This window comes from Sphingobacterium corticibacterium (assembly GCF_004208525.1).
Taxonomy (GTDB): domain Bacteria; phylum Bacteroidota; class Bacteroidia; order Sphingobacteriales; family Sphingobacteriaceae; genus Sphingobacterium; species Sphingobacterium corticibacterium.
Genome location: NZ_SGIT01000001.1, coordinates 1,211,098 through 2,002,851 on the forward strand (window position 1 = coordinate 1,211,098; position 791,754 = coordinate 2,002,851).

Here is a 791,754-nt window from a genome sequence, read left to right on the forward strand (position 1 = left end):
AAATATCCGGATATGTTCGTCGTTGTTGACCACCTGAACATACGATCCAACGGAGTCTGAATAAAATCGCCAGACCTCATGCCGCTGATCACCAACAACATAGTTTGCACAACGTGAAGCACGGCAAACCATCCGACTGTTCCATTCTCCTAATACGCTATCTGGCCATGGTTCATGGATTGAAGTGGTATCTCCCTCCGATGCTGTGGATTCGGTGGCTCGAAGACTATCTCTCATCTTTAACAACGTCTGATAATCCTGCTCTATTGATGCTATATCTTGTTCTCGCTTTTCAAGCGCCTTTTCGCGATCAGCAAGCGCCTGTTTTCTGCCATCTTGTCCGCAGCTTACCAGCAATATTATCGCCAGATATATGAGATAAAAACGTGCAATCATGTCTATTCTTTTATTAATAAACATCATACGCTGCATACTGTTTTAATAAATTACGGGAGAAACATGATTGTTTCGGATATAACCCAGTCTCCAATTTTCAAGATCGGGGTCACCATTTCTTAGCAGAACTTCATTATCAAAAAATAAACTTATGATATAATTTTCCCGCGAGCGAGGCCGAAGGTCGGCTAAGATGCCTAGTTTTAGTTTATATTCGTTTTGCAGCTTGAGCACTACCGCCCGAGCCATTCCTGGAAGAGAAGGGAACGTTCCTGACTAACGATCACATCCTCATTTTGTTCGGGAACAAGTTTTACTTTTACACGACCACGGCTTATTTTCAGCATTGATACGATGGCATCGATATGCACCATAAATTTTCGGTTTATCTGGAAAAAAGATGCCGGATCCAGTTTTGTGGCTATCCCCATCAAGGTATCCTCTATAATATAGCGTCCCCCAGCTTTCTCGACCGCAAATAACGTTTTATCTTCCGCCATAAAGTAGGCGATATCATCTACGGGGAGCGATTTGAGATGGATACCATATTTCACCAGAAATCGACTTTTATAATGTGGTTCATCCGAAGGCAGCAATTTTCTTACCTTTGCGATAGCCTGTTCCATATCTTCTTGATCAAAAGGTTTCAACAAGTAAGCATAACCTTGGTTCTGAAAGGCATCGAGCGCATATTCGTCGTAGGCTGTGGTAAAAATAACAGGCGCCGATACCGGTACTTGTTTAAACACATCTAGGCTGATACCGTCTGCCAGATGTATATCCATAAAGATCAGATCCGGATTGTTATTACGCAACCAGTTCACAGCATCACGGACAGTATCCAACCGAATCAACTTGGGATTTTCGGCTAGTAACAACAGCGCCAACATATCGCGCAGACTGTCCCACGCCCATTCTTCATCCTCTACAACAAGTATTTGCCAAGCCATACAGTAAAAATAGAAAAAATCCCTTATCCTACGATGTACGCATAAGGGATTTTTCATATAGTTACCACTACGCGTATGCTAGAGTAGCTCTGGGTTATTTTCGACCGCTTCCCGCGGATAGCGGATGGTATATCGCGGATCGTCCTCGTTTAACGTATAAGTTTCACCGAGAAACACATGTTGAATTTCAGGACGGTCCCAACGCTTCAGATCATACCAACGCAAACCCTCTAATGCTAATTCACGTGTCCTTTCTAGCTGTACGAAGCTCAATAATTCCGGGACGGAAAGCATTTTTAGATTAGCCGCCTGTTCGGTGACCGCCGTTTCCGTTAGTCTATGTTTTGCCAAGGTCTGTAAAGCTTCCAAAGCCACCTCTTTACGATCGATATGGAGGGCAGCTTCCGCCAGGATCAAATAAAGCTCTCCATTTCTAAAACTGACCTTCAATCTGCTATTCCCTCCCTTACGCGATTTATAATCGCCACCGGATTTCTCAAAATAACGGGCAAAACGCTTATCGTTGACCTGATCGTACAACGCTATGACGTTGTTCGCAACATAGGTACTCGAATGGACTTGCGCTGTCGCTGGATTATCCAATGCTTGGATAGATTCAACCGATTCAAAATCATTGGGAAGCAAAACTTCGTCGCCATTCAGGTTAACCAGACCATTTTCGATCGCCAACGCCTTCTCTGCTTCCGACAATGCTTCAGCCCATTCAGACCGATATAGATGTAGTCTAGCTCGGAAGGCATGTAATGCTCTTTTGCTAAAACGATACCGATGCTCGGATGGCTGGTCAACGACCTGCATCAGATCTTCCGCATGTTGTATATCATTCATGATAAAAGCATATACATCCTCCATCGTCCGGACCGGAAATTTCTGTTCCAAATCGATCGTCTGCGCAATAGGAATCCCCTTGTGCTGTCTGTTCGTTTCGCTATACACCGGCGCATAGCAGTTGAGCAATTCAAAATGGCTATACGCCCGCAATAGGTAGGCTTCCGCTTTTAGCTGCTTCGTTACCTCATTATCACCCAATTTATCATCGATTTCTGTCAACAGCAAATTCGCATAAAATATACTCTTGTAGAAAGTTCCCCAAGGGTAAGACAACGTTGTAGGATCCGGTGATTGGTCATTCCATATATAAATATCTTTCAGATACGCCATATCCGTCGAATACTCATCCAATAGCAATTCGTCAGTCCGCAATGACAGCAGGGATTTGTGTGTCGGGAAAACCGAATACCCACTGGTCAGCATGGCACGAAAGTCAGATTCGGTCGACGGTACAACCGTTCCCACAGGTTGTATATCCAAGTATTTATCGCAGGAATGTAAAAACATCCCCGCCATGGCTATGTATAAGTATATTAATTTTCGTTTCATAACTATCATCATTAAAAAGCGTTAAAACTGAGCAGATAAACCAAACGTAAACGATTTGGTTATCGGCTGCGCATAGAAGTTCCCGTATGTTTCGGGATCAAAATAACCGTCATACGAATCGCCGAATACGAAGAGGTTACGTCCTTCCACATTGAACCGGATATTACCGGCACCTATACGTTTAGCGATCTTGCTCGGCATGGTATAACCTAAGCGAATGCTATTAATGCGGACGTAACTCATGTTTTTTGCCCATATGTCGTAATATCCGAAAGATTTAACCGGATCATTGTCCATCATCCAACTGTACGCAATCCAGCGCGCATTGTCTTCTATATTCGTACTGCCCAAAGCTGGCAAACCACCTCCGTTAAGCGCATCCATCACCAAGTTGGATTGGTTCATACCCCGATCCACACTTGCCGGGTTGTACGGTGGTGTCGCACGCATCCATCTGTCCAAGTTGAATGCCGCCGATACCGCTAAATCAAAATGATCAAAGCGGAATCTATTGGTCATACCACCCACAAACTTCGGGTCGGCATTCCCTAAATAACGGAATTTACTCCGATAGGTATCTGGCGTAAGTTCTGTAGCAACCATATATCCCGGTAGGAAATCAGCCCAAGGATCGTAAAGACCATAAAATTCTTCGAAAGCTACCGTTTCTCCGTCCGCTCCCTGGAACTGCATCAAGCCATCGGCGTCCAGTCCTGCTGTCGGTAGCACGAATATAGAGTTGATTGGATACCCTTCCTGATTATCCAGTATGTACGATTTTGGATCCGCCAGTACTTTCGTAAGCTTATTGTTATTGTGTGCAATATTAAAATCCGTTCCCCATTCAAACCGGTCACGCACGATGTTCCTACTGGAAATCATGAGTTCGATCCCTTCATTTTTCACCGCTGCCCAATTCCGGTGGATATTTTCAAAACCGTTCTCCAACGCAAGTTGGCTCACACCGATAACGTCCGTACTATTGCGGTTGTAATAGTCCACCGTAACGTTTAACCTATCTGACCAAAGACCAATATCAAGTCCTGCGTTCCAAGTCTGCGTACGTTCCCAGCGCAATTTATCATTTGCGGGCATATCCACCACGATAGTTTCTTCATTAGATCCGGGTAATAACATTCCAGTACTATACTGACCAATGAAAAAAGGATATGTATTGCGGTCGACGTTCCCCTGTATCCCATAAGATGCGCGTAAACGCAAGTTCGAAATAGCAGGCACTGCCTCCATAAACGATTCTTCGGTTACAATCCAAGATCCCGCAAGCGACCAAATCGGTAGAAACCGATATTTTGGATCTACGCCAAACATATTCGATCCGTCGTAGCGAATACTACCGAATAGGTTATATTTACGATCCAATGTATAGGTCGCATTCGCAAAGAACGACGCATATGACGTTTCGTTGATCCCTTTCGCGTACTGACGATATATTGCTTGATTTGCAAAGTCCGAAGTCGGAAAAATTAGAGGTTTGGTGGTCAAGGTGACCGGATTAAACCCAAACCCCTTTGTAGAGATCAATGTATTTTTACTTCGTCGAAGTTCTGTTCCGCCCATTACATCCAATTCATGGCGCTCTCCAAACATCGTATTATAGCTTAAGAACGACTTCCAATTGTATTGAAAACTACTGTTTGCCGTATTTTCGATAATTCCACCTTCCGGCAAAAAGTATTTCTCGCCCCCGCTATAATATCGGGTTCTTTGATACATCTTACGTCTGTAATAGCTATCCTGATCCATAAATTTCTCCGAACCGACTTCATCAAACTGCAAACCAAGTTCCGTACGGATATTCAGGTTATGCAAGATATCGTACTGTAAGTAGGAGATCGCCTTAAGCGCTTTATTGGATAAACTATATTTCGTGTTCTCCCGTTCTTCCATCGCATTGAAGGGTATATACGTATCACCCTCGTAACCTTCAATATCCGGATCGTACACATATGAGCCATCCTCATTTCGAATCGCCAGATATGGATTGACCGTATGGGCGTAGTAACTTGGATTAGTGAACGCATCCTGATCCTGAATAGGATTATGCCGATTGGTGATCGATCCCAAGAGATTTACCCCTGCTGTTAATCGGCTGTTAATACGGAAATCATTATTCAAGGTGATGTTACAACGATTCATATCGACATTATACGTGCTTCCCTTCTCGTCGAAGTAGCCCGCCGAAAGATAGTAGCGATGGCTTTCCGTTCCGCCCGAAACCGACGCATTATATTGCTGATTGATCGCATTTCTAAATAAATTATCCGCCCAATTATATTCTTGTCCCCGCAACGCATCAATTGCATTTCTGGTTTCAGCAGACAAAGCCGTTAATCCGCCCGCACGAAAAGTATCCCATTCGTCTGCGGATGTCAACAAGCGCGCAATGGCACCTTTACCCGACCGGTAAGTCAGATCAGCGCGCTTCGCCATTTCCAGTTCAAAATCTACTTTTTGTGAGGCATTCATCAAATTTAACCGGTCGAAGTCGGGACGCTGCGTCACAAACGTATTCGCAGAAACGCTGACCTTTGCCGGCCCCGCTTGTCCACGTTTGGTGGTGATCACGATTACGCCATTCGCGGCACGTGCACCATAGATTGCTGTAGCCGCAGCATCTTTTAATACCGTGATATCCTTGATATCCTCCGGATTTAACCCCGCGATGGGCAGATTTCTTAGCGTGTTTATATCGTCCTTATCCAGGCGATTCGGTAGCTCAGTGCCTTCTACAGGTAGGCCGTCAACCACCCACAAGGGATCCTGCGTACCATTCATCGAAACCGTACCCCGGATACGGATCTGCGATACGCCATTTGGTCCACCGCTTAAATTGGAAAACTGCATACCCGGTATCTGTCCTTCCAGCATCTGTTCGATACTCGCCACGCCCGACTGCTTGATTTTTTCAGCATCGATTTTTGTGTAAGCTGTGGTATTCTTCCGCTTCTTGATATCACTGTAACCCGTCACGATCACCTCTTCCAAGGCTTCATCGGCTGGTTGGAGCAGAAACGTTTTCCGTCCCTGATAAGTTCCCACACGCAAACTTTCATACCCCATAAAAGAAATGGTTACGGCTTTTACATCATTTGGTATCTCCAGCACAAATTCGCCCTTGCTGTCGGTTATGGCCCCCAATACCGACTGTTGGAGCTGTCCTGCGACTCCTGTCTGCTCTGATACCGTCGAGCGGTCCACCGTAACGGCGGCACCCGCAATTGCCTGGTTGGTTACCGCATCCAGCACGCGCCCTTCCAACCTTGTTATATCCTGTGCCCGGCTTATATGCACACAGCATATCATCAAAATAATTACTATTCTATACATTAGAAATATTTGTTAGTTATTCATATTTAAAGTGACACCAATACGTAGCAGAAGGTCTTCATAGTGTGCCTTCGTCGCTGCATTGCCTGTGTTGCTAGCCTTCTTCAGCAACTCGTAAATCCGAAGTAGTTCCCCTCTTTTCAACGTCAGCATATCCGATGTTCTGGCCATACCTGTTACATGTACATTCCGCAGCCTCGTCTCGGTCTGGCCGTGCTCATGCCACGGGCAGAGCGATGGATTTACGGCTGTTAACAAGGCATTCACCTCTTGTATTTTCTTCTCGTTGATTTTTTCCATGGTTTTATTACTCGATACCATCAGCACATCGATATAATTCTGCTGCAACATACGCGTATCCAAATCCAGATTTTTTTTCTGTATGGTGCCCTCAAAAATCACTTTGCGTAACGCATCGAAGAGCTCCATCGCTGTCCATGTCATTTCCGAACCGAAGAGTTTTTCCATTTCGATCATACGTAACAACCGTTCATCCCTTACCAGGCTGTATAGCAAGCTATACTGAAACTCGCGCTGGAGATTATAAGGTGCATATTCAAATACACCTGCCGGACTATCGCGCAGCGGGAACGTCTTGGTCATCAGTTCGGGTACGAACAACCAAGAAGGTATCCGAAGAACCTGCTCTTCCAAGTATGCAAAAGCTTCTTCCTGTGTCGCGCGAGATACCGGGCTATAGGCGCTTTTTCCATCACCCAATACCGGGTTTTCCAGATAAATACCACCTATATTATTGACCACATGATCCGCATAGGTATACCACTGCCCTATTCCACCCATATACAATTTACCCGCTTTATAGTAGTTCTCTCCCTTTACCGTCGTCCATTCGATAATCTGCGGCATCATACGTTTCAGGTTTCGCAGACCATATCGACCTGCCAGCATCGCATTGTCGCCCAGATCTTCAGATTGCGCCCTTGGATCTACCACATTTTTGCTATCCTGCTGCTCACCGTACCAATAGTTCGGATCATGCTGATGCTTCTCTATCGCCTGTCGCAGTGTAGGTAGTTCTTCCCACGGTGTATCCACATCGTACCAGCGATAGGCCCACTCGATAGCATACTTATCATATAGCCCGATCACCGGCGTAATTACCTGTACCCCATCCTCCGGTTGTGCCACATAATTAAAGCGGGCGTAGTCCATAATCGATGTCGCTGTTCCCCCCATCTTTTCGGTAAACGATGGCGAGCGCAAAGAATCGACGGGAAAAGCATGGGAAGATCCCATATTATGCATCAATCCAAGCGTATGCCCTATTTCATGCGAAGAAACAAAACGGATAGCGTGTGCCATTTTTTCGTCCGAGAATGTATTTCCGCGGGCTGCCGTATCGATTATACCCGTCTGTATACGCATCCAGCTATTGAGCACCGTCATCACGTTGTGCCACCAGATGACATCCGCTTCTAAAATCTCGCCCGATCGGGGATCCACGACAGACGGTCCCATCGCATTCGCTTGCGAAGACGCAGCATACACGATCGAAGATACATTGGCGTCATCGGGATCAAAGGATACCGTATCCGGCAGTTGCTTCGCTACGATCGCATTTTTAAACCCAGCAGCCTCAAAAGCTACCTGCCAATCGTACACGCCAGCAATTATCTGTGTACGCCACTGTTTTGGCGTAGCGGGATCAATATAGAAAACGATAGGTTTTTGTGGTTCGACTAGCTCCCCGCGAAGATACCGATCGCGATCCTCCTCTTTAGGTTCCAAACGCCACCGCGTCACCAATTCACGTTTTTCCAATTCCTGCTGTTTATCCGAGAAGTACCAGCGTGGAGTCGTAAAGAAGCCCACTCTGGGATCGGAAAACCGTGGACGCATCGGCTGCTCCGGCAATCCATAGATATTGCTTGTGACCGAAATCGAAATCGGAATCGATGCGTTTCCTTCCGTCACCTTAGTCGAATAGATGGATTTGATGACGATATTATTATCGAACGATTTCATCTGTTCTATCGACGAGATGGCTTTATTCGGCGAAGTACCGAGTCCCAAATTAGCAAATACATCCAGAAAGCTCTTTTCAGAACCATCAAATACCTTATTGACCTTGATAAAAGCCGTTGTGGAGTCCGCGTCGTAGCATACTACCTTAAATGATTCGATAAACGAAGCCCTATAATTGTCTGCTACAGAATAGGCTATGGCATCCTGATGCTTCACATCGACTTTTGGATCGTATTCCCCTACCCAAATTTCTTTTCCATTTTTCCTGGGCATCAACCGGATCACTTTATTCTCGAAATTCATCCCCTTATTCACCCCAGCCTCGTTGATAGCCAATGGTACAGACGACACTTTATGAATCAATAGAAAGTCTTTGTCGAATGCCGTTTTGGGAATCCCAAAATAATAGTCTTCATCCTTTATCAGTACCGTAAACATACCGCTATCGATACGTGCCCCATCCTTAAGCTTTTGGTAAGAAGTGGTAGATACCGCCGTATCTATCCTACTCGCCTTATCGTCCTGCTTTTTATACCCGCTAAAATTTGGCAAAATGGCGCAAGACTGTACAAGCGCCATCAAACACAACGCCAGTCCCACGCCGTTGTAAATCTTCTTTTTGTATCTCATGTGCATTGTATACTGATACGGTTAATAGATAATCAGGGCCTAAAAGTGCTGACAAATAATCACAAACGCAATCTTTAAGCCGTGAACACGCGAAGTAAGGGCGTGAACACGCATATTTAACCGACGAGCATGTTCTTCATTCTTATAAAAAAGGGAGGTAAACCGTAAAATACCCCGCATCTACCCGATAACTAAATCCCTTCCGACCTTCTGCTTGATATACCGAATGGATATAACGCAATCCATATCCTCCACTTTCCGTATCCATATTGCTTTTTGGACTATAGTTGTTGCGGACTACCAGCTGTTCTCCGTCTACGACGATTTGGATGGATAGCGGCGTTAACGGAGTGAACTCATTATGCTTGATAGCATTTTCCACGACGATCTGTAAGCTCCAACGCGGAAGCAAACGCTTAAGATACGTATGATCAACCTGCATATCGGTAGGCGCAAATGCATTCTTGAAACGGATTTCCTGAAGAAAAAGATAAGCGGTAGCCAGCGATAGCTCTTCTTCCAATGATGCATATACATCCGGATCTTGCCGAAGCATTGTTCGGTACATCTTTGCCATTTTGCCAACAAACAATTGGGCGCGATCTTGATCTTGCTTGACCAATTGCTGCAGTGAACCGAGTGCGTTAAACAGAAAGTGGGGATTCATTTGCTCCCTGAGCCGTTCAAAGCGCGCCAGCGCTTGTTCCTTTTGCATATTGGCGTGCTCTAAGGCCAAACGGTGTTCTTTTTTACGCTGAAAATACAAGCTTATTGAAAACGCCCCTACGGTGAATATTAATGTTGTTCCTAGCAGCAGACTGATAAAGAGCACATCCCGGATGGCGCGATCCTGTTCAAATATAGGCACCGAAACGACCATATAGTCTTCCGGTCCAAAGTAATTTAGCGGATAAACAAATTCCCGAACAGGCAAATCCAGGTATGCAGAATGTCGAACTGTACCATTCAACTTTTCATACCAGCTACCTCCATCGGGATGCATAGTTCCCAGTTGAGCTGAATCCGGGCTCATCAGACAAAAACCTTCGGCCGTATAAACGGTTATATATCCCCGTGCATACCGATAGGTATCTCCCAAGTATAGATGAAGTTGATCGAGATCCAGATAAACAGGTAATGTTTCACCTCGCCACTTCACGTTTCTGAAAGGAATCACACCCTGTTCTTGCTCAGCGGCTGTAAAATGAAATAGCCCATGAAACAACGTATCATTAGCGCTACGTGTTTCTGTCGGAAGACCGTCTAGCCCTGCCTGTGCATGCAAAAGTATATCCAAACGCTGCTCCAGCAGGTTCAGTTCCTTTTTTAGCAGAATAGATTGATCCAACGCTTTTATCTCTTCATTTTGACGATTTACCTGATCCATCCGGTCAAATATGATCCGAACCGCCACAACAGCCAAAATCAGCAAAAATATAAAGATAAAACCAAAGACATATATAGACTTGACCTTCCACGAAGACAAGCCACCTACGCTAGACAACACAGCACAAAAATAAAGGAAATTAGATAAATATTATCATTTCTTGGTTAGTTATTATGAGGTTATATCATAACGCTCAACCAACGAGACAAGTTCGAAACTGAGAATCGGACCATACATATGTTGCCCGCGCACGAATATCTTATGCGGTAGATTGGTCGAAACCCCTATTTTAGATGCTGGGCGCATAGCGTTGTTCTTCCAGTACCACAGAGAAGCAATGATTCAAAAGTACCATCAGCATATTACAATTCGGAAGGTAGTGCATGATTCGACACCCCATACACACTTGGCGATATGCCAAAATGCTTCTTAAACAATGTACTAAAATAGCTATGATTTGAATATCCAATCTTATCTGCAATACAATACAGCGTGAGTCCGTTTCCACTTCCCGAAGCCAGCAGTTCCAAGGCTTTTGACATACGAACCTCCGTAACAAAGCCGTGTATCGTTCTACCGAACAACACTGCTGGTCAGCATCAAACATGATCTTTCAACATAAAAACAAGATATCTTCCATTACAAACGGAAGATATCTTCCGTTTAATCTAAAAGATGTATATTTGGTCTGAAAAGTTAGTTATTATGATACGGCAAGAAGAAATTTCGATAGTGATTGATGCGCAACAGGAGACCTTTCTGAAACAAGAACCCGGATTTTTGCGGGATGCACTGCCTCATATTCCTATTGCAGATTCATTTGCATCCATTATCACCGGCATACGCAGGTGCGGCAAAAGCACCTTGTTGTTGCAGTTACTTCGAAGAGATTATCAAGAGGCCATTTATCTCAATTTTGATGACATACGTCTCTCTGGATTCGAAGATACAGATTTACCCCGATTACATCGGGAAATCGAACGACGTGGGATAAACATTCTATTCTTTGACGAAATACAAATCGTAACTGGGTGGGAAAAGTACATAAACCAGCTGTTACGCGAGGGCTATAAAATATTTATAACAGGTTCCAATGCATCGATGCTCAGTACCGAATTGGGCACTCATTTAACAGGCAGGCACCTTTCCATGGAGCTATTCCCTTTCTCCTATTCGGAATTTATACGCTTTAAATCTCTAGACAACGGAGAAGAAGCTGTAATGACCTACCTCAAAAATGGCGGAATTCCCGAATATGTGAAGACAGGTATTCCGCTTATCTTGAACACACTGGTCGATGATATATTAATGAAAGATATTGCAGTTCGACACGCTGTTCGCGATATCAATTCACTGCGACAACTGGCAGCTTTCTTGATTACGAATATAGGCAACTTAGTTTCTGCCAGCAAATTAGTAGGTATGTTCGATATTAAGTCCCCAAACACCTTCTTGGAGTATTTCTCGTTTCTTAAAGATGCTTATTTGATCGATTTTGTTCCTATATTCAATCATTCGCTAAAAGTTCAAGTGCGTAATCCAAAAAAAATTTATGTAATGGATATGGGACTCTACACGGAAAACGCGATATCGCTAAGTGATAACACCGGAAGACGATTGGAGAACTTGGTTTTTCTGCACCTTCGACAAAGGTATCAACATATATTCTATTATAAAGATCGCGGAGAATGTGATTTTATTGCTATGGAAAGAAACAGTGTAAAAGAAGCTATTCAAGTATGTCTTTCCATAAACGACGAAAATTTTAATCGGGAATATAATGGATTGTTAGAAGCTATGCAACATCTCGGCCTCAAAGAAGGTTATATCATAACGCTCAACCAACGAGACAAGTTCGAAACTGAGGATCGGACCATACATATGTTGCCCGCGCACGAATATCTTATGCGGTAGATTGGTTGAAAATCGTATCATCTTGACTAAATATATTAGACTTCAGCCCCACCATAGATATGATCCAACATGCGGTATAACTTTGGATGATCCTCTTTCAGCAAGCTGGGCTTCTTGAAGAAATACTCGGATACAACCGCAAAAAATTCTGCCTCATTGGTACCCGCATACTCCCGGATATCTGATTCGCCCGTTCGGATCTCGCGAATGGTTTTATGCATCTCTTTGATCCAAGGCTCAATCAATGACTTCGGGATAAGATACTCTGGAATGCCATCCACTTCGCCATCGGCCTTATCGATGAGGTGTACAAACTCGTGAATGGCCGTATTGCCTGCGGAAAAGTTCAAAAAACCATTTCGCAAAGCCTGCTGTGATAGGATCATCTTACTGCTGAGGGCCCCCGAACCGACCATCCCGGCGACGTTCCTTTCTTCGCTCGCTGTACTGAAGCGCTCATCAAAATAATCAGGATACACCAGTACTTCGGTGAGATTGCGATAGACCCATAGTTTGAAATGAAAAAGTGGAATGGTAGCACTCGCCGCAATAAGTACTTTGTCCTCATCGGTAACCACTGCACCTTTTTCTGCCGATATCTTGGTATGTTCTAAAAAGTAGCGTACCCTTGTCAAGAACGTTTGCTGTTCCTCGGTAGGCAGATGACGATAAAACCGAACTTGCTTCTCGAGGATCTCTCCCATCACCTCGTCCGTGAAGGCAGCTGGTACTGGAATTTTCTTCGGACCGCCATACCTAAAAATGTACACAATAAGCACAATGGCAAAAAGCACGAGGCCAGTGATAATGAAATAATCCAGCCGAGGTGTGTATGCTTGAAATCATCAAGGTACTTTAGTCCATAGCCGAAAATCCGGTCCATATCCATTTGCTTGGTCGTATCTTCGGGCGGCCATCAGCTTGCTAATATAAAAACCCGAATAGCCATAGTGGTGCTTTGAAAGATATAGGCGAGAAGGTAATAGGCGAACACGTACATGATATGACAGGTCGTTTTGAGCGTATAAATCAAAACAACGAATATTTCGGACTGGAGGGAATCAACCGAGGGCGCAATCCGCTTTCAATATAGCCAATATTTCAAGATAGAAATTGATACGATTAAGTATCCATTTGTAATGGAAACTTTTATCCATTTGTAATGAAAACTTTTGTACATTTGTAATGGATACCAAAATGCAGACAATATGGTTACAGAAGAAACAATAGAACAAGTCATCACGGCTCAACGAGCAAACATGGCACATCGCGGTACAGGGCAACGCAGAGAGGCTCTTTCTTCGTTACCAGATTTAGCCAACTTTGCACTAATCGTATCCGGCATAAGACGTTGTGGGAAAAGCACCCTGCTTTATCAGCTTTTGGATGAGCGATATCAAGATGCGTTATATCTAAACTTTGAGGACCCTAGGTTATATGGGTTTGATCTGAAAGATTTTGTACGTCTGGATAAGATCATTGCACGTCTTGGAACCCGGGTTTTACTATTTGATGAAATACAAATTATAACCGACTGGGAACGATATGTACGGCAAAAACTCGATGAATCTTTCCAGATCGTTATTACTGGATCAAATGCCAGTTTGCTGAGTAAAGAACTTGGCACGAAACTCACCGGACGGCATATTACAAAAGAGCTCTTTCCGTTTTCTTTCGAAGAGTTTGCTGAATTTACTACTAAAAATCATTCACCAGAGTCTTTGGCAGATTATCTAGAAATAGGCGGTTTCCCCGAATACGTCAAACAGGGTATTGAGGATATTCTGCATTATGTTCTGGAAGATATTCTATTACGTGACATCGCCATACGCCATAATATACGTGACGTAGACAAACTTCAAAAACTGGCCCTATACCTTATTTCCAATGTGGGAAAACCAGTTAGTGCCAATAGACTTAAAAGTATAGTTGATATCGGGTCCACCAGCACCGTCACAGAGTACTTATCTTATCTTGAGGATAGCTATTTGATACAATTGATTCCCAAGTTTGATTATTCTCTCCGAAAACAGGCTATCAATCCGCGGAAGGTATATGCTATTGATACCGGGCTCATCAAAGTAAATTCCTCATCTTTTACAAGAGATGATGGAAGGCTTCTAGAAAATCTTGTCTATACACACCTTCGACGGTCATATCAGCAGATCTATTATTTCTCAGAACAACGAGAGTGCGATTTCGTTGTCTTTGACAAAACCGACATCCAAGCAGCTATACAAGTTTGTTACACGCTAAATCAGGACAATCTTGAAAGAGAAATGAACGGGTTGTTGGAGGCCATGGATTTTTTCGGTCTCCAGGAAGGTACCATCGTGACATTTTCCCAGACAGACCGATTTATCGAAGACGGTAAGATCATCCATGTTATACCCGCACATGCTTATTTAGCAACGGATTAATTGCACGTTCCAAAATTCTCATTTTACAAAAGACCTCGGAAATCATACAGTAAACTGTTATTATAAAACCACGTATGATCTGCCGTGATGCACAGCGCTTTATGACGACTATCCATGAAGATATCTACAGAAAGCTTCATACACCTTATATTCTGATAGATGACCACAGCATGCCTGGCAGCGCAGAAGGGGATTTTGTGCATATGCAAGTAAGCGATCATGCTTCCCGTTATGATTTAGCAGTGGGCGCGCATCCAAATAAAGATTGGCAATGGATATGGGACTATTTTGAAGATTCGCAAAAGCTGTTCGCGCCCGAGTTCTGGACGGAACAGGATACTTTTTCTGTTGATCGATTTCTGACGTATATCAAGGAAGGAAAAAACCCCTTTGTTAGCCCTATGTATAACTTCGGATGATCCTCTTGTAGCAATACAGTAGTCGTAAAATCCTTGTTTTCGTGGATTGCTCACGTCATGATTTTTACGGAACTTTAAATTTGTTGATATAGGGGGTTAACATGATAAAGAAAAATTGGACAAAACTAATAGCTTGCGCAATGCTAGGATGTTATGGATTCATGGTTATTGCCGCCTGCTCGAAAGGCACTTCGGATGATCTCTCCTCAAAAAATGAGTTCAACAGCAAAATGAATGGCAAAGCTTACGTAGGTAAGACAAAGTCGACTTTATACCTCGGAGGCTACGAATCGCTTCCTGCAGTAGAAGGCTCAGGTTCGTTTAACATCGACAAGATTAGTGGTGACAGCTCTACACTTGCGCTGGTTGTTGAACTTAATTCCGATGATGGCTTCACCTTTGGCATTCCAGGCAAACAGGATGGTATGTCCTGGCAAACGAATTTTCCGAATGGTTCATGTGTGATTAAGGCGAACGGTGAAATTGATGCAAAGATGATAACAGCTGGCAAAGAAATTACCTGGGACGGACATCTGTTTGACGACAAACTTATGTTAGACATACGGATTAAGTACCTTGAAAATGAGAACGAAATAACAGCCGGGTCAATTTTGGCTACACGTTTGGAATTAGCCAGTGAAGGCAGTGGTGAATCCACTGGAAATGGGAATGGTTGCAAAAATATCGTTTGGGAATCTCGTGCGATTTTCAATATTTACTCTGGAGGTGTTGATCTTATTAATGTACCAGTATGTCATCCATAATGTTATGCGGAAAGATTTCTTACCCTACTTTTTTCTTCCGATCCAGCCGAGGTGCGTATGCTTGAAATCATCACGGTACTTTAGTCCATAGCCGAAAATCCGGTCCATGGCTGCATGGCCAAAAAGGATGATGCCCACCAAGGAAAATACCGGGATCTGGAAGATGAATCCCGCAGCTACAACCAACAATGCCGTGAGTTTATGGTGAAAAATATTGTACGTAACGGCGCCTACACTGGTATTTATCGCGTAGGCCAACATGGAAATATCGGGCAATAAAAGGCAAGCTGGGAAAACCCACCAGGCGTAATCCAGTTGCGTAAACAATAAGATAGCGAGTAAAAACTGTCCTATTTCTTCGAGTTTCAATAGTGTATCCATTTGTTTTGTCATGTTTTCTGAATTTGTTAAAGCAAAGGTCGCCAATAGTTACTCCATTCATCTTGACAAAAGTCAAGGTTTTTCTATCTGACGCTTTCTGATTCTGCTAAAGGTTTCGGCAGACATTCCGAGTACGGAAGCAATATAGTGTAACGGGATTTTGTTGAACAACTCTTTATTCTGTTCAAAGTATGCATTGTACCGTTCTTCTGCGCTCATTGATAAATGCGAAAACACCCTGTCTTCGATCATCGCAAAGCATTTCACGATAAAGTGTCTTTCGATCTCATTCCATTTTGGGAATACTTTAGCAAGCTTTTGGTAATCGGTTTTGGTAATGCTCCATAATGTGGTATCCGTAAAAGCCTGGATAGTCCAACGATTCGGCTGATCGAAGAAGAACCCCGACACTTCGGTCATAAACGCATTGTCTGTGGCAATCCACTGGGTAACATCCTTACCATCCGCATACGCGTACACCCTGAGAATTCCAGATCGGATGACACTCAATTTGTCACAAACTTTTCCGGTCTTGGTAAAGAAGTCATTTTTTTGAAGGTTCTCTTCTTTAAAGTACGAGACTATCCGTTCGCATTCGTGGTCTGTAAGCTCTCCAAAATGTTGTTTTATAATTTTTCTAAAGTCTTCCATTATTCAAAATTTAACCTAAAAAAGCCCGGTTACGTAAATTGAAATTAACAAAAATCGATTTATATCAAAATTCCTCGGTAGAAACCATCTGAAAGATAATTTCTACCGAGGAATTTTTGTTTTAATAAATACATAAAAAATGAAAGTACAAATTGTACTACGGGCGTACTACATTTCAGGATTCTTCAGCCCCACCATAGATATGATCCAACATACGGTATAACTTTGGATGATCCTCTTTCAGCAAGCTGGGCTTCTTGAAGAAATACTCGGATACAACCGCAAAAAATTCTGCCTCATTGGTACCCGCATACTCCCGGATATCTGATTCGCCCGTTCGGATCTCGCGAATGGTTTTATGCATCTCTTTGATCCAAGGCTCAATCAATGACTTCGGGATAAGATACTCTGGAATGCCATCCACTTCGCCATCGGCCTTATCGATGAGGTGTACAAACTCGTGAATGGCCGTATTGCCTGCGGAAAAGTTCAAAAAACCATTTCGCAAAGCCTGCTGTGATAGGATCATCTTACTGCTGAGGGCCCCCGAACCGACCATCCCGGCGACGTTCCTTTCTTCGCTCGCTGTACTGAAGCGCTCATCAAAATAATCAGGATACACCAGTACTTCGGTGAGATTGCGATAGACCCATAGTTTGAAATGAAAAAGTGGAATGGTAGCACTCGCCGCAATAAGTACTTTGTCCTCATCGGTAACCACTGCACCTTTTTCTGCCGATATCTTGGTATGTTCTAAAAAGTAGCGTACCCTTGTCAAGAACGTCTGCTGTTCCTCGGTAGGCAGATGACGATAAAACCGAACTTGCTTCTCGAGAATCTCTCCCATCACCTCGTCCGTGAAGGCCGCTGGTACTGGAATTTTCTTCGGACCGCCATACCTAAAAATGTACACAATAAGCACAATGGCAAAAAGCACGAGGCCAGTGACAATGAAATAGGATGAATCATTCATGGAGTTTGTTCATTTTTTTTACAAAGTACGAAATATGAACAAAAATAACTTACATGATCCCCCCGGTCTTGTGTTTTTTGGATATATACTAATAAACGGACAGTCAAAATACGATGACGATGGCGAAACACCAAGATCGGATACAGTATCTCCTAGCGAAATATAAATCCGGCCTGTTAAATAAAAGCGAGCATATGGAACTCGCTGCATATCTCAAGAGCGAAGAAGGCAAAGAGATCTTGTTTGAAGACATGAAGCAGTCGTTCAGCGACAGCTTAAGCACCATGTCGAGTATGCCAGAAAGTACTTCAGCGCGTATGCGAGATCGTCTCATAAAGGAGACATCACCTATGGTAACCGTTAAGCCGATCATCCAGCGTGTATGGCTCAGCGGCTTGGTCGCCACTATCCTTTTACTTATTGTGGGCTGGTGGTCTATTCATATGCTTACACAGGATCCTGACTTAGAATGGCAAACAATGCGGACGACATTAGGGGAACAGAAGAAAATAGAACTGTCTGACGGCTCTGTGATTTTCATCAACGGCGGAGCAACTGTACAGATTCCGAAAAACATGACGTCATTGGACTACCGCATTATCAAACTGAGTGGAGAGGCTTTCTTCGACGTAGCACCGGATTCAAGCAGACCCTTCTTTGTGGTAACCCGAGATTTCAGTATTCGAGTTTTAGGTACTTCGTTCAATGTGGATACCGAATTAGAGCAGTCGGTTACCGTACGTGAAGGTAAAGTACAAGTGATGCAGATTGACGAAAATAGTGTATCGAAAAGCTTGCATAATCTGCCTGAGGTATGGCGCCATTTCGCGCAATCCAATACCGAACAACAGGTACATTCTCCCAAGCGTCCCGAAATGGAAATAGAACAACTCACTCCCCCTACAGTTGCACTCGGACCATTTGAAAAAGCTGGTATCGGAGAGCATACGGGACTAAGTAAAACGAACGTCTCCAACATCAATAACTGGATGCACAAAGACCTCGCATTCTACGACCAGCCTTTGGAGCTTGTCGTACAGCAATTAGAACGGTTTTATGGCAAAGAGATAACAATTGATCCAGCGCTATCAGGATGCAAAATTACGCTAGCGGCAAATAAGAAAACCTTAGATGAAGCACTGAATGGTCTAGTACGACTAATCCGCGATGGACAGATTAAGACGATCGAGAACGGACTGCTCATATCCGGATCAAAATGCCAATAGGCAAAAAAACGTAGTAACTCAATAATACCTATATGAGAAAAGAAATCATTCCTCCTTAATCCCAAGCCTAAAACGGGAGAATATTCATCGAATACTCCCCCGCATTGTACTGGATCCAACAAGACAACCAAAGCCTGAGAAACTTACTGTCTTGCTGTGAAACGAATCAAACATTGTTTAACCCATTTTTCAGTTTAACAAAAATGCAAAAAAAATTACGAATTAGAAGCAGATTTAAATTCGGGAAAATTATGCGTATTACGAGCTTAGTAGCTGCCCTTACATTCACCATCACGCTGGTATCCGCTTCTCATCCCAGTTTCGGTCAGGCCGAATTAGAGAACAAGACAAAAGTTTCTTTCCCCGGCATACCTTTGAGCAAAGCATTGGAAGAACTCCAGACTAAAACAGGACTTCCACTCGCCTACCGTTCTTCGCAGTTACCTAATGACGCACACGTTACGTACAATGGCAATAAAAAAGTACGGGACATATTGAAAGAAATCCTTACGCCGCACGCTTTGTATTATGAAGTAAAAGACGGTTTTGTAGTCCTGAAGGAAATACCACGAAATGCAGATATAAAAACCCTCTACGCTCAAAGCGACGTCGAAGTACGCGGGACAGTCCGGGACAGTACCGGAAATGTCATGGCCGGGGTTTCGGTATCCGTAAAAGATAGACCGCACATCGGAACAACGACAGATCTTAATGGGCGGTATATTTTATCCGTTCCTCCACATGCTGTATTGGTATTTGCTTCCGTAGGATATAAATCACACGAGCAGTCCATTGGAAAGCAGCAAGTCATCGACGTGGTACTTACCCCTACTGAATCCGGTATTGATGAAGTTGTGGTAGTCGGCTTCGGCACACAAAAGAAAATCAGTCTCGTAGGCGCCCAATCCAGCGTGAATCCCAGTGAATTACAAGTCCCCGCCGCGAACCTAACAAACGTACTAGCCGGACGATTGGCGGGTGTAGTTGCTGTACAACGCAGTGGCGAACCCGGATTTGACAACTCAGACGTATTTATTCGCGGCATATCGACCTTCAGTCAGGGGCTGAGTCGCCCACTTGTACTGGTCGATGGTGTCCCACGAGACATGGCCAATATCGACCCGGAAGACATAGAAAATTTTACCATACTAAAAGACGCGGCTGCCACAGCTGTCTACGGCGTGCGAGGTGCGAATGGCGTAGTGCTTATAACCACCAAAAAAGGTACTCCGGGGAAGCCAAAGTTCGGATTCCGATATTACGACGGACTTACAACCTTTACCCAGATGCCTGAGTTCGCGGACGGTGCGACCTTTATGCGCATGTCGAACGAAGCCCTTACAAACCGTGGTGCTGCACCGATTTACAGCGATGACGTCATCCGTATGACCGCTGAAGGTACCGATCCCTATCTTTATCCCAACGTGGATTGGGCCGCTGCGACATTTAACAAATGGGGCTACCAGCGCAGAGGCAACATGAACATCAACGGCGGGTCGGACCGAACCAACTATTACGTTGGCGTGAGTTACTTAGACGAACTGGGTTTATATAAGCAAGGTGATGCCGATTATGACAACAGATCGCGCCGATCGCGTTACAACCTAAGCAGTAACCTCACCGTGCAAGCCAGCAACACAACGAAGGTGGAATTAGGTATTAACGGTCATTTGCTCAACATCAATATACCAGGGACGACTCAAGACAATATAGTGGAGGGCCTATGGTACATGACTCCCGTGGTACATCCGGTGATGTACGAAGACGGAAAAATTGCTGATCAGCGTTCTGGATCATTGCAAAATCCATATGCATTGATTACCCAGACCGGATACGCGAATCAGTGGCGCAACCAACTCTTCTCCAATTTACGCGCTACGCAAGATCTTCCCTTTATTACCGATGGTCTTTCCGCAACCGCCATGTTCTCCTTTGATGTCTATAACTATACATCCATGAGGCGTACACGCCGACCCGATACTTTTATTGCAACGGGACGCGACACGGATGGCAGCATGCTCTACGAAGAAACCTATCGTGGCGATCGTTTTCTATCCTTTAACAGGTCTAGTCAAGGTACACGCACAATTTATTGGGAAGGTGCCTTGAACTACAATAAGTCTTTTGGCAAACATGATGTAACCGGCATGTTGTTATACAACCAAAGCGACGAACTCAACTCCCAAGCAGGAGATCTGACCGCTTCTCTTCCCTATCGGTTTCTCGGTCTGGCGGGGCGCGCTACTTATGGCTATGACAACCGCTATTTTATTGATGCCAATTTTGGTTACAACGGTTCCGAAAACTTTGCACCCGATCATCGTTTCGGCTTCTTTCCTTCCGGCGGTATCGCCTGGGTGGTGAGCGAAGAACCCTTCTTCGAGCCTCTAAAAGACGCTGTAAATCTATTTAAGCTGCGTTTTTCACACGGTAAAGTAGGAAACAGTCAAATTACAGGCAGACGTTTTGCCTACCTTTCAACTATATCAACCTCCAGCAACGGCGGTTATCTATTTGGCCGAGATCGAGGGAACGATGCCTTTTTACGCTCACACAACATAGGCGACTATGGCGTGAACGTTACCTGGGAAACAGCTACCAAATCCAATCTCGGTCTAGATTTACAAATCTTAAACAATGCGCTAAACGTTCAACTTGATTTCTTCAAAGAAAGACGCGAAGGCATCTTTTTGCAGCGCGGAGCAGTACCCGCCTACTTAGGTCTCCAAACGCTACCCCTAGGTAATCTGGGTGTTATCGATAACAAAGGCTTTGATGCCAACGTAACGTTCAATAAACAATTCAATGAACTGCGGGTACAACTTCTGGGAAACCTCACGTATACCCGTAACCTCATCGTCGAAAACGACCAACCAACACCGATGTATCCCTGGTTAGATCAACGAGGTCGCAAGGTAGGACAGCGCTTTGGTTTCGTAGCAACAGGGTTATTTGAAAATCAAGAAGAGATTGATAACGGTCCGCTGCATCCCGGCACAGTACGTCCGGGCGATATCCGCTTCCAGGATGTCAACGGTGATGGCATCATCGACGACTTCGATAAAATACCTTATGGTTATGGCACAATTCCCGAGTGGGTTTATGGTGCTGGATTTACCATCGGTTACAAAGCACTAACCTTATCGACACTTTTCCAAGGTGTGGGCAATGTGGATATCCGCATGAACGGAGAAGGGCTGATGCCTTTCCAGCAAGGCTTGAACCGAGGTAACCTGCTGAGCAATATCGAAGATCGCTGGACGATAGAAAACCCCCGACAAGATGCATTCTATCCTCGCTTGAGCGATGGTAACCCTAACAATAATTTTGTCGAGAGCAATTGGTGGGTCAAAAACGGTCGATATGTTAGACTAAAAACGTTACAACTTACCTATACATTGCCGAGAACCTGGGTAAAACGTGCTAAAATTGACAATGCCAATATCTTTTTCGCCGGCTACAATCTAGTCACCTGGAGTCCGTTCAAATTTTGGGATGTCGAGCTGCCAGAAGGACGCGGTACTAACTATCCATTGACAGCCTCCTATACGCTCGGTTTTACACTAGACTTTTAATTTCTTTAGCTTAAAGAGAATGAAAAAAATATTAAATACCTTCACAAAGTTACTCTTGGTCGTTACGGCCTTAGCTACCAGCGCCTGTAATAAGGATTTTTTTGACCAAGTTCCAGACGATATCCTCACGATCGAGGAGATTTTTAACAGACGAGACCTCTCCGAGGAGTGGCTGGCGGGAGTCTACAACCAAATCCGGGACGAAGCACACCGCACCAATAGCACGCCGTGGGACGTTATCTCCGATGATGCCGATGTGTCACAACGCAACACGCCATTCCGCGTCAATCTCGGAAATTGGAATGCCGCTTCAAATTACTGGAATTTTTGGGAACATTACTATAAAGGTATTCGATCGGCGACCACCTTTATCAATAATATTGACGGCAACGAACAAATACTGTTAGAAAGAGAAGGAGAAGCACTCATCCGTCAGCGTAAAGCCGAAGCCCGATTTCTACGCGCATTTTTCTATGCTGAATTATTAAAACAGTACGGACCTGTGATTCTACTGGGCGATGAAGAAATTGCGCCTGATCTACCGACGGACGATCCAGCCATGCAAATACCGCGGTCCCCCTTTGACGTTTGCGTAGATTACGTAGCCAGCGAACTGGATCTTGCCGCACAAGACCTTCCCGTTCATTATATCAACCAGCAGGATATGGTGGCTGATTTTGGCCGGGCCAGTCAGATTTTGTGCAAAGCCGTCAAAAGCCGGCTCTTGCTTTATGCCGCGAGCCCGCTATTCAATGGTAACAGCGACTATGCCGGATTTGCGAATCCGGATGGCACCCCGCTCATGAACACGACAAACGATATATCCAAATGGCAAAGAGCCGCTGCAGCAGCCAAAGAAGTGATCGATTATGCAGAATCATCTGGCCAATTAGGGCTATACAAAGTAATCCAAAATGGAGAGATCAATGCCTTTCAGTCTTACCGTGATGTATTTCTGGATTCCTGGAATATCGAATGGATCATGGCTCGAAATTCCAACGGTTTGTGCAGCTATCAACGATCATGTACCCCTCGGTTAGCAAGTGGGTACGCCAGTATGGGGCCAACCCAACAATTGGTAGACACCTACCGCATGGCTAATGGTGCTATTCCGATTACGGGGTACAACAGTAATGGCGAGCCGATCATCAATACCGCATCTGGCTACAGCGAAACCGGATTTAGCGCATTCCGCGCACCCGGAGCCACGCGCAGTGTGAACACACACCATATGTATATCAATCGCGAACCACGCTTTTACGCCACCGTTACGTACAGTGGTAGTGACTGGATCAATACGACATCTGGCCTTGGTGCACGGGAAATACAATTGTATTTGACCGGTGAATCGGGAAAGGGAGGGTCGCATGATTACTCGGAGACCGGATATCTTTTCCGCAAAAATGTGTCCCCGACCTACGATCCACGTCAAACTTGTGCACAACGGTCCTATGTCATGATGCGTTACGCCGAAATTCTCCTCAATTATGTAGAAGCATTGAATGAATATGATGCCGGCAATCCCGACATATTGAAATACCTCAACCAGATTAGAGAAAGAGGTGGTATTCCAGCATTGGCGAGTGATCCCGGACAGACTGAAATGCGTCAGGAAATCCGCAGAGAACGAAGGATCGAACTCACCATGGAGCACCTACGTTATTTTGATACCCGAAGATGGAAAATTGCAGAACAGACCGATGCAGGACCTTTTTACGGCATGAACGTAGATGGTGGAACCTCGAATAGCGATCCGAATTTTTTCCAACGGACAGCCTTTGAAAACAGGGTTTTCAGAAGAGCATTCTACTTGTTTCCGATACCACAACGCGAGGTAGAGCGTAATCCCAATTGTGTACAAAATCCCGGTTGGTAATCAACAAATAATTATGTTATGACAAAAACAATAAGAAATATAGTTATCATTGGAATGGGTTCACTTTTATTCTCTTGTGAACCCCAATCGCTCAACATAGAAGACAGCGCGCAGTATTCCCGTGTTTTCATGTCATCTGCAAGCGAAACGTCAATTGAAAAAACCTACGATATTACCGACGAATGGCACCAGATTCCTTTCGGTGCCGGCTACGGTGGTTTTAATCAACTTACGCAAGATCTGGAAATCACCTTCGAGGTGGCGCCAGACTTAGTAGAGACATTCAATGCCCAAAACGGCACCAACTATCAAACAGCCCCTGAAGACAGCTATCGGATATCTCAAAACACCGTCACGATCCCCGTCGGGAAAACAGGGAGTAATTCCATATACTTGGAGGTAAATCCCTTGTATTTCGGTGGTACTCGCCCTGTCCTCGTTCCGATTTCAATCAAATCAGCTACCGGAAACGTACCTATCGAAGAGTCTAGGCGGACGACCTATTACGTTATAAGCGGAGGCTATGTTACAAACCCTTATATACCATATGCCAAAAACGATTGGCAAATACACAGCTTCTCTTCGGAAGAAGACGTCAATGATGAAGGACCGGCCTGGAAGGCAATCGATGGCGATAACAGCACACACTGGCTAACGAAATGGCGGCGGGATGCAAACAATCAACGTCCGGTCCACCCGCATCATATCAGCATAGATATGGGCGTTAGCCAAACGCTGCACGGCGTACAATTATTTGGCCGATTGGGAACTAATCCAGATAATATGAACCACAACTTCTATCTTTTTCCACGATTGGTGAACGTCGAAGTCAGCGAGGGTGGTTCTGTTTGGGAATCGGCAGGTATCTATTCAACTGCACTGGAGCCGACACCAACACCCGAGTTCACGATATACTTTGAGCAAGCCACCAAAGGCAGGTATTTCAGAATTACAGTGATCAACAGCCACAGTAATAATGGGGATACCAGTGCGATCGCGGAGATTGAAGCTTTTTAGAACCGATTGATATTGACTGTCGTTCGGATTTTGCCTAACGGCAGTCAATAATAACAAACAAAACCCTATAAAACATAACCCGATAATGAAATTAATCCGTTTCCTTACTTGCATCCTCTTCTTGACCTCCTGCGGTAAAAGTGCAGACGCGCCCGATGATACCACGCCTGCTGACGATGCTGTTGTGGTAAAAACCATGACGTATAATATCTGGGGTGCCAGACAAGGTGGTTTACACACCCCTCAACTCCAAGAAATAGCGGAGGTGATCAAGAGGCACAACCCTGACTTAGTTGCTTTACAAGAAGTGGATCGATTCACGACCCGCAACGGACAGCCAGTCGGTGACGTAGCCAAAGAACTGGCTGACCTCACAGGCATGTCGCATTTCTTTGCGCTCGCAGAACCCCGTCACGGTGGTGAATATGGTGACGCCGTATTGTCCAAACTCCCCATTAAAGAGACCAAAGCCTATAACCTCGGTGTAACAGCCGAGCTCCCCGGAGAAATCCGTTCGGTAGCACGGGTAACCGTAGAAAAAGAGGGAAAGGAATTTTATTTCATCAGTACCCATTTTGACCACCTCAGCAACGAGGCGAACCGCTTAAAGCAGGCCAAGGATTTTGTTGCTATCCTTAAGGAATATCAGAAACCCGTCATTGTAGGCGCCGATTTCAATGCTTTGCCCAATTCGGAAACTATAGGTATCTTACGACAGCATCTTACTTTGGGATGTTTTAATAATAACTGCTCACAGTTTACATTTTCAACAGATAACCCCCGCAGTGTGATCGATTATATCATGTACGCGCCCATTACGGGACTTTCCGTACAATCTTATACCGTTGACACACGCGCATACAGTGAATCGGATCACTTTCCCGTTATTTCTACTTTTAAATTGCATTAAAAATTCATTTCTTCCTTCATCCATAAAAAACATTACCATGTCAAAGATTTCCAATAGGCGCCAATTTCTAGCCATACTTGCCACCGGCACAACTAGCTTAGCAACAGCACACGCTTTTGGGGGCATCCCCGCTAACACCAGACGCAGTGTCGCCACACCCACACCCCATCAATTTATCATCCCTCCTTACCTGCAGGCACTTACACCAACCGGCGTATCACTGTTGAGTATTACATCACGGCCAGCCTATACGTGGATAATGTACGGTGAAGAACAATTGTCCGATAAAGCACATGCTGTGGAAGACGGCATGGTCCAAGCCAACAATACCCTTTCCTGCATACGTATAGCTAATCTCCAGCCCGATACCGTATACAACTACCAGGTTATTTCGAAGGAAATCATCTCTTTTGCGCCTTACAAACTCGAATACGGTGAAGAAATCAAAAGCGAAATATACACCTTTAGGACACCAAAAACTGATGCAGATACCGTGAACGCTCTTGTCCTTAATGACATTCATGATCGACCAGAATCCTACGCTACTATGTTTCGGCTTGCGCATCAACTGCCCTATGAATTCGTCGTTTTAAATGGTGACTTATTCAACTATCAAACCGACGAAAAACAGGTTATTGAGCATCTACTCTACCCCTGTACCGAATTATTTGCGAGTGAAAAACCATTTGTTTTAAACCGTGGAAATCATGAAACCAGAGGACGGTTTGCACGTAATTTAAAACAATATTTTGACTATCTCGAGGGGAAGTACTACCAGGCTTTTCGACAAGGTCCTATCTTTTGGATTATGCTAGATACCGGAGAAGACAAACCCGATGACGAACCCGTTTACGCTGGAATTGTAGACTACGATAACTACCGTAAGGAACAAGCGACGTGGTTGGAACAGGTTATGCAAACGAAAGACTATCAGCAAGCACCATTCAAAGTCGTGGTGATGCATATCCCTCCTTTCCATTCCGGAGACTGGCATGGTACCCTACATTGTCGGAAGCTTTTTTCTCCCTTATTTGACAAATATCAAGTAGACGTCGTGCTTTCAGGCCATACGCATCGCTATGGCGTATACAAGCCTCAGCCGGATCATACGTACCATATCGTAATTGGAGGGAGTCCAAAAGAAGGAAACCGCACGATGACGCATGTCGCTGCCGACCGAAAGAGCTTAACGATCAATATGATTAAAGATGACGGCAGCAATGTTGGAACAGTTGCGCTGTCGAAATAGAAACGTTGATATATCGGCGCTATAACATCCCAATTGCTAAAGCGCAAATAAAGGCTGTACGGGAAATAGATAGCCCAGCTTTCTTTCCCATATAATCTTGAATAGATTTCATGGCTAATGACATGTGCTCTTTCACCGTGTACGGCGAAATACACAACTGATTCGCCACTTCCTCGTAAGTCTTTCCTTCCTGTCGGCATAATACAAACACCTTCTGTCGTTGAGGAGGTAAAGATTTTACCGCATGATAAAGGAGCAGGTCATACTCTTTTGCTTGGTACGTCTCTTCCAACGATTCCGTCGCTAAGGGTTCGATCCTTTCATTTTCGAATATATCCAACGAAGCATGTTCCAAACGCTTCTTCAATTCCTTATAGGTAGCGTTTCTAGCGATACGGTACATATAGGCGATAAACGATTTTTCAGGATCTATCCGATCCTTTATTTCCCATATTTTCATGAAAACTTCGTGCACGATATCTTCTGTCGCCATATCGTCTCGCAAATATTTGTGGATGAAAAGGAAAATACCCTTATGATAGGCGTCATATATCTCAACAAAAGCTTTGGTATCCCCACTTTTAAGCTTTATCAATGTCTCTCTCGATATGTTTTTCCTACTAATCATCTTCTTTGAACCGGTTACGTCGACAAATGTAACGGTTAGCTTGTTAATTTATCATTAAATATTGAAGCAGTTTATAAGTTACTTTCGAAGGTACAAAAAAACAACGATAATTGATGCATATCCATTTTGCAGTTTTGAAACCACAAAAAAACCTAAGCAATTGAAATAGAAACATTAGTGGATTTAGACCAAACCGTTCATTTTTTATATTTTTGACAGTAAAGACGGGAAATAGCATTAGATTATTATGTCATATCATGCGATAGAAAATTTAGTGGAAGATGCTGTTCATTTAATTGAACAGTCAAATCTTCCTGTAAAAGAGCAGCGTAACATTGTTTATAACCTCTATCAATTTCAAAACAGATTCGATACCAACTACACTGTATTACGTTGTTCTCCTTTTTTGGAGCGTATCAGCTTCCTTCAGAAACTTCCACTCGATCAACATCCCGATTTTAAGAAAGACCCCAACTATTTCCATAATTTAGACGCATCCGGCTGGATCTACGCGGAGGTCGGTTTAGCTGATGACCATGCTGTGGTTTACCATGAAGATGGATTTATCTTTCCTGAATACGGTTCTCGAACCTGGAAGCGGTTGGTAGAGGATGGTCAATGGAAAGAAGCCACGGAAGAACCACAGCCCCTCCCTATCTTCATTCTCATTGCGAACATGATAGCACTTGCCGAGAAGCATGGCCATACGCTCTTGATGCATAATTTTTATCTCGCGTTTTTAAATGCATACTTAGAATTCGATATTGGTACCGCAGATGGCATGCCCGAAAGATTTGAGGATTGGGTCTATAACACCGAGCTCTTAAAGCTTCGGGAACTTTTCGTTCAACATTCCTTACTTAAAATCAAGAAAAAAGAAACGGAATTTGAAATTCCAACATTATCATCCGAATTAAGTTACGATATTGAACCGGATAAACAAGCGAAAATTGAATTCCTCATGGATTCCAAAAAGACCGTGGAGAAAATCCATAGTGTTTACCTGAAAGCGGAAAAAGCATTGAAGGAATTGCCGCAAAAGATCAAAGCCATCGAGGATTCAGCGCGACAGGAGATGGAAAATAAAGGATGGATATTTGTATCAGCATACGAGGAGAAAAGACTAGAAACATACAAATTATTATGGTATCGAGATATCCCGTCGGGATCTACTACCCATAGAATATTTACCGAAATCATCTTAGAAATCAAATTAAGCTCGGTTGTAGCCAAACAATACGTTCAACACGGTTTATTGTTGAAATGGCAAGAAAAACCGATAAGCGAAGATGTCTCCGATGCTCATTTTGAAGTTAATCCATTTGAATTTATTGACGATAAAAATCTAGAAAAGAAACTTAATTTTTTAGGCCTTTGGGTACTTCCATTCAAATCGAAACAGGATATCTTATTGAAATCCTTTGCTTTATTTCTCCATTATTTAGTTCCCCTGGATACCATCTATTTACATAAAATAGACGCCGCATTTCCCGAACCGTTCTTTTCCAAGCCTTATCTATCTTACATTAGCATCTTTGAATCAGACAAACCTATATCCGAATTTCTCTTAATTGCCAATCTTTATTCCATATCCTTATTATTTATTTACAAGCTTGTACAAGAGGGTAAGATAAGGGAAGCTCTTGAAATAAATGATATCCAAGAAGCAAGATTAACGGATCGCTTCCGGGAAGGTATTGTATGGTATAAAGAAAGCTATGCTCCTTATATCAGAGCGGTTAAAGCCGGACAAATGCCAGCTTTGCCGAAGCTCTTTAAAAGAAAATAATAGTACGAAGATAATTACAGAAAGAAAAAGGAATACACGATTCTGTATGGTGATTTTGAGATTTACAAACAAAACCCAGCGCGAAATGTCGGCATGATGAGTGACATCTTGTATGATAAATACTGATAAAAATTATAGGCTTACGTACGCGTATTTGCACCCACAACAAAACCACACCGACCTAGGCAGAAATTAAACATTTGACCATAAATAGACAATATCGGACATCCAAATAAGTAAATTTGGGAATAAGTCCAGCAATACAATATTGTCGTCTGGTTTTAAATATTAAGGTATGAATAATAAAGTGATAATTGTTACTGGAGCAGCTATGGGTCTTGGTCTTGCAGCTGCCCAAGAGTTTGCCGCTCGAGGTGCTAAACTGGTGTTAGTTGATTACAACAAAGAAGCCCTTGAAAAAGCTACCGATGAAATTCGTAAAGATTTTCCTGCTGTAGAAATTGCTACTTACGTTGCCGATGTTTCTAACGAGGAGGATGTAAAAGGTTACGTTGCACTTACCGAATCTAAATTTGGCAGGATTGACGGACTTTACAATAATGCCGGCATCGAAGGCCGCCAAGCTCCCCTCGCCGAATATGATCTCGATGTATTTAAGAAAGTGGTGGATATTAATTTAATGGGAGTTTATTACGGTATGCGCTATGTTATCCCCGTCATGCAAAAACAAAAATACGGTCGAATTGTAAATGTAGCGTCTGTAGGCGGTATCCGCGGTGTCGTCAACCAGACACCATACGTAGCGACTAAGCACGCTGTATCCGGTATGACTAAAAATGCCGCCATCGAGTACGGTAAAGATGGTATACTGACCAATGCCATCGCACCAGGAGCGATATTAACACCTATGGTAGCTGAAGCTTTCAAGCAGGTAAATCCCGCTAACCCTGCTGATGCAGAGCGCGAATATGCGCAACGAAATCCTACGCGTGCATTAGGACAACCGGAGCATGTAGCGAAGCTTGTCGCCTTCCTTATCGGGGAAGAAAATGGTTACGTGAATGGACAGACCATCGCTATAGATGGTGGAGAATCTAATTTATATGGCAATTCTTAATAGAAAGACAACCTTCTGATATTACTATAAAAAACTCCCGCGGCGCAAGCCTCGGGAGTTCACATCAACATTAAACCAACAAATTACCAATCGCGTCTACGCCTTCGCCGTCGACCTTCTAACAAGCGGCTAGTTAAGTAGCTCACCGCAGCGCCCACCACGGCTATCAAAACCGTATGCAAGAGATTACTCCAGTCGAAGCTGTTCCAGACCGAGCAGAGCGTGCCACCGAGCGTACCAAACTGCACATTACTCATGAGCCTCATCGCTGCCCTCCTTTCTTTCTGGTTCAGAATCATCTTTCCCGTCATCCATTACCTGCTCGATAATGCCTAAGCCTACCGCGATGTACTTCAACACACTCATGGCCTTCGCCGGAAGCTTGATCGGTGCCAGCAGTACCACCTGTACTGCCTGGCTGATTTTTCGGATGATCTTTTTCATCGCCCCTCCCGAATTAAAAGAAACACTTCATATTGCATATCCCACAAACTGTAAACCAATGCCTTAAGTTTTCTCAACGCTTTAGCGCCTTCGTCACCTGTGCCTTCGCCCGTGAGCGTCGTGACAGGTGCAATACAGCCCCGCAATTGCTTCATGGCGTTGTTGGCCGCATGGATCAAGATCGCTTCGCGTCCGAGGACAGCCGGAATACCGATCTGCTCGCCGTGCTTGGTATACGTCCGTTTTTCTAGCTTATAGCGTCCTTCCGGTATACAGCTGAAACGCGGCGTATTATTCCGATCTGGCAGCTCAATCGTATGGCAGATCTTCTCACCTTGAAAATAGATTGTCCCATTGGTCCCCTGCTCTCCGTAAATCCGTCGGAGAACCAAAGTGTGTTTTGTTTTCATTATGGAATATCTACATCGACGATGGTCATGGCGTTATACGGATTATTCTTCAACGGATAATGCACACCGTTACTTTCGAGAAAGGTCTCTATTCCCACGATAATATAGACCACTTTGTCGGAACTCGCAGGCAAACTCACCTGTATCGTTTCTTCCACATGTGCATCGATCAACTGGATATAATCCGATTGCTGCACCAACGGTCTCGGAACAACCTCTGTATCCAGCGTCTGCTCTACCGCGGCCAGCGTAAAGCGGATATGCGTCGCTTCCGGCAGCAATGTCACCTCCCTTCGTGGGTCAAAATCAGGAATAACCAAGGAGACTTCACCCGTTTCTCGGTCAAAAGCCGTAATCAGGCTGCCGCTGAACATAAATTCCAGACTGCTGCTCCCATTAAATTCGAAGCCTTTCAGACGGACCGAATTTTCCGGCAGGAAAATCCGCTGGCCACGTACATTCTCCGAATCCAATTTGATAATACGGTGCACCGTCGACGTCAGCCTGTTGCGGAATGTCTTATCCGCCGTACCACGCATTAAGTTGTTCAGCTGGATGCGGATCAACTTGGCCGTTTTCGCCGCCGTCCCAAATTCCGACATGTTTTCACGTGTCCGCTCAAAATTCGGATCGCTCATGATGCGCGCCTTGTCTACACCTCCCCGCATACGGACTTCATAGCCTCTGCTGCGGTGTTTCGTAAAGGAAAGATCCCCGACCTTTCCTCTAAACTTTACTAAACTTTCTTGTTTTGCCATAATATTTATTTTTTGATAACAACACAAAGATGTAGCGCGGAAAATAAAGGTCTGATCAGTATGGTCGTATCGGATCAATTTGGTATCAAAAAGTAGTTTTTGAGCGGGGTAAAATGTACCGCGAATGTACTGTTAGTGTACCGAAAAGGTACTAAGGGTGTACTGGAAAGGTACTGGAGATCCACTAAGAGGCTACTGGGAAGCTACTAAACGCTATGTATATCTGCCGTAATTTCATGGGCAACCAACCATAGGTACACAACCTATTCTTCGTGAACCGATCTACACTTTTTGGGCAATTTTGATCAGTTTTGATCACATCTGAGCGTAATGGTCACATTTAATCCTTGCATGCTTACTTTTTTACTTCTATTTTAGCTTTTGTAAAACCAAGCAATCAAGAGAGGGCATGCAAGGCGAGGAATTACCTACCCTTGTTGGATCGTTTGGCGGAAAGAATTATGGTTTAACCAATTAATAGAACTTGCTCATGAAAAATCAGCGCATGTGTATCTATGCCAAGGAAGTTAGCAACCTTTTAGGAAAAAGCCCCCAGCAGGCACGCCGTATCCTGTCCCAGATCAAGGACAGTCACGGCAAGGAACAACATCAGTATGTTAGCATTAAGGAATTTGCGGCCTACACCGGACTAGATGAAGAAGAAGTCCGGAAAGTCTGTCAGGGGTAATCAAAGGCATCCAGAGAGGGTTTAGGATGCTTTTTCATTATCCACAATTTCTTTAATCCAGTCCTTGTGGCTTCGCCATGAGTATCCTGGTAAGATGTAAGGTTCTTCCAAAAACTTTAGATGCAGTGCCACTACACCTCCATCTTCTGAATACCCCGTAATGCTGTCTGGGGATACCAGCAATTGACGCGTAACCGACTTAAATTCCGGAAATATATGTTGAAGGCTTATGAGGCTGTCGCTATTATCGATATAAGACTCACCGGAAAGCATATACATATTGATAATAGGTTTCCCTCCGGTACCACGAAGTTCCTTGTCGATCAAGAAGCCGCCTATATCGCTCTTATGAAATACTTTAAAAAAGCTCGTCGTTTTTATAGTATATAATTTTTGCCACTCCGTTGCTTGCTGGCTTAGCACCATATTCTCTTTATACAATGTCGCCAGTTCACTTTCTTTTTGCAAAAGAGAAGTCTTTAATTTAGAAAGATCTACGTCCTTTAACTGAAGTAATGATTTATCCTTTTCACGGTCGCTTAACAACTTCTGCAAATCTGATATGCGGTCTTTTAACTGCTCTTTTAAACCCACTGACCGGTAATACATATTTAGCAGAAATATCAAAGCTGCATAAAACCAAATATGGTACTGCATGTCATGGTGCAGCAGCAGATCAGCACCATACAGCACAACAATTTCCGCGATAATCAAAACTAGCGGCAGAATCCCACCGAATACGATATATCCTAACGAAGACCACAGTCGATTCGCCAAATCACCATCAGGCTCATCAAGGAAATACCAAGTGAAGGATACAATAGCAATAAATAGCGTGGACATTAGACAGTTCTGTAACCAAAGAAAAAATACTTTCCATCTGATAATATATGATACCGAAAAATCATTAAAAGGAAAAAAAGTAGCCAATGTCCCCCCTAAAACACACAATAAGAGCAACATCTTGGCATCAAAATAAGGTGATCGAAAATAGTTAAAGATTTTCTTCCGTTTCATAGTATATACTTCGTCAGTTATAAAGGAGCTTCTAATATACTGGTTTTTTCACCGAAAATCAATCGATTGCGTAATAAAACGAGCGTGTAGAACGTAAAAGTTCGTTCCCCCATGAACTTAGTTCATTCCATTTCTACCCAAAAACGCCCTATTTTACATATTGCTTTACATAATTTTACCACTACAATCAACGGCCTTTTTTAGGTCATTTTATAACCTTTAACATCAATACCATGAACAAACAATTTCCCTTCACCTCAACTGGTGTACAGGAATGGCAAACAGACCTTTATCAACAAGGGGCAACCGCAATACAAAATGAGCGCACGCTAATTGAAGCGGACTTGGTAGCCTGGCTTTCGGTCCGTTTTATACTCCATGCCGATCAACAATCTTTTGCCCAAAACCTTGGTGCACCCACACATCAAATCTATGCTATCGCTATCAGCAACGCACTCGACGAACAGACACCTATTGTATTGGAAAAAGAAGAAAGCTCTGCCAAGAAAGGCAATCCTTACGAACACCCGAAGCTTTCACAGATGCGTTATCAAATCAAAACCAGTGCAGAGGTCGGTACAGTTAAAAGTATATCGGACCCTGTGCAACAACGGGAACTTATCTTCTCGCTACATTATTTAGATAATAAGTTATAGATCAATGTAGTTACGTAACGCGCACCCTCTCTCGCGCCAAAGTGACAACAGCGATCAAGATTAATAAAGTTAAACATGAAGAACACGGACAGACATACGACTGAAAAGACTTCTTTCTCCACAAAAGCTACGAAAGTGGGAAGACTATTTACAATGTCCCCACTCCTGATCGCTGGGCGATCCACGCGGAAGAAAAAGTATGGGACAGCGTATGTAAGTTTTTTGTTCGCCGGCCCCGTCATGTGGCGGTGGCGTAAACACGCCTTGTTTCCGTGAGGCGGTATGGGGAAGATAGTAGAGACCTGCTGTAAAACACAAAGCCTCCGGCAGTCCGGAGGCACAGTGGGCCAACATGCTGTTAACATGTTGTAACCGTTAATAAATCTAAGTAGTAAATATAGTAAAACTGGAGGTCAAAATGGCTTGGTTTGAATTAAAAGCGGGGCAAGATCCGACTCTTCCGCAATCATACGAACCCCAAGATAACCCTTCGTGCTTTGGTTCAGGCAAAATCTGTGCGGTCAACGCAGATGACAACGGCAGTGAACAACCTGATCTAACCGAGGAGCTGAAAAATGAAATGATACAAGCTCTTCATACAGGTATACCACAGCCGAACGTGCAATTGCGCAGTATGGCATAAAAGGGCGCTTTCTCTTATGTTTCAAGGGGAGATTAACCATCTCCCCTTTTTGTTCTTGCCCTTTCTTCAACATGAAGTACCCTGATCGTTCTCCTTGCGGGGACCACTTCGATTCCATATGCCCGGATAGCACTATTCAGTTCTTCCAAATCGTTGTAACTCCCGATAACCATCTTGACTTTATTTTTGACCTCATCCACCACAGGCGGGTAACGCCCACTATAGTCCAATAGGAATGCCAATACACCTGTCCCTTCTACCGTTTGTCCTGTTGTAGAATCTCTCGATTCCTGCGGCGTAACTTCCCGGATCACGAGGCAATCCATTTCGCGTGTCCCCCAGTATACATCTATACCCAGAAAGTTTTCTATATCCTGCCATATGACCTTTACTCTCTCCGCTTCTGGAATATCATTCCCATCCATGCGGTGGTATGAAATAGCGTTTTCATATAACCACCGATTTTGCCCATTCCCACCTTCCTCATACCTATACCGACCTATGGAATCCACATTCCAGACAATACGCTCCGGCGTTAATAAAAACGTTGGCGTTTCTATCTTGGCCGATAACGCCTTAAAAATACCTAACGTCTCTACATTATAAAAATAGCTCTGAAAGATCCCGTTTGCATCATGTTCGGTGTGAATACCGTCGAACATCGGTTTATCATGTCGAAAGCCCGAAAGCTTGACACTACCTAATGATAGCGCATCCACTTCCGGCACAGCGGTCGATATCCCCGTAAGAAAATCGTTTTTCACCGGGACATCAATTTTCTCTCCATCCAAAACACGTTGGATCGTTGGTCCATCGATAAAATCGGCATACGTCACTGCCTTTACTTCTCCCCCGTATATCCATGCGCTGTGCGGAACCGCTTGGTGTGGAAAGTACTTCGACAATATCGTATCGGCATAAATTGTCGGCATTTTTAACTGTTTGTTCTTTAAAAAGGCGTTGTTTTGATAAAACCGCTCCATCTTATCTTTACTTTCCGATGTCACTATTATGATATCCAATTTATTGCCAAAATGCCTTTTTAAGCTATCCAATTTAGGAAAGGACAAGATACAATTCACACAAGACGTATGAAAGAAATCAAAGATGACTAACCTTTCCTGTAATGTCAACATGTCAAAGTTTTCAGCATCATAATGCATAAGCTCCATTATCGGCAACGGGGGTAAAACATCCCCTACCGTTAACGGTTCCATGTTTTCTGTGTTTTTGTCCTGACCAAATGTTACATTGGCCGTCCCACACAGTGTTAAGGTTATGTAAACCCAAAAAATTATTCTTTTCATCTTACTTAGCGTTTGTTTTGTTTAATACCACTCTCACTGATCACTACCTCTGGAATCAGCACCGCATACTTGGGGCTGTTTGGCGGCAAGGTATATTCCTGTCCATTAACCCGACGGATCAAGGTCTTGGCAAATCTGCTATCCAAATTCAACCGTTTCAAATCTGCCCATCGCCGCCCCCGAAACACCAACTCTTTTCGGCGCTCGAGCAATATCTTCTCCAGCAACCTGTCCGCATCCGTTTCGGTCTCTTCGACATATTCCCCACTTTCCCAACGGTTATGCAATAACGTATTCAGATCGTCCAGCGCCTCGTTTACATGCCCCAATCTACAGGCAGCCTCTGCCCTAACAAGAAACATTTCGCTCGTGGTCAGTCCAAGAAAAATACCCGTTGTCGCATTGTTGTAGCTTCCCTTAAAGGCATATGTACCTAAGTTCGCGCCCGTATTCGACCGAAAGAACGCCTGTTTTCGGAGATCGAGGTCGTCATAGCTTCTATACAATGTACTATCGATTTTTGCAAAGGATTGCCCCATTGCACCAATAGTCGGTGTCATAGCGGCGAAGAGTACCTCTTCGTTGAAACGCGCTATAGGAAGCGAAGCCGAAAGCGTCAATTCGTTAAAATCCATTAACCCATCATGGATCGTCAGACAAGAATCTGCGTATTTATAGGCCTCTTCAAACCGCCCCATATCCAAATAGACACGGGCCAGTGCAGCATGGGCAGATGCTTTCCAAGGCAAACCGTCCTGCATCTTGGCCATGGGCAATAAATGTACTGCTTCCCGAAAATCAGCAATTACCTGCACATAGGAATCCTCCAGACTTGCCCTCCCGGATGACGGCCCGATATCGGTATCCAGTCGCAGCGGTATCCCCTCCAGTTCCGTGGCCGTCGCCGGATCATAAGCCAACGCAAAAACGTTCAGCAGTTGATGAAAAGCAAATCCCCGAAAGAAAAGTGCTGCTCCCTTACTTTGTTTGAAACGGGATTGCGGCTGTTCATTTTCGTCCAAAGCCGCCAATACCTCCAGTATCTGGTTGGCCTGATAGACCACTTTATACGGGTTCATCCACTGCGTTGTCAGCACAATAGGCTCATCCGACCATACATGGGTGTTGCGTTCGTCGATAACCGAAATTGATTTCCAATTGGCATCTGTCAAGTAATAATCATCCGTGCCGATCTCGCCCAGCGTAGAGAACGCCAAATTCATCGTATTATAATCGTTGAGCAATAGTTCGGCATGCGCCAACGAATTGGGTACCATCATTTGCCTGTCGGGTTTAACATCCAGGTATGCTGTACAGCCCAACGTGGATAGACCGATCCCTATCGCTAAAAAAATATTTGTTTTCATCATACAGATCTTAAAGTGAAACATTTAAGCCAACCGATACCGACAACGGATCGGGGCTACTGGAACCATACTCTGGGTCGAGTCCTATTTTATTTGCTCGCCATAATGTCGCGACGTTGTACATATATACATACAAGCCCGCATTTTTGAACATTTTGGTACTGGGCAATCTATAATCCAGACGCACATCGCGGAGCTTCACCTGATCAGCCCGTTCGACAAGCGCAGAAGAAAAATTATAGAACGCATCCCCATAATAATTGGGTGGATAACCAAATACAGGCACGTCGGTGAATTGTTCATCCCCAGGTTGTTGCCACCGATCGGCGAAATCGCTATGTCCAATCCCATCACTGACCAGACGCGTATAATTGACCGAACTGCGCATAAATTTATGCCCCAATTGGTAAGCAATATTGAACGACAGCTCCCATGATTTGTAGCGGAACGCATTTCGCAGCGAACCGAAGTAACGTGGCAAGGCAGAACCATGGTTGTCCATATCGGTTACATCCGTGCGGTTATATATGGCGGCATAATCGTCAGAAATCTCACCATCCACATATCCCCGCGGCATACCTGTTTCGGGATCAAGCCCCGCCCATTTGAAAGCATAGATACTATGCAGATCCATCCCTTCAATGGGCGTCATCAGCATACCATGCGCCCCTCCGACGAAGTTGAGCCCCAATGTATTGCTTACGAAAGATTTCGCCACCTTCGTACGGTTATAGGCAAAAACAAGGTCACTCGTCCATTGGAACGAAGGTTTACTGATGTTGACCGAATGAAGTGACAAATCCACGCCCTTGCCTTCCAGATTGGCACTGTTGATATTCAACGTGGCGAATCCCGTGGATGGATCGATCCGCGTAGCAGCTATGAGATCTTTAGGCATCTTATGATAGTATTCCACCGATCCACTGAGTCGATTTCCCTTTAAACTAAAATCAAGCCCCAGATTCCACATACCCACGTTTTCCCATCTTAAATTGGGATTTGGCGGAGACTGTATACGCGCATAGCGCTCGCCGGTGATCGAATTTACCTGTGACTGTATCGCAATAATTGGGTAAGCTGCCACAGAATTATTGACATTCCCGTTATAACCATACGTGGTGCGGAGCTTTAGTTGATCCAGCCAATCAGGTGCAAACGTTTCCTTCGAAACTATCCAAGCACCACCCACCGACCAGAAAGGTTGTCCTTTGTCGTTGGTTCGGACACCAAAAAGATTGGAAGCATCCTTCCGCAAGCTACCGCTCAGGATATACCTATCCAAAAACGTGTAGGACGCATTGGCAAAATGCGAGACATATCTATCCAGTGTCGCAGTATACTGGCGGTAGTCAGGTAACCGCCTTCTGCCCAACATGCCATTCAGATAGGGAAATTCCCGATCCATATCAACCGGTGTATACGCCAGTGTTTCCCTATCCACACCCATGAAAACCGTGGAGTGCACATCATACGCCACATTCCTTATTTCCGATCCCGCCAATGCACTAATCCTGTGCTTGTCTGCAAAATGACCATCATAGGTAAGCTGCCACCGCCCTTGGTGCGAAGTACCCTGCTGATTAAATAAATGCTGAAAATCACCAAGCGGCATTCCCCAATTTACCTGTTGATTGTTCCAATTGGCATAATAGTTTATTTCTGCCCGCAGGTGCGCACTTTCCATCCCGCGCCAAACATCGTTGACACCATTGGTGGATCGGTAGTTGTATAATACGGAAGCTTTTAACCCCGGCAACAGCATATATCCGGCACCGACCGAAACGACCGTTTCCCGACGTGTCAGCTGTTGCGATGTCGCATCCAGTTCTGCCAAGGGCCTGTATTGCCAATCCAACAAACGACCTCCGGCGACTGTATCCCTAAACTCCGGGTGCATCCCTATCAAACCCGCTACTAAGGGGTTCCCGTCTGCATCGGCAAGCTGCATATAAGGATAACCGGCGGTTACACTGTAGCCCACCGCATGATGAGGTTCTTTTTTCCGGGTTTCCGTGTACTGCACACTCAAGTCTATTTCCAGATCTTTTATCGGTCTAAATGTCGTTGCATTGCGCAGGGAAATCCTGTCGTTGCTGTTCGTAACCAAGTGGTCTTTATTATGGTCATAGCCTACGGAAAAAACCGTAGAAAGCTTTTCGCTGCCACCGGAAAGCTGCATGTTGTATTGCTGAAGCAAGGACGGACGATATATATACTTCAAGTAATCCCGTCTCACGTCGTTATCCCTCAGTTCATCTATCTGGCGACGCATTTCTTCCTGACTCAGTAGACCGTCTTTTTCTTTCTTTAAGAGCTGCACCACCGGCGAAATTTCCGTCCAGATGTCGTACATTCTCGAATCATAGTACCCCTGATCTGCCAACAGAAGTTCAACATCAATATAATCGGAAGCACTCATTTGCCGTTGATAAAAGAGATCCGGTTTGTTGGCTACCGTTCCGGCTACATTGACCGACAAACGAAACGGCTCACCGTATTTCCCCCTTTTGGTGGTGATCACCAATACACCATTACCCGATTGCGCACCCCATATGGATGATGAAGCTGCATCTTTCAGTATGGTAATATTCTCGATGTCGTTTGGATTGATGTTATTAAAATGACCTTCGTACGGCATTCCATCTAATACGATCAGCGGCCAACGCTGTGACCGCATGGTACTCATGCCCCGGATATTGATATTGGGTATTTCGCCCCGATTGCTTTCAAAGAACTTTATACTGGATAGGCTTGGCACGACATCTTCCAACCTGCTGATAAGGTCTGATGATACCTTTCGGTTGAAAAGTGCCGAATCCACAAATTCAAAACTCCCTGTTGCCCTTTCCTTCGGAATCTGCTGATATCCGGTGCTTACCACCTCGACTCCCTCTATCTGGTTTTCGAGTGGCTCTAATACAATGGTTAGGTAAGCAGTTTGCGTATTATATTTAATGGTTTGCTTCCTAAAACCGATATGCGTGAATTCCAGTGTGCCGCGTTGTTGCGTCGGCGCTATCCAAAACTTCCCGTTTTTATTCGTGTTCGATCGTATTTCGCCGACACGAAGTGAAACGCCTTCTATGGGTTTATTGTCTACATTGGATCGCACCTCTCCTATCAAAATCCGATGTTGCCCTTCGGCAGCCTCCCGGTTGGAGGGAGACTGCGCCTGAGCGTTGGGTAACACAAACAACATGAAACAAATCAATGACAGTATGTAAAGCATTGATTTGTTCTCTAGTGTTTGGGATATACATAATACTATGCGGGAAGTAGGCAGTAGGTCTCTTCCTTTTTCTTGTTGTGTATCGCCATTGCCGATGGGAATGAGATCTTCCTTTGGTGTGGATGATATACAGGGTATAAAAGTGGTATAATACTCTGATGGCATAAATTCTTGATTTGTTAGTCGTTTTCTAGTTTTACACGCTGATTTGGCATGTATTTTCGAGCGACAGCGACGTATAAACCTCTCTGAGAAAAGAGCATAGCTTCCCCTATCGTGTAATTCTTTCATTTTTTCATGAGTTTTAAAGTGACGCTTGCGTGCAGGAAAAACCTACACTCCAAGCAACACAAGATTTACAACTAAATCGAAAAAATGCGAACGATACGGTCTTCTACGTTGGTTCTATAACACGCTTTGCGCTGTCGCATTTTAGAGAAAAACCGACCCCAAGAATTTTATCTTAAAACAATAATCCTATTTTACGGGATTTTTATTTGCAAGGAAATAGAAAAGTTGATAACTTTAGGTGCGACGCTGAATTTAACAACCGATCAATTGACCTGTGCGAACATTTTGTTTTGATAAACAGAGGTCGGTAGCAGACGCGAAGTCTGAGATGGCATTTTGCTTTTGTTGAGACTTATTAGGTCTCACCCCAAACCGGGCTTTAGGGGTTTTAACAAAAAGCTTACGCCTTCTCTCCTCGCGATCTGTTTGTCGGTGGTGTTATTCGGGCGAACGCTTAACGTTCTGGTAAAGTTGTTTACGGGAAAACCGATGATGCTGATCCTGGATCGGGTTTGGGCGGTTTTGTTTGATGGTGTCATTTCTCGTTTTCATAATCTCTTTTGTTTATAAAAACGATGATGCTCTAAAAGCTAATGTATAGGGAAACTATCGGCTAATAAAAAATGCCAGTAGACGAACCTCTTTTAGCTTGGCCACTTTTCGGCCGCCAGACCGCCCATATCCAAAGGATATGAGACTCCCAAGTTTATCAAGAGGACGCCATACTGGACTTACATATAGTAAAGATATGACAAATCCAGTTAATAGGCGAACTCAAGGTTTAACTCGCGAGTTTATTCTGGCGGAACGTGGGCGAGCAAACATCGTAATAAGTAGAGAAATATCTCTACCTAACTTATTCGCTTTTAATACAAAACAAATATAAAAATAATTTACGTTTTATCAAAAATAAAAATATAGAAATTTAAAAATTTGATGAGTTGGAAGGAAAATCTAGCGAAAGCTATCGCTGAATCAGGATATTCTAATAGACAAATTCATGCATGGACTGGTATATCAACACCTGTACTTAGTAATATGAGTAATCAGAAGCATGACAGTCTAAAAGTTGAACAGTTTGTCAAACTTAAGTTACTGTTCAAGAAAGACCATGGAAAGTTTGTTTATGAAATTTTTGGCGAAGAATACTTTTCCGGGGTCACGCCAATTGAGAAGTCCGTAGAGTTAACCACGCTTGGTGAAATTTTAACGAATCAGTATTACTATGAACGGCTTCCTAAAAAGGAGATAAGTAAATCGACAGGACTTACTTCCCAAAGACTCAACTATATTATAGAAGAAGAAGATGAAACAATAAAGATTGACGAGTTAACAAAAATTGAATTAGCATTAGATGTGCCCATCGGGACATTAGTGAAGAAGAGGTTTCCAAAAATCAAATTGAATACACCGAGACAATATGAGGCGGCCTTGAAGAAATTAAAGGAGTGATTGACGAACAGAAAGTACGATGATGTTTCGGAGACTTCGCCAATTAAATATATAACCAATTGATAAAAAATTATGTTTAAAAACCTAGTGAAATACAAACAGGGCAAGATTCGAAATTCGATTAGTAAATGATGTTTTTCGACCGACAATAAGAGATACTTAATTAAAAAAGTAAACAGATGGAAATATATAGTGAATACGAAGATAAAGTTATCCGAAGTAAAGTCTTCCTTGCGGATATAGACTATAAAGAAGCCCTGGAAAAACTTTATCCTCTAATAAATCGTTTTGATGCGCAAAGAAAACTTCAAGACACAAAGTTTTATAGTCGACTAGAGCGCGATATTATTGCTGGATGCATGATGCCACCAATAACTATCGCTTTTGTTTCAGAAAATATAGAAGGCATTGGGAATTGGCAAAAATATATTAATGAGAACATTAATAGCGCCTATATATTAGATGGTATACAAAGAATGAATACTCTACAAAGGGCTTCATCTCAAAATGGATTCGAAGAAACTAGAAAGCTCTTGTTGAACATCATTATATCGCCAACAAAAGATATGCTCTTGTACCGTATGATAACCCTAAACAACGGACAAAAACCGATGACTCCACGTCATCAAATTGAAATTCTAACTCAGGAAATTTTTGATTTCTCACATCTGAAAATTGACATTCAAAGTGAAAAAGATAGAAGTGAACAAACAATTAGAGGAGCTTTTAATTTAGGAGATATCTCTAAAGGATACTTAGCATATTTAACAAATAACGTCCACAATGAAAACACGAAGATAATCGGTGAGAAAATGGATCAAATTCTCATTGGGAGAATTTTAGACTCACAAATAACCGATTTAAAAATTGAATTTAAGGACATTATAGAATTAATCGACAAGATAGCCTCTGTAAATGAGGAAATTAAAACTTGGCTCAAAGTCTCCAATAATCTTATTGGCTTCTGTGTAGGTATAAAAGTTAGCTATGAAACGATAAAATTAGAATCTCCTGAATCAATAGTCGAAGAAATTAGAAAATTTGAAGAGGCTTTTAAAGCAATTAACCCCTCTAAGGTTAACTTAGGAAAATACAGAAGAGAGCTATCAAAATACTTCATTGAGGAATATAATATTATCAAAAATAAAAGTGCTGACGAACTTGTGGAAACATTTGCCGAATTAACACTTTAATAAATGAACAAATTGTTTGAACTAACGGAGCAAGGTGATTCCGAGACATTTTTGATTGGAGAAGAATTTAAACTTACAGAATCTACACCTTCTAGTTACAATATACTGAGAGTTATAATTGGTAATGTCATTATAACAAACATCGGCACGGAAAGCTCAACATCAATTTTCGAAAATTTTCTCGCGAAATGGTATGAATTTTCAGAGGAAAAATCGTTTGAAGAAAATGTAGCGAAAATTTTAAATGAATCTCTGGAAACCTCAGATTTAAAATTATTTTTTTTTGACAGAAGATATAACTTAAAAAACAAAGATTTTTTCAACCGACTAGAAAACGAGTTTTGTAATTTTTTGACATATGAAACAAAAGGTAGCCACACAACTTCCTTCGTGTTTCTTTATAGAATATTAGAAGTAGTTTCATTTTCATTTCCATTGATTTACGCTTCTAAAACATATGACTTCAAGCATACATACGGAATATTAAAAGAAATGTTTGATTCGAATAATGGTAACTCTAAAGGGGAGTTAGGGTTCCTAAAAAGCGCTATCCAAGTAATTTTTAAAGAAAGTGAACTAATGAATACGTCAGTTGATATTGAATTTGATGAAACTTTAGAAAAAAGCGAGAAAATATACACAGCCATTAGGAATGTAATAAAAGATCAAAATATTTTTCACGGAGATACTATTGAAAACTCTAAGATAAGCATTTGTTTTGGCCAAGTTAGTTCTTTCATAATATCATTAAGAAATAGATTTTTCCATTTATTTAATCGGGGAGATAAAAACCTGGAATCACATGAGATAGTTGATCCGGATTATTTTTTTTCGAAAATAAACAAACAGCTATTCAGTTGGATTTGCGTTGTTTATATTGAGATTTTAAAGTTTCTTATAGGTGAACATGAAAGGAATATACATTAAATTTTCTTATTTTAATGCCAGTATAAAATTTAAAAAAAACTTATATTCCCAACGGATTATTATAAAAATATAGACTGAAGCAAATGAGCACTCAAACTTCCACTCACAACATAAAAGCTAAGAGTCACATTTTAAGCCTCTTAGGAGACGAATTAATTGGAAGTGATAGTCTAGCCATTTTTGAACTAGTTAAAAATGCATATGACGCAGATGCAGAAGAAGTTATTGTAGAATTTATAAATCTTAACCAGTCAAATCAACAAATAATTATTGAGGATGACGGGCATGGAATGACTAATAAGATTATACAGGATGTTTGGCTAACCATCGGCACTGATTTTAAAAGAGGAAAAAACAGGAAAGAAAGTAAAAAATTTAATAGGGTTTCCTTCGGAAATAAGGGCGTAGGAAGATTAGCCGTACATAAACTAGCTAAGAAAATTACTTTGGAAACACAGGCTGAGGGAGAAATGTTTTCAAGTCGACTAACCATTGATTGGGCTGAACTAATTGCTTCCAAAGAATATATTCAGGATTTGGAAGTAGCTTTAGAAACTATAGCTGATCAATTGTTTAAAAAAGGAAAGGGGACCCGCATTATTTTAGACAAACTAACTACTAAAAAATGGACTAAAAAAGCGTTAAAAGATTTAGTGCGGAAAATTGATAATATAAAAAACCCGTTTTCCCCCAATCCAAATTTTAACATTAAAATCAAAGCAAACGATTTTCATCAGGAGTGGATAAGTGAAGTTACTAAAAGTAATGACATACTTAAAGATAGTTTGTATCAATTTGGATTTAAAATTAAAGTCAGTGATAACGCTAAGGAAACTTTTGCAAAGTTTCTGTGGAGATATTCATTTAACCCTCCATCTCAGACGGGGATTTCGAAGAGAACGGCTCGAAATACCGATAGCGTAAATCTCCACATCGGCGAATTATACAAAGATCTTGATGGTGAAGAAGAATATAATAGATACTTAAGAAATAAAGATTTGATTGACATCGGCATTATTAAGGGGAAGTTCTATGTATTCAACCAAAATTCTATTCTTTTAAAAATGGATTTTGGAGGACAGATCAATGCTGTCAAACAATTTATTAAGGACAATTCAGGCGTTAAAATCTTCCGAGATAACATAAGAGTTTACAACTATGGCGAACCATACGATGATTGGTTAGGTCTTGACCTGGACAAAATCCAAAGAGCAGGGGACCATTTTGGAAAAAAGGTCACTATCGGAGCAATAGAACTTAATTTAAAATTGAGTAATGATGGTTTGATTGAAAAAACAAACCGCGAAGGTTTTATTGATAATATTCCATTTAACAGATTTCAGTTATTAGTAAAGGAAGTTTTTAATTTCTTTGAAAGAGAAGCTGGAAATGACAAAGACTCAGTTGAAGCATTTTTAGAACAAACACGACCTGTTAAAAAAATTGGTTTCGGAGAAACTATAAAGGAACTGGAAAGCAAGATTAAAGATAAAAACCTTGAAAAAGAATTAGCTCCACTACTTATCCGTGTGGACAAAGATTATACTGAAATGCGTGATATTATGGTCAATTCGGGTATGACGGGTTTAAATTTAGGAGTAGCTTTTCACGAAGTAGATAGAGAAATTAGATTTATTAATGCGGATCTAAATTCCAATAATGTTGATATTGAAGAAGTCAAAGATAAAGTCAGAAATCTGATTCAAATACTTGAAAGCCTATCTCCTATATTAAGGCAAAATAAAAGTTCACTGTCGTCTGCTAAAAAAGTCGTAGAAATAGCTAAAAAAAGAAATAGTAATCGATTTAATTTTCACAAGATAGTTTTTTCATCCCCAGTTTTAACGGAGGAAAACGAAGATTTTAGCTTTAAGGTTCCTACAAATCTCCTGATTTCTGCAATTTCAAATATAATAGACAATGCAATATACTGGACAAGAACACAATCTGACTTCGTTAAAAATGTAGGAGAGCAATACAAACCCGCAATTTATATAGGAACAGATTTATTCACGTTCGAAGGTCCCTCAATAATTATTGCAGATAATGGTCCAGGATTTTCATCTGAGCCAGAGTATCTCACTCAACCGTTTAAAACGAAAAAAGAAGGAGGAATGGGGCTTGGATTATATTTTGCTGACCTAGTTATGAATATGATTGGGGGGAAACTACTTTTTCCAGATAATTCAGATTTAGAAATTCCTAAGGTATATAACGGAGCCTGCATCGCATTAGTATTCCCTAAATAATTTAAAGTATGTTGGAAAAACAAAACAAAATTATAATAGTTGACAATGTTTCTGAGCAATTGGAAATATTGGGAAAATCATTCTTTGAAAACGGTTTGGGGTGTAGGACTTTTAAATACGACATAAGTTATGATGAGCCATTAGAGAAAGTTAGAATAGCTTTTTTTGACATTAACCTCACAGAAAAAACAGTAGATGCAAATTACGAAAGTGACGCCCAGATTCTTGCAAATAATACGCCTGTTTTTAATGATTTGGCTAATGCTATCAACCAATATATATCTAAAAATAACGGCCCGTATGTGTTGATTTTTTGGACAGCAAACAGCCGGATTGTAGAAGCGTTTAAATTATACATGAGAGATCCCGCAAGAGGATTTGGAGAAACAGCATCCCCTATACTTATAGATTGTATAGATAAAACAGCATTTGTTGATGGGAATGACGAACAGGAGAATTTGTCAGACAGAGTATTAGCATTACTGAATAGTAATGAAAAAATCAAATTTTTATTCGATTTGGAAGAAAATGCCAAAAATGCAGGGGAAAGTACGTTAGACAGAATTTATGATATTCTCCCAAAAAATGATGAATGGGGAAAAAGTGAACAGTTGTTTGAAGACTTAGATAAAGTTTTATCCAAAATTGCGGCTTCAACACTTGGTTTCCAACACGCAAAGGAAAATTCTAAAAAAGCTCTTTACGAAGGTTTACTTCCTATAGTAAATTATGAATTTCTTAATAGCGAAAGTAATGTAAACTGGACAGAAATAGTAAGTCAATTAAACCAAGCTAATCGGTACAACGATATAGCTAGTCCTGACATTAATATTCAGCATAAGGTTAACACTCTTTATCATATAGAAGATTTTGAGAATCACTCAAAAGATACTAGAGGTTGTGTAATAGAAATAGATAAAAGCAACAAAGAATTAATAACTTCTTTTGGCATTAGTAATTATGATGTCTGGTTTAATGATTTAGTCCCAATAGATGACAAGGCCACTAGAAAGACTATAAGAAGTAATTCAAAAATGATCGCATTAGAGTTTAGTGCAGCTTGTGATTATTCAAATAAAAAAAATAGAATTAACAAGTACATTTTAGGTGTTACAACAGATTATTTTGACTTAGATACATTTCTTAATAAAACCCGTAAAAGCGAAAGCAGTTATCACCTGGGTATGTGCTGCTTTCGTCATCATGAGACAAATCATAATATATGGCTAAATCTCAATTATGTATTTGGAACTTTTGAAACCGATAAGAGATTTGGGAATCCACTATTTATCTTCAAAAAGGAAATAATGGATATGTTAGGTAACAAATATGCTAGTCACATATCAAGAATCGGGATAACTAACCTCTAGGTTAGGGTTAATTAATTACCAATTATCGTAAATATCCTTTGAGCAATTGACTGCGCCATCAGTGGCGGAACCGCATTACCGATTTGTTTGAACGCCGCGGTCCGATTCTGATTTTCTTTAACCCCTTCGAAATAGAAATCGTCTGGGAAAGACTGTATCCTTGCCGCTTCTCTAACTGAGATTGATCTTAGCTGATCTGGCGAAGGGTGGATAAAATGATGACCGTCCTTTGCTATATGCGCAATCATGGTATGAGGTAATCTATCAACCACTTTGAATCTGTCCAAAAAGTCTTCGACATTTTTTTGCGTACGCATTGACTCAGGAATATCGCAGTTTTTTATTCTAGATCCATTTTCTAGGCGCTGAATAGCCAATTTATAAATCTCCAGATCTTTCTCGTTATGCGGACGTGCAACATGCAGTGTGGTAAAATCGATTCCATTCCGAATAGAACTTTGATGCAAAAAATCGGTCGATTCGCCGGAATATTTTGTCCATCGATGCCCCTCGCCTGGTTTTAACGGAGGAAGATCACTAAAAATATCGTCTCTAAAGTGCTGCTTATTCACCGGATCAAACTCGGGATAAGCAAATGTAACGTCTTTTCGCCATCCAATTATAATTAGTCTTCTACGTTGTTGAACCACCCCAAAGTCCCGAGCATCCAAAAGACGTTCATCAATAAAGTATCCTAATTTCTTAAAATACTTTTTTATCGCAGCGTAATATATTCCTCCGTCAGAAGATTTTAATCCCGGTACATTTTCAAAAACAAAAAGCTTGGGCTTATAATAATTCAAGAATTTACCATATTCAATAAACAGGTTCTTTCTTTCATCCTTTTTTTTATGTTTAAGTGCTCCGCGGCCTGTGGTGGAATAAGCTTGACATGGAGGTCCACCTACAATCATATCGACCTCGCGATCTTCTTTTAGATAATCAATAGAATCAAATATTTCTTTATTATTTTCACTGGAGATAGTCTTATTGATAACAGAAGACATCAAGTGATCTGGAATATAAGCATATAGGGTTTCTCTATCGATTTCTCCTTTCAAATATTCATGATATTTTTCTAGATCATTTGTTTCTCGCAGATAATGATACGCTACCCGAGTCTTTAAAGTGAGACAAGCGGCTTTATCGGCTTCGACATGCGCAATAGGTTCATACCCCGCACGGATAAATCCTTCGGATAATCCCCCTGCTCCTGCAAATAGATCGATGAAATTCACTTTTCTCCCTATAAAATAGTTATACTTTTTTTGATGCTAAAATATAACATATTATTTGGTATAGCAAAATTAATTGGTTATGGTTGATAATGAATAGTTAGCAACCCTATGAGTCCATCCTTTTTTCTAGTCGAGTTGTGATATTTTCCAAACTGGCAAAGACATTTTTTACTTCACCACCGATTTTCATCGCCTCTTCTTCCGCATAGTTAATATTGTTAACCTTAAGATGCTCAATTCTCGATGTACAATTTCTGATAAGTATGATTAGCTGCCCCTGCATGGCTATCCTATTTTGATCGGACTCTTGCATCTGCTGTACTTCTTTAAATAACGGAATCAGAAATTCGTTGTGTAAAGACCGTATATCAACTTCACCAGTGCCGATATACTTGTTAAAGCTCTCCATCATCTGGTAATACTTTTCCTTTCCTAAAAAGTCATAAAATTCGGGAAACCTAGAGTATAGATCATCAACTGAAAGCCTCATCTGTTCTTGATCTTGTGCGATAGACATTATATTCTTTTCATTCGATTGCATTAACTGATGCATTCGCTTATCTAGAAAATCAATTTGATAAAACATCTTGTTATAACTTTTAACCGTTTCTTCAGAATCTCCAAACAATAAAACGTAGCCTTCGAATACACTTTGGCTATCAATACCATTCAATCTATCCATTTGGTTGCTTGCGAGTAACTGAGGATAGTGGATTTTGAAAGGGTTATCTTTAATACTGTTGCCTTGTGTTTCAAAGTGGGATATCTGTTCTTTTGACTTTTCCAAAACCTCGCGCAAAAGATTGACAATAAAACGCATGCGGTTTCGCTGGTACTCCTCTTGCTTTTCTCGATCTATTTTTCGGTTAGTTTGAATAGTCTCTTGAAATATATAAAACGCCCCGCCTATTCCTACTATTGCGCCTATGATAGCAATAGATAGATCTGATAAATATTGACACATGATAACTACAGTAGTTTATTTATTATTTTACAATATGGGTAGCCTCACGCCTATCTTATACACTTTGTGATAAACCGGCACCTGATTCTTTGTTGCGCTAAAAGCTCGCTTGATAGCATCGAGCGAAAATTTTTTCTTTAGCTCGTTCAAATCCTCCAAATCAATACCACTCTCCAAATCGGGATATACGATCAGACAATCAATATGCCGGTCATCTTTAATTTCAAGCTCTTCGCGCACTCTATTTAAACGCGCATAACCAGCTACCTGTCGGATGTCTTGATGTATATGGCTGTGTTTATAATGCAATTTATATTTGGCATCAATGATCATCGAATAATTTCCGTTTTTAACTAAGATATCCAAAGCGTTGCCATAAGTGGAAAATTGATACCGGATCTTTCCGGTGTCATTCCCATTTGCTTGCAGTAGTTTCTGATAAACGTACAGCTCGAAGAGCAGTGGCATATCGATCCAAAAAGGAGGCGTTTTTACCTTTTTCTCCGTCGTTTGGGTAATATTGAAGGCAAACCGCTTTAGGATATACTGACCGATCTGGATCGCCTCCTTATATTCCTTGAAGAACGGATTATGCTTTAAATGGCGGAGCTGTTCTTCGGCAATTTGATTACCGACATGCTCAAAAGACGGACGAGCATAGTTTACAAGGTGTAAGATTGCACCTTCGTTGCTCCTGAAGATGTCCTTATTATTCTCCACGTAGCTAGCGACAAAGCTCAACACTTTTTTGAGAAATCGATTTTCGATACTGTCTTCTCCAAACTGTTGATACGAACAATGGGTTTGTGTAAGTCGGTTACGCAGGATATTATTTTTTATCTGCTCAGAGACCAAGATTTTGCCTTTGACACGATTGCTAAGATTTTCCTGCACATTGTAATAGGACTTTTTAAGTCCCTTTCGTACGATGCGCTGTAGAAGTTGTAAGTACTGCACCACCAGAAAAGGTGTAAGTTGGTCCTGCTCTTGGGAAATGGGAACACATATCTCGTCCCACTCTATCTTGACGAGGTCGCCGCATTCTTTTGAAACAGTGGCGTCGGCCATCACCTCGAGAATCATCTTGAGAAAGTTTATTTCTTTGAACTCGCCTTTGATGTCGGTCAACTCCTGCTCCGCTTGCTCCTCATTACGCTCAGCAGACTCAACATCTTCTTCGGCCACATTAGTTTGGTCGTTAAAGAATTTCGTTGTTTTCGAATTGACCTTCGGTTCTACCTGTATATACCGTTCGCCTCTGAGCAACCAATCCACGCCGATAAAATAACCGGGCTGTATGACGATTCTGTTTTCTTCCTTAAAGTGCGAAACTTCATAACAATTTTGTCTTGGTCGAAAGAGTTTGCTCCTTAGATTACGGTATTGCAAAAAAACGTCAGCGGCCAACGAAAGCTTCCCCGAATTGGTATCGAAATGGCTTTCGGTTATCTCATCATTCCGGAGGATCTCGCCTCTGATATGCTCACGCAATACAAACCCCATGGCTACAAGTTGTCTATATAGGCTGAAACCTCTACCTCATCGATCTTGCCAATGAGAACGCCATCCTTAACATATTCGTGAAGTATGGGTTTAATCTCATAGTTCATTTTTAATTTGAACAATTCATCACGCGTGTGTGCATCGAGGGTATCTTTTTTCTTAACGATAAAATAACTATGCCCCAATTGCACGTCATTGACATCAAATTCGTTGCTGACATTGTTCCGGTTAAATAGTCTCTCCACTTTTTCATATCCGTTTGTATTGAACCAGATCTCATCGTTATCGATCAATTTTTCGGGCAACAGGTCGACGAACGCAAAGCGTCTCCTGATTGCATAGTCTATATGGCCGACGCTGCGATCTGCGGTGTTCATAGTACCAATGATGTAAAGGTTTTCCGGCAAGGATATCTTATTGGAGTTGTTGACAGCATACATGGATTCCACTTCGCGCCCCCGGTATTCAAGGGCATAGATGAGTTCACCTAATACCGAAGACAGATTGGCCCGATTGATCTCGTCTAGAATAAGGATATAATTACGCGTGGGATCTAAGGTCGCTTTGTCTGCCATATCGACCAAGATTCTGTTCGTGGCTTTGTAGATAATACTAGCTCCATTAGTGTCCGTGGAAATACCGCGAACAAAGTCTTCATAGGTATAACTGGGGTGGAATTGTAAAATGCGTAATCTCTCGGTGTTTTTAAGAGTTTCGACCTGTTCTTCCAGTTCGAGTTGTTCCTGTACATATTTGGCAAGGGCAGCTTCATAGGAGTCATTGCCCCACTTGATTGTACCTACCTTAGACCATTTTTCATCTTCGTAATATGATATTATCCTCGCGAAAGATGCGGGATAGACTTTCTCTGTTTTCAGCGTTTTGACTTTAAAGCTGCTATCGGTGATCTCCATAACCTCGTAGTCGGAGTAATCGGAAACACTTCGTAATTTCAAACCAACAGTTATAAATCGCTTTAAATCTGCTTCATCAATTTTTTTCGGCTTTTGATAAACTTTATCACCATCGATCTTTAAAAGGGTCTTTGCTATGCGCTCGGCAGCACGGGTTTTGCCTGTACCTGGAGGGCCTTGAAGGATGATCTGACGCTTGTAGGCAAGCAATGTTGACGCTTTTTGTTCCGTAGGTGTCAAGTACATAGTTAATACTTTATGAGGAAACCGTTCTTTTAATTTTTTCAGTAATGTATCGGTAGTGCTATCGTAGAGTTCATTGTAGCATTCCAACAATCCTTCAATAAGATCAGGGGTATTCAGATCAAATTTCCGAGTATGGCTGATGGCTTGTACTCCCTGCCAAGGTTTACGTTCTAAGTAATCTGGAAGTTCACCAAAAAGGCTCGATAACTCCTTATTGCCTTTTGACGCGCCTTCGAAATGAAGATCTACCGATATTTTGCCATCTTTATCTTTGTGAATCTCGTAGTGAGCGTCCAAGGAATCGAACAAGCCTGTACTATCTACCAACCAATAAAATTCTTTCGGATTGTTGTGACCTATAGCTATCTCCAATTGATTGTCGAAAATATGCTTCTCCAAGATCGGTTTGAGCGCTGCGAAATTATTGATTTTTGGAAACCAGTTTTCCTTCTCCTTATATATCTGTTTAGCAATTGACACTGTGAGATTATCCTCATTGGGTATTTGACGCCTCGTTTCGCTGTCAACCAGTGATATCAATCCGGAGATAAATGTGGATTCATTGTATTGCTCTCCTAGATAGTAATCTGCTATAAATTTTCGATGGTCAACGCTCAGTATATTGATGTTTTCCAGCGGTTTCGATAGCATTTGTAAGGCATACCTCACGCCTATATTTGTATTAGGTATATGATACTTGTAGTTGAAAACATGTTTAACCCAAGGTCCCATCATGATAGCCGCCTTTGCCAACACGCGATTATCGTTATATTTATTGTATTTGTTTTTATCCCGGGCATGTGTATCACAGTAAGAAATCACCTCAAAGATTGCCTCTCTCGCCTCTTCAAGCGCGCCGTTGAGGGTAGCTCTAACAAACGCTTGATAATCTTTAACCAGCTCACCCAAAGATGTAATATCTTCAGTTGAGAGGACAAGTTCCATCCATCTTTTTAAGGCCTCACGGCCTTTTTCAAAATAGTATTCTTGGCCTGCGATCAGACTATCGGGTTGTAGCGTCAACTTATTCAATAATGTGTATTTTTAAATTATTAATGGGTTGTTGTGTAACGGTAAATATAGGATTTTAATTCTAATTTTGAAGCGGAATATAAAAGACTGCCTTAACAAATTTCCACCTTTAATATTTGGGAAATAGATTTGGAAAAACTAAAATAATTAGCTTAATTTGTCAATTATTGACAAGTTAAAATTTGCAAGCATATGAAAGCAACATTTGGCGAATATATTAAACAGTTAAGAGTATGTAAGGGATTTACCTTAACTCAACTTGCATTCCAGCTTGGTCTTGACTCTGCAAACCTCAGTAAAATTGAAAACGGGAAGAGGGAGTTTGACGAAAAACGCTTAGAAAAATTGGCAAGCACTTTTAATCTCGATATAGAAAAATTAAAAACCGAATATTTTGCGGACCAATTTGCAAAGAAAATGTATCAGTATAATTGCTCTCCCGAAACGCTGGTAGTAGCAGAAGAAAAGGTTAATTATTTAAAGAAAGTAAACGTAAAACAAGGAAAAATAAAATTTGAAGATGAAAAATAAACCAACAGTAATAGACTTGTTTTGCGGTTGTGGTGGACTTTCCTATGGATTCATCGAGGCAGGATATGATGTACTTTTGGGAATTGATCACTGGAAAGATGCGATAGTTACTTTTAAAAATACCCATAGAAACGCAAAAGGAATTGTAGCCGATTTGTTTAAGGAATCCCCGGAAGAAATTTCAAAACAGACAGGAATTAAAAACGTAGACGTAATCATTGGTGGCCCTCCGTGTCAAGGATTCTCCATTGCAGGAAAGAGGATAATTGATGATGAACGCAATCAGCTTTACAAATCGTTTGTAAATTTTGTAGATTACTATCAGCCTAAGGTTTTCTTGATGGAAAATGTGCCAAACATTGTTTCGATGGGCAAAGGTGTTGTAAGAGACAACATCATTGAAGACTTTGAACAACTTGGTTATACTGTGGTCTATAAAGTTTTATTGGCTTCAGAATACGGAGTTCCACAAAACAGAAGGCGAGCATTTTTTGTTGGTACAAAAAAAAATAAAGAGTTTATTTTTCCTAAGCCAACGAATGAAAATCAAGTGAATACGAAAGATGCAATTTCAGATTTACCTGAAAAATCTTTGGTTGATGGAATAAACTACAAAACTGGACCAAAATCTGAATATCAAAAACTAATCAGGGGAAATTCGAATGGTATATATAACCACGAAATCACTAACCATAGCGAACAAACGACAAGCATCATTTCATTGGTTCCAGATGGTGGTAATTATAAAGATTTACCCGATGAATTACGAAAAACAAGAAATGTAAATATTGCTTGGACAAGATTGAACAGTAAAAAACCAAGCTTTACAATCGACACGGGGCATAGACATCATTTTCATTACAAATACAATCGCGTACCAACTGTTAGGGAAAGTGCGAGAATACAGTCATTCCCTGATACATTTATCTTTTTAGGAAGTAAAACAAGCCAGTATAAACAAGTTGGTAACGCCGTTCCGCCTATCTTAGCAAATGTTTTAGCAAAAGAAATTAAGAAATATTTATGAGCGAAGTAAAAGCATACAGAATACCCGACGAATACTTTTTTCGGTTGCACCACGTAAGACCTCGTTTCAAAAACGATGTAGAGGAAGTTTTACTGTATGTGGCGACTTCTATTTCTGAAATGGCCGTTTTACCTGAAAAAGATTTTAATAGTGAACTAAATAAAGTGTTATTTGGCTTCAAGAAAAATGCCACGTCCACTCAAAAAACGATCGATAATTGGCGAACTGAAATTTCTGCGTTGTTTGGTTTCATACAAGAAACGGAAAAACATCTCTATCCGAGTGTTACAGCAAAACGATTGGCTAATAATCAGTATTTAGACGAATTTTTCAATTACTTTTTATTCTCATTTCAATATCCAGGTGGTCATATCAAACCTAAAAATGTAATCAAACAAATTGAATCAGGTATAAGATTTAAGCCTTGTAAATTCATTTTGCAGTTACTTGCTGAAGGAGAAAAAATTACAGGTAAACCTTTTAGCGTAACAGCAGAAGAACTGACACAATGTGCTTACTTCGATCTTAGAGTTACTAGAGATGGTAGACATCCAAAAGAAGTTGCCGAATTGATTTTACATAACAGAGCCAACAGTGTATGTTACGAACATAAATATCAACAGCTTTGGAATGAGAACAAACAATCTTTCCCTTCAAAAGGTGATGTGTACAGATACGCAGGCGATATTCTGGATTATATGGTTTTAGCTAATCTCTTACAACATAAGGGAACAGGCTACTACTATTACCTAAATGTCGAAAATAGAGAAGCCATCAGTTATCACCTGCGACACAATGTATGGTTTCCTAGATATGAACAGTTTTATGATACTGAAGTAGTTTCAATTTCTGAAATCGCTCAATTAGAAGAAATTTGGTTTGATTATATAAATAATTTTGACAATATTGAAGCATTTGCTCCGCATTTAGAAGAAGAAGTAGCCGTAAATATATCTGCACTTATTCAAGAGTATTACTCAAGAATGAAAGATGATAGAAAAGTACCTACTAAAATATTTGGTGATTATGGAGAAACTTTAGTCTTAGCACACGAATATCTGAGAACAAAAGACGGATCAAACAGGCAGCATTTAATAAATAAAATCCCAACTCCGCTTGGTGTTGGTTACGACTTACAAAGCATCGAAATCGAGAAAAAGAAAAGATACATAGAAGTGAAAACGACCAAATCAAGAAAAGCTATTAACAACAACCGTTTCAAAATTACACCAAACGAATGGGACACAGCCGAAACATTAGGTGATAGATATTTCGTATATTATTTAGTGATAAATGATAAAAGCAAAAACATCTTCGTTATCCAAAATCCAATCAAACAATTTGAATTGGGTAATTTAAAAATTGATAAAAATTTAGTTGTTGAATTTTCTAACACATCAGGACAATGGCACAGACTTTTGGAGACAACAAATTAAGGGTCGCATCGCTTTTCTGCGGTTGCGGAGGAATGGATTTAGGTATTCAAGGAGGGTTCAACTTTCTAAACAAGCATTACGCAGAATTACCTTTTGAAGTTGTATATGCAGTTGATAATGACGTCTACGCAACAAAAATTTACAACGATAACTTCGCTCACAAATGCGAATCGAAAGATGTTCGGGATATTGTCCCAAGTGAAGTGCCCGACCACGATATTTTATTGGGAGGTTTTCCTTGTCAATCATTTTCAATCAGTGCTCAAAATCCGCCTCGACTAGGCTATAAGGATGACAGAGGAAAGCTATTTTTTGAAATGGTAAAAGTTTTGAAAGAGAAACAACCTCGCTTCTTTATTGGGGAAAATGTCAAAGGACTGCTATCAGCAAATAAAGGGCAGGCTTTTCCTATGATTGTAAAAGAATTTGAAAAAGTGGGTTATCACATTCATTTCAAGCTTTTGAACGCAGCTCAATTTGGTGTACCACAAAAACGGGAACGTGTATTCATTGTCGGGTTTAGGGATTTTGACGATTATTTTAACTTCAGATTTCCGCAACCCAAGACACTAAATGGCTCTATGATTGCCCTAAAGCAGGTTATAGACAAAAATGCAGATAAAGATGAAAAATGGTTCTTTAGTCAAAGAGCCGTTGAAGGGATGTTACGCGTTCGAGAAAAAATGAACAAAGGTAGAGTTCAAGATCTAAATCAACCCTGTAATACCATTAGTTCCCATTTGGCAAAAGTAAGTCTAAACGGAACTGATCCCGTTTTAATGGTAAATGGCAGGTATAGACGATTTACACCAAGGGAAGCTGCCTGTATTCAGTCCTTTCCAATAACATTTAAATTAGACAGTGTTTCCGATAACAGACAATACCGAGCAATCGGCAATGCTGTTCCACCGGTTTTAATGTGGAATGTGGTTAACGCTTTGGTAAATAGTTGTGTCAAAGAAGAAAATGCTCTCTTCAAAATAGAAACATTAACCGAAATTAAGTAAACTCAAAAAGCAATTATATCTAATAATAGCGCTAAAATCTACACAATACACATTCTCGAGCAAAAATTGCTCGAGAATGTCGTTACTACGATACGATTTATTCTTGTTACCCTTTAAACACTTCCCTCCTATGCCATTCCAGATTCTCCTGCGAAGGCTGATATCGAATTTGTTCTGGTAATACAATCGGTTTTCCTTCAAGCTTCCGCAAGCTATAAGGATGCGCAGTATCTTCCTCAACATGCGAAGAAACCAAAATCCGATATTCGCTATCCACACTCACCAATCCCCTATCGAACGCACGGTGCAGATTTGGACACAAAGCAATACCGTTCGTACCTTATCATCATGTGTCACAGCAAAAGGAACGATATATGACAAGCATCGATAAAATTGTATTTAAAAGTTGACTGCATGCGCATCCCGGTCATGGCGCAGGTATCTTGATACAACTGCGGAATATATCGTTTGAACAAACCAGAACGAATAAAAATATCTTCCTCCGTTTGTATGGAAACATGTTTATAGCGAACTTCTGGATCATTTAGCACAAGCGCCTGCAAATCATGATAAAAACCGTCCGCTAGCTGTTTATGCTGATAATAGGCGGCACGTTGTTCTGGAAAATACATAAACAGGATAGCATCTTTGGTCAGAATCCTATTGTTTTCAATCATCAACAATTGATACAATTCCGGAGCAAAAGCAGCATACGCTACAGTACCGGAAAGTGTTTGTACACTTTTAATGTGCGCATTGATCTGAAAACCGGAATAGGGATGTAATTTCCAGAACGGTTGCCCCTTTGCTTTATCCGATTGCAGGTAATAAAACGGTTGGGTGAAATCGGGCTGGTGTGCTGTATTTACCAACCACCTCCAGTTCTCCTGAAACAACCCTACCAAATCCACATTGACTTCAAAACGATTATCTGGCGCAAGTTCCTTGTCAATCAGCTCTATCAATGTGAGCAACAATATCGGCTTGTGCGGTGCCAGACCATATTTGGTTACCCCACGTTTCAAATGAGTGAAGGCGCTGATATACGGTTCAAGTTCGTTCATCGCTGTTTAAAGATAATAAAGATTTAGAATTTTTCTTTAAAAGCGAACCTTGCTTTTAACTAATATTTTTAGTATATTTAAATTCTAAACGCATCTTTTAACTTAAAACATCGTTCATGAAAAGACACCTCTACGCCCATAGCCCCTATCCTATCGTTCCTGAGGAACAGCGAACCAATGATTGGCGGTACCAATTGATGGAACTATCGGAAGATGCCCTTCTGAAAAAGGTAAACGCTATGCCTCGGGAGAAACTCATCGAATGGCTCGCATGGAATGACGTGTATGGAATCTTCCGTGATGAAGACAGCATCGCAGAAGGTTACGAGCCGCTCTCAAAAGAACATGCCGCCATCTGCGTTTTTGTCGTGGTGATGCGGAGTCGTGAGGGTTGGGATGGCAATATGGGCGGAATCTACGTAAAAGACATATCGTTAGCGGTGAGTACGGAGGTTTAACGGCAACAGATTTTAGCGAAAAACAAAACCAGCGTTGGAGTCGTTCTTCCATTACATGCTAGTTTTTACGTAAATTTACGTCATGCAAAGCTACGATGAGGAGGAACATAGAATAGAGGTTCCGCGTTTTGAGGAATCAGCCGGCTTCTATACCACTAAGCAGCGTAGCTTCAACATGTCCCGCATAAAGGGTAAAAATTCGAAGCCCGAAATGATCCTGCGGCGTGCTCTATGGGCAAAGAATTTCCGTTTTCGTTTGCATGATAAGACACTTCCTGGTTCTCCCGACATCGTTATCAAAAAATATAAACTGGCTATCTTCGTGGACGGTGAATTCTGGCATGGTTTCGAGTGGAAGAAAAGACAGGCGCAGATTAAATCCAACCGTCTGTTCTGGATACCAAAGATCGAACGCAACATGCAGAAGGACGAACTGGCCAACCGCGCACTGCGGAATATGGGTTACACGGTGTTTAGGTTCTGGTCGCAGGATATTCTAAAAGATCTTCCCAAGGTAATGAACCAGATCGAGCTGTTCTTGGAGACAAGGAAGATGTATAGGTAGGTTTTAAGGGGGGGAGTTCTAAAAATTCATTAATCTGTTCTTTATACAAATACAGAATATTGGTTTAGATAAAAGGGGGTGCTTGGACGAAAAAAAGGGGGAGTTCATGAAATTAAAAAGTTCTATCTTTACCCTATGCTTCACGTAACCTGTGCCATCATAGAACACAACAACAAATTCTTGATCTGCCAACGATCCGAGCGAATGAAACTTCCGCTGAAATGGGAATTTCCGGGCGGCAAAATTGAAAACGGCGAAAGCAAAGAAAATTGCTTGAAAAGAGAAATCCGGGAAGAACTAGGATTGGAGATTGAACTTGGATCGGCGCTTACTGTGGTAGAACACCAATATCCTGAATTTTCGCTCCGCCTCTACCCTTTTCTTTGTGATTGGACAGGCGGTTCGCTGGTTATTGCCGAGCATGCACAGGCCATCTGGGTTTCTCACGATGAATTAAAAAACTATGATTGGGCAGAGGCGGATGTGCCGATTGTGAATGAAATCATGCAATTATCGGGTTAGTAATATACAAATTGGAGGAGAAAGTGTCTTTGAAATAATAATTTTCACTTTAGAATTTGGAACAAGACATCTCGGATAATGTCGATTACAGTAGTGTTGCCTGGAAAAATGGTCGGTATGATACAGAACAGTTGAGTAATATCTATACGTCGAACGATACACGTGTGGCTAATATTATCGAAAACCTCGTGACATACTCGAAAGATTACCGCGACGTTTGTGCTGTTGGATTTTGCGTAAGCCAGGATCATGCAAAATATATGGCGAGTAAGTTCAACGACGCCGGGTTGCAACCAGACTATCTGATTGCTGAGAATGCAAATAGACGAGCGGATGTATTAAATGCACTCAGACGAAAAGATATCCACTATTTGTTCGTAGTGGATATTGTGAACGAGGGTGTAGATATTCCAGAAATTGATACCGTATTATTTCTAAGGCCAACCGAGAGTTTGACGATATTTCTGCAACAGCTGGGTCGCGGTCTTCGTTTCCATGATAACAAAGATATATTGACCGTATTGGATTTCGTAGGGAATGCGCGTGATGAGTATGATTTCGAAAATAAGTTTAGAGCGCTAATAGGAAAAACAAACACAACAGTATTATCGGAAATTGAGCGGGATTTCCCGCACCTTCCGCTGGGCTGTTCGATCGTGTTGGAGAAAAAGGCGAAAGAATATATCCTCGATAATATCAGGAAAGCTACACAGCTAGGTAAGCGCCAATTGATAGCTCGAATCCAAGGATTTCGCAACCATACTGACAAACCGCTCACCTTGGCAAACTTCTTAAAGTTTTATAATCTGGAGCTCAAGCATATTTATAAGCACTACGTATTCTCTACACTTTGTGCGGAGGCTTTTGGTATGGGTTTGGATAATGCAAATCTGGATCGTTATAAAGCGATGTTAACGAAAAAATGGATTGTGACGGAATCGCTTAGTTACTTCCGATTTCTTCTCGCTTTGATCGATGTTGATTTTGATTTAACCCAGCTTGCACCCACAGAGGAAAATCGCTTGATGGCGCTTATGCTACACTATGATTTTTATCAGACGGCTACTCATGAAATGACTTTGGAAGAGTCGATAAAAATCATCGGCTTGAATAAGGATTTGGTGGCGGAGATGAAAGAGTTTCTAGAAGTGAAAATCGATAAGATTGGATTTGAAGAGATTCCTTGTGTGGATTTGGGCTATGCTTTTCCTTTACAGATCCACGCATGTTATACAAGGGAACAGATATTAGTTGCCATGCGCTTAAGTACACTAGGCAAGAAAAGTTCGAATCGAGAAGGCGTAGCGTTGGATAAAGCGCTAAACACAGAAGCGTTATTTATCAATCTGAAGAAAAGTGAGGAGGACTTCTCTCCTACCACGTTATATGATGACTACGCCATCAACGAGCTGTTGTTCCACTGGCAGTCGCAAAATCAAACGGCTGATTATTCGGAAAAAGGTTTGTCCTACATCACGCAAAATGAAACCGGGAAAAAAATTCTTCTTTTTGTAAGGGAAGCTATCCACGATGCAGATGGTTTTACGCAAGGTTATGTGTTTATAGGCCCTGCCCACTACGTAAGCCATACAGGATCGAAACCGATGTCCATCCAATGGAAGCTAGAGGAACCTATTCCGGAGTACCTTTGGACGGCTTCGGCGAAGATGGTGGTGGGGTAGTCTGGCTCTTCCGTTACGCTTTAACTTATGATTTTAAGTACCGATAAATATCTATGACCAGGCTAATCAGCCCACCTATAAAAATATAACTCCACTACTTACGTAAAGGTAACCAACCGTCTTGACTGGCATATTTTGCCATCAATCCAAGTGCGATAATTGCTATAGAAGTGATTATGGATAAGCGGAGATATTTATTCGTAATGAAATATTGCATTATACGGTTAGGATTGTACTTCGTTAAAATTTGTTAAAATGGTTTTAGGCACAGGAATTTATAGTATTTCAGTAATTCATAATTTAGGTTAATAATTGGTTAGTTAGTAAAAATCCTGAAGCTCCCCGCTTCAGGATTTTTTGTTACTATTTCAGCTCTTCTATTTCTTCAGCAGATAAACCGGTAGCTTGGACGATATCCTCCACAGCCATATCCATCTTCTTCAGTTTTAAAGCGATAGCAAGGGCTTTCTGGTGCTCGCCTTCTTTCCGACCTTCTTGCAGTCCCTTCTCTCTCGCTTTTTCCTGTTCCAAAATGGCCGTCTGGCGGATCGACTCCGCATCCCACTTATTCTTTAAACTTGCATTGTACATATCGCGTTCCTCCTTATTTAACTTAGTATATGCCGCAATGGCAAAAAGTTTCTCAAAAACCGGCTTTCGGAGATAGGTAGGCAGCTTGTCCATTTTGGACGTGTTCTTCAGAACATGCAGCCACCTGTCCAGATCAACGGCCAGTTCCTGTTCGCCTTTGGTAAAATTAATCAATTCAACATAAATAAACCCAAGATGTTCATAAAAAACTTCGCCTGAATCTCTGTTACATAGACAGATGTCATGGAGATAGTCCGTGCTACTGGTGCCGTCAGGCATGGGAAAACCGTCCAACAGCACGATCACATAGACCTCGCTGATCGTATAGCCCCATCCACGTCGGTTACCTTTGGGTGCCTGGTCTGCAATCAGTTTGCTGCCGTAGTACAGCATCCGCTTTTTTAGATTCGTCTGCGGGGCCCGTTGGACTTCGATAATGAACTGTTCGCCGTCGCTGGCCGTGCACGTCAGGTCAAAAATTACCGTGCCGAATTCCTCGGTATCGCCTACGTGTTCGTTCTTGTTGTAATACAGGTCCTCGATGACCTTCCGTCCCCTGAACAGCTCGTTGAGAAAGGAAATCAATAGATCCTTGTTCGCCTCGGTTCCGAATATACGCTTAAAACCGAAGTCGGTCGTCGGGTCGATAAATACAGGTGTTGCCTGTTGCTTCATAATAAGTAAATTTTGATGTACATAATTCTGATAATTGCGAAGCAAACTTAGGTAGTAGCACCCCTGAAATCCGGTAAACAAACGCTTATAGTCGTTTATAAACGTTTAAAAACGGCTACTGACTATTTAAAAAAAAACGTTCACCGATTTTTTTACCGCAGTTACCGAGAAATGCCGGAGCTTGGTCTAATCGTTATTCGGTAAATCTTCATCTCGCAATACCTTTGAGATATCAAATAAGAAATAGAAAAAATATTATACATAACACATTAAAAACTACAGATATGAGAACGACATTGAAAACTACATGGAGAACTATCGCAGCAGCATTGATCATGGTAACATCCCTAAGCTCCTTTGCTTCGGAAAAAGCCAATCCTCTGAAAAATGTAGAATCGGACATCGTAATTGGTTCCTATATGGATGCTGTTACCGTGGGTAGCATCGACCTGAACAAGTTTCTTTTCGCAGATGATTTCCAGTACAGCAACGTGAACAATAATGACAGCGCAGGCAAAAAGGAATACATCAAGTTCCTGAAGGCCAACAAGGGCAACAAATATGACTGCAAGAGCAGCTACGAGATCCTATCGCAGGACGGAAAGGTATGCGTAGCCAAAGCAACAATGGCATTTGATAACTTCACCCGCGTAGACTACATTACCCTGAACCAGGGAAAGGACGGATGGAAAGTAAGCAAAGTGGAAACGACTTATCCATAGAAGATTTTAAATTTTTGTTTCAATAGTGGGACACGTCGTGAGATATCTCCCAATGTTTAGTTTAGTTAGCAAAGCCTGCATGTGCAGGCTTTGGTTTTTTGTGTCCGCTAGTATTACAGTTTATCTATATATTGACCAATTCGTTTTATTAACACATCGAAATCTGGCTGTTCATTATAGTAAAGGGCTTTAGTCGCTAAGTAACGTTCTTTGAATCTTTGTCGCTGTTCGACAGAAGGTAATACAAAGGCGTCATTCTGTGAAATGGGAATTTCGTAATCTTTGATCGGAAATCTATTCTCCTTATGTACTCGATAGGCATCTGTATTAAGAAATTCTTGAACCGCCGCCAACTCTAACAGGCAATATACATCGTAATATTGACGCATTAGATTCGGTTTTTCTTCCCCCATCTCTTGTTCTTGTCGATATTTAGTGGCTATGGTTTGAAGCTTTTCTACAAAAGTATACCCCGGATGGTAGCAAGCAATATCATAAGCACGATTGTCGATCAACTGATTTCCTAAAGTAGAAAAAGCCCTATCAAACGCCCAGGAGGTAACAGTATGCTTACTATTCGGTGTGACCGTATCAAAACCTACTTCCAGTGATATTCCTTCGATTTCATTTGTTCCAAAATCGGCTCAAATAATTTCTTCGTCTTCGTATGTCCGTAACGACCTACTGCAAGCCTCAATTTATGAAGGTCCATAGCCTTCGCCTTAGTGATAGCGTTTTTTAAAACCATTTCCCGATCTTCTGCCAATGTATCAAGGTGATTAACCAAATCAACCAAAAGAAATTCCGGAGTAACCTTTTTAGGGAAATAGGGTGTTTTGTGAAAGAAAAATTTCTTCCCGTTTAAATCGACTTCACCATGACGTTTGTGATTATATACGACCCGTTTGTTATATAGTTGAGTAGTACCCAAATGCAATGCGTTATAACTATTAGGTGACGTTAATAAAAAACGATCATCTTTAAGAAAGCTTCGTACCAACACTTCATCCTCAGGAGGTACCGGTCCAAATACTGTTTGCTTGGGGTAATAATACATCCCTTGCGCTATCTTATCAAGCACTCCTTCTGTAACCAATTGCGCCAGATGCCTATCCACCGCATTGGAATATTTAGACAAATCTTCTCTACGATATACTTTACCTGGCTTTAATTGTTGCTTCAATTCAACTACTCTATTCATAGCAAGACCTCCTTTATCAGTTATCTTTATACAAAGATACGAGATAAGAAGATCAATTGCAAGAATTTCAATTTAAATTTCATGCACTTTATAAGAACAACTATCTATAAAGCAACATCTTGCAATGCATTAAATCTACCAGGCAACAAATATGACTGCAAGAGCAGCTATGAGATCCTATCGCAGGACGGAAAAGTATGCGTAGCGAAAGCAACAATGGCATTCGACAACTTCAGCCGCGTAGACTATATTACCTTGAACCAGGGCAAAGATGGCTGGAAGGTAAGCAAAGTAGAAACGACTTATTCATAAGACTTTAAATTTTTGTTTCAATAATGGGACACGTCATGAGATATCTCCCGATGTTTAGCTTAGTTAGCAAAGCTTGCAGACGCGGGCTTTGATTTTTTGTTGCCGTTAAAATCTTCCTTAATTTAATGTATAATGATTCTTTTGTATCGGGTTATTGGAAAAAACCAATTGCTGGGGAAATACTATAGATTAGATACTTATCGAAAAAAACACGATATTAGGATACTTTTTAACTAATAACCTTGTCGTTATGAAACGATTGTTTTTATTATTCGCGAGCCTCTTTGCACTATGCAACGCTAGGTCCCAGGAACTCAAACTTAAAGAGTCTCTCTCTCAAAACGAAACTAGTATTGTTGAACGCAGGATAAGCAATAAAGCTTTACTTCAACATACTTTAAACTATGCGCCACTCAGTTACGTTTCTCCGCCTTACTTAGATGTTGGCAATCCTAAAACAGCTTATATCCTTTCCGCTGACATTATGCCTCAATTTGTTATTGGTGGAGAATGGATGCCGATACCAATACATCTAACTCCAAGGTTTAAAGCAAGGATATTTCGAAATAATTTAGAAACCAATGATACTTCACTCCCCGTTAGAACACCGAGTTTTATGCCTGGTATGACAGCACATATACCACTGCAAGACTATAGTAAAGACACGGGTAAAATTAAGTATGCTAGTATTGCCATATTTCATCACTCCAATGGTCAGGATGGCGATGAATTCAATTCCGATGAGCGTATAAACTTATACAATGGAAATTTTTCCACAAACTACGTTGAACCAGCATTTCATTATAGAATACGGAGATTCCAAAGTATTGGCTCGACTGATTGCAGCGACCCAGAACCTAACTATTCAGAGTACTATTTCAAACTTGGTATGGAAAAACATTTCGTTACTGCGGAAAAGCTAAAATCTACTTACGGAGATTACCGTTTTAATTTCACGGTGAATTGGATTGGTGTGCGGAATTATTGCGATATGATAAATAAAAAACAAATTTCTAGTTCCTATTACAGGGAAAAACATCGTATTGTGTTCAGCAGTACATTTATAGCTGGAAATCGAGAGGGCGGGCTCAATGACTTTAACAAGCGGATTAATGTTAATATCAACTATAACTGGAGAATACCATCCTCGCCGAATACAGCATTATTTTTAGGAACGGGATACTATGGCAGTGATCCTTATAATATTTACTATCAGCAGAGTTATTTTTTCGTTCATGCAGGCCTTTCTCTAGGATTTTTCGTGACGCCTAATATGATTGGATTAAAATAAAAAGCAAGAGAAATGAAAAACATGGCAGTTATTATCGTATTATTCCTATTGTCGAAACCATTGTTTGCACAACAGCATAGTAATGTATTGTACGGAGAGCGAGACATCCATACAGATACAGGAAGTATATATCTTGACAAGGCCGGAATGATCTATCCGAAAGTGGGAATCCCCAACGATGAACTTAGGGAAGCAAACAGCAGTTTACAGGAGTGGTACAAAAAAAACGATAAAAAATTTGTAGAAATAGCTAGACTTTACAATTGCAACTTCGAGAGTTACAATGATATTAACGCAGCGATCTTGAACGACTCGATTATCGAAACGGTGACCAGGAATCTAAATAAGACATCGACCAATACGGCGACGTTTCTCATCCACGGGTTCAGAAAGCCTTTTGACCCACAAAATGGTGATTCCAGTTCGCCTGAAGATTTCGAAACGTTAGCCGCTACTTTCAAGAAGTTCAATTCCGCAAAGACGAAGATAGTGTCTGTATATTGGGATGCCCTATACGGATGCTGTTTTTCAGCGAGTGGCAAAAAGAACAAGCCATTATTTGAACTTTTCGAGCTGGCGCAGACACATGCGGAGAAAACGGGGAATACACTGCGAAAAATAGTCAGCAAGATTTCGAAAGACACATTAAACTTAATTTCACATAGTTTGGGTGCTAAAGTCGCATTGTACGCCCTTTTGGATATATCAAAAATTCCGATCAATACACCAAAAAACAGCCGAGTAAACATCTGCCTTGTCGCTCCTGCGATTTCTGGGGATCTGATCATAGAAAATTATATGAAAAGGCGACCAGGAAATGACATTTCTTCCGCAGACAATTACAATTTATACATCGCGTATAATGAGCATGATTTTGTATTGAGAAAGAAAGACAACAGAATCGGAATATTTGGTCCTGGCCCATATAGATATGGCAACACAACTTTAGGATGTAATTATAGAAGCGCTGCGCTAAAATTGCAATCGCAGTTTAACGCTCTATTTAAGTTTTCTGGTATAAAACTTTATGATTTATCTAACGTAGGAAAATGTCATTTAGTCAGCTGTTATTGCTTTGGAAATAACCTTGAAAAGGTTCTCGCCGATATGAAATATCGATAAGATTGGTTTTGAAGAGATTCCTTGTGTGGACTTGGACTATGCTTTCCCGTTGCAGATCCACGCATGTTATAACAAGGGAACAGATATTGGTCGCCATGCGCTTAAGTACACTGGGCAAGAAAAGTTCGAATCGAGAAGGGTTAGCGTTGAACAAAGAGCTAAACACAGAAGCGTTATTTATCAATCTGAAGAAAAGTGAGGAGGACTTCTCTCCTACCACATTATATGATGACTATGCTATCAACGAGTTGCTTTCCACTGGCAGTCACAAAATCAAACGGCTGATTATTCGGAAAAAGGTTTGTCCTACATCACGCAAATGAAACTGGAAAAAAAATTCTTCTTTTTGTAAGGGAAGCTATCCACGATGCAGACGGTTTTACGCAAGGTTATGTGTTTATAGGCCCTGCTCACTACGTAAGCCATACGGGATCGAAACCAATGTCTATTCAGTGGAAGCTGGAGGAACCTATTCCGGAATACCTTTGGACGGCTTCGGCGAAGATGGTGGTTGGGTAGTCAGGCTCTCCCGTTATGCTTTAACTTATGATTTTAAGTACCGATAAATATCTATGACCAGGCTAATCAGCCCACCTATAAAAATATAACTCCAGTACTTACGTAAAGGTAACCAACCGTCTTGACTGGCATATTTTGCCATCAATCCAAGTGCGATAACTGCTATAGAAGTGATTATGGATACCATACAAAAAAATAAAGATAACGGATTAATATAAATATACGGCATACATGCAACAGCGGAGATATTTATTCGTAATGAAATATTGCATTATACTGTTAGGATTATATTTCGTTAAAATTTGTTAAAAGGGCTTTACAAAAATAAGAAGGCACAGGAATTGATAGTATTTCAGTAATTCATAATTTAGGTTAATAATTGGTTAGTTAGTAAAAATCCTGAAGCTCCCCGCTTCAGGATTTTTTTGTTGATTACCGAACGCAAGCTGCCCGACGGTAAACAGCGCTTTGAACACTTTTGCATCTACCTATTAATGCTTCAATACATAAATAGAACTATCCTTTATTCTAAACCCAAGATTTTCGTAAAGCTTACGTGCTGCAATACGGTGGCTTTCCGTAAATAAAAGCACTTCCGTCAAATTCATTTCTCTAGAATACTTGAGCAGATGTTCTATCAATTTCCTGCCGATACCTTGTCCTCGGTATGCATTATCGACAACGACATCTTCGATCCAACCTTTGTTTCCAGATATAACACAATAGACAGCCATTGACGCAATACCAACTAGATTCCCGTCTTGAAAACCTCCTATGAGATAAACGCCATTGTCCGCCCGCAAGACTTGGGAAAGATCCTGATACTTTTTTCCGGGACTTAACTGTCTATATAAGGCTATAATTTCTTCGCGAATAGTATGATCAATATTAGAAAGATCGAGTTCTTTAATTTCCATAGTTCAACGTTTGTTAATAAATACACAAACATAAACATAAAATTCACTACATTGTGATTCATCGTTTAAAACATGAGTAGAAAATGCAATCAAACACGACAGCTATAAAAAGAAAAAATATTATAACTATTCAACATCCCGAATCTGTGCATCATACCAATGGAATGGTTGGTTCATGGACAGATTGGGAACTTTCTGAAAAAGGGAAGCGCTTAGCGGAAAATATTTCTAGTCATTTGAAGCAAACGATTCACCATGAAAACTTCGTTATCTATTCTTCTACTCTGAAGAGAGGGGTACAAACAGCTGAAATTGTAGGAAAAAAATTAGGGCTGTTTCCTAAATTAACAGCATCGCTAAAAGAACGAGGGCTTGGAGCAGCTATCGGCAAATCTGTACAATGGCTCAAGGACAATATAGAACAAGAAGAATTGACGGTTTATGATAAGTGCTTCGCTGATGCGGAATCGAGATATGATGTTTGGAAAAGATTACTACCGTTCTATGAAGAGATCATCACTAATGAGGAAGAAAATATAATCATCGTATCTCATGGCGATACACTAAGTATATTTAATGCGATGTGGCTTGGATTGGATATAGAATTGCTCAACAAAATTGACCTCTATGGAACAAGCGGGGGTGTTTCTTTTTTGTATCAAGATAATAGGGGTAAAAGAATAATCAAAAGATTAAGTGATACATCATTTATGTATCCTATTGCAAATCCTTAAATAAAAAATCCTGAGGCTTCCCGCTTCAGGATTTTTTGCTCATTACCGAACGCCTACTGTCCATCGGCGAACATCCGGAAATCCCCCTAAAAAACACAAATATCTTTAAAACAATATATTGCGCACTTTAGCAACTGGCTTGCAATCCTTTTGGCATGAACAGACAAGTAGATATCTGCATAATGCATTCACCGATTTTTTCACCGCAGTTACCGAGAAATGCCGGAGCTTGGTCTAATCGTTATTCGGTAAATATGCCCACTACCCTACCTTTGAAGTATCAAATAAGAAATAGAAAAAATAATATATACATCACATTAAAAACGACAGACATGAAAACGACATTGAAAACTATCGCAACAGCATTGATCATGGTAACATCCCTAAGCTCCTTTGCTGCCGAAAAAGCCAATCCTTTGAAAAACGTGGAATCGGGTATGGTAATCGGCTCCTATATGGAAGCTGTTACCGTGGGTACCATCGAGCTGAACAAGTTCCTTTTTGCAGATGATTTCCAATACAGCAACGTGAACAACAACGACCGTGCCGGCAAAAAGGAATACATTAAGTTCCTAAAGGCCAACAAGGGCAACAAATATGACTGCAAGAGCAGCTACGAGACCCTGTCGCAGGACGGAAAGGTATGCGTAGCCAAAGCAACAATGGCATTTGATAACTTCACCCGCGTAGACTACATTACCTTGAACCAGGGAAAGGACGGATGGAAAGTAAGCAAAGTGGAAACGACTTATCCATAGAAGATTTTAAATTTTTGTTTAGTTTAGTTAGCAAAGGCTGCAAATGCAGGTTTTGATTTTTTTGTTGTCGCTCAAATCTTCCTTAATAATTTTTATATTCGTATCCAATTACGAATATATTTCCAGGACAAAACTAATCATGACCAATACATTAATCGAACCAACGGAAACGCAAGGTATGCTTCGCCCGAATACAAAGCAAGCTGAAAATGCCATTATAGGGTTGAAATGCGTACTCATAATGGAGTTTGTATCGATTTTTTTCCTTTATCTCGAATACAGTCTTTTATCTTCCGTATCTTCCAAGCCAACATCGGAAGAAGCTATTAATGCTAATTATGACCAACAACAGTTCTTCTCGATAATAAGTCTATTTGTTTATTTTATATCGATAGTTACATTTCTGAAGTGGTTCAGGCGAGCCTATTACAATTTGGGTATAAGGGTTAGCTCCCTATCATGCTCGAATATAAGAGCTGCTATCAGTTGGTTCATCCCGATTGTGAGCATATATAAGCCATACCAGATTTTGAAGGAAATGTATCGAAAGACAAATTACTTGTTGGTTCAGAGGTATCCCGAAACCGAAGGAATATTGCCCATGAAGTTACTTCATGTTTGGTGGTTCTTTTATATAGTTCTGAATATCATCGCTTTCATTTTGACATATTTGTACCTTAATATCGATTCAGTAAAAGATATACTGACTATAAACGGGATAAATACGGCATTTTCTTTAGTTAATATATCGCTGTCGATCTTAACAATAAAAGTGGTGCGCCGATATGCAGAAGCAGAAAGACTAATGGCCAGAATCCGGGATGAGAATAATGAGATCTAAAATGAGATTTATGGTTTGTTCTTATCAAGAATATGTTTAAGCGTGAACAATGTGGCCATGTGGCTGTCAAAAGAGCATACAGCCATCTGCGTTTTTGTCGTATTGGTTGGCAATCGTCACGGTGAGGCCGGCAATATAGGCGAGATTTACGTAAAAGATTTGTCGTTAGCGGTTAGTACGGAGGCATAAAAGTCATCCATTTGTTAACATGTGTTAAACCTACACTAAGTAATGCAAATGGTACGCTTACACGCAATTTTGCAGAAGAGAATAAAATAGTTATTTTAGGAGAGGTTATTAATCTTTGAGAGTTTATGAAATCGTGGAGTTCAAAGTCTCATCAATCAAATTGATTGCCTCCAAAAAAATGTTATGAAATTCGACAAACTAGTTATTAGCATACAAGATACCCACGAGGAGTTACAACGTTCTGCCGTGAAAGCGGTGAACCAAGCGCTCACCGTGCACAACTGGTTGATCGGCTTATACATCGTCGAATTTGAACAAAAAGGTAAAGACCGTGCGAAATATGGTGAACGGTTGTTGCCGGAGCTCTCTGAATCTGTTAAGATAAGGAACTTGTCGGTTACGAATTTAAGGCTTTGTAGACAGTTTTACACGACATATCCACATCTTCTGCCAGCTGTTAAAGAAGTATTAAATAACCACGTGATGCAAGTCAATCGAATTGGTCAGACGATGACTGACCAATTACAAGAAACTGACTTACAAATAATTGAAATTCATCAGTCGATAACTGATGAATTGAATCGCCAGAAAAGAAACCCTAACGGAGAAAATGGTCATCTTGTAGATCCTTTAGAAATTCTGTCCAAGATATCGTTTACTCACCTCGTGCAGCTACTTACACTTCATGACATGAATAAGCGTACATTCTACGAATTAGAATGTATTGAGCGATCTTGGAGTGTTGACGAGCTGAAAAGACAGATCAATACACTATACTACGAACGAAGCGGAATAAGTAAAAACCGGATCAACTGTCCAAAGTTGTCAACCAGAAAGCATAATATGTATACCAAACTCAAATACTTAACCTATTTTTCTTTAATCGCATTACTATTCAATGGATGCAGTAAGGACGATAATGATACAGACGCTGTCGTCAAGTTAGAAAATACGACTTGGGTGGCGACAATGACAGATGATAATCCGAGCACGAATCCTTTTGGCGAATTTGGCATGAATGGCCTTAATCAGTATTACCCCTGGTCGGAATGCCATATGGATGATTCGTTCATCTTTTTAAAAGACCGATTATCTATAAACGATAACGGAACTGTATGCGATGATGGATTGGATCTTATTTTCGAAACAAAGAACCAACCCTACTCCTACAATCCGGAAACAAAAAAATTGACCGTAGGCAGCGGAGATGATGTAGCTGTTCTTGACGTTTACGAATTGAATCAGGATAGATTGAAATTGGGGCTTACCATTCCGACAGGGACTGGTTTTGGTAATATTGTATTCTTGTTTAAGCGGAAATAGGTTGGAGAAGCAATTATGAACAAGAGTATTGGGTAGAGCGTTTATCCCAAAGATATTAGCGCACTCATAATGTAAACAATTGTTAAACATGAGTCATGGATATCAAAACGAAATTTCGACATGGGATCGGGAAGATGCTGATATTGCATTTACTTATCAATATGTACTTAAGAGACATTGAGCGTTGTTGGATTGAGCGTGAAAATTGCCCTAAAATGAAGATAAAACCATATATATTTAACGGCTTCCTGCTGGTAACCCCTGTACTGGTATGGAATGTTTTTCTAACGCGGTTTCTTCCATGGCCATTTAACTCGAAAGAGTTTAGCGCAGATATTCCCAATTTATTTCTGTATGCTGAGCTGCTTTTCAGGGCTCTGCTCTTTCTTACTATTTTTCTGATGCCATTGAAAACAGGTTTTAAAAAACAGGTAGCGGGATGGTGTATTTACGCTACCGGCTTACTTCTTTATGGGTTGAGTTGGATTTTTCTGATAAACTGCACACTGTATTTTCCTGATAATACAACCTTTTCATTTTTGCTTCCTTCCCTGACACCCGTTGTATGGATTGCCGGCATTATTATGGTTACGGATAATTTTAGCTTCGGATTACCCTACAACAGGATTGTACCGATATTAGTATCACTCTGCTTTCTTTTTTTTCACAATTTAAATATCATACTTGCACTAGGGAACTTATATTAACTTATTTTTACCTTCAATTTTTCTGAAAAAGATACATCAATAAAAAATAGAAAAAATGGCAGTACCCATCAATAAAGAGGAGTTACAATCTGCAATACAAATCAATTACGGTAAACTTCGCAAAGAACTCCTTTCGATTGCACCTGAACTGACAGATGCCAAAGAACTCGAAGGACATGCCAAGGACAGCTCGATGAATGTCAAGAACCTCGTGTCGTACCTCATCGGCTGGGGCGAACTCGTATTGAAGTGGATCGCTGGCAAAGATGCCAACGAATCGGTTGACTTCCCAGAAACCGGCTACAAATGGAATCAACTGGGGCAACTGGCAAAAAAATTGTATACAGATTACAACCATTTGAACTATAGCCAACTTTGCGAAAAACTGGATCATGTGGTCGACCAAATCCAACAGATCATCGAACAAAAATCCAATACCGAACTTTATGAAGTGAGCTGGTACGAAAAGTGGACATTGGGCAGAATGATACAGTTTAACACCGCATCGCCCTATACCAATGCCAAAGGACGCATACGGAAATGGAAAAAAGAAAAAGGCTACAATAAATGAATTAAAATATGACAGCTCAAAAAACAAATCCGGTCGTTTATTTTGAAATACCGGTCAACGATATGCAACGAGCTATCACCTTTTACCGAGCGGTATTTGGTTTCACCTTCGAGCAAGAAGAATTGGATGGCTATGATATGGCTTTCTTTCCGCTCAACGAGGATCAGCCCGGCATCACGGGAGCACTCGCCAAAGGTGATGTGTACCAACCCTCCCACCAAGGAGCGATACTGTATTTTTATACAGAAGACATCGACAAAGCACTTGTAAATGCCTCTCTTTTAGGAGCACAGATGTTGTACCCCAAAATGATCAATACTGATCACGGTTTTATTGTGGCCGAGATCGAAGACAGCGAAGGAAACAGAATTGCACTCCGACAACCCTACCTATAGTTGTAGGGTGCTTCAAACCTACCGTTTGTAATAGTTATCGAAGTGAAAGGAGGTGCGTATGATCCGGTAGTCAATGTCCCGGAGAATGTGCCTTTAACACCGTAGTGGCCTAGCTCGGTAACCGTTAGCTTAAGTGAACCGCCTTTATTAGTGGCACTAAACTCACGCAAACCACCACTCGTAGGTATAGTAAGTTCGGAATAGAGCATTTCGGTATCCGCGGAAGTGTAGGTTACACCTTCTTGAATATGTTCGTGGATCAATTGAAAACTTATGTTCGGACGTACCCCATTATGTCCTGGTTCGCCTTCACCCCACACGGTGACAAAATGAACAATATCCTCTGAGGGTGGATCATTGCCGTTGACTCCGAAATCATATTTGACATCTTCGCCATTCAGCTGGAAGTGAATCAGTCCTTCGATCCGATCACCTGAATCCTCATCTTTCGAGCATCCAAAAAACAATAGAGAAATAATCAGTGTAAAAAAAACGTACCGTTTCATTATTTAGAAATTTTAGTGTAACAAAAAACTAAACGCAGTAATAATCATAAGTTTACGATATCTGCCTGCACCGTCGAAGATCAACATAAAATGGTTAAAAACACAAAAAAACATCCATTTTACCGGTTTTCAGGGATACAGGTGCACTGTCGACACGGTACGCTTAATACGCAGCATTCCAGCTGTTCTTTGTATTCGATGTAAGTTTCTTTGTATTACACGAGGGAGGTATCTCCCATCATTCGTATAGCAAAATATAGGAATCGCAAATAAGTTGTTTGGTTTCCATTTATGTAGTAGAGGTAGGAAGGGCTTTCTGGTAGATGAGATTACACCATACTAAGCCATACGGGATCGAAACCGATGTCCATACAATGGAAGCTGGAAGACCCTATTCCGGAGTACCTTTGGACGGCTTCGGCGAAGATGGTGGTTGGGTAACCTTAAGTACATTGACCATTTGTTTATAGATCGGCCATTTCCCGTACTCTTGATTCCGAAATAGTAATAATAATTTGTAGAGTGGTATTATCAAAGCTGATACGAATAAAATAAACATACATGATCGCATAAACTCATCTTCAATATTTCCAACCAAAACGATTCTAATATCGTCATTAAAGAGCCCCACTGCTCCACCGATTAAAACCATTAAAAATAGTATTTCTTCTAAGGATTTCTTGCGGTGTTTTTCCAACTCATCAATCAGGTGTTGCCATTGTTCGGGTGTACTTACGCCATGTTTCATGAGAAATTCTTTAAGACCCAGATATCGAAGATTATAGACAAACACTGAAAAGGAAAGCTGTTCCGGATTATGTTGCGCACGAAGCCATTTTTCCTGCTTTTTGTCCATAAATTTAAAATAATATTGTATTCCGAAAAGGTAGATAATATACAATCCAATAAAAATAATCACATTAATCATTCTTTCACTACCTAGTATCGGATAGTTATATATTCCCAGTCCAAAAGCAAAAATAATTAGTAGCGGTATAAGCACAACACACAATATCTGGTTTCTGTGTTTCTTATATCCACCACCATTTATCAATGCTTGGTAAGACAAATTATCACGATAAAACTTGTAAAGATCGAGTATGGAGAGATTAGTCATGGTACAAACATAAAAAATTGTCCGTAAATCAACAGAGGTAATGTGACGATAGATACCACTTGCAGTAACAGTCTTTCAGGAATTTAGGGTAGTTACTTTTCGTCATTTGTATTTTTAGAATTGTAGCCTACGTATACTTCTCCAAACACCGGAATGGTTATAATTCTTATTAAATATGTCTAGAAAAAGTCCATCCGCGTTTGTTCCAAAATAGATATAACAATAACCAGCAAAAACACATAGCGCCTATGGGAATATAGGAGTTGGCTGGTAACGGAATGTTAGTCAATACACTGAAACTGAAGTGCAGAGCGATGGCACTAACTAAGCTTTTCGTTCTTTTTGTTACCTTCAACGCCAAAAAACTGCCGACAAGCAGAACCAAAATAAAAACAAATTCTTTCTGAAGGGAATACGGACCATACATGAAGGATAAGTGCCATAGATACCATATAATACCAATTACGACAGATTTTTGTCCGTATTGGTTGGCGATCGTCACCGGGAGGCCGGCAATATAGGCGAGATTTACGTAAAAGATTTGTCGTTAACGGGTAGTACGGAGGTATAAAAGTCATCCATTTGTTAATATGTGTTAAACATACACTAAGTAATGCAAATGGTACGCTAATTGTGTTTATATTTGTACTTCATAATTTAGGTTTATAATTGGTTAGTTAGTTAAAAATCCTGAAGCTCCCCGCTTCAGGATTTTTTGTTATTATTTCAGTTCTTCTATTTCTTTAACGGTAAGTTTTGTAAATTTTGCTATCTGTTCTACAGCAATGCCCTCTTTTTTCATGTCACAGGCAATGGCAATCGCTTTCTGGTGCTCACCTTCCTTTAGACCTTCTTTCAGACCTTCTTCACGACCTTCTTCACGACCTTCTTGCCGTCCTTCTTCAAGCCCCCTCGCTCTAGCCTTTTCCTGTTCCAAAACCGCCGTCTGACGGATCGACTCCGCATCCCACTTGTTCTTTAAACTTGCATTGTACATATCGCGTTCCTCCTTGTTTAACTTACTATATGCCGCAATGGCAAATAACTTCTCAAAAACTGGCTTACGAAGATAGGTCGGAAGCTTATCCATCTTGGACATGTTCTTCAGAACATGCAGCCACCTGTCCAGATCAACCGTCAGTTCCTGTTCGCCTTTGGTAAAATTAATCAATTCGATATAAATAAACCCAAGATGTTCGTAAAAAACTTCGCCCGAACCCCTGTTGCAGAGACAGATGTCATGGAGGTAGTCCGTGCTACTGCTGCTGTCGGGCATAGGAAAGTCGTCCAACAGCACGATCACATATACCTCGCTGATCGTATAGCCCCATCCACGCCGGTTACCTTTGGGCGCCTGGTCTGCAATCAGTTTACTGCCATAGTATAGCATACGTTTTTTTAGATTCGTCTGCGGGGTTCGCTGTACCTCGATAATAAACTGTTCGCCGTTGCTTGCCGTACACGTTAGGTCAAAAATGACCGTACCGACCTCCTCGGTATCACCTACGTGTTCGTTCTTGTTGTAAAAAAGGTCCTCGATGACCTTCCGTCCCTGGAATAGCTCGTTGAGAAAGGAGATCAACAGATCCTTGTTCGTCTCGGTACCGAATATACGCTTAAAACCGAAGTCGGTCGTCGGATCGATAAATACAGGTGCTGCCTGTTGCTTCATAATAAGTAAATTTTGATGTACATAATTCTGATAATTGCGAAGCAAACTTAGGTAGTAGCACCCCTGAAAGCCGGTAAACAAACGCTTATAGTCGTTTAAAAACGGCTAATGACTATGTTAAAAAAACGTTCACCGATTTTTTCACCGCAGTTACCGAGAAATGACGGAGCTTGGTCTAATCGTTATTCGGTAAATCTGCCCACCGCCCTACCTTTGAGATATCAAATAAGAAATAAAAAAAATAATATACATAGCACATTAAAAACTACAGATATGAGAACGACATTGAAAACTATCGCAGCAGCATTGATCATGGTTACATCCCTAAGCTCCTTTGCTTCGGAAAAAGCCAATCCTTTGAAGGACGTGAAATCGGACATGGTAATTGGCTCCTATGTGGATGCTGTTACCGTGGGTAGCATCGACCTGAACAAGTTCCTTTTTGCCGATGATTTCCAGTACAGCAACGTGAACAACAACGACCGTGTGGGCAAAAAGGAATACATTAAGTTCCTAAAGGCCAACAAGGGTAACAAATATGACTGCAAGAGCAGCTATGAGGTCCTATCGCAGGACGGAAAGGTATGCGTCGCCAAAGCAACAATGGCATTCGACAACTTCACCCGCGTAGACTACATTACCTTGAACCAGGGAAAGGACGGCTGGAAGGTGAGCAAGGTGGAAACGACTTATCCGTAAGACTTAAATTTTTGTTTCAATAGGGACATGTCGTGAGATATTCCCCAGTGTTTAGTTTAGTTAGCAAAGCCTGCAAGTGCAGGCTTTGGTTTTTTGTTGTCGCTCAAATCTTCCTGAGAGGTATATTAAATAAACCGTCTGATAAAACTTTAATACCTGCATAACTTTTGTGTTTTTGTTCTTACCAAGAATACGTTTAAGCGTGAACAATGTGGCCATGTGGCTGTCAAAAGAGCATACAGCCATCTGCGTTTTTGTCGTATTGGTTGGCAATCGTCCCGGTGAGGCCGGCAATATAGGCGAGATTTACGTAAAAGATTTTTCGTTACCGGGTAGTACGGAGGTATAAAAGTCATCCATTTGTTAACATGTGTTAAACCTACACTAAGTAATGCAAATGGTACGCTAATTGTGTTTATATTTGTACTTCATAATTTAGGTTTATAATTGGTTAGTTAGTTAAAAATCCTGGGGCTCCCCGCTTCAGGATTTTTTATGCAGCTCCGCTCCGCGCCTCTTGGACGTGTGCTGAAAGGATATAAAACTAAAAATATTTCGATACCGACTATGTAAAGCTATCGCAAGCAGGAGCAGTTTGTTTTTCAAAGTTGTTTTCGTATTTTTGGGATATAACCAACTATAATATGCCATGGCTAAGAATAAAACAATAAACGTCAAAGGAATTGATATACTATTGTATCAAAATAATGATGAAGATTTCATTTCTCTTACTGATATCGCAAGACATAAAGACGCTTTACATACGGACTCTATCATTCAAAATTGGATGAGAAATCGTAATACCATTGAGTTGTTGGGTTTTTGGGAAACGATTTACAATACAGATTTTAAACCCCTCGAATTCGAGGGGTTTAGAAAACAAGCCGGATTGAATAGCTTTGTGATGACACCTAAACGAATAGTATCACGAAATCTGTCCAATGGAGAGAAGTATGCAAGAGACTTTGGTAATTTGCAAATTGTCTTTACGCATGTGAAGACCATATTTAGGACAATCGTACAGTCTTTGGGCGTAATTGGTTAGTTAGTTAAAAATCCTGAGGCGGGGAGCTTCAGGATTTTTTTTGTTCGTTACCGAACACCTGCTGTCCGCCGGTGAACAACTTGAAATTCCCCTAAAAAAATACAAACACCTTTAAAACAACATATTAAATACTTTGGCAACCGGCTTGCAATGCTTTTGGCATGAACAAACAAGTAGATATCTGCATAGCGCATTCACCGATTTTTTTACCGCAGTTACCGAGAAATGCGGGAGCTTGGTCTAATCGTTATTCGGTAAATCTGCCCACCGCCCTACCTTTGAAGTATCAAATAACAAATAGAAAAAACAATATACATAGCACATTAAAAACTACAGACATGAGAACGACATTGAAAACTATCGCAGCAGCATTGATCATGGTTACATCCCTAAGCTCCTTTGCTTCGGAAAAAGCCAATCCTTTGAAGGACGTGAAATCGGACATGGTAATTGGCTCCTATGTGGATGCTGTTACCGTGGGTAGCATCGACCTGAACAAGTTCCTTTTTGCCGATGATTTCCAGTACAGCAACGTGAACAACAACGACCGTGTGGGCAAAAAGGAATACATTAAGTTCCTAAAGGCCAACAAGGGTAACAAATATGACTGCAAGAGCAGCTATGAGGTCCTATCGCAGGACGGAAAGGTATGCGTCGCCAAAGCAACAATGGCATTCGACAACTTCACCCGCGTAGACTACATTACCTTGAACCAGGGAAAGGACGGCTGGAAGGTGAGCAAGGTGGAAACGACTTATCCGTAAGACTTAATTTTTTTGTTTCAATAGGGACATGTCGTGAGATATTTCCAAGTGTTTAGTTTAGTTAGCAAAGCCTGCAAGTGCAGGCTTTGGTTTTTTTTGAGGTGTTAACAAATGTTGGTTTAAAAGCTTTAATTTCGCACGAACTAAATTAACTGTTATATGAATATTGAAAGGCTTTTGACAATATCCGATGTATGCTTAGGAGCAATATGGTAATAGGACATGCCTACGGTACGATCACTTCCTTAAACGCGATACTGGATGACTCGGCTCCACAAGTTTACTATTCGACGATCCTAGAAAAGCATTCGGAAGGGAGACGCACTCCAGCAAGTTTTCTGCTCGGACCGTGGGGGCAAAAAAAGACCAAAATAAGATAGATGTGTCTAACAAATTTCTTCCGAGATCATCAGGTTAAAGACAAAATAACAATCTTCATGTTCGACGGAAAATTTGGAATTCCGTGGTATACAATAAACGAATTATAAGCTACGACTAGGGAGAAGCTGATGTGCCTATTGTTAGGGAAATATCGCACATAGGGTCGCACTTGTTAAGATATGTTAAAAGACTGTTATAAAATAAGAAAGGCACGCGAATTGATAGTATTTTAGTAATTCATAATTTAGGTTAATAATTGGTTAGTTAGTTAGTTAAAAATCCTGAAGCTCCCCGCTTCAGGATTTTTTTTATGGCAGCTCCGCTCCTCGCCTCTTAGACGTGTCCCAGAAGGATATAAAACTAAAAAGATTTCGATGCCGCTGCATAATTGGGCAGAAGTCTTTCTTCCTGAGTTTGGTTGGCTTATACATTGATCTACGTAGGTGTTTTTTCTTCTGGAGCGGAGCGATACAATGAGGTCATGAAGGATTATCTAAAACGGAAGAATGGTCCGGGATGGGAGGAATGAATATCATAAAAAAGGCGGTTTAATCCGTAACACTGTAAAACACTAAGCCGGCTCATCAGCTACTGGCGATTCTAGTGCAATGCTTCTCGCTTTATTAAGCAATAATGCACAATCACGACGACTCGAAAAATTTTGAAAAATGATATTTTAAGATTAATATTGATATCACTGTTGCTAAAACATGAAAATAATGACTTCAAATATTTATGCTACACAAGGATATGTTATCTTCAAAAACTTCTTTAAAGAAAATGAATTGCTCAAATTAGAATATATATTAGAAAAATTTCACAACGTATGGTTAAGTAATAATCAAAAGGATTACAAAAATGGGCTCATAAATAGTCACAGCATTACCTCGAGCAGCTATATAAATGAGGAAGAAAGACTTTTCATTTTTAAATTTATCTCAAAAAGAAATATTGAAAAAATTGTCGGTGAAATTTTTCCGGATGAAGCATTATTTTTAAACACGCAATTATTTTTTGAACCTTTTAATCGAAATCAGCATAATTATTGGCATCGGGATATCCAATATACGGGAAGGTCTATCAACGAGCAGAAGCAAAAAATCAAAACAGAAAATATTGTTCATTTTAGAATTCCATTAAGACGGGAATTAGGGATAGAATTAATTCCTTCTACTCATAAGGAATGGGATACAGATGAAGAATTCGAAACGAGGCTTTCTTTGAACGGAAGAAAACCGAGTGATAATTTACAACGCGGTAAAATTATACAAATGGACAGAGGCGATTTACTCGTTTTTTCGGCTAATATGATTCATAGGGGATTGTACGGAAATAATCGCCTAACTTTTGACATCATCTTTTGCGATAACACGCAAGACTTTAAATCATTCCTAAACATAAATGATTGTCCAAATACCGAAGAGATGGAGTCATTAAAAGAATCAAAAATATTTAAGAAATATATTATATAAAAAAGCCAATACCGAACTTTATGAAGTGAGCTGGTACGACAACATTCAAGACCGGATTTCTCGATTATGAGTCGCTTGCTCGCATCTACCTTAAAAGGCAATTCATAGTGCAACGATCCGATGGACTGGCGGTTCGCTAGCTATTGCCGAACACGCACAAGCGATTTGGGTTGATAGAAGCGAATTACAAAATTACGACTAGGCAGAAGCGGATGTGCCGATAGTAAAGGAAATACTGCATAAATGACGAGACTTTTGTTAATATGTGTTAAATATACACTTACAGGAAACGAAATGCATGCTTTAGTCGTTATATTTGTACTTCATAATTTAGGTTTATAATTGGTTAGTTAGTTAAAAATCCTGAGGCTCCCCGCTTCAGGATTTTTTTGTTCATTACCGGACACCTGCTGTCCGACCGTGAACAACCGGAAATCGCTCCAAAAAACACAAACACCTTTAAAACAATACATTGAGCACTTTGGCAACCGGCTTGCAATGCTTTTGGCATGAACAAACACGTAGATATCTGCATCGCGCATTCACCGATTTTTTTACCGCAGTTACCGAGAAATGCGGGAGCTTGGTCTAATCGTTATTCGGTAAATCTGCTTCTCGCTATACCTTTGAAGTATCAAATAAGAAATAGAAAAAACAATATACACATTACATTAAAAACTACAGACATGAGAACGACATTGAAAACTATCGCAGCAGCATTGATCATGGTTACATCCCTAAGCTCTTTTGCTTCGGAAAAAGCCAATCCTTTGAAAGACGTGGAGTCGGACATGGTAATTGGCTCCTATATGGAAGCTGTTACCGTGGGTAGCATCGACCTGAACAAGTTCCTTTTTGCCGATGATTTCCAGTACAGCAACGTGAACAACAACGACCGCGCAGGCAAAAAGGAATACATCAAATACCTGAAAACCAACAAAGGTAACAAATATGACTGCAAGAGCAGCTACGAGATCCTATCGCAGGACGGAAAGGTATGCGTCGCCAAAGCAACAATGGCATTTGATAACTTCACCCGCGTAGACTACATTACCTTGAACCAAGGAAAGGACGGCTGGAAGGTGAGCAAGGTGGAAACGATTTATCCGTAAGACTTAAATTTTTTGTTTCAATAGGGACATGTCGTGAGATATTTCCAAGTGTTTAGTTTAGTTAGCAAAGCCTGCAGATGCAGGCTTTGATTTTTTGTCACCTGTCATTACTCTATTATCCGAGCAAAGGAAGAGGTGATATACGGGTTCAGTCAAAACATTCCGAGATCCGATGTGTTTACATGATAGTAAATTATCAATTAATATGATATTAAAATATTGGCTTCAAGAGTTTGAGCAAGAATCAGAAAATACGCGTAAACTACTTCAGTCTGTGCCACAGAAGGATCTTGATTACCGGCCATCCGATATTTCGTGGACAATGGGCGAACTTGCACAACATATCGCTACCATATACTATTGGTACGTAGGAACACTCACACAGGACGTCTATGATATTACAAGCGATCATCTAGAACGAGGCAGTCCGAACGACATAAAAGCAACATTGACACTCTTTGAAGATAATGTGCAAAAAGCAAGACAGGCGCTAACATCAATCACGGAAGAGCAGGTTTCAGACGAATGGACGATGAAAGCAGGAGGCAAAGTTGTTCTTGGGCCCATGCCGCGTGGAATAGTCGCTAGGAGTTTTCTTTTTAACCACCTCTATCATCATCGAGGAGAAATGATCGTATATCTGCGCGCCACAGGCAATAAGGTTCCGGGGCTATACGGGCCGACTTATGAAGACAGTATAACTTAGCTATCGATTAAGCCTACCATAGGCTGGAAATTATTATTCATTGGAAAGGACACTTGTTAAGATATGTTAAAATGCTGCTATAAAACAAAAAAGGCACACGAATTGATACTACTTTAGCAATTCATAATTTAGGTTAATAATTGGTTAGTTAGTAAAAATCCTGAAGCTCCCCGCTTCAGGATTTTTTGTTCAATACCATGCGTAACCAAAGCAACAATGGCCTTCGATAACTTCGTCCACGTATCTTGAATGCCAGGATTTTTATAATTTCAATCACTATGACTTATGTACTTAATTGCAGATAAAGCCAGAATTTTAAATTACAGGGTTAAGGCAAACTATCCATTTTATTTGGTGAGGTGTAAAAAATAAAATACTCTTTCAAAAGGAATCTATAAGGTTCTATACCGTGATGAAAATATTTTGGCCCGTCTTTATAATAGTTCCAATATTTTTCATTGACGGCCAATATTATGGGCACTCCTGGACGCACAAAGTACGTGCTACCAACAGCCTCTGGTAATTGCAATTCAGGAAGAATATTATGAATAAATTTCCCCAAATAGTTGCCAAGATATTTTTGATAAGCGTCTGACGATTTTTTAGCACGCTTCTTCATCCTATTGAAAGCGCTCTTGAGCATTATTCTTTTAAGAAAAGGCAACTCATCAAACCGCTTCATCAAGTTAAGAATAGGATTGGGCTCATTCATGTCAATATCGACCTGCTGCGTGGTAAAGGGCATTTCGGGAACAGGGTCTGCCGTATTTACGATACTAAAGCTCCACTGGGATAAATTGGCATTATCATAATCGTAAGCAAAATACATATTGCCCATCTTAGGGGCAGCACTTGCGTATGTTTTTACAAAAATGTCTGGATAAACTGACTGTTTCTTCATTTGCATAAGCCAGGCACTGAAATAGTAACACAATGCCCCTCCTTGCGAATGCCCTCCTATGATAAACTTTCGATATCCACTATTATATAGCTGTCTGATCTTTGGGGTAAGGTACTCACCCAGATAAGCAAATCCAATCAAGAACCCAGCATGGACAGTTGAACGATCATCAGATGCCAAAACATATTCAAAGGAACGATCCTTAGCTGTCTTAACAACGCCTTTAGCTGGAACCATCGCGCAATAAAAGTCTTGCAAGATAGACCCTCTATCGGACGTCGTGCCCCGAAGTGTAATTACAACAGTAGAATCCTTCCTAATCCAAATATCGGCACGGTTGTCTAAACCAAGACTGGGTGTGCGATGATATATAGCATATCCTTCAACCATGTCCTCAAATTTGCTATCCAACGCGGTATCGAGAAAAGCAAGATTAAGTTGCAAGACTGCATCGCATTCCTGTGCATTGAAACCCGGTCCATACTCGAAAGATCCGGCATAGGAAACGCCAGCAAAGTGGAAAGACAGTAAAAATAAAAAGCCAAACAACGCATTGCGGATATAACATTTACAGCTCGCAACAAGTATTAATATCCTAAAAATCATGGGCTATCGTGCTTATGTCATAAATTTATTAACACGAATATCATAACACCAAATTTCGATCCATTTTTTCCTTGTCTGCTATCTAAAGTCAAAAATGAACTTGGTAGATTATATAAACCCAAATTGATTATAGAATAATATACATATGGTTTAGGTAGATATTATCTTGCTCCGTAAACAACGTTTTTGGGACACCGTCTATCCATAAGGTGGGAACCGACTTCCCGGCATTTAAGAGATTTCCTAAAACGTATACTTTATCGTTAAATATATATATAGCCATAGCTTTAACACTATGCGCGCCCGTATTCAACTCGTATAATAACTGTGTATTTTTATACGCCCGCGCTACGTTTATACCGTCTTCGGACATACTGTTGGTTACAAAGTAATAATCATTTCCGTTCATGGTCGCTAATATATTACTAACTCGTGCCCCTACAGGGTAAGAAAATATTTCGTCAGAACCTTTCCAAACCTTCGCTGCATCTGTATTACGGTCCACATTGCCATATCCCATAGTCAGTACTTCCCCATTTTCAACATGTATATAAGTAGCTTCAGAAGGTGCGTTATTAATGGTGTACATGGTTTTTCCATGCCATATGCTCGCAGCTTGCGCAAATTGTCCCGCTAAATAATACGCACCTTCATAGACAGTAATGGCACGGATACCTGAATATGCCAGTGCTCCGGAATTCACTTTCCGTCCACCATTTATCCATAGTCGCTGATAGGGCAACTTATTTTGATAAATTGTACCCGCCACATAGATGTTTTCGTTATCTGCATATATGGCTGTCGCGGAATTATCTTTGACGGCAGATGATAAGTATTCTTTCACACCATTTTTCCAATACACTACACGATTTTTTTCTTCTTCATAATGTTCATTACCTGCAACAAATACGTCTTTCCCTTGGGCATAGACGACTTTGGCATCGGCCGATCGGTTTGGAGATAAGTTAACTATGGAGTCTTGAACAACAAGAATTGCTTTCCGGTCGCGTTCGTTATAATGACCGCTGAAAGAATACCCTACGTAATAGAATATAGGCTCTTTTATATCATCATTTATATGATTAGAATCTTTCTTACAAGACACAAAAATTGCCAATAAAATAGTGATCCCTATAATTTTATTCAATCTCATACCGAACGTGTTTTAATGCATATGTTGCGCTCAACAAAATTCCGGACAATAAGCGAAGAATGCTGCAATAAAACCTTAACAACCTATATACTTCATTATATATTTCATATACAAAGTATTTACAATTTCCGGTTAAACGAAGCTAAGTTGCATTTTTTCTTAATCCGCTTATCTTAAGTTTATTTATCCGAATCGATTACCTAATTCCTCTAATTGAATAGTATATTAGCAAACAGAATACTTACTTTGTATGAACTTGACAGCGCTTTACAATAACCTCTATACAAGATCGATTGACGACATTCGAAATGGGAACAATAAAATCGATCGGTTAATAGACGACAAAAATGATAAAAGACGAGGTTTAACAGTCTTGATCAGACCCAACGATAATATTCAGGGAGCGATTGCTCGCTTTCAACAGGAGTTGATGGTTATCGACAAAGATCAGTATTATCAACCACTCCCAGATATGCACGTAACGGTATTATCCATTATTTCGTGTTATGACGGTTTTAATCTCGAGCAGATAGAGACTTCAAAATATATTCGCCTTTTTAAGCAAAGTGCCAGAAATATAATGGATATTGGTCTCCACTTTCAGGGGATATCCGCCTCTCCTGAAGCAGTGATAATCCAAGGATTTCCTCTGAGCGAAGGCCTTGAGAGATTCAGGGATCAATTGAGGGAAAACTTTAAAGCTTCTGCGTTACAGCAGACAATCGACGCAAGATACAGGTTAACGACCGCGCATATTACCGCCGTTCGGTTCCGGGAGTACATAAGGACTCCTCAGAAGTTTGCAGAACGGTTAGAAAACTACAGAGATGTTGATTTTGGCTCTTTTAAACCGAAAGAGGTCGAACTCGTGTACAACGACTGGTATCAAAAACGTCATATCGTAAAAACACTTCATAAAATCTCTATAAAATAAGGTATAGATTACGTTGTAAATGGAAAGGCGGTTCGTTAACTATTGCCGAACGCGCGCAGGATATTTGGGTTGCTTACAATGACTTAAAAACTACGACTGGGCAGAGGCAGTTAAAAATCCTGAGGCTCCCCACTTCAGGATTTTTTTGTTCATTACCGGACACCTGCTGTCCTGCGATGAACAACCAGAAATCTCCCTAAAAAACTCAAATACCTTTAAAGCAATACATTGAACACTTTGGCAACTGGCTTGCAATCCTTTTGGCATGGACAAACAAATAGAGATACGCATTCACCGATTTTTTTTACCGCAGTTAGCAAAGCCTGCATCTGCAGGCTTTGATTTTTTGTTATCTTCGTATCCAAGTTGGGAGAAGCATTTAAGTTTGTTCATCAAATAGTGTATCGTGATAAACCATAAATGAACTTAATTGATAAATCCGTATCTTGTAGAAACTATTGCGTAGATAACAATGATAGCGATAGTCCATTAAAATGAGGTATCATGGAAAACCCTTTTAAGAACCAAGTACTAAAGCTTAGAAGAACTGGCAAACTGACCCAGATATTGGTAAAGTATGGGTTTCAGGATCTGTTGGGATCACAGTCCAAACGTCCTCCAATGGGAGAGGAATCTCTCTCCCCCAATGATCCTACAGTATATGAACGTATCCGTTTGGCTATCGAGGAGCTGGGACCTACTTTTGTAAAGTTTGGACAGACGCTTTCGTCCCGTGAGGATCTGTTGCCTGCTTTGCTGATCGTCGAACTCAAAAAACTGCAGGACCGCGTGCCGCCTCAGGAAATCGATATTGTACCCTATATCGAAGAACAGTTGGGCATAAACGCGTCAGAATCTTTCCGGGAAATCGAGACTGAACCAATCGCCTCGGCTTCTATTGCACAGGTGTACAAAGCCGTACTGGCAGACGGAACGCCCGTTATCCTAAAGATAAAGCGACCAAACATTCGTACAACCATCAACTCCGACCTGCTGATCCTGCGGGATATCGTCCAATTTCTATCGGACTATTCCCTCACCATCCGGCAGATCAACCTGAAGTATATCCTAGCAACCTTTCAAAAAACCTTGGTAGAAGAGCTTTCCTTCGTCCATGAAGCGCAGAACATCGTCCAGTTTGAACAGAATTTTCGGGGAGTGGATAAGATCCACTGCATACATACTTACGAGGAGCTATGCAACGACGACGTGCTTTGCGTGTCGTGGATAGACGGCGTGAAGATTACCGATAAGGATGGGCTAATGACCTACGATGTAAACTTCGAGCACATTGTAGACAGCGGACTGGAACTGTTCCTCACACAAGTATTGGAACATGGTTTTTTCCATGCCGATCCTCATCCTGGCAATATCTTGGTCACACCGGATGGCAAACTCAGTTTTCTGGACTTTGGTGCTATGGGACGTATGCTGCTGTCCGATCAGGTAGTTCTCGAGGATTTTATCATTGCTTTTATCAACAAAGATGCGGATAGCCTTCTGTACATCATCAAGAAAATGGCTATCTATATACAGATAGAAAACGAGAAGAATATCAAACGGGAAATCCTCGAACTGTTTGAAATGGCCAGCACTAACACATTGGAAAACATAGACATCAAGGCTTTTTTCTCCAAGTTTTCGAATATCCTCTACCAGAACAACATCATCATGCCCGAACATATTTACCTACTGGTGCGGGGGGTCGTCCTGATGGAGGGCATAGGGCGTGAACTGATGCCCGGACTGAATATTATCGAGAAGATTAAGCCTTACATTGAACAGGTCATCCGTAAACGGCTCTCTTTTGAAAACCTCAAAAAAGAGAGTCAACGAAAACTGATGGATAGTTTCGAATTGCTGAGCCACGCGCCCTACACCCTCAAAAACATTGCCCAACGGCTCGAACAGGGTGATCTGACCGTCAAGGTAGACAATAGCGATCTGCAGCACCTGCAACGGCAATACCGAAAAAACCAATCTACCAACCGGTCTCTTGCATTGGGCTGCCTATTCTTCGTCAGTGGCTGTCTGGTGATATCCGTCGAGCAATACCGCATCTTAGGGATTCCTATCCTCTCGTGGATCTTCTTCGTAATCGGCATCAGCTTCTTGATCCTTGCCAAACTACGTAGTCTGCGTATCGATTAGGCTGTACTCGTATTGATTACATGATGCCATTTTTGGCTTCTTTTAATATTCGCTCAGCTCTCAATCCTATGTGCTGAGGCAATAGCCTGAAATTTGCGTCTTTCTCTTCCCGGTATTCATCTTCTGGCTGAAACGGAATCCAAGCGGTTATTTTTGATTTTGAAAACTTATCCCCTCCCAAACTTGTGTATACAATCACTTTCAAAGGCTTGGCGTCTAATCCATCTGATTCTTCAAAATAAGTCAGGTAAAACTCTGGAAAGCCATCTTTATTAGCATCTCCGATTTCACACGAATTAATAAGATACTTGGGCTGAGCCAAACCTACTGAAAAATCCTTAAAGGCTATTTGCGGAAGAAGCCCGCCATGATCTTCCAAAAAGATACCGGCATGTAAATCTTTAGGGTTGTTATCAAAATAAGCGGAGTTACTGGCTTTACTTTCATTGAGAAACCACACATAACTCCCGTGCTTGGGCACAAAAGTTCTGACAATCATCACTGGATTTCCCGGTAGCGGATTGCCAAGATCTTCTATGATCTCGGTGTATTTTTTGTCCGAAGAAAAATAAACTCCCGTCTGTATCTGCGCAAAAGATGGCACACCTATTATACAGGCAACAATGAGTATTAACATTCTAAAAATCACGGCTATCATGCTTGTGTAGTTGAAGTCAATACGATCTAGCGAACACGGTTGATAGAGGGATCTATTCCTGTTTCCATGCTTGCCACCCATTTTTGATACTTGATTACTTCGGACTTCAACTTGCTGAGCGCGTAGCTAATAATGGCAACATCGTCCACCCATCCTACAACCGGTATGACATCAGGAATGGCATCAAGCGGAGAAATTACATACACAACAGTGGCTACGATAATCCCTAGATTTAGCTTACCTATTTTGTAACGCCCTTTGATCGAATCGCCAGCCATCGCTAAAATAAGTTTAAATTCCGCTTTTCTATCGGAAAGATGTTCTGCTAAATTATCGGCATCGGCTATATCTTTATTAGTAAGACTATATGTTTTGAAAACCTTGAAAAGTGCAAACGCTTTTCCCAGATATTTCAGTTTTTTCAGTACCATTGATCAAATAAATTTATTAATACGAATTCCATAAGACCAAATTTCGATCCATTTTTTTATCCCTGTCATATTTACATGCCGATAAGCCATCTAAGCGCTTCATATCAATAACATTCAGGAAAAGCGATTTAACAATCGCTTTAGAGAGGCAGCGCTCGGGCATAGCACTTGTTAATATGTGTTAAATACACACTAAGGTGACACTAAATTCCCGCACTTATCGTTATATTTGTACTTCATAATTTAGGTTTATAATTGGTTAGTTAGTTAAAAATCCTGAGGCTCCCCGCTTCAGGATTTTTTTGTTTTATGTGTTCATACTTGCGATCCATTTTTAGTACCTGATCACTTCGGACGTCAACCTGGTGAGGGCGTAGCCAACAAAAAGCGTGTTGATTTTTTCTACCAATTGTCGTGTATTTTCCATAATTGATAAACAGTATATGGAGATAATTGTTCTGACGAACTGATCTTTCTTATAATCCCCATGCCGTAATGACCAAACGTCTACTCCCGCCATGATCGCGGTGTTCACAGAGATAAATACCCTGCCAAGTTCCTAAGTTGAGTCGGCCATTGGTGACGGGTATAATTACCGAACTGCCCAATAACGAGCTCTTCAAATGGGCTGGCATGTCATCAGATCCTTCGTAATCATGGAGGTAGTCGGGGTCATTTTCCGGTACTGATTTATTAAAAAAGGTTTCAAAATCAGCCCGCACAGTATTATCGGCATTTTCGTTAATTGTTAACGATGCCGATGTATGTTGAATAAAAACCTGACAGATTCCCGTTTTAATGCTGCTTATTTCCGGCAAAGACCGGATGATATCTGACGTGATCAGATGAAAACCTCTTTTTTTTGGTGCGATGTTCAACAAAACTTGAAAAATTTGCATATGGATTTATTTGGAATGCCAATATAGTATTTGAGATTTATATGTAGAAATCTGATCTGATTCAAAAATCGGCTTTTATGTAAAAAAGTGGATTTACAACAATAGAATTCCATTCTCTATGCCTAAATGAGAAACGACATGTGAATAAAAAAATTCAAGTGTATTTACGTATCTTTCCAAGAATTGATATATTAGGAATATATCTGTTTTCAGGAAGTATTTAAACACGATGAGCGAAACCTTTAAAGCATTAAGACGGACGAACGGCTATCTATATATATTCTTTGTATTATATATGTCTGCCTGTTCAACAGCTAAGCAATCAACATATGCAGAGTTAACAAATACGAGAGCTTCAGCGGTCAAAACGTTAAACAAGCAGGTCGATGAATTTAATCATTACGATGACCGACCTGCTTCTGATGGACATCTCGACAAACAGAATAACAAAGCGTTTCTCCAGGAAAATATCCCCTTGTTTTTGTGTTCGGACAGTAGCATAACAAAAGTATACAATTACCGTTGGTGGATGATTTCCAAACATCTAAAAGCATACGCTGATCCATATGACAAACAGACATACTGGGTATTTACAGAGTTCTTCGGCGATAAACCTTGGGCTACGCTCAGTGGAGCTATCCCCTGCCCGGCTGGACATCAGTTTTATGACGTACGCTGGCTTCGGAATCCGGAATTTCTAAAATCTTATACAGATTACTACATGCGCGGATCAGCCTCCCGTTTAAATCAGCGGGAAAATGCGAACTTCCTGACCTATACGTCGCGCCCGGAAAGTCACCATTTCTCTAGTTGGATGATTGATGGTATAGAGGCTTTTCTCAAAGTGCATCCCGACAACGACTGGCTACATGACATCCTGCCTCACTTGAGTGCTCACCAACAGGTCTGGGATAGCCTATTTACAGTAAACGAACCAGCGGCAAAAACTGCAGGTATGTATAAATTTCTCGACCTCTATGATGGTATGGAATTCAGTCTATCCACCGTACTCGGACTTATAGCCAGTGATGGTGCTTATAGTCTCTATACAGATGACAATTGGCGTAACTACTATTTAGGGTGGGAAACGACTGGCAATGCAGCTCAATCTCAACAAGCCAAACAGTATCCTAAAGCTTATCGGAGTGGGTATCCCGACTTCTACATGGTAAGACCTACCTTAAACGCTTACGCCTATGCCAACCTACTTGCGCTATCTAATCTAAACACCTTAACATATCGTAATTTTGCTGATTTAAAAGCTAAAAATCAGGCAACGAAATACAAAACAAGAGCGGAAGAGCTTCAAACAACAGTCCTCAATCTGCTTTGGAATGAAGAAGATCAATTTTTTTATAGTTATACCGCTGGGGACAATAAATTTGGCATACGCGACTTTGAATCGCGTGTTCGCGAATCAGTGGGTTACACTCCTTGGTATTTCAACATGATCCCGTTTTCGGATAACAAAAAATATGAGGGTGCTTGGCAGATATTCGCCTCGGAAAAAGGATTTTACAATACTGGGGGCATGACAACTGCCGAACAGCAACACCCCTATTATAACGAACAAGCTTACGCCTGGAACGGGCGTGGATGGCCGTTTCAAAATTCAGTTGTGTATAAGGCCTATGCCAACTATCTGCGAAATTATAAATCGCAGGTTGCAGAGAAAGACAGGCAATTGCTCTACGACTATGTGCAGAAATTAGTCGCTACGCATGGTGAAAAACCGAATATAGGGGAATGGTACATTCCGAGTGAAAAGGGCACATTCGGTGGCGAGAAAGATTATTTCCACTCGACGTTTCCGGATATCATCATAGCGGATCTGTTAGGGTTTGAGGCTTTACACGAAAACCAGTTTATGGTACAACCATTACTGCCTGAAAACGCTTGGTCTTATTTCTACTTAGGCAATATCATGTACCACGGCAGAACAATCGACATCATCTGGAAAAAAGATTGGGACGCGCAAAAACAGGGAAATCAAAGTGCATTGCGTATCTGGGTAGATGGTCGTTTAACGAAAACCAGCGACCGCCTAAACGATAAAGTTGTGGTAGAGATCCCTCCGACCAATAGTCTAGCTATCGATAACCCGTAATATAACTTTTAAGCACATGTTTTGTAAGTTTTCGTCACTAGCGGAAGATCATGTCATGCAGGTTTTCGTCTCCTTCCATGACCTTTTTTGCATAGGGACATAGTGGCAAAATTTTTACCCCTTTTTCTCGAGCATAGTCAATCCCTTTCATAACTAACTGTTTTGCATAGCCTTTACCACCAAATGCCTCGTATGCTTCGGTATGGTCTATAATAAATTTATTTGTCCCAGCCCATACATAGGTCATCTCGCCTGCGGGAACATCGTCCTCTAAAATGACAAACTTTCCTCTACGTTGATCTTCTTCTTGTGTAAATGTTATCACGTTTTTTTTCTGTTTGGTTCCTGGAAGTAAAACGTATTCTTTATCGTCACCCGGTACTTTAGGAAAGGCTTCGATATTTTGATTTTTCCAATCTTCTTTTGCTTTTTCAATGACGGTTTTGTCGGAATTGACAAAGTTCCAAAACATAAATCGTTCCTCTTCAAAGGGCTCCCCTCCAAATAGGTAAAGCGTGGTCTCGCCATTTGTTTCGAATGCACATAAGGATGCGTTCTTGGCTATCAACAGTTGTTTGGATCCATAATCGTTGCCCTCAATCTTCACGGTACCGTCTAGGACGTACATACCCACTTCCCCAAAGAGCTGTGGTCCGATATTGATTTTTTGGGCCGCCTTGGTTTTTATCTCTATAAAATACAATGGACTATGCACGGGCACGGGAGATTTACGATCTCCTAACTTACCTGCAATGAGTTTATAGTAAATACCATTGTCTTCCCAACTGGGGATATCTGCTTTGCCAATATGCACAAAGGAGGGCTCTGCTTGTTCTACATGTTTGGGCAATCCGATCCAGATCTGAAAGCCGTGCAAGTACTTGTCGTCCTTCCTCAAATATTCGGGCGTCCGCTCGGAGTGTACCACACCTTTGCCTGCGGTCATCCAGTTGACTTCCCCTGGCTTGATCTCGATGGCGTAACCAAGACTGTCCCGATGGAATATCGATCCATCGAACAGATAGGTAAGCGTCGAAAGCCCGATGTGCGGATGAGGCGGAACATCGATGTTTTGATGTTCTTTAAGACAAGCGGGGCCCATGTGATCGATAAATACAAAAGGTCCTACTGCTCTCTTTTGCCGAAATGGCAGGAGTCTACCTACCATAAAGTTGCCGATATCGGCTGCTTTTTCCTCTAATATGAGTCCTACGTTTGATTGCATATTATGCGAAGTTTAATTTGCATTTTTAGTTTATAAAACAAATATAACGCAATCTATTCGACTGTGCATTGATGTAGGTTAAGATTTATAAGGATTACCCAAATTACGGTTTAGGATTACTTTTTAAATAATATAATAATATGTCGTACCTTTGCGTACGCTTTAGGGGTATTCTGAAAAGAGTTGAGAGAGTCCCTTTGAACCTGATACGGATCACACCGACGTAGGGAAAAGCAAATAGAAGACTTCTTGTATAAGTCGCCTCTTGTTTGTTTTCGGTTTTCCTAAAGCTGTTTTTATCTAAAAATAAAGTCTAATGGAAAAAACACTCTGGAAACACATCCAAACAGTAAGAAAACAGTCACCTCTGGTACATAACATTACCAATTATGTTGTAATGAACAGTACAGCCAACGCTTTGTTGGCGATAGGTGCATCCCCTGTAATGGCTCATGCCAAAGCCGAGATTAAAGACATGGCTACTATCGCAGGTGCGCTACTGGTCAATATTGGTACTTTAGACGAATATTGGTCAGAAGCTATGCTGATAGCTGTTGAAACAGCACATGCATTGAATAAACCTTGGGTGCTTGACCCTGTTGGTGCAGGAGCAACTCCTTATAGAAATCAAATCATCCAAAAATTATTGCAGTACCGCCCGACGGTAATAAGGGGAAACGCTTCCGAAATTTTGGCTATTGTGAAATCCAACGCTCCTGCTACCAAAGGAGTGGACAGTACTGCTTCGAGCATGGATGCAGTTCAGGCTGCCCGTAATCTCGTGAGTCAATATGGCTCGGTCGTCTGTATTTCGGGAGAAACCGATATTATTGTAGATCAGAAAAACCAAACCCTACTCCTAAAAAATGGCCATCCTATGATGACTAGGGTTACCGGTCTCGGATGCACGGCATCAGCATTGACGGCTGCTTTTGTTGCCGTAACGGAAGATAAAACAGAAGCTACCGTTGCTGCAATGGCTTTACTTGGAATAGCGGGAGAACTTTCTGAAAAGCAATCTCATGGCCCAGGAAGTTTACAAATGAATATAATAGACAAATTATATGCTATGACAGAAGTGGAGTTTGTCGAACAGCTTAATGTTTCAAGAGAATGAAAAGACAATGCTCATTCCCTTACAAACTTTATCTGGTAATCTCGGAGTCGGATTGTAAGGGCCGAAATTTCCTTGAAGTAGCAGAACAGGCTATTTTGGGCGGGGTAGATATCATCCAGGTGAGAGAAAAAAAGGATGACATAGATACATTTATCCGCAAGGCTCGCCAACTAAAAGAAATGACCGATAAATACCGGATTCCGCTCATCATTAATGACAATCTTGAGGTTGCAAAAAAGGTTGACTCAGTGGGGATACATGTAGGAAACAATGATGTACCCCCTGTTGAAATCAGAAAACAATGGGATGACACCAAATATGTGGGGTACTCCATCGAGTTTCTGGAACAATTGGAAAATGAACAAGCAGCTGTTTCTGATTATCTGGGCATCAGTCCCGTTTTTAGCACACCTACCAAAACAGATACCGTTACTGAATGGGGGCTTGAAGGCGTTGCGGAGATAAGGCGACTAACCGATAAACCGTTGGTAGCAATAGGCAATATTCATCTGTACAATGTAAAGTCGGTAGTGCATGCCGGCGCGGATTGTATTGCCGTGGTTTCCGAAATATGCGGTGCGACGAATCCACAAAAAGCGGCTTATGAATTAAAAAATGAAATCTTAAGATGAAAAAATACAAATATCCAAGTGTATTAACGATTGCCGGATTTGACGGCAGCGGCGGCGCGGGAATTCAGGCAGATATTAAGACTATTTCTGCCTTGGGCTGTTATGCTACATCTGTGTTAACTGCCCTGCCCGTACAGAACACGCAGGGCGTTAAAAGTATATTTCCGATTCCTATCGAAGCAGTAGCAGAACAATTAGACACTATCATGGAAGACATCGTGCCTGATGCCATAAAGATAGGAATGGTACATACTCCTCACCTTGTTGATACCATCGTCGCTGTATTGGAGAAATATCCAGACATCCCGGTGGTTTTTGATCCTGTCATGGTCGCTACCAGCGGACACCGTCTTATCGAAGAGCAAACCATTGACGCAATCATTAAAAAACTTCTTCCACTTTCAGCGCTTATTACCCCTAATATGGACGAAGCAGCCATTATTGCTAAAATGAAAGTCGAAACCTTAAAAGATATGGAACTCGCCGGCAAGAGCATAAAGCAATTGGGCGGTAAAAATATGCTGCTAAAAGGAGGTCATCAAAAAACGGAGACGATTACTTCTCTCTTATTGGATGAAGAAAACAACTGTCATTCTTTTGAATTTAACAAGATTGAAACCAATAATACACACGGTTCTGGATGCACCTTATCCTCCGCCATTGCGTCGTATATGGCTCAAGGCAAAGAATTATTTGAAGCTGTAAAGCTCGGACAACAGTATGTTTTTAATGCTATTCAATCCGGTGCCGATACGCAAACCGGAAAGGGAAACGGTCCGTTGAATCACTTTTTTAATCCTCAAAAACTCCTTAAAAATGAAATGGTCTGAACAGGCATGGAAATCGATAGAAGCAATTTATTTGTCTATCCTCAAAATGCCTTTTATCAAAGAACTATCCAATGGTACACTCCCCCAAAACAAGTTTCAGTTTTATATGATGCAAGACTCCTTATATCTGGAACATTTTGGACGAGCACTTGCTTTAATCGGAGCCAAAGCCGACGACATTATTGATGCTCTAACTTATATGCGTTTTGCAGAAAATGCTATTGTAGTCGAGAATGCATTACATGAATTTTATTTTATGGATTTTGGAATATCTGACAAAGGAAGTATTCAACCTGTCTGTCATCATTATATTCATTTCTTAAAGAGTACGGCTGCATTTGAAGTCGCTGAAATTGCCATGGCGGCAACTCTTCCTTGTTTTTGGATTTATAAAAATGTCGGAGATCATATCATAGCGAATCACCGCTCTTCCGATAATCCTTACCAGAAATGGATTCAAACCTATGGCGGGGAAGATTTTGCCTTGGCCGTAAAAAATGCCGTTGCTATTTGTGATCGAGTAGCCGAAAGTGCAACAGCATCCACGAGAACGCGAATGACAGAAGCATTTATTACGGCTTCTCGTATGGAATATAAATTTTGGGACGCTGCGTATAAATTGAAAACATGGGAATCGGAATCGGAATTGTAATTGATTTAATTTACTGAAACATTTTCTCCTTTCCAATTGTTAGCTTAAAAACAAAAGGATCAATATGTTAGAAAAAATAAACGATCTGCCCGAACATGTTTTCGGAGTGAGAGCTAAGGGCGAAGTGACAGGCGAAGACCTCAAAACGGTACTGCTACCTGGTCTGGAAGAGCTGTCTCATAAGTTTAATAAAATCCATTACCTGCTGGTGTTGGATACCGATGTAAAAAACTTTACCACATCAGCATGGATACAGGATATGCTGGCCGGTATAAAACATCTTTCGGAGTGGAAAAAAATAGGTATTGTGACCGACCAAAAAGGTGTTCGAAAATTCACCGATATGTTCAGTGTAGTAGCTCCTGGGGAAGCCCGGGGATTCCGGCACCATCAATTGAAACAAGCAATCGCATGGGTATCGGCCGAAGATGGTCAAACTAAGGCTAAAGTACAACTATCATTTAAAAAAATTGCCATGATCACTTTGGGGGCGGTATTGATAGCTCGACTTTTCAGGAAACGGTAATCAACAACAAAAGTTAGGGTCATTTTGTTAAGAGATGTTAAATACACATCGCGATGATACGAAAGGCATGCAAAATGCTGTTATAATAGTACTTCATAATTTAGGTTAATAATTGGTTAGTTAGTAGAAATCCTGAAGCTCCCCGCTTCAGGATTTTTTTAATATGGCTTAGTCGGCATAGACTCCAACTAGGACTAAATCAGAACTCATTAAATATTTTGGCAACGTAAAAAGGATGGAAGAATAGAAAAAAAACTATAAATTAGAGGTATTAATTCTTTGAAAATATGTTACATATAATTGCTATAATTTTGACCATACTTGTCACTATAGAACATGTATATATTCTCTGGATGGAGATGTTTGCATGGGAAACCGCGGGTAAGAAAGCTTTCGGAAAGTCACTACCTCCTGAATTATTCAAACCAACAAAAGGATTGGCGGCAAACCAGGGACTATACAATGGTTTTCTGGTTGCAGGATTGGTATGGTCATTTTTAATCAATGATCCGGTATGGTCATTTAATGTACGGGTATTTTTCCTAGGGTGTATTATAGTTGCTGCTATTTACGGAGGAGCTACTTCTTCCAGAAGTATCATCGTTAAACAAGGGTTGCCTGCCATCTTTGCAATGATTTTTGTATTACTGGCATATTATTTATAAAAACTCCAATTATTTTATTGGCAGACCAAACAGCAGAAAAACACATAAACAAGAACGTTCTTACTTTTAAAAATTTGCTTTAGGGTAGATATCGCTTTTGACCGTGCAAAATATACGTTGCTCTGTGTCGTATGGAGTTGGGCACAGATTTCATCCACATTAAGACCTTCTAAGTACGTCATTTTGAATATGGCAGCCTGTTGCTCGGGTAGTTTTTCTAATTCTGCAATCACCAACTGGATTAACTCGACGCGGATTATCCTGGTCATGACATCATCGTCTGCCATTGCCATTTCTTCTTCTATCTCTACGTCTGAATATCTTCTATATTGTGGGGAATCAAGGTAGTCGTAACAGGCATTACGCGTTGTAATAAATAAAAAGGCTTTTATATTAGATTCCTTTACCACCTTATCCCTTCGCTGCCAAAGTTTAAAAAATGCATCGGATACAATTTCTTCAGCTATCTCTTTATTCCGGATGATGGAATGGGCAAAGAAACGTAATTCCTTACCATATCTAGTCATCAGATATTTTAGAGCAGATTCCCTGCCATTTTTAAAATCTTGAAAATATCCAATGTCGTTTTTCATGGAAAGCTTAATCTAGGTTCACAACGAGCTAACTGCTAAATATAGCAAAAATTTGATTGGAAGCATTGGACTCCAATCAAATTTTTTCTTTGTTGTTTTTTGCGTCTATCTCTCTTCCTCCGGGTCTGCCCAAGCATACGTTTTGAAAACACTAACGGGTAATCCGCTGTTGCTTACCAGATTGCTGATCTTGGTATAGCTCCACCCCAGTCTCGCCGCTAGAGGATTGGGCACATGAGATGATGTCAACATGATCTTGTTGCCGACAATCACTGCATCAGCAGGATAAAACACTTTATCCACACCCGCTATCTCAAACTGTGAAGGGTTCAAACCATCTTTGGTTTTCAATCCTGTGGAAGCAAATTGAAAATCAATGACCAACTTGTTGCCATCAACAGTAAATCCATCAAAAATAGGTGAACGGTCGCCGTCTGCTTTTTTATAATGCGCTGCTAATGCTAGATATGCAAATCTCAGTCCCACATCTTTTTTATTCTTAGGATGAACATCATCTAAATCTGCAATATCATCATTACAGATAATACCACTATTTGCTATACGTTTGCTAGCTTGAAGCTGTGCAAAGCGCATATTTGGGTTAGCATAATTCGTCTGGAAATTATACATACGCTTGTATGGACAAATTTGTGCAATGTAAAAAGGGAAGTCGTTGGCTTCTTTGTTCCATAGGGCTCTCCAGCTCTCGGCTAATGTTTCCAGCAAGTCGGGATAATAAGAAGGATTGTCCATGTTGGCCTCTCCTTGGTACCAAATAGCCCCTGCGATGGGGATTTCGCGTATGGGATAAATCATCGCGTTGTACGCAGCGCCAATTTTGTAAGGTGAGAATGGATCTGCCCGCGGTTGTTTGTCTTGCAGCAATGCAAATTCCCTTACAGATGGGGTGGCGAGTACAGCACTACGTTCGGCCCATACCTCTCCGGTAGTATCACCCCAACTTGCGTTGATAATACCTATCGGCACCTGAAGAGACTGACGCAACTGCTTAGCAAAATAGTATCCAACTGCGCTAAACCACTCCAAAGAGCTGGGGGAACATTTCTGCCAGGTGGCATTCCATTTATCGGTAGGGACATCGGCCTGCACCTGTGGTAGATTCAATAAACGAACCCCATTGGAAGCATCTGCTTTGACTATCTCATCCAACCCGCCTAGTACCTCTTTCATCGGGTACCACATATTGGACTGCCCGGAACATAACCACACTTCTCCAATCAAAATGTCATTAAATTCCAAACTATTTTTTCCGGAGATCTTGATCGTCTGTGCTTCAAAACTCCCGGCGGGTGTCCGAATGGATTTGGACCATCTCCCGTCCTGATCGACCTCAACCTCGTGTATGTCCGCCTTATTCCAGCTTGTGGTAATCGTAACATACTGTCCTGGAGTACCCCGCCCAGCTACAATAAAGGGACTATTTTGCTGTAATACCATATTCTTTTGAAGATTGCTATTAACTTCCAATATAGCAGACGCAGCTTTGTCAGATGGTGTAGGGATATCCTGTCCGCCTGAATCAGAACACCCGAAAACAAACATCCAACAGCATAACCCAAAGAAAATCTTTCTATTTATCATATTTTGTTTGTTATTGCATCGTGGTAATCAATATAACGGAACGACCTGGTAACTGAACCGTGAAAGCATCATCTTGATGCAGATCGATATCCTCAACGCTGTTAGGGATAGCAAATCCTTTGCTATCTTTCGCGCCTTCGAAACTGGCCCCATCTCCCGCTATATACTGATATACTTTTGCGCCTTGGAGATGTAAACGTTCTTCGGCTTTCAGATGAAGGGTATAACTTGAAGCATGGGAATTTACCAAAGCGATAGTAGTGCGTCCGTCTTTCTTGGCACTGACAGCTTGTAAACCTTTTTTTTCAGGAACATCAACCGGATAAATCGTGCTTCCATTTGGAAAATACCGACATAATAAAGACATGGGATAAAACCATGGACGAATAGCCTCGTCTGCCGAGCTACCAAATTTTTCTTCGCCGAATATATTCCAAAAGCCCCAGCGCTTTAATTTATCACCATTATCACTATACATGGCATCATCCATATTCCATAGGATCACGCCATCGTATCCGGCGAGCATATTCTGTACCACGGCATCAGCTACATCCACGCCATAAAAAGCATCATAGATCATCATGTTGGAGTCATCTCCCGCGAAAGGGTCGTCTGCAATCCGGGCTACATTGGTTATCCCATGCGCGGAATTTGGATTGTACTTGAACCCGAGTTCGCCCATGATCATCGCCTTGCCGTCAGGAACAATACTGCGATAATGTGCAATCACTTTACGATAGGAACCGCCTTTGACCTGATCGTCGGTAGGATACGAATGGATATCATAGGCCTGTATCTTATCTCCGAAATAAGCAGCCGGACGTGTAATCCAATCGCTTAAGCTCGTATCATTCCAGATAGCGACGTCTGGCGCAATGACTTCTATACGATTGTTCAGCCCCTTGGCCTCCATCAAGGATAATAGCTGTTCATAGGTGCGTTGCCAGAGGCTATAATCTCCTCCAATAGAAGACCAATCTCCTGCGGGCTCATTACACATATTGTAATACTTAAGGCAAGTATAGCCTCGTGTATCTAGTAAATATTTTAAAAAATCGGTAGAGCGTTCCAACCAAGCTGCGTCGACTTCACCATTTGGTAAGGCTTCTTCTCCCCATTCGCCATACATGACCTGTATACCATTCTCCTGGCAAAAATCCAGAATCCTAAATAATACGCCCTCGCTTATCGCTGGGGAATAAACCCCATTTTGATAATAATTCCATCCTTGGGAAGCCATGATCCGCACTAAACCAGGCCGTAGAAATTGTACCCGTTCTTCCAGTACTTCCCAATCTTTTGCATTGAAAGTGGAGGATCCTGTCCAACGTAAGATATTATCATATCCGCCCCACTGTGGGCCGATACCAACAAAAGGAATAGCACTTACCGGTGTGGACCGGATGATGAGATCATTGTTTATATTCTTTGGATTCATCGACGTATCTTGACAACCAAATGTTGCACTGATAAACATGACTAAACAGATAACGATATGTATTTTCATTTTATTTTCGTTTTTGAGATTTGTGGTCTATTCTGAAATTTTCTTAATCTGTACCCAGTACTTTTTTGCATTCTCGACAAATCTTTCTCTGTCTTTATAGATATCGATCCATATGAACGTCTGTTCGAGTTCGAATTCGAAAGCTTTGTCTTGTATGGTTATGGAATTGTTATAATCGTCAAGTGTGATAGTCCCGCTGCCTATTAACTTCGCTGTTGATACTAAGGATGCGGAGGAGAAACTAATCGTTCCTTGTTTGGAATTTCGTTTCCAGTTACCTTCACCAATCGGGATTTTCCGGTACTTGCTATTGACATTGATGGGAATCTTAGCCCCATCAGGATCATCTATAAAAGTAAAATCAGCATACCCTTGATCCGGGCCGGCGTGATTGATGACCTTACCGTAAGCATCTCCATCTTCGGTAATGCCCTCTAACGTAAAAGTCAATGTATTATCATACTCTGCAATAGGTCCTGTCCCATCCGTGTTCCAATTCCAGCTGCGCTCGGCCATACTGACATGGGCTGCGGCACCACCATACTCCGGCCAGGCACCACCATACACGGATAATGTCGATATCTGCCAGGTACCGACCAACTCATCAGAGAATGGAATATAAGATATCTTCCAAACCCTATCCTGCCCAGATTTTGAAGTCACTTTGATCTGGGCGGTCTGCTGATCGTCAAAAGTCAACACTTGGTCCTTGATTACATCTGAAGATGCGCCGTAGGACAATTCGAGCTCTTTGATCTTTATGCTTTTGGAATCGCCAGCAGTTTGGTTATACATGAAAGTGATCAAACCATTCTGGTTCTCATCTCTTCTGATTGTTGCGTTTCCAACTTGATTCTCAAAGGTAATAAGAAGAATAGCCCGCTCATTGTTCCATTCCTCGTTACGTATCTCTTTCATCAAATCTTTTTGACAAGAAACGAGCGTAAACATCATCAAAACTATTATCAATTGTGTTTTCATAATTTAAATTCTTGGTATATTGGGATTGAGATCTAGTTCTTTTTGCGGAATAGGATAATAAGCCGCTTGCTCTTCGGAAATCCCTGAAGCGGCAGCGCGCGGATCTGTATTAACAACCACTGCCTTTCGTCTTAAATCGTGCAACCTCTTGCCTTCAAATGCAAGCTCAAAGCTCCGCTCGTTGAACACCGCATTACGAAAATCGGCGAGATTTAAACTTGATGGCAGATCGTCCAATCCTGCGCGATGACGTATCGCGTTGACCCAATGATATCCCTCCTGTGTAGGACCAACTGCTTCGGCATATATAAGTGCAACTTCTGAAAATCGAATTAAAAATGGCCGTGTACTGGATTTGACGCCTACAAAGTCTGGGTCTATATATTTTCGTGTCAAAAAATAATCATTTAGTTCTGAAGCACTTCCGTCTTCCTTCGTATAGAAACGCTTCGCCATTAACTCGGTCTTACGTTTATCGGAAGCATCGAAACTATTTGCAAACAATTCGGTGGTCATAAATACACCCCATCCCATATTAGTCGATTTGGTATAGGTTCCATCTGGATTGGCAAACCACAAACTTGTACCATTCTTGTAGGGAATGAACATCTTGTCTATGGAAGAGAAATTACCCTCGTCTACGCCGCTTTTGTCCATAGACATGATAAAAATATGTTCAGGGCCATCCGGTTTACGGGTATCATAGATACTAATCAGATCTGGCGACAAGCCATATGTAGATTGATCATAGAGCACCTTTCGAGACCATTCTGCAGCGTACTGATACATCTGTGCAATATCCTTGTTCATTTCCTTATAACCGTTAACCTGATTTTCCTTGGAAGAAGCAATGCTGAGGTATACTTTAGCTAACAGAGCCTGTGCCGCTACTTTGTCTACTCGCCCTACGACCCGTCTGACAGACATTCTTTTTTCGGCTTCCAAACAGTCATTTATAATAAAATCGTATAATTCATCAAAATCTTTAGGCATAGGTGCTATCGTCTGTAAAGCAGATGTAATAGATCCTTTATGAAGGGGCACTAATCCATAGATTTGTATAAGATGATAATAATTCCAGGCCCGTAGAAAGTAGGCTTCGCCTAATATACTGGATTTAAAGTCTTCGCTAAGATTACTATTTATAACATTGTCGATGACTGCATTGGCTCTATTTATAGCAATATAGCAGTATTTGTAATAGAGTTCCAATTGCTCATTCTCACGAAATAAAGCATAGTCCCAACGATTGATCTCCTGCGAACCAAAACCCTCCTCGCCTTTTACATCACAGCTTTCCGTAGCTAACTCATTAATATAGAATATAGCCCGTACGTACTCATTGTAGGAAAAGGTATTGTAAGCATAAAAAAGAGCTGATTCGGCATCTTCATTTGTTTTGTAAAAATTTTCTTCTGAATAGAAACCATAGGGTTCTTCTTCAAGATCGCATCCCATAAACATGGAGCATATGATCAATAATATTAAATATCTGTACATATCAAAAATTTTAAAATGTAAAATCAACACCAAACGAGAACATTCTCAACTTCGGATACCCTCCACCATAGCGCCCATTGAGGCCTACCTCTGGATCGTATCCCTCGAATTTTGTGAATGTATAAGGGTTTTCTGCATTAATGGAAATCCGCGCCTGCTTTACCCATTTTTGATTTTCTAATGGAATACGGTAGCCAACGTTAACATTTTGAATACGCAGAAAACTGCCATCTTTTATAAACCAATCGGACGTATAATGTAATCTCCCCTGTCTCACGCTTGGATATTCATTACTCGGATTATCGGGGGTCCACCTCAAGGGAACGTACAATGCGGAATTGTACATACCACTCCATAAAACGTCATTACCAAATACGCCGTTAAGAAATATATTCATATCCAAGTTTTTATACCGGAGATTGAGGTTTAAACTTGCCATAAAATCGGGATTAGGGTCGCCTATCACCGTTCGATCTTTGGTATCGAATACGCCATCCTGACTAAGGTCTGTGTAAAGAAACTCGCCTGCTCGTGCTTCCGCACCGACTAATCCTGCAGCTTCCCCCTCCCTGTCCGATTGAACAATACCATCCACACGATAGCCGTAAAATACATTTACAGGTAAGCCTACCGCCAAAATATTTGGTGAAGGTTCTCTAAAGGGGTCCATACCGCCACCGTAATATTCATAATAAGTGTCTGATAAAAAGTCTCGATTAAGCCCGGAACTGATAGCATTTCCCAGGCTGACTACTTTGTTGACGTTTCTGGAGAATATAAATGTACCTGACAGTTCCCAATCTCGCTTGCGGATGATATCTCCATGAAGTGTAAGTTCTATACCTTTGTTATTAATTTCTCCATCATTGACCCACATACGATCATAACCTGAACTCAGTGTTAAGTAGCGTTCCCGCAACAGATCAAAGGTATTTTTACTGTAATAATCTACCGTCACCCCTAGCCTATTGTTGAAAAATGAAAAGTCTGCACCGAAATTGTATTGTGCCGTCGTCTCCCAACGCAAATCTTTATTGGGTATACCTCCCCATTCCTTATACCGCCCACCTACGCCTGTATAACCGATGACATATCCGGGCCCTATCGCAGTGCTCCATCCCCCATCGGTATAAAATGTTTCAATACCATAACGGCTCAATGTCTGATAGGGAGAGATACCTTGGTTACCGGATATGCCATAACTCGCTCGCAGTTTAAATTCATCAAATAGATTTAAATCTTTTATAAACTGTTCTTGATGCAGCTTCCAGCTAACTGCTCCAGATGGGAAATAGGCCCATTTATGGTTTGTACTGAATTTGGAAGAACCGTCCGAACGCATCGTTAACGTAAGAAGATACTTGTCTTTGAATGCATAGTTTAAGCGTCCAAAATACGAGAGTAGTTTCGTCTCGGTCTGCCCATTACGATGTCGATTGAGCTCCGGTGAGCCCGATGCCATATTTTCGTTATTCAAGGCACCATTCTTAAAATTATACGACTCCATTGCCGAGCTACGAGCAAGGGAATATTCATAGGAATGCCCAAGCATGGCGGTGAGATCGTGGTTTTGCTTGAATAATTTTTGATAAGTCAAATAGGTATCTGCCGTATACACCTGCCCCATCCAATTATCTAAATATGCTGCACCTTTATTATTTGTGCCCGTTTCGGTATATCTATCCGGCTCGAAACGATCCTGTATAGAAGCACCGTATTTATAATTAAGCTGCGATTTGAGGCTCAGCCCGGAGATCAGCTGCAGATCCAATAGCCAGGAGGAAATGATGTCAGTTCCTTTAGCGGTATTTTTACGATTGTCTGTCCAAGCCATAGGATGACTGTAATCCGCATTTCCTTCCAAAAAATAACTTCCATCTTCGTTGTATACTGGCCATAAAGGGTTCCGCCAATAAGCTAATCCGGTATTGGTACGACGATTGTCTTTAGAAAGATTGTTAAACGCACTGATATTTAAATATTTATTAAATTGATGTCTAATATTCGAACTCACAATCTGTTTACCGTAGTTATCTCTGATGTAGGACCCTTGTTGTAAAAGGTTGTTTGCACTCAGGTTAAATGAAGTTTTGTCATTTGCGGTTGCCAGCGATATCGTCGATGTGTTGTTGACTGGATTATCCCTGAATACAACTTTAGACCAATCTGTAAAATGTGGCCATGCACCGCTCTGAATTTCATCAACAGCGGGAAAGTATATACCTGTTGAGTTCACTGCTCCAACGTAAAGCGGTGGCATATTGCCGTTAATCTTGGCCTCGTTGTCCAGTTGGGCCATTAACGCGGGATCCGTCCATTGGATAAACTCGGATGTGAATTGGGATAAAGTCGTCTGATGCTTAATACTAATATCGGTCTGCCCGTTTTTAGCTTTCTTCGTTGTGACCATAATGACACCATTCGCTCCCCGAGATCCGTATATGGATGATGCGGAAGCATCTTTTAGCACCTCGATCGATACAATATCGGCTGGGTTAATCTGTTTGAGGTTACCTGCATCGCCAATAGGAAATCCATCTACCACAATCAATGGTGAATTAGAGCCCCGCAAAGAACTTCCTCCGCGTATGCGGACAGTAGTGCCTGCGCCAGGATCTTGCGAAGTCTTGACTATTTGAAGGCCGGCAGCTCGTCCTTGCAATAAACTTTCGATGGAGTTTGCGGGAATATCTTGGATATCCTCGGTTTTTACATTGGTCATCGAGCCCGTTAGATCTTTCTTTTTTATGGTGCCATATCCAACAACAAGCACCTCATCGAGGTTATCCATAGACTCTTTCAACACCACATCAATTATATTACTGTCCTCGACAGGTACTTCTTGTTTGTCATATCCAACCATGCTGAAGAGTAGCATCTCGCTCTCAAATGATACCGGAATACTATAATTCCCTCCTTCATCCGTGGAAGTTACTTTGGAGACTTGTACCGTACTAACCGTTACACCTCGAATGGGCTGTCCGTACGCATCAGTAACTTTGCCGTTAATAATGCGTTCTTGCTTTTGCATCGTTGTCGTTAGAGATGGTGTTGTGGAAGCTACCTTTTTTTCGATAGGAAGAGGCTTTAGGATGATCGTTCCAGCGCTAAGCACCCAGCCTACAGGTTGATCTCGCAAAATTTCTTCCATAGCGCGTTGCAATTCCATGTTTTGCACATTGGCATTTACGGACAATTTTGCAAGCTCCTTTCCATACAGGAAAAAGGGATATCCCGATTGATCTTGCACACTCTTCATAACCTTTGCTAAAGGCTGATTATGTGCGCTAATATTAATTTTCTGGGCTGAGCTGTGATGAGCCAAAACCTGGAAAACAGTTAAAAACGTAATACATACTGCTAGTTTCATAACCAGAATACATCGGAATGCTAAAGGCCAAACTCGGTCTTTAACATATTCATAAAAAATCATAAGTTTGTATCGTTTGATATTGTTAAAAAATAAGGTGACTAAACTGATTGATTAGCTTATCAAACTTTCCGGATAGAGTGGCCGCTCTATCCGTTTTTTTTAAGCTATCAAAAAGGATGTGATCCAGGATCAAAAATGTGTGTATAGCATCATAATTATATTATATAGGTGAATAAATTGCGTAATTCGGTTGTGAGTTAGTAGAATTAAAGCGAAACAATTAGCCTTTTTTGATCTCCATTTTTTTCTATGTTGAATGTTACGCCCCCTTCTTTAAGTATGGCGAGCACTTCGGATATTTTTTTTGTTCTACTAATTTCCCCGTAAAAATAGGTTAGCTTATTGCTCCCCTTGTAAATAACCTCGATGTCGTACCATCTACTAATTTGTGCCATAGCGTCCGATAGAGGCGTCTCATTAAATACAAATTTATTGTCTTTCCAAGCGGCAAACTCTTCTACATTAACATTTGTCTTTTTCAATTCATTGGCTTCGTAAATACCTTGCTCTCCTGGTTTTAATTTCATATTTCCTTGGGATGTTTTTAACAAAACCGATCCTTCCACTAAAGTCGTCGTACAGCTGATTTCATCGCCGTAAGCTTTTAAATTAAACTGGGTTCCCAGCACCTCTATCGTCTGCGTTGCAGACTTTACCAAAAATGGGACATGCCCGGATTTGTCTTCTATTTTTGCAACATCAAAATAGGCTTCACCTTCCAATTCAACAACGCGTGACTTTGGCGTAAATCTAATTGGATATTTAAGCTTTGAATCAGCATTAAGCCATACAACCGTACCGTCTGATAACGTGACTTGGTATTTTCCTCCGCGAGGAACTGATATGGTTACCACATCGGTATTTTGTAGGCGCCCCGCTGTAACTGCTGCACCATCGGCATAAGTAAGCTGACTTCCCATAACGATTCCTTCTTTCTCGCCACTCAATTCAACAATGCGTCCATCTGCCAGTGTCAGGGAGGCTCTATCTTTACCAGGTTCAATATCTATCATTGCTTCTATGTTTTCTCCGTTTGCCGGAGAAGTCACGCTTTCTCTATAGTGATACACCCCTATACTAAATAGTGTAATAATTAATATAGCCGCAGCATATGGAACAAGATGTCTGTATAACCTTAAATTGATCTGGCGCCGGGATTTTTTAGATTGAGATATCTTTTGTAATACACTATCTTCTAGACGGCTATTCCATACTTCCTGATCTAAAAATTCTAATTCAAACCAAATGCAAATATCTTCCCACAAGAGGTCTTCGTGAAGAACACGGTGCAGAAACTTACTACGCTGTTCTGATTTTTCTGCCCAAGAATGCAGATCGTCGCGCTCTTGCGGCGTAATATCACCATCTAACATTTTTTTGATAAGATCTGTTATTTCCTCTCTATTGGTCATTATATAATATTCTATAGGTTACAGGATAGAAACGGTAGAAAATGAAGTACCTTAGTAAAAAAAGAAAATAAATTGCAAACATGTATTTAAAACTGCCAAATCCTGATGATGAGTCGGATTGAAACCGTTTATTTTTCTTATTTTAGTACGTCATCAATTCGTTATAGCGTCATGAAAAAAATAGGCTTTTTATCTTTTGGTCATTGGGCAGACCTCCAGGGATATGGTACTCGTACCGCAGGCGACACTTTGCTTCAGTCCATTGATCTTGCCATAGCAGCGGAAGAAATTGGTCTAGACGGAGCTTATTTTCGTGTACACCATTTTGCCCAACAGTTGGCTTCGCCTTTTCCCCTATTGGCCGCAATAGGCACCAAAACCCATAAAATTGAAATTGGCACTGGGGTGATTGACATGCGCTACGAAAATCCGTTATACATGATCGAAGACGCCGGAGCGGCCGATCTAATTTCAGGTGGTCGTTTACAATTGGGTATTAGCAGAGGATCGCCCGAACAGGTAATCGACGGATGGCGCTATTTCGGATATGAGCCGGCTGAAGGTGAAACGGATGCCGACATGGGCCGTCAAAAAGGATTAGAATTTCTTGAAAAGCTAAAGGGAATTGGGTTTGCCCAGCCTAATCCGAACCCCATGTTCCCAAATCCGCCGGGTCTATTACGGCTAGAACCCCATTCGGAAGGTCTGCGCGACCGTATCTGGTGGGGAGCAGGGTCGAACGCAACTGCCATCTGGGCTGCTCAAGAAGGCATGAACCTCCAAAGCTCTACGCTGAAAGATGACGAAAGTGGAAAACCGTTTCATATACAACAAGCAGAACAGATCAGGCTATTCAAAGAAACGTGGAGAGAAGCTGGACATACGCGGGAACCCAGAGTATCCGTAAGTCGTTCGATTTTTGCGTTGGTGAACGATCAAGATAGATATTATTTTGGGCATGAAGCTAGTAGAGAAGACAAAGTCGGTATGATTGAACCCAACAAACGGGCTATTTTTGGACGAAGTTATGCCGCGGAACCGGATCAACTGATTAAAGAACTGGCTATGGATGAAGCTATTCAGGAAGCGGACACGTTGCTCTTGACCATACCCAATACCTTGGGAGTTGATTACAACGTGCATGTGCTTTCTTCCATCCTAGAACATGTGGCCCCTGGACTGGGATGGCGATAACGTTAAAAACACGGTAATGCTTGCCACCATGACAACAGCTTTTCGCTAAACTTTACAACCAAATCAGGGTGTTGTTCGGCAATATTGTTAGATTCACTTCGATCTTGCGCTAGATCGTAGAGTTCTATACCGGACTTATCCTGATTCATCAGAAATTTCCATGACCCTTCCCGGTAGGCTAAGGCAGGGCTACGGTTTGGCGCTTGTGGAAAGTTAAAAAATGTATTATTACGACCATACTCCCATATGAGTGGATTTTTCCGCGGGGATGCCTCGCCGTGCAAAACCATCGCTCTATTTTCACCGTCAAACAGCTCATCAACCTCTAGGTTGCCTCCTGCAATATCTACCAATGAAGGCAGGAGATCTAGGGCTGAAACAATGGACGAGCTATCGACCCAGTTTTGCGCTATTTTCGCTGGCCAACGGACAATAAAAGGCATATTGATCCCACCTTCATATAATGATAACTTGGTTCCTCGCAAACCTGCTGATCGATCTTGTCTAAAATTAGGAAGCGGCCCGTTATCACTCGTAAAAATTACCAAGGTATTTTCGTCAACGCCCAATTCTTTTAAACCATCCATTAACCTTCCCAGTTGTTTGTCAAATTCTTTTAGAACCGCTTCAAAACTCCGCTCCTCTCCCGGCTTACCAGGATAGCGTCCGGTTTCATCATCTCCAGCTACCCAAGGCGTGTGCACATCATCCGTCCAAAGGTTGACATAACAAGGCTTGTCTTTATTTTCTTTCAGAAAAGACAATGTCTTATCGACAAAATATGCTGTACGATTCCAGCGTTTTATACTATCTTGATCACTCCAAATCCAGTCTGTCGCTGTTATAGCCGGATCTGGATCCGGACTTTCATAGGTACCTGCCCAAGCATCAAATCCATATTGATCAAAATTTGGTGCATTGGTAACATCACGTCCACCACCCAAATGCCATTTACCAAAGTGCCCGGTAGTATATCCTTTCGCTTTTAATAATTTAGCGAGCGTCGTGATATTAGGATCCAAGAAATCCACTTGTTCCTTTCGCTTATTATCTTCGCGTGTATTCAAAAAAGTCGTGAAATGCAGCTTTGCAGGTGATTTTCCGGTAAGAATGCCGGCTCGCGATGGTGAACAAACCGGAGATGCGCTATAATAATTTGTCAATCGCCCCCCTTCAGCAGCAATCTTATCAATGTTAGGCGTATTGTATTTCCCAAAATAACAACTGATATCCCCTATTCCCAGATCATCAGACAAAATCAAAATAATATGGGGACTCCGGTTTTCTTGCGCGATTCCGTCAGAAGCAGATAATAGAAGTAATCCGCATAATAACAATTTGGAACGTAAATACATGTACATCCTGCTAGGGTTTAAAATTGTTCTGTGACAAAGTAAAAAATTGTTTTTGATAAAAAAACACCAATGCTATTCAAAAAAAAGCATTTTTGTGTCAAAATATTGATACGACATATCTACGTGCGTTATTTTATTTAAATTCGAACTAAATAATTTAGCAAAATGAAGCGATCTGGAACAGCAGACTTACCGTTGCATTATGGTAAAGTTCCTCCCTGGTTATATGAACGCATGTCCTCTTTGGGGTTGTCAATAATCGAAGCAATCTTGATCGATTATGGTAAGGAGGAAGTTTTACGGAAATTAGCTGACCCATTTTGGTTCCAGAGTTTTGGTGCAGTAATGGGAATGGATTGGCATTCTTCTGGCATCACTACTTCGGTTATGGGAGCACTAAAACGATCAATAAATCCCGTCGCTTCATCGCTTGGAATATATATCTGCGGCGGAAAAGGTAAACACTCACGGGAGACCCCGAAAGAGCTATTACAATTAGCTGACCGAACCGGACTGCCGGGAAATCAGCTGGTGTATGCCAGTAAGTTATCTGCTAAAGTGGATAATACAGCTGTTCAAGATGGTTATCAACTATACCTACACAATTTTATCGTAACCAACACCGGCAGCTGGGCGGTAATCCAACAGGGTATGCATAACCATGACGGAACTGCCAGAAGATATCATTGGCATTCAGACAATTTAAGGTCGTTCGTGGAAGAACCACATACTGGAATCAATGGTGTCTCGCAAGGATATATCTTGAATCTAACTGCAACGGAAGCTGCTTCCAACCGCCAAGGTATCCTCCATATTTCGCGTGAAAACTCGACAAAAACCATACAGGATTTTACACGTTTAATTTTGCCAGCGCATCACGATATACGCTCCGCTGATGTCGACCTTAAAAAATTAGGCGCATTGTTGTATGTGACACGGGAATTGCAACCTGACAGCTTTGAAGATCTTTTGATGCTACAAGGGGTTGGACCCCGAACGCTACAGTCTTTGGCATTAGTGAGTGAGGTAATTCATGGTGCCCCCTCAAGGTTTAAGGATCCTGCTCGTTTCTCATTCGCACATGGGGGCAAAGACGGACATCCTTTCCCCGTACCAATCGATATCTATGACGATAGCATACAGGTATTGCGGAAAGGCATTGAAAAATCTAAACTTGGGAATGCGGACAAATTAAAGACAATCAACAAACTGCACGAAATCGTGCTGCAAGCGGAAGCTAATTTCGCACCGAAATTTGATGTACAGCAAGTTATCGAGCAAGAGCGTAGAGATTCATGGAAATATGGTGGAAGGACGGTATTTGGGAAGGCAAAAAAGTCTTCTTCACATATGTCGGGTGGTCAACTTTCGCTATTTTAGCGACGAATCTGCTCTTTAGAGACCTAGCTATAAAAACAAAATCATCTAAAAAAACATATAATTGAAGGTATATCATGGAATTTATCAAAAAAAACGTAATACTGCTTCTCATAGTAGGTTTGTTATTCTCCAGTGCAGGCATCTATTACGACGACTGTTCATATAACAAAAGCAATCGAATGTCTGGGCATGCAAAAAAAAGCAGCATGCACACACAAGAGCAATCGCTGCAACCAGGGGATCTGATATTCCAAACCTCATTATCAGATCAAAGCCGGGCGATACAGTTGGCTACAGGATCTCGATATTCTCATTGTGGTATCATTTTCAAAGAAAAAGACCAGCTGTATGTTTTAGAAGCCGTTCGGCCAGTTAAACGGACACCATTGCACAAATGGATAAAACGTGGAAAAGATGAACACTATGTGATAAAACGTTTAAAAGAGGCTGAAAAAACACTAACAAATTCGGTAATCCAAGAGATGCAAAAGATGGGGCAAGCTTGGGAAGGAAAAGATTATGATACAGCATTCGGATGGACGGACGACAAGATGTATTGTTCTGAATTAATATGGAAACTTTATAACCGAACAACAGGACTTCAAATTGGCCAATTGGAACAATTGAAAGACTTTGATTTGAGCAGTGAAATAGTGAGGAACAAACTCACAGAACGATACAGAAATCATACCCCATTAAACGATACCGTTATTTCACCAGCAGCAATTTTTAACAGCAAACTATTAGAAACAGTTCAAATGTAATTTTTGTTTGCATAAGTATGCGAATTTGTTTTCTTTCTACAAAATTTTTATACCTTTGCGAATCTTGGTTAAGTATTATTAAGCTAAATCGCAAGTAAGATTATATAAACTATAAACAAATACACGAAGACAGACAATGCAGAGTAAAGGGCTGATTAAATTTTTGGTAGTAGTGGTGTCAATAGCATGCCTCTATTCCCTATCATTCACATTTGTTACAAGAAAAGTAGAACGAGACGCTGCGGAATATGCAAAAGGCGATATGGCCAAAGAAAAGGCATATCTGGATTCCATAGCTGGTGAGGAAGTTTACAATTTGGGGCTGGCTAAATTCACCTACCGGGAGGCGAAGGCACATGAATTAGCATTAGGCTTAGACCTTAAAGGTGGGATGAACGTCACGATGGAGATATCCTTGGATGAACTCATCAGAAATTTGGCAAATAACCCGAAAGATGAAAACTTCAATAAGGCACTTGAATCCGCTCTTCAAAAGAGTAAATCCGTAAACAGGAGCGTCGTAGAGCTCTTCATCGAAGAATATAAAGCTTCTGGGGCGGGTACACCATTGGCCACTTTCTTCGCAACAACAGATAATGCTTCCCTTATTAAAGGAACCAGCTCAGATAACGAGGTACGTAGCTTCTTAAATAAAGAAGCGGATAATGCTATCGAAAACTCTTTCAAAGTATTACGTACGCGTATTGATAAATTTGGTGTGGCTTCGCCAAATATCCAGATTCAACAAGGAACAAACCGTATTCTAATAGAGCTTCCTGGTGTTAATGACGAAGAGCGTGTACGTAATCTCCTACAAGGTTCGGCTAAGCTGGAGTTCTACGAAACACATGATAACTATCAGGTATATCCATTATTGGAAAACCTCAACAATATTTTAGCTAGCTCATTGAAATCCGCATCCCCTTCGACTTCGACTCCGGTTGTAACGACTACAAATGATTCGACGGCGAGTGACAGCGTTACCAATGACGACAATTTGTTAGCTAATTTAGGGGCTGCTCCTAAGGATAGTACAGACACTGCCGGAATCTCTGCAGAACTTGCGGCAAGTAATCCTTTGTTTGCGGTTTTGAACCCAGCTACTTATATGGAGCAAAATGGTCAGCCAAACCTAACTCCAGGTGCTATGGTTGGTATCGCCAATCTAAAAGATACCGCTCGTGTTAACGCGTATTTAAATCGTCCGGAAGTAAAAGCTAACATTCCAGGGAATTTGAAATTCTTATGGTCCGTGAAGCCGGAACAAAGAACACCTAACTTCCTTTCTTTATATGCTATCAAAACATCTGGTCCGGAAAATGGCGCTGTGTTAACCGGTGATGTTATTACCGATGCACGGGATGATTTTGACCAAAACAACCGTCCTGTTGTATCGATGAGCATGAATACGGAGGGTGCTCGCCAGTGGCGTAAGATTACAGCGCAAGCAGCACAGAATAATAGAGCCGCTGTTGCTATCGTATTGGATGGTGTCGTGTATTCGGCACCAAGTGTAAACGAAGAAATTCCGAACGGAAGCTCTTCTATATCCGGTAACTTCACCATTGAAGATACCAAAGACTTAGCGAATGTACTAAAAGCAGGTCGTCTTCCAACTACGGCAAAAATTGTAGAGGAAGCGATCGTAGGCCCATCATTAGGACAGGCTGCTATTGATGCGGGTGTCAACTCTTCGGTTATCGCTCTTATCGTGGTGATGATATTTATGGTTGCTTATTACAATCGTGCTGGTATCGCGGCTAACATCGCGGTATTATTTAACGTGTTCTTCCTAATGGGTATCTTGGCATCCTTAAACGCCGTTCTCACCTTGCCAGGTATCGCAGGTATCGTATTGACGATGGGAACCGCAGTAGATGCTAACGTTCTGATATACGAACGTATACGGGAAGAGTTAGGATTGGGTAAATCTATCCGGCAAGCCATTGCCGATGGTTATAAAAATGCGATGCCTTCTATCTTAGACTCACAAATAACAACCTTCTTAGTAGGGCTTGTGTTGTTCTTCTTTGGTAGTGGTCCGATCTTAGGTTTTGCTACGACGTTGATGATTGGTATTATTACTTCATTGTTTACGTCTATCTTTATCTCGCGTTTGATTTTCGAGTATATGCTATCAAAAGACTGGAAAATTTCCGTATCGTTTCCTTGGTCTGCAAATACATTGAAAAATGCAAATTTCCAATTCATCAAAAAGCGGAAAGTATTTTATGGTATTTCCATCATTGCTTCGATTATTGCTTTGGTGGCTATATTCACGAAAGGTTTCACCTTGGGTGTGGATTTCAGTGGAGGACGTACCTACACCGTAGCTTATGAACAAGCTGTCAATTTAGAAGATGTACGTCAAAACCTCGACGAAGTATTTGGTTTGACAACGGAGGTAAAGACCTTTGGTAGTGAAAACCAAGTACGTGTTACGACAACGTATCATGTAGAAGAAACGAGTGACGAGGCAGATGCGGAAGTATTGGCTAAATTGAACGAAGGTCTTTCGAAGATTGAAGGTAATGGTTACGAGATTCTCTCTTCTCAAAAAGTTGGTCCGAGTATCGCGACCGATATAAAAGATAGAGCGATATGGTCAGGGATATTCTCCGTATTGATTATCGCCGGTTATATTTTAGTACGTTTCCAAAAATGGCAATATTCTATCGGGGCAGCTATATCAACTATTCACGATGCGATTATCCTATTGGGTCTATTCTCAATTCTAGATGGCATTGTTCCATTCTCGTTAGACATTGATCAGCATTTTGTCGCTGCGATTTTGACAGTTATCGCCTATTCCGTAAATGATACGGTAGTTGTATTTGACCGCTTAAGAGAATATTTAAACAAACCCAATGCGCACAAAGAATACTTTGGTGATACGGTTAACAGCGCGATAAACTCTACGTTGAGCCGTACAATCATTACCTCATTAACGATTATCTTCGTGTTGGCTGTATTGTTTGTGTTCGGCGGCGAGGTTATCAGAGGATTTTCTTTCGCGATATTAATTGGTATCGTTGTAGGTACTTATTCCTCCGTATTCCTTGCGGCACCGACGGTCTACGATCTTCGGAAAAATACAAGTGCCGTCGAAGAAAAACCAGAAAAAGTAAAAGTTGTTACCCCATAACAGGACACAACAATTTAACAAATAACCTAAAGGTCTCTGCGAAATCAGAGACCTTTTCTTTTGCATCATCATTTTTTCATCATTTAATCGTTTGGGTTAGTTGGTTGCTATAATTTTTCCTAGTTTTGGACTTCAAAAAAGTTCATCTGATGAAACATATATTCACTAGTCTTACTATCGGCGCGCTCACAATCTTTAGTGCTTGTCAATCAAATAACAATAATGCAGAAAATGCGCAGCACCCGGCTGAACACCATATGGATCAACAACAAGATCCTACAACCTCACAACCAACAGCACCGATGGCTAAAGAAGCTGCCAAGCAATTACCAGACTTTAAATTTTATAAAGTCAAATCTGGTATAGGATTTACCAATGCGGATATACCTGCCAACCGAAACACTGTATTTATCCTTTTTGATCCAAGCTGTGGTCATTGTCAAACAGAAACGGGGCTTTTGGCTAAAAATTATGAAAAGCTAAAAGATGTCAACCTGTATTTTGTCTCCATGAATGACCCATCACTTATGGCTTCTTTTTTGGAAACTTTCGGTAAAGAACTTGTCGACAAGCCGAACGTAGAAGTGCTTTACGATAGAAACCAAGAATTTATTCAAAAATTTCATGTACCGGCGCAATTTCCAGCGAACTACATTTACGGTGTGGATGGTACTTTAAAAAACAGTTGGGACGGCGAGAAAAGTATTGATTTTGTTATAGCTGAGTTTATAAAATAATGAACGTTGCCATCAATGGGTTTGGAAGGATTGGACGCAATACCTTGCGTAGTATATATCGGCGAGGCCTTCAACAGGAAATCCAGATTATTGCTATCAACGATTTAACGGATACGGCGACTTTAGCACATTTACTGAAATATGATTCGGTTCACGGACCATTTCCCCTTACGGTACATTATGATAAAGAGCATCTTTATATCGAAGGGCAATCTATTAAGGTATTAGCAGAAAAAGACCCCTTAAAACTTGCTTGGGGTGTACTGGACGTAGATGTCGTTATCGAATCAACGGGAGTTTTCACGACGAAAAAAAAGGCCGCCCTGCATCTGAAAGCAGGTGCAAAACAAACTATTATATCGGCGCCTTCACCAGACAAAGAGGTGCCCACAGTTGTTTTAGGTATAAACGATACGACATTTGATTGGTATACTCCCCTATTTTCAAATGCCTCGTGTACAACCAACAATGTTGCTCCGTTAGTCAAGATCTTAGATGAAAACTGGGGTATTAATGATGGTTATATTACAACTGTACATTCGATGACTGGTGATCAAAATTTACATGATGCACCCCACCGAGATTTGCGCAGAGCTCGTGCGGCGTCCTCGTCCATTATACCAACGACAACAGGTGCTGCAAAAGCAATTACGAATGTATTTCCACACCTCGAAGGAAAACTTGGCGGCGCGGGTATACGCGTTCCCGTCCTGAACGGTTCTCTAACTGACTTCACCTGTACATTAAAAAATCAGACAACAGTAGAAGAAATTAATGCCAAATTTAGAGAAGCTGCGGATGGCTCCCTAAAAGAAATTCTTTATTATACGGAGGATCCTATTGTCTCCGTGGACATTATCAACAATCCGTACTCCTGTATTTTTGATGCACAGCTAACCTCCATTGTCGGTGGGCTAGTAAAAGTGGTCGGATGGTACGATAACGAATTTGGCTATTCCAATAGATTAGTGGATTTATTGGTTAAAGTTCACCTATTACACCGATACCAAACAGTGCAAAATCGTACTTAACGGGATCATCTGGATCAAAGCGTTTTAAATTTTCTGTCAGTTCGACGGCTGTTTTCCAATTAACTTTATCCGAGGTAATCAGCCCAAACTTACGGGCGACACGTTCTACATGCACATCACATGGACAGATAAGATCACGGGGGTTTATTCGATCCCATATACCAAAATCTACGCCCTTGTTGTCTTTGCGAACCATCCAACGCATAAACATATTTAATCGTTTGCAACTGGATTTTTGTAATGGAGAGCTGATATGTTTTCTCGTACGGATCGGATAATCGGGCAAAGAAAAAAAATATGCTTTAAATTCATTCAAGCTTCGTTCCATAGAAAAAGATATATGCTGCTGATTACCAATCAAAAATGCATCTTCTAATGACGTGAAACGACGATAATGGAAACGCAAAAAAGAAACAAAATATAGCAAGTCCGTATCGTTAAAAGTGCGGTGTTTAAACCCTAAAAGATTCTTCAAATCCACTTCATTATGCTTTATAATAAAATTTGCGGGCTCGCCATCAAAGCGCTCAATCAATTCTTTACATTTGTTAATAATGGTCTTCCGTTGACCCCAAGCCAAAATAGCAGCGAAGAAACCCATAATCTCTATATCTTGTTTCTTGCTAAATAAATGGGGAATGCATATCGGATCATGCTCAATAAATGTGGATTGGTTAAACGACGATACTTTGTCGTCTAAAAATTGCTTCATGTCGAAGTCTGCCATACACTTGAATATCTATACTTTAATTTGTGCATAAAGATACTTTTTTCGCGTTTATTATCTGAACAATGACAGGATAAATAACGAACAGATTCTTTTTTAAAAGAAAACCACAACGAGCTCATCCATACAAATTAAAAACAAAATACGCATGGATATATAAAAGCATTACCTTTGCATTAAATTACACATATATGGATTCTAAAAATAAGAAGAAGAACGTATTGCATCCCAGAAACATACATCAATCTGGTTATGATTTCCCTAAGCTAGCGGAAGCAAACCCAGCATTGAAAGATTATATCATCGAAACAGCGTTCGGCACGATATCCATAGATTTTGCGAATCCTAAAGCTGTCATCGAACTCAATAAAGCACTCCTGATGGCTTACTATAACGTGCAAAACTGGTCTATTTTAAAAAACAGCCTCTGCCCTCCTGTTCCCGGAAGGGCAGACTATATACATTATGCTGCCGATCTCCTAGCGGCGGAGAACAACGGGATTATTCCAACCGGTCCTCAAATTCATGTTTTAGATATCGGCACAGGTTCTTCTATGATATACCCTATTTTAGGAGAACGGATATATGGTTGGCGTTTTCTCGGTACCGATATCGACATTACGGCATTAAATCACGCCAGATCGCTCGTTAAAAAAAATAGTGGTCTCGCAAAGAAGATCGTGTTCCAGCAACAAGAAGACAAAAGACATATTTTCGAGGGCATTCTGCATAAAGATGATTACTTTGACCTCGTTGTCTGTAACCCGCCTTTCTATAAATCAAGGGAAGAAAACTGGCAAAAGACCAGTAAAAAATTTCATGCCCTTCATAAAAACAAAGAAGCACTTCCGGTACAAAACTTCGGCGGGCATCCCAACGAACTCTGGTGCGAGGGAGGGGAACGAAAATTCGTTCGCGATATGATCAACGAGAGTATGCGTTTCAAAGCACAATTAGGTTGGGTTACAAGCTTGGTTTCCAATAAAGAAAATCTAGAACCCCTTATTGCTGTATTAGAATATAACAAAGCAGCTAAAGTTGAAATCATCAATATAGCACAAGGTCAAAAAGCAATCCGTATTTTAGCTTGGAAATGGTAGTGTAAGAGCGTTACGCCTTACACATCACCTTTTTCGGGCTTATCCTTGAGCTTCCGGACAAAAAGATTGTAGTTTTCATGCTTTTCTACATATACTTCTTCTCCGGCCTCGATAAAACCGTCTAAAGCAACCGCATCGTACCATACGCCATCAATCTCAATCTTGCCTGCCGGTCTTAGAACCGTTCGGGCAACACCATTTTGATAAAGCAGATTTGTTTTCTGTGGCGACGAGGTATACCCTACGTCCGCTTTCTGCTCATCATGAAGCACTAATCGTCTAAAGGCAGACGACTTCAGGATATTTTTTCCGAAAATAACCATTAAGATAATAGAGAGCACCATCGCTCCCGTTACAATTAAAAATGACTCCATCAATAATCCTGGTTGGGCTAATTTAAAATCAAAAAAGTTGTTGTCTACCATGGAGAAAGCAAGGCCACAAAGCACACAGATAATCCCCAATATACCGGCTATACCAAATCCCGGTATAACAAATACCTCCAACAACAACAGGGCGACCCCTACGATAAATAGGACAATTTCCCAATGGTCTGCCAACCCTTGCAAATACAACGGTGCGAAAAACAGTACACCGCATATTGCGGCAACGACGAGTGCAAATCCAATTCCGGGTGTTTGTAGTTCAAAATAAATACCACCTATAAGCCCTAATATCAAAAAACCACTGACCATCGGATTAATCAAAAATGCAATGATACGATCCACCACGCTAATGTGATGTTGCACCACTTCCAAATCACCTTTTTCAAGCTGCTTATAGACTTCTCCCACATCGGTCACGACCGCTTGAACAAGACCCGCTTTTACACCTTCTGTTGCTGTTAACGTCAACAGTTTACCATCAGGCTTCAATTGTGGCACGGAAACTTCAGGATCTACAAAGGCTTCTGCTATTTTGGGATCCCGCCCTTTAGCCTCGGCTGTCGCGCGCATCAGCCCCCGCATATACGATTGATATTTTTCCGGCATAATCTCCCCACTTTGGTTAACAACACTCGCCGCCCCCATACTTCCACCTTTTTGCATAAAAATTTCGTCCGAAGCCAATGAAATCAATGTGCCTGCAGAAGCAGCATTATTGTTAATATAGATTACTGTATGCATAGTGGACCCCAAGAGCTTGGAACGTATAGAATCTGCAAAATTTACGGCCCCACCAAAGGTATTCAATTCTATCAAAAACATTTCAGCCTGTAGTTCTGCTGCTTTTTGATGTGCCAAATTCACAGTTCGCCATGCGTTTGGGCCAATATCTTCTTTGATATCCACTTTATATATTTTTTGTGCCGATGCAGTGAAAAGCATAACACAAAAAGTAAAAAGAAAAGCAAAAAAGGATTTCGTAAATTTGTTCTCCATGGATTAATGTTTTTTGCTATAGTAATGACTAAATATACAACATTTAAAACATTTGAAAAAAACTTTCCGTATCAAATATGGAAAATTGTAGCAGATGCAGCTTTAAGACAAATTGCTGTGGAACTCCGAGACACGGAGTCTACCTGCGCTATACTTTATATCTTTGACTTTGATGGCAACGAGCTGCTAAAACATAAAGAAATAGATGAAAAAGAGTGGACACTGGAATCCATCCAGCATCATACGCTTATTTTGAAACGTGTGGGCGACACACAGCCGGTGAAAGAAGGTATTTTATTCTTAGATATGCAAGGTACCCCCCGTCATTTATGGCAAGAATATACCTGGATAGATACCTATCGTGATGTGGTAAAGGTGCGGCACCGTAATTTCCAAAGTGGTTTTGAAGAATATATTGATATAAAAACACTCGAAAAGAAATCTAACACGGGGCAAGAACAAGAATATTGCAGTGCTATCAAAATGCCTGTTCCCTATAGCGGTAACTTACCCCTCTATCTACAACATGTAGGTATACAAGATCTACCTTGGATTAGCCGTGCAGCAGACCGCATACTTTGGTCATACCATACAAAAGAGCATGGGCATTATCATTTAAACCTTTCGGTCGCCGATACATCCAAATTACTAGTAACACAATGTTTATTATCCGATATGCCGAAAATGATTCCACAACCGTATTTTCAAATAGAAAATCAAATATTTTTAATGTCATATAATAAACGGAAAATTGTTTCGTATTTAGTATAATTGCAAACATATGGGAAAAACAAAAGCTTTTTCGACCACGATAAAATTAGGCGCTCTGGGGGTATTATGCTACCCTCTTTTTCTGACTGCTAAATCCGCTGAATATAACGTTAATGAACCCTTTTCTGTTTCGATTGCTCCCGATTCGATCGGTGTGGAAGTCGTAAACGGCGAAATAAATATTATCCACCGTATCGAGCGAAAAGAAACGTATTATGCATTGAGCCGGCGATATAATATCCCTGTAAACCGTATCATGGAGGTGAACAATAAAAAAACCCTTAAACCTGGTGATACCGTAAAGGTTCCTACCGGCAGACAAGGGTCTTCGATGACAACTGTTTCATCGGCTCCGCAAACCCAGCAACAGGAACAACCCATGGTGTTAACCGAATATAAAGTTGGTAAAAGCGAAACCCTATATGCTATTTCTAGACGGTTTGGCACAACGGTAGAGGCGATTAAAAAAATGAACGATCTCCAATCAGATTCTCTCCGGGAGGGCATCACGCTGAAAATCCCAAATGCGGATTATCGAGAGCCTATTCCAGAAATCCCTCAACAGCCCATTCTTATCGATACGTCTTCCACTTTGGAGTTAACCCCGGAACAAATCATTGCATCAAATCGCTATGGTATTCGCGAAAAACAAGAAAAGGGCATTGGCGTATGGATTAATGATCTGGAGACGGATGGTAAAAGTAATCTCGCCCTTCACAAAACTGCCCCCATAGGCACCATTTTAAAAATCACGAATCCAATGACGCGGAATGTTACCTACGCCAAGGTAGTCGGAAAATTCACGGATACGGCCGAGACAAAAGACGCTATTGTCGTCTTATCAAAATCTGCTGCGGCTTACATCGGTGCCCTTGACAGAAGGTTTTTGATAGAAATAGCATATGGTGTACCTTTGCAATAAATAAACTTAGGAAGGTATAAATGGATAAACCATACGTTATCGGTATTGCGGGCAGTAGTGGATCAGGCAAAACGTTCTTTCTAAGACGTTTTCTCGATCATTTTCATCCTGATCAAATTACACTCATTTCGCAAGACGATTATTATATCCCCGCAAATACCAAAACAAAAGAAGAAAATCGGTTATATAACTTTGATTTGCCCACGGCTATTAATCGAGAATCTTTCTTCCACGATATAAAACAACTTTTCGACGGACATACCGTTTACCGACAGGAATATACTTTTAATAATCCTAATATTACCCCTAAAATACTCGAAATTAAGCCTGCCCCCATCCTCATTGTAGAAGGTTTATTTATTTTCCATTACCAGGAGGTTAACGAACTACTAGATTATCGGATTTTCCTAGATGCTTCGGAATCAGTTGCGCTAGAAAGGAGACTGCAACGAGACCTAATGGAAAGAGGATATGATCATGACGATGTGATGTACAAATGGATAAACCATGTTGTTCCGGCTTATGAACAATATTTGGTTCCATTTAAATCGGCATGTGATTTAGTGATCATCAATAACACGAATGATCCTAAGATCATTGATAATGCCGCTCGTGAAATTTCAGTTGGACTTAAACCTATGCGAATTACCACAAATAAAAAGTGAATAACTATTTAAATTCAATCTAAACAATTATCTTTGTAGTTGAGATGGAAAAGATAATAACCCCATTAATCTATATAGAAGATGGGAACCCCTTTCTTGACGAAATCAAAAAAGGGATAAACTGCAACCCAGATTTGGGATGTTGTGTTTTTAAAAAATGTTGTAAAAAATATAAGCGGGGCAAACGCTGTAAAAAGTGTCCCAAAAGATAGTCTTATATACTATTCTTCCATATAGTTTAAATCTTTATCGAAGCTCTCCTCTAGTCTCGTCAAGGCGAAAATAGCAATAATAGATAATAGTATAGTGACTGCCATTGCTGCGTGGAGTATCCCCATATTTGGCACCAACCAACCATATAAAAGTGTGGACGGGATCAATGCCCCCCGCACAAAATTTGGAGCCGTCGTAGCCACTGTCGCACGGAGATTTGTACCAAACTGCTCGGCAGAAATAGTGACAAACGTGGCCCAGTAACCCACACCAAGTCCTAATAGAAATGCCAACACCAAGAACTTATTTTCGGAAATACCGGTACTGGATAAATACCACACGGAGAATAAGATAATGAGCACCTGGCAGATAAAGACCACCTTTTTTCTGGATCTGAACCATTGCGCCAACAATCCCGCAAAAACATCGCCCAACGAAATACCTAAATAGGTGAACATTACGCCCTTTCCTGCACTCAACGGCGTTTCACTTTGCAAAGCTCGCCCGATCTCTGGTGCTTGCGTGACCAAAACGCCCACCACAAACCAAATAGGCAACCCAATACAAAGGCAATATACATATCGAAGAAAACGTTCTTTCTTGTTGAATAGCATCCATAAACTTCCCTTAACGGCTTGCTGGTTATCTTTCTTCTTAAATAACCCTGATTCAAATGTTCCGACACGCAGTAACAACAAACAAAGCCCCATTCCACCACCAACAAAATAAGCTGTCCGCCAGTCAAACCATTCGGAAACATAGTACGCCAAAATCGCCCCCAATACACCTAACCCGGCTACGATCATGGTACCATATCCACGTTTTCCCTTATCCATACTCTCGCTAACCAATGTAATGCCTGCTCCTAGCTCGCCGGCAAGGCCTATACCTGCCACGAAACGAATCCAGGCATAGGTGTTTACATCTTGAACAAAGCCATTGTATAGGTTTGCCAGTGAATACAGAACAATAGATCCAAAAAGCACTTTTAACCGTCCGAATTTATCGGCAATAACACCCCAAATAATCCCACCAAGCAGTAATCCTGCCATTTGCATATTCAACACAAACTCCCCCTCAGACCGCATCTGCCCTTCTGGAATCCCGATATCTTTAAACGATTGTACCCGTACGATGGAGAAAATAATTAAATCATAGATATCCACAAAATAGCCAAGCGATGCGACCAAGACCAGCAGCCATACTTTACCGGGTTTAGGATTACTTTCCATAATAGTTTAGCGTTGAGGCGCGCAATTTACAATCTTTTCTATTTATTACAAGAAATAAACAATCATAATCTGCTTTAAATATGGGGGGAGTCCTATATTTGTAATATTGAACATCACTAAATAAAAAACGAACATGATGAAAAAGCTCACTTTGGGCACTTTAGCATTCGGTTTATTCCTTGCAGGTGCTTGCCAAAACACAAACGGAAAAAACGAAGAAGCCGAAAAGCTAGCAAAGGAGGCTATTGAAATACATGATGAAATCATGCCTCAAATTTCTACTTTCAACAAACACGACATTTTGATAGATTCTTTGTTAGAAAATCTTTCTATATTAAAAACTGCGGATGTCGATCTCGACACGACAGAAACACGTGAAAAGTTCCACGCTTTGAAAGCAAATCTAGAATCAGCTACGGATAAAATGATGGTTTGGATGAAAGAATATGCAATGGATAGCACAGATGTGAACTATCAAAAAGCGGAAGTAGAACGTATTTCTGAACTGAAAACAGAATTTGAACAAGTAAAATACGAAGCGGAGAGCCTATTGGCTCCTTTTAAAAAGTAAGCATGAAACGTAATCTAACAACATACCTAAGCGTAGTTGCACTTTCGTCTGCTTTATTTGCCTGCTCGGGAACAAGCGAAAAGAAACTACCCATCATCGGAGAGCGGGAGACGGAAGAGCGAGTAGTAGATGGTAAAACAGTCGTAGACACGATTTATCACCAGATTCCAAGCTTTTCTTTTATTAATCAAGACAGCGTAGAAATCACCGATAAAGATTTCGACAACAAGGTATATGTTGCTAATTTCTTCTTTACACATTGCCCAAGTATCTGCCCTACCATGCAACGAAACCTGTTAAAAGTATATGAAAAATACAAAGACGACGAACAGGTCGCTTTTTTATCACACAGTATAGACTTTAAATACGATACGCCAAGCGTACTTAAATCGTATGCGGAAAAATTAGGTGTTACCAATAAACAATGGCAATTTGTAACGGGTGATAAAAAGGCTATTTATGGCATTGCAGATAAATATCTGGTTTATACAAAAGAAGATGAAAATGCACCAGGTGGTTATGATCACCAAAGTTACCTCGTGTTAATTGATCCGCAAAAACGTATCCGAGGCGCCTATGACGGAACCAATGATGAGCAGGTTGCACAGCTATTTGTCGACTTGGAGATCCTTTTAAAAGAACAATAGACCTGCCATGCGAAATACGATATTTTCGTTGATAGCAATAAGCATGCTTATCGGCATGCTTATTTTCTCTTGTCAGCCCCATGTAAGTATCGAAACCGCACAATATGCCATAAATGGGCAAAAACTTTATGTTACCCACTGCCAGAGTTGCCACGGTGCAAAAGGCGAGGGATTGGGCATGCTCTATCCCCCATTGACCGATACCGCCTATTTACAGAAAAACAGATCTAAACTCGCGTGTATTGTTAAGAACGGCATGACAGGTCCTATCGAGGTTAATGGAAAAATATTTGAGGGCGATATGCCCGCAAATGCCGAATTGACGAACGTAGATATCGCCTATATATTGACGTATATTACCACTACATTTGGTAATAACACCGAAACATATACACAAGAAGAAGTTAAAAAAAGTCTAGCGGATTGTCGGATGTAATTGTTGTTTATAGCGGCGTATAAAAAAGAAGGTTTCCAAACGGGGAGAATGGAAACCTTTCTAAACTAACCAATTATAAACCTAAATTATGATACTACAAAGATAAGCCAGATTAGTTGATTATGCAAATAATCCCCTCCTAAAAAAGCATATTTAACAAAACATTAACATTAGTGTTCTAAATACACTATCTAGCACTCGATTTATAACAAATATTTGACATTTAAGGCTTCATTTTTTTGCTACATTTGCACCCGAATGAACGTTCAATTGCTAAATAAAAAAGAGGCGATTTTCGAAAGCACGCTCAAACTTGTTAATGAGTATGGCTTTCACGGTACGCCAATGAGTCAGATTGCTGCGCATGCTAATGTCGCTACCGGTACAATCTACCATTATTTCAGTTCCAAGGATGAATTGATTTTAGAACTTTTTAAATATTGCCGGGAAAAAACAAACGAGCATATTTTCAGCTTTGAGGAAGATCTGCCCTATAAGGAGAAGTTCTTTTACATTTGGAATCGTTTGGTGGAATACTATGTGGCACATAGAGAAACGTTTTGGTTTATAGAACAATTCTACTCGTCACCCTATTATGAACTGATAAAACAAAAAAAGACAACCTATTATGGTGTTGACAAAATGCATCTGTTTTTTGAAGAAGGCATAAAATCCGGTATTCTCCGAAACGTCAGTTTCTACACGTTAATATCGGTATACATAGGAGCAGCGACATCCCATGTGAAAATGGTTACCTATGGCTTTTGTAAAATGCAGGCAAAAGGCCGTGAGGAGTTAATTGAAATAATTTGGAATGGTGTTAAAAATCAATAATATGAAGTTAAAAAAAGTTGCTTTATCGTTGCTTCTTGCGTGCTGTGTCGCGGGATACGCACAAGCACAATCTGTTAATACTAAGGAGAAATCTGAAAAACTCAACAGTGACGCTACACTGGACGAGCTAATTGACTATGCGCTACGTAATAAGATAGATTTAAAACAGGCTCAAATTGACCAGGAGATTGGAGAGCGGGAAATCGCATCAGCATTGTCAGGATGGCTTCCACAAATTAATGCGTCGGCTTCCCTGATCCACAATATCAAACTACAAACGATGGTCTTCGAAGGCCAAGCCAGACAGTTAGGGGTAAAAAATAATAGTACCGTTGGCTTTCAGGCTGATCAGGCAATTCTTAGCCCAGAATTATTTCAAGCATCCCGTGCGGCGAAATACATACGTCAGCAGAACAACCTGAATTTGGAGAACACAAAAGTAAATACGGTGGTGGACGTAAGTAAAGCGTATTACGACATCCTTACTTCAGAAGAAACGATTAAGATTATTAATGAGAATATCACCCGTCTAAAACGGCAGTATACAGAAGCTAATGCACGTTACGAAACCGGATTAGTCGACAAGATAGACTATAAACGGGCACAGATATCGTTGAATAATGCCAATGCACAATTAAAATCAGCCAACGAGGCTCGGAAATATAAGTACGATTATCTAAAATCTCTTATAAATATTCCAACAGCGGAAGAAATTTCATTATCCTTCGTCAATCAGTCGTTAGAATCTAATATCTTATTGGATACTACTGAATTGCTTCATATTGCCGACCGTGTGGAATTCCGCCAGCTGGAAACGTTGCGGGAAATCCAGAAATTGAATACACAATACCAAAAGTGGAGCTTTATGCCGCGATTGGGTGCTTACGCAAATTACAATTTCAATTACCTAAACAACGAATTTAGCCAGTTGTATGCGCATAACTATCCCAGTTCGGCGGTCGGTTTGTCGTTAACCTTTCCGATTTTCACGGGTACAAAACGTATACAGGAAATCCGTAGATCGGAATTGGAAGAAGAGCGAATCGAGTGGGATCTACAGAATTTAGAGAATATGATTAGTACGGAGTATTCTGCAGCCATGGCCAGCTATCGTTCTAATATGAATGAGTGGAGGAATGCAAAAGAAAATATGAATTTATCTGAAGAAGTATATAACACGATAAAGTTACAATACGATGCGGGTGTGAAAACCTATTTAGAGTTGATGACGGCGGAAACCGATCTTAAAACCACGCAGTTAAATTATCTCAATGCATTATATGCTGTTCTTTCTAGCAAGTTAGACATTCAGAAAGCATTAGGAACAGTAGAAACAACACGATAAAACAACCCTTAACAATCAACCACGAAATACACGAAAACATGAATACGAATTATTTATTTTCTGCACTAATTATAGGTTCTGCTTTGTTCTGGCAATCTTGCGGCTCTAAGGACGGCGCACAGCAACAGCAAGGAGCTGCCCAGGGGCAAATGGCCACCCCTGTGACGACAACGATGGTAGAGAAACAGATAGTTTCTGGCATCAAAAGCTATCCGGCCAGTGTTGTTCCGCTCCAGGAAGCCGATCTAATGGCGGAAGTATCAGGGTATGTGACTAAAATATATGTCGCGGACGGTGCTACCGTAAAACAAGGACAACCTTTGTATGAAATCGATCGCATTCGCTATCAAGCGGCTGTTGATCAGGCAAAAGCAAATTTGGAGATCGCTAAAGCGAATCTACAACGTGTAGAAAAAGATTTAACACGTTATCAGACGCTTGCGGAACAAGATGCGATTGCAAAGCAGACGTTAGATTACGCGCTAACAGATGTCAATAATCAAAAAGCACAGATCCAAGCAGCACAAGCCGCATTGACCACGGCACAAACCAACCTGGAACGTTCTATTATACGCGCTCCTTTCAGTGGTGCCCTAGGGATTTCACAAGTTCGTACAGGCGCATTGGTTTCCCCTGGTACAACACGTTTAAACACCATCAGTGCAATCGATCCGATTGCTGTTGAGTTTCAAATTAGCGAGAGAGAAATTTCTGAATTTGCAGCTTATCAGTCCGGTAAATCGTCGACCGAAATTAGTGTTTCCTTACCTGATAGAACCACCTACACGCATACCGGAAAAATCGCAACCATGGATAGAGCTGTTGACCCTACTACAGGAAGATTAAAAGTACGTGCGTCGTTCAGTAATTCGCAAAACGATCTACGTGCAGGGATGAACCTGACCATGAATGTGAAAAGCACTTCGGCTTCAGAACAATTGGTTATCCCGTTTAAAGCTGTACAAGATCAACTGGGTGTTTATAATGTATACGTCGTAAACGACAGCAGCCAAGCAGAGATACGTCCTGTAGAACTCGGTTTAAAGCTCGAAGATAAAGTCGTTGTAAATTCAGGTTTAGAAGCGGGAAACAAAATTGTTGTAGATGGTATCCTGAATGTACGTAGTGGAGCAAAAGTTGTTGAACAACCAGCAGCACAAGACACGCCACAGAAATAGTTGTTGAAAACTTAAACAAGTAGAAAAAATAGTATGATATCAGAAGTTTTTATAAGAAGGCCTGTCACGGCGATCGTTATATCTATCTTGATCATGATTATAGGTACGATTTCCATTATGACGTTGCCTATCAGTCAATATCCATCGATCGCCCCTCCTACAGTTACGGTAACGGCAAACTATACGGGTGCTGATGCGCAAACCGTTGAACAGACGGTCACAACACCGATAGAAAGTCAGATTAACGGTACGCCCGGCATGATTTACATGTCTTCTAACAGTACGTCCAACGGTCAATCCGCTATAACGGTTACCTTCGAAGTAGGTACTGATATTGATGTCGCTACACTTGACGTTCAGAATAGGGTCGGTATCGCTGAACCAGCTTTACCAGAGGCTGTACGCCGTTTAGGTGTGACCACACGTAAAGCGAATACAGACATCTTGATGCTTGTATCGTTAGTATCACCTAATGGAACACGCGATGATAAATTTTTAGCTAATTATGCTAACTTATATATTAGGGACGCTATTATGCGGGTAAAAGGTGTGGGTGACGTGACTGCCTTTGGGCAACCCTTCTCTATGCGTGTATGGCTAGATGCTAACAAATTAGCGGCGTTAAATTTAACACCGGCAGAGGTTTCCAGTGCTATTGCAGAACAGAACTTACGTATGCCGGGTGGTTCGGTAGGCGCTCCTCCACAACAAAATTCGCAAGTGTTTGAATATCCCGTCATCACGGATTCGGATTTATCGTCGGAAGAAGATTTTGAAGAGATCATTGTCAAAACAAATCCTGTCGATGGTTCTATTGTGCAGTTAAAGGATGTTGCACGCGTGGAACTTGGTCAATTTAACTATGCGACTACGACTCGTGTCAATGGCATGCGTTCTACCGGTATGATGGTAGCCCAAACACCGGGTGGTAATGCTGTAGAGACTGCAGAAGGTATTTATGCCGCATTGGACAATCTAAAAAAATCATTCCCGGAAGATGTCGATTACGTTGTGGGATATGAAACCGTTTCGGTCGTGAAAGCGTCTATCGAATCGGTTATCCATACCCTAGTGGAAGCATTGATCTTGGTAACGGTTGTGGTATTCTTTTTCTTACAATCATGGAGGGCGACCTTAATTCCTGTACTGGCTATTCCAGTTTCTATTGTAGGAACATTTATCTTCTTTACGTTATTTGGATTTTCCATCAACAACCTGACCTTATTAGCATTTGTATTGGCTATCGGTATTGTGGTCGATGATGCGATTGTCGTGGTAGAAGCTGTGCAACATTATATTGATCATTACAAGATGGATGCGAAAGAAGCTACTCGTCATGCGATGAAAGATATTACAGCTCCGGTTATCGCCATTGGTTTTATCTTGGCTGCCGTATTTGTACCCGTCGGTTTCATTCCAGGAATGGTTGGACAGCTCTATCAACAGTTCTCCATTACCATTGCTGTTTCGGTATTGTTATCCGCTTTTATAGCCCTCTCCCTGACACCGGCATTGTGTTCCATCATGTTGAGACCTACGTCAGTGAATAAAGATGCTAAAGGCCTAAACAAGTTTTTCTATAAATACAATCTTTGGTTCGATCGCGTAACGCATAAATACTCCCGAGGAGTCAAAACCATGATAAGGAAAGCGCCATTGGCTTTAATTATTTTGCTGTGTCTTTTCGTTGGTACGGGCTATATGTTCACCGTAAAGCCGAGCGGGTTTATTCCTACCGAAGATAATGGTATGTTTTTCGCTGGAGTTACATTACCTGAAGGCGCTTCTGCGAGTCGTACCGCATCTGTATTAGATGAAATTGAAGCCGATTTACGCAAAGATTTCCCCGAAATCCAACATATCACCCTTATTTCCGGTATCAATATACTGAATAGGTCGTTTAAATCTAACGGCGCCACACTGTTCGTATCTTTAAAACCATGGGCAGAACGTAAACGTACGGCTGCCGAGGTTACTGGTGCAATTATGGGTAAATATCGGGGGTATGCTAAAGCTAGTATATTAGCCGTAACCCCTCCTGCCATACCAGGTTTAGGTGCATCTGGTGGTTTCTCCATGATGATACAAGATCACCAAACGGTCGATATCAAACAGTTTGAAGCGGTTGTAGGAAAGTTTCTAGGTGCCGTTAACCAACGTCCGGAAATTGGTATGGCTTATACTTTATTTAACTCGAATTCGCCTAACTTTAAAATTTCGGTAGATAGAGAACAAGCCAAAAGGATGTCGGTTCCCGTATCTTCCGTCTACAGTACCATATCGGCTTATTTAGGTTCTGCTTATGTCAATGATTTCACGCGCTATGGGCGTAATTTCCGTGTCGTGACACAAGCTGATCAAAATTTCCGGATGAATATTGAGGATATCAATAAGTTGTTTGTTAACAACGCCCGGGGAGAATCCGTACCTTTAGGTTCCTTAATTAGTTGGGAGCTTGTACAAAACCCGTCCATCATCAACCACTATAATATCTTTCGAAGTATTGAAGTGAGTGGTAGTGCCGCTCCAGGATATAGTTCGGGGGATGCGTTAAGAGCCTTGGAAGAGGTTGCAGCAGAAACACTACCTGATGGATATGGATATGACTTTTCGGGAATATCTCTACAGGAAAAACAATCCGGCAACATGACGGTCATGATTTTTGCGTTATGTGTGGTGTTTGTATTTTTGTTACTGGCAGCCCTTTACGAAAGTTGGTCGGTTCCATTTTCGATCTTACTGTCCGTACCAATTGGTGTATTCGGAGCCATCTTGACGCTATTGTTCATTCCTGCATTGGATAATAATATTTATGCTCAGATCGGTTTGGTAACCATTATTGGTCTTGCATCCAAGAATGCGATCCTTATTGTAGAGTTTGCAAAAGAACGGGTCGATATCGGAATGCCTTTATTGGAGGCAACTTTGGATGCTGTGAAATTAAGATTACGACCGATCATTATGACGTCCTTTGCATTTATATTGGGGATCATTCCATTGATGCTGTCCACCGGTGCAGGAGCTTTCTCACGTCAAACAATTGGTTGGACCGTATTCGGCGGTATGACTGCAGCTACTTTACTCGGTATATTTGTCATCCCCGTGCTGTTTTACGTGATTACCAAAATGGCTTATGGGAAGAAAAAGCTTGCGGAACTGGAAGCTAATTTTGATGCCGAAAAAGCAAAAAATCTAAGTTCTCACTAATAAGCGAAACAAATTACCATAAAAAAGAAAGGACGTCCATGGTGACGTCCTTTCTTTTTTATGAACCTATTTTACCACACCTATTTAAACCCTACAAAAGATGCAAAGCATAAGTTCTTATGTAGTATATCAACTTTTTTAAACCCAACTTTTTCCAATAGTTGTAGTTGATACATTAAACTGCGGGGTGAGTCTTCTTTCTCGATGTAAGCAAATACATGGTCTCTATATTCCCGATCTTTTAATCCCACTAAATATTTGCCATACAAATCATGGTAAATATACTGTTGTAAATCAGAGTCCGTCTGATGCACTAAATCAAATATCCAGATACTACCGCCATCGTTCAATAGGCTAAATAGCTTTTTAAATGCCGTTTCCCAATCATGATCGTCTCGAAGATGGTGCAATACTGCCGTTGCAATGATCACGTCATACTTCTCCGTACCAAAATCCGCTGTCCTGAAATCACCTTTGAGCATATTCACTTTTCCCGTTGTTACGTCACCTACCCTTTCCAATGCCTTATCTAACATCGGCTGACTTAAATCCAGCAACGTAATATCAATATTGCTCATCTTCTGTGATAATTTTACGGTATAATTTCCCGCGCCACAGCCGATGTCTAAGACCGAACGAAGTTGAGGATAGCAACGTGTAATACCCTCTGTGATGAGCTCCATATTAAAGGTTGCATCGAGTGTTGTCTGTTGGCCTGTTTCCAATTGTGAGAATCGCTCTACATCTTTATCAAAGCGTTCTTCGATTTCCTGAATGGTTGATTTCATCTTGCTGATTTTTTTGACAAAGTTTTCTAATTTTTCAATAATACTAATATTATATAAAGCTGCCAAGAAGTCCATTTTTTTTTCATGAGTAACGAGCATTGTTATAGATAAAATGCCAACACGTTTAAATTTGCTATCTTTACGATAAAGGCAAACTTTAAACACTGTATGAAACTATATACTATTGACACCGGATTCTTTAAGTTAGACGGCGGCGCCATGTTTGGTGTGGTACCAAAATCATTATGGCAACGCACCAATCCTGCTGACGAACGTAATCTATGTACTTGGACGAATAGATTGCTGCTTATTGAGGACGGTAAACAATTGATTTTAGTGGATACCGCCATAGGCGATAAACAAGACGAAAAGTTTTTCGGCCACTATTTTTTACATGGAGACGCCACCTTGGATAGCTCACTCGCGAAATATGGTTTTCACCGCGATGACATTACCGATATTATCCTTACACACCTTCATTTCGACCATTGTGGCGGTGCCATAAAACGGGAAGGCGATCAGCTCGTGCCCGCCTTTAAAAATGCACGTTTCTGGAGCAATGAAAAACATTGGGAGTGGGCAATACACCCAAATCCGAGAGAAAAAGCCTCTTTTCTCCGGGAGAATATTCTCCCCATACAGGAAAGCGGACAATTGCATTTTATACAACAAGGCACACCCTTTTCCCCTAACATTGACATCCGCTATGCACACGGGCATACCGAAGCCATGATGTTACCCCAAATTCGTTACCAAGGAAAAACTATCCTGTATATGGCAGACTTACTACCCTCCGTAGGGCATATTCCCCTTCCCTATGTCATGGGGTACGACGTACGTCCGCTCATCACCATGGAAGAACGACAGGATTATTGGCACGAAATCGTCGATAACGAATATATCTTATTTCTAGAACATGATCCCGTTAACGCCTGCTGTACATTGCAGCACACGGAGAAAGGTGTTCGATTGAAAGATACGTTCCGATTAGAAGAAATGTTTGGCTAAGTTTGCTGCACGTTAAGATATAGCTATCTACACAAGTTCGATATTTTCCGCATAGCAATATCCTTCGATATTGTCTGTGCGAATAAGCCACCAATAAACGTTGGCGCGACTAACCACGGTAACTATTTCGTCTTTTTGTACATTGCCTATAGTAGGTAGCTCTACGCCAGGACCTTTATGAATGTTTAACATAGGCTCGTTCACGACCAACCGAGCCCTACATCCTTTTACGGTGGCTAATACATCGATGTCTAATAAAACTTCTCCTGAAATAAAATTAGGATCGATTTGGCTATACATGTCCCACAGTTTATTTTTTGCTTCTGCATTGGGTGCTATGCCTCGAATAATTAAAACACCATTTTGCTCCATAAACTGGAAACCGTCGGTGATTAAATTCTCGGCTGTAGCTAAAAGCGTTTTATATTTATCAAGTAGTGCCATGGTCTGGAAAGAGTTACTTATTAATGAAACAATAAATCAGGTAGGATTGTTTGAAATTACTGCCGATACTATCTTTAGCAAATTGCTGTTATCGATTGTTTCGTTCCGTTAAAGACAATCTGGTCTCCCACTTCGCGGCCCAACAACAATTTCCCGATCGGTGAAGAAGGCGAAATCACCATAAAGTTCATCCCTTCAACTCGTTGTTGACCCAAACTGACAGCCATAAAATAAGTTACTTTGTCCGTCACAACGATAGCTCCTATTTCGACTTTTTCTTTAATTTCTGTTTCCATTTTTTGCAGTACAACCCAATCTTTTTTTGATTGTAATAGTTGTGTGTGATAGCGGTTCAAATCTTGTTGTATCATCTCACGCGATGTTTCATATTTATCGCCGGCACTACTTTTAGTCTCACTTTCTATTGCCTCTTGTGCCTGTTGGATAGCAAACGCCGTTTCTTCCAATCGCCCTTCAATCTGCCTAAGACAATAGCTTAACAATTCCTTTTTTATACCAATATCCATCTTGTGTAGAAAGCTTATAAAAAAACCTCCCGATTATTCGGGAGGTTCAAAGATATATTTTAATCGTTAGATCTACTCATAAATTAATGATCAGATCAAATTACTAGCGATTTTTCAAATCCTTCACTTTCTTTTCTGCATCGTCGGCGACCTTGTTTGCCTTCTCTCCGGTCTTTTCTACGGCATTATCAATCGCCTTTCCAGTAGCATCTGCAGCATTTTTTGTCGCATCAACCGTTTTATCGTATGCTCTATCTAGTGCATTTCCTGTAGCCTTAGCTGCATCTTTAGTCGCATCCACAGCTTTGTTTGTACCTTCTTCTACCTTCACACCAGCTTCTCGCGCAGTAGCTTTGGTTTTTTCCCACAGGGTATTCGCTTCATCATATGTTTTACGGGCGCTCTCTTCTGCTTTTTTATCTCCCTTTTCTATGGCGTCGTCCAAATCGGCTTTTGCTTTATTTACCTTTTCCTCAGCTTTCGCCAGTTCTTCCTGCAAGGTAGCATGTGCATGGTCTTTATGTTCCTCTAACGTCTCCAGTGTTTGATCCAGCTTTTCGCCGGCCGTCATTTCACTCTCTGTATCGTTGTTTTTAGGGTTATTACATGATGCAGCAACGATCATACCTGCAACTGCTACCATTAACATTACTTTTTTCATATCAATAATTTTTATTTAAGTATAATAGCGTCAATACAGTATGCATACAATTACTATACCAAAAGCGTCATACGCACCTATTTCGGATAGACGGTACCCTTTGCAGCCTCCAGCGTATTCTTTAACAAACCTACGATGGTCATCAATCCTACGCCACCCGGAACAGGCGTAATCCAAGATGATTTCTTAGATACCTCCTCAAAATCTACATCTCCATACAGCTTAAAACCAGATTTCGTTTCTGTAGACTCTTCTCGGTTGATACCAACATCAATGACAATAGCATCTTCTTTCACCATATCTGCTGTTACAAAATGCTTACGGCCAATGGCCGCCACTATAATATCTGCCGCCAATACCTCTTCTTTTAGATTTGCGGTACGGCTGTGGGTTAATGTCACGGTACAGTTTCCCGGATTACTGTTACGGGCCAATAATATACTCATTGGCGATCCAACAATATTACTACGACCGACAACTACCGCTTTCTTACCTGCCGTATCAATGCCATAATGTTCCAGCATGAGCATAATACCATAAGGTGTAGCCGGAATAAAACAAGGTAAATTACGCTGCATCCTTCCTAAATTGATCGGATGGAAACCGTCTACATCTTTACGATGATCGATCGTTTCGGTGATCTTTTCTGGATCGATATGCTTTGGTAAAGGCAATTGGACAATCAGTCCGTCAATATTCGGATCTTGGTTAATCTCTTTTATTTTCGCAATCAGCTCATCCTCTGTAACATCTACATGGTATCGAATATTCGTCGACTCAAAGCCTACCAGTTCACAATTGCGCATCTTACTGGCCACATACGTTTCACTTCCGCCGTCATTTCCCACCAAAATCGCTACCAAATGCGGTTTGCGTCCAGATTTTGCTGTAAATGCTGACGCTTCATTTTTAATATCTTCCTTTATTTTTGCCGATACCAGCTTTCCGTCTAATAAATTCATTTATATACGTATTATCTGCTTCTTAATCCAATTTCAAAACGGCCATGAATGCGGATTGTGGAATTTCCACGTTCCCTACCTGACGCATTCTCTTTTTACCTTTCTTTTGTTTTTCCAACAATTTACGTTTTCGGGAGATATCGCCTCCGTAACATTTTGCGGTTACGTCTTTACGTAAAGCTGAAATCGTTTCGCGCGCTATGATTTTTGCGCCGATGGAGGCTTGTATACGGATTTCAAATTGCTGACGTGGCAGAAGTTCTTTCAATTTCTCGCAAATTTTCTTCCCAAAATCATAGGCATTGCTCCGGTGAATAAGGGAAGACAAGGCGTCTACCGGCTCATCATTTAACCGAATATCCAGTTTTACCAAATCCGACTGTCGATAGCCAATTTGGTGATAATCAAATGACGCATACCCCTTAGAGATTGTCTTCAATTTATCATAGAAATCAAAAACAATTTCGCCCATAGGCATTTCAAAAGTCAGCTCGACCCGATCAGAAGTTAGGTAAGATTGGTTAATAATCGTTCCGCGCTTCTGGATACATAACGACATCACCGGCCCTACAAAATCCGCCTTGGTAATAACGTTCGCCTTAATATAAGGTTCTTCTATGAAATCTAACTTGCTGGGATCCGGGAGATCAGAGGGGTTATGGACAACGATTTCCTTTTTATCTTTGGTAAGAAAAGCGCGATAGGATACGTTTGGCACGGTGGTAATCACGGTCATGTTGAACTCCCGCTCGAGACGCTCCTGAATAATCTCCATGTGGAGCATGCCTAAAAAACCACATCGGAAACCGAATCCCAATGCCGCCGAAGATTCCGGCTCAAAAACCAGCGAGGCATCATTCAACTGCAAACGGTGCATAGATTCCCGAAGTTCTTCATAGTCTTCCGTATCAACCGGATAAATACCGGCAAAAACCATCGGTTTCACCTCTTCAAAACCTCTGATTGCTTCCGTACAAGGCCTATCGCGATGTGTAATGGTATCGCCCACTTTCACTTCGCGTGCTTCCTTGATACCGGAAATAATATAGCCTACATCACCTGTTTTTATCACATTTTTAGCGACTTGATTAAGCTTAAGTGTACCAATTTCATCCGCAAAATACTCTTTTCCCGTAGCGACAAATTTCACCCGGTCGCCTTTTCGAATTTCGCCGTTTTCCACCTTAAAGTAGGCCATAATTCCCCTAAAAGAGTTAAAGACAGAGTCAAAAATTAGCGCTTGCAAAGGTCCGTCCGGATCACCAACCGGCGGGGGGATACGCTCCACAATGGCGGTTAAAATATCCGGTACACCCATTCCGGTTTTACCCGAAGCGGGTATAATTTCTTCGCGCTTACCGCCGATCAAATCGATAATCTGATCTTTCACCTCCTCTGGCATAGCACCTGGCAAGTCCATTTTATTCAATATCGGAATGATTTCCAAATCATGCTCCAAAGCGAGATAGAGATTGGATATGGTTTGTGCTTGAATACCCTGCGAAGCATCCACAATTAACAATGCCCCCTCACATGCCGCGATAGAACGCGAGACCTCATAGGAGAAATCGACGTGCCCGGGAGTATCAATCAGGTTCAAAATATATTGCTGGCCATCTTGCGTGTATTCCATTTGAATAGCGTGCGATTTTATCGTTATCCCACGTTCACGCTCTAAATCCATATTGTCCAACAGTTGCGCTTGAGCCTCCCGTTGCGTAATGGTGTTCGTAAACTCCAACAGGCGATCGGCCAATGTGCTCTTCCCGTGGTCGATATGGGCGATAATACAAAAATTACGTATATGCTTCATACAGGTCCTTATCCAATATTCTAATTGGCAAAGATAATTTTTTTAAAGCAGATATTGCTATAAAAATGTGCAGCTCATCACCTGATTGGTGCAGATTTTCAGACCCATTTTTTTTGGCGAAAATATACCCCATACAAAAAGATGATTTTAACCGAAAAAACAGCACTAAAAGCTATTTAAACACCTTCTTACACCTCATTTTTTCGAAATAAGAAAAGTCTTTTTCATCAACAAAAGATCCTAATTCACCAACAAATAGTTCTTAATCTGGAAATAAAGTTCAAAAGCACTAACAAATGACCCTTATTCACCAACAAATAGTTCTTATTCCGGAAATAGAGTTTAAAAGCACTAACAAAAGATCCTAATTCACCAACAAATAGTTCTTAATCCAGAAATAAAGTCCAAAAGCACTAACAAATGATCTTTATTCACCAACCAATGGTCCTTATTCCGCAAATAGAATTTAAAAGCACTAACCGATCATCTTTATTCACCAACCAATCGTTCTTTTTTGACACGAAAACTTCATATTAAAACAACAATTTTTTCTGTCTGATCCCCATAATTTACGATTGCCGCGGCAGGCGACCAAAGTGCTTTTTATAGGCACGCCTAAAATGCTTGTCGTCATAAAAATGCAACCGACGTGCTACCTCCCGTATGGATAATGCAGGTTCGTTCGCCAACAGATTGTGACCTACAAGCAATCGGATTTTTATAACCCAAGCGTGCAGCGTTTCCGGTTTACCTTCAAAAGCCCGGCTAAGCTGTCTGGAAGAACATCCCAGTGCCTTAGCGATGCCCAAATGATTCAGATCTTTTTCGTCGTAGTGGGCTCTGACGTACACCTTCGCTTCTTCATAAAGCAAATTTAATTTTTCGGCCATTTATCTCCTCATGCTAACAAACAATTATCGTATAGTCTATTTTTTAATTTTATATAGACGCTAAAATAAGAATTTACATCTTTTTTCCTGTCTAGTGCTGATCATTAGTGTATCTATACCAAAAACACAGGTTACGATACAAAAAAAGACCGATTTGCATCGGTCTTTTCCATTATTTATTTAGTAATCGAGGGAATTTAATGTCTGTTAATTATTGCCTTCATAAGAGAGTCTTTCACCATGTTGCGATAAATCCAGCCCTTCTTCCTCCTCTTGTTCGCTAACGCGTAAAGGGGTGATCGTGTCTGTTACTTTTAAAAGAATGAACGCGACCACGAGAATAAATACAGAGGCGCCGACAAGGCCGATAAGGTGTGCGGTAAACAATCCTGTTTCGCCGTAATACAGACCATTCACTTCCACGGCTCCGTTGATAGCCGAATGCGCAAATACGCCTGTTAATATCATACCGACCATACCGCCTACACCGTGGCTAGGAAACACATCTAATGTGTCGTCAATATTCGATTTCGTACGCCAATCGATCAGTAATCGGCTTATGATAGCTGCGATAGCACCTATAACGATAGAATGTGGAATACTGACAAATCCCGCAGCGGGCGTAATAGCTACTAAACCAACAACAACGCCAATACATGTACCCATAGCAGAGGGTTTAATGCCTCTAGCAGCATCAAACAAGATATACATAATCGCTGCCGCAGCAGATGCTGCTGTAGTAGTAGCCATAGCCGTTGCCGCCAAGGCGTCCGCCGCAAAAGCTGATCCTGCATTAAAACCAAACCAACCGAACCATAACAACCCAGTACCTAAAAGTACATACGTTATTCTTGCTGGTGTATGTTCTTTAGCTGTTTTACCTTGTTTCAAGTAGATGGCGGAAGCTAATGCTGTTAATCCGGCAGACATATGTACTACTGTTCCACCAGCAAAATCTAAAACGCCCATTTGGAGCAATACTCCATCTGGATGCCATGTTGCGTGTGCCAGCGGTGCGTAAATAAAAATAAAGAATAAGCAAATGAAAAGAATATAGGACGTAAAACGAATACGTTCCGCAAAAGCCCCCGTTATAAGCGCCGGTGTTATAATAGCAAATTTGAGCTGAAACATAGCAAACAATACGAATGGTATAGTAGGAGCCCCATCCCAAGGTTCGCGATCCAATACGCCGTTAAACATAAAGAATGTCGTTGGGTTTCCAATAACTCCACCAATAGAGTCACCAAATACTAAACTGAACCCAAACGCAAACCACATAACAGCTACGACCGCCATACATATAAAGCTTTGGAGCATGGTAGAAATAACATTTCTTTTTTTGACCATTCCACCGTAAAAGTAGGCTAATCCGGGAGTCATGATTAAAACCAATGCTGTTGAAGTTAACATCCAGGCAACATCTGCAGAACTGTACTCATGTTCAGCCGATCCTGTCGGCAAAGCGGGGTTAAAAAACGCAACAACCACTAAAGCAACCATCAATAAGAATGGTAAAAATGATTTTTTCTGATATATAGACATATTTCACAATTTTTATGATGCAATAATATGAAAAATTTACAAAAAAAAAGCTTTTTATTTAAAAAATTAAAATTAAAACAGACAAATACATGAAATCAATGCAATAAAAAGCACAAAAACCAAATAAAACACTAATACATATACAACAAATATATTTTTCACAAAAAAAATCACAAAAAAAGCATTTACACAAACAAAAAAAGGGCAAACCTCATGTTTACCCTTTCCATATTATCCGACATTCAACTTATACTTGCGGCACCTCTATTCTTCGAATATCAGCCCCTAAGGCCCGCAATCTTTCTTCAATATCTTGGTACCCACGTTCGATCTGATCTATATTATATATAATAGACCTTCCCTGAGCCGAGAGCGCAGCAATTAAAAGAGAAACCCCCGCTCGAATGTCCGGAGAAGTCATTTCAATACCTCTTAATTTCACCTGCTTATTAAGACCGATGACCGTTGCGCGGTGTGGATCACAAAGAATAATTTGTGCCCCCATATCAATCAGTTTATCCACAAAGAACAATCGGCTTTCGAACATCTTTTGGTGAATCAATACATTTCCCTTTGCTTGAATAGCCGTCACCAAAACAATGCTCAATAGATCGGGCGTGAAGCCTGGCCATGGTGCGTCTGCAACCGTCAATATAGAGCCATCGATAAAGGTTTCAATTTCGTAGGAGTCTTGTGCCGGAATAAAAATATCATCTCCGCGCAACTCAAATTGTATTCCCAACTTCGCAAATACCGTGGGGATAATTCCCAATTCTGAAAAACAGACATCTTTAATCGTAATTTCCGATCCCGTCATCGCTGCCATACCGATAAAAGATCCGATTTCAATCATATCTGGCAACATACGGTGGCTCGTCCCTCGTAATCGATCGACACCTTCTATAGTCAGCAAGTTTGATCCAATACCTGAGATTTTAGCGCCCATACGATTCAACATCTTACACAACTGCTGCAAATAAGGTTCACAAGCCGCATTATAAATGGTGGTGACTCCGTTGGCCAATACAGCCGCCATCACAATATTTGCGGTACCCGTTACCGAAGCCTCATCCATCAAGATATACGCACCTTTCAATTCCGATGCATCTACATGAAAGAAATTCTTTTCGGCATCATAAACAAATTTTGCACCCAATTTCTCAAATCCCAGAAAATGCGTATCCAACCGGCGTCGACCTATCTTATCTCCTCCCGGTTTGGGAATCGCCGCCTTTCCAAAACGAGCTAACAGCGGCCCGACAATCATAATAGAACCGCGCAATCCCCCTCCCTTATACTTAAACTCTTCTGACTGAAAATAATCGATATTGATATTTTTTGCTTCAAATGAATAGGTATCCTTATTGATCCGATCGACCGAAACACCCAGTGCTACTAAAAGGTCTATTAATTTATTTACGTCCTTAATATCAGGAACATTACTCACCGTCACTTTCTCCTCCGTAAGCAACACAGCGGACAGAATCTGTAATGCTTCATTCTTTGCTCCCTGAGGAATAATCTCCCCCTTTAATTTCTTTCCACCAACTATTTCAAATGCGCTCATACCTTATTATATAGTATATGTAAACTTTCTAACCCTATAACTTCCTAACTTTAAAATAAAACAGAGAGCAACTGAATAACGATTCTCGCCACACAATTGCCCTCCTATTTAAACCGTCAAATAAGTTTACCTTCTGTACGAAACTTTTTTAGGTCCGTTTTTCTTCTTCACCATATTCTTTTTACCGTTACTTTTCTGGTTATTTTTTTGGTTATTGTTATTAGTAGGAGTAGTTCCACTTTTTGTCCGACTGCCCGGAGGAGGTGTTTTAAAATCCAGTTTAGTCAGCACCGTATCCGCAGGTAATGTCAATAGTCCATTAGAAAGTTCCGCTAAATTCTGGATAATATGGTCATCTTGCACCGTATCCTTATTCCAGGTCATATAAGCCATCTTCATGAAATTGGCAATGGACAACGCCATGCGCTCTCTATTTTCCGGAGCAGGCATAGCGAGCGCTTTTTCAATCATACGCTCGATGGTGTGGCCATAATGTTTATAACGAATGGAATGTTGCGGATAATCCAATAGATCCGGCTTCTTGTGAATAGCATCACGCGCCGGAATAGGATATGGGGAATCCACATCAATCTTAAAATCAGAAATGATATGCAAATGATCCCATAGTTTATGCTTAAAATCCGAAACATCCCGCAAATGCGGATTCAATACGCCCATCATGTCGATCACGACCTGTGCATATCGGTTTCTCTCCTCTTTTGTAGGAAGCGTGCAGATATAGTCTACCATATTTTGCACATTTCTTCCATATTCTGCCAAAATTAATTTTGACCGGGTACTGTTGTAGTCGAAATCCATAAAGTGTAGTTTTACGCTTAGAAAACGCTCTGTAAGCGTAGTTTATTATCTTATCTTATTATTGTACTATTCTAAGTTTTGCAAATTTAAGCAACAATTGTTTCTGTCCCAACTCTTTAAAGAAAATAGTTGCTTTTATATCTGGTCGGTTACCTTCTAAGTTCACTACCTTTCCAAACCCGAACCGTTCATGTTCTACTTCCATACCGACCTGCAGCACGGATGTATCCGACGGTGCAAAACCGGGTGTAGGAACGTGTGCCTTCGGCAATATCGAGGTGGTTTTTACTATTTTTGGCTTTGGTTTCGAATAGGACTCCGTGTCTTTCTGTTTCCAGGCCATACGTTCCGACTGAAAACTCCCGCCTGTTTCCATGGCCGTGCTCCGTGGTTTAAAATCAAGCTCCAGACAAGCTGGATTGAGCTCATCCAAGAAACGACTAGGTTCACAGTTGTTAAGCGTTCCCCAACGATAACGGGACGTAGCATAAGACAAATGTAACTTTTTCTCCGCCCGCGTCACCGCAACATAGAAAAGCCGTCTTTCTTCCTCCAACTCGGAACGGGAATTTAGAGAGAGTTGCGAAGGGAACAAATTTTCCTCCAGACCTACAATGAATACCACCGGAAATTCCAACCCCTTTGAGGCATGTATCGTCATCATGGACACCGTATCTGCATTAGGATCTTTGTCGTTATCATCATTGGTCAACAACGCGATATCTTGCATAAAAACATCCAAACCTCTTTCTTCAATGTCTTCACGTTCGGAGAACTCCTTGATACCGTTCAACAATTCCTGGATATTTTCATAACGACTAAGCCCTTCTACTGATTTATCTTCATAGAGATCTTTCAATATACCCGAATGTTGTGCGATATGCATCGCTGTATCAAACGCCGAGTTGGTTTTTGCCACCGCTTGAAAACTTTGAATCATCAGCCCAAAATTACCTACCGCATTGGCACTTCGTCCATCGAGAAACGTGTGGGCATTAACAACCACATCCCATAATCGATATTGCTGTTGGTCTGCTGCCACCAAAATTTTCTCTACTGTCGTATCCCCTATCCCTCTACGTGGATAGTTGATGACCCGCTTTAATGCCTCTTCGTCGTTAGGATTGAACGTCAAACGGAAATACGCAATCAAATCTTTGATTTCCTTACGTTGATAGAAAGATGTGCCGCCATACAGTTTATAAGGAACATTGATTTTTCGCAGTGCCTCTTCCATCGCACGAGATTGTGCGTTTGTTCGGTATAAAATAGCGAAATCTTTATAACGCAGATTTTTTAATGCGCGCTCCTGCGTAATAGCCTCTGCTACAATTTTCCCTTCTTCATTATCAGAAAACGCACGGGCAACCTTTATTTTCTCTCCATCCTCATTTTCCGAAAAAACATTCTTCTCCAACTGATTCTGATTCTTTTCGATCACACTGTTTGCCGCATTGACAATCATCTTCGTAGAGCGGTAGTTCTGTTCCAGTTTAAAAATTTGAACGTCGGGATAATCCTTTTGAAAATTTAGAATGTTTTGAATATTCGCACCGCGGAACGCATAAATACTTTGCGCATCATCCCCCACCACACAGATATTTTCATTGACCGCCGCCAATCTTTTTACAATAAGATACTGCGAAAAATTCGTATCTTGATACTCATCCACCATCAGGTATTTAAATTGATGCTGGTATTTGTGCAACACTTCTGGATACTTATTCAACAATACATTTGTCTTAAACAAAAGATCATCGAAATCCATTGCCCCTGCACGATAACAACGTTGCGCATAGGTCATGTAAATTTGTCCCATCTGCGGACGTCCATTTGCAATATCTTCAGCCATAATGGCCTCATTTTTATTATATTCCTGTGGAGAGATCAGGTTATTTTTAGCGGAAGATATGCGCCCATACACATGATTAGCATTATACAACTTATCATCGAGGTTCATTTCTTTTAAGATGGCACGAATCAAACTTTTGGTATCATCGGTATCGTATATTGTAAAATTCCGGGGATACCCGATAAGCTCTGCTTCTACGCGAAGAATACGCGCAAATACGGAGTGGAAGGTCCCCATCCATATATTTTTTGCTTCTTGGCCCACAACGCTCATAATACGTTCCCGCATTTCCTTTGCAGCTTTGTTGGTAAAGGTAAGCACCAAAATATGAAAGGGATCCACGCCCTTGCGAATCAAATGTGCCACACGGAAGGTAATAACGCGCGTCTTTCCCGAACCCGCACCTGCAACGATCATTACTGGCCCTTCTGTCTGCTCCACCGCCGCCCGTTGCGAAGGGTTTAATCCTGCTAAATAATCCAAATTTTCTCCTAATTTTTTTGACAAGCACTAACAAAAAGTAGCGGTAAAATTAAGAAAAATAATCGACTAAAAATAAAGGTTTCTACCCGGGCGAGTAGAAACCTTTGTAAAACCAATTATAACTTACCGCCATGCTCTAGCGGCCTGAATTATGAATTACTAATTTATAAACAACTTTGTATATATACAAGAAAAAAATATATTTTTATTTTTGAACAAAATAATCTGCACAAGTATGAAACCCACTATTACCATTTTATATTGCCCCAAATGCGGATGGATGCTGCGCTCTGCTTATATAGCACAAGAACTATTAACAACATTTGTGGACGATCTATATGGCGTCACATTAGTGCCAAGTGAAATCAGCGGCCGGTTCTCTGTCGCAATTGACGGAGAAGTTCTTTTTGATAGGAAAATAGAAGGCCGATTTCCGGAAATTAAAGAACTAAAACAATTGGTTCGTGATGTGGTCAATCCAGCTAAAGATTTAGGGCATTCAGATAAGAAATAAAAGTAAATTCACACTTCTTAACGTATTTCTGGCATTAATTTCATTAATTTTAATCCCCAAAACACAAGACAGAATAAAAAATACGTGGATGAAGATATTACATACGAGCGACTGGCATTTAGGTAAACGATTGGATTATTTCTCGAGATTGGAAGAACAGCGCGCCGTATTAACGGAGATATGTGAAATAGCAGATGCAGAAAGTGTAGACGCCGTTATTGTGGCCGGAGATCTTTTCGACACCTTCAATCCACCCGTTGAAGCCGTGGAACTATTATACAAAACGTTGCGGCGGCTTAGTCGTGAAGGACGACGTCCTGTCATCGCCATTGCGGGCAATCATGATAGTGCAGATCGAATCGATGCACCTGATATACTTGCCCGTGAGTGTGGAATTATCTTTATCGGTTATCCCCAAGCAACTATCCGACCCTTTCAAATCAAAGACGGATTCGCTATCCGTGTGTCCACTGCGGGATTTCTGGAAATATCCCTACCGCAATACAACTACCCATTGCGTATCATGCATACGCCATTTGCCAACGAGCTTCGGTTAAAACAATTCTTGGGCATGGACGATAAAGCGCAACAACTCAACGAGCTTTTAAGAAAACACTGGCTCGCCATCGGAAATATACATTGTGACAATCAAGGCGTAAACCTGCTGACAACTCACCTCTATATGTTACAACGTGGCGGAGAAATATTGGAAGAACCGGAAGGCGAAAAGCCACTCAAAGTGGGACATGCAGACCTCGTGTATTCCGATGCTATCCCGCCACAAATTCAATACACCGCATTGGGACATCTCCACCGGTTTCAGAATATTGGAGACCAGCAAAGTCCAGTTGTTTATCCCAGTAGCCCACTCGCTTACTCTTTTTCGGAGGCAGGGCAGAAAAAAGGCGTCGTGATCGTTGAGGCAGTTCCCGAACATCCTGCACAATACCGGTTTGTCCCAGTTATCGCCGGGAGAAAACTATATCGCAAGCGTTTTGATGATGTTGACGACGCCGTGATATGGTTAAATGAAAATCCAGGCACATTGGTCGAGCTAACATTGGTGAGTAATACTTTCCTTAACTCCGCCGACATGAAGCGCATTCATGAAGCACACGATGGTATCATTCATATCATCCCTATTGTACGACAAACAGCATTGAATCCTGCGCAAACGCCGACCATCAATCTCGACCAGGATATTGATGTACTTTTTAAGGATTACTTTCAACATCGGCTTGGACAGGAACCTAATCCAGAACTAATGGATTTATTAAATGAAGTTATTAATTGTGAAACGGAAACAGAGGATTAAACATGCTACCACTTTATTTAAGTATCGAAGGATTATATTCTTATCAAGATAAACAAGAAATTGACTTTACCCAATTGACAGAAGCCGGACTATTTGGCATTTTTGGCAAAGTAGGTTCTGGTAAATCAACGATACTTGAGGCTATTAGTTTTGCGCTATATGGTGAAACGGAGAGACTCAACAAACAAGAGAAAAGAGCCTATAATATGCTCAATCTTCGCTCGGATATAGCTAATATCGTGTTTGAGTTCTTAAATTACGAAGGACGAAGATTTCGATTCACGGCACAATGGAAACGACGAAAGAAATTTGAGGACACGACCTCATTAGAACGTTATGCTTACGAGTGGAAAAATGGTTCATGGATACCATTAGATTCCAACGATGGAGCAAGCGTAACCCAACTTACCTATCCCAATTTCCGACGGACTATCATTATTCCACAAGGACAATTTAAAGAATTTTTAGAATTGCGAGGTAAAGACCGATCGGAGATGATGAAAGATATCTTTAACCTCGATCGTTTTGACTTGGGTTCTAAAGTTGGGATATTGCAAAAACAAAACAACAGCAAACTCGAACAATTAAACGGCGCACTCTCGGGGTTCGATGCCGTCAGTACGGAAATACTACATAGCAAACAACAGGAGCTTGACACGGCACAACAACAATTGACCCTGGTGAAACAGGAAACTACATCACTGGAAAAAGAGGTCATCCGACTTACAGAGAGCAAAAAAATACGGGAGGAATTAGCGCATAAAAAAGAAGAAGTGCAAGAATACTTGCTAGAACAGCCACGAATTTCCCAGTTGGAAAAAGAACTACAAACATACGAAACTACCCAGCTGGCATTTCGGGAAATCTTAAATACTACACATAGCTTAAACAAAGAAAAAGAACAACTGACGCATAAAATTGAACAACTGACTACACGCAAGCTTGAAGTTTTAAGTCGTTTGGAAAAAGAAGAGACGGAATGGAAAAAAATAGCACCTGATTTTCAACGGTTGGATTTATTTAAAGCGGAAAGCGAAGATTTAAAATTGCTCATTAGCATCGCCCAAAATAAAAAACAGCAAGAGGCACTCCACAAACGCCTGCAAGACGGAAAGCCATATCTCCTACAAGCACAAGAAGAAGAAAAAAAGCTTTTGTCGTCAATAGAAAGCGAGGAAAAACGATTGGATGAGCTCAAAAATACGCGGGTAGACACTTCGGTATTATTAGCATTAGAGGCTTGGTATCAAACAAACGACAATACCCATAGTAGTATCAACGAGCTAAAGACACAAATACAACGACTCCAGAATGAGATAGTGCAAACAACGAAAGCTTTTGAAGAACAGTCGATACCCATGGACAATTGGGAATCTGCCTTATTTCAGCAGGAAACGGATCTAAACACGGAGTTTACTTCCCTCCAACAGGAAGAAACCCATTTGAAAGTGCAAGCAAAGTTATCGGAGTTTGCCGATAACCTTGCCGATGGACAACCTTGCCCGCTATGCGGTGCATTAGACCACCCCTATCCGATGATAAACCATGATGTGGCGGTCAACATACAAGAGGTTCTCGGCAAACAAACAGAAATAAAACAGCGTTTACAACAACTCAAAGTAAATCATCAAGTACTAACAGCAGCATCCATACGGCAACGGGAGAAGAATACACAACTTGCTCAACAGGAATCTAATCTCCAAAAAATGGAGGAAAAGCTTAACATCCATCGCGAGCAATTCCGCTGGGAAGAATTTTCCCCTACCGACAAAACGACCTATCTTTCGTATAAAGATAAAAACCATCTTGCGGAAACCCATATCAAATTGGCAGAAACATCCTTAAAGGAGTTCCGCGTGCAGTGGCAAACGGCTCAATCGAAAATAGAAAAATACAAAAACTCCCTTGCAGAATTTGAACAAAGTGTTGTTGTACTCGATCAGCTTAATCAACAAAATAAACTACAGATTAGACAATTAAATATAGACGATTTTGAGCAATATGACGAAACAGCACTTATAAATAAAAAACAGGAAACCGAAAATAAGGTTAAGTTACTGGAGGAAGGTCACAAACGTCTTTCTGAATCTATTCAGTCCTTAAGAACCGAGTTTGCCCATATTAATGGTGAGCGGACAGCTTCAAAAGAACAGTTCCAACAGCTCTACCAACAACTCAACAATAAACAAGCGGAAATCTCTTCTTTGCTCAAAGAACATGGCTACAGTGATATTGTTCAAGTACAGCATATCCTGCAAAAGAATCTGAATGTGGAACATAACCGCAAAACTATACAGGAGTTCAACCTAAACTTACAAATCCTTTTGCGGCATATCGCTGATCTGGAAAAACGTATAATCCATGATGCGTATGAGGAATCGATCTATCAGGAAAAGACGACACTCTACACATTAAAACGCGAGGAAATGGAATTGCAGATTCGTGTCACGGGAGCATTGGAAAAAGAATATGCGCGCTTACGCGTTGAGTTTGATAAAAAAGAAAAATTATTGGAAGAATACGAGAAGCTAACATTTCGTAAAAGTAATTTGACCACTTTGGAAAATCTTTTCCGCGGATCTGGCTTTGTCAACTATGTATCCAGTATACATTTACAACGCTTGTGCGAAATTGCCAATCAACGTTTTCACCGCCTCACAAAAAATAATCTCAGCCTTACCATCAATGAAAATAATGAATTTGAGGTGATAGACTTCTTAAACAATGGCTTTAAACGTTCGGTAAAAACACTTTCGGGAGGGCAAGCATTTCAGGCATCACTTTGTCTTGCCCTCGCATTGGCCGAAAACATCCAATCCATGAACAAAGCAGACAAGAACTTTTTCTTCATTGATGAGGGATTTGGCACCCAAGACCCAGAAAGTATGAATACGGTATTTGAAACATTGCAATATTTAAATAAAGATAATCGCATCGTCGGTATTATTTCTCATGTGGAGGAACTGAAAGAACGTATTCCCCGCGCTATCACCGTCGTGAATGACACAGAAAAAGGAAGCCAATTACGGTATAATTGATTTTTATTTTTTTTTCGCAATTGCAGAATCCCTTCTTAACTTTAACAGTCGCATCCGAATGTTTTACAGCTGTACAAATTCATCATTAGTACTATCCCAAATGTAAAACATTCGAAGCGACGACTTTTTTGGTTCTTTTTTGAGAGAAAAAAGAACATAAAATTTTTAATTTTAACCAATATGCAAAACAGATACGCCATTATTGTTGCAGGGGGCTCGGGAAGCCGGATGAAAAGTAATTTGCCGAAGCAGTTTCTATTGCTTGATGGAAAACCTGTGGCCATGCATACACTGGAAAGGTTCGCCAATGCCGAGCATAAACTTCAATTAATATTGGTATTACACCCCGATATGTTCGCTTTTTGGGAAGAGTTGTGCGAAAAACATGATTTTCAGACACCTCATATCGTCATTAGCGGTGGAGAAACGCGCTTCCAAAGTGTCCGAAATGGTGTACGATATATTGCCGAACAACAACATCAGTTTCTGGACAATACGCTCATCGCCATTCATGACGCTGCCCGTCCTATCATTACATCAGAAACGATAGACGCGTGCTTTGAACAAACCGTCCTCTATGCTGCCACCGTATTGGCGGTACCGAGTACAAATTCTATTCGACTAGGAAATGAAGTAGAAAATAAAGCTGTGGAGAGAGAGAAGGTATGGATTATACAGACCCCCCAGACGTTTCAAGGGCATATATTGTATCAGGCATTCCAACAGGAGGAAATACCATCGTTTACAGATGATGCCTCCGTGGTAGAAAAATTGGGCTATAGCATACATCTTATTCCAGGTGATCATCGAAATATAAAAATCACCTTTCCGGAAGATATTTCCATAGCCCAATTCTATTTAAAAACATTGACCAATTAGGCCGCCCCTCGTATAACACGTAGTAGAATAGCAATAATGGCAATCACTAACAGGATATGAATAATACCTCCTGAAGCATATCCGCCAAAAAAGCTAACAGCCCAAATAATAACCAGAATAACCGCGATTAAATAAAGAATATTTCCCATGACTTATTGAAATTAAAAATGAATACCATGTTTCAATAATAGAACAGGGAATAATCAGAAAAGTTTTAACAAGAATAACGTTTTGCTTTATTGAACATCAATAACAAGCCGATCATATGCCACTCGAATACCTTCGGGAAGTTTCGTTTCTATATCTTCATGCTTTCCAAATCGGTGGCTGATGTGCGTAAAATACGTCGTTTTAGCTTGTATTTCCTCGGCAAAGGTAATTGCTTCTTCTTTGGTAAAATGTGAAATGTGTGGTTCTTCTTGCAAAGCATTTATAACTAATGTGTCAACACCCTTTAATAACGCCTTTGATTCGTCGGAAACAGTTTTTGCATCTGTAATATACGCGAAATTTCCGAGACGAAACCCCATTACAGGCATCTTATAATGCATCACTTCAATGGGTATAATAGGCTGTGACCCTACACGGAAGGTCTCTCCTGCCAAAATCGGCCGAAGTTCCAACCGAGGCACGCCTGGATACTTCTGTTCGCCAAAAGCATAATAAAACTCACGCTTTAACGACTCATGTGTGATAACAGTTCCATATACAGGGATGGATTCTTGTTGTTGATAATTAAAAGCACGAACATCATCCATGCCAGCTATATGATCTTTGTGTGCGTGTGTGACCAATACCGCATCCAAACGACGTACATCCTCCCGTAACATCTGGTAACGAAAATCAGGACCGGTATCGACGACAATATTCGTATCATCGTCCAATTGGATCATAATGGACGTACGAAGGCGTTTATCATGTGCATCGGTAGACTGGCATACCGCACATTGGCAGGCGATGACGGGTACACCCTGTGAAGTTCCTGTACCTAAAAAAGTTACCTTCACCCTGCTACCTCTTCTTTCTTGATCATTTTGTATAATGCTACCTTCTTCTCGTCTAATAGTGTTATGTCTACTTCCATATCACGTAATAATTGTATTAAAGACTGAATTCGAACTTCGAGGTTTGAAAATCTGTTCACAACGATAACCCGTGTATTCTGAAGTACACATGCACCTGTCCGAAAAGAGCCCTTTTCATACCGAACCCGATAACCCAATGTAGCAAAAAGGTCTTCTAGTTTTCCTAAATTATGTTGAGTGAATGCTAGCACGATTCTAAATTATAAAACTTTATCCTATTATTAGGCGGTAATACACCCTATTTTTTCCACATCACCTGTTTCACATAGTTATTTATAAAACCTAATCCATAGGCTATCAGTTGTATATACGCAGCCACGATTCCCAATCCAGCAACACGAATATTCTTTGTGCTAAACCAAGCGTGTAAAAACAACAAGAATGTATAAATCAGCAGCACTATATTGCCGATACCGCAAAGTAGCGGTAATATTCGGATCAGATTTAATACTATCAATCCGGATAAACCCAGCACAAAAACGGCGGGCAGGGCATGTACCAGCTTCAACTCTTGCGGAAAAAGTTTATAAATATCTATACGTCCCTTGCCAAAACCATAAGTCTGCTTAAAAAACTGTTTAAAAGTAGCTCTACGCTTATGATATACAAATGCTTCGGGAATTAATCCTACGCGAAAGCCTTGTTGCATCATACGGATGCTAAATTCAATATCTTCTGAACGACGAGCTAATTTGAATCCCCGTGTTTGTTCATAAACTTTTTTAGATATCCCCATGTTAAAACTCCGTGGATGAAACTTTCCTACGTGTTGTTTATTTCCCCGGATCCCTCCTGTAGTAAACGGGCTAGTCATCGAATAGGATATAGCTTTTTGAATATCGGTAAAGGATGGATGCGCGGCATCTGGCCCGCCAAAAGCATCCCAACCATCCCGTTGTATGCCGGCAGCTACTTGCTGTAAATAATCCTCCGGCAAGATAATGTCTGAATCAAAAACAATAAAATAATCGCCCTTTGCATGGGTGAAGCCGAAATTACGTGCAAACCCCTGCCCTTCGTTTTTTTTCTCATAATAACGAATATCCAACCTCTCGCGGTAGCTTTCCACAACGTGTTTAGCCGGTTTAGACGAGCCATCCTCCACCACAATCACCTCAAAAGGTGAATATTCTTGTTGAGTCAATGATTCCAAAAGCTCGTCAATTTCCTGTGGTCGGTTATACACAGGAATCACAATCGAGAAAAACATATGCTAAATTTCTTTTTCGATATGATATTGGTTTCGTTCAGAAGAATTACGGGAAACAAGTTCGGCTATAAAACCAGTCAGAAATAATTGCGTTCCAATTAGAATAGCAACCAAAGAAAGATAAAACAGGGGTTGGTCTGTTATATTTCGGTATACGGTCCCTTCCGCAATGCTTCTCAATTTTTCGAATATCAAATAACAGGTAATAAAAAAACCGATCATGAAACTTAAGACACCGATAGTTCCGAAAAAATGCATCGGACGTTTACCAAACTTTCCAACAAAAAAGATGGAAAGTAAATCCAAGAAGCCTTTAACAAATCGACCTGGGCCAAACTTTGTCGTTCCGTATTTACGCGGATAATGTTTAACTATCTGTTCCTGTATATTCCTAAATCCTGCCCATTTTGCCAAGACCGGTATGTAACGATGCATTTCCCCATACACCTCAACACTTTTCACGACATCTTTGCGATATGCCTTTAACCCACAATTGAAATCATGTAGATTATGTATCCCCGACATGCTACGCGTTACAGAATTAAACAGCTTTGTAGGAATCGTTTTGGTCAATGGGTCGTAACGCTTTTGCTTCCAACCCGACACCAAATCGGCACCACGGTTCTTTATCCGGTCGTACAACTCGGGGATTTCATCAGGGCTATCCTGCAAATCAGCATCCATGGTGATCACCACATCTCCTTGGGCAGCACTGAATCCCACATTTAAGGCTGCTGATTTACCATAATTCCGACGAAACTTGATGCCTATAATCTGTTCATGCTGTAGTTTCAGCTCCTCAATTACTTTCCACGACGCATCATTGCTCCCATCATCCACCAAAATAATTTCATAGGAAAAGCCGCGTTCGTTCATCACCCGGCGAATCCACTCCGTTAATTCAGGTAAAGATTCTTCCTCATTATATAAAGGGACAACAACCGATATATCCATATTATTCTTCCTCGGGCTTATCTTGCCTTTCGTTGTCTTCTTGGTTTAAATTATTCTGTACAGGCAAAAAGACAGGTCGCTCACGTTTTAAGATCGCCGCAAGAATCAACGCAAAAATGAAATACATAATCAATGCCACACCCAATCCTTTAAGATTTTGCCCAATGGAAAACTCCCGTAACTCATCTCTTTGCTTTTCTAAATCGGCCACCTGCTTATCAATAAGGTCATCATCTGCTCCAATACTTTCCATGGTTTCGATGGTTAAATTGATTGTTTTATCAAAAACGATTTGCTGTGGTTCGGGATTCGCTAAATTGAACAAAGCACCTCCTACCGTGGAGATAATAACCGTAATGGCCAACATCACAAAAATTCCTTTCAACGCTTGGCTAAAATTCCAAAACCCTCCTGCCACTCGTCTCAGTAGCACCGCAAAATAAGCAGACAATGCAATGATAAGCACAAAAGAAACGCCTCCTGTCACCATCGAGCTTATCTTAAAGTCTGCGCTGTTTACCAGCACATACATGGACACAATGCTTATAACCAAAGAGATAACGCCTAAATAAATCCCATATTTAATACCTTCTTTTTTTACTTCTTCCGTAGGAAAAGTTGAATTAAAATCGTGATTCATAATCTATTTATTAAAGTTGACAATAATCTGGTAAATAGCGCCATCCAACGGTTTATTATCGGAAGCATCGAGATATTCCGTTATTTGTTCCTTTTCGGGATACGGCTCATTAAAGAAAGACATTACGGGATAGAACAGCTCCTTCAATTCATCTTGCGGAGATAATGACGAAGCTACCTTATGTATTTCAGCAAAGGTACTCTCCACCAAAATCTGATTAGCGATTACCTTTTCATAAATAGCATATTCATCCTGAAACTCATCTTCTTCGACCAAAAGAAATTCTTTTAAATAGTCATCCAGCGAGGGATCTATATCGTCATCCTCACACTCCTGCAAATAGAGAAACATGTTTAATAACTCAGTGCCTCTATCAATGGTTTCTTCTTCAATAGCTTCCCATTCTGGGGAGTCCAAATAATCTTCTTCCAATTTCTGCACATCTTCTGCAAAGAAGTTGACCATCAATAAATCGAAGTAAATCTCTCGAAGTTCTTCGAAACGTTGGTGTTCATTGAAAGCTTCGTCCAATGCCTCCACTTTATCGATAAAAGGCGCCTCTTTATCAAAAGCCTGTTGCAAGGCTATCTCAAACGCTCCTACATCAATTCCTTCGATCTGTGCATACGTGTACATACCGGCGTCAAACGCCTTTTTTACTTTTGCATCCATATCTTATTTATTTTCAACCAATTGACTATGGTTAATTACCAACTTTACTTTACCTATTAATTCTTGTCCAAAAACAGGACTATTTTCCGATTTCGATTTGTTCGTAGCCGCCGTCAATCGCCATTTTGCATGCATATCAAACAGCACCAGATTAGCTTCGCTTCCCTCTTCAAGTGTTGGAATATCCTTACCGACGACTTGTCTGGGTTGTACAACCAAATACCGAATAATATCTTCGGGAGTGAGACCAGCCCTTATTAAAAACGGTAATGTTGTTTGCAAACCTACTATACCTTCTTGTGCGATATGAAACTCCACATTCTTATATTCCACTTCGTGTGGTGTATGCTGTGAAACAACAGCATCTATCGTCCCCTCTTTCAACCCTTTCAAAAGTACTTTTATATCTTTCTTAGTCCGCAGAGGTGGATTGACCTTAAAATTACTGTCAAACCCCACCACTTCCTCGTCCGTATACACGAGATTATGCGCCGCAACGTCGCAGGTCACCTTTAGTCCTTTTGCTTTAGCTTTTTTTATCAAATCTACTGATTCTGCGGTAGAAATACATGTAAAATGAACACGAGCGTCGTTATATTCAGCCAAAAACAAGTCTCGAGAGACCATGAGCGATTCAGCTAAATTTGGTTTCCCTTTCATACCTAAATAAGTGCTCATCTGTCCCTCGTTCATTTGATGCCCACCAGCTACAGTTTCGTCTTCTGCGAAAGAGATAACCAATCCTTCAAATCCTTTCGCATACAACAATGCTCTCCCCATTAGACCTGCTTGCTGAACGGCTTGATTTCCGTCACTGAAAGCTATTGCTCCCGCCTTTTGCATGTCATATAACTCTGCAAGTTCCTTTCCTTCGCGCTTTTTGCTTATCGTACCCACCGGATATACATCTACTATATTCCCTTTAGCAGTATTGACGACCAATGCAACTTCCGAGCGACTGTGAATAGGTGGGTTTGTATTCGGATAAACAGCTACTCCCGTGTATCCACCCGCCGCCGCCGCTGCAATACCTGTCGTGATGTCTTCTTTGGTTTCTAAGCCTGGTTCACCAAAATTAGCATGCAAATCGAAAAAACCGGCTGAAACCACCGCTCCTTTTCCATCTACAATATGTAATTTTTTAGTTGTCGGCTTGATGTTCGGCGCGATACGGCTAATACATCCTTTTTCAATAAGTATGTCAACTATCTTTCCGTTCTGCGGATGACCGGGCAATATAAGCTGCGCAGAAGAAATCAATATATTATCCATGAATAGTATTTAAACAAAAAGGTAATAAGAAAAAGTGTGTTTTTAATCGGAAGGTAAACGAAACATATACAGGAACAAACCAATGCTGCTTTGCTGGAGATAAACCAATGAAATATGGAATGTAATTATCCAAATTTATACGTTGTTTCATTGAAAAACAAATGTACAAAATATATCGAAACCCCGATATTGAAAATGTGGTTTTTATTACTGATCGCCCCAAGCGTAACTATCCACGTGAAGATCACAGAGCGAAAGAACCCTATCTACTACTGTAGCAGCTAGTTCTTCGAACGTTTTGGGAAGACTGTAAAACGACGGGCTTGCCGGACATATAATCCCTCCAGTTTGTGTTATTAAATGCATATTTTGTATATGGATAGCGCTTAATGGGGTTTCACGCGTAACCAACACCAGTTTTCTACGTTCTTTCAAAACAACGTCTGCTGCCCGGGTAGTCAAATCAGAGGATATCCCGTGTGCAATGCGTCCTAATGTACCCATAGAGCAGGGACATACGATCATCGTTTCAAAGCGAGCGGAACCAGAAGCAAACGGCGCCATAAAATCGTTTTTATTGTAAAATGTAAAAGGATACTGTTGGTAATCCTCCGTTCCCAACTCAAATTTCCACACATCCTTAGCGTTGTCAGACATCACGACACCCACCTCTGCCACTTGATCATTCAGCTTGCTTAATTTATCCAATAATACTTTGGCGTATATCGATCCGCTAGCGCCTGTAATAGCAACGATTATTTTCTTTTTTTGTTTCATAACGTTCTAGACAAAGCTACTAAAAATCGAAGAATTTCTCTAAATTCGAACCATGTTCAAGAAATCATTCGCTCCTATTATTCCCGAAAAGAGCAAACTTCTGATTTTAGGCTCCTTACCGGGCGATAAATCGCTGCAGGAAAGCCAATATTATGCGCATCCCCAAAATCGCTTTTGGAAGATATTAGCCATACTCCTATCCGTACCGATTCCGATGGACTACACTAGTCGAGTCAACTTATTACATGAACATCATATTGCATTGTGGGATGTTTGCGAGGTGGCCATTCGAAAAGGCAGCATGGACACAGACATCTTAGCGGAAAGTCCTAACAAAATAGACCGACTGCTTCAAGATAACCCCGATATCAAGAGCGTTTGCTTTAACGGGCAAAAAGCACAAAAACTATTTGACAAATATTTTAAACGGACTGCTGGCATTCAATATATCACGCTTCCGAGCACGAGCCCCGCAAACGCCAGTTTTAATCAAGAACGGTTGTTAGGTGCTTGGGAAGTCGTTCGTAAAATGGCAAGCACAGCTTAATAATTTATCTTTCCGTTATAGGAATATCATTGGGTTTATTATTTTTGCACATACGATGTCAGACTTAAAATACAACCAAAGGGGTGTGTCCGCAGGCAAAGAGGATGTACACAACGCAATCAAGAACATAGACAAAGGTCTATTTCCGAAAGCTTTCTGTAAAATCATACCCGATATACTGGGAGGTGATGAAGCTTGGTGCAACATCATGCACGCCGACGGTGCGGGCACCAAATCCTCATTGGCGTATGTTTATTGGAAAGAGACTGGTGATAGCTCTGTTTGGCGAGGTATTGCCCAAGATGCCATTATCATGAATGTAGATGATCTTCTTTGTGTGGGTGCAATTGACAATATCTTGCTTTCCTCTACTATTGGACGTAATAAAAATGTCATCCCCGGTGAAGTGATTGCTGAGATCATCAACGGCACAGAAGATATTCTTGCAGAATTGCGACAATTAGGTATTGGTATCTACTCAACCGGAGGAGAAACTGCTGACGTAGGGGATTTGGTTCGCACCATTATTGTGGATAGCACCGTAACCTGCCGAATGAAACGGGAAGATATTATTTCTAATCACCGTATCAAAGCTGGGAATGTTATTGTCGGGTTAGCATCATACGGACAAGCAAGCTATGAAAGAGAATATAATGGCGGCATGGGTTCCAATGGTTTAACGTCAGCCCGCCATGATGTTTTTCATAAATATGTAGCTGAAAAGTATCCAGAAAGCTATGACCCTGCTGTCCCTTATGAATTGGTATTTTCAGGCAGCTGCAATTTAACAGATCCGATAAAAGTAAATGAGAATGAAAAAGTGACGGCCGGAAAGCTTGTCCTCTCTCCTACACGTACATATGCTCCCGTCATCAAAACTATTCTCGACAAGTATCGTCCACAAATTGATGGCATGGTTCACTGTTCCGGAGGGGCACAAACCAAAGTATTACATTTTGTTGAAAACGTGCATGTTATCAAGGATAATTTATTCCCTATTCCTCCTCTGTTTGATCTGATTCAAAAGCAATCAAACACAAATTGGGAAGAAATGTATAAAGTTTTTAATATGGGACATCGTATGGAACTGTATGTTCCACAGGAGATTGCTGAAGATATCATCCAGATATCGGAATCGTTTGGTATTCCGGCACAAATCATCGGCCGTGTTGAAAAGGCTACCTCCAAGAAAGTAACCATTCGCTCGCCACACGGTACGTTTATATATGAGTAGGAAACAATGGCAAAAGTCTTTGCGCTATAATTAGAGATAAATGCAAGAGAAACGTATCATTGGCCGCATAGAAATAGTAGATCTACCCGAGTTGGGACTCTATAATATTTGTGCAAAAGTGGATACGGGTGCGGAAACCTCTGTATTACATTGCAATCAATTTGAAATTTTTGAAAAGGATGGACATCGCTATATCCGGTGTACAATTCAAGGGCATCCTGACTTTACTTTTCTTATTCATCGGGAACGTGTAGTGAAAAGCTCTTTCGGACAATCCGAAACACGATATATTTTTATAACGAAGATCAAATTATTCAACAAACTACTCGACATCAAACTATCGGTAAGAGATCGTTCTACCATGTCTTATCCCATGCTGTTGGGTAGAAATTTCATTAGCGGCAAGTTCTTAGTCGATGTATCACAAGACCATCTGGCAAAGAATATATAAATGATACGCCAAACTTATCCTAGACTCATCTGTTTTACCTATAAAAAATACGCTCCGTGAATATTGCTGTATTATCTACAAATAAAAACCTTTATTCGACCAAACGTTTAGTCGAAGCCGTTCAATCCCGCGGACATCATTGCGTCGTCATCGACCATAGCAAATGCTACGTGGGTATTCAGCAGGGAAAACCTACTATTCATTATAAAGGGCAAGATTTATCCCATATCGACGCCATTATTCCACGGATCGGTTCGTCACTGACGTTCTACGGTTCGGCTATCGTTCGTCAGTTTGAAGTGATGGGTGTCGTATCTGCCAACCCAAGCCAGGCTATTACACGTTCTCGGGATAAACTACGTTGTATGCAAATTTTGTCGGGTGCTGGTCTTGGTCTCCCAATTACCGGTTTTGCCCGTTCTGTTTCCGATGTAGATGATTTAATCAATATGGTCGGTGGTGCGCCGCTGGTGATTAAGCTATTAGAGGGAACACAGGGCATCGGTGTCGTCTTGGCCGAGACGAAGAAAGCTGCCTCTTCGGTTATTGAAGCCTTTTATGGTCTAGGCAATAACATTCTGATACAGGAATACATAAAGGAAGCGAAAGGAACGGATATCCGGGCATTTGTTGTAGATGGAAAGGTAGTAGGCGCTATGAAACGTACAGCTAAAGAGGGAGAATTTCGTTCTAATCTCCACCGCGGTGGAAGTGCCGAAATTGTCAAGCTGACACGCGCAGAAAAGCAGACGGCTGTGTCCGCAGCCAAAGCTATGGGACTTACCGTAGCGGGTGTCGATATGCTCCCGTCTGTACGCGGACCACTCATCTTGGAAGTTAATTCATCACCGGGATTGGAAGGAATTGAAACGGCCACAGGAAAAGACATCGCCAGCGAGATTGTGAAATATCTAGAAGGGCAATATGCTATCAAACAGGCTGCAAGAGCCGTAAACACAAAACGTAAGGTAAAAAAAGAGAGTAAACTATAAATCCACTATTTTTAATCTTTCCAAATATGTATTATGCTAGCATAGTATTAAACCGTATCGCTATATTTGTGTAGAAACCAACTAAAATAGTTATGATGGGGCAAATCATCTTCTTTTGTTTGTTTGTGCTCGCCGTAGCGATTTTCGCTAGAAACGCCAGTCGTATCTACAAAAATATAAAGCTTGGAAAAGCAATAAATCGAAACGACAGACCGGTTGAACGTTTGAAACTAATGTTTCTGATTGCTTTCGGACAAAAAAAGATGTTTAAGAAGCCCCTTCCTGCCCTATTACATTTAGGCGTATATGTAGGGTTCTGCATTATCAACATTGAGATGCTGGAGATCGTTATCGATGGATTATTCGGCACACATCGTGTTTTTTCTTCGTTAGGATCTGTGTATAATGGTCTTATATACGCTTTTGAATGGTTGGCTTTCGCCGTACTATTCAGTTGTATTATTTTTCTTATTCGACGAAATGCGCTACATATTTATCGTTTTAGCGGTCGAGAACTCAAAAACTGGCCAAAGACAGATGCCAATCTTATTTTAATTGCGGAGATATTGCTTATGACGGCGTTTCTTTTCATGAATGCCGCGGACTTTAAGCTACAACAGCTTGGCCATCCCACCTATCACACTGCGGGTGCATTCCCAGTCAGTCAATTCCTAGTACCTTTATTACCGGAATCTGCTTCTGCATTGATGATTACAGAACGGTTCTGCTGGTGGTTTCATATTATTGGGGTATTAGCTTTCTTAAATTATCTCCCTATATCTAAACATTTACATATTATCTTAGCTTTTCCCAACACCTACTTTTCGAAATTGGAACCTAAAGGTAAATTCAACAATATGCCTGCTGTAACCGAAGAAGTGAAGGCGATGCTAGATCCATCGCTCCCCCCTCCTACAGGAGAAGTTAGTCGGTTTGGTGTGAAGGACGTACAAGATCTCACTTGGAAAAACCTATTAGACGCATATACGTGTACCGAATGCGGCCGTTGTACGGCTGCCTGTCCTGCTAACATTACCGGTAAGCTGTTGTCACCTCGTAAAATTATGATGGATACGCGAGATCGACTAGCAGAAGTAGGACAAAATATGGCAAAAAACGGAGATTTTAAAGATGACAGCAAATCATTAATAGATACCTATATCACGAGAGAAGAAATATGGGCGTGCACAACATGTAACGCCTGTGTAGAAGCATGCCCGGTGAATATTGACCCCTTAGAGATTATTATTGGATTACGCCAATACGCCGTAATGGAAGAATCACAGGCGCCTGCGAGCATTAACGCGATGTTCGGTAATCTGGAAAATAACGGTGCTCCCTGGAAATACGCACAAGCGGATCGTGCTAATTGGCGTAATGAGTAACGCGTGAAGCGTAAAAGTAAAAACAAATCACGAGTCACGAAAAACGAATAACGATTTATGGAAAATCAACTTCATATCCCTACGGTAGCAGAAATGATAGCAAAAGGCGAACGTCCTGATCTTTTATTTTGGGTTGGATGTGCAGGCAGTTTTGACGAGCGTGCCCAACGTATCACCAAATCTATTTGTAAAATTCTACACCATGTAGGCATCAAATACGCCATTTTAGGTACAGAAGAAAATTGCACCGGTGATCCAGCAAAAAGAGCGGGAAACGAGTTTCTCTTTCAAATGCAAGCGATGATGAATATAGAGGTCCTAAATGGATACGAAATAACGAAAATCGTCACAGCCTGTCCCCATTGTTTCAATACGCTAAAAAATGAATATCCGAATTTAGGTGGGAATTTCGAAGTTGTCCACCACACTCAACTCATCCAATCGTTGATAGCCGAAGGAAAGCTCAAACCTGCTGATGGAAATGAATTCAAAGGAAAAGGCATCACCTACCACGATCCCTGTTATTTAGGTCGCGCCAATGAAGTATATGAAGCCCCCCGGCAAGTATTAGAGGTACTTGATGCAGATCTGGTTGAATTAAAACGTTGTAGGAGCAACGGCCTATGTTGTGGCGCAGGTGGCGCACAAATGTTCAAGGAACCTGAGCCGGGAAAAAAAGACGTCAATGTCGAACGTGTGGAAGATGTGATCGAATCGAAGGCAACTATAGTGGCAGCCGCTTGCCCATTCTGTATGACCATGCTACGGGACGGTGTCAAGGCGAAAGAAAAGGAACACGAGATACAGGTGTTGGATATTGCCGAGATTACCGCTAAGGCTAATAAACTATAACCGACATACCCCAAACACGCTGCTATGATGCCGCCGAATAATAAAAAATTTACCTTGGGCAGGATCCAGAGTTTCAAATATGCTTTTAAAGGATTACTTCATCTTATCCGTGAAGAACCTAATGCTAGGATACATTTCGTTGCCGGTATTATCGCAATAACCTGCGGATGGTATTTTGACATTGATAAAAGTGAATGGTTAGCGGTAATCTTGTGTATCGGAATCGTCTTCACAACAGAAATAGTCAATACAGCGGTAGAGAATATCTGTGATTATATATCACCGACGTACCATCACAAAATCAAAATAATCAAAGATCTAGCCGCAGCCGCCGTATTGATAAGCGCTATCATGTCGGTCGTTGTTGCGAGCTGCATTTTTCTACCCAGACTGTTGACCATATTATAAAAACAATTTTCGGCATTTTATCTCATTAAGCTTTTGCTATTCTGTAGCTTTTTTCAGCGTTTCTATATCGATTTTCTGCATTTTGTAAAAAGCAGCACTCACTTGGGGTGCGAGCTCGGGATCGGTCATCCAGCCGACTAATTGTTTCGGAATCACTTGCCACCAAGCCCCGAACTTATCCCGGACCCATCCACACTGGCTTTCTTCTCCACTCGTTGCAAAAGCATTCCAGAAGTGGTCAATTTCTTCTTGTGTTTCACATTCAATGAACATCGAATTTCCCCACGAAAACTGAAAATTGTGCCCGTTTCCTCCGTCCATCACCGCCATAACATAATCGTCCAGTACAAACTGCGCATGCATCACCAAATCTTTCATCTCCCCTTCTTCGTGTTTCATCACCCCATCCACCTTCCCATTTTTAAATAATTTCACATAGAAATTCAACGCTTCTTCCGCCTTACCATTGTATTCTTGCGTAAACATATAAGTCGGAATGAATTTTTGTCCATGAACATCTTCATTTACTTTCCCAAAATAAAGTTGCCATGAAACACCAAATTTGTCCTGAACCCAACCATATTTATCGCTCCATTCGTATTTATCTAACGGCATCAATACTGTTCCGCCATCAGATAGTTTATTCCAGATACTTTCCAGTTCGTCTTTATCTTCCAAAACAGCCATAAACGAAACAGCCGGATTGGGCTTGATTTCCGGTCCGCCATTAAGCGCCAGAAATTTTTGCCCACTCAGTTCAAACGTCACAACCATTTGTGCGTCTGTCGTGATTTTTCCGTCACCGAATGTGTCCATGTAAAATTGCGCGGCATCTTTTCCTTCCTTGTCGAACCAGATACAGGGGTAAATGTTATTTTTCATGATGAAATAAGTCTTTAATTTTCATATAAAGTATACTTTCAACCATACTAAAAGTTTAGCTGTTATGACAACAACAAGTTATAGAAATATTTTGCGATATAACTTTTCGTAAGACAAGAAATTCTAACAATATATATTCCGCCAACGCTGTTGAATAATATGTACCACTTAGTTCATCGGAATACATCTGAAGACATAGGAAAATGGCAATGACGGTCAATAATTCTGTTAGATGGCGAAAATATTTTATTTTAGAAGGATTAAAATTGAAATAAATTATAAAAGAAAAACGGATGAAAGCAATCGTCATTGGCGGTACCGGAGCTACGGGAAAGGAACTGGTCGCGCAACTTTTGGAAGACAATCGATTTGATGCAGTGACCGTATTGGTTCGCAGGAATTTTTTTAGTCAGCAAGCTAAATTGACCGAGATTGTTGTTGATTTTGAAAAACTCAGCGATTATAAAGCGTATATTCAAGGCGATGTCGCTTTCTCCTGTCTCGGCACGACCTTGAAAGATGCAGGTAGTAAAGATGCACAATGGCGGGTAGATCACGATTACCAACTGGAATTTGCATCGATAGCCAAAGCGAGTGGAGTGGAGAGTTTTCTGCTGCTTTCGGCTTTCGGGGCTAACGCGAAGTCTTCTTTATTTTATAATAAAATGAAAGGCTCCTTAGAGGAAAATATTAAAAAGTTAAATTTCACCCAGTTGGTTATCCTTCATCCCGGCGGTATCGAAAGACCTGACTCCGATCGAAAAGGAGAAAAAGCTATGATAAAATTACTAAAAGCATTCAATGCTATCGGTCTTTTTAAAAGGTATGAACCCCTATCAACAAAGCGATTGGCAAAAGCCATGATAGCTTCCTATTTTAAATTTAAGGAAAAACAAAAGACCGTGATATTGAAAGAAATTAAGGAAGTTTCAGTGTAAAGCCAGCTTGATGCCACTTCTAAATAAAAAAACCTTGCTTTCGCAAGGTTTTTTCCGTTGTGCCCAGGAGCAGATTCGAACTGCCACGCCCTTGCGAGCGCCACCCCCTCAAGATGGTGCGTCTACCAATTTCGCCACCTGGGCATTGCGTTAGCAAAAGTAATGCTTTTTAGGACATTTGAAAAAGATTTCAAGCAATTTTAAGATTATTTCTGTAAGTTATTGTCTATCAAAGTCTGAATAATTCCATCTACTAACCCCACCCTAGGAGCAACAATATTTTTTAACCGTCCTACTTTCATAATGGTTAGGAAAATCTCAGCAGCCGGGATAATAACATCAGCCCTATCCTGCTTTAACCCCAACACATGAATACGATCCTTCAGCGAATAAGCATTTAAATGCTGATAAATAGCTCGAAGCTTAGCATAAGACATCGGTTTGTCGGCTTTATCATTAGCGATCCGTGAAAGCTTATTGATATTCCCACCTGTTCCGATCCCGTATATGTGTTTGTATTTTTTGGTATGCTCCTTTATCCATTGTTTCATATCATCCCAGGTTTCGGGTTTATCCTGGTTATCCAATATTCGGATAGTTCCTAAATTGAAAGATTTGGAAGCCACCAACGTTCCATCTGCAAAAAGCGAGATCTCTGTACTTCCACCTCCCACATCGATATAAAGATAAACTTTATCTGCATTCATCTTGTCTTGAAGATGACTGCTATAAATAATTTTCGCTTCCTTACTCCCATCTATGATTTGAATATCGATACCTACTTTTTGACAAGCCTTCACAATATCTCCGCCATTGTCTGCCTCTCGCATGGCGGAGGTAGCACAAGCCATATAATCAGAAACACGATAAACATCCATTAGATTCCGAAAAGCTTGCATCGTTTTCACCATATTATCAAATTTAGATTTTGAAATATGATGATCTATAAACGCATCATCACCTAAGCGTAAAGGTACGCGAATAAGTGCTTCTTTTTTAAACTGGACAGGTTTAGTTTCAGGATTAACTTCCGCAATTAATAATCTAACCGCGTTAGATCCGATGTCTATAGCTCCGTATCTCACAAATAATATTTTTGATGGTGTTGATTATACCTTTTAATAAGGTACAATATTAACAAATCCAATATTAATATTGTATTAAGTTAATGTATCTATTTTATTTTTATCTTTCTATTATCTTTACAACCAAAATTAAATCATTACACCATGTCTACAAAAGAACAAAAAATAGCAAATTTTGATCCATCGCAGCCAGGCTTGGCTGATGCTAGCATCTATGGCCTACCGTTTACTGCCGACGAAAGTGAAATTATCGTCGTACCTGTACCATGGGAAGTAACCGTGAGCTATGGTGAAGGAGCATCACTAGGTCCAGAAACCATTATGGAAGCATCTTTTCAAGTAGACTTACTTCATCAGGAGTTTCCCGATTTATGGAAACTTGGTATATACATGGACGAAGCTCCGGCGCATTGGGTATCCAATAGTGAACGATACAAAGAGTTGGCCCAACCTATTATAGAAGCCTTAGAAGCGGGAAAGGACATTCAACAGAGCCCCGAACTCCAAGCAGATTTAGCGATCATCAACGAAGCTTGTGAGTCTTTGAATAATGCTTTACATCAACACGTATCAAATTGGTTTGCCAAAGGCAAAAAGGTCATCCTACTCGGTGGAGATCATTCTACTCCGTTAGGATACTACCGTGCTTTGGCTGATAAATATGATAATTTTGGTATTCTTCATTTTGATGCACACATGGATCTTCGCATCGCATATGAAGGTTTTACCTATTCACACGCTTCTATTATGTACAATGCTATTCAATTACCTCAAGTTAGCAAATTGATTCAAGTAGGAATACGTGATTTTTGTGAACAAGAGGTTTCTGTTGTAAAATCTTCTGATAAAATACACGTTTTTACCGATGCCGATCTCAAAGCAAAACAATTTGAAGGTAAAACATGGCGGCAACAAGTCGATGAAATGATCGGTTTACTTCCTTACAACGTTGCGGTGAGTTTCGACATTGACGCCTTATATAGATGGTATTGCCCAAATACTGGAACACCGGTACCGGGTGGACTATCCTATGAACAAGCGACCTATATGCTGAATACTTTAGCGAATTCCGACAAGAATATCATTGGTATTGACTTAGTCGAGGTAGCACCGGGGGAAACGGATGAATGGGACGGGAATGTCGGCGCGCGCCTACTATTCCACCTATGTGGTGTGTTAGCAAAAAACAATGGATTAGATACCGGTACACCCATTATGTTTTAAATTCGTTTCTTGTCTTATGGCAAGATATCACTTTTTCCAAGCGCTTATCTTTGGTTAAAGATAATATGGCAAACAAGCTGTTTATCGAAAAAATTTAAAATCATGACAAGACTACACGCCTACCTCAATTTTAATGGAAACTGTGAAGAAGCTTTTCAGTTTTACCAAACTGTTTTCGGCGGCCCGCTACAAGGGGTTCATCGATTTGGAGATATGCCCGCAGATCCAAATTTTAGCATCTCCGAAACAGACAAAAGCAAAATCATGCACACAGCTTTGCGAATTAACGAGCATGCGATGATCATGGGTTCGGACTGCGTCGAGAGTTTTGGTCAAAAAGCTGTATTTGGTACAGCTAACTATATTATGCTGGACACCGACTCGGCAGAACAGGCACGGGAACTGCATAATAAACTCAGCGTAAATGCACAAACCATGGAAATGGATCTGGGTGAAACATTCTTTGCTGAATTGTTCTCTTCCTTCATAGATCAGTTTGGCATCACTTGGATGATTCACTACGAAGGCAATAAAACAATGTAGTAATCGATAAACTTGAGTCTTTAAAGATTTCTTTTTAAGAAGAAAGAAAAAAATTATTATTCTTTAGGATTAATTTTGGTTTAAACGATATTATATTTATATTCGAACCGGAAGCATCTAAGCCTAATAAGATAAGCTGCTAGGGAGGGTCGGATAAAAAATTAGATTATTATCTAAAATTTGTATTTGTGGCATAGAATTAGTGTATTAAACTATAAATCTTAAACTTGAATAATAATGAACAAAACAGACTTGATTAAGCATATTGCCAGCGAGGCTGGAATTACGCAGTCACAAGCAGAGAAAGCCGTTAACAGTTTTACAGGAGCCGTATCCTCATCTTTAGCAAAGGGCGAAAACGTGACCTTAATTGGTTTCGGAACTTTTGGTATATCTGATCGTGCTGCTCGCAACGGTAGAAACCCGCAAACGGGTGCTACTATCAAAATAGCTGCGAAAAAACTCCCTAAATTTACGGCAGGTAAGGCTCTTAAAGAGGCCGTAGATGCACCTAAAAAGGGAAAGAAAAAATAGGTTAAAAATAATTACAAAAAAAATAGGGAGCTTGGCTCCCTATTTTTTTTGTAAAAACAACTTACGACAGCCCCGTATGACGTGTATACTTAGCGGATTTTTTACGAGGCTGCGTAAGTTGGGGATCTTATTGGTTTCGGCGGTGGTAAAGAAGTCCATGTGCTTCCCGTTCATACCGGGCTGTGTGTCCTAAAATTTGTATTATAAACACACTATAAACGGACACATAGACCACCACCACCTATTGCCAAATATTTTTTTTAGGCTTTCAATCCCAATACATTAAAGAACAATCAAAATCTCTTATAAATTATGTCAAGATTAATTCTTAGCCCCTTATTTCGCTTATAAAAATAAAAATTCGGTTTGCATAAGCTAAGATATTATGGTTTCCACTTCAAATATACAACATCTTTTACTAAAAGCAAATATTTATTAAACTTTATTTATATAAAATTTGCGCAAACAATGATTCTATTTGCGATGTGCGACATATCAACCGGGATATACTTATTGGCATCGGCGCTAAACTTCGCGCACGACGCGAAGCATTGTCTTTCTCACAGAATGACATCGCAAATATGACAGGACTTACCGTCAATACGGTCTCAGCCTTAGAAAAGGGCAAAGGCTCTACATTGAATAACTTCCTACTTATTTGTCGTGCTCTAAAAATACAACCCAAGGAGGTTTTTGCAAATGATATAGACCTCACACCGCTCTACACACTTCCTCCATCAACAAAACATAGAATAGATATCACCAAAAAACTAGACGAATTAGTCAATAACAGTGACTTCTTCCAAACCCCTAAACGGGTTGCGCAAGTTATTGAAAAGCTGGAATCTGATAAAAGTGAGAGCAATAAATTCTCCGTTTATCTCACGGCTTACTGCAAAGAAGGAGAATTAGAATATATTAAAGAAGGTAACATCAAACGCTACGTAAAAAAGAAATAAGTCTCTTTACGTTGAAGTAAAGAGACTTATTATTTCTAGCGCTCTAGTGTTTTTTAATTATAGCCTGGGTTTTGCAAAACTTCAGCTTCGTTGATATCGAGTGCTGCTTGCGGAATAGGACGATAGATCTTATCCTGTCCGTCCTGACCACGAAATGCTGCGTCCACACCAACCCGCCGTATATCAAAGTTATAACGTCCGCACAACTCTTTTAATTTTCCCGTACGACGTAGTTCCGCCCAACGCAAATACTCGCCAGCAAACTCTTTAGCACTTTCGATCAGCAAACCATCCAACGCTTCACTTTGACTGGATGCATTTGCAATACTTTGTGAAGGCTTAAGTGTACTACCGTCTTTGGCATTTTCAGGGCGGTCCAAAACCCGCTGTACGTATTGTTCCGCCGTCGGAAAATCATTTAAGCCGATACTAGCTTCTGCATATAGAAAATAAGTTTCTGCTTTACGAGCCAATACAATATCCCGTACACTAGCGTGTGTACTGAAGACTTGTCTCGTACTTGGGCTGTCAAACTTTTTGATAACCGGCGTACTCATATCTATCTGATAGGCCGCACGATATGCTTGCTCATCATATTTGAACGGATAGTAGCGAAAATTTGGAGCGATCTGGTGTTCTTTTCCGGCAACCCAGGCTAAGGAATCCGCACGCGTGTATTCCCGATCCCATACCCGTGGATAATAAGCCCGAATTAATATTTCATTTTTGTCCTTATTACCATCATAGTAATCAAAATACTGATCGTAGATCGTCAACATAAACGTCGCATCATACCGGGCATCGTTCTCTTCATAAAACTTATGTAAATTCCAAGCAGGAATCAACGGCGAAGACATATACTTATGATTTAACTCTGCTCCTCCCAAGTAGGGGCCAAATAAAGACTGCTGGTTGTTTCCTTCGCTAACATCGCCGATCGATTTTCCATCGTATTGTACAGCAAACAATACCTCGTCATTCATTTCATTCGATGGAGACCATAACGCCTCATACGGAATACTGATACTATAGCCGCCGATTGCTGTTTCTGCATACTCTTGTGCCTTTGTAAAATCAGCACTTTCTCCCAAATCCCAAGCTCTTGTTAAATAAGCTTTGGCAAGATAATGATTTGCCGCAGCCTTACTCACCCGAGCGCGATCATCTTTCAAATCGGGCAATGCTGCTTCCATTTCACGGATAACAAAATCAAAAGACGCTTCTAACGATTGCCGAGGCAAATTTAAACGCGGCCCTTCCAAGGTGGGTTCGTCATTGATAACGATGCCTCCAAACTGCTCAATCAGGGTAAAATGATAGAAAGCGCGTAAAAATCTCAACTCGGCTAACCAGGTTTTTCGCTGTTCTTCATCCACCTCGGTGATATCGTTATAAAAAATCGCCACGTTGATGTTTTGTATAGCTTCATAACAATTTCGATAAAATGTTAGCACATCGCCATTATCAGCGAAAAGCTGCGTATACTCCATCAAGGCACGGTTGGCCTGCTCTCTATTCATTTGATAGATATCCGTACCACCCAATAAAAGCCAAGGTGCTTCCGTACCGAAGGTAGTCCGCAATGTAGCATACGAAGAATTTACGATAGACCGATATCCCGCCTCTGTTCGATAAAACTCGTCATTGGTAATACCTCCCCGGTTATCCTCTTCGAGAAATTTAGCACATCCCGATAGCATCAGTACCCCAACAAATAATGTATATATTATTTTTTTCATCTCTTTCTCCTTTAATTAAAATCTAACATTCACCCCCAGTTGATACGTCACGTTACTCGGCCCGTTTCCGTTACTCAACGCTGTCGTAGCATATTCCGGATCCCAACCTTCATATTTGGTAAAGACAAAAGGATTCAAAATATTAGCATATATACGCATGGATGACATCTTCCATTTCGAAACTATTTCACTTGGCAATGAATATCCCATCACAATATTCCGAATCTTAACAAAAGAGGCGTCCGTATAACGTCCGTTATTACCGTAATAAGGCCCTACATTCTGCGGATGTGGATATTTTGCATCCTCATTACCGATGCCGCTATCCCCCCATACAGCTTGTGGGCTTCCATCGGCATGCGTTCCCCAATTATTCCAATCATAACGTGGCACGCCTGGCGGAATATAATAATCATAATTAATTTTTGGACGACCGCGTTGTGTATTTTGTGGGCCAAATTCTTCTAGGAAGCTATCCGCAACAAAAACGCCTTGACGGGTATATAAGTTGACAGAAAGATCCCAGTTTTTATAACGAAGGTTGGAGGTCACGCTACCAATCCAATCTGGATAAGGCGAGCCTAGGATCACCCGATCAGCTGGTGTTATCTCCCCGTTACCGTCTGTATCAGCAGCAATAGCCTGACCGGGTTGTTGACCATACTGTGCAGCTTCAGCTAACTGATCCATACGCCATAAACCCGTAATCCGATAATCGTATATAACTTCTATAGGCTGCCCGATAAAGCGTGCTTCTCCTACGACATCCTCTTCCTTTCCATATAAACTACGGATTTGGTTTTTATTATGGGAAAACATGAAAGAGGTTGTCCATTCCCAGTCGCTGCGACTGATATTTGTTGTATGCAACCCTACTTCCACCCCTCGATTATTGACGGAACCGATATTATCCATCATGTATGGCACACCTGATTCAACCGTGAGGGTACGCTGCATCAACAAACCATCAGAAAGCTTGTCATACAACTCGACGTTACCGCGTACGCGATAATTAAATAGACTAAAATCTACCCCTACATTTAACTCCCTGGTTTTTTCCCACGTGATGACCGGATTAATTGGAGGGCCCGAAAGGAAGCCTCTCACGGCATCGCCATTGAAATCGTACCAGATGATCGAACCCGTTTGCGGCGTCAACTGAGACCCAAATGCCTCAATACCATTATTATTACCCGAGTATCCAAGGCTCGCCCGTAGTTTCAGGTCATTGACAACGGAGGCATCCTGCATAAAATTTTCTTCAGAGATACGCCATGCTGCTGCCATGGATGGAAACGCAGCCCATTTATTACGTAATCTGGAACTGCCATCGTAACGAACGGTACCCGTTAATAGATAGCGTCCTTTGAAATCATAGTTTGCCCGAGCGGCAAAAGAAAGCAAACTTGTTTCCGCATAGGATGTTCCGGATTGATTTGGTGCAAATGAACCACTAAATAGATTATACCACTGCGATGGGTAAGGCAAATCGTTTGCACCGGCCTGAATCCCCTCTATCCGGGTCTTATAAGCACTTTGGATCAACGAGACGTCTATCTTATGATCATCGCCAAAAAGCGTGTTATAATTAATGACATTATCCCAAGTCCATTCTAAACTTTCGATATTATTCTGATAAGAAACATCCTGATTTCGCGTTCCGGGCACGATACCATAGTACCGGCCTGTCCGCGTGCGGTTAAGTCTAGGCATGAAGGTACTACGGATCGATAGATTTTCCATCGGACGCAATTCTGCAAAAATATTAGACAATATATCGTATTGACGAATTTCCTCCGTACCGCTGTTGATTTCGTTCAACGGATTCGGCGAGCTGGTAAAATTCCCATCACCTTGAATCGACGTAGCAATACCCGGCTGCGCAATTAGACTACCGTTATCGTCGTAGGCATACAATATTGATGGCATACGCAGGATGTCACGGTAGCCGTGCTCACTTCCGGCGTTGTTCACACCGTGCACAAAATTGATACTTGCTCCGGTACTAAAATAATCAGATGTTTTATGCTCTACCGAAAGTTTCAACGTATATCGATTCAAATCTTCCTTCAGAAAATTACCGACTTCCTGTTGATATCCCACGCCTAAATTATAGGTTAACTTCTCGGAAGCACCAGCGATGCCTAGGTAATGGTTTTGTTGTTGCCCTGTCTTCGTCCCCAAGCCCAACCAGTCCTCGTACTCTTCATTGTATAAGCGCGATTCCAACAGCGGACTGTTCTGTAAAATAGTATTTGGAGTTCCTAAAGAATACTGATCGTTAGCATAGGTATAAAATGCGGATGTACGAAAATCAACCCATTCCCGACCATCCATAAAATTCGGAATCCTGGCCAATTGCCGCACACCGTAATAGCCGTCATACGTCACCGTTGTTCGCGTATCTCCCGGTCTGCCGGCATTCTTGGTGGTCACGATAACAACACCGTTTGATCCCCTTGATCCATAGATAGCTGTCGAAGAGGCATCTTTTAAAACATCAATATTTTCAATATCGGCCGGGTTCAAAAAATCTATATTTCCAGTGGCAATACCGTCTACGATATACAAGGGATTACCGCCAGCGATAGAATTTTGCCCTCTAATCTGGATATTGAATGATCTTCCAGGACGTGTAGATGTACTATTGATATCAACTCCCGGCACTGTACCTTGTAAAGCCTCCATAGCAGAAGTCGTCCCGCGCTCCTGTAGTTCTTTACCGCCAACCGAGCCTACTGCCCCCGTGAGATCTCTTTTTCGAACACTACCATATCCTACTGCTACCACTTCATCCAAGATCTGGGCTTCGTCCACGACTAGAACGATATCCAATGTTGTCTCCCTTCCTAAAGATAAAACTTTGGACTTGTACCCCATCAGATCGACAGCAAGAGTATGCGTTCCTTCTTGCGGAATAGTTAGTCTAAAAGCACCATCGGCATCGGTGCTGACACCTATCGTAGATTCTGCGAGCCGAACGCTTACACCGGCCAATGGAATCCCGTCTTCATCCTTCACAATCCCAGTAACCTCTCGATTTTGTCCAAAGACGTACACACTGGATAGAAAGGCAAAAAATAAAAATATGAATTTCCTCATAAATGATTTGTTTAAGTAAGATGATGTAATTGTGATTGTGTTGCAATGGTGATTAAGCTAGTCGTAAAAGAAATGACCTGAAGATAAATACCAAATAGATACCATAACGTTTTATTATATGTTTATTTAACTTGGCCAGCCATTTATCCTTCTCTGAAAGAAGAAAGATAAACAACTAGATTTATAGTATTAGCTTGTTGAAGATAGTTAACTCATCAATAATTCTCGAATTAATCTCCTATTAAAAAAGCGCAATCGTTACCGGCAACGTTTCCGAAAGTCTGGCAAACGAAGATATGGTTACAATAGAATATTGTCCATTAGCAGGATAATGAACACAGATAACACTTGCATAGCAAACTTTATATGCACAAAGGTTCAATTTAAAACACATGATTAGCTTACGAAAAAGGGCAGTCCAATATGGACTGCCCTTTAGCTTTAGAAAATTTTATGGATAGCTATCGCTATTTTAAATTATCTCGATAAACCTTTGCTTTTTTCACTTCCGTTTGGATATCCTTACGAGAAGCATCATAACTAAGTACTTTTTCATAATCAGCTACCGCCTTGTTATAGGCATCTGTCGCTTTTGCTTTATTGTAATTAGCTACACCTGCTGTACCCGTCAAAATACCGAGATCACGATATGCTATCGCCCTATTTTGGTAGAGTTTTGCATCGTTTGGCGTGATCGATACCGCTTTACTGTAATCTTCGATCGCCGTTTTTAATAATTGCTCTTTTGCAGCATTATCTAATTTACTCTCACCCGCAACTGCTAAATTACTGCTAGCTTTAGCTTTATAATAATACGCAGACGTATGTTTTGGGTCTAAAGAAATAACTTTCTTAAACGTTTCGATGGCTTTATTATATTCGCCATTATGGAATTGCGAATATCCCAATAAATACTGTACATCCGGATCGTTTGCTTCCGCAGGAAGTGCTTTTTGCAAATGGGAGGATGCTGATTTAAAATCACCTTCCAACAACGCTTTCTGACCTAAACGAACATTTGGATTGCTATGCTGAGCCTGTTCTTGCGCCTGAACTGTTAATGTAAACAAAGCAAGTGTAGCTGAAGCTAAGCCTAATTTCACTGCTCTCCATGGGTTACTCAAAAATCTCCGTTTCATATAATTTGTTTTATTCTATGCTAATTTTTATCAAACACTATTTTCGTTTGGAATAAATCTCCATTAAATAGTTTAACAACACAACGCGAAGTTATAAACATTTCCACATTTATGCCTAAACAAAATGTCTTTATTACCTGTCTAGTGCTGCCGATTTAACAGGTTTTATTGTTTATTAACATAAATGATACCAAATTTTAAAGTTGGCATTTCTCTTGCACATATTGATTCCATTATTACTATCTCAGAAATTAGCAAAAATTCTGACATATTGTCGGAAGAACAAACGTATATATGAATAAAAACGACACATTTGATATCAAACACGTATTTTCTGTCATAAATGAGGACACGGAGTTTTTTCCGTTGTTAAGCTCTCAGGATGAAGAAGAGATGACCAAAGCAGATATACCCGAAATATTACCTATACTCCCCTTACGCAACACGGTACTTTTTCCCGGTGTTGTCATCCCTATTACCGTGGGGCGCGACAAATCTATTAAACTAGTAAAGGAAGCGTACAAAGGTGACCGGACTATCGGCGTCGTGTCTCAAAAAGACATGAATATTGAAGAGCCTACGTTAGACCAACTCTATAAAATCGGTACGGCTGCCAATATCATCAAAATATTGCAAATGCCCGATGGCAACACAACGGTCATTATCCAAGGCAAACAGCGATTTAAAATAACCGAAATGGTTGCTGAAGATCCTTATCTAAAAGCTAAGGTAGAACGGGTTGCGGAGGACAAACCAAAAGTATCTAGCAGGGAGTTTAAAGCACTAATCTCTTCCATTAAGGAGATGGCACTTCAAATTATTCAGCTCTCCCCACACCTTCCTAGTGAGGCGGGTATGGCGATCAAAAATATTGAAAGTCCAACATTCCTTGTGAATTTTATTTCGTCTAATATGTCTCTGGAAATAAATCAAAAACAAGAACTTCTAGAGACAAAAGACTTTGTGAAGCGTGCCAAAATCCTATTGGAACACCTCACTACCGAAATCCAAATGCTGGAGCTAAAAAATCAAATCCAAAACAAAGTTCGGGTAGATTTAGATAAGCAGCAACGAGATTATTTCTTGAACCAGCAACTAAAAACTATCCAGGAAGAGCTTGGAGGCAATACACCAGACTTGGAAATGCAGGAGTTGGAAGGTCGAGCTAAATTGAAGAAATGGTCGGCAGAAGTACAAAAGCATTTCTATAAAGAACTCGAAAAGCTCGGGCGCATCAATCCGGCTGCTGCCGATTATTCTGTCCAGATTAATTATTTAGAATTATTGCTTGATTTACCGTGGGGAGAATATACGAAAGACAACTTTGATTTAAACAGAGCGATAAAAATCCTGGATAAGGATCACTATGGATTGGAGAAAGTTAAGCAACGTATTATCGAATACCTAGCCGTATTAAAATTAAAAAATGACATGAAGGCACCTATTCTTTGCTTAGTAGGGCCTCCAGGCGTTGGAAAAACATCTCTTGGAAAATCCATTGCAAAGGCATTAGGACGTAAATATACGCGCATGGCGTTAGGTGGAATCCGCGACGAAGCAGAAATCCGTGGGCACCGAAAAACCTATATTGGTGCTATGCCCGGACGTATTATTCAATCACTCAATAAAGCAGGAACATCCAACCCTGTATTTGTTTTGGACGAGATAGACAAATTAGGTGCAGATTTTAAAGGAGATCCGTCATCGGCCTTGTTGGAAGTATTGGATCCAGAGCAAAACACGAATTTTTACGACCACTATGTAGAGATGGAATATGATCTTTCTAAAGTCATGTTTATTGCTACGGCAAATTCATTAAACGGTATCCAACCAGCTTTATTGGATCGTATGGAGATTATTGAAGTAAATGGCTATACGATCGAAGAAAAAATAGAAATCGCGAAAAAACACCTTCTTCCTAAACAACTTCAACAACATGGATTGACAAAAAAGGATATTTCGCTCACAAGCAAAGTGATTGAGAAAATCATTGAGGAATACACCCGAGAATCTGGCGTGCGCGGTTTAGAAAAGAAAATCGGTTCTATCGTACGGGGGATAGCAACTCGTATCGTTATGGAAAAGGAATACAACCCGAAAATAAACCCACACATGACAGAGGAAATCCTTGGTGCTCCTCTATTTGATAAAGATCTGTATGAGGACAACGAGATTGCAGGTGTTGTTACAGGGCTTGCTTGGACGGCAGTAGGTGGTGATATTCTATTTATAGAATCGAGTTTAAGTCCGGGAAAAGGAAAGCTAAACCTAACAGGTAATCTCGGCGACGTGATGAAAGAATCGGCTACTATTGCAATGGCATATCTAAGATCCCATGCGGAAGAATTCGGGATAGACTATCGTGTATTTGACAACTGGGATGTCAATATCCACGTCCCAGCTGGTGCCACGCCAAAAGATGGTCCTTCGGCGGGTGTAACAATGTTAACCGCACTAACCTCTCTTTTCACACAACGAAAGGTGAAAGAAAAACTGGCCATGACTGGAGAAATTACCTTACGCGGCCGCGTCCTTCCTGTTGGTGGTATACAGGAAAAAATTCTAGCTGCCAAGCGTGCAAACATTAAGGAGATCATATTGTGTAAAACGAACGAGAAAGATGTTTTGGAAATTAAGGAAGACTATGTTAAAGATTTACAATTCCATTATGTAACCAAAATGTCTGAAGTCATCGATATTGCGCTTTTAAAGCAGCACGTTAAGCATCCGAAGGATTTGAATCATACAAATACAAATTAATCCCATAAGCCCGCACATCGCAAAGCGGGCTTTTTTAGAAAGTCGTGAATGCAAAGCATTTTATTTACGTTTGGAATCAATGATTGAACTTTATACAGATGGCGCATCAAGCGGCAATCCAGGCCCAGGAGGGTACGGTACGATATTAAGAACGGTTTATCAAGGCAATAATCCCGTATTTCAAGGCAAACTTATTGAAAAGGAATTTTTCGGCGGTTTTAGAAAAACCACGAACAATCGTATGGAGCTCTTGGCTGTAATAGTAGGTCTGGAAGCCCTAAAAAATACAAATCAAAAAGTCACTATATATTCGGACTCCAAATATGTTATTGACGCCATCGATAAAAAGTGGGTATACGGCTGGATGCAAAAGGGATTTCAGGGCAAAAAAAATAAAGATCTTTGGCTGAAATTGATGAATTTGTACAAACAACATCAAATTAAGTTAGTATGGGTAAAAGGGCATGCCGGACATCCGTTGAATGAACGTTGTGATCAACTAGCCGTAAAAGCTTCAAAAGATAAAGCTAATTGGAAGATTGATACGGTGTTTGAAGAGACAATATAGAGATATTATTTCGCTGTATAACTTGTTTTTACCGTAATATTCGCCGTTTTATTTCGAGCAGTAGTATTAAATGCGCCCCCATACGAATATTCCTCATTGTCATTCTGCCCCGTTATTTGGAAGATTCCTAAATCGGCTTTAATCAAATCCCCTAAAGAGGAACCCGCCTCGGTCGCAATGTTTGAAGCACGTTGTTTTGCATTTTCGGAAGCTTGGGAAATCAATTCTAATTTTAGGTCTTCCAATTTCGAATAGTAATAGTTAGGAGAGTTTGAACTCAACTCGATACCTTGCGAAATCAACGTCGATATTTCCCGCGATGCATTATCGACTTTATCCAGATCTTTCGATTCCACACTCACATTTTGCAGCAAATTATACCCCGTAAATATATTAGATCGATTTCCCTGTCCGTCGGTTTGATAGGAAAACTCCCTGTTGATATTTACTGCGTTGAATAATATTTCCTTTGCATCAATACCTTGCCGCTCTAGAAATTGCCGTACTAAATCCCGGTCTCTTTTTAATTGTTCTGAAGCAGCACTTAAATCCATGGATTTCCGGCTAAATGAAGCAGACCATTTTACAATGTCCGATTCAAAATCCTTTTTCGCATTTCCCGTAACGTTTATTGTATTACTAATTTTGTATTTATATTTATAGGCATTCGCCAATACCGCGGCGAAAATCACGATCGCCAGCGCTCCGATTACAGCTGCAATTATACTATTTGATTTCATCTGTTTATTTTTTGTTTTTTAGATGTCAGATGGAATTGTACACCAATTTCCATGCCTAAAATAAGTTGACTTTTTACATTTTAATTATTACTTTCAACGCAAATTAGTTCGTTCATCCCCGATGACACCTGCTGGACTATTACCTCAAGAAGGATATCAATAAGTATCCAGTCTATGCAAGCTTCGTCACTATCAAAAATAATTTAATTAGATGAAAATTAGTATAGCGTCTACTTTAAGTATCTTATTACTCCTATCCACCGGTTTATTTGCACAAAAACAACCATTAGATCACCGCGTTTATGATAGTTGGAAGAGCATTGTCAATGCAGACGTTAGCAAGACAGGAAAATTTATCCAATATCAGATTACGCCACAAGAAGGTGATGCAATTTTTGAACTCAAAAATAAGGACAATGAGCTCCTTTTTTCTTTACCCCGTGTTACCGACGCAAAACTCACACAGGAGGAGTCTTTCCTCATTGGTAAGATAAAACCTCTTTTCGAAGAAACAAGACAGGCAAAAATCAAAAAGAAAAAAAATGCGGATATGCCGAAGGATTCTTTAATTATCGTCGACATTCAACATAGAGATCAATGGAAAATCCCAGCTGTGAAGGCCTACAAACTCGCCCAGAATAAAAATGAGTATGTCGCGTTTTTGAGTTCGACTTCTGATTCCATTTCTATCCTGCACGTGCGCAACCTTCTCACCGGCGATACACTAAATTTTTGTAAAGTCGATCAATTTGTATGGAGTCCGAACGAGGATTTCCTTTTATTTTCGAAGAAAAATGAACCAAAGGATTCTCTTTCGACGGATGCGGGACTCTATCTCTTTGATATAACGGACAAAAAATTGAAGAAAATCAGTAACGGTCAAGGCAACTATAAAGAACTGCTTTTTGATGATAACGGTAGACAACTTGCCTTTCTCGCAGACAAAACGCCGGAAAAATCACTTCTCAAAAATTTCAAGCTTTACTATTATACTCCTCAATTAGACACGGCTCGCATCATCGCTAGTCAACAAAGTATCGGCATGCCCTCCCAATGGTATGTGAGTGGTGACGGGGAACTTAAATTCAGTGCGAATGGCAAAAAGCTATTTTTTGGGCTAGCACCGATTCCAAAAATAAAAGATACCACCTTAGTCGATTTCGAACACGCACAGATAGACATCTGGCATTGGAAAGATGATTATATTCAGCCGCAGCAACTCGCCAACCTAAAACGGGATAAAAGGAAAAATTTCCTGTCCGTAATTTATCCCAATAATGGTAACCGTATCGTACCACTTGTTGACGAGACAGTCAATCGCACCCATATTACAGACAAAGATGATAACGAATGGGTATTGGCAGCATCTGATTTTGGCAAACGCATAGCCACACAATGGGAAGGTTTTGCGCCAACCGATATATATGTCGTATCCACGCTATCCGGCCAAAAGCGAACTGTAAAGGAGAATCTAAATGGTTATGCCTATTTATCACCAAAAGGAGATTTTGTACTCTATTTTAATCGTGAAACCGGTAATTGGCATAGCTATCACATTTCCTCTGGAAAAATGGTTCTGTTAAATGATGGTTTGCCGGTGAATTTCGTTGACGAAGAAAATGATTCACCTACCTTACCCGGCGCTTATGGTATAGCCGGCTGGTCTAACAATGGCGAAGATGTATACATTTATGATCGATATGATATATGGAAATTTGATTTAGCAGGAAAACAAAAAGAACTCCTCACCAACGGTGAAGGTCGTGCAACCCAAACCATTTTCCGCTATATCGATTTAAACCGAAACGATAATCCTCGATACAAGACAACACTTATTCCTGATAAACAAGATATTTTTATCACAGGATTTAACGAAAGCACCAAATATAACGGGGTGTATACGATAAATACTGCCAAAAGTAGAAAGCCAAATGAAATCTTTTCTACTGAATATACATTTCGAAACTTCAAGAGTACATCAGATGGAGAAACCATTATATATACGAAAGAAAATTATAATTATTCGCCCGATTTATATGTAAGCAAACGATTCAAAAACGAATCGCGTCTTACCGATATAAATCCACAACAAGCAACGTACAACTGGGGAACAGCAGAATTGGTTCGATGGACGACACCCTCTGGCTTTGAGGCTGAGGGTATTTTATATAAACCCGAGAACTTTGATCCGAACAAGAAATATCCCATTATAGCTTATTTCTATGAAAAGTTAAGCAACGGATTATATACGTATCATGCTCCCGCTCCCACGCCTTCCCGATTGAATATTCCTTATTATGTAAGTAACGAATATTTGGTATTTGCACCCGATATTCATTATGAAATCGGATATCCAGGAAAATCCGCGGAGGAATATGTAAATTCTGGCATGCGTTATTTGGCACAGAATTCTTGGGTGGATTCTACCAAAATGGCCATTCAGGGACAAAGTTGGGGTGGTTACCAGGTAGCGCATCTGATCACACGGACGAGTATGTATGCTGCAGCATGGAGTGGCGCACCTGTCGTCAATATGACATCAGCTTATGGTGGTATCCGTTGGCAGAGTGGCATGTCCAGACAGTTCCAGTACGAACGGACACAATCGCGTATCGGAAAAACGCTATGGGAGGACCGTGACCTTTATATAGAAAATTCTCCGCTATTCTTTTTGGATCGTGTAACTACACCTGTTGCAATTATGCACAATGACAGTGATGGTGCGGTACCTTGGTATCAAGGTATCGAGATGTTCACCGCCTTACGACGTTTACAGAAGCCCGTTTGGCTACTAAATTATAATGGTGACGAGCACAACCTTATGAAAAGACAAAACCGAAAAGATATCCAAATTCGGCAAGCGCAGTTCTTTGACCACTTCCTAAAAGACAAACCTGCTGCCAAATGGATAGAATATGGTGTTCCGGCCACAGAAAAAGGAATAGACTGGGGATTTGATTAAAAAAAATATACATTTTCAAAAATAAAACACCCAAAAAACAAAAATCATCTATTTTTTTTCATTTTTTTACGGTATTTCCAAAAAATGGTGTACTTTTACACCGAAAAAACAACCGAAACTATAAAAATAACATAAAAAAAATGTCAAGCCCAAGATTTAAAGCAGCAGAGTTAGCCATATCTCGTCCGATGGAAGATATGGAAAAAGTAGAATCATTAAAGGCAACTAGTATTTACGGAAAGAATGTATTTACTAATGCGAAGATGAAAGATTACCTCTCGAAAAGTACACACAAAGAACTTGTTCAGATTATCGACGAGGGTACAAAGATTTCAAGAGAACTCGCCGATCAGATTGCACAAGCAATGAAAACATGGGCTATTAGTAATGGAGCAACGCATTACACCCACTGGTTTCAACCGTTGACAGGAACTACAGCAGAAAAGCACGACGCTTTCTTTGAACCTGACGAGAATGGTGAAGCAATTGAAAAATTCACAGGCGATGCCCTTGCACAGCAAGAACCAGATGCGTCCTCATTTCCAAGTGGCGGTATCCGGAACACCTTTGAAGCACGTGGTTATACGGCTTGGGATCCTTCCTCTCCTGCTTTTATCTTTGAGACCGCAGCAGGCAAAACATTATGTATTCCAACCGTATTTGTATCTTATACAGGTGAGTCTTTAGATTATAAGGCACCACTATTAAAAGCAATAGAAGCAATTGATAAAGCTGCTACTGATGTGGTACAATATTTTGACAAGTCTGTAACGAAAGTAAACGCTTCGCTTGGTATCGAACAAGAATATTTTCTAGTAGACCTTTCTTTATTTCATGCACGTCCGGATCTTCAAATTGCCGGCCGTACCCTTTTCGGGCACATGTCTGCAAAAGGACAACAATTGGAAGACCATTATTTTGGCGCTATTCCAGAGCGCGTATTGGCGTATATGGTCGATTTGGAAAATGAAGCATTGAAACTTGGTATTCCATTGAAAACCCGCCATAATGAGGTTGCACCTTCACAATTCGAATGTGCTCCGATGTACGAGGAAATCAACTTAGCTATCGATCACAATCAATTGCTAATGAATTTGATGGAACAAGTAGCAGTACGTCATCACTTTAAAGTATTATTGCACGAAAAGCCATATAGCGGAATTAACGGATCAGGTAAACACAACAACTGGTCATTAATTACCAATACAGGTGTAAACCTACTTTCACCAGGCAAGACACCGAAAAACAATTTGATGTTCTTAACGTTTTTCGTGAATACGATTAAAGCCGTATATGAACACGCTGATTTGCTTCGCGCATCCATTGCCAGTCATAGTAATGATCATCGTTTAGGTGCAAACGAGGCTCCTCCGGCAATCATTTCTATTTTCCTAGGGTCTCAATTAGATGAAATCTTGGAAGAAGTAGAATCTGCTCGTGTCGCGAAAAAAGTGAAAAACGATGCGAACTTATGGCATGGTATTCCAAAAATTCCAGATTTGAAGCTGGACAATACAGACCGTAACCGTACGTCGCCTTTCGCCTTCACGGGTAATAAATTCGAATTCCGTGCGGTAGGGTCGTCTGCAAACTCTGCGTTGCCGATGATTGTACTCAATGCTATCGTTGCCAACCAACTTATCGAATTTAAAACAGAGGTAGACAAACAAATCAAAAAAGGCACGAAAAAAGACCTCGCATTGCTTAATGTTATCCGGAGATACATCAAAGAATCAAAAGCGATTCGTTTTGAAGGAAATGGATATAGCGAAGAATGGGCTATCGAAGCCGAGACACGTGGACTTTCAAACATCAAATCAACACCTAAGGCGTTAGATGTATATGTTAAAGAAGAAAATCTCGCTTTATTTGAAAAGTTAGGCATATATTCAAAACGGGAGTCAGAAGCACGACACGAGATTTTATTGGAAAATTTCTTTAAGAAACTTCAGATCGAAGCGCGTGTAATTGGCGAAGTGGTAACGAGCCAGATTGCTCCAGTATGCTTCATTTACCAAAATGAACTTATTGAGAATGTGAGAGGATTGAAAGATTTAGGTTTACCAAAAGAATCCTACAGCTCTCAAATTAATTTGGTAGAACGTATTTCTAAACACACCAACTTGATTTTAGAAAAAGCCGAGGAAATGCGCCAAGCAAGGAAACGCGCTAATACGATCGAAGATACACGTGAACTTGCTATTGCTTATGATGAAATTGTCAAGCCTTATTTTGACGAGATTCGTTATCATGTGAACAAATTGGAAAAAATCATTGATGACAATAAATGGCCTCTTCCAAAATTAAGAGAGCTTTTATTCTTAAGATAATACGACTAACTAACCTTCCAATAATAAAGGCGGCACTCAGCGAAAAACTGAGTGCCTTTTTTATTTTTTTTCTTCCGAAAAATCTTGCCAACTGTTTTCAATAAGTGCTGCATTTTGTTTACCATCAAACACGACCAATCTATAGTTAAGTGTATAGGTCTGACCTGGTTCCAAAAGCCAATCCCGGTCTTTTGTTGGCGAAAAATTGATGAATACATTACCTTTTCCGCCGTTGGCATTAGCATCCCAGATACGTAAGGGTTCGGGGTGATTAAAATTAGTAGGATGAGATAAAATAGCCATACCACCATATTGATTTTGTGACAGCTCTCCTTGTACCATACACCAGCGTGCTCGAGTACCATCAGTTTCCTCCCGCGTCTTACCTTCGGAAGTCAACACGCTACTATTGCTAGCATCCCAAGACGCTACTGCCCGCCATCCCAAGCCACCATATCGGTAGGTAAGCAACCGTAACGGACTGGAAGTAGCACAACGCATCTTAATGGTTATATCAATCCAATAATAGTCAGACTGCCCCTTCGGTAAGTGTACCTTAACCGTTTGCCATTCATGAAGTGCAACCTCTTCGCTTCCATTTTCTTTAAAGACCACATGGTCATGAAGTGCAGTATATTCCGCATCGTGTGCACTGACTTTGTTGTCCAGTAACCGCACGAAACGGACCGTTCCTTCCTTCTTATATAAATTCCAAAAATCAACCGTATCCCCTTCGAATATTGTTTGGGTCCAAGGATTCCAAATACCGTAGTGATGATAATGATCTTTCGGTTGTATCCGTGTGAGCTGCTGTCCTTTTAAAGTATAGACCGGATGGATAAAACCGCTGCGTTGATAGCTACTATCTTGTCCTCGCGGCGGGTATACCGTATTAAAATGGTAAGTAAGCAAAGGTTGGTCGTTCTTAAAGATGGTCAGCACACTGTCGATAACCAGTTGAAGGCTATCTGTTCGTTTATCATCTTTAGCATAACTAATATGCACAGGCCGCCCACATACGAGCATCATCAGCATACTAGCTGTATATATCCATAAACTTTTTCTATTTATCATTAGTTTTTGTCTCATAATCGAAATTTAAAAACAGTTTTTACAAACATACCTTTTTATGTAAACAATCTACATTCTTCTTACAAAGGGTTCTAAAAAATAATCGTTAAATTTATACCACAAAACAACTCAATTCTATGAACATTTTAGCATTCGCTGCAAGCAATAGCGCCCAGTCCATTAACAAGAAATTGGTAACGAGCGTTAGCAAATACTACAAAGAGTCTGATGACGTTATAGAGATATTGGATTTGAACGATTTTGATATGATACTTTTCTCGAAAGAACGAGAAAAAGAATTGGGTATTCCATCGTTGGCTTATACGTTCGCGGAGAAGATTGATCAGGCAGATTTTATTCTGATTTCTTTTGCCGAAAACAACGGCAACTATAATGTAGCATATAAAAATTTAATAGATTGGGTCTCTAGGATACCAAACCGAAAAATTTTCAAGAACAAACCAGTTTTTGTAATGGCTACGTCAAACGGAAAAAGAGGAGGGCAATCGGTATTAGAAATTGCTATCAACAGATTACCTTTTGATGGAGCAGAGGTATTGGAAAGCTATAGTCTCCCGGAGTTTTCGCAAAACTTCGAAGAAGGCAAAGGCGTTACGAACGTAATATTAAGAAGTCAACTAGAAGCTAAAGTCCGAAAAACGAAAAGGATATTAAAGCAAAAACTTGAACAAAATAATTAGATAACAAAAACACAATATTATGGCAAAGAAAGTATTATTATTAGTGGGCGACTATGTCGAAGATTACGAGGCTATGGTTCCTTTTCAGGCTATGGAATCGGTAGGAATAAAAGTCGATGCTATCGCACCCGACCGTAAAAGCGGTGATACCGTTCCAACCGCCATCCATGATTTTACCGGCGACCAAACCTATAAGGAATTGCGTGGACACAATTTTGCTATTAACAAAGATTTTGACAGTGTAAACGTGGAAGATTATGATGGTTTATATATTGCCGGTGGACGTTCGGCGGAATATATTCGGTTAAATGACCGCGTAATCGAAATCACGAAGCATTTCTTCGAACAAAATAAACCAGTAGCGGCAATTTGTCATGGTATTCAAGTATTGACGACTGCCCGCGTATTGGAAGGTAGAACTTTAACGGCGTATGTCGCCGTGGGGCCCGATATTGAATTGGCAGGCGGAACGTGGAAAAATATTCCGGCAGATCAAGCTGTTGTAGACGGAAACCTAGTTACTTCCCCAGCATGGCCCGGACATCAGGCTATTTTGAAAGAGTTCTATACATTACTGGGTGTTACGATAAATAGATAACGAGCCCGACAATACAGATGAAAGGAAAGAAAAAATTTTGGATAATTGCCGTCGGTTTAATTGTCCTATTGGGATACGGAATTTGGGAAGCTTATAACCAACCGTCCATTAAAGATTTACCAGGCGATTTTGAAGAAGTAGCATTCGTTCGAAACGAACAGAATAAAGGTGGCATTATGCGCGTTTATGCGGTGGCAGTGGGCGATATGGTAAATGCAAAATATGACGCCTGCGCTGATATGTTTCCCACAAATGATTACGGCAGTATAACGAAAATTTATTTTTTCGATAAATCAAAGCCGTTTCCCACCAATTTGACAATCGAACCACCCCATTATGATACAAATCAATATGAGGCGGTGATGATTCTTAAACGAACAGGATCTGAGAAAGAATAAGCTCCGATAAACCTTTTCTTTCAACTTTTGGGAAAGATTGAAAGAAAAGATTATTATTGCTTTGCTCCCTCGAATGTATAATGAATATCTACTTAACGTTGCTTATCGGTGATGACGTCAGTTGGTGAGTTATCTTTTTCGAGTGTGCGTCGCAATAAACTCTTTAGGAGAGACTTTCATGACATGCAGAAACACCCTGTTGAAATGAACCACCGTATTAAATCCACATTGATATGCCGTTTCCGCAATACTCTCCACTTTGTTATTGACAAGCAGCTGACAAGCACTTTCAATCCGTATCTCGTTTAGGAAAGAAACAAATGTTTTTTGGGTATGCTTTTTAAAAAACTTACAAAAAGCCGTTGGTGTTAAGTGGATGAGTGCCGAAATTTCTTCGATAGAGATATTTCTCTTATAATTTTCCAAGGCGTATTTAATTACCGTGTTAATACGGAGACCATCTGCATCTTGAAAATTCACTTTGCTCACACCCGAATACATCGATATAAAATGATCTTGATGGACCACTAAAGCTTTAAATATCTGGATAACCTTAATCAGTTTCGATGGACCACCATCCGTACCCAGCGGTAAAAACAATTCTTTCAACGGTTTAGCAAATTGCTCTGGCAAGAGTTTACTAGCATCTAGGTTATAAAAAAGTGATTTGATTGCCTGCATTTCCGTCATATCAAAAAACGGATCTAGTTTTTCCAACGAGAAAAAAAGATGAATAACATGTATTTGGGAAGGCGCGGTAATACGTTCATCTTTAAAAAACATATGCGGGTCATTCGGTTTCACCAGAAATATCTGGTTTTCCAAACAAGGACGTATCAAGTTCCCCAACATAAAAGCACCTCCACCCGCTGCTATATAGGTAATCTGAAATTCCCGATGGCGGTGGTAATATTCATAAAAATTGGTATCGGTGTTGTCCATGACGTAAAAAGCTTCGTCACCCCGTACAGGCACCGTGAATTCAATTGGTTTTCTATGATCGGGAGTCTTCATAATGAAACAGCCCGCGATTTAAATCGCGGGCTATAGTAATAATTAACCTAAGAACGGATAACGGTAATCCGTTTCCGGATGGAATGTTTCCTTGATAGTACGTGGAGAAACCCAACGCAATAAATTAATCATCGAACCCGCTTTGTCGTTTGTGCCCGAACCTCTTGCACCACCAAACGGTTGTTGGCCAACTACTGCTCCTGTACATTTATCATTGATATAAAAATTACCCGCCGCATTCCGCAACGCATAAGTAGCTTCATCAATTGCATAACGGCACTGGGAGATAATAGAGCCTGTCAACGCATAAATAGATGTTTTATCGACCAATTCCAATGTTTCTTCCCATTTATCATCTTCATAAACGTAAATTGTTAATACCGGACCGAATAACTCCTCACTCATCGTCTCGTAATCTGTCTTCTTAGCCAAGATAACGGTAGGATGGATAAAATAACCTTTTGATTTATCGTATTCGCCACCGATGACAACTTCCGCATCAGCGGAGTTTTTTGCACGATCTATATAAGACGTAATCTTATCAAATGCCTTTTCGTCAATAACAGCATTAATAAAATTACTGAAATCTTCGGTTCCTCCGATTTTAAATGATTGTATATCGTTCTCCATACGTGCACGAAGATCATTCCACAACGATTGGGGAATATAAGCACGCGAAGCCGCAGAACATTTTTGCCCTTGAAATTCAAACGCACCGCGAACCAATGCCGTATTTAATACTTCGACATCAGCCGATGGATGTGCTAAGATAAAATCTTTACCACCTGTTTCCCCAACGATACGCGGATAGGTTTTATAACGGTCGATATTCTCCCCTATCGTTTTCCAGATATTCTGGAAAACCCCTGTAGAACCAGTAAAGTGGATACCCGCAAAATCGGGATGTTTAAAGATAACATCACCCGCGTCCGGACCAGACACATATACTAAATTAATTACACCCGGAGGAAGCCCCGCTTCGATGAAGACCTCCATGATAACATTTGCAGAGTAGATCTGTGTATTTGACGGTTTCCATACCACAACATTTCCCATCATAGCCACACAAGAAGGCAGGTTACCGGCAATTGCCGTGAAGTTGAACGGTGTCAGCGCAAAAACAAATCCTTCCAACGGACGTTGTTCGACCCTATTCCAAACACCTTTTGCGTTCGCAGGAGGTTGTTGGCTATAGATTTCGGTCATATAGGCCACATTGAAACGCAAGAAATCTGCCAATTCGCAGGCAGAATCAATTTCAGCTTGATAAGCATTTTTAGACTGCCCCAACATCGTTGCTGCATTAATTTTATAGCGATATTTAGTAGATATCAATTCTGCAGCTTTTAAAAAAACAGCGGCACGTTGCTCCCAAGGCAGGTTTTCCCATTTCTCTTTTGCAGTCAGCGCAGCATGAATAGCATCTTCTACATGGCTTTTTGTACCCTCATGGTAGTATCCCAAAACATGTTGATGGTCGTGTGGAGGTGTTAACTTCGCCTTATTCCCAGTGCGCACTTCCTTTTCGCCGATATACATCGGAACATCTACCTCCTGTGCTCTCGCTTCCTTTATCGCTGTTTCTAACAAGGCTCTTTCCTTTGTACCAGGAGCATACGAATTAACGGGCTCATTAACTGGTGTAGGAACATTAAAAAATCCTTTTAACATAACTGTGCTCTTTTAAATTTGAGATAAAGTTACCTATTGTACAGTACCCCAAATTTACGGATTATGTTTTTATATAAACATATATTGACTTACAAATGATAAAATGAAAAAAATATTGGAAAAATACGTTGTTAATATTTTATTTTGAGTACAGTGAAGATTTTAGACCATAACCAAATCGGACCTACCGTCAGCAAGCGCCAAATCGCCGCAGGAGGAATTTCCGTAGGTTCTTTTTTCGCTTGAAAGGTAGCCCCCACGATGCCGATAACCGTAAGCACGGTGCATACCAGCCATACCGCAGGCCCACCATCACGTTCCACATATTCCAACTGAACAATACAGAAGCTCATCACCCCAATCGTGAAAAGCATAGCGTATGATAGTGTGGGCGCCAGCCGCAAATATAAATAGATAATAATGGCGATATAAAAAGAACCCCAGTTCAAGAAGGTATCCATATTCGTCCGCACCAAGAAGCCAAGTTTAGGAAACGGAATCATCCAGATCAACCCCATCACGCCAAAAAATGCCAACGCAATAAATACCGCATATACAATTTTATTGCGCGTTGCAAATTTTTGGTCCATTTCGTAGAAAATACGGTCTACCGATCTCTCAAATGTTGGTATTCCGGGCGTCTTTTTCTGTTTCTTATTCATGACCTCAAAGGTACTTCTTTTACTACTTTTTTCTTGATAAAAAAGTAGACAAAAAATCAAGACTTGTCTGTTTTTGCTATTTTTCTTTGTCTATTCCTAAACAAAATAAACTCACTTCGCTCAAACAGTATTTATTCATTAGCGTCTGCTTTTAATGGCATTCATGATTACTCTGTAATTTTTTTTTACGGAATAGCCTTTAGAAAAATGGTCGCAAAAAAAGACGATGTCATCTTATTTCGCATTACCGGAATCAACCAATGATCGCGATCATTTACGCATATGCACAGCCCCTCCTTAATCTTTAAGGTCGCATCCAAATGTTTTACAACTGCACCAATTCATCCTTAGTACTATCCCTAATGTAAAACATTTGAAGCGACGAGGTTTATGAACGTGTGTTTATTTTGGTGTTCATGAGCTCCCGTTGGTCGGTTTGGTTCTTTTTACGGGAAAAAGAACATATGAAGCTAAGGTCACTTCCTATTCATCCAATAAAAAACCACTGGCAGCACCGTAAAGCTCAAGAGCAGACAGATCAGCAAACCTCCTACAATCATAATAGCGAGTGGTTTTTGGATTTCTGATCCCATACCCGTCGACATGGCAGCCGGTAACAATCCCATCGAACCCATTAATGCAATCATAACCACCGGGCGTATCCGACTTTTGACGCCGGCATAAATAGCTGGTAAAAGCTCCATCCGCTGACGGAGGTTATCCCGTATGACGCCCAATAACACAATACCATCAATCGTAGCCACACCAAATAAAATAATAAAACCAATACCTGCTGAAATACCAAAGATAGTACCTGTGACCCATAACGAAACAAATCCACCAATAAATGCAAACGCCAACGTTAACGAAGACACCAAGGTGTCTTTGAGATTCCCAAAATTGAAATAGAGCAACAATAATATTAACGCGAGGCTCACCGGAACAACCAGCGATAGCTGCTTAGCTGCCCGCTCTTTACTTTCAAACTCACCTGCCCATTCCATATAATTTTCTTTAGGTAAAGATACTTCCTGTTCCACCACTTCTTTTGCTTCTGCAATCGTACTGCCCAAATCACGTCCGTCGATACTAAACCCAATACCGATATAACGGCTATTCCCTTCTCGGTAGATAAAAGCAGCTCCCGTCTCATAGCTAATCGTAGCGATCTCTTGCAGTGGGATGCCGCGACCACTACTGCTCGGAATTAAAATATTGCTGATCTTTTCGGGGGTATCGCGATAGTGCTCATCGAAACGTAGCACAATATCAAACTGCCTATCTCCTTCATAAAATTTCGTGGCAGCCTGTCCACCAATTGTCATGGCGACGACCGCTTGTACATCTGCCGTAAACAATCCATATTTTGCCATTTCTGAATCATGGAGCTGAATACGTAATTCCGGTAACCCGATATTTTTATAGACATTAATATCCGTAATACCTCGTACCTTTCCAATAGCAGACGCAACTTGGTCAGCATAATTTTCCAGATCGTACAAATCATCACCAAATATTTTGATAACCAACGAACTTTTCACGCCCGCTACAAATTCTTCCACATTGTCTTGTATCGGTTGACTAAAACCGAAGTTAATGCCGGGATAATGTGCAAGCTTTTCCCGCAATTCTCGTATGATATCATCCTTCTTCACATTCCTTTCCCATTGCTTCTCGTCTTTCAATTGCACATTAAACTCAATATTAAAGAAACCCGTTGGATCCGTTCCATCGTTTGGCCGTCCGGTTTGGGTCAATATAAAATCAATCTCCTCACACTCCTTTTCCATAATTTCTTTCATTTCTTTCGTTAGTCGAGTAGATTCACGAAGGTTAACGCTATTTGGTAACGTCGCACGTATATAGATCGCACCTTCATTTAGCTTCGGTAAAAATTCCGATCCGTAATGCAAAAATTTGAATAAACAAAGGATCAGAATCCCCAGAAAAACAGCAATAGTGGTCTTTTTATATCGAAAACTCATTTTAAACAATCCGAAAATGGTTCGCTGAAAAAATCGGGTCACTACATTTTCACGCTCTTCTATATGTTTCGTGAACAACAGTTTACACATCGCAGGGACATAGGTCAAACTCAAAATCAACGATCCTAATAAAGCATATGCCAACGTAAACGCTAGCGGTGTAAACATTTTCCCCTCTACTTTTTGAAAAGAAAAAATCGGAAGTAATGCAACAATCAGAATAACGAGAGCAAAAAAGATATAGGATGCGACACTTCCAGCACTTTTCTTAATCACGCCCAGTTTACTCATTTTAGCAAAACGCTCCGGCCCCACGCGATGCGATAAACCCGCCAAGGCGACGAATACGGTTTCTACAATCACTAATGTCCCCTCTAACAGCAAACCAAAATCCAAAGACCCCATCGAAATCAAGTTTGCTGGTAAACCTTGAATTTTCAACATAATGATTGCAAAAAGGAAAGACAAAGGGATAACGGAAGCTACAATAAAGGTTGATTTCCAGTTGTACAGAAAAATAAAAACAATTAAAGAAACCAGTAAAATACCTTCTATCAGATTGTGGGAGACTGTACGGACGGTGTTGTCGACCAAAAGCGTACGATCGATTACCGGTTCAATACGCACACCTTCCGGTAAGGTACGCTGATTCAGTTCTTCGATTTTGGTTTTCAGATGGGTAATAACCTCCGAAGGATTCTCGCCACGCAACATCACGACAATGCCCTGTACCAGATCATCCTCGTCTCCAAGCCCTACCTGTCCTAAACGTGGCTTGTGAGAAATAGCCACATCGGCTACATGTTTTATCAAAATCGGTGTCGCGCCGTTCAGCTTAATGGTGATATTACCAATATCTTCCAGCTTATCCAGTAACCCCACGCCACGCACTACATAAGCCTGATCGCCTTGTTCAATAACATCCCCTCCTACGTTGATATTCGATTTTGATACCGCTTCATACACATCTAAAGGCGATAAATCATAATTTTTCAGTTCCGCAGGATGAATCTTGATCTCATAAATTTTCTCTTCCCCTCCGAAACTGACAATATCCGCAACCCCGGGGACACTGAGCAATTCCCGTTCGATGACCCAGTCCTGTAAAGCGGTGATTTCTTTAATAGGCAAATCTCCTTTTATCACATAGCGAAAGATTTCACCTGTTGCCCCAGAGGGTGGCTCTATTTCCGCGTTTGCTCCGTCCGGTAAATCCACACCCGACAATTTACTGGACACATATTGCTGCGCATAGAAATCCTCTACCCCATCTTCAAATTGCACGGTGACAACGGATAACCCAAAAAGTGAAATAGATCGGATATTGGACTTATGCGGAATACTATTCAATTCCTTGGTAATGGGCAGTGTGATTAACTTTTCCATTTCCTCCGCACTACGTCCAGCCCATTGTGTGATGACACGCGCCCGCGTATTTGTTACATCGGGAAATGCCTCCACCGCTGTGTGACGCAGGGCATAAATACCCCCAAATAGCAAGATCATTACAGCAAATAGGACCAATGTTGTATGCTGCAACGAGAACGTAACGATGCTTTGTACTAACTTCTTCATGCTTTATTTATTCAACTGCTCAAAAATCAATAAGGCATTTGAGGCAATGACCTGCTCGTTTGGCTTTAGCTTTTCCTTTATAAATGTATATTCTTCGTTACGTCCAACGGTCGATATGGGTCTAATTTCCATGTCACAGCTATCCCGATATATCACAACATACTCTTTGTTATTGCTGAACACTTTCGCTGTGTTTGGAATCGCAAATGCTTTTCCTGCCTTATTTTGTAAATCAATGATAATATCTGCACTCAATCCCGGCATCAAATCCAAATGGGGATTGGCCAACACCACCCGAGCTTTGAGCACATGTTCGTTATCATCAAAGGCATTGTATATTTTATCTATTTTTCCAGCATAAAACTTATCCGGATAGGCTATCGTTCGGACTCTCACAGGATTACCCAATGCAACATGACGTAAATTACTGGCGTAGATATTCACCATCACCCATACCTCTTTCAAATTGGAAATCGAAAACAGTGGTGCACTGTCCTCGGTCACATTTTGACCTGGACTGATCGACTTTTGGATGATGTAACCATCTTTTGGGGCAAGAATATGAAAAGCATCTTTTCCGGCCGCTCTATATAGTGACAGACTTTCCGTTACCCGGTCGAATTCTATCCGAGCACTCTCCAATTCGTGTTCAGCGGCAAGGACATCAGGCGCCGCCAACAGTCCGTCCGCAGCAAGTTCCTTTTTACTTTTAACTTGCTTTTCCAACAGACTAATTTGATTTTGTTGGTAGCGCTGTTGCTGATAAAGTTCCTGAATCTGTGTGGATTTTATCGTTGCTAATATTTGTCCCTTATGCACTTGGTCACCCAACTCAAAGTCTACCTGTTCTACCACACCGGACAGCAGGCTACGAAACGCCACCAGATCATTTTCATTGTATTCTATCTTTCCCGACAAAGTCAACTGTTCTGTAACCGCACGTTCTTTTACAGCAATAATCTCCGTCGATTCGCGTAATCCTTCATGCAGACAAAACGCTGCTGGTTTTGTCGTTTCTGATTGTTTTTCTTCTGCTTTCGGGGAGCAGGAGACAAATGCACAACATATCCCAATGATATGTCCGTAAATTATTTTCCGCATAACTTCTTAAAAATCTTTACCGATTAGATATTGGAGCTCCTCAAACGTGTTATTGTAATTTTGCCACAACTCCAAAAATGACTGTCTTGCCTCTCGATGAGACTGTACATAGTCTATAAATTCCAGCAACGTGACCCGACGATTTTCGAGGTGTTGCCGATAGCTTTCTACCATGGTATCTTGTTCGCCTTCCATTTCACTTGACCATTGATTTAACACGTTCTCGTATTTTAAAAGTTGGTTTTTATAGCGCAGTACGGTTTGTTCCAACTCCCATTGCAGCGCCGTATACGTAAGCTGCTCTTGGTCTATCTGCTGTTTGGCTTTCTGTATATTTCCTTTGTTCCTATTAAAAACGGGCAAATCCATCTGTATCCCCAAACCAATGAAATCCTGCATAATATTTCCACCACGATCATATCCCAATTGCAGTGTTACATCCGGTGTTGTTTGGGCCTTCTCCAGTTCCAATTGCTGTTTCGCCATTTCGATTGCCGTCGACTGTTTCTTCATCCCAATATTTTGATTGACTATCAAACTGGTCATATCTTTGGGCACCAGCAACGTGCGGCTTACAAATGATTCCTCTACCAATAGCTTCTCTATTTCCAAGTCATTTATTCCCGTAATGACCCGCAAAGTGGATAGACTTGATTCGACATCTGCCGCTAGCTCCGCCAAATCTTTTTGTATGCGCAACAATTCATTATGTATCCGATTATAGTCTGCTTTGGACACATTTTCCTGCTGGGTCTGTCGTTGGTATTGTTTTTCCAGTTGCGCAAACAGCTTCACTATTCCGATGAGTTGGGTTTGGCTATATTTTAGGGATGCCAAATGATGGAAATGCTGGCGAAGCTCCTTTTTTAGTTCACGGACGAGTTCTTCAAAATCATAGACCGCTAAACGATGTTCCAACCGTTTGATTGCGACCCGTTTCTTTCGTTTTCCCGCCGTTTCAATCAACTGCTCCAACTCTACGGAAACCTGCTGGGTTTTGCCGTACCGTCCAAAAAGAGGCGATAACGTTTCGCTACCCGCATTTGCCCAAAGATTTACTTCGCTGACTGCTAAACTCGGGTTTTCCCATACTTTTTCCTGTACAACCTCCGCTTCTGCTTTGCTGACTTCAAACTTGGCTGCCAATAACAGGTAATTTTCCTTCAGAAAACTCGCTTCCAGCTGTGAAAGACTATAAAATTGTGCGTGGCTAAACGATACCACGAAAAAGAATAGAATAACTGTATAAAATTTCACCTCAAATCTATTTCCGACAAAGTTATGCGGGCAGTATTAAGGTAAACTTTAAGATAGATTAGAGTTTGATTAGAAATACAATTGGACGGTTGTACCTTTCTCTTTTGATATAATATGCATTTCTATGTGATGCAACGAAAAAATAATATTCGCCATCGACAAGCCTATGCCTTTTCCTTGATATTTTCGTGCATTGTTAGCACGATAAAAATTCTGTCGGATATACTGCATATCATTTTCAGGTATACCGATTCCCTGATCGATAATCGCTATCACCAGTTTCCCCGCTTGGTCTTGAAAAAGAACGCGGACCATTTGGTTATCCGAATATTTAATAGCATTCTCCAATATATTTCCAAAAGCAAGTTCCAACAATTTATCGTTTGCTTCCACGGTTAGCAAGCTACTATTTTTCACTTGGATATCCACGTCGATACGCGCGTCATGATAAAGTACCATATTCTCAATCACCTGCCACATCACCTCGTCCACACGGATGGGTTTTAATTCAAAGTTCGTCTTTGCTCCAGAAAGTAACATCATTTGCTCAAGCGTGTCCTGTAAATCTAACGTATACTGTTCAAGCTGTGCGATAGCGCTCTTATATTCTTCGGCAGAACGCGGCTTGCTCTCAGTTACTTCCAGTGTACCCAATAATGCTGTTATGGGTGTGCGTAATTCGTGTGATACATAATCAATAAAGTTCTTCTGTACATGGAATGTCTCCGCAATACGTTTTACGAAATGATTATACGTATTCACTAGATCTTCAATTTCGGCATAGGTCTTCGTTAGCGACAATGGTTTATTAAAATTTTTACTATCCCGTTCCCGAATTTGATCTATAATTTTCATAATGGGCTGATAAGCAATATGACTTAAATACCTGGAAAATAGAAAAATAAATGCTATACCAGATAAGAAAACGGCGATAAGGATATGAAAGAGGGAGAGCATCTGCGCGTTGAATGCGTCTTTCGGTTCGCGGGTGACGACAACAAAGTCACCTTGGTTATCCCGGTAAAAGATTCCGTTGTAAAAAAAAGATTCGCTTTTAAAAAAACCATTTTCAGCACGGCGTACCTCCGCTAAAAAATCGGGAGAAATCTGTTCAGTCGTAGACATATCCCCGTTAAATACACGACCCGTACTATCAAATATCGCGATATTCCGTCTGGAGATCGTTCGGTGCAATTGGCTTTTTACGTTAGCATGTTCCAGAAACGAGAGCTCATCTTGTTCCAAATAATAAATTGCTGCCAATAGCGATTTGCTTTCCAGTGATTGACGTTCTTTCCGTTCCATCTGTGCATAGTAGGAAAAGTAGATCACGACCGAAAAAAACAGCATGATAACACCAAATATTACAACAGCATATAGGGATAACCTGTGTCTTAGCTTCATACCGCTACCCTTTAAACATATAACCTACACCTTTCACCGTGAAGATGTATTTCTCATCCTGTTTTTCGATTTTGCTTCGTAGATAGGAAATATACACATCGACTACATTTGTATGGTTATCAAACGTAATTCCCCACACCGCATTTAATATCTGTACCCTGGTGACGGTTTTGCCTATATTCTCCACCAGATAGATCAGCAATTTATATTCTCGAGGAGACAGCTCTATAGGCTCCCCTGCCCATGTCACTTTATATTGCTCCCGATTGATGTGTAATTGACCAAATTGTAGCTCGGATTTGGGTGTCTCCAATTGCTCATATTGCCGTCTACGTGTAAGCGCCCGGATACGGGAGATCAGTTCATCAAAATGAAAAGGTTTCGTTAGATAATCATCAGCACCATAATCCAATGCCGATATTTTGTCCTGCACGCTGTTCAATGCACTTAACATCAAGATAGGCGTATAAACTTTTTTGTAACGCAAGGCCTGCAAAAGCTGTACGCCATCCATATCCGCCAACATAATATCCAAAATGATCAGATCCCACTCGATATTGATGTATTGCTTCAGTACATCTTCTGCATTTTTACATAACGTAACCAGATAACCACATTCCTCCAATCCCTTTACCAAAAAATTACTGATTCGATTATCGTCTTCTACTACAAGAATTTGCATAAACTGATATTTACCCAAAAATAAGGAATTTGCATAAAGAAGTCTTAAAAGGATGTCTTTTCTAATCTATCTTTAATATAAATTAGGGGACGCACCCGCAGATACGTCCCCTAAAAAATTTATTTCCGGCTTAAAAATTATTTGTTCTTTAGGACAAGATAGGAATAAGGTGCTAAATCAACCGTACTATTCATCACATAATCCCTTTGATCAAAAGCATCTCGCCACGACTGCTGTAATAACGATTGATCGACTTCATAACTGACCGATTGGTTTCTGACATTCACGAGCACCACAACCTCTTCTGTTCCGGACGTTTTCTTAAATGCCACAATATCCTGATGATTGTTATAATGTTGTATGTCTCCGTTTTTAATGGCCTCATTATCTTTTCTCACCCTTATTACCTTCTTGTATTCTGCGGCTATTTCAGGGTTTATCGACCAGTCTATCGGGGTTTTGTCGAAAAAAGAAAGCATTATCGGACAACCTACTTCTTGTCCGTTATAGATCATCGGCACACCACCCATGTAACTGGTCAATAAAAATGCCGCCATGGAACCTTGCTTTCCGTTAAAAATATGGATAGGCGTATTATCCCAGGCGTTGTCATCGTGGTTTGAGGTAAAGCGCAATACATGATTACCCGGTGACATGCCATTGTAATCCTTTGTATGTGCTTCAGCCAATTTAGACGCTGGTTGGTTATCGTTATAGATGTCTTTTAAGGTATGGTAAAAGTTCCATCCGAAGTTCAACTGGAAACCAGAATCGAACAGATCATTTCTTACCCCTTCGGCAAACATAATGATTTTTCGGTTCGGGATATTGTTTAAAGAATCAATAGCCTCCGTCCAGAAATCAGCAGGTACACCATCGGTATGATCACAGCGGTAGCCATCTACATTTGCCGCCAAAATCCAGTATTTCATCGCCGCAATCATTTCTTTTCGCATGTTCTGGTTGTCATAATTGAGTTTGGCAACATCGTCCCAACCATCCGGACTCACAATCTCTCCGTTAGCATTTTGCTGATACCAAGATTTTGTCTGTATCCAGGGATGATCCCAGGCGGTATGGTTCGCCACCCAATCCAGCATCACGCTCATCTCCCGTTTATGTGCCTCTTTCACCAAGATCCTTAAATCCTCCAGATTGCCAAATTCGGTATTTACAGCTTTATAGTCTTTGATACAATAAGGAGATCCTACGCTATTTAAGCTTCCGATGGGGTAGATTGGCATGAGCCAAATAACATTTACCCCCAGATCCTTAATCTCATCCAACCTATTCTGCACACCTTTTAAATTTCCTTCTTGGCTAAAGGCCCGCAGGTTTACCTCATACATAATGATATCCGACGTATTGGGTACTTTATCAAACGGGACATCGTATTGATCTGGGTCGGTGCTGACTTCCGGCTGAATAACCTGTTTTAATTTCGGGTTGTACTTTTTGCAACCGTATATCGGCAACGCTACAATGAGTAGAAATAATAAAGCTGGTATTTTCATAAAAAATGATCTCGTATTTAACATTTGTAATCGGGATAATCTATATAAACGTAACATGGTTTAAAATTTTATGTTCTATGTATTAATTCGTTCTCAATCGGTAATTAAAATTACCCGGCTCGCTCAAATCCAAGGTGATAGTATAATTTCCAGTACTTGGAACGGTGATATTCTGAACCGCTTCGTCATACGGAAATGCCGGATGGTTTGCATTCGCCAGTTTTCCGTCTTTTATTCCGAAATCCAGACTCCAGGCATTGTTCGCTCTGAATTTAAACGAACCTTCCGCTTTCATATCCGCGGTCACGGTCCATAGGTTCGTTATCGGATCGTACACTAAAGGCGTATCGCTGTCCCAACCTCCCGGAGTGGCATCGCCTAGTATTCCCCACTCCACTTTAGTAAATACGTAGGTCATCGTATTCAGATTCACGGTAATGTTGTATACACCATTCTCCTGAACTTTAAAGTTGGAACAGGCGCAATTGGCGACAATAACCGTATTGTTTCCACCATCTCCATACGACTGCGAATCCCATTCTTTTTCCGTATACAATTTGAATTCGTTGGTTGTCCCGGTGATGTGGATATAGCCTTCGTATATACCATCCGTTCTAAACGACGATATTTTCACTGCATTGCCGATATCCCATCCTTGAAAGTCGCCGGCAATCCAAAGAGAAGGAAAATCGGCAATCACCTTATAAGGCACAAGAGACCAGGTAATGGCACTGGAATATACTTCCCGGTCCATGTAGGCTTTGACCCGAACGACAACAGTGTTTTGCGCATTGGGTGTCAGCTCTAACCCCGTTGCAATCTCATTTAGCTCTTTTCCGGTAAAAGTTCTGGTCAAAACATCGTCTCCAACCTGCACATTATATACGTTTTCCCAGAGCAGGCCACTTAATGTGTCGGCAGGTGTGGCAAACTGTAGGGTATAGGTCACGGGGGCAGATATTGGATATTTTACCTCACCCCAGTCAAAAGTGACCAGCTGGCTCTCCTCGTTGTCTTCGTTCAGAACAATATCCGTCGCTGAGGCAGTAAAGGAAGCTTTCGGAAAAATCACTTCTTCCATAACCGTTAAAACAGGTTCTTTTTTACAGGCAGACAGGAGGACGATCCATGCCACAAAACCTATAATTCTATTGATATGCTTGTTCATCTGTATACTATTTTAATTGTATTCTGGATTTTGTGTCAGTAAAGGATTGGCATTTAATGCGGCGGTCGGAATCGGAAACAGCAAACGATAAGATTGTGCTGCCTTTACAAGACCACGGGGCAATAAAAAGGTTCCGAAGCGAATCATATCTTGCCTTCTATGTCCTTCCCATGCCAGTTCAAACCCTCGTTCGTTGTAAATATCTTCCAACGTGGGAGCAGCCGACAAAGCCTGTAATCCGGCTCTTTGCCGAACCTCATCGACAAATGGCTTTCCGGCTCCGGCATTATTCATCCGGACATGGCATTCTGCTTTCATCAATAAAATATCGGCATAACGATAGATCGGAAAATCATTGGATGCACCTCCGCTGTTGGCGGGTGCTGCCGGAAAAAACTTTTGGCTTCTGGCACCATCGTTTGGATTTGCGCCTGGATTATCGATATTGTTTAATTCGACAGAATAGATGGTAAAACCGGCCGGCCTCGGACCGAAAGGACTTGCGCCATATCGGAATTGTCTTTTACGGATGTCGTTATCATTAAATTTATCCAAAAAGTCTTTTGGAACGACGCTGCCGTTCCAACCGCTGTAACCAAATAATGCAGAAGCATCTGAACCACCTAAACTTCTGACCGTGAAAATATTCCTTCCCACAACATCCACCCGGGTATAGATTGCCAATATCGTTTCGTCATCCGGTAAAACATCACCGAACAGCTCAAAATATTTGTAGCCGAGGGGGTGCGAATTGTCTGCCGCACCCGAGTGCAAGCTGAAACCACCCTCGCTCACCTTATTACAGGCGTCCAGACACTCTTGCCATCGGGGCGTGCCGGTGTATACTTCCGCGTTTAAGTAGAGTTTAGCCAATAACGCATACCCTGCCCACTTATTAAACCGTCCGTAGTACACTCCACCTTTTGCTGAAGATAGCAGTTCTACGTTTTCGTTGATTTCTTTGACGATGAAGTCGAATATAACGGCCCTTTTCTCCTGTGGTATTTTATCCACTGTTACATTGTTATCCGTGAAGAAAGGAACATCGCCAAAATCATCAATCAACAGGTAATAGAAAAATGCCCGGAGGACTTTCGCCTCGGCGATTTTAGATGGATCTGCATTAGCCGTTTCCAACTGCGCGACAGCCAAATTTGCATTGAATACGGATTTGTACAGCCAGTTCCACGTGTTGTTGATAAAACCATCCGTTGGTAACCATTGCCGAAGATAGAGACGGGCAAAATCCAGCTCCCAGTCGCCCGTATTCCGATGCGGAATCACCTGCTCGTCCGTAGACATGCTGTTCAGATCATACCAGCCCCGATCTGCTCCGGCGTAGCCCACACCATCCCAGTTGCCCGGAATCTGTGCATAAACAGCCGCTAGAGCCACATCGGATCCTTCTTTAGAATTATAAAAATCTTCAGACGTGTACTTATCGTAAATATTTTCATCAAGTTTTGTACAGCCTTGTAATAAAACGACCGCAAAACATAGGGATATCAATTTATTTATCATGATTATCATTATTTAAGGTTAATATGAAGACCAACAGCGATGCTTCTTAAACGAGGGTACATACCGCCGTCCGATCCGAAGCCATTTCCACCGCCAACGTTCAATTCCGGATCGATTCCCGAGTAGCTGGTCAATACAGCCAGATTATTGCCCGTTAAAGAGACACGTAGCGAACTGATGCACCTAATACGCTCTACATCAAAACGATAGCCCAGTGTCAAATTTTCAAAACGAAGGAAGTCACCCGGCTCTAACCAGAGATCAGAGCCATATTCGGTTGTATATAAACCCAACGGAACGGCATTCTCCAATAAATTAGATTTACCGATATTCTCAAAAAAACTGAGGTTCTGACGCAGTGTATTGTAAATTTTATTACCTCCAGATCCTCTCCAAACCATTGCCGCATCGAAGTTTTTATAGCGAAAAGACGGTGTAAATCCATAGGTGTAGGTCGGCAAAGCACCACCGGCATAATATCTGTCCGGGCTTCTGGCACCTTGGTCGATGATGCCGTTTCCATCCCTGTCTATTACTGTTTCTTTATTATTTTCATCTTTCCCTAAGTTCTCCAGCATATAAAAAGACCCTATCGGTTTGCCTTCCACCAGATAAGAGTTGGTTCCCCAGCCTACAAAATCGGTATTCAACGGCACACCGTCTATCTGGCCACTCAGCTTTAACACCCGATTACGCAATGACGCTCCATTTGCAGCCAAGGTTAAGGTAGTATTGCTGTTATCGATTAATTTATAGCTTAGGGAAGCTTCCAGACCTTTATTCAACATCGAACCTACATTCGCTACAATATTTCCAAAAGGATAAGGTGGCTGCGGAACGGTATAGTTGAATAGTAAGTTCTTCGTAGTAGCCGTATAGGCATCTATTGTTCCACGCAGTCTGCTGTCCAACACGGCGAAATCCAATCCGATATTGAGCTGGTATTTCGTTTCCCACCGCAAGTCCTTATTTCCATTTTGGGATATGGCATAATTGGTAATCTGCTCGCCGCCAAAATACGTCTGCCCGGCGTACCCCACTAATTGAAGTGCGTTCTGCGGGTATAAACCCTGTTGATTCCCGGTCACACCATAGCCCGCACGCAGTTTCAAATCATTAAATATATTTTGTCCTTGCATAAACGGTTCTTGATCTATTCTCCAAGCTAAAGATACCGAAGGAAAATTCCCCCATTTATGGTTATCGCCGAAGACGGTTGAACCATCTCTTCGGAAGCTCGCCGTCAAGAGATACCTGTCCATATAGCCATAATTAACCCGAGCCAAAAAGGAAACCAGTGCGCGGTCATTTTTATAAGACGAAAAATCACCGGGCTGCACTCGCGTTAAATCACCGAGCTGTAAGGCATGATAACGTGTGATGTCGTTGATAAAGCCTTTTGCCTGCGCAAAGTTTCCATAATACAGCTGGCTCTGCCATTCATAAAGGCCCAGAACATCTAAGCTGTGATTATCAAATACGCTTTTATAATTTAAACTCAAATTCAGCAACTTCTCATCCTGCCTGTTGTTGTTGATATTCGCAATTCCCTGGTTATCTATTGCGGACGGCATTGTCGATGCAGCCGGCAAGTAATACCCCCAGTTATTGTCTACCCGTCTCCAGCTCCCGAAAATACCGGCGATTAAACCTTTGGTCAGCTCTAAGTCGGCCTTCACCGTTCCGAATAAGTTGTTATTGCTTCCCTCGTTGACGACTGTTTGCGAAAGTGCATAAGGGTTGATATACTGAAAGACATTTCCATCTGTGTAATAAGAGCCATCCGTATTAAGTACTGGATCGGTTGGTCGCATCAGATAGGCATTCGTAATCAGGTTGGCGGTGAATGCCGGACGGTAGACCCCATTCGGACTCCCCTCTGTATTTCGGACGCTACCGTTGAGGTTAAATGCAATCGACAATTTATCGTCAAAAGCCTTTTGCGTTGCTTGGATTCTTCCGATATAATTCTGGAAATTCGATCGTAGCACGACGCCATCTTGCGAAATAAAATTTAGCGATGCCCGGTAATTAAAATTCCTCTCATTGCCACCCAACGACAAGGTATGATTTTGTATGGTTCCATTTTTTGTTAAAATATCATACCAGTCTGTGCGGGATCCGTGGTTTGCCGATGCCGGTACGCCGTAAATCTGTGCCTGCTCCCACCATTGGTCTGCGTCCAGCATGTCCAGTTTTCGGGAAATCGCGTCAACAGAAGACACCGCATTGTATTCTAGCGTTGTTGTTCCGGCACGATTTGTTTTCGTCGTGACAATGATAACGCCGGGTGCACCTCTTGAACCGTAAATTGCGGTAGCCGACGCATCTTTCAATATATCAACAGATTCTATTTCTGACGGAGGCAACTGGTTCAATAAATCCATATTTCCTTGAACACCATCGATTACGACCAGCGGATCGTTTCCACCGATCAACGAACTAATTCCTCTAATCCGGACATTGGGTGCTGATCCTGGCTCGCCACCTACTTGGTTCACATGAACACCTGCTGCTTTACCCGAAATTTGTTGCAACGGATTGGTGATAGGTCCCTGGTTTAGATCCTCACTGGAGATAGTCGCTACTGCGCCAGTTACATCCCTCCGTTTCTGCGTCCCATACCCCACGACAACGACCTGTTCCAACCCTGTAGCAATGGGTTCCATTTTAAAGTCTACTATTAACTGCCCTCCGTCTTGCACTAAAATATCTCTCGTTATTTCCTGATAGCCTATAGACGAGATACGGACGATATAAGTCCCATAAGGAACGCTATTAAAACGGTAACGCCCATCAGAACCGGTAGCAGTTTTCTGTGATGTATTACCCTGTAAACTTACTACTGTACCAGCTAACGGTTGATTGGTTTCATCGGTTATTTTGCCACCCATGCTGGAAGTCTGTGCAAAAGACAACACGTACGACAAAATGAAGCAAGCCGAAATCATGTACTTTAGAAAATGTAACTTTCTCATTTTTTTAATTAATTGATTAAAGTGGTTTATAGTAGCGATAGCCAAATTTGAAATAAGGGGCTATTACATTTTCAAAGAAACGCTCAGATAATTTGAAAAACAAGTGGATATAGCCTCAATATAGATTTTGAAAAGGATACAAAACAAAAAACACACTGATTATCAATCAAATAACCAATATATCTACTGGATCGAATATCGAAATTTAGATCGTCATATCATCGTATATCGAAGCCTTAATAGGGCTATTTTTTAGGCTTCTCCTTCGATCTCCATTATTTTACGTTCAAATTCTTCTTTTGGAACAATGGATTTATTTTTAATTCTTGTCTTGTACGCGTAAATAGTATTGACAGAAAAATTCAAGATTTTGGCAATCTTGTCGTTATCCTGGATGCCTAGCCGAATGAGCGCAAAAATACGTAATTCGGGGTTTAGAATCTGCCCTTCGATTAACACAATTTTGTCTTTATCAGCAAAGAGCTCGTTGAATTTTGTGACGAAATTTGGAAACAATTTGATGAACACCCTATCAAAACCGACCGCCAGATCTTCCCGCTCTTTCTTTAAATCAATACGATCCACCATTTGTTCGATACTATCATACATCTTGGCAGTAAGCCGTTGGGATAAGGATTTTTTGAAGTGTTCGATTTTACCGATGTACTCGGAGTTGACATTAAAATAATAACCAATATATTCATCTTTGATTTTATTGGCTTCTCGGATAGCTTTATTGACATCTGTGAGTTCCCCATTGATTTCTTTCAACGTTTTATTCATCGATGTTAAAGATGTTTGAGCCACTTTCAACTTTCTATTCTGCCGGATAACGACCACGATGAATAAGATAATGATCAGCACGAGTAGTGTAACCGCCGTAGCGTACTTAAAAATCACGCTTCTTTGCTGTTCGACCAATGCCAGTTGTTTGCTACCGATCACAGGTAACAGATTTCCAACGGCAAACTGCCTTTGCCGGGCATTGTAAAACTCCGCATCTGCCATAGCTTCCCGGATATATTGGTAAGCTCTCTTGTTATCGCCTACTTTGAACAATATATCTGCCAGTCTAAACATCGCGGTATTTTCTTTCATAGCCGATTTGATGTCCGCAATAGCAGCTTTTATCAGTAGTTCCAAAGATTTGTCCTGTTCATTTTTCCAGTCGTAGAGGTAGCTAAGCGAACTAGCGACAACGGCATATTGGTTATCCGTAAGTTGGTGATCGTTGATCAATACCGAATAATCCGCAATGGCTTCATCCGCTTTGCCCATTCTTAAATTTTTAAGTCCGGAGATAAAATAATAGGCATATGATTTTTCCGGTGCAAAATGGATAGCAGAATCGGCAAACTGATGTCCTAGCGTCACGTATTTACTGCAGTACATATCGTTTCCGATAAAATCACACAGATCGTAGTAATATCTTGATTTTAACGTATAATAACGCACTACATCACCTTCGGTTAATCGGGAAACATCGATATCATCGATAATTTCCTGTGTTTCCTTAAACATTCCTGCCGATAGGAGGATGAAAGCTTGATTGAGCTTTGCACCTTCTATTTTAACGGGTTCTTTACTCCATAGCGCGTGTTCCTGAATGATACTAGCGTAGGTAAAAGCCGAATCGAAATTGATTCCTTTATATTCTTCAAAGATCTGACTGTAAAGATGATAACGATCTAATTCGGATGGTGGATTTCTCAGCTTCCGCGTTAAACCTTCAATGGCTTTTAACCGTTGTTCCGTATAATACGATTTCTTGGTTAACTCCTGATCCAGTACCGAAAACAAACTATCGATATTTGCATACAGCGAAGAGCAAAGTATGACTAACGATATAGCAGCAATAAAAGATTTTAACATGGAATATATATCAGGTTTTAAACAAAAATACGATCTAAATTTAAAACAATCATATTAAAATATATTTAACAAGAAACGACTGTCCATTCACAAAAAAAGCTGCCTTTTCCAAAGCAGCTCTCCCGTTAATATAAAATTATCTTCTATTTCGCATAGGCAACCGACCTGGTTTCGCGAATAACTGTTACTTTGACTTGGCCTGGATACGTCATTTCCGTTTGGATACGGTTGGATATATCCGCTGCCAGAATCTCTGCCTGCGCATCCGAAACTTTCTCTGATTCGACCACCACGCGCAATTCACGGCCTGCTTGAATAGCGAATGTTTTTTCCACTCCAGGATAAGATAGAGCAAGCTCTTCTAGTTCTTTCAAACGCTTAATATAGCTTTCTACCACTTCGCGACGTGCACCAGGACGCGCACCCGAAATCGCATCACATGCCTGAACAACAGGCGAAATCAACGAAGTCATCTCTATTTCATCGTGGTGTGCACCAATAGCATTGCAAACTTCGGGATGTTCTTTATACTTTTCGGCCAATTGCATACCCAAAATAGCGTGTGGCAATTCCGGATTGTCGTCAGGCACTTTTCCGATATCGTGGAGAAGACCTGCCCGTTTCGCGTGTTTTACGTTTAAGCCAAGTTCTGCCGCCATCGTCGCCGCAAAATTGGCAACTTCGCGGGAGTGCTGTAATAAATTTTGTCCATAAGAAGAACGATAGCGCATACGACCGACCATACGCACCAACTCGGGGTGCAAACCGTGAATTCCTAAATCAATTACCGTACGCTCCCCTATTTCAACGATCTCATCCTCAATCTGCGTACGTGTCTTCGCCACCACCTCTTCAATACGTGCCGGGTGTATACGACCATCCGTTACCAGTCTATGTAAAGACAAACGGGCAATCTCCCGGCGTACCGGATCGAATCCGGATAATATAATCGCTTCCGGAGTATCGTCTACGATAATCTCTACGCCTGTTGCCGCTTCCAAAGCACGGATATTCCGTCCTTCACGACCAATGATACGCCCTTTTATTTCATCATTTTCAATATTGAAAATAGATACCGTATTTTCGATAGCCGATTCTGTTGCTGTACGTTGAATGGTCTGGATAACGACTTTCTTTGCTTCTTTAGAAGCGGTTAACTTCGCTTCATCCACAACATCTTTGATTTGCATGATAGCTTGCGACCGTGCTTCCTCGCGTAGCGAGTTGACCAATTGCTCTCTAGCTTCTTGAGCAGACAGACCGGCAATTGTTTCCAATTGTTTGATGTGCTGGTTCTTCAGTTGATCTACTTCTTCTGATTTTCGCTCGTTGAGTTCAATCAAATGATCCAGCTTTTTATTTCTATTGTCCAACTCTTGCTTTTCACGATTGATGCTTTCCAGCTTTTGATTCAGCGATTGCTCTTTTTGTCGAATCGTATTCTCTTTTTGCGCCACCGTACTGTTGCGTTGGCTAACTTCTTTCTCATGTTCCGCTTTCAGCTGCAAGAACTTCTCTTTTGCTTCTAGATTACGCTGTTTTTTGTGATGTTCAGCCTGTTTTTCAGCCTCTTTAATAATACTTTCCGCCTTTTCCCGAGCCGCTTGTTCTTGTTTTTTGAAGACCCCTTGCAACAAAAAACGACCAATAACGACACCTATGATAAGCGAAATTATAATCGAAATAATAGTAATTAAATCCATTGTTTATTTATGATATATTTATTTATTATGTGTGATTAACTTCGTTAAATTCGCAAGCCCGGTTAACTTCGTCAAGCTCGTCTAGGTTCGCGATTTGTTACTCGTGACTAGGAACTAACCACTGGTTACTGATCACTATTTTTTAAAAAAAAACCGCAATTAAATGTAACAGGTCCCATGTATTATTAAACTTCGATTACACATGATTTGAGCAATTGATCATGACCTAGATGGCTTTCGCAAAATGGCCTACATCTTGTTTTCGCTCGTGATATTGAAGCGTTAAGTTTAAAATAGTGACAACCCGAATTTAATTGCGGCAAATTCGTCGTTATAAAGCTCTGAAATAAAGAACGATATATTTATTTTCTAAAGAAATCCGTTAACATAGCATCCAATTCGTGAACCTTCTCTTCCAATCCATCCTCCTGTTGTTGTGCGTTACGCTCTGCTTTTATCATTCCGGTAGCATATTGCAATACACACATCGACAATAAGTCTTGTTTATCACGAACTGCATAATTTTCCTGCAATTCCTTTATTTTTTCATTAATTAATTTCGCAGCGTATCTAATTACCTCTTCCTCTTCCGTAGCCACCCTCAGTGGATAAACACGGTCTGCGATATTTATTTTTATGGAAATTTCTCCCATGTTTTTTGAGCTTAAATAACGTAACAGGCTTCTGTTTCTTCTCTTCCCTTTACTTCAACAAGCCTATACATCTGTCTATTTCTCGCACAAAATCGTTAATTTTTTGCTTTGTGTCAAGTATTTTTTCATTTATAGCTTCTTTATCTACCTCGGATTCATCCAATGTTTTCGCAACTGCCAAAGCCTTAACCTTTTCCTCCAGTTGTTGTACTTTATCTGTACTCGTCTGGAATGCTACCTGTAAAGATTGTACTTCTAGTTTTAACAAATCATTTTCTTCCTGTAAGGCATCGCACAACTGAATAAGATTCCTCGTCTTCTCGACGATAACATTCATTTGTGTAGATAGTCCAGCCATATAATCTTTTCTCGCAATTAATCGTTAAACGTATCCATTAGCGCACTATTGCACCAATCTGTTGTTCAAAGTTAAGCATTAATTTTTTAATTATTGCCTCAATTTGTTTGTCATTTAACGTTTTTTCTTCGTCCTGTAGCGTAAAACTTAATGCGTAGGATTTTTTTCCTTCCGGAAGGCCAGAGCCTTTATAAACGTCAAAGATGTTGATCTCTTTTAGTAATTTTCGTTCGGTTTTCGTTGCTATCCGCGTAAGTTCTTCAAATGTCACGGCATCACCTACTAACAACGATAAATCGCGTCGTACAGCAGGGAACTTGGAGACCTCTTTATATTTGATTGTATTCTTACGTATTACCTTTATAACAAGATCCCAATCAAATTGAGCGAAATAAACTTTCCCATCCACATCGGCTTTTTTTAGGTTATCCGTCGAAACGCTACCCAGTGTCACCAATGTCTTCTGTCCTTTCAGGTAGTTCAAGCCATAATCAAAATAGAGCCCATCAGCTTCTTGTACTTGCAAACCCGGAATATTTAACCGCTTGATAAGCGTATCAACAGCCGCTTTCAAATGATAAAAATTCGTCTTTTTGCTCTTTGAACTCCAATGCTCTTCTATTTGATCGCCGGCTATACACAACGATAGGTTCTGCCGCTCTTGATACCCCTCCTCGGTTTTGAAATACGTTTTACCATACTCAAAATACTTAGCGTTCGGGTTTTTACGCTTTTGATTGTAGGCTACGGTCGTCAATGCCGAAAACAACAGGTTTTGACGCATGGCATCTAAATCCGAACTCAACGGGTTAACCAAACGAACAGCCGTTTGTTCGTCTTCGATAAACGATAATTTCGTTAGGGAATTGTTCAATATCTCGCGATAGCCATTTCCTATCAATAAATCTGCAACTTGGTTTAACACCACTTCTTTATCCGGCTTTTCCGTTGTATTTAGAGAAGATTTAATCTGCGGCTTTAGTTCGATATTGTTATAACCGTAGATACGTAATACCTCTTCGATAACATCGACTTCGCGTGTAACATCCACTTTATATGCAGGTACACTTACCATAATTTCTTCACCATTTTCTTCCGAAACTCCAATTCCCAAGGCTTCAATAATTGCTTTAATTTCCGCATCGGGTATTTCCTTGCCAATCAATTGCCGTACGCGACCATAATGGACGGGGAATATAAATGGTGAAACAGGAGCCGGATAACTGTCCGTTATAGAAGAAACTACCTTACCCCCAGCAATTTCCTGAATCATCAAGGCTGCTTTTTGCAATGCATACACGGGCATATTGGGATCTGTACCACGCTCAAAACGGAAAGAAGAATCTGTTTTTAACCCATGACGTTTCGACGTTTTACGCACCGATACAGCATCAAAGTAAGCCGATTCCAAGAAAATGCTTGTCGTTGTCTCGTTCACACCGGAATACTCCCCTCCAAAAACACCGGCGATACACATCGGTTTTTCGGCATCTGCGATAACCAGATCTTCTGACGAAAGCTTTCTTTCGACACCATCCAATGTCACAAAAGGTTCATTTTCATCAGCATAACGTACAATTATTTTATTATCTGCAATCTTTGCCGCGTCAAACGCATGCAGAGGTTGCCCTAAGTCATGCAATATATAATTCGTAATGTCCACGATATTATTGATAGGGCGCACACCGATTACATTCAATTTTTCCTTCAGCCAATCAGGCGACTCTCCTACGGTGATACCGGAAATAGTCACGCCAGCATAGCGAGGGGCTGCTGTCGATGCTTTTACTTCTACCTGTACACCTGCGTCTTTCCCTTCTTGAAAAGTAGAAACATCATTTAACGTATAAGGTTTACGGAAATACGCGGCTAAATCACGTGCTACGCCTAAATGAGACGCAGCGTCTGCTCGGTTCGGCGTTAACCCGATTTCATATCGGAAATCGTCTTGTATGTTATAATAATCTTTTACCCGAGAGCCTACGACCGCATCAGGGTTCAGCTCTACAATGCCGTCATGTGAAGTTCCTAAACCTATCTCATCCTCACCGCATAACATTCCTTCAGAAACTTCTCCCCTGATCTTCGATTTTGTAATTTTAAAAGGTTCACCATTGGTGGGATGGCAATACGTTCCCACCGTCGCTACAATCACTTTTAGTCCTTCCCGCACATTTGGTGCACCACACACAACATGCAATAGCTCCGGTCCACCGACATCTACTGTTGTGATTCTCAATTTATCCGCATTGGGATGCTGTCCGCATGTTTTCACCTCTCCTACAACCAGACCTTCTAAACCACCCGGAATACGCTGCACCGTTTCTAATAACTCCACTTCCAGTCCGATATCCGTCAAAATCAAGGATAGCTCTTCCGGTGTCTTTTCTATGTTTATATAGTTCTTCAGCCAATTATAGGAAATATTCATCTCTTGGAATCTTAATTTTAGGCACAAAGATAGCTTTTTTGGCGTGTTCGGTAAAGCGTTTTGTGTTGATGATGCTGAAAACAGTCTTTTTTTTGGCGAAAATATGGACGTATATAACGTGAATTTCATCTCATTTTTAATTTAAAATCGGCATCTACAGTTCATAAACCGTATTTTTACACTAAAAAAACAGGAAACAGTAAGAGCTAGAATGCATGCATGATTAGCCAAAACACATGCATGATGAACTGAAATGCATACATGATGAACTAGAACACATGCATGATAAGCTGGAATACATACGTGATGAATCAAAATACATGCATGGTATGCTGGAATACATACGTGATGAATCAAAACACATGCATGGTAAGCTGGAATACATACGTGATGAACCAAAATACATGCATGGTATGCTGGAATACATACGTGATGAATCAAAACACATGCATGGTATGCTGGAATACATACGTGATGAACCAAAATACATGCATGGTATGCTGGAATACATACGTGATGAACCAAAATACATGCATGGTATGCTGGAATACATACGTGATGAACCAAAATACATGCATGGTATGCTGGAATACATGCGTGATGCGTCGAAAAACCATCATGTATTATACAAAAGAGAGTACTCGTTATTTTCGTCTACGGATCATTTTCCGTTCATCGCTTGGAGAAAGTCCGAATGCTTTTTTGTACCGGGTTGCAAAGTGCCTAGCACTGGAAAAATGTAATCTATCGGCAATCTGTTCAATGGAGAGATGCGGTCTTTTATGCAACAATTCCCGGCCCTTATGCAGACGAAGTAAACGGATATACGCATGAAGTTTAACACCACTTCCTTCAAATGCACGGCTCAGATTTCTGGTTGAACAGCCAAGAGCAGCAGCAATACGGTGCCGATCCAGATCGGGCTCCATATAGTGTTCTAATATATACGCACACGCCCGACGATCAAGAGTATCCAGTTTTTTTTCTGACATGTTAACCTCTCCATACTTTAAACTCAATTACTTTTTCGGTTTCGTCAAATTTTATTGTTAATGTTCCTATATCAATACCTCGTCTTGCTGCTCCTAAGTGATAATAAAAATTGTTATTTATTTTACTCTCCGGCTCTCCGAGCAATTCGATAATTTCCATTTTAGTTTTTCCTTTAAGATTATGACTGTGACGTAAGCTATTCATCATATCCCAACGCAAAAACCAAGTTTCTTCTGTCTCTATCCAATTTTTCCACTTCTCAGAATCGAATGGTTCGTAGGTGATATGCCCCTTAACCAAAAATCCGATAAGAATAATCGATCCAAAACTCAAAATTCCATATTTGAATATTTTTTTCATTTTATCGTCCTATTGTTTCGTGTCGCCAAACTGCAATAACATTTGTATCCGCATGATATTCATTAGGGTTATTTTCTAAAAGTCGCTTTTTTATATCATATGTTTTCGCGAAGTCGTCAACCAATCCTTTTTCGTTTAAATCTGTTGGCAAAAATGTCTCGTCAAAACCACCACAATTTGTTAACGCACTAGTACTGAAATCTTGATCTAATAGGTCATAACCAACAAATTCATATCCATCGACATTTATGTCCTTACAATCTTCATCCGGCTCTATCAAAACTGTCAAAAGATTGAACCTGCCCTTTGTTTTCAGACGTTTAATTACAAAGTCAAACGTCGTGAAAAAGCCTGTTTGATATTGTGCCACGATGTGAATAAAATTCCAATCGTCCGCATTGTCATAATCAGGTTCAACTAGGGTTTCATTTAGCATTCCGTCAAGAGATACAAGCTCCGTCAAATGGTTTAATTTAGACCATGCAATATATTTATCCCAAGACATTCCATCTTCGTCATAAGTTCTGTCGTATGTTGCTCTTGCGGTATATAAAAATGTCATTGTTCTCCGTTTATCTCCATGTTATAACTTAGTCATTTATTAATGAAAAGACGAACACCATTCCGAAACCCCAATTTTACCAATACGTTCCGGATAAAAACGTTAGTCGTATAAACGATATTACACTTTTATCGTTGAGATGAAGCAGATCATCTAGTTGCTTAACTTCCGTATCATTGACCAAGACCACAAACAGCCCGTCCTGGAAAGCCAAAAAAGCATTTTCAAGCGCTTCATTCACATAAGCCGGTGTTTTGTTTTCGATATCACCAAACCCGATCTTTCCACTTTCAGACTGTTCCTGTATTTCGCTGGGCGTGAGAAAGTAAATCAACTGAATTTCCACACGCTCTTTGTTATAACGCTGAACCTCCTGCGTTACACACTCCTCTATTAATGCACGCAAGGTATCCGGTTTTTTAGAGACATGAAAGGGGACGGTTAGGATTTTCTTTTTTCCCAAACGTTTTAATTGCAAAACAACTTGTTCCATGTGCTGCTATTTGTTGATTTGTGCCAAAATGGTCGGATCCTTGATTTTATCGTCCTGTGCTAACAACCGCATTTTCGAAATGATTTCGGCTGATTTAGGATCATCATCCACAAACGGAAGAAACATGCGCCCGCGATGTTGGCTATGAACCGGAATTATCGATAGCTGCAATCCATTTTTACTGACCATACCGCTTCCCAGATGTATACTATAACTACCCAACTTGCCTTTCACCAGTATATGTCTTTCTTTGATCTCCACATTATCCAGCTTGAACAGACGGGCGCTCTCTTTGGCCAATGCAGCACGCATCTGCATCGAACTGTGGCTGGCTTCGGGATCTACTTCACCCACATGGGCTACACTAACAACCAGGTCGACATCCCGCATCGTTTCGCTAAAAATAACAGGATCGATATCCGTCAGTGGAACCACCTTGCCGTCCTTTAACGAATAAAAACAAACATATTCCAATGAGGGAGCCTCTACCTCTGATGGAGAGAACCAATCTGCCATGGCAAATAACGTCGCCAGGTAACCTTCCTTGTGATACACTTTTTGCAAGCCCTCATCGTAGTTCACTGTCCAACCTCTCCCTCTCAGCATGGCAACTGTTTTATTGGGTTGAATTTGATGGCCTTGATAGCGTTCCGAACGGTTGCTATGTTCCCGTTCATCCGCTGTTAAAGCGTATAACTCCCTAAATACCTGCTTAAATGGTTGTTGTATTTGTTCATCAAAGATATAACGTTGATACAGGTCCCACTGAACTGCTTCGTATAAATGCGCAGGATGAGCAACCACAAAACGTTGTTCGGAATGGAGAGATTGCAAATTACCGTCTACTCCTAATAACTGGCCATCTTTCCAAAATCCCGAAATTCCAGCATGCCTATCTATCAGTACCAGTTTGCCTAACATGGCATGCACAACCGGATGCGCCATGATTTTACCCAACTCTTCTACACTAAACTCATCTCGGCGCAACATCGCATTTTCCAACGATTGGCGTGTACGTGCATATTGTTTGCGCAGGTAGTTCTTACCTTCTTTAAGTTGCTCTACGCGCTTATCTTTTTTGATCTTATCCGGAATAGTCTTTAGAACCTTGCCGTTCTTGTTGACCACGATATCAGCTTTACCCATCTCATCCATAACCAGCTCCAATATCGTGTCTCCTATCTCTACGCTTGCATTATCCATAATCTGCTGCGTTGCTTTTCCTTCCATTGCCCACGAAAAGCGTACACTATCGTCAAATCCGGCATTCCGGGCAAGATTATCCAACCCGATCTCGACTGCACGTTTCTCACTTTCCTGACGCTGCGCACCAAATTGTTTGCTTTCCTGTAAAAAGGTTTGCAGGAGATTATACCGCTTTAGCAAGTCGGCTTCGGGGTTAGCCTTGCTAATCGGAATCAGCCCAAGCGCCATCACATAGTCCTTATCTCTTTTTTCTATGATTTTCTTTAATGTTTCCGTAATCTTGGTTTCTCCCAATAACACCGATGAATAGAGCTTCACCCGACGATAGCCCATACCATCCGAAAGATATTTCGCCGCCTCGTGCACCAGCTTCCAGTTCGCTTTACCCAAATTACCATATACCCTTTGAAACCATTCTATATCGATAGCACCCTTTTGAAAATCGTCTTTGGGTACATTAGAATACCTCGAAATAATGGTTTCCTTTTCGGCATTCATATAATCCGTCGTATGGGCTAAAAACCACCAAACAGCCTCTTGGAGTTTGTTTATTTTCAGGTAGTCGCCTAACCATTCCGCCCATTGTGTGGCGTAACAGGATACTTCTACCAAACGCTTTTTGTCAAACTTATTCTCCCGGAGCGTTTCAGTAAAAGTATCGTAAGTATCCTCTTCAGAAAGTGTGCTGAGTTTCAGTATCTGACTGAACGTATATTTCTTGCTAACGTTTGTACCATACGAATATCCTCGATCAAACTTATCCTTTCCCATACGTTGCAACACCTCAAAAAAGAATCGTACACCTTCTACTGTAGCAAAATTCGATATATAACGGGAAGCCTCCGTAGGTAGGTCTCCCCTTTCCAATTCGATCTGTAGCAGGTTGTTTTTCAACTTTTCAGTGATCCGCGGAATGCTGATATGCTCAAATCGCTTGGTATGGTAATTCTGTCCACCATCCAGGAAGTAGAACAAATCGCTATTTAGCAGACCGAGAAACAACAGATCATCCTTATTGAGCTTATGTTGATTAAATAGAGAAAGCGTAAGCTCCGTATAGGGCGTCATGAATTTGGTCGAAGTTTCCGGTGCCATTACTTTTGGTAGATGTGGGACACATTCTTTGATATCTTGAATCTCCGCATTTTTTGATAGCTCATTTGCCAATATATAATATTGCAATTGCCAAAGACGGAATTGCTGTTCCTCATCTAAAAATTCCAAATCCGGCTCATAGATGCTATACGCCAGATTTAATACAAAGCTATACCAATATACTTCATTCGAATAATAATAGCTCGATTGCTTAAAAGGTTTATTTTTTAACCCCTTCGGGAAATGGAAAATCAAATCTTCCAAAACATCCAGTTTATAGCTTGTCCACATTTTCTTATCGGCGTAAACATCCGAAAGACAGGTCAATATGCGCGAGATCTTTTCTGTACGGCTCTGGTAATAATAGGGTTCTTCTCCAAAGTTTATCCCTTTAAAGTTCGGTAGATATTGTGCTTTGAAACCTCGCAAGAGCTCGTAGTCCAGGTTGGAATAATAGTGATCATAGCAGTATTGGATAACTGAATAGATTTCAAATTCATTCAACCGGGTGTCGTGATACCACTGTTTCCAAACTTCTGCCAAGGGCAAATTATCTAAATGCGCTTCCGCTGTGGCATCCCGTTCAAGCAAACGTAGTGGACGTAAATTATTAACCAATATGGAAGTTTCTGTTTCGCCCCTATATCCCTCATGCTGATATTCATAGTTCTTATGTTTATCGAACAGGTCAAATAATTTATTCACTGCTTCGACGGTCTTTTTGGTATCGATGAGCTCTTCAAATAGAAACTCCGATTTATTTCCCGTCAAGCGTTTGAGTATATTTTTCTTTTTCCTTTTAAACTTTTCCTCGGGCAATTTGAAGTTCGTTAACTGATCGTAGTCTATTGCTCCGAATCCGTTCTCGAAACCATATGCAGTGGTCTTATCAGAAAATTTATCCACAAATATCCGCTCGTTCTTCGTCAGCTGACGGGTTTTGTACGTTTCGATTTGCGTATGTACAAAATCAGATACACGTTCCGACTCGTGCAATAGCACTAATATCTCCAATGCTGCCAATCGCTGGTCGATATTTCCTACGTGGATTAGCCTTTCGACAGTTTCCTTTACCCTTTCATCTGTCTGGCCAGCCAAAAGCCCGATAGCCGTACTCCGCAGGTCCTTGCCTTTCCGGCTAAGCACATTTTCCAACACGTTGATATCTTCCGGGTATAGGGTGACGGATCTCAGTACCGTCATCCCCGTCGCGGCAACGCTTGCGTTCCGATCTGTAAAAGCTTGCCGTGCTACTTGTCTTTGCCAAGCATCCTGTTTCAGATCGAACGTCTTTGCGACCTTGTTATCACCAGATCGGCTGGACCAACTGTAAGTATAATGATCCGGAAACACCTTCCGCATCAACTGCTCCCTGGAATTAGAAGGGATAATATGCAGTTCTTTAGACAATTCTATTATTTGGGCTGGGGTCGCATTTTTTATCAATATATCGAAGAAATATTCCGGTTTGATGACATAACTCTTCCATGAAAAACCACGTCCTTCAAATGTTTTGCCCGCTGATGGCAACTGTTGTGCTATTGCGAATATCTTTTGGAACAGGTCTTCGCTCAGATCAAATGCAGGGAAATTCACGGTCATCCAGTAATCCAGTTCAATATCTTTACCCAAGTTTTTCTCCGCATAGGGAACAAGATCATGACGTGTTCTTTGGGTCTCGTAAACAAAGAATAGCGCAATAAGTTTCTTTATATGTTCTGTATTTTCATCAAAAACAAGCTGGAAAGCCAATAAATTTGCTGCATCTACTTCCTCAATCCCTTTTGCCCATAATGCGATATACACCTCCATATTGTCCTGGCTTTTGAGGCCTTGTTCTATTTCACCAGGATTATTCAGATACTTGTCGGCCAATTCCAAAACCCGTCGAATGGTGCTAGCTTTGGGGGCATCCCAAGAAAACCCAAACCAGGTATCTACTGCTCTAACGACACTGCTGAACCGCACCAAGTTATGTTCCAATATAACGTTGATAAATCGCTTTAACGCTTTCACCGAAGTGAAATCCAATGTTTCCAAAATGGTTTGTCTTAACCCCTCCTGCTGTTGGGCTGCCAACAGCAGCTTTTCGACCAACTCGTGGTTGACACTATCTTCCGAGATAAGCAGCGCTTTAATCAACTCGCCCGAAACTCCTCCAATCTGATGTTCGCCTAAAAAGATTTCCTCCAACAACGGATAATATGTGTTTTGATCTTTTATCAAAACCGTAGCTAAAAACAGCGACAATCCACCATGGTTGGCATAAACGGCATATTGCATTTGATCAGTAATCGACATGGAGTTGAACCCATTTCCACCACCGTAATATAGGTTGACCAGCTGTTGGATTTTAGTCGTGATATAGCCATTTTTAGGATCTATCCGGAACGGACGGCGGTAATAACCGTTTTGATAAGGCAACTGATCCATCAGTGTCCAAATGTCAGCAACAAAAGGGGCGATAACCGACCCGAAAAGTATCTCAGCAAGCTTCTTCCCCTCATCACTTGTCCATGGATTGCCTGCAGTCTGCTCCTGCAGTTGCCTATAATAATCTTCCCAGGCGACCTCTCCGTGTGAATGATTTTGGTACTGGTTGCTGAGGAGTAAACCCAATGTCTGATACACGCGGCTGAAGTCTTTGAAACTCTCCTCAGTGCATTCAATCCTTTGATGCTTTTGGATATAAGATATCGCTTTTTCTTTAGTAATCATACGGTATTATCTAATGCTTACATTTTAATCTTTGGGTGAAGAATTACGTAGCAATATAGTAAAATCAAATTTAATCCTTACTTTTAGGCTCTTTTTTAGAGGTAGAGAAATAATGAGTATAAGCAACAACAATCAGCAGGAGAGTTTATTGGGGGACCTCGAAAAAACCATCACCATCAACCAATTGATGCGTACTCCTTTTTCGGCGCGCGATGCGCAGTGGCGCGATCAATTTTTGAATCATATCGATGGTGCAAATCTTGAGCTTGGTGAGCCAGAAGTGGCTATTAATAAAGATGGCTTCCCCTATATTCAACTTCAAACGGTAACCACCGGTAAGAGTTTTCAGGCTTTTGTTATTAAAAACCAACTAGACATCATATTAGAACAAGGCTTTGGCATTGCTATCAATGCGCATTTGGAGCGACCGGATTGGATTTTTTCATACGGCGATTTAGTAAACCTTAAATTAAATGGCTCTTTTTACACCGACAACAGCGTTTTTTCCAATCCGAAAGACTACATGGGTATCGATAAAGACGAGGAAATTTTAGTGGGGCAACCTTCTGAAGAGATTTTCCCCAATTTTCTCCGAAGACAGATTCGCGAGTTTTTACATTATTCCGGGGTCAAAAACCCGAAAATCATGTTAATTGCCCGCAATTATACAGACGAAGAGCGTACGTCACAGGATTTAGTGTTCAACATTATGCCGGTACAATTTCCGTCGGAAAAAGATTTCACAACGATCATGAATACCATACGATGGTTTTTACCCAAGCATTACTCCTTTTTTGGCGTAGATGAGCTTGCTATCGAAAATGGATTTCAACCCCTTTAACAAAAAACGCAGATGTATTTTAACGTACGTGTTTACGGCTTATTGACGACAGATACCAAGGAAATTTTAATTAGTGACGAAAAAGTGCTTAATGTTTCCTTCACCAAATTTCCCGGGGGCGGACTTGAATATGGCGAGGGATTAATCGATGCGCTAAAACGGGAGTTCATGGAAGAATGCCAATTAGAAATAGATATCGTTCGCCATATATACACAACGGATTTCTACGAAAAGTCCAGCTTTAATGACAGCCAGATTATTTCTATCTATTATCAAGTACAAGCAAAAAGTCCCATTTTATTCGATATCAAAACAAGTCCTTTTGATTTCTCCAAAGAAAAACAACAGGAAAAAATGGAAGTATTTCGGTTTATGCCAATTGATAGTCTGCAGGAGGCAGATCTCACCTTCAAAACAGACAAGATGGCATGGCATCAATTCAGAGAATTGATTTTGTAGAGACGCAATTATCCGCCCCCCCTGGCGGGTTCATAAAAGATAATCGCGTCTCTCTACTTTATCTCAAAAAATACGCCAGTGCGATAACGACGACAATACCGACAATAATAATAATCAGATTTCGCTTACTATCCGTCTCCGATTCCGCACTTTTAAATTTATAGTCTCTTTTGAATTTATCCATATCCATAACCGTCTCCTTTTTTCTATAGTGATGATCTCAACTGTAAATTTACATAAAAAAAATATTTATTCGTGGTGATAGGGTTCTCCCCGCAAGATGGTAAATGCCCGATAAAGCTGTTCCACAAAAAATAAACGGACCATCTGATGAGAAAATGTCATTTTGGACAAAGATAACTGTTGGTTGGCTCGCTTATAAACTTCATCCGAGAAACCATATGGACCGCCAATGATAAACACCATATGTTGAACAGAGCCAATCATTTTCTGCTCCAGAAACTTCGCAAACTCTACAGAACGAAATGCTTTTCCGTGTTCATCTAACAGTACCACAAAATCCCCGTTGTTCAAGTTTTTTAAGATAAGCTCACCTTCTTTAGTTTTCTGTTGTTCCTGCGTTAGGTGTTTGGCATTTTTAATATCGGGGATAACGGAAATATCAAAATGAACGTAATGCTTTAACCGTTTCACATAGTTTCCTATACCCGTTTTAACAAAACTCTCATCCGTCTTTCCGATACACAATAACGTTGTTTTCATCTCTTTATTTTCAACAAATACTCCTCATTTTATTCGAAAATGCAGCACATTTTTTTTTAACAACTGTAATTAACAAACTACAATTAAAAATTAATATGATGAAGTATAAACAATTTACTATTTTCAACTCCTAATTTCACATCAAAATTACATTTATTAATAAAATCAAGACAAATGAAGTTATTAAAAACCATTTCTTTTGCCTGTACGCTGCTATTGGGAATCAGCGTAAATGCGCAGGAAGAAACCTCTGTACAAGACACAACTAAAACCTGGACGATCAAGGGTGAAAACACTTTTCTGATTAATCAAAGTTCGTTCTCTAACTGGGCCGCAGGTGGTGTTAATTCCTTTGCCGGAAATTTGATCTTCAATTATGACTTTAATTATAAAAAAGATAAATGGAGTTGGGATAATAAAGTATTAGCCGCTTACGGACAGACTTTCCAAAAGGAAACGGATTGGCGTAAAAACGACGACCGTTTTGCATTAAACAGTTTACTTGGTTACGAAGCGTCACAATACTGGTTGTATACGTTCTTTATGAACTTTAACACACAATTCGCAAATGGATATAATTACACCGACACCGGAAGAGATAAGATTTCGGCAGGTTTTGCTCCGGCATACCTAAGTTTCGGTCCGGGTATGGCATATAAAAGATCAGATAACTTTAAAGTCAATATATCTCCCGCTGCCGCCCGTTTTATCTTTGTTACTGACGAGGAATTATCAAATGCCGGTGCATTTGGCGTAGATCCTGGTAAGAAATCAAGATTTGAACTAGGTGCATCTTTAGATGCTTACTACAAAGTCAACCTCATGGAAAATATATCGTTGGAAAATATCTTAAAGCTGTATTCCAATTACCTTGAAGATCCACAAAACGTAGACGTTGATTACACCGCTAATCTTTTTATGGAAGTGAATCGGTTTATCACGGTCAATGCAGGTGTACAATTGATCTATGACGATAATACTGATGTACCCAAAGTAAGAAATGGCGTAGAAACAAAAGGTCCCGGCCTTCAAGTAAGACAAATACTTGGTGCGGGAATCACCTATAAATTCTGATACTAAAAAAGCCTGGGAGTAATCTGGCGATTTCCCAGGCTTTAAAAATATGATCCCGCAAACGGGATAATCAACCTAAACCTGCTACAAAGGTATAATATAATTAGTATACCTTCCAAATTTTCTGCTTCTTTTTTCCGAGAAAGAAGAATCTTGTCGTTGAGGGGACCAAGTCTCTAAAACATCCAATATAAAAAAGTTACCTTTGCAAAAAGACGAAGATTATGTTTACAGGCATTATAGAAACTGTAGGAACAGTTACCAAGATCGAAAAAGAATTAGGGAATCTGCACTTTTTTGTGCAATCCCATATTTCTAATGAACTGAAGATTGACCAAAGCGTGTCTCATAATGGTGTATGCTTAACGATTGTAGGAATCGAAGAGGACGTTCACAAAGTAACAGCGATACAGGAAACATTGCTGAAATCAAATTTAAGTGCGTTAAAAATTGGTGATTTGGTTAATCTAGAGCGTTGTACGCCCGCTAATGGTCGATTTGACGGTCACATTGTGCAGGGACATGTAGATCAAACAGCGCGATGTATTGCAAAGGAAGAACAAAACGGTAGCTGGCTTTTCACCTTTACCTATGAACCTCAAGAACAAAACATCACCGTGGAAAAAGGCTCCATTACGGTAAACGGAATCAGTCTGACTGTGGTCAACTCATTAATCAATCAATTTTCTGTAGCTATTATCCCATACACGATTGAACATACCAACCTGCAACAGGTTAATGTGGGTGACACCGTTAATCTGGAATTTGATATTATAGGGAAGTACGTATCCAAGATGATGGCTATGCGTCGTTCGTAGTTAGTTACGAATTATAGTTTCACTCCAAATAATGCCCTTGCCGAACTAATAAGGCTCTATATTTGTTGAATACGCTGGATTTTGAAATAAATCCCATATAACGATCATTTTCGTCCACAACGGGCAATATCCATACATCGTCTTTATTCATCTTCGTCATCACGATTTCCATATTCTCCTTGTCGCGTACCACGTCGTTTGGCTTTTGGGCCAATTGATCAAAAGTTTTATCAACTCCTTCTTCTTCTCCCAATAGAATAGAAAAAAGCCGTTCGCTGTAAATGGTTCCGACCAGCTTGCCTTCATCGTCTACGATAGGAAATATATTCCGTTTTGAATGAATGATATCCGATTTCCTATCTAATGGTGTTTCCGTCGGGCGCAATATGATAAAATTTGTCTCCAATACGTACCGAAGTTTCATCATACTCAATACCGTTCGATCCTTATCTTCATAAGAAAGCAAATCACCCGAGTCAGCCAGTACTTTCGTATAAACAGAATGTTTAAGTATCGAACGGTTGATAAGGTAGGATATCGACACCACCAACATCAACGGCACCATGAGTGTGTATCCTCCGGTAATTTCTGCTATCAGAAACAAACCTGTCAACGGTGCATGCATAATGCCTGCCAATGCCCCCGCCATACCTGCCACGACAAAATTAGGTACATTGAGCATCACCACGCCAGTCTGATTAATACCATAGGCAAAAGCGAACCCTAAAAGCCCTCCCATCACCAAACTCGGACCGAATATCCCACCGTTTCCACCGCCATTCAGGGTAAAAAGGGAGGCAAAAGATTTCGCAAATAGCGTCAACACCGTATAACATACGACTACACCGGCCATGTGCCTATAATCCGCAAAAAGGCTGTTCTTTACAATCGCATCAAATTGCCCATCCAACATCTGTTGAATCGTGAGATACCCCTCGCCATATAACGCCGGAAAAATAAAAATCATTAATCCAAGTGATATGCCACTAAACCACACTTTGTTATAAGGATTACGGATTTTCGAAAACCAGGACTTTACCGCGGTGCTTACTTTCGCAAAATAAACGGTATACAACCCCACAATTACCGCCAATAATATATAGAAAATAAGTGCTCCCACTTCCCACTCCGTACTCGCCGTATGAAAAAGAGGCTCGCTATACAGCAATCGGGAAACCACGGAGGCCAACGCTGCGGAAATCAACAACGGAATAAACGCAGGTATAGAAAACTCGGGCAATAAAATCTCAATAGCAAAAATCATCCCGGCAATAGGGCTATTAAATGCGCCTGCTATTCCTGCCGCGGCACCACAGGCTAACAACATCGTAACTTCCTTATACTGCAACCCGAAGAAACGACCGGTATTGGAACCAATAGCAGAACCGCTGTATGCAATCGGTGCTTCCAAACCACACGATCCGCCGAAGCCGACGGTGATAGCACTTGTCACGATCTGCGAATAAACATTATGAGGTTCTATACGGCTGGATTTTCTGGATATCGCATAAATAATCGGTGTGATGCCGTGCTCCATTTTTTTATTTTTGAGAAACTTGCGAACATACAGTACACTCAACAAGATACCCAGAAGTGGGAGGATCAGATAAAAAGAATATTTATATTGCCACTCGATATCGTTTTGCAAAGTAGCCGCAATAAAATGTGTCAAACCTTTTAATAACGCAGCCGCCAGCCCCCCAATAATCCCGACGAGAAAAGCTAGTATAATCAGAAAATTCCGGTTGGAAATTTTCTGCATCCGCCAACGATTCAGCTCGTTTAATTTTTTTTGAATAGTTATCCTCATATTTATATGATGATCGCTAAAGATCAAACCCCATTACTTCTCTTTTCCTTTTTGTTTTAAAACGCTCAGGTATAACATCTAAAATTTCATTTTTCAAGGCGTTCACCGCCTGCTTTCGCACAAAGTTGGATGTCGTCACCAAACTGATCTCCCGAACAGGCTCCGGTGCCTTAAAATACCTAACGTGATGAAGCTGATCCTCATCATAGCCCAACACACTCATTTCGGGTAGGATAGTAACTCCTCCATTGATATCCACCATCCGCTTCAGTGTTTCCACACTACCGGTATTATATTCAAATGTCCCATTCGCAGCTTGATTATGTTTATAATGACAGATATTAAGCACTTGTCCTCGCATACAATGCCCTTCATTAAGAAGCCATAACTTTTCATGAGCGATTTCATCGGCCGTAGCAACTTTCTTTTCAAACAAAGGACTCTTTTCGGAAACATAGGCTACAAAAGTCTCGTAATATAAAGGTGTTTCTTCAATACCTGTCTCTTGCAAAGGAGTAGAAACAATCCCACAATCCAAACGTCCCGTTTTAAGATCCTGAATGATTCTTTCAGTCGTATGTTCCCAAATTTGTAATTGCAATTGAGGATATCGTTGTAATATACTGGTTAGCACGTCAGGAAGCAGATAAGGCGCCACCGTTGGAATAACCCCTAGCTTCAATTCACCAGAAATCACCCCTCTTTCCGTTTGCAATAGCTCTTCTATTTTTTTGCTCTCATTTAGCACCAAACGCGCCTGTCGGATGATCTTCTCTCCTATTTCAGTAGGTATAACAGGCTGCCGACTCCGATCAAATATTTTCGCTCCCAACGATTCTTCCAATTTCTGAATCTGCATACTTAATGTAGGCTGTGTTACAAAGCAGTGCTCCGCTGCGGAAACAAAACTACGATAAGTATCTACAGCGATAACATATTCCAATTGCACAAGTGTCATCCCATCAATTTTAATTATGCAAATGTAGTCATTTCGAGATCGAAATCCGACAATGAACGGCCTTTTTCCAAAAATGTTAATGGGGTCTAGTTCTGGAATCTGCTATGCTGTAGAACCCTAATCGGAAATGTTTGTTAACTTTGCAGAGAACGCTAAAATTTAGAAGTTTATGATCAGACTAAAAGCAAAAGGCAGCCTATTATGTGCACTTTTATGGAGTGTCAGCCTATTTAACTTTTCGGCATCTATTCCTGATGAGGGCATGTTTCCGCTTAGCGAACTTAGCCGTGCGGGGTTAAAGAAAGCAGGCTTAAAAATAGCGGAGAAAGATATTTATAACCCCGGACAAATTGGACTGGTAGACGCATTGGTGCAGGTAAGCGGTTGTTCAGGCTCCTTTGTATCCCCTAACGGCCTCATCATAACCAACCACCATTGTGCTTTTAGTGCTGTACAGCTTGCAAGCTCCCCCGAATTTAACTATTTAAAAAATGGTTTTGTTGCGCATACATATGAACAAGAAATTGAAGCACAAGGCTTAACTATCCGAATTACAAAATCTTATGAAGATGTATCTGAAGAAATTCTAAATGCAGTAGCTTCCATTGACGATCCGGCAGAGCGTATCAATGTCATCCATAAAATGCGATCTGAAATTGCAAAGCGGGCGGAAGCGGAAGATCCGACCATTAAGGCAGAAGTATCCGAAATGTTTATTGGCAAAAGCTATGTGCTTTTCCGATATCAAACTATTGAAGATGTACGTTTAGTTTACGTTCCCCGGCAAGATATTGGAGAGTTTGGAGGGGAAACAGATAATTGGGTATGGCCTCGACATACTGGAGACTTTTCTTTTCTCCGAGCTTACGTAGCCCCAGATGGCTCATCGGCGAAATATGCAAAAGAGAATGTGCCATACCAACCTAAAAAACACCTTAAGGTGAATCCCAAAGGCGTCAATGAAAATGATTTTGTTTTCATATTGGGATATCCCGGCAGAACGTTTAGACACCGCCCTGCCCAGTATGTGGAATATCAGCAAAAATATTTATTACCCTATACCTCAGAACTCTATGATTTTCAAAATCAACAAATGCTTGCGGTAGGAAAAGAGGATCCAAAAACAGAACTAGCACTGGCAACGCGCATCAAACGAAATGCGAACGTCATGAAAAACTATCGCGGGAAACTAAAAGGTCTGCAGAATCTCGATTTGGTGGGTAGTAAAAGAAAAGAAGATGAAGCATTGACGAAATTCATTGCGAGCAAACCTGACCTCAAAGCCCAATATGGTACGTTGATGGCTGATATTGACAAGCATTATCAGGTTGTTTTTGAAATGGCACCCAAAGAACTTTGGTTTAATAATATCTATAGCAGTATGTCCCTACTCCGCATAGCCTATACGATACAAGATTTTAAAGAAGCCATTCTTAAACAAAATGGACTTCAAGCACAGGAAGAGGTATTCGCATTAAACATCAATCAGGTAAAGGAATATCTGGATAACATCTACGGAAGTTATGATCTTACGGTCGACAAAAATATAGCTCGCCGGATGTTTGAAGATGCCTATCAATTGGATGGATCGAACCAACTTAACTATTTTGCCAAGAAAAACTTCACCCGTAAAGAGGAAGCAGGAGATTATATTGTAGCGGCGTTAGACAAATCCAAACTTAACCGTAAAGAGACACTCTACGATATGATCTTAAAAGATATACAATCGCTAAAGCATTATAACGATGAGCTGTTGACGACGCAAAAAGGGTTGGCAGCTGAGCGGGAGACATTCGATGCGGAGCAGAAACGACGTGAGGGCATGCTGAACAGACTTATGGGGGATTATGTGGCGGTCAAAGAACAATATCAAGCAAAAAACTTTATTCCAGATGCCAACTCCACGCTACGCCTTACGTTCGGAAACATTAAAGGGTATAGTCCAAATGATGCCACCTATATGCGTCCTTTTACAACAATAAAAGGACTGATAGAAAAGGGAAATTCGGGGTTAGCCGAGTATGAATATCCTGAAAGTATAAAAACGGCATGGCTGGCAAAAAACTTTGGTGCATACCTAAAAAAAGACCTGAATGATGTTCCGGTAAATATTCTCTATAACATGGATACCACCGGTGGAAATTCAGGTTCACCAATTATGAACGCCCATGGCGAATTAATCGGGGTTAACTTTGACCGTGCTTATGACGCAACCATCAACGATTTTGCCTGGAGTGAAGATTACAGTCGTTCTATTGGCGTGGATATCCGTTACGTATTGTGGATAGCCGACAAAATCGATAATGCACAATTTATTTTGAAGGAAATGGGGATTTGACAGCTGTTACTTTCCGTATCTTCATGGCCAATACTATGGTGGCAACAATAAAGCATATTACAGCTATAATGGCCATCGCTATCAAACCGTTATAGGTATGGTAATTTTCACCATGCTGGATAAACATGACCCTAAAAATACGCAAATAATGCGTAGAGGGAATGACATCCGCAATAAACTGTACCCATGTCGGCATCAAACTAGACGGCCAGGTAAAACCGCTGAGTATAAAGGCCGGTGTTGCAATCACCATCAATATTTCCGTGGCTTTCAATTGGGATGGCAAAACAATGCTCACCAGAATCCCGATAAAACATACGGCCAAGATAAACACGAACGTACATAAGGCAAACCACCAAAAATCTGTATCTAGCGGCATATTATACCATTTTCCAAAACCCCAATACAGGACAAGGATACCAATAGACATGAGCGCATAGGGAATAATCTTTACAAGAATAAGCCCGACAGGATTTCGCATTTTCTGTGCTAATTCTACGAAGGTTCCATTTTCAAACTCGGAAGAAAAAGACAACGCCAGCCCTAATAACAGCACCTGCTGTAACACTATAATTAGCACGCCTGGCAGCATGAAATACAGATAGTTTCCACTTCGTATATTCTGTCTGACCATAGTTGTTTTAAAAGGCTCGTATTGTTCGGACGCAATCTTAGCAGGAACACCTTGTTTCATCTGCGTTTCGATTTGCACTCCGGCTTTCAGCGTCATCGCACAGACATTCACTGCCATCGCGGCTGTATTAGACGTCAGTGTATTCGATCCATCCACAAAAATTGTCACTTCCGGAACCCGTTTTTGCTGGACGCCGGCCGCAAAACCTTTGGGAATATGCACGATAACCGTGGCATCGTGTTCGATGGCAGTCTCTTTTGAATCAAACAGCGACGGCAACATACGTATAACCTTAATATTTTCGTTATCGTTCATCATGTCAACAAAGGTGGCACTTAGTGGGCTATTGTCCTCATCTACAACTAAGATGGGCATTTCGGTTACTTTCCCTTGTTGATATACATGCCCTATCAATACGCCGTATAGAATCGGCGCTCCGATAAAAAGCATCATCAGCACGCTATTGTTGAAAAACAGCTTAAACTCGCGCTGAATGAGTTTTATAAATTTTTTCACGTTCTATTCCTTTCTATTGTATTTGAAGAACAACCAACGTTTTCGTTAACAGATCGCGTACGGATGTATGATCTGACGGCACCACTTTAACCTCAAATACAGTCAGTTGGTTATCATAGTCCGGATAAGCAGTAGAAATATTGGCATAAGAGCTCAGTGCTTTCATAGCTATTATCCTGCCTTTAATCTCCTTATTATCTAGATAAGGAACATATAGGGTAACTTCACTACCTCTACTTAATTTACCCACTCTATTTTCCGGCACCGTAAAACGGAAATAAGTGCTATTATGAATGTAACCATTGATAATAGCATATCCTGCGGTAGCCAGCTCGCCGACATGTAAATTGATGGTTTCCACGCTCATATCCTGTGGAGCAATAAGATATTTTTCCCTCGCGGCTACCTTAACCTCCGCGACGGCACCTAAAGCCCGCTCCTTTTGCCCCAATGCCATTATCTGTTGCTCGTAACGAGCACCATTTCGCGCTTCTTCCATTTCCGCTTGCGCCGCAAGATATTGGTTCTTTGCGCCCTGGTATTTGGCATACGTTTCATCATATTGTTGTTGCGATACTAAACTGTCCCTTAATAGATTTTTCAACCGATTAATGGATTTTTCGGCGAAATCATATTGCTCTTTTAAGCCATCTACTTTAGCCTGTAATTGCACTAATTGGCCGCGTGTAGCACCTTTTGTTGCCATATGATATTGTGCTTCCGCAGATTGGAGTGCCCCTTGCGCCTGTTCTGCTTTTGCATCCACTTCGGGTATATCCAATATTGCCAATGTATCGCCGGTCTGTACGAAATCCCCTTCTTGAACACGGATTTCCGCCACTTTTCCGGGAACTTTGGTCACGATCGTTATCTGCTCGCGTTCTACTTTTCCCTCCAAGGGCTTTTCCCGAACTTCATTTTTGCAAGCAAAAAATAAAAACATCAGCGAAAAAAAATATAACTTTTTCATTTCAAGTATTTATAAAAATCGATAATCTGTCTTAAACTGCCCTATAAGCCCCAATTTTCTATGTCTAACACCTCACTACCCATCACTCATTCGTATAAGGTATGTAATAGTTTTCCGGATGTGTGTAATAGTTCTAATGCTACAGCACGTTGCTGCAAAACATGGCTATAAAAATTGAGATTGACTTTATACCATTCATTTTCGGTAGCCAATAGTTCTGTTACGTCAATCAATCCGGCCTCGTACTGTTTTGAAGCTATCTGTAAATTATTTTCGGCAACCTTTATCTGCTGGCTTCCTACTTTTAATTTCTGATTTGCAGTGGTATAGCTAACGTTGTTTTTATCCAATAATAAATTCAGTTTTTCCGTTGCATCAAGGAGCTTCATTTCGTTAATAGTTTGGTCTAATTGCACTTGCTTAACTTTATTTCGGTGTTCCCCACCATTAAAGATATCCCATCTTACACCTACACCAACCATAAAGTTAGGTCTACCTTTTAAATAGTTGGTAGAAAGGTCTATATCACCCACTACGGGTCTGTCTTTAATCGTTAAACTTGTATTGTGGAGATTTAAATAGCTGGCTGAACCAAAAGCAAAAACGGTAGGTAGCGAAGCTCCTTTTTCTTTTTTATATAAATATTCGTAGGCTTTAGATGACGCACCCAATGCTTTCAACTCGGACCGTTCTTCTACGCCTGCTGGCACATCCGATAAGTAGATGGGCGAAAGGTCGTACCCGACTTCTTCCACCGCTGATGTGCGTAATCCTGTTTCCTGTTGTATTTTTTTAACCAGTAATGCACGATTACCAGTAAGCTCAACTTTCTTTTCTTCCAACTCTAACAGGGCAAGTTTTAGCTTATCGCGATCATAAGGAATAGCCAAACCATTTTCGATAGCGCTATTCACTTTCGCCTGCTCTTTTTTCAACCTCCGCTCGGAATCTTCAATTAGCTTATCCACTTCGTTCAACAACATCAATTGATCGAACGTAGTCGCAATTTCCTTCGCCATTCCCTCTTTTCCCGCCTCCGCTAGATAACTTTGTGCGCGGGCCTTTTCTTTCAAGGCTCGTTCGCCGTTAGGAATCTGCAATCCCGAGAAAATAACCTGTTTTACAGACACACCTGCATACGCTGCCTGCGACCGGAGATTGAAATCTGTTGCCCCTTCAAACAGTCCTAGATTTAATACCGGTAGATTTAATGTAGGAATGTCGAGACTTCCATTATTGTACATGAAGCCATACAAGCCTGTAGCCGAAACATGCGGCAGTTTATTGGCCTTTACTCCCTCCGCCTCCAGATTGGCTTTGTCAACTTCGTAATTTTTGAGCTGCAAATCCTTATTTGTCTGGAACGACTGCTGAATAATTTCTTTAACTTTTGGATCTATATTGGATTGTGTTCGTCCTGTTTGCTGAAAAATCATACTAAACAGGATAAAGATCCATACCCATTTTTTGCGCATAACCTTTATGTATTTATTGCGAAACAAATATCCGGCTAATACGGTTTGCTTTTTTTAAGATATCTTAAAAAAAAGATCTGCACGCGGTATCAAACTAACGCTGTGCTCTAATGACGCTGAGTGTCGGTTGGGAAATCCCTAGATAAGAAGCGATATCTCCCAATGGAGCTCTTAAGAGTATATCGGGATGCTGCTCCATCAATTTTTGATAACGTTCCTGTGCTGTTTCAAATTGCAGACTCTGTAAGCGGGTAGAGAATCCAATCAATGCCTGTAACAGTATAGTTTGTATCAATCTATTCATGGGTATGGAATGGGATGCGAGCTTCTCGATGGCGTCAAAGGGGATCAGGGTAATAGTTGAGGGTTCGAGCGTTTCAATACCATACATTGATTTTTTGTGATAGAATACACTTTCGGTACCTGCGGCAAAAGTATGTTCTGAAAAAAAATAATGGGTAATACCCTTACCTGATTTATAATAAAACATCCGGACAAGGCCCTGCTCAATGAAAAAGATATTCCGCGAATAGTGCCCCGCATCTAAAATAATATCTTTTTTAACATATGTTTTCGTGATTGACACCTGTTCAAGATGTTCCAGCAAATCATCTGTCAGCCCGAACGTAGTCTTTAAATAGGGAATTAACTGCATTCCCTAAAATAAGGTTTTTTGTATAAAAAAACCTATACTTGCTGCCCGGCTTTATATTTAATTTCCAAGGCTAATATAATATCTCTTTTTTTACCCTCTATCAAGGAAAGATTTCCGGCAACAAACACCCCTTTTTTGCCATTGTTACTATTTGAAATACCATATACGGTTGACTCATCATCGGGATTGGATTCCCCTTCATAACGATAAAGATGATCAATTTGGTAATTTTCGGCGTCCGCTAATATTTCGTCAAACTCCACATTAAAATCTACACTATACCCCATTTCTCTTAATCTGGCCAAAGCAACATCTGTTGTTTCATAATTGTGTTTTGTTTCCATAATATCTATTTTTAACTGCTTCGCTGTTTACGAATTTTATTTTATAACATCTATTAAGATAACACGCTAAAGGGCTGTTCTGTTTTCGTATTTTTTGGCTAGCTTTGAGCAGCATTGTTAATTAGGTCTTAAAAAACAATTATGGCATACCCTGTACCCGAACCGCAATACACTTCCGGAAAAGCCTTCGAAAGGTTAATCACTATCTTAGATACCCTCCGTATAGCCTGCCCTTGGGATCGCAAGCAAACTATGGAATCCCTACGACATCTCACTATGGAAGAGCTTTATGAGCTTACGGATGCGATTCTGGAAAAAGATTATAACGAGATAAAAAAAGAGCTTGGCGATGTGATGCTACATCTTATTTTCTACGCGAAGATTGCCGATGAGCAACAGCAGTTTAATATAGTAGACGTATTGAACGCAATCTGTGACAAGCTGGTGATACGGCACCCGCACATCTATGCAGATACACAGGTAGAAAATGAGGAAGATGTTAAAAACAACTGGGAGGCCATCAAATTAAAAGAAGGTAGTAAATCGGTACTGTCCGGTGTACCAAAGGGATTACCTGCACTTGTTAAAGCGTATCGTATACAGGATAAAGTTCGTGGTGTCGGCTTTGATTGGGATGATAAAACAGAAGTTTGGAAAAAAGTAGAAGAAGAACTGGCAGAATTTAAAAACGAATTCAACCTCACAGAAGACGTGAACGTTGATCAGGAGAAAGCTGAAGCGGAGTTTGGTGATCTGCTATTTTCCTTAATTAATTACGCGCGGCACCTCGGCATTAATCCTGAAAATGCACTAGAACGTACAAATAAAAAATTTATACAGCGATTCAGTCATTTGGAAAAACGGGCCACCGAAAATGGAAAGCATCTCAAAGAAATGACTTTGGATGAAATGGACGTGTATTGGAACGAAGCGAAAAAATTATAAATTGGAGATATCAAGGCTCGTCACAGTCTAACGTCTCTGTTTTAATAAACAGTCTTTGAAACTGTTTCATTTGTGTACCATCATAATTGATATGATGCACTAAGTTGTTCGCACTATTCCACCAACCGTACACCAATACATAATCAAACGCACGATCTAGTCTATCTGCATGTTTCATGGTCGTTTCATAGTTATGCCATAAATATTCCGGTGTACTATTATTTTCCATCTGCATTTTTATCACTTGTTCGTAGGCTTCCAGTAAATCATCTCCTCCCTTGTGCAAGGCTTCCGCATATTGCCGGGCTTTCGTATCTTCCTTCACGGCCATTATTAAAGATTTAGTATCTTGTTTCGCGTTCTTTTGTACCTTCTTTAACGCGTACGTCTCTTGCAGATACTGCAATACGTCTTTCTTTAAACTTTGGAAATAATGTGTTTGGACAATCTGCAAATTTTTGACATGATGTATCACACTATCATATCTGGAAGTTAACTCTTCAAATGTCCCTCCATCATGAACGTAATGACTGGTACGAAGAAGGTAGTACGTATCGGCGAGCTGTTTCTCTGTATATTTTTTACTATCGTAAAAACCTGTATATGTACACAACTCGTCGTCGAATGTCCACGTTTTGTTTTGTGCTAATGCGACGTTTATCGCAGATACTAACATGAACATTCCTATTGAAATCCGTTTAATCCGCATAATCTCCATTTAAAAAACTAATATACTGACCTTGCCTTTAATTACCAATTAATCCGTAAATTCGCGACATGAAAGAAACTGTTGTTAGCGGTATCAGAAGTACCGGTAAGTTACATTTGGGCAACTACTATGGAGCATTGCGTAATTTCGTCAAAATGCAGCACGAATATAACTGCTTCTTTTTTATAGCTGATTTACACTCTTTAACGACACATCCCACTCCCGAACACCTCAACCGTACCGTAAGAGAAGTTGCGGTAGAATATTTAGCAGCGGGTATCGATCCCGAACAATCTACCATATATGTACAATCGGATGTTCCGGAAGTAGCGGAGCTCTACCTATACATGAACATGAATGCTTATTTGGGGGAATTGGAGAGAGCTACTGCATTCAAAGATAAAGTTCGTGCTAATCCGGACAATGTTAATGCTGGACTTTTAACGTACCCGGTGCTTATGGCATGTGATATCTTAATTCATCATGGCACCAAGGTTCCCGTTGGAAAAGATCAGGAACAGCATTTAGAAATGACACGTACGTTTGGTAACCGTTTTAACAGATTATATAACGTGGAATATTTTAAGGAGGCTTTTGCTTTTTCCTACAGTGATAAATTGGTTAAAATTCCGGGGCTGGATGGTAACGGAAAAATGGGAAAATCAAATGGTGAAGCTAGCTGCGTCTATCTAAGTGATTCTCCTGAGGTTATCCGTAAAAAAGTGATGCGTGCCGTCTCCGATGCTGGCCCTACAGAAATGCATCAAGCAAAGCCGGAACCCATACAGAATTTATTTGATTTGATGAAAGTGGTCTCGACACCGGACACTTTACAACATTTCGAAGATCTGTACAACAAGTGTGAAATTCGTTATGGAGATTTCAAAAAACAGCTTGCCGAAGATATGGTGCTGGCAACCGAACCCGTTCGTTCGCGCATCCATGAAATTTCAAACGACGACGAATACGTCAAAAAAGTCATCCGGATGGGTGCGGAGAAGGCAAGTGAAAGCGCACGTAAAACAATTAGGGAAGTGCGCGAAATCATTGGGATCAAGAAGTTGTATTAAAAATTGACTTCGGCGATTCTTGGTTCATTTTTTGTAACGAGGGACTTGATGATTCATCATGCAAAACTCATAATTTATAATTCGTCATTCATTCAACATGCACATAGCAATTGTAGGAAATATCGGAGCAGGAAAAACCACTTTAACAGAATTGATTGCACGTCATCTTAATTTTGAAGCACAATTTGAAGCTGTGGAAGACAATCCTTATCTAGAGGACTTCTATGCGGATATGAAACGGTGGGCATTTAATCTGCAGATATTCTTTCTAAACAGCCGTTTTAGGCATATTGTGGATTTACAGAACCGGGGCATCCATATGGTTCAAGATCGGACAATTTATGAGGATGCCTATATTTTCGCAGAGAACCTCTATGATATGGGGCTGATGAGTGCGCGTGATTTTGAGAACTATAGCAATATTTTCCAAAGTATCGTTCATTACATCAAACCTCCTGATTTATTGATTTACCTACGGGCTTCTGTGCCAACGCTGGTCAGCAATATCCAAAAAAGGGGACGCGATTATGAATCAGCTATCCGTTTAGATTATCTATCCAAACTCAATGAAAAATATGAAAAGTGGATAGGCAATTATAACGATGGAAAGCTCTTAGTTTTAGACAAGGACAACCTCGACTTCGCGAACAAGCCTGAAGACCTAGGGCATATTATTCAAAAAATAGAAGCTGAAATGTTTGGGCTATTTTAGCCCAACATCTTTACAACAAATCTTCATCGCGAAAACTGAGATAAGCGGTGTCCGTGAAGATGATATGATCGTTCACCCGAATGTCTATCAGCTCTGCAGCCGCAACAATTCTTTTTGTAATTATTTTATCCGCATTGCTTGCCCGCAGCGTACCCGATGGATGATTGTGAATCAGAATAAGGGAGTTAGCCTGTACTTGCAAAGCAAATCGTAGAATAACCCGTACATCCACTGGTGTCGCATCATTGCCTCCGCGCCCTATTATTTTCTTATCTAACAATTTGCAGCCCGTGTTTAAATAAAGTACCCAAAACTCTTCATGGGGCAAATCTTGGATATAGGCTCCGAAATAATCGTACACCTTCCGGCTACTATTCAAGACGGGAATCGCTTCGGGTTCCATCTCTTTTCGGCGACGGCCCAATTCCAAAGCGGCAATGATACTAATGGCTTTTGCCTCTCCTATGCCACGGTAGCGGCATAAATCTGGCACCTCCAATCTGGAGATATTATTTAAATTATTTTGGGCGTCGGATAATATCCGACGACAGAGTTCGACGGCAGTTTCTTTTCTAGAGCCAGAACCGATCAGTATCGCCATCAGTTCCGCATCTGACAAGGCTCTTCGACCTTGTTCCAATAATTTTTCACGTGGGCGGTCGGCTTCTGACCATTCCCGGATAATTAGTTTTTCCATGTCAACAAGTATATAACGGCATGTTAAAATTACTACTTTTTTTAGTAAAAACAAATCCATTCATACAAAACGCATTAACAATTCTTAACCGATTCGAGCCCTGCATTTCGTAGAGAAATTCTATCTTTGCAATTCCATATAAATATCAAAACAATGAGTAAAGCGATTATCAAGACAGAAAAAGGCGATATGACCGTGCAATTTTACACGGAAGACGCTCCTAATACGGTAGCCAACTTTATTAAATTGGCAAAATCAGGTTATTACGACGGTTTAGCGTTCCATCGCGTCATTCCTGATTTCGTGATTCAGGGTGGCTGTCCCAACACACGTGAGGGAGCAACGGGCGTACCCGGCACGGGAGGTCCTGGTTACAAAATCGACTGTGAGTTAACTGGTGAGAATCAATATCATGATAGAGGTGTATTATCGATGGCACACGCTGGTAGAAATACAGGTGGTTCACAATTTTTTATATGCCACAGCCGCAACAACACAGCACATTTAGATCGAAACCATACCTGTTTCGGCAAAGTTATTGAAAATGTCGATGTTGTGGACGACATCCGTCAGGGAGATCGCATTTTAGGAGTGGAAGTTATTGAAGAATAATAACCTAAATAGACATGAACTTAAGAGCTTTAGTATCAGTTACGGGAAAACCAGGTCTTTTTAAATTGATCGGACAGAGTAAAAGTGGATTTATCTTAGAAACATTAGACGATAAGAAAATCAAATCCACTGTCAACCTATCCACAACCAAGATGGCCACTTTGGAAGATATTACCATCTATGGTGAGGAGGAGGAAATACGGCTATTGGATGTATTCGAAACCATCAAAGAAAAAGGTGGAGATATGCCCGATATTAAAGATGGGAAAGCTTTACGCGCATTCTTTCGTGAAATAGCACCTGGACATGACGAGTCTAGGGTATACGCCTCTGATATGAAGAAAATTATATCTTGGTACAATATCATCAAAGAGCTTCCTTTATTTAATGAGGAGGCCCCAGAACCGATTCAGCAATAAAAAATAAGTTGGAGGCGCAACCACGCGTCTCCACTACTATCAAAATAACCGCATTTGTGCATCGCGATTGGGCCTTTCAAATAAATCCGTACGTAAAACTGGATAAGCCTGTAGTCCCATATACTTTTTAACCGCTACTTTGAATAATTGCCGTATTCCTTCTGCGGTTTCACCATCCCCCCTAATCCTCCTGCCCCACTGACTATCGTTGAGTTTACCACCGTGGCAAGCTTCTATACCGTGTATGATCTTTTCTGCACCATCAGGATAATTTTTGTAAACCCAGTCTGTAAAGATATCTGCTATCGCCCCATTTAGTCGTACAATAGTATAGCTAGCCCATTTGGCGCCTACATCTGCGGCGCGTTTTATCAATGCTGGCATCTCATCGCTATTTATTCCCGGCACAATGGGGGCAATCATCAAGGAGACGGGTATATTTTTCTCTGCCAATTTTTCCATCAACTTTAATCTTGCTGCCGCCGTCGCAGTTCGTGGTTCCATCTTCCTTCTCACCTCTTCGCGCAGGCTATTGATCGTGACCGATACACTTACTAACTCCGCCTCAGCAAGTGCTGCCAAGATATCCAAATCACGCAGCATCAATACGTTCTTGCTTATGATAGAAACGGGATGCTTATAGGTTAGAAAAGTAGTTAGCAGCTGGCGGGTGATCTTCAATTTTCTTTCGACAGGTTGATAACAATCGGTATTTCCCGACATGAAGATGGGTTCTGGAACATAGCTCTTTCGATCAAATTCTTTTTCCAACAACTCCACCGCATTATACTTCACCAAAATCTTTCGTTCGAAATCCAACCCTGCACTATATCCCCAATACTCATGTGAATTCCGCGCATAGCAATAAATACAGCCATGTTCACAACCCTGATATGGATTTAAAGATCGGTAAAACCCTAGATCCGGACTGTTTACCTTAGACAAAATTGCTTTCGGATAGGTTGCTATAATTTTTGTGGACGCCGACGATAGAAAGGCCTCATCCAAACCCTCTATATATTCTTGCACATAGCGTTGTTCAAAAAATTTGTTATTGGGATTTACTTGGGCGCCCCTCCCTTTAAAATATGCTTCTTCATTTGAATCCATGCACAAAAATACTAAAAATATTAGCTTTTCGTGTTATTCTTCTTTACTATAGCTAAACATCCACTCGTATATATCGTCTTTATGAAAAAGTCTTTCTACGCTGCCATGGGTACCTCCAGGAATAATAGTTAAGGTGACATCAGCTTGCGGATTGGCTTGCTTGATTGCCTTGTATATTTTTTTAGACTCCGACGCAGGAACCGCACGATCTACGCTTCCGTGCTGTATCCACAACGGTACAGTCGACAGATTTTGTGCATATTTCAACGTGCCGCCTCCACAAATAGCCACTGCCGCCGCAACGGATTGGGGATATTTTCCTACGAAATCCATCGTTCCGTACGCTCCCATACTCATACCGCATACGTAAATACGTTTTTCATCTACATTGTAATGTCGAACCACGTAGTTTAACACATCTTTTACTTTATCGGGATCCCAGCCGTTGGTCGTTTGAGGAGCTACAATGAGCGAAGAGGGTATCTCTACGCCTCTATTTTTAGCATACAATACGCCATATCGTTTCACCCTGTTCAAATCTCGTCCTGAAAGACTTCTACCATGCAAAAAAATCAAAACAGGACTGGTATATTTCTCGTCATAATTTTCTATGTCAATAAGAAAATCATAAGCCGCTCTTCCTTCAATTGCTTGTTGTTGTACATAGACTTTGTTTATCAACATGAATATAAAAGCGATACTATATTTAAGCATATCTCGTACAATTTACCTTTCCACTAATTCTTTAACGGTATCACCATAACTATCTACCTTATCAGCTTCCATTTTAGTGAGACGGTGCCATCTTTTAAAGGTGTTCACAAAAACAATGAGCATTAAAACCATCGCCAACAATGCTAGCGATGCCAATAAATATTGACCTTCTGGCAGGTAGATATATCGGATTTGTTCATAACCCGCCCAAAAGGTAATGATCGCCATAAATACGCCAGGAATAGCTGCACAAAGTGCATATTTTCCACGATTAATACGGATCAACATCGTTGTACAGACGATAAGTCCGCAAGCTGCCAGTAACTGATTACTGATACCAAATAACGGCCATATGCTACTTACATTTCCCGTATACACCAAATATCCCCATGCAAATGTAAAAATTAAGCTGCTGATAATAATGCCCGGTGTCCAGTTTTTGTCACCAAACTTCGGCATGACCGTACCTAACATTTCCTGCAAGAAGAATCGGCCTACACGGGTACCTGCATCTATTGCCGTTAATATAAAAACCGCTTCGAACATGATGGCGAAGTTATACCAATACGCCATCACGTCATCCATAAACGGTATTTTATTGAATATATGGGCCATACCTACAGCCAGTGAAACCGCTCCTCCCGTTCTCCCCTGTAGATCCACCCCGATCTTCTCACTAAAATGCGCCAAATCTACAGGATGCAAATGGGGATTGGCCGCCATAAATGATTCATACATTTCTTTGGGGGTATTGATGGCAAAATAATCACCAGGAACCAGTGTACAAGCAGCTATTAAGGCCATTAATGCGACAAATCCTTCTACAAGCATTGCTCCGTATCCCACGAAAAGAATTTCCTTCTCGTTGGTCAACATTTTTGGTGTCGTACCCGTCGCGATTACCGCATGAAAGCCCGAAATCGCTCCACAGGCTATAACGATAAAAATAAACGGCAAAACAGGTCCTCCGATGACTGGACCTCCCCCATGAATAAACGCCGTAACGGCGGGCATTTCAATCGTTGGCTGCACAAAGATGATCCCGATGGCCAACATCAGAATCGTACCGATCTTTAAATAGGTGGACAAATAATCCCGTGGAACCAAGAGCAACCATACAGGAAGAACCGACGCCAAAAAACCATATACGGTGATGGCAATCGATATGGTCTCCACCCGCCAATGAAACAAGTTGCTGATGGAAGCAATCTGCATGAGCTCATGCCCGCCCACGATACCGGCAATCAATAATACCCCACCGATAATACTGGCAAACGTGACGCTATTTTTGCGATAACGCATGATTAATCCCATGAGAATCGCTATCGGCATCGTAGCAATAACGGTGAATAAAGACCAAGAAGCTTCATGCATCGCGCTGATACAAGCCAGCGACAGTCCGGCCAAGGTCAAAATCAAAATAAACAGTACGGCAAAACCTGTTATCAAGCCGGTAGCTTTCCCAATCTCCTTACCCGCTATCGTAGCCAAGCTTTCCCCTTTATGCCTCACGGATGCGAAAAGCACCACCATATCGTGTACTCCACCCGCTAATACACAACCTATCAAGATCCACAATGTTCCGGGAAGATAGCCAAACTGTGCAGCAAGCACCGGACCCACAAGTGGTCCAGCCGCGGCAATGGCGGCAAAATGGTGTCCGAAAAGGACATTCTTGTTGGTTGCTACATAATCTTTACCATCGGCAAATTCTATTGCGGGGGTTACATTCTTTGCATTGAGGCGTAACACTTTATTCGCCATAAAAATGCCATAAAAGCGGTAAGCGATCGCAAATAGTAATAGTGCTACAAACACCAGGGTAAGGGCATTAATGCCGTTTAGATATTCCATTAAGAACAGGATTATAACTGTGAAGGCAATATTAAATATTTTTATTTACAAATCAAATTCTTCATTTATCGGAAAAAGCAATATTTATGTTTTTTTAGAGAATACCATCCCAAATAACGCTGTTGTAATAAAAATGGAATACCGACATTTTTATTATTCAATATTTTCGCTAATTTTACATATATTTTTCTCTGTGTAAAAAGACAAAAAAATGGAAGACAAAGGCGGTAAAATATCTGTACTATACGTTGATGATGAGGAAAATAACTTAATTTCTTTTAAGGCTACTTTTCGGATAAAATACAAAGTTTATACGGCTATTAGTGGAGCAAAAGCCATAGACATTGTAAAAACAAAACCTATTGATATTATCATTACTGATCAACGCATGCCTGGAATGACGGGGGTAGAATTTCTGGAAGAGATTATCAAGATTAATCCCGATTCGATGCGTATCCTGTTGACGGGTTATACAGATATGAGTGCTGTCATTGATGCTGTCAACAAGGGAAAGATTTTCCATTACCTCAACAAACCTTGGAGCGAAGAAGAGCTCGACGAAACCATACAACGAGCTTACGATATTTATGCGGAAAAGAAAAAGATACTGGAAACGTATTCTAAACTCGAAGTTTCTAACGAACAATTAGAATTTTTACTTCGCCAAAAGTTGCTTTCCTAACGCAGATATCTGTTTTTAGATCCTTTAATTATTTACTGGGGATTTTCACTTTGAAGCAAGTGCCTGCACCGAGCTGCGATTCCACCTCAATAGAACCTTGTATTTTTGAAACAGCCCCCTGTACATTATAAAGACCGAAACCCATGCCCTCTGCCTGATCACTATCTCTAAAGAAGAGTTTAAAAATATTATCTATATTTTGAGGAGAAATACCAATGCCTTTATCACTTACTTCTATAAATGCATAACCATCCGTAACTTCCACAGAAAGATTGACTTGTTTTACTTTAGCATCCTTTTTTTGATATTTAAAGGCATTGGAGAGCAGGTTATGGAAAATTAATTCAAACACCGCTTTATCCCCTCGAAAAGTCTCCTGTTGATTAACAGTAATATTAAATATCGTCTCATCATTCTGCGTATATATCTTATAGAATTGTCGGATATTTTCAGAAAGCTCATTAAAATTAATCGGAGAAATAGTAAGCTCTCCTCTTCGTAGCAGATAATAGTCGCGTAAACTATTGATATAATCATCAAGCATCGACACAGAACTTTCCATCAAGCCTAACAACTCGCGTATTTCCTCTATGTTATCTAAAGTCGATGCCAACTGGGTAGCAGATAAAATGCCTGTAAGCGGATCCCGAAGATCATGACTTACACTGTATGCAAACTTATCCAACTCGTCATAGGCCTTTTCCAGTTCCTCATTTCGGATATCCAGCAAGGAGGTGGTAATATAAAATTTATTAGCTTCTTCAATAGCAGAAATAATCTCTTCTTCCATCCAAGGTTTGCGAACAAATCGGAAGATATGCCCCTTATTTATCGCCTCTATCACCGTTTCCATGTCAGCATGAGCTGTCAACAAAATGCGAATTGGTCGGTTAAAATCGCTTTTTATACGATTGAAAAAGTCGGTTCCCAATTCACCCGGCATTCGTTGATCACAAAAGATAACACGTATATCAGGATGCTGACGCAGAATCTGTAAGCCTTCTGTCGTATCCAAGGCTGTAAAAATCTCATAACGATACCGAAAATTAGCTTTAAAGCTAATCAAATTATTTGCTTCGTCATCGATATATAATATTTTTGCTTCTTCTAGCATGATCTGGTAGCGTAAAAGTAATAACCCTAACAACGAAATTAGCGATATTCTCCCAATTAATGGCTATCTTCACTAAAGTTTTGGTGAATGGGAATAATGATCGTAAATACAGTTCCTTTGCCTTCTTCAGATTCGACTTCAATTTTTCCGTGATGCTTTGCAATCGTATTGTACGTAATGGACATGCCCAAACCGGTACCTTCGCCCACGTCTTTAGTCGTAAAAAACGGTTCAAAAATCTTTTCCCGAATATCTTCAGGTATACCAACACCGTTATCGGTTATTCGAATATAAATATTTGTGGGTTCCTGATGAATACCCGTCTCGATTTTTAGTTGCCCACCCGGTGTGTTTTTAAATTTCTGATTGATAGCGAAAATAGCATTATTTAAGATATTCAAGAATACCTGATTCATCTTCCCTGCATCGCATTCTATTTTTGGTAGATCTCCATATCTTTTCTCTACGGCTATTCCTTCTTTGATTAGCGTATTCAAAATAACCATAGTCGACTCTACGCCTTCATTTATATCGACAAATTTGAAGCTGTCTTCATCCACTCGGGAGAAAATACGCAAGCTCTTGACGATTTCGGCTGTTCGGTGAGCACCATCATGCATTCCTTTAAGTAAAAAGTCGACTTCAGTCTTCAAATATGCAATATCGATATCTTCTTTGTATGCCTGAATACATTCTTGCTTATCTTCGGCGGACAGGTCCGGAGAAAAAGCTATCCGCTCCACCTCATCCAATGTGTCCCAGATCATTTTTATGTCGCGTTTAAGTGGAGCAACGTTGGACGTCACAAAGTTGATCGGGTTATTAATTTCGTGAGCGACTCCAGCTGTAAGTTGACCTAACGAAGCCATCTTCTCTGCCTCTACAAGTTGCGATTGCGTTTCTTTTAAATGGAGTAATGTTTCTTGAAGGGACACATTGGAAGCTGTAAGTTCTTGCGTCCGCTCGTCTACTTTCTGCTCCAGAAGTATATTTTGCTCACGGACTAGCCGCTCATTTTCAAGCAAAATTGCCAATTCCCGTGCTTGAGAGGCGTCCTTTTCCTTCTTCAAGATATTGATACGCGCTGCTAGGGCAAAAGAAAGTAAAGCCATTTCTATGATAGATGCCAGTCTAAAGGAATTGCTCGTAAACGTTGTGTAAGGTAGAACACCATAGTCTTTCAACAGGAAAATTAATGCACCTATCAACAAGATCGCCCAGGCCATAAAAAAGTATACGGCTGGTCGGTACCTTTTCAGGAGAAGATACATGGAAACCGCGAATAGCGTCACGGCTTCTAACGTTGTTGCGATTTGCATGATTTGGAACCCCAATCGTTCAAACCCTGCTATTGTAGCGATAAAACCTGTAGCGAACAACAAAAAGAGACCAAATAGTGCTAACCTCGAGAGTCGTGAATTTTTCTTGAGATTTAAGAAATGATCGGCAAAAAAGAGTACCGCGATCCCACTGATACATGCGAAAAGAATTACACTTATTTCTTCCCACATGGGGTTATTGGGCCAAAGGAATTGAAAGTTAAATCCCGCAATACCGCATTGTGTCAAGCCTAAAAAGACGACATAAATTACATAATGTAGATACGAATAGTCACGGACAGAAAGAAACAAGAAAAAGTTGTAAAGTGCCATGATGAGCACAACACCTAAATAAAGTCCCAATAAAATATCTGTCACACGTATTTCTTGCCAAACATGCTCTTGTACACCTAACGAAAGTGGTAGGATAATTTGTTCTGCACTTCTAACACGCAGATAATATTCCTTCGATTCAAATGGACGAACATACACATCGAAGACATAATTAGGATGTTTATAAAGTCGATCAGCAAATTTTTTAAAGCTTCCTAAATGGGCGATAGAATTTAAACGCCCCATTGCGTCCACTTGATAAAGTTCCACATCATCTAACAACGGATACGCAACGTTTAATAAAAAACGTGACCGTCGGCTCTCGTTTTTTACCTCAAACCGCACCCAAGTGTTGTGACGACTCAAGCCAAGATTCGGATTTACGACTTGGCTGTGTATAAATTCGTCACGCAGCGAACTGATCTCTTCCGCACCTATCTGTCGATCTGGCTTCAAGATATAAAGACCGGAATCCAGTCCAACTAATGTAACATCATCTGTTAATTTTATTTGACCAAATATCCCTAACGGAAATAGTATAAAAAGAATAAAGAGCCGAACATTCATATCATTTTACACCCGATACCACCACTATATTCATACTACAAGAAAAAAAGCCTTGTTCATCCGCATATTTCTGTGCAGCCACGAAATCGTCATGTTCGGCTTGCGTAATCAAATCAAGCGTCAACATTTCCGCGATCATCTTATCGATCCACAAATACGTACATGCATCGTTGTAGCTGCTTAGGACAAACGGCGTAACTTCCAGCGTAATTTCCCGAAAACCTATGTTTCTCAAATAGGTTGTTAAAGATTGTGCTGCTTTTCCATTATTTACTTTTTTTGTTGATAGATAATTATTAAGCTTATCTGACACGGATAGATTTCCATTATAAAACGAAATACTTTTCCAGTCAGATTCTACGATCACCGCCCTACCGCCAATCTTCACTACACGATATACTTCCTTAAAAAGTGCGGCGGGTTTGGCAATATGCTGAACTAATCGCTCCATACGTATCCCACCAACGGCCTCGTCATCCAATGGAAGATGAAGAGCATCTCCCACAAAGAACTCTACATTATTATCTGTTTCAATCAGCTCCTTCGCTTTACTTATCATCTTTGGATCATGGTCTATACCGATAAAATGGAGATTGTTCCCCTGGAAAGCACGAGCCATATGGCATAAATCTTGTCCCGTTCCACACCCTAAGTCAACAATCGTTCCCCCATCAGGTGTGGATTCCAAATAGGTATACGATTTATGTTTGACCCCCTGAAGTAGCTTCATCGTTTCCGATAAATAATCTATGTTATAGTGTTTTTCAGCCATTGTTTTATTTTCAGAATATACTTGGTTCCGTGTCGTTAAACGATTGATCATTGATATTGTAGCGGGACATGCCTTGTATCAGTTTTTTAATGTCCCAATTTTTCAAACTATCTAACTGCAGACTGTAGTGAATCTCAATTTCTTTAGAACGTAGTTCTTCTATACGTATAACCTCACCTTGTGCCCTTAAGTCCATAATAGCATTTTTATCCATCTCCGATGCCAACGGTAGATGCTGTACATCGTCCAAGATCATAGTTGTTGCCACCAAATCGAGCTTCGGATAATAAAAAGTACCATTATTTCCCACGCTGGTTTCTTGACGATACCCCACACTTTTCGTTAAATTTATAGTATAGGGTGCGCAAAGTGCAAATAGTGATTTTATGCCTATCCGAGGCGCAATAGCAATCGCTGCTCGTGTAAGAAAGATACTTCCGATGCCATATCCGGCTATCTCCCGGGAATTCCACAAGCCACAACCCTCACCCGTTCCTTCCTGTGCATATTCCCACACCAGGTCGAAAATTTTGGGATCCATTTTTCCCGTTGCTTCCTCAATAGGTAAGGGTTGCGTACCTCCAGACACATGTATCCGCGCACCACCATACACACGCTCTCCGTCCAAAGATTCTACAATCAACACGAAAGCAGCCGGATTATACATCCAGTCATTTTTTGAAGAGGTTACTTTCTTTACGCCTATTGCCGTCAATACGTGCTCATGTCCTTCAATAAAACGTTCACACGTTTTAGGATCATCAATAGCTCGGAATGCTCTGAGTCGGACTACCGGGCGTCCATCTTTAAATATTAATGCCACGTTAAAGGTTAAAATTTTATCTACACTAACAAAACTACTCAAAAGTCTTGTATATGACATGTATTCCGCGACATTTTTCCATAAGAAATAGGGAACAAAAAATTACAACGACACTTTTTAGAAAAAAACCATTTGCTGCAAATCGTGTTTTATAGTCAACCCTTTTACAGAAATACTATGGCAAAACTTATAGCAGACCAACTCGTAGAAACAATCGCGCAGGCGGGCATTAAACGTATTTATGCCGTTGCCGGCGATAGCCTAAATGAAGTAAATGACGCCGTCCGCCGATCTAGTGATATCGAATGGATACACGTAAGGCATGAAGAGACCGGTGCATTTGCCGCTGCTGCAGAAGCGGAGCTCAATGGAATTGCCTGTTGTGCAGGAAGCAGCGGTCCCGGACATGTACATCTTATTAACGGGCTGTATGAGGCACAACGAAACAATGTGCCTGTATTAGCGATCGCTTCAACCTGTGCAACGGAAGAATTTGGCACAGGCTATTTTCAAGAAACCAACACGATAAAGCTTTTTGCCGATTGCAGTGGCTATAACGAGATCGCCACCACGCCGAAACAACTTCCCCGTATGTTGCAGGCGGCCTTACAATATGCCCATACCAATGGAGAAGTAGCCGTTTTGGGACTTCCAGGGGATCTCACGAAGGAAAAAGCCGAAGAAAGTAGCACCTCTCCCTATTTACTTAAACAACAGCCTATTTTCCGACCTTCGGACAGTGAGCTTCGCGAACTTGCCGAACGCTTAAATAAAGCGTCTAAAATCACTATTTTTTGTGGATTTGGTGCAACAGAAGCACATCAAGAAATCATCACCTTGGCAGGCCTACTAAAATCACCGGTGGCATATTCCTTTCGAGGCAAGATGGGCATACAGTATGACAATCCGTTTGAGGTAGGCATGACCGGCTTACTTGGGTTACCTTCCGCTTTTTATGCCATGCATCATTCCGAGCTGTTGTTGCTATTGGGAACAGATTTTCCTTATAAGGAATTTATGCCAGATGATCTCGAAATTATACAAGTGGACAAACGCGCAGAGCGTCTCGGACGGAAGGCTAAGGTATCATTAGGTTTAGCCGGAAACATAAAAGACACGTTGGAAGCACTACTCCCTTTAGTTAAAGAAAAAAAGGATGATGCATTCCTACAAAAACAATTGGAGAAATATAAAGATGTTAAAAAATCGCTTCGAACCTACGTAGAAGATACAGGAAAGCACCATGCCATATCGCCTGAGTTTTTGACGGACACCATTAATCGGTTAGCAGATGACGACGCTATTTTCACCGTAGATACCGGAATGTGTTGTGTGTGGGGAGCGCGATACTTACACGCAACCGGGAAACGGGTATTATTAGGGTCGTTTACACACGGATCGATGGCTAATGCCTTGCCACATGCGATAGGAGCTGCTTTAGCCAGACCCGCTCAACAGGTTATTGCACTTTGTGGTGACGGTGGGCTATCCATGATGATGGGCGATCTGGCTACCGTCGTGCAATATAAACTGCCAATAAAAATTATCGTATTCGATAACCGATCATTAGGCATGGTAAGATTGGAAATGCAAGTAGAGGGATTGCCCGATGGCGAAACCAATATGTACAACCCTGATTTCGCTAAAATAGGTGATGCCATGGGGATGCATAGCTTTACTATAGATTCACCCGATGACGTGGAAAGAACACTACAGCATGCATTCACTATTAACGGGCCTGCTTTGATTCATGTATACACTAACCCCGATTCACTCGCTATGCCTCCAAAAATAGAATTTGAACAGTTGAAAGGAATGGCTTCTTCCATGGGTAAAATGATGCTCCATGGTGATTTTAAAGATGTTGCCAATATCATTAAAAGTAACTATAAACACCTTAAAGATGTCTTTTAGATAGTGCGCCTATTACCTATTTCGGTACAGGCGCATTTTCTTCGATCAATCTTTCCTGTTTCAACTCCTCCCAAAAAGCGGCCGGTATCTTTTCTTCAAAAGATGCCGCATTTTCTTGGGCTTGCTGAACGGTATGTGCGCCTGGAATAACAGCGGAGACAACCTCTGGAGCAGCGGCAAACTGTAATGCTGCTGTACGTAAATCTACCCGATGATTATCTGCTACGCGTTGCAAAGCAGCAAGCTTTTCTTTTACCCCAGCCGGAAAATCACCGCTATATAGGTAACGATCTTTACCGGCCAGAAATCCCGCACAAAGCGGAGCGCCTACTACAATTGAAATATCGCGCTCTGCGGCTTTCGGAAATACTTGGTTTAAATCATCCCGATGATGAATAAGGGAATATTGGCAAGCTGAAAGAAAGATATCGGGATCGGCAACTTCGATTGTTTTCAAAATAGGCTCAATCGTATTGACCCCCAATCCCCATCCTTTAATTAGTCCTTCTTCCCGCATCTTTGTCAATTCCGGCATGGCACCTCGGGCGGCTATTTCGAAATATGTTAACCAATCATCTTTCATATCGCCATTGTCGGGAGACAGATCATGGATAAAGACAATATCCAAAGAGCCGATACCTAAGCGTTGCAAACTAGCTTCCACACTTCTGCGGACACCCGCAGCCGTATAGTCGTATTCATAGGAAAAATTCAATTGCCCTTTCCAGTTCTCTTCCAATTTAAAGTCATCATGCGGATGCAGGATTCGTCCGATTTTGGTAGAAATTACATAGTCTTCTCTTTGTTTGTCCTTCAAGAACAAACCCATTCTGCGTTCGCTTATACCTAATCCATACCACGGCGAGGTGTCGAAATAACGAACGCCAGCATCCCACGCCGCTTCCATGGATTGCAAACACTCCACATCGGGATTGAAATTAAAGCCATTTCCCAATGCTACTCCACCAAATCCTACTTTACTGTTCGGTCTAAATCGTTTATGATATCCTGAATTTTGAACTTGTTCCATTGTCTTATTCTTACTATTAATAACTAAATCTGTCGCAAATACAGGGAGCAGTGCAGAAGCTGCCATTCCGGCTGTTGCCAAACCTGTATGCTTTAAAAATGTCCGTCTTTGCATCATATAGCTATTTCGTCACTATTTATCTTTACCCCACCTATCAATTAAAGAACAAACACGGGAAAAGGTTGTTTTGATAATTTCTATATGCGAAATGTAGAAGACTAAATATTTAATAAAGCGTGTTGCGAAGCCGTGAAAATATGACGAAAAACAATATTCAACTCGTTATCACGCTGTGCGCCGGCAATGCCCGCATAAGGAAACAAATCCACTGTTCCTATTCGAATATCGCGCACAAGCTCCCTACTTAAATTAGCTATTTCAGACAATAGTATTGCATTGGGCTCTATCTTATCCCATGTTTCGTCTATGAGTTCATAAAAACGATCACGTTTCTTTTCAAAGGCACTTCTTACAACATCGATTTTTTTAAATAATGTTTTTCCTTTCTCCGTCGCCCATTCCGGATCGGAAGACTTCACAAGAAGTTGTTTTTCGAACAGGTCAAGAAAGCGTCGAAACATGCCGACATAATTCACGGCTAATGTGCATTCTGCGAAGGTCATAAACGGGTAATAAAAGACAGGTTCATGACTTGTACGGCTATCGGGTCGTAGGTCAAACGCATGTGCTTTTGGAACTGTCAATTCGTTAATAGAGAAACTATGGCTTGCTGTACATTCCAATCCAAATGTATTCCAATCGTAATGTATAAGTACATTGTTCCGATCTACAAAAAAAGAATGATAGATCGGATTTCCGTTTGCATCGAAGACCGGTTCTCCGTTTTCGTATACCCAAGCATTCAAGGTAAAATGCGTTAAATGAGGGGCGCCCGTAGCATATTTCCATGTTCCACTGATCATAAAGCTGTCGCCGACTTTATCGGCTCTTCCGGAAGGCTGACCACTTCCGCCCCAGCAAACTTTAGCTTGCTTAAAAACTATTTCTGCTAATGTAGGGTTAATAAATCCCGCGAACATATTAGCACCGGCACAGAGGGTTACCGTCCATCCGAATCCACCATCAACGTATGCCAACTCCTCCAATAATTGGCAGCCTTCTTTCAATGCAGCATTTAATCCTCCATAAACATGAGGGACCCATAAGTTAAACCAATTTTGCTGATATATCAATTCCAGCAATTCAGTCGTCAACGCCTTTCTTTCGATGCTGGCGAGCACGTTATCTCTAATAATGTATCGGATATCGGTTTGAAGCATCATGCTATTAAAATTGAGTAGACATTATTTTCTTCCATTTGATATAGCCGGATATAGCGACGATAAACAGGAATATGGTTAAACAGGCAAAAAGATATAATTCCTTGTGGAACAACAACGGGATGGCTACAAAGTTACTTATGTTCAATAGTATCCAGTTTTCGATTTTACGTTTAGCGAGCAGCCACATTCCTGCCCACGCGGTACTGGAAACAAACGCATCCATTATGGGCACATCAGAATCGGTAAAGTATGTCAAAAATGCAAACAATAGAAAATAGCCCCCGACAACAATACCAACGACGATCGACCAATCTTGCTTACTACACCGAGTAATATAGATCTGCTGTTGACTTTGGTTTCGAAATTTCCAATACCATAAACCATAGATACTCATGACCAGATAATATGCGTGCAGTAAGATCTCTGCGTAGAGCTTCGCATTATATAACACGGAAATGGTCAAGCAAATGCCGATGATACCAAAGAAATAATTGGATATTTTGTTTTTACGGGATAGCAACACCTGCACAATGCCAAAAAGCACCGCAAGCCGCTCTAACCAAGAAGTTTGAAGAAACCCGTTTTGTATTTGTTCAATAAATTCAGATATATGCATATTCTATCCTTCCTACGCCAGCATTACCTGGATCAGGTTCCTCCCGATAAATAACGGGATCGGGTATATTCTCAGCCTTGTAAGTCAAGTGATTCATGAATCACTTGAAAGCACCCCATAAATTATGTTTTCAGCTTACGCTAATTGCAAAGCTTCTTTTGAACGACGTCTAACCTCTTCGCACAAAGCCATGTCATTGTTCAAACTTTTACCCCATGACGGTATAAGTTCACGAAGCTTTTTGCGATATTCGTCCGATTTAGCTCTTTCCGGGAAACAACGTTTCAACAGATTGATCATAATAGGCACAGATGTGGAAGCTCCCGGGGATGCCCCCAGTAAAGCGGCTATAGAACCATCAGCACTGGATACGACCTCTGTGCCAAATTCTAAGATACCTCCGTGTTTCGGGTCTTTTTTGATGACCTGTACGCGTTGTCCGGCAACTTCTACTTTCCAATCATCCAATTTTGCCGTTGGCATAAATTGCTTTAAGGAATCCAACTTATCTGACGGGCTTTTCATGACCTCGGTGATCAGATATTTTGTCAAATCCAGATTATGTAGACCCGCAGAAATCATCGGTTTAATATTCGATAATTTAATAGAAGCCGGCAGATCAAAATACGAACCTTTCTTTAAAAACTTCGTAGAAAAACCTGCATATGGTCCAAATAACAAAGCCTGTTCACCATCAATATACCGTGTATCTAAGTGCGGAACAGACATTGGAGGCGCGCCTACCGAAGCCTTCCCGTATACTTTAGCATGATGTTTTTCAATAATTTCCTTGTTGGTACAACGCAACCATTGTCCGCCAACTGGGAATCCACCATATCCTTTTGCTTCCGGAATACCAGATTTCTCCAGCAGAAGCAGTGAACGACCTCCAGCACCAATAAACACAAATCTTGCTTTTATTTTACGCTTCTCGCCCGTATTCAAGTCCTTGGTTTCCACTTCCCAACGTCCATCGTCTTCACGTTCGATATCACGTACTTCCTGATTGAGGGAAAGGTTAATATTATCTTTTGTTTGCAGATGGCGAACCAAATCACGCGTCAACGCACCGAAGTTCACGTCCGTCCCTATCTCCATACGTGTAGCAGCCATCACCTCATCATCGGCGCGATTTTCCATCATCAAGGGAATCCAATCTCGCAATATAGCTTTATCTTCGGTATACACCATTCCCTTGAATAAGCTCTCTTTTTCCATCGCCTGATAACGCGTGTTCAGAAACTGGACATCCTTTTCGCCGAACACGGCACTCATGTGGGGTACTTGGCGGATGAATTCAGTAGGATTTTTTAAGATACCCTTTTCGACTAAATAGGCCCAAAATTGTTTAGAGATCTCAAATTGCTCCGCGATATTAATCGCCTTATCTATTTTAACACTGCCATCGGGTTGTTCTGGCGTATAATTTAACTCACATAAAGCGGAATGTCCTGTACCGGCGTTATTCCAGGCATCTGAACTTTCGGCCGCAACAACGTCTAACCGCTCGATGATTTCGATATTGATATCAGGACTTAACTCATTGATTAAGGTTCCCAATGTAGCGCTCATAATACCTGCACCGATCAATACGACATCGACTTCAGATTTTTTAGCTTTTTTACCCATAGTTTCAAAATTGCGTACAAAATTAACATTCAAATTGGTTATAATCGAATGAAAATGTCAAAATTCTTTCATTATTGTTATTATTTTGTTAAGAAGGTTATCGACGATATGTAGACAGATTATATTGCATATAAAAATGAAATTATTTAGGTTTGTTCGATATTGAACAGAAAGAGTTCACGGATACACTTACATCGAGCACTCATCAGTCATTAAAAAGAAAATAAACAAATGAAATTATTAGAAGGCAAAACAGCTCTAGTTACGGGAGCATCAAAAGGCATCGGCAGAAAAATCGCTGAAGTTTTTGCGCAACAGGGAGCAAACGTTGCGTTTACTTATTTATCTTCTGTAGAAAAGGGAGAAGCGCTAGAAAAAGAATTACAGGCTTTTGGTGCACGGGTAAAGGGTTTCCGCTCCGACGCTTCAAAATTTGACCAAGCAGAAAAATTAATCGAAGATATTGTCGCTGAATTTGGAACAATCGACGTCGTTGTCAACAACGCAGGTATTACAAAAGACGGCCTGTTAATGCGTATGACGGAAGAAAACTGGGATGATGTCATCAACATCAATTTAAAATCCATTTTCAATGTGACCAAAGCCGCTTCGAAAATTATGATGAAAAACCGTAAAGGTTCGTTTATCAACATGAGTTCGGTGGTCGGTGTGCAGGGAAATGCCGGACAAGCAAACTATGCAGCCTCTAAGGCGGGCATTATCGGTTTCTCGAAATCTGTCGCAAAAGAACTGGGATCCCGGAATATTCGTACCAATGTAATTGCGCCCGGATTTATCCGTACGGAGATGACAGATGTACTTGATCCAAAAGTCGTTGCAGGCTGGGAGGCAAATATTCCGTTAAAACGTGCCGGAGAGGCAGAAGATGTGGCGAATGCTTGCTTATTTTTAGCGTCTGATTTATCGACTTACATCAATGGGCAGGTTCTACCTGTTGATGGCGGAATGCTTTAATAAGTGCTCACCGGAGACAATCTATTCCGGATTACGCGTTATAAGAATTGTAAAAAAATGTTAAAGCCCTTGACAATAATGTCGAGGGCTTTTTATTTTAGTACCATAATTATCAAAACCAACTCTTTTTAAAATTTTTATTTTATGCTAAAAAGTCGAATAATCTATTTATTGGGCATGATTTTGGCATCGAACATTGCCTTAGCCCAAAACTTGCAACTGTACACGACCTATCCGAAGATTTCGGTATCTCCTGGAGAAGTCGTCGATTACCATGTAGAACTGATCAACAACAGTTCCACTACCCGAAATGGAAGAATCAGTCTACAACACCTCCCTAAAGGTTGGGATTATGAAATGAAGTCGGGGAACTATAATGCCGCGGAAATATCCGTATTACCCAAAGAGCGAAAATCACTTAACCTCAAGATCATCGTGCCTTCTAAAATAGAGAAAGGGCAGTACCGATTTCAGCTAGTTGCGCAAGGTGAATCATCCTTACCGCTGACCGTCGACGTTACTACAGATGGAAAATCATCATCCGAATTCAACAGTCCACAGACCAATATGGAAGGTTCCGCAAAATCAACTTTTACCTTCAATGCATCCCTCTTAAATCGTTCTTCAGATGCCCAGGTATATAGCTTGGGAGCGAATCTACAACCGGGATGGGGCGCAACTTTTAAAGTGGACGGAAAACAAGTATCATCTGTTAATATAGACGGAAATCAACGAAAAGATATCTTAATCGAAATCCTTCCGCCCGAAAGTGTGAAAAAGGGGAAATACACGATACCACTATTTGCCCAAAGTCCGCTCAATCAATCCGATTTGTCGCTAGAAGTCGTTATCACGGGATCCTATGGGATACAGCTCACAACGCCGGAGGGATTATTAAGTACAACAGCCACGGCCAATCGCGACAAATCGATTCAGTTTCTCGTTAAAAATACCGGCAGTTCTGATTTGAGTCAAATCAATCTCAATGCCTCTTCTCCTTCGCAATGGGAAGCACATTTTGAACCCAGCCGGATCACCAGCCTCAAAGCCGGTGAGAGCCAAACCGTTACCGCCATTATTAAGCCTGCTAAAAGGGCGATTGCAGGCGACTACCAACTTACATTAGATGCAAAAAACAACGAAACGAGCGATAGTATTAAATTTCGTGTGACCGTAGAAACCTCTTTGTTATGGGGATGGGTAGGAATTTTAATCATCGCCATCGCCATTGCGCTCGTTTATTTTTTGATCCGCAAATATGGAAGGAGATAAAATGGATAACCCTATTATTTGTGTACGGCAATTGACGAAAAAGTATGGGGACTTCACGGCAGTAGATCATCTGGATCTCGAAATAGCCACCGGTGAGATTTTTGGTTTACTGGGACCAAACGGCGCCGGAAAATCGACAACGATCCTGATGCTACTCGGTTTAAGTGAACCGACCTCAGGCGAAATTGAGGTTTGTGGCACCGACCCTGTCCGGTCGCCCCTCGCTGTCAAGCGCTTAGTGGGGTACCTGCCCGACAACATTGGTTTTTATGAAGGCTGGACTGCACTTGAAAATTTAATATTGACAGCACAATTGAATGGAATCTCTTACACGGACGCTAAACAACGTGCCCTTTCTTTATTAGAAAAAGTAGGTCTGCAAGATGTCGTCGAGAAAAAAGTAGGTAAATTTTCCAGAGGGATGCGGCAACGGCTCGGCTTAGCAGATAGTTTGATCAAAGAGCCCAAAGTGTTGATTTTGGATGAACCGACATTAGGATTGGATCCGATGGGCGTCAAAGATTTCACATCGTTGATCGTACGTCTGAGCCGGGAGGAGAAACTGACCGTCTTATTATCCAGCCATCAGCTCTATCAAGTGCAACAAATCTGTGATCGAGTTGGCTTGTTTATAAAAGGCAAGTTAGTTGCCGACGGCCCCATTCAAGATTTAGCATTACGCTTATTTCAAGACAAAACCCGTCATATCCAACTTAAAGTACATCAAACAGACATACAGCGAACCCGTGATATTTTAGAAAATATGCAGGCTGTTAAAGCGATCAAACAAAAAGACGATATGTTCCAGATCAATGCCGACGACATGATTGTCCACCAACTAGCCAAGATGTTAGTTGAACAGGACATTACCATTGCGCAGCTGCAACAACGCACCTACGGTATAGAGGATATTTACGCACATTATTTCGAAGGAGGGTCTACATATGAGGATAAGTAACAATAACAAGCTGTATGCTTTGTCAATTTTAGTGAGAAAAGAAATTGCCGATCATATTCGAAGCTGGAAATTTATCGTTCTTTTGGCGATTATTCTTTTGACCTGTGTCGCCTCTTTATACACCTCTTTGCAGGCCTTGAAAAACACCGCGCCAACGCCGAACGATTCCGATGCAGCATTTTTCTTCCTCAAGATTTTTACCACCTCCGATGGCACCATGCCTTCATTTCATCTGTTTGTGGGGTTCTTAGGACCGTTACTCGGTATCTGTTTGGGGTTTGACGCCGTTAATTCCGAATTTAACGGACGCACACTAGGCCGTATCCTGTCGCAACCTATCCATCGGGATTACTTTCTCAACGCCAAGTTTATAGGTGCCTTAACGGTGATAGGTAGCTTATTTGCGTCTCTGATTCTCCTGACGATCGGTACGGCAACATTATTGGTAGGTTTCCCTCCAAGCCTCATCGAGTGCAACAGGCTCTTCTTATTCACCTTATTAACGGTCGTGTATATTGCTTTTTGGCTGAATTTATCTATGCTGTTTTCGGTTCGTTTCAGGCACACCGCTACATCTGCATTAGTCGCCATAGCGATCTGGATGTTCTTCACGGTATTCTATCCGATTATTATCAATATCGTAGCAAAAGCTGTACAACCGAACCCATATGCTTCGGAAGCAGAGATTATGCAATATCAACATTTTATGTTGACACTCATGCGCTTTGCGCCGAGCCAGCTCTATAGCGATGGCACCAATATGTTGCTCATGCCATCCATCAGAAGTCTTGGTCCTTTGCATATGGAGCAATTGCAGGGAGCCATTCCATCGCCTTTGCCTGTCTGGGAAAGTATCAAAGTGGCCTGGTCGCAGATGGTAGCATTAATTGCCTGTACGATTGTTTGCTTCGCTGCTTCTTATTATTTTTTCATGCGTAAGGAAATACGTTGTTAAGGGGGGGAATGGATTCCCCCCTTTGCTATAAAAAGTTTACAATTTCATTTAACTATTCTAAAAATAAAATATATTCTCTATATTAGGAAATAATAGACTTACTTAACAACTATAAGCAACAAACACAAAACTAACAATTGAAAAACGTCTACGTGGATGATCGATTCTTCAGCAAGAAAAAACGTCGAAACTAAAAAATACAATGGTTACCTCACTTTCTTACCTTCTCCGGATACGATATCGCAAGAAGAATCATCTCTTACCGTACACATAGATCAAGCTTCGCAAAACGATTACCGAAAATACCACAATCGGGACTTTTGCTGGTTCGAATTTAAACATGCCCCGACCGAACGACCCTATCAATTTAAAATCGAAACAAAAGACAACTATCTGTGGATACTCATTCAGCTTTTAGGTGGCGGAAAAGTGGAGATAACACCTGCCCTTTATGTAAAAGACGGCATGGTTTATTGCTACCATTTATATGATAAAGAGAAAAATTTTTCGTTAGATTCCGGCAAGAGTTGGCTTTTCATGCTTGGCATTGCTGAAAGCCATTGGCCCAATCTAGCTGCCGAGTATCCATTACTGCAAGATATAGGCAAGCTCGGAACGGATGGAATGGGACATAAACAATTAGTCGGTCAGACCGCTATTCAAGCAAAGTTAATGGCCGCCTTGGATTCGTTAAGCCGCTTTGAATTCCGTCCGTTCAGTCTTTCTTTTCGCTTGGCCGCTTGGAACCTCCGATTATTCAACCTCGTTTTTCAGGAGCTCAAGTCGCCCGCTACGGAAAAAGAAGATCATAATATTACCTTGTACCATAAAGCGACTCGGTATATACAAGAAAATTTTCGGGAAGAAAGCCTCAACACCGCGGTGGTAGCAGATGCCATGCATGTCAGCGTGCGGAAACTAACCCGTAGTTTTGAAAAAAGACCGTTTACCGTTACGGGCTATATACAAGAATTGCGGCTTATGCTCGCGCGCGACATCTTGAGAGACTCGCAGGATACCATCGCGAGCATCGCATTCGGCTGTCACTTTTCTTCCGACAAGCATTTTAGTCGCCTATTCAAAAAGCGATTTGGCCAAGGACCAAATGAATACCGTCTCGCGATGCAGGGAAACGTATCCTTTAAATATAAGCGGTAATCTATCGTTATGCGTCGTTGCGCAATCAACATGCGTTATGCCTTAAACAGCATGCTCTAATTTTAAAACAGCATGCTTTATACCTTAAATAGTATGCTTCAATTTTAAAACAGTATGCTTTATACCTTAAATAGCATGCTCTAATTTCAAAACAGTATGCGTTATGCCTTAAATAGCATGCTCTAATTTTAAAACAGTATGCTTTATACCTTAAATAGCATGCACTAATTTTAAAACAGTATTTGTTATGCCTTAAACAGCATGCTCTAATTTCAAAACAGTATGCTTTATCTCTTAAAAAACATGCTTTATAGTCGTAAATACTCGCCCCAAAAAAAACAGCTTTCAAACGGTTCAAACTGATATTCTTAGGTTTTTTTACTCAGGTGACTAAAACGGCAAAAGATAATGCCCTTGTGCGCAAAAGTTGGCCGTCACAGACCCCAAGTTTGCTGAGCACCTGTTCTATATTTGACGCTGTAAACAATAATTTTTTAACCCTTTAATTTTTATCATTATGGCAAAGCCTACTTTATCTTCAAAAATTGGAACAGCGACAAAGCTGTTGACGTACGCAGAAAACGTACTGCAGAAATCCAAAGACAATGCGGATCTTTTCACAGATGCTGCAGAAACTATCCTCGAACTGGAAGCCGCGATCGAGATCTACAGAAATGGTCTAACCGAGTCTACTTACCGCGATATGCGACAAGTCGTCCTCAAAAACCAACAGGCAGAGGTGCTGAAACAGATCCTGTACCGCTATTCGCTCTACGTGGAAACAGTCGCCAACGGTGATCCGAACCTTATTTTGGCTTCGGGATTTATGCCAAGCAAAAGCACAACTCAGCCAATTGGTATGTCACCAAAAGCAAACGACTTGAGGGCAGAAGTCAAGCATCCAGGAACCCATTCCGTGAATGTTCGAGTCAATGCTTGGAAACCGGCAAAGCTTTATCAGTTTGAGTTCCGTCAAGCCGGCAGCATGGATGGATGGACACCGATTTTGAGCACCAAATCCAGAACTGTGATCCGGGGCTTGGAACACGGTCAGGAGTACGAGTTTCGTGTGACCTATGTCAGTACGGACCCGACACCAAACTACAGCGAGATCGTGCGCTGTTATGCTAGTTAATCTAGCCTACTTCAGGTATTCCGGTTCACGCCGGAATACCTTATTTAAAGGTTAGCATATTCCTATTTCGATTTTATTTACGTATTTTTAAAACTCAAACAACCGACATGAAGACCATCTATATACATCATCCTCTACGTGACATCACCTACAAATCCAAGAACGAACGTTATTTCATGGATTCGGAGCGGCAGGCACTACTGGATTACCGCACGGCACACGACGACACCTGGCGGATGAAACTACGCTTCGAAAAGGCAAAAGGAGATGTACTTCTGACACAAAACCTACTGCATGATATCGATTATGAACGGGAGGAGCTGCAAGAGATGTTGGCATATTACACTACACAGATTGATCTCACGGATGTCGACATCGCCCATACCATAGAAATCCGGTTTCAAGTAGAACTGCGAGACTTTTATCTCCAGGTACGTAAACTGCACCAGCGCATCATCAAATTCTACGATCATGTAGCTGCACTGGAATCCGAATACAACGAACTGATTGACACTTACTTTAGATCGAGTAAACCTATCGACCCTCTCAATTTTAGCATATTAGACGATATTTTTAAATTCCATGAAGACCGGGAAACGAATATAAAATCCTTAGATAAAGATTTACAGGAATTTCTCCAAACGCTTAACGCGGTATATGCTATCTTGGACGAATACATACAACTATACAATGAATTTTCCCAGCATTATAGCGCAAGCCTGCAAAAAATAGAACACTTGATGAAAGCTATGCAAAAGCTGAATAGTATTTGGGGTGATGAGGGATAAGTTATAAGTGATACGTATATTTGCGTAACGATATAGGCATGCAAGAACGTATTTTTTCGATTGATAACGAGGCGACATTTAACGAGGTTTGTTTAGCGGTATACCATTATCAAAAGGTTAATTGTCCCGTTTACGGCAAATACATTGATTTATTAGGCAAAACGGAAACAGCTATTGACCATTACACACAAATTCCTTTTTTACCGATAGATTTTTTTAAAACGCAACAGGTACTTGCTGAAAGACATCAAGCTGAGATTACGTTTACCAGTTCGGGTACGACCGGTATGGTTACAAGTCAGCACCATGTAGCAGAGATCTCTTGGTATGAAAAGAGCTTTCGTACGTGTTTCCAACAGTTTTACGGCAATATAGAAGATATGGCAGTACTAGCGCTTCTTCCCTCCTATTTGGAACGCTCCGGATCTTCACTCATCTATATGGTTGACGATCTCATCGCCCGAAGCCAACAGCCATCGTCGGGTTATTTTTTATACAACCACGAAGACCTATTTAACGCGCTTCATGAACTGCAACGGAAAGGTATAAAAACACTTTTAATCGGCGTAACCTATGCACTTCTGGATTTCTGCGAACAATATCAAATTGATTTTCCAGATCTTATGGTGATGGAAACGGGCGGCATGAAAGGGAAGCGAAAAGAGATGATTCGGGAAGAGTTGCACCAAATCCTTGCAACGGGCTTCGGGGTAGAAAAGATACATTCGGAATACGGCATGACCGAGCTACTTTCTCAAGGCTATTCCTTTGGAAACGGGATTTTCCAAACACCATCCTGGATGAAAGTTTTGATGCGCGATACCAATGACCCGCTAAGCCTTGTTGAAAACGGTAAAACAGGTGCTATCAATGTGATTGACCTCGCCAATTATTATTCTTGTGCGTTCATTGCTACCCAAGACCTCGGGAAATTACATACCGACGGTTCCTTTGAAATCCTGGGCCGTTTTGACAATAGCGATATCCGAGGGTGTAATTTGTTGGTACAGTAACTAAAATCACTGCAAATTCGGATCATTAAACGTATTCCCTGCTTTCATATCTCCGGTGTCGTAACCTTTTTTAAACCATTGCACACGCTGTTCAGAGGAGCCATGGGTAAACGATTCGGGATTAACATGACCATGTGCTTGCTCCTGCAAGTGGTCGTCTCCTACTGCCGCCGCCGCACGCATACCATCTACAATATCGTCATACGTCAGTTCGATATTCGAATGGTTTTTGACGTGATGCGCCCAAACACCAGCATAAAAATCGGCTTGCAATTCTGTCATGACCGACACCTTATTGTATTCGCGCTCACTCATTTTTGCACGCATAGCGTTGGTCTGTTCTAATACCCCCAGTATATTTTGTATATGATGTCCTACTTCATGTGCTATAACGTAGGCTAACGCAAATTCTCCCTTTGCACCATATTTTTTTGACAGCTCTTCATTAAAGCTTAAATCGAGATAAATCTTTTGGTCTCCCGGACAGTAAAATGGTCCAAAGGCCGATTGTCCAACACCACATCCTGCGGTCTCGACGGCACCATTATATACCGTTAGTTTGGTGACGGGGTAATCCAATCCATTGGCTATAAAAATACTTTTCCAAACATCTTCCGTACTGCCTAAAACGACATCCGCAAAATCCAGTAGCCTATCTTCTTCGGGCGTAGACTGGTATTCTCCCTGCTCAGTGGGGGCAGTTTGCTGCATCTGATTCAACAACTGCTCTGGGTCACCCCCTAATAAAAAACCAATAATCAGTACGATGACGCCACCAATTCCGCCGAGTGTCAGCTTCTGCCCACCACTCATGCCTCTTTTATCTTCGATATTACCGCTTCTACGGCCGCCTTGCCATTTCATAATTTTTTATCTTCTTTTTTCGAGAACAGAAGCAAAAACCTCGCCGCTTCGGATGTCTTTTTAAAATATTTATTTTACCCGCTTCCCGGCTTTATTGAGAAACCAAGTCCTGGTATCTGATCCGTATACATTTACTATTCCCTCGTTAAATACAGGAAGCCCTGAACTTGTAAAGCTAGAACCGGGATCATATTGATATGGGATAACGGTCTTTCCAGATTTATCAATAAATCCCAATTTTTGATCAGGATATCGCTCGCCGTATTCCTCCTCATACCCTACTGTCATTACGGTAGCGGCCAAACCTTCGGAAAAATAACCAGCAGCATCGAATTTATAAGGAATAACAAGGTTACCAGCTCGATCGAGATATCCCCATTTGCCATTATGTTCTACCGAGGCTAAGTCCTCAGAGAAATGGGTAGTATATTTGTATTTGCAGGGTATAACAAGCTTCCCCTGTTCATCAATAAAACCATATAAATCCATACCGTCACCTCCAGTTCCCAATCCTACTCTCCGCCTGCCATCTCGGAATTTATCATCGGTATATGAATAAGTCGGTGATACGATAATCTTCCCCTGCTGGTTAATAAAACCATATTTATCGTTTACTTTTACATACAGTAATAAGTTTCCGACGTATGGATTATATGCTTCAATCATATCATAAATAACGGGTAATATCACCTGTCCCATACTATTGACGATTCCGTATTTGTCGTTTATCATGACTTCATGTAGCCCAGATCCCTCTATAAAATCTGACACTTGATTAAATTTCGGTTTAACAACCACGTTGCCCGATTTGTCTTTTACGCCATATTTTTCAGTATGGTCATCATAGAAAAACTCTTGGGCTGTTCCCTCAAATAATCCTAGTAGGGCTATTGCGCTTAAAATAATCTTAATTTTCATAATAATTGTGTTTTATTAAACAAATTCGTTGTCTGGTATTTGATCTTGATAAAACTACCAAAAAAAAAATTCATAAAAATACCCTATAGTGGGTATTTCTGTCCGCTGAATCTTATCTACTAAACAAAAGCTTCCTTATTTTTTCGTATTTTTGCAGCTCAACCCGATTATCATGTCTTTAGAACAACAGCTAATAGCGAGAAGTAACAATACGTGCGAATTATGTAATAGCACAGCAACATTAACGATATATAGCGTACCGCCAACCGAACAGCAAACAGCAGATAACGTTATCTATATTTGTAATACTTGTTTAGATCAAATTGAGAAGAGAGAGCAATTGGACGCAGAACATTGGAAAGTACTTTCTGAAACGATGTGGTCCGAATACCCAGCTGTACAAGTAGTAGCGTGGCGCATGCTGAGTAGGTTACGACATGAAGGTTGGGCGTCCGATAATCTGGACATTTTGTACCTCGATGATGAAAATCTGGAATGGGCAAAAAAAACGGGCGACCACGAACAAGAAGGAACCGTACAGTTTCATGTAGATAGTAACGGTACCCGCCTCTACGAGGGAGATACCGTTGTACTTGTTAAAACACTGGACGTGAAAGGATCTTCTCTTTCGGCGAAGTTGGGAACTGTCGTTAAAAACATTCGTTTAGTACCTGACAACCCCGAGCAAATCGAAGGTAAAATAGAAGGGCAAACGATTGTTATCTTAACCAAATACCTCCGTAAAGGATAACAATCTTCTTACGCCAGCATATCAATCGATCAGCGTATCGATTTCTGTAGCTACCGAATCCTGCATTTCATGAACCATTTCATCCGGTTCGTTAAGATTATAGCGGGATCTATCCATCTCGCTCACCGGCCCGGGAGAAACGGTATCTGTATCCACATCAGCAGAGCTGCCATTCCCGCCTGAACAGGAGGAAAACATGGCCAGTGCCAGGAATATAATGCTGTATTTTATAGTCTTGATCATAGTCATTCTTTTTATTTTCAAATTAAAACGTTATTGATGAAGTTAGAAATTTAAATCGTTGCTCTTCCCCCAGTTGCGGGGATAGTCGCTCCCGAAACATAAGACGCCGCATCGGATGCCAAGAATATGTATACCGGTGCTATTTCCGCTGGTTGTCCTGGCCGCCCCATAGGGGTATCCTGTCCAAAATTCTCATGATCGGGAATCGTGCTGGGAATTAAGGGGGTCCACACCGGTCCGGGAGCCACAGCATTCACCCGTATCCCAGACCCATCCTGTAAAAACATTTGGGCCAAGCTCGACGTAAAATTTTGAATAGCCCCTTTCGTCGCGGCGTAAGGCAGCAAACTAGGATTGGGATTATACGCATTCACCGATGTTGTATTAATAATCGACGAGCCGGGAGGCATATGTTTTTTTGCATATTTCACAAAATAGAACATGGCACTCATATTGACCTGAAAGGTTTTATTCCATTCTTCTTCAGAAATATCCTCCACACCATTATAACTCATTTGATAAGCTGCATTATTAACCAATATGTCGATTTTACCGAATTTCGCGACTGTCTCGTCAACGATTCGTTTACACAACAATTCATTCCTTATATTTCCTTTAAATAGCAATGCGGTACGTCCCGATCGTCTTACCCAATCACGCGTATCAAATGCGTCTTCATCCTCGATATCATCTTTATAAGAAATAACGACATCTGCTCCCTCACGCGCCATTGCTATAGCAACCGCTTTACCAATTCCAGAATCCCCACCGGTTATTATCGCTACTTTTCCTATTAATGTATCACATCCTATATAACTCTCTTCCCCGTGATCAGGCCGCGGCTGCATAGCCGAAGTTACGCCCGGCGGATGTTGGTCTTGTTTGGGAAAAGGTGGTTTAGGATATAAATCCTTTGGATTACCTTTTTTATATGTGTTCATATGCTATTCGTTTAAACATTCCTAATCTAGTGGAGGTGTGGGCATCATCTGTTGAACGGTATCCAAACTATCTCGTTCCAGCGAATCAATAGGCACAATACCTTCGTTTAATGGCATATCTTGCTCTATTGGTGTATCCTGGATATTTTCCCGCTGGTTGCCACTGCAAGCATATAATAAGCCGGCCGCTACAAATAACTGTGTATAAAAAATAAGCTGTTTCATGAGAATTTGTTTAATTTTTAGTTCTACATTGTATCTCTGTGTGGTGTTTTCTACAAAGAAATTAGTAGAAAAACACAAAATAAACGATGGCGAGGATGATGACGGCAATAACGATTGTCCATTGAATGGTTCGAGCCGCGGGCTTATCATCAGGTTCCTCTTTTGCAACTTCTGGCACCTCTTTCCGTGGCACGCCGTGCATGGATTCATCCATTTCCATTTCATTTTGATCTCTGTTGTCTTCCATAAGATTGTTTTTGTTCGTTGATATAAAAACAAACAGTTCGACATTTAGGTTTGAAAACCACAGGATAACAAGTATTTATACGCTTTATAAATACATTTAGATGTCCATAACACGTATTTTTATCTAGCCAAACCGTATAAAAGCCCAAAACATATTCAGATTTACAGCGGTTCACTCTAAAAGATCTCAACGACAAGTATAAAATAAAATTGTTATGACAAAAAATCACGGAAAGTCTATTAAAGACGATAAGAAGTATGAGGCATTACGGGATGAAGGAATGAGTAAAGAAAAAGCGGCACGTATTGCCAATACACCAAACGCGAGTAAAAAAGGTGGCAAAGCAAATCCTCTGGATGACCGTACAAAAGAAGAATTACTGCAAGAAGCAAAAAAAATTGGTATTTCAGGTCGTCATAAGATGAACAAGTCTGCACTCGTTGATGCCATTCGAAACCATTGACAGATTACAATGGATACAAAACAGGAGACGTTATTGGAGGAATTAGCAGAATCGGGTCTTCGCTATTCTTCCTCTCAAGAAAAAGGATATAGTCGAAAGGCTAAAGGAGACTCTTTTATATATTTAGACAAACAAGGTCGTCCGATTAAAAATAAGCAGATATTATCCCGTATCCGTTCCTTGGTATTGCCTCCTGCTTGGCGGGAGGTTTGGATTTGTGCATCTCCAAATGGGCATTTACAAGCAACCGGACTCGACCTTAACAACCGCAAGCAATACAAATACCACCCCAAGTGGATGGCTTTACGCAGTGAAAAAAAATTTTCGGACCTATTTATATTCGGCAATAAACTTCCCCTTTTGAAAAAACGGGTATCAAAAGATTTACGAAAAAAGAAATTATCGTGTGATAAGGTGTGTGCGCTGGCTATAGCCATTATGGATAAAACATCTTTCCGCACCGGAAATAAATATTATGAAAAAAACTATGGTTCTTATGGATTGACAACTTTACGTAACAAGCATATTCAACAAATCTCTGCGAACAAAATATTCTTTAAATTTGTCGGCAAAAAAGGTGTTGCACAACAATGCTATTTACGGGAAAAAGGGTTAGTTAAGGCTTTGGCGAAAGTCAAAGATATCCCCGGACAAGTACTTTTTCAATATTATGACGAGGAAGGTAATATAAGGCCTCTCGACTCCGGCACAATCAACGAATACCTTAAGGAGGCTATGTTAGCAGAAGTTAGTTGTAAAACGTTTCGGACTTGGAATGGCTGCCTGTTAGCATTGTCTTATATGGTTACATTGCCTCTCCCTCTCCATGCTACCGAACGGAAAAAGAACACTATTCATATCATTGATCATGTTGCGCAGGAATTGGGCAATACGAGAACGGTCACCCGTAATTATTATATCCATCCAAAAATACTTGCTGCTTACGAAGATTCATCCTTAGATAAGTGGATAACTACGCTTCAGCGGAAACCCCAGGTCGATGAAAAAACGGTACTAAACCGATTAATGAAATTGCTAAGGGAATAAAAAAGCCAGTAGAAACTGGCTTTTTTATAAAAATTTTAAGCGGTTTCACCGACATTCGCCTCGGACATTGCTATTTCCGTCAACAATTCATCGGTCTCTTTTTCTTCCGCTAACGTTTGTCCCAGCAACTCTTTTACTTCATCGTGTCCCATCAATTTTGCGTAGGTAACAATACAGCCGTAGCTAGCGATTTCATAATGTTCTACTTTTTGTGCAGCGGCGATCAATGCGGCGTCTACCACTTCGGGACTATCTTCAAACTCTTCGATAATCTCCTCCGCTTCTTTTAAAAGACCCTCCATGGCTTTGCATTTTTTTCCTCGACCGCTGAGTCCCAGATTTGAAAAAGCAGACTTTAGACGTTCAATATGGCTTTCCGTCTGTCCGTAATGTTCTTCAAAGGCTTTCTTAAGTGTAGGGCTTTCAGCAGCATTTGCTAATTTCTTCAATCCTTTTAATAATTGACGTTCTGCACCCAGAATGTCCCGCATTTCATCAACTAAAAGTTCGTGTAGGTGTGCATTTGGCATGTTGCCGTTTTCTTTTGTCTGTGCCATAACGTTTATCGTTTATTTGTCAATATAACAGCTCATAAACGCGATAGTTCCGTGTTTTTTTATTTCCCGTAGAATTCCCGGCTAAAACCGTAAAAAGGTTAGAACCAACCGTATAAACGCTTAATTCCATTATTTTTTGATAATGTAGCTATACAAAAAGAGGCTGTCCCTTTTGAGAGACAGCCTCTTTTTCATCCAACGTACTGTTAGTTTTGCAATTAAAAACAGGATGGTATATTAATCCAAATTATTTAACCAATCCTCTACTTCCTCTTTTGTCTTGCCTGTTTTTTTCTGCAATTTTCCTAACAATTCGTCTTCTTTACCTTCTGCATATAACAAATCGTCGTCTGTTAAATCGGCATATTGCTGTTTAACTTTTCCTTTTACTTCGTTCCAACGACCTTTCCATGTTAATTTATTCATTGTTTCCTCCTTTTAAATTTATTGTCTATTTATAGAACCAACATATCTTGTTTTTGTTCTGGAATTTTAAAAAAATGACCTTTTTAATTTTACCCCTTTACCAATTTTCGTTATACGTTATCTATCTAACTTTTAGATGTTACACGAGGAAGCCAAGTAATCAAATCCCGAAACAGGCTGTTACAGGTTTGGATGAGTATAGCGCTCGGATCTCCCGAAAACTTCTTTTTATAGATTCTTTTTTCCCGCTGATAGCGAAATGCATAATAAACAGTTCCTATTTCTCTTTTTTGTTTTGGATTGTTTGTTTTAAAAGCCAAGCCTGTTATACTAATAAACACATCGGCATTAGTGATGGAAGTTCTTGTTAATCCATCTAACATGCGCAAGGTTATCACGGCCGATTCGGCACAATATTTTTCGATTTTATTTTTTGGAACAGCAAGTAATTGTGTTTTGCATTGATCATCATAACAGACCAGCGAACCCAAAAAATAATCGCCGCTGTGAAACTCCAATGACCATAGTGAACTTAAATATCCTGCAGTCATACTTTCCGCACACAAGAGTTTAAGACCATGGGCTTGCAGAAATTCTCCGCACGCCGCCAGCGCTTCGTCGTCTATTTGCATAACCGGCTTTGCTATTATATCCACCATAAACTATTTCAGTAATCCATTTTGAATAGCAAATTTGATTAAGGCGGGTGTATTCTTCGATTTTGTTTTATCGATTAAACTTTGGCGATGCCCTTCCACCGTTCGTTTACTCAAAAACAATTTCTTTGATATCTCCAGGTTAGTTAATCCTTCACCCAGCAATTCCAACACTTCCATCTCGCGTGAGGAGAGTGACAACTCTGCTGGATCCATTTTATATGATTGGGCTTCTTCCTTATTAATAAGTTTATCCACCAGTTTCATCGTAAGCTCCTCACACAAGTAACGTCCACCTTTAGCCACATGATTTATACAAAAAAGCATTTCGTCTGCTGTGACATTTTTCACCAAATAGGCTCTCGCTCCATATTGGAAACTTTGTGCGACATAGTGTTCCTCATCCAACATAGACAATACAATCACATACATCTTTATACCTCGCTGATTCAATTCTTTAATCAACTGCAATCCATCCACATTATCCATGGTCAAATCCGTAATTAAAATATCCGCTTCTACACCAGCTGTTATCAAATCCAATATTTCCCTACCACTGCCTACATCTGCTACGACTTCAAAATTAGCTTGCGCGTCCAAAAGAAGCTTAATCCCGTTTCGAACCACCAAATGATCTTCGGCCAATAAAATTTTCGTCTTTTCCATTTTTAATTTAAACCTTTACTTCTCTTCGCTTTTTTATGGATACTGCTTCTTCAACAACTAAACGCCCTTAATAGTTTACGTATTTACCTAAAAAAAGCTATAGGAGACTGACCAGCGTTATGCTATCCGTTTTGTATTCAATGCAATAGCCCATTTATCGTACTTACATCGTGGGCATACCGGATCTTCCAGAACAGTACCATGCTGCTGTATACACCCACAGTGCATGCAAGCCAATACACCGCCGCCAAAGGTCGCTATATCGACTTCCTGATAAGCATCTGGAAATAATGGCAAACCAAACCTCATTTCCGCATCGGTATAAAACAACACACTCATCGTACCATCTATTTCCAATACCGCCGTTCTGACCTGTCCTAAATGTTCAATAGATTGATTACGTAATTCCGCAAAAAATTCCATGGTAGAAAAATCCTCGTCTTTTTCACTTTTTACATTAAACATGCCGTTTTTAACCACCGTCATCTCTTTACCCTCCAGTATTCGATGCACGGAAATTGATCTTGCTGCCAGCCACGTCAATATCTTATAGATCGCGATGACGACCGCAAAAACAACTAAAGCGTAAAAAACAGGGATATCTTCTTGAAACATCGGGTCACCCGCAGCCGATCCTAACCCTAATATAATGGCCACCTCAAATAAGGTAAGTTGGCGTACACCTCTTTTTCCCGAGATACGGAGCACTAATAAAATCATCAAAAACATAATGGCAGTACGGACGATGATTTCCGCAAGAAAGAGCCATTCACTACTTCCTATAAGCATGTTTTTGATGTCAATACCAAACATATATTATTTACTATTATCAATAAGACAACATAGATACAAAATAGTTTGCACAAAAAAGGAGCTGCAATAGAACAGCTCCTTCTCTTGGGTTAACAAATATGCTCTTTTAAAGTCTTTTTACCCGTATATTTCTAAAAAAAACTTCCGAACCATGACCGAGGAAACCGATATGACCAGATTTTCTCCTTAATCCGGGATGATCTTTACCATCCAACGTTCCATTTTTTGAAGCTTCCGCAAGGTCGCCATCGAGGATAACGACACCGTTAAGTGTTACTTTAATTTTATCCCCTTGGACACGGATTTCTTGTGTATTCCATTCCCCCAACGGCTTCATACCTTCGCGTTTCGCCGGGATGATGCCATAAGCAGATCCATGATACTGGTGTTCTTTTAGATTTTTATAAACTGCTGCATCGTTATCTAAAATCTGGATCTCGGTACCGACATATGCCGCATCTCCCTCTAGTGGAGTACGGATACCGACACCATTATTGGCACCAGGAGTCAGTTTAAATTCAAAACGATAGACAAAATCAGCATATTCTTCCTTCGTATATAGATTTTTGCCAAACTTCGCATCGGGGTTCGCCCTGACATAGCCTTCCGGGGTTATTTCGTAAGCTGATGTTTCTGTCCACTGATCAAGATCACGCCCATCGAATAGCATCACAAAGCCTTCTTCTTTTTCTTCATTGCTTAACGTATACGTTTCTTTACGGGCTAATTCTTTTACATATATATCCCGATACCATACCCGGGAACCGTGTGCCTGAAGCTCGATCTGTTCAACTGGGAAAATCGATTGATGGCGATCCCAATAGTTTTCAAGTATGACATTGTCCACCACTAATTCACCATTTAACCATACGCTCACGTTCTCACCTACCATACGGATTTTAAAGGTATTCCATTCACCCAATGCGTTGTCGGCCACTTTCAGCGGTTTAGATGGATGCCTCTGGTTATTGTATAGACCGCCAGACCCAACTTCTGCACCTACGTTTGTGCGCGAAATGTCCCATATCTGAACCTGCGGTGTACCGCGAAGGTAAACGCCGGCATCAGGTTCTTTCCCATTCGGATCCAGCTTCCAGTCCACCAACATTTCAAAATCCCCATACGGCTTCACGGTAGCGATGTTATCACCCTCTCCCGAAAAAACGAGTTCACCATTGGTAGCCCTCCAGCTATCGCGCATCTTTTTATCCGCAGCAGCTTGCTTTTGCTCCAGCTCCTGTGGAGCCATCGTCGCACGCTTAATCGGATTCTCAACCAATCCTTTCCATCCGGTAAGATCCTTGCCATTAAAGATAGATGAATAGCCTTCTCCTGCCGGCATTTCGGTGAGATGGCGGATAATAGCTTCCCGTAAATATGAGCTTTCGTTCCCTGTCAAATTCTCCATCGCTTTGTTCAGGATATTACGAACATCTGTTCCGATAAACGCATAACTATCCGTAGCGATGTTCAATGCGGTATTGGTGGCGGCACCTTTCAAGTCTTTGTCGTCCATGTATTGGGCTGCAAACATCATCGCCTGATAAGTACCAGTTGCTTGGAGGTTGCTCAATACGGTACGCTTTTGTGCCGTATTCTCTGCCAGCTCAAAAGCATCTTTTAACAGCAACGTTTTCTGTTCATTGGTATGGTCGCTCGCATTGATCTGCTTGACTAGACCGTTAAAAATTGCACCAAAATGTTCACTAACACGTTCCGATCGGGATAACTTGATCAATGTCGGCAATACTTCCGGATCAGACCAATTCGCCAATGCGAGCAAGGCCGAATTTTTGAGTTCTTTGTTTTTCAAAAAGCTTTCGACAGTTTGCAATGATTCCGCTCCACCTAAACCTGCAAATACCGGGAAAATTTTAGCAGAAGTTGGCAAAGGATTTCGCGAGGTCTCTACCGCCAACTGACTTATTTTCGCGTCCTTGTCACTGCGTGCGTTCAAGGCAATGACCAAGGCCTCCTGCACATAACGCGCATCACTTTCTGGTGTATTTGCCAATATGCCAATCAACACGTCTACGTCTTCGGGATTCACCACATTGGGTAATGCTTTCAATGCAGCGGCTTTCACGTTGTTATCGCTGGCCGTCAACAGCGGTAAAACCACTTTAGATGAATTTGCATTGGTGCGGGTCGCCAATACATTAAGCAGCGCTACCTGTGTTTTGGTATCCGCTCCGGTAATCGCCGCGTTTATTTTGTCAACAACCGCTGAATCTTTCGACGACAAGAGTAATGCTTCGATAGCTTGCGTTGTTGCTTCATCGGCTTCCGGTAGCTCCGAAATTAGATAATCTGTACTACCATCACTAGATAGTTTAGAGAGTGTATTTAAACCTGCAATTTTTGCTCTCGTATATTTTAGACTGCCCAATGATTTTTGGATATCCGGAACGAGTGCTTCCGTACCCTCAGCCGCTAGGTAATTAAGAATACTCTCTTGTACCTCTGGTGATGATTTGCGCAACGTACCGATGAGTTTTTTAGTATCCGCGTCTGTTCCATTTTCTGCCAGCAGGTCCAATGCAGCTGCACGGTATAATGGTTCACTGCTTGTCGTTGCCTTCATAAGCTGTTTACGTGCCTTTGCAGGGTTCGCTCTTGTTAAGAGTGTTAATGCGCCGACTTGTAACGTTGGGGCTTCTGCTTTTGCGGCTTCTTTAGCGACGGTGTTCGCTATCGAAATTGCCTGTTTTTGCTGCCCTTCGTCCAACAGGTTATTGGCATAGTCCAATGTCAGCCCGCCGATATTGGTTTTATCAAATTGATAATTGACTTCCTTCAGCTTTGCCAGAAACACCGGAGCCGATTTCGTTCCCGCAATTTTACCCAATGCCGTGTAAGCGTTGCGTTGGTAATTCTCCGAAGTATATTGTGCTAACGTAGCAATAATAGCTTCTTCGTCGTTTTTCGAACGCAGATCGCCTAAAGCACCCACGATAGCTATAGCTGTTTTTTCAGATGCCGAAGACGTCAAGGCATTGGACAACGCCTGCGCCGCTTCCGGCGTACGGATACCGTTTAACGCCATCGCCGCTTTATCAACCAAATATTCGTCTTTTAAGTACGGAACAAGCGCATCGATCGCCTCATTTTTTGACGCCTGCTTCATCAATTGCAATACAAAACCTTTGTTGTCTTTATCTTGCAATCTATCCAACGCTAATATCAATCCCTGGGAAAAGACTTCGCGTTGCACTTCCATACCCGGTTGCATCACATAAAAGGAATAAGAATTGGCCGCATATTCCGTTGCCGCATTACTTGCCCCCTGCGGTTTCAAGCCGGTAAGTAGATTTGCTATATCCTCGGCCGTGAAGTTTTGGAGTTCCTTCATGGCAGCGGTAAATTTGTTTATTTCGTCAGCAGGTTGTTGCGCCAACACATCCACAATTTTTGTTGCGGAAGTTCTGTTTGCCGGTTGTTGGGCGTATGCCGCGACCTGTATAAGCAACAGTGCTGATAAGGTATTAAATACTTTTTTCATTTGTTTTCCGATTGGTTCATCTAAATAATCCAAGGACCACGCATAGGTTGGTCAATTAATCTGTTAGCCGCTTCATCATCCACAAAGGTTTGTTTGTCGGAGTCAAATTTCAACGTACGGTTTAGGCGTAATGCCGCCAACCCTAAATTAACCAGCGTAGCCGAATAATAACCATTCTGTTCATTTAACGCAAATTTCTGTCTTGTCCGACAGGCCTCGACGAAATCGGTCATCTGCGGAGCAGGGTCTGGATATTGTGCGAGTTTCCGCTCCATATCTGGGATGTCCGAAACGAAACCTTTATACAATTTCCCTTTCGGTCCTTCGATATACGCCAATCCTTCTTCCGTGCCCGCTCCATCCAATACGATCTGACATCCATCCGCGTAGGTGTAGGTAATTTTTCGCCAGGTTCCCACAGCGTCCGAATGCTGCTGAGGAGCATCCACTTCGATCGTTACCGGACTTTCGTCATCTTTGCCTAAAAAATATTGCACAGGATCCAGATAATGCTGCCCCATATCACCTAACCCGCCTCCGTCATAATCCCAATATCCACGGAACGTAGTATGCACGCGGTGCTTACTATAGGGTTTATATGGAGCCGGCCCCAGCCACATCTCGTAATCCAATTCCTTCGGTGCCTGCTCTACAGGCAGATCTTCCCGCCCCACCCAATAGAACTTCCAGTCAAATCCGGTATGTTTGCTGATCGTTACTTTTAATGGCCATCCCAACATACCCGTGTCCACTAGTTTCTTGATCTTTTTAACAGGCACGTTCATGCCATAAAAGTTGGCATCAAAGCGAAACCAAGTGTTTAACCTAAAAATGTTTCCGTGTTGCGCTATAGCTTCTTTCACTTTTTTGCCTTCCCCAATGGTACGCGTCATCGGCTTTTCACACCAGATATCTTTACCCGAACGAGCTGCTTCCACAGCCATGATACCATGCCAGTGCGGAGGTGTCGCAATATGTACAATGTCCACTTCGGGGTTCTGAATTAATTCCCGGAAGTCGTGATGTTCTGTCACGCCTCCACCGAGAGCCTTCTGCGCCAATGACAAGTGCCTGGTGTCCACATCACAAATGGCTACGGTTTTTGTACCGGCATATTTAAAATGCCCTCTTCCCATAGCTCCTACACCGATTATTCCTTTTGTTAAATGGTCACTGGGTGCCAAAAAACCATTACCGCCGAGTACATGTCGCGGAACTATGGTAAAAGCTGCCGCACCAATCAACGTCGTCTTCAGAAAATTACGTCTTGATGTTTTGTTTTCACTCATGCTTGATTATTGATTAAATTAGGTCTTAAATATTCTTTATGCTTTGATATTCCACGGCTATATGCTGAGTTCTTAACAGCCAAATTATGCTATTTTTTTCAGTAAAACAAAAAGATAAATTATTTTTTCTATAAAATTTGTTAAGTTAACATAAAATTTAAAAATAAGATCTATCTTTATTAAAAATTTTAAAGAACAATAACTTCTAATTACATCAGATGTCACTAGCCGACCCTATACTTGGTACTATTCATCAAGACATTGTTGACATGGGGAATGTCGACCGGAAAAAATATGTTCAAAAAATTAATTTAATAAAACAGTTATACGAAAATGGCGCATCCTCTATACTAGAACTTTTCACAAAACTTGGTATAAGCCATCCCACGTGCCAAAATCTAGTGACAGAACTTATCGATCTTGGCCTGATAGAAAAAAAAGGGAAGGGTACATCTGTAGGCGGAAGAAAACCAGATCTCTATGGATTGAAGGATGACTCTTACTATGTCGTTAGCATAGACATGGAGCGGTTCCACGTACGGGCGGCCATTTTTGATAACAACAACAATAATGTTAGCGGCATTAGACAATTGTCGCTTTCCATTTCCAAGGATATATCCGTTCTAAATACGATTCGAGATTTTATTGATGCGCTGATCCGGGATTCAGACATTGATACAAGCAAAATACTTGGAATCGGAATGAGTATGCCCGGCTTGATCAATAGTAAGGAATACATCAATTACACCTATCTTTCCGAAGGGGATTTTAACTTGAAAGAGAATCTCGAACAAATGTTTCCCTATCCGGTATTTATTGAAAACGACGTCAAATCGGCTACCATTGCTGAATCTCGTCACGGATTGGCCAAAGACCGACAAGACGCACTGGTCCTCTTATTGGATTGGGGAATTGGTTTAGGCATTATCATGGATGGAAAAATCAGAAAGGGAGCTAAAGGATTTTCCGGTGAGATCGGCCACATGCCTTTTGTAGATGACGGCGCCTTATGCTACTGCGGGAAGCGAGGCTGTCTGGAAACCGTAGCCTCTGGAATCGCCCTTGCCAGAATGGTAAAAGAAGGCATCAAGTCGGGACAGCACTCCCTGCTAAACCGCTTATCCGGGCAGGAAATCAATGAAATAGAGCCACATATCGTTATCGAAGCCGCCAATCAGGGCGACCAATTTGCGATAAGCATGTTGTCCAAGCTCGGAAACAGCTTGGGCAAAGGTATTGCTACCCTTATACAGCTGTTCAATCCAGAAGTAATCATACTCGGCGGGAAAATTGCAGAAGCCAAACAGTACATTACCATTCCCATTATCCAGTCGATCAACACATATAGCATGGCAAAGATTCGAGAAGACACGAAAGTCACGCTCTCGGAACTACGGCGTGATGCAAGTTTAACAGGAAACATCCACATTGTGATCGACGGCATACTAGAAGCACAGATGAAGAAAGCAGGTAGCTAAGCTTATACGCCACATATTTTATACTCAATCCCTAGATTCTCACACAATTGTTGATATTTAGCAGGTATGCTATCGCTGATAATCATGTCTACTTTGGATAAGGCGGAAATCTTACCCAAGCTTTTTCGGTCGAATTTCGAAGAGTCGGCCAAAACGATGACCTTGTGTGCTGATTCCATCATCCTACGATTCAACAACGCTTCTTGTGCGTTTGTTGTCGTAATTCCAAATTCCGAATCGATACCATCAACGCCAATAAATAACTTAGAACAAAAGAAATCTCCCAATAAGTCCTCTGCATAACGTCCATTAATAGAAGAAGATGTCTTTCTCACCGGGCCTCCCAACTGAATAATATCTACGCTTTCGTGTTTGATCAACTCCATCGTTACATTGATAGCAGATGTGATCACCGTTAACCGTTCCTGGGGTACAATCTCCCGTGCAAAATACTGCATCGTTGTACCCGAAGCGATAATAATGGAATCGTTTGGTTCCACTAATTTGGCAGCGGCCACCCCTATACACTTCTTTGCTTCCGAATACAAAAGTGCTTTTTCATTTATGGTACGGTCTTTTTGATAGGGATTCACATTGGTGGCTCCGCCATGGGTACGAAATACCATACCTTCATCCTCTAAAAATTGCAGGTCCTTGCGGATAGTAACAGAAGAAACTTTCAGTTCTTCACATAAATCAACTACAGAAACATGACCATTTTTTTCAATTTGCTTGATTATAAACTGGTGGCGTTCTACATTATTCATAGTCCCAAGATACGCATTCCATCCGAATAGTAAATCAAAATAGCACAAAAACTTCAAAAAGTTTCGTTTGTTTACGTTTTTTGTTATTTTTACCGTTAAATAAAAATAACAACGAAACAAATCAAAATGATATTCACACGAACCGAAGCGATAGATGCTATAGAAAACAACAGCACATGGGATATCGCCATCATCGGTGGCGGGGCAACTGGACTCGGCATTGCAGTCGATGCCGCCACTCGAGGTTATAAAACACTTTTGATAGAAAAGTACGATTTTGCCAAAGGCACGTCAAGTAAAAGCACAAAATTAGTACATGGAGGCGTACGGTATTTAGCGAATGGCGACATCAAACTCGTATATTCGGCATTGAAAGAACGTGGTTTAATTTTCCAAAACGCACCTCATGTTTCTTTTGTACAGAGCTTCGTTATCCCATCGTATAGTTTGTTCAACAAACTTAAGTTTCTTATCGGCCTTAAACTATATGATTGGATGGCAGGTCGTCTACGCATCGGCAAATCCGCGTTGTTAAGTAAAAAGGAAGTAGTTGAGAAACTCCCCAAAGTAAAAACGAAAGGGTTACGCGGGGGCATACAGTATTTCGACGGACAATTTGATGATGCTCGTCTAGCGATAAACCTCGCCCAAACAGCTACCGAATACGATGCGGTTACACTTAACTACGCAGAGGCAACTGCCATACGGAAAGATGCTAACGGAAAGGTAAACGGGCTTTCTTTTATAGATCGCGTAAACGGGACAACATATGACGTACAAGCAAAGGTCGTTATTAATGCTACTGGAATTTTTGTAGACGATATTCTTAAACTAGATACGCCCACCCACAAAAATCTGGTACGCCCGAGCCAAGGCGCCCATATTGTCATTGATCAGAAGTTTCTGGGAAATGAAGATGCGCTTATGATACCGGAAACAAGTGACGGGCGTGTTCTTTTTGGCGTTCCTTGGCATGGAAAAGTTTTATTAGGCACGACAGATACACCACTAAATGAGCATCAAATTGAACCCCGGCCTTTAGCGGAAGAAATCGAATTTATCCTTTCTACCGCTAACGAATATCTGGAAAATGCGCCTACTCGCGCAGACATACGTAGTGTATTTGCTGGCTTAAGACCTCTTGCCGCGCCTACCAACGGCGACGGGAACAGTACAAAAGAAATTTCGAGAGATCACAAACTCATCAAAAGTGATTCGGGACTTATTACCATCACCGGAGGCAAATGGACAACTTATCGAAAAATGGGGGAAGAAACGGTGAATTTGGCTATTAAAATAGGGAAACTACCCCAAAGTACTTGCAAGACTAATCACCTACCGCTGCATGGATACACAGAAGATAAACATGCAGGACATTGGCAAGTGTATGGTTCCGACATGGTGGCTATTCAAAAATTAATGGACAACAACCCTGCCTTTGCCGAAAAGCTCCATAAGGACTACGATTTCACCGTTGCCGAAGTAATCTGGGCTTGCAAGAATGAGATGATTGTAAAAGTAGAGGATTTTCTTGCCCGACGGATCAGATTATTACTATTGGACGCACAAGCTTCCTTAGAAGCTGCTCCACTGGTCGCTAAAATCATGGCAGAACAATTAGATAAAGACAATGAATGGTTACATAGTGAGTTGGTAGATTATGAACTCTTAGTAAAAAATTATACATTGTCTTCCGAAATAAGCAACCATAGTAACCCCACATGGGGATAAAGCCTTAAACATGTTATTCGAATGAAGAAAGAATTTATTTTAGCGCTAGATCAAGGTACGACAAGTTCCAGAGCTATCCTTTTCAATAAGAAGGGGGAAATTGAAAACATCGCCCAAAAGGAATTCACACAGCTATTTCCCCAGTCGGGCTGGGTCGAACATGATGCGCAGGAAATATGGTCCTCACAACTTAGTGTATTAACGGAGGTTATTGCAAAAGCCAACATAAAACTAGACGCCATCAAAGCCATCGGTATTACAAATCAGCGCGAGACAACGGTTATTTGGAATCGAAAAACCGGCGAACCTATTCATAATGCTATTGTTTGGCAAGACAGACGTACCGCAGCCTATTGCCAGTCGATCGTGGAAAAAGGTTTGGCAAAAACAATACAAGAGAAGACCGGTCTTTTAATCGATGCTTATTTTTCTGCGTCCAAAATCAATTGGATCCTTAAACACGTCAAAGGTGCTCGCAAATTGGCCGAAAAGGGGGAATTGGCGTTCGGAACAATAGATTCCTGGCTCGTCTACAATCTGACCGACGGCAACAAACATATCACAGACGTCACCAATGCATCGCGTACACTGCTCTTCAACATACATACATTAGCTTGGGACGAAGAGCTCCTAGATATCTTTGATATTCCTGCATCCATGTTGCCTACCGTATGCGATAGTTCGGAAGTCTATGGAGAAACCAGCACGACATTAGGGGCTCGACCAATCCCTATTGCGGGGATTGCAGGCGATCAACAGGCTGCCTTGTTTGGTCAACTATGCACCCAAAAAGGTATGGTAAAAAACACGTATGGAACAGGCTGTTTTTTACTGATGAATATTGGCAAAAAGCCTGTAATCTCCACGCACAAATTGGTAACGACCATCGCCTGGAAAATTGGCAAAGAAGTTAATTATGCGTTAGAGGGAAGTATCTTCATCGGCGGAGCAGTTGTCCAATGGCTACGCGATGAATTGGGCATTATCAAAAAAGCAAGTGATATTGAGCAATTGGCCATGAGTGTAGAGAGTACAGACGGCGTATACCTGGTTCCTGCTTTTTCGGGTTTAGGTGCACCACATTGGAATCCGGACGCGAGAGGAACACTTCTCGGGCTATCCCGTGGCTCAAATGACGCCCATATTGCACGAGCGGCATTGGAAAGCATTGCTTATCAAACCTACGATATACTCAAAGCGATGGAATTAGATTCTCAATCTAAAATCCGGGAACTACGGGTGGATGGAGGTGCCACACAGAATAGTTTCCTTATGCAATTCCAAGCTGATATTTTAAAAACCAATGTCATTCGCCCAGCCATCACCGAAACAACAGCTATGGGAGCCGCATTTTTAGCGGGCTTGGCGGTCGGCTTTTGGGAAGACATTGACCAATTGCAGTCTTTGTGGCAAGAGGAAAGAACCTTTGTTGCTGACAAGAAAAAGAAATATCAACCACAGCTTAAAGCGTGGAAAAGAGCGACAGACACTGTAAAATTCTGGGCAGACTATAAATAAGATATTGATTTTAATCGCATTATTATGACACCTTTTTTAGCAGAGTTGATCGGTACAGCGTCCATGATATTATTAGGCGGAGGCGTTGTGGCAAATGTCGTATTGAAAGGCACCAAAGGCAACAACAGTGGATGGATAGTCATTACGACCGCCTGGGCCATGGCGGTATTTGTCGGCGTGACTATTGCTGGGCCGTATAGCGGCGCACATTTGAACTGGGCAGTTACCATCGCCAACCTCGCCTTAGGAAAGCTGGATCTGGCGACTTCTTTATCGTATATGGCCGCACAGATAATCGGTGCCATGGTCGGTGCTTTTACGGTATGGGTCGTATATAAAGATCATTTCGCTCAAACACAAGATGCCGGAGCAAAACAGGCGGTGTTCTGTACAGCACCGGCTATCCGAAACCTCCCCATTAATCTAATCAGTGAAATAGTGGGCACATTTGTTCTTATATTCACCATTTTGCATTTCACCGATGCCTCCTTGGGTGGAGCCGACGACAGTACGCCTATCGGTTTGGGTTCAATAGGCGCTATACCGGTCGCTTTTCTGGTGTGGGTAATTGGTCTTTCATTAGGCGGTACAACAGGCTACGCTATAAATCCGGCGCGCGATTTGGGACCGCGTATTATGCACGCCATGCTACCCATCCGAAATAAAGCACCTTTTGATGCTGCTTACGCCTGGGTGCCGGTCGTCGGACCTATCATCGGTGCGCTTATAGCCGCTACACTGTATATTACTATTTATTAGGGCAACATACCCCTATCAATCTAGATATTCTTCAGCATGACTATAAAAAAACCGTATTTCAAGACAACTCTTGCTATGGGCACGCTAATATTATCCAGCGCTTGTGGTTCTTTATCCTCCTGGAATAAACCAGTGCAGTATAACGATACGTTCCCCACATTCTCTTATGAAGGGCACCGTGGGGCACGTGGACTTTATCCGGAAAATTCCATTGGCGCTATGAAAACGGCAATTGACCTGCCAAAAGTTACGACGTTGGAAATGGATTGTCACATCACGAAAGATAATCGCGTTGTGGTCTATCATGACCATTATTTGAATCCAAAGTTTGTCCAATATACCAACGGGAAACCACTTGCTGGAAAAGACTATAAGGGAATAATTTATCACTACAACTATGCTGAATTGGCACAATTTGATATTGGAAGTAAATTCTATGAGGACTTTCCACAGCAAAAGAAAGTGCCTACGACCATAGCCTTATTGTCTGATCTTATCGACGAATCGGAAAACTACGCACAGGGAAAAAGAAATACTCCCATGTTCTATAACATAGAGACGAAGAGCAAAGCAGGAAAAGACGGCGATTACCACCCAGATCCACGGCAATTTTCGGATCTCTTATTGCAGGTTATCATCGATAAAGGAATCGCATCCAGAACTGTTATACAATCCTTTGATAAACGCACCATCCAATATATTAATCGGGTCTATCCTCAGATAAAAACGTCGTTTCTGATTGGAGGAGAAAACAAGAAGTCGATCTCGGAACTTGTAGCCGAGCTAGGCTACCGTCCTTTCATTATTAGCCCGCATTATTCGTTAGTTACACCTAAATTTGTCAAAGAGGCTCATAAAGCCGGCATCAAGATCGTCCCCTGGACGGTGAATGATCAAAAAGAAATAGAAAAATTGGAAGCTATCCAAGTGGATGGCATCATCAGTGATTACCCTAATTTATTTTAACAAGCACCGAAAAATCTATGTTTAATATTTTCAAGCCAGCGGCACACAAACCTCAGCTACCGGCTGATAAAATAGACCCAGAATATAAAAAATTACGTCTACAGGTATTCATAGGTATATTTATAGGATATGCTGCTTATTATTTTGTTCGCAAGAATTTTTCCTTTGCCGTTAAAGATTTACAGGATTCGCTGGGCTATACTAAGGCGGAATTGGGTTTTGCCATGTCTGCCATATCAATCGCTTATGGCTTGAGCAAATTTCTGATGGGCAATGTTTCGGATCGAAGTAATGCCCGGTATTTTCTGGCCACGGGTCTGACACTCTCTGCATTAACCATGATATTCATGGGTTTCTCCCCTTTTGCCACATCATCTATAGGCATTATATTCGCACTTCTATTTATAAACGGCTGGGTACAAGGTATGGGTTGGCCGGCCTGTGGCCGCGTGGTGGTACACTGGTATTCTATCAAGGAAAGGGCCACAACGATGTCTATCTGGAATCTTGCGCATAACGTTGGCGGTTTTTTAGTTGGTCCGTTAGCTATATTGGGGGTTGAATTATTTGTAGATTGGCAGGCCCGCTTATATTTCCCAGGCTTAGCGGCTATATTGGTCGCTTTTATATCGATTTTACTGGTACGCGACACACCGCAATCTTGTGGCCTTCCTCCTATTGAGGAATACAACAACGATTACCCTAAAACGTATGACAAATCGCAGGAAAAAGAATTTCGCGCGAAAGATATCTTTTTCAAGTATATCTTTAACAATAAAATGCTGTGGTTTATTGCTGTTGCCAATGCCTTTGTCTATCTGGTCCGCAACGGCATTATCAACTGGGCACCTACTTATCTGCAGGAAGCCAAGCACTTTACTGCATCCGAAGCAACTTGGTCGGCTTCTATCTATGAGCTTGCAGCTATACCGGGTACCATCCTATGCGGATTAATGAGCGACAAGCTCTTTAAGGGACGTCGCGCGCCTGTCACGATCATCTATATGGCCGCGACATTGCTGGCCGTATTTCTTTATTGGATTACACCGGGAGAAACAGCGTGGCTGGTAAACGGTTCTTTATGGGCTATTGGCTTTTTAATCTACGGGCCGGTTATGCTTATCGGTGTTCAGGCATTGGATCTGGTTCCTAAAAAAGCAGCAGGTACCGCAGCAGGGTTAACCGGATTGTTTGGTTATTTTATCGGCGACCTGTTGGCGAATGCCGCCCTTGGTGCCATCGTGGATCACAGCGGATGGAATGCAAGCTTTGAAATTGTATTATTATCCTGTGGATTGGCTATTTTGTTCACGGCCTTTACCTGGAACAGGGAGAAAGTTCTTTTACAACGATAAGACGTTTAAAAACCGTCCGATAAAACGTTTTGTCGGGCGGTGTGTTTATACTATATATACGCCATAAAGAAAACGTCATGACAAAAAGCATATTCCGTCTTTTGAACAAACTAAATAGAAGCATATTGCCGAAATTGTCGGGCAAGGATCCCAGTAAATTGACTAAATGGGAACAAGCTATACTTGCTTACCGCTATTATGTCCTTACGCGCTCACTCGATTAATTGTCTGCTCGGAATTCCGGTACCCTAAACAAAAATAGCTTCTACAACACCTCGTTTTTATCTTTTTTACGCTATCTTTAGACTATGTCATGGATATACTTGGACAATAATGCCACTACAAAGATAGCCCCCGAGGTTTTGGACGTTATGCTTCCTTTTCTACAGGAGTCATACGGAAATGCGTCCAGTGTACAGCACCGGATTGGGCGTGATGCGAATCAAGCCGTCGTGTGGGCAAGACAACAGGTCGCACAGAGGTTTCAGGTGAAGGAAAGCGAAATTTTCTTTAACTCCGGTGCAACGGAAGGTATTAACATGGTACTTCGAGGAATTGCCTATGCGTATGCCCGAAAGGGAAAACATATAATTACTTGCCAAACGGAACACAAAGCAGTTTTGGCAACTTGTGCTCAATTGGAACGAGCTGGTATAGAAATAACGTACTTGCCTGTTGATCATAACGGTGCAATAGATTTACAGCTTCTCCAAGACAGTATTCGGCCTGACACCATCTTGGTATGTATCATGGCAGCTAACAATGAAACAGGCGTGGTTCACCCCATCTCAGCGATAGCGCAAATCTGTCAAGAAGAAGACGTGTTGTTTTTCTGCGATGCGACACAACTGGTTGGTAAACAAGACATCAATTTACAGCAGATCCCTATTGACATTTTAACCTTTAGCGCACATAAATTCCACGGTCCCAAAGGTGTAGGTGCACTATATGTGCGTCGCAAACGTAAACCCATACAGATACCTCCGTTAATATCCGGCGGGCAACAGGAAAACGGTTTTCGCGGTGGAACCTTAAATGTACCAAGTATTGTAGGCTGTGGAAAAGCATTGGAAATTGCCGGCGCGCATCCAGAAACCCGGCATTACCGTGACGACCTAGAAAAGCAAATCAAGCAGCTAATACCCGAAGTCATCATCCATGGTGAGCAGGCTCTACGATTAGATAACACTAGTTTCATTGCTTTCCGGCACATCAAAGCTGCGGAAATCATGACCAGCCTTCCCAACATTGCACTCTCCTCTGGTTCTGCCTGTACTTCGGGCCTTCTAGACCCATCACATGTATTAAAAGCGATGGCTGTTAGCGACGAAGATGCATTCAGCAGCATCCGTATCAGCTTAAGTAAATATACTACGGCAGCAGATATCCAACAAACCATGGACAGCCTGGTCGATGTCGTCCAAAAGTTACGCTCATCCTCACCCATCTGGCAGCTTTTTAACAAAGGAGTGCTCTAAGAAAATATTTTTTGACATTCAGCAAACCGCGAAAAATTGGAAGTATACAAAAGAATAACGATTTTTGTAAAGGCAAGAAAGAAAAAACGATGAACGAATTGGTAACGATCACAGATAAAGCAAAGCAACGCATCGAACAGATCATGCAAAAAGAAAATTATGACGACAATTACTTTGTGCGGGTTGCCGTGGAAAGTGGTGGATGTTCCGGTCTTTCTTACAAGTTATCGTTCGACAACGAAGAAAAAAAAGGAGACCAGTTTTGTGAAGATAAAGGCGTAAGAATTTGTCTCGATATCAAATCGTATCTTTATCTAGCAGGAACAGAGTTAGATTACTCCGATGGACTTAACGGAAAAGGTTTTGAATTTCATAACCCGAATGCTTCACGTACCTGCGCCTGTGGCGAAAGCTTCTCTGTATAAAAGAATAATAAACGCCTCTGTATAAACGAGTGACAAAATCCTAAGCTATTTTTTAGTAAAATTTTCAAAACATCCTTTGTTTTGTTATTAAAACCTTTATTTTTGCTGATAAAATTTAAAAAAATATCAATCTTCAAAATCTGGATTATGGTATTTTGAGGGCTAGCATTTTTATGGGACGTAACTTACTAAAGACAGAACAAGCGATTACGTTTGTTAAGCATACTTTTTCACAGAAATTAATTCAGGCATTGAACCTTATTCCGGTTTCTTCACCGCTTGTTGTACTGGATGGAACAGGCATTAATGATGACCTAAATGGCATCGAACGTCCTGTTGGATTTCCGATCAAATCATTAAATGAGCAACGTGCTGTAGTCGTCCATTCTCTTGCAAAATGGAAAAGATTACGTTTAAAAGAACTGGAAATTGAATCGGGCGAGGGTATCTTAACCGATATGCGTGCTTTACGTCCTGATGAAGACTACAGTCCTATTCATTCGATCTATGTTGATCAATGGGACTGGGAGAAACATATAAATCGTGAAAACCGTACTTTCACCTATCTAAAAGACTCCGTATTAAAGATTTATCGGGCGCTCTACGAGACCGAACACGAGGTAGAACAACGATATCCTGCCAAACAGGCCGTTTTACCAAAAGATATACACTTCATCGCTTCAGAAGAGCTACTGGCAAAATACCCCGATCTTACCCCAAAGGAACGCGAAAACGCTATAGCTAAAGAATATGGTGCTGTTTTTATTTATGGCATCGGCGGAGAACTAAGTAACGGCTTTGCACATGATGGTCGTGCTGCTGATTATGATGACTGGAGTACCGATAACGAAAATGGATACAAAGGGTTGAATGGAGATATTCTCGTGTGGAATCCTATCCTACATACTGCTTTTGAACTTTCTTCTATGGGTATCCGCGTCGATAAAAAGGCACTGCTACATCAGTTGGAGCTAAGACAAAGCATGGAAAGAACACAGCTTTCCTTTCATAACATGTTACTCAACGATCAGTTGCCGCCATCTATCGGCGGTGGTATCGGCCAGTCGCGTGTTTGTATGTTTATGCTCAAAAAAGCCCACATCGGAGAAGTACAAGTAAGTATATGGGATAATGAGCAACGAGATATATTGGCATCGCAAAATATTAATTTGTTATAACTTTCTTCGATAGTCCTTTTTTGATCCGTTATTCCTGCATCGGCGTTGGTAGGAAGCAATAGCTAATTATTGTTATATTTGCATCATTATTTGGAAAGATAAAAAAACGATATGATTATACAACCACGTGTAAGAGGTTTTATTTGCTTGACTTCCCACCCGGAAGGAACAGCTCAACATGTTAAACAGCAAATAGATTATGTAAAATCTAAAGGTAAAATCGAGAATGGCCCTAAAAAAGTCCTGGTAATTGGTGCTTCCACAGGTTTTGGTTTGGCTTCACGGATTACCGCGGCCTTTGGTTCAGATGCCGCTACCATTGGCGTGTTTTTTGAAAAGCCCGCTGCTCCCGGGAAACCAGGTACGGCCGGTTGGTATAATACTGCCGCCTTTGAAAAGGAAGCTTCTGACGCTGGACTTTATGCAAAAAGTATCAATGGGGATGCTTTTTCGGACGAAATCAAAAAACAAACCATTGATCTTATAAAGGAAGACCTTGGACAGGTGGATTTGGTCGTGTATTCATTAGCTTCCCCACGTCGTACTCATCCAAATACCGGAGTAGCCCACGCATCCGTTTTGAAACCTATCGGACAAACTTTTACGGATAAAACGGTAGATTTTCACTCCGGTGTGGTTTCAGATATTTCCATCCAACCTGTAGAAAGTGAAGAAGATATCCATAACACTGTCGCTGTAATGGGCGGTGAAGACTGGAAGTTTTGGATAGCGCAGCTGAAAGAAGCAGGTGTATTGGCAAATGGCGTGAAAACAGTAGCCTATTCTTATATCGGCCCAGAACTTACCTATCCGATCTATAGAAATGGTACAATCGGTAGAGCAAAGGATGATTTGGAAGGTACTGTACCGGTTCTCAACGATCTATTACAGGATATAGGTGGTATTAGTTATGTTTCGGTAAATAAAGCTTTAGTAACGCAGTCAAGTTCGGCTATTCCCGTTGTTCCACTATACATCTCCTTGCTCTATAAAGTAATGAAAGAAAAAGGCATACATGAGGGCACCATCGAACAAATGCAACGGCTATTTGCTGACCGTCTCTATGCGAACCGCGAAATTCCGTTAGATGAAAAAGGACGTATTCGGGTAGATGATTTGGAAATGCGGGAAGACGTGCAAGCAGAAGTGGCTAAACTGTGGGAACAGATTACGACCGAAAATTTAGAGCAGATATCTGACATCTCCGGTTACCGTAATGATTTCTTTAACTTGTTTGGTTTTAATTTCGACGCGGTAGATTACGACATGGATACCGACGAAGTCGTCAACATACCCAGCATCAAAGACTAGCTAAAAATTTATTAAATAAATAGATAAGGGCAGTAAGATCATTATTCTTACTGCCTTTATTATTTTTTATGCCTACCTGTTGCCAATAGAAGAAATAAATTGAGAATTAATACATCAAATTTCATCTAAATAATTGCAATAACACCTTAATATACAATTAAAAAAATACGTAAAAAAGAATTTTATCTATTTGATATTTCCAATATAAATAGCCAACTTTACAAAAATAGAGTATAACAATCGATTAAAAAAAACCTACCAACCCATGGCGAAAAAGAAAAATAAAGTGATTGAAGAATCAGAAATTATTCCGGCAAAAAAAACACGTAAAATTGTAGCTGGACCCATACGCGATAAAGAACGAACCAAGCGTAGATTAATAGCGACCGTAGGCAAGGTATTGCAAAAGTATACGTATGCAGGGCTTACCATTACGAATATAGCGAAAGAGTCTGGTCTAAACCCTAAGCTTATCTATCTCTATTTTGGAAATTTAGATGGGCTGATAGAGGAATATATCCTAGAAAAGGATTTTTGGGCAGGAAAGCTTAAAACACAGATTACCGAGCTTGCCGAAAGTTCAAAATCTCTTCGTGCAAAAGACGCTAATGATTTATTCCAGTTACAGTTTGATTCGTTCCTGAAAGACAAATCCATGCAGCGTATTATCCACTGGGAAATGGGTGTAAAAAATAAGTTATTGCGAAAAATTGCAGACGAACGCGAAGAAGTTGGTAAGAATGCCCTTGACCTTATTTCCACCCAGTTTAAAAATACCGACGTAGATATTCAAGCTACACTGGCTATTATTCTTGGTGGAATTTACTATTTGACATTACATGCCAAAAATAATGGCAGTACAGTGGGTGGCATTGATATTAACGAAGACGAAGGCCGGGAACGCATCGAAAAGACGATGGAAAGATTGATTTTTCGGGATTTTGAAGATGCCGAAAAGAAAAAAACATCCAAAGGAAAAAAATAACGCGTATTTTTGCGTATGTCTATATTAAATCAAAAATTCAATACGGCGCATGATACTGCGCCATTTTCACAAATAAAAAACGAAGATTATATTCCGGCATTTGACATCGCCATCGAAAAGACAAAGGCCGAAATCTATGCTATTATCAACAATTCCGATAAGCCGACTTTCGAAAACACCATCGCGGCAATGGCCTATTCCGGTATGGAACTGGATCGCATATCCAACATATTTTTCAACTTGCACTCCGCAGAAACCAACGATGAACTTGACAAGATAGCCCAGGAAGTCGCTCCAAAGTTATCCAAGCTCGCTAACGACATCACATTGAATCCGCAACTATTCGAGCGAGTAAAAGCAGTGTATGACCAAAAAGATCAGCTTTCGTTAAACGGCGAGCAACATACTTTGTTACAAAAATCTTATCGTGATTTCGTTAGAAACGGCGCTTTGTTAGCGGAGGAGAAAAAGGAAATATTACGTCAGATCGATGCAGAACTCTCTGTATTAAAGCTAAAATTTGGAGAGAATGTATTGGCGGAAACTAACGCGTATCAATTACACATAACCGATGACCAGGATTTGGTAGGTTTACCGGAAGGTGCAATAGAAGCTGCACGAGGATTAGCTGAAATACAAGATAAAACAGGCTGGATATTTACACTAGATTATCCAAGTTACATCCCCTTTATAACCTACGCAGACAACCGGACGCTTCGACGTGAAATTGCTATTGCTGCCGGACGTAAAGCGTTTCAAGATAATGAATACAACAACACGGAGAATATCCTTAAAATAGTACGCTTACGTTTCCAACGTGCCCAATTGCTAGGGTATGATACACACGCCCATTTTGTATTGGAAGAGCGCATGGCAAAGCAACCCGCAAATGTAGAAGCTTTCTTAAATGATTTGCTACATAAAGCGAAACCAGCTGCCGAACAAGAACTGCAGGAACTCCGTACTTTTGCAAACAATATGCATGGCATAGCACAACTTGAGAAATGGGATACAGCCTATTATAGTGAGAAGTTGAAACAGGAAAAATTCAATTTAGATGATGAGTTACTAAAACCCTATTTCCAGCTTGAAAAAGTAATGGATGGTGTCTTTACCATCGCCCATAAACTTTATAACCTGCACTTTCATGAAATACAGCATATCGATAAATACCATGAAGAGGTTCGCACATTTGAAGTCACCGATCATAACCAACATCTAGTGGCTATATTTTATGCAGATTTCTTTCCGAGAAAAGGTAAACGTAACGGTGCTTGGATGACATCTTTTAAACCACAATATTTTAAGGATGGTCAGCATGAGCGACCGCATATATCTATTGTATGCAACTTTACACGTCCCACGGCTACGAAACCTTCTTTACTTACGTTCAACGAGGTTACGACGCTCTTCCACGAATTTGGCCACGCCCTACATGGGATGTTAGCCGATACCACCTACCCTACTTTATCCGGAACATCGGTGTTTTGGGATTTTGTGGAGCTACCGAGCCAAATCATGGAGAACTGGTGTTACGAAAAAGAGGCGCTCGAACTATTTGCTAAACATTATCAAACAGGTGAAACGATCCCCATGGAGCTCATTGATAAGATTAAGGCTTCGGCCTCGTTTATGGAAGGCATGGCCACTTTACGTCAACTTGGATTCGGATTATTAGATATGGGCTGGCATGCGCAAGACCCGACACCTGTCGACAATCTCAAGGCTTTTGAAAGTAGCTGTTTTGCTTCTACGCAACTGCTTCCCGATGTTACAGAAAACGCCATGAGTCCTTCGTTTTCACATATTTTTAATGGAGGATACTCTTCAGGCTATTACAGCTATAAATGGGCAGAAGTATTAGATGCGGATGCGTTTGCCTATTTTCAGGAAAAAGGGGTTTTTAACGAGACCGTAGCCGACAAATTCAAAGAGAACATCCTTTCTAAAGGAGGGACAGAACATCCCATGACGCTTTACAAGCGGTTTCGTGGAAAAGAACCTAGCGTAGATGCATTATTGAAGCGGGCAGGGTTAATTAAATAATCGGCATAAATCTGACCTAAAATTTTATACAAAAATAAAAAGCTCGATTCCCATAAAAATAGAATCGAGCTTTTTTCTATTTCCAATATCACCCCTTACTTAGCAACATTGTTTTCGACAGTCATCCCTCCATTCCGCTTCGGATACCATAATGATACCAAATATACAGTCAGTACTGCCAGCGGAAAAGAAATCAACGCCGGATTTTCCAATTGATGCCATGCGCCCGCAGCATCCAACCCATATTTATCCCACATGGTGGGCGAAGTAAGAATGATCAATAAAGAGGAAACAATACCGACAATAATAGATGCAGCAATTCCTGTTTCGGAGGTTTTCTTCCAAAAAAGTAAAAACAAAATCGCCGGTAAATTGGCCGATGCTGCGATGGCAAATGCCCATCCCACCAAAAAAGAAACGTTTATTCCTTTGAATGCCATGCCCAACAGAATAGCAAAAATCCCAACCGCAAATGCGGCAATTTTTCCTACTTGAACTTTCCGGTGGTCGCTTAGGTTTTTCTTTAGATAGACATCAATAAAATCGTGTGCAATCGCGCCAGAGGAGGCTACGATCAATCCGGCTACAGTACCTAATACGGTAGCAAAGGCCACCGCCGAAATAATGGAAAAAAGCACGGCACCAAATGCACGTGCCAATAGCGGTGCCGCCATATTACTGGATTCTACATCCAAAACGCCATTCACCGCCGAACCAAGTCCCATAAACAATGTCAAGATATAAAAACCTCCGATAGCAGCTATCGCCAAGATAGTCGACTTCCGGGCATCACGAGGTGTTTTAACGGTATAATAACGTATCAGAATATGTGGTAAAGCCGCTGTGCCCAAAAATAACGCTAACATCAACGATATGAAATCCAATTTACTCCAGAGATTCGCATCACGACCAATTTTATATTTAAGTCCTGGAAGCATAAAGGTTGCACCAGCTGTAGGTTCCTGATAATAAACGGATACTTGATCCTCTCCATCCGAAAATTTGACTTTTAGAAACCGGACAATCTCACTGCCTTGCAAGGCTGATAAGAACTCAAATGGACTGACTGATCCCGTTTTTTGCACTTCCTGCCCGTTGACCACAATTTTGCTCATGTGCCCCACTTGATAAAAACGACGGTTTTCTTTTGGTTCTCCGTTGTATAATATTTGTCCATTCCCCTTCTGTATAACCGTCAGAGCCTCTTTCAACCGATGCCCGTTCTGATCTTGGGTCCAATCAAACCATCGTTCAACTCCATCTTGCGAAAGCTTGACAAATGTTTTATCACCTACGGCCTGCTGGGTAACGACGTCCCAACCGGATACAGTCGTCACTTTTTCATTTTCCACTTGCGGGGTAAGTTCCATGAAGGTATAATGGCTACTACTACCTTTGAAATCCGGTGTTAAGGTCAATCCGTTTTTGAGGATAAAGAATGTCAGGACCAATGATAGCACAATTAACAACCCTCCTTTTAAAAACTGCACATAGGTCGTGGAAGCCATCCCGGCACTAGCTACGATAACAATCACAATAGCACCGACCAACAGCACACCTGCCCAATGTGGCATACCAAGAAGAGGCATCACCAAATCGCCCGCTCCTACCATTTGAGGTATAAGATAAAAGATAGATACAATCAAGGTTCCGATGGATGCGGACAACGTTATTGCCCGCGAATTGAACTTGGCATTCAGCGCATCGGTAAAGGTGTATTTCCCCAAGCGTTTGAATGGTTCGGCAATAAGAAATAAAGCGACAACCCAGCCACCCAGAAAACCGATAGCATACAAAAAGCCATCAAAACCCGATATGGCAATCATCCCACATATCCCTAGAAAAGAGGCCGCCGATAAATAATCTCCAGCAAAAGCAATTCCGTTGACTCCCCAATGGATCTGCCCGCCAGCTGCATAATAAGAAGAAGACGAACGGGTCTTCCTTCCAAAATAAAAAGAAAGTCCTACAACCAACCCAACAAAAATAAAAAAGAACAACAGTGCTATATACGAAATTTCATAAATCATATAGCCCCTCCCTCTTCGACCTCATCGGACTGTTCGGTTTCTGCCTCATCTTCGTATTTGGTACAATAATAATTGTATACGACACCCAGAATAACGGCAAAAATAATAAGCCCAATCCCATATGCCAAAGCCAGATTAAGCCCTCCGAGCACTTGGAAGGCCAACAATTCGTACTGGAAAACACCAATCAATACAAAACCTGCATAGCAAATCAGATAAATAAAAAATAAGCGTATACCCAAAATGGATTTTCGCTTGGTCAGACTTTCTTTTTCTGTAGACGTGTTGTTAACGTGCATAATAATATTTGGAACGGTTTATAAATTGAAGTATAAACAAATGTAACCAAAAACAGGAAAAGTTTATATATTTTTTAAAATTAAAATCCGAGTCAGTACAGACATTAAATGATAGATTTTTCCGAAGGATAGTATGCGTTGACAAAATCGTCTAGATATTCGGCACCAATAGGAAGAGGTGTATCATCATCCAACAGATAAAACTGTTTCATCGCACGGGAAAATTTCATGACTTTGTGGATATTAACAACATAACTACGGTGCGCTTGGATAAATATATTGCATGGCAATATCGACAGTAATTCTCTGAGTGTGGTACGAGCTCTTATCTTACGCTTATCGGATAAGTGAAAACAGACATAATTTTTGTCACTTTTCACCAAACCTACCTCAGAAAAGATAATCTTCGCATCAAAACCTTCCTTAACGTCTTTCACAAAGATAAAATCACTTCCAGACACTCCGTATTGATTCACTTTTTTTATCACCCGGTTTATAGCTTCTGCTAAGCGGACATAGTCAACCGGTTTGGGAATACAATCATCTGCCTCTGCACTAAACGCATCCATAGCGCGTTCGCCATATGCAGTTACCAAAATGACTGCCGGACGAGGATCAATCGTCCGAATCAAAGAAATACCATCAAACCCTTCCATAACGATATCTGAAATCAATAGGTCTACGGGATTATTTCGCATATAATGAAGAGCGCGAATACTATCCGTTTCTGTACCTACCACGATCAAACGGCTATCCGTCTGTAAATAAGTATATAATACGCGTAACATGACGGGATCGTCATCCAAAAGAAATACACGTAATCTAGCGCTAGGCTGATCCATGTTCACTTTTTTTAATCGTTAATTCTACAAAGAAATACCCGAAGCGCGCGCCGTAACGCAAGCTATAACGTTGCTGCGCTAAAAGATCTAAACGTTCCTGAATACTAGATAATCCAATACCGCTACTACGTCTAAATCCGCGCTTATTTTCGAATTTGTTGATAGCAACAAAGGTGAACATATCGTCTTGACAATCTATTTTTATTTTAATGGAGCGCCCAGTATCGTTCACGGATGCATATTTTAAGACATTATCCATGAAACTCAAGAGTAAAACAGGAGGCACCTTATGTCCATCCACTGTTCCCTTTTTCACATATTCTACCACATCATTATTTCCATATTGGAGACGTAAGACATCGATTAAGCTTTCCACTTGATTAACTTCCTCCCGCAAGTTGATCATTGTCAGCCGAGCGTGCGTTTTCTCGTAACTATAACGCTGAACACTTCCCAATCTACCCAATGATCTTGCGAATTCCCAATTCCCTTTCAACGCCAGTTGATTCGCAACCGAAGAAAGGACATTGTATTGAAAGTGTCCATCCAAAACAAAGCGTAATTGTTGCTCTTTGAGTTCACTATTCTCATTTTTTTGCTTTTTGAGGACCGCAATGGACCGAATCCCCCACAGGATTAACCTAAACAGAAAAACATGTACCAATAATTTACAATATTCTACAATTAAGGTAGAAAAGAGATCGATCCATGTAAGTCTATACTCACTGTTGTAAAACACAATATCGTACAATGGGAACACCTTATAAATCATAAGGTACGTGATGCTCACCAATGTGGGATAGAATAAAAGCAATAGCAAAAAACAGAATTTCCATGCGCGTCGGACAGCACAGTAGCCTACTATAAACCACACGGTATAAAAAAGTGGAATGTAAAGCAAAAAGAAACTCGCAGCTGCCACGTATATATTGCCTTCGAATTCGCTCGTTTGATTACGTGAAGCGGTTAGCCAATAATGGGCAACCCACCCTAAAAGATGGATAAGGACGTTGGTAGGAACTCTAAGTTCAGCAATTTTCTTCATCGCGGTTGAATAAGGTAGTGCTTCTCCCGCTAAAATTACAAAAAAAAATTTAACTCTTCATCTGTCTTGTTAAGCGTTTCCACTTACGCATACACAAAAAAGACAATTTACCAATCTCCTGACAGGTGTACCGCGGACTGATCATCATATAATATCGAGTCCCGACACGGCAAGGCCAATATGACTGATTTCGTCTTCTTTTGTTGTTCCGTTCTCTCTTTCCCGGCATCGTATGGACATATAGCCATCCCTCCCACATCTCCGGCTTTACAGAAATAACTTCTTGTAAATGATCATATAATCTTCGAAATACACGCGTTGTATAATCTTCCAATGGCTCCTCCTTACGGGGAAAGATAGTGGGATAGCTTTTATAAAACGTATCATCTGCCTCATCCAAGGAAGAAAGGATAGGATAAATGGGAATATCCCGCTTATGGGATAATACCGCTAAACCTTTACGCACGACAAGATTACAATGGAAAAAGGAAACTTCTTCGTTATCCGACTCATCCTTGGTAGGTGCTGCTCCATGATTACCATCCATATAAACGACAATATGATAGCCATCGCGCAACGCAACTAACATTTTAAGAAGACAGTTACCTGCATCAGCATCAATCAACTGTAATCCCCCTACGTCTTCCATTTTCGCATGTTGTGCAAACAGATACTCACCCTGCTCCGCTAAGATCTCCCGAGACATGACCACCGCCACGTTTAATCCTTGCATATACATTACTCTGCTAAGCAAACGATAAGAACCGGTGTGAAAAGTAGCCACGATACCCGGTCGATCTTTTATCTGTTGAATATATGATGTCAGACTGGTCAGAACTTCTTGTTTGACTGGCAACACGTCCGCTAATTGATCGTCCGAAGCACGGTATCTAGAAGTAATTAGACGACGATAGATATCAGGATAACTGACCGTATCTATCTGTGGACAGAATCTATACAGATTCGCGGCGAATAAAGCGTAAAGCCAAGATGTGGCGACATCGCTGTCGTTTGTAGCACTTCTTTCCAAAAAATCCATGATCATAGAGGTTCTTTAATACCCAAAATTTAATCATTAAAAGAAAGTCTGCCCTGAACTGTCCGAGGGCAGGCTTTCCATATCAAGTCTAGAACGTTCTAAAAAAACATTTCGGTTCTTTCCTGCCTGCAGCTTCCAAATCCCAAAATGCAACTATCGTAGGTAATGCCACTTGTGTACGACGTCCTGTAAGTACTCTACGTAACCATACTTTTAAAATCTTCATGTTTTTCAAATTAAGTGTTAATTATTAAGCGTTCATGCTAGGGTCAGTTCCTATGCCCATATCCCCGTCCGGATCGGAGTTGCATGAAATATGGCAAAAAATTAAATAAATATTTTGAAGATAAAGATATCTAGGGATAATGAACATGACATTCGTGATGAAAGTATAAAAGAACGCGACAAAATAATATGTACCTTAAAAAAGGCTTTTAGTCACTAATTCTATACTACTTGTCCTAACCGTAAGTGTAGCAAATCTGCACATCACGACATTTTTCACCCCCAAAAATTAACCTTTTACCCTGAAAAACCTACTTTCTACAGTTTTTTTTGGTGACAAAAATATAATTATCCAATTTGCCGACATCGCGGAACAAAGTTATTCAGTAGTTTCTGATGCCAAAACAAGCGGAGACCGGATTATGAATCTGAAGATTAGGCATCCTTATAGAAACATCTCATGTGGAAGTAAAAAAAAGTCAGGTATTGCTTACCGGGCGATGCAAGCCTGACTTTACTTCCTTTTTCGTTTCGTTCGCGACTGTTCTTTGAAGTATATATTAAACCGTTAACTTTATTTCGCCCAGATTCGGAACATCTTTCAAGTCAAACGGTGTTTCTTGGTATACAAAATAATTCAACCAGTTATTAAACAACAAGTTTGCATGGCTTGTCCAACGCACCAACGGGGGGTTATCAGGATTATTATCGACATAATAGTCTAGAGGCATATCAATATTTAGGCCCTTCTCTAAATCCCTTTTATATTCATCATCCAATGTGAGCGGTGCATATTCAGAATGTCCGGTAAAATAGAACTCGCGTCCTCCTCGGGAAGAAAGAATGGCAAGACCTGCATCTCTTGACTCCGACAAAACAGAAATCTCTTGTTTATCTGTTATCGATGTTTTTAAAATAGTGGTGTGGCGACTATGTGGAATAAAAAACTCGTCATCAAAGCCCCGAAACAAAGGATGTCGTTTTTCTATAGCGGTATGTTTGAATACACCGAATAACTTTTCTGCTAAAGGTGATTTCTCTACACCATAGAAATGATAAAGTGCAGCTTGCGAAGCCCAGCAGATATATAAGGTGGAGGTAACATGCGTTCTTGCCCAATCAAATATGCTCTGGATCTCTTCCCAATAAGATACAGCCTCAAAATCCATCATCTCCACCGGTGCTCCAGTAATAATCATACCATCGTAGAAATCGTCACGCACTTCACTGAATCCCTTGTAAAACATCTCCAAATGCTCCTCAGGTGTATTTTTAGAAATATGGGTGTCTAGCCGAACAAATTCTATTTCGACCTGTAGCGGATTGTTAGATAACAGTCTTATGAAATCAGTTTCCGTCGTTATTTTAAGGGGCATCAGATTAAGAATAAGAACACGTAAAGGGCGAATGTCCTGCGCGTTCGCTCTTAAATCGCTCATCACAAATATATTCTCTTTCTCCAAAAGTTGAATAGCTGGAAGACTATCTGGTATCTTGACTGGCATACTATTTCCCTCGCTTAAGTTAATCTAAAACTGAGTGCAAAAATATAAAGAATTAATTGGAAGAAAAAACATCCGACGGTAAACGCTATCCAACGCATATTAAATGTCAACAATACTTACCAAAAAAATTCACCGAATATTATACCGGATTTACCGAGAAATATCAAATGCTAGTCTAATTGACGTTTTCTCCTCCACAGCAGCAACCTACTTTTGAGTCATCAAAACAACTATAAAACATAAAGAATTAAAAAATAAATATTAACAACATCAAAAACCTTACGACAATGAAAACGACAATTACAACCATCGCAACAGCATTTATCATGATGACGTCATTCTGTTCTTATGCAGCGGAAAAAGTTAACCCGTTGAAAGATCTTAATTCGGTAAATATCATCAGAACATACCTGGAGGCCGCTACCGCAGGTAGCATAACATTCAACAAATTTCTGTTTTCGGAAGACTTTGAGTACCAAAACACGGCAAATAATCTACGCTACAACAAAAAAACCTATACGAATTTTTTAAAGACAAATAAAGGCCTGAAATTCAACTGTGAAACAACCTACGAGATGCTTGATGAGTGTGGCAAAGCCTGTGTCGCGAAAGCCATCATGAAATTTGACAACTTTACACGTGTAGATTATATTACGCTAAATCACAGTCGAGATGGCTGGAAAGTAAGCAAAGTAGTAACGACTTACCCATAGAAACTGGGTATTTGTTTCAATGTTTAGTGAAAAGCCTACAAAATGTAGGCTTTTTATTTTTTCATATTAAAAAGGTGCATCGTCCGGCATATCGTTCATCCTCGAAGGCATCGTAATACCTCCAGCACCAAAACCGCCAGCTCCTCCAAAAGCATCAGACGGTCCTATCGCCGAAAAGTTGTCCATTCCTCCGCCAAAGGAATCCGCACCACCGAAATCCTCTTCCAAATCGACGAACTTAACGTATTTACCAACGAAGCGTAAGGGCACAATACCCGTTTCACCATTCCGGTGCTTGGCAATAATAACCTCTCCTACACCAGCTGTAGGCCGTCCTTCTTCGTCTTCCGTGAGCCCGTAATATTCCGGTCGATAAAGGAATAGCACCATATCGGCATCCTGTTCGATAGATCCCGATTCCCGCAAATCCGACAACATCGGACGTTTACTATTCCCAGGACGGGATTCCACCGCACGACTCAACTGGGAAAGCGCCAATACCGGAATATTCAATTCTTTCGCAACGGATTTCAATGCTCGTGAAATACTACCGATTTCTTGTTCCCGGTTTCCTCCACCTTTCCCCTCACTCTTGCCGTGCATGAGCTGCAAGTAATCCACGATTACCATTTGGATATCATGCTGTGCTTTTAGGCGACGACATTTTGCTCGAAACTCAAAAACATTTAATGCAGGCGTGTCATCAATAATAAGAGGTGCTTCCGTTAGTCTGCCTATCCGGGAATGTAGTTGTTGCCATTCATGATCGGCAAGATTTCCCTTTTTTAATTTTTCTTGTTCGATTTCTGTTTCACCTGCTATCAAACGATTAACTAACTGTACAGACGACATCTCCAATGAAAACACCGCTACCGGACGTTGATGGTCTACCGCAGCATTTCGCGCAACAGATAATACAAAGGCTGTTTTTCCCATAGCAGGACGGGCCGCAATAATAACCAGATCGGAAGGTTGCCACCCGGATGTCATTCGATCCAAAGCTGTCAATCCAGATGGAATACCCGTCAATCCGTCGGTACGGTCACGAAGCGCTTCTAGATTCGTAATCGCCTCCCGCATAATATCATCCATTTTCCGTGAATCACGGCGCAAGTTATTTTGCGCGATATCAAACAATGATTTCTCGGCATGGTCTAACAAATCAAATATATCCGTCGTCTCGTCGTAGGAATTATTTATAATTTCGGTCGACACCTTTATCAGTTCCCGTTGAATATATTTTTGGGAAATAATACGGGCATGAAATTCTATATTCGCTGCAGAAACAACACGATCTGTCAGTTGTGTTATATAATAGGCACCCCCCACCATTTCCAATGCTCCCATTTTTCGCAACTCTGCGGTTACTGTCAATAAATCAATGGGCGAAGTCTGTTGGAATAAGTTAAAAATGGCTTCGTATATTTTTTGATGTGCTTCTTTATAAAAAGAGTCCGGTTTAAGAATGTCGATAACTTCACTAAGTGCATTTTTCTCTAGCATGAGCGCCCCTAAAACCGCTTCTTCCAAATCTAAAGCTTGTGGCGGCAATTTACCCAATCCACTTACTAAATTGTGGAGACTAGCCCGTTTCTTAGCAAAATTAGTTCTGCCCCCCGCATTGTTCGAAAATTCATTCTCTATCGCCATTCCAAAAAATTCTTCTGTTTTAGTGTCCGTGTTGATCGCAACGAACAACAAAAATATAAAAAATAAACAGGAACAATCCATCTATTTGTACACACTTCGGAGTATGTTAAAAAAGCTTCATTATAACTCCCTTGCGGATACGGGTTTCCACACCAACGTTTTCCACACCTCTTGTTAATAACGTGTGGAAACAAAAAAAAGTCTCTTTCAATCCAACAAGTTATAGGAATGTTAATAACTTATGATGGTGTTTAAAACTCCTGTTCACGATAGTGGTTAAACCGAAAATAAGGCTATCAACGGTGTTCATATTCAGTACCAAATAGTTATACCTATCCACGATTTTTATATCCTTTTCTTTTAAAAGGATGATATAGAACGTATCTTTGCTGTATGGCAAACGATACCCGAACAATAAAACCTTACAAAGCACAGGAAGGTGGAAAAAAAGAGCAAGTAGCAACCATGTTCAATAACATATCCAAAACGTATGATATGTTAAACCGGATGATGACCATGGGTATCGACAAAATTTGGCGCAAGAAGGCAATCCGATCACTACGCAGCATCACGCCACAGCTTATGTTAGATGTAGCCACCGGCACGGGTGATTTTGCGTTGGAATCCATTCGAATATTAAATCCTAAAAAGATCATCGGGATAGACATTTCAGCAGGTATGCTGGATGTCGCTCGAGAAAAAATAGCGAAAAAAGGATTACAAGAGCAATTCGAAGTTCAACTAGGCGACTCGGAAAAACTGCAATTCGAAGACAATACATTCGACGCGGTTACGGTAGCTTTCGGTGTCCGTAACTTTGAAAATCTAGAACAGGGACTTGCTGATATCCGTCGCGTATTAAAACCGGGCGGTAAGGCTATTATCTTGGAGTTATCCAACCCGACCGCCTTTCCCATAAAACAATTGTATCATTTCCATTTTCATAAATTAACACCGGCATTGGGCAAGCTCATATCCAAGGATTCGAGCGCTTATTCTTATCTTCCAGAATCTGTTGCAAACTTTCCGGATGGCGACAGATTTGCCACCATTACACAGAAGGTGGGATTTAGGGATACAAAAGTTAGACCCCAAACGTTCGGTTTCTGCACAATTTACGAATGCACAAAATAGTAATTTTTCCATAGCAAGGAAAACGATAATCTATCATTTATAATTCATACGACATGTCATTAGAGCAAAAAATCAACCAGGATATTAAAGCGGCCATGATGGCTAAGGACAACGCTAAACTACGTGGTCTCCGCGCGATCAAAGCAGCTATATTATTGGCAAAAACAGAGAAGACCCAAGTGGACGAGCTCCATGCGGATACGGAAATCAAGGTATTACAAAAACTGGCAAAACAACGTAAGGAATCAGGAGATATCTACAAAAATCAAAATAGGGACGACTTGTACCAAATCGAGATGGAAGAGCTACAAGTCATAGAAGAATATCTGCCTAAGCAATTAGACCGATCTGCCATTGAAGATGTTGTGAAAGGTATTATAACGGAGGTTGGAGCAACATCCATCAAGGATATGGGTAAAGTAATGGGTGCTGCAAATCAAAAACTTGCCGGAAGCGCAGATGGTAAAACGATATCGGAAGTCGTAAAATCGTTGTTAAGTTAAGCTAGATGAGAAAAGAACAGAGCAAGGGAGAAACCTTATCCCTGCTCTTTTAGTCTTGTACCGTTATCCTTATCACGCTCATATGTGCTCATATGTCGCTCTTTTTTGGCCGGATAAATATCTTCCAACGTAATCATAATCCCCGTTTCCTCTACTTCTCCAAATTCATCATTCAATGCCGTACCAAACGTGCGCATTGTTGGTGATAAATTCATATATGTATTAATAAGTGGTGGAATATTTTCACCTAATTCCCGAATCTTCGTATTAAGCAGCTTATACCCTTCTTTATACGCTAAATCATCAAACATCCCCACAAAAGGCGTAATATCTGTTTTGTAGTTTAAGTTCAAATGTTCGAATGGAACAACTAATTGATCTTTATCCGGAAAATAATGCTCCATAAAATAGATTAACAAATCCCGTGCTGTTTCATTATAATGTGGATACATGGTCACTTTCCCGAACAAATACTTTACATCCGAATTAATAACAACCAGCGCACCAAGCCCATCCCATAAATTATCCAAGGAAAATAACCCTTTTCTATTATCTATCGAGGGTTGGAAACGGGGTTGTACCCAAGAGCGTCCAAGTTCCAACGTGTACGGTAAAAACTCTTTTTTAAACTGATCAGAAAAATGGAAATAATGTGCCGTAGAGAGATGAAGATTTCCCTCTTTGTCTATTGCATCTATACACTTAATAACACGGTATCCGGCGATGATCTCCTCTTCCTCTGGGTTCCAGGCAATAAGTTGGTCATAGTTATGTTCACATGTATCATTCTCGTCAATATCGAGCGGCAGTCCTGTGCCGCCTCCTGCCCCGCGAAAAGTAACCTCCCGTAGCCGGCCGATTTCACGCATAATATGGGGAGCTGTATGATAGTTGATTAAATAGACCTCATTATTTCCATTATTGGTATAGCGTACAAAAGCATCTTGTGTTAGCTCCGCTTTAATTAACGCTCTATCTACCGGTGGTATAATCTCCTGCATATATTATTTTTTGTCTCCCATTCTGTATACTATCTCTCTCACATGATGAGCCCATTCGCGTTCGTTTTTTGATCGGTCAAATTCCTGATAAGGAATTCGTTCTCCTACACGAATGGTTACCGTATGATTTCGTTGTGAGAACATCTCATCCGGCAAATATAACATCTCTATGTTTACTTTTAATCCTAATTTTTGTCTTAGTCTAGCTAAATTATAGAAAAAATTAGAATTTTTACCATCGATATAAACTGGTACGATGTCTCTTTTATATTTTTTTGCTTTGCTAATAAAACTCTTCTTCCATTCCAGATCCGTAATCTTTCCACCTAGTTTGCGTGAAACTAAACCTGCTGGAAATACTAACAATGCGTTATCGGAGGCATAAGCTTGATCAATTGCCATAATTCCACTCTTGACCTGCCCTCCCACTTTATTAACCGGAACAAAAAGTGGTTCCAGATTCCGGATATTCATCAATATATCATTCACCAAAAATTTGACATCACGCCGATGCCGACCAATTGCCTGCATGATGGCAATGCCGTCCAATCCTCCGAGGGGATGATTAGAAGCAAATATAACACTATCACTCACTGGGATATTCTCCGCTCCTTCCAGCACCACTTTAACACCAAGATCTGCTATTAAAGCATCAACGAAATCTAATCCATATAGGTCTCGGAACCGGGTCATGATATCGTTAATCTCGTCTTCATGGATGACACGTTCCAGATAGCTAATCAGCGGGCTAGGAATCCATTTTGCTAGCTTCGGACTTTTCTTTCGAATTACTTCACGAACCTGAATAAATTTTACCTGCTCTTCTTCTCTCGCCATTTGCTTATTAATAAATTCCGTGTTTGCATCATTATTGGCGTAAAAATAATAAATTTAAATTTTAATGATGTAAAAAGTTATTTACATGAATAGTATACGGGATACCAGTAATATTGCTAATTTAGCATATAATTAAACGGGCCCGTAAAACGGTTTTAGGTTTTCGTTGTTTAATTTTAAAACAGTTCGTCATGTATATAGGTGAAATTATAGCAAAGAACTATTTTGACGTCCAATCCGACGATAGCATTGGGTTTGCATTAGATAAAATGAACGAACTCCATACGACACAGTTGCCTATTGTCGACGAAAGGGATCTATTGGGTATTCTTACCGAAGAGCATTTGCTTTCCGCACATGACGAAACACAACCTCTGAGTAGCCTAATGGTGTCGTTGCGTTTTGTATACCTTTACGAATATCAGCACGTCTATGATGCTCTTCAGTATATGGACGCCCATCAATTAGATATCCTCCCTATTTTGGACAAAGACAATGGTTATATGGGTACTGTTACATCCATTGACTTGTTATCCGCTATTAACGAAACACTGGGCAATAAAGGCCCAGGCGCTATCATTGTCTTAGAGCTAGGGAAAAATGATATATCTTTTTCACATATCGCCCACATCTTTGAATCAGAAAATATACGCATTCTTAATACGGCCGTCCGGGATATTCCAGACACCACCAAAATGGAAATGACCATCAAGGTCGACAAACAAAATATTTCAACAGTAGTTGCCTCTTTATGGCGTTTTGATTATGTTGTCAAAGCCACATTCAACGATGGCAGTCAGGATTCAGACATTAAAGAACGTTACGATATCTTAATGAATTACCTAAATTTATAAAACTCACCTTAATTAATTTTATTAGGTTTGCATAAGTTTTGATTAAACCGCTTTTTATGCAACAAACATCCATCGCTATATATGGCAGGGCTTTCAATTCATCCGTTGTTCCCTATGTTGAACAATTGTTTTCCTATTTGAAAGAAAAAGACGTCACCGTATATATATATTCTGATTTCTACGATTTTTTAAAGGGACAATTGGACTGTCCGGACACTTTTCTACGTTACTACAACCACCACGATCTCCCGCAAAATATTTTGTTTTTACTCAGTCTAGGTGGTGACGGCACGATGCTATCCGCCGTATCACAGATTCGCGATTCAGGCATTCCGATTGCGGGAATTAATTTTGGTCGTCTCGGTTTTTTGGCATCCATTCACAAAACAAAGATCATCCAAGCGCTTGATAATATTTTTGCAGGACATTACACGTTGCAAGCGCGGGATTTGTTAGAAGTAAGCAGTGATCAGCAGGGAATTTTCGGAGACACCAACTTTGCGTTGAATGACATCACAGTTTTTCGTCATGATACATCGTCCATGATTACGATCAATGTCTCTTTAAACGGCGAAGCTTTGAATTCGTATTGGGCAGATGGCGTTATCATCGCCACGCCTACGGGTTCTACAGCGTATTCCCTAAGCTGCGGCGGCCCTATTATCATGCCCGGAAGTGGCAATTTTGTCATTACACCTGTTGCTCCACACAATTTAAATGTCCGTCCAATTGTGATCTCGGCAGATAGTGAATTGGAGCTGGATATTGAAAGTCGAACAGACAAGTATATTCTCAGTTGCGACTCTCAAAATGAAACGTTAAATACGACGACCAAACTACGTATTAAACGTGCCTCTTTCCGCATACACCTTATCCGCTTAGCATCGGATAGTTTTTTCGGCACCTTACGTGAGAAGTTGCTGTGGGGATTAGATGTTAGAAATTATTAACAATATATTTTAACACAATTTAATGCATCCTTATTACGCTAAAACGTCTATCTTTACACCATAAAACCCGTATAGGAAAGTCCAATAAAAAAATGAGTTTCAAACAAAAGATAAATCCGAAGGCATTACCACAGCATATAGCTATTATTATGGATGGCAATGGCAGATGGGCAAAAGGCTTCGGAAAGTTACGTATCTTCGGACATCAGAATGGTGTCACCGCTGTTCGGGAAGCATTGGAAGGATGTATAGAGATTGGCATACCGTATTTAACGCTTTATGCTTTTTCTTCTGAAAACTGGAATAGGCCGAAGATAGAGGTCAACGCTTTGATGGAACTGTTAGTGGATACGTTAGCAAAAGAAACCAAAACTTTTCTAGAAAATGATATTCGTTTAAACGCTATCGGTAATATCGGGGATTTGCCTAAAAACTGCCAAGCAAAATTGGCAGATACCATAGCGCTGACAAAAGATAACAGCAAATGTGTCCTTACGCTCGCGTTAAGTTACGGTTCCCGAACGGAAATTATTGATGCGACTAAATCTATTGCTAAACAAGTCGCGGAAGGCAAGTTAAAGGTGGAAGATATTGATGAGCGTGTATTCCGCAACAATTTATACACCGTCGGAACACCCGACCCAGACCTCATGATCAGGACAAGCGGTGAGCAGCGGATCAGCAATTATCTTCTTTATCAAATGGCCTATACAGAATTTTGCTTTCTGGAGAAAATGTGGCCGGAGTTCACAAGAGAAGATCTCTTTAAAGCAGTTTACAACTATCAGCAAAGGGAGAGAAGATATGGTAAAACAAGCGAACAGCTATAATATTATATTTATTACCTTTGCACCATCAATTTAGAGCCTAATTAAAAGGCTGGTTATTAATTATTTCTTTTAACAAAAATTAACAAGAGATTGGTGTACTTTAGCACCGAGAAAATAGAATAAATGAAGCGCTTACTATATTTAATAACATTTACACTAGTTTTCGGAGGGCAATCCTTATTCGCTCAAATCCAAGGAAACAACCCGATTAACCTAAACGACCCTGATGACATCAGCTATTTAGATCCTAAAAACTACATCATCGGCGGTGTACGGGTTTCCGGAACGGAGTATCTGGATAACGATGTATTGATTACCATTTCTAAATTAGTTATAGGCCAATATATCGAAATACCGAGTGAAGAAACTGCCAATGTTATCAAAACCTTAATGGCGCAAAACTTATTTGACGATGTGCAGTTATATGCCGAAAGGTTTGAGGGAGACAATGTTTATCTGGAAATCCGCGTTCGGGAACGTCCGCGTCTTACGCGAATAGAGATTGAAGGTCTGAAAAAGGGAGAGAAAGAGGAAGTACAAAAACGTTTAAATACCAGTTCGGGTAGGATCGTTAACGAAAACCTACTAAAGACAACCCGCTCTACCATTCAAAAATTTCTTCGGGAAAAGTCTTTCCTTTACCCGGAGATAGAAATCTCCACCAAAAAAGACAGTGCAGAAACAAACAATGAAATCGTCCTTGTCAACGTCACCAAGAACAAAAAAATTAAGGTGCATCGTGTATATTTTGATGGAAACGAAGAATTTTCAGAGCGTCAGTTGCGAAAGTATTTAAAAGGCGTAAAACCTCGTCGTTGGTATCGTATCTTCGGACCCGGTAAATTTAAAGATGACAAATACAAAGAGGCAAAAGAAAATTTGGTCGCCAAAATGCAAGACAAAGGCTATCGGGATGCCCAAATTATTACGGATAGTATTTCGCGTTATGATAATAATGAGGTAGATGTACACATCAGTCTTCACGAAGGTCCTCGTTACTATATGGGTAATATTCAATGGTCTGGAAACTCTAAATACACAGACTCTATCTTGAACCTATTGTTGGGAATCGAAAAAGGAGATGTATATAGCGAGGAAAAATTAACGACCAAGCTTCAGGGACCTACTCGAAATAGCGATGACATCAGTGCATTATATCAAAACGATGGTTACCTGACATTTGGTGTACAGCCCATTATTAAACGTATCTATAACGACACGGTAGATGTAGAAATTGTAATTAGTGAGGGGAAACAATTCACGATTAACAATGTTATCGTCAAAGGAAACGATGTCACCAATGATCGGGTCGTATTGCGTTCTATCTATTCCAAACCTGGACAAAAATATTCACGCGAGCTTATCATGCGTAGTATCCGTGAAATCTCTCAGCTAGGTATGTTTGATGAACAGAAAATTCAGCCTGACATTCCACAATCGTCTATGAACTATGAAGAGGGAACAACGGATATTGTCTTTAATGTTGCTGAAAAGCCATCTGACCAAGTAGAACTTTCTGGAGGATACGGTGCCGGACAGGTCATCGGTACTTTAGGATTAACATTTAATAACTTTTCCACAAGCAACCTTTTCAGAAAAGATGCATGGAAACCACTTCCACGTGGAGATGGACAAAAGTTAAGTATCCGTGGTCAGACATCCGGAAAAAGATACCAATCGTATAGTTTCTCTTTCTCGGAGCCTTGGTTAGGCGGCAAGAAACCGATTTATTTTGGTTTGAGTGCCTATACTTCCAATTCATCCTATGGTGGTTTTGATTATTTTACGGGACGCCAAATGGTCTCCGACGACCAACTTAGCCGTATCTGGATGACAGGAGTCACCGCTACATTGGGTAAACGTTTACAATGGCCAGACAACTATTTCCAGGTTAATACTTCATTGTCCTTCCAGCGCTATAAATTGCAAAATTACGGTGGTTATTTCTTATTTGACAATGGGACAGCTTATAATATGAACATCACACAGGAAATCAGCCGAAATTCGGTAGATGCTCCGATTTATCCTACTTCTGGCTCACATTTCAAATTTTCCGTACAGTTAACACCACCTTACTCTGCTTGGAACAATATCGATTATCAAAACGCAGCGAGCGAGGTTAAATACAAATGGACAGAATACCATAAATGGAAATTTGACAGCCAGTGGTATACGCGAATAGTAGGCAAATTAGTTTTGAAAAGCCAAGCTCAGTTTGGTTATTTAGGCAATTACACCGATAGAACGGAAACGTCCACGTTCGAACGCTTTAAACTAGGAGGTGATGGTATGATGGGCTTTGACTTCCTTCAAGGTTCTGAAATTATTGCCATGCGGGGTTATGCTAATGGCACCATTATTCCCGAATCCACCGGATCTCAAAACAATGGTATAAATAGAGCAATCAATTCCGGTAGCCCTATCTATGCAAAATATCAGCTCGAGCTTCGCCACCCGGTTATGCTAAACGAACAAGCAACCGTATTTGTTCTAGCGTTTGCAGAGGCAGGCAATACCTGGAATAAATTCAGCGAGGTCAATCCATTTAAAATGCGTCGCTCAGCCGGTATAGGTGCGCGTATTTTCCTTCCTATCTTTGGTATGTTGGGTATCGATTATGGTCACGCCTTCGATCCAATTCCGGGTTTACAGTCCAGCCAATGGAAACAGAACTTTACATTTAGTATATTACAAAACATGGGAGGCTTTTAAACTTTTTGGAACTATAATTGTCCTAAAATTTAGAAAATAAGTATATAGAAATGAAAAAGATAATATTTGTCATCAGTTTAGTTATAGCTTCCGTAACGCTAGCCTCCGCGCAGCGTTTAGCTTATGTAGATTCTGAATATATTTTGAAACATATCCCTGAATATACCGCGGCACAAAAGCAATTGGATGATCTCTCCACCAAATGGCAAGCTGAGGTTGATAAACAATACGAGGAGATTGAAAAGCTGTACCAAGCGTATCAAAATGATCAAGTATTGTTGAATGAGGATATGCGTCGTCGTAGAGAGGATGAAATTGTCAATAAAGAAAAACAAGTAAAAGATTTCCAACGTCAAAAATTTGGCTTCGAAGGCGATCTATATAAAGAGCGGATTCGTTTGATACAACCTATTCAAGATCGGATATCCAATGCGATACAGGAACTAGCAAAAAGCGAAAGTTTGGATTTAATTCTGGACAAAGGTAGTGAGGTGGCCATTCTATTCGCAAATCCTAGTTTGGACAAAAGTAATGACATCATTACAAAATTAGGTTTAAAACCGAATCCAAGCTTGGCGAATTAATTTTTTTATTATACTTGTAGCAAGAAGTTGCAATTAATTATTAACGTTATATTTATAAAACAAAAAAGTGTTTTGGTTGATAAAAGAGAACCAAACAAAATGATTAAAATGAGAAGAATGAAAAATTTATTTAGAAGTGTAGCTTTAGTAGCGGTGGTGTTTTTGGGCGTACAACAGGTAAATGCTCAACAAAAGATTGGTCATATCAATGCGGATGAAATTTTTCAGTTGACTCCTGAATTTAAGACGGCAAATGACCAGTTGAGAACGTTAAACGAGACGAAGACCCAGGAATTACAGGGGATGTATGCAGAGTTTCAAAAGAAGCAAACCGAAGCTAACGAGAAATACAGAAGCCGTAGTGAGGCAAACAAGGAGACCATTGATGCAGAGCTACAAACATTAGGCGAAGAGCTTCAGAACATTGAGCAACGTATACAGGAAGTACAACGTGTCGCACAGGAAGATATGGGTAAAAAGCAACAAGAACTTTTGACACCTATCCAAACCAAAGTAATAAATGCTATCAATTCTGTAGCTAAAGAAAAAGGGTACGCATATGTACTTGATACATCATCCGGAAACGTTATTTACTTCCAAGGTGGAGAAGATATATCGATGGACGTGCGTTCAAAATTAGGTATTAGCCCCGATGCTAAACCAGTAACACCAGCTGTACCTACAGAACAACCTCTACAGTAAAAGTAGACAAAAATGTATAAACAAAAACAAAGGAGATCTTAAGGGATCTCCTTTGTTTTTTTAAGAATTTTCGCCCCTTTTGTCAGCCTATAAAAAAAGGAGCCTCAAAGACTCCTCTCTAAAATATCTAACAAATTGATAACGGGTTAAAACTTTATTTTACGGTATCAACTACTGCTTTGAAAGCATCTGGATTATTCATCGCTAAATCAGCCAACACCTTACGGTTTAGACCGATGTTCTTAGCGTTTAATTTACCAATCAACTGAGAATAAGAAATTCCGTGTTGACGTGCGCCTGCATTGATACGTTGAATCCATAAAGCTCTGAACTCGCGTTTTTTGGTTTTACGGTCACGGTATGCGTACTGTAAACCTTTTTCTACTGTATTTTTAGCAATAGTATAAACTTTGCTTCTTGAACCAAAATAGCCTTTGGCCATTTTCATGATTCTTTTTCTTCTTCTTCTCGAAGCTACTGCGTTAACCGAACGTGGCATATTATTTTAAATTTAGTTTGGTACAAGGTGTTACGTTTTTCAGCAATCTTACTACCCAATACCCGGTTAAAAAATTATTATTATAAAAATTGAAATAAAACTTATTTACCGATACCAAGCATACGTTTTACGTTGCCCATATCCGCATCAGAAACATAACTTGTTTGTGTCAAATTACGTTTTTGTTTTGTTTCCTTTTTTGTCAAGATATGGCTTTTATAAGCACTTTTTCTTGCAATTTTACCTGTTCCAGTCAATTTAAAGCGTTTTTTCGCGCTGGAATTGGTTTTTACTTTTGGCATAATGAAATTAAATTTTATATCAATCTGTTAGATTCTCGTATTTATTTTTTCGGAGCAGTCTTTGGAGCAAGCGTTAAGAACATTCGCTTACCTTCTAGTTTAGGCAGCAATTCTACTTTTCCATAATCCTCCAATGCTTGCGCGAAGCGCAACAACAAAATCTCGCCCTGTTCTTTGAAAACGATAGCACGTCCTTTAAAGTGCACGTATGCACGAACTTTCTCGCCGTTCTCCAAAAACTTCATGGCGTGTTTTAGTTTAAACTCAAAATCGTGATCACTGGTATTTGGTCCAAAACGGATCTCCTTAACAACAGTCTGTTTAGCATTCGCTTTAATCTCCTTCTGCTTCTTCTTCTGCTCGTATACAAACTTGCTATAATCAATGACTCTACAAACAGGAGGATTGGCATTTGGCGAAATCTCCACTAGGTCAAGTTCCAACTCTTCGGCCATTTCTAATGCTTTACGAGTAGGATAAATGCCTTGCTCAACATTATCACCCACCAAGCGTACCTCGGGTACTCTGATGAATTCATTAATGCGATGTTCTGGTTCTTTCTTTCTCATTGGCGGTCTAAAACCACCTGATCTTTTTAATGCCAAATGTTTAAATATTAAACGGTTATTTCTTTAATTAATAATTCCTTAAATGCCTGTGGACTCATGGAGCCTAGATCTACCGACCCGTGTTTACGAACAGAAACTGTGCCATTTTCCACCTCTTTTTCCCCTACAATCAACATATAAGGGATTTTTTTCACTTCCGCATCACGAATCTTTCGACCAACCTTCTCATCACGAACGTCAATCAGTCCGCAAATATCGGAATTATTTAGCGAATCTAAAAGAGTTTTTGCAGTTTCTTCGTATTTTTCGGACACCGGCAAAATTATAAATTGCTCTGGAGCAAGCCATAATGGAAATTGCCCCCCACAATGCTCTATAAGCACCGCAATAAATCGTTCCAAGGACCCAAACGGCGCGCGGTGAATCATTACCGGACGATGTTTTTGATTGTCGCTACCCGTATATTCCAGCTCAAAACGTTCCGGCAGATTATAATCTACTTGAATGGTACCCAACTGCCATTTTCGCCCCAAAGCATCCTTTACCATAAAATCAAGTTTAGGGCCGTAAAACGCCGCCTCACCATATTCAACGACAGTAGAAAGCCCCTTCTCTGCAGCCGCTTCCATAATTGCCGTTTCCGCAAGGTTCCAATTTTCATCCGTGCCGATATATTTTGTCTTGTTCTCCGGATCACGCAAGGAAACTTGGGCTGTATAATCTTCAAAACCCAGTGCATTAAACACATACAACGTCAAGTCGATTACCTTTTTAAATTCCTCCTTCACCTGGTCTGGCCGACAGAACAAGTGAGCATCATCTTGTGTAAATCCCCTTACACGCGTTAGACCGTGTAATTCGCCAGATTGTTCGTAACGATAAACGGTACCGAATTCGGCAAACCGTACAGGCAAGTCTTTATAGGAACGAGGTTTTGTCTTATAGATCTCGCAATGGTGCGGACAGTTCATCGGTTTCAGAAAAAACTCTTCTCCCTCCACCGGGGTCTGAATAGGCTGGAACGAATCTTCCCCATACTTCTCGTAATGTCCCGAAGTGATATACAATTGCTTATGTCCGATGTGTGGTGTCACAACAGGCTCATAACCTGCCTTTACCTGCGCCCGTTGCAAAAATTCCTGTAATTTTTGACGAAGAGTAGCTCCCTTAGGCAACCAAAGTGGCAACCCCGCTCCTACTTTTTCGGAAAAAGCAAAAAGCTCCAATTCTTTTCCGAGCTTACGGTGGTCACGCTTCTTCGCTTCCTCAATAAATTTTAGATACTCGGTAAGCTCAGATGCTTTCGGAAAACTAACGCCATATATACGGGTCAGTTGTTTACGTGTTTCATCCCCCCGCCAATATGCCCCAGCAACATTTGTCAATTTAATGGCTTTAATAACCCCCGTGTGCGGAATATGCGGTCCACGGCAGAGATCTGTAAAATTGCCCTGTGTGTAGAATGTAATTTTACCATCCTCCAAATCCTTGATCAAATCTAGCTTATACTCATCGCCTTTTTCTGTGAAATACGTCAAAGCATCTGCTTTCGAAACGGACTTCCGTTCAAACGTTTCTTTTTGCTTCGCCAGTTCCAACATTTTGTCTTCAATCTGCTTGAAATCGTCGGAAGAAAATTCCCGGTCGCCAAAATCTACATCGTAGTAAAATCCCGTTTCAATTGCCGGACCGATCCCAAATTTTGTCCCCGGATACAACGCCTCCAACGCCTCTGCCAGTAAATGGGCAGACGAATGCCAAAAGGTAGATTTTCCTTTATCATCGTTCCAGGTCAATAATTTAACAGAAGCATCTACTTCTATCGCTCTGGATGCATCCCATACTTCACCGTTTACTTCAGCACCTAGCACATTTCTAGCTAGACCTTCAGAAATCGACTGTGCTACCTGCATAGCCGTAGTTCCTTTTTCATACTGACGGACAGACCCGTCAGGTAACGTAATGTTAATCATCTACGAATATGATTTTAATTTATAAAAAAATTGAAATTTAACCATTTACAGACCGCCAGCATACTACGCTGTAAATTATCTATAAAGTCTCAAACGCAAAGATATTCAATATCTACAAGAAACGGAAGCCGTTTTTTCGTACCTTTGTTCTCTCAAAAGGAAAAGCAATGTCAAATCAAGTTCCGGAAGACGGCACGCTACTTCCGCTCATGGAAGAATTTTACACGATACAAGGCGAAGGATATCATACGGGAAAGGCGGCATATTTCATTCGTTTAGGGGGGTGTGATGTGGGATGTCATTGGTGTGACGTTAAAGAAAGTTGGGACGCCGAACTGCATCCGTTGACATCCGCAGATCTCATCGTAGAAAATGCAAAAAAGTTCCCTGCCAAAACCGTGGTTATCACCGGAGGCGAACCCCTACTCTATAATTTAGATTACCTCACAAGAGGATTAAAAGATGCCGGCATACAAACCTTTATAGAAACATCGGGTGCTTATCCCTTATCTGGTTATTGGGACTGGATATGTTTATCGCCTAAAAAATTCAAAGGCCCACGCCCGGACGTATTAAATGCTGCCGGCGAATTAAAGGTCATTGTTTTCAACAAAAGCGATTTTCAATGGGCAGAAGAACATGCCCGGTTTGTCGGTAAAAATTGCAAGCTATACCTGCAGCCCGAATGGTCTAAAATGACGGAAATGACCCCCTTGATTATCGAATATGTAAAAGAGAATCCGCAATGGGAAATTTCGCTCCAAACACATAAGTATTTGAATATACCGTAACGTGTTACTTGTACTTTTTTAGAAAAAAGTACGCAAAAAATCTTCGCTGAATAGTTTAATACGACACCAAGTGTTAAAGAGGGGATAATACTATAAAATCACAAAACCACCGGTTTTCACGGACTCATCGCAGGCAAAAGCAATTCGTAAGCTGTTGACCGCATCTTCCATAGATTTTGAGAGTTCTAAGTCTTCGCGTATTGCCTGCAAGAAATGGATTTGTTCCCTGTCGCAGAGTTCTTGATGAGTAGGCTCATCCGTCAAATCTATCCATTCATCAGGTCTAACGAATCTGTTATTTTTATCTATATCCGCATAATGTACCCGTAATGATTCTGTTTGGGTATGGGCTTCCACGGAATCAGATTGACCTCCTCCACCAGCTTTATGGGCAACAATGGATACCGCACCTTTAGGACCAATCACATCTTTGACAAAAAAAGCGGTTTCGCTTATCATCGGTCCCCACCCAGCTTCGTACCAACCTACCGAGCCATCATCAAAATGAATCTGCAGTTGCCCGTAGTTATAATTTCCCAATGGAATATCTTCGGTTAAACGAGCACCAATAGCAGACACTTGAACGGGACGAGCCTCCGTCATCTGACACATCACATCGATATAATGCACGCCACAATCCACAATAGGGCTTAAACTTTTCATCAGATTTCGGTGCACATCCCACATATACCCTTGGCTTTGCTGGTTTAAATTCATGCGGAACACCAACGGAGATCCCAACGTTTTTCCTATTTCGATAAATTTAATCCAAGATGGATGGTAACGTAGAATATACCCCACTACGAGCTTCTTTCCCGCATCTTTAGCTGCCTGAACTACCCGTTCTGCCCCCAACACACTATCCGCCAATGGCTTTTCCATAAAAACGTGCGCTCCGGCCGTGAACGCCTTCAAGGCATACGTTTCATGTGTATCGGGATATGTAGCAATACATACCGCGTCTGGCGCGGTTTGACACAATGCGTCATCATAATCGTCGAATGTCGGGTAAGCGGTTTCCAGCATCTTGTTAACACGATGTTTACTATCACCTCTGGCTACCAGGCCGACAATCTCAAACCCGTCCAATTTATGATAGGCGGCAGCATGTGATGCTCCCATATTACCACAACCTACAACCAATACTTTAATTTGCTCCACAATTACATAAAGTTATAAATAAGCCAACAATCCCCTCCAAATTACCATAAGCGTAGCGACTATTATGCGCTCTTCTTGATAAAATATCTTATATGTTACCGTTTCAAAAAAAGATTGTATAAATTCACGAGCAATTTAGCAATTACCGGAAAATATGCAAAATGCTATCAGAGAAGTTACGCCTCTCCTAGAGGATAATGCTGCTGTACTGGGGATATTAATGATCGTCTTAGGTCTTGTGTTTTACACAGCGAGCCTGGAAAACAAATACGTTGTCAAATTTTATTCCGTCATTCCGCCATTGTTACTTTGTTATTTTGTCCCCGGTCTACTCAATTCTGCCAACATCATCGACGGCGAAAACTCTCCTCTTACGGGTATCGGCAGTCGTTTTTTTCTCCCGGCTTGCCTCATTCTTTTCACATTAAGTCTAAACCTTCGGGAAATGTGGAATTTGCGTAAGGGTGTAGGCTTGATGTTTTTCACCGGCATGGTCGGCATTATTATAGGCGGTCCGCTAGCGGTTGGGATAACTTCTCTCTTTGCACCAAGCGTTGTAGGTGGTGCCGGCCCCGATGAGATCTGGCGTGGGTTAGGAACACTCGCCGGTTCCTGGATTGGTGGCAGTGCCAACCAAGCAGCACTTCGGGAAATACTCCAGCCTTCACAAGAACTATTTTCCGCCACTATTACCGTTGATGTATTTGTTGCCTATATATGGATGGCATTCCTCTTGTATGGGGCATCGAAACAGCAGAGATTCAATGCGTATTTTAACGCCGACACCGCGGAGTTGGAAACCTTGACCAAGAGGATGGATCAACAACAAAAAGCAAATATCCGTATACCGGAAACGAAAGATTTGGTATTCATGTTATCACTTGCTATAGGAGGTACAGGATTAGCATCGCTCTTGGCGAATCCCATCACATCCTACATGGAAATCCATTTTCCGGAATTGGAAAAATTCTCGTTAACAAACAGCTTCTTTTGGCTCATATTATTTGCGACTTTGATTGGTATTATCCTTTCTTTTACGCCGGCTCGTAAACTGGAAAATGCAGGAGCCTCCAAAATGGCCACCGTATTATTGTATATGTTGATTGTCACCATTGGCATGCAGATGGATATTACCGCTATTTTGGAAAACCCGGGTCTGTTTATCGTCGGCATCATCTGGATAAGTATCCACGCGTTGCTCCTGCTATGGGTAGGAAAATTGATGAAAGCACCTTTTTTCTACTATGCTATCGGCAGTATGGCAAATATTGGTGGCGTAGCTTCCGCCACCGTTACGTCCGCGGCTTTTCACCCTTCTCTTGTCTCCGTAGGTGTTATTCTATCGGTATTCAGCTATGCTATCGGTACTTACGCCGGATGGTTGACAGCCATACTGATGCAATTGGTATCTCCGGGTTAGGTTTTACAAATTCCGAAGGGTTCATCGAAGATAACCGAGCTTGCGAGCTCACCGAAGGTAATTACAAACAACGAAACAAAAATAAAATGGAACAAAATATCTATTACGAAGGACAGGTACTCTGGGCTCAGCTAGACCCAAACATGCATCTTAGGCATTCCGCCTACGCCGATTTTTGTGCACAGGCGCGAAGTAATATGCTAACCAAAGCAGGGCTTTCGCTAGAGGAATTTGCCAAATATCATATTGGTCCTATTTTGTTTAGGGAGGAGCTCGTCTATCATCGAGAAATTGGGCTTGATGAACGCATAACCGTAAAGGTAGAAATGACCAAGCTCAACCTTAAAAATTTTCGATTCTCGTTTCGGCATGAGATTTATAAAGAGAATGGAATAAAAGCAGCAACGGTGGAGATAGACGGTGCTTGGTTAGACCTCCATAAACGAAAACTGACCATCATCCCAGACGAATGGCATTCCATTTTTAACACTATTCCCAAAGCGGATGATTATGTAGAGACGACGGGATAATAATGGTAGTGAATCTCCTTATTTTAGGAGATTCACCTCATACAAATCCTTTCTTCTATCCTTCAGTATCTTTACTGTACCATATTCGTGCAAATCCCGAAGAGCATATAAATCGACATCCGCTATCAATACCATCTCCGTATTCGGTGTAGCTTCAGCTTTGATACCATTGTTGGGAAACGCAAAATCTGACGGCGTAAAAACCGCAGATTGCGAATATTGAATATCCATATTATTGACGCGCGGTAGATTCCCTACGCAACCAGCTATGGCTACATAACATTCATTTTCGATAGCCCTCGCTTGGGCACAGGCCCTTACCCGCATATAACCGTTTTGCGTATCCGTCATAAACGGTACAAACAGAATTTGCATGCCCTGGTCGGCCATAATCCGGCTGACTTCCGGAAATTCCACGTCATAGCATACCAAGAGACCAACCTTTCCACAATCCGTATCAAAGACCTTGATCTCGCTCCCGCCTACCATCCCATAATATTTAAACTCATTGGGCGTGATATGAATCTTTTTATGTACATCCACGCTCCCATTCCGATGGCATAGATAAGAGGCATTATAGAGCTTTTTATACTCCCTGATCGGCATAGATCCAGCGATGATATTCACATTATAGGATACCGCAAACTCTTGTAGCTTTTCCACGATTTCAGCCGTCAATTCCGAAAGTTTCTCCATGGCAGCGTGCTCCGGCAGATCGTTGTAGGGGCTCATCAACGGCGTATTAAAAAACTCCGGAAACATTACAAAATCCGATCCATAGTCGCTCACCGCATCCACAAAGAATTCCACTTGATCGTAGAAGTCATTGATATCTTTAAATAACCGCATCTGCCATTGTACCAAACCCAATCGGATCGTTTGTTTTGAAGTAGAGGAAGATTTCGCATCGGGATCATAATAAATATTATCCCATTGCAATAGTGTCGCAAATTCATTTGACTCTTTATCCTCGGGAAGATAATTTTTCAGAATCTTGGAAACGTGAAAATCATTTGATAATTGAAACGTTAGTGTGGGATCAAAAATCTCTTTCCGCTTTACTTTTTCGATATAGGTCCGTGGTGTTATTTTATCCGCATACGTATGGTAATTCGGTATACGTCCGCCCGCGACAATACCTCGAAGGTTCATCTGCTCACACAGCTCTTTCCGTGCATCATATAAACGTCGCCCTAGCCGCAATGACCGAAAGTCAGGATGTACAAATACCTCAATACCATACAGGATATCCCCTTCATAATCATGGGTCGAAAATTTGCCATCATCTATAATTTCATAATATTTCTTATAAATATTGGTTTTCTTCGAATCGATGATCAGTGACAGCGCGCAGGCAACCACACGTCCATCGACTTCCACACACAATTGCCCTTCCGGAAAGATTTCGATCAAGTCTACAATGTTTTCCCGCGTCCACACATCGCCTGTATCCCCACCGTAAGCCTTCTCCATCGAGCGCTTTAGATCCTTGTAGTCTTTAGTCGTTAAGTTCCTAACCTGTATATCCATGCTATGCTTCCCCTTTTGGGCCTCCGAAATTCAGTGGCAGCCCCGGATCTCCTGCTTTGATAATACCATTGGCCGCCTCGAACCGATTCACATTATCCTGTAATGCCCCTAATAGCCGTTTGGCATGCTCTGGTGTTAAAATAATTCTAGATTTAACCTTTGCTTTAGGTATCCCGGGCATGATGCGAATAAAATCCACTACAAATTCAGAGCTAGAATGCGTAATAATCGCAAGGTTACTATACGTACCTTCCGCAATCTCTTCACTCAATTCTATACTCAGTTCATTATTCTCTGCTTCTTCGTTGTTATTGTTCTTCAAGTCCATAAAATTAACGTCCATTTTTATTCTTTATAATTTTGATATTTTTATTTACACCGTAAACGATCTAAAGTCTTGCCCGTCTTCAATCTTAAGAAGCGCCGCATAAATAAGCCGTATAACATTATCCAGATCTTCTTTATGCACCATTTCGACTGTCGTATGCATATAACGCAATGGCAAGGATATCAAGGCAGAAGGTACCCCTCCATTGGAATAAGCAAAAGCATCGGTATCCGTTCCGGTGAAACGGGATGATGCCTGTCGCTGAAACGGAATGTCGTTCTCCTTCGCTACGTCGATCAACAGTCGGTTCAAATTGATCTGTACTGCAGGTGCGTAAGACAATACCGGACCTTGACCACAAGCCAAATCGCCCTGCGTAATTTTATTAATCATAGGCGTTTGTGTATCGTGCGTTACATCCGTCACAATCGCAAGATTGGGTTTAATGTAATGGGTAATCATCTCTGCCCCACGTAAACCGATTTCTTCCTGCACCGCATTCACGATATATAAACCGAAAGGTAGTTTTTTCTTATGCTGTTTTAACAAACGCGCTACTTCCGCGACCATAAAGCCTCCGGCACGGTTATCTAATGCGCGTCCTACGTAATAGCGATCGTTAAGCACCATAAATTCATCTTCATAGGTCACCACACAGCCTACATGAATCCCCATCTCCTCTACCTCTTCTTTGGAAGTTGCACCACAATCCAAAAAGATATTCTTCAAGGAGGGCGCATCCTCCTTCTCGCCCGAACGCGTGTGTATAGCAGGCCAACCAAAAACCGCTTTCACCGTTCCCTTATCCGTATGAATATGTACGCGTTTTGACGGTGCAATCTGATGATCAGAGCCACCATTCCGGATCACGTATATCAGCCCGTCTTTGGTGATATAATTAACAAACCAAGATATTTCATCGGCATGGGCTTCTATGACTACTTTATACGCGGCTTCCGGATTGATGATACCCACCGCCGTACCGTAATTGTCGATATAAGTTTTGTCCACATAAGGTTTCAGATAATCTAACCATAAGCGTTGGCCTTCCCATTCAAAACCGGTTGGTGAAGGGTTATTGATGTATTTTTCAAAAAACTTTAACGATTTATCCGTGACAACGGAAACATGTTTCTTTTTTTCTTTTTCTTTTTTATTTGCCATATTATCATTTCATTCAATTACCAGTGATCAGTAATCAGTGACTATATAGTTACTAGCCTCTACTCGTCACTCATTACCCATCCTATCAAAGTTAGGAATTTCACCCAAATAGCATAAGAAATTTAATGCAATATTGATTTTATAAAGGATAACCTTATATTTTCTTTACAAAATAGCCCTTGATGGCTGAGGAGAGCAAAATATATTTATTTTATATGCATACACACTTATATTGCATATAAAAATAAATTTATTTAGGTTTACCGCACAATTGAAGACTTATGCACGCAATATTAAATGTTATCCACTGGAATATAGATCCCATCATTTTTGAAATAGGTTCTTTTGGCTTGCGCTACTACGCGTTATGCTTTTTAGCTGCCTTTGTAGTATCCTATATCCTCATGTTAAAAATTTTCAAAAGAGAAGGGAAAACCCAGGAGCTGCTCGATCAATTAAGTATTTATATCTTTTTAGGAACGTTAATCGGCGCACGATTGGGCCACTGTCTTTTCTATGAGTTTGACTATTACAGCCAACATCCACTGGAAATGATTCTCCCTTTCCGCATGGTTGACGGAAGTTTTCAGCTGACCGGCTTTCAAGGACTTGCCAGTCATGGTGGTGCTATTGGCATTCTGTTAGCGTTGTGGTTGTTTTCCCGAAAAACGAAAACAAATTTCATGTGGATTACCGATAGATTGATTATTGTCGTCCCACTAGCAGGTGCTTTTGTCCGGTTAGGCAATTTTTTCAATTCGGAGATTATCGGACTTCCGACAGCGATGCCATGGGGCGTTGTCTTTGAACGGGTCGATATGGTAGCGCGCCACCCGGCCCAACTGTATGAGGCAATTGCTTATGTTATTATCTTCATCATTTTATGGACGATGTACCAGAAGAATGCAAAGCCCAAAGCAGGTTATCTGTTTGGCATATTCTTGGTTCTGTTATTTGGTGCCCGCTTTGTGCTTGAATTTTACAAAGAAAACCAGGAAGCTTTCGAAGACAGCATGAAGTTTAATATGGGGCAATTATTAAGTATTCCCTTTATGATTGGCGGTCTATACCTTATTTTCCGAAAGCCGAAACAGAAAGCATAAATCCATTGGGGGAATAGATGGTCTATAAAAAGCTCTCTATTCCCAATTTATAACTGTTTAGGCCAAAACCACAAATTACCCCGACACAGTTTTGGGCAAGATAGGAATGATGCCGAAATGCTTCCCGCTTGTGCACGTTGGATATATGAACTTCAACCACAGGGGTCGTAATACCAGCAATAGCATCACCAATGGCTACGGAGGTGTGTGTATAGGCTCCTGCATTAAGCACGACACCATCATAAGAAAAACCAATCTCATGCAATGTATCGATGATACCGCCCTCGTGATTGCTCTGAAAATAAGAAAGCTCCACCGCTGGATACTGCTGCTTTAATGCTTCAAAAAAGGATTCGAAATCTTGACTTCCGTAAATATTTTTTTCCCGTATCCCTAATAGATTTAAATTAGGACCGTTTATGATCATGATCTTCTTCATACTATTGCAAAGTAAAAATTAAAAAGTAATTTTTACTTATATATCGCCATAAAAATTACGAAACGAAGACCGAAGACCAAAACTGATAACACCAGATTTCTGCGTAGGTGATTCAGCAATCTGGTTATAACGCTGCGTATAGCCTACTTCGAAACGTAAGTTATATTTCGGATTCAATACATACGCCGCTTTTACATCGGCATAGTAAAGGTCGTTCTTTACACCTTGCCCAATATAATTCCCATGCATATCGGGGATAGTTCTATAAGACTGAAAAATATCACCGCCCATGTTTGTCAAATGATCAGGATCGGTGCCATACCGACTGTAGAGGCCCTGTATCGAAAAATCGAAACGATTCCATGAATAATTGACCATACCAAGCAACTCTCTAAAATTAGCTCCTCTGGGGTGCGCTAGCGGTTCCCCGTTATTACTATAATTAGAAATCGAAACAAAATGTTGATAGGTATAAGGTCTTACGACATTATATTCCGCTATAAAATTAAGGTTCTGCACCTTAAATATATTAAAGCCTTTCACCCCTAACTGCGTTCCCCATTTGTTATGCGCATAACCGTTGCCCGCAAAAAACTCTTTGGCGGTAAACTCCCCTAACAAAAATTGTCCGTAAGCCGTCATATTATCCAGTACTTTATATTTAGCATTCAGCCCCAAGAACATTTTATCTGGCGAAGTCGAGTTGTTAGATTCCACCGGACGCAAGAAAATAATAGGATTAGCATAGTTAAAATCAAAACCACGATGCCCCGCTTCGTTACGATTCGCCCACACAACCGCTTGGAAGAAGCCAACCGACAAGCGATTTGTGGCATTATAATCCAGATATTGGAAAGCCCCCCATTTACTACCGTCACCAAAGCGGCCGCCGGAATTGAGCGAATCTATGCGTGGATTTCTCGGATCGTTCATATACGCCCAAATCGATGTATACTGCACGTTCCCGATCTTACCAGTGAATTTCAAATGTGCGTAATTTGAAGAAAAGTCCGATAATAACAAAGAACGATAGCCATCTCCGATATGGTTCTTGTCATACGCCAATGTTGCCTGGAAGTAGTCGCTGAAGTCATAGCTTAAGTTCGCTGTAGCATACATCCAATCTTTTTTATGACCAGCTAAGTCTTTCACATGTCCCTGTCCAGGAATCACACCTGCTCTATCGATATAATCCGTAAGATAATTTGGAAAAACACCTTGATTTTCAAATGCATTCGCGTAAAACGTAAACTTATCCTTAATATTCAATCCCAACTGTACACCTCGGGTATTTAACCAAGTCGTTCTTTTATCCGCACCAATCATTTCTTTTCCGATGACGAAATCCGGCAAAAAATCCAAATAAAAGCTATGATCTTCTTTATGAATCTCCACCAGATGTTCATTGAATATCTTCCGCATGAAAATATTGTCCGAGTCCACTTGATTTAAGCTTTGGATGGAATCATACTTCGTCAATAAATCCCCTTTAAAAAGAAAAGGTTTAGTGGCCGTATGCATCCGTGTATTGGGGGAATAAAGAAGTTCGTCGTATTTCTGGTAATGTTGGTATGAATAAGGTTGATTCTTAACCTGAGCTTCCGCCACTGACGTCGCCACCATCCATACGCATGATACAAAAACGAGAACGTAATAAAACTTCATAGATGAAAATATATTATACCTGTTCTTCCTAACAATTATTATTCCTAATTTCATTCCACATCAAAGGTAACGATATTATAGTTGGAAAACTTACAAAGAAAAACCATCTTTGCTTAACAAAAGAAGCCGGTGAAGATATAATGATAGATACAACAAAGCAAGGCCCGATTGGTATATTTGATTCTGGCTACGGTGGATTAACCGTATTTCGTAAAATTAAGGACGCTTTGCCATTATACGATTACATTTACTTAGGAGATAATGCGCGTGTTCCTTACGGCACACGTCCATTTGAAGAAGTTTATGATTTTACAAAAGCTTGCGTATTTAAACTATTTGAGTTAGGTTGTAATCTTGTCATTTTAGCTTGCAACACAGCTTCCGCAAAAGCACTGCGAACTATTCAACAGCACGATCTCCCACCGGGAAAGAAAGTATTGGGGGTCATTCGTCCAACTACGGAATCCATACATCAATACACCAAAACGAATGAAGTCGGTGTGCTTGCCACACAGGGCACGGTATTATCGGAGTCCTATAAAATAGAAATCACAAAATTCCATCCAGAAATAAAAGTATATCAACACGCTTGCCCCTTATGGGTACCACTTGTTGAAAAAAATGAAATAAGCGGTGAAACAGCCAGTAAAATTGTCCAAAGGGATATAGCGCAGTTACTTGGACAAAGCCCGCAGATCGACACACTTATTCTTGCCTGCACACATTACCCCTTATTATTACCGCTTATATGTCAGCACACACCATCTGATATACAAATCTTGCCGCAAGGCCGGTTGATTGCCCATAGTTTGGATGATTATTTTAACCGACACCCCGAAGTGGAAGAAGCATGTTCAAAAAACAATCGTATGTGTTTTTTTACAACGGATAATCCCCTCGACTTTGAAGAGAAAGCAGCGATATTTTTTGGGGAAAAAGTACACGCACAATACATTTCCGTATAGATACAGAAAGTATCTTAATCTCTCATTTGCAACGCCACGGCGTACAATTTCATTTGCTTTACCATAGACAACAAACCGTTCGCACGTGTAGGAGAAAGATGTTCTTTCAAGCCGATCTCATCAATGAAATAAAGGTCTGCCTGTGCAATCTCCTGTGGGGTATGTCCGGAAAGTACCTTTACCATTAAACTTACCAAACCTTTCGTAATAATGGCATCACTATCCGCGGTAAAATATACCTTCCCGTCTCGCAATTCCGGATATAGCCATACTTTTGATTGACATCCTTTAATAATATAATCGTCTTTTTTATATTCTTCTTTAATCAATGGAACTTCTTTTCCCAATTGGATGATGTATTCATATTTTTCCATCCAGTCTTGATAAAAAGAAAAATCCTCAATGAGTTCGTCTTGTATTTCGTTTATCGTCATTTTTTTATACTAACATTCTCAACGCTCGTTGCAAACCTTCTATTAAGATATCCACCTCTTCTTTCGTATTGTACATCGCCAATGACACCCGCACGGTACCCGGTATATCAAAAGCATTCATGACCGGCTGCGCACAGTGATGCCCCGTTCGTACAGCCACACCCAATTTATCTAGTATCACACCAATATCATAAGGATGCACACCATCCACAACAAAAGAAATAACAGAAGATTTATGTGCTGCTGTGCCGATAAAGCGGATTCCGTCGATTTCCGACAAACGCGATGTTGCGTAAGCCAACAGTTCTTCTTCATAATCTTTGATCACATCTAAGCCGATACTTTCGATGTAATCTATAGCATCCCCCAGACAAATCCCTGCCTCGATATTAGGTGTCCCTGCCTCAAACTTAAAAGGCAACTCATTATAGGTGGTTTTTTCAAAAGTAACGTCCTTAATCATATCGCCGCCGCCTTGATAAGGAGGCATTTTATTCAACAGCTCCTCTTTCCCATACAATACGCCGACACCAGTCGGGCCATACATCTTGTGTCCCGAAAAAGCAAAGAAGTCCACACCCAGTGCCTCTACATCGATGGCTACGTGCTGTATCGCTTGTGCACCGTCGACCAGTACGGGTACATCGTGCTCATGCGCAATATCAATCATCTCCTTTACAGGGTTCACGGTTCCCAATGCGTTGGACACATAGGTGAAAGAAACGAGTTTGGTCCGCTCCGAAAACAGCGATTTGTACGCTTCTATATCCAGCTCTCCACGATCATTCATCGGAATAACACGTAGCTTACACCCTTTTTCATCGCAAAGCATTTGCCAAGGCACAATATTCGAATGGTGCTCCATGGCGGAAATAATAATTTCATCTTCAGCATTTATAAATGCGCGCCCGTAGCATGAAGCAACAATATTGATAGCCTCTGTCGTTCCTTTGGTAATAATGATTTCGTGTTCATGCTTCGCATGGATGAATGCCTGCACTTTACGACGTGTTACTTCGAAAGCGTCAGTGGAAATCTGACTTAAATAATGCACGCCACGATGCACATTACTATTCATATCAGCGTAATAACGTGTAATGGCGTCAATAACCTGCTTCGGTTTTTGTGTCGTGGCACCGTTATCAAAATAAACCAATGGTCTGCCATTCACTTCTCTACCTAAAATCGGAAAATCTGCCCGTATCTGCTCTATATCAAAAGTTCTCAATGTCTATACTCCTTAAATATCCTACAAAGTTAGTATATTAAGTACGAAAACACGTCAACGGGATGTATTCTTTTTTTGTGCTCAATTACATATCTTTGTACAAGCTATGCAAGAATTACCATTAAATATACCTGAGGGCTCGAGAAAAGAGGTTATGGCATATTTAGAGCCGTTCATGTTAAATGAAATGAGCGAGTATCTAAAGCCGGTAGAGGAAATGTGGCAACCAGCTGATTTCTTACCGGATGCTTCGCGCGATACTTTTTTCGAAGAAGTGCGGGATCTGCAGGAAAGTGCGAAAGAACTTCCATATGATTTAGTTGCTGTGCTTATCGGTGATACCATTACCGAAGAGGCCCTTCCCACCTATGAGTCTTGGTTGACTATGGTCGAGGACGTCGAGAAAAATGAACAAGGCGGATGGATGAAATGGGTAAGAGCATGGACTGCCGAAGAAAATCGTCATGGCGATTTACTGAACAAATATCTGTACCTATCGGGCCGCATCGATATGCGGCAATTTGAAATATCAACCCAATATTTAATACAAGATGGATTTGACATCGGCACAGGTGCTGATCCCTACCGCAATTTTATCTATACCTCATTTCAAGAGTTAGCGACTAACGTGTCGCACCGTCGGGTAGCGGGCATTTCCAAAAAATCAGGGGATAAACTACTGGCAAAAATGTGTGGCGTCATCGCTGCTGATGAAGCACGGCATGCCAAAGCTTATATGTCGTTTATAACCCACGCCATGAAGGTAGATCCCAGTGAGGTCATGATCGCTTTCGAGGACATGATGCGTAAAAAGATCGTTATGCCGGCCCATTTTATGCGGGAAGCCGGCGAACCCCAAGGCGAAGCATTTGCACATTTCTCCGATGCAGCACAACGTATTGAAGTATACACGGCCTTAGACTATATCGATATTCTTCGGGAACTTAACGGCGAATGGGCTATCGACAAAGTGACGGACTTGAACGAAAAAGGGGAAAAAGCACGAGACTATCTGATGAAATTGCCCGATCGTTTGACAAGGTTAGCAGAAAGGACAAAAATTCCCGAGATGCAATATAAATTTAAATGGATCCATGGATAATATCAGAAAAGGCTTAGACAAAATCTAAGCCTTTTTTTGTAAAATATTAATCTTTTCGTAAATTTACTTGTCACACTAATAATTGTCATAAAATCTACATGAATGACCATACAAAAAAGAAACATCAATCATTCATGCAAGCTTCATTGCTATAAAAAACAGACTATTTGAATGAAAAAAGAACAATATACCCAGTATTCTTTCTTGTTGGATCGAACCGCCAGACGGGTAAAACAATATGCACAAACCTCCTTTTCAGAAAAAGCTTTCGATATTACCATCGATCAATGGTCTATCTTGAAAGTCTTATATAATGAAGACCCCATGACGCACAAGGAATTGGCGGAAAAAACAGGAAAAGATCAACCTACTTTAACCCGCATCGTTGATATTATCATAAAAAAAGAATTAGTGGAACGTGTAAACCACCCACAGGATAGGCGATGTCTGCTTATACAGCTTACCGCTAAAGGCAAAAATAAAGTAAAAGAACTTTCTCCCGAGATAGCCCAGATTCGTATGAAAGCTTGGGAAAATCTTTCCGAGGAGGACTTCAAAAATTTCACCAGAATACTAGATACGATATATAATAATTTGAATATATAAATGTAATCGGCAATCAATATCCCGATAATTAAATACAACACACCATGATAAAAACAGATATATGCATTATAGGAGCCGGCCCGGTTGGTTTATTCGCTGTATTCGAAGCTGGCTTATTAAAAATGAGATGTCATTTAATCGATGTATTACCTCAAGTTGGCGGACAGCTTTCGGAAATATATCCACATAAGCCGATCTATGATATTCCGGGCTACCCTAGTATCAAAGCGCAGGAGCTTATCGACCAACAAATGGAACAAATTGCCCCCTTCCAACCCACATTCACACTAGGGGAACGCGTAGAAAGTTTGCAAAAGCAAGACGACGGCTCTTATCATGTCATCAGTTCTGATGGTACGGTCATTCATTGCCAGGTGGTCGTCATTGCGGGCGGACTGGGTTGCTTTGAACCGCGCAAGCCCGACCTGGTCAATCTAGCACTTTATGAAAAATCACATGTTCACTATATGGTCAAAGATCCGGAACGTTTCCGTGACAAGCGTATCGTGATCGCTGGCGGCGGAGATTCCGCACTCGACTGGACCGTCTTTTTGGCAAATGTGGCAAAAGAAGTCACGCTGGTGCATCGCAACGATTCTTTCCGGGGTGCTCCCGATTCTGCCGATAAAGTTTATCGACTTGCACAGGAGGGAAAAATAAATCTGTTGTTATCACATAATCTAGTTTCTCTTGGTGGAAATGGTCATTTGGAACACATTCATCTGACCAATAAACAGAAAGAAAATGTTATCGTACCCACCGAAGACTTTATTCCGTTATACGGGTTAAGCCCAAAACTGGGTCCGATTGCAGAATGGGGATTAAATATTGATAAGAATGCGATCGAAGTCGACACATTTGACTATGCGACCAATATAGAGCGCATTTATGCCATCGGCGATATCAACACCTACCCGGGAAAACTTAAATTAATTTTATGTGGATACCACGAAGCTGCTTTGATGTGCCAAAGTGCTTTCAAATATGTTTATCCGGATCAAAAGTTAAGTTTCAAATACACCACCGTAAACGGTGTTAATGCATTTTAAAAATGGAAAACATCATTCATATTACCGTCGAAGACCGGGATGGAAAAACGCAGAACATCGAAGTTCCTACAGACATCAATTTAAGTGTGATGGAAATATTGAAGGCTTCCGCATATGACATTCTTGCGACCTGTGGTGGCATGGCCTTATGTGCAACCTGCCATGTACAGGTAGTAGAGGGCGGCGACGCATTGACGGAGGCTACCGATCAGGAACTGGATATGCTAGATACCTTACCGGATGCCGATATGGAAAGCAGGCTAGCCTGTCAGTTACATCTTACAAATAACAACGATGGATTGAGATTAAAAATCAAAGGTGCATTACAATAACAAAAGCACGTTTTTTTACGCTATGTTTTCGTACTTTTGCCCCAAAATAGAACAAAATTAGTTTATGATGTTATTAAATCGTTCTGAAAGAAGCTTTCCGAGAGTCATCATCATCGGAGGTGGTTTTGGTGGCGTAGAAGCTGCCCGGCGTTTAAAAGATAAAGAAGTAGAAGTGCTGTTAATTGACCGGAATAACTTTCATACTTTTCAGCCATTAATGTATCAGGTGGCTACCGGAACATTAGCGGCAGATGCTATTTCTTTTCCTATCCGTAAAATGTTCAAATCACAACAGAACTTTCGGTTTAGAATGGCGGATGTCACGGAGATAGACCATGTGCAGAAGATTGTTAAAACATCGGTAGGCGACTATGATTACGATTATCTAGTTATTGCGACAGGTGCTACCTCCAATTTCTTTGGCAATAAGCAAGTAGAAAAATATGCTTTGCCGATGAAAAGTATTCATGAAGCTTTAAATATCCGCAGCTACGTTTTGCAAAACCTGGAAGAGGCCGTGCTTCGCAAGAACTACCATGATCGGGAACGCTTCCTTAATTTTGTGGTGGTCGGTGGTGGCCCTACAGGCGTAGAGCTTTCCGGCGCAATAGCCGAAATCCAGCTGCACATGCTTAAAAAAGATTATCCGGAGCTATCGAAAAATGAAATGAAAGTATACCTCGTAGAAGGTACCGGAAAAATATTAGCGGCGCTATCCGAAAAATCTTCGCAAGATGCGGAACGCTACCTACAGGATCTTGGCGTAAATATATTACTCAACACACAGGTAACCGGCTATGATGGTGACACGATTACGTTTTCCAACGGAGAAAGTATCCCAACGAAGACGGTAATATGGGGTGCCGGTGTGATGGGGCAATTCCCAGCAGGTATACATCCGGAAATTATTCAGCGCGGTAACCGTATACAAACAGATGGCCAATGCCGCGTGGGTGGAATGGAAAATGTCTATGCTATCGGCGATGTGGCCGCAATGATTACGGAAGATACCCCTAGAGGGCTTCCGGGCGTGGCTCCTGCGGCGCAACAACAGGGTGCGTATGTAGCAAAACATATCCTCCAAAACATGAACAATCAGCAGACGACAGCTGATTTTAAATATTTTGACAAAGGCTCCATGGCCACCATCGGACGAAACAAAGCAGTCGTTGATATGGGAAGTTTCCACATGAAAGGATTTCTCGCTTGGTTGACCTGGATGTTTGTCCACTTGGTTTCTATTTTTGGATTTAGAAATAAACTAGTAACCTTTGTAAACTGGACAATCAAATTTTTCACTAAAAACAGCGGTATTCGTCTCATTATCCATAAATATAAGCGGCCCGATGTAGAAAAGGAAACGGAAATCGAATATCATTCTTAATCATCATGGAAAACAAAGCCATAGCCAAAACTTTTAAGTTATACAGTCAACTCATGGAGTTGTTTAACGAAAATCCATTTCGAACAAAAGCGATGGCTTCTGCTTCCTTTAAGATTGATAAATTACCCTTTCCGGCAGCAAGCGCTACCATCGATCAGCTCAGTACACAACCGGGCATTGGTAAAAGTACAGCCGAAAGGATTATGTTGATTCTGGAGACCGGTTCATTTCCCGAATTGGACAACCTTATTGCCCAAACTCCGGAAGGTGTCTTGGCTATGCTTACGATAAAGGGTCTGGGTCCCAAAAAGATTCGATCCATCTGGAAAGATCTGGAGATTGAATCTATTGGCGAACTCCTCTATGCCTGCAATGAAAACCGGCTAATGGAAGCAAAGGGTTTCGGTTTGAAAACACAAGAAGAAATTCGTAAATCTATTGAGTTTTCCAATGCCAACCAAGGTCTGTTCCTGTATGCAAAAATCGAAAAAATTGCAGCAACCTTTTTGGGCAGCTTGGTTTCTCGTTTTCCGGATCAACAACATGCTTTCACAGGAGATTTTCGACGTAAATGCGAAATCATTGCTTCCATTGATATATTAACGACCACGCCTATCCAAGAGGTGGTGACCTTTATAAAAGACACACCCGCCTACGCGATCGAAGAACAACTAGAGGCGACAGTTCATGTAAGCGACGAGCTGGGTGTTCGTTATCATATCCAATCGACAACTAAAGTGTGTTTTGCGCTCGACCTCCTACGCACAACGGGCAACGATACACATATAAAAGAACTGCAAACCATACAAGCAAATTTACCTAATCTTGCATCCGAGGAGGCAATCTATGAAGCATTAGGATTATCGTATATCGAACCCGAATTAAGAGAAGGCGCGGGAGAAATCAATTGGGCGAAAAACGGACAATTGCCCGAGCTGATCACGTACGCCGACTTAAAAGGTACATTGCATAATCACTCGACGTATAGCGATGGTGTGCATTCGTTAGAACAAATGGCCACATACTGTAAAGATGAACTGGGCTTAAGCTATTTCGGCATCTGTGACCATTCAAAGACGGCAGTCTATGCAAGTGGACTTAGTATAGAACGCGTAAAAGAGCAGTGGATGGACATCGAACAGTTAAACAATAAATTAGCTCCTTTTCGGATTTTCAGTGGAATAGAATCAGATATCCTCTCTGACGGCAGTCTGGATTACCCCGACGATATCCTTGCAAAGTTTGATTTTGTTGTTGCTTCTATCCATAGCAATTTACGCATGGATGAAGAAAAAGCTACCCAACGGCTGATTACGGCTATCGAGAATCCATATACTACTATCCTTGGGCATCCGACAGGCCGCTTGCTACTCAGTAGACCGGGCTACCCTATTGACTACAAGAAAGTAATAGATGCCTGTGCGGCAAATCAGGTGGTTATCGAGATTAATGCTAATCCATTGCGGCTCGACTTGGATTGGCGTTGGCAAAGATATGCACTGGAAAAAGGTGTCTTGCTATCGATTAATCCCGATGCGCACCGCATGGAAGGCTTAACAGACATGCAATATGGTGTATACGTTGCACGAAAGGGCGGATTATCTCCCGAACGCTGTCTAAATGCTTTCTCACTCGCGCAAATAGAACAATATTTTGAACAGAAGAAACAAGAAAGGCCTGCATAACGCAAGCCTTTACTTTTTTCACTAGATATTATTTTATCGCTTATAGTATTGCATCGCCTGAGGGATAAGTTTCTCAATATCGGCCACCCGCCTGGCATCACTCGGGTGGGTACTCAAAAATTCCGGTTGTGCATTAGCTTTTGATTTCGCCGCAGCCATACGTTCCCAAAAAGACACCGCATGCTGTGGGTTATACCCAGCCATCGCCATAAACATCAAACCGAGTTGATCCGCTTCCGATTCGTTGCTACGGGAAAACTTCAACGAAGCCAATTGACCTCCGATACCGTAAGCGTTGTTTACCAAACCTTGTACAATGGAACTTTTACCTGAAGTGGCCACGCCCAGCACCTGCGCACCTACCTGCAACGCGTATTGGTTAGACATCTGCTCCATTGAGTGGCGTGCTATAGCATGTGCTATCTCATGTCCCATTACCGTAGCCAAACCATCTTCATTGGCTGTAAACGGCAAAATACCTGTATATACTGCCACTTTCCCGCCAGGCATACACCAAGCATTCACATCCCCACTTTGCACCAAATTAAATTCCCAATTGAAATTAAACTGGTCTGAAAGGCCTTCCGCCTTCAAATACTGATTTACGGCCGCAGCGATATTATTCCCCACTCTTTTCACTAATGTCGCATCCGATGTACCGGTAACTACTTTTGTATTGGGATCACCCAAAAATTCCTTATACGCTACAGCCGCTTGCTGCTGTATCTGGTCATCACTTACCAATGCTAACTGTTTTCTACCAGAAAGTGGTACGGTAGAACACGCCGCCATAATTGCTATAAGAGCCGCTAGAGAAGTATATTTAAAAATCTTTTTCATAATCATTTAGTTTGTGTACAAACGTAACAGATAAAAACAATATAATACAAATCCTATGCCTAAAAGCTAAATATATGACATTTTTCAGCTACAAAATACGGACATCCTCCTTCACTTTCGCCAACCCTCCTTAACACTCCTCTTTCTAAAAAAAGGAAGATATAATCTTACACCTTCTTCTTCTTAAACAAATAAATCTTGGATTCATGTCCTTTCAGAAGCCTTTCAATGTTTTTTTGATGGGTGACCAATATCAACGCACAGATGGCTATCCCATAGAGTAACACGGCCGGAACAGATGTATGGAAAATAAATGCAATACTGAAAGGAAAGGTAAAACCTGCTAATATGGAACTAAGGGATACATAGTGTGTGATGAGCAGCGTCAACAAAAACACCGTGACACAACATAGCGCTGCCTCCGGATGAATGGCAATGACCATCCCGAATAGCGTCGCTACGCCTTTACCGCCCCGAAATCCCGCAAAAATGGGGAAAAGATGTCCCAATACTGCAATAACGCCTAATGCTAATTGGAAGTTCACAAATTGCATAGAACTAGGTATACCAACAACAGTAGCATCTAAAAGAAAAGGTAAATTGGTGGCTGTCCAGCCTTTGAATATATCGACAAACATGACAATCGACCCGGCTCTTTTACCTAATACCCGAAAGGTATTAGTCGCCCCTGCATTCCCACTTCCATACTCCCGCACATCTACCCCATAGAAAGCCTCACCAAACCACACCGCAGATGGAATGGAGCCAAATAGATAAGCTAAGATAACTATGCCTATTAGATAAATCGAAATCATATATTAATTTAAGCTTCCTAAAGATAACTATACAATTTTAGCTTTTAAGCTTAAATCCAAACTTTTTACAGAATGTGTTAGCGCGCCCACCGAAATATAATCTACCCCGGCCAAGGCATAATCGCGAATAGTTTCCAATGTAATTCCCCCAGAAGCCTCCGTCACCAAACGTCCTCCCACAAGCTGTACGGCCTTCTCTACTTCCTTTGGCGTAAAATTATCAAACATCACGCGGTCAACATATTCATTGGCTAATACTTCTTCTAGCTCTTGAAAACTCCGCACCTCTATTTCGATAGGAATAGACAACCTATTCTCCGTTCGGTAAGCTTGGGCGCGCGTTAACGCATTGGAAATACCGCCGGCGTAGTCTACGTGGTTATCTTTGATAAGCATCATATCATAGAGGCCAATCCGATGGTTAGCCCCTCCGCCGATATGCACCGCTTCTTTCTCCAAAAAGCGTAATAACGGCGTGGTTTTACGGGTATCTAAGACTTTCGCCTTCGTTCCTTCTAATTGCTTGGCATAGAGATTGGTCCGGCTAGCAATTCCCGACATGCGCTGCATGACGTTCAATACCAATCGTTCCGCTTTTAAGATGCTGTGCACACTACCTTGCACAAAAAAAGCTATATCTCCGGATTTGACTTCTGCCCCATCTTCCAATAGGACATTAATCTTTAAATTTGGATCAATAATATTAAAAATCGCTACCGCTACGGTAACACCTGCAAGAACACCTGTATCTTTTACAAGCAGTTTTGCTTCTCCCCGTACGTTTTCTTGAATAGTGGATAAGGAAGTATGGTCGCCATCTCCTACATCTTCTTGCAGTGCTAACGCCACAAACTGCTCCAGTTTACTCAACTCTACCGCCATTTATTCGAATTAAATTAATAAGCGAAGATGACAAAAATATATTTTATTATAAAATCCTATGTCAACTTTTAACAGTCTGTCGCTACTCAATTCGTATCTCGGCAATCTTAAAATCCTTATTGTTAGCCTGTACAAATTTTATAAATACCCGATAGTTTTTTGCATTGGCTTTCAATGAAAACACAACAAATGAAGTAGTTGAAGTATTGGCGCGCTGCTCCTCTTTCAATCCATCTACTTTATTCGTTCGAAAAAAATCATTCAGTAGCAGCTCGGCTTGAAATTTTGTAAAAGCTCCCTCATCTTGCTTGACGGAAAGATTGACACTGTTATCAAAAATAGCACTCAATTTTTTCGCATTTCCTTCTTTTATAGCTGCTGATGCATTCTTTACCGCGTCGTCAAAAGAAGTATTCATTGCAAATGCTAACATACCCATCATACACCATAAAACCAACACCGCATACTTAAACACCTCTTTATAATATCTCATAAATCTTATTTCTATTTCTCTTCTGGAACACGCTAAAACTATGCCAACTAACGGTTATCTAAATTGATCTTGACCGTCATATAGTTACCCATAGTTTCAGGTGAGCAACAGCTTCTAAAGAAAATTCAGTTTATTGAGTTAGGTATTGGTGAGTCCAATGCATTTTATGTAAATTTGTAAAGTGAGCAATTTAGAAAACAAAAGAGTAGCATTACTAATCTTAGATGGTTTAGGCTACGGCAAAGATGATAATTCAAACGCTGTACGCGCAGCAAAAACGCCTTTTTTAGATCATTTGTTAGCCACTTATCCAAATTCCCGTTTAGAAGCTTCGGGAGAAGCTGTAGGGCTTCCAGAAGGACAAATGGGGAATTCAGAAGTAGGTCACATGAACCTTGGTGCCGGTCGTACGGTTTATCAAGAACTTGGGCGTATAAACAAAGCCGCTAATGAAGGAGATTTCAAGGCTAACACCGTCATCAAAGAGGCTTTCGAATATGCTAAAGCAGAAGGAAAAAAGGTACACTTTATCGGATTATTGTCCGACGGCGGTGTACATGCACATATTGATCATTTGAAAGCACTTTGTGATGCTGCACAGCAAAACGGACTTCAGCAAGATCAAGTATTTATCCATGCTTTTATGGACGGACGCGATACCGACCCTAAAGGCGGACTAGGTTATATAGAAGATCTACAAAACCATCTAACACACTCCACCGGAACTATCGCGAGTGCTATCGGACGCTATTATGCCATGGACAGAGATAACCGTTGGGAACGTGTCAAGGAAACATATGATTTACTAACCAAAGGGACGGGTAATCCAACAACAGATGTAAAACAAGCGATAAAAGCTTCGTATACCGATGGCATTACCGACGAATTTATTAAACCCATTGTCGTCACAGGTAAAGATGGGAAACCGCTGGCTACCATTCAAGAGGGTGATGTTGTATTCTGTTATAATTTCCGTACCGACCGCGGTCGTGAGATCACCATAGCATTGACACAACAAGATTTCCCTAAATACGATATGCATCCGTTGTCTTTATATTATGTAACGATGACTTCCTATGACGAGACATTTAAAAATGTACATGTCGTATTTCAAAAAGAGAACTTGACGAACACCTTGGGGGAAGTATTAAGCCTTCAAAACAAAACGCAAGTTCGTATTGCAGAAACAGAGAAGTATCCACACGTTACTTTTTTCTTTTCCGGAGGACGCGAAGAAGAGTTTCCGGGTGAACGTCGATTGCTTATTCCTTCTCCAAAAGTAGCGACGTATGATCTTCAGCCTGAAATGAGTGCGGAAGGTATTACGACGGCAATCTGCAATGATATAACAGAAAACAAGCCGGATTTTATCTGTTTAAACTTTGCCAACCCCGATATGGTTGGACACACTGGCGTTTTCGAAGCGGTTGTAAAGGCGGTAGAAACAGTAGATAGCTGCACGAAAAAAGTAGTAGAAACAGGATTAGAAAACGGTTATTCTTTTATTATCCTAGCCGATCATGGAAACTCCGAATTCATGATTAATGAAGACGGTTCTGTAAATACAGCCCATACCACCAACCTCGTGCCTTGTATTTTAATAGACAAAGATTATCAGCAAATTAAAGACGGAAAATTGGGAGACATCGCTCCTACCGTATTAAAACTGTTAAAGGCAGACATTCCAGCAGATATGGGTGGTGATGTATTGGTATAGAAAGAAAAACACATATTACAAAGCAGTAATAGCAACGGCTGTTACTGCTTTGTTCTTATCCTGCACATCCAGTCAGGGAGACGGAAACGTGATAAGGGAGACCTATTTCGATATACCCGGATACTTTAAAACGGAAATAGCACGATTGACGCAGGAAAAGCCTATGGTAGACAAAACCGTCGTCAAGGACAGTCTGTCCGAAACCAAGGAAATACAAATCACGGATTGGGAAAATGAGCTTTCCAGTTTTGTCTCGGTAGACCTCAACAAACCAGTATACGCAGGCATCCTGACGAAAGATAGCACTGCCAATAAAGTCAATATAACTTCATCAGATCCAAAAATTGATATCGCTCTTGTTGAAATTGAGTACAGTGAGCATGGAGAGCCCACTGCATTTCGTATACAACGAAACATTCAAAATTCATTGTATGAAACGCATGAAACACTTCATTATGCCAAGGGTAAAGGATATAGTCTGGAAAAACAGCAGTCTGTATTGATTCTCGGTGACAAGTATTACCACATTGAGGGTTTATTTAAGCATCAAATCGCACCAGCGAAATCACCCGGTCCGTAAAGCGTGTCAAACGTCCCTGGCTCTGCAAGAAGTCTAGACTAATGATAAACGTATAGCCGACAATATCCGCTCCCAGTTTTTCCAACAGCTTGGAAGCCGCTACGACGGTCCCTCCTGTAGCCAGCAAATCGTCATGGATCAACACCTTACTTCCCGGAGCAAACGCATCTTCATGTACCTCGATAGTTGCCTGTCCGTATTCGAGCTTATAAGATTCCGATATTGTTTTAAAAGGTAACTTTCCCTGCTTTCGAATAGGAATAAAAGGAATATTCAACCTGTTTGCGAGGAGCATTCCGAATAAAAAGCCACGGCTTTCTATCCCTGCTATGGCATCGATTTCCATACCTTGTAAATGCGCTACCAATTGATCGACAATATCACTACAGAGTTGCTGGTCTTTTAAAATAGGTGTAATATCTTTAAAGATTATGCCCGGCTGCGGAAAATCAGGAATATCCCGAATTACGGATTTAAGACGTTCTTCTAGCATGCTTTTCAATTAAAATCTAAATAAGGTGCAATTTTACGTAAAAAATCATCATTTAATGCATACATCTCTTCTAAATCCGCCAACGAGCTAAAAGCCCCATGCTGCTCCCGATAACGCACAATATGTGTAGCCTCTTTACGGGAAATATAAGGATGCTGTGCGAGCTTATCTACCGACAACTGATTTATCGCCCATTTCTCAACAGCATTATCGCCCAATGTCAACGAAGATTCCATTTTTAGGAATTGTTCTTCGGAAACACCGTACACCTCTTTTATTTGATCAACGCGATGAAAACCGCCCAGTGCATCTCGAAATTTGACAATGCGCGAAGCCAGTACCGAACCGATACCATGAATTTCTTTCAACGTTGTCGTATCAGCTGTGGATAAGTCAATCCATAATTTCCTTGTTGACGGCTTTGGGGCTTTCTTCGCGGAAAAAGTAACATCCTGCGGTCGAGCAGGAAGGGTTTCGGGTAAGAGAATATAAGGTTCTAATCGCTTAAAGTCTTCATCAGAAACAACATACATTTTAGCAACATCCGCTTTTGTACGAAAACGTCCACCTTTGGACTCATAATTTTTAATGACCTGTATTTGGCTTTCGGTAAATCCCAACATTTTCCATTTCTCGGCAGGTAAATTATTCGGGTCAAAAGAAAAGAATGATTTTTCGGCTAGGTTATGGGATGCGCGTATTTCTTCCGTGTTCGATTGAAAAGTTTTTTTTGGCTCTAACGCTTTTTGTTCTTCTGCGGCGATAGTGGCTATGACCAATATGTCATCCGTAGCCGCTTGACGATAAAAGCTATATACAAAAGGTATACCCCCTATCAGGCCGATAAGAACCGATAACACCAGAAATCCTCTGCGTTCGTTCTCACTCATTCCGAAAAGAAGGGCTAATCTTTTCATAAATTAATTCAAAGCACTTGCCTCGACTTCTTTTACCCGCGTACCCTCTTGCAAAATCTTAGAAATGGCATTGAAAGGTCTTGATACTACCCGATCGCCTGATTTTAAGCCCGATTTAACAATAATGTTATTATCGTCTTGAATACCGGTCGTTACCTCCGTCATGTTGACGACATCTCCATTCAAGACAAACACATACTCTTTTACAGCAGCATTATCTACCGAATCTGCTTTATTTGCATTCTCTCGAACGGTTACTGCTTGAATAGGAACGACCAAACCTTTATCCGATTTTGTATGAATCTGTACGGTTGCCGACAAACCCGGTTTAAAAGGAGAAGAATTTTTATTATCATCATCTATCAGATCTTCATAAGAAGATGCCTCAATACGCACTTTCACGTTAAAATTTGTCACTTGTTCGGCGGTTGTTGCTACGGTTTCGGAACCTGCAGAAGTAGATGAACTGGAAATTTCGGTTACAAGCCCTTTAAACTTACGCCCTTGGAAAGCATCCACTTCTATGGTCGCCTCATTTCCCACCTTTACACGGTTAATATCATTTTCGTTTACTTCCACATTCACTTCCATGGTGGTCATATTGGCGATACGCATAATTTCTGTTCCAGCCATCTGTGCTGTCCCTACGACCCGCTCACCAAGTTCTATGGACAGCAAAGAGACAACACCGTCGGAAGGCGCATATATAGTGGTACGCGACAAGCTATTTCCTGCTTCCTGTAATTGCGCTTGTGACTGGTTCACCCCGAAGCGGGAAGCTTCGACCTGCTGACGCTGCGATTCCACCGTCGCGCGTGAAACTTCATAATCTGCCCTTGCTTTGTCCATCTCCGATGCCGATATGACTTTTTTATTAAAGAGTTCCAAGCTTCGGTTATAGATAGCTTCTGCGTTGATAAGACTCGCTTCTTGCTGTTTCAACATCTGTTGTGCTGCTGCGAGGTTCGCCTTTTGTTGGCTAACCATAGCTACCACCTGATCATAGCTAGATTGTAACAAATCGGGTTTTACACGACATAATACATCTCCTTTTTTGACAACCTGCCCTTCACGAACATTCAGCTCTATAATCTCGCCCGAAACTTCCGAACTCAATTTCACCTCGAATTCCGGTTGTACCTTTCCACTCGCAGAAACAAGTTCCGAGATGGTTTTCTCTGCTACGTTATCCACTGCGACTTGTTGCACGCCTCCGTCACCAAACCAACCGAACTTACCGCCTAATACAACGAATATCAAGATTACTACTGCAGAGATGACCAATATTTTAGGAAGGTTGCTCTTTTTCTTTGCCATGAAGATATAGTTAAAAAGTTATAGGGTTTCCGATATAATAATCAATGACCTTTCCGCGAAATACCATTTCGTATTTACGACGGATCATTTCAAATTCTGCGCTGTTCATATTTGTCTGTGCGGTAAACATTTCCATCGAATTGGCCATGCCCACATCATAACGTTCCTTAATCGTTTCATAGGCTACTTTCGATGTATTGAAGGCTACCTGGGAAGCGAAATACTGCTTATTGGCAGATCTTAAATCCAAAATAGCCTGAGCAATCGTTTTTTCCAGATTTCTGCGTGCCAGTGCTTCTTCATTTTCCGCTTGTAAATAGCCTATCTTTGCTTTATTCACCGCTACTTTTGTCCGGTTGTTATTAAAGATCGGGACTTGCAGACTGATTCCCCCTTGAAAAGACTTATTTTCATTAATCTGGTTATAAAACTTCATTTGTTCTCCCGTAATAATGTCTGTTGCCCTAGAGGAATAATTTGTTCCGTACCCTGCATTTAGGCTTAGCGAAGGGTAATAAGCGCCTTTCGCGATATCAATATTTTTGAGTGCCAATTCCTTATAGTAGCTGGCCTGTTCAATAGCTGGCTGGGTCAGCAACGCTTTTTTAAACACGTCATCGAAAGACGTAATCGCATATTCCGCCATAATATCCGCAATACTAGGTCTTTCCAGCGTAAAAGTGGTATCGGGAGACAGTTCCATCAATTGTTTCAAATTGAGCAGTGATAATTCATAGGCATTTTCAGACGACATAATGTTCAGTTCATCCGTTGCCACTTGGTTTTCGGCTTGCGCCAAATCAGCTAATGTTTTGTTTCCGACTTGGAACTGGATACTATCCTGCCGCAACTGTTCACGAGAAAGTTTAACTTGTTGTACAGCCGCTTCAAATAATTCACCATTCGTAATGGCTTCCAAGTAGTTCGTTACGACGGACAATATCAAATCATTTTTGACTTTCTCCACTTCCGTGGCATCAACAGCGAGTTGGATTTTATTCGCTTTGATTTGGTTGACTTTTTGAAAGCCCTGAAATATCGCTACACTGGAAGACAATTGCCCGCCCGCACTCGTTGTCCAATCATTTCCACGAATCAACTGCCCCGAAGTTTGATCAAATGTCAAACCATAATTATAAGTATTGCTAACACCAACACTCAAATTCGGATACAATTCCGATTTCGATTGATAAAGATTCTGCTCACTGATCTGATACCCAAATTCGGCTTGTTTAATTTGTAGATTACGTTCTAATGTTGTCTCTACGGCCTCCTGTAATGTTACTTGTGCATATCCTATGGGAACCTCTATAACGAACAAAATGAAGAATAATACAATATAATAGGATATTTTTCGTGTCATTTGATTAATTAAGCATAAAATGATTTTTAAATTTGGGACAAAAATCTGATATTATCAACATGTATTTTGTTACAGCGCCTTTTTTTTTAAGATGGTACTATCCAAAGGTAACGTTCAATAAGTCTAGAAAACAACGGAAAGTATACTTGACTTTCGACGACGGCCCGATTCCGGAGGTTACGCCTTTTATATTGGACACGCTTGCTGAACATCAGATCAAAGCTACTTTTTTTTGCGTTGGGGATAATATTGAAAGGAACAGGGCAATCTATGAACGTATCCTCGCAGAAGGACATCAGGTTGGTAATCACACCTACAATCACTTACGAGGATGGGATACCGAGGACAATGTTTATCTAGATAATATTGCAAAATGCCAGCAATTAACAGGTACGACCTTATTTCGTCCGCCTTATGCACGTGCAAAAAAATCACAGTTAAATGTATTGCACGACACCTATGAGGTGGTGTTTTGGGATGTACTATCCGGTGATTTCGATGAGCAGATCAGCCCGGAAAAATGTTATCAAAATGTGATTCGACATGTCAAAAATGGTTCGATTATCGTCTTCCACGACAATATCAAAGCGTTGCCTCGCGTAACGTATGCATTGCCTAAATTAATTGCTTATCTCAAGCGATTAGGGTACGATTTTGGAGCGTTGTAGCTCATCGTTGCGTCAGCTGTCATTATTAATCGTCCATCTTGCCATTCAGCTGGTCCAAAAAGCATCGTTTTTGGCGCATTGTTAATACCTTTTGCGCTATAAGTGATGCAAAACGGTAAGTATGGACTCACCCTAAAATACACGTTGATGTCTCGTAACCGTCTTTTTTCAACTAAAAAAGCATGCAAGGGGGGCTATTGGGGTCACCAACTATTTTTCGTATGGCGAGGGGCATTGAAGGTTTGGATCAATATTACTTATGAGCTACCAAGACGCAGGCATTCCCCCTACGGCATCGAAATAGAACTATCCTCAAGACTGTCCCAATCAAAATCCATGTCCATAATCTGCAATCGAAATTCCTGTGCGGAAGCGACCGAAAAATAACCCAGCGCATTATTGGAAATATTCGATGTAGGGTTTGCCGGGGCAGCAGAACCGGGATTTGTACTTTGGTATTCATTCCAATAATCAAATACCTTTTCATCTATGCAATAACGCCGCACCGAAATATAATCTCCCGGATTCAACTCCGCATCCAAATCAGAAACCTGGTGTGTGACATATAGTCCATCATTGAATTTATCTTGAAACACCGTAGAGAAGCGATAATTTGCATCATTTATCGAGATGTCGTACTTATAATAATTAGCTATGTCAGAAGGGTCATTAAATTTGAAAGTCGCAAAATAATAGCTATCTCCAAGAATATTTTCACGGACAATACCCGTAGAATCGACGTCTACATAGGTAGGCATATAACAGGAAGAATGAAACGATCCCCCTTCCGCTTCCACATATAAAGAATAGATTTGTTCCGGTACCGGCGTAAAATCTCTGGCTACATAATTCCCATCTCGTTCGTGCTGAAAATTATGATATCCTCCCCTACTATCTAGTACAAGTACAACCGCATCGGTCACAGCAACCGAGTTCACCGGTTCGTTAAACGCCACTGTTTTCGATACTCTTATACGTTGTGTAGACTGTAAATTCGAGAGGTTTGCTTCAATCACCACCCGGGGATCTGCATCGTTCAAGTTCACATCAATTATTTCTTCGCAGCCCGAAAAAAATAACAATGTACATAATATATAGATGTAGCGTTGAATATTCATATCATCAGAATTTAAAATTCCACGTAACAGATGGAATGATACCAAAGAGCGCTATCTTATAGGCTTCCGTTATATTTGTATTGTTCTTGTTCTCCCGAAAGTCGATAATATAGGCGTTCCTTCGATTGTAAGCATTGTATAAACCAAATGTCCAACTTGAGCGAAAGCGCTTATCCGATAGAACCGGCTCGTAAGTAGCCGATAAATCCAATCGATGATAATTGGGCATTCGGTAGCCATTCCTTTCTGTATAATAGAACATGGTTTTTCCGTCCACTTCATATTTACCGCTTGGAAACGTCACCGCATTTCCGGTGTAGTACACAAACGTGGCTCCCAGCGTCCATTTCTTCGATAATTCATACATACTGACCACCGAAACATCATGCGTTCTATCCTGACGTGCCCTAAACCATTGGCCATGATCAATTTCATCAAACTTACGTTCACTTCTGGCAAGCGTATAACTAATCCATCCGTGCAGCTTACCCGTACTTTTCCGAAGATACGCTTCAACACCATAGGCCCTTCCGATTCCGTACAGCAGATCCCCCTCCAGATACTGGTTTGCTTGCAGATCTGCCCCGTTTCGGAAATCTATCTGGTTGTCCATGTGTTTATAATAAGTCTCTAACGAAAATTCATATCGGTTGTCTTTGAAATTCCGGAAATATCCGACCGCAACTTGGTCTGCAATTTGGGGTTTGATATTCAAACTACTCACCACATATTGGTCAGTAGGCAAACTTGCGGTCGTATTGGTCAATTGATGTAGGTTTTGCGCAATACGGTTATACGACGCTTTGATACTATGCTGCTCATTCAGCAGAAAACTGGCCGAAAACCGTGGTTCGACGTTCAAATAATGCTTTGCAACCGTCCCTCTCCCGTAATATTGCTCTGCGACAGCTTCGCCGTCATCATCATACGTATAAAATGTACCCGGCCCCATCACCATAAAATCGGTAACACGAAGTCCATATAGTACCGAAAGCCAATCAATAGGACTCCAGGTATGCGATACATACGCAGCTACTTCTACGCCCTGACGATTGTCGACATCAATGGAATTAACGGATGTATTCTCGCCTGCCGTTATACTTGCCGGATAAATAGATTGTTGTAAAGCATGAACACCAAAACGCCACGTACTTATCGGATTTTGATAATAGGAAAAATCCTGTTTGAAATTCCAATTACGAATTTTAGATGCTATACCAAAGTTACTATCATCGCTGGACACCTGCACATTATAAGTGAAATCACTGTAAATCAAGGAAGTGTTACTAAATAACTTATCACTAAAAATATGATTCCATCGTACAGTTGCCGTAGCATTTCCCCAATCAAAATTAAAGAGATCGGAATAGCCTAAATCATCCTTACCAAAATAGCCCGATAGATAAAGTGTATTTTTATCATTAAACCTAAAATTGAGTTTCGCGTTGAGGTCATAGAAATAAAGCTTACTTTTATTGACATCATCATCGTTTGACAGTTTCAGGAACATATCCGCGTAAGTTCGACGTCCGCTGATCATAAACGAGCTTTTATCTTTGATTAATGGAGCTTCTACTTTCAGACGGGAAGCGATAAGACCTATCCCTCCTTCTGTCGTCATTTTTTTTTGGTTTCCATCCAGCATCGCAATGTCTAAAACCGACGATATACGTCCGCCAAATTGAGACGGGATCCCACCTTTATAAAGCTGCACATCCTTAATCGCATCCGAGTTGAAAGTAGAGAAGAATCCCAACAAATGCGAAGCATTGTATACCGTTGCTTCATCAAGCAAAATAAGATTTTGGTCACCCCCACCACCGCGGACATAAAAATTGGATGACCCCTCTCCGCCACTCTGTACCCCCGGCAATAACTGTATCGTCTTTAACAAATCTCTTTCTCCAAAAACCACCGGAACATTTTTAACTTCTTCCATCGTAAAGTTAAGCACACCCATTTGTGGATTAGAGACGTTATCGTCCTTCCGCTCTGCCGAAACAACAACTTCCTCTATTGTATTATTCCCTCGACGGAGTTCTACATTCAGCCGATGGCTGTCACTTATATCTATCTCTTCCAAATGGGATTGGTAACCGACGTAACTAAAGGTGACCCGATGTTTTCCCTCCGACAGCGCCAACGAGTAAAAGCCATACGCATTGGTGCTTGCTGCTTGCAGACCCGGCTCTACCGATACAACCGCACCAATTAACGTTTCCCCAGACTCGGCATCCCGAATGACGCCATTGAGCACCACCTGTTGTGCAAACGCATTTATACTACCAAACAGAACCGCAAAAATCAACCACAACCTATTCATCTACCGGTCTATTTCTTAGCATTTTGATCTTGAAAACATTGTGCAAAAAAAGCCATCTGAAAATCTATCGAGCGTGCCCAATATTCGCCGTTATGTTTACCCGGCATCGTCAGATAATGATGCGGTATATTCATATACGTAAGCTTTTCATGTAATTTATTGTTTACCTCAAAAAAGAAATCTTCTGTTCCACAGTCTATAAATAACTGAAGCGATTGGGGTTTAACAAGATGCGTCAATTCGATAACCGTATGGGCATTCCAAACCGCTGGTTTTTCATGATAGTCGCCAAGACGTTTTTTCATGCTCCAGTTATTGGGAAAAGGCCGAATATCTACACCACCGGAGGTACTACCTGCAAAAGCAAATAGATCCTGATGGCGAAACGCTAGGTACAAAGCGCCATGCCCTCCCATACTCAATCCCGTTATTGCACGATTGACGCGGTCAGACCCGACTTTATATTGTCGTTCAACGAAAGGTATAAGTTCTTTGGTAATAAATGTTTCATATTGATAATCGGTAGTTTCCGTATCCCAATACCAACTATCGAAACCGCCATCTGGACAAACGACCATATATCCATAGGTATCGACAAGCTGTTTGATATGGGGAGCAGTCTGCACCCAACTCGCATAATTACCCGAGTAGCCATGTAGCAAATAAAGTGTCGACGTTGCTTTTTTATTTTCCGGAGAAATAACAACCGCTTTGATGTCTTTGCTCATTCGTACACTCTGTACGGTAATCGTATCGACAGTTGCGGCATGTAATGGTAACATACCAGCGATTGTCACTAGCAAAAGAAAAATATATTTCATCATTCCCCGCTTTCTTTACAAACCACCTGTAAATGCCGACAATATACGAGGATATTGCTCCGCATCTTTCGCCCAAATTTTAAAGGAGCGGTTATACAAATTCAATTCTGCAAACACCTCCGCTTCTTCACCGATACTGTTGGCAAAAAATAATTTAAATGCATAGGTCCCATTTCCTGTTAAATCCACTGCCGTTTTATTGGAAGAGAATACAAGCGGCTCGAGTATCGCATCTGTCATCCCACCATCAACTGGCTGTTTGTACAAAGTCGCGACAGCCTTTACAAATCTGTCAGACTCTTCGCCGACCGAGCTAAATTTAATAGCACCTTCGTGGAAGGCCTTTTCCTCATTTACATTTCCATCTTCAAAGACACCACCCGGGATATCTTTGGTTATTTCAATCTGCAACCCCAGTGTATCCGTATCGTTCAACGATTTCCCAACATACACTATAGAGGAATCGGTTTCTGTGGAGTTGACCAACGACAAGAATATTGCCGGATTATCCGTCGTAGACGTTGCGACATACTGCCCAAGATTAGCCGTTAAAGCATCTTCTGTGGCATGCTCATTCCCTTTTTGATTATTTCCGCAGCTTGTTAATGTTGATGCCAACATCATGACGGCTACTGCCTGTAAAAATGTAGTTTTCATCTGTATATATCGTTTTATTTGAACGTCTTCGTGTAACCTTCTTAACCTTTTAAAACTTTAACTTCCTAACTTTAAAAAAAGCAAAATACGAATAAATTGCTTACCGTACCAAAGCATCATATAATATTTCTACGGGATGATAGGATTTTCGTCCGGTGCCATCCTTAATCTGATGCCTACAGGATGTTCCCGCAGCAGCAATAAGGGTTTGCTCATCCGTGGCGCGTACCGCTGGCAACAGTACGAGCTCTCCTACTTTCATCGACACCTCATAGTGCTCTTCTTCGTATCCGAAAGATCCTGCCATTCCACAGCAACCTGAAGGAATAATTTCTACACTATAATTTTGGGGAAACGATAATAATTTCTCTGTATAGCCAACCAGGTGAAATGCTTTTTGATAACAGTGCCCATGCAACTTGACCTTCTTCGCCGCTTTTGTAAACTGTTCCTGCTGAATCTCACCCACTTCCATTTCCCTAACAAGAAATTCATCAATCATCAAGGTGCGATTGGCTAACTTGCTCGCTGCCTCGTGCAAATGCGCCCCAACCAAATCAACATATTCATCCCGAAAGGTGATAATGGCAGACGGCTCTATTCCCAAAAGCGGTGTATCTTCCGTTATCAGATCCTTTAATAGCTCCACATTTCTTTCCGCTATTTCCTTCGCTTCTTTTACAAAACCTTTGGATAAATATGTCCGTCCACTTTCCACGTGCTTGGGTATAATGACTTCGTACCCCAATGAGGTGAGCAGTTTATGTGCCGTTATACCAATAGCGGTATCGTTGTATTCCGTAAATTCATCACTGAACAGGTACACTTTTCGCCTACGGTTTTGTGTGGGTTGCTTCCGCGCCCATCTGGACAACGTCGTGAAATGAACAGTCGGCAACGAACGTTTAGGCGCAAATCCAACCACCGATTTTACCATATTTGCAAAAAATGGGGTTTTAACGACCAAATTATAGATTGGCGCAACATACGAACCCAACCGTTGACTTTTGGTAAAATTGGCGATCACCATCGAACGGAAAGGCACCCCATGCGCATCATAATAATGCTGCAAAAACTCCGCTTTCATCTTGGCAACGTCTACACGCGACGGACATTCACTTTTACAAGCCTTACAACTTAAGCATAAATCCATTACTTCTTTTATCTCCTCATGGTCAAACCGATTTGTTTTCGTCGAATTTGTCAGAAATTGACGGAGCATATTCGCCCTTGCGCGCGTAGTATCTTTTTCATTGCGGGTTGCCATAAAAGACGGGCACATCGTACCGCCCGTAATTTCTGTTTTCCGACAATCACCGGAACCAGAACATTTCTCCGCCAAGCGCAGAATCCCCTCATCTTTTGTAAAATCAAAATAGGTTTTTATCTGCTTCCCATCTACCACCTTGTCATAACGCAATGACGTATCCATCGGTGGAGTATTGACAATCTTATTTGCATTGAATACACCATGCGGGTCAAAAATCGCCTTTGTTTCCTGCAGTAATTGATACACCTGTTCGCCCAACACTTTCCCAATAAACTCACCCCGCAAACGCCCATCACCATGTTCACCGCTCAACGATCCATTGTATTTCAACACCAAATCCGTCGTACGCTCTAATATCGCACGGAACTTCTGACGCCCTTCTGTCGTTTTCAGATTGATAAACGGTTCGATATGTAATTCGCCCGCACCAGCGTGCGCATAATAGGAAGCATGCACATTTTCTTCTTTCAGCAAAACCTGTATATCGCTTACATACGCCGGCAGATCTTCCGGGGATACAGCACAATCTTCAATCAGATTGACGGGCTGTTCATCGCCTGGCAGATTCCGTATCAAACCCAGTCCCGCCTTACGTACATCCCAAACCAGATTTGTTTGCTGTAGACCGACAATAAAAGGATACGCATAACCCAACCCCTTCTCCACGAGGTCCTTTTTCAATGCCTCCGCTTTTTGGTAAAGTTCCGTCTCGTCATCTGCACGGAACTCGATAATGAGTAATGCCTGTGGATCCCCTTCGATAAAAAAACGGTTATACTGATATGTAGGATGCCCTACCGTAAAGTCCAATATATATTTATCAACCAACTCCGAAGCTTCAGGATGGTGAGATAAAGCGACGATATTCCCTTTCATACATTCTACCATATCGGCAAAATGCACACACAACAAACCGATCTCCTTCGGTGGAAGTGGCATTAAACGTAACTTAGCTTCGGTCACAATACCTATCGTTCCTTCTGATCCCGCCAACAACTCACATAAATTAAATGGCTTCTCCTCGTCTACCAGAAAATCTAATGCATATCCCGTATTCCGTCGAGTCAATGTTTTTTTAGGGTAACCGGATACAATTGCCTGCTTATTTTCCGGAAGGGATAGCAACGTATTCAGTTTGCGATAAATTTCGCCTTCACGCGTCGAAGACGCCAGTTTTTCGAAAAGTCCGGCTTCATCCAACGCTTTAAAAACCACTTCTGACGTATCATCGAGCAGTACCTTAGCTTCCAACAAATTCTTGCGCGTATCCCCCCACACTATCGAATGCAAACCGGATGAATTGTTGCCGATCATACCGCCAACCATGGCACGGCTTGCTGTGGACGTTTCCGGACCGAACATCAATCCATACGGCCGGAGATAGCTATTGAGATCATCGCGGATCACACCGGGTTGCACGCGCACCCAACGCTCTTCCAGATTCAGTTCCAATATTTGGTTAAAACAGCGCGATACGTCAACGACAATACCACTTCCCACTACTTGCCCCGCAAGCGACGTACCCGCTGTCCGCGGAATGAGCGTCAAACGCTGTTCACCGGCGAACAAAATAAGTTTCTTCAGATCTTCTTTGCCTTGTGGAATGGCTACTGCAAGTGGAAGTTCTTGGTATACAGAAGCATCAGTGGCATAAGCCAACCGCATCGTCTGGTGTTTCGGGTTTTCGGGTAAATAAAACAACTCTCCCATCAATAGGGAAGATAGTCGGCTTAGTTCATGTATAATTTGCACGTTTGTTTTCGTATTTGACAGAAACAAAACTAATTAATTTGGTCAGCTTTTTCGAATTGTTTCGCTTTTTACAAAAACATTTGTTATCGACTATTAGAACGACTGTATATTTAAAATTTCTTATGCTTTCTAACTTTTTTCACCATGTCTATCAATATACTTGATCAATCCAGTAAAGCTTCACGCAATGCTTGTCGGGATCCATAGAAGTTAAGACTACCCTCGTAAACAATATTCCATTCATTATTAATTCCCTCGACCTCCTCGTCTTCTTTCGCATTGTTTACCTGTCTAACCATAACGCACCAAAGAAATCGCTCTTTGAGATAAGAGAGTGAATGCGATTGCGTTTCGCTCCATATACCACCGCTGTTCATCCACACATAACTTAAATTATTACCGACCACAGATGTCATCTCTTTTTCAAAATCGCCTTCTTCGAAATCTTGATTATCTTCATCATAGAATAATCTTTTGGCCTTGCCATTCTCGATACGGAGAACGAGATAGTTTGTACTTTCTTCGTTTTGAACATTTTTCAATGAGCCGGCCCAATAGCCATCATAAGAACCTAAGTTTGCTACAAATTGTGCATCTACTTCTACAATGCCGACAAAAAGCGCGACAAACGCTATTACAGCGATCCGGATGTTGTGTTTTAGTTTCATTTTTGGATTTTTTTAATATTTTTTTTGTATTTATCTTTATTACAATATGCTAAAGTTAATTATGTAGCACTATTTCTCAAATACCCATTAATGGGTATTTTTCACCAATGTAATTCAGATAAAATGAGCAATACGAAAGGTGCAAACCACGATCGTCACCATTCTAATAAAACATAGATTTTCATAAAAATATTCTAAATATAAAATATTTAACAGAATTATATTCATAAATAGATATAATATTTTGAATATAATTCTTTTACCCGTATCTTTGCAGTAAGATGGAAAAATTAGAATTTAGCTTAGATCAAATTGATTATCAGATACTGCGCATCATGCAGGAAAATGCACGCACGAACAATGCAGATATTGCAAGGGAGTTGGGCATGGCACCTTCTGCCATTTTAGAGCGAGTTAAGAAATTGGAACAGAAGCAGGTTATCTTACAATACAATGCGAAAATTAATCCAGATGCGCTCGATCAGAAGCTGCTATCCTTTATTTTCATCAAGGCGCAGGATCCGATAGGAACGCAAAAAGTAGGATTACTCTTAGCGAAGATTCCCGAGGTACAAGAAGTACACGATATCGCCGGTGATGATGGTTATTTGATTAAAGTACGGACTAACGACGCTGCTGGATTAGTAGACCTCATGCGGAATGCATTAGGAAAAATACAAGAAATCATTTCCACGCGTACTACTATCGTTTTAGAAACCGTAAAAGAAGAACAAAAACTCGTTATTCCAACAGAAGATTAATACGGATATGACAAAAGGAAATCAAAATATGCCAGCCACAAGCAGCATTATCTTTGCATACCTTGTAGTATACATCGTGTGGGGCTCTACTTTTTTCTTTATAGAAAAAGCATTACATAGTTTCAGTCCGTTTGTTCTGGGTTCTATCCGGTTCATCTTAGCAGGCTCCATCCTAATGGGATATTGTTATGTAAAAGGATATAAGCTTTTCGCAAAAACGGCTGTTAAGGATGCACTCTTTGTGGGATTTTTACTGCTATTTATCGACATGGCTGCCGTTATCTGGTCAGAACAGTATATATCGAGTGGTATCGTCAGCATTATTGCCGCAGCAACAGCGATATGGTTTGTTGTACTTGATAAACCAAAATGGAAAGAGAACTTTTCGAGCTTACCCACGGTATTAGGGTTAATTTTCGGCTTTTTAGGCGTTTTTATGTTGTTTGCCGAACAGCTTTTTGTACAGGCAGATCCTTCGGGAGATAAAAGCATCAAAATCACAGCCATGTTTGTTTTGGTCTGCGGAACAATCGCGTGGACGATAGGCTCTTTGATATCTAAATACAGTAAAGAAAAAAGAAACCAACAGATGCAGGAGCGTGGAGAAGAAGATATACACGTCATGGTAAAAACAGCCTGGCAGATGGTCTGTGCGGGTATCGCCTTTACCGTGGTTGCTACTGTGAATGGTGAATACGCCCGCTTTCAGATACGTGATGTATTGCCGGAAGACTGGGGAGCTATCCTATATCTCGCAACTATGGGTTCTATTTTAGCATTCGGCAGCTATATATGGTTGCTCCAGTATCGCCCCACTACCGAAGTTAGTACACATGCATATATTAACCCTATCGTAGCTTTAGCATTAGCTCATTATTTCACCGACCATCGTGTGAGTTCGTTACAGATCATAGGCTTAGTTGTTGTACTGGGCAGTGTTCTATTAATGAATTGGAACCTTTACAAAAACAACAAAAAATCCAAAGTTTATAAACGTGCTAAGCGAATAAAAAAATTGCGGGAGTTAGCACCGCATAGCAGTATCCCAAGGATTATGGCATTATCTAATTTCAATCAAAGACACGAAAAGAAAAAAGAAACGATAGCTAATCAGCATGAATAAAAAAATGTTCTTCTACACTGTAGCATTTTCTTTCTGTATCCCGTATAATTTCTAAAACATATCGAGTAAACGAAACTTGCATAAGCTACTACTTCGCGAAGAGGATCGTAAATAAGCATATAAGAGTTCATTACCATATGGAAAAATGATTTAATACGATGAAAAAGTTATCACTACAATCTTGTTTTTTATTATTTATCACTGTCCTTACCTTCAGCAGCTGTTTGAAAGATAACGATGAAGGTCCGTTGAACAACATGCCTGCGGCAGGCCTTATGTATTTCGTAAATAGCTATGCAGGGGCAGAGTCGGGTTTATTATATCGTCTCGACGGGAATATTATTGGTAACCCGCTCGATGGCAGTCCAATGGTATTAAAGTACCAAACCTTTTCAGGCGCACAGCTGTTGTATCCAGGAAGCCGTAAATTAACGATAACAAACTACAACAACGATCAAACCGTTTTAATCGACACGACCTTAACGATTAAGGTGGACAGCGGCTATACCTCTTTTGTGTATGGTACGAATGAGGAGCCTACATTTGCCATGACACAGGATAAAGTCATCGAAAACCTCCGTCAAAACGAATCCGGTATACGTTTTTTAAACCTAGCAGCTGGTGTAGAAGGTGTGAATTTACTTATTGAAGGTGAAGATGAGCCTCTATACAGCAATAGACCGATAGAAACTGGAGCATCTGTTGTAGCAAACCAAGCTTTCAAAGTACAAAAGAGTGGCGTCTATACGTTCAAAGTCACCGATGCAGATGGCAACGAATTAGTAAAGCGGGAATATAAAAAAGACAATGGAACAGGTTTATTGGACCGTTCTTATTACACCATCATGTTAACAGGCAAACCTGGCGATGAAAAAGCACCATTATACATTGGTGTAGTCGAACACCGTTAACCGTCTCTTAGACCTTTCGGTAGAGATACCTATCTTGTATATCTCTACTGAAAGTTTCTTTGTTTCCATAAAATACCACATACACTGATTACGATAATACCCGAAGCCAATACTAAAAAATGATTAGTAAATGGCACGTAAACCCGCACGAGCCCACCGATTCCTTGTAGCATCAGCACAAATTCATTAAGCACCACACCAATAGCCAATCCCATCATCCACCGGTGCACGATTTTGTTTAAGCGTAGGATATGCATCTGAAAAGCAAAACCTACGATAAAAAGCGAAATAATAACCAGAAGCACTAAATGTAAATAAGCGATCACAATAGGTCGATAGCCATAAACCAGTTGGCTCAACGATGGTATTACAGATGCCGCCTGCAATAGTATTTTAAGAAAAATAGCGCCCATTACCCCTATCCAGATAATTTTAGTTGTTGGGTTTATGGCTTGTAAGGCATTTCCTTCTCTAAAGGAAAGAAACACCTGGCGTACAAACCGAAGCCATATACCCAATTGCAACAAAACGGTAGCCACTACAATCACATATAGCCAATCGGGGAAGGCCTTCCACCACAAAACGGAAAGGAAATAGGCCGGAATAACACACGAAAAAAATAACCAAAAAAGTCGTTTGGTGCACGCCACTACACCACTGCTAGCATAAAGCCAATAGAGAAATAAACCTAAACAGACAAATAGAAACCAACCATTGTATTGAAAATGGAGATAAAAATATACCGAAGCTAATTGCTTTAGCGGATCCAACTGTTGTGTAGCCATCAGCCGTACCAGTGAAAACGTTCCTAATGACGATAAAACCGAAAAGAACAAGGCGGCTTTAAACCAATATTTCACAACCGCGGGAATGGTAGATCGTCCGATATCTCGCCAACCGATTCCTGCAAAAATAAACGATATAAATAGCGTTAACGTCGAAAAAATGATTGCATAAAGCCCATATCCCTGCAACGTAAAACAAACAAGCATCCCAAAAGATGCCAACAGATTAGCCGTAATGATATATTGATAACGCGATGGCAACGGATCATTCGCACGTAAGCGAAATATCGCCATCAACATCAAAACCATTAAAGCATGGGACACCCAACCGGAAAAAGCAAAGTGTGAATGCGCATGCATAATATACTTTTGATTAACCCAGGCGAGGGGAAAAATAGTTTTTAGGCGCATCAAAAGTCCAAAACCTGCCACAATCAACAAATTTAAGACCGCCACAATAAGCCAATGGCGAACGGTATTTTTTTGAATAAAACCTAGCATATTACGAAATCCCTCCAATACCATCTGCGGGTATAAACACTTTCCCTCTAACGATGCTCACACGTTCGTTACGTTCCATATTTTTGATCGCCCTTATAATAGTTTCCACCCGTAGACCGGTCATGTTTGCCAATTGTTGCCGTGTCAACATCAAACGGTTACAATCCTGGCAAATCAATTTCTTTTCCTGGTTCAGATATTGAATCAGGGAGGTAATGATATCCTCCGGACAATTTCGACTAACAATGTCTGTCAACATGAACTTGAAACGCAGATCGCTTGCCATTGATCTGGTAAAATCAAAATGAATGGCCGGATGTTCTTCCAATAATTGCTTAAACGTATCCACTCGCAACCGCAATAAGGTACAGGCTATATCAGAAATAGCGCTCGCCGCATATACGCCATCGTCAAAAAAAGGCAACTCTCCAAAAATATCACCGGGTTCAACAATCTTATGGAGCACTTCTCGGCCATCGTCCATGAGGTTACACCATCTGATACGCCCCTCCACCAATTGGTAATAATAAGTTGCAACGCCACCTTCATTAAAAATAATCTCTCCAGGCTCGGTTTTCCGATAAGCTGCTCCGTTTTTCAAAAGTAAATCGACAGGAATCATAAGTCGCTATTATATAGATTACTTGTTTACAAATTAAATGCTTCTCTCCCATAAAACAACTGATGGAAGTCATTCCAAGAAGTGACAAGAATCAATTAAACACCTAATCCATTAATAAACAACAACTTAACCTTTACAAAACCAGATTCAATTGCCTATACCAACCACTTTATGACTAAACGCATAAAATGCACCTTGTATCCTGCGGTAGATTTGTAAAACAAATACAAAAAGAAATATTTAAAGGGTAACTAACGAGAGAAATACGATGAAAAAATTAATGACGCTTTGCATGATTGGCATATTGCTATATGCCTGTACTTCAAACAGTAACAACGATCAACAAACTAAACGTTCCTTCCCGGAAGAAAAAACCAAAACGTCTGACGCAAGCACATATGACCCTAAGCGTGGCGAAGGAAAATTTGATGCTGTGGAGGTGGGAGACCAGCTAGATGTGGCTATGGCCAAAGAAGGCAAAACTATTGCCGACGTAAAGTGTGCCAGTTGCCATAAATATACAGAGGAGCGTTTGGTAGGGCCAGGATGGGCCGGTGTTTCTGAAAAACATAAGCCCGAATGGATCATGAACTTCATTACAAACCCGGATCCGATGATTGATAAAGATCCAGAATTACAGGCGCAATTAGAATTGTGTTTAGTGCGCATGCCTAACCAAAATCTAAGCGAGACCGAAGCTCGAAGTATTTTAGAATTCATGCGTCAAAACGATGGTGTAAAATAATTCAAAAGGAATTAATTAATTGTTAGCACAAAATATATAAAACAATGAGACTAAAACAGTATCTAGTATTAAGCCTTGCTGCAGCGACAATGGCCACCTCCTTTCAAGCTTGTCGGCCTAAAGGAGCCAGCAATGCCGTCACGGGCGATGCAGCACAGCGGACGTATATTCCACCTGGGCAGTATGATGAATTTTATAACTTTGCTTCGGGAGGATTCAGCGGACAGATGAGTGTATACGGATTGCCTAGCGGTCGTTTATTTCGCGTTATTCCTGTCTTTTCTGTAGATCCAGAAAAAGGCTGGGGATTCAGCGAAGAAACTAAACCTATGCTGCAAACCTCTCATGGCTTCGTTCCGTGGGATGACCTACACCATATCGAAGCATCTTTTACAGATGGTATGCCCGATGGTAAATGGATGTTTGCCAATTCCAACAATACCCCACGCTTGGCCAGAATTAACCTACAGACTTTCCGCACTGACGAAATCATTGAGATTCCCAACACCGGCGGAAACCACTGTTCACCGTTCACCACCGAGAATTCAGAGTACGTTATCGCTGCGACGCGGTTCAGTGTTCCTCCCGATGGGCCGGAGAGCGATGTGCCCATCGAGTCCTATAAGGAAAACTTTAAAGGGCATATTAGCTTCGTCAGTGTGGACAAAGAGAGTGGCGAGTTTGACATTGCCTTTCAGCTAAAAACGCCCGGTTTAAATTTTGACCTTTCGGGTGCTGGTAAGGGTGTGTCCAACGGCTGGTTGTTCCTAAGTTGCTACAACTCCGAACAAGCTCATAGTTTACTGGAGGTTAATGCTTCTCAAAATGATAAAGATTTCATCTTGGCTATTAACTGGAAAAAAGCCGAAGAATATTTTAAAGCCGGAAGGGGTACAAAACAAACTAATGTACGTTATGCCCATAACAAATGGGATGAGCACACCCATTCGGCTACGCACGAAATGAAAACGGAGGTTACGGTTCTTGATATTGCAGATTTTGAAGACTTGGCTTATTTGATCCCTTGTCCTAAATCACCTCATGGTGCAGACGTAAGTCCTACAGGTGAATATATTGTCGCTAGTGGTAAACTTGCTGCTTTAATTCCTGTATTCAGTTTTGAGAAATTACAAAACGCGATTAACAATAAAGATTTTGAAAACGAGGCATACGTCGGCATCCCTGTTGTAAAATATGAATCAGCCCTACACGGTGAGGTACAGAAGCCAGGCTTGGGGCCGTTGCATACAGAGTTTGATGAGAAAGGAAATGCTTACACGTCATTTTTCGTTTCTTCGGAAATTGTAAAATGGAACATCGAAACGCTAGAGGTTTTGGACAGGCAACCTACTTATTATTCTGTTGGGCATTTGATGGTAGCCGGTGGCAATGCAAAGAAACCATACGGCAAATATTTGGTTGCTTACAACAAAATTACGAAAGACCGCTTCTTACCTACGGGTCCGGAACTCTGTCATAGTGCACAGTTGTTTGATATCAGTGGCGATAAAATGGAATTGTTGCTTGACTTCCCGACTATCGGAGAGCCACACTACGCACAAGCATTACCTGCCGATTTATTGATGGAGAAATCTTTGCAGATATACGATATCAATGCAAACAAACACCCCTACAAAACAAATGGTGAAGCAGAAGCAAAAGTGATACGCGAAGGTAATATTGTACGGGTTTACATGACCACGATACGCTCACACATTACACCAGACGTTATTGAAGGCATCCAATTAGGAGACGAAGTTTACTTCCATGTCACAAACTTGGAACAGGATTGGGATATGCCTCACGGTTTCGCTATTAAAGGCGCAAATAATTCGGAACTTCTGGTTATGCCCGGCGAGACGACTACATTAAAATGGGTTCCTGACCGTGTGGGTATCTTCCCGTTCTATTGCACGGATTTCTGTTCGGCTTTACACCAGGAAATGTCTGGTTATGTAAGGGTCTCCGCAAAAGGAAGTAGTGTTCCTATTAAATACTATACCGGCGAAAGTAAACCTACGACGTAACTATCTAACTTATATACAACGTGAAAAATTCAACACCTATAACATCCGCAAACCGCATCATACTCCTGGTATGCAGTCTTGCATTAGTTGCAGTTATCTTCCTCCCTATTTGGCGTATAGAGCTGGATGCAGCACAATATCCGGAAGGGCTGGAATTACAGATATACAGCAATAAGCTAGCCGGTAATGTGGAAATTATTAACGGGTTGAATCACTACATCGGCATGAAAACGCTTCATGCCGATGATTTCATCGAATTTACCGTCCTCCCCTATATCATTGGTTTCTTTGCATTCAGTTTCTTAATAGTTACGATAAGCGGTAAAAGAAAATGGGTATATGTATTATTTGCGGCCTTCCTGTTATTTGGGATTGTAGCTATGGTCGACTTTTATAGATGGTTATACAATTACGGCCATGATCTCGACCCTAACGCACCTATTATCGTTCCCGGCATGGCCTATCAGCCTCCGCTTATCGGCTTTAAGCAATTGCTCAACTTTGGCGCATTCTCCATTCCAGATATAGGAGGATGGATCTTTATCGGCGTCGGCATGTTGCTGGCGTATTGCACTGGACGAGAAATATGGTTAGCGAAAGAAACAACACAGTCTTCGAAAATTTCTAAAAATAACGCATAGATGAAAACAAAATACTTCTTTTTCAACATATTCGCGCTGCTCGCATTTTGTGTTCTGATAGGTACGCAAGCCTGCACAAGCAACGCCGGCCCGCAACCTATTCAATATGGAAAAGACCAATGCGTATATTGCAAGATGACCATCAGTGACGCCCGATTTGGCACACAGCTGGTTACCAAGAAAGGACGCGCCTATAATTTTGACGACGTGCAATGTATGATTGCCTATGTCGAAGATGGAGATATAAACCGGGAGGATATTGCGGCCTTCTATCTGCCAGATTTCAACACCAGCGAGCTTAAACCTGCAGAAGAAATGTTTTATCTGAAAAGTGAAGACTTGAAAAGCCCTATGCGAGGTGATATTGCCGCATTTGTCCGTAAAAGTGATATGGAAGAGACATTAAATGAGGTTGGCGGTACGCCACTCACATGGGATGATCTTTGGGAATAAAAATATTTCGATGAAGAGTTTTCTATTCTATATATTGATTACATGCGTTTGTTTATGTATGGTAGTTGGCCCGACAGGTGCCACTACCATTCATGTTGGTAAACAGCATGCCATATCATCCATTATACAAGCCATCGCGAAAGCCAAAAACGGCGATACGATCATGGTGCATGGCGGGCTTTATCAAGAAGAAAATATTCTTATCACCAAAAGCCTGACCCTTATCGGGAAGAACAATCCCGTCATCGACGCACAAAAAAAACACGAACCTGTTTCCATAAAAGCAAACTATGTTACGATAAAGGGGTTCACTATTAAAAATTCCGCCCATTCTTCCCTGAAAGACATTGCCGCCGTCAAAGTGTATAACGGTAGCCATATTGCCATAGAAAATAATATACTGGACAACAATTTCTTCGGGATCTATCTACAGAATGCAAAAAATTGCCGAATTGAAAATAACCGGCTCCAGACATACGGAGAAACGGAACGCTTGGTCGGAAATGGTATCCATGCCTGGAAAAGTGATAGTATAGCTATCCTCAACAATGAAATTGCCGGACATCGCGACGGTATTTATCTGGAATTTGTAACCCATACACAGGTAGACCGAAATAGGGCACAAAACAATCTCCGCTATGGCCTGCATTTTATGTTTTCGCATGACAACCAATACCACTATAATACATTCAAAGCCAACGGAGCAGGTGTAGCGGTAATGTATACCCAGCGCATGCGCATGGAACATAACATCTTTGAAGAGAATTGGGGAGATGCCACCTATGGACTCCTACTCAAAGACATCACCGACAGTTATATTCAAAACAATACATTCGTTAAGAACACGACAGGTATCTTCATGGAAGGCAGCAACCGCATCCAAATACAGCAAAACAGTTTTGAAAACAACGGTTGGGCCATCAAGATATTCACCAGCTGTATGCATAACACGTTAAGCAGGAATACCTTTATCCAAAACACCTTTGACGTTGCTACTAATGGCGGTAAAATGACCAATACGTTTAACGGTAATTATTGGGATCAATATGAAGGATATGACCTAAACAAAGACGGTATCGGCGATGTGCCGCATCATCCGGTTAGCCTTTTCTCCATGCTCGTCGAACGATACCCAGCGGCTATGTTACTTTTCCGCAGTTTTATGGTTACGTTATTTGATCGCAGTGAAAAAATGATTCCAAGTTTGACACCGGAAAATTTAAAAGACGAAAATCCGTTAATGAAACCCGATAAAAGAACAGTAATTAGATGAAATCTGCTATACGATGATTAAAATTGAGAAACTTTCTAAACATTTTGGTAAGCTACAGGTATTAAAGGACATCGATTTGTCCCTAACACCGGGTCAATGTATTTCACTCATCGGCCCTAATGGCAGTGGAAAGACGACATTAATCAAAACCATTCTGGGCATGGTCGTTCCCAGTTCCGGCAATATTTACGTTGAAGGTAAAAATATCAACAGGGAATGGGCCTACCGCAGCGACATAGGCTATATGCCGCAAAAAGGCGAGTACCCCGAGAACATGAGCATTGGCCAAGTATTGGACATGATGATCGATATACGCAAAACACCTTCTCACCTACTCGACAACGAACTCTACGAAAAATTTGAAATCGAGACCATGTTAGACAAACGTATGCGCACCCTATCTGGTGGAACACGACAAAAAGTGAGTGCCTGTCTTGCTTTTATGTTTAATCCGAAAGTGTTGATTCTGGATGAACCCACAGCTGGATTAGACCCTGTGGCTACAGAAATCCTCAAAGAGAAAATTATCCGGGAAAAAGAGAAAAACAAACTTATTTTGATTACGTCACATGTATTGAGTGACTTGGATGATCTCGTTTCCCAAATCATCTATATGCAAGACGGCGAGCTGCGTTTTCATAAATCTCTTGCGGAATTGAAAGCGGATACCGGCACCGATAAATTATCCAGAGCGATCGCCCACGTTATGGGATATAAAACGATGTTTACCAAAGAAGTTATCCATGAACAATAAGATTATCAAGTACGTTATTTCCGATCTGTTGCGTAATCGCACCATACTGTTCTACACCTTGGTGCTTCTTACACTTTCTCTCAGTATCTTCCTCATGGAAGACAATACCGACAAAGGCATCGCCAGTATGCTTAACCTGGTTCTTTTTGTCGTGCCGCTGGTTTGTATTGTATTTTCAAGCATTTACCTGTACAACAGTGCTGAATTTATTGCACTGCTCGTCAGCCAGCCTCTAAAACGGCAAAGTATATGGCTCAGCATATTCATGGGGCTCGCTACTGCTATGACACTGGCTTTTTTTATTGGTGTAGGTATCCCTACCTTTATCTTTGCCTATAGCTTATCGGGCATCACACTCGTTATCGGCGGCCTATTATTATCCCTGATATTTGTATCCATCGCAACATGGACCGCGGTACGTATCCGGGATAAATCTAAAGGCATTGGTTTGGCTATCATTTTATGGTTGTACTTCGCGTTGATTTTTGATGCCATGTTGCTGTTTCTGCTATTTCAATTTGCCGACTATCCTATCGAAAAAATGATGATCGCCGTATCGATGCTTAATCCGATAGACATCAGCCGTATCTTAATTTTATTAGAAATAGACCTGTCCGCGATGATGGGTTATACGGGAGCTATCTTTCGGGATTTCTTCGGCACGCATATAGGCATGCTCATTACGGTTCTAGTCATGTTAATGTGGACAGCTTTGCCGTTGTGGTTCGCGACAAGGCATTTCAAGAAGAAAGATCTTTAATGTTACTTTTTACGGAAAAAAGAACAGAAAAAAAACATTATTCTGACATGTGTTGAAGCCAATATGAGTCCACGCATAAAACACTATACATCAACAACATAACTTTGTGTAATAATTCACATTAATACATAAATGCCATGATAAAAACAGCCATATTAAATGTCACTACGATTGAACCACGATTAAAGCATCCAACTATATTTGCGCATTTCGATGCTTTAGAAGGTGGTGAGTCTTTTATTATCGTGAACGACCACGATCCACGTCCATTATATTACCAATTACTAGGCGAAAGAGGTAACATCTTTACTTGGGAATACCTGGAATCTGGCCCGGAATGGTGGCGGGTAAACATTGCGAAGCCGGCTGCTGAAAGCAAACCAGAAACCGTAGGGGGAATTGCAGCTGCCGATATGCGCAAAGCAGCGGTTTTCAAAAAACTAGGGATAGATTTCTGCTGTGGTGGAAAGGTCACGTTAAAAGAAGCCGCTGCTACCGCAGGTCTCACGGAAGAAGCTTTACGTCATGAACTCGCAAAAAGTGAAACCCAGGAGAACGTACCTGTACACCTCAATTTCAATGGATGGGATATTGCCTTTCTTGCCGACTATATCAAAAACATACATCACGGCTACATCCGCGAATTCGGCCCTATTATAGAACAACTGGCCAACAAGGTTGCATCCCGGCACGGTAATGAAAGCCCTGAACTCGTTGGGTTTGCAAAAGACACGCACCATCTCATGGCCGATCTGTACCAACATATTGAGAAAGAAGAAGCACTTCTATTCCCCGCCACCAAAGATTTATCTTCACTTGAAAACGAAGAGATCAAACGGATTATCGACGAACTGCAACATGAACACGAGGATGCCGGAGCAGAATTGGTCCATTTCCGGAAATTAACAAAAGATTATGAACTTCCGGCACATGCCTGCAATTCCTATACCTATCTCTATGAGCAGATGAAAGCTTTCGAACAGGATTTATTCCAACACATCCACCTGGAAAATAATATTTTGTTTCCAAAGGTTATCGAAGCCTGTCGTGAACAGCTCCATGCCGAGTAAAGCAGAATGGCCGATATATTTGTAAACAAAGCACCTAAAGAACTCGCCGTTATTCCTTTTTACGGAACAGCGGCCGTGTTCTTTTTATTGCTTTGCATTCTTCTTTTTCTTTCCGCTACGAAACTTACCGGTCATTATTTCGATCCGTCAATCTTAGCGATTGTACATACGGCCGCATTAGGTTGGGGGACGATGGTTATTTTCGGCGCAGCGTATCAGCTACTCCCCGTTATATGCGAACGCGAATTGTTTAGCACAAAATTAGCATTTCTATCCTATCTCCTATTAACCATCGGTACCTGCGGCATGATCTGGTCCTTTTGGAGGTTTGACATGGGATGGTTCATGATTATATCGGGAATCTGTGTCGTATGTAGTAGCTACTTATACACATTCAATCTTTATCAAACAACTAACGACTCCAATAAATCGCAGGTAAATCAACATTTCTTGCTACTCTCTGCCTTTTGGCTCTGTTTTACGACAACGGTCGGTCTACTGCTTGCCATCAATCTTCGATATAGGTTTATCCCTCAAAACCACCTAGATATTCTTAAACTACATGCACATGCAGGTATCGCAGGTTGGTTTTTACAATTGATATGCGGTGTAGGTGCGAAACTTATTCCAATGTTCCTATTGGGAAAATCCAAAAAAATGAGGTTATTATATGCTGCATTGATCCTACAAAACGTGGGACTTATTCTTTTTCTAGCGGACGGCTATTTTAATCCCATTAGCTTACGCATGCTGATGTATGCTACATTAATAGCATCGGGAACCGCCTGTTGGTTGATTTATATCATCGACACTTACAAACACCGTGCACGCAAAAAGGTAGATATGTTAATGAAACATGCCGGTCTCTCATCCTTATGTTTAAGTCTTGCTTTTATGTTTATTCCGGTTCTCCTCCTATATCCGCAAACAAAATGGGCTTCCCTATATGGTACCTTGATTTTTTTAGGATGGATTACGGGTATTATCCTCGGCAAAACATTTAAAACGCTTCCGTTTATCATTTGGAACAAACGATATAAAAACCTAAACGGGAAAATAAAAATACCCATGCCAAAGGATCTCTATCACGGCGGGTTGATTCCTTATCAATATTATCTATACCTTAGCACATTATTACTCACGTGCGCGGGTATTGTTTTAGAACAAGCTACTCTATTACAGATAACCGGGATTCTTTGGATTATCGTCTCTTTAGTATATGGTTATAATGTTTTTCATGTTATATTTCATAAAAGCCGAGTGACACTATGATATCGTTGACAAACCCTTATGCACAAGAGGAGCTTCGGGCGAATCTTGCCCTCATGGAGGTCATCGACCCCGAGTTGAACATTAACATCGTGGATATGGGTTTAGTGTACGGACTTGATTTTAACGATCCGAAGGCCATTACCGTGCGCATGACACTTTCCACCCCCCATTGTCCGATGGGCGACGCCATAGAACAAGGTGTTATCAACGTTTTGCAGCGAGCTTTTCCAGAACGCCAAACAAAAATCAACTTGGTATGGGAACCCGAATGGAGCATCGACAACATCAGCGAAGCAGGAAAAGCACAATTAGGATTATAAATATGTAAAAAAGTGATTATTTTTCTATCTTTAAAACGAATATAATCCGAGCACAATGAATAAAGCAACGTTTTTCACCTGTTTTTATCTCTTATTCGTATGGTCAAATGTATCCGCACAGCAGAACCCTGTTTTCCCTGGGTGGTATGCGGATCCAGAAGGCATTGTATACGACAACACCTATTGGGTTTTCCCAACCTACTCCGCACCATACGAACAGCAGGTATTATTCGATGCTTTTTCTTCTAAAGATTTGGTTACCTGGGAAAAACATCCTCGGATTATCGACACGTCGGAAGTGAAATGGGCAAAAAAGGCTATGTGGGCGCCTAGTATTATCGAAAAAGATGGAAAGTATTATTTTTTCTTTGCCGCGAATGATGTCCACGAAGGGGAAATTGGTGGCATAGGCGTCTCGGTTGCTGACCGCCCCGAAGGTCCTTACAAAGATTTGCTTGGTAAACCGTTGATTAATGACATTGTCCATGGCGCACAACCCATCGACCAGTTTGTTTTTAAAGATAAAGACGGTCAATATTATATGTACTACGGCGGATGGAAACATTGTAATGTCGTGAAACTTAGTGACGATTTTAAAAGTTTAGTACCTTTTGAGGACGGCACCATCTATAAAGAAGTGACACCCGAAAACTATGTGGAAGGTCCTTTCATGTTTATCCGAAACAACAAGTACTATTTCATGTGGTCAGAAGGCGGCTGGACCGGACCAGATTATAAAGTCGCCTACGCGATAGCCGATAGTCCGTTTGGCCCTTTTAAACGCATTGCAACTATTTTGGAACAAGATAAGGATATCGCTACCGGTGCGGGACATCATTCGGTTATCAAAATCCCTAACGAGGATACTTACTATATCGTTTATCATCGCAGACCGCTCGATAAGACGGAGGCGCACGAACGGGAGACCTGTATCGAACCCATGACTTTTGACGAACAGGGTTATATTAATCCGGTGAAAATGACTTTTGAGGGGGTTAAGCATCCGTTGTAGGAGCATCCCTAATCCAATTTAACAATGCCGTTTTTGATGGCATACATCGCCAGACCGGTTCGGGTTTTCAGCTGCAGTTTTTCGCATACCGCATTGCGATAACCTTCTACGGTACGGACACTGACGCACATCTCGTCCGCTATTTCTGCATAAGACTTTTCCGAACATATCTGCTTCAGGAATGTAATCTCCCGATCGGTCAGTTTTACAAAAGTTTGGATATCACTTGCCTCCGTCAGCGCCTGTATAGAAAACAACACTTTGTGGGTAATCAGTTCATTAAAGAAATAACCGACAGTCAGTACCTCCTCAAACGCTCTTTTAAGCTCGCTAGGTTCGGCATCCTTGAGCACATAACCTTTGGCACCATGCCGGATCATCTTGATGATGGCCGACTCCGCATCCATGGTACTCAGCGCCAGTATTTTGATCGACGGATGGTTGATCCGCAACCACTCTGCCGTGGCATAGCCGTCCATTTCCGGCATACTGATATCGAGCAGGGCGATATCCGGTAACTGCTCTACTTCCTGCAAGCGATGGATCAAATCCCTTCCATTGGAAGCTTCCAAAATTACGTTGTAACCCGGGAAACCATTGATAAGCCCGGCCAGTCCTTTGCGAAAAAGGGCGTGGTCGTCTACGATGGCAATATGTTTGGTATTCGTCATTATCTTTAATATTAGTTATAAGGAACATGCAGTATGATCGTTGTACCTTCTCCAGCAATACTTTGGATGTCGGCAAGGCCACCCATCAGTGCTGCCCGGGTTCTGATATTTTGCAAACCAAGTCCGCCTGTTGTGCCTTTTTCGGTGTTGAAACCAATGCCGTTGTCCTGAATATGAATGCGTAATTCACTTTCAGCAAAGTCGAACAAGATTTTTATTTCTGTAGCTTGTGCATGTTTCAAGATATTTTGTAAACTCTCCTGCACGATGCGGAAAACGATTGTCTTGCGCTGTTCAGGAAGCGTATTTTCCTCACCTTCCGTATGCAGATGACACCGCATCAATCCATTACGCCCTATACGCTGTAATTCGTGGCTTACCGCCTGCACCAGCGATATCCACTGCAGTCGCTCGCTGCTCAAACTTTTGGCGATATCCCGCAGGTCGGTCATGGCTTGCCCCACATTGGACTTGATATCTTCAAGCAAATCCTTATCAGCCTCAGTGCTTTGCCTGGCAATGTTAAGCTGCACTTTAGCTAAACTTAGCAATTGCCCCACGTTATCGTGTATCTCCCGACTGATGGAATCAAAGGTCTCCTCCTGCATTTCCAGTCGCGATTCCAACAATTGCTTCTGATACGCTTCAGACATCGCTTTTTTCTCTTCCCGGTATCGGAATTTACGCCGTTGATGGTTGAACATAATCAATACCATTACGCACAGCAAAGCCATGAACAGCACGACCACCGTAATGATGACAGCTAAGATCTCTTGGTAATGGTCAACTGGCATATAAAGGCATAGGTAAACAGGGAATACATCACGATATTGGAAATTTGTAAGGGTATTTTCAGCAATCGCGCTAAATCATTTTGGTGTTTAGTAAGAAAATTAAACATTCCCATATACGGTACACCACAAGTATAAAAGAAAATTAGTCCAATAGCAATCCAAAATTCACTACAGTTTCGCAACATAATCGGTTCGGCAGCATTCAGCAATTGGTAACAGTATACAATTGCAAAAAACACAATAAATACTCCACCTACCATGTATACGTAACTATTCCATTCGTTAAGATTAAACATAAAGAACACCAACAAATACCATAGCGCCGGATACAAGTATAGAAACACACGAATAATTTTCCGCACAGAATGCGATTGACTAATTTGTAGAAAATAGTACGCGAAAGCCAAATACTGCCCTAGTATAAAACAATTATATATATGTGCATTAGTTTTATCTGGCAAAAATTCTCTTTTATAGAAAACACCCCACGCTATGAAGCCTGTATATAGAACTATTAGAGCAATAACACGAATAGGTGAAGGTAGTCCTCGCTTTAGGCTTAACGATGGCAATTAATACAGCCATCGTTAACACACTGAGATAAATAACATGTGTTATATTCATCAAATCACGGAATTACATCTCTTTTGGTTTATATATTTCCGCGCGGATAAGGAGGAATCGGATCCCCTGTATTTAAACCACTGACGCCGCCCCGGCTCTTCGCAGCGACTAATCCTTTCACGAGTCCTTCGTTTTGGATCGCGATGGTGCTAAGGTATCGTTCGCGGTCTATCGTCTCGAAATCAGTTTCCTGGTTGTTTTTGTCAACATAGGTAAAGAGGATCGTGAGGCGCTGTAGAATTCTGTCTTCTTTCTCCCGCGCAATGCGTTCTTCGGTTTCTTCATCGCCTAATGACACAATTTTGGTCGTAATACCGGCAATGGTACCGCGTTCGGTCTGATAAGCTATCTCTCTCCTTATTTCACTAATTGTCTCCTTATTGAAATGAACAAGCTCCGTTTCTCCGTATGTAGCATCCGTGGTTTTGTCCAAAACCGTCTTTATACCCTTTTTATAATTGTTTTTCAACTCCTCTACGTCGATACTGTTGGCTATTTTCGCGAACGAACCATCCGGATTCAATTGATAGTAATCTCCAACATCTTTAAAATCTTGGTCGGCACTAACAAACAGCAATCGCAACGTAGCTTCATCCTGTTTTTCCGCGGCGAAATGAACATTAATACCCGAATCTTTGGAGAGGGCTTCGATGACCTCGAGGAAACGTTTTACTGGAGTATTGGTGAACTGCTCGGTTATATTGGGGTAGCCCGCTTTAGATAGAGCCTCTTTTTTGTGTCTAGAGAACCAATCGGCTCGCATTTCAACATAGGTTTTTTGAATGAAGACGTTTGAAGGGAGGGGTTGATAATTTTCAGCTGGTTTTGTTTCAGCTATGCTAGTGCTGATATCCGGCAAAATTGAAAAATTCTCCGAATGACAACTAATTAAGCTAGTCAAAAAGAAGCAACCTAATGATAGTTTGATGATTTGATACATGGTTTTTGTTATTAACGGTAAAAAATATTGCTAGTTAAATACAGTTCCAAGTTACCATATTATTTCATCATTTTGCAACAGATATGCAAAAAAAGGCATAAACAGATTATCTTATTCACAAGAAAGTTAGTCTAATCTTACAATCCCATTTTTGATGGCATACATCGCTAGACCGGTCCGGGTTTTCAGCTGTAGTTTTTCGCATACCGCATTGCGATAACCTTCTACGGTACGGACACTGACGCACATCTCGTCCGCTATTTCTGCATAGTTCTTTTCCGAACAGATCTGCTTCAGGAATGTAATCTCCCGATCGGTCAGTTTTACAAAAGTTTGGATATCACTTGCCTCCGTCAGCGCCTGTATAGAAAACAACACTTTGTGGGTAATCAGTTCATTAAAGAAATAACCGACAGTCAGTACCTCCTCAAACGCTCTTTTAAGCTCGCTAGGTTCGGCATCCTTGAGCACATAACCTTTGGCACCATGCCGGATCATCTTGATGATGGCCGACTCCGCATCCATGGTACTCAGCGCCAGTATTTTGACCGACGGATGGTTGATCCGCAACCACTCTGCCGTGGCATAGCCGTCCATTTCCGGCATACTGATATCGAGCAGGGCGATATCCGGTAACTGCTCTACTTCCTGCAAGCGATGGATCAAATCCCTTCCATTGGAAGCTTCCAAAATTACGTTGTAACCCGGGAAACCGTTGATAAGTCCGGTTAGTCCTTTGCGAAAAAGGGCATGGTCGTCTACGATGGCAATATGTTGGGTATTCGTCATTATCTTTAATATTAGTTATAAGGAACATGCAGTATGATCGTTGTACCTTCTCCAGCGGCACTTTGGATGTCGGCAAGTCCCCCCATCAGTGCTGCCCGGGTTCTGATATTTTGTAAACCAAGTCCGCCTGTTGCGCCTTTTTCGGTGTTGAAACCAACGCCGTTATCCTGAATATGAATGCGTAATTCACTTTCAGCAAAGCCGAACAAGATTTTTATTTCTGTAGCTTGTGCATGTTTCAAGATATTTTGTAAACTCTCCTGCACGATGCGGAAAGCGATTGTCTTGCGCTGTTCAGGAAGCGTATTTTCCTCACCTTCCGTATGCAGATGACACTGCATCAATCCATTACGCCCTATACGCTGTAATTCGTGGCTTACCGCCTGCACCAGCGATATCCACTGCAGTCGCTCGCTGCTCAAACTTTTGGCGATATCCCGCAGGTCGGTCATGGCTTGCCCCACATTGGACTTGATATCTTCAAGCAAATCCTTATCAGCATGAGTGCTTTGTCTGGCAATGTTAAGCTGTACTTTAGCTAAACTCAGCAGTTGCCCCACGTTATCGTGTATCTCCCGACTGATGGAATCAAAGGTTTCTTCCTGCATTTCCAGTCGCGATTCCAACAATTGCTTCTGATACGCTTCAGACATCGCTTTTTTCTCTTCCCGATATCGGAATTTACGCCGTTGATGGTTGAACATAATCAATACCATTACGCACAGCAAAGCCATGAACAGCACGACCACCGTAATGATGACAGCTAAGATCTCTTGGTAATGGTCAACTGGCATATAAAAGCATAGGTAAACAGCGAGTACATCACGATATTGGAGATTTGTAAGGGTATTTTCAATATCTTAGCCAAATCGGCATAATTCGCTGTTAAAAAACGATACATCCCCATATAGGGTACACCACAAACATAAAAGAAAATCAAACCAATGGCGATCCAAAACTCACTACAGTTCCGTAACATAATCGGCTCTTCCGCACTTAACAATTCGTAACAATAAACAACAGAAAAGAAAAGTATAAACATGCCACCGGAGACAAATACATAGCTATTCCATTCATTAAGCTTAAAAACAAAAAACACGAGCACATACCAGAATATAGGATATAAGTATAAGAAGCCCTGAATTATTTTCTGAACAAAACGTAATTGAATAATCTGCTGAAAATAATAGGCAAAGGCCAGATATTGCACAAGATGGAAGAAGTTATACATCTGTACGTTTGTTTTATCTGAGCAGAATTCAGCTTTATAGAAAACACTCCATTCTACTACTCCCGTATATAGCACTAATAATGATATGATCCGGACAGGAAAAGATATTCCTTTCTTTAGGCTAACAATGGCCGTCAGTACGGCCATCGTTAATACCCCTAAATAAATATAATACGTGATGTCCATCATTTATGGAACTACTATATATCTCCTCGAGGCAACGGTGGAGGAATGGGCTTACCACGATTCAAACCACTGACGCCGCCCCGGCTCTTCGCAGCGACTAATCCTTTCACGAGTCCTTCGTTTTGGATCGCGATGGTGCTGAGGTATCGTTCGCGGTCTATCGTCTCGAAATCAGTTTCCTGGTTGTTTTTATCAACATAGGTAAAGAGGATCGTGAGGCGCTGTAGAATTCTGTCTTTTTTCTCCCGCACAATGCGTTCTTCGGTTTCTTCATCAGCTAATGACAGAATTTTGGTGGTGATGCCAGCAATGGTTCCGCGTGCGACCTGATAAGCGATTTCTTCCTTTATTTCACGAATTGTTTCCCTATCGAAATGGACAAACTCGGTTTCTCCGTATGTAGCACCCGTGGTATTGTCTAGCACCGTCTTTATACCCTTTTTATAATTGTTTTTCAACTCCTCCACGTCGATACGGTTAGCTATTTTCACGAACGAGCCATTCGGATTCAATTGATAGTAATCTCCTACATCCTTAAACCCTTGGTCAGAACGAACAAACAGCAACCGGAGCTCGGCCTCCCCCTGTTTTTCCGCGGCAAAATGAACATTGATACCCGAATCTTTTGATAGCATTTCGATGACCTCGAGGAAGCGTTTTACAGGCGTATTGGTGAATTGCTCCGTTATATTAGGGTAGCCCGCTTTAGATAGTGTCTCTTTTTTGTGTCTTGTGAACCAATCGGTCCGCATTTCAACATAGGCTTTTTGAACGAACGCATTTGAAGGGAGGGGTTGAATATTTTGGTTCAGCCTCGTTTCAGCTATGCTATTGTCGGTATCCGGCAAAATTGAAAAATTTTCAGAATGACAACTAATTAAGCTAGCCAAAAGGGAACACCCTAATAATAGTTTGATGAAGTGGTACATAGTTTTCGTTATGAATGTTTAAAAAAATTGCTAGTTAAATTGCAGCCCCAAGTTACCATATTATTTTTATCTTTTTACAAGATACGTGATGTCCATCAGCTGTGAAACTATTATATATCTCCTCGAGATGGTGGTGGAGGAATAGGGTTGCCACTATTCAAACCACTTTTACCCTTATTTTGCTCCTCTCGCGTTTCTTCATACCTCACGCGGTCAATATCCTCAAAATTGGTGTCCCGGCCGTCCTTTGTATACGTAAACATAATGGAAAGCCGCTCCAGGTATTTTGGAGCATCCCTATTCCTGAAAAAACCACCTTCCGCTTCCTTATTCGCATAAGAAACTAACTGTACCTTCAGGCCATCAATCCGCTTCTTGCCCTCTTGAAATCGAATTTCTCCCAATATTTCTGCAATAATATCTTTCTCAAAAAAAACATACTCTGTTTCGATATCCCCATCGTCGGTAGATCGTCCTAAGACGGGTTGTATACCATTTTGATAATTGTTCCGCAATGTATTTCCCTCTTCTACGGAGATCTCCTCCAATCCTCCCTCTTTGTTCAACAAATAATAGGTATTCGGAAGATTGGACCATCTTTTAATGCCCGCAAAGAGCAATACAACATCTTGCTTTCCCTCTGTCTCTACACCGAAATATACGGCTAGGTTTCTGCTTTTCTCGATGAGTTTTTCGATGTTCGCAATAAACGCCTTTATATCGCGTATAGAAAAATTTTCGGGTGCTTTTATGCTGGCATCCAGCCTGTCAAGCATCGGCTTTTTCTTTGTTTTATACCAGTTTTGTCTGGCATCACCGACATGCGTCGGGATAAATGTTCTAATTGGAAGTTCTGGCTTATCCATTATGATATCTAATAATATTAAAAAAATAATGTTAGTTAAATTGTAGTTCTAAGATACAATATTATTTCATGTTTTTACAATAAGCATGTAAAAATGATATAATGCAGTTTGTCGTATTACAAGATAGAAATGCGCCTTCTTTTATATTAAAAAGCATTTTTCTGCTTTCGGGATTTTGTCAGCTTTTTTTTAAATACCGTAATCCCCCTCTCAACAGGAGGGGGTTTTCACGGGGGCAAATACCGCGATGCCACGCTTGATACGTATAGCGCGATGGCGATAACTTTGTTTCTATCAAATGGAGAGGATAGTATATAGAAAGCCTAGGACAGGCAAAAGCTGCTATCTGGTGGAGATGGATAAACGAACTAATCTTATTAAAGACATGAAAACGAAACCACTTAACAACATCATGAAAAGCGAATTTCCTCAAATAGAAATCATGGAGAGAACCCCCTTCACTTTGTATACAGCTTTCACATTGGCTTTATTCATGATAATATCATCAAAATTTGTCGCATTCTTAGCAACAAGTCTCCAATTTTTATCATCCAGTCCGCGAACGTACCGCACCACATTCATATGGGAAGAGAGAATAAGATATATATCACCGAACACCACAGCTTCTTTCTCTACCTTTTTGACGAACACAACGCTTCCGTTACCTATTTCTGGACTCATAGCGTCGCCGGGGTTGACGAAAGCAAAATCGCTCCCTGCAAGAACAGGGATATCCAGCTCGTCCGTAACCGGTAGTGTTGACAAATCATCTCCGAAGGCATCCAGACCAATATTATATAACGGAATCTTGGCTAAACCAGCGCCCGAAGTAAGCATTTGCCCTTCCCCTGTTAACAACCAAATATCGTTTACCTCTGGAAACCGTTTAACGATAATACTTACCAAGTTCTTACTGATGGCATAGTTTCCCTTTTTTATCTGATACAACCTTTCGGCTCTATTTAAACCGATTTCCCGCGCAAAGGAATTGACATTTAGTCCAAAATATTGTATAACTCGGTCTAATCTCGCCCAATCTGACATATTCAAAATTCTATAATATAAAGATATAAAACATCGTGGATAGTTTACAAATTTTAAGCCAAAACATAAACATCACAAAAAAAACAATTATTAATTGCAAAATTACAATTTATTATTGTTTTTATAACAACAATTAAACTATATTTGCACGCAAACACAATTAAGGAAAGATATAACGAAATAAAAGAGAAAACGGGAGCCATCACAAGAACACTAACTATTGCCAACCTGTAAGCTATGGATTCAATTAAAAAAATAAAAGATGAAAAAAGCACGAACGAAATCACAGAAAAAGAAGTAATGAACTTATTATCAATCAAAAACATACAAATAAAAGATAAAGAATATGTAAAAGAACACCTTATTATCGAAAAGAAAAGCAAGACAGATTATTACGAAATCAAAGTCACAGACATCGATGGATCGATTCACACGTTCCAGATCGAATTGAAAACTTATCCGTAAAAAAATAAAATCAAAAAAACTTCATATTACAATATTATATTGTATATTTACAAAAAATTAAAACTAAATAATCAATCAGAGACATCAAACTAAAGCATGGATCGGATTCAAATTAATTAATAAAAACAAATATGAAAATCAGACAACTATCCAAATTAGCCTTGGCAGTCGCACTCAGCAGCGCGATCATGTTTGAAGGCTGTCAGAAGTACGATGACGACATCGCACGACTCGAGCAGGGTATCGAGCAAAATTCTTCTGACATCGCTAGTTTAAAAGACCAACTAGCAACTTTTGCCGCAAACAATGTGGTAGAATCGGTCACCTCTATAACCGGAGGCTTCAAGATCAACTTTAAACGTCCAGACGGCACTACTTTTTCGTATGACATCGTCAACGGCGGCAAAGGCGACAAGGGAGACAAAGGAGATACAGGGGATGCCGGAGACAACGGCACCTCACCTTTAATCCGCATTAATGCCACAAGTGGCAACTGGGAAATCGCCCAAAACGGAGCTGACTACGTCGATACCGGCATCAAAGCCAAAGGAGACAAAGGTGAGCCAGGCGAACCGGGGCAAGGCGGATCAGGAACACCTGGAGCACCAGGTCAGGATGGCCGGGACGGTTCTCTAGTGACCATCGAAACGGCAGATGGCAAGCAATATTGGCATATTGACGGTGAAAACACGGGCGTACAAGCCTATTTTGGCGATATCGCCATGATTGCGACAGATGGCGGTTATAACGTGGTATTTACCGATGCGGAGGGCAATTCATCCAGCAGCGTCTTTTTAGCAACCCAAGCCGTAGCGGTAAACAGCTTAACGCTATTACCAAGCCTTCACAGCTCTAACACACCAGTGGTATTATTCCCACGTATTGTTGATGATGCAACGAGCAGAACAACGGCTATGCAAGGTTACGCAACGATCACGTATAATTTAAATCCATTTGGCGTTGCTACAGCCAACTATCAGGCCAACGGCTTATTGACCGAAAAAACAGAAGAAGTATCTTTCCGTTCTTCTGGAGCTGCACCAAGCACAAGCTTCGAAAAAGTGGGACAGGAAGTGAAAACTTTCGGTGATATTACTGTAAAATACAAACCCGTAAATAACACCGGAAACAGTGTATTCCCGAACCCATCCGGCAACGAGCACCTACACGTTGCTTTGCAGGTAAAAAACCTCAAAGCCGCAGAAAACCAACAATATGTAGCGTCTTCTTTCAACGTAGCTAAGGAAGAGATTATCGAGAAAGACGAAGTAACAATCGAGAAAGCTGTTAAGAATGCAACTACCGAAGAGTGGGAAGTGCGCGCAGGTGTTAGTCCTAGCTTCAACGGAAGCGCATTCACGGAGCCTGGCAATAACAGTTCGGCACTTGCGTTGGCTGTAGGTACGGCGACAAGCAAATCAGAACATGACTTTATTCTACATGTGGTTGACGACGCACAAAATAAGAACGATGGCGGAATTGAGTTAGAGAAAGAACTAAGAGGATTCTTTGCCCGTACACAGCTCAATGATCAAATTGTATCGTTGGACAATAATGGTCTTGATGGATACGACCTACGTTTCTCTCTTGCTTCCGGCGGACCAACTAATCAAGGTAACTGGATTACCATTGACGCGAACACTGGTTTGATCAAAGTAAAAGAGTCAACACCTGGCCATACCAATACAGCTGCAGTAGGCAACACTTCCATTGTGAAAGCCGATTTGTATTCTACTGGTCCAACTGGTGGTAATTTAATCGCAAGCCGCTACGTTAATGTAGGCTATACACAAACTACTGCAACGGCGATTGATATCGTAGGTAAATCAACTTTTACCTTATCTGCTGCTGCGACACTGCAAGGCGCTATCACATGGCCTAACCCAACGCAGTCGCTGGACAATGCCTACAATTTAGTCGGAAAATCGGCACCAGATTTCCATGCAACATACAACTTTACCCCAGCTACTAACAACCCAGCAGGCTTTACATTTATCGATGCGGATAATACGACGCAATCTGTAACACGTAAAGTTGAAATTGATCAAAATGTCGTTAATCCAGGAACGTATACCCTATATGGTGTTTATGAATCCTCGGTATCGACAGAACCAGATGTAAACGTAAAGGTTGATGTTACGGTAACATTGAATGGAGACATCAAATACAACACGAAAGATGGATACTGGGAAAACAATGCGGTACGCGTGTTTGGTACACCACAGGGAACTGCTAACTGGCAGCTGGCTGGCGATCTTGACGAGTATATCTTCTTAACAAGCAATATCCAGGGACCTTCTGTATCACATACATTCACTGTATTGCCTGTGGTTGCTTCGCCAGCAGTTTATGTCACAGGGTTTAATCCGGCAAATGCTACTGCAACAGCCCTGAGAGCATTCACCAGTGCAAACGATGGTAATATCGGCGGCGAATACTTCCACTTAATCAACCCATCTGCACCTAATGCTGCATCACCTGAAGCCCGCAGTGCATTCAACTACATCACTGGCTGGAGCTATGTTAAACCTGCTACGAAAGTACGCGTGGATTACTTCCTAAACGCTAACCCTGTGGCTTATAAGTCCGAGACTATCGACGTACGGTTCAAGAATCCAGTAAAAACACTCGAAATTGAACAAAATGGTACCACTCAGGTAACGGATAAGCAAGGTGGCAACAACAATCAAGATGTAGACATCCGTCAGTTCTTGAAGTTGACAGATTACAGAAATGTTGTTCTTTGGGATTTTGATCACACAGCTCCGGTAACACACACCGTAAACAGTGAGTACTTGAATCGTTATGGAATTACCGCTCTAGGAGGTACTGCTACTACACCTACCGTGGATCCTGCAAGCGTGACCTTGACGAAAGCGTACTATAACGCCAACCCTGGCACTGATATCAAGAACATCCTTCCACAGTTCACTTTCGCGGAAGTTGTTGCTGGCGGTAACGGTTCGGCTGTATTACGTTGGAGAAACGACGGTGCTAATACGATCACACAAGCGATCACATTAGAATATACCGTTACTGTTGAAAACAGATACAACGATGGTTCGGTAAGCAGCAGTGCTAACGACATCACCAAAGTAATTAAGGTAGTCGTTAATCCACAACCTTAATATCATCAAGGAGTAGTTCTCTCATTAATATAAGAAAGGTGGTATGGAAACATACCACCCTTCTTTTAAATAAAAATTATGAACAAATTATTAACCACCATACTCTTTGCCTGTGTGCTCACCCCTTTCATAGCCCGTACACAAACCATTTCGTCTACAGAACAAAAAGAAAGGCAAAACATGGTCAAGTTCAACACACTAACGCTTCTGGGAGGAAAGTTTGCTTTTGAATACGAACGTTTATTGACCAATCGCATAGCCGTGGGTGCCACGATTAGTGTACGCCCTGAAAAAAAGATTCCATTTAGCGCTACCGTAAAGAATTTTGTCGACGATGAAGAGCTCAACAACCTCATTGACGACTTCAAGAGTTCCAATTTCTCCATTACGCCTGAAGTACGCTTCTATGCTTCGAAACGCGGACTTTTTCGAGGCTTCTATATTGCACCCTATGTGAAGTATGCCAGCTATGGGGCCTCACTTCCTTACGATTTTGAAGTGGAAGTAGAAGATCAAGGCACGGAATACTATAATCGAACAGAGACTATCCCTTTAAAAGGAGATATCCAAGCTTTTACGGCAGGAATATCTTTCGGCACGCATTTTAAGCTATCACGTAACATCTATCTCGACTGGCGCATATTGGGACCAGGGTACGGTACGAGTAAAGGAAAGGTTTCAGGGACAATGGCCTTGAATGCTGATGAACAAGCAGCGTTACGCGAAAGCATGGAAGAACTCAAAACCGACTTAGGTGACCTTCCGCTTGGTATCAAGCTCGATTATGAAGTACACGACAATGGCACCAACGTAACGATATTACGTAGTCCATGGGCAGGCATCCGTACAGGTCTCTCCGTAGGCTATCGTTTTTAAATTAAATCGAAATAAAAAATTTAACTAATCCCAATACCTAACATATATGAAGAATACAGAGATAGTAGAAATCGTTGGTTACATGATAACCAGTGGCATTTTGCTTTTCATTGCACAGCGCATAAAAGCAAAACTTCTACGAGGACAGTCTCACTGAGCTTCCTCGAAAACTCCCTATTTTTTGATAAAACTAACAAAAGACACGTCATGAGAGCCATTCTGTTTTCCTTAAGTATTTTCATGTTCTGCATATTTCAGTCATGTAAAGATCCAGATATTAAACCGGAGGACGAAGATAAGTTCCGAACGGTATTGGTATACTTGGCCGCCAACAATAGCTTGGAGCTCGAAGCTTACAAAAATATGGATCAAATGGAAAACGCTCTGGGCGATATAGATGGCAATCTGATTGTTTATGCAAAATTGCCGGGGAATAAACCATCTCTTTACCACATATACAAAAAAGAAGGTGAAAAGGCCAGGAAGGTAAAGATTAAGGATTATGAACCGCATAATTCCAGCGATCCCATCACCATGAGACTTGTATTAGAGGACGTCAGAAATCTTTTTCCAGCAAAAACTTTTGGATTGGTATTATGGTCTCATGCCACAGGCTGGATCCCGAGTAGTAACGGCAACATCAAGCTGAAATCCTTTGGAGATGACGGCGGCAGTCAAATGGACGTAAAAGAACTCCATTCCGCATTGCCTTATACCTTCGATTTCATCCTATTCGATGCTTGTTCGATGGCCAGTGTGGAAGTGCTCTATGAGATTAAGGAAAAAGCTAAATATTTCATTGCATCACCGGGCGAAGTCATTGCCAATGGCATGCCTTATGACAAAATTACCAATGACCTATTCTCCCCTGACGTTAATGCCTATCGTCTTTTGGCCGAAAAATATCATGCTCATTATGATAATCTTTCCGGCCTGCATCGCTCGGCCACCATATCGGTGATTGATGCTTCTAAACTGCAAGATGTAGCATCGGAAACGAAACATATTATCCTTTCTCAACAGCCCCTACATACCGATTACAATCGCAATCATATACAGCGCATGGATTTTGATCGAATTGGAAACCCATTGATCGCATTTGATTTTTTGGATTTTATGGAGCAAAATTATAGCCACGTGGCATCCTATAGAAACTTACAGTCAACATTGGAGAAAGCTGTCGTATTCAAAGCAAATACTCCATCTTTTAATGGCTTTACGATTGACAAAAATTCGGGTTTGACCTGTTACATTCCCCATCCGGACAATGAAGAAACAGTACATACCTATTATCGTACACTAAAATGGTATACCGACAGCGGTTTCGACAAATTATTATAATTGTTCCTAATCAGCATACTTTTCAGTTCTCCCTAAAAAACTGTATTTTCGCCTGTTGATTTTTAGAGGCATAGCGTATGCAGTTAGTAAAATTAGAGATTAAAGGATTTAAGAGTTTTGGCGACAAGATCACCATTAATTTTAACGAGGGTGTAACCGCCATTGTGGGGCCCAACGGATGTGGAAAATCGAACGTCGTAGACGCTATCCGATGGGTGTTGGGTGAGCAGAGCACACGGATGCTGCGTTCAGAAAAGATGGAAAACATCATTTTCAACGGGACAGCAAATCGGAAACCTGCGAACTTGGCCGAAGTATCGTTAACCTTTGAAAATAATAACAAACTGCTGCCGACGGAATTCTCGACCGTTACCATTACCCGTAAACTGTATCGAAATGGCGACAGCGAATACCGTTTAAACGACGTAAAATGCCGTTTAAAGGATATTACCGATCTCTTTCTGGATACCGGCTTAGGAGCTGATACCTATTCGATCATCGAGTTGAAGATGATTGACGAAATCATCAACAACAAAGATAATTCCCGCCGAAATCTATTCGAGGAAGCATCTGGTATCTCCAAATACAAAGTACGGAAGAAGCAAACCTTATCGAAATTAAAAGATACGGAAGCCGATTTAGACCGCGTCGATGATCTTCTTTATGAAATCAACAAGAATTTAAAACAGCTGGAAACCCAGGCTAAAAAAGCGGACAAATATTTTCAGCTTAAAGAAGAATACCGTGAAGCCAGTATAGGATTGGCCTATTACCGCCTCGAGGGATTCAGTACAGATTTAGAACGTATCGGCGAGCAGGAAAAAGTACAACAAGAACGTATCAAAGAAACCTCCACGAAAGTAGAAGGTCAGGAAAACCGACTGCGTACCCTGCGCGGAGATATTTTAGCCAAAGAAAAGAGCCTTGCAGTACAGCAAAAAAGCACCAACGACTACATCCATAAAATTCGATCTTACGAATCGGATAAAAAGATAAAGAATGAACGTATTATTCATTTACAAGAAAAAGAGACTCGGGTTACGGCTGAACTAAACAACGATAAGAACCAGCTGGAACATGTGCAGTACATCCTAAAAAGATTGAATGAAGAGCTTTTTGAGGAACAAGGAAAACTAGATGTTTTTCGGTTAGATATTGGACGTAACCAAACAGAAGTCGAGGAACTTCGGGGCCAACAATCATCTGCCAAAGCAAAATTAGACAGCTTTACGCAACAGAGCAGCGAGCTTCAAAACAAGATTTATAAACTGGAAAAAGATATTGCTGTCCTGAACATTCAAAAGGAGGCGTTACAGCAGGAATCCATACGTACCATGACCGATGCTTCTGCGAAGGTGGAAGAGCTCAACGAGTTCAATAAAGCAGTGGAAAACCTGGAAGAGCGTGTAGAACAACAACAAAGTCAATATGATATTGCCCTACAAGCCGAGAATGCATTGCAGCAGCAAATCCAAACGGTTGAAGAACAGTTAAATGAAACACGCACACAGCTAAACCGGGAATCTCGTTTGGTTGATGCAAAGCAGAATGAATATAACCTCACCAAATCCCTGGTGGATAATCTTGAGGGGTTTCCAGAATCTATTAAATTTTTACGCAAAAATGCAGGCTGGAAGAAATCATACCCCCTCTTTTCGGACATTCTCTTTTGCAAGGAAGAATACCGGGTTGCGATCGAAAATTACTTGGAGTCGGTTATGAACCATTATGTCGTGCAAGACCAGCAGGAAGCTGTGCAGGCCATTCAGCTATTGAGCGACGCATCCCGTGGAAAAGCAAACTTCTTCGTGCTAGAAGCAATTCAAGCGGTCAAAACCAAACCCCAAACACCTGAAAATACAATCCCTGCTTTAGAGGTTGTTAAGGTCGATAAGAAATATAGCCTACTCTGTGAGCAGCTTTTACAACACGTATTTTTATTAAAACCCGAAGCTTCTGATAGCTTAGAAGAAGCCTTACCGGATGGCGATTTGGTTATCTTACATTCCGAAGGAAAATTCTCCAAAAACCGTTTGGGATTGAATGGAGGTTCTGTCGGCCTATTTGAAGGGAAACGTATTGGTCGGGCGAAAAATCTGGAGAGCCTTACCAAAGAGATCAAGGAGCTCAACCAGAAAATCGAAAAACTGCAGCAGGACGAAGCGGATGCTATCGACCAATTAGCCACGTTGCGTATTACCTCCCAGAAGGATGTTATCGATGAGCTTCGAATGGTATTAAACCGCTTAAACAACGAATTGATTTCTGTAAAAACCAAACAGGAACAATATCAAACGTTCATTGCCACTAGCCAGAACCGTAAACAGGATATTGAAAGTAAGATTACAGTCATCCAATATGAACTACAAAAGTCAGAACCTGAGTTGCAGATATTGAAAGTAGAAGCAGAATCGAGTCAAAAGCAGTTAGCGGAATTGCAGCATGCCTATGCCGAAATTGCGGAGGTACTGAACGAGAAATCGGCTTCCTTCAATCAAGAGAACATTCGTTTCCATCAGCAGCAAAATAAGGTATCCAGTTTACAAAAAGATTTGGAATATCGAGAAAGCCAACAAGAAGCCTTTGAAGCCCGAATAACGAAAAATTCGTTGGAATACGAACAAGTGAAAGTGGATATGAAAGATGCTTCTCACGTTGTAGACCATAACGATGAGGATCTCGTGGCGATGTATGCGCAAAAAGAGGAGCTCGAAAAAGGTCTACAAGAGATCGAAGAGGATTTCTATACCACACGTCGTATAATCAATGAACTCGAAGAAGAAATCACCCAGTTACGCCGTAGCAAAGATCAGGACGATTTTCTATTGTCCGAATTAAAAGATAAGAAGACGGCTTTACAGATAGACCTCAATAGCTTAAAAGAACGTTTATCGGTGGAGTTTAACATCGACATCAACTCCTTACTTGAAGGTGACATGCCGGAGATTTCGGCTAGCCAAGATGAATTAACGACCACTTGTGATAAGCTTAAAAAGCAACTGGATTCATACGGTTCTATTAATCCGATGGCCAAAGAAGCTTACGACGAAATACAGGAACGGCACGACTTTATCTCAAAAGAGAAAAACGATCTACTGGATGCCAAAGCATCCTTAATGGCCACCATCAACGAGATAGATCAAACGGCAAACGACAAGTTTATGCATGCCTTCAATACGGTCCGCGACAACTTTGTGCACGTATTCCGTTCTTTATTTAATCAAGAAGATTCCTGCGATATGGTGTTGACCGATCCAGCTAATCCATTAGAATCGGATATTGATATTATCGCGCGTCCGAAAGGCAAACGTCCGTTATCCATCAACCAATTGTCTGGTGGTGAGAAGACCCTTACCGCAACAGCACTGCTATTCTCCTTGTATTTGTTAAAACCTGCTCCATTCTGTATATTCGACGAAGTCGATGCGCCATTGGATGATACCAACATTGATAAGTTCAACAATATCATTAAGGATTTCTCCAAGAACTCACAGTTTATCATTGTTTCGCACAACAAACGGACCATAGCAAGCACAGATATTATTTACGGTGTCACGATGGTAGAGCAAGGCGTTTCACGTGTCGTACCGGTAGATTTGCGGGATGTAGCATAACCTACTTTTTCAAGATTTGTATCTATTTTGTTGCAGATTAATTTCTAGTGTGTATATTTGTCTGGAATCAGTCTAAATAAAATACACAATGAAGAAATCTCCATTATTCGTGCTTTTAATAGCACTTCTATGCAGCAGTTTATCGCACACAGCCTATGCACACGCCCTGTGGATAGAATCATCTTCTACAACCGCTCCCAAAAACACCGTGCAAACTGTAAAGGTTTTTTATGGCGAATATGAACACGGAACCAAGGATCTGGTTAAAGATTGGTATTCCGATGTGAAAGCGCTCGAGCTCTATGTACAGCATCCTAACGGGCAGTCGACAAAATTGGAGACCCAGGTCGCTGACGATCATCTTTCAGCGTCTTTTACGCCGACAGAAGAGGGGCTGTATCTCATCCACACCACCCATGCTGCTGGAGAATTAGGCGGTAAAACAAAATATGTCTTCTCCGCTTCTCTTCCTGTGGTTGTTGGTGAATCTGATCTGATGATCACCAATCCTAAAGAAATAGATCTGTTGGCATTTGTCGCACCTCGTGAAAACCGTTTGAACCAAACCGTGGATATTTACCTCTTGGATAAGGGTAGCATTCCAGAGGCGACTAATGTTACCGTTATCAGTGCTGAGGGTTGGGCAAAAACATTCAAAACTGACGCGGACGGAAAAGTAAGTTTTTCACCGTTATGGAAGGGTATGTATGTCGTTGAAACCAGTAAATATCAGCCGCAAGAAGGCGTTTGGAACGAGAAAGCCCATACCCACGTTTGGCAATCTGCAACTACGATTTTCCATGTACATTAAAAAAAACATCACATCTTTCATAAGCTAAAGAAATATATGAGCCGATTAGACCAACTAATCGGCTCATGGCTTTTTGCATAGATACTTGTTGATTTACTGTTAACCTCGTATAAATTACGTAACTTTAAGGAAATTAACAGGATACTACCATGAAACTTCAGTATATTATACCTTATAGCAGCAGATTGACTTTCTTTCTGCTATTTACGCTTTCAATATCCTGTGCGCAGACGAAATCCAAGGATAGTACGACGGCTATGGACGATCATAAAGTCGTGAACCTTGCTACCGATACCGCCACTTTTGCTGCCGGTTGTTTCTGGTGTGTAGAAGAGCAGTTTAAACAATTAAACGGTGTCACTGCGGTCATATCTGGCTACACCGGCGGCCATGTCCGCAACCCAACTTATCGGCAGGTTACTACAGGGAGAACTGGCCACGCCGAGGCATGTAATATCATTTACAATCCCGCTGAAATCTCTTACGACGAACTGCTCGCCGCGTTTTTTGTCGCACATGATCCCACGCAATTAAACCGTCAGGGTGCGGACGTCGGCACACAATACCGATCAGCCATTTTTTACCATAACGCCGACCAAAAAAAACTGGCAGACTATTACATCAAACAATTAAATGAAGAAGGGGCATACGATAATAGCATCGTGACAGCGGTAACCCCCTACAGTAAATTTTACGTAGCAGAGGATTACCACCAGAATTACTATGTCAACAATATGAACGAAGCCTATTGCCAAAGGGTCATAAAACCGAAGCTGGAAAAATTCAGAAAGGTTTTTAAAGGGAAGCTAAAACAGGAATAAGCTATTCATCAACCTGTGGATTTAATTCTTACCTCATTTTTGTAGGATGACAATTTTTCGTTCATTCGGTCGGAAATACCAAGATACGATGGTTAGCACAAGTAATAACGACGGTCCAAAATATTCCATAGCTTCATCGCCAACAGCAATATGAGTAAAAATAGCGCCCGTCATCAAAAAGAAAAAACCCGCGTAAGCCCATTCCTTTACCAACGGAAGTTTAGGCGCCAGCACAGCAATAACTCCCAAGATTTTCCATACACCAATAATTGTCAAAAAATAGACCGGGTAGCCCAGCTCGTTCATTTTTTCAACTTCCTCCTCCATCCGGATAAGCTGCACGATACCTGTCGAAACCATTCCTAAACTCAGCCAAATGGTCGCTATCCAATAAATAATTTTATCTCTCCGTTTCATTTTATGTCTATATTAGTTTGCGAATTACTTTTTCCAATTGATTGTGTGCCATATTGATCCCTTCAGCAAATGGCATTTGCAACATCATATCCCTATCGACCACCGATTTGTAAATCACGTGCATGGTCAATTTACTCCTATCGCCAGCCAATTCTGAAAATTCCAAAAATTCGAGCTGCACGGGAAACGGTGTATTCTCCATCTCAAATGTTCTCGTGATTTTTGCATTCGGCACAAATTCGTGGATAACACCATTTGCCCGGAAGAGAATATTACCCTGTTCATCTTGCGTCTCAAATTGGTAGCTCCCATGCGGTTTACTTTCCATTTTCAGGACTTTGTTCCCCATCCATTGCTCGACTAATTCCGGTTCAATGTAAGCTTTGAACAGCAAATTGAGCGGCAGTTCAAACTCTCGGGTAATGATGATTTCCTGTTTGCCGTCTACGGCATCCACTTTTGTTTTTCTTTCCATTATTATGTTGATTTGTAGTTTTTCATGAGGGCTTCCAATTTATTGAATCGGTCATCCCAAAGTTTCCTGAAAGGTTCGATGAAGTCAGCGATCTCTTTCATTTTGTCTGCATTGAGATGATAGTAGATCTCCCGCCCCTGCTGCTCCTGCTTTAATAATTCACAAGCTGTGAGTATCTGTAGATGTTTCGAGACCGTTGGTCTGGCGGTGTCAAAGTTGGAAGCAATGAGCCCCGCCGTCATGGATTGGGTTGCCAACAGCAATAGGATAGCTCTTCTCGTGGGGTCGGCAATCGCCTGAAATACGTCACGTCTTAAATTCATTATGAAGTCATTTGACTACAAATATATATGTAGTCAAATGACTTCACAAGTTTTTTTTAAAAATTTGTAAATCTTATCCCAGAAGAAGTAGCTGTAATTATACCGCTAATATCCACCTCACTTCAAATACATCGATTATTTCTACCAATTTCTGATTCTCGTCATCAATAATGGTATGATATTCTTTACCGCGTTCCAGTTTTTCAATCAGTGTCTGTCTTTCCTCCACAGTCTTACAATGCAGAAAAGCAGCCATATAATTGCCTAGTATTCTTCCTTCGTCGTGTACGAGATCTGAGCCGTGGAGAATGATCTTCTCAGAAAAAAGTGAACCAATAACGACTGGCTTTTCTGTGACGGACAACTCTTCTTTTTCAAAAGTTTCGAACTGAAGAGAACCCCCAAAGCAAGTTTGGTAATAGGTGAGCGCCTCTCTACAATTACCGGAAAAAGTAATAAAGACAGCACTCACGAATCTACCAGCACGAGGACTGGTCATAACTTATTGCCCATCCGGTATTTCCGGTTCTACCAGTTTTATTAATTTGTCAAGCGATTCCTGCCAACCTAAGTAACACATCTCTGCAGGGATCATTTCGGGGATTCCTTCTTGCAGGACTTTTAGCTCTGTACCGCATGAAACCTCGTTTAGCCATACCGTCGTTGTCATTTCTCCCGGCATTGCAGGATCGTCAAACTTATCGGTGAATTTTATAAACGCATTGGGTTTTATATCTACATACGTTCCCCCAAAAGAGTGGCCGTTCCCTGTACTGAAATTAATAAATTTCATATGGTACTTCCCTCCTACTTTAAAGTCCATTTCTTGTACCGTACATACGAAACCGTAAGGTGGCAACCAAGTTGCATGCGCTATTGGGTCTGAAAATGCGCGAAATACTTTTTCGGGACTTGCTTTAATTACTCTGTGTAATGATACTGAATTTTCCATGATAATATAATTTAATGTATTGAACTACGTATTTTTTTGCTCTTTATTTTCTTTCTTTCTAAATGCTATAATCCTTTGAATCAGGGATTCAGGAAATGGCTTAGTTAATTTTTCTTAGCCATTTTTTTGTATTTTAGGGTAATATACGTACGAAACCATCAGAATGACAAATGCGATCACCGGCAGGAGCATGTACACAAAATTCTTATCCACAATAGCGTGACTAATGAATGCGTAAATTAAACTAAAGGTAAGGCCAGCATATGCCCATTCTTTTAATTTAGCCGGCACTCCAGGATAGGAAATCGCCAAGACACCGAGTGCTTTACAGATAATTAATGTGTAAGCAAAGTAGTCGGGATAGCCTAAAGGTTCCGTACCGGTGGTCGCATACTGAGGCGAAAATATTAAGGTGCTAAGCGGCATAACGCCCTCCCAAAGGATAATGATGGTCGTTGCCACCCAAAAGATTATTTTATTCCTTTTCATGTTGGTAAAAATTAATAGTTTATGATTGTGTTGTTTAAATTTTAAATATTATTATAACTTACCATACAAAGTTATGTGCTATTAGAAAATCTAAACTGTTGTAAAAACGACAGCCTTAGGGGTAAATTATGACAAAACTATTTGCTAACTTGTTCTCCTAAATAATTTCGTTGTTATGCAGATTTCTGTTTTTGTACCTGAATATGGCGTTATTGAGGCTGTCACACCGGCATTTAGAACCTTTCAAACCGCCAACGAGTTCTTAACCGTATTCGGTAAAAAACCCGCCTTTACAGTAGAGTACGTCGGCTTGCAGGATTATGTACCAGCTAACAATGGGGAATACATGATTAAGACCAATCGGTTACTCCAGGATGTAGCCGAAACAGACTTATTGATCATTCCGCCGACCTTTGGGGATACCGTTAAAGGAATCCAAGCCAATGCAGAAGCAATACCTTACTTTAAAAAGCTATATGAAAAAGGATCAAGCCTAGCTAGCTTATGTATTGGTGCCTTTCTTTTAGCTGAAACAGGCTTACTTAGCGGCAAGAAATGTTCCACACACTGGGCACATGTGAACGAATTTAAAGAGCGATATCCTGATATAGAAGTGGAAGATGGCGCTATTATCACCGAGCACGATAATATTTATAGCAGCGGCGGGGCAAATAGTCTATGGAATCTGATTCTATATCTGGTTGAAAAGTTTTCGGATAGGGAAACAGCCATTATGATTTCAAAATATTTCGCATTGGATATGGGACGTGATAATCAATCTCAATTTGCTATTTTCAAAGGCCAACGGAATCATGGGGATGATGCTATTCAAGAAGTACAGGACTACATTGAAACGCACTATCAACATAAAATGTCCATAGAGACGCTAGCCAATTTAGTTTATATAGGCCGTCGAACTTTCGAAAGACGATTTAAAGAAGCCACCAATAACACCCCCATCGAATATATCCAGCGGGTACGGATAGAGGCCGCCAAAAATTTCTTTGAAGCATCCAGAAAGAATGTTACCGAAATCATGTTTGATGTGGGGTATACCGATACGAAAGCGTTTCGAGATATCTTTAAGAAAATCACCGGACTTACCCCCATTGAATACAGAAACAAGTTTGCAAAGGTGGCAACTGAAGTTTAATCGAATACCTTATGAAGTATGTATAGGTTAACATAAACCAAAAAAAGTACGATTTTATAAATCCAAACGTAACCGTTTGTCGTAAATGCTATCATAAAGATATCAATATAAATAAAAAACGGTTATGAAACACACACACACAACCTCAAAAGACTTGGCAGTTCAAGACAATGAGCGGCCAGACAAAATCCTTCAGCGAAGGAATTTTCTAAAGCTAGTAGGAGCCGGAGCCACGGGTATAGCACTTCTCAGCGTTACAGGATGTAAAAAAGATGATTCACCGCCAGATGATATGGGTGGTAAAGGCTTTTATTTCGGTAGTGGAGATATAGCAATATTAAACTACGCTTATGCGCTTGAACAATTGGAAGCAGCTTTTTATATCGAGATGATCAAAAACCCATACGCGAACATATCAGAATGGGAGAAAACGCTTTTCACTGATATCCGTGATCACGAAATAGCACATCGGGAATTTTTCAAAAAAGCATTGGGAGACAAAGCTATAGATCCCTTGGAGTTCGATTTTTCTAAAGTAAATTTTTCGAATAGAGAGAATGTACTAGCGACGGCAAAAGTATTTGAAGATTTAGGCGTATCAGCATACAATGGTGCAGGATGGCTAATTGCCAATGGAGATTATCTTCTTTTGGCTGGAAAGATTGTTTCTGTAGAAGCTCGCCATGCGGCGTTGGTTCGCGATTTAATCGACAATGGCAGTTTTGCTGACAGCGAAGTTATAGATAGCAATGGTTTAGATGTGTCTAATAGCCCAACCAAAGTATTGCAGGCTGCAGCTCCTTTTATAAAATCCAAAGTTGACGTAAGCGATTTGCCAACTTATTAATTCACCATTAAATTCAACGATCATGAATCTTTTTCAAATATTTGATACAATAACGACTGTTGAACCAGAATTCAACGAGCGTATTAGTCCACGTCGCGAAGCAATACGCAATATGATGTCCTTTGGTAAGAAGGTTGGTATTGCAGCTATACCGTTTGTGTTGAGCGACTTACTAAAAAAGGCGTATGGGCAGACGGCGCCAAAGGATGTAACCGGCGTCCTTAACTACGCATTGACACTGGAATATCTCGAAGCGGAGTTTTACACATTGGCCGCAGAAAAGTCAGGACTCATACCCTCCGGCAGGCCCTTACAAGCTATTAAAACAATTCGGGACCACGAAGTGGCTCATGTAAACTTCTTAAAAGAAGTGCTTGGTAATGCAGCCGTCCCGAAGCCCACATTTGATTTTACAGCCGGTGGAACATTTGATTCTGTGTTTAGCGATTATGATACTTTTCTAGCGTTGGCACAAGCCTTTGAAGATACGGGCGTCCGTGCTTATAAGGGACAAGCAGGCATTCTTAAAGGCAACCAAGTGGTGCTCACAGCGGCTTTACAAATCCATTCCGCAGAAGCACGGCACGCATCACATATCAGACAGATGCGCCGCGCGCGTGGTGGCGCTGCCGAGAATCAAAAACCGTGGATTACAGGGGCCAACGATAGCGGAATCGGATCAGTGGTCGATCCTATATATGCGGGTGAAGACAACAAAGTCCAAGCTGGCGTCGATATTAGTATGCTACCCGGGATTTCAGGTAGGATTTCTGACAACGCAGCGACGCAGTCATTTGATGAACCACTTACAGCCGATAGTGTCTTAGACATTGCCGGATTATTCATAGTACACGATTGATGTGGGGACGATAGTGTGTTGTCCATAGTTAGGCCTGTTTCTTCCGAAACAGGCTTTTTTATAAAAGTTGACTAGACAGTCTATTAAATATTGCCGATTACACGTAGTTCCGTGAGGGTTGGTACTGCGCTCCCGCCAATTTTCTCTATCGTGATAGCAAATGCTTCTGCAGAAGGTATAGCGCGCATCGTATACATCGTTTGTGTTTCCGACAATGGCACCAAACCGGCATCGACGGGATTTCCGTCCACAATGGCCCAAAGCTGATATTGCTTACCTTCTGGCGCTGGTGGTAATTGGTCGGCAATAAGATATACAGATTTCTCTTCCGTATTCCAATATACCCTAGCCCTTAGATCGGAATGGTCCGGAGTTCCTTCTAGTAATATAGACCTAACGGCTGGCTTATTAATGATCTCCCACTGCGCAGCAGATGAGGATAGCAATTTTTCTGCTTGCTCCTTTTGTGCATTTACGGCTACTAAATCTTGCTGTGCAGCTCTATTATCGCGATACATATAAATGTTTATTGCGACACTCATTGCCAATAGCAATCCCGCCGCTGCCAAAAGGCTTCTGCTTCGAGGTTTCAGCTTAGATGTTGATTTGTTTAGGAACGGGGCTGATTCAGGTTCCTGCTCCAATGTTACCTCGGCTTGTGAGGCTGGCAATACATTGCTAACCGTATTGATTCTATTCCAGATATCATCCTTTAAATGCTCTGCAGGTCGGACTGCTTGGGCTGTAGCCATGGCCTCCAAGGCGACCTCTGCTTCCACTATAGCCTGCTCTACCTCTGGGTAACTTTTACGCACACATGCCAATAGACTAGCTTCTTGCTCCGTTGCGAGTCCCAGCACGTATGCTTCAATAATCCCTGACGATATGTATTCTCTAATATCCACGGCTATCGATATTCATTTAATATAACCTTCAATTGCAGCAATGCTGCTCGGATTCTAGTCTTAACGGTCCCTAACGGCAGGACCAGCCGATCGGCTATTTCCTGTTGTGTATAACCTTCGTAATAGGCCATTTGAATCAATAATCTCCACTCTGGTTTTAGGCCCTTTATAACATCTTCTATTCCAATATAGTCCGATTTTTTTTCATGTTCCTTCACGAAGAACTGATGATTCTCTGTATTATTTACGATTTCTGGAAGCGACTGGTTTTTTTGCTCATTTTGGACAGCTTTAGACTTGATGTAGTCAATGGCAGCGTGCCGAGCAATGTTGATCATCCAAGTGTACAATCTTCCCTTTTTGGGATCGAATTGAGGTATGTTGTCCCAAATATTAACAAATACATTCTGAATAACCTCGTCGGCATACTGTCTATACGACACAATCCGTAAGACGACGCCATATAGCGCGTCGGAATAATTATCATAGAGGTAATTAAATGCGCGTCGATCCCGCTTCTCTAATAAAGAAATCAAGTCCTTCTCAGCTATATATTGGATAGGGCTCAAGACGTAATTGTTCGATCAAATGTAGTAATAATATTAGAAAATACCACATTTTGCTGATCATTTGTATGGCAGACGACGGGTCTGGAGAGAATTAGTGAATTCGGGAAGATGCACAGAGGCGCTAAAACAGCAGTAAGCTCCTAACATAGTTTACCGCAAGCCGCTGTGCGTGGTTCGCGATATCACTCTCCACCAATGTACCCTCTTCTAACGTTGAATAATGTTCTTCGTCATGCGTCGGTTCATCGGGACCAGTTTCGTTGTTTGTCGTTTCCCGTTCTTCCCACAGATTTGTCATTTTGGGGCTAGTTTTGAGCGAATAAGTTTGCTCGTCAAATTCTTTTCTTTCGTTTTTCATACCTTTTTACTGTTTGTTTAAACACAAAAATAAATAGGTGAATGACAATAGTATGTCAGTATAGAATTCCGAAAGAGCTTTAATTAAATAAATTATGCTAGCTTCCAAAACGATAACTCAATGATAATAGGATTTTCCTATTATCTGGAAAATCCGAATAAAATATTTTTAAGTCTCCATATTCACTAGTTAGCTGCGGATTAGCATTTCTAAGCAAACCATTTACAGCTAATTTGATCATTCCGCGGTCACCAAACATTTTCTTCTCTGCTGCTAAATCCATACCATATCTTTGATCTGTCCGCGACGGTCCGGTTGTAACTCCGGAAAGATAGTATAAGGAAATTTCGGAGCGAAAGCCATATTTAAATTGTAGCGTGTGCCGACTATTCACGGTCCAGCTCGATCCTTTAGCGTCTAAGTTAACATTGCCGATCTCACCCGAATAGTCATTATAAAAAGCATTAGCGTAGTGACTCGCCGTCCACCAAGAATTCAATGTTTGATTATACATGACACTCGCACTGTAATTAAGGTAACGTCCAATATTTTCGGGTCTGGATAAGTTTTCGCCTACTTGATCTCCTTGACGAATAATCCAATTGATAATATCCCGTCCATAGGAAACACCTAACGTAGTAAACAATCTATTTTTAAATCCATGGCCTATTTCGGTGATATAGCTCTTCTCCGGTTTTAAGTCTGGATTTCCTTCGTAGTAACTATAGGCGTCCTCGTAGATACGAAACGCATTGATATCATGATCGCCTGGTCGCTCTATACGACTACTAAATGATGTTCTTAACGTATTATTGTCATTCAGGTTATATAGTAAAGATCCACTTGGGAACAGATCGAAATACCGTTGGTCATTTTTCTCGTTCAACGTAACCTGATTCGCATTTATAAACGTGTACTCGCCCCGCAAACCGGCTTGATACTCGAATTGCTTATACTTCCCCGAATAAATAGCATACAGCGCCTCAATATGTTGCGTATATTGGAAACGATTAGAAGTAGCTATATCCTGTATCCAGTTACCATTATCTAATACGGTATTGACCACATCATTATTGATAAAAAAGTATGTTCCTTTCCAGCCAAGCTCAATTTTACTTGCATCGGCAAGAGGCCTACTATAATCAAGTCTTCCCGCGTAAGTTGTATTGCTCAAATCTTGCACATTGGTACGTCCCGTAGAGGTGTTCGTATTCTGCTGAAGATGAAAAACATCCGTTTCAAAACGGTTATTATAGTCATTACCGTGGGGAGCAAAATCAAAATTGAATTTCAAAAAGTGATCTTCACCCTCATATTTATTCGAATAATTTACATTAAATGTCCAATTTTTAAAAGACTCATCAAAGCGATTATTACTAATTGCACGTTCAGCATACACATCACCAGGATAACGCCATGTATCCATATCGATAGTTGCATACGGTTTATAACTACCTTCCATCCAATGCACGCTTCCATCCAGTATCCCTCCATCAGCAAATTCATACTTTGCGCCCGCGCGCACGCTATGAAACGTCGCATCATCTAGATTTTTCCGTTCATTTTGTCGTTGAAAGGATAGCAGATCCCCTTGGTCATAAAAGCTTCTTTCGGTCAGATTATGGCTATTTGTGCGGTCGTAGCTTTTAGTTCCCTGCACATACATATCTATGCCATTGACTTTGTAATGTAAGCCACCACCTAAGCCACCATGAAACTCCCGCCCCTGCGCGGCACGTAAAAATACATCCCCCCCGAAACCAACTTTAGCATTACGCTTGGTCACAATATTGATAATACCCGCTGTACCCGAAGCATCTTCACGAGCAGAAGGATTGCTCATAAGCTCTAATTTTGAGACTTCAGATGCTTGTAATCCACGCAATATACTAGCCAGTTGTTCACCCGACACGTACATATCACGACCATCTATACGCACATTGGCACCTGCACGTCCTTGGATAGAAAAATTGCCTTTTCCATCCGAAACCAGTCCCGGTGTTTTTTCTAGTAACTCCAACACATTATTTCCTTCTGCCAATACACTTCTCTCTACATCAACCACCATCTTATCCGCGTATTGCCGAATACTCGCCTGTTTTCCAAATACTTCTACAGCCTCTATTGCCTCCTCTGTTGATTGAAGAAACATGGGAATTGCTGTTTGATGACCGTCTGCCAATGTATAAGATTCACTAAAGCCTGAAATATAACCTACTGAACTATAATGCATAATATATTCTCCCCTCTTTAGTGCACGCATTTCGAATGAACCATCCTTTGAAACATTGGTTTGCATAATCAACGTAGAATCGGGTAAGAGCAAAAGGCGAACAGTAGCATCCTGTATCGGTAGTCCATCTCCATTAAAAACTTTCCCGGACAACGTTGTTTGGGCAAATAATCCCACTACAGAATAGGAGAACAGGATAGATAGTATTGCTGATTTCATTGTAATAGTTTTTTTGTTCTTCCCATTTGGGAAGAACCAGCTTAAGCATATAAATTAAATAGTAATCTCTAAATATTTGCAGATTTCAACTCTTATTTAGATTAAATATATACAATAGAGTAGCATATACTTCACTTTACCGAAGTTGTATTGTCAACTATTTTAACAAAAAAAGCTAAACAACTGACTATGAGCTTTATAAATTTCAATATTTAATTGACAGCAACGCTATAATTTTAGGGCTTTTACTATCACAAAGCCAACATAAAAAGCTGTTCCAAAAACTATTAAAAATGCCAAAGCATCGAAATCGGAAGACCAATGTTTTTCGAGGACGAATTCGCGGTAGGTGTAATAGGCCGCTGCTTTATCAGCAGGATAATCCAGGGGCATATCCTGCATGCCGAGCGGCGAGCGAAAATAGTATTGTCCTGTCGGGCGATGTTTTAAAAAGATGTTGTATTCTTCATAAAATTCGTCATCAACAGATATTCCTGTCATCAACCAAGTGACCAAAATCAACATGGAAGCTATATAGCCCTGTTTCTTTAACGTTTTCATGTTCTAGTCGGCATGCCAATTCATCGCATCCACTTTTGATCAAAAGTAAGCGGAATAACAAAGTCGTCAGTAAGAGCTTACAATTCGTATGGATTGGGTTACAATCCGTGAATACAGCGAATCATAAGTAAAACGTTCCAAATTGTAAATTTAGCACCAAACGACATATATAAACTTTTAAATTGTACGCAGCTATTACATCGTAGTACAATGAAAAGATTAAAAATGAAGAACATCGATAGAAAGAACATCATCATCGTTGCATTATGCTTGATACTGTTCGGTGGCATTTTCCTGTATTTGTACGGTTATAAAATACAGCTCCTTATCGACGATTGGAAATACCAAAGATACCAAGCCGGCCAAGATCAACGGAATAGCGATGAAGTAGCTACCGGAACGGACATTTACGAACACCCCGAAGCAGATATAGCGCATGCGGCATACAGTTGTGACGGACTGTATTTTTACGGGGATACCGGTTACCTTACCAAAGGCGCTTTGCTCGATCAATCCGTTGCTTCCCTATATCAAAATTTACCTGATACCTTACATATCATCCGCTACGGCGAACAAATACACCAATATGATCCAAAAGCGGGTGATTTTTATGAACGGAAAAGCCGTTTCAGTCCCATTCCATTTCGCCAAGACAGCAAACAGTTGTCCGCTGACAAATGGTTGGGGAGCAACGAATTAACCACCTATCTTAAAATGGCCGAGAAAGGACAGGTAGAATTCCTGTGCTTCTTACCCAATGGACAAGGGCGTTTGGAAGTGGAAGACGAATGCGATTTTAGGAGCCAATACGGAAATTATTTTGACCCCAGTGTGTCCTGGCAGCGAGATACACCGCTCGCCATCAAGGAAGCCTTGGTAGAATATTTGAAAAGCGACGAGGGAAGTAACTATACTTTCGTAAACGACCGTCGACAGACCGACGAGATACACCATATAGGAACATTCACGGGCATAAACACCCATACTGGCAAATCCAACCAGGAACTCGCGATTGTTCTAACCGAGAAAAACAGTACCGGCAACCATAAAGAACGAATAGTAGTTCTCGCGTATGACCAACAACATCGAAAAGGCTACCTCCTGTACAATGAGATTTTCTATAATAATAAGCTGTTAATCAAAGTACATGAAAGTCCGAACACACTACCCGAAGAAGCGAAATCATTAGCTAAATTTGTGCATCCTACCCAGCAGTTGATTGAAGTCAAAATCGACTCGGGAGCATCGATTTATCTTTACTATATCGATGAATTTGATACAATGCGGCGACGGATTTTTTCGCCGGATCACGAAGAAGAAGATGCCCGCCACTCCGATTCCGTCATCGGTTCATTATCCCGTCCCCAAGGACCATTGTATTCACCATCTACATAGTATTCATCGTAATCAGCCGCATCCCACCATTCCTTGAATTTTGGCAGCCCGAAATAACGGTTTTCCGCTAGTACTTTTCGCTGACTTTCGTTGAGCATCAACCGGAATCTCCCCATCATCCTGTGATCTGACCATGACTGGCCGTTACCTTTCTTCTTGAATTTATATTGTTCGGCAAAATAGACCATATTCGCCAGTATTTCTATCCGCTGTTCATCCGTGATCGTTAAATGGGGTTTATCAGCCGAATACCCCATCATGTATTCCAGGTATGCCTGTATATCCGATAGCAAGCCGCGAATTTCAGACGTTGCATCTGGCCGATAACGCTTTTGTAAAAGCTGGAAGGTATTGGCATATACCTTTACCGAACCTTGGCAATCCTGTCGCCAAAATAAACGGCCAAAATCATCGGGATAAGCTTTAACAAACGGTGTTTTGCGCACCACCTCATACAGCAAATCCTCGCGAGCTGTCCAGCCAAAACGCTTCACGAGGCTCTCCATAAAAAATCGGTCGTGTTCCAGTAGCCAAGACAGGCGGGTATTATCGTTTTCGAACAGAAAGCGGTTACGGTTCAATACAAGCAACCTGTTAAATTTCCGTTGTCGGTCAAGATTGTATTCGTCCGTTCGATTTTCCAGATCGACCCACTTTTCAACCCCTACTTCCGCTTTGTATGTGGAACTCCAGTAAGCAGCGGGCAGTTCCTTTTCCATGTCGGCCAAATCCGCATACTCCGAACGGTAATCGATAATTTCCGGTAGGTAATAAAAGTCCGTGATAAAATTTTCCGGCATCACGATAAAGAAACCGTTGTAATCAATACCGTTGTTCCGATGGTAGATGGGTTTGCCAATACAGTCTGCTTCCAAAAGATTGACGTATAGAAAATGCACGCCACTGTCCGTAGGTAACGCCCTGCCAAAAATTTCCTTGATTCTTCTGGCAAAAACTTCATTTCTGATATCGCGATATCCCTTGTTCCAGAGAAAATTTGACAGATTGAAGCTTACGGCTTGCAGTTCATCCATGCCGAAAGCATCTTTTGGAATATCGGTTACCTCGTTGTATATATTCGCCCCTTCCCGGAGCTGCTTTTCCAACACCTTTTTGCTGGCCGCTATCTTTGCCTGTATATATTCGTCTGCCATGTGCATACCGATTTCCGCTATAGGCGTGTTCGTGTCGTCTGTGGCTGTCGGTACACTGTCCGGTGGTTTATCTCCAGAAGATTGTTCAGAGGAACCTCCCCCACAAGACAGGGTAAGGAAGAGCCACAACATACATAAAGGCTTACGTAAGTTATTCATGGTACTTATCATGGATCGATCGATTCATATTCATAGATAGCCGCTGCCGTATTACTTGCCCCGAAAAACAGAATCCATATAGAACAACCATCGCATATCGTCTGTTTTTGACAACTTAGAAACAAGTTAGTATAAGATCTCCATAATTCATGCATACGTTTAACATTTGACGGTATCGGATTACAATTCGTACGGTTAAATTAAGCCATGGGAATAAACAGCGTTACGGTCGTCCCTCCGCTATCGTTCTTTTGCGATTCGACACGGGCATTTTTTCCCAATAACATCAATCTTTCCCTACTGATATTGCCCGAAAGGGAACGATGGCTGGAAGTGGAGGTGCGTTCCGTCTTTACACGGCCACTGTCCGTAATATCAACACGCAATAGATCGTCCGCTTCCGAAAAGTCTATACTTACAAAACCGTCTCCACTTTTCATATCCACCCCATGTAAAATAGCATTCTCTATAAAAGGCTGTATGAGCATCGGCGGAATCCGGATTTCAGAAGTGTCCATTCCATCCGGCGATTGGATCCGATACGAAAAAGCATGCTCAAAGCGCATCTGTTGCAAAATAAGATAATGCTTCAAGGTTTCGATCTCCTGCTCTAAGGAACTCCACTCCTCCCTACTCAGTTCAAGCGAATTCCGAAGCAGTTTGCTGAAGCGACTAAGGTACTGGATAGCGTCCTTGGATTCTCCCCGGCGGATATAGCTCTGCAAAGCCGTCAGCGTATTAAAAATAAAATGCGGTTCCATTTGTGTGCGTAACAATTGTTGCCTTAAAATCACCTTATCCTTCTCCTGCCTTATCCTTCGCTGCCTTAGACCATAAAAGATGAAAGAAAAAATCAACAGGAGCATCAACATTACCAGCACTCCCATTGTCAGCCACAACCGGTTCCGTTGTAATTCCAATTCTTTAATCTGCAGACTCTCGTTCAATGCATTGATAGAACGCTCTTGTGCCTGGATTTCATACAAGCTGTTCATCTCGGCGATGGCCTGTGTGTTTTGTGTAGCATAAAGCTCTTCTTGGATACGGGCTACTTCACGCGATTCCGTCAATGCCTGCGCCAAACGTCCGGAAAGCGTATAAAAATTTTCCAAGTTCCTATGGTAGACAATGGCATTATCATACGCCATAACCGCCGGGTGGCGTTGCATCAATTGGTCAGCTTTAGCAAAGAAAGCCTGGGCATCGTTTAAGTTTCTCCTATCCGCATATAAACCCGCGATGTTCACATACGAAATAAACAAGTTATTTAAGGCCGTGCTGGAGAGCGGGTTTTTCTCCACCGCCTGTTCCTGCAGATCAGTTTTCATTAATTGATACTTCAAAACAGAATCCGGCTGTTTTTTCAGGTCATAATAAAGCGTTTTGCTTTCGTAAACAAAAAACACATCGTACACATTCGGGAACTGACGTTGTAAGCTCTCGAGTTTCTGCACAAAATAGCCGACGCTATCTACATCGGATTTGCTGTGATACAACGTCTGGACAAGCTGCGTAAGCGGCCGTTGGCGGTTAATATGTTTTTCTGGTAGCGATTCGGAAATAGACAAAGCCTTCCGATTCATCTCCAAAGCCAATTCCAGCCGTTGAAACTTTTGGTTGCTTTGCGCGGCCGCCAGTAAGATAGAAGCTTTAGCAGACACATCCAAATCCACTGCACTATCCACCAAAACAATGGCCGCGGCCTTGTTATAATAGTAATTGGCGCGGTGCAGATGCCCTTCAGCAAGGCTAATATTACCTATACCTTGGTAAACCCGTGCTTTTTCATTCAAATTTCCCGGCTCCGCCTCTATACGTTCAAACGCTTTTTCGAGATAAAACGCTGCAGAATCGTTTTGTTTGGACATGCCATACCATTTGGCCAATTGATAGTTCACTCTGGCCGTATAGAGGTTGCTTTCCATAACATCCGGCATTTGCAGCAACGTTTTTCCAGCCTGTATCAACGAGTCCCGGTTGGAAGCAGACAAGGAAATATGCTGCAACTGATCGATCTTTCCCGCCACGGGCGGGGTAATTTTTGAGGTATACTCCTGATGATCGCTACAGGAAAATAAAAATACACCTAGAAACAAAATCAACCAACGAACTACATAAGACTTCATTATTCAACGGATTAATTTCGCCATAATATCGCTTTTCCGACGGTAAGAAATCGGAATTTCCTCATCACCATCCATCAAGATAGATGTATGTTTTAAGACCGATTTTACAAAAGGAATATGGACGATATAAGATTGATGCGTCCGTAGAAATTCGTCTCCGGGCAGCAATGTTTCGTAAAATTTCAATGGCTTTGATACCGTCTCTTTCTTGCCTGACACGAGAAAAAAATGCGTATATGGCCCATCCCCCTGGCAATAGCGGATATCCGCCAAAGGCACAATTCTCACCTGCCCCAACGCCGGCAACGCGATATACCTTGGTTCGCTGTTCTGTTGCAGGACATCCTCCACTAAAGAAAACTGTTCTTTTATACCTCCTTTTTCCTGGCGATTATGGAAACGGACGATGGCCTCTTTAAATTCCTGCTCGTCTACCGGTTTCAATAAATAATCCAATGCCCCATATTTAATAGCCTTAATCGCGTATTGGTTATAAGCCGTCACGAAGATAATATGTTGGGGTAGGCATTCCAGTTCATTTAAAATGTCAAATGCCATGCAATCATAGAGGTTGATATCCATAAAAACAAGATCAGGCTGTTGATCCCGAATCAGTTTCAGCGCATCTCTCAAGGTACCGGCATGTCCCATGAACTGAAAACCTTCTTCTTGTTCCATCAAGATTTTCAGTTCGTTTACCGCAGCCGGCTCGTCTTCTATAATGATTACTTTTGCCATCCTGTTCGCCTTCCCCACTTCAACAAAAAGTAATTTGATCAGGATCATCAGGTAGGTATAAGATATCCCTCGTTCCCGTACGCGCAAGATGTAGTTCCGTAAGCGGAACTATCCTTTTGATAGATACCACATGATTCTTTCCACGCTCATCCGTAAACGCCAAGGTATACCTAATCTGCGGTTGTTCATTAATGTAGGTTCCCGTCTGGTCCGCACGCTGTACAACCGCTTTCGCCTTTTTGCCCTGTAATATCAGTTTTTCTTCCGTTTCTGGGCTTCCACCACCGAACAATTTACCGAAAATAGCGGTTACGTTAAACAAAAGAAGCCCTGTAAAAGGCGTCATTATCCAAGGATGCCACAGCGACATAAACCGCCAACCTTTTCCATTACTATACATACTATAATGGAAAGCAAACGTTCCGATCATATAAACCACAACAAAAGCAAGGGCAAAAAGTCCGAATGTCCATGAAAACTTAGTTTGCATATCTTCTACGACGACGCTTGGTGATTGCGGTGTTCTACTAAGCCGCAGGTTGATGCTGCGTCCAACTTCATAGCGTTTCTGATGCGGTTTGGTGTCTGTAAACGCGAAAACCTGCTGCACCGGCGTACCCACTAAGTTTTCGAACTGTACCAGTATTTCTATCATTTCGCTGCCATCCTTCTGTTGTTTCAACAAGCTTTTATGGGCAACGGTTCCTTTTCTTTGCAGCCCTTGGTCTACTAACGAATGTATAATACGCTGTAATTTCCTCGGCTGGGCAATCGCCTGTTTATACGTCCAGTAAATAAATGTTATCCAGCCGATAAGACCGACCGCCAAAGACACGGTAGCCCATATAGGCGATGAGATAAAATTCCCAACATAGCTAAAAAACAACGGGAAAACAAACACAAAGAAAGCCATGTACCCGAACCAAAATTTCCTGCCCATAAGCTTAATTTTTCAATTTACTGCCTCTTAAATTCGATTTCTTTTCCATCGATGTCCGCTTTAAACTCATAATCCGAACGGCTTCCGACAATTCTGGCGTTCCAATTCCAAACCGGTACGTGAAAACTAAAATAGACGGTTGTAGGAGCTTTTGCGCCCTCTATTTCCGCTGACTTTTTGATGACCTGATCATATACACTATTTGCCGTACCGAATTTTATGGCATCCAGTTGAATCGGCTTCCTTCTATCCCGTACACTTGTTTTTACGGGTTCTTCTTTCTGCCAAGCGTCGGTCTCGGCCTTGTAGTAATACCAGTCAATATTTTCTGGGATATCGGGATCAACCAGCTGCAGACGAATACGGGCCGTTTCAAAATAGATATGTGGCGGAAAAATAGATAAGGTTTTTTCAGGAAACATCCTCTGGAGCTGCTGTTGTACCGCACCCAACTTTTCCGCATCCGCCAACAAGTTAATGTCTTCAACAGTTGTCCTAGACGCTCGCACATCCTGCAGTTTAGGGTGTTCATGAACATCCTCATTATTTTCAGAAGGCGCGTCTGTATCGCCCGTTTGTTGTTTATCGAACGTCTCCTTATAAGCCTTCGTGACAAAATCACAAGAAGATAGCAAAAAGAAAACGCTAACCGTAAAAAGGATATTTCGTATGCTCATTTCTTTTTTATTCTCTGACAGTAAACTTAATAAAAAAATGTTAAAACATCCGTTGAACGTAGTGAGGATTAGTTAGACAACGGCTTTATTCCCAGAAAAACGGTTTTAGCTACAAGTATCCCGTTTTGAGATACAAATTGTCTATCTATTAGAATGATCTTTGTATTGTCATTATAAAAAAGAAAACAATGAGTAAAATAGCATTTGTAACCGGCGGAAGCCGCGGTTTAGGAAAAGACATGGTGCTGCGCATTGCAGAAAAAGGACTGGATGTTGTCCTGACGTATAAAAGCAATAAGGAAGAAGCCGCTAAAGTGGTTGAAGCCATTGAAGCCAAAGGACAGAAAGCTTTTGCAGTACAACTGGACACCTCAGAAATAGACAGCTTTGATGCCGTTATTGCGGAGATCAAGACTACCCTAAAAGAAAAACGAGGAAAAGAGACAATTGATTATTTAGTTAACAACGCGGGCATCGGGCTTGGAAATTCTATTACAGAAACGACAGAAGAACAGTTCGATACACTTTCGAATATCCACTTAAAAGGTGTATTCTTTCTAACACAGAAACTTATTCCCATACTTAATCCAGGCGGTGGAATTATCAATGTTTCTTCCGGTCTGGCAAGATTCTGCATGCCTGGCTATGCCGCCTATGCCATGATGAAAGGCGGTATCGAAGTTTTCTCCCGTTATTTAGCAAAAGAATTGGGCAGTAAAGGAATCCGGGCCAATACCATTGCACCAGGTGCGATAGAAACAGACTTTGGTGGCGGGGCCGTTCGTGATAACGAGCAATACAATAAAGCTGTTGCTTCAGCCACTGCCTTAGGCCGTGCAGGTTTACCCCAAGATATCGGTAGCGTTGTGGCTTTTTTATGTACGGAAGAAGCACGCTGGATCAACGCCCAGCGTATTGAAGTTTCTGGCGGAATGAATATTTAAGACAAAAAGGTAAAAAGAAAAGTAGAAGTTTGTATCTTCTGCTTTTCTTTACTTGGGTAAGAGCATATGAACGAATTAATCCAAATCGATACGATTACTGAATTTCACCGGTTGAACGGTATACCACTTCCTGATCATCCATTGATCAGTGTGATAAATTATGCTGATCTGCATAAGGTAGAGGGAGAGTTTCACTATCTGAAATCGTTTTATAGTATCTCCTTGAAAAAAGACGTTGTCGGAAAATACCGTTACGGGCAGCAATCTTATGATTTTGATGAGGGCTTGATGACGTTTTTTGCTCCGAAGCAGGTACTGCGAGTCCAATATACCAAAGACGACATTTACCGCTCGCCTTCCGGGTATATCTTATTTGTTCATCCTGATTTTCTTTGGAACACCAGCCTTACGGAGAAGATAAAGACGTATGAATTTTTCGGCTATGAAGTGAATGAAGCGCTATTCTTATCAGAAAAAGAAGAGAAAATAATTTTGGAAATATTCCGACAGATTCAGCAGGAATATTCGGGCAATATGGATGATTTTAGTAAAAACATCATTATTTCCCAAATCGAATTGTTGCTGAACTATTCCGAACGCTTTTATAAACGGCAGTTCCTCACGAGAGACCAAAGCAATCACGAAATCTTAACACGATTCGAAAAAGCACTGGATCATTATTTTATGAGCGATATCTTGGTGGATAAAGGCTTGCCTACTGTACAATACCTGAGCGATGAATTACACCTCTCTCCGGATTATTTAAGCAGTACACTAAAACACCTTACCGGACAAAATGCCCGACAACATATCCAAAACAAAATTATTGAACGTGCGAAAGAAAAACTATCGAACACCGGGCTTTCTATCAGCGAGATTGCTTACGAACTCGGTTTTGAATATTCACAGTCTTTCAGCAAACTATTCAAACAAAAAACTAAACAAACACCCTTGGAATTTCGAAAGAGCTTTAATCGAAATTAAATTCTTCCCAGAGAGCATCTCACTTGTCAAAAAACTCCTTTAACAATGTGCCCCACATTATCTTGTAACGATCATTGCGACTTGTGATATTTGGCAATACTTTTGATTAATCTTTTCCAAATAGAAACAAACAATGATAAAAAACGTCTTAAAATCTGCCGTTGTATTAGCCATCTTAGGATTGACCACACAATGCAAGTCCATAAGAAATGCAGCGAGCCATAGCGACAAAACACAAAGCGATTCTAGATTATATGCCTCTTTAACTGGCGAAGAGAATTATCCTCTTCACGATGTCATCATGATCAAGTTTACCGTTACCAATCCTACGGACGACACCTTAACATTCACCCAGTACCATACGCCATTTGAGGGGATGATGAGTAAATTTCTTACAGTGAAAGATAGTGCAGGCAACGAAATTAATTATATAGGTGCGATGGCCCGCCGGGTGATGCCGCCACCTGCAGACACCTACCATACGGTAGCACCGGGAGCAACAAAATCCGTGAGCTTTGACCTGAAAAAGGGATATAAAATAGAAAAGACCGGCCCATACACCTTGCAATATGAAGGAGAAAATATCAGTGGTATAGCCAGCGGTAAACCCATCGTTATCACGATCGTGCCGGGTGGTGAAACCGGTATTGACAAGAACTTAATCATCATGCTTTCAGAAGAAGCTTCGTTGGAAGCAATTGCGAAAGAAGCAACTTCTTATGGCGCAGAAGTACTTTATAAATATAATGCCTTGAACGGGTTGGCCATCAAGATACCGGAAGGTAAATCCGTGGATGAAGCCATGGAACATTTTAAAAAATTGCAAGGCGTTGTCAGTGTTTCCAAAGATCAGATCAGCACGATTCAGCATTAAATCACAACAATTATGAACAAACTGCTCAAAAAATTCACGGCGGACAATCACTTTATCATGGCTGATCATCCTACAGATGTCCGTCCAGACATCACGGAGGAAGAAGCTATCGAAGGATTGAAAAAGGTCAGAAAGCAAATCGCGAAAATCCAAGATGTCATCTATGCGCACAACAAATACGCCGTGTTGATCTGTTTTCAGGGTATGGACACCGCCGGTAAGGACTCGCTTATCCGGGAGGTCTTCCAAAAATTCAATGCTCGAGGCGTTGTGGTGCATAGTTTTAAAACACCTACTTCCAAAGAACTGCAACACGACTACTTATGGCGTCATGCGGTTGCCCTGCCCGAAAAAGGAAAGTTTGGCGTCTTCAACCGCACCCATTACGAAAATGTATTGGTTACGCGCGTACATCCCGAATATCTTCTCAACGAAAACATCCCCGGCATCGACACTGTTGAAGATATTCCAAAGGATTTCTGGAAAACACGGTATGATCAAATCAATGCCTTCGAACAGCATGTGGTCAATAACGGCACCATTGTCTTCAAATTCTTCTTACATCTCAGCAAGGACGAGCAGAAAAACAGGCTCCTCAGACGACTGGAACAAGAAAAACATAACTGGAAGTTCTCCCCCGGCGACCTGAAAGAGCGCGAGCTTTGGGATCAGTACATGACTTGTTACCAAGAAGCCATACAGCATACGTCCAAGAAGCATGCCCCATGGCATATCATTCCGTCAGACAACAAAGCTATCTCCAGATATTTAGTGGCGAAAATCATATTGGAGAAACTCAAAAAATATAAAGATATCCAATATCCGGAGATGCCTCCCGAAATCGAACAGCACAAAGCTGTTTACAAGAGAGAGCTGGAAGATAACGGTTGAGAATTATATGAGGTCGCAAATGTATAACAGATCGTATTGTTTTGATAATACGGAAGCCCTTTCGTGATTTAATTTTGTAGCATGCAATGAGATAATACAGGATCCATTACATGCTAACATGGAAAAAAAGAATAACTACATAACGAGCTTACTTCAGATTTTACAGGAAAATCAGGAGATAATCCGCTTCTTAGACAACGGGACATTTATAGCCATCGAAGAGCGAATTAAAAACGCAAACGCCATCTTCTTTGCCGGTGCCGGTCGTACAGGACTAGCTTTAAAGATGGGCGCCATGCGTTTTATGCATTTGGGCTTTCAAGTGTATGTAGTCGGTGAGACCACCACACCGGCGATATTAGAAAATGATTTACTGATCGTTGGCTCCGGTTCCGGCACCACATCTACGCTCGTTTCCGCAACAGAAAAGGCGAAGAAACAAGGAGCAAAAATTGTCGCCATCACAGCAGATGAAAAAAGCAAAATAGCAACCCTCGCAGACAATATACTGCCGATTCGAGCCGCATTAAAAACCGATTTTGGTTTAACGAACTCACAACAATATGCCGGGAGCCTTTTTGAACAATCGGTATTATTGGCTTTAGACGCCCTCTTTATGACCATGTGGCAATCATCCGGACTTACAAAAGAAGACTTATGGCCAAAACATGCCAATCTCGAATAAAAAACAACATTTATTTCATATTTTATCATGACAAAATTACAAGTAGCCATCGATTTATTAACGACGGAAGCCGCTTTAGCATTAGCAGACAAAGTTGCACCGTATGTAGACATCATTGAACTCGGTACCCCCTTAATCAAAGCAGAAGGATTGAAAGTCGTGACTGCCATGAAATCTGCGCATCCAGACAAATTGGTATTTGCAGATCTAAAGACAGCAGACACCGGTGCTTTGGAAGCAGAAATGGCCTTTCAGGCCGGAGCTGATCTTGTGACCGTAATGGGAGCCGTTGATGATGCCACCGTGAAAGGTGCTGTTGAAGCAGCAAAAAAAGCAGGTAAGAAAGTAGTCGTAGACACCATCGGTGTTAAGGATCGTGTGCAGCGGGCTCGCGAAGTTACAGCCTTTGGTGTTGAATTCGTGGAACTACATGCCGGTTTGGACGAACAAGCTCTTCCAGGCTATTCTGTACAAACCTTAATCAGCGAAGGTAAAGAGGCGCAAGTACCTTTTTCAGTAGCTGGCGGTGTCAATATCGACACTATTAAAGATGTCGTTGCTGCCGGAGCCACCGTAGCCGTTGCAGGCGGTGCGATATATGGCGCTGAAGATCCTGCTGCTGCTGCAAAAGCCCTCAGGGAAGCCATATATGCTTAAAAAAACGACGGTAGTTGCTTTTATGGATACTATATACTAATATAGCGCAGATTATCTTCTCGTAATTGAACATATGGTTACTCATCATTTAAAAGATATACAACACCATTCAGAAAGGGCCATCACGCCCTTTCACATCTTTGATTTGGACAAAGCGGCACTAGCACCATATAGAAAGCCGCACACAAAAGATCACTTTTGCCTATTATTTATCCAAAAAGGAAAAATAAAAATGCAAGTAGAAGATCGCTATTACGACATGGCGGCGGATAGCATAAGTGTGATATTTCCAGGCCAGCTCTCTTCGAAGGAACAGGTCACGGACAGCTTTGCGGGTAAAATGATCTTGTTCGACGAGGTATTATTCTGTTCGGATATCCTTAAAAATGAATTGAGTATCTACAACCATAACATCTCTGTTAAGCTCAATCATATCGCGCTTCCAAAAGCAGAGACCATCCAAGTACAAACCTTGCTATCCCAAATTGAAGAGCTATATCGCGATTTGACTTCCGTCAAGAAAGAACAAGCACGTTTCTACATCAAGATTCTATTACTAAAGTTGGTCGAGTTTGTACACTCCGAAGTAGATAAGACGGCACACACCAATGGGCATACAAACGATTACGCTAAATTTCTCCAGCTTTTGGAACGACATTACAAAACCAAGCGTACGGTAAATTGGTACGCCGAACAGTTACGTATATCCCCCAAAAAGCTAAACGCCACAACCAAAAAACTAGCTGGATTAACCGCTATTGAAACCATTCATGCCCGAATTATGAACGAGATCAAGCAGTTGCTTCTACTATCCAGCTACTCGCATAAAGAAATCGCATTCGAACTCGGATTTAATTCACCAGCAGCCCTCAATAAATTTGTCCGAGCAAAGCTTGATGAAACGCCGTCGCATCTCCAAGAACAATTGACGAAAATGTATAACACATAGCTTCACGGTGCTAGTTCCCGAATTTCACGTTCAGGTTATGTTTCTCTGCATAAGCCTTCCCCAATTCCAGTACTTCAAGGTACAAGTTATCAAACCCTTCGGCATAGTCCTCTTCGATGGCGAGCGCTAGCTGTTCAATGGTTTCCACATCTTCGTTATTATCGCAACGCTTAGCCATGTCCATATATTCCTTTTTATAAACAGGAAGAACATAGTAAAAAAGATCAATCGACTTGCCTTTGATGGCTCCAGCATCCTCATCAGGAGGCGTCATATCTTTTATACGGCCGATCGTTTGCTCCACATAGGCGATTTTTGCTTCCACTATTTGTTGCGCTTGATTGTTTTGTTTCGGATCGGCTGGCAAATTTTCACTTTTCACGATGGTGGACGTCAATGTTCTTGTGAAAGACTCCTGCGCAAAATCGTGTAAAATATTTGTATTTAATACCGTACGCTGAAAGAACTCGTCTGCGCTCGGTCTGTTGCAGGAGGATATTACGGCGATCATGCCTATAAATAGCGTAACAATTACCAGTCTATTTTTCATTCTTTTTATCTCTATGTTGTGTATAATAACTTGATGACAAAACTATGATTATTTTCGAAAATCCTATGGTACGAATAAAAAATTATATATTGCCGAAATATATTTATCACGTATGAAACAGATAGGCTTAACGTTACTCTGCTACCTTTCCGTCCAATTGGGTATTTTACACGGTCAGACCAAAGAAAAACACTATATAGGCCGTTATGGCCATAATGACGGCGTTTGCCTTTTTGAAGACGGTCAATTTCTACTTTATGGATACGCTACAGCCGTATTTGGCCGGTACCAATTTCAAGGCAACGAAATGCTGTTTTATCCGGACAAGCGTGATTTATTTGAAGTCTATGGCACCCAAAATCCACAAATCGAGGGGAAGCAATCCCGCTATCAATTTATGGGGTTTGAAGAAGGGGAAACCTTTGCGAAGTTTGATCAAGATTCTATCTATCGGGTTTTCAATGCGGACGCGAATTGCTTTAACTACCCTTACAGCACAAACCGCACGCAGCCCGTAGAACATATTACCCTGATGAGTCAACCCGAAGACTCGGCCATCTTCCAAACATTTCATTTTGCCAACACAGCGGCACACAATGATTTTGTACTGGTTTATAACAAGGTGGACAGAGTACATCAGGATTTTGTGGGACGGCTCGAAGGTAACGTACTCAAACTCTCTAACTATGGCGGTGAGGACGGATACAAGAAAAAAGAAGAAGATACCGAATGGGACGAGATCCTCCAATGGAAAGCACAATATGAAGCGTTAATAGCTTATCAGGAACATTCCTATACAGATGAGGAAACCCAGACCGAATATCACAAATTACCACTTCAAAAAAGCAATGATCAACCGTCGGCATCGTCGTCCGTTGCCAAATCTCCGATTTTCTACACGGTATGTGAAGGCTCCCTGGAACTATGGTCTCCAGATGCAGAAAACATTGTCAATACCGAAGCGCCTTTTCCGACCGATAAACCTGATGGTTTCTATTGGGTGAAAGAAGTGGACCGGGATAACTATGCCAATACACATCTGGAAGATGATGCTGTTCTCTCGTTAAAAGATATCGAAATAGCTAAACATGAGTTTACACCCGATGGCAGACCTGTTGTCACGGTTAATCTTACAGCAGAAGGGAAAGAAAAACTGGCTACTTTTACAGGAAACCATATCGGTCAGCATATGGCTATAGTGGTTAATAAGACCGTCCTTTCTATACCGCGGATTCAAGAAGAGATTCCTGGAGGAAGTTTGCAGATTTCAGGCAACTTCACAGTAGAGGAAGTCCAAAATATTGCTACACGCCTGAATAATAGATAAGATCGGCAGTTCACTAGTTAAACGATTTACGAAACGCCAAGGGGGTCTGCTCCGTTTTTGCTTTAAATAGTTTACTGAACGATTGCGGATGTTCAAAGCCCAGTCCATAAGCGATTTCACTAATAGACAGGTTTGTTGTGCTCAGTTGTTCTTTGGCGTAATCTATGAGCTTGTTCTGAATATGCTGTTGCGTGGTCTGTTGCGTATGCAATCGCAACAGCGTTCCTAAATAGTTGGAAGAAATGTTCAGCTGTTCCGCTATGAGCGTGACCGTTGGCATACCGTTTTCCAGCACATTGTCTTTTTGAAAAAGGTCAGAAAGTACGCTTTCAAAACGGTCCAACAATTCGTAACTTGATTTTTTTCGGGTTAAAAACTGGCGTTCATAAAAACGTTCCGCATAAATCAGCAACAATTCCAGTTGTGCTACAATGAGTTCTTGGCTGAATTTGTCTATATTCGACTGATATTCCTGCTCCATTTTCAACAAGATATCTACCATGATTTTCTCTTCCTTATCCGAGAGAAAAAGTGCCTCGTTTACCGAATACCGGAAGAAGTCAAAGGATTTTATCTTTTTTGCCAAGGGCGTGTTCCAAAGAAAATCAGGGTGAATGAGCAAAAGCCAGCCTGTAGGTTCTACCACAGCATCCGGGTCGATTTCTATTTTCAGAAACTGAAGTGGTGCAATAAATGTCAATACACCCGAATCAAAATCATATTGTTGTTGTCCGTAATTGAACTTCGCATTGACATTCCGCTTTAACCCCACCGAATAAAAATCCTGAATCCATTTCATCTGGCTATCATTGATCGGATAAGCAACCTTGCTGTAATCAATCAAGCTGATCAACGGATGTTCAGGATTCGGCAAACTGCAAAACTTGTGAAATTCTGCAATAGAATTAAAGCGGAATGTGTTTTCCATAATAGCTAATTTACTTATTTTCTTTGTATCATCTTATTTTTTACTGCGGCATCATTAGAAAGCGGTGGACAGCGTGTAACTTTTCCATTGTTCGATATCTTTATTTAGCAAATTCGCCTTATTTTTCGCCATGTCGTAGGCATCGGTGCCCAATAATAAATGAACCGGCGGTGTAGCTTCTTTGCTGATAGCGATCAATACATCTGCAGCTTTCTCCGGATCGTTCGGCTGATTGCCGCTGATACTATTCAGGTGTGTTTTTTCGGACTGACGAGCAGCTTCATACTCCTGAATAGGTGAAACTGGTGTTTTTACAGAACCGTTCGACAGAAAATCCGTACGGAAATACCCCGGATAAACAACCGTCGCGCTCACCCCAAATGCTTTTACCTCTTCCGCTAATGCTTCAGTAAAACCTGCAACCGCAAATTTGGTAGCACAGTAAATACCCCATCCAGCAAAACCTCCAAAAAGACCACCTACCGATGAAATATTGAAAATTGCACCTGATTTCTGCTGACGTAAATACGGCATTACATTTCTGATCACATTCAATGAGCCAAACACATTGACATCAAAATTTTCTCTTGCCTCGTCATCGCTCAGCTCTTCTAATGTGCCTATCTGTCCGTAGCCCGCATTGTTTACGACCACATCAATTTTGCCGAAATGTGCGACACCTTTTTCGATAGCCTTCTTTACATCATGGTCATCCGTTACATTTACTTCTATTGGAAGAAAGATCTCCGATGTATCTCCAATCTCTTCGATAAGCGATGCAACGCGCCGTGATGTAGCGACAACCGCATAGTTGTTTTGTAAAAGTTTTTTCACCAATGTATGTCCCAGACCTTTTGAAGCTCCGGTAACCAACCATACTTTTCTTGTTTCCATTTTCTTCATTTTATATTACGTTAAAACAATAGGACAAAGTTGGTTGTATCCAAACGGATGGACGTAGCTAAATCAATGATTGACGTAGTCAAATCGTGGATGTTGCGCGTTGTAGATTATTAATATCTGATTTCGTTCGTAGTATCTTAACGCTGGAAAGAGGCGGACAATAAGCCCTAACGGGTATAATATTCAATAATAGTATTATTTTATACCCAAAGTGGTATAAATTTAAAATTTTATCTATATTTATATCAGAAAAGGTATAGATATGGATTCATTAAGAATATTTGTGAAACAAAAGCGAAAGGAATTAAAGCTTACACAAGAAGATCTCGCATTAAATGCTGGTGTTGGTTTACGCTTTGTTCGTGATCTTGAACAAGGGAAGAAAACACTTCGATTAGATAAAGTAAATGATGTATTAGCATTGTTCGGTACAGAAGTAGGTGTAATTGATAAAAATAGAGACTAACTTCGTAAGCATCATTAAATTTCAAACATAAAACCACGATTATATGGAAAACAGATTCGATATGCAGCAAGTGGAGCCGAATGGCTATAAAGCAATGTTTGCTTTAGAGAATTTTATACAAAATTCACAACTCTCCAAAACACATATAGAACTGATCAAGATACGAGCGTCGCAGATCAACGGCTGTGCTTTTTGCATCGATATGCATACGAAGGACGCCTTAAAGCAGGGTGAAACGGCACAACGCATTTTTTTACTCAATGCATGGAAAGAGGCGACATTATTCACCAAAGAAGAAAGAGCAATCTTAGCCATCACCGAAGAAGTCACGCTGATCAGCCAGCACGGATTAACGGATGCAACTTACGCAGCAGCTGAAAAACTGTTTGACCAGCAGTACATTGCGCAGATCATCATGGCTGTAGTCACGATCAACGCGTGGAATAGAATCGCCATCAGCACAAGGAAGACAGTGTAAGAATTAAAGACCATGACCATGTCACCTTTACTATTTATTTAGTTTCATCTTGCAGGACGCTTTTCTGCAATAAGCACATTAGTAAGTATAAGTCAAGTTAGGCTTGCGCGTGTACCATGACGAAAAGCACAATCCCGCCATACCGGAAAATAAAAAACTCCAAAAACCGCGGACTCAATCTTTTTGTTTTCAATATATCCTTATATACTTGATTGCTCTTACTTTGTGTACCGTGTTTTTATCGTACCCCTGCCCACTGTATTTGGAGGTATTCGCAGAAGCCGCTACCCCCAACGAACTCGTCTCCATGGAACTCCAATACGGCGATAAACCATGTTCATCAGACTCCGCGAACCCAGTTGCGCCGATCTTTGTCAAGTAATAGCCCAGTCGTAACATTTCACCTTCATACTCCAGCTCGGTTAGAAACATCTCGTTCATTTCTCCCGGCGAAGCAAAATACCAGCCTCCCGATCCATTCTTATTTTTATCGGCACACCATTTAAAAGCTGGGTACTTTTCTTTCCAGCCCTGGATAGCCTGTATAGCTTCCTGATTTTTCATTCCATTGTCTAAATCATTTGCATTCGTTTTTACAGCCTCCAATGACCAAGGTAGCTCGGCCTCATCCAGCGAAACCGCCATAGCATACATGCCGCCACTAAGCGTTACCACTTTATAAACCAACGCCTCTTCTCCACGTTCCGAATACAGATCGCCTACCTTATAAAATTTAATTTCAGGGTCCTTTTCCTTCTTCTTGCAGCCAATAACCACCACAGCAAATAGACAAGCCAAACAGAGCTTTAGCAAATATTTTTTCATAATCTCATTAAATAGTTTAATGCAAAAACGGTTAGCGACCACCAACCGCTACAAATTTATGAAAATTTAGAAATCTTTCTGCACCCTCTGGTGATGGACCATGCAGTTGTTTATTTTCTTTTTAGAAAATCCGCTGGTTTTTACGCCGACGGTTTTTGATGATCATGAATCGAATAATGCGGTAGCCGTATGTCACTTTCTTTTTTTGCGTCAGCATCGGCAATGCCATGGTACACATCAGTGATACGCAGGCGAGCAAGCCTAAACTTCCGCCAAAACCGTCAAATCTCCGCGCGGCAAACCACAGCAGAAAAGCATATACACATGCCGAAAATGCGAGCGAGTACCGATTGATGTGCGTCGTGGAGGTGACCATCCCGATAAAGCTTCCGCCCACGATATACATCGGGATATTGGTTACGTAAAATGTCGGTAAGACATCTTGAAAAACATAAAAAAACAAACCTGTAGCCAAAGCCACCAAGGCCGAAGCACGAACTGGCCCTTGTTTCGCCTTGATATTCACGCCATAGGTCACAAACGTTCCGAACAAAGCCGCGAACGTGCATATCGTGTAACTGACTACCATCATTTCAATAACCAGTTTACCAGTAATACACTAAACAAAAAGCCGATAAAAGCTAATGTTCCCAATTTGCCTCCGACGCCCACCAGTACAGATCGCGTCAGCACATACATGGCGGCCGTAAACAGTCCCGCAAGCAGAATAATGACATAAATACTCCCCACATGCAAAGAACTCATGCCGATGAAGGCTCCGCAATAAATCGGCGGCGGAATTTCTTTCAGATAACTGGATTTCCGATCCAGCAAATACAAATAGGAGCCAATGGTACCGACCACACCAAGCGAAAGCACAGGCCCCCAGCCTACAGCGTTGTTCAGCCAATAGGTGATCAATGCCGAAATAGGTATCCATACCACCACTCCTACTTTTTCAAAATTCAACTTGGTATGGTGGAGGCTTTTTAGCTGGTATGCCCCGATCAACAAAAACAGCGTTAGGAGTAAGATCGCCGGAATAGCAATTCCGCTGTTGCCTGACTCTTCAAACATACTTGCCAGTACGAAAAACTGTACAAAAAAGATCAAGAGAATAACGATAAATCTAAGAAGTTTCTTTTTTTTCATCCACCTTCGAAATGACGGCAAACTTACGAAATATTATGATTTTTTCGTCAGGCTAACCCTATCGCGATGACTCTCGATAATTTCCATTACCATTTCAAAATATGTCTGTCCCGTCCCTTCTTCCAATTGCTTCAGTTTTTCCTTAACAAAATCCTGATTGTACGCGCTACCTGCACCCGGTTTTGCCTCATAATACGCCTTGGTGGCTTCTATGCCCAAAGCTCTTTCCGAAACCGCAATATCTTTCCAAACAATTTCCAACAGATCGTAATTCTTCCACTTGCCATATCCCCCATATAATACATCATCAAGTGCGTCCAAGCTTTCTCCCAATTGCCAATCTTCTTCCTGCATCAATTGTTCATTGATTTGTTTATAGAACGAAGGAATGGAGGTGATGGTAGACCCGTCCAGATAAATTGTCAATATCGTCTTATTGTTGTTAGTATTCATTTCTATCTACTTATCGATAAACTTACGAAATATTTTTAGGTCGATAGCTGAAATGGCAGAAATCGCCCTGTTCGGGTTTTTAACTTTCCGCCGAACGGGGGTAAAACTGCTAAAACACCTCCATTCATCCTTTAATCCCGAGGCCGAAACACACAAAAACCTACTGTTCGTAGATTTTTTTGGCCGTCTATAAAAATTTTACCAGCTTGCCGACAGGACTACTGAAAAACATTCATGGGTCTACAGGGCACTTTCACCCCCCCTAAAGGACCGTTTCACGATTTTTTTTGGTCGTTTATAAAAATTTTAGAAGATTACGCCTCGTTATGCGATTGAGAAATTGAAAAAATGATTAAATCAGTTATTATGGAACAAACCAAAGTCTACCAAACGATGATGAACCTACTATCTAGACACACGCGCCCGGATGAGAAATTAGTGAGAGCTCTTCATCCATTAGTGAAGCAACGTGCCTACGAAGCCAAAGACATTTTTATTGCCAAGGGAGAAATTCCCAACCGCATCGCCTATATCTGCGAGGGCGCTGCCGTTGCCTATGAATATGGTGATGACAACCGCCGGCTTGTTTGGATGTGGAAAGAAGAAGAGCTAATGATGCACACACCCAGCGTGCTTAAACCACACAGGAGTGATCTCGATATTATTTTTACAGCCAATAGTCAGGTCATGGAGATCAGCGTTAAAGAACTATATCAATTTCAACGGGAGAACCCGCAGTTTACACCATACCTCGGTCACTTCCTACAGACCGAGTTTTCAAAACTAACCGACCACATCTGTTGGTTGAAAACGACGGGTGGTAAAAGTCGAATCCAGGATTTCCAGCAAGAGTATCGATTGCATAATATGCTTTTGCCAGACAAACAAAAAGCGCAGTACCTAAATATGAGCCTTCGCTGGTACCAAGCCAACAAATAAGAAAAACGAGGATAAAACTCTATTTATCCCGAATTAATTCATGTAGTTTATGAATTAATTCAGTAAGTAGGCGAATTAATTCGGGCTCTTTACGTAGTTCTGCATAATGACCACACGACATCGTGCTGTAATTTGGCAGCATGAAGTTTATCACCAGGCATATTATCTTATACAGCATCCGGACATTCCTACTGGTTTTCTGGTTGTACGTTGCACTGGATAAATTATGGGAACTCCGTGCTTTCCGTGCCTCGTTGTTGCGCCAACCGTTTCCCGATTCCTGGGCGGATGTGCTTTACTGGTTGTTGCCGGCCAGCGAGCTCGTTTTAAGCCTACTTTTCCTGCTTCCTGCAACCAAACGCTTCGGTCGTATCCTATCAACCCTCCCCTTTTTGCTTTCCGCTTTACTGATGCTAGCGTTCACGGTGTATATCGGCCTAGGTGTAGCGGGTTTCTATGCGCAACGTCCCTGCGGCTGTGCCTCGGTATTCAGTGGAATAAGCTGGGAGTGGCATCTAGTTATTAATATCGTTTTGCTAGGTCTGTCTATCGTAGGGTACCATCTAGTAAGCAGCCATACCCCAACCGGTAGGAGTGGATCAAAACATGAAGAACAGCAATCATCTTTTCACCCATTCATCCTGTTAATTTCAGTCCCACTCAACGATATATTAGTGGTCATAGGCAAAAGATTTCCGAGGAGATTCGCTGTATTCCCGGGTAGGCCGGTACGTTTAAACCTAAATTATACGTTCGTGGTGTGTCCGTAAAAAATGCCATCGAGGTTAAAAAGTGGCTGTACCGCCTCGCAAAAGCATAGGTACAGCCAACAACCAAATTAATATAGAGTTTTTTGAGGTAAACTTTTTTTGAGCAAAGCCCGATAAATGTATCGATCGGGTAAAAAAAGGCCACAACATGAATACTAAAGGATTCATCAAAAAAAATATTTTAGCCGCCTTAGCGATGATGTTTATTGCAGGTTTATCTTCTTTTAAGTTATGGGAGAAGTTAGATCCCGCGTTAAGCGGATGGTATGAAGTTGAAATTATTGATTCTTCTCATCCCAATCCAGAAACTCCCGAAAATCTACAATTGGGCATTAAAACCGGAGATACTCCACCAAATTCTGTAGATTGTTCACTAACAAATACAAGTGCCCCATGTCAAGTTTTCTTAGATATGGAGAATTTCAGTTCTTCTACACCTATTGAGGACTTAACATTAGAGGATGCTGAAGATGCCGGAGCAGAACCGGGAAATTTTGCTAGAAGCAGAAATTAATCCTGCAACCCAGAATGATTCCCCGAAATAGCAGATTTTCCAGTTATTTCGGGGAATTATTTTATCGCTTATTCTGTTCTATCCCGCTAAGTTCTATAACGACATCAGGTATTGGTAAGACATAACGAGGGCTATTGGGCGTCAATATATGCGTTTGAGCATCTATCTCTCTCGACAACGTCTTCTGAAAATCTTGTTCTTTATTTAATCTTCGTAAATCTTCCCATCTAACTCCACGGAATGCTAGCTCTCTCCTTCTCTCTTCAAAAAGCATTTCCAAAATAGCCTTCTTAACTAAATTTTCTGTATAAATCGGGATATTTCCTTCTTTGTAACGATGTGCTAATAGCTTATCGATCAAATTTAGCCCCGTTTGGATATTGTTTAGTCTCACTTCAGCTTCCGCCACCAAGAGTATCACCTCAGGCGTGGAAAGACCGCAAAAGTAGGCCCATGTCGCGGCATTTATATCCTTAAAATGTAAATTCCCAGCACTCCCTTCCATAAAATATAAAGCAGGGCGCAAGTCGTCCTCAGCGTACAGATGCAGCAATTCATCATTGATATGCATTCTCCTATCGTCCATAATGCTGATAAAATTTGTTATCGTATAAAAAATAATCTCAGGATTACTTTCCCCATGATCAAAACTAAAAGGGAATATTTCTTCCGCATCCAGCGTATTAAAGTCTACAAGACTATCCTGTTCTTCGAGCGACAGATAGCCGTAGCTGCGCGCTTCCTCGTATCGTCCCATTGTCATCATTACCTTGGATAGCATCGCTAGTGCAGCACCTTTTGAAGGACGCAATTTAACAAGCGGTCGGCTTGATAGCAATTCCTTACTTTCTTCTAAATCTTGAATAATTAAACCATACAGATCGCGAAGAGAAGATCGTGGTAGCGTCAGCGTAACATCAGGTTCTATCCGTAGGGGCAAACCTAAGTCAAAAACAGACGAAGATTCTTCATAAGGTTTACAGAACGCTTGCGCCAACACATAGTAGTTCCATGCCCGATGAAAATGAGCTATCCCTTTTACCTCATCGAATTCTGATTGTTCCTGTTGCTCAGGCGACATATTCGACAGTCCGTCCAAAACAAGATTGCAATATAATATCCGTTCGTAGGCTTTATTCCAATCGACACCTTTCTCCCGCTCATATATATCCTCAGCCCACAAATAGGCATTCTTTTGCGGTAGACCGTTATATGCGGCAGGAAATCCCATCCAGATTTCTGACGTAATATAAAATTCTTCCCCTCCGATCAGCAGCATTTCGTTAGGCGCCCCATAATTCATCAAGATCATATTATCCATCAACGCTTGAAAATCTGATATTTTAGATGGTGTCGTGAAGCTACGATCGGATTTCACTTCTAAAAAGTTCTTTCCACAAGACATGTTCAAAGAGATGAAAAGAATCAACCATAAACATGACGGAGTTGACTTCCTCATTAGTATACAATTTCTCATAACGAAAACCTATTAAAAATTTATATTCATACCGACCGTATACCTTCTTGGGTGACGATACCTACTATTTGGAAAGTCGGGATCCAGAGCCGCTGCATTCTTTTTCCATATCAATCCGACATTTCTCACATGGCCATTTAACACGACATTTTTAATTCCCATTCGTGAAAAGAATTTGGCGGCAGGTCTAAACGAAATCGTCACGTCTTGCAAACGAATATGATCTCCTCTCTCTACAACGGCTTCCGAATATCTATAATAGGAAGCTGCTGCCCTGATATCCGCATCAATCTCCTCCAACGGTACCAACCGAGGGACATCTGTTTGCTGTTCATCCCCCTTTTTTTCCCATCTTTTGAAATAATCCATGTGGAACTCTGTTTCGTATTCCCCTCCGGGCACCATTGATTGCCTTCTGAAAACGTAGTTTCCTTTCCAAGCAAGTAAACAGGATATTTCAAAAGCCTTATAGACCAGTGTGTGGCGCATCGATCCATAGAAGGGCGGAACTTTTACACCCACAATGGAAAGTTGGTCCGTCGAGGTAAATGCTTCTCTGATATAATTTGCATAGTCTGTTCTTTCTTCCTCCTCATAATGAACCAAAGGTAAACCGGTATCACCGGAAAGACCATTCCAAGGGTAGGCATACATGACGTCTTTGGATCTACCTTTATCAACCGGCGTGTATTGAGAAGACACATACGTTGCCGGGATGATATTTAGATTAGTTGAAAAATCTGTCACCTCGTTATACACCACACTCGCATTGATCGTCGTTGACCATTTAAAACTGTTATTAAAAGTATTTCGGAACGTCAGTTGGAAATCCCAACCGCTCGTACGTATATCTGCATAGTTGATTTTATACACACCATCTATACCCGTCGTCGGATCCAGATAATTATCCCCTATCAGATTCTCTCCCTTTTTAATATAGTGTTCTATGGAGAGTGACAGACGATCTCCGAAGAACCCGGCATCCAGCGCATAATTTAAGAACTTCACCTTCTCCCAACTCAAAGATGGGTTGCCTATACTTCGCAAACTGGCTGATGAAAGATTTACGAGCGAATTCGTAAACGAAATTGTAGGGTAATGCGTTACATTTCTGTTTACATTTCCCATCACACCATAAGTTACCCTGGTGTTTAAACGATTTAACCAGCTGACTTTATCCAAAAAGCCTTCTTTATGTACATCCCACTTTATCCCTGTCGACCATAAAGGAGCACCTTTTTGATTCGTTTTCACACCAAACAGATTCGAACCATCCCAACGAACGCTTCCTGTCACATCGTATTTATTTAGAAACGAATAACTTACATTTCCGTAATAGGATAAATCCCTATTGGTATATAAGCGATAGTTCGTTGATCCGGGTGGAATACGCATACTACCACTCGGTCTACGCGGATAGCTTTGGTTGAAGTTATAGGCATTTGACCCCGTCAAGTAATCCGCATCATAATTGTATAACACACTGCCCGGAAAAGATTCCAACACGGCACTCCTCACTTCTGCGCCCCCTAGCATTCGGAACGCATGATCTACTGCTTTGACATTTTCATAATTTGCTTGTAAGCGAAAATAATGTGCATTGCGTTCAGATGGGCTCCCCACCGTTAGTATACCATTGTATGGTATAATTTGAGTTCCATTGGGTTGGGTGAGTGAATTGACAAGATCTCTGACATAATAACTATCCTTATCGTAATGTGTATCATCGATGGCATTATTTCCGGTAAACTGATATCGGAGCGTGATACCTGCACCTTGAAACGGTTTCACACCTAGATCAGCGTCAAACCGCATCTCACGACTCCTTGTCCTGTTATCAACAAGGTTCAGTTCGTCCAAAGGTCGATACCCCCAGTCCAGCAGTCCGCTTTCGACAGCCTGCTCTATGAAATAAGGTCGCAGGCCTAATCGCGGAACAACGCTATGCCGCCCGTCATATATCAGATCCATATAGGGCGATATACCTATATTATTGACATTTAGTCTTTCTATCCCTATACCGTTGTTTACCGTTTTTATATTGGCGTATGCGATGCCTACACCCGCATCTAACCATTTATAAGGCGAAAAATGTACTTTGGAGTCCATTGTCATACGTCCATTCGAATTCCCTCTCAGTTCTTGATTTTCTCTCCATCTTCCGATATTTACGCTATACGTGTGCTTATCACCACCGCCAGCTATATTCACCCCGATCATGTTGCCCGACTGCGGCTGGTACAAATACTTCGTGGCATCGGACAAGATATCGTTCGTTTCGTAGCGATTCTTCATGAATTCAAAATCTTCCAGTGAAACGAATCCATCATCCCGCTTCTTTAGAAGTTCTACATACAACGGTATAGCTAAATTATCGGCAAACCGATAGCTTCCGGCTTCATATTTTTCCTGCTCAACCCGCATCACCACGGACGCCGGAAGTCTACTTTGATTATAGTAAAGATCGGGCTTATCCGAAGTAAACGTACTGGCATTCAACCCGATTCGAATTCCGTCTCCCTTCTTGCCTTTTTTTGTCGTGATGACAATGACCCCATTTCCCGCCTGAGCTCCCCATATGGAAGCAGCAGCAGCATCTCGCAATATCGTTACTTGGTCTATTGTATTGGGATCGATATTGTTTATGTCACCTTCGTAAGGAAAATTATCGACGACGATCAACGGAGCCGAAGAAGATTCAATTGTACCCAATCCCCGCATCCGAATGGAAGACGCTTCATTCGCTTCTGGGTCTACAAACTGTAGGCCAGGAGCCTGTCCTTCCAGTCTTTGCAATATATTGCCCTGGAACGATTTATTCAACTCTTCCTGTCCCAATAGCACAGCGGAGCCAGTAACCCTTTCTTTTGGCAGGGTATAATACCCTGTGTTGATTTCTACCTCTTCCAATTCATGAGCTTGCGGAATTAACTCAATCTCGTAACGGCTTTTATCCTTCTCTAGAGACACTTCCTTTGAAATGTATCCCATTGATTTGACTGAAATACTTTGCAGGCTTTCCGCTGCTAGGAATGAAAACAGACCTTTGTTATTAGTGGATGTCAATACACGTCCATATCTACCTTCGATTACCGCCCCTGAAATAGGGTTCCCATTTATATTGTCTACCACACTCCCCTGAATACTATCGACTACCTGACTATATGCCTTGACATAGCATAGACATATGCATGCAATTATTATAATTAACTTCATCATCCCACTACATTAATTATACATAAATGTATTATCAGATTTAATATAGGGATCCGCCCCTCCAATTATGGATTGGATTAATGTCGTATCCGTACCTTTGTTTTCGGGAACAGCATAAAAACGTCCGTCTTTGATGAACACCACATTGCCAACTTGGTCTACTTTGAAAAAATAGGCATTTATCAATGGAGGATTTTCTCCAACGATTACCGGAAATTTCCATCCTTTAGCCTGTACAACGTCTGGCACGCGGGTGTGCCTACTCATATGGATGGCAATAACTGCAACATCATTTTGGAACTGTGGTAATATAGAATTCCATTTATCTAATGTTTTGACACATGGAGAACACCATGTCGCCCAAAAATCGAGAACAATCAATTTATTACCCGCATACTCCCTTAATGAAACACGTTGTCGACCCGATTCATGGTTTACAATATCCAACGGTAAATCCCAAAGTGCATCTGGAATGGAATCTCCCAACCGTAGTGCACCGATACCGGATTTGTTCTTACTAAGAAGAGATTGTGTTCTTCCATCTGCTATCCCTACATCTGTCAATTCTTTAGAAATGGTATCATATCCAAAGGCGCTGATCTCAATTTCACCTCGATCCCATTCTTTCGGCAAAATATATTTGCCATATTCATCAGAAAAGATAAAACTTCCGCCCTCGCTCCACTGTACTCGCGCTCCCTCTAAGGACGAAAAAAGATAATTTTTAAGCACTGAGCCACTACGATAGCTGTTCTTTTGCCCTTCGGCAGTCCGCGATTCCGCGGACTGCGCCCAGGCGTCTGATAGATCAAACAACATGAAACAAATCAATGCCAACACAAAAGGCATTGATTTGTTCGTCATTGCCGCTACCACTCTCCTACTTTTACTATACTGCTGACCTACACAAGAGGTACATGCGTTTAGTGAATCTTTAGTACCTTTTCGGTACACTCCTCGTGCACTAACGGTACACTCGCGGTACACTAACCGTACATTCCTTGTGTCACTGTTAGCTGTTTCTTGGGTGTTTGTTGTGTCATCGTTGGGCGATCCTTGTGTATAACCTGTTCTTAGGCTGGGTCGTGGTTGGGTCAAGCTTAGGTCATCCTTAGCTATTTCTTGGGTCAAACTAGGGTCAACCTTGGGTCGTTCTTGGCTGATCCTTAGGTCATTCTTAGGTTGGGCTTGGGTCGTTATTGGGTCGGACGCCTGTAGCGATTTTCGTGACGATATTACACAAAATAGTGCTTTTTTGGGAATGGTTTTTCGCTTTCTGGGAACGCATATTGACTCTCTGTGAACCCTTTTTGAAATTTTGATATCCCTTTTTTGCCAAACGGAGGTACGTTTTCCTGACACGGGAACACAAGTCGCGAAATAGGGATCACATTTTACCAATAGGGGATCACCAGTAGCAAAATACTGTTCACTTGTTATAAAAGTGTGATCACGTTCTCCTAAAATGGGATCACGTTTTTCCGATAAGGGAACACAAATAGCTAGATACCGTTCACTTGTTATAAACGTGCGATCACTTCTTCCTAAAATGGAATCACGTTTTCCCAATAAGGGAACACATTTAGCAAAAAAGGGAACACGTTTCTCCAAAATGTAATCACATCTTCTGAAAAAGGGAATACGTTTTGCCGATAAGGGATCACGAAAAGATAAAAAGGGAACACCTATTTGTGTACTGTAGCACCTATTTAGTAAAAGGGGGACACCTCTCTTCAAAAGGGGATCACGTTTTTCCAATAAGGGAACACGAGTTAGAAACAGGCGACCCCATATTTTCAACTTGTGAACACATTTTCTGAAAAAGGGTTTACGAAACGCTGAAAACCGTACCCGAATTTGGCGGGTATCAGCAGGAAATGTTCCTCCAATTGCCAAAGGAGTTATTAAAGATCGCTCCTCCTTCCAGTCCATTTTTGAGGGCATGGCAAGCCCATTAGCATAAAATTGCTGCATGTTTTAATCGGTTTTATGATTAATACTAACTTGATAATCAAAAGAACCGACCTCCTATCCTTCCGAAAAAAGAGAAATATGCGCAAAATCATTTTGCAGGATTGGAAAGTAAACGCTATTTTTATTGTGCGACGAATTAAAATGCCGTTACTGACCAAAGGAACCATGCAAACAATCGTGCATATTTTGTTTAGAGGTCGGTGGAGCAGAAAACATAGGGTGAAATGTGTCCCTTGCGGGACGACTGGGCGATGTATGCCTCATTTGCGTTTGCAGGCGTACTTTGCCCCCTTCACCTTTTGCTAACTGCTTTTGGCTTTTTTATTCTGGCGCGCGGATGATGTTCTTTGTTTGTTGTTTACGGGATGGATGAAGCGACACCTCTTTGAGGTGATTTTGGATGTTGGTGTTGGTTAATTTGTTCGTTCTCATAATCTTGCTAGTTTATATAAACGAACTCGACACTGTGCAAGTTTAAAGGAAAGGCAATGCCTCACCGTACTTGCCACAGTGCTTGATAAACGACCACCACTATAGCTTTCCAGTAAGGCATGCCCTCCCTTAAGGATAAGTGCAAAGATAGCACTTTACCCCGAAAGGGCAATTCTTACCGTCTCGAAGGTGGTCGTTACTCAAGCTTCGAGTTCCGTAAATTATTTTGACTGCCCTCCTAGAGGACAGAATAATATCAATTAGTAAAGCAAATATAAAAACAAAAAACGATTGTGGCAATAAAACCACAAAAAAAATATAAAATGGATAATAGACATTCAGAATACTTTAAAAGAATAGGTAAGAATTTAAAAAGCAAAAGGTTGAGCGAAGGTCTTACACAGGAGCAATTGGCTAATAAAATCCCCAAAATGGATCGGTCGAAAATAAGCGATATGGAAAATGGTAAAGAGGATTACTTTTTCTCTAAGCTTTTAAATGTTTGTGAAGCTCTCGGCATGACCTTAGAAGAAGCTGTAAAAAATAACAAAGAATGAAGCAACTAAGAGCACGGAACGTGTACCCAAATTAAACATCGAAGTGTTGTATTTTTGGGATACCTATTGAAACATTTATTAACCATAATGAACAAAACTAACTTGAATCCTCCTCTTTTTATTAAGTAAAAGCTGACGTCTTTACCGGAAACAGTAGGGAGGTTTGAGGGAATAGGCGTAGGTTTGGGGAATATTGTCTAAAATTATTATAAATCAACAATCGACTATTTTTTTGTCGCTATCGCAAAACAAAAGTTAATCTATTTAAATAATGAATAATGAAATAAAAAGCACAATAGAAAACGTAAATAAAACCGCCTCGATATTTATTGAACCTGCGAGACAACGAATGTCTAATCCATTCATAAGCTCATTCGTGATATCATTTATTTGTTTAAACTGGAGACCTATAGTCTATATGATTATCTCAGACAAATCAATTGAGAATAAGTTCGTTTTTATGACACAAAATTATTATGGTGACCAGTGGTGGGGTCTTTACAATTGGTTCATGTATTTGTTCTTCCCAATATTAATATCAATATTTTATCTATTGGCTCTCCCACTATTACTCAACTGGACAGAAAAATTTGTGCACTTTACGAACTTAAATAAGTCTAGACGAGAGCACATCATTAATTACAAAAAACACAAAGATTTAACTGATATTGCATGGGCACAGTTTAAGGCAGAAGAAGCAAGATCAGGATTTCTAGATAGACGAAGGCTAAATGAAGATTTAGAAAAATTTAAAAAGCAGTTGGCAGATGAGAGTCAAAAAAATTCAACAATCGTTAAAGAAAACGAGGAACTACAAGACCTTAATAATCGTTTAAACTCAAAAATTAAGGAATTGGAACAAAACACAGAATTGCTCAATAAGGACCTATTGAATACCAAAAGAATCATAAGTTCAAACGAGAAATCAATTGAACAACAATATAAGCAGATACAAGAAAAAGAGCACACAATCGAGAATTTGCAATTAAACATCCAAAATTTAGATAAAAAATATAACGATTCAAGTCTTGAACTAATTTCTAACAAACAAACAATAAATGAATTAGAACACACCATTAAAAACCACAGCAACAAAATAAATTCTGCTAATGACCAAATAGATAACCTCAATAATCAAATTCTATCATTTCAAAGAGAAGTATCTATAAGAGATAATAGGATTGATGAATTGGTTAATGAAAAAATGAACTTAGAAAACACTGTAGAAAGTTTGACGGTCAATTTTGATGAACAACAGAGGCGTATAAATGAACTTGCCGATCTTGAAATGAACATATTACCATCCATAACACAAAACTTGACAAACATTCAGTGGAGATTTCCAGTATTGGCTAACTATAATCTGCATAACTACACTAGCATGTCTGATTTGGCTTCCACTCTAACAGGGTTTATTAGCGATTTATCAAGCGAATTGAATAATCCAAATAGAGAATCGGCGAATTTCGAATTAAAGATTAATCGCAATCTAGAATATTCTATTGAGACAATGATCAGTCAAGTATTCGAAGTAGCCAGAATTTTTGATATTAGAATATTAGGGATAAGTTTTCTGGACGACCGTCAAACTGTAATGAACTTATATTCACACAACGATTATACAATTAATGATTTCGTAGCCCACGGTGGGGGGATCTGGGAATATAACAATTACGAGGTACGAACGCTTAAATAAAAGAATTAATGAATTATATAATCTAAAAATATCGCAACTAGTCCTGTAAAATATGAACTGCAAAGTACACAACTTTAGAGTGAAGCTTTAGCAGTCTAATTACAGTTTTACGGTCTTTTTGACTGACTGTCTCAAACACTTTTTTCGATTTTTTTCCATGTCCTTTACATTTTTAGTGTAAAGCTATTGCAGGACGAGACAAGGTTTGCACTCCTCGATATACTGGAAGACAGGTATGGAAATAGCTCCGTTATCATAACTTCACAGCTAACAATCAAAACATGGTATAACTCCATTGATGAGCCAACGCTTGCAGATGCTATAATGGACAGATTGACAGCTTCCGCACACAGACTCTAGCTACAGGGAAAGTCTTCGAGAAAGAAAAAAAATCACTAAGTTTGAAATGTTAATACAATCCAGTTGTAAAATAGTTCGGGTTATTGGTCACTAACTCTGGTGTACTTTCGTCCAGAACAGGTGGTGTAGTTTTGTCGGAATATTCAGAAAAAGCCTTTGAATAAATAGAAATGAGTAAAAGAAGCCTCGCAAAGAATTTCAAGACTCCCTAAATTCTTGGTTCAACAAATAGTCAAGTCTATTTATCCTTTCTAGTATATCTTCCAGCTCATCTATCTTAAACCTAATTGCATTAGGTTTGTCACGAAACTTGGCCAGCCCAATTCCAGTTTCATCGTCCCAGTCAGCTATAGTTGGAATCAGTGGGTAATGTGCGAACTGATTTCTAAGTTCGTTGAGTTCAGAAAGCTCCTTGAAGATATGTTTGTATTTTGTTTTGTTTTCTGCTGCCCGACCATAAATGATGACCAGAAAACTAGCGCGTTTGTTTTCAAAAGTCATTCTTTCGAGCAAAGTGTGGTACATTTGATTGCCCAGTTCTCTATCAGAAGTAAATGATTCGGTGATGATCATGCTCATGGTCATTTCTAGGAAACAGAACTGGCTGATGATCTTTCCTCTATAATAATGTGCTCGATCGATATACTTCTCGTCAATGATCCAATTGATATTATCTTCCATAGTAATAAAGCTACAAAACTAATCCCGCAGTTTTTAACTAACTAATCTATATAGTCACACCCCGGATTTATAAAGGAATACTCTCCAAACCGAAACTTTCAAATCCCACTTTCATCTGATAAAGCTTGACTACATCTAAATTATTTTCAATTAAAAAATTTCTGATCTCCTGTTTATGTTGCTCAGATATTCTGCAGCCTAAATGGACTTCTTTAATCAGCTCCTTGGGATAAGCAATAACCTCATTGGGTTTATTGTGGAAAACCAATCTATACTCATCTTCATAGCCCCAACATTGATTTTTAGTAAAGCATCTGATAAAGGTAGTTTCCTTTTCTAATTGTTTAGTGAAGTCAATCAATGGGTAATCTGAAGAGTACTTTACTGGGCCAAGCTTAAAGCCATAATCTTTATACTTACTGGCCAAAAATTCAGCGAACTTACGCCCATCGAGTCCAAGACAATACCCTTTATGAAGATTGGCATAATGGCTCCACATAAGCATATTGTAAGGCTTTGTAGACAAGGATAGGATACCATAAAATTCATTGTCCATTTCATAAATTACATCTGCATTCTCTTTCCAGTGTCTTTCAGGATTTTCACAGATATAATTGTACCGGCTCGTAGCATCGTATATTAACTCAATACGACTCTTCCTACCCCATTTATTATGGTCATAAGTATCAGTGTATCTACTTATAAAGTTTTCTAACGTGAAACTATCTTTCGTATACTTATAAGGTAAAGCAATATCAAAAGGGTCATTGAAGTTAATCGGAGAACTTGCAAATAATTCAAAATTTAAAAGCGTGCGAGTGCCAAAGTTTTCACCTTGGCCTTCTCCTTCATATGGTCTATACTTATAAAGAATTTCAGGAATTTGTTCTAGGACATTCTCCATAGCAAAGTATTATGTATTCAAGTAGTTAAATATTAAGAGCCGAGTTTTCATCTATTGATGTTTCTAAAAATTTAACAAAAACCTTTTTAATTTCTTTATTAAGGTCTCTCATATTCTGGTATTTTCCAACATCGATACATTTATTGAAATATTCGAGCAGATGCACTTCCAAATCTTCATTTTGATCTGAAGAAATTTTCTTGATAATACTTTTTGTCCGAAACTCCAAGTACTTTCTTTTATCCTGAGATCTCAATAGAGTAAACATACATTTATAATCAAATCTCGATCTCAACTCAGGAGAAATTCTTTTAGGAAAATCTTCTTTGCTTATATTAGAAGTAAAAACAACAATAAAGCCATTCAAATCAATTTCATCACCCAAAGAACTTGTCATTTTACCACTTTCCAAAACATCTAAGAAGTAGTTAAATAATGTTGCATTAGATTTTTCAAACTCATCGATTAAAAGAACCCCTATATCTGTGTCACGAACTTTCATAAAAATCTCACCATCATCGCTACCAATATATCCACGGGCACTACCTATTAGAGAACTTAATGAAAATTCATTACTATAGTTGCCAAAATTTATCTTCGCTAATCTTTTACTCCCTCCTAAACAATTGAAGATAGCTCGAGCGACTTCTGTTTTCCCAACTCCCGAGTCTCCCATAAGAAATAAAGAAAGTATCTTATGCTCTCCAATTTTATTAAACACCCTAAAACTTTTTACTAGCTCTTCAAAATCATCTTTAAACTTAGGATGTCCATACAGTTTGTTTCGAAATTTCTCAAAAAACAAACTCAATTCATCGTCTTCCAATTCAGTGATTAATTTATGTTTTTTGGCTATAGAAACAGATTTATCACTGGCAAACGAAACTGTGGGATCTAATAAACCACTATCTTGAATTGCAATAAATTTATTAAAAATAAATCGTAGCTCGTATTGCAATTTTGCTTTTTTATTTTCATCGCATATGTATATAGTCTGATAAGGAAGTTTATATACTACGTCTTCCGCTAACGATTGAAAGCGATTATATTCTACCAAACAAGAAACATCAATTATAACAGACTCATATTGAAAAGATTCCATTAATGATGGTTGAGAAATATATCTGGAAATGCTTTCAATCACATACCCGCATTGATTAAGATGAGCTTCCAAAATAGAATAGGCATCAGACAGATAAAAAGATAATGCTCTATTATTCCCTTTTATAATTTTTTCCAATGTCTCATCATCATCAGAAACAATATTGTCACAAATATATTCCTTGTCCGATGATGAAAAAAAGTGTCTCAGCTCATAGGACATACTCCCCCACTTACTATCTTCGCAAATGAAAGTTACATAATTTGTGAATCTGTATAAAACCTGTTCAGCGACTGATTGTTTGTGAACAAACTCTGAAAGTGAAGAAATATCTACTACATCTAAAATTGAATGACCTTCAATTAGATTTATGTCATTAATAAACTTTGTTATACTTACAATTGATTTGCCCTCGCGTTCATTATCATCTTTCAATTTATAAAAATTAGCTTTTCGATAGAGCAAAAGTTCCTTTTCCATTAAACTATCTTTTATTTACACTAACATTCTGTATTATGGCCAATAGATCTATGTAATGATAATGACTGTCATCCCCAGAGCTCTTGAAGCTGAACGTAAAGTCCTTGCGATCTTTAATAGTGTAATGGCTTTCCTGAATCTCGTCCTCACTATCTTGGTTAGTCTGCTGAACAAAATTTTGAAATTCACCTAACTCTTGAAAATATTGAAATGAATTACGAAGTTCATCGATCTTTATTTTTCCTTTATATAGGCCAACTATTGATACTTTCCCAACAAAAAGATCATCAACACTATAGGAACTTTCAAATTCATTTTCAAAAGTTAAAGGAATCTTTATAAGGAGCTCCTCTGAACGTTCTGAGATCTCACCTCTAATCTTGTAAGCATAATCCTTAAACATAGAGTTGAACAAGCCATTAATGTCGATACCGTTTGTCCCAGGCGCCATAATATCCTTCAACGCACCACTATTTATGAATTTCACAATTCGTAATTCGTCCTCATTTTCTAAAGATAACCTTACATTATCCACTTTTATCAACTCGCCCTCATTGAAGCTTTCGAAATCATCTACAGTTCGACAATTCTTCACAACCTCATCAAGTATCACCGATTTAGTTGTCTTGATTTCAAATGTTTCTAAAACCTTCTTAGACCCCGATCCTTTTACGCTTCCACCGGCTTCTGCTTCACCCAATTTAAATATGTCTAAGATATTAAAACCAAGCTTGGTTTTCAGGTATGCATCGCCCTCCAACCCATTTTGGCTTTCGACTTCCTGTTGCATTGAAATGATGTTGTTTAACATCATCTTAATCTCATAGACCTTCGGAAAGTTTATGTAGTATATATTAAAAATCATAAATATAAATTTTCATATAATAGCAAGTAGTTTCTATTCTAAGCCGATATTTCTTCTTCATTCGTTTCTTCTATTCTCATCATCAAGTTATAATGACCAGAATTATCTGTATGTATAAAAATATCTTTAAACACTTTTAGGTAATTCTCTACAGTCATATGAGGATACTCAATAAAAAAATCATCCGGAAGCGTGTGAGAGCCCTCATTTATCCAACTAATCAAAGACCTACAAATTTCCTTTTCTTCTGGAGTTTCAAATTTTCCTATTAAATACTCATCTCTTCTACTACCTAGAATTGAAAAAAAATTCTCAAGAACTCTTCTCATCGTATTTTGAATAGTAATCGCAGAATTATTTTGCCAATCTCTCAAATCCTGCCAAAGAAGTTCATAGGATGATTGAATAGGGTTTCTATTGCCGTAGGGCTGAATGACGGATACACCATTGTTCTTTCGAAGAATCCAAAAATTACTCTTTTCTTTAACAGTTCGATTCAAGCCTTCAAACGAAGTTTCTTTATGAAAATAAACATTATGGGTTAAAACAATAAGTTGAGTTATATTCCCTTTATTTTTTTTTATGTCTTTAATCAACTCTTTCAATAAAGTACTAACGACAAAAAGAACATTACTGTCTAAACTAGAAATTGGGTCGTCAACAATCAATATCCGCTCACTATTTACATTTTCTATAGAATCACCACCTTTAGATCTCTGCAAAAAGTATAAAAATGTTAAAAACGTCACCTCTCCTTCGCTTAAAGTGTTTTCCACTTTATCGCCATTATCCCGCTCTATTTGGTAATAACCATTTTCCACATAAGGAACAATTTTAAAATTGTTGAAACCATATGATCTCAACAACCTATTTATACTGTTTACTGTTGGTTCAATGCTGGTAACATTTGCGCTCATTTCTTGAATGAGATTATTAATCGTTAACACCTTCTCTTTCTGTTTATCAATTTGCATTCCCAAACCTGCAAGAGCTTTGTCAATTGAATTTAGAGAACTAATATAGGTTTGGATTTCATCTTTATAGTCCTCACACACAAATCTCCAAATTTGGCCAATCAGTAAGTCTTTCTCCACTCGAATATTGCGAACTAATGAATTATGCTTCCCCCTTTTCTCATTAGAATTTTTAAGGATAATATTTATATCATTCAAACTCCCCGAAGATTGTGTCAATGATATTAATCGGCTGGGTTCCTTTATTTTGCCTAACAAAAGATCTAAATTTGAACGTCTTATCGTAACAAACGTCTTTATATTTGACGAAAATAAATCTAGATCGATATTTGGTGATATATCTGTCTTAATATTTGTTTCAATACTATCCAGATAGTTTAACAGAGTATCTGTCAAAGTAAGGTACTCGTCTGAAAGCCTTTTCATTTGTTCGATGTTAAGAAGGTATTCCTCATCAAAGAATGAATCGAATTGATTTCTAAGAACCTGATCAATGGTGTCGTGCTGACAAAATGGGCATGTATCATTCTCTACAAATTTACGACCCTCATTTACCCAATCACTAATATTAAGTCTGTTTATAAACTTAGCTATATCGACATCAGCAGTCCCTACAATTACTTTTTGCCAGATAGGATCAGTTTCTATATCTAACAGTCTAGTAGTATCCAGCTCTTTAATTATCGATTGTTCATACAATATTGAACCGAAAACTGTACTCGCTTTTTCAATTAAAATATCTTTTAAAATTAGTTCACAATCATTTGACTTATATTGCTCTAATAATTTTACTTTAAACGATTCTTTTTTTCCCATTACTCCTGAGAAAGCAGCTTTAAAATAAGCTTCATATCTTTTAAACACCTTATTCCATGCCTGTTCTTTAAAGTTTTCTTCTAATATTTTTTTTTCTTCGTGTTTGCTTTCAAAATTGTCCTGCCTTTGCCTTAGAGTGATTTTCTGTTCCTTCAGTTCAATTGTTTTCTTTTCTATAAATTCTATTTCATCTTTGGTTGCCTCTCCTAGAGTAAAAATTCCTCTTACGTTCCCTTCACCAAAGTTTCTATCTCTAAACTCTTTATTGTATACTAAAACTTCAGTTTCCGAATTCTGTTTCCAAGAATGGCTACAATTAGAATACTTATTTGAAGATGAATCCAAAAAATAATTCGATATGGTAGTTTTCCCACAACCGTTAGCGCCATAAATAAAGTTAATCATACCTAAATTTTCGATTGTTACTCCTTGAGCACAATAACTGGCTACGTCCTTTATTGTAATTGAATTTATCATAATTCAAGTCTTAAAAATGCATCTATATTTAATTCTCCGTAGAGTTTATTCGTTCAATATCAATAAAAATTTCATCTAATGGTAGACTATATATTTTGCACCCTATCTTTCTTAAAGAAGCCGAAAATAACACCCTATAGTTCTCATTATTAGATAGATGAACTTTAAATTCTTTCTCTAAATCTCCATGACTAATGTATAGCGGTTCTATCTCTCCCATCATTTCGTTATATTACTTATATTATTTCTCTGAAGATATTGTTATCCGCGTCATTATCCTCCGCTCACGTTGTTAGTAGAACGAATCGTGAGTACTCCACATAAAACTTGTTTGCATCTTCTCGGCTAATAATCTTTACTTCACTCCCATTGGTTAATCGATTAGATTGCAAATGTTAAATTACTAAAATATTTTTCATTTAAGAAATGATGTATCTCACTTCCTCCCTTTTTCTTGTTGGAATAAAGTTAAAATAAGCATTTCGGATAGAGATACGGGAAACCGTAACTAAATCATCCCGCGCTATTCCTTATTATTTCGCATAATCAAAAGCATATGATCTGCTTCCCTATCAACACAAATAGATTTATCACTTTTTATCTTGCCGCGTTTGGTTACGCTGCAGGTACTTTACCCAATATGAGAAATAGCGATTATTTGGCGAACCGAAGGCTGTATTTGTACCGTCAACAACAAGTCTCATCTTAAAAATATGTATTAAAGTATATCTAAATTTATTTTTATTTCACATTTTTAGATAAACTTAGCACACTATACTCCTTATTGACAAACTGCACTTGAAACTTAGTCTACACCTTCCACACGCGTAGATTTTGTTAAGACCTTATTCGGATGTTATTCGCATCTCGTTCGGAAGATTACCGGCATTCTACCGGTAAGTTACCGAGGATTTACCGTGCGCAACACGGTAAATCCTCGGTAAATACACGGTAAATCATCTTTGAACGGGCGAACAGAGTCCGAACAGTGTATAAACAAAGGTTAAATAGCATTCGAAGAGACGTTAGAAACTCTATAGCTTTTCGTTGAGTCCCTCATTAACCAGCAAGGATGCGACGTCGGCATATGAAAAAACAGCGACGGCGTGTATCTTCCTGTTTACGTGCATGCACAAAATGAGGGATTCGTCGCATTACAATAAAAGTTTATTGTTACCTTTATTGGTATAATGAATTATGAACGAAACCATTAAGTTATGAGTAAAACCAAAACAGAAGTAAAAGCAGTAGCCATAGCGGACGATGTACTCCTCAATAAGATATACGCATTCGGAGGACAAAAAGTAATGTTGGATAGTGACCTGGCGGAGTTGTATGGGGTGGAGACTCGTGTCCTTAACCAGTCGGTGAATAGAAATATTGATCGTTTCCCTAAGGATTTCATGTTTCAACTAAGTAAAGATGAGTGGGAAAACTTGAAATCACAAACTGTGATATCAAGTTGGGGAGGTAGACGAAAAGAACCTCTAGTATTTACCGAACACGGCGTCTTAATGTTATCCAGTATCTTAAATAGCAGACAAGCAATCCAGATCAACATCCAAATAATGCGTATTTTCACGAAGTTACGTCAATATTTTTCGGACAACACCGAGATAAAGATGGAAATAGCCGAGATCAAATACACTGTAGAACAAATCGCTAAAAAACAGAAAGGTCATGATCAAAACATTGAACTACTCTTCGAATACATCGACCGACTGCAAGAGAAGCAGGATACCTCTCCTACCGCGTCAAAAGTAAAAAAGGTAATAGGTTTCAAAATTGGTGACAAATGAAAATTCCAACCATACACGGATACATCGATAGAAGGATCTTAATAAACTTCACGGCTGACCCCAAAGTGGTCGAGAAAATTGTTCCATTTCCATTTCGGCCTAAAATTTACAAAGGAAAAGCTATCGTTGGAATCTGCCTGATCAGACTTAGAAACATAAAGCCCAAAGGATTGCCTGACTTCCTTGGCGTAAACTCAGAAAATGGCGCTCACCGGATTGCTGTTGAATGGGACGAAAACAATAAAACAAAATCTGGGGTATATATTCCTCGTAGAGACACGTCCTTAAAACTGAACACACTTATTGGAGGCAGAATATTTCCCGGTAAGCATCATTATGCAAAATTCCATGTAGAGGAAAACAACGGTAATTTTCACATTGATTTTAGGAGTTCTGATAACACGCTCATATCCATTGATGCAACCGAAGCCTTACTATTTAACGAAAGTTCCATTTTTGAAAGTTTGGATAAAGCCTCGGCTTTTTCTGAAGATGGAGATCTTGGATACTCGCCCAACAAAAGCAAATTTGATGGGCTGACGTTGAAAGCATATACGTGGACGGTTAAACCACTTGACGTTTCAGTAGTGAAATCTAGCTTCTTTGAAAATGAAGAAATCTTCCCCAAGGGTTCAGTTACCTTTGACAATGCGCTATTAATGACAAACATTGAACATGAATGGAGAAGTGAAAGGAGGATTAAAGTATGAAGTACCATTTCTATGTTGTGCTGGCGATATCCTCCATCTTATTTTGTGTATCCTGTAATTTTGCAGATGGCCGGTAGCGAATTACCATTATAACATTGGTTCTTCAAAACGTAAATCTGGAAATTTGGAAGAAGCTATTCTAGAATATTCTAAAGCTATCCATTCGAATAAAAAACACCATAAGGCTTATGCATCAAGAGGAAGTGCTTATTTCGATCTAAAAGATTATCCCAATGCTATAAATGATTATTCTAAAGCGATACGCATAGATCCTAAAAACGCTGAAGTATATACTTATCGGGGTAGAACATATTACGAATGTGATAGTATCGAGTTAGCGCTCGCAGATTATAACAAGGCGATACAGCTGAATGACAAATTAGCTATCGCTTATTATCAAAGAGGCCTACTGAGGTTTACAAACAAAGATTTGGTAGGCGGCTGTCAAGATTTTAAGAAAGCTGCCAATCTCGGTGACGAAGAATCGGCGGAAACTGTCACGAAATATTGTAAAGAATTTTTGTGAAAACTGGGAAGGCTAATTGGGATCTTTAAAGCGATTAGAGGAACAGTTATTAAACATTAACCGATGAATGAAACAGCAACACATACGGAGAATATTTCGCAGGAATATATAGAGAAAAAATAATGTCTACACAAAAATACAGTATGGCATATCTGGAACATGCTCACAAAGCTTCGTCGTCTCATAGGGCAGAGATGGAAGATAGTACGTCATGCGGATGCTTTTATTGCCTGGCTACCTTCACTCCCATTGAAATAGTAGAGTGGATTGATGAACCTAACGGTGGTGAAACGGCAATCTGCCCAAAATGTGGTATTGATTCTGTACTGAGTTCAAAATACCCAATTGCAGACCCGATATTTCTGCGCGAGATGAATGCGTATTGGTTTTGATTTAAATTAACAAACAACACTTCATACGATGAAAAAAATATTAAAAGACAAAAGTTTTCAACTCTCTATACTATTAACACTCATTTTTCTTGGGACAGGAATTACCTTTCTGCTTTTAGGGCTTGCCCACTATAGTTGGGTAATTTTTATTCTTTTACCGGTAGTCTTAGGTGTTGCTTTGGGTGCGATGCCGAATAAGAAATATATTCTTTGGGGAGCATTAATAACGACTGCCATTGTTCTGATCTGTTTAGTGATCCCTGGACTTTCGGGACTGTTGTGTATCGTGATGACACTTCCTATTGTAGTTCCCTTGATCTTCCTTGGACATATCATCACACACTTAGTAAGACGGTACGGACAAATCAAAGATACCAATAGGCTTTCGGTTTTGCTTTTACCGCTTGTTCCGTTTTTTATAGCAGCACCGGTAGAACAGTTTTTGAAAACAGACAACGAAGTCATAAATGAAGTAAGAACAGAACAGGTTTTTAATTACACACCGGAACAGGTTTATGACGCCATTAAATCTGTTGACACCTTGGACGCTAAGAAACCCTATCTCATGTATTTTGACCTGCCTATTCCTACGAAATGTGTATTGGAAAAAGAAGAAGTTGGTGGGCTTAGAATTTGTTACTTCAAAGCAGGAGAATCAAGTACGCACGACTTCGGCAGCGGGAAAATCATAGAAAAAATCACGAAAATGGAACGTGGCAAAGTATTAAAAATGGATGTAATTGATTATAAACTTGTCGGACGAAACTGGCTTGGTTTCAAGGAAGCAATTTACTATTTTGACAAAGTTGGCGACAACAGTTGCAAGTTGACAAGAATAACGACATACACTTCTGTTTTGACACCGAGACTTTATTGGCAACCATTAGAAGAACTTGGTATTGAACAAGAACACGAATATGTATTCAACAACCTGACAAATGACTTAGAAAGGATGTACGGCCAGTAATATTAGGTTGTTGCGAGTGCCGGCAGAAGAGTTATACATGATCAAATGGCTGGTACGGTGGTAGTATATGCTAGAAGTAAATAGAAAAAATAAAGGGAATATGAAAAAAAGCTATGGTTTTGAGGTATCCTTAAATGGAAAAAAAATAGCGCGAGCCGGAATACCAAAAGATAATTATGTGGTCAATTGTATCGTAGACGCCGTTCATAGAAAAGATGGCAGCGAAGAATTATATATGAGAATTGGAGGGCTAGACAGCGATGCACAGATGCATGTCGGTTGGTTTGGTGAACAAATTAAAGTTGGTGATAAAATATCAATAGAAGTGATAGACGACCAATTTGATGAACCAACCTCTACAAGCAAAAAATTCACTAAAGAGGAGATCAGAGAGCAAAAAATAAAACACTATCTTCATCTTAAAGAGGAATTGAAAGATTATTTGGAGGAGTAGAATCGAAAGGTTACAATTTACGATATCAAATTATGGAAAACGCCAAATTAAATACTATGGATAATGAATTGTACAATCTGAAAGTAACAGACAGACAAACCTTCATCCAGTTTCTACACTTGCTACGGGCGAATCTGCTCCAAAATCCAGATACTTGGGAAAACAATACGTTACCTGAGTTCTTGGAAGCGTTGGCGGCCTATACAGAAGACATTCAAGGGTATTACAACAATATAAATGCAAATGTCGATGCCGAAAAAGCGGATTGGTCGACATTTTCTGATATTTTTAAAGGTGCTATAGTTTATGAGTAAGGGCAAATAACGAAGAGAAAAGTAGTACCTAGAAATTTAACTAAGCTGATGGATTCATTTTTACTTTTTTGGAGTACTATAATTTTGATTTTTGTAGGGCTAGTCGGTGGCTTGATCTATTTTGCGTATTGGTTACCAAAGAAAGTGGGTTATCCAAAAGTTGGTTGGTTATTCTCTAGCATATTAACTGTTACGTTTCTCTATTTTACCGTTATAATCGTATTTGAGGATGAGCTTTTTTCGAAATCTGATGCTCAGGAGAAACTGAGAGAACATGGTTTTATCCTACAAGATGATTTCAGCATTGTATCCAATTTGTCTGGTGGATTTAGCGATTATTCCCACCAATTTATTCTGGATATTTCTAAACAGGATAAAGAGCAAATAATTAAAAGGATTACAAGTGCAGAGAACTTTCAACCTTCTTTGGAAGATGATTTCATGTTAATCGCTGAAAAAATGAGGTATAGTGAGGTGGACACCTTTTTTACTGCAAATTATCAAACCGAAAATGCTTTTATATATGAATATTTCAAACCACATAAACAGGGGTATGCTCCTATATACACAAAAATATTAATTCTGAAAAAAGCAGATAAATTAACGTATGATTATCTCATTGATTGATTTTACAAAACGAAAGTAACCATATCACAATAACGGAAAACCAGTATTTTGATCGCCACCAACCCGAACGGAAATGCGACGTCGGCGTATGGATCTATCACGTCGTCGTGCGCCGACATCACTTCGGCGTACGACGGTACGCAACTTCCGTCCATCTGTATCGCGTCGGCATACGGGAAAGTCATCTCGGCATACGACAAACTCGTCTCGGCGCATGGGGAAACTTTGTCCGTGTATGCGGACAAAGTATTGGCATACAGGGAGGTGATGTCGGCGTACGAGGAAATCGTCCCGAAGGACAGAAGTATCACATCGGTGCGCGAAAGAATGGCTTCCCCGTATGGGGAGATTAAACGGTTGACCATCAGTATAACTTCTCCATACGGATTATTCACATCCCCGTACCACGACAGGGTGTCGTTGCCCGGCACACAGTTCAAGTCGTACGACGACAGCACGCCGGCGTACGGGAAAATGGCAAATAGTTATTCCTTTACCATTATGTATATATACATGTGAATGCCTGCACGGCACATCTTTGTTTTGTAGCGGAACAACGTGAGCATGTCAGGTGCGTTGTTGATTATGTTATGTGACGAAGTCGTCAACTACATGTTCATTGTGCGCTACCGCAAGGAATATGTTCACACATTGAAGCTAAACGACGTTCAATACATGGACTTTTTCGTTACGTCAACCAACAAATCCACAATGTAACGTTACAAAGCCGCCAACTACAGTAACTTGTTGATGATGTCAAGATACATAGCCGATAACTTCATGGAGGTCGGGGCTATGTACATGTACAAAATGGGAGATTCTATTGCTTTACAATAAAAGTTTATTGTTAGCTTAGTGCTATAATAAATTAAGAGAACCCCTAACTCTCTACGATATGGAGTGATGTGATACAGTTCAGTTTACACTACCGAGCTATTTTAAAACTGGATTTTATTCACTTATTCAGGTATCCAATATTTCCAAAAATATACTCCTTATTGATAAACTGCACTTGAAACTGGAGTCCACCACGTTCAAACCACTTAAATGATAATAGGGAAAATTGCTTCCCCGATGAATATGGACTCTGATTAAGTGGATAGCATCGCCCCCATCAATTTACGTGGATTATCTTGCACACCGACCATCAGTTCTCCTCCGGCATCATTGACAAATGACACTATAAGTCTTTGCTAGCTCTAAAGGTTTATTGAGCTGCTGTTTAAATTCTAAACGTCTACCTTCTAGTTGACTTTTTAGTTTCCATCTCCCATTTAAATTATCTGGTCACCGAATAATTATGTAAGCAAAAATGTTTATATTTGTGCTATGATTAGGCAATTTGAGAAATACAAAGGGATTCATCCGGGGATTGTACTTGATAGAGAATTAAAAAAACGTTCTATCAAACAACGTCCTTTTGCTTTGTCTTTAGAGGAACATCCTCAGACGTTTAATGCTATTACCAAAGGTAAAAGAGGTATCAGCACAGCATTAGCATTGAAGATTGAGCGCCAACTTGGGTTGGAAGAAGGTACTTTGGTGATATTGCAAGCCTATTATGATATCCAAAAAATCAAAGAAAAAGAAATCAAAAGGACCCCCGATCTGCATATCCTGAGTAAGGCTTTATTTTGGGATACGGATATTCAACAGATAGATTGGGAACGACAATACAGGTCTGTTATTCAACGTGTTTTTGAGCGTGGAAACGAAAACGATAAAAACGAGATAATTCGCTTTTATGGTGTTGAAAAAGTAAGCCAAGCTTTGCAGGAGTCCAATATCAGAAATCCATATACTATATACAGATCCAATAAAACTACAGACTAATTATGTTATATTATAACACCGTCAATGATCTTTTAAAAAACACATTGATTACTCTAATGGAGTCTTCTGTGTTTGAATCCTTTCGTTTGGTTGGCGGTACAGCATTAAGTCTTCAATTAGGACACCGCTTGTCTGTAGATATAGATTTGTTTAGTGATGCCCCGTATGGCTCTATTGATTTTAAAGCTATTGATGAATTTATAGAAAAGACATTTCCCCACCACTATCATTTTTCAAATCTAGATCCGGCAATGGGTAAATCTTATAGTGTGGGTAAAGATAAGGACAATGTGGTAAAATTAGATGTGTTTTATACGGATACTTTTATACAACCTCCTTTGATTGAAGACGGTATTAGAATGGCTACTACCGAAGAAATCATTGCTATGAAAATAGATGTGGTTCAACGTATAGGTCGCAAGAAAGATTTTTGGGATTTGCATGAATTGCTATCCCACGACAATATTTCTACTATGCTTTCTTTGCATCAAGAACGTTATCCTTACACTCATGATGAAGAGCTTATATTGAACAATCTATCCAATTTTGAGCTAGCCGATGATGATTTCAATCCTATCTGTTTAAGAGGGAAATATTGGGAATTTATAAAGGAGGATATTGTTGATGCAGTAAAAACATATAAGCCTTAATCCGTATATTCCGCAAAGCGTTCCCTAATGACTATTCCAACACGATTATATAAAGTTGATTGTCCTTATTATTTGATTATGTAATTTTACAAGCACATAATTGGATAAAACGATATTGTAGTTACAAGGCGATAGTACGAGCCAAGAGGTTATCATACACAAGTTTACGGACAACCCTGTTTAGCTGGCCAGATATGGCTTTCTGTCCCAATTTTTCGGATATCTCTTTTATCGACAATGCTTTACCCCCTAACATCATTCTTAAGATTTTAATGTATAGACTTTCTTGCTGTAGCTCCTGCTGCAACTCCTGCTGCAACTCCTGCTGCAACTCTTGCTGCACCATATACTCCTTATTGATAAACTGCACTTGAAACTGGAGTCCACCACGTTCAAACCACTTAAATTCAATTTCAGGATAAGCTATTTCAGGACAAGACATAACGGTGCAATCGTCTTCATCATCATGTCATCTAAGCAGGTCTTTATGGAAGTTTCTCTATAATGCTGTCAATAATAATGAAGAATTGACCTGGAAAAGGGGTAACAAAATGAATATTCCGATGATATACCATCAAAGAAAAATTATTATTACTTAATACAGATCATTATGAAAAATCTATTCTTTACACTCTTTTTTGGATCATTAATATCTTTATTGCTAACAGGATGCAGCAAAGATGAAACTACGGTACCTGTTGATCAAATTATTCTCCCGACAAGCACAGGGTTTAACATGCTTAGACAACAAGCACTCTCAGACCTCGTACAGACTCAAACCTTTGATGCGGGGGATGGTATACATTTCGTTTCAAACAAGGGAACTATCTTAGATATCGGACAATACGAACTCACTGATCATTTAGGCAATACCATCGTTGGAGAAGTAGAATTAACCTTTGTAGAAATCTTTGACAGAGGCAATATGGTTGTTGCAAACAAACCTTTAATGGGACGAGATAATACCGGACATCTTCATCCACTAATAACCGGTGGCCAATTTTTTATACAAGTAACGCAAGGTGACCAGGTTTTAAAACCGTTGAACTACTATTATGTCACAGTCGATGCTGAACATACCGGTGGTTTGGATAATGAAATGATATTATGGCAAGGTGAGATCAATGAAACAGGTAATTTAGCATGGAACCCTGTAGAGATTGGCTTTGGATCGGGCGAAGGCGATGATGGCAACGGGAACATAGTATGGACAGACGGCGATCAAGCAGGTCTGGGATTCAATCCTGTAACCAATACCTACGATTTTTTTATTAATGATTTTGGATGGACCAATGTCGATCGGTTTGCGGCAGTATCAAGCGCGCTTACAAAAATCAAAGTAAAAGTTCCGGCTAATTATAATGAAACCAACTCAGCCGTATATTTAGCTTACGAAGATCAACCCAATCTTCTAGCACAATTAGATTTGTACAACACACCCGATCAATATTTTACAGAACATTTTGGATTCGTACCCGTCGGGATGACCTTACATGTAATTTTCGCTTCAGAAAGTAACGGACAATTTGTATATAACATCAAAGAAGTAACTATTGCTGAAGATCATATCATTACCATAGCAACGGATGATTTGGAACTGACCAGCAAAGAAGATTTGATTGACAGGATCAATGCATTGAATTGAGTTCTTCTATCTAAACAACAGTTTATAATATATTACTGAACGGGTTCAATCTTTAATCCTCCTGTATAACAAAGCACGACAATGTTTGTGCTTTGTTATTTACAGCATAGAAAAGATCTGATAAAAGATTTAAAAAAATCTCAATATAGGGTTAACATTTCCCATTTTGCGTATGCTCAATGTGCCATCGACCATGTAAGCAACGGTCCATATCGCTATCCAACTCTTGTATGAGATTTTTAACTTGCTTGGTAACTTGCTCGGTATTTCTTTGAACAGCTTCGTCATCCATTGGAAATACTATCCGCAAAAAATTTTCAGTGAACTCAAAAACCGAAGGAGAATAGTGTAATAAGAAGGACTAAATTCACAACTAAAAATATTTCCAATATGGGAGAAATTAACTAATTTTATAACATAAATATTAACCTAAAAATGAGTGTAAAAAAAAGCGTATTAGAACAGAAAACCAATACAGAGTTGGAAAAATACATCGTTCCTGAGAGTAGATTTGTACCAGAGGCTATCAGATATGCCTTTGAGATCTTAAAATCCAGGGGAAGACATTTCAGTGACGACGAGGTTAAAAGTATCGAGAGGTTAATAGCCTCAAAAGAAGAGGTAGTCGAAGACAGAGTTGTCCACGAAAATTATATCAAAGCTTCAAATCTTTTTTTGGTTTCTGTTGGACTAGGATTAATCAATATATTCCTCGCCCCTGAGATTACCGCCGAAGGGTCTACGATCGCTGTTTCTATTTTTACCTTGGGTTTCTTACTGATAATCGGGCTGTTGATAAGAAAAGGTTTCGATTGGATGAAATATGTTCTGCTTGTATTCATGATCATAGGAGTTCTCGCAATCCCGTTGATTTTGCAGAATATTATATATCAGCCGGCCGTAGGAATTATTAACCTCATACAAACAGCCCTTCAGGTAGTTAGTCTCGTTATTTTATTTAAAATACCGGCTAATCATAGCGCAGAAAAACAACGCGTGTAGAAAACACGTAAAACCCTATATGAGCAAAGTTAATAGCATAGAAAAGGTCATGCCGCACCAGGATAATATTTACGAGCCAGCATTTGTCAAGAAAATGTTCAACCGGATGTCAAGTTCGTATGAGCGAATGAACTATATAACCTCTTTCGGCTTTTCCATTCGCTGGCGGAGACAATTCTTGGAAAAACTTGGAAAGTCAAACCAGCGTTTAAATGTAATTGACTTGCTTTCAGGGCTAGGTGAAAACTGGACATTCCTAAAACGAAATTTTCCGAATGCAACCTTTTATGCTTTAGATTTCTCTGACAAAATGATTTCGCGTTCAAGTAATAAAAGCAAAAAACTGTTCGCAGGCGATCTTAATTTACTTTGCGAGAATATTCTTCAAAATAAATTAGAGTCTAACCATTTTGATATTATTTCTTGTGCATACGGGCTCAAAACATTCAATGAGCAACAGCTGGAGGTTTTAGCCGGGGAAATACATAGGATTTTAAAACCCGATGGAAAATTCAGTTTTGTTGAGGTTTCCAAACCGAGTAAAAAACTTCTGTGTGCCTTCTACGGGTTTTATCTAGAAAAAGTTATACCACTGCTCGGAAAAATATTTTTAGGAAACCCGCACGATTACAAGATGCTTTGGATCTATACGGAAAAATATGGCAACAGCGATTTGGTAAAGCGAATATTTGAACGGAATAACTTAACGGTCACCAAGGAGAAATATTTTTTTGGTTGTGCGACGGGCATTAGCGGCCGGAAGTGATTCCTTTACAATTATGTACACAGAACTAAAAGCAGTAGCTATAGCTGATGATGTCCTCGCCAACAAAATATACGAGTTCAGAGGACAAAAAGTAATGTTGGATAGTGATCTGGCGGAGTTGTATGGGGTAGAGACGAAAGTTTTGAAACAAACTGTACGAAGAAACATAGACCGGTTTCCGGAGGATTTCATGTTTGAACTAAACGATGACGAGTTCAAATTTTTGAGGTCACAAATTGTGACCTCAAAAACAGATGGCCGTGGAGGTAGTCGATATACTCCTATGACGTTTACTGAACAAGGTGTAGCTATGCTATCAAGTGTATTAAGAAGCAAATTAGCAATCCAAACCAACATTCAGATTATGCGAGTTTTCACAAAGCTACGTCAATTCCTGACAGACAACTCCCGTATGCAGCATGAGCTTACAGAAATGAGATTAGCTATTGAAAAGCTTTCAAAAAAACAGAAAGGTCACGATCAGAATATAGAACTGCTCTTTGAATACATTGACCGACTGCAGGAAAATACACCTCACACCTCCTCTAAAGGAGTAACGGTGGTCAAGGGGTTTGATGTTGGGAGCAAGAAGAACAATTAGCGCAATTACCGAAAACATCAATTTCAAATGGAAATAGTTTTAACCGATACAAGAAATATAACCGCAGATCAAATTTTGCCATTATACGAAGCCAATGCGTGGAGTGCAGCCCAGAAATCTGATCGACTACTTAAAGGTTTAATCAATTCCCATTCGCTGATTACCGCTTGGAATGGGGACATCTTGGTAGGACTTGGTAACGCTATTTCCGACGGACATCTAGTAGTATACTATCCGCATTTACTAGTCCTCCCCTCCTATCAGGGAAAAGGTATTGGACACCTGATTATGGATAAGATGCAGCAGATATACAAAGATTTCCATATGCAAATGTTAACTGCGGACGGTAAAGCTATCGATTTTTATAAAAAGGTAGGTTTCGAAAGAGCTGGACAGACCGAGCCAATGTGGATTTATTCAGGCGGAGATCATTAGAATTAAAATTGTGAGAGAATAGACTGTTATTTTAAAGATCAGTACGATCAGTTATATAGAATTAGAATATGAAAAAAAGTTATGGTTTTGAAGTATCCCTAAACGGAGAAAAACTGGCTCGGGCCGGAATACCAAGGGATAATTATGCTGTGAGCTGCATTATAGACGCCGTACATAGAAAAGACGGCAGTGGGTCTTTGCATCTGCATATTGGCGGATTGGATAGCGATGCAGAGCAAAATGTCCGTTGGTTTGGTGAGCAAATTAAAGTCGGTGATAAAATATCGATTGAAGTGATAGATGGGCAATTCGACGAACCAACCTCAACAAGCAAAAAATTTACAGAAGAAGAGATCAGAGAGCAAAAAATGAAACATTATCTCCACCTCAAAGAGGAGCTGCAGGATTATTTGGAGGATTAGAATTTATGATAACATACATGCGAATGTCGATGCCGACAAACCTGAATGGTCGACTTCCGCTGATCTTTTTAAGAGTGCTAAAGTTTATGAGTAAAGGGAGATAGCTAAATTATTAATCCATGACTAATGACAATCTAAAATACGGCATAGAATATGTAAAACATTGGGCTGTTCATTGCATCATTTTGTCTAAAGCGCATGTATTTCGCTATTGCTCGGGTACAACATTGATTTTCCAATGCCCTGTTCGGTCACTGCCAACTCTTTCCAAAATGCTACGATTGCGCAAGATCTGTATATGCTTGTCTATAGTGGTCGTACTTACGCCAATATGATCTGCCATAATACGTTTTGATACTTTCGGATTAACATGGACGAGACCTAATATCTTCTGCTGTGTATCTACCAACCCATCTACCAACCCATCTACCAACCCATCTACCAACCCGCTATCGATTACAGATTTCGGAAATACCATCCGCGTAAAGTTGGTCAAAAATACGAAGCATTCTCGTCCGTAGCTCTGTAAAATACGTGGAATGCCCGACCCCAACTGCTCCACCAATTCCAGATCCCGATACACCCGCATCAATTCTCTATTTCGTGGTATAGAAACCCCAGCAAAGAAATCTTCCTTGTCTAGACCATCGATCAACGAGCCATAAGAGGTAATCTCGATACGATCGACAAAAATCTCAAACTTGGGAGGGACTTCGCGGGTATAATCATTATGTACGATGGCATTGATAATAGCCTCACGAAGAGCGATCTGATTCCACAAACGAGTATCGATTCGCTCCCTAGGCGTGATCTGCGACATGGTACGGTTTTCTAGCTCGATTTTCTCGATCACGCGTTTGGTCGCTTTGATGATGGAACAAAAACCGTATTCATTATTCTCAATGAGATTCACCCTATCCGTTCCGCTATATTTGGCCACTTTTATGGAGACATTGTTGTCATCGGCCAAAAGATATGCGGCATAGTTGAATTGACTATCTTCAGTGAAAAGCTCGAGTGTCTTCCTAAATTGGGGGTTGAGTGGCTTGTCCTGTTCTTGATAATAGATACGGAGCTGTTCGAACCTCAAATCCTGAAAATAAGATCTGATTTTACCGATAGAATTGCGTGTACGAGAAGCGTATAACTTATCGATCATCGCTTGAGACATAGGTTCCGCAGAGCTTCCGACGCGTATCAACGCACCCTTTTCGCTCATTCCGTATTTTCGGATGTAATAAGGACGTTCCAATCCACCAACTACGACGAGCTTGATTACATCTTTCCCTTCGTATTCTTCCAAGATTACATCAAACAAACCCATACACGAAGGAAGTATATTGTTTTTCAATCGATCCTTAACGACCAATTGGATATGGTCAGCATCCGGCACCCCCACATATCGTCCATCTTTATTGATACCAATGTATACACAACCACCCTCATGGGTGTTAAGGAAGGCTACGACTTCTCTTTCAAAATCGTCGGTCAACTTGGACTTATACTCTATCGCCCGGTTCTCCGTCATCATATCATTATAGGCTATTAATTAAGCAAATATAAGAATCTATTTGCTAAAAAAAGTAGCACAATACAGATTAAGCCTAAAAGTTTCTATTGGATTAACTTTAGATCCGCCGTCGGCAGAGATAAGTGTTTGGATAAAATCTAAAAGGACGATAATAATTTGTACCTTCAAGAACACATATAGATAACATGATCAAAGACGCGTCGAACAGCGAACATTATAATTGGGGCAATGCCTGCGACGGATGGCATTTTGTGAACATTTTAAACAAAACTGATCATACGTTGGAATTTTTGGTTATATCAGAGCCGAAATCGCAAGGAGATAGGATTGATTTGTAAGGCTACAATAAAAAAGAAAGACAATATGATAACTTCCGCGATTCAAAGATTGGAACAATATATAGCTGAAAAACCGTCTCACTTTCGGCTTTTGGATGAATCCGAATTGGAATTTAAGCCAACTTTAGAGAAATGGAGTAAAAAGGAAATCTTTGGCCACCTTATCGACAGTGCTACGAACAATCTCACGCGTTTCATAAGCGGTCAATTTGAAGACAACCCTATCATCTTGTATGACCAAGATCATTGGTGCAAACACAATTATTATCAGGTTGCGGACTTTTCTCAAATGATCGTACTTTGGGAAAGCTTAAACAGGCAATTAGTCTTCATCTGGAAACAGTTGTCTTCCGAGGCATTACAACGGAAGGCTAATGACCATACGCTATCATTTCTGGCCGAAGATTACGTGAGTCACCTGGAGCATCATTTAAATCAGATAGCGGAATAAGCTATTGCACTTACAGAATACGGCAATGCCTGCTGTTGATGGATCGAGTTCCAGTTGTCGATATATTCAAGATTGCCGCAAAAGGCAGATATCCGGAATATGTAATACTTTCTTGTCTTAGGCGAAGCGTGATTATAAGCGATTCTCGTACTATTGCACTGATAAAGTTATGCGTATACGATGAGAACAGTAAGATTTTGTATCAACATGAGCCTTGACGGTTACTGTGACCACACCGCTTTCAGTCCTGATGAAGCGGTTTTAGAGTACTTTACTGCCATGATAGACGATGTTGACCTGCTTTTCTTTGGGCGCATCATGTACCAACTTATGTTTCCCTACTGGCGCGAAGTTGCCAGGGATCAGTCTGGCTGCCCCGCAGAAAATCGATTTGCTGAAAAGCTTAGCACTATGGATAGCGTTGTCATTTCCCGATCGTTGGACGTTGTCGGCGAAAACGTTCTTATCGTCCGTAGCGATCCGGCGGGAGAACTTCTGAAATTGAAGCAGCAAGTCGGAAAAACCATTCTGATGGACAGTGTCAGCCTACTTCCTGAAATGATTGCCGCAGGCCTTATCGACGAGTTTTTTCTTGTTATCCACCCTGTTATTGTAGGTAATGGCAGACATTTGCTAGATACTGGAAGCCTGCATGAGAAACTTAACCTTCAACTCTTCGATACCATCAAATTTAAATCTGGGTCTATAGCGCTCCATTACGTGAAGTCCGGTTTCTAACGTTGATCCCAAAACACTGTCACACTTTTGCGGTATACACGACGCAAATTTCCCATTTTGCGCATATTCAAAGAAACATCGACAATGTATTTAACGGCTTTGACATCCGTCAATACGCAACAAGCAATGGTAGTAAACGATTTTGACAACCGCCAAAATCAAACGGACGCCTGTTGATACGAATTTGTCCATGTACGGAACGTTGTATTCTTCCATGTGCCAAATAAGTATAAGATATAGGCATTATTACTTTACAATAAAAGTTTATTGTTACCTTTATTGGTATAATGAATTAACTCTCGTAGTCCCTCTTCACAGCACCAATCTTTAACGTTAAATATAATATTCAGATAGTCCACTAATAAATCAAAACCATGATAAAGTGTAATTGACCGAATTGAATTGATGATCACTCCAATATAGGCTCCTTGTCTATCAGTTTTTTTAACTATACGATTTGAAAGTATATCCAATATACGTTGCCAATATCCAAATATTTCATCGTATATTTTCGGTTCATAATCCTTTAACTTTATCATTCCCTATTCCTCTGCCCCAATCATCCTTCCGAAATGATTGGTACTTAAGGCTGAACTTGCGCATCGTAAGAACATCTTTTGCGCTTGATCATGATTTTCACTATACTGGGAAAGCCATTCTAAGACTCTAAATCTTTATGGTAGTTGAGCATGTAAAATGCTAGCTCGAATAAAACTGCATATTAAAATGCCATCAAAATTCTATTCGAGCTCTACTACATGAAAAAAGATACTATTTTTGCTAACCACTTTCGGAAATTTAATATGACACTATTCACGAAAATAATAGCAATCGGGATTCTAATCATTACCACAGCTCATACCCAAGATCATAAACTATACAATCGTTGGAAAATAATTACTGAAACAAGATTATTCCTTAATTTAGACGGCACGACACATGGACGATATAAAGACGTTATCGATTCTGTGAAAAGCGACAATGTCTTCATTCAACTATCGAAAGACGGTAATTTTAAATCATTAGAAGGTGATGGTACATTTATGGTAGACCGAGACTCCATTCATCTAAAAATGAACGACGGTAACTCATCTTTTAAATTTGTACTGCGAGACAGTTGTCTCTATCTATACAGTGACGAAATGCGTGAAGACCATATACGCCGAAAAGTTCTTCAAGCAGTAGTGATGTAGGCTGATACCTCACCCCTCTGTCAATATCTTTATCATCAAGTCTAAATGGATATCATCTTTTCCAATTATCGGTCAATCATCAATGCGGGGTGCGGATCAAGGTAGAAACCGATCTTGGTTTACTTTCCCAGCTGATCCGCCTTCACTGATATGTTTTCATTGGGTTCCTCGCACCGTTTTTAAGTTGCGCTTAACATAATGTTCGTTATTTCAGACAAAATTATTATATTTGTTTGAAATAACAGACTTTTAATGAAAAAGCAACTTGTGTTACCCAAGTTTCAAGCTATATTGGAACAGATGGGCGAGAACATCAAACTAGCACGGAAACGCCGTAAACTGACTGCTGTACAGGTAGCGGAGCGAGCAGGTGTTGCACGTTCTACGTTGTATCTTGTCGAAAAAGGAGATACTAGTGTCGCTATGGGTGCATATTTCAATGTATTACGTGTATTAGGTCTGCAAGATGATTTCTTAAAATTAGCAGCAGACGATGTTTTCGGACGTAAACTTCAGGATTTAGATTTGTTGTAAGATGGCGGTAAACAAAACAGATATATACGTTTATGTGGATTGGATAGGTTTATCGCACCCCACATTGGTAGGTGTTTTATCAGCTCATCAAGCAAAGGGACGAAAAGCATTTAGTTTTGAGTATGATAAACAATGGCTAAAGACCAATGCACAACGATTAATCGATCCTGATATTCAATTTTACTCCGGACAACAATTCCCAAATAATAAAGAAAACTTTGGTGTTTTTTTGGATAGTATGCCTGATACATGGGGACGTACATTGATGAGGCGTAGAGAAGCCCAACTTGCTGTAGTAAGTGGAACAAAAGCTAAAACCTTATATGATATCGATTTTCTTTTAGGCGTTTATGACGAAACTAGAATGGGGGCTTTTCGTTTCAAACTTGATCCTGATGGTGATTTTTTGGATAATGATACGGAAAAATCAACACCGCCGTGGTCAACGGTTCGTGAATTGCAACAAGCTGTCGTTCACTATGAAAACGATGAAGAAAATGATGCCATTAATAAATGGTTAAAATTGCTCATTGCCCCAGGTTCATCTCTAGGAGGTGCTAGACCGAAAGCCAATATTCTGGATGAAAACAATGGATTATGGATAGCGAAGTTCCCTTCTAAAAACGATACCATAGATAAAGCTGCATGGGAATTTTTAACCTATAAGCTAGCTATCAATGCTGGTGTGGAAATGGCAGAATGTCGCATGGAAAAAGTTAATGGTCAATATCATACTTTCTTCACTAAACGATTTGATAGGATCGGCACAGATCGAATTCATTTTTCATCGGCTATGACCATGACAGGAAATAACGAAGATACAATCAAAGATAACCCAGCAAGCTACTTGGATATCGTTGAATTTATACAAGATAATGGCGACTATGTCGATGAAAACTTAGCTCAATTATGGCGTAGAATCGTGTTCAATATCGCTGTATCTAATACAGATGACCACTTACGTAATCATGGTTTTATTTTGAATGATAAAGGTTGGATGTTGTCACCAGCTTATGATCTTAATCCCTCTATTGACAAAGATGGTTTAGCTTTGAATATCGATATGCACAATAATGCTTTGGATTTTGATCTAGCAAAAAGTGTAGGTGAATATTTTAGGTTGAATGATCGTCAAATGAACAGCATTATAGCCGAAGTTTTGATTGTTGTGAAGGGATGGGAATCTATATCAAAGCAAATAGGTATTTCAAGAGCTGAGCAAGAGTTGATGAGGTCTGCATTCCGAACAGAAATAGATTAATTTTTTATTGAAATTATCAGCTAAATTGGTCATTTTATAGAGTTTACTGACTACAAAAAAGTGCATTACTTCAATGGAAATAACGCACTTTTAAAAATCCAATAAGGATTAGCAAAATTTTAGTAAGTTAATACAAAATCATCTTTAGGTACACGTACTTTTTTCATGGTCGAAAGCCAATCTTTTTCTACATCGGCATAACCTACATACATCAAAGAAACGCTTTTCAGACCCTGCTTTTCCAATTCTAAAACTTCGTCTATAATCGCATTATTAAAACCTTCGGCTGGCGTAGTGTCTACACGTAATTCAGCTGCTTGAGCCAATGCCATGCCTAACGCAATATAGGTCTGACGTGCTGTATGAGCAAAGTTGCGTTCAGCAGGTTCGTTGAGATAAACATTTTTGAGCATATCGGTATACGAATCAAATCGTCCACGTGGCAATCCTCTTTCGTCTGTTGTGAAATTATACACATGATCTATACGATCTGCTGTGTATCTATCCCAAGCTGCAAAAATAATGATGTGTGAAGCATCACGCATACATTCTGGATTAAGCGCACCTTTTACCAATTTGTTTTTCACATCTTGATCTTCTACTACGATTACCTTAAAAGGTTGTAAACCAGAAGAGGTCGGTGCTAAACGAGCTGCTTCGACTATTTTGTCAATATCTTCTTGACTTACTTTTTTATTCGGATCATATGCTTTGACAGCATGTCTCCATTTCAAATCTTCTATTAATGACATTGTTATTTATTTTAAAAAATCTTTTTGTTTAAAGCTTGGATTAGGATATTTATAAAACCCTTCACCTGTCTCCACACCCAATTTACACTAGTAGTGAATTGACTTTAAAGTCAATACCATTTATTTGTTACTTTTAATTGTTAGTTACTACCAATTTTACTTCTATATTTCCGCGTGTCGCATTAGAATAAGGACAAACTTGATGCGCCTGTTCTACGAGTTTGTTGGCTTCTTCTATAGAGACCCCTGGAATATTAACCTCTAACTCGGCCTCCAAACCAAAACCACCATTATCTAACTGTCCGATACCCACCTTAGCAGTTACAGTAGTTTCGCCTGTCTGGATACGTGATTTTTTAATCACCAAATTCAAAGCGCTATCAAAACATGCTGCATATCCACCTGCAAATAACATCTCAGGATTAGTAAAGTCATCACTTTTACCGCCCAATGCTTTCGGTGCACGTACATCTACATTCAATACACCATTTTCACTTTTAATGTGTCCGTCTCGTCCTCCTTGAGCGGTAACACGTGTTGTATACAAAGTTTTCATTTTTCTATTTTTACAAATTTGATAATATCTTGTCTATACTATTTTTCAATACTTTTAATTCTGCTACAGGTATCGACATGGCATCAACCATTGCTGAAGGTACATTTTGTGCTTTCGTTTTTAATTGATGACCCGCTGCTGTAAGGGAAATGACTACCATTCTTTCATCTGCCTGACTTCTCTTCCGTATTACAATTTCCTTTTGTTCTAACCGCTTTAAAAGGGGTGTCAATGTACCACTGTCTAGATTCAACTTCTCTCCGATGGCCGAAACAGATTGTTCATCTTTCTCCCAAAGCACCAGCATCACCAAATATTGTGGATAAGTTAGTTCCAATTCTTCTAGCAAGGATCGGTATTTGTTCACCATCTCTTTAGCTAAAGTGTAAATGGGAAAGCACACTTGATTTTCTAATTTTAAATGATCCATCTTGTAATCGTTTGCTACACAAAGATAAAGCCATTATATATTGTGCACAATATAATTTTGTCAAATCAATGTATTTTTAATTCTAGCCTTAAAGTTTCATAAACAGTATATTCAATAAAATTCTGCAGACCATATATCAAGGAAGGTAAATACACCACGATATGGAAATGATGACGTAGATGGTAGTCGCACATGGGGTATTCTGACAATCAGTCAAATCTAAAAACCCCTTAAATTGCAAAAGGGCTTTTTAGATTTATAAACAAATTTACTACAATCAAAACATTTTAACGCCAGCCTAATTCAGGTGCTACATGCTTCAAGATAGACATGGTTTTATCCTACAACATGATTTCCACATTGCATCCAATTTTGTCTGGTGGATTTAGCGATTATTCCCACCAATTTATCCTGGATATTTCTAAATGGGATAAAGAGCAAATAATTAAAAAGATTACAGGTGCAGAGAACTTTCAACCTTCTTTGGAAGATGATTTCATGTTGATCGCTGAAAGAATGAGGTATAGTGAGGTGGACACAAGGGTACTGTTGGATCAACGGGGCTTAAAAAGGAGGGAGCTTTCCTGACCGTCAAATTCGGTAAGGGGTATTCTGCCAAGTTTCAGTTACGGCACTTGCACCAGCAGAAAATTGATTAGAAATATCCAATTTCTGTTCGCTGTTTGCGATTTGCGAACAAAAAAACAAACTTACTATCTTTGTTTTATGAAAAATCATAATGGCATGCGCCCTTTAGACATCGTGGTATTGATGAAAATCATCGCATTGAATGATGACCCTTGGCAATATCGAGATTGATCATCCACTTTATTTATTAGCGTTTCGGAAATCTCGGCATCTCTCAACAGAAGTATGGTTGCAGGTTTAGTGGATAAAGAGAAGAAAAGAGTTAGACGAAATGCACTAATGGAGTTTATACAATATGGTCTGCACTATGTATTTCCACAGGTACCGGGTCCGATTGTCAACGGAATGGAGACTGCACATTCTCATCCGTTTTATCAACAACATTTTTCGAGCGATCTACCTTATGTGTGGCCGGCAGTAGATGGAAATGCACGAGGTCAGTCCGTCGAACCGTTACATAAGGGTGTTGTAAAAGCCTCTCTACAAGATGATATTTTATATAAATTATTGGCAAGCATTGATATTTTGCGGGTGGGAAAAGTCAGAGAAAAAAAATTGGCTATTGAGGAACTAAAAAAGCATTTGTTATGAGCCACCGGGAGAATCTGTTACGGATCAAGGCAGTATATTAAGTATATTGATGAATGGATCAGTGTACATCTTGAATATTCGGAGCAAGAACGACAGTATTTTATACTTGATTCTATGTGGTCAATTGTATCGTAGACGCGGTAGATAGAAATGATGGCAGCAACTTGGTCACATAAACGTTCGATAGGATCATCAGCTAGCCAAAGTTTTTAATTAACGGCTTTGATATCCGTCAGTACGCAACAAGCAATGTAGCAGTCGGTTTTGACACCCGTCAAAATCAAACGGACACTTATCGGCACGAATTTGCTCAAGTTCGGAACATCTTATTCTTCCATGTGCCAGCTAAGTACCCTGACAAAACCATTCAAGCAATGTAGTAGCCGGTTTTGACACCCCGTCAAAAAGAATTATGCCGTCAACATATTCATTTTGTTCCCTGGCGAAGCCCATATGTTACATGCAGGCTCGCTCATGAACATGCGCAGACCCACCATGAAATGTCTATTTGCGGTTTTCTCGTAAGCCAAAGCGACGTCGGGGCACGACTTAAACAGGCCGCCGGGCAACGCAACAGCTCCGTTTTCGGGGATGGTTGCAAATCCCTCCCAAGAAATGTTTTGGAAGGACATCCTGCTGATTTCCCAATACGTCGAAGCTATTCTGCTTGCCGACAAAGCAACGATGGACGGGTGTTGCGCAAAATGAGCGATTCATTGTTTAACAATGAAAGTTTATTATTAACTTTATTGATGTAATGAATTATGAACAATGCCATGAAGTTAGAGCTTACGAAGCAAGAGTTAGAAATCTTAAGGAGCCAAATTTGGCACCTTAAAACATGGCGAACATACGAAGTATGCACCAATGGTATTTACCGAACTACCGAAAATATCAATTTAAATGGAAATAGTTTTAAACGATACAAGAAATATAACGGCAGATCAAATTTTGCCCTTATACGAAGCCAATGCGTGGAATGCTGCACAGAAACCGGATCTACTGCTTAAAGGGTTAATAAATTCTCATTCGCTGATTACCGCTTGGGATGGGGACATCTTGGTAGGACTCGGTAACGCTATTTCCGACGGACATCTCGTAGTGTACTATCCGCATCTACTCGTCCTCCCATCCTATCAGGGAAAAGGTATTGGACACATGATCATGGATAAGATGCAGGAGATATACAAAGATTTCCATATGCAAATGTTAACGGCGGACAGTAAAGCTATCGATTTTTATAAAAAGGTAGGTTTCGAAAGAGCTGGACAAACCGAGCCAATGTGGATTTACTCGGGCGGAGATCATTAGAATAGCCCCTTATCTTGCCTTTGGCATATTTACAAGAAGGTCTTTTGCCGGAACTTCTTTCACCTCTCCTTCTATCTTTACCACCAAACTTTCACCTTTTAGCGCACTTTCTTCGGCATGAGCTTACAGAAATGAGATTAGCGGTTATTACAGACAGCTGAGAAGTTATAATGTCTACCTACTTTGGCTTATTACAGGTATCATTCAATTGCTCGTTTATTTTATTGCAAAAGACTATCCAGACTTCCAAAAAGTCAATGGCAATAACTTAGCAGCGCTGAAAACATTACTTGTGATGCTTCTATCTTTTCAGTTTTTCCGTCAGCTGTTTAAAAAACTGACACCATGGGAATTGATCATTACGGGCAAACGATTTTCTTTCTATGATTTGGATGATAAGAGAAAGTTGATTTGGCTGGACTATCTGTTTTCTTTTATTATAGTCGCGTGTTTAGTCGCCAGTTTCTTATAAGACTGGAGAATTGCTATGGCTGTATATGTAAATATGCCAGCGAAAGGAAAAAGCATGGAGTTTCCAGACAGTTTTCATAACTGGACGAGGGACTTCCGTCCCGGTAAACAACTGTTTCCATTTCTTGAGGATGGCGCAGGCAACTGCTATTGGGTAGATCTGAATGAAGGAACAACCGATTATGGTCGTATATTTTGGACGAATACCTTCGGTACTGATCCGGATTACACCCATGAATCGTTAACAGATATGTTTGAAATCATAGCCAAGGCTTATCTAACTGGCATTATGTTCGTTGGCGAAGATGGTTATTTGGACTGTGATTTCGACGCGTTCGATAAGCTCTCAAATACAAAATAGCTTATGCAATGGTCGATATAATCAATGATTAACCTTCGAGAATGAAAATACAGATCATAAGTGACCTTCATCGTGAATTTGGTTCTATGGATTTCCCCCTACGAAATACATCAAAAAGCACGATTTTGGCTTGAGGACAGCCTCAAACACAGCACCGCGAAGAGCAATATCGGCAATACTACAATTGTAAGCAATCCACATGGCTATATCGACGAGCCTTATAATGGCTATCATAAGGAGCTCGTTATTGAATTATAAAACGCAAGCATTATTGCATTACGATAAAAGTTTATTGTTAACTTTATTGGTATAATGAATTATGAACGAGTGTTCATTTCCTCGCTTCTCTATTGCTCTGGGTAATTTTATAAAATACACCCCGTGAAAAGGAACAGGAGAATCGTTTTTGAAAGCTAGATTTAAACATTATTTGCTTTTTTGCCAAATGACAATTGTCCCCTTCTCCCTATGCCCTAGCTTTGTTCCATAAATTCAACACAATAGCAATATGGACATTTTAATTGGACTCCAGTGGGGAGACGAAGGGAAAGGAAAAATCATTGATCTGATCAGCCGTGATTATGACATAATTGCCCGGTTTAACGGTGGGGCAAACGCGGGACATAGTATTTATCATAAAGGCAAACGGATTACACTTAAATTACTACCCTCAGGTATCTTTTATCCCCATATCAAAAATATTATTGGCACTGGTGTGGTGATCGATCCTATCGCACTCCAAGCCGAGGTGGAACAGCTTCAAGCCTGTTTGCCTGATACCGATTTGTTCCATCGGATTCTGGTATCAGCGAAGGCTCACCTTGTATTGCCAACCTACAAGTACTGGGATATCTATTTCGAAGAATCACCGGAATACCGTACTATTGGAACAACTAAAAATGGTATTGCACCGACCTATTCCAATAAAATACTTCGGCAAAATATACGCGTGGGCGATATACTTTCCAAAAATTTCGAAGCAGAGGTATTCCAAATCTTGGCTAAGCAGTACCTTGAGCTCCAAGCTTTAGGACAGGATATGCCTATGTTACAGGAATTATATGACAATTTTCTGGAAGCATGCAATTTTTTTAAAAAAACACAAATTACCGATACAGAAATTATCATCAATGAAGCACTCAGGAACAATAAAAAAGTATTGGCAGAAGGTGCTCAAGCTACGTTATTAGACATTGATCATGGTAGCTACCCCTATGTCACCTCTTCCAATACCATCGCATCCGCAGCATGTGTGGGTTTGGGAGTATCCCCCAAGCTTATTGATAAAATTTATGGTGTTACAAAAGCCTATTGCACACGCGTTGGAAAAGGTATTTTTCCAACGGAAATAACGGGATCTCCTGCCAATGAGTTGCGTAAAAAAGGAGACGAATTCGGATCTAATACCAAACGACCACGAAGAGTGGGCTGGCTGGATCTTCCCGCATTAAAATATGCTATTATGTTAAACGGTGTGACCGATCTTGTGCTGACTAAGGCTGATATCCTAAATGGAATGTCCGAAGTGCCTATTTGTACAGCATATGAAAGAGATGGCGAGACAAGGACCTTAGTCTCTCCAACAAGTGTAGACGATGCCGCGCGACCTGTCTGGAAATTTTTAGACGGATGGAATACGCCACTCGGCAAAATCAACCAGCAAATACAAGTTCCGAAAGAACTGAAACTATTTATTTCCTTTTTGGAAGAGGAATTAAAAATATCAGTAAAATACCTATCCACTGGACCGCAACGAGAAGAATTGATTATCTTGGATAATTAACACAATCAACATGGAGCAACTTTTAGAATATATCCGAAAATTTGGTCAGCTTGATAAGCGGGAAGAGGGCTTAATCAGGCAGGCCTTTGAGAAGAAGCATATTCCAAAAACGACCTATTTTGTTGCCTGTGGAAAGGTTACTGATAGTATAGCTTTCGTAGAAAGTGGTGTATTTCGTTCCCTTTATTATAATAATAAAGGTGACGATTTTACAAGATATTTTATCTACGAAGGTCGCTTTATTGGAGATTTCCAAAGTTTTATGGATCGTACTCCATCCAGCGACTATATCGAATCCGTAACTGACGCACAACTATGGAGCCTTAATTTCCAAAATTTTTTACTGTTGGAAAAAGAAATCAAAATCTGGCCTCTTTTAATGGTTAAGCTGTACGGATTTGTTATCGAAAGCAAATTAAAAACAGCAAATACCATGATGAATCTCGATGCTAGCGAACGCTATCTGCTGTTTCTAAAACTTTATCCCGGACTGGCAAATCGCGTTCCCTTAGTGATGCTAGCTTCCTATTTGGGTATTACTGCATCCTCTTTAAGCCGCATCCGAAAAAATATTATATAAGTATACCATGATGCTTAACACCCGAAACTTATTGGTTTGAAGTGAGCTTTCTGATATCTCCCGTACTTTTGCAGTGTAAAAGTAATCTAAAACCAAGTGTGACGCCACCAATAGGAGCAAATTCGCTTTTGCTATCATAAAAATTTACACCGGGACCGACGTTGACGTTCATCCTAAAACGCTTAGATATTTCTATTTTTAGTTATATTTAGATCATGGACAAAACAAAAGAAAGAAACCTAAATCTGGTTAACGAGTATTTCGATAAGCTACGCGCAGATTTGTTAGAACTGCTTGAAAAGCACGACGACGTGAACTTAGATATGGAGCCGCTAGGTGCGGACGAAGCTTGTATGACAGGAAAATACACACCTTCCGGAACCAAAATAACCATCAAGCAGGGCGATGTAGTGAAATTTGAACTTATCGACTATAGGGATGGGGATTAAAGACACACGCCGCGGAATCCGGACAGCATGAGCTTACGAAATGCAATTAAAACTAGCCATCTAGTCTTATGGAGTGCCCATCTCCGCGCTTCTCTATTACTCTGAATAATATCTACAAGTATTAGAAGGAATCTTTCAACGATAAAACTGCTGATCTCCGTATCTTTGTTATTCGTAACAAAGCATATGGCAGTGGAAACAGGAAGAGTATCACGAAAAGATTTTTTAAAAACATCATCTATAGGGCTAGCAGGGGCATTCTTATCACCAAACATCGATCAGTCTGCGCCAAACACATCCGTCAACAAACAACGTGAAGCAGCCGCCAAGAGCGTCGCTGATACGACGCAAGTTCTAAAGAATGTGCGGTTAGAGACGGGTTTTATATACGAGAATGAACAGATCGTGGCTACACAGACCGATCTATTCACTATTCGGATTGAAAATGGCAAGATCAAAAGCATCTCGCCAAATGATAAAAATCAAGTAGGAACCGATGCATCGGGCTGGCTGATGCTGCCATCCTTTAAGGATATGCATATCCATCTGGACAAAACATTCTACGGCGATAAATGGCAAGCAATCGGTCCACGATCTAATGGGGTGAAAGGAATGATTGAATTAGAACAAAAAATCCTACCCGAATTGTTGAAAAATTCCACGTATAAAGCAGAAAAACTGATGGAGCTACTTCAATCATACGGTACCAACTTCGCCCGTAGCCACGTCAATATAGAGCCGACATCCAAATTACAGTCTTTAGACAACCTGCAGAAAGCATTGGAAAACAAAAAGCAATCATTCGGCGCAGAAATAGTTGCCTTTCCACAGCACGGAATCTTCTACACAGACTCCGCTTCTTATCTTAAAGAAGCTGCGCAACTAGACATTGATTTTATAGGTGGTCTTGACCCCTACTCTATTGATGGATCGATAGAAAAACCCGTTGATTACATGGTGCAATTAGCATTGGATTACGGCAAAGGCATTGACATCCATCTTCACGAGTCTGGCAAGACAGGCGTGCAGACGATCGAATACCTGATTGATAAGGCAATCGAAAATCCCGCCTTACGTCACAAGACCTACATAAGCCACGCTTTTGCACTGGCCAATATGGACAGAGCTCAGCAGGAAACTATCGCAGAGAAGCTTGCTTCCGCAGGGATAGGTATTGCTTCTTCTGTTCCGTTCGGCAATACCGTCATGCCTATCCCGACGTTACTAAAATATGGCGTAGAGGTGCTATTAGGTACAGATAGTGTTATTGATCATTGGAACACGTTCGGGTCAGGCAGTGTTCTCCAAAAAGCAAATGTAGCAGCACAGCTCTATGGAGCGTCGACCGAATTTGCACTATCACGGATGCTGCGTTTGCCGACCGCTGGAATACTTCCATTGGATGACCAAGGTGTACAACAATGGCCAAAAGAAGGAGATTTGGCCAGCTTTGCATTGGTCGACGCCTCCTGCTCCGCCGAAGCAGTATCTCGTATTTCTCAAGTGAAATCACTATACTATGAAGGACACCAAGTTTTTATTTAAGTCGCAAATTGCGACTTAAAGTTGGGGTGGACGTAGAAAAGCAAGCTATCAAGATGAGCATCCGTATAATAGATGCATTGCTGATGCAAAAGGGATTTTCGACGAGCGACCGTCTTATTGAATTAAATGATATCAATAATGCAATCGGAAAGAATAGTTGACTCCCTACAAAAATGCAATGGAAACATAACCTTCCATCGACTTAAAGGTGAAGGCCACGGTATCCAATATCTCTATGAACACAATCCAGAAATCTATAAATGGATGTTAAAGCAGAGGAAAACAGCAAATAGTAAGTAGATCAATTGCGCCGTCATTTTGACTTTCATAGGGTTTCATCAATTTATCTTATCTGTCAAGATTTCATACAGGCTCTTCCTGGCAATTTACAGGTATACAGGGTTTACAGCTAGTCTGGCACTGAATAACGAACTTCAATTATTTGCCTAAGGCTTAACGACTAATTCCGATTGCTAGATCAGCATATTTACTGATGTTGGAAATATTATTCCATCCATTCCCAGACACTATGATATTGATCTAAGCTGTTCGCATAATCTAAAAAACCTCTGTAAAAATCATGCTCCCCTATTGTAGCGCTATCACCAATAACGATAAGTTTTTTCTTGGCTCTGGTCATCGCTACATTCATACGTCGAATGTCTGCTAAAAATCCAATCTGCTGGTTCGTATTACTCCGCGTTAAAGATATATATATAATATCTTTCTCCTGACCTTGAAAGCTATCAATTGTATGAACTTGAATAGATGGCTGAATAGAAGCTAATAACGCATCAGTTAGGATAATTTCTTTCAATAAGATAGACTGCTGACGGTAAGGCGCGATAACACCAATACTCGGAAAATCATGTGCGGTATATTTTTTAGACAAGCTTATAACTGTATCCATTAGATGTCTGTAGACAAACAGCGCTTCTTCCCTATTTGAAATCGCATTATCCTCAATCGTTTCTTCGTATCCGGCACCAGCCGTGTCAATAAAAACTACGGGCTTACTATCATCGATCAAATGCCAATCTGCAACTGCTTTGGAAGCAGTCAATTTGCCAGCATAAAGCATCTTAGAGGGGTAAAACATAATCTGTTGATGCATTCGATATTGTACATCTAATAAAAATACAATATCAGGAAATCGAGTAAACAATTTCTCAAACAATGTTATATATAGCCCCTGGTCCGACTTGAGCGAAGACTTAATTGTTGGAGGCAATTGACGATGGTCACCAGCCATAATCACGCGATTCGCTTTTAAAATCGGAACCCAACAGGCCGGTTCTATGGCCTGTCCTGCTTCATCCATGACTACGGTATGAAAGTTTCGATCGCGAATACTGGGATGATTAGCACCAATCAAGGTTGTCGTTATAACCTCCGCATTATCCAATATAGTAGTAGAAATATAATCTTGAACAGCATCTATTTCTTTTCTTATTTTCTTAGCTTCCGCAAATAGTGCTTTTCGTTGTTCACGCTCGGATCTTCCAAAATTACGTTTATATTTGTGTGCTAAATCCAAATAGGCGCTCGCTTGTTTTTCGAGTGTCTTACGTTCTTTATTCGCATGATGTGCATCGATACGTGCATCTAAAGTGAGTTGCTGTAAATGTTCAGATACACGTATCGGGTTTCCTATACGTACGACGTCTACGCCAACTTTTGCCAAACGCTCTGATAACAAATCTACAGCCGTATTACTTGGAGCAACGACTAGTATTTGTTTTTTGTTATTTTTTAATAACGCGCTAATTCCTTCGATTAACGTTGTTGTTTTTCCTGTTCCTGGAGGACCATGTAAGATCGTTAATGGATTATCAAGTAACATGGCCGAAATAGCCAAATTTTGACTAGCATTCAGTTTGGGGTTTTGATAATGAATTTCTTTTTCTTGTAATAATGTCCATGATTCTTTACCCAATAACTGCGCTACAATATTTCCTTGTTTAGGATTGGCTAGTCGTGCTTTTGCCTCTTCTAAACCCGCAAACATCTCTCGGTAGGAATACTCATCAAACAACAGATCTACCCCTAGCTTTCCTCGTCTAGCCCAATCGGGCAACTCGTCTTCCCGAATAGAAACACGCATGGTATCACGTCCTACATAGCTTATAACGCCTTCTATTCGATCTGTTAGCGGATCGTAATTAGAGAATAATGCTACGGGCATTCCAAACCTAAACTTGTGCCCTTCTTCTAAAAAATTAGTTTTTTGAATAGTAAGGTATAAATAATCGCCTCTTCCTAATTCGGTATTTGAAATAGAAACCGGAAACCAGCTTACCCCCAGCAATCGACGTTCTTGTAATGAGCTATGTAATAGTAATTTCTCGTGATGAGCAAAATCATGGTCTTTTTCTTCATTTAAAAGAGCGATTTGCTGGTCAAAGTAATTCATATTACAAATAAATAGGTTTTTTTTATATAAAAAAAACGATACCATTCAATGATGAGCAAAACGAAGGAAGAACGAGTTCAATTTTTTGAGGTCACAAATTGTGACCTCAAAAAACAGAAGGCCAAGGAGGTAATCGATATACTCCGATGACGTATGTATTATTATTTCCACCAATAGTAATAATTGTGGTTTCCGTCATACTCAAATCCGCAACGTGGATATAAATTATTGTTATTTTGCTTTACACCATTTTTCTTTACTGATTTCGTACACAAAATTCAATCGTGATGTTCCGTCAGCATAGGTTACTATTTCCTCGGTAATTTTAGCTGCACCAACACGCTCAATGGCTGTCTGTGAACGGATATTATTTGCCCCGATATGGAAATATACTTTTGAAACGTATTGAAAAACATAATCCAGCATTGTAGCTTTTACCAATTTGTTTATCCCCTTGCCCCAATATGAAACTGCGTAAAATGTATAACCGATAAAGATACTTTTTTCTAGATCATTGGAATTGTATAGCCGTGTGCTTCCAATAATATTTCCTGTTGCTTTATCTACGATTTTAAAAGCACCCTTGCTTTGCAATGCTTCGTCAAAAAACGTTTTGAACACTTCCTTTTTCCAGCGATCATTATTAGGGTGCTGCTCCCAAATTTTCGGGTCGGATGCTACGGCATACAACGCATCAAAATCTTTTTTCTGCAGAGGATAAAGGATTACTTTTTCATTTTCCAATATGAGCTGTCTATTGATATTCATTTTCTTAACATATTAAAATTCGTCATAATTTATCTTAATACTGTCACTTATAGAAACGGATACACAAGCCAAAATCAAACCTTGCTGTATATGAGCTTCAGATAGGACAAAATTCCGTTTTAACCGTACTTCGCCCTCCTCCAGTTTGCATACACAAGTGCCACATGTACCTCTACAACAAGAATGTGGAGCATCAACTCCGGCGTTGAGCATTGCATCAAGCAAAGGTATCTGTTTATTCCATAGGATATGCTGTGTAGTACCGTTCAGTGTTAGTGTTACTTTCACGTGATCCGATTGCTCGTTTTGGGATTCAACAGGGTTGATTTCTTCGTTTACACTCATATTGCATTTAATTTTTTTATCATTTCTGAGACAATAATGTATAAAGCCCGAAAAAATCTTGTTGCTTTCGGGCTTTTATATGGAGATTACTTCAAATCTTCTATTGAAGCACCAAAGTTGATATGTAACACATTACCGTTAGATAAGACCAATGCAGGAACAGATTTTACACCTGCATTTTCTGCATTTTTCAATTTTGTTTTATCTGTACCTAAATGGACTACTTCAACCTGATTTTCAGGAATAAGATTTAAAATATCCTTTTCTGCGCTTACGCATACAGCACAGCCTGCGTGATAAAAAATTGCTTTTGTCATTTTACGTTGTTTTAGAATTATGTTTAATGTTGATAGACTTCCTTATTAATAGCTGAAAGTATACTATCTAGTTCCGCTATTTCATTTTCGTTAAGTGGCTTCAAAGGGCTTCTCAAACCACCTCCACCTATTTCTAACAAATCTAAACCAGCCTTTATGGAACGAGGCAGCCCTTTTGCCACGATGAATTTTAGCAAATCAATCTGTTTATAGAATATTCTTTGGGCTTTTACCAAATCGTTCTCCTGTATAGCATCATAAAGAGCGATATTAAGTTCGGGTATGAGATTAGGGGCTGCCGTACACCAACCTCTCGCTCCGGCTGAAAAAGCAGAAAGTGCTAACGGGTTAGAACCGTTGAAAAATGCGACGTCATCTCCTAATTCTTTTTTCAGATAATGCATACGCTGAACATCTCCTGTACTTTCTTTTATCATCGTCACATTCGGAATTTCCAATAAACGTTTTAATAATGCGGGAGACATATCCACACCTCCTGTTGCAGGATTGTTATATGCCATTATCGGAATGGAAATTTTGGAAGCAACAGTATCATAATGTTTCACAATTTCATCATCGGTTAATTTCCAATAACTCATCGGAATAATCATTACTGCCGTAGCACCTGCTTTTTCGGCAAATTGTGCGTGATAAACAGTTTTATCCGTAGTAAGGTTGGAAACACCTACCAATGTAGGTACCCTGCCATCAACCTGTTGCATTGTTGCTTCGGTTATGGCCTCTTTTTCCACATCATGAAGATAAGGCATGACACCTGTACTTCCCAATGGAGCGATACCGTGAGAACCTGTTGTTACCAATCGTTCTACTTGTTTTTTGAACAGTGGAATATCAATATTCTCGTTGCTGTCAAATGGTGTAATCGGGTATGCGATTACGCCTTTAAATGGTGCGTTATTCATATTTTTAGTTAAAAATCTCTTCCTTCTTCTTCACGCAATGCTACGCCTAAGTTTTGCAGTTGAGGTGCATTTTCGCAAGCAATGTATTTTGCGGATTCAGTTTCACTTAAATTTTGGTGCTGATGCCAAGCCCAAGAAGGGATATAAACGGCGTCGCCTGCTTCCCATTCCACAATTTCGTCTTCTACTCTTGTCCAGCCTTTACCCTCAATAACATATAAAACTGTTTCGTAAGTATGTCGGTGTAAATGTGTTTTCTGTCCGGGCAATAAGCCTCCGATGGTCATACTTACATTCTTACTCGGTAAGTCCACAAAGAAAACAGGATGTTTTCTTTCTTCCGAAAATTGGTTGTGTACACCTGCGTTTTCAACGTTTTTGTGAATGACGTGTGAAGGTTTCACAAAAGTGGGTCTTGCAAATGTTTGATGAAAATCTTTAGAACTGAATTGTTTTTGCGCTGCATGGATTGATTTTTTTACTTCTGCCTGATTTGTTTCTACTTTTGACATAGTTTCACTTTTTTACTGTTATTTGCACTATTGCAATACAAAAGTATTGTATCTTTGGACTATATAAATGATACAGTTTTAACAAAAATAGATAGTCCAGATGCTGAGAAAATGGAATTTTGAATTACAATTGGATGAAAAATCAGATAAAGCCATTTATCTGCAAATAGCTGATGCTATCATAAAAGATATTCATTTAGGAAGATTAAAACCTAGAGATGCATTGCCGGGAAGCAGAAATTTAGCACAACTTCTAAAAATCAATAGAAATACAGTTGTAGAGGCTCTAAACGTACTGCTTATTGAGGGATGGCTGATTTCTAAAGAAAGGCAAGGTACTTTTGTTGCCGATACATTACCCGATTTTAAGGAAGTGCAAAAAAATAAGCCTTTAACTCCTGTCCTAAAAAACAGAGAGGGTTCACAATATCATTTACAGTTTGATGACGGAAGCCCTGACAGTAAAATTGCACCTATTACCGAATTGGCAAGGGCATACCGCCAAGTCTTCAACCAAAAAGCAAGGTGGCAGATGATGGGCTACGGTAATGAATTGGGAGATTTGGAATTCAGAAAAACTATTGTTCAAATGCTCAATCATCAAAGAGGTATGCAGATAAACGAACGAAACACCTGTATCACTCGTGGTAGTCAAATGGCGATGTATCTAACGGCTCAATGTCTGTTTACAAAAGGTGATTATGTACTTATTGAAAATCCAGGTTATCAACCTGCTTGGAAAGCCTTCGAAAATGCAGGTGCAAAACTTTTGCCTGTAAGTGTGGATAAAGAAGGTCTGAAGATTGATGAGGTAATTTCTTATCTGAAATCGGGAAAAAAAATAAAGGCAATCTATGTTACACCGCACCGTCAATATCCTACTACGGTAACATTGAGCCTAAAGAGAAGACTGGAATTGATAGGGATTTCTAACAAATACAGTTTCACGATTATTGAAGATGATTATGATAATGAGTTTCATTTTGGGTATCGCCCCGTATTGCCTTTGTCGAGCTTTACGGAGTTGAAGAACTACGTTTATATTGGTACAATGAGTAAGGTTGTTGCACCCGCCTTACGTATCGGTTATTTGGCAAGTAACGACGGTGATTTGATTGAACAGGTGGGTAGTTTGCGAAAGATTATTGATGTACAAAGTGACAGCATAATGGAACAGGCGGTTTTGCAACTTATCAAGGACGGCACCATAAAACGGCATATCAAAAAATCAACCAATCACTACAAGGCCAAAAGAGATTTTATGGCAACTGTGCTGAATAAATATCTCTCAGACAAAGCAACTTACGCAATTCCCGACGGTGGTTTAGCTGTTTGGGTTGTATCCAATAAACAAGTGGACTGGTTAGAAATTTCCAAAAAGCTTAAAAGCAAAGGCATCAAAATCATTACACCCGATACTTATAGTTTTGATGAAACCGTAAACGGTATAAGATTGGGTTATGGCTCGCTTTCCGAAGAGGATTTAGAAGAGGGAATTATTGCTTTGGCAAAATTACTGTGATAGGCGAACTGATTAAGACAAAATTTTCTGCTTCTGTGTAACCCACTAACTAATGATCTCCATAATTCATTGCTTTCATCCAGAATATTGGCTTTTGGTCTGGCTCATCCGATTGGATAGCAGTCTAAATAAGGCATAAAATGATTAGATTTGTGAAAGATGGAAGTAAAGATCTGTCGGCAAACAATGGATTTCCTTTCATCAAAATCCTAGGTAACGAATACAGAACGTTGAACAAGAATGATTTTTTTGTCAAAGAAAATCAGCCCTGTAATGAGGTCGCCTTCATTGCATCTGGAATCTTCCGTTCTTATTACAGCACTTCAAGTGCAGAAGATGTAACCTATTGTTTTCGATTTCCAAAAGGACTTCGGATACAACAAAGCGGGATAAATGGCTGCAAAAAATCAAATACCTCGGACAAAAACATGGATAAAACGCATCTGATTTCTCGTTAATTTAAGTCTCCTGTACGATTACGAGAAAATCTAAATAAATCAATATCTTGCCCATTGCTATCCCACCCTTTCAATATCATTAAGGTTGTTCATTTTCTTGTATTCCAAGAAGCCCTTGATATCTTCGAAGTGCTCTCTTACGCGCTTGTTGCCAAACTCGAAAACTTTCGTTGCCAATCCATCGAGGAAGTCTCTATCGTGCGACACCAAAATCAGCGTACCATCAAATTCTTGCAGGGCATCTTTAATGATATCTTTGGTTTTCATGTCCAAGTGATTGGTTGGCTCATCGAGGATGAGCACATTCACGGGCTCTAACAAAAGCTTAATCATAGCCAGACGTGTTTTTTCTCCTCCGGAGAGTACTTTCACCTTTTTGGTAGTATCGTCTCCGCTAAACATGAATGCCCCCAGAAGATCTTTGATTTTGACACGTACATCACCCAAGGCAATTTGGTCGATGGTTTCGAACACGGTAAGTTCTTCATCCAGTAACGAGGCTTGATTTTGTGCAAAATACCCAATTTGGGCATTATGCCCCACTTTTAGAGACCCTTCGTAATCAATTTCACCCATGATAGCTTTAATCATGGTTGATTTACCTTCTCCATTTCTACCGACGAAAGCTATTTTCTCTCCACGTTCGATAACCATCGAGGCTTTTTCGAACACGACATGCTCTCCGTAGGCTTTGGTGAGTTCTTCCACGATGACAGGATATTGTCCCGAACGAGGAGACGGCGGGAATTTTAGACGTAGCGCGGAGGTATCTACCTCGTCCACTTCAATGATATCCAATTTTTCCAACATCTTAACGCGGGACTGCACCTGCAATGTTTTGGAATAAGTACCTTTAAAACGATCTATAAATTCTTGCGTATCGGCAATAAAACGTTGTTGTTCTTCGTAAGCCTTCAGTTGGTGCTGGCGTCGTTCTTGACGCAACTGCAGGTAGTGAGAGTATTTTGCTTTATAGTCGTAGATACGCCCCATCGTTACCTCGATCGTGCGGTTCGTAATATGATCAACAAATGCGCGATCATGGGAGATAACGATAACAGCTTTGGCCGAATTGACCAGAAAATCCTCTAGCCACTCAATACTTTCTATATCCATGTGGTTGGTAGGCTCATCAAGAAGTATTAAATCGGGCTTTTTCAATAGAATTTTGGCGAGTTCTATACGCATACGCCATCCCCCTGAAAACTCAGCTGTCTGACGGCTAAAATCCCGCCGTTCAAAACCCAAACCTTTTAATACTTTTTCAACTTCTGCATCATAGTTGGTCTCTTCGATGGAATAGAACTTTTCGCTTAGCTCGGAAACCTGCTCGATTAACTTCATGTACTCGTCCGAGTCATAATCGGTACGGATGTTCAGTTGTTCGTTGAGCGCTTCAAGTTCGTCACGCATCCGGTAGACTTCATCAAAAGCTTTAGAGGTCTCCTCAAAAACCGTCATATTATCCTCCGTCAACAGGTGCTGAGGAAGGTAAGCGATCACCGCTTCCTTCGGCCCGCTGATATGGCCGGTAGTGGGTTTCCCTACGCCGGCAATGATCTTTAATAAAGTGGATTTTCCTGCACCATTCTTTCCCATCAGGGCTATCTTGTCATTTTCATTGATGGAAAACGATACATCACTGAAAAGGGTTGTGCCGCCAAAGGATACGGAGATATTATTTACGTCTATCACGATATGTGTCTATTTAAAAAACAGCGGCAAAGATACAGCAATATAATGGAGGTTGGATATAATTTTGTCTACACTTTTTCCATTTCTCGAATGATCGGGATTACCTTATCGCCGATCAGCTCGATGGCTTCCATCAAATATTCATGTTCCAAATTGGCTACATCCATCTGAAAGGTGAAACGGTTGATGCCTCCCAATGCTTTAGCATGTCTGATGATCTTCTCCGCTACTTCTTCAGGGCCACCCAAAACAATGGCGCCCAATGGAGAGGTCTCCCTTTCAAAATGCTCTTGGGTCAGGGGCCCCCATCCTCTTTCCTTGCCAATATTGTTCATAGCTTTGGTATAGCCAGGTAAGAAAATTTTTGTCGAAGCTGACGTAGTTGCACCTACAAATCCGGTAGAATGAAGCCCAACTTTAAGGTCTTCGAGTTTGTGTCCGGCCTCTAACCCCGACTCCCGATACAAATCGACTAAAGGACGAAAACGATGGGTCTCTCCACCAATTACGGCGACCATCAGTGGAAGGCCTAATCTTCCTGCCCGAACAAATGACTGTGTCGTGCCGCCAACGCCCAACCAAATAGGCAATTTCTCTTGAAAAGGTCGTGGGTAAATAGCCTGATCTTTAAGCGCTGGCCTGAAACGACCATTCCAATTGACGGTTTCGTTGTCTCTTATCTGGAGCAGTAAATCCAATTTTTCGGCGAACAGCGCATCATAATCTTCCAAGTTTAATCCGAACAACGGATATGCATCCACAAATGACCCCCTGCCCACCACGATTTCGGCTCTTCCTTGCGTGATCAAATCAAGCGTAGCATAATTTTGAAAAAGTCTTACGGGATCATCGGCACCGATGACTGATACGGCACTAGTAAGCTTGATGCGTTGAGTCGTACCTGCAGCCGCAGCCAAAATGACCGAAGGTGCGGAATCCAAAAACTCCTTACGGTGGTGCTCACCTATCCCAAATACGTCTAACCCTTTTTCGTCGGCAAACTGGATACGTTGCAACAATAAGCGCAATGACTCAGAACTGTTGATTTTACTACCTAAGGCGGTGAAATTTGTAGCGAAGCTATCGATTCCTATTTCTATCATTGTATGTACTTTTATAATTATTCGTATGATGCGTTATGGTTTTTGCTAGGCAAAAAGAATGACATTTTTTTTATATAGTACAAAAGTACCTATATTGCACTAACAATTTATTAGTAATAAACTAAAGGTTAGTAGCTGTATTTAGGTTACTTATAAGCAAAAGATGGATTACGCGGATACAAAATGTGAGGAAAATCTCAGAGCACTAGAAGATGCACTGTATGTTTTGGGTGGAAAGTGGCGGTTGCGAATTCTCGCGGCCATGTTTAGTGGACACAAACGATTCAACGACTTGCAGCGTACCATCCATGGTATTTCAGCGAGAGTACTATCCAACGAACTGAAACAACTGGAATTGAATGGATTATTAAAGAGAGAGGTACACGTAGATAAAACGCCGGTTGTTACAGAATATGTCTATACCGAATATGCCAGATCGATCGATAATGTCATCGTCACGTTGGCTGATTGGGGACAAAAACATAAAGAGAAAATCACAACCACCTGTCAAAATCACTAACCTGTCTTAAGTTTTGGCGACGGTGAGATTACTTATTTGCGTTAGTCTGCGCATCATCCCAATAAGGCAATACACTATGTCGGTACGGCAAATAATCTGCAGGAATATTTTCAAATGCTTCTAACATGAAGGTCACTTTCTTGTTTGCCGGCCATTCCCAATAATTTCCTTTCAAAGCAGCATCCGTTGATCGGATATTCCATTCAGGGATATTTATCATTGAGAATCCGGCGTTATCGACATATATCCCCGCCTCCCGCAATGCTTTTACATCTGTGTAACGACCTTTCAAAGTAGCATGCAGTTGGTTACCTTGTCTTTGTAAACACACGCTCTCTATAACTACGCTACTCGAATCATTGTTTTCGGGATTCTTTTCAACATCCATAATGAGCTGCAATTCTTTGATCGTGGCAATACTATCTTCTTCTGTCACAACTATCGAAAAAAGATCTTCCTGTACAACTTCAAAAGTTTGATGTACAGGATCTATTGCGACGGTAGCTTTACGGCTTAGTATCCTCGATTCTTCTATACCTACAAAGGAGGCTAGCGCAAAAAATAAAATACTGATAGTTTCCATGTTATATAAAGATACATAAATATTAGAATTGCTATAACCGGTTCGACTAATTGTAAATAATTTATTTGTAACCATTAGGACTCGTAGCGGATCTAACTGCCTTAATGATCGCAGAAAAATAGACCGAAGCTGTCTGGAGATATCTTGACTTTACTAGTGCAATCCAGACACCGACGTGTCAATAAATGGCATATCTTTGGCTGTGATTAGTTAACGCAGTACGATATGGAAAATTTAAGTTCTAAGCGATTCAAAAGGAATTTTGTGGATACGTTCCCAGGGGATGACAGTGGTGATCTGTACCCCCGCCAAACGCCAGGAGTTTTATATAGCAAGGCAGTACCTACAGCTGTACGGAAACCCAAACTTATCGGTTGGTCCGCCGAGTTAGCAGATAGCTTGGGTATCGCGAAACCTGATCCAGATGACATACAAATTCTAGGCGGCAATCTCATCACCCCGACGATGTACCCTTATGCAGCCTGCTATGCGGGCCATCAATTTGGCAACTGGGCGGGGCAGCTTGGTGACGGCCGAGCGATCACGCTGGGCGAATGGGAGAACCCGCACGGAAATACCTGGGAGCTGCAGTTGAAGGGCGCCGGCCCCACTGCGTATTCGCGGAGAGCAGACGGTCGGGCGGTTTTGCGCTCATCGGTGCGGGAATACCTGATGAGTGAAGCGATGCATTACCTAGGTATCCCTACTACGCGGGCATTAGCACTTGTTACCACGGGCGAGCTTGTGACACGCGACATGTTTTACGATGGACATGCGGCAGATGAGCCTGGAGCCATTGTTATGCGTACAGCACCAAGCTTTTTACGTTTCGGTAACTTTGAAATGCTTGCCGCCAGGAACGAGATCGACAACCTCACACAGCTAGTGAACTGGACGATCGAACGCTTCTATCCGCATATAGAAGGTGACGAAAAGGTACTCCACTGGTTTGGAGAAGTCGTGGAACGTACAGCAACTATGATCGTTGAGTGGCTGCGGGTAGGTTTTGTACATGGGGTGATGAACACCGATAATATGTCTGTGCTTGGTCTAACAATTGATTATGGGCCTTTTTCTTTTCTGGACAACTACGACCCGGATTTTACACCGAATACCACCGACTTACCGGGCAAAAGATATGCTTTCGGTAAGCAAGCGAATGTGGTTTACTGGAACCTAAGCCGTCTGGCGAATGCTTTAGTACCGCTGATTTCTGACACCGGCCAATTAGAAAGCCAACTGAGAAGATATGAAGACTTTTATTGGAGTAAGTACTACGCGATGATGGCAAATAAGCTGGGTATGGACGGTATAAACAACGATAATGACGTAGAGTTCGTGGGCGAATTCGAGAAGGTATTGGCTGCTATCCAGCCGGATATGACGATATTTTATCAGCTTCTGATTGATTTGCCGACAGAATTGGCCACAGAGAAAGAAATGCTTAACTTCTTTAGGAGCAGTCTCTATGGCGATCCTGAACCAGCGGATGTCACCCAACTTTACACGCTCATCACGAACTACCAAGCGCGTTTAAGAGCGAATACCTGCACAAGAGAGGACAGCTTACTGCGTATGCGAACAGCCAATCCTAGGTTTATTTTAAGGAATTACTTGCTTCATATGGCCATAGAAGAATTACAAAGAGGCGAAAACAACCTTTTTTTAAAATTACAGCGAGCTCTTAAGGATCCGTATTCAAAAAGCCACGATGAATTCTTTGCGATACGCCCGGGTTGGGCCACACAACAGGCGGGCTGCTCGATGTTGTCCTGTAGCTCATAAATCCTGCTTACGTTAACGCTAGAAATAAAGTGATACGAACAAGTTTAATTTCAAAAATTGGACACGGATTATTTACCATTTGGTAAATGCAGCATTGTCGGAAAAGGGTATATTTCGCCATGGATACAATGATCGACTTCTTTTACAATTTGGGGTGCTTAATAAACAGCAGATTGATCTTATATTAAGCAAACCGCAGGCTTTAGAATTAAAAAAGGATGAATATTTCTCGGAGGCCGGAAAGGTTCCAAAACATTTGGGATTTGTATTAGAATACAAAATTTAGCAACCAAGAAAAAACCTTGACAAATACGACTTCCACAGAAAAATCAAGCTATTCATTGTTTCCAACTGACTTTGCCGTTTTTATCGAACATTTCGAAAGACGGGTTGCCCAAGCTGTCGACCTTTAAAATAATCCGCGGTACTTCATTGTTATCTTTCATGACCAAAGACGCATTCCCGTTTTCCGTGATTAGATTGATACGGTTGATATTTTGGCCGGGTTGACCAGACAGGTCTTTGTCATTAATCATCAGGCCAGCCCTGAAGTAATTGTCATGTTTGTTATCTTGTGCCAGAATACCGATCGCGTCAGCGTTCTGATAGTCAAATGCCAATGCATTAAGGTTAGTTTCATCATTATCTGTAATGGCAAGTCCACCTCTTTCGTCTCCGTTTTTATCATAAAATATAAGACCTGCTGGTGCGTAAGCCCTTTGAAACTTTTTCCCGTCGATTATTGGTTGCGGAATATGGTCTACGTTCGCAATAACGATTCGGTTCTTGCCTGTCCCATCCTTGATGTCAATCCGATCGGCCGAGATAATACCGTGTTTGCTATTCAGAAATATATACCCTACAAATACCAGAAGAATGATGTTCAAAAGGACAAGAAGGGATAAAATTAACTTGAGGGGTCTAGATATTGTTTGCATAGTTAGAAAAGGATTGTATTTAATTAAGATGACAAATATATAAATTGTCGTTCACATTTTGATACCCCCCTACCCTTGACGTGTGGCCGATTATTAGTGATCATCTGAATATCAAAAAGCTTGCATTATCCATCACAGCGAGATTAAATTTTTGTATTCTCAAAATCAGATTATATCTGAACTAATCAGAACGGAGAAATTCGGAGGAAGCCCCAGAAGTATTGCTTACAATTCCATCGAACAAACCAGAAATATTGCTACCGTACTGGTAAAATTGGAAAGTCAATATTTAATCTTTCATTCTTTGATAGTCTGTGTTCAAGAAAAAAATGAGAACTGGAAAATAATAAACAACATTCCTACGATAGAAGCGAAGAATAAAAGAAATATACATTAAATTTTCGGAGCTTTATGGAATATAATCATCTTTGACATCTAAAGTTAAAAATTGAATATGAAGATCACCAATATCTTAACGCCGATATGCCTGCTGATTGCGAGCTGTAGCGGAGGACGCATGGAGCAACATGGTGTCGCGGCATCTGCCGACCTTGCTATCGAAGAGATGGCTGTCCCGAATATGGGTGGCGAGAGTATCCAAAGTAGATCATCCCGCCCTGTAGCAGAACCTGAGAAAACGGGAGAAGCCACACCTGTGCAAAATGAGGTGAAGATCATCCGTACCGGCAATATTTCTATTGAATCTAAGAACATCTCGGAAAGCAAAAGCAACCTTGATAAATTGATCAAAAGACTCGGTGGATATTACGAACAAGAGAATACGACTACCGGAAATGGTTACACAAGTTTTGATCTCACCGTCCGCATTCCTCAAAACAGTTTCGACTCGCTGATTACGGATATAGAAGGCGGCAAGGATAAGGTGACGAACAAATCTGTTCGGGCAGACGACGTGTCGTTGCAGTACTATGACCTAGAGTCCAGACTAAAAAGCAAGCGCGCATATCTTGACCGCTACCAAAAGATGGTGGCAAGCGTTAAGTCTGTCAAAGAGCTGCTGGAAATTGAAGAACAGATCCGACAATTACAGGAAGAGATCGATAGTACGGAAGCTACCCTAAGAAACCTGAGCGGACAGATCCAGTACAGCACGATGCAGGTCAGCCTATTCGAATATCAAGCGAACCTGCCCTCTGGCAGTAATTCTTTCTGGGTACGCACGAAAGAAGCTTTTGCTTTCGGCTGGAACCTGATTGAAAATATCGCTCTAGGCATCATCGGCGTGTGGCCAATTATGCTGATTACCGTTGTGGGTGCAACAGCATGGAGAGGTTATAAGAAACGGAAAAGAGGGTGAAGCGTAAATTAACTTGTCGTAATAGGCATGTATAGTACTGAATATATAGTAGAAAAAATGGTAGAATACGCGCGGTGAAAAGAAACCGATAAAAGACTAATTTGACGAAATTTGATATAGCAGCTGAAAAAATGTTTAATTTCGATTATAAAATCAAATAGAATGGTCGAAGAGTAATGGTAATTGTATTTCCCAAAATTTATCAGACGTGCCGTCTACATATTTTAGATGCTTAAACATAGTATAGATTTATTGTTTCGGACTAATCTGCTTACCATCCCAAGAATACTTCTGTCGATGTTTAGTCTCCGAATATTGCAACTCCTCCGCTTCATAATCGATGACCTCTCCCTGAACAATGTCTTTAATGATTAGTCCGGGTTCTAAGTGATGCTCTACAGGAAACAGTATCTTCTCTTCATAATAGCTTACGCCGGCATCACTGACAGAACTCTTCGAAAACATATCCACAAAATTTTCTCCGTTCCATCCAAGGTAATAGTGTGTGGTAGGAATTCCACAGGCTTCACCATGGAAACCAACCCTATGAATATATTGCATCCCTTCTAAACCCATATTGGGCAAAAGTTTGCTTTCTGTATATGTTTGACCATTCCTATAGACAGAGTAATGACTTCTGCCCATCAACTTGTTATCTGGGGTCAAATACTTCACCTCGCAGATGTACGCGTTCCCACCATATTCCGAAGGCTTTTCGTAGCGTAATAACCCGTGGATAAAATGGTTACCTTGCTCGTCAATTTGACGCCCTAAAGCCAGTAACCCCAACCACATAAAACCTTTTTTTATGTGGCCATTTTTTTCATATTGAACCTCGTGCCAAGGAGCTTCATACCCACGAATAGTACGTTCGTTATAGCCATCACTCATTATGAGCAGCATGGTTCCGTGCGTTAATGAATCTAAAAGATTCCCATCTGTATCGGGATAGTCTCGAATATACGCGATATCTGCAAAAACATATGCTGTATCTCCTTTCTGCTTGTTCCATAAGTTATATCCCTCATAGACCTGATAAGCGACTGGTGTATCCAACTGTGCATACGCCGCGAATGAAACCAGCATAGAGAATAGTAGGTAAAATCTCTTCATCACTCAAAATAAAGGAAAATATAAAAATAGTACAATAGCTAAATTCCAGTAATTTTAGTTCTTTCTATAATCTTAACAAGGGTATTGTTTTTAACCTTAGTTAGTTTATAGGACTAACGACATGGGTTGTCTCGACTTTAGTTAAATTTAAATACACAACTAAGCATTAACCGTGATGGACTCGTCCCAATAATAACTATCTGGATACATCCGCTCTCCAAAAATAGCTGTACCGACACGTATTATGGTGGCACCTTCTTCAATAGCGATTTCCAGATCACCACTCATACCCATCGAGAGTTCCTCCATTTCAACTTCTGGAATATCGAGATCGATCAGCCGCTGTTGTATTGATTTAAGCAGGCGAAAGCACGGTTTTACATGTTCTGGGTCTGCGCTAAGGAGACCGATGGTCATTAGTCCCTTAATTTTCAGCGTTCCGAGTTTCGCCACTTCCCGAACTAACGTAATGGCATCGTCCGGATGTACACCAAATTTACTATCTTCATTTGATGTGTTGACTTGGATGAGCACTTCCATGGTCTTCCCTTCAAACAACAGTCGTTGATGCAATTTTTCGGCCAGCTCCAAACGATCAAGCGATTGGAGGCAGGACACCTCATATTTCAACACTTCCTTGATTTTGTTTGATTGCAGGTGTCCGATAAAATGATTGATATGCGGTACGGCCGTCAATGTATCGTACTTTTCTTTGAGCTCTTGCACTTTATTCTCTGCTATGAGAGTCTCTCCGGTACGTAGCGCCATAAGTATTCTTTCTGCTGGAACGGTTTTCGTTGCCAATAACAATTTTACATCATGCGGACACCTACCACTCTTGATGCAGGCTTTATGTATCCTATCTTTGATGACGCAGATATTTTGAATTATGTTTTCCATTTAACAGCAATCTTAAGTTCTGTGAAGCATTCTCGTTGACACCGTTATCCTATTTCCAAAAATTGATCTGACTAATCGCTACGTTAATCTGAGTAACTCAATTGTCTGTAAAGAATTCTTGCAAACGTTGAAAAGTTTCATTTTTTACACGATGTTCTGACATGTGCGCTATTTCCGCTGCACTGGAGTAGTTCTTTCAAAATACAGCTACAGTAAGAACCGTAGCTGTATTGTATATGTTACCCTTTTACATCTTCTAAAGAAGCTCCAAAATTTATATGTAACACATTTCCATTTTCAAGCACTAAGGCCGGAACAGACTTAACGCCAGCTTTTTCAGCTTTCTCAATAGCAGTTTTTTGCTCTCCTAAGTGGACAACTTCTACATCTGCCGGATTGATTAGGGTTAAGATATCCTGTTCAGCGCTCGTACATACAGGACATCCTGCGTGATAAAAAATTGCTTTTGCCATGATTGTATATTTTAATAAATTATTGACTTAGCACAAATATAGCTGACACACTCATGTCCACGCTGATACAGTTTAGCAATTTGTAGATAGTCCAGACCATAAGCTATTGACTTAGCAAAAATGGCATCAACATTCCTATATTTGGACTATCGGAAAGATCAAAAACATAGCGTGATGTTGTTAAATTCTATCGATAAAAGACTAAATTTAAGCATTGAAAAACACTAGAATAAATAAAATAGATATTATGGCTGAACCTAATTCTCAAAAACTAAAACACGAGCAAATACAGTACATTGAATTTCTATCAAAAGATATTGTTCAAGCCAAAGCCTTTTATACCAAATGTTTCGGTTGGAAGTTTACAGATTATGGAGCAGCGTACACCGCCTTCGCAGGTGACTACGTTGATGGTGGCTTTACTTATGGAGAACCCGTTAACGGTACTGTCTTAGTCATTCTCTATACCGAAGATATTGAAGCGACTAAAAATAAAGTAATAAGTGCTGGGGGCACTATTGTTAAGGATATTTTCAGCTTCCCCGGAGGGAAACGCTTTCAATTCACGGATTTAGACGGTTACGAACTCGCTGTTTGGACGGAATAGCATCCAAACGAGACAAACAATTCGTTGTAAAACTACTAATAAATTGGTTCATGGATATTATAAAAAAAATAGCACTGACGATATTTTTAGCCTTTACAAGCCTCTTAATGTATGGGCAATCTAAGCAAAAGGCTATTAATGGGCTCGAAAAACAACCTATTTTATTTATTGATAGCATCCAAGTTGATAAATCAGAAATGCAAAAATATAATGCTGACCAAATAGCGTCGGTATCAGTCGTTAAAGACAGTGTAACATTAGGGATATTTGGTAATACGGCTGATGCTGTCATATATGTCGAAACCAAGAACTTTTGCCGGCAGCGCTTCGTAAATTACTTCGCATCAAAATCAATCGAATTCAAAAAACTGTTCGAATCATTAGGAGATGATAAAAGCTTTCAATACTTTCTCAATGGATATATCCTAAACGCGAATTATGAGTCAAACCTTGCTGCTATTAATGATAATGTTTTCCTATCGCTCACGATCATAGATCAAGATGAGCTAGAAAAGAAACATAATGGTATCATAGATAAATCGTATGGAATACTGATTATGACCGATAGTCCTGTAGACTTCTTTGAAGGAGAAAAGTAGAAAATCGCTTTAGATTCTATTTTATCTCTCGATATGGACGTGTGTCTCCATTTTTCGAGGCTGTGAATTTTTAGAATTTATGACTTAGACGTAAAAATCAGTCCATATCGAATGTACCATCGGGGACATAGAAGAACTCCAATTCTTTTTTATCCTGAATTTGGCGACATCCCCCATTTTGAAGCAAAATAGTCTGTGTAGCGATATCAAGTACGTTCCGGTAATTATGATCGGAGATCACGAATCCTTTTTCATCTTTAAAATGTATTATTAAATCTGTTATATATTGTACATATACCGGCTCAAGTCCTGTAAAAGGCTCATCCAAAAGTAGAAAGTCCGTCGGTTGGTATATTAGTAAGCATATTTCTAAATAACGCAACTCCCCACCCGATAATTGATAGACCTTTTTATCTTTTAGTGTTTGAATCCGATTATCGTCTAATAATCTCTGTCTTAAGGTCGCACTTTTAACCAAGAGCCAAATTAAATAGGAGACTCTTTCATGTGTTGGAAGGAAGGAATGCTGAGGAAGGTAGCCAATTTTAGATGTTAGATAGGGTTTTTCAATTTTTTTACCATTCAATAAAATATAACTATGTTGAGCTTTTAAGGTGCCAAAAATTATTCTCATTAACGTAGACTTACCGCAACCGTTACGTCCTAATAATCCAATTATATCACCTGTCCTACATTTCAAATAGGCTCCTGTAAGGATCGGACGATTATTTACATAACTAAACTCAACAGAGTCGATATATAGCTCCTTTACATCATCCATAATTTTTCTATTACTAGATAGAGGGCTAACACAAATAATAAATTAAAAAAGAAACCATATATGTATACACGAAAAAGAGAAATTCCCAAGTTAAAATACATATATTTTGTTTTCTTTCCAAAATAATCAAATGCAAAAATCGAAACAATATATCCTACAGTTGTGAATATTAAAGAAAAAGCAGAAAAGAAGGGAATTTTAGAATAGGAAACTAATTCAGGAACAAATGCTGCAAATAATATCGAAAGAGCAAAATTAACCCCAAAAATATTCTTAAGATAGTAAATATATAGTCTCATTAAATTACGGTTTGGAAACCCACCCTGTGTATAGCGGATCTATCGATACAACACGGTTATCGCCAGCTTTTACAAAAAAAGTCGTCAAAATTCAACCGATACATTTATCCATTCGGCATCGAAGTCTGCATTATATTTTTTGTAGAACTCGATTGCCGGTTTATTCCAGTCCAATACCTGCCATATCATTCCATTATATCCTTTGGTTTTGCCATATGCAATTAATTCGTCCAAGAGCATTTTTCCTATTCCCATTCCACGCATCCCTTCGGTTACTATTAAATCTTCTAAATACAGACGACGTCCACTCCAGGTTGAATAGCGGTCATAGTGTAAGGCAATCCCGACTATTATTCCATTTACCTCAGCTACTAATGCGCCCCAAACCGGTTTATTTCCGAATCCACATTCTACCATCTCTGCTAATGTGACGATCACTTTTTCGGGTGCCTTTTCGTATAAAGCGAGCTCTTTAATCAATTCTAAAATTCGGGGACAATCTTCTCGATTCGCTTGTCTTATCGTTATGTTTTGCATTTAATTCTAAGAAATACGGTCTATTGTTTTAATAACAGTGCAAATCTACGAATTACCCAATCATATCCTCATAATCGACAGCTACATTTTACCATTATGTCCAGAATTATTATCTTTATGCTGCTTAAAAAAATACAATTTACTGCACCCAATAATAAACAATAATGAATATCTACAAAACGACTTTTCTTATCATCTTTTATTATTTACTCAACCTATCATTCACCACACCTTTGCGTGCGCAGCCAGCCACAATTGCCGGCGATTTTCCCGACCCCACGGTTATACGTGCAAATGGTCAATACTACGCTGTAGGTACTTCTAGTGAATGGGCGCCGCATTTCCCAATTTATACCTCTAAAAATCTGTTGGATTGGCAACAGGTAGGGTTTGTGTTTTCTTCGGCACCGGAATGGACTGCATCTTCCTTTTGGGCACCCGAGTACTTTTATCACAAGGGAACATATTACCTGTATTATTCGGCTAAACGTAAAGACGACGGTGTATCCTGTATCGGTGTAGCCACCTCCCGTTATCCCGACCGTGATTTTGTAGATCAAGGCATTGTCGTGGCGTATGGAACGGAGTCTATAGATGCTTTTGTTGTCCGGGAGGACAATCAGCTGTATATGACTTGGAAGGCTTACGGATTGGACACCCGCCCTATTGAACTGGTTGGCGCTAAGCTTTCTGATGACGGACTCAAATTAGAAGGCGAACCTTTCTCCTTATTACAGGATACCGCACGTGTAGGTATAGAAGGACAAAGTTTTATCAAGCACAACGGTTATTATTATATGTTTTATTCCGCGGGTGCCTGTTGTGGCGTTTCCTGTGATTATCATGTACAAGCCGTACGGTCCAAATCCGTAATGGGTCCTTATGAACGCGTTGGTACAGACTTCCTTCTTAGTGAAAACGAAAATTGGAAATGTATGGGGCACGGTACATTTGTGCATAATCCTGAAAAAGAGCTTTATTATCTACTGCATGCTTATAATAAAGTAGGCGGCGTCTATACTGGGCGTGAAGGACTACTTGCAAAACTCCAGTGGACGAACAAAGACGAGCCGCGGTTTGATCTGGTAGAGCACAAGGATGTACCACAGCGTCACGATCCCTCGTTTGACCTAATCGCTACAGGTCAGTATAAACCTTTCTGGCAATGGGATTTTCAGTACGCTGCTCCTTCTTTTACAACATCTGACGAAGGTTTGCGCTTATCGGGAACAACAAAAAGAAACAATAAATTGGGTGTTGCATTGACTAAGCGGCCCACGCAGCTAGCTTATACCTTGGGTACCGAGATTGACCTATTGGGCAGTAGCAATACTGCAACCAAAGGACTTATATTATATGGCGACCATGAGCGCGCTATCGGGCTTAGCGTAACTGGTAAAAAAATACAGCTTTGGACAATGGCTCCCAACAACCGAACCATGATTGCTGAACAGGAACTACCTGCAGATTATAAAAAATTGGCATTAAAAATCACGATAGCTCCCTCACTTGAGTGCCGTGCTTTCTTTGGGCAATCTGATTATTGGATCCCTATAGAAAGCCCCAATGGCCCCGTCAGCATCGAAGGCATCGCTCCATGGGACCGCAGTCCTAGACCAGGTTTGTTCTTTAACGGCGAAACAACAGAATCCGCCCTTTTTACCCGTTTTTATATAGATACAAAGCCCGCAGGTGGTTAAAAGCTTGCGGTCGATTTTAAATACGGAGCTATCATTCCTGCGGTGTATTTTTATTGTCCAGCTGATTATTCTGCGGGTATTTTTGACATATCCATATAAAAAATCTCCCAGGTGTGTCCGTCAACGTCTTCGATGGTACGCTGTTGCATAAAGCCATAATCTTTCATTTCGCTGGGCTCGGTTCCTCCTGCGTTCAATCCACTTGTCACGATTTTATTCACTTCGTCAATGTTGTCAACCGATAAAGAAAAAAGTCCGGCAACGTTGTTTTTTGTATCTGCAATTGGTTTGGTCGCAAATGTTGCAAATTTTTCGTGTGTCAAAAGCATCACAAAAATATGGTCACTCCATACCATACATTTTCCACTTTCGTCCGAAAATTGAGGATTATTCGTAAAACCCAACGCCGTATAAAATTCCACTGACTTTTGTAAGTCTCTTACTGCTAAGTTGATAAAAACTTGTTTTGCCATTTTATTGCTATTTAATTGTTAATGGTATATTGTAAGCCAGCTTTCTAGGGACTGTCTGTTCCAAATTAAACCATCTAAGTTTTTCACAAGTTATTATATTTCAGATTTTGTCAGCTTGTCTTATGGCAAGAAATCATTCTATACCGCGGTTTTCTTACCCATTGATATCCACTCTGCGAGACTTTATTAATTACAAATTTTGACATAAATAAAGCGACATTCTATCTTTTCCTTTTTGCATAACAAAGCATAGATTGCAGAAAGTTTTACAAACGCTTCAATGGAAAGGTTTGGAATTGCAGTATTTTACGGATATCATTTTGGTTCTGATAACATTTCTCTAGAAGAACGGATACCCAAAAGCATGTCGTGTTGATTTAATGACATTCGTATGTCACTGTGAAAAATAAAAATATGCAATTTTGCCTAACAGTGTTAAATAATTTTATGTAATTAAAACATGGGTAGCAAAGAGCGTATTCAGCGACTTAAAGATGAGAATCGAAATTCCATTTTGGAAGCGTCCCTTCAAATTGTTAAAGAAGAGGGGTGGCAAGCACTAAGTATGCGCAAAATCGCGGATATTATCGAATATACCGCGCCCATGATTTATGAATACTTTGCAAATAAAGAAGCTATTTTAAATGAGTTAACAAAACAAGGTCATCTTTTATTGGCAAAAAGAGTCAAACAAGCCCAGGCTAACGAGAGCACGTTAGAAAAACAGCTGGAAGCAATGTGGTTTAGTTATTGGGACTTTGCTTTTGAAGAACGGGAACTTTACCAATTAATGTTTGGCGTGGGAACAGCTTGCTGTGGCGCAGACAAAAGCGAAAAAAGGTCTCCTTCTTTTGGTGACCTTATCGCGGGGGTAATCCGTGAAGTTATGGCCGAGCAACAGCCTTCAGAGGATCTAATTTGTCGAAAATATTTCACATACTGGTCTGTTATCCATGGGTTGATTTCCATTAATTTGGTTAACAAAGGAAATGGAGATGCGACCAATCAACAGGTACTCAAGGACGCTATCTATGGCATTACCCGTTCACTGAACGATTAATTTTTTTTACACAAAAACATACAACGTTAGACAATTTAACACTGTTAAATAAAATAAACATAATAAAATCTTAATAGATAAAATATAATGGTCCCATTGTAAGAATATGTAAATCTGCGATCATTAATACCCTATCTAGCCCATACAATTAAAAAAACAATATTTATTAAATGAAAAAGCAAGTTTCCATCCATTTTCAGTACGTAAAGGCTCTATCACTTAACACTGTTAGACAATTTAACCTCGTAAAAAGCTTATATATTTTAAGCGTATTTTTTTTGTACAGCTGTACTACAGGTACCAGCAAGCCCGTTATATCAGCTCCGCCTACACTGCCAGTAGTCACTTTAGACAGTGAAGACCAGATCATTTATCAAGAATATCCGGCGTCTATCGAAGGAGCTTCCATGATCGAAGTTCGACCACAAGTTGAAGGAACACTCGATCGTATTTTTGTAGATGAGGGAGCTAAAGTGCATAAAGGACAACTTTTGTTCAAGATAAATGACCGTCTTTATCAAGAACAACTCAATCAAGCGAAGGCAAATTTACAGGCAGCTGAAGCGGCTTTAGAAAATACGGCGCTAGAAGTTGAAAAAAAGACACGTCTTGTTGCCAACAAAGTACTTACTGATTTTCAGTTGAAGACAGCGGTTAGCGCTCATCAAGTTGCGAAAGCAAATGTAGAACAGGCAAAATCAGTTGTCGAAGCCGCAAAAATCAACTTAGGTTACACAGAGATTAGAGCTACCACGACAGGTTACATAGGTCGATTACTAAAGAAACAGGGCAGCTTGGTCAGTCCATTAGACAGCGAACCCCTCACACAACTATCGGACATACAGACATTGCATGTTTATTTTTCACTTGGAGAAAACGATTTCATTGCCTTTAAAAGTGATACAAAGGGAGAAACTTTAGAACAAAAATTACAACAGCTACCTCCCGTCACGCTGCTGCTATCTGATCGAAGTGTATATGAGCATACTGGAAAAATAGACATGGTCGATGGACAATTCGATAAGAACACCGGAGCAATTACACTTCGTGCTACCTTCCCTAATCCAGAAGGAGTTTTACGGAACGGTAATACTGGAAAAATTCGCTTGGAGAAACATTACTTAGAGGCATTGCTTATTCCGCAATTAGCAACGATAGAAATCCAAGATAAAATCTTCGTATACAAGTTGAACGATGACAATAAAGTAAGTCAGCAACCCATTACAATTGTTGGGAAAAGTGGCGAAAATTACTTGGTTGAAAAAGGGATAAAGGTAGGAGACCGCATTGTATATAAAGGTATCGATCTACTACAGGACGGACAAGTTATCACACCTCAAAACACAACTAAAGAAATTATTTATTAATCTCGTTAACTTCAACACAATATGTTCAAAAAATTTATAGAACGCCCCGTCCTCGCTACGGTTATATCTATCATACTTGTCATTTTAGGAATCATAGGTATCCTGAAACTTCCATTACAGCAGTTTCCCGATATTGCTCCACCCGCTGTTCAAGTTACAGCATTATACCCAGGAGCAAATGCAGAAACTGTATTACGTGCGGTAGCTCCATCATTAGAAGAATCCATCAACGGTGTCGAAAACATGAGTTACATGAGTTCAACCGCCAGTAACGACGGTTCTCTAATGATTACGGTATATTTCAAATTAGGCACGGATCCTGATCAAGCTGCCGTGAATGTACAAAACCGTGTTTCCCAAGCCACCAGTCAGTTGCCTACCGAAGTTGTCCAAGCGGGTATTACAACAGCAAAGCAACAAAACAGTTTGATCATGGTACTGGACCTCTATACCGAAGATGAAACAAAATATGATCAAACATTTATTACAAATTATGCGCAGATTAATATCATTCCAGAGCTCAAACGAATTCCGGGAGTTGGGCAAGCGATCGCCTTCGGCGGTAGTAAAGACTATTCGATGCGTGTTTGGTTAGATCCCAACCGAATGGCGACATACAAGTTGACACCAGCTGAAGTAATGGCAGCCATACAAGATAAAAATATGGAAGCTGCTCCGGGTAGGTTTGGTGAAAATAGCAAAGAGGCATTTGAGTTTATCATTAAATACAAGGGAAAACTCGACCAACCCGCCGAATACGAAAATATCATTATCCGTTCTAATACCGATGGATCTGTATTACGGCTAAAAGATGTTGCCCGAGTTGAATTGGGATCGTACACCTACGCCAGCCACACACGCATTGATGGTAAGGCTGGATTGAATATCGGCATTATGCAGTTGGCAGGTTCCAACGCCAATGAAATCCAGATTGCCATACAGGAATTTATGGACAAAGCGTCACTCAACTTTCCCAACGGCGTCAAGCATCTCGTACTCTATAATACGAAAGATGCGCTTGATCAATCTATTGACCAGGTAAAACACACATTAATAGAAGCATTTATTTTGGTCTTTCTGGTTGTGTTCTTGTTCTTACAAGATTTCCGATCTACCCTAATTCCGGCAATAGCGGTGCCAGTGGCCATTATCGGAACGTTCTTTTTTATGCAGCTTTTCGGTTTCTCCATCAATTTGCTTACCCTGTTTGCGCTCGTGTTAGCTATTGGTATTGTCGTCGATGATGCCATTGTCGTTGTCGAAGCGGTACACAGTAAAATGGAGCATACACATTTGCCGCCCAAGTTAGCCACCACATCCGCGATGGGAGAAATAACAGGTGCCATTATATCCATTACATTGGTGATGTCAGCCGTATTCCTTCCTATTGGTTTTATGGAAGGATCTACGGGGGTATTTTATCGACAATTTGCTTTCACATTAGCAATCGCTATTGTCATCTCAGCTGTCAATGCCTTGACCTTAAGTCCTGCACTTTGTGCCCTGTTTCTAAAACCTGTACACCATGGCAATACAAACGATAAACAGCTCGGTTTCAAGGATAAGTTCTTCGCTGGGTTTAACGTAGGTTTCGAAAAGTTAACACGAAATTACGTGGGGAGTCTGCGCTTTTTGGTCCGTCACAAATGGGTGGGCTTTTCGGGATTAGCCTTATTAATCCTTTTGACCATCTTTATGATACAGAGAACACCAACAAGTTTTATTCCTTCGGAAGATCAGGGTTTTATCGCAATCTCCTTATCGATGCCTGCAGGAGCATCATTGGACAGAACATCGCAAGCTTTAAAAGAAGCAGAACAACAGCTTCAACATGCTTCCTTTACCAAAACACTCAACGTGATGGCAGGATTTAATATCCTGACACAATCCACAAGTCCTTCAGCCGGTGTAGCCTTTATCCTGCTTAAGCGACACGAGGAGCGCGGAGAAATTAAAAATATCGATGCTATTATGGATGATGTTAATCAAAAATTGTCTAACATTAAGGGCGCGAATTTCTTTGTATTTACCTTCCCTACTGTACCCGGATTTAGTAATGTCGATGGCTTGGATATGGTGTTACAAGATCGTACTGGAGGCGAGCTGCAAAAGTTTAGTGACATCGGACAAGGGTTCATCGGACAACTGATGCAGCGCCCGGAAATTGCAATGGCTTTTACGACTTTTAGAGCTGATTATCCGCAGTACGAATTACTAGTTGACGACATAAAGGCGGAACAACTAGGCGTTCGGACGAGTGATATCCTCCATACGATGCAGGTCTATTTCGGTAGTGCACAAGCCTCCGATTTCAATCGTTTCGGCAAATACTATCGCGTTATGATGCAGGCTGATTTCACAAACCGTACGGAACCATCCGCCATGGACGGTATATACGTTAAAAACCAAAACGGCGATATGGTTCCCATGAGTACACTCGTTCAATTGCAACGGGTATACGGTCCCGAAACGGCATCTCGATACAATCTTTTTAATTCTATCAGTATTAATGCGATTCCGAAACCGGGCTATAGTTCTGGCGACGCTATACGAGCCGTTGAGGAAGTTGCTCGTGAACAATTGCCTACAGGTTATACGTATGAATTCTCAGGAATGACCAAAGAAGAACTGGTTTCAGGAGGGCAATCTACGATCATTTTTATCCTATGTCTTGTATTCGTTTACTTTTTACTTGCCGCACAATATGAGAGTTATATTATCCCCTTGTCCGTAATTTTATCTATCCCTACAGGTATATTCGGCGTGTTCGCTGCTATTGGATTAACCGACATATCCAATAATATTTACGTACAGGTAGCCCTCGTCATGCTTATTGGATTATTGGCAAAAAATGCTATCCTTATCGTGGAATTTGCTGTTCAGGGTAGAAAACGGGGACTGTCTATTGTCAAAGCTGCCTTAGCAGCCGCTAAACTGCGCCTTCGTCCCATTATTATGACATCGCTTGCTTTTATCGTCGGTATGATCCCGATGATGGGTGCTGTGGGTCCATCTGCACAAGGAAATCATGCAATCAGTATAGCTGCTGCAGGAGGTATGATGGCAGGCGTAGTATTTGGACTTTTTATTATTCCGATATTATTTATCGTATTCCAATATCTTCAAGAGCGTATCAGTGAATCTGGAGCTAGCAAAAATTCATTGTCTTCTCATCACGCAGAACTTGCCCTTGCAGATACAACATCCGTACACGCTTAATTTTAAAATGAATAAATCTCATAGCTTCATCACCATTAAAAAAACAATCATATACAGATGAAAATAAAAAGCAGTTTTCTCTTTTCCTTGGCTATTTCCGCTTCATTGTGGGCGTGCCAAACCAAAAAGCTCAGCAACGACATCACACTCTCGCCTCCTATTTCCTTTCGTAGCGAGCAATTAGTGGATGCAGATAGCAGTATAGGTAATGTTCCTTGGTGGGAATTCTTTCAAGATACGGTGTTACAGCAGCTAATCGATACCGCTCTACAACAGAACATGGATATGCAGCTCGCGCTCCAGAATATCGAATCTGCACAGCTGATGTTCACCCAGGCTAAAGCAGGACATCTGCCCAGTTTACAATTACAAGTGCAGGCTAATAGTACCAATCCCTCCAACAATAGCCTAAACGGGTTAAGTTTAGGCCAGTTTTTGGGACAAAACCATATCGAAGACTACACCGTTGGATTAGGTTTATCATGGGAAGCTGACATATGGGGTAAGATTAAGAGCAAAAAGACGGTTGCACTTGCATCATATCTACAAACCGAAGAGGCTAGAAAAGCAATTCAGACGCAACTGGTTAATCAGGTCGCGAAGGGATATTATCAGCTACTTATGCTCTACCGACTCCAAGAAATCGCCCAACAGAGTTTACAGTTGAGCGACAGCACACTTCAAGTGGCACAGTACCAATATGAAGTCGGTGATATCAGCCTATTGGCCTTAGAGCAGGTTGCTGCACAACGACAGGCTGCGGCTTCGCTGATTCCCGATTTTCAGCAACAGATCTTGCTTCAGGAAAACGCTTTGCGCTCACTCAGCGGTGAGTTTCCTAAAGGAATACGCACTGTGACGACATTGGATGCTGTCAATCTTCCCACAGACCTAGCTGTAGGTGTTCCTGCCGAATTATTGAGCAAGCGTCCTGATGTTAAACAAGCTGAATTATCGGTAACGGCGTCACAGGCTTATCATCAGGTCGCTAAAGCACAGCTGTACCCTTCCTTATCCATTACCGCGCAAGCCGGTGTCAATGCTTTTAAAGTCAGCAACTGGTTTAATATTCCGGCGTCTCTTTTTGGAGCTGTAGCAGGGAGCGTGACACAGCCTGTTTTTCAACGAAAAGAGTTAAAGACGCAATACGAAATAGCGCGCGTTGAATATGAAAATAGTATCATTCGGTTCCGGCAGTCTGTTGTCAACGCGGTAAGTGAAGTGTCGGATGCTTTGATCTCTATACAAAAACTAAAAGAAAGACAGGAGATCGTACAGGACAAAACAAGTCGATTAAAAAAGGCTGTTAAGCATGCTGATTTACTTTTCGAAACCGGTAGCGCCACGTATCTGGAAGTCATCACTGCACAAAGTAACGCATTACAGAGTGAATTGGAATTGATACAGATCCGTAAGGCAGAACTTGTCGCTGTCGTAGATCTATATCGATCGCTCGGAGGAGGTTGGTCTAATTAAACATTAAAATGAGACAGGTTTAAAAAGAAGGCCTGTCTCAAAAATTGATCCCATGGGGATTTATTCTATCTCATCCAAATAGGAGCAATATAGAACCTTGAGCTGTCAATTTATTGTCTGTCTTTCCTTATTTCCATTTGACCTGATGATGCACCGATAACAGCGCATGATTGGTCCCTTTTGCCGATCCTACATTTTGGTACATATATCCCAATTGTATTCCTAAACTATCAGATATTTTATAACCTAACCCTAGGTAAGCACGGTTTCTGTCAAAAACGCGCATGTCATCATCATTTGACAGGTTTAAGAAGATTTCATCGTACATAGCGGCATACCATCCTTTGGCACCCATTCCATGGGGTGTAAATGGAATATCCGCGAAAAGGCAATAGCGAAAACGCCCTGAAAAATCGCTATCTTCTATAAAGCGTTCCTCCAGACGAACCCGATGTCGTATACTGGCGCGCGATGCCTTATGCGAAAAAAGCAATTCCTGGTATATTCTATTTTCATGGAAAGGTCTATTAGGAGTGCCTGCCTGCTCGTTATATATAAAGCCATAACCCACCGTTGTCCATAGATACGGTTTAGCTTGATATTGGAGTCCAACACGAAGAAGAGTCTGATTGTGATCCCCCATCAACTGGTGATCCCGCAGTTGAAGTTCATGATGGATCGCAAATTTACTTGTTTTGATTTTAGTCTGCCCGAAGTATATCAACCATCCCTGCGGATCCTTTTGTGCAAAAGAGAGCGATGTGATAAAAATGCCGATTAACGTTCCGAAAAATATTCTCATTCACTAAAAATAATAGATAGATTCAAAAATCCTATCCAATTTCTTGTAACAAAAATGTGTATTTTTTTAACCCCCTTGATGTCAAACTTTTTGAAGATAACGACTAAAAAAAATATTTTGCGTATTTGCTGTAAATGGCGTTTTTTGATAGTTTTGGGAATTAGGTAAATATTTTTCCATGACGAAGATTAAAAATTACACGATATTCAAAGCAGAGGCTGCCTTAAACAAACCGATATCCGATGCCACACACAAATTGACAGAAATCTCCTTTATCGTGCTACGGATTGAGACCATCTCGGGGATAATAGGAGAATCTTATCTTCTAAGCTTTCAATACAGTCCGAGAGCTATCGTTGGCGCTTTGAAAGATGTTGGTGAAATGTTAATCGGAGAAGATGTCCACCATACCGTTGATTGTTTTGAACGGATAAATCTGCACAATGAATACTTCGGGATAGAAGGTATCAACAGATGGGCACAATCTGCTTTCAATATAGCGATGTGGGATGCATGGAGCAAAATATTGCAGCAACCCGTCTGGAAAATCTTGGGAGGATCAGCGCGGCTTGTTCCTATCTATGGTAGCGGGGGTTGGAGTTCTTACACCATTGAAGAACTTGTTGCAGAAGTTAGCGATTACAAAAAGCGAGGTTTTACAGCCGTAAAAATTAAAGTTGGTAAACCGGATTGGAAGGAAGATTTGGAACGATTAAGATACGTTCGGGAAGCAGTAGGAAACAACATCGCGATTATGATGGATGCAAACCAAGGCATGAAAGTACCGGAGGCGCTATCCTTAGCTAGGGCAGCTCGGCAATTGGATATCAACTGGTTCGAAGAACCAATTGACCATCATGATTTCGATGGATATCAATTGCTTCGTAACCAGGCCGGGATATCAATTGCGATGGGCGAAAGGGAATATAGCACCCTGCCCCTTCGGGAACTTATTAGACTGAATGCCATCGATATATGGCAACCAGACATCTTACGTTTGGGTGGCGTAGAAGCATGGCGTGACAGTGCAGCGTTGGCAAAAAGCAATCATATTCCGGTACTGCCCCATTATTATAAGGATTACGACGTACCGCTATTATGCACCATCAGTAATGGAAAGGGAGCCGAATCATTTGACTGGATAGATCCGCTAATAGATCATCCACTAAAAATTGACAACGGAATGGCACGCCCTCATAGTCGACCTGGATGGGGTTTTTCCTTTGAAGATAAATATTTAGTTGAATTATAACAGTCCTAACAAAGTCATGAATTATCTTGAAAAAATTTATTCATTAAATGGGTTACGAGTGATTGTTACAGGTGCTTCCAGTGGTTTGGGATTGCATCAAGCAATCGCATTAGCCAACTGTGGTGCAACCGTCTTTGCATTAAGTCGGACAGGAAAACCAAAAGTTGAAGTAGAAACAACTATTCCCGAAAACATCCATTTTGGTAGTCTTGACGTTTCTTCTTTAGTAGATATCCGTCACAAATTCGACAAAATCGGTGCGTCTGGTGGAATCGATGTGTTGGTAAACAACGCCGGTATAACACAGCGACTAAGGGCGGAGGAAATCAGTGAAGAACAATGGCGAACTATTCACGATGTAAATGTAGATGGCGTTTTCAGATGTTCTCAGGCGGCGTATCCATTTTTAAAAAAATCTAACCATACGGGGAGGATCATCAATATTGCTTCTATGGCATCCTATCTTGGTTTTTCCGAAGTGGTTCCTTATTCCTCTTCAAAATCTGCGGTTTTAGGTATTACAAGAGGATTAGCAGTGGAATGGAGCGGCGACAATATTCTTGTCAATTCGATTTCACCGGGGTGGTTTCCCTCCCTGATGAGTCAACAGGTGATGGACGCAGATAGAAAATCAAAAATATTAAATAGAATGCCGCTACATCGCTTTGGTCGTCCGGAGGAGTTGTCTGCGATGACATGCTTTTTGGCCTCACCTGCTGCAACTTATATCACAGGACAAGACTTTAGCGTCGATGGTGGCGCATTAGCGCTTGGATTCTAAATAGTTAATTCACTATTGCTCTGTACTGACGACCAGGGGAATATCCTCAAGCGGCCATTGACCATCAATAATCGGAAAGGTCACCAGCTGATTGGGATCTACAACCACATGCTTGATACGTTCCCGATGCCAAGTATATACGATATGCACGAGGCCATCCGATGTCTGGATGATCGAGGGATACGAATATTGTTTCTCCGGTTCATCGATATAATCCAACATCAAAGCTGCCTCCCACACTTTACCGTCCTTACTTACCGCCAAGTTTAACACCCCTCTTCCTTTGTGTCCCATACCTTCTTGATCACGCGTAGAGTGGTTATAAATCAACAGATGCCTACCATCTTTCAACGTAACTGCATCCAAACCCGAATTGTTATTAGGTAAGGTCGTCCAGGTCATTTCCGACCAAGTTAAGCCTCCATCCGCAGACCAAGTCTCAGTGATCCGTTCCGCGCCACTTGTATTCGTACGGCTAAGCATCTGAATACTACCGTTTGCATGTGTCAACAAGGCAGGCTGTATTGCGGCCATTTCCTTGCCGTCATTCAATGGACCAATAAACGACCAACTTTTACCGCCATCGGTACTCCGCTCCACATGCGCCTTCCATCCCCCATTCTCATCGCTGGACCCCGATAGAATAGTACCATCCACCAATTGTATCGGTTTGTTTTTAATCGGCCCCAAGAGTTTACCTTCCAGCCGCCGCGGCTTACTCCAGGTATGACCATTATCTTTAGATGTTATAAATTCACCCCACCACTCCCTTGGGTTAGGTCCGACTTTATAATATAACATAAGATCTTCCCCCTTGGGTTGAAACAATACCGGATTCCACGTTGGGAACCGCTCTCCATCTGGCTGAATACCATGTGCAACAGATATCGGAGGAGTCCACGTACCATCCAACTTCTTACGTTGTAAACGAATTTCCACATCTGGATGTCGCTCATACGTTCCACCAAAATACGTACAAAGTAATTCTTTGTTAGCTAACTCCACAATCGTTGCCGAATGACAAGACGGAAAATCCGCTTCTATAAACAAAAATTCTTCTAAAAGAATACCTGCTTGATGCTTTATTTCCTTTTCTGGTTGCACCTGCGCATTTAAAATTCCGTTAAAAAGAAGAAGTGTGACAGCCATCACGCGGAGATGCTGCATACTGGTGAACTTATTTGGGCTCATACGATATGATTTGTCTGATCACGATTTATAATGATCACAAACATAGCAACTAAAATACGTGATTTTCTGTAGAAAATTTGCGCATATCGACAACATCTTTGCATGCAACATCGAAACATCGCGTTAGCTTCAGCTACACGGCAATATGTAGCGTATGCGACTCCCGCTGCCAGTTACGATGCTTAGCCAGTGCGCCCGCAAAGTGTTCCGGCGATCCGTTTAACAAAATTGCCTCATCGTGAACAAAGTCTTTTGCTGCCGAAAGCTTGAAAAGCTCTTCCGCTTCTCCGTCAAAAGCAATGACCTTACAATGTTTTAACATTTCGTGTATAAATTTGAATACCTTTCCTTCGCTCTTAAGCGCTTGTATACTTTGGATTCCTCCGGGAATGTATAATGCATCAAAAAGCACACTTTCTGTTGTCATTAATGACGCATCTACTCGATGCTCCATGTTTTCCGTACAACGTATTGTGCCTCCATGGGGTGCTATAAGCTGAAAATTTGCGTGTTTTAATTCTTCGAGATAGGCCTTCATTTTTTGCAATGCAGCCATATCAAACCCGTCTGCCGCCAGAACGGCGATTTTTCTTCCTTCTATAATTGTCGTTCGCAACGGTTCTTGGCTGAGTGATTCCGATTTTTCCAGATAATGTTTAACGGCAGAAGGCTCATGCTTATGTGGATCTGCATCTGCTCCGATGTTTTGATTTATCGGCCTTTCGATATCCATCGGTATTTGCATTCCGAGCTTACTGGCAACAGCCGTGGCCAATCGATCGTCTATCTGTGACAAAAGCCACAACATCCGTTCTTTAATGGCGTCACGATTACACTTACCCAGTTCAAAAACATAAGCATTGATTAAATGGGTCTGCTCCCATTCTGCTAGACTCCTAAAAAACAAGCCCGGTTGCGAGAAATGGTCACTGAAACTCGCGCTTCGGTCTCGTATCTTTTTGCCATCTATCCGTTCCTCAAAGGAAGTAAATCCTCCCTCTGCCATCTTCGCCAAATGTGGACAGCCGCCGCCTATGGTATTCGGAAAATAAGCTGCTTTACCTTGGTTGATCGTCATACGCATCTGCGCATCACGATGGTTGTTATGTACTTCGTTGACAGCTCGGTTAATGGGGATTTCCCGAAAGTTAGGACCTCCTAAACGGGATAACTGCGTGTCTGTATAAGAGAAGAGACGACCTTGCAGTAGTGGATCATTGGTAAAATCGATGCCTGGAACGATATGTCCCGGGTGAAAAGCGACCTGTTCGGTTTCCGCGAAAAAATTGTCGGGATTACGATCCAAGGTCATCTTCCCAATAATTTTTACCGGAACGAGTTCTTCTGGTACAAATTTCGTTGCATCCAAAAGATCAAATTCATATTTGTGTTCGTCTTCTGCCGGAATAATCTGCAACCCGAGTTCCCATTCCGGAAAATGTCCAGCTTCTATAGCCTCCCATAGATCACGACGATGGAAATCTGGATCTGCTCCATTTATCTTTACAGCTTCATCCCATGTAACGGAGTGCACACCCAGCTTCGGCTTCCAGTGAAATTTAACAAAATGCGATTCTCCCTGTTCATTCACCAGCCGAAACGTGTGGATACCAAAACCTTCCATCATCCGATAACTTCTTGGAATTCCTCTGTCACTCATTGCCCACATATGGTTATGCAGCGATTCGGTTGCTAGCGAAATAAAATCATAAAACGTGTCGTGTGCGGACGCTGCTTGCGGAATCTCCCAATCAGGCTCAGGTTTCACCGAGTGTATAATATCTGGAAACTTCATGGCATCCTGAATAAAAAATACCGGCGTATTATTTCCGACAAGATCAAACACGCCTTCCTGTGTGTAAAACTTAACAGCAAACCCCCGGATATCGCGCGCTAGATCCCCTGAACCTTTGCTTCCAGCCACGGTAGAAAACCGGACAAATACCGGCGTACGATTTTCGGTATCTGTGAATATTCGAGCACGCGTGTATTTACGCATATCTTCATATAATTCAAAATAACCGTGTGCTCCGGAACCGCGGGCATGTACAATCCGTTCAGGAATACGTTCGTGATCAAAATGCGTTATTTTCTCACGAAGTATAAAATCTTCTAGTAAAGACGCACCTCGCTCGCCAGCTTTTAAGGAGTTTGCATCGTCATTAATTTTTACTCCTTGATCGGTGGTCATCGGTTTACCCTCACTTGCTACCGTGTTCTTCCCTAGGTCGCCGACTTTATTTTTATGTCCATTTGCCATGATAATTTTACTTTAATAGTTTCTCTACTCCGCTTGGTTGCTTATACAGAAGAACGTCCGGTACAAGCAAAAGTTTTCGAAAATTTAAATAGTTGAATTGGCAACAATCACGACATCTACACGCTCGCTTTTTTAGAATGCTGGTCTCGCGAGATAGAGCTATCATATTTTTTGTATTTTTACAGGATGGAACAGCTACCAAACACAATGGAAAAACCAAAAATTAATACAGGCATACTAAGTTTTGGAATGTCAGGACGTGTTTTCCACGCCCCTTTTATCTATACTAACGATCATTTTAATTTCACGGCAGTCGTTGAAAGAACAACGAAAACGGCAAAGGACATCTATCCTGGCGTTAAAAGTTACGACAGTGTTACTGATCTGTTGGCCGATGATAGTATAGAACTTGTTATTGTTAATACACCTAATTATACACATTTCGAGTTCGCAAAAGAGTCGCTAGAAGCCGGAAAACATGTTCTGCTGGAAAAGCCTGCTGTAGACAATCTCGATCAACTGGATAAATTATCTGCGATAAGCGAAAAGACAGGCAAGAAGATTTTTTTCTACCAAAATAGACGTTACGATAGCCACTTTATGCAAATGAAAGATATTATCGAAAGTGGCCAACTCGGAAAACTCATCGAAGTACACATGCGTTTTGACCGGTACAATATGGCCTTGGGACCTAAAAAATTCAAAGAAAACAGCCAATATGTTTCAAGCGGCGTCGCGTATGATTTAGGCCCACACCTGCTGGATCAAGCTTTCTCCCTATTTGGAAAGCCTAGTAAAATCATCAAAACAACTGCTATTAACAGACCAGCATCACAAGTACCTGATTACTTTAATTTTCATTTGATCTACCCCCATAACCTACATGTATTTTTGACTGGAAATCTCTTGGTAGCCGACCCACAGTCAGCCTTTGTCGTTCATGGATCAAAAGGATCTTTTATTAAAAAAATGGTCGATGTCCAAGAACAGCAGTTAATTGATGGTATGCTCCCAACTGCACCAGGATATGGGATTGAACCAGAAGGAAGCGAAGGGAAGCTAACGGTTGTGGATGGTAATGGTGAAAAACAGACGTCATTACTTGTCGCACGAAAAGGAGATTATAATCGCTTATTTAACGCAGTGCATGAGAGCCTACGCGATCACGCAGCGTATCCTATAACGATTGATCACATAAAATGGCAAATTGAATCTTTACAGGCACCCGATTTTAGCATTATAGAGCCATAGCCTACTTTCGTAAGCTATGGCTTAGAAATCCATTATTTCCCAATTCTTGTCAGAATGGTCTCCATCTCAGCCATGACAGCGTTAATCTTCGCGATAGTCAGATCAAATGGTTCTGAAGTGTTCATATCTACGCCAGCATCAACAAGCAAATCCACAGGGTATTTGGTACTTCCAGCGGCTAAAAAATCGAGGTATTTTTTACGATCTTCATTTGTACCTTTTAGTACCTTTTCCGAGAGAGCAGTAGAGGCGGTGAAGGACGTTGCGTATTGGTAAACGTAGAAATTATAATAAAAATGCGGAATGTAAGACCACTCAGATTTGACGTAGTCATCCACTATACAAATATTTTTATCATGACCGTAATAACGCTTGGTTAGGTCAAGATACATATTGTCGAAATCTTCGCCGGTGAGCGCTTCGCCGTTGGCGACTTTATCATGGATCATTGACTCGAATTCAGCAAACTGCGTTTGCCGGAACAAGGTTCCTTTAGCACCTTCGAGATAGTTTCCGAGGATAGCGAGCCGGACGTTATCGTCTTTAATTTGTTGTAACATATAATCGTTCAGCAACTCCTCATTTAATGTGGATGCCACTTCAGCGACGAAAATCGAATAGTTTGCGTTGGCGAAATGTTGCTTCTTATTGGTTAGGTAACTGTGCATCGTATGCCCCAATTCATGGGTTAATGTGGACATATCATTATATTGCCCATTGTAGTTCATGAGTATATACGGATGTACGTCGTACGCAGAACCATTGGAATACGCCCCGGATCTTTTTCCCTCGTTGGGATACATGTCAATCCATCTTTCCTGGAATGCTTTTTTTGACACCTCTACGTAATCAGCGCCTAAAGGTTGTAAAGATTGTAGAATATTTTCAACAGCCTCTTCCACCGTATAGGCTAAATCAACTTCTTCGACCAAAGGTGCATAAAGATCATAATAATGCAGCGTATCGACTCCCATCATGCGCTTCCGAAGGTTCAGATAGCGATGAAAGGTTTCCAGGTTTCCATTCACATTTTTGACCAGATTGTGAAAAACCGTTGTGGGGATATTGTCGCTATCCAGCGCCCTTTCTAATGTACTCCCATAATTCCTAGCTTTTGTCGTAAACAACGCAGCATTGATATTTCCATATAACTGGGTTCCAAAAGTGCGTTGAAATTCGTTCAATTTACCAAAATAAGAGGCAAACACCTTACGCCTGACTTCCCTATCTTCGCTCGCTCTGTACAATGCAAAATTTGCGGAATTGAGCTTTACGCGATCTCCGTTTAATTCAATCTCTGGGTAGGGAAACTCCGCATTGAAAAAAGTATTGAAGATATTTGCGGCATTTTCAGACATTAATGCGGAGTAGGCCATTACTTTCTCAACTTCTTCTGAACCTCTGTGAGCTCGCTTCCGAAGTAAATCCATTAGGTAGAATTTGTATGTTGCCAGTTCTTTCTCTTTCGTCAAAAAAGTGCTGAGTTGCTCTTCCTGCAATGTTAATAATTCTGGTTCGATGAACGAAGTTAATGCACCATATTCTGAAAAAAGCTGTTGCAGTTCTTGCTTCATACCCGCGTATTTTGTTACTCTGGTATCTTGATCAGATTTCATCGCGGCATAAGAGAATAATCTGGCCATGTCCTTGACCAACTTACTATTCAGCTCCAATGCTTCCAAAAGGAAAGTTGCAGACTGCGTAAGCTTGCCCTTATACGAAACTATTTCCTGCATTTGTTGTTGCATCCGTTCCTTTTCTTCTTTCCAAACCGCGTCTGTAGCATAGAGATCAGCAAGGTTCCACTTATATTTTTCAGGCAATTCTTCCCGAACTTTCATCTGACTAACGGCAACCGTCGTAGAAAATAGCATCACGGCGGCGATTATTTGTGTTTTTTTTCGCATAATCAATAATATAGATAGTGGCACAATTTACAAAAAACACCAATTATATTTTAGTTAACTTTGTCCTTTCGTATTCATTTAATTATTCAGCCGTGTCTTTAGATAAATTAAAGCTTAGTAAACGTCTTCATACATCCATGAACGATTTGGGTTATTTTACAGCAAAAGAAATCCAATTGAAATCACTTTCTCGAATAGTCGGTGGGCATAGTGTCATTGGCATTGCGCCTGAAGGTGCCGGAAAAACCACCACCTATGTGCTTGGTGTATTGATGCGTTTAAAATACACACAAGATGAAGCGCCTAAAGTCTTAATTTTAGCACCTAACGAAGATAGAATTGCTGAAATAATTGATCGTTTCCTGACCATTAGCCAGAATAAGAACCTCCATATCATGGGGCTCAAAACGAGTGGAAGTATAGAGGAAGAGATTGAAGATCTTGTGCGCGGAGTAGATATTGTGGTTGCTACACCAAACCGTGCTCGTGCCGTGTATCTGAAACTAGGGCTTAATTTGAATCGTATCCAGACATTCATCATTGATGATGCGGAAGAAATAGTGAAACAGGGAATGCAAACAACGGTAAGAGAGCTTGCACAAAGTTGTGGAAAAGTACAGTATTTAGCATTCAGTACAGTCGAACATGAAAAATTACATTTGATGATTGACGATTTTATGCCTTTTGCGACGCTTATTGAAGTGGAAGAGCTCGCCGAAGAAACAACTGATACACACGAACTCCTGTTGTATCAAGTGCCTAATTTTACAACCAAAATCAATTTGCTAAATGCGTTGATGCGTGACGATGATGTGTTTGACAAAGCTGTGGTATTTGTAAACAGTCGACTTACAGCTCACAATCTAATGGAAAGGCTACATGTTCCGAAAGGAGAAGCTGCTGTATTACAACCATTTTTTCATGATGATTTAGGTTTTGATGATATCCATGATTTTAAGCAAACCTCAGCATGTCGAATACTCGTTATTGCAAATGAAGGCAACAGTAATTTAGATCTAAGTGGGATTCCATTTATATTCCATTTTGAAATACCAGAAAATAGAGATGTTTTTGTACAACATGTTTTAAAAACTTCAAATGATGAAACCTTAGCTATCACATTTGCTACAGACATTGAACTTCCTGAACTCAAAAAAATAGAACAATCTTTAGGGAAGAAAATTCCTAGCATGCCTCTTCCGGATGATCTTATTATTTATCGCCCATCCGATAACCCTAAAAAAAAGAATGAAGGGGAGGAATCGCAAGATGGAGCGTTTCATAAAAAGAAAGAAAGCAATAGCAAAACATACAACTATGGTAGTGGCGTAAAGGCTAAAATGACAATGAAGAATAAGAAAAGATAATTTAAACTATTGCCAAGGGCCAATTTACTTTATTTTCAACGAAACCTTCATCTTCCAGCTCGATAGCATATACTCCCGCTCCTCTTTCCTCCCCCATCGACGCGGTCGTTATAAAAAGCGTATGCATATCTCTTCCTCCAAAGGTACACGAAGTCGGGTTAGGTACAGGAAGAGTAATTTCGTTTACGACCGTAGATCGGTTTAAGTCGTACACAATTATTTTCGCTCCACCCCATAATGCTACATACAACCTGTTGGATTTTGATCGGGTCATGCCATCAGGCGAAACACCATCTTCAACCCGAAAAACAATTTTTTCATGCTGTAGTATACCGTTACGATAATCAAAACTCCGAACATTGCCCAATATAGAATCGATATAATACATTGTGGTGTCCGAAAATACAATTCCATTGGAAATAGTAACATGTTTTAACAACATGTTTACTTCGCTTCCATTGACCCGGTATAATGAAGCGTCTGGCTGGTGCGTAGCCCCTGCTCCATTATTTATATTGTTCATACTTCCAATAACCCAATTTCCTTCTTTATCCACTCTACCATCGTTAAATCGATAATTTGCTTTGGTTTCCGGTTGAATAATAAAAGTTTTCTTACGACTATTTACATGTAAAGCATGGATTCCACTTTCTAAAGCTATCAGCACAATATCTGGGTCATGATGTAACGCTATACAGCTAATAAATTCATCGAATTGAAATTTCTCAACCGTTTTTGTGGAGGGCGAATACATGTACATTCTTTTTGATAAAATATCGACAAAATACAATGTATTTATACGCTCGTCCCAAATGGGAGCTTCTCCTAAAAATAGTGGCTCTGCAAATACCTCTTGTAACATAGTTATTATATCGCTTTATACAAAACTGGTGTAAATTCTTTTATAAAAGAATGGATTATCGAAAGGAAAAGATGGATTTTTATGCGAATTGGCAAATACAATAAAATAATCCATCTTTTTGCTCATTTTGTTTATTCTATTTAGTGTGGGTTAATGCTACTTTCGTAATGTTAAATCACGATAACAGCATACTATATGAACCAAAGCAACAAACGAGTTTTTCTCTATAGTCTTATCGCTTCTTTAGGCGGTCTTCTTTTTGGTTTTGATATTGCCATCTTTTCCGGAGCAATCCCCTTTATCCAGCCCGAACTTGATCTTTCACCTGCCCAGCTTGGTTGGGTAGCTAGCAGTTTATACCTCGGCTGTGCCGTTGGAACCATGATTTTTGGGAAGATTGCTGAACGGTTAGGGCGTAAAAAATCCCTATTTGCGGTCGCGGTCATATTTGGTATTTCCTCCATCGCTATGGGACTTTCTAACCATATGAATACCGTTGTAATTTGGCGGATTATTGCAGGCTTCAGTGTAGGGGGGGCTTCTATCCTCTCTCCTCTTTATATCGCTGAATTGAGCCCCAGACATATTCGCGGCAAGATGGTATCAATCAACCAATTAGCCATTGTAATCGGTATTCTAATGGCATATATTACCAACTATTATCTTTCCTTTACAGCATGGAACTGGAGACTGATGTTTATAAGCGGTGCATTGCCTGCTGTATTATTTTTGGTTTTTTTACCTTTTTTACCCGAAAGTCCCAAGTGGTTATTATTTAACGGACAACGGGAAAAGGGTAGAAAAATATTGGGCTCACTGATTTCGCCAGATCAACTACAGGATGAAATTGATCATATAGACCGTCAGAAGAATCAGGAACATAAAGGCTTTGCGATAGCAACAATTTTTAAACAGGGATTTGGTTTTGTATTGCTGGTCGCGATCGTGATTGCGGTATGTCAACAATTTTCAGGTGCCAATGCGGTATTGTTTTATGCTCCTATTATCTTCGAAAAAGCCGGAATGGATGTTAGTGATCAGCTTTTTCAACAAATTCTGATCGGAGGTATCAACCTTATCGCGACCTTAATAGGAATGCGTTTTGTGGACAAAATCGGGCGAAAAAAATTGTTACTCATCGGCTCTGGGGGGATGGCCTCATTATTAGTACTCATCGGCCTGTCTTTTGGCGGAACATTTATACCAAGCTATTTGTTAAGTTTCCTTGTTATCGCTTTTATTGGTGTCTATGCCGCTACATTAGGTCCCGTTACGTGGGTTGTAATTACAGAGATATTTCCGATGCAAATACGAGAAACAGCTGTGGGTATTGCCTCTGCTTTCCTATGGATCGCTTGCTTTAGTCTAACATATTTATTTCCAGTGATCATCAATAGCTTTACGACTTTACAGACATTTCTGCTGTTTGCCACAATATGCTTCGCGTACTTCATTTTCATTTTGTTCGCAGTACGTGAAACAAAAAATAACCGGGTTTAATAATCACAATTCTTCCCATATTACTAAGATGTAACGTAATAAAATTTATGCACACAACGAATGACAAAGTACTACTTATTGACGGCGGCCTCACGGCTCGCCTGTATCATTCTTCAAAATTTTAATAGACCATGAAAATCAAAAGTTTTCAATTGTATAAGGTTCCTCCGCGCTGGCTCTTTTTGAAAGTAGAGACAGATGAAGGTTTAGTAGGATGGGGAGAACCTGTCGTAGAGGGCAGAGCGGACACAGTGGCCGCAGCGGTATCTGAGCTCATCAGTATGATTGGCGACAAAAATATCTTGGAAATAGAAGACACTTGGAATTTAATGTACCGAGGAGGCTTTTACCGTGGCGGCCCAGTGCTCATGAGTGCTATCGCTGGAATTGATCAAGCACTATGGGATATAAAAGGAAAATTTTACAACACGCCTATTCATCAGCTTTTGGGGGGAAAATCCCGTGATAAAATAGAGGTATATTCTTGGGTCGGCGGTGACGAACCAGAAATTCTTTTAGACGAGGTTCAACGTGTGTATGATAAAGGATTTAAAACCATCAAAATAAATGGTACGGGGAAGCTTCGGTTTTTAGACACCTACCAAGAAGTAGATGCATTGCTCAATCGCCTAGGGACGCTACGTGACCATTTCGGTATGACGCTAAATATCGCCATCGATTTTCATGGAAGAGTGCACTTACCCATGGCAAAAATACTGATGAAGGAACTCGAAGAATACCGCCCCATCTTTGTGGAAGAGCCATTGCTTTCAGAAAATCTTGATAGTATTGCCGAATTGAACAAACGCAGCAATATTCCTATCGCATTGGGTGAAAGGCTTTATTCCAGGTGGGATTTCAAACCTGTTTTTGAAAGGAAAATAGCAGACATTATACAGCCAGATCTATCCCATGCGGGAGGCATAACAGAATGCAAAAAAATAGCGAATATGGCGGAGGCTTATGACATCGCCTTAGCACCACATTGTCCTCTCGGACCTATAGCTCTTGCGGCCTGTTTACAACTAGACGCCAATGCATACAATGCGACCATACAGGAGCAAAGCTTGGGAATACATTATAACGAGACGAATGACCTACTGGATTACATCACAAATTCCTCCGTATTTGATTACGAAAATGGTCTCGTCAAAATACCAACAGGCCCAGGTTTGGGCATAGAAGTTAATGAAGAATATGTTAAACAAATGGCGACGATTGGGCACAATTGGCATAATCCAATCTGGCGTCATGATGATAATACGATTGCAGAATGGTAAATTTAAACAGATTTGAGGAAAAGTTAAATAACGGTGAGTTTGTAATAGGCCCGTTTTCAAAGACTTCTGACGCTTCCATGATTGAGGCAATGGGCTATGCAGGTTTCGATTTTATAATTATCGATCTGGAACACGGCCCTAATAGTATTTTGAACGCACAGAACTTAGTCAGAGCAGCTGAAATTAGTCATACCTTTCCCATTATTAGAGTTGCGGAGCTTAATCCTTCTCATATTGGCAAGGCGCTTGACATTGGTGCAAAAGGCATACAAGTGCCCCAAATAACCAATGCAGAAGAAGCTGCCCGCGCTATTTCGTACGCAAAGTTCGGACCTTTAGGAGAACGCGGCGTTTGTCGTTTTGTCCGGGCTGCCAATTTCTCGGACAAAGACCGCTTCGAATATTTTGAACAGGCTAATAAAAATTTCATTATCCTACAACTAGAAGGTACCGAAGCTATTAAGAATTTAGAAGAGATCATTGAGGTTCCGGGTATCGATATTATTTTCATTGGCCCCTATGATTTATCCCAATCTCTCGGTGTTCCAGGCCAGGTCACACATGAAATCGTCATTGAAAAAATGACAGAAATCATCCATAAGTGTCTTGAAAAAAATATTTTAGTAGGCATTTTTACAGACCAACTGGAAAGTGCGAGATATTGGAAGCAGGTAGGTGTAAAATATATTTCTTATTCTGTCGATGTCGGTATTATCCAAGAAGCCTCAAAAACTATTATTAATGCGATCCGTTAACACGCGATGCTACCTTAAAACATGGAGAAACGACAAATTTATCGAATAATTAATATACGTACGACAGCATTTATTTCCGACATTTTATCAAATAGAAAGGGTAATTTTCGTTTACCGCTGTAACTTCGATCAATCCGTATTTACCGAATTCTTCCTGTACAGCTTGGCTATCATAAAAGAACATCTTTACGCCGCCATACATTTCAAAACGATCTTTGCCTATTTGTTTTCCCTGTCCGTAAGTTTGGGCCTGCTTTGTGATTGCTGTAAAAACCATATAGCCATTTTCGGTCAATTGATTATAGCAATCGCTTATCAGCTTTGCTCTTTCGTCACTATCCAATAAATGAATTAAAGCATAGCAAAAAATACCGGTATATTGGTTGTTATCAAACGGCATATCTGTCACAGAACCGTGGTGAATAACCATATCTGTACCGTAATGTTTCCGCGCTAATGCAATTGCCGTTTTTGAAATTTCAATTCCGGTTACTTCCATTTCATTTTCTATGAAAAGCTGTGCGTTTCGTCCGTAACCGATACCGGGAATAAGTATATTCGTTATGCGTTTCTCTACAAAAAAATCTTTTGTAAGTATAGCGGATTGGGCAGGTCTAAAGCCCCACATCTCCTGTTTATCCCGAAATGCTCCTTCCCAAAATTCTGTCATTGTGTTCGTAACTTTCATCAAAGATAGGAAAGATTTCATTTATTGCAACCATGATGCAATACAGGAGGTGTGTAAAAAAATTTAAAGGCCGCCTTCAAAATCATAAAAATTCAGCCCTATATCTTCATTTTTTATTTTTACCACTTTCGTATTAATGGCGTTAATGAAAAATTCACCTGCGCCACGTATTTTTGCGTCAGAAAGGTGTCCGGCTAAGGCTGAATAATCGCTTTTGCCTAATGTCACGTGCAAATGTAGCATGATTTTCCCCTCAACTTCAGAAATATTACCCGAAAGGTTACTGATCTCCATTTGTTCCGTAAAGGTTTTATCGAGATATTCTTTTGTATCCGGGTCAAAAAAACGTAAAGTAGCTTCATTGGTAGCCCCTATTCCCGTAATTCCCCCGGCAACAATTTTCTGTGATGCCACGAAATCGGTTAATGTGTCCACAATACTACTCTTATCGTCGATACTTAGGATATAAGTTTGGTTTATTTTTCTGGCCGCCCAGTTTTTTCCTTTTAAATTTTGTGTGTCCATCACTCTCTTTCCTTTTACTGTTTTATTCGAAAACAATAAAAGTTATGGTTTAGTTTTCAGATGTCACGCTAAAAGTTTACGAGAATTTTGGCCACGCGATCAATCAACAAGAGATCGAATGGGCCAATAAAATCCTCACCTAAAACGTTCCCCGTCAAAAAAGCTGTCCGCCGAATAATATGAGAATCTAGCGTTTCGTATAATGCCTCGTTTTTTATAGCACTTTAGAAGCCTCTACTAAGCGCTTCAATTTGGCATGAGTGACGTCAATGGGCACATGACCAAACCCACACTCGCTGGTTAAAATCAAACGATCTGCAGGAAAATAATCCAACGCAGGCTTTAAACGCTCCCGTATTTCCTCGATAGTCTCTAACGCGTCACTGCGCTGATCTATCACACCTATTGCCAAATCTCCTTTAAAATCCCATTCATCAAACAGTTCCAGCATATTATAGCTCAACGTACAATGTTCTAGCAAAAGCTCATCTACAGGAACGGCTTTAAATGCCTCTACCAGATCGGTATACTTCGTAAAATAAACTCGCTTTCTTCTAGGATTACCTCCACATACATGTAGGCCCACCCGCACTTTTTTAGGCAGTGATTCGATCAGCTCGGCCAGGATCTCGGCTGCCCAAAGACTTTCTTCGGGAGATTCTGTCCACATGGGCTCATCAAACTGTACATGCTCACATCCCAAAGCGATGGCTTCCGCAATTTCATCTCTCAAAACATTTGCCCAAGCACGGCATAATGCCTGTGCATCAGGATAAAGATCTTTACGTTCGTTCACACTGAAACGATACAGCACATGCGGCCCTGTTACGGTCAGTTTAACCTCTACTTCGTCGGGAGCAGCATCACGGGCGATTTTCCAATTGCGGGCAATATCAAAGCGCGGATTCTTAAGCTCTCCAATCACTCTGGGACACTCAATTCCAAAACCAGCCGTACCAAAAGAAACCTTAGGCATATCCTCGAAAGTAATACCATCAATACGTTTTTGATAGAAATAATACATATTCTCCCGATATCCTTCACCATCGGTGATCGTATCCAAGCCCAAACTAGCCTGATCTTTTGCCGCCCACTTAATGTAATCATCCACTTCATCCCGATTCATCACCGGCCGTTTCATCGTATCCTCCAATTTTTCTGGACGGGGATAACTACCTACAACTGTATTACGAAATCCTGACATATATCTTACTTTTAATATCGCACTTAATTGGCAATAAATATAGAACTTTTTTAATAACTGATCTGCAGCTGTCTGCAACGGGCTTCCTCAATTTGTGTTCTTACACCATCCTCCAGTGACCGGGGAATAAACTCAATTTCTTGTTCCAAACGCGAGCTGTCACAACGATCTATTAGCGCCGTACGCGATACATTTTCGTCAAATTCGTACTGTGCATCCGGAACTATATGTTTAACCGTCAGCATCAGTTCCTCGGCCGTTACGGAATGTCCTCCATTGTTGTAAGCGAAATGGTTGAGTTTCGGCTTTAAAGAAAGCCGGACAAACTGCTCGGCCACATCATCAACATAAATCCAGCAGTCGCGGGCATTTTTCGAGAACGGTAATTTAACCGGCTGACCAAGTGCTGGATTTGTGGCGAACTCACATGCCCAGAGAACCGATCCACGCATCCGTCCATCCCCATATACCACCGGTGGGCGCATAGCGGCAATGCTCACCCCCTTGGTTTTGATATACTTTTGCGCCGTGAACTCATTGAGCATCTTCATGACGCCGTAGGTATAAAAATGATCATCAAGGGAACAGAAGTCATCCTCCCTCACGGCATAATCTTCGTCGCCATATGCGCTGTGCTTCGCCCCATAAATAGTTTCACTGCTGGCAAATACAAGGCGTGTCAGTTTGTGATCGACCGTCATATCAAACATATTAATCATACCTTGGATATTGACGGCAGCTCCACGAGACTGATCGGCTTCTACTTCCGCACTCATTAGATAAGCCAAATGAATAACATGTGTAATATCAGGGAATTTAAGAAACACCTCATTAACCTGGTCTCTGTTTGAAACATCGAGGTGTATAAATGAAGTTTGATCTATTTGCTCCTGAAGTTCGGCTAGCTTAAGCGGATCCTCCCGATATTTTAAAAGAGCGATCTGTTTTGTCCACGCGATATTCAAATTCAAATCGGCAACGACTACCGGTATTTTACGCTCCCATAGGTTAACCACCACACGTGCTCCAATAAATCCGGTACCTCCCGTAACTAAAAATTTCATAAAATAATCACTGTATTTATGCTGAACAGTTCCGTAAAATTAGATAATTTTTTTCATCAGTTTTACGCTACGCAAAGTTAATTCGTACGCATTAATAACCATAAATTTTTAAATAATTAGAGGATATCACTTTTTAAATAAAATATTTTAGCACAATTAACTTTTTGTTATCTAAATTTGCCCTCACAAAAGAGTTTTATGCTATGGAAGAACTTGATAAGACGGATTTATTACTATTGAAAATATTGGGAAATGATTCTAATCATACGATTAAAGAATTGGCTAAACAGGTAAATTTGTCGCCAACACCGGTATTACAACGGGTAAGAAGATTGGAGAATGAAGGATATATTAAAAAGTACATTGCTTTACTCAATCCTGAAAAATTCAGCCAAGGTTTTATTGTTTTTTGTAATATCAAATTGAAACAGCATGATCGCAAGATTGGACATCGTTTTGTAGCGGACATTATGAAGATCGATGAGGTGGTAGAATGCTACAATATTTCCGGCGACTACGATTTTATCTTGAAAGTCTTTGCTAAGGATATGAAACATTATCAGGAATTTGTTTTTAACAAGTTAGGTACCGTCGAAAGTATTGGAAGTACACATAGCACTTTTGTGATGGCAGAAATCAAGAATTCACACAATATTAGTTTTTGAGCCATTATACTCCGGAGACGGCAATCTAAGATCGATTGTTAAAGCTTGAGGCATTTTCGTAATGAAATATAGTTTTATAGCAGGTCAGAAACGCTCGTCCACAAGCTCTTTATTGACGATAGCACCCGTAACGTTTCCAGAAGCGACAGCATTTGCCACCGAGCGCATCATAGCGGCGTTGTCGCCGCAAGCAAAAATGCCTTCAACCGTGGTTTTCTGCATAGTATCGACTTGGATATAACCATGTTCCGTGAACGCACAGCCCAAAGCTGCAGGAAGAGCTGAATGTTGCTCGAAAGGCAAAGCAGCGTATACCGCTGTAAAAGCCTCACGGCTGCCATCAGCAAAAACAACCTCTTTAACATAACCATCCTCGTGGGTGATCTCCATAACCTCCTTCTCGGTAATACCTATACCGTTTGCCTTCAACTTTTCGGCAGCTGGAAAATCAAACTCAACCCTGCCGTTTGTAAGAAGTGTAAGGTCGTCCGTCAGGTTGTTAACCAACGTTGCTAGGTGGTAGGCTTTCGCGCCGTTGGCGAGAATAGCTGTTTTTTCGTTACGATATTCGTAACCATGACAGTATGGACAGTGAATGACGGATATGCCCCAACATTCCGAAAAACCGGGAATATCAGGCATAATATCTTTTATACCGGTGGCAAATATGAGCTTTTGCCCGCTGAATGTCTCCCCATTACGGGTCGTCACGGTAAAACCGTGGTCTGTTTTCTCAGCACTGATCGCAAGACCATTGTGGAACTTTATGGTGTCGTATTTCATAAGTCCACCTCTAGCTTCTGCGATAATCTGGCCAGGTGTCTGCCCGTCGTGTGTCAAGAAGTTTTGTGAATGTGGGGTCTGCCGGTTGCAAGGCAGTCCGCTGTCAATAACCAATACTGAGCGTAAAGAACGACCCAAAGACATCGCTGCAGAGAGGCCGGCGTAACTACCGCCGATAATGATGACTTCAAAGTTTGTTTGCTTTCCCATAGTGTATCTCCATTAAATCTGCCACTAAGTCAATTTACCAGATGAACAATTTAAAGTTAATACACTTTTTGGGGCTCTGAAAATGGAGAATCACTTTTATGTTTTTTATGACAGCCAAAAGAGAAACTGTTATGAAGACGGAACTATCCTTCAAAAAGATTGTTATAAAACTATTGGTATAGCAAAATAAAATATAACAGTCATATGAAACAGAAGAACATACGGCAAGTAAAACAGATAATAGCACTTTTGCCCATTACTATGCTTATCATCTCCTGCGGTGGATCCGGCAACGGCGCCTCAGACAGCAAAGACACATTAACAAAAAATAGTGATACGAGTTCTATTACGGCAGAATATGGTGCTGAAATCGACTTAAAAGCACCCTTTGATACTCCCTCGCAGAACAAGTTTGCAAAAGTAATTGGCTGGAAAGATAACCGTATGCCAATGGCACCGTCAGGATATAAGGTTGTTGCTTTTGCCGGTGACCTTAATAGTCCACGAAACATCTACGTGGCGGAGAATGGTGATATTTTTGTTGCGCAGTCACGCACAGAGAAAGAAAAAGAAGATCCCGAAAAGGAAAACTCACGCAATCTTTTCCGCGATAAAAGTCCCAATGAAATACTGCGCTTTCGAGACGACGATAACGACGGTGTAGCCGAAAAAAAAGATATTGTTTTAAGTGGTCTGTCGCAGCCTTATGGCATGCTGATCATTGGCAATTATTTTTATGTAGCAAACACCGATGCGTTAACACGCTTCCCCTATGATCCTTCTCGTGGGCACGTTACAAACAAGCCCGAAAAGATTCTCTCCCTACCGGCCGGAGGCTACAATAATCACTGGACTCGTAACTTAAGTACAAATGACGATCAATCAAAGATATATATATCCGTCGGTTCGGGCAGCAACGTTGGAGAGAATGGGATGGACAAAGAGGTCGGCAGAGCAATGATTTTAGAGATCAATCCTGATGGTTCGGATAAGAAAATATATGCTGCAGGTCTCCGAAACCCTGTAGGTATGGACTGGGAACCGACCACGCGTCAATTGTGGACTGCTGTCAATGAACGGGATGAACTTGGTGATGAGATTGTTCCCGATTATATTACCGCCGTAAAATCGGGCGGTTGGTATGGATGGCCCTATACCTACTGGGGGAAGCATGTCGACCCGCGATGGAGTACAGAACATCCTGAAAGCCTAGGTGTGGCTCCAGATTCATTAACTGCAAAATCGCTTACACCCAACTATGCACTTGGTTCGCATACTGCTTCACTAGGTTTAGCATTTAGTAGAACGTCTGCTTTCGAAGCGGGAGCATATATAGGCCAACATGGGTCTTGGAACCGGTCGCATCTCGTCGGGTATAAAGTAGTTTTCGTACCGTTCGAGCATGGAAAACCTATCGGTAAACCGCAGGATTTCCTAACTGGCTTTGTTGCTGACGAAAAAAAGTCGGAGGTCTATGGACGCCCTGTAGCTGTTGTCTTTACTTCGCATTATATGCTTGTTACGGATGACGCCGCCAATGTTATTTGGGCTGTAATACCGGAAAACAAATAAGAATGTAATGTATTTTCGTTAATTTTGTAAAAAAATCAGTACCTGGGACTGAGGCGTAAATAATCTTGGGTGTAACTTGATGATTATCTTCGATGAGCTCGCAAGTTTGGTTATTTGCCCAGGCTCTTATCAGCGACAAGAAAGAAAAAATAAATGAAATATTTATTATCGGCACTTTGCTTTATTGGTTTTATGTCTTGTAACAATGGGCAAAGCGAGCAAGCATTGGAACAACTGGATAAAAAATCAGCCCGAGAAGTCACGTTAAAAACGGTGACTAAAGGAGATTCTGTATTACATATCACCACGCAGCATATCTGGTACAATGGCGAGCAAATTACCTCGAAGAGCGATACCATTTTGACCGCTATAGCACCAGGTACTTGGAATACCACGGATTCATCTGCCACCTTGAGCAAGGTACCTATCTATGTAACTGTACAATAATGAGAAAAACAGCATCAAAAAGTATAAAATTAGTCTTAATCACTTCTGTATTAGCTTCTTGTGCGCAACCCAAAGACTCGCGAACTGCTGAGAGCAAGCAGCGGATATTTATGCGTGCAGACACGACAGCGGCTTATACAGAAGTCACGGATAACTATTCACAAGAACGTTCGGGAAGTGGCATGGGTTCTGCCCTACTCTGGTTTATGGCTTTTAGACACTTAGGAGGTGGTTTCGGCTACGCTAATAACAGTTTGCATCCGCAATCGGTGGCTGGTACTAATGCTGCGAAGGCAGCTGCATATCAAGCGCAGCGCGGCGGTTTTGGTCGCAGTGCTGCTTCTACTACGCGATCTTCTTACGGTTCCTGATGCAGATCAAAAAACTACGTATCGATCCACAATGGCAGTCTCGTTTGGAATCTATCGGATATGGCTACCATACACTTGATGAGATACCATACTGGATCGACGATTATTATTATGAAATCCGTAATCGAGATGCCGATCTGATCTATAAAGCAACCAACGAGCTATGGCAGATGTGTCTAGATGCCGTAGAATACATTATCAGGAACAAGCAGTATCAGCATTTTCATATACCGCCTTTTATGATTCCCCATATGGAACGGACTTGGGAGAATGACGATCCTGCGATATATGGGCGCTTTGATTTTGCCTACGATGCCGAACGTGGCACATTAAAGATGCTGGAATTCAATGCCGATACACCGACTTCGCTCTTTGAGACGGGTATCGTACAATGGTATTGGAAGAACCACTATTTTCCCGAACTTACGGATCAATTCAATAGTATCCACGAGCAATTGATTCGGAGCTGGACAGAACTAAAACCCTACCTTAAAGGAAATATTTTACATTTTTCTTGTGCCAAAGAAACCTTGGAGGATTTGACGAATGTGGAATATCTCCGCGATACCGCTCTTCAAGCAGGTATCGAGACTAAACTTATCTATATCGATGATATCGGTTGGACTGGTAATAGTTTTGTAGATTTAGAAGGAGAACCCATCCTATCTATTTTCAAATTATATCCTTGGGAATGGATAACACAGGAAGAGTTTGGTGTGCATATTGTCAACGACCCCAACGAGGCACAATGGATAGAGCCATCTTGGAAGATGCTATTATCCAACAAAGCGATACTTCCTATACTCTGGGAATTATTTCCTAATCATCCTTATCTTCTAGCTGCTTATTTTAAGGAACCAGCTCACTTAAAACATTTTGTCAAAAAACCTATCCTGTCGCGCGAAGGTGCCAATATCGAGATGTATTACGACAAGCAGATGATCTACCATACCGACGGCGAATATGGAGAAGAAGGATACATCTACCAGGAGTTGGCTAACTTACACCGTGAAGATACTGGTTTTTCGATTATCGGCAGCTGGATTATAGGACAGGAGGCTTGTGGTATCTCCTTTAGAGAGTCTGATATGCCAATTACCACGGATAAAAGCCGCTTTATACCGCATATAATTAGACATTAGACAACCCATATAATTAGTTTATCACAATTTCCCAATCATCTGGTTTATGGAGAATATTAAAACCTACATTACCATATTTCGAACGGTTAATTATGAGCGTACATTTTTGATTTCCCAATTTTAAATCTGTGAGATAAATCTCATTAAGATAGTCTGGAAGTATAATTCGATCAAAAGTTATCGTTTTATTTATGGCATTTATATCGATCCGCAAACACGACTGTAGCAGCATAAATACAGCTCCCACCGCCCAAGCCTGTGGTGAGCAGGCAACGGGATAAGCTGTAGGCCCTATACCTTGTCTTTTATCAAAACCGCAATATAATTCCGGCACTCTTTGCAACTCTATAAATAACGAGGCATCAAATATCGATTCCATAATTCTTAAAACATGTTTTTGCAAGCCATACTTAGATAGTCCGTAAGCTATTAATGCATTGTCGTGGGGCCAAATCGAGCCGTTATGATAGGACATCGGATTATATCTTCCTGCTAATGATGATAGGGTTCTGACTCCCCACCCACTAAACATATCCGAATGGAGCAGCGTGTCTGCAAGTATAATGGCCTTATCTTTGTCAGCAATCCCTGTAAATAAACAGTGTCCAGCATTAGAAGATTTTACTCTGCAAGGTCTTTTTTGGCCATCGAGCGCCAAAACGAACGTGGATAGTTCCTCATCCCAAAAATGCGCATTAAAATTCTTCTTTAACACCGCAGCTTCATTGAACAGTTTCGATGACAAATGTTGCTCACCAAGTTCTAAGGCTAATTTCGCAGCATGCTTTTTTGCGCCGTATACATAGCTTTGGACCTCACATAATGCAATGGGCGGCTCCGCAAGTTGATTGTTTTCATGCATGATGGAATCAAAGGAATCTTTCCAGCCTTGATTCGTCAATCCATTTTTAGACTTATGTATATATTCTACAAAACCATCACCATCGATATCCCCATAGTTATCGATCCAATCGATCGCGGCAATAATATTTAACCAGATTTGTTTAATCAAGTTCAAATCAGCTGTACGATCGTAATACATTCCCGCCAACATGATGAATAGTGGCGTGGCATCGATTGTCCCGTAATATTGTTTAAAAGGAATTTCACCCGTATTCGCCATCTCTCCATTGCGTGCTTCGTGAAGTATTTTTCCGGGTTCGGCATCCTTTTCCGGAATTAGATCATTAGCCTGGTTTGCTGCTAAAAATAATAATACTCCTTTCGTAATTTCCGGATTGATCCATAAGGTTTCCATCGCCGCAATGATACCATCCCTGCCAAAGGGCGTATTATACCAAGGAACACCTGCATACGGATATTTTCCATGATCGGTCTGGGACAGGAGCGATATAAAATCCTTTTCCGACCGATATAGCCAGTGATTAAATTGAGCATTAGATGTTTTAATATCAGCAAACAGGGTTTTACTTTGATTCAATTCAAACTTGTTTAGTTCACTAGCCTCGGCATAAGAAATAGTTTCTTTTTTTTCTTTCCCCGTCAAAAAATGAATACAATACTGAATTGTTATTACTTTTTTCGGCGTTAAATTAATAAAAAAGACAGCCTGGTTTCTCTCCAATGTATATTCGACATCAGATTGGAAATAGACTTCAAAAGAACGTTCGACACCATCTAATCCCAAGTAAGTAGTTTCAAAATATTCATGGTGATAAACAGGATATACATTATTTGTCTCTACCTTTCTCTTCATTCCACGAATTTCAAAAATATCTCTAAAATCACCATCAAAATCTAGACTCAGATCAAACGAACAGCTTTTGGGTTCATATTGCAGCACCTTAATTTCCTCATAAAAAGCACCTTCCCTTACAAATTGATGTCTTTCAATATGGACTGAATTTTCCGGTATGTTACATTTTTTTAGTATCGGGTTTGTGAGGTCTGCTGAATAGATCGCGTTTCCCTCTTTAATGGAACCACTCAATAAAAGTGGTTTTTCTCCATTAACATGCAATATTAATGTATTAATAAAGCGAGTACCTTGATGGTATATTCCCTGAACCATTTTTCCATGAGGATGAATGTTTCCCGATCGGTCAAAAACTGCAAACGTATTCGAATAGTTTAAAACCATATTGACCTCATCTGAATTAACGGCATCAGATGAGATGTGATATTCTTCTTCTTGTGCAATTTCTTCTTTCATGCTGGTTTATTTAATATCGGTATACTACTTCGAGGGACGTTTTTGAACGTGTCATCAATTAGGGAATGATACACGTTAACATAGTTTTCAGCCATGTGGGCAGCCGTGAAACGTCTTTCAAAAACACGACGTATCCCTCCTCTTGATAAATATTTCAACCGACTTACGGCATCGATAGCTTCTGCCACCGAATTTACAACAAAACCTGTGACATTATTTTCCATGATTTCTGGTACAGACCCATTTTGAAATGCAATCACCGGTGTACCACATGCCATCGCTTCGATCATAACTAATCCAAAAGGTTCGGGCCAAGCAATAGGAAACAAAAGAGCTTTGGCTTTACCTAAAAACGTTGTCTTCTGTTGTTCATTTATCTCTCCAATATATTCTATTAAAGGGTGATCCAGCAAAAGTTTTATGTTCTTCTCATAATAGGCAAAGTCAGCCTTATCGATTTTTGCAGCAATTTTTAGCTTTGTATTCGTAGCTAATGCAATTTCGATAGCTCTTTCAACGCCTTTTTCCGGAGAAATTCGGCCTAGAAAGGCTAAATATTCACCCTCTCCGTCTCCTTGATGATGAAGATTTTCAGGAAGTCCGTGATAAACCGTTTTAATGAAGTTTCCTTGAGGAATCGGCAAACGTTGGTTCTGGGAAATTGATATTAAGTTTTGGTAAGGAAAGACATTATAAACATCCTGTAGTTCCGGAATATCCAATCGCCCATGAAGTGTTGTAACTGATGGAATTTTCAACGTATTACTAAACGGGAAATGGAGGTAATCGGTATGAAAATGTAAGATATCAAATTCATGGACACACGTATTCAACTTTTGCAGTTGAATAATATGATACGCTAATGGATCATTACAGTTTCGTTTTAACCGCAATCCTTCATCAACACAGGCGATCAGTTTGGCCGTTGTAATAGAATCGCCGGAAGCAAACAACGAAACATCGTGCCCCTGTTTAACTAATTCTTCCGTTAAATAATGTACAATCCTCTCGGTTCCTCCATATAATTTTGGAGGCAGTGACTCGTACAATGGTGCAATTTGCGCTATCCGTAGAGATCTTTGTTTTACCGTATCACTTCTATATCTATCCATCGCTATGGTCATCCTTATAAATAAATAACCTAGCAAAACGTAAATAGTTCAATGAAATTATGACATCGTGCGAAGCAATTAAACTTTTATAGATTCAAATCGCCTTGTTCGCCAGTTTCGATATTTTTTCCGGTAATAGCCCGTGCCGCCACCTTAAAAAAGGTGATCAATTTACTTGATTTCGTGTCCCAATAGTGAGCCTCATCCGGAACAACTTTTAGCACACGTATACGAGGATCCTCTTTTCCACGGTCGAACCAACCTTCTACCATCTTATTCCAATATTTTTCTATCCGAGCGCTATCTCGGCTAATTTCGGCCGTACCATTGATACTAAGAAAACTGTAATTGCGAACATCCGAATACAACAAACTAACATTAGTTGTCTCCTGTAAATGTTGATGTGTCTCACTTTCTGAAGAAAATAGAAACCATATATTCCCCTCCTCGTCGACTTCCTGCCGGCTCATCGGAATAGCATGAACATAATCGCTATCTTTTGGATATGTTCCTAACATACCGATATCGATCTGGTCAACAATTTTCTTTAACTTCTCTATCGCTTCTTGATTATAAAGATTTTCTGTACTCATATTGTGTTGTTTATATATAATATAACAACGAAGAGCCTCTTTTGTTAAGGTTTTTTTCACTTTATATTATCCGAGACCCATACGCCGGAACTAAAGCAAGCTTGCAATAAATAACCTCCGGTAGGTGCCTCCCAATCAAGCATTTCACCAATACAAAAAACATGAGGATACTTTAGTAGTTCCAAAGAATTAGATAGTTCGGCAAAAGAAACTCCACCTGCTGTAGAAATGACCTCATCAATAGGTCTAAAGGAAGTAATTTGTATCGGAAAGTCTTTAATTGCTAATGCTAATTTGCTAGGATTCGTATACGTTTCCTTATCCAAAAATTTCAGTAATTGTATGGCCGTTTGCGAAAGTTTTAATTTCTCTCTAAGAATAGAAGTTATATTTCCTTCGTTTTCCAATTCCCTTTCGACAGACGCCACCGTGTACGTAGGTTTTAAATCTAAAAACAGCTGGTTTGGAAAAGGCTGCTGACGGAGGAAACGGTTTAGATAATAGACCGGCGCACCTTCTATACCGTAGGATGTAAATACTATTTCTCCCCATTTTTTATGTTCTGCAAATTTTAACTGAATGTTCTTTAATACATGGCCGGCAAGCGTAGAAAATTCTTCTTTTGTATTCACACCCGAATTAGCCGATTCAAGTGTATTCACCTGAACACCTTTTGCCTTAAGCAGATCTACCCATTTTGCATCTGATCCTGTTATGGACCAGGATCCTCCTCCTAAACCTAAAATTAGCTTATGATAAGGGATTCGTATGCGTTCTTCGTGATAGACGAAGGTCACTTCTCCTTTATCAAAATCCACCATGCGATAGCCGTAGTGAATTTTTACACCGGCATCGGCTAATTTCGTGAGTATTGCTCGTAATACCTGTATGGGTTTTATTCCTTTGGCTGGAAATATCTTACCCGAGCTACCGATAAATGTCGGAACTCCCAGTTTACCGAGCCAATCAATGGTCGCTTTGTTATTGAAATGTTTCACGATACGTTGTATCTCGACCTTATCATAATTTTCGATAAACGTATCGATGTCTTCATTATGCGTCAGGTTAAACCCACCGTGGCCAGCCACTAAAAATTTACGTGCAGCAGCTTTATTCTGTTCGTAGATGTACACGTTGAAACCCTTTATCGCCAGCTGTTGCGCAGCTATTAATCCCGCAGGCCCCGCTCCAACGATAACGATAGGTGGTTTTGACATGCCACAAAAATAAGCAATTCTCTATAATCCTTCAGCCGGCAACCACTACTCCCTTTCCTGCAGTTTCCGTTTGCTGCTTTCGCTCAAGCCGACCGTTTGTTGTAAACCTTCTTGGAGACTCTTCCAAATAGTTTTAAAGTGAGAATATTCGGGTACGCGCTTATAATCTACTTCCCCAATGTGGTACACTTCATTTGCATCTGGATTACTATCATTGAGCAAAAGCTGGTTGATTAAAAACGTGAGAATACCGCGCTTTCCTCTTTTATTTGTTTCCTCATCGGGAGGGTATAAAAGATTCACTTTAAGTTGATCGTAATCAAAATAGAGCTTACCCCAATTCCGGTAATCATTGCCCTGCATGTCAAAGCGTATACGACGCACATTTCCTGAAGCAAACTCTAGGTTCAGTAACGGTGTAAGTATTCGGTTGAATGCTGATATTTGCATAGGTGTCAACGTGCCGCTATAGGAATGGCTACCGTTTTCTTGCACCATATCGAAGCCAAAGAGCGCGTGTAGTTTCCCAGAACCCATTAGGTTTGCCTGCAAATCAGCTCGCATAAATTTATCACTTTTAAGTTGAATGGTGTCATTGGTCACATTGGTGAGATTGCCATGTGCCTGCTCAAAAGTAATAACGCCTTCGCGAAGATATTTTCCGCTCATCTCATGATAGGAAATATCGACGTCCTTGACAAAAACGGTATCAAAACAGAAGAGTTGTTTAACAGCCATTATTTTTTGGTGCGGAGCCTCACCGATCTTATTTACATTATCTTTCTGAAAACGCTTATCTTTATGAAAAGAAGTCTTACCTCCATCTATATAGGCATATCCAGAAGAAATCCGCTGCCGATCAAACAGCTCTCGAAGACGCATCTTCTCCAACCTTAATGTATCAAAGTTCAGATAAATCAACGCCTTATTTTCCTTATCGCTGCGGAAGTAATCTATTTTGCGTATTCTAGGCGAAAGGGCAACGTCCGTCAACAACAACAAATCCTCCCGGCTATCTACCTTCAGCCGATCAAAACCTACCTTATAAGGACTGTTTGGAATCTCGTATTGAAACTTAGGAACATCTACTTGTAGCGCTTTAAAATAATAGATACGTGTAGAATCATGCGCGGCGTTTTCATCTACCAGAATATCATAAAATTGGAAATGTGTACTATCCATTTTTATCTCATTTGTGTTACCGCTTTCCGTTTTTGAATATTTGATGTTGAAATGATCTAGACTAATCTCCCCTATTTGCACTGACTTGACCCTATCTTTAATTCGATCATACAGCGAGCTTGCATTATCATTTTTGACCGTATCGTTATAAGCATGAAATTCATTCAGCACATGCAAATCAACGCCGTCTAGTATAATACGTTTGATAGATAATTTTTTACGTACCAACGCTGACCAAACACTTACGCCTGTCACTTCTAAAGATTTTAATTTGATATTAAAGCGGGTATCAGGCGCGGTCTTCCCAGCAACCTGCTTACGGTAAATTGCGGAATCAGAAATCAGTTCAGCATTTTTGACACGGACAGTTCCTGTAAGGATACGCAGGTCCATATCCTCATACTCCAACGTGTAGAGGCCGTTGCTCTTTTGCTGAACCACTTCTTCCAATTTCGCTTTGATTTTAGGCTTCCAATTACGCACATAATAGGCGCTTAATGTCAATACGATGAGCAAGACTAATAACAGGATGCCTCCTATCCATTTCCATTTGCGAGGTATCGAACGTACGTTTTTCATTATCCGGTCTTTCCTCATTTTGGATTACGTGTTTCTTTTTTCTGTTGGCTCCTGATCACGAGGAAAATTCCCAGCGCAATAAATAGAACTGCAAATATTATCGGTAATACCATAATCTTATCTATTTTTAAATGAACATATTGGGATAGTAAAATGTTTTATTGTTAACTTTAAAGACGATGAAACATTAAAATTGAGCCTATGAATACGAGAAGAGACTTCCTTCAAAAGATTACTTATTCGGTCATGGCACTGCCCTTCTTGCCTTCAACCTGGCAATTTGATTTGGCCTCTTCCGACAACAAGCCCTATGACGGTCCTGTCTTGCGTGTTGCTATTATGGGACTTGGTGGATATGGAACACGTGTTGCGGAGGCTATGCAGTCTTGTAAAAAGGCTAAATTAGCCGGTGTGATCAGTGGCACACCAGCAAAAATCAAAGATTGGCAGTCCAAATACCAAATTCCGAAAAAAAACTGTTACAACTATGAGAATTTTGACACATTAAAGGACAATCCTGATATTGATGCCGTATACGTGATCACACCAAATGCACTTCATCACGATCAGGTCATTCGGGCTGCAAAAGCCGGCAAGCATGTCATTTGTGAAAAGCCAATGGGACTGAATGCTAAAGAGGGGGAAGAAATGGTTCGTGCATGCGAAGAAGCTAACGTTAAGTTATTAGTGGGATATCGTATGCATTTTGAGCCAAACACGTTGGAAGTCGTCCGCATGCGCCAGCATGGTGATTTTGGGAAGATTCTCTTTTTTCAAGGGCAATGTGGTTTCCGGATAGGAGATCCTAATCAATGGAGGTTGGATAAGACCCTAGCCGGTGGCGGTGCGCTGATGGATATCGGTATTTATGCGATCAATGGTGCCCGCTATATGGTCGGCGAAGAACCCATATGGGTGACTGCACAAGAGACAAAGACCGATGCCGTTAAATTTAAGGAGGGTGTAGATGAGACCATTTTATTTCAGCTTGGTTTTCCGAGTGGCGCCGTAGCCTCCTGCCTATCCACCTACAACATGAATCACCTCGACCGCTTTTTTTTAAATGGTGAAAAAGGTTTTGCCGAGATGCAACCCTCAACAGGCTACGGACCTATAGTAGGTCGGACACATAAAGGTAAACTTACACAACCGCACATTACCCATCAAACCTTACAAATGGAAGAAATGGCCTCTATTATCCTGGAGGGAAAAGAGGCTATTATACCTGTTGATGGGAAAGAAGGCTTAAAAGATTTAAAAATAATAGACGCTATTTATCAATCCTGTAAAACAGGTGATAAACTTACTCTAAATCTCTAAGGAGATAACTGTCGCATTTCGATAATACACAAAAAAACAAATTAATGCACACTATGAATAACAAGAACATATCCTCAAACGACTCCTATCTTCCCGTGGCATGGGAATACCGGGAGGTTGCGGAGGAGGAAATTGAAAAAGCGCGTCGAGGCAAAATATTCTTTTTCAATCAAGATAACCAAGTCGATGAGGTACTGGGTAGCGTTATAGAGCTGGAAGAAAAGAAAGCCGAAGGTGTTTTTCTAGTAGTAGATACTGGAATTAAAATAAGGTTGGATCGGGTTATTACATTGTTTGGCAAAGTAGGTGCAGCTTACGATGAATATGATGCATATGGAAACTCCTGCATGGATTGTACCGGCGGCTAAACAAAAACAAACGCTCATCCACCCCGCGATTTCCGCGGGGCTTCTGAGCGATCACTCGATTACTAAACAACAAAATGAAACAAACTTATATCCGCTAGAAAAAGCGGATCGAGATATCGTTGACCAATTTCTTTATTTACAACATAGGGTAGCCCACTTGGCAACAAGCAAGCATATAAACATACAAACAAATTATCATTTTCCCAAAAAAAACGTATTTTTTTTAACACAAAACTTAAAAAAAAGACATATCGTTAATGAATAACAAATTAAACGGATCAATCGAGGTCTCTATAATAAGGAGGGTGATATAATATAATAAAATTTGTTTCATCCGAATTATTACGCTAATTTTAGCAAAAATGAATAATTAAGATATTGAAATTTATTGAATTTGGTTTCTCTCCCACCTTAGAGGAAGGACTTGATAGTATGGGGTTTGAAGAGGCTACCCCTATCCAAGAAAAAACAATTCCGGTTATTTTGAACGGAAAAGACATTATCGCTTGTGCACAAACAGGCACAGGAAAAACAGCTTCTTATCTCCTGCCGATATTGAACAAAATTGCCGAGAATCCTCAAGAAAGGATCAATAGCCTTATCCTGGTTCCTACCCGAGAACTTGCGGTACAAATCGACCAGCAAATTATGGGATTTGGGTATTTTACGGGGGCTACTTCTATATGCGTGTACGGTGGTGGAGACGGGGCAGGTTACGAACAACAAAGAAGAGCAATTCAAGAGGGCGTAAACATTATTGTTGCAACTCCCGGTCGACTTATCGCTCACATGGGATCCGGAAAAGTAGATTATAGCCATTTAGAGCATCTCGTGCTGGATGAAGCAGACCGCATGCTGGACATGGGATTTCATGACGATATTATGCGTATTATCAGCGCATTACCTAAAAAGAGGCAAAGCTTATTGTTTTCTGCTACAATGCCTCCTAAAATCCGAACGTTAGCGAAGAAAATACTCTATCAACCCCTAGAAATCAATGTAGCTATTTCCAAACCCTCTGAGGGCATTGACCAACAGGCCTATTTGGTCTACGATGAACATAAAATGGAGCTCATCAAACATATATTGGATAATCCAGTCTATGAAAGCACTATTATTTTTGCTTCAAAAAAAGATATCGTCAAAAGGCTTACGAAAGAATTGATCAAAAAAGGGATTGTTGCAGAAGGTTTTCATTCGGATTTAGAGCAGGTGCAACGGGAAGATATCATGCAACGCTTTAAGGCAAGGAGAATAAGGGTACTGGTAGGAACTGATGTTATTTCCCGTGGTATTGATATTGTTGGAATTAGCTTAGTTGTCAATTATGATGTACCTCCAGATCCGGAAGATTACGTACATCGAATTGGACGGACGGCGAGAGCCGCAACTACGGGTACTGCGATCACATTCATCAACGAAAAGGATCAGAACCGATTTTCCCGTATCGAGCGACTAATCGAAAGAGAGATACCCAAAACACCTTTGCCAGCTGGTTTTACAGAAGGGCCATTATATGCGCCCCGTACGGGTACAAAAAAGAAAAATACGAATCGAAAAAAACCTTTTCGAAATTTTAAACGTGCGAAAGGTAAAGAGAAAGAATAAATAAGGAGGAGCAACAGTACTCCTCCTTATTTATTATCTTCTGCGCTTAAAAAGCAAATAATCCATACTAAATTTACCTGGCCCTAATGCTAGGATGGAAAGGTATGCGAGAAAAAAAGCTGTACCTAGTTCATATTTTCCAAATAATTCCCAATTATGTACAGAGAAGATAACCAACATCGTTATTAATAACGGAATAGTAGCCAATCGGGTAAACAGTCCGAGAATTAATAATATCGAACAAAAAAACTCTGCAAATATGGCTAAACTCAACGATACGGTGCTACCTACCCCCAATAAGTCAAAGAATCCATCTTTACGTTCGTTAAACTCGACCAACTTTACATAACCATGATGCGGAATCATTAAAATACCAAAACCTATCCGCAAGATTAAAGCGGCTAAATTGCTGGATGTTGTTCCTTTCTGGACGGTTAGAAAAAATTTTTTCATATAAAATACGGTTGTGTATATAAACAAATATAAAAAAATAGAGACGCAAATCTCAAGGGTTCATCCAAGATAAATTTGCGTCTCTATGAAAAATAATCTCGCCGATTAACGTAAATGAGCACGCAGCATCCATGCTGTCTTTTCGTGTGCTTCCATGATTCCGACTAAGAAATCTTCTGTTCCGGCATCATTATGCTTTTCAGCAACTGTATCTAGCTGCTCGCGAATAGATACGATGATGGCTTCATAATCTGACAACAGCTCTTTGATAAAACCTTTGCTATCATTTTTTTGATAATGCATCTCTGTCAATTGTGTCAATTTTAAGAATTCTTTCATGGTGCCCACTGCGTAATGGCCAATCGAACGAACACGTTCTGCAATTTCATCAATGGTTTCTGCCAATTCACCATACAAACCTTCAAAAAACAGATGTTGTGCATGAAAATCAGGCCCTTCCACATTCCAATGTGCATTACGAACTTTCACATACAACACATGTTCATCGGCCAATAACTTATTCAGAATAACAGCAATAGCATGTGTATCTTTTTCTTTAATACCTATGCTGGATGAGCTCGCTAAAGCTTTTTCAAGTGCTGTTGTGTCTGTTTCTTCCATATTCGTTTTCATATTATAAAAATTTAAAGTAAAAATTATGTGTTATTGAGTTTAACACAATTTACGGTTTTTTGTTGGGTTTTTTCTATTTTTGTCGCACAAAGTTTATCATCCATATGGTTGTCGACAATCCCATCTTTTTTCATCACTTTCAATCGGATATTGCGGGGATACCGAAACCCAAAGTCTTCACTTTTCCTTTTTGTTATGAACCTGATGAACTGAGTAAAATAGCTGTTGTAGAATTACAGCAATATCTCGAGGAACAACGAGACTTTGTCCATAATTTTGGTTTACAAAATTTAGAAGGTTTCGCTCTCGGCAAGATGTTTGGGGTACTGGTCGTGGAAAGAGAAAATGGCCAATTAGGCTATCTGGCAGCCTGTTCAGGAAAGCTGGCCGGCACCAACCAACACACCTATTTTGTTCCTCCCATTTTTGATATGCTAACGAAAGAGAGTTTTTTCCTCCAAGAGGAAGAGCAAATCAACGCATTGAACCGACAAATTGAAGACCTGGAAAAAGCACTAGATCTTCCCGAACTCATCCAGCAGCTTAAGGAAATACAACAACAGGCCGACGATGCGTTAAAGATTTATCGTCTCTATATGAAAACCGAAAAAGCAAAACGGAAAAAGATAAGAGCTGAGCACAGAGACATCTTGTCCGAAACGGATTATCAGCTATTGGAAACAGATCTTATCAAACAAAGTTATCGTGACCAACATGAATATGCTGTTCTTAAAGGTAAATGGAAAACACAGCTCCAATCTATCGAAGAACTGATTCACAATAGACAGCAGGAAATAGAAGATTTAAAGAACACACGAAAGCTAAAGTCCGCAGTACTCCAACAACGCTTATTTGAGCAATATCAATTTTTAAATGCGCGAGGAGAGACGAAAAGTTTATTAGCTATCTTTGCAGAAAGCAAGCAACCTATCCCCCCCGCTGGTGCCGGTGAATGTGCAGCCCCGAAATTGCTCCAATATGCCTATCAGCACAAACTGAAGCCTATCTGCATGGCCGAATTCTGGTGGGGAGTTTCTCCAACTTCTGAGGTCAGGAAGCATAAAAATTTCTATCCTGCCTGCAAAAGTAAGTGTGAACCTATTTTATCACATATGTTGAAGGGGCTCGATGTCACTCCAGATCCTATGCGCATAAATCCAGCACAGGGGCGGACATTTGATATTATTTATGAAGATGATGATATTATTGTCATTAATAAACCCGCAGAGTTTCTTTCAGTGCCGGGCATCCATGTAACTGATTCGGTCTATACTAGGATATTGGGACAATATCCCGAGATTTCCGGCCCTGTAATCATTCACCGATTAGACATGTCAACTTCCGGCATTTTGATATTAGCAAAGCATAAAGCAGCTCATCAGTTTATTCAAAAACAATTTATCCAACATACCGTTTTAAAACGCTACACCGCGATATTGGATGGAATATTAACACCACAAACTGGAATTATAGATTTGCCCCTTCGCGTCGATTTAGATGATCGCCCGCGACAAGTGGTATGTTATCAATATGGTAAACCTGCAAAAACGAAGTTTGATGTACTTGGATATGAAGATGGATATACGCGTATACATCTTTTTCCGTTGACCGGACGAACACATCAGCTTCGTGTGCATGCAGCTCATCACCAAGGATTTCATATTCCCATACTGGGTGACGATTTATATGGTCGACGGGCGGATAGACTACACCTCCACGCTGGGTATATTCAATTCATCCATCCCAGAACGGAAAAACATATAGCCTTTACGGCAGAAGACCCTTTTTGATAACAACAGTAAGTAACATACTCCCCATTTTATCAAGAAAACGTCACATTCTATCTACAGTTAATTTCTCCCTTCAAAATCAGTTAAAGTATTATTACTTTTGTCCGACCTCATAAACTGACTAAGTTGGTTTAAAAGTCAGATGGGTTTATAAAGAGAGACATTATGTCAAGTTATCGCACAACATCAACTAATAACGGGCTGCTAGCATACGGATTAAAGTTTGGAATATTTAGCTTACTTTTCTTGTTTTCAGTGTTATCATTCGCACAGTCCCTTCATTTAAAAGGGAAAGTAATGGATGTCACCAATAAAGCACCGATTGGCTATGCCACTGTCGCGGCTATAGGATCCACTAACGCATCATCTACTGATGACGACGGAAATTTTATATTAAAAGTCGATCCGGTTTTTTCTAAAGTCCGTATATCCTTTGTGGGGTACGAGTCCCAAGATGTGAGCATAAATAATGAAACCTATCAAGAATTAACCGTTTATTTAGTCCCGGAAGAACATACCATTGAAACAATAGAAATTACTGCTCCGAGACGTGCAAGATATTCGAACAAGAACAACCCGGCGGTCGAACTTATCCGTCAGGTTATCGCACATAAAGATGAAAACCGAATGGCATCCTATGAATACGCCGAATATCGCCAGTATGAGAAAGTTTCTTTAGGATTGAGCAATTTATCGGAGAAATTTAAAAACAGAAAAGTATTCAAAAACTACCAATTCTTGTTTGAAAAAGAGGACGTAGAAACGGGAGGTCGTACCAGAGGTTATACGCTTCCTGCTTATATAGAGGAACGATTATCGCAAATATATACACGTAAAAAGCCAAACACGACAAAACAGCTTATTCTAGCAGAACAGCGGGCGCAATTCGACCCAAAATTTGTAGATAACGACGGCTTAAGCGCATACTTTAATAAATTATACCAAGATATTGACATCTATGAGAGTAATATCGAATTGGTGACGAATCAGTTTTTAAGTCCAATTGCCGGTTCATCGCCTACGTTTTATAGGTTCTACATTACAGATACGGTTAAAACAGAAACCCCATATTTGGTAGAATTGAGTTTCTTCCCGCGTAATAAAGCCGATCTTCTTTTTCAAGGAAAATTATATATCACCTTAGACGGGAAATATGCGGTCAAGCGTGCTGATCTCAGTGTAGCCGATGATATTAATCTAAATTTTGTTCGCGATCTCGATGTAAAGCTAGATTTTGAGCAGGATAGCAATAATCGCTACTACCTAAAAACAAGTTCATTAGGCTTGGATTTTTCTTTAACGGATAAAGGTACAGGCATTAAGGGGAACCGTACCGTAACTTTTGATGGCTTCAAAACAGACATCGTCCAGCCGGATAGTATTTATGCAGGTCCATCTGTTGTAAAAATTGTCCAAGAGAATGATACTGCATTGGATGAAACCTATTGGGCAACCCATCGTCCCATTGCGCTGAAACCCAATGAACAAAACATATATCGTAATATTGACACGCTACAGCTTATCCCCTCTTTTCAGCGGTTTATGGATATCAGCGCCCTGGTTCTTTCTGGTTACAAACAAGCCGGCCCTGTGGAGATTGGCCCTGTCAATACTTTTTATAGCTTTAACCCCGTAGAGGGCTTTAGGCTACGTATAGGTGGACGCACTACAGATAGATTAAGCAAACGATTTTACGCAGAAGCTTATACCGCTTATGGATTTAAAGACGAAAAATGGAAATATTTCTTGAGTGGAACGTATGCGCTCAATAATAAGTCGGTATACACCTTTCCACAGCATTACTTACGGGCATCCATTATGCGAGACACCAAAATTCCGGGCCAAAATTTAGAGTTTGTTCAGGAGGATAATTTTTTGCTATCGTTTAAACGAGGGGAAAACGAGCGTTATCTCTACAATGATATTTACCGGTTGGAGTATAAACGTGAATTTGAAAACAATTTCTCCTACCTCATTGGTTTATCGAAATGGAGACAACAGCCTGCCGGTATATTGACATATCAGATGTTGGACGATCAAGGCAACAATAGACTATTTAATGAATTAAACACAACCGAACTCTCGGTAAGTCTGCGGTATGCGCCTCATGAAGAATTCTATCAAGGTAAACTTTACCGAACACCGATATACAATAAATATCCTATCTTCTATCTTAATTATGTCGCCGGCCTTAAAAATGTGTTAAGCGGAGAGTATGATTATCACAATTTTACGTTGGGTGCAGATAAGCGATTTTATTTTTCACAGTTAGGTTATGCTGATGTAAATATAGAAGGAAATTATATTTTGGGAGACCATATTCCTTTCCCATTTTTAAATATCCATCGCGCAAACCAAACGTATGCTTATCAGCTACGATCTTATAATCTCATGAACTTTCTGGAATTTGTGAGCGATCACTCCGTATCTGCAAACGTACAGTATTATATGAATGGATTTTTGCTGAATAAGATACCGTTGATAAAAAAACTCAAATGGCGTGAAGTATTCAGTGCTAAAGTTATTTATGGCGGTCTGCGCGACGAAAACAATCCAGCTTATACCAACGACGTATTCCAATTTCAAAAGAATGATGACAATGAGCCGATCACCTATGGATTTAGTGACAAGCCTTATGTAGAAGCTAGTGTAGGCTTAACGAATATCTTTAAATTTATCCGGGTGGATTACGTTAAACGACTGAACTATCTTGATCAACCGGACGTACCCAAACACGGGATTCGGGTCAGAGTGAAGTTTGATTTTTAAATGGTATGTGTTTTGTTTTAAAAAAACTCTATTTTTAAAACAAAAAGCTGCTATGTACCCAGATAAACTTCATTTAGTTTACCAATATCCGTCCATGTCCTATACGGATATTGAGCGCATTATAGAACAACATGAAAAAGTCTCTTTCAAGAAAGGCGATCTTCTATTGCACGAAGGGCAGATTAGTGATTGCTACTATATAGTTGAGGAAGGTATCGTTCGTGCTTTCGTCCATGATTACGAAGGTAATGATATCAGTACTAACTTTTTCTGCCCCGATGACGTTGTTATCGAAGTAGCATCTATGTTCCATCATATTCCTACACAAGAGAATATTGTATGCATAACGGATTGTACATTGTGGAAAATAAAACTCGAGCAATTTCAGGGATTGTTTGAGACCATTCCGGCGCTAGCAGAATGGGGTCGTGCTTGGATGGCTTATCAACTACTTATCACTAAAAAAAGAGCCATAGATATTATTAGTCTGTCAGCAATAGACCGTTATAAACAACTGCTCGCAGAGAAACCGCTTATCTTTCGGCAAGCACCCTTAAAACATATTGCCACTTTTTTAGGTATTACCGATACATCTCTTAGTCGCATTCGCAAGGAACTGGTGGGAAAAAAGTAAGGGCCGAACTATGAAATTCGACCCTACATCTACCTATGAAAAACATGCCCTTTGGGAGGGCTATTACAAAAGTAAATTTTAAATTAACAATACCGCAGCATTTTAACAAGTTTATTAGCAAATGTCGAAATATAACTACGTGCAGAATAGCATATAGGCTATTCCTTATGATATGCTTATTTTTATAAACACATCAAATCTTATTCACATTTCATCCATTTTTCACAAAATTTTATTTAATTCGTAAACTTCAAAAGATATGTAATGAGCTTATATAAGTTAGAAGAATATATAGAGACCGGGAACCACCATGATTTGGAGATATTGTTGAGAGCACAACCGGAATTATTGAGAGAGCAGACAAGCCATGATATATCTCCTTTATTACTCGCCTGCTATTACCATAAAGACCAAGTTATCAAAACGATATTAAATCATTTAACGGCTATTACGATCCATGAATCTTGCGCCATTGGTCTAGCCCAACAGATCGAGAATATGCTTAAACAAAAACCAGAAGTGCGCGATGAGATTTCCACACATGGCTTTACACCGTTAGGTATTGCGACACATTTCGGACAGGAAAAAGTGGTTCAAACACTCTTAGCAAAAGGTGCAGATCCAAATATATGTTCACAAAATGGTTACTATGTATACCCATTGCATACGGCACTTACCGGAGGATATGACCAAATCAGTAAAATGTTAATTGAAGGTGGTGCAAACGTAAACGTAGCTCAACATGCCCGTATCACCCCTTTACACATTGCAGCACAACAAGGCAATATCGACCTGATTATTGTTTTACTGGAAAACGGAGCAGATGTTTCCGTAAAAACAGAAATGGGCATGACTGCTGCTGATCTGGCGCTTGAAAAAGGACATAAAGAACTTGCCGAAATATTGCGGGTAGCTTAACTCTTGAGCAAAGAGAGCCCGATATTACATTGCAAGCATTTCTTTTGATCACAATAATTTTGTTTTAACTGCAGCAATCCTTGCGAATCCGCGGCAGATATTGCGGATAACGTCAATTCACTGAATTTCCGTGTAATTTTATTTTGCTCTGCATTCAGTTTCTCCAACCATGCTAATGCTCTTGTTTGCAATTCGTCTATTCCCATATACTTACCATACGAAAACAGGACTGGTATCACCGCATTTATGGCAATATGTTCTATAAAACGCTGTGACAGATCGGTGGTATGTATAGATGTTGTTTTCCCCAATACAAAGTGCGTCTTCCAAAAAGACGACAATGATACATTTGTCAATATCTGATTTAAATCCGTCATGTTTTTACAGTGTATAAGCGTCTCAAAAAGAAAAGGAGTCCGACCATACAAAGCCAGTAATTGTGCCAAACGAAACGTAGGAAAATTATATGGACGCATACGCATAAACTTCCATTCAAACACTTTCAACTCTTTTAGACTGTGGATAGTTTTCAAATAACGATACTCCTCCGCCAGCTTCTTCGTGTAACCCTCGTTCGGTACATCAGCAAGAAAACCAGCCTGACCAAATATCATTGCTTCCATTTTGAAAATATCATTCCGATATTTTCTTATCAGGGATAAGTCGGCCAATTTTCCTAATTGTAAAAATGGCTGGGCGTTAACCTTCATTCCAAAGCTACGACAAAGCTGCAAAAACAACACTTTTTCCCAATCATCCAATGTTTCGTCCAAAAGATCTTGTATCTGTCTGTATCGCTGCTCTAACCGTATTGCAGCCATGCGCTGCATAGCTTGCGTTTTATGTAAGATATCTACCTTATGCAGGTGTTTTTCGCAAGGAATCCAGTGTAGATTCTGCATAATGCCTCTGTAACGCTCCAACAAACCAATATTTATGAGAGGAGCGAGTTCGAAACAGGGAATGACCGTGCCATCTTCCCGAAATGCGGGAACGGCGTTTTGGTAAACAACATGAAGTATAACACTATTGTAAACCGCATCAAGATGGTGTTGGTGTTTAAACCAATCGGCACCATCCACATGGATTTCTACATGCCCTCTCCATTCTCGACCATCAATTGATATTTGACTGAATAAAAAATCGGGACCGGCGTCTTCGTTACATTGTCCAACCTGAATAATCTTGATTTGTTCATCATCTGTGCTATAAAGTTCTAATTGGTTAAAAAGCCTAAATTGCCAGACGAAGTGTAATAATTCTTCTGCAATCATGTGTTAAAGATACGAAATGATCCTATAAGTTCCATTTTAAATCTCAAAAAATACAACCATTATTTTGGGGTATATTTTTCTTTTTATTATCTTTAAAGTAGATTATAAACTTCAACAGCTATGCACACGAAAACGGAATACCTTATTTGGGATAAAATTGTCAATAGTGCTAAGACGAGAATAGACTTAAGTAGTTACGGCGAAAAAGCGACCAAAATCAGCCCTGAAATTTTGGACAAGTTGGTATTACATATCATTGCGGCTTTTGCATCAGGAGAAGATCACTGCGCTATTTCGACCAATCTGCACAACGAATTACATCATATTGGGATCGATGTGAATGAAGACGTAATCGATAAAATAGTTTCGGATAAACACGTTGTATTTAGTGCAGAGATATATGCTGCATATCTCACCTTTTCCATGTTGGAAGACGGCCATACTGAGCAGGAAGTATTAGGTTATGTAACGGATCTTTTGGATACACCAAAGGTCCACTAAGTATTCCTCCCGTTAAGATAAATGTTTAAGTCGTCATTACCCACCTTTTGCACATTAGCTGCTGATTTTTTTAACAGAGGCGCAGGTTTACCCCGTCCCCAACGTTGCCGAGAAACAAAAACACGGGCTTCGTCCCATATCCCTGCGTCAATAAACGACTGTAATGTTTTCGCCCCACCTTCTACTATTAAGGATTGCACATCCATCAGATAGAGCTGATATAACATCTGCTGCGGCAGATAGAGATCAAAATGTTCTAATGCGATTAATTTTTTGTTTTTCTGCCAATCTGTTTGGTTTGCATTGAAGACAATAGTATCAGCCTCTTCATCGAAAATAGCAGCATCTGCGGGTACTTTTAAGGATTTGTCGATCAATATACGTTTGGGATTTTTCCCATTCCACAAACGCGTCGTCAATCCCGGATTATCGATCAAGGCAGTCGATGTACCTATCAATATCGCATCCTCCTCCCCTCTCCACTTATGCACAAGTTGTTTACTGGCATTATTACTTATCCACTGCTGTGCCGCATCCTCTGGCGAAAAAAAACCATCGTCGGTCTGTGCCCATTTTAAAATAACATAGGGACGTTGTTGTTGAATACGGGTAAAGAATCGTCTGTTCATAAACGTACAAGCATCTGTTAGCACGCCTACCGTAGTATCCATACCTGCGTCTTGTAATTTTTTAACCCCTTGCCCATTAACTTTTGCAAAGGGATCCAGACAACCAATAACCACCCGTTCGAATTGCAATTCGACCAACTTGTCGGCACAGGGTGGGGTCTTTCCGAAGTGCGAACAGGGCTCTAAGCTGACATACATCGTGGATGTACGAAAACGGATTTGGGCTTCTGCTTCACCTAACTTCTGATAGGCGTCCTGTATGGCGTTCACTTCAGCATGAGGTCCGCCATAGGGCGATGTATAACCTTCACCAATGATGCATCCATCGTGCAAAATGACAGCGCCAACCATGGGATTTGGGCTCACCGTACCTGCTCCCAGAATCGCCAAATCCAGGCAACGTTGCATATATCTCTCGTCTTGTACCATATTATTACAAACTTAGCATTTACCAAAGAATATCAAAAGTGTAATCAGCTTTTGTAAGTTTGTAGTTTATTACCACTTTAAAAGACAATTTATTAAGATGAAAAATTTCAAAGATATAGCGGAAATTTATCGAGAAGCTTTATTACCACTATATTCTCCAGCCGAAATTAAACAACTGTTTTTGATGACCTACGCTTTTGTAATGAAAAAAAACAGTATGCACTATATGTTAAACAGTACAAGCGAAGTTAAGGAAACGGTATTGCCACAATTTTTAAATATACTCGAGGAACTGCAAACGGGGCGCCCGATACAACATATCCTGGGAAAAGCAGATTTCTATGGCCTTTGTCTTTCCGTAAACGAACACACACTAATTCCGCGTCCGGAAACCGAAGAGTTAGTGGAATGGATTGTTAGGGAACATCAAAATAACGAACAGATGTCCATACTCGATATCGGTACAGGGTCGGGCTGCATCGCGCTAGCACTTAAAAAGCAGTTTCCTCATGCACAGGTTGATGCTATTGACCTGCAAAGTCCGGCTATAACGGTTGCTCGTACAAATGCCACAAATCTAAATCTTTCTGTAAACTTTATCGAAGCGGATATTTTGGAATGGGATAGCTTTCTACAAGAAAACCAGCAATATGATATTATCGTCAGCAACCCGCCCTATATTACACCAAGTGAGCAAAAAGACATGCACCAGAATGTTTTACTTTACGAGCCACATAGCGCGCTTTTTGTGGAAGAGCAGGCTCCTCTTCTTTTTTATGATGTCATCGCTGAAATGGGGAAGAAACATTTATCACCTGGCGGTAGTCTTTATTTTGAAATCAACCAATATTTGGGTCGAGAGACATATGATCTTCTATTAAAGAAAGGGTATGAGCAAGTCACATTACGTCAGGATCTAAACCAAGTAGATCGAATGATAAAAGCGAGTTTCAAAAAATTATTTTCATGAAAAACAGTCCGTTAAAGGCTTGTACAAAAAATAAACAAGCAGTCATTTGGCAAAAGTGAACATTTTTTCTACCTTTGCAACACTTCAAACACAAATGAAGTAAGATTCCGTAGCTCAGCTGGTAGAGCAATACACTTTTAATGTATGGGTCCTGGGTTCGAATCCCAGCGGGATCACAAACAAAAGCAACTCAAAAAGGGTTGCTTTTTTTGTTATAGCTGGGATGAGGACCCAAGGGTTCGATTCTTGAAGGCTCAGGGAAGAGTTGGAGCCTTGCGGGGCTGAGCCAATCCCAGTGGCCAAGTCGTTTAATCTACGTTCCAAAACCTCCATCTTTCCTTTGGTCAATTTCTTTACTTCTTGGAAATCGTCATCTGCCATTTCTCCATCCGCATTTTTCAATAGCGCATTTTGATAGCGTTTGTTCAACGCATCGATCTCACCTATGATATTTGCTCGTTCCGTGTTTTGGGCTTTGGTTTTGTTATTGAAGTCTTTTATAATCGAACTTGGGTAAGTTAAGTATTGAAGAAATAGAAATTAGCATTTCACTTGTTTTTTAACTCAGTTTAGCGTTAGCGGTTGTGTCCAAAATTGTTGATATTGATGAACCGCCCAAGAAAATAATCCTCGGGGGCACTGCTTATGATCAAGTATTAGGAATGAATGATGCTAGATTAAATGAATATAGAAAATGGGAATATTTAAGCCGTGAAGCTGATTAAGTAGACTACACCAGAAGTCTGTTTTTAATGAAAATTGGGAGTTTGACGAGAACGGTTTTATGAAGAAACGATATGCAAGTATCAATGATCTCGAAGTAAAGGAGACTGACAGGTCTTTATAATTACTATATTGTAAACGAAAACGGAATACCTATATGGTCGAAAATACTTTATTAAAAAACATCTCGAAATATATAAATCTTACGCAGGATGAAATTTCTACTTTCCACCGTTTTTGGACGGAGAAGACATTGGAAAAGGGAGACTATCTCTTACGTAACGGCGATACCTGTCGTTATGATAGTTATGTCGTTTCCGGGGCATTGAAGGCGTTTTACATCAACGCTGACAAAGGTAATGAGGAAATCTTGTTTTTTGCCATTGACGACTGGTGGGCCTCTGACTTAGATAGCTTTTCCAAGCAGAAGCCCTCCATATACAACATACAAGCCATAGAAAGAACGACCGTTTTACAGATTAGCCATTATTCTTTTCAGCAATTACTGGTTGAAATTCCCCGTTTGGAGCGGTACTTTCGGTTAATATTGGAAAGTTACCTGGGTGTATTGCAAAAGAGAATTATCTATAACAATGTGTTCGATGCCGAAAGTAGATATTTTGCCTTTTTGGAAAACTACCCAAACATAGCGTCCAAAGTACCCCAATATCTGATTGCATCGTATTTGGGTGTGTCAGCTGAATTTATAAGCCGCATTAAGAAAAAAAATAAACCGTCTTGACCTAGGTCAATTTTTTCTCCATCAATTACCGACAACTTTGCTTCATAATATTAAGAAGCAATGAAACATCATCCTATTTTTCAGAACGCCATTATATGGCAAAGAGAATTGATTAACCGGACGGTAGTTGCCCCCATGTCACGTGTGAGCGCTACCGCGGACGGCTTGGTTACGGACGAAATGAAGGACTATTATTCCGCATTTGCAATTGGAGGATTTGGAGTTATCATTACCGAAGGCATCTATACCGATGTATACGGTAGCCAAAGTTATAACAACCAACCTGCACTTGTAAACCAAGCGCAAAGCACTTCATGGGAAAAGGTAACCCGCGCAGTCCATGAGTCGCCTACTCTTATATTCGCTCAGTTGATGCACGCAGGTGCTTTATCACAATATAGTGAGAACACCTTAGCTCCGTCTGCCCTAAAACCTATTGGCACAAAGATGTGCTCCTACGGTGGCCAGGGGGCATTTCCTACCCCTAAAGAAATGGACTTGACGGATATTGAAAGAATGAAACAGGGCTTTATCAATGGAGCTGTAAACGCTTATAAGGCAGGCTTTGACGGCGTAGAAATTCACGGGGCAAATGGTTATTTGTTAGACCAGTTCCTCACACCGGAACTGAACCACAGAAACGACCAATATGGTGGCACTATGCAGAACCGTTTCCGTGTTATTGCTGAAATTATTGCTGGTATAAAGGCTTCCGTGCCACAGAGTTTCATTGTCGGTTTACGGGTTTCAGAGGGGAAAGTAAATGACCTTACCTACCGTTGGAAACATGGTATTGAAACAGCTAAAGAACTGGCAGAAGAAATAAAGGTGAGCAAACCCGATTTTGTTCACGTAGCGGTGCAGACGGGCCAATGGGAACGGGACAGCTTTTTTGGAGACGGAATATCATTGGCATCGGTTATCCGGCAGGCAACGGGCATTCCTGTAATCGCCAACGGTGGTTTCCACAATCTTGAAAAGGCAGAAGTTGCCTTGAAGGACAACCACGCCACGCTGGTTGCTATCGGAAAAGCAGCCTTAGCAGATCCCCATTGGGTGATGAAAACCATGAACGGACTACCCTTGATTTCTTTTCACCGTGAAATGTTATGGCCGGAGGCAACCCTTAGCCATACCCGGAAAATCGTCTAAGAATTAAATCTTGAAAATAGTTAGAAAGAGAACAATGAAAATGAACAGATTCTTGATAATCGGCACTTTACTTTCAGTATAGGCCATCACAGGAAAAACGTTCGCACAAAGGAACACATCTATAACTTCAAATAAATAAAAAATGAAACCTGCTTGTCTCACCATTGAAAAAAGGATACATAAAAATCAACTCAAGCAAGCTTCATTGCCATTAAAAAACAAATTATTATCATGAAAATTTCACAGATTAAAATTACGCCGGACGCTTATGAACCATTCCGTCTGGCACAGGGACATCGTGTAGGCGATCTGTTGTTTATTTCGGGACAGACCGCTATTGGCAAGGAAGGAAATCTGATAGGCATAGGTGACTTTGATGCACAGGCAAAAATGGCTTTTGAAAATCTGGACAAGGTATTGAGAGCTGGAGGTTCAAGTCTGAAAAACGTGGTTAAGGTCACTATCATGCTCCGTGACATGAAGAACTTTGAGAAGATTGTCGAATTGAGAGGCAAATACTTTACCCCCCCTTATCCGGCAGATACTATTTTTGAAGTATCGTCATTGTTTTCGCCTGATGCATTGATTGAGATTGAAGCCATTGCTGTGGCTGATGCGCTGGCAGATTGGGAAAAGTAATACGAAAATTAAACCAGTCACAGTAAGGAGTGGATAAGCAGTATCTACTCCTTGTTTATTCTGGACATTTATAGACAACGAAGTATAAATAACCATACATTATCAAATGATAATAATTGCGTATTTTAGTATTTTCTGATATACTAAGTTTGACATGAGAATAAACTTCACATTTCATAATTATCATTTTTCAATCTGGACGGAAAAGCATTCCCAGGACTATACTAATTTTTAGACATCTTCCTTATGATACAAAAACATTCAGACAACTTTGATCTGCTCAGATATTTAAGGTCTCAAAAAAATGATGGCAATATAGCGCCTTATTATCTGGCATCAAAAGCGTGTCTTGAAGACTTGAAAATCACCAATCCCTTTAAAAACTACTTTTATACTATAGGTCTGTATTATGGTGAAGGAGCCCGCATCAGGATAGGCACTACCGATTATGATTTAACACGAGGAAGCCTGTTGACGATTGGCCCCGGAATGACCTGTCAATGGCTCAATACCAGTTTTCCCTCAAATGACACGTTATTTTTTTATGATGATATTTTTGTAAATAATTTCAGCAGGTCATTTTTCTATTCCCTCGAATTTTTTTGCCCCGATGAAAAGAGTGTAATGCAACTCACCGACAGGCAATTTGAGGAAATGCAGCAGCTATTCAGCACACTTCGGGCAATAGCTGATAAGCCCGAAGCAGTATCGGGAATACTATATTCGATCCTGATCATTTCACAGAAATATTTCTGGAACCTGTACCGTGGCAATAAAAAGGAACTCAACGGTAAAGAACATACCGTTGTAAAGTTTAGAGAATTAGTTTCAAAGAATTTCTCGCAGTATAAAGATGTTGCTTTTTATGCGGAACAGTTACATATATCGCCAAAATACCTGAGCGAAATATTAGTTGAATACACCGGGCTTTCGGCGAAAAAATGGATTGAGTTTCATATCATGCAGGAGGCAAAGTACCTGTTGAGCTTTTGGAATATGTCTGTCAAGGAAGTGTCCTATCAACTTGGCTACACAGACTCTTCCCATTTTTCCCGTGCATTCAGAAGCTACGAAGGTCAGCTCCCCACTGAGTTCAAAAATACAATTGAAATTCCTGCATAATCGCAGGTTCTATATCAAAAACAGAAAAAACTACATTTTTTGCCGTCATACTTACAGTATTGACGGCTAGGCTCCTTCATATCTTCGTATGGTATTACATAAAACGTACAATGAAGTTTAGATAAGATGTATTTCTTTCGTTACGAAAAGACAAGACAAATCACCAACGGAAGAAAATATCCTGAATAGGTTGTCACGTTTTCTGCACTTCATGTGTCCATATTTTAAACAGTGGTTGACTGTAATAATTATCCGACCACAGCCTAACAAAAAGAAATTTGAAGGGAACGATGAAAGAAACAACGAAAATAAAATACTTGCTGGCCTGCTTGTTTTTCAGCATGTGCTACTTGCACAGCCGGGCGCAAGTTCCTGTAGAAATCACTGCAGGGCATTCGAGTTACTATTATCAGCATATGTTTTCCGGTAAAATCATAGCGGAAAAGCCGTTTGGATTTTTTAATACGTCTTCTATTTTGCTTCCTTACGACAAAAAACGCGGAATTGAAGTGATGAGCCAATCGTATCTTACTTACGAAATAAATAAACGCTGGGCAACCGGTTTCGGTTCTATCTATGCACCGGGAAATCGGTTTGTGCCTTCGGCTTTTGTTTGGTTTTTCAATAAAAAAAATGATTTATCGTATCTCATTTTTACGAGAATGGATGTTTGGTCTAAACCCAGTCTTGAGCTGTTCGGTTCTGTGGAATATCAAGGAAGCAAAAATCAGGATTTTAATCTTTATGCGCGTTTGCAGCTTCAATATATTACTTCAATGCATGGGAACGGGCACTTAAAGAGCGTGCAATATGCAAGATTAGGAGTGGACAATAAAGGTGTACAATATGGTTTGGGTATAAACTTTGACCAATACGGGCCAAATACTGAACACTACAGCAACTTTGGACTTTTTGTGCGAAGCGTATTCTAAAAGAACTTTTAAAATACAATTAAATATGAATATAGATAACATCAAAACAGAAATACCTCACAACAAAAGGAAGAGCGTAACGGTACTTGGATTGGGTAATATGGGAGCCGCAATAGCCCATACATTTATCAATCAAGGTTATGATACGGTTGTGTGGAACCGTAATGCGGAAAAATGTAAACCACTAGTTGAAGCAGGTGCAGCGGGTATAGAAATACTTAGTGAGGCAGTTGTTGCCAGTAATCAGATTGTGATCTGCTTGTTAAACAATACGGCTGTGGATGAAGTACTCAAACAGGTAGCTGGTGCGGTTGCCGGAAAAGTATTCATCAATTTAACGAGCGGCACACCTGCTCAGGCTCGTGATTTTGCTGAGTGGGCTGAAAAACAGAACGCTTCCTATATCGATGGCAAAATATTGGCTGACCCAATAGACATCGGAACCGCCAAAGCACAGTTATTATTCAGTGGTAAGCCAACCGTTTTTGATGCACAGTATCCGCTGTTGGAAAAGCTAGGTGCCATTACTTACTACGGAGAAGACGCAGGAGCCGCGGCTGTAGATTTTTTAGCGCAGGTAGCTATTGGCTATGAATTTTTAATAGGTTTTTTGCATACCCTTCAATTGGTGCATCAGGAAGGAGTGGATTTGGCCGCTTTTGCACATCGGGTTGCGGGCACGCTACAGGGCTATGGCCCGCTGCTGTCCCTAATAGTCAATGAAATTAAGTTGGGTACATACCAGCCCGACTTGGGGCCGCTTCAGGTTCAAGCCGCGATGTTTGATGACCTCATCAATCATCGAAAATCAAAAAATGTGGAAACTCTGCGCATGCAAGAAATCAAAAACCTCATGGACCGTAGAATAGCTGATGGGCATGGAGCGCAGGGATTTTCGAGTTTATTCGAACTACTAGGGAAACAATAGCAATTACCAGCATTGACCACAATATTTAAAGGGGATACAAACAAGATATAACTAGAATAATAAAGGAAAATGATGAAACAGAAATTTTTTAATACGCACAATGATTATACAGGTCTGATCATTCGACTGACAATCGGTATCGTTATGTTTCCACACGGAGCGCGGGCTATGTTGGGCTGGTTTGGTGGCTTTGGGTTTACCCAAACTTTGGAGGGGCTGCAACAGATGGGACAGCCGTGGCTGGTGGGGTTATTAGTTATTTTAATAGAATTCTTTGCACCCATTTTTATAATAACAGGCTTTGCCTCCCGTTTTTGGGCGATCGCAATGGGAGGTCTTTTTACAGGGATAATTTTATTGGGAGGACATCTTGAGCATGGCTTTTTTATGAACTGGTTTGGCGATAAGGAAGGTGAAGGATTCGAATATCATTTACTGATGCTCGGCTTATGTCTGGCGCTATTCATTCAGGGAAGTGGAAAATATTCACTGGACAATTTGATATCCAAAAAACTCACAGCTTAAATTTAAACAACGATGCGCTGCAAAAATGGCTGCTTTTCTTACAAAAAATCCACTTTGGGTAAGGGTTCAAAAATGGTTTATGGCCAGTGTATTAACTTTTTTAGCAATAAAAATGGTGCTTTCAAAAGCTAAGTAACAACAGAAAAATATGGCAAATACAATATCAATAAAAGAAGCAATTTGGAATCAATTCGGTGCAAGCCTTGATATGCTTGAAAATGCAATTATTATGTGTCCGGACGAGCATTGGGATACAGAAATAGGCTTTTGGTATGCTTCCTACCATTGCACCTTTTGGACAGATTATTATTTAACCACGGATCCAGGTAAATTTGCTCCGCCACCACCTTTTGATTTGTCAGAGTTTGACCCAACAGGTAAAATGCCTGACAGGACCTATTCAAAAACCGAAGTTCTTACATATTTAGCGCATTGCCGACAAAAAGCAAATCTATTCATATCTGAGCTTGATACAGACAAATTAAACAAGCGATGGATTAACGAATACAAAAACTATTCTTTTCTTGAAATATTGATCTATAACATAAGACATATTCAACATCATTCAGCTCAGTTAAACTTATTGTTAAAGCAAACTACTAATACTGCACCAACTTGGATAAGTCAAGCTAAAAATTTAAATACGAAAAATAAGGAGTAATAAAGCAATCGATAATTTTATAAAAATGAAAAATTAAGGTAACACCTGACGCTTACAGACCGTTTCACTCTTCACAAGATCGTCGTGTAGGCTTCAATACAAACAAAAAATAAATATGGAAAAGAGAATTGACATACAGCAGCTTGAACCGGATGCATTCAAAGCAATGCGTGTTCTGGAAAACTACATTCAACATTCAGGACTTTCGAAAACGTACTTGTACCTGATTAAGATCCGTGCATCGCAAATCAACGGTTGTGCTTTTTGCATCAACATGCACACTTCGGACGCATTAAAGCAGGGCGAAACCGTACAGCGAATTTTCCTGCTCAACGCTTGGAAAGAAACCGGATTATTTACCGAAGAAGAGAAAACAATTTTAGCCATAACCGAGGAAGTAACCTTAATCAGCCAAAACGGGTTAAGCGATGAAACGTACAGACTGGCCGAAAAACTTTTTGATGGAAATCAGATTGCACGGATCATAATGGTGGTTGTTACGATAAATGCATGGAATAGGATTGTAATCAGCACCAAGAAAACGGTAGTATAAAAAGAATAATGAACTAAAAATTATACTCAATTATGCAAACAAACATTAAAACCATCATCTTTATCATGCCTATCCTTATGGCGGTGAATACTTTTGGTCAACATAAAAATCAAGGCAAAATGGAACAGAATAACAGAAAAGATCATACTATTACAGAACAGGTCGCCATCATTGATAAAATCAGCATTCCCCAAAAAGCTATCACGGCGTATTCCGAAAAATCGCTTTTCATCAGGAATACACTTCGGCAGCAGCCCGGCTTTGTGAAATATGAAATCTTTCAACAGACAGGCGATAGTGGAGACCTTCGGGTCATTACGGTTGCCACTTGGGCAGACCGACAGCGGATGGACGACGCCAGAGTGGTTATACGGGAGTTGATGAAAAAAGCAGGGATTAATATGCCCGCCTTTTTAGAACAAAATGGCATTACGATGGAAAGGGATATTTATCAGGTCGTAGAGGAGTAAGCGGATGGATTTAAAACAGATTTAAAAATTATCTTCAAGAAAGTATAAAACAGTGATGTCTTAAAGTCTATAAGAAAAACTTGGCTGGATTCCACAAGAAGCGGATTTTAATAGATGTAGGATATCGTTAATTTTACAGAAAACATAAAAGTTGAATAAAGAAATCATTAAAGATATTATAATATGCATATTAAAAAGAATGAAATTTTAAATCTCGAAAACACACTTTACGAGGCCATCAAAAATAGTGATACGGAAGTACTCGACAAGCTATTGCATGCTGATTTACTTTTTGTAATTCCCAGTGGTCAGACCATAACCAAAGAAATGGATTTGCAAACTTATCGTGCGGGAAACTTAAAAGTAAACGAAATCATTCCCAAAGTTGAAAAACTGAACATCATAGAGGATTTGGCTGTCATTACTTTGCAGATGGAGTTAAAAGGAGATTATAATAATGAGCCTTTTGAAGCTAAATATAGATATATCCGTTTTTGGAAAAAGTTTCCCGAAGGTATAAAAGTAGTTGGTGGAAGTGGAATGGCTATTTAATCAAACGGCGGCAAATTTGAAGAGGGAAAATCGTCCTGTCATGAATAACAGAAGAAGGAAATCTTGCGAACGAACAAAGTATTTTTATGTGTATGCTGCAGACATAATATCTCGACAGCGAGATAATTCAAGAAAATTTTAAAACCAATGCAGAAGAACTATAATAAACTCCTGACCTATGCCTATAATATCGTTGGTTCTTACGAAGATGCCAGAGATTTGGTACAGGATGTACTTGAAAAATACATTACATTGGATAAATCAGACATTCGCCACGAATCCAACTTTTTGATTAAAAGCACGATTAATCATGCCATAAATTTTAAAAACCGTCAAAGTAAAAAGGAGGTTTTCGGCGAATGGCTCCCCGAACCTGTTTCGTTTGAAAATGCTGATACAAAACTCATAAAAGAAGAAACTGCCACTTATACCATGCTCGTATTGCTCGAGTACCTAAACCCAAAAGAAAGAGCGGCTTTCATATTGAAAGAGGGCTTCGATTATTCCCATGCAGAGATAGCCGAACTGCTTGAAATAAGCGCAGAAAATTCACGCCAGCTATTAAGCAGGGCCAACAAACAATTAAAAGATAGTAAATACACAAATTATATCCCCCATTCGGGTCAATCATTTGAGAGCCTGGGCAAGTATCAGAAAGCATTAGCTCAAGCTGATATCCTAGAATTGCAAAACTTATTGGTAAACGACATAAAACTAAGTGCGGACGGGGGTACTAAAGTGCAGGTAGTGAGCGGTTCGGAAATAGGAAAAGCGGCTACAGCCACTTTATTGGTTTATGTACAGCAGCATTTTCTGATGGGCAAAACATTTACCTTTCAATTTTTCAATCATCAGCCTGCTATCTGTTTTTGGGAACATGAAAAGCTCCATAACTGTCATATCCTCCAATTAAGCGCAGATGGATTAATACAGAAAATATATTCCATTGTAGACCCGGATAAGCTAAAAAATATTACCAAGTTGTCACATATTTAGCAATCAAACTGTCTTCCATAGAAAGAGTAAAAAAGATGAAGACATTATTGCGAATTGACAGTAGCTTACGTTTAAAAAACTCCTATTCCCGCAATGCGGGAGACAATTTTGTACGGGCATGGAAAGAACTAAATCCGGGAGGGAGCATCAGCATACGGGAAGTCGGCACCTCCCACATTCCCCATCTTGAGCAGGAAGTACTTGAGAAATTTTATACTGCCGGGGATACTTCAGACCGCCTAAAATTGTCTGACCAGTTGATAGCAGAACTATTCGGATGTGATGAAATCCTTATCACAGTGCCTATGTATAATTTTGGTATTCCCTCTTCGCTGAAAGCATATTTCGACTTGGTGTTGCGTACAGGTAAAACTTTCAGATACGACGAGGACAAAGCAATCGGATTGCTGCAAAATAAAAAAACATACATTCTCTCCACTATGGGGGAACTGGATTCAGCTTTGCCCAATCTAGTAGAAATGCATCTACAGCAGATATTAAACTTCATTGGCATTAGGGATATTTACTACTATTCATTGAACGGAACGGATGATAAAGAATCTGCCAAACAACAACTAAACCATCAAATAGAATTATTTACGAACATCTTAAACAAATAAAAATGGAACAGGCAGAAAAAGTAATCGAAGCATTTGTAAAAGCTGGCGACAATCGTGATGTAGCAGCATTGGAAAGTATCTTACATCACGGCTTTCAGAATATACAGGACGGGTTTTTCGATGAGAGGGGGATTTTTGTATTCTCAAAATCTGACTATATCGAACTCATCCGTACCAAGCGATTCGGAGGAAGCCCAAGGAGCTTGATCATAAACAACATAAAGCAATCAGACAATATGGCTATTGCACGAGTAATTTTGGAGAGTCAGTTTCTTATCTTTCATTCATTGATAATATGCATTCGGGATAATGGACATTGGAAAATAATAAATAACACACCTACGATAGAAGTAAAATAACAGAAATCTGTGATGGGCATCAACATGCATGGTTAATCTTCCTCATTGGCATGGGGCTACTCCCGATGAGGCGGAGCTTTGGTTTATTGTTTACGAATGCTAATTGCTTTCTTTTGTTAAGGCAGGTATTACTTTTATGTATATCAGTTCAAAGAAAATTTCAACGATTGTCTGTGTGACAATTACGACCGCTACCAATTGATTTTCGGGAGCAGGTAAAGCAAGAGCCAAAGGCAAGACGACTAATGAATTCCTTGTACTTGTGGAAAATGAAATTGCTCTTGACCCATAAAAATGAACCCCGAATATTTTGGCTGACAATTTTCCGATAAATGGTGCGATAACCGCAAACGCTACATAAATAGGAACAACGTTTAAGATTGGTTCGGGATTGTTATACAATACTCCGATTTGAGAAGCAATGATAACAAAAAAAGTCAGCGCCATAAACGGAACAGGCAACCATCCCGAAAAATCTAAAATTGCATTTCCGGCTTTGTTGTTTGATTTTGATACCACTTGTGTTATAATCGAAAGCAGAAACGGAATGACGATTAAATAAAGAAATGCTTTTAAGAATGGTGTTATCTCAATGATGTGTATTGTTTCTTTTCCAAGAAAAAGCCATAAGTATAAAGGCAACAATAACATCTGAAAAATGAACAGTAAGGGAGTGGAAGCCAAAACAGCTTTGGAGTTGCCTTTTCCCAAATGCGAAAAAACAATTACATAATCAATGCAGGGCGTAAGCAGAACCAAAAGTATTCCGAGCGTTACTATTGATGTTGTTGGAAAAACGCTTATTAAAACCCAAACCAATAGAGGGATTAGCACAAAATTCCCAAATAACAAAGCCTTGAAAAAAGAACGGTCTTTTAGTGCTTGCTTCAACTCTAAAAACGGAATTTGGCAAAACATACTGTAAAGCAAAATTCCGATTATAGGTTCGATGGTTTTTTCGAGGATGTTACTATTGTTCCAATATAGCCCGACAAAGGCACTTATTATGAGTGTGATAATGTATATGCCGATTTGCTTTTCTTCAAGTACTTCCCTGCTAATCATTTAAAGTCCAAGTTCTGAAATAATAAAGTCTGACTATTGCTGTTTCCTTACGCTTTTGAAGTTCAACTGATTCAACAGCCTCAAATCTTCCAATAAAAGGTTCGAGTTTCGTACCAAAGGGTTCACAAAAAAAGCAACTCTAAAGGGGTTGCTTTTTTTGTATTTCTACCCGCCGATTTTGTTCCCTCCCACTTTCTGTATCGTTGGATGCGACCGGTTTGGAAGCACCAAATCCTCTAGCGCTAAGATTTTCGGATGGTACTCCGGCGTTGACGATATAAAGCTTGACCGCATTGGCCCTGTCCTCAGATAGCGATTGGTTGTATTGGGCCGTACCCTCGACGGATGAATGACCATTGATGATAAAATTGGCCGACGGATCTTTCTGCATTTCTCGGACGATATTATCCAACACCATATACGACTCAGTTTTGAGTACACTAGAATCAAATTCAAACAGGACGTTCTTGAAATTGAAATTCGGTTTTTCGACCACAGGTTCAGGGTCTCTACGTGGTTCTTCCTGAGCAATGACAGGTTCTTCCACTACCTCTACAGGTTCTTCCCGTACGGGTGTCTGTTCAATCTGGCTACTTGGATTAACCATGATTTTTTTGGACTTGCAGGCAGACAGGTGTAAGACTAATAGCACGCAACTTGTTGCTAAAAGGCTTTTTATTATACGCTTCATAGTATGTTCCTTTATTAACGTGTATACTCCAAAGATACTATATATTCTTTTATCCTCCCTAGCAAAACGTATGATTTTGGCTGTATGCTATACACTTGGAGGTAAACTGTCCTTTTATTGCTCCGTGAATAAAACTAGCCGCAATCACAGAAGTGGAAAAGCTAAATCTTTTGGAGCAGCTATTCCTAATTATAACTGCTGTAAGGCCTGTTTTACATTATGCTTGTTAGGTTTAGAAATGGGTATTTTTTCACCGGATAATAAGAGTAGAATACCGCCGTCTTCTCTTAACCAGCTCTTCACATATCTTGGATTTACCAAGTGGCTTTGATGCGTTCTTAAAAATCCGTTGGGACACAGTAAATCTGCATATTCTTTAAGTGATTTAGAAATGTTGGGTTTAATTTTCATCAAACTTGCCACAATAATAGCAAAACTAAAACCATAAAACAGCAAAGGCAGTGTTTGAATTAGTAAATGTAATATTCTATGCAGTATTTGAAATGTAGACTATCTTTCAATTGGATTAACCTTCTTAAATCTTCCAGTAAAAGGTTCGAGCTCCGTACCAGCGGGATAAGGACCCAGGGGTTCGATTAAGAGAAGTATTAGAAATAAAAGGTGTATTATTTCATTATCGTGGGCAAAGATGAAATGGGAATCTTATATTCGATGTACAAGAAACTCTCCCCAACTTTTTCTATTTCCTTAAATAGGGTCAATCAGCCTTTAGTTTTACTATTCCTGCTTTATAAAGGTTAATTGCTTTTTGTAAGATTTCTTCAATTATTTCAATGGGCAAATCTTTGTTTGGATTAACCCTGAAAATCTTCATTCGGGAACGGTTGCCTTCTTCCAGTGCGTAGTGGTCAAGAAGCTTTCCTTCTACCATAAGGATATAGGGTTCGTCCGTCTTTTTATCTGTCCATAGATAGCAAAACATTTTTTTCTTATAGCAGAAGCAGGGCATTCCCCACTTCTGCGTTTCCGTAATGTCTGTGTCGTGATTAAGAATAATGTCTCTTAATGCAAGCAAGCAACTCTTGTTCGGTTCTTCTTTGCTCAGATAGTAATTGTGAAGTTCTTCTCGCATTCTCTACTTATTTTACAGCAATTAAAAAGTCAATCTCTGCATCTGCTGGATTCTGAGCTTTTTCTCCAAAAACTTCAAAGTCAGCGGTAAAAGTCCTGTCTAAATTCATTTTCCAAATTTCTGTCCATTTGTCCACAATTAGCCTTTTCATTAAATCCCCTTTGGCAGATACTTTTACATAGCTTCCACCGTCAAACGATTTGCCAATCATTCCGTTAGGAATCTCGTTTATGTTTACTACTTTGCAACCCAAAATTGCCGTATAAGGCTTTGCATGGTTGCTTTCATAGTCGGTGTATATAGAATATACTGTATTGTCAATTTTGTTCGGAATTGCTTCCAAAATTTTTTCATTCATAAACCTGCCCCACAAATCTGCAATTTCCTTTTCAGCCTGTCCGTTTTCGTTTGTAGTTCTTACCGAAATTCCAATTATATTGAATGGCTCAATTTTTACTTTGTTCATTTTTATTGATTTTTAGTGTTACACCACAAAATTAAAATCAAGTTACGACAACAGTATGTCAAGGGTTTGAAAAATATTTTTCACGACACATTTCAAAATATTTTTCCAAAGTAATTTTGTGGGGTTTAAACGTCTCGCTAACTACATGGATCTTTTTTATTCTGTCAAGTCTAAAAGCCCTATATTCCTTGCGTAATCGGCAAAATGCAATAAGCAACCAATTCTCCTGTGTACTGTACAAGGCAAAAGGCTCAATCATTCTACTTGTATTTTTATTCTTTTCGTCGAAATATTGTATTTCTGCCAAACGGAAGTTAGTTAGCGCGAATTGTAAATCCGATAAATAATTACTTGTTTTTTCATTTCCGTTGTTTTGTCTAAATTGAACCCTTTCAGAAAGCAAATTGGCTTTATCTTTTATACTGTATTTTAGAACCGCTTTTATTTTGTGAATGGCTTCTGTATAATCTTTAATGAACGAAGTGTCCTTATTTTTTAAGACTAATTGTTCTGCTGTAATTAACGCGTTGGCTTCACTCTCTGTAAATGTAACAGGTGGAAGCCTATAATGTTCCATTAGAGTATAACCTCTCCCGTCCTCCGTTACAATAGGAACTCCAGCTTGTTCCAAAGCTCTAATATCACGATAAATTGTGCGTTTACTTACCGAAAATCTGTCTGCAAGTTCGGAGGAGGTTAATAGGCGTTTAGTCTGCAACTGTGTGAGTATTGCAGTTAGTCGTGAAATTCGTTTTGTATCGTTGTCATTCATTATCAATACTGAAATTACAAAGGTATTAATAAAGTTTTTGCACCGTTCTTTTAACTCAATAACATTTTCTACTAATTTTTAGTAATATTATTGTGGCTCGCAATTATTTTGGTAGGATGCAACAACTCCTCTTCCACTGAAAAGGCAGAATCGGCTAATATAATGAATGGCAAGCTCCACCGCATTTTTGAGAACTGCCCTTGCAGGGTTAGTTTTCATTTTTTCTATGGACTGTTCAAAATATTTTTGCAGTTGGGCAATCCCTGTATCTTTTCCGAAAAGAGACGCTTTGAACGGATTCCTGTTTTTAACCTTTGATATATTTACTAAAAGTTTATTTTATAATCGGAACATTATGCTTTTCGGCATAAGGTATGGCGTAGCTGTCCAATCGCTCGAACCGGATCTGCATTTCTCCATCGTGTTTTGCAAACAGGTTATCAATAGCAACTTGAATTTCTTCCGATGGCTTTTCCTCATCGATCATCGCCGCAATTTCAAGATATTCGTTTTCAAAAACGCTTTTGCTGTATCTGAATACTTCCAACGATGCTTCTATCAGTTCTTTATTATCTCCTTTTGCCGATAGACCTTCAACCTTTTTTAAGTTTTCGTCAATGGTTGCAATGACATATTGCTGGACATACGCTACCGCAGTTCCCTTTGTTACCGCGCCATCTTTATAAACGGTGATATTGTTCTTTGCTTTCTTCTCCATCAGTTCGTTAAAGAACTTTGGCGAATAGTACGTTGTAATATTGTTGGTATTCAGCCAGGTCTGTGCGACCACCTTTTTGGGAGAGGGTCCGCAGGAAACCACACCGGTCAAAGCGACCAATAACAGGCATTTTATGTAATATATTTTTTTCATTTGAATAATTATTTATACTCAGGTGTTTTTTAATGGAAATGAAGCTTACACAAGCCATTTATTTATATCCTTTTTTGAGCGGTAGCTTATGCAGGACAGTGGCAAGTTTTCGGGGATTATATTTTCGGACCTTTATAGACGGATTTCACCAATGTATTGAATTCTTTTTTTACTTCTTTAAACGGATAGTTTTGAACGTCTGCCATAGTTTCCAGCTGATTTTTTACGCTCCTTTTTTGTTTGATGAGCTTATAGCCAATAACAAATAACCAAATGAGTAAAACAGCCATCACTACAACAACGAGGGCAATCAACTGATTTCTGGGTATACTATCCTGTAACATGCGAAAAATCCCTATCGTACCCAACATAAAGAATCCCGGTATCCTTACCGAGCTGCTCTGTTTCAGGTACTGCTCGTACGCTTTTAAAAGACTTTCCATCTCTTCTTGGTTGAAGTTGGGCAGATAATCAAAATCCAATTTTTCCGTGTTGCTGTTCATTTATCGTGCGATTTTATTAAAATGTCGGTAAAATGCGTCCATTAGGCCTATCTCATATCGATATTCAGCTTTGGCATCAGTAGTTATCATTTCATCTATTTAAACTTGCTTTTTTCTGTGATGAAGCTATCAGATTTTTCACCAGTGTATACAACGGTGTTCAAGACCTCGCAAGCTCGGTTTATTCAGCCTCTGTGTGGTCTGAAAAATCATGATGGTTTCATTTCCTCCGCAATTATTCAATCTGGTTCTTCCAATATGTGCATGAACCATGTGAAATTCCGTGTACTCTTTAATCCCGGATAATGTGTCTTTCTATATTTTATGTTCTAAAACGAAATTCGCTATAAAAATCAAAGTACAATAATTCAGCGTATAACATAGTGTATACAGGAATATTTTTGTATATACAAAACATCTACATCGAATTCATATTACTGACATTCAAGCACCTACACAATGCTTGGGTTGATATGCACGATCTTAGAAAGTGCTGTAACCTTACTATATTATCCCGGCCGTGGAGGCCGTAACGATGTGCTTCAGTTCCAAGATAAAATTAAACCGAACAAATAATTGTCTCATCTGTTCTGGTCATATATAACAAAAATTTTAACATTATGATACAGACAAAATTTCAAGATTGTATAGAAGCATGTGGAGAATGTGCCGTGTTCTGTAGCCAGTGTGCAGCTGCCTGTTTAAATGAAAAAGATCTCGAACACCTTAAAAAATGTATCCAATTGAATCTGGAATGCACTATCATCTGTGATGCTGCTGTAAAAGTTATGAGCATCGATGGACAGTTAAGTACAGAGCTCTGTAAAATATGTGCAGATATCTGTGAACGATGTGCAGACGAATGCGAAAAGCATGCAGGTATGGGCATGGAGCATTGCCGTGAGTGTGCTGAAGCTTGCCGCGTCTGTGCCAAAACATGTAAGGAGATGTCGGCGGCTTAGCCTCAGCCGAGGGATATTGTTTCGATACTTAATTTCAATAGTAGGAAACAGCCGAATCGCATGGCGTGGTGCTCATATGGTATTAATTTTCTATACAAAGCTGCTTAGATTGTATATCAAAATGAATTTAATTAGGTTTGTACAGTCGTTTCCGTACTTCCCAAATATGGTATTTGGGGTACGAGCAGAACTTCTTTGATTATTTCTTGAATGCTATTACCAAAAGACCAAGTATTTTAAAATTCCATATGAAAAAACCTGTAAGAATAAGAACGACACTCAGTAAAGGGGTCATTGTTCCAAGTTTGATTTTCATTGTGGGAATCTGTCTGTTGTCGGCTATTTTTCCGAACCTTACCGAAGACCTGCTCAGCACAATCAAAGATTTTATCTTTGTGAACCTGAATTACGTTTACGTCTGGTCGGTAACCATTTTTGTCTTGTTCTTAGTTTATCTGATGTTCAGTAAATATGGTAATATCCGGTTGGGAAGAAATGACAGCAAACCCACCTATTCCTTCTTTTCGTGGATTTCTATGCTTTTTGCTGCCGGTATGGGTATCGGGTTAATGTATTTCAGTGTTGCAGAACCGATGCAGCATTATTCAAATGAAGTTTTTTCGGGAAATACGGCTGTTCAGCGAGCCAAAGACGCACAGCTTTATACTTTCTTCCATTGGGGTATCCACGCTTGGGCTATATACGGGATTGTGGGGTTATCTTTAGCCTATTTTGCGTATCGCTATCGTTTACCCCTTTCCTTGCGGAGCTGTTTCTATCCTCTGTTGAAGAATAAGATAAAAGGCACATGGGGCAACACCATTGATGTATTCGCACTTTGCAGTACTTTTTTTGGAATTACCACCACATTGGGTTTCGGGGTTGTGCAGATCAATTCTGGTCTGGAAACACTGAATATCTTGCCGGGAAGCAGCTTTATCTATCAGGTGCTGATTGTCGGTGTATTGGTTTCACTTTCTATTATATCTGCTGTAAGCGGAGTAGACAAAGGCGTACGGATATTGAGCAATATCAATATTGTAAGTGTTGTCATACTCTTACTTTTTGTTTTGATCCTCGGCCCTACGGTATATCTGATAGGAAGTTTCACGGAAGGGATCGGGACATATATCAATGAATTCTTTAGCCTGACATTCAACACGCATGTGTACGAAGAGAACACCCAGCAGTGGTTTTACGACTGGACAATACTGTACTGGGCATGGTGGATTTCGTGGTCGCCTTATGTCGGGCTATTTATCGCTAAAATTTCGAAGGGACGAACAATACGGGAGTTTGTAGCGGCGGTCTTGATTATCCCTACGTTGTTTAATTTTATCTGGATGACTGTTTTTGGAAACAGTGCGATATGGTTTGATGCTAACGTTGCCGACGGGGCGTTGAGCCAACTTGCTGGCAATCCGGATGCCCTGATGTTCCGTTTCTTGGAATATCTGCCATTAACCGAAATCGCCAGTTTTTTGACGATTGCTATTATCATTATCTTCTTTGTCACTTCTGCCGATTCGGGTATGTTCGTCATGAATAGTATAGCGACAAAAAACGCCCGGATATCTCCGAAATGGCAGACCATCGGCTGGGGTGTGCTGCTTGCCGTATTGGCACTGATGCTATTGAACGCTGGCGGACTGACGGCCCTGCAAAGTATGACATTGATTACGGCGTTGCCGTTTTCGATTATCATGCTGCTGTTCATCGTCAGCCTGATAAAAGCACTGTCCATTGACAGAAGCTATTACGAACGTGATTTTTCAGCAACGACCATACCTTGGTCAGGCGAGTTTTGGAAAGAGCGTCTGAAACAGATCGTCTCCTTCAGTGATAAGAAGTCTGTCGTTGGTTTTATCAATACAACAGTTAGAGATGCCTTTATGGAATTGCAGGAGGAGTTTTCCAAAAATGATGTCGAGGCTAAAGTTAATCTCTATGAAAATCCCCATAGAATAGAGATAGAGATTAAATATGATGTTGTAAATAATTTTTTGTACGGGGTAAAAGGAGAATCGAGAATTGTATCCGATTACCTGCTGAATGAAGAAAACTTACCGGATATAGAAGGAAACCAAACTTTTTTTCCTAAATCCTATTTTGGCGATGACCGCGAGGGATATGATGTACGGTTTTTTACCAAAAACGAATTGATTTCCGATGTACTGAAACATTACGAGCGGTTTATAGAGATTATTTCTGAAGAACGCAATGAAATGTTTATCAGTAGCAATACCAACCGTAGGTTCAGATAACGATCGTAGGACGATAACTTAAACGCATTTTTCTTTTTCCTATATTTACTTTTCTATAAAAACACCCGTCAGAATATGAGCAAAATCCTTCGTTTCTTTGACCTTCATAATGGGGAAGACAAAAAGGAAACCGTACTGGAGAGTGTTGTCAGCAACATTTCCTTCCGTGGTGCCAATGCCTGGATACTGGCCTGTGCCATTGTTATTGCATCCATTGGCCTGAACGTCAACTCCACCGCAGTGATCATCGGCGCTATGCTGATTTCCCCGTTAATGGGGCCGATCGTAGGTGCGGGATTTGCATTGGGAACGTTCGACTTTGCCCTGCTTCAGAAGTCGATCAAAAATCTCTTGATTGCAACAGGTATAAGCCTTTTGGTCTCGTTCCTTTATTTTTCCCTGAGTCCGTTCAAGGAGGCACAGTCTGAGCTTTTAGCCCGTACTTCACCGAATATCTATGATGTACTGATAGCTTTTTTTGGAGGTCTGGTCGGTGTTATAGCTACTACGCGCGTGAACAAAGGTAACCCAATACCGGGAGTAGCGATTGCCACGGCATTAATGCCTCCTCTCTGCACGGCCGGCTACGGACTGGCTATAGGGAACATAAATTATTTCGCAGGCGCATTGTATCTGTATATCATTAATTGCGTGTTTATCTGTCTGGCGACATTCGTCATCGTTAAGTACCTCCGCTATCCCAAAATGCACTATGTGGATAAGCAGAAAGAGAAGCGGATTACGCAGAGCATAACCATTATTACGCTTATATTGGTATTGCCTAGTCTTTATTTCGCATACAAACTGCTACAGGAGAGAAAATATACCTACAAGGTACATGATTTTGTCCAACAAGAACTCACCGAAAAGGGCTATACGGTGATTTACGAAAGATTATTACAGAATACCTCGCCAAAGCGTTTAGAACTCGCCTTTTTAGCAAAGAAATTCAGCGAGAGCGAAATAAATAGCTTGGAGAGATCTATGCAGACCTTTGGCATAGAGAATACCGAGCTCATCATACGACAGGACAGTCTGGACCTTAGATCGAGTATTCTGAATGAGATTAATCAGAGCAATACTTCTGTAAATGAAAAGGACCTGACGATCCGTGCATTGAACAACAGGTTGGCGAAATATGATATGATGGATGACAGGTTACGTAGCAATATGACGATTCTTTTTCCCGAGGTCAATAAGTATAGCATCGGCATCCAAAACCAATATGTAACGCAGGATAGCCTCGCCAAATATATTGCCTTCATATACTCCACAACGGAAGCATTCACGGGAGAACAGGATAACAAACTTCAAGAATGGATAAAAAGTCAGTTTCCGCAGGACAGTTTAGAATTTATTAAGAAGACATCCGGCGAAGAAAGGCCGTGAACTTATTGGCTCGATAATAATGATCGCGCGTGAGAAAGTAAATCATGGTTGCGTCTTTCTATCAAAGAAAAGCTTTGATATGGTCGTTGTAACCATATATGGCGAGAATATCTCCCTCTTCCAAGACCGTATCGGGCTGCGGTACGCCGTGCAGCACGGTCGTTACCATATTTTTTCCGAACGAGGTACGCTGTTCGGTACTCTTTAAGATCGTGAGCACCAACAGTTCATACTTTTCCCGGAAACCAATCTCCTGTATGGACTTGCCTACATATTTTTGGGGAACGACAACCTCGACAATGGAATAGTTGCTGTTCAGTTCGAAAGAATCAACAAGACCGGTCATACAGAGGCGCTTTGACCAGCGTTCGGCAGATTCCTCCTCGGGATGGGCAATCTCGGAAATACCCAGCGCTCCCAGTACCTTTTCATGCAGCCGGTTGACGGCCCTGCTGATCAGACGCTTGACCTGGGCCTCCTTGCACAATGCAGAGACCATGATATTTGCTCCTTCATCTTCTCCGATCGCCACCACTACGACATCCGTATTCTTCAGCGGCAAGGTATAAAAAGCGGTTTCATCGGTCGCGTCCAGACAGATGGTATGGGTGATTTTCTCCTTCAACGCGCTGATCTTTTCCATACGCTGATCGACACCGACTACCTCATTGCCCTGCATCGTCAGCTTTTCCGCCAGTGATGCGCCAAAATTCCCCAATCCTACAACGATAAACTTCATAACATTTCCTAATAGATAGTAAGCTCTTCCTGAGCATACCTGTAATGTGTGTATTTTATTTTTTTGATAAAAGCGATAAGTACGGATAGCATCGTTACCCGCCCCACGAACATGACAATGATCAGCACGATCTTGCTACCGGCCACAAAACCACTTGTTACGCCAAGGGACAGCCCTACGGTGCTATACGCAGAAAAACACTCGAATGCAATTTCAAGCAATGGACGGTTTGGTTCAAAAAATGAAATTGAAAAAATAGCTACGCCAATAGTAAACAGTGACAGAAACATCGTTGCAAAAGCTCTTTTTATAGATATAATTCCTATCTCCCGTCCGAAAACCTCGGTACGGTCCTTTCCCCTGGCAAGGCTCAACACATTCATGACGGCCAAGGCAATCGTACTTGTTTTGATCCCTCCCCCGGTGGAGTTGGGAGAAGCGCCTATCCACATCAGCAGCATGACAAAGATGATCGTTGAGAACTGCAGTGCGCCGAAGTCTATGCTGTTGAATCCTGCAGTCCTTGGTGTAGTTGCTGTAGAAAAGGCGATTACTAATTTTCCTATACCCTGATGGGAAGAGAGGACGTGGCCATACTCGTTTACGTAGATTATCAAAGTCGCGAAGAAGGTTATAATCCCCGTAGTAACCAGGTTAATCTTGCTGTTGATGTTCAGTACCCAAGGTCGGTGGAAGCTTCCCTTCAATGTCCATTTTCCGATCAACCTTCTATAAACATGCCTGCTATACTGGAGTACGTTTACCACGATAGGGAATCCCAGCCCTCCGAAGATATAAATGAGGGATATAACAAACTGTAGGCTATAGTTATGTACAACGGTGCCTTCCATCAGGCCGTTGGACAACGTAGAAAACCCTGCGTTGCAGAAAGAGGAGATGGCGTGGAATAACGAAAAAAATATCCGGTTGCCCAGGGACATCCCGTTCCCATCGCCCAAGCTCCAGAAAACCCCCAATGCGCCGACCAGTTCAATCCCCAATGTGATCCAGACCATCCGACGGAGCAGCACAAAGACCTCCGACATCCGTTCGGTATTCGAATAAGCGCCTACGGTCAGCTGGCTTTCGTAAGTGCTGCCGCCCTTCAGGAAATAGGTGAACAATGCGGCGAAAGAGAGGATGCCTATCCCGCCGGCCTGGATGAGCAGCATGATGATCAGCTGTCCCCAGAACGTAAAATGGGTTGCCGTATCGACCACGATCAATCCCGTGACACAAACCGCGCTTGTTGAGGTGAAAAGGGCATCAATCCATGACAACGGTTGGTTCAGTGCCAGCGGCAGCTTCAAAAGACAGGTGCCGGCTGCGATCAGCAGCAAAAAGCTGGATATGAACAGCTGGGCCGGATTATAGAAACGTTTTTTCACCACTATTTTAGAAATGCGGGGTAAAGCTAACGGTTTTTCTTTTATTCCCAAAAAGGGAAAAACAGTATTTCTTTCCCCATATTTAAAGGTTTTCTATCATTTATTTTTCGCGCCCGACGATCTCCCGCACCTTTTCAAATTCTCCTTCGACCTCCCCTGGGACACGTCCGGTTATCAAAGAGACCACCACGGTAGTTAGAAAACTCAGTAAAAAGCCGGGAATAATTTCATAGACGTCCTTATAGGCGTGCGGTACATAAACCCATAGGAGTACCGTCGCTCCGCCTACCAGCATGCCGCTCAGTGCACCCATTGCTGTTGTACGCTTCCAAAGCAATGAGAGGATAACGAGCGGGCCAAAGGCCGCTCCAAATCCCGCCCATGCATTGCCAACAAGACCCAGGATACTTTCCTGTGGATCCAGCGCCAACAGGAAGGCTACCACGGCAACAACAAGCACCGATATACGGCTCATGATGAGCATATTTTTGGCCGTAGCATGTTTGTTGAAAAAAGTTTTATAGATATCCTCTGTCATCGAACTGGAGGTCACCAGAAGCTGCGAAGATATCGTGCTCATCACTGCCGCCAGGATAGCGGAGAGCAAAAAGCCACCGATGAGCGGATGGAAAAGCGCTTTGGACAGGTATATGAATATCGTTTCGGAAAGTTCCCGTGAGGCATCAAATTTCAACATGGTATCCGTGTCAAACCGCTGGAGGTAGGCGATCCCAAAAAAGCCGAGTAGCAGGGAACCTAGAACAGTTCCGATCATCCATGTCATGCCCACACGTCTGGCTTTTTTAATGTCCTTTACGCTATCGATCGCCATAAAACGGACGAGGATATGCGGCTGACCGAAATACCCCAGTCCCCAGGCCAATAGAGAAACAATGGATATAGCGGTAGTTCCCCGTAGCATGTCCATATAATTGGTGTCCTTGGTATAGATGGTGTCCATCGTTTCCCCTATACCACCCAATTGAAAAATAACAACGGTGGGTATCAGCAACAGCGCTATGACCATGATCGTTCCCTGCACGGCATCCGTCAGGCTTACGGCCATAAAGCCACCGATGAATGTATAGAACACCACGACAAGCGAAGTAACCCAAAGGCCGATACTGTAATCCATCCCGAAAGCCGATTCGAACAACCTTCCGCCCGAAACCATTCCGGCAGAAGTATACAGTGTAAAAAACACCAGAATAAAGACGGAAGATACCAGCTTCAATAGCTGCGACTTATCACGGAAGCGGTTTTCAAAGAAGACAGGCAGCGTTATGGCATTTTTTGCAACTTCGGTATATACCCGCAGGCGCGGCGCAACGATAAGGTAGTTCAGGAACGCGCCGGTGGTAAGCCCGATGGCGAGCCATGAACCCGATAGCCCCATCATGTACATGGCACCCGGAAGCCCCATCAGGAGCCATCCGCTCATATCGGATGCCCCGGCGGACAGGGCGGTCACGAAGGGTCCCATCTTGCGTCCACCGATCAGAAATTCCTCCGAGTTACTCGTCGACTTTCGGTATCCGTAGATACCTATCATAATCATGATCAGTACATATAAACCAATAGAAATCAACTCATAAATATTCATGGGCATTGTTTTTTAGTGTGTTTTATGAAATAAAAACCTATTTCCACAAAAACGTGAACAAAAATAAAGTTAGGGGATTAAAGGTCACATCTTGTGCAAGCGGTTCGGGTAAAGGTATAAAAAAAATTATGCCTGACATGACCGGAAGACATGGTATTGTTTAGGTATAAACAAAATATATAATATTAGAAAAACAGATAGATACGCCCTATAATCTATGTTTTAGTGCCCGTTTTTTCCTACCTTAGTTCGATTGAAACCAAATACCATTAGATGCAGCAATTCATAGACCAGATCTATAACATCGTATGGAGCGATGCCCTCGTTTATCTCTGCCTTCTCGCAGGAATCTATTTCACCTTACGTTTCCGGTTTCCGCAGTTGCGCTATCTTCGGCATATGGTGCAGCTCCTGTTCACGGGTAACAGTTCAAAACGGGGAATATCTTCGTTCCAGGCTTTTGCCCTGGCGATATCCGGACGGGTCGGTACCGGTAATATTGCAGGTGTAGCAACAGCTATCGGCATGGGCGGTCCCGGAGCGGTATTCTGGATGTGGGCAATTGCTTTTCTCGGTAGTTCGTCCGCCATTATTGAGGCCTCCCTTGGACAGATGTACAAAGAAGTGAAAGATGGTCAGTATCGCGGTGGCCCGGCATTTTATATACTGAAAGGTCTCAACTCCAAAGTTTTTGCATGGACCTTTGCCATTGTCACGATTATCAGCACCGGCTTTCTTTTGCCAAGTGTTCAGAGCAACAGTATCTCACTGGCCGTCCATTCTTCTTTCGGTATCTCGCACCATATCATTGCTATTGTCCTGGTGTTACTTTTAGCGTTTATCATCATCGGCGGTGTCAAGCGTATAAGCCGCGTAGCCGAATATGTCGTACCGTTCATGGCGGGCGCCTATATACTGATGGCGGCCGTGATCATGGCACTCAATTTCTGGCAGATACCCAATGTCATTGCCCTGATATTCAATGCTGCTTTTAATACGGAATCAGCATTTGGCGGTATTATCGGTATGGCTATTTCTTGGGGTGTAAAGCGCGGCATTTACAGCAACGAGGCCGGGCAGGGAACAGCCCCCCACGCCGCATCGGCAGCAGCGGTAAGCCATCCCATCAAACAGGGGCTGGTACAAGGCTTCTCGGTTTATGTGGACACCCTTTTTGTCTGTACGGCAACAGCGTTCATGATCCTGTTCACGGGGCAGTTTAACGTCGCAGATCCCGACGGAGGTTTCATTGTCCAGAATTTAGGAGAGAAAATACAGGCCGGACCGGAATATACACAACTTGCCGTAGCAAGGCATTTTCCAATGATAGGCGATAGTTTTGTGGCGATTGCCCTTTTCTTTTTTGCCTTTACGACGATCATGGCCTACTATTATATTGCCGAGACCAATGTCAGTTTCGTAATGGGCGCTAGCCGGAATAAACTGCTGATATGGGCATTGCGCCTGCTTATCCTCGCATCGGTATATATGGGCTGTATATCCACGGCGGAATCGGCATGGACATTGGGGGATATAGGTGTAGGCGTTATGGCTTGGCTGAACGTTATCGCCATTATCTTCCTGCACAACAGGGTGCTGGTATTGCTGAAAGACTATGAGGCGCAGAGGCGCGAAGGGATAGACCCTGTATTCGACAGCTCAAAATATGATTTCCGTCGTATGGATTTCTGGAACCGAAAAAAATAATCTGTCCTTGAAATGCCCCTGTATGCCCGATATGTGCGGAATAACTTGTCAAAGCCACTGCGGCTTTGTATTTTTGGTAGAATAGCCTGTACAATGGAAGTGTAGGGGCATCGGATATAAAACAATCAGATATGAAGCAGACCATTTTGGTACCCACAGACTTTTCGAACAACGCCCTGATAGCAGCACGCTATGGTATAGAACTGGCGCGGAAGATGCAGGCACACGTACATGTTTTCCATGCCTACCGGCCGTTTACCTCCGCTTTCCAGAGCCCCCTGGCCAATCAGACGGACGAACAGCGGGCCAAGACCGGAGCTGAAAAAGGACTGGATGAGTTTATCAGTAAGCTGGGAAAACATGGGGACGTACAGTTGACCTCAAGCACGGCCAAAAATAGTCTCGTGGAGGCCATCAACCATTATATAAAAGAGGACAATGTCAGCCTGGTCGTTATGGGCGCGCATGGCGCCTCGGGCACGCGGAAGGATCTGCTCGGCAATAATACCTACGACGTCGCTAAGGATGTATCCCGTCCGCTGTTGATCGTTCCGGAGCACACCAACACTTTTAAACTGGAAAATGTGGTCTTTTTTACGGACTACCAGCAGGGCGATATCAAGAGTCTAACCAGCTTTAATTCGCTGTTTGGCAATATACGCCCTTCCTGTACACTGGTGCATATCCATGAAGGAAAAGACGCGCCAACAGAGGATAATCTACAAAGTCTGCAGCAGTGGAAAGCGACGCTGGAAAAAGAAACTCCGGTGAAGGATCTGTCTGTGGAAATGGCACACGTCCCGGAAAATGTAGAGGCAGTTAACGAAATTTTGGATCGTATGAACACTGACATGACCCTGATTACCCTTATTGATTCCCGGGGATTTTTTAAAAAACTGGTGCACAAAAGTCTGGCAAGGGCTATTGTCCTCAATCCCCATACGCCTGTCCTGCTGACTTCCGAAGATACGGAGTAGCAACAGTCATATAGACGGTGCGATCATTTTGCTAGGGCTCGACACTGTCTCTACTTGACCTGTTCATCAATAGCGCTACCATGGCGTCACCGGATATATTGGTTGCTGTGCGGAGCATGTCCAATGGCCTGTCTACAGCAAAGATCAGCGCTATTCCGGCAGGACTGATACCGATGGATTCCAGTACGATCACGAGCATCAAGATGCCCGCTCCCGGTACGGCTGCCGCGCCGATGGAGGCCAGGGTTGCCGTCACGATGATACTAAGCTGCTGGGCAGTGGTTAGATCGTGCCCCATCACCTGGGCAATAAAGACCGCCGCAACACCTTGGTACAGACAGGTACCGTCCATATTGATGGTGGCACCTATGGGTAGGACAAAGCTCAGAACATCTTTCCGTATATGCAGGTTTTCTTCCGCACATTCCATCGTTACCGGTAGGGTGGCGGCACTCGAGCTGGTCGAAAAACCGAGGAGCTGTGCCGGAAGGATGGCTTTGAAAAACCGGAAAGGATTCATCTTGCCGAAGAAATAAACGAAAAGTGAATAAACACCGTATACAAGTAATAATAGCCCCAATACTACGGTAAAAGCGTACATGCCCAAGGCTTTAAATACATCAAAGGAAGGTGCTTCCGCGATGAGTGTGGCAATAAGCGCGAACACACCATAAGGAGCGAACAGCATCATCAGATCGACGATCTTCAACACAATGGCATTTCCGGCATCCAGTACCTTTTTGAATGCCTTTATCTCGCCAAAGGGCAAAGATATCATGGCAACACCGACCAGCAGACTGAAAAAGATGATCTGCAGCATATTGCTGTTTACCGACATCGAATCGAAAATGTTTTCCGGCACGATATCGATAAGGGCCTGTAAAGGGCCTCTGGTTTGCTGTACCTCGGCTGCCTCATCTACCTTCTCCTGAACTTCACCTCCGAAAGATCGTAACATTTCCTGTCTGGTGTCTTCAGAAATAAAGCTGCCGGGCTGTATGAGGTTGACCAGGCCAAGACCTATGGTGACTGCGACAACGGTCGTCAGTATATACATACCGAAGGTACGTAGGCCGAGGCCGGAAAGCTGGGTGGTATCCTTGAGATCGGAAACGCCTTTGACCAGCGATACAATAATCAGCGGAATAGCGATCAGTTTAAGCAGGTTGATGAAAATCGTTCCAAAGGGTTTGATCCAGTCGATAACAAATTCTTTTCCGCCGGTAAACTGAATGCATAATAGCCCCACGATAATGCCCACTAAAATACCGATCAATATCTGCCAATGTAACGCTATCTTCTTCATCCTACGTTTTTTTTTCGTTATCGTTCGATGGTGTTGCCACGCGATTTAACAGGATATATCCCGTTACACCCGAAAGAAGCGAAGCGACCAGTATGGAAAATTTTGCCTCGGCAATAAGCAGGTTGTCCGAAAAGGACAGCAGGGCAATAAATATGGACATGGTAAACCCGATACCCGCCAAAAGTCCTACGCCGATAATCTGTGCCCAGGATGCCCCCTGCGGCATAGAACCTATACGCAGAAGGATCGCCAGTTTGGTCATCAGGTAAACGCCAACAGGCTTACCCAACATAAGCCCAACAATGATCCCTATCCCCAAAGGTGAAATCAATCCCTCCAGCATTCCCTCTTCAAAACGGATAGCTGTATTCGCTAAAGCAAACAAGGGAACGATCAAAAAGTTTACGGGCGTGGTAAGGGCATGTTCGAGTTTTAGTAGCGGCGGTTCTTTTTGCCCTTTGGTAGCCAATGGGATGGTCATGGCGGTCAGCACGCCGGCTATGGTGGCGTGGATACCCGAATGGTGGACAAAATACCAGATAAAAAGGCCGGGAATGAGGTAAAAGATCAAGGATCGAACGCCTAACCTGTTAAAAATGAAGAGTAGTGCCAATATAGCCGCAGCATAGCCAAGATATATGGTGTGAAGTTCTGCCGAATAGAAAATGGCAATAACCAGAATGGCGATGAGATCGTCCACAATAGCCAGTGCCGCTAAAAACACTTTTAATGAAGCGGGTACTCGTTTGCCAAGCATGGCAATCACGGCCAAAGCAAAGGCGATATCCGTTGCCATAGGGATTCCCCAGCCACTAACGGTTTCCGTCCCTTGATTGACCGCGAAATATATACCAGCGGGTACAATGGCTCCGCCGAAGGCACAAAATATCGGGAGAAGGGCCTGTCGGGGAGTAGACAGTTCCCCACTCACCAACTCTCTTTTTATCTCCAGTCCGACCAGAAGAAAGAAAATAGCCATCAGGCCGTCGTTGATCCAGAGGGCGGTGGTATATCGTAAATGTACCGAAGCTGTCTCAAACCCCAGCGGTGTGTTCAGTATATTTTCAAATGTAGCACCGAGCGGAGAGTTGGCAATAGTCAAAGAAATAAGCACACATATAAACAGGATTATCCCTCCGCTTGTCGGTGAATCAGTAAAATTTTTAAGGATTTTCAGCATAACTAGTTCCGTAAAAGGTGACAAGTTTCAAAGATAATATAACCAAATAGATTAGAAAAGGAAAATCGGATATGATTGCCAAAACCGTCGTGTTGCACGTGTTCCCATCAATTTTCTCTCAAATAACCGTGACCTTTATATTGAAGAGGATTATCAAAAGCAATTTACCGTTTATTTTGACAGGGCGCGAAAGCTTGAACTTATAGACTTTGCACTTCAAAATCCTCCTTCTGATGAAGTGATTAAGGGCGAAGTAAACATTCAACCCGTCTATCTTCAGCATTTAAATTACATTTCCGTTGATGAAGATAATGTTATTGAAGCTGTTACCGACTATTTAAGAGCAAAAGTTAATCGTAATCAATGGATTGAGAATGAAATTATTGAAGAAGAAGTTGCTGTAGATTTAGAAAATCGCCTGACAAAATTTTGGCTGACACGTCAAAAAGCGATCAATCTAACAGAAAAGAATCTCGATAAACCAGATCGTGGAAAGCTTCTTTATTGCGAATGTAAAATACGCAATGAAGTTATTAGGGACATTGTGCCACATGTAGGTACAATTGCAGGAACCTATCATGCTTTGGTTGTAGCAAAGTCATTGGGCTGGCATCCTCGATGAAATACATTTTAGAAACTATGGGTGAGGTATTAGAAGAGGTAAAGGTCTGGAATACTCCGATTATTGGAGCGTGTTTATTATGGAGATTTACGAGTGGATATACATCTAACCATCCTAATGGTGATGGACCGACAGGATTGTTGCATTTTATTGCAACAGCTATTTTGACAAACCAGCGATTATCAACACCAATATCGAATAAAAGGGCAGATTTGCAATCTTATGTCAGAAGTTTTGAAGAAACTAAAAGTTCAGATTTGTTACTTAGTATCCATGAAAGAGTGAAGGATAAAATGTCTTATACGATGAAAGCTCTATCAGCAGACGGAACGGTTAAAATAATTGTTTTTATTTCGAATAGGAGGCTTTTTTGTCTATCCTGACTTGAATTTAACGTCTAAATTCTTTATCTTATAAATTATAAAGCAATTGCAGCTAAAATGTATGTCAAACCAGTGAGCGATTCGGTGAGTAGGGAAAACGAAGGTTTGTAAAGTACTGATAAAGAGATTAATTCTCGAAGGGTGTTATTCCCCTCCGGATTAGAAATAAAAGGTGTATTATTCCATGATCTAAGCGGTAATCTAACGTTACTTATATTTAAAATAACGTATCTATAATTTAAATTAACGTTGTATTTATTGAAAAAAACGTCTTTTTATAAGATAAAAAAGATACTACTTATTATTATATCGTTTATTTATTTAATATAAACGATATAGTATTTCTATGAAACGGTATTATTTATTTTCTAATCGTTTTATTTAATTGGCATATCGTTTATATTAATCATCATATCGGTCTTATATTTTCATTTAACGTTTAAATTATTTAAAATATCGTTTGTTATTTAGAATAAAACGTAAATATATTTTATATAAACGTTATTAGTTTTATATAGAACGTCATATTAAATATATATATCGTTTATATCAATTTTAATACCGTTAATATATAATTATATAACGGTAAAATTTGAAATTTAGATAACTAAATCCTAAATTAGATATGTCTAATATCATTAATTATGAACTATATACGTGTGTTAGGTGGCTTCGTCCATCATAAAGACAACAAATTACTTGTAGAAGCAGATATTATCCTTTCTTCTATGAGTGGAAACCCCACATTCCCCACTCCTACTCCTTCGCTTGAAGAAATCGAAAATGCTTATAATGAGTATGCGACGTACTTAGCGCGTGCAAACTGGACTCATGGACGTATAGATAGGGAACTAAAACGTGAAAGTAAAGTTAAGCTGTCACAATTGTTAGGCCAACTGGCAGGCTATGTCAACTATGTGGCAAAAGGCGAGCTGTCCATCTTGTACTCATCGGGATTTCCAGTATTTACAGGAAGAAAGAAAGGGACTGTTCCAGAGGTGCCCACTGGGGGTCGACTTTCGGATGGGCGAGTTAGCGATGAACTATACTTCGATTTCAATTCGTTAGGCAGAGATATGACCTATGAATATACCTATGCAATATGGATATCACGTGAAGATGCGCCACCGGAATCTTCAGAGCTTCAATGGGAGCAATCACTTTTTACTACCCGTTCCCGAAAAAACTTGATTAAAAGCGTACCATCCCGATCTACAGTCTTTGCAAAAGTGCGTGCAATAAATCGCCACGGCGTTGGGGATTGGAGTGCGGTCGTGAGTTTGCGGGTTCGGTAGTTTTTGTTGGCGTGCAGAAGATCCTGATCATAGAATCCAATAACTATAAAAGAATAAAAGTACTTTAATACCTTTATTCACCAATTATTATTTACATTTGTTCTAGATGAGCTCATTAAAACGTTTATACATGCAAACAGGGGGATATGTACGGCGACAGTTTTACTTGGGAATACCTCCAACAGGGACTATAATGGTTGGGACATTCGGGTAGGCAAAAAATAAGAGAGCTATCAAACGAACAAATAATAAATGAATAGAATATGTTTATCAATGAACGAACCAAAATTGCAGCATTGCTGAAATATCATCCCGATGCATTGGAAACGATTGTAAAGCTTAGTCCGGATTTTAAAAAGCTAAGAAATCCCCTTTTGAGAGCATTGATGGCAGGGAGAACAACAATTGCTATGGCTTCAAAAATAGGCGGCTGCAAACCGGAAGACTTTTTCAAAGCACTGGCTCCTCTTGGTTTTGAAAGGGATTATCCACAAACAGACGATGCTGAAAACAGCGTTGCCAATAATAAGCCGAAGCCAGCTTATCTCCAACATATACATCCCAATCAATTGGTCAACTTTGATGTGCGGGAGATGTTAGCGAAGGGAAACGATCCATTGAAAGCGATACAGCAAAAGGTAAAATTATTACTTCCTGGAGAAGTGCTCGTCATCATCAACAGTTTTGAACCCGTCCCATTAATCAAACTATTGGAAAGGCAAGGTTTTAAGAGTTATGTCAATCCTATTGATACAGATACGATAGAAACTTTTTTCTATAAAATAGCTACTGATGATAAGCCAGTAGAAGACGTTCCTGTAGAGAAAAAGAAGCTAATAGCACCGGGCGACTGGCAAATGTTACTCAAGCAGTATGAGGATAATATGGTTGAAATAGATGTCCGTCGACTAGAAATGCCCATGCCTATGATGACTATACTGGAAAATTTAGAGACATTACCTCCGGACAACGCACTTTATGTGCATCACAAAAGGATTCCGGTGTATCTTTTAGAAGAACTGGCAGAAAGAGAATTTGACTACAGAATAAAGGAAGTACAGGATGGCGAAGTTTACTTGTTGATATTTAAAAATAAATAATTACCTTATGATGTCTCCTCTTATCGGCGGATTGCAGAAAACGACAAACTACAAAGTAGTTTTACCATTTTATATTTATGCTGCGCTCGGCTTTTTATCGGGAACCATCCTACTTTTATGCCATACAGAGACCATTGGAGCACATTATTTTAATCCACAAGCTCTTGCTATTACACACACCATGGCGTTAGCCTGGGGCACGATGATTATCTTTGGTGCATCTCATCAACTATTACCCGTATTGGTAGAAGGTGAACTAGACAGCGATCGATTGGCATACCTGACCTTTATTTTTACAGCTATCGGCACGCCGCTTCTGGTTTATGGCTTCTATATGTTTGATATGGGGCTAACACTGCAAATCGGTGCCATCCTGATCAATATCGGTGTCATCTGCTATCTAGCCAACGTCTTAGGTAGCTCCTTTAAAAGCAACAGACGGAATGTACATGCTTGGTACGTGATCACTTCTACCCTATGGCTGTTTGCTACCACATTTTTCGGGTTGTTATTGGTATTGAATTTTCGCAACCCGATACTACCTAGCAATTCGGTAGACTACCTCTCCTTCCATGCCCATTTGGGTATTGTAGGCTGGTTTGTATTGATGGTTATCGGTGTGGGATCCCGATTAATCCCCATTTTTATGATTTCCAAATATACCAATGACAGGATACTATGGCTGATTTTTGCATTGCTCAATATAGCATTGATCAGCTTTTCTATATACTATCTGGCTGATTTTTCGACCTTCACATTTTATATACCGATAGTTCTGGGTTTATCCGCTATTTTATTGTTCGGAAACCACTGTTACCAAGCTTATAAGGTTAGAATCCGGAAAAGAGTTGATCAGCAAATGAAGACTTCCTTGATTTCGGTTGCCCAGATGCTATTGCCTCTTGTAATGTTGATCATTGCTTTGGCAATTTTACCACAAGAACAATTTCCCGGCGTGGTCATGATCTACGGCTTCTGTATCTTTTTTGGCTGGCTTACGGCTATCATTTTGGGTATGACTTTCAAAACGATGCCCTTTATTGTTTGGAACAAGATTTATCGTAACAAAGCGCACCAAGGGAAAACCCCGACACCGAAAGAAATATTTAATGATCGTATTTACCAAATTATGTTATACAGCTATCTCGTAGGTTTTATACTATTTATCCTCGGCATGATCATACGCAACCAAGTTATTTTAAAAATAGGTGCGTTGGCTTTACTCATTGCTGCTATTTTATACGTATACAATGTGATAATCACCGCTGCACATAAAGCAAGACAACTATGAATATCAAAACAAATAATGAAGAAAAATGCGACTATGCGCTATTAGGGCTATCTCATGTGGAAGATCCGGAAATAGGGTTGAATATTGTCGATTTAGGCCTGATCTATGAACTATATTTTGATGATGCCGACAATAAAATTATATGTTTTATGACTTTAACTACACAATTTTGCCCTATGGGCGAAGCTATTACAACCGACACACGTGATTCGCTCACGAAATCCTTCCCGGGTTGGGAAATAATCCTCCACCTGGTCTTCGAACCCGCATGGAATTTTAGTATGATCTCTCCCGAGGGAAGAGAATTTTTAGGACGATAAATAGCTAGCACAAAATCAAACAATATGTTGAGCTTAACTTGTAAAATGGCGATTAAAGCTGTCATTTATCTTTCGAGCAAAAGTGAAAATGGAGAAAAATCCAATATCAAAGACATATCCGATAGAATCAATGCCAGTGAGCATACAGTCGGGAAGATATTGCAGCAATTGGCCCGAAAAAAGATAATAAATAGCCTGAAGGGCCCTACTGGCGGTTTTTATCTAGATGAGGAACAGCAAGAACAAGCTATTATCCATATTGTAGAAGCGATAGAAGGTGATCATATTTTTAAAGAATGTGGTCTTGGTCTGCGCAAATGTTCCGCAGCCCATCCTTGCCCAATCCATGATGAATACAAAATCGCCAGAGAACTCATCGAAAAAATGTTCAGCGAGCAAAAAGTCCGAGACCTCTGCCAATCGGTGACCAAAGGATTAGCCTATTTGATCGATTAAGACCAAATATTCCATAACCCCTATATATAGCGACGGACCATTCCTTTGGGAATACCTGGAAAAATGCCCTGAAGATCTCATCAACAGGGCACTTTAAATTTGCAAAACAAAGAGTTTAACAGTTAATTTTAGTATAGGCTCTTCCGTCGGTACCTAAAGCGTGGATTAGCGGTTTAGATCAAAGCGGTCTAGATTAGCGACTTTTGCCCAAGCGGCTACAAAGTCTTGAACCATTTTTTCTTTTGCATCATTCGCAGCGTAAACTTCAGCTAATGCTCTCAGCTCAGAATGCGAACCGAATACCAAATCAGCACGGGTAGCTGTCCATTTTATTTCGCCAGACCGGCGGTCTAGCCCCTCATATACCTCTTTTGTGGCATCCGTAGCTTTCCAAACCGTATTCATATCCAGAAGATTTACAAAGAAGTCGTTGCTCAATACGCCGACACGGTCCGTAAACACACCTAGACTGGAATGGTCGTAATTGGCACCCAATACACGCATACCGCCAATCAAAACTGTCATTTCAGGTGGAGTAAGCGTCAACAACTGTGCTTTATCGATCAATAAAGATTCTGTAGACACCGTAGTTTTTGCTTTTAGATAATTACGGAACCCATCTGCATAAGGTTCTAGATACTGGAACGACTCGACGTCTGTCTGTTCTGCCGTTGCATCGTTTCTCCCTGGAGTAAATGGCACAGTAATATCTACTCCTGCATCTTTTGCTGCCTTTTCTACTGCTGCATTTCCGGCTAATACAATAAGATCTGCTAGAGACACTTTTTTATTTCCTTCGTGCTGCTCATGGAAGGAAATCTGTATTTTTTCCAAAACATTTAATACCTGCTCAAGCACCGCTGGATTATTTACCGCCCAATCTTTCTGCGGTGCCAAGCGAATCCGGGCACCATTGGACCCTCCACGTTTGTCTCCTCCACGGAAAGTAGAAGCAGAAGCCCAAGCAGTAGCGATCAATTGGGAAACCGATAAACCAGATGCCAACACGTCTCGCTTCAATTTTTCTATATCAAGCTCCTCGATCAATTCAAAGTCTACGGCGGGGATGGGATCCTGCCATACGAAATTTTCTTGTGGAACTTCCGGACCTAGGTAACGCGATTTAGGACCTAGGTCACGGTGGGTCAGCTTAAACCAAGCTTTTGCGAACGCCTCCGAAAATGCCTGTTGATCATCTTTGAAACGACGAGAAATTTTCTCATAAATCGGATCCACGCGTAAAGAGATATCCGTGGTCAACATCCGTGGTTCTCGACGACCTTCCGAATGTGCCATAGGTACCATATCCTGCCCACCATTATCTTTCGGTCGCCAGTGATAGCCACCACCTTCGCCTTCAGCTAACTCCCATTCGTAGGCAAAAAGAATATGGAAAAATTCGTTATCCCAACGCGTTGGATGATAGGTCCAGGTTACCTCAAGTCCACTCGTAATGGTATCATCTCCATAGCCTGTACCATACGCACTCCGCCACCCCAATCCTTGAGATTCCAGTTCCTCGCTTTCCGGGTCAACGCCAACATGTGTATCCGCAGCTGCCGCACCATGTGTTTTTCCGAAAGTATGTCCACCCGCGATAAGTGCTACGGTTTCTTCATCGTTCATATTCATGTTAGCGAAGGTTTTACGAATCGCGTTGGCCGCGTCTAATGGGTCATGATTCCGATTGGGTCCTTCTGGATTGACATAAATCAGGCCCATCTCCGTAGCTGCAAGTGGGTTCGCTAATTCCGCGGGGTTACGGTGTGCCAACCATTCTTTTTCATCTCCCCAGTATACATCCTTATCTGCTTCCCAGACATCTTCCCGTCCGCCTGCAAAACCGAGGGGTTCAAATCCCATGGATTCCAGTGCTACTGTACCCGCTAAGATAATTAAGTCCGCCCAAGATATCTTTTTGCCGTATTTTTTCTTGATAGGCCACAACAAACGACGGGCTTTATCTAAGCTCACGTTGTCCGGCCAGCTATTCAGCGGAGCAAAGCGTTGTTGCCCCCTACCGCCGCCGCCTCTACCATCTTGAATACGATACGTTCCGGCGCTGTGCCAAGCCATACGGATAAACAGCGGACCATAATGGCCAAAATCAGCCGGCCACCAGTCTTGTGAATCTGTCATCAACGCGTGGAGGTCATTTTTTAACGCCTCATAATCCAATGAATTGAATTCTTTTTTATAATTAAACGCCGTGTTATAAGGTGCTGCAACCGGAGAGTGCTGACGTAGCACGTCAACTGTCAATTGCTCCGGCCACCAATGCGTATTTGATGTACCGTTACCACTGTGGTTAACCGCTCCCATGTTTCCACTATGAAATGGGCATTTGCTGATGTCTCCTGAAATGTTTTCCATTACTATTCTCTTTAAATTTTCCTTCGTTGTTTACGATACAAAAGAGTCAAAAAAAGAATATTAAACAAAACTAAAAATATCTATATTTGATTAGATTTTATCTAATATGAATATACAACAACTTCATTACGTACTATCTATAGATGAGTATCGTCATTTTCAAAAAGCTGCGGAAGCCTGTTTTGTAACACCGGCGACGTTAAGTATTATGCTGAAGAAACTAGAAGAAGAATTAGACATCGTTATTTTTGACCGGTCGAAACACCCTATTATTCCCACTGAAATGGGTAAGATCGTTATTGAAAACGCCAGAACCATTTTATCTGCCGTTGACAATATGCAGTATGAAGTAAAATACGCCGCTTCAGAAAATGAAATACAAGGCGAACTGAGAATCGGCATCATCCCAACTTTAGCCCCCTATCTACTGCATCATTTTATTCCGGGCATGACTGCAAAGTACCCTAGGCTAAGGATACAGTTAAAAGAACTACGTACCCAACAAATCACAGACTATCTTCGCAAAGATATAATCGATGTAGGTATAATCGCACTTCAACAGGAAGCCAATGAATTTAAAACGCGTCCACTGTTTAGAGAAAGGTTGCTTGTTTTTGCACCGGAACCCCAGAGTAAACTCAAAAGCAATTATATTTTGTCTGCTGATATCGATATCAGCAAGTTGTGGTTGCTCGAGGAAGAGCACTGTTTACGATCGCAGGTGATGAATTTATGCTCATTAAAAAAGACAAATTCGAAAAATGAACAACTAACGTTTGACGCCGGTAGTATCGAAACGCTAATCAATTTGGTAGAGATGACCAATGGCATTACAATTATTCCCGAATTAGCAGTTCTCGCTTTCACATCAGAAAGACAGGCTTGTGTAAAGCATTTTGCCGAACCAGAACCAGCGCGGGAAATCGGCATGATTACTTACCGCCATTTTGTAAAAGAAAAGCTACTGGATATTTTAGAAAACGAAATCCTATCGGCGATAAATCCTATTTTGAGAGAAGTGTCCACTAGTTAAATCGGTAAAATCATAGCTTCTTTAACACTTTCTCAAACGTGTTAAGATTCCGTGAAGTAAAGGAATCTTTTAGCTTTTTTCTTCCCAGAATTTTCCCAAATTCAGAATCGAGGGTATTTCCTTTCGAAATCTTCCAGTAGAAATTACGTCCCATCAGCTGCGCCTCTTCCCCGGAAGCCTTTCTTGATTTTTCAAATTCCGTCATCAATATTTTCGCTATACCCTCCACACCCACAAAAATATAAATATGATATTCGGCATTGGCCTCAAAAGGTGTTTCACGGAAGATCGTCTCTATTTCCTGCTGACTTTTTACGAATAAAAAGGCTTCGTATGAAAAGTGTTCTGACATCGACTTTTCCAGTATTCGTTTTAACTCTTCCTCCTCTTTTTCGGAGGAAAACAGAATATTTCCCGAAGCTAACACGGAGGAAACATCTTTCATCCCCGCTTTTTCAAATACAGCACAAACCTCTGCCATTTTCATATTCGTGCCTTTCACATTCACGCCTCGTAGAAAAGCGCAGAATTTACGACCAGAACCGGAAACGCTATCCTTGGATGCTTTCTTCATTATATTTTGTTTCTACTTTCTTGTTTTAGATTTACGGATTTACTATAGACGTTAAAGTTACAAAAGATATGTTGACGACGTCGTTAGAAAAACGAGATATTTTGCGATAAATATTTATCTATCAACTTTTAGTCGAAGTAACAAAAAGCTAGATTGATTATCAATATCTTTTGTATATTGTTACACCAATCTAATATATAAGTAGGTATCTAAAATATAACATATGAGTTACTGTTCTGCTATAGAAGCAATGCAATCCGAAGAAAAAAAGGCTTTGCACAAAAACTATCACGATAATCACTATGGTTTTCCAATCCATGATGATAATGAACTGTTTGGCCGATTGATATTAGAAATTAACCAGGCAGGTTTAAGTTGGGAAACAATTTTAAAGAAGGAAATATCGTTTAGGAGGGCTTATAGCGATTTTAACATCAAAAAAGTCGCTGCTTACACCGAGACAGACAAAGCGAGGCTTTTGGCGGATCCCGGAGTTATCCGTAATAAGCTTAAAGTAAATGCCGCGATAGAGAATGCACAAACAATTCTTGCCTTGCAAAAAGAATTTGGCTCTTTTGAACAATGGCTGGAGCACCACCACCCGAAAACCAAAGAAGAGTGGGTAAAACTGTTCAAAAAAACATTCCGCTTTACGGGTGGCGAAATCGTAAACGAATTTTTAATGAGCATTGGTTACTTACAAGGGGCACATACAGAAAGTTGTCCGGTACATGAGAAGGTTATGAAACAAAATCCGATGTGGTCAAAGCAATACTAAATTACGATCTCCGATAACGATCAAGAAATGAAAATATATTTTATATAAACGCTGAAGGTTTACATTCTACCGAGGTACGACATCAAAAGCAACCAAACTCGCTTGTACTCCAAGGGTTCCAATATTGGCTGGAACACCATTGACCCAAAGTATAGATTCTATTGCCGACTTGGAATCTATTCTACCCAACACGAGTACATTGCCATTGTAAACTTTTAAATCCAGGGCATAGGTATGGCCGCTGTTTTTATCTTCCAGCGGCTCCATAACACCGTCTTTGAAAAGTCTAGGTTCATACTTACTTCCTACTTGCTCATAACCACAAGCATAGGTATGTCCATTTTCTACAACAACCTTCCCTCCCCTGATCACAGACCGACCACTAATCAGCTTTTCTGCCCTTCCGTTTTTCCATAATTTGAGGCTCCTACCTTCTGTCGATAAGTTATCTACATACCCCAATACATAAATATCTGCCCCATCAACGACTATACTCTTAGCGTAGGTGATAACGTCCTCGGTGGACAGTTTAACCGTTTTTTCGTTTTTCCAATACTTGGATATAATTCCCCCTTGCGTGTTTTCATGACCGACTATATAGATATCATCTCCCGACACAAAAAGATCTGCAAAAGTAGTGGATTCTTTTCCATCGGTGACTATAACGGGATCCCCATTTTTCCAGACAACCCCTATCCTTTTTTCGCCGTCTGCCGGAACATACGAACCCGCTACATAAACATCCTCTCCGCTGACAAATACAGCAGTCGCTTCTTCATATTTAGTTTCCGGAGTATGCAGCTCTGACCGTTTACCGTTTTTCCATAATACCGCATTTGAAGGGGAACCAGAAACGGATTCTCCCTTATATTCGGTACCGATTACATATACATCGCCTGATGCTACGGAGATATCCGTAGGAATGATCTGCGTGTCGGTACTGATTTCCAGTGGAAATTCTCTATTATTTCTAAAATAGCCGGGTATTCCTGCGTTGGTTTCCAAGGAATAGGCAATAAAATAAACATCTCCCCAGTCCACTATCTGGCGCTCTTCCACTTCGTCTTTTTCATCATCCCCACCTTTCTTGCAGGATTGAAAAAGATGAATGCTACTAATAGCACAACAGATCGCAATAATAATTACTTTCTTCATGATACCATAAATGTACAGCTATAAATATAAAAGCTATCGAAACTCCTATATACAAAGCATCTACACACAACATATAATGCTTAAATTCAAATACTTACAAAACAATCCGTAAACAACTGACGATTATAAGGATAACTAAAAATTTAAATAGCTAAATTAGACGAGTATGGACGATTTTATTGCGGCTCGATCACAAATGGCGTACGAAAGCAAATTTTATATATGCAATTTTGCTTTTTATTATAAAATTCCTAGATTTAGATTCTAATTGTAGATAAACCCGATCCTATCTAGTAAATTTCTTGGTTAAGAAAAAAACAGAAGTGATATTTTGAATAGTAACTTGCCCGATAATGAATACGGTTCAGAAAGAAAAAGAGATTCTTCATAAGATTTCCAAAGGAGATCGACGGGCATTTACGCAAATTTTTGACTTCTACCATCAAAATTTAGCTGTTTATGTTTATAAAATAACAGCGTCAAGAGAGGCAGCCCAAGAGATTGTTCAGGAGACCTTTATTAAGGTTTGGGAAAAAAGAGAAACACTTTGTAATATAAATAATTTCAAGGGCTATCTGTTTACGCTCTCCAAAAATAAAACGCTCGATTACCTTCGTAGACTTGCGACAGAGCGTACACATCAACTCTATCTTTCGAAAGAGCTGTTCGAAGAGAGCTACATGATTGATACTCCATCCCTCAAAGAACAATATAATTTAATTATTGAAAGAACGGTAAATCAATTACCTCCACAGCAGCAAAAAGTTTATTATTTAAGTAGGCATGAAAAATTGAAATATGAAGAAATTGCTGCACAAATGGGAATTTCAAAGGAAACCGTGAAAAAGCATATGCAATTATCACTTCATTTTTTGAAACAGAATATTAAACTCCAAATTGAGAACAGCGTACTAATCCTTTTGTCAATTTTTGCCTTTTTAAATTAATTTATAGCATTCCCTTACCCCTTTTTTCATTTATAAACGTCTTTACAGTAATCGGCTTAATCAGATGGCCTTTTACCCGATAAAGAATGGACAAACAGCGAATAGAGTGTTTATTTAGGAAGTATATTGATAAGTCTGCTAGCTCAGGAGAAATTGACGAGTTGATGCAATATATCGATGGTGCTCCCGATGAGGAAGTATTTTCTCTTATGGAAGCCGCCTATCAATCGCTTGAACATACGCCAGAGGCAGACTTCTTTAGCGCTGAACAAAGATCGAATATTTTAAAAGCCGTATTAAAAACGGAGAATGGTTCGGATTCGACAGAAATCGATGTACCTTCCACAACACGGACACGTTCACTATGGTCAACGTTTTCTAGAATCGCAGCGGTATTGCTGATCGGTTTTGCTATCGGCGGTTTTCTTTACAAAAGCAAATACGAATCCAGACCACAGTCGGCTGCAATTAACGAATCTGTAGATATTGCGCCGGGAAGTAACATGGCCACCTTGACGTTGGCAAACGGTTCTGTGATCGGGTTAAACGACATCAAAGAAGGTGATATCGTTAAGCAAGATGGTTTTATTATCACAAAAACCGACGAAGGCCAGATTAGCTACATCATAGACGATATGCAAGACGAACTATCAACGACTGCTGTCAAAGAACCTATTTTTAATACCATTGAGATTCCGAGAGGCGGAAAATATCAAGTTACCTTGCCAGATGGCACAAAAGTTTGGTTGAACTCGGCGTCGTCCTTAACCTATCCTACTAAATTTAGCAACAATGAAAGAAAGGTAACACTAACGGGTGAAGGCTATTTTGAGGTCGCAAAGAATGCCAAGTCTCCATTTAAGGTAATAACAGAAGATCAATCAATTACCGTATTAGGCACGCATTTCAATGTACGTTCCTATGGAAGAAAAAGTGCTACCCAAACCACACTTCTGGAGGGCAGCGTAAGGGTAAGCCCAATATCAACAACGGATACACAAGGTGCTTCCAGGACATTAAAACCAGGAGAACAATCCATTTTAAACGCTAAACGGAGATTAGAGGTAAAAAAAGTCAATGCTTCAAATGTAATCTCTTGGAAGGATGATTTATTTTATTTCGAAGACACAGATATCAGGAGTGTAATGGAAGAATTTTCAAGATGGTACAATTTTGAATTCGAGTTTGAAGGAAAGATGCCGACTACCAAATTGTGGGGTAAAGTTCATCGAAACGTCAATGCGTCGGAAGCGCTGGACATTTTAAGTTATTTTAATTTAAAATATCGAATAGTAGATATTAATGCAAATTCCAGAAAAAAAGTAATTATTTCTCACTTAACTTATAAACAAAACTAAAAGATGAAAAAACACGTACAAAAAGCCCCCGAAAATTTCTAAAACATTTTGTAAAAAAAAGTCTCTCACTGCAATGAGAGACTCAAAAAGAGCTGCCTATATATTAGGCTTTACGGAATACTATTGCGAACAGTTTCAGTATTAACCCTTCATATTTCAAAAGTAATGAAATTTAACTCATTTTCCATAGGTCAGTTAATCCTATGGCTATTTAATACTTTGATTAAAACTTTATCCTGCTCGATTTGGCGGGGTACTAAATGGGACAAAACGATAATCATGCGTATAAACCTTTCTACTATCCTTATTGTAGTCGCCTGTTTTCATTCCAATGCGAATATCTATGCACAGAAGATTTCTCTGCGTGAAAAGAACGTTTCACTTGAACGTGTGTTGGAATCAATCATGAGACAAAGTGATTATGTCTTTGTATATAACAGTGATCGCGTAGAAAAACTCAAGGTTACGGTCAATGTGGAAAACTCCAGTATTGAAAAAGCGTTAGAGGCCTGCTTTAGAAACTTACCTTTTACCTATAAAATTATAAAAAAAAATATACTCATAAAAGAAAAAGAACAACAGGCACCTAAGTCCAAATCACCTCCACAACAGCGAAAAATCGATGGTCTTGTTGTGGATGCCAACGGAGCACCTTTACCGGGTGTGTCTGTAATGGTGAAAAATATGAGCCGAGCAGGAACAACGACCGATCTGAATGGTAGGTTTATCATAGATGTCCCGGTTGATGCTGTTTTGGTATTTACCATCGTCGGCTTTGAGACACAGGAAATACCGATTGGAGCCTCCGAAACCATCAACGTCACGCTGGTTTCTGCTGTGAGTGGTATAGACGAAGTCGTTATCGTTGGATTTGGACAACAGAAACGTTCGGATATGATCGGATCGGTCGTTTCCATCAAACCGAGTGAATTAAAAATTCCATCAAGTAATCTGACGACGGCCCTTGCCGGGCGTGCCTCTGGTGTTATCGCCTTCCAACGAAGTGGTGAGCCTGGTCAAGACAACGCCGACTTCTTTATCCGTGGAGTAACGACTTTTGCAGATAGTCGTCCCGATCCATTGATCTTGATTGATGGCGTCGAGTTAACAGTTACCGATCTAGCGAGGTTACAACCGGATGATATTGGGAGCTTTTCGATCATGAAAGATGCTACAGCTACCGCGGTATATGGTGCACGGGGGGCAAATGGGGTCATTCTCGTCACGACTAAAGAGGGTGTGGCAGGTGTTGCTAAAGTATCGCTTCGAATGGAAAACTCCATATCTACACCTACGACCAATGTTGAACTCGCTGATCCCATAACGTATATGCGATTGCATAATGAAGCGGTATTGACGCGTGATCCACTTGGCCGACTACCGTATACAAACGAAAAAATAGATCAAACAATCGCTGGTGCAAATCCTATTTTTTATCCGGCTACCGATTGGCGATCTACGCTATTGAAAGATTACACGATGAACCAACGCGTTAACCTTAGCGTGAATGGAGGTGGGCAGGTTGCTCGATATTTTGTCACCGCATCACTGAATCGCGACAATGGCATACTGCAAGTGGATCGGCGAAATAATTTCAACAGCAATATTGACATGAAGAATTATAATTTGCGGGCAAATGTTAATATCGATCTAACCAAAACGACCGAGCTAACCGTCCGATTAAATGGTAATTTCGATGATTATACAGGTCCGGTTGAAGGCGGTGCGGCCACCTATCAACGTATTATGCGGGCAAACCCTGTATATTTTCCTGCATATTATCCTGCTGATGAGCAACATCAGTATGTACAGCATATCATGTTTGGCAACTACGACGAAGGCAATTATCTCAACCCTTATGCCGATATGGTGAAAGGTTATCGCGACCAATCACGCGCATTAATGCTAGCACAGGTGGATTTCAAACAAGATTTGCCATTCGTAACAGAGGGTCTCTCTTTTAGAACGATGGTCAACACCAACCGTACTTCTAGATACTCCGTAAGCCGTCAATACGATCCGTTTTATTACCGAGTGGGATTTTATGACCGACGCACCCAGGAATACGCCCTCCAATCTATTGACGAAGATGCTGGAACAGAATATCTGAACTATAATCCTGGGGCAAAAGAAATTAATTCTATTTTCTACCTCGAATCCGCTTTGAACTATAACCGAACATTTGCTGATAAACATACACTGAGTGGCATGATGATTTATATCATGCGGCAAAGTATGAACGCCAATGAAGAAGACTTACAACTATCGTTGCCGCACCGCAATACCGGTCTATCGGGAAGATTTACATATGCGTTTGACAATCGTTATTTTGCCGAATTCAATTTTGGATACAACGGTTCAGAACGATTCCATGAGAGTAAGCGTTTCGGTTTCTTTCCATCATTTGGATTAGCCTGGACTGTTTCGAACCAAAGCTTCTGGGAACCCATCAAACCCATTATAAGCAATTTAAGGTTACGCGGAACGTACGGATTAGTCGGAAGCGATAACATTGGCCGCGCCAATGACCGCTTTTTTTACCTATCAGATGTTAACATGAACAACTCAAACCGTGGGGCGAGATTTGGTCGGGACTATATCAATAGCCGCAACGGTATTTCTATTAACCGTTACGCAAATCCTGATATAAGTTGGGAGATAGACCATCAACGGAATTTTGCCGTAGAGTTAGGCCTATTCAATAAAGTTCAGTTACAGGCAGAATATTTTAATAGGCATCGTGAGAATATATTAATGACACGGCCAAACATCAGTCAACTCGGATTGGCGGCTCAGGTTCGCGCAAATGTAGGGGAAGCAAAATCAGAAGGGCTTGACATTTCGTTGGACTATCAGCATAGTTGGATGAACGGCATGTGGATGTCCGCAATGGGAAATTTTACATACGCCACCAGCGCATTCACTGTTTATGAAGAACCCGTATACTTCAATGAACCGTGGCGTTCCCGCGTTAATTATCCCTTATCCCAACAATGGGGTTATATTGCCGAACATTTATTTGTTGATGAATACGAGGTTGCCAACTCGCCGGTTCAGCATTTTGGAGAATACGGGGAGGGTGACATCAAATATCGGGATATCAATCGTGACGGACAGATTACCGAGGCTGATCGGGTACCGATCGGTTATCCCACAACACCTGAAATAACGTATGGATTTGGGTTTTCGGGCGGATACAAAGGTTTTGATATCTCTGCGTTTTTCCAGGGTCTGGGCCGTGAATCATTTTGGATAGACCCGTATGCTACTGCACCATTTATCCAGTATCGCTATAGTAGTGGAGAACTTTCTGGGGTGCAGTTGCAGAACCAATTACTACAAGCGTATGCGGATGATTACTGGTCAGAAGATAATCGTAATCAGTATGCTTTGTGGCCAAGGCTCAGCACATTGCCCGTTTCTTATACTGCAGGTGATACACCTAATTCCAATAATGGGCAGCGTAGCACTTGGTTTATGCGTAGCGGATCCTTTATACGTCTCAAATCGGCGGAAATCGGTTATAGCTTACCACAGAAAATTTCTAGTAAGTTACACATCAAACAAATGCGGGTTTATTTAAGTGGCACAAACCTTCTTACTTGGAGCGATTTTAAACTTTGGGATGTAGAAATGGCTGGCAATGGCCTGGGGTACCCAGTTCAACGGGTATACAATATTGGTCTCCACATGAATTTTTAAAAAAATAAAAATATATCTAATGAAGACAAATAAAAAGTTTGCGATTATGATGTCTATGAAGGCATTCTTCATAGCAATAATAATCTCTGTTAGCTCTTGCAATAGTTATCTGGATATCGTTCCGGATAATGTAGCTGTTTTAGAACACGCTTTTAATATGCGAAGTACGGCAGAGCGGTATCTGTTCACTTGCTATTCTTGGATGCCTGCTCATGCCAGTCTGACTTCTAACCCTGCATTTATGGGGAGCGATGAGTTTTGGATTCGGGAACAGTTTGTTGATTTCAACGCTCCGGCTTCCAATATCGTAAGAGGCAATCAGAATATCGTCAATCCCTTTAACAATTCTTGGGATGGTGGAAATGGCGGCACCAATTTATTCATGGGCATCCGCGATTGCAATATCTTCTTGGAAAATATTGGTCGAGTTCCTGATCTAGGAGAAGATGAAAGAAATAGATGGGTTGCTGAAGTGAAGTTTTTGAAAGCTTATTACCACTTCTGGCTGGTACGGATGTATGGTCCTATTCCGCTGATGCGTGAAAATATTCCTGTTTCAGCGACTGTAGACGAGGTGCAAATTCCGCGTGATCCGGTAGACGAATGTTTTGATTATATCATCGGGCTTATCGATGAGGGAATGGAATCATTGCCCGCATTGCTCGACAGTGAAATAACAGAACTGGGACGAATTACGCAACCCATCGCCAAGAGTATTAAAGCCTATATTTTAGTTACGGCTGCGAGTCCCCTTTTTAATGGTAACAGTTCTTATCAAGGGTACACAAATCATGACGGCACACCATTATTCAATACGACATATGATGTAGATAAATGGAACAACGCTGTCCTAGCGTGCAAAGAAGCCATCGAGCAATGTCACGCAGCTGGACGGGAATTGTATCGCTTTAATCCGGGAATCGTGGTATTTCCGCTTTCACCAGAAATCAAAACACAGATGGATTTACGCAATGCAGTTGTTGAGCGCTGGAATCCCGAAATTATTTGGGGTGACCCCAATAGTATGGCTGGCGGAGGAACCAGTGGTATACAGAGTCAGGCGATGGTACGGGGTTTAACCGCCACAACGGTAGAAGTGGTTTCTACCCGAGGCAACCTTGCTCCGCCTTTACACATCGTCGAGATGTTTTACAGCCAAAACGGCGTCCCCATTACGGAAGATAAAACCTGGACATATAGCGACCGTTTCCAATTGGAAACGGCTACAGCTATCGACAAATATCATATCAAAGAAGGATATACAACAGCCAAGATAAATTACCGGCGGGAACATCGCTATTACGCCTATTTAGGTTTCGATGGTGGCATTTGGTATGGCCATGGGTTATTTGACGACAACAATACCAATTACTTGCAAGCGAAAGTGGGACAGTTTGCCTCCATGGTTTCCTCGAATTCGTACTCCAATACCGGCTACTGGACAAAAAAATTAGTGCATTATCAAAACATCATTGAAGCTCCGAATCGTTATACAGTCGAAGCTTATCCATGGCCCGTGATGCGGCTGGCAGACCTATATCTTTTGTATGCAGAGGCACTGAATGAAGCTCAGGGCCCGTCGTCGGATGCGCTCAATTGGATAAATTTAGTTAGAGAGCGGGCTGGCTTGGAAACCGTAGAGGACTCGTGGTCACAATATTCTACACAGCCTTCTAAATATACTAGTCAAGAAGGGCTGCGCGACATCATCCGTAGAGAACGTATGATTGAGTTGGCTTTTGAAGGAAAGCGCTTTTGGGATATACGTCGGTGGAAGATAGGGGAAACGGTTTTAAACAGAACTATATCGGGATGGGACATCGCGCAAAAAGAGGCTGAAAATTATTATCGGCAACGGGCATTGTATCAAACCACATTCCGCTTCCGCGATTATTTTTGGCCGCTTCAGGAGCAAACACTACTGGTTAACCGTGCTTTAGTTCAGAGCCCAGGTTGGTAAAGGAGATTAGAAAACTTAAAACAATTGTTTTATGAAAAACAAAAAAATATCACGTATACTTCTACCGCTAGTTGCTATCAGTATTATTCTAGTAGCAGCTTGCGATTCAAAACTTAGCCCTATAGAAAAGGATTGGCCTACACCGGGTCCTGTAGGCAATGTCAAGGTGGAAAATTTTCAAGGGGGGGCTACGCTTACCTATGACTTACCACCAGGCAAGGAACTTTGGTACGTCAAAGCGGAATATGAAATTCGTCCCGGTGTAAAAAGAGAAAAAAAAGCAACTTATTATACCAATCAGATCGTGTTGGACGGTTTTGGAAAAACAGGGGTTTATGACGTTAAGCTGTATGCTGTCGGTCGGGACGAGAAAGAATCAGCGCCGGTTGTTGTACAGGTTCACCCATACACACCTCCCATTGAAAGTGTGTATGAGACGTTAGTCATGAACGAGGATTTCGGCGGCTTGAACGTTTTGATGAAAAACGATACAGAGGCAGACATCGTCATGTATGTTGTGACGCTTGAGCCGAATGGAATATGGGAACCGGTGGAGACGTATTATACTAGACAGCGCGAAGGTATGTTTACTGCACGTGGATTTAAACCTGAAAAAAGGCGGTTTGGTGTATATCTCAGGGATCGTTGGGAAAATTATTCAGATACATTAGTGCGTGATTTAACGCCATATTTTGAAATGGAATTGGACAAGAGTCGTTTCAAAGAAGTACGTTTACCTACAGATACTTGGCAAAAACGTTATGCCGGCAGTGCGGGAGTTTCGGCGATATGGAATGGAAATCGGGCAACCAGTGGGCAGAACCATAATTTCCAGTCTATCTTACCCAGCCCGATACCACAATGGTTTACATTCGACCTGGGTGTAACGGCTAAATTAAGCCGGATGCAATATTGGATGAAAGCTGGGCTATTTGCGCAAGGAAATGCCAAAGTAATAGAAATTTGGGGAAGTACAGATCCTGCTGCAGATGGTAGTTGGGAGAGCTGGACATTGATGGCAACATTCACTTCATTCAAGCCTTCAGGGTTACCATTGGGATCTACAACGGAAGAAGATATAGCACATGCCACGGCGGGTGATAACTTTGTTTTTCCGTCAGATGCTCCACCGGTACGCTATATTCGCTTCAAGACACTGGAAGTATGGGATCCAGCCACACAGAATGTGTGGGTAAATGAAATTTCGATGTTTGGGTCTGTGGAAGAATAGCTCCCACCCAAACGCTGTTAACACATGAATTTAGACAAATGAAAACAAGAATTCTTTTATTTTTAATATCTTTTGGCATCCTTTGCGCAACGAGTTGTAGCCGTATGGATGCTACTTATGCCGACTTTATTAAGGATGGCAAGATTATTTATCCTGGAAAGGCAGATTCTGTAAGCGTATTTCCAGGGAAAAACCGGCTATTGTTGTCGTGGTTATTGTTCGATCCGAATGTGACTCGTGTTAAAATTTATTGGGATAACCGAACCGATTCGATGGAACTCACGGTTGCCCATTCGTCGGGTATCGATAGTATGAAAACTTTGCTTTCTGATATGGAGGAACGTGACTATCTCTTTGAATATTTTACGTATGACGCGGACGGAAATCAATCGGTAAGAGTGGAAGCACAGGGTCGCGCGTACGGCGATTTGTACACGAATTCTCTCTTGAACAGGCCTATACAGCGTGTGGAAATTGTTAACGACACAACGCGGGTGTATTGGGGAGAATCAAGTGACACCGGATTGATCGGAACTTCGTTGGAGTATGCAGATACACAAAATCAGATTCGAACGGTGTTTGCAGATGCGGAAACAACCACAACCTCATTACCAGAACGCAAACCAGATACCGATTTACGCTACCGTACTGTATTTTTGCCCCATCCCATGGCGATTGATACCTTTTACACGGCCTACGAAACCATTCCTTTGAATTAGTGTTTAAAGTTAACGTGATGAGAAAATTTTTTCATATATACTTGTTAATTGTTGTCATGGGACAACAGTTGCCATCAGCGTTCAGTTTATCATTGGAAACGCGCTACAGCGCTAGGAAATCGATGGAAGACAGCATGATAATTAAGGGGGGCATTCCGGTGTTTGTCCATCCGGATGAACCCCAGGCTGTGAGACGGGCTGTTAAGGATTTGTTACGGGATCTCAATAACGTTTTAGGAGAGACCTCGGTATTGACCGATACATTGACAAGTTCGGCAATAGTTGTCGCCACAGGTGATCGGTACTCCGGCTCGAAACCTGATGTTCGTGGTTGGGAAGCTCATCAAGTTTATCAAGATGGTAACCGCATTATAATAAACGGTGCCGATATGCGCGGAACCATATACGCTATATATACGTTCAGCGAATCAGTTTTAGGCGTGAAACCGCTATGGCGCTGGACATCAGAAAAGCCGGTTCGTCAGGAACAGCTGATTGTCCCACATGAATTTCATATCAACGTTTCTTCGCCCTCGGTGAAATATCGAGCATGGTTCCCAAATGATAGGGATCTTATAAATCCGTGGCAAAAGCTTTCCTACGAGAATTTCGAAGCTATGTACGAAACGATGCTTCGCCTAAAATTGAACACACTGGAAGGTGAAATCGCTGATGAAAGAAGTTATATCCCCCCTTATCCACTGGGTCGAGAAGCAACTTTAGCACAACAACGCGGACTCATCATTACCGGTCACCATATGTTAATTTTCGGATCTAATTACAGATATTGGAATGCCTACTGGAAACAAATCAAGAAACAACAGCCGCCCGCATTGAAAATTGAACATATTGATGCGCTAACGCAGTGGTGGCATTATCATGCAACACTTGCTACACGCAATGAGGCCAATATTATATGGTTAGTCGGTTTCCGCGGAAATCGTGATATCCCTTTCTGGGAATTCTTCCCGGATGCGCCAGCCAGTCCGCAAGACCGTGCCGATGTAATCGATGCCATGGTCAAGCGACAGGTGGAGATCGTGAAGGAAGTAACGGGCGAACAACATCCTCTTATGCGACTGACGCTTTATAACGAAATGTCGACACTGGTTGCCAATGGACATTTCAATTTGCCGGATGAACCCTCCCTAATTCGGAATTTCGTCGCCGCCCGACGCGACCATTTTCCTGCTGCGGACATTAGGGGTTATTCTTTTTCGGGCGAACCGACAGGCTACTACTTAAATTTTCAATTCACGTCTTCCGGATCTCACTTGGCGCAGGCGGAAGGTCCACGAAAAATGGAACAAAACTTCAGAATGGTGGATAGCTTAAGCGGCGGTAACCTAGTTTTCTCGGTCGTCAATGCTGGTAATATCAGAGAGCATGTATTGGAGCTATCGGCAAATGCAGAAATGATGTGGGACATGGATTCGTTTGATTGCCCTTCTTTTTATACAACTTTTTGCAAGACCTATTTTGGAGAAGAACATGCTTCTCAGATCGCTTTACTGTACGACGCTTTTTTTCGCTCCTACTGGCAACAAAAGGAAAGCGACATTCCGGGCTTCGAACGGCAATATCTTTTTCAAGATATGCGGTATGCTCGTGCAGCAGAAACGTTAATAGGTGATATGGAAAAGGGTAAACATCGAAATAATCCTTTTGACAACCATGCATTGGACAATCCTGACAAAGGTAGCGCGGGCTATTTCCGTATCGTTTCTTCGCCAGAAAAAAATATCCAATTAAACGCCGTGCTTCATGGCACTGCATCTAGTATAGCTAAATTAGAGAAGATTACTGCTGAGGCTGACCATATTTATGAAAAAATAGAGGAAGGCAAGCAGTTTTTTGATGATAATCTACGTGGACAAGCTCACTTTATGTTACAGCTCAACCGTATGCTATATAACTTAACCAAAGCCTACCAAGCATCAACTGAAAAAAACGATAGGCGTGCGTTTATTCAGGCTAGTCTAGAAGACATAACCAGCGCGCAGGCTTGGCTGCACCGTGCAGACCATGGTGTCTTTGATCAATGGTACACAAACGACACCAAGTTTGGTTTAGATAAAATTAAGCAAAGGTTAGCATCACTTAGTCTGCGCTAGCAAGCTACACATAGCTTCAGCATACCGTTGTCCGAGTAACCTTGCCGACCACGTATTAAAGTGCGTTCCATCCCCCACGTCTTTTAACCCTTCAGCGCTTACCACAGCTGAATTAGGTATAAAATGAGGGGCATGGTTAAGCACGTCATTAATCGGCAGCCTTGGTTTAAAATGACCAATTTCACCTACGACAAAAGGGAAATCACCAGAAAGATCGTTCCGAAAATTCTGGACGAGGCTGGCTAACTTGTCTTGGTATTGTGCTGCTCGAACATCCGCATTATCTGCTTCTCCTTGATGCCATAAAATTCCTTTCAATACGCCGCTTTTCATTGCAATCTTCGCACGTTTGATGGCATCATCATAAGGAAATGCTTTCGTTACGGGATCCTGCTGGCTGGCAAACCACCGATCGATGGACGTTCCGCCTACGGCGCAAGGAATCAATCCGATACGAACAGTAGAATCCGTTTCTTTAGATAACATGGTATGTGCGAAGCTAATCCCTGGTCCGACCCCGGCAAAAGATTTGTCGAAATGTATAGGATCCTTTGCATATACCCATGCTCCATTGTTATCCAGCGTCAAAATAGCAGAATCAATTATTTTACTAGCCAAATCCACTTTCCCTCTTCCTGCCATGTTTGATTGTCCAACCAATAAATAAAGGTGGAAATTGGTGTCTATAGTCGGTGGTAATGAAGACACGTCTAGCTTAGAAGGCCTTCCTGCTAATAATAATGCAAAAAGTAATACAATTCCTATTAATCTCATCATTTGTTCGTCTTTATGAAACTACTATTATAAAGACGTTCTAAAAGCATAAAAGGAGTAATACAAATGGTGAAAAATAAAAAATATTTAAGGCGAGAAGGCTTTTGTCGTTTAAGACGACAGGAAAAAGATAATGTGTTACATTTTACTTGGAAAGTAGCGGTTTAAATAGCTAAATTAGACGAGTATGGACGATTTTATTGCGGCTCGATCACAAATGGCACTTTCTTTGGGCTTTCACATCATTTTTGCTTGTGTAGGTATGGTCATGCCCATATTCATGGCTATTAGTCATTACAAGTACTTAAAAACAGGAGATGAAGTATATAAAGGTTTAACAAAAGCATGGAGCAAAGGTGTAGCGATTTTATTTGCAACAGGGGCTGTTTCGGGTACTATGCTTTCCTTCGAGTTAGGATTACTTTGGCCCGGGTTCATGAAACATGCCGGTCCAATTTTCGGGATGCCTTTTTCATTAGAAGGAACAGCCTTTTTTATAGAAGCTATTGCTTTAGGTTTTTTCTTATACGGCTGGGACAGATTTAACAAGTGGTTTCATTGGGCGACAGGCGTATTGGTAGGTATTAGCGGACTTGCATCGGGCATCTTAGTAGTCGCAGCAAACGCGTGGATGAACAGTCCTTCCGGATTCGATTACCATGATGGCGTTTACTCGAATATTGATCCGATCAAAGCCATGCTTAATGATGCTTGGTTTTCGCAGGCTTTACATATGGTTTTGGCCGCTTTTGTCGCTACAGGGTTCGCTGTTGCTGGTGTTCACGCCTTAATGATCTTAAAAAATAAAAACATCGAATTCCACCGTAGAGCTTTTTTTATTGCAGCGACCTGCGCTTGTATAGCCGCCTTATTACAGCCTATCAGTGGCGATATTTCAGCGAAGGATGTGGCCAAGCGCCAACCTATTAAGTTGGCCGCGATGGAAGCACATTTTCATACGGAACCGTACTCGCCTTTCATTATAGGCGGCATCGTAGATGAAGAGAATCAAAAAGTAGACTATGCGATTAAACTACCCGGAGTCCTGAGTTTTTTAGTGCATGGTGATTTTGAAACGCCAGTGAAGGGCCTAAATGAGTTTCCAAAAGAAAACCTCCCTCCTGTCGCCATTACGCATTACGCCTTCCAGATCATGATAAGTTTAGGCATGTTACTTTGTTTGATTTCGCTTATCTATATCGTCGCGATATGGAAGAAAAGAAATTGGCTTTCTTCACCCTGGTTCCTGAAACTTTTTGTTTTTGCTATTCCCTTGGGATACATCGCCCTGGAAGCTGGATGGGTTGTTACGGAGGTTGGTAGACAACCATGGATCATCTATGAGATTATGCGCACAAAAGACGCTGTTACACCGATGCCCGGAATAGTGTATTCATTTTACATTTTCACAGCGGTATTTATATCGTTGTCCACCATTGTGATATTCTTACTCTATCGACAAATGAAAATGGTAGGCAAGCTCTATGATCCTACTGACCCTCATTTTAAAAACAATTTAAAACATTAGGCCATGTTGTACGTCGTAATTGCCTTTTTATGGGTATCACTCTATCTTTATTTGATTCTTGGCGGCGCTGATTTTGGGGTAGGCGTATTGGAAATATTTACGGGCAAAAAACATATCCAAACGGTCAAAAGAACGACTTATAGATCAATTGGGCCAATTTGGGAAGCAAACCACATGTGGTTGATTATTGCTATCGTCATTTTATTTGTTGGATTCCCCACCATATACAGCACCATATCGATCTATTTGCACATCCCGTTAGTGCTTATGCTATTGGGTGTTATTGCCAGAGGTACAGCTTTTACATTTCGACACTATGATGCTATTGATGATGATTGGCAAATCGTCTACAATAGAATTTTCCAAATCAGTAGCTTGATCACCCCTTTCTTTTTAGGCCTTATTGCTGCGAGCACCGTCTCCCGCTCCATCAACTTACATCATACCGATTTCCTAAGCGCATATGTTTATAGCTGGTGGAATCCATTTGGTATTAGTGTCGGTATATTTACCGTTGCAATCAGTGCATATTTAGCTTCAATTTATATTATCGGAGAAGCAGAAAGCAGCGAATTTATGCGCTATCTTACCCGCAGAGCCAAAATTTATTTTTTTGTTGTATTATTATCCGGTATTGCGGTTTTTATAACAGCTCATTTTGCGGACATTCCTTTATTCAACTGGATCTTTGGGCAAACTATAGGTCAAATTGCTGTGGTATTGGCTAGCCTATCGATCATTGTATTATTTTGGGGGTTCACAAAAGAAAAAAGTACGATTATGCGCGTATGTGTAGCCTTTCAGACTTTTATGATTCTCGTGGCCGCTACATATAACCATTTCCCCGACCTCATCCTCCTTGCCAATGAAGAATCTCTTTCTTTATTTGATCATCAAGGAAGTGAAAAAACAATAGAAGCACTAGCATGGGCATTATTGCTTGGTTCGGTGTTTATCCTCCCTTTTTTGTTTTATCTTTTATACTCGTTTCACCGTAAAACTACACCAAAAAATTCAACATAAATAGCTCCTATCCCATAGGGAAAACGGCAAACCTAATCTAGTTCTGCCGATCTTGCCCAGATATTCAGTCCGCCATCCGTTGCAAAATGATCTATTTCCGCAAGTTCAGCGTCGGTAAAATCAAGATTATTTATGGCGCCTACACAATCAATAACCTGCTCCGGTCTACTGGCTCCAATAAGGGCAGATGTAATCCGTCCTTTTTTGAGAACCCAGGCAATAGCCATTTGCGCTAACGTTTGACCACGGCTTTCAGCAATGGTATTCAACGACCTTATCTTTTCTAGATTTTCATTACTTAGAAAATTTGGATTTAACGACTTATGTTGAGTAGCACGGCTCCCTTCAGGTATATCGTTTAGGTATTTTGTCGTGAGCATTCCCTGGGCAAGTGGTGAAAAAACAATAGAACCTACTCCAAGTTCATCCAGGGTATCGATCAGTCCATCATCTTCAACCCAACGATTAAGCATGGAATAGCTTGGTTGATGGATAAGGCACGGCGTTCCCAGATCGTTAAGTATAGCAACGGCTTCTTTTGTACGCCTGCTGTTATAAGAAGAAAGCCCTACATACAATGCCTTACCGGATCGTACAATCTGGTCGAGGGCCTGCATGGTTTCTTCCAGTGGCGTATTGGGATCAAAGCGGTGGGAATAAAAAATATCGACGTAATCCAGTCCCATTCGTTTGAGGCTCTGATCACAGCTAGCTATCAGGTATTTTTTGCTTCCCCATTCGCCGTATGGCCCGGGCCACATATCATAACCAGCTTTTGTAGAAATATTAAGTTCGTCCCGCAAACCTGCAAAGTCCTCTTTTAGTATCCTTCCGAAAGCCTGTTCCGCTGTTCCGGGAGGCGGACCATAGTTATTGGCAAGATCAAAATGGGTAATTCCAAGGTCAAAAGCTGTCCGACAGATCTGTTGTTTGATGTTATGCGGTTTGTCATCACCGAAATTGTGCCATAAACCTAATGATACCGCTGGTAATTTCAGCCCACTATTTCCACATTTGTGGTATACCATCTGTTGGTATCTGTCTGGATTGGGTGTATAACGCATATTCTTCTGTTCAATTTTTTGTTAGTCTATTATATTACGCTAATATACTATAATAGACAGCAATGTGTATACAATCATTATGCTAAAAAATTAGCCCAATCTGAATTGGCCTCGTAATCCAATACAGGATCCGCATCATTTTTCGAATGCAGTTGTCCGTGGAACATGGCTAAGTCTTTAAGAATATACTGCCTTGTAATTTCCACTAACTGCGTATTAAATCCATCCAACGTTAAGACAAATTGGAAACTGATCACACGCGCGATCATACTACCAAGCGTTACCAAATCACGCTGTTTTACCGCGCTATCAATATTAAAATCTAAATACGTCTTAAAGAAATCCGCACTTAAATTCGTACGGCTATACGTGGTCAAAAAGCTTAACAGGTTATCTTCTTTTACTCTGCGCATCAATTTAAGTATACCGTCTGCGATCTGCGCATATAGCATCTCATTCGAGCCTTCAAAAATCTGAAACGGTCGGCTGTCAACAATAGCCCTACCTGCCAGATGATCTAGTCGGAATCCGTTCGCACCAGCTAGTTGTAAGCTAATCTGTGCGGTTTCCTGCATCAGGTCGGTTACGAAAGCTTTTAACGTATTTGCTTCAATACTTAGGGCTGCAAGATTATGTTCAATCCCACTTTGCCCTACACTGAATGCACACATACCGGAACAGATCGTATAGGCCGCTTGAATTCTGGCAAGTTGATATTTTACAGAATCGAGGTTTAATAACGGAACGCCGCCTACTATTCTTCCTTGACAGTGTTGGATCGATTCGTCTAAAAGTCTTTTAATAAATCCCATCCCCATGCCCGGGAACTGTAGCCTACTGCGGTGCAGCATATCTAACATCAATTTGATGCCGGTGCTTTCTGCTAGGAGCTTCTGTTCCTCAGGAACCACCACATCGATCTCATTGATACCATAAGGAATAGCGTACAACCCCAGGTTATTATAGCGATGTACCATCGGAATATGTTGTTCAGGTATACTATTATCCGTAACAAAGAAATCTATATCTCGCGCTAAATCACCATTTGGATTAAATTTGCGGGCCGTTACGAGCCAAAAGTCTGCTGCACCACTCAAGCCCTGCCAATGCTTTTGTCCTTTAATATGGTAACCATTTTCTACTTGCTGATAAGCCGTTTTCATATTCAACGCGTCACTTCCGTAGGCCTTTTCCGTGATCATCAGTCCACCCATAGCACTGTTTTCTATAAACTGCTTAAACACACGCTCCTGAACGGAATAATCTCCATATTTTGCCAAGGGTTCTAAGAACAACGCGATATTGATCCCAAACATCAAGGAAAGCGCTAGTGATTCATAAGACGCCGCTGAAAGAACGCTCAGACATTCTTTAACAGAAACACCCCTACCGCCATAGAGCGTTGGAATAGCAACTGCCAACGGCTTCTTTTTCATGATCTCCGAAAGAAAGTCAGCCGGAAGATCCCGATGAAGACTCATGGCATTATAATCAAATTCTGCACGAAACAAATGCTTTAAATGCCTTCTAAAATCGGTGATATACGTGCTAAAGTCTATTTGTTCTCTTACTGCGTTCATGTTAATCCTATTTTTCTTAAATGTCTGCCGCCAGCATTTATAAAAAGACCGCAGCAACTTCAGAAACAAAATTAAGCAGTTAAGAAAAAAAAGATCATGAGGACTTGGACATTATATAGGACAAATCGTGCATACAACACTTTTAATCATCTAACACTTTCCCTATAATCAGAAGGAGACATACCCACAATCTTTTTAAAAAGGCGCGTGAAATAGGAAGGATCGGCAAAATCCAGTTCATAAGCTATGGTCGCGACGCTTTTATTAGTCTCCAGTAACAAGAGTTGGCTATGAATAATCGTAACCTCCAATATAAGCTCTTTTGAGGATTTTTTAAATACAGAAGAAACACATCGATTGAGGTAATTGATCGATACGGCAAGTCGGTCTGCATAAAAATCGACCGTTTTATATTTGTTAAAATGTAGATGCACTAATTGTTTGAAAGCAATAGCAATCTCCTGCCGCCGTTCCAAGGACTTGTTCGCTTCAGAAAGTTTGATAATCTTTAAAATAACCGTCTTGAAGATACTTTCATACAGTTCTTTGTAAGGCGATTCATTATAGATTTCCGTATATAATAGGCCGAGCAGCGTGTCCAGTTCCGCGCTATCGGACGCCGTTAGATTAAGTAAAGGAGAAATCGTAAAGATATTTAAGATTTCCTGCTCTCTGAATAAGGACGTCATGGCTTGCTCTTTAATTAAGACACAATAGCCTTGCGCTGATTTATCAACCGAGTGGATAGCGGATATATGTCCGTAATTACAAATTAACACGGCCGGAGCCTGTACCATAAAAGTTGTCGATTCAATTTGCTGCGTGAAATACCCTTCTGTAATATAGATCAACAGATTATAGCCAAAAAAAATCGGCGGAATGGGTATTTTTAGGTACGGTGCAATGTCCTTTAATGAAAATATTTTAATGGGAGTTTGGATGTAGGTCAGATGATCTACACTACCGTTCATGAACTTAGAGACAAATTCGTCTGCACTTATTTGATTCTTTTCCATGCCCTTTCTGTTATATTTTCAGCTTTCAATTTCTATATATTATTTCTAAGGTATCGCTGGAAATTATCTTGAAACTGCAGTCCATTGTCTACTCTATATTTACTTAGTTTATTATACAAAGTCAATCCCCAAAGCACCAATTCACTGAGAAAATAGATATCTTCCGGTTTCGTTTCTGGTTGATACTGCTGTATCAATGCACGGATAGGCTCCACTTGATTCAATATTTGCTGATAATCTCCATCAGTTAATTCATCGGGTAATTCAATACCATCCGAATCCGAGAACCAGCGCACAATTTCATCGTAAGGATATTGTTCGTTTTCCTTTTCCAGTTTCTCTATTTTGGGGAATAAGATAGGAAAAAGGGTTTTTATAGCATTTTCGATTAATTGTATAGCTACTGACGCAGCTCCCTCCTGCTCACCTTCGTATACCAACTCTACTTTTCCCGTTATCGCTGGCACGACACCCATAAAATCGCTCAACCGCACCGCTGTCGTCACGTCTCCGTTTCGCAACATACGCAACTCAGCTGTACTCAGCAAGTTTTGGAATGCCGTAATGCTCATGCGCGCACTGACCCCGCTTTTCGCATCGATATATTCGCTACTTCGGGCTTCGAAACTGATCTGCTCCACGATTTCTCGTGCCAGCTCTGGAACATAAATCTGTTCTTTTTGCCCGGCCTCCAGGTCTGCTTCCTGCGCCGTGATCGTTTTGGCCACCGCTACCGACGTTGGGTAATGCGTCAAAATCTGCGAACCTATCCGATCCTTCAACGGCGTCACAATACTTCCTCTATTAGTATAGTCTTCCGGATTGGCCGTAAACACAAATTGTACATCTAGTGGCAAGCGCAACTTGAATCCCCGAATCTGTATATCGCCCTCCTGCAAAATATTAAACAGGGCCACCTGAATTCTGGCTTGCAGATCCGGCAGTTCGTTGATCACAAATATCGAACGGTTCGCCCGGGGAATCATTCCAAAATGGATCACGCGATCGTCGGCATAACTTAGTCTCAAATTTGCTGCTTTGATAGGATCAACATCGCCAATAAGATCGGCTACCGTCACATCTGGTGTAGCCAATTTTTCTGCGAAACGCTCATTTCGATGAAGCCAGCTGATGGGTGTATCATCGCCTTTCTCATGCAGCAATTCTACAGCATAACGTGATATGGGATGATATGGATCGTCATTGATCTCTGAGCCCTCCACAACAGGAATATATGCATCCAACAAATTGACCATCAATCTTGCCAGTCTTGTCTTTGCCTGCCCCCGAAGCCCGAGCAAATTGATATTGTGTTTGGAAAGAATAGCTCTTTCCAATTCTGGGATAACGGTATCCTCATATCCGTGCACCCCTTCAAAAACGGTTTCCCCCTTCCGTATTTTGGCAATCAGATTTTGACGCAACTCTTCTTTGATCGTTTTGGGTGTATATCCCGCATTTTTTAGTTCTCCAAAAGTCTTTATCCTCGTATAATCCATATAATATCCTATTAAAAGCGCAAATAAATGCGCACAAAATCTTTATTCTATTGTTCTCCATTCGCTGTTTAGCGAATTCTCTTTTTGCGATTTTCTTCGTAATCTTCAAAAATCATTTCACCTAAATCTCCCAATCCTGTATAGTAAGCTTTACCCCGGTTCGACGCCGTAAATTCATCGACAAACTCCTGTAGGTAAGGATCAGCCGTGATCATAAATGTCGTAATCGGTATGCCCAATTTTCGTGCCTGCGCTGCCACGCTATAGCATTTGCTGGTGATAAACGGATCCAGCCCCATAGGATTTTTATAGTATGTACCGTCCGGCATATTCAAACAGCTCGGTTTCCCGTCCGTAATCATGAATATTTGCTTATTTGCATGGCGTTTCCGTCGAAGTATATCCATGGCGAGCTGTACGCCAGCGACGGTATTGGTATGGAATGGCCCGACTTGTAGGTACGGTAGGTCTTTGATCGCAATGGGCCAAGCATCATTGCCAAAAACAATTACATCCAGCGAATCTTTTGGATAGCGTGTAAGGATGAGTTCGGACAAAGCCATTGCTACTTTCTTCGCCGGTGTAATACGGTCTTCGCCATACAGAATCATACTATGGCTGATATCAATCATTAGCACCGTACTCATCTGTGACTTAAATTGCGTATCCTCTACCACCAGATCATTTTCCGACAAACTGAAATCCCCTATCCCGTGATTAATCTGCGCATTTTTCAAACTCTCTGTCACCGATATTTTCTCCAGACTGTCCCCATATTGATAGTCTCTAAAATCTCCCGTGTTCTCATCACTACGTCCTTGGTAATTCGTTTTGTGATTCCCAGATTTACCTTTACGCATCTTGCCAAAAATCTGATCCAGGGCGTTTTGCCGGAGTGCTTTTTCCATCTTTGACGTAATATCTACACTTCCCTCACTACCCAAACCAAGGCGTTCCACAATGTATCCCTTATTCTTCAAATCCTCTATAAAATCGTCTATGGTATATTCGGGGGTAGTCAGTTTGAACTCTTTGTCCAGTTCCCGCAGCCAATCGATGGCTTCGTCAAAATCACCGGAAGTATGGGTGATGAGCTCCTTGAAAATCTCAAATAGCTTATCAAAAGGCGTCTGAAAGGGCTCTTCGTACTGCTTGAAAACAAATCCCTTATTTCTTTCCGCTTTCTTCATAAGTTAAATTTACGATATAATAACCTTTATCGCGTCTGAAAAAAGTAAGAATATTAAAAATAGCGCTTTTTCTTCTTTCCCCATTTTTTGTTATACCAGATTAAAAATCCGGTCAACGGAAGGCTGGCACAAACCATAGAACATAGAAAAGCAAAAATTTTGCTCGTTAAACCCATAAAAGAACCGACATGCAAATCATAATTCATGGCGCGGATCTTATCAGCGGTATTCAGGTCATCCGTGCCATAGGAATAGAGTAGTTTTGCTGTTTGCTTGTCATAGTACGACCATTCAAAATGATAGGTTCTGCTTTTTTGTATACGAATCTGAAAATCGTAAGGTACGTCTTTCTTTTCGCGAACGCGCATGGATATCATGTCCGCATTGGGATAGCGTTGTAACACCTGGATAAATGCACTGTCCATGGTACGTTGATCAGAACTTTTACTCGGCGCCGACTTCGGTATTTCCCAGGATGTGCGATGCTGCCCACCACTAAAACCATACGTGAAAGCTTGGTCAAACCAAGAAAAAGAATAAACCAAGCCAGTCATAGCTAATATCAGTCCCGGAATCAACATATAAAATCCCCAAACATTATGCAGGTCGTAATTCAACCTTTTAAAAGACGCTTTCCATTTGACTGTAAAAGATTTTTTCAAGCTTTTTCGGTTCCATTTTTTTGGCCACCAGAGCACGAGTCCACTCAAACAAAGTAAGAGAAAAATAAGGATCGAATAAGCGACTAGTGGTTGTCCGATTTTCTTTCCCAAGAGCAGGTTTCGATGCAGTTCGAGCATAATGCGAAAAAATTCTTTGTTTTGATCTTCGACATATACCACCGCAGCACTGTAGGGATTCACGTAGACCCTATACTTCGTTCCGGCACGGAACGCCCAGGTTCGCCCGGGTGCGGGCTGTATATCCGCCCGCACAATTTCGTGTATAACGGGTACAGCAGATTGGGCTTGCTCCATTAATATCGATAGCGGCTGGTATGATACGTCCTCCACTTGGACGTAAAGCCGATCACGGTGGGCTATCTCCCTTATCTCGTCGATGAATACATACAGACAACCTGTTATACTTACAATAAAAGTGATTAGGCCCGTTATTAGACCTAACCACAAATGTAACCATGCATTTAGCTTCTTTAGAAAGCGCATTAATATGTATACGTAAAGTTAAGATTTGCGCGCGCACCGTTGCCCATTGTGTAGCGAATATTGTCTACGCTATATTGGCTATAGAACGGATAGTAAGCTTTATTAAAGATATTTTCTACACCTAGTCCGATTCGCATGGCGTTGTTCATCCGATAGGAACTGCTCAGGTTAAAAATATTAACTGACTTAACGGGTCCCTGTCCGGTTCTATATTCGCCATCTTCCTTTGGGTCAAAACGGTCACGATTTCCGGTGTAAACCCAAAACAACTGAAGATCCAGCTTATCAGTAGCTTTGTATCGCGCGTATGCAGTAGCTTTTGGCGGTGCAATACGGGCGAATCCCAAATATTCTTTGGTGCCGTCTTCTTTTTCTGCTTTACCCTCGACATACGCGTAAGTCGCACCTACCCCAAAAACTTTCAATAACTGCGCATCAAGTGTCAACTCATAGCCATGTACCCGCTCGGGATTACGTTGAGGCAACATTGTACCGCTTTCATTTGCGACTAAGTTAGCCCCCAGCTTAGAGGTACTGATGTAATAGGCCGCCGTTAAGTTGAAGATAGAAAAACGGCTGCTAAAACCAGCTTCATAATTATTGGTGATAATAGGGTCAGTTTGGAGCAGTACCATATCTTCCACGTCAGCAGATCGTAGTATACGTCCCAATTCGTTCAGACCAAAGGCTTGGGAAAAACTTACAAACGGATTAAAATATTCATATTTATTATAGCGTAAACCTGCATTAAACATCGCACTTTTATAATTTATCCGCCCCCCTTTCACAGCTACTACGCCACCACCATCTGCATCTTTAGGAAGCGTTTGGTAGTCTTTCACATCTACCCGCGCATTCTCATAGCGGATACCTCCTTTGAATATCAGGTGATCAAGCATATCAATTTTAAGCTGGGCATACGGCGCTATATTCGTCATGTCCATATGGGGTATGTAGACTCTTCCATCCAACAGCGGCTGATAAGTGTCATCTCCCAAGAGATCCATGCCGTACGCGACAGTTCCTTTTATACGTCCACTGCCAAAAGGCGTGAGTAAGTTCAGACGAACACCTTTCTTTTTGGAACTGATTTGTGTCTGACCAGGACCGTACCATCCATTTGATCTGGCAACATAACGGTTGGTCGATAGAAATCGATGGAAATAACCCGTGAGATCCAGCTCACTCCCGAAAGGGAGATTACGAAGTTTATAGGTAGCAAAAACATTATGGTTTTGCGGTGTTCCTGCCGGATCTCCTGGATCTTCGCCTTTTACCCCCATTGCCGGATATTCACCATAAACACCGGGTTCTACAATGTAATCACTATTTTGCAGACTTCTGAAAAAACTATAAGCAACGGTAAGATCACTGTGGGTATTAAATTGGTAAGTAGCCTTTGCGAAGGTATTCAGCGCGTACGATTGTCCCAGACCATCTTCCTGCCCTAGTATATTCCCCTCAGCGTCTTTCAACAAACCAGTATAATTATAGGTAGCGCTCGCTACATAAGAGAATCTGTCAATAGTACCACTGAAAGACTGGGATAGTCTATATCCAATGGAATTATCTAGCGAACCAGGATGGCCATTTAATCCTACGAATGTTTGTCCGGCAATACGTTTAGTCGCATCAGGCTTTCTAGTAATATAGTTTATGATACCTCCTCCCGAACCGTTTCCGTATATAGACGTCGCTCCTTTTATAACTTCCACACGTTCGATAATGGCTGGATCGAGTGAACGGATATCCCGGTTGCCGTTCATGAGTGGAGTCGACTGCGGTATACCATCTATCAATACCAATACGCTGCGTCCGCGTAGTGTCTGCCCGGAGTTTGTCGCTTTATTGGTTGAAGGCCCTAAGCCAGGTACGGTAAATGCCAGAATTTCACTGATTGAGGGGTTAATGCTGATCTGCTGTTCAATTTGTTCTTTGCCTAATATCGTTACCGAAGACGGCACCTCATCGATACTCTCCGGCATACGGCTGGCCGTCACTAAAACCTCTCTAATCTCTTCATTTTTCATGGAATTAGCAGCAATATCTTCTGTCGCAAATCGGATAGAAATTTGATTGCCACGTGAGCGCCACGAGGCTGTGGCGGAGGGAACAATGTGGTCTAAAATGCTATTTACAGTTTTGTTTTCGAAAGACAGGCTTACTTTCCTTTGTGTTTCTATGGCGGCATTATTGTAGGAAAATGAGCAGTTTGCCAATTTAGCGATACGGTGCAATGCCGTCTCTAACGTAATTTCAGATGCGTGTATGGTAACGGTTCTTTCCAACGGGTCTTGTTGTGCCAAAGATAATTTAGGCAAAATCAAGATGAGCAATAAATGAAGTAAGAAGAGACCTGTTTTTTGCGTACCCAAATGATTTAGTGGTACCTTTTTCATATTTTTGTACATATTATATTGATAGTTTCTATGCTATTGATGTAATTTTCCAAGGGCCGAATGTCGGGTTTGCAGACAGGCATTCGGTCTTATTTTTGTATCTTTAAAGTATTCCTTAAGTCGTATCGTTCATTGTTTATTATTTTTTTTAGTAAAAATGTATTTCTTTATCTTCTGCACTGTATTTTATTTTTAGGACATAACTTATATCTTCTAGGACTGTTTTTAAAGGTACAGCCACAAATTTCCCTGTAAAGCGTAACTCTTCGAACATTTGTTTATTAAATATGATTTTTACATCATATAGCCGTTCCAACACATGAGCGACCTCTTTCAAGGTACTATTCTTAAATATAAGAGCGTCGTCCCTCCATAGCGCCGATTTTGTTTCGACAGGTGAACCGTATCGTATCTCACGGTGCTCATCACGGGAAGCACTTTGGCCAGCTTTAACCACCAACTGCTTTTCACTGGACGCCGATTTAAAGCGTACCGCTCCACGCACAACTTCTAACCGCTGTTTCTCCCCGGGATAAGCAGTAAGATTAAAGGCAGTGCCTAACACTTCGACCACCGTGCCATCAGTAACGATACGAAAAGGCCGTAAGGTATCACGGGCGACCTCAAAAAAAGCCTCTCCACTCAATTTCACCATCCTTTCTTTCTGGCTAAACTGCTCCGGATAGTCTAACTTGCTCCCGGCATTGAGGTAGACAACAGTGCCGTCAGGGAGTATTAATTCTCCCTTATTCGCATAGGGGATCACCACTGTTTTTTGGTTGGCAACACCGTGCCAATTATTCCAAATTACAAGAAGCCCACATAGCATGAGCAAAGCTGCCGCTCCCATGGAATAAACCAGCCATTTAACTGGTTTATGTTTCCTCGGAGCAACACCTAAATCGTGTGGAGTTTCCGTCGAGTCATCCAACTGGTTTGCATGTAGTCGCTGCCATAGTTCCTCACCGATGCGAAGTTCTTGACCAGTAGGTTCAGTTAGCACATCTTCGAAAATGTCGTCGGCGTCGAGCCATTTTCGTACCGCTTCTTCCTCGTCTGGACTACAGTGCCCCCGATGAAATTTTTGTAAAAGAGCCGGTGTTACTTTCATCCTGTGCTTATCATCCTTTTAATAAGGTATTCGTTTCAGGAGCACAGATGGGGGGATAAAAAATTAAAAAAGTATGGGATCGTTATAATTTCGTTGCAAATTTTCCCGAATATAGTGCCGTGCTCGCGCCAGGTGTTCTTTAACAGTATGAGGCGATATCCCCATACGCGATGCCACTGCTTTATAAGTCATCCCTTCCTCAATATTAAGACGATACACCTCTCGGCAACGTTCTGGTAATTGGCTGACCAATATAGAGACTTGTGTTGATAATTCATTGAATTGGCAGGTATCTTCGGTCGTATTGGCCGATTGTTCTGCCGTCTCCAGAAGGATAGGTTGTGCCTGCCTCTGTATAGCAAGATGACGGTGGTGATCAAAGATTTTAAGTTTGACTGCGCGCGTCAGAAAATTTGATATGGTGCAATGATCTATTTGGAGGGCAGACCGTCTACTCCAAAGGCTTTCAAAAATCTGTTGAACAATTTCTTCGGCAACTGCCTGATCTTTCGTATGAGAAAGTGCATAACGGAATAACCGGAGCCAATGGGCATCGTATAATGCCTTAAAAGTAGATTCATTCAGTATATTGCTTTTGTCGCAGTCTATGTTGTTCGTATTATCCATAACATAAATCGACGACAAACCTACATTTTATTTAGAACTAATCCAAATAATAAGCATCTACTAATATGATCTTTTTAAAATTAAATAAACTTCATCTCGGTAGCTTTATGAATCAACGATACCGAATTGCTCACGCGAAACTTCTGTAAGAGATTCCGTCGGTGACTTTCGACCGTCAGCGGACTGATAAACATGAGTTCGCCAATCTTTGGTGTGGTATATCCTTTGGCCATCAAAGCGAGTACTTCCCGTTCCCTTTCCGTGATTTTAGGTACGGTATCCTGTTTATCAGACAATACATCACTCATTTCTTTGCTCAACACTTGCTCTCCTTGATAGACGGCTTGTATGGCGTCGATCAATTCTTCTGCGGACACATTCTTAAGGAGGTAGCCGGCGGCGCCAGCCTGCATCATGCGCGAAGCGATACTTCCTTCGTTTAGATTGCTAATGGCGATTATCCGTGTGTCGGGGTATGACTTTCGTATAATTTCAGTCGCGTCGATTCCATTCATATCGGGCATATTAATATCCATCAGCACGACATCTATCTGCTCGGTCTCCAAAAAGTCCACCGCATCCTTCGCGCGGGTAAACGTTTTTTTGAGTAAGATATTGGCATTCCTATTTAGAATAAACTCAAACCCATTTAATACTAACGGATGGTCGTCAATAATGATGACGGAGATAACATTATCCATATATATCGAGTTGAATATGAAACGATGCTCCCCGACCTAATGTTGCGTCAATATCAAACTGTCCATTTAATATTTCTACACGGTTACGGATATTAGAAATTCCTATTCCTTCTTTTTCAAATAGATCATTCTTGGCATCAAATCCACGGCCATTGTCCTCCACCGAAATAAAAAACTTCCCATCTTCTTCACGACATTGCACCCAAACCTGCGAAGCTCCGCTGTGTTTTACAGCGTTGGTTAACAGTTCCTGCACAATACGATACACCGCGATTTGAAAAGGTTGCGGATAATTGTCATTCAAGTTTGACGTCTGGAAATCTATCTTTAATTCAGCATTGCTCATGGCATTGCATAGATCCTTCAAAGCCGCTTCCAGCCCCATGTACAATAAGGACTCGGGCATCATATTACGTGCTACCCGGCGTAGTTCATTGACCGAATGGTCTAATTGATTGATAATGGTATATAATTCCATATGGGACTCCTTATTAATCTCTTGTTTGTCTACATTTGTAGCGACTGCGGATAATTTCAGTTTAACACTTGCCAACATGCCGCCCAAGCCATCATGCAGATCTCTAGCTATTCGACTACGTTCGCGTTCCTGTCCTTGCAGCATAGCATGATACAAATTCAGTTTTTCTTGCTGTCGATGGTTTTTAAGTTCTTCCTGTAACAGCAATTCTTTTTGTGCCGCTAACTTTTTTTTGTTTTTCAGCGCGTTATACCAAATATAGCTGACCACACCTAATATAATACTGGTTAGCAACAGAACACCCGCCAACATACGTGTATTTTGTAAGGAAAGTTGCTGTTTTTGGTTTTCGGTCTTTATCTGAAGAAATGCTTTCTCTTTTTCAGCCGTCTGGTATTTCTTTTCCAGCTCATGGATTTGTTCTTGGCTCTTATCAGAAAAAAGGGTATCGGACACATTTTTATATGCTTCGTACCATTTGACCGCCTCTTGGTATTGGCGTAATTCAGTAGCGGTAGTAGCTAGATTATAGTATACCATTTGCTTATTTCGCAAAGAGGATTTTTGCCGTACATAGGGCAATACCTCCAGCAACTTTTTCTTTGCGGGAGCGTATTGGTTATTCGCTTGGTAGGCCGCAAATTGGTCAAAAAGCAACGTAGCGACTAAATCGTCATTGTTCTGCATTTTTGCTGCGGAGAGCCCGCTTTCGAAATGTGCATGTGCTTTCTCATAATTTTTTATCGCTGCCCAATGACTTCCCGAAACAGCGTGATATATTGGAATGTAGGATGAGTTGGGAATTTGAACAGCCAACACGGCCGCACTGTCTATACATTCACCCGACTTACGATAATTTTTATGCAGCAACGCATTGCGTGCTGCATTGATAAATAGTGTAAAACGCTCCTCTAAAGCCTTTTTCTTCCCTTTAAGTAATTGGAGCGCTTTGTTATAATAGTCATCTGCTTTTTCATAATCGCCTAAATTCATTAAATTCATGGCGACATTCTGATAGTTATTCCCTAGTAAAGAAGAGTCTCCGATACTTTTGGCTAAGGGAATGACTTTTTCTATTAGAATTTCTACATATTCATGTGCTTTACCTTCGCGTTGCAATAAAGCACCATAGCTCCCCCATAACCGTGCACGGTAACGTGACGCCTCCGCACGTTTTTCTTCCCCCACATCTTTCAAGCTGCCTTCTGCCTCCATGTATTTTTGTTTGGCTTTGGCAGGATCGGCCTCAAAATAGACTGCGGCACGGTAAAAGCTTTTCAGTCCTTGATAATACCCCGAACTACCTGTCCTCCCTAAAACATTTTCAGCTTCGCGTATATAAGAAAGCGCTTGAGTTGTATCGTAATCTGACCAAAAAAAACTCAGATCGAACAAGGCCTGTGCTTTTGTTTCGTGATCTCCTATTTGTTGAAGTTGCCGGTATAAACTATCACTATAGTGCTTTAGCTCCTCTTTCGATTGGCTAAATCCGGATGTTATTATAAACAACCAATACAAAATAAACAATCCGAGTTTGTGTGTCATGTGAAATGTAATCACTGATTGTTTTTGAAATTACGGATAAATATGCAAACTAACAATCGGGAACCATACCCATAGTCATACCGTTAGGACCCCATATGGGAACCATGCGCATCTGACAGCCAGCTCCATCGTCGTCATTTTCAGTGATCTTACGACTGGTATCAAAATTAAGCTCCAACCTTGTTCCGTCGGGAAAGCTCTCCGTTTCTTCTTTGAATATGGCCACCATTTCCATTTGCCCGCTTTCCTTCTCCAATTTCCCTTCAAAGACCATATCTTGCGTTTCGGAAGTGAATTTTCCATTTATAATCTGATCAATAACCCTAAAATAGATACCGGAACTTTCTTTTCCCATGTGGAAAGATTTGCTATCGAATTCTCCGCGTATCTTGATATTGATCTCGCCCAAGTCGTCGATATCCGACAGAAAAACGATAGAAACAGAATCACTTGTCGCTTCGATAAGGGCAATACTCCCGTCTCCGGAGAGATCAAGTGCATTACCTTCATCCAACGAAATACGTCCTTGAACCGTTCCTTTATAGGGTATGCCACCGTAGAGGCTATTAAAATCTTCATTTTCCCGAGCTGGATCATCATCTTTGGTACATCCCAAAAGCAGAATAGATACCATAAACCACATTATTTTTTTCATTTTTTCTAAACCTTTAAATCTCTACTTCAAAGTTACCATGGAATTCGAACGCATTCAATCCACGAAAACAAGGGTTTTTAAATTGCGGCACTACTATTGTAAAGTATTATAAAACAAATCTATATACTGATGAAATATCTCATAATATTTGCTATCGCACTAGCATCATGTACAGGTAGCGGAAATAGCAACAACGAGGAGCCAAAACATATTGACAGAGATACCATCAATGCAACGGTAGGCAACCGGCCGGAACAAAAATCTTATTGTTTTATCCGAACAGAAGGCGTTGACCAACAGGATACAACCACGGTAAAGCTAATTATAAATGCTAATAAGGTGGAAGGCGAGATGAATTGGATACCAAAAGAAAAAGACAGCCGTAAAGGAGTGTTGGTAGGGTCTATTGCCGGAGATGAGATCATGGCAATATGGCGTTATATGCAAGAAGGGATGAATGATTCTATGGCGGTAGCGTTCAAATTCGCGCCCGATCAATTGGCTCAAAAGCCACTAAAGATGAATACCAATACCGGTGTACAGGAGACTGACGAACATGCAGACTATACGTTGCTGTACACCCCGGTGGGGTGCGACGATTAAAGATTAACCATTTTACCTTGCGGAAATCCTATTTTTCCATCATACATCTTTAGCCCACATCGGGCTATTTTTTTTCACTACACAAAAATAGTATAAAAAAGTTCTTTATTAAAACTAATAAGGTATATTTGCGTTCTAATAACGGTGATTAAAGTATTAAAATATACCAATGAATGGACTACACGCTTCTAAAGGATATTATAAACCTAATGGAAAAGTTTGAAATGGAAAATAAAAACTATACAACAGATATATCAGGTTTCAAACATTGGATCTATGACGAAATGCGTTTACAGGAAAATAGCGTACATGAACCTGACTGGGAAGGTAAAGAAAACGGCCGTAGTCCAGAGAGTGTTATCAATACGCTGATTGTACATATGAATAGGTATGCAAAAACCTATTCCAAATCTGCCATGCATAATTCCGAATTTTCTACACAAGAAGAGTTTATTTATCTCATCAATCTGAATGCCTTTGGTTCTATGACGAAGATGGAACTTATTAAAAAAAATATTCAAGATAAGCCTACCGGTATGCAAATTATCAATAGGCTTATCGCGCAGGGTTGGATAATACAAAAAGATTCAGAAACGGATAAAAGAAGTAAAATAATCACCATTTCACCTTCTGGCATAAACGCATTGGATAAGCAGATGGATAAAATCCGACAGGCTACCAAGATTGTAACGGGAAACCTGGATCATGTAGAGAAAATGGAATTAATAAGGTTATTGAATAAACTGGATCATTTTCACAAGCCTATATTTCTACGAAATATCGAAAACTCCGAATTGCTGGATAGCGTAACGAGAACATATTTATCGGATAAACAGGTAAAAGATGCGTAAAAAAATAGCGATCATCGGCTCTGGTTTTTCCGGAATATCTGCTGCTGCCTATGCTGCAAAAGCAGGCAACGAGGTGCACGTCTTTGAGCAGCATGCTCAGCCTGGAGGTAGGGCAAGACAATTTTCCACAGAACAGGGTTACGTTTTCGATATGGGGCCAAGTTGGTATTGGATGCCAGACATTATGGAAAACTTCTTTGCTGATTTTGGGTGCAAAACAGCTGATTTCTTTGAATTGATTTCCTTAAATCCACAATTTGAGATGATTTTTGCTGACGATAAAATTTCTATACCCGAGCGGTACGAAGACTTAAAAGACTTATTTGGACGGATAGAGGTTGGAGCAGATCGTCAATTGGAAAGATTTATGCAGTCTGCAAAATTTAAGTATGAAGTCGGTATGCAGGATTTCGTTAATAAGCCTTGCCACAACTGGTTAGAATTTGCCTCTCCAAAAATTGCCAAAAGTGTTTTCAAACTTGATTTACTAACAAATTTTAGGACGTATGTTGCTAAATATTTTACCGATAAAAAATTACGGGCTTTAATGGAGTTTCCCGTGATATTTCTGGGTGCTTCTCCTAAACATATTCCGGCGTTATATAGCTTAATGAATTATGGAGGATACGCCTTAGGGACACACTACCCTATGGGTGGTTTTTATCAATTGGTATTAGCTATGCAAAAAGTGTCAGAGAATCAAGGAGCGGTTTTTCATTTCAATCACACGATCGAAAAAATAAATGTGGCAAACGGCAAAATAACGTCACTCACTATTAATGGAGCCTATCACGAATTTGACGCGGTCATTGCGTCTTCCGATTATCACCACACGGAGACTCTTTTGCCCGAAGAGCTCCGGAACTATGACGAAAAATATTGGCAGCGGCGTACTTTTGCCCCATCCTGTCTGCTCTATTATTTAGGGATCAAGGCCCCCATCCCAAATCTAAAACACCATACCCTGTTTTTTGAACATGATTTGGATGAGCATATCGATTGTATCTATAACGAAAAAAAATGGCCCGAAAAATCGTTGTTTTATGCTTGTTGCCCCTCAAAAACAGACGCAAATGTTGCTCCACAGAACAGCGAAAATCTGTTTCTACTTATGCCTTTGGCTATCGGAATCGAAGATGGAGAAGAAACACGGGAAAGATACTTGAAAGAAATGCTTCTAAGAGTGGAACGCCATACAGGCACAACCGATTTATTTTCGAAGATTGAATATAAGAAAAGTTATTGCATTAGTGATTTTATATCGGATTATAATGCTTATGGTGGTAACGCTTATGGCCTTGCCAATACCTTAACACAGACAGCCGTATGGAAGCCCAAAATTAAAAACAAGAAAATATGCAACTTATTTTATACCGGTCAATTGACCGTTCCCGGCCCAGGAGTACCTCCTTCTATTATCTCGGGAAAAATAGCAGCCAACGAAATCCACCATCTAAAAATAAAAAGCTATGAAAAGATTATTTGATGAGTTAGCTTACGAAGTAAGTAAAAAAACGACTGAAAAATACAGCACCAGTTTTTCGTTAGGTATCTTAGCCCTGAGCCCTACGATCCGCCGAGCAGTTTATGCTATTTATGGATACGTAAGATTGGCAGATGAGATTGTGGACAGTTTTCATGGTTATGACAAAAAAAAGTTACTCGATAGGCTCAAAATAGAAACGGATATTGCGTTAGCAGAAGGGATTGCATTAAATCCTATTTTACAATCATTCCAGGAAGTGGTTAATAAATACCACATTGACAAAACGCTCATCAAGCGATTTCTTCACAGCATGGAAATGGATCTACAAAAGATGGATTACAACTCGGAACTGTACAAGGATTATATCTACGGATCTGCCGAGGTGGTGGGCTTGATGTGTTTGCAGGTATTTATTGAGGGCGATAAAAAGCAATACGAAGAGTTAAAACCCTATGCGATGAAGTTGGGTTCAGCATTTCAGAAAGTAAATTTTTTAAGGGATCTGAAAGACGATTACCAAACATTGGGACGCACTTATTTTCCTGGTATCGACATGTGTGCATTTGATAACAGCGTAAAGAGTCAAATCGAGAATGAAATTGAAACGGAATTTAGGGAGGCCCTGATTGGTATTAAGAAACTTCCTACTTCCTCTATGTTCGGTGTGTACTTAGCTTACAAATACTACCTTTCGTTGTTCTGCAAGATTAAAAAGAAATCATCTGAAGATATCTTGGAAAACAGAATTAGAATTCCAAATACACAGAAAGTATTCGTTGCACTCACCAGCTATTTACGTTATAAAATGGCTTTCCTATGATGAATTTTATAATCATACTCCTCGTTTTTATATTGATGGAAGGTGCTACTTGGCTTATTCATAAATATATTATGCACGGTTTTCTCTGGCGTTTACATAAAGACCATCACGACCATAACCACGATAGTTCGTTAGAGCGGAACGATTGGTTCTTTGTCATATTTGCCACGCCTGCTATTGCACTGATGTACTTCGGAGCAGAGGCGGGATACAATTATCTATTTTACATGGGGGTTGGTATCACATTATACGGTGCGGCTTATTTTTTTGTACACGATATATTTATACACCAACGTATAAAAGTTTTGAGAGATACCAAGAATCCGTATTTACTATCTATCAGGAGAGCACATAAGCAACATCACAAACACACGGGGAAGGAACGCGGTGAGTGTTTTGGATTTTTATGGGTACCTGTCAAATATTTTAAAATGTACTTCAACAAAAAATAATGTTACAGCCCTATACTTATCTATTGATTAACTTCTTCACGATCATTGTTTGCTTTATCGCATCTTTTGACAGGAGAATTCAATTTCACAAACACTTCGGCACCTTTCTGCTTTCAGGTACGATTGTCGCTATCCCATTTATCGCTTGGGATATCTGGTTTACGGCTCGTGGTGTCTGGTGGTTCAATACGAATTATACGTTGGGGATTATACTAGCCGGATTACCGATCGAAGAATGGTTGTTTTTTATTTGTATTCCTTTTTCCTGCATCTTCACTTATTTCTGCTTGGACAAATTTTTCAATTTAACGTGGCTCAGTGCTTTTAATAACATTATTGTCTTTGTGAGTGTGATTATATTATCTGTTATAGCCTTATTGAATGATGATAAAATATACACCCTTGTAACAGCAATCACCGCCATAGCCACACTTGTGTATTTACATCTTATTGCCCGAGTGGACTGGATAGGCAAAGCATCGTTGGTATTCACCGTATTATTATTAGGCTTTTTCCCGGTTAACGGTATCCTAACCGGCACAGGGCTAGATGCGCCAATCGTAAACTATAACCCTACTGATTTTTTAGGAATAAGAATCCTGACGATTCCCATTGAAGACGCTGTTTATGGTTACACACAGTTTTTGTTGGTTCTCTATTTTTTCAAACTATTTCAACGTAAACAATATGGTGGCAAAAAATAAAATTTCGCTGTTTTGGTTTCGTAGAGATTTACGCTTAACGGATAACGTAGGCCTATATCGGGCTCTTTCTTCAGAATTTTCTGTTTTGCCTATTTTTATTTTCGATCAAAATATATTGGATAGATTGACCAATAAAAATGATAGGCGGGTAGATTATATCCATCAAGTACTTACACACATCAATGTGCTTTTAAAATCACAGGGTTCTGCTCTCAAAACTTTTTATGGAGCCCCACTTGATATCTTTAAAATGCTGGTCGACAAATTTGCAATCCAAACTGTTTTTTGCAATAGGGATTATGAACCTAGTGCTATCCGGCGCGATACAGAAATATATAATTTTTTAAATGAACGTGACATTCGTTTTCAAGCGTTCAAAGATCAGGTGATTTTTGACAAAAATGATATCGTAAAAAATGATAGCTCGCCTTATACAATATACACGCCGTATGCCAAAAAGTGGAGGGAAAAATTAAACGCTGAACACTATAAATTGTATAACATAAAATTAGAAAATCTATATCCGCTATCTTTTTCGGAAATCCTTTCTTTACATGACATTGGATTTAAAAAGACAGATATAGTTTTTGAAAATCCTACTTTAGAAGCTGCCATCATTGATAATTACGACAAATTTCGGGACTATCCTGCTCTGCAAAAAACAACACAGTTAGGCATTGCTTTACGATTTGGCACAATAAGCATTCGAAAGTGTGTCGCTTTTGCTATCAAACACAATCAAACCTGGCTATCCGAGCTGATCTGGAGGGAGTTTTTTATGCAAATCCTTTATCATTTTCCGGCTGTTGAGCGGGAGTCGTTCAAAAAGCAATATGATCGTATTAAATGGCGGAATGATGAAACTGAATTTGAGAAATGGTGTAGTGGTAAAACGGGATTTCCAATGGTGGATGCAGGTATGCGACAACTTAATGAAACGGGGTATATGCATAATCGTGTAAGGATGGTTGCTGCCAGTTTTTTATGCAAGCATCTGCTTGTAGACTGGCGTTGGGGCGAAGCCTACTTTGCTGAAAAACTTAACGATTACGATCTATCTGCGAACAATGGAAATTGGCAATGGGCAGCGGGATCGGGTTGCGATGCCGCGCCTTATTTTCGGATCTTTAATCCTACTACCCAGACAGAAAAATTCGATAAAAATTTAGAATATATAAAAAAATGGTTGCCTGAGTTCGGAACCGATGCCTACCCTCCACCAATAGTTGAACACAGCTTTGCAAGAGACAGAGCGCTGCGCGTATATGGAGAAGCGTTAAAATGAATTATTCAGAACCATGTTGAACTGCAAAAATGGAAAGAAATAAAGTAATATTAGTAGACGATAACGATATCGCACTTGGTGAAATGGAAAAATTGGAAGCCCACCAAAAAGGTCACCTTCATAGGGCATTTTCGGTATTTATATTTAATGATAAAGATGAACTTCTTTTACAGCAAAGGGCAAACCATAAATATCATGGCGCTGGACTTTGGACCAATACTTGTTGTTCCCACCCCCAATGGGAAGAAGATGTATTGTTAAGTGCTGCAGAGCGTTTAGTGTATGAAATGGGATTGGAATGTGATTTGGAGTTTTCGCATTCGTTTATTTATAAAATTGAAGTTGAAAACGATTTGATAGAAAATGAATACGATTACGTTTGTATCGGTTACTCCAATGAGGAACCGAAGATCAACAAAGATGAAGTTCAAGATTATAAATGGATGGAGCTGAATGAAATTTTAGCCGATATCAATAAAAATCCGGAAAATTATACGCAATGGTTTAAGATTGCCTTACCCCGGGTAATACATAATTTGAAATAGCATAGCGGAATATCTATTTAGATGCGAATGATTGAAGGTCTTCTCTAATTATTCATCGAAAAGGAAGTTGGTTTTTGGGGTTGAAATAGAAAAGGAGAAGTTTTCAAAATAAGACTGGAAATAGCGGACAATAACGTCTGAACAGAACAATATTTTGAAATTAGAAATTGTTGCAGATTCTTTCCCAATTCCCGAGTCCGACTTGCATTAAAATCGTCGCAGACGAATAAAAATTTGCTTTCAGGAAAAATATAGTTTAGCTCTTCCAGACCGAAAGAAGCCTGATCACACATTCCTTCATAATCCACCACGAGCACATCCGGCTGTCCACAGTATTTTTGGCATGCCTTGACCTCGTCACCCAAAACGGCATCCCACAGAACCTCCACATTCCCTTCCGTCTCCTGTTCAAATAATAATCTATATGCGACCCGCAACCTCCTATTATTGCTTACAATGCCTACTGTTACCCTGTTCATACCTTGCTCTTGTTTTTTGCTAAGATTCTAATTGATCGTTTTAACCAGCTGCTCTTTCGTAAGTTCCTTCTCTGTCACAACCTTTCGTAGCCTATCACTCGTAAAACGATGTTTCCGCTTCGTATATTGAATTTCGATCCCTTCTTTCAGACAATAATCTTTTCCCGGAAAATGCGAAACCATCCCCTCTACAAACCGAATATCGATAGGCAGGGACTGCAACATATCCATTAATTCTTCGTCAGATTCATAAGGAATAATTTCATCTACGTACCGGCACCCCTCCAGTTTAATGAACCGCTCGACAACGGTTTGAGCCGGATGTGAACTATTTCGATCCCGTTCTTTAGTATCCGTTTTTAATCCAACAATCAGATGGTCACAATACCGTTTAGCCTCTTCCAACATGACGAGATGACCTAAATGTAAAAGATCAAATTCTCCAAAAATAATTCCTACTTTCATTTTTTACTATCAAATCCTATTATTCTTTTACGCTGTATCTCTTATGCATTTAGCCGCTGTAACGGCAGCTCCATATTTTCTTTTAGATGAACGATGGAAACAGGTTCCTCACACTGTTTCTTTGCGATGATTTTCCGTAACGACGAACTGGAGAACCGGTTCTCTCTACGATTAAAGTAAAGTTCGATACCTTTTTCTTCACAATACTTCCTTCCCGTAAAATTTTTGTCCTTATACTCGTCTCCCAAAATCCGCACATGGATTTTATACGAACGCAGTATATCTTCCAGATCTTGTTCCGTCGCATACGGGATGATCATATCTACGTGTTTGCAACCCCGCAATTGCATGTAACGTTCAAAAACCGTCTGCGTGGGTTTATTTTTTTCCGGTCGATCCAGGGTCGGATCAGTCTGCACCCCACAGATGAGAAAATCGCACTGTTCTTTGGCATCTTCCAGCATTTTAATGTGTCCTGCATGTAATAAATCAAAAGCAGAAAAAGTTATTCCTATTTTCATGGTAAATTATTTTAGTTTCAACTTCATAGGTACATATAGAACACCATTCGGATGATCTCGTTTTGAAAATTTTTCTTTTTATTATTTTATGACTAAATCGTTACTTTTCTCTAAACTAAACGACCTATTTGACGTTTAGTTTACATAGAGGTCATTAACAATACTTCATCATTTCAGTACAACTTTATTTTTAGCGGAATTATATATAATGGACATACCAAGCGGCACGTACCGTATCCAGTTTAATAAAAACTTTGATTTTCAACATTTCGAGCAGATCATAGATTATCTACATAATCTCGGTATTGACACCATTTACGCTTCTCCTATCCTACAAGCGGTCCCTGGTAGTGTGCATGGCTACGACGGAACGGAACTTAATAAGATTAACCCAGAACTGGGAACATTAGATCAGCTGATAAAACTTAAAGCGCGGCTTGCCGACTTTAATATAAAATGGTTACAGGACATCGTTCCAAACCACATGGCATTTCATCATGAAAATCGTTGGCTTATGGACGTTTTGGAATATGGCGATCTGTCCATATACAGCACCTATTTCGACACGACACATCATAGTATATTCTTTGAGAACGGTAAACTGATGATTCCTATTCTGGGAAAGGATCTCCATGAAGCCGTCCAATCGGGAGAAATTAACGTTATATTTGATAAGCAGCAGCTGTACGTTACCTATTTTGATCATCGGCTTCCCATTAACCCTGCTACTTATGAAGAAATAAACCAATGTTTGGATAACATCAATGATAATAAAGAAAAAATATTGGACATCCTATCCAAACAACATTATCAGCTGTGTCATTGGACAGAAACAGATCAGCGTATAAATTATCGGCGTTTCTTTACCATCAACGGATTGATTTGTTTGAATATGCAGGATGATGCTGTATTTAAAGACGTACATCGCTTTATAGGAGAACTCCATGCTAAAAAAATTGTAGATGGCTTTCGTATTGATCACATAGACGGTCTTTATAACCCTGCAAAATATACAAGAGATCTGCGGAAAATGTGCGGATCGGACACGTATATCGTCGTTGAAAAGATAGTAGAACAAGAGGAAGAAATTCCACGAGATTGGCCCATCCAAGGTACAACAGGTTATGATTTTCTGGCGCTGTGTAATAACGTCTGTACATACAGCAAAAGCGAAAAACTTCTCACCTATTTTTACGAAGGATTCGTCGGACAAAGCCATTCGATAGAAGAAGAACAAATCGAGAAGAAAAGAGCCATTTTATGCAAACACATGCAAGGAGAAGTTGACAATCTATGTCAATTATTTTTTGATTTAAACCTTGATATTCATTCGCTTCCTATTGGTTTGCAAGAACTTCGATCCGCCATACAGGCATTCTTGATATATTTCCCCGTATATCGGCTTTACGAAGAAAACTTCCCTTTCCAAGCAGAGGACTATAACACGGTCATGGCTGTTTTCGATGCGATATTGCAGAAAGAGCCCGATAATGCTCAAGGAACCGAAAGATTACGGAGAGTTATTAAACGGGCACAATATGAGCCTGGTCAACTCTATCGCAAAAACGCCATAATCTTCTTTCAACGCTGTATGCAATTCACGGGCCCCGTCATGGCAAAGGGTGTCGAAGATACGCTCATGTATACGTATAATCGGTTCGTTGGCCATAACGAAGTCGGTGATCATCCAGCAAACTTTGGTATCAGCGTTTCTGCTTTTCATAGCGCTATGCAGAAACGACAAGCGCTTTGGCCTTCTGCACTAAATGCCACGGCTACACACGATACTAAACGAGGTGAGGATGTAAGGGCTCGCCTCCAGGTATTGACCGCTTGGCCCGAAGCTTGGATGGAACAAGTTGAGATCTGGCAAAAAATTATAAAAGACCACTATGAAGGAGATTTACCGTATCCTAATGACATTTATGCCATCTATCAAGCAATGTTTGGATCCTATCCGATGCCCGATTGTCCGGACTACGACTTTGAGGACCGGCTTTTAAATTACCTAACGAAATACTTACGAGAAGGGAAAGAACATTCTGATTGGGCAGAACCAAATGAATCCTACGAACAGCGTGTCCAGCATTTTGCTCAGTTTCTATTAGCTAAGCAAGGACCTTTCTTCCCCGTTTTCCATGCTTACTTAAAACGCATGGCAGACTTTGGTATCCTCAATGCGTTGGCTCAGCTCCTATTAAAATTCACCTGCCCGGGCGTACCGGACACCTATCAAGGTACAGAACTTTGGGACCTGAGCTTTGTGGATCCCGATAACAGGCGTCAAGTTGATTATACTATCCGGCAGCGATATTTACAGGAAATCGACGCGCTAGAGAATAATAGCATCCTTCCAACTCTCTGGAAAGAACGATACAACGGGAAAATTAAGCTTTGGCTGCTGAACACCTTGCTCCATCTTCGTCAGCAATATCGCCTATTATTTACAAAAGGGGAATATATTCCTTTAGAGGTGAAAGGAAAATATAGCGAGCATATATTAGCTTACGCCCGTAAACATCAACAAGATTGGTTAATCATTATATTACCCCTCCATCTTGCTGCCATCACAGAATTACAAAACGGTGTAGTGCACCGTCTGGATTGGAAGGATACAACCGTTATTTTGCCAAATAGGCTACCGGTTCACTGGCGACACCTATTATGCGCTATTACAGGAGAGGGTACAGCATTAAAACTGTCATCTGTTTTTCAGGACTTTCCGCTTGCCGTTGTTCATTATAGCGAACCACCGAATCCTAGAAGCGCGGGCGTATTATTGCATATTAGCTCTTTACCTTCTCGTTTTGGGATTGGCGATCTCGGTCCAGGAGCGTATGATTTTGCCAGGTTCCTACAATCCAGTGGACAGCGATGGTGGCAAATATTACCGTTAGGACCTACCGCTAATGAACAATGTCATTCTCCATACAGCACCCGGAGCGCGATGGCTGGGAATCCTTTATTAATAAGTCTGGAGACATTAGTAGATGACGGCCTGCTGACGCAAAAAGAGTTAGAAAAGACTACCATTGATGTCTGTACACAAATTGATTTTGCAAGAGTTGAATCCATAAAAAAAGAATGGCTACACATCGCATTCGAACGGGCAGATCTTGCCAACGATCCTAATTTTAAAACTTTTTGTGCGGAAGAAGCGTATTGGCTGGATGATTACGCATTGTTTGCTAGTTTACATAACGCTTATCCGGATACCCCATGGTATGCATGGCCAGAACCGTATAAGTTGCATAATCCGCAGGCGCTTGCTAAATTTGAAGCTGCACATCGCTCGCAACTTCGTGAAGAAAAATGGATACAGTATATTTTCTTCCGCCAATGGAAAAAATTGAAAACCCATTGCGGGGAACTCGGCGTACACATATTAGGAGACGTTCCTATCTACGTTGGGCACGACTCGGCGGATGTTTGGGCACACCCACACTTGTTTTCGCTGGAAACGGATGGAAAACTTCGATCTATCGCTGGCGTACCACCAGATTATTTCAATGCGGACGGTCAACTTTGGGGAATGCCTGTATACGACTGGCAAGCAATCAAACAGGACGACTATGCGTGGTGGATAGCAAGATTAATGCATAACAGCAAGCTTTTTGACAAGATTCGGCTTGATCATTTCAGAGCGTTCGCGGCCTATTGGGAAGTTTCTGCTCCAAACGAGACAGCAAAAAATGGGCAGTGGAAGCTTGGTCCAGGAAAAGATTTTTTCACCCGAATTAAAGCTGAATTAGGCAAATTACCTTTTGTTGTAGAAGATCTGGGTGACATAGACGACGCTGTATACGAATTGCGGGATGTTTTCCAATTACCGGGGACTAAAGTTCTTCAATTTGCCTTCGGCGATGATATGGCATTTTCCCCTCATATTCCACATCACTATGACCGGAATTCCTTTGCGTATACGGGTACGCACGACAATAATACTGTCGTAGGTTGGTTTACTGACGAACTGGATGATGATGCCAAGGAACGGCTCTCCCAGTATACATCTGTCAAGGCTGATAAAACGAATATCGCTGATATCATGTTGAAAACTGCATACGCTTCGGTAGCAGACACCGTCATTGTACCATTGCAAGATCTCTTATCCCTTCCGGGAATGCATCGCATGAACAATCCAGCGAGCAGCACAGGAAATTGGAGCTGGGTAGCTCCACAAGATGCTTTCGACGATAACATCAAAACCAAATTGCGTCATTATATGGAATTATACGACCGGATATAACGAATAGCAGAAGAAACCATGATGATTTATTCAGATACACAAAGGGATAAGTAAACCGAGCTTGCGAGTTCTTGAATACATATTAAACAAACACCGATGAAAAATCTGATAACGTCATCACCTTTAAGGAGAATTTTATTGGGAAGAAAAATAGTAAAAAAATGAATATAAAAGCACTTGTAGGATCCTCCTACCCCTTAGGAGCCACCTTTGATGGCAACGGCGTAAATTTTGCCCTTTACGCTGAAAATGCAGAAGCCGTGGAACTCTGTCTTTTCGAAAACGAAACAGATGACAAGGAGTCTATGAAAATCAAAATCAAAGAACGGACGCATCAAGTGTGGCACATCTATATCCCCGACATAGGTCCCGGACAGCTATATGGTTATCGGGTACATGGTCCCTACGAACCTAAACAAGGACATCGTTTCAATCCAAATAAGCTTCTTATCGACCCATATGCCAAAGCTATAGCTGGTACATTACGTTGGGACGACGCCTTATTTGGTTATGAAGTAGGTCACCCAGATGCTGATTTAAGTTTTAGCGAAAAAGATAGCGCAGCCTATATCCCTAAAGGTGTTGTAATAGATGGATCTTTTGACTGGGAAGGGGATAAACCTCTTCGCATCCCTATGCACCGTAGTATTATCTATGAAGCCCATGTTAAAGGGTTTACGGCACAGCATCCAGAAATACCAGAAGAAATAAGGGGTACTTATTCTGCACTAGCGCATCCTGTAACTATTTCCTATCTACAGTCGCTTGGTATAACGGCAATAGAACTCCTGCCGATACATCATTTTATTACAGACCGACATCTCGAAGAAAAGGGATTAACAAACTATTGGGGTTATAATACGATTGGATTCTTTGCCCCGGATATTCGGTATGGGTCTATCGGTAGCCAAGGTGAACAGGTCATAGAATTCAAAAATATGGTGAAGGAACTCCATCGCGCTGGAATAGAAGTTATATTGGATGTCGTGTATAACCATACGGGCGAGGGAAGCGAGATGGGACCGACGCTTTCCTTCCGAGGCATTGACAACGCTTCCTATTACCGTTTGACCGAAGATCCACGCTACTATATGGACTTTACAGGTACGGGAAATACGCTTAACGCACGCCTGCCGAATGTTCTTCGCTTAATCATGGATAGCCTGCGCTACTGGATACAGGAGATGCATATTGACGGGTTTCGATTTGACCTTGCTTCTGCCCTTGCCCGCGAACTTTACGAAGTAAATAAACTGAGTTCATTCTTCGATGTCATCCATCAGGATCCTGTTATTTCGCAGGTAAAACTCATTGCCGAACCTTGGGATATCGGAGAAGGGGGCTACCAAGTGGGAGAATTCCCTCCCGGTTGGGCGGAATGGAACGGCAAATACCGTGATTGTATGCGCGATTATTGGACAGGGGCTGATAGCATGCTTGGGGAATTCGCTGATAGATTGACAGGATCATCAGATCTTTATCAGGGGGATTATCGCAGACCGACTGCCAGCATTAATTTCATTACGGCACATGACGGGTTCACCTTACACGATCTTGTTTCGTATAACGAGAAACATAATGAGGCGAACGGCGAGGACAACAACGATGGTGACAGCCACAACCGTTCGTGGAACTGCGGTGCAGAAGGTCCAACAGAAGATGAAGAAATCAATAAACTGCGGGCTAAGCAGAAAAGAAATCTACTGACTACATTATTCCTTTCACAAGGTGTCCCGATGCTCGTTGCCGGAGATGAGTTCGGACGCACCCAACAAGGAAACAATAATGCGTATTGCCAGGACAACGATATATCGTGGCTAGATTGGGTGGGCAAGGATGAACACCTGTTGACGTTTTGCCAACAATTGATCGCTTTCCGGAAAGAGCATCCGACATTCTGCCGGCGAAAATGGTTTCAAGGTATTCCCATAAAAGGTATTGGTTTAGAGGATATAGGATGGTTTGACCCTAAAGGACGGGAAATGGAAGAATCGCATTGGCAAAATGATTTTGCCCGATCCTTAGCTGTTTATTTAAATGGCAATGGTATCCGTTCATTGAGCGATGATGGAACTAAAATCGTAGACAATAGTTTTTATATCATGTTCAACGCGTACTGGGAAGATATCAGCTATAAACTACCGGGTGCAAAATATGGTAAAGAATGGGCGATGGTTATCGATACTAATCTGGACACCATTGATACGCATGAAACCTATGCATCTGATTCGTCTATCAACGTGCCTGGGCGTTCCATTATTGTTCTTATGTCGACCTAATTTTTATACTATTGAATTACAAAGCTAAATTGCCCATGGATACAGGAAGAACAAAACCGTTAGGAATTACACTCCACGACAATAAAGCACAGATTACGGTTTGGGCACCCAAAGCTAAAAACGTTATATGCCGCACCTATCAGCCAAATGCAGATATTATTTTGTCGCTGCAAGCCTACGGCTATTGGTATGCTGAAAGTGAAGAAATAACTGCTGGACAACGGTATCATTTTATTATCGACGGCGAAGTACTCCCCGATCCCGCCTCCCGTTCCCAACCGGAAGGTGTTCACGGACCATCAGCCGTTGTTGATCTTCAATTCGATTGGACCGATCAAGATTATCATTGTTCAACATTACGTGATTTCATTATTTACGAGGTTCATGTAGGCACTTTTTCTTCGACGCATGATTTTAATGGTATTATTGAGCGATTACCTTATCTTCAGAAACTGGGCATAACAGCCATCGAAATTATGCCTGTAGCACAGTTTCCCGGAGAAAGAAATTGGGGATATGATGGTACATTTTTGTTTGCAGTACAACATTCTTATGGCGGTGCCCGGGGATTGCAACGGCTGGTGGATGCCTGCCATCGAGAAGGTATTGCGATAATCCTAGACGTCGTGTATAATCATTTTGGTCCCGAAGGTAATTACGTCGACCAATATGGCCCATACCTTACCGATAAATATCAAACGCCATGGGGAAAAGCCATCAATTACGATGATGCGTGGAACTATGGTGTACGGGATTTCGTCTGTGAAAATGTACGGATGTGGTTCCGGGATTTTCATATCGATGCACTTCGTCTAGACGCCGTACATGCTATAAAGGACTTCAGTCCATCTCATATACTTCAAGATATAAGGCGTACAACAGATCTTCTGATGGGGAAAACGGGCCGGAAACACTATCTGATAGCAGAATGTGACCTAAATGATAAACGTTTTTTAGAACCGCTGGAGCAAAACGGCTTCGCCATGGATGCACAATGGCTTGACGAATTCCATCATGCATTGCGCGTCGCTGCCGGCGAAGAAAAGAAAGGATACTACGAAGAATTTAATGGCATCGCACATTTAGCAAAAGCTTATGAACAGGCTTACGTATTTACAGGCCAATATTCTACCAACCGTCAACAATTTTTTGGCAGTAGTTCGGAGGGGATTTCCGGAGAGAAATTCGTTGTTTTTTCACAAAACCATGATCAGGTCGGTAACCGCATGCTTGGCGAACGGAGCAGTATCTTGTTTACGCCCGATTTACAGCGTTTGATGGCCATGGCTGTTATGGTATCTCCATTTACGCCTTTATTATTTATGGGAGAAGAATGGTCTTCACAAAAGCCCTTCTTTTATTTTGTAAGTCATAGTGATCCTGATTTAATCGCTGCTGTCCGCAAAGGACGTCGCGAAGAGTTTTCGGATTTTCATGGCAATGGAGAGGTGCCCGACCCACAGGACAAAAAAACTTTTGACGACAGCGTGTTAGATTGGACGGAAAAGGATAAAGCTGCACATCAGCGTATGCTATATTACTATCAAAACCTAATCGCCTTAAGAAAGTCCAATACCGTACTTCGGAATCTAAAGAGAGAAAATATACGGGTAAATAGCGATCTGCAGAAGAATTCGCTTATATTATATATTGAACAGGCAAAAGAACGGCTCATCTGTCTATTCAATTTTTCTCCGTCTACGCAACGCTTTGCTATTTCAGAAGATGAAATCTGGAAAAAAATGTGGGATACAGGAGATAACATGTGGGGCGGTCTCTCTCCAACCGTATTAAAGGACAGCCTCGCACATGTCCCCGCACAGACAGGCGTCATCCTGCAAAGCAGCACACACATCATTAAATGATTTAAATTCCGACCAATAACGACTTTACTCTTCCTGACCATCATCGGACTTTTTCCGAGAATCTAACTTTTTCTTTAAATATTGGACTAAAGAAGGGTCGGAATGTTCTTCCATATCACTCAACTCCAGTTCCAAGGCTTTGTTACTCAACTGAATTTCCACAAAAGAAATCACTAACGACACCGTAAAAAACAAAAGACTTAACGCAAAAGTAATCTCGGCAATCAGCATGTTGTTTAGGTAAATTCCATACATACACACAATACAACTTATAAAACTTAATACGCCCATACCCTGCATATGTCGTAGTAATTTAAGTCTGTACCGAAGATTTCCAATTTGGCCTTGCAATACGCCTTTTTTATTATGTTCAAGGTATTTGGCGTGCAGGCTCCGCACCAAAGCAGCCAAAGCCAAGAACCGATTGGTGTATGCAAGCATGATCAAACTGATAGCTGGAAAGAGCAAAGCAGCGGTACCGTATGTTATCATAAGCTAGACGTATATTAATTTTAGCTGTCAAGTATCATGACAATTACCCAAAGATACATTGAAAATTATAATTATTCGGTCCTCAAATTTTTAGAAATAAAAAAATGGGACAAGTCTATCATTTTTAGACTCGTCCCAAGAGGTGACCCCGCTGAGGCTCGAACTCAGGACCCACAGATTAAGAGTCTGTTGCTCTACCAACTGAGCTACGGAGTCCACAATGCAAAAGTAAGCGCCACGGATTACAATGTCAACGGTTTTTTTGTATTTTTTGCTGTTCGGTTCCCGGCAACGGGTTCCTTTCCATTGAATAATTACGACTCCCGCTTTTCCTGCTGTCTATCGGCGGTGGATTTATCTTCTGCTACTCCCGCTTTCCAATAAGAATAGGCATATAATTCATCCTGCTTCCATCCCTTTTCTTTACGTAAATAGTGACGAATAGACTTTACCGAGGAATATTCTGCCGCAACATAACCTGATCGTGATCCTTCCGGTAATAGCTGCTTCCTAACCATATCTGCAAGTCGGCTACCGTTTTGTGGATGCTCATTGTGCAACCAGATGATATCCATATCAGCTTTTGTTTTAAGATCTTGTTCGTCCTCTTCTCCGTATACTTCAATAATACAAATTCCCTTGGCCTCTGCGGGTAGATCTTCTAAAATAGCGCCTAATACAGGAATGGCTGTCGCATCGCCCACCAACAGATAATGATCTGCTTTTCTATAGAGTTCCATTTTTCCATCTTTCATCAGGACACCTAACACATCTCCTTTTTTCGCTTGTATTGCCCATGCCGAAGCCGGCCCTTCGTCACCATGCGCGACAAAATCGATCCAGATCTCATTCTTATCAAGATCAATTCCTCGATGCGTATATGTCCTCCGGATTGACTGAACTTCTTCCGATTGGAGTTTCCAAGTGTTGGCTTCCTTATCCAACTCGGGAAAGTATACCGTGTCAACTCCTTTGGGTGGAATTAAAATCTTGTTATTTATACCTACCATCGTATTGGCAAATAGCGGTACCTTTTCTCCCGTGAGATAAACCCGGATATAATGGGGCGTAAGATATTCTTTTCTGCTTACAGTTAACTGTGCTTGAATAGGTTGAAAAGTCTTTTTATTCATTTTTTACGATATGATTGGTCGGGGACTAATTTGAATGACCTATGCACAAATATAACATTATTTAGAATGCCTCCCCAACCCCATAATAAAACGATTGAAGAAAGAAAACACGCCCACAAGGGCAATGATACAACCTAACGCAATAAATATATTATTTACGCCAAAGAAATCAGCCGCCCAGCCCGTACCGAGCAATCCAATGACGGTGGGTATAATGGCCATACTGAAATAGAGAGAGAAAACACGTCCCATCACTTCGGGGCGAACTTCCTCCTGTAATACCGTCATAAAACTTGCGTTATAAATCGTTGCTGCCACGCCACCTATCGCTGTTAATCCGACTAAAATCCAGAATGTATGTGGTGGAATTACTCCTGATAACGCCAAACTTATCCCTAAAATAATAGTAGTCATATTGATCAGCACCACTTTTCGGATAGCTGGTTTAAAGATCCCCAACACACTCCCCCCTACCAGCATGCCGAGTCCCCACACCATTTCAACGATACTCATTTCCCATTTGCCTCCACCAAAATATTGCAATGTCAATAGCGGAAACAACACCGCAACAGGCATAATACAAAAGGTAGCGATAGTAGAATATGCAAAAAGCCAGGTCAGTCCTTTGTTATCCAAAATCGCTTTGAATCCCCATTTCAGGTCAGTCCAAGCTTGTTGAAAACTGGCTTTCGCCTTTTCTGGAACTTCCGGATTCGGAATATATACAAACAACAATGCGCTAATTGCTACTACAGCACCGACAATATCCAATAATAACACGTTACCTATAGACATCAAGGTAATTGCTAAGGTCCCTAATGCCGGTCCTGCAATCGCAGAAATAGACTGTATCATCTGGTTGACACCGGCGATGCGCAACAATTCGCTTTCTGGTGCAATCATCGGAATAGATGCCTGCATAGCAGGCATATGAAAAGCCGATCCTACTGAGCGCAATGCCAACATCGCGTATATTAAAATAAGGCTTTCGTATCCGAGGTAAAAACTAATAGACATCACCAATGTACATAGTGCGACAAAGCCGTCGGCAAACATCATTGTTTTCTTCCGGTTCCAACGGTCAATGTATATCCCCGCAAACGGACCGATAACCGCCGCGGGCAACATCCCTGCAATGGCACCATAAGCAAGCACCTCGGCAGAGCCATGTTCGATACTTAACCAAATAATAATAGCAAAATTGACAGCAGAGCTTGTAATCAACGATATAAACTGCCCGATCCATATAATGAGGAATTTCTTTTTCCAGTTTTCTTTTTCTTGCATAAACTTTTCTATAAACAACGCTATCTTATGAGCGTCTTGTCATCAAAAATAAGTGGGAATACAAATAAAATAAGCTTGAAACAACTTATTTTAACAGATATCTAGGCACAGTGGATGCCCGAAACTTACGCTATTCTGTCGCGTACAGTTAATATCTTATATAGAGAAGTAATCTTCATGATACGGGCAAAAGTAAGAAAAAGAATTTATTCATATATTATTTTTTTTCAATGACTGGCGGGATAAGCTTATAGATAACCGGTGTTACTATTCGGGATAATAACGTGGAACTGATCAGCCCACCGATCATCACGATGGCCAATGGGGATATCAAAGGGTTACTCGACCAGGCAATGGGTAACAAACCACCAATAGCCGTAAGTGACGTCAATATAATCGGCAAAAAGCGGATTTCACCAGCCTGTTCAATAGCGTCGTTCAATGCTACTCCGTCCCGTCTTAGCTGATTCGTGAAATCCACTAACAGGATCGTGTTTTTCACCTCAATCCCCGCCAGAGCCACCAGGCCAATCGTGGCGACAAAAGATAGGGTATTTCCCGTAACCATTAACGCCAGAACCGCACCTACGATACCTAACGGAATCACGGACAAAACAATTAACGTACTCTTAAACGTCTTAAATTCCAATACCAACACAGCGACAAACAAAAATACAGTCACCATGATAATGGTACCAAATCCACCGAAGGCGGCTTCTCTACTTTCTACCTCACCCCCCATTTCGTAAGCATAACCGTCCGGAAAAGGAAAAGCATCCATCTTTTTGATAACCTCCCGAATCACATTATCATTTGAAAAACCTTTAGCAACGGAAGCATTTACGGAAACAACCCTGTTTTTGTCTTGGTGATAGATATTAGAAGGAGAAGATTCGAATTCCAAAGTTGCCAGCTGCGTAAGAGGAATAGCCGTTCCTTGTACATTATTGACAAAAATACCGTCAAACACCGTCATATCTGGCATATTCAGTCTTGGAACGGTGATCATAATACGATATTCGTTGTCGTCCACCTTTGGATCGGTGTATATTCCTACCTCATATCCGGCCAACACAATCCGTACCGTTTGATCTATACGTACCGTGGGCACGCCTAAAGCCAAGGCCTTCTCCCTATTCACCACGACATGCAAATCTGTTTTCTTATTTTTTAGCGGATTATTTATATAGACATTGCCCGGTGTCTTTTTTAATAACTCTTCTACATCAGCAGCCAAACGTTGTAAGGTATCTAAATCGTCTCCAAACAAACGTACTTCCACGGGTGAAATCACGGGTACGCCTTGTTCAAAGTTTTTGACTTCGATTTTAGCTCCCAAATAATTTGTCCATTTCTGGCGCAATACTTCAATCAACAATTCCTTCTCTTTTGCCTTCACATCATTATGCAGCTGAACAAAAATATCAGCATGCCCAACGTTTTCGCTCGCCTGGCTCATATTATAATAAATCGTTGGATTCCCTTTACCAACATTGCTCGTAAAATATTTAATATCCGCTATCTGGCGAAGCTCATCCTCTATTTCCCTGGTGATACTATCCGTTGTTGCTAAACTGCCTTGCAACGGTGCAGCAATGTGAATCATGAATTGCGGTTTTTCAGATGGCGGAAATAACGAAAAGCCGACAACAGGAATCAAAGCTAAGGAAGCCAAGAATATACCTAATGCGATGACAGCAGTTCGTTTCGGATGTTTCAAAGCTTTGTCCAACCATACCGCGTAAGTACGATGTATCAATCTCTTCAATACGCGCAAAATAGCGTTACCATCTTCGGACATATGGGGTTTCAACAATTTGCTTGCTAGAAAAGGAACCACAAGCAAAGCAATAAACATAGAACCAATTACGGATGCGATAACAGCAGTCGGCATACTGCGTATAAAATCCCCCGCCATTTCTGGCATAAACATTAACGGAAGAAAAGCAATTACCAGTGTAACCGTACAACCAACAACAGCTAAGGCGATTTGATGCGTTCCTTTAATCGCAGCTTCCAAACGTGAATATCCATCCCGCATCCAACGCTCGATGTTTTCAACGACTACAATACTATCGTCCACGACCAGCCCTAGGGCAACGACAAAACCGACAATGCTAAGCTGATTGAGCGAATAACCGACGAGATTCAGCGTAATGAGCCCTAAACCCAGCGACAACGGAATAGCAATCATGACCACGAGCGATGCACGTGAACCCAACGGTAGCAATGTAAAAAGCACCAAGGTAATCGCGATGACAAAATCCACTCCAAGACCACTTAATCTACTATTGACCTGCTCGGCTTGGTCGAAGTTTACGATAAAGTCAACATTCGCAGGAAGTGTTTCCCGAAACTCTGCGAATACTTGATTATAGGCTATCTGCGTATCGCTAATATTCATGCTGCCTTTTTGCGCAGCATTCACCAATACAGCATGATATCCATTCAATCGCGTCACATGTGTAGGTTGTCCAAATGTCGGATACACATCCGCAACGCCGCTGAGCAAAATATTTCGCCCTTCCGCACTCGAAACAACTGTATTCTTAATTTGTTCAATACTTTTATAATCGCCGCTTGTTATCACACTAAAAGATTTCCCTCCCGCAACGACCGCACCACCTGGAATATTTTGATTCTCGCTTTGCATGGCTTGCACCACTTGATCCATGGGTATTTTTAAGCTAGCCAGCCGTGACAGGTCTACATCCACCCGGATAAGTTGGTCGGGCAAACCGCTGATCTCCACATTTTTCAGCGCCTTTACTTTTTCTAGGCGAGATTTCAAATCATCGGCCAAACGTTTCATCGTCGATGTCGATGCATTTTCAGAAATTAAAGCAGTTTGGATCACACTAACCGTGGTCGGGTCGACTTTCTTTACCTCCGCACGATAAATATTTTCCGGAAGCTCTCCGCTAGCGGCGCTCAGTTCCCGGATCAGTTCTTGATATTTTGCCTCATAATCTTCTCCATACACATACTCCACAAAAATAACAGCTACACCGTTGGTAATCGTTGTCTTGATACGTTTTATCCCATCCAAAGCATAAAAACGGCTTTCCAACGGTTTTACAACCAGTTGCTCCATATCTTTAGGACTTGTTCCGGGGTATACCACGATGACAGGAAAACTCACTGGTTTCATCTCTGGATCTTCTGCCCTTGGCATAGTCAAAATCGTGCTAACGGCTACAACTACAACCATGAGGACCATAATCAGCGTAAACTGATAATTTTTAATGGGATATTTGATGAAGTTCATATCGAATTTCCTTTATTTTTCTATCACTTTTATAGGGGTCCTGTCAACGAGATACGGACTACCCGATACGATCAATGCAGTCGCTCCTTCCAGTCCGGAGGAAATCAACACATCATCCTTGTTGATGGATGCGATCTGTACCTTTACTTTGCGGGCCGTCTTTCTATCATCCGTCACAAACACGTATCCTTCTTTTCCGTTCCCTTCCAAAAGTGATTCATATGGAATGGTCCATGCCGAATGTTGCGCTGACCGCAGTTGCATATAGGCTTTGCCGAACATGCCTGCCGCTAATTTGGCTGGAGCATCGGCCGTTAGCGATAGAAACACACTAAAAGTACCTGTTTTAGGATCCAGCCCTTTAGATTTCTTCTGGACAATCGCACGATAGGTTCCCTCCCCTAACACATCGGATGAAATCCGGGCACTATCCCCTTCTTGGACAGCTGCCCATTGCCGGTCGGACACCCCTACTTTCAGTTGCCAGTTCCCGTCATTTGCTCCATTTATCTGCAAAACGGGTGTACCGGGGCCAACCACTTGCCCTTCCTGGGCCAACCGAGCCAATACGTAGCCATTGCTTGTCGACCGTATTTCGGTGTATTGTTCGTGGAAACGTGTACGCTTTATATCTTGCTGTGCTAGGTCGAGCGCTGTCTTCGCATTTTGCATCTGTTCCAGCGTAGAAACGCTATCGTAATACAGTTTACGAGCGCGTTCGTAATCACGCTGTGCTTTTTCCAACGCCAACGATGCCTGGGAAGCCATTGTCTCCACTTCATCCTTATGCACCCGGGCGAGTAGTTGTCCCGTTTTAATAGGATCCCCTTCGCGGACATAAATCTGTTCAATAACACCTCCGTTTTTAAACCCTAACAGGGTTTCATCGTCCGTAGTAAATGTGCCTGTGGCCTCAAAAGTAGCATTGGTTTCGTTTGAATGTAAGGTCATCAGTGTCACCGGAATGGTATCGGTATCTGGAATGGCCAATGAGCGATCTGCTTGGCCACAAGAAGATAATAAGAAGACAAAACAAACTGCAGAAACTGAAAGATTTAAAAATGATATTTTCATGGTTGAGGGATTTGAAAGGTTGCAGATTCACGTTCCAATTTAGCCAATGCTGCCAGCACCTGTAACTGACTGATATTGACAGAAAGTTTTGCAGCAGTATATTGACTACGCGCGTCAATGGCTTCCATATAGCTATTAACGCCTTCATTGTAGCCCCGCTGTATGAGTCGCTGATAAGTAGATGCAGCTTCTAGCTGCGTTTTTGATTTTTCATAATTTTTACGTGCTGCCAGCACGCCATTCCGGGCAACTTTTGCGGCCAATGTCAACTGTTGCTCTGCCTGCGCTTTTCTGTTCCATGTTTCGGCGAGGTCGATTTTTGTTTCCTCCATCTTCAGACGGTTTCTATTACCCTGAAAAAGAGGTACAGACAAGGTCAGCCCAACCATAAAATAACGCGAATCCCGGTTAAATTTTAAACCCTCTGCCTGGGATCCCAAGTCAAGAAATCCGCTTACTTTTGGAACCAGATACTGTTTATTCATCTTCAATACAGATTCCTGCATCGCTATCCCGGTCTGCAAAGCGAGCAGCTCTTCACGTTGGGAGATATCGATTTCGTCTCCGTTCTCTAAACCCCAGTTCTCTTCTGAGAAAAGCGTACTATCCTGTTCGATAAACGCGTCGGCGTCCCGGTTCAGTAATGCATTGAAATACAAAGAACTGTTTTTGATGTTCTTTTCTGCTTCGGCAAGTTGCGATTCGATTTGTGCTATTTCCGTTTTTGCCCGAACAACATAAGCGGGCAATCCCTTACCTGCTTCTAACAGCTTCTCGTTAACCCGAAGCCCTTCATGGGCTAATTCCAACGACGATTTATATATGCCTTCTACCTCCAAGGCGCTGATATATCGATAATATGCCTCTTTAATTTCCTTGACTAATTCACGTTTATAAATCCCTATCTCCGATTCCTCTAGACGCACTGCATCCGTTTTAATCTGTTTATTATGGGCAATATCTGTGTTGATAAGCGGAATGACGGTACGTACCTTGGCATCATAATAGTTCTGCGGAAGAAAATTAATCGTTTCATTCTGTATTTGCGGAAATGCTTGCGACTGCGTGAGCGCATTCAACGTATTGTAAACAGGATTAAGCATGTCGCCCACCGGCAAATTAATGGATCGTCCGCCTTTCGCATGCGTATAAGCTACGTCTAAGTCAATAGCAGGTAGATACATGGATCTTGCGACCTGTAATGCATTCATTGCCCGCTGCAGGGAGAGATTTTTCTGCTGAAGCACCAAATTATGATCTAGCCCTTCTTCAATATAATCCAACAAAGGCGATGTCTGTCCGAAGATGCTCATGCCGGAAAAACAAATGAAAATCAAACTTATGAATACCGTTCTCATTATTAACAGTGTTAAGTTTACATTTAAAATTTTTTATTTAGTGGATTCTAGATAATGTACAAGGACACGGAATGCATTTTCAATCATGCGCTCCTGATCCTCATCTCCGAAAACGACATGCATCATACTTCTAAGATGTCCCGAAACGTACAATGCACACATACCGTGTACAGAAGCCCAAGCTTCCATCGCTACATGTGTAGCATCCAGTCCCTTAAAATAACCTTGGTCCTGGCCATCTCGAACTGTCTTTAAAAGAAAATCGAAAACACGTTCTCCGTCTTCCCATGATGCCTCTACACAATTGATTTCCAAATGCTCCATCGGGTCTTTCATAACAAACATCAATTCATAGAAATCTGGGTGTTCAAATGCAAATTTAATATAACATCTGCCTAGTGCTTTCAATCGTTCAAAAGGAGATTCCACCTGCATCAAGGGCTGAAAGTTCTGTCGTAACAGCTGAAAACCCTCTTGGTGCAGTGCGTAGATAATATCACTCTTATCTTTATAATACAGGTATATTGTCGTCGGACTGAATTCGATTTCCTTGGCAATTTTCCGAATAGAAGTAGCTTCATAACCTGCTGTCAGAAACAACTTTTTAGCTGCTTCCAAAATACGCTTGCGCAAATCTTCTTTATGCCTGGTCTTCCGTTCTTGTATACCCATCTAATTTTTTTAAAAAACAAAAATAGTGAACACTGTTAAGTTTCACAAATATTAAAATAAAATAGTGAAGAAAACAAAGCCCCCGCAAAACTGCGGGGGCTTCCTCCTCACCTAAAAACAAACCACACTACATCCTACTATTTTACTTCGATCAGCCTTTTCGCGACGATAGCTTCTTCTTTCTTACCCACTGTCACTTGCAATACGCCGTCTACATATTCTGCTTCAATATCACCATAATTGACGGAATCTGGTAATGAAAAAGAACGTGTGAAAGAAGTGTAACTAAATTCCTTTTTGCTATACAATTTATCGTTCTCGCTCGTTTCCTCTTTTTTCTCTGCGGAAATTGTAATCATATTTTTATCCACATTGATTTTAAAATCTGATTTCTGTAATCCCGGAGCCGCCAATTCAATTTTGAACGACTTATCAGTTTCCGCGATATTCACTGCAGGAACGCGTGTGACTAAGCGGTCTGAAATAAATGAATCATTGAAGATGTTGTCGAAAAAGTTGTTAACATAAGGGTTAACTACATCTGAATTGACAGTTCTGTTTGGAAATTTGATTAATGCCATGTTGATATCCTCCTATTTTTAATTTCGTTATGTTTTATGCTTGACTGGAATCAAATCTTATACCGAAGCGTTAAAACAATAGAATCAAGACAAAATGTCTTTAAAAAATAAAAAATAACGACATAATGTCATTAGCAACACATTAATATAAGATATACTTTATTTCTTATAGCATAAAGACACGACTGAATGCACATAGTCATGACCGAATGGAGGTGTTGTTTTACGAATGGAGATACGTGCTTCATGAATAAAAGCATAACGAGCCTGTATATTGCAAAGAATTTCGTGGGCCGCGGACTCCAGAAGTTTCCGTTCTTTTTTCATAACCCCACCTAATAAATCATAAAGTTCGGCATAATTAACCGTATTCGACAGATCCTCGGCGTCGGTATTGTCAAAGGGAAAGTAGATAGACACATCCACGAAAAACTCATTTCCCAAAATACGTTCCTCTTCGTAGTACCCGATCGGCGAAAAGAAACGCACATCTTTAAGCGCCACTTCCTGTATGATAGAACCCATATACAAACTTATAAAAAAATGAAACCGAGATGTAAATAATATGATAAAAGAAAAAATAATTAGATGAAACCTGTAAATTAATACATATTATTGTTTCACTATAAGTACCAAAAAAAATATATCCCATGCATATTCAATTCGGAAGCACGTTATTACTTTTAACATTATCCTTAAGCAGTATGGCGCAGACAAAATTCAAACCAGAAGACACAGAATTTTACGCTCCTAAACCTCCTGTTGTAACACTTAAAAACCAAGTACCCAGTGATGCCATCGTTCTCTTTGATGGAACAGACCTAGACCAATGGGTAAGCCGTAATAACCCTGAACAGGCCGCTGCGTGGACTGTAGAGAACAACATTTTAAAGGTTAAACCTAAAACAGGCGACATCCAAACCAAACAAGTATTTGAAGATTTCCAACTCCATGTAGAATGGAAAAGTCCGGAAATCATAAAAGGCGAAGGCCAAGGGCGTGGAAACAGCGGCATATTTCTGCAAGGCAGATATGAAGTACAGGTACTGGACAATGACGACAATCCTACCTACGTCAACGGGCAAGCTGGGAGCATATACAAACAGCGCCCTCCATTGGTGGAGGTAAGAGCAACCGACGACAAATGGCACCGTTATGATATCGTTTATAAAGCACCACGCTTTAATAAAGATGGTATGCTGATCAGCAAAGGTAGCGTTACCATATTACATAACGGTGTATTGATACAGAACAACACGCAAATCGAGGGTACGACAGAATATATTGGTTTACCAAAGATGGAGGCACATGGCGCTGGCCCTATTATCCTACAGGATCACAACAATCCGGTGAGTTTCCGCAATATATGGATTAGACCGTTATAATTAAGGTAGAAACGTTGCCAACCAACGCCTCTACCTTAACTAAGATTTCATAAATTGTACGTTAAATAGCTGGTTGCGATGTTCTTTCGTAGCTATCGTTATGCACATGAGCCACAGCTCTGCCTGAAGGATCATTCATATTCTGAAAAGAAGCATCCCAAGCTAACGCCTCTGGGGTGCTACAAGCAACCGATTTCACAGACGGCACCGTCATAGCTGCGGCTTCCGATGGAAAATGTGACTCAAATATAGAACGATACAAAAACTCTTCTTTATTTTTTGGCGGATTAACAGGAAAACGCACCGCTGCTGTTTCAAATTCGACATCAGACACGTTGTTTTCTGCCAGTTCTTTCAACGTATCAATCCAACTATATCCCACCCCATCGGAAAACTGTTCTTTTTGGCGCCAAGCGATGCTTTCAGGTAGATAATCCTCAAACGCCTTTCGCACGACCCATTTCTCCATCCGCCCATCTTTTATCATCTTATCCGCTGGGTTAAGCGTCATCGCGACATCCATAAACTCTTTATCCAAGAACGGCACGCGTCCCTCTACTCCCCAAGCTGCTAAAGACTTATTCGCACGCAAACAGTCATACAGATACAATTTTTTCAGTTTCCGCACGGTCTCTTCATGAAACTCTTGGGCATTAGGTGCTTTATGGAAATATAGATACCCCCCAAAAAGTTCATCAGATCCTTCACCGGACAATACCATTTTGATCCCCATAGATTTAATAACGCGCGATAAGAGATACATCGGTGTTGAAGCACGGACAGTCGTCACATCATAGGTCTCTAAATGGTAAATAACATCCCGGATAGCGTCTAGCCCTTCCTGGATCGTAAAGTTAATTTCATGATGGATCGTACCAATATGGTCGGCCGCCTTTTTGGCTGCAATCAAATCAGGCGCACCTTTTAATCCCACCGCAAACGAATGCAGTTGGGGATACCAGGCTTCTTCTTTGCCTCCCGTTTCAATGCGTTTGGATGCGAATTTCTTTGTGATAGCTGCGATAACAGAAGAATCTAGACCACCGGATAAGAGAACACCGTATGGAACATCCGACATCAGCTGCCGTTGCACTGCATCTTCCAGCGCCTGACGTAGTTTCGCTAAATCTGTCTCCTTATCTTTTACTACATCGTAGGACTCCCAATCACGCGTATACCATTTCTTAGGTTCATTCCCATCTTTACTGTACAGGTAGTGTCCGGGAGGAAATTGTGCTATCTCCCTACAAAATCCCTCCAATGATTTCAATTCGGAAGCGACAAAAAGCTGTCCATTTTCATCTTTGCCGTAATATAATGGGATAATCCCCATGTGATCACGCGCAATCAAAAAGGAGTCGTTACGTGCATCATATAGCGCAAAACCAAATATGCCATTCAAATCTTCTACAAACGAAGCACCTTTTGCCAGATACAATGCCAAAATGACTTCCGAATCCGACTGTGTGGTAAATTCGTAATTAGGTAGTGTATTTCGGAGTTGTTGATGATTATAGATTTCACCATTTACAGCAAGAACAACGTTGCCATCTGGACTAAACAATGGCTGACTTCCTGATTTAGGATCTACAATAGCCAAGCGCTCATGCGCTAAAATAGCATTTTCACTGGTAAAAATACCTGACCAGTCTGGCCCGCGATGGCGAATACGCTTCGACATTTCCAACACCTGCGGTCTCAACTTCTCCGAGGAGAATGGCTTTAATTCAAAGGCACCAACAATTCCACACATAAATTTAAATTTTAATACTGTTTACTAATATTCATTAGAATAATGACACAAAGAAACATATTAAAAAATTAAATTCATAATGTTTTTTATTTTTTATTAAAAATAACGCAACACAAATATCATTTATTTAAGAAAATTACACAAAAACAAACATTTCAGTGCAGACTATATATTTTTACTCATCAAATAATCCCATGCAAAGATCCCCCCTTAGCGCCAAGACGATCTACCCTTCGCTCCACGGTTTCGTCCTTAATCAAATCCGGGGCATGGTGTGGCTTACGACGTGCATCGATAATAACAGGCCCTTTACAACCCCAATGTTTAAAAGACGTAAAGCTATCGATACCATAGATATCATAGGCGGGGTTACTGCGGGTAAACGTTATCCAAACAAAATTATTAATGGTATCTGCCGTAAAAGCGGCATCGTCAGCCAATACAATCAGTTGAATACCATCCCAATCTTGGGATTTCGCTTCTTTACACCAGGCCTCGATTGCTTCAGCTTCTTCTCTATAAGCGGTAAAGGGTCTTCCATCTAGCACGATAACACCCGGTAAGGGCATTTTTGCCTGATTGAACGGGCGGGGAAGGTTTAAGGACAGCGGAATTTCTTTTCGTAACTCCCGCTTTTTCTTTCCTACCGCCGCTAACGTAACTTTTGAACCGGCATTTAGTCCATCTCCCGAATAATCTAACGTATCAATCGTAGTATTTGTCAAAAAGTGTAAATCGCGGGTTAAATCAATACGCTCCAAGATATGCATTAAAAAACCTGGGATATCATGAATATCCAATAGCGGGTTATCCTCATGCGCAGCAATAAAAAGATATTTTGCCAAACTGAGCTGGTTTGTTCCCAAAATCTGATTAGCAATCGTCAAGACCTCCTGTGGTCGGTCGACTTCTTGATAAGGCGTATACCGCTCGCTGCCGATCGCAAATAGCAACGGATGCACCCCCGCAGGATCCACTGCATGGACAGCATGTAAACCATTTATTTGTTGTGGAATAGCGTTGCCTGTGATTTCGTGGATCAGCGCACCAAAACTGGTATCTTCTTGTGGCGGTCTGCCGACCACCGTAAATGACCAGATGGGATTTTGACGATGGTAAACTTTATGCACCTTCATCAAAGGAAACGGATGCGTTAAGCTGTAATACCCGATATGATCCCCAAACGGCCCTTCAGGCTTATTTTCATTAGGGTATACCGTACCGGTAATAACGAAATCTGCATCTGCGGAAATACAAAACCCTTCCTCATCATAAAAATAACGAAACCGTCGATTTCCCAAAGTTCCAGCAAAAATCATTTCCGAGAGCCCTTCGGGTAATGGCATCACAGCCGAGAGTGGGTGCGAAGGAGGTCCACCGACAAAAATACTGACTTTTAATGGCACACCAAGCTGATTTGCTTTCGTTTGATGCACACCAATCCCACGATGCAATTGGTAATGAAGGCCGATTTCTTTGTCCTGCACATATTCATTTCCCGATAGTTGTATACGATACATCCCCAGATTAGCCTGCATAATACCCGGACGTGAAGCATCTTCCGTATACACTTGCGGCATGGTCACAAACGCACCGCCGTCCATCGGCCAATTGACGATTTGCGGTAAAGCAGAAATTTGTGTCTGCCCATATAAAATAGGAGATCCGACTCTCTTCTTCCAAGGGAGTGCGCCCAGCGCAACCATGGATGAGCCGATATAATCGAAGGGATTTTTCAATACCGAGATGGGGTTCATCTTCACGTCGACCAATTTTTTCACGTGATCCAATGTATCGCGAAACATAAATCTGGAGCGGTCCAGCGTCCCAAAGAGGTTGGAAACCGCCGGAAACTTCGAGCCTTTAATGTTTTCAAAAAATAGCGCTGGTCCTTCTGCATCGAATACGCGCATGTGGATAGCAGCCATTTCCAAATAGGGATCGACTTCCTCTTTAATGCGCACCAAATGCCGGTGTTGTTCTAAATCAGCGACACACGCTGCTAAACTGCTGTACCCCATGCCTTACGAAATATAGTGAACAACAAAAATAACAGAATAACCGGAAATCGGGCAATGGCGAATAAAATTACTCTGCCATCAGAATGTCTTTTAACGGCATAAATGTAAAAGGCAAATAAGCTCCCCAGCTATTATCGATTATCTTATTTACCTGCACAGGTTGCAAAAACTCCGTCGTTCCCGTATTTTCTTTTATATCTCGTTGATACAACAAACCAAACAGCCAATTTGGCAAGGATATCATCCGTTGTACATTCAGTTTCGTCTTTAGATTTAAGTAAAGTCGATACAAATCAACCGCCGATATGGTATCTCCTCCCCCTACTTCCAACACATTGTAATGAAAATTGGGAACCTGTAAAATCGCTTTTAGCCAACGCACAAAGTCATGTATTCCAATAGGCTGAAGTAACCCTCCGCCATATTGTTTAGAATAAAACACTACTTTACGGACTGACATCTGCCGATATATATTATAGAGTAGGCAATCTTTGCCCACCACTATATTCTTCAGTACCACCGTATAGTCTATCTGTAGCTCTTTCAACAGCTCTATGATGGGCTGCAGAGAGCGTCTATCCATAAGCCTAGCTACATAAATCAGCCTATTGCATTTTAAATACTTCATCAACCGAATAAAATTACGCAAACACAGCAATTCCACTCTTACGTTAACCATATCGTCCAACGCAGGCACTTGGGCAAAATAAAAAGACGCATCTATATAGGGAAGCCCCTTACCATCGACTATATCCTCCTTCAATAAATCAATCTCAAATATTTGAGCGTGAATGGGTTCGGACATCCGTTCTTCAAACAGCTTTCTGTTTCTCGTGATAGCGAACAAACGGAAATCCTCATCGGCCATCAAGCTGGCACACCGCCGCCCTACATAATTATTGAGTCCGCTAATCAAAATATCCATAAAAAATCCAGTTATATAATCATCTGAGTTCATAACACAATATGACGGTGAATGTTCACAAAAAACTCCATTTGTTACAAAAAAATAGGCCTCGATATTTGTCGATCCATTTGTCTCCCCTTTGTAAAAAGAGCTCATACAACTAAACAACATCATATTTTACACTATATTTGCAACAATCGTTAACATCTCCGCTTGGCATTTTCTTGTATGACAAAAAAGGTAATTTTAGTATGGTTCAGGAATGATTTGCGTATTCATGATAATGAAATTTTGCATGAAGCCGTGCAAAAAGGTGACATTATCATACCGGTATATTTCTTTGATCCCCGTTATTTCAGAACAAACGACGCAGGATTTCAGCATACAGGAATCATCCGCGCTAAGTTTCTTTTGGAATCTATTGCTCATTTTAAATCTTCCCTACAAGAAATAGGCGGTGATTTACTAGTTTTCCATGGTAAGCCAGAAGATATAATAGGCACACTATGTGCCAAATACGAAGTCACAGAGGTGTATCACCATCGAGAGGTCGCCCAACGAGAAACGAGCATATCAGAACGTGTGGAGGAAACGCTTTGGAAAGAAAAGATTAATTTAAAACATTTTATAGGCCATACGTTATACCATAAAGAGGATTTACCTATACCCATTAGGGATATTCCAGACTCTTTCAACGCATTCAAGAAAAAGGTAGAAAAAGAAAGCTTCGTGCGACCGGTCTTGCCAGCTGTCACGCGCATTACAACACATCCACATCTTGAAGCCACCCACATCCCTACATTAGAAGATTTAGGATTCTCACCGGAAGCCACCGCGTCGCTAGACAACATAGAAATACCTCTAGAGGGGGGAGAAGAAAAAGCATTGGAAATGATTGAAAAGACGCTCTCTGCAGATTATAGTGATGTAAATGACTATAATCTCATCTCTCCTTATATCGCGCACGGTGCCGTTTCCCCGGCTTTTTACTATCACAAAATCAAAGAATATTACCATCCCGCAAGCAAAAAGAAATATGATCGACTATTGATGCGTCTTTTATGGCGTGATTATTTTCGATTTATGTTAAAAAAATATCCCAATATATTTTTTAAACCAACCCATGCGGACGAAAGTGGACGGGTTGCTTCCAAAAATGATTTAAAAGTATTTATAAAGGGCAGTAATCATCCTATTATCGACAAATTAATCAAAGAACTGCAAACAACAGGTAATTTACCCTATGAACACCGGGATATATTAGCGGCCTACATGCTACAGGAATGGGATGTTAATCATTTGGCAGGAGCAAGTTTTTTTGAAGAATACCTACTGGATTACGCACCTGCGACCACGTACGGATATTGGCTTCATTTTGCCGGATCAGGCACTAGCCCAAAAGACAATTTAAAAACATCGTGGGAAGAGCTCTTGAAGAAAAATTACCAAACAAAAAAGGTCGCAAAATAGCGTAATACAAAGTCCGTTCTCCCTACAGGCACAGCATTTTGTCATATAATTTCTATACGGAAGATCATTTACCGTTTAAACTCGTTTTTTATTGCATTTATCCATGACATAATATGTAATATTTGTTAACTTTGGGCAAAATTTTTATACGTAAGATTTCCTCATGGATAAATTAACATATTTGAGTAACGCCGATTCAGGATACATTGACGCGTTATATCAAGCATACAAGGAAGACCCAAATTCAGTAGACGCCAGTTGGCAGAAGTTTTTTGAAGGATTCGATTTCGGACAAACCTACGGAGGAGAAACTATCGCCGAACAAACTCCCGAGCACACCATTAAAGAAATCAAGGTTTTAAACATGATTCATGGTTATCGTGATCGTGGACACCTGTTTACGGAAACTAATCCTGTTCGTGAGCGCCGTAAATACTTTCCTGGAAAAGAATTGGAAACATTCGGTTTATCGGATGCAGACATGGATACGGTTTTCAATGCCGGTGTGGAAATTGGTATCGGCCCTGCAAAACTCAGCGATATTCGTCAATTTATTGAGGAGACTTACTGCCGTTCTATCGGTGCAGAATTTCGTTACATCCGTCATCCCGAAAAAATCAAGTTTCTACAGGATAGAATGGAGGCAGACAGAAATACACCGAACTTCCCCATAGAGACAAAAAAACGTATTTTAAAGAAATTAAACGAAGCCGTCATTTTCGAGAGTTTTTTAGGCACCAAGTTTTTAGGGCAAAAAAGGTTCTCATTGGAAGGTGGTGAATCTTTGATTCCAGCACTGGACTCTGTTATTCAAAAAGGATCCTCCCTCGGAATAGAAGAATTTGTTATTGGCATGGCTCATCGCGGACGCTTGAACGTATTGTCCAATATTATGGGCAAAGCCTACAAAACTATATTTTCTGAATTTGAAGGAAAAATGTATGAAGCTGACCCAGAAACGCAGTTTGGTGGCGACGTGAAATATCACTTAGGTTTTTCTTCTGATATTACTAGCCAAGAAGGCAAAAACATTCATCTTAGCCTCGCACCAAATCCATCACATCTGGAAACCGTAGATGGTGTGGCAGAAGGTATGGTTCGTTCCAAAATTGACATGAAATATGCCGGCGATTCTTCTAAAATTGCGCCTATCCTTATTCATGGCGACGCAGCTGTAGCTGCACAGGGTATTGTATTTGAAACCATACAGATGTCAAAATTGGATGGGTATAAAACTGGCGGCACCATCCATATCGTGATTAACAACCAGGTTGGTTTCACGACAAACTATAAAGATGGACGGTCTTCTACCTATTGTACAGACATCGCGAAAGTAACGTTATCTCCTGTTTTCCATGTCAATGGGGATGACGTAGAAGCATTAGTATATGCGATTAATTTGGCAGTAGAATATCGTCAGAAATATAAAACGGATGTGTTTATCGATTTATTAGGCTATAGAAGATATGGGCATAACGAAGCAGATGAACCGAAATTTACACAACCTTCGTTATATAAACTCATCGAAAAGCATCCAAACACCTTGGCGATATACGTGGACAAATTGATTAAACAAGGTTCTATCGATGCGGCGTACGCAAAAACGCTAGAAAAAGATTTCCGTGCGATTTTACAGGATCGTTTAGATGCGGCGAAAACGGTAGAGGAGATTAGTGATGAACGTCCGATGTTTGCAGGGGCATGGAAAGGTCTTCGTCCGGCGAAACAATCGGATATTGGCAAACCCGTAATCACTAAAGTTACTAAAACGTTGTTTTTAGAACTGGCAAAGGAAATGAATACCCTACCAAAGGGCAAGAAATTCTTCCGAAAGATTACCAAAGTATATGAGGATCGATTAAAAATGATCGAAACGGACAAATACGATTGGGCGATGGGTGAGCTAATGGCTTACGCCACCTTATTGAACGAAGATTATCGTGTCCGTATCTCCGGACAAGATGTGCAACGCGGTACATTCTCGCACCGCCACGCGGTCGTTACATTGGAGGATTCGGACGAAACGTACACCCCGCTTAGCAAATTAAAGGGAGGGGATAAATTTAGCATCTATAATTCGCTGCTTTCAGAATACGCAGTATTAGCATTTGAATACGGCTATGCATCGGTTAACCCCAATTCATTAACGATTTGGGAAGCTCAATTTGGTGACTTCGCCAATGGTGCACAGATTGTATTTGACCAATATATCTCCTCGGGCGAAACAAAATGGAAAAGGTCGAACGGACTCGTTATGCTTCTTCCTCACGGAATGGAAGGACAGGGTCCAGAACACTCTTCCTGTCGTATCGAACGTTATCTGGAATTGAGCGCCAACGACAATATTATTGTAGCGAATTGTACAACGCCTGCAAACTACTTCCATCTCTTACGTCGTCAGCTTCATCGCGACTTCCGTAAACCGTTAGTAGTGGCCACACCGAAAAGTCTTTTACGCCATCCGAAAGCTGTTTCTTCTCTTACTGATTTTACGCAAAAAAGTTTTCAAGAAATATTGGATGATGCCAATGTAACGGCTAAATCTGTAAAACGTGTCGTACTATGCTCCGGTAAAATCTATTACGATCTATTGGAAAAACAGGAAACTGATAAACGTAAAGATATTGCACTGGTACGTGTAGAACAATTATTCCCGATTGCATATGATCAACTTGAAGCGCTGCGCAAAAAATATGCGAAGGCGGAATTCGTATGGGTACAAGAGGAAAATGAGAACATGGGTGCATGGCCTTTCTATTGCCGCAAACTTAGTGGTTCATCGCTCAATCTACGCGTTATTGCCCGTCCGGAAAGCGGATCGCCGGCTACAGGCTATATGAAACGTCATTTGGCACAACAAGCAGAGATAATTAATAAAGCATTCGAAATATAAAACATATCAACAATTATCCTTGTTGTTGATATAATAGAAAACAAAAATATGAGCTTAGAAATCAAAGTACCTGCCGTAGGAGAATCGATCACAGAGGTGACCTTGGCACAATGGCTAAAACAAGATGGCGATTACGTTGAAATGGACGAAAACATCGCTGAATTGGAATCCGACAAAGCAACTTTTGAATTACCTGCAGAAAAGGCAGGTATCCTTAAAATTATTGCACAAGAGGGTGACACTTTAGAAATTGGGGCGGTAGTATGTACCATCGAAGATGGAGATGCTCCAGCTGGAGGTGCAGATAAAAAAGAAGAGGCTCCTGCTGCAAAAGAAGAGACAACTGCGCTGGCAAAAGAAGAAACTGAAAGCTCAGATTCTTATGCTGCGGGAACAGCATCTCCAGCTGCAGCGAAAATATTAAGAGAAAAAGGAATCGACCCGTCAACAATCAAAGGCACCGGCAAAGATGGTCGTATTACCAAAGAGGACGCAGAGAAAGCACAAGCAAAACCTGCAACACCTAAAGCAGAAAGTAAACCTGCCGCTGCCCCAGCATCGTCTACTCCTGTTGCTGCTGCCGGCTCACGCAATGAACGCCGGGAAAAAATGACATCGCTCCGTAAAACAATCGCGAAACGTTTGGTAAGCGTGAAGAATGAAACGGCGATGTTGACTACTTTTAATGAGGTAAACATGCAGCCTATCATGGATCTTCGTGCGAAATACAAAGACGCCTTTAAAGAAAAACATGGTGTCGGTTTAGGTTTCATGTCATTCTTTACGAAAGCTGTAACCATGGCATTGAAGGAATGGCCAGCGGTTAACGCGCGTATAGAAGAAAACGAAATTGTTTATTCAGACTTCGCTGATATTTCTATCGCCGTATCTGCTCCTAAAGGTTTGGTGGTTCCGGTTATCCGCAACGCGGAATCCATGAGCTTATATCAAATTGAAAAAGAAGTTATTAATCTCGCAACAAAAGCACGTGATAACAAATTGACTATTGAGGAAATGACAGGTGGAACATTTACGATCACTAACGGTGGTGTGTTTGGTTCCATGATGTCTACACCTATCATAAACGCCCCTCAATCTGCTATTTTGGGCATGCATAACATCGTGCAACGTCCAGTAGCTGAAAACGGGCAAGTGGTTATCCGTCCGATGATGTATATTGCGTTATCTTATGATCACCGAACCATTGATGGCCGCGAATCCGTAAGCTTCCTCGTTCGTGTGAAGCAATTACTGGAAGATCCAGCAAGGTTATTATTAGAAGTATAAATAGGTACCTACACGCTCTAAAAGGTCGTCTTCTTCTATAGAGAGACGACCTTTTTTCTGAAAATACGTTTTTGCTATGGACAACTATTACTCATGAAAAAATATATACTCGTTTTAGCTATTGCCGTCATGTGCTTCGGCGTTACCTCGATATCGAAAGCACAGCAACAAATGGGTTTAGAAGTCGATTTCTTTGGATATGTTGATAATAGAGAATATAAATCCAGTTACACAGTAGACAAGACTTTCCTAGGCACCATTATATCGCCTAAACTGTATTTTGCCTTAGACAGTAATCACCGCATTTATGGCGGGCTTCATTACAATCAGGACTTCGGCATACATAGTGAAAATAAGGAACGTATCTCCCCTATTGCGTACTATAATTTCAGCAACAAAAATATTGATTTTGCATTAGGACACATGCCCCGTCATGAGCGATTGGCGGATGTGCCCAGAATAGTACTGGCCGACACCTTCTTCTATGAGCGTCCGAATATAGAAGGTATGTATTTTGCTTTCCGAAACCAATATATAAAACAGGCGATCTATATCGATTGGCTGAGTAAACAAAGCTATCATCAGCGGGAACGTTTTGTAGTTGGTCTTTCCGGAAAATATACTTTCGGCAGCTTTTATGTAGTCGACGATGCACTACTCTACCATAACGCAAAAACGAACAATGAAGAACTTGAAGATAATATACAGGATAATGGTATCGTCATTCTGCGTATAGGTGCTGATTTAAGCCGTAAGACATTTTTGGACTCGCTGACTGTAGATGTTGGTATGGCCATTGGCTTCGACCGTGTACGCAATGAGTATGACCTCGGTGTAGCAAGAGGTTTTATTTCCAACATTTACATCGGATATAAACAGTTTTTTCTAGGCAATACCTTATACCTTGGTGATGCCCAAAATCTTCCCAACGGCGATTCCTTTTATCACCGGGATACCTACAACCGTCTTGATTTGGGCTGGACACCTTTCAGAAAGGGAAATCTGGAAGGGAGGTTTACGGCCTCATTCCATTTCGCACCGGATCAACTCAGTAACCAACAAGCATTTACCTTACGGTACCGGTTCGGAAAAGCATTGTTTTAATACCGCTTTATGGCGCTATCAAATCGTTATGGATCATGCGGTTGTTGTATTGCTGGATAAAAGCTTTTAAGCTCCGTTCCAAGCTATCCGCAACTTGTGGCTTCTTTGACAACAGATCATGCTGCTCTAGGCGATCCTCTCGTAAGTTGAATAAGGAAAGGGGCTGGTCTCCATCGTGCGTCATAAAATAATCATCTTGAAAGAAACAATAGGTACCACTAATGTTATTGACTAAGAAATTATCTCTATCACTGGAAAAAGCATCAAAACCAAAAGAAAAATACGGCTTATTATACCCGAGATAATTCATTACCGTAGGCATAATATCGATTTGCTGTACCAATTTATCGGAAATGCCCTGCAGATTACCATCGCTCGGTTGATAGAAGATAATCGGAATAGCTACGCTATTGGCAGATGTCTTGTATTCAGGCAAATGGCTTACTGTCGCATGGTCGGCGCAAATAACAAATAGTGTATTGTCAAACCAGGTCATCTGCGAGGCTGTCTTAAAAAACTGTCGTAAAGCGTAATCCGTATACCCCACAGGTTCTTGTACCGGAAGAGGACCTTTGGGAAATTTTCCTTCGTATTGAACAGGTACTTTAAAGGGGTGGTGAGACGATAAAGAAAAAAATCCAGCAAAAAAAGGCTGTTGTAGATTGTTCAGCTCTTTCGCCATAAACTGCATGAAAGGTTCATCCCAAATACCCCATATCCCATCGAAATCCTTGTCATTATTATACTCATTCTTACCAAAATAATGTTGAATTCCCGCGAGTTGCATATACGCCGAAAAACCCATACTCCCATTGGGAGCTCCGTGAAAAAAAGCCGTTTCATATCCCTCATTACCCAGCAGCTTCGCCATGCTCGTCGTTTTATTTCCAGAATATATAGATAAGACAAAAGGTTCACCTATCGATGGGATGCCTGTAATAACCGATGGCAACGCATCAATGGATTTTCTACCATTCGCAAAGGATCTGGAAAACGTATAGGATTCTCCAATCAAGGAATCCAAAAAAGGAGTGTATCCTTTGTAACTCCCTCCTTGTATATCTTTATTCAATGCACCAATATGTTCTTTTGCAAAACTCTCTAAAATCAAAACCACCACATTCATTTTCTTAAAATCGGCGGTATCATTGGGTTGATGAATAACAGGATAAACTTTCTGCAGTTCGTCTTCGGTATAAAAATGAACTTCTTTAAACTGAACAGCTTTTAACGTCTTTAAGATACTAAAAGGCGTATTTAGCACAATATTCATTTCTTCGGGATTGTGTACATAGTCGCCCGCATTGCTCAATGTGATCGGACGGGTGCTGTGTGCCCATCCCCCACGTACTCCCCCGATAAATAGAAAAGCGATTAATAGAAATAACACAGTATGAGCTGTATAAAATGGGAATGAAAGTTTCTGAGGACGGTATACGATAACTATACGGGCTATGGCCCTCACTACAAAAACCAAAACAATAAAAAACAACACCAGCCACCAATATCCCCACACGAAATCAAAAGCCAATTTACTAAGATTCTCTTCATTCGCAAATTGACGAAATACTGTTCCTGTTGTTCTTTTTAAGGTAAACGGATAATACGCATAATCAATCACATTGAGTGCAACGCCGAAACTATTGGTAACGATAAAGATCCAATGTGCTATTCTTTGATAAAGACGTGCGTATTTGAATGCGAACGGTATGGTCTGCATTAAAATATAGAGAATATTTAAATATAGTAAAGCAACCACATCAAATTTTATCCCACCCCACAGCATCAAAAGAAAATCATCTGTAGCCACATTGGGAAATAACGAGCTATTATAAGCGTAAAACCCTATACGCAATAGGGCGTATAAAAGTAACAACAGGAGAAATTGAATAGTTAATAACCAAAAGGTATTCACTAAATTATAAGACCTATATTTCATTCGTAAATAAAAAAGAAAACTTACTGCAGCCGTAAATTAATATAAAATTAACTACAAATTTACACAATAATAATGCAAATCAACGCATTCGCACAATTGCAGCTAATTCTGTATTTTTGCATTTCGATTTTTGAACGATTTACGATAATGAGCATAGCAAAAACTTATAACCCAAAAGAAGCGGAAGAAAAATGGTACTCTTATTGGATGGAGAATAACTTTTTCCGTTCGACACCTGATGAACGTGAACCCTATACCATTGTGATGCCGCCACCGAATGTTACCGGTGTGCTGCATATGGGACACATGCTGAATAACACTATTCAAGATGTACTAATTCGTCGTGCACGTATGCAAGGCAAAAATGCCTGTTGGATACCAGGGACAGATCACGCTTCGATTGCTACGGAAGCCAAAGTGGTTGCTATGCTTAAAGAACAAGGTATCGATAAAAAATCGTTGACACGTGAGGATTTTTTAAAACACGCTTGGCAGTGGAAGGACAAATACGGTGGTATCATTTTGAAGCAATTGGAAAAGTTGGGGGCGTCTTGTGATTGGGAACGCACTAAATTTACAATGGATCCAGATTTATCCGAAGCGGTTATCGATACGTTTATTAAATTTTACAAAGACGGTTATATCTATCGTGGGGTGCGGATGGTCAATTGGGATCCGCAGGGAAAAACTGCACTTTCGGACGAAGAGGTAATTCGCAAAGAAGTCAATCAGAAATTGTATTATATTCGTTATAAAATCCAAGATAGCGAAGACCATATCATTATTGCGACCACCCGTCCCGAAACGATCATGGCGGATACCGCTATTTGTATCAACCCTAACGACGAACGCTACCAGCATCTTCAGGGAAAAACAATCCTTGTTCCTTTAGTAAATCGTGAAATTCCCGTTATCCAAGACGAATACGTGGAGATGGAATTTGGCACAGGCTGTCTAAAAGTTACGCCCGCCCACGATTTGAACGACTATGAGTTAGGACAAAAGCATAATCTGCCGGTTATCGATATTTTGAACGATGACGGAACACTGAATGAAAAAGCGCAAATCCTCGTTGGCGAAGATCGCTTTATCGCCCGCAAGAAAGTCGTTAAAATGCTCGAAGAAGCCGATCAGATAGAGAAAATCGAAGACTACAAATCACAGGTTGGTTTTTCGGAGCGCACGGACGCTGCTATAGAACCAAAACTCTCTATGCAATGGTTCTGCAAAATGGATACGTTAGCGAAGCCGGCTTTGGAATACGTTGAAAATGGAACAATAAAGCTGATTCCGGAAAAATTCTTTGCTTCATACAAGCACTGGATGGAAAATGTAAAAGACTGGTGTATTTCCCGTCAACTGTGGTGGGGTCAACGTATCCCTGCTTGGTACAATGAAAATAATGAATGGGTAGTTGCGAAAACAGAGACAGAAGCGCTGCAAGAATTGGAAGCACAAGGCAAGTCCGTAAACGGTATCCGTCAAGAGGCTGATGTTTTAGATACCTGGTTTTCATCAGGCTTGTGGCCAATGTCTGTATTTGATGGTGTACGCCATCCGGAAAACGAAGATTTCAACTATTATTACCCAACCAATGATTTGGTAACTGCACCTGAGATTCTATTTTTCTGGGTGGCGCGTATGATCATTATGGGACATGACTACACGCAGAAACCACCGTTCCGCAATGTATATCTTACGGGGATTGTCCGTGATAAATTAGGAAGAAAAATGTCTAAATCACTGGGCAATTCACCCGACCCTATCGAACTCATGGAACAATATGGCACCGATGGGGTACGTGTAGGAATGCTTCTCTCCTCTCCTGCCGGAAATGACCTCATGTTTGACGTGGCTTACTGCGAACAAGGTCGAAATTTTGCCAACAAAATCTGGAATGCCTTCCGTTTGGTAAAAGGTTGGGAAAGCACTAATACTCCAGCAACCGCAGCGCAAAAAACAGCCGCACAATGGTTTCAAAACCGATTTAACCAAGCCGTGGCTGAAATAGATGAACATTTTTCCAATTATCGTCTTTCTGATGCCTTAATGACAACCTATAAGTTGATTTGGGACGATTTTTGTGCTTGGTATCTGGAGTTAGTAAAGCCGGCTTATCAAGCACCTATTGAGAAAGAGACACTGGAAACAGTCAAAGAATTTTTCCAAAAAGTTTTAACATTGGCTCATCCGTTCATGCCGTTTCTGACCGAAGAGCTATGGCATGATGAATTATTTGGTTCACGCGACACCAAAGATTGTGTTATCGTGGCCCAATATCCGGCTGTACAAGCTTATGATGAGCAAATCATTAAGGAATTTACTACGGTACAGCAAATCATTTCGGAGGTGCGTAGTGTACGAAACTCAAAAGGGATGTCGCCTAAAACACCTCTTCCGTTAGCGATTAACAGCACCGAGATTGATTTCGCAAAATACCAAGATGGTATTATCAAGTTAGCTAATATTTCGGATTTAACCTTCGTGCAAGACAAAGTAACTGGAGCTTTAAGTTTTCTTGCCGGAAAGAGTGAATGCTATGTAAAGCTGGACACGGGAAATATTGATGTGGTAGCGGAGCGGGAACGTATTACAAAAGAAATCGTCTATCTCCAAGGATTCCTAGTCTCCGTAGACAAAAAGTTATCCAACGAGCGTTTTGTACAGAATGCCAAACCGGACATCGTGGAGAACGAACGCAATAAAAAAGCAGATGCCGAAACAAAGATTAAGATTCTGGAGGAAAGCTTAGTTGCATTAGGATAGGAACATTACTTATATTGATCACTATGAAAGCCCACACAACAAACTACATGGATACATTCATTACGGTAGCGGATGATACTAAAGTAGCTTGTGGAACGATACCGCGATCCAGAGGAGATAAAAAGACGATTGCGGAAATGCAATATGAACTGTTGACAAACAACCCTTACAAATTCACATCCGATGATGTACTATTCCAAGTATTTGCAGTTCGGAACGATTTGACGGAAGCAGAATACGAACACGCCCGGAAACAATTCTTTTCTAAAGGACAGCCTTGTTTCCGGGCCTCTCCCCTCACCAAAGCATATGGTTTTGGTATCCATTACGATGAGCAGGGCAAAATAGCTATTTATGGTATGGAAACACCCGAATATGAAAAGTTTATTACCAACAAGCATTTAAAACTTGTCAAAGCAATGAAATCCAGTAAATAAAAACCAAACCCATTTTCTGCTGTTCTTTTAGTAAAAACATAGGATTATGTCATATACTACATTTAAACAGCTTCATCAGGAAAATCAAATATTAGTATTAGGAAACGTATGGGATGCACAAAGTGCAAAAGTTGCAGAAGACGCCGGTTTTAAAGCGCTGGGAAGTTCCAGCCATGCGATTGCAAATCTCTTAGGATATGAAGACGGCGAACAGATATCGGTAGACGAAATCTTGTTTATGGTGGAACGCATTGTGAAAGCCGTTGACATTCCAGTATCGGTAGACTTCGAAGCGGGGTATTCCGATGACCCCGATACCGTTGCCAAGCATGTTCAGCAACTGGCCGACCTCGGTGTAGTAGGGATTAATTTGGAAGATGGTAAGGTCATTGACGGCGAACGAAAGCTACAGGATGCGCTATTGTTGGCAAATAAAATCAAAGCGATCAAAACCAATACACCCCAAATTTTTATCAATGCTCGCGCTGATACGTACACAACCGAACATACACAGCCATTGGAAGAATCCATCACCCGAGCGTCCCTATATGAAAACGCTGGTGCCGACGGGCTCTTTATTCCCCTCGTGGAAACAAAAGAAGATATTCAGAAAATTGTTTCTTCTACCCAGCTTCCACTCAATGTTTTCTTAACAGACACCCTACCCGACTTAACCACGTTGCATCAATGGGGTGTAAAGCGGTTAAGTCATGGAGCAAAAATCTATGAATGGTTAGTGGAGAAGAATATAGATGTATTTCAATATTTTGTAAATGACCCTAGGCTTCCGAAATCGTAAGAGCATCATGGTCAAACGATAAAACAGGAGGTGTAGGACCTCCTGTTTTATTTTATACTATCCAACAACTTCTTCGCCCTTTCGTAAATTTTGGACGATGGATCAATGTTAGATAGCCTCTGTTTTGCTTGTTCCGTTTGTCCTAACTCCATCAAAGCAATGCCCAAATAATAACTAGCCTCTTGTTGGAAAACAGATTCACCATCTGCCAAAAACAGTAGATATTTCTGTGCGTCATCAAATTTTTTCTCGCCTATTAAGCTAAGTCCGAGATAAAATTGATATTGTAGAATTGCCTTATCAGCATAGTGTAACTCCAACAGAATCGGTGTACTCTCTTGATAATCTTTTGCATTAAAAGCTTCTACAGCACGTTCATAGCTATCTGCTTCGTTATTTTGGTTTCCACGTACAATTTCTGAACGCATTTCTGGCAACTCATATAGTGCAGTATCTGACGGAAAGAAAACAAACTTCGCAACAATTAAAAGACAGGCTGCTGCCGCCAAAGGTATAAGCCATTGTTTCCAAAGGATCACTTTTCCTTTCCGATATGTTGTTTCTACCTTTTTAAGATTGGTACGCAAAGTTTCCTCTTCGGACGAAAGCCTACGACTAAGTAGATTAGTCATTTCTTCCTGCAACTTCAATTCTGCCCGAAATTCAGTATCACTTTCGTAAAGTGTATCGAATAGTTGCTTATCTGCTGGTGATAAGACTTGATCGATATAATCCTGAATAAGTTCTTCTCTCGTTTTCATCTATTTGTTTTTTCTCTATTCCCTTTAAAAAAAGGATGCGCTTTCACTCTTTCACCCAATTTCGCCATACATTCACTTTTTTTCTTTCGGAGATATGCATACGTCAACCCAAGAGATATCGCAATCTTTTCCTGATTCTTTGACACCATACAGCGCTTAATAATTTCCTGACACCGCTCACCTAACGTATCGACAAGTTCCATTAATATTTTTTCTTTTTCAACCAGTGTCATGTGATCCCTATACGCTGCTTGTGAATCATCTTCTATATCAAATACATAATTCTCCACATTTGTTACCTCTTTGTTTTTTCTTTTTTTTAATTCGTTCAGCCATTTTCTTTTGCTGACCAATAATAAAAACGATTCAAAAGAGGTGGTCAATTGAAAATCTTTATATTTTGCCATGTGGTAAATATCGACCAAGGATTCTTGTAGTATGTCAAATCCATCGTCATCAGTTCCACTGTTGTGACGGATCAATGCAACTACTTTGTCGGCAAATTTCCGATAGATATGCTGTATCCCCTCTCCATTATTCTGAAGCAGAAATTGAATATATTTTTGATCGCTATGCATGTAACTTGGTCAGTATTTTCACGTAATCGCTGTGTATTAATAATATTTATCGCTCGGTTTCTTAAGTTTATAACAAATTACGCTATTTTTGGAAATAGTACAAAAGAATTTTACCAATTGGTAAGTTATGAAAAGAGCACTCTACTACCTACTTGTTGCCTTTTATAGCCATATTGCTTTGGGGCAGGATACTTTAGTGGTTCGGCAAGACACGTTTCCATCGTCTATCCAAACGGAATACCTAACAAATAGTGTTAAGTTTACCCCGGTTATACGGCCTTTAGTGCCCATTCCGGGAGGTCGCCAAGCCTACTACACTTATTTATGGGATTTTGGAGACGGGCAATTCAGTACGCAGGAATCACCGGAACACCAATATGAAGAGCCTGGAGAATACGATGTTTCCTTATATATTGTCAACAATTACGACAATGGCCCTCGGCCGAAGAAACCTAAAACGAAAGTGAAAGTAGAATCTAAATTAGCAGGTACGGATAAGCTTCCAAATATATTCGAACGTAATTTCTTCAAATCGAATGAAGTCTTTCAACTGTTCAAAAATGCCAACGCAGTGCCCGGCGAAGATATGTCGTTGATCGTCGGCGTGAAACCCAGTGCCGCTAAGGGAAAAATTCTGTTATTAACCAATGAAAAGCTTATTAATCCCAATGGTTTCATTGTCGCTGATCAAAGTCGCTATCATAATGAAAATATTCTGCCTATGGAGCGTAAAAAAGAATTGGAATCCCTATGGGCCAATGTAACGCATACCTCCATCACACAAAGTGGCAGCCCAGATTATGGGATCAGGGAGGAGCTAGATTTTAGGGGTGATGAAGCCGCGCGTTTTTTTAACAATCTGTTGGATGAATACAATACCGTGACGCAATATGAAATTGAGGGTGATGTAGGTGATAGCCAATTTTCCATTATCAATCTAGATATTACACCAGAAATGCTTGCGGATACAAATGCTATAGTCACGGTTACCGGAATATATCTTGCGGAAGGCGGTAATCCTGTTATCCATAAACTCGACGTGCCGATCATCAAATCACATGATCCTAATAAAATGTCCGTAAGACCTGCTCTCATGGATTATCGTTTACAGTTTAAAAAGAAAACACTGACCTATAAAGTACAATTTCAGAACGATGGCGAGGGTGATGCGAAAAACATCCGTCTGGAGATGTTTTTCCCCAATCAAGTGGATGTAAACACCTTTAGGCTACTCAACCTCTATCCGCAATGCGATACCTGTTTAACTAATCAAGATTTGGGGTGCTATACATACCAAATCAAGGATGACGATAAAATCATTTTCCATTTTCGTGGAATCGCACTACCCGGAACCGCTTCTCCAACGATTACAGATCAAGATAGCACCAAGGGATTTATTCGCTTTACATTGAAATCACACAAGAAATTGCAAAACAAATCACTTCCGAGCTACACCAATATCTATTTTGACAAAAATGACCCCATTCGCACCAATACGTCAACGGCTCGTTTCCGTCCGGGACTATCCCCGATAATTACGTTGGGGCTAAACGCTCCTGCTAAACATCCTAATGACGAAATCGGCAAATTAACAAAAGGGCTGACCATTGGCGTAGGATTAGCCCCTATCGCTCCTTATAAGAAACCTTATTGGCAAGTAGAACTTTATGCGAGTACCTTTGGAGTGGATTATGCGACTTCATTTTTTGACCGAAAAGGGGAAATACAGTTACCCAATGAGCGAGGAGATCTTATGTACTACGGATACAGTGGTTTAGACAGCTTAGCCACAAAAAAATATCTTAGCCTGCAAGTACCCGTGCAGATTCGTTACAATATCAGTCGATATATATCGGCAGGTATAGGCGCACTCGTCAAAACGAACATTAATTTGCAGAATGATCAACAAGCAACCTATCACCTGATTAATGCTGGAGGAGAACGAACGGAACACACGGTAAATAGAAATGTTGAAAAAGAAAAAATATCGCCCTTGCTACTCGCACCTTTGATGGATCTAAATATAGGACGTGCGTACTTGGGTCCTGCATTCGGCATACGTTATCATTTTGACAAAACGTATAAGAGCAACCTTAATTTCTATTTGATGTGGCGATTGTAAGAGTATTCCTAATCGGGTTCATTTTTAGTTGCCTAGCCTGTAGGAATCAAACAGAGGTACATGTGCCGGACAATAAACGATTAGATTCTATCGCGACCTCTTTCATCGATTCGCTCGGAGAGTTGGCATACGATCAGTATGCTTCCTTTGAGAAACAGCCGGATCTCTTTCTCCAACCGATAGAAAACAAAATGCTCAGCGAAGCACAGAAAGAAACATATACTTGGATTCTGATCAACATGGCCTATAGCTTTCGGGAACACAGCCGTTTTTTAGCATCTATCAAATATTACGAAAAAGCGCTACTGTACGATAACGAAAACAGCGTGTTAAATCGGGAAGACAGGCTAACGTATTTATACAAACCTCTTGCTAATAATTACACGGTAATTGCGGATTACGAAAAGGCGGAAAATCTACAGTTAAAGGCTATAGATGAAACACAAAACAACACAACAAAAGCGTCGCTTTACAACAATCTTGCACTCCTGTATGTGTACAAGGGTGAACATGAAAAATCAAAAAATGCCGCACTTTCGGGATTAAAACACCATGCAAAAAACGATTATTTGAATGTTCTTTTGCATTACTCCTTATCCTCTGCGTATGTTACCCTGAACAATATCGATTCAGCCAAATGGCATACTAATTTTGCTCTTGAAATAGCGAATACATTGCCCTTAGATGAAAATTTGGCATTAAGCAAAATCCCGGTATTGGAACGAAAATCCATATTTCTATTACAAGAAAATCAAACAGATTTAAGTCGAAGATATCTCGTAGAAGCCTTATCGGTAGAAAAAAAGGTTTTTCCGCATACCCGTTTTCGAGAAAAAGCAAATCTTTATAACACCCTTGGAGAGAACTTTTTAATAAAAGAGGAATTCATACAAGCTAAAGCCTGTTTTGAGGAGGCAAAGAAACTGTTGGACGAGCATGTTGCTTCACCTTCCATATCAAGTTACACCAAAATTTCCGTATTAAAAAACTTAGGTTTAGTTTATGCGAAACAGCATATAGATTCCGCATTTTATCATTTTGAACAAGCGATCGAGGAAGATTTTGCTTTCCAACAAAATATTACGAGCAAAACCAGTCATATTACCGGAAACAAATGGAATCAACAACTTTTAAGTCTCGTTTTTAACCACATCGGAAATCCAGAAAATTTTAGTCAAGCGAAGCTAATCAAGCTCCTGTGGTTGACTGAACTAGCAAAAGGTCGTATGCTCTGGAATGACATTAATCGGACAACATTTTGGGAAAGCGATACGACAACGCTAATAAGTCAACGAATGAAAGAGCTCCAACAGCTCTATCTGATACGTGATAACTTAACCGATAGCAGCGACCTTACCGAGATAAATCACTCGATTCAATCCATGCTAACTGATTTTCAATTAGAAGAGCGGTATTTCACCAGAAAAGTGGCGTTACCAAACTTTGATACTTTTCAGCGACAGCTACATGATAGCTTATCCTTAACGTATTCCTATTTTATCCACCCCGATAGCACGCTATCCATCTTCAAAATAGATAAGGGTAAAATATCCTATGTACGACAGAAGAGTGTAGGTTTACTGGATTCCATCATCCAATTTAAGACAGATTATTTCTCGACATCTCCCCATCGTTTCAACAACAATCCAAAACGTTATTTTGCTAGCGCACAATACTTGAAGAACCAGCTATTGCCGTCTCTCCCCTCCCAATCTTCAACGTTGCGACTTTCCCTCCATAACGAGTTATACATCCTCCCTTTTGATGCACTTCGAGACGTTGACAGATTTTTAGTGGAAGACTTCGATATTCAATATGTTAATTCCCTTTTAATTAACGACTTGTATCCCAATACATCATTTCATGATCTTCAAATCAGTATACTATATCGGGATAAATACACCCCTCCACTAGCTGATCTTCATTTTGTGAGAAAAGAGGTGGAAAACCTTCAATTACATTATAAGACGAGAATTTTCTCTTATCAAGATTTACCTACACCCGCTATTATCCATATTGCTGCCCATACAGTTGTTACACCGCAACAGGAAGCCAGACTACTTCTCCATCAAGCTATTTCTGCCGATCAACTTCGCTATTATCATATCAATTCACCGCTTGTGGTTCTTTCAGCCTGCAATACCGCTTCAGGTAATCTTCTTCCTTCTGAAGGCTTGGAAAGCATCAATAGAGCATTCTTAAGCAAAGGAATTCCGGGAGTAATGGCAACGCATTGGTTTGCTAGTGATGACGCTATGCTAGGTATCATGGCAAAATTCTATGAGGAGTTGACGATACATAAAAAGCCCATTCATGCTTTAGCGGAAGCAAAAAGAAGGTATCTTTCCGAACAATCCGCGTTAGGTGCAAATCCTTGGTATTGGGCCAATATTGCCTATACCGGAATAGATATAAAAGTAGACTTGCATAAATATACAAGTCTACACCAATTTGCATGGAAAATCTTAATTGCTTTCCTTGTGCTAGGTATCTGCCTCTATGGCATATTACGGTTTACAAAGTTTAAAAACAAACATTATAAACCCCACCATAAACATCAGAAATGATTCATTTGGTATCATACCCTGCTGTATGCTTTCGTGGCTTCCATGAGGCACGTCAAAATTCTTTTCCATAATTTAAATCATTTGATATTTTATACCTCTTTTTCTTTTGTAGCGCTTGATGTCCTTTTCTAGAACAATCATCCTCGATAAAAGTTTTTCCATAACGTTAATTTTTTTAGTGAATAAATTTGTTAAACTCGTAGATATATCCGCTAGTAACTGGAAATGTTACCATCCGACCATCAAAGAATCAAATTCACACCTTTTCACCGAGTGCTACACTGTTTTTACCGAGAAATGCGTTAAGCACACCTATTCTACCTACGGTTATATTTGTAACTAGACTATCTTTGGAGTATACAAAAAGAGATAAATAACTACATTAAAGAACATCATGGAAACGAAAAAAACATTCACTGCAAACAGCGACAACATCTCCGACGCATTTCAGAAAATCACGGATTGGATTCAAGAGACAAAGGTCAGCATAACGTCGAAAACAGGTAAACTATACATCCAACTTCCCTTCATTATCGCTTTTGTGATCGCAATGCTTGTTCCTTTTGCCCTAATAATCGGTATTATTTTTGCTTTGGCTTTTGGAATAAATATTACTTTTGAGCGGGAGCACAAAAAAGAAACATCTATTCAAAACAACGAAATAGAACCTTATTAAAAAAACAGAATTCAAAAATATTAAAATAATAATACGATGATATTGATTGCAGTCTTGTTCCCTTGGCTATCGTTCTTTTTGAGAGGAAAGATATTTATTGGTTTTATCTGTCTTTTCTTGCAGTTTACATTAATCGGTTGGTTACCTGCGGCAATATGGGCTGTAGCTTCCCGTATCGATGAGAAAAATAAAAATCGCATCCGACAATTGGAGAGACAAATGCAACGTCCGATATATTATGAGACAAAATAAAGGGGCGAGAATCGCCCCCTATTTGTTATCTATCTTGTCTCACAAAATCACCACTCGCGTTGAAGATCAAATCAGTATCCGAAACCACTAAATCCACATCAAACCCAGAAGCTATCTTTTCAATACCATTGATACCGTCATTAGGATGATTATCCTCTACATAATCCACAATTTTAGGTAAAATAAAACCTATCGGAATATATATCCCGTCATCTCCATCTACTTCCATCCAATTACCATCAGCATCGAAGTCTACTTCAATTTGACTGCCTGGCTCACCAAGCTTTACAGAATAGTTTTTTCCTTCCTTTTCAACTCGCGAATAAGATTTTCCTGCAAAATACTCCGAAATGAAATCTTGAGATTTCTTTGGTAATTCTGCTTCTGAAATCACTTTATCGTCATCACAAGAAATAGTTGAGAACGATGTCATTGCCAATAAAGACAATCCAAATAGTGTTTTTTTCATTATATGTAATCTAAAATTTGTTAATCATCAACTCTAATAAACTCGCCTTTTTTTGAAAATTCCAAATCAAGTCCGTTTGAAATCTCCACTTCATATCCATTTTTTTGTTTCTTCACCTCTTTTACAAACGTATTTGGAAAGCTTTTATGGATATACTGGGAAATTGCTAGCGGAATAACTTGTATGGGCAAGGCGACTCCTTTCATCTCTATTTTTTCCCATTCTCCATCCGAGTTAAATTCAATTTTTGAGCCATTCTTCAAGCGTACTTCATATTCTTTTTTGATAAGATATTCTGTATCCATGATGACTGTCGTAACATCGTTTTCTGAAAAATGCTTTTTCACGAATGTCTGGGCTTTAAAAGGTAGCTTTGCAAATGATATTACTTTATCTTGCGCAGAAGCGTTCGATACAATAAATAGCAACCATATCATTACGGTTATTTTTAATAACGTTTTCATTTTTAATACATTCTTTTGATACTACAAAAATTGTATTTGATTTAGGAAAAATTTAGGAACTGGAATAATGTTATTTTATTTCTTCAGCGAAAATACATGTCTATTATCCTCAAAGCTATAATTAATCGACAACTCGGGATAGGTATCGACAATAGATTTCACGATAGCAAGTCCCAGACCATTCGATTGGCTATCCTGCGTACCTTTATGAAAACGGTTAAAAATTTTTTCTTGATCTAAAGAAACTTGATTTCCTGTATTAGTGATAGAAAGCTGATTATGTTGTATATGTACAGTTATTATTCCCCCATTGATATTATATCGTATGGCGTTTCGGAATAGGTTAGAAATCAATACAAGCGCCAGATCCTTATTCATCGATGTATCAAACACCCCATTTTCCGTCAACTGTAAGGTGATATCTTTAAAAGATAAAAAATCCTGAAAATCTGCACTGATCTCCTTTACCAATTGATTTAGATTAATCTGTTTAACATCTTTATATTGTTTATTCTCAATTCTCGAAAGCATTAACAACGCTTTATTCAAATTTACCAATCTTCGTAACGATGATTTCGAGTCCGCTAACTGTGTCAGCTGTTTTTCGGAGAGGGAGTCGTCCTCCATTAACATTTCCAATTTATTAATCGTGATGGCTAAAGGTGTTTGCAGCTCATGTGCAGCATTCTCAATAAAACGCTTTTGCTCATTAAACACTTCCTCATTCCGTCGCCACATCCGATGTATCTCCTCATCCAATTGATTAAATTCCATAATATTGGTAGATACAGGCTTTAAATAATCCTTTTTCCCAAAGCGATAAAGATTTAAATTCTCCAAAATAATTCGAAATGGGCGCCAAGCTCGTCGAAGAACCGATTCATTAATTAAATATACGCCCAAAACAAGCACAAGGTATAAAACAATGAGTGCCGTAGTCAGATTTAGTATCAAATCGTCTTCCTCGACCGTAGACGTACGGATTTCTAGATGATAAGGCTGCTGATCCGGCGCGTAGAACCCCGTACGCAATACCCGATAGGGCTCCATCTCATCGTCATAAGGCATATAGAAAAATTCATTATCCAGATAATTCTCCTCTGAAAAATCATCATCATCACCAACGGGTGTAATTCGGAACTGGTTGATGCCATATTCATTGGTTTCCAGAAGGTTCGGATCCTCGTACACCTCCCTTAGGATCAAAATCTTTTGGTTTTTCAATCCATCGTCTACATTATCGTATACCTCTTCCAGAATAAAGGCGTAAAACAATGCAGCCCAAATCGTGATAATAACGAGAAAGGCGATACTCAGATAACGTAACGTATAATTTTTAAGAGAGACTTGCATCGTATTATACCAATTTATAGCCTATGCCATAGACTGCCTGAAAGTCAACTTCTGCTTGATTGTTTTTGAGTTTTCGTCGTAAATTTTTTATTTGTGAATAGATAAAATCAAGGTTATCGGATTGATCAGCATCGTCACCCCAAACAGCCTCTGCAAGCGATGTTTTAGTAATCAGCTTTTCGGGACGTATCATGAAATAGTATAGCAAGTCGTACTCTTTCCGGTTTAGCTGAACTTCCTCTGTTCCAATAAGAACTTTACGTTCTTCCGGAAATAATTTAACATCTTTGAACTGAATGGCTTGTTCTCCATGATGGTTTCTTCGGCGGATAACTGTCTTGATACGGGCCAAAAGCTCCGCTAGATGAAAAGGCTTTGCTAGATAGTCATCCGCCCCCAATTCTAATCCCTCGACCTTATCCTCCACAGAATCCTTCGCCGAAACGATAATGATGGAGTCATCTTTTCCCAGTGTTCTCAATTCCGCTAACAGTTGCATACCTGTACCACCTGGCAGCATAATATCCAGCAACACACAGTCGTAATCATAATTAGCCAGTTTGGCGAATCCACTAGCGTAATCATTAGCGGTTTCCACGATATATTTTTCACCTTCGAGAAATGACTTCATCACATCGCAAAGGTCTATTTCATCTTCTATAATCAGTATTTTCATCGTCAAACTAAACTACAATATTACTCTTTTATCATTAATAGTTCACAAAACTTATTTTTGTTTGTTAATTTGTATCGACAAATAATTAACAGTAAGAATGAACATTTCTACTCTTTTTACGTTTGTTGATTAAAGAGGATTACAAAATAAAGTCACATAAAATTTAACAGAAAATTACTTTGAATCGATTCGGACGAATAGCTTTAAAAACAATATTATGGATTATCGGCAGTATTATTGCCCTTCTGCTATTGCTAATTTTTCTTATACGAATGCCAGCGGTTCAAAACTACGTGGTGGGCAAGGTTACGAACTATCTGGAAAAAAAGATCGGCACACCGGTTGACATCGGTTATATAAACATTACTTTTCCTAAAAAACTCGTGCTGGAAAACGTCTATTTTGAAGACCAATCCAAAGACACGTTGATTGCCGGCGAAAAATTATTGGTCGACATCAATATGTTTAAACTGTTGAAAAATACCGTTGAGATACAGCAGTTAGAATTAAAGGGTATTACGGCTAAAATAAACCGGACACTGCCCGATAGCAGTTTTAATTTCGATTACATTGTCGAAGCGTTTGCTTCGGAAGAAGAAAGTACCGCAAATGCCGATACGACTTCCGCCCTTGTTTTCGATATCAACGACGTACTTTTTGAACGTATACATTTCGTTTATCGCGACGAGGTCATTGGAACAAATGCGGACATTAGGTTAACACATTTCGACACGAAAGTAAAGAAGTTTGACCTAACCAACAATATGGCCTTTTCGATGCCCAACATTAAATTGGACGGACTAACGGCTTTAGTTAAACAGTGGGCACCAGTATCTGATGGAGAGGCTCCATCCGCGGAAGATTTTGGTATTACGGATACTTCCGTCGAGGAGTCTTCCCTACTACCGGATCTGGAGATAAAAAACCTAGACTTGAGCAATATTCTGGTGGAATATCAAGATTCGTCAGCTGCTATGGACACCCGATTTGATATTCGGAAGTTAGCGGCAGAGATCAAAGAAATGGATCTCAATAAGGAAATCGTACGTTTAGGCAAGGTTACGCTAGATGAATCTGATTCTCAAATATTTATGAGAAAAACAGCATCAACACCAACGGCTACTACAGTATCTGACACCACCTCAGATAGTAGTTCCATGAACTGGATTGTTTCGGCCGATAAATTAGACATCGACAAAACCAATATATGGTTTAGGGATGATAACGAACCGCGTATGAAGGGTTTCGACTATTTCAACATTAAAATCAGCGATTTTCTGGCAGAACTCGACGACCTTTATTTTTCCAGCGACTCTATTTCGGGCTCGTTGAAAAATCTAGCGATGGCCGATCATTCCGGTTTTTCCATCAAAAAGTTGCAAGCGGACTTCGTATATCATAATACGGGTGTGGAAATTCGGAATTTCCTTGCACAAACGCCCAAAACCACCATCCGGGATTATATCAAACTATCTTATCCATCACTAGACGCCTTAACAGAAAATCCAAGCAAAGTACTTGTAGAAGCTAACATCAACAGGTCAACACTGGACATGCGTGATATCCGTTACTTCGTACCAGATCTGGATACGATGGAGATTATGAAACCACTTTTGGCACGTTCTTTTTATATCAATGGTGCCGTAAAAGGGCGGATGGATAACTTGACTATTCCCAACATAGAGTTTAAGACATTAGATCGTACACATCTGATAGCCAGTGCCGTCATTCGCGGGTTGCCGGATACCGAAAAACTCTATATCGATTTGAATTTGAAAAAATTCACAACCGGCAGAGCGGATATCGAACGCTTGGTGGCGAAGTCCATGATGCCCGACAGCTTACAACTCCCCAACGCCATCAGCCTATCGGGAACATTCAAAGGAGGCATGTCTGGCTTCGATGCCAACATGAGCCTGGTAACCGAGAAAGGCAATGCTACAGTGAACGGTAATATGCAAATGGGGACAGATACAACATACAACGCCTATGTATCCATCGACGATTTGAATATTGGAAATATCCTAAATCAAGATTCTGTTTTGGGTATAATATCTGCAGAAGCCACCGTGGTGGGAACCGGATTGGATCCCAAAAACATGGACGCATCTATAGACGGACGCTTGAATCATTTGGATGCGATGGGATATGCCTATCGCGATATCCAACTGCACGTGGATGCTAAAGATGGTGATATCGCAGGTACGCTAAACAGTCCTGATCCCAACATACAGTTCAACATGGATTTTGCAGCAGACATGCGCAATACCTATCCGAAGGTAAACGCCACACTCATGATTGACAGCGTGAATTTGCAAAACTTGAAACTTATGGACGATGATTTTCGGTATCATGGAAAAATTGTCGCCGATTTTGAAACAGCCGACCCCGATTTCTTAAACGGTTCTTTAGACATTGTCAATTCCGCAATCGCATACAACGACGCTCGTTATACGTTAGATAGCATTTCCTTAAAGGCATTTGCAGATACCAGTAGAAATATGCTTCTTTTACGATCAGAATTTCTCCGGGCACATATGGTTGGAAAATACCAACTCACGGCACTAGCACCTGCTTTACAGGATATCGTTCGGATATACTATAATCCAAATAATGCCCCGAAAGATACGACCTCGTATGATCCGCAGAGCTTCGAATTTAGTGCAACGCTAAATCACTCTCGCTTTATACGCAACTTTCTACCAGATTTAGAAGAAATGCGTGATATAACCTTGGATGGTACGTTTAACAGCACTACACAAAATTTTATGGCCAAACTCATTGCACCAAAGATTGTATATGGGGGAACGTCTATAGAAAATGTAGGTATCGATTTAACGACATTTGATAGTACATTATATTATTCTGCACTCATCCATAAGATCAAAATGGGGAATATTGAATTGAATAATACTGTGGCAAGTGGTAGTGTAGTAGAGAATAACATCGATTTTGGTCTTTGGATAAAAGACAAAGAGGATAAAGAACAGTATCATTTAGGGGCAAAACTACAGGCTGTTGAAAGCAACTTTATGTTCAGTCTTCATGAAGACGGGTTGAAATTAAACTATGAAGACTGGAGTATTGACACGACGAATACAATTAGCTTTGGGGAACGCGGTATACATGCAAACAATTTCCGTTTAACGAATAATGGACAGGAGCTCCTTGTCCAATCACAAGATTCAATAGCGAACGCACCCATTGATGTGACGTTTAACAATTTCAGAATAGAGACCTTCGCGCAAATGTTGGCCTCGGAAATGTTCAATGTAGGTGGGGGCATCAACGGTACAGCGACCTTATCTCGCCTGGAGAGCAGCCCTGTATTTGTTTCTGACTTGACGATCGACAGGTTTTACTTCGGAAAAGACACCGTGGGTAACGTATTGGTTAAAGTAGACAACATTAAAGAAAACACATTTTCTGCTGATGTTAAAATCGAAGGAAATGGGAATGACGTACAGCTCGCAGGTGATTTTATCAGTCCACCGGAAGGACCGGCCACCCTAAACGCTACACTATCCTTGAAGCCTATGAAGATGACGACGATACAAGCATTTAGCTTGGGTTATCTGGAAGACTGCGAAGGCGATTTGGTAGGTGATTTGAAAATCACGGGAACTGTCGATGCACCGAAAATCAATGGCGGGTTGACATTCCAAAACAGTAAATTGAACGTCGCGATGTTAAATGCGGACTTCCTCATGGATAACCAAACTATACATTTCAACAACCAAGGCATACAGTTCAAAAAATTTGAAATCAAGGATATGCGCGGTAATTCGACTTTATTAAACGGCTCTATAGCTACCACCACCTATACGGATTTCAATTTCAATCTAAACTTGACCATGGACGATTTCGCCGCGGTCAATTCAACAAGAGAAGACAACGATTTATTTTTTGGGAAACTATATTTAACCTCAAATCTTCGTATACGCGGCAATTTGGATCAACCCCGGGTAGAGGGAGATATTAAGGTCAACGAGAATACGGACTTTGCACTTATTGTACCCAACGATGATCCGGGCATTGCGCAACGGGATGGTGTTGTTAAATTTGTGAATCGTTCGGATACGGCCCGCGCGAATGTGTTTGCCCGACTGGATTCGATGACGACAGCTACGCAACTGTCTGGCATGGACATTGCCCTCAATCTATCCACCGATCCGGAGGCAAAATTCAAAGTTATACTAGATGAGGGCACGCAAGATGCGCTCAACATACAAGGTATTGCCGAGCTGAACGCAACCATCGATGCAAGTGACAAAATCACCATGTCGGGAACTTACACGGTAGAAAAAGGAGATTATACATTCTCATTAGGACCGATTTCGAAGCCGTTCCTTTTCCAGAAAGGAAGCACCATCACTTGGAATGGTGACCCATTGGATGCTCGTATGGATATCACCGCCATATACCGAAGTCGCTTTCCAACATTGGAACTCGTGCAGTCACAAATCGGCGGCGAAAGTCAAAATCTCTATAAACAGCGGATTCCTTTCGATGTTAAATTAATCCTCACGGGTGAGTTATTCAAACCGGAAATTAACTTTGATATTGATCTGGACGAGAATAACGCAATCGTTTCCCAAGACGTTGTAAGTAAAGTTAATATTGCATTAGCAAACATACGTGAAGATCCGGCAGAATTAAATAAACAGGTATTTTCATTAATAGCGCTTGGTCGTTTTATGTCTGCTAATCCCTTTGAAAGTCTTTCGGGCGGTGGCGGAGCCGAAGCGATGGCCCGGAACACCGTAAGTTCGTTCTTAAGCAGCCAGTTGAACAATCTAGCCTCTGACCTTATAAAAGGAGTAGAACTTGATTTCAATCTACAATCAGAAGAGGATTATCTAACCGGGAATGCACAAACGAGAACAGATTTAAACGTGGGCGTATCTAAGATGTTATTTGATGATCGCTTAAAAGTTACTATTGGCTCCAATTTCGAAGTCGAAGGGAACACGCGTCCGGGAGAAAAAGCATCGAATATCGCAGGAGATATTTCGCTGGATTATCAACTTTCAAAAGACGGACGCTACTTTGCCCGTGTATACCGAAAAAATCAATATCAAGCTACGCTACAAGGGCAATTTGTCGAAACTGGTATAGGGTTCATTATCACGATGAGCTACGACAAATTCAAAGAACTGTTTATGAGCTCCAAAGCCTTAGAGCAATATTACAATACGGATAGTCGGAGTTTTCGGCGTCGTTTCGATGTGGAGCGGATGGAAACAGATTCTGTTTATCGGGATAGTGTACGCTACGTTATTCGGGATAGCCTCATGAAAAACAGCCCGGAGTTCCGCAAACGGGTGGAAGAACGTCAGAAACAAGAACAACTGGAACGGCAAGAAAATGATGCCGACAGTTCAGAGACAGACAGACCAACGGATTCTACCCATCGCACTATCCGAAAAGAAGAAATGGAAGAGCAGGAAGAGCAAGAAGCAGAACAGGAAAAAAAAGATTCAACGAATACACAAATAGATACTACAACAAATGCTATCCGAGACGATGAAGAGGAAAGGAGGTCGTATGAAGACTAAGTTGCATGATATCGCCATAGGCATGATCGCCATGGCTATGGTGGCTAGCTGTAATTCAACCAAATATCTTGCGGAAGATGAAAAGCTCTATAACAAAGGACATGTTGTCATCCATTCCGAAGATAGCATTCCGAAAGAACGAAAAGAAGCATTTGAAACACATCTGGAAGAAATGCTCCGCCCCAAACCGAATAAAAAGATTTTGGGTATGCGTTTCAAACTGGGTCTGTATAATATGGGAGGAGGACCAGACTCATCATCAGGTGCAATCAATAGATGGTTGAGAAAGCAAGGAGAAGAACCCGTTTTACTTAGTGATGTAAATCGGGAGTACAACGAAAATCTCTTGCGCAACCGGATGGAGAACTTTGGCTTTTTTAATGCTTATGTTACATCGGACACAACCATAGATGGGAAGTTGGCGGAGGTTATATATAACGCATTCCCCGGAAAGATTTACCGAATCGCCAAAGTTGATTTTGAAGTAGACTCGGCTACAAAGCTCGGAAAGGATATTTTAAGCACAAAATCCCAATCCTTATTGCATGTGAAGAGCAATTATAATTTAGATGTTATCCTAAATGAGCGAGACCGCATTGACAATGATTTAAAAAATAAAGGATATTATTATTTTTCACCTGACCATTTATTAATGGAAGTGGACAGCAGCCGGGGAAATCACCAAGTAGATATGTATGTCACGGTAAAGCCCGAAACACCTGAGAGAGCGAAACAACCTCAGAAAATAGGGAACATTTTTATTTACCCCAACTATCGGCAAACATCTGAGGGCTTCCAAACAACACGTCCTCGGCAACAGCAATTGTTTAACGACCAGTATTATATTATAGACCCGCAGGATACCTATCGTAAAAAAGTGTTGGCCAACCATATCTTTTTCAACAAAGGAGACACGTATACACGGTGGGAACACAATCGAACTATTAGCCATCTGGTCAATCTCAATGCGTTTAAATTTGTTAAAAATACATTTGTTGATAGTCCCGATTCGGCCAACACCATGGATGTTTATTACCATCTTACCCCCATGCAACGTAAATCGATCCGTTTCGAAGTGATTGGAAAAACGGCGTCTGTGTATAACGGAACGGAAGCTAATGCGCATTGGACACTTCGCAATGCATTTAAAGGTTTTGAAACACTTACGGTTAGTGTTTTTGGTGGCTATGAGACCCAGACAGGGGGTAGTGTAAATCTAAACTCAGCCTATATACGTTATGGGACTGAGGTTGGAATTGTATGGCCACGTTTGCTATCACCCTACAAATGGGCTCCGTCTAGACGTTATATTCCGAAAACGTATGCAAAAGTCGGTTATGAGTTTCTGAATCGTCGCAATGCCTATACACTTAATTCGCTTACGATGAATTATGGTTATAATTGGAAAGAAGATGACCAAAAGCAACACGACTTGGCGGTTGCGGAAATCATCTATGTACAACCACGTAATATTACCGATGATTATCGTGCACAAATGGATACTGTTCCGACCCTACGTCATATTGTGGATCCTCAGTTTTCTTTTGGCCCCAATTATTCCTATACCTTTACCAATTCGATGGAAGCAGCTCGTAAGCACACCTTTTATGTAAAAACAGGCTTAAATACTTCTGGAAATGTATTGGGATTGATTCAAGGAGCCAACTACGATGAAGGCGCTAAAAAGATTTTCGGAACACCTTATGCACAGTTTGTCAAAGCGGAAGCAGACTTTCGTCATTACATGAAATTGTCTTCCAGCTCCCAACTTGCCTCAAGAGTAATGGTTGGTTTGAGCCATTCTTACGGAAATTCTCGATCACTTCCCTATTTAAAGCAATATTTCACCGGCGGTCCCAACGGATTACGTGCTTATCGTGCTAGAGCCGTCGGTCCGGGGTCTGCCCTTCCCGAAAACTTAGGTGAAAATAATTTCTTTGCTGACCAAACGGGGGATTTCAAACTAGAGCTTAATACGGAATACCGGGCACAGATAGCGGGTATGCTGCATTGGGCAGCTTTTATAGACGCCGGGAATATATGGTTGCAACGAGAGGATGAAAACAAGCCGGGTGGGAAGTTGTCGAAAAATTTTTATAAAGAACTGGCAGTAGGTACAGGATTGGGATTACGTCTTGATTTGGACTTTTTAATTATCCGGACGGATTTTGCGATACCTGTACGTGTGCCCTATCGGAATCCGGGTGATCGTTGGGTATTCAAATACATCGATTTCCGTGATTCGCAATGGAGACGCGAAAACCTCGTATTTAATTTAGCTATCGGTTATCCGTTCTAGGGGAATAAAGAAAAGTTTCGTACATTTATCTACATGTCATTCTATACCAACACAAAGGAGAAAAATATGCAGACTAAAATCACGGTTATTGGAGCTGGAGCTGTGGGTGCTACCACAGCCGACAACCTTGTACGAAGAAATATTGCAGAAGAAATTGTGCTCTTGGATATCAAAGAAGGTGTAGCAGAAGGCAAAGCACAAGATATGATGCAGACAGCCGCTCTTCTCGGATTTGATTCTACCATAAAAGGAGTCACCAACGATTATACACAAACGGCAGGTTCAACAGTGGCTGTTATTACTTCCGGTATTCCCAGAAAACCGGGAATGACACGTGAGGAACTTATCGGAACGAATGCCGATATTGTCAAGTCTGTTGTCGATAACTTGGTAAAACATTCACCCGATATCATTATTCTTATCGTGTCCAACCCCATGGATACAATGACTTATCTCGCATTAAAATCGAGCGGATTGCCTAAAAACCGAATTATAGGGATGGGCGGAGCCTTGGATTCCGCACGCTTCAAATACCAGATTTCCCAAAAGCTACAAGCTTCTGCAAACGATCTAAATGCCATTGTTATAGGTGGACACGGCGATACGACAATGATTCCTTTGATACATCAAGCTACGTGGAACAGTATTCCTGTAAATAGCTTCCTTACACCAGAAGAGCAAGACGATATCGTAAAAAAAACAATGGTGGGCGGAGCGACACTTACTGCTTTAATCGGTACTTCGGCCTGGTACGCGCCCGGAGCGGCAACAGCTGCCATGGTAGAAAGTATCGTACGTGATCAAAACAGGTTATTTACGGCGTCTGTATTCTTAGAGGGTGAATATGGCGAGGAAGACATTAATATTGGCGTGCCGGTCATTGTCAATAAAAAGGGTTGGGATCGCATCGTTCCATTGGAACTATCGGAAGAGGAGAAAGCCTTGTTTAAAAATAGCGCAAATGCCGTAAGAAATATGAACCAAGTATTGAAAGATAGTAATATCATATAACACGCTTTTTTGCATGGGTTTTATTTTTATATTTCCTAAGTTTAGCCCATGCAAAAAATTCCGTTAGAAATATTGGAGCTACAAGGTGATGGTTACCATATATTGATTGATGTTTGTTTATTTGACCAACCTTTTAAAATGGTGTTGGATACTGGGGCATCAAAAACCGTTCTCGATAAAACCACACTCCTGCAATCCGGTATTCCGGAAGAAAAAATAGAGAACACTAATATTATCTCGACCGGCTTAGGCACAAATTCTATGGAAAGTTTTATTCTCGAATTGCCTACTTTCGCAATAGGCAACTGGAAAATAAAAAAATTTATAACGGCAGTACTCGACCTGAGCGCAGTGAATTATGCCTATCAGCAAATGAATCTCCCTCCCGTTATCGGGGTATTGGGAGGAGATATTCTATTTTCCTATGCTGCTCGAATTGACTATCGGAAACAACTTTTGATCTTACGAGATCGAAAAGTAAGTTGAGCTAGTGTATGTTTATTGGTATAAAATCGGCGTTCCTCCAAGCATTATGTTCGTGCAGCCTTCTCCTTGCTGTTCCAATAGGCACATTAGCGTTCGGACTAGATACACTCTCGGTTGATACCGTGTATCAGCTGAATGGTGCCGGACGATTTGTCCACCATTTGGGACTCGAACTTCGCCCAGGCTATATATTACCGAATGTTCCTTTTTATTCCGGATTTAACAATCAACGAAAACCTATTCGAAATGCGTTATCTGGACACATAAAATACGCCTTTCGATTCCCAAATGGATCATTAGGAGATAGAATTTATGCACATACCTATCAAGGAATAGGCGTGTCATTTTATAACTTTGGTAACCGACGGGAATTAGGTAATCCTAAAACGGTATATTTTTTCCAACGTTCCAATATCACGCAACTAAGCCTAAACACAGCCCTAGATTATGAATGGAATTTTGGCTTATCTACTGGTTGGAAACCACATCATTTTGTACACAACCCTTATAATATCGCAATTGGTTCCAAAGCCAATGCCTATCTGAATGCAGGCCTATATGTGCGATGGAGATTAACACCACATACCGATCTGGCAACTGGTTTAGACTTTACGCATTTCTCAAATGGCAATACAAATTTTCCAAATGCAGGGCTCAATATGCTAGGGTTAAAAATGGGTATTTTATATGATTTTAAAAAACGAGAACCCTTCACAAAACATACCAAAATCCCTGACTCTTTACGCACATCGTATCCCAAACATATTAACTATGATTTAGTTCTTTTCGGCTCATGGCGTCGGAAAGGAGTCGACGTTATGGGGCAACCTGTCGCTTCACCACATCAATATCCTGTTTTAGGCATGTATTTTGGCCCAATGTACAATATAAGCTATAGGTTTCGAGCAGGCATTTCACTCGACGCGGTATACGATGGCAGTGCCAATGTTTACACCAAGAATTATTTCTCGGCTACCATGGAAGAAAAGTTCTTTAAACCATCTTTAGATAAACAGCTGGCCGTGGGCCTATCCGCGAGGGCTGAATATATCATGCCGATTTTTACCATCGGTGTCGGTTTGGGCGGCAATATAATGCACAAAGGTGGAGATCTTCGGGGTACTTATCAAACATTTGCACTGAAGATTGCAACTACCAAAAATTCATTCTTACATATTGGCTACAATCTAAAAGACTTTCACGAACCTAACTATTTGATGTTAGGTCTAGGTTATCGATTTAAAAATAAAGCACCATCGTTGCTGTATTGATGGAGACCTGTTATATTTTCTTGAACAATCGCCGGTGAATGTGTAACCGCAAATAGGTATAAAAACCTAACGCAATAATAATACCGGCTGTTCCCATCACATAGAGCGTACTCTTGATTCCAATATATTCGGCCATTGCTCCTACCAAGAGGGTTCCAATCGGCGCAACACCCTGAAAAGCCATCACATAATAGCCTATTACCCTAGCGCGATAGCTGGGAACTGCATGTGTCTGGATATACGTATTAATAGAAGAATTTTGCATCATCATAGCAAACGCAACTATCATAGTAAATAGTAAAGCAAGAGGTAGAATACGAGCAAATGCTAATAAACAAAGCGCTGCCCCCATTAAAAAAGCAGAAAATAACACGCGATATCGCAGATTTTCACCGGTTTTTAACCTTGCCATATTGATGGCTCCGATCATCGCACCAAAACCAGCGGCACTTTCAAACCAAGAGAACGTAGATTCATCCCCTCTAAAAAGATCCTTAGCCACTGCGGGCAATAGAGATGTGTAAGGGATAACCAACAAACTCGAAAACACCAATACAATAATCAATGATGCAATATGTGGTGAACGTCGCAAATAGCTGAACCCCTCTATAAGTGCTCGCCAATTGCTTTCCTTGATAAGCTTTGATGGATCTTCTTTCACACGCATCAGAAGCAAACATATAATAACAGGTACAAAACTGATAAAGTTGATGCCAAAACATACAAACTCGCCATATTTGGTTAATAAAATACCACCAATAGCAGGCCCCACCATCCTCGCGGCATTGAAGATGGAAGAATTTAATGCTATGGCATTGGGTAAATCTCGTTTATTATCTACGAGTGATATCATTAAGGATTGACGGCTAAGTACATCGAAAGCGTTGATGACACCCTGTATAAATCCCAACATAGAAAGGATAAAAACGGTCTGCAACTGCAGTCCTACGACCAAAGTCAACACACCAGCTTGTATCATTAACCCGATCTGCGTGAGAAAAACCAATTTGTATTTCTGATGTTTATCGACAAACGAACCGACAAAGGGAGAAAGAATCAAGGAAGGCAACAAGGCGATAAATTGTACGAAACCTAACCAAAAAACAGAGTTCGTCATTTCATAAACCATCCAACTAATAGCAATCCGCTGCATCCAAGTACCTAAAAGCGATATCGCCTGACCTATGACGTGTAATCGAAAATTAGGATAAGAAAGCGATCTGAATATATCCATTAACGGCAAAAAAATGTTTTGACTAAACCTTCCCAGATTGAGAATAATATAATTACTTTTGTAACATACTTAGGTATATTATGTTTTAAAATATTTTAAATCACTATAAACAATCTAATAAAACATGAAATTTTTTATCGATACCGCGAACTTAGCACAGATCAAAGAAGCACAGGATCTCGGTGTATTGGACGGCGTAACTACGAATCCCAGCCTTATGGCGAAAGAGGGCATCAGTGGCGAAGAGAATGTAATTAATCACTATAAAGCTATCTGCGATATTGTAGATGGCGATGTAAGTGCAGAAGTTATCTCTACCGACTATGACAATATCATCAAAGAAGGTGAGGCACTGGCTGCTTTAAACCCTAAAATTGTGGTGAAAGTTCCCATGATTAAAGATGGCGTTAAAGCTATCAAATATTTCAGCCAAAAAGGCATCAAAACCAATTGTACGCTTGTTTTCTCTGCAGGTCAGGCCTTATTAGCGGCAAAAGCAGGGGCAACATACGTATCTCCATTTGTTGGACGATTGGACGATATTTCTGTAGATGGTTTAGGATTGATCGAAGAAATCCGCCTTATTTATGACAATTACGGTTTTAAAACCGAAATCTTAGCGGCTTCCGTACGCCATAGTGCACATTTATTGGGATGCGCCAAGATTGGAGCGGATGTGATGACAGGGCCATTATCTGTTATCCTTTCTCTATTAAAGCATCCATTAACCGATAGTGGATTGGCACAATTTTTAGCCGACCACGCGAAAGCGGCAGGAAAATAAGAAGGATTTATTTCCGCAGAAAAAGCCTCTTCAGATATCATTTGGAGAGGCTTTTTTATTTTTTTAACGCTTTATGTTTCCGGTCATAAAACAACCCTAATTTCCATCTTAAATTTGTTTAGAAGCGCCGACTAAATAGAGGAGCTCCGCATTCTTAGACAAAACAACAGTTATGGAAAAATATGTGATCAAGCGAAATGGAGTTTATGCGCTCTTGGAAATCTATAAAATACAGGACGCTATCCAGAAAGGTTTTCAAAGCGTATCTTATCCTATCGATGATCGCGTATTCGAGCGGGTATTAACGAACTTGCGCGAACAAGAAGTATGGGCCGTCGAAGATATACAGAATATCATTGAAAGGCAGTTTTATGAGCTCGGCTATTTTGATGTCATGAAATCCTTCATGCTCTATAGGCATACACGCAAGTTGCAGCGGGAACACGTTGACCAGTTTAATGAGGATACGACTTATGTAGACAGCAGTCAAACTGTAGAAGAATACATCCGACAAAGAGATTGGCGCATTAACGCAAACGCGAACACCTCCTATTCCAATGCAGGCTTGATTAACAATACTGCGGGAAAAATTATTGCGAACTATTGGCTAGATAAAATTTATAATAAAGAGGAAGGCTATGCACACCGCAATGGTGACATCCATATTCATGATCTAGATTGCCTAACCGGCTATTGTGCAGGCTGGAGCCTGCGGGCACTACTTGATGAGGGGTTTAACGGTGTGCGGGGACGTGTGGAGAGCCGACCTCCCTCTCATTTTCGTGAAGCATTGGGGCAGATGGCGAATTTTCTCGGCATCCTCCAAAGTGAATGGGCGGGAGCACAGGCCTTTAGTTCTTTTGACACCTACCTCGCTCCTTATGTTTTTAAAGATCAACTGGCTTACCGTGATGTACTAAAAGCGGTACGCAGCTTTGTGTATAACCTCAACGTACCCGCACGGTGGGGACAATCGCCATTTACTAACATCACGTTGGATTGGAATGTGCCGGAAGATTTAAGAGAGCAGATCCCCACTAGAGCAGGACAACATCTTTTTGCGAATGTTCGGAGCCAACAACTCACCAATCTTGCCCAAAAACGTGGTGTGACACGTCTGGAAGATCTTTGTTACCGGCATTTTCAGACAGAAATGGACATGATCAATAAAGCGTACTATACTGTGATGACCGAAGGAGATGCCAATGGACAACCTTTCACCTTCCCTATCCCTACCGTTAACATCACGGAAGATTTTGATTGGCATAGCGAGAACGCCTATTTGCTTTTCGAAAATACAGCAAAGATCGGATCCTCCTATTTCCAAAATTTTATGGGTAGCCAATATATTATTGATGCCAATGGACAGAAAGTCGAGAACCCCGAAGCCTATAAGCCGAACGCCGTGCGCAGCATGTGCTGTCGTTTACAATTAGACCTACGCGAACTCCTCAGACGAGGAAACGGGCTATTCGGAAGTGCGGAGATGACGGGAAGCATTGGCGTAGTTACCATCAACATGGCAAGGTTAGGTTATCTCTATGCTCACCAGAAAGAGAAATTATATGAACGTCTTGATCAACTATTATTGGTAGCAAAGTCTACCTTAGAAAAAAAGCGAAAGTTTATCCAAGAGCTATATGATAACGGTTTATTTCCTTATACCAAACGCTATCTAAGCCATTTTCGTAACCATTTTTCGACCATTGGTGTCAATGGTATGAACGAAATGATCCGTAATTTTAGTGGCGACGGCGAGAATATCGTGAGCGATTGGGGAATAGCTTTTGCTTCCGATCTCCTGGAACATATACGTCGGCGCCTTCGCTTATTTCAAGAAGAGACCGGAAATCTTTATAACTTGGAAGCCACTCCTGCTGAAGGGACAACCTATCGCTTCGCAAAGGAAGATAAAAAAAGATTTCCAGCGATTCTTCAAGCCGGAGCAGGTAAACATATCTATTATACGAACAGCTCCCAAATTCCAGTGGACTATACAGAAGATCCCTTTGAAGCCCTTCTACTACAGGACCAGCTCCAATGTAAATACACGGGGGGTACGGTACTCCACCTCTACATGAACGAACGCATCAGCTCGCCGGAAGCGTGTCGAGCGTTTGTACATACCGTAATTTCTAACTTCAAACTTCCGTACATCACGGTTACACCAGTATTCAGCATCTGTCCGGTACACGGCTACCTTACAGGTGAACACGAATATTGTCCACAATGCGATGACATGATTATTTCTAACCATCAACATATATAATACACATGACACACAACACCGAAAAAGAATTGTTGATTTTGCAGCAAAACCAACAAAAACGCAGTAAATGCCTAGTCTATACCCGCGTTATGGGATATCACAGACCAGTTGAAAGCTTTAACATTGGTAAAAAAGGAGAGCATCGTCAGCGCAAGCATTTTAAAGAGCAGCATGATTAAACCCATTTACAGTATTACACCTTTCACATTACTGGATTATCCAGATCATCCAGCCTGCATTCTTTGGTTTGCAGGCTGCAATATGCGTTGCCTGTACTGCTATAATCCGGATATCGTCTTGGGAAAGGGTAAACTCTCTGTTGAAAATGCCCGGGATTTTCTGCAATCTCGTAAATCGTTATTACAAGGAGTCGTCTTCAGCGGTGGCGAATGTACCCTACATCCCAGCTTAATACCACTTGCCCGCATAGCTAAAGAACTGGGCTATCGGATAAAAGTGGACACCAATGGTAGCCAACCCTATATTCTAGAACAATTGTGGCAAGAGGGTTTGCTTGATTATGTCGCGCTAGACTTCAAAGGAATTGGCCAAAAGCATCGTAATATTACCTTATCCGATACGTTTGCTTCCTTTGCAAACAGCTTGACAGTTTTACAAAAAAAAGCTATTCCTTTTGAAGTGCGGACCACCTGGCATGCCAATCTGCTATCTGTTGAAGATATGGATACTATGGTGACCTATCTAGAACAACAAGGATATGAAGGAAAATACTTCATTCAATATTTTAGGAATGGTGTTAAAACACTATCTCCACTTCCATACACAAACAGCCGTCTCGATCCTATTCGATTGTCCACCGAGAAGATTAAAGTCGAAATCCGTACAACATAACGGTAGAAATCGGATATCCTATCTCCCGTCGGATAAACGATAGGTGTTAAAAAAAATCCGTAAATTTACACCTATCATGACGAATGAAAAAACAGAAAAAAACAAAGACTTCACGGAACTTCTACGGGAAAATGGGTTAAAAGTAACCTCCCCAAGATTGCGTGTTTTAGAAGAAATAACGCACAAAGAAGCAGCCATATCCCAACCGGACTTAGAAAAAATAGTGGGAAAGGACATTGATCGAGTAACCCTATATCGCATTTTATCGAGCTTCGAAGAAAAGGGAATTGTACATAAAATCTTTGATTTAAATGGGACAGCCACCTATGCAATGTGTAGTTCCAACTGTACCGAAAACCATCATCACGACCAACATGTTCACTTCATTTGTTCTATCTGCAACAGTGTATATTGCCTTAACGAAGTAAGCCTTCCGAAGATTACTTTACCGCCCCATTTTGCACTACATTCTCTTGCGATAAATGCTGTCGGATTGTGTGCAAATTGCCAAAAAGAGAACTAAATATTCTTGCGAAATACATTTTTTAAGCAAACTGCTTTCTGCATTCAGAAAGCATTTTTTTATCAAAAAACACCAATTAAAACCCTAAAAATAATTTTCATAAATTTTAACAAAAAATACATAAAACACTCATTTCAAAATATTTACAACAGATAAATGAAATTAAAAATACAACTAAATATATTTATTCAGCGCCTCAAAAAATCGACTTTCTTACACCAATCCTCATCTATTTACTAGAAAACAGTCATCATATAAACTATTATTTATCAAAAGAAATAATAAAAACAACATAATCAACATATTAACAAAGGTAAAATAAACTATAAAAACACTTTCATAAAAATGAAACAAACACTTATTTTTTTGGCAGACGTAAAGAACATTTTTTATGTATCTTAGTTTATATAAATAAAACATTGGCGCTCGCTCCATTGGAAGGCGGGTATCTTCTTCCCTCTTGCCAAATTCCAACAATAGGAAGAGTAGGTATCAAGCCATAATTTGAAACATATGAGACAAAAAAAAGAGAACACATACAAAGAAGTTCTAACACACCTTATCGTAGATATATTTGAAAAATCAAACAACACCCCTTCTAACTATAAACAGGTAGCCGCCAAACTCAACCTTAGCGATACAGAATCAAAAAATGCGATTGCGGAGATTCTTTCTGACGAATCCAAATCCGGCAAATTCCTGCAAGTAGAACGAGGCAAGTTTAAGTTACGTCAGTTGAATGTTTACATCCAAGGCAAGGTTGATATGACAGCTGATGGTTCGGCCTATATTGTTCCAGAAGATGAACTTGAAAATGACATCCATATTGCTCCTCGGAAACTGAGGCAAGCGCTCCATAATGACATCGTCAAAGTACACGTTTACGAACGTAGAAAAGGTCGGAAGCGAGAAGGGGAAGTCGTGGAGATTATCCAACGCGCGAAAACGGATTTTACCGGTACGATAGACATCGCTAAATCATATGCATTTTTCCTCCCCGACGACAGAAAGATGATTCATGATATATTCGTTCCGCTAGACAATTTAAACGGGGCACAACATGGAGAAAAAGTCGTTGTCTCTATTATCGAGTGGCCGAAGAATGCTAAAAATCCGATCGGAAAGGTCAAAAGCATTTTAGGTAAAAAAGGAGAGAACGATACGGAAATGAATGCTATCCTTGCGGATTTCGGCTTTCCATTATCTTTTCCTCCCGCGGTGGAAGCGGAGGCAAATGCCATTCCAGAGCAAATACCCACTGACGAGATAAAGAAAAGGCGTGATTTTCGTGATATACTTACGTTCACGATAGACCCTTTTGACGCAAAGGATTTTGATGATGCTATTTCATTCCAAACGCTGGATAATGGAAATTACGAAGTGGGAATACATATTGCCGATGTTTCCCATTATGTACACCCAGATTCGTTATTAGATAAGGAAGCTTTTGAACGGGGTACTTCCGTATATTTGGTTGATCGTGTTATCCCCATGCTTCCTGAACGTTTGTCAAATGGTGTCTGTTCATTGCGACCACATGAGGACAAGCTGTGCTTTTCGGCTGTATTCGAAATGAACGACAAAGCAACTATCTTAGACCAATGGTTCGGCCGTACGGTCATCAAATCCAATCGCCGTTTTAGCTATGAGGAAGCGCAAGACGTTATTGAAACAAAACAAGGAGACCACGCACCCGAAATCCTTAAACTGAACGAACTCGCCCACATCTTACGAGAGCGTAAGTTTAAAAATGGGGCCATCAGCTTCGAAAGTGAAGAGGTAAAATTCCACTTGGATGAAAAAGGGAAGCCCTTAGGTGTTTATACCAAGGAGCGGAAGGACGCTCATAAGCTTATAGAAGATTTTATGTTGCTTGCCAACCGAAAGGTTGCCGAATATATCGGAAAGCAGGGAAAAGGCAAAAATAAGCTGACGTTCGTCTATCGGTTCCATGATACCCCGAACCCAGAAACGTTGACGACTTTTTCACAATTTGCTTTGCGATTTGGACACAAACTCACGATCAAAACCGATAAAGAGGCCGCTAAATCATTAAACGCCCTCCTGACAAAAATCGAGGGAGAGCGAGAGCAGAACCTGTTAACGACACTGGCCATCCGTTCTATGGCAAAAGCTATTTATACCACCAAAAGCACGAGCCATTATGGACTTGCTTTCGATTATTATACCCATTTCACCTCCCCTATCCGTCGTTATCCCGATGTGATGGTACACCGATTGTTACAATTCTATTTAGACGGTGGCAAGAAAATCAACGCGGAGCATTATGAAAAAATGGCGGAGCATTCCTCGCAAATGGAAAAAAGAGCTGCTGAAGCCGAACGTGCCTCTATTAAATACAAGCAAGCCGAGTTTCTGGAAGACCAGATTGGCGTAGAATACACCGGGATCGTATCAGGCGTCACGGAATGGGGTATGTATGTAGAAATCCAGGAAAATAAATGCGAAGGCATGGTACGGCTACGGGATATTACGGACGATTTCTATACACTGGACGAAAAAAACTATGCTATCATCGGCCAACGGAAGAAAAAGAAGTATCAATTGGGTGACGAGGTACGCATCAAAGTAAAGAAGGTAGATCTGGAAAAAAGACAGATTGATTTTACGTTAGTATCATAAAGGAAGCGGTTATTTCTTGCCCTATGCAAAGTATTATTCCCCAAATTGCTTTTAGCTTAGCAGAAAAAGAATAATATGAAAAGAGATAAAATCATCTTTTGGTCGGCAACAATTTTTATTTTCTTGTTTGAAGCTGTTATGCCCCTTAGTTCAGTCATTTTTGTCCCCGATCAATTCAATGTCGGTACAAAACCGTTAGGGTATCCTGATTATTTCGCATACGCACTTATGGTCTGTAAAGTATTGGGAGCAACTGCGCTGGTTATTCCTAGTTTACACCCCAAAATAAGAGAATGGGCATATGCAGGCCTGACTTTTAATTTAATTTTTGCCGCCCTAAGCCATATAGTAGTAGATGGTAACATCGGCTTCATTTTATTGCCGATTATCATCGGAGCTATACTTGCAGTTTCTTATATCTATAATCAAAAGGTAAATCGTCATTTAATCGCACAACTATGATGTAGCAAAAAAAGATATTATACGTTTAGTTTAGAAACCCATATAATATGAAAAGATGCTATCTATTTTTAACAGCTATTTTACTGATAGTTACCGCCTGTACAAAAGATGAAGCTCCAACCGACACTTCGGAATGTGTTGTACGTATGAAAGAATTGTATAAAGCAGAATTAAAATGTACAAAAAAAGATGCTATGGAAGTAAATCTATATTCTGGTTTATATAAAAATGAGCTAGTCTATTTTACGATGACCATGTGCCCCAACTGCAACACCGTTCCGCCCTCTTCCGGCTACACCTGCGGAAATAAAAAGGTAGATTTTAATAATTTTGGCAATGTCAGTGATATAAAACAAGTGTATAATAGTTGTACAAAAGAATTTACGGAATAATATATTTTCTACCGATTATCTGCAAAGAATAAATTTTTCTGTAGGAATGTCGTTTTCCTCTCCTATAAAACAGCTTTTGAATCCAAATTTTTCTAAAAGTCGTTTCGAGGCAACATTATCGGGGTCTATAACCCCGATAATATTATCTTTAGGTGCTATTTCTGCAGATTTTCCCAAAAGTTTTTTACATATTTTTGTTCCGAAGCCCTTTCTCCAATAGGCATATTTCAAAAGATATCCTATTTCTAACATCGAACGGTCGTATTTGTATCTTACAAGTTTACAATCTCCAATCAGTCCATGATTATGATCTATAACTTTAAAATATCCCAATAAGTTCTCCTCTTCGTTAATCTGCATGATAGAAGTGAATTTTTCTCTTGCTTGTTTTTTCGACATCCCGTTTCCGGTAATGTATTTCATGACCTGATCATCCGCCACTATAGAATAATAGTCGTCAAAATCTTTTCTCGTGTATTTTAGAAGCTGAAGCATATAGAACTTTTATCAAAGTAAAATTATATATAATTTAGAAATTACATTATTCGAACATTCGAAACTCCGATTCTAAACTATAGAATATTTAGTTTTGCAATTGTAAAAAATAAAGAACAAGCAAATTTCAAGATATGCATTTTTTAGATATTGCCAAAAACAGATATAGCACAAAAAAATATAATCCAAACGAGAAATTATCAGAAGATATCGTTCAACAATTAACGCAAATCTTGCGGTTAAGCCCTTCCTCCATCAATAGTCAGCCGTGGAAATTTACGATTATCTCCGATACAAAAGTCAAAAGTGAGCTAGCAGCCGTATCCTACCACAATTTGGAAAAAATCAATCAGGCGAGTCATTTGGTTGTATTCAGTGCAATTGACAACGTAGAAAAATTTGAGAACGAGAACCTCTCGCAATTACCAGAAGCTGCGGTAAATTATTATCACCAACTCGTAAAACCACTAGGCGAAGCCGGCATCAGAAATTGGATGCAGCACCAAGTTTACCTTTCGTTGGGCTTTTTCCTAGCAGGCTGCGCAAGCATGGGCATTGATTCAACACCTATGGAAGGCATCCAACCGGACAAGTACAACGAAATATTGAAATATGATGGATATACGGCGTTATTCGCGGCTGCGATAGGTCATAGAGATGTAGCAGATTTTAACCAGCCTACGCTCAAACCAAAATTCCGACGACCGTTAGAAGAGGTAATAGATCATATGTAATTACCTCCCAAAAGCGAAATAAGCTGTCAATGCATGCTTCTTCCCTTTCAGCCAATTGGAGACCATCTCCATTCCTGTAATAGAAAAAGTAATACCATTGCCACCAAATCCTAACACGAAATAAGAATTTTTAAAATCTGGATGAACACCGATATAAGGTAACCCGTCCTTGGTTTGACCAAAAGTACCTGCCCATGCAAAATCCGTATAAAAAGGGACATGAGGCAAGTATTTTTCAAATGATTTGCGTAGTTTCTGCCCTTTTTGAGCTATTAATGCATCCCGTTTTGAGGGATTCCGAAATTCCTCATCTTCACCGCCTATAAGCATTCTGTCATCATCCGTCGTCCGCATATAATGATAAGGCGCCGCGGTATTCCATAACAATAGATCCTGATAACGTTTACTTTCCTTCGGCATCATCTCCGAAACGATGGCATACGTACTGATAAGATCAACAAACTTCTCCTTGATCATGGTTGCACTTTCATACCCTACACAGTACACTATCCTTTTACATTTGATTTTGATTCCCGTCGCTAGAACTATCTCATTATGGCGGGCATGATGTTTTACCATAGCGAGCTCTGTTTTATCGTATACTTCCAGGCCCTTTTTTGTATTATAGCTTAGAAGCTCGTGAACAAATAAGAAGGCATCTATGCTAGCCCCTTGTTTAGATAATATTCCTCCGTAAGCTTTTTGTAAACTATAGTTTTTGCATATGTCACTCTCCGTCATCCATTGCACGTCAAACCCCACTTTCTTTCGGGCTTCAAATTCCTGGGTTAGCCACGCCACATCCTTTTTTAATGCTGCAAAATAAAGTGAATCCTTCTTTATAAAGCCTGCTTTGGATTTTATTTTATGCGCGATTTCGCCCAGTTGGTCTATAGCACGAGAACATGCTTTGTAGCTCGCGACAGCACCTTTTGGGCCAACCATTTCAATTAGTTTGTACAAAGGTGTATCAATTTCATATTGGAGCATGGAAGTTGTGGCAGATGAGCTTCCATTTGCAATTTCTCGCTTATCAATCATCACTGTCCTAAAACCATCCTGTACGCATTGATGGGCAATCAAACTACCCGTTATTCCTCCACCAACAACCAAAACATCACATGAAATATTTTCCTTTAACGATGGGTAACTTTTGATCACACCATTTTTAATTAGCCAGAATGGCTCATTAGATTTTAAGTCCATTACTATCGATTTATAACCTATAACAAAATTATAAATCAATAGTTTGAGGGGTGTTTCTGTACAAATGTTAAGCCGAGTCTAATCTATCCAAACTGACCATGAATATAATTGGCCGTCATTTCATTTTCCGGAGATCCAAAAATCTTCTGGGTAGGCCCTTCTTCTTTGATTTCTCCTAGATACAAGAATACGGTTTTGTCTGCTATACGCTGTGCTTGCTGCATATTGTGCGTCACAATCACAATGGTATATTTCTTTTTGAGGTATACAATCAATTCTTCAATTTTCAACGTACTGACAGGGTCAAGTGCTGAACAGGGTTCATCCATAAGAATCACTTCCGGTCTTAAAGCCACAGCTCTGGCAATACATAAACGCTGTTGTTGCCCTCCGGATAGACGCGTGGCAGGCATTTTCAAATCATTTTTAACTTCCTCCCATAGAAAAGCTTCCCGCAAGGCTTTCTCCACAATAGATTTGTCACACGGAAGGTTATTGATACGCAATCCATAGGCAATATTCTCATAGATACTTTTGGGAAAAGGATTCGCTTTCTGAAAAACCATACCGATCCGCTTACGGATTTGTGTAACCGGAACGGATTTGGCGTATAGATCAAGATCCTCCAACTGCAGTGTGCCTGTTATTTTGGCATCAGGGGAGAGATCATGCATCCTGTTAAAAGAACGCAGTAAAGTACTCTTTCCACAGCCTGAAGGACCAATTAGTGCGGTTATTTCATGTTCTACAAATTGAATATCGATATTTTTCAGCACCTCTTTGGCCCCGAAACTTATATTAAGATTTTTAGCAGATAACTTCGTTTTCATATTCATACTATTTTACATCTCCGTTGCATTTTTTCTATACTTAAAACGGATATAGAAGGCTGTTAAATTCATAAAAAACACAACAATAATTAATACTAGTGCTGTTCCATAGGCGATAGGCCTTACCTCCTCAATGGATTGATGCTGTGTGGAAAGCATGTAGAGATGATAGGGTAATGCCATAAATTCTTGGTTCAAATATCCACTAGAGCTATTGATATAGAATGCCGCGCCCGTAAAAAGGATCGGCGCAGTTTCTCCCGCAGCTCGCGACAGCGTAAGTACGACGCCGGTCAGTATGCCTGGCATAGCAGAAGGCAATACCACATCTTTAATCGTTTCAAATTTTGTTGCACCCACAGCCAATGCAGCTTCGCGCGTACTATTCGGGATGCGCATCAACGCTTCCTCCGTCGTAGTAATAATATAAGGTAAGGAAAGCAACCCCAATGTAAGCCCCGCAGCAAGCAACGAGGTTCCCAATTGGAGCGCCTGCACAAATAAGGCTAATCCAAATAACCCATAAATGATAGACGGAACACCCGAAAGATTACGGATAGAAGCCCGGATTGTCCGTGTTAACCAGTTATCTTCCGCATATTCGTTGAGATATATAGCACAACACACACCAAACGGAATGGCGAACAACGCCGTAAGAATAGTTAACATGACCGTACCGATAATAGGTGTCAAAATTCCGCCTTTAGTCATCCCTTCACTAGGAACCTTCGTAACAAAATCCCAAGACAATTGCCCCGCTCCTTTGGAAACAATTTCCCAAATGACAACGATCAAAAAGAAGCACACCAAGACGGTGCTTATCAATAATGTCCCCCATTCTATGACGGTGGATAGTTTAGACGATTTAAACAGCATGGTATTTCCTAAAACGGTTAATAAAATATTCGCCCAACATATTCGCGGCCAATGTCATTAAAAATAACACGGTAGCGATAGCGTAAAGGGCAAAATAATGTGTGGTTTGATACGGAACCTCTCCCATTTCTATGGCGATTGTTGCTGTCATGGTCTTGACAGAGTCGAACATACTCGTCGGTAAAATAGAGGCATTTCCAGTTGCCATCAAAACGGTCATGGTCTCCCCAATAGCTCTACCGACACCCAACATGATAGCAGCAATGATGCCCGGTGCAGCTGCCGGAATAATTACTTTACGCAGGGTTTGCCATTTGGTCGCTCCTACTGCGTAACTTGCTTCTTTGTATGTTTTCGGAACAGCGTGTATAGCGTCTTCCGCTATCGTGATAATGGTAGGCAGCGCCATAACGGCCAGCAAAATAGCACCATTTAACGCATTCAAACCGTTAGAAAGATCAGCTAAGTTTGCAATACCCGGACTGACGACAACAATGCCTAAGAAACCAATGACAACAGAAGGAACTGCCGCCAGCATTTCAATAGCAGGTTTCAACAAATTTTTTACACGTGGCGAGGCGTATTCTGCAATATAAGCAGCCGTACCTATTCCAAGCGGAATAGCAATCAACATTGCACCAAAGGTTACGATCGTTGTACTCATCACTAAAGGCAACATGCCATACTTTGGAATTGCTGCTGTCGGGCTCCATTCCATACCAGTAATGAAGTCTAACGGTTTTACATCCATAAAAAACGAAAAGGAGTTGTAGACCAACATAGCCAAAATCCCCCCTAATAGCGCCAAAACTAAAAGTCCAGTTCCTTTAAACACTACCTTGAAAAGAATATCTAGGGATAAACGGGTTCTATATTTCATCCTGTTGATTATTTAATATATAATATCCATGATCTTCGATGAGCTTTCTACCTGTGGCGCTCCTTTCAAATGCAATAAACGGACGAACCTTCTCCCAAGATTCTGCCAATACGAATTGGTATAACGGGCGTTGAAAAAAATAGATCCGCTGATTAATCGCCTCATCATCTAATGGCGAAATAGCCTTTTCTCCTTCTTTTTCAATGATCTTTAATACTTTGATACCCTGAGACACAGGGTCGTCAGCGACATAGCCTGCTCCTACATATCCGATTCCTGTCCTATCAGCTTTAACACCCTCGATAATTTGTGCATTCCCGGTCATTTCTTTAGCTGCATTCGAAAATTCGATAGCCAGCTTCTTCTTGATAAATGAGTGCGTACCTGAACTACTCTGACGGCCATAAATGTTAATCGGATAATTTGCATCAATCAATTCGGACCAGTTTGTAATATTACCACTTAAAATTTTGCCTAACACTTCTACCGTTACTTCTTCTATTGGCAGATCTTTGTGAACGACGAAAGCAGTAGCGTCTTCCGCAAAAATGACGGTCTTGAGCATAATATTTTTTTCGCTGAATTGTCGCTGCTCCTCTTCGGAAAGTGGTCTGGAAGAATTCGCAATATCTGCCTGCCCGTTTAAAAGAGAGGTTATACCCAGTCCTGATCCACCGCCGGAAATGGCAATACTAAAATTAGGATCTTGTTCCGTGAACTTCTCAGCAAGGTTAACCGCAAGATTAACCTCCGTGTCTGAACCTTTCATTTTTATAGCGTTGCTGCCATTACTGCACGAAATACATAGCCCTATGACAACGAACCCTACCAGTGAAAACAATTTTATTGGCATCTGTTTCATCGGTACAAAAATGAATAACAGATATTAACAAATTGTTAACTCTATATTACCGTGTTATCTTATTTTGTATTTAATGTATAGATTATGTAAAAATTATGTTAAGGATCACTAGTTTTTCGAGGTGCCGGCATAAAAAAGCTATCGTTATATACAATGGTAGTTTATTCTTATACGAAGTCTCTTTAAGTGTATAAAAAAACCGACCTATGTAAATCTTTTGTATGATGAATCAAACAAAAAATTTGCAGAACTTCGTAAAAAACAAAACCTAACCCTGCTGTATGGGGCAGAGAATGAACAGGTGAATCATGCTGTAGTGCTGGAGAAAGTTCGGCATCAGATGAAATAGAAGACAATCTTGCTTGTGGCAATAAAATTTTATGTATCAACTATTTAATATTCAAACCAGAATCATTATCTTTGCGGACTTTAAAAAATTAATTTTAACAAATTAAAAACAAAAACAGGTAAATGCCTACTATTCAGCAATTAGTTAGAAAAGGTAGAGTAGCTCTGGAAGACAAGAGTAAGTCTCCAGCGTTGGACTCATGTCCACAGCGAAGAGGTGTGTGTACGCGTGTATACACGACTACCCCTAAAAAACCAAACTCAGCAATGCGTAAAGTCGCTCGTGTACGTCTTACCAATGGTAAAGAGGTGAATGCTTACATCCCTGGTGAAGGACACAACTTACAAGAGCACTCTATCGTGTTAATCCGTGGCGGTCGGGTGAAGGACTTACCAGGTGTTCGTTACCACATTATCCGTGGTGCTTTGGATACTTCTGGTGTTAACGGTCGTAACCAACGTCGTTCTAAATACGGAACTAAGCGTCCTAAACCAGGACAAGCTGCAGCTCCGGCAAAAGGTAAAAAATAATTAAACGGAGGAAAAGAAAATGAGAAAATCAAAACCAAAAAAGAGAATCATTTTACCTGATCCAAAGTTTAATGACGTTCAGGTAACACGTTTCGTAAACAACATGATGGTAGACGGTAAGAAATCTATCGCTTATTCCATCTTTTACGATGCAGTAGAAATAGTAGAACAAAAAACACAAGAGAACGGTTTAGAGACTTGGAAAAAAGCGTTGAACAACGTAATGCCTGCTGTAGAGGTTAAATCTCGTCGTGTGGGTGGTGCCAACTTCCAAGTTCCTATGGAGGTACGTCCAGAGCGTAAAATCGCTTTGGGTATGAAATGGTTAATTTCCTACTCTCGCAAACGCGGTGAAAAAACCATGCGTGAAAAACTAGCAGGAGAAATCATTTCCGCTTCTAAAGGCGAAGGTGCTGCTGTGAAGAAGAAAGAAGATACGCACAAAATGGCAGAAGCAAACAAAGCGTTTTCACACTTCAGATTCTAATATCATGAAATTGATTACACAGCTATAAGGGATTACACAGATGGATATTATTGAAGTCTGTGTAATCCTTTTTTGATCTGTGTGATTTCATTTAAAAACAAAATGGCAAAAGATTTAAGTTTAGTAAGAAATATTGGTATCGCTGCACACATCGATGCTGGTAAAACAACAACAACAGAACGTATTTTATTTTACTCTGGTGTTAACCACAAATTAGGAGAAACTCACGAAGGTTCTGCTACAACTGACTGGATGGCACAAGAGCAAGAGCGTGGTATCACGATTACTTCTGCTGCTGTTACTGTATTCTGGAACTATCGCAACAAGAAATATCAAGTAAACGTTATCGACACGCCTGGCCACGTGGACTTTACCGTAGAGGTAAACCGTTCATTGCGTGTATTGGATGGATTGGTATTCTTGTTCTCTGCAGTTGACGGTGTTGAACCACAATCAGAAACGAACTGGCGTTTAGCTGATGGCTATAAAGTACCTCGTATCGGTTTCGTAAATAAAATGGATCGTTCAGGAGCTGATTTCTTGAAAGTTGTAAAACAAGTAAAAGAAATGTTAGGTTCTGACGCTGTTGCATTGCAATTGCCTATCGGTGCGGAAGATGATTTCGAAGGTGTAGTTGACTTGATCAACAACCGCGGAATGGTGTGGAACAAAGAAGATAAAGGGATGACCTTTACAGAAGTTCCTATCCCAGACGATATGGTTGACGAGGTGGCAGAATACCGTGAGAAATTATTGGAGGCTGTCGCTTCTTACGACGAATCATTGATGGAGAAATTCTTCGATGATCCGAATTCATTGACTGAACGCGAAATCCTTGATGCTTTGCGTAAAGCGGTATTAGATAACGCGATCGTTCCTATGGTATGTGGTTCATCTTTCAAAAATAAAGGTGTACAAACCATGCTTGATTTGGTGATGGAATTATTACCTTCTCCATTAGATATCGAAGCGGTTAAAGGTACTGACCCGCGCAACGAAAACGAAATCGAGCGTAAACCATCTGAATCTGAACCTTTCGCAGCTTTAGGATTTAAGATCGCTACCGACCCATTTGTTGGTCGTCTATGCTTTATTCGTGCATACTCCGGTATATTGGAAGCAGGTTCTTATGTTTTGAACACTCGTTCTGGTAACAGAGAACGTATTTCCCGTATCTTCCAAATGCACGCCAACAAACAAAACCCTATCGAGCGTATCAGTGCGGGCGATATCGGTGCCGTAGTTGGTTTTAAAGATATTAAAACAGGTGATACGCTTTGTGATGAAAAGAACCCTATCGTTCTAGAATCTATGGTATTCCCTGAGCCTGTAATCGGTTTGGCAATTGAGCCGAAAACACAAGCTGACGTGGATAAATTAGGTATCGCATTAGGTAAACTAGCAGAAGAAGACCCTACATTCGTTGTAAAATCAGATGAAGAAACTGGTCAAACAGTTATCTCTGGTATGGGTGAGCTTCACTTGGATATTTTGATCGACCGTTTAAGACGTGAGTTCAAAGTTGAAGTGAACCAAGGTGCTCCACAGGTGGCTTACAAAGAGTCTATCAACGGAACAACAGAACACCGCGAAGTGTACAAAAAACAATCCGGTGGTCGCGGTAAGTTCGCGGACATCAAAGTGGTTGTTTCTCCGGCTGACGAGGACTACGATCTATCAAAATCACCGCTTCAATTCGTAAACGAAATCGTGGGTGGTGCTATTCCAAAAGAATACATTCCTTCGGTACAGAAAGGATTTGACGTATCTATGAGTAATGGTGTATTGGCAGGTTATCCACTTTCAGGCATGAAAGTTCGTTTGATCGATGGTTCCTTCCACGCGGTCGACTCCGACTCGCTATCATTCGAATTGGCGGCGAAAATGGCATACCGTAATGCTTTACCTAAATGTTCTCCTGTATTGATGGAGCCTATCATGAAGGTCGAAGTATTGACTCCGGAAGAAAACATGGGTGATGTCATGGGTGACTTGAACCGTCGTCGTGGTCAGATGCAAGGTTTGGATACACGTGGTGGTGCACAAGTTATCAAAGCGCACGTACCTCTTTCGGAGATGTTTGGTTATGTAACGCAATTGCGGACGATTACTTCTGGTCGTGCAACTTCTACCATGGAGTTTGACCACTATGCAGAAGCACCTCGTAACGTACAAGACGATGTAATCGCGAAATCTAAAGGTAAGATCAAATCTATCGAAGACTAAGAATAATTTACCGATCACTGGTTGTGAATAGCTCTAATCAGTGGTCATATTTAAATACATAAAAATGAGCCAAAGAATCAGAATTAAATTGAAATCTTACGATTACAACTTGGTAGACAAGTCGGCTGAGAAAATCGTAAAAACAGTAAAACCTACAGGTGCAGTTGTCAGCGGTCCTATTCCACTGCCTACAGAGAAAAAAATCTATACAGTTTTACGTTCACCACACGTTAACAAAAAAGCACGTGAGCAATTCCAATTGTGTGCGTACAAAAGATTGTTGGATATCTATTCTTCCAACTCTAAAACTGTTGATGCGTTGATGAAACTTGAATTGCCTTCAGGCGTTGAAGTGGAAATCAAAGTGTGATAGATTTCAGTTAAACAAAAATAGGCTGTCCGTTTTGGACAGCCTATTTTTTTTGAAATAATTTCCTTTCTTAGAATTGATAGCCTACACCAATAGACCATATACGGTTTTTAACAGCAGCTCCTTCAAGATCTTTCATCATATTAGTCAACCCCAATCCATAACCGACATTAATCAAAAAACCATTGTTCAATTTGTACCCACCTAAAAAATTAAGTCCGGCATCAAAAACATTGAGTCCGGCATCATCAAAACTTCCACTTTCACTAATGTTACCAGCAGACGTTTTTACACGAACCCCCAAACCAGCGTACGGACCAGCACCAAAAAATAACTTTCCTACCTCTCCGGTCGGAATATAATATACAGCATTTACAGGAATTTCAATATACATTAAGTCTTCCTTTACTTTCTCATTGACCCCAACAAACTCACCTGATACCGTACCACCTTTGCCTTGAAACGAAACCCCAGGTTGAATACTGAAATTATTCGCCACTGTTATATCTGCATAACCAGTCACATAAAATGATGTTCTCGTATCCGATGTAAACGTAATATTTCCACCACTCGCTTTATATTTAGCAAGATTAACGCCGGCTTTCAATCCATAAGAAGTTTGCGCAGTAGCAGCGGTTATACCACACAATACAACAGCCACAAATGATAATATTCTCTTCATAAATTATAAATTAATAAAAACAAATATAACAAAAAAGGCTATCTTAATGATAGCCTTCTTCGAGAATTCTTGTTCCTATTAGAACTCAAAACCTACTCCAGCAGAGAACACGCCATTTCTAAGATTACCGCTTCCTACATTATTCAAATTTCCAAGACCTAACCCATAGCCTGCGTTAACTAAAAAACCATTAGTTAACTTGTATCCAGCTAAAAAGTTAAATCCCCAATCGAAGCGATTAACTTCATCGTCTGCTGAACCGAAATTAATATCATAGGATTGTCCTCCTCCTTTTACTTTTCCGGAAAGCCCTAATGCTGCATAAGGTCCGGCACCAATAAATACAGAACCCGTATATCCCGTAGGAATATAATATACCGCATTTACAGGAACTTCTAAATACATCAGATTGGTTTTCACATCATCAATCTTTCCGCCTTTACCTTGCAATGACAACCCCGGTTGGATCGCGAAATTAGCAGCCGCCGGAATACTAGCATAACCGGTAACATAAAAATTAGTAGAGGCATCAGTTGATTCCGTCACACCATTTCCGGAAGCGTTTAGCTTCGGAAAGTTTAAACCTGCTTTTGCTCCCCAAGATGTTTGGGCTTGTGCTCCTGCAGCCAATAAAAATGCTGCTCCTAATGAAAGTAAAATCTTTTTCATACTCTTCAAATTTGTTTTATCAGGATATTCATTACAATATTCAGACCAAAAAATAAAGCCAATTACCTCAAGACGATATATAACTCAATAACAACAACTTACCCTGATCATCTATTGATTTTTTATTTTTACTTTTCATTTTATTGGATATATCAAAAGTAAGTTTTATTTTTGCATTCCCTTGAACGGGAAAGGGTCGGATGGCCGAGTGGCTAGGCTGAGGTCTGCAAAACCTCCTACAGCGGTTCGAATCCGCTTCCGACCTCGCTTTTACAGATAAAAAAAATTGAACCATGGGAGTTACACGTTTAAAAAGAAAAGATAGAAGAAATAAAACTACTTCACGTATGGAAGTACAGTTTTTGAAATTAGGTCGTAATGTGGAATTAGGATCAAGAAGCGAAATGCCGAAAGATAGCCAAATCACAAAGAACAACGAGATCTTGGACAAATTAACTGCTGAAGCGAAGTAGTACTTGTTTTCTGAACTATAATAGAATAAGAAGGAGAATGCAATTGCATTCTCCTTTTACTTTTTAAGCTATAAGCCCCTCTTTTCGCATCGCTCTCCAAAAATCAGCTGGAATATCTTTCATAGCCATAGCAGCGTTGATACGAACTTTTTCCGATTTCGTGGTATTCAATGCAACGCTACGGACACCCGTAATATTAAATCCAAAGTTAAAACAGGCCTCGGCTGGTAATATGTCAAACTTGGCGCACAACGCCCAGAATTTATCCCGCCAAGCATATAGTACACTCCCCTCTTCGGTATTCCTATCAATAAGTTGATAATTATAGTAATCACTTCCCACCAAAAAACCACCATTAAATACAGCCGAGTTAATGACAGCGACGCCCTTTTCCCCCAGTTCTTCTATAAAATCAACAAGCGCTTTCGGATGGCTATGTACCGTAAGGCTATTGGCTATCATCGCCCAGTCCAACACAACATCATTCGCTATCCGTTGGATAATCTTCCAATTTTTTGCACCAACCCCAATACCTAAGACTTTACCGTCGGCCTTCAGCTCTGCAAGCGCACGATAGGCGTCTAAAATATCGCGATAAAGTTCTTCTTCTTCTTTTGGACTACTGGCAGTAGCTAAATATTCATCAGGATCATGGACCGAAACTAACTGTGCTGTATAATCCCCCAATAACGCGTTGCCTTGATGAAAACAGGCTAAAATACCCTCATAACTTATTTTCTGCACCGCATCGTTTTTCAATCCTTTCCATACACCGGGTTCAAATGTAGGTTCCATTGTCGTCAGGGGCACTTGATACCAGCCTAGTTTATTACTGATCAACACGTCGGATGGAGGCACGCCTAATTGCCTTAAACTTTCGCCTATCGATTCTAACGAGAGACCTGCTCCATACTTTCCCGCCGTATCAAAGACTGCTTTTCCGGGGGCGTGTTTTATACACTCTCCCACAATGGCCAATTTTTCTTCGAAAGGCAGCTCTACATATAAATTTCCCAATCCACTTGTTCCGAATACAACGGGAGGTAGTTGATGTCCTAAATTCGGACGTTTATTGCTGTTTTCCATTTTATGTTCTTTTCTAGATCGAACGAATGGGTGCAATAATATATATAATTAAGCTAAACCAATAATTTTTTTTTCTCACTCAATATATCTTCATCGGTCAGATCCAGACGTAATGGGGTAATCGAGACCATGTTATTTTCTACCGCCCAACGATCGGTCCCTTCTTCCGCCGGATCCAGTGGCGTCACCGTAAACCAATAGTGCTTTCTACCCAGCGGGTCGGTCCCGGGCACGATAGTACCATCATATAATCGCACGGACTGTCTTGTCCATGCAATATCAGTAGGGTCAGGCGGAAAATTGACATTATATAAGGCCAGTTCGTCATTTTTCAATAACAGTTCCAATGTTTTTGCCACATATGTTTCTAAATGTTCGAAATCAGGCTCATCTTTTCCAACGGGCGTACTGAGTGCTACTCCCTTGACACCAAACAATACTGCTTGCTTTGCTGCCGCTAAGGTCCCCGAATGCCACATCGAATTTCCCAAATTGGGTCCCATATTAATCCCTGATAAAACCACATCTACGTTTTTCCATAGGTGCATTCCCATTGCTACACAATCAGCAGGAGTTCCATTTACACGGTGAGCTTCTATATCCGGAAACTCAATAGGCGATTTTTTATAGCCTAACGGCCTTGAATGTGTTACCGCATGTCCCATAGAAGACTGCTCTACATCTGGTGCAACCACCCGCACCTCGCCAAAATTCTTTGCCACTTTTGCCAAGGCCGCAATACCTGGGCTATATATACCATCGTCATTCGTCACTAAAATCCTCATAATATCTTCGTATTTATTTTTCTTAATTTAACAACAATTAAGTCTACCAAAATGTTCTCTTATTAAATAGCATATATGAAGCGAGTAACTTTATTACATAATCCCCAAGCGGGCGACGAAGATCATTTTAAGGCTGACCTTATTAAAGCTATCGAGAAAGAAGGATATCAGTGCACCTATTTTTCGATCAAAAAAGATGAACAGTGGAAGGAACATCTAGACGACATAGATTTTGTTGTCGTGGCAGGCGGCGACGGTACCGTGCGCAGAGTCGTCAAAGAACTTTTTCAAAAAGATAACTTAGACAACAAGATAACCATGGCACTTTTACCCATGGGAACGGCAAACAATCTGTCTAAAACGTTCTCCATAAACAAAGAAACAAGTTTTGAGGATCATGTAAACGCTTGGAAAAACGGTAAACAACAGCGATTCGACATGGGGATCCTGAAATACGACGACAGTTCTAATTTTTTTCTGGAAGGCGCAGGGTATGGTGTATTCCCCACACTCATCCAAACGATGGATAAGATCGATGTCAGCCATCTAGAAAATACAGATGAGCAATTGCAATTGGCTTTGGAAAAGCTGTATGAAATTATACAAACCGAAGAGGCACATCATTATACTATTCACGCAGATGACAAAATGTATGAAGGTAAGTATCTGCTATTGGAAATCATGAATATTCCCTCCATCGGGCCCAATCTTATGTTAGCTCCGGCTGCTCAAATAGATGATGGCTATCTAGATGTCGTATTGATTCCCGAAAAAGAACGGGAGGCCTTCGCATTACATATCAGAAGAATCATTCATCAAGAAAAAACATCATTTGATTTTCAGACGCTTCGAGCAGCAAACTTAAAGATACAATCTACAAATAGGAACATGCATATCGATGATAAATATGTTACCACGTCGAATGGGCTTCTCACTATCGGTGTACGGGAGCATGGATTTAATTTCCTTATATAATCCCATAACCTGTCAAAAAGGAGATCACTAGCTGCATTTTTGTCGTAAGTTTTGCCTTCTTGACAGTACGAAGAATCATACGTAAAAGTCCGATATGTCACAGATTCGTCAATTACATTATGCTTTTCGGAACATATGTTAAGAGGTGTTAAATCTACACCACGTATATACGAAAGGCATGGAAATTGGAGTTATGGTAGTACTTCATAATTTAGGTTTATAATTGGTTAGTTAGTTAAAAATCCTGAGGTTCCCCGCCTCAGGATTTTTTATAAAACAGCTTTGAAAACAATTTTGGCTGCCTCGCGTACTTTAATAAAACAATATGGAAACAATAATTGGAATTGCGGCCGGAATATTAACCTCCATTTCGATGCTGCCACAATTGATAAAGATTCTAAAGGAAAAAGATGTAGAAAACATCTCTCCCTATATGATTACCATTTTATTATCAGGCGTATCTTTATGGGTGGTTTATGGGGTCATGCTGGGCGAATGGCCTATTATTCTATCAAATGCCTTTTCTGTTTTCGTCAATGTGACCTTATTAATCTGTTACTTTTTGTTTAGTAAAAATAGCTAAGATAATAGCAGACTTATTTTCATGTATACGGTGTATATCATGAAGCCCCAGGTATATAGTCTAGCGGCCAGGGATTAGTCTTTTTAAACATAAAAGTAAATCGATTGTTCAATAATAAAATGAACGATGAAGCGGAGATGCAAAATAAAAATAATCAGATGAAAGCATGTCATAAAATAGTGTTTAGAAAGACAACAAATATTATAATAACGACGATTTCCATTATTCCTGGAGAGCAAGATGAAGAATTTGGAGACGCAGAAGGTCAGGAGATTAATAAAGATCCTATTATAGGAGGTGCGGATGATGTATATCGGGAAAATCCCACAGATGACCTTCGGGATTCTGATTTAGTCGATGCAGAACCTCTCCAAGAGGACACCAATTATACAGCGGATACAGATGAACAAACCGACAAAAATCAAGAAACAGAAGAATTTGACACCCCATCTGATTCAGAAGAGGAAAATCTAAACATCAGTAATCTTGAGGACAACGAGGATATCACAGGAGGGGATTAGGTGGAAATAAAAACAAGCATATGGAAAAGAATATCCCCAAACAGGTATCGGGTAAATCCCTAGACTGTTTCAAGACTGTAAATCTTTCATCCCAAGAGGAGGCTACGAGATTTTTTGAGCGCATAAGGAGCAGGTTATTGGATGTTAATCGTTGGAACGAGATTACCAAAGCGCCCTCCGCCACATTTACAATCAAGGATGCCTCCAGTCGTACGATGGAACGCATGGTTCAAAAAAGGGACTATATCCGAATAGATATCCCCGGTCCTGGACTCCCGTCAGCCAAAGGATACGATTGGGTACAAGTAGAAGATATCACGCAAACCGCCGATACGGAAGGTGCCAGTATCCTTTTAACCCTAAGACCTTCCGCCGACCCAACGCAGGATAGTAAAGATACAGCGCACTTTTTCAAGCAACTAGCGACTTCTTCTTTTCTTGTCGAACAAAAAGGCAGTCATATTTATCTGCACTATGCTGGACGTAATGAAATCATCAATACCGACAATGCGTCCGTACTGGACAATTTGCGCAATTTCATGGTGGGTTTAGGTGCAAAAATGGGCGCATCATTTCCACAGTGGAAAGCGTTAGTCGAAGGCCTCGGCGACGTTGACAAATACTAATGCACACCATGACCAACTCAAAAGTAAAAGACCTTCACAAAAACAACATGGGCAAATCAATTTCTAAAGTTTTACAAATAACCTTCACCCTCGTTTTAATAGTAGTTATCTTATATTATGGCAAAAGCATATTGGCTCCACTGGCCATCGCCTGCATTTTATCCATGTTGTTTGTCGCACCTTCCGTATGGATGGAAAAGAAAGGGCTACCTCGCTGGGCAACGGCGTTGATCGCGGTCGGTATACTCATAGTATGCCTTGTAGGAATTGGCTTCCTGTTGAGTTGGCAACTGCAGAATTTTGCCGAACAAATCAGTTCGTTGAAGCAAAACCTGTCGCAGATACTTTCAAGTGTACAACACTGGATACAGGATCGATTGGATATCGATCAGGCCAAACAGCAAGCTATAGCGGAAGAGCAGATGAAAAGCCAACCTACAGACGGTTCCACAGTCAAACAGCTGGCATCGGGCTTTTTTGGTTTGCTTGTGGATTTCATCTTAGTGATGGTATATACCTACCTCTTGCTCTTTTACCGCTCTCGATTAAAAAAATTTTTACTTAAAATAGCGCCATCCGGAGATCAAAAGAAAACCATGGAAATCGCTGAATCGGCAAGCAAGGTGGCAGCGAATTATATGACGGGGCTTGCCAAAATGATCGTCGTGTTATGGATTCTTTATGGATTCGGGTTTACAGCCATTGGTGTCGAAAATGCATTATTTTTTGCCGTGATATGCGGATTATTAGAGCTCGTTCCTTTCATAGGAAACCTAACAGGCACGGCCATAGCGATAGTGGGCGTAACGGCACAAGGTGGTGATACCAATATGATTGTAGGCGTTATATTGATATATGGCTTTGTCCAATTTGTTCAAACGTATCTGCTGGAGCCTCTTATCGTAGGAAATGAGGTTAACATCAATCCGTTGTTTACTATATTCAGCTTAGTGGCAGCAGAAGCGGTGTGGGGTATTCCGGGTATGATACTTGCCATTCCGGTTACGGGTATGATCAAGATTATATGCGACCGCATCCCTCGATTGCAACCTTATGGTTATTTAATAGGCAGCGATAAAAAAGCTAAAAAATCATTCTGGAAGCGGAAGAAGTAATGGGCTACTTTTCCAGTTGCCATACTTTTGGCAGCGCGACAGAAGGTTCATCCCGCGTATTTTCTGTTTTTACAATTGAATGGTAACAGGTAAGTATTTTTATTTTTTTTGAACTAGACAATTTGTTGATTGTTCTCTAATTGAAGAATGTCTTATATAAAAAATTAAAAGGATAAGTGCTATGGGAAAATTAAATGGAAAAAGAATTGCCATATTGACGGAAGATGGTTTTGAACAAATCGAATTGACCAGCCCGAAAGAGGCTTTGAAAAATGAGGGCGCACAGGTAGATATCGTTTCGCCTCAAGAAAAGGTTGTGCGCTCGAAAAAAGGCGACGAATGGGATAAAGAATATCCGGTAGACATACCGTTAAATCAAGCAAGAATCGATGACTATGATGGATTGCTGATTCCGGGAGGCGTAATCAATCCGGACAAATTACGCACAAATGAAAGAGCACTTTCTTTTGTGCGTGATTTCTTTGCTGCCGGCAAACCGGTTGCAGCCATCTGTCACGGACCTCAAGTATTGATCGATGCAGAAGTTGTGGAAGGACGCAAACTCACTTCAGTAGCAGCCATCAAAAAAGATTTGGTCAATGCAAAAGCACGTTGGGAAGATACGCAGGTAGTGACAGATCAGGGGTTGGTAACCAGCCGTACACCAGACGACCTTCCTGCTTTTAATCGGAAAATTGTAGAAGAATATGCGGAGGGGAAGCATACTGGACAACATGCGTGATGCTGCGGAAGCAACTATTTTTTAACGAAAACACAACAAAAAGGAGAACAACAAATGTTCTTCTTTTTGCTTTTAATCTTTAGCTTTACTAAAAATTTCAAGTTATGAAACGTGCTGTATGGTGGTGCTCTTTGTTTTCTGTTGCGCTATTGCTATTTTCTTGTAAAACACAACTTCATCACCAAGTAGATAAGGGTCAATATTATCCGATTGACGCTTCGATCGTTGCTGACAGCAGCATTGTTAACTATTACGCGCCTTACAAAGCAAAACTGGAAGCGGAGATGAACCGCATAGTGGGCTATGCCGACAATCACGTTACACGCAACCGTAATGCGCCGGAGAGCTTAATGGGTAATTTCTTTGCAGACGCGCTATTGTGGAAAGGGAAGCAACTAGATCAAGAGGTACAGGCAAGTTTTGCTACCAAAGATGGGATTCGGGCAGATCTTAATGCGGGAAATATAACGGTAGGCAATATATTTGAAGTTATGCCTTTTGAAAATGTCGTATCAATTTTAACGTTAAGTGGAAGAGATATGCTACGTTTGGCAGATTATATGGTCAAAACTGGTGGACAACCGGTTAGTGGGATCACGCTAGTCATCGAAAACGGAAAGGCAAAGGAGTTTTTGATACAGGGTAAACCGATTAACCCCGATGCCCATTATAAACTCGTTACCTATGATTATCTAGCAAATGGCGGGGATTATATAACATTTTTTGATAAACCTGTTACACGCAAAGATTATAATCAACTTCTTCGCGAAACGTTGATGGAATATGTGTCTGATTTAACAAAACAAGAAAAGCACGTTCAAGCGCAATTAGATGGAAGAGTTCAAATCATTAAATAGAAGAAGCTTTATCAAGCAATCGCTTACGTTAGGCGCAATAGCGACATTCGGAGCTTTTCCAACGCAAGCAGCAACAGCTCCTAAAACGAAGCGTCTGACGATTTTGCACACCAACGATGTCCATAGCAGAATCGATCCTTTTCCTATGGATGGTTCGCGGAATCAAGGTCTGGGAGGAGTAGCCAGACGGAGCACATTAATCAATAAGATTCGCCAAGAGGAAAAAAACGTATTGTTGGTCGATTCCGGAGATATGTTCCAAGGCACCCCCTACTTCAACATGTTTGATGGAAAACTAGAGTTGGAATTGATGTCTAAATTAGGTTATGAAGCGGGCACATTCGGCAATCATGAATTTGACAACGGGATGGAAAGACTCGCCGAACAACTCCATAACGCCAATTTTCCTTTTCTGACCGCAAATTATGATTTTTCAGGAACGCCGCTGGCGGGTCGTACAAAAGAATATATCATCATCGAAAAAGGAGGTATTCGCATCGGTATTACCGGTGTAGGCATCGACGTGACGGGATTAGTGGATCCCAACAACCACAAAGGAATGACCTACCTCGATCCCATTCCGGTGGTGAACCGAATCGCCCAAATGCTCAAGGAAAATAAAAAATGTGACTTAGTTATCTGCCTCTCTCATTTGGGGTATAAATACAACGACGATAAGGTTGATGACTTGAAACTCGCTGCTCGCTCCCGTCACCTCGACATTATTCTAGGCGGACATACACATACCTTTTTGAATGAACCGACCCGCGTACCCGATCTGGATGGCAAAGAGGTATGGGTAAACCAGATGGGCTTTGCAGGTATACGGTTGGGGCGTCTGGATATTGTTTTCAATCAAGCTACGGGGGAGAAAAATATAACAGCGCATCATTATACCATCGGCACGAACGAAAGCCAATTGGTATAAAAGAGAAAAACTGGTACAGCTGATGCTAGACTACATAGCAACGCACAATATCGCTGTAGTTCGGTGTTGGATCAGCGCCCAGATACGTCACTCGGAATTCGTATTCCTGCAGATGCTCCAAATGGGGAATAACGGTTTTTGATTTTGTACTCAGTACTTTCGACCATTCGTTTTCGCTTCCTACTTTACGAAATTCAAACTGACAATACCGTGCCGGCCGCCAGCTATTGACACGAAGCTGTACCGCGTTGTTACCTCCTTGATAAATTTCCACACGCAGATTGTACGGTTTTGGTGACGATCCGATAGAGCCGGTCGAACTTTTACTGGGAATATACCCTGCGGCCAAAATAATATTGGGATCGCCATTGGCTACCGCCTCCACATAGAGTGCATACTTATACAGCACTTGTTTTAATATAGCTGCTTGCTGGTTTTTAATAACGATCTGCCGCGTATCGCGATAGGCAGCTTCTGTCAGACCATTTCTGTAGGCTTTCAAAGCTGCTTCCAATTCCACGATAGTGGATGCGGCATCGGGGAAAAGTACGGCATTTTCAATAGATTTTTTAAATACGTTTTCGGCATACGTCAACAACTTTGCTGCTGATCCGATTTTTGAAGATAAGGTGGGTTTTGCCATCAATATAAAATTTAGAAGTTTAACAAATTGTTTATGGCATCAAATATAGAACAGGCGGCTACTAAACTTGGGGTCTGTGCGTGCAAACTTTTCCGCACAAGGGTGTTTTCTTCTTGCATTTTTAGTCACCTTCGGAAGAAATAAGCGAAAAACATGGGTTTAAAGCGTTTAAAACCTGTTTTGACGATGAGTACACACTCACCGTTTTGCAGGCATAATTTGCCAAAATGCATACGTTATTGCACACGCTGCATACATGAAGCGGTGAAAGACATACGCATTGGAAATTTAACGATACGTTTTACTATATAATGTTTGGGGTTTATCGCTGCGTGCATACGCGATGCGGATTAATGCATACATAATAATGAAAAGGGAAAGCACTTCGTCGCAAAAGGTATTGTTTACCGCTATTTTTGCATGCGCTCTGTCGTGACACCGATGCAGGTTAACGCAAATTGCATGTAGGAAGGGATTATTTGAATCGACTTTGGTCAATTACGCTAAGAAAGTATGGCATTATGGTATGTAACTCGTGCATTCGTTCTACGTTTAGCACTAGGTTGATAGGGAGTTTCAGAGCCGGTTGTGATTAAAAGATAGGTTATTGTATAGGGATACAAAATAAAGGCTGTCTCAAAAATATGTGAGACAGCCTCCTTTTTATAATAGTGTAAACGATCTAGAAAATATACCTCACTCCCAATTGCATTTGCCATGTAGTAGATAAATCACTAGTAAAATCCCGGAAAGGTGTATTCGGAAGCTCTCCATCAACCATAGCCATATTAAATGACGGAACTCCAGAAGCAGGAACTGCTCCAGTAGTCCGTAACAATTGTTGTGCGGGAGTCAACGTACTTCGGATACCGGAACTTTTGCTGAGAAGGTTACCAAAATTAATGACATCTAAACTCAACTGTAAGGTATGTCTACGAGGACCGATATTGGTAAAGATATCTTGTAAAACACGTACATCGAAGCGGTTCAGCCATGGCATTAAAAATGCATTTCTTGGCAAGTATTTTCCCTTATATTTACTTAACCCGTTCTCATTTATAAATGATCCAAGGGCATCGCGTTGCTCAGCAGCAGTTTTTACAACATCTCCATCATTCACGATATCTACAAAGGGAAGGTCATTCAAATTTTTAGGTAAATAAATCAGATCTGCATTTTGCCCATCGTTATTAATATCTGTTCCGTAGATGTACGAGAACCGGCCTTGATGCGCACCGTTATAATATACGCCAACCGTCGTCGCTAACGTATTTGCATATTCGATGCGATAGCTTACATTCGCTACTACACGATGGGGAACAGCAAAATTGGATTTATATAAGAATTGATCGTTCGGACCATGAATATTAGCAGAAGCTCCCCAAGCGGAACTTGCATTTGATCCCGTGTTACCGGTCACTTCACGCGCATCTGAATAGGTATAAAATACACTACCACTAAACCCTTGAGAATTTGGCACACTTAATCCCAAAGTCGCGCTCAATGCATGACCTTTTACGTTGGTATTCGTCAAAACGGTGGCGTTGTTGGCTCCGATGGCATTATTATAGCGCTGTGCTCCCGAAGGATAAAAAGACCGGTTGTCACCGTAGTCACCTGCCTCGTCGGACGATCCGTAATTTAAGAAAGTATTCGATGTTACACGATTTGCACCAAATTGGAATACGGCATTAATATCTCTAGTATATAAAAAGTCTCCTATTAATACTAATGGCGTATTCGGAATCTGGTAATCTCCACCAATACTAGTACGCCAAACCATCGGCATTTTAAAATCTCTGTCCACTAATGCAAAAGAGCTCGGCGCACCCTCATTGGGTGTACGAATAAATACATCTTCCGCCCCCTGAGGAACATTATTCAAGTGATAATATTGATCGGGGTTAAAACGTACATTTCCTATCCATCCTTGCACATCACCATAAGATCCTGGTTCAACAACGTTTTGTAACACACCGGCATTTGTCGGCATATTGGTCAACCATACAAAGGGTACTCGCCCCGAGAAGAAGCCTGTTCCTCCGCGTAATACCAAAGAACGGTCTCCAAATACATCATAATTGATGCCTAACCGAGGCGAAACCAACAGTCTTGATTTAGGCCAAAGTCCCGAATCGTAATTTTTTGGCATACCATTGACATCTAGAAAGGTAAGTTCATCTATGGACGGATTCGCTGTTAATTTATTCATATAAATTGGTAACTCCGCACGTATACCATATGTCAAAGTTAAGTTGTTAGCTACCGACCAGCGGTCTTGCGCATACAAAGACGCCAATCCAAAATTGACTCTGGAATATGTATCCTGTCCTTCATACGGATAGGTCAATCCGAACATAATTGGAGCCACCTCATTCGGCGTACCCGTTGTTAAGAAGTCCTCAACCGAGTTATAACGATAATAAGAACTCCCCATACGGATATAGCTATTTCCAAAATTTTGGATTTCGAATGCTGCACCAAAAGTAAAATTATGTTTGTCAGCCTGTAGGCTAAGATTATTGATAAATGAATAATTATTGTTGATTACGTCATTATTATAAGAAAACAATTCTGTACCAAAACTCATGTAATTATTATGGAAACCAGGTTGAGCATTTGCCGCAATTTGTTCTGGAGTTCGGTTATCCAGAAATTCCTGATGGCTACCGTCACCTATATCTACAAACGGAAATAAATGATTGCTTGGTGTAGTCCGTGTATCTTGGATACGTGTATAGGTTGCCAAAAATTGATTGTTCCATCTTGAATTGAAATTACTATTAAGTTCCGCCGTAATAGAACGTACTACATTTTTTGATCCATAATTAGCATTTTCAAAGGCAATCGAATTTTGGCCCACCCGGCTATAAGCTTCAAAGTCAGCCCGAGGTCTAGGCCCCGAATTACCATTCGCTACATTCATAGATTCCCCAATTACTTGATTATAACGCAGGGCAAGTTTATGTTTGTCATTGATATTCCAATCCAATCTTGCCAAGAACTTCGTACTTACTTGTTCCGCTTCGTTCGCATAACCTTCATATCTTCCTGGATCGTACCCCCATTGGTTAATCAAGTGATTTCGAACAGCTTCTAGGTCAGAACGAGACGTTCTCGCAATATTGTTAGCAGCGTCTGCAACACCATTTTCAGAAGCACGCCATAAGTTTGCTCCAGAAGCATTCGCACCCGTCGCCTCTTCACGCTCTGCATTTACAAAAAGGAATAGCTTATCTTTCACAATTGGCCCACCCAAACTAAAACCAAAATTTTTCTTTGCCGCATCAGTTTTCTCTAATGTTACGTCACCGATTTTATGACCTTGCAAATTCTGATTTTGAAGAAAATAATAGGCTGTACCGGTTACAGTATTCGTACCACTTTTGGTAATCGCATTTATCCCTGCTCCTGTAAAACCCGACTGAGTAACATCAAAAGGAGCTATATTTACCGAAATAGCCTCAATCGCATCCAATGAAATAGGCTGAGATTTTCCTCCAGGAAGGGGGTCATCATTCAATCCAAATCCATTATTAAAGTTTGCACCGTCGATTTGCAGATTGTTATAGCGCGCGTCACGTCCCCCAAATGAGGTTCCATTGGCTTGTGGTGTCAATCGCATAAACTCCGTGATACTCCGATTTACCTGTGGCAACTCCTGCAATTGCTTTTGACCAACGCTTGTCGACGCACCTGTTTTTTGGTTACGCACGACTTGACCTGTAACTGTGACTTCCTCCAAGGACATCGCGTTTTCACCGAATGTAGGATTTAAAACAAAAGGCTGTCCCAATTGCAGGTAAATGTCTTCATAAACCACAGGATTTTGACCGACATAGGTTACTTCCACACGATAAGGGCCTCCTACACGCATGTTTGCCAAATTAAAACGGCCCGCCACATTGGCCGAGCCAGAATAAATCGTCCCGGAAGGTACGTGAGTTGCCTTGATCGTAGCCCCGACTGTAGCATGTCCTGTAGATTGAGTTACTACACCTTGCATACTACTTGTCGTTACTTGAGCTTGGATTACCCCATAACTAGATAAAGCTAGGGCGAAGATTAGTAAAGATTTCTTCATAATCAACTTTCAGTTTGCTGTTTGTTTCAAAATTTAACAGCACAAAGTTATATATATAAAATGAGTACTTTCACCACTTAACACAAACTTAATATCGAATTTACAAACAATAAAACACAATTATTCGTTTAACGATAAAAAAGCACATATTTTATTTTGCTACGACATCTTTCTAGAAGAAAGACACAGCAACATTTAACAGAAGAACAAGATCAACGATTTTTTTAGGGATACGAAATATCAAAATAAGAATTGCTTTATTAATCTTTGCTCGTATTTTCGCGTCAAACGATAAAACATCAAGCACATGATACAAAACAAACTCCTACAATGGATACTTTTTACAGGCATCTTCCTTTTCGCATCTTGCACGGCTATGAAATACCAAAGGATCAATGCAGATATGAGCTTAATCAATTTAGGTATGTCACAACATACAGTTGTTGAAAAAATCGGAAAGCCCAATATGGTTGTTGTGGCGCAGTCTACCGATGATGGGCCGTTGGAAGTATATGAATATTTACGTCTAGAATATAATTCCTATACCAAGGAACATGAAAACAGACCGATTTGGGTTTATTTTGTGAATAAGGAAGTAGTGGAATGGGGCCCTGGAGAAGATTGGCAAATGGATAATGCGATAACGCAACGAATTCTGGATCGATATAGACGTCAAAAAAGCTCAACTAGACGATAGGGAATCTATCATCTAGTGAGTTCACCTTTCAATCAGCTCTTTTGCATGTTGCAAAGCTGATGCGCCCGGATTTGCACCGCTGAGCATTTGCGCGACTTCCAAGACACGGTCTTGCTTCGCCAATAAGATAATATCCGTTTTGGTTTTATCGCCCTCATCTTGCTTAAACACCTTGAAATGGGCCTGGCCCTTTGAAGCAATCTGCGGCAAGTGTGTAATAGCGAGTACTTGCATGTTGCCGGCTAAACGTTCCATAATCTCGCCTACTTTCAACGCCACTTCACCCGAAATACCCGTGTCTATTTCATCGAAGATAATGGTGGGCAATGCAGATGTTTGGGCCACGAGTGATTTAACCGCAAGCATGACACGGGATAGCTCTCCTCCGGATGCCACGCGATGTATAGCCTGTAAAGATTGCCCTTTATTCGCAGAAAAAAGAAACCGGATCTCATCCGCACCTGTGATTTTGTATTTATCAATTTCCAATAACGAAAGTTCTATTTTTAATTGGGCATTTGGCATGCCAACCGCTGCTAATACTGTCTGGACATATTCTTCTACCTGGCCAACAGCTTGCTGGCGTGTCTCATGAAGACGTATCGCGGCTTTTTCCAACAGGTTCAAACACCTAGCCACCTCTTGCTCTAAAGCAGCCAATTGGTCGCCTTGATTAGCTACCACCAAAATCTTCTGCTCGAGTTCATCTCGTAACGTAATAAGCTCCGCCACAGTCTCTACCCGGTGTTTTTTTTGCAAGCTATATAATAGACTCAATCGCTCATTAACCTCTACTAGCCGTCCTTCATCCATAAACACGTCTTGTTCCTTAGCACTGACCTCGTCTGCGATATCTTTAACTTCAATCCATGCACTTTGTAGACGCCCTGCTAATTCTTCCACGGAAGGCATGAAAAGTTGGACAGCCTGAAGCTGTTGCAACGTATCTTTTAACGAAAAAGTGATAGATTGTTCACTTTCGCTCAATAAATGACTCGCACGTAAAAGCCCTCTTTTTATCTCTTCTGCATTTTCCAGTTGGCTGAGTTCGGCTTCGAGCTTTTCCTGTTCTCCTTCTTCCAAATGGGCTTGATCTAATTCATCAAATTGAAACTGGTTAAAGTCCAGCGCGGCATTCGCTCCTGCAATATCTTCACGCAGGCGGTTCAAGGATTCCTGTTGTTGTTTGTATTTCGACAGATGCTGTTTATAATCGTGTAGAACGGCATTATTCTTTGCGACATTATCCAATATCATCAATTGAAAACGTTCTGTATTCAATTGCATCGTAGCATGCTGTGAATGGATATCAATCAGCTGTTCGCCTAACAACCGAAGGACATTCAAGGTCACGGGAGAATCGTTTACAAAGGCGCGTGACTTCCCGTCAACGGCTATTTCCCGACGAATAATCGTTTGGTCGTCGTATTCCAAATCATTTTCCTGAAAAAAATCTCGCAGACCGTAAGCGTCTATCTTGAAAAAGCCTTCTATCACACACTTTTGGTCTTCCCGAAAGAAATGCTTTCCCTCCGCACGGTTACCTAATATAAGCCCCAGCGCCCCCATCATAATGGATTTACCCGCTCCAGTTTCTCCGGTAATAATATTCAGCCCCTTATCAAATTGGATATCCAGGTTCTCAATCAATGCATAATTCTTGATAAAAAGTCTATTCAGCATGGCTTCTCGTTCGTGCTATCAAAGATAATGATTTCCGTGGGCATGAAAAAAATAAAACATACGTCTCAAAAAAAATCAATATGTTTGTCACACATGCCCGATTTTTCCAAACAGCTTAGTCAATATATGCCGGAAGCCGCAACCCCGATTATTTCTGCGTGGATTAATGATACCGGCTGTCGATTCCGTATTTCACGAAGCCGGACGACAAAGTTGGGCGATTATATGGCTCCTTTCCGTGGCGGTCCACATAAAATCTCGGTCAATCACGATCTAAACCCATATGCTTTTCTGATCACGACAATACACGAATTCGCACATCTACAAACCTGGCAACAGTACAAACAGCGTGTAAAACCACATGGTAGAGAGTGGAAGCAGCATTATAAAGAACTCATGCAACCGTTTCTTCATCTGAGCATCTTCCCGCCAGATATCTTGGAGGCTATTATCCGCTACATGGAAAACCCAGCAGCTTCCAGCTGTACAGATATACATTTATTCCGAGTGCTAAGAAGATATGATGTCAACAACTTCGAGCAGCAAACCATAGAATCCATACCTGCAAACAGCATATTTGCCCTCCAAAATGGGCGTGTCTTCAAAAAGGGGGAAAAACTCCGAAAACGATATAAGTGTATAGAGCTGAGCACTAACCGAACGTACCTCATCCACCCTATTGCAGAGGTAGTATTACTAACGGATACCGGAGATATTCCAAAATAATCTTGTAACTTTAGTGCGCAAAACGTTTCACATATGATCATGACGAAAAATCTACTATTGATTTCGGCTACCACTACGTTGTTTTTATCCTGCCAACCGGGTGGAACAGATAGTCACCATACGGATGGGCTTGATTCCATCGCGTTAGCAGCAATTACGGAAGATACATATCGAACACATGTTACGAAACTTTCCTCGGATGAGTTTCTCGGTCGGAAGCCTTTCACAAAAGGCGATACATTGACCGTACAATATATTGAACAGCAATTCAAAGATTTAGGGTTACAACCGGGCAACGGCGATTCTTACTTTCAGGAAGTGCCTTTGGTTGAGATCGCTTCCGAGCCTAAGAATAAAGTATTGACGTTCAAAAGTGAAACAGGTACGCTGTCTGCAAATTATCTTGATGATTATGTTATTGGAAGCCGACGTCTACAAAACGATATCGACGTAGCCGAATCGGAATTGGTCTTCGTCGGGTTTGGTATCGTTGCTCCAGAGTTTGACTGGAACGATTACGAAGGGCTGGATGTAAAAGGCAAAACAGTCGTAGCCATGGTGAGCGATCCGGGTCGATATGATAAAAGCTTATTTAAAGCGGATACCATGACTTATTATGGCCGTTGGAAATACAAGTATGAAGAAGCTGCCCGACAAGGTGCGACCGGTATTCTGTTGATACATGAAACCGAGGCCGCGAGTTACGGCTGGAACGTGGTACGATCGGGATGGTCGGGACCACAACTAGACTTAATATCGGAAGATAACGGCACTTCATTTTCCGAATTTGAAGGGTGGATTTCCAATGAAACCGCGAAGAAGCTCTTTCAACTAGCGGATATATCGCCGAATGTAATGGAAGAAGCTAAGAAACCGGGATTTAAGGCTATACCGTTACATGTCAGCACGTCCGTAGGTATTCACAATACGTTCCGAAAATCAACCTCTAATAATGTTATTGCGAAATTGAAAGGCGCAAAGAGACCAGATGAAGTTATTATTTATACGGCACATTGGGATCACTTGGGTGTAGGTGAGCCTGTTGATGGAGACACTATTTATAATGGCGCCATTGATAACGCCGCCGGTGTAGCCGCCCTGTTTGAAATCGCAAAGGCTTTCCAAGCGGCAAAAGCACAACCGGAACGTTCGATTATATTCCTGGCTGTAACATCGGAAGAAGAAGGCCTACTTGGATCAGCTTATTATGCTCAACACCCTATCTATCCGTTGAATAAAACTGTCGCTAATCTCAATATGGATGCTTTCAGCGCATTAGGCGCGACCAAAGATGTTTCCGTGGTGGGTATCGGACAAACAGAAATCGAGGATTATGTAGAAAAATCAGCCGCCAAATTTGGTCGTGTGATGAAAGGAGAAAGTGATCCAACGTCAGGCGGTTTCTATCGATCTGACCATTTCAATTTTGTAAAAGCTGGTGTTCCGGGTCTTTTTATGGGTGCGGGAAGCGAACTTTTATCTACCGACACGGTGGATATTGAACGCCGGAGAGAAGCCCTGGCCGGAAGATACCATACGGTAACGGACGAGGTAGATGAAAACTGGGATTTCAGCGGTATCATAGCGGATATACGTCTATTCTTCGACATTGGGTATACGATGAGTATGGAAAGTACGTTCCCGAATTTTAAAGCAAAGTCGGAATTTAAGGAATTGGGCGATAAACGTCTAAAGGGGTTATAAGTGAGAAGAAATTAAGAGAGAGAATAATTTAAATACAAACAAACATGTTAACAGGAATGAAACATCTACATTCGACGCTGGCTATTGTACTATTGCTGGCATTGGTAATTGCCATTGTAATTACAGCAGTCAATTATTTCAAGGCAAACCCATACAACCGCAAAATAGCATTGATTGGACTAATCAGTGCACACCTTCAGCTTATTGTCGGGTTAGTTATCTATTTCGTTTCCCCTCTCGGGATACAGAGTTTCTCCGGAGAAAACATGAGCAACAGCTTATCCAGATTATATTTTTTAGAGCATCCGCTGATGATGCTTATTGGGATTGTACTGGTTACTATCGGTTATTCAAAAGCAAAAAGAGCAACCGAGGATTATGCCGCCAATAGGACGGTGTTCATTATGTACACTATTGGCTTAATTGTATTTTTATCCCGTATTCCCTGGAGTACCTGGTCGCTTTTAGCATAATAAAACAAAAGCCCGGACGAAAATGTCCGGGCTTTTGTTTATTCATTATCGAAAAAGAAAACTTAGTTTTTGTTTTTACCAAATCCTAAAATATCGAATACCACTTTAAATGCAATGATAGATGCAACAATCATCAATATGTTTGCTATCAAAGAAAACAGAAAGGTCATCTGATCCAAGGAAGGTAAAACATCGGGAACAAATCGGATGAATACACCTGCCAGGCCAATAACAATAGCGACCGTTAGTTGCACATAATATTCCGTGCGATTTGCGTTGTTGTCTGTCTTTTTTGCGGGTCTTGTAGACACTGTATTTTCCATATCAGTCTTAATCTTTTTTATTTTGACAAATATATCACTTTTTTCTTATTATTGCAGCGGAGATTTTAATCTAACGTGAAGTACATCACCTGCATACTGGCTTTTATTTTTTTTTCCGTTGCATCAGCGCAGGCGCAACCGCAACGCATCGATAATTTTATCGTTAAGGAAAATCTTACGCAAAATAGCAAGCTTGCCATCATCGCATTGGATAGTGCGGAGCAGCCTTTAGAAAGAATCAACGGGACGTTTGTTTTTAATCTAAATGGTTTCCAACAAAACCTCCAATTTCACGATGGAGTTGCAGTTGTACAACAGCCGGTAGAATCCTCTACATTTGTTTTCTTCAAACACAAAAATCAGGAAAATACAGTCAGCAAGCTATACTACATCCATAAGAAAGATAAGGAACTGAAGCCATTTAAAATTAACGGTTTGCTACTATTACTTATTCCACTGGCCATCCTACTGATAGCTTACCTATTTAGACGGTTTCTCGTGACCTTTGTCATCATAGCCATCGTATACGCCTATTTCCACTTTGCTAAAGGACTTGATCTTTCTACAATTATGGAAAGTATACTGGATGCGCTGAAAAGCTTGATCTAGAATGGCAACCCCACACTAAAATTATATTGGATAAAATTATAACGATCGGGGCGATGGGTTTCATAAAAATTCCGTTTAAACTCCCGGCTATTAAAGAACTCCTTAATGACCCACTGCTCGCCTTTGGCAAATTGCGGATCCTTTACTTTCAACCCGGCATCCAGTCGGATAATAAAATAATCCATATCCAACCGCAGCCCAAATCCTGTACCGAGCGCTATCTGCGAAAGAAATTCATTAGCTTTGAAGGTACCATTGGTCGTAATCTCGTTATCTCTGAGCAACCAGATATTTCCGGCATCAAGAAACGTTGCACCGTTCAGCTTTGCGCCCATAAAATTATTCAATATCCGGAATCTATACTCGGCATTCGCTTCTAGTTTAAGTTCACCCAGTTGATCGAGGTTTCGCAAATTTAGCCTTAACGCTTCTGGTAAGCCTGCCCGATTATAGCTACCCGGCCCTAATGTACGTGCTTGCCAAGCCCGGATTCCGTTCATGCCTCCTCCAAAGAAACTTTTTTCAAAGATCAATAAACGAGAATTGTTGCCATAAGGAACAGCAACTCCGCCATTAAATCGTAGTACAAATTGTTTGTTTCCCCCCAAATGACGATACCATCGGTAGTCAACTTCTGTTTTCGCAAACTGCAGATAAGGTACCCCAAACAACAAACGCTCCCCTTCCGGTGACCTTTCCAACTTCAATACATCACTTAACAAGTCTAATACGTTTCCGCTGCTTTCCAATCCGATACGGAAATAGTTGAAATTTTCTCTAGTCAACAGTTTCGCAGCATTGTAGGTATAGTTATATTGCGCACTTAAACCAAAATACTCCCGATTATTGCTTCTAACGTATAATAAATACCCTTCATCTTCCAATTGCCGTTGAAAGGCATCGTCTAATCTTCCCACCCGATACTCCACAGACACGGGGGTTAAACTATGTTGCGAACGGGGGCTCGTATACCATATATAATTTAACGAGTTGGTAAAATATCTATTGGAATAAGTTTGATCCTGTTGAAAAAATTGCAATGTACTGGAAAAGGTCGTTCGTGGCAGCCCATAGGTTCCCGTGCTGGAATTTTCAAAAGGCGTCATCAAACGTGGAATAATAAGGTTGACACCTACCTGAAAATCGTTATTAAAAATCTTATTCGCTAAGTTCCCTTCCAAACGGGGATCAAATAACACCCCGTATCGCATCTTTACTTCCAGTTGTTCCGCGCCGCCAAATACATTGCGATGCGAAAATGTATTTCCCACATTAAAACCACTCATCCCGGAACTAAACGTAAACTCTCCTTCCACTTGGTTAGCCATAACCGGACGAGGCGTCAGTTCATAAAACGTATTCAAACGGTCGCTCCCCGTTTTTTGATGGTTGATCTTCACATTTCTAAAACCATTCATTTCATAAAGACGGTCATAAGACTGATTCTCTTTTTTGAGATTATAACGCATGCCCGGTCTTAAATACATATATCGGGACAAAGGCTTTAGCCGAAAGCGCCCGGTTTCGTCATTATAGGAAATATGTAGATTGGTGTCTACTGCCGAATGTGGCATCCGAGTCCCGACCTGTCCGTATGGCAATATAATGCGTACAAACACACTGTCGATGTGATAAACGGTATGCCCTGTGCTATCCGTTGGATCCTGGATTTCTACGTGAAGATCAGCCTGTTTCGCCACCACATTCGTGTCAATACCTACACGCATATATTGTCGAAGATAATCGTAGTATCCGCGTTCTTTCAGCTTTTCATAAAGTTGTTCCCGTTCCTGAAGCAAATCCGCACTATCAAACTGCTTTCCTGTTTTAGCCAGTGACTTTGATCTTACCTCCCGTGCATATATCTCCTCAATCACCGGATCGTCAGCACGATAGTGGATGGCACCAAACCGAAATGGCTGTCCTAACGCAACGTTAAAATCAATATGGGCTTTCTTTTTTTTCACATGCACTTGCGGTATCACGAATGCACTAAAATAGCCTTTCGTTTGGAGATAGCGATTAATCTGTTGTGCAGAAAGCTCCACCAAGGACGAATCAAGCACATGGGGCGGTTCGCCCACATTCCGCCTATTTTCCAATTTATATCGTCCTCCTCGGGTATTGAACAAATTGTATATGGTGAGATTTAGTCTCGAATTCGGCTTAATTTCATTCGATATATACGCTGTTGCACTTTCTTTTATCTCCGGGGGAACGCCCGTGACATCCACATCCGTCACCAATGCCTGCCCCTCTTCTAAGTATCTTGCCGAACGACAGGATGCAAAAAATAGCAACAAAAGCATTATACTTGCACAAACAAAAAAACGGTACTTCTTAATCATTAAGCAATGTTATCAAAAGCGCAAATTAGTTTAATTACGTCATTGCAACATAAAAAGTTTCGCAAACAGCATGGACTTTTTATTGTCGAGGGTGTGAAGTCAGTACTCGAATTTCTCTCTTCTGATTACCAAGTTCACAGCTTATACACCACGGCGGAAGCTCGAACAAAAATGGGTAATTTACCGCAAAAATTAAAATGTATAACGATTACCACCGCGGAAATTCAAAAAATTTCCGTTTTGACCAATCCACAAGGGGTACTGGCGCTCGTTCATCTTCCGACAGTAGAAAGCTTCGACTGGGCTCTTTTACGACAACAGCACAATTTATTGCTGGATGACATACAAGATCCGGGAAATTTAGGAACCATCATTCGAACAGCGGAGTGGTTCGGCATTAACCATATTGTTTGTTCTATGGGTACTGTTGATGCTTTCAATCCTAAAGTTGTACAAGCAACAATGGGTTCGTTGGCTCGTGTTAAAATTTCTTATACACCTTTGGCAGGTTTCATCGATCAATCCGAAATGCCTACTTTTGGCGCGTTGCTTGAAGGAAAATCCATCTATAAAACCGACTTTGGAAATGCCGGACTGATCATCATGGGAAATGAAGGAAATGGCATCAGCGATGAAATTGTAGAGAAAATAGATCATCCGATTACCATTCCACGTATTGGACAGGCAGAATCACTAAATGTAGCCGTTGCCTCCACGATTTTCTGTTCTGAAATCGCAAGACAAAAATCGGAGCATGGATAAGCAGGCGGACAACACCAGGTCGATATATACGTTACCTTTTATTTTATTGTGTCTGAGCTCGCTTCTGTTTTGTGCAAGCTTCAACATGATTATCCCCGAATTGCCGAACTATCTTAGCCAGATGGGCGGTGCAGAACACAAGGGATTGATTATTGCGCTTTTTACATTAACAGCCGGCATATCACGTCCTTTCAGTGGTAAACTGACAGACCGTTGGGGACGCGTACCGGTAATGGCCATCGGTTCTATGGTGTGTTTTGTCTGTGGCTTCCTCTATCCTATTCTCAGTTCGGTAGCCGGCTTTTTCTTTCTCCGGCTTATCCACGGTTTTTCGACAGGCTTCAAGCCTACTGCAACGGCGGCCTACATCGCAGACATCATTCCACAAAACCGGTGGGGCGAAGCCTTGGGCATGCATGGACTTGCGTTCGCAATTGGCAGTGCCATTGGTCCTGCTATCGGCAGCTACATCGCTAAAGATCAGGGTATCGATGCGATGTTTTATTGCTCATCCGCTTTTGCACTGTTGTCCATTCTCATCGTCATACGTATGGGAGAAACATTGCCTGACAAACGAAAATTCTCTTGGAGCATGCTTCGGATCAATCGACGGGAAATCATTGAATGGCGAGCCATTCCCGCCGGTGTCGTGACACTGCTCTCTTATTCCGGATACGGTGTTATTCTCACATTGATACCAGATTGGAGCGACCATTTAGGTATCAGCAACAAAGGATTATTTTTTACGGCCTACACCTTAGCCTCTATTGGTATTCGCTTTATCTCCGGCAAAGTGTCAGATCGTTATGGCCGAATACGTGTGATGTATGTCGGGATTGTTATTATTTCTATTTCATTGTTGCTCCTCGGCTTAGGCAGCTCTGTAAATGGTTTAATTCTAGGTGCTATTGTGTATGGCATAGGGGGCGGTATTCTCTCACCAGCTGTCAATGCCTGGACCATAGACCTCAGCTTGCCGCAACACCGGGGAAAAGCGATGGCTACGATGTACATTGCTTTAGAAATAGGTATCGGTGGAGGCGCACTGCTAGCCGGATATATTTATCATGATGAGATTAGCAAAATTCCCATTATATTTATACTCAATAGTGTTATTATATTTTTAGCTTTTTTTTATGTGCTGCATTGGGATATAAAAAACAAAAGAAGAACTTAATCGTTTTCACTTACAATTAAGAAGCCGTAACATGGACAATAATTCAAAAAAATACCCCTATTCGCTCGACTTAGCATCGAGCCTGATCGCTATGGCACTTTTGCTGGCTTTCATGTACGTGACGCAAAGTGTCCTCGTGCCTTTGCTGTTTTCTATTCTGATATCGATTTCCTTGTTCCCACTAGCCCGTTTCTTTGAACGTCTTCGCTTGGGCAAAGCGTTTGCCGCTATACTTTCCGTACTTATCGCTATCGCGATCATTTGGGCAATTGGTTGGTTTATCGTCCATCAAAGTATTATTATCGGTAAAGATGCCTCTGCTATAACCGCGAAGGTCGTCTCGGTACTAGAACGTGCACAAGCTTGGGTTGAACAAAGTTTCGGCATTGAGCGCAGCGAGATTATGAATCAACTGCGGGACCAAGGGAATAAGATGGCTTCCAACGCGGGCAGCGTAGTTACGGCGACCTTCGGGTCAATTGGTAACATGGTTGCGGGCGTTGTTTTGGTACCGTTGTTTAGTTTTTTTCTATTGTACTATCGCGTTTTTTTTCGAGAATTCTTTTTTAGGGCATTCAAAAGTGTTCCGCACACTAAGGTGGACACTACACTGAACAAAATATATGATGTCGTACAAAGTTACCTGTTAGGGTTGATAACGGTGATGGGTATTGTGGCTGTGCTGAATACCGTTGGGTTGATGGTTATGGGAATCGAGTACGCTTGGTTTTTTGGCACGCTAGCCTCATTGTTGATGCTTCTTCCTTATATCGGAATTGCCATCGGCTCTATTTTACCAGCCTTGTTTGCTTTAGCTGTAAAAGACAGTGCTTGGTATGCTATCGGGGTTGTCGCCTGGTTTCAAGTTGTACAGTTTTTGGAAGGAAACATTATCACACCTAATATTGTAGGTAGTAAAGTTAGCATCAATCCGCTCATGGCGATTATCGCTATCCTTTTAGGGGGTATGTTATTCGGACTCTCCGGTTTAATACTCGCGCTGCCGTTAACGGCCACTATTAAAGTCCTTTTCGACGCTATTCCGTCTATGGAAGCCTTTGGCTTCCTCATTGGCGAACCCGAAAAAGAACACCTCAAAAGAAACTCGACACAGATTTTACTCATGAAATGGGGAGTTGTCAGAAAACCTAAGAGTTCGAAAAAGGTAGCGGTCGAAATGGAAGTTGACACCGAGACCGTCCCGGAGACTATTACGATGAAATACAAGGAAATCCATGAATCGGAAGAGCTACCGAAAGATGACGACGATGTTGACGCTAATGCAAAATCTTAAATACCAGCTCGCGGATAATTTCTCCATTTTCGGTAAAAGGCCCTATATCGAGACCTTTTGTTTTTAAGTCATACGTACTTAAATAATGGATGACTTCAAACGTCTTTTTCCGATTGAAGTTTCGTGCAGCCATCTCATATTCCTTTAAAAAGAAGGTATGTACACCAAGTTGTTTTGCAGCAACCTGCGGAGATTTGTCGGGTAGATAGTGATATTTTAGAATCTTTGTAAAATAATTACCCAAATTACCGATAACGACCGGTAATGGATTCGATTTCGGATTTGCCGCGAAATAGTCGACAATTTGCATCGCTTTCACCACATTGCGCCTAGCTAGAGCGGATTGCAGTTCGAAGACATTAAAATCTTTACTGATGCCTATATTCTGTTCGATATGTAAGGGTTGGATCTCTTGCTCTTGCGGAACGTTTAAAATCAGCTTATTGATTTCATTGGCGATTTTAGACAAATCCGTCCCCAGGTATTCGGTCATCATAGCAGCTGCTTGCGGATGAATTTGCCGTTGAACGCTGTGAAATTGCGCTGTAACCCACTCCCCTATCTTGTTCTCATAAAGCTTAGCGGATTCGAGGACGATGCCGCTTTTTTCAAAAGCCTTGTAGATTTTCTTCCGTTTATCGAATTTACTATACTTGTATGCAAATACCAATATGGTAGTAGGTGTTAGATTTTCAAGGTATTTGAGTAATAATTCTTCTTCGGTTTTCCATTTTAGGTCCTGCGCCTCTTTGATAATAATCAACTGATGATCACTCATCATCGGATAACGCTTTGCCGCATTGACGATATTCACCATGCTGGTATCTTTTCCATACAAGATGGTTTGATCGAAACCTTTTTGGGCATCATTCAGTACCTGTTCTTCCAACGCATCGCTTATCAAATCAATATAATAAGATTCGTCTCCATGAAGGAGGTATACGGGACTGTATTTTCTTTTTTTTATATCGGAGAGGATTGTATTTGCATTCATACCTTGCGAAAATACGGTTTTAAATTTTTACTTTTGTGTATGTTTGAGCCGATTCCGTTGAATTTACCCCCATATTCTTCTAAAATAACACAAAAGCTAGACAAGCTGTTTATTTTTGACGAGCTGCGAAAAAAGGATTTGGTACTCACACCGGAGGAATGGGTAAGGCAGCATTGGGTACATTATCTCCATAAACACAAAGGCTACCCAAAATCGTTGATGCATATCGAAGGAGGACTGAAATTGAATACGTTGCGAAAACGAAGTGATTTGCTGGTGTTTAACAACAGCGGAAAAAAAATACTTTTGGCAGAGTTTAAATCGCCTACTGTCAAAATTACCGAAAAAGTGTTCCAGCAAATTGCCAACTACAACAGTGTCCATAAAATACCGTTACTCGTGGTTAGCAATGGCTTAAACCACTATTATTGCCGTATACATTTCGAAGAAAATCGGTTCGAGTTTTTATCCGAACTGCCAAATTACAATTCGGTTCTAAATTTGTAACACATATTGAAATTATAATTTTATATTAGTCTTTGGAAAATAGAAAAAAACAGAACAGCATGAATATAGATAAAAACGAATTTAGAAAATATGCTATCAAGCATCATCGTATCGGAAGTCAACATGTAGATGGTTTTATTTCTCGTGTACAACAAAACATGCCAACAAACCTCACCCCTTACATCATTGAGGAGCGCCAGTTAAATGTTGCACAGATGGATGTATTTTCACGCTTGATGATGGACCGTATTATTTTTCTAGGGGATGCAATCAATGACCAAGTGGCGAATATCGTACAAGCACAGTTGTTGTTTTTACAGTCTACCGATGCCCAACGCGATATTCAAATCTATATTAACTCGCCTGGCGGAAGCGTATACGCTGGATTAGGTATTTATGACACCATGCAATATATTGCACCGGATGTTGCTACGATCTGTACCGGAATGGCGGCTTCCATGGGCGCTGTATTGCTAGTTGCCGGCGCGAAAGGTAAACGTGCGGCTTTAAAACACGCACGTGTCATGATTCACCAACCATCTGGTGGTGCACAGGGTGTGGCGTCCGATATGGAGATCAATCTGCGCGAAATGTTGAAATTAAAAGAAGAATTATACACCATCATTTCCGAACATTCAGGTCAATCCTACGAGTGGGTAGAAAAGTCATCCGATCGTGATTATTGGATGAAAGCATTGGAAGCGAAAGAGTTTGGTATGATTGATGAGGTATTATTACCCAAAAAAGAAGTTAAATAACAATTAATCAATGAGTAAGATTAATAATAGAGACGTCCGTTGCTCCTTTTGCGGCATCAGTAAAAATGATGCCCAGATGCTTATTGCGGGTGATGGGGCTCATATTTGTGATCGCTGCGTGACACAGGCCGGTGAGATTTTGGCCGAAGAGCTGAAACAACGAAAAAGCAAATCGTTGCAAACAACCTTAAAATTAGTCCGTCCAACAGAGATAAAGCAACATCTTGACCAATATGTAATCGGTCAGGACGATGCTAAAAAAGTGATTTCCGTAGCGGTATATAACCATTATAAACGGTTGAACCAAAAGGTAGATAAAGATGAGATTGAAATCGAAAAATCAAATCTTATTATCGTGGGAGAAACTGGAACAGGAAAAACCTTGTTGGCAAAAACTGTTGCAAAGATATTAAACGTTCCTTTCTGTATTGTGGATGCTACTGTTTTGACAGAAGCGGGTTACGTAGGGGAGGATGTGGAAAGTATTTTAACCCGCTTATTGCAAGCTGCGGATTACGATGTTGCGGCGGCTGAAAGAGGTATCATCTATATCGATGAGATCGATAAAATCGCCCGGAAGAGTGACAATCCTTCCATTACAAGAGATGTATCAGGCGAGGGTGTACAACAAGCGTTATTGAAAATTCTAGAGGGTACAAACGTAAATGTACCACCACAAGGGGGTCGTAAACACCCCGACCAGAAAATGATTTCCGTGAATACCAGCAATATTCTCTTCCTGTGTGGAGGAGCATTCGACGGCATTCAAAAGAAGATAGCCAATCGCTTGCGCACACAAACAGTTGGCTATAAAATGAAGGAGGAAGAACAGGATGTGGACCTTAACAATCTGTATAAATATATTACGCCACTAGACTTAAAGAACTTCGGACTTATTCCGGAACTAATTGGTCGTTTGCCCGTATTAACGTATTTGAATCCGTTGGATAAAGAGACCTTATTAAGTATCCTAACAGAGCCCAAAAATTCCTTGATCAAGCAATATGTAAAGTTATTCCAGTACGAAGATATTGAATTGGTGTTTGATAAAGATGTTTATGATTTTATTGTAGACAAAGCATGGGAATTCAAATTAGGTGCCCGGGGCTTACGTAGTATTTGTGAGGCCATCATGCTTGATGCCATGTTTGAACTACCGACAAGTAAAGAGGAGGATAATGCAAAAGTCTTGCATATAACGCTAGATTATGCGAAGCAGAAGTTTGCAAAATCAGACATAAAAAAATTGCATGTCGCTTAAAATACAATCTGCATGCAGGGGCGTCCAGCATTTATTTTAATGAAAAATCCCTCAACAATGTTGGGGGATTTTTGTATTTTGAAACCATTGTTTTACTAATCAAAAAGTGCTTATGACGAAGAAGAAGAAAACAGTAGAGACGCCGGTTACACCCGGATTAAGTACGAAAGAGGATATTGTGACGAATTGGTTGCCCCGCTATACGGGATGCCCACTGGAAGAATTTGAGCCGTACGTATTGTTGACGAATTTTTCAAAATACGTCAAAATGTTTTCCGAGATGCACGACAATGCGCCTATCTACGGCGAGGATAAAGCCATGCAAGCCTGTACGGCAGGTGGCATAACCATGATCAATTTCGGCATGGGAAGCCCGATGGCAGCGACAGCGATGGATCTTCTATCTGCCATTGCTCCGCAAGCCGTTTTGTTCTTGGGCAAAACAGGTGGATTAAAAAAGAAAATTCCTGTTGGAGAACTTATTTTACCTATCGCCGCGGTGAGGGGTGAAGGTACATCCAATGACTATTTCCCGCCTGAAGTTCCGTCACTCCCCGCCTTTGCTTTACAAAAAGCAATTTCGACAACAATCCGGGATTACTCGTTGGATTATTGGACAGGTACGGTTTATACGACCAATAGGCGCGTGTGGGAACACGATAAAGCATTTAAAAAATACCTGAAGAGCATACGGGCAATGGCCGTTGACATGGAAACAGCTACCATATTTAGTGTGGGGTTCGCCAATAAAATTCCAACCGGGGCTCTCCTACTAGTTTCCGATCAGCCTATGGTACCGGATGGTGTAAAAACGGCGGAAAGTGATCTAACGGTAACGGAGAAATATGTGGAAACCCATTTAAAAATCGGAATAGACGCTTTAAAGCAGCTCATCAATAATGGGTTAACCGTTAAACATTTGAAGTTTTAGGTTTAAGTTTATTGTTTCGGTTCAACATGCTGGATGACGTAAATATCTTCGTTATCCTTTTTCATTTTGTAACGTTCTCTGGCAATACGTTGAATTTCACGAGGACTGTACTGTACATCTTCTATGGCTTGCTCTATCCGGGTAATTTCAGATTCGTAGAATTCTCTTTCGCGTTCTAATTTATTTTTTTCTTGTTGATAGGCAAATTGTGTGCTGAAATCGTATCGATCAAAAAAACACATCCAAATAAAAAACGCTACACCTGCGATAAGGTATTTATTCTGAATCAAAGCAAGGAACCGCTTCATAAAGGCAAAGTTTAAAAATCCTGCCATAAAGATAACACAAATTAGGTAATAAAAACAAGGGGAAGCTTTTACTTCCCCTTGTTTTTATTATTTGATTGCGTATCTAAAGCTCTTACCGATAAAACGTGCGTTATCGCCTAATTCTTCTTCAATGCGCAATAACTGATTGTATTTCGCCATACGGTCAGAACGCGATGCTGAACCCGTTTTAATCTGTCCACAATTCAATGCGACAGCTAGATCGGCAATAGTAGAATCTTCTGTTTCTCCTGAACGGTGAGACATCACCGAAGTGTAATCAGAGTTTTGTGCCAACGAAACAGCATTGATGGTTTCCGTTAACGAACCAATTTGATTAACTTTTACCAAAATAGAATTTGCGGTATGGTTATCAATACCTTGTTGCAGACGTTTGGTATTCGTTACAAATAAATCGTCACCAACTAGTTGTACGCGGCTACCAATTTTATCGGTTAACAATTTCCAGCCTGCCCAGTCGTCTTCCTGCATACCATCTTCGATAGAGATGATCGGGTATTTTTGTGTTAATTCTTCTAAATAAGCGGCTTGTTCTTCTGAAGTCCGAACGGCACCGTTTGCGCCTTCAAATTTCGTGTAGTCGTATTTTCCATCTACATAAAACTCTGAAGAAGCACAGTCTAACGCTAAGCAAATATCAGTACCAGGTTTATAACCCGCTGTTTCGATTGCTTTTAAGATCGTTTCAATAGCATCTTCCGTACCATCAAATGTCGGTGCGAATCCACCTTCATCTCCGACCGCTGTAGAAAGATTACGATCATGTAAAATCTTCTTTAAGCTATGAAAAACCTCTGTTCCCCAACGTAGCGCTTCTGAGAAGGAAGGTGCACCAACAGGCATCACCATAAATTCTTGAAAAGCGATGGGTGCATCCGAATGAGAGCCACCGTTAACTATATTCATCATCGGAATAGGCAATGTATTCGCGTTTACACCTCCAATATAACGATATAATGGTTGGTGAGATTCTTGTGCAGCTGCTTTAGCAACCGCCAACGACACACCGAGTATAGCGTTAGCACCCAAATTACCTTTATTCTCTAACCCATCTAAGTCGATCATGATCTTGTCAATAGTATTCTGCTCGAACACATCAACACCTTTAAGTGCATCGGCGATTTTTGTATTTACATTTTCTACCGCTTTCAAAACACCTTTACCTAGATATCTTGTTTTATCTCCATCACGCAATTCAACGGCTTCGTGCACACCTGTAGAAGCACCAGAAGGTACAGCTGCACGACCAACAAAACCATTTTGTGTAGTTACATCTACTTCAACTGTCGGGTTTCCGCGCGAATCCAGAATCTGACGCGCATGAACATCAATTATTAAACTCATTTTTTTATTGTCTTATATTAGTTTCGTTTTCAATCTTAGTGTATAAAACACACTAAAATACTATTTATAATTAGCATAGCCAAATTGTATGTATCTCTATTTGTATCATGCTTTCACCATAGCAATGAAATCATCAAACAGGTAGCGTGAGTCGTGAGGACCTGGCGATGATTCCGGGTGATACTGTACGGAGAAGGCTTTCTTTCCTTTTAATCGGATTCCCTCAATCGAATTATCATTTAAGTTGATGTGCGTCACCTCTACTTTATCTGACTTCTCCAGATCTTCCGCTACGACACTAAATCCGTGGTTTTGTGAGGTAATCTCACACCGATTTGCAATTATATTTTTTACCGGATGATTTATACCGCGATGTCCATTATGCATTTTTTCTGTACGGATTCCGTGTGCCAAGGCTAGCATCTGATGCCCCAAACATATACCAAACATCGGCTTGTCTGCGGCTACAATCTCTTTGATCGTCTCTATCGCATAATCTATTGCTGCCGGATCACCAGGACCGTTGGATATAAAATATCCGTCGGGATTCCATTCCTCCATTTCTTTAAAGGTAGTCTTGGCTGGAAATACTTTAGCATAGACTTGGCGTGCATCAAAGTTGCGTAAAATATTCTTTTTGATTCCTAAATCTAATACGGCTATACGGGTAGGAGCACCTTCTTCTCCGTAAAAATAAGGTTCTTTAGTCGATACGACAGAAGATAACTCTAAACCCTCCATAGACGGCACTTGTGCGAGCTTGGCCTTCAATTCGGCGACATCCAACGTTTCCGATGATATAATGGCATTCATCGCACCTTTGTTTCGTATGTGACGCACTAATGAACGGGTATCAATATCCGATATGCCAACTAAATTTTCTTCTTCAAAATAGGTTTGAATAGATCTGTCTGCCATCTGACGGCTATAATTGATATTATAGTTTTTGCAGACCAAACCGGCAATTTGAATTTTTTCAGATTCTGTATCGTCCTCGTCGATTCCGTAATTACCAATATGCGCATTGGTCGTTACCATGATCTGCCCGTAGTAGGATGGATCTGTAAAGATTTCCTGGTAACCGGTCGTACCTGTATTAAAACAGATCTCGCCTGTCGTTGTACCGATTTTTCCGGCTGCCTTACCGTGATAAACCGTTCCATCTTCAAGCACCAAAATGGCTGGTAGTTTACTGTAGTTGGTCATTCGCTTATTCCTCTATTTAAATATTTCCTGTAATCTTTTTCTTGTAGCTATAGACATAAAAAAAGCCCAAACGGGCTAAAAATAAATCAAATATGTAGTGAATCAATGTAAACATTGAAACTTTGCGATATTGCGACGAGACATGTTACCTGATTTTTCACGGGAGACAAAGGTAACAAATAAAACGTTCTTTCACAAATGATGAGATATAAATTATAACTCTTCCAATATCTCTTGTACCCGGCCAATCTGACCATCATCCAATCGTACCTTAATACCTCGATGATGAAAAGGTGCCGAAGTAAGCAAATCCTTTACAATACCTTCTGTCAATCTACCCGTACGTTGATCTTTTTTCAACACAATATTCACCAGCATACCCGGCTTGATATTCGCTCTTGTTTTTCCATCCATAGCTTAACGAGACTACCATTTTATAATATCATTCCCAAGGGTAAATAGCATCAGTGCAATTAAGATGAAGAAACCAACCATTTGGGCTTTCTCGAGGAAATTGTCACTTAGTGGTTTACCTTGGATCATCTCTACCAACAAAAACAATACATGTCCACCATCCAATGCAGGTATCGGGAGAAGGTTCATAAATGCCAATGCCATGGAAAGCATCCCCACTAAGCTCCAAAAGCGTAGCCAATTGACTTCCGTCCCAAACATCTTTGCGATGCCCACAGGCCCTGACAAGGCTTTATCCGCACGTACATCGCCTTTAAAAATCTTACCGAATCCCTTGATATTAACCGTAATCACTTCAAAAGCTCGCTTTGTGCCAATCGGCAAAGACTCTAAGAAACCGTATGTATGTGCAGTAACGGGTAGATCTTCCATCGTTAAGGAGACACCAACCGTGGCAGTAGAATCTACCCGACCGGCCAAACTCAATTCCTGACCATCTCGCATAACGCTGACGTTTATCGGCTTATCGACATTCTTTTTAATTTCGTCCGAAAACTGATCAAAAAACACCGTTGGGATGCCATTGACAGCCAGAATACTATCCCCTACCTGAAACTGCATACGCTCGGCCTCCGAACCTTTCTGGACTTCGCCTACACTTCTCATTTTACGGCGAGGCTGTGCAAATTCAAATGCTTTATGATCAGCGACCTTATTCAAAATATCAGTAGGCACGTTTATTTCTTGCTGTTCACCCTGTCTCTCTATTGTAAGAACGGCTCCGCCCATCATGACATCTGCTCCCAATACATCGGTATTGAAGGCTACTGCAGGTTTGCCATTGACCATTAAAACCTTATCTCCAGGCTCAATGCCTACTTCCTTACCGATAATACCCGGAACCACGCCATAAGCTAATTTGCTGTTATCAATATCGCTCTCTCCATAACTAAACGCTAACATCCAAAAAACAACGATTCCCACAATGACGTTAACAATGATCCCGCCCAACATCACAATAAGACGTTGCCACGCAGGTTTAGAACGAAACTCCCAGGGTTGGGGTTCTTGTTTCAGCTGCTCGGTATCCATGGATTCGTCAATCATACCCGCAATCTTCACGTATCCACCCAACGGTAGCCAACCAATCCCGTACTCACAGCCTTTATAATTAAACTTAAAAAGTTTGGCACCCCATGCATCAAAGAAAAGGTAAAATTTTTCTACTTTAATACCGAATGCTCTCGCAGCCAGAAAGTGTCCCAGCTCGTGCAATATTATCAAAATCGACAGGCCTAAAATAACCTGTCCAATCATTATCAATGTTCCCATTTATTAAATTAATCTTCTTATTTCTTATTTTGCTAAACTTCGTGCCACAATCCTTGTCTCCTTATCTATGGCTAACAAATCCTCCAAAGAAGGGTTTTTGACCATTTTTTGCTGACACATTGTCGCTTCAATCAAATCACTCATCCCTAAAAAAGAGATTTCATCTGCCAAGAACGCAGCCACTGCAACTTCATTCGCGGCATTCAATACACAAGGCCGATCTCCACCATCTCTCAGGGATTGATATGCGAGTTCCAAATTACGAAAAGTATCTTTATCCGCCTCCTCGAAAGTCAAAGAAGTATACTTCATGAAATCAAATCGTTCGAATGAATTTGATTGACGATACGGATAGGTCAATGCATGCTGAATCGGCAGTTTCATATCTGGCACCCCCATCTGCGCTTTCATGGAGCCGTCCTGAAACTGCACCGCCGAATGGATGATCGACTGTGGATGAACAATCACATCAATCTGCTCTACAGCCAGATTAAAAAGCCACTTTGCTTCAATCACCTCTAATCCTTTATTCATGAGAGACGCAGAATCTATGGTTATTTTAGCACCCATCACCCAGTTAGGATGTTTCAATGCCTGCTGTTTCGTAACAGTCGCCAAAAAATCACGATCTTTTCCTCTAAACGGCCCCCCGGAAGCAGTCAGGTATATTTTTTCTATCGGATTATCCTGCTCACCTACCAAACATTGAAATATAGCCGAATGTTCGGAATCTACCGGTAACATGGCAACGCCATATTGATGAACCAAATCCATCATCAAAGCACCTGCCACTACTAAAGTTTCTTTATTTGCCAGTGCAATATCTTTTCTCCGCTCTATCGCTTTAACGGTCGGACGTAGGCCCGCCGACCCCACAATGGCGTTTAGGACCATATCAATTTCCTCGAACTGCACGACTTCTTCCAAACCCTTTTCACCGGACAGCACGGTTATTCCGAAACCTTCCAGCGCACTTTTCACCTGTGTATATTTTTCTTCGCAGACAATCACGACCGCCTTTGGTCTAAACTCCTGTGCTTGAGCAATCAACAGATCAGCATTTGCACTCGCAGTCAACACCGAAACCTCCAACACCTCCGGTAATGCCCTTATTACGTCCAAAGCTTGCGTACCTACACTCCCCGTAGAACCTAATATGGCAATATTTTTCTTCTTCAAAATACCTATTTAAATTATATTCTTTAATAATTGTGGATCATCTCCTCCTTTGTAATCTTTCATCATATTATGATAAGCCGTTGCCATCACCAGACTAACCGACGGTATAATCACGAACGTATTGATCACACTAAAGATTTTCGCGATAATAAAGTAACCTAAATACTCAAATGAGACCTGAAGCATATAAGCTGTTCCGACCACAAACAGGAGTAACAACAAGTTCAGAACATTACCCTTGGTCAGCGCTATACTTAAACGACAGGCCCGAAAAAGATTATATTTTTTATCCACGATAAAATAGGGAAAAAAAGTAATGCGAAGCAATACAAACATCATAATCAAACCCGTTAGAAACGGATTAACTTCCATACTCAATGTTTCCATATCCGCTCCCAAATACAGTAACGGAAAACTCAACAAGGAGGATAGCAGATAGACGATCCCTAATAAAAAAGAATAGAGTATAAAGCCCATCAGAAAATTCACAAACTGTTTTGCCGATGGAATATAATCTTTGAAATCTGCGTGTTCAACACCTTGGGCAAGCAATAAAGCTCTTTTTATCAGTACCAATTGCGTCCCGAAAAACAACGTCACAAAAACAAAACATAACAATCCTTTCACGACACCTCCACTGGCCTCTGCCAATGTAAAGGCCAAATAGGATGATAAGCTGGATGTAATAAATAATAAAAAGCAAAGTCCTGCAATTGAAAAGTAATGGCTTTTCAAGAGACCTATTGCTTTCATAAAAACCTCGTTTGCCTTAAATGTGCTTTGCTTTAAATATTGTAACATGCTGACAAATAATTATGCAAACCTAAATAAAATGCCCTGCATTCACGAACCGAATTTTAAATGAGTTCATGCATACTTCTTGAAATAAACATAAATGCATAATAACTAAAAGAAAAAACTAGGATGCTTCATTCATTTAAAATCTTCCGGCACCGTTTTCTCTAACAGGTACTGATAATAAAAGCGAACCCGTTCTTTAAAATCATACGCTGCTTTAGAACGCGCAAACCCATGACGGCTACCAGGGTAAATCATTAGTTCAAATGGAACATCCCCATCTGTCAAAGCGTCCACTAACTGCATTGTATTCTGCATATGTACATTATCATCGATATCGCCATGCATAATCCGAAGTCTCCCTTTATATTGATTAACATAGCTCAATACCGAGCCCTCATGATATCCCTGCGGATTATCTTGCGGTGTATCCATCCATCGCTCGGTGTAGTGGGTATCGTATAACTCCCAACTGATAACAGGTGCACCTGCAATACCATAATCAAAATAAGCTGCTCCTTTTGTCAATGCTAGACAGGTCATATAACCGCCGTAACTATGTCCCGTAATCAGTAGCTTATCGTCTGCTACCCATGGCTTTGCTTTTAACCATTTTGCTATGGTAATATAGTCTACCATTTCCCATTTACCCAAGTTTCTATGCATCCACGCAACACCTTGCTTACCAAAATGTCCGGAAGCACGGTGATCACAGGTAATCTGAACAATGCCTTCTTTTGCCCAATATTGGCTCGAAGTACCTTTCCATGTATTTTTCACCGTTCCAGCATCTGGCCCACCATAGATACTCATAACTACCGGATACCTCTTCGTTTCGTCAAAATCTACAGGATAGGTTATAATAACTGGTAAATCAAATTTCCCGTCGTCCGAAGGGATCGTAAAATATTCGGTTTTGCCCACATTGTACTGATCAAAGTCAATTGACTTACTGTCCGCCAATTCTTTTACCAGCTTACCCTTGTTATCTAACAATACAATTTTATTGGGGGTAGATACATTGGAATAGTCCGTTATAAAATACCTCCCATCCGGAGAAACTTTTACCTGATGTGTATAGTCACCAAACGTTAAGCGTTTTAATCTTCTTCCGGAATAGTCCACGCGATAAAGGTCTTCGGTAGCGGAATTTTCCTTACGAGCTGTAAAGTACACCACTTTGTGTTTCTCGTCTATGCGCGCTAATGATGTCACCTGCCAGTCGCCTGACGTCAATGGATTAACCAACTTACCATCCAATGTATAGAGATAATAATGTGCCCATCCTGTACGATCTGATTTCAGAATGTAGTGTTTATTATCCGCCAAATAGGTTATACGCTCACTGTGATCCAGGTTAATCCAAGTCGGCTGTTCTTCATTATATATCTCGTCTTTCAGACCATCAGTTGGATTCACCGAATAGAATTTCAGATTTGTCTGGTCCCGATTCATCCACTGGACCATAATGGATTGACTATCAAAACTCCAATAAGGCTCTCCAAAATATTGGTCGTCTTGCTCGTTGAAGTCTGCCCAAACAACCGGCGATCCTTCCACTTTCACAAAGCCTATTTTTACTTCTGGATTCGGATCTCCTGCTTTGGGGTAACGTGTCTCTTCCAAATAACCGTGCTGTCCTTCGGAAACGTAAATGGGAAACATCGGCACTTGCGTGTCATCAAAGCGCATAAAAGCTAATTGTTTACTATCTGGTGACCACCAAAATGCTTTATAATTTGTCGCACGTCCTAAAATTTCTTCATAATATACCCAAGAAGACCAACCGTTGTAGATAACATCTGTACCATCTGACGTATAACGAACTTCATTTCCATCGTCTACTTTCACACTATATAGATCGTTATTGCGTGTAAACGCTACATATTCTCCATCTGGCGATAACGTGGGATTCTTTTCTTCCGCGTCGGGGGAATGTGTCAAGCGTCTATCCGGACTATTTCCGTAACGGATATAAACATCATTATTCTTAACAAACACTTCCGTATCCGATTTAACAGGCGGTGTATAGGGTGTACGCTTACCCGTTGTCACATGTATTTGATAAAGCCGCCCATCTTTACTATCACGCTCGATATAATGATCGTTGTCTGCCCATCCGGTATATTGGTTGATCCGTTTGGTGACCGATGTTTCCTGACCCCACGCTTGCGCAAAATTCAATGCTTTCTTTTGGGCACACACTGGAGCTGTGAATAGTAGCCCAACTACAACGAGCGAATTAATGATAATTTTATGCATAATCGACATTAATAAGCGACGAAATTAACAATAATATCATAAAAAAAGCCACTTCATAGTGGCTCCATATGTTTTCTAAGTTCAAATATGTTAGAACGAATAATCGTCCTTCTGCGCATATTCGGCGGAGTCCTCTTGATTTGGCTCATAGCGTTTTTCAACAACTTCTTGGTTAGCCTTAATATAGTCCACCACGTCTGTCAATCCTTCAGCAAATTTTTCAAAATCTTCTTTGTACAAGAAAATCTTGTGCTTAATAAATTGTCCATCTTCAAAACGTTTTTTGCTTTCCGTGATGGTTACATAGTAATCGTTAGAACGAGTTGCCTTTACATCAAAAAAATAAGTACGCTTTCCCGCTCTCACCTTTTTTGAAAATACCTCTTCACGCTCTTTGTTTTCAAAATCTCCCATTAGTATTGTAAGTATTTAAGTTTAAATCCTTTTTCGCTATAAATATATAATAATTAATTTCATGTTTCCAAATTTAATTAAAAAATGTTCGTTTATTTTTATATACGTCTTCTGGTAATCCATGCAGGTTTCGCCGAAAAAAGTACGGTGTTTACCGAAAAAGTGCATCGTATTGCCTATTTTGGCTAACGTATTATTAAGTATTGCATTACTTTTGAATCAAACATATAACAGTAGTAGTAATGGAAAGAGAAAGAGATCATAAAACACCACCTCCTATTCCCCCTCGCGGTAACAATAAAAGCGCAAATATCGTTGGGTTTGCGATTGTATTCTTGGGCGCGGCGCTCTTGATGCGCAATCTGGATCTAGGCTTGCCGTTTGTAAGAGAAATCTTTGGTTGGGAGATGATTTTGATTATCATCGGGATCGTGATCGGAATCAACTCTAAGTTTGAAAACAAATCCTCCGTCATATTAATTGCCATAGGGGGACTATTTGTCATCAAAAGATTAATTGATCTTCCTTTTTGGGGGGTTGTCTTCCCCATCGTAGCTATTACCATAGGTATCTATTTTATTGTGCGGAACCGTAACCAATCTACCACTCCCCCTGTTCCACCCATTCCTCCTCAGCCGTCCAGAAGTTGGGAAGTCGATGAATTTGACTGGGATAAACGTGTGGACATCTATACAGAACCAGAGACCACGACCTATGCTCCGCCGTTTCAGCAGCCCGATAACCAAGGAGATAACGGAGACCGTCAACGCGAGAAAAAGGGGTATGTCTACGAAGGTGAGAATTATATTAAGGTAGAATCGATATTTGGCTACGCCAAGAAAATTGTTTTTTCCAAAAATTTTCTCGGCGGCAACATGACCAATCTTTTTGGCAGTACCGAAATCAACTTGCTACAAGCTGATATCAAACAACCTGTTGCACTAGATGTATTTCAATTATTTGGCAGCACAAAGATTATTGTACCGCCGCACTGGATAGTCGCAACTACAGCATCGTCAATTTTGAGTGAAAATGACGACCGCCGCGCTATACTCACGAATGTAAAGGATCAGAACAAGTGCTTATACATTACGGGCACATCCATATTTGGCAGTATCACGATAAAAAATAGTTAATGTAAGATGACCTTCAAACTAACTACAAAAAACCGTTTGATACATGTTAGTGCATGGACGATCTGCATCTTGTACTTTGCCGTTTCTTATTTTTTACTGTGGTGGGACCTCAGTCCGAAACTAATCTCACCTTATGAGCCTTTAGTTGGTGCACTGTCCATAACGATTTGTTGTTATCTTATATATAGCACACTTCAATTCTATTTACCACGCAAAAACCAATATGTAAAAATTATCGTGATTTGCCTGGCGTTGACGGTCGTTAGCATAGGGTTGTCCATATTCTTTCTAAACCAATTTTTTGACGACATTTCGCTTACCCATTTCTACGAAATCTTGCCTTACCGCTTTATCATCAACTTCTTATTGTTGCTGTGCATAACTATCATCAATGTTTTTTGGAATATTCAGGAAGAATATGAAGAAAATAAAAAGCGAAAGGAGGAATCTGAACGTATTTTGCGAGACGCAGAATTGTATAATTTACGCCAACAGCTTCAGCCTCATTTTTTATTCAACAGTCTTAATTCTATCATTGCCCTCATCGGCATCAAGCCAGATGAAGCACGCAATATGACATTCCAACTTTCCGATTTCTTACGCGGAACAATGCGGAAAGATGATAAACAGTTGATTCCACTCACGGATGAAATCGCGCACTTAAGACTCTATCTCGATATAGAAAAAGTTCGGTTCGGACATCGCTTAACGACGACTTTTCATTTACAGGAGGAGGCAAATCAAGTCAAGGTTCCTTCCATGATTATCCAACCGCTACTGGAAAATGCCATTAAGTTTGGCCTGTACAATGTGATTGGTGAAGTTGAAATCACCATCGATATCCGTGTAGAAGATTACATGCTGTATATCGCGATTACCAATCCATTTGATGCTGATCAGTTCGAAAGCCGAAAAGGTACTGGGTTCGGACTTTCCAGTATTCAACGCCGGCTGTTCCTGCTATATAGTCGTACAGACTTACTGGAAACTTCTATTCATAAAAATACATTTACTTCTACCTTAAAAATCCCACAATATGATTAAGACTATTATTATAGACGACGAGCCCTTAGCACGGATGGTTATCGCTGAATATTTACAACCACAAGAGGACATTGAATTAGTTGCTGAATGTGGAGATGGTTTCGAGGGAGCAAAAATGATTCAACAGATGCGTCCTGACCTCATTTTTCTAGATATCCAAATGCCAAAACTGACTGGGTTTGAAATGTTAGAAATCCTCGACGAGATGCCGAACGTCATCTTTACGACTGCTTTTGATGAATTTGCGATCAAAGCTTTTGAGAAAAACGCAATAGATTATCTCCTCAAACCCATCAGCAAGAACCGGTTTGAACAAGCATTAACGAAATTCAGAAACAACCATCAGGGCAACATAACCAAGGAAACTTCAGCAAAACTGGAAGCCGTTCGAGAGGAAGAAACATTAGAACGTATTGTGGTTAAAAATGGCTCGCAGATTAAGATTATTCCCGTGCAGCAAGTTCTTTTTTTGGAAGCGTATGATGACTATGTAAAAATCCACACAAAAGACGGTATGTTCTTGAAAAACAAAACGATGAGTTCGTTCGAGAAACAACTAGATCCGAAGCAATTTGTTCGGGTACATCGTTCGTTTATCGCTAAAGTAGATCAACTTGCCAAAATTGAACCCATGGAAAAAGAAAGTTACATCGCCACTTTGCTGACAGGCGAAAAAATCAATATCAGTAAATCGGGATACGCGCGTTTAAAACAAATAATTGGCTTATAAACATTTGTTTGCGTAGTTTTGCGGTATGATTCGCAAGTTATTTTTCTTACTGTTGATGTGCGTTGCGCTGACGGGATTTGGACAAACGAAAACAGAAGAGGTCAATCGAGCTGTTTTCAATAAAATAGAATTTTTCATCAACACACAGATGACCGATTCTATATACAATTTAGCTTCTGAGGGCTTTAAAGAGCATGTATCTAAAGATCAGCTTTCCTTTGTCTTGCAAAACCTTTACCAGCTGGGTAGAATAACAGATGTAGAAGTAGAAGATTTTCAAGGCCAGACCGCTACTTATCGCGTATATTTTGCCGATGCGCGACAATTGCTCGCTAAACTGGCCGTAGACAGTACATATCGCTATACCACTTTGGCTTTTACCGCTGCCGACAACAACAGCAAAGAAGTTGAAAAGCCAGAAAAGGAAGAAGTAATCAGTCAGGTAGAAACAGAAACACCGCTAGATTTCTATATAGACTCTGTCGCCAACAGCTATATTAAAAAGGGCAATACGCAGTCTTTAGCGGTAGCGATTTTCCATCGAAATAAATACAAAACATTTCTGTATGGAGAAACGGAGAAAGGAAATAACACACTTCCCGCTGAAAATACACTGTACGAAATTGGATCAATTACCAAAGTATTCACAGCGACATTGCTTGCTGATCTCGTTACAAAAGACGTTATTCAGCTAGATGATCCTATAACAACATTTCTACCAGATTCCGTGGCTTCCAATCCGGCGCTTAAAGGGATTACGTTTAAAAGCTTAGCTAACCATACTTCAGGTCTTCCCCGCATGGCAGGCAACTGGGATCGCATTGCAGGATTTGACGAAAAAGATCCATTTGCGGCTTATGATCAAAAAGCCCTTTTCAATTTTCTCCAGCATTACAAGGCTTCCCGCGAACCAGGAGATGAATATGAATACAGCAATCTAGGCTATGGCCTACTGGGTGAACTAATCGCAATTATAAATAAGAAACCGTACATACAGTGTTTACAGGAAACCATTCTCACACCTTTACAGCTTCATAACACGGTAGATACGCCAAATGACCAAAAACAACAGGCAGTGCTTCCCGGATTAGATAAACAAGGAAACATAACGCCGTTGTGGCGTTGGAAAGCGATGCTGGGTGCAGGCGGTCTAAAATCCAATATAAAAGATCTTATGCTATTTGCTGTCGAACAATTTAAAATGCCGGAAAACGAATTACAGAATGCGATGGCCTTGACAAGACAATTTACGTTTTTCACGCCCGATAATATGGATATTGGTTTGGCTTGGCATATGAATATGCTCGACGGTATTATCTATTTTCATCACACGGGAGAAACAGCTGGCAGCAGTTCCTTTATCGGCCTCTCTCCAGACACCAAAACAGTAGTCGTTATTTTATCTAATGCTGCTGAAAGTGTGAATCTCATCAGTACGGAAATTATGGAGAAATTGTTATCGGAATAAAAAAATTACCTAAGTTTGGATAGAAATCAACTTTATAACATAAAAGATATATTATCGTGAAAAAACGCATTGCTATTTTTGCTTCCGGCTCAGGTTCGAATGCACAGAAAATTATGGAGCATTTTAAGTATTCCAATCTGGCCGAAGTAGCTTTGGTGTTGAGTAATAATCCTGAAGCCTATGTTCTACAACGTGCCGATAATTTCGAAATCCCATCTCATGTTTTTGACAAGAAAACATTTTATGAGACGGATGAACTCATTGATATTTTAAAACGCTTAGAAATAGACCTCGTTGTTTTAGCTGGCTTTTTATGGTTAGTTCCTGAAAATCTGTTAAAAGCATTTCCCAATAAAATCATCAATATCCACCCTGCCTTACTTCCTAAGTACGGCGGTAAAGGAATGTATGGCGATAGAGTACATAAAACTGTTCTTGAAGCCGGAGACGAAGAGCATGGCATCACGATCCATTTCGTGAATGAAAACTTCGATGAAGGAGAGATTATCCACCAAGCAAAATTCAAGATCGAACCAAACGATACGTTGGACGTCATTAAATTCAAAGGACAGCAACTGGAACATCAATATTTCCCAAAAATTATCGAGAATTTATTGAAAAAATATAATTAACGGGATTTTTAATCCCGCTCATATGTTTATTTCTTTACCGTAATTGTAGTGAACGGTCTGTCCACGGTCTCTCCTATTTTACTTTTAACGGTTTCCGTCTGTGTTTCTGCCTCCACGAGACAGAATGCAGTATTATCGAAAAGTTCTTTGATTTTTTCGTCGTTGTAAAGTGTAAAACCAAATTGAACGAAGGGCAGTTGTTTCATAAAATCTCCTTGAGCATAGGTGATATTTAATATTCCCCCCGGCTTTATCACACGGTACAATTCCGTTAACAACTCTTCCGGTTCCTTCCAAAAATAAATTGTGTTTACTGTAAAAACCTTATCAAAGAAATTGCTTTCGAAGGGAATGTGTAAACCATCATACAAATAGAAACTAGCTTGTCCGTTATCGAAAAATTGCTGATTTAAACGTTGTGCTTCTTCCTGCATAAGAGCAGACATTTCCAAACCGTAATAACTTAAGTTCCTTTTTTGTTCAAGCAGTTGTACAAGATGACCACAATTGCCATGTCCGAGCTCCAAGATCCGCTCTCCTTCTTGTAGGGTGAGCCGCTTTATGGAATGGAGCGTCATGTTCATATTCGTTTCATTCATCATTTCAGCAACTTTAACACCTTTATCACCTTGTGGTTGCCGTAGTTGCGAAGCTAATTCTTGTAGTTCTTTGTTGTCGGCCATCATACTTTCTCTTATTTGTTCCTTAAAGTTGTCTTATCTTGATGTTTCGGAAAGATACTCCCCGGGACCAGTCCTGAAGAGCAATACGTCCTTTGCTATGTTTTCCGAATTCTGGATAGTCCTTAAATGCACTTCTAGTAACTAAATTCTTCCATGTTGTGGAGTTGAAATCTACTTGAGCCGTCATATTACCATTAAGATAGAATTCCGTTTTTCCATTCTTTTGTATAATCCGAGAATGGTTCCATTGACCTACTTTTTTCGTGTTGACGAAGTTCTTCTGCGGGAAAAATGTATATAAGCAGCCTGATCGTTTCAACGGCTTTTCAAAATCGGCATGTGAATCTTCCAAAAGCTGATATTCTGGGCCGGAATGGTAGGTTGCATCAATATCCGGTCGTTCCTGAACGTTCACAAAAACACCACTATTTCCAGCTCTCTCCAATTGCCAATCAAATGTCAACTCATAATTTTCAAATTCTTTATCTGTGACCAAATCTCCTTTTTTGAGATCACTGTTGGAATCACAATAAAGAACACCTCCCCGTACGACCCAAGCAGATGACGTATTACCGCGGTTATAAACATGCCAATTGGACAAGGACTTTCCATCAAAAAGCAATTCCCATCCCGCTTGTTTTTCATCGTCACTTAGTGTATTTGGCGTTGTATCCATCGAATCGCCGCACGCTGAAAAAGATAATAAAATCGAAAGGCAGAAGAGTTTAATTACATTTATATTATTAATATGCATATAGATAAGATTGTGCATTCATAGGAAGATCCGATTCTTCACGATTCGGCTTCGCTATAATCTATTCTTTATCGACCTACAGCATAAATGTATAAAATATCACTGAAATTTAAAAGGCAATGTTTTTTCCAACGCTTAAATTCTTATCTTTGTCACTCCAAAAATTGAGCAATGAAATATCCATGTTTGTCACAACACAAATGCAAATGAGTATGATCTGGGTATTCCATATGGTCTTTAAAAAATAATGTTTACACATATGAATCATCCTGTTAAGATTAAAAATGCTTTGGTGTCTGTATATTACAAAGATAACTTAGCCCCCCTCATTAAACTACTACATAAATTCGGAGTTACTTTCTACTCTACAGGCGGTACGGAAGCGTTCATCCGTGAACAAGGAATCGACGTTATTGCGGTCGAAGATCTGACCAGCTATCCTTCTATCTTAGGTGGCCGTGTCAAAACGTTACATCCAAAAGTATTTGGTGGCATATTAGCACGTCGCCCGTTAGCAGGTGATCAACAACAATTGGCGCAATACGAAATTCCGGAAATTGACCTCGTTATTGTAGACCTCTACCCATTCGAAGAAACAGTAGCTTCTGGCGCTTCAGAACAGGATATTATCGAAAAGATTGATATCGGCGGCATCTCTTTGATCCGTGCTGCCGCGAAAAATTTTAACGATGTCGTTATTATCTCATCTAAAAGTGATTACCAAGAGCTTGAAACTATTTTGGCGGCACAAGAAGGGCAAACGACATTGACGCAACGTAAAGAGTTTGCCAAACGTGCATTCCATACTTCTTCTCACTACGATACAGCGATTTTTAATTATTTTAACCAAGAAAATCCGCTTTCCGTTTTCAAGCAATCGGTTCAACCGGCACAGACACTGCGATACGGCGAAAATCCACATCAAAAAGGAACTTTCTTCGGCGATTTGGACGCTATGTTCGACAAGTTAAATGGAAAAGAACTTTCTTACAACAATTTAGTGGATGTGGACGCAGCCGTTGCTATTATTGATGAGTTTAACGATCCAACATTTGCCATTTTAAAGCATACAAACGCTTGCGGTGTGGCTTCGCGTCCTACCATCAAACAAGCGTGGACCGATGCATTGGCATGTGATCCCGTATCGGCATTTGGAGGTGTATTGATCACCAACGGAGAGATTGATCAGGAAACCGCCAACGAAATCAATAATCTTTTCTTTGAAGTACTTATCGCCCCTTCCTATACGGAGGACGCGTTGAATGTATTGACGACAAAGAAAAACCGTATCATTTTAAAACGTAAGGATGTTCAGTTACCTAAAGAGCTGTTCAAAACGTTATTGAACGGCGTTATCGTACAGGATAAAGATCACACGGTAGAAGGACCTGAAGCGATGACGACGGTCACCGAAAATCAACCAACTGCAACGCAATTAAATGATCTTTATTTTGCGAATAAAATTGTAAAACATACCAAATCGAATACGATTGTTTTTGCGAAGAACAATACCTTGATTGCCTCGGGTGTTGGGCAAACATCACGTGTAGATGCTTTGAAACAGGCTATCGAAAAGGCACAATCTTTCGGTTTCGATATTAAAGGAAGTGTAATGGCGTCCGATGCTTTTTTTCCGTTTCCAGACTGCGTAGAAATAGCGGGCGATGCAGGTGTAGCGGCTGTGTTACAACCGGGTGGATCGATTAAGGATCAGTTATCGATTGATATGGCAAACAAAAAAGGAGTAGCCATGGTCATCACGGGTGTAAGACACTTTAAACACTAAAATATAAAAGAAGGGCGGTGCCTCCGTTATTGCACTGCCCTTTTATAAATATCCCAAAAGCCAATAAATAATAATAAAGGCTATAATGGTCCCAAAACAGCCAAGTCCTAATTTCTTAGCTCCCCAGCCTGCGATTATTGTCTTAAAAAATCGATTCATACCTTCATGCAATTTTTCTATTTCTAAACCTCTACAAGAAAAATGCCGATTTTATTAATTTGACAATATATCACGGACAATAAGAATACCGTCGAAATGTTTTTTTAGATGTCTGCCGTCTCCATGGATTGTCCATACTTGCTTAGGCTGTACTTTATCAATAAAATACAGAATATCTTTCCAATCTACATGATCAGAAATATAGATTTCAATATCGTTTTGCCTTTGTAACCGTTCCCAACCCGAAGCAAATGCTCTCAATACATTTTTTGCTTTAAAATAACTGTTGAACGTAAGCGGAGGCACCAAGTAAATTTTATTGGTATTCCCGTCTTTCATCGCTTTACGATTGTATAAAGTATAACGAAGTTGTTTGTTTCCCAACGCATTGTATAACTTATGAACAGCGTACATCTTATGATGTACTAACACTTCTTTTTCGGGCATCAAGTCGTTTATCAAGGCAGTTAGTCGCTGTGATTTACCTAAGGTATAACACCCTAACATAATATTACTTGAGTTGTCCTTCAGCTTTAAAATCTCTTTTTCGACAGCTGGATGTGATACCGCTGGATTAGCAAAGGTAGATTCGGTGATAAGAACATCAGCGCGCGTCAATATAATCGGTTCACAGGTGGCGTCTTCCTGCAATTTATAGTCGCCCGTGTACAAATACTTCACGCCTTGATATTCCATCAACACCTGTGCAGATCCTAATATATGTCCTGCCGGAAAAAATGTAATATGCACATTACGTAAAGTAAACGGCTGTTCGAATGTTATCACCTCGACAGTATTTTCTACCATTTTCGGAAACTTATTTTTCATAAAGGCAAATGTTGCTGCCGTGGCATACATTTTTTGGTGCCCATTGGTAGCATGATCGCCATGGGCATGCGATATGATATTTTTTTCGACGGGACACATAGCGTCAATATAAAAATCGCCATATCGACAATAATAGCCTATATCATCTTTTACCAAAAAATCTTCCAGAATCTCATTCATGGTTTTCGCCCTTCTAAAAATTGTTTATGTAAGGGTAATATTTGAGGAAGTAAAGGCGTTAATTCGTCATTTACAATAGTAAAATCAGCAAGTTTTTGCTTTTCTTCGTCTGACAGTTGCTTGTTTACACGGTCTAAGACTGCTTGTTTTGTGACTTTATCCCGTTGTATAACACGTGCAACGCGAACATCTAGCGGTGCGGTCACCAAAATGGTATAATCTAGTTTTTTATACGAACCACTTTCAAAAAGCAATGCAGCCTCTTTTAGGGTGTAGGGAAAAATTTGCGAAGCGGACCAATCCTCCCCATGTTGAATCACGATAGGATGTACAATGGCATTCAGTTTATCCAGTTGTTCCTGATCTCGAAACACTTGTGAAGCTAGATAAGCACGATTCAGACGCCCTTCGATATCATAAACCTCTTTTCCAAATTCCCGTATTAATGCATTCTTTATAGCTGGATTCGTATTCATCAATTCTTTCGCTTCTTTATCTGCATCATAAAACGGTACGCCTAATGCTTTGAAAACTTTTGCAACATAGCTCTTTCCGGAACCTATACCTCCCGTAATACCAATTTTCAATCCCATAAATTATCTTCTTACAAAAAAATCAACATTTTGCGGCTCCATACTGATTACATGGCAATGTTCCGGAACTTTCGTTAAGATAACCGGTAGATTTTGTACTTTATTCTTCTCCCAATTTTCCATATCTACAACCGCCTCAAAATCCCGTGAAGACCACTTATTATAATCCTTTAACGAGACAAGAAACGTGAGTTTAATCTTGCTTGGCAACGTTCGGACGGAAGTATACCGCGAAGCATTTTCCATTTTCAAGGGCAGCTCGACCACTTTTTCGGTAATCTCCCCTACCGGAATAGTAATTTCAGAGAACGTAGGATAAATGGTAATGTTGTTTTTTTGATGTTTATTTAGATAGGCAATCGTACGAATATCCGTTGCCACGTCTATACCCCGAATCGTATCCGTTTCCAAATAATCTATATTGGCGACATCTTCCAACGGTCCTGTCACCGTAACATATTCGGGATTTGCCCGCGTATCACCTATAATGCCATATTGTTTTTTAAATTGTATATCATATAGGGCGCGAACGGGTACTTTCCGTTGTGTCTGTTTAGAAAAGTCAAAATACAAGGTATCTGGTGACACGCCAATTACTTGATTATCGGCAGGAAATTGTCGATTGATATATCCTAATTGATTCGTAAAAACAATATAATTTCTCGTCCTCAACCCATTTAAATCCACTTGAATGTGCGGTGTATCGGGTCGCAATCTCTTCATGAACATCTTCCATCCGCTCATTCTCATCCGAATGCTGACCGTATCCGACTGTAACGGATGAAATGCTTTGCTTTCTGGAATATTCACATAGGAGATGCCAGCGTCGATACGAAATATTTGTTCTGTAGAAACCGCAAACAATAACCAGGCAATAAAAGAAAGTCCCAGACATCGCAAAAATATTGCAATTTTTCGTCGTCTTGTCTTTGTGATGCGGGGTTGCGCCATAATTACAAAAATAGTGTTTTTTGTTGTTCTTTTCCCCGTGAAAAGAACCAAACCGACCAACGGGAGCTCATGAACACCAAAATAGACACATGTTCATAAACCTCGTCGCTTCGAATATTTTACATTTGGAGTAGTACGAAGGATGAATTTGTACAGTTGTAAAACATTCGGATGCGACATTAAAAAGTTGAGGATGGGCTTGTACAAACCATATTAGATTAATACTATAAAAAAGAGAGCGTTTCAGCGAAACACTCTCTTTTTTTAATGTTGTACAAACGGATTTTACTTCTTTACGGTATCGCCATTGGCGGCTTTGGAAGCATCCAATGCCACGGCAGATTTGTCGAAACGCATTTTCACGCCTGAGCCTACATCTACAAGGAAAGTCGTTTCGCTAACCTCTACAATACGTCCGTGGATTCCGGCTGTTGTCACAATTTTAGAGTTTACACCTAATTCCTCAATATATTTTTTATGTTCTTTTTGTTTCTTCATTTGCGGTCTGATCATGAAGAAATAGAATACCACAACAATCAGAATCATGGGTAGGAAGCTCATCAATCCACTGCCTCCTGGAGCAGCTTGTAATAACGTAGTTATCATATTATATATAAATTAAAAGTTACAGAGTTACAATATTCGATTATCTATCAAAAAACTAAATACAAGCTTATTTCGGTAGAACTTCTCCTTTCAATTGTACCGTCATCACACGATTTTCCGCGTTGGAGACAATTGTCACAATTTTTTGTTGTTTTCCTACTTGGCCATTGCTATCAAAACTTACTTTCACCTCACCAGATTTACCCGGTAGAACAGGAGTTTGTGTATAGGACGGTGTAGTACAACCACATGACGCAGAAACCTGCGACAAGATTACAGGTTCCGTGCCTGTATTGGTGTAAGCATATACATGTTCTACCACTTCGCCTTCTTTTACTTCGCCAAAATCATAAACCGATTCTCCGAACTCGATCTTACCGCCTTGTGTAAGTTCATTCCCTATGGTATCTGTTGCTTGCTCTTCGTTGCTTCCTGAATTTCCACAAGAAACCAATGTAGCCAATGCCATGCAAACAAAAAATGATTTCAATATATTCATGGTGTTAATCTTTAAGTCCTCTACCTGTTTTTTGAATACGCCCTTGTTCTGTCAACTCTGAAAGTATCTTATCTAAGATACCATTGATAAATGTATTACTTTTTGACGTACTAAATGCTTTTGAAAGCTCTATGTATTCGTTGATGGTAACTTTCACCGGAATCGTCCGAAAGTTAACAAGCTCACAGATTGCCATACGCATCAGCAATGTATCGACCAACGCTATACGATCAGCTTCCCAGTTCTTCGTCTTCACTGATATCAACTGTTGATATTCGTTGCCATAACGGATCGTTTGTTTTAAGAGCTCCACAATAAACTCCCGATCCTCTTCCCAATTGGGGGTTAAATCCGCCAATTGGTTTTGTACCGGATTTTCACTACTGAAGTTTTTGAACGTCTTGGCGACCATAGCCTGTAAGACCTCTTTATCTACCGCCCAATTGATAAATTTTGCATCGAAAGCTTGCTCGATCTCCGGCGTTTTCAATATGATCTTTTTAAAGATAAACTTGATAATATCTTTTTCTGCTCCAATGGATCTATCTTCCTGCTGCAAATAAGCCATATATTCGGGCGACCCCTTCAATTGCGCAAAAATAGAACGTACTATTTCGGGGTCGAACGTCCAAGAAACTTTATATTTCTTCACATTTTCCAAATAGGTTCGATTCTGCCGTAATGACTCGATAAAACTATTGCTGTTCAATTTCGTTGTATAGATTTTATCGGCTTCGGTCGGCAAGAATTTATTGGCTCTCCCTTCTGCATCAATCAGTACATATTCGGCAACTTCATCTAGTAGATTCAATGTCCAAATATACATTTGGTTAACTTCATCAACACTTGTTAATAGTGCTTTTTCAAAATCTTTTACCTGTTTATCCTGTGACAAACTAAACGCATACAGCGTCTGCATAACTTTCACCCGAAGGTGCCTTCTATTAAGCATAATTTAATTTAAAGAACGATTGTATATAAATAAGAACGTATTATACTTTCCAAACCCACCTATTTAATTTTCTTGATGTCAAATATACGCTTTTCTGCCAATTGTTTAGCAGCTTCATACGTAGTAATGTCATCTTCGACGGATTTTTGAATGACATGACGAGTCGCGTTATAGATATTTTTAATTAATGCTTCTGTACGATCATTACCGTATCCCTCTATCTCGGAATAACAACTAATTAATGCTCCTGCGTTGATTAAAAAATCCGGTGTATACAGGATATTCCGCTCTTTCAGCAGTTTGTTCGTTTCCTCTTCCTCTTTCAGTTGGTTATTTGCTGATCCCGCAATAATCCGACAACGCATACGCGGTACCGTTTCCGGGTTCACCGTTCCACCCAATGCACATGGTGCATAGACATCCGCATCCAGTTCAAAACTTGTCGAGTAAGTAATCGGCTCTGCTTTATATTTAGCCGCAATTTTCATCTTACGCTCCTCGGTCATGTCGGATACATACACCCGTGCATTTTCCGCGCGCAACATACCTACCAATTGCTCGCCGACACTGCCAACACCTTGTACAGCAATTTTACGCCCAGCCAACCCATCATCGCCGTATAATTCTTTGATAGCCGCTTTAATACCATAAAATACGCCTCGTGCTGCAAAAATTGTCGGATCTCCTCCTCCATTTAAGGATGCCGGTAATCCGGCTACGTAGCCAGTCTCCGACAGCATATATTCTAAATCCTTCTGCGTCGTACCAACATCGGTAGAAGCGATAAAATTTCCATTGAGCCCTTCTATGAATTTCCCAAACCGGCGCATTAAAACTTCTGTTTTATCTGTTCGGTGATTGCCCATAATAATAGCACTTCCCCCTCCCAGATTAAGACCTGCTAACGAAGCTTTATGTGTAATTGCTTCCGATAGACGTAAGGCGTCATCGATCGCGTCCGATAACGACTCGTAGGGCAACATACGGACACCTCCAATCGCAGGCCCCAATGTGGTATCGTGAATAGCCACGATAGCTTGCAACCCTACCGCCTTATCTTGACAGAAAAATAAATTTTGATGACCAGAAATTGCCATCTTGTCGAAAACAGAAGAATTATTTACTTCCATAACATTGCTTAAATGCCTGTATATTCTTTTTGCTTCTGCAAAAATAGGAAATATTTATTTTAAAATTTTAGCCTTACATTTCCTCTATAGAATGTTTTCCATGGCCGAGGAGAGCGAAACAAACTCATTTTATATGCAGATTCAATTATATTGCATATAAAACTGATTTACTCATGATAAATTTCTTTAAATAGGTATTCGTGAATGCTAAGCATTTTGTTTAGGTTTGTCTCCGATGAAAGAGTTGGCTTATCTCCATAAATATTTTTACAAATACCGTTGGAAACTCATACCGGGTGTTATATTTGTCATTATATCCAACTACTTTGGTATCCTACCGGCCGTCGTTATCCGAGAAGCATTTGACCTTGTTAAGGAAAATATTGATCTCTATAGACTTTATAATGGCTTTGATCGACAAGAGCTGGTATATCAAGTATTCGGTAGCAGTTTGCTTTTTTTCGGCTTTGTGGTCTTAGCACTTTCCCTATTACGAGGCATCTTTTTATTCTTTATGCGACAAACGATTATTCTCACATCACGCCATATTGAATATGACCTCAAAAATGAGATTTACAATCATTACCAAGAGCTGGATTTTTCTTTTTTCAGAAAAAATAATACGGGCGATATGATGAACCGCGCCACGGAAGACGTCAATCAGGTAAGAAACTATCTGGGACCTGCGATTATGTATGCCATTAACACGGTGGTACTTTCGATCATGATCATTTACGCCATGTACAATGTCAATCCAAAGCTTGCCACCTATTCCTTATTACCCATCCCCATCCTATCCGCACTCATCCTTTTTATCAATAAAGTTATCAATCAGCGGAGCGAAAGGATACAGCGACAATTATCCGTACTTTCTTCCTTTGTGCAAGAAACGTTTTCAGGAATCCGCGTTATTAAAACCTATACACGTGAAAAGCAGAAAATGGAGGTATTTAAGAACGAAAGTAATCAATACAATAAGGTCTCGCTCGACCTTGTTCGTGTACAGGCTATCTTCTTTCCACTCATTATTTTCCTCATTGGCTTCAGTACCATCATCACAGTGTATGTCGGTGGTATCGAGGTGAAAAACGGAACCATTACTGCGGGAAACATTGCCGAGTTTATCCTGTATGTCAACCAGCTTACCTTCCCTGCCATGTCATTGGCATGGGTAACTTCCCTATTCCAACGTGCCGCGGCATCGCAAAAGCGAATCAATGAGTTTCTAAAAACAAGATCAGACATAAAAGACGGTGACACAGAACCTATACTTCAGGGAAATATAACGGTAAAGAATCTTTCCTTCACCTATCCCGAAACAGGAATCAAAGCCATTGAAAATTTATCATTCACTATAAAACGTGGGCAAACGCTTGCCATTATCGGGAAAACGGGATCTGGAAAGTCGACATTGGCAAATCTTCTGTTGCGTACATATGATGCGGATCAGGGGCATATTTATTATGACGGATTGTCGTTACAAGATATCAAGACAAATGCTTTACGTTCCCAGATTGGATTTGTACCTCAACAGGTATTCCTCTTTTCAGACACGATAGCCAATAATATTGCTTTTGGTCTGGATACCCTAGAAATGGATAAGGTAGAGCAAGCAGCCAAAGACGCGGCGGTCTATGATAACGTTATGAATTTCGATAACGGCTTTCAAACCTCGATCGGCGAAAGAGGCCTTACGTTATCGGGTGGCCAGAAACAAAGGGTATCTATCGCGCGTGCACTTGTTAAAGATCCACAGATACTTATTTTCGATGACTGTCTTTCGGCTGTCGATACGAAAACGGAAGAAGAAATACTCCACAATCTTACTCGTATTATGCGGAATAAAACGACTATTTTCATTGCGCATCGTATATCTACCATAAAAAATGCAGATCATATTATCGTACTAGATGAAGGTCGAATCATCGAACAAGGCACACACGAGGCGTTGTTAGCACAGGAAGGTGCTTATTTTGAACTACATGAAAAGCAACTATTAGAGGCTGAATAAAATCTATATCACAAAGTATAGCAAATATTTTTATTTTTGTGAGATGTATAAACAGTGGGGCCTCCTATTCTACCTTATCATTTGCAACTCAGGGCTATTTGCACAACAAGTTCTCCTGAAAGACACCATTACTACAGCAGAAACAAAGGATACCGTTACACAAAATTTTGATCACCTTTATGATATTAGTGATGGTATAAAGGATATGGTAAGGTTTGTCCGCCACGATACAACAACCCGGGTTTCGAAAAAACGTTCTGGAATTTCCATTCTTCCGAATATCAATTATAACCCTAGCATTGGATTTCAAATTGGCGCAAAAGTTGTCGGCGGTGTCTATACCGGTGACCCGCAGCACACCACCATGTCTACGTTTGCCACAGCGTTAAGCTATACTACACGAGGTATTATCTACGGTTATGTGATGCATGATATTTATACACCTAGAAATAAATGGAATTTAAAAGGGGGGATTATTATTGCTAAAAGTGTAGGATTAGATTATGGTATGGGCATGGGGAATGTGGTCCAAACGGATATTCCAGAAGAAAAAACGCTCAATAACCCAGATCGTACACGCTTTGTCAACCAATTTATAGTATACGGTCTTAATGAACGGATATATAAAAGGTTGTCACCAAACATGTTTATCGGCACAGGCGTGTTTTTTGAACTAAAACGTAATATATATACGCTAGGCAATCATGAAGTTACTCCTTTAGAAGTATATAGCAACTTAACAGGGTACAACGCAGAGAAATACAATAATAACGGTTTAATGTTCAACTGGCAGTATATGACGCGTGATAATCCGAACAGCGCCTATAAGGGCATTTACGCAGATGTAGTTTTGCGAATGAGCCAAAAATGGATGGCAAGTGCCCAAAATGCTTACCAGCTGCAAACCGATTTCAGAAAGTACTGGCAACTATCAAGCAGCCGTCCAAATCATGTATTGGCATTTTGGCATTGGGGATCGTATAACGTTGGCGGCAGGCAGGCTTATCTCGACCTTCCGGGCACCGGAAAAGATCCATTTGCACGTACCGGACGTGGCTATACCAATGGCTATTTCAAGGGAAATTCCTTTTTCTATTCAGAAGTAGAGTACCGGTTTCCAATTTTGCGCAATCAATTCTTAAGCGGCGTGATCTTCGCTAATGTGCAGACGGCAAATGATCGTTTGGGCACCAAACTTTTCCAACAATGGCAACCAGCGGGCGGTACAGGACTACGTGTGCTATTCAATAAGGCAACACGGACAAACCTATGTATTGATTATGCTTTTGGTCGATTCGGGCAACGTGGTTTATTCCTGGGATTAAACGAAGCTTTTTAAATCAGACGCACATGCTTTCTAAATTTTTTTTTCTCTCTACTATCATTACAATATTATTTACGCCTTGTGTTGTTTGGAGCCAAACGACGGATAGCATATCCACCGAACAAGAAATTAATCCTATTCATATCAACGCTTATTTCAGCCAACAGCCCATTCTGGAACTAACATCGGCAGCGCACACGATAAGCTCGCGTCTGGTAGACGTACAACAAACCAACTCTTTACTTCCCGCTATTAACACTGTAGCAGGGGTGCGCATGGAAGAACGTTCGCCCGGAAGCTACCGATTAGCGATGCGCGGAAGTCTTATCCGATCTGCTTTTGGGATTCGAAACGCCAAGATATATATAGATGATTTCCCACTGACCGACGCCGGAGGGAATACTTATTTAAACCTTCTCGATCCAGCGGCTATAGATGCGATACATATCATTAAAGGCCCCGATGGTTCTTTGTATGGTGCTAATTCCGGTGGTATTATTCATATAGCTCCAAACGGTTTTGACGTGCGCAAAAATAGTAGTTCTGTCTTATTAAGTGGTGGATCATTCGGTTTGTTTCAAGAACAACTTTCTATACAACAGAAAGTAAACGATAACTACAGCTTTTCTTTCGATCAGTCGTTTACACGATCGGATGGATACCGTGACAATACGGCATTGAATAAGAAAACGCTCCAAACGGCACATCGCTGGAAATACACGCCAAAAAACGAAATCCGTTTTTTGGCTCTGTATAGTGATTTGGGTTATCGTACACCTGGAGGGTTGACGCAAGCGCAGATGGACGAAAATCCGCGCATGTCACGACCAGCAGCTGGTCCAAACCCCAGTGCTAAAGAGCAGCAAGCAGGCATATACAACAAAACGTTTTATGGAGGTATAGCACACCACGCTCAGCTATCGGATAGACTTTCTCATGTGATTAGCGTTTTTGGTTCAAACACCGATTTCGAAAATCCGTTTATCACCAACTACGAATATCGAACAGAGAAAAACCTCGGTCTACGCACCTACTTTTCATATAAGAACGAGGATATGCAGCACTTTCAATGGCAAATGCAGCTAGGTTTGGAGAGACAAAAGGGATGGAATAAAATTGACAACTACGACAACGATGAGGGATTATCCACCGCCCCGCAGGCAAAGGATGATTTAGATAATATACAAAGCAGCTTCTTCTACCGTGCCATGGCAAAATTATACCGCCGCTGGACGATTGAAGGCTCATTAGGACTCAACCAATCGAAAATAAAATATCGCCAGCGCTTTCCAGAGGTAGAGAATCCTACAGGTCAGATTGATTTTGGCAGTATATGGATGCCCCGGATAGCAACATCCTATCTCGTAACAGATGGATTAGCTTTTCGCGGTTCAGTTTCCAAGGGGTATTCTCCACCGACCATTGCCGAAGTTAGATCTTCTGACAACATCATCAACACCGAACTGAAGGCGGAAACAGGCACCAATTATGAAATAGGTGCACGCCTGGAAACAAAAAGCCGACGATTTATAGCAGACCTTAGCTTTTATCGTTATCACATGGAGAACGGTATTGTTCGGCAGCTGCGTGCAAACGGTGCTGAATATTATGTGAATGCTGGAGAAATAAAACAAAAAGGTATCGAAGCGTCTATTTGGACTTATATATTGACGCCGCGCCATAAAAGGATTATACAATCATTAAGCTTACATTCCGCCGCTTCTTATAATTATTATCGTTTCGGCGACTATCAGGTAGATAATAATGATTTTTCTCGCAATAAGGTCACAGCAGTACCAGATTGGGTATGGAGCAACACACTCTTGATCAGTTTACCAAAGCAATTCGGATTGAACCTTTCACATAACTTCACATCGGTCATGCCGTTGAACGATGCCAACACGGTATTCTCTGAAAAATTCCATTTGGTACAAGCAAAAGCAACATGGACATGGCGACTAAAAAAGCGGCAACAATTACAGTTCTTCGCCGGTGTAGACAATCTCCTAGATGAACGGTATAGTTTAGGCAATGACATCAACGCGTTTGGCGATCGCTTTTTCAACCCTGCTCCTACCCGAAATTATTATGGCGGAATGAAAGTTATTTTATAAAATCGTCTTATCCAATTCCATTAGCCGTTCTAAATGATGATAGGTTATACCAAAATATGCTTTTGTAGATGCTATTTTCGCTAAAATTTCTTCTTGTCTTCGGATATTAATCGATTTCTTTTCGCCTACCACCAGCACATTTTTAGGTGTATGGGCATCCGATACAAATTGAAAGACTTTGGTTTGGTAACCAAAATACTCCATAATTAATGCACGTATGCCATCGGTCACCATTTCGGCCTGACGCTCCATAAAAATGCCATGTTTAAGCAGGAAATCCAATTCATTCTTCGTTTTATTCTTTTCTATTTCCCGGCGAATCTGTTTATGACAACAGGGTGCGACCACAATAAGGTCTGCATCATGCTTAATACCTTTAGCAATAGCATCGTCAGTTGCTGTATCACAAGCATGCAAGGCAATCAAAATATCTAAATCATCGTGGGGTTCATAGTCTTCTATGGCCCCCTGTATGAAAAGCAAATCTTTAAAATCCGATTTGGCAGCAATCTGATTACATAACTCCACTAAATCTTTACGGTATTCAACGCCCACTAACGAAACCCTTTTTCGGAGCGTATATACTAAATAATCATACAAAGCAAATGTTAAGTAACCTTTTCCTGCGCCCATATCGACAACATTTAATGTGTCTTTCGCTGAGAGGCGCTGTAATATAGAACTTAATATCTCTATGTAATGATTAATTTGCCTCCATTTATCTTGCGCATTTTTATATACGTTTCCTGTCGCATCCGTCAGTTTTAACGCTTGCAAATAAACTTTATCTGCACTATCCAACTTCCGTTCTTTTTGTTTATCATGTGTAAAAACAACAGGCTTCTTCGCAGTCGGATTCTCTTTCTTTAGAGACCACACGCCTTTTTTCGTGCATTGACATATTAGATTTTCCGTCTCCGTAAACAAGGTTGCCACTCGGAAACCTTCTACTTTCAAAAGCCCCTGTATCTCCATAATGCCCGTCTGTAATTCAAAGTTCTTGGTAATGTCTTGTGTTTTATAACGAAAAACAAAAGATAATTTCTTTTCTCGTTTTATAATGACCGGTTTGATATATACGTTCTTTAGATACAACTCTGTTCCATTGTAATCTCCTAAAGAAATTTTAATAAATTCCTGCTGTTGAATAGATGTTCGAATTTTGTCAAAGAAGGCAGCGTAATTATCCATAGCACAAAGATAGGGATTATAAAGAAATCGTATCTTTGTATTATGCAAAACCCTAAAATCAAAGCTGTCTTTTTCGATATAGACGGTACGCTTTTAAGTTTCAAGACACATCAAGTTCCTTCCTCTACCCAAAAGGCAATCGAACAATTGCAAAGACAGGGGATTAAAGTCATTTTGTCTACCGGTCGTTCCATTAATAGCATTGATCATGTTAAATTTTTGGATTTTGATGGGTTTATCACCTTTAACGGCGGCTATTGTGTAACACAAGAAAGTGATGTACTGTTTAAACAAGCTATCCATCCAAATGATATAAAAGCAGTTTTGAAGTATACGGAAGAACATCCGCTAAGCTTTTCTCTTATGTCCGAGAAAGAAATCACTATTTATGATGTGACACCAGAAATAGCAGGGATGTATGCACATTTAAATCTTCCTGTCCCTCCTTTAGTGGATATAAACAAAGTTGATCCCTCGAGTATTTTACAAACTAATATATTCCTAGGGCCGGAAGAAGAGGACGTTTTTATGAAAAATGTCATGCCGAACTCGATTGCATCCAGATGGACACCTCTTTTTGCCGATGTGAATCCCAAAGGACAGAGCAAACAAGTCGGAATAGATATTTTCTGCAAGCACTTCGGATTAGATATCACCCAAACGATGGCATTTGGAGATGGCGGAAATGACATTACGATGCTAAAGCATGTGGCTATTGGCGTAGCGATGGGGAATGCTAACCCCGAAGTAAAAGAAATCGCGGATTACATTACAACAGATGTAGACAACGATGGCATTTGGAATGCCCTACACCACTTTAAAGTCATATAGAAAAGCATAGGCGCAAAACTTTGCGCCCATACAAATTTATTCTTCAACAAAACTTTCTTTGGCCGCCAAATAGCGTTCAGCTTCTAATGCGGCCATGCAGCCGGTACCTGCTGCTGTAATGGCTTGGCGATATATATGGTCTTGTACATCACCGCTTGCAAAAACACCAGGTATATTAGTAGCCGTACTATCCGGCTTCGTAATCAAATAGCCTGTCTCATCCATATCAAGAATTCCTTTAAATAGCTCTGTATTAGGTTTATGCCCAATAGCTACAAAGAACCCTGTAACATTTAAATGCTTTATTTCCTGTGTCTGGTTGTTCACAACCCGCACGCCTGTAACCCCTGATTCATCACCTACTATTTCTTCTGTTTCCGAGTTGTACAACACTTCAATATTCGGTGTATTCATCACGCGATGCACCATGGCTTTAGAAGCCCGGAATTCGTCACGACGCACCAGCATATACACTTTCCGACACAACTTGGCTAAATAAGTTGCTTCTTCCGCTGCTGTATCCCCCGCACCTACAATCGCCACATCTTGGCCTTTGAAGAAAAAACCGTCGCAAACCGCACAAGCAGATACACCAAATCCATTATATTTTTCCTCCGAAGGCAATCCCAACCATTTTGCGGTAGCACCCGTCGCAATAATAACTGTTTCTGCAGAAACCCATGTCGAACCGTCTATCTCTACTTTGTGTGTACCGCCATCTCCCGAAAATTCTACTTTCGTAGCGTAACCAAAACGCACTTCCGTTCCGAAACGTTCGGCTTGTGCCTTTAGATCTTCCATTAAAACGGGCCCCGTAATACCTTGGGGATAACCCGGGAAATTATCTACTTCAGTCGTTTGCGTCAATTGTCCTCCTGGTACAATCCCTGTATATACTACGGGATTTAAATCGGCTCGAGCTGCATAAATTGCCGCTGTATACCCCGCAGGCCCTGATCCAATAATCAAGCATTGTACGTGTTCTATTTCTGTTGTATTTGTCATTTTTTAATTCATTGTTCGTAACTTATCACTTAAAACTTATTTCCCAAATTTTCCCTGAAGCTGTTTAAGCATATCGTCCGTAATAGGTTTAGCAGGAGTCTGTTCCCTCGTCGGACGAGGCTTATGTACCTCTACCCGACTATTTTGTTGCTGCTCTTTCTTTTTATTTCGATGTGCATTCCACAGTTTCTCTAACACCTTTTTAGTATATCGTGGAAAATCCCCTTGCTGCATCCAGGCATAATAGCTAGGTTCTACATCAAATACATCGACTACCTTTCTACCTTTGTGTTTGCCAAAATTGATACATGGATCGCCTTCCTCGTCGTACACCAAGCGGCCGGCAAAATCAACCGGGTTGCTCAGATTGGTAAACCGATGCAAAGCTTCGACGTCGTTTACGACGGGAGTCGTTACATTCCCATGTTTATCTTCAAAGGCTATTCCTTCATATTTTGACAATTGTGCCTTTAATACTTCATATGTTGCTCGTACGTCAGCCTCTGCAGTATGCGCATTTTCCAATGATGCATCACAATAGAACTTATAGGCCGCTTTCAAAGTCCGTTGTTCCATTTGGTGAAAAATATTTTGTACGTCAACGAAAGCTCTTCCCTCTAATGAAAAATCGACTCCGGTACGTAAAAACTCTTCCATCAACATGGGTACATCAAATTTATTCGAGTTATAACCAGCTAAATCGGCGTCTTCTATAAAGTTTTTGATTTCTTCGGCTCGTTCTCTAAAGGGAGGAAGATCTTTCACATCTTCATCATAAATCCCATGAAACATAGAAGATTCAGCAGGTATTGGCATTTCGGGATTAATCTTCATCGTCAATACCTCTTCTTTGCCTCCAGAAGATATCTTTAATATAGATAATTCAACGATACGATCTACGGCAATATTTACCCCCGTAGTTTCCAAATCAAAAAAAGCCAGCGGGCGTTTTAATTGTAATTCCATCTAATAGCGATTGATTATAAACTCTCGTACAACAAATGTACGAAACTCTTCGGTCTTGTTAAACACATCACGGATTAATGACACAATTATCACGGTAAAATAAAAATCCCCGATTTTCATCGAGGATTTGCTTTTCGTATGCTAAAGGATCTCTTATCCTAAGATACTTTTCAATGTATTTACCTGATAGTCGACTAGTTTTTGAAGCGGACCAGAAGCCATCATTTTCATCATCATATTAAGTTCAGCTTCCATCACAAATGTGGCGTTGGTGGTATTTATACCTTTATCTTCCAGCTTCCATCGTAAGGTAAGCGCAAACGGGGCGTCTTCTATTGGCACACACACGATTTCTTTATTCACTATTCGCTGACTTATTTTCAACGCTAGTTTTGCCATATTCTTGATGGCAAAACGAGCTTCGTCTTCGGTCGACGACCAGTTTTCAATGTTGTTGGGCATAAGCTGTTCGTGGTTATTCATATCCGCTAAAAACGCGTATACCGCTTCTATAGGCTTCTCAATATCAACACTGTTTTGAATAATGGTCATATACTTTATTTTTAATACATTATTTCCCAGTCCACGTCGACGGATCTTTACGCCATTGCTCCAACAGCGCCACATCAGATTCCAAAATGTAGCCGTTGTTAACCGCTACATTGATAAGCGCATCATAGTTGCACAAGCTAAAGAATGGACATTTAGCATCTGCAAAATTTTTGACTGCCTGATCAAAGCCGTAGGTAAAGATCGAAACTAATCCAACCACATTGCACCCTGCTTCACGCAATGCTTCTACAGCTTGTAAGCTACTCTTTCCGGTAGATATCAAATCTTCCACGACAACTACACGCTGTCCACTAACAACCTCTCCTTCAATAAGATTTTGACGACCATGGTCTTTCGCACTGCTGCGAACATACGTAAATGGTAAACCTAGATCTTGCGCGACCAATACGCCTTGAGGTATTCCCGCTGTTGCTACACCTGATATCATTTCAACAGTTCCAAACTCCTCCTGAATCAGCTGTGACAGCTGTTGGCGAATATAAGTTCGGATTGCCGGATGTGATAATGCAATACGATTATCACAATAAATTGGAGATTTCCAACCCGATGCCCAAACAAAAGGGTTTTTAGGTTGTAATTTTATTGCTTTAATTTGCAATAAGGATTCAGCAATTTTTTGTTCAACCTCATTTAACTTATTCATGGCACAAATTTATAAAATTTATATGAACGAATCTCAGCTTATTTTGGCTGATTTTCTACCAAAGAAACTGTCTAATGTTCAAACAATTGGTTTACAAGACATTGATCTTGAAAAACTTTTTCAGGCTTCTAAACAGAAAACAACAAAAGGCATAACTTATCTCTATATACATCCTGATGTAACGAAAGTTTTCAAATCCGTCTTGCAAAAGCCCGAAATTATAAAAGCCGCTGGTGGATTGGTTAAAAATGGAGAGGGTGAATATCTATTTATACACCGGTTGGGAAAATGGGATTTGCCCAAAGGCAAAGTAGAAAACAACGAAAAGATGAAAGAAGCGGCTATCCGTGAAGTAGAAGAAGAGTGTGGTATCCGTATAAATTACATGGGGTCCAAGCTCCAAACTACCTATCATACGTATATGATGCGCGGGAAGTTCGTTCTCAAGCAGACAAATTGGTATGAGATGGGGGTGAATAAATCACCAAAATTGATTCCACAAACAGAAGAAGACATTACCGATGCGCGCTGGATTGATAAAGACGATTTTGATATGGTTTTGGAAAACACTTATCCATTAATTTCACAAATTATGAAGGATATATAGTTAATCTCGTTTCCTTACCCTCGTCCAATTCTAATGTTATAAATCCATTTTCAATGGTTAAACTCTTGCCGTTTTGTTTAATGGAGGAGATATAGGCGGGAACTTTTAATTTAAACGTATTGGCAACGGATGCTTTCAGCATTAACGATGTGATTTTTTTATCTTTCCATTGTATGCTCATTTCTGCTCCGCCACGCGCCCGCAATCCTTTCACATTTCCATGGAGCCATGCATCAGGCAGTGCCGGTAATAGCTCTATATACCCATTATGACTTTGAAGGAGCATTTCTGCAATACCAGCGGTACCGCCAAAATTCCCGTCAATTTGAAACGGTGGGTGACTGCAAAACAAGTTATTATATGTTCCGCCCCCACTACTCATTTTTATCTCACTGCCTACGGTTGGCTCAAGCAAGCTTTTCAACAACTTATAGGCGCGGTTGCCGTCTTGTAGCCGCGACCAAAAATTCACTTTCCACGCACGAGACCAACCCGTACCATCGTCACCACGTCGATTAAGTGTTTCACGGGCAGCAGCAGCCAATTCGGGCGTGGTTTCCGGAGAAATCTGGTTTGATGGATATAGCCCATATAAATGCGAAACATGGCGATGATTTGGATCGACTTCCCGATAATCCTGAAGCCACTCCTGTAAATACCCTTCCTCACTGATTTGCATAGGTGGTAACTTCGCTAAAACTTCTCGTATTTTAGCTGTATTTCCATCTTCTATATCAAGGATTTCGGCTGCTGAAAGAATGTTCGAAAACAGCTCACTGATAATCTGCACATCCATAGTAGGTCCCATGCACACAAATATGGGTACGGAGTCTCCGGAGAGGTAAAAAGCGTTTTCTGGGGAAGACGAGGGTGCCGTCACGAGCCAACCATGTTCGGGTTCAGCAATCATACTACTAAGAAAAAACTGTGCAGCGCCCGTCAACACCGGATAAATGGAACGCAAGTACGACTTATCTTCCGTAAAGCTATAGTGTTCCCAAAGATGTGCACATAGCCAAGCCCCACCCGTATTGGTAGCGCCCCACGAGGCATGCTCACCTGGAGCCGTAAATTTCCAGGGATTGCTCATCATGTGTGCCACCCACCCATCAGCATCGTAAAATTTTCGAGCCGTAGCTTCGCCCGATGGCACCAATGACGTTGTAAAATCAATCAGTGGCCGGTGCAATTCCGAAAGATTACACACTTCCACTGGCCAATAATTCATTTGCACATTGATATTCAAATGATAATCACCATTCCACGGTGTCTGTATCTGGTTTGCCCACAAACCTTGCAGATTAAGCGGAAGCGAGTTTTCATTTGTCCCACTGATCATTAGATAACGTCCGAACTGAAAGTACAATGCGGCAAAGGCAGGATCATCGTTTGATTGAAAGTTAATAAGACGTTCGTTTGTCGGCGTAACATTATCTTGAACGCCTAGATCTAACTCGACACGATTAAATTTATTCTTGTACGTGGCAATATGTTCTTGCTTCAACTTGTTGAACGATATATTTTTTGCTGTCGTTAATAGATTGTCAACCGTCCCCTTATAGTTTTCATCAAGCATATCGGTAGAAGTAGAGATCAGCACCACAGCTTCATCGGCATTATTGATCTGTAAAGAGCTGTCACCTGCGATCAACTCACCACCCTTATTTACGATCTGCAATTTGGTCAGATAGCGTATGCCTTTGTCGGTGTTGTATCCGTCATTTAATTGTCCTTCCATAAAGATAGTGTTGCCGCTTACCCGTATTGTTGCCCGTTCTGGCCTACTCAGACGTACTTCAAATGAAATTGATTTTTTCTTATCCGCTAGGATACGGACACCCAATATATCATGGGCATGAGAAGCAAAATATTCACGCGAATAAGTCGTATTACCTTTCGTAAATTGCGTGGAGGCGACTGCATCGTTTAATGAAAGTTTACGCTGATAGTTAACAGTTTCCTCGCTTTGGGGATACATATAACGAATATGCATATTACCCAACATTTGAAAACAACCGTAAGGGGCGTCTTTCCCCTTGCCAAAAGCTGATCCCAGTCCGCCACTGCGGAAATGCGCATACATCAAGTTTTGCGCATCCATATTCTTTCCCGAAAGTAATAGCTTACGAATTTCTTCCAGATGGTCAAATGCTGTCGGGTTAAGTGCATCAGGGTCTTCACTTCCGGACCACATACTGATATCATTCAATACCACAAGTTCCGTATCAACGGCTCCATCAGGCATCATACCAATGCGGCCGTTTCCTAAAGGCAGCGTTTCCTCCCACATATTAGCCGGAGAATTATAACGCAGTGTCAACTCGTTAGACTTTTGGGCGGTACATGAAAGCACCAAAACACCCATAAATACAAATAATAGCGGTATTTTTATGTTTGGTTTTAAATACATGGTTGTTTAAGCAGTTGTTTGCAGCAAATTAACAAATATCCTGTAACTTATCCTCAAAAATACGAATAAAACAAAGGGGGCCGTTGCCCCCTTTGTTCGCTACCACAAACTAAACTACATATAAACATCTACAATCTTAACCTTCCGTACTTTCTGTCGCTGGCACTTGCCTTTCTATCGTTCCTTTTTTTCTAAACTCCCCTCTTGGTCCTTTAGCTTTGCCTTTACGATGTTGCGCATAACTTTCTTTAAGTTGCTCTTTTTGCTCTGGCGTCAGTATTTTCTCCATCTTTTCCTGCGAACCTTTCATCTCTTCGCGCCATTTGCTTTGCATTTTTTTCATTTCATCCCGATGAACTACTACCCGTTTCGCTTGTTCCAGTTGAACAGCATATACTTCAGCACGCTGTGCATCCGTAAATTTCAAACGCTTATCTAAATGGTCTGTTTTTACTTTTGCCATCTCTTCAGGTGTACGATTTGTTATCTTTTTCTCCATGCGGGGATGCTTACGCTCTCTCTTAAAGGTATGGTCTGTCTCTTTTTGTTCCTGCGCAAACGTTGCTAAACTGATTCCTGCAAACAATACTGCTAATGATAGTGCCTTTTTCATCTTTTTAGTAATTTAATTATTTTCCGTTTCTTATATAGTAGTAGATTCCGAAACGGAATAAACGTTTAATACGAAGCCGTTAAATAATGTTAACAGGAAAAGTTCTATTGGAAAAAATAAATAAGTTAAAATCAGCCAGTTTGTAAAAACAGCAAAAATATTTTTTGCAAAACCTAAAACATCTCCTATATTTGCAACGTCAAACAAGGACACAGCATGCCCAGCTGGCGGAATTGGTAGACGCGTTGGTCTCAAACACCAATATCTTCGGATGTGCCGGTTCGACTCCGGCGCTGGGTACTTTTAAAAGAGCGAACTGGTCACGGTTCGCTTTTTTTGCTTAAAAACCCTGTTTGAACGACATAGACACACCCTTGACACGGATGTTTTGGTTAATCAAGCCGAAAGCTTTGTAGACATTTTGTAGACATAATTTTTCGGCAATGGTATCAACTTATTCATCCGAACCTATGTTCAAATTTTCGTCCAAGCTTTTCGTTTGGAAAAGGCGCGTACAGAAGAATGGCTATTCTTCATCTTTAAGATCCTTCCTGTCGTCAGGATGACAGGTCACTGAGTACTGTACTAGAAACCAGAAACTGGAAACATATGTTTTTAAAGATTAATAACAATATAGCGTATATCAATAAAAATATTGGCGAAATTTTACCCCATCCTTTTTTACGTAAAAAGGGCTTTTTTCGATATTTAAAGCCCCAATAACACCCTTTTTAAAGTTTGGCAAACGCATCTTATTCCACAAATAGAAATGTTATTCCACAAATAGAAACTCTTTTCACCATAAAACGCATCTTATTCTGCAAACAGAAGTCTTATTCCACAAACAGAAACTCTTTTCACCATAAAACGCATCTTATTCCGGAAATACAAATCTTATTCTGCAAATATAAACGTGATTCACCACACCGTTCTTTGACATCTTGGTTTACACGTTTTTTTGGAGCAACACGCGTATTTCATCTTTATATATCTTATTTAAGACACATCATAATGGAAACGACGTTAGATATCCGAAATTTTGTCACTCAATGCCCTTGCACTGTCAGATGCAACAATAAGCCCTCCCGCCATCATAATAATATCTTTCAGCACTAACCTACCGGCTCCTGATAAATAAGGAAACCCATAGGCAGGTGTCGAAAAATCACCTCCTAAATTCGGCACATACACCTCCGGAGTAGTAATCAGAAAAGATAAGGTCACGATAGACATGCCAAATGTTAAAATTCCACCCCAAAAACCTATTTTAGGGAACCATATACCCAGCAGAACCAATATGCCGATGCATAAGATAACTGTTCCTAATCCATAGGCGAAAATATAGGTACCGTTTTCTTTATGCCATTGAATATTTTTTTCAACCACCTTACCTTCAGGGTTTTTATGAAGTGTATATTCCGCTACCTGTTGCCCCTCATCATTTATCGCAATCCCATCAGCTTTTTGATAAAAGAAGCTCATCAGCGGGCTATTAATAACAAAAGGCACAATTCCATCTGCCTCATATTGATATGCTTTTAGGCCTCCGATCCAAGCCATTACGATAAATATGGCTACCCGCATAAAATGAATAAAGTTGGATTGAGCAGATGCGAACAACGTTAAAATCTTTTCCATATATTTACCTTCAAAGTTTCTATTTTAGAAACAAAATTAATGGAAATAAACCGCCAAAGGAATGGATAAATCAGGGTAATCCATAGACTATTTTGCAACAATAGAGATACCAACCTGCTCCCGAAATACTTTAGGCGATACACCAACCTGTTTTTTGAAATATCTGCTAAAATAAAATTGATCTTCAAAACGAAGATCGGCCGCAATTTCTTTAATGCTTTTAGGTGTAAGATGCAGCTGCTTTTTCGCCTCCAATATCAATCTCTCCTGAATGAGCCCAGAGGGGGACTTATTATAATAATTTTTTATTTTTTTGCTAAATGCATCAACAGATAGTCCGTAATGTGCTGCATAAAATGAAACCGATCTCGAATGAATAAAATTAGCGTCAAGAACAGTCTGAAAATCGGAAACCTGCTCTTTTTGTAAAGAGATCACACTCTTCGATATCTGCATTTGCTTTTCTCTGCTGCTTAAAGCCAAGATCAATTGCAGATACGATTTTGCGATAGACAGATCGTAACTTTCATCTGAAATATTGAATTCGGCCAGTTTTTTGAAAATACCTTTGATTTCTTCAAAAACGGCATCAGGAACCAAAACAAACGGACTTTCATATATGTTATTGAAAAGAATGCCGTTACATGCAACTTCCTTCTTATGATATTCGATACAATAAAAATCACCATGAAACTTAAGTGCACCTGTAATTGGTTTATCACCAGAATTCCACTTTAAAAGTTGATGCGGAGACATAAATAGCAAATTTTTTCCCGAACATCGATATTCATTGAAGTCCACGGAAAACGAAAAGTCTCCATCAAACAATATAATAAAGTAGTAGGCTTCCTTCAGTTCTTGCAAAAATATAGGATCCTTGAAATGTTCAATTTGTATTTTTGTATTCAAGCTAGCGTTGTTTTTCCTGTTTGCAATTGTCTTCAATGATTACTTCGATAGCTAAGTTACGAATATATACACCAATAACTTAAAACAATTTCCTATCTAAGAGGTTAATATTACAGCTATTCACCGGCTATTTAAGATTTATTTTCTTATCTAAGAAAATGCACCCAAAACACGATCATGTATAAAAAAAGAACAATAATTATATCAAATCGATTACCAGTACGCATTGAAAAACACAAAGGCGTACTTAAATTTATTCCAAGCGAAGGAGGTCTAGCGACGGGGCTAGGCTCTATTTATAAAAAAGACAACAATATATGGATTGGATGGCCAGGATACATACCTGATTCCGAAGAAGAAAAGGAAATCATCAAAGAAGAATTAAAAGAATTAAACCTTATTCCCGTTTTTCTAACAATAGAACAGATAGAAGGATACTATGAAGGGTTTTCAAACGAAGTGTTGTGGCCTATCTTCCACCATCGATTGTCATACGCCGTATACAAACAAGAAAATTGGCAGTATTACAAGGAAGTAAATCAGGCATTTTGTGATACGATCTGGGCACAGCAGCTGGATGCGAAAGATGAAATATGGATTCATGATTACCAGTTGATGTTACTCCCCAAACTGATCCGCCAAGACGACGAAAAAATATCCATCGGCTATTTTCAGCATATCCCCTTCCCCCCGGACGAAATATTTCGATGTATTCCCTGGCGGAATGAATTGCTGGAAGGTTTGCTAGGTGCTGACCTTATCGCCTTTCACACGTATAATGATACACAACATTTCTTAAATGCGTGTACGCACATTATAGGACTCACTATAAAGAATAATTCATTGCAAGTGGGTGATCGCAGCGTTTATGCAGAAGTTTTTCCCATGGGTATTGACTATAATAAGTTTAGTTCTCTTGCGGAGAGCCCCGAAGTTCAAAACCGCGCACGAGCCATAAAAGAACAATACCAAAACCGCAAAATCATTCTTTCTATCGACCGATTGGATTATAGTAAGGGTATATTAGAGCGATTGCACGCCTTTGAAAACTTCCTGATCAACTGGCCAGAATATCACAGCCAGGTCGTGCTATATATGTTAGTCGTACCATCCAGAGACACCGTCCCCCAATATAAACGACTTCGTGACGAAATAGACCGGATGGCCGGACATATCAATGCCGTATACGGCACAAACGCATGGACACCCATCGCCTATTATTACAATACCTATCCAGTAGAAGAGCTTTCTGCTCTTTATACCGCTGCTGATATATGTTTGGTCACTTCTCTCCGGGATGGCATGAATCTAGTATGCAAAGAATATATCGCCAGTAAAGAAAATAGTTTGGGGGTATTAATCTTAAGCGAATTAGCAGGCGCATCCAAAGAACTGTTAGATGCGATTCAAGTTAATCCCAATGCCATCAACGAAATTAGTAATGCCATTGCACAAGCCTTGCAGATGCCCAAAGAAGAACAACGAAAGCGGATGGACGACAGCATTGAAATTGTCGAGAAATTTAACATCAATCATTGGGTCAAATTATTCTTTAACCGCTTACGGGAAATTAAAATTATCCAGCGGAATGAAATGTCTCGTAAGGTCCGTGACGAAGTCAGAGAAACGATTTTCAATACATACCACAATAGCCAAAAGCGATTATTCTTTCTAGATTACGACGGTACATTAATCGGTTTTCATAAAGATGCCGATGCAGCTGTTCCGACAACTGGATTGTATAGCATTTTGGAAAAATTACAATCCGATAGCGCGAATCAAATTGTCATTATTAGCGGGCGTCCTCGAGAAACGTTAGAACGCTGGTTTGGCGATAAAGATTATTATTTAATAGCCGAACACGGCGCATGGACAAATTATCCAGCTTATAAGTGGATACCCCGATCCCAGCTTTCCACACGATGGAAAATCCCCGTAAAACACATTATGTCGAAATTTGCGAACCTTACGGCTGGGGCTTTTATTGAGGAAAAAACATATTCTCTAGCGTGGCATTACCGAAAAGCACAACAAGGACTAGGTCAATTACGTTCGCAAGAACTTGTCGATGCGTTACGCTATCTCATTCCGCATCATGGACTTCAATTGCTTCAAGGAGACAAAGTAATTGAAGTAAAAAATGGCGAAGTGAATAAAGGTATGGCGGCCCTTGAGATCGTTAACGACTACGAACCTGATTTTATCTTCGCTATTGGTGACGACGTGACCGATGAGGATATGTTCATCGAGCTTCCCTCCGGCGCCTTTACGGTGAAAGTCGGAAATAAAAAATCCGAAGCACAATTTTATGTTGAAAGTCAGGCGGACGCCGTGAAACTCATTAATTATTTTGTAGAACAGATTGAATCGCAGCCGCAAAGCAGCAATACAAATCATTAAACGATAAACATATGAACGAAACAGCAAGACACAAATATAATTCTGGTATTATAGGTAATTGCGCTTATATCGCACATATTGAAAACGACACCAATGTAAATTGGTTATGTTGGCCATCCTTTCAAGACTCCTTTGTGTTTGGTGGTTTATTGGATAAAAAACTTGGCGGAACATTCCGTATTTTACCCCATGAAGAAACGATAAATAGCAAACAGTTCTATTTGGAGAACACCAATATTTTATGCACCGAAATAGAAACGAAAGATGGTGTTTATCAAGTTACGGATTTTGCACCTCGTTTTGAGCAATATGAACGTTACTACAAGCCCCTTACACTTATCCGTAAAATTGAGCCGATGCGCGGAAACCCTAAAATCCGGGTAATATGTGAACCTACTTATGAATACGGTGGGAAGTCCTTCCATAAATACCGAGGCAGTAACCACGTTCAATTTGAAATGGAACACATCAAGATTCGTCTTGCGACCAATATGCCGATCAGTCATTTTTTTGATGACAATACCCACGTCCTCAGTCAACCCATTTATTTGATACTAACTTACGGAAGTCCATTTGAAGCTCCTATCGCTCGTACAGCAGAGGATTTTCTCCTTCGAACAAAAGAATATTGGTATAAGTGGGTGAAGAATGCATCGGTACCCGCGTTTTATCAAAAAGAAGTCATCCGATCTGCGTTAACACTCAAAATGCACCAATACGAAGATACCGGAGCGATCATCGCAGCCAGTACGACAAGTTTACCCGAATACCCAGGGTCTGGAAGGAATTGGGATTATAGGTTTTGTTGGTTACGCGATAGCTATTATGTACTAACGGCGCTCAGCCACTTAGGGCAATTTGAAGAAATGGAAAAGTACGCCTCCTATATCGCCAATATTACACAAAATGATACCGGTAGGTTACAACCACTCTATGGTATCATGGGACAATCAGATTTGGAAGAGTATACCATCCCGTATCTGGATGGCTATTTAGGAAATAAACCTATCCGCGTAGGCAATCAAGCTTCCGAACACATCCAGAATGACGTATATGGACAAGCACTGATTGCGTTGCTTCCACTTTTTTCTGACCACCGTTTTCGGCACCAGAACCTACACGCCGCAAAATCATGGACACACCTTATTCTTCAGAAAATGACGCAGACCATCGATGAGAAAGATGCGGGAATATGGGAGTTCAGGAATTTTCAGAACCGTCATTGCTATTCGAACTTGTTCCAATGGGCAGGAGCTACAGCAGCTCTTAAAATCGCTAAACAATATGGTTTCGAAGACATCGAGGAACAAGCCAATACGATTCGTATACAGGCCGAAAAGCATATAGAGAGCTGTTATGATTCGGAAAAACAGGTATACACCAATGCTAGTGAAAGCCAAAGTCTTGATGCATCTACGCTACAGCTCATTATGATGGGTTATCTAGATCCCTCATCAGAAAAAGCGAAGAAACATCTTCAGCAGCTGGAAAAGGAACTCAAAGGTAAGCACGGCTTATTTTACCGCTACCTGCATAAAGATGACTTTGGAAAACCAAAATCAACATTTCTAGTGTGTGCGTTTTGGTATGTAGAAGCCTTGGCTTGTGTCGGCCGGCTAGAAGAAGCCCAGGATGTGTTTAAACAGCTTTTGTCTTTTGCGAATCATCTTATGCTTTTTAGTGAGGACGTCCATGAAGACGATGGCTCACAATGGGGTAATTTTCCACAAGCCTATAGCCATGTGGGATTAATAAATGCCGCCTATCGTATTGCTGTAAAATTGGATAAGCCTACTTTCTTTGATAGTTTATATGAATAAGAGGTGGCTTTTAAGCCACCTCAAACTTATATCCCACTCCCTTCACAGTAGAGACGTAATGATCGCCGATTTTTTCCCGAAGTTTACGAATATGCACGTCAATAGTTCGGTTCGTAACCACCACGGAGTCTTCCCAAATGGCTTTTAGTATCTGTTCTCTGGTAAACACCTTATTTGGTTTGGAGGCCAAAAGATAGAGCAATTCAAATTCTTTCTTGGCCAGGACAATCTTCTCACCGTCACGATATACTAGAAAAGAATCCCGATCTATAACCAAATCCAAAATTTCTAATTTATCTGTTTGATCAACGTCCGATTCTGTATTATTACGCCGTAATATCGCATTGATGCGGCTCATTAAAGCACGTGGTTTAATAGGTTTCGCAATGTAATCGTCAGCACCTACATTAAAACCGGCTATTTCAGAGTATTCTTCACTTCGGGCCGTAAGAAACACCATGAATGTTTGCTTAAATTCCGGCATAGAGCGCATCAGCCGACATGCTTCTATACCATCCATTTCCGGCATCATGACGTCTAAAATAATTAAATCTGGATTAACCTGCTTAGCAACTTCTATTCCTTCCTTACCGTTGTACGCTTGATAAACTTGATAACCTTCTTTCGTCAGACTGTATGATATTAAATCAACGATATCTCGTTCATCATCTACCACTAGTATTTTTTGATTGGCATTCATTGTTGTTTTTTTGCTAAATTATGTACTAAATGGTAAAACAACGTTAAGGATGTGTTATCAAATTGTTAACTGCTTAACAGTTGTTAAATATCTTCTTAATTTAAAGTTTGCTGCAAAAATTCAGCTAGCGCCTTACCTCTTAAATTTTTAGCTAGTATCTTCCCCTCAGGATCCAGTAAATACGATGACGGAATCGCTTTAATACGATAGTTTACAACCAAATCAGAACTCCAAGCCTGCAAATCGGAAACTTGCGTCCAATCTAAATCATCCGCTTCGATCGCCCGTATCCAGCTACCCGGATTATTATCCAACGATACACCCAACACCGTAAATCCTTTATCCTTATATGCATGGTACAGCTTCACGATATTAGGATTTTCCTGTCTACACGGCGCACACCACGAAGCCCAAAAATCAACCAGTACATATTGTCCCTTAAAATCAGAAAGTTTTACAGCTTTGTTATTCGGTGTAAATGATTCGATTTCCGGCGCCAGCTGGCCCACAGCCAATCGCTTTAGTTTCTTTGCTTCCTCTTTAAATTGAGACACGTAACGGTTATCTGTGAATGTATCTTCAATTTCATCTGCATAAGCGATAATCTCTGCTTCAGCAATCTCGGGGTCTAATGTACTCATAGCATAAAACCCCGCAAGATTTTTATGTTGTTCCGCAAATGTTACGGCTTGCTGCGTATACGCCGCTAATTTCGATTTAAACTCCGTTAAGTAATCAAAGCGTAAACTTTCGATCTCTTCGGACGACTTATTTAAGGTTGCTTTCGCAAACGCACCTTGTAATGAGTCCTGCACCAATTCTTTACGACGTTGGTAAGGGGCAAACTCTTTTAACGCTGTCGTCAACGCAGATCCTTCTACCTGATAATCCTCTGGATGATGCATATCGGCAACAAATTTCAAGGGCTCACCAGGGGTCAAAATAACAGGATACTTATTGTTCCCTACCACCACAGAAAGCAAGCGAGGCTGTGTAGCCTGCCGCTCAAATTTAAATTTATTTCCATCTGCAAGGTAGACAGAATCTAACTTTCTATCACCTTCGTGAAAAGCAATGACCTTCACATTCCCCGGGTTATCGATATGCCCTGACACATGAATTGTATTCTTCTTTGTACAGGCGCTCAGTATGCTGGTCGCCAACACCACAAATAAACCTATTTTTCTCATTTCCAATATTTAGCTATAAACAGCAAGCTATCGGCTATGAGCTTACTGCCTACAACCTATGCTTACGACTTTATCTCTTTATCTCACAAAATCCCTTGCCCGAGCAATTGCTTTCGAAAGTCCTTCGACTAACTTTCCGCCAGCCGTCGCAAAAAACGGCTGTCCGCCTCCCCCACCTTGAATATCTTTCGCCAAATCCTTAACAATAGTTCCGGCATTCCATCCACGTGCTTTTGCCAAGTCATCAGAAATCATTACGGTTAAGTTGGGTTTTCCGTCAATATTTGCTCCCAGAACCACAAATGCGTTGTCCAAAGCGCCTTTCAAAGCATAAGCCAATGTTTTTACCGCGTCAGCACTAGGGAGATCAACTATCAGCGACAAAAAATTGACACCATCCACCTGTTCCACTTTTGCTTCCAATTCCTTTTTCATCTGCAAGGATTTTTCGCGGATATGGTTCTCCATCGCTTTTTTCAGTTCATGGTTCTCATTCAACACTTTTTCCACCGTCGAAACAAAATCTTTCGGATTGTTCATCAGCTCCCGCATTTTGTCTACCAATTCAAACTGTTCGCGGATTACCGCAGCTGCTTTCGAGCCTGTTATCGCTTCGATACGTCGTACACCGGCAGCTACCGCAGATTCCGATATAATCTTGAAAAAACCAATCTGGCCGGTGCTTCGCACATGTGTACCGCCACAAAGCTCCTTCGAAAAGACGTCGTCAAACGTAATCACACGCACATAATCGCCATATTTTTCACCGAATAATGCCCGTACACCAGTCGCTATTGCTTCCTGGTACGGCACTTGCCGTTCTTCTTTCAGCACAATATTCTCCCTTATTTTCGCGTTGACGATATCTTCCACCTGTTTTTGTTCTTCCGGCGTAATCTTCGCAAAATGCGAAACGTCAAAACGTAATATATCCGGAGAGACCAATGAGCCTTTCTGATCGACATGATCTCCCAGCACCTGTCTTAAGGCAGCATGCAATAAATGTGTAGCTGAGTGATTGCTTTCCGTATCAAGCCGTTTATGCTTATCCACGACCGCTTTGAAATTACCTTCTAATACGGGCGGAAGTTCGTTTACAAAATGTACAATAAGTGCATTTTCTTTTTTGGTATCGGTAATATAGACCTTTTCGTTGGCGTCAGAGATCAACCATCCAGAATCTCCGACCTGCCCGCCACCTTCCGCATAAAATGGCGTAACGGATAAGATAAGCTGATATTGTTGCTTCCCTTTTGAAGTGACCTTTCTGTATTTTAATAGCTGTGTAGTTGCTTCCAGGCAGTCATATCCGACAAATTCTGTTTCATCACCATTCGATACCGTAACCCAATCGCCAGTATCAATTGCTGTAGCAGCACGCGAACGTTCTTTCTGTTGTTGCAGGGCACGCTGGAACCCCTCCATATCTACACGTAGTCCTTTTTCCCGTGCCAATAACCCCGTAAGGTCTATCGGAAAACCGTAGGTATCAAACAATTCAAAAGCAAAATCACCCTCGATTGCCCTATGTTCAGCAATGTAGTTCTCAAAACGTTGTATACCTGTTGTTAGCGTACGTAAAAAAGAAACCTCTTCCTCCAACACCACCTTCTGTACAAAACTCTGCTGTTGTATAAGTTCATCGAACACACCTTCAAATTGCTTTGCCAAAAGCGGGACCAGCTCATTAATAAATGGTGTTTTGAAACCAAGAAAAGTGTAGGCATAACGCACCGCTCTACGCAATATACGCCGTATAACATAACCTGCTTTATTGTTGGAAGGCAGCTGCCCGTCAGCAATTGCAAAACTCACGGCGCGTATATGATCGGACAATACACGCATAGCGATATCGGTCTTCTCATCAGCACCATACATTATTCCAGCCCTCTCCGCAATAAATTGGATAATAGGCTGGAAAACATCCGTATCATAATTCGAAGTCTTCCCCTGGATAGCACGTACCAAGCGTTCGAATCCCATGCCCGTATCCACATGTTTTGCCGGCAGGGGCTCCAATTTTCCATTCTTCAATCGGTTGAACTGCATAAATACCAGGTTCCAGATCTCGATAACCTGTGGATCATCGGCGTTGACCAGTTCTTGCCCTCTTATGGCTTCACGTTCCTCATCCGAACGCATATCATAATGGATTTCTGAACAGGGGCCGCAAGGTCCAGTTTCCCCCATTTCCCAAAAGTTATCTTTTTTGTTACCCAATAAAATCCTATCCTCCGCTACGTGGCTCTTCCAGAGATCGTAGGCGTCACTGTCCCGTTCCAGCCCTTCTTTTTCATCTCCTTCAAAAATGGTCACATACAACCGATCTTTATCCAGTTGGTATACTTCTGTGAGCAATTCCCAAGCCCAAGCAATCGCCTCCTTCTTAAAGTAATCGCCAAATGACCAATTGCCCAACATTTCAAACAACGTATGGTGATAAGTATCAATACCTACTTCTTCCAAATCATTGTGCTTTCCTGATACGCGTAGGCATCGTTGCGTGTCGGTCACACGGGTATGCTTCGGAAGCGTCTCTCCCAAAAAAATATCCTTAAACTGGTTCATCCCTGCATTGGTAAACATCAACGTGGGATCATCTTTCACAACAACTGGAGCGGAAGGCACGATATCGTGTGATTTGTTCTTGAAAAAACTTAAAAAAGCTTCGCGTATTTCTTTGCTGGTCATGGAATCCTATATATACTTATTTTCGAGGTACAAAAATAGCTAAAAATGCTTGCTCTCACAACGCTTAGCATATAGCGTATACTGTAACCAACTTTTAAATTCTTAAAACCACTTATTATTTGTACTTTTATACAGTAATCATCGACTTATAATGAAGAAGATCTTAGTACCGACAGACTTTTCGGAAAATGCATTTTTGGCTGCCCGATATGCCGCGGAAATGGCTAAAAAGCATCAATACAGTTTGCATATTATTCATTTCTACACCGCAGTCTCATCCGGTTTTGACGAAAACGAATTGGAAGGAGAACGTGTGCAATCTGACGTATTAAAGGCCGACCTGACTATGAAAGAATGGGTACATCGGCTTCAAGCCCAATACCCTGACACACCTATATCTTATCACAATGATCGCGGACTTTTGGAGGAGGCACTTCCTAAAGAAGCAAAAAAGGAAGATTATGTTGCTATTGCCATGGGAACAACAGGAGCATCAGCAAACAAAAATATATTCTGGGGAAGTAATACAGCACTGATTGTCGCAAAATCTCCTATTCCGGTTATTGCCATCCCCAATATCGAATACATTCCGACGGTAATAAAAAAGGCAGGGTTATTAACGAACTTTAAGCAAGAGGAATTGGCAACGCTTCAAGAGTTTGTCCATATTTTCAAACAAGAGATCGACGTTGCTCTTATCCATGTATACAAAGAAAGTGAAAAGGTTGCTTCGGTCAACAACCGGATAGATTCATGGGCTTTTAATGTAGACGAGTTTTCAGCGGTGCGGCAAACCGATAAACTCATAGCGCCTACTTTAAAAGAGGATAAGAACCAAGATACGATACCGGAAGTTCTTAGCACCTTGATCGATACCCAGGACATCGACATTATTTTAGTTTCAAAAACCCGAAAAACATTTTTTGAAAGATTGTTTACGTCATCGGTATCCAAAGCCATGACATTGAAGCTGCAAAAGCCGGCTTTTTTTGGAAAAACTATATAAACAATATACCCATGAGCAAAATATTAATACCCGTTGACTTTTCCGAGGATTCGCTAACTGCTATTCAATATGCTTGTCAGCTTATTTCGCAAAATGAACGAAAACAAGAAGTAGACTTCGTCCATGTTTTCACGCATCATTCTAATTCGTATGTAAACCGGCAAGCCTATCCTATTGAAGATCCGCAGGTGAAAATATCGGAAAAGCATATGGCGAAACTTTTAACAAATGTCCGAAATGAACATCCAGACATGACATTCAACAGCATATTTAAAGAAGGCAATCTGTTTGAAGAAATCAGCAAGATAACAGCCGAATTTGACTACGATGCCGTTGTTATGGGCACGAAAGGTTCCTCCGGATTAGAAGCGATCTTTCTAGGCAGCAATACCTATGATGTTATACTCAACACTAAAACGCCCGTTCTTGGCGTCCCGCAAAATACGAAAGGACTCCAAAAAGATCGAGTTGGCTTGCTCTGTAATTTTAAAGAGGGCGAAATAGAAGTACTCCAGCACGCTATTAAGCTTATTGGCAACGAATTCGAACTGGTATTGATATACGTAAACAAAGACGACCGTCGTATCAGTGATATAGATGTACAGTTTAAAGGTTGGATCGAAGAAATCATTAACCGGACTGGCATTCAGAATATTTCTTATACGATAAAACCCCAAGTACTTTATAATCGGGCCGCAGAAAATGTATCGCATGCAATTTCTAACGTTTTAATTGACGAACAGATAGATTTCTTACTCATTACCCGTAGCCGCAAAAGTATTTTCCGACGATTGGTAGAGGAAAATATTGTGCGTAAAATGGCCTACAATATGACTATACCTACCTTGTTCGCTCCTGTACGAAGCAAATAAAAACACGGCTCATTTTACGTTATTTTACTTTCTCTTGTAGTGTCTATGCTACAAGAGTTTTTTTTCTGCCCATTTCCGGCACAATAATCTTTCTCCCATCCTACTTTTGGCAAAACAATTGCATAGCGACATCTGTTAATACACAAATAATTATTGAGGTTTCTTATATGAAAAATTTTAACTTAAAAAATGTAGCCATCGCCAGTATGGTCAGCTTATTAGGCAGCATCTCTGTTGCCCAAGCACAGAAAGAAGGAAGTATCGAAGGCACTACTCCTCTTGGTCCTGAAGTGCAATACAGAACATGGTCTGTAGGTCTGAATGCCGGTGTATTGAACCAGTCCAATATCTTCGGCTTCAACAGAGGAGGTTTTGATCACATCGAACACGACTTAGGTTATAGCGCATACATCAAAAAACAATTATCCCCTTCTTTTGGTCTTAAGGCGCAATACATGGGTGGCAAGGTAAAAGGATCCATGGAAGACCCTAACAATAGCTCGGTTATCATAAATCAATTTGAAACTAAAATGCCTTGGTCGGCTGCGTTATCTGGCGAGTGGACAATGGCCAACACCAACTGGCGTTTCTTCAACAGCCTGATCAAACCATATTTCGCAATTGGATTAGGCGCGATGAATTTCGAGACAACATCCATACAACTTGGTGAGAACGCAACAGAGACAACAGCTGATAAACAAACTAAACTGTATGTACCTGCAGATTTTGGATTTAAGATCGCAGTTGCCAGAGGCATCAACATTGATTTAGGTTATCAGCTAAATTGGGCTAACCAAGATTTCGATGGTGTCCGAGGTGGCCAATATAAAAACGACTTGTTCTCTTATGCACATGCTGGGCTGGAGATTGCTTTAGGCAACAGCTTTAAACCAGCACTCAACAATTCCAATCCAGTCGCTACCTTGGTAAACGACTACAACATGAAGTATGATGACTTGAAAGCGCAGAACGACGCGTTAAAACAGGAGAACCAAGCATTATCTTCTCAATTGGCGGGTTTAAACAGTGATTTGCAAGACGATGATGGCGATGGTGTAGCCAATAAATTCGACAAATGTCCAAATACACCTGCCGGTGTTAAAGTGGATGGATCTGGCTGTCCTCTTCCGGAATTAAAACACGAAACAAAAGTAATCGAAAAGATCGTTGTTACGGAAGAAGATAGAAAAGTGGTGGATGAGGCTATTAAAAACCTAGAGTTTGATTTAGGAAAATCAACTATCCGCTCCACCTCTTACCCTTCATTGAATAGTGTAGCTGCACTTCTTATCGAGAAAAACTTCAGCTTAAAACTTGCTGGCCACACCGATAATACCGGCTCTATGCAAACGAACATGCGTTTATCGAAAGAACGTGCGGAGGCTGTTAAAGCCTATCTCGTTTCCAAAGGAGCGAACGCTTCCCGCATTGAAGCTACAGGTTACGGTCCGACACAACCTATTGCTACCAATGCAACAGCAGACGGTCGTCAACAAAACCGTCGCGTAGAGTTTACATTGTACTAGTTTTCTTTTTTTCCCTCAAAAAAAGAAACAAAAAAAATCGTCGCTTCGGATGTTTGACAGGGAAGAGCGTGCTAAGGATGGGATTTCTGCAATTGTCAAAAATCCGAATGCGACATAAAAAGTTAAGAAAGGACAATGCAATTGCGTTGTCCTTTCCATTTATCTCATTTTTTATTTTACATTTTTTTATTTCAAATATTATCCCTATCTTTGCACCGCCTTAGGCAATAGAGCCTATTGTATAATTTATTTCATGAACCCATTTTTAGACTTGGGGATCCGTCATGAAGTTGTTAATGCCATCACTGAGATGGGTTTCGAGAAACCATCTCCTATTCAGGAAAAAGCCATTCCTGTTTTATTGACTGGTAACGACGATTTTGTCGGATTAGCCCAAACCGGCACAGGAAAGACAGCGGCATTTGGTCTTCCACTTTTAGAGTTAATCGACTTTACTCAAAAGCATCCGCAGGCTTTAGTATTATGTCCTACGCGTGAGCTATGCTTACAAATCGCAAAAGATTTAGAGAAATTTGCTAAGTACATTGACGATGTACACGTTGTTGCCGTTTACGGTGGCGCAAATATTTCTGACCAATTACGCCAGATTCGTCGCGGTGTACAGATTGTCGTAGCTACCCCTGGACGTATGCTGGACATCATCGGCAGAAAAGCAATCGACTTCTCCAATGTGAAGTATGTTGTATTGGATGAAGCGGATGAAATGTTGAACATGGGATTCCAAGAGGATATCAACAACATTCTTTCGGAAACGCCCGACACAAAGAAAACATGGTTGTTTTCAGCAACTATGCCAAAAGAGGTACGTCGTATAGCACAAAACTACATGACCAACCCTCAAGAGCTTACTGTTGGTACAAAAAACACCGGTAATGCAAACATTGAACACCATTATTATGTCATTAAGGCTAGGGACAAATATGCGGCGTTCAAACGTATTGTAGACTATTACCCAGAGATTTTCGGTATAGTGTTCTGTCGTACAAAGATCGAAACACAAGAAATAGCGGAAGCTTTGGTAAAAGATGGCTACAATGCCGACTCGTTGCATGGAGACTTGTCTCAACAACAACGTGACAAGGTAATGAAACGCTACCGTGATCGCAGTTTGCAACTATTAATTGCAACAGACGTAGCGGCTCGTGGTATTGATGTGAACGATGTGACACACGTTATTAACTTCTCCCTACCGGATGAGGTTGAAAATTACACACACCGTTCCGGTCGTACGGCCCGCGCCGGAAAGACTGGTGTTTCCCTTTCCTTAATTAACGTTAAAGAATTAGGAAAAATCCGTCGCATCGAAAAAATCATAGGCAAACAGTTTGAAAAGAAACAAGTACCTCAAGCTGGCGAAGTCGTTGAAAAACAACTTCTTGCTATGACGGATAAAATTCGTAACGCGGAGATCAACGAGGAGCGGATTGCACCATACCTTCCAAGTATTATGGAAAGTATGCAAGATCTATCGAAAGAAGACATCATTACACGTTTCGCTTCGCTAGAGTTTAACCGTTTCTTAGATTATTATCAAAATGCACCAGACTTGAACGTTGATGCTCGTGAAAGAGATAGTGATCGTGGAGAACGTGGTGATCGCGGAGAGCGTGGTGAACGCAGAAGCAGAGCTGCTTCAAACGGATACACACGCTTGTTCATCAACCTTGGTTCTGTAGATGAGTTTTCACGTGGTGATATGCTTGGTCTAATTTGCGATGCCGCAAATATATCTGGAAAATCAGTTGGAAAAATTGATATGAAAGGTGTATTTACTTTCTTCGAAGTACAAGATGCTGAAGTAAACAAGGTATTCGAAGGATTCCAAGGTACAGAGTACAATGGCCGTGCAGTTCGCGTGGAAGTATCTGGCGACGAAAGCCGCAGCAGTGGTCGCTCTAGAGGCGGCGACAGCGGCGGAAGACGCAGAAGCGGAGGTGGAGATAGAGACAGAAAAGGAGGTTCTTTCAGAGGCGACAGACGTAGTTCTGGTGGCTTCGGTGGTGGAGAGCGCTCCGGAAGACGTCAGTCTTCTTCTTCTCGCTCTAGATATTAATCATTACGATTTATCATTATTTAAAAGCCGGGTTTTCTGAATGAAAACCCGGCTTTTTTCTGTTCTTCAGACTCAACCTCTCCCTCTCCGCAATTGTCTATAAATCTGTTTTTTCAACCTTTGCGAACTATTTATGACGTTGACGTATAGCTTCATAGATAACAATACCCGCGGAAACGGATACATTGAGTGATTTTATTTCTCCAAACATCGGTATCTTTGCCAGTTTATCTGAAACACGAATCAGGTCGTCTGATACACCGACATCTTCGGCACCTAAAACAATACAAGTAGGAACCGTGTAATCCACATCATACACGGAATCTTGTGTTTTCTCCGTACCCACGACCAGTTGTACGCCCGATTCGATAAGAAAACGTGCGGTACGCCCCAAAGCATCCTCACGACATACCGGAATCTTATATAATGCCCCTGCGGAAGTTTTAATCGCATCAGGATTGATTTCTGCAGACCCTTTTTTGGGTACAATAATCGCGTGGACTCCGGCACATTCTGCCGTCCGTGCAATAGCCCCCATATTGCGTACATCGGTCACACCATCTAACATCAATAAAAGCGGTGTGTCTCCTTTCTCATATATCACCGGCAACAAGTCTTCGATCTGCTGATAAGTAATAGGCGAGATGACCGCTATAACGCCTTGATGATTTTTTCGAGTAATACGGTTTAGTTTCTCAATAGGTACCTGCTGATAGCCTAAATTATGCTCTTTCAACAACGATTTCAACTCTAGGAAAAGACTACCACTCAATCCCCGCTGCACAAACAGCGACTCTATTTCCTTACCACTATCTATGGCTTCAATAACAGCACGGATACCAAACACCATCTGGTTTGATTCGCGCTTTTCTCCTCTTTCCCGCTGTTGGAAATTTCGCATATTTTAATTTTTAAATATCTAACACATCTTTATCCGGCAAAGATAAGAAAAGAAAGAAGTATTTAACTCAACCCGAGATTAAATGCTTTACGCAAGGTTTCCAATGCAGGGTTCTTAGAAACCATTGCTTGGTATTTTTCCACCGAAGTATAAGGCTTTCGAACTTTGGTGACTTCTACTTGTACACCGGTCAAGTCGAGTGAAAAATTTTGCAGCTCCACGCGCAAGTAATTTAGAATATCTATTTTACCTAATTTGAGTTCGTCCATCTGTACCCCGTTCTCCACATCTACTTCAATCATCACACCGTTTAAGCGTGGAGGGTTAGCCGTCATAATCGTATATAGCGTAATGCGGTTCGTTTGCTTCAAACGGTCTGCAAATGCATTCCAATGCATCATAAATGTATTGAACGTAACCTCTCGAAACGTATCCCCTTGAACAAGGTCCGGTTCATCCGTCTCTGCTTCAACCTTATCCTCAAATATCGTATTTAAATTGGGTACGTTCACCGAGGCTGAAATTTTACCCCATCCCTTTTTCACGGCCATATTTGTACCTGCTCCGGTAGATTTCTCTATAACCGGCGTGGAAGCGGTAGCTGGCACCTGTATAGGCGCAGACGCTCGCGGTAGCGTAGGCGTTGATGGTTTTGGTGTAGGAATATCGTTAACGACAGCCGTTGAGCGGCTTACAGCTGGGTCAGGGAGTTTTTTTTTTACCTCTGCCGTAACAGAGGGTGTAAAACTTCCCTGTTGACTCAGTAAAATAGCTGACGCGAGATGACACATCTTTAATAATGCCAACTCTACCTGTAAACGTTGGTTCTTACTGCTTTTATAATTAATTTCACACTGGTTGGCAATATTCAACACAGAGAGTAGGAGTCCTGAACTAAGTGCCTGGGATTGCTCCAGATACTTTCGTTTTATATTCTCACTCACTTCAAGCAATTTTAGCGTTGCAGGTTCTTTAGACACTAATAGATTCCGCGTATGTGTTGCCAGACCGCTAATGAAATGACCTCCATCGAAGCCATTATTTAACACTTTATCAAAAATCAGCAATGCCTGTGCAGCATCTTCCGCCGCCACATGATCCATCAGCTGAAAATAATAATCATAATCCAGGATATTCAGATTATCGATGACCGTTTGATACGTAATATTTTTATTAGAAAAACTAACAATCTGATCAAACATGGACAATGCATCCCGAAGTCCACCATCAGCCTTTTGCGCAATAATGTGCAGTCCATCCGATTCAAACGCTATTTCTTCCTTTTGTGCAATGGCAGCGAGATGATTCGCCATATCCTCTACCTTGATCCGGTTAAAGTCAAATATCTGACAACGGGAAAGAATAGTGGGGAGAATTTTATGTTTTTCTGTCGTTGCCAGGATAAAAATAGCATACGAAGGTGGTTCTTCCAGGGTTTTCAAAAACGCATTGAAAGCCGCCTGCGAAAGCATGTGCACCTCGTCAATTATATAGATTTTATATTTACCAGCTTGAGGCGGGATTCGTACTTGTTCAATCAGACTACGGATATCGTCCACAGAGTTATTAGATGCCGCATCCAACTCGTGAATACTGAAGGAATTTCCTTGCTGAAAAGATTTACAACTCTCACAAGTGCCACAGGCTTCTACCTGTTCGCTGATCTGTTCACAGTTTATTGTTTTCGCCAAAATACGGGCACAAGTTGTCTTCCCCACACCACGCGGTCCACAAAACAGAAAAGCCTGCGCCAGTTGATTGTTGTGGATCGCATTTTTGAGCGTGCTGGTAATATGCTGCTGACCAACAACAGAGTCGAAGGTCACCGGACGATATTTCCGTGCTGAAACAATAAAATTATCCATTGCACGAAGATAAGGATTTTAAGAAGTAAAATCTAGAAATTAGCATGTAAAAAAACCGCTCCCGAAATTACCTTTCGCGAAGCGGTTTGCCTATAACACTTACAAGCTATGCTATCGTATCACCCTTCGGCTCTGTCACTTTCCATACTATAGCAGCTATTACAGCACCTAAAATCGGTGCCACAATAAATAACCACAACTGCGATAACGCTTGTCCACCAGCCAGCAGGGCAGGGCCAAATGAGCGTGCCGGATTAACAGAAGTACCCGTGATCGGGATAGCCACCATGTGGATCAACAACAATGTAAAACCGATTGCCAAACCGGCCATCGTGCTGTTGCCAACTTTAGAGGTCGTCGCCAGGATGACGAATAGAAAAATAAAAGTTAACACGGTTTCCGTAATAAAAGCCGCTGAGATTCCATACTCGCTCTGGTACTTTGCTCCCCAACCATTTGCACCGTACGCCCATTCGCCGGCGGTAAAACCTGCTAATTGGCCACTCAATATTTGTTGGAGAACAAACGCACCGAGAAGTGCACCCAGGCACTGTGCAATGATGTAAACCACCGCATCCTTTACCGACATTCTACCTGCCAATAACACGCCAATCGTGACTGCCGGATTGATATGACAACCAGAGATACCACCAATAGCATAGGCAAAAACAACTACGGAAATACCAAACGCCATTGATATACCGAGTAGTCCTAGACCAGATAAACCTGCCATCGTATCTACTCCTGCAATAGCTGCTGCTCCACAGCCAAAAAGAACCAAGCCAAACGTACCAATTAGCTCGGCTATAAATTTCGAAGACATCTTTACTTCCATTATATAATCGTTAAAAATTTAAATTAGTAAAGCCCTAAATTAATGCTTCGAATGCTTTGGGATACTATCGAAAAAAAATGTTGTAGAACCTCTACGACAAGTTATAAACAACCAATATATCAACAATTTACCGTATTCTTTATTTAAACGCTTTCCGGCACGTTCTTTTTGTAGCTTAATTTCGATATGCGGTGTAGTTGAAAAAAACGAAAACCAGTATCGCTCCAAGAAATACAAAAACAGTATAACCCAACGACCAAATACACGTTTATCCAAAAATTTCGGTATTTCTCTCAGCTGCGACATATGTTTGAAAACATATAGCGACATATCCATAAAGGTCTTGATTTCAACTTCTTCTTTACGAAAATTAGACAGACTGAGAAGCTTGTGGAGCAGTTTGTCGTAAAACTGCGCTCCAATCTCCCGGTCGTAAAGCACCACTTCGTAATAATACTGATTACTCGCTGCTCTATCCACTGCAAAATCAAGGATACCGATGAAATAAACTTCCGGAAGTTCATACGTATTGCCCTTATAACCACGCGGCACCAGTGTATGGATAAGACGCGAACTGTAGTAAACCATTCGGTCGCGGATGATAGGACAGAGTTACACTCTTAATATCAAGATATCGAAAGAAATGTGTCCCCCAAAAAAACTTTACCCTAACCCCTTCCGGCAAAATTTTAATTACCCAACTAGAAAACAATCTCGAAATAAGCAGAAATAACAATACGATTGCATAAGTTAAAATCAGTAACCAAATAAAAAATGTCGCTCCAATCGGTTTTGAAAGCAAAAAGTAATCCTCAACAAAGTTTATAAATGGAAAATACATGAAGAACCATATAAGTATTGTTCGTAGTACCAGCGCATTTTTTCTTTCTTTGAAATGTGAATAGTTTTAATATTTGCTTCCATTTTCGCCTACCAACTAATATTTAAAGTGTATTCTCTATTATAAACTCCTCTAACTGCGCTGATCTCATATCTACCCGCTGAATGAACCGCTCGCTGTTTAGCAAATATGATGATGGATATTTGTATATATTATATTTGTTTACTTCCGTTTCAGCATCTTGAAGTTTAATCATCGTCCAAT

Annotated in this window: 737 protein-coding genes, 5 tRNA genes, 3 pseudogenes and 1 riboswitch (1 of these 746 only partly in view); of the genes and pseudogenes, 385 read left to right on the forward strand and 360 right to left on the reverse strand. The window is 40.8% G+C overall.

Annotation, left to right across the window (positions count from 1 at the left end):
* The 7 genes from EWE74_RS04965 to EWE74_RS04995 form a co-directional block, all read right to left on the reverse strand.
* Positions 1-423: the 5' portion of a hypothetical protein gene (locus EWE74_RS04965; protein WP_130140391.1), read on the reverse strand. Its footprint begins 192 nt before the window's first position; the window shows 423 of its 615 coding nt (coding positions 1-423); the start codon lies at positions 421-423; its stop codon lies off the left edge, out of view.
* Positions 424-629: 206 nt separating this feature from the next.
* Positions 630-1,346: a LytR/AlgR family response regulator transcription factor gene (locus EWE74_RS04970; RefSeq protein WP_130140392.1), complete on the reverse strand. Its 717-nt coding sequence runs from the start codon at positions 1,344-1,346 to the stop codon at positions 630-632.
* Positions 1,347-1,424: 78 nt separating this feature from the next.
* Positions 1,425-2,747, reverse strand: coding sequence for a RagB/SusD family nutrient uptake outer membrane protein (locus EWE74_RS04975; RefSeq protein ID WP_130140393.1), 1,323 nt, complete (start codon positions 2,745-2,747; stop codon positions 1,425-1,427).
* Positions 2,748-2,768: 21 nt separating this feature from the next.
* Entirely contained in the window at positions 2,769-6,095 is a 3,327-nt protein-coding gene (locus EWE74_RS04980; RefSeq protein ID WP_130140394.1) for a SusC/RagA family TonB-linked outer membrane protein, read from the reverse strand.
* A 12-nt stretch (positions 6,096-6,107) separates the two neighbouring features.
* Positions 6,108-8,711 carry a zinc-dependent metalloprotease gene (locus EWE74_RS04985; RefSeq protein ID WP_239018555.1) on the reverse strand — a complete coding sequence of 868 codons (2,604 nt, stop codon included), beginning with the start codon at positions 8,709-8,711 and terminating at the stop codon, positions 6,108-6,110.
* A gap of 142 nt (positions 8,712-8,853) precedes the next feature.
* Positions 8,854-10,218, reverse strand: a complete 1,365-nt coding sequence (locus tag EWE74_RS04990; RefSeq protein ID WP_130140395.1) for a sensor histidine kinase — start codon at positions 10,216-10,218, stop codon at positions 8,854-8,856.
* Between the two features lie 242 nt (positions 10,219-10,460).
* Positions 10,461-10,685 (reverse strand): helix-turn-helix transcriptional regulator, encoded by a 225-nt coding sequence (locus tag EWE74_RS04995; protein WP_262708717.1) that lies wholly within the window; start codon positions 10,683-10,685, stop codon positions 10,461-10,463.
* Between the two features lie 118 nt (positions 10,686-10,803).
* Here EWE74_RS04995 and EWE74_RS05000 point away from each other — a divergent pair, with 118 nt between their 5' ends.
* Entirely contained in the window at positions 10,804-12,012 is a 1,209-nt protein-coding gene (locus tag EWE74_RS05000) for an ATP-binding protein (RefSeq protein WP_130140397.1), read from the forward strand.
* Positions 12,013-12,047: 35 nt separating this feature from the next.
* Here the strand turns inward: EWE74_RS05000 and EWE74_RS05005 are convergent, their stop codons facing one another.
* A complete protein-coding gene (locus EWE74_RS05005; RefSeq protein WP_239018556.1) occupies positions 12,048-12,782 on the reverse strand; it encodes a M90 family metallopeptidase in 735 nt (244 codons plus the stop codon).
* Complete coding sequence (locus tag EWE74_RS21520; protein WP_206365138.1) at positions 12,716-12,901, reverse strand: DUF4260 family protein; 186 nt, start codon at positions 12,899-12,901, stop codon at positions 12,716-12,718. The genes EWE74_RS05005 and EWE74_RS21520 overlap by 67 nt, the downstream gene beginning before the upstream one ends.
* A gap of 319 nt (positions 12,902-13,220) precedes the next feature.
* Between EWE74_RS21520 and EWE74_RS05015 the strand changes: the two genes are divergently transcribed.
* The 3 genes from EWE74_RS05015 to EWE74_RS05025 all read left to right on the forward strand — a co-directional run bounded on the left by EWE74_RS05015 (position 13,221) and on the right by EWE74_RS05025 (position 15,615).
* A complete protein-coding gene (locus tag EWE74_RS05015) occupies positions 13,221-14,432 on the forward strand; it encodes an ATP-binding protein (protein ID WP_130140399.1) in 1,212 nt (403 codons plus the stop codon).
* A 74-nt stretch (positions 14,433-14,506) separates the two neighbouring features.
* Entirely contained in the window at positions 14,507-14,851 is a 345-nt protein-coding gene (locus tag EWE74_RS05020) for a hypothetical protein (protein ID WP_130140400.1), read from the forward strand.
* 140 nt (positions 14,852-14,991) lie between these two features.
* Positions 14,992-15,615 carry a hypothetical protein gene (locus tag EWE74_RS05025; RefSeq protein ID WP_130140401.1) on the forward strand — a complete coding sequence of 208 codons (624 nt, stop codon included), beginning with the start codon at positions 14,992-14,994 and terminating at the stop codon, positions 15,613-15,615.
* Between the two features lie 24 nt (positions 15,616-15,639).
* Here EWE74_RS05025 and EWE74_RS05030 read toward each other — a convergent pair whose 3' ends face one another.
* The 3 genes from EWE74_RS05030 to EWE74_RS05040 form a co-directional block, all read right to left on the reverse strand.
* The gene (locus EWE74_RS05030) at positions 15,640-16,008 is read right to left on the reverse strand and encodes a DUF4260 domain-containing protein (RefSeq protein ID WP_239018557.1); all 369 of its coding nucleotides are present in this window, start codon (positions 16,006-16,008) and stop codon (positions 15,640-15,642) included.
* A 60-nt stretch (positions 16,009-16,068) separates the two neighbouring features.
* The gene (locus EWE74_RS05035; protein ID WP_130140402.1) at positions 16,069-16,647 is read right to left on the reverse strand and encodes a Crp/Fnr family transcriptional regulator; all 579 of its coding nucleotides are present in this window, start codon (positions 16,645-16,647) and stop codon (positions 16,069-16,071) included.
* Between the two features lie 175 nt (positions 16,648-16,822).
* Positions 16,823-17,620: a M90 family metallopeptidase gene (locus EWE74_RS05040; RefSeq protein WP_130140403.1), complete on the reverse strand. Its 798-nt coding sequence runs from the start codon at positions 17,618-17,620 to the stop codon at positions 16,823-16,825.
* Between the two features lie 119 nt (positions 17,621-17,739).
* Between EWE74_RS05040 and EWE74_RS05045 the strand changes: the two genes are divergently transcribed.
* The 6 genes from EWE74_RS05045 to EWE74_RS05070 all read left to right on the forward strand — a co-directional run bounded on the left by EWE74_RS05045 (position 17,740) and on the right by EWE74_RS05070 (position 27,473).
* Positions 17,740-18,846, forward strand: a complete 1,107-nt coding sequence (locus EWE74_RS05045) for a FecR family protein (protein WP_165384646.1) — start codon at positions 17,740-17,742, stop codon at positions 18,844-18,846.
* A gap of 251 nt (positions 18,847-19,097) precedes the next feature.
* Complete coding sequence (locus tag EWE74_RS05050) at positions 19,098-22,421, forward strand: SusC/RagA family TonB-linked outer membrane protein (protein ID WP_239018558.1); 3,324 nt, start codon at positions 19,098-19,100, stop codon at positions 22,419-22,421.
* A gap of 19 nt (positions 22,422-22,440) precedes the next feature.
* A complete protein-coding gene (locus EWE74_RS05055; RefSeq protein WP_130140406.1) occupies positions 22,441-24,297 on the forward strand; it encodes a RagB/SusD family nutrient uptake outer membrane protein in 1,857 nt (618 codons plus the stop codon).
* 18 nt (positions 24,298-24,315) lie between these two features.
* Positions 24,316-25,314: a BT_3987 domain-containing protein gene (locus EWE74_RS05060; RefSeq protein ID WP_130140407.1), complete on the forward strand. Its 999-nt coding sequence runs from the start codon at positions 24,316-24,318 to the stop codon at positions 25,312-25,314.
* 85 nt (positions 25,315-25,399) lie between these two features.
* The gene (locus tag EWE74_RS05065) at positions 25,400-26,224 is read left to right on the forward strand and encodes an endonuclease/exonuclease/phosphatase family protein (RefSeq protein ID WP_130140408.1); all 825 of its coding nucleotides are present in this window, start codon (positions 25,400-25,402) and stop codon (positions 26,222-26,224) included.
* Between the two features lie 37 nt (positions 26,225-26,261).
* Complete coding sequence (locus EWE74_RS05070; protein ID WP_130140409.1) at positions 26,262-27,473, forward strand: metallophosphoesterase family protein; 1,212 nt, start codon at positions 26,262-26,264, stop codon at positions 27,471-27,473.
* Between the two features lie 19 nt (positions 27,474-27,492).
* On the opposite strand, the gene EWE74_RS05075 is transcribed toward EWE74_RS05070, so the two are convergent.
* Complete coding sequence (locus EWE74_RS05075; RefSeq protein WP_130140410.1) at positions 27,493-28,101, reverse strand: RNA polymerase sigma factor; 609 nt, start codon at positions 28,099-28,101, stop codon at positions 27,493-27,495.
* Positions 28,102-28,348: 247 nt separating this feature from the next.
* On the opposite strand from EWE74_RS05075, the gene EWE74_RS05080 reads away from it, so the two are divergent.
* Together EWE74_RS05080 and EWE74_RS05085 are read left to right on the forward strand one after the other, a co-directional pair.
* Entirely contained in the window at positions 28,349-29,890 is a 1,542-nt protein-coding gene (locus tag EWE74_RS05080) for a hypothetical protein (protein WP_130140411.1), read from the forward strand.
* Positions 29,891-30,185: 295 nt separating this feature from the next.
* Positions 30,186-30,968 (forward strand): SDR family oxidoreductase, encoded by a 783-nt coding sequence (locus EWE74_RS05085; RefSeq protein WP_130140412.1) that lies wholly within the window; start codon positions 30,186-30,188, stop codon positions 30,966-30,968.
* Positions 30,969-31,217: 249 nt separating this feature from the next.
* Here the strand turns inward: EWE74_RS05085 and EWE74_RS05090 are convergent, their stop codons facing one another.
* The 3 genes from EWE74_RS05090 to EWE74_RS05100 are packed head-to-tail and all read right to left on the reverse strand — an operon-like array spanning position 31,218 to position 32,580.
* Positions 31,218-31,412, reverse strand: a complete 195-nt coding sequence (locus tag EWE74_RS05090; RefSeq protein ID WP_130140413.1) for a hypothetical protein — start codon at positions 31,410-31,412, stop codon at positions 31,218-31,220.
* Positions 31,409-31,822 (reverse strand): DUF5675 family protein, encoded by a 414-nt coding sequence (locus EWE74_RS05095; protein ID WP_130140414.1) that lies wholly within the window; start codon positions 31,820-31,822, stop codon positions 31,409-31,411. Before EWE74_RS05095 ends, EWE74_RS05090 begins: the two co-directional genes overlap by 4 nt.
* Positions 31,822-32,580 carry a hypothetical protein gene (locus tag EWE74_RS05100; protein ID WP_130140415.1) on the reverse strand — a complete coding sequence of 253 codons (759 nt, stop codon included), beginning with the start codon at positions 32,578-32,580 and terminating at the stop codon, positions 31,822-31,824. The genes EWE74_RS05095 and EWE74_RS05100 overlap by 1 nt, the downstream gene beginning before the upstream one ends.
* 505 nt (positions 32,581-33,085) lie before the next feature.
* Between EWE74_RS05100 and EWE74_RS05105 the strand changes: the two genes are divergently transcribed.
* The gene (locus EWE74_RS05105) at positions 33,086-33,268 is read left to right on the forward strand and encodes a hypothetical protein (RefSeq protein WP_206365139.1); all 183 of its coding nucleotides are present in this window, start codon (positions 33,086-33,088) and stop codon (positions 33,266-33,268) included.
* 21 nt (positions 33,269-33,289) lie between these two features.
* Here the strand turns inward: EWE74_RS05105 and EWE74_RS05110 are convergent, their stop codons facing one another.
* On the reverse strand, positions 33,290-34,285 hold the full coding sequence (locus EWE74_RS05110) for a hypothetical protein (RefSeq protein WP_130140417.1): 996 nt from the start codon (positions 34,283-34,285) through the stop codon (positions 33,290-33,292).
* A 233-nt stretch (positions 34,286-34,518) separates the two neighbouring features.
* Here EWE74_RS05110 and EWE74_RS05115 point away from each other — a divergent pair, with 233 nt between their 5' ends.
* The 3 genes from EWE74_RS05115 to EWE74_RS05125 all read left to right on the forward strand — a co-directional run bounded on the left by EWE74_RS05115 (position 34,519) and on the right by EWE74_RS05125 (position 35,584).
* Positions 34,519-34,941 (forward strand): hypothetical protein, encoded by a 423-nt coding sequence (locus EWE74_RS05115; RefSeq protein ID WP_130140418.1) that lies wholly within the window; start codon positions 34,519-34,521, stop codon positions 34,939-34,941.
* A 75-nt stretch (positions 34,942-35,016) separates the two neighbouring features.
* A complete protein-coding gene (locus tag EWE74_RS05120; RefSeq protein ID WP_130140419.1) occupies positions 35,017-35,217 on the forward strand; it encodes a hypothetical protein in 201 nt (66 codons plus the stop codon).
* A gap of 142 nt (positions 35,218-35,359) precedes the next feature.
* A complete protein-coding gene (locus tag EWE74_RS05125) occupies positions 35,360-35,584 on the forward strand; it encodes a hypothetical protein (protein WP_130140420.1) in 225 nt (74 codons plus the stop codon).
* A gap of 32 nt (positions 35,585-35,616) precedes the next feature.
* Here EWE74_RS05125 and EWE74_RS05130 read toward each other — a convergent pair whose 3' ends face one another.
* Genes EWE74_RS05130 through EWE74_RS05140 form a run of 3 tightly spaced genes read right to left on the reverse strand, consistent with a single transcriptional unit; the run spans position 35,617 to position 41,652 of the window.
* Positions 35,617-36,891, reverse strand: a complete 1,275-nt coding sequence (locus tag EWE74_RS05130) for a TlpA family protein disulfide reductase (RefSeq protein ID WP_130140421.1) — start codon at positions 36,889-36,891, stop codon at positions 35,617-35,619.
* A 5-nt stretch (positions 36,892-36,896) separates the two neighbouring features.
* Positions 36,897-38,261: a RagB/SusD family nutrient uptake outer membrane protein gene (locus EWE74_RS05135; RefSeq protein ID WP_165384647.1), complete on the reverse strand. Its 1,365-nt coding sequence runs from the start codon at positions 38,259-38,261 to the stop codon at positions 36,897-36,899.
* Between the two features lie 7 nt (positions 38,262-38,268).
* On the reverse strand, positions 38,269-41,652 hold the full coding sequence (locus EWE74_RS05140) for a SusC/RagA family TonB-linked outer membrane protein (protein ID WP_165384648.1): 3,384 nt from the start codon (positions 41,650-41,652) through the stop codon (positions 38,269-38,271).
* 1,062 nt (positions 41,653-42,714) lie between these two features.
* Here EWE74_RS05140 and EWE74_RS05145 point away from each other — a divergent pair.
* The 5 genes from EWE74_RS05145 to EWE74_RS05165 all read left to right on the forward strand — a co-directional run bounded on the left by EWE74_RS05145 (position 42,715) and on the right by EWE74_RS05165 (position 48,969).
* Entirely contained in the window at positions 42,715-43,230 is a 516-nt protein-coding gene (locus tag EWE74_RS05145; protein ID WP_130140424.1) for a hypothetical protein, read from the forward strand.
* 179 nt (positions 43,231-43,409) lie between these two features.
* On the forward strand, positions 43,410-44,423 hold the full coding sequence (locus tag EWE74_RS05150; RefSeq protein ID WP_206365140.1) for a hypothetical protein: 1,014 nt from the start codon (positions 43,410-43,412) through the stop codon (positions 44,421-44,423).
* 3 nt (positions 44,424-44,426) lie between these two features.
* Positions 44,427-45,350 (forward strand): hypothetical protein, encoded by a 924-nt coding sequence (locus tag EWE74_RS05155; RefSeq protein ID WP_130140425.1) that lies wholly within the window; start codon positions 44,427-44,429, stop codon positions 45,348-45,350.
* An 83-nt stretch (positions 45,351-45,433) separates the two neighbouring features.
* The gene (locus EWE74_RS05160; protein WP_130140426.1) at positions 45,434-47,599 is read left to right on the forward strand and encodes an ATP-binding protein; all 2,166 of its coding nucleotides are present in this window, start codon (positions 45,434-45,436) and stop codon (positions 47,597-47,599) included.
* 8 nt (positions 47,600-47,607) lie between these two features.
* Complete coding sequence (locus EWE74_RS05165) at positions 47,608-48,969, forward strand: hypothetical protein (protein WP_130140427.1); 1,362 nt, start codon at positions 47,608-47,610, stop codon at positions 48,967-48,969.
* 11 nt (positions 48,970-48,980) lie between these two features.
* Here the strand turns inward: EWE74_RS05165 and EWE74_RS05170 are convergent, their stop codons facing one another.
* The 4 genes from EWE74_RS05170 to EWE74_RS21190 all read right to left on the reverse strand — a co-directional run bounded on the left by EWE74_RS05170 (position 48,981) and on the right by EWE74_RS21190 (position 54,866).
* On the reverse strand, positions 48,981-50,207 hold the full coding sequence (locus EWE74_RS05170; protein WP_130140428.1) for a DNA cytosine methyltransferase: 1,227 nt from the start codon (positions 50,205-50,207) through the stop codon (positions 48,981-48,983).
* A 106-nt stretch (positions 50,208-50,313) separates the two neighbouring features.
* Complete coding sequence (locus tag EWE74_RS05175; protein WP_130140429.1) at positions 50,314-51,171, reverse strand: hypothetical protein; 858 nt, start codon at positions 51,169-51,171, stop codon at positions 50,314-50,316.
* A 27-nt stretch (positions 51,172-51,198) separates the two neighbouring features.
* A complete protein-coding gene (locus EWE74_RS05180; RefSeq protein WP_130140430.1) occupies positions 51,199-52,674 on the reverse strand; it encodes a 5-methylcytosine restriction system specificity protein McrC in 1,476 nt (491 codons plus the stop codon).
* Between the two features lie 2 nt (positions 52,675-52,676).
* On the reverse strand, positions 52,677-54,866 hold the full coding sequence (locus EWE74_RS21190; RefSeq protein ID WP_206365141.1) for an AAA family ATPase: 2,190 nt from the start codon (positions 54,864-54,866) through the stop codon (positions 52,677-52,679).
* A 192-nt stretch (positions 54,867-55,058) separates the two neighbouring features.
* On the opposite strand from EWE74_RS21190, the gene EWE74_RS05195 reads away from it, so the two are divergent.
* Genes EWE74_RS05195 through dcm form a run of 4 tightly spaced genes read left to right on the forward strand, consistent with a single transcriptional unit; the run spans position 55,059 to position 58,867 of the window.
* A complete protein-coding gene (locus EWE74_RS05195) occupies positions 55,059-55,397 on the forward strand; it encodes a helix-turn-helix domain-containing protein (RefSeq protein WP_130140431.1) in 339 nt (112 codons plus the stop codon).
* Entirely contained in the window at positions 55,387-56,424 is a 1,038-nt protein-coding gene (locus EWE74_RS05200; RefSeq protein WP_130140432.1) for a DNA cytosine methyltransferase, read from the forward strand. Before EWE74_RS05195 ends, EWE74_RS05200 begins: the two co-directional genes overlap by 11 nt.
* On the forward strand, positions 56,421-57,860 hold the full coding sequence (locus EWE74_RS05205; protein ID WP_130140433.1) for a protein NO VEIN domain-containing protein: 1,440 nt from the start codon (positions 56,421-56,423) through the stop codon (positions 57,858-57,860). Before EWE74_RS05200 ends, EWE74_RS05205 begins: the two co-directional genes overlap by 4 nt.
* Positions 57,830-58,867: a DNA cytosine methyltransferase gene (dcm, locus tag EWE74_RS05210; RefSeq protein WP_130140434.1), complete on the forward strand. Its 1,038-nt coding sequence runs from the start codon at positions 57,830-57,832 to the stop codon at positions 58,865-58,867. The genes EWE74_RS05205 and dcm overlap by 31 nt, the downstream gene beginning before the upstream one ends.
* A 106-nt stretch (positions 58,868-58,973) precedes the next feature.
* Here the strand turns inward: dcm and EWE74_RS21525 are convergent.
* Together EWE74_RS21525 and EWE74_RS05220 are read right to left on the reverse strand one after the other, a co-directional pair.
* Positions 58,974-59,198 (reverse strand): annotated as a pseudogene (locus tag EWE74_RS21525) (HNH endonuclease); the annotation flags it as partial.
* Between the two features lie 22 nt (positions 59,199-59,220).
* On the reverse strand, positions 59,221-59,931 hold the full coding sequence (locus EWE74_RS05220) for a restriction endonuclease (RefSeq protein WP_130140436.1): 711 nt from the start codon (positions 59,929-59,931) through the stop codon (positions 59,221-59,223).
* A gap of 116 nt (positions 59,932-60,047) precedes the next feature.
* On the opposite strand from EWE74_RS05220, the gene EWE74_RS05225 reads away from it, so the two are divergent.
* The 4 genes from EWE74_RS05225 (at position 60,048) to EWE74_RS05240 (ending at position 63,158) form a co-directional block, all read left to right on the forward strand.
* Positions 60,048-60,389 (forward strand): hypothetical protein, encoded by a 342-nt coding sequence (locus EWE74_RS05225; RefSeq protein ID WP_130140437.1) that lies wholly within the window; start codon positions 60,048-60,050, stop codon positions 60,387-60,389.
* An 82-nt stretch (positions 60,390-60,471) separates the two neighbouring features.
* The gene (locus EWE74_RS05230; RefSeq protein WP_130140438.1) at positions 60,472-60,954 is read left to right on the forward strand and encodes a very short patch repair endonuclease; all 483 of its coding nucleotides are present in this window, start codon (positions 60,472-60,474) and stop codon (positions 60,952-60,954) included.
* Positions 60,955-61,089: 135 nt separating this feature from the next.
* Positions 61,090-61,476 (forward strand): (deoxy)nucleoside triphosphate pyrophosphohydrolase, encoded by a 387-nt coding sequence (locus tag EWE74_RS05235; RefSeq protein ID WP_130140439.1) that lies wholly within the window; start codon positions 61,090-61,092, stop codon positions 61,474-61,476.
* Between the two features lie 56 nt (positions 61,477-61,532).
* Positions 61,533-63,158 (forward strand): DUF3427 domain-containing protein, encoded by a 1,626-nt coding sequence (locus tag EWE74_RS05240; protein ID WP_130140440.1) that lies wholly within the window; start codon positions 61,533-61,535, stop codon positions 63,156-63,158.
* A 363-nt stretch (positions 63,159-63,521) separates the two neighbouring features.
* Here EWE74_RS05240 and EWE74_RS05245 read toward each other — a convergent pair whose 3' ends face one another.
* Entirely contained in the window at positions 63,522-64,424 is a 903-nt protein-coding gene (locus tag EWE74_RS05245) for an Rpn family recombination-promoting nuclease/putative transposase (RefSeq protein ID WP_130140441.1), read from the reverse strand.
* A gap of 284 nt (positions 64,425-64,708) precedes the next feature.
* Between EWE74_RS05245 and EWE74_RS05250 the strand changes: the two genes are divergently transcribed.
* Positions 64,709-65,146, forward strand: coding sequence for a nuclear transport factor 2 family protein (locus EWE74_RS05250; protein ID WP_239018559.1), 438 nt, complete (start codon positions 64,709-64,711; stop codon positions 65,144-65,146).
* 113 nt (positions 65,147-65,259) lie between these two features.
* On the opposite strand, the gene EWE74_RS05255 is transcribed toward EWE74_RS05250, so the two are convergent.
* Both EWE74_RS05255 and EWE74_RS05260 read right to left on the reverse strand, forming a co-directional pair.
* A complete protein-coding gene (locus EWE74_RS05255; protein ID WP_130140442.1) occupies positions 65,260-65,769 on the reverse strand; it encodes a nucleotidyl transferase AbiEii/AbiGii toxin family protein in 510 nt (169 codons plus the stop codon).
* The gene (locus EWE74_RS05260) at positions 65,745-66,347 is read right to left on the reverse strand and encodes a DUF6088 family protein (protein WP_130140443.1); all 603 of its coding nucleotides are present in this window, start codon (positions 66,345-66,347) and stop codon (positions 65,745-65,747) included. The genes EWE74_RS05255 and EWE74_RS05260 overlap by 25 nt, the downstream gene beginning before the upstream one ends.
* Positions 66,348-66,428: 81 nt before the next feature.
* Between EWE74_RS05260 and EWE74_RS05265 the strand changes: the two genes are divergently transcribed.
* The 5 genes from EWE74_RS05265 to EWE74_RS21200 all read left to right on the forward strand — a co-directional run bounded on the left by EWE74_RS05265 (position 66,429) and on the right by EWE74_RS21200 (position 69,591).
* A complete protein-coding gene (locus EWE74_RS05265; RefSeq protein ID WP_130140444.1) occupies positions 66,429-66,659 on the forward strand; it encodes a hypothetical protein in 231 nt (76 codons plus the stop codon).
* Positions 66,660-66,909: 250 nt separating this feature from the next.
* On the forward strand, positions 66,910-67,950 hold the full coding sequence (locus EWE74_RS05270) for a phospholipase A (protein ID WP_130140445.1): 1,041 nt from the start codon (positions 66,910-66,912) through the stop codon (positions 67,948-67,950).
* 12 nt (positions 67,951-67,962) lie between these two features.
* Positions 67,963-69,072, forward strand: a complete 1,110-nt coding sequence (locus EWE74_RS05275; RefSeq protein ID WP_130140446.1) for a hypothetical protein — start codon at positions 67,963-67,965, stop codon at positions 69,070-69,072.
* An 8-nt stretch (positions 69,073-69,080) separates the two neighbouring features.
* The gene (locus tag EWE74_RS21195) at positions 69,081-69,395 is read left to right on the forward strand and encodes a DUF3427 domain-containing protein (protein ID WP_206365143.1); all 315 of its coding nucleotides are present in this window, start codon (positions 69,081-69,083) and stop codon (positions 69,393-69,395) included.
* Between the two features lie 37 nt (positions 69,396-69,432).
* On the forward strand, positions 69,433-69,591 hold the full coding sequence (locus EWE74_RS21200) for a hypothetical protein (RefSeq protein WP_239018597.1): 159 nt from the start codon (positions 69,433-69,435) through the stop codon (positions 69,589-69,591).
* A 491-nt stretch (positions 69,592-70,082) separates the two neighbouring features.
* Here the strand turns inward: EWE74_RS21200 and EWE74_RS05285 are convergent, their stop codons facing one another.
* Positions 70,083-70,508 (reverse strand): GNAT family N-acetyltransferase, encoded by a 426-nt coding sequence (locus EWE74_RS05285; protein ID WP_130140447.1) that lies wholly within the window; start codon positions 70,506-70,508, stop codon positions 70,083-70,085.
* 83 nt (positions 70,509-70,591) lie between these two features.
* Here EWE74_RS05285 and EWE74_RS05290 point away from each other — a divergent pair, with 83 nt between their 5' ends.
* The 8 genes from EWE74_RS05290 to EWE74_RS05320 all read left to right on the forward strand — a co-directional run bounded on the left by EWE74_RS05290 (position 70,592) and on the right by EWE74_RS05320 (position 76,026).
* The gene (locus EWE74_RS05290; protein ID WP_130140448.1) at positions 70,592-71,242 is read left to right on the forward strand and encodes a histidine phosphatase family protein; all 651 of its coding nucleotides are present in this window, start codon (positions 70,592-70,594) and stop codon (positions 71,240-71,242) included.
* A 155-nt stretch (positions 71,243-71,397) separates the two neighbouring features.
* Positions 71,398-72,000 (forward strand): nuclear transport factor 2 family protein, encoded by a 603-nt coding sequence (locus EWE74_RS05295; protein WP_239018560.1) that lies wholly within the window; start codon positions 71,398-71,400, stop codon positions 71,998-72,000.
* A gap of 139 nt (positions 72,001-72,139) precedes the next feature.
* Positions 72,140-72,841 (forward strand): DUF4328 domain-containing protein, encoded by a 702-nt coding sequence (locus EWE74_RS05300; RefSeq protein ID WP_165384650.1) that lies wholly within the window; start codon positions 72,140-72,142, stop codon positions 72,839-72,841.
* A gap of 57 nt (positions 72,842-72,898) precedes the next feature.
* Positions 72,899-73,030: a hypothetical protein gene (locus EWE74_RS21415; protein ID WP_262708721.1), complete on the forward strand. Its 132-nt coding sequence runs from the start codon at positions 72,899-72,901 to the stop codon at positions 73,028-73,030.
* Positions 73,031-73,213: 183 nt separating this feature from the next.
* Entirely contained in the window at positions 73,214-74,353 is a 1,140-nt protein-coding gene (locus EWE74_RS05305; RefSeq protein ID WP_130140450.1) for a DUF1016 N-terminal domain-containing protein, read from the forward strand.
* A gap of 215 nt (positions 74,354-74,568) precedes the next feature.
* Positions 74,569-75,060, forward strand: coding sequence for a hypothetical protein (locus EWE74_RS05310; protein ID WP_130140451.1), 492 nt, complete (start codon positions 74,569-74,571; stop codon positions 75,058-75,060).
* Positions 75,061-75,115: 55 nt separating this feature from the next.
* On the forward strand, positions 75,116-75,631 hold the full coding sequence (locus tag EWE74_RS05315) for a ClbS/DfsB family four-helix bundle protein (protein ID WP_130140452.1): 516 nt from the start codon (positions 75,116-75,118) through the stop codon (positions 75,629-75,631).
* An 8-nt stretch (positions 75,632-75,639) separates the two neighbouring features.
* Positions 75,640-76,026, forward strand: a complete 387-nt coding sequence (locus tag EWE74_RS05320) for a VOC family protein (protein ID WP_130140453.1) — start codon at positions 75,640-75,642, stop codon at positions 76,024-76,026.
* Here the strand turns inward: EWE74_RS05320 and EWE74_RS05325 are convergent.
* The 4 genes from EWE74_RS05325 to EWE74_RS05335 all read right to left on the reverse strand — a co-directional run bounded on the left by EWE74_RS05325 (position 76,017) and on the right by EWE74_RS05335 (position 79,321).
* Entirely contained in the window at positions 76,017-76,532 is a 516-nt protein-coding gene (locus EWE74_RS05325) for a hypothetical protein (RefSeq protein WP_130140454.1), read from the reverse strand. The genes EWE74_RS05320 and EWE74_RS05325 overlap by 10 nt on opposite strands.
* Positions 76,533-76,923: 391 nt before the next feature.
* Positions 76,924-77,649 carry a hypothetical protein gene (locus EWE74_RS05330; RefSeq protein ID WP_130140455.1) on the reverse strand — a complete coding sequence of 242 codons (726 nt, stop codon included), beginning with the start codon at positions 77,647-77,649 and terminating at the stop codon, positions 76,924-76,926.
* 169 nt (positions 77,650-77,818) lie between these two features.
* On the reverse strand, positions 77,819-78,151 hold the full coding sequence (locus EWE74_RS21530) for a CPBP family glutamic-type intramembrane protease (RefSeq protein WP_394343214.1): 333 nt from the start codon (positions 78,149-78,151) through the stop codon (positions 77,819-77,821).
* Positions 78,152-78,370: 219 nt separating this feature from the next.
* The gene (locus EWE74_RS05335) at positions 78,371-79,321 is read right to left on the reverse strand and encodes an Rpn family recombination-promoting nuclease/putative transposase (protein ID WP_130140456.1); all 951 of its coding nucleotides are present in this window, start codon (positions 79,319-79,321) and stop codon (positions 78,371-78,373) included.
* 273 nt (positions 79,322-79,594) lie between these two features.
* Here EWE74_RS05335 and EWE74_RS05340 point away from each other — a divergent pair, with 273 nt between their 5' ends.
* The 7 genes from EWE74_RS05340 to EWE74_RS05365 all read left to right on the forward strand — a co-directional run bounded on the left by EWE74_RS05340 (position 79,595) and on the right by EWE74_RS05365 (position 85,500).
* Complete coding sequence (locus EWE74_RS05340; RefSeq protein WP_130140457.1) at positions 79,595-80,020, forward strand: nuclear transport factor 2 family protein; 426 nt, start codon at positions 79,595-79,597, stop codon at positions 80,018-80,020.
* 175 nt (positions 80,021-80,195) lie between these two features.
* Positions 80,196-80,369, forward strand: a complete 174-nt coding sequence (locus EWE74_RS21205) for a hypothetical protein (RefSeq protein WP_206365144.1) — start codon at positions 80,196-80,198, stop codon at positions 80,367-80,369.
* 300 nt (positions 80,370-80,669) lie between these two features.
* Positions 80,670-81,065, forward strand: coding sequence for a KilA-N domain-containing protein (locus tag EWE74_RS05345; protein ID WP_130140458.1), 396 nt, complete (start codon positions 80,670-80,672; stop codon positions 81,063-81,065).
* 161 nt (positions 81,066-81,226) lie between these two features.
* A complete protein-coding gene (locus tag EWE74_RS05350) occupies positions 81,227-81,829 on the forward strand; it encodes a nuclear transport factor 2 family protein (protein WP_239018561.1) in 603 nt (200 codons plus the stop codon).
* Between the two features lie 1,100 nt (positions 81,830-82,929).
* Complete coding sequence (locus EWE74_RS05355; protein ID WP_206365145.1) at positions 82,930-83,682, forward strand: phytanoyl-CoA dioxygenase family protein; 753 nt, start codon at positions 82,930-82,932, stop codon at positions 83,680-83,682.
* Positions 83,683-84,191: 509 nt separating this feature from the next.
* Positions 84,192-84,794: a nuclear transport factor 2 family protein gene (locus EWE74_RS05360; protein WP_239018562.1), complete on the forward strand. Its 603-nt coding sequence runs from the start codon at positions 84,192-84,194 to the stop codon at positions 84,792-84,794.
* 205 nt (positions 84,795-84,999) lie between these two features.
* Positions 85,000-85,500 (forward strand): DinB family protein, encoded by a 501-nt coding sequence (locus tag EWE74_RS05365; protein WP_130140460.1) that lies wholly within the window; start codon positions 85,000-85,002, stop codon positions 85,498-85,500.
* A gap of 328 nt (positions 85,501-85,828) precedes the next feature.
* On the opposite strand, the gene EWE74_RS05370 is transcribed toward EWE74_RS05365, so the two are convergent.
* Together EWE74_RS05370 and EWE74_RS05375 are read right to left on the reverse strand one after the other, a co-directional pair.
* Positions 85,829-87,007: a lipase family protein gene (locus EWE74_RS05370; RefSeq protein ID WP_130140461.1), complete on the reverse strand. Its 1,179-nt coding sequence runs from the start codon at positions 87,005-87,007 to the stop codon at positions 85,829-85,831.
* A gap of 127 nt (positions 87,008-87,134) precedes the next feature.
* Positions 87,135-88,160 (reverse strand): hypothetical protein, encoded by a 1,026-nt coding sequence (locus EWE74_RS05375; RefSeq protein WP_130140462.1) that lies wholly within the window; start codon positions 88,158-88,160, stop codon positions 87,135-87,137.
* Between the two features lie 250 nt (positions 88,161-88,410).
* On the opposite strand from EWE74_RS05375, the gene EWE74_RS05380 reads away from it, so the two are divergent.
* Together EWE74_RS05380 and EWE74_RS05385 are read left to right on the forward strand one after the other, a co-directional pair.
* Positions 88,411-89,094 (forward strand): mutarotase, encoded by a 684-nt coding sequence (locus tag EWE74_RS05380; RefSeq protein ID WP_130140463.1) that lies wholly within the window; start codon positions 88,411-88,413, stop codon positions 89,092-89,094.
* Between the two features lie 504 nt (positions 89,095-89,598).
* Positions 89,599-91,245 carry an ABC1 kinase family protein gene (locus EWE74_RS05385; protein ID WP_130140464.1) on the forward strand — a complete coding sequence of 549 codons (1,647 nt, stop codon included), beginning with the start codon at positions 89,599-89,601 and terminating at the stop codon, positions 91,243-91,245.
* 16 nt (positions 91,246-91,261) lie between these two features.
* On the opposite strand, the gene EWE74_RS05390 is transcribed toward EWE74_RS05385, so the two are convergent.
* The 3 genes from EWE74_RS05390 to EWE74_RS05400 form a co-directional block, all read right to left on the reverse strand.
* Entirely contained in the window at positions 91,262-91,903 is a 642-nt protein-coding gene (locus EWE74_RS05390) for a hypothetical protein (RefSeq protein ID WP_239018563.1), read from the reverse strand.
* A gap of 26 nt (positions 91,904-91,929) precedes the next feature.
* Positions 91,930-92,334, reverse strand: coding sequence for a YkvA family protein (locus EWE74_RS05395; protein ID WP_130140465.1), 405 nt, complete (start codon positions 92,332-92,334; stop codon positions 91,930-91,932).
* A gap of 476 nt (positions 92,335-92,810) precedes the next feature.
* Positions 92,811-93,233: a secondary thiamine-phosphate synthase enzyme YjbQ gene (locus EWE74_RS05400; RefSeq protein WP_130140466.1), complete on the reverse strand. Its 423-nt coding sequence runs from the start codon at positions 93,231-93,233 to the stop codon at positions 92,811-92,813.
* Positions 93,234-93,462: 229 nt separating this feature from the next.
* Between EWE74_RS05400 and EWE74_RS05405 the strand changes: the two genes are divergently transcribed.
* Positions 93,463-95,340 carry an MGH1-like glycoside hydrolase domain-containing protein gene (locus EWE74_RS05405; protein ID WP_239018564.1) on the forward strand — a complete coding sequence of 626 codons (1,878 nt, stop codon included), beginning with the start codon at positions 93,463-93,465 and terminating at the stop codon, positions 95,338-95,340.
* Between the two features lie 37 nt (positions 95,341-95,377).
* On the opposite strand, the gene EWE74_RS05410 is transcribed toward EWE74_RS05405, so the two are convergent.
* Entirely contained in the window at positions 95,378-96,565 is a 1,188-nt protein-coding gene (locus EWE74_RS05410) for a bifunctional pirin family protein/GNAT family N-acetyltransferase (protein ID WP_130140467.1), read from the reverse strand.
* Between the two features lie 154 nt (positions 96,566-96,719).
* A riboswitch (TPP riboswitch) is annotated at positions 96,720-96,812 on the forward strand.
* Positions 96,813-96,881: 69 nt separating this feature from the next.
* Here EWE74_RS05410 and thiM point away from each other — a divergent pair.
* From thiM to EWE74_RS05440, 6 genes are all read left to right on the forward strand, one after another.
* The gene (thiM, locus tag EWE74_RS05415) at positions 96,882-97,682 is read left to right on the forward strand and encodes a hydroxyethylthiazole kinase (RefSeq protein WP_130140468.1); all 801 of its coding nucleotides are present in this window, start codon (positions 96,882-96,884) and stop codon (positions 97,680-97,682) included.
* Positions 97,679-98,314: a thiamine phosphate synthase gene (gene thiE, locus EWE74_RS05420; protein WP_130140469.1), complete on the forward strand. Its 636-nt coding sequence runs from the start codon at positions 97,679-97,681 to the stop codon at positions 98,312-98,314. The genes thiM and thiE overlap by 4 nt, the downstream gene beginning before the upstream one ends.
* Entirely contained in the window at positions 98,311-99,144 is an 834-nt protein-coding gene (thiD, locus tag EWE74_RS05425; protein WP_130140470.1) for a bifunctional hydroxymethylpyrimidine kinase/phosphomethylpyrimidine kinase, read from the forward strand. Before thiE ends, thiD begins: the two co-directional genes overlap by 4 nt.
* Positions 99,131-99,796 carry a thiaminase II gene (gene tenA, locus EWE74_RS05430; RefSeq protein ID WP_130140471.1) on the forward strand — a complete coding sequence of 222 codons (666 nt, stop codon included), beginning with the start codon at positions 99,131-99,133 and terminating at the stop codon, positions 99,794-99,796. Before thiD ends, tenA begins: the two co-directional genes overlap by 14 nt.
* A 64-nt stretch (positions 99,797-99,860) precedes the next feature.
* Entirely contained in the window at positions 99,861-100,322 is a 462-nt protein-coding gene (locus EWE74_RS05435; RefSeq protein WP_130140472.1) for a SpoIIAA family protein, read from the forward strand.
* Positions 100,323-100,609: 287 nt separating this feature from the next.
* Positions 100,610-100,987, forward strand: a complete 378-nt coding sequence (locus EWE74_RS05440; RefSeq protein WP_130140473.1) for a DUF1304 domain-containing protein — start codon at positions 100,610-100,612, stop codon at positions 100,985-100,987.
* 14 nt (positions 100,988-101,001) lie between these two features.
* Here EWE74_RS05440 and EWE74_RS05445 read toward each other — a convergent pair whose 3' ends face one another.
* The 7 genes from EWE74_RS05445 to EWE74_RS05475 form a co-directional block, all read right to left on the reverse strand.
* Positions 101,002-101,580, reverse strand: a complete 579-nt coding sequence (locus EWE74_RS05445) for an RNA polymerase sigma factor (RefSeq protein ID WP_130140474.1) — start codon at positions 101,578-101,580, stop codon at positions 101,002-101,004.
* A gap of 105 nt (positions 101,581-101,685) precedes the next feature.
* A complete protein-coding gene (locus EWE74_RS05450) occupies positions 101,686-103,182 on the reverse strand; it encodes a sialate O-acetylesterase (RefSeq protein WP_130140475.1) in 1,497 nt (498 codons plus the stop codon).
* A gap of 10 nt (positions 103,183-103,192) precedes the next feature.
* Positions 103,193-104,689: a hypothetical protein gene (locus tag EWE74_RS05455; RefSeq protein WP_130140476.1), complete on the reverse strand. Its 1,497-nt coding sequence runs from the start codon at positions 104,687-104,689 to the stop codon at positions 103,193-103,195.
* Positions 104,690-104,716: 27 nt separating this feature from the next.
* Positions 104,717-105,670 carry a hypothetical protein gene (locus EWE74_RS05460; protein WP_130140477.1) on the reverse strand — a complete coding sequence of 318 codons (954 nt, stop codon included), beginning with the start codon at positions 105,668-105,670 and terminating at the stop codon, positions 104,717-104,719.
* A gap of 3 nt (positions 105,671-105,673) precedes the next feature.
* Positions 105,674-107,170, reverse strand: coding sequence for a RagB/SusD family nutrient uptake outer membrane protein (locus EWE74_RS05465; RefSeq protein ID WP_206365146.1), 1,497 nt, complete (start codon positions 107,168-107,170; stop codon positions 105,674-105,676).
* A gap of 10 nt (positions 107,171-107,180) precedes the next feature.
* Positions 107,181-110,429 (reverse strand): SusC/RagA family TonB-linked outer membrane protein, encoded by a 3,249-nt coding sequence (locus EWE74_RS05470; protein WP_165384651.1) that lies wholly within the window; start codon positions 110,427-110,429, stop codon positions 107,181-107,183.
* A gap of 380 nt (positions 110,430-110,809) precedes the next feature.
* The gene (locus tag EWE74_RS05475; protein ID WP_130140479.1) at positions 110,810-112,015 is read right to left on the reverse strand and encodes a FecR family protein; all 1,206 of its coding nucleotides are present in this window, start codon (positions 112,013-112,015) and stop codon (positions 110,810-110,812) included.
* A 171-nt stretch (positions 112,016-112,186) separates the two neighbouring features.
* Here EWE74_RS05475 and EWE74_RS05480 point away from each other — a divergent pair, with 171 nt between their 5' ends.
* Positions 112,187-113,209, forward strand: a complete 1,023-nt coding sequence (locus EWE74_RS05480; protein WP_130140480.1) for an LLM class flavin-dependent oxidoreductase — start codon at positions 112,187-112,189, stop codon at positions 113,207-113,209.
* Between the two features lie 2 nt (positions 113,210-113,211).
* On the opposite strand, the gene EWE74_RS05485 is transcribed toward EWE74_RS05480, so the two are convergent.
* Positions 113,212-114,570, reverse strand: coding sequence for a sulfatase-like hydrolase/transferase (locus EWE74_RS05485; protein ID WP_130140481.1), 1,359 nt, complete (start codon positions 114,568-114,570; stop codon positions 113,212-113,214).
* Between the two features lie 159 nt (positions 114,571-114,729).
* Between EWE74_RS05485 and EWE74_RS05490 the strand changes: the two genes are divergently transcribed.
* The 5 genes from EWE74_RS05490 (at position 114,730) to gap (ending at position 121,621) form a co-directional block, all read left to right on the forward strand.
* Positions 114,730-115,944 (forward strand): DUF763 domain-containing protein, encoded by a 1,215-nt coding sequence (locus tag EWE74_RS05490; RefSeq protein WP_130140482.1) that lies wholly within the window; start codon positions 114,730-114,732, stop codon positions 115,942-115,944.
* A 206-nt stretch (positions 115,945-116,150) separates the two neighbouring features.
* Complete coding sequence (locus EWE74_RS05495; RefSeq protein WP_239018565.1) at positions 116,151-116,708, forward strand: YiiX family permuted papain-like enzyme; 558 nt, start codon at positions 116,151-116,153, stop codon at positions 116,706-116,708.
* A gap of 136 nt (positions 116,709-116,844) precedes the next feature.
* On the forward strand, positions 116,845-119,853 hold the full coding sequence (gene secDF, locus EWE74_RS05500; RefSeq protein ID WP_130140484.1) for a protein translocase subunit SecDF: 3,009 nt from the start codon (positions 116,845-116,847) through the stop codon (positions 119,851-119,853).
* 149 nt (positions 119,854-120,002) lie between these two features.
* The gene (locus EWE74_RS05505; RefSeq protein WP_130140485.1) at positions 120,003-120,590 is read left to right on the forward strand and encodes a redoxin domain-containing protein; all 588 of its coding nucleotides are present in this window, start codon (positions 120,003-120,005) and stop codon (positions 120,588-120,590) included.
* Entirely contained in the window at positions 120,590-121,621 is a 1,032-nt protein-coding gene (gene gap / locus EWE74_RS05510; protein ID WP_206365147.1) for a type I glyceraldehyde-3-phosphate dehydrogenase, read from the forward strand. Before EWE74_RS05505 ends, gap begins: the two co-directional genes overlap by 1 nt.
* Here gap and EWE74_RS05515 read toward each other — a convergent pair.
* Positions 121,572-122,348, reverse strand: a complete 777-nt coding sequence (locus EWE74_RS05515) for a TIGR02757 family protein (protein ID WP_130140487.1) — start codon at positions 122,346-122,348, stop codon at positions 121,572-121,574. The two genes, gap and EWE74_RS05515, sit on opposite strands and share 50 nt — an antisense overlap.
* Positions 122,349-122,539: 191 nt before the next feature.
* Here EWE74_RS05515 and rlmF point away from each other — a divergent pair, with 191 nt between their 5' ends.
* Positions 122,540-123,448: a 23S rRNA (adenine(1618)-N(6))-methyltransferase RlmF gene (gene rlmF / locus EWE74_RS05520; RefSeq protein WP_130140488.1), complete on the forward strand. Its 909-nt coding sequence runs from the start codon at positions 122,540-122,542 to the stop codon at positions 123,446-123,448.
* 17 nt (positions 123,449-123,465) lie between these two features.
* Here the strand turns inward: rlmF and EWE74_RS05525 are convergent, their stop codons facing one another.
* Complete coding sequence (locus tag EWE74_RS05525; protein WP_130140489.1) at positions 123,466-124,830, reverse strand: NfeD family protein; 1,365 nt, start codon at positions 124,828-124,830, stop codon at positions 123,466-123,468.
* 24 nt (positions 124,831-124,854) lie between these two features.
* On the opposite strand from EWE74_RS05525, the gene EWE74_RS05530 reads away from it, so the two are divergent.
* Genes EWE74_RS05530 through EWE74_RS05540 form a run of 3 tightly spaced genes read left to right on the forward strand, consistent with a single transcriptional unit; the run spans position 124,855 to position 127,188 of the window.
* Positions 124,855-125,601: a hypothetical protein gene (locus EWE74_RS05530; RefSeq protein ID WP_130140490.1), complete on the forward strand. Its 747-nt coding sequence runs from the start codon at positions 124,855-124,857 to the stop codon at positions 125,599-125,601.
* A 10-nt stretch (positions 125,602-125,611) separates the two neighbouring features.
* Positions 125,612-126,523, forward strand: a complete 912-nt coding sequence (locus EWE74_RS05535; protein WP_130140491.1) for a LysM peptidoglycan-binding domain-containing protein — start codon at positions 125,612-125,614, stop codon at positions 126,521-126,523.
* A gap of 20 nt (positions 126,524-126,543) precedes the next feature.
* Positions 126,544-127,188: a uridine kinase family protein gene (locus tag EWE74_RS05540; protein WP_130140492.1), complete on the forward strand. Its 645-nt coding sequence runs from the start codon at positions 126,544-126,546 to the stop codon at positions 127,186-127,188.
* A 221-nt stretch (positions 127,189-127,409) separates the two neighbouring features.
* On the opposite strand, the gene EWE74_RS05545 is transcribed toward EWE74_RS05540, so the two are convergent.
* Complete coding sequence (locus EWE74_RS05545) at positions 127,410-128,633, reverse strand: MFS transporter (protein WP_130140493.1); 1,224 nt, start codon at positions 128,631-128,633, stop codon at positions 127,410-127,412.
* Positions 128,634-128,766: 133 nt separating this feature from the next.
* Here EWE74_RS05545 and EWE74_RS05550 point away from each other — a divergent pair, with 133 nt between their 5' ends.
* From EWE74_RS05550 to EWE74_RS05580, 7 genes are all read left to right on the forward strand, one after another.
* Positions 128,767-129,204 carry a transposase gene (locus tag EWE74_RS05550; protein WP_130140494.1) on the forward strand — a complete coding sequence of 146 codons (438 nt, stop codon included), beginning with the start codon at positions 128,767-128,769 and terminating at the stop codon, positions 129,202-129,204.
* A gap of 2 nt (positions 129,205-129,206) precedes the next feature.
* Entirely contained in the window at positions 129,207-129,851 is a 645-nt protein-coding gene (locus tag EWE74_RS05555) for an SCO family protein (protein WP_130140495.1), read from the forward strand.
* A gap of 7 nt (positions 129,852-129,858) precedes the next feature.
* Entirely contained in the window at positions 129,859-130,287 is a 429-nt protein-coding gene (locus EWE74_RS05560; RefSeq protein WP_130140496.1) for a c-type cytochrome, read from the forward strand.
* Between the two features lie 258 nt (positions 130,288-130,545).
* Positions 130,546-131,121, forward strand: coding sequence for a TetR/AcrR family transcriptional regulator (locus EWE74_RS05565; protein ID WP_130140497.1), 576 nt, complete (start codon positions 130,546-130,548; stop codon positions 131,119-131,121).
* A 1-nt stretch (position 131,122) separates the two neighbouring features.
* Positions 131,123-132,466, forward strand: a complete 1,344-nt coding sequence (locus EWE74_RS05570) for a TolC family protein (RefSeq protein ID WP_239018566.1) — start codon at positions 131,123-131,125, stop codon at positions 132,464-132,466.
* 38 nt (positions 132,467-132,504) lie between these two features.
* On the forward strand, positions 132,505-133,644 hold the full coding sequence (locus EWE74_RS05575; protein ID WP_130140499.1) for an efflux RND transporter periplasmic adaptor subunit: 1,140 nt from the start codon (positions 132,505-132,507) through the stop codon (positions 133,642-133,644).
* A 33-nt stretch (positions 133,645-133,677) separates the two neighbouring features.
* A complete protein-coding gene (locus EWE74_RS05580) occupies positions 133,678-136,851 on the forward strand; it encodes an efflux RND transporter permease subunit (RefSeq protein WP_130140500.1) in 3,174 nt (1,057 codons plus the stop codon).
* A gap of 80 nt (positions 136,852-136,931) precedes the next feature.
* On the opposite strand, the gene EWE74_RS05585 is transcribed toward EWE74_RS05580, so the two are convergent.
* Positions 136,932-137,639, reverse strand: coding sequence for a class I SAM-dependent methyltransferase (locus tag EWE74_RS05585; protein ID WP_130140501.1), 708 nt, complete (start codon positions 137,637-137,639; stop codon positions 136,932-136,934).
* 168 nt (positions 137,640-137,807) lie between these two features.
* Here EWE74_RS05585 and EWE74_RS05590 point away from each other — a divergent pair, with 168 nt between their 5' ends.
* Positions 137,808-138,647: an MBL fold metallo-hydrolase gene (locus EWE74_RS05590; protein WP_130140502.1), complete on the forward strand. Its 840-nt coding sequence runs from the start codon at positions 137,808-137,810 to the stop codon at positions 138,645-138,647.
* Between the two features lie 27 nt (positions 138,648-138,674).
* Here the strand turns inward: EWE74_RS05590 and EWE74_RS05595 are convergent, their stop codons facing one another.
* The 10 genes from EWE74_RS05595 to EWE74_RS05640 all read right to left on the reverse strand — a co-directional run bounded on the left by EWE74_RS05595 (position 138,675) and on the right by EWE74_RS05640 (position 150,210).
* Positions 138,675-139,091, reverse strand: coding sequence for an SH3 domain-containing protein (locus tag EWE74_RS05595; RefSeq protein WP_130140503.1), 417 nt, complete (start codon positions 139,089-139,091; stop codon positions 138,675-138,677).
* A gap of 74 nt (positions 139,092-139,165) precedes the next feature.
* Entirely contained in the window at positions 139,166-139,618 is a 453-nt protein-coding gene (locus tag EWE74_RS05600) for a GreA/GreB family elongation factor (RefSeq protein WP_130140504.1), read from the reverse strand.
* 103 nt (positions 139,619-139,721) lie between these two features.
* On the reverse strand, positions 139,722-140,279 hold the full coding sequence (locus EWE74_RS05605) for a hypothetical protein (RefSeq protein ID WP_130140505.1): 558 nt from the start codon (positions 140,277-140,279) through the stop codon (positions 139,722-139,724).
* A 77-nt stretch (positions 140,280-140,356) separates the two neighbouring features.
* Complete coding sequence (locus EWE74_RS05610; protein ID WP_130140506.1) at positions 140,357-141,241, reverse strand: bifunctional 5,10-methylenetetrahydrofolate dehydrogenase/5,10-methenyltetrahydrofolate cyclohydrolase; 885 nt, start codon at positions 141,239-141,241, stop codon at positions 140,357-140,359.
* Between the two features lie 22 nt (positions 141,242-141,263).
* The gene (gene lepA, locus EWE74_RS05615) at positions 141,264-143,054 is read right to left on the reverse strand and encodes a translation elongation factor 4 (protein ID WP_130140507.1); all 1,791 of its coding nucleotides are present in this window, start codon (positions 143,052-143,054) and stop codon (positions 141,264-141,266) included.
* A gap of 569 nt (positions 143,055-143,623) precedes the next feature.
* The gene (locus EWE74_RS05620; protein WP_130140508.1) at positions 143,624-143,944 is read right to left on the reverse strand and encodes a helix-turn-helix domain-containing protein; all 321 of its coding nucleotides are present in this window, start codon (positions 143,942-143,944) and stop codon (positions 143,624-143,626) included.
* 207 nt (positions 143,945-144,151) lie between these two features.
* Entirely contained in the window at positions 144,152-145,489 is a 1,338-nt protein-coding gene (locus EWE74_RS05625) for an ammonium transporter (RefSeq protein ID WP_130140509.1), read from the reverse strand.
* A gap of 247 nt (positions 145,490-145,736) precedes the next feature.
* A complete protein-coding gene (gene murA / locus EWE74_RS05630; RefSeq protein WP_130140510.1) occupies positions 145,737-147,056 on the reverse strand; it encodes a UDP-N-acetylglucosamine 1-carboxyvinyltransferase in 1,320 nt (439 codons plus the stop codon).
* 126 nt (positions 147,057-147,182) lie between these two features.
* Positions 147,183-147,875 carry a DUF4290 domain-containing protein gene (locus EWE74_RS05635; RefSeq protein WP_130140511.1) on the reverse strand — a complete coding sequence of 231 codons (693 nt, stop codon included), beginning with the start codon at positions 147,873-147,875 and terminating at the stop codon, positions 147,183-147,185.
* A 58-nt stretch (positions 147,876-147,933) separates the two neighbouring features.
* Positions 147,934-150,210 (reverse strand): ATP-dependent helicase, encoded by a 2,277-nt coding sequence (locus EWE74_RS05640; protein WP_130140512.1) that lies wholly within the window; start codon positions 150,208-150,210, stop codon positions 147,934-147,936.
* Positions 150,211-150,445: 235 nt separating this feature from the next.
* On the opposite strand from EWE74_RS05640, the gene EWE74_RS05645 reads away from it, so the two are divergent.
* From EWE74_RS05645 to EWE74_RS05660, 4 genes are all read left to right on the forward strand, one after another.
* Positions 150,446-150,724 (forward strand): SelT/SelW/SelH family protein, encoded by a 279-nt coding sequence (locus EWE74_RS05645; RefSeq protein WP_130140513.1) that lies wholly within the window; start codon positions 150,446-150,448, stop codon positions 150,722-150,724.
* Positions 150,725-150,812: 88 nt separating this feature from the next.
* The gene (locus EWE74_RS05650; protein ID WP_130140514.1) at positions 150,813-152,039 is read left to right on the forward strand and encodes a metallophosphoesterase family protein; all 1,227 of its coding nucleotides are present in this window, start codon (positions 150,813-150,815) and stop codon (positions 152,037-152,039) included.
* 2 nt (positions 152,040-152,041) lie between these two features.
* A complete protein-coding gene (locus EWE74_RS05655) occupies positions 152,042-155,077 on the forward strand; it encodes an AAA family ATPase (protein ID WP_130140515.1) in 3,036 nt (1,011 codons plus the stop codon).
* 180 nt (positions 155,078-155,257) lie between these two features.
* A complete protein-coding gene (locus EWE74_RS05660; RefSeq protein ID WP_130140516.1) occupies positions 155,258-155,956 on the forward strand; it encodes a 2-C-methyl-D-erythritol 4-phosphate cytidylyltransferase in 699 nt (232 codons plus the stop codon).
* On the opposite strand, the gene EWE74_RS05665 is transcribed toward EWE74_RS05660, so the two are convergent.
* The 9 genes from EWE74_RS05665 to EWE74_RS05705 all read right to left on the reverse strand — a co-directional run bounded on the left by EWE74_RS05665 (position 155,953) and on the right by EWE74_RS05705 (position 162,566).
* Positions 155,953-156,105, reverse strand: coding sequence for a lmo0937 family membrane protein (locus tag EWE74_RS05665; protein WP_130140517.1), 153 nt, complete (start codon positions 156,103-156,105; stop codon positions 155,953-155,955). The two genes, EWE74_RS05660 and EWE74_RS05665, sit on opposite strands and share 4 nt — an antisense overlap.
* An 87-nt stretch (positions 156,106-156,192) precedes the next feature.
* The gene (locus EWE74_RS05670; protein WP_130140518.1) at positions 156,193-156,963 is read right to left on the reverse strand and encodes an MBL fold metallo-hydrolase; all 771 of its coding nucleotides are present in this window, start codon (positions 156,961-156,963) and stop codon (positions 156,193-156,195) included.
* Positions 156,960-157,232: a hypothetical protein gene (locus tag EWE74_RS05675; protein ID WP_130140519.1), complete on the reverse strand. Its 273-nt coding sequence runs from the start codon at positions 157,230-157,232 to the stop codon at positions 156,960-156,962. The genes EWE74_RS05670 and EWE74_RS05675 overlap by 4 nt, the downstream gene beginning before the upstream one ends.
* Positions 157,233-157,279: 47 nt before the next feature.
* On the reverse strand, positions 157,280-158,251 hold the full coding sequence (locus tag EWE74_RS05680) for a glycosyltransferase (RefSeq protein WP_130140520.1): 972 nt from the start codon (positions 158,249-158,251) through the stop codon (positions 157,280-157,282).
* 3 nt (positions 158,252-158,254) lie between these two features.
* Complete coding sequence (locus tag EWE74_RS05685; RefSeq protein ID WP_130140521.1) at positions 158,255-159,205, reverse strand: glycosyltransferase family 2 protein; 951 nt, start codon at positions 159,203-159,205, stop codon at positions 158,255-158,257.
* 1 nt (position 159,206) lies between these two features.
* A complete protein-coding gene (locus tag EWE74_RS05690; RefSeq protein ID WP_130140522.1) occupies positions 159,207-159,845 on the reverse strand; it encodes a DUF4199 domain-containing protein in 639 nt (212 codons plus the stop codon).
* A 3-nt stretch (positions 159,846-159,848) separates the two neighbouring features.
* Positions 159,849-160,517, reverse strand: coding sequence for a hypothetical protein (locus EWE74_RS05695; RefSeq protein ID WP_130140523.1), 669 nt, complete (start codon positions 160,515-160,517; stop codon positions 159,849-159,851).
* A 3-nt stretch (positions 160,518-160,520) separates the two neighbouring features.
* Entirely contained in the window at positions 160,521-161,789 is a 1,269-nt protein-coding gene (locus tag EWE74_RS05700) for a dihydroorotase (RefSeq protein ID WP_130140524.1), read from the reverse strand.
* Between the two features lie 207 nt (positions 161,790-161,996).
* A complete protein-coding gene (locus tag EWE74_RS05705; RefSeq protein ID WP_130140525.1) occupies positions 161,997-162,566 on the reverse strand; it encodes a UbiX family flavin prenyltransferase in 570 nt (189 codons plus the stop codon).
* A gap of 52 nt (positions 162,567-162,618) precedes the next feature.
* Here EWE74_RS05705 and EWE74_RS05710 point away from each other — a divergent pair, with 52 nt between their 5' ends.
* The 7 genes from EWE74_RS05710 (at position 162,619) to EWE74_RS05740 (ending at position 168,435) form a co-directional block, all read left to right on the forward strand.
* Entirely contained in the window at positions 162,619-163,113 is a 495-nt protein-coding gene (locus EWE74_RS05710) for a DNA-deoxyinosine glycosylase (protein WP_130140526.1), read from the forward strand.
* Between the two features lie 55 nt (positions 163,114-163,168).
* Entirely contained in the window at positions 163,169-164,347 is a 1,179-nt protein-coding gene (locus tag EWE74_RS05715; protein ID WP_130140527.1) for an AIR synthase related protein, read from the forward strand.
* Positions 164,348-164,387: 40 nt separating this feature from the next.
* Entirely contained in the window at positions 164,388-164,798 is a 411-nt protein-coding gene (locus EWE74_RS05720) for an ATP-dependent zinc protease family protein (RefSeq protein ID WP_130140528.1), read from the forward strand.
* 56 nt (positions 164,799-164,854) lie between these two features.
* Positions 164,855-165,790: a 30S ribosomal protein S6--L-glutamate ligase gene (gene rimK, locus EWE74_RS05725; protein WP_130140529.1), complete on the forward strand. Its 936-nt coding sequence runs from the start codon at positions 164,855-164,857 to the stop codon at positions 165,788-165,790.
* Positions 165,791-165,882: 92 nt separating this feature from the next.
* A complete protein-coding gene (locus EWE74_RS05730) occupies positions 165,883-167,175 on the forward strand; it encodes a (Fe-S)-binding protein (RefSeq protein WP_130140530.1) in 1,293 nt (430 codons plus the stop codon).
* A 57-nt stretch (positions 167,176-167,232) separates the two neighbouring features.
* Positions 167,233-168,027: a (Fe-S)-binding protein gene (locus EWE74_RS05735; RefSeq protein WP_130140531.1), complete on the forward strand. Its 795-nt coding sequence runs from the start codon at positions 167,233-167,235 to the stop codon at positions 168,025-168,027.
* Positions 168,028-168,051: 24 nt separating this feature from the next.
* The gene (locus tag EWE74_RS05740; protein ID WP_206365148.1) at positions 168,052-168,435 is read left to right on the forward strand and encodes a diacylglycerol kinase family protein; all 384 of its coding nucleotides are present in this window, start codon (positions 168,052-168,054) and stop codon (positions 168,433-168,435) included.
* Between the two features lie 36 nt (positions 168,436-168,471).
* Here the strand turns inward: EWE74_RS05740 and EWE74_RS05745 are convergent, their stop codons facing one another.
* The gene (locus tag EWE74_RS05745; RefSeq protein ID WP_130140532.1) at positions 168,472-169,317 is read right to left on the reverse strand and encodes a VOC family protein; all 846 of its coding nucleotides are present in this window, start codon (positions 169,315-169,317) and stop codon (positions 168,472-168,474) included.
* Positions 169,318-169,610: 293 nt separating this feature from the next.
* On the opposite strand from EWE74_RS05745, the gene EWE74_RS05750 reads away from it, so the two are divergent.
* On the forward strand, positions 169,611-170,255 hold the full coding sequence (locus EWE74_RS05750; RefSeq protein ID WP_130140533.1) for an NAD(P)H-binding protein: 645 nt from the start codon (positions 169,611-169,613) through the stop codon (positions 170,253-170,255).
* Positions 170,256-170,315: 60 nt separating this feature from the next.
* Here EWE74_RS05750 and EWE74_RS05755 read toward each other — a convergent pair.
* Positions 170,316-170,399 (reverse strand) — tRNA-Leu (locus EWE74_RS05755).
* A gap of 62 nt (positions 170,400-170,461) precedes the next feature.
* Positions 170,462-171,340, reverse strand: a complete 879-nt coding sequence (locus tag EWE74_RS05760) for a Ppx/GppA phosphatase family protein (RefSeq protein ID WP_130140534.1) — start codon at positions 171,338-171,340, stop codon at positions 170,462-170,464.
* Between the two features lie 144 nt (positions 171,341-171,484).
* Between EWE74_RS05760 and EWE74_RS05765 the strand changes: the two genes are divergently transcribed.
* The 4 genes from EWE74_RS05765 (at position 171,485) to EWE74_RS05780 (ending at position 174,600) form a co-directional block, all read left to right on the forward strand.
* Positions 171,485-172,564, forward strand: a complete 1,080-nt coding sequence (locus EWE74_RS05765) for an agmatinase family protein (RefSeq protein WP_130140535.1) — start codon at positions 171,485-171,487, stop codon at positions 172,562-172,564.
* Between the two features lie 102 nt (positions 172,565-172,666).
* Positions 172,667-173,107 (forward strand): VOC family protein, encoded by a 441-nt coding sequence (locus tag EWE74_RS05770; protein WP_130140536.1) that lies wholly within the window; start codon positions 172,667-172,669, stop codon positions 173,105-173,107.
* Positions 173,108-173,344: 237 nt separating this feature from the next.
* Positions 173,345-173,641, forward strand: a complete 297-nt coding sequence (locus EWE74_RS05775; RefSeq protein WP_130140537.1) for an HU family DNA-binding protein — start codon at positions 173,345-173,347, stop codon at positions 173,639-173,641.
* Between the two features lie 485 nt (positions 173,642-174,126).
* Positions 174,127-174,600 (forward strand): helix-turn-helix domain-containing protein, encoded by a 474-nt coding sequence (locus EWE74_RS05780; RefSeq protein ID WP_165384652.1) that lies wholly within the window; start codon positions 174,127-174,129, stop codon positions 174,598-174,600.
* Positions 174,601-174,653: 53 nt separating this feature from the next.
* Here the strand turns inward: EWE74_RS05780 and EWE74_RS05785 are convergent, their stop codons facing one another.
* From EWE74_RS05785 to EWE74_RS05795, 3 genes are all read right to left on the reverse strand, one after another.
* Positions 174,654-176,339, reverse strand: a complete 1,686-nt coding sequence (locus EWE74_RS05785; RefSeq protein ID WP_130140539.1) for a RagB/SusD family nutrient uptake outer membrane protein — start codon at positions 176,337-176,339, stop codon at positions 174,654-174,656.
* A 15-nt stretch (positions 176,340-176,354) separates the two neighbouring features.
* A complete protein-coding gene (locus EWE74_RS05790; RefSeq protein WP_130140540.1) occupies positions 176,355-179,441 on the reverse strand; it encodes a SusC/RagA family TonB-linked outer membrane protein in 3,087 nt (1,028 codons plus the stop codon).
* A gap of 467 nt (positions 179,442-179,908) precedes the next feature.
* Complete coding sequence (locus EWE74_RS05795; RefSeq protein WP_130140541.1) at positions 179,909-180,580, reverse strand: tetratricopeptide repeat protein; 672 nt, start codon at positions 180,578-180,580, stop codon at positions 179,909-179,911.
* 294 nt (positions 180,581-180,874) lie between these two features.
* On the opposite strand from EWE74_RS05795, the gene lon reads away from it, so the two are divergent.
* Positions 180,875-183,340, forward strand: coding sequence for an endopeptidase La (gene lon / locus EWE74_RS05800; RefSeq protein ID WP_130140542.1), 2,466 nt, complete (start codon positions 180,875-180,877; stop codon positions 183,338-183,340).
* A gap of 79 nt (positions 183,341-183,419) precedes the next feature.
* Positions 183,420-183,908 (forward strand): ribonuclease HI, encoded by a 489-nt coding sequence (gene rnhA / locus EWE74_RS05805; RefSeq protein WP_130140543.1) that lies wholly within the window; start codon positions 183,420-183,422, stop codon positions 183,906-183,908.
* 5 nt (positions 183,909-183,913) lie between these two features.
* On the opposite strand, the gene EWE74_RS05810 is transcribed toward rnhA, so the two are convergent.
* Positions 183,914-184,648, reverse strand: a complete 735-nt coding sequence (locus EWE74_RS05810) for an SIMPL domain-containing protein (protein ID WP_130140544.1) — start codon at positions 184,646-184,648, stop codon at positions 183,914-183,916.
* A 211-nt stretch (positions 184,649-184,859) separates the two neighbouring features.
* Here EWE74_RS05810 and EWE74_RS05815 point away from each other — a divergent pair, with 211 nt between their 5' ends.
* Together EWE74_RS05815 and EWE74_RS05820 are read left to right on the forward strand one after the other, a co-directional pair.
* A complete protein-coding gene (locus tag EWE74_RS05815; RefSeq protein WP_130140545.1) occupies positions 184,860-187,610 on the forward strand; it encodes a S9 family peptidase in 2,751 nt (916 codons plus the stop codon).
* A 140-nt stretch (positions 187,611-187,750) separates the two neighbouring features.
* Entirely contained in the window at positions 187,751-189,940 is a 2,190-nt protein-coding gene (locus EWE74_RS05820) for a glutamine synthetase III family protein (protein WP_130140546.1), read from the forward strand.
* Between the two features lie 60 nt (positions 189,941-190,000).
* Here the strand turns inward: EWE74_RS05820 and EWE74_RS05825 are convergent, their stop codons facing one another.
* Complete coding sequence (locus EWE74_RS05825) at positions 190,001-191,014, reverse strand: DUF6807 domain-containing protein (protein WP_165384653.1); 1,014 nt, start codon at positions 191,012-191,014, stop codon at positions 190,001-190,003.
* Positions 191,015-191,148: 134 nt separating this feature from the next.
* Between EWE74_RS05825 and EWE74_RS05830 the strand changes: the two genes are divergently transcribed.
* From EWE74_RS05830 to EWE74_RS05840, 3 genes are read left to right on the forward strand one after another with little or no spacing between them, the layout of a single operon-like run.
* Positions 191,149-191,712, forward strand: a complete 564-nt coding sequence (locus EWE74_RS05830) for an NADPH-dependent FMN reductase (RefSeq protein ID WP_130140548.1) — start codon at positions 191,149-191,151, stop codon at positions 191,710-191,712.
* A 19-nt stretch (positions 191,713-191,731) separates the two neighbouring features.
* On the forward strand, positions 191,732-192,310 hold the full coding sequence (locus tag EWE74_RS05835; protein WP_130140549.1) for a DJ-1/PfpI family protein: 579 nt from the start codon (positions 191,732-191,734) through the stop codon (positions 192,308-192,310).
* A 17-nt stretch (positions 192,311-192,327) separates the two neighbouring features.
* Positions 192,328-192,708, forward strand: a complete 381-nt coding sequence (locus EWE74_RS05840; RefSeq protein WP_130140550.1) for a hypothetical protein — start codon at positions 192,328-192,330, stop codon at positions 192,706-192,708.
* 129 nt (positions 192,709-192,837) lie between these two features.
* Here the strand turns inward: EWE74_RS05840 and EWE74_RS05845 are convergent, their stop codons facing one another.
* The 17 genes from EWE74_RS05845 to pheT form a co-directional block, all read right to left on the reverse strand.
* Complete coding sequence (locus EWE74_RS05845; protein WP_130140551.1) at positions 192,838-193,722, reverse strand: AraC family transcriptional regulator; 885 nt, start codon at positions 193,720-193,722, stop codon at positions 192,838-192,840.
* 42 nt (positions 193,723-193,764) lie between these two features.
* Positions 193,765-195,393, reverse strand: coding sequence for an L-glutamate gamma-semialdehyde dehydrogenase (gene pruA, locus EWE74_RS05850; protein WP_130140552.1), 1,629 nt, complete (start codon positions 195,391-195,393; stop codon positions 193,765-193,767).
* A 131-nt stretch (positions 195,394-195,524) separates the two neighbouring features.
* Positions 195,525-196,055, reverse strand: a complete 531-nt coding sequence (locus tag EWE74_RS05855) for a DUF962 domain-containing protein (protein WP_130140553.1) — start codon at positions 196,053-196,055, stop codon at positions 195,525-195,527.
* A gap of 476 nt (positions 196,056-196,531) precedes the next feature.
* Positions 196,532-199,615, reverse strand: coding sequence for an efflux RND transporter permease subunit (locus EWE74_RS05860; protein ID WP_130140554.1), 3,084 nt, complete (start codon positions 199,613-199,615; stop codon positions 196,532-196,534).
* Between the two features lie 3 nt (positions 199,616-199,618).
* A complete protein-coding gene (locus tag EWE74_RS05865) occupies positions 199,619-200,716 on the reverse strand; it encodes an efflux RND transporter periplasmic adaptor subunit (RefSeq protein WP_130140555.1) in 1,098 nt (365 codons plus the stop codon).
* 6 nt (positions 200,717-200,722) lie between these two features.
* Positions 200,723-201,973 carry a TolC family protein gene (locus tag EWE74_RS05870; protein ID WP_130140556.1) on the reverse strand — a complete coding sequence of 417 codons (1,251 nt, stop codon included), beginning with the start codon at positions 201,971-201,973 and terminating at the stop codon, positions 200,723-200,725.
* Positions 201,974-202,042: 69 nt separating this feature from the next.
* Positions 202,043-203,377 (reverse strand): sensor histidine kinase, encoded by a 1,335-nt coding sequence (locus EWE74_RS05875; protein WP_206365149.1) that lies wholly within the window; start codon positions 203,375-203,377, stop codon positions 202,043-202,045.
* A 4-nt stretch (positions 203,378-203,381) separates the two neighbouring features.
* On the reverse strand, positions 203,382-204,059 hold the full coding sequence (locus tag EWE74_RS05880; protein WP_130140557.1) for a response regulator transcription factor: 678 nt from the start codon (positions 204,057-204,059) through the stop codon (positions 203,382-203,384).
* 137 nt (positions 204,060-204,196) lie between these two features.
* Positions 204,197-205,573: an alpha-amylase family glycosyl hydrolase gene (locus EWE74_RS05885; RefSeq protein WP_165384654.1), complete on the reverse strand. Its 1,377-nt coding sequence runs from the start codon at positions 205,571-205,573 to the stop codon at positions 204,197-204,199.
* An 82-nt stretch (positions 205,574-205,655) separates the two neighbouring features.
* Complete coding sequence (locus EWE74_RS05890; protein ID WP_130140559.1) at positions 205,656-206,741, reverse strand: SusE domain-containing protein; 1,086 nt, start codon at positions 206,739-206,741, stop codon at positions 205,656-205,658.
* Positions 206,742-206,753: 12 nt separating this feature from the next.
* Positions 206,754-208,262: a RagB/SusD family nutrient uptake outer membrane protein gene (locus EWE74_RS05895; protein ID WP_206365150.1), complete on the reverse strand. Its 1,509-nt coding sequence runs from the start codon at positions 208,260-208,262 to the stop codon at positions 206,754-206,756.
* Between the two features lie 8 nt (positions 208,263-208,270).
* Positions 208,271-211,240 (reverse strand): SusC/RagA family TonB-linked outer membrane protein, encoded by a 2,970-nt coding sequence (locus tag EWE74_RS05900; RefSeq protein WP_130140561.1) that lies wholly within the window; start codon positions 211,238-211,240, stop codon positions 208,271-208,273.
* A 252-nt stretch (positions 211,241-211,492) separates the two neighbouring features.
* Positions 211,493-213,112 carry a DUF6377 domain-containing protein gene (locus EWE74_RS05905; RefSeq protein WP_130140562.1) on the reverse strand — a complete coding sequence of 540 codons (1,620 nt, stop codon included), beginning with the start codon at positions 213,110-213,112 and terminating at the stop codon, positions 211,493-211,495.
* Between the two features lie 143 nt (positions 213,113-213,255).
* Entirely contained in the window at positions 213,256-214,815 is a 1,560-nt protein-coding gene (gene rny, locus EWE74_RS05910) for a ribonuclease Y (RefSeq protein WP_130140563.1), read from the reverse strand.
* A gap of 362 nt (positions 214,816-215,177) precedes the next feature.
* Entirely contained in the window at positions 215,178-215,468 is a 291-nt protein-coding gene (locus tag EWE74_RS05915; protein WP_130140564.1) for a cell division protein ZapA, read from the reverse strand.
* A 49-nt stretch (positions 215,469-215,517) separates the two neighbouring features.
* On the reverse strand, positions 215,518-215,826 hold the full coding sequence (locus tag EWE74_RS05920) for a hypothetical protein (protein ID WP_130140565.1): 309 nt from the start codon (positions 215,824-215,826) through the stop codon (positions 215,518-215,520).
* A 37-nt stretch (positions 215,827-215,863) separates the two neighbouring features.
* A complete protein-coding gene (gene pheT, locus EWE74_RS05925) occupies positions 215,864-218,257 on the reverse strand; it encodes a phenylalanine--tRNA ligase subunit beta (RefSeq protein ID WP_130140566.1) in 2,394 nt (797 codons plus the stop codon).
* Between the two features lie 236 nt (positions 218,258-218,493).
* On the opposite strand from pheT, the gene EWE74_RS21070 reads away from it, so the two are divergent.
* The gene (locus tag EWE74_RS21070; protein WP_165384604.1) at positions 218,494-219,000 is read left to right on the forward strand and encodes a hypothetical protein; all 507 of its coding nucleotides are present in this window, start codon (positions 218,494-218,496) and stop codon (positions 218,998-219,000) included.
* On the opposite strand, the gene EWE74_RS21535 is transcribed toward EWE74_RS21070, so the two are convergent.
* The 5 genes from EWE74_RS21535 to EWE74_RS05955 all read right to left on the reverse strand — a co-directional run bounded on the left by EWE74_RS21535 (position 218,902) and on the right by EWE74_RS05955 (position 225,684).
* The gene (locus EWE74_RS21535; protein WP_130140568.1) at positions 218,902-219,249 is read right to left on the reverse strand and encodes a helix-turn-helix domain-containing protein; all 348 of its coding nucleotides are present in this window, start codon (positions 219,247-219,249) and stop codon (positions 218,902-218,904) included. The two genes, EWE74_RS21070 and EWE74_RS21535, sit on opposite strands and share 99 nt — an antisense overlap.
* Position 219,250: 1 nt before the next feature.
* A complete protein-coding gene (locus EWE74_RS05940; protein WP_130140569.1) occupies positions 219,251-219,610 on the reverse strand; it encodes a hypothetical protein in 360 nt (119 codons plus the stop codon).
* A 1-nt stretch (position 219,611) separates the two neighbouring features.
* On the reverse strand, positions 219,612-220,172 hold the full coding sequence (locus tag EWE74_RS05945; RefSeq protein ID WP_130140570.1) for a hypothetical protein: 561 nt from the start codon (positions 220,170-220,172) through the stop codon (positions 219,612-219,614).
* A gap of 76 nt (positions 220,173-220,248) precedes the next feature.
* Positions 220,249-220,665 carry a hypothetical protein gene (locus EWE74_RS05950; protein WP_130140571.1) on the reverse strand — a complete coding sequence of 139 codons (417 nt, stop codon included), beginning with the start codon at positions 220,663-220,665 and terminating at the stop codon, positions 220,249-220,251.
* A 6-nt stretch (positions 220,666-220,671) separates the two neighbouring features.
* Positions 220,672-225,684: a DUF4132 domain-containing protein gene (locus EWE74_RS05955; protein ID WP_130140572.1), complete on the reverse strand. Its 5,013-nt coding sequence runs from the start codon at positions 225,682-225,684 to the stop codon at positions 220,672-220,674.
* Positions 225,685-225,796: 112 nt separating this feature from the next.
* Between EWE74_RS05955 and EWE74_RS05960 the strand changes: the two genes are divergently transcribed.
* Positions 225,797-226,525, forward strand: a complete 729-nt coding sequence (locus EWE74_RS05960; protein WP_130140573.1) for a hypothetical protein — start codon at positions 225,797-225,799, stop codon at positions 226,523-226,525.
* Between the two features lie 12 nt (positions 226,526-226,537).
* Positions 226,538-226,984 carry an NUDIX domain-containing protein gene (locus EWE74_RS05965; RefSeq protein ID WP_130140574.1) on the forward strand — a complete coding sequence of 149 codons (447 nt, stop codon included), beginning with the start codon at positions 226,538-226,540 and terminating at the stop codon, positions 226,982-226,984.
* A 58-nt stretch (positions 226,985-227,042) separates the two neighbouring features.
* On the opposite strand, the gene EWE74_RS21420 is transcribed toward EWE74_RS05965, so the two are convergent.
* Together EWE74_RS21420 and rlmH are read right to left on the reverse strand one after the other, a co-directional pair.
* Positions 227,043-227,174: a hypothetical protein gene (locus tag EWE74_RS21420; protein WP_262708726.1), complete on the reverse strand. Its 132-nt coding sequence runs from the start codon at positions 227,172-227,174 to the stop codon at positions 227,043-227,045.
* 59 nt (positions 227,175-227,233) lie between these two features.
* Positions 227,234-227,707 carry a 23S rRNA (pseudouridine(1915)-N(3))-methyltransferase RlmH gene (gene rlmH, locus EWE74_RS05970; RefSeq protein WP_130140575.1) on the reverse strand — a complete coding sequence of 158 codons (474 nt, stop codon included), beginning with the start codon at positions 227,705-227,707 and terminating at the stop codon, positions 227,234-227,236.
* Between the two features lie 174 nt (positions 227,708-227,881).
* Here rlmH and EWE74_RS05975 point away from each other — a divergent pair, with 174 nt between their 5' ends.
* Together EWE74_RS05975 and EWE74_RS05980 are read left to right on the forward strand one after the other, a co-directional pair.
* The gene (locus tag EWE74_RS05975) at positions 227,882-228,781 is read left to right on the forward strand and encodes a DUF3078 domain-containing protein (protein ID WP_130140576.1); all 900 of its coding nucleotides are present in this window, start codon (positions 227,882-227,884) and stop codon (positions 228,779-228,781) included.
* A 224-nt stretch (positions 228,782-229,005) separates the two neighbouring features.
* Complete coding sequence (locus EWE74_RS05980) at positions 229,006-229,599, forward strand: riboflavin synthase (protein WP_130140577.1); 594 nt, start codon at positions 229,006-229,008, stop codon at positions 229,597-229,599.
* Between the two features lie 19 nt (positions 229,600-229,618).
* Here the strand turns inward: EWE74_RS05980 and EWE74_RS05985 are convergent, their stop codons facing one another.
* Positions 229,619-231,409, reverse strand: a complete 1,791-nt coding sequence (locus EWE74_RS05985; RefSeq protein WP_130140578.1) for a chloride channel protein — start codon at positions 231,407-231,409, stop codon at positions 229,619-229,621.
* 16 nt (positions 231,410-231,425) lie between these two features.
* A complete protein-coding gene (locus tag EWE74_RS05990) occupies positions 231,426-232,367 on the reverse strand; it encodes a hydrogen peroxide-inducible genes activator (RefSeq protein WP_130140579.1) in 942 nt (313 codons plus the stop codon).
* 169 nt (positions 232,368-232,536) lie between these two features.
* Between EWE74_RS05990 and EWE74_RS05995 the strand changes: the two genes are divergently transcribed.
* Positions 232,537-234,705 carry a S46 family peptidase gene (locus EWE74_RS05995; RefSeq protein ID WP_130140580.1) on the forward strand — a complete coding sequence of 723 codons (2,169 nt, stop codon included), beginning with the start codon at positions 232,537-232,539 and terminating at the stop codon, positions 234,703-234,705.
* Here EWE74_RS05995 and EWE74_RS06000 read toward each other — a convergent pair.
* From EWE74_RS06000 to EWE74_RS06020, 5 genes are all read right to left on the reverse strand, one after another.
* Complete coding sequence (locus EWE74_RS06000; protein WP_130140581.1) at positions 234,680-235,855, reverse strand: ABC transporter permease; 1,176 nt, start codon at positions 235,853-235,855, stop codon at positions 234,680-234,682. The genes EWE74_RS05995 and EWE74_RS06000 overlap by 26 nt on opposite strands.
* A gap of 13 nt (positions 235,856-235,868) precedes the next feature.
* Entirely contained in the window at positions 235,869-236,825 is a 957-nt protein-coding gene (locus EWE74_RS06005; protein WP_130140582.1) for an HlyD family secretion protein, read from the reverse strand.
* Positions 236,826-236,911: 86 nt separating this feature from the next.
* Positions 236,912-238,300 carry a TolC family protein gene (locus EWE74_RS06010; RefSeq protein ID WP_130140583.1) on the reverse strand — a complete coding sequence of 463 codons (1,389 nt, stop codon included), beginning with the start codon at positions 238,298-238,300 and terminating at the stop codon, positions 236,912-236,914.
* A 94-nt stretch (positions 238,301-238,394) separates the two neighbouring features.
* Positions 238,395-238,955 carry a Crp/Fnr family transcriptional regulator gene (locus tag EWE74_RS06015; RefSeq protein ID WP_130140584.1) on the reverse strand — a complete coding sequence of 187 codons (561 nt, stop codon included), beginning with the start codon at positions 238,953-238,955 and terminating at the stop codon, positions 238,395-238,397.
* 32 nt (positions 238,956-238,987) lie between these two features.
* Positions 238,988-239,299 (reverse strand): hypothetical protein, encoded by a 312-nt coding sequence (locus EWE74_RS06020; RefSeq protein WP_130140585.1) that lies wholly within the window; start codon positions 239,297-239,299, stop codon positions 238,988-238,990.
* Positions 239,300-239,440: 141 nt separating this feature from the next.
* Here EWE74_RS06020 and mazG point away from each other — a divergent pair, with 141 nt between their 5' ends.
* The gene (gene mazG / locus EWE74_RS06025; protein WP_130140586.1) at positions 239,441-240,244 is read left to right on the forward strand and encodes a nucleoside triphosphate pyrophosphohydrolase; all 804 of its coding nucleotides are present in this window, start codon (positions 239,441-239,443) and stop codon (positions 240,242-240,244) included.
* Between the two features lie 10 nt (positions 240,245-240,254).
* Here the strand turns inward: mazG and EWE74_RS06030 are convergent, their stop codons facing one another.
* Positions 240,255-240,920, reverse strand: coding sequence for a hypothetical protein (locus tag EWE74_RS06030; RefSeq protein ID WP_130140587.1), 666 nt, complete (start codon positions 240,918-240,920; stop codon positions 240,255-240,257).
* 101 nt (positions 240,921-241,021) lie between these two features.
* Between EWE74_RS06030 and trpS the strand changes: the two genes are divergently transcribed.
* Both trpS and EWE74_RS06040 read left to right on the forward strand, forming a co-directional pair.
* Entirely contained in the window at positions 241,022-242,023 is a 1,002-nt protein-coding gene (gene trpS, locus EWE74_RS06035) for a tryptophan--tRNA ligase (protein ID WP_130140588.1), read from the forward strand.
* Between the two features lie 97 nt (positions 242,024-242,120).
* Positions 242,121-242,735, forward strand: a complete 615-nt coding sequence (locus EWE74_RS06040) for a deoxynucleoside kinase (RefSeq protein ID WP_130140589.1) — start codon at positions 242,121-242,123, stop codon at positions 242,733-242,735.
* Positions 242,736-242,745: 10 nt separating this feature from the next.
* Here the strand turns inward: EWE74_RS06040 and radC are convergent, their stop codons facing one another.
* Positions 242,746-243,432: a RadC family protein gene (radC, locus tag EWE74_RS06045; RefSeq protein ID WP_130140590.1), complete on the reverse strand. Its 687-nt coding sequence runs from the start codon at positions 243,430-243,432 to the stop codon at positions 242,746-242,748.
* A gap of 153 nt (positions 243,433-243,585) precedes the next feature.
* Here radC and EWE74_RS06050 point away from each other — a divergent pair, with 153 nt between their 5' ends.
* Together EWE74_RS06050 and EWE74_RS06055 are read left to right on the forward strand one after the other, a co-directional pair.
* Positions 243,586-244,044 (forward strand): peptidylprolyl isomerase, encoded by a 459-nt coding sequence (locus EWE74_RS06050; RefSeq protein ID WP_130140591.1) that lies wholly within the window; start codon positions 243,586-243,588, stop codon positions 244,042-244,044.
* A 14-nt stretch (positions 244,045-244,058) separates the two neighbouring features.
* Entirely contained in the window at positions 244,059-244,463 is a 405-nt protein-coding gene (locus EWE74_RS06055; protein ID WP_130140592.1) for a DUF5606 family protein, read from the forward strand.
* A gap of 39 nt (positions 244,464-244,502) precedes the next feature.
* On the opposite strand, the gene EWE74_RS06060 is transcribed toward EWE74_RS06055, so the two are convergent.
* The 3 genes from EWE74_RS06060 to EWE74_RS06070 are packed head-to-tail and all read right to left on the reverse strand — an operon-like array spanning position 244,503 to position 248,141.
* A complete protein-coding gene (locus tag EWE74_RS06060; RefSeq protein ID WP_130140593.1) occupies positions 244,503-245,573 on the reverse strand; it encodes a PA0069 family radical SAM protein in 1,071 nt (356 codons plus the stop codon).
* Positions 245,574-245,606: 33 nt separating this feature from the next.
* The gene (locus EWE74_RS06065) at positions 245,607-246,257 is read right to left on the reverse strand and encodes a carboxylesterase family protein (RefSeq protein ID WP_239018567.1); all 651 of its coding nucleotides are present in this window, start codon (positions 246,255-246,257) and stop codon (positions 245,607-245,609) included.
* A 42-nt stretch (positions 246,258-246,299) separates the two neighbouring features.
* Complete coding sequence (locus EWE74_RS06070) at positions 246,300-248,141, reverse strand: carbon starvation CstA family protein (protein ID WP_206365151.1); 1,842 nt, start codon at positions 248,139-248,141, stop codon at positions 246,300-246,302.
* A gap of 211 nt (positions 248,142-248,352) precedes the next feature.
* Here EWE74_RS06070 and EWE74_RS06075 point away from each other — a divergent pair, with 211 nt between their 5' ends.
* Positions 248,353-248,823, forward strand: coding sequence for a response regulator (locus EWE74_RS06075; protein ID WP_130140595.1), 471 nt, complete (start codon positions 248,353-248,355; stop codon positions 248,821-248,823).
* 28 nt (positions 248,824-248,851) lie between these two features.
* Here EWE74_RS06075 and EWE74_RS06080 read toward each other — a convergent pair whose 3' ends face one another.
* Genes EWE74_RS06080 through EWE74_RS06095 form a run of 4 tightly spaced genes read right to left on the reverse strand, consistent with a single transcriptional unit; the run spans position 248,852 to position 253,751 of the window.
* Positions 248,852-249,937: a sensor histidine kinase gene (locus EWE74_RS06080; protein WP_130140596.1), complete on the reverse strand. Its 1,086-nt coding sequence runs from the start codon at positions 249,935-249,937 to the stop codon at positions 248,852-248,854.
* A gap of 56 nt (positions 249,938-249,993) precedes the next feature.
* Positions 249,994-252,156, reverse strand: a complete 2,163-nt coding sequence (locus EWE74_RS21425) for a sensor histidine kinase (protein WP_130140597.1) — start codon at positions 252,154-252,156, stop codon at positions 249,994-249,996.
* Position 252,157: 1 nt separating this feature from the next.
* Complete coding sequence (locus tag EWE74_RS06090) at positions 252,158-252,928, reverse strand: methyltransferase domain-containing protein (RefSeq protein ID WP_165384655.1); 771 nt, start codon at positions 252,926-252,928, stop codon at positions 252,158-252,160.
* A 10-nt stretch (positions 252,929-252,938) separates the two neighbouring features.
* Complete coding sequence (locus EWE74_RS06095) at positions 252,939-253,751, reverse strand: hypothetical protein (RefSeq protein WP_130141150.1); 813 nt, start codon at positions 253,749-253,751, stop codon at positions 252,939-252,941.
* A 177-nt stretch (positions 253,752-253,928) separates the two neighbouring features.
* On the opposite strand from EWE74_RS06095, the gene EWE74_RS06100 reads away from it, so the two are divergent.
* Complete coding sequence (locus EWE74_RS06100) at positions 253,929-255,665, forward strand: thiamine pyrophosphate-dependent enzyme (protein ID WP_130140599.1); 1,737 nt, start codon at positions 253,929-253,931, stop codon at positions 255,663-255,665.
* A gap of 16 nt (positions 255,666-255,681) precedes the next feature.
* Here the strand turns inward: EWE74_RS06100 and EWE74_RS06105 are convergent, their stop codons facing one another.
* The 4 genes from EWE74_RS06105 to EWE74_RS06120 form a co-directional block, all read right to left on the reverse strand.
* Positions 255,682-256,812 (reverse strand): aldo/keto reductase, encoded by a 1,131-nt coding sequence (locus EWE74_RS06105; protein ID WP_206365152.1) that lies wholly within the window; start codon positions 256,810-256,812, stop codon positions 255,682-255,684.
* A 101-nt stretch (positions 256,813-256,913) separates the two neighbouring features.
* Complete coding sequence (locus EWE74_RS06110) at positions 256,914-257,978, reverse strand: acyl-CoA dehydrogenase family protein (RefSeq protein WP_130140600.1); 1,065 nt, start codon at positions 257,976-257,978, stop codon at positions 256,914-256,916.
* A 4-nt stretch (positions 257,979-257,982) separates the two neighbouring features.
* Complete coding sequence (gene pnuC / locus EWE74_RS06115) at positions 257,983-258,594, reverse strand: nicotinamide riboside transporter PnuC (protein ID WP_130140601.1); 612 nt, start codon at positions 258,592-258,594, stop codon at positions 257,983-257,985.
* 135 nt (positions 258,595-258,729) lie between these two features.
* Positions 258,730-260,223 carry a malate:quinone oxidoreductase gene (locus EWE74_RS06120; protein WP_130140602.1) on the reverse strand — a complete coding sequence of 498 codons (1,494 nt, stop codon included), beginning with the start codon at positions 260,221-260,223 and terminating at the stop codon, positions 258,730-258,732.
* 231 nt (positions 260,224-260,454) lie between these two features.
* Here EWE74_RS06120 and fabG point away from each other — a divergent pair, with 231 nt between their 5' ends.
* The 8 genes from fabG to EWE74_RS06160 all read left to right on the forward strand — a co-directional run bounded on the left by fabG (position 260,455) and on the right by EWE74_RS06160 (position 268,477).
* The gene (gene fabG / locus EWE74_RS06125) at positions 260,455-261,198 is read left to right on the forward strand and encodes a 3-oxoacyl-[acyl-carrier-protein] reductase (RefSeq protein ID WP_130140603.1); all 744 of its coding nucleotides are present in this window, start codon (positions 260,455-260,457) and stop codon (positions 261,196-261,198) included.
* 144 nt (positions 261,199-261,342) lie between these two features.
* Complete coding sequence (locus tag EWE74_RS06130) at positions 261,343-262,470, forward strand: COG1470 family protein (RefSeq protein WP_130140604.1); 1,128 nt, start codon at positions 261,343-261,345, stop codon at positions 262,468-262,470.
* Positions 262,457-263,428: an ABC transporter ATP-binding protein gene (locus EWE74_RS06135; RefSeq protein ID WP_239018568.1), complete on the forward strand. Its 972-nt coding sequence runs from the start codon at positions 262,457-262,459 to the stop codon at positions 263,426-263,428. The genes EWE74_RS06130 and EWE74_RS06135 overlap by 14 nt, the downstream gene beginning before the upstream one ends.
* Positions 263,415-264,383: an ABC transporter permease gene (locus EWE74_RS06140; protein WP_130140605.1), complete on the forward strand. Its 969-nt coding sequence runs from the start codon at positions 263,415-263,417 to the stop codon at positions 264,381-264,383. The genes EWE74_RS06135 and EWE74_RS06140 overlap by 14 nt, the downstream gene beginning before the upstream one ends.
* Before the next feature lie 156 nt (positions 264,384-264,539).
* Positions 264,540-265,541: a helix-turn-helix domain-containing protein gene (locus EWE74_RS06145; RefSeq protein WP_130140606.1), complete on the forward strand. Its 1,002-nt coding sequence runs from the start codon at positions 264,540-264,542 to the stop codon at positions 265,539-265,541.
* 517 nt (positions 265,542-266,058) lie between these two features.
* The gene (locus EWE74_RS06150; protein WP_130140607.1) at positions 266,059-266,676 is read left to right on the forward strand and encodes a fibronectin type III domain-containing protein; all 618 of its coding nucleotides are present in this window, start codon (positions 266,059-266,061) and stop codon (positions 266,674-266,676) included.
* Between the two features lie 107 nt (positions 266,677-266,783).
* A complete protein-coding gene (locus EWE74_RS06155) occupies positions 266,784-267,464 on the forward strand; it encodes a hypothetical protein (protein ID WP_130140608.1) in 681 nt (226 codons plus the stop codon).
* A gap of 38 nt (positions 267,465-267,502) precedes the next feature.
* Positions 267,503-268,477: a LuxE/PaaK family acyltransferase gene (locus EWE74_RS06160; RefSeq protein WP_130140609.1), complete on the forward strand. Its 975-nt coding sequence runs from the start codon at positions 267,503-267,505 to the stop codon at positions 268,475-268,477.
* A gap of 6 nt (positions 268,478-268,483) precedes the next feature.
* On the opposite strand, the gene ypfJ is transcribed toward EWE74_RS06160, so the two are convergent.
* The gene (ypfJ, locus tag EWE74_RS06165; protein ID WP_130140610.1) at positions 268,484-269,341 is read right to left on the reverse strand and encodes a KPN_02809 family neutral zinc metallopeptidase; all 858 of its coding nucleotides are present in this window, start codon (positions 269,339-269,341) and stop codon (positions 268,484-268,486) included.
* Between the two features lie 69 nt (positions 269,342-269,410).
* Complete coding sequence (locus tag EWE74_RS06170) at positions 269,411-270,259, reverse strand: WG repeat-containing protein (RefSeq protein WP_130140611.1); 849 nt, start codon at positions 270,257-270,259, stop codon at positions 269,411-269,413.
* A gap of 172 nt (positions 270,260-270,431) precedes the next feature.
* On the opposite strand from EWE74_RS06170, the gene EWE74_RS06175 reads away from it, so the two are divergent.
* Positions 270,432-271,010, forward strand: a complete 579-nt coding sequence (locus tag EWE74_RS06175) for a PhnA domain-containing protein (protein ID WP_130140612.1) — start codon at positions 270,432-270,434, stop codon at positions 271,008-271,010.
* A 21-nt stretch (positions 271,011-271,031) separates the two neighbouring features.
* Here the strand turns inward: EWE74_RS06175 and EWE74_RS06180 are convergent, their stop codons facing one another.
* The 4 genes from EWE74_RS06180 to EWE74_RS06195 all read right to left on the reverse strand — a co-directional run bounded on the left by EWE74_RS06180 (position 271,032) and on the right by EWE74_RS06195 (position 272,666).
* Positions 271,032-271,253 (reverse strand): hypothetical protein, encoded by a 222-nt coding sequence (locus EWE74_RS06180; RefSeq protein WP_130140613.1) that lies wholly within the window; start codon positions 271,251-271,253, stop codon positions 271,032-271,034.
* Between the two features lie 50 nt (positions 271,254-271,303).
* A complete protein-coding gene (locus tag EWE74_RS06185) occupies positions 271,304-272,194 on the reverse strand; it encodes an SDR family oxidoreductase (protein WP_130140614.1) in 891 nt (296 codons plus the stop codon).
* Between the two features lie 21 nt (positions 272,195-272,215).
* Positions 272,216-272,419 carry a hypothetical protein gene (locus tag EWE74_RS06190; protein ID WP_130140615.1) on the reverse strand — a complete coding sequence of 68 codons (204 nt, stop codon included), beginning with the start codon at positions 272,417-272,419 and terminating at the stop codon, positions 272,216-272,218.
* Positions 272,420-272,480: 61 nt separating this feature from the next.
* A complete protein-coding gene (locus EWE74_RS06195) occupies positions 272,481-272,666 on the reverse strand; it encodes a hypothetical protein (RefSeq protein WP_130140616.1) in 186 nt (61 codons plus the stop codon).
* 214 nt (positions 272,667-272,880) lie between these two features.
* Here EWE74_RS06195 and EWE74_RS06200 point away from each other — a divergent pair, with 214 nt between their 5' ends.
* Both EWE74_RS06200 and EWE74_RS06205 read left to right on the forward strand, forming a co-directional pair.
* Positions 272,881-273,129: a DUF7218 family protein gene (locus EWE74_RS06200; protein ID WP_130140617.1), complete on the forward strand. Its 249-nt coding sequence runs from the start codon at positions 272,881-272,883 to the stop codon at positions 273,127-273,129.
* Positions 273,130-273,138: 9 nt separating this feature from the next.
* Positions 273,139-274,176, forward strand: coding sequence for a DNA topoisomerase IB (locus EWE74_RS06205; RefSeq protein WP_130140618.1), 1,038 nt, complete (start codon positions 273,139-273,141; stop codon positions 274,174-274,176).
* A 35-nt stretch (positions 274,177-274,211) separates the two neighbouring features.
* Here the strand turns inward: EWE74_RS06205 and EWE74_RS06210 are convergent, their stop codons facing one another.
* The 7 genes from EWE74_RS06210 to EWE74_RS06240 form a co-directional block, all read right to left on the reverse strand.
* On the reverse strand, positions 274,212-274,733 hold the full coding sequence (locus EWE74_RS06210) for a YciE/YciF ferroxidase family protein (protein WP_130140619.1): 522 nt from the start codon (positions 274,731-274,733) through the stop codon (positions 274,212-274,214).
* A 237-nt stretch (positions 274,734-274,970) separates the two neighbouring features.
* Positions 274,971-275,159 (reverse strand): CsbD family protein, encoded by a 189-nt coding sequence (locus tag EWE74_RS06215; RefSeq protein ID WP_130140620.1) that lies wholly within the window; start codon positions 275,157-275,159, stop codon positions 274,971-274,973.
* A 125-nt stretch (positions 275,160-275,284) separates the two neighbouring features.
* Complete coding sequence (locus EWE74_RS06220) at positions 275,285-275,818, reverse strand: CinA family protein (protein ID WP_130140621.1); 534 nt, start codon at positions 275,816-275,818, stop codon at positions 275,285-275,287.
* Positions 275,819-275,821: 3 nt separating this feature from the next.
* A complete protein-coding gene (locus tag EWE74_RS06225) occupies positions 275,822-276,481 on the reverse strand; it encodes a response regulator (RefSeq protein ID WP_130140622.1) in 660 nt (219 codons plus the stop codon).
* A 117-nt stretch (positions 276,482-276,598) separates the two neighbouring features.
* Positions 276,599-277,270 carry a DUF421 domain-containing protein gene (locus tag EWE74_RS06230; RefSeq protein WP_130140623.1) on the reverse strand — a complete coding sequence of 224 codons (672 nt, stop codon included), beginning with the start codon at positions 277,268-277,270 and terminating at the stop codon, positions 276,599-276,601.
* 130 nt (positions 277,271-277,400) lie between these two features.
* A complete protein-coding gene (locus tag EWE74_RS06235) occupies positions 277,401-280,796 on the reverse strand; it encodes a family 16 glycoside hydrolase (RefSeq protein ID WP_130140624.1) in 3,396 nt (1,131 codons plus the stop codon).
* A 20-nt stretch (positions 280,797-280,816) separates the two neighbouring features.
* The gene (locus EWE74_RS06240; RefSeq protein ID WP_130140625.1) at positions 280,817-282,085 is read right to left on the reverse strand and encodes a Gfo/Idh/MocA family oxidoreductase; all 1,269 of its coding nucleotides are present in this window, start codon (positions 282,083-282,085) and stop codon (positions 280,817-280,819) included.
* Positions 282,086-282,303: 218 nt separating this feature from the next.
* Between EWE74_RS06240 and EWE74_RS06245 the strand changes: the two genes are divergently transcribed.
* Entirely contained in the window at positions 282,304-283,563 is a 1,260-nt protein-coding gene (locus EWE74_RS06245; protein WP_206365153.1) for an ROK family transcriptional regulator, read from the forward strand.
* 2 nt (positions 283,564-283,565) lie between these two features.
* On the opposite strand, the gene EWE74_RS06250 is transcribed toward EWE74_RS06245, so the two are convergent.
* Positions 283,566-284,330, reverse strand: coding sequence for a DeoR/GlpR family DNA-binding transcription regulator (locus EWE74_RS06250; RefSeq protein WP_130140626.1), 765 nt, complete (start codon positions 284,328-284,330; stop codon positions 283,566-283,568).
* 126 nt (positions 284,331-284,456) lie between these two features.
* Between EWE74_RS06250 and EWE74_RS06255 the strand changes: the two genes are divergently transcribed.
* The 12 genes from EWE74_RS06255 (at position 284,457) to EWE74_RS06305 (ending at position 298,082) form a co-directional block, all read left to right on the forward strand.
* Positions 284,457-286,061 (forward strand): glycerol-3-phosphate dehydrogenase/oxidase, encoded by a 1,605-nt coding sequence (locus EWE74_RS06255; RefSeq protein WP_130140627.1) that lies wholly within the window; start codon positions 284,457-284,459, stop codon positions 286,059-286,061.
* 21 nt (positions 286,062-286,082) lie between these two features.
* Positions 286,083-287,579 carry a glycerol kinase GlpK gene (glpK, locus tag EWE74_RS06260; RefSeq protein WP_130140628.1) on the forward strand — a complete coding sequence of 499 codons (1,497 nt, stop codon included), beginning with the start codon at positions 286,083-286,085 and terminating at the stop codon, positions 287,577-287,579.
* A gap of 24 nt (positions 287,580-287,603) precedes the next feature.
* On the forward strand, positions 287,604-288,338 hold the full coding sequence (locus EWE74_RS06265) for an MIP/aquaporin family protein (protein WP_130140629.1): 735 nt from the start codon (positions 287,604-287,606) through the stop codon (positions 288,336-288,338).
* A gap of 75 nt (positions 288,339-288,413) precedes the next feature.
* A complete protein-coding gene (locus tag EWE74_RS06270) occupies positions 288,414-289,304 on the forward strand; it encodes a glycerophosphodiester phosphodiesterase family protein (RefSeq protein ID WP_130140630.1) in 891 nt (296 codons plus the stop codon).
* Positions 289,305-289,321: 17 nt separating this feature from the next.
* Complete coding sequence (glpT, locus tag EWE74_RS06275; protein ID WP_130140631.1) at positions 289,322-290,659, forward strand: glycerol-3-phosphate transporter; 1,338 nt, start codon at positions 289,322-289,324, stop codon at positions 290,657-290,659.
* A gap of 77 nt (positions 290,660-290,736) precedes the next feature.
* Entirely contained in the window at positions 290,737-290,883 is a 147-nt protein-coding gene (locus tag EWE74_RS21075; RefSeq protein ID WP_165384656.1) for a hypothetical protein, read from the forward strand.
* Between the two features lie 84 nt (positions 290,884-290,967).
* Complete coding sequence (locus tag EWE74_RS06280; RefSeq protein ID WP_130140632.1) at positions 290,968-292,137, forward strand: cysteine desulfurase family protein; 1,170 nt, start codon at positions 290,968-290,970, stop codon at positions 292,135-292,137.
* A gap of 98 nt (positions 292,138-292,235) precedes the next feature.
* Positions 292,236-292,562, forward strand: a complete 327-nt coding sequence (locus EWE74_RS06285) for a HesB/IscA family protein (protein WP_165384674.1) — start codon at positions 292,236-292,238, stop codon at positions 292,560-292,562.
* 173 nt (positions 292,563-292,735) lie between these two features.
* Positions 292,736-293,740 (forward strand): aspartate--ammonia ligase, encoded by a 1,005-nt coding sequence (asnA, locus tag EWE74_RS06290; RefSeq protein WP_130140634.1) that lies wholly within the window; start codon positions 292,736-292,738, stop codon positions 293,738-293,740.
* Positions 293,741-293,851: 111 nt separating this feature from the next.
* Complete coding sequence (fabV, locus tag EWE74_RS06295; RefSeq protein ID WP_130140635.1) at positions 293,852-295,051, forward strand: enoyl-ACP reductase FabV; 1,200 nt, start codon at positions 293,852-293,854, stop codon at positions 295,049-295,051.
* Between the two features lie 265 nt (positions 295,052-295,316).
* Entirely contained in the window at positions 295,317-296,036 is a 720-nt protein-coding gene (locus EWE74_RS06300) for a TetR/AcrR family transcriptional regulator (RefSeq protein WP_130140636.1), read from the forward strand.
* A gap of 15 nt (positions 296,037-296,051) precedes the next feature.
* Positions 296,052-298,082: a M3 family metallopeptidase gene (locus tag EWE74_RS06305; protein ID WP_130140637.1), complete on the forward strand. Its 2,031-nt coding sequence runs from the start codon at positions 296,052-296,054 to the stop codon at positions 298,080-298,082.
* Positions 298,083-298,177: 95 nt separating this feature from the next.
* On the opposite strand, the gene EWE74_RS06310 is transcribed toward EWE74_RS06305, so the two are convergent.
* From EWE74_RS06310 to metA, 6 genes are all read right to left on the reverse strand, one after another.
* Positions 298,178-300,112: a solute symporter family protein gene (locus EWE74_RS06310; RefSeq protein WP_130140638.1), complete on the reverse strand. Its 1,935-nt coding sequence runs from the start codon at positions 300,110-300,112 to the stop codon at positions 298,178-298,180.
* Entirely contained in the window at positions 300,109-300,411 is a 303-nt protein-coding gene (locus EWE74_RS06315; protein WP_130140639.1) for a DUF485 domain-containing protein, read from the reverse strand. The genes EWE74_RS06310 and EWE74_RS06315 overlap by 4 nt, the downstream gene beginning before the upstream one ends.
* A gap of 104 nt (positions 300,412-300,515) precedes the next feature.
* Positions 300,516-301,253 (reverse strand): LytR/AlgR family response regulator transcription factor, encoded by a 738-nt coding sequence (locus EWE74_RS06320; protein WP_130140640.1) that lies wholly within the window; start codon positions 301,251-301,253, stop codon positions 300,516-300,518.
* On the reverse strand, positions 301,240-302,298 hold the full coding sequence (locus EWE74_RS06325) for a histidine kinase (protein ID WP_130140641.1): 1,059 nt from the start codon (positions 302,296-302,298) through the stop codon (positions 301,240-301,242). Before EWE74_RS06325 ends, EWE74_RS06320 begins: the two co-directional genes overlap by 14 nt.
* Positions 302,299-302,347: 49 nt before the next feature.
* A complete protein-coding gene (locus EWE74_RS06330) occupies positions 302,348-303,343 on the reverse strand; it encodes a hypothetical protein (RefSeq protein ID WP_130140642.1) in 996 nt (331 codons plus the stop codon).
* Between the two features lie 779 nt (positions 303,344-304,122).
* Entirely contained in the window at positions 304,123-305,067 is a 945-nt protein-coding gene (metA, locus tag EWE74_RS06335; RefSeq protein ID WP_130140643.1) for a homoserine O-acetyltransferase MetA, read from the reverse strand.
* A 287-nt stretch (positions 305,068-305,354) separates the two neighbouring features.
* Here metA and EWE74_RS06340 point away from each other — a divergent pair, with 287 nt between their 5' ends.
* The gene (locus EWE74_RS06340; RefSeq protein ID WP_130140644.1) at positions 305,355-305,780 is read left to right on the forward strand and encodes a hypothetical protein; all 426 of its coding nucleotides are present in this window, start codon (positions 305,355-305,357) and stop codon (positions 305,778-305,780) included.
* A gap of 66 nt (positions 305,781-305,846) precedes the next feature.
* Here EWE74_RS06340 and dnaB read toward each other — a convergent pair whose 3' ends face one another.
* Complete coding sequence (gene dnaB / locus EWE74_RS06345) at positions 305,847-307,430, reverse strand: replicative DNA helicase (protein WP_130140645.1); 1,584 nt, start codon at positions 307,428-307,430, stop codon at positions 305,847-305,849.
* A 393-nt stretch (positions 307,431-307,823) separates the two neighbouring features.
* Here dnaB and ubiE point away from each other — a divergent pair, with 393 nt between their 5' ends.
* Positions 307,824-308,564: a bifunctional demethylmenaquinone methyltransferase/2-methoxy-6-polyprenyl-1,4-benzoquinol methylase UbiE gene (gene ubiE / locus EWE74_RS06350; RefSeq protein WP_130140646.1), complete on the forward strand. Its 741-nt coding sequence runs from the start codon at positions 307,824-307,826 to the stop codon at positions 308,562-308,564.
* Positions 308,565-308,617: 53 nt separating this feature from the next.
* Positions 308,618-309,067, forward strand: coding sequence for a GatB/YqeY domain-containing protein (locus tag EWE74_RS06355; RefSeq protein ID WP_130140647.1), 450 nt, complete (start codon positions 308,618-308,620; stop codon positions 309,065-309,067).
* A gap of 35 nt (positions 309,068-309,102) precedes the next feature.
* On the opposite strand, the gene EWE74_RS06360 is transcribed toward EWE74_RS06355, so the two are convergent.
* Complete coding sequence (locus EWE74_RS06360; protein WP_130140648.1) at positions 309,103-310,068, reverse strand: GNAT family N-acetyltransferase; 966 nt, start codon at positions 310,066-310,068, stop codon at positions 309,103-309,105.
* Between the two features lie 3 nt (positions 310,069-310,071).
* A complete protein-coding gene (locus EWE74_RS06365) occupies positions 310,072-310,905 on the reverse strand; it encodes a 1-acyl-sn-glycerol-3-phosphate acyltransferase (RefSeq protein WP_130140649.1) in 834 nt (277 codons plus the stop codon).
* Positions 310,906-311,096: 191 nt separating this feature from the next.
* Here EWE74_RS06365 and EWE74_RS06370 point away from each other — a divergent pair, with 191 nt between their 5' ends.
* From EWE74_RS06370 to EWE74_RS06395, 6 genes are all read left to right on the forward strand, one after another.
* Entirely contained in the window at positions 311,097-311,759 is a 663-nt protein-coding gene (locus EWE74_RS06370; RefSeq protein ID WP_130140650.1) for a CBS domain-containing protein, read from the forward strand.
* Positions 311,760-311,815: 56 nt separating this feature from the next.
* Positions 311,816-312,709: an NAD kinase gene (locus EWE74_RS06375; RefSeq protein WP_130140651.1), complete on the forward strand. Its 894-nt coding sequence runs from the start codon at positions 311,816-311,818 to the stop codon at positions 312,707-312,709.
* A 92-nt stretch (positions 312,710-312,801) separates the two neighbouring features.
* Positions 312,802-313,539: an isoprenyl transferase gene (locus tag EWE74_RS06380; protein WP_130140652.1), complete on the forward strand. Its 738-nt coding sequence runs from the start codon at positions 312,802-312,804 to the stop codon at positions 313,537-313,539.
* Positions 313,540-313,662: 123 nt separating this feature from the next.
* Positions 313,663-316,251, forward strand: a complete 2,589-nt coding sequence (gene bamA / locus EWE74_RS06385; RefSeq protein WP_130140653.1) for an outer membrane protein assembly factor BamA — start codon at positions 313,663-313,665, stop codon at positions 316,249-316,251.
* Positions 316,252-316,301: 50 nt separating this feature from the next.
* Positions 316,302-316,835: an OmpH family outer membrane protein gene (locus EWE74_RS06390; protein WP_130140654.1), complete on the forward strand. Its 534-nt coding sequence runs from the start codon at positions 316,302-316,304 to the stop codon at positions 316,833-316,835.
* A gap of 117 nt (positions 316,836-316,952) precedes the next feature.
* Positions 316,953-317,537 carry an OmpH family outer membrane protein gene (locus EWE74_RS06395; protein WP_130140655.1) on the forward strand — a complete coding sequence of 195 codons (585 nt, stop codon included), beginning with the start codon at positions 316,953-316,955 and terminating at the stop codon, positions 317,535-317,537.
* Between the two features lie 154 nt (positions 317,538-317,691).
* Here EWE74_RS06395 and rplT read toward each other — a convergent pair whose 3' ends face one another.
* The 4 genes from rplT to thrS form a co-directional block, all read right to left on the reverse strand.
* Positions 317,692-318,036: a 50S ribosomal protein L20 gene (rplT, locus tag EWE74_RS06400; protein ID WP_105715939.1), complete on the reverse strand. Its 345-nt coding sequence runs from the start codon at positions 318,034-318,036 to the stop codon at positions 317,692-317,694.
* Positions 318,037-318,137: 101 nt separating this feature from the next.
* A complete protein-coding gene (rpmI, locus tag EWE74_RS06405) occupies positions 318,138-318,338 on the reverse strand; it encodes a 50S ribosomal protein L35 (RefSeq protein WP_105715938.1) in 201 nt (66 codons plus the stop codon).
* Between the two features lie 41 nt (positions 318,339-318,379).
* Positions 318,380-318,907, reverse strand: a complete 528-nt coding sequence (gene infC, locus EWE74_RS06410; protein WP_130140656.1) for a translation initiation factor IF-3 — start codon at positions 318,905-318,907, stop codon at positions 318,380-318,382.
* Between the two features lie 47 nt (positions 318,908-318,954).
* A complete protein-coding gene (thrS, locus tag EWE74_RS06415) occupies positions 318,955-320,880 on the reverse strand; it encodes a threonine--tRNA ligase (RefSeq protein WP_130140657.1) in 1,926 nt (641 codons plus the stop codon).
* Positions 320,881-321,047: 167 nt separating this feature from the next.
* Here thrS and EWE74_RS06420 point away from each other — a divergent pair, with 167 nt between their 5' ends.
* Positions 321,048-321,671 carry a 7-carboxy-7-deazaguanine synthase QueE gene (locus EWE74_RS06420; protein ID WP_130140658.1) on the forward strand — a complete coding sequence of 208 codons (624 nt, stop codon included), beginning with the start codon at positions 321,048-321,050 and terminating at the stop codon, positions 321,669-321,671.
* Positions 321,672-321,761: 90 nt separating this feature from the next.
* On the opposite strand, the gene EWE74_RS06425 is transcribed toward EWE74_RS06420, so the two are convergent.
* Positions 321,762-322,832, reverse strand: coding sequence for a Gfo/Idh/MocA family protein (locus tag EWE74_RS06425; RefSeq protein WP_130140659.1), 1,071 nt, complete (start codon positions 322,830-322,832; stop codon positions 321,762-321,764).
* A 154-nt stretch (positions 322,833-322,986) separates the two neighbouring features.
* Between EWE74_RS06425 and EWE74_RS06430 the strand changes: the two genes are divergently transcribed.
* Both EWE74_RS06430 and EWE74_RS06435 read left to right on the forward strand, forming a co-directional pair.
* Positions 322,987-324,252 carry a DUF819 family protein gene (locus EWE74_RS06430; RefSeq protein WP_130140660.1) on the forward strand — a complete coding sequence of 422 codons (1,266 nt, stop codon included), beginning with the start codon at positions 322,987-322,989 and terminating at the stop codon, positions 324,250-324,252.
* Positions 324,253-324,338: 86 nt separating this feature from the next.
* The gene (locus tag EWE74_RS06435; protein ID WP_130140661.1) at positions 324,339-324,782 is read left to right on the forward strand and encodes an acyl-CoA thioesterase; all 444 of its coding nucleotides are present in this window, start codon (positions 324,339-324,341) and stop codon (positions 324,780-324,782) included.
* 18 nt (positions 324,783-324,800) lie between these two features.
* Here the strand turns inward: EWE74_RS06435 and EWE74_RS06440 are convergent, their stop codons facing one another.
* Genes EWE74_RS06440 through EWE74_RS06450 form a run of 3 tightly spaced genes read right to left on the reverse strand, consistent with a single transcriptional unit; the run spans position 324,801 to position 327,804 of the window.
* The gene (locus tag EWE74_RS06440) at positions 324,801-326,312 is read right to left on the reverse strand and encodes a bifunctional GNAT family N-acetyltransferase/carbon-nitrogen hydrolase family protein (RefSeq protein WP_130140662.1); all 1,512 of its coding nucleotides are present in this window, start codon (positions 326,310-326,312) and stop codon (positions 324,801-324,803) included.
* A 1-nt stretch (position 326,313) separates the two neighbouring features.
* Positions 326,314-326,640 carry a DUF3467 domain-containing protein gene (locus EWE74_RS06445; RefSeq protein WP_165384658.1) on the reverse strand — a complete coding sequence of 109 codons (327 nt, stop codon included), beginning with the start codon at positions 326,638-326,640 and terminating at the stop codon, positions 326,314-326,316.
* Positions 326,641-326,685: 45 nt separating this feature from the next.
* Positions 326,686-327,804 (reverse strand): M42 family metallopeptidase, encoded by a 1,119-nt coding sequence (locus EWE74_RS06450; protein WP_130140663.1) that lies wholly within the window; start codon positions 327,802-327,804, stop codon positions 326,686-326,688.
* A 281-nt stretch (positions 327,805-328,085) separates the two neighbouring features.
* On the opposite strand from EWE74_RS06450, the gene lgt reads away from it, so the two are divergent.
* On the forward strand, positions 328,086-328,907 hold the full coding sequence (gene lgt / locus EWE74_RS06455; RefSeq protein ID WP_130140664.1) for a prolipoprotein diacylglyceryl transferase: 822 nt from the start codon (positions 328,086-328,088) through the stop codon (positions 328,905-328,907).
* Between the two features lie 22 nt (positions 328,908-328,929).
* Here the strand turns inward: lgt and aroQ are convergent, their stop codons facing one another.
* Positions 328,930-329,346, reverse strand: a complete 417-nt coding sequence (aroQ, locus tag EWE74_RS06460) for a type II 3-dehydroquinate dehydratase (RefSeq protein ID WP_130140665.1) — start codon at positions 329,344-329,346, stop codon at positions 328,930-328,932.
* Positions 329,347-329,382: 36 nt separating this feature from the next.
* Positions 329,383-331,011, reverse strand: coding sequence for a gliding motility protein RemB (locus tag EWE74_RS06465; protein ID WP_130140666.1), 1,629 nt, complete (start codon positions 331,009-331,011; stop codon positions 329,383-329,385).
* A gap of 140 nt (positions 331,012-331,151) precedes the next feature.
* On the opposite strand from EWE74_RS06465, the gene murI reads away from it, so the two are divergent.
* Positions 331,152-331,976 (forward strand): glutamate racemase, encoded by an 825-nt coding sequence (gene murI, locus EWE74_RS06470; RefSeq protein ID WP_130140667.1) that lies wholly within the window; start codon positions 331,152-331,154, stop codon positions 331,974-331,976.
* Between the two features lie 14 nt (positions 331,977-331,990).
* Here murI and EWE74_RS06475 read toward each other — a convergent pair whose 3' ends face one another.
* Complete coding sequence (locus tag EWE74_RS06475) at positions 331,991-332,410, reverse strand: SufE family protein (RefSeq protein WP_130140668.1); 420 nt, start codon at positions 332,408-332,410, stop codon at positions 331,991-331,993.
* Between the two features lie 4 nt (positions 332,411-332,414).
* Positions 332,415-333,638, reverse strand: a complete 1,224-nt coding sequence (locus tag EWE74_RS06480; protein ID WP_130140669.1) for a cysteine desulfurase — start codon at positions 333,636-333,638, stop codon at positions 332,415-332,417.
* Positions 333,639-333,744: 106 nt separating this feature from the next.
* On the opposite strand from EWE74_RS06480, the gene EWE74_RS06485 reads away from it, so the two are divergent.
* From EWE74_RS06485 to EWE74_RS06510, 6 genes are all read left to right on the forward strand, one after another.
* A complete protein-coding gene (locus EWE74_RS06485; RefSeq protein ID WP_130140670.1) occupies positions 333,745-334,740 on the forward strand; it encodes an acyl-ACP desaturase in 996 nt (331 codons plus the stop codon).
* A gap of 171 nt (positions 334,741-334,911) precedes the next feature.
* Positions 334,912-335,346, forward strand: a complete 435-nt coding sequence (locus tag EWE74_RS06490) for a MarR family winged helix-turn-helix transcriptional regulator (RefSeq protein WP_130140671.1) — start codon at positions 334,912-334,914, stop codon at positions 335,344-335,346.
* A gap of 44 nt (positions 335,347-335,390) precedes the next feature.
* Positions 335,391-336,395, forward strand: a complete 1,005-nt coding sequence (locus EWE74_RS06495) for an NAD(P)/FAD-dependent oxidoreductase (RefSeq protein WP_130140672.1) — start codon at positions 335,391-335,393, stop codon at positions 336,393-336,395.
* Between the two features lie 2 nt (positions 336,396-336,397).
* On the forward strand, positions 336,398-336,727 hold the full coding sequence (locus tag EWE74_RS06500; protein WP_130140673.1) for a 2Fe-2S iron-sulfur cluster-binding protein: 330 nt from the start codon (positions 336,398-336,400) through the stop codon (positions 336,725-336,727).
* Between the two features lie 67 nt (positions 336,728-336,794).
* Positions 336,795-338,111, forward strand: coding sequence for an NAD(P)/FAD-dependent oxidoreductase (locus EWE74_RS06505; protein WP_130141155.1), 1,317 nt, complete (start codon positions 336,795-336,797; stop codon positions 338,109-338,111).
* Positions 338,112-338,116: 5 nt separating this feature from the next.
* Positions 338,117-339,796, forward strand: coding sequence for a DNA polymerase/3'-5' exonuclease PolX (locus tag EWE74_RS06510; RefSeq protein ID WP_130140674.1), 1,680 nt, complete (start codon positions 338,117-338,119; stop codon positions 339,794-339,796).
* A 33-nt stretch (positions 339,797-339,829) separates the two neighbouring features.
* Here EWE74_RS06510 and EWE74_RS06515 read toward each other — a convergent pair whose 3' ends face one another.
* The 4 genes from EWE74_RS06515 to EWE74_RS06530 all read right to left on the reverse strand — a co-directional run bounded on the left by EWE74_RS06515 (position 339,830) and on the right by EWE74_RS06530 (position 342,826).
* Complete coding sequence (locus EWE74_RS06515) at positions 339,830-340,636, reverse strand: M48 family metallopeptidase (RefSeq protein ID WP_130140675.1); 807 nt, start codon at positions 340,634-340,636, stop codon at positions 339,830-339,832.
* Between the two features lie 167 nt (positions 340,637-340,803).
* Positions 340,804-341,451, reverse strand: a complete 648-nt coding sequence (gene plsY / locus EWE74_RS06520; RefSeq protein WP_130140676.1) for a glycerol-3-phosphate 1-O-acyltransferase PlsY — start codon at positions 341,449-341,451, stop codon at positions 340,804-340,806.
* Positions 341,452-341,478: 27 nt separating this feature from the next.
* A complete protein-coding gene (gene nadC / locus EWE74_RS06525) occupies positions 341,479-342,333 on the reverse strand; it encodes a carboxylating nicotinate-nucleotide diphosphorylase (RefSeq protein ID WP_130140677.1) in 855 nt (284 codons plus the stop codon).
* 82 nt (positions 342,334-342,415) lie between these two features.
* The gene (locus EWE74_RS06530; RefSeq protein ID WP_130140678.1) at positions 342,416-342,826 is read right to left on the reverse strand and encodes a DUF4783 domain-containing protein; all 411 of its coding nucleotides are present in this window, start codon (positions 342,824-342,826) and stop codon (positions 342,416-342,418) included.
* Positions 342,827-343,007: 181 nt separating this feature from the next.
* Between EWE74_RS06530 and gpmI the strand changes: the two genes are divergently transcribed.
* Together gpmI and EWE74_RS06540 are read left to right on the forward strand one after the other, a co-directional pair.
* Positions 343,008-344,543 carry a 2,3-bisphosphoglycerate-independent phosphoglycerate mutase gene (gene gpmI / locus EWE74_RS06535; RefSeq protein ID WP_165384659.1) on the forward strand — a complete coding sequence of 512 codons (1,536 nt, stop codon included), beginning with the start codon at positions 343,008-343,010 and terminating at the stop codon, positions 344,541-344,543.
* Positions 344,530-345,123 carry a hypothetical protein gene (locus EWE74_RS06540; protein WP_130140680.1) on the forward strand — a complete coding sequence of 198 codons (594 nt, stop codon included), beginning with the start codon at positions 344,530-344,532 and terminating at the stop codon, positions 345,121-345,123. Before gpmI ends, EWE74_RS06540 begins: the two co-directional genes overlap by 14 nt.
* Here the strand turns inward: EWE74_RS06540 and EWE74_RS06545 are convergent.
* Genes EWE74_RS06545 through EWE74_RS06560 form a run of 4 tightly spaced genes read right to left on the reverse strand, consistent with a single transcriptional unit; the run spans position 345,083 to position 349,213 of the window.
* A complete protein-coding gene (locus tag EWE74_RS06545; protein WP_130140681.1) occupies positions 345,083-345,616 on the reverse strand; it encodes an adenine phosphoribosyltransferase in 534 nt (177 codons plus the stop codon). The genes EWE74_RS06540 and EWE74_RS06545 overlap by 41 nt on opposite strands.
* A gap of 5 nt (positions 345,617-345,621) precedes the next feature.
* Positions 345,622-346,533 (reverse strand): helix-hairpin-helix domain-containing protein, encoded by a 912-nt coding sequence (locus EWE74_RS06550; protein ID WP_130140682.1) that lies wholly within the window; start codon positions 346,531-346,533, stop codon positions 345,622-345,624.
* Between the two features lie 3 nt (positions 346,534-346,536).
* Entirely contained in the window at positions 346,537-347,850 is a 1,314-nt protein-coding gene (locus tag EWE74_RS06555) for an efflux RND transporter periplasmic adaptor subunit (protein WP_130140683.1), read from the reverse strand.
* A gap of 10 nt (positions 347,851-347,860) precedes the next feature.
* A complete protein-coding gene (locus EWE74_RS06560; RefSeq protein WP_130140684.1) occupies positions 347,861-349,213 on the reverse strand; it encodes a TolC family protein in 1,353 nt (450 codons plus the stop codon).
* Between the two features lie 59 nt (positions 349,214-349,272).
* On the opposite strand from EWE74_RS06560, the gene EWE74_RS06565 reads away from it, so the two are divergent.
* Positions 349,273-349,881 (forward strand): polysaccharide deacetylase family protein, encoded by a 609-nt coding sequence (locus EWE74_RS06565; protein ID WP_130140685.1) that lies wholly within the window; start codon positions 349,273-349,275, stop codon positions 349,879-349,881.
* A gap of 287 nt (positions 349,882-350,168) precedes the next feature.
* On the opposite strand, the gene EWE74_RS06570 is transcribed toward EWE74_RS06565, so the two are convergent.
* The 6 genes from EWE74_RS06570 to EWE74_RS06595 all read right to left on the reverse strand — a co-directional run bounded on the left by EWE74_RS06570 (position 350,169) and on the right by EWE74_RS06595 (position 358,490).
* The gene (locus tag EWE74_RS06570; protein ID WP_130140686.1) at positions 350,169-350,999 is read right to left on the reverse strand and encodes a DUF4249 domain-containing protein; all 831 of its coding nucleotides are present in this window, start codon (positions 350,997-350,999) and stop codon (positions 350,169-350,171) included.
* Positions 351,000-351,003: 4 nt separating this feature from the next.
* Complete coding sequence (locus EWE74_RS06575) at positions 351,004-353,322, reverse strand: TonB-dependent receptor (RefSeq protein ID WP_130140687.1); 2,319 nt, start codon at positions 353,320-353,322, stop codon at positions 351,004-351,006.
* 8 nt (positions 353,323-353,330) lie between these two features.
* Positions 353,331-354,146: an alpha/beta hydrolase gene (locus tag EWE74_RS06580; RefSeq protein WP_130140688.1), complete on the reverse strand. Its 816-nt coding sequence runs from the start codon at positions 354,144-354,146 to the stop codon at positions 353,331-353,333.
* Between the two features lie 12 nt (positions 354,147-354,158).
* The gene (locus tag EWE74_RS06585) at positions 354,159-354,800 is read right to left on the reverse strand and encodes a hypothetical protein (RefSeq protein ID WP_130140689.1); all 642 of its coding nucleotides are present in this window, start codon (positions 354,798-354,800) and stop codon (positions 354,159-354,161) included.
* 100 nt (positions 354,801-354,900) lie between these two features.
* Positions 354,901-357,822: an FAD-binding and (Fe-S)-binding domain-containing protein gene (locus EWE74_RS06590; protein ID WP_317125943.1), complete on the reverse strand. Its 2,922-nt coding sequence runs from the start codon at positions 357,820-357,822 to the stop codon at positions 354,901-354,903.
* Positions 357,823-357,986: 164 nt separating this feature from the next.
* Positions 357,987-358,490, reverse strand: coding sequence for a hypothetical protein (locus EWE74_RS06595; RefSeq protein WP_130140690.1), 504 nt, complete (start codon positions 358,488-358,490; stop codon positions 357,987-357,989).
* 281 nt (positions 358,491-358,771) lie between these two features.
* Between EWE74_RS06595 and EWE74_RS06600 the strand changes: the two genes are divergently transcribed.
* From EWE74_RS06600 to EWE74_RS06610, 3 genes are all read left to right on the forward strand, one after another.
* Complete coding sequence (locus tag EWE74_RS06600; protein WP_130140691.1) at positions 358,772-359,251, forward strand: Lrp/AsnC family transcriptional regulator; 480 nt, start codon at positions 358,772-358,774, stop codon at positions 359,249-359,251.
* A 7-nt stretch (positions 359,252-359,258) separates the two neighbouring features.
* Complete coding sequence (locus tag EWE74_RS06605; RefSeq protein ID WP_130140692.1) at positions 359,259-360,374, forward strand: DMT family transporter; 1,116 nt, start codon at positions 359,259-359,261, stop codon at positions 360,372-360,374.
* A gap of 158 nt (positions 360,375-360,532) precedes the next feature.
* The gene (locus EWE74_RS06610) at positions 360,533-361,285 is read left to right on the forward strand and encodes a DUF4397 domain-containing protein (protein WP_130140693.1); all 753 of its coding nucleotides are present in this window, start codon (positions 360,533-360,535) and stop codon (positions 361,283-361,285) included.
* Between the two features lie 44 nt (positions 361,286-361,329).
* Here the strand turns inward: EWE74_RS06610 and EWE74_RS06615 are convergent, their stop codons facing one another.
* Both EWE74_RS06615 and EWE74_RS06620 read right to left on the reverse strand, forming a co-directional pair.
* The gene (locus EWE74_RS06615) at positions 361,330-362,595 is read right to left on the reverse strand and encodes a hypothetical protein (protein WP_130140694.1); all 1,266 of its coding nucleotides are present in this window, start codon (positions 362,593-362,595) and stop codon (positions 361,330-361,332) included.
* Entirely contained in the window at positions 362,573-363,193 is a 621-nt protein-coding gene (locus tag EWE74_RS06620; RefSeq protein ID WP_130140695.1) for a Crp/Fnr family transcriptional regulator, read from the reverse strand. Before EWE74_RS06620 ends, EWE74_RS06615 begins: the two co-directional genes overlap by 23 nt.
* A 292-nt stretch (positions 363,194-363,485) precedes the next feature.
* Here EWE74_RS06620 and EWE74_RS06625 point away from each other — a divergent pair, with 292 nt between their 5' ends.
* From EWE74_RS06625 to EWE74_RS06670, 11 genes are all read left to right on the forward strand, one after another.
* A complete protein-coding gene (locus EWE74_RS06625) occupies positions 363,486-363,938 on the forward strand; it encodes a c-type cytochrome (RefSeq protein ID WP_239018569.1) in 453 nt (150 codons plus the stop codon).
* A gap of 44 nt (positions 363,939-363,982) precedes the next feature.
* Positions 363,983-365,965 (forward strand): Sec-dependent nitrous-oxide reductase, encoded by a 1,983-nt coding sequence (nosZ, locus tag EWE74_RS06630; RefSeq protein ID WP_130140697.1) that lies wholly within the window; start codon positions 363,983-363,985, stop codon positions 365,963-365,965.
* 20 nt (positions 365,966-365,985) lie between these two features.
* Positions 365,986-366,606: a hypothetical protein gene (locus EWE74_RS21215; protein ID WP_239018570.1), complete on the forward strand. Its 621-nt coding sequence runs from the start codon at positions 365,986-365,988 to the stop codon at positions 366,604-366,606.
* Entirely contained in the window at positions 366,607-367,059 is a 453-nt protein-coding gene (locus EWE74_RS21220; RefSeq protein WP_206365154.1) for a nitrous oxide reductase accessory protein NosL, read from the forward strand.
* Positions 367,060-367,117: 58 nt separating this feature from the next.
* A complete protein-coding gene (locus EWE74_RS06640) occupies positions 367,118-368,332 on the forward strand; it encodes a nitrous oxide reductase family maturation protein NosD (RefSeq protein WP_206365155.1) in 1,215 nt (404 codons plus the stop codon).
* Positions 368,333-368,345: 13 nt separating this feature from the next.
* A complete protein-coding gene (locus EWE74_RS06645; RefSeq protein ID WP_130140699.1) occupies positions 368,346-369,086 on the forward strand; it encodes an ABC transporter ATP-binding protein in 741 nt (246 codons plus the stop codon).
* The gene (locus EWE74_RS06650) at positions 369,076-369,846 is read left to right on the forward strand and encodes an ABC transporter permease subunit (protein ID WP_130140700.1); all 771 of its coding nucleotides are present in this window, start codon (positions 369,076-369,078) and stop codon (positions 369,844-369,846) included. Before EWE74_RS06645 ends, EWE74_RS06650 begins: the two co-directional genes overlap by 11 nt.
* Before the next feature lie 137 nt (positions 369,847-369,983).
* A complete protein-coding gene (gene ric, locus EWE74_RS06655) occupies positions 369,984-370,916 on the forward strand; it encodes an iron-sulfur cluster repair di-iron protein (RefSeq protein WP_130140701.1) in 933 nt (310 codons plus the stop codon).
* 6 nt (positions 370,917-370,922) lie between these two features.
* Positions 370,923-372,188 (forward strand): hypothetical protein, encoded by a 1,266-nt coding sequence (locus tag EWE74_RS06660; protein ID WP_130140702.1) that lies wholly within the window; start codon positions 370,923-370,925, stop codon positions 372,186-372,188.
* Positions 372,185-372,508 (forward strand): metal-sulfur cluster assembly factor, encoded by a 324-nt coding sequence (locus tag EWE74_RS06665; RefSeq protein ID WP_130140703.1) that lies wholly within the window; start codon positions 372,185-372,187, stop codon positions 372,506-372,508. Before EWE74_RS06660 ends, EWE74_RS06665 begins: the two co-directional genes overlap by 4 nt.
* Positions 372,509-372,563: 55 nt before the next feature.
* The gene (locus EWE74_RS06670; protein WP_130140704.1) at positions 372,564-373,520 is read left to right on the forward strand and encodes a glycoside hydrolase family 43 protein; all 957 of its coding nucleotides are present in this window, start codon (positions 372,564-372,566) and stop codon (positions 373,518-373,520) included.
* Positions 373,521-373,528: 8 nt separating this feature from the next.
* Here EWE74_RS06670 and EWE74_RS06675 read toward each other — a convergent pair whose 3' ends face one another.
* From EWE74_RS06675 to EWE74_RS06715, 9 genes are all read right to left on the reverse strand, one after another.
* On the reverse strand, positions 373,529-374,191 hold the full coding sequence (locus tag EWE74_RS06675) for a response regulator transcription factor (protein ID WP_130140705.1): 663 nt from the start codon (positions 374,189-374,191) through the stop codon (positions 373,529-373,531).
* Positions 374,192-374,202: 11 nt separating this feature from the next.
* Positions 374,203-374,985 (reverse strand): sensor histidine kinase, encoded by a 783-nt coding sequence (locus tag EWE74_RS06680; protein ID WP_130140706.1) that lies wholly within the window; start codon positions 374,983-374,985, stop codon positions 374,203-374,205.
* A 652-nt stretch (positions 374,986-375,637) separates the two neighbouring features.
* Positions 375,638-376,372: a hypothetical protein gene (locus EWE74_RS06685; protein ID WP_130140707.1), complete on the reverse strand. Its 735-nt coding sequence runs from the start codon at positions 376,370-376,372 to the stop codon at positions 375,638-375,640.
* Positions 376,373-376,675: 303 nt separating this feature from the next.
* The gene (locus tag EWE74_RS06690) at positions 376,676-377,338 is read right to left on the reverse strand and encodes a response regulator transcription factor (RefSeq protein WP_130140708.1); all 663 of its coding nucleotides are present in this window, start codon (positions 377,336-377,338) and stop codon (positions 376,676-376,678) included.
* An 11-nt stretch (positions 377,339-377,349) separates the two neighbouring features.
* On the reverse strand, positions 377,350-378,132 hold the full coding sequence (locus EWE74_RS06695; protein ID WP_130140709.1) for a sensor histidine kinase: 783 nt from the start codon (positions 378,130-378,132) through the stop codon (positions 377,350-377,352).
* Positions 378,102-378,758, reverse strand: a complete 657-nt coding sequence (locus EWE74_RS06700; protein WP_130140710.1) for a hypothetical protein — start codon at positions 378,756-378,758, stop codon at positions 378,102-378,104. Before EWE74_RS06700 ends, EWE74_RS06695 begins: the two co-directional genes overlap by 31 nt.
* 11 nt (positions 378,759-378,769) lie before the next feature.
* Entirely contained in the window at positions 378,770-379,603 is an 834-nt protein-coding gene (locus tag EWE74_RS06705; protein ID WP_130140711.1) for a hypothetical protein, read from the reverse strand.
* Between the two features lie 191 nt (positions 379,604-379,794).
* On the reverse strand, positions 379,795-380,550 hold the full coding sequence (locus tag EWE74_RS06710) for a hypothetical protein (protein WP_130140712.1): 756 nt from the start codon (positions 380,548-380,550) through the stop codon (positions 379,795-379,797).
* A 429-nt stretch (positions 380,551-380,979) separates the two neighbouring features.
* The gene (locus EWE74_RS06715; RefSeq protein WP_130140713.1) at positions 380,980-381,594 is read right to left on the reverse strand and encodes a S24 family peptidase; all 615 of its coding nucleotides are present in this window, start codon (positions 381,592-381,594) and stop codon (positions 380,980-380,982) included.
* 237 nt (positions 381,595-381,831) lie between these two features.
* On the opposite strand from EWE74_RS06715, the gene EWE74_RS06720 reads away from it, so the two are divergent.
* The 7 genes from EWE74_RS06720 to msrA all read left to right on the forward strand — a co-directional run bounded on the left by EWE74_RS06720 (position 381,832) and on the right by msrA (position 392,650).
* Complete coding sequence (locus EWE74_RS06720; protein WP_130140714.1) at positions 381,832-382,059, forward strand: hypothetical protein; 228 nt, start codon at positions 381,832-381,834, stop codon at positions 382,057-382,059.
* 131 nt (positions 382,060-382,190) lie between these two features.
* Positions 382,191-385,187: a hypothetical protein gene (locus tag EWE74_RS06725; protein WP_130140715.1), complete on the forward strand. Its 2,997-nt coding sequence runs from the start codon at positions 382,191-382,193 to the stop codon at positions 385,185-385,187.
* 78 nt (positions 385,188-385,265) lie between these two features.
* Positions 385,266-386,063: a DUF3575 domain-containing protein gene (locus EWE74_RS06730; protein ID WP_130140716.1), complete on the forward strand. Its 798-nt coding sequence runs from the start codon at positions 385,266-385,268 to the stop codon at positions 386,061-386,063.
* A 207-nt stretch (positions 386,064-386,270) separates the two neighbouring features.
* The gene (locus EWE74_RS06735; protein ID WP_130140717.1) at positions 386,271-387,404 is read left to right on the forward strand and encodes a clostripain-related cysteine peptidase; all 1,134 of its coding nucleotides are present in this window, start codon (positions 386,271-386,273) and stop codon (positions 387,402-387,404) included.
* Positions 387,405-387,481: 77 nt separating this feature from the next.
* Positions 387,482-391,018, forward strand: a complete 3,537-nt coding sequence (gene smc / locus EWE74_RS06740) for a chromosome segregation protein SMC (protein WP_130140718.1) — start codon at positions 387,482-387,484, stop codon at positions 391,016-391,018.
* Between the two features lie 88 nt (positions 391,019-391,106).
* Positions 391,107-391,829 carry a DUF4198 domain-containing protein gene (locus EWE74_RS06745; protein WP_130140719.1) on the forward strand — a complete coding sequence of 241 codons (723 nt, stop codon included), beginning with the start codon at positions 391,107-391,109 and terminating at the stop codon, positions 391,827-391,829.
* 149 nt (positions 391,830-391,978) lie between these two features.
* Positions 391,979-392,650 (forward strand): peptide-methionine (S)-S-oxide reductase MsrA, encoded by a 672-nt coding sequence (gene msrA, locus EWE74_RS06750; RefSeq protein WP_130140720.1) that lies wholly within the window; start codon positions 391,979-391,981, stop codon positions 392,648-392,650.
* Between the two features lie 33 nt (positions 392,651-392,683).
* Here msrA and EWE74_RS06755 read toward each other — a convergent pair whose 3' ends face one another.
* The 6 genes from EWE74_RS06755 to EWE74_RS06780 form a co-directional block, all read right to left on the reverse strand.
* Positions 392,684-393,067 carry a DoxX family protein gene (locus EWE74_RS06755; RefSeq protein ID WP_130140721.1) on the reverse strand — a complete coding sequence of 128 codons (384 nt, stop codon included), beginning with the start codon at positions 393,065-393,067 and terminating at the stop codon, positions 392,684-392,686.
* 7 nt (positions 393,068-393,074) lie between these two features.
* Positions 393,075-393,542 carry an SRPBCC domain-containing protein gene (locus tag EWE74_RS06760; protein ID WP_130140722.1) on the reverse strand — a complete coding sequence of 156 codons (468 nt, stop codon included), beginning with the start codon at positions 393,540-393,542 and terminating at the stop codon, positions 393,075-393,077.
* A 2-nt stretch (positions 393,543-393,544) separates the two neighbouring features.
* On the reverse strand, positions 393,545-393,865 hold the full coding sequence (locus EWE74_RS06765) for an ArsR/SmtB family transcription factor (protein ID WP_130140723.1): 321 nt from the start codon (positions 393,863-393,865) through the stop codon (positions 393,545-393,547).
* A 97-nt stretch (positions 393,866-393,962) separates the two neighbouring features.
* Complete coding sequence (locus EWE74_RS06770) at positions 393,963-394,364, reverse strand: VOC family protein (RefSeq protein WP_130140724.1); 402 nt, start codon at positions 394,362-394,364, stop codon at positions 393,963-393,965.
* Between the two features lie 3 nt (positions 394,365-394,367).
* Complete coding sequence (locus EWE74_RS06775) at positions 394,368-394,820, reverse strand: SRPBCC family protein (RefSeq protein WP_130140725.1); 453 nt, start codon at positions 394,818-394,820, stop codon at positions 394,368-394,370.
* A 111-nt stretch (positions 394,821-394,931) separates the two neighbouring features.
* Entirely contained in the window at positions 394,932-395,306 is a 375-nt protein-coding gene (locus tag EWE74_RS06780) for a DoxX family protein (RefSeq protein WP_130140726.1), read from the reverse strand.
* Positions 395,307-395,481: 175 nt separating this feature from the next.
* Here EWE74_RS06780 and EWE74_RS06785 point away from each other — a divergent pair, with 175 nt between their 5' ends.
* From EWE74_RS06785 to EWE74_RS06795, 3 genes are all read left to right on the forward strand, one after another.
* On the forward strand, positions 395,482-396,459 hold the full coding sequence (locus EWE74_RS06785; protein ID WP_130140727.1) for a GlxA family transcriptional regulator: 978 nt from the start codon (positions 395,482-395,484) through the stop codon (positions 396,457-396,459).
* A gap of 124 nt (positions 396,460-396,583) precedes the next feature.
* Positions 396,584-397,306, forward strand: coding sequence for a ferritin-like domain-containing protein (locus EWE74_RS06790; protein WP_130140728.1), 723 nt, complete (start codon positions 396,584-396,586; stop codon positions 397,304-397,306).
* A gap of 112 nt (positions 397,307-397,418) precedes the next feature.
* Positions 397,419-398,165: a ferritin-like domain-containing protein gene (locus tag EWE74_RS06795; RefSeq protein WP_317125945.1), complete on the forward strand. Its 747-nt coding sequence runs from the start codon at positions 397,419-397,421 to the stop codon at positions 398,163-398,165.
* 83 nt (positions 398,166-398,248) lie between these two features.
* Here EWE74_RS06795 and EWE74_RS06800 read toward each other — a convergent pair whose 3' ends face one another.
* From EWE74_RS06800 to EWE74_RS06820, 5 genes are all read right to left on the reverse strand, one after another.
* Positions 398,249-399,070 carry an anti-sigma factor gene (locus EWE74_RS06800; protein ID WP_130140730.1) on the reverse strand — a complete coding sequence of 274 codons (822 nt, stop codon included), beginning with the start codon at positions 399,068-399,070 and terminating at the stop codon, positions 398,249-398,251.
* A gap of 2 nt (positions 399,071-399,072) precedes the next feature.
* Positions 399,073-399,606: an RNA polymerase sigma factor gene (locus EWE74_RS06805; RefSeq protein WP_239018572.1), complete on the reverse strand. Its 534-nt coding sequence runs from the start codon at positions 399,604-399,606 to the stop codon at positions 399,073-399,075.
* Positions 399,607-399,760: 154 nt separating this feature from the next.
* Positions 399,761-399,997, reverse strand: coding sequence for a hypothetical protein (locus EWE74_RS06810; RefSeq protein WP_130140732.1), 237 nt, complete (start codon positions 399,995-399,997; stop codon positions 399,761-399,763).
* Between the two features lie 97 nt (positions 399,998-400,094).
* Positions 400,095-402,449, reverse strand: coding sequence for a TonB-dependent receptor domain-containing protein (locus EWE74_RS06815; RefSeq protein WP_130140733.1), 2,355 nt, complete (start codon positions 402,447-402,449; stop codon positions 400,095-400,097).
* A 228-nt stretch (positions 402,450-402,677) separates the two neighbouring features.
* Positions 402,678-403,010 (reverse strand): hypothetical protein, encoded by a 333-nt coding sequence (locus tag EWE74_RS06820; protein ID WP_130140734.1) that lies wholly within the window; start codon positions 403,008-403,010, stop codon positions 402,678-402,680.
* A gap of 210 nt (positions 403,011-403,220) precedes the next feature.
* On the opposite strand from EWE74_RS06820, the gene EWE74_RS06825 reads away from it, so the two are divergent.
* Positions 403,221-404,405, forward strand: coding sequence for a hypothetical protein (locus EWE74_RS06825; protein WP_130140735.1), 1,185 nt, complete (start codon positions 403,221-403,223; stop codon positions 404,403-404,405).
* Here the strand turns inward: EWE74_RS06825 and EWE74_RS06830 are convergent.
* The 5 genes from EWE74_RS06830 to EWE74_RS06850 all read right to left on the reverse strand — a co-directional run bounded on the left by EWE74_RS06830 (position 404,318) and on the right by EWE74_RS06850 (position 410,199).
* A complete protein-coding gene (locus tag EWE74_RS06830; protein ID WP_206365156.1) occupies positions 404,318-405,691 on the reverse strand; it encodes a hypothetical protein in 1,374 nt (457 codons plus the stop codon). The two genes, EWE74_RS06825 and EWE74_RS06830, sit on opposite strands and share 88 nt — an antisense overlap.
* A 227-nt stretch (positions 405,692-405,918) precedes the next feature.
* Positions 405,919-407,844, reverse strand: a complete 1,926-nt coding sequence (locus EWE74_RS06835) for a histidine kinase (RefSeq protein WP_130140737.1) — start codon at positions 407,842-407,844, stop codon at positions 405,919-405,921.
* A gap of 3 nt (positions 407,845-407,847) precedes the next feature.
* Positions 407,848-408,630 carry a LytR/AlgR family response regulator transcription factor gene (locus EWE74_RS06840; RefSeq protein WP_206365157.1) on the reverse strand — a complete coding sequence of 261 codons (783 nt, stop codon included), beginning with the start codon at positions 408,628-408,630 and terminating at the stop codon, positions 407,848-407,850.
* Entirely contained in the window at positions 408,602-409,522 is a 921-nt protein-coding gene (locus tag EWE74_RS06845) for a hypothetical protein (protein WP_130140738.1), read from the reverse strand. Before EWE74_RS06845 ends, EWE74_RS06840 begins: the two co-directional genes overlap by 29 nt.
* 17 nt (positions 409,523-409,539) lie before the next feature.
* Complete coding sequence (locus EWE74_RS06850) at positions 409,540-410,199, reverse strand: hypothetical protein (RefSeq protein ID WP_130140739.1); 660 nt, start codon at positions 410,197-410,199, stop codon at positions 409,540-409,542.
* 188 nt (positions 410,200-410,387) lie between these two features.
* Between EWE74_RS06850 and EWE74_RS06855 the strand changes: the two genes are divergently transcribed.
* The 7 genes from EWE74_RS06855 (at position 410,388) to EWE74_RS06885 (ending at position 416,183) form a co-directional block, all read left to right on the forward strand.
* Positions 410,388-411,143, forward strand: coding sequence for an SDR family NAD(P)-dependent oxidoreductase (locus EWE74_RS06855; RefSeq protein ID WP_130140740.1), 756 nt, complete (start codon positions 410,388-410,390; stop codon positions 411,141-411,143).
* 66 nt (positions 411,144-411,209) lie between these two features.
* On the forward strand, positions 411,210-412,127 hold the full coding sequence (locus tag EWE74_RS06860; RefSeq protein WP_130140741.1) for a helix-turn-helix domain-containing protein: 918 nt from the start codon (positions 411,210-411,212) through the stop codon (positions 412,125-412,127).
* 133 nt (positions 412,128-412,260) lie between these two features.
* Positions 412,261-413,001: a S8 family serine peptidase gene (locus EWE74_RS06865; RefSeq protein ID WP_130140742.1), complete on the forward strand. Its 741-nt coding sequence runs from the start codon at positions 412,261-412,263 to the stop codon at positions 412,999-413,001.
* Between the two features lie 12 nt (positions 413,002-413,013).
* Positions 413,014-413,892 carry a PPK2 family polyphosphate kinase gene (locus EWE74_RS06870; RefSeq protein WP_130140743.1) on the forward strand — a complete coding sequence of 293 codons (879 nt, stop codon included), beginning with the start codon at positions 413,014-413,016 and terminating at the stop codon, positions 413,890-413,892.
* Between the two features lie 118 nt (positions 413,893-414,010).
* Positions 414,011-414,577: a 6-phospho-3-hexuloisomerase gene (gene hxlB, locus EWE74_RS06875; RefSeq protein WP_130140744.1), complete on the forward strand. Its 567-nt coding sequence runs from the start codon at positions 414,011-414,013 to the stop codon at positions 414,575-414,577.
* Positions 414,578-414,604: 27 nt separating this feature from the next.
* Positions 414,605-415,234 carry a 3-hexulose-6-phosphate synthase gene (gene hxlA, locus EWE74_RS06880; RefSeq protein ID WP_130140745.1) on the forward strand — a complete coding sequence of 210 codons (630 nt, stop codon included), beginning with the start codon at positions 414,605-414,607 and terminating at the stop codon, positions 415,232-415,234.
* Between the two features lie 73 nt (positions 415,235-415,307).
* On the forward strand, positions 415,308-416,183 hold the full coding sequence (locus EWE74_RS06885) for a helix-turn-helix domain-containing protein (protein WP_130140746.1): 876 nt from the start codon (positions 415,308-415,310) through the stop codon (positions 416,181-416,183).
* Between the two features lie 10 nt (positions 416,184-416,193).
* Here the strand turns inward: EWE74_RS06885 and EWE74_RS06890 are convergent, their stop codons facing one another.
* Positions 416,194-416,733 (reverse strand): hypothetical protein, encoded by a 540-nt coding sequence (locus tag EWE74_RS06890; RefSeq protein WP_130140747.1) that lies wholly within the window; start codon positions 416,731-416,733, stop codon positions 416,194-416,196.
* Between the two features lie 112 nt (positions 416,734-416,845).
* On the opposite strand from EWE74_RS06890, the gene EWE74_RS06895 reads away from it, so the two are divergent.
* Positions 416,846-418,060, forward strand: a complete 1,215-nt coding sequence (locus EWE74_RS06895) for a SecDF P1 head subdomain-containing protein (RefSeq protein WP_130140748.1) — start codon at positions 416,846-416,848, stop codon at positions 418,058-418,060.
* 13 nt (positions 418,061-418,073) lie between these two features.
* Here the strand turns inward: EWE74_RS06895 and EWE74_RS06900 are convergent, their stop codons facing one another.
* Complete coding sequence (locus tag EWE74_RS06900; protein WP_130140749.1) at positions 418,074-418,988, reverse strand: helix-turn-helix domain-containing protein; 915 nt, start codon at positions 418,986-418,988, stop codon at positions 418,074-418,076.
* Positions 418,989-419,042: 54 nt separating this feature from the next.
* Complete coding sequence (locus EWE74_RS06905; RefSeq protein ID WP_130140750.1) at positions 419,043-419,882, reverse strand: SDR family NAD(P)-dependent oxidoreductase; 840 nt, start codon at positions 419,880-419,882, stop codon at positions 419,043-419,045.
* Positions 419,883-420,153: 271 nt separating this feature from the next.
* On the opposite strand from EWE74_RS06905, the gene EWE74_RS06910 reads away from it, so the two are divergent.
* Both EWE74_RS06910 and EWE74_RS06915 read left to right on the forward strand, forming a co-directional pair.
* The gene (locus EWE74_RS06910; RefSeq protein WP_130140751.1) at positions 420,154-420,357 is read left to right on the forward strand and encodes a helix-turn-helix transcriptional regulator; all 204 of its coding nucleotides are present in this window, start codon (positions 420,154-420,156) and stop codon (positions 420,355-420,357) included.
* A 43-nt stretch (positions 420,358-420,400) separates the two neighbouring features.
* Entirely contained in the window at positions 420,401-420,835 is a 435-nt protein-coding gene (locus EWE74_RS06915) for a carboxymuconolactone decarboxylase family protein (RefSeq protein WP_130140752.1), read from the forward strand.
* Positions 420,836-421,024: 189 nt separating this feature from the next.
* Here the strand turns inward: EWE74_RS06915 and EWE74_RS06920 are convergent, their stop codons facing one another.
* From EWE74_RS06920 to EWE74_RS06935, 4 genes are all read right to left on the reverse strand, one after another.
* Positions 421,025-421,660: a hypothetical protein gene (locus EWE74_RS06920; RefSeq protein ID WP_130140753.1), complete on the reverse strand. Its 636-nt coding sequence runs from the start codon at positions 421,658-421,660 to the stop codon at positions 421,025-421,027.
* Positions 421,661-421,781: 121 nt separating this feature from the next.
* On the reverse strand, positions 421,782-422,252 hold the full coding sequence (locus EWE74_RS06925) for a hypothetical protein (protein ID WP_130140754.1): 471 nt from the start codon (positions 422,250-422,252) through the stop codon (positions 421,782-421,784).
* Positions 422,249-422,812 (reverse strand): hypothetical protein, encoded by a 564-nt coding sequence (locus EWE74_RS06930; protein ID WP_130140755.1) that lies wholly within the window; start codon positions 422,810-422,812, stop codon positions 422,249-422,251. The genes EWE74_RS06925 and EWE74_RS06930 overlap by 4 nt, the downstream gene beginning before the upstream one ends.
* 33 nt (positions 422,813-422,845) lie before the next feature.
* Positions 422,846-423,265, reverse strand: a complete 420-nt coding sequence (locus EWE74_RS06935) for a barstar family protein (protein WP_130140756.1) — start codon at positions 423,263-423,265, stop codon at positions 422,846-422,848.
* 366 nt (positions 423,266-423,631) lie between these two features.
* On the opposite strand from EWE74_RS06935, the gene EWE74_RS06940 reads away from it, so the two are divergent.
* The 3 genes from EWE74_RS06940 to EWE74_RS06950 all read left to right on the forward strand — a co-directional run bounded on the left by EWE74_RS06940 (position 423,632) and on the right by EWE74_RS06950 (position 425,488).
* A complete protein-coding gene (locus EWE74_RS06940) occupies positions 423,632-424,204 on the forward strand; it encodes a Crp/Fnr family transcriptional regulator (RefSeq protein WP_130140757.1) in 573 nt (190 codons plus the stop codon).
* Between the two features lie 140 nt (positions 424,205-424,344).
* Positions 424,345-424,974: a MauE/DoxX family redox-associated membrane protein gene (locus EWE74_RS06945; RefSeq protein WP_130140758.1), complete on the forward strand. Its 630-nt coding sequence runs from the start codon at positions 424,345-424,347 to the stop codon at positions 424,972-424,974.
* Between the two features lie 148 nt (positions 424,975-425,122).
* On the forward strand, positions 425,123-425,488 hold the full coding sequence (locus tag EWE74_RS06950; protein ID WP_130140759.1) for a hypothetical protein: 366 nt from the start codon (positions 425,123-425,125) through the stop codon (positions 425,486-425,488).
* A gap of 61 nt (positions 425,489-425,549) precedes the next feature.
* Here EWE74_RS06950 and EWE74_RS06955 read toward each other — a convergent pair whose 3' ends face one another.
* Genes EWE74_RS06955 through EWE74_RS06965 form a run of 3 tightly spaced genes read right to left on the reverse strand, consistent with a single transcriptional unit; the run spans position 425,550 to position 432,155 of the window.
* Entirely contained in the window at positions 425,550-426,947 is a 1,398-nt protein-coding gene (locus EWE74_RS06955) for a RagB/SusD family nutrient uptake outer membrane protein (RefSeq protein WP_165384660.1), read from the reverse strand.
* A 30-nt stretch (positions 426,948-426,977) separates the two neighbouring features.
* The gene (locus tag EWE74_RS06960) at positions 426,978-430,184 is read right to left on the reverse strand and encodes a SusC/RagA family TonB-linked outer membrane protein (RefSeq protein ID WP_130140761.1); all 3,207 of its coding nucleotides are present in this window, start codon (positions 430,182-430,184) and stop codon (positions 426,978-426,980) included.
* Between the two features lie 9 nt (positions 430,185-430,193).
* The gene (locus EWE74_RS06965; protein WP_130140762.1) at positions 430,194-432,155 is read right to left on the reverse strand and encodes a peroxiredoxin family protein; all 1,962 of its coding nucleotides are present in this window, start codon (positions 432,153-432,155) and stop codon (positions 430,194-430,196) included.
* A gap of 725 nt (positions 432,156-432,880) precedes the next feature.
* Here EWE74_RS06965 and EWE74_RS06970 point away from each other — a divergent pair.
* From EWE74_RS06970 to EWE74_RS21540, 3 genes are all read left to right on the forward strand, one after another.
* Positions 432,881-433,144 (forward strand): helix-turn-helix domain-containing protein, encoded by a 264-nt coding sequence (locus EWE74_RS06970; RefSeq protein ID WP_206365158.1) that lies wholly within the window; start codon positions 432,881-432,883, stop codon positions 433,142-433,144.
* A 460-nt stretch (positions 433,145-433,604) separates the two neighbouring features.
* Positions 433,605-434,840, forward strand: a complete 1,236-nt coding sequence (locus tag EWE74_RS06975) for a hypothetical protein (RefSeq protein WP_130140763.1) — start codon at positions 433,605-433,607, stop codon at positions 434,838-434,840.
* A gap of 186 nt (positions 434,841-435,026) precedes the next feature.
* Positions 435,027-435,200 carry an ATP-binding protein gene (locus EWE74_RS21540; RefSeq protein WP_239018573.1) on the forward strand — a complete coding sequence of 58 codons (174 nt, stop codon included), beginning with the start codon at positions 435,027-435,029 and terminating at the stop codon, positions 435,198-435,200.
* A 198-nt stretch (positions 435,201-435,398) separates the two neighbouring features.
* Here the strand turns inward: EWE74_RS21540 and EWE74_RS06985 are convergent, their stop codons facing one another.
* From EWE74_RS06985 to EWE74_RS07005, 5 genes are all read right to left on the reverse strand, one after another.
* A complete protein-coding gene (locus tag EWE74_RS06985; protein WP_130140764.1) occupies positions 435,399-435,881 on the reverse strand; it encodes a hypothetical protein in 483 nt (160 codons plus the stop codon).
* 67 nt (positions 435,882-435,948) lie between these two features.
* The gene (locus tag EWE74_RS06990; protein WP_130140765.1) at positions 435,949-436,785 is read right to left on the reverse strand and encodes a DUF2971 domain-containing protein; all 837 of its coding nucleotides are present in this window, start codon (positions 436,783-436,785) and stop codon (positions 435,949-435,951) included.
* Positions 436,786-436,810: 25 nt separating this feature from the next.
* Positions 436,811-438,367, reverse strand: coding sequence for an AAA family ATPase (locus EWE74_RS06995; protein ID WP_206365159.1), 1,557 nt, complete (start codon positions 438,365-438,367; stop codon positions 436,811-436,813).
* 4 nt (positions 438,368-438,371) lie between these two features.
* Entirely contained in the window at positions 438,372-439,181 is an 810-nt protein-coding gene (locus EWE74_RS07000) for a hypothetical protein (RefSeq protein ID WP_130141161.1), read from the reverse strand.
* Between the two features lie 89 nt (positions 439,182-439,270).
* Entirely contained in the window at positions 439,271-441,499 is a 2,229-nt protein-coding gene (locus EWE74_RS07005) for an AAA family ATPase (protein WP_130140766.1), read from the reverse strand.
* A 1,217-nt stretch (positions 441,500-442,716) separates the two neighbouring features.
* Between EWE74_RS07005 and EWE74_RS07010 the strand changes: the two genes are divergently transcribed.
* The 11 genes and pseudogenes from EWE74_RS07010 to EWE74_RS07060 all read left to right on the forward strand — a co-directional run bounded on the left by EWE74_RS07010 (position 442,717) and on the right by EWE74_RS07060 (position 449,771).
* Complete coding sequence (locus tag EWE74_RS07010; RefSeq protein WP_130140767.1) at positions 442,717-443,298, forward strand: ORF6N domain-containing protein; 582 nt, start codon at positions 442,717-442,719, stop codon at positions 443,296-443,298.
* On the forward strand, positions 443,295-444,008 hold the full coding sequence (locus tag EWE74_RS07015; protein ID WP_130140768.1) for a DUF2071 domain-containing protein: 714 nt from the start codon (positions 443,295-443,297) through the stop codon (positions 444,006-444,008). The genes EWE74_RS07010 and EWE74_RS07015 overlap by 4 nt, the downstream gene beginning before the upstream one ends.
* Before the next feature lie 88 nt (positions 444,009-444,096).
* Positions 444,097-444,534: pseudogene (locus EWE74_RS07020) on the forward strand (tetratricopeptide repeat protein); the annotation flags it as partial.
* Between the two features lie 122 nt (positions 444,535-444,656).
* The gene (locus EWE74_RS07025; RefSeq protein ID WP_239018574.1) at positions 444,657-444,926 is read left to right on the forward strand and encodes a hypothetical protein; all 270 of its coding nucleotides are present in this window, start codon (positions 444,657-444,659) and stop codon (positions 444,924-444,926) included.
* A gap of 28 nt (positions 444,927-444,954) precedes the next feature.
* Complete coding sequence (locus tag EWE74_RS07030) at positions 444,955-445,893, forward strand: SRPBCC family protein (RefSeq protein WP_130140770.1); 939 nt, start codon at positions 444,955-444,957, stop codon at positions 445,891-445,893.
* A gap of 100 nt (positions 445,894-445,993) precedes the next feature.
* Positions 445,994-446,347, forward strand: a complete 354-nt coding sequence (locus EWE74_RS07035; protein ID WP_130140771.1) for a hypothetical protein — start codon at positions 445,994-445,996, stop codon at positions 446,345-446,347.
* A gap of 32 nt (positions 446,348-446,379) precedes the next feature.
* A complete protein-coding gene (locus EWE74_RS07040; RefSeq protein ID WP_206365160.1) occupies positions 446,380-446,661 on the forward strand; it encodes a DUF7660 family protein in 282 nt (93 codons plus the stop codon).
* 48 nt (positions 446,662-446,709) lie between these two features.
* Entirely contained in the window at positions 446,710-447,288 is a 579-nt protein-coding gene (locus tag EWE74_RS07045) for a hypothetical protein (RefSeq protein WP_130140772.1), read from the forward strand.
* 48 nt (positions 447,289-447,336) lie between these two features.
* Entirely contained in the window at positions 447,337-447,807 is a 471-nt protein-coding gene (locus EWE74_RS07050) for a hypothetical protein (RefSeq protein ID WP_130140773.1), read from the forward strand.
* Positions 447,808-448,617: 810 nt separating this feature from the next.
* Complete coding sequence (locus tag EWE74_RS07055; protein WP_130140774.1) at positions 448,618-449,121, forward strand: helix-turn-helix transcriptional regulator; 504 nt, start codon at positions 448,618-448,620, stop codon at positions 449,119-449,121.
* 56 nt (positions 449,122-449,177) lie between these two features.
* Entirely contained in the window at positions 449,178-449,771 is a 594-nt protein-coding gene (locus EWE74_RS07060; protein ID WP_239018575.1) for a nucleotidyl transferase AbiEii/AbiGii toxin family protein, read from the forward strand.
* 121 nt (positions 449,772-449,892) lie between these two features.
* On the opposite strand, the gene EWE74_RS07065 is transcribed toward EWE74_RS07060, so the two are convergent.
* On the reverse strand, positions 449,893-450,213 hold the full coding sequence (locus EWE74_RS07065; protein ID WP_130140776.1) for a hypothetical protein: 321 nt from the start codon (positions 450,211-450,213) through the stop codon (positions 449,893-449,895).
* A gap of 168 nt (positions 450,214-450,381) precedes the next feature.
* Here EWE74_RS07065 and EWE74_RS07070 point away from each other — a divergent pair, with 168 nt between their 5' ends.
* The 6 genes from EWE74_RS07070 to EWE74_RS07095 all read left to right on the forward strand — a co-directional run bounded on the left by EWE74_RS07070 (position 450,382) and on the right by EWE74_RS07095 (position 454,642).
* Positions 450,382-451,416, forward strand: a complete 1,035-nt coding sequence (locus EWE74_RS07070) for a hypothetical protein (protein WP_130140777.1) — start codon at positions 450,382-450,384, stop codon at positions 451,414-451,416.
* 435 nt (positions 451,417-451,851) lie between these two features.
* Entirely contained in the window at positions 451,852-452,418 is a 567-nt protein-coding gene (locus EWE74_RS07075) for a hypothetical protein (RefSeq protein ID WP_130140778.1), read from the forward strand.
* A 19-nt stretch (positions 452,419-452,437) separates the two neighbouring features.
* Positions 452,438-453,184: a class I SAM-dependent methyltransferase gene (locus EWE74_RS07080; protein WP_206365161.1), complete on the forward strand. Its 747-nt coding sequence runs from the start codon at positions 452,438-452,440 to the stop codon at positions 453,182-453,184.
* A gap of 13 nt (positions 453,185-453,197) precedes the next feature.
* Entirely contained in the window at positions 453,198-453,785 is a 588-nt protein-coding gene (locus EWE74_RS07085; protein ID WP_130140779.1) for an ORF6N domain-containing protein, read from the forward strand.
* Positions 453,786-453,812: 27 nt separating this feature from the next.
* Positions 453,813-454,220, forward strand: a complete 408-nt coding sequence (locus tag EWE74_RS07090; protein ID WP_130140780.1) for a GNAT family N-acetyltransferase — start codon at positions 453,813-453,815, stop codon at positions 454,218-454,220.
* 68 nt (positions 454,221-454,288) lie between these two features.
* Positions 454,289-454,642 carry a hypothetical protein gene (locus EWE74_RS07095; RefSeq protein ID WP_130140781.1) on the forward strand — a complete coding sequence of 118 codons (354 nt, stop codon included), beginning with the start codon at positions 454,289-454,291 and terminating at the stop codon, positions 454,640-454,642.
* A gap of 208 nt (positions 454,643-454,850) precedes the next feature.
* On the opposite strand, the gene EWE74_RS07100 is transcribed toward EWE74_RS07095, so the two are convergent.
* Complete coding sequence (locus tag EWE74_RS07100) at positions 454,851-456,173, reverse strand: RNA-binding domain-containing protein (protein ID WP_206365162.1); 1,323 nt, start codon at positions 456,171-456,173, stop codon at positions 454,851-454,853.
* Positions 456,174-456,536: 363 nt separating this feature from the next.
* On the opposite strand from EWE74_RS07100, the gene EWE74_RS07105 reads away from it, so the two are divergent.
* The 5 genes from EWE74_RS07105 to EWE74_RS07125 all read left to right on the forward strand — a co-directional run bounded on the left by EWE74_RS07105 (position 456,537) and on the right by EWE74_RS07125 (position 460,688).
* A complete protein-coding gene (locus EWE74_RS07105; protein ID WP_130140782.1) occupies positions 456,537-456,962 on the forward strand; it encodes a DinB family protein in 426 nt (141 codons plus the stop codon).
* A 180-nt stretch (positions 456,963-457,142) separates the two neighbouring features.
* Complete coding sequence (locus EWE74_RS07110; RefSeq protein ID WP_130140783.1) at positions 457,143-457,700, forward strand: dihydrofolate reductase family protein; 558 nt, start codon at positions 457,143-457,145, stop codon at positions 457,698-457,700.
* Between the two features lie 758 nt (positions 457,701-458,458).
* Positions 458,459-458,893: a hypothetical protein gene (locus EWE74_RS07115; RefSeq protein ID WP_130140784.1), complete on the forward strand. Its 435-nt coding sequence runs from the start codon at positions 458,459-458,461 to the stop codon at positions 458,891-458,893.
* 252 nt (positions 458,894-459,145) lie between these two features.
* Positions 459,146-459,427 carry a helix-turn-helix domain-containing protein gene (locus EWE74_RS07120; protein ID WP_130140785.1) on the forward strand — a complete coding sequence of 94 codons (282 nt, stop codon included), beginning with the start codon at positions 459,146-459,148 and terminating at the stop codon, positions 459,425-459,427.
* A gap of 1 nt (position 459,428) precedes the next feature.
* Positions 459,429-460,688, forward strand: coding sequence for a type II toxin-antitoxin system HipA family toxin (locus EWE74_RS07125; RefSeq protein WP_130140786.1), 1,260 nt, complete (start codon positions 459,429-459,431; stop codon positions 460,686-460,688).
* A 119-nt stretch (positions 460,689-460,807) separates the two neighbouring features.
* Here the strand turns inward: EWE74_RS07125 and EWE74_RS07130 are convergent, their stop codons facing one another.
* The 3 genes from EWE74_RS07130 to EWE74_RS07145 all read right to left on the reverse strand — a co-directional run bounded on the left by EWE74_RS07130 (position 460,808) and on the right by EWE74_RS07145 (position 462,426).
* Positions 460,808-461,440 carry an NAD(P)H-dependent oxidoreductase gene (locus tag EWE74_RS07130; RefSeq protein WP_130140787.1) on the reverse strand — a complete coding sequence of 211 codons (633 nt, stop codon included), beginning with the start codon at positions 461,438-461,440 and terminating at the stop codon, positions 460,808-460,810.
* A gap of 133 nt (positions 461,441-461,573) precedes the next feature.
* Entirely contained in the window at positions 461,574-461,996 is a 423-nt protein-coding gene (locus EWE74_RS07140) for an organic hydroperoxide resistance protein (RefSeq protein WP_105715840.1), read from the reverse strand.
* Between the two features lie 10 nt (positions 461,997-462,006).
* On the reverse strand, positions 462,007-462,426 hold the full coding sequence (locus tag EWE74_RS07145) for a MarR family winged helix-turn-helix transcriptional regulator (protein ID WP_130140788.1): 420 nt from the start codon (positions 462,424-462,426) through the stop codon (positions 462,007-462,009).
* Positions 462,427-462,774: 348 nt separating this feature from the next.
* Here EWE74_RS07145 and EWE74_RS07150 point away from each other — a divergent pair, with 348 nt between their 5' ends.
* Both EWE74_RS07150 and EWE74_RS07155 read left to right on the forward strand, forming a co-directional pair.
* Positions 462,775-463,014 carry a hypothetical protein gene (locus EWE74_RS07150; RefSeq protein ID WP_130140789.1) on the forward strand — a complete coding sequence of 80 codons (240 nt, stop codon included), beginning with the start codon at positions 462,775-462,777 and terminating at the stop codon, positions 463,012-463,014.
* A gap of 285 nt (positions 463,015-463,299) precedes the next feature.
* A complete protein-coding gene (locus tag EWE74_RS07155; RefSeq protein WP_206365163.1) occupies positions 463,300-463,665 on the forward strand; it encodes a hypothetical protein in 366 nt (121 codons plus the stop codon).
* A 410-nt stretch (positions 463,666-464,075) separates the two neighbouring features.
* On the opposite strand, the gene EWE74_RS07160 is transcribed toward EWE74_RS07155, so the two are convergent.
* A complete protein-coding gene (locus tag EWE74_RS07160) occupies positions 464,076-464,342 on the reverse strand; it encodes a hypothetical protein (RefSeq protein WP_130140790.1) in 267 nt (88 codons plus the stop codon).
* A 226-nt stretch (positions 464,343-464,568) separates the two neighbouring features.
* Here EWE74_RS07160 and EWE74_RS07165 point away from each other — a divergent pair, with 226 nt between their 5' ends.
* The 3 genes from EWE74_RS07165 (at position 464,569) to EWE74_RS07170 (ending at position 465,808) form a co-directional block, all read left to right on the forward strand.
* Positions 464,569-464,976: a GNAT family N-acetyltransferase gene (locus tag EWE74_RS07165; protein WP_130140791.1), complete on the forward strand. Its 408-nt coding sequence runs from the start codon at positions 464,569-464,571 to the stop codon at positions 464,974-464,976.
* 295 nt (positions 464,977-465,271) lie between these two features.
* Positions 465,272-465,448, forward strand: a complete 177-nt coding sequence (locus EWE74_RS21080) for a hypothetical protein (RefSeq protein WP_165384662.1) — start codon at positions 465,272-465,274, stop codon at positions 465,446-465,448.
* 15 nt (positions 465,449-465,463) lie between these two features.
* Positions 465,464-465,808, forward strand: coding sequence for an SMI1/KNR4 family protein (locus EWE74_RS07170; RefSeq protein ID WP_130140792.1), 345 nt, complete (start codon positions 465,464-465,466; stop codon positions 465,806-465,808).
* Between the two features lie 84 nt (positions 465,809-465,892).
* On the opposite strand, the gene EWE74_RS21085 is transcribed toward EWE74_RS07170, so the two are convergent.
* Positions 465,893-466,042, reverse strand: a complete 150-nt coding sequence (locus tag EWE74_RS21085; RefSeq protein ID WP_165384663.1) for a hypothetical protein — start codon at positions 466,040-466,042, stop codon at positions 465,893-465,895.
* A gap of 274 nt (positions 466,043-466,316) precedes the next feature.
* Here EWE74_RS21085 and EWE74_RS07175 point away from each other — a divergent pair, with 274 nt between their 5' ends.
* The 4 genes from EWE74_RS07175 (at position 466,317) to EWE74_RS07190 (ending at position 470,165) form a co-directional block, all read left to right on the forward strand.
* Complete coding sequence (locus tag EWE74_RS07175) at positions 466,317-467,591, forward strand: adenylosuccinate synthase (RefSeq protein WP_130140793.1); 1,275 nt, start codon at positions 466,317-466,319, stop codon at positions 467,589-467,591.
* Positions 467,592-467,601: 10 nt separating this feature from the next.
* Complete coding sequence (locus EWE74_RS07180; RefSeq protein WP_130140794.1) at positions 467,602-468,171, forward strand: Crp/Fnr family transcriptional regulator; 570 nt, start codon at positions 467,602-467,604, stop codon at positions 468,169-468,171.
* A 215-nt stretch (positions 468,172-468,386) separates the two neighbouring features.
* Positions 468,387-468,620 carry a hypothetical protein gene (locus EWE74_RS07185; protein ID WP_130140795.1) on the forward strand — a complete coding sequence of 78 codons (234 nt, stop codon included), beginning with the start codon at positions 468,387-468,389 and terminating at the stop codon, positions 468,618-468,620.
* A 186-nt stretch (positions 468,621-468,806) separates the two neighbouring features.
* On the forward strand, positions 468,807-470,165 hold the full coding sequence (locus EWE74_RS07190) for an amidohydrolase (RefSeq protein ID WP_130140796.1): 1,359 nt from the start codon (positions 468,807-468,809) through the stop codon (positions 470,163-470,165).
* A 505-nt stretch (positions 470,166-470,670) separates the two neighbouring features.
* On the opposite strand, the gene EWE74_RS07195 is transcribed toward EWE74_RS07190, so the two are convergent.
* From EWE74_RS07195 to EWE74_RS07225, 6 genes are all read right to left on the reverse strand, one after another.
* Entirely contained in the window at positions 470,671-472,578 is a 1,908-nt protein-coding gene (locus EWE74_RS07195; protein WP_130140797.1) for an AAA domain-containing protein, read from the reverse strand.
* A gap of 231 nt (positions 472,579-472,809) precedes the next feature.
* Positions 472,810-473,346, reverse strand: coding sequence for a GNAT family N-acetyltransferase (locus EWE74_RS07205; RefSeq protein WP_130140798.1), 537 nt, complete (start codon positions 473,344-473,346; stop codon positions 472,810-472,812).
* A gap of 12 nt (positions 473,347-473,358) precedes the next feature.
* On the reverse strand, positions 473,359-473,691 hold the full coding sequence (locus EWE74_RS07210; protein WP_130140799.1) for a 2Fe-2S iron-sulfur cluster-binding protein: 333 nt from the start codon (positions 473,689-473,691) through the stop codon (positions 473,359-473,361).
* Between the two features lie 86 nt (positions 473,692-473,777).
* A complete protein-coding gene (locus tag EWE74_RS07215; RefSeq protein WP_130140800.1) occupies positions 473,778-474,008 on the reverse strand; it encodes a thioredoxin family protein in 231 nt (76 codons plus the stop codon).
* Between the two features lie 23 nt (positions 474,009-474,031).
* Complete coding sequence (locus tag EWE74_RS07220) at positions 474,032-474,931, reverse strand: dihydrodipicolinate synthase family protein (RefSeq protein ID WP_130140801.1); 900 nt, start codon at positions 474,929-474,931, stop codon at positions 474,032-474,034.
* An 8-nt stretch (positions 474,932-474,939) separates the two neighbouring features.
* Positions 474,940-475,443, reverse strand: a complete 504-nt coding sequence (locus tag EWE74_RS07225) for a cupin domain-containing protein (protein ID WP_130140802.1) — start codon at positions 475,441-475,443, stop codon at positions 474,940-474,942.
* A 100-nt stretch (positions 475,444-475,543) separates the two neighbouring features.
* Between EWE74_RS07225 and pdxR the strand changes: the two genes are divergently transcribed.
* Positions 475,544-476,965: a MocR-like pyridoxine biosynthesis transcription factor PdxR gene (pdxR, locus tag EWE74_RS07230; RefSeq protein ID WP_130140803.1), complete on the forward strand. Its 1,422-nt coding sequence runs from the start codon at positions 475,544-475,546 to the stop codon at positions 476,963-476,965.
* Between the two features lie 140 nt (positions 476,966-477,105).
* Positions 477,106-477,423, forward strand: a complete 318-nt coding sequence (locus tag EWE74_RS07235) for a cyclic nucleotide-binding domain-containing protein (protein ID WP_130140804.1) — start codon at positions 477,106-477,108, stop codon at positions 477,421-477,423.
* Between the two features lie 57 nt (positions 477,424-477,480).
* Here EWE74_RS07235 and EWE74_RS07240 read toward each other — a convergent pair whose 3' ends face one another.
* On the reverse strand, positions 477,481-479,118 hold the full coding sequence (locus EWE74_RS07240; protein ID WP_130140805.1) for an ABC-F family ATP-binding cassette domain-containing protein: 1,638 nt from the start codon (positions 479,116-479,118) through the stop codon (positions 477,481-477,483).
* Positions 479,119-479,186: 68 nt separating this feature from the next.
* Positions 479,187-480,221, reverse strand: a complete 1,035-nt coding sequence (locus EWE74_RS07245) for an LLM class flavin-dependent oxidoreductase (protein WP_239018576.1) — start codon at positions 480,219-480,221, stop codon at positions 479,187-479,189.
* A gap of 163 nt (positions 480,222-480,384) precedes the next feature.
* Between EWE74_RS07245 and EWE74_RS07250 the strand changes: the two genes are divergently transcribed.
* Positions 480,385-480,741: a winged helix-turn-helix transcriptional regulator gene (locus EWE74_RS07250; protein ID WP_130140806.1), complete on the forward strand. Its 357-nt coding sequence runs from the start codon at positions 480,385-480,387 to the stop codon at positions 480,739-480,741.
* Between the two features lie 28 nt (positions 480,742-480,769).
* Here the strand turns inward: EWE74_RS07250 and EWE74_RS07255 are convergent, their stop codons facing one another.
* Positions 480,770-481,324, reverse strand: coding sequence for a hypothetical protein (locus EWE74_RS07255; RefSeq protein ID WP_130140807.1), 555 nt, complete (start codon positions 481,322-481,324; stop codon positions 480,770-480,772).
* Between the two features lie 225 nt (positions 481,325-481,549).
* Here EWE74_RS07255 and EWE74_RS07260 point away from each other — a divergent pair, with 225 nt between their 5' ends.
* Positions 481,550-483,109 carry a protein adenylyltransferase SelO gene (locus EWE74_RS07260; protein ID WP_130140808.1) on the forward strand — a complete coding sequence of 520 codons (1,560 nt, stop codon included), beginning with the start codon at positions 481,550-481,552 and terminating at the stop codon, positions 483,107-483,109.
* Between the two features lie 338 nt (positions 483,110-483,447).
* Here EWE74_RS07260 and EWE74_RS07270 read toward each other — a convergent pair whose 3' ends face one another.
* The gene (locus EWE74_RS07270) at positions 483,448-484,047 is read right to left on the reverse strand and encodes a hypothetical protein (protein WP_165384664.1); all 600 of its coding nucleotides are present in this window, start codon (positions 484,045-484,047) and stop codon (positions 483,448-483,450) included.
* Between the two features lie 454 nt (positions 484,048-484,501).
* Here EWE74_RS07270 and EWE74_RS07275 point away from each other — a divergent pair, with 454 nt between their 5' ends.
* On the forward strand, positions 484,502-485,365 hold the full coding sequence (locus EWE74_RS07275) for a DUF4349 domain-containing protein (protein WP_130140811.1): 864 nt from the start codon (positions 484,502-484,504) through the stop codon (positions 485,363-485,365).
* A gap of 249 nt (positions 485,366-485,614) precedes the next feature.
* On the opposite strand, the gene EWE74_RS07280 is transcribed toward EWE74_RS07275, so the two are convergent.
* The 3 genes from EWE74_RS07280 to EWE74_RS07290 form a co-directional block, all read right to left on the reverse strand.
* The gene (locus EWE74_RS07280; RefSeq protein WP_130140812.1) at positions 485,615-486,478 is read right to left on the reverse strand and encodes a hypothetical protein; all 864 of its coding nucleotides are present in this window, start codon (positions 486,476-486,478) and stop codon (positions 485,615-485,617) included.
* Positions 486,479-486,637: 159 nt separating this feature from the next.
* A complete protein-coding gene (locus EWE74_RS07285) occupies positions 486,638-487,378 on the reverse strand; it encodes a YggS family pyridoxal phosphate-dependent enzyme (RefSeq protein WP_130140813.1) in 741 nt (246 codons plus the stop codon).
* A 239-nt stretch (positions 487,379-487,617) separates the two neighbouring features.
* Positions 487,618-487,851 carry a thioredoxin family protein gene (locus EWE74_RS07290; RefSeq protein WP_130140814.1) on the reverse strand — a complete coding sequence of 78 codons (234 nt, stop codon included), beginning with the start codon at positions 487,849-487,851 and terminating at the stop codon, positions 487,618-487,620.
* 247 nt (positions 487,852-488,098) lie between these two features.
* Between EWE74_RS07290 and EWE74_RS07295 the strand changes: the two genes are divergently transcribed.
* On the forward strand, positions 488,099-488,458 hold the full coding sequence (locus EWE74_RS07295) for a VOC family protein (RefSeq protein WP_130140815.1): 360 nt from the start codon (positions 488,099-488,101) through the stop codon (positions 488,456-488,458).
* A 50-nt stretch (positions 488,459-488,508) separates the two neighbouring features.
* Positions 488,509-489,057, forward strand: coding sequence for a hypothetical protein (locus EWE74_RS07300; protein WP_130140816.1), 549 nt, complete (start codon positions 488,509-488,511; stop codon positions 489,055-489,057).
* A 97-nt stretch (positions 489,058-489,154) separates the two neighbouring features.
* Here EWE74_RS07300 and EWE74_RS07305 read toward each other — a convergent pair whose 3' ends face one another.
* The 3 genes from EWE74_RS07305 to EWE74_RS07315 all read right to left on the reverse strand — a co-directional run bounded on the left by EWE74_RS07305 (position 489,155) and on the right by EWE74_RS07315 (position 490,674).
* Complete coding sequence (locus EWE74_RS07305; protein WP_130140817.1) at positions 489,155-489,838, reverse strand: ATP-binding cassette domain-containing protein; 684 nt, start codon at positions 489,836-489,838, stop codon at positions 489,155-489,157.
* Positions 489,826-490,137 (reverse strand): hypothetical protein, encoded by a 312-nt coding sequence (locus EWE74_RS07310; RefSeq protein ID WP_130140818.1) that lies wholly within the window; start codon positions 490,135-490,137, stop codon positions 489,826-489,828. Before EWE74_RS07310 ends, EWE74_RS07305 begins: the two co-directional genes overlap by 13 nt.
* 84 nt (positions 490,138-490,221) lie before the next feature.
* Entirely contained in the window at positions 490,222-490,674 is a 453-nt protein-coding gene (locus EWE74_RS07315) for a GNAT family N-acetyltransferase (protein ID WP_130140819.1), read from the reverse strand.
* A gap of 164 nt (positions 490,675-490,838) precedes the next feature.
* On the opposite strand from EWE74_RS07315, the gene EWE74_RS07320 reads away from it, so the two are divergent.
* Positions 490,839-492,374, forward strand: coding sequence for a glycoside hydrolase family 43 protein (locus EWE74_RS07320; protein ID WP_130140820.1), 1,536 nt, complete (start codon positions 490,839-490,841; stop codon positions 492,372-492,374).
* Between the two features lie 65 nt (positions 492,375-492,439).
* Here EWE74_RS07320 and EWE74_RS07325 read toward each other — a convergent pair whose 3' ends face one another.
* Complete coding sequence (locus EWE74_RS07325; RefSeq protein ID WP_130140821.1) at positions 492,440-492,847, reverse strand: VOC family protein; 408 nt, start codon at positions 492,845-492,847, stop codon at positions 492,440-492,442.
* A 460-nt stretch (positions 492,848-493,307) separates the two neighbouring features.
* Between EWE74_RS07325 and EWE74_RS07330 the strand changes: the two genes are divergently transcribed.
* From EWE74_RS07330 to EWE74_RS07345, 4 genes are all read left to right on the forward strand, one after another.
* Complete coding sequence (locus EWE74_RS07330) at positions 493,308-493,907, forward strand: TetR/AcrR family transcriptional regulator (RefSeq protein WP_130140822.1); 600 nt, start codon at positions 493,308-493,310, stop codon at positions 493,905-493,907.
* A gap of 170 nt (positions 493,908-494,077) precedes the next feature.
* Entirely contained in the window at positions 494,078-495,274 is a 1,197-nt protein-coding gene (locus tag EWE74_RS07335) for an efflux RND transporter periplasmic adaptor subunit (RefSeq protein WP_130140823.1), read from the forward strand.
* 21 nt (positions 495,275-495,295) lie between these two features.
* Positions 495,296-498,493 carry an efflux RND transporter permease subunit gene (locus tag EWE74_RS07340; protein WP_130140824.1) on the forward strand — a complete coding sequence of 1,066 codons (3,198 nt, stop codon included), beginning with the start codon at positions 495,296-495,298 and terminating at the stop codon, positions 498,491-498,493.
* 57 nt (positions 498,494-498,550) lie between these two features.
* Complete coding sequence (locus tag EWE74_RS07345; RefSeq protein WP_130140825.1) at positions 498,551-499,969, forward strand: efflux transporter outer membrane subunit; 1,419 nt, start codon at positions 498,551-498,553, stop codon at positions 499,967-499,969.
* A gap of 127 nt (positions 499,970-500,096) precedes the next feature.
* Here the strand turns inward: EWE74_RS07345 and EWE74_RS07350 are convergent, their stop codons facing one another.
* Entirely contained in the window at positions 500,097-500,771 is a 675-nt protein-coding gene (locus tag EWE74_RS07350; protein ID WP_130140826.1) for a DUF2490 domain-containing protein, read from the reverse strand.
* Positions 500,772-500,949: 178 nt separating this feature from the next.
* On the opposite strand from EWE74_RS07350, the gene EWE74_RS07355 reads away from it, so the two are divergent.
* Positions 500,950-502,023, forward strand: coding sequence for a mandelate racemase/muconate lactonizing enzyme family protein (locus EWE74_RS07355; RefSeq protein ID WP_130140827.1), 1,074 nt, complete (start codon positions 500,950-500,952; stop codon positions 502,021-502,023).
* A 16-nt stretch (positions 502,024-502,039) separates the two neighbouring features.
* A complete protein-coding gene (locus EWE74_RS07360) occupies positions 502,040-502,804 on the forward strand; it encodes an SDR family NAD(P)-dependent oxidoreductase (RefSeq protein ID WP_130140828.1) in 765 nt (254 codons plus the stop codon).
* Between the two features lie 12 nt (positions 502,805-502,816).
* Here the strand turns inward: EWE74_RS07360 and EWE74_RS07365 are convergent, their stop codons facing one another.
* Entirely contained in the window at positions 502,817-503,995 is a 1,179-nt protein-coding gene (locus tag EWE74_RS07365; protein WP_206365164.1) for a sialidase family protein, read from the reverse strand.
* A 133-nt stretch (positions 503,996-504,128) separates the two neighbouring features.
* Positions 504,129-506,255, reverse strand: a complete 2,127-nt coding sequence (locus EWE74_RS07370; protein ID WP_130140829.1) for a catalase — start codon at positions 506,253-506,255, stop codon at positions 504,129-504,131.
* 207 nt (positions 506,256-506,462) lie between these two features.
* Between EWE74_RS07370 and EWE74_RS07375 the strand changes: the two genes are divergently transcribed.
* Positions 506,463-507,506, forward strand: a complete 1,044-nt coding sequence (locus EWE74_RS07375) for a Gfo/Idh/MocA family oxidoreductase (RefSeq protein WP_130140830.1) — start codon at positions 506,463-506,465, stop codon at positions 507,504-507,506.
* 32 nt (positions 507,507-507,538) lie between these two features.
* Here EWE74_RS07375 and pepF read toward each other — a convergent pair whose 3' ends face one another.
* Positions 507,539-509,413: an oligoendopeptidase F gene (gene pepF, locus EWE74_RS07380; RefSeq protein ID WP_130140831.1), complete on the reverse strand. Its 1,875-nt coding sequence runs from the start codon at positions 509,411-509,413 to the stop codon at positions 507,539-507,541.
* 17 nt (positions 509,414-509,430) lie between these two features.
* On the opposite strand from pepF, the gene EWE74_RS07385 reads away from it, so the two are divergent.
* The gene (locus tag EWE74_RS07385; RefSeq protein WP_239018577.1) at positions 509,431-510,780 is read left to right on the forward strand and encodes a DEAD/DEAH box helicase; all 1,350 of its coding nucleotides are present in this window, start codon (positions 509,431-509,433) and stop codon (positions 510,778-510,780) included.
* A 1-nt stretch (position 510,781) separates the two neighbouring features.
* Here the strand turns inward: EWE74_RS07385 and EWE74_RS07390 are convergent, their stop codons facing one another.
* On the reverse strand, positions 510,782-511,642 hold the full coding sequence (locus EWE74_RS07390; RefSeq protein WP_130140832.1) for an SMP-30/gluconolactonase/LRE family protein: 861 nt from the start codon (positions 511,640-511,642) through the stop codon (positions 510,782-510,784).
* A 195-nt stretch (positions 511,643-511,837) separates the two neighbouring features.
* Between EWE74_RS07390 and EWE74_RS07395 the strand changes: the two genes are divergently transcribed.
* From EWE74_RS07395 to EWE74_RS07405, 3 genes are all read left to right on the forward strand, one after another.
* Complete coding sequence (locus EWE74_RS07395; RefSeq protein WP_130140833.1) at positions 511,838-513,142, forward strand: sugar porter family MFS transporter; 1,305 nt, start codon at positions 511,838-511,840, stop codon at positions 513,140-513,142.
* Between the two features lie 131 nt (positions 513,143-513,273).
* Positions 513,274-514,422: a galactonate dehydratase gene (dgoD, locus tag EWE74_RS07400; RefSeq protein WP_130140834.1), complete on the forward strand. Its 1,149-nt coding sequence runs from the start codon at positions 513,274-513,276 to the stop codon at positions 514,420-514,422.
* Complete coding sequence (locus tag EWE74_RS07405; RefSeq protein ID WP_130140835.1) at positions 514,416-515,177, forward strand: HpcH/HpaI aldolase family protein; 762 nt, start codon at positions 514,416-514,418, stop codon at positions 515,175-515,177. The genes dgoD and EWE74_RS07405 overlap by 7 nt, the downstream gene beginning before the upstream one ends.
* Positions 515,178-515,247: 70 nt before the next feature.
* Here the strand turns inward: EWE74_RS07405 and EWE74_RS07410 are convergent, their stop codons facing one another.
* The 4 genes from EWE74_RS07410 to EWE74_RS07425 form a co-directional block, all read right to left on the reverse strand.
* Positions 515,248-515,847, reverse strand: a complete 600-nt coding sequence (locus EWE74_RS07410; protein ID WP_130140836.1) for a class I SAM-dependent methyltransferase — start codon at positions 515,845-515,847, stop codon at positions 515,248-515,250.
* 81 nt (positions 515,848-515,928) lie between these two features.
* Positions 515,929-516,390: a PPC domain-containing DNA-binding protein gene (locus EWE74_RS07415; RefSeq protein WP_130140837.1), complete on the reverse strand. Its 462-nt coding sequence runs from the start codon at positions 516,388-516,390 to the stop codon at positions 515,929-515,931.
* A gap of 214 nt (positions 516,391-516,604) precedes the next feature.
* Positions 516,605-517,594, reverse strand: coding sequence for a cobalamin-independent methionine synthase II family protein (locus tag EWE74_RS07420; protein ID WP_130140838.1), 990 nt, complete (start codon positions 517,592-517,594; stop codon positions 516,605-516,607).
* A gap of 50 nt (positions 517,595-517,644) precedes the next feature.
* Positions 517,645-518,658 carry an NAD-dependent epimerase/dehydratase family protein gene (locus EWE74_RS07425; RefSeq protein WP_130140839.1) on the reverse strand — a complete coding sequence of 338 codons (1,014 nt, stop codon included), beginning with the start codon at positions 518,656-518,658 and terminating at the stop codon, positions 517,645-517,647.
* A 203-nt stretch (positions 518,659-518,861) separates the two neighbouring features.
* On the opposite strand from EWE74_RS07425, the gene EWE74_RS07430 reads away from it, so the two are divergent.
* A complete protein-coding gene (locus EWE74_RS07430) occupies positions 518,862-519,323 on the forward strand; it encodes an Lrp/AsnC family transcriptional regulator (RefSeq protein WP_130140840.1) in 462 nt (153 codons plus the stop codon).
* An 84-nt stretch (positions 519,324-519,407) separates the two neighbouring features.
* Here EWE74_RS07430 and EWE74_RS07435 read toward each other — a convergent pair whose 3' ends face one another.
* Positions 519,408-520,316, reverse strand: coding sequence for an NAD(P)/FAD-dependent oxidoreductase (locus EWE74_RS07435; RefSeq protein ID WP_130140841.1), 909 nt, complete (start codon positions 520,314-520,316; stop codon positions 519,408-519,410).
* Positions 520,317-520,520: 204 nt separating this feature from the next.
* On the opposite strand from EWE74_RS07435, the gene EWE74_RS07440 reads away from it, so the two are divergent.
* The 4 genes from EWE74_RS07440 (at position 520,521) to EWE74_RS07455 (ending at position 523,848) form a co-directional block, all read left to right on the forward strand.
* Positions 520,521-521,888 carry a PQQ-dependent sugar dehydrogenase gene (locus EWE74_RS07440; RefSeq protein ID WP_130140842.1) on the forward strand — a complete coding sequence of 456 codons (1,368 nt, stop codon included), beginning with the start codon at positions 520,521-520,523 and terminating at the stop codon, positions 521,886-521,888.
* Between the two features lie 153 nt (positions 521,889-522,041).
* A complete protein-coding gene (locus EWE74_RS07445; RefSeq protein WP_130140843.1) occupies positions 522,042-522,335 on the forward strand; it encodes a hypothetical protein in 294 nt (97 codons plus the stop codon).
* A complete protein-coding gene (locus EWE74_RS07450) occupies positions 522,335-522,706 on the forward strand; it encodes a hypothetical protein (RefSeq protein ID WP_130140844.1) in 372 nt (123 codons plus the stop codon). Before EWE74_RS07445 ends, EWE74_RS07450 begins: the two co-directional genes overlap by 1 nt.
* A complete protein-coding gene (locus tag EWE74_RS07455) occupies positions 522,706-523,848 on the forward strand; it encodes a glutathionylspermidine synthase family protein (RefSeq protein WP_130140845.1) in 1,143 nt (380 codons plus the stop codon). The genes EWE74_RS07450 and EWE74_RS07455 overlap by 1 nt, the downstream gene beginning before the upstream one ends.
* A 13-nt stretch (positions 523,849-523,861) precedes the next feature.
* Here the strand turns inward: EWE74_RS07455 and EWE74_RS07460 are convergent, their stop codons facing one another.
* From EWE74_RS07460 to EWE74_RS07480, 5 genes are all read right to left on the reverse strand, one after another.
* Positions 523,862-526,021: an amylo-alpha-1,6-glucosidase gene (locus EWE74_RS07460; protein WP_130140846.1), complete on the reverse strand. Its 2,160-nt coding sequence runs from the start codon at positions 526,019-526,021 to the stop codon at positions 523,862-523,864.
* Positions 526,018-527,133 carry a glycosyltransferase family 4 protein gene (locus EWE74_RS07465; RefSeq protein WP_130140847.1) on the reverse strand — a complete coding sequence of 372 codons (1,116 nt, stop codon included), beginning with the start codon at positions 527,131-527,133 and terminating at the stop codon, positions 526,018-526,020. Before EWE74_RS07465 ends, EWE74_RS07460 begins: the two co-directional genes overlap by 4 nt.
* Positions 527,134-527,219: 86 nt before the next feature.
* Complete coding sequence (locus tag EWE74_RS07470) at positions 527,220-527,726, reverse strand: pyridoxamine 5'-phosphate oxidase family protein (protein WP_130140848.1); 507 nt, start codon at positions 527,724-527,726, stop codon at positions 527,220-527,222.
* Positions 527,727-527,782: 56 nt separating this feature from the next.
* The gene (locus EWE74_RS07475) at positions 527,783-528,943 is read right to left on the reverse strand and encodes a BaiN/RdsA family NAD(P)/FAD-dependent oxidoreductase (protein WP_130140849.1); all 1,161 of its coding nucleotides are present in this window, start codon (positions 528,941-528,943) and stop codon (positions 527,783-527,785) included.
* A gap of 45 nt (positions 528,944-528,988) precedes the next feature.
* Positions 528,989-530,704: an AsmA family protein gene (locus EWE74_RS07480; protein ID WP_130140850.1), complete on the reverse strand. Its 1,716-nt coding sequence runs from the start codon at positions 530,702-530,704 to the stop codon at positions 528,989-528,991.
* 201 nt (positions 530,705-530,905) lie between these two features.
* Here EWE74_RS07480 and EWE74_RS07485 point away from each other — a divergent pair, with 201 nt between their 5' ends.
* From EWE74_RS07485 to EWE74_RS07495, 3 genes are all read left to right on the forward strand, one after another.
* Positions 530,906-532,024, forward strand: a complete 1,119-nt coding sequence (locus EWE74_RS07485) for a Gfo/Idh/MocA family protein (protein WP_130140851.1) — start codon at positions 530,906-530,908, stop codon at positions 532,022-532,024.
* A 53-nt stretch (positions 532,025-532,077) separates the two neighbouring features.
* Positions 532,078-532,392 carry a hypothetical protein gene (locus EWE74_RS07490; protein WP_130140852.1) on the forward strand — a complete coding sequence of 105 codons (315 nt, stop codon included), beginning with the start codon at positions 532,078-532,080 and terminating at the stop codon, positions 532,390-532,392.
* A 378-nt stretch (positions 532,393-532,770) separates the two neighbouring features.
* The gene (locus tag EWE74_RS07495) at positions 532,771-534,000 is read left to right on the forward strand and encodes a DEAD/DEAH box helicase (protein WP_130140853.1); all 1,230 of its coding nucleotides are present in this window, start codon (positions 532,771-532,773) and stop codon (positions 533,998-534,000) included.
* Between the two features lie 33 nt (positions 534,001-534,033).
* Here the strand turns inward: EWE74_RS07495 and EWE74_RS07500 are convergent, their stop codons facing one another.
* Together EWE74_RS07500 and EWE74_RS07505 are read right to left on the reverse strand one after the other, a co-directional pair.
* Positions 534,034-534,453: a DoxX family protein gene (locus tag EWE74_RS07500; protein WP_130140854.1), complete on the reverse strand. Its 420-nt coding sequence runs from the start codon at positions 534,451-534,453 to the stop codon at positions 534,034-534,036.
* 105 nt (positions 534,454-534,558) lie between these two features.
* Positions 534,559-535,086, reverse strand: a complete 528-nt coding sequence (locus EWE74_RS07505; RefSeq protein ID WP_239018578.1) for a Dps family protein — start codon at positions 535,084-535,086, stop codon at positions 534,559-534,561.
* 104 nt (positions 535,087-535,190) lie between these two features.
* Here EWE74_RS07505 and EWE74_RS07510 point away from each other — a divergent pair, with 104 nt between their 5' ends.
* The 4 genes from EWE74_RS07510 to EWE74_RS07525 all read left to right on the forward strand — a co-directional run bounded on the left by EWE74_RS07510 (position 535,191) and on the right by EWE74_RS07525 (position 541,197).
* Positions 535,191-536,876, forward strand: a complete 1,686-nt coding sequence (locus EWE74_RS07510) for an RluA family pseudouridine synthase (protein ID WP_130140855.1) — start codon at positions 535,191-535,193, stop codon at positions 536,874-536,876.
* Between the two features lie 165 nt (positions 536,877-537,041).
* A complete protein-coding gene (locus EWE74_RS07515; RefSeq protein ID WP_130140856.1) occupies positions 537,042-539,645 on the forward strand; it encodes a DUF5686 and carboxypeptidase-like regulatory domain-containing protein in 2,604 nt (867 codons plus the stop codon).
* Between the two features lie 52 nt (positions 539,646-539,697).
* Entirely contained in the window at positions 539,698-540,279 is a 582-nt protein-coding gene (locus EWE74_RS07520) for a Crp/Fnr family transcriptional regulator (RefSeq protein WP_130140857.1), read from the forward strand.
* A 264-nt stretch (positions 540,280-540,543) separates the two neighbouring features.
* Entirely contained in the window at positions 540,544-541,197 is a 654-nt protein-coding gene (locus tag EWE74_RS07525) for an ankyrin repeat domain-containing protein (protein ID WP_130140858.1), read from the forward strand.
* Here the strand turns inward: EWE74_RS07525 and EWE74_RS07530 are convergent.
* The gene (locus EWE74_RS07530; protein ID WP_130140859.1) at positions 541,194-542,471 is read right to left on the reverse strand and encodes a DUF2851 family protein; all 1,278 of its coding nucleotides are present in this window, start codon (positions 542,469-542,471) and stop codon (positions 541,194-541,196) included. The genes EWE74_RS07525 and EWE74_RS07530 overlap by 4 nt on opposite strands.
* A gap of 120 nt (positions 542,472-542,591) precedes the next feature.
* Here EWE74_RS07530 and EWE74_RS07535 point away from each other — a divergent pair, with 120 nt between their 5' ends.
* Entirely contained in the window at positions 542,592-542,972 is a 381-nt protein-coding gene (locus EWE74_RS07535; protein WP_130140860.1) for a hypothetical protein, read from the forward strand.
* Here EWE74_RS07535 and ribD read toward each other — a convergent pair.
* A complete protein-coding gene (ribD, locus tag EWE74_RS07540) occupies positions 542,969-544,030 on the reverse strand; it encodes a bifunctional diaminohydroxyphosphoribosylaminopyrimidine deaminase/5-amino-6-(5-phosphoribosylamino)uracil reductase RibD (protein ID WP_130140861.1) in 1,062 nt (353 codons plus the stop codon). The two genes, EWE74_RS07535 and ribD, sit on opposite strands and share 4 nt — an antisense overlap.
* A 97-nt stretch (positions 544,031-544,127) precedes the next feature.
* On the opposite strand from ribD, the gene prmC reads away from it, so the two are divergent.
* The 17 genes and pseudogenes from prmC to EWE74_RS07635 all read left to right on the forward strand — a co-directional run bounded on the left by prmC (position 544,128) and on the right by EWE74_RS07635 (position 555,974).
* A complete protein-coding gene (gene prmC, locus EWE74_RS07545; protein ID WP_130140862.1) occupies positions 544,128-545,000 on the forward strand; it encodes a peptide chain release factor N(5)-glutamine methyltransferase in 873 nt (290 codons plus the stop codon).
* 103 nt (positions 545,001-545,103) lie between these two features.
* Positions 545,104-545,176: transfer RNA gene (locus tag EWE74_RS07550), tRNA-Lys, on the forward strand.
* 575 nt (positions 545,177-545,751) lie between these two features.
* A pseudogene (locus EWE74_RS21285) lies at positions 545,752-545,847 on the forward strand (DUF1348 family protein); the annotation flags it as partial.
* A gap of 33 nt (positions 545,848-545,880) precedes the next feature.
* Complete coding sequence (locus EWE74_RS07565; RefSeq protein WP_130140863.1) at positions 545,881-546,465, forward strand: Crp/Fnr family transcriptional regulator; 585 nt, start codon at positions 545,881-545,883, stop codon at positions 546,463-546,465.
* A gap of 60 nt (positions 546,466-546,525) precedes the next feature.
* The gene (locus EWE74_RS07570; protein ID WP_130140864.1) at positions 546,526-547,617 is read left to right on the forward strand and encodes an oxidoreductase; all 1,092 of its coding nucleotides are present in this window, start codon (positions 546,526-546,528) and stop codon (positions 547,615-547,617) included.
* Positions 547,618-547,848: 231 nt separating this feature from the next.
* Positions 547,849-548,256 (forward strand): RidA family protein, encoded by a 408-nt coding sequence (locus tag EWE74_RS07575; RefSeq protein WP_130140865.1) that lies wholly within the window; start codon positions 547,849-547,851, stop codon positions 548,254-548,256.
* Positions 548,257-548,502: 246 nt separating this feature from the next.
* Positions 548,503-549,378: a helix-turn-helix domain-containing protein gene (locus EWE74_RS07580; RefSeq protein WP_130140866.1), complete on the forward strand. Its 876-nt coding sequence runs from the start codon at positions 548,503-548,505 to the stop codon at positions 549,376-549,378.
* Positions 549,379-549,668: 290 nt separating this feature from the next.
* Entirely contained in the window at positions 549,669-550,310 is a 642-nt protein-coding gene (locus EWE74_RS07585; RefSeq protein ID WP_130140867.1) for a hypothetical protein, read from the forward strand.
* A gap of 25 nt (positions 550,311-550,335) precedes the next feature.
* The gene (locus EWE74_RS07590) at positions 550,336-551,238 is read left to right on the forward strand and encodes an NAD(P)-dependent oxidoreductase (protein WP_130140868.1); all 903 of its coding nucleotides are present in this window, start codon (positions 550,336-550,338) and stop codon (positions 551,236-551,238) included.
* Positions 551,239-551,307: 69 nt separating this feature from the next.
* Positions 551,308-551,763 carry a DoxX family protein gene (locus tag EWE74_RS07595; RefSeq protein ID WP_239018580.1) on the forward strand — a complete coding sequence of 152 codons (456 nt, stop codon included), beginning with the start codon at positions 551,308-551,310 and terminating at the stop codon, positions 551,761-551,763.
* Positions 551,764-551,911: 148 nt separating this feature from the next.
* A complete protein-coding gene (locus tag EWE74_RS07605) occupies positions 551,912-552,424 on the forward strand; it encodes a DinB family protein (protein ID WP_130140869.1) in 513 nt (170 codons plus the stop codon).
* Positions 552,425-552,539: 115 nt separating this feature from the next.
* Entirely contained in the window at positions 552,540-552,977 is a 438-nt protein-coding gene (locus EWE74_RS07610) for a carboxymuconolactone decarboxylase family protein (protein ID WP_130140870.1), read from the forward strand.
* 32 nt (positions 552,978-553,009) lie between these two features.
* Positions 553,010-553,447, forward strand: a complete 438-nt coding sequence (locus EWE74_RS07615) for an antibiotic biosynthesis monooxygenase family protein (RefSeq protein WP_130140871.1) — start codon at positions 553,010-553,012, stop codon at positions 553,445-553,447.
* A 183-nt stretch (positions 553,448-553,630) separates the two neighbouring features.
* Entirely contained in the window at positions 553,631-553,999 is a 369-nt protein-coding gene (locus tag EWE74_RS07620; RefSeq protein ID WP_130140872.1) for a nuclear transport factor 2 family protein, read from the forward strand.
* A 147-nt stretch (positions 554,000-554,146) separates the two neighbouring features.
* Positions 554,147-554,995 (forward strand): sigma-70 family RNA polymerase sigma factor, encoded by an 849-nt coding sequence (locus EWE74_RS07625; protein WP_130140873.1) that lies wholly within the window; start codon positions 554,147-554,149, stop codon positions 554,993-554,995.
* Positions 554,996-555,030: 35 nt separating this feature from the next.
* Positions 555,031-555,615 (forward strand): FMN-dependent NADH-azoreductase, encoded by a 585-nt coding sequence (locus tag EWE74_RS07630; protein ID WP_130140874.1) that lies wholly within the window; start codon positions 555,031-555,033, stop codon positions 555,613-555,615.
* A gap of 2 nt (positions 555,616-555,617) precedes the next feature.
* Positions 555,618-555,974, forward strand: coding sequence for a nuclear transport factor 2 family protein (locus EWE74_RS07635; RefSeq protein WP_130140875.1), 357 nt, complete (start codon positions 555,618-555,620; stop codon positions 555,972-555,974).
* A gap of 99 nt (positions 555,975-556,073) precedes the next feature.
* Here EWE74_RS07635 and EWE74_RS07640 read toward each other — a convergent pair whose 3' ends face one another.
* The 8 genes from EWE74_RS07640 to EWE74_RS07680 all read right to left on the reverse strand — a co-directional run bounded on the left by EWE74_RS07640 (position 556,074) and on the right by EWE74_RS07680 (position 561,435).
* Positions 556,074-557,039 carry an arsenic resistance protein gene (locus EWE74_RS07640; protein ID WP_130140876.1) on the reverse strand — a complete coding sequence of 322 codons (966 nt, stop codon included), beginning with the start codon at positions 557,037-557,039 and terminating at the stop codon, positions 556,074-556,076.
* 139 nt (positions 557,040-557,178) lie between these two features.
* Entirely contained in the window at positions 557,179-557,730 is a 552-nt protein-coding gene (locus tag EWE74_RS07645) for an OmpA family protein (protein ID WP_130140877.1), read from the reverse strand.
* Between the two features lie 189 nt (positions 557,731-557,919).
* Positions 557,920-558,141 (reverse strand): LytR/AlgR family response regulator transcription factor, encoded by a 222-nt coding sequence (locus EWE74_RS07650; protein WP_239018581.1) that lies wholly within the window; start codon positions 558,139-558,141, stop codon positions 557,920-557,922.
* A 307-nt stretch (positions 558,142-558,448) separates the two neighbouring features.
* On the reverse strand, positions 558,449-558,823 hold the full coding sequence (locus tag EWE74_RS07655) for a DUF1801 domain-containing protein (RefSeq protein ID WP_130140878.1): 375 nt from the start codon (positions 558,821-558,823) through the stop codon (positions 558,449-558,451).
* A 7-nt stretch (positions 558,824-558,830) separates the two neighbouring features.
* A complete protein-coding gene (locus EWE74_RS07660) occupies positions 558,831-559,289 on the reverse strand; it encodes a GyrI-like domain-containing protein (protein ID WP_130140879.1) in 459 nt (152 codons plus the stop codon).
* 58 nt (positions 559,290-559,347) lie between these two features.
* Positions 559,348-560,061, reverse strand: coding sequence for a helix-turn-helix transcriptional regulator (locus tag EWE74_RS07665; RefSeq protein WP_130140880.1), 714 nt, complete (start codon positions 560,059-560,061; stop codon positions 559,348-559,350).
* Between the two features lie 334 nt (positions 560,062-560,395).
* Positions 560,396-560,932 (reverse strand): hypothetical protein, encoded by a 537-nt coding sequence (locus EWE74_RS07675; RefSeq protein WP_130140881.1) that lies wholly within the window; start codon positions 560,930-560,932, stop codon positions 560,396-560,398.
* 116 nt (positions 560,933-561,048) lie between these two features.
* The gene (locus EWE74_RS07680) at positions 561,049-561,435 is read right to left on the reverse strand and encodes a hypothetical protein (protein ID WP_130140882.1); all 387 of its coding nucleotides are present in this window, start codon (positions 561,433-561,435) and stop codon (positions 561,049-561,051) included.
* A gap of 620 nt (positions 561,436-562,055) precedes the next feature.
* Between EWE74_RS07680 and EWE74_RS07685 the strand changes: the two genes are divergently transcribed.
* The 3 genes from EWE74_RS07685 to EWE74_RS07695 all read left to right on the forward strand — a co-directional run bounded on the left by EWE74_RS07685 (position 562,056) and on the right by EWE74_RS07695 (position 566,050).
* Complete coding sequence (locus tag EWE74_RS07685) at positions 562,056-562,397, forward strand: four-helix bundle copper-binding protein (protein ID WP_130140883.1); 342 nt, start codon at positions 562,056-562,058, stop codon at positions 562,395-562,397.
* Positions 562,398-562,645: 248 nt separating this feature from the next.
* A complete protein-coding gene (locus EWE74_RS07690; RefSeq protein WP_130140884.1) occupies positions 562,646-564,661 on the forward strand; it encodes a BCCT family transporter in 2,016 nt (671 codons plus the stop codon).
* A 75-nt stretch (positions 564,662-564,736) separates the two neighbouring features.
* A complete protein-coding gene (locus EWE74_RS07695) occupies positions 564,737-566,050 on the forward strand; it encodes a TIGR00341 family protein (protein WP_130140885.1) in 1,314 nt (437 codons plus the stop codon).
* A gap of 61 nt (positions 566,051-566,111) precedes the next feature.
* On the opposite strand, the gene EWE74_RS07700 is transcribed toward EWE74_RS07695, so the two are convergent.
* Genes EWE74_RS07700 through putP form a run of 3 tightly spaced genes read right to left on the reverse strand, consistent with a single transcriptional unit; the run spans position 566,112 to position 569,780 of the window.
* Entirely contained in the window at positions 566,112-566,789 is a 678-nt protein-coding gene (locus EWE74_RS07700; protein ID WP_130140886.1) for a potassium channel family protein, read from the reverse strand.
* Positions 566,790-566,797: 8 nt separating this feature from the next.
* On the reverse strand, positions 566,798-568,228 hold the full coding sequence (locus EWE74_RS07705; protein ID WP_206365166.1) for a TrkH family potassium uptake protein: 1,431 nt from the start codon (positions 568,226-568,228) through the stop codon (positions 566,798-566,800).
* Between the two features lie 49 nt (positions 568,229-568,277).
* Positions 568,278-569,780 carry a sodium/proline symporter PutP gene (putP, locus tag EWE74_RS07710; RefSeq protein WP_130140887.1) on the reverse strand — a complete coding sequence of 501 codons (1,503 nt, stop codon included), beginning with the start codon at positions 569,778-569,780 and terminating at the stop codon, positions 568,278-568,280.
* Positions 569,781-570,053: 273 nt separating this feature from the next.
* On the opposite strand from putP, the gene EWE74_RS07715 reads away from it, so the two are divergent.
* Positions 570,054-571,487 (forward strand): alanine/glycine:cation symporter family protein, encoded by a 1,434-nt coding sequence (locus EWE74_RS07715; protein WP_130140888.1) that lies wholly within the window; start codon positions 570,054-570,056, stop codon positions 571,485-571,487.
* Between the two features lie 146 nt (positions 571,488-571,633).
* Complete coding sequence (locus tag EWE74_RS07720; RefSeq protein WP_165384665.1) at positions 571,634-572,464, forward strand: universal stress protein; 831 nt, start codon at positions 571,634-571,636, stop codon at positions 572,462-572,464.
* Between the two features lie 31 nt (positions 572,465-572,495).
* Here EWE74_RS07720 and EWE74_RS07725 read toward each other — a convergent pair whose 3' ends face one another.
* On the reverse strand, positions 572,496-573,770 hold the full coding sequence (locus EWE74_RS07725) for a dicarboxylate/amino acid:cation symporter (RefSeq protein ID WP_130140890.1): 1,275 nt from the start codon (positions 573,768-573,770) through the stop codon (positions 572,496-572,498).
* A gap of 1 nt (position 573,771) precedes the next feature.
* Positions 573,772-574,950: a Na+/H+ antiporter NhaA gene (gene nhaA, locus EWE74_RS07730; RefSeq protein ID WP_130140891.1), complete on the reverse strand. Its 1,179-nt coding sequence runs from the start codon at positions 574,948-574,950 to the stop codon at positions 573,772-573,774.
* 238 nt (positions 574,951-575,188) lie between these two features.
* Between nhaA and EWE74_RS07735 the strand changes: the two genes are divergently transcribed.
* The 7 genes from EWE74_RS07735 to EWE74_RS07765 all read left to right on the forward strand — a co-directional run bounded on the left by EWE74_RS07735 (position 575,189) and on the right by EWE74_RS07765 (position 580,417).
* A complete protein-coding gene (locus EWE74_RS07735) occupies positions 575,189-575,572 on the forward strand; it encodes an ABC-three component system protein (protein ID WP_130140892.1) in 384 nt (127 codons plus the stop codon).
* 17 nt (positions 575,573-575,589) lie between these two features.
* Positions 575,590-575,955 (forward strand): three component ABC system middle component, encoded by a 366-nt coding sequence (locus EWE74_RS07740; protein WP_130140893.1) that lies wholly within the window; start codon positions 575,590-575,592, stop codon positions 575,953-575,955.
* A 644-nt stretch (positions 575,956-576,599) separates the two neighbouring features.
* A complete protein-coding gene (locus tag EWE74_RS07745; protein WP_130140894.1) occupies positions 576,600-577,250 on the forward strand; it encodes a hypothetical protein in 651 nt (216 codons plus the stop codon).
* A 263-nt stretch (positions 577,251-577,513) separates the two neighbouring features.
* Positions 577,514-578,350, forward strand: coding sequence for a DUF2249 domain-containing protein (locus tag EWE74_RS07750; protein WP_130140895.1), 837 nt, complete (start codon positions 577,514-577,516; stop codon positions 578,348-578,350).
* A 7-nt stretch (positions 578,351-578,357) separates the two neighbouring features.
* Positions 578,358-579,641, forward strand: coding sequence for a heme-copper oxidase family protein (locus EWE74_RS07755; RefSeq protein WP_130140896.1), 1,284 nt, complete (start codon positions 578,358-578,360; stop codon positions 579,639-579,641).
* Positions 579,638-579,961, forward strand: a complete 324-nt coding sequence (locus EWE74_RS07760; protein ID WP_130140897.1) for a metal-sulfur cluster assembly factor — start codon at positions 579,638-579,640, stop codon at positions 579,959-579,961. The genes EWE74_RS07755 and EWE74_RS07760 overlap by 4 nt, the downstream gene beginning before the upstream one ends.
* A gap of 24 nt (positions 579,962-579,985) precedes the next feature.
* On the forward strand, positions 579,986-580,417 hold the full coding sequence (locus tag EWE74_RS07765) for an RrF2 family transcriptional regulator (protein ID WP_130140898.1): 432 nt from the start codon (positions 579,986-579,988) through the stop codon (positions 580,415-580,417).
* Positions 580,418-580,582: 165 nt separating this feature from the next.
* On the opposite strand, the gene katG is transcribed toward EWE74_RS07765, so the two are convergent.
* On the reverse strand, positions 580,583-582,790 hold the full coding sequence (gene katG, locus EWE74_RS07770; RefSeq protein WP_130140899.1) for a catalase/peroxidase HPI: 2,208 nt from the start codon (positions 582,788-582,790) through the stop codon (positions 580,583-580,585).
* 106 nt (positions 582,791-582,896) lie between these two features.
* Between katG and EWE74_RS07775 the strand changes: the two genes are divergently transcribed.
* The gene (locus EWE74_RS07775) at positions 582,897-583,823 is read left to right on the forward strand and encodes a hydrogen peroxide-inducible genes activator (protein ID WP_130140900.1); all 927 of its coding nucleotides are present in this window, start codon (positions 582,897-582,899) and stop codon (positions 583,821-583,823) included.
* 10 nt (positions 583,824-583,833) lie between these two features.
* On the opposite strand, the gene EWE74_RS07780 is transcribed toward EWE74_RS07775, so the two are convergent.
* The gene (locus EWE74_RS07780) at positions 583,834-584,397 is read right to left on the reverse strand and encodes a DUF1697 domain-containing protein (RefSeq protein ID WP_130140901.1); all 564 of its coding nucleotides are present in this window, start codon (positions 584,395-584,397) and stop codon (positions 583,834-583,836) included.
* A gap of 223 nt (positions 584,398-584,620) precedes the next feature.
* Between EWE74_RS07780 and EWE74_RS07785 the strand changes: the two genes are divergently transcribed.
* Positions 584,621-585,175, forward strand: coding sequence for a DNA-3-methyladenine glycosylase I (locus EWE74_RS07785; protein ID WP_130140902.1), 555 nt, complete (start codon positions 584,621-584,623; stop codon positions 585,173-585,175).
* Positions 585,176-585,241: 66 nt separating this feature from the next.
* Here the strand turns inward: EWE74_RS07785 and EWE74_RS07790 are convergent, their stop codons facing one another.
* A complete protein-coding gene (locus EWE74_RS07790) occupies positions 585,242-586,330 on the reverse strand; it encodes a hypothetical protein (protein ID WP_130140903.1) in 1,089 nt (362 codons plus the stop codon).
* Between the two features lie 353 nt (positions 586,331-586,683).
* Between EWE74_RS07790 and EWE74_RS07795 the strand changes: the two genes are divergently transcribed.
* The 7 genes from EWE74_RS07795 to EWE74_RS07825 all read left to right on the forward strand — a co-directional run bounded on the left by EWE74_RS07795 (position 586,684) and on the right by EWE74_RS07825 (position 598,361).
* Positions 586,684-587,277, forward strand: coding sequence for an RNA polymerase sigma-70 factor (locus EWE74_RS07795; RefSeq protein WP_130140904.1), 594 nt, complete (start codon positions 586,684-586,686; stop codon positions 587,275-587,277).
* 86 nt (positions 587,278-587,363) lie between these two features.
* Entirely contained in the window at positions 587,364-588,635 is a 1,272-nt protein-coding gene (locus EWE74_RS07800) for a FecR family protein (RefSeq protein WP_130140905.1), read from the forward strand.
* Between the two features lie 279 nt (positions 588,636-588,914).
* Positions 588,915-592,337 carry a SusC/RagA family TonB-linked outer membrane protein gene (locus tag EWE74_RS07805; RefSeq protein WP_130140906.1) on the forward strand — a complete coding sequence of 1,141 codons (3,423 nt, stop codon included), beginning with the start codon at positions 588,915-588,917 and terminating at the stop codon, positions 592,335-592,337.
* 19 nt (positions 592,338-592,356) lie between these two features.
* Positions 592,357-594,297: a RagB/SusD family nutrient uptake outer membrane protein gene (locus EWE74_RS07810; RefSeq protein ID WP_239018583.1), complete on the forward strand. Its 1,941-nt coding sequence runs from the start codon at positions 592,357-592,359 to the stop codon at positions 594,295-594,297.
* A gap of 31 nt (positions 594,298-594,328) precedes the next feature.
* Positions 594,329-595,528: a DUF5000 domain-containing lipoprotein gene (locus EWE74_RS07815; RefSeq protein ID WP_130140907.1), complete on the forward strand. Its 1,200-nt coding sequence runs from the start codon at positions 594,329-594,331 to the stop codon at positions 595,526-595,528.
* 38 nt (positions 595,529-595,566) lie between these two features.
* Entirely contained in the window at positions 595,567-596,247 is a 681-nt protein-coding gene (locus EWE74_RS07820; RefSeq protein ID WP_130140908.1) for a DUF4998 domain-containing protein, read from the forward strand.
* 17 nt (positions 596,248-596,264) lie between these two features.
* The gene (locus EWE74_RS07825) at positions 596,265-598,361 is read left to right on the forward strand and encodes a glycosyl hydrolase 115 family protein (protein WP_130140909.1); all 2,097 of its coding nucleotides are present in this window, start codon (positions 596,265-596,267) and stop codon (positions 598,359-598,361) included.
* On the opposite strand, the gene EWE74_RS07830 is transcribed toward EWE74_RS07825, so the two are convergent.
* On the reverse strand, positions 598,344-599,138 hold the full coding sequence (locus EWE74_RS07830) for a sialate O-acetylesterase (RefSeq protein WP_130140910.1): 795 nt from the start codon (positions 599,136-599,138) through the stop codon (positions 598,344-598,346). The two genes, EWE74_RS07825 and EWE74_RS07830, sit on opposite strands and share 18 nt — an antisense overlap.
* A gap of 184 nt (positions 599,139-599,322) precedes the next feature.
* Here EWE74_RS07830 and EWE74_RS07835 point away from each other — a divergent pair, with 184 nt between their 5' ends.
* Positions 599,323-600,663 (forward strand): cytochrome ubiquinol oxidase subunit I, encoded by a 1,341-nt coding sequence (locus EWE74_RS07835; RefSeq protein ID WP_130140911.1) that lies wholly within the window; start codon positions 599,323-599,325, stop codon positions 600,661-600,663.
* Between the two features lie 3 nt (positions 600,664-600,666).
* Complete coding sequence (locus EWE74_RS07840; RefSeq protein ID WP_130140912.1) at positions 600,667-601,686, forward strand: cytochrome d ubiquinol oxidase subunit II; 1,020 nt, start codon at positions 600,667-600,669, stop codon at positions 601,684-601,686.
* Between the two features lie 32 nt (positions 601,687-601,718).
* On the opposite strand, the gene mgrA is transcribed toward EWE74_RS07840, so the two are convergent.
* The 12 genes from mgrA to EWE74_RS07900 form a co-directional block, all read right to left on the reverse strand.
* Entirely contained in the window at positions 601,719-602,750 is a 1,032-nt protein-coding gene (mgrA, locus tag EWE74_RS07845) for an L-glyceraldehyde 3-phosphate reductase (protein ID WP_130140913.1), read from the reverse strand.
* 77 nt (positions 602,751-602,827) lie between these two features.
* The gene (locus tag EWE74_RS07850) at positions 602,828-604,330 is read right to left on the reverse strand and encodes an acyl-CoA dehydrogenase family protein (protein ID WP_130140914.1); all 1,503 of its coding nucleotides are present in this window, start codon (positions 604,328-604,330) and stop codon (positions 602,828-602,830) included.
* A 146-nt stretch (positions 604,331-604,476) separates the two neighbouring features.
* Positions 604,477-605,346: a helix-turn-helix domain-containing protein gene (locus tag EWE74_RS07855; protein ID WP_130140915.1), complete on the reverse strand. Its 870-nt coding sequence runs from the start codon at positions 605,344-605,346 to the stop codon at positions 604,477-604,479.
* Positions 605,347-605,378: 32 nt separating this feature from the next.
* Entirely contained in the window at positions 605,379-606,845 is a 1,467-nt protein-coding gene (locus EWE74_RS07860) for a sigma 54-interacting transcriptional regulator (RefSeq protein ID WP_130140916.1), read from the reverse strand.
* A gap of 68 nt (positions 606,846-606,913) precedes the next feature.
* Positions 606,914-608,035 (reverse strand): vWA domain-containing protein, encoded by a 1,122-nt coding sequence (locus EWE74_RS07865; RefSeq protein WP_130140917.1) that lies wholly within the window; start codon positions 608,033-608,035, stop codon positions 606,914-606,916.
* Between the two features lie 53 nt (positions 608,036-608,088).
* Positions 608,089-609,201 (reverse strand): PepSY-associated TM helix domain-containing protein, encoded by a 1,113-nt coding sequence (locus EWE74_RS07870; RefSeq protein WP_130140918.1) that lies wholly within the window; start codon positions 609,199-609,201, stop codon positions 608,089-608,091.
* The gene (locus tag EWE74_RS07875) at positions 609,201-611,600 is read right to left on the reverse strand and encodes a TonB-dependent receptor (RefSeq protein WP_165384666.1); all 2,400 of its coding nucleotides are present in this window, start codon (positions 611,598-611,600) and stop codon (positions 609,201-609,203) included. Before EWE74_RS07875 ends, EWE74_RS07870 begins: the two co-directional genes overlap by 1 nt.
* A 148-nt stretch (positions 611,601-611,748) precedes the next feature.
* Positions 611,749-612,711 carry a FecR family protein gene (locus tag EWE74_RS07880; protein ID WP_130140920.1) on the reverse strand — a complete coding sequence of 321 codons (963 nt, stop codon included), beginning with the start codon at positions 612,709-612,711 and terminating at the stop codon, positions 611,749-611,751.
* A 63-nt stretch (positions 612,712-612,774) separates the two neighbouring features.
* Positions 612,775-613,338, reverse strand: a complete 564-nt coding sequence (locus EWE74_RS07885) for an RNA polymerase sigma-70 factor (protein WP_130140921.1) — start codon at positions 613,336-613,338, stop codon at positions 612,775-612,777.
* Between the two features lie 80 nt (positions 613,339-613,418).
* The gene (locus EWE74_RS07890) at positions 613,419-614,039 is read right to left on the reverse strand and encodes a response regulator transcription factor (RefSeq protein WP_130140922.1); all 621 of its coding nucleotides are present in this window, start codon (positions 614,037-614,039) and stop codon (positions 613,419-613,421) included.
* Positions 614,032-616,062, reverse strand: a complete 2,031-nt coding sequence (locus EWE74_RS07895; RefSeq protein ID WP_130140923.1) for an ATP-binding protein — start codon at positions 616,060-616,062, stop codon at positions 614,032-614,034. Before EWE74_RS07895 ends, EWE74_RS07890 begins: the two co-directional genes overlap by 8 nt.
* 49 nt (positions 616,063-616,111) lie before the next feature.
* A complete protein-coding gene (locus EWE74_RS07900) occupies positions 616,112-616,717 on the reverse strand; it encodes a hypothetical protein (RefSeq protein WP_130140924.1) in 606 nt (201 codons plus the stop codon).
* Positions 616,718-616,846: 129 nt separating this feature from the next.
* On the opposite strand from EWE74_RS07900, the gene EWE74_RS07905 reads away from it, so the two are divergent.
* From EWE74_RS07905 to idi, 8 genes are all read left to right on the forward strand, one after another.
* Positions 616,847-617,320, forward strand: a complete 474-nt coding sequence (locus tag EWE74_RS07905) for a hypothetical protein (RefSeq protein WP_130140925.1) — start codon at positions 616,847-616,849, stop codon at positions 617,318-617,320.
* Positions 617,321-617,529: 209 nt separating this feature from the next.
* Positions 617,530-618,171 (forward strand): MarR family winged helix-turn-helix transcriptional regulator, encoded by a 642-nt coding sequence (locus EWE74_RS07910; RefSeq protein ID WP_239018584.1) that lies wholly within the window; start codon positions 617,530-617,532, stop codon positions 618,169-618,171.
* Positions 618,164-619,657, forward strand: coding sequence for a phytoene desaturase family protein (locus EWE74_RS07915; protein WP_130140927.1), 1,494 nt, complete (start codon positions 618,164-618,166; stop codon positions 619,655-619,657). Before EWE74_RS07910 ends, EWE74_RS07915 begins: the two co-directional genes overlap by 8 nt.
* The gene (locus EWE74_RS07920; RefSeq protein ID WP_130140928.1) at positions 619,641-620,477 is read left to right on the forward strand and encodes a phytoene/squalene synthase family protein; all 837 of its coding nucleotides are present in this window, start codon (positions 619,641-619,643) and stop codon (positions 620,475-620,477) included. The genes EWE74_RS07915 and EWE74_RS07920 overlap by 17 nt, the downstream gene beginning before the upstream one ends.
* Complete coding sequence (locus EWE74_RS07925) at positions 620,474-620,929, forward strand: sterol desaturase family protein (RefSeq protein ID WP_165384667.1); 456 nt, start codon at positions 620,474-620,476, stop codon at positions 620,927-620,929. The genes EWE74_RS07920 and EWE74_RS07925 overlap by 4 nt, the downstream gene beginning before the upstream one ends.
* Positions 620,929-621,633, forward strand: a complete 705-nt coding sequence (locus EWE74_RS07930; protein ID WP_130140929.1) for a lycopene cyclase domain-containing protein — start codon at positions 620,929-620,931, stop codon at positions 621,631-621,633. Before EWE74_RS07925 ends, EWE74_RS07930 begins: the two co-directional genes overlap by 1 nt.
* A complete protein-coding gene (locus EWE74_RS07935) occupies positions 621,617-622,918 on the forward strand; it encodes a cryptochrome/photolyase family protein (protein ID WP_130140930.1) in 1,302 nt (433 codons plus the stop codon). The genes EWE74_RS07930 and EWE74_RS07935 overlap by 17 nt, the downstream gene beginning before the upstream one ends.
* 29 nt (positions 622,919-622,947) lie before the next feature.
* Positions 622,948-623,463, forward strand: a complete 516-nt coding sequence (gene idi / locus EWE74_RS07940; RefSeq protein ID WP_130140931.1) for an isopentenyl-diphosphate Delta-isomerase — start codon at positions 622,948-622,950, stop codon at positions 623,461-623,463.
* Positions 623,464-623,507: 44 nt separating this feature from the next.
* Here idi and EWE74_RS07945 read toward each other — a convergent pair whose 3' ends face one another.
* Genes EWE74_RS07945 through EWE74_RS07955 form a run of 3 tightly spaced genes read right to left on the reverse strand, consistent with a single transcriptional unit; the run spans position 623,508 to position 624,928 of the window.
* Complete coding sequence (locus EWE74_RS07945; protein ID WP_130140932.1) at positions 623,508-623,942, reverse strand: hypothetical protein; 435 nt, start codon at positions 623,940-623,942, stop codon at positions 623,508-623,510.
* 27 nt (positions 623,943-623,969) lie between these two features.
* Positions 623,970-624,407 carry an adenylyltransferase/cytidyltransferase family protein gene (locus EWE74_RS07950; protein WP_130140933.1) on the reverse strand — a complete coding sequence of 146 codons (438 nt, stop codon included), beginning with the start codon at positions 624,405-624,407 and terminating at the stop codon, positions 623,970-623,972.
* A gap of 41 nt (positions 624,408-624,448) precedes the next feature.
* Positions 624,449-624,928, reverse strand: a complete 480-nt coding sequence (locus tag EWE74_RS07955; protein WP_130140934.1) for an adenylyltransferase/cytidyltransferase family protein — start codon at positions 624,926-624,928, stop codon at positions 624,449-624,451.
* A 208-nt stretch (positions 624,929-625,136) separates the two neighbouring features.
* Here EWE74_RS07955 and treY point away from each other — a divergent pair, with 208 nt between their 5' ends.
* From treY to treZ, 3 genes are all read left to right on the forward strand, one after another.
* Positions 625,137-629,174, forward strand: a complete 4,038-nt coding sequence (treY, locus tag EWE74_RS07960; protein ID WP_130140935.1) for a malto-oligosyltrehalose synthase — start codon at positions 625,137-625,139, stop codon at positions 629,172-629,174.
* A gap of 161 nt (positions 629,175-629,335) precedes the next feature.
* A complete protein-coding gene (gene glgX / locus EWE74_RS07965; RefSeq protein ID WP_130140936.1) occupies positions 629,336-631,453 on the forward strand; it encodes a glycogen debranching protein GlgX in 2,118 nt (705 codons plus the stop codon).
* 35 nt (positions 631,454-631,488) lie between these two features.
* Positions 631,489-633,318: a malto-oligosyltrehalose trehalohydrolase gene (treZ, locus tag EWE74_RS07970; protein WP_130140937.1), complete on the forward strand. Its 1,830-nt coding sequence runs from the start codon at positions 631,489-631,491 to the stop codon at positions 633,316-633,318.
* A 24-nt stretch (positions 633,319-633,342) separates the two neighbouring features.
* Here the strand turns inward: treZ and EWE74_RS07975 are convergent, their stop codons facing one another.
* The 10 genes from EWE74_RS07975 to EWE74_RS08020 all read right to left on the reverse strand — a co-directional run bounded on the left by EWE74_RS07975 (position 633,343) and on the right by EWE74_RS08020 (position 643,708).
* Complete coding sequence (locus EWE74_RS07975) at positions 633,343-633,810, reverse strand: DUF2721 domain-containing protein (protein ID WP_130140938.1); 468 nt, start codon at positions 633,808-633,810, stop codon at positions 633,343-633,345.
* A 143-nt stretch (positions 633,811-633,953) separates the two neighbouring features.
* Positions 633,954-634,026 (reverse strand) — tRNA-Lys (locus EWE74_RS07980).
* Between the two features lie 98 nt (positions 634,027-634,124).
* Positions 634,125-634,943, reverse strand: a complete 819-nt coding sequence (locus EWE74_RS07985; protein ID WP_130140939.1) for a siderophore-interacting protein — start codon at positions 634,941-634,943, stop codon at positions 634,125-634,127.
* A 57-nt stretch (positions 634,944-635,000) separates the two neighbouring features.
* Entirely contained in the window at positions 635,001-636,230 is a 1,230-nt protein-coding gene (locus EWE74_RS07990) for an MFS transporter (protein WP_130140940.1), read from the reverse strand.
* A gap of 217 nt (positions 636,231-636,447) precedes the next feature.
* The gene (locus EWE74_RS07995; protein WP_130140941.1) at positions 636,448-639,498 is read right to left on the reverse strand and encodes an efflux RND transporter permease subunit; all 3,051 of its coding nucleotides are present in this window, start codon (positions 639,496-639,498) and stop codon (positions 636,448-636,450) included.
* Between the two features lie 12 nt (positions 639,499-639,510).
* The gene (locus EWE74_RS08000; protein ID WP_130140942.1) at positions 639,511-640,572 is read right to left on the reverse strand and encodes an efflux RND transporter periplasmic adaptor subunit; all 1,062 of its coding nucleotides are present in this window, start codon (positions 640,570-640,572) and stop codon (positions 639,511-639,513) included.
* The gene (locus EWE74_RS08005) at positions 640,569-641,930 is read right to left on the reverse strand and encodes a TolC family protein (RefSeq protein WP_130140943.1); all 1,362 of its coding nucleotides are present in this window, start codon (positions 641,928-641,930) and stop codon (positions 640,569-640,571) included. The genes EWE74_RS08000 and EWE74_RS08005 overlap by 4 nt, the downstream gene beginning before the upstream one ends.
* 33 nt (positions 641,931-641,963) lie before the next feature.
* Positions 641,964-642,602: a TetR/AcrR family transcriptional regulator gene (locus EWE74_RS08010; RefSeq protein WP_130140944.1), complete on the reverse strand. Its 639-nt coding sequence runs from the start codon at positions 642,600-642,602 to the stop codon at positions 641,964-641,966.
* A 137-nt stretch (positions 642,603-642,739) separates the two neighbouring features.
* Positions 642,740-643,183 carry an Hsp20/alpha crystallin family protein gene (locus EWE74_RS08015; protein WP_130140945.1) on the reverse strand — a complete coding sequence of 148 codons (444 nt, stop codon included), beginning with the start codon at positions 643,181-643,183 and terminating at the stop codon, positions 642,740-642,742.
* Positions 643,184-643,342: 159 nt separating this feature from the next.
* On the reverse strand, positions 643,343-643,708 hold the full coding sequence (locus tag EWE74_RS08020) for a dihydroneopterin aldolase (RefSeq protein ID WP_130140946.1): 366 nt from the start codon (positions 643,706-643,708) through the stop codon (positions 643,343-643,345).
* A 125-nt stretch (positions 643,709-643,833) separates the two neighbouring features.
* On the opposite strand from EWE74_RS08020, the gene EWE74_RS08025 reads away from it, so the two are divergent.
* A complete protein-coding gene (locus tag EWE74_RS08025) occupies positions 643,834-644,568 on the forward strand; it encodes a 3-keto-disaccharide hydrolase (protein ID WP_130140947.1) in 735 nt (244 codons plus the stop codon).
* A gap of 61 nt (positions 644,569-644,629) precedes the next feature.
* Here the strand turns inward: EWE74_RS08025 and asnB are convergent, their stop codons facing one another.
* The 3 genes from asnB to EWE74_RS08040 all read right to left on the reverse strand — a co-directional run bounded on the left by asnB (position 644,630) and on the right by EWE74_RS08040 (position 649,267).
* A complete protein-coding gene (gene asnB / locus EWE74_RS08030; RefSeq protein WP_130140948.1) occupies positions 644,630-646,321 on the reverse strand; it encodes an asparagine synthase B in 1,692 nt (563 codons plus the stop codon).
* A 182-nt stretch (positions 646,322-646,503) separates the two neighbouring features.
* Positions 646,504-648,342, reverse strand: a complete 1,839-nt coding sequence (locus tag EWE74_RS08035; protein WP_130140949.1) for a UbiD family decarboxylase — start codon at positions 648,340-648,342, stop codon at positions 646,504-646,506.
* Between the two features lie 67 nt (positions 648,343-648,409).
* Positions 648,410-649,267 (reverse strand): Rossmann-fold NAD(P)-binding domain-containing protein, encoded by an 858-nt coding sequence (locus tag EWE74_RS08040; protein WP_130140950.1) that lies wholly within the window; start codon positions 649,265-649,267, stop codon positions 648,410-648,412.
* A gap of 210 nt (positions 649,268-649,477) precedes the next feature.
* On the opposite strand from EWE74_RS08040, the gene EWE74_RS08045 reads away from it, so the two are divergent.
* The 4 genes from EWE74_RS08045 to EWE74_RS08060 all read left to right on the forward strand — a co-directional run bounded on the left by EWE74_RS08045 (position 649,478) and on the right by EWE74_RS08060 (position 656,003).
* Entirely contained in the window at positions 649,478-650,719 is a 1,242-nt protein-coding gene (locus EWE74_RS08045; RefSeq protein WP_130140951.1) for a deoxyribodipyrimidine photo-lyase, read from the forward strand.
* Positions 650,720-650,882: 163 nt separating this feature from the next.
* Entirely contained in the window at positions 650,883-653,612 is a 2,730-nt protein-coding gene (locus EWE74_RS08050; protein ID WP_130140952.1) for a 2-oxoglutarate dehydrogenase E1 component, read from the forward strand.
* Positions 653,613-653,660: 48 nt separating this feature from the next.
* The gene (odhB, locus tag EWE74_RS08055; RefSeq protein ID WP_130140953.1) at positions 653,661-654,899 is read left to right on the forward strand and encodes a 2-oxoglutarate dehydrogenase complex dihydrolipoyllysine-residue succinyltransferase; all 1,239 of its coding nucleotides are present in this window, start codon (positions 653,661-653,663) and stop codon (positions 654,897-654,899) included.
* 93 nt (positions 654,900-654,992) lie between these two features.
* Positions 654,993-656,003 (forward strand): hypothetical protein, encoded by a 1,011-nt coding sequence (locus tag EWE74_RS08060; RefSeq protein ID WP_130140954.1) that lies wholly within the window; start codon positions 654,993-654,995, stop codon positions 656,001-656,003.
* A 7-nt stretch (positions 656,004-656,010) separates the two neighbouring features.
* Here the strand turns inward: EWE74_RS08060 and EWE74_RS08065 are convergent, their stop codons facing one another.
* Positions 656,011-657,942 carry an LTA synthase family protein gene (locus tag EWE74_RS08065; protein WP_130140955.1) on the reverse strand — a complete coding sequence of 644 codons (1,932 nt, stop codon included), beginning with the start codon at positions 657,940-657,942 and terminating at the stop codon, positions 656,011-656,013.
* A 147-nt stretch (positions 657,943-658,089) separates the two neighbouring features.
* Here EWE74_RS08065 and EWE74_RS08070 point away from each other — a divergent pair, with 147 nt between their 5' ends.
* The 3 genes from EWE74_RS08070 to EWE74_RS08080 are packed head-to-tail and all read left to right on the forward strand — an operon-like array spanning position 658,090 to position 661,944.
* Positions 658,090-660,708: a valine--tRNA ligase gene (locus tag EWE74_RS08070; protein WP_130140956.1), complete on the forward strand. Its 2,619-nt coding sequence runs from the start codon at positions 658,090-658,092 to the stop codon at positions 660,706-660,708.
* A 23-nt stretch (positions 660,709-660,731) separates the two neighbouring features.
* Entirely contained in the window at positions 660,732-661,145 is a 414-nt protein-coding gene (locus tag EWE74_RS08075; protein ID WP_130140957.1) for a DUF6157 family protein, read from the forward strand.
* 46 nt (positions 661,146-661,191) lie between these two features.
* The gene (locus tag EWE74_RS08080) at positions 661,192-661,944 is read left to right on the forward strand and encodes an isocitrate lyase/PEP mutase family protein (protein WP_130140958.1); all 753 of its coding nucleotides are present in this window, start codon (positions 661,192-661,194) and stop codon (positions 661,942-661,944) included.
* Positions 661,945-661,991: 47 nt separating this feature from the next.
* Here the strand turns inward: EWE74_RS08080 and EWE74_RS08085 are convergent, their stop codons facing one another.
* Positions 661,992-662,705: a hypothetical protein gene (locus tag EWE74_RS08085; protein ID WP_130140959.1), complete on the reverse strand. Its 714-nt coding sequence runs from the start codon at positions 662,703-662,705 to the stop codon at positions 661,992-661,994.
* Positions 662,702-663,283 carry an RNA polymerase sigma factor gene (locus EWE74_RS08090; protein ID WP_130140960.1) on the reverse strand — a complete coding sequence of 194 codons (582 nt, stop codon included), beginning with the start codon at positions 663,281-663,283 and terminating at the stop codon, positions 662,702-662,704. Before EWE74_RS08090 ends, EWE74_RS08085 begins: the two co-directional genes overlap by 4 nt.
* Positions 663,284-663,410: 127 nt before the next feature.
* On the opposite strand from EWE74_RS08090, the gene EWE74_RS08095 reads away from it, so the two are divergent.
* The 4 genes from EWE74_RS08095 (at position 663,411) to EWE74_RS08110 (ending at position 668,900) form a co-directional block, all read left to right on the forward strand.
* Positions 663,411-665,405 (forward strand): PKD domain-containing protein, encoded by a 1,995-nt coding sequence (locus EWE74_RS08095; RefSeq protein ID WP_130140961.1) that lies wholly within the window; start codon positions 663,411-663,413, stop codon positions 665,403-665,405.
* Positions 665,393-667,972, forward strand: a complete 2,580-nt coding sequence (locus EWE74_RS08100) for a CHAT domain-containing protein (protein WP_130140962.1) — start codon at positions 665,393-665,395, stop codon at positions 667,970-667,972. Before EWE74_RS08095 ends, EWE74_RS08100 begins: the two co-directional genes overlap by 13 nt.
* Positions 667,973-668,366: 394 nt before the next feature.
* Complete coding sequence (locus tag EWE74_RS08105) at positions 668,367-668,648, forward strand: DUF4342 domain-containing protein (RefSeq protein ID WP_130140963.1); 282 nt, start codon at positions 668,367-668,369, stop codon at positions 668,646-668,648.
* Between the two features lie 36 nt (positions 668,649-668,684).
* Positions 668,685-668,900 (forward strand): YqaE/Pmp3 family membrane protein, encoded by a 216-nt coding sequence (locus tag EWE74_RS08110; protein WP_130140964.1) that lies wholly within the window; start codon positions 668,685-668,687, stop codon positions 668,898-668,900.
* 25 nt (positions 668,901-668,925) lie between these two features.
* Here EWE74_RS08110 and EWE74_RS08115 read toward each other — a convergent pair whose 3' ends face one another.
* From EWE74_RS08115 to EWE74_RS08130, 4 genes are all read right to left on the reverse strand, one after another.
* Positions 668,926-669,369: a PepSY-like domain-containing protein gene (locus tag EWE74_RS08115; protein ID WP_130140965.1), complete on the reverse strand. Its 444-nt coding sequence runs from the start codon at positions 669,367-669,369 to the stop codon at positions 668,926-668,928.
* 20 nt (positions 669,370-669,389) lie between these two features.
* Positions 669,390-669,833, reverse strand: a complete 444-nt coding sequence (locus tag EWE74_RS08120) for a PepSY-like domain-containing protein (protein ID WP_130140966.1) — start codon at positions 669,831-669,833, stop codon at positions 669,390-669,392.
* Between the two features lie 75 nt (positions 669,834-669,908).
* A complete protein-coding gene (locus EWE74_RS08125) occupies positions 669,909-671,186 on the reverse strand; it encodes a sensor histidine kinase (protein ID WP_130140967.1) in 1,278 nt (425 codons plus the stop codon).
* Positions 671,187-671,190: 4 nt separating this feature from the next.
* Positions 671,191-671,862, reverse strand: a complete 672-nt coding sequence (locus EWE74_RS08130; RefSeq protein ID WP_130140968.1) for a response regulator transcription factor — start codon at positions 671,860-671,862, stop codon at positions 671,191-671,193.
* Positions 671,863-672,134: 272 nt separating this feature from the next.
* Between EWE74_RS08130 and EWE74_RS08135 the strand changes: the two genes are divergently transcribed.
* The 5 genes from EWE74_RS08135 (at position 672,135) to EWE74_RS08155 (ending at position 682,487) form a co-directional block, all read left to right on the forward strand.
* Entirely contained in the window at positions 672,135-677,420 is a 5,286-nt protein-coding gene (locus tag EWE74_RS08135) for a translocation/assembly module TamB domain-containing protein (RefSeq protein WP_239018585.1), read from the forward strand.
* The gene (gene tamL, locus EWE74_RS08140; protein WP_130140970.1) at positions 677,389-679,719 is read left to right on the forward strand and encodes a translocation and assembly module lipoprotein TamL; all 2,331 of its coding nucleotides are present in this window, start codon (positions 677,389-677,391) and stop codon (positions 679,717-679,719) included. Before EWE74_RS08135 ends, tamL (EWE74_RS08140) begins: the two co-directional genes overlap by 32 nt.
* Positions 679,720-679,785: 66 nt before the next feature.
* Positions 679,786-680,730 (forward strand): malate dehydrogenase, encoded by a 945-nt coding sequence (locus EWE74_RS08145; protein ID WP_130140971.1) that lies wholly within the window; start codon positions 679,786-679,788, stop codon positions 680,728-680,730.
* A gap of 48 nt (positions 680,731-680,778) precedes the next feature.
* Positions 680,779-681,216 carry a retropepsin-like aspartic protease gene (locus tag EWE74_RS08150; RefSeq protein WP_130140972.1) on the forward strand — a complete coding sequence of 146 codons (438 nt, stop codon included), beginning with the start codon at positions 680,779-680,781 and terminating at the stop codon, positions 681,214-681,216.
* 8 nt (positions 681,217-681,224) lie between these two features.
* Positions 681,225-682,487, forward strand: coding sequence for an acyloxyacyl hydrolase (locus EWE74_RS08155; RefSeq protein WP_130140973.1), 1,263 nt, complete (start codon positions 681,225-681,227; stop codon positions 682,485-682,487).
* A gap of 10 nt (positions 682,488-682,497) precedes the next feature.
* On the opposite strand, the gene EWE74_RS08160 is transcribed toward EWE74_RS08155, so the two are convergent.
* On the reverse strand, positions 682,498-683,721 hold the full coding sequence (locus tag EWE74_RS08160) for an MFS transporter (RefSeq protein ID WP_130140974.1): 1,224 nt from the start codon (positions 683,719-683,721) through the stop codon (positions 682,498-682,500).
* A gap of 124 nt (positions 683,722-683,845) precedes the next feature.
* On the opposite strand from EWE74_RS08160, the gene fsa reads away from it, so the two are divergent.
* The 8 genes from fsa (at position 683,846) to EWE74_RS08200 (ending at position 691,646) form a co-directional block, all read left to right on the forward strand.
* Positions 683,846-684,505: a fructose-6-phosphate aldolase gene (fsa, locus tag EWE74_RS08165; RefSeq protein ID WP_130140975.1), complete on the forward strand. Its 660-nt coding sequence runs from the start codon at positions 683,846-683,848 to the stop codon at positions 684,503-684,505.
* Between the two features lie 172 nt (positions 684,506-684,677).
* The gene (locus EWE74_RS08170; RefSeq protein WP_130140976.1) at positions 684,678-686,774 is read left to right on the forward strand and encodes a ribonucleoside triphosphate reductase; all 2,097 of its coding nucleotides are present in this window, start codon (positions 684,678-684,680) and stop codon (positions 686,772-686,774) included.
* A gap of 5 nt (positions 686,775-686,779) precedes the next feature.
* On the forward strand, positions 686,780-686,953 hold the full coding sequence (nrdD, locus tag EWE74_RS21430; protein WP_130140977.1) for an anaerobic ribonucleoside-triphosphate reductase: 174 nt from the start codon (positions 686,780-686,782) through the stop codon (positions 686,951-686,953).
* The gene (locus tag EWE74_RS08180) at positions 686,946-687,626 is read left to right on the forward strand and encodes an anaerobic ribonucleoside-triphosphate reductase activating protein (protein ID WP_130140978.1); all 681 of its coding nucleotides are present in this window, start codon (positions 686,946-686,948) and stop codon (positions 687,624-687,626) included. The genes nrdD and EWE74_RS08180 overlap by 8 nt, the downstream gene beginning before the upstream one ends.
* Before the next feature lie 76 nt (positions 687,627-687,702).
* Positions 687,703-688,149: a Fur family transcriptional regulator gene (locus tag EWE74_RS08185; protein ID WP_130141174.1), complete on the forward strand. Its 447-nt coding sequence runs from the start codon at positions 687,703-687,705 to the stop codon at positions 688,147-688,149.
* 513 nt (positions 688,150-688,662) lie between these two features.
* Positions 688,663-690,792 carry a ribonuclease R gene (gene rnr / locus EWE74_RS08190; protein ID WP_130140979.1) on the forward strand — a complete coding sequence of 710 codons (2,130 nt, stop codon included), beginning with the start codon at positions 688,663-688,665 and terminating at the stop codon, positions 690,790-690,792.
* A gap of 75 nt (positions 690,793-690,867) precedes the next feature.
* Positions 690,868-691,254 (forward strand): DoxX family protein, encoded by a 387-nt coding sequence (locus EWE74_RS08195; RefSeq protein ID WP_130140980.1) that lies wholly within the window; start codon positions 690,868-690,870, stop codon positions 691,252-691,254.
* Between the two features lie 47 nt (positions 691,255-691,301).
* Positions 691,302-691,646, forward strand: coding sequence for a hypothetical protein (locus EWE74_RS08200; protein WP_130140981.1), 345 nt, complete (start codon positions 691,302-691,304; stop codon positions 691,644-691,646).
* Between the two features lie 15 nt (positions 691,647-691,661).
* Here the strand turns inward: EWE74_RS08200 and EWE74_RS08205 are convergent, their stop codons facing one another.
* Positions 691,662-692,141 carry a GNAT family N-acetyltransferase gene (locus EWE74_RS08205; protein ID WP_130140982.1) on the reverse strand — a complete coding sequence of 160 codons (480 nt, stop codon included), beginning with the start codon at positions 692,139-692,141 and terminating at the stop codon, positions 691,662-691,664.
* A 134-nt stretch (positions 692,142-692,275) separates the two neighbouring features.
* On the opposite strand from EWE74_RS08205, the gene EWE74_RS08210 reads away from it, so the two are divergent.
* Complete coding sequence (locus tag EWE74_RS08210) at positions 692,276-692,875, forward strand: NAD(P)H-dependent oxidoreductase (RefSeq protein WP_130140983.1); 600 nt, start codon at positions 692,276-692,278, stop codon at positions 692,873-692,875.
* Here EWE74_RS08210 and EWE74_RS08215 read toward each other — a convergent pair whose 3' ends face one another.
* From EWE74_RS08215 to EWE74_RS08235, 5 genes are all read right to left on the reverse strand, one after another.
* On the reverse strand, positions 692,876-694,081 hold the full coding sequence (locus EWE74_RS08215) for an NAD(P)/FAD-dependent oxidoreductase (protein ID WP_130140984.1): 1,206 nt from the start codon (positions 694,079-694,081) through the stop codon (positions 692,876-692,878).
* An 83-nt stretch (positions 694,082-694,164) separates the two neighbouring features.
* Positions 694,165-694,911, reverse strand: a complete 747-nt coding sequence (gene pstB, locus EWE74_RS08220; RefSeq protein ID WP_130140985.1) for a phosphate ABC transporter ATP-binding protein PstB — start codon at positions 694,909-694,911, stop codon at positions 694,165-694,167.
* 12 nt (positions 694,912-694,923) lie between these two features.
* Positions 694,924-695,787, reverse strand: coding sequence for a phosphate ABC transporter permease PstA (pstA, locus tag EWE74_RS08225; protein ID WP_130140986.1), 864 nt, complete (start codon positions 695,785-695,787; stop codon positions 694,924-694,926).
* Entirely contained in the window at positions 695,777-696,667 is an 891-nt protein-coding gene (pstC, locus tag EWE74_RS08230) for a phosphate ABC transporter permease subunit PstC (RefSeq protein ID WP_130140987.1), read from the reverse strand. Before pstC ends, pstA begins: the two co-directional genes overlap by 11 nt.
* Entirely contained in the window at positions 696,657-697,436 is a 780-nt protein-coding gene (locus EWE74_RS08235; protein WP_239018586.1) for a substrate-binding domain-containing protein, read from the reverse strand. The genes pstC and EWE74_RS08235 overlap by 11 nt, the downstream gene beginning before the upstream one ends.
* A 564-nt stretch (positions 697,437-698,000) precedes the next feature.
* Here EWE74_RS08235 and rpsL point away from each other — a divergent pair.
* The 4 genes from rpsL to rpsJ all read left to right on the forward strand — a co-directional run bounded on the left by rpsL (position 698,001) and on the right by rpsJ (position 701,491).
* The gene (gene rpsL / locus EWE74_RS08240; RefSeq protein ID WP_130140989.1) at positions 698,001-698,408 is read left to right on the forward strand and encodes a 30S ribosomal protein S12; all 408 of its coding nucleotides are present in this window, start codon (positions 698,001-698,003) and stop codon (positions 698,406-698,408) included.
* A 19-nt stretch (positions 698,409-698,427) separates the two neighbouring features.
* Positions 698,428-698,895 carry a 30S ribosomal protein S7 gene (rpsG, locus tag EWE74_RS08245; RefSeq protein WP_105724787.1) on the forward strand — a complete coding sequence of 156 codons (468 nt, stop codon included), beginning with the start codon at positions 698,428-698,430 and terminating at the stop codon, positions 698,893-698,895.
* A gap of 102 nt (positions 698,896-698,997) precedes the next feature.
* Positions 698,998-701,121, forward strand: a complete 2,124-nt coding sequence (gene fusA / locus EWE74_RS08250; protein WP_130140990.1) for an elongation factor G — start codon at positions 698,998-699,000, stop codon at positions 701,119-701,121.
* Positions 701,122-701,185: 64 nt separating this feature from the next.
* Positions 701,186-701,491 carry a 30S ribosomal protein S10 gene (gene rpsJ / locus EWE74_RS08255; RefSeq protein ID WP_002993539.1) on the forward strand — a complete coding sequence of 102 codons (306 nt, stop codon included), beginning with the start codon at positions 701,186-701,188 and terminating at the stop codon, positions 701,489-701,491.
* Between the two features lie 70 nt (positions 701,492-701,561).
* Here rpsJ and EWE74_RS08260 read toward each other — a convergent pair whose 3' ends face one another.
* Both EWE74_RS08260 and EWE74_RS08265 read right to left on the reverse strand, forming a co-directional pair.
* Positions 701,562-702,173 (reverse strand): porin family protein, encoded by a 612-nt coding sequence (locus EWE74_RS08260; RefSeq protein ID WP_130140991.1) that lies wholly within the window; start codon positions 702,171-702,173, stop codon positions 701,562-701,564.
* 78 nt (positions 702,174-702,251) lie between these two features.
* Entirely contained in the window at positions 702,252-702,842 is a 591-nt protein-coding gene (locus EWE74_RS08265; protein ID WP_130140992.1) for a porin family protein, read from the reverse strand.
* Positions 702,843-703,036: 194 nt separating this feature from the next.
* Here EWE74_RS08265 and EWE74_RS08270 point away from each other — a divergent pair.
* Both EWE74_RS08270 and EWE74_RS08275 read left to right on the forward strand, forming a co-directional pair.
* Positions 703,037-703,107 (forward strand) — tRNA-Cys (locus EWE74_RS08270).
* Positions 703,108-703,135: 28 nt separating this feature from the next.
* Entirely contained in the window at positions 703,136-703,315 is a 180-nt protein-coding gene (locus EWE74_RS08275; protein WP_130140993.1) for a spore protein, read from the forward strand.
* A gap of 63 nt (positions 703,316-703,378) precedes the next feature.
* Here EWE74_RS08275 and EWE74_RS08280 read toward each other — a convergent pair whose 3' ends face one another.
* Together EWE74_RS08280 and surE are read right to left on the reverse strand one after the other, a co-directional pair.
* Positions 703,379-704,401, reverse strand: coding sequence for an aldo/keto reductase (locus tag EWE74_RS08280; protein WP_130140994.1), 1,023 nt, complete (start codon positions 704,399-704,401; stop codon positions 703,379-703,381).
* A gap of 53 nt (positions 704,402-704,454) precedes the next feature.
* Positions 704,455-705,186 (reverse strand): 5'/3'-nucleotidase SurE, encoded by a 732-nt coding sequence (gene surE, locus EWE74_RS08285; protein WP_130140995.1) that lies wholly within the window; start codon positions 705,184-705,186, stop codon positions 704,455-704,457.
* A 75-nt stretch (positions 705,187-705,261) separates the two neighbouring features.
* On the opposite strand from surE, the gene EWE74_RS08290 reads away from it, so the two are divergent.
* The 8 genes from EWE74_RS08290 to EWE74_RS08325 all read left to right on the forward strand — a co-directional run bounded on the left by EWE74_RS08290 (position 705,262) and on the right by EWE74_RS08325 (position 711,533).
* The gene (locus EWE74_RS08290) at positions 705,262-706,161 is read left to right on the forward strand and encodes a diacylglycerol/lipid kinase family protein (RefSeq protein WP_130140996.1); all 900 of its coding nucleotides are present in this window, start codon (positions 705,262-705,264) and stop codon (positions 706,159-706,161) included.
* 325 nt (positions 706,162-706,486) lie between these two features.
* On the forward strand, positions 706,487-706,744 hold the full coding sequence (locus tag EWE74_RS08295; RefSeq protein ID WP_130140997.1) for a SemiSWEET transporter: 258 nt from the start codon (positions 706,487-706,489) through the stop codon (positions 706,742-706,744).
* Between the two features lie 158 nt (positions 706,745-706,902).
* On the forward strand, positions 706,903-707,265 hold the full coding sequence (locus EWE74_RS08300) for a hypothetical protein (protein ID WP_130140998.1): 363 nt from the start codon (positions 706,903-706,905) through the stop codon (positions 707,263-707,265).
* Between the two features lie 20 nt (positions 707,266-707,285).
* Complete coding sequence (locus tag EWE74_RS08305) at positions 707,286-707,891, forward strand: hypothetical protein (RefSeq protein ID WP_130140999.1); 606 nt, start codon at positions 707,286-707,288, stop codon at positions 707,889-707,891.
* A 47-nt stretch (positions 707,892-707,938) separates the two neighbouring features.
* Positions 707,939-709,006 (forward strand): AI-2E family transporter, encoded by a 1,068-nt coding sequence (locus EWE74_RS08310; protein WP_165384669.1) that lies wholly within the window; start codon positions 707,939-707,941, stop codon positions 709,004-709,006.
* A gap of 181 nt (positions 709,007-709,187) precedes the next feature.
* The gene (locus EWE74_RS08315; protein WP_130141001.1) at positions 709,188-709,748 is read left to right on the forward strand and encodes a type 1 glutamine amidotransferase domain-containing protein; all 561 of its coding nucleotides are present in this window, start codon (positions 709,188-709,190) and stop codon (positions 709,746-709,748) included.
* A 104-nt stretch (positions 709,749-709,852) separates the two neighbouring features.
* Entirely contained in the window at positions 709,853-710,605 is a 753-nt protein-coding gene (locus EWE74_RS08320) for a 5'-nucleotidase C-terminal domain-containing protein (RefSeq protein ID WP_239018587.1), read from the forward strand.
* A complete protein-coding gene (locus EWE74_RS08325) occupies positions 710,580-711,533 on the forward strand; it encodes a bifunctional metallophosphatase/5'-nucleotidase (protein WP_130141002.1) in 954 nt (317 codons plus the stop codon). The genes EWE74_RS08320 and EWE74_RS08325 overlap by 26 nt, the downstream gene beginning before the upstream one ends.
* A 25-nt stretch (positions 711,534-711,558) precedes the next feature.
* Here EWE74_RS08325 and EWE74_RS08330 read toward each other — a convergent pair whose 3' ends face one another.
* Complete coding sequence (locus EWE74_RS08330) at positions 711,559-712,176, reverse strand: hypothetical protein (RefSeq protein ID WP_130141003.1); 618 nt, start codon at positions 712,174-712,176, stop codon at positions 711,559-711,561.
* Between the two features lie 682 nt (positions 712,177-712,858).
* Positions 712,859-716,260 carry a TonB-dependent receptor gene (locus tag EWE74_RS08335; RefSeq protein WP_130141004.1) on the reverse strand — a complete coding sequence of 1,134 codons (3,402 nt, stop codon included), beginning with the start codon at positions 716,258-716,260 and terminating at the stop codon, positions 712,859-712,861.
* A 307-nt stretch (positions 716,261-716,567) separates the two neighbouring features.
* On the opposite strand from EWE74_RS08335, the gene EWE74_RS08340 reads away from it, so the two are divergent.
* Positions 716,568-716,957 (forward strand): hypothetical protein, encoded by a 390-nt coding sequence (locus EWE74_RS08340; protein ID WP_130141005.1) that lies wholly within the window; start codon positions 716,568-716,570, stop codon positions 716,955-716,957.
* A 21-nt stretch (positions 716,958-716,978) separates the two neighbouring features.
* Here EWE74_RS08340 and recN read toward each other — a convergent pair whose 3' ends face one another.
* On the reverse strand, positions 716,979-718,640 hold the full coding sequence (gene recN / locus EWE74_RS08345) for a DNA repair protein RecN (protein WP_130141006.1): 1,662 nt from the start codon (positions 718,638-718,640) through the stop codon (positions 716,979-716,981).
* 42 nt (positions 718,641-718,682) lie between these two features.
* On the opposite strand from recN, the gene EWE74_RS08350 reads away from it, so the two are divergent.
* Genes EWE74_RS08350 through EWE74_RS08360 form a run of 3 tightly spaced genes read left to right on the forward strand, consistent with a single transcriptional unit; the run spans position 718,683 to position 721,543 of the window.
* Entirely contained in the window at positions 718,683-719,366 is a 684-nt protein-coding gene (locus EWE74_RS08350; RefSeq protein ID WP_317125947.1) for a SprT-like domain-containing protein, read from the forward strand.
* Positions 719,367-719,399: 33 nt separating this feature from the next.
* Positions 719,400-721,070, forward strand: coding sequence for a M28 family metallopeptidase (locus EWE74_RS08355; protein ID WP_130141007.1), 1,671 nt, complete (start codon positions 719,400-719,402; stop codon positions 721,068-721,070).
* A 56-nt stretch (positions 721,071-721,126) separates the two neighbouring features.
* Positions 721,127-721,543 carry a hypothetical protein gene (locus tag EWE74_RS08360; protein WP_130141008.1) on the forward strand — a complete coding sequence of 139 codons (417 nt, stop codon included), beginning with the start codon at positions 721,127-721,129 and terminating at the stop codon, positions 721,541-721,543.
* A 62-nt stretch (positions 721,544-721,605) separates the two neighbouring features.
* Here EWE74_RS08360 and EWE74_RS08365 read toward each other — a convergent pair whose 3' ends face one another.
* Positions 721,606-721,866 carry a hypothetical protein gene (locus tag EWE74_RS08365; protein ID WP_130141009.1) on the reverse strand — a complete coding sequence of 87 codons (261 nt, stop codon included), beginning with the start codon at positions 721,864-721,866 and terminating at the stop codon, positions 721,606-721,608.
* 75 nt (positions 721,867-721,941) lie between these two features.
* On the opposite strand from EWE74_RS08365, the gene EWE74_RS08370 reads away from it, so the two are divergent.
* Positions 721,942-722,475 (forward strand): hypothetical protein, encoded by a 534-nt coding sequence (locus EWE74_RS08370; protein WP_130141010.1) that lies wholly within the window; start codon positions 721,942-721,944, stop codon positions 722,473-722,475.
* On the opposite strand, the gene tamL (EWE74_RS08375) is transcribed toward EWE74_RS08370, so the two are convergent.
* Positions 722,472-724,823 (reverse strand): translocation and assembly module lipoprotein TamL, encoded by a 2,352-nt coding sequence (gene tamL / locus EWE74_RS08375; protein ID WP_130141011.1) that lies wholly within the window; start codon positions 724,821-724,823, stop codon positions 722,472-722,474. The two genes, EWE74_RS08370 and tamL (EWE74_RS08375), sit on opposite strands and share 4 nt — an antisense overlap.
* A gap of 6 nt (positions 724,824-724,829) precedes the next feature.
* Here tamL (EWE74_RS08375) and EWE74_RS08380 point away from each other — a divergent pair, with 6 nt between their 5' ends.
* Genes EWE74_RS08380 through EWE74_RS08390 form a run of 3 tightly spaced genes read left to right on the forward strand, consistent with a single transcriptional unit; the run spans position 724,830 to position 728,056 of the window.
* On the forward strand, positions 724,830-725,585 hold the full coding sequence (locus tag EWE74_RS08380) for a TrmH family RNA methyltransferase (RefSeq protein WP_130141012.1): 756 nt from the start codon (positions 724,830-724,832) through the stop codon (positions 725,583-725,585).
* Complete coding sequence (locus EWE74_RS08385) at positions 725,578-726,762, forward strand: MFS transporter (protein WP_130141013.1); 1,185 nt, start codon at positions 725,578-725,580, stop codon at positions 726,760-726,762. Before EWE74_RS08380 ends, EWE74_RS08385 begins: the two co-directional genes overlap by 8 nt.
* Positions 726,763-726,793: 31 nt before the next feature.
* Positions 726,794-728,056 carry an AI-2E family transporter gene (locus EWE74_RS08390; RefSeq protein ID WP_130141014.1) on the forward strand — a complete coding sequence of 421 codons (1,263 nt, stop codon included), beginning with the start codon at positions 726,794-726,796 and terminating at the stop codon, positions 728,054-728,056.
* Here EWE74_RS08390 and holA read toward each other — a convergent pair.
* Positions 728,040-729,050, reverse strand: coding sequence for a DNA polymerase III subunit delta (holA, locus tag EWE74_RS08395; protein ID WP_130141015.1), 1,011 nt, complete (start codon positions 729,048-729,050; stop codon positions 728,040-728,042). The genes EWE74_RS08390 and holA overlap by 17 nt on opposite strands.
* A gap of 39 nt (positions 729,051-729,089) precedes the next feature.
* On the opposite strand from holA, the gene EWE74_RS08400 reads away from it, so the two are divergent.
* From EWE74_RS08400 to EWE74_RS08415, 4 genes are all read left to right on the forward strand, one after another.
* Positions 729,090-729,557, forward strand: coding sequence for a type I restriction enzyme HsdR N-terminal domain-containing protein (locus tag EWE74_RS08400; RefSeq protein ID WP_130141016.1), 468 nt, complete (start codon positions 729,090-729,092; stop codon positions 729,555-729,557).
* Between the two features lie 59 nt (positions 729,558-729,616).
* On the forward strand, positions 729,617-730,315 hold the full coding sequence (gene clpP / locus EWE74_RS08405) for an ATP-dependent Clp endopeptidase proteolytic subunit ClpP (RefSeq protein WP_130141017.1): 699 nt from the start codon (positions 729,617-729,619) through the stop codon (positions 730,313-730,315).
* 10 nt (positions 730,316-730,325) lie between these two features.
* Positions 730,326-731,576: an ATP-dependent Clp protease ATP-binding subunit ClpX gene (clpX, locus tag EWE74_RS08410; protein ID WP_130141018.1), complete on the forward strand. Its 1,251-nt coding sequence runs from the start codon at positions 730,326-730,328 to the stop codon at positions 731,574-731,576.
* A gap of 112 nt (positions 731,577-731,688) precedes the next feature.
* Positions 731,689-732,507 (forward strand): AMP nucleosidase, encoded by an 819-nt coding sequence (locus EWE74_RS08415; RefSeq protein WP_130141019.1) that lies wholly within the window; start codon positions 731,689-731,691, stop codon positions 732,505-732,507.
* Positions 732,508-732,515: 8 nt separating this feature from the next.
* Here EWE74_RS08415 and EWE74_RS08420 read toward each other — a convergent pair whose 3' ends face one another.
* The 9 genes from EWE74_RS08420 to EWE74_RS08460 form a co-directional block, all read right to left on the reverse strand.
* On the reverse strand, positions 732,516-732,815 hold the full coding sequence (locus EWE74_RS08420; RefSeq protein WP_130141020.1) for an FtsB family cell division protein: 300 nt from the start codon (positions 732,813-732,815) through the stop codon (positions 732,516-732,518).
* A gap of 87 nt (positions 732,816-732,902) precedes the next feature.
* Positions 732,903-734,198, reverse strand: coding sequence for a phosphopyruvate hydratase (eno, locus tag EWE74_RS08425; RefSeq protein WP_130141021.1), 1,296 nt, complete (start codon positions 734,196-734,198; stop codon positions 732,903-732,905).
* A gap of 105 nt (positions 734,199-734,303) precedes the next feature.
* The gene (carA, locus tag EWE74_RS08430) at positions 734,304-735,404 is read right to left on the reverse strand and encodes a glutamine-hydrolyzing carbamoyl-phosphate synthase small subunit (RefSeq protein ID WP_130141022.1); all 1,101 of its coding nucleotides are present in this window, start codon (positions 735,402-735,404) and stop codon (positions 734,304-734,306) included.
* A 213-nt stretch (positions 735,405-735,617) separates the two neighbouring features.
* Positions 735,618-735,818, reverse strand: a complete 201-nt coding sequence (locus EWE74_RS08435) for a YwbE family protein (protein ID WP_130141023.1) — start codon at positions 735,816-735,818, stop codon at positions 735,618-735,620.
* Positions 735,819-735,830: 12 nt separating this feature from the next.
* A complete protein-coding gene (gene rseP, locus EWE74_RS08440) occupies positions 735,831-737,150 on the reverse strand; it encodes an RIP metalloprotease RseP (protein ID WP_130141024.1) in 1,320 nt (439 codons plus the stop codon).
* Positions 737,151-737,174: 24 nt separating this feature from the next.
* Entirely contained in the window at positions 737,175-738,329 is a 1,155-nt protein-coding gene (dxr, locus tag EWE74_RS08445) for a 1-deoxy-D-xylulose-5-phosphate reductoisomerase (RefSeq protein WP_130141025.1), read from the reverse strand.
* A 9-nt stretch (positions 738,330-738,338) separates the two neighbouring features.
* Entirely contained in the window at positions 738,339-739,082 is a 744-nt protein-coding gene (locus EWE74_RS08450; RefSeq protein ID WP_130141026.1) for a hypothetical protein, read from the reverse strand.
* Positions 739,083-739,262: 180 nt separating this feature from the next.
* Entirely contained in the window at positions 739,263-741,389 is a 2,127-nt protein-coding gene (locus tag EWE74_RS08455; RefSeq protein ID WP_130141027.1) for a S9 family peptidase, read from the reverse strand.
* Between the two features lie 90 nt (positions 741,390-741,479).
* A complete protein-coding gene (locus EWE74_RS08460; RefSeq protein ID WP_130141028.1) occupies positions 741,480-741,803 on the reverse strand; it encodes a DUF3276 family protein in 324 nt (107 codons plus the stop codon).
* 242 nt (positions 741,804-742,045) lie between these two features.
* Here EWE74_RS08460 and EWE74_RS08465 point away from each other — a divergent pair, with 242 nt between their 5' ends.
* The 5 genes from EWE74_RS08465 to purN are packed head-to-tail and all read left to right on the forward strand — an operon-like array spanning position 742,046 to position 746,813.
* On the forward strand, positions 742,046-742,939 hold the full coding sequence (locus tag EWE74_RS08465) for a LiaF transmembrane domain-containing protein (protein ID WP_130141029.1): 894 nt from the start codon (positions 742,046-742,048) through the stop codon (positions 742,937-742,939).
* Between the two features lie 6 nt (positions 742,940-742,945).
* A complete protein-coding gene (locus EWE74_RS08470; protein ID WP_130141030.1) occupies positions 742,946-743,983 on the forward strand; it encodes a sensor histidine kinase in 1,038 nt (345 codons plus the stop codon).
* Positions 743,976-744,713, forward strand: coding sequence for a LytR/AlgR family response regulator transcription factor (locus EWE74_RS08475; RefSeq protein WP_130141031.1), 738 nt, complete (start codon positions 743,976-743,978; stop codon positions 744,711-744,713). The genes EWE74_RS08470 and EWE74_RS08475 overlap by 8 nt, the downstream gene beginning before the upstream one ends.
* Positions 744,714-744,738: 25 nt before the next feature.
* Positions 744,739-746,181: a serine hydrolase domain-containing protein gene (locus tag EWE74_RS08480; protein ID WP_130141032.1), complete on the forward strand. Its 1,443-nt coding sequence runs from the start codon at positions 744,739-744,741 to the stop codon at positions 746,179-746,181.
* Positions 746,182-746,237: 56 nt separating this feature from the next.
* A complete protein-coding gene (gene purN, locus EWE74_RS08485; protein WP_130141033.1) occupies positions 746,238-746,813 on the forward strand; it encodes a phosphoribosylglycinamide formyltransferase in 576 nt (191 codons plus the stop codon).
* A 26-nt stretch (positions 746,814-746,839) separates the two neighbouring features.
* Here the strand turns inward: purN and EWE74_RS08490 are convergent, their stop codons facing one another.
* Together EWE74_RS08490 and EWE74_RS08495 are read right to left on the reverse strand one after the other, a co-directional pair.
* Positions 746,840-747,499, reverse strand: coding sequence for a class I SAM-dependent methyltransferase (locus tag EWE74_RS08490; RefSeq protein WP_206365168.1), 660 nt, complete (start codon positions 747,497-747,499; stop codon positions 746,840-746,842).
* 19 nt (positions 747,500-747,518) lie between these two features.
* Positions 747,519-748,172: a 3-keto-disaccharide hydrolase gene (locus EWE74_RS08495; RefSeq protein WP_130141034.1), complete on the reverse strand. Its 654-nt coding sequence runs from the start codon at positions 748,170-748,172 to the stop codon at positions 747,519-747,521.
* Between the two features lie 337 nt (positions 748,173-748,509).
* On the opposite strand from EWE74_RS08495, the gene purH reads away from it, so the two are divergent.
* Complete coding sequence (gene purH / locus EWE74_RS08500; protein WP_130141035.1) at positions 748,510-750,036, forward strand: bifunctional phosphoribosylaminoimidazolecarboxamide formyltransferase/IMP cyclohydrolase; 1,527 nt, start codon at positions 748,510-748,512, stop codon at positions 750,034-750,036.
* A 213-nt stretch (positions 750,037-750,249) separates the two neighbouring features.
* Here purH and EWE74_RS08505 read toward each other — a convergent pair whose 3' ends face one another.
* The 7 genes from EWE74_RS08505 to EWE74_RS08535 all read right to left on the reverse strand — a co-directional run bounded on the left by EWE74_RS08505 (position 750,250) and on the right by EWE74_RS08535 (position 755,934).
* Positions 750,250-751,203 (reverse strand): MBL fold metallo-hydrolase, encoded by a 954-nt coding sequence (locus EWE74_RS08505; RefSeq protein ID WP_130141036.1) that lies wholly within the window; start codon positions 751,201-751,203, stop codon positions 750,250-750,252.
* Entirely contained in the window at positions 751,200-751,796 is a 597-nt protein-coding gene (gene coaE / locus EWE74_RS08510; RefSeq protein ID WP_130141037.1) for a dephospho-CoA kinase, read from the reverse strand. Before coaE ends, EWE74_RS08505 begins: the two co-directional genes overlap by 4 nt.
* 3 nt (positions 751,797-751,799) lie before the next feature.
* Positions 751,800-752,747, reverse strand: a complete 948-nt coding sequence (locus EWE74_RS08515) for a CdaR family protein (protein ID WP_130141038.1) — start codon at positions 752,745-752,747, stop codon at positions 751,800-751,802.
* 285 nt (positions 752,748-753,032) lie between these two features.
* Positions 753,033-753,353, reverse strand: a complete 321-nt coding sequence (yajC, locus tag EWE74_RS08520) for a preprotein translocase subunit YajC (RefSeq protein WP_130141039.1) — start codon at positions 753,351-753,353, stop codon at positions 753,033-753,035.
* 67 nt (positions 753,354-753,420) lie between these two features.
* Positions 753,421-753,852 carry a DUF1573 domain-containing protein gene (locus EWE74_RS08525; RefSeq protein WP_130141040.1) on the reverse strand — a complete coding sequence of 144 codons (432 nt, stop codon included), beginning with the start codon at positions 753,850-753,852 and terminating at the stop codon, positions 753,421-753,423.
* A 4-nt stretch (positions 753,853-753,856) separates the two neighbouring features.
* Positions 753,857-754,804: a transcription antitermination factor NusB gene (nusB, locus tag EWE74_RS08530; RefSeq protein ID WP_165384670.1), complete on the reverse strand. Its 948-nt coding sequence runs from the start codon at positions 754,802-754,804 to the stop codon at positions 753,857-753,859.
* Between the two features lie 59 nt (positions 754,805-754,863).
* Positions 754,864-755,934, reverse strand: coding sequence for a Leu/Phe/Val dehydrogenase (locus tag EWE74_RS08535; protein ID WP_130141041.1), 1,071 nt, complete (start codon positions 755,932-755,934; stop codon positions 754,864-754,866).
* 235 nt (positions 755,935-756,169) lie between these two features.
* Between EWE74_RS08535 and EWE74_RS08540 the strand changes: the two genes are divergently transcribed.
* The 3 genes from EWE74_RS08540 to EWE74_RS08550 are packed head-to-tail and all read left to right on the forward strand — an operon-like array spanning position 756,170 to position 761,383.
* Positions 756,170-757,945 (forward strand): ABC transporter ATP-binding protein, encoded by a 1,776-nt coding sequence (locus EWE74_RS08540; protein WP_130141042.1) that lies wholly within the window; start codon positions 756,170-756,172, stop codon positions 757,943-757,945.
* Positions 757,946-757,988: 43 nt separating this feature from the next.
* Positions 757,989-759,284: a BamA/TamA family outer membrane protein gene (locus EWE74_RS08545; RefSeq protein WP_130141043.1), complete on the forward strand. Its 1,296-nt coding sequence runs from the start codon at positions 757,989-757,991 to the stop codon at positions 759,282-759,284.
* An 11-nt stretch (positions 759,285-759,295) separates the two neighbouring features.
* A complete protein-coding gene (locus EWE74_RS08550) occupies positions 759,296-761,383 on the forward strand; it encodes a TonB-dependent receptor (RefSeq protein WP_130141044.1) in 2,088 nt (695 codons plus the stop codon).
* Here the strand turns inward: EWE74_RS08550 and EWE74_RS08555 are convergent.
* Complete coding sequence (locus tag EWE74_RS08555; protein ID WP_130141045.1) at positions 761,378-762,574, reverse strand: class I SAM-dependent methyltransferase; 1,197 nt, start codon at positions 762,572-762,574, stop codon at positions 761,378-761,380. The two genes, EWE74_RS08550 and EWE74_RS08555, sit on opposite strands and share 6 nt — an antisense overlap.
* 42 nt (positions 762,575-762,616) lie before the next feature.
* Between EWE74_RS08555 and EWE74_RS08560 the strand changes: the two genes are divergently transcribed.
* Positions 762,617-763,405 carry a Cof-type HAD-IIB family hydrolase gene (locus EWE74_RS08560; RefSeq protein WP_130141046.1) on the forward strand — a complete coding sequence of 263 codons (789 nt, stop codon included), beginning with the start codon at positions 762,617-762,619 and terminating at the stop codon, positions 763,403-763,405.
* 36 nt (positions 763,406-763,441) lie between these two features.
* Here the strand turns inward: EWE74_RS08560 and trxB are convergent, their stop codons facing one another.
* The 4 genes from trxB to pyrE form a co-directional block, all read right to left on the reverse strand.
* Complete coding sequence (gene trxB, locus EWE74_RS08565; protein WP_130141047.1) at positions 763,442-764,410, reverse strand: thioredoxin-disulfide reductase; 969 nt, start codon at positions 764,408-764,410, stop codon at positions 763,442-763,444.
* A gap of 36 nt (positions 764,411-764,446) precedes the next feature.
* Positions 764,447-765,376, reverse strand: a complete 930-nt coding sequence (locus tag EWE74_RS08570) for a 3'-5' exonuclease (protein WP_130141048.1) — start codon at positions 765,374-765,376, stop codon at positions 764,447-764,449.
* 153 nt (positions 765,377-765,529) lie between these two features.
* On the reverse strand, positions 765,530-765,928 hold the full coding sequence (locus EWE74_RS08575) for an SRPBCC family protein (protein WP_130141049.1): 399 nt from the start codon (positions 765,926-765,928) through the stop codon (positions 765,530-765,532).
* Between the two features lie 19 nt (positions 765,929-765,947).
* Positions 765,948-766,592, reverse strand: coding sequence for an orotate phosphoribosyltransferase (gene pyrE, locus EWE74_RS08580; RefSeq protein ID WP_130141050.1), 645 nt, complete (start codon positions 766,590-766,592; stop codon positions 765,948-765,950).
* 22 nt (positions 766,593-766,614) lie between these two features.
* Between pyrE and EWE74_RS08585 the strand changes: the two genes are divergently transcribed.
* Positions 766,615-767,199: an NUDIX hydrolase gene (locus EWE74_RS08585; RefSeq protein WP_239018588.1), complete on the forward strand. Its 585-nt coding sequence runs from the start codon at positions 766,615-766,617 to the stop codon at positions 767,197-767,199.
* Here the strand turns inward: EWE74_RS08585 and EWE74_RS08590 are convergent.
* Positions 767,183-769,609, reverse strand: a complete 2,427-nt coding sequence (locus EWE74_RS08590; protein ID WP_130141052.1) for a glycoside hydrolase family 95 protein — start codon at positions 769,607-769,609, stop codon at positions 767,183-767,185. The genes EWE74_RS08585 and EWE74_RS08590 overlap by 17 nt on opposite strands.
* Positions 769,610-769,745: 136 nt before the next feature.
* The gene (locus tag EWE74_RS08595; RefSeq protein ID WP_130141053.1) at positions 769,746-770,222 is read right to left on the reverse strand and encodes a hypothetical protein; all 477 of its coding nucleotides are present in this window, start codon (positions 770,220-770,222) and stop codon (positions 769,746-769,748) included.
* Positions 770,223-770,440: 218 nt separating this feature from the next.
* On the opposite strand from EWE74_RS08595, the gene EWE74_RS08600 reads away from it, so the two are divergent.
* Positions 770,441-770,522, forward strand: a tRNA-Leu gene (locus tag EWE74_RS08600).
* A 723-nt stretch (positions 770,523-771,245) separates the two neighbouring features.
* Here EWE74_RS08600 and EWE74_RS08605 read toward each other — a convergent pair.
* Complete coding sequence (locus tag EWE74_RS08605) at positions 771,246-771,860, reverse strand: DUF417 family protein (protein WP_130141054.1); 615 nt, start codon at positions 771,858-771,860, stop codon at positions 771,246-771,248.
* Between the two features lie 87 nt (positions 771,861-771,947).
* On the reverse strand, positions 771,948-772,769 hold the full coding sequence (locus EWE74_RS08610) for a helix-turn-helix domain-containing protein (RefSeq protein ID WP_130141055.1): 822 nt from the start codon (positions 772,767-772,769) through the stop codon (positions 771,948-771,950).
* A gap of 177 nt (positions 772,770-772,946) precedes the next feature.
* Between EWE74_RS08610 and EWE74_RS08615 the strand changes: the two genes are divergently transcribed.
* Positions 772,947-775,169 (forward strand): bifunctional alpha,alpha-trehalose-phosphate synthase (UDP-forming)/trehalose-phosphatase, encoded by a 2,223-nt coding sequence (locus EWE74_RS08615; RefSeq protein ID WP_130141056.1) that lies wholly within the window; start codon positions 772,947-772,949, stop codon positions 775,167-775,169.
* A gap of 11 nt (positions 775,170-775,180) precedes the next feature.
* Positions 775,181-776,989: a glycoside hydrolase family 15 protein gene (locus EWE74_RS08620; protein ID WP_130141057.1), complete on the forward strand. Its 1,809-nt coding sequence runs from the start codon at positions 775,181-775,183 to the stop codon at positions 776,987-776,989.
* Between the two features lie 10 nt (positions 776,990-776,999).
* Here the strand turns inward: EWE74_RS08620 and EWE74_RS08625 are convergent, their stop codons facing one another.
* From EWE74_RS08625 to alaS, 3 genes are all read right to left on the reverse strand, one after another.
* The gene (locus EWE74_RS08625) at positions 777,000-777,689 is read right to left on the reverse strand and encodes a response regulator transcription factor (protein ID WP_130141058.1); all 690 of its coding nucleotides are present in this window, start codon (positions 777,687-777,689) and stop codon (positions 777,000-777,002) included.
* A gap of 95 nt (positions 777,690-777,784) precedes the next feature.
* Positions 777,785-778,879, reverse strand: a complete 1,095-nt coding sequence (locus EWE74_RS08630) for a TlpA disulfide reductase family protein (RefSeq protein WP_130141059.1) — start codon at positions 778,877-778,879, stop codon at positions 777,785-777,787.
* 78 nt (positions 778,880-778,957) lie between these two features.
* The gene (gene alaS, locus EWE74_RS08635) at positions 778,958-781,570 is read right to left on the reverse strand and encodes an alanine--tRNA ligase (RefSeq protein WP_130141060.1); all 2,613 of its coding nucleotides are present in this window, start codon (positions 781,568-781,570) and stop codon (positions 778,958-778,960) included.
* A 151-nt stretch (positions 781,571-781,721) separates the two neighbouring features.
* On the opposite strand from alaS, the gene EWE74_RS08640 reads away from it, so the two are divergent.
* From EWE74_RS08640 to EWE74_RS08655, 4 genes are all read left to right on the forward strand, one after another.
* The gene (locus tag EWE74_RS08640) at positions 781,722-782,576 is read left to right on the forward strand and encodes a universal stress protein (RefSeq protein WP_130141061.1); all 855 of its coding nucleotides are present in this window, start codon (positions 781,722-781,724) and stop codon (positions 782,574-782,576) included.
* 11 nt (positions 782,577-782,587) lie between these two features.
* Positions 782,588-783,448 carry a universal stress protein gene (locus EWE74_RS08645; RefSeq protein ID WP_130141062.1) on the forward strand — a complete coding sequence of 287 codons (861 nt, stop codon included), beginning with the start codon at positions 782,588-782,590 and terminating at the stop codon, positions 783,446-783,448.
* A 167-nt stretch (positions 783,449-783,615) separates the two neighbouring features.
* On the forward strand, positions 783,616-784,974 hold the full coding sequence (locus EWE74_RS08650; protein WP_130141063.1) for an OmpA family protein: 1,359 nt from the start codon (positions 783,616-783,618) through the stop codon (positions 784,972-784,974).
* 253 nt (positions 784,975-785,227) lie between these two features.
* Entirely contained in the window at positions 785,228-787,048 is a 1,821-nt protein-coding gene (locus tag EWE74_RS08655) for a DEAD/DEAH box helicase (RefSeq protein ID WP_130141064.1), read from the forward strand.
* A 127-nt stretch (positions 787,049-787,175) separates the two neighbouring features.
* On the opposite strand, the gene rlmB is transcribed toward EWE74_RS08655, so the two are convergent.
* The 4 genes from rlmB to EWE74_RS08675 all read right to left on the reverse strand — a co-directional run bounded on the left by rlmB (position 787,176) and on the right by EWE74_RS08675 (position 791,237).
* Positions 787,176-787,949 (reverse strand): 23S rRNA (guanosine(2251)-2'-O)-methyltransferase RlmB, encoded by a 774-nt coding sequence (rlmB, locus tag EWE74_RS08660; protein ID WP_130141065.1) that lies wholly within the window; start codon positions 787,947-787,949, stop codon positions 787,176-787,178.
* 62 nt (positions 787,950-788,011) lie between these two features.
* Positions 788,012-789,814 (reverse strand): DNA polymerase III subunit gamma/tau, encoded by a 1,803-nt coding sequence (locus EWE74_RS08665; protein WP_130141066.1) that lies wholly within the window; start codon positions 789,812-789,814, stop codon positions 788,012-788,014.
* A gap of 106 nt (positions 789,815-789,920) precedes the next feature.
* A complete protein-coding gene (locus EWE74_RS08670) occupies positions 789,921-790,649 on the reverse strand; it encodes an MIP family channel protein (protein ID WP_130141067.1) in 729 nt (242 codons plus the stop codon).
* A gap of 39 nt (positions 790,650-790,688) precedes the next feature.
* Positions 790,689-791,237, reverse strand: coding sequence for a PD-(D/E)XK nuclease family transposase (locus EWE74_RS08675; protein WP_165384671.1), 549 nt, complete (start codon positions 791,235-791,237; stop codon positions 790,689-790,691).
* Between the last annotated feature and the right edge of the window lie 517 nt (positions 791,238-791,754).

Excerpts from the sequence above, each read along its gene's own strand:
- EWE74_RS04970 (WP_130140392.1), bottom strand. The coding sequence starts at position 1,346 with ATGGCTTGGCAAATACTTGTTGTAGAGGATGAAGAATGGGCGTGGGAC.
- EWE74_RS04975 (WP_130140393.1), bottom strand. The coding sequence starts at position 2,747 with ATGAAACGAAAATTAATATACTTATACATAGCCATGGCGGGGATGTTT.
- EWE74_RS04980 (WP_130140394.1), bottom strand. The coding sequence starts at position 6,095 with ATGTATAGAATAGTAATTATTTTGATGATATGCTGTGTGCATATAAGC.
- EWE74_RS04985 (WP_239018555.1), bottom strand. The coding sequence starts at position 8,711 with ATGAGATACAAAAAGAAGATTTACAACGGCGTGGGACTGGCGTTGTGT.
- EWE74_RS05000 (WP_130140397.1), top strand. The coding sequence starts at position 10,804 with ATGATACGGCAAGAAGAAATTTCGATAGTGATTGATGCGCAACAGGAG.
- EWE74_RS21520 (WP_206365138.1), bottom strand. The coding sequence starts at position 12,901 with ATGGATATGGACCGGATTTTCGGCTATGGACTAAAGTACCTTGATGAT.
- EWE74_RS05015 (WP_130140399.1), top strand. The coding sequence starts at position 13,221 with ATGGTTACAGAAGAAACAATAGAACAAGTCATCACGGCTCAACGAGCA.
- EWE74_RS05020 (WP_130140400.1), top strand. The coding sequence starts at position 14,507 with ATGATCTGCCGTGATGCACAGCGCTTTATGACGACTATCCATGAAGAT.
- EWE74_RS05025 (WP_130140401.1), top strand. The coding sequence starts at position 14,992 with ATGCTAGGATGTTATGGATTCATGGTTATTGCCGCCTGCTCGAAAGGC.
- EWE74_RS05030 (WP_239018557.1), bottom strand. The coding sequence starts at position 16,008 with ATGACAAAACAAATGGATACACTATTGAAACTCGAAGAAATAGGACAG.
- EWE74_RS05035 (WP_130140402.1), bottom strand. The coding sequence starts at position 16,647 with ATGGAAGACTTTAGAAAAATTATAAAACAACATTTTGGAGAGCTTACA.
- EWE74_RS05040 (WP_130140403.1), bottom strand. The coding sequence starts at position 17,620 with ATGAATGATTCATCCTATTTCATTGTCACTGGCCTCGTGCTTTTTGCC.
- EWE74_RS05045 (WP_165384646.1), top strand. The coding sequence starts at position 17,740 with ATGGCGAAACACCAAGATCGGATACAGTATCTCCTAGCGAAATATAAA.
- EWE74_RS05050 (WP_239018558.1), top strand. The coding sequence starts at position 19,098 with ATGCGTATTACGAGCTTAGTAGCTGCCCTTACATTCACCATCACGCTG.
- EWE74_RS05055 (WP_130140406.1), top strand. The coding sequence starts at position 22,441 with ATGAAAAAAATATTAAATACCTTCACAAAGTTACTCTTGGTCGTTACG.
- EWE74_RS05060 (WP_130140407.1), top strand. The coding sequence starts at position 24,316 with ATGACAAAAACAATAAGAAATATAGTTATCATTGGAATGGGTTCACTT.
- EWE74_RS05065 (WP_130140408.1), top strand. The coding sequence starts at position 25,400 with ATGAAATTAATCCGTTTCCTTACTTGCATCCTCTTCTTGACCTCCTGC.
- EWE74_RS05070 (WP_130140409.1), top strand. The coding sequence starts at position 26,262 with ATGTCAAAGATTTCCAATAGGCGCCAATTTCTAGCCATACTTGCCACC.
- EWE74_RS05075 (WP_130140410.1), bottom strand. The coding sequence starts at position 28,101 with ATGATTAGTAGGAAAAACATATCGAGAGAGACATTGATAAAGCTTAAA.
- EWE74_RS05080 (WP_130140411.1), top strand. The coding sequence starts at position 28,349 with ATGTCATATCATGCGATAGAAAATTTAGTGGAAGATGCTGTTCATTTA.
- EWE74_RS05085 (WP_130140412.1), top strand. The coding sequence starts at position 30,186 with ATGAATAATAAAGTGATAATTGTTACTGGAGCAGCTATGGGTCTTGGT.
- EWE74_RS05090 (WP_130140413.1), bottom strand. The coding sequence starts at position 31,412 with ATGAAAAAGATCATCCGAAAAATCAGCCAGGCAGTACAGGTGGTACTG.
- EWE74_RS05095 (WP_130140414.1), bottom strand. The coding sequence starts at position 31,822 with ATGAAAACAAAACACACTTTGGTTCTCCGACGGATTTACGGAGAGCAG.
- EWE74_RS05100 (WP_130140415.1), bottom strand. The coding sequence starts at position 32,580 with ATGGCAAAACAAGAAAGTTTAGTAAAGTTTAGAGGAAAGGTCGGGGAT.
- EWE74_RS05105 (WP_206365139.1), top strand. The coding sequence starts at position 33,086 with ATGTGTATCTATGCCAAGGAAGTTAGCAACCTTTTAGGAAAAAGCCCC.
- EWE74_RS05110 (WP_130140417.1), bottom strand. The coding sequence starts at position 34,285 with ATGAAACGGAAGAAAATCTTTAACTATTTTCGATCACCTTATTTTGAT.
- EWE74_RS05115 (WP_130140418.1), top strand. The coding sequence starts at position 34,519 with ATGAACAAACAATTTCCCTTCACCTCAACTGGTGTACAGGAATGGCAA.
- EWE74_RS05120 (WP_130140419.1), top strand. The coding sequence starts at position 35,017 with ATGAAGAACACGGACAGACATACGACTGAAAAGACTTCTTTCTCCACA.
- EWE74_RS05125 (WP_130140420.1), top strand. The coding sequence starts at position 35,360 with ATGGCTTGGTTTGAATTAAAAGCGGGGCAAGATCCGACTCTTCCGCAA.
- EWE74_RS05130 (WP_130140421.1), bottom strand. The coding sequence starts at position 36,891 with ATGAAAAGAATAATTTTTTGGGTTTACATAACCTTAACACTGTGTGGG.
- EWE74_RS05135 (WP_165384647.1), bottom strand. The coding sequence starts at position 38,261 with ATGATGAAAACAAATATTTTTTTAGCGATAGGGATCGGTCTATCCACG.
- EWE74_RS05140 (WP_165384648.1), bottom strand. The coding sequence starts at position 41,652 with ATGCCATCAGAGTATTATACCACTTTTATACCCTGTATATCATCCACA.
- EWE74_RS05145 (WP_130140424.1), top strand. The coding sequence starts at position 42,715 with ATGAGTTGGAAGGAAAATCTAGCGAAAGCTATCGCTGAATCAGGATAT.
- EWE74_RS05150 (WP_206365140.1), top strand. The coding sequence starts at position 43,410 with ATGGAAATATATAGTGAATACGAAGATAAAGTTATCCGAAGTAAAGTC.
- EWE74_RS05155 (WP_130140425.1), top strand. The coding sequence starts at position 44,427 with ATGAACAAATTGTTTGAACTAACGGAGCAAGGTGATTCCGAGACATTT.
- EWE74_RS05160 (WP_130140426.1), top strand. The coding sequence starts at position 45,434 with ATGAGCACTCAAACTTCCACTCACAACATAAAAGCTAAGAGTCACATT.
- EWE74_RS05165 (WP_130140427.1), top strand. The coding sequence starts at position 47,608 with ATGTTGGAAAAACAAAACAAAATTATAATAGTTGACAATGTTTCTGAG.
- EWE74_RS05175 (WP_130140429.1), bottom strand. The coding sequence starts at position 51,171 with ATGTGTCAATATTTATCAGATCTATCTATTGCTATCATAGGCGCAATA.
- EWE74_RS05180 (WP_130140430.1), bottom strand. The coding sequence starts at position 52,674 with ATGGGGTTTGTATTGCGTGAGCATATCAGAGGCGAGATCCTCCGGAAT.
- EWE74_RS05195 (WP_130140431.1), top strand. The coding sequence starts at position 55,059 with ATGAAAGCAACATTTGGCGAATATATTAAACAGTTAAGAGTATGTAAG.
- EWE74_RS05200 (WP_130140432.1), top strand. The coding sequence starts at position 55,387 with ATGAAAAATAAACCAACAGTAATAGACTTGTTTTGCGGTTGTGGTGGA.
- EWE74_RS05205 (WP_130140433.1), top strand. The coding sequence starts at position 56,421 with ATGAGCGAAGTAAAAGCATACAGAATACCCGACGAATACTTTTTTCGG.
- dcm (WP_130140434.1), top strand. The coding sequence starts at position 57,830 with ATGGCACAGACTTTTGGAGACAACAAATTAAGGGTCGCATCGCTTTTC.
- EWE74_RS05220 (WP_130140436.1), bottom strand. The coding sequence starts at position 59,931 with ATGAACGAACTTGAACCGTATATCAGCGCCTTCACTCATTTGAAACGT.
- EWE74_RS05225 (WP_130140437.1), top strand. The coding sequence starts at position 60,048 with ATGAAAAGACACCTCTACGCCCATAGCCCCTATCCTATCGTTCCTGAG.
- EWE74_RS05230 (WP_130140438.1), top strand. The coding sequence starts at position 60,472 with ATGCAAAGCTACGATGAGGAGGAACATAGAATAGAGGTTCCGCGTTTT.
- EWE74_RS05235 (WP_130140439.1), top strand. The coding sequence starts at position 61,090 with ATGCTTCACGTAACCTGTGCCATCATAGAACACAACAACAAATTCTTG.
- EWE74_RS05245 (WP_130140441.1), bottom strand. The coding sequence starts at position 64,424 with ATGAAGCAACAGGCAACACCTGTATTTATCGACCCGACGACCGACTTC.
- EWE74_RS05250 (WP_239018559.1), top strand. The coding sequence starts at position 64,709 with ATGAGAACGACATTGAAAACTACATGGAGAACTATCGCAGCAGCATTG.
- EWE74_RS05260 (WP_130140443.1), bottom strand. The coding sequence starts at position 66,347 with ATGAATAGAGTAGTTGAATTGAAGCAACAATTAAAGCCAGGTAAAGTA.
- EWE74_RS05265 (WP_130140444.1), top strand. The coding sequence starts at position 66,429 with ATGCACTTTATAAGAACAACTATCTATAAAGCAACATCTTGCAATGCA.
- EWE74_RS05270 (WP_130140445.1), top strand. The coding sequence starts at position 66,910 with ATGAAACGATTGTTTTTATTATTCGCGAGCCTCTTTGCACTATGCAAC.
- EWE74_RS05275 (WP_130140446.1), top strand. The coding sequence starts at position 67,963 with ATGAAAAACATGGCAGTTATTATCGTATTATTCCTATTGTCGAAACCA.
- EWE74_RS05285 (WP_130140447.1), bottom strand. The coding sequence starts at position 70,508 with ATGGAAATTAAAGAACTCGATCTTTCTAATATTGATCATACTATTCGC.
- EWE74_RS05290 (WP_130140448.1), top strand. The coding sequence starts at position 70,592 with ATGCAATCAAACACGACAGCTATAAAAAGAAAAAATATTATAACTATT.
- EWE74_RS05295 (WP_239018560.1), top strand. The coding sequence starts at position 71,398 with ATGAACAGACAAGTAGATATCTGCATAATGCATTCACCGATTTTTTCA.
- EWE74_RS05300 (WP_165384650.1), top strand. The coding sequence starts at position 72,140 with ATGACCAATACATTAATCGAACCAACGGAAACGCAAGGTATGCTTCGC.
- EWE74_RS21415 (WP_262708721.1), top strand. The coding sequence starts at position 72,899 with ATGTGGCTGTCAAAAGAGCATACAGCCATCTGCGTTTTTGTCGTATTG.
- EWE74_RS05305 (WP_130140450.1), top strand. The coding sequence starts at position 73,214 with ATGAAATTCGACAAACTAGTTATTAGCATACAAGATACCCACGAGGAG.
- EWE74_RS05310 (WP_130140451.1), top strand. The coding sequence starts at position 74,569 with ATGAAGATAAAACCATATATATTTAACGGCTTCCTGCTGGTAACCCCT.
- EWE74_RS05315 (WP_130140452.1), top strand. The coding sequence starts at position 75,116 with ATGGCAGTACCCATCAATAAAGAGGAGTTACAATCTGCAATACAAATC.
- EWE74_RS05320 (WP_130140453.1), top strand. The coding sequence starts at position 75,640 with ATGACAGCTCAAAAAACAAATCCGGTCGTTTATTTTGAAATACCGGTC.
- EWE74_RS05325 (WP_130140454.1), bottom strand. The coding sequence starts at position 76,532 with ATGAAACGGTACGTTTTTTTTACACTGATTATTTCTCTATTGTTTTTT.
- EWE74_RS05330 (WP_130140455.1), bottom strand. The coding sequence starts at position 77,649 with ATGACTAATCTCTCCATACTCGATCTTTACAAGTTTTATCGTGATAAT.
- EWE74_RS05335 (WP_130140456.1), bottom strand. The coding sequence starts at position 79,321 with ATGAAGCAACAGGCAGCACCTGTATTTATCGATCCGACGACCGACTTC.
- EWE74_RS05340 (WP_130140457.1), top strand. The coding sequence starts at position 79,595 with ATGAGAACGACATTGAAAACTATCGCAGCAGCATTGATCATGGTTACA.
- EWE74_RS05345 (WP_130140458.1), top strand. The coding sequence starts at position 80,670 with ATGGCTAAGAATAAAACAATAAACGTCAAAGGAATTGATATACTATTG.
- EWE74_RS05350 (WP_239018561.1), top strand. The coding sequence starts at position 81,227 with ATGAACAAACAAGTAGATATCTGCATAGCGCATTCACCGATTTTTTTA.
- EWE74_RS05355 (WP_206365145.1), top strand. The coding sequence starts at position 82,930 with ATGACTTCAAATATTTATGCTACACAAGGATATGTTATCTTCAAAAAC.
- EWE74_RS05360 (WP_239018562.1), top strand. The coding sequence starts at position 84,192 with ATGAACAAACACGTAGATATCTGCATCGCGCATTCACCGATTTTTTTA.
- EWE74_RS05365 (WP_130140460.1), top strand. The coding sequence starts at position 85,000 with ATGATATTAAAATATTGGCTTCAAGAGTTTGAGCAAGAATCAGAAAAT.
- EWE74_RS05370 (WP_130140461.1), bottom strand. The coding sequence starts at position 87,007 with ATGATTTTTAGGATATTAATACTTGTTGCGAGCTGTAAATGTTATATC.
- EWE74_RS05375 (WP_130140462.1), bottom strand. The coding sequence starts at position 88,160 with ATGAGATTGAATAAAATTATAGGGATCACTATTTTATTGGCAATTTTT.
- EWE74_RS05380 (WP_130140463.1), top strand. The coding sequence starts at position 88,411 with ATGAACTTGACAGCGCTTTACAATAACCTCTATACAAGATCGATTGAC.
- EWE74_RS05385 (WP_130140464.1), top strand. The coding sequence starts at position 89,599 with ATGGAAAACCCTTTTAAGAACCAAGTACTAAAGCTTAGAAGAACTGGC.
- EWE74_RS05390 (WP_239018563.1), bottom strand. The coding sequence starts at position 91,903 with ATGATAGCCGTGATTTTTAGAATGTTAATACTCATTGTTGCCTGTATA.
- EWE74_RS05395 (WP_130140465.1), bottom strand. The coding sequence starts at position 92,334 with ATGGTACTGAAAAAACTGAAATATCTGGGAAAAGCGTTTGCACTTTTC.
- EWE74_RS05400 (WP_130140466.1), bottom strand. The coding sequence starts at position 93,233 with ATGCAAATTTTTCAAGTTTTGTTGAACATCGCACCAAAAAAAAGAGGT.
- EWE74_RS05405 (WP_239018564.1), top strand. The coding sequence starts at position 93,463 with ATGAGCGAAACCTTTAAAGCATTAAGACGGACGAACGGCTATCTATAT.
- EWE74_RS05410 (WP_130140467.1), bottom strand. The coding sequence starts at position 96,565 with ATGCAATCAAACGTAGGACTCATATTAGAGGAAAAAGCAGCCGATATC.
- thiM (WP_130140468.1), top strand. The coding sequence starts at position 96,882 with ATGGAAAAAACACTCTGGAAACACATCCAAACAGTAAGAAAACAGTCA.
- thiE (WP_130140469.1), top strand. The coding sequence starts at position 97,679 with ATGAAAAGACAATGCTCATTCCCTTACAAACTTTATCTGGTAATCTCG.
- thiD (WP_130140470.1), top strand. The coding sequence starts at position 98,311 with ATGAAAAAATACAAATATCCAAGTGTATTAACGATTGCCGGATTTGAC.
- tenA (WP_130140471.1), top strand. The coding sequence starts at position 99,131 with ATGAAATGGTCTGAACAGGCATGGAAATCGATAGAAGCAATTTATTTG.
- EWE74_RS05435 (WP_130140472.1), top strand. The coding sequence starts at position 99,861 with ATGTTAGAAAAAATAAACGATCTGCCCGAACATGTTTTCGGAGTGAGA.
- EWE74_RS05440 (WP_130140473.1), top strand. The coding sequence starts at position 100,610 with ATGTTACATATAATTGCTATAATTTTGACCATACTTGTCACTATAGAA.
- EWE74_RS05445 (WP_130140474.1), bottom strand. The coding sequence starts at position 101,580 with ATGAAAAACGACATTGGATATTTTCAAGATTTTAAAAATGGCAGGGAA.
- EWE74_RS05450 (WP_130140475.1), bottom strand. The coding sequence starts at position 103,182 with ATGATAAATAGAAAGATTTTCTTTGGGTTATGCTGTTGGATGTTTGTT.
- EWE74_RS05455 (WP_130140476.1), bottom strand. The coding sequence starts at position 104,689 with ATGAAAATACATATCGTTATCTGTTTAGTCATGTTTATCAGTGCAACA.
- EWE74_RS05460 (WP_130140477.1), bottom strand. The coding sequence starts at position 105,670 with ATGAAAACACAATTGATAATAGTTTTGATGATGTTTACGCTCGTTTCT.
- EWE74_RS05465 (WP_206365146.1), bottom strand. The coding sequence starts at position 107,170 with ATGTACAGATATTTAATATTATTGATCATATGCTCCATGTTTATGGGA.
- EWE74_RS05470 (WP_165384651.1), bottom strand. The coding sequence starts at position 110,429 with ATGAAGAGTGTGCAAGATCAATCGGGATATCCCTTTTTCCTGTATGGA.
- EWE74_RS05475 (WP_130140479.1), bottom strand. The coding sequence starts at position 112,015 with ATGACCAATAGAGAGGAAATAACAGATCTTATCAAAAAAATGTTAGAT.
- EWE74_RS05480 (WP_130140480.1), top strand. The coding sequence starts at position 112,187 with ATGAAAAAAATAGGCTTTTTATCTTTTGGTCATTGGGCAGACCTCCAG.
- EWE74_RS05485 (WP_130140481.1), bottom strand. The coding sequence starts at position 114,570 with ATGTACATGTATTTACGTTCCAAATTGTTATTATGCGGATTACTTCTA.
- EWE74_RS05490 (WP_130140482.1), top strand. The coding sequence starts at position 114,730 with ATGAAGCGATCTGGAACAGCAGACTTACCGTTGCATTATGGTAAAGTT.
- EWE74_RS05495 (WP_239018565.1), top strand. The coding sequence starts at position 116,151 with ATGCACACACAAGAGCAATCGCTGCAACCAGGGGATCTGATATTCCAA.
- secDF (WP_130140484.1), top strand. The coding sequence starts at position 116,845 with ATGCAGAGTAAAGGGCTGATTAAATTTTTGGTAGTAGTGGTGTCAATA.
- EWE74_RS05505 (WP_130140485.1), top strand. The coding sequence starts at position 120,003 with ATGAAACATATATTCACTAGTCTTACTATCGGCGCGCTCACAATCTTT.
- gap (WP_206365147.1), top strand. The coding sequence starts at position 120,590 with ATGAACGTTGCCATCAATGGGTTTGGAAGGATTGGACGCAATACCTTG.
- EWE74_RS05515 (WP_130140487.1), bottom strand. The coding sequence starts at position 122,348 with ATGGCAGACTTCGACATGAAGCAATTTTTAGACGACAAAGTATCGTCG.
- rlmF (WP_130140488.1), top strand. The coding sequence starts at position 122,540 with ATGGATTCTAAAAATAAGAAGAAGAACGTATTGCATCCCAGAAACATA.
- EWE74_RS05525 (WP_130140489.1), bottom strand. The coding sequence starts at position 124,830 with ATGGAGAACAAATTTACGAAATCCTTTTTTGCTTTTCTTTTTACTTTT.
- EWE74_RS05530 (WP_130140490.1), top strand. The coding sequence starts at position 124,855 with ATGACTAAATATACAACATTTAAAACATTTGAAAAAAACTTTCCGTAT.
- EWE74_RS05535 (WP_130140491.1), top strand. The coding sequence starts at position 125,612 with ATGGGAAAAACAAAAGCTTTTTCGACCACGATAAAATTAGGCGCTCTG.
- EWE74_RS05540 (WP_130140492.1), top strand. The coding sequence starts at position 126,544 with ATGGATAAACCATACGTTATCGGTATTGCGGGCAGTAGTGGATCAGGC.
- EWE74_RS05545 (WP_130140493.1), bottom strand. The coding sequence starts at position 128,633 with ATGGAAAGTAATCCTAAACCCGGTAAAGTATGGCTGCTGGTCTTGGTC.
- EWE74_RS05550 (WP_130140494.1), top strand. The coding sequence starts at position 128,767 with ATGATGAAAAAGCTCACTTTGGGCACTTTAGCATTCGGTTTATTCCTT.
- EWE74_RS05555 (WP_130140495.1), top strand. The coding sequence starts at position 129,207 with ATGAAACGTAATCTAACAACATACCTAAGCGTAGTTGCACTTTCGTCT.
- EWE74_RS05560 (WP_130140496.1), top strand. The coding sequence starts at position 129,859 with ATGCGAAATACGATATTTTCGTTGATAGCAATAAGCATGCTTATCGGC.
- EWE74_RS05565 (WP_130140497.1), top strand. The coding sequence starts at position 130,546 with ATGAACGTTCAATTGCTAAATAAAAAAGAGGCGATTTTCGAAAGCACG.
- EWE74_RS05570 (WP_239018566.1), top strand. The coding sequence starts at position 131,123 with ATGAAGTTAAAAAAAGTTGCTTTATCGTTGCTTCTTGCGTGCTGTGTC.
- EWE74_RS05575 (WP_130140499.1), top strand. The coding sequence starts at position 132,505 with ATGAATACGAATTATTTATTTTCTGCACTAATTATAGGTTCTGCTTTG.
- EWE74_RS05580 (WP_130140500.1), top strand. The coding sequence starts at position 133,678 with ATGATATCAGAAGTTTTTATAAGAAGGCCTGTCACGGCGATCGTTATA.
- EWE74_RS05585 (WP_130140501.1), bottom strand. The coding sequence starts at position 137,639 with ATGAAATCAACCATTCAGGAAATCGAAGAACGCTTTGATAAAGATGTA.
- EWE74_RS05590 (WP_130140502.1), top strand. The coding sequence starts at position 137,808 with ATGAAACTATATACTATTGACACCGGATTCTTTAAGTTAGACGGCGGC.
- EWE74_RS05595 (WP_130140503.1), bottom strand. The coding sequence starts at position 139,091 with ATGGCACTACTTGATAAATATAAAACGCTTTTAGCTACAGCCGAGAAT.
- EWE74_RS05600 (WP_130140504.1), bottom strand. The coding sequence starts at position 139,618 with ATGGATATTGGTATAAAAAAGGAATTGTTAAGCTATTGTCTTAGGCAG.
- EWE74_RS05605 (WP_130140505.1), bottom strand. The coding sequence starts at position 140,279 with ATGAAAAAAGTAATGTTAATGGTAGCAGTTGCAGGTATGATCGTTGCT.
- EWE74_RS05610 (WP_130140506.1), bottom strand. The coding sequence starts at position 141,241 with ATGAATTTATTAGACGGAAAGCTGGTATCGGCAAAAATAAAGGAAGAT.
- lepA (WP_130140507.1), bottom strand. The coding sequence starts at position 143,054 with ATGAAGCATATACGTAATTTTTGTATTATCGCCCATATCGACCACGGG.
- EWE74_RS05620 (WP_130140508.1), bottom strand. The coding sequence starts at position 143,944 with ATGGCCGAAAAATTAAATTTGCTTTATGAAGAAGCGAAGGTGTACGTC.
- EWE74_RS05625 (WP_130140509.1), bottom strand. The coding sequence starts at position 145,489 with ATGTCTATATATCAGAAAAAATCATTTTTACCATTCTTATTGATGGTT.
- murA (WP_130140510.1), bottom strand. The coding sequence starts at position 147,056 with ATGAGCGCATTTGAAATAGTTGGTGGAAAGAAATTAAAGGGGGAGATT.
- EWE74_RS05635 (WP_130140511.1), bottom strand. The coding sequence starts at position 147,875 with ATGGATTTCGACTACAACAGTACCCGGTCAAAATTAATTTTGGCAGAA.
- EWE74_RS05645 (WP_130140513.1), top strand. The coding sequence starts at position 150,446 with ATGAAACCCACTATTACCATTTTATATTGCCCCAAATGCGGATGGATG.
- EWE74_RS05650 (WP_130140514.1), top strand. The coding sequence starts at position 150,813 with ATGAAGATATTACATACGAGCGACTGGCATTTAGGTAAACGATTGGAT.
- EWE74_RS05655 (WP_130140515.1), top strand. The coding sequence starts at position 152,042 with ATGCTACCACTTTATTTAAGTATCGAAGGATTATATTCTTATCAAGAT.
- EWE74_RS05660 (WP_130140516.1), top strand. The coding sequence starts at position 155,258 with ATGCAAAACAGATACGCCATTATTGTTGCAGGGGGCTCGGGAAGCCGG.
- EWE74_RS05665 (WP_130140517.1), bottom strand. The coding sequence starts at position 156,105 with ATGGGAAATATTCTTTATTTAATCGCGGTTATTCTGGTTATTATTTGG.
- EWE74_RS05680 (WP_130140520.1), bottom strand. The coding sequence starts at position 158,251 with ATGTTTTTCTCGATTGTGATTCCTGTGTATAACCGACCACAGGAAATT.
- EWE74_RS05685 (WP_130140521.1), bottom strand. The coding sequence starts at position 159,205 with ATGGATATATCGGTTGTTGTCCCTTTATATAATGAGGAAGAATCTTTA.
- EWE74_RS05690 (WP_130140522.1), bottom strand. The coding sequence starts at position 159,845 with ATGAATCACGATTTTAATTCAACTTTTCCTACGGAAGAAGTAAAAAAA.
- EWE74_RS05695 (WP_130140523.1), bottom strand. The coding sequence starts at position 160,517 with ATGGATGCAAAAGTAAAAAAGGCGTTTGACGCCGGTATGTACACGTAT.
- EWE74_RS05700 (WP_130140524.1), bottom strand. The coding sequence starts at position 161,789 with ATGGATAATATATTGATTTCTTCTGCGCAGCTTATATTGCCCGGTCAT.
- EWE74_RS05705 (WP_130140525.1), bottom strand. The coding sequence starts at position 162,566 with ATGAAACAAAAAAAGAAAATAATCGTTGCTATTACAGGCGCTAGCGGA.
- EWE74_RS05710 (WP_130140526.1), top strand. The coding sequence starts at position 162,619 with ATGTTCAAGAAATCATTCGCTCCTATTATTCCCGAAAAGAGCAAACTT.
- EWE74_RS05715 (WP_130140527.1), top strand. The coding sequence starts at position 163,169 with ATGTCAGACTTAAAATACAACCAAAGGGGTGTGTCCGCAGGCAAAGAG.
- EWE74_RS05720 (WP_130140528.1), top strand. The coding sequence starts at position 164,388 with ATGCAAGAGAAACGTATCATTGGCCGCATAGAAATAGTAGATCTACCC.
- EWE74_RS05730 (WP_130140530.1), top strand. The coding sequence starts at position 165,883 with ATGATGGGGCAAATCATCTTCTTTTGTTTGTTTGTGCTCGCCGTAGCG.
- EWE74_RS05735 (WP_130140531.1), top strand. The coding sequence starts at position 167,233 with ATGGAAAATCAACTTCATATCCCTACGGTAGCAGAAATGATAGCAAAA.
- EWE74_RS05740 (WP_206365148.1), top strand. The coding sequence starts at position 168,052 with ATGATGCCGCCGAATAATAAAAAATTTACCTTGGGCAGGATCCAGAGT.
- EWE74_RS05745 (WP_130140532.1), bottom strand. The coding sequence starts at position 169,317 with ATGAAAAATAACATTTACCCCTGTATCTGGTTCGACAAGGAAGGAAAA.
- EWE74_RS05750 (WP_130140533.1), top strand. The coding sequence starts at position 169,611 with ATGAAAGCAATCGTCATTGGCGGTACCGGAGCTACGGGAAAGGAACTG.
- EWE74_RS05765 (WP_130140535.1), top strand. The coding sequence starts at position 171,485 with ATGTCTACAAAAGAACAAAAAATAGCAAATTTTGATCCATCGCAGCCA.
- EWE74_RS05770 (WP_130140536.1), top strand. The coding sequence starts at position 172,667 with ATGACAAGACTACACGCCTACCTCAATTTTAATGGAAACTGTGAAGAA.
- EWE74_RS05775 (WP_130140537.1), top strand. The coding sequence starts at position 173,345 with ATGAACAAAACAGACTTGATTAAGCATATTGCCAGCGAGGCTGGAATT.
- EWE74_RS05785 (WP_130140539.1), bottom strand. The coding sequence starts at position 176,339 with ATGAAAAAAATAATATATACATTATTTGTTGGGGTACTGATGCTATCG.
- EWE74_RS05790 (WP_130140540.1), bottom strand. The coding sequence starts at position 179,441 with ATGAGGAAATTCATATTTTTATTTTTTGCCTTTCTATCCAGTGTGTAC.
- EWE74_RS05795 (WP_130140541.1), bottom strand. The coding sequence starts at position 180,580 with ATGAAACGGAGATTTTTGAGTAACCCATGGAGAGCAGTGAAATTAGGC.
- lon (WP_130140542.1), top strand. The coding sequence starts at position 180,875 with ATGAATAAAAACGACACATTTGATATCAAACACGTATTTTCTGTCATA.
- rnhA (WP_130140543.1), top strand. The coding sequence starts at position 183,420 with ATGATTGAACTTTATACAGATGGCGCATCAAGCGGCAATCCAGGCCCA.
- EWE74_RS05810 (WP_130140544.1), bottom strand. The coding sequence starts at position 184,648 with ATGAAATCAAATAGTATAATTGCAGCTGTAATCGGAGCGCTGGCGATC.
- EWE74_RS05815 (WP_130140545.1), top strand. The coding sequence starts at position 184,860 with ATGAAAATTAGTATAGCGTCTACTTTAAGTATCTTATTACTCCTATCC.
- EWE74_RS05820 (WP_130140546.1), top strand. The coding sequence starts at position 187,751 with ATGTCAAGCCCAAGATTTAAAGCAGCAGAGTTAGCCATATCTCGTCCG.
- EWE74_RS05825 (WP_165384653.1), bottom strand. The coding sequence starts at position 191,014 with ATGATAAATAGAAAAAGTTTATGGATATATACAGCTAGTATGCTGATG.
- EWE74_RS05830 (WP_130140548.1), top strand. The coding sequence starts at position 191,149 with ATGAACATTTTAGCATTCGCTGCAAGCAATAGCGCCCAGTCCATTAAC.
- EWE74_RS05835 (WP_130140549.1), top strand. The coding sequence starts at position 191,732 with ATGGCAAAGAAAGTATTATTATTAGTGGGCGACTATGTCGAAGATTAC.
- EWE74_RS05840 (WP_130140550.1), top strand. The coding sequence starts at position 192,328 with ATGAAAGGAAAGAAAAAATTTTGGATAATTGCCGTCGGTTTAATTGTC.
- EWE74_RS05845 (WP_130140551.1), bottom strand. The coding sequence starts at position 193,722 with ATGAAGACTCCCGATCATAGAAAACCAATTGAATTCACGGTGCCTGTA.
- pruA (WP_130140552.1), bottom strand. The coding sequence starts at position 195,393 with ATGTTAAAAGGATTTTTTAATGTTCCTACACCAGTTAATGAGCCCGTT.
- EWE74_RS05855 (WP_130140553.1), bottom strand. The coding sequence starts at position 196,055 with ATGAATAAGAAACAGAAAAAGACGCCCGGAATACCAACATTTGAGAGA.
- EWE74_RS05860 (WP_130140554.1), bottom strand. The coding sequence starts at position 199,615 with ATGAAGAAGTTAGTACAAAGCATCGTTACGTTCTCGTTGCAGCATACA.
- EWE74_RS05865 (WP_130140555.1), bottom strand. The coding sequence starts at position 200,716 with ATGCGGAAAATAATTTACGGACATATCATTGGGATATGTTGTGCATTT.
- EWE74_RS05875 (WP_206365149.1), bottom strand. The coding sequence starts at position 203,377 with ATGAAGCTAAGACACAGGTTATCCCTATATGCTGTTGTAATATTTGGT.
- EWE74_RS05880 (WP_130140557.1), bottom strand. The coding sequence starts at position 204,059 with ATGCAAATTCTTGTAGTAGAAGACGATAATCGAATCAGTAATTTTTTG.
- EWE74_RS05885 (WP_165384654.1), bottom strand. The coding sequence starts at position 205,573 with ATGAAAATACCAGCTTTATTATTTCTACTCATTGTAGCGTTGCCGATA.
- EWE74_RS05890 (WP_130140559.1), bottom strand. The coding sequence starts at position 206,741 with ATGAACAAGCATATCAATAGAATTATAGGTTTTGTGGCATGGATCGTC.
- EWE74_RS05895 (WP_206365150.1), bottom strand. The coding sequence starts at position 208,262 with ATGATAAATAAATTGATATCCCTATGTTTTGCGGTCGTTTTATTACAA.
- EWE74_RS05900 (WP_130140561.1), bottom strand. The coding sequence starts at position 211,240 with ATGAGAAAGTTACATTTTCTAAAGTACATGATTTCGGCTTGCTTCATT.
- EWE74_RS05905 (WP_130140562.1), bottom strand. The coding sequence starts at position 213,112 with ATGTTAAAATCTTTTATTGCTGCTATATCGTTAGTCATACTTTGCTCT.
- rny (WP_130140563.1), bottom strand. The coding sequence starts at position 214,815 with ATGGATTTAATTACTATTATTTCGATTATAATTTCGCTTATCATAGGT.
- EWE74_RS05915 (WP_130140564.1), bottom strand. The coding sequence starts at position 215,468 with ATGGGAGAAATTTCCATAAAAATAAATATCGCAGACCGTGTTTATCCA.
- EWE74_RS05920 (WP_130140565.1), bottom strand. The coding sequence starts at position 215,826 with ATGGCTGGACTATCTACACAAATGAATGTTATCGTCGAGAAGACGAGG.
- pheT (WP_130140566.1), bottom strand. The coding sequence starts at position 218,257 with ATGAATATTTCCTATAATTGGCTGAAGAACTATATAAACATAGAAAAG.
- EWE74_RS21070 (WP_165384604.1), top strand. The coding sequence starts at position 218,494 with ATGCATGATGAACTGAAATGCATACATGATGAACTAGAACACATGCAT.
- EWE74_RS21535 (WP_130140568.1), bottom strand. The coding sequence starts at position 219,249 with ATGTCAGAAAAAAAACTGGATACTCTTGATCGTCGGGCGTGTGCGTAT.
- EWE74_RS05940 (WP_130140569.1), bottom strand. The coding sequence starts at position 219,610 with ATGAAAAAAATATTCAAATATGGAATTTTGAGTTTTGGATCGATTATT.
- EWE74_RS05945 (WP_130140570.1), bottom strand. The coding sequence starts at position 220,172 with ATGACATTTTTATATACCGCAAGAGCAACATACGACAGAACTTATGAC.
- EWE74_RS05950 (WP_130140571.1), bottom strand. The coding sequence starts at position 220,665 with ATGGAACAAGTTGTTTTGCAATTAAAACGTTTGGGAAAAAAGAAAATC.
- EWE74_RS05955 (WP_130140572.1), bottom strand. The coding sequence starts at position 225,684 with ATGATTACTAAAGAAAAAGCGATATCTTATATCCAAAAGCATCAAAGG.
- EWE74_RS05960 (WP_130140573.1), top strand. The coding sequence starts at position 225,797 with ATGAGTATAAGCAACAACAATCAGCAGGAGAGTTTATTGGGGGACCTC.
- EWE74_RS05965 (WP_130140574.1), top strand. The coding sequence starts at position 226,538 with ATGTATTTTAACGTACGTGTTTACGGCTTATTGACGACAGATACCAAG.
- EWE74_RS21420 (WP_262708726.1), bottom strand. The coding sequence starts at position 227,174 with ATGGATATGGATAAATTCAAAAGAGACTATAAATTTAAAAGTGCGGAA.
- rlmH (WP_130140575.1), bottom strand. The coding sequence starts at position 227,707 with ATGAAAACAACGTTATTGTGTATCGGAAAGACGGATGAGAGTTTTGTT.
- EWE74_RS05975 (WP_130140576.1), top strand. The coding sequence starts at position 227,882 with ATGAAGTTATTAAAAACCATTTCTTTTGCCTGTACGCTGCTATTGGGA.
- EWE74_RS05980 (WP_130140577.1), top strand. The coding sequence starts at position 229,006 with ATGTTTACAGGCATTATAGAAACTGTAGGAACAGTTACCAAGATCGAA.
- EWE74_RS05985 (WP_130140578.1), bottom strand. The coding sequence starts at position 231,409 with ATGAGGATAACTATTCAAAAAAAATTAAACGAGCTGAATCGTTGGCGG.
- EWE74_RS05990 (WP_130140579.1), bottom strand. The coding sequence starts at position 232,367 with ATGACACTTGTGCAATTGGAATATGTTATCGCTGTAGATACTTATCGT.
- EWE74_RS05995 (WP_130140580.1), top strand. The coding sequence starts at position 232,537 with ATGATCAGACTAAAAGCAAAAGGCAGCCTATTATGTGCACTTTTATGG.
- EWE74_RS06005 (WP_130140582.1), bottom strand. The coding sequence starts at position 236,825 with ATGAAAAAGTTATATTTTTTTTCGCTGATGTTTTTATTTTTTGCTTGC.
- EWE74_RS06010 (WP_130140583.1), bottom strand. The coding sequence starts at position 238,300 with ATGCGCAAAAAATGGGTATGGATCTTTATCCTGTTTAGTATGATTTTT.
- EWE74_RS06015 (WP_130140584.1), bottom strand. The coding sequence starts at position 238,955 with ATGCAGTTAATTCCCTATTTAAAGACTACGTTCGGGCTGACAGATGAT.
- EWE74_RS06020 (WP_130140585.1), bottom strand. The coding sequence starts at position 239,299 with ATGGAAACAAAACACAATTATGAAACAACAGATGTTGCTTTGGCCAGA.
- mazG (WP_130140586.1), top strand. The coding sequence starts at position 239,441 with ATGGCATACCCTGTACCCGAACCGCAATACACTTCCGGAAAAGCCTTC.
- EWE74_RS06030 (WP_130140587.1), bottom strand. The coding sequence starts at position 240,920 with ATGTTAGTATCTGCGATAAACGTCGCATTAGCACAAAACAAAACGTGG.
- trpS (WP_130140588.1), top strand. The coding sequence starts at position 241,022 with ATGAAAGAAACTGTTGTTAGCGGTATCAGAAGTACCGGTAAGTTACAT.
- EWE74_RS06040 (WP_130140589.1), top strand. The coding sequence starts at position 242,121 with ATGCACATAGCAATTGTAGGAAATATCGGAGCAGGAAAAACCACTTTA.
- radC (WP_130140590.1), bottom strand. The coding sequence starts at position 243,432 with ATGGAAAAACTAATTATCCGGGAATGGTCAGAAGCCGACCGCCCACGT.
- EWE74_RS06050 (WP_130140591.1), top strand. The coding sequence starts at position 243,586 with ATGAGTAAAGCGATTATCAAGACAGAAAAAGGCGATATGACCGTGCAA.
- EWE74_RS06055 (WP_130140592.1), top strand. The coding sequence starts at position 244,059 with ATGAACTTAAGAGCTTTAGTATCAGTTACGGGAAAACCAGGTCTTTTT.
- EWE74_RS06060 (WP_130140593.1), bottom strand. The coding sequence starts at position 245,573 with ATGGATTCAAATGAAGAAGCATATTTTAAAGGGAGGGGCGCCCAAGTA.
- EWE74_RS06065 (WP_239018567.1), bottom strand. The coding sequence starts at position 246,257 with ATGTTGATAAACAAAGTCTATGTACAACAACAAGCAATTGAAGGAAGA.
- EWE74_RS06070 (WP_206365151.1), bottom strand. The coding sequence starts at position 248,141 with ATGGAATATCTAAACGGCATTAATGCCCTTACCCTGGTGTTTGTAGCA.
- EWE74_RS06075 (WP_130140595.1), top strand. The coding sequence starts at position 248,353 with ATGGAAGACAAAGGCGGTAAAATATCTGTACTATACGTTGATGATGAG.
- EWE74_RS06080 (WP_130140596.1), bottom strand. The coding sequence starts at position 249,937 with ATGCTAGAAGAAGCAAAAATATTATATATCGATGACGAAGCAAATAAT.
- EWE74_RS21425 (WP_130140597.1), bottom strand. The coding sequence starts at position 252,156 with ATGAATGTTCGGCTCTTTATTCTTTTTATACTATTTCCGTTAGGGATA.
- EWE74_RS06090 (WP_165384655.1), bottom strand. The coding sequence starts at position 252,928 with ATGGCTGAAAAACACTATAACATAGATTATTTATCGGAAACGATGAAG.
- EWE74_RS06100 (WP_130140599.1), top strand. The coding sequence starts at position 253,929 with ATGGCAAAACTTATAGCAGACCAACTCGTAGAAACAATCGCGCAGGCG.
- EWE74_RS06105 (WP_206365152.1), bottom strand. The coding sequence starts at position 256,812 with ATGATGCAAAGACGGACATTTTTAAAGCATACAGGTTTGGCAACAGCC.
- EWE74_RS06110 (WP_130140600.1), bottom strand. The coding sequence starts at position 257,978 with ATGATGCTTCAAACCGATATCCGATACATTATTAGAGATAACGTGCTC.
- pnuC (WP_130140601.1), bottom strand. The coding sequence starts at position 258,594 with ATGCATATATCTGAATTTATTGAACAAATACAAAACGGGTTTCTTCAA.
- EWE74_RS06120 (WP_130140602.1), bottom strand. The coding sequence starts at position 260,223 with ATGGGTAAAAAAGCTAAAAAATCTGAAGTCGATGTCGTATTGATCGGT.
- fabG (WP_130140603.1), top strand. The coding sequence starts at position 260,455 with ATGAAATTATTAGAAGGCAAAACAGCTCTAGTTACGGGAGCATCAAAA.
- EWE74_RS06130 (WP_130140604.1), top strand. The coding sequence starts at position 261,343 with ATGCTAAAAAGTCGAATAATCTATTTATTGGGCATGATTTTGGCATCG.
- EWE74_RS06135 (WP_239018568.1), top strand. The coding sequence starts at position 262,457 with ATGGAAGGAGATAAAATGGATAACCCTATTATTTGTGTACGGCAATTG.
- EWE74_RS06140 (WP_130140605.1), top strand. The coding sequence starts at position 263,415 with ATGAGGATAAGTAACAATAACAAGCTGTATGCTTTGTCAATTTTAGTG.
- EWE74_RS06145 (WP_130140606.1), top strand. The coding sequence starts at position 264,540 with ATGATCGATTCTTCAGCAAGAAAAAACGTCGAAACTAAAAAATACAAT.
- EWE74_RS06150 (WP_130140607.1), top strand. The coding sequence starts at position 266,059 with ATGGCAAAGCCTACTTTATCTTCAAAAATTGGAACAGCGACAAAGCTG.
- EWE74_RS06155 (WP_130140608.1), top strand. The coding sequence starts at position 266,784 with ATGAAGACCATCTATATACATCATCCTCTACGTGACATCACCTACAAA.
- EWE74_RS06160 (WP_130140609.1), top strand. The coding sequence starts at position 267,503 with ATGCAAGAACGTATTTTTTCGATTGATAACGAGGCGACATTTAACGAG.
- ypfJ (WP_130140610.1), bottom strand. The coding sequence starts at position 269,341 with ATGAAATGGCAAGGCGGCCGTAGAAGCGGTAATATCGAAGATAAAAGA.
- EWE74_RS06170 (WP_130140611.1), bottom strand. The coding sequence starts at position 270,259 with ATGAAAATTAAGATTATTTTAAGCGCAATAGCCCTACTAGGATTATTT.
- EWE74_RS06175 (WP_130140612.1), top strand. The coding sequence starts at position 270,432 with ATGTCTTTAGAACAACAGCTAATAGCGAGAAGTAACAATACGTGCGAA.
- EWE74_RS06180 (WP_130140613.1), bottom strand. The coding sequence starts at position 271,253 with ATGATCAAGACTATAAAATACAGCATTATATTCCTGGCACTGGCCATG.
- EWE74_RS06185 (WP_130140614.1), bottom strand. The coding sequence starts at position 272,194 with ATGAACACATATAAAAAAGGTAATCCAAAGGATTTATATCCTAAACCA.
- EWE74_RS06190 (WP_130140615.1), bottom strand. The coding sequence starts at position 272,419 with ATGAAACAGCTTATTTTTTATACACAGTTATTTGTAGCGGCCGGCTTA.
- EWE74_RS06195 (WP_130140616.1), bottom strand. The coding sequence starts at position 272,666 with ATGGAAGACAACAGAGATCAAAATGAAATGGAAATGGATGAATCCATG.
- EWE74_RS06200 (WP_130140617.1), top strand. The coding sequence starts at position 272,881 with ATGACAAAAAATCACGGAAAGTCTATTAAAGACGATAAGAAGTATGAG.
- EWE74_RS06205 (WP_130140618.1), top strand. The coding sequence starts at position 273,139 with ATGGATACAAAACAGGAGACGTTATTGGAGGAATTAGCAGAATCGGGT.
- EWE74_RS06210 (WP_130140619.1), bottom strand. The coding sequence starts at position 274,733 with ATGGCACAGACAAAAGAAAACGGCAACATGCCAAATGCACACCTACAC.
- EWE74_RS06215 (WP_130140620.1), bottom strand. The coding sequence starts at position 275,159 with ATGAATAAATTAACATGGAAAGGTCGTTGGAACGAAGTAAAAGGAAAA.
- EWE74_RS06220 (WP_130140621.1), bottom strand. The coding sequence starts at position 275,818 with ATGGTGGATATAATAGCAAAGCCGGTTATGCAAATAGACGACGAAGCG.
- EWE74_RS06225 (WP_130140622.1), bottom strand. The coding sequence starts at position 276,481 with ATGGAAAAGACGAAAATTTTATTGGCCGAAGATCATTTGGTGGTTCGA.
- EWE74_RS06230 (WP_130140623.1), bottom strand. The coding sequence starts at position 277,270 with ATGCTTATAGGAAGTAGTGAATGGCTCTTTCTTGCGGAAATCATCGTC.
- EWE74_RS06235 (WP_130140624.1), bottom strand. The coding sequence starts at position 280,796 with ATGAAAAAAGTATTTAATACCTTATCAGCACTGTTGCTTATACAGGTC.
- EWE74_RS06240 (WP_130140625.1), bottom strand. The coding sequence starts at position 282,085 with ATGAGTGAAAACAAAACATCAAGACGTAATTTTCTGAAGACGACGTTG.
- EWE74_RS06245 (WP_206365153.1), top strand. The coding sequence starts at position 282,304 with ATGTCACTAGCCGACCCTATACTTGGTACTATTCATCAAGACATTGTT.
- EWE74_RS06250 (WP_130140626.1), bottom strand. The coding sequence starts at position 284,330 with ATGAATAATGTAGAACGCCACCAGTTTATAATCAAGCAAATTGAAAAA.
- EWE74_RS06255 (WP_130140627.1), top strand. The coding sequence starts at position 284,457 with ATGATATTCACACGAACCGAAGCGATAGATGCTATAGAAAACAACAGC.
- glpK (WP_130140628.1), top strand. The coding sequence starts at position 286,083 with ATGAAGAAAGAATTTATTTTAGCGCTAGATCAAGGTACGACAAGTTCC.
- EWE74_RS06265 (WP_130140629.1), top strand. The coding sequence starts at position 287,604 with ATGACACCTTTTTTAGCAGAGTTGATCGGTACAGCGTCCATGATATTA.
- EWE74_RS06270 (WP_130140630.1), top strand. The coding sequence starts at position 288,414 with ATGGGCACGCTAATATTATCCAGCGCTTGTGGTTCTTTATCCTCCTGG.
- glpT (WP_130140631.1), top strand. The coding sequence starts at position 289,322 with ATGTTTAATATTTTCAAGCCAGCGGCACACAAACCTCAGCTACCGGCT.
- EWE74_RS21075 (WP_165384656.1), top strand. The coding sequence starts at position 290,737 with ATGACAAAAAGCATATTCCGTCTTTTGAACAAACTAAATAGAAGCATA.
- EWE74_RS06280 (WP_130140632.1), top strand. The coding sequence starts at position 290,968 with ATGTCATGGATATACTTGGACAATAATGCCACTACAAAGATAGCCCCC.
- asnA (WP_130140634.1), top strand. The coding sequence starts at position 292,736 with ATGGGACGTAACTTACTAAAGACAGAACAAGCGATTACGTTTGTTAAG.
- fabV (WP_130140635.1), top strand. The coding sequence starts at position 293,852 with ATGATTATACAACCACGTGTAAGAGGTTTTATTTGCTTGACTTCCCAC.
- EWE74_RS06300 (WP_130140636.1), top strand. The coding sequence starts at position 295,317 with ATGGCGAAAAAGAAAAATAAAGTGATTGAAGAATCAGAAATTATTCCG.
- EWE74_RS06305 (WP_130140637.1), top strand. The coding sequence starts at position 296,052 with ATGTCTATATTAAATCAAAAATTCAATACGGCGCATGATACTGCGCCA.
- EWE74_RS06310 (WP_130140638.1), bottom strand. The coding sequence starts at position 300,112 with ATGATTTATGAAATTTCGTATATAGCACTGTTGTTCTTTTTTATTTTT.
- EWE74_RS06315 (WP_130140639.1), bottom strand. The coding sequence starts at position 300,411 with ATGCACGTTAACAACACGTCTACAGAAAAAGAAAGTCTGACCAAGCGA.
- EWE74_RS06320 (WP_130140640.1), bottom strand. The coding sequence starts at position 301,253 with ATGGATCAGCCTAGCGCTAGATTACGTGTATTTCTTTTGGATGACGAT.
- EWE74_RS06325 (WP_130140641.1), bottom strand. The coding sequence starts at position 302,298 with ATGAAGAAAATTGCTGAACTTAGAGTTCCTACCAACGTCCTTATCCAT.
- EWE74_RS06330 (WP_130140642.1), bottom strand. The coding sequence starts at position 303,343 with ATGATCATGGATTTTTTGGAAAGAAGTGCTACAAACGACAGCGATGTC.
- metA (WP_130140643.1), bottom strand. The coding sequence starts at position 305,067 with ATGCCAGTCAAGATACCAGATAGTCTTCCAGCTATTCAACTTTTGGAG.
- EWE74_RS06340 (WP_130140644.1), top strand. The coding sequence starts at position 305,355 with ATGAAAACGACAATTACAACCATCGCAACAGCATTTATCATGATGACG.
- dnaB (WP_130140645.1), bottom strand. The coding sequence starts at position 307,430 with ATGGCGATAGAGAATGAATTTTCGAACAATGCGGGGGGCAGAACTAAT.
- ubiE (WP_130140646.1), top strand. The coding sequence starts at position 307,824 with ATGGCAAACGATACCCGAACAATAAAACCTTACAAAGCACAGGAAGGT.
- EWE74_RS06355 (WP_130140647.1), top strand. The coding sequence starts at position 308,618 with ATGTCATTAGAGCAAAAAATCAACCAGGATATTAAAGCGGCCATGATG.
- EWE74_RS06360 (WP_130140648.1), bottom strand. The coding sequence starts at position 310,068 with ATGCAGGAGATTATACCACCGGTAGATAGAGCGTTAATTAAAGCGGAG.
- EWE74_RS06365 (WP_130140649.1), bottom strand. The coding sequence starts at position 310,905 with ATGGCGAGAGAAGAAGAGCAGGTAAAATTTATTCAGGTTCGTGAAGTA.
- EWE74_RS06370 (WP_130140650.1), top strand. The coding sequence starts at position 311,097 with ATGTATATAGGTGAAATTATAGCAAAGAACTATTTTGACGTCCAATCC.
- EWE74_RS06375 (WP_130140651.1), top strand. The coding sequence starts at position 311,816 with ATGCAACAAACATCCATCGCTATATATGGCAGGGCTTTCAATTCATCC.
- EWE74_RS06380 (WP_130140652.1), top strand. The coding sequence starts at position 312,802 with ATGAGTTTCAAACAAAAGATAAATCCGAAGGCATTACCACAGCATATA.
- bamA (WP_130140653.1), top strand. The coding sequence starts at position 313,663 with ATGAAGCGCTTACTATATTTAATAACATTTACACTAGTTTTCGGAGGG.
- EWE74_RS06390 (WP_130140654.1), top strand. The coding sequence starts at position 316,302 with ATGAAAAAGATAATATTTGTCATCAGTTTAGTTATAGCTTCCGTAACG.
- EWE74_RS06395 (WP_130140655.1), top strand. The coding sequence starts at position 316,953 with ATGAAAAATTTATTTAGAAGTGTAGCTTTAGTAGCGGTGGTGTTTTTG.
- rplT (WP_105715939.1), bottom strand. The coding sequence starts at position 318,036 with ATGCCACGTTCGGTTAACGCAGTAGCTTCGAGAAGAAGAAGAAAAAGA.
- rpmI (WP_105715938.1), bottom strand. The coding sequence starts at position 318,338 with ATGCCAAAAGTAAAAACCAATTCCAGCGCGAAAAAACGCTTTAAATTG.
- infC (WP_130140656.1), bottom strand. The coding sequence starts at position 318,907 with ATGAGAAAGAAAGAACCAGAACATCGCATTAATGAATTCATCAGAGTA.
- thrS (WP_130140657.1), bottom strand. The coding sequence starts at position 320,880 with ATGATTAACATTACGTTACCTGACGGGTCTGTCCGTCAGTATGAAAAA.
- EWE74_RS06420 (WP_130140658.1), top strand. The coding sequence starts at position 321,048 with ATGTCAAATCAAGTTCCGGAAGACGGCACGCTACTTCCGCTCATGGAA.
- EWE74_RS06430 (WP_130140660.1), top strand. The coding sequence starts at position 322,987 with ATGCAAAATGCTATCAGAGAAGTTACGCCTCTCCTAGAGGATAATGCT.
- EWE74_RS06435 (WP_130140661.1), top strand. The coding sequence starts at position 324,339 with ATGGAACAAAATATCTATTACGAAGGACAGGTACTCTGGGCTCAGCTA.
- EWE74_RS06440 (WP_130140662.1), bottom strand. The coding sequence starts at position 326,312 with ATGGATATACAGGTTAGGAACTTAACGACTAAAGACTACAAGGATCTA.
- EWE74_RS06445 (WP_165384658.1), bottom strand. The coding sequence starts at position 326,640 with ATGGACTTGAAGAACAATAACAACGAAGAAGCAGAGAATAATGAACTG.
- EWE74_RS06450 (WP_130140663.1), bottom strand. The coding sequence starts at position 327,804 with ATGGCAAATAAAAAAGAAAAAGAAAAAAAGAAACATGTTTCCGTTGTC.
- lgt (WP_130140664.1), top strand. The coding sequence starts at position 328,086 with ATGCACGCAATATTAAATGTTATCCACTGGAATATAGATCCCATCATT.
- aroQ (WP_130140665.1), bottom strand. The coding sequence starts at position 329,346 with ATGAAGAAGATCATGATCATAAACGGTCCTAATTTAAATCTATTAGGG.
- EWE74_RS06465 (WP_130140666.1), bottom strand. The coding sequence starts at position 331,011 with ATGAAGTTTTATTACGTTCTCGTTTTTGTATCATGCGTATGGATGGTG.
- murI (WP_130140667.1), top strand. The coding sequence starts at position 331,152 with ATGATAGATACAACAAAGCAAGGCCCGATTGGTATATTTGATTCTGGC.
- EWE74_RS06475 (WP_130140668.1), bottom strand. The coding sequence starts at position 332,410 with ATGACGATAAACGAAATACAAGACGAACTCATTGAGGATTTTTCTTTT.
- EWE74_RS06485 (WP_130140670.1), top strand. The coding sequence starts at position 333,745 with ATGCAAGAATTACCATTAAATATACCTGAGGGCTCGAGAAAAGAGGTT.
- EWE74_RS06490 (WP_130140671.1), top strand. The coding sequence starts at position 334,912 with ATGAAAAAAGAACAATATACCCAGTATTCTTTCTTGTTGGATCGAACC.
- EWE74_RS06495 (WP_130140672.1), top strand. The coding sequence starts at position 335,391 with ATGATAAAAACAGATATATGCATTATAGGAGCCGGCCCGGTTGGTTTA.
- EWE74_RS06500 (WP_130140673.1), top strand. The coding sequence starts at position 336,398 with ATGGAAAACATCATTCATATTACCGTCGAAGACCGGGATGGAAAAACG.
- EWE74_RS06505 (WP_130141155.1), top strand. The coding sequence starts at position 336,795 with ATGTTATTAAATCGTTCTGAAAGAAGCTTTCCGAGAGTCATCATCATC.
- EWE74_RS06510 (WP_130140674.1), top strand. The coding sequence starts at position 338,117 with ATGGAAAACAAAGCCATAGCCAAAACTTTTAAGTTATACAGTCAACTC.
- EWE74_RS06515 (WP_130140675.1), bottom strand. The coding sequence starts at position 340,636 with ATGAAAAAGATTTTTAAATATACTTCTCTAGCGGCTCTTATAGCAATT.
- plsY (WP_130140676.1), bottom strand. The coding sequence starts at position 341,451 with ATGATTTCGATTTATCTAATAGGCATAGTTATCTTAGCTTATCTATTT.
- nadC (WP_130140677.1), bottom strand. The coding sequence starts at position 342,333 with ATGGCGGTAGAGTTGAGTAAACTGGAGCAGTTTGTGGCGTTAGCACTG.
- EWE74_RS06530 (WP_130140678.1), bottom strand. The coding sequence starts at position 342,826 with ATGAGATATTATAAAGAGGTGTTTAAGTATGCGGTGTTGGTTTTATGG.
- EWE74_RS06540 (WP_130140680.1), top strand. The coding sequence starts at position 344,530 with ATGTATTGGTATAGAAAGAAAAACACATATTACAAAGCAGTAATAGCA.
- EWE74_RS06545 (WP_130140681.1), bottom strand. The coding sequence starts at position 345,616 with ATGCTAGAAGAACGTCTTAAATCCGTAATTCGGGATATTCCTGATTTT.
- EWE74_RS06550 (WP_130140682.1), bottom strand. The coding sequence starts at position 346,533 with ATGAAAAGATTAGCCCTTCTTTTCGGAATGAGTGAGAACGAACGCAGA.
- EWE74_RS06555 (WP_130140683.1), bottom strand. The coding sequence starts at position 347,850 with ATGGCAAAGAAAAAGAGCAACCTTCCTAAAATATTGGTCATCTCTGCA.
- EWE74_RS06560 (WP_130140684.1), bottom strand. The coding sequence starts at position 349,213 with ATGACACGAAAAATATCCTATTATATTGTATTATTCTTCATTTTGTTC.
- EWE74_RS06565 (WP_130140685.1), top strand. The coding sequence starts at position 349,273 with ATGTATTTTGTTACAGCGCCTTTTTTTTTAAGATGGTACTATCCAAAG.
- EWE74_RS06570 (WP_130140686.1), bottom strand. The coding sequence starts at position 350,999 with ATGAATATTCAACGCTACATCTATATATTATGTACATTGTTATTTTTT.
- EWE74_RS06575 (WP_130140687.1), bottom strand. The coding sequence starts at position 353,322 with ATGAATAGGTTGTGGTTGATTTTTGCGGTTCTGTTTGGTAGTATAAAT.
- EWE74_RS06580 (WP_130140688.1), bottom strand. The coding sequence starts at position 354,146 with ATGATGAAATATATTTTTCTTTTGCTAGTGACAATCGCTGGTATGTTA.
- EWE74_RS06585 (WP_130140689.1), bottom strand. The coding sequence starts at position 354,800 with ATGAAAACTACATTTTTACAGGCAGTAGCCGTCATGATGTTGGCATCA.
- EWE74_RS06595 (WP_130140690.1), bottom strand. The coding sequence starts at position 358,490 with ATGAAACTAAAACACAACATCCGGATCGCTGTAATAGCGTTTGTCGCG.
- EWE74_RS06600 (WP_130140691.1), top strand. The coding sequence starts at position 358,772 with ATGGAAAAATTAGAATTTAGCTTAGATCAAATTGATTATCAGATACTG.
- EWE74_RS06605 (WP_130140692.1), top strand. The coding sequence starts at position 359,259 with ATGACAAAAGGAAATCAAAATATGCCAGCCACAAGCAGCATTATCTTT.
- EWE74_RS06610 (WP_130140693.1), top strand. The coding sequence starts at position 360,533 with ATGAAAAAGTTATCACTACAATCTTGTTTTTTATTATTTATCACTGTC.
- EWE74_RS06615 (WP_130140694.1), bottom strand. The coding sequence starts at position 362,595 with ATGGTATTGGAGGGATTTCGTAATATGCTAGGTTTTATTCAAAAAAAT.
- EWE74_RS06620 (WP_130140695.1), bottom strand. The coding sequence starts at position 363,193 with ATGATTCCTGTCGATTTACTTTTGAAAAACGGAGCAGCTTATCGGAAA.
- EWE74_RS06625 (WP_239018569.1), top strand. The coding sequence starts at position 363,486 with ATGATTGGCATATTGCTATATGCCTGTACTTCAAACAGTAACAACGAT.
- nosZ (WP_130140697.1), top strand. The coding sequence starts at position 363,983 with ATGAGACTAAAACAGTATCTAGTATTAAGCCTTGCTGCAGCGACAATG.
- EWE74_RS21220 (WP_206365154.1), top strand. The coding sequence starts at position 366,607 with ATGAAAACAAAATACTTCTTTTTCAACATATTCGCGCTGCTCGCATTT.
- EWE74_RS06640 (WP_206365155.1), top strand. The coding sequence starts at position 367,118 with ATGGTAGTTGGCCCGACAGGTGCCACTACCATTCATGTTGGTAAACAG.
- EWE74_RS06645 (WP_130140699.1), top strand. The coding sequence starts at position 368,346 with ATGATTAAAATTGAGAAACTTTCTAAACATTTTGGTAAGCTACAGGTA.
- EWE74_RS06650 (WP_130140700.1), top strand. The coding sequence starts at position 369,076 with ATGAACAATAAGATTATCAAGTACGTTATTTCCGATCTGTTGCGTAAT.
- ric (WP_130140701.1), top strand. The coding sequence starts at position 369,984 with ATGATAAAAACAGCCATATTAAATGTCACTACGATTGAACCACGATTA.
- EWE74_RS06660 (WP_130140702.1), top strand. The coding sequence starts at position 370,923 with ATGGCCGATATATTTGTAAACAAAGCACCTAAAGAACTCGCCGTTATT.
- EWE74_RS06665 (WP_130140703.1), top strand. The coding sequence starts at position 372,185 with ATGATATCGTTGACAAACCCTTATGCACAAGAGGAGCTTCGGGCGAAT.
- EWE74_RS06670 (WP_130140704.1), top strand. The coding sequence starts at position 372,564 with ATGAATAAAGCAACGTTTTTCACCTGTTTTTATCTCTTATTCGTATGG.
- EWE74_RS06675 (WP_130140705.1), bottom strand. The coding sequence starts at position 374,191 with ATGACGAATACCAAACATATTGCCATCGTAGACGACCACGCCCTTTTT.
- EWE74_RS06680 (WP_130140706.1), bottom strand. The coding sequence starts at position 374,985 with ATGCCAGTTGACCATTACCAAGAGATCTTAGCTGTCATCATTACGGTG.
- EWE74_RS06685 (WP_130140707.1), bottom strand. The coding sequence starts at position 376,372 with ATGCGAGCCGATTGGTTCTCTAGACACAAAAAAGAGGCTCTATCTAAA.
- EWE74_RS06690 (WP_130140708.1), bottom strand. The coding sequence starts at position 377,338 with ATGACGAATACCCAACATATTGCCATCGTAGACGACCATGCCCTTTTT.
- EWE74_RS06695 (WP_130140709.1), bottom strand. The coding sequence starts at position 378,132 with ATGCCAGTTGACCATTACCAAGAGATCTTAGCTGTCATCATTACGGTG.
- EWE74_RS06700 (WP_130140710.1), bottom strand. The coding sequence starts at position 378,758 with ATGATGGACATCACGTATTATATTTATTTAGGGGTATTAACGATGGCC.
- EWE74_RS06710 (WP_130140712.1), bottom strand. The coding sequence starts at position 380,550 with ATGGATAAGCCAGAACTTCCAATTAGAACATTTATCCCGACGCATGTC.
- EWE74_RS06715 (WP_130140713.1), bottom strand. The coding sequence starts at position 381,594 with ATGTCAGATTGGGCGAGATTAGACCGAGTTATACAATATTTTGGACTA.
- EWE74_RS06720 (WP_130140714.1), top strand. The coding sequence starts at position 381,832 with ATGGATTCAATTAAAAAAATAAAAGATGAAAAAAGCACGAACGAAATC.
- EWE74_RS06725 (WP_130140715.1), top strand. The coding sequence starts at position 382,191 with ATGAAAATCAGACAACTATCCAAATTAGCCTTGGCAGTCGCACTCAGC.
- EWE74_RS06730 (WP_130140716.1), top strand. The coding sequence starts at position 385,266 with ATGAACAAATTATTAACCACCATACTCTTTGCCTGTGTGCTCACCCCT.
- EWE74_RS06735 (WP_130140717.1), top strand. The coding sequence starts at position 386,271 with ATGAGAGCCATTCTGTTTTCCTTAAGTATTTTCATGTTCTGCATATTT.
- smc (WP_130140718.1), top strand. The coding sequence starts at position 387,482 with ATGCAGTTAGTAAAATTAGAGATTAAAGGATTTAAGAGTTTTGGCGAC.
- EWE74_RS06745 (WP_130140719.1), top strand. The coding sequence starts at position 391,107 with ATGAAGAAATCTCCATTATTCGTGCTTTTAATAGCACTTCTATGCAGC.
- msrA (WP_130140720.1), top strand. The coding sequence starts at position 391,979 with ATGAAACTTCAGTATATTATACCTTATAGCAGCAGATTGACTTTCTTT.
- EWE74_RS06755 (WP_130140721.1), bottom strand. The coding sequence starts at position 393,067 with ATGAAACGGAGAGATAAAATTATTTATTGGATAGCGACCATTTGGCTG.
- EWE74_RS06760 (WP_130140722.1), bottom strand. The coding sequence starts at position 393,542 with ATGGAAAGAAAAACAAAAGTGGATGCCGTAGACGGCAAACAGGAAATC.
- EWE74_RS06765 (WP_130140723.1), bottom strand. The coding sequence starts at position 393,865 with ATGAATTTAAGACGTGACGTATTTCAGGCGATTGCCGACCCCACGAGA.
- EWE74_RS06770 (WP_130140724.1), bottom strand. The coding sequence starts at position 394,364 with ATGACCAGTCCTCGTGCTGGTAGATTCGTGAGTGCTGTCTTTATTACT.
- EWE74_RS06780 (WP_130140726.1), bottom strand. The coding sequence starts at position 395,306 with ATGAAAAGGAATAAAATAATCTTTTGGGTGGCAACGACCATCATTATC.
- EWE74_RS06785 (WP_130140727.1), top strand. The coding sequence starts at position 395,482 with ATGCAGATTTCTGTTTTTGTACCTGAATATGGCGTTATTGAGGCTGTC.
- EWE74_RS06790 (WP_130140728.1), top strand. The coding sequence starts at position 396,584 with ATGAAACACACACACACAACCTCAAAAGACTTGGCAGTTCAAGACAAT.
- EWE74_RS06795 (WP_317125945.1), top strand. The coding sequence starts at position 397,419 with ATGATGTCCTTTGGTAAGAAGGTTGGTATTGCAGCTATACCGTTTGTG.
- EWE74_RS06810 (WP_130140732.1), bottom strand. The coding sequence starts at position 399,997 with ATGAAAAACGAAAGAAAAGAATTTGACGAGCAAACTTATTCGCTCAAA.
- EWE74_RS06815 (WP_130140733.1), bottom strand. The coding sequence starts at position 402,449 with ATGAAATCAGCAATACTATCTATCCTGTTCTCCTATTCTGTAGTGGGA.
- EWE74_RS06820 (WP_130140734.1), bottom strand. The coding sequence starts at position 403,010 with ATGAAAACGTTAAAGAAACAGGGCTATATAGCTTCCATGTTGATTTTG.
- EWE74_RS06825 (WP_130140735.1), top strand. The coding sequence starts at position 403,221 with ATGAAAAGATTAAAAATGAAGAACATCGATAGAAAGAACATCATCATC.
- EWE74_RS06830 (WP_206365156.1), bottom strand. The coding sequence starts at position 405,691 with ATGTTGTGGCTCTTCCTTACCCTGTCTTGTGGGGGAGGTTCCTCTGAA.
- EWE74_RS06835 (WP_130140737.1), bottom strand. The coding sequence starts at position 407,844 with ATGAAGTCTTATGTAGTTCGTTGGTTGATTTTGTTTCTAGGTGTATTT.
- EWE74_RS06840 (WP_206365157.1), bottom strand. The coding sequence starts at position 408,630 with ATGATCCTGATCAAATTACTTTTTGTTGAAGTGGGGAAGGCGAACAGG.
- EWE74_RS06845 (WP_130140738.1), bottom strand. The coding sequence starts at position 409,522 with ATGGGCAGGAAATTTTGGTTCGGGTACATGGCTTTCTTTGTGTTTGTT.
- EWE74_RS06850 (WP_130140739.1), bottom strand. The coding sequence starts at position 410,199 with ATGAGCATACGAAATATCCTTTTTACGGTTAGCGTTTTCTTTTTGCTA.
- EWE74_RS06855 (WP_130140740.1), top strand. The coding sequence starts at position 410,388 with ATGAGTAAAATAGCATTTGTAACCGGCGGAAGCCGCGGTTTAGGAAAA.
- EWE74_RS06860 (WP_130140741.1), top strand. The coding sequence starts at position 411,210 with ATGAACGAATTAATCCAAATCGATACGATTACTGAATTTCACCGGTTG.
- EWE74_RS06865 (WP_130140742.1), top strand. The coding sequence starts at position 412,261 with ATGATAAAAAACGTCTTAAAATCTGCCGTTGTATTAGCCATCTTAGGA.
- EWE74_RS06870 (WP_130140743.1), top strand. The coding sequence starts at position 413,014 with ATGAACAAACTGCTCAAAAAATTCACGGCGGACAATCACTTTATCATG.
- hxlB (WP_130140744.1), top strand. The coding sequence starts at position 414,011 with ATGGAAAAAAAGAATAACTACATAACGAGCTTACTTCAGATTTTACAG.
- hxlA (WP_130140745.1), top strand. The coding sequence starts at position 414,605 with ATGACAAAATTACAAGTAGCCATCGATTTATTAACGACGGAAGCCGCT.
- EWE74_RS06885 (WP_130140746.1), top strand. The coding sequence starts at position 415,308 with ATGGTTACTCATCATTTAAAAGATATACAACACCATTCAGAAAGGGCC.
- EWE74_RS06890 (WP_130140747.1), bottom strand. The coding sequence starts at position 416,733 with ATGAAAAATAGACTGGTAATTGTTACGCTATTTATAGGCATGATCGCC.
- EWE74_RS06895 (WP_130140748.1), top strand. The coding sequence starts at position 416,846 with ATGAAACAGATAGGCTTAACGTTACTCTGCTACCTTTCCGTCCAATTG.
- EWE74_RS06900 (WP_130140749.1), bottom strand. The coding sequence starts at position 418,988 with ATGGAAAACACATTCCGCTTTAATTCTATTGCAGAATTTCACAAGTTT.
- EWE74_RS06905 (WP_130140750.1), bottom strand. The coding sequence starts at position 419,882 with ATGGAAACAAGAAAAGTATGGTTGGTTACCGGAGCTTCAAAAGGTCTG.
- EWE74_RS06910 (WP_130140751.1), top strand. The coding sequence starts at position 420,154 with ATGGATTCATTAAGAATATTTGTGAAACAAAAGCGAAAGGAATTAAAG.
- EWE74_RS06915 (WP_130140752.1), top strand. The coding sequence starts at position 420,401 with ATGGAAAACAGATTCGATATGCAGCAAGTGGAGCCGAATGGCTATAAA.
- EWE74_RS06920 (WP_130140753.1), bottom strand. The coding sequence starts at position 421,660 with ATGAAAAAATATTTGCTAAAGCTCTGTTTGGCTTGTCTATTTGCTGTG.
- EWE74_RS06925 (WP_130140754.1), bottom strand. The coding sequence starts at position 422,252 with ATGATGGTAGTCAGTTACACGATATGCACGTTCGCGGCTTTGTTCGGA.
- EWE74_RS06930 (WP_130140755.1), bottom strand. The coding sequence starts at position 422,812 with ATGAAAAAAAAGAAACTTCTTAGATTTATCGTTATTCTCTTGATCTTT.
- EWE74_RS06935 (WP_130140756.1), bottom strand. The coding sequence starts at position 423,265 with ATGAATACTAACAACAATAAGACGATATTGACAATTTATCTGGACGGG.
- EWE74_RS06940 (WP_130140757.1), top strand. The coding sequence starts at position 423,632 with ATGGAACAAACCAAAGTCTACCAAACGATGATGAACCTACTATCTAGA.
- EWE74_RS06945 (WP_130140758.1), top strand. The coding sequence starts at position 424,345 with ATGAAGTTTATCACCAGGCATATTATCTTATACAGCATCCGGACATTC.
- EWE74_RS06950 (WP_130140759.1), top strand. The coding sequence starts at position 425,123 with ATGAATACTAAAGGATTCATCAAAAAAAATATTTTAGCCGCCTTAGCG.
- EWE74_RS06955 (WP_165384660.1), bottom strand. The coding sequence starts at position 426,947 with ATGAGGAAGTCAACTCCGTCATGTTTATGGTTGATTCTTTTCATCTCT.
- EWE74_RS06960 (WP_130140761.1), bottom strand. The coding sequence starts at position 430,184 with ATGATGAAGTTAATTATAATAATTGCATGCATATGTCTATGCTATGTC.
- EWE74_RS06965 (WP_130140762.1), bottom strand. The coding sequence starts at position 432,155 with ATGCAGCAATTTTATGCTAATGGGCTTGCCATGCCCTCAAAAATGGAC.
- EWE74_RS06975 (WP_130140763.1), top strand. The coding sequence starts at position 433,605 with ATGACACAAAATTATTATGGTGACCAGTGGTGGGGTCTTTACAATTGG.
- EWE74_RS06985 (WP_130140764.1), bottom strand. The coding sequence starts at position 435,881 with ATGGAAGATAATATCAATTGGATCATTGACGAGAAGTATATCGATCGA.
- EWE74_RS06990 (WP_130140765.1), bottom strand. The coding sequence starts at position 436,785 with ATGGAGAATGTCCTAGAACAAATTCCTGAAATTCTTTATAAGTATAGA.
- EWE74_RS06995 (WP_206365159.1), bottom strand. The coding sequence starts at position 438,367 with ATGGAAAAGGAACTTTTGCTCTATCGAAAAGCTAATTTTTATAAATTG.
- EWE74_RS07000 (WP_130141161.1), bottom strand. The coding sequence starts at position 439,181 with ATGATGTTAAACAACATCATTTCAATGCAACAGGAAGTCGAAAGCCAA.
- EWE74_RS07005 (WP_130140766.1), bottom strand. The coding sequence starts at position 441,499 with ATGATAAATTCAATTACAATAAAGGACGTAGCCAGTTATTGTGCTCAA.
- EWE74_RS07010 (WP_130140767.1), top strand. The coding sequence starts at position 442,717 with ATGAGTAAAACCAAAACAGAAGTAAAAGCAGTAGCCATAGCGGACGAT.
- EWE74_RS07015 (WP_130140768.1), top strand. The coding sequence starts at position 443,295 with ATGAAAATTCCAACCATACACGGATACATCGATAGAAGGATCTTAATA.
- EWE74_RS07025 (WP_239018574.1), top strand. The coding sequence starts at position 444,657 with ATGTCTACACAAAAATACAGTATGGCATATCTGGAACATGCTCACAAA.
- EWE74_RS07030 (WP_130140770.1), top strand. The coding sequence starts at position 444,955 with ATGAAAAAAATATTAAAAGACAAAAGTTTTCAACTCTCTATACTATTA.
- EWE74_RS07035 (WP_130140771.1), top strand. The coding sequence starts at position 445,994 with ATGAAAAAAAGCTATGGTTTTGAGGTATCCTTAAATGGAAAAAAAATA.
- EWE74_RS07040 (WP_206365160.1), top strand. The coding sequence starts at position 446,380 with ATGGAAAACGCCAAATTAAATACTATGGATAATGAATTGTACAATCTG.
- EWE74_RS07045 (WP_130140772.1), top strand. The coding sequence starts at position 446,710 with ATGGATTCATTTTTACTTTTTTGGAGTACTATAATTTTGATTTTTGTA.
- EWE74_RS07055 (WP_130140774.1), top strand. The coding sequence starts at position 448,618 with ATGATTAGGCAATTTGAGAAATACAAAGGGATTCATCCGGGGATTGTA.
- EWE74_RS07060 (WP_239018575.1), top strand. The coding sequence starts at position 449,178 with ATGGAGTCTTCTGTGTTTGAATCCTTTCGTTTGGTTGGCGGTACAGCA.
- EWE74_RS07065 (WP_130140776.1), bottom strand. The coding sequence starts at position 450,213 with ATGTCTTGTCCTGAAATAGCTTATCCTGAAATTGAATTTAAGTGGTTT.
- EWE74_RS07070 (WP_130140777.1), top strand. The coding sequence starts at position 450,382 with ATGAAAAATCTATTCTTTACACTCTTTTTTGGATCATTAATATCTTTA.
- EWE74_RS07075 (WP_130140778.1), top strand. The coding sequence starts at position 451,852 with ATGAGTGTAAAAAAAAGCGTATTAGAACAGAAAACCAATACAGAGTTG.
- EWE74_RS07080 (WP_206365161.1), top strand. The coding sequence starts at position 452,438 with ATGAGCAAAGTTAATAGCATAGAAAAGGTCATGCCGCACCAGGATAAT.
- EWE74_RS07085 (WP_130140779.1), top strand. The coding sequence starts at position 453,198 with ATGTACACAGAACTAAAAGCAGTAGCTATAGCTGATGATGTCCTCGCC.
- EWE74_RS07090 (WP_130140780.1), top strand. The coding sequence starts at position 453,813 with ATGGAAATAGTTTTAACCGATACAAGAAATATAACCGCAGATCAAATT.
- EWE74_RS07095 (WP_130140781.1), top strand. The coding sequence starts at position 454,289 with ATGAAAAAAAGTTATGGTTTTGAAGTATCCCTAAACGGAGAAAAACTG.
- EWE74_RS07100 (WP_206365162.1), bottom strand. The coding sequence starts at position 456,173 with ATGATGACGGAGAACCGGGCGATAGAGTATAAGTCCAAGTTGACCGAC.
- EWE74_RS07105 (WP_130140782.1), top strand. The coding sequence starts at position 456,537 with ATGATAACTTCCGCGATTCAAAGATTGGAACAATATATAGCTGAAAAA.
- EWE74_RS07110 (WP_130140783.1), top strand. The coding sequence starts at position 457,143 with ATGAGAACAGTAAGATTTTGTATCAACATGAGCCTTGACGGTTACTGT.
- EWE74_RS07115 (WP_130140784.1), top strand. The coding sequence starts at position 458,459 with ATGAAAAAAGATACTATTTTTGCTAACCACTTTCGGAAATTTAATATG.
- EWE74_RS07120 (WP_130140785.1), top strand. The coding sequence starts at position 459,146 with ATGAAAAAGCAACTTGTGTTACCCAAGTTTCAAGCTATATTGGAACAG.
- EWE74_RS07125 (WP_130140786.1), top strand. The coding sequence starts at position 459,429 with ATGGCGGTAAACAAAACAGATATATACGTTTATGTGGATTGGATAGGT.
- EWE74_RS07130 (WP_130140787.1), bottom strand. The coding sequence starts at position 461,440 with ATGTCATTAATAGAAGATTTGAAATGGAGACATGCTGTCAAAGCATAT.
- EWE74_RS07140 (WP_105715840.1), bottom strand. The coding sequence starts at position 461,996 with ATGAAAACTTTGTATACAACACGTGTTACCGCTCAAGGAGGACGAGAC.
- EWE74_RS07145 (WP_130140788.1), bottom strand. The coding sequence starts at position 462,426 with ATGGATCATTTAAAATTAGAAAATCAAGTGTGCTTTCCCATTTACACT.
- EWE74_RS07150 (WP_130140789.1), top strand. The coding sequence starts at position 462,775 with ATGATTTCCACATTGCATCCAATTTTGTCTGGTGGATTTAGCGATTAT.
- EWE74_RS07155 (WP_206365163.1), top strand. The coding sequence starts at position 463,300 with ATGGTTGCAGGTTTAGTGGATAAAGAGAAGAAAAGAGTTAGACGAAAT.
- EWE74_RS07165 (WP_130140791.1), top strand. The coding sequence starts at position 464,569 with ATGGAAATAGTTTTAAACGATACAAGAAATATAACGGCAGATCAAATT.
- EWE74_RS21080 (WP_165384662.1), top strand. The coding sequence starts at position 465,272 with ATGCTTCTATCTTTTCAGTTTTTCCGTCAGCTGTTTAAAAAACTGACA.
- EWE74_RS07170 (WP_130140792.1), top strand. The coding sequence starts at position 465,464 with ATGGCTGTATATGTAAATATGCCAGCGAAAGGAAAAAGCATGGAGTTT.
- EWE74_RS21085 (WP_165384663.1), bottom strand. The coding sequence starts at position 466,042 with ATGATAGCCATTATAAGGCTCGTCGATATAGCCATGTGGATTGCTTAC.
- EWE74_RS07175 (WP_130140793.1), top strand. The coding sequence starts at position 466,317 with ATGGACATTTTAATTGGACTCCAGTGGGGAGACGAAGGGAAAGGAAAA.
- EWE74_RS07180 (WP_130140794.1), top strand. The coding sequence starts at position 467,602 with ATGGAGCAACTTTTAGAATATATCCGAAAATTTGGTCAGCTTGATAAG.
- EWE74_RS07185 (WP_130140795.1), top strand. The coding sequence starts at position 468,387 with ATGGACAAAACAAAAGAAAGAAACCTAAATCTGGTTAACGAGTATTTC.
- EWE74_RS07190 (WP_130140796.1), top strand. The coding sequence starts at position 468,807 with ATGGCAGTGGAAACAGGAAGAGTATCACGAAAAGATTTTTTAAAAACA.
- EWE74_RS07195 (WP_130140797.1), bottom strand. The coding sequence starts at position 472,578 with ATGAATTACTTTGACCAGCAAATCGCTCTTTTAAATGAAGAAAAAGAC.
- EWE74_RS07205 (WP_130140798.1), bottom strand. The coding sequence starts at position 473,346 with ATGAATATCAATAGACAGCTCATATTGGAAAATGAAAAAGTAATCCTT.
- EWE74_RS07210 (WP_130140799.1), bottom strand. The coding sequence starts at position 473,691 with ATGAGTGTAAACGAAGAAATCAACCCTGTTGAATCCCAAAACGAGCAA.
- EWE74_RS07215 (WP_130140800.1), bottom strand. The coding sequence starts at position 474,008 with ATGACAAAAGCAATTTTTTATCACGCAGGCTGTGCTGTATGCGTAAGC.
- EWE74_RS07220 (WP_130140801.1), bottom strand. The coding sequence starts at position 474,931 with ATGAATAACGCACCATTTAAAGGCGTAATCGCATACCCGATTACACCA.
- EWE74_RS07225 (WP_130140802.1), bottom strand. The coding sequence starts at position 475,443 with ATGTCAAAAGTAGAAACAAATCAGGCAGAAGTAAAAAAATCAATCCAT.
- pdxR (WP_130140803.1), top strand. The coding sequence starts at position 475,544 with ATGCTGAGAAAATGGAATTTTGAATTACAATTGGATGAAAAATCAGAT.
- EWE74_RS07235 (WP_130140804.1), top strand. The coding sequence starts at position 477,106 with ATGATTAGATTTGTGAAAGATGGAAGTAAAGATCTGTCGGCAAACAAT.
- EWE74_RS07245 (WP_239018576.1), bottom strand. The coding sequence starts at position 480,221 with ATGATAGAAATAGGAATCGATAGCTTCGCTACAAATTTCACCGCCTTA.
- EWE74_RS07250 (WP_130140806.1), top strand. The coding sequence starts at position 480,385 with ATGGATTACGCGGATACAAAATGTGAGGAAAATCTCAGAGCACTAGAA.
- EWE74_RS07255 (WP_130140807.1), bottom strand. The coding sequence starts at position 481,324 with ATGGAAACTATCAGTATTTTATTTTTTGCGCTAGCCTCCTTTGTAGGT.
- EWE74_RS07260 (WP_130140808.1), top strand. The coding sequence starts at position 481,550 with ATGGAAAATTTAAGTTCTAAGCGATTCAAAAGGAATTTTGTGGATACG.
- EWE74_RS07270 (WP_165384664.1), bottom strand. The coding sequence starts at position 484,047 with ATGCAAACAATATCTAGACCCCTCAAGTTAATTTTATCCCTTCTTGTC.
- EWE74_RS07275 (WP_130140811.1), top strand. The coding sequence starts at position 484,502 with ATGAAGATCACCAATATCTTAACGCCGATATGCCTGCTGATTGCGAGC.
- EWE74_RS07280 (WP_130140812.1), bottom strand. The coding sequence starts at position 486,478 with ATGAAGAGATTTTACCTACTATTCTCTATGCTGGTTTCATTCGCGGCG.
- EWE74_RS07285 (WP_130140813.1), bottom strand. The coding sequence starts at position 487,378 with ATGGAAAACATAATTCAAAATATCTGCGTCATCAAAGATAGGATACAT.
- EWE74_RS07290 (WP_130140814.1), bottom strand. The coding sequence starts at position 487,851 with ATGGCAAAAGCAATTTTTTATCACGCAGGATGTCCTGTATGTACGAGC.
- EWE74_RS07295 (WP_130140815.1), top strand. The coding sequence starts at position 488,099 with ATGGCTGAACCTAATTCTCAAAAACTAAAACACGAGCAAATACAGTAC.
- EWE74_RS07300 (WP_130140816.1), top strand. The coding sequence starts at position 488,509 with ATGGATATTATAAAAAAAATAGCACTGACGATATTTTTAGCCTTTACA.
- EWE74_RS07305 (WP_130140817.1), bottom strand. The coding sequence starts at position 489,838 with ATGGATGATGTAAAGGAGCTATATATCGACTCTGTTGAGTTTAGTTAT.
- EWE74_RS07310 (WP_130140818.1), bottom strand. The coding sequence starts at position 490,137 with ATGAGACTATATATTTACTATCTTAAGAATATTTTTGGGGTTAATTTT.
- EWE74_RS07315 (WP_130140819.1), bottom strand. The coding sequence starts at position 490,674 with ATGCAAAACATAACGATAAGACAAGCGAATCGAGAAGATTGTCCCCGA.
- EWE74_RS07320 (WP_130140820.1), top strand. The coding sequence starts at position 490,839 with ATGAATATCTACAAAACGACTTTTCTTATCATCTTTTATTATTTACTC.
- EWE74_RS07325 (WP_130140821.1), bottom strand. The coding sequence starts at position 492,847 with ATGGCAAAACAAGTTTTTATCAACTTAGCAGTAAGAGACTTACAAAAG.
- EWE74_RS07330 (WP_130140822.1), top strand. The coding sequence starts at position 493,308 with ATGGGTAGCAAAGAGCGTATTCAGCGACTTAAAGATGAGAATCGAAAT.
- EWE74_RS07335 (WP_130140823.1), top strand. The coding sequence starts at position 494,078 with ATGAAAAAGCAAGTTTCCATCCATTTTCAGTACGTAAAGGCTCTATCA.
- EWE74_RS07340 (WP_130140824.1), top strand. The coding sequence starts at position 495,296 with ATGTTCAAAAAATTTATAGAACGCCCCGTCCTCGCTACGGTTATATCT.
- EWE74_RS07345 (WP_130140825.1), top strand. The coding sequence starts at position 498,551 with ATGAAAATAAAAAGCAGTTTTCTCTTTTCCTTGGCTATTTCCGCTTCA.
- EWE74_RS07350 (WP_130140826.1), bottom strand. The coding sequence starts at position 500,771 with ATGAGAATATTTTTCGGAACGTTAATCGGCATTTTTATCACATCGCTC.
- EWE74_RS07355 (WP_130140827.1), top strand. The coding sequence starts at position 500,950 with ATGACGAAGATTAAAAATTACACGATATTCAAAGCAGAGGCTGCCTTA.
- EWE74_RS07360 (WP_130140828.1), top strand. The coding sequence starts at position 502,040 with ATGAATTATCTTGAAAAAATTTATTCATTAAATGGGTTACGAGTGATT.
- EWE74_RS07365 (WP_206365164.1), bottom strand. The coding sequence starts at position 503,995 with ATGAGCCCAAATAAGTTCACCAGTATGCAGCATCTCCGCGTGATGGCT.
- EWE74_RS07370 (WP_130140829.1), bottom strand. The coding sequence starts at position 506,255 with ATGGCAAATGGACATAAAAATAAAGTCGGCGACCTAGGGAAGAACACG.
- EWE74_RS07375 (WP_130140830.1), top strand. The coding sequence starts at position 506,463 with ATGGAAAAACCAAAAATTAATACAGGCATACTAAGTTTTGGAATGTCA.
- pepF (WP_130140831.1), bottom strand. The coding sequence starts at position 509,413 with ATGCGAAAAAAAACACAAATAATCGCCGCCGTGATGCTATTTTCTACG.
- EWE74_RS07390 (WP_130140832.1), bottom strand. The coding sequence starts at position 511,642 with ATGTTACAAGAGGTATTTGCAGAGCCACTATTTTTAGGAGAAGCTCCC.
- EWE74_RS07395 (WP_130140833.1), top strand. The coding sequence starts at position 511,838 with ATGAACCAAAGCAACAAACGAGTTTTTCTCTATAGTCTTATCGCTTCT.
- dgoD (WP_130140834.1), top strand. The coding sequence starts at position 513,274 with ATGAAAATCAAAAGTTTTCAATTGTATAAGGTTCCTCCGCGCTGGCTC.
- EWE74_RS07405 (WP_130140835.1), top strand. The coding sequence starts at position 514,416 with ATGGTAAATTTAAACAGATTTGAGGAAAAGTTAAATAACGGTGAGTTT.
- EWE74_RS07410 (WP_130140836.1), bottom strand. The coding sequence starts at position 515,847 with ATGACAGAATTTTGGGAAGGAGCATTTCGGGATAAACAGGAGATGTGG.
- EWE74_RS07415 (WP_130140837.1), bottom strand. The coding sequence starts at position 516,390 with ATGGACACACAAAATTTAAAAGGAAAAAACTGGGCGGCCAGAAAAATA.
- EWE74_RS07420 (WP_130140838.1), bottom strand. The coding sequence starts at position 517,594 with ATGTCAGGATTTCGTAATACAGTTGTAGGTAGTTATCCCCGTCCAGAA.
- EWE74_RS07425 (WP_130140839.1), bottom strand. The coding sequence starts at position 518,658 with ATGAAATTTTTAGTTACGGGAGGTACCGGATTTATTGGAGCACGTGTG.
- EWE74_RS07430 (WP_130140840.1), top strand. The coding sequence starts at position 518,862 with ATGGAAGAACTTGATAAGACGGATTTATTACTATTGAAAATATTGGGA.
- EWE74_RS07435 (WP_130140841.1), bottom strand. The coding sequence starts at position 520,316 with ATGGGAAAGCAAACAAACTTTGAAGTCATCATTATCGGCGGTAGTTAC.
- EWE74_RS07440 (WP_130140842.1), top strand. The coding sequence starts at position 520,521 with ATGAAACAGAAGAACATACGGCAAGTAAAACAGATAATAGCACTTTTG.
- EWE74_RS07445 (WP_130140843.1), top strand. The coding sequence starts at position 522,042 with ATGAAATATTTATTATCGGCACTTTGCTTTATTGGTTTTATGTCTTGT.
- EWE74_RS07450 (WP_130140844.1), top strand. The coding sequence starts at position 522,335 with ATGAGAAAAACAGCATCAAAAAGTATAAAATTAGTCTTAATCACTTCT.
- EWE74_RS07455 (WP_130140845.1), top strand. The coding sequence starts at position 522,706 with ATGCAGATCAAAAAACTACGTATCGATCCACAATGGCAGTCTCGTTTG.
- EWE74_RS07460 (WP_130140846.1), bottom strand. The coding sequence starts at position 526,021 with ATGAAAGAAGAAATTGCACAAGAAGAAGAATATCACATCTCATCTGAT.
- EWE74_RS07465 (WP_130140847.1), bottom strand. The coding sequence starts at position 527,133 with ATGGATAGATATAGAAGTGATACGGTAAAACAAAGATCTCTACGGATA.
- EWE74_RS07470 (WP_130140848.1), bottom strand. The coding sequence starts at position 527,726 with ATGAGTACAGAAAATCTTTATAATCAAGAAGCGATAGAGAAGTTAAAG.
- EWE74_RS07475 (WP_130140849.1), bottom strand. The coding sequence starts at position 528,943 with ATGTCAAAACCACCTATCGTTATCGTTGGAGCGGGGCCTGCGGGATTA.
- EWE74_RS07480 (WP_130140850.1), bottom strand. The coding sequence starts at position 530,704 with ATGAAAAACGTACGTTCGATACCTCGCAAATGGAAATGGATAGGAGGC.
- EWE74_RS07485 (WP_130140851.1), top strand. The coding sequence starts at position 530,906 with ATGAATACGAGAAGAGACTTCCTTCAAAAGATTACTTATTCGGTCATG.
- EWE74_RS07490 (WP_130140852.1), top strand. The coding sequence starts at position 532,078 with ATGAATAACAAGAACATATCCTCAAACGACTCCTATCTTCCCGTGGCA.
- EWE74_RS07500 (WP_130140854.1), bottom strand. The coding sequence starts at position 534,453 with ATGAAAAAATTTTTTCTAACCGTCCAGAAAGGAACAACATCCAGCAAT.
- EWE74_RS07505 (WP_239018578.1), bottom strand. The coding sequence starts at position 535,086 with ATGAAAACGAATATGGAAGAAACAGACACAACAGCACTTGAAAAAGCT.
- EWE74_RS07510 (WP_130140855.1), top strand. The coding sequence starts at position 535,191 with ATGGTTGTCGACAATCCCATCTTTTTTCATCACTTTCAATCGGATATT.
- EWE74_RS07515 (WP_130140856.1), top strand. The coding sequence starts at position 537,042 with ATGTCAAGTTATCGCACAACATCAACTAATAACGGGCTGCTAGCATAC.
- EWE74_RS07520 (WP_130140857.1), top strand. The coding sequence starts at position 539,698 with ATGTACCCAGATAAACTTCATTTAGTTTACCAATATCCGTCCATGTCC.
- EWE74_RS07525 (WP_130140858.1), top strand. The coding sequence starts at position 540,544 with ATGAGCTTATATAAGTTAGAAGAATATATAGAGACCGGGAACCACCAT.
- EWE74_RS07530 (WP_130140859.1), bottom strand. The coding sequence starts at position 542,471 with ATGATTGCAGAAGAATTATTACACTTCGTCTGGCAATTTAGGCTTTTT.
- EWE74_RS07535 (WP_130140860.1), top strand. The coding sequence starts at position 542,592 with ATGCACACGAAAACGGAATACCTTATTTGGGATAAAATTGTCAATAGT.
- ribD (WP_130140861.1), bottom strand. The coding sequence starts at position 544,030 with ATGGTACAAGACGAGAGATATATGCAACGTTGCCTGGATTTGGCGATT.
- prmC (WP_130140862.1), top strand. The coding sequence starts at position 544,128 with ATGAAAAATTTCAAAGATATAGCGGAAATTTATCGAGAAGCTTTATTA.
- EWE74_RS07565 (WP_130140863.1), top strand. The coding sequence starts at position 545,881 with ATGGTCGAAAATACTTTATTAAAAAACATCTCGAAATATATAAATCTT.
- EWE74_RS07570 (WP_130140864.1), top strand. The coding sequence starts at position 546,526 with ATGAAACATCATCCTATTTTTCAGAACGCCATTATATGGCAAAGAGAA.
- EWE74_RS07575 (WP_130140865.1), top strand. The coding sequence starts at position 547,849 with ATGAAAATTTCACAGATTAAAATTACGCCGGACGCTTATGAACCATTC.
- EWE74_RS07580 (WP_130140866.1), top strand. The coding sequence starts at position 548,503 with ATGATACAAAAACATTCAGACAACTTTGATCTGCTCAGATATTTAAGG.
- EWE74_RS07585 (WP_130140867.1), top strand. The coding sequence starts at position 549,669 with ATGAAAGAAACAACGAAAATAAAATACTTGCTGGCCTGCTTGTTTTTC.
- EWE74_RS07590 (WP_130140868.1), top strand. The coding sequence starts at position 550,336 with ATGAATATAGATAACATCAAAACAGAAATACCTCACAACAAAAGGAAG.
- EWE74_RS07595 (WP_239018580.1), top strand. The coding sequence starts at position 551,308 with ATGATGAAACAGAAATTTTTTAATACGCACAATGATTATACAGGTCTG.
- EWE74_RS07605 (WP_130140869.1), top strand. The coding sequence starts at position 551,912 with ATGGCAAATACAATATCAATAAAAGAAGCAATTTGGAATCAATTCGGT.
- EWE74_RS07610 (WP_130140870.1), top strand. The coding sequence starts at position 552,540 with ATGGAAAAGAGAATTGACATACAGCAGCTTGAACCGGATGCATTCAAA.
- EWE74_RS07615 (WP_130140871.1), top strand. The coding sequence starts at position 553,010 with ATGCAAACAAACATTAAAACCATCATCTTTATCATGCCTATCCTTATG.
- EWE74_RS07620 (WP_130140872.1), top strand. The coding sequence starts at position 553,631 with ATGCATATTAAAAAGAATGAAATTTTAAATCTCGAAAACACACTTTAC.
- EWE74_RS07625 (WP_130140873.1), top strand. The coding sequence starts at position 554,147 with ATGCAGAAGAACTATAATAAACTCCTGACCTATGCCTATAATATCGTT.
- EWE74_RS07630 (WP_130140874.1), top strand. The coding sequence starts at position 555,031 with ATGAAGACATTATTGCGAATTGACAGTAGCTTACGTTTAAAAAACTCC.
- EWE74_RS07635 (WP_130140875.1), top strand. The coding sequence starts at position 555,618 with ATGGAACAGGCAGAAAAAGTAATCGAAGCATTTGTAAAAGCTGGCGAC.
- EWE74_RS07640 (WP_130140876.1), bottom strand. The coding sequence starts at position 557,039 with ATGATTAGCAGGGAAGTACTTGAAGAAAAGCAAATCGGCATATACATT.
- EWE74_RS07645 (WP_130140877.1), bottom strand. The coding sequence starts at position 557,730 with ATGAAGCGTATAATAAAAAGCCTTTTAGCAACAAGTTGCGTGCTATTA.
- EWE74_RS07650 (WP_239018581.1), bottom strand. The coding sequence starts at position 558,141 with ATGAAAATTAAACCCAACATTTCTAAATCACTTAAAGAATATGCAGAT.
- EWE74_RS07655 (WP_130140878.1), bottom strand. The coding sequence starts at position 558,823 with ATGCGAGAAGAACTTCACAATTACTATCTGAGCAAAGAAGAACCGAAC.
- EWE74_RS07660 (WP_130140879.1), bottom strand. The coding sequence starts at position 559,289 with ATGAACAAAGTAAAAATTGAGCCATTCAATATAATTGGAATTTCGGTA.
- EWE74_RS07665 (WP_130140880.1), bottom strand. The coding sequence starts at position 560,061 with ATGAATGACAACGATACAAAACGAATTTCACGACTAACTGCAATACTC.
- EWE74_RS07675 (WP_130140881.1), bottom strand. The coding sequence starts at position 560,932 with ATGAAAAAAATATATTACATAAAATGCCTGTTATTGGTCGCTTTGACC.
- EWE74_RS07680 (WP_130140882.1), bottom strand. The coding sequence starts at position 561,435 with ATGAACAGCAACACGGAAAAATTGGATTTTGATTATCTGCCCAACTTC.
- EWE74_RS07685 (WP_130140883.1), top strand. The coding sequence starts at position 562,056 with ATGATACAGACAAAATTTCAAGATTGTATAGAAGCATGTGGAGAATGT.
- EWE74_RS07690 (WP_130140884.1), top strand. The coding sequence starts at position 562,646 with ATGAAAAAACCTGTAAGAATAAGAACGACACTCAGTAAAGGGGTCATT.
- EWE74_RS07695 (WP_130140885.1), top strand. The coding sequence starts at position 564,737 with ATGAGCAAAATCCTTCGTTTCTTTGACCTTCATAATGGGGAAGACAAA.
- EWE74_RS07700 (WP_130140886.1), bottom strand. The coding sequence starts at position 566,789 with ATGAAGTTTATCGTTGTAGGATTGGGGAATTTTGGCGCATCACTGGCG.
- putP (WP_130140887.1), bottom strand. The coding sequence starts at position 569,780 with ATGAATATTTATGAGTTGATTTCTATTGGTTTATATGTACTGATCATG.
- EWE74_RS07715 (WP_130140888.1), top strand. The coding sequence starts at position 570,054 with ATGCAGCAATTCATAGACCAGATCTATAACATCGTATGGAGCGATGCC.
- EWE74_RS07725 (WP_130140890.1), bottom strand. The coding sequence starts at position 573,770 with ATGAAGAAGATAGCGTTACATTGGCAGATATTGATCGGTATTTTAGTG.
- nhaA (WP_130140891.1), bottom strand. The coding sequence starts at position 574,950 with ATGCTGAAAATCCTTAAAAATTTTACTGATTCACCGACAAGCGGAGGG.
- EWE74_RS07740 (WP_130140893.1), top strand. The coding sequence starts at position 575,590 with ATGGGTGAGGTATTAGAAGAGGTAAAGGTCTGGAATACTCCGATTATT.
- EWE74_RS07745 (WP_130140894.1), top strand. The coding sequence starts at position 576,600 with ATGAACTATATACGTGTGTTAGGTGGCTTCGTCCATCATAAAGACAAC.
- EWE74_RS07750 (WP_130140895.1), top strand. The coding sequence starts at position 577,514 with ATGTTTATCAATGAACGAACCAAAATTGCAGCATTGCTGAAATATCAT.
- EWE74_RS07755 (WP_130140896.1), top strand. The coding sequence starts at position 578,358 with ATGATGTCTCCTCTTATCGGCGGATTGCAGAAAACGACAAACTACAAA.
- EWE74_RS07760 (WP_130140897.1), top strand. The coding sequence starts at position 579,638 with ATGAATATCAAAACAAATAATGAAGAAAAATGCGACTATGCGCTATTA.
- EWE74_RS07765 (WP_130140898.1), top strand. The coding sequence starts at position 579,986 with ATGTTGAGCTTAACTTGTAAAATGGCGATTAAAGCTGTCATTTATCTT.
- katG (WP_130140899.1), bottom strand. The coding sequence starts at position 582,790 with ATGGAAAACATTTCAGGAGACATCAGCAAATGCCCATTTCATAGTGGA.
- EWE74_RS07775 (WP_130140900.1), top strand. The coding sequence starts at position 582,897 with ATGAATATACAACAACTTCATTACGTACTATCTATAGATGAGTATCGT.
- EWE74_RS07780 (WP_130140901.1), bottom strand. The coding sequence starts at position 584,397 with ATGAAGAAAGCATCCAAGGATAGCGTTTCCGGTTCTGGTCGTAAATTC.
- EWE74_RS07785 (WP_130140902.1), top strand. The coding sequence starts at position 584,621 with ATGAGTTACTGTTCTGCTATAGAAGCAATGCAATCCGAAGAAAAAAAG.
- EWE74_RS07790 (WP_130140903.1), bottom strand. The coding sequence starts at position 586,330 with ATGAAGAAAGTAATTATTATTGCGATCTGTTGTGCTATTAGTAGCATT.
- EWE74_RS07795 (WP_130140904.1), top strand. The coding sequence starts at position 586,684 with ATGAATACGGTTCAGAAAGAAAAAGAGATTCTTCATAAGATTTCCAAA.
- EWE74_RS07800 (WP_130140905.1), top strand. The coding sequence starts at position 587,364 with ATGGACAAACAGCGAATAGAGTGTTTATTTAGGAAGTATATTGATAAG.
- EWE74_RS07805 (WP_130140906.1), top strand. The coding sequence starts at position 588,915 with ATGCGTATAAACCTTTCTACTATCCTTATTGTAGTCGCCTGTTTTCAT.
- EWE74_RS07810 (WP_239018583.1), top strand. The coding sequence starts at position 592,357 with ATGAAGACAAATAAAAAGTTTGCGATTATGATGTCTATGAAGGCATTC.
- EWE74_RS07815 (WP_130140907.1), top strand. The coding sequence starts at position 594,329 with ATGAAAAACAAAAAAATATCACGTATACTTCTACCGCTAGTTGCTATC.
- EWE74_RS07820 (WP_130140908.1), top strand. The coding sequence starts at position 595,567 with ATGAAAACAAGAATTCTTTTATTTTTAATATCTTTTGGCATCCTTTGC.
- EWE74_RS07825 (WP_130140909.1), top strand. The coding sequence starts at position 596,265 with ATGAGAAAATTTTTTCATATATACTTGTTAATTGTTGTCATGGGACAA.
- EWE74_RS07830 (WP_130140910.1), bottom strand. The coding sequence starts at position 599,138 with ATGATGAGATTAATAGGAATTGTATTACTTTTTGCATTATTATTAGCA.
- EWE74_RS07835 (WP_130140911.1), top strand. The coding sequence starts at position 599,323 with ATGGACGATTTTATTGCGGCTCGATCACAAATGGCACTTTCTTTGGGC.
- EWE74_RS07840 (WP_130140912.1), top strand. The coding sequence starts at position 600,667 with ATGTTGTACGTCGTAATTGCCTTTTTATGGGTATCACTCTATCTTTAT.
- mgrA (WP_130140913.1), bottom strand. The coding sequence starts at position 602,750 with ATGCGTTATACACCCAATCCAGACAGATACCAACAGATGGTATACCAC.
- EWE74_RS07850 (WP_130140914.1), bottom strand. The coding sequence starts at position 604,330 with ATGAACGCAGTAAGAGAACAAATAGACTTTAGCACGTATATCACCGAT.
- EWE74_RS07855 (WP_130140915.1), bottom strand. The coding sequence starts at position 605,346 with ATGGAAAAGAATCAAATAAGTGCAGACGAATTTGTCTCTAAGTTCATG.
- EWE74_RS07860 (WP_130140916.1), bottom strand. The coding sequence starts at position 606,845 with ATGGATTATACGAGGATAAAGACTTTTGGAGAACTAAAAAATGCGGGA.
- EWE74_RS07865 (WP_130140917.1), bottom strand. The coding sequence starts at position 608,035 with ATGAAGAAAGCGGAAAGAAATAAGGGATTTGTTTTCAAGCAGTACGAA.
- EWE74_RS07870 (WP_130140918.1), bottom strand. The coding sequence starts at position 609,201 with ATGCGCTTTCTAAAGAAGCTAAATGCATGGTTACATTTGTGGTTAGGT.
- EWE74_RS07875 (WP_165384666.1), bottom strand. The coding sequence starts at position 611,600 with ATGAAAAAGGTACCACTAAATCATTTGGGTACGCAAAAAACAGGTCTC.
- EWE74_RS07880 (WP_130140920.1), bottom strand. The coding sequence starts at position 612,711 with ATGAAAGTAACACCGGCTCTTTTACAAAAATTTCATCGGGGGCACTGT.
- EWE74_RS07885 (WP_130140921.1), bottom strand. The coding sequence starts at position 613,338 with ATGGATAATACGAACAACATAGACTGCGACAAAAGCAATATACTGAAT.
- EWE74_RS07890 (WP_130140922.1), bottom strand. The coding sequence starts at position 614,039 with ATGGATAATGTTATCTCCGTCATCATTATTGACGACCATCCGTTAGTA.
- EWE74_RS07895 (WP_130140923.1), bottom strand. The coding sequence starts at position 616,062 with ATGACACACAAACTCGGATTGTTTATTTTGTATTGGTTGTTTATAATA.
- EWE74_RS07900 (WP_130140924.1), bottom strand. The coding sequence starts at position 616,717 with ATGAAAAAAATAATGTGGTTTATGGTATCTATTCTGCTTTTGGGATGT.
- EWE74_RS07905 (WP_130140925.1), top strand. The coding sequence starts at position 616,847 with ATGAAATATCTCATAATATTTGCTATCGCACTAGCATCATGTACAGGT.
- EWE74_RS07910 (WP_239018584.1), top strand. The coding sequence starts at position 617,530 with ATGGAAAAGTTTGAAATGGAAAATAAAAACTATACAACAGATATATCA.
- EWE74_RS07915 (WP_130140927.1), top strand. The coding sequence starts at position 618,164 with ATGCGTAAAAAAATAGCGATCATCGGCTCTGGTTTTTCCGGAATATCT.
- EWE74_RS07920 (WP_130140928.1), top strand. The coding sequence starts at position 619,641 with ATGAAAAGATTATTTGATGAGTTAGCTTACGAAGTAAGTAAAAAAACG.
- EWE74_RS07925 (WP_165384667.1), top strand. The coding sequence starts at position 620,474 with ATGATGAATTTTATAATCATACTCCTCGTTTTTATATTGATGGAAGGT.
- EWE74_RS07930 (WP_130140929.1), top strand. The coding sequence starts at position 620,929 with ATGTTACAGCCCTATACTTATCTATTGATTAACTTCTTCACGATCATT.
- EWE74_RS07935 (WP_130140930.1), top strand. The coding sequence starts at position 621,617 with ATGGTGGCAAAAAATAAAATTTCGCTGTTTTGGTTTCGTAGAGATTTA.
- idi (WP_130140931.1), top strand. The coding sequence starts at position 622,948 with ATGGAAAGAAATAAAGTAATATTAGTAGACGATAACGATATCGCACTT.
- EWE74_RS07945 (WP_130140932.1), bottom strand. The coding sequence starts at position 623,942 with ATGAACAGGGTAACAGTAGGCATTGTAAGCAATAATAGGAGGTTGCGG.
- EWE74_RS07950 (WP_130140933.1), bottom strand. The coding sequence starts at position 624,407 with ATGAAAGTAGGAATTATTTTTGGAGAATTTGATCTTTTACATTTAGGT.
- EWE74_RS07955 (WP_130140934.1), bottom strand. The coding sequence starts at position 624,928 with ATGAAAATAGGAATAACTTTTTCTGCTTTTGATTTATTACATGCAGGA.
- treY (WP_130140935.1), top strand. The coding sequence starts at position 625,137 with ATGGACATACCAAGCGGCACGTACCGTATCCAGTTTAATAAAAACTTT.
- glgX (WP_130140936.1), top strand. The coding sequence starts at position 629,336 with ATGAATATAAAAGCACTTGTAGGATCCTCCTACCCCTTAGGAGCCACC.
- treZ (WP_130140937.1), top strand. The coding sequence starts at position 631,489 with ATGGATACAGGAAGAACAAAACCGTTAGGAATTACACTCCACGACAAT.
- EWE74_RS07975 (WP_130140938.1), bottom strand. The coding sequence starts at position 633,810 with ATGATAACATACGGTACCGCTGCTTTGCTCTTTCCAGCTATCAGTTTG.
- EWE74_RS07985 (WP_130140939.1), bottom strand. The coding sequence starts at position 634,943 with ATGAATAAAAAGACTTTTCAACCTATTCAAGCACAGTTAACTGTAAGC.
- EWE74_RS07990 (WP_130140940.1), bottom strand. The coding sequence starts at position 636,230 with ATGCAAGAAAAAGAAAACTGGAAAAAGAAATTCCTCATTATATGGATC.
- EWE74_RS07995 (WP_130140941.1), bottom strand. The coding sequence starts at position 639,498 with ATGAACTTCATCAAATATCCCATTAAAAATTATCAGTTTACGCTGATT.
- EWE74_RS08000 (WP_130140942.1), bottom strand. The coding sequence starts at position 640,572 with ATGAAAATATCATTTTTAAATCTTTCAGTTTCTGCAGTTTGTTTTGTC.
- EWE74_RS08005 (WP_130140943.1), bottom strand. The coding sequence starts at position 641,930 with ATGAGAACGGTATTCATAAGTTTGATTTTCATTTGTTTTTCCGGCATG.
- EWE74_RS08010 (WP_130140944.1), bottom strand. The coding sequence starts at position 642,602 with ATGGGTATACAAGAACGGAAGACCAGGCATAAAGAAGATTTGCGCAAG.
- EWE74_RS08015 (WP_130140945.1), bottom strand. The coding sequence starts at position 643,183 with ATGGCATTAATCAAATTTCCAAACAGAACTGTCAATTCAGATGTAGTT.
- EWE74_RS08020 (WP_130140946.1), bottom strand. The coding sequence starts at position 643,708 with ATGGGTTCTATCATACAGGAAGTGGCGCTTAAAGATGTGCGTTTCTTT.
- EWE74_RS08025 (WP_130140947.1), top strand. The coding sequence starts at position 643,834 with ATGCATATTCAATTCGGAAGCACGTTATTACTTTTAACATTATCCTTA.
- asnB (WP_130140948.1), bottom strand. The coding sequence starts at position 646,321 with ATGTGTGGAATTGTTGGTGCCTTTGAATTAAAGCCATTCTCCTCGGAG.
- EWE74_RS08035 (WP_130140949.1), bottom strand. The coding sequence starts at position 648,342 with ATGGGGTACAGCAGTTTAGCAGCGTGTGTCGCTGATTTAGAACAACAC.
- EWE74_RS08040 (WP_130140950.1), bottom strand. The coding sequence starts at position 649,267 with ATGGATATTTTGATTAGCGGACTCAATAATTATGTAGGGCGGCGGTGT.
- EWE74_RS08045 (WP_130140951.1), top strand. The coding sequence starts at position 649,478 with ATGACAAAAAAGGTAATTTTAGTATGGTTCAGGAATGATTTGCGTATT.
- EWE74_RS08050 (WP_130140952.1), top strand. The coding sequence starts at position 650,883 with ATGGATAAATTAACATATTTGAGTAACGCCGATTCAGGATACATTGAC.
- odhB (WP_130140953.1), top strand. The coding sequence starts at position 653,661 with ATGAGCTTAGAAATCAAAGTACCTGCCGTAGGAGAATCGATCACAGAG.
- EWE74_RS08060 (WP_130140954.1), top strand. The coding sequence starts at position 654,993 with ATGAAAAAATATATACTCGTTTTAGCTATTGCCGTCATGTGCTTCGGC.
- EWE74_RS08065 (WP_130140955.1), bottom strand. The coding sequence starts at position 657,942 with ATGAAATATAGGTCTTATAATTTAGTGAATACCTTTTGGTTATTAACT.
- EWE74_RS08070 (WP_130140956.1), top strand. The coding sequence starts at position 658,090 with ATGAGCATAGCAAAAACTTATAACCCAAAAGAAGCGGAAGAAAAATGG.
- EWE74_RS08075 (WP_130140957.1), top strand. The coding sequence starts at position 660,732 with ATGAAAGCCCACACAACAAACTACATGGATACATTCATTACGGTAGCG.
- EWE74_RS08080 (WP_130140958.1), top strand. The coding sequence starts at position 661,192 with ATGTCATATACTACATTTAAACAGCTTCATCAGGAAAATCAAATATTA.
- EWE74_RS08085 (WP_130140959.1), bottom strand. The coding sequence starts at position 662,705 with ATGAAAACGAGAGAAGAACTTATTCAGGATTATATCGATCAAGTCTTA.
- EWE74_RS08090 (WP_130140960.1), bottom strand. The coding sequence starts at position 663,283 with ATGCATAGCGATCAAAAATATATTCAATTTCTGCTTCAGAATAATGGA.
- EWE74_RS08095 (WP_130140961.1), top strand. The coding sequence starts at position 663,411 with ATGAAAAGAGCACTCTACTACCTACTTGTTGCCTTTTATAGCCATATT.
- EWE74_RS08105 (WP_130140963.1), top strand. The coding sequence starts at position 668,367 with ATGGAAACGAAAAAAACATTCACTGCAAACAGCGACAACATCTCCGAC.
- EWE74_RS08110 (WP_130140964.1), top strand. The coding sequence starts at position 668,685 with ATGATATTGATTGCAGTCTTGTTCCCTTGGCTATCGTTCTTTTTGAGA.
- EWE74_RS08115 (WP_130140965.1), bottom strand. The coding sequence starts at position 669,369 with ATGAAAAAAACACTATTTGGATTGTCTTTATTGGCAATGACATCGTTC.
- EWE74_RS08120 (WP_130140966.1), bottom strand. The coding sequence starts at position 669,833 with ATGAAAACGTTATTAAAAATAACCGTAATGATATGGTTGCTATTTATT.
- EWE74_RS08125 (WP_130140967.1), bottom strand. The coding sequence starts at position 671,186 with ATGCAAGTCTCTCTTAAAAATTATACGTTACGTTATCTGAGTATCGCC.
- EWE74_RS08130 (WP_130140968.1), bottom strand. The coding sequence starts at position 671,862 with ATGAAAATACTGATTATAGAAGATGAAATAGACCTTTGCGATGTGATG.
- EWE74_RS08135 (WP_239018585.1), top strand. The coding sequence starts at position 672,135 with ATGCCAGCGGTTCAAAACTACGTGGTGGGCAAGGTTACGAACTATCTG.
- tamL (WP_130140970.1), top strand. The coding sequence starts at position 677,389 with ATGAAGAGGAAAGGAGGTCGTATGAAGACTAAGTTGCATGATATCGCC.
- EWE74_RS08145 (WP_130140971.1), top strand. The coding sequence starts at position 679,786 with ATGCAGACTAAAATCACGGTTATTGGAGCTGGAGCTGTGGGTGCTACC.
- EWE74_RS08150 (WP_130140972.1), top strand. The coding sequence starts at position 680,779 with ATGCAAAAAATTCCGTTAGAAATATTGGAGCTACAAGGTGATGGTTAC.
- EWE74_RS08155 (WP_130140973.1), top strand. The coding sequence starts at position 681,225 with ATGTTTATTGGTATAAAATCGGCGTTCCTCCAAGCATTATGTTCGTGC.
- EWE74_RS08160 (WP_130140974.1), bottom strand. The coding sequence starts at position 683,721 with ATGGATATATTCAGATCGCTTTCTTATCCTAATTTTCGATTACACGTC.
- fsa (WP_130140975.1), top strand. The coding sequence starts at position 683,846 with ATGAAATTTTTTATCGATACCGCGAACTTAGCACAGATCAAAGAAGCA.
- EWE74_RS08170 (WP_130140976.1), top strand. The coding sequence starts at position 684,678 with ATGGAAAAATATGTGATCAAGCGAAATGGAGTTTATGCGCTCTTGGAA.
- nrdD (WP_130140977.1), top strand. The coding sequence starts at position 686,780 with ATGACACACAACACCGAAAAAGAATTGTTGATTTTGCAGCAAAACCAA.
- EWE74_RS08180 (WP_130140978.1), top strand. The coding sequence starts at position 686,946 with ATGATTAAACCCATTTACAGTATTACACCTTTCACATTACTGGATTAT.
- EWE74_RS08185 (WP_130141174.1), top strand. The coding sequence starts at position 687,703 with ATGACGAATGAAAAAACAGAAAAAAACAAAGACTTCACGGAACTTCTA.
- rnr (WP_130140979.1), top strand. The coding sequence starts at position 688,663 with ATGAGACAAAAAAAAGAGAACACATACAAAGAAGTTCTAACACACCTT.
- EWE74_RS08195 (WP_130140980.1), top strand. The coding sequence starts at position 690,868 with ATGAAAAGAGATAAAATCATCTTTTGGTCGGCAACAATTTTTATTTTC.
- EWE74_RS08200 (WP_130140981.1), top strand. The coding sequence starts at position 691,302 with ATGAAAAGATGCTATCTATTTTTAACAGCTATTTTACTGATAGTTACC.
- EWE74_RS08205 (WP_130140982.1), bottom strand. The coding sequence starts at position 692,141 with ATGCTTCAGCTTCTAAAATACACGAGAAAAGATTTTGACGACTATTAT.
- EWE74_RS08210 (WP_130140983.1), top strand. The coding sequence starts at position 692,276 with ATGCATTTTTTAGATATTGCCAAAAACAGATATAGCACAAAAAAATAT.
- EWE74_RS08215 (WP_130140984.1), bottom strand. The coding sequence starts at position 694,081 with ATGGACTTAAAATCTAATGAGCCATTCTGGCTAATTAAAAATGGTGTG.
- pstB (WP_130140985.1), bottom strand. The coding sequence starts at position 694,911 with ATGAAAACGAAGTTATCTGCTAAAAATCTTAATATAAGTTTCGGGGCC.
- pstA (WP_130140986.1), bottom strand. The coding sequence starts at position 695,787 with ATGCTGTTTAAATCGTCTAAACTATCCACCGTCATAGAATGGGGGACA.
- pstC (WP_130140987.1), bottom strand. The coding sequence starts at position 696,667 with ATGAAATATAGAACCCGTTTATCCCTAGATATTCTTTTCAAGGTAGTG.
- EWE74_RS08235 (WP_239018586.1), bottom strand. The coding sequence starts at position 697,436 with ATGAAAGGTTCAGACACGGAGGTTAATCTTGCGGTTAACCTTGCTGAG.
- rpsL (WP_130140989.1), top strand. The coding sequence starts at position 698,001 with ATGCCTACTATTCAGCAATTAGTTAGAAAAGGTAGAGTAGCTCTGGAA.
- rpsG (WP_105724787.1), top strand. The coding sequence starts at position 698,428 with ATGAGAAAATCAAAACCAAAAAAGAGAATCATTTTACCTGATCCAAAG.
- fusA (WP_130140990.1), top strand. The coding sequence starts at position 698,998 with ATGGCAAAAGATTTAAGTTTAGTAAGAAATATTGGTATCGCTGCACAC.
- rpsJ (WP_002993539.1), top strand. The coding sequence starts at position 701,186 with ATGAGCCAAAGAATCAGAATTAAATTGAAATCTTACGATTACAACTTG.
- EWE74_RS08260 (WP_130140991.1), bottom strand. The coding sequence starts at position 702,173 with ATGAAGAGAATATTATCATTTGTGGCTGTTGTATTGTGTGGTATAACC.
- EWE74_RS08265 (WP_130140992.1), bottom strand. The coding sequence starts at position 702,842 with ATGAAAAAGATTTTACTTTCATTAGGAGCAGCATTTTTATTGGCTGCA.
- EWE74_RS08275 (WP_130140993.1), top strand. The coding sequence starts at position 703,136 with ATGGGAGTTACACGTTTAAAAAGAAAAGATAGAAGAAATAAAACTACT.
- EWE74_RS08280 (WP_130140994.1), bottom strand. The coding sequence starts at position 704,401 with ATGGAAAACAGCAATAAACGTCCGAATTTAGGACATCAACTACCTCCC.
- surE (WP_130140995.1), bottom strand. The coding sequence starts at position 705,186 with ATGAGGATTTTAGTGACGAATGACGATGGTATATATAGCCCAGGTATT.
- EWE74_RS08290 (WP_130140996.1), top strand. The coding sequence starts at position 705,262 with ATGAAGCGAGTAACTTTATTACATAATCCCCAAGCGGGCGACGAAGAT.
- EWE74_RS08295 (WP_130140997.1), top strand. The coding sequence starts at position 706,487 with ATGGAAACAATAATTGGAATTGCGGCCGGAATATTAACCTCCATTTCG.
- EWE74_RS08300 (WP_130140998.1), top strand. The coding sequence starts at position 706,903 with ATGAAAGCATGTCATAAAATAGTGTTTAGAAAGACAACAAATATTATA.
- EWE74_RS08305 (WP_130140999.1), top strand. The coding sequence starts at position 707,286 with ATGGAAAAGAATATCCCCAAACAGGTATCGGGTAAATCCCTAGACTGT.
- EWE74_RS08310 (WP_165384669.1), top strand. The coding sequence starts at position 707,939 with ATGGGCAAATCAATTTCTAAAGTTTTACAAATAACCTTCACCCTCGTT.
- EWE74_RS08315 (WP_130141001.1), top strand. The coding sequence starts at position 709,188 with ATGGGAAAATTAAATGGAAAAAGAATTGCCATATTGACGGAAGATGGT.
- EWE74_RS08320 (WP_239018587.1), top strand. The coding sequence starts at position 709,853 with ATGAAACGTGCTGTATGGTGGTGCTCTTTGTTTTCTGTTGCGCTATTG.
- EWE74_RS08325 (WP_130141002.1), top strand. The coding sequence starts at position 710,580 with ATGGAAGAGTTCAAATCATTAAATAGAAGAAGCTTTATCAAGCAATCG.
- EWE74_RS08330 (WP_130141003.1), bottom strand. The coding sequence starts at position 712,176 with ATGGCAAAACCCACCTTATCTTCAAAAATCGGATCAGCAGCAAAGTTG.
- EWE74_RS08335 (WP_130141004.1), bottom strand. The coding sequence starts at position 716,260 with ATGAAGAAATCTTTACTAATCTTCGCCCTAGCTTTATCTAGTTATGGG.
- EWE74_RS08340 (WP_130141005.1), top strand. The coding sequence starts at position 716,568 with ATGATACAAAACAAACTCCTACAATGGATACTTTTTACAGGCATCTTC.
- recN (WP_130141006.1), bottom strand. The coding sequence starts at position 718,640 with ATGCTGAATAGACTTTTTATCAAGAATTATGCATTGATTGAGAACCTG.
- EWE74_RS08350 (WP_317125947.1), top strand. The coding sequence starts at position 718,683 with ATGAAAAAAATAAAACATACGTCTCAAAAAAAATCAATATGTTTGTCA.
- EWE74_RS08355 (WP_130141007.1), top strand. The coding sequence starts at position 719,400 with ATGATCATGACGAAAAATCTACTATTGATTTCGGCTACCACTACGTTG.
- EWE74_RS08360 (WP_130141008.1), top strand. The coding sequence starts at position 721,127 with ATGAAACATCTACATTCGACGCTGGCTATTGTACTATTGCTGGCATTG.
- EWE74_RS08365 (WP_130141009.1), bottom strand. The coding sequence starts at position 721,866 with ATGGAAAATACAGTGTCTACAAGACCCGCAAAAAAGACAGACAACAAC.
- tamL (WP_130141011.1), bottom strand. The coding sequence starts at position 724,823 with ATGATTAAGAAGTACCGTTTTTTTGTTTGTGCAAGTATAATGCTTTTG.
- EWE74_RS08380 (WP_130141012.1), top strand. The coding sequence starts at position 724,830 with ATGTTATCAAAAGCGCAAATTAGTTTAATTACGTCATTGCAACATAAA.
- EWE74_RS08385 (WP_130141013.1), top strand. The coding sequence starts at position 725,578 with ATGGATAAGCAGGCGGACAACACCAGGTCGATATATACGTTACCTTTT.
- EWE74_RS08390 (WP_130141014.1), top strand. The coding sequence starts at position 726,794 with ATGGACAATAATTCAAAAAAATACCCCTATTCGCTCGACTTAGCATCG.
- holA (WP_130141015.1), bottom strand. The coding sequence starts at position 729,050 with ATGAATGCAAATACAATCCTCTCCGATATAAAAAAAAGAAAATACAGT.
- EWE74_RS08400 (WP_130141016.1), top strand. The coding sequence starts at position 729,090 with ATGTTTGAGCCGATTCCGTTGAATTTACCCCCATATTCTTCTAAAATA.
- clpP (WP_130141017.1), top strand. The coding sequence starts at position 729,617 with ATGAATATAGATAAAAACGAATTTAGAAAATATGCTATCAAGCATCAT.
- clpX (WP_130141018.1), top strand. The coding sequence starts at position 730,326 with ATGAGTAAGATTAATAATAGAGACGTCCGTTGCTCCTTTTGCGGCATC.
- EWE74_RS08415 (WP_130141019.1), top strand. The coding sequence starts at position 731,689 with ATGACGAAGAAGAAGAAAACAGTAGAGACGCCGGTTACACCCGGATTA.
- EWE74_RS08420 (WP_130141020.1), bottom strand. The coding sequence starts at position 732,815 with ATGAAGCGGTTCCTTGCTTTGATTCAGAATAAATACCTTATCGCAGGT.
- eno (WP_130141021.1), bottom strand. The coding sequence starts at position 734,198 with ATGAGTTTAATAATTGATGTTCATGCGCGTCAGATTCTGGATTCGCGC.
- carA (WP_130141022.1), bottom strand. The coding sequence starts at position 735,404 with ATGACCAACTACAGTAAACTACCAGCCATTTTGGTGCTTGAAGATGGA.
- EWE74_RS08435 (WP_130141023.1), bottom strand. The coding sequence starts at position 735,818 with ATGGATGGAAAAACAAGAGCGAATATCAAGCCGGGTATGCTGGTGAAT.
- rseP (WP_130141024.1), bottom strand. The coding sequence starts at position 737,150 with ATGGGAACATTGATAATGATTGGACAGGTTATTTTAGGCCTGTCGATT.
- EWE74_RS08450 (WP_130141026.1), bottom strand. The coding sequence starts at position 739,082 with ATGAAAGCAATAGGTCTCTTGAAAAGCCATTACTTTTCAATTGCAGGA.
- EWE74_RS08455 (WP_130141027.1), bottom strand. The coding sequence starts at position 741,389 with ATGCATAAAATTATCATTAATTCGCTCGTTGTAGTTGGGCTACTATTC.
- EWE74_RS08460 (WP_130141028.1), bottom strand. The coding sequence starts at position 741,803 with ATGGGAGATTTTGAAAACAAAGAGCGTGAAGAGGTATTTTCAAAAAAG.
- EWE74_RS08465 (WP_130141029.1), top strand. The coding sequence starts at position 742,046 with ATGGAAAGAGAAAGAGATCATAAAACACCACCTCCTATTCCCCCTCGC.
- EWE74_RS08470 (WP_130141030.1), top strand. The coding sequence starts at position 742,946 with ATGACCTTCAAACTAACTACAAAAAACCGTTTGATACATGTTAGTGCA.
- EWE74_RS08475 (WP_130141031.1), top strand. The coding sequence starts at position 743,976 with ATGATTAAGACTATTATTATAGACGACGAGCCCTTAGCACGGATGGTT.
- EWE74_RS08480 (WP_130141032.1), top strand. The coding sequence starts at position 744,739 with ATGATTCGCAAGTTATTTTTCTTACTGTTGATGTGCGTTGCGCTGACG.
- EWE74_RS08490 (WP_206365168.1), bottom strand. The coding sequence starts at position 747,499 with ATGATGGCCGACAACAAAGAACTACAAGAATTAGCTTCGCAACTACGG.
- EWE74_RS08495 (WP_130141034.1), bottom strand. The coding sequence starts at position 748,172 with ATGGATACAACGCCAAATACACTAAGTGACGATGAAAAACAAGCGGGA.
- purH (WP_130141035.1), top strand. The coding sequence starts at position 748,510 with ATGAATCATCCTGTTAAGATTAAAAATGCTTTGGTGTCTGTATATTAC.
- EWE74_RS08505 (WP_130141036.1), bottom strand. The coding sequence starts at position 751,203 with ATGAATGAGATTCTGGAAGATTTTTTGGTAAAAGATGATATAGGCTAT.
- coaE (WP_130141037.1), bottom strand. The coding sequence starts at position 751,796 with ATGGGATTGAAAATTGGTATTACGGGAGGTATAGGTTCCGGAAAGAGC.
- EWE74_RS08515 (WP_130141038.1), bottom strand. The coding sequence starts at position 752,747 with ATGGCGCAACCCCGCATCACAAAGACAAGACGACGAAAAATTGCAATA.
- yajC (WP_130141039.1), bottom strand. The coding sequence starts at position 753,353 with ATGATAACTACGTTATTACAAGCTGCTCCAGGAGGCAGTGGATTGATG.
- EWE74_RS08525 (WP_130141040.1), bottom strand. The coding sequence starts at position 753,852 with ATGAATATATTGAAATCATTTTTTGTTTGCATGGCATTGGCTACATTG.
- nusB (WP_165384670.1), bottom strand. The coding sequence starts at position 754,804 with ATGCTTAATAGAAGGCACCTTCGGGTGAAAGTTATGCAGACGCTGTAT.
- EWE74_RS08535 (WP_130141041.1), bottom strand. The coding sequence starts at position 755,934 with ATGGAAGTAAATAATTCTTCTGTTTTCGACAAGATGGCAATTTCTGGT.
- EWE74_RS08540 (WP_130141042.1), top strand. The coding sequence starts at position 756,170 with ATGAAAGAGTTGGCTTATCTCCATAAATATTTTTACAAATACCGTTGG.
- EWE74_RS08545 (WP_130141043.1), top strand. The coding sequence starts at position 757,989 with ATGTATAAACAGTGGGGCCTCCTATTCTACCTTATCATTTGCAACTCA.
- EWE74_RS08550 (WP_130141044.1), top strand. The coding sequence starts at position 759,296 with ATGCTTTCTAAATTTTTTTTTCTCTCTACTATCATTACAATATTATTT.
- EWE74_RS08555 (WP_130141045.1), bottom strand. The coding sequence starts at position 762,574 with ATGGATAATTACGCTGCCTTCTTTGACAAAATTCGAACATCTATTCAA.
- EWE74_RS08560 (WP_130141046.1), top strand. The coding sequence starts at position 762,617 with ATGCAAAACCCTAAAATCAAAGCTGTCTTTTTCGATATAGACGGTACG.
- trxB (WP_130141047.1), bottom strand. The coding sequence starts at position 764,410 with ATGACAAATACAACAGAAATAGAACACGTACAATGCTTGATTATTGGA.
- EWE74_RS08570 (WP_130141048.1), bottom strand. The coding sequence starts at position 765,376 with ATGGAATTACAATTAAAACGCCCGCTGGCTTTTTTTGATTTGGAAACT.
- EWE74_RS08575 (WP_130141049.1), bottom strand. The coding sequence starts at position 765,928 with ATGACCATTATTCAAAACAGTGTTGATATTGAGAAGCCTATAGAAGCG.
- pyrE (WP_130141050.1), bottom strand. The coding sequence starts at position 766,592 with ATGAATAAGTTAAATGAGGTTGAACAAAAAATTGCTGAATCCTTATTG.
- EWE74_RS08585 (WP_239018588.1), top strand. The coding sequence starts at position 766,615 with ATGAACGAATCTCAGCTTATTTTGGCTGATTTTCTACCAAAGAAACTG.
- EWE74_RS08590 (WP_130141052.1), bottom strand. The coding sequence starts at position 769,609 with ATGTATTTAAAACCAAACATAAAAATACCGCTATTATTTGTATTTATG.
- EWE74_RS08595 (WP_130141053.1), bottom strand. The coding sequence starts at position 770,222 with ATGAAAAAGGCACTATCATTAGCAGTATTGTTTGCAGGAATCAGTTTA.
- EWE74_RS08605 (WP_130141054.1), bottom strand. The coding sequence starts at position 771,860 with ATGGAAAAGATTTTAACGTTGTTCGCATCTGCTCAATCCAACTTTATT.
- EWE74_RS08615 (WP_130141056.1), top strand. The coding sequence starts at position 772,947 with ATGTATAAAAAAAGAACAATAATTATATCAAATCGATTACCAGTACGC.
- EWE74_RS08620 (WP_130141057.1), top strand. The coding sequence starts at position 775,181 with ATGAACGAAACAGCAAGACACAAATATAATTCTGGTATTATAGGTAAT.
- EWE74_RS08625 (WP_130141058.1), bottom strand. The coding sequence starts at position 777,689 with ATGAATGCCAATCAAAAAATACTAGTGGTAGATGATGAACGAGATATC.
- EWE74_RS08630 (WP_130141059.1), bottom strand. The coding sequence starts at position 778,879 with ATGAGAAAAATAGGTTTATTTGTGGTGTTGGCGACCAGCATACTGAGC.
- alaS (WP_130141060.1), bottom strand. The coding sequence starts at position 781,570 with ATGACCAGCAAAGAAATACGCGAAGCTTTTTTAAGTTTTTTCAAGAAC.
- EWE74_RS08640 (WP_130141061.1), top strand. The coding sequence starts at position 781,722 with ATGAAGAAGATCTTAGTACCGACAGACTTTTCGGAAAATGCATTTTTG.
- EWE74_RS08645 (WP_130141062.1), top strand. The coding sequence starts at position 782,588 with ATGAGCAAAATATTAATACCCGTTGACTTTTCCGAGGATTCGCTAACT.
- EWE74_RS08650 (WP_130141063.1), top strand. The coding sequence starts at position 783,616 with ATGAAAAATTTTAACTTAAAAAATGTAGCCATCGCCAGTATGGTCAGC.
- EWE74_RS08655 (WP_130141064.1), top strand. The coding sequence starts at position 785,228 with ATGAACCCATTTTTAGACTTGGGGATCCGTCATGAAGTTGTTAATGCC.
- rlmB (WP_130141065.1), bottom strand. The coding sequence starts at position 787,949 with ATGCGAAATTTCCAACAGCGGGAAAGAGGAGAAAAGCGCGAATCAAAC.
- EWE74_RS08665 (WP_130141066.1), bottom strand. The coding sequence starts at position 789,814 with ATGGATAATTTTATTGTTTCAGCACGGAAATATCGTCCGGTGACCTTC.
- EWE74_RS08670 (WP_130141067.1), bottom strand. The coding sequence starts at position 790,649 with ATGGAAGTAAAGATGTCTTCGAAATTTATAGCCGAGCTAATTGGTACG.
- EWE74_RS08675 (WP_165384671.1), bottom strand. The coding sequence starts at position 791,237 with ATGGTTTACTACAGTTCGCGTCTTATCCATACACTGGTGCCGCGTGGT.